This window comes from Enterobacter cloacae complex sp. 2015409 (assembly GCF_041365315.1).
GTDB lineage: Bacteria > Pseudomonadota > Gammaproteobacteria > Enterobacterales > Enterobacteriaceae > Enterobacter > Enterobacter pseudoroggenkampii.
Map to the genome: position 1 here is coordinate 403,701 of NZ_JBFTVM010000001.1, position 922,746 is coordinate 1,326,446.

856 protein-coding genes, 9 tRNA genes, 1 other RNA gene, 13 pseudogenes, 2 riboswitches and 2 other annotated features (2 of these 883 running past the window's edge) are annotated in these 922,746 nt (G+C 55.0%); of the genes and pseudogenes, 519 read left to right on the top strand and 360 right to left on the bottom strand.

Annotated features, from left to right (window positions below; translation table 11 throughout):
* Together ACDO57_RS01835 and cirA are read left to right on the top strand one after the other, a co-directional pair.
* Positions 1–557: the final stretch of an amino acid permease gene (locus ACDO57_RS01835; RefSeq protein WP_024908170.1), read on the top strand. The gene continues 913 nt to the left of window position 1, outside the view; the window shows 557 of its 1,470 coding nt (coding positions 914–1,470); its start codon lies beyond the left edge, outside the window; it ends in the stop codon at positions 555–557.
* A gap of 224 nt (positions 558–781) precedes the next feature.
* Entirely contained in the window at positions 782–2,752 is a 1,971-nt protein-coding gene (gene cirA / locus ACDO57_RS01840) for a catecholate siderophore receptor CirA (RefSeq protein WP_208763090.1), read from the top strand.
* Between the two features lie 99 nt (positions 2,753–2,851).
* Here cirA and fghA read toward each other — a convergent pair whose 3' ends face one another.
* Positions 2,852–3,679, bottom strand: a complete 828-nt coding sequence (gene fghA / locus ACDO57_RS01845) for an S-formylglutathione hydrolase (protein WP_048992535.1) — start codon at positions 3,677–3,679, stop codon at positions 2,852–2,854.
* Positions 3,680–3,817: 138 nt separating this feature from the next.
* Here fghA and ACDO57_RS01850 point away from each other — a divergent pair, with 138 nt between their 5' ends.
* The 7 genes from ACDO57_RS01850 (at position 3,818) to mglC (ending at position 12,011) form a co-directional block, all read left to right on the top strand.
* A complete protein-coding gene (locus ACDO57_RS01850) occupies positions 3,818–4,966 on the top strand; it encodes a YbfB/YjiJ family MFS transporter (RefSeq protein ID WP_370883457.1) in 1,149 nt (382 codons plus the stop codon).
* Positions 4,967–5,068: 102 nt separating this feature from the next.
* Positions 5,069–5,737 carry a GTP cyclohydrolase I FolE gene (gene folE, locus ACDO57_RS01855; RefSeq protein ID WP_008500927.1) on the top strand — a complete coding sequence of 223 codons (669 nt, stop codon included), beginning with the start codon at positions 5,069–5,071 and terminating at the stop codon, positions 5,735–5,737.
* Positions 5,738–5,756: 19 nt separating this feature from the next.
* The gene (gene yeiB, locus ACDO57_RS01860; protein WP_370883458.1) at positions 5,757–6,914 is read left to right on the top strand and encodes a DUF418 domain-containing protein YeiB; all 1,158 of its coding nucleotides are present in this window, start codon (positions 5,757–5,759) and stop codon (positions 6,912–6,914) included.
* A gap of 155 nt (positions 6,915–7,069) precedes the next feature.
* Positions 7,070–8,092 (top strand): HTH-type transcriptional regulator GalS, encoded by a 1,023-nt coding sequence (gene galS / locus ACDO57_RS01865; protein ID WP_024908165.1) that lies wholly within the window; start codon positions 7,070–7,072, stop codon positions 8,090–8,092.
* A gap of 294 nt (positions 8,093–8,386) precedes the next feature.
* Positions 8,387–9,385 carry a galactose/glucose ABC transporter substrate-binding protein MglB gene (gene mglB / locus ACDO57_RS01870; RefSeq protein WP_024908164.1) on the top strand — a complete coding sequence of 333 codons (999 nt, stop codon included), beginning with the start codon at positions 8,387–8,389 and terminating at the stop codon, positions 9,383–9,385.
* 79 nt (positions 9,386–9,464) lie between these two features.
* The gene (gene mglA, locus ACDO57_RS01875; RefSeq protein ID WP_032646557.1) at positions 9,465–10,985 is read left to right on the top strand and encodes a galactose/methyl galactoside ABC transporter ATP-binding protein MglA; all 1,521 of its coding nucleotides are present in this window, start codon (positions 9,465–9,467) and stop codon (positions 10,983–10,985) included.
* Between the two features lie 15 nt (positions 10,986–11,000).
* Positions 11,001–12,011: a galactose/methyl galactoside ABC transporter permease MglC gene (gene mglC, locus ACDO57_RS01880; protein ID WP_008500921.1), complete on the top strand. Its 1,011-nt coding sequence runs from the start codon at positions 11,001–11,003 to the stop codon at positions 12,009–12,011.
* 50 nt (positions 12,012–12,061) lie between these two features.
* Here the strand turns inward: mglC and ACDO57_RS01885 are convergent, their stop codons facing one another.
* From ACDO57_RS01885 to ACDO57_RS01905, 5 genes are all read right to left on the bottom strand, one after another.
* Positions 12,062–13,450, bottom strand: coding sequence for a glutamine synthetase family protein (locus ACDO57_RS01885; protein ID WP_248272694.1), 1,389 nt, complete (start codon positions 13,448–13,450; stop codon positions 12,062–12,064).
* A 124-nt stretch (positions 13,451–13,574) separates the two neighbouring features.
* Entirely contained in the window at positions 13,575–14,291 is a 717-nt protein-coding gene (gene sanA / locus ACDO57_RS01890; RefSeq protein WP_008500918.1) for an outer membrane permeability protein SanA, read from the bottom strand.
* A gap of 126 nt (positions 14,292–14,417) precedes the next feature.
* Complete coding sequence (gene cdd / locus ACDO57_RS01895) at positions 14,418–15,302, bottom strand: cytidine deaminase (protein WP_046091540.1); 885 nt, start codon at positions 15,300–15,302, stop codon at positions 14,418–14,420.
* 129 nt (positions 15,303–15,431) lie between these two features.
* Positions 15,432–16,127, bottom strand: a complete 696-nt coding sequence (locus ACDO57_RS01900) for a CidB/LrgB family autolysis modulator (protein WP_048992525.1) — start codon at positions 16,125–16,127, stop codon at positions 15,432–15,434.
* Entirely contained in the window at positions 16,124–16,519 is a 396-nt protein-coding gene (locus tag ACDO57_RS01905; RefSeq protein ID WP_014884558.1) for a CidA/LrgA family protein, read from the bottom strand. The genes ACDO57_RS01900 and ACDO57_RS01905 overlap by 4 nt, the downstream gene beginning before the upstream one ends.
* A 167-nt stretch (positions 16,520–16,686) precedes the next feature.
* On the opposite strand from ACDO57_RS01905, the gene dusC reads away from it, so the two are divergent.
* From dusC to ACDO57_RS01920, 3 genes are all read left to right on the top strand, one after another.
* Positions 16,687–17,619, top strand: coding sequence for a tRNA dihydrouridine(16) synthase DusC (dusC, locus tag ACDO57_RS01910; RefSeq protein ID WP_267216901.1), 933 nt, complete (start codon positions 16,687–16,689; stop codon positions 17,617–17,619).
* 128 nt (positions 17,620–17,747) lie between these two features.
* Entirely contained in the window at positions 17,748–19,166 is a 1,419-nt protein-coding gene (mdtQ, locus tag ACDO57_RS01915) for a multidrug resistance outer membrane protein MdtQ (RefSeq protein WP_090419536.1), read from the top strand.
* 50 nt (positions 19,167–19,216) lie between these two features.
* Complete coding sequence (locus tag ACDO57_RS01920; RefSeq protein ID WP_024908156.1) at positions 19,217–19,981, top strand: SDR family oxidoreductase; 765 nt, start codon at positions 19,217–19,219, stop codon at positions 19,979–19,981.
* A gap of 82 nt (positions 19,982–20,063) precedes the next feature.
* Here the strand turns inward: ACDO57_RS01920 and ACDO57_RS01925 are convergent, their stop codons facing one another.
* The gene (locus ACDO57_RS01925; RefSeq protein ID WP_024908155.1) at positions 20,064–20,636 is read right to left on the bottom strand and encodes a DedA family protein; all 573 of its coding nucleotides are present in this window, start codon (positions 20,634–20,636) and stop codon (positions 20,064–20,066) included.
* Positions 20,637–20,793: 157 nt separating this feature from the next.
* Between ACDO57_RS01925 and ACDO57_RS01930 the strand changes: the two genes are divergently transcribed.
* Both ACDO57_RS01930 and pbpG read left to right on the top strand, forming a co-directional pair.
* Positions 20,794–21,381, top strand: coding sequence for a Yip1 family protein (locus ACDO57_RS01930; RefSeq protein ID WP_023312454.1), 588 nt, complete (start codon positions 20,794–20,796; stop codon positions 21,379–21,381).
* 167 nt (positions 21,382–21,548) lie between these two features.
* Positions 21,549–22,472: a D-alanyl-D-alanine endopeptidase gene (pbpG, locus tag ACDO57_RS01935; protein WP_024908154.1), complete on the top strand. Its 924-nt coding sequence runs from the start codon at positions 21,549–21,551 to the stop codon at positions 22,470–22,472.
* A gap of 94 nt (positions 22,473–22,566) precedes the next feature.
* Here pbpG and ACDO57_RS01940 read toward each other — a convergent pair whose 3' ends face one another.
* Both ACDO57_RS01940 and dld read right to left on the bottom strand, forming a co-directional pair.
* Positions 22,567–23,121 carry a GNAT family N-acetyltransferase gene (locus ACDO57_RS01940; RefSeq protein WP_024908153.1) on the bottom strand — a complete coding sequence of 185 codons (555 nt, stop codon included), beginning with the start codon at positions 23,119–23,121 and terminating at the stop codon, positions 22,567–22,569.
* A gap of 112 nt (positions 23,122–23,233) precedes the next feature.
* Positions 23,234–24,982 (bottom strand): D-lactate dehydrogenase, encoded by a 1,749-nt coding sequence (dld, locus tag ACDO57_RS01945; protein WP_024908152.1) that lies wholly within the window; start codon positions 24,980–24,982, stop codon positions 23,234–23,236.
* A gap of 189 nt (positions 24,983–25,171) precedes the next feature.
* On the opposite strand from dld, the gene bglX reads away from it, so the two are divergent.
* The 5 genes from bglX to ACDO57_RS01970 all read left to right on the top strand — a co-directional run bounded on the left by bglX (position 25,172) and on the right by ACDO57_RS01970 (position 31,369).
* Positions 25,172–27,469, top strand: coding sequence for a beta-glucosidase BglX (gene bglX / locus ACDO57_RS01950; RefSeq protein WP_370883459.1), 2,298 nt, complete (start codon positions 25,172–25,174; stop codon positions 27,467–27,469).
* Between the two features lie 148 nt (positions 27,470–27,617).
* Complete coding sequence (locus ACDO57_RS01955; protein WP_061714765.1) at positions 27,618–28,535, top strand: ABC transporter substrate-binding protein; 918 nt, start codon at positions 27,618–27,620, stop codon at positions 28,533–28,535.
* A 12-nt stretch (positions 28,536–28,547) separates the two neighbouring features.
* Positions 28,548–29,705: an ABC transporter permease gene (locus ACDO57_RS01960; protein WP_048992506.1), complete on the top strand. Its 1,158-nt coding sequence runs from the start codon at positions 28,548–28,550 to the stop codon at positions 29,703–29,705.
* Positions 29,698–30,648: an ABC transporter ATP-binding protein gene (locus ACDO57_RS01965; protein WP_370883460.1), complete on the top strand. Its 951-nt coding sequence runs from the start codon at positions 29,698–29,700 to the stop codon at positions 30,646–30,648. The genes ACDO57_RS01960 and ACDO57_RS01965 overlap by 8 nt, the downstream gene beginning before the upstream one ends.
* A complete protein-coding gene (locus tag ACDO57_RS01970; RefSeq protein WP_061714768.1) occupies positions 30,632–31,369 on the top strand; it encodes an ABC transporter permease in 738 nt (245 codons plus the stop codon). The genes ACDO57_RS01965 and ACDO57_RS01970 overlap by 17 nt, the downstream gene beginning before the upstream one ends.
* Here the strand turns inward: ACDO57_RS01970 and ACDO57_RS01975 are convergent.
* Both ACDO57_RS01975 and mlrA read right to left on the bottom strand, forming a co-directional pair.
* A complete protein-coding gene (locus ACDO57_RS01975) occupies positions 31,344–31,457 on the bottom strand; it encodes a protein YohO (RefSeq protein WP_008500895.1) in 114 nt (37 codons plus the stop codon). The genes ACDO57_RS01970 and ACDO57_RS01975 overlap by 26 nt on opposite strands.
* A 69-nt stretch (positions 31,458–31,526) precedes the next feature.
* Positions 31,527–32,267: an HTH-type transcriptional regulator MlrA gene (gene mlrA / locus ACDO57_RS01980; RefSeq protein WP_024908146.1), complete on the bottom strand. Its 741-nt coding sequence runs from the start codon at positions 32,265–32,267 to the stop codon at positions 31,527–31,529.
* A 217-nt stretch (positions 32,268–32,484) separates the two neighbouring features.
* Between mlrA and ACDO57_RS01985 the strand changes: the two genes are divergently transcribed.
* From ACDO57_RS01985 to ACDO57_RS01995, 3 genes are read left to right on the top strand one after another with little or no spacing between them, the layout of a single operon-like run.
* The gene (locus tag ACDO57_RS01985; protein ID WP_048992500.1) at positions 32,485–34,170 is read left to right on the top strand and encodes a sensor histidine kinase; all 1,686 of its coding nucleotides are present in this window, start codon (positions 32,485–32,487) and stop codon (positions 34,168–34,170) included.
* Positions 34,164–34,883, top strand: coding sequence for a two-component system response regulator BtsR (gene btsR, locus ACDO57_RS01990; RefSeq protein WP_024908144.1), 720 nt, complete (start codon positions 34,164–34,166; stop codon positions 34,881–34,883). The genes ACDO57_RS01985 and btsR overlap by 7 nt, the downstream gene beginning before the upstream one ends.
* 46 nt (positions 34,884–34,929) lie before the next feature.
* Entirely contained in the window at positions 34,930–35,400 is a 471-nt protein-coding gene (locus ACDO57_RS01995) for a DUF1456 family protein (protein ID WP_063408463.1), read from the top strand.
* A 107-nt stretch (positions 35,401–35,507) separates the two neighbouring features.
* On the opposite strand, the gene metG is transcribed toward ACDO57_RS01995, so the two are convergent.
* On the bottom strand, positions 35,508–37,541 hold the full coding sequence (gene metG / locus ACDO57_RS02000; RefSeq protein ID WP_032663202.1) for a methionine--tRNA ligase: 2,034 nt from the start codon (positions 37,539–37,541) through the stop codon (positions 35,508–35,510).
* A 137-nt stretch (positions 37,542–37,678) separates the two neighbouring features.
* Here metG and apbC point away from each other — a divergent pair, with 137 nt between their 5' ends.
* Complete coding sequence (apbC, locus tag ACDO57_RS02005) at positions 37,679–38,788, top strand: iron-sulfur cluster carrier protein ApbC (protein ID WP_045908656.1); 1,110 nt, start codon at positions 37,679–37,681, stop codon at positions 38,786–38,788.
* A 95-nt stretch (positions 38,789–38,883) separates the two neighbouring features.
* On the opposite strand, the gene ACDO57_RS02010 is transcribed toward apbC, so the two are convergent.
* Together ACDO57_RS02010 and ACDO57_RS02015 are read right to left on the bottom strand one after the other, a co-directional pair.
* Positions 38,884–39,339, bottom strand: coding sequence for a GNAT family N-acetyltransferase (locus tag ACDO57_RS02010; RefSeq protein ID WP_370883461.1), 456 nt, complete (start codon positions 39,337–39,339; stop codon positions 38,884–38,886).
* Complete coding sequence (locus ACDO57_RS02015) at positions 39,314–39,634, bottom strand: RcnB family protein (protein ID WP_024908140.1); 321 nt, start codon at positions 39,632–39,634, stop codon at positions 39,314–39,316. The genes ACDO57_RS02010 and ACDO57_RS02015 overlap by 26 nt, the downstream gene beginning before the upstream one ends.
* A gap of 217 nt (positions 39,635–39,851) precedes the next feature.
* On the opposite strand from ACDO57_RS02015, the gene ACDO57_RS02020 reads away from it, so the two are divergent.
* Complete coding sequence (locus ACDO57_RS02020) at positions 39,852–40,367, top strand: protein disulfide oxidoreductase (protein ID WP_032645288.1); 516 nt, start codon at positions 39,852–39,854, stop codon at positions 40,365–40,367.
* A 36-nt stretch (positions 40,368–40,403) separates the two neighbouring features.
* On the opposite strand, the gene ACDO57_RS02025 is transcribed toward ACDO57_RS02020, so the two are convergent.
* The 3 genes from ACDO57_RS02025 to ACDO57_RS02035 form a co-directional block, all read right to left on the bottom strand.
* Entirely contained in the window at positions 40,404–41,870 is a 1,467-nt protein-coding gene (locus ACDO57_RS02025; RefSeq protein ID WP_024908138.1) for an aspartate aminotransferase family protein, read from the bottom strand.
* An 18-nt stretch (positions 41,871–41,888) separates the two neighbouring features.
* Entirely contained in the window at positions 41,889–43,265 is a 1,377-nt protein-coding gene (locus ACDO57_RS02030) for a diaminobutyrate--2-oxoglutarate transaminase (protein WP_014884533.1), read from the bottom strand.
* A gap of 332 nt (positions 43,266–43,597) precedes the next feature.
* A complete protein-coding gene (locus ACDO57_RS02035) occupies positions 43,598–44,605 on the bottom strand; it encodes a LacI family DNA-binding transcriptional regulator (protein ID WP_370883462.1) in 1,008 nt (335 codons plus the stop codon).
* A gap of 238 nt (positions 44,606–44,843) precedes the next feature.
* On the opposite strand from ACDO57_RS02035, the gene ACDO57_RS02040 reads away from it, so the two are divergent.
* Together ACDO57_RS02040 and ACDO57_RS02045 are read left to right on the top strand one after the other, a co-directional pair.
* Positions 44,844–46,085, top strand: coding sequence for an MFS transporter (locus ACDO57_RS02040; RefSeq protein ID WP_370883463.1), 1,242 nt, complete (start codon positions 44,844–44,846; stop codon positions 46,083–46,085).
* A 15-nt stretch (positions 46,086–46,100) separates the two neighbouring features.
* Positions 46,101–47,534, top strand: a complete 1,434-nt coding sequence (locus ACDO57_RS02045; protein WP_370883464.1) for a glycoside hydrolase family 32 protein — start codon at positions 46,101–46,103, stop codon at positions 47,532–47,534.
* Between the two features lie 249 nt (positions 47,535–47,783).
* Here ACDO57_RS02045 and ACDO57_RS02050 read toward each other — a convergent pair whose 3' ends face one another.
* The 5 genes from ACDO57_RS02050 to ACDO57_RS02070 all read right to left on the bottom strand — a co-directional run bounded on the left by ACDO57_RS02050 (position 47,784) and on the right by ACDO57_RS02070 (position 52,213).
* The gene (locus ACDO57_RS02050; RefSeq protein ID WP_228117538.1) at positions 47,784–48,245 is read right to left on the bottom strand and encodes a hypothetical protein; all 462 of its coding nucleotides are present in this window, start codon (positions 48,243–48,245) and stop codon (positions 47,784–47,786) included.
* A 308-nt stretch (positions 48,246–48,553) separates the two neighbouring features.
* The gene (locus tag ACDO57_RS02055) at positions 48,554–50,347 is read right to left on the bottom strand and encodes a YadA C-terminal domain-containing protein (protein WP_080350515.1); all 1,794 of its coding nucleotides are present in this window, start codon (positions 50,345–50,347) and stop codon (positions 48,554–48,556) included.
* Positions 50,348–50,939: 592 nt separating this feature from the next.
* Positions 50,940–51,425 carry a type VI secretion system tube protein TssD gene (locus ACDO57_RS02060; RefSeq protein WP_148769710.1) on the bottom strand — a complete coding sequence of 162 codons (486 nt, stop codon included), beginning with the start codon at positions 51,423–51,425 and terminating at the stop codon, positions 50,940–50,942.
* 18 nt (positions 51,426–51,443) lie between these two features.
* Positions 51,444–51,770, bottom strand: a complete 327-nt coding sequence (locus ACDO57_RS02065) for a DUF1493 family protein (RefSeq protein ID WP_032646524.1) — start codon at positions 51,768–51,770, stop codon at positions 51,444–51,446.
* Positions 51,764–52,213, bottom strand: coding sequence for an STM2901 family protein (locus ACDO57_RS02070; RefSeq protein WP_075201566.1), 450 nt, complete (start codon positions 52,211–52,213; stop codon positions 51,764–51,766). Before ACDO57_RS02070 ends, ACDO57_RS02065 begins: the two co-directional genes overlap by 7 nt.
* A 418-nt stretch (positions 52,214–52,631) precedes the next feature.
* A riboswitch (TPP riboswitch) is annotated at positions 52,632–52,729 on the top strand.
* Between the two features lie 34 nt (positions 52,730–52,763).
* On the opposite strand from ACDO57_RS02070, the gene thiM reads away from it, so the two are divergent.
* Genes thiM through ACDO57_RS02085 form a run of 3 tightly spaced genes read left to right on the top strand, consistent with a single transcriptional unit; the run spans position 52,764 to position 55,120 of the window.
* Positions 52,764–53,534 carry a hydroxyethylthiazole kinase gene (gene thiM / locus ACDO57_RS02075; protein WP_290093396.1) on the top strand — a complete coding sequence of 257 codons (771 nt, stop codon included), beginning with the start codon at positions 52,764–52,766 and terminating at the stop codon, positions 53,532–53,534.
* Entirely contained in the window at positions 53,531–54,331 is an 801-nt protein-coding gene (gene thiD, locus ACDO57_RS02080) for a bifunctional hydroxymethylpyrimidine kinase/phosphomethylpyrimidine kinase (RefSeq protein ID WP_048992476.1), read from the top strand. The genes thiM and thiD overlap by 4 nt, the downstream gene beginning before the upstream one ends.
* Before the next feature lie 42 nt (positions 54,332–54,373).
* Positions 54,374–55,120 carry a GntR family transcriptional regulator gene (locus ACDO57_RS02085; protein WP_048992474.1) on the top strand — a complete coding sequence of 249 codons (747 nt, stop codon included), beginning with the start codon at positions 54,374–54,376 and terminating at the stop codon, positions 55,118–55,120.
* Here ACDO57_RS02085 and ACDO57_RS02090 read toward each other — a convergent pair.
* From ACDO57_RS02090 to ACDO57_RS02100, 3 genes are read right to left on the bottom strand one after another with little or no spacing between them, the layout of a single operon-like run.
* Complete coding sequence (locus tag ACDO57_RS02090; RefSeq protein WP_048992472.1) at positions 55,094–56,047, bottom strand: PfkB family carbohydrate kinase; 954 nt, start codon at positions 56,045–56,047, stop codon at positions 55,094–55,096. The genes ACDO57_RS02085 and ACDO57_RS02090 overlap by 27 nt on opposite strands.
* Positions 56,044–57,048, bottom strand: coding sequence for an ADP-ribosylglycohydrolase family protein (locus ACDO57_RS02095; RefSeq protein ID WP_048992469.1), 1,005 nt, complete (start codon positions 57,046–57,048; stop codon positions 56,044–56,046). The genes ACDO57_RS02090 and ACDO57_RS02095 overlap by 4 nt, the downstream gene beginning before the upstream one ends.
* Positions 57,045–58,322: a nucleoside permease gene (locus ACDO57_RS02100; RefSeq protein WP_024908126.1), complete on the bottom strand. Its 1,278-nt coding sequence runs from the start codon at positions 58,320–58,322 to the stop codon at positions 57,045–57,047. Before ACDO57_RS02100 ends, ACDO57_RS02095 begins: the two co-directional genes overlap by 4 nt.
* A gap of 250 nt (positions 58,323–58,572) precedes the next feature.
* Here ACDO57_RS02100 and fbaB point away from each other — a divergent pair, with 250 nt between their 5' ends.
* On the top strand, positions 58,573–59,625 hold the full coding sequence (gene fbaB / locus ACDO57_RS02105) for a class I fructose-bisphosphate aldolase (protein WP_023312424.1): 1,053 nt from the start codon (positions 58,573–58,575) through the stop codon (positions 59,623–59,625).
* A 68-nt stretch (positions 59,626–59,693) separates the two neighbouring features.
* Here fbaB and yegS read toward each other — a convergent pair whose 3' ends face one another.
* The 12 genes and pseudogenes from yegS to yegD all read right to left on the bottom strand — a co-directional run bounded on the left by yegS (position 59,694) and on the right by yegD (position 77,233).
* Entirely contained in the window at positions 59,694–60,593 is a 900-nt protein-coding gene (gene yegS / locus ACDO57_RS02110) for a lipid kinase YegS (protein WP_208763072.1), read from the bottom strand.
* 160 nt (positions 60,594–60,753) lie between these two features.
* Positions 60,754–61,305 carry a hypothetical protein gene (locus ACDO57_RS02115; RefSeq protein WP_232473026.1) on the bottom strand — a complete coding sequence of 184 codons (552 nt, stop codon included), beginning with the start codon at positions 61,303–61,305 and terminating at the stop codon, positions 60,754–60,756.
* A gap of 61 nt (positions 61,306–61,366) precedes the next feature.
* Positions 61,367–62,331, bottom strand: a pseudogene (locus tag ACDO57_RS02120) (hypothetical protein).
* A 416-nt stretch (positions 62,332–62,747) separates the two neighbouring features.
* The gene (gene yegQ, locus ACDO57_RS02125; protein ID WP_370883465.1) at positions 62,748–64,109 is read right to left on the bottom strand and encodes a tRNA 5-hydroxyuridine modification protein YegQ; all 1,362 of its coding nucleotides are present in this window, start codon (positions 64,107–64,109) and stop codon (positions 62,748–62,750) included.
* Positions 64,110–64,262: 153 nt separating this feature from the next.
* Positions 64,263–64,595 carry a YegP family protein gene (locus tag ACDO57_RS02130; protein WP_267215062.1) on the bottom strand — a complete coding sequence of 111 codons (333 nt, stop codon included), beginning with the start codon at positions 64,593–64,595 and terminating at the stop codon, positions 64,263–64,265.
* Positions 64,596–64,730: 135 nt separating this feature from the next.
* Positions 64,731–65,453 (bottom strand): two-component system response regulator BaeR, encoded by a 723-nt coding sequence (gene baeR / locus ACDO57_RS02135; RefSeq protein WP_044597928.1) that lies wholly within the window; start codon positions 65,451–65,453, stop codon positions 64,731–64,733.
* Positions 65,450–66,853, bottom strand: a complete 1,404-nt coding sequence (baeS, locus tag ACDO57_RS02140; RefSeq protein WP_048991164.1) for a two-component system sensor histidine kinase BaeS — start codon at positions 66,851–66,853, stop codon at positions 65,450–65,452. The genes baeR and baeS overlap by 4 nt, the downstream gene beginning before the upstream one ends.
* Positions 66,850–68,265, bottom strand: a complete 1,416-nt coding sequence (locus ACDO57_RS02145; protein ID WP_061714786.1) for an MFS transporter — start codon at positions 68,263–68,265, stop codon at positions 66,850–66,852. Before ACDO57_RS02145 ends, baeS begins: the two co-directional genes overlap by 4 nt.
* Positions 68,266–71,343: a multidrug efflux RND transporter permease subunit MdtC gene (mdtC, locus tag ACDO57_RS02150; protein WP_090419599.1), complete on the bottom strand. Its 3,078-nt coding sequence runs from the start codon at positions 71,341–71,343 to the stop codon at positions 68,266–68,268.
* The gene (locus tag ACDO57_RS02155) at positions 71,344–74,466 is read right to left on the bottom strand and encodes an MdtB/MuxB family multidrug efflux RND transporter permease subunit (RefSeq protein WP_370883466.1); all 3,123 of its coding nucleotides are present in this window, start codon (positions 74,464–74,466) and stop codon (positions 71,344–71,346) included.
* Positions 74,466–75,668, bottom strand: coding sequence for an MdtA/MuxA family multidrug efflux RND transporter periplasmic adaptor subunit (locus ACDO57_RS02160; RefSeq protein WP_370883467.1), 1,203 nt, complete (start codon positions 75,666–75,668; stop codon positions 74,466–74,468). The genes ACDO57_RS02155 and ACDO57_RS02160 overlap by 1 nt, the downstream gene beginning before the upstream one ends.
* A gap of 212 nt (positions 75,669–75,880) precedes the next feature.
* Positions 75,881–77,233 carry a molecular chaperone gene (gene yegD / locus ACDO57_RS02165; protein WP_061714789.1) on the bottom strand — a complete coding sequence of 451 codons (1,353 nt, stop codon included), beginning with the start codon at positions 77,231–77,233 and terminating at the stop codon, positions 75,881–75,883.
* 130 nt (positions 77,234–77,363) lie between these two features.
* Here yegD and alkA point away from each other — a divergent pair, with 130 nt between their 5' ends.
* On the top strand, positions 77,364–78,236 hold the full coding sequence (gene alkA / locus ACDO57_RS02170) for a DNA-3-methyladenine glycosylase 2 (RefSeq protein ID WP_248165191.1): 873 nt from the start codon (positions 77,364–77,366) through the stop codon (positions 78,234–78,236).
* Here the strand turns inward: alkA and ACDO57_RS02175 are convergent.
* The gene (locus tag ACDO57_RS02175) at positions 78,201–81,530 is read right to left on the bottom strand and encodes a diguanylate cyclase (protein ID WP_048992960.1); all 3,330 of its coding nucleotides are present in this window, start codon (positions 81,528–81,530) and stop codon (positions 78,201–78,203) included. The two genes, alkA and ACDO57_RS02175, sit on opposite strands and share 36 nt — an antisense overlap.
* A 343-nt stretch (positions 81,531–81,873) precedes the next feature.
* Between ACDO57_RS02175 and udk the strand changes: the two genes are divergently transcribed.
* The 3 genes from udk (at position 81,874) to asmA (ending at position 85,061) form a co-directional block, all read left to right on the top strand.
* Positions 81,874–82,515, top strand: a complete 642-nt coding sequence (gene udk, locus ACDO57_RS02180; RefSeq protein ID WP_008500855.1) for a uridine kinase — start codon at positions 81,874–81,876, stop codon at positions 82,513–82,515.
* Between the two features lie 91 nt (positions 82,516–82,606).
* Entirely contained in the window at positions 82,607–83,188 is a 582-nt protein-coding gene (gene dcd / locus ACDO57_RS02185) for a dCTP deaminase (RefSeq protein WP_032646484.1), read from the top strand.
* Positions 83,189–83,210: 22 nt separating this feature from the next.
* Positions 83,211–85,061: an outer membrane assembly protein AsmA gene (gene asmA, locus ACDO57_RS02190; RefSeq protein ID WP_267216974.1), complete on the top strand. Its 1,851-nt coding sequence runs from the start codon at positions 83,211–83,213 to the stop codon at positions 85,059–85,061.
* A gap of 90 nt (positions 85,062–85,151) precedes the next feature.
* Here the strand turns inward: asmA and ACDO57_RS02195 are convergent, their stop codons facing one another.
* The gene (locus ACDO57_RS02195; RefSeq protein WP_061714793.1) at positions 85,152–86,735 is read right to left on the bottom strand and encodes a TerC family protein; all 1,584 of its coding nucleotides are present in this window, start codon (positions 86,733–86,735) and stop codon (positions 85,152–85,154) included.
* Between the two features lie 692 nt (positions 86,736–87,427).
* On the opposite strand from ACDO57_RS02195, the gene ACDO57_RS02200 reads away from it, so the two are divergent.
* From ACDO57_RS02200 to ugd, 35 genes are all read left to right on the top strand, one after another.
* Complete coding sequence (locus ACDO57_RS02200; protein WP_014170829.1) at positions 87,428–88,567, top strand: polysaccharide export protein; 1,140 nt, start codon at positions 87,428–87,430, stop codon at positions 88,565–88,567.
* A gap of 6 nt (positions 88,568–88,573) precedes the next feature.
* Entirely contained in the window at positions 88,574–89,017 is a 444-nt protein-coding gene (gene wzb / locus ACDO57_RS02205; protein ID WP_023312405.1) for a low molecular weight protein-tyrosine-phosphatase Wzb, read from the top strand.
* 2 nt (positions 89,018–89,019) lie between these two features.
* Complete coding sequence (gene wzc, locus ACDO57_RS02210) at positions 89,020–91,182, top strand: tyrosine-protein kinase Wzc (RefSeq protein ID WP_024908108.1); 2,163 nt, start codon at positions 89,020–89,022, stop codon at positions 91,180–91,182.
* Positions 91,183–91,333: 151 nt separating this feature from the next.
* A complete protein-coding gene (wcaA, locus tag ACDO57_RS02215) occupies positions 91,334–92,176 on the top strand; it encodes a colanic acid biosynthesis glycosyltransferase WcaA (protein WP_023312403.1) in 843 nt (280 codons plus the stop codon).
* A complete protein-coding gene (gene wcaB, locus ACDO57_RS02220) occupies positions 92,176–92,667 on the top strand; it encodes a colanic acid biosynthesis acetyltransferase WcaB (RefSeq protein WP_023312402.1) in 492 nt (163 codons plus the stop codon). The genes wcaA and wcaB overlap by 1 nt, the downstream gene beginning before the upstream one ends.
* Positions 92,664–93,881 (top strand): colanic acid biosynthesis glycosyltransferase WcaC, encoded by a 1,218-nt coding sequence (gene wcaC, locus ACDO57_RS02225; protein ID WP_370883468.1) that lies wholly within the window; start codon positions 92,664–92,666, stop codon positions 93,879–93,881. Before wcaB ends, wcaC begins: the two co-directional genes overlap by 4 nt.
* Positions 93,856–95,076, top strand: a complete 1,221-nt coding sequence (gene wcaD, locus ACDO57_RS02230) for a colanic acid polymerase WcaD (protein WP_370883469.1) — start codon at positions 93,856–93,858, stop codon at positions 95,074–95,076. Before wcaC ends, wcaD begins: the two co-directional genes overlap by 26 nt.
* A 16-nt stretch (positions 95,077–95,092) precedes the next feature.
* Complete coding sequence (gene wcaE / locus ACDO57_RS02235) at positions 95,093–95,839, top strand: colanic acid biosynthesis glycosyltransferase WcaE (protein WP_290093374.1); 747 nt, start codon at positions 95,093–95,095, stop codon at positions 95,837–95,839.
* Positions 95,840–95,854: 15 nt separating this feature from the next.
* Entirely contained in the window at positions 95,855–96,403 is a 549-nt protein-coding gene (wcaF, locus tag ACDO57_RS02240; protein ID WP_048224018.1) for a colanic acid biosynthesis acetyltransferase WcaF, read from the top strand.
* Positions 96,404–96,427: 24 nt separating this feature from the next.
* The gene (gmd, locus tag ACDO57_RS02245) at positions 96,428–97,549 is read left to right on the top strand and encodes a GDP-mannose 4,6-dehydratase (RefSeq protein WP_014884502.1); all 1,122 of its coding nucleotides are present in this window, start codon (positions 96,428–96,430) and stop codon (positions 97,547–97,549) included.
* Between the two features lie 2 nt (positions 97,550–97,551).
* On the top strand, positions 97,552–98,517 hold the full coding sequence (locus ACDO57_RS02250; RefSeq protein WP_024908102.1) for a GDP-L-fucose synthase: 966 nt from the start codon (positions 97,552–97,554) through the stop codon (positions 98,515–98,517).
* A 2-nt stretch (positions 98,518–98,519) separates the two neighbouring features.
* Positions 98,520–98,999: a GDP-mannose mannosyl hydrolase gene (locus ACDO57_RS02255; RefSeq protein ID WP_163330198.1), complete on the top strand. Its 480-nt coding sequence runs from the start codon at positions 98,520–98,522 to the stop codon at positions 98,997–98,999.
* A complete protein-coding gene (wcaI, locus tag ACDO57_RS02260) occupies positions 98,996–100,219 on the top strand; it encodes a colanic acid biosynthesis fucosyltransferase WcaI (protein ID WP_290093373.1) in 1,224 nt (407 codons plus the stop codon). Before ACDO57_RS02255 ends, wcaI begins: the two co-directional genes overlap by 4 nt.
* 3 nt (positions 100,220–100,222) lie before the next feature.
* Complete coding sequence (cpsB, locus tag ACDO57_RS02265; RefSeq protein ID WP_024908099.1) at positions 100,223–101,659, top strand: mannose-1-phosphate guanyltransferase; 1,437 nt, start codon at positions 100,223–100,225, stop codon at positions 101,657–101,659.
* A gap of 111 nt (positions 101,660–101,770) precedes the next feature.
* Complete coding sequence (gene cpsG, locus ACDO57_RS02270; RefSeq protein WP_370883470.1) at positions 101,771–103,141, top strand: colanic acid biosynthesis phosphomannomutase CpsG; 1,371 nt, start codon at positions 101,771–101,773, stop codon at positions 103,139–103,141.
* Positions 103,142–103,187: 46 nt separating this feature from the next.
* Positions 103,188–104,582 carry an undecaprenyl-phosphate glucose phosphotransferase gene (gene wcaJ / locus ACDO57_RS02275; protein WP_032646472.1) on the top strand — a complete coding sequence of 465 codons (1,395 nt, stop codon included), beginning with the start codon at positions 103,188–103,190 and terminating at the stop codon, positions 104,580–104,582.
* A 1-nt stretch (position 104,583) separates the two neighbouring features.
* Positions 104,584–106,062: a colanic acid undecaprenyl disphosphate flippase WzxC gene (gene wzxC, locus ACDO57_RS02280; RefSeq protein WP_370883471.1), complete on the top strand. Its 1,479-nt coding sequence runs from the start codon at positions 104,584–104,586 to the stop codon at positions 106,060–106,062.
* 17 nt (positions 106,063–106,079) lie between these two features.
* Positions 106,080–107,360, top strand: a complete 1,281-nt coding sequence (gene wcaK, locus ACDO57_RS02285) for a colanic acid biosynthesis pyruvyl transferase WcaK (RefSeq protein ID WP_045355499.1) — start codon at positions 106,080–106,082, stop codon at positions 107,358–107,360.
* On the top strand, positions 107,357–108,577 hold the full coding sequence (gene wcaL, locus ACDO57_RS02290) for a colanic acid biosynthesis glycosyltransferase WcaL (RefSeq protein WP_032646470.1): 1,221 nt from the start codon (positions 107,357–107,359) through the stop codon (positions 108,575–108,577). Before wcaK ends, wcaL begins: the two co-directional genes overlap by 4 nt.
* Before the next feature lie 12 nt (positions 108,578–108,589).
* A complete protein-coding gene (wcaM, locus tag ACDO57_RS02295) occupies positions 108,590–109,987 on the top strand; it encodes a colanic acid biosynthesis protein WcaM (RefSeq protein ID WP_061714798.1) in 1,398 nt (465 codons plus the stop codon).
* Positions 109,988–110,166: 179 nt separating this feature from the next.
* A complete protein-coding gene (locus ACDO57_RS02300) occupies positions 110,167–111,162 on the top strand; it encodes an NAD-dependent epimerase/dehydratase family protein (protein ID WP_061714799.1) in 996 nt (331 codons plus the stop codon).
* Positions 111,163–111,377: 215 nt separating this feature from the next.
* Positions 111,378–112,277 (top strand): GalU regulator GalF, encoded by a 900-nt coding sequence (gene galF, locus ACDO57_RS02305; RefSeq protein ID WP_046092891.1) that lies wholly within the window; start codon positions 111,378–111,380, stop codon positions 112,275–112,277.
* A 354-nt stretch (positions 112,278–112,631) separates the two neighbouring features.
* The gene (gene rfbB, locus ACDO57_RS02310; RefSeq protein WP_157189438.1) at positions 112,632–113,720 is read left to right on the top strand and encodes a dTDP-glucose 4,6-dehydratase; all 1,089 of its coding nucleotides are present in this window, start codon (positions 112,632–112,634) and stop codon (positions 113,718–113,720) included.
* Positions 113,717–114,580: a glucose-1-phosphate thymidylyltransferase RfbA gene (rfbA, locus tag ACDO57_RS02315; protein ID WP_248239116.1), complete on the top strand. Its 864-nt coding sequence runs from the start codon at positions 113,717–113,719 to the stop codon at positions 114,578–114,580. Before rfbB ends, rfbA begins: the two co-directional genes overlap by 4 nt.
* Before the next feature lie 32 nt (positions 114,581–114,612).
* Positions 114,613–115,014 carry an FdtA/QdtA family cupin domain-containing protein gene (locus ACDO57_RS02320; RefSeq protein WP_248239118.1) on the top strand — a complete coding sequence of 134 codons (402 nt, stop codon included), beginning with the start codon at positions 114,613–114,615 and terminating at the stop codon, positions 115,012–115,014.
* Entirely contained in the window at positions 114,998–115,444 is a 447-nt protein-coding gene (locus ACDO57_RS02325; protein ID WP_370883472.1) for a GNAT family N-acetyltransferase, read from the top strand. Before ACDO57_RS02320 ends, ACDO57_RS02325 begins: the two co-directional genes overlap by 17 nt.
* Positions 115,444–116,460, top strand: a complete 1,017-nt coding sequence (locus tag ACDO57_RS02330; protein ID WP_370883473.1) for a GNAT family N-acetyltransferase — start codon at positions 115,444–115,446, stop codon at positions 116,458–116,460. The genes ACDO57_RS02325 and ACDO57_RS02330 overlap by 1 nt, the downstream gene beginning before the upstream one ends.
* A complete protein-coding gene (locus ACDO57_RS02335) occupies positions 116,441–117,547 on the top strand; it encodes a DegT/DnrJ/EryC1/StrS family aminotransferase (RefSeq protein ID WP_370883474.1) in 1,107 nt (368 codons plus the stop codon). Before ACDO57_RS02330 ends, ACDO57_RS02335 begins: the two co-directional genes overlap by 20 nt.
* Positions 117,544–118,794, top strand: a complete 1,251-nt coding sequence (locus ACDO57_RS02340) for an O-antigen translocase (protein WP_248260072.1) — start codon at positions 117,544–117,546, stop codon at positions 118,792–118,794. Before ACDO57_RS02335 ends, ACDO57_RS02340 begins: the two co-directional genes overlap by 4 nt.
* Positions 118,791–119,660 (top strand): glycosyltransferase family 2 protein, encoded by an 870-nt coding sequence (locus ACDO57_RS02345; protein WP_370883475.1) that lies wholly within the window; start codon positions 118,791–118,793, stop codon positions 119,658–119,660. Before ACDO57_RS02340 ends, ACDO57_RS02345 begins: the two co-directional genes overlap by 4 nt.
* Positions 119,661–119,846: 186 nt before the next feature.
* A complete protein-coding gene (locus tag ACDO57_RS02350) occupies positions 119,847–120,968 on the top strand; it encodes an O-antigen polymerase (protein ID WP_370883476.1) in 1,122 nt (373 codons plus the stop codon).
* 23 nt (positions 120,969–120,991) lie between these two features.
* Positions 120,992–121,702 carry an HAD family hydrolase gene (locus ACDO57_RS02355; protein ID WP_370883477.1) on the top strand — a complete coding sequence of 237 codons (711 nt, stop codon included), beginning with the start codon at positions 120,992–120,994 and terminating at the stop codon, positions 121,700–121,702.
* A gap of 767 nt (positions 121,703–122,469) precedes the next feature.
* A complete protein-coding gene (locus ACDO57_RS02360) occupies positions 122,470–123,246 on the top strand; it encodes a glycosyltransferase (RefSeq protein WP_370883478.1) in 777 nt (258 codons plus the stop codon).
* A gap of 142 nt (positions 123,247–123,388) precedes the next feature.
* Positions 123,389–124,795, top strand: coding sequence for an NADP-dependent phosphogluconate dehydrogenase (gndA, locus tag ACDO57_RS02365; RefSeq protein WP_024908082.1), 1,407 nt, complete (start codon positions 123,389–123,391; stop codon positions 124,793–124,795).
* 226 nt (positions 124,796–125,021) lie between these two features.
* Entirely contained in the window at positions 125,022–126,188 is a 1,167-nt protein-coding gene (ugd, locus tag ACDO57_RS02370; RefSeq protein WP_104950569.1) for a UDP-glucose 6-dehydrogenase, read from the top strand.
* Between the two features lie 52 nt (positions 126,189–126,240).
* Here ugd and ACDO57_RS02375 read toward each other — a convergent pair whose 3' ends face one another.
* A complete protein-coding gene (locus ACDO57_RS02375; RefSeq protein WP_370883479.1) occupies positions 126,241–127,245 on the bottom strand; it encodes an NAD-dependent epimerase in 1,005 nt (334 codons plus the stop codon).
* A 193-nt stretch (positions 127,246–127,438) separates the two neighbouring features.
* On the opposite strand from ACDO57_RS02375, the gene wzzB reads away from it, so the two are divergent.
* The gene (gene wzzB / locus ACDO57_RS02380; protein WP_370883480.1) at positions 127,439–128,419 is read left to right on the top strand and encodes an LPS O-antigen chain length determinant protein WzzB; all 981 of its coding nucleotides are present in this window, start codon (positions 127,439–127,441) and stop codon (positions 128,417–128,419) included.
* A 40-nt stretch (positions 128,420–128,459) separates the two neighbouring features.
* Here the strand turns inward: wzzB and hisIE are convergent, their stop codons facing one another.
* The 9 genes from hisIE to hisL form a co-directional block, all read right to left on the bottom strand.
* Positions 128,460–129,071: a bifunctional phosphoribosyl-AMP cyclohydrolase/phosphoribosyl-ATP diphosphatase HisIE gene (gene hisIE, locus ACDO57_RS02385; protein WP_208763060.1), complete on the bottom strand. Its 612-nt coding sequence runs from the start codon at positions 129,069–129,071 to the stop codon at positions 128,460–128,462.
* Positions 129,065–129,841 carry an imidazole glycerol phosphate synthase subunit HisF gene (hisF, locus tag ACDO57_RS02390; RefSeq protein WP_370883481.1) on the bottom strand — a complete coding sequence of 259 codons (777 nt, stop codon included), beginning with the start codon at positions 129,839–129,841 and terminating at the stop codon, positions 129,065–129,067. The genes hisIE and hisF overlap by 7 nt, the downstream gene beginning before the upstream one ends.
* Positions 129,823–130,560 (bottom strand): 1-(5-phosphoribosyl)-5-[(5-phosphoribosylamino)methylideneamino]imidazole-4-carboxamide isomerase, encoded by a 738-nt coding sequence (hisA, locus tag ACDO57_RS02395; RefSeq protein WP_148769857.1) that lies wholly within the window; start codon positions 130,558–130,560, stop codon positions 129,823–129,825. Before hisA ends, hisF begins: the two co-directional genes overlap by 19 nt.
* Entirely contained in the window at positions 130,560–131,150 is a 591-nt protein-coding gene (gene hisH, locus ACDO57_RS02400) for an imidazole glycerol phosphate synthase subunit HisH (protein WP_208763058.1), read from the bottom strand. Before hisH ends, hisA begins: the two co-directional genes overlap by 1 nt.
* Positions 131,150–132,217, bottom strand: a complete 1,068-nt coding sequence (hisB, locus tag ACDO57_RS02405) for a bifunctional histidinol-phosphatase/imidazoleglycerol-phosphate dehydratase HisB (protein WP_208763057.1) — start codon at positions 132,215–132,217, stop codon at positions 131,150–131,152. The genes hisH and hisB overlap by 1 nt, the downstream gene beginning before the upstream one ends.
* Positions 132,214–133,275: a histidinol-phosphate transaminase gene (gene hisC / locus ACDO57_RS02410; protein ID WP_370883482.1), complete on the bottom strand. Its 1,062-nt coding sequence runs from the start codon at positions 133,273–133,275 to the stop codon at positions 132,214–132,216. Before hisC ends, hisB begins: the two co-directional genes overlap by 4 nt.
* Positions 133,272–134,576: a histidinol dehydrogenase gene (hisD, locus tag ACDO57_RS02415; RefSeq protein WP_047061175.1), complete on the bottom strand. Its 1,305-nt coding sequence runs from the start codon at positions 134,574–134,576 to the stop codon at positions 133,272–133,274. Before hisD ends, hisC begins: the two co-directional genes overlap by 4 nt.
* Positions 134,577–134,581: 5 nt before the next feature.
* A complete protein-coding gene (gene hisG / locus ACDO57_RS02420) occupies positions 134,582–135,481 on the bottom strand; it encodes an ATP phosphoribosyltransferase (RefSeq protein WP_000886595.1) in 900 nt (299 codons plus the stop codon).
* A 45-nt stretch (positions 135,482–135,526) separates the two neighbouring features.
* Positions 135,527–135,650: a sequence feature (His leader region), on the bottom strand.
* Positions 135,626–135,676, bottom strand: a complete 51-nt coding sequence (hisL, locus tag ACDO57_RS02425; RefSeq protein WP_001364200.1) for a his operon leader peptide — start codon at positions 135,674–135,676, stop codon at positions 135,626–135,628. (Overlaps the previous feature by 25 nt.)
* A gap of 175 nt (positions 135,677–135,851) precedes the next feature.
* On the opposite strand from hisL, the gene ACDO57_RS02430 reads away from it, so the two are divergent.
* The 4 genes from ACDO57_RS02430 (at position 135,852) to plaP (ending at position 139,277) form a co-directional block, all read left to right on the top strand.
* Entirely contained in the window at positions 135,852–136,676 is an 825-nt protein-coding gene (locus tag ACDO57_RS02430; protein WP_024908072.1) for an SDR family oxidoreductase, read from the top strand.
* Between the two features lie 41 nt (positions 136,677–136,717).
* Complete coding sequence (locus ACDO57_RS02435; protein ID WP_370883483.1) at positions 136,718–137,647, top strand: LysR substrate-binding domain-containing protein; 930 nt, start codon at positions 136,718–136,720, stop codon at positions 137,645–137,647.
* 219 nt (positions 137,648–137,866) lie between these two features.
* Positions 137,867–137,929 carry a membrane protein YoeI gene (gene yoeI / locus ACDO57_RS02440; protein WP_100245854.1) on the top strand — a complete coding sequence of 21 codons (63 nt, stop codon included), beginning with the start codon at positions 137,867–137,869 and terminating at the stop codon, positions 137,927–137,929.
* Positions 137,919–139,277, top strand: coding sequence for a putrescine/proton symporter PlaP (plaP, locus tag ACDO57_RS02445; protein WP_008499462.1), 1,359 nt, complete (start codon positions 137,919–137,921; stop codon positions 139,275–139,277). The genes yoeI and plaP overlap by 11 nt, the downstream gene beginning before the upstream one ends.
* 123 nt (positions 139,278–139,400) lie before the next feature.
* Here plaP and sbcB read toward each other — a convergent pair whose 3' ends face one another.
* A complete protein-coding gene (gene sbcB / locus ACDO57_RS02450; protein ID WP_370884105.1) occupies positions 139,401–140,837 on the bottom strand; it encodes an exodeoxyribonuclease I in 1,437 nt (478 codons plus the stop codon).
* A gap of 198 nt (positions 140,838–141,035) precedes the next feature.
* Here sbcB and dacD point away from each other — a divergent pair, with 198 nt between their 5' ends.
* The 4 genes from dacD (at position 141,036) to ACDO57_RS02470 (ending at position 144,440) form a co-directional block, all read left to right on the top strand.
* Positions 141,036–142,202, top strand: coding sequence for a serine-type D-Ala-D-Ala carboxypeptidase DacD (gene dacD, locus ACDO57_RS02455; RefSeq protein WP_370883484.1), 1,167 nt, complete (start codon positions 141,036–141,038; stop codon positions 142,200–142,202).
* A 119-nt stretch (positions 142,203–142,321) separates the two neighbouring features.
* Positions 142,322–142,795: a DNA gyrase inhibitor SbmC gene (sbmC, locus tag ACDO57_RS02460; protein WP_235404692.1), complete on the top strand. Its 474-nt coding sequence runs from the start codon at positions 142,322–142,324 to the stop codon at positions 142,793–142,795.
* A gap of 92 nt (positions 142,796–142,887) precedes the next feature.
* Positions 142,888–143,946, top strand: a complete 1,059-nt coding sequence (locus ACDO57_RS02465; protein WP_024908067.1) for an FUSC family protein — start codon at positions 142,888–142,890, stop codon at positions 143,944–143,946.
* Between the two features lie 158 nt (positions 143,947–144,104).
* Complete coding sequence (locus ACDO57_RS02470; protein ID WP_008499467.1) at positions 144,105–144,440, top strand: DUF496 family protein; 336 nt, start codon at positions 144,105–144,107, stop codon at positions 144,438–144,440.
* Between the two features lie 47 nt (positions 144,441–144,487).
* On the opposite strand, the gene ACDO57_RS02475 is transcribed toward ACDO57_RS02470, so the two are convergent.
* Together ACDO57_RS02475 and ACDO57_RS02480 are read right to left on the bottom strand one after the other, a co-directional pair.
* The gene (locus ACDO57_RS02475; protein ID WP_267215047.1) at positions 144,488–144,823 is read right to left on the bottom strand and encodes a gamma-glutamylcyclotransferase family protein; all 336 of its coding nucleotides are present in this window, start codon (positions 144,821–144,823) and stop codon (positions 144,488–144,490) included.
* 53 nt (positions 144,824–144,876) lie between these two features.
* Positions 144,877–144,952, bottom strand: a tRNA-Asn gene (locus tag ACDO57_RS02480).
* A 161-nt stretch (positions 144,953–145,113) separates the two neighbouring features.
* On the opposite strand from ACDO57_RS02480, the gene emmdR reads away from it, so the two are divergent.
* Complete coding sequence (emmdR, locus tag ACDO57_RS02485) at positions 145,114–146,568, top strand: multidrug efflux MATE transporter EmmdR (protein WP_139210916.1); 1,455 nt, start codon at positions 145,114–145,116, stop codon at positions 146,566–146,568.
* A 103-nt stretch (positions 146,569–146,671) separates the two neighbouring features.
* Positions 146,672–146,747, top strand: a tRNA-Asn gene (locus tag ACDO57_RS02490).
* A 142-nt stretch (positions 146,748–146,889) separates the two neighbouring features.
* Here the strand turns inward: ACDO57_RS02490 and ACDO57_RS02495 are convergent.
* From ACDO57_RS02495 to shiA, 3 genes are all read right to left on the bottom strand, one after another.
* Complete coding sequence (locus tag ACDO57_RS02495) at positions 146,890–148,656, bottom strand: aminopeptidase P family protein (RefSeq protein ID WP_370883485.1); 1,767 nt, start codon at positions 148,654–148,656, stop codon at positions 146,890–146,892.
* A gap of 18 nt (positions 148,657–148,674) precedes the next feature.
* Complete coding sequence (locus ACDO57_RS02500; RefSeq protein ID WP_045908120.1) at positions 148,675–150,129, bottom strand: AMP nucleosidase; 1,455 nt, start codon at positions 150,127–150,129, stop codon at positions 148,675–148,677.
* 73 nt (positions 150,130–150,202) lie between these two features.
* On the bottom strand, positions 150,203–151,516 hold the full coding sequence (gene shiA, locus ACDO57_RS02505; protein WP_048992409.1) for a shikimate transporter: 1,314 nt from the start codon (positions 151,514–151,516) through the stop codon (positions 150,203–150,205).
* Positions 151,517–151,707: 191 nt separating this feature from the next.
* Between shiA and ldtA the strand changes: the two genes are divergently transcribed.
* On the top strand, positions 151,708–152,607 hold the full coding sequence (gene ldtA, locus ACDO57_RS02510) for a L,D-transpeptidase (protein ID WP_370883486.1): 900 nt from the start codon (positions 151,708–151,710) through the stop codon (positions 152,605–152,607).
* A gap of 145 nt (positions 152,608–152,752) precedes the next feature.
* On the opposite strand, the gene ACDO57_RS02515 is transcribed toward ldtA, so the two are convergent.
* Positions 152,753–152,828, bottom strand: a tRNA-Asn gene (locus tag ACDO57_RS02515).
* 320 nt (positions 152,829–153,148) lie between these two features.
* Here ACDO57_RS02515 and nac point away from each other — a divergent pair.
* Both nac and cbl read left to right on the top strand, forming a co-directional pair.
* Positions 153,149–154,066 (top strand): nitrogen assimilation transcriptional regulator NAC, encoded by a 918-nt coding sequence (gene nac, locus ACDO57_RS02520; protein ID WP_024908060.1) that lies wholly within the window; start codon positions 153,149–153,151, stop codon positions 154,064–154,066.
* 96 nt (positions 154,067–154,162) lie between these two features.
* Entirely contained in the window at positions 154,163–155,113 is a 951-nt protein-coding gene (gene cbl, locus ACDO57_RS02525; protein ID WP_023336219.1) for an HTH-type transcriptional regulator Cbl, read from the top strand.
* Between the two features lie 43 nt (positions 155,114–155,156).
* Here the strand turns inward: cbl and ACDO57_RS02530 are convergent, their stop codons facing one another.
* Entirely contained in the window at positions 155,157–155,765 is a 609-nt protein-coding gene (locus ACDO57_RS02530) for a glutathione S-transferase family protein (protein WP_090419664.1), read from the bottom strand.
* Positions 155,766–155,935: 170 nt separating this feature from the next.
* On the opposite strand from ACDO57_RS02530, the gene ACDO57_RS02535 reads away from it, so the two are divergent.
* The 3 genes from ACDO57_RS02535 to ACDO57_RS02545 all read left to right on the top strand — a co-directional run bounded on the left by ACDO57_RS02535 (position 155,936) and on the right by ACDO57_RS02545 (position 157,665).
* Positions 155,936–156,829, top strand: coding sequence for a LysR substrate-binding domain-containing protein (locus ACDO57_RS02535; protein ID WP_370883487.1), 894 nt, complete (start codon positions 155,936–155,938; stop codon positions 156,827–156,829).
* 175 nt (positions 156,830–157,004) lie between these two features.
* Positions 157,005–157,358 carry a type II toxin-antitoxin system RelE/ParE family toxin gene (locus ACDO57_RS02540; protein WP_229226102.1) on the top strand — a complete coding sequence of 118 codons (354 nt, stop codon included), beginning with the start codon at positions 157,005–157,007 and terminating at the stop codon, positions 157,356–157,358.
* 4 nt (positions 157,359–157,362) lie between these two features.
* A complete protein-coding gene (locus ACDO57_RS02545) occupies positions 157,363–157,665 on the top strand; it encodes an XRE family transcriptional regulator (RefSeq protein WP_029741460.1) in 303 nt (100 codons plus the stop codon).
* 75 nt (positions 157,666–157,740) lie between these two features.
* On the opposite strand, the gene ACDO57_RS02550 is transcribed toward ACDO57_RS02545, so the two are convergent.
* On the bottom strand, positions 157,741–158,661 hold the full coding sequence (locus ACDO57_RS02550; protein WP_370884106.1) for a LysR substrate-binding domain-containing protein: 921 nt from the start codon (positions 158,659–158,661) through the stop codon (positions 157,741–157,743).
* A gap of 141 nt (positions 158,662–158,802) precedes the next feature.
* On the opposite strand from ACDO57_RS02550, the gene ACDO57_RS02555 reads away from it, so the two are divergent.
* Complete coding sequence (locus ACDO57_RS02555) at positions 158,803–159,219, top strand: RidA family protein (RefSeq protein WP_267215041.1); 417 nt, start codon at positions 158,803–158,805, stop codon at positions 159,217–159,219.
* Positions 159,219–160,178, top strand: a complete 960-nt coding sequence (locus ACDO57_RS02560) for a zinc-binding alcohol dehydrogenase family protein (protein ID WP_370883488.1) — start codon at positions 159,219–159,221, stop codon at positions 160,176–160,178. Before ACDO57_RS02555 ends, ACDO57_RS02560 begins: the two co-directional genes overlap by 1 nt.
* A 121-nt stretch (positions 160,179–160,299) precedes the next feature.
* Here the strand turns inward: ACDO57_RS02560 and ACDO57_RS02565 are convergent, their stop codons facing one another.
* From ACDO57_RS02565 to ACDO57_RS02595, 7 genes are all read right to left on the bottom strand, one after another.
* Positions 160,300–163,905 (bottom strand): AAA domain-containing protein, encoded by a 3,606-nt coding sequence (locus ACDO57_RS02565; RefSeq protein WP_370883489.1) that lies wholly within the window; start codon positions 163,903–163,905, stop codon positions 160,300–160,302.
* A 288-nt stretch (positions 163,906–164,193) separates the two neighbouring features.
* A tRNA-Asn gene (locus ACDO57_RS02570) sits at positions 164,194–164,269 on the bottom strand.
* 164 nt (positions 164,270–164,433) lie between these two features.
* Complete coding sequence (locus ACDO57_RS02575; RefSeq protein ID WP_370883490.1) at positions 164,434–166,623, bottom strand: TonB-dependent siderophore receptor; 2,190 nt, start codon at positions 166,621–166,623, stop codon at positions 164,434–164,436.
* 26 nt (positions 166,624–166,649) lie between these two features.
* The gene (locus ACDO57_RS02580) at positions 166,650–167,975 is read right to left on the bottom strand and encodes a lysine N(6)-hydroxylase/L-ornithine N(5)-oxygenase family protein (protein WP_370883491.1); all 1,326 of its coding nucleotides are present in this window, start codon (positions 167,973–167,975) and stop codon (positions 166,650–166,652) included.
* Positions 167,972–169,714, bottom strand: a complete 1,743-nt coding sequence (gene iucC, locus ACDO57_RS02585; protein ID WP_370883492.1) for an aerobactin synthase IucC — start codon at positions 169,712–169,714, stop codon at positions 167,972–167,974. Before iucC ends, ACDO57_RS02580 begins: the two co-directional genes overlap by 4 nt.
* Positions 169,711–170,658, bottom strand: coding sequence for a GNAT family N-acetyltransferase (locus ACDO57_RS02590; RefSeq protein ID WP_370883493.1), 948 nt, complete (start codon positions 170,656–170,658; stop codon positions 169,711–169,713). The genes iucC and ACDO57_RS02590 overlap by 4 nt, the downstream gene beginning before the upstream one ends.
* Complete coding sequence (locus ACDO57_RS02595) at positions 170,658–172,400, bottom strand: IucA/IucC family siderophore biosynthesis protein (protein ID WP_370883494.1); 1,743 nt, start codon at positions 172,398–172,400, stop codon at positions 170,658–170,660. Before ACDO57_RS02595 ends, ACDO57_RS02590 begins: the two co-directional genes overlap by 1 nt.
* Positions 172,401–172,538: 138 nt before the next feature.
* On the opposite strand from ACDO57_RS02595, the gene ACDO57_RS02600 reads away from it, so the two are divergent.
* Positions 172,539–173,750: an MFS transporter gene (locus ACDO57_RS02600; protein ID WP_370883495.1), complete on the top strand. Its 1,212-nt coding sequence runs from the start codon at positions 172,539–172,541 to the stop codon at positions 173,748–173,750.
* Here ACDO57_RS02600 and mtfA read toward each other — a convergent pair.
* The gene (gene mtfA / locus ACDO57_RS02605) at positions 173,747–174,544 is read right to left on the bottom strand and encodes a DgsA anti-repressor MtfA (protein ID WP_061714832.1); all 798 of its coding nucleotides are present in this window, start codon (positions 174,542–174,544) and stop codon (positions 173,747–173,749) included. The two genes, ACDO57_RS02600 and mtfA, sit on opposite strands and share 4 nt — an antisense overlap.
* A 216-nt stretch (positions 174,545–174,760) precedes the next feature.
* Here mtfA and ACDO57_RS02610 point away from each other — a divergent pair, with 216 nt between their 5' ends.
* The 3 genes from ACDO57_RS02610 to ACDO57_RS02620 all read left to right on the top strand — a co-directional run bounded on the left by ACDO57_RS02610 (position 174,761) and on the right by ACDO57_RS02620 (position 177,427).
* Positions 174,761–174,907 (top strand): DUF2256 domain-containing protein, encoded by a 147-nt coding sequence (locus tag ACDO57_RS02610; RefSeq protein ID WP_370883496.1) that lies wholly within the window; start codon positions 174,761–174,763, stop codon positions 174,905–174,907.
* Positions 174,904–176,433, top strand: coding sequence for a cryptochrome/photolyase family protein (locus tag ACDO57_RS02615; RefSeq protein WP_370883497.1), 1,530 nt, complete (start codon positions 174,904–174,906; stop codon positions 176,431–176,433). Before ACDO57_RS02610 ends, ACDO57_RS02615 begins: the two co-directional genes overlap by 4 nt.
* Positions 176,434–176,527: 94 nt before the next feature.
* Entirely contained in the window at positions 176,528–177,427 is a 900-nt protein-coding gene (locus ACDO57_RS02620) for a LysR family transcriptional regulator (RefSeq protein WP_061714834.1), read from the top strand.
* Here the strand turns inward: ACDO57_RS02620 and ACDO57_RS02625 are convergent.
* From ACDO57_RS02625 to ACDO57_RS02640, 4 genes are all read right to left on the bottom strand, one after another.
* Positions 177,402–178,190 (bottom strand): substrate-binding domain-containing protein, encoded by a 789-nt coding sequence (locus tag ACDO57_RS02625; protein ID WP_248165102.1) that lies wholly within the window; start codon positions 178,188–178,190, stop codon positions 177,402–177,404. The genes ACDO57_RS02620 and ACDO57_RS02625 overlap by 26 nt on opposite strands.
* The gene (locus tag ACDO57_RS02630; RefSeq protein WP_048990635.1) at positions 178,187–179,500 is read right to left on the bottom strand and encodes an MFS transporter; all 1,314 of its coding nucleotides are present in this window, start codon (positions 179,498–179,500) and stop codon (positions 178,187–178,189) included. Before ACDO57_RS02630 ends, ACDO57_RS02625 begins: the two co-directional genes overlap by 4 nt.
* Before the next feature lie 281 nt (positions 179,501–179,781).
* Positions 179,782–181,431 (bottom strand): class I fumarate hydratase FumA, encoded by a 1,650-nt coding sequence (fumA, locus tag ACDO57_RS02635; RefSeq protein WP_048990634.1) that lies wholly within the window; start codon positions 181,429–181,431, stop codon positions 179,782–179,784.
* Positions 181,432–181,486: 55 nt separating this feature from the next.
* On the bottom strand, positions 181,487–182,995 hold the full coding sequence (locus ACDO57_RS02640) for an anion permease (RefSeq protein ID WP_073961501.1): 1,509 nt from the start codon (positions 182,993–182,995) through the stop codon (positions 181,487–181,489).
* Between the two features lie 608 nt (positions 182,996–183,603).
* Here ACDO57_RS02640 and ACDO57_RS02645 point away from each other — a divergent pair.
* Positions 183,604–186,384, top strand: coding sequence for a flavocytochrome c (locus ACDO57_RS02645; protein WP_370883498.1), 2,781 nt, complete (start codon positions 183,604–183,606; stop codon positions 186,382–186,384).
* A gap of 94 nt (positions 186,385–186,478) precedes the next feature.
* The gene (locus ACDO57_RS02650) at positions 186,479–187,441 is read left to right on the top strand and encodes an FAD:protein FMN transferase (protein WP_048990630.1); all 963 of its coding nucleotides are present in this window, start codon (positions 186,479–186,481) and stop codon (positions 187,439–187,441) included.
* On the opposite strand, the gene dcuR is transcribed toward ACDO57_RS02650, so the two are convergent.
* Both dcuR and ACDO57_RS02660 read right to left on the bottom strand, forming a co-directional pair.
* Positions 187,422–188,141, bottom strand: coding sequence for a two-component system response regulator DcuR (gene dcuR, locus ACDO57_RS02655; protein ID WP_023336197.1), 720 nt, complete (start codon positions 188,139–188,141; stop codon positions 187,422–187,424). The genes ACDO57_RS02650 and dcuR overlap by 20 nt on opposite strands.
* The gene (locus tag ACDO57_RS02660) at positions 188,138–189,754 is read right to left on the bottom strand and encodes a sensor histidine kinase (RefSeq protein ID WP_048990629.1); all 1,617 of its coding nucleotides are present in this window, start codon (positions 189,752–189,754) and stop codon (positions 188,138–188,140) included. Before ACDO57_RS02660 ends, dcuR begins: the two co-directional genes overlap by 4 nt.
* A 164-nt stretch (positions 189,755–189,918) precedes the next feature.
* On the opposite strand from ACDO57_RS02660, the gene ACDO57_RS02665 reads away from it, so the two are divergent.
* Positions 189,919–190,782, top strand: coding sequence for an N-acetylmuramic acid 6-phosphate etherase (locus tag ACDO57_RS02665; RefSeq protein WP_048990628.1), 864 nt, complete (start codon positions 189,919–189,921; stop codon positions 190,780–190,782).
* Between the two features lie 55 nt (positions 190,783–190,837).
* On the opposite strand, the gene ompC (ACDO57_RS02670) is transcribed toward ACDO57_RS02665, so the two are convergent.
* Positions 190,838–191,980: a porin OmpC gene (ompC, locus tag ACDO57_RS02670; RefSeq protein WP_370883499.1), complete on the bottom strand. Its 1,143-nt coding sequence runs from the start codon at positions 191,978–191,980 to the stop codon at positions 190,838–190,840.
* A gap of 284 nt (positions 191,981–192,264) precedes the next feature.
* On the opposite strand from ompC (ACDO57_RS02670), the gene ACDO57_RS02675 reads away from it, so the two are divergent.
* From ACDO57_RS02675 to ACDO57_RS02685, 3 genes are all read left to right on the top strand, one after another.
* Entirely contained in the window at positions 192,265–192,966 is a 702-nt protein-coding gene (locus ACDO57_RS02675) for a phosphohydrolase (protein WP_048990627.1), read from the top strand.
* A gap of 61 nt (positions 192,967–193,027) precedes the next feature.
* Complete coding sequence (locus tag ACDO57_RS02680) at positions 193,028–194,443, top strand: DNA cytosine methyltransferase (RefSeq protein WP_024909740.1); 1,416 nt, start codon at positions 193,028–193,030, stop codon at positions 194,441–194,443.
* Entirely contained in the window at positions 194,424–194,915 is a 492-nt protein-coding gene (locus ACDO57_RS02685) for a very short patch repair endonuclease (protein ID WP_048990623.1), read from the top strand. Before ACDO57_RS02680 ends, ACDO57_RS02685 begins: the two co-directional genes overlap by 20 nt.
* On the opposite strand, the gene yedA is transcribed toward ACDO57_RS02685, so the two are convergent.
* Positions 194,887–195,801, bottom strand: a complete 915-nt coding sequence (yedA, locus tag ACDO57_RS02690; protein ID WP_157189394.1) for a drug/metabolite exporter YedA — start codon at positions 195,799–195,801, stop codon at positions 194,887–194,889. The genes ACDO57_RS02685 and yedA overlap by 29 nt on opposite strands.
* Positions 195,802–195,979: 178 nt before the next feature.
* Here yedA and ACDO57_RS02695 point away from each other — a divergent pair, with 178 nt between their 5' ends.
* The 3 genes from ACDO57_RS02695 (at position 195,980) to dgcQ (ending at position 198,914) form a co-directional block, all read left to right on the top strand.
* The gene (locus tag ACDO57_RS02695) at positions 195,980–196,891 is read left to right on the top strand and encodes a DUF808 domain-containing protein (protein WP_032646386.1); all 912 of its coding nucleotides are present in this window, start codon (positions 195,980–195,982) and stop codon (positions 196,889–196,891) included.
* Between the two features lie 78 nt (positions 196,892–196,969).
* Entirely contained in the window at positions 196,970–197,152 is a 183-nt protein-coding gene (locus tag ACDO57_RS02700) for a YodC family protein (RefSeq protein ID WP_023618677.1), read from the top strand.
* Between the two features lie 73 nt (positions 197,153–197,225).
* Entirely contained in the window at positions 197,226–198,914 is a 1,689-nt protein-coding gene (dgcQ, locus tag ACDO57_RS02705) for a cellulose biosynthesis regulator diguanylate cyclase DgcQ (RefSeq protein WP_048990619.1), read from the top strand.
* Here the strand turns inward: dgcQ and ACDO57_RS02710 are convergent.
* Entirely contained in the window at positions 198,911–199,711 is an 801-nt protein-coding gene (locus ACDO57_RS02710; RefSeq protein WP_061714845.1) for a mannosyl-3-phosphoglycerate phosphatase-related protein, read from the bottom strand. The genes dgcQ and ACDO57_RS02710 overlap by 4 nt on opposite strands.
* A 300-nt stretch (positions 199,712–200,011) precedes the next feature.
* Positions 200,012–200,239, bottom strand: a complete 228-nt coding sequence (yodD, locus tag ACDO57_RS02715) for a YodD family peroxide/acid resistance protein (RefSeq protein WP_013097742.1) — start codon at positions 200,237–200,239, stop codon at positions 200,012–200,014.
* A gap of 129 nt (positions 200,240–200,368) precedes the next feature.
* Here yodD and dsrB point away from each other — a divergent pair, with 129 nt between their 5' ends.
* Positions 200,369–200,557 carry a protein DsrB gene (dsrB, locus tag ACDO57_RS02720; RefSeq protein WP_008500312.1) on the top strand — a complete coding sequence of 63 codons (189 nt, stop codon included), beginning with the start codon at positions 200,369–200,371 and terminating at the stop codon, positions 200,555–200,557.
* A gap of 101 nt (positions 200,558–200,658) precedes the next feature.
* Here the strand turns inward: dsrB and rcsA are convergent, their stop codons facing one another.
* From rcsA to fliF, 14 genes and pseudogenes are all read right to left on the bottom strand, one after another.
* Entirely contained in the window at positions 200,659–201,282 is a 624-nt protein-coding gene (gene rcsA / locus ACDO57_RS02725; RefSeq protein WP_008500313.1) for a transcriptional regulator RcsA, read from the bottom strand.
* 287 nt (positions 201,283–201,569) lie between these two features.
* Positions 201,570–202,362 (bottom strand): annotated as a pseudogene (fliR, locus tag ACDO57_RS02730) (flagellar biosynthetic protein FliR); the annotation flags it as partial.
* Positions 202,363–202,369: 7 nt separating this feature from the next.
* Entirely contained in the window at positions 202,370–202,639 is a 270-nt protein-coding gene (gene fliQ, locus ACDO57_RS02735; protein ID WP_008500315.1) for a flagellar biosynthesis protein FliQ, read from the bottom strand.
* Between the two features lie 9 nt (positions 202,640–202,648).
* Complete coding sequence (gene fliP / locus ACDO57_RS02740; protein WP_024909733.1) at positions 202,649–203,386, bottom strand: flagellar type III secretion system pore protein FliP; 738 nt, start codon at positions 203,384–203,386, stop codon at positions 202,649–202,651.
* Positions 203,386–203,760, bottom strand: coding sequence for a flagellar biosynthetic protein FliO (gene fliO / locus ACDO57_RS02745; protein WP_032641435.1), 375 nt, complete (start codon positions 203,758–203,760; stop codon positions 203,386–203,388). Before fliO ends, fliP begins: the two co-directional genes overlap by 1 nt.
* A gap of 2 nt (positions 203,761–203,762) precedes the next feature.
* Positions 203,763–204,176, bottom strand: coding sequence for a flagellar motor switch protein FliN (gene fliN / locus ACDO57_RS02750; RefSeq protein ID WP_008500318.1), 414 nt, complete (start codon positions 204,174–204,176; stop codon positions 203,763–203,765).
* Entirely contained in the window at positions 204,173–205,177 is a 1,005-nt protein-coding gene (gene fliM / locus ACDO57_RS02755) for a flagellar motor switch protein FliM (protein ID WP_023336184.1), read from the bottom strand. The genes fliN and fliM overlap by 4 nt, the downstream gene beginning before the upstream one ends.
* Positions 205,178–205,181: 4 nt before the next feature.
* Positions 205,182–205,652: a flagellar basal body-associated protein FliL gene (gene fliL / locus ACDO57_RS02760; protein ID WP_024909761.1), complete on the bottom strand. Its 471-nt coding sequence runs from the start codon at positions 205,650–205,652 to the stop codon at positions 205,182–205,184.
* Between the two features lie 106 nt (positions 205,653–205,758).
* Complete coding sequence (gene fliK / locus ACDO57_RS02765) at positions 205,759–206,991, bottom strand: flagellar hook length control protein FliK (RefSeq protein ID WP_370883500.1); 1,233 nt, start codon at positions 206,989–206,991, stop codon at positions 205,759–205,761.
* Entirely contained in the window at positions 206,988–207,431 is a 444-nt protein-coding gene (fliJ, locus tag ACDO57_RS02770; RefSeq protein ID WP_023312304.1) for a flagellar export protein FliJ, read from the bottom strand. The genes fliK and fliJ overlap by 4 nt, the downstream gene beginning before the upstream one ends.
* 21 nt (positions 207,432–207,452) lie before the next feature.
* Positions 207,453–208,823 carry a flagellar protein export ATPase FliI gene (gene fliI, locus ACDO57_RS02775; RefSeq protein ID WP_008500325.1) on the bottom strand — a complete coding sequence of 457 codons (1,371 nt, stop codon included), beginning with the start codon at positions 208,821–208,823 and terminating at the stop codon, positions 207,453–207,455.
* Entirely contained in the window at positions 208,823–209,530 is a 708-nt protein-coding gene (gene fliH / locus ACDO57_RS02780; RefSeq protein WP_024909763.1) for a flagellar assembly protein FliH, read from the bottom strand. The genes fliI and fliH overlap by 1 nt, the downstream gene beginning before the upstream one ends.
* A complete protein-coding gene (fliG, locus tag ACDO57_RS02785; protein WP_023312301.1) occupies positions 209,523–210,521 on the bottom strand; it encodes a flagellar motor switch protein FliG in 999 nt (332 codons plus the stop codon). Before fliG ends, fliH begins: the two co-directional genes overlap by 8 nt.
* On the bottom strand, positions 210,514–212,193 hold the full coding sequence (fliF, locus tag ACDO57_RS02790) for a flagellar basal-body MS-ring/collar protein FliF (protein ID WP_024909764.1): 1,680 nt from the start codon (positions 212,191–212,193) through the stop codon (positions 210,514–210,516). The genes fliG and fliF overlap by 8 nt, the downstream gene beginning before the upstream one ends.
* A gap of 228 nt (positions 212,194–212,421) precedes the next feature.
* Here fliF and fliE point away from each other — a divergent pair, with 228 nt between their 5' ends.
* Together fliE and yedD are read left to right on the top strand one after the other, a co-directional pair.
* Entirely contained in the window at positions 212,422–212,736 is a 315-nt protein-coding gene (fliE, locus tag ACDO57_RS02795; protein ID WP_008500329.1) for a flagellar hook-basal body complex protein FliE, read from the top strand.
* Positions 212,737–212,810: 74 nt separating this feature from the next.
* Positions 212,811–213,224, top strand: a complete 414-nt coding sequence (yedD, locus tag ACDO57_RS02800; protein WP_370883501.1) for a lipoprotein YedD — start codon at positions 212,811–212,813, stop codon at positions 213,222–213,224.
* Positions 213,225–213,326: 102 nt separating this feature from the next.
* Here the strand turns inward: yedD and amyA are convergent, their stop codons facing one another.
* The 4 genes from amyA to fliD are packed head-to-tail and all read right to left on the bottom strand — an operon-like array spanning position 213,327 to position 217,098.
* Positions 213,327–214,814 carry an alpha-amylase gene (gene amyA, locus ACDO57_RS02805; protein ID WP_370884107.1) on the bottom strand — a complete coding sequence of 496 codons (1,488 nt, stop codon included), beginning with the start codon at positions 214,812–214,814 and terminating at the stop codon, positions 213,327–213,329.
* 52 nt (positions 214,815–214,866) lie between these two features.
* Positions 214,867–215,241: a flagella biosynthesis regulatory protein FliT gene (fliT, locus tag ACDO57_RS02810; RefSeq protein WP_024909767.1), complete on the bottom strand. Its 375-nt coding sequence runs from the start codon at positions 215,239–215,241 to the stop codon at positions 214,867–214,869.
* Between the two features lie 6 nt (positions 215,242–215,247).
* On the bottom strand, positions 215,248–215,652 hold the full coding sequence (gene fliS / locus ACDO57_RS02815) for a flagellar export chaperone FliS (RefSeq protein ID WP_023312296.1): 405 nt from the start codon (positions 215,650–215,652) through the stop codon (positions 215,248–215,250).
* Positions 215,653–215,673: 21 nt separating this feature from the next.
* Positions 215,674–217,098 carry a flagellar filament capping protein FliD gene (gene fliD / locus ACDO57_RS02820; RefSeq protein WP_370883502.1) on the bottom strand — a complete coding sequence of 475 codons (1,425 nt, stop codon included), beginning with the start codon at positions 217,096–217,098 and terminating at the stop codon, positions 215,674–215,676.
* A 401-nt stretch (positions 217,099–217,499) separates the two neighbouring features.
* On the opposite strand from fliD, the gene ACDO57_RS02825 reads away from it, so the two are divergent.
* The 9 genes from ACDO57_RS02825 (at position 217,500) to sdiA (ending at position 225,410) form a co-directional block, all read left to right on the top strand.
* Positions 217,500–218,324: a flagellin gene (locus tag ACDO57_RS02825; protein WP_023312294.1), complete on the top strand. Its 825-nt coding sequence runs from the start codon at positions 217,500–217,502 to the stop codon at positions 218,322–218,324.
* Between the two features lie 62 nt (positions 218,325–218,386).
* On the top strand, positions 218,387–219,592 hold the full coding sequence (gene fliB / locus ACDO57_RS02830) for a flagellin lysine-N-methylase (RefSeq protein WP_032646306.1): 1,206 nt from the start codon (positions 218,387–218,389) through the stop codon (positions 219,590–219,592).
* Between the two features lie 129 nt (positions 219,593–219,721).
* Complete coding sequence (locus tag ACDO57_RS02835; RefSeq protein WP_014170714.1) at positions 219,722–220,441, top strand: RNA polymerase sigma factor FliA; 720 nt, start codon at positions 219,722–219,724, stop codon at positions 220,439–220,441.
* Between the two features lie 54 nt (positions 220,442–220,495).
* On the top strand, positions 220,496–221,047 hold the full coding sequence (gene fliZ, locus ACDO57_RS02840) for a flagella biosynthesis regulatory protein FliZ (protein ID WP_008500339.1): 552 nt from the start codon (positions 220,496–220,498) through the stop codon (positions 221,045–221,047).
* An 86-nt stretch (positions 221,048–221,133) separates the two neighbouring features.
* Positions 221,134–221,934 (top strand): cystine ABC transporter substrate-binding protein, encoded by an 801-nt coding sequence (gene tcyJ / locus ACDO57_RS02845; RefSeq protein WP_023336163.1) that lies wholly within the window; start codon positions 221,134–221,136, stop codon positions 221,932–221,934.
* 106 nt (positions 221,935–222,040) lie between these two features.
* A complete protein-coding gene (gene dcyD, locus ACDO57_RS02850; RefSeq protein ID WP_032646305.1) occupies positions 222,041–223,027 on the top strand; it encodes a D-cysteine desulfhydrase in 987 nt (328 codons plus the stop codon).
* 21 nt (positions 223,028–223,048) lie between these two features.
* On the top strand, positions 223,049–223,717 hold the full coding sequence (tcyL, locus tag ACDO57_RS02855; protein ID WP_014884380.1) for a cystine ABC transporter permease: 669 nt from the start codon (positions 223,049–223,051) through the stop codon (positions 223,715–223,717).
* Positions 223,714–224,466: an L-cystine ABC transporter ATP-binding protein TcyN gene (gene tcyN, locus ACDO57_RS02860; protein ID WP_008500343.1), complete on the top strand. Its 753-nt coding sequence runs from the start codon at positions 223,714–223,716 to the stop codon at positions 224,464–224,466. Before tcyL ends, tcyN begins: the two co-directional genes overlap by 4 nt.
* A gap of 221 nt (positions 224,467–224,687) precedes the next feature.
* Positions 224,688–225,410: a transcriptional regulator SdiA gene (gene sdiA / locus ACDO57_RS02865; protein ID WP_157189388.1), complete on the top strand. Its 723-nt coding sequence runs from the start codon at positions 224,688–224,690 to the stop codon at positions 225,408–225,410.
* Between the two features lie 66 nt (positions 225,411–225,476).
* On the opposite strand, the gene ACDO57_RS02870 is transcribed toward sdiA, so the two are convergent.
* Positions 225,477–225,701, bottom strand: coding sequence for a DUF2594 family protein (locus ACDO57_RS02870; protein ID WP_008500345.1), 225 nt, complete (start codon positions 225,699–225,701; stop codon positions 225,477–225,479).
* A 467-nt stretch (positions 225,702–226,168) separates the two neighbouring features.
* Here ACDO57_RS02870 and uvrY point away from each other — a divergent pair, with 467 nt between their 5' ends.
* The 6 genes from uvrY to ACDO57_RS02900 all read left to right on the top strand — a co-directional run bounded on the left by uvrY (position 226,169) and on the right by ACDO57_RS02900 (position 229,705).
* A complete protein-coding gene (uvrY, locus tag ACDO57_RS02875; protein WP_013096026.1) occupies positions 226,169–226,825 on the top strand; it encodes a UvrY/SirA/GacA family response regulator transcription factor in 657 nt (218 codons plus the stop codon).
* A complete protein-coding gene (gene uvrC / locus ACDO57_RS02880) occupies positions 226,822–228,654 on the top strand; it encodes an excinuclease ABC subunit UvrC (protein ID WP_024909772.1) in 1,833 nt (610 codons plus the stop codon). The genes uvrY and uvrC overlap by 4 nt, the downstream gene beginning before the upstream one ends.
* A gap of 56 nt (positions 228,655–228,710) precedes the next feature.
* Positions 228,711–229,259, top strand: coding sequence for a CDP-diacylglycerol--glycerol-3-phosphate 3-phosphatidyltransferase (pgsA, locus tag ACDO57_RS02885; RefSeq protein WP_023336158.1), 549 nt, complete (start codon positions 228,711–228,713; stop codon positions 229,257–229,259).
* A gap of 152 nt (positions 229,260–229,411) precedes the next feature.
* Positions 229,412–229,487 (top strand) — tRNA-Gly (locus ACDO57_RS02890).
* A gap of 46 nt (positions 229,488–229,533) precedes the next feature.
* Positions 229,534–229,607 (top strand) — tRNA-Cys (locus tag ACDO57_RS02895).
* An 11-nt stretch (positions 229,608–229,618) separates the two neighbouring features.
* Positions 229,619–229,705: transfer RNA gene (locus ACDO57_RS02900), tRNA-Leu, on the top strand.
* Between the two features lie 495 nt (positions 229,706–230,200).
* Here the strand turns inward: ACDO57_RS02900 and ACDO57_RS02905 are convergent.
* Positions 230,201–230,656 (bottom strand): hypothetical protein, encoded by a 456-nt coding sequence (locus ACDO57_RS02905; RefSeq protein WP_370883503.1) that lies wholly within the window; start codon positions 230,654–230,656, stop codon positions 230,201–230,203.
* Positions 230,657–231,207: 551 nt separating this feature from the next.
* Here ACDO57_RS02905 and ACDO57_RS02910 point away from each other — a divergent pair.
* Entirely contained in the window at positions 231,208–231,885 is a 678-nt protein-coding gene (locus ACDO57_RS02910; RefSeq protein ID WP_370883504.1) for a DUF2076 domain-containing protein, read from the top strand.
* A 118-nt stretch (positions 231,886–232,003) separates the two neighbouring features.
* Here the strand turns inward: ACDO57_RS02910 and ACDO57_RS02915 are convergent, their stop codons facing one another.
* From ACDO57_RS02915 to ACDO57_RS02940, 6 genes are all read right to left on the bottom strand, one after another.
* Complete coding sequence (locus ACDO57_RS02915; protein WP_153257553.1) at positions 232,004–232,162, bottom strand: hypothetical protein; 159 nt, start codon at positions 232,160–232,162, stop codon at positions 232,004–232,006.
* Position 232,163: 1 nt separating this feature from the next.
* The gene (locus ACDO57_RS02920) at positions 232,164–232,880 is read right to left on the bottom strand and encodes an ABC transporter ATP-binding protein (RefSeq protein ID WP_032646253.1); all 717 of its coding nucleotides are present in this window, start codon (positions 232,878–232,880) and stop codon (positions 232,164–232,166) included.
* On the bottom strand, positions 232,877–233,752 hold the full coding sequence (locus ACDO57_RS02925) for an ABC transporter ATP-binding protein (protein ID WP_267215022.1): 876 nt from the start codon (positions 233,750–233,752) through the stop codon (positions 232,877–232,879). Before ACDO57_RS02925 ends, ACDO57_RS02920 begins: the two co-directional genes overlap by 4 nt.
* Entirely contained in the window at positions 233,749–235,023 is a 1,275-nt protein-coding gene (gene livM / locus ACDO57_RS02930) for a high-affinity branched-chain amino acid ABC transporter permease LivM (RefSeq protein ID WP_024909780.1), read from the bottom strand. Before livM ends, ACDO57_RS02925 begins: the two co-directional genes overlap by 4 nt.
* A gap of 11 nt (positions 235,024–235,034) precedes the next feature.
* Positions 235,035–235,949, bottom strand: a complete 915-nt coding sequence (locus tag ACDO57_RS02935; RefSeq protein WP_032646250.1) for a branched-chain amino acid ABC transporter permease — start codon at positions 235,947–235,949, stop codon at positions 235,035–235,037.
* Positions 235,950–236,048: 99 nt separating this feature from the next.
* On the bottom strand, positions 236,049–237,170 hold the full coding sequence (locus ACDO57_RS02940) for a branched-chain amino acid ABC transporter substrate-binding protein (RefSeq protein WP_023312277.1): 1,122 nt from the start codon (positions 237,168–237,170) through the stop codon (positions 236,049–236,051).
* Between the two features lie 425 nt (positions 237,171–237,595).
* Here ACDO57_RS02940 and ACDO57_RS02945 point away from each other — a divergent pair, with 425 nt between their 5' ends.
* Complete coding sequence (locus ACDO57_RS02945) at positions 237,596–238,264, top strand: YecA family protein (protein WP_032646248.1); 669 nt, start codon at positions 237,596–237,598, stop codon at positions 238,262–238,264.
* 34 nt (positions 238,265–238,298) lie between these two features.
* Here the strand turns inward: ACDO57_RS02945 and tyrP are convergent, their stop codons facing one another.
* A complete protein-coding gene (gene tyrP / locus ACDO57_RS02950) occupies positions 238,299–239,510 on the bottom strand; it encodes a tyrosine transporter TyrP (protein ID WP_024909783.1) in 1,212 nt (403 codons plus the stop codon).
* 216 nt (positions 239,511–239,726) lie between these two features.
* Here tyrP and ACDO57_RS02955 point away from each other — a divergent pair, with 216 nt between their 5' ends.
* Positions 239,727–240,068 (top strand): hypothetical protein, encoded by a 342-nt coding sequence (locus ACDO57_RS02955; RefSeq protein WP_032646247.1) that lies wholly within the window; start codon positions 239,727–239,729, stop codon positions 240,066–240,068.
* 36 nt (positions 240,069–240,104) lie between these two features.
* On the opposite strand, the gene ftnA is transcribed toward ACDO57_RS02955, so the two are convergent.
* Positions 240,105–240,602 carry a non-heme ferritin gene (gene ftnA / locus ACDO57_RS02960; protein WP_014884366.1) on the bottom strand — a complete coding sequence of 166 codons (498 nt, stop codon included), beginning with the start codon at positions 240,600–240,602 and terminating at the stop codon, positions 240,105–240,107.
* 204 nt (positions 240,603–240,806) lie between these two features.
* A complete protein-coding gene (gene yecR / locus ACDO57_RS02965) occupies positions 240,807–241,145 on the bottom strand; it encodes a YecR family lipoprotein (RefSeq protein WP_024909785.1) in 339 nt (112 codons plus the stop codon).
* A 234-nt stretch (positions 241,146–241,379) separates the two neighbouring features.
* Between yecR and azuC the strand changes: the two genes are divergently transcribed.
* Complete coding sequence (gene azuC / locus ACDO57_RS02970; RefSeq protein WP_014884364.1) at positions 241,380–241,463, top strand: stress response protein AzuC; 84 nt, start codon at positions 241,380–241,382, stop codon at positions 241,461–241,463.
* A 107-nt stretch (positions 241,464–241,570) separates the two neighbouring features.
* Positions 241,571–241,822: a DUF2766 family protein gene (locus ACDO57_RS02975; RefSeq protein WP_008500405.1), complete on the top strand. Its 252-nt coding sequence runs from the start codon at positions 241,571–241,573 to the stop codon at positions 241,820–241,822.
* A 42-nt stretch (positions 241,823–241,864) separates the two neighbouring features.
* Here ACDO57_RS02975 and ACDO57_RS02980 read toward each other — a convergent pair whose 3' ends face one another.
* Positions 241,865–243,208, bottom strand: coding sequence for an anaerobic C4-dicarboxylate transporter (locus ACDO57_RS02980; RefSeq protein ID WP_023336144.1), 1,344 nt, complete (start codon positions 243,206–243,208; stop codon positions 241,865–241,867).
* A 157-nt stretch (positions 243,209–243,365) separates the two neighbouring features.
* Positions 243,366–243,869, bottom strand: a complete 504-nt coding sequence (locus ACDO57_RS02985; protein ID WP_024909786.1) for a non-heme ferritin-like protein — start codon at positions 243,867–243,869, stop codon at positions 243,366–243,368.
* Positions 243,870–244,656: 787 nt separating this feature from the next.
* Between ACDO57_RS02985 and araF the strand changes: the two genes are divergently transcribed.
* From araF to otsA, 5 genes are all read left to right on the top strand, one after another.
* Positions 244,657–245,646, top strand: a complete 990-nt coding sequence (araF, locus tag ACDO57_RS02990; protein ID WP_024909787.1) for an arabinose ABC transporter substrate-binding protein AraF — start codon at positions 244,657–244,659, stop codon at positions 245,644–245,646.
* Positions 245,647–245,717: 71 nt separating this feature from the next.
* A complete protein-coding gene (gene araG / locus ACDO57_RS02995; protein WP_048992264.1) occupies positions 245,718–247,232 on the top strand; it encodes an L-arabinose ABC transporter ATP-binding protein AraG in 1,515 nt (504 codons plus the stop codon).
* Positions 247,233–247,243: 11 nt separating this feature from the next.
* On the top strand, positions 247,244–248,233 hold the full coding sequence (araH, locus tag ACDO57_RS03000; RefSeq protein ID WP_193745657.1) for an L-arabinose ABC transporter permease AraH: 990 nt from the start codon (positions 247,244–247,246) through the stop codon (positions 248,231–248,233).
* A gap of 176 nt (positions 248,234–248,409) precedes the next feature.
* Positions 248,410–249,213 (top strand): trehalose-phosphatase, encoded by an 804-nt coding sequence (gene otsB / locus ACDO57_RS03005; RefSeq protein ID WP_048992260.1) that lies wholly within the window; start codon positions 248,410–248,412, stop codon positions 249,211–249,213.
* Positions 249,188–250,612: an alpha,alpha-trehalose-phosphate synthase gene (gene otsA, locus ACDO57_RS03010; protein WP_048992259.1), complete on the top strand. Its 1,425-nt coding sequence runs from the start codon at positions 249,188–249,190 to the stop codon at positions 250,610–250,612. Before otsB ends, otsA begins: the two co-directional genes overlap by 26 nt.
* A 15-nt stretch (positions 250,613–250,627) precedes the next feature.
* On the opposite strand, the gene uspC is transcribed toward otsA, so the two are convergent.
* Positions 250,628–251,056, bottom strand: a complete 429-nt coding sequence (gene uspC / locus ACDO57_RS03015; RefSeq protein ID WP_370883505.1) for a universal stress protein UspC — start codon at positions 251,054–251,056, stop codon at positions 250,628–250,630.
* Between the two features lie 794 nt (positions 251,057–251,850).
* Between uspC and flhD the strand changes: the two genes are divergently transcribed.
* From flhD to cheW, 6 genes are all read left to right on the top strand, one after another.
* Entirely contained in the window at positions 251,851–252,201 is a 351-nt protein-coding gene (gene flhD, locus ACDO57_RS03020; RefSeq protein ID WP_023336137.1) for a flagellar transcriptional regulator FlhD, read from the top strand.
* Between the two features lie 2 nt (positions 252,202–252,203).
* Positions 252,204–252,782: a flagellar transcriptional regulator FlhC gene (flhC, locus tag ACDO57_RS03025; protein ID WP_008500416.1), complete on the top strand. Its 579-nt coding sequence runs from the start codon at positions 252,204–252,206 to the stop codon at positions 252,780–252,782.
* 123 nt (positions 252,783–252,905) lie between these two features.
* Positions 252,906–253,793 carry a flagellar motor stator protein MotA gene (gene motA, locus ACDO57_RS03030; RefSeq protein ID WP_008500417.1) on the top strand — a complete coding sequence of 296 codons (888 nt, stop codon included), beginning with the start codon at positions 252,906–252,908 and terminating at the stop codon, positions 253,791–253,793.
* Positions 253,790–254,719 (top strand): flagellar motor protein MotB, encoded by a 930-nt coding sequence (gene motB, locus ACDO57_RS03035; protein ID WP_024909669.1) that lies wholly within the window; start codon positions 253,790–253,792, stop codon positions 254,717–254,719. The genes motA and motB overlap by 4 nt, the downstream gene beginning before the upstream one ends.
* A gap of 4 nt (positions 254,720–254,723) precedes the next feature.
* On the top strand, positions 254,724–256,760 hold the full coding sequence (gene cheA, locus ACDO57_RS03040; protein ID WP_370883506.1) for a chemotaxis protein CheA: 2,037 nt from the start codon (positions 254,724–254,726) through the stop codon (positions 256,758–256,760).
* Between the two features lie 19 nt (positions 256,761–256,779).
* The gene (cheW, locus tag ACDO57_RS03045) at positions 256,780–257,283 is read left to right on the top strand and encodes a chemotaxis protein CheW (protein WP_023312262.1); all 504 of its coding nucleotides are present in this window, start codon (positions 256,780–256,782) and stop codon (positions 257,281–257,283) included.
* Positions 257,284–257,390: 107 nt separating this feature from the next.
* Here the strand turns inward: cheW and ACDO57_RS03050 are convergent, their stop codons facing one another.
* Positions 257,391–258,656: a dicarboxylate/amino acid:cation symporter gene (locus ACDO57_RS03050; RefSeq protein ID WP_024909671.1), complete on the bottom strand. Its 1,266-nt coding sequence runs from the start codon at positions 258,654–258,656 to the stop codon at positions 257,391–257,393.
* A 429-nt stretch (positions 258,657–259,085) separates the two neighbouring features.
* Between ACDO57_RS03050 and ACDO57_RS03055 the strand changes: the two genes are divergently transcribed.
* The 14 genes from ACDO57_RS03055 to ACDO57_RS03120 all read left to right on the top strand — a co-directional run bounded on the left by ACDO57_RS03055 (position 259,086) and on the right by ACDO57_RS03120 (position 274,459).
* On the top strand, positions 259,086–259,658 hold the full coding sequence (locus tag ACDO57_RS03055; protein ID WP_032647817.1) for a spore coat protein U domain-containing protein: 573 nt from the start codon (positions 259,086–259,088) through the stop codon (positions 259,656–259,658).
* A 12-nt stretch (positions 259,659–259,670) separates the two neighbouring features.
* Positions 259,671–260,219 carry a spore coat U domain-containing protein gene (locus ACDO57_RS03060; protein WP_370883507.1) on the top strand — a complete coding sequence of 183 codons (549 nt, stop codon included), beginning with the start codon at positions 259,671–259,673 and terminating at the stop codon, positions 260,217–260,219.
* Positions 260,220–260,235: 16 nt separating this feature from the next.
* Entirely contained in the window at positions 260,236–260,994 is a 759-nt protein-coding gene (locus tag ACDO57_RS03065; protein WP_370883508.1) for a molecular chaperone, read from the top strand.
* Positions 260,970–263,354: a fimbria/pilus outer membrane usher protein gene (locus ACDO57_RS03070; RefSeq protein ID WP_370883509.1), complete on the top strand. Its 2,385-nt coding sequence runs from the start codon at positions 260,970–260,972 to the stop codon at positions 263,352–263,354. The genes ACDO57_RS03065 and ACDO57_RS03070 overlap by 25 nt, the downstream gene beginning before the upstream one ends.
* Positions 263,351–264,307, top strand: a complete 957-nt coding sequence (locus tag ACDO57_RS03075; protein WP_370883510.1) for a spore coat protein U domain-containing protein — start codon at positions 263,351–263,353, stop codon at positions 264,305–264,307. Before ACDO57_RS03070 ends, ACDO57_RS03075 begins: the two co-directional genes overlap by 4 nt.
* A gap of 84 nt (positions 264,308–264,391) precedes the next feature.
* Positions 264,392–266,059 carry a methyl-accepting chemotaxis protein II gene (gene tar / locus ACDO57_RS03080; protein WP_061714863.1) on the top strand — a complete coding sequence of 556 codons (1,668 nt, stop codon included), beginning with the start codon at positions 264,392–264,394 and terminating at the stop codon, positions 266,057–266,059.
* 44 nt (positions 266,060–266,103) lie between these two features.
* Positions 266,104–267,705 carry a methyl-accepting chemotaxis protein IV gene (gene tap / locus ACDO57_RS03085; RefSeq protein ID WP_024909678.1) on the top strand — a complete coding sequence of 534 codons (1,602 nt, stop codon included), beginning with the start codon at positions 266,104–266,106 and terminating at the stop codon, positions 267,703–267,705.
* Between the two features lie 19 nt (positions 267,706–267,724).
* The gene (cheR, locus tag ACDO57_RS03090; protein ID WP_023312253.1) at positions 267,725–268,591 is read left to right on the top strand and encodes a protein-glutamate O-methyltransferase CheR; all 867 of its coding nucleotides are present in this window, start codon (positions 267,725–267,727) and stop codon (positions 268,589–268,591) included.
* Complete coding sequence (locus ACDO57_RS03095; protein WP_008500430.1) at positions 268,588–269,637, top strand: chemotaxis response regulator protein-glutamate methylesterase; 1,050 nt, start codon at positions 268,588–268,590, stop codon at positions 269,635–269,637. Before cheR ends, ACDO57_RS03095 begins: the two co-directional genes overlap by 4 nt.
* Positions 269,638–269,654: 17 nt before the next feature.
* Entirely contained in the window at positions 269,655–270,044 is a 390-nt protein-coding gene (gene cheY, locus ACDO57_RS03100; protein WP_008500431.1) for a chemotaxis response regulator CheY, read from the top strand.
* A gap of 10 nt (positions 270,045–270,054) precedes the next feature.
* Positions 270,055–270,699: a protein phosphatase CheZ gene (gene cheZ, locus ACDO57_RS03105; protein ID WP_023312251.1), complete on the top strand. Its 645-nt coding sequence runs from the start codon at positions 270,055–270,057 to the stop codon at positions 270,697–270,699.
* 148 nt (positions 270,700–270,847) lie between these two features.
* A complete protein-coding gene (flhB, locus tag ACDO57_RS03110; protein WP_370883511.1) occupies positions 270,848–271,996 on the top strand; it encodes a flagellar biosynthesis protein FlhB in 1,149 nt (382 codons plus the stop codon).
* Complete coding sequence (flhA, locus tag ACDO57_RS03115) at positions 271,989–274,067, top strand: flagellar biosynthesis protein FlhA (RefSeq protein WP_024909680.1); 2,079 nt, start codon at positions 271,989–271,991, stop codon at positions 274,065–274,067. The genes flhB and flhA overlap by 8 nt, the downstream gene beginning before the upstream one ends.
* Positions 274,067–274,459 (top strand): flagellar protein FlhE, encoded by a 393-nt coding sequence (locus tag ACDO57_RS03120; RefSeq protein ID WP_032647804.1) that lies wholly within the window; start codon positions 274,067–274,069, stop codon positions 274,457–274,459. The genes flhA and ACDO57_RS03120 overlap by 1 nt, the downstream gene beginning before the upstream one ends.
* Positions 274,460–274,515: 56 nt before the next feature.
* On the opposite strand, the gene argS is transcribed toward ACDO57_RS03120, so the two are convergent.
* Complete coding sequence (gene argS, locus ACDO57_RS03125) at positions 274,516–276,249, bottom strand: arginine--tRNA ligase (RefSeq protein ID WP_090419738.1); 1,734 nt, start codon at positions 276,247–276,249, stop codon at positions 274,516–274,518.
* Between the two features lie 239 nt (positions 276,250–276,488).
* Here argS and ACDO57_RS03130 point away from each other — a divergent pair, with 239 nt between their 5' ends.
* Both ACDO57_RS03130 and cutC read left to right on the top strand, forming a co-directional pair.
* Positions 276,489–277,049 carry a VOC family protein gene (locus tag ACDO57_RS03130; protein ID WP_032647800.1) on the top strand — a complete coding sequence of 187 codons (561 nt, stop codon included), beginning with the start codon at positions 276,489–276,491 and terminating at the stop codon, positions 277,047–277,049.
* Positions 277,050–277,127: 78 nt separating this feature from the next.
* The gene (cutC, locus tag ACDO57_RS03135) at positions 277,128–277,871 is read left to right on the top strand and encodes a copper homeostasis protein CutC (protein ID WP_370883512.1); all 744 of its coding nucleotides are present in this window, start codon (positions 277,128–277,130) and stop codon (positions 277,869–277,871) included.
* A 175-nt stretch (positions 277,872–278,046) separates the two neighbouring features.
* On the opposite strand, the gene cmoB is transcribed toward cutC, so the two are convergent.
* The 5 genes from cmoB to ACDO57_RS03160 are packed head-to-tail and all read right to left on the bottom strand — an operon-like array spanning position 278,047 to position 281,627.
* Complete coding sequence (gene cmoB, locus ACDO57_RS03140) at positions 278,047–279,018, bottom strand: tRNA 5-methoxyuridine(34)/uridine 5-oxyacetic acid(34) synthase CmoB (protein ID WP_024909685.1); 972 nt, start codon at positions 279,016–279,018, stop codon at positions 278,047–278,049.
* Positions 279,015–279,758, bottom strand: a complete 744-nt coding sequence (gene cmoA, locus ACDO57_RS03145; protein ID WP_048992239.1) for a carboxy-S-adenosyl-L-methionine synthase CmoA — start codon at positions 279,756–279,758, stop codon at positions 279,015–279,017. Before cmoA ends, cmoB begins: the two co-directional genes overlap by 4 nt.
* Before the next feature lie 40 nt (positions 279,759–279,798).
* Positions 279,799–280,194 carry an MAPEG family protein gene (locus ACDO57_RS03150; RefSeq protein ID WP_021240443.1) on the bottom strand — a complete coding sequence of 132 codons (396 nt, stop codon included), beginning with the start codon at positions 280,192–280,194 and terminating at the stop codon, positions 279,799–279,801.
* A gap of 51 nt (positions 280,195–280,245) precedes the next feature.
* Positions 280,246–281,064 carry a DUF72 domain-containing protein gene (locus ACDO57_RS03155; RefSeq protein ID WP_370883513.1) on the bottom strand — a complete coding sequence of 273 codons (819 nt, stop codon included), beginning with the start codon at positions 281,062–281,064 and terminating at the stop codon, positions 280,246–280,248.
* Positions 281,061–281,627, bottom strand: coding sequence for a hydrolase (locus tag ACDO57_RS03160; protein WP_370883514.1), 567 nt, complete (start codon positions 281,625–281,627; stop codon positions 281,061–281,063). The genes ACDO57_RS03155 and ACDO57_RS03160 overlap by 4 nt, the downstream gene beginning before the upstream one ends.
* A gap of 263 nt (positions 281,628–281,890) precedes the next feature.
* Between ACDO57_RS03160 and aspS the strand changes: the two genes are divergently transcribed.
* The 6 genes from aspS (at position 281,891) to ruvB (ending at position 287,146) form a co-directional block, all read left to right on the top strand.
* The gene (aspS, locus tag ACDO57_RS03165) at positions 281,891–283,663 is read left to right on the top strand and encodes an aspartate--tRNA ligase (protein ID WP_048992234.1); all 1,773 of its coding nucleotides are present in this window, start codon (positions 281,891–281,893) and stop codon (positions 283,661–283,663) included.
* Between the two features lies 1 nt (position 283,664).
* Entirely contained in the window at positions 283,665–284,108 is a 444-nt protein-coding gene (gene nudB / locus ACDO57_RS03170; RefSeq protein ID WP_048992232.1) for a dihydroneopterin triphosphate diphosphatase, read from the top strand.
* A gap of 27 nt (positions 284,109–284,135) precedes the next feature.
* Positions 284,136–284,876 carry a YebC/PmpR family DNA-binding transcriptional regulator gene (locus ACDO57_RS03175; RefSeq protein WP_008500447.1) on the top strand — a complete coding sequence of 247 codons (741 nt, stop codon included), beginning with the start codon at positions 284,136–284,138 and terminating at the stop codon, positions 284,874–284,876.
* 34 nt (positions 284,877–284,910) lie between these two features.
* Positions 284,911–285,432 (top strand): crossover junction endodeoxyribonuclease RuvC, encoded by a 522-nt coding sequence (gene ruvC / locus ACDO57_RS03180; RefSeq protein ID WP_003859749.1) that lies wholly within the window; start codon positions 284,911–284,913, stop codon positions 285,430–285,432.
* 80 nt (positions 285,433–285,512) lie between these two features.
* Entirely contained in the window at positions 285,513–286,127 is a 615-nt protein-coding gene (gene ruvA / locus ACDO57_RS03185) for a Holliday junction branch migration protein RuvA (RefSeq protein WP_023312236.1), read from the top strand.
* Positions 286,128–286,135: 8 nt separating this feature from the next.
* Positions 286,136–287,146, top strand: coding sequence for a Holliday junction branch migration DNA helicase RuvB (gene ruvB / locus ACDO57_RS03190; RefSeq protein ID WP_023312235.1), 1,011 nt, complete (start codon positions 286,136–286,138; stop codon positions 287,144–287,146).
* Positions 287,147–287,205: 59 nt separating this feature from the next.
* On the opposite strand, the gene znuB is transcribed toward ruvB, so the two are convergent.
* Positions 287,206–287,991 (bottom strand): zinc ABC transporter permease subunit ZnuB, encoded by a 786-nt coding sequence (gene znuB, locus ACDO57_RS03195; RefSeq protein ID WP_061714870.1) that lies wholly within the window; start codon positions 287,989–287,991, stop codon positions 287,206–287,208.
* Entirely contained in the window at positions 287,988–288,743 is a 756-nt protein-coding gene (gene znuC / locus ACDO57_RS03200) for a zinc ABC transporter ATP-binding protein ZnuC (protein ID WP_061714871.1), read from the bottom strand. Before znuC ends, znuB begins: the two co-directional genes overlap by 4 nt.
* 77 nt (positions 288,744–288,820) lie before the next feature.
* On the opposite strand from znuC, the gene znuA reads away from it, so the two are divergent.
* The 3 genes from znuA to lpxM all read left to right on the top strand — a co-directional run bounded on the left by znuA (position 288,821) and on the right by lpxM (position 292,193).
* Entirely contained in the window at positions 288,821–289,765 is a 945-nt protein-coding gene (gene znuA, locus ACDO57_RS03205; protein ID WP_032642638.1) for a zinc ABC transporter substrate-binding protein ZnuA, read from the top strand.
* Positions 289,766–289,780: 15 nt separating this feature from the next.
* Positions 289,781–291,100 carry a murein DD-endopeptidase MepM gene (gene mepM / locus ACDO57_RS03210; protein WP_024909694.1) on the top strand — a complete coding sequence of 440 codons (1,320 nt, stop codon included), beginning with the start codon at positions 289,781–289,783 and terminating at the stop codon, positions 291,098–291,100.
* 121 nt (positions 291,101–291,221) lie between these two features.
* Entirely contained in the window at positions 291,222–292,193 is a 972-nt protein-coding gene (lpxM, locus tag ACDO57_RS03215) for a lauroyl-Kdo(2)-lipid IV(A) myristoyltransferase (protein ID WP_061714872.1), read from the top strand.
* Positions 292,194–292,238: 45 nt separating this feature from the next.
* On the opposite strand, the gene pyk is transcribed toward lpxM, so the two are convergent.
* Positions 292,239–293,681, bottom strand: coding sequence for a pyruvate kinase (gene pyk, locus ACDO57_RS03220; protein WP_008500455.1), 1,443 nt, complete (start codon positions 293,679–293,681; stop codon positions 292,239–292,241).
* A gap of 140 nt (positions 293,682–293,821) precedes the next feature.
* Entirely contained in the window at positions 293,822–294,691 is an 870-nt protein-coding gene (locus ACDO57_RS03225) for a MurR/RpiR family transcriptional regulator (RefSeq protein WP_023312229.1), read from the bottom strand.
* Between the two features lie 356 nt (positions 294,692–295,047).
* Here ACDO57_RS03225 and zwf point away from each other — a divergent pair, with 356 nt between their 5' ends.
* The 3 genes from zwf to kdgA all read left to right on the top strand — a co-directional run bounded on the left by zwf (position 295,048) and on the right by kdgA (position 299,249).
* On the top strand, positions 295,048–296,523 hold the full coding sequence (gene zwf / locus ACDO57_RS03230; protein ID WP_023312228.1) for a glucose-6-phosphate dehydrogenase: 1,476 nt from the start codon (positions 295,048–295,050) through the stop codon (positions 296,521–296,523).
* Positions 296,524–296,756: 233 nt separating this feature from the next.
* Positions 296,757–298,568, top strand: coding sequence for a phosphogluconate dehydratase (edd, locus tag ACDO57_RS03235; protein ID WP_148770091.1), 1,812 nt, complete (start codon positions 296,757–296,759; stop codon positions 298,566–298,568).
* Between the two features lie 39 nt (positions 298,569–298,607).
* A complete protein-coding gene (gene kdgA / locus ACDO57_RS03240; protein ID WP_024909698.1) occupies positions 298,608–299,249 on the top strand; it encodes a bifunctional 4-hydroxy-2-oxoglutarate aldolase/2-dehydro-3-deoxy-phosphogluconate aldolase in 642 nt (213 codons plus the stop codon).
* A gap of 41 nt (positions 299,250–299,290) precedes the next feature.
* On the opposite strand, the gene purT is transcribed toward kdgA, so the two are convergent.
* Positions 299,291–300,469: a formate-dependent phosphoribosylglycinamide formyltransferase gene (gene purT / locus ACDO57_RS03245; protein WP_370883515.1), complete on the bottom strand. Its 1,179-nt coding sequence runs from the start codon at positions 300,467–300,469 to the stop codon at positions 299,291–299,293.
* Between the two features lie 170 nt (positions 300,470–300,639).
* Here purT and ACDO57_RS03250 point away from each other — a divergent pair, with 170 nt between their 5' ends.
* Both ACDO57_RS03250 and ptrB read left to right on the top strand, forming a co-directional pair.
* Entirely contained in the window at positions 300,640–301,287 is a 648-nt protein-coding gene (locus ACDO57_RS03250; RefSeq protein WP_024909700.1) for a tellurite resistance TerB family protein, read from the top strand.
* A gap of 85 nt (positions 301,288–301,372) precedes the next feature.
* Positions 301,373–303,433: an oligopeptidase B gene (gene ptrB, locus ACDO57_RS03255; RefSeq protein WP_370883516.1), complete on the top strand. Its 2,061-nt coding sequence runs from the start codon at positions 301,373–301,375 to the stop codon at positions 303,431–303,433.
* Here the strand turns inward: ptrB and exoX are convergent.
* The 3 genes from exoX to ACDO57_RS03270 all read right to left on the bottom strand — a co-directional run bounded on the left by exoX (position 303,430) and on the right by ACDO57_RS03270 (position 305,108).
* Positions 303,430–304,092 carry an exodeoxyribonuclease X gene (gene exoX, locus ACDO57_RS03260; RefSeq protein ID WP_010432611.1) on the bottom strand — a complete coding sequence of 221 codons (663 nt, stop codon included), beginning with the start codon at positions 304,090–304,092 and terminating at the stop codon, positions 303,430–303,432. The genes ptrB and exoX overlap by 4 nt on opposite strands.
* Positions 304,093–304,116: 24 nt before the next feature.
* Positions 304,117–304,767, bottom strand: a complete 651-nt coding sequence (locus tag ACDO57_RS03265) for a nitrilase-related carbon-nitrogen hydrolase (protein WP_370883517.1) — start codon at positions 304,765–304,767, stop codon at positions 304,117–304,119.
* A gap of 110 nt (positions 304,768–304,877) precedes the next feature.
* Positions 304,878–305,108 (bottom strand): DNA polymerase III subunit theta, encoded by a 231-nt coding sequence (locus ACDO57_RS03270; protein WP_008500465.1) that lies wholly within the window; start codon positions 305,106–305,108, stop codon positions 304,878–304,880.
* A 137-nt stretch (positions 305,109–305,245) separates the two neighbouring features.
* On the opposite strand from ACDO57_RS03270, the gene yobA reads away from it, so the two are divergent.
* The 5 genes from yobA (at position 305,246) to cui (ending at position 308,680) form a co-directional block, all read left to right on the top strand.
* Entirely contained in the window at positions 305,246–305,617 is a 372-nt protein-coding gene (yobA, locus tag ACDO57_RS03275) for a CopC domain-containing protein YobA (RefSeq protein ID WP_248165038.1), read from the top strand.
* Between the two features lies 1 nt (position 305,618).
* Entirely contained in the window at positions 305,619–306,488 is an 870-nt protein-coding gene (copD, locus tag ACDO57_RS03280) for a copper homeostasis membrane protein CopD (RefSeq protein WP_248165036.1), read from the top strand.
* 16 nt (positions 306,489–306,504) lie between these two features.
* Positions 306,505–306,843, top strand: coding sequence for a YebY family protein (locus ACDO57_RS03285; RefSeq protein WP_024909705.1), 339 nt, complete (start codon positions 306,505–306,507; stop codon positions 306,841–306,843).
* Between the two features lie 812 nt (positions 306,844–307,655).
* Positions 307,656–307,781: a hypothetical protein gene (locus ACDO57_RS03290; protein ID WP_265589657.1), complete on the top strand. Its 126-nt coding sequence runs from the start codon at positions 307,656–307,658 to the stop codon at positions 307,779–307,781.
* 350 nt (positions 307,782–308,131) lie between these two features.
* The gene (gene cui / locus ACDO57_RS03295; protein ID WP_148770103.1) at positions 308,132–308,680 is read left to right on the top strand and encodes a colicin immunity protein Cui; all 549 of its coding nucleotides are present in this window, start codon (positions 308,132–308,134) and stop codon (positions 308,678–308,680) included.
* Between the two features lie 37 nt (positions 308,681–308,717).
* On the opposite strand, the gene ACDO57_RS03300 is transcribed toward cui, so the two are convergent.
* On the bottom strand, positions 308,718–309,830 hold the full coding sequence (locus tag ACDO57_RS03300) for a colicin-like pore-forming protein (RefSeq protein ID WP_280924540.1): 1,113 nt from the start codon (positions 309,828–309,830) through the stop codon (positions 308,718–308,720).
* A gap of 187 nt (positions 309,831–310,017) precedes the next feature.
* On the opposite strand from ACDO57_RS03300, the gene ACDO57_RS03305 reads away from it, so the two are divergent.
* From ACDO57_RS03305 to ACDO57_RS03315, 3 genes are all read left to right on the top strand, one after another.
* Entirely contained in the window at positions 310,018–310,437 is a 420-nt protein-coding gene (locus tag ACDO57_RS03305) for an Exc2 family lipoprotein (RefSeq protein WP_090419781.1), read from the top strand.
* Positions 310,438–310,684: 247 nt separating this feature from the next.
* Positions 310,685–310,942 (top strand): hypothetical protein, encoded by a 258-nt coding sequence (locus ACDO57_RS03310; RefSeq protein ID WP_148770109.1) that lies wholly within the window; start codon positions 310,685–310,687, stop codon positions 310,940–310,942.
* 433 nt (positions 310,943–311,375) lie between these two features.
* On the top strand, positions 311,376–311,687 hold the full coding sequence (locus ACDO57_RS03315; protein WP_024909712.1) for a hypothetical protein: 312 nt from the start codon (positions 311,376–311,378) through the stop codon (positions 311,685–311,687).
* A gap of 540 nt (positions 311,688–312,227) precedes the next feature.
* On the opposite strand, the gene ACDO57_RS03320 is transcribed toward ACDO57_RS03315, so the two are convergent.
* A complete protein-coding gene (locus ACDO57_RS03320) occupies positions 312,228–313,169 on the bottom strand; it encodes a VirK/YbjX family protein (protein ID WP_061714879.1) in 942 nt (313 codons plus the stop codon).
* A 176-nt stretch (positions 313,170–313,345) separates the two neighbouring features.
* Between ACDO57_RS03320 and pphA the strand changes: the two genes are divergently transcribed.
* Positions 313,346–313,990 carry a protein-serine/threonine phosphatase gene (pphA, locus tag ACDO57_RS03325; RefSeq protein ID WP_048992214.1) on the top strand — a complete coding sequence of 215 codons (645 nt, stop codon included), beginning with the start codon at positions 313,346–313,348 and terminating at the stop codon, positions 313,988–313,990.
* A gap of 34 nt (positions 313,991–314,024) precedes the next feature.
* Here pphA and ACDO57_RS03330 read toward each other — a convergent pair whose 3' ends face one another.
* The 4 genes from ACDO57_RS03330 to yebS form a co-directional block, all read right to left on the bottom strand.
* The gene (locus tag ACDO57_RS03330; RefSeq protein ID WP_008500472.1) at positions 314,025–314,264 is read right to left on the bottom strand and encodes a YebV family protein; all 240 of its coding nucleotides are present in this window, start codon (positions 314,262–314,264) and stop codon (positions 314,025–314,027) included.
* A 106-nt stretch (positions 314,265–314,370) separates the two neighbouring features.
* Entirely contained in the window at positions 314,371–315,813 is a 1,443-nt protein-coding gene (rsmF, locus tag ACDO57_RS03335; protein ID WP_370883518.1) for a 16S rRNA (cytosine(1407)-C(5))-methyltransferase RsmF, read from the bottom strand.
* A gap of 77 nt (positions 315,814–315,890) precedes the next feature.
* A complete protein-coding gene (locus ACDO57_RS03340) occupies positions 315,891–318,524 on the bottom strand; it encodes a PqiB family protein (RefSeq protein WP_153257554.1) in 2,634 nt (877 codons plus the stop codon).
* Positions 318,493–319,776 (bottom strand): membrane integrity lipid transport subunit YebS, encoded by a 1,284-nt coding sequence (yebS, locus tag ACDO57_RS03345; protein WP_024909717.1) that lies wholly within the window; start codon positions 319,774–319,776, stop codon positions 318,493–318,495. The genes ACDO57_RS03340 and yebS overlap by 32 nt, the downstream gene beginning before the upstream one ends.
* A 132-nt stretch (positions 319,777–319,908) precedes the next feature.
* On the opposite strand from yebS, the gene ACDO57_RS03350 reads away from it, so the two are divergent.
* The 4 genes from ACDO57_RS03350 to htpX all read left to right on the top strand — a co-directional run bounded on the left by ACDO57_RS03350 (position 319,909) and on the right by htpX (position 324,332).
* Positions 319,909–320,406 (top strand): GAF domain-containing protein, encoded by a 498-nt coding sequence (locus tag ACDO57_RS03350; RefSeq protein WP_032647756.1) that lies wholly within the window; start codon positions 319,909–319,911, stop codon positions 320,404–320,406.
* Between the two features lie 96 nt (positions 320,407–320,502).
* The gene (gene proQ / locus ACDO57_RS03355; RefSeq protein ID WP_267217029.1) at positions 320,503–321,189 is read left to right on the top strand and encodes an RNA chaperone ProQ; all 687 of its coding nucleotides are present in this window, start codon (positions 320,503–320,505) and stop codon (positions 321,187–321,189) included.
* Positions 321,190–321,208: 19 nt separating this feature from the next.
* Positions 321,209–323,257, top strand: a complete 2,049-nt coding sequence (gene prc / locus ACDO57_RS03360) for a carboxy terminal-processing peptidase (protein WP_024909720.1) — start codon at positions 321,209–321,211, stop codon at positions 323,255–323,257.
* Between the two features lie 193 nt (positions 323,258–323,450).
* A complete protein-coding gene (gene htpX, locus ACDO57_RS03365; protein ID WP_014884290.1) occupies positions 323,451–324,332 on the top strand; it encodes a protease HtpX in 882 nt (293 codons plus the stop codon).
* A 50-nt stretch (positions 324,333–324,382) separates the two neighbouring features.
* On the opposite strand, the gene ACDO57_RS03370 is transcribed toward htpX, so the two are convergent.
* Positions 324,383–325,756 (bottom strand): MFS transporter, encoded by a 1,374-nt coding sequence (locus ACDO57_RS03370; protein ID WP_024909721.1) that lies wholly within the window; start codon positions 325,754–325,756, stop codon positions 324,383–324,385.
* Between the two features lie 179 nt (positions 325,757–325,935).
* Here ACDO57_RS03370 and kdgR point away from each other — a divergent pair, with 179 nt between their 5' ends.
* On the top strand, positions 325,936–326,727 hold the full coding sequence (gene kdgR / locus ACDO57_RS03375; RefSeq protein ID WP_023312208.1) for a DNA-binding transcriptional regulator KdgR: 792 nt from the start codon (positions 325,936–325,938) through the stop codon (positions 326,725–326,727).
* A 65-nt stretch (positions 326,728–326,792) separates the two neighbouring features.
* Here kdgR and ACDO57_RS03380 read toward each other — a convergent pair whose 3' ends face one another.
* On the bottom strand, positions 326,793–327,032 hold the full coding sequence (locus ACDO57_RS03380) for a YobH family protein (RefSeq protein WP_090419798.1): 240 nt from the start codon (positions 327,030–327,032) through the stop codon (positions 326,793–326,795).
* 160 nt (positions 327,033–327,192) lie between these two features.
* Here ACDO57_RS03380 and mgrB point away from each other — a divergent pair, with 160 nt between their 5' ends.
* From mgrB to rlmA, 7 genes and pseudogenes are all read left to right on the top strand, one after another.
* Positions 327,193–327,336 (top strand): PhoP/PhoQ regulator MgrB, encoded by a 144-nt coding sequence (gene mgrB, locus ACDO57_RS03385; RefSeq protein WP_006175995.1) that lies wholly within the window; start codon positions 327,193–327,195, stop codon positions 327,334–327,336.
* A gap of 74 nt (positions 327,337–327,410) precedes the next feature.
* Complete coding sequence (locus tag ACDO57_RS03390; RefSeq protein ID WP_024909723.1) at positions 327,411–327,701, top strand: YebO family protein; 291 nt, start codon at positions 327,411–327,413, stop codon at positions 327,699–327,701.
* Positions 327,702–327,724: 23 nt separating this feature from the next.
* On the top strand, positions 327,725–328,714 hold the full coding sequence (locus ACDO57_RS03395; RefSeq protein ID WP_370883519.1) for an MBL fold metallo-hydrolase: 990 nt from the start codon (positions 327,725–327,727) through the stop codon (positions 328,712–328,714).
* 525 nt (positions 328,715–329,239) lie between these two features.
* A pseudogene (locus tag ACDO57_RS03400) lies at positions 329,240–329,384 on the top strand (DUF2627 domain-containing protein).
* A 13-nt stretch (positions 329,385–329,397) separates the two neighbouring features.
* The gene (gene cspE / locus ACDO57_RS03405) at positions 329,398–329,607 is read left to right on the top strand and encodes a transcription antiterminator/RNA stability regulator CspE (RefSeq protein WP_001062678.1); all 210 of its coding nucleotides are present in this window, start codon (positions 329,398–329,400) and stop codon (positions 329,605–329,607) included.
* 237 nt (positions 329,608–329,844) lie between these two features.
* Positions 329,845–331,545, top strand: a complete 1,701-nt coding sequence (gene ftsI, locus ACDO57_RS03410; protein ID WP_090419808.1) for a peptidoglycan glycosyltransferase FtsI — start codon at positions 329,845–329,847, stop codon at positions 331,543–331,545.
* Between the two features lie 65 nt (positions 331,546–331,610).
* Positions 331,611–332,426 (top strand): 23S rRNA (guanine(745)-N(1))-methyltransferase, encoded by an 816-nt coding sequence (gene rlmA, locus ACDO57_RS03415; protein WP_048992199.1) that lies wholly within the window; start codon positions 331,611–331,613, stop codon positions 332,424–332,426.
* On the opposite strand, the gene mntP is transcribed toward rlmA, so the two are convergent.
* From mntP to manX, 5 genes are all read right to left on the bottom strand, one after another.
* Positions 332,423–332,989 carry a manganese efflux pump MntP gene (gene mntP / locus ACDO57_RS03420; protein WP_048992281.1) on the bottom strand — a complete coding sequence of 189 codons (567 nt, stop codon included), beginning with the start codon at positions 332,987–332,989 and terminating at the stop codon, positions 332,423–332,425. The two genes, rlmA and mntP, sit on opposite strands and share 4 nt — an antisense overlap.
* Positions 332,990–332,999: 10 nt before the next feature.
* Positions 333,000–333,189, bottom strand: a riboswitch (yybP-ykoY riboswitch).
* Between the two features lie 198 nt (positions 333,190–333,387).
* Positions 333,388–333,846 (bottom strand): DUF986 family protein, encoded by a 459-nt coding sequence (locus ACDO57_RS03425; protein ID WP_048029444.1) that lies wholly within the window; start codon positions 333,844–333,846, stop codon positions 333,388–333,390.
* Positions 333,847–333,901: 55 nt separating this feature from the next.
* The gene (locus ACDO57_RS03430) at positions 333,902–334,753 is read right to left on the bottom strand and encodes a PTS mannose transporter subunit IID (RefSeq protein WP_006810994.1); all 852 of its coding nucleotides are present in this window, start codon (positions 334,751–334,753) and stop codon (positions 333,902–333,904) included.
* 12 nt (positions 334,754–334,765) lie between these two features.
* Complete coding sequence (gene manY, locus ACDO57_RS03435; RefSeq protein ID WP_024909729.1) at positions 334,766–335,566, bottom strand: PTS mannose transporter subunit IIC; 801 nt, start codon at positions 335,564–335,566, stop codon at positions 334,766–334,768.
* 46 nt (positions 335,567–335,612) lie between these two features.
* Positions 335,613–336,578: a PTS mannose transporter subunit IIAB gene (gene manX / locus ACDO57_RS03440; RefSeq protein ID WP_148770121.1), complete on the bottom strand. Its 966-nt coding sequence runs from the start codon at positions 336,576–336,578 to the stop codon at positions 335,613–335,615.
* A gap of 316 nt (positions 336,579–336,894) precedes the next feature.
* Between manX and ACDO57_RS03445 the strand changes: the two genes are divergently transcribed.
* Both ACDO57_RS03445 and yoaE read left to right on the top strand, forming a co-directional pair.
* Positions 336,895–337,053 carry a hypothetical protein gene (locus ACDO57_RS03445; protein ID WP_370883520.1) on the top strand — a complete coding sequence of 53 codons (159 nt, stop codon included), beginning with the start codon at positions 336,895–336,897 and terminating at the stop codon, positions 337,051–337,053.
* Complete coding sequence (yoaE, locus tag ACDO57_RS03450) at positions 337,041–338,600, top strand: CNNM family cation transport protein YoaE (protein ID WP_032647743.1); 1,560 nt, start codon at positions 337,041–337,043, stop codon at positions 338,598–338,600. The genes ACDO57_RS03445 and yoaE overlap by 13 nt, the downstream gene beginning before the upstream one ends.
* Positions 338,601–338,606: 6 nt before the next feature.
* Here the strand turns inward: yoaE and ACDO57_RS03455 are convergent, their stop codons facing one another.
* From ACDO57_RS03455 to pabB, 4 genes are all read right to left on the bottom strand, one after another.
* Positions 338,607–340,205 carry a cyclic diguanylate phosphodiesterase gene (locus ACDO57_RS03455; RefSeq protein WP_208763014.1) on the bottom strand — a complete coding sequence of 533 codons (1,599 nt, stop codon included), beginning with the start codon at positions 340,203–340,205 and terminating at the stop codon, positions 338,607–338,609.
* A 130-nt stretch (positions 340,206–340,335) separates the two neighbouring features.
* A complete protein-coding gene (gene sdaA / locus ACDO57_RS03460) occupies positions 340,336–341,700 on the bottom strand; it encodes an L-serine ammonia-lyase (RefSeq protein ID WP_024909859.1) in 1,365 nt (454 codons plus the stop codon).
* Between the two features lie 185 nt (positions 341,701–341,885).
* Positions 341,886–342,464 (bottom strand): CoA pyrophosphatase, encoded by a 579-nt coding sequence (locus ACDO57_RS03465; RefSeq protein WP_048029449.1) that lies wholly within the window; start codon positions 342,462–342,464, stop codon positions 341,886–341,888.
* Between the two features lie 6 nt (positions 342,465–342,470).
* Entirely contained in the window at positions 342,471–343,796 is a 1,326-nt protein-coding gene (gene pabB / locus ACDO57_RS03470) for an aminodeoxychorismate synthase component 1 (protein WP_370884108.1), read from the bottom strand.
* A 61-nt stretch (positions 343,797–343,857) separates the two neighbouring features.
* Between pabB and ACDO57_RS03475 the strand changes: the two genes are divergently transcribed.
* Complete coding sequence (locus tag ACDO57_RS03475) at positions 343,858–344,040, top strand: YoaH family protein (RefSeq protein WP_061714889.1); 183 nt, start codon at positions 343,858–343,860, stop codon at positions 344,038–344,040.
* 6 nt (positions 344,041–344,046) lie between these two features.
* Here ACDO57_RS03475 and ACDO57_RS03480 read toward each other — a convergent pair whose 3' ends face one another.
* A complete protein-coding gene (locus ACDO57_RS03480) occupies positions 344,047–344,391 on the bottom strand; it encodes a RidA family protein (protein ID WP_008500498.1) in 345 nt (114 codons plus the stop codon).
* 133 nt (positions 344,392–344,524) lie between these two features.
* Between ACDO57_RS03480 and ACDO57_RS03485 the strand changes: the two genes are divergently transcribed.
* The 5 genes from ACDO57_RS03485 (at position 344,525) to rnd (ending at position 350,905) form a co-directional block, all read left to right on the top strand.
* On the top strand, positions 344,525–346,435 hold the full coding sequence (locus ACDO57_RS03485; protein WP_208763012.1) for an ATP-dependent DNA helicase: 1,911 nt from the start codon (positions 344,525–344,527) through the stop codon (positions 346,433–346,435).
* A 66-nt stretch (positions 346,436–346,501) separates the two neighbouring features.
* Positions 346,502–347,197: a tRNA (adenosine(37)-N6)-threonylcarbamoyltransferase complex dimerization subunit type 1 TsaB gene (gene tsaB, locus ACDO57_RS03490; protein WP_024909864.1), complete on the top strand. Its 696-nt coding sequence runs from the start codon at positions 346,502–346,504 to the stop codon at positions 347,195–347,197.
* A gap of 37 nt (positions 347,198–347,234) precedes the next feature.
* Positions 347,235–347,816 carry a Slp family lipoprotein gene (locus tag ACDO57_RS03495; protein WP_061714891.1) on the top strand — a complete coding sequence of 194 codons (582 nt, stop codon included), beginning with the start codon at positions 347,235–347,237 and terminating at the stop codon, positions 347,814–347,816.
* Positions 347,817–348,020: 204 nt separating this feature from the next.
* Positions 348,021–349,706: a long-chain-fatty-acid--CoA ligase FadD gene (gene fadD, locus ACDO57_RS03500; protein ID WP_073961507.1), complete on the top strand. Its 1,686-nt coding sequence runs from the start codon at positions 348,021–348,023 to the stop codon at positions 349,704–349,706.
* Positions 349,707–349,777: 71 nt separating this feature from the next.
* Positions 349,778–350,905 (top strand): ribonuclease D, encoded by a 1,128-nt coding sequence (gene rnd / locus ACDO57_RS03505; RefSeq protein ID WP_370883521.1) that lies wholly within the window; start codon positions 349,778–349,780, stop codon positions 350,903–350,905.
* Between the two features lie 72 nt (positions 350,906–350,977).
* On the opposite strand, the gene minE is transcribed toward rnd, so the two are convergent.
* The 3 genes from minE to minC are packed head-to-tail and all read right to left on the bottom strand — an operon-like array spanning position 350,978 to position 352,794.
* Complete coding sequence (minE, locus tag ACDO57_RS03510; RefSeq protein WP_008500504.1) at positions 350,978–351,247, bottom strand: cell division topological specificity factor MinE; 270 nt, start codon at positions 351,245–351,247, stop codon at positions 350,978–350,980.
* Between the two features lie 3 nt (positions 351,248–351,250).
* Positions 351,251–352,063: a septum site-determining protein MinD gene (gene minD, locus ACDO57_RS03515; protein ID WP_024909869.1), complete on the bottom strand. Its 813-nt coding sequence runs from the start codon at positions 352,061–352,063 to the stop codon at positions 351,251–351,253.
* A gap of 23 nt (positions 352,064–352,086) precedes the next feature.
* A complete protein-coding gene (gene minC, locus ACDO57_RS03520) occupies positions 352,087–352,794 on the bottom strand; it encodes a septum site-determining protein MinC (protein WP_023312186.1) in 708 nt (235 codons plus the stop codon).
* 123 nt (positions 352,795–352,917) lie between these two features.
* Between minC and ACDO57_RS03525 the strand changes: the two genes are divergently transcribed.
* The 3 genes from ACDO57_RS03525 to ACDO57_RS03535 all read left to right on the top strand — a co-directional run bounded on the left by ACDO57_RS03525 (position 352,918) and on the right by ACDO57_RS03535 (position 354,434).
* On the top strand, positions 352,918–353,193 hold the full coding sequence (locus tag ACDO57_RS03525) for a YcgL domain-containing protein (protein WP_029742143.1): 276 nt from the start codon (positions 352,918–352,920) through the stop codon (positions 353,191–353,193).
* Between the two features lie 47 nt (positions 353,194–353,240).
* Positions 353,241–353,900 (top strand): fumarylacetoacetate hydrolase family protein, encoded by a 660-nt coding sequence (locus ACDO57_RS03530; protein ID WP_032647730.1) that lies wholly within the window; start codon positions 353,241–353,243, stop codon positions 353,898–353,900.
* Positions 353,901–353,993: 93 nt separating this feature from the next.
* Entirely contained in the window at positions 353,994–354,434 is a 441-nt protein-coding gene (locus ACDO57_RS03535) for a YcgN family cysteine cluster protein (protein ID WP_335246107.1), read from the top strand.
* A gap of 125 nt (positions 354,435–354,559) precedes the next feature.
* Here ACDO57_RS03535 and dsbB read toward each other — a convergent pair whose 3' ends face one another.
* Both dsbB and nhaB read right to left on the bottom strand, forming a co-directional pair.
* Positions 354,560–355,090 carry a disulfide bond formation protein DsbB gene (gene dsbB, locus ACDO57_RS03540; RefSeq protein WP_024909807.1) on the bottom strand — a complete coding sequence of 177 codons (531 nt, stop codon included), beginning with the start codon at positions 355,088–355,090 and terminating at the stop codon, positions 354,560–354,562.
* 143 nt (positions 355,091–355,233) lie between these two features.
* Positions 355,234–356,772: a Na(+)/H(+) antiporter NhaB gene (gene nhaB, locus ACDO57_RS03545; protein WP_061714894.1), complete on the bottom strand. Its 1,539-nt coding sequence runs from the start codon at positions 356,770–356,772 to the stop codon at positions 355,234–355,236.
* Between the two features lie 201 nt (positions 356,773–356,973).
* On the opposite strand from nhaB, the gene fadR reads away from it, so the two are divergent.
* Complete coding sequence (gene fadR / locus ACDO57_RS03550; protein ID WP_024909809.1) at positions 356,974–357,693, top strand: fatty acid metabolism transcriptional regulator FadR; 720 nt, start codon at positions 356,974–356,976, stop codon at positions 357,691–357,693.
* A 117-nt stretch (positions 357,694–357,810) separates the two neighbouring features.
* On the opposite strand, the gene ACDO57_RS03555 is transcribed toward fadR, so the two are convergent.
* Positions 357,811–359,343 carry a SpoVR family protein gene (locus ACDO57_RS03555; RefSeq protein ID WP_370883522.1) on the bottom strand — a complete coding sequence of 511 codons (1,533 nt, stop codon included), beginning with the start codon at positions 359,341–359,343 and terminating at the stop codon, positions 357,811–357,813.
* 321 nt (positions 359,344–359,664) lie between these two features.
* Between ACDO57_RS03555 and ACDO57_RS03560 the strand changes: the two genes are divergently transcribed.
* On the top strand, positions 359,665–360,963 hold the full coding sequence (locus ACDO57_RS03560; protein WP_032647721.1) for a D-amino acid dehydrogenase: 1,299 nt from the start codon (positions 359,665–359,667) through the stop codon (positions 360,961–360,963).
* Positions 360,964–360,972: 9 nt separating this feature from the next.
* Positions 360,973–362,043 carry a catabolic alanine racemase DadX gene (gene dadX, locus ACDO57_RS03565; RefSeq protein ID WP_032647719.1) on the top strand — a complete coding sequence of 357 codons (1,071 nt, stop codon included), beginning with the start codon at positions 360,973–360,975 and terminating at the stop codon, positions 362,041–362,043.
* Positions 362,044–362,089: 46 nt separating this feature from the next.
* Here the strand turns inward: dadX and ACDO57_RS03570 are convergent, their stop codons facing one another.
* Both ACDO57_RS03570 and ldcA read right to left on the bottom strand, forming a co-directional pair.
* Positions 362,090–363,823 carry a potassium/proton antiporter gene (locus tag ACDO57_RS03570; protein ID WP_157189357.1) on the bottom strand — a complete coding sequence of 578 codons (1,734 nt, stop codon included), beginning with the start codon at positions 363,821–363,823 and terminating at the stop codon, positions 362,090–362,092.
* 97 nt (positions 363,824–363,920) lie between these two features.
* Entirely contained in the window at positions 363,921–364,835 is a 915-nt protein-coding gene (ldcA, locus tag ACDO57_RS03575; RefSeq protein ID WP_248272659.1) for a muramoyltetrapeptide carboxypeptidase, read from the bottom strand.
* A gap of 107 nt (positions 364,836–364,942) precedes the next feature.
* On the opposite strand from ldcA, the gene emtA reads away from it, so the two are divergent.
* Positions 364,943–365,554 (top strand): membrane-bound lytic murein transglycosylase EmtA, encoded by a 612-nt coding sequence (gene emtA, locus ACDO57_RS03580; RefSeq protein WP_024909815.1) that lies wholly within the window; start codon positions 364,943–364,945, stop codon positions 365,552–365,554.
* 37 nt (positions 365,555–365,591) lie between these two features.
* On the opposite strand, the gene ACDO57_RS03585 is transcribed toward emtA, so the two are convergent.
* Complete coding sequence (locus ACDO57_RS03585; protein ID WP_024909816.1) at positions 365,592–366,323, bottom strand: flagellar brake protein; 732 nt, start codon at positions 366,321–366,323, stop codon at positions 365,592–365,594.
* A 208-nt stretch (positions 366,324–366,531) separates the two neighbouring features.
* On the opposite strand from ACDO57_RS03585, the gene ACDO57_RS03590 reads away from it, so the two are divergent.
* Both ACDO57_RS03590 and ACDO57_RS03595 read left to right on the top strand, forming a co-directional pair.
* Complete coding sequence (locus tag ACDO57_RS03590; protein WP_008502662.1) at positions 366,532–366,786, top strand: GlsB/YeaQ/YmgE family stress response membrane protein; 255 nt, start codon at positions 366,532–366,534, stop codon at positions 366,784–366,786.
* A 112-nt stretch (positions 366,787–366,898) separates the two neighbouring features.
* Positions 366,899–369,001 carry a TonB-dependent siderophore receptor gene (locus ACDO57_RS03595; RefSeq protein ID WP_370883523.1) on the top strand — a complete coding sequence of 701 codons (2,103 nt, stop codon included), beginning with the start codon at positions 366,899–366,901 and terminating at the stop codon, positions 368,999–369,001.
* A 64-nt stretch (positions 369,002–369,065) separates the two neighbouring features.
* Here ACDO57_RS03595 and ACDO57_RS03600 read toward each other — a convergent pair whose 3' ends face one another.
* Both ACDO57_RS03600 and ACDO57_RS03605 read right to left on the bottom strand, forming a co-directional pair.
* On the bottom strand, positions 369,066–370,751 hold the full coding sequence (locus ACDO57_RS03600) for an alpha,alpha-trehalase (protein ID WP_267217039.1): 1,686 nt from the start codon (positions 370,749–370,751) through the stop codon (positions 369,066–369,068).
* Between the two features lie 103 nt (positions 370,752–370,854).
* Positions 370,855–371,811, bottom strand: a complete 957-nt coding sequence (locus tag ACDO57_RS03605; protein WP_024909819.1) for an AraC family transcriptional regulator — start codon at positions 371,809–371,811, stop codon at positions 370,855–370,857.
* A gap of 115 nt (positions 371,812–371,926) precedes the next feature.
* Here ACDO57_RS03605 and ACDO57_RS03610 point away from each other — a divergent pair, with 115 nt between their 5' ends.
* Entirely contained in the window at positions 371,927–373,114 is a 1,188-nt protein-coding gene (locus ACDO57_RS03610; RefSeq protein ID WP_032647709.1) for an MFS transporter, read from the top strand.
* 40 nt (positions 373,115–373,154) lie between these two features.
* Here the strand turns inward: ACDO57_RS03610 and gap (ACDO57_RS03615) are convergent, their stop codons facing one another.
* Positions 373,155–374,165, bottom strand: coding sequence for a type I glyceraldehyde-3-phosphate dehydrogenase (gap, locus tag ACDO57_RS03615; protein WP_061714899.1), 1,011 nt, complete (start codon positions 374,163–374,165; stop codon positions 373,155–373,157).
* A 78-nt stretch (positions 374,166–374,243) separates the two neighbouring features.
* Entirely contained in the window at positions 374,244–375,224 is a 981-nt protein-coding gene (locus tag ACDO57_RS03620) for a GlxA family transcriptional regulator (protein ID WP_370883524.1), read from the bottom strand.
* A 149-nt stretch (positions 375,225–375,373) separates the two neighbouring features.
* Here ACDO57_RS03620 and ACDO57_RS03625 point away from each other — a divergent pair, with 149 nt between their 5' ends.
* Both ACDO57_RS03625 and ACDO57_RS03630 read left to right on the top strand, forming a co-directional pair.
* Positions 375,374–376,345: a fatty acid desaturase gene (locus ACDO57_RS03625; protein ID WP_370883525.1), complete on the top strand. Its 972-nt coding sequence runs from the start codon at positions 375,374–375,376 to the stop codon at positions 376,343–376,345.
* Positions 376,338–377,096, top strand: a complete 759-nt coding sequence (locus ACDO57_RS03630; RefSeq protein ID WP_370883526.1) for a phosphate/phosphite/phosphonate ABC transporter substrate-binding protein — start codon at positions 376,338–376,340, stop codon at positions 377,094–377,096. Before ACDO57_RS03625 ends, ACDO57_RS03630 begins: the two co-directional genes overlap by 8 nt.
* Here ACDO57_RS03630 and ACDO57_RS03635 read toward each other — a convergent pair.
* Both ACDO57_RS03635 and ACDO57_RS03640 read right to left on the bottom strand, forming a co-directional pair.
* The gene (locus tag ACDO57_RS03635) at positions 377,075–377,971 is read right to left on the bottom strand and encodes a LysR family transcriptional regulator (RefSeq protein ID WP_370883527.1); all 897 of its coding nucleotides are present in this window, start codon (positions 377,969–377,971) and stop codon (positions 377,075–377,077) included. The genes ACDO57_RS03630 and ACDO57_RS03635 overlap by 22 nt on opposite strands.
* Positions 377,972–377,993: 22 nt before the next feature.
* The gene (locus ACDO57_RS03640; protein ID WP_370883528.1) at positions 377,994–380,282 is read right to left on the bottom strand and encodes an FdhF/YdeP family oxidoreductase; all 2,289 of its coding nucleotides are present in this window, start codon (positions 380,280–380,282) and stop codon (positions 377,994–377,996) included.
* A gap of 1,003 nt (positions 380,283–381,285) precedes the next feature.
* Here ACDO57_RS03640 and ACDO57_RS03645 point away from each other — a divergent pair.
* From ACDO57_RS03645 to ACDO57_RS04030, 78 genes and pseudogenes are all read left to right on the top strand, one after another.
* Positions 381,286–381,780: a hypothetical protein gene (locus ACDO57_RS03645; RefSeq protein WP_024909827.1), complete on the top strand. Its 495-nt coding sequence runs from the start codon at positions 381,286–381,288 to the stop codon at positions 381,778–381,780.
* Positions 381,781–381,803: 23 nt separating this feature from the next.
* Positions 381,804–382,307, top strand: a complete 504-nt coding sequence (gene tssJ / locus ACDO57_RS03650; RefSeq protein WP_024909828.1) for a type VI secretion system lipoprotein TssJ — start codon at positions 381,804–381,806, stop codon at positions 382,305–382,307.
* 28 nt (positions 382,308–382,335) lie between these two features.
* The gene (tssK, locus tag ACDO57_RS03655) at positions 382,336–383,679 is read left to right on the top strand and encodes a type VI secretion system baseplate subunit TssK (protein ID WP_024909829.1); all 1,344 of its coding nucleotides are present in this window, start codon (positions 382,336–382,338) and stop codon (positions 383,677–383,679) included.
* A gap of 17 nt (positions 383,680–383,696) precedes the next feature.
* Positions 383,697–384,935, top strand: coding sequence for a DotU family type VI secretion system protein (locus ACDO57_RS03660; protein WP_024909830.1), 1,239 nt, complete (start codon positions 383,697–383,699; stop codon positions 384,933–384,935).
* Between the two features lie 3 nt (positions 384,936–384,938).
* Positions 384,939–388,559: a type VI secretion system membrane subunit TssM gene (gene tssM, locus ACDO57_RS03665; protein WP_370883529.1), complete on the top strand. Its 3,621-nt coding sequence runs from the start codon at positions 384,939–384,941 to the stop codon at positions 388,557–388,559.
* Between the two features lie 16 nt (positions 388,560–388,575).
* Positions 388,576–389,292 carry a type VI secretion system-associated protein TagF gene (gene tagF / locus ACDO57_RS03670; RefSeq protein WP_024909832.1) on the top strand — a complete coding sequence of 239 codons (717 nt, stop codon included), beginning with the start codon at positions 388,576–388,578 and terminating at the stop codon, positions 389,290–389,292.
* Between the two features lie 11 nt (positions 389,293–389,303).
* Positions 389,304–390,320 carry a type VI secretion system protein TssA gene (gene tssA, locus ACDO57_RS03675; RefSeq protein WP_024909833.1) on the top strand — a complete coding sequence of 339 codons (1,017 nt, stop codon included), beginning with the start codon at positions 389,304–389,306 and terminating at the stop codon, positions 390,318–390,320.
* Between the two features lie 75 nt (positions 390,321–390,395).
* The gene (gene tssB / locus ACDO57_RS03680; protein ID WP_008502644.1) at positions 390,396–390,920 is read left to right on the top strand and encodes a type VI secretion system contractile sheath small subunit; all 525 of its coding nucleotides are present in this window, start codon (positions 390,396–390,398) and stop codon (positions 390,918–390,920) included.
* Positions 390,921–390,923: 3 nt separating this feature from the next.
* Positions 390,924–392,423 (top strand): type VI secretion system contractile sheath large subunit, encoded by a 1,500-nt coding sequence (gene tssC / locus ACDO57_RS03685; protein WP_014884232.1) that lies wholly within the window; start codon positions 390,924–390,926, stop codon positions 392,421–392,423.
* A gap of 55 nt (positions 392,424–392,478) precedes the next feature.
* Entirely contained in the window at positions 392,479–392,712 is a 234-nt protein-coding gene (locus ACDO57_RS03690; RefSeq protein WP_061714907.1) for a hypothetical protein, read from the top strand.
* A 53-nt stretch (positions 392,713–392,765) separates the two neighbouring features.
* The gene (locus tag ACDO57_RS03695; RefSeq protein WP_061714908.1) at positions 392,766–393,197 is read left to right on the top strand and encodes a Rap1a/Tai family immunity protein; all 432 of its coding nucleotides are present in this window, start codon (positions 392,766–392,768) and stop codon (positions 393,195–393,197) included.
* 71 nt (positions 393,198–393,268) lie between these two features.
* Entirely contained in the window at positions 393,269–393,688 is a 420-nt protein-coding gene (locus ACDO57_RS03700; protein WP_231103383.1) for a T6SS amidase immunity protein Tai4 family protein, read from the top strand.
* A 180-nt stretch (positions 393,689–393,868) separates the two neighbouring features.
* Complete coding sequence (locus ACDO57_RS03705) at positions 393,869–394,351, top strand: type VI secretion system tube protein Hcp (RefSeq protein WP_008502640.1); 483 nt, start codon at positions 393,869–393,871, stop codon at positions 394,349–394,351.
* 58 nt (positions 394,352–394,409) lie between these two features.
* Entirely contained in the window at positions 394,410–394,901 is a 492-nt protein-coding gene (locus tag ACDO57_RS03710; RefSeq protein ID WP_032645536.1) for a type VI secretion system amidase effector protein Tae4, read from the top strand.
* Positions 394,898–395,251, top strand: a complete 354-nt coding sequence (locus ACDO57_RS03715) for a T6SS amidase immunity protein Tai4 family protein (RefSeq protein ID WP_061714910.1) — start codon at positions 394,898–394,900, stop codon at positions 395,249–395,251. Before ACDO57_RS03710 ends, ACDO57_RS03715 begins: the two co-directional genes overlap by 4 nt.
* Before the next feature lie 87 nt (positions 395,252–395,338).
* Positions 395,339–397,120 carry a type VI secretion system-associated FHA domain protein TagH gene (tagH, locus tag ACDO57_RS03720; protein ID WP_370883530.1) on the top strand — a complete coding sequence of 594 codons (1,782 nt, stop codon included), beginning with the start codon at positions 395,339–395,341 and terminating at the stop codon, positions 397,118–397,120.
* Complete coding sequence (locus tag ACDO57_RS03725) at positions 397,117–397,914, top strand: PP2C family serine/threonine-protein phosphatase (protein WP_008502637.1); 798 nt, start codon at positions 397,117–397,119, stop codon at positions 397,912–397,914. Before tagH ends, ACDO57_RS03725 begins: the two co-directional genes overlap by 4 nt.
* A gap of 16 nt (positions 397,915–397,930) precedes the next feature.
* The gene (locus tag ACDO57_RS03730; RefSeq protein WP_370883531.1) at positions 397,931–398,929 is read left to right on the top strand and encodes a hypothetical protein; all 999 of its coding nucleotides are present in this window, start codon (positions 397,931–397,933) and stop codon (positions 398,927–398,929) included.
* Between the two features lie 9 nt (positions 398,930–398,938).
* Entirely contained in the window at positions 398,939–399,751 is an 813-nt protein-coding gene (locus ACDO57_RS03735) for a type VI secretion system accessory protein TagJ (RefSeq protein WP_370883532.1), read from the top strand.
* Complete coding sequence (tssE, locus tag ACDO57_RS03740; RefSeq protein WP_024909842.1) at positions 399,744–400,307, top strand: type VI secretion system baseplate subunit TssE; 564 nt, start codon at positions 399,744–399,746, stop codon at positions 400,305–400,307. Before ACDO57_RS03735 ends, tssE begins: the two co-directional genes overlap by 8 nt.
* A 2-nt stretch (positions 400,308–400,309) precedes the next feature.
* Positions 400,310–402,181, top strand: coding sequence for a type VI secretion system baseplate subunit TssF (gene tssF, locus ACDO57_RS03745; RefSeq protein ID WP_090419874.1), 1,872 nt, complete (start codon positions 400,310–400,312; stop codon positions 402,179–402,181).
* Positions 402,178–403,218 carry a type VI secretion system baseplate subunit TssG gene (tssG, locus tag ACDO57_RS03750; protein ID WP_248272673.1) on the top strand — a complete coding sequence of 347 codons (1,041 nt, stop codon included), beginning with the start codon at positions 402,178–402,180 and terminating at the stop codon, positions 403,216–403,218. The genes tssF and tssG overlap by 4 nt, the downstream gene beginning before the upstream one ends.
* 34 nt (positions 403,219–403,252) lie before the next feature.
* Positions 403,253–405,868, top strand: a complete 2,616-nt coding sequence (gene tssH, locus ACDO57_RS03755; RefSeq protein WP_024909845.1) for a type VI secretion system ATPase TssH — start codon at positions 403,253–403,255, stop codon at positions 405,866–405,868.
* Positions 405,869–405,892: 24 nt separating this feature from the next.
* A complete protein-coding gene (locus tag ACDO57_RS03760) occupies positions 405,893–407,311 on the top strand; it encodes a serine/threonine protein kinase (RefSeq protein WP_370883533.1) in 1,419 nt (472 codons plus the stop codon).
* A gap of 230 nt (positions 407,312–407,541) precedes the next feature.
* Positions 407,542–407,952, top strand: coding sequence for a hypothetical protein (locus ACDO57_RS03765; RefSeq protein ID WP_231103384.1), 411 nt, complete (start codon positions 407,542–407,544; stop codon positions 407,950–407,952).
* Positions 407,953–408,016: 64 nt separating this feature from the next.
* Entirely contained in the window at positions 408,017–409,975 is a 1,959-nt protein-coding gene (locus ACDO57_RS03770) for a type VI secretion system Vgr family protein (protein ID WP_370883534.1), read from the top strand.
* A gap of 22 nt (positions 409,976–409,997) precedes the next feature.
* Positions 409,998–411,053 (top strand): PAAR domain-containing protein, encoded by a 1,056-nt coding sequence (locus ACDO57_RS03775; protein ID WP_024909805.1) that lies wholly within the window; start codon positions 409,998–410,000, stop codon positions 411,051–411,053.
* 24 nt (positions 411,054–411,077) lie between these two features.
* A complete protein-coding gene (locus ACDO57_RS03780) occupies positions 411,078–411,512 on the top strand; it encodes a hypothetical protein (protein ID WP_073961692.1) in 435 nt (144 codons plus the stop codon).
* Between the two features lie 22 nt (positions 411,513–411,534).
* Entirely contained in the window at positions 411,535–412,608 is a 1,074-nt protein-coding gene (locus ACDO57_RS03785) for a hypothetical protein (RefSeq protein WP_061716464.1), read from the top strand.
* A 347-nt stretch (positions 412,609–412,955) separates the two neighbouring features.
* On the top strand, positions 412,956–413,306 hold the full coding sequence (locus ACDO57_RS03790; protein ID WP_048992422.1) for an immunity protein Tsi6 family protein: 351 nt from the start codon (positions 412,956–412,958) through the stop codon (positions 413,304–413,306).
* Between the two features lie 25 nt (positions 413,307–413,331).
* Positions 413,332–414,399 carry an ADP-ribosylarginine hydrolase Tri1 gene (tri1, locus tag ACDO57_RS03795; protein WP_048992425.1) on the top strand — a complete coding sequence of 356 codons (1,068 nt, stop codon included), beginning with the start codon at positions 413,332–413,334 and terminating at the stop codon, positions 414,397–414,399.
* Positions 414,400–414,479: 80 nt separating this feature from the next.
* A complete protein-coding gene (locus tag ACDO57_RS03800) occupies positions 414,480–414,860 on the top strand; it encodes an immunity protein Tsi6 family protein (protein WP_022651396.1) in 381 nt (126 codons plus the stop codon).
* Between the two features lie 38 nt (positions 414,861–414,898).
* Positions 414,899–415,999, top strand: a complete 1,101-nt coding sequence (gene tri1, locus ACDO57_RS03805; RefSeq protein ID WP_024909799.1) for an ADP-ribosylarginine hydrolase Tri1 — start codon at positions 414,899–414,901, stop codon at positions 415,997–415,999.
* Between the two features lie 158 nt (positions 416,000–416,157).
* Positions 416,158–418,080 (top strand): type VI secretion system Vgr family protein, encoded by a 1,923-nt coding sequence (locus tag ACDO57_RS03810; RefSeq protein WP_049123616.1) that lies wholly within the window; start codon positions 416,158–416,160, stop codon positions 418,078–418,080.
* Positions 418,073–418,570, top strand: coding sequence for a hypothetical protein (locus tag ACDO57_RS03815; protein WP_230581877.1), 498 nt, complete (start codon positions 418,073–418,075; stop codon positions 418,568–418,570). The genes ACDO57_RS03810 and ACDO57_RS03815 overlap by 8 nt, the downstream gene beginning before the upstream one ends.
* A 63-nt stretch (positions 418,571–418,633) precedes the next feature.
* The gene (locus ACDO57_RS03820; RefSeq protein ID WP_024909855.1) at positions 418,634–419,200 is read left to right on the top strand and encodes a hypothetical protein; all 567 of its coding nucleotides are present in this window, start codon (positions 418,634–418,636) and stop codon (positions 419,198–419,200) included.
* Positions 419,201–419,203: 3 nt separating this feature from the next.
* Positions 419,204–420,280 (top strand): hypothetical protein, encoded by a 1,077-nt coding sequence (locus tag ACDO57_RS03825; RefSeq protein WP_370883535.1) that lies wholly within the window; start codon positions 419,204–419,206, stop codon positions 420,278–420,280.
* A gap of 73 nt (positions 420,281–420,353) precedes the next feature.
* A complete protein-coding gene (locus ACDO57_RS03830; protein ID WP_370883536.1) occupies positions 420,354–420,794 on the top strand; it encodes a DcrB-related protein in 441 nt (146 codons plus the stop codon).
* A 3-nt stretch (positions 420,795–420,797) separates the two neighbouring features.
* On the top strand, positions 420,798–425,174 hold the full coding sequence (locus ACDO57_RS03835) for an RHS repeat-associated core domain-containing protein (RefSeq protein ID WP_370883537.1): 4,377 nt from the start codon (positions 420,798–420,800) through the stop codon (positions 425,172–425,174).
* On the top strand, positions 425,174–425,434 hold the full coding sequence (locus tag ACDO57_RS03840) for a hypothetical protein (protein ID WP_024907031.1): 261 nt from the start codon (positions 425,174–425,176) through the stop codon (positions 425,432–425,434). Before ACDO57_RS03835 ends, ACDO57_RS03840 begins: the two co-directional genes overlap by 1 nt.
* Before the next feature lie 143 nt (positions 425,435–425,577).
* Positions 425,578–425,986: pseudogene (locus tag ACDO57_RS03845) on the top strand (RHS repeat-associated core domain-containing protein); the annotation flags it as partial.
* A 325-nt stretch (positions 425,987–426,311) separates the two neighbouring features.
* Positions 426,312–426,791, top strand: a complete 480-nt coding sequence (locus tag ACDO57_RS03850; RefSeq protein ID WP_370883538.1) for a hypothetical protein — start codon at positions 426,312–426,314, stop codon at positions 426,789–426,791.
* Positions 426,792–426,816: 25 nt separating this feature from the next.
* A pseudogene (locus tag ACDO57_RS03855) lies at positions 426,817–427,287 on the top strand (type IV secretion protein Rhs); the annotation flags it as partial.
* Positions 427,288–427,313: 26 nt separating this feature from the next.
* A complete protein-coding gene (locus ACDO57_RS03860; RefSeq protein WP_071994455.1) occupies positions 427,314–427,511 on the top strand; it encodes a hypothetical protein in 198 nt (65 codons plus the stop codon).
* A 91-nt stretch (positions 427,512–427,602) separates the two neighbouring features.
* Positions 427,603–428,295: an Imm43 family immunity protein gene (locus ACDO57_RS03865; RefSeq protein ID WP_232473017.1), complete on the top strand. Its 693-nt coding sequence runs from the start codon at positions 427,603–427,605 to the stop codon at positions 428,293–428,295.
* 190 nt (positions 428,296–428,485) lie between these two features.
* A complete protein-coding gene (locus ACDO57_RS03870; RefSeq protein WP_224752844.1) occupies positions 428,486–429,004 on the top strand; it encodes a hypothetical protein in 519 nt (172 codons plus the stop codon).
* Between the two features lie 229 nt (positions 429,005–429,233).
* The gene (locus ACDO57_RS03875) at positions 429,234–429,554 is read left to right on the top strand and encodes a hypothetical protein (protein WP_370883539.1); all 321 of its coding nucleotides are present in this window, start codon (positions 429,234–429,236) and stop codon (positions 429,552–429,554) included.
* Positions 429,555–429,656: 102 nt separating this feature from the next.
* Positions 429,657–429,758: a hypothetical protein gene (locus ACDO57_RS03880; RefSeq protein WP_080690917.1), complete on the top strand. Its 102-nt coding sequence runs from the start codon at positions 429,657–429,659 to the stop codon at positions 429,756–429,758.
* Positions 429,759–429,839: 81 nt separating this feature from the next.
* Positions 429,840–430,157 (top strand): hypothetical protein, encoded by a 318-nt coding sequence (locus tag ACDO57_RS03885; protein WP_228117517.1) that lies wholly within the window; start codon positions 429,840–429,842, stop codon positions 430,155–430,157.
* 2 nt (positions 430,158–430,159) lie between these two features.
* Complete coding sequence (locus tag ACDO57_RS03890) at positions 430,160–430,609, top strand: hypothetical protein (protein ID WP_072050682.1); 450 nt, start codon at positions 430,160–430,162, stop codon at positions 430,607–430,609.
* Positions 430,610–430,811: 202 nt separating this feature from the next.
* Positions 430,812–431,600: an Appr-1-p processing protein gene (locus ACDO57_RS03895; RefSeq protein ID WP_370883540.1), complete on the top strand. Its 789-nt coding sequence runs from the start codon at positions 430,812–430,814 to the stop codon at positions 431,598–431,600.
* Between the two features lie 87 nt (positions 431,601–431,687).
* Positions 431,688–432,089, top strand: a complete 402-nt coding sequence (locus ACDO57_RS03900) for a hypothetical protein (RefSeq protein WP_024907040.1) — start codon at positions 431,688–431,690, stop codon at positions 432,087–432,089.
* 89 nt (positions 432,090–432,178) lie between these two features.
* Positions 432,179–432,754, top strand: a pseudogene (locus tag ACDO57_RS03905) (RHS repeat domain-containing protein); the annotation flags it as partial.
* A 302-nt stretch (positions 432,755–433,056) separates the two neighbouring features.
* A complete protein-coding gene (locus ACDO57_RS03910) occupies positions 433,057–433,527 on the top strand; it encodes an Imm26 family immunity protein (protein ID WP_370883541.1) in 471 nt (156 codons plus the stop codon).
* Between the two features lie 41 nt (positions 433,528–433,568).
* A pseudogene (locus ACDO57_RS03915) lies at positions 433,569–433,760 on the top strand (DUF6386 family protein); the annotation flags it as partial.
* 26 nt (positions 433,761–433,786) lie between these two features.
* Complete coding sequence (locus tag ACDO57_RS03920; protein WP_370883542.1) at positions 433,787–434,455, top strand: hypothetical protein; 669 nt, start codon at positions 433,787–433,789, stop codon at positions 434,453–434,455.
* A gap of 83 nt (positions 434,456–434,538) precedes the next feature.
* Entirely contained in the window at positions 434,539–434,655 is a 117-nt protein-coding gene (locus ACDO57_RS03925; RefSeq protein WP_350310066.1) for a hypothetical protein, read from the top strand.
* Positions 434,656–434,727: 72 nt separating this feature from the next.
* Complete coding sequence (locus tag ACDO57_RS03930; protein ID WP_023292191.1) at positions 434,728–434,925, top strand: hypothetical protein; 198 nt, start codon at positions 434,728–434,730, stop codon at positions 434,923–434,925.
* Between the two features lie 130 nt (positions 434,926–435,055).
* A pseudogene (locus ACDO57_RS03935) lies at positions 435,056–436,254 on the top strand (RHS repeat domain-containing protein); the annotation flags it as partial.
* A complete protein-coding gene (locus ACDO57_RS03940; RefSeq protein WP_370883543.1) occupies positions 436,254–437,255 on the top strand; it encodes a hypothetical protein in 1,002 nt (333 codons plus the stop codon). The pseudogene ACDO57_RS03935 and the gene ACDO57_RS03940, both read left to right, overlap by 1 nt.
* 256 nt (positions 437,256–437,511) lie before the next feature.
* On the top strand, positions 437,512–437,781 hold the full coding sequence (locus ACDO57_RS03945) for a hypothetical protein (RefSeq protein ID WP_155267927.1): 270 nt from the start codon (positions 437,512–437,514) through the stop codon (positions 437,779–437,781).
* Between the two features lie 8 nt (positions 437,782–437,789).
* Positions 437,790–438,308, top strand: a complete 519-nt coding sequence (locus tag ACDO57_RS03950; protein ID WP_024907047.1) for a hypothetical protein — start codon at positions 437,790–437,792, stop codon at positions 438,306–438,308.
* Between the two features lie 137 nt (positions 438,309–438,445).
* Positions 438,446–438,916 carry a hypothetical protein gene (locus ACDO57_RS03955; protein WP_370883544.1) on the top strand — a complete coding sequence of 157 codons (471 nt, stop codon included), beginning with the start codon at positions 438,446–438,448 and terminating at the stop codon, positions 438,914–438,916.
* A gap of 92 nt (positions 438,917–439,008) precedes the next feature.
* Positions 439,009–439,452: a DUF6386 family protein gene (locus tag ACDO57_RS03960; protein WP_061714945.1), complete on the top strand. Its 444-nt coding sequence runs from the start codon at positions 439,009–439,011 to the stop codon at positions 439,450–439,452.
* Between the two features lie 279 nt (positions 439,453–439,731).
* Complete coding sequence (locus tag ACDO57_RS03965) at positions 439,732–439,941, top strand: hypothetical protein (RefSeq protein WP_267214969.1); 210 nt, start codon at positions 439,732–439,734, stop codon at positions 439,939–439,941.
* 240 nt (positions 439,942–440,181) lie between these two features.
* Entirely contained in the window at positions 440,182–440,538 is a 357-nt protein-coding gene (locus ACDO57_RS03970) for a hypothetical protein (protein WP_073961520.1), read from the top strand.
* Between the two features lie 225 nt (positions 440,539–440,763).
* Entirely contained in the window at positions 440,764–441,120 is a 357-nt protein-coding gene (locus ACDO57_RS03975; RefSeq protein WP_370883545.1) for an SMI1/KNR4 family protein, read from the top strand.
* A 552-nt stretch (positions 441,121–441,672) separates the two neighbouring features.
* The gene (locus ACDO57_RS03980) at positions 441,673–442,104 is read left to right on the top strand and encodes an immunity 26/phosphotriesterase HocA family protein (protein WP_024907053.1); all 432 of its coding nucleotides are present in this window, start codon (positions 441,673–441,675) and stop codon (positions 442,102–442,104) included.
* Positions 442,105–442,207: 103 nt separating this feature from the next.
* Positions 442,208–442,690 (top strand): SMI1/KNR4 family protein, encoded by a 483-nt coding sequence (locus tag ACDO57_RS03985; protein WP_370883546.1) that lies wholly within the window; start codon positions 442,208–442,210, stop codon positions 442,688–442,690.
* Between the two features lie 64 nt (positions 442,691–442,754).
* Positions 442,755–443,075: a hypothetical protein gene (locus tag ACDO57_RS03990; protein WP_071994458.1), complete on the top strand. Its 321-nt coding sequence runs from the start codon at positions 442,755–442,757 to the stop codon at positions 443,073–443,075.
* Positions 443,076–443,705: 630 nt separating this feature from the next.
* Complete coding sequence (comJ, locus tag ACDO57_RS03995; protein WP_048990650.1) at positions 443,706–444,188, top strand: competence protein ComJ; 483 nt, start codon at positions 443,706–443,708, stop codon at positions 444,186–444,188.
* A 411-nt stretch (positions 444,189–444,599) separates the two neighbouring features.
* Positions 444,600–445,004 (top strand): hypothetical protein, encoded by a 405-nt coding sequence (locus tag ACDO57_RS04000; protein WP_024907056.1) that lies wholly within the window; start codon positions 444,600–444,602, stop codon positions 445,002–445,004.
* Between the two features lie 173 nt (positions 445,005–445,177).
* Positions 445,178–445,423, top strand: coding sequence for a hypothetical protein (locus tag ACDO57_RS04005; RefSeq protein WP_024907057.1), 246 nt, complete (start codon positions 445,178–445,180; stop codon positions 445,421–445,423).
* Between the two features lie 144 nt (positions 445,424–445,567).
* Positions 445,568–446,050, top strand: coding sequence for a hypothetical protein (locus ACDO57_RS04010; RefSeq protein WP_370883547.1), 483 nt, complete (start codon positions 445,568–445,570; stop codon positions 446,048–446,050).
* A gap of 26 nt (positions 446,051–446,076) precedes the next feature.
* Complete coding sequence (locus tag ACDO57_RS04015) at positions 446,077–446,553, top strand: hypothetical protein (protein ID WP_370883548.1); 477 nt, start codon at positions 446,077–446,079, stop codon at positions 446,551–446,553.
* A gap of 43 nt (positions 446,554–446,596) precedes the next feature.
* Positions 446,597–446,977, top strand: a complete 381-nt coding sequence (locus ACDO57_RS04020; RefSeq protein WP_024907059.1) for a hypothetical protein — start codon at positions 446,597–446,599, stop codon at positions 446,975–446,977.
* A 16-nt stretch (positions 446,978–446,993) separates the two neighbouring features.
* Entirely contained in the window at positions 446,994–447,359 is a 366-nt protein-coding gene (locus tag ACDO57_RS04025) for a hypothetical protein (protein ID WP_024907060.1), read from the top strand.
* 99 nt (positions 447,360–447,458) lie between these two features.
* Complete coding sequence (locus ACDO57_RS04030) at positions 447,459–447,752, top strand: YciI family protein (RefSeq protein WP_024907061.1); 294 nt, start codon at positions 447,459–447,461, stop codon at positions 447,750–447,752.
* A gap of 53 nt (positions 447,753–447,805) precedes the next feature.
* Here the strand turns inward: ACDO57_RS04030 and ychF are convergent, their stop codons facing one another.
* Both ychF and pth read right to left on the bottom strand, forming a co-directional pair.
* Entirely contained in the window at positions 447,806–448,897 is a 1,092-nt protein-coding gene (gene ychF, locus ACDO57_RS04035) for a redox-regulated ATPase YchF (RefSeq protein ID WP_020690896.1), read from the bottom strand.
* Positions 448,898–449,023: 126 nt separating this feature from the next.
* Positions 449,024–449,608 carry an aminoacyl-tRNA hydrolase gene (gene pth / locus ACDO57_RS04040; RefSeq protein ID WP_023336005.1) on the bottom strand — a complete coding sequence of 195 codons (585 nt, stop codon included), beginning with the start codon at positions 449,606–449,608 and terminating at the stop codon, positions 449,024–449,026.
* Positions 449,609–449,882: 274 nt separating this feature from the next.
* Between pth and ychH the strand changes: the two genes are divergently transcribed.
* On the top strand, positions 449,883–450,158 hold the full coding sequence (gene ychH, locus ACDO57_RS04045; RefSeq protein ID WP_024907062.1) for a stress-induced protein YchH: 276 nt from the start codon (positions 449,883–449,885) through the stop codon (positions 450,156–450,158).
* A 120-nt stretch (positions 450,159–450,278) separates the two neighbouring features.
* On the top strand, positions 450,279–451,337 hold the full coding sequence (locus tag ACDO57_RS04050) for a MerR family transcriptional regulator (RefSeq protein WP_370883549.1): 1,059 nt from the start codon (positions 450,279–450,281) through the stop codon (positions 451,335–451,337).
* Here the strand turns inward: ACDO57_RS04050 and dauA are convergent.
* The 4 genes from dauA to lolB all read right to left on the bottom strand — a co-directional run bounded on the left by dauA (position 451,323) and on the right by lolB (position 455,677).
* The gene (dauA, locus tag ACDO57_RS04055; RefSeq protein WP_090421002.1) at positions 451,323–453,002 is read right to left on the bottom strand and encodes a C4-dicarboxylic acid transporter DauA; all 1,680 of its coding nucleotides are present in this window, start codon (positions 453,000–453,002) and stop codon (positions 451,323–451,325) included. The two genes, ACDO57_RS04050 and dauA, sit on opposite strands and share 15 nt — an antisense overlap.
* Positions 453,003–453,126: 124 nt before the next feature.
* Positions 453,127–454,074: a ribose-phosphate diphosphokinase gene (prs, locus tag ACDO57_RS04060; protein WP_003856663.1), complete on the bottom strand. Its 948-nt coding sequence runs from the start codon at positions 454,072–454,074 to the stop codon at positions 453,127–453,129.
* A 125-nt stretch (positions 454,075–454,199) separates the two neighbouring features.
* Positions 454,200–455,069, bottom strand: coding sequence for a 4-(cytidine 5'-diphospho)-2-C-methyl-D-erythritol kinase (gene ispE, locus ACDO57_RS04065; RefSeq protein ID WP_370883550.1), 870 nt, complete (start codon positions 455,067–455,069; stop codon positions 454,200–454,202).
* A complete protein-coding gene (gene lolB / locus ACDO57_RS04070) occupies positions 455,066–455,677 on the bottom strand; it encodes a lipoprotein insertase outer membrane protein LolB (RefSeq protein WP_024907066.1) in 612 nt (203 codons plus the stop codon). The genes ispE and lolB overlap by 4 nt, the downstream gene beginning before the upstream one ends.
* A gap of 326 nt (positions 455,678–456,003) precedes the next feature.
* On the opposite strand from lolB, the gene hemA reads away from it, so the two are divergent.
* From hemA to kdsA, 6 genes and pseudogenes are all read left to right on the top strand, one after another.
* Positions 456,004–457,260: a glutamyl-tRNA reductase gene (gene hemA, locus ACDO57_RS04075; protein WP_024907067.1), complete on the top strand. Its 1,257-nt coding sequence runs from the start codon at positions 456,004–456,006 to the stop codon at positions 457,258–457,260.
* A 41-nt stretch (positions 457,261–457,301) separates the two neighbouring features.
* Positions 457,302–458,384 carry a peptide chain release factor 1 gene (gene prfA, locus ACDO57_RS04080; RefSeq protein WP_021240360.1) on the top strand — a complete coding sequence of 361 codons (1,083 nt, stop codon included), beginning with the start codon at positions 457,302–457,304 and terminating at the stop codon, positions 458,382–458,384.
* Positions 458,384–459,214, top strand: coding sequence for a peptide chain release factor N(5)-glutamine methyltransferase (prmC, locus tag ACDO57_RS04085; RefSeq protein ID WP_370883551.1), 831 nt, complete (start codon positions 458,384–458,386; stop codon positions 459,212–459,214). The genes prfA and prmC overlap by 1 nt, the downstream gene beginning before the upstream one ends.
* 8 nt (positions 459,215–459,222) lie before the next feature.
* Positions 459,223–459,306 (top strand): annotated as a pseudogene (locus ACDO57_RS04090) (siroheme synthase); the annotation flags it as partial.
* A gap of 41 nt (positions 459,307–459,347) precedes the next feature.
* The gene (sirB1, locus tag ACDO57_RS04095) at positions 459,348–460,157 is read left to right on the top strand and encodes an invasion regulator SirB1 (RefSeq protein WP_032647631.1); all 810 of its coding nucleotides are present in this window, start codon (positions 459,348–459,350) and stop codon (positions 460,155–460,157) included.
* Between the two features lie 36 nt (positions 460,158–460,193).
* Positions 460,194–461,048 carry a 3-deoxy-8-phosphooctulonate synthase gene (gene kdsA, locus ACDO57_RS04100; protein ID WP_023335996.1) on the top strand — a complete coding sequence of 285 codons (855 nt, stop codon included), beginning with the start codon at positions 460,194–460,196 and terminating at the stop codon, positions 461,046–461,048.
* Between the two features lie 94 nt (positions 461,049–461,142).
* On the opposite strand, the gene chaA is transcribed toward kdsA, so the two are convergent.
* On the bottom strand, positions 461,143–462,243 hold the full coding sequence (gene chaA, locus ACDO57_RS04105) for a sodium-potassium/proton antiporter ChaA (RefSeq protein ID WP_024907071.1): 1,101 nt from the start codon (positions 462,241–462,243) through the stop codon (positions 461,143–461,145).
* A 270-nt stretch (positions 462,244–462,513) separates the two neighbouring features.
* Between chaA and chaB the strand changes: the two genes are divergently transcribed.
* Both chaB and ACDO57_RS04115 read left to right on the top strand, forming a co-directional pair.
* On the top strand, positions 462,514–462,744 hold the full coding sequence (gene chaB, locus ACDO57_RS04110; protein ID WP_090420993.1) for a putative cation transport regulator ChaB: 231 nt from the start codon (positions 462,514–462,516) through the stop codon (positions 462,742–462,744).
* Positions 462,745–462,921: 177 nt separating this feature from the next.
* A complete protein-coding gene (locus tag ACDO57_RS04115; RefSeq protein WP_032647627.1) occupies positions 462,922–463,617 on the top strand; it encodes a gamma-glutamylcyclotransferase in 696 nt (231 codons plus the stop codon).
* 30 nt (positions 463,618–463,647) lie between these two features.
* Here the strand turns inward: ACDO57_RS04115 and ACDO57_RS04120 are convergent, their stop codons facing one another.
* The 3 genes from ACDO57_RS04120 to ACDO57_RS04130 form a co-directional block, all read right to left on the bottom strand.
* Entirely contained in the window at positions 463,648–463,887 is a 240-nt protein-coding gene (locus ACDO57_RS04120; RefSeq protein WP_024907074.1) for a DUF1883 domain-containing protein, read from the bottom strand.
* 195 nt (positions 463,888–464,082) lie between these two features.
* Entirely contained in the window at positions 464,083–465,867 is a 1,785-nt protein-coding gene (locus ACDO57_RS04125; protein ID WP_370883552.1) for a methyl-accepting chemotaxis protein, read from the bottom strand.
* A 106-nt stretch (positions 465,868–465,973) separates the two neighbouring features.
* Positions 465,974–466,327, bottom strand: coding sequence for a DsrE/DsrF/TusD sulfur relay family protein (locus tag ACDO57_RS04130; protein ID WP_008499522.1), 354 nt, complete (start codon positions 466,325–466,327; stop codon positions 465,974–465,976).
* Between the two features lie 177 nt (positions 466,328–466,504).
* Here ACDO57_RS04130 and ACDO57_RS04135 point away from each other — a divergent pair, with 177 nt between their 5' ends.
* Positions 466,505–467,911: a YchO/YchP family invasin gene (locus tag ACDO57_RS04135; RefSeq protein WP_370883553.1), complete on the top strand. Its 1,407-nt coding sequence runs from the start codon at positions 466,505–466,507 to the stop codon at positions 467,909–467,911.
* Positions 467,912–467,914: 3 nt separating this feature from the next.
* Here the strand turns inward: ACDO57_RS04135 and narL are convergent, their stop codons facing one another.
* Both narL and narX read right to left on the bottom strand, forming a co-directional pair.
* A complete protein-coding gene (gene narL / locus ACDO57_RS04140) occupies positions 467,915–468,565 on the bottom strand; it encodes a two-component system response regulator NarL (protein ID WP_008499531.1) in 651 nt (216 codons plus the stop codon).
* Entirely contained in the window at positions 468,558–470,354 is a 1,797-nt protein-coding gene (narX, locus tag ACDO57_RS04145; protein WP_370883554.1) for a nitrate/nitrite two-component system sensor histidine kinase NarX, read from the bottom strand. The genes narL and narX overlap by 8 nt, the downstream gene beginning before the upstream one ends.
* Before the next feature lie 309 nt (positions 470,355–470,663).
* Here narX and ACDO57_RS04150 point away from each other — a divergent pair, with 309 nt between their 5' ends.
* From ACDO57_RS04150 to narI, 5 genes are all read left to right on the top strand, one after another.
* The gene (locus ACDO57_RS04150; protein ID WP_370883555.1) at positions 470,664–472,061 is read left to right on the top strand and encodes a NarK family nitrate/nitrite MFS transporter; all 1,398 of its coding nucleotides are present in this window, start codon (positions 470,664–470,666) and stop codon (positions 472,059–472,061) included.
* A gap of 380 nt (positions 472,062–472,441) precedes the next feature.
* Positions 472,442–476,185 carry a nitrate reductase subunit alpha gene (locus ACDO57_RS04155; RefSeq protein ID WP_370883556.1) on the top strand — a complete coding sequence of 1,248 codons (3,744 nt, stop codon included), beginning with the start codon at positions 472,442–472,444 and terminating at the stop codon, positions 476,183–476,185.
* On the top strand, positions 476,182–477,717 hold the full coding sequence (gene narH / locus ACDO57_RS04160) for a nitrate reductase subunit beta (RefSeq protein ID WP_048989621.1): 1,536 nt from the start codon (positions 476,182–476,184) through the stop codon (positions 477,715–477,717). The genes ACDO57_RS04155 and narH overlap by 4 nt, the downstream gene beginning before the upstream one ends.
* Positions 477,714–478,424: a nitrate reductase molybdenum cofactor assembly chaperone gene (gene narJ / locus ACDO57_RS04165; RefSeq protein WP_061714964.1), complete on the top strand. Its 711-nt coding sequence runs from the start codon at positions 477,714–477,716 to the stop codon at positions 478,422–478,424. Before narH ends, narJ begins: the two co-directional genes overlap by 4 nt.
* Positions 478,424–479,101: a respiratory nitrate reductase subunit gamma gene (narI, locus tag ACDO57_RS04170; RefSeq protein ID WP_023312107.1), complete on the top strand. Its 678-nt coding sequence runs from the start codon at positions 478,424–478,426 to the stop codon at positions 479,099–479,101. Before narJ ends, narI begins: the two co-directional genes overlap by 1 nt.
* On the opposite strand, the gene ACDO57_RS04175 is transcribed toward narI, so the two are convergent.
* On the bottom strand, positions 479,098–479,994 hold the full coding sequence (locus ACDO57_RS04175; RefSeq protein ID WP_148769223.1) for a DMT family transporter: 897 nt from the start codon (positions 479,992–479,994) through the stop codon (positions 479,098–479,100). The two genes, narI and ACDO57_RS04175, sit on opposite strands and share 4 nt — an antisense overlap.
* A 107-nt stretch (positions 479,995–480,101) precedes the next feature.
* On the opposite strand from ACDO57_RS04175, the gene ACDO57_RS04180 reads away from it, so the two are divergent.
* Positions 480,102–480,545: an Lrp/AsnC family transcriptional regulator gene (locus ACDO57_RS04180; protein ID WP_024907089.1), complete on the top strand. Its 444-nt coding sequence runs from the start codon at positions 480,102–480,104 to the stop codon at positions 480,543–480,545.
* 76 nt (positions 480,546–480,621) lie between these two features.
* On the opposite strand, the gene ACDO57_RS04185 is transcribed toward ACDO57_RS04180, so the two are convergent.
* From ACDO57_RS04185 to ACDO57_RS04205, 5 genes are all read right to left on the bottom strand, one after another.
* Positions 480,622–480,752: non-coding RNA, RtT sRNA (locus ACDO57_RS04185), on the bottom strand.
* A 45-nt stretch (positions 480,753–480,797) separates the two neighbouring features.
* Positions 480,798–480,882, bottom strand: a tRNA-Tyr gene (locus ACDO57_RS04190).
* A gap of 35 nt (positions 480,883–480,917) precedes the next feature.
* Positions 480,918–481,002 (bottom strand) — tRNA-Tyr (locus tag ACDO57_RS04195).
* 158 nt (positions 481,003–481,160) lie between these two features.
* Entirely contained in the window at positions 481,161–482,003 is an 843-nt protein-coding gene (purU, locus tag ACDO57_RS04200) for a formyltetrahydrofolate deformylase (protein WP_023312104.1), read from the bottom strand.
* Between the two features lie 46 nt (positions 482,004–482,049).
* The gene (locus ACDO57_RS04205) at positions 482,050–482,508 is read right to left on the bottom strand and encodes a YchJ family protein (RefSeq protein WP_370883557.1); all 459 of its coding nucleotides are present in this window, start codon (positions 482,506–482,508) and stop codon (positions 482,050–482,052) included.
* A gap of 114 nt (positions 482,509–482,622) precedes the next feature.
* Here ACDO57_RS04205 and rssA point away from each other — a divergent pair, with 114 nt between their 5' ends.
* From rssA to galU, 3 genes are all read left to right on the top strand, one after another.
* On the top strand, positions 482,623–483,525 hold the full coding sequence (gene rssA, locus ACDO57_RS04210) for a patatin-like phospholipase RssA (RefSeq protein WP_032647607.1): 903 nt from the start codon (positions 482,623–482,625) through the stop codon (positions 483,523–483,525).
* Positions 483,526–483,616: 91 nt separating this feature from the next.
* Positions 483,617–484,630, top strand: coding sequence for a two-component system response regulator RssB (gene rssB / locus ACDO57_RS04215; protein WP_032647605.1), 1,014 nt, complete (start codon positions 483,617–483,619; stop codon positions 484,628–484,630).
* Between the two features lie 200 nt (positions 484,631–484,830).
* The gene (gene galU, locus ACDO57_RS04220; RefSeq protein WP_008502780.1) at positions 484,831–485,739 is read left to right on the top strand and encodes a UTP--glucose-1-phosphate uridylyltransferase GalU; all 909 of its coding nucleotides are present in this window, start codon (positions 484,831–484,833) and stop codon (positions 485,737–485,739) included.
* Positions 485,740–485,940: 201 nt separating this feature from the next.
* Here galU and hns read toward each other — a convergent pair whose 3' ends face one another.
* A complete protein-coding gene (gene hns / locus ACDO57_RS04225; RefSeq protein ID WP_008502781.1) occupies positions 485,941–486,354 on the bottom strand; it encodes a histone-like nucleoid-structuring protein H-NS in 414 nt (137 codons plus the stop codon).
* 550 nt (positions 486,355–486,904) lie between these two features.
* Between hns and tdk the strand changes: the two genes are divergently transcribed.
* Complete coding sequence (tdk, locus tag ACDO57_RS04230; RefSeq protein ID WP_024907093.1) at positions 486,905–487,519, top strand: thymidine kinase; 615 nt, start codon at positions 486,905–486,907, stop codon at positions 487,517–487,519.
* Between the two features lie 65 nt (positions 487,520–487,584).
* Here the strand turns inward: tdk and adhE are convergent, their stop codons facing one another.
* On the bottom strand, positions 487,585–490,263 hold the full coding sequence (gene adhE / locus ACDO57_RS04235; RefSeq protein WP_032647603.1) for a bifunctional acetaldehyde-CoA/alcohol dehydrogenase: 2,679 nt from the start codon (positions 490,261–490,263) through the stop codon (positions 487,585–487,587).
* Between the two features lie 477 nt (positions 490,264–490,740).
* Between adhE and ACDO57_RS04240 the strand changes: the two genes are divergently transcribed.
* The 7 genes from ACDO57_RS04240 to ACDO57_RS04270 all read left to right on the top strand — a co-directional run bounded on the left by ACDO57_RS04240 (position 490,741) and on the right by ACDO57_RS04270 (position 498,626).
* Positions 490,741–491,388, top strand: coding sequence for a YchE family NAAT transporter (locus ACDO57_RS04240; protein ID WP_021240330.1), 648 nt, complete (start codon positions 490,741–490,743; stop codon positions 491,386–491,388).
* Between the two features lie 770 nt (positions 491,389–492,158).
* Complete coding sequence (oppA, locus tag ACDO57_RS04245; protein WP_024907095.1) at positions 492,159–493,790, top strand: oligopeptide ABC transporter substrate-binding protein OppA; 1,632 nt, start codon at positions 492,159–492,161, stop codon at positions 493,788–493,790.
* Positions 493,791–493,874: 84 nt separating this feature from the next.
* Positions 493,875–494,795: an oligopeptide ABC transporter permease OppB gene (gene oppB / locus ACDO57_RS04250; protein ID WP_008502786.1), complete on the top strand. Its 921-nt coding sequence runs from the start codon at positions 493,875–493,877 to the stop codon at positions 494,793–494,795.
* A gap of 12 nt (positions 494,796–494,807) precedes the next feature.
* Entirely contained in the window at positions 494,808–495,716 is a 909-nt protein-coding gene (oppC, locus tag ACDO57_RS04255) for an oligopeptide ABC transporter permease OppC (RefSeq protein WP_023312096.1), read from the top strand.
* A gap of 11 nt (positions 495,717–495,727) precedes the next feature.
* Complete coding sequence (locus tag ACDO57_RS04260) at positions 495,728–496,741, top strand: ABC transporter ATP-binding protein (RefSeq protein ID WP_008502788.1); 1,014 nt, start codon at positions 495,728–495,730, stop codon at positions 496,739–496,741.
* Positions 496,738–497,742 carry a murein tripeptide/oligopeptide ABC transporter ATP-binding protein OppF gene (gene oppF / locus ACDO57_RS04265; protein ID WP_024907098.1) on the top strand — a complete coding sequence of 335 codons (1,005 nt, stop codon included), beginning with the start codon at positions 496,738–496,740 and terminating at the stop codon, positions 497,740–497,742. The genes ACDO57_RS04260 and oppF overlap by 4 nt, the downstream gene beginning before the upstream one ends.
* Positions 497,743–497,756: 14 nt before the next feature.
* Positions 497,757–498,626 (top strand): ion transporter, encoded by an 870-nt coding sequence (locus ACDO57_RS04270; RefSeq protein WP_370883558.1) that lies wholly within the window; start codon positions 497,757–497,759, stop codon positions 498,624–498,626.
* Positions 498,627–498,657: 31 nt separating this feature from the next.
* Here ACDO57_RS04270 and ACDO57_RS04275 read toward each other — a convergent pair whose 3' ends face one another.
* Both ACDO57_RS04275 and cls read right to left on the bottom strand, forming a co-directional pair.
* Positions 498,658–498,987 (bottom strand): HI1450 family dsDNA-mimic protein, encoded by a 330-nt coding sequence (locus ACDO57_RS04275; RefSeq protein WP_006810881.1) that lies wholly within the window; start codon positions 498,985–498,987, stop codon positions 498,658–498,660.
* A gap of 33 nt (positions 498,988–499,020) precedes the next feature.
* Positions 499,021–500,481 carry a cardiolipin synthase gene (gene cls, locus ACDO57_RS04280; RefSeq protein WP_008502791.1) on the bottom strand — a complete coding sequence of 487 codons (1,461 nt, stop codon included), beginning with the start codon at positions 500,479–500,481 and terminating at the stop codon, positions 499,021–499,023.
* A gap of 158 nt (positions 500,482–500,639) precedes the next feature.
* On the opposite strand from cls, the gene ACDO57_RS04285 reads away from it, so the two are divergent.
* From ACDO57_RS04285 to ACDO57_RS04295, 3 genes are all read left to right on the top strand, one after another.
* A complete protein-coding gene (locus tag ACDO57_RS04285) occupies positions 500,640–500,813 on the top strand; it encodes a YciY family protein (protein ID WP_021240326.1) in 174 nt (57 codons plus the stop codon).
* 108 nt (positions 500,814–500,921) lie between these two features.
* Positions 500,922–501,557 (top strand): leucine efflux protein LeuE, encoded by a 636-nt coding sequence (leuE, locus tag ACDO57_RS04290; RefSeq protein WP_370883559.1) that lies wholly within the window; start codon positions 500,922–500,924, stop codon positions 501,555–501,557.
* 93 nt (positions 501,558–501,650) lie between these two features.
* Positions 501,651–502,616 carry a GNAT family N-acetyltransferase gene (locus ACDO57_RS04295; protein ID WP_370883560.1) on the top strand — a complete coding sequence of 322 codons (966 nt, stop codon included), beginning with the start codon at positions 501,651–501,653 and terminating at the stop codon, positions 502,614–502,616.
* Between the two features lie 29 nt (positions 502,617–502,645).
* On the opposite strand, the gene ACDO57_RS04300 is transcribed toward ACDO57_RS04295, so the two are convergent.
* A complete protein-coding gene (locus ACDO57_RS04300; protein WP_024907101.1) occupies positions 502,646–502,942 on the bottom strand; it encodes a YciI family protein in 297 nt (98 codons plus the stop codon).
* A 220-nt stretch (positions 502,943–503,162) separates the two neighbouring features.
* Between ACDO57_RS04300 and tonB the strand changes: the two genes are divergently transcribed.
* On the top strand, positions 503,163–503,885 hold the full coding sequence (gene tonB / locus ACDO57_RS04305) for a TonB system transport protein TonB (RefSeq protein ID WP_024907102.1): 723 nt from the start codon (positions 503,163–503,165) through the stop codon (positions 503,883–503,885).
* A 38-nt stretch (positions 503,886–503,923) separates the two neighbouring features.
* Here the strand turns inward: tonB and yciA are convergent, their stop codons facing one another.
* The 4 genes from yciA to ACDO57_RS04325 form a co-directional block, all read right to left on the bottom strand.
* A complete protein-coding gene (yciA, locus tag ACDO57_RS04310; RefSeq protein ID WP_008502796.1) occupies positions 503,924–504,319 on the bottom strand; it encodes an acyl-CoA thioester hydrolase YciA in 396 nt (131 codons plus the stop codon).
* A gap of 104 nt (positions 504,320–504,423) precedes the next feature.
* Positions 504,424–504,963: a septation protein A gene (locus ACDO57_RS04315; protein ID WP_032647595.1), complete on the bottom strand. Its 540-nt coding sequence runs from the start codon at positions 504,961–504,963 to the stop codon at positions 504,424–504,426.
* A gap of 56 nt (positions 504,964–505,019) precedes the next feature.
* Complete coding sequence (locus ACDO57_RS04320; RefSeq protein WP_032647593.1) at positions 505,020–505,763, bottom strand: YciC family protein; 744 nt, start codon at positions 505,761–505,763, stop codon at positions 505,020–505,022.
* Between the two features lie 25 nt (positions 505,764–505,788).
* Positions 505,789–506,193 carry a YkgJ family cysteine cluster protein gene (locus ACDO57_RS04325; RefSeq protein ID WP_048990749.1) on the bottom strand — a complete coding sequence of 135 codons (405 nt, stop codon included), beginning with the start codon at positions 506,191–506,193 and terminating at the stop codon, positions 505,789–505,791.
* 281 nt (positions 506,194–506,474) lie between these two features.
* Here ACDO57_RS04325 and ompW point away from each other — a divergent pair, with 281 nt between their 5' ends.
* Positions 506,475–507,107: an outer membrane protein OmpW gene (gene ompW / locus ACDO57_RS04330; protein WP_024907105.1), complete on the top strand. Its 633-nt coding sequence runs from the start codon at positions 506,475–506,477 to the stop codon at positions 507,105–507,107.
* Positions 507,108–507,153: 46 nt separating this feature from the next.
* Here ompW and ACDO57_RS04335 read toward each other — a convergent pair whose 3' ends face one another.
* The 3 genes from ACDO57_RS04335 to yedE all read right to left on the bottom strand — a co-directional run bounded on the left by ACDO57_RS04335 (position 507,154) and on the right by yedE (position 509,060).
* Positions 507,154–507,492, bottom strand: a complete 339-nt coding sequence (locus ACDO57_RS04335; protein ID WP_063621876.1) for a hypothetical protein — start codon at positions 507,490–507,492, stop codon at positions 507,154–507,156.
* A gap of 126 nt (positions 507,493–507,618) precedes the next feature.
* Positions 507,619–507,852 (bottom strand): sulfurtransferase-like selenium metabolism protein YedF, encoded by a 234-nt coding sequence (yedF, locus tag ACDO57_RS04340; protein ID WP_003856774.1) that lies wholly within the window; start codon positions 507,850–507,852, stop codon positions 507,619–507,621.
* Entirely contained in the window at positions 507,849–509,060 is a 1,212-nt protein-coding gene (gene yedE / locus ACDO57_RS04345; protein WP_370883561.1) for a selenium metabolism membrane protein YedE/FdhT, read from the bottom strand. Before yedE ends, yedF begins: the two co-directional genes overlap by 4 nt.
* A gap of 249 nt (positions 509,061–509,309) precedes the next feature.
* On the opposite strand from yedE, the gene ACDO57_RS04350 reads away from it, so the two are divergent.
* A complete protein-coding gene (locus tag ACDO57_RS04350; RefSeq protein ID WP_370883562.1) occupies positions 509,310–509,726 on the top strand; it encodes a hypothetical protein in 417 nt (138 codons plus the stop codon).
* 76 nt (positions 509,727–509,802) lie between these two features.
* On the opposite strand, the gene ACDO57_RS04355 is transcribed toward ACDO57_RS04350, so the two are convergent.
* The 7 genes from ACDO57_RS04355 to trpL all read right to left on the bottom strand — a co-directional run bounded on the left by ACDO57_RS04355 (position 509,803) and on the right by trpL (position 517,566).
* The gene (locus tag ACDO57_RS04355) at positions 509,803–510,678 is read right to left on the bottom strand and encodes a transcriptional regulator (protein ID WP_370883563.1); all 876 of its coding nucleotides are present in this window, start codon (positions 510,676–510,678) and stop codon (positions 509,803–509,805) included.
* Positions 510,679–510,893: 215 nt separating this feature from the next.
* On the bottom strand, positions 510,894–511,703 hold the full coding sequence (gene trpA, locus ACDO57_RS04360; RefSeq protein WP_090416689.1) for a tryptophan synthase subunit alpha: 810 nt from the start codon (positions 511,701–511,703) through the stop codon (positions 510,894–510,896).
* Positions 511,703–512,896: a tryptophan synthase subunit beta gene (gene trpB, locus ACDO57_RS04365; RefSeq protein WP_370883564.1), complete on the bottom strand. Its 1,194-nt coding sequence runs from the start codon at positions 512,894–512,896 to the stop codon at positions 511,703–511,705. The genes trpA and trpB overlap by 1 nt, the downstream gene beginning before the upstream one ends.
* Before the next feature lie 10 nt (positions 512,897–512,906).
* The gene (gene trpCF, locus ACDO57_RS04370; protein ID WP_370883565.1) at positions 512,907–514,265 is read right to left on the bottom strand and encodes a bifunctional indole-3-glycerol-phosphate synthase TrpC/phosphoribosylanthranilate isomerase TrpF; all 1,359 of its coding nucleotides are present in this window, start codon (positions 514,263–514,265) and stop codon (positions 512,907–512,909) included.
* Positions 514,266–514,268: 3 nt separating this feature from the next.
* Entirely contained in the window at positions 514,269–515,864 is a 1,596-nt protein-coding gene (gene trpD / locus ACDO57_RS04375) for a bifunctional anthranilate synthase glutamate amidotransferase component TrpG/anthranilate phosphoribosyltransferase TrpD (RefSeq protein WP_032647582.1), read from the bottom strand.
* Positions 515,864–517,426, bottom strand: coding sequence for an anthranilate synthase component 1 (locus ACDO57_RS04380; RefSeq protein ID WP_370883566.1), 1,563 nt, complete (start codon positions 517,424–517,426; stop codon positions 515,864–515,866). The genes trpD and ACDO57_RS04380 overlap by 1 nt, the downstream gene beginning before the upstream one ends.
* Positions 517,427–517,451: 25 nt before the next feature.
* Positions 517,452–517,545: a sequence feature (Trp leader region), on the bottom strand.
* Entirely contained in the window at positions 517,522–517,566 is a 45-nt protein-coding gene (trpL, locus tag ACDO57_RS04385; RefSeq protein WP_106993556.1) for a trp operon leader peptide, read from the bottom strand. Its footprint overlaps the feature before it by 24 nt.
* 139 nt (positions 517,567–517,705) lie before the next feature.
* Between trpL and rnm the strand changes: the two genes are divergently transcribed.
* From rnm to rluB, 3 genes are all read left to right on the top strand, one after another.
* Positions 517,706–518,587 carry an RNase AM gene (gene rnm, locus ACDO57_RS04390; RefSeq protein ID WP_370883567.1) on the top strand — a complete coding sequence of 294 codons (882 nt, stop codon included), beginning with the start codon at positions 517,706–517,708 and terminating at the stop codon, positions 518,585–518,587.
* Entirely contained in the window at positions 518,584–519,204 is a 621-nt protein-coding gene (locus ACDO57_RS04395; RefSeq protein ID WP_003856793.1) for an L-threonylcarbamoyladenylate synthase, read from the top strand. The genes rnm and ACDO57_RS04395 overlap by 4 nt, the downstream gene beginning before the upstream one ends.
* Positions 519,205–519,300: 96 nt before the next feature.
* The gene (gene rluB, locus ACDO57_RS04400) at positions 519,301–520,176 is read left to right on the top strand and encodes a 23S rRNA pseudouridine(2605) synthase RluB (protein ID WP_023312076.1); all 876 of its coding nucleotides are present in this window, start codon (positions 519,301–519,303) and stop codon (positions 520,174–520,176) included.
* 35 nt (positions 520,177–520,211) lie between these two features.
* Here the strand turns inward: rluB and cobO are convergent, their stop codons facing one another.
* A complete protein-coding gene (cobO, locus tag ACDO57_RS04405) occupies positions 520,212–520,802 on the bottom strand; it encodes a cob(I)yrinic acid a,c-diamide adenosyltransferase (RefSeq protein WP_024907116.1) in 591 nt (196 codons plus the stop codon).
* Entirely contained in the window at positions 520,799–521,560 is a 762-nt protein-coding gene (locus tag ACDO57_RS04410) for a YciK family oxidoreductase (protein WP_370883568.1), read from the bottom strand. Before ACDO57_RS04410 ends, cobO begins: the two co-directional genes overlap by 4 nt.
* A 251-nt stretch (positions 521,561–521,811) precedes the next feature.
* On the opposite strand from ACDO57_RS04410, the gene sohB reads away from it, so the two are divergent.
* Positions 521,812–522,858: a protease SohB gene (gene sohB / locus ACDO57_RS04415; RefSeq protein WP_032647576.1), complete on the top strand. Its 1,047-nt coding sequence runs from the start codon at positions 521,812–521,814 to the stop codon at positions 522,856–522,858.
* 34 nt (positions 522,859–522,892) lie between these two features.
* On the opposite strand, the gene ACDO57_RS04420 is transcribed toward sohB, so the two are convergent.
* On the bottom strand, positions 522,893–523,144 hold the full coding sequence (locus tag ACDO57_RS04420; RefSeq protein WP_023312072.1) for a YciN family protein: 252 nt from the start codon (positions 523,142–523,144) through the stop codon (positions 522,893–522,895).
* A 399-nt stretch (positions 523,145–523,543) separates the two neighbouring features.
* On the opposite strand from ACDO57_RS04420, the gene topA reads away from it, so the two are divergent.
* The 5 genes from topA (at position 523,544) to acnA (ending at position 531,029) form a co-directional block, all read left to right on the top strand.
* Positions 523,544–526,141, top strand: a complete 2,598-nt coding sequence (gene topA, locus ACDO57_RS04425) for a type I DNA topoisomerase (RefSeq protein WP_024907119.1) — start codon at positions 523,544–523,546, stop codon at positions 526,139–526,141.
* Between the two features lie 187 nt (positions 526,142–526,328).
* Positions 526,329–527,303, top strand: coding sequence for an HTH-type transcriptional regulator CysB (cysB, locus tag ACDO57_RS04430; RefSeq protein WP_024907120.1), 975 nt, complete (start codon positions 526,329–526,331; stop codon positions 527,301–527,303).
* Between the two features lie 338 nt (positions 527,304–527,641).
* A complete protein-coding gene (locus ACDO57_RS04435; RefSeq protein ID WP_213327741.1) occupies positions 527,642–527,782 on the top strand; it encodes a YmiA family putative membrane protein in 141 nt (46 codons plus the stop codon).
* 311 nt (positions 527,783–528,093) lie between these two features.
* On the top strand, positions 528,094–528,192 hold the full coding sequence (gene ymiC / locus ACDO57_RS04440; protein WP_032623144.1) for a small membrane protein YmiC: 99 nt from the start codon (positions 528,094–528,096) through the stop codon (positions 528,190–528,192).
* Positions 528,193–528,353: 161 nt separating this feature from the next.
* Positions 528,354–531,029, top strand: a complete 2,676-nt coding sequence (acnA, locus tag ACDO57_RS04445) for an aconitate hydratase AcnA (protein WP_370883569.1) — start codon at positions 528,354–528,356, stop codon at positions 531,027–531,029.
* A 35-nt stretch (positions 531,030–531,064) separates the two neighbouring features.
* Here acnA and ribA read toward each other — a convergent pair whose 3' ends face one another.
* Complete coding sequence (ribA, locus tag ACDO57_RS04450; protein ID WP_008501210.1) at positions 531,065–531,655, bottom strand: GTP cyclohydrolase II; 591 nt, start codon at positions 531,653–531,655, stop codon at positions 531,065–531,067.
* Between the two features lie 197 nt (positions 531,656–531,852).
* On the opposite strand from ribA, the gene pgpB reads away from it, so the two are divergent.
* From pgpB to yciH, 5 genes are all read left to right on the top strand, one after another.
* Positions 531,853–532,620, top strand: coding sequence for a phosphatidylglycerophosphatase B (gene pgpB / locus ACDO57_RS04455; RefSeq protein WP_024907122.1), 768 nt, complete (start codon positions 531,853–531,855; stop codon positions 532,618–532,620).
* A gap of 148 nt (positions 532,621–532,768) precedes the next feature.
* Positions 532,769–533,077, top strand: a complete 309-nt coding sequence (locus ACDO57_RS04460) for a LapA family protein (protein WP_023312067.1) — start codon at positions 532,769–532,771, stop codon at positions 533,075–533,077.
* A gap of 6 nt (positions 533,078–533,083) precedes the next feature.
* A complete protein-coding gene (lapB, locus tag ACDO57_RS04465; RefSeq protein WP_023335944.1) occupies positions 533,084–534,253 on the top strand; it encodes a lipopolysaccharide assembly protein LapB in 1,170 nt (389 codons plus the stop codon).
* 185 nt (positions 534,254–534,438) lie between these two features.
* Positions 534,439–535,176: an orotidine-5'-phosphate decarboxylase gene (pyrF, locus tag ACDO57_RS04470; RefSeq protein WP_157189307.1), complete on the top strand. Its 738-nt coding sequence runs from the start codon at positions 534,439–534,441 to the stop codon at positions 535,174–535,176.
* The gene (gene yciH / locus ACDO57_RS04475; RefSeq protein ID WP_061714980.1) at positions 535,176–535,502 is read left to right on the top strand and encodes a stress response translation initiation inhibitor YciH; all 327 of its coding nucleotides are present in this window, start codon (positions 535,176–535,178) and stop codon (positions 535,500–535,502) included. The genes pyrF and yciH overlap by 1 nt, the downstream gene beginning before the upstream one ends.
* Positions 535,503–535,607: 105 nt before the next feature.
* Here yciH and osmB read toward each other — a convergent pair whose 3' ends face one another.
* The 3 genes from osmB to ACDO57_RS04490 all read right to left on the bottom strand — a co-directional run bounded on the left by osmB (position 535,608) and on the right by ACDO57_RS04490 (position 537,068).
* On the bottom strand, positions 535,608–535,826 hold the full coding sequence (gene osmB, locus ACDO57_RS04480) for an osmotically-inducible lipoprotein OsmB (protein ID WP_008501216.1): 219 nt from the start codon (positions 535,824–535,826) through the stop codon (positions 535,608–535,610).
* A 263-nt stretch (positions 535,827–536,089) separates the two neighbouring features.
* On the bottom strand, positions 536,090–536,842 hold the full coding sequence (locus ACDO57_RS04485; RefSeq protein WP_048991911.1) for a DNA-binding transcriptional regulator YciT: 753 nt from the start codon (positions 536,840–536,842) through the stop codon (positions 536,090–536,092).
* Positions 536,843–536,885: 43 nt separating this feature from the next.
* Positions 536,886–537,068 carry a hypothetical protein gene (locus ACDO57_RS04490; protein ID WP_024907126.1) on the bottom strand — a complete coding sequence of 61 codons (183 nt, stop codon included), beginning with the start codon at positions 537,066–537,068 and terminating at the stop codon, positions 536,886–536,888.
* A 193-nt stretch (positions 537,069–537,261) separates the two neighbouring features.
* On the opposite strand from ACDO57_RS04490, the gene ACDO57_RS04495 reads away from it, so the two are divergent.
* On the top strand, positions 537,262–538,131 hold the full coding sequence (locus ACDO57_RS04495; RefSeq protein WP_032647560.1) for a crotonase/enoyl-CoA hydratase family protein: 870 nt from the start codon (positions 537,262–537,264) through the stop codon (positions 538,129–538,131).
* Here the strand turns inward: ACDO57_RS04495 and pdeR are convergent.
* From pdeR to ACDO57_RS04525, 6 genes are all read right to left on the bottom strand, one after another.
* Positions 538,128–540,119 (bottom strand): cyclic di-GMP phosphodiesterase, encoded by a 1,992-nt coding sequence (gene pdeR, locus ACDO57_RS04500; protein ID WP_267214947.1) that lies wholly within the window; start codon positions 540,117–540,119, stop codon positions 538,128–538,130. The two genes, ACDO57_RS04495 and pdeR, sit on opposite strands and share 4 nt — an antisense overlap.
* Before the next feature lie 322 nt (positions 540,120–540,441).
* Positions 540,442–542,376 carry an exoribonuclease II gene (locus tag ACDO57_RS04505; protein WP_370883570.1) on the bottom strand — a complete coding sequence of 645 codons (1,935 nt, stop codon included), beginning with the start codon at positions 542,374–542,376 and terminating at the stop codon, positions 540,442–540,444.
* 88 nt (positions 542,377–542,464) lie between these two features.
* Positions 542,465–543,451, bottom strand: a complete 987-nt coding sequence (locus tag ACDO57_RS04510) for a CMD domain-containing protein (protein WP_024907130.1) — start codon at positions 543,449–543,451, stop codon at positions 542,465–542,467.
* 154 nt (positions 543,452–543,605) lie between these two features.
* Positions 543,606–544,394, bottom strand: coding sequence for an enoyl-ACP reductase FabI (fabI, locus tag ACDO57_RS04515; protein WP_003856831.1), 789 nt, complete (start codon positions 544,392–544,394; stop codon positions 543,606–543,608).
* A gap of 270 nt (positions 544,395–544,664) precedes the next feature.
* Positions 544,665–547,760 carry a multidrug efflux RND transporter permease subunit gene (locus ACDO57_RS04520; protein WP_370883571.1) on the bottom strand — a complete coding sequence of 1,032 codons (3,096 nt, stop codon included), beginning with the start codon at positions 547,758–547,760 and terminating at the stop codon, positions 544,665–544,667.
* A gap of 95 nt (positions 547,761–547,855) precedes the next feature.
* A complete protein-coding gene (locus ACDO57_RS04525) occupies positions 547,856–548,242 on the bottom strand; it encodes a hypothetical protein (protein ID WP_024907132.1) in 387 nt (128 codons plus the stop codon).
* A 271-nt stretch (positions 548,243–548,513) separates the two neighbouring features.
* Between ACDO57_RS04525 and ACDO57_RS04530 the strand changes: the two genes are divergently transcribed.
* Both ACDO57_RS04530 and ACDO57_RS04535 read left to right on the top strand, forming a co-directional pair.
* Positions 548,514–549,218: a response regulator gene (locus ACDO57_RS04530; protein WP_024907133.1), complete on the top strand. Its 705-nt coding sequence runs from the start codon at positions 548,514–548,516 to the stop codon at positions 549,216–549,218.
* Complete coding sequence (locus ACDO57_RS04535) at positions 549,215–550,279, top strand: ATP-binding protein (RefSeq protein ID WP_157189302.1); 1,065 nt, start codon at positions 549,215–549,217, stop codon at positions 550,277–550,279. Before ACDO57_RS04530 ends, ACDO57_RS04535 begins: the two co-directional genes overlap by 4 nt.
* Here the strand turns inward: ACDO57_RS04535 and ACDO57_RS04540 are convergent.
* The 9 genes from ACDO57_RS04540 to pspF all read right to left on the bottom strand — a co-directional run bounded on the left by ACDO57_RS04540 (position 550,260) and on the right by pspF (position 559,024).
* A complete protein-coding gene (locus ACDO57_RS04540; protein WP_370883572.1) occupies positions 550,260–551,201 on the bottom strand; it encodes an ATP-grasp fold amidoligase family protein in 942 nt (313 codons plus the stop codon). The genes ACDO57_RS04535 and ACDO57_RS04540 overlap by 20 nt on opposite strands.
* Before the next feature lie 148 nt (positions 551,202–551,349).
* Entirely contained in the window at positions 551,350–552,156 is an 807-nt protein-coding gene (gene sapF / locus ACDO57_RS04545; RefSeq protein ID WP_023312051.1) for a putrescine export ABC transporter ATP-binding protein SapF, read from the bottom strand.
* A 1-nt stretch (position 552,157) separates the two neighbouring features.
* Positions 552,158–553,150: a putrescine export ABC transporter ATP-binding protein SapD gene (sapD, locus tag ACDO57_RS04550; protein WP_008501228.1), complete on the bottom strand. Its 993-nt coding sequence runs from the start codon at positions 553,148–553,150 to the stop codon at positions 552,158–552,160.
* Positions 553,150–554,040: a putrescine export ABC transporter permease SapC gene (gene sapC, locus ACDO57_RS04555; protein WP_024907136.1), complete on the bottom strand. Its 891-nt coding sequence runs from the start codon at positions 554,038–554,040 to the stop codon at positions 553,150–553,152. The genes sapD and sapC overlap by 1 nt, the downstream gene beginning before the upstream one ends.
* Positions 554,027–554,992, bottom strand: a complete 966-nt coding sequence (gene sapB, locus ACDO57_RS04560) for a putrescine export ABC transporter permease SapB (RefSeq protein WP_024907137.1) — start codon at positions 554,990–554,992, stop codon at positions 554,027–554,029. Before sapB ends, sapC begins: the two co-directional genes overlap by 14 nt.
* Positions 554,989–556,629: an ABC transporter substrate-binding protein SapA gene (gene sapA / locus ACDO57_RS04565; protein WP_061714984.1), complete on the bottom strand. Its 1,641-nt coding sequence runs from the start codon at positions 556,627–556,629 to the stop codon at positions 554,989–554,991. Before sapA ends, sapB begins: the two co-directional genes overlap by 4 nt.
* Before the next feature lie 459 nt (positions 556,630–557,088).
* Positions 557,089–557,304, bottom strand: coding sequence for a hypothetical protein (locus ACDO57_RS04570; RefSeq protein ID WP_148769845.1), 216 nt, complete (start codon positions 557,302–557,304; stop codon positions 557,089–557,091).
* On the bottom strand, positions 557,301–557,840 hold the full coding sequence (locus ACDO57_RS04575) for a DUF2778 domain-containing protein (protein ID WP_370883573.1): 540 nt from the start codon (positions 557,838–557,840) through the stop codon (positions 557,301–557,303). Before ACDO57_RS04575 ends, ACDO57_RS04570 begins: the two co-directional genes overlap by 4 nt.
* 206 nt (positions 557,841–558,046) lie before the next feature.
* Positions 558,047–559,024 (bottom strand): phage shock protein operon transcriptional activator, encoded by a 978-nt coding sequence (pspF, locus tag ACDO57_RS04580; RefSeq protein ID WP_024907141.1) that lies wholly within the window; start codon positions 559,022–559,024, stop codon positions 558,047–558,049.
* Positions 559,025–559,190: 166 nt separating this feature from the next.
* On the opposite strand from pspF, the gene pspA reads away from it, so the two are divergent.
* The 15 genes from pspA (at position 559,191) to ACDO57_RS04655 (ending at position 573,626) form a co-directional block, all read left to right on the top strand.
* On the top strand, positions 559,191–559,859 hold the full coding sequence (pspA, locus tag ACDO57_RS04585) for a phage shock protein PspA (protein WP_021240283.1): 669 nt from the start codon (positions 559,191–559,193) through the stop codon (positions 559,857–559,859).
* Positions 559,860–559,908: 49 nt separating this feature from the next.
* Positions 559,909–560,133 carry an envelope stress response membrane protein PspB gene (gene pspB / locus ACDO57_RS04590; RefSeq protein ID WP_023312045.1) on the top strand — a complete coding sequence of 75 codons (225 nt, stop codon included), beginning with the start codon at positions 559,909–559,911 and terminating at the stop codon, positions 560,131–560,133.
* Positions 560,133–560,492: an envelope stress response membrane protein PspC gene (gene pspC, locus ACDO57_RS04595; protein WP_008501237.1), complete on the top strand. Its 360-nt coding sequence runs from the start codon at positions 560,133–560,135 to the stop codon at positions 560,490–560,492. The genes pspB and pspC overlap by 1 nt, the downstream gene beginning before the upstream one ends.
* A gap of 12 nt (positions 560,493–560,504) precedes the next feature.
* On the top strand, positions 560,505–560,729 hold the full coding sequence (gene pspD, locus ACDO57_RS04600; RefSeq protein ID WP_023312043.1) for a phage shock protein PspD: 225 nt from the start codon (positions 560,505–560,507) through the stop codon (positions 560,727–560,729).
* A 197-nt stretch (positions 560,730–560,926) separates the two neighbouring features.
* Entirely contained in the window at positions 560,927–562,624 is a 1,698-nt protein-coding gene (locus ACDO57_RS04605) for a sugar phosphorylase (protein ID WP_280924536.1), read from the top strand.
* 14 nt (positions 562,625–562,638) lie between these two features.
* Entirely contained in the window at positions 562,639–563,931 is a 1,293-nt protein-coding gene (locus ACDO57_RS04610) for an ABC transporter substrate-binding protein (protein WP_061714987.1), read from the top strand.
* 22 nt (positions 563,932–563,953) lie between these two features.
* Positions 563,954–564,835, top strand: coding sequence for a carbohydrate ABC transporter permease (locus tag ACDO57_RS04615; RefSeq protein ID WP_022648300.1), 882 nt, complete (start codon positions 563,954–563,956; stop codon positions 564,833–564,835).
* Positions 564,822–565,664, top strand: coding sequence for a carbohydrate ABC transporter permease (locus ACDO57_RS04620; protein ID WP_023335920.1), 843 nt, complete (start codon positions 564,822–564,824; stop codon positions 565,662–565,664). Before ACDO57_RS04615 ends, ACDO57_RS04620 begins: the two co-directional genes overlap by 14 nt.
* A 28-nt stretch (positions 565,665–565,692) precedes the next feature.
* On the top strand, positions 565,693–566,745 hold the full coding sequence (locus tag ACDO57_RS04625; protein ID WP_208762967.1) for a zinc-binding alcohol dehydrogenase: 1,053 nt from the start codon (positions 565,693–565,695) through the stop codon (positions 566,743–566,745).
* A 17-nt stretch (positions 566,746–566,762) separates the two neighbouring features.
* Positions 566,763–567,551, top strand: coding sequence for a sugar phosphate isomerase/epimerase family protein (locus tag ACDO57_RS04630; RefSeq protein ID WP_370883574.1), 789 nt, complete (start codon positions 566,763–566,765; stop codon positions 567,549–567,551).
* A gap of 11 nt (positions 567,552–567,562) precedes the next feature.
* A complete protein-coding gene (locus tag ACDO57_RS04635) occupies positions 567,563–568,621 on the top strand; it encodes a Gfo/Idh/MocA family protein (protein ID WP_370883575.1) in 1,059 nt (352 codons plus the stop codon).
* A complete protein-coding gene (locus tag ACDO57_RS04640; RefSeq protein ID WP_370883576.1) occupies positions 568,615–570,894 on the top strand; it encodes a glycoside hydrolase family 65 protein in 2,280 nt (759 codons plus the stop codon). Before ACDO57_RS04635 ends, ACDO57_RS04640 begins: the two co-directional genes overlap by 7 nt.
* Entirely contained in the window at positions 570,884–571,549 is a 666-nt protein-coding gene (gene pgmB, locus ACDO57_RS04645) for a beta-phosphoglucomutase (protein ID WP_032647535.1), read from the top strand. Before ACDO57_RS04640 ends, pgmB begins: the two co-directional genes overlap by 11 nt.
* Before the next feature lie 13 nt (positions 571,550–571,562).
* Positions 571,563–572,645 (top strand): ABC transporter ATP-binding protein, encoded by a 1,083-nt coding sequence (locus ACDO57_RS04650; protein WP_061714991.1) that lies wholly within the window; start codon positions 571,563–571,565, stop codon positions 572,643–572,645.
* A 66-nt stretch (positions 572,646–572,711) separates the two neighbouring features.
* On the top strand, positions 572,712–573,626 hold the full coding sequence (locus ACDO57_RS04655; RefSeq protein ID WP_024907150.1) for an OmpG family monomeric porin: 915 nt from the start codon (positions 572,712–572,714) through the stop codon (positions 573,624–573,626).
* A 34-nt stretch (positions 573,627–573,660) separates the two neighbouring features.
* On the opposite strand, the gene ACDO57_RS04660 is transcribed toward ACDO57_RS04655, so the two are convergent.
* Positions 573,661–574,671, bottom strand: a complete 1,011-nt coding sequence (locus ACDO57_RS04660; protein WP_061714992.1) for a LacI family DNA-binding transcriptional regulator — start codon at positions 574,669–574,671, stop codon at positions 573,661–573,663.
* A 155-nt stretch (positions 574,672–574,826) separates the two neighbouring features.
* Here ACDO57_RS04660 and ACDO57_RS04665 point away from each other — a divergent pair, with 155 nt between their 5' ends.
* The 3 genes from ACDO57_RS04665 (at position 574,827) to tyrR (ending at position 578,927) form a co-directional block, all read left to right on the top strand.
* Complete coding sequence (locus ACDO57_RS04665) at positions 574,827–576,224, top strand: YcjX family protein (protein ID WP_061714993.1); 1,398 nt, start codon at positions 574,827–574,829, stop codon at positions 576,222–576,224.
* On the top strand, positions 576,221–577,273 hold the full coding sequence (locus ACDO57_RS04670) for a YcjF family protein (RefSeq protein WP_032647528.1): 1,053 nt from the start codon (positions 576,221–576,223) through the stop codon (positions 577,271–577,273). Before ACDO57_RS04665 ends, ACDO57_RS04670 begins: the two co-directional genes overlap by 4 nt.
* A gap of 112 nt (positions 577,274–577,385) precedes the next feature.
* A complete protein-coding gene (gene tyrR, locus ACDO57_RS04675) occupies positions 577,386–578,927 on the top strand; it encodes a transcriptional regulator TyrR (RefSeq protein WP_023312028.1) in 1,542 nt (513 codons plus the stop codon).
* 37 nt (positions 578,928–578,964) lie between these two features.
* Here tyrR and ACDO57_RS04680 read toward each other — a convergent pair whose 3' ends face one another.
* Positions 578,965–580,173 carry an aldose 1-epimerase family protein gene (locus tag ACDO57_RS04680; RefSeq protein ID WP_024907154.1) on the bottom strand — a complete coding sequence of 403 codons (1,209 nt, stop codon included), beginning with the start codon at positions 580,171–580,173 and terminating at the stop codon, positions 578,965–578,967.
* Positions 580,174–580,448: 275 nt separating this feature from the next.
* Positions 580,449–580,955, bottom strand: a complete 507-nt coding sequence (tpx, locus tag ACDO57_RS04685) for a thiol peroxidase (protein ID WP_023335907.1) — start codon at positions 580,953–580,955, stop codon at positions 580,449–580,451.
* Between the two features lie 107 nt (positions 580,956–581,062).
* Between tpx and ycjG the strand changes: the two genes are divergently transcribed.
* The gene (gene ycjG, locus ACDO57_RS04690; protein WP_032647522.1) at positions 581,063–582,028 is read left to right on the top strand and encodes an L-Ala-D/L-Glu epimerase; all 966 of its coding nucleotides are present in this window, start codon (positions 581,063–581,065) and stop codon (positions 582,026–582,028) included.
* On the opposite strand, the gene mpaA is transcribed toward ycjG, so the two are convergent.
* Positions 582,019–582,732, bottom strand: coding sequence for a murein tripeptide amidase MpaA (mpaA, locus tag ACDO57_RS04695; protein ID WP_024907156.1), 714 nt, complete (start codon positions 582,730–582,732; stop codon positions 582,019–582,021). The genes ycjG and mpaA overlap by 10 nt on opposite strands.
* Before the next feature lie 185 nt (positions 582,733–582,917).
* On the opposite strand from mpaA, the gene ACDO57_RS04700 reads away from it, so the two are divergent.
* The 3 genes from ACDO57_RS04700 (at position 582,918) to ACDO57_RS04710 (ending at position 587,640) form a co-directional block, all read left to right on the top strand.
* Complete coding sequence (locus tag ACDO57_RS04700) at positions 582,918–584,534, top strand: ABC transporter substrate-binding protein (RefSeq protein ID WP_370883577.1); 1,617 nt, start codon at positions 582,918–582,920, stop codon at positions 584,532–584,534.
* A 260-nt stretch (positions 584,535–584,794) separates the two neighbouring features.
* Entirely contained in the window at positions 584,795–587,212 is a 2,418-nt protein-coding gene (locus tag ACDO57_RS04705; RefSeq protein ID WP_370883578.1) for a glycogen/starch/alpha-glucan phosphorylase, read from the top strand.
* An 89-nt stretch (positions 587,213–587,301) separates the two neighbouring features.
* Positions 587,302–587,640: an STAS domain-containing protein gene (locus ACDO57_RS04710; RefSeq protein WP_157189288.1), complete on the top strand. Its 339-nt coding sequence runs from the start codon at positions 587,302–587,304 to the stop codon at positions 587,638–587,640.
* Positions 587,641–587,773: 133 nt separating this feature from the next.
* On the opposite strand, the gene ACDO57_RS04715 is transcribed toward ACDO57_RS04710, so the two are convergent.
* The 4 genes from ACDO57_RS04715 to ACDO57_RS04730 all read right to left on the bottom strand — a co-directional run bounded on the left by ACDO57_RS04715 (position 587,774) and on the right by ACDO57_RS04730 (position 592,227).
* Positions 587,774–588,340, bottom strand: coding sequence for a DJ-1/PfpI family protein (locus ACDO57_RS04715; protein ID WP_032647513.1), 567 nt, complete (start codon positions 588,338–588,340; stop codon positions 587,774–587,776).
* A gap of 217 nt (positions 588,341–588,557) precedes the next feature.
* Positions 588,558–588,776, bottom strand: coding sequence for an Ecr family regulatory small membrane protein (locus ACDO57_RS04720; RefSeq protein ID WP_081758194.1), 219 nt, complete (start codon positions 588,774–588,776; stop codon positions 588,558–588,560).
* Positions 588,773–590,005 carry a diguanylate cyclase gene (locus ACDO57_RS04725; protein WP_370883579.1) on the bottom strand — a complete coding sequence of 411 codons (1,233 nt, stop codon included), beginning with the start codon at positions 590,003–590,005 and terminating at the stop codon, positions 588,773–588,775. Before ACDO57_RS04725 ends, ACDO57_RS04720 begins: the two co-directional genes overlap by 4 nt.
* Positions 590,006–590,097: 92 nt before the next feature.
* A complete protein-coding gene (locus ACDO57_RS04730) occupies positions 590,098–592,227 on the bottom strand; it encodes a putative bifunctional diguanylate cyclase/phosphodiesterase (RefSeq protein ID WP_370883580.1) in 2,130 nt (709 codons plus the stop codon).
* A 456-nt stretch (positions 592,228–592,683) separates the two neighbouring features.
* On the opposite strand from ACDO57_RS04730, the gene ACDO57_RS04735 reads away from it, so the two are divergent.
* The 4 genes from ACDO57_RS04735 (at position 592,684) to dbpA (ending at position 596,823) form a co-directional block, all read left to right on the top strand.
* Entirely contained in the window at positions 592,684–593,826 is a 1,143-nt protein-coding gene (locus ACDO57_RS04735) for a methyl-accepting chemotaxis protein (protein ID WP_370883581.1), read from the top strand.
* A 156-nt stretch (positions 593,827–593,982) separates the two neighbouring features.
* The gene (zntB, locus tag ACDO57_RS04740) at positions 593,983–594,966 is read left to right on the top strand and encodes a zinc transporter ZntB (RefSeq protein WP_024907164.1); all 984 of its coding nucleotides are present in this window, start codon (positions 593,983–593,985) and stop codon (positions 594,964–594,966) included.
* A gap of 282 nt (positions 594,967–595,248) precedes the next feature.
* The gene (locus ACDO57_RS04745) at positions 595,249–595,422 is read left to right on the top strand and encodes a hypothetical protein (RefSeq protein WP_316326207.1); all 174 of its coding nucleotides are present in this window, start codon (positions 595,249–595,251) and stop codon (positions 595,420–595,422) included.
* Between the two features lie 27 nt (positions 595,423–595,449).
* Positions 595,450–596,823, top strand: a complete 1,374-nt coding sequence (gene dbpA / locus ACDO57_RS04750; RefSeq protein ID WP_090416731.1) for an ATP-dependent RNA helicase DbpA — start codon at positions 595,450–595,452, stop codon at positions 596,821–596,823.
* 42 nt (positions 596,824–596,865) lie between these two features.
* On the opposite strand, the gene ttcA is transcribed toward dbpA, so the two are convergent.
* Both ttcA and ACDO57_RS04760 read right to left on the bottom strand, forming a co-directional pair.
* Positions 596,866–597,801, bottom strand: coding sequence for a tRNA 2-thiocytidine(32) synthetase TtcA (ttcA, locus tag ACDO57_RS04755; protein ID WP_061715008.1), 936 nt, complete (start codon positions 597,799–597,801; stop codon positions 596,866–596,868).
* Between the two features lie 35 nt (positions 597,802–597,836).
* Positions 597,837–597,905 (bottom strand): annotated as a pseudogene (locus ACDO57_RS04760) (hypothetical protein); the annotation flags it as partial.
* A gap of 141 nt (positions 597,906–598,046) precedes the next feature.
* On the opposite strand from ACDO57_RS04760, the gene ACDO57_RS04765 reads away from it, so the two are divergent.
* The 9 genes from ACDO57_RS04765 (at position 598,047) to ACDO57_RS04805 (ending at position 603,880) form a co-directional block, all read left to right on the top strand.
* Positions 598,047–598,367, top strand: a complete 321-nt coding sequence (locus tag ACDO57_RS04765) for a cupin domain-containing protein (protein ID WP_090416733.1) — start codon at positions 598,047–598,049, stop codon at positions 598,365–598,367.
* A gap of 283 nt (positions 598,368–598,650) precedes the next feature.
* Positions 598,651–600,174 (top strand): EAL domain-containing protein, encoded by a 1,524-nt coding sequence (locus ACDO57_RS04770; protein WP_370883582.1) that lies wholly within the window; start codon positions 598,651–598,653, stop codon positions 600,172–600,174.
* Between the two features lie 95 nt (positions 600,175–600,269).
* On the top strand, positions 600,270–600,614 hold the full coding sequence (locus ACDO57_RS04775; protein WP_048991959.1) for a DUF1294 domain-containing protein: 345 nt from the start codon (positions 600,270–600,272) through the stop codon (positions 600,612–600,614).
* Positions 600,615–600,686: 72 nt separating this feature from the next.
* Entirely contained in the window at positions 600,687–601,127 is a 441-nt protein-coding gene (locus tag ACDO57_RS04780; protein WP_024907226.1) for a VOC family protein, read from the top strand.
* Between the two features lie 153 nt (positions 601,128–601,280).
* Positions 601,281–601,730, top strand: coding sequence for a hypothetical protein (locus ACDO57_RS04785; RefSeq protein WP_370883583.1), 450 nt, complete (start codon positions 601,281–601,283; stop codon positions 601,728–601,730).
* A 258-nt stretch (positions 601,731–601,988) separates the two neighbouring features.
* Positions 601,989–603,020 carry a methyltransferase gene (locus tag ACDO57_RS04790; protein WP_370883584.1) on the top strand — a complete coding sequence of 344 codons (1,032 nt, stop codon included), beginning with the start codon at positions 601,989–601,991 and terminating at the stop codon, positions 603,018–603,020.
* Between the two features lie 90 nt (positions 603,021–603,110).
* Entirely contained in the window at positions 603,111–603,308 is a 198-nt protein-coding gene (locus ACDO57_RS04795) for a hypothetical protein (protein ID WP_023312007.1), read from the top strand.
* 3 nt (positions 603,309–603,311) lie between these two features.
* On the top strand, positions 603,312–603,734 hold the full coding sequence (locus tag ACDO57_RS04800; protein WP_032647497.1) for a GFA family protein: 423 nt from the start codon (positions 603,312–603,314) through the stop codon (positions 603,732–603,734).
* A gap of 68 nt (positions 603,735–603,802) precedes the next feature.
* Positions 603,803–603,880 (top strand): hypothetical protein, encoded by a 78-nt coding sequence (locus ACDO57_RS04805; protein WP_223239581.1) that lies wholly within the window; start codon positions 603,803–603,805, stop codon positions 603,878–603,880.
* A gap of 64 nt (positions 603,881–603,944) precedes the next feature.
* Here the strand turns inward: ACDO57_RS04805 and ACDO57_RS04810 are convergent, their stop codons facing one another.
* The 3 genes from ACDO57_RS04810 to nifJ all read right to left on the bottom strand — a co-directional run bounded on the left by ACDO57_RS04810 (position 603,945) and on the right by nifJ (position 609,240).
* A complete protein-coding gene (locus ACDO57_RS04810) occupies positions 603,945–604,070 on the bottom strand; it encodes a hypothetical protein (protein WP_265589641.1) in 126 nt (41 codons plus the stop codon).
* A gap of 147 nt (positions 604,071–604,217) precedes the next feature.
* Positions 604,218–605,327, bottom strand: a complete 1,110-nt coding sequence (gene ompC / locus ACDO57_RS04815; protein ID WP_024907230.1) for a porin OmpC — start codon at positions 605,325–605,327, stop codon at positions 604,218–604,220.
* Positions 605,328–605,715: 388 nt separating this feature from the next.
* Positions 605,716–609,240, bottom strand: coding sequence for a pyruvate:ferredoxin (flavodoxin) oxidoreductase (gene nifJ / locus ACDO57_RS04820; RefSeq protein ID WP_370883585.1), 3,525 nt, complete (start codon positions 609,238–609,240; stop codon positions 605,716–605,718).
* 271 nt (positions 609,241–609,511) lie between these two features.
* On the opposite strand from nifJ, the gene ACDO57_RS04825 reads away from it, so the two are divergent.
* Complete coding sequence (locus tag ACDO57_RS04825) at positions 609,512–609,778, top strand: DUF333 domain-containing protein (RefSeq protein ID WP_024907232.1); 267 nt, start codon at positions 609,512–609,514, stop codon at positions 609,776–609,778.
* Here the strand turns inward: ACDO57_RS04825 and hslJ are convergent, their stop codons facing one another.
* The 4 genes from hslJ to ACDO57_RS04845 all read right to left on the bottom strand — a co-directional run bounded on the left by hslJ (position 609,779) and on the right by ACDO57_RS04845 (position 612,883).
* Positions 609,779–610,216, bottom strand: a complete 438-nt coding sequence (gene hslJ / locus ACDO57_RS04830; RefSeq protein WP_208762925.1) for a heat shock protein HslJ — start codon at positions 610,214–610,216, stop codon at positions 609,779–609,781.
* 128 nt (positions 610,217–610,344) lie between these two features.
* The gene (locus tag ACDO57_RS04835) at positions 610,345–610,473 is read right to left on the bottom strand and encodes a DUF2474 domain-containing protein (protein WP_008501283.1); all 129 of its coding nucleotides are present in this window, start codon (positions 610,471–610,473) and stop codon (positions 610,345–610,347) included.
* Positions 610,473–611,483, bottom strand: coding sequence for a cytochrome d ubiquinol oxidase subunit II (gene cydB, locus ACDO57_RS04840; protein ID WP_024907234.1), 1,011 nt, complete (start codon positions 611,481–611,483; stop codon positions 610,473–610,475). Before cydB (ACDO57_RS04840) ends, ACDO57_RS04835 begins: the two co-directional genes overlap by 1 nt.
* Entirely contained in the window at positions 611,483–612,883 is a 1,401-nt protein-coding gene (locus ACDO57_RS04845; RefSeq protein WP_157189265.1) for a cytochrome ubiquinol oxidase subunit I, read from the bottom strand. Before ACDO57_RS04845 ends, cydB (ACDO57_RS04840) begins: the two co-directional genes overlap by 1 nt.
* Positions 612,884–613,274: 391 nt before the next feature.
* On the opposite strand from ACDO57_RS04845, the gene ACDO57_RS04850 reads away from it, so the two are divergent.
* The 9 genes from ACDO57_RS04850 to ACDO57_RS04890 all read left to right on the top strand — a co-directional run bounded on the left by ACDO57_RS04850 (position 613,275) and on the right by ACDO57_RS04890 (position 621,792).
* Positions 613,275–613,463, top strand: coding sequence for a hypothetical protein (locus tag ACDO57_RS04850; protein ID WP_032645155.1), 189 nt, complete (start codon positions 613,275–613,277; stop codon positions 613,461–613,463).
* An 82-nt stretch (positions 613,464–613,545) separates the two neighbouring features.
* Positions 613,546–614,955, top strand: coding sequence for a PLP-dependent aminotransferase family protein (locus ACDO57_RS04855; protein WP_090416750.1), 1,410 nt, complete (start codon positions 613,546–613,548; stop codon positions 614,953–614,955).
* 271 nt (positions 614,956–615,226) lie between these two features.
* The gene (gene ydcS, locus ACDO57_RS04860; protein WP_024907240.1) at positions 615,227–616,372 is read left to right on the top strand and encodes a putative ABC transporter substrate-binding protein YdcS; all 1,146 of its coding nucleotides are present in this window, start codon (positions 615,227–615,229) and stop codon (positions 616,370–616,372) included.
* Positions 616,373–616,389: 17 nt separating this feature from the next.
* Positions 616,390–617,403, top strand: coding sequence for an ABC transporter ATP-binding protein (locus ACDO57_RS04865; protein WP_370883586.1), 1,014 nt, complete (start codon positions 616,390–616,392; stop codon positions 617,401–617,403).
* Between the two features lies 1 nt (position 617,404).
* Positions 617,405–618,349 (top strand): ABC transporter permease, encoded by a 945-nt coding sequence (locus ACDO57_RS04870; protein ID WP_370883587.1) that lies wholly within the window; start codon positions 617,405–617,407, stop codon positions 618,347–618,349.
* Positions 618,339–619,145 (top strand): ABC transporter permease, encoded by an 807-nt coding sequence (locus ACDO57_RS04875; RefSeq protein WP_024907243.1) that lies wholly within the window; start codon positions 618,339–618,341, stop codon positions 619,143–619,145. Before ACDO57_RS04870 ends, ACDO57_RS04875 begins: the two co-directional genes overlap by 11 nt.
* A gap of 24 nt (positions 619,146–619,169) precedes the next feature.
* On the top strand, positions 619,170–620,594 hold the full coding sequence (gene patD / locus ACDO57_RS04880; RefSeq protein WP_370883588.1) for an aminobutyraldehyde dehydrogenase: 1,425 nt from the start codon (positions 619,170–619,172) through the stop codon (positions 620,592–620,594).
* A 182-nt stretch (positions 620,595–620,776) separates the two neighbouring features.
* Positions 620,777–620,950, top strand: a complete 174-nt coding sequence (locus ACDO57_RS04885) for a GhoT/OrtT family toxin (protein ID WP_013096478.1) — start codon at positions 620,777–620,779, stop codon at positions 620,948–620,950.
* Positions 620,951–621,036: 86 nt separating this feature from the next.
* Positions 621,037–621,792 (top strand): alpha/beta fold hydrolase, encoded by a 756-nt coding sequence (locus tag ACDO57_RS04890; protein WP_370883589.1) that lies wholly within the window; start codon positions 621,037–621,039, stop codon positions 621,790–621,792.
* A gap of 71 nt (positions 621,793–621,863) precedes the next feature.
* Here ACDO57_RS04890 and ACDO57_RS04895 read toward each other — a convergent pair whose 3' ends face one another.
* The 3 genes from ACDO57_RS04895 to ACDO57_RS04905 are packed head-to-tail and all read right to left on the bottom strand — an operon-like array spanning position 621,864 to position 628,370.
* Positions 621,864–624,041: a virulence factor SrfC family protein gene (locus ACDO57_RS04895; RefSeq protein ID WP_370883590.1), complete on the bottom strand. Its 2,178-nt coding sequence runs from the start codon at positions 624,039–624,041 to the stop codon at positions 621,864–621,866.
* Positions 624,038–627,019 (bottom strand): virulence factor SrfB, encoded by a 2,982-nt coding sequence (locus tag ACDO57_RS04900; protein WP_370883591.1) that lies wholly within the window; start codon positions 627,017–627,019, stop codon positions 624,038–624,040. The genes ACDO57_RS04895 and ACDO57_RS04900 overlap by 4 nt, the downstream gene beginning before the upstream one ends.
* A 4-nt stretch (positions 627,020–627,023) precedes the next feature.
* Complete coding sequence (locus ACDO57_RS04905) at positions 627,024–628,370, bottom strand: SrfA family protein (protein WP_370883592.1); 1,347 nt, start codon at positions 628,368–628,370, stop codon at positions 627,024–627,026.
* A 283-nt stretch (positions 628,371–628,653) separates the two neighbouring features.
* On the opposite strand from ACDO57_RS04905, the gene ACDO57_RS04910 reads away from it, so the two are divergent.
* Positions 628,654–630,252, top strand: coding sequence for an ABC transporter substrate-binding protein (locus ACDO57_RS04910; protein ID WP_157189256.1), 1,599 nt, complete (start codon positions 628,654–628,656; stop codon positions 630,250–630,252).
* Positions 630,253–630,348: 96 nt separating this feature from the next.
* Entirely contained in the window at positions 630,349–630,582 is a 234-nt protein-coding gene (locus ACDO57_RS04915; protein WP_368741021.1) for a YdcY family protein, read from the top strand.
* A gap of 3 nt (positions 630,583–630,585) precedes the next feature.
* Here ACDO57_RS04915 and ACDO57_RS04920 read toward each other — a convergent pair whose 3' ends face one another.
* Positions 630,586–631,035, bottom strand: coding sequence for a DMT family transporter (locus tag ACDO57_RS04920; RefSeq protein ID WP_008501299.1), 450 nt, complete (start codon positions 631,033–631,035; stop codon positions 630,586–630,588).
* On the bottom strand, positions 631,032–631,550 hold the full coding sequence (locus ACDO57_RS04925) for a GNAT family N-acetyltransferase (RefSeq protein ID WP_024907250.1): 519 nt from the start codon (positions 631,548–631,550) through the stop codon (positions 631,032–631,034). The genes ACDO57_RS04920 and ACDO57_RS04925 overlap by 4 nt, the downstream gene beginning before the upstream one ends.
* A 148-nt stretch (positions 631,551–631,698) precedes the next feature.
* Between ACDO57_RS04925 and ACDO57_RS04930 the strand changes: the two genes are divergently transcribed.
* The 3 genes from ACDO57_RS04930 to ACDO57_RS04940 all read left to right on the top strand — a co-directional run bounded on the left by ACDO57_RS04930 (position 631,699) and on the right by ACDO57_RS04940 (position 634,304).
* Positions 631,699–632,274 (top strand): helix-turn-helix domain-containing protein, encoded by a 576-nt coding sequence (locus ACDO57_RS04930; RefSeq protein WP_008501301.1) that lies wholly within the window; start codon positions 631,699–631,701, stop codon positions 632,272–632,274.
* Between the two features lie 65 nt (positions 632,275–632,339).
* Positions 632,340–633,380: an NADP-dependent oxidoreductase gene (locus ACDO57_RS04935; RefSeq protein ID WP_370883593.1), complete on the top strand. Its 1,041-nt coding sequence runs from the start codon at positions 632,340–632,342 to the stop codon at positions 633,378–633,380.
* A gap of 255 nt (positions 633,381–633,635) precedes the next feature.
* The gene (locus ACDO57_RS04940; RefSeq protein WP_032647467.1) at positions 633,636–634,304 is read left to right on the top strand and encodes a GntR family transcriptional regulator; all 669 of its coding nucleotides are present in this window, start codon (positions 633,636–633,638) and stop codon (positions 634,302–634,304) included.
* A 118-nt stretch (positions 634,305–634,422) separates the two neighbouring features.
* Here the strand turns inward: ACDO57_RS04940 and pqqU are convergent, their stop codons facing one another.
* Entirely contained in the window at positions 634,423–636,537 is a 2,115-nt protein-coding gene (gene pqqU / locus ACDO57_RS04945; protein WP_370883594.1) for a TonB-dependent receptor PqqU, read from the bottom strand.
* Positions 636,538–636,779: 242 nt separating this feature from the next.
* On the opposite strand from pqqU, the gene ACDO57_RS04950 reads away from it, so the two are divergent.
* Positions 636,780–637,841, top strand: coding sequence for a YncE family protein (locus ACDO57_RS04950; protein ID WP_267216389.1), 1,062 nt, complete (start codon positions 636,780–636,782; stop codon positions 637,839–637,841).
* A gap of 51 nt (positions 637,842–637,892) precedes the next feature.
* On the opposite strand, the gene ansP is transcribed toward ACDO57_RS04950, so the two are convergent.
* On the bottom strand, positions 637,893–639,389 hold the full coding sequence (gene ansP, locus ACDO57_RS04955) for an L-asparagine permease (protein WP_024909651.1): 1,497 nt from the start codon (positions 639,387–639,389) through the stop codon (positions 637,893–637,895).
* A gap of 304 nt (positions 639,390–639,693) precedes the next feature.
* Positions 639,694–640,608 (bottom strand): LysR family transcriptional regulator, encoded by a 915-nt coding sequence (locus tag ACDO57_RS04960; RefSeq protein ID WP_157189251.1) that lies wholly within the window; start codon positions 640,606–640,608, stop codon positions 639,694–639,696.
* Positions 640,609–640,716: 108 nt separating this feature from the next.
* On the opposite strand from ACDO57_RS04960, the gene ACDO57_RS04965 reads away from it, so the two are divergent.
* Positions 640,717–641,115: a cupin domain-containing protein gene (locus ACDO57_RS04965; protein ID WP_024909649.1), complete on the top strand. Its 399-nt coding sequence runs from the start codon at positions 640,717–640,719 to the stop codon at positions 641,113–641,115.
* Here ACDO57_RS04965 and ACDO57_RS04970 read toward each other — a convergent pair.
* Positions 641,112–642,647, bottom strand: a complete 1,536-nt coding sequence (locus tag ACDO57_RS04970) for a methyl-accepting chemotaxis protein (protein WP_032647458.1) — start codon at positions 642,645–642,647, stop codon at positions 641,112–641,114. The two genes, ACDO57_RS04965 and ACDO57_RS04970, sit on opposite strands and share 4 nt — an antisense overlap.
* 345 nt (positions 642,648–642,992) lie before the next feature.
* Here ACDO57_RS04970 and ACDO57_RS04975 point away from each other — a divergent pair, with 345 nt between their 5' ends.
* From ACDO57_RS04975 to ACDO57_RS05025, 11 genes and pseudogenes are all read left to right on the top strand, one after another.
* Positions 642,993–643,532 carry an AAA family ATPase gene (locus ACDO57_RS04975; RefSeq protein WP_024909647.1) on the top strand — a complete coding sequence of 180 codons (540 nt, stop codon included), beginning with the start codon at positions 642,993–642,995 and terminating at the stop codon, positions 643,530–643,532.
* Between the two features lie 110 nt (positions 643,533–643,642).
* The gene (locus ACDO57_RS04980) at positions 643,643–644,644 is read left to right on the top strand and encodes an LLM class flavin-dependent oxidoreductase (RefSeq protein ID WP_370883595.1); all 1,002 of its coding nucleotides are present in this window, start codon (positions 643,643–643,645) and stop codon (positions 644,642–644,644) included.
* A complete protein-coding gene (locus ACDO57_RS04985) occupies positions 644,641–645,762 on the top strand; it encodes a M20 peptidase aminoacylase family protein (protein WP_148769482.1) in 1,122 nt (373 codons plus the stop codon). The genes ACDO57_RS04980 and ACDO57_RS04985 overlap by 4 nt, the downstream gene beginning before the upstream one ends.
* Before the next feature lie 16 nt (positions 645,763–645,778).
* Positions 645,779–648,042 (top strand): annotated as a pseudogene (locus ACDO57_RS04990) (NtaA/DmoA family FMN-dependent monooxygenase).
* Between the two features lie 9 nt (positions 648,043–648,051).
* On the top strand, positions 648,052–648,561 hold the full coding sequence (locus tag ACDO57_RS04995; RefSeq protein WP_008501765.1) for a GNAT family N-acetyltransferase: 510 nt from the start codon (positions 648,052–648,054) through the stop codon (positions 648,559–648,561).
* Positions 648,562–648,570: 9 nt separating this feature from the next.
* Positions 648,571–649,497, top strand: a complete 927-nt coding sequence (locus tag ACDO57_RS05000; RefSeq protein ID WP_023327573.1) for an amino acid ABC transporter permease — start codon at positions 648,571–648,573, stop codon at positions 649,495–649,497.
* Positions 649,481–650,254, top strand: coding sequence for an amino acid ABC transporter ATP-binding protein (locus tag ACDO57_RS05005; RefSeq protein ID WP_024909602.1), 774 nt, complete (start codon positions 649,481–649,483; stop codon positions 650,252–650,254). The genes ACDO57_RS05000 and ACDO57_RS05005 overlap by 17 nt, the downstream gene beginning before the upstream one ends.
* 9 nt (positions 650,255–650,263) lie before the next feature.
* On the top strand, positions 650,264–651,151 hold the full coding sequence (locus ACDO57_RS05010; protein ID WP_248271943.1) for an ABC transporter substrate-binding protein: 888 nt from the start codon (positions 650,264–650,266) through the stop codon (positions 651,149–651,151).
* A gap of 41 nt (positions 651,152–651,192) precedes the next feature.
* Complete coding sequence (locus ACDO57_RS05015) at positions 651,193–651,810, top strand: glutathione S-transferase family protein (protein WP_370883596.1); 618 nt, start codon at positions 651,193–651,195, stop codon at positions 651,808–651,810.
* A gap of 37 nt (positions 651,811–651,847) precedes the next feature.
* Positions 651,848–652,078 (top strand): tautomerase PptA, encoded by a 231-nt coding sequence (pptA, locus tag ACDO57_RS05020; RefSeq protein WP_024909599.1) that lies wholly within the window; start codon positions 651,848–651,850, stop codon positions 652,076–652,078.
* 183 nt (positions 652,079–652,261) lie between these two features.
* The gene (locus tag ACDO57_RS05025; protein WP_370883597.1) at positions 652,262–653,263 is read left to right on the top strand and encodes a Kdo(2)-lipid IV(A) acyltransferase; all 1,002 of its coding nucleotides are present in this window, start codon (positions 652,262–652,264) and stop codon (positions 653,261–653,263) included.
* 44 nt (positions 653,264–653,307) lie between these two features.
* Here the strand turns inward: ACDO57_RS05025 and ACDO57_RS05030 are convergent, their stop codons facing one another.
* Positions 653,308–654,993 (bottom strand): NAD-dependent malic enzyme, encoded by a 1,686-nt coding sequence (locus ACDO57_RS05030; RefSeq protein WP_370883598.1) that lies wholly within the window; start codon positions 654,991–654,993, stop codon positions 653,308–653,310.
* Between the two features lie 31 nt (positions 654,994–655,024).
* The gene (locus tag ACDO57_RS05035; protein WP_024909596.1) at positions 655,025–655,972 is read right to left on the bottom strand and encodes an AEC family transporter; all 948 of its coding nucleotides are present in this window, start codon (positions 655,970–655,972) and stop codon (positions 655,025–655,027) included.
* Between the two features lie 405 nt (positions 655,973–656,377).
* Between ACDO57_RS05035 and ACDO57_RS05040 the strand changes: the two genes are divergently transcribed.
* Entirely contained in the window at positions 656,378–657,709 is a 1,332-nt protein-coding gene (locus ACDO57_RS05040; RefSeq protein WP_033145663.1) for a 2-hydroxycarboxylate transporter family protein, read from the top strand.
* A 121-nt stretch (positions 657,710–657,830) separates the two neighbouring features.
* Complete coding sequence (locus ACDO57_RS05045) at positions 657,831–658,466, top strand: helix-turn-helix domain-containing protein (RefSeq protein ID WP_248164773.1); 636 nt, start codon at positions 657,831–657,833, stop codon at positions 658,464–658,466.
* A 27-nt stretch (positions 658,467–658,493) separates the two neighbouring features.
* Here the strand turns inward: ACDO57_RS05045 and ACDO57_RS05050 are convergent, their stop codons facing one another.
* Positions 658,494–659,972: a PLP-dependent aminotransferase family protein gene (locus tag ACDO57_RS05050; protein WP_370883599.1), complete on the bottom strand. Its 1,479-nt coding sequence runs from the start codon at positions 659,970–659,972 to the stop codon at positions 658,494–658,496.
* 164 nt (positions 659,973–660,136) lie between these two features.
* Between ACDO57_RS05050 and ACDO57_RS05055 the strand changes: the two genes are divergently transcribed.
* The gene (locus tag ACDO57_RS05055; RefSeq protein WP_370883600.1) at positions 660,137–660,592 is read left to right on the top strand and encodes an N-acetyltransferase family protein; all 456 of its coding nucleotides are present in this window, start codon (positions 660,137–660,139) and stop codon (positions 660,590–660,592) included.
* 58 nt (positions 660,593–660,650) lie between these two features.
* Here ACDO57_RS05055 and ACDO57_RS05060 read toward each other — a convergent pair whose 3' ends face one another.
* Positions 660,651–660,953 (bottom strand): helix-turn-helix transcriptional regulator, encoded by a 303-nt coding sequence (locus ACDO57_RS05060; protein ID WP_024909591.1) that lies wholly within the window; start codon positions 660,951–660,953, stop codon positions 660,651–660,653.
* Positions 660,954–661,113: 160 nt separating this feature from the next.
* Here ACDO57_RS05060 and fusA point away from each other — a divergent pair, with 160 nt between their 5' ends.
* Entirely contained in the window at positions 661,114–663,213 is a 2,100-nt protein-coding gene (gene fusA / locus ACDO57_RS05065; protein WP_370883601.1) for an elongation factor G, read from the top strand.
* A gap of 77 nt (positions 663,214–663,290) precedes the next feature.
* Here fusA and ACDO57_RS05070 read toward each other — a convergent pair whose 3' ends face one another.
* The 3 genes from ACDO57_RS05070 to ACDO57_RS05080 form a co-directional block, all read right to left on the bottom strand.
* Positions 663,291–663,716, bottom strand: coding sequence for a DUF3828 domain-containing protein (locus ACDO57_RS05070; protein WP_061715058.1), 426 nt, complete (start codon positions 663,714–663,716; stop codon positions 663,291–663,293).
* Positions 663,716–664,078, bottom strand: a complete 363-nt coding sequence (locus ACDO57_RS05075) for a CHAP domain-containing protein (RefSeq protein ID WP_233100900.1) — start codon at positions 664,076–664,078, stop codon at positions 663,716–663,718. Before ACDO57_RS05075 ends, ACDO57_RS05070 begins: the two co-directional genes overlap by 1 nt.
* Positions 664,079–664,204: 126 nt before the next feature.
* Positions 664,205–664,777 (bottom strand): flavin reductase family protein, encoded by a 573-nt coding sequence (locus tag ACDO57_RS05080; RefSeq protein WP_248237736.1) that lies wholly within the window; start codon positions 664,775–664,777, stop codon positions 664,205–664,207.
* A gap of 108 nt (positions 664,778–664,885) precedes the next feature.
* Here ACDO57_RS05080 and nhoA point away from each other — a divergent pair, with 108 nt between their 5' ends.
* The gene (nhoA, locus tag ACDO57_RS05085) at positions 664,886–665,731 is read left to right on the top strand and encodes an N-hydroxyarylamine O-acetyltransferase (protein ID WP_370883602.1); all 846 of its coding nucleotides are present in this window, start codon (positions 664,886–664,888) and stop codon (positions 665,729–665,731) included.
* 38 nt (positions 665,732–665,769) lie between these two features.
* Here the strand turns inward: nhoA and ACDO57_RS05090 are convergent, their stop codons facing one another.
* On the bottom strand, positions 665,770–666,699 hold the full coding sequence (locus ACDO57_RS05090; RefSeq protein ID WP_370883603.1) for a LysR family transcriptional regulator: 930 nt from the start codon (positions 666,697–666,699) through the stop codon (positions 665,770–665,772).
* A gap of 154 nt (positions 666,700–666,853) precedes the next feature.
* Between ACDO57_RS05090 and ACDO57_RS05095 the strand changes: the two genes are divergently transcribed.
* The 12 genes from ACDO57_RS05095 (at position 666,854) to ACDO57_RS05150 (ending at position 680,139) form a co-directional block, all read left to right on the top strand.
* Complete coding sequence (locus ACDO57_RS05095) at positions 666,854–667,942, top strand: 4-oxalomesaconate tautomerase (RefSeq protein ID WP_370883604.1); 1,089 nt, start codon at positions 666,854–666,856, stop codon at positions 667,940–667,942.
* A gap of 73 nt (positions 667,943–668,015) precedes the next feature.
* Positions 668,016–669,260 (top strand): MFS transporter, encoded by a 1,245-nt coding sequence (locus ACDO57_RS05100; protein WP_032647424.1) that lies wholly within the window; start codon positions 668,016–668,018, stop codon positions 669,258–669,260.
* 71 nt (positions 669,261–669,331) lie between these two features.
* On the top strand, positions 669,332–670,195 hold the full coding sequence (locus tag ACDO57_RS05105) for a fumarylacetoacetate hydrolase family protein (RefSeq protein ID WP_370883605.1): 864 nt from the start codon (positions 669,332–669,334) through the stop codon (positions 670,193–670,195).
* 18 nt (positions 670,196–670,213) lie between these two features.
* Positions 670,214–671,281 carry a [citrate (pro-3S)-lyase] ligase gene (citC, locus tag ACDO57_RS05110; RefSeq protein ID WP_370883606.1) on the top strand — a complete coding sequence of 356 codons (1,068 nt, stop codon included), beginning with the start codon at positions 670,214–670,216 and terminating at the stop codon, positions 671,279–671,281.
* 24 nt (positions 671,282–671,305) lie between these two features.
* A complete protein-coding gene (citD, locus tag ACDO57_RS05115; RefSeq protein WP_370883607.1) occupies positions 671,306–671,596 on the top strand; it encodes a citrate lyase acyl carrier protein in 291 nt (96 codons plus the stop codon).
* The gene (gene citE / locus ACDO57_RS05120; protein WP_370883608.1) at positions 671,596–672,471 is read left to right on the top strand and encodes a citrate (pro-3S)-lyase subunit beta; all 876 of its coding nucleotides are present in this window, start codon (positions 671,596–671,598) and stop codon (positions 672,469–672,471) included. Before citD ends, citE begins: the two co-directional genes overlap by 1 nt.
* A gap of 28 nt (positions 672,472–672,499) precedes the next feature.
* Positions 672,500–674,020 carry a citrate lyase subunit alpha gene (gene citF, locus ACDO57_RS05125; protein ID WP_370883609.1) on the top strand — a complete coding sequence of 507 codons (1,521 nt, stop codon included), beginning with the start codon at positions 672,500–672,502 and terminating at the stop codon, positions 674,018–674,020.
* A gap of 5 nt (positions 674,021–674,025) precedes the next feature.
* Positions 674,026–674,565 (top strand): citrate lyase holo-[acyl-carrier protein] synthase, encoded by a 540-nt coding sequence (gene citX / locus ACDO57_RS05130; protein ID WP_370883610.1) that lies wholly within the window; start codon positions 674,026–674,028, stop codon positions 674,563–674,565.
* Positions 674,540–675,415: a triphosphoribosyl-dephospho-CoA synthase CitG gene (citG, locus tag ACDO57_RS05135; RefSeq protein WP_370883611.1), complete on the top strand. Its 876-nt coding sequence runs from the start codon at positions 674,540–674,542 to the stop codon at positions 675,413–675,415. Before citX ends, citG begins: the two co-directional genes overlap by 26 nt.
* 27 nt (positions 675,416–675,442) lie before the next feature.
* The gene (locus ACDO57_RS05140; RefSeq protein WP_370883612.1) at positions 675,443–675,991 is read left to right on the top strand and encodes an RBBP9/YdeN family alpha/beta hydrolase; all 549 of its coding nucleotides are present in this window, start codon (positions 675,443–675,445) and stop codon (positions 675,989–675,991) included.
* A 17-nt stretch (positions 675,992–676,008) separates the two neighbouring features.
* On the top strand, positions 676,009–678,603 hold the full coding sequence (acnB, locus tag ACDO57_RS05145; protein WP_370883613.1) for a bifunctional aconitate hydratase 2/2-methylisocitrate dehydratase: 2,595 nt from the start codon (positions 676,009–676,011) through the stop codon (positions 678,601–678,603).
* Between the two features lie 96 nt (positions 678,604–678,699).
* Positions 678,700–680,139 carry an anion permease gene (locus ACDO57_RS05150; protein ID WP_370883614.1) on the top strand — a complete coding sequence of 480 codons (1,440 nt, stop codon included), beginning with the start codon at positions 678,700–678,702 and terminating at the stop codon, positions 680,137–680,139.
* A 57-nt stretch (positions 680,140–680,196) separates the two neighbouring features.
* On the opposite strand, the gene ACDO57_RS05155 is transcribed toward ACDO57_RS05150, so the two are convergent.
* Positions 680,197–680,790 carry a TetR family transcriptional regulator gene (locus tag ACDO57_RS05155; protein WP_370883615.1) on the bottom strand — a complete coding sequence of 198 codons (594 nt, stop codon included), beginning with the start codon at positions 680,788–680,790 and terminating at the stop codon, positions 680,197–680,199.
* A gap of 116 nt (positions 680,791–680,906) precedes the next feature.
* On the opposite strand from ACDO57_RS05155, the gene ACDO57_RS05160 reads away from it, so the two are divergent.
* Positions 680,907–682,394 (top strand): MFS transporter, encoded by a 1,488-nt coding sequence (locus ACDO57_RS05160; RefSeq protein WP_370883616.1) that lies wholly within the window; start codon positions 680,907–680,909, stop codon positions 682,392–682,394.
* Positions 682,395–682,471: 77 nt separating this feature from the next.
* Positions 682,472–684,355, top strand: coding sequence for a potassium transporter Kup (locus ACDO57_RS05165; protein ID WP_370883617.1), 1,884 nt, complete (start codon positions 682,472–682,474; stop codon positions 684,353–684,355).
* Between the two features lie 36 nt (positions 684,356–684,391).
* Here the strand turns inward: ACDO57_RS05165 and ACDO57_RS05170 are convergent, their stop codons facing one another.
* From ACDO57_RS05170 to ACDO57_RS05200, 7 genes are read right to left on the bottom strand one after another with little or no spacing between them, the layout of a single operon-like run.
* A complete protein-coding gene (locus ACDO57_RS05170; protein ID WP_370883618.1) occupies positions 684,392–685,618 on the bottom strand; it encodes a Zn-dependent hydrolase in 1,227 nt (408 codons plus the stop codon).
* Positions 685,615–686,097, bottom strand: a complete 483-nt coding sequence (locus ACDO57_RS05175) for an L-2-amino-thiazoline-4-carboxylic acid hydrolase (RefSeq protein WP_023619185.1) — start codon at positions 686,095–686,097, stop codon at positions 685,615–685,617. Before ACDO57_RS05175 ends, ACDO57_RS05170 begins: the two co-directional genes overlap by 4 nt.
* A gap of 17 nt (positions 686,098–686,114) precedes the next feature.
* Positions 686,115–687,272, bottom strand: coding sequence for a branched-chain amino acid ABC transporter substrate-binding protein (locus tag ACDO57_RS05180; RefSeq protein ID WP_370883619.1), 1,158 nt, complete (start codon positions 687,270–687,272; stop codon positions 686,115–686,117).
* A 28-nt stretch (positions 687,273–687,300) separates the two neighbouring features.
* Positions 687,301–688,020 carry an ABC transporter ATP-binding protein gene (locus tag ACDO57_RS05185; RefSeq protein ID WP_290093096.1) on the bottom strand — a complete coding sequence of 240 codons (720 nt, stop codon included), beginning with the start codon at positions 688,018–688,020 and terminating at the stop codon, positions 687,301–687,303.
* Positions 688,013–688,780, bottom strand: coding sequence for an ABC transporter ATP-binding protein (locus ACDO57_RS05190; RefSeq protein WP_370883620.1), 768 nt, complete (start codon positions 688,778–688,780; stop codon positions 688,013–688,015). Before ACDO57_RS05190 ends, ACDO57_RS05185 begins: the two co-directional genes overlap by 8 nt.
* Complete coding sequence (locus ACDO57_RS05195) at positions 688,777–689,883, bottom strand: branched-chain amino acid ABC transporter permease (RefSeq protein WP_061715066.1); 1,107 nt, start codon at positions 689,881–689,883, stop codon at positions 688,777–688,779. Before ACDO57_RS05195 ends, ACDO57_RS05190 begins: the two co-directional genes overlap by 4 nt.
* Positions 689,884–689,891: 8 nt before the next feature.
* On the bottom strand, positions 689,892–690,842 hold the full coding sequence (locus tag ACDO57_RS05200) for a branched-chain amino acid ABC transporter permease (protein WP_032647388.1): 951 nt from the start codon (positions 690,840–690,842) through the stop codon (positions 689,892–689,894).
* A 170-nt stretch (positions 690,843–691,012) separates the two neighbouring features.
* Between ACDO57_RS05200 and ACDO57_RS05205 the strand changes: the two genes are divergently transcribed.
* Entirely contained in the window at positions 691,013–691,957 is a 945-nt protein-coding gene (locus ACDO57_RS05205; protein WP_061715067.1) for a LysR substrate-binding domain-containing protein, read from the top strand.
* A gap of 49 nt (positions 691,958–692,006) precedes the next feature.
* On the opposite strand, the gene ACDO57_RS05210 is transcribed toward ACDO57_RS05205, so the two are convergent.
* Together ACDO57_RS05210 and yddG are read right to left on the bottom strand one after the other, a co-directional pair.
* Positions 692,007–693,116 (bottom strand): porin OmpC, encoded by a 1,110-nt coding sequence (locus tag ACDO57_RS05210; RefSeq protein ID WP_024909569.1) that lies wholly within the window; start codon positions 693,114–693,116, stop codon positions 692,007–692,009.
* Positions 693,117–693,747: 631 nt separating this feature from the next.
* A complete protein-coding gene (yddG, locus tag ACDO57_RS05215; RefSeq protein ID WP_248271968.1) occupies positions 693,748–694,626 on the bottom strand; it encodes an aromatic amino acid DMT transporter YddG in 879 nt (292 codons plus the stop codon).
* 221 nt (positions 694,627–694,847) lie between these two features.
* Here yddG and fdnG point away from each other — a divergent pair, with 221 nt between their 5' ends.
* Genes fdnG through fdnI form a run of 3 tightly spaced genes read left to right on the top strand, consistent with a single transcriptional unit; the run spans position 694,848 to position 699,440 of the window.
* Positions 694,848–697,895, top strand: a complete 3,048-nt coding sequence (gene fdnG / locus ACDO57_RS05220) for a formate dehydrogenase-N subunit alpha (protein WP_370883621.1) — start codon at positions 694,848–694,850, stop codon at positions 697,893–697,895.
* 11 nt (positions 697,896–697,906) lie between these two features.
* A complete protein-coding gene (fdxH, locus tag ACDO57_RS05225) occupies positions 697,907–698,791 on the top strand; it encodes a formate dehydrogenase subunit beta (RefSeq protein WP_090416827.1) in 885 nt (294 codons plus the stop codon).
* The gene (gene fdnI, locus ACDO57_RS05230; RefSeq protein WP_032645492.1) at positions 698,784–699,440 is read left to right on the top strand and encodes a formate dehydrogenase-N subunit gamma; all 657 of its coding nucleotides are present in this window, start codon (positions 698,784–698,786) and stop codon (positions 699,438–699,440) included. The genes fdxH and fdnI overlap by 8 nt, the downstream gene beginning before the upstream one ends.
* A gap of 58 nt (positions 699,441–699,498) precedes the next feature.
* Here the strand turns inward: fdnI and ppk2 are convergent, their stop codons facing one another.
* Entirely contained in the window at positions 699,499–700,341 is an 843-nt protein-coding gene (ppk2, locus tag ACDO57_RS05235; RefSeq protein WP_032647376.1) for a polyphosphate kinase 2, read from the bottom strand.
* A gap of 167 nt (positions 700,342–700,508) precedes the next feature.
* Here ppk2 and ACDO57_RS05240 point away from each other — a divergent pair, with 167 nt between their 5' ends.
* Together ACDO57_RS05240 and araJ are read left to right on the top strand one after the other, a co-directional pair.
* Positions 700,509–701,153, top strand: coding sequence for a Qnr family pentapeptide repeat protein (locus ACDO57_RS05240; RefSeq protein WP_208762909.1), 645 nt, complete (start codon positions 700,509–700,511; stop codon positions 701,151–701,153).
* Positions 701,154–701,273: 120 nt separating this feature from the next.
* Positions 701,274–702,450: pseudogene (gene araJ / locus ACDO57_RS05245) on the top strand (MFS transporter AraJ).
* A 6-nt stretch (positions 702,451–702,456) separates the two neighbouring features.
* Here the strand turns inward: araJ and ACDO57_RS05250 are convergent.
* The 12 genes from ACDO57_RS05250 to ACDO57_RS05305 form a co-directional block, all read right to left on the bottom strand.
* A complete protein-coding gene (locus ACDO57_RS05250) occupies positions 702,457–703,548 on the bottom strand; it encodes an alkylhydroperoxidase domain protein (RefSeq protein WP_024909560.1) in 1,092 nt (363 codons plus the stop codon).
* A 10-nt stretch (positions 703,549–703,558) separates the two neighbouring features.
* Complete coding sequence (locus ACDO57_RS05255; protein WP_048992319.1) at positions 703,559–704,548, bottom strand: putative FMN-dependent luciferase-like monooxygenase; 990 nt, start codon at positions 704,546–704,548, stop codon at positions 703,559–703,561.
* Entirely contained in the window at positions 704,545–706,152 is a 1,608-nt protein-coding gene (locus ACDO57_RS05260; protein ID WP_370883622.1) for a dipeptide ABC transporter ATP-binding protein, read from the bottom strand. The genes ACDO57_RS05255 and ACDO57_RS05260 overlap by 4 nt, the downstream gene beginning before the upstream one ends.
* Positions 706,152–707,000 carry an ABC transporter permease gene (locus ACDO57_RS05265; protein ID WP_248271974.1) on the bottom strand — a complete coding sequence of 283 codons (849 nt, stop codon included), beginning with the start codon at positions 706,998–707,000 and terminating at the stop codon, positions 706,152–706,154. The genes ACDO57_RS05260 and ACDO57_RS05265 overlap by 1 nt, the downstream gene beginning before the upstream one ends.
* Positions 706,997–707,941: an ABC transporter permease gene (locus ACDO57_RS05270; RefSeq protein WP_208762903.1), complete on the bottom strand. Its 945-nt coding sequence runs from the start codon at positions 707,939–707,941 to the stop codon at positions 706,997–706,999. Before ACDO57_RS05270 ends, ACDO57_RS05265 begins: the two co-directional genes overlap by 4 nt.
* A 10-nt stretch (positions 707,942–707,951) precedes the next feature.
* A complete protein-coding gene (locus tag ACDO57_RS05275; RefSeq protein WP_248164737.1) occupies positions 707,952–709,571 on the bottom strand; it encodes a TIGR04028 family ABC transporter substrate-binding protein in 1,620 nt (539 codons plus the stop codon).
* A gap of 150 nt (positions 709,572–709,721) precedes the next feature.
* Positions 709,722–710,732, bottom strand: coding sequence for an alcohol dehydrogenase AdhP (gene adhP, locus ACDO57_RS05280; RefSeq protein ID WP_032647362.1), 1,011 nt, complete (start codon positions 710,730–710,732; stop codon positions 709,722–709,724).
* A 196-nt stretch (positions 710,733–710,928) separates the two neighbouring features.
* Entirely contained in the window at positions 710,929–712,638 is a 1,710-nt protein-coding gene (locus tag ACDO57_RS05285; RefSeq protein ID WP_370883623.1) for an ABC-F family ATP-binding cassette domain-containing protein, read from the bottom strand.
* A 382-nt stretch (positions 712,639–713,020) separates the two neighbouring features.
* The gene (locus ACDO57_RS05290; protein WP_024909550.1) at positions 713,021–714,718 is read right to left on the bottom strand and encodes an NAD-dependent malic enzyme; all 1,698 of its coding nucleotides are present in this window, start codon (positions 714,716–714,718) and stop codon (positions 713,021–713,023) included.
* Positions 714,719–714,894: 176 nt separating this feature from the next.
* The gene (gene sra, locus ACDO57_RS05295) at positions 714,895–715,032 is read right to left on the bottom strand and encodes a stationary-phase-induced ribosome-associated protein (RefSeq protein WP_008501714.1); all 138 of its coding nucleotides are present in this window, start codon (positions 715,030–715,032) and stop codon (positions 714,895–714,897) included.
* 95 nt (positions 715,033–715,127) lie between these two features.
* Positions 715,128–715,343 carry a biofilm-dependent modulation protein gene (gene bdm, locus ACDO57_RS05300; protein WP_008501713.1) on the bottom strand — a complete coding sequence of 72 codons (216 nt, stop codon included), beginning with the start codon at positions 715,341–715,343 and terminating at the stop codon, positions 715,128–715,130.
* A gap of 234 nt (positions 715,344–715,577) precedes the next feature.
* The gene (locus ACDO57_RS05305; protein ID WP_370883624.1) at positions 715,578–716,429 is read right to left on the bottom strand and encodes a Vmh family MBL fold metallo-hydrolase; all 852 of its coding nucleotides are present in this window, start codon (positions 716,427–716,429) and stop codon (positions 715,578–715,580) included.
* 110 nt (positions 716,430–716,539) lie between these two features.
* On the opposite strand from ACDO57_RS05305, the gene ACDO57_RS05310 reads away from it, so the two are divergent.
* Both ACDO57_RS05310 and ACDO57_RS05315 read left to right on the top strand, forming a co-directional pair.
* Positions 716,540–717,421, top strand: a complete 882-nt coding sequence (locus ACDO57_RS05310) for a LysR family transcriptional regulator (protein ID WP_262789572.1) — start codon at positions 716,540–716,542, stop codon at positions 717,419–717,421.
* Between the two features lie 75 nt (positions 717,422–717,496).
* Positions 717,497–717,925 (top strand): OsmC family protein, encoded by a 429-nt coding sequence (locus tag ACDO57_RS05315; RefSeq protein ID WP_023311893.1) that lies wholly within the window; start codon positions 717,497–717,499, stop codon positions 717,923–717,925.
* 13 nt (positions 717,926–717,938) lie between these two features.
* On the opposite strand, the gene ACDO57_RS05320 is transcribed toward ACDO57_RS05315, so the two are convergent.
* Positions 717,939–718,853 carry a LysR family transcriptional regulator gene (locus ACDO57_RS05320; protein ID WP_048992330.1) on the bottom strand — a complete coding sequence of 305 codons (915 nt, stop codon included), beginning with the start codon at positions 718,851–718,853 and terminating at the stop codon, positions 717,939–717,941.
* A gap of 115 nt (positions 718,854–718,968) precedes the next feature.
* Here ACDO57_RS05320 and ACDO57_RS05325 point away from each other — a divergent pair, with 115 nt between their 5' ends.
* Positions 718,969–719,718 (top strand): SDR family NAD(P)-dependent oxidoreductase, encoded by a 750-nt coding sequence (locus ACDO57_RS05325; RefSeq protein ID WP_370883625.1) that lies wholly within the window; start codon positions 718,969–718,971, stop codon positions 719,716–719,718.
* Here ACDO57_RS05325 and ACDO57_RS05330 read toward each other — a convergent pair.
* The 7 genes from ACDO57_RS05330 to ACDO57_RS05360 are packed head-to-tail and all read right to left on the bottom strand — an operon-like array spanning position 719,715 to position 726,549.
* Positions 719,715–720,644 carry an ABC transporter ATP-binding protein gene (locus ACDO57_RS05330; protein WP_267216420.1) on the bottom strand — a complete coding sequence of 310 codons (930 nt, stop codon included), beginning with the start codon at positions 720,642–720,644 and terminating at the stop codon, positions 719,715–719,717. The two genes, ACDO57_RS05325 and ACDO57_RS05330, sit on opposite strands and share 4 nt — an antisense overlap.
* Complete coding sequence (locus ACDO57_RS05335) at positions 720,637–721,623, bottom strand: ABC transporter ATP-binding protein (protein ID WP_370883626.1); 987 nt, start codon at positions 721,621–721,623, stop codon at positions 720,637–720,639. The genes ACDO57_RS05330 and ACDO57_RS05335 overlap by 8 nt, the downstream gene beginning before the upstream one ends.
* The gene (ddpC, locus tag ACDO57_RS05340; protein WP_157189223.1) at positions 721,623–722,516 is read right to left on the bottom strand and encodes a D,D-dipeptide ABC transporter permease; all 894 of its coding nucleotides are present in this window, start codon (positions 722,514–722,516) and stop codon (positions 721,623–721,625) included. Before ddpC ends, ACDO57_RS05335 begins: the two co-directional genes overlap by 1 nt.
* Positions 722,513–723,535 (bottom strand): ABC transporter permease, encoded by a 1,023-nt coding sequence (locus tag ACDO57_RS05345; RefSeq protein WP_024909542.1) that lies wholly within the window; start codon positions 723,533–723,535, stop codon positions 722,513–722,515. Before ACDO57_RS05345 ends, ddpC begins: the two co-directional genes overlap by 4 nt.
* Before the next feature lie 23 nt (positions 723,536–723,558).
* Entirely contained in the window at positions 723,559–725,091 is a 1,533-nt protein-coding gene (locus tag ACDO57_RS05350; RefSeq protein WP_024909541.1) for an ABC transporter substrate-binding protein, read from the bottom strand.
* A gap of 15 nt (positions 725,092–725,106) precedes the next feature.
* On the bottom strand, positions 725,107–725,682 hold the full coding sequence (ddpX, locus tag ACDO57_RS05355; protein ID WP_024909540.1) for a D-alanyl-D-alanine dipeptidase: 576 nt from the start codon (positions 725,680–725,682) through the stop codon (positions 725,107–725,109).
* Between the two features lie 12 nt (positions 725,683–725,694).
* Positions 725,695–726,549 carry a MurR/RpiR family transcriptional regulator gene (locus ACDO57_RS05360; RefSeq protein WP_024909539.1) on the bottom strand — a complete coding sequence of 285 codons (855 nt, stop codon included), beginning with the start codon at positions 726,547–726,549 and terminating at the stop codon, positions 725,695–725,697.
* A 265-nt stretch (positions 726,550–726,814) separates the two neighbouring features.
* Here ACDO57_RS05360 and ACDO57_RS05365 point away from each other — a divergent pair, with 265 nt between their 5' ends.
* From ACDO57_RS05365 to dsbG, 15 genes are all read left to right on the top strand, one after another.
* A complete protein-coding gene (locus ACDO57_RS05365; RefSeq protein WP_370883627.1) occupies positions 726,815–728,296 on the top strand; it encodes an alpha/beta hydrolase in 1,482 nt (493 codons plus the stop codon).
* A gap of 93 nt (positions 728,297–728,389) precedes the next feature.
* Positions 728,390–729,601 carry a diguanylate phosphodiesterase gene (locus ACDO57_RS05370; RefSeq protein WP_370883628.1) on the top strand — a complete coding sequence of 404 codons (1,212 nt, stop codon included), beginning with the start codon at positions 728,390–728,392 and terminating at the stop codon, positions 729,599–729,601.
* Between the two features lie 88 nt (positions 729,602–729,689).
* Positions 729,690–730,580, top strand: a complete 891-nt coding sequence (locus tag ACDO57_RS05375) for an aminoimidazole riboside kinase (RefSeq protein ID WP_061715084.1) — start codon at positions 729,690–729,692, stop codon at positions 730,578–730,580.
* A gap of 172 nt (positions 730,581–730,752) precedes the next feature.
* On the top strand, positions 730,753–732,270 hold the full coding sequence (locus ACDO57_RS05380) for a carbohydrate porin (RefSeq protein WP_024909535.1): 1,518 nt from the start codon (positions 730,753–730,755) through the stop codon (positions 732,268–732,270).
* A 66-nt stretch (positions 732,271–732,336) separates the two neighbouring features.
* Positions 732,337–733,707 carry a sucrose-specific PTS transporter subunit IIBC gene (locus ACDO57_RS05385; RefSeq protein ID WP_024909534.1) on the top strand — a complete coding sequence of 457 codons (1,371 nt, stop codon included), beginning with the start codon at positions 732,337–732,339 and terminating at the stop codon, positions 733,705–733,707.
* Positions 733,707–735,113: a sucrose-6-phosphate hydrolase gene (locus ACDO57_RS05390; protein ID WP_370883629.1), complete on the top strand. Its 1,407-nt coding sequence runs from the start codon at positions 733,707–733,709 to the stop codon at positions 735,111–735,113. The genes ACDO57_RS05385 and ACDO57_RS05390 overlap by 1 nt, the downstream gene beginning before the upstream one ends.
* A 28-nt stretch (positions 735,114–735,141) precedes the next feature.
* Positions 735,142–736,158 (top strand): LacI family DNA-binding transcriptional regulator, encoded by a 1,017-nt coding sequence (locus ACDO57_RS05395; protein ID WP_262763662.1) that lies wholly within the window; start codon positions 735,142–735,144, stop codon positions 736,156–736,158.
* An 89-nt stretch (positions 736,159–736,247) separates the two neighbouring features.
* A complete protein-coding gene (locus ACDO57_RS05400; protein WP_090416861.1) occupies positions 736,248–737,798 on the top strand; it encodes a methyl-accepting chemotaxis protein in 1,551 nt (516 codons plus the stop codon).
* Positions 737,799–737,916: 118 nt separating this feature from the next.
* Positions 737,917–738,435 (top strand): AAA family ATPase, encoded by a 519-nt coding sequence (locus ACDO57_RS05405; protein WP_024909530.1) that lies wholly within the window; start codon positions 737,917–737,919, stop codon positions 738,433–738,435.
* 582 nt (positions 738,436–739,017) lie between these two features.
* Positions 739,018–739,437, top strand: a complete 420-nt coding sequence (locus ACDO57_RS05410; RefSeq protein WP_061715087.1) for a hypothetical protein — start codon at positions 739,018–739,020, stop codon at positions 739,435–739,437.
* Between the two features lie 5 nt (positions 739,438–739,442).
* Positions 739,443–740,003, top strand: coding sequence for an RNA polymerase sigma factor (locus ACDO57_RS05415; RefSeq protein WP_023327516.1), 561 nt, complete (start codon positions 739,443–739,445; stop codon positions 740,001–740,003).
* Positions 740,004–740,090: 87 nt separating this feature from the next.
* Entirely contained in the window at positions 740,091–740,462 is a 372-nt protein-coding gene (locus ACDO57_RS05420; protein ID WP_048992352.1) for a hypothetical protein, read from the top strand.
* 48 nt (positions 740,463–740,510) lie between these two features.
* Positions 740,511–742,535 carry a protein-disulfide reductase DsbD gene (locus ACDO57_RS05425; protein WP_090416868.1) on the top strand — a complete coding sequence of 675 codons (2,025 nt, stop codon included), beginning with the start codon at positions 740,511–740,513 and terminating at the stop codon, positions 742,533–742,535.
* 7 nt (positions 742,536–742,542) lie between these two features.
* Entirely contained in the window at positions 742,543–743,154 is a 612-nt protein-coding gene (locus ACDO57_RS05430; protein WP_090418172.1) for a DsbA family protein, read from the top strand.
* A 41-nt stretch (positions 743,155–743,195) separates the two neighbouring features.
* Positions 743,196–743,954 carry a thiol:disulfide interchange protein DsbG gene (gene dsbG, locus ACDO57_RS05435; protein ID WP_090416870.1) on the top strand — a complete coding sequence of 253 codons (759 nt, stop codon included), beginning with the start codon at positions 743,196–743,198 and terminating at the stop codon, positions 743,952–743,954.
* 39 nt (positions 743,955–743,993) lie between these two features.
* Here dsbG and ACDO57_RS05440 read toward each other — a convergent pair whose 3' ends face one another.
* From ACDO57_RS05440 to ACDO57_RS05480, 9 genes are all read right to left on the bottom strand, one after another.
* A complete protein-coding gene (locus ACDO57_RS05440) occupies positions 743,994–745,286 on the bottom strand; it encodes a glycoside hydrolase family 10 protein (RefSeq protein ID WP_090416872.1) in 1,293 nt (430 codons plus the stop codon).
* Between the two features lie 7 nt (positions 745,287–745,293).
* Positions 745,294–745,581: a VF530 family DNA-binding protein gene (locus ACDO57_RS05445; protein ID WP_045399853.1), complete on the bottom strand. Its 288-nt coding sequence runs from the start codon at positions 745,579–745,581 to the stop codon at positions 745,294–745,296.
* 94 nt (positions 745,582–745,675) lie between these two features.
* The gene (locus ACDO57_RS05450; protein WP_370884109.1) at positions 745,676–747,847 is read right to left on the bottom strand and encodes a glycoside hydrolase family 2 TIM barrel-domain containing protein; all 2,172 of its coding nucleotides are present in this window, start codon (positions 747,845–747,847) and stop codon (positions 745,676–745,678) included.
* The gene (locus ACDO57_RS05455) at positions 747,847–750,513 is read right to left on the bottom strand and encodes a response regulator (protein ID WP_370883630.1); all 2,667 of its coding nucleotides are present in this window, start codon (positions 750,511–750,513) and stop codon (positions 747,847–747,849) included. The genes ACDO57_RS05450 and ACDO57_RS05455 overlap by 1 nt, the downstream gene beginning before the upstream one ends.
* Before the next feature lie 11 nt (positions 750,514–750,524).
* On the bottom strand, positions 750,525–750,950 hold the full coding sequence (locus ACDO57_RS05460) for a hypothetical protein (protein WP_028013202.1): 426 nt from the start codon (positions 750,948–750,950) through the stop codon (positions 750,525–750,527).
* Entirely contained in the window at positions 750,947–752,341 is a 1,395-nt protein-coding gene (locus ACDO57_RS05465; protein WP_370883631.1) for a DUF3131 domain-containing protein, read from the bottom strand. Before ACDO57_RS05465 ends, ACDO57_RS05460 begins: the two co-directional genes overlap by 4 nt.
* The gene (locus tag ACDO57_RS05470) at positions 752,326–753,873 is read right to left on the bottom strand and encodes a DUF3131 domain-containing protein (RefSeq protein WP_090416880.1); all 1,548 of its coding nucleotides are present in this window, start codon (positions 753,871–753,873) and stop codon (positions 752,326–752,328) included. Before ACDO57_RS05470 ends, ACDO57_RS05465 begins: the two co-directional genes overlap by 16 nt.
* Positions 753,870–755,189: a DUF3131 domain-containing protein gene (locus ACDO57_RS05475; RefSeq protein WP_370883632.1), complete on the bottom strand. Its 1,320-nt coding sequence runs from the start codon at positions 755,187–755,189 to the stop codon at positions 753,870–753,872. The genes ACDO57_RS05470 and ACDO57_RS05475 overlap by 4 nt, the downstream gene beginning before the upstream one ends.
* Positions 755,186–757,003, bottom strand: coding sequence for a glycosyltransferase (locus ACDO57_RS05480; RefSeq protein ID WP_090416884.1), 1,818 nt, complete (start codon positions 757,001–757,003; stop codon positions 755,186–755,188). The genes ACDO57_RS05475 and ACDO57_RS05480 overlap by 4 nt, the downstream gene beginning before the upstream one ends.
* A 280-nt stretch (positions 757,004–757,283) precedes the next feature.
* On the opposite strand from ACDO57_RS05480, the gene opgC reads away from it, so the two are divergent.
* Genes opgC through ACDO57_RS05505 form a run of 5 tightly spaced genes read left to right on the top strand, consistent with a single transcriptional unit; the run spans position 757,284 to position 761,390 of the window.
* Positions 757,284–758,501 (top strand): OpgC domain-containing protein, encoded by a 1,218-nt coding sequence (gene opgC / locus ACDO57_RS05485; RefSeq protein WP_370883633.1) that lies wholly within the window; start codon positions 757,284–757,286, stop codon positions 758,499–758,501.
* 11 nt (positions 758,502–758,512) lie between these two features.
* Entirely contained in the window at positions 758,513–759,412 is a 900-nt protein-coding gene (locus ACDO57_RS05490) for a hypothetical protein (RefSeq protein ID WP_081112037.1), read from the top strand.
* 9 nt (positions 759,413–759,421) lie between these two features.
* Positions 759,422–760,636: a PP2C family protein-serine/threonine phosphatase gene (locus ACDO57_RS05495; protein WP_024908545.1), complete on the top strand. Its 1,215-nt coding sequence runs from the start codon at positions 759,422–759,424 to the stop codon at positions 760,634–760,636.
* Positions 760,626–760,964 (top strand): STAS domain-containing protein, encoded by a 339-nt coding sequence (locus ACDO57_RS05500; protein ID WP_024908544.1) that lies wholly within the window; start codon positions 760,626–760,628, stop codon positions 760,962–760,964. The genes ACDO57_RS05495 and ACDO57_RS05500 overlap by 11 nt, the downstream gene beginning before the upstream one ends.
* Positions 760,965–761,390, top strand: coding sequence for an ATP-binding protein (locus tag ACDO57_RS05505; protein WP_090416888.1), 426 nt, complete (start codon positions 760,965–760,967; stop codon positions 761,388–761,390).
* A gap of 28 nt (positions 761,391–761,418) precedes the next feature.
* On the opposite strand, the gene ACDO57_RS05510 is transcribed toward ACDO57_RS05505, so the two are convergent.
* Positions 761,419–762,906, bottom strand: a complete 1,488-nt coding sequence (locus tag ACDO57_RS05510; protein ID WP_032647308.1) for a UbiD family decarboxylase — start codon at positions 762,904–762,906, stop codon at positions 761,419–761,421.
* A 113-nt stretch (positions 762,907–763,019) separates the two neighbouring features.
* Here ACDO57_RS05510 and ACDO57_RS05515 point away from each other — a divergent pair, with 113 nt between their 5' ends.
* Positions 763,020–763,904, top strand: a complete 885-nt coding sequence (locus ACDO57_RS05515) for a LysR substrate-binding domain-containing protein (protein WP_090416892.1) — start codon at positions 763,020–763,022, stop codon at positions 763,902–763,904.
* Here the strand turns inward: ACDO57_RS05515 and ACDO57_RS05520 are convergent.
* The 4 genes from ACDO57_RS05520 to ACDO57_RS05535 form a co-directional block, all read right to left on the bottom strand.
* Complete coding sequence (locus ACDO57_RS05520) at positions 763,895–764,806, bottom strand: LysR family transcriptional regulator (RefSeq protein ID WP_370883634.1); 912 nt, start codon at positions 764,804–764,806, stop codon at positions 763,895–763,897. The genes ACDO57_RS05515 and ACDO57_RS05520 overlap by 10 nt on opposite strands.
* Before the next feature lie 4 nt (positions 764,807–764,810).
* Positions 764,811–765,797 carry an MBL fold metallo-hydrolase gene (locus tag ACDO57_RS05525; protein ID WP_370883635.1) on the bottom strand — a complete coding sequence of 329 codons (987 nt, stop codon included), beginning with the start codon at positions 765,795–765,797 and terminating at the stop codon, positions 764,811–764,813.
* A gap of 142 nt (positions 765,798–765,939) precedes the next feature.
* Positions 765,940–766,689, bottom strand: a complete 750-nt coding sequence (locus ACDO57_RS05530; RefSeq protein WP_275985721.1) for a 5'-nucleotidase, lipoprotein e(P4) family — start codon at positions 766,687–766,689, stop codon at positions 765,940–765,942.
* Positions 766,690–766,775: 86 nt separating this feature from the next.
* Positions 766,776–767,303, bottom strand: coding sequence for a GNAT family N-acetyltransferase (locus tag ACDO57_RS05535; RefSeq protein ID WP_024908537.1), 528 nt, complete (start codon positions 767,301–767,303; stop codon positions 766,776–766,778).
* Between the two features lie 132 nt (positions 767,304–767,435).
* On the opposite strand from ACDO57_RS05535, the gene treZ reads away from it, so the two are divergent.
* Genes treZ through glgX form a run of 3 tightly spaced genes read left to right on the top strand, consistent with a single transcriptional unit; the run spans position 767,436 to position 773,779 of the window.
* Entirely contained in the window at positions 767,436–769,223 is a 1,788-nt protein-coding gene (gene treZ, locus ACDO57_RS05540) for a malto-oligosyltrehalose trehalohydrolase (protein WP_370883636.1), read from the top strand.
* A complete protein-coding gene (gene treY, locus ACDO57_RS05545; RefSeq protein WP_370883637.1) occupies positions 769,220–771,688 on the top strand; it encodes a malto-oligosyltrehalose synthase in 2,469 nt (822 codons plus the stop codon). The genes treZ and treY overlap by 4 nt, the downstream gene beginning before the upstream one ends.
* A gap of 15 nt (positions 771,689–771,703) precedes the next feature.
* Positions 771,704–773,779 (top strand): glycogen debranching protein GlgX, encoded by a 2,076-nt coding sequence (gene glgX / locus ACDO57_RS05550; protein WP_370883638.1) that lies wholly within the window; start codon positions 771,704–771,706, stop codon positions 773,777–773,779.
* On the opposite strand, the gene ACDO57_RS05555 is transcribed toward glgX, so the two are convergent.
* Positions 773,780–774,325 carry a winged helix DNA-binding protein gene (locus ACDO57_RS05555; protein ID WP_024908533.1) on the bottom strand — a complete coding sequence of 182 codons (546 nt, stop codon included), beginning with the start codon at positions 774,323–774,325 and terminating at the stop codon, positions 773,780–773,782.
* Between the two features lie 200 nt (positions 774,326–774,525).
* Between ACDO57_RS05555 and ACDO57_RS05560 the strand changes: the two genes are divergently transcribed.
* The 6 genes from ACDO57_RS05560 (at position 774,526) to ACDO57_RS05585 (ending at position 778,782) form a co-directional block, all read left to right on the top strand.
* A complete protein-coding gene (locus ACDO57_RS05560; protein ID WP_008501655.1) occupies positions 774,526–775,248 on the top strand; it encodes a DUF969 domain-containing protein in 723 nt (240 codons plus the stop codon).
* The gene (locus ACDO57_RS05565; RefSeq protein WP_024908532.1) at positions 775,245–776,231 is read left to right on the top strand and encodes a DUF979 domain-containing protein; all 987 of its coding nucleotides are present in this window, start codon (positions 775,245–775,247) and stop codon (positions 776,229–776,231) included. Before ACDO57_RS05560 ends, ACDO57_RS05565 begins: the two co-directional genes overlap by 4 nt.
* Before the next feature lie 9 nt (positions 776,232–776,240).
* A complete protein-coding gene (locus ACDO57_RS05570; RefSeq protein ID WP_370883639.1) occupies positions 776,241–777,236 on the top strand; it encodes a DUF2891 domain-containing protein in 996 nt (331 codons plus the stop codon).
* A 228-nt stretch (positions 777,237–777,464) separates the two neighbouring features.
* Positions 777,465–777,857 carry a polymorphic toxin type 44 domain-containing protein gene (locus tag ACDO57_RS05575; RefSeq protein WP_032647837.1) on the top strand — a complete coding sequence of 131 codons (393 nt, stop codon included), beginning with the start codon at positions 777,465–777,467 and terminating at the stop codon, positions 777,855–777,857.
* Complete coding sequence (locus tag ACDO57_RS05580; protein WP_148768575.1) at positions 777,835–778,269, top strand: hypothetical protein; 435 nt, start codon at positions 777,835–777,837, stop codon at positions 778,267–778,269. Before ACDO57_RS05575 ends, ACDO57_RS05580 begins: the two co-directional genes overlap by 23 nt.
* A 21-nt stretch (positions 778,270–778,290) precedes the next feature.
* Positions 778,291–778,782 (top strand): Hcp family type VI secretion system effector, encoded by a 492-nt coding sequence (locus ACDO57_RS05585; RefSeq protein WP_370883640.1) that lies wholly within the window; start codon positions 778,291–778,293, stop codon positions 778,780–778,782.
* A 32-nt stretch (positions 778,783–778,814) separates the two neighbouring features.
* Here ACDO57_RS05585 and ACDO57_RS05590 read toward each other — a convergent pair whose 3' ends face one another.
* The gene (locus tag ACDO57_RS05590; RefSeq protein ID WP_370883641.1) at positions 778,815–780,230 is read right to left on the bottom strand and encodes an MFS transporter; all 1,416 of its coding nucleotides are present in this window, start codon (positions 780,228–780,230) and stop codon (positions 778,815–778,817) included.
* Between the two features lie 117 nt (positions 780,231–780,347).
* On the opposite strand from ACDO57_RS05590, the gene ACDO57_RS05595 reads away from it, so the two are divergent.
* A complete protein-coding gene (locus ACDO57_RS05595; RefSeq protein ID WP_370883642.1) occupies positions 780,348–781,253 on the top strand; it encodes a LysR family transcriptional regulator in 906 nt (301 codons plus the stop codon).
* A gap of 3 nt (positions 781,254–781,256) precedes the next feature.
* Here ACDO57_RS05595 and ACDO57_RS05600 read toward each other — a convergent pair whose 3' ends face one another.
* Together ACDO57_RS05600 and ACDO57_RS05605 are read right to left on the bottom strand one after the other, a co-directional pair.
* A complete protein-coding gene (locus tag ACDO57_RS05600) occupies positions 781,257–782,711 on the bottom strand; it encodes a Cu(+)/Ag(+) sensor histidine kinase (protein WP_370883643.1) in 1,455 nt (484 codons plus the stop codon).
* Positions 782,701–783,384 carry a copper/silver response regulator transcription factor gene (locus tag ACDO57_RS05605; RefSeq protein WP_023311824.1) on the bottom strand — a complete coding sequence of 228 codons (684 nt, stop codon included), beginning with the start codon at positions 783,382–783,384 and terminating at the stop codon, positions 782,701–782,703. Before ACDO57_RS05605 ends, ACDO57_RS05600 begins: the two co-directional genes overlap by 11 nt.
* A gap of 162 nt (positions 783,385–783,546) precedes the next feature.
* Here ACDO57_RS05605 and ACDO57_RS05610 point away from each other — a divergent pair, with 162 nt between their 5' ends.
* Genes ACDO57_RS05610 through silA form a run of 4 tightly spaced genes read left to right on the top strand, consistent with a single transcriptional unit; the run spans position 783,547 to position 789,715 of the window.
* Complete coding sequence (locus ACDO57_RS05610) at positions 783,547–784,932, top strand: efflux transporter outer membrane subunit (RefSeq protein ID WP_157189194.1); 1,386 nt, start codon at positions 783,547–783,549, stop codon at positions 784,930–784,932.
* A 28-nt stretch (positions 784,933–784,960) separates the two neighbouring features.
* Positions 784,961–785,302, top strand: coding sequence for a cation efflux system protein CusF (cusF, locus tag ACDO57_RS05615; RefSeq protein ID WP_024908525.1), 342 nt, complete (start codon positions 784,961–784,963; stop codon positions 785,300–785,302).
* Between the two features lie 11 nt (positions 785,303–785,313).
* On the top strand, positions 785,314–786,564 hold the full coding sequence (locus ACDO57_RS05620; RefSeq protein ID WP_370883644.1) for an efflux RND transporter periplasmic adaptor subunit: 1,251 nt from the start codon (positions 785,314–785,316) through the stop codon (positions 786,562–786,564).
* Positions 786,565–786,574: 10 nt separating this feature from the next.
* The gene (gene silA, locus ACDO57_RS05625; protein WP_048991622.1) at positions 786,575–789,715 is read left to right on the top strand and encodes a Cu(+)/Ag(+) efflux RND transporter permease subunit SilA; all 3,141 of its coding nucleotides are present in this window, start codon (positions 786,575–786,577) and stop codon (positions 789,713–789,715) included.
* 43 nt (positions 789,716–789,758) lie between these two features.
* On the opposite strand, the gene ACDO57_RS05630 is transcribed toward silA, so the two are convergent.
* Positions 789,759–790,343 carry a hypothetical protein gene (locus tag ACDO57_RS05630; RefSeq protein ID WP_157189928.1) on the bottom strand — a complete coding sequence of 195 codons (585 nt, stop codon included), beginning with the start codon at positions 790,341–790,343 and terminating at the stop codon, positions 789,759–789,761.
* Positions 790,344–790,521: 178 nt separating this feature from the next.
* Here ACDO57_RS05630 and ACDO57_RS05635 point away from each other — a divergent pair, with 178 nt between their 5' ends.
* The 6 genes and pseudogenes from ACDO57_RS05635 (at position 790,522) to ACDO57_RS05660 (ending at position 795,279) form a co-directional block, all read left to right on the top strand.
* Positions 790,522–790,848 carry a Silver-binding protein gene (locus ACDO57_RS05635; protein ID WP_157189193.1) on the top strand — a complete coding sequence of 109 codons (327 nt, stop codon included), beginning with the start codon at positions 790,522–790,524 and terminating at the stop codon, positions 790,846–790,848.
* 17 nt (positions 790,849–790,865) lie between these two features.
* Positions 790,866–790,943: pseudogene (locus tag ACDO57_RS05640) on the top strand (recombinase family protein); the annotation flags it as partial.
* Positions 790,944–791,503: 560 nt separating this feature from the next.
* Positions 791,504–791,773 (top strand): hypothetical protein, encoded by a 270-nt coding sequence (locus ACDO57_RS05645; protein ID WP_024908520.1) that lies wholly within the window; start codon positions 791,504–791,506, stop codon positions 791,771–791,773.
* Between the two features lie 245 nt (positions 791,774–792,018).
* A complete protein-coding gene (locus ACDO57_RS05650; protein ID WP_048991623.1) occupies positions 792,019–793,161 on the top strand; it encodes an HBL/NHE enterotoxin family protein in 1,143 nt (380 codons plus the stop codon).
* A 103-nt stretch (positions 793,162–793,264) separates the two neighbouring features.
* Positions 793,265–794,152 (top strand): HBL/NHE enterotoxin family protein, encoded by an 888-nt coding sequence (locus ACDO57_RS05655; RefSeq protein WP_157189192.1) that lies wholly within the window; start codon positions 793,265–793,267, stop codon positions 794,150–794,152.
* Positions 794,153–794,187: 35 nt separating this feature from the next.
* Entirely contained in the window at positions 794,188–795,279 is a 1,092-nt protein-coding gene (locus ACDO57_RS05660) for an HBL/NHE enterotoxin family protein (protein WP_157189191.1), read from the top strand.
* A 291-nt stretch (positions 795,280–795,570) separates the two neighbouring features.
* Here ACDO57_RS05660 and ACDO57_RS05665 read toward each other — a convergent pair whose 3' ends face one another.
* Positions 795,571–796,479 (bottom strand): LysR family transcriptional regulator, encoded by a 909-nt coding sequence (locus ACDO57_RS05665; protein WP_370883645.1) that lies wholly within the window; start codon positions 796,477–796,479, stop codon positions 795,571–795,573.
* 94 nt (positions 796,480–796,573) lie between these two features.
* Here ACDO57_RS05665 and ACDO57_RS05670 point away from each other — a divergent pair, with 94 nt between their 5' ends.
* The 4 genes from ACDO57_RS05670 (at position 796,574) to ACDO57_RS05685 (ending at position 799,020) form a co-directional block, all read left to right on the top strand.
* The gene (locus ACDO57_RS05670; RefSeq protein ID WP_370884110.1) at positions 796,574–797,536 is read left to right on the top strand and encodes an NAD-dependent epimerase/dehydratase family protein; all 963 of its coding nucleotides are present in this window, start codon (positions 796,574–796,576) and stop codon (positions 797,534–797,536) included.
* Positions 797,537–797,610: 74 nt separating this feature from the next.
* Positions 797,611–798,054 (top strand): PACE efflux transporter, encoded by a 444-nt coding sequence (locus tag ACDO57_RS05675; protein WP_024908486.1) that lies wholly within the window; start codon positions 797,611–797,613, stop codon positions 798,052–798,054.
* A 94-nt stretch (positions 798,055–798,148) separates the two neighbouring features.
* On the top strand, positions 798,149–798,520 hold the full coding sequence (locus ACDO57_RS05680) for a VOC family protein (protein WP_024908485.1): 372 nt from the start codon (positions 798,149–798,151) through the stop codon (positions 798,518–798,520).
* Between the two features lie 137 nt (positions 798,521–798,657).
* Positions 798,658–799,020: a DUF4406 domain-containing protein gene (locus tag ACDO57_RS05685; RefSeq protein ID WP_157189189.1), complete on the top strand. Its 363-nt coding sequence runs from the start codon at positions 798,658–798,660 to the stop codon at positions 799,018–799,020.
* Between the two features lie 38 nt (positions 799,021–799,058).
* Here the strand turns inward: ACDO57_RS05685 and ACDO57_RS05690 are convergent, their stop codons facing one another.
* Complete coding sequence (locus tag ACDO57_RS05690) at positions 799,059–799,832, bottom strand: DeoR/GlpR family DNA-binding transcription regulator (RefSeq protein ID WP_370884111.1); 774 nt, start codon at positions 799,830–799,832, stop codon at positions 799,059–799,061.
* Positions 799,833–799,918: 86 nt separating this feature from the next.
* On the opposite strand from ACDO57_RS05690, the gene ACDO57_RS05695 reads away from it, so the two are divergent.
* Together ACDO57_RS05695 and ACDO57_RS05700 are read left to right on the top strand one after the other, a co-directional pair.
* Positions 799,919–800,503 carry an NUDIX domain-containing protein gene (locus ACDO57_RS05695; RefSeq protein WP_024908482.1) on the top strand — a complete coding sequence of 195 codons (585 nt, stop codon included), beginning with the start codon at positions 799,919–799,921 and terminating at the stop codon, positions 800,501–800,503.
* A 305-nt stretch (positions 800,504–800,808) separates the two neighbouring features.
* A complete protein-coding gene (locus ACDO57_RS05700; protein ID WP_024908481.1) occupies positions 800,809–801,501 on the top strand; it encodes a LuxR family transcriptional regulator in 693 nt (230 codons plus the stop codon).
* Between the two features lie 14 nt (positions 801,502–801,515).
* Here ACDO57_RS05700 and ACDO57_RS05705 read toward each other — a convergent pair whose 3' ends face one another.
* Positions 801,516–802,154, bottom strand: coding sequence for an acyl-homoserine-lactone synthase (locus tag ACDO57_RS05705; RefSeq protein ID WP_157189188.1), 639 nt, complete (start codon positions 802,152–802,154; stop codon positions 801,516–801,518).
* A gap of 440 nt (positions 802,155–802,594) precedes the next feature.
* On the opposite strand from ACDO57_RS05705, the gene tam reads away from it, so the two are divergent.
* Entirely contained in the window at positions 802,595–803,353 is a 759-nt protein-coding gene (tam, locus tag ACDO57_RS05710; RefSeq protein WP_024908479.1) for a trans-aconitate 2-methyltransferase, read from the top strand.
* 5 nt (positions 803,354–803,358) lie between these two features.
* Here the strand turns inward: tam and ACDO57_RS05715 are convergent, their stop codons facing one another.
* From ACDO57_RS05715 to ACDO57_RS05745, 7 genes are all read right to left on the bottom strand, one after another.
* Positions 803,359–804,549 (bottom strand): cytochrome c biogenesis protein/redoxin, encoded by a 1,191-nt coding sequence (locus ACDO57_RS05715; RefSeq protein ID WP_370883646.1) that lies wholly within the window; start codon positions 804,547–804,549, stop codon positions 803,359–803,361.
* A 135-nt stretch (positions 804,550–804,684) separates the two neighbouring features.
* Positions 804,685–805,983 (bottom strand): ATP-binding protein, encoded by a 1,299-nt coding sequence (locus tag ACDO57_RS05720; RefSeq protein WP_370883647.1) that lies wholly within the window; start codon positions 805,981–805,983, stop codon positions 804,685–804,687.
* Entirely contained in the window at positions 805,980–806,720 is a 741-nt protein-coding gene (locus ACDO57_RS05725) for a response regulator (RefSeq protein WP_032647230.1), read from the bottom strand. Before ACDO57_RS05725 ends, ACDO57_RS05720 begins: the two co-directional genes overlap by 4 nt.
* 44 nt (positions 806,721–806,764) lie before the next feature.
* Positions 806,765–807,760 carry an alpha/beta fold hydrolase gene (locus tag ACDO57_RS05730; RefSeq protein WP_370883648.1) on the bottom strand — a complete coding sequence of 332 codons (996 nt, stop codon included), beginning with the start codon at positions 807,758–807,760 and terminating at the stop codon, positions 806,765–806,767.
* A 145-nt stretch (positions 807,761–807,905) separates the two neighbouring features.
* Positions 807,906–808,346 carry a GNAT family N-acetyltransferase gene (locus ACDO57_RS05735; RefSeq protein ID WP_148769177.1) on the bottom strand — a complete coding sequence of 147 codons (441 nt, stop codon included), beginning with the start codon at positions 808,344–808,346 and terminating at the stop codon, positions 807,906–807,908.
* Between the two features lie 63 nt (positions 808,347–808,409).
* Positions 808,410–808,829 carry an N-acetyltransferase family protein gene (locus tag ACDO57_RS05740; RefSeq protein ID WP_370883649.1) on the bottom strand — a complete coding sequence of 140 codons (420 nt, stop codon included), beginning with the start codon at positions 808,827–808,829 and terminating at the stop codon, positions 808,410–808,412.
* Positions 808,830–808,840: 11 nt separating this feature from the next.
* Positions 808,841–809,428: a hypothetical protein gene (locus ACDO57_RS05745; protein ID WP_024908472.1), complete on the bottom strand. Its 588-nt coding sequence runs from the start codon at positions 809,426–809,428 to the stop codon at positions 808,841–808,843.
* 134 nt (positions 809,429–809,562) lie between these two features.
* On the opposite strand from ACDO57_RS05745, the gene ACDO57_RS05750 reads away from it, so the two are divergent.
* The gene (locus tag ACDO57_RS05750; protein WP_048991639.1) at positions 809,563–810,111 is read left to right on the top strand and encodes a GNAT family N-acetyltransferase; all 549 of its coding nucleotides are present in this window, start codon (positions 809,563–809,565) and stop codon (positions 810,109–810,111) included.
* On the opposite strand, the gene ACDO57_RS05755 is transcribed toward ACDO57_RS05750, so the two are convergent.
* The 9 genes from ACDO57_RS05755 to sad form a co-directional block, all read right to left on the bottom strand.
* The gene (locus ACDO57_RS05755) at positions 810,099–811,013 is read right to left on the bottom strand and encodes a bestrophin family protein (protein WP_148769174.1); all 915 of its coding nucleotides are present in this window, start codon (positions 811,011–811,013) and stop codon (positions 810,099–810,101) included. The two genes, ACDO57_RS05750 and ACDO57_RS05755, sit on opposite strands and share 13 nt — an antisense overlap.
* Positions 811,014–811,212: 199 nt before the next feature.
* Entirely contained in the window at positions 811,213–812,664 is a 1,452-nt protein-coding gene (locus tag ACDO57_RS05760) for a tagaturonate reductase (RefSeq protein ID WP_370883650.1), read from the bottom strand.
* Between the two features lie 118 nt (positions 812,665–812,782).
* A complete protein-coding gene (locus ACDO57_RS05765; RefSeq protein WP_024908468.1) occupies positions 812,783–813,310 on the bottom strand; it encodes a GNAT family N-acetyltransferase in 528 nt (175 codons plus the stop codon).
* A gap of 82 nt (positions 813,311–813,392) precedes the next feature.
* The gene (locus ACDO57_RS05770; RefSeq protein ID WP_061715145.1) at positions 813,393–814,358 is read right to left on the bottom strand and encodes a sensor domain-containing diguanylate cyclase; all 966 of its coding nucleotides are present in this window, start codon (positions 814,356–814,358) and stop codon (positions 813,393–813,395) included.
* Between the two features lie 119 nt (positions 814,359–814,477).
* On the bottom strand, positions 814,478–815,917 hold the full coding sequence (locus tag ACDO57_RS05775) for a GGDEF domain-containing protein (protein WP_290092950.1): 1,440 nt from the start codon (positions 815,915–815,917) through the stop codon (positions 814,478–814,480).
* Between the two features lie 113 nt (positions 815,918–816,030).
* Complete coding sequence (locus tag ACDO57_RS05780) at positions 816,031–816,387, bottom strand: DUF4186 domain-containing protein (RefSeq protein WP_024908465.1); 357 nt, start codon at positions 816,385–816,387, stop codon at positions 816,031–816,033.
* Positions 816,387–817,313: a glutaminase B gene (glsB, locus tag ACDO57_RS05785; RefSeq protein WP_024908464.1), complete on the bottom strand. Its 927-nt coding sequence runs from the start codon at positions 817,311–817,313 to the stop codon at positions 816,387–816,389. The genes ACDO57_RS05780 and glsB overlap by 1 nt, the downstream gene beginning before the upstream one ends.
* Positions 817,314–817,375: 62 nt before the next feature.
* Complete coding sequence (locus ACDO57_RS05790; protein ID WP_208762872.1) at positions 817,376–818,965, bottom strand: methyl-accepting chemotaxis protein; 1,590 nt, start codon at positions 818,963–818,965, stop codon at positions 817,376–817,378.
* Positions 818,966–819,076: 111 nt separating this feature from the next.
* On the bottom strand, positions 819,077–820,465 hold the full coding sequence (gene sad / locus ACDO57_RS05795; RefSeq protein ID WP_370883651.1) for a succinate-semialdehyde dehydrogenase: 1,389 nt from the start codon (positions 820,463–820,465) through the stop codon (positions 819,077–819,079).
* A 98-nt stretch (positions 820,466–820,563) separates the two neighbouring features.
* On the opposite strand from sad, the gene ACDO57_RS05800 reads away from it, so the two are divergent.
* A complete protein-coding gene (locus ACDO57_RS05800; protein WP_032647202.1) occupies positions 820,564–821,442 on the top strand; it encodes a LysR family transcriptional regulator in 879 nt (292 codons plus the stop codon).
* On the opposite strand, the gene ACDO57_RS05805 is transcribed toward ACDO57_RS05800, so the two are convergent.
* The 3 genes from ACDO57_RS05805 to ACDO57_RS05815 form a co-directional block, all read right to left on the bottom strand.
* A complete protein-coding gene (locus ACDO57_RS05805) occupies positions 821,396–821,878 on the bottom strand; it encodes a GNAT family N-acetyltransferase (protein WP_370883652.1) in 483 nt (160 codons plus the stop codon). The two genes, ACDO57_RS05800 and ACDO57_RS05805, sit on opposite strands and share 47 nt — an antisense overlap.
* Positions 821,879–821,970: 92 nt before the next feature.
* The gene (locus tag ACDO57_RS05810; protein ID WP_090416956.1) at positions 821,971–822,762 is read right to left on the bottom strand and encodes a PhzF family phenazine biosynthesis protein; all 792 of its coding nucleotides are present in this window, start codon (positions 822,760–822,762) and stop codon (positions 821,971–821,973) included.
* Between the two features lie 27 nt (positions 822,763–822,789).
* A complete protein-coding gene (locus ACDO57_RS05815; RefSeq protein ID WP_370883653.1) occupies positions 822,790–823,578 on the bottom strand; it encodes a PhzF family phenazine biosynthesis protein in 789 nt (262 codons plus the stop codon).
* A 177-nt stretch (positions 823,579–823,755) separates the two neighbouring features.
* On the opposite strand from ACDO57_RS05815, the gene ACDO57_RS05820 reads away from it, so the two are divergent.
* A complete protein-coding gene (locus tag ACDO57_RS05820; protein WP_370883654.1) occupies positions 823,756–824,952 on the top strand; it encodes a sugar transporter in 1,197 nt (398 codons plus the stop codon).
* 56 nt (positions 824,953–825,008) lie between these two features.
* Here the strand turns inward: ACDO57_RS05820 and ACDO57_RS05825 are convergent, their stop codons facing one another.
* On the bottom strand, positions 825,009–825,674 hold the full coding sequence (locus ACDO57_RS05825) for a MarC family NAAT transporter (protein ID WP_024908448.1): 666 nt from the start codon (positions 825,672–825,674) through the stop codon (positions 825,009–825,011).
* Between the two features lie 255 nt (positions 825,675–825,929).
* Here ACDO57_RS05825 and marR point away from each other — a divergent pair, with 255 nt between their 5' ends.
* Genes marR through marB form a run of 3 tightly spaced genes read left to right on the top strand, consistent with a single transcriptional unit; the run spans position 825,930 to position 827,018 of the window.
* Positions 825,930–826,364 (top strand): multiple antibiotic resistance transcriptional regulator MarR, encoded by a 435-nt coding sequence (gene marR / locus ACDO57_RS05830; RefSeq protein ID WP_032647191.1) that lies wholly within the window; start codon positions 825,930–825,932, stop codon positions 826,362–826,364.
* 21 nt (positions 826,365–826,385) lie between these two features.
* Positions 826,386–826,766: an MDR efflux pump AcrAB transcriptional activator MarA gene (gene marA, locus ACDO57_RS05835; RefSeq protein WP_008502237.1), complete on the top strand. Its 381-nt coding sequence runs from the start codon at positions 826,386–826,388 to the stop codon at positions 826,764–826,766.
* Between the two features lie 33 nt (positions 826,767–826,799).
* Positions 826,800–827,018: a multiple antibiotic resistance protein MarB gene (marB, locus tag ACDO57_RS05840; RefSeq protein ID WP_023335698.1), complete on the top strand. Its 219-nt coding sequence runs from the start codon at positions 826,800–826,802 to the stop codon at positions 827,016–827,018.
* A gap of 32 nt (positions 827,019–827,050) precedes the next feature.
* Here marB and eamA read toward each other — a convergent pair whose 3' ends face one another.
* Positions 827,051–827,956 carry an O-acetylserine/cysteine exporter gene (gene eamA / locus ACDO57_RS05845; protein WP_208762868.1) on the bottom strand — a complete coding sequence of 302 codons (906 nt, stop codon included), beginning with the start codon at positions 827,954–827,956 and terminating at the stop codon, positions 827,051–827,053.
* A 194-nt stretch (positions 827,957–828,150) separates the two neighbouring features.
* On the opposite strand from eamA, the gene ydeE reads away from it, so the two are divergent.
* A complete protein-coding gene (ydeE, locus tag ACDO57_RS05850) occupies positions 828,151–829,344 on the top strand; it encodes an efflux MFS transporter YdeE (RefSeq protein WP_370883655.1) in 1,194 nt (397 codons plus the stop codon).
* Positions 829,345–829,390: 46 nt separating this feature from the next.
* On the opposite strand, the gene zinT is transcribed toward ydeE, so the two are convergent.
* The 8 genes from zinT to ACDO57_RS05890 all read right to left on the bottom strand — a co-directional run bounded on the left by zinT (position 829,391) and on the right by ACDO57_RS05890 (position 837,410).
* The gene (zinT, locus tag ACDO57_RS05855) at positions 829,391–830,032 is read right to left on the bottom strand and encodes a metal-binding protein ZinT (RefSeq protein ID WP_370884112.1); all 642 of its coding nucleotides are present in this window, start codon (positions 830,030–830,032) and stop codon (positions 829,391–829,393) included.
* A 52-nt stretch (positions 830,033–830,084) separates the two neighbouring features.
* Positions 830,085–830,783, bottom strand: coding sequence for an urea ABC transporter ATP-binding subunit UrtE (gene urtE / locus ACDO57_RS05860; RefSeq protein WP_370883656.1), 699 nt, complete (start codon positions 830,781–830,783; stop codon positions 830,085–830,087).
* Between the two features lie 9 nt (positions 830,784–830,792).
* Positions 830,793–831,590: an urea ABC transporter ATP-binding protein UrtD gene (urtD, locus tag ACDO57_RS05865; protein ID WP_370883657.1), complete on the bottom strand. Its 798-nt coding sequence runs from the start codon at positions 831,588–831,590 to the stop codon at positions 830,793–830,795.
* Positions 831,590–832,663 (bottom strand): urea ABC transporter permease subunit UrtC, encoded by a 1,074-nt coding sequence (urtC, locus tag ACDO57_RS05870; protein ID WP_370883658.1) that lies wholly within the window; start codon positions 832,661–832,663, stop codon positions 831,590–831,592. Before urtC ends, urtD begins: the two co-directional genes overlap by 1 nt.
* Positions 832,663–834,237: an urea ABC transporter permease subunit UrtB gene (gene urtB, locus ACDO57_RS05875; RefSeq protein ID WP_370883659.1), complete on the bottom strand. Its 1,575-nt coding sequence runs from the start codon at positions 834,235–834,237 to the stop codon at positions 832,663–832,665. The genes urtC and urtB overlap by 1 nt, the downstream gene beginning before the upstream one ends.
* A 24-nt stretch (positions 834,238–834,261) precedes the next feature.
* The gene (gene urtA, locus ACDO57_RS05880) at positions 834,262–835,533 is read right to left on the bottom strand and encodes an urea ABC transporter substrate-binding protein (RefSeq protein WP_370883660.1); all 1,272 of its coding nucleotides are present in this window, start codon (positions 835,531–835,533) and stop codon (positions 834,262–834,264) included.
* Between the two features lie 203 nt (positions 835,534–835,736).
* Positions 835,737–836,840: a cobalamin-independent methionine synthase II family protein gene (locus tag ACDO57_RS05885; RefSeq protein WP_048991140.1), complete on the bottom strand. Its 1,104-nt coding sequence runs from the start codon at positions 836,838–836,840 to the stop codon at positions 835,737–835,739.
* A gap of 156 nt (positions 836,841–836,996) precedes the next feature.
* Positions 836,997–837,410: a rhodanese-like domain-containing protein gene (locus ACDO57_RS05890; protein ID WP_370883661.1), complete on the bottom strand. Its 414-nt coding sequence runs from the start codon at positions 837,408–837,410 to the stop codon at positions 836,997–836,999.
* Between the two features lie 73 nt (positions 837,411–837,483).
* Between ACDO57_RS05890 and ftrA the strand changes: the two genes are divergently transcribed.
* Positions 837,484–838,491 (top strand): transcriptional regulator FtrA, encoded by a 1,008-nt coding sequence (ftrA, locus tag ACDO57_RS05895; RefSeq protein ID WP_048991137.1) that lies wholly within the window; start codon positions 837,484–837,486, stop codon positions 838,489–838,491.
* 33 nt (positions 838,492–838,524) lie between these two features.
* Positions 838,525–839,061: a dihydrofolate reductase family protein gene (locus tag ACDO57_RS05900; RefSeq protein ID WP_139210870.1), complete on the top strand. Its 537-nt coding sequence runs from the start codon at positions 838,525–838,527 to the stop codon at positions 839,059–839,061.
* Between the two features lie 161 nt (positions 839,062–839,222).
* Here the strand turns inward: ACDO57_RS05900 and ACDO57_RS05905 are convergent, their stop codons facing one another.
* Positions 839,223–839,585 (bottom strand): hypothetical protein, encoded by a 363-nt coding sequence (locus ACDO57_RS05905; protein ID WP_024908434.1) that lies wholly within the window; start codon positions 839,583–839,585, stop codon positions 839,223–839,225.
* 244 nt (positions 839,586–839,829) lie between these two features.
* Here ACDO57_RS05905 and ACDO57_RS05910 point away from each other — a divergent pair, with 244 nt between their 5' ends.
* Positions 839,830–840,060: a DUF2554 family protein gene (locus ACDO57_RS05910; protein WP_024908433.1), complete on the top strand. Its 231-nt coding sequence runs from the start codon at positions 839,830–839,832 to the stop codon at positions 840,058–840,060.
* Here ACDO57_RS05910 and ACDO57_RS05915 read toward each other — a convergent pair whose 3' ends face one another.
* Both ACDO57_RS05915 and ACDO57_RS05920 read right to left on the bottom strand, forming a co-directional pair.
* Positions 840,061–842,025 (bottom strand): U32 family peptidase, encoded by a 1,965-nt coding sequence (locus ACDO57_RS05915; RefSeq protein WP_370883662.1) that lies wholly within the window; start codon positions 842,023–842,025, stop codon positions 840,061–840,063.
* A gap of 80 nt (positions 842,026–842,105) precedes the next feature.
* Positions 842,106–842,633 carry a helix-turn-helix domain-containing protein gene (locus ACDO57_RS05920; RefSeq protein WP_370883663.1) on the bottom strand — a complete coding sequence of 176 codons (528 nt, stop codon included), beginning with the start codon at positions 842,631–842,633 and terminating at the stop codon, positions 842,106–842,108.
* A 71-nt stretch (positions 842,634–842,704) separates the two neighbouring features.
* On the opposite strand from ACDO57_RS05920, the gene ACDO57_RS05925 reads away from it, so the two are divergent.
* Positions 842,705–843,892 carry a benzoate/H(+) symporter BenE family transporter gene (locus tag ACDO57_RS05925; RefSeq protein ID WP_370884113.1) on the top strand — a complete coding sequence of 396 codons (1,188 nt, stop codon included), beginning with the start codon at positions 842,705–842,707 and terminating at the stop codon, positions 843,890–843,892.
* Here the strand turns inward: ACDO57_RS05925 and ACDO57_RS05930 are convergent.
* Positions 843,872–844,744, bottom strand: coding sequence for a helix-turn-helix transcriptional regulator (locus tag ACDO57_RS05930; protein WP_157189167.1), 873 nt, complete (start codon positions 844,742–844,744; stop codon positions 843,872–843,874). The genes ACDO57_RS05925 and ACDO57_RS05930 overlap by 21 nt on opposite strands.
* Before the next feature lie 173 nt (positions 844,745–844,917).
* On the opposite strand from ACDO57_RS05930, the gene ACDO57_RS05935 reads away from it, so the two are divergent.
* The gene (locus tag ACDO57_RS05935; protein ID WP_032647160.1) at positions 844,918–845,814 is read left to right on the top strand and encodes a DMT family transporter; all 897 of its coding nucleotides are present in this window, start codon (positions 844,918–844,920) and stop codon (positions 845,812–845,814) included.
* Positions 845,815–845,848: 34 nt separating this feature from the next.
* Here the strand turns inward: ACDO57_RS05935 and ACDO57_RS05940 are convergent, their stop codons facing one another.
* Positions 845,849–846,523 (bottom strand): DUF3313 domain-containing protein, encoded by a 675-nt coding sequence (locus ACDO57_RS05940; protein ID WP_370883664.1) that lies wholly within the window; start codon positions 846,521–846,523, stop codon positions 845,849–845,851.
* A gap of 135 nt (positions 846,524–846,658) precedes the next feature.
* Positions 846,659–848,254, bottom strand: coding sequence for an ABC transporter substrate-binding protein (locus tag ACDO57_RS05945; RefSeq protein ID WP_370884114.1), 1,596 nt, complete (start codon positions 848,252–848,254; stop codon positions 846,659–846,661).
* A 111-nt stretch (positions 848,255–848,365) separates the two neighbouring features.
* On the opposite strand from ACDO57_RS05945, the gene pepT reads away from it, so the two are divergent.
* On the top strand, positions 848,366–849,595 hold the full coding sequence (gene pepT, locus ACDO57_RS05950; protein WP_290094936.1) for a peptidase T: 1,230 nt from the start codon (positions 848,366–848,368) through the stop codon (positions 849,593–849,595).
* Here the strand turns inward: pepT and tehB are convergent.
* Complete coding sequence (gene tehB, locus ACDO57_RS05955) at positions 849,592–850,185, bottom strand: tellurite resistance methyltransferase TehB (RefSeq protein WP_370883665.1); 594 nt, start codon at positions 850,183–850,185, stop codon at positions 849,592–849,594. The genes pepT and tehB overlap by 4 nt on opposite strands.
* A 134-nt stretch (positions 850,186–850,319) precedes the next feature.
* Here tehB and ydcK point away from each other — a divergent pair, with 134 nt between their 5' ends.
* Positions 850,320–851,300, top strand: a complete 981-nt coding sequence (gene ydcK, locus ACDO57_RS05960; protein ID WP_048991125.1) for a YdcK family protein — start codon at positions 850,320–850,322, stop codon at positions 851,298–851,300.
* On the opposite strand, the gene rimL is transcribed toward ydcK, so the two are convergent.
* From rimL to ACDO57_RS05980, 4 genes are all read right to left on the bottom strand, one after another.
* Positions 851,295–851,834, bottom strand: coding sequence for a 50S ribosomal protein L7/L12-serine acetyltransferase (rimL, locus tag ACDO57_RS05965; protein ID WP_370883666.1), 540 nt, complete (start codon positions 851,832–851,834; stop codon positions 851,295–851,297). The two genes, ydcK and rimL, sit on opposite strands and share 6 nt — an antisense overlap.
* A gap of 95 nt (positions 851,835–851,929) precedes the next feature.
* The gene (locus ACDO57_RS05970) at positions 851,930–853,585 is read right to left on the bottom strand and encodes a glucan biosynthesis protein D (RefSeq protein ID WP_024908421.1); all 1,656 of its coding nucleotides are present in this window, start codon (positions 853,583–853,585) and stop codon (positions 851,930–851,932) included.
* A gap of 242 nt (positions 853,586–853,827) precedes the next feature.
* The gene (locus tag ACDO57_RS05975) at positions 853,828–854,601 is read right to left on the bottom strand and encodes a transporter substrate-binding domain-containing protein (protein ID WP_021242531.1); all 774 of its coding nucleotides are present in this window, start codon (positions 854,599–854,601) and stop codon (positions 853,828–853,830) included.
* A 10-nt stretch (positions 854,602–854,611) separates the two neighbouring features.
* Positions 854,612–855,781 carry a pyridoxal phosphate-dependent aminotransferase gene (locus tag ACDO57_RS05980; RefSeq protein WP_370883667.1) on the bottom strand — a complete coding sequence of 390 codons (1,170 nt, stop codon included), beginning with the start codon at positions 855,779–855,781 and terminating at the stop codon, positions 854,612–854,614.
* Between the two features lie 114 nt (positions 855,782–855,895).
* Between ACDO57_RS05980 and ACDO57_RS05985 the strand changes: the two genes are divergently transcribed.
* Positions 855,896–856,738, top strand: coding sequence for a LysR family transcriptional regulator (locus ACDO57_RS05985; protein ID WP_149366879.1), 843 nt, complete (start codon positions 855,896–855,898; stop codon positions 856,736–856,738).
* Here ACDO57_RS05985 and ACDO57_RS05990 read toward each other — a convergent pair.
* Together ACDO57_RS05990 and ACDO57_RS05995 are read right to left on the bottom strand one after the other, a co-directional pair.
* Positions 856,725–858,230 (bottom strand): carboxylesterase/lipase family protein, encoded by a 1,506-nt coding sequence (locus ACDO57_RS05990; protein ID WP_370883668.1) that lies wholly within the window; start codon positions 858,228–858,230, stop codon positions 856,725–856,727. The two genes, ACDO57_RS05985 and ACDO57_RS05990, sit on opposite strands and share 14 nt — an antisense overlap.
* A gap of 43 nt (positions 858,231–858,273) precedes the next feature.
* Positions 858,274–859,617: a VOC family protein gene (locus tag ACDO57_RS05995; RefSeq protein ID WP_032647139.1), complete on the bottom strand. Its 1,344-nt coding sequence runs from the start codon at positions 859,615–859,617 to the stop codon at positions 858,274–858,276.
* A 529-nt stretch (positions 859,618–860,146) separates the two neighbouring features.
* Between ACDO57_RS05995 and ACDO57_RS06000 the strand changes: the two genes are divergently transcribed.
* The 8 genes from ACDO57_RS06000 (at position 860,147) to ACDO57_RS06035 (ending at position 866,684) form a co-directional block, all read left to right on the top strand.
* Entirely contained in the window at positions 860,147–860,332 is a 186-nt protein-coding gene (locus tag ACDO57_RS06000; RefSeq protein WP_004150795.1) for a general stress protein, read from the top strand.
* A gap of 94 nt (positions 860,333–860,426) precedes the next feature.
* A complete protein-coding gene (locus ACDO57_RS06005) occupies positions 860,427–860,921 on the top strand; it encodes a ferritin-like domain-containing protein (protein ID WP_023311678.1) in 495 nt (164 codons plus the stop codon).
* A gap of 23 nt (positions 860,922–860,944) precedes the next feature.
* Entirely contained in the window at positions 860,945–861,148 is a 204-nt protein-coding gene (locus tag ACDO57_RS06010; RefSeq protein WP_013096662.1) for a hypothetical protein, read from the top strand.
* 24 nt (positions 861,149–861,172) lie between these two features.
* Complete coding sequence (locus ACDO57_RS06015; protein WP_370884115.1) at positions 861,173–861,679, top strand: ferritin-like domain-containing protein; 507 nt, start codon at positions 861,173–861,175, stop codon at positions 861,677–861,679.
* Positions 861,680–861,696: 17 nt separating this feature from the next.
* Complete coding sequence (locus ACDO57_RS06020; RefSeq protein WP_008502274.1) at positions 861,697–862,569, top strand: manganese catalase family protein; 873 nt, start codon at positions 861,697–861,699, stop codon at positions 862,567–862,569.
* Between the two features lie 67 nt (positions 862,570–862,636).
* Positions 862,637–864,040 (top strand): cytochrome ubiquinol oxidase subunit I, encoded by a 1,404-nt coding sequence (locus ACDO57_RS06025; RefSeq protein WP_370883669.1) that lies wholly within the window; start codon positions 862,637–862,639, stop codon positions 864,038–864,040.
* Complete coding sequence (gene cydB, locus ACDO57_RS06030; RefSeq protein ID WP_048991113.1) at positions 864,040–865,050, top strand: cytochrome d ubiquinol oxidase subunit II; 1,011 nt, start codon at positions 864,040–864,042, stop codon at positions 865,048–865,050. The genes ACDO57_RS06025 and cydB (ACDO57_RS06030) overlap by 1 nt, the downstream gene beginning before the upstream one ends.
* Positions 865,051–865,058: 8 nt before the next feature.
* Positions 865,059–866,684 (top strand): alpha-amylase family protein, encoded by a 1,626-nt coding sequence (locus ACDO57_RS06035; RefSeq protein ID WP_090417005.1) that lies wholly within the window; start codon positions 865,059–865,061, stop codon positions 866,682–866,684.
* Here the strand turns inward: ACDO57_RS06035 and ACDO57_RS06040 are convergent, their stop codons facing one another.
* From ACDO57_RS06040 to ACDO57_RS06055, 4 genes are read right to left on the bottom strand one after another with little or no spacing between them, the layout of a single operon-like run.
* Positions 866,685–867,671, bottom strand: a complete 987-nt coding sequence (locus ACDO57_RS06040) for an SDR family oxidoreductase (protein WP_370883670.1) — start codon at positions 867,669–867,671, stop codon at positions 866,685–866,687.
* Positions 867,672–867,688: 17 nt separating this feature from the next.
* Positions 867,689–868,207, bottom strand: coding sequence for a 2-oxo-tetronate isomerase (locus tag ACDO57_RS06045; protein WP_032647124.1), 519 nt, complete (start codon positions 868,205–868,207; stop codon positions 867,689–867,691).
* A gap of 11 nt (positions 868,208–868,218) precedes the next feature.
* Positions 868,219–868,665, bottom strand: coding sequence for a DUF421 domain-containing protein (locus ACDO57_RS06050; RefSeq protein ID WP_370883671.1), 447 nt, complete (start codon positions 868,663–868,665; stop codon positions 868,219–868,221).
* Between the two features lie 9 nt (positions 868,666–868,674).
* Entirely contained in the window at positions 868,675–869,178 is a 504-nt protein-coding gene (locus ACDO57_RS06055; RefSeq protein WP_370883672.1) for a hypothetical protein, read from the bottom strand.
* 138 nt (positions 869,179–869,316) lie between these two features.
* Here ACDO57_RS06055 and ACDO57_RS06060 point away from each other — a divergent pair, with 138 nt between their 5' ends.
* The 4 genes from ACDO57_RS06060 to ACDO57_RS06075 all read left to right on the top strand — a co-directional run bounded on the left by ACDO57_RS06060 (position 869,317) and on the right by ACDO57_RS06075 (position 874,399).
* Complete coding sequence (locus tag ACDO57_RS06060; RefSeq protein ID WP_370883673.1) at positions 869,317–869,706, top strand: YdeI family stress tolerance OB fold protein; 390 nt, start codon at positions 869,317–869,319, stop codon at positions 869,704–869,706.
* A 64-nt stretch (positions 869,707–869,770) separates the two neighbouring features.
* Positions 869,771–870,655: an SDR family oxidoreductase gene (locus ACDO57_RS06065; protein WP_032647120.1), complete on the top strand. Its 885-nt coding sequence runs from the start codon at positions 869,771–869,773 to the stop codon at positions 870,653–870,655.
* Positions 870,656–870,836: 181 nt separating this feature from the next.
* Entirely contained in the window at positions 870,837–871,760 is a 924-nt protein-coding gene (locus ACDO57_RS06070; RefSeq protein ID WP_024908406.1) for a LysR substrate-binding domain-containing protein, read from the top strand.
* 257 nt (positions 871,761–872,017) lie between these two features.
* The gene (locus tag ACDO57_RS06075) at positions 872,018–874,399 is read left to right on the top strand and encodes a glucose/quinate/shikimate family membrane-bound PQQ-dependent dehydrogenase (protein ID WP_370883674.1); all 2,382 of its coding nucleotides are present in this window, start codon (positions 872,018–872,020) and stop codon (positions 874,397–874,399) included.
* A gap of 89 nt (positions 874,400–874,488) precedes the next feature.
* Here the strand turns inward: ACDO57_RS06075 and ACDO57_RS06080 are convergent, their stop codons facing one another.
* The 3 genes from ACDO57_RS06080 to ACDO57_RS06090 all read right to left on the bottom strand — a co-directional run bounded on the left by ACDO57_RS06080 (position 874,489) and on the right by ACDO57_RS06090 (position 877,766).
* A complete protein-coding gene (locus ACDO57_RS06080; RefSeq protein ID WP_370883675.1) occupies positions 874,489–876,180 on the bottom strand; it encodes a methyl-accepting chemotaxis protein in 1,692 nt (563 codons plus the stop codon).
* Positions 876,181–876,340: 160 nt separating this feature from the next.
* The gene (locus ACDO57_RS06085) at positions 876,341–877,459 is read right to left on the bottom strand and encodes an S-(hydroxymethyl)glutathione dehydrogenase/class III alcohol dehydrogenase (protein WP_021242543.1); all 1,119 of its coding nucleotides are present in this window, start codon (positions 877,457–877,459) and stop codon (positions 876,341–876,343) included.
* Positions 877,460–877,490: 31 nt separating this feature from the next.
* On the bottom strand, positions 877,491–877,766 hold the full coding sequence (locus ACDO57_RS06090; RefSeq protein ID WP_021242544.1) for a metal/formaldehyde-sensitive transcriptional repressor: 276 nt from the start codon (positions 877,764–877,766) through the stop codon (positions 877,491–877,493).
* Positions 877,767–877,996: 230 nt separating this feature from the next.
* Between ACDO57_RS06090 and ACDO57_RS06095 the strand changes: the two genes are divergently transcribed.
* From ACDO57_RS06095 to ACDO57_RS06110, 4 genes are all read left to right on the top strand, one after another.
* Positions 877,997–878,365, top strand: a complete 369-nt coding sequence (locus tag ACDO57_RS06095) for an NlpC/P60 family protein (protein WP_071994490.1) — start codon at positions 877,997–877,999, stop codon at positions 878,363–878,365.
* The gene (locus ACDO57_RS06100) at positions 878,365–878,868 is read left to right on the top strand and encodes a YbjP/YqhG family protein (RefSeq protein WP_032647112.1); all 504 of its coding nucleotides are present in this window, start codon (positions 878,365–878,367) and stop codon (positions 878,866–878,868) included. The genes ACDO57_RS06095 and ACDO57_RS06100 overlap by 1 nt, the downstream gene beginning before the upstream one ends.
* Positions 878,869–878,931: 63 nt before the next feature.
* Complete coding sequence (locus ACDO57_RS06105) at positions 878,932–879,798, top strand: GyrI-like domain-containing protein (RefSeq protein ID WP_370883676.1); 867 nt, start codon at positions 878,932–878,934, stop codon at positions 879,796–879,798.
* Positions 879,799–880,107: 309 nt separating this feature from the next.
* Positions 880,108–880,698 carry a LysE family translocator gene (locus tag ACDO57_RS06110; protein WP_024908399.1) on the top strand — a complete coding sequence of 197 codons (591 nt, stop codon included), beginning with the start codon at positions 880,108–880,110 and terminating at the stop codon, positions 880,696–880,698.
* A 5-nt stretch (positions 880,699–880,703) separates the two neighbouring features.
* Here ACDO57_RS06110 and ACDO57_RS06115 read toward each other — a convergent pair whose 3' ends face one another.
* Positions 880,704–881,597: a LysR family transcriptional regulator gene (locus tag ACDO57_RS06115; RefSeq protein WP_248272059.1), complete on the bottom strand. Its 894-nt coding sequence runs from the start codon at positions 881,595–881,597 to the stop codon at positions 880,704–880,706.
* 214 nt (positions 881,598–881,811) lie between these two features.
* Between ACDO57_RS06115 and ACDO57_RS06120 the strand changes: the two genes are divergently transcribed.
* The 6 genes from ACDO57_RS06120 (at position 881,812) to ACDO57_RS06145 (ending at position 885,270) form a co-directional block, all read left to right on the top strand.
* Positions 881,812–882,618 carry a MipA/OmpV family protein gene (locus ACDO57_RS06120; protein WP_370883677.1) on the top strand — a complete coding sequence of 269 codons (807 nt, stop codon included), beginning with the start codon at positions 881,812–881,814 and terminating at the stop codon, positions 882,616–882,618.
* Between the two features lie 10 nt (positions 882,619–882,628).
* A complete protein-coding gene (locus ACDO57_RS06125; protein ID WP_090417034.1) occupies positions 882,629–883,744 on the top strand; it encodes a serine hydrolase in 1,116 nt (371 codons plus the stop codon).
* Positions 883,731–884,078, top strand: coding sequence for a hypothetical protein (locus ACDO57_RS06130; RefSeq protein ID WP_090417036.1), 348 nt, complete (start codon positions 883,731–883,733; stop codon positions 884,076–884,078). Before ACDO57_RS06125 ends, ACDO57_RS06130 begins: the two co-directional genes overlap by 14 nt.
* 25 nt (positions 884,079–884,103) lie before the next feature.
* Positions 884,104–884,637: a DUF2975 domain-containing protein gene (locus ACDO57_RS06135; protein WP_370883678.1), complete on the top strand. Its 534-nt coding sequence runs from the start codon at positions 884,104–884,106 to the stop codon at positions 884,635–884,637.
* Positions 884,638–884,639: 2 nt separating this feature from the next.
* Positions 884,640–884,855 (top strand): helix-turn-helix transcriptional regulator, encoded by a 216-nt coding sequence (locus ACDO57_RS06140; protein ID WP_024908393.1) that lies wholly within the window; start codon positions 884,640–884,642, stop codon positions 884,853–884,855.
* 142 nt (positions 884,856–884,997) lie between these two features.
* Entirely contained in the window at positions 884,998–885,270 is a 273-nt protein-coding gene (locus ACDO57_RS06145) for a YqjD family protein (protein ID WP_024908392.1), read from the top strand.
* Between the two features lie 31 nt (positions 885,271–885,301).
* On the opposite strand, the gene ACDO57_RS06150 is transcribed toward ACDO57_RS06145, so the two are convergent.
* Entirely contained in the window at positions 885,302–886,765 is a 1,464-nt protein-coding gene (locus ACDO57_RS06150) for an EAL domain-containing protein (protein WP_370883679.1), read from the bottom strand.
* A gap of 277 nt (positions 886,766–887,042) precedes the next feature.
* On the opposite strand from ACDO57_RS06150, the gene ACDO57_RS06155 reads away from it, so the two are divergent.
* Positions 887,043–887,927 (top strand): MarR family transcriptional regulator, encoded by an 885-nt coding sequence (locus ACDO57_RS06155; RefSeq protein ID WP_370883680.1) that lies wholly within the window; start codon positions 887,043–887,045, stop codon positions 887,925–887,927.
* A gap of 35 nt (positions 887,928–887,962) precedes the next feature.
* On the opposite strand, the gene ACDO57_RS06160 is transcribed toward ACDO57_RS06155, so the two are convergent.
* The 4 genes from ACDO57_RS06160 to ACDO57_RS06175 all read right to left on the bottom strand — a co-directional run bounded on the left by ACDO57_RS06160 (position 887,963) and on the right by ACDO57_RS06175 (position 910,853).
* Positions 887,963–889,138 (bottom strand): HlyD family type I secretion periplasmic adaptor subunit, encoded by a 1,176-nt coding sequence (locus ACDO57_RS06160; protein WP_370883681.1) that lies wholly within the window; start codon positions 889,136–889,138, stop codon positions 887,963–887,965.
* On the bottom strand, positions 889,135–891,315 hold the full coding sequence (locus tag ACDO57_RS06165; RefSeq protein ID WP_370883682.1) for a type I secretion system permease/ATPase: 2,181 nt from the start codon (positions 891,313–891,315) through the stop codon (positions 889,135–889,137). The genes ACDO57_RS06160 and ACDO57_RS06165 overlap by 4 nt, the downstream gene beginning before the upstream one ends.
* A gap of 73 nt (positions 891,316–891,388) precedes the next feature.
* Positions 891,389–909,394: an Ig-like domain-containing protein gene (locus ACDO57_RS06170; RefSeq protein ID WP_370883683.1), complete on the bottom strand. Its 18,006-nt coding sequence runs from the start codon at positions 909,392–909,394 to the stop codon at positions 891,389–891,391.
* A 121-nt stretch (positions 909,395–909,515) separates the two neighbouring features.
* Positions 909,516–910,853, bottom strand: a complete 1,338-nt coding sequence (locus ACDO57_RS06175) for a TolC family outer membrane protein (RefSeq protein ID WP_370883684.1) — start codon at positions 910,851–910,853, stop codon at positions 909,516–909,518.
* 739 nt (positions 910,854–911,592) lie between these two features.
* On the opposite strand from ACDO57_RS06175, the gene ACDO57_RS06180 reads away from it, so the two are divergent.
* Positions 911,593–912,336: a DeoR/GlpR family DNA-binding transcription regulator gene (locus ACDO57_RS06180; protein WP_048990916.1), complete on the top strand. Its 744-nt coding sequence runs from the start codon at positions 911,593–911,595 to the stop codon at positions 912,334–912,336.
* Positions 912,337–912,349: 13 nt separating this feature from the next.
* Entirely contained in the window at positions 912,350–913,417 is a 1,068-nt protein-coding gene (locus ACDO57_RS06185) for an oxidoreductase (protein ID WP_208763873.1), read from the top strand.
* Positions 913,418–913,501: 84 nt separating this feature from the next.
* Here ACDO57_RS06185 and cybB read toward each other — a convergent pair whose 3' ends face one another.
* Entirely contained in the window at positions 913,502–914,032 is a 531-nt protein-coding gene (gene cybB, locus ACDO57_RS06190; protein ID WP_370883685.1) for a cytochrome b561, read from the bottom strand.
* A 189-nt stretch (positions 914,033–914,221) separates the two neighbouring features.
* Here cybB and gap (ACDO57_RS06195) point away from each other — a divergent pair, with 189 nt between their 5' ends.
* A complete protein-coding gene (gene gap / locus ACDO57_RS06195; protein ID WP_048990911.1) occupies positions 914,222–915,223 on the top strand; it encodes a type I glyceraldehyde-3-phosphate dehydrogenase in 1,002 nt (333 codons plus the stop codon).
* 54 nt (positions 915,224–915,277) lie between these two features.
* Here the strand turns inward: gap (ACDO57_RS06195) and ACDO57_RS06200 are convergent, their stop codons facing one another.
* Complete coding sequence (locus ACDO57_RS06200; RefSeq protein WP_048990910.1) at positions 915,278–916,072, bottom strand: YdcF family protein; 795 nt, start codon at positions 916,070–916,072, stop codon at positions 915,278–915,280.
* Positions 916,073–916,275: 203 nt separating this feature from the next.
* Here ACDO57_RS06200 and ACDO57_RS06205 point away from each other — a divergent pair, with 203 nt between their 5' ends.
* The 4 genes from ACDO57_RS06205 to ACDO57_RS06220 all read left to right on the top strand — a co-directional run bounded on the left by ACDO57_RS06205 (position 916,276) and on the right by ACDO57_RS06220 (position 921,145).
* Positions 916,276–917,928: an MFS transporter gene (locus ACDO57_RS06205; RefSeq protein ID WP_370883686.1), complete on the top strand. Its 1,653-nt coding sequence runs from the start codon at positions 916,276–916,278 to the stop codon at positions 917,926–917,928.
* A gap of 22 nt (positions 917,929–917,950) precedes the next feature.
* On the top strand, positions 917,951–919,030 hold the full coding sequence (locus ACDO57_RS06210) for an HlyD family secretion protein (protein WP_290094916.1): 1,080 nt from the start codon (positions 917,951–917,953) through the stop codon (positions 919,028–919,030).
* Positions 919,030–920,409 carry an efflux transporter outer membrane subunit gene (locus ACDO57_RS06215; RefSeq protein ID WP_370883687.1) on the top strand — a complete coding sequence of 460 codons (1,380 nt, stop codon included), beginning with the start codon at positions 919,030–919,032 and terminating at the stop codon, positions 920,407–920,409. The genes ACDO57_RS06210 and ACDO57_RS06215 overlap by 1 nt, the downstream gene beginning before the upstream one ends.
* Positions 920,410–920,485: 76 nt before the next feature.
* Entirely contained in the window at positions 920,486–921,145 is a 660-nt protein-coding gene (locus tag ACDO57_RS06220) for an O-methyltransferase (protein ID WP_370883688.1), read from the top strand.
* 70 nt (positions 921,146–921,215) lie between these two features.
* Here ACDO57_RS06220 and hrpA read toward each other — a convergent pair whose 3' ends face one another.
* On the bottom strand, positions 921,216–922,746 hold the 3' portion of the coding sequence (hrpA, locus tag ACDO57_RS06225; protein WP_370883689.1) for an ATP-dependent RNA helicase HrpA. 2,372 nt of this gene lie beyond the right edge of the window; only the last 1,531 of its 3,903 coding nucleotides appear in the window; its start codon lies off the right edge, out of view; its stop codon occupies positions 921,216–921,218.

The following is a 922,746-nucleotide window of genomic DNA, read 5'->3' on the forward strand; positions in this document are numbered from 1 at the left end:
TGACCGCTGTGCTTTCAGCCGGTAACTCCGGGATGTACGCGTCCACCCGTATGCTCTACACGCTGGCATGCGACGGTAAAGCCCCGCGTATCTTCGCGAAGCTGTCCCGTGGCGGGGTACCGCGTAACGCGCTGTATGCCACCACGGTGATTGCCGGTCTGTGCTTCCTGACCTCTATGTTTGGCAACCAGACGGTGTACCTGTGGCTGCTTAACACGTCCGGAATGACGGGCTTTATTGCCTGGCTGGGGATTGCCATTAGCCACTACCGTTTCCGCCGTGGCTTCGTCAAACAGGGTCACGATATTAACTCGCTGCCGTATCGCTCCGGCTTCTTCCCGCTGGGTCCCATTTTCGCCTTCATTCTGTGCCTGATCATTACGCTTGGACAGAACTATGAAGCGTTCCTGGCGGACACCATTGACTGGGGCGCTGTCACGGCGACCTACATTGGTATTCCGCTGTTCCTCGTCATCTGGTTTGGTTACAAGCTGACGAAAGGAACAAAATTCGTTCGCTACAGTGAAATGGAATTCCCGGAACGATTTAAACAATAACCGCACTTCCTCTCTATTAGCCCGCTCGTTTGAGCGGGCTTTTTTATTGCCGCATCCTGAAACAAAGATATATTTCTTAACAATTCAATTGATAATAATTATCGTTTGCTTTATCGTTATCAAAAATAAGCGTGCTACCGACCCACCGGAGATGTGGGCGGCAGGGAAGACGCTGTGAGCAATGATGATTTGATTGAGTTGTATTTACCTCATGGAGATATGGAATGTTTAGGTTGAATCCCTTCGTCAGGGGAGGACTTTGCGCGTCCGCAATGTCCCTGGCCCTGCCTGTTATCGCAGCGGAATCCGGCGACACAATGGTTGTCACGGCCTCCGCGACCGAGCAAAACCTGAAAGACGCACCGGCAAGCATCAGCGTCATCACCCAGGAAGATTTGCAGCGCAAACCCGTTCAGAATCTGAAAGATGTGTTACGGGAGGTGCCGGGCGTGCAGCTCACGAGCGAAGGGGACAACCGTAAAGGGGTAAGTATTCGTGGACTGGACAGCAGCTATACGCTGATCCTGATCGACGGCAAGCGCGTCAATTCCCGTAACGCAGTGTTCCGCCATAATGATTTCGACCTCAACTGGGTGCCGGTTGACGCCATCGAACGCATCGAAGTGGTGCGCGGACCGATGTCTTCTCTTTACGGCTCCGATGCGCTGGGCGGCGTGGTGAACATTATCACCAAGAAAATCGGTCAGAAATGGACGGGTACACTGAGCGCCGATTCCACGGTTCAGGAACATCGCGACCGTGGAGATACCTATAACGGTCAGTTCTATACCAGCGGGCCGCTGGTGGACGGCCTGCTGGGGCTGAAAGCCTACGGTAGCCTCGCGAAGCGTGAGAAAGACGGTCAGCAGAAGTCCTCTACCACGGCGAGCGGTGAAACGCCGCGCATTGAGGGCTTCACCAGCCGCGATGCGAATGTGGAGTTCGCCTGGACGCCGTCTGAAAATCATGACTTTACGGCGGGCTACGGTTTCGACCGTCAGGACCGTGACTCGGATTCCCTCGACAAAAACCGCCTTGAACGTCAGAACTACTCTCTCAGCCACAACGGCCGCTGGGGCGTCGGCAACAGCGAGCTGAAGGTTTACGGCGAAAAGGTAGATAACAAAAACCCGGGCAACAGCAATCCGATCACCTCCGAGAGCAACGCGGTGGACGGAAAATACGTGCTGCCGCTGGGCGAAATCAACCAGATGATGACCTTCGGCGGCGAATGGCGTCACGATAAGCTGAAGGATCCGGTCAACCTGACGGGCGGTTCCAGCAGCAGTACGTCGACAAGCCAGTATGCCCTGTTCCTTGAAGATGAGTGGCGTCTCTTTGAACCTCTGGCGCTGACCACCGGTATCCGTATGGACGACCATGATACCTACGGCGACCACTGGAGCCCGCGCGCCTATCTGGTCTACAACGCGACCGATACCGTAACGGTGAAAGGGGGCTGGGCGACCGCGTTTAAAGCGCCGTCGCTGCTGCAGCTGAGCCCGGACTGGGTCACCGGCTCGTGTCGCGGTGCCTGTGAGATTGTCGGTAACCCGGATCTGAAACCGGAGACCAGCGAGAGCTTCGAGTTCGGTCTTTACTACAGCGGGGAAGAGGGCTGGTTAGAGGGCGTGCAGGCCAGCGTCACCACCTTCCAGAATAACGTCGATGACCGCATCAGCATTAGCCGTACGGCCAATGCGAAGCAGGCGCAGAGCTACCCTAACTACGTTGGCCTGAATGCGGACGGTGAACCGATTTTCCGCTACTACAACGTTAACAAGGCGCGCATCCGCGGGGTGGAGACCGAGCTGAAATTCCCGCTGGCGGACGACTGGAAAGTGACGCTGAACTACACGTACAACGACGGTCGTGATATCAGCAACGGCGGCAACAAGCCGCTGTCGGATCTGCCGTTCCATACCGCCAACGGTACAGTTGACTGGAAGGCGACGCAGGACTGGTCGTTCTATGTTCAGGGCAACTACACCGGTGAGAAACGCGCGCTGACCAGCAGCGACCCAACGCCGGGTGGCTATGTTATCTGGAATACCGGCGCCGCGTGGCAGGCGACGAAAAGCGTGAAGCTGCGTGCGGGCGTGCAAAACCTGCTGGACAAAGATCTGAGCCGCGACGATTACAGCTACACGGAAGATGGCCGTCGCTACTTTGTCGGTGTGGATTATAAGTTCTGATGTAACCTTTATGCCCGGTGGCGCTTCGCTTACCGGGCCTACAAAACCCGCGAATGTAGGCCGGGTAAGGCAAAGCCGCCACCCGGCAATCGGCCGCACTTACCCGAACAAATGCTCCGCATGGAAGCGGAGATGATCCTCAATAAAGGACGCAATGAAGTAATAGCTGTGATCGTATCCCGGCTGAATGCGCAGCGTCAGCGGCCAGTCCTTCTGGCGCGCGGCTTCAGCAAACACCGCAGGCTGCAGCTGTCCGGCGAGGAACTGGTCCGCATCACCCTGATCGATAAGGGTGGGAATCGCCGCTTCCGCTTTGCTGGCCAGCATTAGCGCACAGCTGTCCCATTCCTGCCAATTCGCTTCATCTTCTCCCAGATAGTTCGCGAAGGCTTTCTGCCCCCACGGCACCTGAGTAGGGTTCACAATTGGCGCAAATGCCGACACGCTGACGTATTTTCCTGGATTTTTCAGCGCCATGATGAGCGCGCCGTGTCCGCCCATGGAGTGGCCGCTGATGGCGCAGCGGTCGCTTACCGCAAACCCGGACTGTATCAGCGCGGGCAGCTCATCGCGAAGGTAATCATACATGCGGTAGTGGCGCGCCCAGGGCTGCTCGGTCGCATTGAGATAAAACCCGGCGCCTTTGCCCAGGTCGTATCCTGCATCGTCGGCCACATCATCGCCACGCGGGCTGGTGTCTGGCATCACCAGCGCAATGCCCAGCTCGGCGGCAATACGCTGCGCGCCCGCTTTGGTGGTGAAGTTTTCGTCATTGCAGGTCAGACCTGACAGCCAGAACAGAACCGGCGGATTTTCCGTCGGGGGCAGGAAAATGCTGAACGTCATCGCACAGTTCAGGACGGTGGAGTCATGCCGCCAGCGCTGCTGTCGACCTTCAAAACAACGGTGCTCTTCGAGCAGTTCCATGCAGGGCTCCTTAATGAGAATGCGTATTCATAAAAACCATAATACAGCCTTTTCATTGGCCTGTGAGTAACTTTCACTTTCGCCAGAGGGCGAGATGCTGCATCATAAATTTACTTTTCTTTAACATTTGGAGCGGTCATGGCGCTGCGTATTGCGCTCAGTGGGTTTGTCGTGCTGGTGGTGGCGATGGGGATAGGGCGCTTTGCCTTTACGCCCCAGGTGCCGCTGATGATTGCTGCCGGACAGCTTACGCTGACCAGCGCGGGTCTGGTGGCGGCGATGAATTACCTGGGCTATCTGGTGGGCGCATGGGATGCCATGCGTGCGCACCGCTTTGTGGAAACGCGCCTCTGGCTTGGCATCACCGGCGCGGTGGCGCTGACGCTGCTCTCCGCGGCGGCGGATAACGCCGTCGTGCACGGCCTGCTGCGTTTTGTCATCGGCTGCATGAGCGGCTGGTCGATGGTACTCATTGCCGCCTGGACCAACGAACGGCTGGGGCAGCTCGGTAAACCGGGCCTGAGCGCTGCGGTGTTTGCCGGACCGGGGGCGGGCATCGCCCTGAGCGGGCTGCTCGCCGTCTATATCCAGGCGAAATCCCTGTCGGCCGGGGCGGCATGGCAAATCTACGGCGTGCTGGCGCTGGTGCTGATTGCCCTGGTGGCGCGCTACCTGCCGCGATCCGGGCAGCTCCATCGACCCGGCATCGCGCCGGAGCCGCTGCTGCTGACGGCGGATTTAAAGCGCCTGGTCTGGAGCTACAGCCTGGCCGGGTTTGGCTATATCCTCCCGGCGACCTTCCTGTCGCAAATGGCGGCGGTGCGTTTTCCCGGCAGCCTGTTTGCCCAGTTTGTCTGGCCGATTTTTGGTCTCGCCGCCGTGGTGGGCATTGCGCTCAGTATTCTTTTACGCCACACCTCAACGGCTAACCGCAGGCTGGCTATCGTGCTGTGGTTACAGGGGGCGGGCGTGCTGGCGGCCTGGCTTCTGCCGGGGATTGGCGGTTTGCTGACGGGCGGGCTGCTGGTGGGAGGCGGCTTTTTGTGTGCCGTGCAGCTCTCTCTTTTATACGGTCGCGAGTTGGCGCCAAACCACACGCGCTATATGGCCGGCCTGCTCACCACCGGGTATGCGATAGGGCAATTGATTGGCCCGATGACCTCGGCGTTATCAACCTGGCTTACCCACCGGCTGGAGCCCGCGCTGGGGCTGGCGGGCGTGGCGCTGTTCGTCGGCGGAGCCCTGGTCTGGAATCGTCACGCTGAAAGGCAACAGCAATTGCAATAATTATCGTCGTGAATACTGGATTATGTGCGCCGCCTCACGCACAATGAACGCATACTTTTGCCACAACGAGGGCAAAAGACGCCACACCTGCAGGAGAACAAAATGTCATCACTCAGTAAAGAAGCTGCCCTGGTCCACGAAGCCCTGGTTGCGCGCGGTCTTGAAACGCCACTGCGTCCGCCCGTACAGGATTTGGACAATGAAACCCGCAAGCGTCTGATTGCCGGTCATATGACCGATATCATGGAGCTGCTGAATCTCGATCTGAGTGACGACAGTCTGATGGAGACGCCGCACCGCATCGCGAAAATGTACGTCGACGAAATTTTCTCGGGTCTGGATTACGCCAACTTCCCGAAAATCACCGTCATTGAAAACAAGATGAAAGTGGATGAGATGGTGACGGTCCGCGATATCACGCTGACCAGCACCTGCGAACACCATTTCGTGACCATCGACGGTAAAGCGACCGTGGCGTATATCCCCAAAGATACGGTGATTGGCCTGTCGAAGATCAACCGCATCGTGCAGTTCTTTGCTCAGCGTCCGCAGGTGCAGGAGCGCCTGACCCAGCAGATCCTGACCGCGCTGCAAACGCTGCTCGGCACCAATAACGTGGCCGTCTCTATCGACGCGGTTCACTACTGCGTGAAGGCGCGCGGCGTGCGCGATGCCACCAGTGCGACCACCACAACCTCGCTGGGCGGTCTGTTTAAATCGAGCCAGAATACCCGCCAGGAGTTCCTGCGCGCCGTACGTCACCACAATTAAGTCTTACAGGGCAGGGACCATGGAGCGAAACGTCACGCTCGATTTTGTTCGCGGCGTAGCCATTCTCGGTATCCTGCTGCTTAATATCACCGCCTTCGGTTTGCCGAAGGCGGCTTATCTGAATCCTGCATGGTATGGCGACATCACCCGCAGTGATGCCTGGACGTGGGCGATCCTCGACCTCTTCGCGCAGGTCAAATTCCTCACGCTCTTTGCCCTGCTGTTTGGCGCGGGTCTGCAACTGCTCCTCAAACGCGGTACGCGCTGGATCCAGTCGCGCCTGACGCTGCTGGTTATCCTCGGCTTTATTCACGGCCTGTTCTTCTGGGACGGCGATATTCTTCTCGCGTATGGGTTAGTCGGGCTCATCTGCTGGCGGCTGATTCGCGATGCGCACAGCGTTAAAAGCCTTTTTAACACCGGCGTGATGCTCTATGTCATGGGGCTTGCCGTATTGCTGCTGCTGGGGATGATCTCCGGCGAGGCGACTAACCGTGCCTGGATCCCGGATGCCGCTAACCTGCAGTACGAGCAGTTCTGGAAGCTGAAAGGCGGTACGGAAGCGATAAGCAACCGCGCGGATATGCTGGGGGACAACCTCCTTGCGCTGGGGGCGCAATACGGCTGGCAGCTGGCGGGCATGATGCTGATGGGCGCGTCACTGATGCGCACCGGCTGGCTGAAAGGCGAATTCAGCCTGCGTCACTATCGGCGAACGGGTGTGGGGCTGGTGCTGCTGGGCGTGCTGATTAACCTCCCGGCGGTCATTACGCAGTGGCACATCCACTGGGATTACCGCTGGTGCGCGTTCCTGCTCCAGGTGCCGCGCGAACTGAGCGCACCGTTCCAGACCATCGGCTACGCGGCGCTGATCTATGGCTTCTGGCCAACGCTTTCCCGCCTGTGGATCGTCAGCGCTATCGCCTGCGTGGGCCGTATGGCGTTGAGCAACTACCTCCTGCAAACGCTTCTCTGCACCACGCTTTTCTATCGCTTTGGCCTGTTTATGAAATTCGACCGCCTCACGCTGCTGGCGTTTGTTATCCCGGTCTGGGTGGTTAACCTGGCGTTTTCTGTTCTCTGGCTACGTTATTTCCACCAGGGACCGCTGGAGTGGGTGTGGCGTCAGTTAACCGCACATGCTTCAGGGGTATCATTGAAAAACACATCCAGATAACGATCTGGATCACAATCATTAACAAAACGGATGTAAGCGTTTTCATGAGTGTGAGCTTCTTCACGTAGTCCCCTTTCTCTCGCTGCCAAAATAGCCACCTTGCTAAACACAGGGGGTGTCTGTGAGTTGCTGCAATCCTTTGAAGGATGGTGAATATGATCACCATTCGTGACGTCGCCCGTCAGGCGGGCGTTTCTGTGGCCACCGTCTCGCGCGTGCTGAACAACAGCGCGCTGGTCAGCCCTGAAACCCGTGAAACCGTAATGAAAGCCGTGACCCAGCTCGGGTACCGGCCAAATGCCAATGCGCAGGCGCTTGCGACGCAGGTCAGCGACACCATCGGCGTGGTGGTGATGGATGTATCAGATGCCTTTTTCGGCGCGCTGGTGAAAGCGGTCGACGTGGTCGCCCAGCAGCATCAGAAATACGTCCTGATCGGCAACAGCTATCATGAGGCGGAAAAAGAGCGCCATGCCATCGAAGTGCTGATCCGCCAGCGCTGTAACGCCTTGATTGTCCACTCAAAAGCCTTGAGCGATGAAGAGCTAACCGGCTTTATGGATCAGATCCCGGGCATGGTGCTGATTAACCGTATCGTCCCCGGCTATGCCCATCGCTGCGTCGGGCTGGATAACGTCAGCGGTGCCATGATGGCCACGAAAATGCTCATTAACAACGGGCATCAGCGGATTGGCTATCTGGCCTCCAGCCATCAGATTGAAGATGACGACCTGCGGCGCGAGGGGTGGCAAAACGCCCTGAAAGAGCACGGCATTATGCCATCCGAAAGCTGGGTGGGAACCGGTACGCCGGACATGCAGGGCGGTGAAGCGGCGATGGTGGAGCTGCTGGGCCGCAACCTGCAGCTGTCTGCGGTGTTTGCCTATAACGACAGCATGGCGGCAGGGGCCCTGACTGCGCTGAAGGATAACGGCATTGCGGTGCCACAGCATTTATCACTCATTGGCTTTGATGATATTCCGATTGCCCGTTACACCGACCCGCAGCTGACAACGGTGCGCTACCCCATTGCCTCTATGGCGAAACTGGCGACTGAGCTGGCGTTACAGGGGGCGGCAGGGCTGCTGGATCCGGGCGCAACGCACTGTTTCATGCCGACTTTAGTGCGTCGCCACTCCGTCGCGGCCAGGCAAACTGTGGTTCCGATCACTAACTGATTACATGAGGTGATGTAACCGTTTTCAATCTGTGAGTAAATTCACAGTATCTTAACAAGGCGCTGACTATGATGTCAGCGTTTTAGGAGCTGAAACGCTATGTAACGGTGATTATTCACTTTCACTATAGCCAACGTGCCGCAAACAACGAATAAAACGCATTTCTGGAGCGTTACCGAACACGGAAGATAGAAATTTTATAAGTGAACTTCGGCTGTCAGTAACGTTTTATTAACACCTGCCCGCCGATCGTTATTCACAAGAACTACCCTGCATAAAAAAACCGGAGATACCATGAATAAGAAGGTGTTGACCCTGTCTGCTGTAATGGCAAGCATGCTTTTTGGTGCAGCAGCGCACGCTGCGGATACCCGTATTGGTGTGACCATCTATAAATACGACGACAACTTCATGTCTGTTGTGCGTAAAGCGATTGAGAAAGATGCGAAAGCAGCGCCAGACGTTCAGCTGCTGATGAACGACTCCCAGAATGACCAGTCCAAACAGAACGACCAGATCGACGTTCTGCTGGCGAAAGGCGTGAAAGCCCTGGCCATCAACCTGGTTGACCCGGCTGCAGCAGGCACGGTTATTGAAAAAGCGCGCGGCCAGAACGTGCCGATCGTCTTCTTCAACAAAGAACCTTCCCGTAAGGCGCTGGATAGCTACGATAAAGCGTATTACGTCGGTACCGACTCCAAAGAGTCCGGTATTATTCAGGGCGATCTGATCGCCAAACACTGGGCGGCGAACCCGAACTGGGACCTGAACAAAGACGGTCAGATTCAGTTCGTGCTGCTGAAAGGCGAACCAGGCCACCCGGATGCTGAAGCGCGTACCACTTACGTTATCAAAGAGCTGAACGACAAGGGCCTGAAAACCCAGCAGCTGGCGTTAGATACCGCGATGTGGGATACCGCTCAGGCGAAAGATAAGATGGACGCGTGGCTGTCCGGCCCTAACGCGAACAAAATCGAAGTGGTTATCGCCAACAACGATGCGATGGCAATGGGTGCGGTAGAAGCGCTGAAAGCGCACAACAAATCGTCCATCCCGGTATTCGGTGTGGATGCGCTGCCAGAAGCGCTGGCGCTGGTTAAATCCGGTGCGATGGCCGGTACCGTTCTGAACGATGCCAACAACCAGGCGAAAGCGACCTTCGATCTGGCGAAAAACCTGGCCGATGGCAAAGGCGCGGCAGATGGCACCAACTGGAAAATTGAAAACAAAATCGTTCGCGTACCTTACGTGGGCGTAGACCAGTCCAACCTGGCTGAGTTTATCGGTAAATAAGTTAGCGGTACTGTCTCCACTGGGCGCAATTCGTTGCGCCCTTTTATAACGCGATATGCGAGGCCAACAAGGTATAATTATGGTCAGCACAACTACTCAGTCATCCGGTGAATACCTGTTGGAAATGAGCGGTATCAACAAGTCATTTCCCGGCGTTAAGGCACTCGATAATGTTAATTTAAAAGTTCGTCCTCACTCTATTCACGCCTTAATGGGTGAGAACGGTGCGGGTAAATCAACATTATTAAAATGTCTTTTTGGGATCTATCAAAAAGATTCTGGCAGCATTCTTTTTCAGGGGAAAGAGATCGATTTCCATTCAGCGAAAGAAGCACTGGAAAACGGTATCTCGATGGTTCACCAGGAATTAAACCTGGTGCTGCAGCGTTCAGTCATGGATAACATGTGGTTGGGGCGTTATCCCACCAAAGGTGTCTTTGTCGATCAGGACAAAATGTATCGCGACACCAAAGCGATTTTCGACGAGCTGGATATTGATATCGATCCGCGCGCCCGCGTGGGAACATTATCCGTCTCCCAGATGCAGATGATCGAAATCGCCAAAGCGTTCTCCTATGATGCGAAAATCGTCATCATGGACGAACCGACATCGTCATTAACGGAAAAAGAGGTTAATCACCTTTTTACCATTATTCGCAAGCTGAAAGAGCGCGGCTGCGGCATTGTGTATATCTCCCACAAAATGGAAGAGATCTTCCAGCTGTGCGATGAGATCACCATCCTGCGCGACGGCCAGTGGATTGCCACGCAGCCGCTGGAAGGGCTGGACATGGACAAGATCATCGCCATGATGGTCGGCCGCTCCCTGAACCAGCGCTTCCCGGACAAAGAAAACAAGCCGGGTGAAGTGATTCTGGAAGTGCGCAATCTGACCTCATTGCGTCAGCCGTCTATCCGCGATGTCTCCTTCGACCTGCACAAGGGTGAAATCCTGGGGATTGCCGGGCTGGTGGGGGCAAAGCGTACCGACATCGTGGAAACCCTGTTTGGCATTCGTGAGAAAGCCGAAGGCACCATTACGCTGCATGGAAAGAAAATCAATAACCACAACGCCAACGAAGCCATTAATAATGGTTTTGCGCTGGTGACGGAAGAGCGTCGTTCGACCGGTATTTATGCCTATCTGGATATTAACTTTAACTCGTTAATTTCTAACATTCGCAATTACAAAAACAAAGTCGGGCTGCTGGATAACTCCCGCATGAAGAGCGATACCCAATGGGTGATTGACTCCATGCGCGTGAAAACGCCAGGCCACCGCACCCAGATTGGTTCGCTGTCAGGCGGTAACCAGCAAAAAGTCATTATCGGCCGCTGGTTATTAACCCAGCCAGAAATTCTGATGCTGGATGAACCGACCCGCGGTATTGACGTCGGCGCGAAGTTTGAAATTTATCAGCTGATTGCCGAGCTGGCGAAAAAGAATAAAGGGATCATTATTATTTCTTCCGAAATGCCGGAATTGTTAGGGATCACAGACCGTATTCTGGTTATGAGCAATGGTCTCGTCGCCGGTATTGTTGACACCAAAACGACAACGCAAAACGAAATTTTGCGTCTTGCGTCTTTGCACCTTTAAGATCAGGGGCTCCTCATGAGTGCGTTAAATAAAAAAAGTTTTCTCACTTACCTGAAAGAAGGCGGTATTTACGTTGTTCTTTTAGTACTGCTGGCTATCATTATTTTCCAGGACCCTACGTTCTTAAGCCTGCTGAACCTGAGTAACATTCTGACCCAGTCCTCTGTGCGTATTATCATTGCGCTGGGCGTGGCGGGCCTGATCGTGACCCAGGGGACGGACCTTTCTGCCGGTCGTCAGGTGGGTCTGGCGGCGGTTATCGCGGCAACCCTGCTGCAGTCGATGGAAAACGCCAACAAGGTCTTCCCGGAAATGGCCACTATGCCGATTTTCGTGGTGATCCTGATTGTCTGCGCCATCGGTGCGGTGATTGGTCTGATCAACGGTATTATCATCGCCTACCTGAACGTGACGCCATTTATCACCACCCTGGGTACGATGATCATCGTTTACGGTATCAACTCCCTGTATTACGACTTTGTCGGTGCTTCACCCATCTCGGGCTTTGACAGCGGCTTCTCGACCTTTACGCAAGGGTTTATTGCGCTGGGCAGCTTCCGCCTGTCGTATATCACCTTCTATGCGCTGATTGCGGTCGCCTTCGTCTGGATCCTGTGGAACAAAACGCGCTTTGGCAAAAACATCTTCGCCATCGGCGGTAACCCGGAAGCGGCGAAAGTGTCCGGCGTAAACGTTGCCCTGAACCTGCTCATCATCTACGCACTGTCAGGCGTGTTCTATGCCTTCGGCGGGATGCTGGAAGCGGGCCGTATCGGCTCTGCAACCAACAACCTTGGCTTCATGTACGAGCTGGATGCGATTGCAGCCTGCGTGGTGGGCGGCGTCTCCTTCAGCGGCGGTGTGGGTACCGTACTGGGCGTGGTGACCGGTGTGATCATCTTCACCGTCATCAACTACGGGTTGACCTATATCGGCGTGAACCCGTACTGGCAGTACATCATCAAAGGCGCCATCATTATCTTCGCGGTTGCGCTGGATTCACTGAAGTACGCGCGTAAGAAATAATCGTCTCTCGCGATACCCGGCCCGCTCACCGAGCGGGCTTTTTTTATGCCTTATGCCAGCTGTGACTCCTCTCGGGTCACAATGCGTTCAAACCAGTCGAGTTCAGAAAGCTTGCAGGCGATCCACTGTTCGGAAAAGGCGTCGCCCAGGCTGTCGGTGAGGTACTGACAGCGGGCAAAGGTCTCAATCGCCTCCTGCTGAAACAGCGGCAGTTCAGGTTGATCGTGCTGCGGTTCGGGCAACTCCTCCTCGTCGATATTTTCCAGCCCGTACAGCATGCCGGTCAGGATAGTAGCAGCCACCAGATACGGATTGGCGTCAGCCCCGGCCAGCCGGTACTCGATACGACGGTTGTGGTCATCCGAGCAGGGAATACGCAAGGCGGCGGAGCGGGTGTTATAGCCCCAGGAGTTAAATACGGGTTCCGTCAGGTTTTTACGCAGGCGACGAAACGCGTTGACGCCCGGCGCAAGAATGGCGATAGAGGCGGGCATCAGCGCCAGCTGGCCCGCGATGCACAAACGCACCATGCTGTTCAGCGCGTTAACCGGGGAAGCAAAGACGTTTTCGCCGCGGCTGTCGTTGAGGCTGAAATGGAAGTGCAAGCCGCTGCCGGAAAGTTCGCTGAAGGGCTTGGCCATAAAGTTGGCCTGCAGGCCGTGCTTTTCGGCAACGTATCGGGTCAGGCGACGCAGCGCCAGCACGTTATCGCAGACTTCAACGACGCGATGGCTGTGCTTCAGGTTTAATTCGTACTGACCGGACTCGGCTTCCGCTACGACCCCTGACAGCGGGATGCGCTGAAGTTGCGCCAGCTGCTCCAGCTCGTCAAACAGCGCGGCATGCGCCGACGAGGTATCCATATGAAAACAGCCCTGATTTTGCGGATCCCGATCGTCATGCCCCGTCAGATAGAACTCGATTTCCGGGGCAATCACCGGGAAAAGGCCGTGCCGGTGGAAGCGGGCCAGCACGTTCTGCAGTATCACGCGCGGCTCAAGCGGGCAGGGGCTATCGTCGCTGTCTTTCATCGTCAGCAGGATCTGCGCGTTGTGCTGCGGATCCTGCGGACAGGGTCGCAGGGAGCCGGCGACCGGAACGCACAGCCGGTCCGGTTCATCATAAAGCGGGGCGGCGATTTTTCCCTTCTGATCCATCGAGTAGACCGAAAGGGGAAAGTAACAGCCTTTTTCCAGACTCAGCATGCTCTCCACCGACAGACGCTTGCCTCGCATCGTGCCGTTGATATCGTTCAGGTAAACGTCTACATGTTTCGTCTGCGGGTAACGTTCCAGGTAATCGGCTACTTCCACTGAAATGTTGTGCTGCAGGGCGTCAATTTTTTCATCAAGCCAGAGACCGGAATTGAGTGCACCAGGGAGTGATAAGCCGGGAAAGTTAAAATACGGACGGAGACTTTTGAGGAAAAACGCATTCATTATCGAGTTCATAGTCATTCTTCAATGAAGCCGTAGCGGCAGTGAACTCAGCTTAAAAGAGCCGACGTAAAGGGGAGATAAAAAGCGTCAGGCCCGGCGTAAAGAAAGTATAAAGGCGGTGCTGTTATTTCTCTTTTTTCTGCATATCGAGCAGCTGCTCGGGCGTGACAGCCGGGTAACCCTGCGCGTCTTCCGGCACTTCATGCATCGCCGGAATCGGCACCAGCGGGCCTAAAAAGCGCGGTTCGCGTTTGAAGATATACAGATCGGCCAGGGCACCAAAGCGGGCACCGAACTCGCGGACGCGCACGCTCAGCATATCTTTTGGCGACGGCACCGCGTAGCACTGTGCCTGAATGCCCATGTGCAGGGCGATAAACAGCGCGCGTTCGCAGTGGAAGCGCTGGGTGATGATGATGAAGTCGTTGGTGTCGAAGACTTTGCGCGTGCGCACGATGGAGTCCAGGGTGCGGAATCCGGCGTAGTCGAGCACGATATCGGCAGGATCCACGCCCGCGGCAATCAGGTCCTTCCGCATCGTCACCGGTTCATTGTAGCTTTGCAGCGCATTATCTCCGCTCAGCAGCAGGTAGTTCACCTTGCCGCTGTTGTAGGCGTTCAGCGCGCCCTGAATGCGGTAACGGTAATACTGGTTAATGACGCCGGTGCGGTAGTACTTGGCGGTGCCGAGCACCACGCCAACCTGACGATAGGGCAGGTCCTGCAGGTCGTCAAAGATGTAGGGGGCGGTTTTCCAGCTCATCCAGCGGTCGAGACCGAGCACGATCAACAGCAGTATGCCGACCAGGACAGACAGGCTGTAAAAAACGCGCTTTAACATGCAGATGGCTCGTGCGTGGATGAAATTTAACTCAGGCTACTTTACCCGCCTGGTTAGCGCAAGAAACAGCGACTCAACTGAGGGGTTTTTCAGCAAACTGGCGGGCATTTCTGCCCGCCGGAAGGATTACGCCAGCAGTACGCGGTCAATTGTCGTACAGCCTAATGCTTTGAGCGTTGCGGCGGTGGCATCCCACTGGATCAGCGGCGCATCGGCAATCTCGGCCAGAATGGCGCGCTGAATGTCAGGATAGTCATAGCCGTTCAGGCTCAGCAGGTTAAGTGCGCCCTGCAGCGGCGGCAGCGTTGGGTTGAACGCGGCGTTTTCCGCATAGCTGCCGGTGAAGATTCGGCCATCGCGGCACTGCAGCGCTACGCCGCTCGGGGACTTGCTGTACGGCGTGTGGCTCTTGTTGGCGGCGGCAATCGCCGCCTGGCTCAGGTCATCGCCGGACAGGGCGAAACCGTGGTTCTGCTCGTCCATCAGCAGGGTTTTGATCTCCAGATCTTTCGGGCCAAACGCGTCAGGCAGGTAATCCGCCAGCGTGTGCGGCGCGCGGCCTGGCAGGTTGATGCGCAGCTGCAGCCCGCTGTTCAGCTCGTTCATAAACTGACGGCAGTGGCCGCAGGGGGTGTAGTTAACGGTAATGGCGCTCAGGGCTTTTTCACCGCGCAGCCAGGCGTGGCTGATGGCGCTCTGCTCGGCGTGAACGGTCTGCTGCATGGTTGCGCCCAGGAACTCCATGTTGCCGCCGAAGTACCAGGTGCCGCTGACGCCGCGCGCAATGGCCCCGACGTTGAAGTGGGAGAGATCGGCCCGCGCGCAGGCAGCAGCCAGAGGAAGCAGTGCGAAAGCCAGCGCGTCTTCATCCAGTCCCGTTGCCTGTTTCAGCATCGTGACCTGCTCCGCGGTCAGCAGGGCGGGGAAGTGCGCATCTGCCAGAACGGGAGCAAGGGCTGACTGCAAATTCTCTGCAAGCTGGGCGAAAGCAGCTTGAAAACGTGGGTGCATGGCGTTTGCCTCATAAAGGTTAATGGATTGGTAGTTTACGGAGCCGCCAGGGCTTTATATGTGATCCACTTCTCATTATGTATGCAACTTATGAAATCAAAATGAAATTTGCGCGACGCATCGCAAATTTTAGCCCATCACCGCCAGAATCAGCGGGAAAATGAACGGGGCCAGCAGGGAGGTGATAATCCCACAGATCACCAGCGCCAGGGAGCTAAACGCCCCTTCCTGATAATCCAGCTCCGCGCAGCGGGCCGTGCCCAGGGCGTGGGAGGCGGTGCCCATCGAGAGCCCCCGTGCCGCTTTAGTATGGATACGCATCGCGTTCAGCAGGGTGTGGCCAAACACCGCGCCGAGAATACCGACGAAAATGACGCACATCGCGCTGATGGCCGGAATGCCGCCGAGGCTGCCCCCAACCGCCATCGCGATAGGCGTGGTCACCGATTTAGGCAGAATAGAGGCGGCAATTTGCGGTGAGGCCCCCATCAACAGCGCCACCGACGTACCGGTGATCATCGCCACCAGGCTGCCGACAAAACAGATGGTAATGATGGATTTCCAGCGGGCGCGGATCTGGTGCAGCTGCTCATATAAAGGAAAGGCGAGCGCCACGACGGCGGGCTGCAGCAGGTCGTTTAAGATTTTGCTGCCGGCAAAGTAGCGTTCGTAAGGAATGCCGGTGAGCAGCAGGAACGGAATAATCACCACCATCGCCACCAGCAGCGGGTTCAGCAACGGCATTTTGAAACGTGCGGCAAGCTTGCGCGCGGCGAAGAACACCACCAGGGTTAACGGCAGCGACCACCAGATATTGGCCATCATTTTTTTGTTTTCTCCCCGATCACGTTACGTTCGCCATGCACCAGATGTGAACTCCAGCTCACCACCAGGAAAACCACCAGCGTACTGACCGCGCAGGAGACCACGATCGGGCCGAACTGGGCCTTGAGCAAATCAAAATACTGCATGACCCCAACGCCGATAGGCACGAAAAGCAGCGCCATATAGCGAATGAGGACGAAGCAGCCGGGGTTGACCCATTTTGCGGGCAGGATTTGCAGCGCCAGCAAAACGAAGAGGATCAGCATGCCGATAATGCTGCCGGGGATGGTGATGGGCAGCAGCGACGCGATGAAAATCCCGGCATACAGACAGGCGTAAATCAGGACGAATGCGCGCAGATATTGCCAGATAATGTTCAATGATTTGCTCATGGTGATAGTCCTTGCTGAAACGCATTCATCATACAATTAAACCTAAAAATGTGCCATGGATCACATCATGAATTTTGAGCATACCAGACATTCCGGAATGGAACGCCGAGCTTTCCACACACATACAGAGCAGATACTATAGCGCGTCTTTTTTCACAGGTACTGCTATGCGTGTTTTACTGGCCCCAATGGAAGGCGTGCTCGACTCCCTCGTGCGCGAGCTTCTGACCGAGGTGAACGATTACGATCTCTGCGTGACGGAATTTCTGCGCGTGGTCGATATGCTGTTGCCGGTAAAATCCTTCTTCCGACTGTGTCCCGAGCTGCACAACCAGAGCCGAACCTCTTCCGGCACGCTGGTGCGTATTCAGCTGCTCGGCCAGTATCCGGAATGGCTGGCGGAAAACGCCGCCCGCGCGGTTGAGTTGGGCTCTTACGGGGTGGATCTCAACTGCGGCTGCCCGTCGAAGCTGGTCAACGGCAGCGGCGGCGGGGCGACCTTGCTGAAAGATCCTGAGCTGATTTACCGCGGCGCGAAAGCCATGCGCGAGGCCGTGCCTTCGCATTTGCCGGTGACGGTTAAGGTGCGCCTTGGGTGGGACAGCGACGCGCGGCAGTTTGAAATCGCCGATGCGGTGCAGCAGGCCGGGGCCACCGAGCTGGTGGTGCATGGCCGTACCAAAGAAGATGGCTACAAAGCCGATCGCATTAACTGGCAGGCGATCGGTGAGATCCGCAAACGCCTCACCATTCCGGTGATCGCCAACGGCGAAATCTGGGACTACGAGAGCGCGCAGGCCTGTCTGCAGGCCACCGGCTGCGATGCGGTCATGATTGGCCGCGGCGCACTGAATGTGCCGAACCTCAGCCGGGTGGTGAAATATAACGAACCGCGTATGCCCTGGGCAGACGTCGTCACGCTGCTGCAAAAATACAGTCGTCTGGAAAAGCAGGGGGACACCGGTTTGTATCACGTCGCGCGAATTAAGCAGTGGCTGAGTTATTTACGTAAAGAGTACGATGAAGCGCTGGGGTTATTTCAGGAGATTCGTACATTACAGACGTCCTCTGATATTGCACGGGTTATTCAGTCAAAGTAATTTATTCATTTGGTGAATAATTTTCTGATTATGTAAATGTATAACAATTTACGGATTGCCACGCATTACTAAAAAAATAAATAGTATCAAGCGTATTTTTCGCCTTTATTTTTTGAGTATATGGCGTAATGAAACGTTCTCTTATTTTATCTCTGAGTGTCCCCTTTGCATTAATTCTGGCAGCCTGCGCACCTGAACATTCCACCGTCTCTCCGCTAAATACACAACCGGCCGCCAAGTCTGTGAATACCTCATTGCATTATACCGACTGGCCGAAAAATGCGTGGTGGAAGGCGTATAACGATCCCCAGCTTAACGGGCTTATTGCAAAAGCATTAAGCGATGCGCCGGATATGCAGATTGCCCGTCAGCGGATTACGCTTGCCGAAGCTCAGGCCAAAGCGGCTATGGCTGCCGACGGTCCGCAAATTGATTTTTCCGCCGAGGCTGAACGTCAGAAAATGTCCGCCGAAGGGCTGATGGGGCCCTTTGCCATTACCGACCCGGCGGCAGGGACCACCGGGCCGTGGTACACCAACGGCACCTTTGGCCTGACCGCAGGCTGGGATCTCGATCTGTGGGGTAAAAATCGCGCGCAGGTCGAAGCCCGGATTGGCAAAGTGAATGCGCAAAAAGCGGAGCTGGAGCAGACCCGACAGCTGCTGGCCGGCAGCGTGGCGCGGCTCTACTGGGAGTGGCAAACTCAGGCCGCCGCGGGGGAGGTTCTCGCGCAGATCAAACATGAGCAGGACAATATTATCGGTGCCGATCGCGAGCTGTACCAGCACGGCATCACCTCCTCGGTGGAGGGTGTCGAAACGGATATCAACGCCAGCAAAACCGAAGAGCAGCTGGCCGAGGTCAACGGGAAGATGAAAGCCATAGAGGCGCGTCTGGTCGCGTTGACGAACTCCTCCTCCGTGAAGCTTACGCGGCACGCCTTGCCGACGGTGGAAGCCTCGTTACCGTCGACGCTCGGATATGAACTGCTGGCACGCCGTCCGGATCTTCAGGAGGCGCACTGGTATATCGAAGCCTCCATGAGCGAGGTAGAGGCCGCCAGAGCGGCGTTCTATCCTGACGTGAACCTGATGGCGTTCTTACAGCAGGATGCCCTCCACCTGAGCGATCTGTTCCGTTCATCCGCGCAGCAGATGGGCGTCACCGCCGGGCTGACGCTGCCAATTTTTGACAGCGGCAGGCTGAACGCCAGCCTGGATATCGCTCAGGCGCAGAACAACCTTTCGGTAGCCAACTACAACAAAGCGGTGGTGGAGGCCGTCAATCAGGTGGCACGCACCGCCAGCGAAGTCGAAACGCTGATGGCGAAGAACGGCCAACAGCAGCAGGTTGAAAAAGATGCGGCACGGGTTGTGGCGCTGGCACAGGCGCGTTTCAGCGCGGGGATTATTGCGGGCTCCCGTGTCAGTGAAGCCAGAATACCGGCCCTCAAAGAGCACCTCGAAGGCGTGCTGCTGAAGGGGCAATATGTCGACGCTACCCTGCAGCTGACCTCGGCGCTGGGCGGTGGCTATCATCATGGCTAAAAAAGGCCATTATCTATACTTACCTCTTTGCAGTTTTTCAGGAGGTGAGTATGACCAGAGTAGCGATTGTTACCGCATCGGATTCCGGGATTGGGAAAACCACGGCCCTGATGCTGGCTGAGCGCGGGTTTGATATTGGCGTCACCTGGCACTCGGATGAGAAAGGGGCGCTGGAAACCTGCCGCGAAGTTGAAGCGCAGGGGCAGCGCGCGGAGGCTATCCATCTTGATTTAAGCACGCTGCCGGAAGGCGCTGAGGCTATTGAAACGCTGATTGCGCGTTTTGGTCGGCTGGACGTGCTGGTCAATAATGCCGGGGCGATGACCAAAGCGCCGTTCCTCGAGATGCCGTTTGACGACTGGCGGAATATTTTCACCGTCGACGTGGACGGCGCGTTTCTCTGTTCACAAATTGCCGCAAGGCAGATGGTGAAGCAGGGGAAAGGGGGGCGGATTGTGAACATCACCTCGGTGCATGAGCACACTCCGCTTCCGGAGGCCAGCGCCTATACGGCGGCGAAACACGCGCTCGGCGGGTTAACCAAATCCATGGCGATGGAGCTGGTTAAGCACAATATTCTGGTGAACGCCGTCGCACCGGGTGCCATTGCCACGCCGATGAATGACATGGACGACAGCGAAGTGAAGGACGGTTCAATGCCGGAAATCCCGCTGGCAAGGCCGGGCCATACCAAAGAGATTGCCAGCCTGGTCGCGTGGCTGTGCGACAGCGACGCCAGCTATACAACGGGGCAATCGTTTATCGTCGACGGGGGCTTTATGCTGGCGAACCCGCAGTTTAAGCCGGAGGGGTAGGTTCCCCTCTCCCTGTGAGAGAGGGTGTTTTTAGTTCCCTCTCCCTGTGGGAGAGGGTTAGGGTGAGGGCATCAGGCCGCACTTACTCCTCATCCCGCCTCTTTTCCCGATGCTTCAGCCACAGTCGAACCCCAATCACCGCCACGACCACCAGAATCAGCCACGCCCAGTGCTTAAGGTGCTGGTCGAGATTATGCAGCCAGGGCGCAATCACTTCGCCCCCCACATAACCGAGCGTCGTAAAGATCAGCGCCCAGGCAATCGCACCCACAATATTGAGCGGCAGGAAAATTTTTGGTGGCAGATGGCTGGCACCAATGAGTATCGGCCCGATAATGCGAAAGCCATACATAAAGCGCGTGCCAATGACGAACAGATAGGGGTGGCGTTGAATGAGCCGCTGAGCGCGGCGAATTTTCTTCTGATGCTTTGTGAAACGCTTAAGCAGCGTTGGCCCGAAGCGCAGCCCGAGAAAGTAGAGCAGCTGATCGCCAATCATCCCCCCCAGCGCAACCGCGGCGACGACCAGCGGGAATTTCAGCAATCCCTGATGCGCGGCGACGCCGCCTAACAGGGTGATGGTTTCGCCTTCTGCCACGCTACCAATGACCAGCGCGGCATAGCCATATTGTTCAATGAGTGCGTTAATATCCATTACGTAACTGTTATCTCCCTCTGCGTACCTCGTTTAATCATATACCCCATGAATCAACAGCGGGGAAATCAACGGAAATTTCCCACTGTACATAAAATAATCTAAAGCCTGCATTATACTTAAGGTATCGCTGACGGGCCGACAACAAGGGGGCGCTATGAACCATGTCTGGGGACTTTTCTCCCATCCCGATCGTGAAATGCATGTCATTAAAAGTGAGAACGAAACGGTCTCGCATCATTACACGCACCACGTGCTGCTGATGGCTGCGGTGCCGGTAATATGCGCTTTTATCGGAACGACACAAATCGGCTGGAACTTCGGTGACGGCACCGTGGTTCAGCTTTCCTGGTTTACCGGACTCTATCTGGCCATCGTCTTTTATGGTCTGATGCTGGCGGGTGTGGCGGTCATGGGGCGAGTCATTCACTGGATGGCGCGTAACTACCCACAACGTCCATCGCTGGCGCACTGTATGGTCTTTGCCGGATATGTCGCGACCCCGCTGTTCTTAAGCGGTATTGTTGCGCTCTATCCACTGGTCTGGCTGTGCGCGCTGATCGGTACCATTGCCCTCTTTTACACCGGGTATCTGCTGTATCTGGGGGTTCCAACCTTCCTGAATATCAATAAAGAAGAAGGCCTGAGTTTTTCCAGTTCAACACTCGCTATCGGGGTGCTGGTGCTGGAGGCGCTACTGGCGCTGACGGTGATCCTTTGGGGTTATGGATACCGTCTCTTCTGAGTTCACTGCATTGCTGGCGTAAATGCCAGCAATGCAGCATCTGTTCACGATTATCCTCTGGCGACAACGCCCGCTGACGGCTATGATGCCGAAGCCAGCCTGTGTTTATCCGTTGATACAGGCGGTGTACGTCATGACGTGCGTGAATAATTATCAGAAGTCTCACCATGCTGAAATTCCGAGTCTCTTTACTTAGCCTGGCGCTGTTGCTGGGTGCGTCCGCTGCCGTGCCGGCCGTCGCCAAAACGCCCGCGGTGACCGCTGCCGCTGCCCAACCGCAAATTGCTTCAGGCAGCGCGATGATTGTCGATCTCAACACCAATAAGGTGATCTACGCCAGCCATCCGGACCTGGTGCGCCCGATCGCCTCGATTACCAAATTAATGACCGCGATGGTGGTGCTTGATGCCCATCTGCCGCTGGACGAAAAGCTGAAAGTGGATATCAGCCACACGCCGGAGATGAAAGGGATCTACTCCCGCGTGCGGCTGAACAGTGAAATCAGCCGTAAAAATATGCTGCTGCTGGCGCTGATGTCGTCTGAAAACCGCGCGGCGGCGAGCCTGGCGCACCATTATCCGGGCGGCTACGACGCGTTTATCCGCGCAATGAACGCCAAAGCCAAATCGCTGGGGATGAACAATACGCATTATGTTGAACCGACGGGTCTGTCGATCAGCAACGTCTCCACGGCCCGCGATCTGACGAAACTGCTGATTGCCAGCAAACAGTACCCGCTGATTGGTCAGCTCAGTACCACCCGTGAAGAGATGGCGACCTTTGCGAACCCGGCCTATACGCTGCCGTTCCGCAATACTAACCATCTGGTTTACCGTGATAACTGGAATATTCAGTTAACAAAAACCGGTTTTACCAATGCGGCAGGGCACTGTCTGGTGATGCGCACGGTGTTTAACGGTAAGCCGGTGGCGCTGGTGGTGATGGATGCCTTCGGCAAATACACGCACTTTGCGGATGCGAGCCGCCTGCGTACCTGGATTGAAACAGGAAAAGTGCAGCCCGTTCCGGCCGCCGCATTGACGTATAAAAAGCAGAAAGCGGAGCAGATGGCGACGGCGCAGAACGACTGATGCGCCTCTGCGCGCTGATGCCCTCGCCCCGACCCTCTCCCACAGGGAGAGGGAGAAAACACTAAAAACGGTAACCCAGGTTACCGTTTTGCTTTTATTCCGGCAGCGTCCAGTCACCATCGTTGAGCGGGCGCTGCATAATCACCGTATCCCGCCAGTCGCCTTTCTTATAGCCTACGCTGCGCAGCTGACCGACAATCACGAAGCCGTGCTTTTTATGCAGGCGTAACGAACCGGCATTATTATTGCCATCTCCCACCACGGCAATCATCTGCCGCCACGGACCTTGTTCGCAGCGTTCAATTAGCGCAGACATTAACGCCGTGCCAAAACCGCGCCCGGTGATGCTGGCATCCACGTAAATCGACTCTTCCAGGGTATAGCGGTAGGCGTGTCGCGGACGGTAAGGCGTGGCGTAGCAGTAGCCCACCACGATGCCGCGATACAGCGCGATAAGCCACGGTAAACCATTCTCAGCCACGCTTTTCATTCGATGACGCATTTCGTCGATAGTGGGGGGGACTTCTTCAAATGACGCGCGCCCGTGAAGCACATGCCAGGCATAGATCGCGGCGATGGCATGCACATCATCGGGAAGGGCATCGCGCACTTCCAGTTCGGTCTCGGATAAAACATCAATAGCCGACATGATGAGCCTGCTCCTCGTTATAGAAAGCCGGAGAAACGTTTCTCCGGCGTCAGACAGTTACTCTATTACGATTAAGGAGCGCTTAACAATCTCTCAAATTTGGCTGTAGGAATTAATCAGACGCTTGCGTTATGCGCTGCTCCGCGTCCGCGCTTTCTTTCCAGTATTTCTTCCGCGTTGTTTTACCGATGCCGGGATTCATGCTGTTTGTAGGGTCATTCTCGCGATAAAACTGCTTAAGTGCGTCGGGGGCTTTATAAAGATGTCCGACGTTATGTTCCGCAGGATATTGTGCGCCACGTTCACGCAGAAGGGCGAGCATCTGCTCCTTCAGTTCGTGTGCATCGACCCCTTTTTTGACGATGTAATCCTGATGGAAGACATAACACATAAAGTGGCCGTAATAGAGCTTATGCACCAGCTTGCTGTCGATTTCCGGCGGCAGGTGTTCAAACCACTCGGTATCATTACGCCGCAGAGCGATATCCAGCGCCAGAATATCTTCCACCTCTTCGGAATGCACCGCCTGGTAACGGATGGCGGCACCCGCAGCAGCGAAGCGGTGCAGGAAGGCTTTGCTGCCTTCTTCAGGCGTACAGGCAAAGAAATCACCCTCAGCGGTTTTGAAAAATTCAGTCAGCCAGGACTGCGCTTCGGCGATCCCGTCTCCGGCCATTTTCAGCAGCAGGTGGTGTTCGTACCTGTCGCGCCAGGTTTTCATTCGCTCCGGTAAATGCGCCGGGAAAACGTTGCCCAGCTTCTGCATAAAGCGGTCGGTGAAGTGGGGTTTGAACAGCGACACTTTCTCCAGCATCGCGTCGGTGCGGCCCTTCATGGTGAAGAAGAACGGCATTTTGTCGGTGCCCAGCTTGTCGATCATCAGGAACGTGTCTTTGCCGTAACGCTCGGCGATGTCGTAAATGTCCCGGTGCATGTACTCGCCCGCCACCGGCAGGTGGGTGAATTCACCCAGAATATGACGGCGGATCTCGGTCAGAACCTCAGGCTGATTGGTACCAATGTAAAATACCTGCTGCTTTTTCTCTGCCGGGAAGGTATCCAGGCGCACGGCAAAAACGGCAAGCTTCCCGGCGCAGCCGGAGGATTCAAACAGGCGGTCCGGGTCGGCGTTGTAGCGCGCTGGTGTATCGGCGTCGATATCCCGCACGCGGGTCACGTAGTCGTGATCGTGCGCGTGGCGGCCGTCGTGCTGCACGTCTTCGTCCTTCACGCGATCGTCGTCGAGCTTGCTGAGGATCTGTTCCGGCGTCACGCCGAGATCGATCCCCAGATGGTTGACCAGCGTCAGCTTGCCGTTTTCGTCAATACGGGCAAACAGCGACATCTCGGTATAGGCCGGGCCGCGCTGCACCAGCGAGCCGCCGGAGTTGTTGCAGATCCCACCGACCACCGAGGCGCCAATACAGGAGGAGCCAATCACCGAGTGCGGCTCACGACCCAGCGGCTTAAGCGCTTTTTCCAGGGAATAGAGCGTGGTGCCGGGGAACGCGAGCACCTGCTCGCCTTTGTCCAGCAGGTGCAGCTTGTCGAGGCGCAGGGTGCTGATAATCACGATGTCGCGATCGTAATCGTTGCCGTTCGGCGTGGAGCCTTCGGTCAGGCCGGTATTGGCGGCCTGCATTAAAATGATCTTGTCGGCGGCGACGCAGGCGCTCAGCACGCGCCACAGCTCCAGCAGCGTGCCGGGGAAGACAACCGCCAGCGCCTCGCCCTGGCCGGAGCGGAAACCCTTACGGTAGCGGGCGGTTTTGGCCGGGTCGGTAAGCAGGTGAGAGGAGCCAACCAGGCGCGACAGTTCGTTAATAAAAGCCGTGTTATCGTTTGTTCGAACAGAAGACATCTTCCACTCCTTGTGGTGGGGCAAATTTCTCGCTGTAAAGCATAGCGCGATTAACTGTTAAGCGGTCGAGTATTCACGAGAAAAATCAGAGAATAACCCTGCAACGTTCTGAGGGTTTGTGGCACACTGCGCTTTTCGCACGGTATGGCCGAGATCGTCCGGCGGTTATTGATGAGAGAGTAAAACGACATGAAATGGCTATGTTCTGTAGGTGTCGCCGTCAGCCTGGCGCTGCAACCTGCGCTGGCAGAGGATTTGTTTGGCAATCACCCGCTCACGCCTGAAGCACGGGACGCGTTTGTCACGGAATTGCTCAAGAAAATGACGGTCGATGAGAAAATCGGCCAGCTGCGCCTTATCAGCGTCGGCCCGGATAACCCGAAAGAGGCCATCCGGGCGATGATCAAAGACGGGCAGGTAGGGGCCATCTTTAATACCGTCACCCGCCAGGATATCCGCAAGATGCAGGACCAGGTGATGGATCTCAGCCGCCTGAAAATTCCTCTGTTCTTTGCCTATGACGTGGTGCACGGCCAGCGTACCGTCTTCCCGATTAGCCTCGGCTTAGCGTCTTCCTTTAACCTCGACGCGGTGAAAACCGTCGGGCGCGTGTCGGCTTATGAAGCGGCGGACGACGGCCTGAACATGACCTGGGCACCTATGGTGGACGTCTCGCGCGATCCGCGCTGGGGCCGCGGCTCGGAAGGCTTTGGTGAAGATACGTATTTAACCTCCACGATGGGTAAAACCATGGTGGAAGCGATGCAGGGCAAAAGCCCGGCGGACCGCTACTCGGTGATGACCAGCGTCAAACACTTCGCAGCCTATGGCGCAGTGGAGGGCGGTAAAGAGTACAACACCGTCGACATGAGCCCGCAGCGCCTGTTTAACGACTATATGCCGCCGTACAAGGCAGGGCTGGATGCGGGCAGCGGCGCGGTGATGGTGGCGCTGAACTCCCTGAACGGCACGCCGGCGACGTCCGATTCCTGGCTGCTGAAAGACGTGCTGCGCGACCAGTGGGGCTTTAAAGGCATCACCGTTTCTGACCACGGCGCGATTAAAGAGCTGATCAAGCACGGTACCGCCTCCGATCCGGAAGACGCGGTGCGCGTGGCGCTCAAGTCCGGCATCAACATGAGCATGAGCGATGAGTATTACAGCAAATACCTGCCGGGGCTGGTGAAGAGCGGCAAGGTAACGATGGCGGAGCTGGACGATGCCACCCGTCACGTGCTGAATGTGAAATACGACATGGGGCTGTTTAACGATCCGTACAGCCACCTGGGTCCGAAAGAGTCTGACCCGGCAGATACCAATGCTGAAAGCCGTCTGCACCGCAAAGAAGCGCGTGACGTGGCGCGTGAAAGCCTGGTGCTGCTGAAAAACCGCCTCGACACGCTGCCGCTGAAAAAATCCGGCACCATTGCCGTGGTGGGCCCGCTGGCCGACAGCAAGCGCGACGTGATGGGCAGCTGGTCTGCCGCAGGCGTGGCTGACCAGTCGGTGACCGTGCTGACCGGTATCAAGAGTGCCGTGTGTGATAACGCCAAGGTGATGTACGCCAAAGGGGCGAACGTCACCAACGATAAAGACATCGTGACCTTCCTCAACCAGTATGAGGAAGCTGTGAAGGTCGATCCGCGCACGCCGAAGGAGATGATTGACGAGGCGGTGAACGCCGCGAAGCAGTCTGACGTCGTTGTCGCGGTCGTGGGGGAAGCGCAGGGTATGGCGCACGAAGCCTCCAGCCGGACCGATATCACCATTCCGCAGAGCCAGCGCGATCTGATCGCCGCCCTGAAAGCCACCGGCAAGCCGCTAGTGCTGGTGCTGATGAACGGTCGTCCGCTGGCACTGGTGAAAGAAGACCAGCAGGCTGACGCCATTCTGGAAACCTGGTTCGCCGGTACCGAAGGCGGTAACGCCATCGCCGACGTGCTGTTTGGCGATTACAACCCGTCGGGCAAGCTGCCGATGTCCTTCCCGCGCTCCGTCGGGCAGATCCCGGTCTACTACAGCCACCTGAACACCGGTCGCCCGTACAACGCCGACAAGCCGAACAAGTACACGTCTCGTTACTTCGACGAAGCTAACGGCCCGCTGTATCCGTTTGGTTACGGCCTGAGCTACACCACCTTCAAGGTCTCTGACGTGAAAATGTCAGCGCCTACGATGAAGCGTGACGGCAAAGTCACCGCCAGCGTTGAGGTAACCAACACCGGCAAGCATGAAGGGGCAACGGTGATTCAGATGTACGTTCAGGATGTCACCGCGTCGATGAGCCGTCCCGTGAAGCAGCTGCGCGGCTTTGAGAAGGTCAACCTGAAGCCTGGCGAAACCCAAACTATCAGCTTCCCGATCGACGTGGATGCGCTGAAGTTCTGGAACCAGCAGATGAAATATGACGCGGAACCGGGCAAGTTTAACGTCTTTATCGGCGTGGACTCCGCCCGCGTGAATAAAGGTGAGTTCGAACTGCTGTAACCTGTCCCTCCTTTGCCTCCCCCCGTCCTGCGGGGGAGGCGTCTTACCTTATGCTAAAAAGGCATTTTGACGGTTAATTCTGCCGTTTTAAGCTACGCTTTTCTCTCAAGCCTCTGAAAAAGGCAGCAAAATAAATGAGGATAGTAGAATGACGATTGCAAAGGGGATGTTGGGATCTGCGGTGCTGCTGGCGGCGCTAAGTCTGCCGCTACAGGCGGCGGAGCCGGTAAAAGTGGGCTCAAAGATCGATACCGAAGGGGCGCTGCTCGGCAATATTATTTTGCAGGTGCTGGACAGCCACGGCGTGAAAACCGTCAATAAAGTTCAGCTCGGCACCACGCCCGTCGTGCGCGGCGCGATCACCTCCGGCGAGCTGGATATCTACCCGGAATACACCGGCAACGGCGCGTTCTTCTTCAAACAAGAAAACGATCCGGCATGGAAAAACGCTAACGCCGGGTATGAGAAAGTCAAAAAACTCGACGCGGAACAGAACAAACTGGTCTGGCTGACCCCGGCTCCCGCCAATAACACCTGGACTATCGCCGTGCGCAAGGACGTGGCGGAGAAAGGCAAGTTAACCTCGCTTGCGGATCTCAGCCGCTACCTGAAAGAGAAGGGCGATTTCAAGCTCGCGGCCTCTGCGGAGTTTATCGAGCGTCCCGACGCGCTGCCCGCGTTTGAAAAAGCCTACGGTTTCAAGCTCGATCAGGCGCAGCTGCTCTCTCTGGCGGGCGGGGATACTGCGGTGACCATCAAAGCGGCGGCGCAGCAAACCTCTGGCGTTAACGCGGCCATGGCCTACGGTACCGACGGTCCGGTGGCGGCGCTCGGCCTGCAAACCCTGACCGATCCTAAAGGCGTACAGCCGATTTACGCCCCGACCCCGGTCGTGCGTGAGGCGGTGCTGAAAGCCTATCCGGAGATTGCCGACTGGCTCAAACCGGTCTTCGAAAAACTGGATGAAAAAACGCTGCAACAGCTGAATGCCAGCATTGCCGTCGAGGGGCTGGATGCCAAAAAAGTGGCCGCCGACTTCCTGAAACAACAAGGGCTTGTGAAGTAACGGGAAAGGGCTGTGCCAATAAAATGTCATAACCGCGTCCTGCTGCTGCTGGCCTGCGTGGCCATCGCGGCGGTCGCGCTGCCGTTTGTCAACGTAGCCCCAAACCGTCTGATGTCGGGGGAGGGCAAAGCGCTCTGGCAGGTCTGGTCTTTCACGCCGGGGTGGCTGGCGGCGGCGCTGGCCGCGTGGGTTGCGCTATCGTTCTGGCAAGGGCGCACGGCGCAGTGGCTGACGCTGCTCCTCGCTGAAGGGCTGTTTATCATTCTGTTCTGGAGTGGCGGGCTGGCGGCGACGCACATGGCGTCGGCAGAAAGTCCGCTGGCGAGAACCACGGTGGGTAGCGGCCTCTGGCTGTGGCTGGCGCTCTGTCTGCTGGTCAGCAGCGATGCCATTCGTCGACTCATCTCCAGCGCCGTCTGGCGCTGGGTGCTCAACGCGCAGATATGGTGCATTCCCTTGTTCCTGCTGTTCAGCGGGGAACTGAACAATCTCTCGCTGTTAAAAGAGTACGCCAACCGCCAGGAGGTGTTTGACGATGCCCTGGCGCAACACCTGACGATCCTCTTCGGCACGCTCTTTCCGGCGCTGCTGCTCGGGATCCCCCTGGGCATGTGGTGTTACCGCCATCCTTCACGTCAGGGCGGTGTCTTTGCCGTGCTCAACGTGATCCAGACCATTCCTTCCGTTGCGCTGTTTGGCCTGCTGATTGCGCCGCTGGCCGGGCTGGTGAAGTCATTTCCGGTGCTGGGAACGCTCGGCATAGCCGGAACGGGGTTAACGCCCGCCCTTATCGCGCTGGTGCTGTATGCGCTGTTGCCGCTGGTGCGCGGCGTGGTCGCGGGCCTGGGTCAGGTCGCACCTGACGTGCTGGAAAGCGCCCATGCGATGGGCATGAGCGCCCGGCAGTGTTTCTGGAAAATTCAGCTCCCGCTGGCGCTGCCCCTGCTGCTGCGCAGCCTGCGGGTGGTGGCGGTACAGACCGTCGGCATGGCGGTGATTGCGGCGCTGATTGGCGCGGGCGGCTTTGGCGCCCTGGTGTTCCAGGGGCTGCTAAGTAGTGCGCTCGATCTGGTGTTATTGGGCGTGGTTCCGACGATTGCGCTGGCGGTTGTTGTCGACGCGCTGTTTGCCTTATGGCTCGCGCTGCTCAGGAGAAGAGCCAATGATTGAATTCCATGATGTCAGTAAAACGTTTGCCGGTCGCCCGGCGGCGAGCCACCTGAACCTGAACTTTGCCGAGGGGGCGTTTTCCGTGCTGATTGGCACCTCAGGCTCGGGAAAATCCACCACCCTGAAGATGATCAACCGTCTGGTGGAGCATGACAGCGGGCTGATCCGCTTTGCCGGAGAAGAGATCCGCAGCCTGCCGGTGCTGGAGCTGCGCCGTCGGATGGGCTATGCCATTCAGTCTATCGGCCTGTTTCCGCACTGGACGGTGGCGCAGAACATCGCCACCGTGCTGCAGCTGGAAAAATGGTCGCGGGGGAAAATCGCCAATCGTGTTGATGAGCTGATGTCTCTGCTGGGGTTAGAGCCCGCGCTGCGCGATCGCTATCCGCACCAGCTTTCCGGCGGGCAGCAGCAGCGCGTGGGCGTGGCGCGCGCGCTGGCGGCCAATCCGCAGGTACTGCTGATGGATGAACCCTTTGGCGCGCTGGATCCGGTCACGCGCGGGGCGCTGCAGGCGGAGATGACTCGTATTCACCGCATTCTCGGACGCACGATCGTTCTCGTGACGCACGATATTGATGAAGCCCTGCGCCTGGCCGACCATCTGGTGCTGATGGATCATGGCGAAGTGGTGCAGCAGGGCTCGCCGCTTGAGCTGTTAACCTGGCCGAAGAACGACTTTGTGCGCGAGTTTTTTGGCCGCAGCGAGCTGGGCGTGAGGCTGCTCTCCCTGCGGACGGTCAGCGACTATATGCGTCGGGAGGAGACATCGCTAAGCGGCGAACCGCTGCAGGCGCAGATGAGCCTGCGGGATGCCCTCTCCGCGTTTGTCGCGCGCCAGTGCGAGGTATTGCCCGTCTCGGACGCTCGCGGGACGCCGTGCGGAACCTTACATTTTCGCGATCTGCTGGCAGGGGAGGTGACGCGTGAAGGCACTGCGTGATCCGCTCCTCTGGCTGGTAGCGCTCTTTGTCGCCTTGCTGTTTCTGATGCCTCACAGCGCGGCGCTGTTTAACGCCCTTTTTCCCGGGCTGCCGCGGCCGGTCTATCAGCAGGAGAGCTTTATTAATCTCGCCCTGGCACATCTCTGGCTGGTGGCGCTCTCAAGCGCCATCGCGGTTGTGCTGGGGGTAGGGGCAGGCATCGCGGTCACGCGTCCTGCGGGCCGGGAGTTTCGTCCGCTGGTAGAGACGATAGCGGCCATTGGACAGACGTTTCCGCCGGTGGCGGTGCTTGCGATAGCGGTTCCGGTGATGGGCTTTGGCCAGCAGCCTGCCATTATTGCGCTGATTTTATACGGCGTACTGCCGGTTCTGCAGGGCACGCTGGCGGGCCTCGCGGCGGTACCGGCGTCGGTGCTGAGCGTGGCTGAAGGGATGGGAATGAGTCGCGGCCAGCGGCTGCGCAAGGTTGAACTGCCGCTTGCGGCACCGGTTATCATTGCCGGGATCCGCACGTCGGTCATCATTAACATTGGGACGGCGACCATTGCGTCTACGGTTGGTGCCAATACGCTGGGAACGCCGATTATTATCGGCCTGAGCGGGTTTAATACGGCTTATATAGTGCAGGGAGCGGTGCTGGTCGCGCTGGCGGCAATCGTCGTCGATCGCCTTTTTGAGCGGCTGGCGCTCTACCTCAGCCGACACCGCCGCGAACAATAAACGAGTATCCTGCCAGCATCACGCCGCCGATACCGCTTACGGCCATCAGGACAAAAAGGGTAATAATGGCCAGTTTGGTTGCCTTCATCATGTGCTCCTGTTGTTAACGGAACAATTATACGGTGAAGCGCAGCTGTTAATGAACCATTAAATGCCGTTATGGCTCATCCGGACCAAGGGAATAAACCGGGTAACCATTCTCTCGCCATTCCGTCAGCAACTGTTGCTGCGTGGCGGACGGTACTTCACCACACCAGACCAGCAGGGTCTGGCCCTCAAAAAACTCAGGCTTAAGCTGCGCCAGCGAATGCGCCAGAACATCCACGCGCCAGCCCTTCTGGGTGGCAATCCACGCTTCCAGCCACAGGCGGGTGGTATCGTGCACGTTCCAGCCGACCACCAGCGCATCTTTTCCGGCTTTGTTCTTCGCCGAGGCAAGGCAGACGGCGATGTAGTTGATCAGCACCCCGTCGAGCATGCTGAGCAGCGCCTGCAGGGTGGACTGCTGGCACTGCAGGCGTCGACGGAGCGGAATGAAAAGATGGTTGATCAGCGTCTGTGCCGGATAATCGCGGCCTTGCTCTTTTATCCATGCGCGCAGGCGCTGCAGGTTGCCCGCCTGCAGGAGTCGCAGCAGGGTTTCCTGTTGTTCGCGCCAGAGGTGCTGCGTGTCCGGGTCGTCGTGGCTCAGCAGGGACTTCACCTTGCCGACCTGCACCCCGTTGTCGATCCAGCTTTTAATTTCGCGAATGCGGTCGATATCGGCTTCATTGAAAAGGCGATGCCCACCGTCGGTCCTCTGCGGTTTGAGTAATCCATACCGTCGCTGCCACGCCCGTAGGGTAACGGGATTGATATCACAAAGGAGTGCCACTTCACCTATTGTGTAAAGCGCCATATTCGCCCCCTGGCTTACGCGTCCCCAGCTTAACTGTAGACTCACTTTGGCGAACCAGGAAAGATTGATTGATTTTTGAACAAACAATGCGAAGCATGCGCGATATTCAGAAAAAGGTGTGATAACGGACACGATTTTGCGCTTTTTTGGAATGCTTCAAAGAAAGTAAACCCGCATCAGTGTATGTTACGCGTTTTTAGCGTGTGCGGTTTTGAGTATGTACGAGTTTAATCTGGTGCTGCTGTTGCTTCAGCAGATGTGCGTGTTTCTTGTCATTGCCTGGCTGATGAGCAAAACGCGCCTGTTTATCCCGCTGATGCAGGTCACCGTACGTCTGCCGCATAAGCTGCTCTGCTACGTCACCTTCTCTATTTTCTGCATCATGGGGACTTATTTTGGTCTCCATATCGAAGACTCTATTGCCAATACGCGCGCTATCGGCGCGGTGATGGGCGGGCTGCTGGGCGGTCCCGTCGTCGGTGGCCTTGTCGGTTTAACCGGGGGTCTGCATCGCTATTCCATGGGCGGGATGACGGCGCTCAGCTGCATGATCTCCACGATCGTGGAAGGTCTGCTAGGCGGGCTGGTGCACAGCTACATGATCAAACGCGGCCGCCCGGATAAAGTCTTTAGCCCGCTCACCGCCGGTGCCATTACCTTTGTAGCCGAAATGGCGCAGATGGCGATCATTCTGCTCATTGCCCGTCCGTTTGAGGATGCGCTGCACCTGGTCGGCAGTATTGCCGCCCCGATGATGGTAACCAACACCGTGGGTGCGGCGCTGTTTATGCGCATTCTGCTCGACAAGCGCGCCATGTTTGAGAAGTACACCTCGGCCTTTTCCGCGACGGCGCTGAAGGTCGCCGCCTCGACCGAAGGGATCCTGCGCCAGGGGTTCAACGAAGAGAACAGCATGAAGGTCGCGCAGGTGCTCTACAAGGAGCTGGATATCGGCGCGGTGGCTATCACCGACCGCGAGCGGCTGCTGGCCTTTACCGGCACCGGGGACGATCACCATCTGCCGGGGAAACCCATCTCCTCAGCCTACACGCTGCGCGCCATTGAAACCGGTGAGGTGGTGTACGCCGACGGTAACGAGGTGCCTTATCGCTGTTCGCTGCATCCGCAGTGCAAGCTGGGCTCCACGCTGGTGATTCCGCTGCGCGGCGAGAATCAGCGGGTGATGGGCACCATCAAGCTGTATGAGGCGAAAAACCGTCTGTTCAGCTCGATCAACCGCACGCTGGGGGAGGGGATCGCCCAGCTGCTGTCCGCGCAAATCCTCGCCGGACAGTATGAGCGGCAGAAAGCGCTGCTGACGCAGTCCGAAATTAAGCTGCTGCATGCCCAGGTCAATCCGCATTTCCTGTTCAACGCCCTCAACACGCTCAAAGCGGTGATCCGCCGCGACAGCGATCAGGCCGCGCAGCTGGTGCAGTTTCTGTCGACCTTCTTTCGCAAAAACCTGAAGCGACCGTCTGAGATCGTCACCCTCGCCGATGAGATTGAGCACGTGAATGCCTATCTTCAGATTGAGCAGGCGCGTTTCCAGTCGCGCCTGCAGGTGTCGCTCTCCGTGCCGGATGAGCTGGCGTATCAGCATCTTCCGGCCTTTACCCTGCAGCCGATTGTGGAAAACGCCATTAAGCACGGCACGTCGCAGCTACTGGGAACGGGGGAGATAACCATTGCCGCCAGCCGTTTTAACCACCATCTGGTGCTGGATATTGAAGACAATGCCGGGCTTTACCAGCCTTCCGCCTCTGGCGGTCTGGGGATGAGCCTGGTGGATAAACGCCTGCGCGCCCATTTTGGCGACGACTGTGGCATTACCGTCGCCTGTGAGCCAGACCGATTTACCCGTATTACCGTACGACTGCCGCTGGAGGAAAACGCATGTTAAGAGTGCTGATTGTGGATGACGAGCCGCTGGCACGGGAAAACCTGCGCGTTCTGCTGCAGGAGCAGCCGGATATTGAGATTGTGGGAGAGTGCGCGAACGCCATTGAGGCCATCGGCGCGGTGCACAAACTGCGCCCGGACGTGCTGTTCCTCGATATTCAGATGCCCCGCATCAGCGGGCTGGAGATGGTCGGCATGCTCGACCCGGAACATCGTCCCTACATCGTGTTTCTGACGGCGTTTGATGAATATGCCGTTAAGGCCTTTGAGGAGCACGCGTTTGACTATCTGCTCAAGCCGATTGAAGAGAAGCGGCTGGAAAAAACGCTCACCCGTTTACGTCAGGAGCGCACCGTACAGGACGTCACGCTGCTGCCGGAAAACCAGCAGCCGCTGAAGTTCATCCCCTGCACCGGGCACAGCCGGATCTATCTTCTTCAGATGGATGATGTGGCCTTTGTCAGCAGCCGCCTGAGCGGGGTGTTTGTCACCAGCGCGGAAGGGAATGAAGGGTTTACCGAGCTGACCCTGCGCACGCTGGAGAGCCGCACGCCGCTGATTCGCTGCCACCGCCAGTATCTGGTGAACATGGCGCACCTGAAGGAGATCCGCCTGGAAGATAACGGCCAGGCCGAGCTGGTGCTGCGTGCCGGGCAAACGGTGCCCGTCAGCCGTCGCTACCTGAAGAGTTTGAAAGAGGCGATTGGGCTGTAAAGCTGGTACACTGCGCGCCATTGCATCATCGACATTCGAAGGCTCTATGCTAAGTAACGATATTCTTCGTAGCCTGCGCTACACCCTGAAAGCGAACAATAACGACATGGTGCGCATTCTTGCGCTGTCCGACATGGAATCCACGTCTGCGAGTTTTGACACGTGGATGACCAAAGAAGACGAAGAGGGATTTGTCCGCTGCCCTGACATCATTCTGTCGGGTTTCCTGAACGGCCTGATTTACGATAAGCGTGGCAAAGATCCGGCCGCGCCAGAGCTGGCGCTGGAGCGTCGGGTGAACAACAACACGGTGCTGAAAAAGCTGCGCATCGCCTTCTCGCTGAAAACGGACGATATCGTGGCGATCATGACGGAGCAAAAATACCGCGTATCCGTGCCGGAAGTGACCGCCATGATGCGCGCGCCGGATCACAAAAACTACCGCGAGTGCGGCGACCAGTTTCTGCGTAATTTCCTGCGTGGGTTAACTCACCGGGTGCATCACCCGAAGGCGTGATTGCAGAATGGGTGCGGCCTGATGCCCTCACCCCAACCCTCTCCCACGGGGAGAGGGAGAAAACAAAATGCCATAAAAAAAGCCGGAGATAATCTCCGGCTTTTTTGTTATTTCACCTGCTGACCCGGCTTCGCGCCTTCGTCTGGGCTTAAAAGGAAGATATCTTTCCCGCCAGGGCCTGCGGCCATCACCATCCCCTCAGAGATGCCGAAGCGCATTTTGCGCGGCGCCAGGTTCGCCACCATCACGGTTTGACGACCGATCAGCACCTGCGGGTCCGGATAGGCAGAACGGATGCCGGAGAAGACGTTGCGCTTCTCGCCGCCGAGATCCAGCGTCAGGCGCAGCAGCTTGTCAGAACCGTCCACGAACTCCGCGTTTTCAATCAGCGCCACGCGCAGGTCGACTTTGGCGAAATCATCGAAGGTAATGGTTTCCTGAATCGGATCGTCCGCCAGCGGGCCGGTGACCGGTGCCGCAGCAGCCTTCACTTCTTCTTTAGACGCTTCCACCAGAGCTTCAACCTGCTTCATCTCGATGCGGTTGTACAGCGCCTTGAAGGTGTTCACCTTGTGGCCGAGCAGCGGCTGCTGGATTGCATCCCAGGTCAGTTCGGTGTTCAGGAACGCTTCAGCACGGGCTGCCAGCTGCGGCAGAACCGGCTTCAGCCAGGTCATCAGCACGCGGAACATGTTCAGACCCATGGTGCAGATCGCCTGCAGGTCAGCGTCGCGGCCTTCCTGTTTCGCGACAACCCACGGGGCCTGCTCGTCCACATAGCGGTTGGCAACATCGGCCAGCGCCATGATTTCACGAATCGCTTTACCGAATTCACGGCTTTCCCAGGCTTCACCAACCGCAGCGGCGGCATCGGTGAAGGTTTTATACAGCTCAGGATCGGCCAGTTCAGCAGAAAGCACGCCGTCAAAACGCTTCGCGATAAAGCCCGCGTTACGGGACGCCAGGTTGACGACCTTGTTGACGATGTCCGCGTTCACGCGCTGCACGAAATCTTCCAGGTTCAGGTCGATATCGTCGATGCGGGAAGAGAGCTTCGCGGTGTAGTAGTAGCGCAGGCTGTCCGCGTCGAAGTGGTTCAGCCAGGTGCTGGCCTTGATGAACGTCCCGCGGGACTTGGACATCTTCGCGCCGTTCACCGTTACGTAGCCGTGTACGAACAGGTTGGTTGGCTTGCGGAAGTTGCTGCCTTCCAGCATCGCCGGCCAGAACAGGCTGTGGAAGTAAACGATGTCTTTACCGATGAAGTGGTACAGCTCGGCAGTGGAATCTTTCTTCCAGTATTCGTCGAAGCTGACGGTATCGCCACGCTTGTCGCACAGGTTCTTGAAGGAGCCCATGTAGCCGATTGGCGCGTCCAGCCAGACGTAGAAGTATTTGCCCGGCGCGTTCGGGATTTCAAAGCCGAAGTACGGCGCATCGCGGGAGATATCCCACTGCTGCAGGCCGGATTCGAACCACTCCTGCATTTTATTCGCCACCTGCTCCTGCAGCGCGCCGCTGCGGGTCCACGCCTGCAGCATTTCGCTGAAGGACGGCAGGTCGAAGAAGAAGTGCTCGGAGTCACGCATCACCGGCGTGGCGCCGGATACCACGGATTTCGGCTCGATAAGCTCGGTCGGGCTGTAGGTCGCGCCGCACACTTCGCAGTTATCGCCGTACTGGTCCGGGGATTTACATTTCGGACAGGTGCCTTTGACGAAACGGTCCGGCAGGAACATGCCTTTTTCCGGATCGTACAGCTGAGAGATGGTGCGGTTTTTAATAAAACCGTTCTCTTTCAGACGGGTGTAGATCAGCTCCGACAGCTCGCGGTTTTCGTCGCTGTGCGTGGAGTGATAGTTGTCATAGCTGATGTCAAAGCCAGCAAAATCAGTCTGATGCTCCTGACTCATTTCGGCAATCATCTGCTCCGGGGAAATCCCCAGCTGCTGCGCTTTCAGCATGATCGGCGTGCCGTGGGCATCGTCCGCACAGATGAAGTTAACCTCGTGGCCGCGCATTCGCTGGTAACGGACCCAGACATCAGCCTGGATATGCTCCAGCATGTGGCCGAGGTGGATTGAGCCGTTGGCGTACGGCAGTGCGCACGTTACCAGAATTTTCTTCGCGACTTGAGTCATAGTAGGCATTACTTCTTTTAACTGTGAAAAGGGTTTTTGATATTACCAAAAGGGGCATTATTAAGTAAGCACAAACCACGGCCTTTCAGGTAAACTTGTTCATCTAAGGTCTTATTCACAAGAACAAAGGAGTCGGGATGAGTTCTCAATCCCAGGCCAAATCACCGGAAGCCTTACGAGCAATGGTCGCCGGGACGCTGGCTAACTTTCAGCATCCAACCCTGAAGCACAATCTCACTACGCTGAAAGCGTTACACCACGTCGCCTGGCTGGACGATACGCTGCACATTGAGCTGCAGATGCCGTTCGTCTGGACCAGCGCCTTTGACGCGCTGAAAGAGCAGACCAGCTCTGAGCTGCTGCGCATGACCGGCGCGAAGGCGATCGACTGGAAGCTGAGCCACAGCATCGCCACGCTGAAGCGCGTGAAAAACCAGCCTGGCGTGAACGGCGTGAAAAACATCATTGCCGTCAGCTCGGGCAAAGGCGGGGTGGGGAAATCCTCTACCGCCGTTAACCTGGCGCTCGCGCTGGCAGCGGAAGGGGCAAAGGTCGGTATTCTGGACGCCGATATCTACGGTCCGTCTATTCCGAACATGCTGGGCGCGGAAAACCAGCGCCCAACCTCGCCGGACGGCACCCACATGGCGCCAATCATGGCGCACGGTCTGGCGACCAACTCCATCGGTTACCTGGTGACTGACGATAACGCCATGGTCTGGCGCGGCCCGATGGCCAGCAAAGCGCTGCTGCAGATGCTGCAGGAGACGATGTGGCCGGATCTGGATTATCTGGTGCTGGACATGCCGCCGGGCACCGGTGACATTCAGCTGACGCTGGCGCAGAACATTCCGGTGACGGGAGCCGTTGTGGTGACCACGCCGCAGGATATCGCGCTGATCGACGCCAAAAAAGGCATCGTGATGTTCGAGAAGGTGGAAGTGCCGGTGCTCGGTATCGTCGAGAACATGAGCATGCACATCTGCAGCAACTGCGGCCACCACGAACCTATCTTCGGCACGGGTGGCGCAGAAAAACTGGCCGCGAAGTATCACACCCAACTGCTGGGACAGATGCCGCTTCACATTACCCTGCGCGAAGATCTGGATAGCGGCAAGCCGACGGTGGTCAGCCGTCCGGACAGCGAATTTGCAGAAATGTATCGCCAGCTGGCGGGACGCGTTGCGGCGCAGCTCTACTGGCAGGGCGAAGTCATCCCAGGGGAAATCGCGTTCCGCGCAGTGTAACGCCTTAGCGTAGAATTGCCGGGTGGCGCTTCGCTTACCCGGCCTACAAGTGGCACCATCACGTAGGTCGGGTAAGGCGAAGCCGCCACCCGACTTTAACCCAAGCGATAGTGCATCAAATAATATTCTCCCTCCGGAGAATCCCCCGTCGCCTCAATGTGCCAGCCGTGCTGCTGGTAAAACGCGACAGCCCGCGCATTCTTCACCAGACACTTAAGCGAACCCGTACTGGTAAACGTCTTCTGAACCTGTTCCAGGAGCATACGCCCGACACCATGGCTTTGATACTGCGGGTCGACAAACAGGTTGTGCAGGAAATTATCGTTCGTCCAGACGGAGGCAAAACCCAGGCGATGACCGTTCTGCGTGGCAACCCAAATCACTTCGTCACGGGTTGCCGCGTCAAAGTCTTCCAGCTGCCAGTCTGCACTCTCCAGCCATGGCCAGGCTTCACGCCGGGCGTGGAGGTAGAGCGTGCGCAGGAAAGGGCGGTCACTTTCCTGCCAGGGGCGAATCAGGATTGCGTTAGCGGTGATAGAAAATATCTCCATTGTAGGCTTTGTATATCTTGCCATCAGCATCGCCAATCAGCACGTAGTTCTCACCCATGTAGGTCCAGTGGGTTCCGGCATCCGGCGCCGGCAGGTTACGCAGCTGGTACTGTTTGATGGTGTACTCCGGCGTTTGATACTGCGCCGGCGCCGTGTCGCCAATCTTGAATTTCGTGAAGTCAGCGATGAACTCTTGTTCTTCGTAAGCGCTGATGCCTGATGCTGCTGGTGCTGCGTTAGCCACGCTTGCCAGGGTCATCACGACACCCAGAAGCAGCCATTTACACTTAGCCATTTTTTCTCCAGTTAACCTGTTTTTACTTTTTGCTTTTGCACGTCAACAATACGGCAACCTGACTATTTTATGTATCAGACTATGGCTTGTTCCAGGAAAAATGTAACAAAACTGAACATAACCCGGGGATCGTTTTCCGCTAGGAGCACGACACTTCTTTACAGCATGACGCAAACTCGCCCGCTATGATGACCTCCGGTTAAATTGAGAGGTCACAATGGATAACCGCAAAATCAGTCGACTGCGCCGCTGGGCGCGGGAAGGGATCATACTCGTTCTGCTGACGCTGGCCGTGGTATGGGGTGTTGATCAGTACCGAAAACCGACGCTCCCCGCCAGTTTTAGTGCAACGCCGATGCAGAGCATCGACGGCAACGTTCACGATATTGCGGCGCTCAGCCAGGATCGTCCGCTGCTGATCTACGTCTGGGCAACCTGGTGCAGCATTTGCCGCTACACGACGCCTGCGGTTAATCAACTGGCAGAAGAGGGCGGGAACGTGGTGAGTATCGCCATGCGTTCTGGTGACAACGCAAAGCTTGAGCGCTGGGTTGATAAGAAACAGCTAAAAATGCCGGTGATTAACGATGCAAACGGTGCTTTGTCGCAGCAGTGGCAGGTGAGCGTCACGCCAACGCTGGTGGTTGTGTCGAAGGGGAACGTGGTCAGTACCACGACGGGCTGGACGAGCTATTGGGGATTAAAATTAAGGATGTGGTGGGCAGGCGTATAAAAATAACCCCTCTCCCGGCGGAAGAGGGGTGTTGTATTACTTAGCCAGAACTTCCTGCGCGGTGCGCTCAACCAGAGACAGCAGGATTTTAATATCTTCCAGCGTCACGGTTGGGTTCAGCAGCGTCAGCTTCAGGCAGGTGACGCCGTTATGCTCGGTCACACCGACGTTCGCACGGCCGGATTCCAGCAGCGCGTCACCAATTTTCTGGTTCAGCAGGGCGATACCCGCTTCATCCGTCTGCACCTGTCCGCGGAAACGGAACAGAACGCTTGCCAGCTGCGGCTGCATAACCAGCTCCAGCGCAGGCTGCGCTTTCACATAGGCCGCAACCTGCTGTGCCAGGGTCACGCCGTGATCGATGATCGCCGCGTATTGCTCCTGACCCAGCGCTTCCAGGCTCATCCACAGCTTCAGCGCGTCAAAACGACGGGTGGTCTGCAGAGATTTGGAAACCAGGTTAGGCACGCCGGCCTCTTCGTCGAACTCAGAGTTCAGGTAAGCCGCCTGATAGCGCATCAGCTCATAGTGGCGCGCTTCTTTCAGCAGGAACGCGCCGCAGCTGATGGTCTGGAAGAACTGCTTGTGGAAGTCCAGGGTGACGGAATCCACCAGCTCGATGCCGTCCAGGTAGTGACGATACTGCTCAGACATCAGCAGCGCGCCGCCCCAGGCCGCATCAACGTGTACCCAGATGTTCTGCTTCGCCGCCAGCTCTGCAATCGCACGCAGCGGGTCGATAGCACCGGCATCGGTGGTACCTGCCGTCGCGACGATGGCCAGAATCTGCTCGCCGTTCGCATTGCACTGTTCGATTTTCGCCGCCAGATCGGTCAGATCCATGCGGGAGAATTCGTCCGTTTTCACCTGCACCACGGACTGGTAGCCCAGGCCCATCAGCGCCATGTTTTTCTGCACGGAGAAGTGCGCGTTTTCGGAGCACAGCACGCGAATTTTGCGCAGATCGCCAACCAGACCGTCCTGCTGAACGGAATGACCCTGACGCGCGAAGAACGCATCGCGCGCCAGCATCAGGCCCATCAGGTTGCTCTGAGTCCCGCCGCTGGTGAAAACACCTGCGTCGCCGGCCTGATAACCCACGCGGGTACGCAGCCACTCGATCAGTTTGATCTCAATGATGGTTGCGGACGGGCTTTGATCCCAGGAGTCCATACTCTGGTTAGTGGCGTTGATCAGCACTTCCGCCGCCTGGCTTACGACCAGGCTTGGGCAGTGCAGGTGCGCCACACACTGCGGGTGATGAACGGACAGGCTGTCTTTCAGGAAGAACTCCACGGCGCGTTCAATCGCCGCTTCGTTGCCCAGCCCTTTCGGGTTGAAATCCAGCTTAATACGGTCGCGCAGTTCCGCGACCGTTTTGCCCTGATACATCTCAGGCTGTTTTAGCCACTGCATCACAGCCTGAGTGCTTTGTTCAATCGCCTGCTGGTAAGCTTCAATGCTCTGCGCAGAGGAGAACAAAATTGGGTTTGAATCAGACATCGTAATCAACAACTCCGGTTACGCCGGGCGAACGCCCGCAGCAAGCAGTGCCTGCTCAAATTTATCCAGGAAGATTTTCAGCTCTTCGTCACTGATCAGCAGAGACGGCAGCAGACGCAGAACGATACCGTTACGGCCACCGCGCTCCAGAATCAGACCGGCTTCGAAGCACTTCTTCTGAATCAGTGCAGACAGCTCGCCGTCGCCAGGGAAGCAGCCCATGTGGTCTGCGGCTTCGTGTGGCTTAACGATCTCAATACCGATCATCATGCCCAGACCGCGCACGTGGCCGATGACCGGATAGCGTTTCGCCATCTCTTTCAGCTGGCCTTTCAGCCATTCGCCCTGTGCAGCCACTTTGCCTGCGATGTTCTGGTCTTTCAGGATTTTCAGCGTCGTCAGACCGGTTGCCATCGCCAGCTGGTTGCCGCGGAAGGTACCGGTGTGGTGACCTGGCGCCCACGCATCGAACTGCTTTTTGATACCGAGTACGGCCAGCGGCAGACCGCCACCGACGGCTTTAGACATCACGATGATGTCTGGCTCAATGCCAGCGTGTTCGAAGGCGAAGAATTTACCGGTACGGGCAAAGCCAGCCTGAACTTCGTCGAGGATCAGCAGAATGCCGTGTTCCTGAGTCACTTTACGGATGCGCTGCAGCCACTCAGCCGGAGCCGGGTTCACGCCGCCTTCGCCCTGAACCGCTTCCAGGATCACCGCAGCAGGCTTACGCACGCCGCTTTCAACGTCGTTGATCAGGTTATCGAAGTAGTACGTCAGCGCTTTCACGCCCGCTTCACCACCGATACCCAGCGGGCAGCGGTATTCGTGTGGGTAAGGCATGAACTGCACTTCTGGCATCATACCGTCAACCGCTTCTTTCGGAGACAGGTTGCCGGTCACGGACAGCGCGCCGTGGGTCATACCGTGGTAACCACCAGAGAAGCTGATGATACCGCTACGACCGGTCACTTTTTTCGCCAGCTTCAGCGCCGCTTCAACGGCGTCAGCACCGGATGGACCGGTGAACTGCAGGCAGTACTCTTTGCCCTGACCAGGCAGCAGAGAGAGCAGGTATTCAGAAAACGCGTCTTTCAGAGGCGTCGTCAGATCCAGAGTATGTAACGGCAAGCCGCTGGTAATGACATTTTGGATGCTTTTCAGCACATCAGGATGGTTATGGCCAAGCGCAAGGGTCCCTGCGCCTGCTAAACAGTCAAGGTATTCTTTATTATCTGCATCGGTGATCCACACGCCTTCTGCTTTAGTGATGGCTAAAGGCAGTTTGCGCGGATAACTCCTGACGTTAGATTCAAACTCGGCCTGACGGGCCAGATAGGTTTCGTTGCTTTTGTGGGCATCTACGGTGTCAATACGGACTTTATCCGTCATCATATCACTCCTACAACCGCCGCTTCGTTATGAGCCACGATTGAATAAAAAGTTAAAAAACAGATGGGGCCTGAAAAAAACGCCGCCAATATAGAGCCTTTTGCCACGGGGCTCAATGGTTAATTTGTTTACTGTTTTGTGACACGGGGCTGTGGGGAGAAAATATCCCCATTTTTAAAATGAAAATTGCATTTTATGCCAAATAAAAACAGCCTGTTACAGGCTGTTTGTCCGGCGTGTACAGTCGCAGAAAAGAGTGTGACAAAACGTGCCATCGAATGGCAAAAAAGGAGGCTGCCTGTCTCTATTCCTGCGTCATGTGCAAAAAGCGGTGCTCATGATGCATGCACAACGGAATCACGCATCAAAAAAGGACTTTCAACGCGCGTGGTGTTCTGATGCTCTTCACCGTTAATAATATGCATGGCGCTCAGGCGACCAATTTCATAGTGTGGCAGTTGAACCGTCGTGAGAGGAGGCAGGAACAGCTCCCCAATACCCACCATATTGTCATAGCCGATTACCGCGACATCTTCCGGTATGCGAAGCCCTTGCGCCAGCAGCGTCTGGTACACCATAAACGCGATACGGTCGTTGCCGCAGATAACGGAGTCGAACCGGGGAATGCCATTCTGCATGTGCGCCAGCAATACTGACGGAATGTCACGATAGTGCTCATCGCCGAGCGCCATATAGCTGTGCGCCAGGCTGTGCGGGTCGAGTCCCGCTTCACGGCATGCACGTTCCAGCCCCTGACGACGTCGGGTTGTGGCCAGATGCCCCTCAGGCAAATGCAGGCAGAGAGGGCGTCGATAACCCTCCGCGAGTAACGCCCGTACGGCGGTATACTGCCCCTGTTCATCATCGGGAATATAGCTGGCGACCTTTTCGCCGTCACTTTCGCAGTTGGCCAGCACGCAGGGAAGGGTGAGGAGTTTGGCCGGGAGAGGAACCTGACGTAACCCCATGGTGGTGTAGATAATTCCGTCAGGCCGATGAGAAAGGAGAAGGTCGACAATGGCGTCCGGGTTGTCATCGGTAAACATATTCATCACGAAGCTGTTCCAGCCGTGCATTCTGGCCGTTTCTTCAATCGACAGCGTGATTTCCACCGAGAAAGGCGTCGTCACCGTATCGAGCGCCAGTACGCCTATGGTTTTCGGCGAGGCATGCGCGCCGCGAATTTTCTTGGCGGACAGGTCTGGCACGTAGCTGGTCTGCTCGATAGCCAGCTGAACGCGCGCCAGCGTTTCCGGCTTAAGGCGTTCCGGGGTGTTCAGCGCACGTGAGACCGTCATCAGCGATACGTTAGCCAGCTTTGCGACGTCCTTCAGGGAAGCCATTTTCTTACTCCGTTAATGCTCTGTGTGAAAGGGTATACAACTAAGTCGCTGATGTAAAAGGAAGGCTGATGCACATGCCAGGTCAGGCTTACCTCCGTGATGAATGTTTGATCGCGATCTCATTCTCTAAATGTTAACGTTAACTTTCGTGATTAACATCTTAAATCTTCACCAAACAGCATGAGAAAGAAATTATGTTAACGTTACCATTGCGTCATTACTCCAACATGAGAATGTCATGATGAAAACGCATCACTCTCACAGCTACCCTTTATTAAGCGCACTACTCTTTTTCTTTTTTGTCACCTGGTCATCTTCCGGCTCGCTACTCTCCATCTGGCTTCATCAGGAAGTGGGCCTAAAAGCGGGGGATACCGGCGTTATCTATGCCGTGCTTTCCGTCTCCGCGCTTTTTGCTCAAATCTGCTATGGATTCATTCAGGACAAGCTCGGTCTGCGCAAAAACCTGCTCTGGTTTCTGACCAGCCTGCTCATTCTTTCCGGTCCGGCCTTCCTGCTGTTTGGTTATCTGCTGCAAATTAACGTATTACTCGGCAGTATTTTCGGCGGGGTTTATATCGGGCTGACGTTTAACGGCGGAATAGGTGTTCTGGAGTCCTACACCGAGCGCGTGGCCCGCCAGAGCCAGTTCGAGTTTGGCAAGGCGAGGATGTGGGGATCGCTGGGCTGGGCGGCGGCAACCTTTTTTGCAGGGCTCCTGTTCAACATTAATCCGAAGCTGAACTTCGCGGTGGCGAGCTGCGCCGGGCTGGCGTTTTTTGTGTTGCTGGCGCGCCTCAGGGTCTCTTCCGCTCCGCACGCCATGCAGGAGGCGGTGTCCGGCGGTAAGGTTACGCTGGAGGATGCCTTGCGCCTGCTGACGCTGCCGCGCTTCTGGGCGCTGGTGTTTTTCGTTATCGGCACCTGTATTTATGGCGTTTATGACCAGCAGTTCCCTGTCTATTTCTCCTCACAGTTTCCGACGTTACAGGAAGGGAACGCCATGTACGGCTATCTCAACTCCTTCCAGGTTTTCCTGGAGGCGGCGGGCATGTTTTGCGCCCCGTGGCTGGTGAATCGCCTCGGTGCGAAAAACGGCCTGATTTTCGCCGGAATGGTGATGGCGATGCGTATGGTGGCATCGGGTCTGGTTGAGGGGCCGGTATTGATCTCCATTACCAAGCTATTGCACGCGGTTGAACTGCCCATTTTGCTGGTCTCCATCTTTAAATACAACAGCCTGCATTTTGATAAGCGGCTCTCTTCCACCCTCTATCTGGTGGGCTTTGCCTGTACAAGCTCGGTGATTGCCTCGGTACTGTCGCCGCTGGCCGGCTACAGCTATGAGAAATACGGCTTTGCCCAGTCCTATCTCATCATGGGGTTGTTAGTTTTCAGCACCACGTTTATCTCCATCTTCCTGTTGCGCTCGGGTAAGTCCTCTTCTGACCCGCTCATGCCGCAACCTTCCACTATCTGATTAAAGAGTAGAGAAATGACGTATTCCATTACAAAAGCAGAACAGGAACTGCAGTCCGGACGCGAAGGGCTCAACCTGCGCTGGTATCCCCGTTACCACCTCGCCGCGCGTGCCGGCTGGATGAACGACCCGAATGGCCTGGTCTGGTTTGACGGCTGGTATCACGCCTTTTATCAACATCATCCGTATTCGACCCAGTGGGGGCCGATGCACTGGGGCCATGCGCGCAGCAAAGATTTAGTTCACTGGGAACACCTCCCGGTTGCGCTGGCACCGGAAGGACCAGACGACAAGGACGGCTGTTTTTCTGGCTCAGCGGTGGTGGATGGTGACACGCTGGCGCTGATCTACACCGGCCACAAATTCCACGGCGATCCCGGCGATGAGGCTAATCTCTACCAGGTTCAGTGCCTGGCAACCAGCCGTGACGGCATCCACTTTGTGCGGCACGGGACCGTCATTGACACACCGCCTGGACTGCATCACTTCCGCGATCCGAAAGTATGGCGTGAAGGGGAGTGGTGGTACATGGTCGTTGGCGCGCGAGAGGGTGATACGGGCCAGGTGCGTGCGTACCGGTCTGCCGATCTGCGAGAGTGGCAGGACAGGGGCGTGCTCGCGGTGGCTGAAAAAGAGATGGGCTACATGTGGGAATGTCCGGACTTTTTCACCCTTAATGGTAAACGCGTGCTGATGTTCTCTCCTCAGGGGCTGGCGGCGGACGGATTCAAAAACCGTAATCTTTTCCAGAGCGGGTATCTGGTAGGTGAATGGCAGCCCGGCCAGCCCTTTGTGCGTGAAGGTGAATTTGTAGAGATGGATTACGGGCATGATTTCTATGCGCCGCAAAGTTTCCTGACGCCCGACGGCCGCCGCATTGTTATCGGCTGGCTGGACATGTGGGAATCACCTCTGCCGGAACAGGAGGATGGCTGGGCAGGCATGCTCTCCTTACCTCGCGAGCTGACGCTGAGTGCGGATAATCATCTGCAAATGCATCCAGCCAGAGAAGTTGAAACCCTGCGCGGGGCGTGGTTCCCCTGGCCGATAAGTACGCTTAATAACCAGCAGATGACGCTGGTGGAACACTGCGATGCGATGGAGGTCACTCTGCAATGGGATTGCGCGAACAGCAGCGCGGAGCAATACGGCATTCGTCTCGGCGACGGGCTACGCATCTATGTTGATGCCCAGATGCAGCGCCTGGTGCTGGAGCGTCACTATCCGCAGTATGGCTTGTGCAGTACCCGAAGCGTCGCGCTTAACCTGAACGACATGCTGAACCTGCGCCTGTTCTTTGATAGCTCGTCTGTGGAGGTGTTTGTCAATGAGGGGGAAGCGTGCCTCAGCAGCCGCATTTATCCTGATGCAGACGGCCGCGAGCTGGCGTTGTTTGCCTGGGCGGGGGGAGCGTCGCTTATTCATGGCGGGGCATGGCAATTAGAATAAAAGGGCTTATGACATTTCTGACCCTTTGCATGGAGTGAGACCGGCAAATAAAAAAGGCGACCGCAGTCGCCTGATTTATTTTAGCGAACCCTTCTTTTACTGCTTCATTTGCATCAATCATCATATAATCCTCAAGAATAATTGAAAAAAACGCCCATCTGTTAAGGGCGGCTTTAGCAATACACTAAAGACTGACAATCACGAATCTAATATACTTTGCTATTTAGTCCCTTTTAAGTCAGGGGGATATTATTTTTTAATCTGCGAATTAACGACTTTTCCATTTTCAACAGTCAGCAAAAGCGTATAGCCTTGTTTCTTCCATACCCCATTATTAGGCTTCCAGCCATTAGCAAGAAGATATTCAGCACTATCAGAGATAGGCTTATTCATTACATGATCAGCTTCCTTAGTGATGTTATTCACTTTAGGTGCTTTTGTATTGCATTGCCCCGCAGCATCCATCACTTGTGTACAGCCTTTAGGTAAACCATGCGCAGATTGTGCTTTCTGTACTGGATAGAGCGCTTGCGCATTTTCCATTGCTTGCTTTTCAGCTGAAGCGTTTATCGTTGCCTGCCTGTTTTGTTCTGCAATGTAACAAGCATCACGGCTAATACCTTGAGCTTCACAATCTGCCATGCGTTGAGCCTGTGAAGTACAACCCGCTAACGCAGAAACAGACAAAGCTACTATCATCAACTTGTTCATATGTCCTACACCGTTATTTAAATAAAGAGAATCTTTAAGCGTGTATCTATAAGAATAACTTCTTTCATAATCTCACCCATTCAACATACATTAGACCCATAAAGAAACCTGTGGCCACTAATGCTAATGCCACTATAGTGGAGAATAAAATATATTTTGTCATGTTCGCTATCATCAGAATAATCAAATTAAGCCAGTTAGCCATAAGTCATAGGGTGAGTTTGTAGTGATATCGTTGGTTAACTGGCTTGTTATTTAAAACTCTTAATAAAAGCCTCTAACGAAGAGGCGTGGGTTAAAAACTTTATTTAGAAACCGAAAGCTACACCAGCCCCGTAAGTAGCGCCGCCGAAGGAACCCGCACCAACAGAAGCTTTAGTTACGATGTGATCGGTAACACGAGCAGAGATTCCTATAGCAACAGCACCTTGAGAGTCATAACCGCCAGCACCAGCACCGATAGCGAAAGTCTGAGAGTCTGTTACCTGCGGGATGTTGCTCATAGCGGCCACAGAAGCAACACCAACAGCAGCACGTTTACGGTTGTTATCTACATCATCCTTAAGGTTCTGGAAGTTGTTATTACTTTCATTTTCTAACGCTGTAATACGTTCTTCATGGTTCTTCAGTTGTGCGCTGTGATTCTGAATAGTGGTTTCTTGTGCTTGTTGACGCGACTGAACGTTAGCGACAGCAGCTTTATTAGCAGCGGCTACTGTTTGTGCATCAACAGCTAAAGATTGCGCATAAGCGCTCGTATTGATTGCCTGAGTCGCTTTGTCAGAAGCATCTTGCAGGGCTTGATCTTGTCTATCCTGATCGTCTTTGAATGTATTTGAATCTACTTTAGTAGTAAGTGCGTTTGTGTTTGCATCAGCTTTAGCGTTTGCATTAATCGCAGAGGTTAAAGATGTGTTAGCCGTATTTGGAGCAGGAATTGTTGTAGCTACCGGAGTTTGGCTATCTACTACAGTGATTGTTAATTTCTGAACCCCGCCCTGAACCCCGATAGGATCATTACGGCTAATTATCTGTTGTACAGGAGCCTGAATAATAGCTTTTGGCGGTATAGTTGGAGTGTACATTAAGTTAGTTTGTACTGTTGGGATTTTGCTCGGAACATTGTAAGGCTGTGCAACTGGTATAGGTTGTTTGTTAGGAATCTGCTGAATAGGGAGACTTATTTTAGGTGGCACATTATAAGGTTGAATTGTTGGTTGTTTAACCGGAACGTTGTAAGCCTGTGGCTGTGGTGGAACAACCGGAGTTTTCTGTACTGGTAAAATAGCTTGAGGGGCTACCAAAGGAGTAGGAGTGTTATTTACCAACATTTTGGGTGGTACGTTATATGGTAATGGCGTAGGCTCTTTAACGGGGATGTTATTAGCTAACGGTACAGGGGCTTTCGTCGGAACGTTGTAAGCCATAGGGACAGGAATTTTATTAGGGGTACTATTGGTCAACAAAGGAGGTACTTTGTTAGGTATGCTATGTGGTAATGGAGAAGGTACACCCTGATTAATAGGTGTAGGAATTTGTTGTTTAACTATAGGAATAGCAACAGGCGTAGCTACAGGAACCTTCTGAACCAAAGGAGGAGTTTTAATTACTGGCTTTGGTGGTTCAACAATCAAAGACTGCTTAGTTGGAGTAGTTATAATACTGTTAGCATTTGTAGTGTTAGCTGGTGCTGCAATCAAACCAGGCTCATTTAAAGTTGTTTTAGTATTAGTTACAGCAGTGTTACCAGAAACTACTACGGGTATATTAGCAGCTAAATTTACTTGTGCAGGTGTAGAAGGGGTTAACGTGCTCATAGATACAGGTGGAGTGATCCCTCCAATCTGTGTTACATAGATTAATTTACCTTGCGCCTGATCATAATAGCTATTGCTTACGAGTGTGTTATTAGCATCATTCAATGTGTTGCTTGCTATTACATTGTCACGAATCCACGGGGCATATTTTACAATGTCTGGATGTGAATTAAAGTAAGAGTTGGCAGCAGCAAGATCAGCACCAGTTAAAGAAGCTTCAGCTACACCAGTAGACACAACACTAAACATAAAAACAGCGATAGCTGATTTATTTAAAGACTTCATTTGAAAGCTCTCATCAATGCAAGAAAAAATTAAAGTAAGGGTGCTATCCGGGCAGGAAGATATAACCTCCTGTTATATCTGGATTAAACCTTGGTGAGTCTCAAAATTTAAGTTTGATAACTTATTTCGCAACGTGCAGTAACTATCTATGAATGTGTAATTTTGATTATTGATCTAGATCATGGATAGCATTTATCGCTAAACAGGTCTGCTGTAATATGAAAGGTATTATCTTAATAAATACAATTAGATAAGATTTATGACGTTCTGGATCTCAGAACATGAGAAAATTTCAATGCATAAGGTATGCTTAAGCATTTAACTATAAAATCATGCTAAATGTGTAAAACAGTTAATTCAAATTTATAGATTTTTCTACATTCTTTGCTTTTGAATCCTTTTTGTGTTTTGAATGAAAGTTGGTATTCAACTAAAGATTTTCTCTGTAGTTACTCACTAAAAATAAATGTGTTGAAAACTTATACGAAGTTGTATCTGGCTTGAATTGCTATATCTAAGTAAGAAGGTTGTTATACGAAATGGAGAGTTTAGAAGAGGGGGCATGATAGCCCCATATTTAGAGTGGGTTATGCTAAGCTTGTCTCTTTTCATTCCAGGCATCGGAATGCAAGATATTGCCATCTTTATAAAGGTGAGTGATCTTTTCATAAGCTAAAGACACATCTTCCATATGGCCTGTACCCGTAGCCGTTCGGGTATCATGCATCACAGGGCTAAAGCTAACTACTTTCACATTTTCTAGTGTAATGGTGTAGTAAATTTCCTCTTGCCCGCTGTAGTTGATACGATAGAAATTAAACTCAGCGCTTTTAAGAGTTTGCCCCGTTGCAACTGCTTTAAACAGATAGGGTGATGAACTATCAATCTCTTTAGTGAAATTGAATGAGCAATGTTGTCGGCTTCCTGTCACTTTACCTGTTAAATTGTCTGTAGGAATGATCACGCTATGCTGTAAGCTACGTAGTTCTATGCTTCCATCACGTCCATAAACGTCACAAGACCCCATGATCTGAGATCCACCATCATCTTTTAAAATCAAATGTACTGGTACAGCCATTTTTAACGCTCCTTGCTGTTAGTCGTATAACCATCTTCCTGCTTTAGCCGATTCTGCAAACATCCTTACAGTAAGAGGTTTTGAGATTTGCTTTACTGGTTTATCAGTAAACCATCTTCTAAAGAACCACGTTCTAAACCACGGATAATATTTCTGATAATTCATTGCTGACATGTCAACATTAAAAAATCTGTCGTATTTATTAATGCAATAAATTAAATCATCATCGTCTGCATAATCTTGAAGAATATCATCAAGCTCTAACGGTATCAGCTTTCCTGTGAATGTACCTGACACAGGTAACTCTTTACGGAATAGCTCTAAAACTTCCTGATCTGTTACCATATGCGATCTTTCTCGTGTGCGATTGTGTTGTAGTCACGAACGGTTTTATAAACGATTTTACTAATATCGCTCGCTACTATAGCCCAACCAACAACAGGTAATCCACGCCCCACAAAAGCGCCCAGGTTAGTAACATATTTAGGCTTAAGTGTTGTTATGCTCGCTTCTGTAAGAGTTGGAAGTCTTACAGGTAATTCAGTGTTAAGAAGTTGGCGAAGGTATTTTGATGCTATTGACGTACCCGCTGTGGTTCCGTAAGGTTTACCTCTTGTTTTTAATAATGGCAGACCCAGAATAATACAGCTCATTGAAATAACATCTTTAATTCCGCCAAATTGATCATTAACTCTATCCAGTAAAATCCAAAAAAATAACTCTCCTGCAGTGATATTGCATACGCCACGATAGAAATATGTTCCATTTAATTCTTCAACTGTATCCATCAGTAACCCTTTAGTTTCAGGTAACATGTTGATTAATCGTACTGCGTGCAAGTACAAAGGGGAAGCTGTTTTTATGAAAAAGCACTTAAAATCAAAGTGCTGTTGGCTAAATGATAAAGGTTATGTGTGCAGGCTATACATTGAGACAGTCGGATACCAGTGAATTATATAAGGGAAAGAGAAGGGAATTCATTAGCTACTGCTCAATACCATCTATTAAAATGTTAATTATTTTCTTTTCTGTGAAGGATCTTTTAGTCGTTTAATTAAAAAGACAGAGAGTAATTGGGTGTCGTTGTTCTTTCTGAGTATTCGAAGTCTTTCGCTCCTGCCTTGCGTGAAGAATCATTATCCGAAAGAGTGTGCTTGCTTGAGCAAGCAACTTCCCCTAATCTGGCAAAAAGTAAGCTAATGCTTACCAAATGACTCGGGGTGCCCTTCTTCGTTGAAGGCTGAGAAATACCCGTATTACCTGATCTGGATAATGCCAGCGTAGGGAAGTCAGATGCCTTCCCGGTATCGCTTCTTCACGCAAGGCAGGAGCGAACCCATGCAGCCTGACCTGCTCGATTTACACGTTTTACACCACTTCCGAACCCGTTCTCCACTGACCCATTGTATGACCAACGATGTCGTACAGACCTTTACGGCCAACGTTTTGCTGGCGCTTGGCGCATCACCGGCGATGGTGATCGAGGCCGAAGAGGCCGAGCAGTTTGCCGCGATAGCCGATGCGCTGCTGGTTAACGTTGGCACGCTGACCGCGCCGCGCGCGCAGTCGATGCGTCGTGCCATTGAAAGTACGGTGGCGGCAGGCAAACCCTGGACGCTGGACCCGGTTGCCGTTGGCGCGCTCGCGTTCCGTACCCGTTTTTGCCATCAAATTCTTGCCCTGAAACCGGCGGCCATTCGCGGCAATGCCTCAGAAATCCTTGCTCTTACCGGAATGAGCGCAGGCGGGCGCGGCGTCGATACGACCGATACCGCCGCCAGCGCGGTGCCCGCTGCTCAGGCGCTGGCCCGCCAGACCAATGCCGTTGTGGTCGTCACCGGTGAGGTGGATTACATCACTGACGGACAACGCACCCGAACGGTAACCGGTGGTGACCCGCTTATGACGCGCGTAGTGGGCACCGGGTGCGCTCTCTCCGCCGTCGTCGCGGCGAGCTGCTCGCTGCCGGGCGACCGGCTGGATAATATCGCTGCCGCCTGCGGATGGATGAAACGAGCCGGAACGGTCGCGGTTGCGCAGTCGCGTGGCCCGGGCAGTTTTGCCAGCGCGTTCCTGGATGCGCTCTACACGCTGGAGGAGCAGGCATGAAGCGGATTAACGCCCTGACCATTGCCGGCACCGATCCCAGCGGCGGCGCGGGCATCCAGGCAGACCTGAAAACCTTCTCCGCCCTTGGCGCGTACGGCTGCTCGGTCATTACCGCGCTGGTGGCGCAAAACACGCGCGGCGTACAGTCGGTCTACCGGATTGAGCCGGATTTTGTTGCCGCGCAGCTGGATTCAGTGTTCAGCGACGTGCGCATCGATACCACCAAAATCGGCATGCTGGCTGAGACGGATATCGTTGAAGCGGTGGCTGAGCGGCTTAAACGCTATCAAGTGCAAAACGTAGTGCTGGATACGGTGATGCTGGCGAAAAGCGGCGATCCGCTGCTCTCTGCCTCTGCCGTGGAAACGCTGCGCAAAAAGCTGCTGCCACAGGTGGCGCTCATCACGCCTAATCTTCCGGAAGCCGCCGCGCTGTTGGGCACATCGCACGCGCAAACGGAACGTGAGATGAAAGCGCAGGGGAACGCGCTGCTGGCGATGGGCTGCGGGGCGGTGCTGATGAAGGGCGGGCATCTGGATGACGCGGAAAGCCCGGACTGGCTCTTCACCCGCGACGGCGAAGTGCGCTTTACCGCGCCGCGCGTGCAGACCAAAAATACCCACGGCACGGGCTGTACGCTTTCGGCCGCGCTGGCGGCGCTGCGTCCACGGCATGACGGCTGGGCCGATACGGTGCGCGAAGCGAAAACCTGGCTCTCGGCGGCGCTGGCGAAAGCCGATACTCTGGAAGTGGGTCACGGTATTGGGCCGGTTCATCATTTTCATGCATGGTGGTAACCCAGTATACTTGCAGGAAACACCACGCCTGAGAAAACAGAGATGGAACAAGCGCATACCCGGTTAATCGCTCAACTGAATGAACGGATCGCCGCGCCCGATAACACGCCGCTGTACCTGAAATTTGCCGAAACGGTAAAAAACGCGGTGCGCAGCGGCATGCTGGAGCACGGGAATATTTTGCCCGGCGAGCGCGATCTGAGCCAGTTAACCGGGGTGTCGCGCATTACCGTGCGAAAAGCGATGCAGGCGCTGGAGGAAGAGGGCGTGGTGACGCGTTCCCGTGGCTATGGCACGCAAATCAACAACATCTTTGAATATTCGCTTAAAGAGGCGCGCGGCTTTTCCCAGCAGGTGGTGCTTCGCGGTCAAAAGCCCAATACGCTATGGGTCAACAAGCGGGTGGTGAAGTGCCCGGAAGAGGTGGCGGACCACCTGTCGATCTCCCCGGACAGCGAGGTCTTTTTGCTCAAGCGCATTCGCTATGTGGATGACGATGCGGTGTCCATTGAAGAGTCCTGGGTCCCGGTCGGGTTAATTCCCGACCCGGATGCGATTGGCATTTCGCTCTACGACTACTTCCGCAGCCAGAATATCTTCCCGCAGCGCACCCGCTCAAGGGTGAGCGCCCGCATGCCGGACAGCGAGTTTCAGGCGCACATTAAGATGGACGAAAAAATACCGGTGCTGGTGATCAAGCAGGTCGCGCTTGACCAGCAGCACCGGCCGATTGAGTACAGCATCAGCTACTGTCGCAGCGATCTATACGTCTTTGTGTGCGAGGAGTAATTCGTCGCGAGTCGGGGCGCAGTCTCCGCCTCGGTGGCTGACTACCCAGGACGCCACGGCATTCCCCAGCAGAACGGCATCTGCCAGTGACCATCCCGCCGCCAGCCCGGCAAGCGTGCCGCCCGCGTGGCTGTCGCCAGCGCCAATGGTGTCCACAACCGTCGCCGGGAACGCCGGAACAACGCCCGAGGTCTTACCGTCATACCACGCGGCGCCGTCTTTATCATGCCGCACAATCAGCGCGGCACCGAAACGCAGCGGCCACTCCGCACCCAGATCTTCAGCCGCGACACCCAGTCGCTCGGCTGCGATCTCCGCTTCCTGACGATTAAGCGACACAATCGGCCTGCAGGCCATAATCCGCGCCATCAGCGCGTCGGGAATATCCGCGATACGGGGACCGAAATCGATAAAGACCGTCACGTCCGGCAACCCCTCCAGCCAGCGTGTCAGCAGCTCGCCGCTGGGCGAGGCCAGCTGATAGCCGGACAAATAGACCAGGCTGTTCGACGGGATATTAAGCACATCAAGCCAGCGCTGCTGCCACTGGTTCTCCACGCCGCTAAAGGACATAAAGGTGCGCTCGCCGTCTGGCTCCACCAGCGCGAGGCACCAGCCGTTATCGCCGGTTTCGGCCTCAATGGCGCTGTGCAGATCCTGCTTCGCCATGGCGTTGCGAATGATGTCCGCCCACACGCCGTGGCCGACGGGCAGGGCGTTTTGCGCCGTAATGCCGAGCCGTTTCAGGGCGATGGCAATGTTCAGCGCGCAGCCGCCGATATTCACCCCCTGCTGTTTGAGCTCGATATCGCACCCGCGCCAGGGCAGGGCGTAGGCGTCGGCGATGACGTCAATCACCGCTGCGCCCAGCACCGTCACCGGGCGCGTGGCGTGCAGATTGTCGAGACGTTGGGCAAATGCATTCATACGCCCTCCCTTTGCTCCCTGAAGTGCAGCAGTTTCTCGCAATAGTGGCCGAAATCGAGCCGGTTGGCGGCGTCGAGTTCGGCTTTGAGCGCCGGGTCAATCGCCTGCACGCCGTGGAGCGCACCGCAGATGGCCGTCGCCATCGCGCCAATGGTGTCGGTATCGCCGCCCAGATTGGCGCATAAAATGGCGCAGCGGTTTGGGTCGGTTCCCGCCAGTTCGACCATCGCAATAGCTGCCGGAACGGACTCAATGGTGCTGGTTCCGGCCCCCACGAGCTGGTACACCTGCTCGCTGGCGGACTCAATACCGTTGGCTTCCCGCACGGTCTTAAGGGCCAGCTCAATACGCGCCGCCAGCGACGCGCTGAAGGTGGTGGTTTTCGCCTCCTGCGCATAGCGGGCAATACCCGGCAGGGCATCGACGATGTTCTGCCAGCTTTCGCCGTCGATGGCACGGGAAACCGCCCAGGCAATCACCACCGCGCCGGCAATGGCGAGATCGGATTTATGGGTCGGGCTGGAGGCCTGCGCCACCTGCTCAACAAAGTGTTCCAGACGCGTGGCCGGGAGCAGGCAGCCCAGCGGGGAGGCGCGCATCGCCGCCCCGTTGGTCACGCCGTTGTTTTCCAGTTCGCTGACCGGCTTCCCGTCGCGAATCGCGTTAAGCGCGATTTTGGAGGTCGGGCCGAGCACGTTCTTATTGAACGCGTCGAAGTCGAGCGCCCAGCGCAGAATATGCTTGCCGATAATGTCCGGGTTAATCTCCCCGTCGCACTCGACGATCGCGTCCGCCAGGCACAGCGCCATTGAGGTATCGTCGGTGAACTCTGCCTGTTTGAAATAGCAGGCCGCATTATTCTCTGCCGGGCCGGGTAAAAAGCGGTCGATCCAGCCGAAGTGCGCTTTGACGCGCTTTCTCGGCCACAGCTCCGACGGCATGCCCATCGCATCCCCTAACGCCTGCCCGTAAAGGGCCCCGAGAACACGTTCTTGTTTCATTTAACTTCCCCTTGTGTCAGCGCGGCATCGCCATCAACCACCTCAATTGCGGTGATCTCTTTATCCGATTCGCGGAAAAACAGCATAAACAGCACGGCAATCACGGCAATCATGATTGCACCAAACGCCCACATTCCGGCCCAGTTGAAGGTCAGCCCATTCACCGGCTCTTTGTATGCGAACATTTTTTCCATCATCACGCCGCCCAGGCGGTAACCCAGCAGGCTACCAAAGCCCTGGCAGCACAGCGTAATCAGACCCTGCGCGGCGGTGCGCATGTGCACCGGCGCTTTTTTATCCACGTAGATATACGCGGTAACGTAGTAGAAGTCGTAGCTCACGCCGTGCAGCAGAATGCCGAGGAACAGCAGGGCGTAGGTAAAGTACTGTTCCGCACCGCCGTAAACGAAGAATCCGTAGCGGATAGCGGCCGTGATCAGACCCAGCAGTAAGACCTTCTTAATACCAAAGCGTTTGGTAAAGAACGGCAGCGCCAGCATAAAGAAGATTTCGGAGAACTGGCCGAGCGTCATCCAGCCGGTGGCGTTTTTCATCCCCACTTCGGTGAGATAGCCGTTAGCGAAGATGTAGTAGAAGGCCAGCGGCATGGCGAACAGGAACGAGCAGAAGAAGAACACCAGGAAGTTTTTGTCGCGCAGCAGGATCAGCGCGTCCAGCCCCAGCATCACCTTGAAGTCCAGCTTGCCGGTGCTCTTCGGCGGGGTGTTCGGCAGGAACAGGGCAAACACGCCGAGCAGGGCTGAGCTGGCTGCGGTCATCAGCAGCGGAATATTGGTATCGGAAATATCGCTGTAGCCCAGCATCTGCGGCAGGAATCCGCACGCCAGCCCGGAGGCGATCCAGCCGATGGTGCCCATCACGCGGATACGCGGGAAATCGGCCTCGACGTCATCCACGTTGGCGAAGGCAATGCTGTTGGTCAGCGCGATGGTCGGCATATAGGTCAGGGAGTAAACCAGCAGCAGCGGGAAGAAGGTGCTGAACTGGGTTTGCTGTGCGGCGAAGTACATCAGAATGGCGCCGGCGAACATCAGTACCGCCAGCACTTTCTGTGCGGCGAAGAAGCGGTCCGTCAGCGAGCCGACCAGAATCGGTGAGAGGATAGCGGCAATGGCGGTACAGGCGTAAGACCAGCCAATTTCCCCGGCGGTAAAACCGCTTTTGCTCAGCCACAGCCACAGCGGCACAAACCACGCGCCCCAGATAAACCATTCAACAAACATCATGAATGACAGTTGGACTTTCGTTTTCATTTTTTAATCCTGCATGTCAGAGAGGGTACACCTTTAACATACCACTTAGTAATACCTTTTAAATACCTTTGAGGCGATTGTTTGATCAATGTAACAGTTTTGTTGTACACGAATCGAGCCAGCAGATTGTGCTGAAAAAAAATGCAAAGGGTGGAAAATCTGTTAAGTCGGTACCAGGCTTAGTCTGCCCATAAAAGATGGGACTGGATAAACACACACCGACACGACGTCGGACTTACGGGAGTATCACATGACTGATATTGCGCAGTTGCTTGGCAAAGACGCCGACAGCCTTTTACAGCATCGTTGTATGACCATTCCAGCCGACCAGCTGTATCTGCCTGGTCATGACTACGTTGATCGCGTGATGATCGATAACAACCGTCCGCCTGCGGTCCTGCGAAATATGCAGACGCTCTACAACACCGGACGGCTCGGCGGCACCGGCTATCTCTCTATTCTGCCGGTAGACCAGGGCGTTGAGCACTCGGCGGGCGCCTCTTTTGCGGCGAATCCGCTCTACTTCGATCCGAAGAACATTGTTGAGCTGGCGATTGAAGCGGGCTGTAACTGCGTGGCGTCCACCTACGGCGTGCTGGCTTCGGTTTCGCGTCGCTATGCCCACCGCATTCCGTTCCTTGTGAAGCTCAACCACAACGAAACTCTGAGCTACCCTACCGAATATGACCAGACCCTCTACGCCAGCGTCGAGCAGGCGTTCAATATGGGGGCGGTGGCGGTAGGGGCGACCATCTATTTCGGTTCTGAGCAGTCTCGTCGTCAGATTGAAGAGATCTCCGCGGCGTTTGAACGCGCACACGAGTTGGGCATGGTCACCGTACTGTGGGCGTATCTGCGCAACAATGCGTTCAAGAAAGACGGCGTGGATTACCACGTGTCGGCCGACCTGACCGGGCAGGCGAACCACCTGGCGGCGACCATCGGCGCAGATATTGTGAAGCAGAAAATGGCCGAGAATAACGGCGGCTATAAAGCGGTGAACTTTGGCTATACCGATGACCGCGTATACAGCAAGCTGACCAGCGATAACCCGATCGATCTGGTGCGCTACCAGCTGGCGAACTGCTACATGGGCCGTGCGGGGCTGATTAACTCCGGCGGCGCGGCGGGCGGTGATACCGACCTGTCAGACGCGGTGCGTACGGCGGTTATCAACAAACGCGCGGGCGGCATGGGGCTGATCCTTGGCCGTAAGGCGTTTAAGAAATCGATGGCCGACGGCGTGAAGCTGATCAATGCGGTGCAGGACGTCTATCTGGACAGTAAAGTCACGATTGCCTGACGCCTCCATCTCCCTCTCCCTGTGGGAGAGGGTTGGGGTGAGGGCATCACCGCGCATCGTGTGAAACATCAGCGCAAAAGCACACAGTCCGGCGGCAGCCGACACTGCAGCGCGCCGGGCAACACCTCAATGCGGAACTGTTTTCCGCTCAGCGGCTCTCCATCGAGGTTAAACGTCATCCCGTGCGGCGCATTCACCTCAAACCATGCGGATTTACCGTCAATGATATTCGGACTCTCTTCCGGCTGCGTCAGCGTGGTAAACAGCGCGGGCAGCAGACCGTCGCCCGTAAAAATACGCAGCTGTAGCTGGCCGTCATTGATCAGCGCCTCCGGGCAGAGCTGCTGCCCGCCGCCTGCCTGGCGACCATTGCCAATGCCAATCACCAGCGCGTCACCCTGCCACTGAAAATCCTCGCCGCGAATTTCGCAGCGGTCAGGCTTGAGGGTGTCCATGCGCATCAGGCCGTGGATGAGATACGACACGCCGCCCAGCGCCGCCTTCAGCTTTTCCGGCGTTTCGCTGGTGATGCGCGTGCCAAACCCGCCGGTCGCCATATTGATAAAGCAGGTTTTATCATTCACCTGCGCAATATCCACAGCGGTGGCCTTGCCGAGGATCGCCAGCTGGAGCGCCTTCTCTAACTCCTCGGGGATCCCTGCGCTGGTGGCAAAATCATTGGCGGTGCCGAGCGGTAAAATGCCCATCACTGGGCGGTTTGCCGGGGGCAGGTCGATCAGCGCTGACGCGATCTCATTGATGGTGCCATCGCCGCCGCCGGAAATGATGGTGTTGACGCCAAGCCCGAGGGCTTCATTGATATAGCGTGCCGCGTCGCCTTTTTCCCAGGTTACCCTTACGTGGATGCGCGCGCCGTCGTCACGCAAACCCTGAATTGCCTGACGCAGCAGATCGTTGCCCGCACTTTTGCCATTGAGAATCAATAAACTGTCTTGATAGGTTGCCATCCGCGCTGCTCCCTTTTTTAGCGTTAGTAAGAGTGTATAGCAGAGGGGAAAAAAGCGGGTAAGAACAGGATGAAAGGAAAAAAAAAGCTGCGGAAAGGGGATTTATCCCCCTTCGTGGCGTTTACCTTTTATATGCTGGTCCCTCAATTGACGCTTGCTGTCAACGTTTGAGCCCTGCCATTTGCCTGTTCTCAATTTTCAACTGTTTACGCCACACCCGATTATGTAGCGTTAGCGCAATTGAACGGTAAAAGACTGACGTATTCATCCACACGATATTCAGGCCGAAAAATCCCAATCCTAATAGTGAGGTTATTTGCGGTGTGTAATTCTCTACAGAGCCGAATAAAAGTGAAATCCATGTCCAGATAAAATACACGATGCTCATCAAGCCGGTCAGTGTAATGACAGAAATATGCAGTTTATATCCCGTTAAGGAACCTCTGGCCGTTAAAAACATCGTGCTCATTACAATCATGCAATACACCACTGCTGCAAGGAATACTCCCATCATTACCTTAAATTCAGGTAAGCCGAGCAGGCGAAATAGCAACATCCAGACAGAAACTTGTAGCATAGCGTAGCAAAAAATAGTGAGTAAGGTACTTATTGCTAAGGGAATACCTGTCATATGTACACCCACAGGAACACCGAACTGACCTTTTAAGCGATTTTTCAATGATTCAAGCCGTTGGCAATCGTCAGTCGCCATTTCACCTGTTATCACAGCACTTAATGAAAGGCTCTTTTTGATGTAATTTATCATGTCCGGGTCAATAACTTCCTGTAAACGAAAAAGACTGAATCAAACCAAAAACGTATTTACCAGATTGTGTAATATTCTGAGGATTACGGATTGTACCCGAGACAGCACTGCCAACAAATGCTGAGGAGTTTGAAATAGCATTCAACAGCTCTCGCTGTAAGAGCAGCTGCAGCGCTTCCGAGGGGTAACGTTTAGGGTAAACGCCAGCTTTCATCGCTGCTTTAACCCCTGAATTAGAGATCCCGGGATTTCGGATACGAATGATTTCCTCAGTTAACCGCGTGCGGTCTGCCCGGCTCATTTTTTGTAATAACGAGAGTAAACTTTCAGACGTTGAGCGATTAAGTAGGCGGTAGGTTAATACAGCGCTTTTTAGACCCGCAGCAGCCCCGGCAAGTGAAATCGCATCAAGAGCAGTATTGGTTGCGGTATACCACTCCTGGGAATCCATCCACACAACATAGTCATTATGATTCATGGCAATAAGTGACAAGCGGCCAAGCCCGTTTGCACACTGAATTCCTGTTGCTACACCACCAGCGACAATCACAGCGGCAACAGCGCCGGAAGAACCTGCGGTGAGAGGAATGGCCATACCTGCACCTGCAGCAAGTACGACAGTGAGAATGGCAGCTCCGCAAGAAATCGCCGTAGAACCTATTTCAGTCGCTAATGAAGGTGACTGAATCGTCGTCGTCGTTGCTGGAGAGGATTACTTGATGAGGCGTTTACTTTAGTGATGACGACATGACTCACCGAGCTTTCGTTTGGCGTCGCAATCCGTCTTGAGGGTCTCACTAACCACTGACGCGCACCGTCTGAGTAGATGATCCCAACCTGGCTAAAGTTACGGCTACAGTCCAGCTGATTGGCAAGGGCGGTGAAATCAATATCGCCCCCGGAGGCTAGACCCAGACTGCGGGCGAGTTCGTAATCCGGAATATCCTTTGAAATCTGACCAGGAAACGTCATGTTGTCTCTCCGTCCATGTGAAATCGTATAACGCTGAGAAATAAAGAGTAAAGGGCATGTAATGGAGGGGAGTTAGGAATGATCCGAATAACACGCCATCCTGCCAGAACCAATGAAAATTGTGATGGATATCTTATACCCGCCCGATTTTCGTAAAAGATATTCCAGCAGACGCTGCTGCGAATCAACACCCTTCATTTGGTGGGGCGGTGCAATTTCATTCTGACTAAGTGGACTGAATTGTACAAAAAATAAGCCCGCGTAAGGGAGATTACGCAGGCTAAGGAGGTGGTTCCTGGTACAGCTAGCATTTATGGGTTATGTTTTTCAGCGGAGGGATAATACCCGTATTGAACGAAGCGGTATGTGATCCGATTCTAAGAATTATCCCAGCGCGAAAAAATTTCCCTGATTGACTATTTGCCGTGTGGGTTTCGGGTGCTTTCACCGTTGAAGTTACGCATCAGCAGGGCGAACTTCAGCTCCACCTCTTCCGGAACCGGCAGCCAGACGGTATGGCCGTCACCCGGTGCCACCTCAATCATTTCACCTTTACCGTTTTCCAGATGTTCCAGCGTGAAGTTCATGTTGCCCTGCGGGGTCATCAGCTCCAGGCTGTCGCCTTTGGTAAACTTGTTTTTTACCGCGACGGCCGCCAGCGCGCCTTTGCGCTCGCCGGTGAAGTCACCGACAAACTGCTGGCGCTCGGAAACGGAGTAGCCGTGCTCGTAGTTCTGGTAGTCGTCGTGGGTATGACGGCGCAGGAAGCCTTCGGTATAGCCGCGATGCGCCAGGCCTTCCAGAGTTTCCAGCAGGCTGGTATCGAACGGTTTACCGGCGGCCGCATCGTCGATGGCTTTGCGGTATACCTGCGCGGTACGCGCGCAGTAGTAATAGGATTTGGTGCGGCCTTCAATCTTCAGGGAGTGCACGCCCATCTGGGTCAGACGCTCGACGTGGGCGATGGCGCGCAGATCTTTCGAGTTCATGATGTAGGTGCCGTGCTCGTCTTCAAAGGCTGTCATGTACTCGCCCGGACGTTTGGCTTCTTCAATCATAAACACGCTGTCGGTTGGCGCGCCGACGCCCAGCGTTGGCTCGACGTTAGTCACCGGGATCGGCTCGTGCTTGTGAACGATGTTGCCGACGTCATCTTCTTTGCCTTCCTGGACGTTGTATTCCCAGCGGCAGGCGTTGGTGCAGGTGCCCTGGTTCGGGTCGCGCTTGTTGATATAGCCGGAGAGCAGGCAGCGGCCAGAGTAGGCCATGCACAGCGCGCCGTGAACGAAGATTTCGATTTCCATATCCGGCACCTGGGTGCGGATCTCTTCGATCTCTTCAAGGGACAATTCGCGAGACAGAATGACGCGGGTCAGCCCCATCTGCTTCCAGAACTTCACCGTCGCCCAGTTGACGGCGTTAGCCTGTACGGAGAGGTGAATATCCATCTCCGGGAAATTCTCCCGAACCAGCATGATTAAGCCCGGGTCCGACATGATCAGCGCGTCCGGCCCCATATCCACCACCGGCTTCAGGTCGCGAATGAACGTTTTCAGCTTGGCGTTGTGCGGCGCGATGTTGACCACCACGTAGAATTTCTTGCCCAGGGCATGCGCTTCGTTGATGCCGAGCTGCAGGTTCTCGTGGTTGAATTCGTTGTTACGTACGCGCAGCGAATAGCGAGGCTGGCCCGCGTAGACAGCATCGGCACCATAGGCGAAAGCGTAACGCATATTTTGCAGCGTTCCCGCCGGGGAAAGGAGTTCCGGTTTAAACATGTTTGTTCTCGTTCTGATGACAGGTCAGATCCGCGGCACCAGGTGCAGCGGTAAGGGGAGATCCCCCACTTTAAGGGCGGGCATTGTAGCGCTGCGGGGCGGGGAGGTAAAGCGCCGGGTCGCGTCACCGCTCTCCCGGCGCGCGTCGTGCTGTCAGGTGTTGTCTTTTACCGTCTGGGTAGACCCGTTAGTTTTGACCGAGGCGATACCCTTATCACACGATTGTTCCGTTGCATAAAGCTGGCTGCTGCCAATCACCTGATGGTTGCCCGCCTTTAGATTGAAATGGAACTTACCGTTAGAGGCCGTTTTCTTCTCATAGCGCTCGTCCAGGGGGCTGTTCGTGCGTACGGAGGCAATACCGTTTTCGGCGGCACTTTTGCTGGTGTAAAGCTCGCTGGTCAGAACGATCTCTCCGTTTCCAGCCTTCAGCACAAACCTGAACTGACCATCACTGCTTTTACTTAATTCGAACCAACCAGACATAGGAACTCCTTGATCGAAAGTAAAATGAGAGGCACCAGTTATCAGTAAGCGAACCGGTAAAAAGAGTATGGTTGATTCCTGAATTGATTCCAGAAAAGAAAAACCCGCCTTAGGGCGGGTTTCTTCGTCGAAAGGTCACGCAATCCTGCACGCATCCGCTTCCCAGCGATACCCCACGCCATACACCGCGCGGATAAAAGACTGCTCGGCGTCCAGCGCCTCCAGCTTGCGGCGCAGGTTTTTGATATGGCTGTCGATGGTGCGGTCGGTCACCACGCGGTAATCGTCATACAGGTGGTTCAGCAGCTGTTCGCGGGAGAAGACTTTGCCCGGCTCGTGGGAGAGGGTTTTCAGCAGGCGGAACTCCGCAGGCGTCAGGTCCAGCAGCTTGCTGCGCCAGCTCGCCTGGAAGCGGCTTTCGTCAACAATCAGCGGGCTTTCGGCGTCCAGCACCTGAAGCTCGCGCTGCGGCCTGCAGCGGCGCAGAATGGTTTTTACGCGGGCGACCACCTCGCGCGGGCTGTAGGGCTTGCAGATGTAGTCGTCCGCGCCGATTTCGAGCCCCAGCAGGCGGTCAATCTCTTCAATTTTGGCGGTGACCATGACGATCGGCACGTCGGAGAAGCGACGAATTTCCCGGCACAGGGTCAGTCCGTCAACGCCCGGCAGCATTAAATCCAGAAGGATCAGATCCGGCGGGGTCTGGCGCACGTACGGCAGCACCTGGTCGCCGTGGCCGATCAGCGACGGGGCGTAGCTGGCCGCGCGTAAATAGTCGATCAGCAGCTGTCCCAGCTTGGGTTCGTCTTCGACGATCAAAATGCGCGGCGTGTTTTCGTCAATCGGTAACTCGGTCATACTTCTCTCGATAAATCCCGTTCCAGAGGTAACTCTACTGTAATGCTAACCCCGCCAAAAGGCGAATGGGCGGCGCGGATCGTGCCATTATGCGCCTCGACGATGTTAACGCAAATCGCCAGCCCCAGACCCGAACCGCCGCTGGCGCGGTTGCGGGAACCTTCGGTACGGTAGAAACGTTCAAACAGTTTTTCCAGCTGCGCGTCCTGCACGCCCGGGGCGGAATCGGCGAAGGTGAGGGCAAAACGCCCGTTTTCCTGCCTGCCGGAGATATGCAGCCCGCCGCCGCTGTCGGTGTAGCGCAGGCTGTTTTCCAGCAGATTGTTGAACAGCTGCATCAGCCGGTCCTTGTCGCCAAACACCACCGCGCTGTCCGGCAGGGAGAGGTCAATCTTCAGGTCGCGGCTGGCAAACCGCTCGCGGAAGGCGCCGCTGATCACTTCCAGAATGTTAATCACATCCACCGGCGCTTTCTGGTAGGCCAGCGCGCCTTCGTCGGACATGGAGAGCTGGTGGAGATCGTCCACCAGCTTGGTGAGCGTGCCCACCTCTGCCTGCAGAGAGGCCACCGATTCGGGCGTAAACTGGCGCACACCGTCCTGAATGGCCTCCAGCTCGCCGCGCAGCACCGCCAGCGGCGTACGCAGCTCGTGTGAAATATCGGCCATAAAGTCGCGGCGCATCTGCTGGTTTTTCTCAAGCGTGCTGGCGAGCTGGTTAAAGTCCTGCGCCAGCTTGCCCAGTTCGTCCTGGCTTCGGGTATCGACTCGGGTGGTGAAATCCCCGGCGGCGAGCTTGTGCGTGCCTTCCACCAGGCGTTTCACCGGGGCGAGCAGGCCGCGCGCCAGCGGGAAGGTGGCGAGCGCGGCGAGCAGGGTGGAGAGGGCGACAATCAGCCAGCTTGTCCGACGCTGCTGGCGGTCAAAGTTGATGTCGGTGTTGCGCGTCAGGCGCTCCACCGGAGAGGCGATAACCCAGCCGACTGTCGCATTGTTGACTTTAATCGCACGACGGGTGCCGTCCGGCGGTATCGGCGCACGCGGCCCAACCAGGGGGCGCATATCCTGGTCGATTACCCAGAACTGGGTGCGCCAGCCGTGCGGCGGCATGCCCGGGCCTGGACGATCGTCACCGGTATCGTGCTCCAGCGAGCGCAGGATCTGGAAAATAAAGCGGTCGTTATTGCGCAGAAAACGCCAGTTGCCGTGCTGGGCGTACTGTTCGCTCAGCGCATCGCTTAAGCCCTGCAAACGCTGCTCATTGCCATGCTTAATGTAATCAATAAAGCCGCGCTCGAAGCTGACCCGCACCGCCCAGTGCATGGTGATCAGCAGGACGATACAGGTGGCAAATATCGCCACAAAGAGCTTGCCGGTAATGCCCGGACGCCAGAATTTCATGAACCACTCCTTTTGCCGCGCCTGATGACGACGTTCTTGCTGGTATCATCCGGCACGCGGGCGAAGATGAAAGCGGGCAGGGCGATGATGACCGCCATGCTGAGGTAGGTATACAAAAAGACCTGATGCGCCACCGGCGTGTCGACGCTGAGATGGTGCTGGCCGTACATGCCGAGCAGTAACCCCGCGATAGTCACGCCCACGCTCATGGAGAGCTGCATGATCATCGACAGCAGGCTGTTGCCGCTGCTCGCCAGATCGTCCGGCAGATCCTTCAGCGTCAGGGTATTCATCGACGAGAAGCGCATGGAGTTGACGATCCCCTGGCAGAACAGCACCAGCGGCAGGACGTAGTACCAGCCCATCAGCGCCACGGACATAAACAGCAGGCTGACCAGCGCCAGCCCCAGCGTGGCGGTTACCAGCACGTGACGGTAGCCAAAGCGGTTCACCACCTGTACCACGATGCGCTTCATTCCCATGCTGCCGAGCACCATCGGGATCATCATCAGGCCCGCGTGGAACGGCGAAAATCCCATCCCGATTTGCAGGAAAACGGGCGTCATAAACGGCAGCATGCCGCTGCCGACGCGCCCGGCGAAGCTGCCGAACAGGCCAAGGCGATAGGTAGGGTTTTTAAACAAGTTCAGGCTGAACAGCGCTTTATCGTTACCTCTGGCATGCCACAGGTACCAGAGTATAGCGGTAACGCCGAGCGCGATCAGGAGCCCGAGCGTCAGGGGCGAAATGCCCAGACCTTTTTGCCCGTCCAGCGCCAGGGTAAGCGTGGCCATGCCCGCCGCCAGCAGGATAAAGCCAAAGAAATCAAAGCGCCGCGTCTGCATTTTGTAGTTCGGCATCAGCGTCAGGGTGGCGATGGCGCCGATGATGCCAACAGGAAGATTGATTAAGAAGATCCAGTGCCAGGAGGCGTACTCCACCAGAATGCCGCCGAGCGCCGGGCCCAGCAGCGGCCCCACCTGACCGGGCAGGGTGACAAAGGTCATCGCGGCCATGTACTGCTCACGCGGCACAATCTTCATCACCGTTAGCCGCCCGACGGGCACCATCATCGCCCCGCCGATGCCCTGCAGCACGCGCGCCATCACCAGCTGGTCTAGGGTATTGGCCTGGGCGCAAAACAGCGAGCCGGTGGTAAACAGCACGATGGCGGTAAAGAAGATATTCCGCACGCCGACCTTATCGGCCAGCCAGCCGCTGGCGGGCAGCATCACGGCAACCGTCAGCACGTAGGAGACAATCACCATGTGCATATGCAGCGGGCTCTCCCCCAGGCTTTTCGCCATGGAGGGGAGGGCGGTGTTGACGATGGTCGTATCCAGCGACTGCATAAAAAAGCCGAAGGCGACTATCCATAACTGCCAGCGAACGTTAGCGGGGAGATCGGTCATTTACTCGGTCACCGTGGTTCTGTTTTTACGCGAAAAGCGTAGCCGCAGGCGGTCGAAGAACAGATAGACCACCGGCGTGGTGTACAGCGTCAGCAGCTGGCTCATGACCAGGCCGCCGACAATGGTGATCCCCAGCGGCTGGCGCAGCTCTGAGCCGTCGCCGCCCGAGATCACCAGCGGCAGCGCGCCAAACAGCGCCGCCAGGGTGGTCATCATAATCGGACGAAAGCGCAGCAGGCAGGCCTGGAAGATCGCCTCTTCCGGCGAGAGGTTGCCGTTGCGCTGGGCATCCAGCGCGAAGTCCACCATCATGATGGCATTTTTCTTCACGATGCCGATTAATAGCATGATCCCGATGAGCGCGATAAGGCTGAACGGCGCGCCGAACAGCTCCAGCGCCAGCAGTGCCCCCACGCCCGCCGACGGCAGCGTCGAGAGGATGGTCAGCGGGTGCACATAGCTCTCATACAGGACGCCAAGCACAATATAGACCGTTGCGATGGCGGCCAGAATCAAAATCACCTGCGAGTTCATCGTCTCCTGGAACACCTGCGCGGTCCCGGCAAAGCTGCCGCGCACGGTGGACGGCACGCCAAGCTGGGTCATCGCGCGGTTGATTGCGTCGCTGGCCTCCGAAAGTGATGAGCCAACTGGCAGGTTAAACGAGATGGTCGACGCCGCCGACAGCCCCTGATGGTTCACCGACAGCGGCGCGTTGGCAGGCTGCCAGCTGGCGAAATAGGAGAGCGGAATCGCCTTGCCGTCGTTGTTAATCACAAACATCTTGTCCAGGGCGCTGATGTCCTGGGTATAGCGAGGGTCAACTTCCATCACAACCTTGTACTGGTTCATCGGCTGGTAGATGGTGGAGATCTCGCGCTGGCCGAAGGCGTTGTTCAGCAGGCTGTTGGCGGCTTCAACGTTGATGCCCAGCCGCGACATGGTTTCACGGTCGTAGGTCAGGGCCATCTCGGCGCCGTTGTCCTGCTGATCGGAGTTGACGTCCGCCAGCTCCGGCAGGGCGGCCAGCGCCTTGCGGATCTTCGGCTCCCACTCGCGCAGGGCGGCTAAATCGTCCGAGAGCAACGTGTACTGATAGCTGGCGTTCGCCTGACGGCCGCCGACGCGGATATCCTGAACGGCCATCAAAAACAGGTTGGCCCCCGGCTCTTTGGCGAGCTTCACCCGCAGGCGGTCAATCACCTGCTGGGCGGTTTCGTTGCGCTCGCCGCGCGGTTTCAGGGTAATAAACATCATCCCGCTGTTAACGCGTGACCCGCCGGTAAAGCCGGTCACGTTATCCACGGCTTTGTCTTCACGAATGATCTTCATAAAGTCCTGCAGCTTGCCGCGCATGGCCTGGAACGAAATGCTCTGGTCCGCCTGAATCCCGCCCATCAGCACGCCGGTGTCCTGCTCCGGGAAGAAGGTTTTCGGGATGGTGATGTACATCCAGACGTTGAGCACGATGGTGCCGATCAGCACCAGGCCAACCAGCCGCGTATGGTTCAGCACCCACTTCAGCGATTTGCCGTAGCCTTCCTGCATCGCCATCAGGAAACGTCCAAAGCCTTTGCGGCGCGGCTGCGAGTGCGGTTTGCTGCGCTTGAGCATCCAGCCGCACATCATTGGCGTCAGCGTTAAGGAGATAACCAGCGAAATGCCGATGGCGACGGAGAGGGTGACGGCAAACTCGCGCAGCAGCCGGCCCGGCAGCCCGCCCATCAGCAGCAGCGGCAGGAATACCGCCACCAGAGACAGGCTCATGGAGAGCACCGTAAAGCCCACCTCGCGCGTGCCCTGCAGGGCAGCCTGCAGCGGCTTCACGCCCGCTTCCAGATGGCGGGAAATGTTCTCCAGCACCACGATGGCGTCATCCACCACGAAGCCCGTCGCAATCGTCAGGGCCATCAGCGACAGGTTGTTAAGGCTAAAGCCGCACAGGTACATGGCGGCAAAGGTACCGATCAGCGATACCGGCACGGCCACCGCCGGGATCAGCGTCGCGCGGCCGGATCGCAGGAACAGGAAGACCACCAGGATCACCAGCGCGACGGAGATCACCAGCGTTTGCTCCACCTCTTCCAGCGAGGCGCGAATGGTCGGGGAGCGATCCTGGGCAATTTGCAGATCGATTGCTGCCGGGATGGTCTGCTGCAGGTCCGGAAGACGGGCGCGAATGCTGTTCACTGTCTCGATAATGTTCGCTTCCGGCAGCTTGCGGATCATCAGCAGAATCGCCGGCTTGGCGTTGGTCATCCCGGCGTTGCGCACGTCCTGCACCGAGTCGGTGACGCTGGCCACGTCGCTTAAGCGCACCGCGGCGCCGTTGTTATAGTGGATGATGAGCGGCTGGTATTCCGCGGCGGTTTTCAGCTCGTCGTTAGTGTGGATCTGCCAGCGGTGGCTGTTGTCCTCAATCGCCCCCTGCGGTTTACGCACGTTGGCGTTGCTGATGGCGGAGCGCACGTCGTCCAGCGACACGCCCTGGTTGAATAGCGCCTGCGGGTTTAACCCCACGCGCACGGCGGGCAGGGAGCTCCCGCCGACGCTCACGTCACCGACGCCGTTAATTTGTGAGATTGTCTGCGCCAGCTGGGTAGACGCAAAGTCGTAAAGCTGCCCCTGCGAGTACGTATCCGAGGTCAGCGTCAGGATCATGATCGGCGCGTCGGACGGGTTGGCCTTGCGGTATGTTGGGCGGCTCGGCATCCCGCTCGGCAGCAGGCTTTGTGCGGCGTTGATGGCCGCCTGCACGTCGCGCGCCGCACCGTTGATATCCCGGTCGAAGCTGAACTCCAGAATAATGCGCGTGCTGCCCAGCGAGCTGCTGGAGGTCATCTCGTTGATCCCCGCAATCCGCCCGAGCGAGCGCTCCAGCGGCGTGGCAACGGACGAGGCCATGGTTTCCGGCGAGGCGCCCGGCAGCGAGGCGCTGACCATGATCACCGGGAAATCCACCTGCGGCAGGGGCGCCACCGGCAGCAGCCGGAAGCCCAGCACGCCGCAGAGGGTAATGGCGAGCGAGATTAAGATCGTCGCCACCGGGCGATAAATGAAGAGGGCGAAAAACTTCACTTATGCCTCCTCTTCACGTTTCGGGAAGCGGCTTTTGGTCCACAGCGCCAGGCGGTCAAACAGCAGGTAGATCACCGGCGTGGTGAACAGCGTCAGCACCTGGCTCACCAGCAGACCGCCGACCATGCCGATACCCAGCGGACGACGCAGCTCCGCGCCGACGCCGGTGCTCAGCATCAGCGGCAGCGCACCCAGCAGGGCGGCCAGCGTGGTCATCAGGATCGGACGAAAACGCAGCAGGCAGGCCTGGAAAATCGCATCGCGCGGCGACATGCCCTGCTCGCGCTCGGCGGCCAGGGCAAAGTCGATCATCATGATGGCGTTTTTCTTCACGATCCCGATAAGCAGGATGATGCCGATTATGGCAATCACGTCCAGCTCGCTGCCCGCCAGCATTAATGCCAGCAGCGCCCCCACGCCCGCCGTCGGCAGGGTAGAGAGGATGGTGATCGGGTGGATAAAGCTTTCGTACAGCACGCCGAGCACGATGTACATCGCCACAACTGCCGCGACGATCAGCCAGATGGTGTTGCCCAGCGCAGCCTGGAACGCCAGGGTGCTGCCCTGGAACTGGGTCTGAATGTCGGACGGGAAGCTGAGCTCTTTTTCAGCCGCCTGAATGGCCTCCACCGCTTCGCCAAGAGAATAATTGTCCGGCACGTTGAAGGAAATGGTGGTGGACGGGAACTGATCCAGATGGTTGATCGACAGCGGGGTATAGCGCTCTTCCACCGTGGCGATAGCGCTCAGCGGCACAATGCCGCCGTCTTTGCTGGTCAGGCGCACCGAGTCCAGCCCCGACAGGCCGGGCGTGTTTTCCGTGTCGTGCTCCAGCACCACGCGATACTGGTTGGCCTGGGTGTAGATGGTTGAAATCAGGCGCTGACCGAAGGCGTTATACAGGGCGTTGTCCACGTCCGCCATGGTAATACCGAGGCGGCTGGCGGTATCGCGGTTGACGTTCACGTACGCCGCCAGCCCTTTGTCCTGCCAGTCGCTGCTGACGTCGGAGAGCTGCGGCAGGGTGTTAAGCTTGTTCACCAGCTGCGGTACCCAGGTGCTGAGGGCATCCAGCGTGGTGGCCTGCAGCGTGAACTGGTACTGCGTGCGGCTGACCTGGGTATCGATGGTCAAATCCTGAATCGGCTGCAGGTACAGCTCAACGCCCGGCACGCGGGCCACGGCGTTTTGTAGCCGCTCAATGACGGCGTTGACGCGATCGTCGCGCTCATCCAGCGGCTTAAGGTTGATCTGCAGACGCGCGCTGTTGAGCGACGGGTTAGTACCGTCGACGCCCACGTAGGAGGTCAGGCTCTCGACCGCCGGATCTTTCATAACAATCTCAGACACCTGCTGCTGGCGCTGCGCCATATTGGCGAAGGAGACCGACTGCGGGGCCTGAAGCGTGCCCTGAATAATGCCGTTGTCCTGGATCGGGAAGAAGCCTTTCGGGATAAAAATCCACAGCATCACGCTGAGCGCCAGCGTGCCGAGCGCCACGCCGAGCGTCGCCCACGGGTGGTTGAGGACTTTCGCCAGCACGCGACCGTAGGCGGCAATAATCCGCTCAAACATGCGTTCGGAGGCGCGCGAGAAGCGGTTTTGCTTGCGCAGCGACTCGTGGCTTAGCATGCGGGCGCACATCATCGGCGTCAGGGTCAGCGACACCACGGCGGAGATCAGAATGGCGAGCGCCAGCGTCACGGCAAATTCGCGGAACAGCCGCCCGACGATATCGCCCATAAATAGCAGTGGGATCAGCACCGCAATCAGCGAGAAGGTCAGCGAGATAATGGTAAAGCCGATTTCGCCCGCGCCTTTCAGCGCGGCGGCCAGCGGTTTTTCGCCTTTCTCGATATAGCGCGAGATGTTCTCGATGACCACGATAGCGTCATCCACGACGAACCCGGTGGCGATGGTGAGCGCCATCAGCGTCAGGTTGTTGATCGAAAAATCGAGGAACACCATCACCGCAAAGGTGCCGACCAGCGAGAGCGGCACGGCGACGGCGGGAATAATGGTTGCCGGAACGTTGCGCAGGAACAGATAGATGATCATCACCACCAGCGCAATCGCCAGCATCAGCTCAAACTGGGTGTCGGTGACCGACGCACGAATGTTGGTGGTGCGGTCGGAAAGCACCTTCACGCTGACCGATTTCGGCAGGCTTTCGATCAGCTGCGGCAGCATGATGCGGATGCTGTTGGCGGTTTCGATAATGTTCGCCCCCGGCTGGCGCTGCACGTTCATCACGATCGCCTGCTGTTTGTTGGCCCAGGCGCCGAGCCAGCTGTTTTCGGCACCTTGTTCTACAGTGGCGATGTCTCCCAGACGAACCGGCGCACCGTTCTGGTAGGCGATAATCAGCTGACGATATTCGTCGGCGGACTGCATCTGGTCGTTCGCCGAAAGCGTCACGGCGCGGGTTGGGCCGTCCAGCGAGCCCTTCGCAGAGTTGACGTTGGCGTTGCTGATGGCGCTGCGGATGGTTTCGCTGGTGAGCCCCAGCGCGGCGATGGCCTGCGCGTTCAGCTTGACGCGCACTGCCGGGCGCTGGCCGCCCGCCAGGGTGACGAGGCCAACGCCGGAGACCTGTGAAATTTTCTGCGCCACGCGCGTTTCGACCATATCCTCGACCTGGGTCATCGGCATGGCGGAGGAGGTGACGGCAAGCGTCATGATCGGCGGATCCGCCGGGTTCACCTTGCTGTAGACCGGCGGGTTAGGCAGGTCCGACGGCAGCAGGTTGGTGGCGGCGTTGATAGCGGCCTGTACCTCCTGCTCGGCGACGTCCAGCGACAGCGTCAGCTGGAACTGCAGCGTCACGACGGACGCCCCGCCTGAACTCTGGGAGGACATCTGTTTTAGCCCCGACATCTGGCCGAACTGGCGCTCCAGCGGGGCGGTAATGGCGGACGTCACCACGTCCGGGCTGGCGCCTGGATACAGCGTCACCACCTGAATGGTGGGGTAATCCACTTCCGGCAGCGCCGATACGGGCAGGAAGCGATAGCCGATAATCCCGGCGAGCAGGATCGCCACCATCAGCAGCGTGGTGGCGACTGGACGGAGGATAAACAGGCGTGATGGCCCGCCTGTAGAGCCTGGGGGCATAACCTGCATCAGGATTTCTCTCCCTGTTTCGCAGGTTCAACCACTTCCACCTTGGCCCCTTCGGTCAGACGGTCAATGCCGTCGGTAACCACGCGGTCGCCTGCGGAAAGGCCTGCGCTGATGACCACCGTCTGGCTGTCCTGAATACCGGTTTTCACCAGGTGCTTGCTGACCTTATTGTCGCTGTTCAGCACCCAGACGAAGTTGCCTTCGTTACCCATCTGCAGCGCAGCCGTTGGGATCACCACCGCGTTCTCTTCGGTGGCGACCAGCATCCGCGCATTGACGAACTGGTTCGGGAAGAGGGCATCGTCCTGGTTATTAAAGCGCGCCTTCAGCTTGATGGTGCCGGTGGTGGTGTCGATCTGGTTATCCAGACTGAGCAGAGACCCTTCACTTAATTTCTGCTTGTTGGTGCGGTCCCAGGCTTCCACCACCAGCCCCTTTCCGGCTTTTTGCGCCTGCACTACCGTCGCAATGTCGCTTTCCGGCAGGGTAAAGACTAAATCAATCGGGTGGGTCTGGGTGATCACCACGATGCCCGTGGTGTCGCCGCTGGAGATTTGGTTGCCGATATCGACCTGTTTCAGGCCCACGCGTCCGTCAATCGGCGCGGTGATGCGGCTCCAGTCCAGCTGCAGCTGGGCGCTGGCCACCGCGGCTTCGTCGGCTTTGATGGTGCCCTGCGTTTCGCTGACCAGCGACTGCTGGGTATCCAGCTCCTGACGAGACACGAGGTTGGTTTTCACCAGTTGCTGGTAGCGGGCCAGATCGCGACGGGCGTTGGCGAGGGTCGCGTTGTCTTTCGCGAGCTGCCCCTGCGCCTGGGCGAGGGCGACCTTAAACTGGCTCGGGTCGATTTCGGCCAGCAGATCGCCCGCTTTAACCTGCTGTCCTTCCTGGAAGTGAATAGCCATCAGCTGGCCGTCGACGCGGCTACGCACCGTGGCGGTGTTGGCGGCGGTAATGGTCCCGAGACCTGTGAGATAGCGAGGAACGGCTTTATTCACCGCCGTCGCCGCCTGGACCGGCGCCAGCGCGCCACCGCGCATGCCGTGGCGCCCTCCGCCTGCCGGGCGCTGTGCCTGGCTGGTGGCACCAGCGGGTGCGGCGGAATTCGCGGATTGACTGTGCCAGTACCAGGCGGCGGCAAGGACCACCACAATGATGCCAGCGGCGATTGCCCAGCGGGATTTGTTACTGCCTTTCATCGTTATACGTTCTCATCCTGAAGACTTCGGGGAATGATACTAGTTTAGTCAGCTAACACAGCGGAAAAATGGAGGAAATATGGAAGACTGTCAGGAATGGTCTGAATGGAGGTAAACGCAAAACGGCAACATCCGTTGCCGTTTTGGGTGTTTTCTCCCTCTCCCTGTGGGAGAGGGCCGGGGTGAGGGCACCAGACCGCACCGCAACAACGCTAGCTAAACATCACCTGCGCCCAGCGCGCCAGCCCTGCGGTAACGGAGCCAAAGTCATCTCCACCCGCAATCGGAATACCCGGCAGCTGTTCCGCCAGCGCTTTTTTAATCAGCGGCGAACGGGCGCTACCTCCGGTCAGGTAGATAACGTCCGGCTTCTCTTTGCCGTTCTCCAGCGCCAGCTGCACCTGTTCCAGAATGCGCTGCAGCGGCTGCGCGAGCGCCGCCTCCAGCCCGTCCTGCGAAATGGCGGTGGCCAGTTCGTCGCTGATAAACGGCAGGGAGACCGCATGCTCAGCGCGGTCGGACAGGGCGATTTTGCTCTCTTCCGCGGTACGCACCACGCGGTAGCTCAGACGCTGGCGCCACACTTTATAGAGCAGGGCGACTTTTTCACCGTCCTGCGCATCACGCACCAGATCGTTCAGGAAGCGGCCGTTGGCGGTGCTGTAAAAATCACTTTGCGCAGGCACATCGTTGATGGCAATCGCGTTCCACCACGGCAGGATCGGCAGAGCAATGCCTTTTTCCGTCTGACCCCCCATGCCGAGCAGCGGCATCAGGCTCTTGAATGCCAGCGCGATATCAAGATCGTTACCGCCTACGCGGCAGCCGCTGTGCCCGAGCAGGCTGTTTTCACGATCGCGACGGTTATGCCACTGCGGGCCCATCAGCAGCAGCGAGCAGTCCGTCGTGCCCCCGCCGATGTCCACGACTAATACGCGCGTCTCTTCCGTCAGCGTGGCTTCAAAGTCCAGCCCCGCGGCAACCGGCTCATACTGGAACACCACGTCGCGGAAGCCCGCGCGGTGCGCCGCACGCTCAAGGATCCCCTGCGCCTGCTGGTTGGCCTCGTCGCCGCCCAGCCCCTGGAAGTTGATCGGACGGCCAATCACCGCCTGGGTAATCGCATCGGAGACCTGCGTCTGCGCCTGATGACGAATATGCAGCATCATCGCGCACACCAGGTCTTCGAACAGCGCGACCTGCTGCGGCTTCAGGCCGCTGGCACCGAGGAAGGATTTTGGTGACTTAACGAAGTAGACCTCTTCCGGGTCTTCAATGTAATGCCCGAGCGAAGAGAGACCGAACTGCACGCTGGACGGCGTAACGTCGATGTCTTCCTCGCGGTTAAAGCTGACCGCCCGGCGCAGCAGCGCCTGGGTCTCCGTCGCCGTGGCCGGAACCTGATGGTGACGAAACAGCCATTCGCTCACCGCTTCACGCGTCGGTGCGCAGAGCATAGACGGCAGCAGCGTGCTCTCTTTTTCCATTTTCAGGAGCCGTGGCTGCCCGTTTTGCATAATCGCAACCGAGCAGTTTGCCGTACCGTAGTCAAATCCAATAAACACGATGAATCCCCATGCCGGTGAGAAGGGGCGAGACTTTAACGAAATGTCTGCATGGCGACAACAGGAATATGAAAGCAAGGCAATACAGGGTCTTTCCGTTTATGCTGATAACATTAAAAAAGGAGTAACGATGTATACCCTCACCTGGCTTCCCCCTTATGACTGGCAGTGGATGTTTGGCTTTCTTGGCGCGCGTGCGGTAACGGGCATTGAAACCGTCACGCACGACTACTACGAGCGCAGTTTTGCCTGCGAAGGACATCAGGGGATCTTCCGCGTGACTCCGGATATCGCCACCCATACGCTGACCGTGATCCTCAGCCCGGGGTTAATTCCGGTTGCGCAGACGTGCCTTGAACGCATCGAACGCCTGTTCGATCTTGCCTGCAATCCGCAGCGCATCGCGGAGACGCTGGGCGATCTCGGTGCTGCCCGGCCAGGCTTACGTTTGCCGGGAGCGATGGATGCGTACGAGCAGGGCGTTCGGGCAATTCTCGGACAGCTGGTGAGCGTGGCGATGGCGGCGAAGCTGGCGTCGCGCGTGGTGGCGTTATGCGGCGAACCCGTGGCGGATTGCCCGGGCTATCTCTGCTTCCCCACGCCGCAGGCGCTGGCGGCAGCGGATCCTCTGGCGCTGAAAGCGTTAGGTATGCCGGTAAAGCGTGCGGAGTCGCTGATTCATCTGGCGCAGTCGGTCATCGACGGGACGTTTCCGCTTTTCCCACCCGCGAACATAGAGGAGGGGATGAAGGCGCTACAGCAGCGGCCGGGTATAGGGCGCTGGACGGCAAATTATCTGGCCCTGCGCGGCTGGCAGGCGAAAGATGTATTTCTTCCGGATGATTACCTGATTAAACAACGGTTTGCCGGGATGACGCCCGCGCAAATTCGTCGTTATGCCGAGCGCTGGCAGCCGTGGCGCTCTTACGCGCTGCTGCACATCTGGTACACCGACGGCTGGTCGCCGTCAGTTGATGGCGAAATAGCTGGTGTTGAGCAGTAGATCCAGCGGCTGCGGCTCGGCGATGGTGTCACCAAAGATAAAATCAATGCCGATGCCGGAGAGCGTATCCATCATGATGGGCTGGTTGCAGGGGCCCGCGATGGTTTTCATTCCCAGACGCTGGGCGTGGCCCTGCACAATGGTCACCATCATCTCATCCATCAGATTGCCATACACGTTGCTTACCACCTCAGCGTCCAGCATCAGATAGTCGGCCATATTCGCTGTCAGGTGGGTAAAGACGTTCATGTCGCGTCCCACCTGGCTGAAGATCACGCGGCAGCCCGCCTGGCGAAGCTTTTGCAGACTCCGCTGCAGGTTCTTATCCGGGCTGCACACCACATCGGCAGAGATAACCAGATGTAGCAGACGACCCGGCATGGGGCTTTTATCCAGCAGGTCTAGAAGCTCATCGACCAGCGTCACGCTGGCTAAACCGGCCTCAGAAAGCGGCAGTGCCACACCCATGCCTTTACTGGCGATCTGGGCGGCATAGGTGCGGAAAAACTCGCTAAAAATACGTCTGTCGAGGGCGTGCAAAAGCTCAGGTTCCGCCAGGCCCGAGCGGAAAGCATGCTCTTCCTGGACTTCGCCCTGACTGGTCCACAGGCGTAACGACAGCAGCCAGAAATTACTGCTTTCCGGGATGCGCGGGGAGGCGACGCTGCGGGCAATTATCATCAGGTGATTGTCTTTAATCATGTGCCACTGTTCATCAAGCGACATCATGCTGCGCGTGTGGTGATCCCGCTCCTGCTGGGGTTCGTAAACCGTCACCATGCCGCGCCCGCTGTTTTTTGAGGCATAACAGGCAATATCCGCCTGCGACATGATCTCCGACGCCTGATGGTTATTTTCATCAATCAGCGTGATGCCGGCGCTGGCGCCGATCCGGTGCAGGCGGCCTTCCCACATAAAGTGATAGTCATTGATCGTGTGGATCAGGCGACCGGCAATATAGCGCGCGCTTTCAATATTGCAGTCCGGTAACAGTAAGCCGAACTCGTCCCCGCCCAGACGCGCCAGCACGTCGCTGGAGCGGAGCATGGTCAACATCAGGGAAGAGAGTTCCCGCAGCAGGGCATCGCCTGCCGCGTGGCCTGCCGTATCGTTGACGGCTTTGAAGCGATCGAGATCGATAAAGACCAGGGCATGACGCTGGCGCGTTTCGCGAACGGTCTGCAGGAGGCGTTTGAGATGATTTTCGAAGCTGACCCGGTTTGCCAGATGGGTCAGGGCATCGTGGGAGGCGCTATAGCTGAGCTGGCGCAGCATTTTGCGCGACTCGGTCACGTCCTGAATCACGATAACCGAGCCAATATTCTGCCCATCCAGCGTGCTGAGCGGCGTAATGCTGTAATGAATATCGAAATTTCCACCGGTACGGCAGTTCAGCACCACGTCCTGATCGATATCGGAACGGGACATATCGCCGCTGTGAATATTCTCCATCAGCGGCCCTTTTTCACCAAAGGTGATGTGCAACACCTTCAGGATCGGCTGGCCGATAGCCTCGGTCTGCAGCCAGCCGCTCATTTTCTCTGCCACCGGGTTCATAAAGGTGACGTTCATGTTGATATCGGTACACAGTACCGCTTCACCGATGGAATCGAGGGTGATGTGCAGACGCTCTTTTTCCTGGAAGAGGGCTTCGTTGAGCTGCTTAACCTCGGTCATGTCCATGTTGATGCCGAGCAGCCGTTCGACCTCACCCTGCTTATTAAGCACCCGGTTCGCCAGGGAGCGAATATGGCGCACGCCTTCCTTCACGCGGATGCGAAATTCCAGCTTAAACGGCAGACGGGAAATCAGAGAGTCCCGCAGCACCTTCTCTGCGTGGGCGCGATCTTCCGGCAGCATCGTGTCATGCCAGAGCTGCCAGGTGGGCTTGATGTGCGGCGGGATTTCATACAGCTCAAACATCCGCTTGTCCCAGCTGATAATGTCTGGCTCCAGATCCCACTCCCAGATGCCGATGCCGCCCGCTTCGTTAGCAAGCGTAATGCGCTCCATCAGGCGCTTATTGACCCATTCGGTCTGCTTCAGGTCGTTAATGTCTTCAATCTGGGCGATAAAATAGAGCGGCGAGCCGTCGGCATGACGCACGACGGAGACGGCCAGCAGTGCCCAGACCACTTCCCCGTCGCGGGTGTAATAGCGCTTCTCGAGGGTATAGGTATTGATATCGCCGTTGACCAGCTGTTCAAGCTGTTCCAGGTCGGTGTGCAGATCTTCCGGCCAGGTGAGCTGCTGGAAGGTCAGCGACTGGAGCTCCGTCTGGCTGTAACCGAGGAAATTGCACAGCGCCTTGTTAGCCTGAAGCCATTTGCCCTCAATGCTGACCAGCGCCATACCGATGGCCGAATACTCCATCGCATTGCGGAAGCGCTCCTCGCTTTCGGTGATGTGTTTGCGCTCGGCGCGGAAGGCGTACATCACCATGGTCATCACGTTAGCGGGCAGGAGCAGCATCAGGAACGGCAGCCAGGGGGCGTTCAGCATCGGCCCGGCGTGCTGCGTGGTCAGCGCCAGAGGGTTACGGGCAATCATCAGCGACACAACCATTACGGTGACCAGAAACACCATGAAGGCTTCCATCCGTGGCAGGCGCACGGCGCTCCACATCAGCAGAACAATTACGCAGGTGAAAGGCCACGGCAGCCAGGTGATGGCTGCCCAACTGAGGGCTAACGTTACGGCCAGCGTGGTCAGCGTTTCCAGCAGCAATCTCGGGTCACGGTGGCGCAGCAGATAATGGGGTTTAAACAGCAGGCCCAGCGGCACCAGCGCCAGCGCGCCAATGGCTTCTGACAACACCCAGACGAAGAAATTACGCAGGGGTTCAGGGCCGGGTGCCAGCAGAGACACCAGAATACCGCCCACCAGCGGCGGTACCAGCGCGCTGCCGATGGCCACGCGGATCCAGTCGTTCAGATTCTGCAGCGGGTTGTACCACGGGAGCCATTTGCGCAGAAACAGCGCGCCGATAGCGGCCTCAATGACGTTGATAGAAGGGTAGATGAAGCTGACCGACCCCCATGAAAACAGCATCCACGAGGCCAGAACATTGCCGAACGAACAGGCCAGGGCGATTCCCGGCCACATTTTTCCCGCATGGCGGTAAAACGCCACCATCATAATGGCGGTGGGGAACCAGAGCGGGGCCAGCAGGGTACCGAAGCGGGTGAGCTCCAGCGAAAATAAGGTAAAGATAAAGGTGACCAGGCCCAGACAGACAAGTCGTATTAGAGGATGTGGGGTGGTAACCAAAACCCGCTGGTATTGTTTATTCATTACCGCTTTATCCAGAGACGCCATGCCGTCAGGGAAGATGTCCGAACGCGTGAATTTGATAATTTGGTTTATGCTAGTACAAACAATTTACAATTCATATGGTGACCGCTCAGAATTTGACACCATAGACTTATTAAATACTTACTCCGTTAAAAAAAACGGTTAAACGCTGAAAAAACGTTCATTTAAATTTCACTCAGGGAATAAAACGTCACTTTTCGGCCAGTCTCGCAGAACCTGTGCATTCGACTGGTATCACGCCCGCGAAATCCCTATAATTGCCGCGTTTGACGCTCCGGCGTCGTCCTTCCTTAACATCCAGGTTAATCAGGTCGCTAAATTTATGACTGATAAGTCTCATCAGTGCGTCATTATAGGCATCGCCGGCGCATCGGCTTCAGGTAAAAGTCTAATTGCCAGTACGCTTTATCGCGAACTGCGTGAACAAGTAGGTGATGAGCATATCGGCGTCATTCCCGAAGACAGCTATTACAAAGATCAATCCCATCTGTCGATGGAAGAACGCGTCAAAACCAACTATGACCACCCCAATGCGATGGATCACAGCCTGCTGTTCCAGCATTTAGAAGCGCTTAAGAGCGGCCAGGCGATTGAGCTGCCCGTTTACAGCTACGTAGAACACACCCGCACCCAGGAAACGATCCGCATCGAGCCGAAAAAGGTCATTATCCTTGAAGGCATCCTGCTGCTGACCGACGCCCGCCTGCGTGAATCCATGAACTTCTCTATTTTCGTTGATACCCCGCTGGATATCTGCCTGATGCGCCGCATCAAGCGCGACGTGAATGAACGTGGCCGTTCGATGGACTCCGTTATGGCGCAATATCAGAAAACGGTCCGCCCGATGTTCCTGCAGTTTATTGAGCCATCCAAACAATACGCCGATATCATCGTGCCGCGCGGGGGTAAAAACCGCATTGCTATTGATATCTTAAAAGCGAAAATCAGCCAGTTTTTTGAATAAGCCGCGTGAATTGTGTACCGTTCAGAGATAACCTGGTTTTACCCTGAGCGCTTACCGCTTCAGGGTACGATGCATGAAAGGAGAAAGTGCCATGCGTCTTTGTGATCGCGATATAGAAGCCTGGCTGGATGAAGGCCGTTTGTCTATTACCCCACGTCCACCTGTTGAGCGTATCAATGGCGTGACCGTTGATGTACGGTTAGGTAATAAATTCCGCACCTTTAGCGGCCATACCGCACCGTTCATTGACCTTAGCGGGCCGAAGGACGAAGTCAGCGCCGCGCTCGATCGCGTGATGAGTGACGAAATCGTTATCGACGAGGGCGAAGCCTTTTATCTGCACCCAGGTGAACTGGCCCTGGCGGTGACGTTTGAATCCGTCACCCTGCCTTCTGACCTGGTCGGCTGGCTTGATGGCCGTTCTTCGCTGGCACGACTGGGACTGATGGTCCACGTGACCGCGCACCGTATCGATCCAGGCTGGTCGGGGCGTATCGTACTGGAGTTCTTCAACGCCGGTAAATTGCCGCTGGCGCTGCGCCCGGGGATGATGATCGGCGCGTTGAGCTTTGAACCGCTGTCAGGCCCGGCAGATCGTCCTTATAACCGTCGGCAGGACGCAAAATATCGCGACCAGCAGGGCGCGGTTGCCAGCCGTATTGATAAAGACTGATCGTTAGCCCATTGAGGATGCCATGAGAAGAGTTCTGACAACGCTGATGATTTTGCTGGTGGTGCTGGTGGCCGGCCTTTCGGCGTTGGTTCTGCTGGTTAACCCCAACGATTTCCGCGCTTACATGGTGCGGCAGGTCGAGGCACGCAGTGGTTATCAACTGAAGCTTGACGGGCCGCTGCGCTGGCACGTCTGGCCGCAGCTCAGCATTCTCTCTGGCCGCATGTCGCTTACGGCTCCGGGGGCGTCCCAGCCGCTGGTGTCCGCAGACAACATGCGCCTTGATGTGGCGCTGTTCCCGCTCATTTCCCATCAGCTGCAGGTTAAACAGGTGATGCTGAAAGGCGCGGTGATTCAGCTCACCCCGCAATCCGAAGCCGTGCGCGATGCAAATGCGCCGGTTGCGCCGCGCGAAAATACCCTGCCTGATGAGCCGTCTGATACAGGCTGGTCCTTTGATATCGGCAAGCTGAAAGTGGCCGATAGCGTGTTGGTTTTCCAGCATGAGCACCAGGAGCAGGTGACCGTTCGCAACATTAACCTGCAGATGGAACAGGATGCGCACCATCTTGCGTCGGTGGCGTTTAGCGGGCGCGTGAATCGCGATCAGCGTGATTTGACCCTGTCTCTGAATGCCAGCGTCAATGCCTCAGACTATCCGCACCAGCTCACCGCCGACATTCAGCAGCTGGACTGGCAGCTGACGGGGGCCGATCTTCCCACCCAGGGGATCACCGGGCAGGGAACGCTGCAGGCCGTCTGGCGCGAAGAACAAAAGCAGCTGGAGCTGGATAATCTCAACCTGCAGGCAAATGACAGTAGCCTGAAGGGGCAGGCGAGCGTTACGCTCGAAGAGAAGCCGAAGTGGGTGCTGAATCTGCAGTTTGACAAGCTCAATCTGGAAAACCTGCTGCCGCCGCTGCCAGCCAGCGCCACCGACAGCGATGCCACGCAGACGGGGCAAAGCCAGGCACCGGTATCGCGTCCGGTTATCTCGTCTAATCTTGATCAACCTGACTATAACGCCCTGCGCGGATTCACGGCGGATATTCTGCTGAAAGCCAATAGCCTGCGCTGGCGCGGTATTGATTTTACCGACGTGAGCAGCCAGATGTTTAACCATAACGGTTTGCTGGTGATCTCCGAACTGAGCGGTAAGATGGGCGCAGGGAACCTCTCGCTGCCCGGCACGCTGGATGTCCGTAAAGACGTTGCCAGCGCCGAATTCCAGCCGCGTCTCGACAACGTTGAGATAGGCACCATCCTGAAAGCGTTTAACTACCCGATATCCCTGACGGGGCAGTTGACGCTAGCGGGTGACTTCTCAGGCACGAAAATTGATGCCGATGCTTTCCGCCGCGAGTGGCAGGGGCAGGCGCATCTTGATCTGAAAAACTCCCGTATGGAAGGGCTTAACTTCCAGCAGCTGGTGCAGCAGGCGGTTGAGCGCAGCAGCGATGTGAAAGCGCAGGATAACTATGACAGCGCCACGCGCCTCGACAGCTTCACCGCGGACCTGACGCTGGACAACGGACAACTTTCTCTCGACGGAATGCAGGGCACCTCTTCACTGTTATCAATGACGGGTGACGGTAAGCTGGATCTGGTGAAAGAGACGGCGGACACGCGCTTTAACGTGCGGGTACTTTCCGGCTGGCAGGGTGAGAGCAAGCTCATCGACTTCCTGAAAGAGACGCCGGTTCCGCTGACCGTATATGGTAAATGGCAGGCCCTGAATTACAGCCTGCAGGTGGATCAGATCCTGCGTAAGCATCTGCAGGATGAAGCGAAACGTCGGCTTAGCGGCTGGGCGGATCGTAATAAAGATTCACAGGACGGCAAGGATGTGAAAAAGCTGCTGGATAAGCTGTGATGCCTGTTGCGCCGGGTGGCGGCTTCGCCTTACCCGGCCTACAAAAACCGAACATCGTAGGCCGGGTAAGCGAAGCGCCACCCGGCTTTTTTATACCTCGAAATCCAGTTCTTCCTCATCCCGCAGCGGAATGAGCTGAACCTTCTGCACGCGATGGTTTTCAATCTGCAGGGTTTTCAGCAGATAGTCGCCCACCTGAACCTCTTCCCCCGGCTGTGGGATACGCTGCAAATACTCCATCAGCAGACCGGCAATGGTGTGATATTCCCGCTTTTCATCCAGCGGCAGCGGGACATATTGCACCAGATCTTCCAGCGGCATATGGCCGTTAGCCGTCCACGAACCGTCTGCGTTTTTCTGAATGTCGTGGCGGGCATCAATCTCATCCACCTCGTTTGGCAGATTACCGGCGATGGTTTCCATTACGTCGCTGAGCGTGACCAGTCCTTCCACCGAACCAAACTCATCCACCACAAAGGCAAAGTGCGTGCGCGCGTTACGGAATTGCTCAAGGGCGGAGAGCAGCGGTAGCCCCTCCGGGAAGACCAGCGGCTGGCGTACCAGGATGCGGAGATTGAGCGGCTCGCCGTGCAGCTGCTGCTGGAGCAGGTCAATAACGTGCACCACGCCCAGCAGCTCCTCTTCCTCTTCACCGCCGGTCACCACCACGCGGGTGTGCTGGTTTTTATCCAGCAGGGCGCGAATGTGCTCTTCCGGTGCCGTCAGGTCGATATGTTCAATGTCATGTCGTGAGGTCATGATGCTGCTGACCGTCCGCTGGTTCAGATTGAGCACCCGCTCGATCATCCGCCGTTCCTGCGGGTCAAAGATCAGCCCGTCGCTGTGGTCGGCCAGCATGGCGGAGGATTCGGCGTCCAGCTCCGCATCCTCTTTCTTACCGCTTAACAGGCGCATAACCGTGTCTGCCGTACGCTGGCGCAGGGTCTGATTCGCGGACAGGAAGCGTCGGCGGTTAAATATCGCCAGCTGGTTAAGCGCTTCAATCATGACGGAGAACCCGATGGCGGCATACAGGTAGCCTTTCGGAATATGGAAGCCAAAACCGTCGGCCACCAGACTAAAGCCAATCATCAGCAGGAAGCTCAGACAGAGGATGACGATTGTCGGGTGACTGTTCACAAACCGTGTGAGCGCCTTGCTGGCCATCACCATCAGGGTGATGGCGATAATCACCGCGGCCATCATCACCGCAAGGTGGTCCACCATCCCGACGGCGGTGATCACCGAGTCCAGGGAGAAGACCGCATCCAGCACCACGATCTGCGCTACCACCGGCCAGAATTTCGCCCCGCGGCGCTGGGTTGGGTTCTCGCTGTCTTTGCCTTCCAGTCGCTCGTTGAGTTCTACCGTGGCTTTGAACAGCAGGAACAACCCGCCGAAGAGCATGATGAGATCGCGGGCGCTAAAACTCAGACCGTGAATGGAGAACAGTGGCTGAGTGAGCGTGACCAGCCAGGAGATAGAGGCCAGCAGCAGTAACCGCATCACCATCGCCAGCAGCAGACCCGTCACGCGCGCGCGGTCGCGCTGGGAAGGGGGCAGTTTTTCAGCGAGGATGGCGATAAAGACCAGATTATCAATCCCGAGCACTAACTCGATGACGACCAGCGTAACCAGCCCGGCCCAGATTGAGGGATCGGCAATCCATTCCATAGTAATAGTAATACCTTCTGTTATATGACGAATGTCACACTTCGATCATGGATAAAGCTGGGGGAAATTGCAATGCCGGGCTGAGATTTCTCTTAATACGAGGGGTAAAAAAGAGAGCATTCTCAACAGGGTGTAAATAAGCGAAATACGTATATTTAATTACAAAGAAAGCATTTTAGGATATATCGCAGATAATGGTTTTTAGTCTCTTGTTGTCAATATAAAGAAATTCCTAAAAGGTCAAAAATTTGCTCTTAATATTAATCTTAAAAACTGATATTAGGACAGTTGTCTCCTTGCCTGCTATTAGGTTAGCTGCAACAATTCTCCCAGCATCAAATGTTAAATCTCGGTGTTGCTATTAATGTTCGGTCTTCAGGGATGGTTATTCATTATCCGTCGGGTTTCTCAAGCGGCTGATATATTTCCAGAAGACCTTGCTCAAGAGGGTGTCTATCCATAACACATTGTTTAGTCAGTGGATTGGTAACTGAAAGCCAAGGGCGGTAGCGTGCCTGAAAGCGTGTGAATCAGCCCCGATTATTCTGTCAATAGCCAATGGATGAATAAGCTTTTTTTAGGACTGATGCCAGTTATATTTCTATTTGATTAACTGCATGCTGAAACCCAATACGACTCGAGCTTATTTAAATTGCACAGGGTAATTACTCTGCCAAAGTGATAAATAATCAATGATGAAATCCAAAATGAAATTGATGCCATTATTGGTGTCTGTGACCTTGATGAGTGGTTGCACGGTCTTTCCCGGCAGCAATATGTCAACAATGGGTAAGGATGTGATCAAGCAACAGGATGCCGATTTTGATCTCGACAAAATGGTGAATGTTTATCCACTTACGCCTCGTCTGGTCGAACAATTACGTCCACGTCCGAATGTTGCCCAGCCGAATATGTCGCTGGACCAGGAAATTGCGTCCTACCAGTACCGCGTGGGGCCGGGTGACGTGATCAACGTGACCGTCTGGGACCACCCGGAACTGACCACGCCAGCGGGCCAGTACCGCAGCTCAAGCGACACCGGTAACTGGGTGCAGTCAGATGGCACCATGTTCTATCCCTACATTGGTAAAGTCCATGTTGCAGGGAAAACGCTTGCCGAGATCCGTAGTGATATTACCGGCCGCTTAGCGCAGTACATCGCCGATCCGCAGGTGGACGTTAATATCGCCGCATTCCGCTCGCAAAAAGCCTATATCTCCGGCCAGGTGAACAAATCCGGCCAGCAGGCCATCACCAACGTTCCCCTGACCGTACTGGATGCCATTAACGCCGCGGGCGGGTTAACCGACGGCGCCGACTGGCGCAACGTGGTACTCACCCACAATGGGAAGGAGCAGCGCATTTCGCTGCAGGCGCTGATGCAAAACGGCGATCTGACCCAGAACCGTCTGCTCTATCCGGGCGACATTCTCTACGTGCCACGCAATGACGATCTGAAAGTCTTCGTGATGGGTGAAGTGAAGAAACAGAGCACCCTCAAAATGGACTTCAGCGGTATGACCCTGACCGAAGCGCTGGGCAATGCTGAAGGTATCGATCTGACGACCTCTAACGCGACCGGTATCTTCGTGATCCGTCCGCTGAAAGGTGAGGGCAGTGCGAAAGGCAAGATTGCCAACATCTACCAGCTGGATATGTCCGATGCGACCTCTCTGGTGATGGCGACGGAGTTCCGTCTCCAGCCATACGATGTGGTGTACGTCACCACCGCGCCGGTTGCCCGCTGGAACCGTCTGATCAACCAGTTGCTGCCAACCATCAGTGGCGTTCGCTACATGACGGATACGGCGCGCGACATTCATACCTGGTAATCCGCGATGTTTAACAAAATTCTGGTGGTATGCGTGGGGAACATTTGCCGTTCCCCCACGGCTGAACGGCTGTTGAAACACTACCAGCCCGAACTGACCGTTGATTCGGCAGGGCTGGGTGCACTGGTCGGTAAAGGTGCCGATGAGCGCGCTACGAGCGTGGCGCGGGATCATCACCTCTCTCTCGACGGCCACGTGGCCCGCCAGGTCACTGGCCGCATGTGCCGGGAGTATGACCTGATCCTGACGATGGAAAAACGTCATATTCATGCGCTGTGCGATATCGCTCCGGAGATGCGCGGCAAGGTGATGCTGTTTGGTCACTGGGACAATGAACGTGAAATCCCCGATCCGTATCGCAAAAGCCATGAGGCCTTTGAGGCGGTTTACACCTTACTTGACCAGTCTGCCCAACAGTGGGCGCAGGCACTGAAAGTTCAGCAGGGATAACAATGACAGAAAAAACAAGACCTTCTGCCGCCCCGATTTCGGGCAGTGATGAAATTGATATTGGGCGCCTGGTCGGCACTGTTGTAGAGGCAAAGTGGTGGGTGCTTGGCATTACCGCCGTATTTGCCGCGGCGGCCGTCGTCTACACGCTGTTCGCCACCCCTATCTACAGCGCCGACGCGCTGGTGCAGATCGAGCAGAATACCGGCAACTCGCTGGTGCAGGACATCGGTTCCGCGCTGGCGAACAAGCCGCCGGCATCCGACGCCGAAATTCAGCTCATCCAGTCACGTCTGGTGCTGGGTAAAACGGTTCACGACCTCGGGCTCGATATCTCCGTCACCAAAAATACCTTCCCGGTCTTTGGTGCCGGCTGGGATCGTCTGATGGGGCGAAGCAACGACACGGTGAAAGTGACTGACTTCGTGCTGCCGAAAGGGGCTGCCGATCAGACGTTTACCCTGACGGTGCTTGGTCCGAAACAGTACCAGCTAACCAGCGACGCGGGCTTTAGCGCACGCGGTGAAGTGGGGCAGATGCTGACCAAAGACGGCGTCAGCATGATGGTCAGCGCGATTAACGCCCAGGAGGGCGGTGAATTTACCGTCACCAAATTCTCCACGCTGGGGATGATCAACAATCTGCAAAACAACCTGACCGTCACCGAAAACGGTAAGGACACCGGCGTGCTGAGCATGACCTTTACCGGTGAAGATAAGGATCAAATCCGCGACATTCTGAACAGCATTACCCGCAACTATCTTGAGCAGAACGTTGAGCGTAAATCGGCGGAAGCGGCGAAAAGCCTGGCCTTCCTCGCGAAACAGCTCCCGGAAGTACGCGGCCGTCTGGATGATGCCGAGAACAAGCTGAACGCCTACCGTCAGGATAAAGACTCCGTTGACCTGCCGCTGGAGGCGAAATCGGTCCTCGATTCGATGGTTAACATTGATGCGCAGCTCAACGAGCTGACCTTCAAAGAGGCGGAGATTTCCAAGCTTTATACCAAACGTCACCCGGCCTACCGCACGCTGCTGGAGAAACGCCGTACGCTGGAAGAAGAGAAGGCGAAGCTCAATGACCGCGTGACCGCGATGCCGAAAACGCAGCAGGAGATCGTGCGTCTGACCCGCGACGTGGAGTCCGGACAGCAGGTTTACATGCAGCTGCTGAACAAGCAGCAGGAGCTGAAAATCACCGAAGCCAGTACCGTGGGTGACGTGCGCATAGTCGACCCGGCTATTACCCAGCCTGGCGTACTGAAGCCGAAGAAAGCGCTGATCATTCTCGGCAGCATTATTCTCGGCCTGATGCTCTCCATCGTGGGCGTGCTGTTGCGTTCCCTGTTCAACCGCGGTATCGAAAGCCCGCAGGTGCTGGAAGAAAGCGGTATCAACGTCTATGCCAGCATTCCGCTGTCTGAGTGGCAAAAATCCCGTGACAGCGTCAAAACCATCAAGGGCGTTAAGCGTTACAAACAGAGCCAGCTGCTGGCGGTGGGTAACCCGACCGACCTCGCTATCGAAGCGATCCGTAGCCTGCGTACCAGTCTGCACTTCGCCATGATGCAGGCCAAAAACAACGTCCTGATGTTAACCGGCGTTAGCCCGTCAATCGGTAAAACCTTCGTCTGCGCCAACCTGGCGGCGGTGGTCAGCCAGACCAACAAGCGCGTGCTGCTGATCGACTGTGATATGCGCAAGGGCTATACCCACGAACTGCTGGGCACCAACAACGTTAACGGTCTGTCGGAAATCCTGCTCGGCAAAGGCGACATTAGCCAGAGCGCGAAACCAACAACGGTGCCGAAATTTGACCTGATCCCACGCGGTCAGGTGCCGCCTAACCCGTCCGAGCTGCTGATGAGCGAACGCTTCACCGAGCTGGTGGAGTGGGCGAGCAAAAACTACGACCTGGTGCTGATCGATACGCCGCCAATTCTGGCCGTGACCGACGCGGCCGTTGTTGGCCGCCATGCGGGCACCACGCTAATGGTAGCGCGTTACGCGGTGAACACCCTGAAAGAGGTGGAAACCAGCCTGAGCCGCTTCGAGCAGAACGGAATTGAGGTGAAAGGGGTGATCCTGAACTCCATCTTCCGCCGCGCGACCGGCTATCAGGATTATGGCTATTACGAGTACGAATATAAGTCTGACAGTAAATAACAAAACACACCCCACACCCCTCACCCTAACCCTCTCCCCAAAGGGGAGAGGGGACTGTTCGGTGCTGGATTTGGGGGACGAACGTAATGATAACCACTGGCTGCCTTTCACCCTCTCCCCTTTGGGGAGAGGGCCGGGGTGAGGGGAAAAAATGACCACACAACGCCCTTTAGTTTCAATCTATATGCCGACATGGAATCGTCAGCAGCTGGCGATCCGCGCAATCAAGTCGGTGTTACGTCAGGATTACGATAACTGGGAGCTGATCATCGTTGATGACTGCTCTTCCTCGTATGAACAGCTGCAAAAGTTTGTGACTGACCTCAACGACCCGCGGGTGGTCTATACGCATAACGCCATCAACTCCGGCGCCTGTGCGGTGCGTAATCAGGCGATTATGCAGGCCAAAGGGCAGTATCTGACCGGTATCGACGACGATGACGAATGGACGCCGAACCGCCTGTCTATCTTCCTGTCGCATAAAGAACAACTGGTTACGCACGCTTTCCTGTATGCCAACGACTATGTCTGCCAGGGCGAAGTTTACTCGCAGCCCGCCAGTCTGCCGCTGTATCCGAAATCACCGTACTCTCGCCGCCTGTTCTACAAGCGCAACATTATTGGTAACCAGGTCTTCACCTGGGCGTGGCGTTTCAAAGAGTGCCTGTTCGATACCGAACTCAAGGCCGCGCAGGATTACGATATCTTCCTGCGCATGGTGGTGGAATACGGTGAACCGTGGAAAGTGGAAGAGGCCACGCAGATCCTGCACATCAACCACGGGGAGATGCAGATCACCTCCTCGCCGAAAAAGTTCTCCGGCTACTTCCATTTTTACCGCAAGCACAAGGACAAGTTTGACCGTGCCAGCCGTAAATATCAGCTCTTTACCCTCTATCAGATCCGCAATAAGCGCATGAACTGGCGCACGCTGCTGACGCTGCTTTCCGTGCGTAACGGCAAGCGCCTGGCTGACGGGCTTCGGGGGAAATAATGTTTCTGGAAGATTGCCGCGCTAACAGCTGGAGCCTGCGTCCGTGCTGCATGGTTCTGGCGTACCGCATCGCGCACTTTTGCTCGGTGTGGCGTAAGAAAAACGTCCTGAACAACATCTGGGCGGCACCCGTGCTGGTGCTGTATCGCATCATCACCGAATGCTTTTTTGGCTATGAAATCCAGGCCGCTGCCACCATTGGCCGCCGCTTTACCATCCACCACGGCTATGCGGTGGTGATCAACAAGTTCGTGGTCGCCGGGGATGATTTCACCATTCGTCATGCGGTCACCATTGGCAACCGTGGGCCTGACAGCCTGGCCTGCCCGGTCATCGGCAATAACGTCGAGCTGGGGGCGAACGTGGTGATCATCGGTGACATCACGATTGGTAATAACGTCACGATTGGGGCTGGCAGCGTGGTGTTGGACAGCATTCCGGATAACGCGCTGGTGGTGGGAGAAAAAGCCCGCGTGAAGGTGATTAAATGAACATTCTGCAATTTAACGTACGCCTCGCAGAAGGCGGAGCGGCAGGCGTGGCCCTGGATCTGCACCAGCGCGCGCTGCAAAAAGGACTTCAGTCGCGTTTTATTTATGGCTACGGCAAAGGCGGCAAGAAAAGCGTCAGCCACGATAATTTCCCGGAGGTGCACAAGCACACGCCGCGTCTGACCTCGATTGCCAACATCGCGCTGTTCCGCCTGTTTAACCGCGATCTGTTTGGCAACCTGAACAATCTTTACCGCACGGTGACCCGCACCACGGGCCCGGTTGTGCTGCATTTTCACGTGCTGCACAGCTACTGGCTGAATCTGGAAGAGGTGGTGGCGTTTTGTCAGAAGGTGCAGGCCCACAAGCCCGACACCCGCTTTGTCTGGACGCTGCACGATCACTGGAGCGTAACCGGGCGCTGCGCGTTTACCGACGGTTGCGAAGGCTGGAAAGATAACTGCCAGAAGTGCCCGACGTTAAGCAACTATCCGCCGGTGAAGGTGGATCGCGCGCATCAGCTGGTGGCCGGAAAGCGTCAGCTGTTCCGCGACATGCTCTCGCTCGGCTGTACGTTTATCTCTCCAAGCCAGCACGTGGCCGATGCCTTCAACAGCCTGTACGGGGCAGGGCGCTGTCAGATTATCAACAACGGCATCGACGTGGCGACGGAAGCCATTCTTGCGGAGCTGACCCCGGTGGCGGAAACCGCAGGCAAACCGAAAATCGCTATCGTAGCGCATGACCTGCGCTACGACGGTAAAACCAACCAGCAGCTGGTGCGCGACATGATGGCGCTGGGGGACAAGATAGAGCTTCATACCTTCGGCAAGTTTTCACCGTTCGAAGGAGCCAACGTGGTGAACCACGGGTTTGAGACCGACAAGCGCAAGCTGATGAGCGCGCTGAATGAAATGGACGCGCTGGTGTTCAGCTCCCGCGTGGATAACTACCCGCTGATCCTCTGCGAAGCGCTCTCAATCGGCGTGCCGGTGATTGCCACCCACAGCGATGCGGCACGTGAAGTGCTGGAAAAATCCGGCGGGAAAACCTTCACGGAGCAGGAGGTCCTGCCCCTGGTACAGCTGCCGAAGGCGCAGATTGCTGAGATCGTTTTTGGCACTGACCTGGAATCGTTCCGCAACCGCAGCCGCAAGGCCTACAGTGGACAACAGATGCTGGAGGAATATGTCTCGTTCTATCAGAGTCTGTAGTTATCTGCTGCTGCCGCTGATCTACCTGCTGGTCAACGTCAAAATTGCCCAGCTCGGCGAAAGCTTCCCGATAACCATCGTCACCTTCTTGCCCGTTCTGCTTCTGCTGTATGTCGATAAAATCAACCTGAAGAAGCTGATGATTGCCTTAGGGCTGGGCACGGGCCTGACGCTGTTTAACTACATCTTTGGCCAGTCGCTGGATGCCAGTAAATACGTCACGTCAACCATGCTGTTTGTTTATATCGTCATTATTATCGGTATGGTCTGGAGTATTCGGTTTAAAACTATTTCTCCGCACAATTATCGGAAAATCCTTAGGTTCTTTTATATTGCCGTTGCGTTAATTGTTATGCTTGCCGCACTGGAGATGGCGCAAATTATTCTGACCGGTGGCAGCAGCCTGATGGAGATAATTTCGAAATATCTCATTTACAGTAACAGCTATGTATTGAACTTCATCAAGTTTGGCGGGAAGCGTACTACAGCCCTCTATTTTGAACCGGCGTTTTTCGCTCTGGCGTTAATCTCAATTTGGCTCAGCATCAAACAGTTTGGTATCAAAACGCCTAAGACCGATGCTATGATTCTTGCAGGAATTGTTCTGTCTGGATCGTTCTCAGGGGTAATGACATTTATCCTGTTTTACCTGCTGGAGTGGGCGTTCCAGTACCTGAACAAAGATGCGATTAAGAAAAAACTGCCGCTGGCGATTATCTCTCTGACGGTATTTATGGTAGGCGTGATATTTGCCTTCCCGTACATCTCAGAACGTTTGGGTGATTTGGGAACGGAAGGGTCTTCGTCCTATTATCGCATCATTGGGCCACTGGTGATGGTGGGTTATTCCTTAACCCATATTGATGGGGTAGTAAGATTCGGCTCACTTTACGAATATGTTGCATCATTCGGAATCTTTAACGGTGCGGATGTCGGTAAAACCATAGACAATGGTCTGTATCTGTTAATTATTTATTTTTCGTGGTTCGCCGTACTGTTGACCCTGTGGTATCTGTTTAAAGTTTTCAAAATGATGATTAACGCGTTTGGTGATAACCAGAACTTTCGCGTTCAGCTTTATCTTTTTACTCCGGTGTCGCTGTTTTTTACCGGGTCAATATTTAGCCCGGAATATGCTTTCTTGATTGTCTGTCCGTTTATTCTGCGCAAGGCGCTTAATATTACGAGCGTATGACGAAATGAGGTGATTTATGTTTCTTAGCGTCATTACTGTCGCTTTTCGTAATTACGAAGGGGTGGTAAAAACCTGGCGCTCGCTGCGCAACCTGGCGCGCGATCCAAGCCTCACCTTTGAGTGGATTGTGGTCGACGGCGGCTCGAACGATGGCACGGCGGAGTTTCTGGAAAAACTCAACGGTGAGTTCAACTTACGCTACATCAGCGAGAAAGATAAAGGCATCTACGATGCGATGAATAAAGGCATCAACATGGCACAAGGCCGTTATGCCATCTTCCTGAATTCGGGCGACATTTTCCATGATGACGTGGCGCTTTTTGCCCGTCAACTGGCGCGCCAGAAAGAGGATGCCATGTATATTGGCGATGCGCTGCTCGATTTTGGCGACGGACATAAAGTGTGCCGCAGCGCGAAGCCAGGCTGGTATATCTATCACAGCTTACCGGCCAGCCATCAGGCCATTTTCTTCCCGGTAAAAGGTCTGAAAAAACAGCCTTACGATTTGCAGTATAAAGTGTCTTCGGATTATGCACTGGCTGCCAGCCTGTATAAATCAGGTTACCCGTTCCGTCGAATTAAAGGGCTGGTATCTGAATTCTCAATGGGCGGCGTGTCAACGTCTAATAATCTGGAATTGTGCCAGGATGCCAAAAAAGTACAGCGTAAAATATTACGCGTGCCGGCATTCTGGGCGGAATTGTCTTATTTATTACGCGTGCGCACCACGGGTAAAACGAAAGCCTTATATAACAAAGCCTGAATATAAGGAAACGTAATGCAGGATCTGAAAGGTTTCTCCGTACCGAAAGGTTTTCGGGGCGCGGGCGGTATTAAAGTGCAGCTGTGGTGGGCCGTTCAGGCCACCTTGTTTGCCTGGTCACCGCAAATACTTTACCGCTGGCGAGCATTTTTATTGCGCCTGTTTGGCGCAAAAATAGGAAAAAACGTAGTCATCCGACCTTCGGTAAAAATTACCTATCCGTGGAAATTAACGCTTGGGGATTACGCCTGGGTAGGGGATGACGCGGTGTTATATACCCTGGGCGAGATTACGATTGGCGCAAATTCGGTGGTTTCACAGAAATGTTATTTGTGCACCGGCAGCCACGATTTTATGAGTCAGCATTTTGATATTACCGCTTCGCCTATTGTGATTGGCGAAAAATGCTGGCTGGCAACGGATGTTTTTGTTGCACCGGGTGTTTCTGTTGGCGATGGCACTGTAGTCGGTGCCCGCAGCAGCGTTTTTAAATCGCTACCGGCAAATAAAGTTTGCCGTGGCAACCCCGCAGTGGTGATACGCGAACGCGTTGAAACTGATTAAATTCATAAGTAGAGGAATATAAACATGTCTAAAGTCGCTCTCATCACCGGCGTTACCGGGCAGGATGGTTCTTACCTGGCAGAGTTCCTGCTGGAAAAAGGTTATGAAGTGCACGGTATTAAACGTCGTGCGTCTTCTTTCAACACCGAACGTGTGGATCATATCTATCAGGATCCTCACGCGGCGAACCCGAAATTCCACCTGCACTACGGCGACCTGACCGATACCTCCAACCTGACCCGTATCCTGCAGGAAGTGCAGCCGGATGAAGTGTACAACCTGGGCGCGATGAGCCACGTAGCGGTCTCCTTCGAGTCCCCGGAATACACCGCTGACGTTGATGCCATGGGTACGCTGCGTCTGCTGGAAGCGATCCGCTTCCTCGGCCTTGAGAAGAAAACTCGCTTCTACCAGGCATCCACCTCTGAGCTGTACGGTCTGGTGCAGGAAATCCCACAGAAAGAGACCACGCCGTTCTACCCGCGCTCTCCGTATGCGGTTGCAAAACTGTACGCCTACTGGATCACCGTGAACTACCGTGAATCCTACGGCATGTACGCCTGTAACGGCATCCTGTTCAACCACGAATCTCCACGTCGTGGCGAAACCTTCGTGACCCGCAAAATCACCCGCGCTATCGCCAACATCGCGCAGGGTCTGGAGTCTTGCCTGCACCTCGGCAACATGGATTCCCTGCGTGACTGGGGCCATGCCAAAGACTACGTGAAAATGCAGTGGATGATGCTGCAGCAGGAACAGCCAGAAGACTTCGTAATTGCGACCGGCGTGCAGTACTCCGTACGTCAGTTCGTTGAAATGGCCGCGGCACAGCTGGGCATCAAACTGCGCTTTGAAGGTACCGGCGTGGAAGAGAAAGGTATCGTTGTGTCCGTGACCGGCCACGACGCACCGGGCGTGAAGCCAGGCGACGTGATTGTGCAGGTTGACCCGCGCTACTTCCGTCCTGCTGAAGTAGAAACCCTGCTGGGCGACCCAACCAAAGCGCACGAGAAGCTGGGCTGGAAACCAGAAATCACTCTGCAGGAGATGGTTTCCGAGATGGTTGCCAAAGATCTTGAAGCAGCGAAAAAACACTCCCTGCTCAAGTCTCATGGCTACGAGGTTGCCATCGCGCTGGAGTCCTGAGAATGACAAAACAACGTATTTTTGTCGCCGGTCATCGCGGAATGGTGGGTTCCGCGATTGTGCGCCAGCTCGAGCAGCGCGGTGACGTAGAAGTGATTGTCCGCACCCGCGACGAGCTGAACCTGCTCGACAGCCGTGCGGTACAGGACTTCTTTGCTAACGAACGCATTGACCAGGTGTATCTGGCGGCGGCGAAAGTGGGCGGCATTGTTGCCAACAACACTTACCCGGCGGATTTCATCTACGAGAACATGATGATCGAGAGCAACATCATTCACGCGGCGCATCTGCACAACGTGAACAAGCTGTTGTTCCTCGGCTCATCCTGTATTTACCCGAAAATGGCGAAACAGCCGATCGCCGAAAGCGAGCTGCTGCAGGGCACGCTTGAAGCAACCAATGAGCCGTATGCGATTGCCAAGATTGCCGGGATCAAGCTGTGCGAGTCCTATAACCGTCAGTACAACCGCGACTATCGTTCGGTGATGCCGACCAACCTGTACGGACCGCACGACAATTTCCACCCGAGCAACTCGCACGTGATCCCGGCGCTGCTGCGCCGCTTCCACGAGGCGACCGCCGAGAACGCACCGGACGTGGTGGTGTGGGGCAGCGGTACGCCGATGCGTGAATTCCTGCACGTGGACGACATGGCTGCCGCCAGCATTCACGTGATGGAGCTGGATCGCGAAGTGTGGCAGGAGAACACCGAGCCGATGCTGTCGCATATCAACGTCGGTACCGGCGTGGACTGCACCATTCGCGAGCTGGCGCAAACCATCGCGCAGGTAGTGGGTTACAAAGGTCGCGTGGTGTTTGACGCCACCAAGCCGGACGGTACGCCGCGCAAGCTGCTGGACGTGACCCGTCTGCATCAGCTGGGCTGGTATCACGAGGTGTCACTGGAGCAGGGACTGGCCAGTACCTACCAGTGGTTCCTGGAAAACCAGCACCGCTTCCGGGGGTAACGATGTTTTTAAGTCAGGAAGATTTTGCCACGGTAGTGCGTTCCACTCCGCTCATCTCAATTGATTTGATCGTGGAGAACGAACGCGGCGAGTTCTTGCTGGGGAAACGAACCAACCGTCCTGCACAGGGCTTCTGGTTCGTGCCCGGCGGGCGCGTGCAGAAGGATGAGACGTTGAGCGATGCGTTTGAGCGTCTCACTCTGGCGGAACTGGGCCTGCAGCTGCCGATGGCGGCGGGCCAGTTTTACGGGGTCTGGCAGCACTTCTATGACGATAACTTTTCGGGCACCGGGTTCTCCACGCACTACATCGTGCTGGGGTTCCGCCTGAAGGTGAGTGAGGCAGACCTGCGTCTGCCTGATTCTCAGCATGACGACTACCGCTGGCAGACGCCAGAGGCGCTGCTGGCCAGCGACAATGTGCACGACAACAGCCGTGCCTATTTCCTGGCCGATCGTCAGTCCGGAGTGCCGGGCTTATGAAAATTTTAGTGTACGGAATCAACTACTCGCCGGAGCTAACCGGCATCGGGAAATACACCGGCGAGATGGTCGAGTGGATGGCGAGCCAGGGACATGACGTGCGGGTCATTACCGCGCCGCCGTACTACCCGGAATGGAAAGTCGGGGAGCGCTACTCAAGCTGGCGCTACCGTCGCGAAGAGGGTGCAGCGACCGTCTGGCGCTGCCCGCTGTATGTGCCTAAGCAGCCCTCGACGCTGAAACGGTTGATTCATCTCGGCAGCTTTGCCCTGAGCAGTTTCTTCCCGCTGATGGCGCAGCGCCGCTGGAAGCCGGATCGCATCATCGGCGTGGTGCCAACGCTGTTTTGCACGCCGGGCATGCGCTTGCTGGGCAAACTCTCCGGCGCGCGCACCCTGCTGCACATTCAGGATTATGAAGTTGACGCCATGCTGGGCCTGGGGATGGCAGGCAAAGGCAAAGGCGGCAAGGTGGCGAAGCTCGCCAGCGCGTTTGAGCGCAGTGGCTTACACAACGTGGATTACGTCTCAACGATCTCGCGCTCGATGATGAACAAGGCGCAGGAGAAGGGCGTCCCGGCGGAAAAGGTGATCTTCTTCCCGAACTGGTCCGAAGTGGCGCGTTTTCGCGACGTGACTGAGCAAGACGCTCAGGCGCTGCGCGCGCAGCTTGGTTTGCCTGAAGATCAAAAAATCATTCTTTACTCAGGCAACATCGGCGAAAAGCAGGGGCTGGAGAGTGTGATTGAAGCGGCCCAACTGCTGAACCAACATCCGTGGACGTTTGTGATTGTCGGGCAGGGGGGGGGAAAAGCGCGGCTGGAAAAAATGGTCGGCGAACGCGGCCTGACCAACGTGAAATTTTTCCCGCTTCAGTCTTACGAGGCACTGCCTGCGCTGCTGAAGATGGGCGACTGCCATCTGGTGGTGCAAAAACGCGGTGCCGCGGATGCGGTGCTGCCGTCCAAGCTGACCAACATTCTGGCAGTGGGCGGCAACGCGGTGATTACGGCAGAAGCCGAAACAGAATTAGGCCAGCTGTGTGACAGCTATCCGGGCATTGCCGTGTGCGTGGAGCCGGAATCGGTCCCGGCGCTGGTCACCGGAATTGAGCAGGCACTTGCCATGCCAAAAGTGAACACGGTGGCACGTGAATATGCCGAACGCACGCTCGAGAAAGAGAACGTGCTGAGCCAATTTATTGCAGATATACGGGGATAAATCATGAGTCAAACCACTTTGTATCCGGTTGTGATGGCTGGTGGCTCTGGTAGCCGGTTGTGGCCGCTGTCCCGCGTGCTCTATCCAAAACAGTTCCTCTGTCTGAAAGGGGATCTCACCATGCTGCAGACGACGGTCAACCGTCTGCACGGCGTGGAGTGTGAAAGCCCGGTGGTAATTTGTAACGAACAGCACCGCTTTATTGTTGCCGAGCAGCTGCGCCAGCTGAACAAACTTACTGAAAACATCATCCTGGAGCCTGCCGGTCGTAACACCGCGCCTGCGATCGCCCTGGCGGCGCTGGCGGCAAAACGCAGCAGCCCGGACTGTGACCCGCTGATGCTGGTTCTGGCGGCAGACCACGTTATCCAACAGGAAGACGCATTCCGCGACGCGGTGCGTGCGGCCATTCCTTACGCCGAAAGCGGCAAACTGGTGACCTTCGGCATCGTGCCGGATCTGCCGGAAACCGGCTACGGCTACATCCGTCGCGGCAGCGTGGCGCCGGGTGAAGGCGACAGCGTGGCGTTTGACGTGGCGCAGTTTGTCGAAAAACCGAATCTGGAAACCGCGCAGGCCTACGTTGCCAGCGGTGAGTATTACTGGAACAGCGGGATGTTCCTGTTCCGCGCCGGACGCTATCTGGAAGAGCTGCGCAAATACCGCCCGGATATTCTGAACGCCTGCGAGAAAGCGATGGCGGTGGTGGACCCGGATCTCGACTTCATCCGCGTGGATGAAGAGGCGTTCCTCGCCTGCCCGGAAGAGTCCATTGACTACGCGGTGATGGAGCGCACGGCAGATGCCGTTGTGGTGCCGATGGATGCGGGCTGGAGCGATGTGGGCTCCTGGTCCTCCCTGTGGGAGATCAGCGCCCATACCCCGGAGGGTAACGTCCATCACGGCGATGTCATTAGCCACAAAACGGAAAATAGCTACGTCTACGCCGAGTCCGGCCTGGTCACCACGGTCGGGGTGAAAGATCTGGTGGTTGTCCAGACCAAAGACGCCGTGCTGATTGCCGACCGTAACGCCGTGCAGGACGTTAAAAAAGTGGTGGAGAAAATTAAGGCGGATGGTCGCCACGAGCACCATATTCACCGCGAAGTGTACCGTCCGTGGGGGAAATATGACTCCATTGATTCCGGTGACCGCTATCAGGTGAAACGCATCACCGTGAAGCCGGGCGAGGGGCTGTCGGTACAGATGCACCATCACCGTGCCGAGCACTGGGTGGTGGTGGCGGGTACCGCCAAAGTCACTATCGACGGTGAAGTCAAACTGCTGGGTGAAAACGAGTCCATTTATATTCCGCTGGGGGCGACGCACTGTCTGGAGAACCCAGGGAAAATTCCTCTCGACTTAATTGAGGTGCGTTCCGGCTCGTATCTGGAAGAGGACGATATCGTGCGCTTCCAGGACCGCTACGGGCGGGTGTAGCACTCTGCATTATGCCCGGTGGCGCTGCGCTTACCGGGCCTACGAATGACAAAAAAATTAATTTGGCCATTTAGTGGTCAGGGCCGACTGTTGCCTGAAAAAGGGGTCATCATGGAAAAATTAACCTGTTTTAAAGCCTACGATATTCGCGGCAAGCTGGGCGAAGAGCTGAATGAAGACATTGCGTGGCGCATTGGCCGCGCGTACGGCGAATATTTAAAACCGCAGACCATCGTGCTGGGCGGCGACGTGCGCCTGACCAGTGAATCCCTGAAGCTGGCCCTGGCGAAAGGGCTGCAGGACGCGGGCGTGGACGTGCTGGACATCGGTCTTTCCGGCACCGAAGAGATTTACTTTGCCACCTTCCACCTGGGCGTGGACGGCGGTATCGAAGTGACGGCCAGCCACAACCCGATGGACTACAACGGCATGAAGCTGGTGCGCAAGGGCGCCCGCCCTATCAGCGGCGACACCGGCCTGCGCGACGTGCAGCGCCTGGCGGAAGCCAACGATTTCCCGCCGGTGAATGAGGCTAAGCGCGGCAGCTACAAAAAAATCAACCTGCAAAAAGAGTACATCGACCACCTGCTGGGCTACATCAACGTGGCGAACCTCAAGCCGCTGAAGCTGGTGATTAACTCCGGTAACGGCGCGGCCGGTCCGGTGGTGGACGCGCTGGAAGCCCACTTTAAGGCGCTGAACGTGCCAGTGACCTTCGTGAAAGTGCACAACACCCCGGACGGCAACTTCCCGAACGGTATTCCTAACCCGCTGCTGCCGGAGTGTCGCGACGACACCCGCAACGCGGTGATTGAGCACGGCGCGGATATGGGTATCGCCTTTGACGGCGACTTCGACCGCTGCTTCCTGTTCGACGAGAAAGGGCAGTTCATCGAGGGCTACTACATTGTCGGCCTGCTGGCGGAAGCGTTCCTGGAGAAAAACCCGGGCGCGAAAATCATTCATGACCCGCGCCTTTCCTGGAACACCGTCGACGTGGTGTCCGCGGCGGGCGGTACGCCGGTGATGTCCAAAACCGGCCACGCCTTCATCAAAGAGCGCATGCGCGAAGAAGACGCCATCTACGGCGGCGAGATGAGCGCCCACCACTACTTCCGTGATTTTGCCTACTGCGACAGCGGGATGATCCCGTGGCTGCTGGTCACCGAGCTGCTGTGCCTGAAGGGGCAGACGCTGGGCGAGCTGGTGCGCGACCGCATGGCGGCGTTCCCGGCGAGCGGGGAGATCAACAGCAAGCTGGCGCAGCCGGCCGAGGCCATTGCCCGCGTGGAGCAGCACTTTGCGATTCACGCGCTGGAAATTGACCGTACGGACGGCATCAGCATGGCGTTCCCGCAGTGGCGCTTTAACCTGCGCTCGTCCAACACCGAGCCGGTGGTGCGCCTGAACGTGGAGTCCCGTGCTGACACCGCGCTGATGGAAGCCCGAACGAAGGACATTCTGGCGCTGTTGAATCAGTAATAATTGCCCCTCCCGGTGGGAGGGGGAACCGAATACAGGAACAACGATGACGAATCTAAAAAAACGCGAACGAGCGAGAACGAATGCATCGTTAATCTCTATGGTGCAGCGTTTTTCTGATATCACCATCATGGTCGGTGGATTGTGGGCGGTGTGTCGGATCAGCGGGCTGCCGTTCTTATATATGCATCTGCTGATGGCCCTGATTGCGCTGGTCGTGTTTCAAATGATCGGCGGAATGACCGATTTCTACCGCTCGTGGCGCGGCGTCAAAATGACTACCGAACTGATGCTGCTGCTGCAGAACTGGACCCTTAGCCTGATCTTCAGCGCAGGCCTGGTGGCGTTCAGCCATGATTTTGACAATCGCCTCGTCACCTATCTCTGCTGGTATCTGTTAACCAGTGTCGGCATGGTGGTGTGCCGTTCCCTGATCCGCTTTGGTGCGGGCTGGCTGCGTAACCGGGGTTATAACCGTCGCTTCGTTGCCGTGGCGGGCGATCTGCCGGTCGGGAAGGTACTGCTCGACAGCTTCCGCAAAGAGCCGTGGTTAGGGTTTGAAGTGGTGGGGATTTATCACGACGCGAAGCCGGGTGGCGTGCCTGCGGACTGGGCGGGTAATTACGACCAGCTTATTGAAGACGCGAAAGCCGGCAAAATTCACAACGTCTACATTGCCATGCAGATGAGAGACGAATCCCGCATTAAGCAACTGATGCGCGAGCTGGCGGACACCACCTGCTCCGTGATCCTGATCCCGGACGTGTTTACCTTCAACATTCTTCACTCCCGTATTGAAGAGGTGAACGGCGTGCCGGTGGTACCGCTATACGACACGCCGCTGTCGGGCATTAACCGCGTGCTGAAGCGCGTGGAAGATATCGTGCTCTCTTCACTGATCCTGCTGCTGATTTCGCCTGTTCTGTGCTGCATTGCCCTGGCGGTGAAGCTGAGCTCTCCCGGCCCGGTTATCTTCCGCCAGACTCGCTACGGTATGGACGGCAAGCCGATTATGGTGTGGAAATTCCGCTCCATGAAGGTGATGGAAAACGACAAGGTGGTGACCCAGGCAACGCAGAACGATCCGCGCGTCACCCGCGTGGGGAACTTCCTGCGCCGCACCTCGCTGGATGAACTGCCGCAGTTTATCAACGTCTTTACCGGCGGCATGTCGATTGTTGGCCCGCGTCCGCACGCGGTGGCGCACAACGAGCAGTATCGCTCGCTGATTGAGGGCTACATGCTGCGCCATAAGGTGAAGCCGGGCATCACCGGTTGGGCGCAGATCAACGGCTGGCGCGGCGAAACCGACACGCTGGAAAAAATGGAAAAGCGTATCGAATTCGATCTGGAGTACATCCGCGAATGGAGTATCTGGTTCGATATCAAGATTGTTTTTCTGACCATCTTCAAAGGTTTCGTGAACAAAGCGGCGTACTAAGATGAGCTTACGTGAAAAAACCATCAGCGGGGCGAAGTGGTCAGCGATGGCGACCATCGTCATCATTGGCCTCGGTCTGGTGCAGATGACCGTGCTGGCGCGCATTATTGATAATCACCAGTTCGGCCTGCTGACCGTCTCGCTGGTGATTATCGCGCTGGCCGATACGCTGTCTGATTTTGGTATCGCCAACTCGATTATCCAGCGCAAAGAGATTAGCCATCTGGAGCTGACCACGCTCTACTGGCTGAACGTGGGGCTGGGGATATTCGTGTTTGTGCTGGTGTTCCTGCTGAGCGATACCATCGCCAGCGTGCTGCACAACCCGGATCTCGCTCCGCTGATGCGCACGCTGTCGTTTGCTTTCGTGGTGATCCCGCACGGACAGCAGTTCCGCGCGCTGATGCAGAAAGAGCTGGAGTTCAACAAGATCGGCATGATTGAGACCAGCGCCGTTCTGGCGGGCTTTACCTTCACCGTGGTGAGCGCCCATTTCTGGCCGCTGGCGATGACCGCTATTCTGGGATACCTGGTTAACTCTGCCGTCCGTACGCTGCTGTTCGGCTACTTTGGCCGCAAGATCTACCGTCCGGGGCTGCATTTCTCCCTGGCGTCCGTCTCGTCCAACCTGCGCTTTGGCGCGTGGCTGACGGCGGACAGCATCATCAACTATGTGAATACCAACCTGTCGACGCTGGTGCTGGCGCGTATTCTTGGCGCGAGCGTGGCGGGGGGCTACAACCTGGCCTACAACGTCGCGGTGGTGCCGCCGATGAAGCTGAACCCGATTATCACCCGCGTCCTGTTCCCGGCGTTTGCCAAGATTCAGGACGACACCGAGAAGCTGCGCGTCAACTTCTACAAGCTGCTTTCCGTGGTGGGGATTATTAACTTCCCGGTGCTGCTGGGGCTGATGGTGGTGTCCAGCAACTTCGTGCCGCTGGTGTTTGGTGAAAAGTGGAACGGCATCATTCCGATCCTGCAGCTGCTGTGCGTGGTAGGGCTGTTGCGCTCCGTGGGGAATCCAATTGGGTCTCTGCTGATGGCAAAAGCGCGCGTGGACATCAGCTTTAAGTTCAACGTGTTCAAAACCTTCCTGTTTATTCCGGCGATTATCGTTGGCGGGCATATGGCGGGCGCCATCGGCGTGACGCTGGGCTTCCTGCTGGTGCAGATCGTCAATACCGTTCTGAGCTACTTCATCATGATCAAGCCGGTGCTGGGTTCCAGCTACCGTCAGTACATCCTGAGCCTGTGGCTGCCGTTCTATCTCTCATTGCCGACCCTGGCGGTGAGCTACGGCCTGGGCATCATCCTCAGCGGCCACTTGCCGCTGGCCGCGCTGCTGGCGGTGCAGGTTGCCACGGGGGCGCTGGCCTTCGTCGTGATGATCGTACTTTCTCGCAATGCGCTGGTGGTAGAGATGAAGCGCCAGTTTTGCCGTAACGAAAAAATGAAAACGCTGCTTCGCGCAGGCTAGTTATTTAAGAGGCCATTATGAAATTATTAATTCTTGGCAACCATACCTGCGGCAACCGTGGCGACAGCGCCATCCTGCGCGGTTTACTGGATGCAATTAACACCCTTAAGCCTGAGACCGAAGTGGACGTGATGAGCCGTTATCCGGTCAGCTCATCCTGGTTACTGAACCGCCCGGTGATGGGCGACCCGCTCTACAGCCAGATGAAACAGCATAACAACGCCGCGGGCGTGATGGGCCGCGTGAAGAAAGTGCTGCGTCGTCGCTATCAGCACCAGGTGCTGCTTTCCCGTGTGACCGATACCGGCAAGCTGCGCAACATCGCTATCGCGCAGGGCTTTACCGACTTTGTTCGCCTGCTGTCCGGCTATGACGCGATTATCCAGGTCGGCGGTTCGTTCTTCGTCGATCTCTACGGCGTGCCGCAGTTTGAGCATGCGCTTTGTACGTTTATGGCGAAAAAACCGCTGTTTATGATTGGCCACAGCGTCGGGCCATTCCAGGATCCGCAGTTTAACCAGCTGGCGAACTATGTGTTTGGCCACTGCGACGCGCTGATCCTGCGCGAGTCGGTCAGCCTCGACATGATGAAGCGCAGCGAAATTGACACGTCGAAAGTTGAGCACGGCGTGGACACCGCCTGGCTGGTGGATCACCAGGACGACAGCTTCCAGCCGAGCTACGCGGTGCAGCACTGGCTCGACGTTACGGCGAAACAGAAAACCGTCGCGATTACCCTGCGCGAGCTGGCGCCTTTTGATAAACGTTTAGGCACAACGCAGGCGGCGTATGAGAAAGCTTTCGCCGACGTGGTGAACCGCGTGCTGGACAGCGGGTACCAGGTGCTGGCGCTCTCAACCTGCACCGGTATCGACAGTTACAACAAAGACGACCGTATGGTGGCGCTGAACCTGCGCAATCTGGTGAACGACCCGTCCCGCTATCACGTGGTGATGGATGAACTGAACGACCTGGAGATGGGCAAGCTGCTCTCCGCCTGCGACCTGACGGTGGGCACCCGTCTGCACTCCGCCATTATCTCCATGAACTTCGGCACGCCGGCCATTGCCATTAACTATGAGCACAAGTCCGCCGGGATTATGCAGCAGCTCGGTATGCCGGAAATGGCGGTGGATATTCGTCATCTGCTGGACGGATCGCTCGGGGCGATGGTGGGGGACACGCTCGGCCAACTGCCAGCTATCAATGAACGTCTGGCGGTGGCGGTGAAAGCCGAGCGCGAGAAGGGCATTGGGATGGTGAAATCGGTACTCGATCGCGTACGGGAGGGGAAATGAAGGTTGGTTTCTTCTTACTGAAATTTCCGCTGTCGTCCGAAACGTTTGTTCTGAACCAAATCACCGCGTTTATCGATATGGGATATGACGTGGAGATTATCGCCCTGCAAAAGGGCGATACCCAAAACACCCATGCGGCGTATACCCAGTATGGGCTGGAGGCGAAAACCCGCTGGCTGCAGGATGAGCCGTCCGGGAAGCTGAGCAAGCTGCGCCACCGGGCCAGCCAGACCTTACGCGGGATCCACCGCGCATCGACGTGGCGGGCGCTGAATGTTTCCCGCTATGGGGCGGAGTCACGCAATCTTATCCTGTCGGCCATCTGCGGGCAAACGGCGCAGCCGTATCGTGCCGACGTGTTTATTGCCCACTTTGGCCCGGCGGGCGTCACCGCCGCGAAGCTGCGTGAACTGGGGGTGATTGACGGTAAAATTGCGACCATCTTCCACGGTATCGACATCTCCAGCCGTGAAGTGCTTAACCATTACACCCCGGAGTATCAGCAGCTTTTCCGACGCGGCGACATGATGCTGCCTATCAGCGACCTGTGGGCCGGACGGCTGAAAAACATGGGCTGTCCGGGAGAGAAAATTGCCGTTTCGCGTATGGGCGTGGATTTAACGCGCTTCACGCGTCGTCCTGTAAAGGTGCCGGGAACACCGCTGCAGATCATCTCCGTCGCGCGTCTGACCGAGAAGAAAGGGCTGCATGTGGCGATTGAAGCCTGCCGCCAGCTGAAAGCGCGCGGGGTGGATTTCCACTACCGCATTCTCGGGATTGGGCCGTGGGAGCGTCGTCTGCGCACGCTTATCGAACAGTATCAGCTGGAAGATGTCGTAGAGATGCCCGGCTTCAAGCCGAGCCACGAGGTCAAGGCCATGCTCGACGAGGCGGATGTGTTTCTGCTGCCCTCGGTGACGGGCGCCGATGGCGATATGGAAGGCATTCCGGTGGCGCTGATGGAGGCGATGGCCGTAGGTATTCCTGTGGTATCGACCCTGCACAGCGGGATCCCGGAGCTGATTAAGTCTGACCATTCCGGCTGGCTGGTGCCGGAGAATAACGCGATAGCCCTTGCGGACCGATTAGCTGCCTTCAGCGACATCGACCAGCAGACGCTGGAGCCCGTGCTTCATAATGCACGGCAAAAAGTTGAAACCGATTTTAACCAGCAGGTGATTAATCGCCAGTTAGCGAGCCTGCTGCAAACGTTGTAACGCCGAGGATGTATGCTGAAAAAGATTACCCGACGCACCTTTGTCTCTTCTCTGTCCGTTCTGGCGGCCACGCCGCTGCTGTCGTCACGCATTGCGCGAGCGGCTGCTGGAAAAACGGTCTCTGTTAATCAGTACAATAACAACGACTGGATCGCCGCCTTTAAGCAGGCATTTACTGATGGCGACACGGTTGTGGTCCCTGCCGGGCTCACCTGCGAAAACATCAATACGGGCATTTTCATTCCTGACGGTAAAACGCTGCTGATCCGCGGGGCGCTAACCGGTAACGGGCGCGGCCGCTTTGTTCTGCAGGAAGGCAGCAAAGTGATAGGTGAAGGAGCGGGCCGCACGGAGAACATTACGCTCGACGTTCGCGGCTCTGACTGCGTTATCAAAGGGCTGGCCATGAGCGGGTTTGGCCCGGTGACGCAGATCTACATCGGCGGCAAGAAACCCAGCGTGATGCGCAATTTGCTGATTGATAACATCAGCGTGAGTCAGGCCAACTACGCCATCCTGCGTCAGGGTTTCCATAACCAGGTGGACGGAGCGCGCATCACCAACAGCAAATTTAGTCACCTGCAGGGCGATGCGATCGAGTGGAACGTCGCCATCAACGATCGCAATATCCTGATCTCCGATCATGTCATCGACAACATCAACTGCACCAACGGCAAGATCAACTGGGGCATCGGCATTGGCCTCGCCGGCAGCACCTACGATAATGACTATCCGGAGAAGCAAACCGTCAAGAACTTCGTGGTGGCCAACATTACCGGCAGCAACTGTCGCCAGCTGGTGCACGTGGAAAACGGGAAACACTTTGTTATCCGCAATATTAAGGCCAAAAATATTACTCCCGACTTCAGTAAAAAGGCGGGAATAGACAACGCCACGGTGGCCATTTATGGCTGTGATAATTTCATTATTGATAATGTCGATATGGTGAACAGTGCCGGAATGTTAATTGGCTATGGGGTGATAAAAGGCGATTATTTGTCCATCCCGCAGAACTTCAAGCTCAATAATATTCACCTCGATAACCGCCAGCTTGCCTATAAATTGCGCGGAATACAGATTTCATCCGGTAACGCGACCTCGTTTGTGGCGATAACCAACGTGGATATGCAGCGTGCTACGCTTGAATTACACAACAAGCCGCAACATCTTTTTTTACGCAACATCAATGTGATGCAGGAAGCTGCTGTGGGGCCCGCCCTGAAGATCAACTTCGACCTGCGCAAGGATGTGCGGGGTAAATTTATGGCGAAAGACGAGACGCTGCTGTCACTGGCGAACATAAAAGCCGTTAATGAGAAGGGGCAAAGCTCGGTGGATATTGACCGGGTCGACCAGCAGGTGGTGAATGTGGAAAGGCTGAACTTTGCGCTTCCTTCCTTCAGGAAGTAAGTCTTGACATCATATCTCATTGAGTGCGCGGTAACCCCTAAAATTTGTTACTGAACTCAGCGATTTTAGGGGTTATAATCCGTGCCACATTTTCGTCAGTTCTGTCTTATCATTAGCGATACCTCAGGGAATGCAGAGATTACCGGAGGTTTGCCAAACACAAATGCACTGAGTGGTTTATGAACGATAAAGTTTTGTTTATTGGCGCGTCCGGCTTCGTTGGGACTCGTTTGATCGAGATTTCAAAGGCTGAGTTTGATGTCACCAACTTCGACAAACAGCAAAGCCATTTCTACCCTGAGATTACTGTTTCCGGAGATGTACGCAATCAGGAGCAACTCGATCAGGCTCTTGCCGGTTTCGACACGGTGGTATTGCTCGCCGCCGAGCATCGTGATGATGTCAGCCCAACGTCGCTCTACTATGATGTAAACGTTCAGGGTACACGTAATGTACTGGCAGCGATGGAAAAAAATAATGTTAAGAACATTATTTTTACCAGCTCAGTTGCTGTTTATGGTCTCAATAAAGTCAATCCTGACGAATCTCACCCGCACGATCCTTTTAACCACTATGGTAAAAGTAAGTGGCAGGCGGAAGAGGTGCTGCGTGAATGGTTCAACAAAGCTCCAGAAGAGCGATCTCTGACAATTGTTCGTCCAACGGTCATTTTTGGTGAACGCAATCGTGGCAATGTCTTCAATCTTCTTAAGCAAATTGCGGGTGGCAAATTCGCAATGGTGGGGGCCGGAACTAACTACAAGTCTATGGCTTATGTCGGCAATATTGTGGAGTTTATCAAATTCCGATTGAGCAACGTCAAACCTGGCTACGACGTATACAACTATGTCGATAAGCCCGATCTGAATATGAATCAGCTGGTTGCTGAGGTGGAAAAGAGCCTTAGCAAAAAAATCCCATCAGTTCATCTCCCTTATCCTTTAGGTATGCTTGGTGGCTTTTGCTTTGATATTCTTAGCAAAGTGACTGGTAAGAAGTATGCGATCAGTTCCGTTCGTGTCAAAAAATTCTGTGCCACCACTCAATTTGATGCCACGAAAGTACACACATCAGGTTTTAAAGCGCCTTATACCTTATCTCAAGGGCTGGACCGTACGTTGAAGTATGAGTTCGTTCATGAGAAGAAAGATGACATCACGTTCGTTTCTGAATAGCGGCTGCTGATCTGGGATTTGTCGGAAACAGACTCTACGGCTTCTTTATTGATAGGGTTTTTGACGATTCTGGGTCACACTTATAGCGTAATGAACTTAAGTAATCAGCGTTCTGAACTAAACGTGATTTGCATTCGACGCAGTAGACTTTCTTTATCAGGCATTTTTCCTGACACGGTTTATACTTCGTCAACCATTTTAAGGTGGAAGAGATAATGATCAATTTGAAAGCAGTCATTCCGGTAGCAGGTCTGGGCATGCATATGCTGCCAGCCACAAAAGCCATTCCAAAAGAGATGCTGCCGATCGTCGATAAGCCAATGATTCAGTACATTGTCGACGAGATTGTTGCTGCAGGGATCAAAGAAATCGTCCTGGTTACCCACTCGTCCAAGAACGCGGTTGAAAACCACTTCGACACCTCTTACGAACTCGAAGCGTTGCTGGAGCAGCGAGTCAAACGCCAGCTGCTGGCGGAAGTTCAGTCTATTTGTCCTCCAGGCGTGACCATTATGAACGTGCGCCAGGCGCAGCCGCTGGGTCTCGGCCACTCGATTTTGTGTGCCCGTCCAGTGGTGGGCGATAACCCGTTCATCGTTGTGCTGCCGGACATCATCATTGATAACGCTTCTGCCGATCCGCTACGTTACAACCTGGCGGCAATGGTGGCACGTTTCAATGAAACGGGTCGTAGCCAGGTGCTGGCTAAACGCATGAAAGGCGATCTCTCTGAGTACTCCGTAATTCAGACGAAAGAAGCGCTTGAGACGGAAGGGCAGGTGAGCCGCATCGTCGAGTTCATTGAAAAACCGGATCAGCCACAGACGCTTGATTCGGACCTGATGGCGGTTGGCCGTTATGTTCTGAACGCAGATATATGGGCGGAACTTGAAAAAACCGAGCCAGGCGCCTGGGACCGCATCCAACTGACCGACGCGATTGCTGAGTTAGCGAAGAAGCAGTCCGTGGACGCCATGCTGATGACCGGCGATAGCTATGACTGCGGTAAGAAAATGGGGTATATGCAGGCGTTTGTAAATTATGGGCTGCGTAACCTGAAAGAAGGGGCGAAGTTCAGAAGCCGTATTGAAAAGTTGCTGGCTAATAACGACTGATATTCCTGCCAAGGCTTGAACCAGCGGCAGTCATCATTAAGGTGTGTTGAAGCATATCCATAATGATGACTGCCGTTTTTCGTTATTAATACTAATGATAACATTGAGTTATCTGATTCAAGCCTGAGCAGGTTTGTAGCGATTTGTGCTTGTTTCTAAGGTCGTTTAGGACGACAATTAACGCCAGTTTTTGTCTGTATCCAGACAAGAAAAATCATTTAATCAAACACCGCTCAGTACACTGGTAGCTGTTAAGCCAGGGGCGGTAGCGTGCTCAATTTCTGAAACCGTTTCTAAATGGTCAGGTTTCAGAGCGTCAGTATCCAGACATTTCCAACAGACGGAACAGATAACGTGAAAATTCTTGTGACGGGCGGTGCCGGCTTTATCGGCTCAGCAGTTGTACGACATATTATTAAAAATACCCAGGACGACGTCGTCAATGTGGATAAGCTGACCTATGCCGGTAATCTTGAGTCGCTTAGTGAAGTCAGCGAAAGCGACCGCTATGCCTTTGAACATGCAGATATTTGCGACAAAGACGCTATGGATCGCATTTTCGCAAAACACAAGCCTGATGCGGTGATGCACCTGGCAGCTGAAAGTCACGTCGATCGTTCAATTACCGGCCCGGCTGCGTTTATCGAAACCAATATCGTCGGCACCTATGTGCTTCTGGAAGCCGCTCGAGCGTACTGGTCTACGTTGGATGAGCAGGCGAAGAAAACGTTTCGTTTCCATCACATCTCTACCGACGAAGTGTATGGTGATTTACCCCATCCTGATGAACATCCGGAATCAACTGAGCTGCCACTCTTCACAGAAACCACCGCGTATGCACCAAGCAGCCCGTATTCAGCGTCGAAAGCCTCCAGTGACCATCTCGTGCGTGCCTGGCTTCGTACCTACGGTTTCCCGACTATCGTCACCAACTGTTCGAATAACTACGGCCCGTACCATTTCCCGGAAAAACTGATCCCGTTGGTTATTCTGAATGCGCTGGAAGGTAAAGCTCTGCCAATTTACGGTAAAGGCGATCAAATCCGTGACTGGCTGTATGTAGAAGATCATGCGCGTGCACTCTACACCGTTGTCACTCAAGGGAAACCGGGTGAAACGTACAACATTGGCGGCCATAACGAGAAGCAGAACCTGGACGTGGTCCATACGATTTGCGATCTGTTGGATGAAATAGTGCCTAAAGAGGGCTCTTATCGTGATCAGATTACTTATGTAACTGATCGCCCAGGACATGACCGTCGCTATGCGATTGATGCAGCGAAAATCGGTAATGATTTAGGCTGGAAGCCAATTGAAACTTTCGAAAGTGGTATTCGTAAAACGGTAATGTGGTATTTATCGAATGAGCGTTGGGTAAAGAATGTAAAAAGCGGAGCATATGCTTCCTGGCTTTCAAAACAATATGGAGATAATAATAAATGAAAGGCATTATTCTTGCTGGTGGCTCTGGAACAAGACTATACCCAATTACAATGGGGGTTTCTAAACAATTGCTCCCAATATATGATAAGCCTATGATTTATTATCCCTTATCGGTATTAATGCTGGCGGGTATACAAGATATACTAATAATCACGACACCAGAGGATCAGGATGGGTTTGTCAGGCTGTTAGGTGATGGAAGACAGTTTGGAATTAACCTGAGTTATGCAATTCAACCAAGCCCAGATGGACTAGCACAAGCATTTATAATTGGTGAAGAATTCATTGGTAATGATTCTGTTTGCCTTGTTTTGGGCGACAATATTTTCTTCGGTCAGGGTTTTACACCAAAACTGCAAATGGCAAGCAATAGAGGTAGTGGTGCAACGGTCTTTGGCTACCAGGTAATGGATCCCGAGCGATTTGGTGTGGTAGAGTTTGATGCCAATTTTAAGGCTTTGAGTATTGAAGAAAAACCAGAGAAACCCAAATCAAACTGGGCAGTGACAGGCCTTTATTTCTATGATAACGATGTTATCAATATTGCAAAAAATATAAAACCGTCATCTAGAGGTGAGTTGGAAATAACAACTGTCAACGAAGTATATCTTAATAATAACAATTTGAACGTGGAGTTATTAGGCCGAGGTTTCGCATGGCTGGACACTGGTACTCATGATAGTTTAATTGAGGCTGGTAGTTTTGTTGAGACTGTGCAAAAACGTCAGGGGATGATGGTTGCATGTCCCGAGGAAATAGCCTGGCGTAACGGATGGCTCTCAAGCGATGAATTATATACACGAAGTTCTAAATTAATTAAAAATCATTACGGACAATATCTCCGCAAGCTTTTATGTTAGTTTTCTAATGAAAAATATCTCGGGATGAATTTATGAAAATTATTGATTTTGATGTTTACGGTGATGACCGTGGATCGTTGATCTCGCTTGAACAGTGTAAAAATATTCCTTTTAATATTAAACGAGTGTATTATATTTTCAACACGTCTTCTGGTGTATCGCGCGGATTCCATGCCCATAAAAATTTAAAACAAATTGTAATAGCAATTAAAGGGAAATGCGATTTCCATATCGACGAAGGGCAAGGAATTGAAGTTTTGACCTTAGACTCGCCATCCAGAGGGCTCTATATTGACAAGTTAAGCTGGAGGGAAATGCATAATTTTTCTAATGATTGTGTTTTAATGGTTTTAGCCAGTGAAATTTATGATCCTTCTGATTATATAACCAGTTACGAAGAATTCAAAGGTATGACAAATGTTAGAGTTCGTTGAATATGACGAGTCATTTCTTGCGTTAAGTTGGCTGTGGTTGAAGGACCCTGAAATATCCATACTGACTATGACTCCTGAATTTACAAAAGAGGAACAGTTAATATTTTTTAAATCTTTAGGAGAAAGGCGTGATTACTTTATTCGCGGCATCACTTATCAGAATAAAAAAATAGGAGCTGTGGGTATAAAAAATATTAATCATGAAAAAGGAGAATATTGGGGATACATAGGCGAGAAAAATTATTGGGGGCAAGGGTTAGGCAGAGAGATTATGCAGAAAATAATTTCAGAAGCACGATTGCTGGGGTTGAAAAAATTGTATTTGCAAGTAAATTCGAATAATCAGCGAGCTATTAATCTATATAAGAGAGAAGGATTTGTACTTTCAACTGTAGATGAGCAGTTAATCAAAATGGAAAGGTGGTTGTAATGAAATGCCTAGAAGGAATAGTGGATAGCCTTAAAGCCCTAAATTGTGTGGTTTCGACAGAAGAAAAAAGTTTATCAACAACAATATTCTCAAAACATGTTTTTTTAGAGCATCAAAAAAAAGTTCAAAACAAACATAGTATTGTCTTTTCGTTGTGCGATGCAAAAGAAAATAAAATATTATCGCAGATAGTTTTCTCAAAGAAAAATTCGGATGAAGATTTTGAATTTTTTGCACCAATTACTGGCGCCTTTTCAGATTTTTATTTGATAAATGAACGAATAGCGTTAAAAAAATTAGATTTATTTTTAGATTATATAGAAAGATATCTTGCCGTCAATTATACCTTAAAGAAATTGACATATAAACTACCTCCTGAATTATATAATTCGGATAATAATAATTATTTGTTAAATACTATGTTTAATAAAGGATGGAAGATCAATAACATAGATCTTAATTACCATCTAAATATAATAAGCGAAGATTACTTTAGGAAAAAATTAAGCAGTAGCAAAAGACGTGAATTGAATAGAATTACAAGGGAAAACACAACGTTTACTCGAGTTACAGAACATGATGAGATTCACAGTGCTTATGAAGTTATAAAAGCTAATAGAGAATCGCAAGGCTATCCAATGACTATGAGTTGGGAGGCGTTATATTCTCTTTACAAGGCTATGCCAAATGACGTATATTTTTTTAATTTAAAAAGTGATAATTTAATATTTGCATCATCTATTTGTTTAAAAATAAATGAAGATCATATGTATGTTTTTTACTGGGGCGAAAACCCTGAGTTTAGGAAACTTTCTCCAATCGTAAAATTGGCTGAGCAGTTATACTTATTCTGTGTTAAAGAGGCTTTCAAAACTTTAGACATCGGAATTTCTACTGAGAATTCTTCGATTAATCAAGGGTTGATCGATTTTAAAATAAATATTGGTTGTGAATTAACTAAAAAAATTAGCATTGAAAAAATATTGGAGAAAAATAATGAAAGTCGATTTTCTTAATTTAAGCCGAATCAATAAGCAATACGCAAAAGATCTAATTCAAGCTTCTGAACGAGTGATTAATTCGGGTTGGTATATTCAAGGAGCAGAAGTAAAAAAATTCGAAAATAATTTCGCTATGTATTGTGGAGTTAAGCATTGCATCGGTGTAGCTAACGGGCTTGATGCGTTAGTCTTGACTCTTAAAGCATGGAAAATTCTGGGAATGTTAAAAGAAGGTGATGAGATTCTAGTTCCAGGGAATACTTTTATTGCGACTATCCTTGCCATTTCTGAAGTTGGTTTAAAGTGTGTATTGATTGAACCAGATGAAGATACATATAATATCTCCATTTCGCAGATTAAAAAAAATATAACTGTTAAAACAAAAGTAATTATACCAGTGCATTTATATGGGTATATATGTGATATGGAAAAAATAAAAGATATCGCCTGTGAACATAATTTGTTAATTCTTGAAGATAGTGCCCAAGCTCATGGTGCAACTAAAAACGGATTAAAATCTGGTTCATGGGGTGATGCTGCCGCGTTTAGCTTTTATCCAGGGAAAAATTTAGGAGCGTTAGGGGATGCTGGAGCTATAACAACTAACCATGACGAGCTTGCTGAAACCATAAGAGCACTAGCAAACTATGGTTCTATCGCTAAGTATGAACATATTTTTAAAGGAGTAAATAGCCGTCTTGATGAAATGCAGGCTGCATTTCTAAACGTGAAATTGGAATTTTTAGAGCACGAGATTAAATTCCGCAGAAATATTGCACATAGATACCGTTCTGAAATTAAGAATGATGAAATATCACTCCCAGTTGTTAAGAATAATGAAGAACATGTTTGGCATCTTTTCGTTATCAAAACGGAACATCGCGACAATTTAAAAACTTACCTTGAGGATAAGGGGATTCAAACGCTTATTCATTACCCAAAACCGCCCCACAAACAGAAAGCGTATACAGAATGGGAACATTTAGCATTGCCTATTACGGAAAAAATTCACAGACAAGTATTATCGTTGCCAATGGATCCTACAATGACTGATGCGGAAATTGGTTATGTAATTCAAGCTATAAATGGTTTTACTGCATGAAGCGATTACTTACAGTTACTTTCTTTACGGGATTGCTAACTCTTATAAAGATGTTTTCTGGATTTGTAGTCGCAAAAATTGTCGCTATCTATACCGGCCCAATGGGTATAGTTATGTTAGGGCAGATTCAAAGCGTAGTCGCAACATTAAATGGCTTAGTTAATTCCCCGGTAGGTCCGGGGATTGTTCGATTTACTTCCGAAAATCACAAAAATGGATATGATGAATGTGCTAAATGGTGGCAGGCAAGTATCCGATGGGTTGCTCTAATTTTAGCCACAATCATTCCTTTAACAATATTAACATCTTCCTACCTTTCTTCATGGATATTAGGTACGCCTAATTATGGATGGGTCCTGGTTATTACTGCTTTTTTGTTGCCTTTTACAGCCGCAGGGACTTTTATTGCCTCGGTTATTAATGGTCAGCAACAATATAAAAAGTATGTACTTTTGGGAATGGTATCCGCAATCTTATCCCTTGCCATCATGCTTCTCTTGATTATTTTAGGGCATATTAATGGTGCTTTGCTGGCGGTTGCAGTTCAAAATGCAGTTGTTGGAATGGTCATGATTTTGTACTCTCTCAGAAAACCATGGTTTAAAATAAACTATCTATGGGGACAATTTGACTCCAGGAGAATGAAAGATATCCGTGGTTACATTCTTATGGCGGTAACGAGTGCAATTGTGGTTCCTTGTTCACTGATTTTGATACGAAATATTATTGTTCAAAATGTCGGATGGACACAGGCTGGGTATTGGCAAGCTGTTTGGAGAATATCAGAAACTTATCTTGCTGTAATAACTATAGCATTAAGTACATATTATTTGCCTCGCCTTTCATCAATTAAAGATAATAAATTAATAGTTACTGAAATAAACTCCACGTTAAAAGTCATTCTTCCGGTTGTAATGTTATGCTCAACTGGTGTTTATATATTGAAGGATTTTATCATTTCAATATTGTTTACTAAGGAGTTTTATGCCGCAAGAGACCTGTTTAAATATCAATTGCTAGGTGATATTCTTAAAATAATCAGCTGGCTATATGCGTATACAATGATTTCTAAAGGGATGACAAAAGTATTTGTTTTATCAGAGATTCTTTTTGCTGCTAGCTTTGTAATTATCTCTTATTTTTTTGTTATTCATTATGGAGTATATGGTGCTCCTGTGGCATATTGTGTTAATTACGGCTTATATTTATTGTTTTCTATATTCGTAGTTTATAGAGTTAAATCATGAAAAAAAAACACGTTTCTATTTTTGTTGTATCTTACAATCACGCTAAATTTGTTGAGTTGTGCCTGAATTCAATTAAATGTCAATTGAATGTTTCTTATGATTTGACTGTTATCGATAATGGCTCAATTGATGGTACATCTGATATAATTCGGCAATTAAATGTTACACAAGACTTCAAATTTATAGAAAATAATACTAATTTAGGCCTGCCAGCAACTTTAAATATGTGCTTGGATATGGCTTTAGGGGAGTACATCTGTTTCATTGCAGCAGATGATTATATGGCTATCAATCGGTTGTTTGTGCAAGTGCAGTTTCTTGAAGAGCACCATGAATTTTATGCATGTTCAGGAACCCAGCTAAAAGTTGATGATAATAATAATTTGTGTGATATAAAAAAGCAAAAAAACATTATAAAAAATTTCATGGTTATCGATAAGAACAATATTTTCGATAGAACAAACATTATTTACTCTCCAACGTCAATATATCGCACTCAAGCTTTAAAGGATATTGGTGGTTACAGAACTGATATTGCCATTGAGGATCTGTATATTTATTACAAAGCGGCTGAAAGAAACTATAAGATTGCTGTGCTTCCTAATTTATTTTCTTTTTATAGAATCCACTCAGGGAATAGTCACAGTAAATTAAAATGGATGCATGAAAATAAACTAAAAATATTAAGAGAGTTTAAAAATGCTCCTTTTTATGAAAAATTAAAAGATTTGATATATTTAGAAGGTTTTTACTCATTATCCAGCAAGCATAAATTAGCGGCCCTAAAAATCATCCCGACGATCATGCATCGAATAGATAGTAAATATTTATATGCTGGGATTTTTAAATTGCTATTTAAATGGTGAGTTATGGATGCAATAATATATCTACTTTTAGCAGTTTTCTTCCTATTATTAACTTACAGATATATAATTAGAATTTCTGGTCCCTTTTCACTGGATTTTATATCTTTCTGGTTTTATATATACATAATATTTGCTTTTTTGGGTGCATGTGTAATTATATCAGGATTAGGTAATGAAAGTTATTTCGTGCGCCCTATTGCAAATAATCGAGACGCTATTATAGTTGGCTCATATTTTGTTTTATATGGTGGTATTGCGGTTTTTCTAACTTTTTTAGCTTGTCTGAAAGTTTTCAACGCTGAAAGAATATATCGTAGTAATTTGACGAAAGCTTGTGAAATTAATAAATCGCAATCCAAAATTGTCTTTGTACTGGCATGCCTATTCCTATTGATTTTTGTATATTATCAGTTCAGCATCTATCCAAGCCCTCTTATTATGGCATTTACTAACAGGACTGCAGAAGAAATTGCTCTCCGAAGAATAATGGTTACTAAAGATTTAGGGTTAGTGGCTAATACTTATATTATTTCTGTCGGGACTTTATTGGCTTATATAGTCCCTTATTCTTATTTGGCTCTTACTAGTATAAGGCGAAAATATTATATACATTCGCTATTAACATTTTTCGCTGCTACTATATATATTTTATCGACAGGTGAAAAAGGCCCATTTCTTTTCTTTATTTTTGGTGCTCTAATCTGTTATGGATATTCGCGAGGGCAGATAAAGAAAATATCAGTAAAATTAGTTTTGTTTTCTGTTTCAATGTTATTTATCATATACTTGCTTTTTGTAAGTACCGACATACAGCAAATACTTTCACTCATCTTTGACAGAATATTCATAGCGCAAGTAATCTCAGTCTATCTATCCTATGATTACTATAGTTATTCAGGCGATATCGGCCTATCATCTCTAGCTAATATTCTGACAAAACTTTTTAATTTAAACGTAGCACCACCAGCATCCGAACAACTGATGGCTCGTTACTTCCCTGAGATGATAGCACTTGGTGGTTGGAATGTTAATGGTCTATACATATCAGAAGCTTGGTCTAATTTTGGTGTGCTGGGTGTTTTGCTGTCACCAATACTTGTTGGACTTGAAAATGCGATTTTAATAAAAGCACTAACAAGTTTTAAAAAATCAGCCATTCAGTGTGCTTTCTATGCATTTTTTACAATCAAGTGTGCATATTTTCTAACTTCTTTTAATGCATATCTTTATCACTCAGACTGGGTTGTAACTATTATTGTTTTGTCGCTAATTATGTTTTTAAATCTCATATTCAATGCTAAAAAGTAATTCATATACATTATAGGTTAGAAATGACTAATTTATCAGTTGCATTAGATTTATGTGATACCTTAGTTAAAGGTAATACTACCTTTATTTTTTTAGATCATCTTTTAAAAGATAACTTGTCATATAGAATATATCGAAGAATGAGTCGGTGGTTGCCTTTTAAATTTTTCTTTAAGGCATCATCGCTTATTAAATTCGATGTGAATAGAAAAATTGCTCTCCTCTTTTTAAGAGGAATAAAAAAAAACATATTGCAGGAAAATGCAAATTTTCTAGTCCAACATAGTTTCGTTTATGATGATCAGATTGTTGAACTTATAGAAAATTGCAAAGCTAGTAAAGTACCGGTTTATATTGTCTCTGCATCCCTTGATGTGATTGTTGAAGCAGTTGCGATTAAATTCGGGGTTCAGTACATTTCCAGTTGTCTTGATTTTAACTCTAATGTTTGCACTGGCACACTGAAACAGGATTTGCTTTATACAAAAGAAACATTCTTTACAAAAGAGAGTGAACAATATTGTGGAATTGATTTCGAACAATTAGTCTTTGTTAGTGATAATATTCAGGATATTTCTCTTTTAAGAAAAGCAAAATTTGGATTTGGGTATTATACGGACAAGAATTTTAATGAATTTATTAGCAACAATATTATTAAGTTTGCGGCGGAGAGTGTTATTAACTCGATAAGTTCTCATCAAGAAAACCTGTTAAATAATGAGAAAATCCAATGATATTTTTTTATGTTCCTTTCTACTACACAATTGTGAGTAGATTGAATAGTTTTTCTAAATTTTTTTCCTGGGTTATAATTTATTTACTACCTCAATTCATGTTTGTATTGTTTTTCAGAGATGTGCCTGACTATTTTTATGCATTACTTAGCATTGTGTTAGGGGTCCTGTTAATATATACATTATATGAGGTAGGGTATATATATAATGATGCTGAAACGATAAAAAAAGAAATCCATCCAACCTTAAGACTAAACCCCAATCAGTTAAGTTATTATCATCTAAAGAGGGGATTGATATATTTAGTTCGCTTTATATTGGCGGTGATTATTTCCTGCTTTTTTATTTACTCGAAGCAATATTATTTTGTTTTTCTTGTATGGTGCATAATTCCATTGTATGCTGTGTATAACTCAATTCGGAATAGATGGAATCTTTCACTTCATTTTCTCCTCGTTGTGATTAGATATTGCAGTATAACTATTTTACTAGGTGGAGGGATGGCTTTCTTTTATTGTGTTTTTTTATTTCCGGTTATTAATTTACTTGAAAGATGCTCAGAAAAACGTTTTCAGTTACACTTCTTTCAAACTTTTATCTTTTCAAATAAAAAAGATGGTCGCTATAAATATTACTTCTTGTTAATGGTTGCTGCAGGTTTGCTATTAATTAATGAAAAGATTTGGGTTAATTTAGTCTTCCTGTTTTTTTCATCCTACTATTTCGCCTATAGATGGCTTATTGTGAAATCAAAATTGGTTTGATGTATGGAAAATATTGAATTTAGCCTTTTGATGTCGTTGTATGATAAAGAACTTCCAGAGAATCTTCATGAGTGTCTTTATAGTATTCATCGACAGACATTAAAGCCGACTGAAATAATTTGTGTCTTTGATGGTCCGATAAAGAAAATTTTATCTGATGTTGTTTATCAATGGCAAAAAGAACTAAATATCGTTATTGTTAGATTGGAAAAAAATGTCGGTCTAGGTTCAGCTTTAAATCTAGGTCTTAAGCAGTGTAGTTATGACGTTGTAGCTAGAATGGACACTGATGATATTTGTGAAGAAAGTCGCTTCGAAATACAAATATCCTATTTCCAAAAAAACAAATCAATCTGTCTATTAGGGTGCCAGATAGCTGAGTTTTCAGATACTTTGTCAAACATTACTGGTCGGAGATTAGTTCCTTTAACATGCGCGGACATTAAAAGTTTAGCGAAAAGGAAAAATCCATTTAATCATATGACAGTAGTGTATCGACGCCATATTATAGAGGCCGTAGGCGGGTATAAAGACCATTATTTTATGGAGGACTATAACTTATGGCTCCGAGTGATCTCTTCTGGCTATTATTTTGAAAATTTGAATGAGACATTAGTGTTTGCACGAGTCGGCAATAATATGCTTGCGCGCAGAAGAGGTAGTAAATATATTAAGAGTGAGTTCCAGTTAGCTCTCTTGAAGTATAAACTCAATATCCAATCATTTCCCATGAGTTTTTTGTGGTTTTTTTTGCGTTCTGTAGCCAGCTTTTACCCGTAAACTTTTTATCCAAAATATACAAGTTGAATCGTGACTAACCATCAAACATTAATAATATTATAAATTTGTTTCATAAAAAACATTGCTTAATATTCCAATAATTTGGAAAATATGTATAAAACACACCTGACAGGAGTATGTAATGTCCAAGCAACAGATCGGCGTTGTCGGTATGGCAGTGATGGGGCGCAACCTGGCGCTCAACATCGAAAGCCGTGGTTATACCGTCTCCGTTTTCAACCGCTCCCGTGATAAGACCGAAGAAGTCATTGCCGAGAATCCAGGCAAGAAACTGGTTCCTTTCTATACGGTGAAAGAGTTCGTTGAGTCTCTGGAAACGCCTCGTCGTATCCTGTTAATGGTGAAAGCGGGCGCAGGTACCGATGCAGCTATCGACTCCCTCAAGCCTTACCTCGAAAAAGGTGACATCATCATTGATGGCGGTAACACCTTCTTCCAGGACACCATTCGTCGTAACCGTGAACTGTCCGCAGAAGGCTTCAACTTCATCGGTACCGGTGTTTCCGGTGGTGAAGAGGGCGCGCTGAAAGGCCCATCCATCATGCCTGGCGGCCAGAAAGATGCATACGAACTAGTTGCGCCTATCCTGACCAAAATCGCAGCCGTGGCTGAAGATGGTGAGCCTTGCGTAACCTATATCGGTGCTGACGGTGCAGGTCACTATGTGAAAATGGTGCACAACGGTATCGAATACGGCGACATGCAGCTGATCGCTGAAGCCTATTCCCTGCTGAAAGGCGGTCTGAACCTCTCTAACGAAGAGCTGGCTGAAACCTTTACCGAGTGGAACAAAGGCGAGCTTAACAGTTACCTGATTGACATCACCAAAGATATCTTCACGAAAAAAGATGAAGAGGGTAAATACCTGGTTGATGTGATTCTGGATGAAGCAGCGAACAAAGGTACCGGTAAATGGACCAGCCAGAGCTCTCTGGATCTGGGCGAACCGCTGTCTCTGATCACCGAATCTGTCTTCGCGCGTTACATTTCTTCCCTGAAAGAGCAGCGCGTCGCGGCGTCTAAAGTGCTGTCTGGCCCACAGGCTAAACCAGCAGGCGATAAAGCAGAATTCGTTGAAAAAGTGCGTCGTGCACTGTACCTGGGTAAAATCGTTTCTTACGCGCAGGGCTTCTCTCAGCTGCGTGCGGCATCAGACGAGAACAACTGGGACCTGAACTACGGTGAGATTGCGAAGATCTTCCGTGCGGGCTGTATCATTCGTGCCCAGTTCCTGCAGAAAATCACCGATGCCTATGCTGAAAATGCCGGTATCGCCAACCTGCTTCTGGCACCGTACTTCAAGAAGATTGCGGACGAATACCAGCAGGCGCTGCGTGATGTAGTTGCCTATGCTGTCCAGAATGGTATTCCGGTTCCAACCTTCTCTGCTGCAGTAGCCTACTACGACAGCTACCGTGCGGCAGTCCTGCCTGCAAACCTGATTCAGGCACAGCGTGACTACTTCGGTGCGCATACTTACAAGCGTACCGATAAAGAAGGTGTGTTCCATACCGAATGGATGGAATGAGTTAACACGCTCGCTGTCATCGCAACCCGGAGCTCGTCTCCGGGTTTTTTTATGCAAAAACTGCCGCCTGTTACTCGAAGTAGTCTGAATCTCATCCCCCTCGCAGTGATTACTCCTGGTTTGCCTTGACAGTCCAGTTTGCCAGGAGGTACAAAGCCCAACAGTTATGTTTATCGCGATGGCCTGGGGGCCATCAGTACAGTTAACTTACAGAAGTCATTAGCGAATGAAAATTACAATCTCCGGAACAGGATACGTCGGTCTCTCTAACGGCATTCTGATTGCTCAGAATCATGAAGTGGTTGCGCTGGATATCGTGCAGGCCAAAGTGGATATGCTCAATCAGAAAAAATCTCCGATTGTCGACAAAGAAATCCAGGACTATCTCAGCAATAAACCGCTGAATTTCCGCGCCACGACTGACAAAGAAGATGCATATCGCGATGCAGATTACGTCATCATTGCGACGCCTACTGACTACGATCCTAAAACCAACTACTTCAACACCTCAACCGTCGAAGCGGTGATCAAAGACGTTATCGCGATCAACCCTCGTGCGGTGATGGTCATTAAGTCAACGATTCCTGTTGGTTTCACTAAATCCATCAAAGAGAAGTTTGGGATTGATAACATCTTCTTCTCGCCGGAGTTCCTGCGCGAGGGGAGAGCACTTTACGATAACCTGCATCCTTCGCGTATTGTTATTGGCGAACGCTCTGAGCGTGCTGAGCGCTTTGCCGCGCTGCTTCAGGAAGGGGCGCTTAAGAAAGATATTCAGGTGTTGTTTACCGACTCCACTGAAGCTGAGGCGATTAAGCTCTTCGCGAATACCTATCTGGCAATGCGAGTGGCTTATTTCAATGAGCTCGACAGTTACGCAGAGAGTCTTGGACTGAACACCCGTCAGATTATTGAAGGGGTGTGTCTCGATCCGCGCATTGGTAATCACTACAACAACCCTTCATTTGGCTACGGTGGCTACTGTCTGCCAAAAGACACCAAGCAACTGCTGGCAAACTACCAGGCTGTGCCAAACAACCTGATATCGGCGATTGTTGATGCTAACCGTACACGTAAAGATTTTATCTCCGATTCCATCCTTGCGCGTCAACCGAAAGTCGTCGGCGTATACCGTCTGATCATGAAGAGTGGCTCCGATAACTTCCGCGCTTCTTCTATTCAGGGGATCATGAAGCGCATTAAGGCGAAAGGGGTTGAGGTTGTCATCTATGAGCCTGCCATGCCGGACGATCAGTTCTTCAATTCACGGGTGATCCGCGATCTGGACGCCTTTAAGAAAGAAGCCGATGTCATCATTTCAAACCGCATGGCGGAAGAGCTGGCTGACGTGGCGGATAAGGTTTATACCCGCGATCTGTTTGGTAGCGACTGATTCTCTGCTTTATCCTATAAAAAACCCGGCTGAGTTGCCGGGTTTTTTATTTTCAGACTTTGTAGAAATCGCGGTACCAGTCAACGAAGTTCTTCACCCCATCTTTAACCGAGGTTTGTGGTTTAAATCCGATCGCGTCATAAAGTGGCTGGGTATCGGCGCTGGTTTCCAGAACATCCCCGGCCTGGAGTGGCATCATATTTTTTTCCGCTTTTTTACCCAGGGCCTCTTCCAGAGCGGTGATGTAGTCCATCAGCTCTACTGGTGAACTGTTGCCGATGTTGTAAACCCGGTAAGGCGCTGAGCTGCTTGCAGGTGACCCGGTCTCAACGGTCCAGTTTGAGTCAGGCTGGGGAATAACATCCTGCAGGCGAATAATCGCTTCAGCAATATCATCAATGTAAGTGAAGTCGCGCTTCATCTTACCGTAGTTATAGACATCGATGCTTTTGCCTTCAATCATCGCCTTCGTAAACTTGAATAACGCCATGTCCGGGCGCCCCCATGGGCCGTACACAGTGAAGAAACGCAGGCCGGTGGTTGGCAGATTGTAAAGATGCGAATACGTATGCGACATCAGCTCATTGGCTTTTTTGGTCGCGGCATAGAGTGATACCGGGTGATCCACGGAATCGTCAGTCGAGAAGGGCATCTTGCGGTTGAGGCCATATACGGAGCTGGATGAGGCATAAAGCAGATGCTGAACGTTGTTATGGCGGCAGCCTTCCAGCACGTTGAGATGGCCGATAAGGTTGGCGTCCGCGTACACGTGAGGGTTTTCAAGGGAGTAGCGCACACCCGCTTGCGCGGCCAGATGAATCACACGATCAAACTTCTCACCGGCGAAAAGCGTGGCCATACCTTCCCGGTCAGCTAATTCCAGCTTGTGGAAGGTGAACCCCTCAGAGTTTAACAGTTCCAGGCGTGCCAGCTTCAGGTTGACATCGTAGTATTCATTAAGGTTATCAATACCGACAACCTGATAACCGGCCTCCAGGAGGCGTTTACTGACATTTGCACCGATAAAACCAGCTGCACCCGTTACCAGAAATTTCATCTCTTCCCTCATAGCCTATATTCTTACAGATGCCATAGCGCATCACATGGCCTCTATGATAGCGCGAAGGGAGGTAAGTTACATAACCGATCTTTCCGATATTACTCATCGGATTCTTATAGAAAAATTGCCAGCAATAGATAAACTATGCAAACAACATTATGTTTGCCCGTTTTCATCTGTTAGGGATTGTATGACACAAAATAACAATAGCCAGGTCAGTCGAAGCAATGATCCTGAGCAAATCGATTTACTTGATTTAGTGCTGCAGCTGTGGCGTGGGAAGTGGATGATAGCAACTTTTGTTGTCGTTTTTATCGTCCTGGCAATTGGATATCTCTCTGTCGCAAAGGAAAAATGGACCTCAAGTGCGATTATTGCACAACCTGATGCAGCTCAGATAGCAACCTATTCCAACGCATTGAACATCCTCTACGGCAGCGCTGCACCGTCGATGCTTGACATTCAAACTCGCGCGATTGGCCGTTTTAACTCTTCATTCTCGGCATTATCTCAGGCGCTTGAGAACCAGCAGGAGCCAGAGAAACTGACTATAGCGCCGACTGTGACCGGACAGCCGCTCCCGCTCAGTGTTTCCTATACCAGTACCTCTGCAGAAACCGCTCAGAGACAGCTGGCACAATACATCCAGCAGGTCGATGAGCAAACGGCGAAAGAACTTGCCGTTGACCTTAAGGACAACATCAAGGAACAGATAAAAACCCTGAATGACTCCCTGCAAAACCAGGAGAAGGTCGCTCAGGAGCAAAAAGATCTGCGTATCAAACAGATTGCTGAGGCACTCAAGAACGCTGAGGCCGCGAAAATTACCTCTCCACAGCTCCAGCAAACCCAGGATGTCACGCAGGAAACGTTGTTCCTGCTGGGAAGTGAGGGGCTGAAATCGATGATTGACAATGAGGCTTCTCGTCCGTTGGTCTTCCCAACAGCCTATTACCAGACCAAGCGAAATCTGCTGGACATCCAGAATCTCAATGTAAACCCGGATACGATCCACGTATATCGTTACGTCATGAAGCCGGATCTGCCTGTCCGCCGCGATAGCCCGAAAAAAGCTATGATTCTGATTCTTGCCGTGCTGCTGGGTGGAATGATTGGTTCAGGTGTGGTACTTGGCCGTAACGCCTTACGCAACTACAAACCAACAGCCTGATTTGCAGATTAAAAAAAACCGGGGATATACCCCGGTTTTTTTATTTGTGACGCTTACGAAGGTTCTCTATCACCGCCGTCAAATCCAGCTCCTGATCCTGCAGCAGCACCAGCAGGTGATACATCAAATCAGACGCTTCATTCGTCAGTTCCTCGCGGTCATGCACGGTCGCGGCCAGTGCTGTCTCAACGCCTTCTTCTCCCACCTTCTGGGCGATACGCTTGGTCCCGCTGGCGTACAGCTTCGCAGTATAAGAACTCTCCGGATCCGCCGTTTTACGCTCTGCCAGCAGCTGTTCCAGTTGATACAGGAACAACCACTGGTGGCTCGTTTCACCGAAGCAGCTGCTGGTGCCCTTATGGCAGGTCGGTCCGATTGGGTTTGCCAGCACCAGCAGGGTATCGTTATCGCAGTCAGGCGTTATGCTGACCACGTTCAGGAAATGACCCGAGGTTTCCCCTTTGGTCCACAAACGTTGTTTCGTGCGCGAGAAAAACGTGACTTTGCCGCTGTCGATCGTTTTTGCCAGCGCGTCCTGGTTCATATACCCCAGCATCAGCACTTCGCCTGAGACGGCATGCTGGACAACTACCGGCAGTAATCCGTCCGTTTTTTTCCAGTCCAGCTGCGCCTGTTGTTGCTCTGTTAACATACCCTGATCTCCACGCCCTGGTCGGCCAGGTACGTTTTTAACTCACCAATATTAATAATCTGTTTGTGGAACACGGACGCGGCCAGCGCACCGTCCACGTTGGCATCGCGGAAGGCTTCGAGGAAGTGTTGCATGGTGCCCGCGCCGCCGGAGGCGATCAGCGGAACGTGGCAGACCGCACGGACTTTTTTCAACTGCCCGAGGTCATACCCGTTACGCACGCCATCCTGGTTCATCATGTTGAGGACAATCTCGCCCGCGCCACGCTTCTGCACTTCCTGCACCCAGTCGAGCGTTTCCCACTGCGTTACGCGCGTGCGGCTTTCGTCACCCGTATATTGATTGACGTGGTACTTGCCCGTTGCGGCGTCATACCAGGTGTCGATCCCAACCACAATACACTGCACGCCAAAACGGTCGGCCAGGCGGGTGATCAGCTCCGGGTCGGCCAGGGCAGGGGAGTTGATGGAAATCTTGTCGGCACCAAACGAGAGAATTTGGGCCGCATCGTCAGCGGATTTAATCCCGCCCGCCACGCAGAACGGAATATCGATCACTTCCGCCACGCGCGCCACCCAGCTTTTGTCGACCACGCGTCCATCGCTGGAGGCGGTGATATCATAAAAGACCAGCTCGTCTGCCCCTTCATCGGCATAGCGTTTTGCCAGCGGGACGATGTCGCCAATGATCTCGTGGTTGCGGAACTGCACGCCTTTCACGACCTGGCCGTCACGTACGTCCAGGCAAGGGATTATCCGTTTTGCCAGCATTGAATCGCCTCCGTCACCGTAAATTTACCTTCCAGCAGGGCTCGGCCCACAATCACGCCCTGTACGCCCGTTCCGCGCAGCGCGGCAATATCGTTTAAATCACCAATTCCGCCCGAAGACTGGAACGCCACCTGCGGATAACGCGCGCAGACCTCTTCATACAGCGAGACGTTGGAGCCCGCCAGCGTACCGTCGCGAGAGATGTCCGTGCATAACACGTGCTTCAGGCCGACGGGGAGATACATCTCGACCAGCGCTTCCAGCGTCACGCCGGAGTTTTCCTGCCAGCCGCTGACCGCCACCTGCTTATTACCCTGTTCATCAATACGAACATCCAGCGCCAGCACCAGCGCGTCGGCGCCAAAGCGGCGGAACCAGCCTTTTACGGTCTCTGGCTCTTTCACGGCGGTTGAACCGACCACCACGCGCGCTACGCCCGCGTCCAGCAGCGCCGCAACGTCATCTTCCGTACGCACGCCGCCGCCAACCTGTACCGGCACATCAACACCGGCGACCAGATTTTTCAGCAGGGGGATCTGGCGCTTCGCCGGATCTTTCGCGCCCGTCAAATCCACCAGATGCAGCACCTGCGCACCCTGGGCGGCATAATCCTGCAGACGCGGCAGCGGGTCGTTTCCGTAGTCTCGCTGCTGGCCGTAATCGCCCTGGTGGAGACGGACAACCGTGCCGTCAATTAAATCTAAAGCGGGAATAATCATCACATCTCCAGGAAGTTTTTCAGCAGCTGCGCGCCTGCGGCGCCAGAGCGCTCCGGGTGAAACTGCACGCCGAAGAAATTGTCTTTCTGTACGGCCGCGGTAAACGCCTCGCCGTAGGTGCACTGGGCGATCGTATTCACGTTCACCGGCATGGCGTAGCTGTGTACGAAGTAAAAATACGCGCCGTCTTCAATGCCGCGAAAAAGCCTGTCGCCCGCTTTGGCGTACACGCGGTTCCAGCCCATATGCGGCAGAGGCAGGCCGTGATCGGTCATTTTCGGCACGTCTTCGTCAATAATGCCCAGCAGGTCAACGCCGTTGCTCTCTTCGCTGCGGCGGCCCAGGATCTGCATGCCCAGGCAAATCCCCAGCACCGGCTGGGTACAGGCTTTGATTAGATCGACCAGCTCGCGTTCGCGAATCTGATCCATCGCGGCCTGTGCGGTTCCCACACCCGGTAAAAAGAGTTTGTCGGCACGCAGCACTACGTCCGGGTCACGGCTCACCACCGGCTCATAGCTGTGGCGAGCAATGGCCGATTTTACGGAGTTCAGGTTGGCGCATCCGGTATCCAGAATCACCACGTTCATTACAGGACTCCTTTTGATGAGGGCAGGGCGTCACCTTCCACGCGGATTGCCTGGCGCAGCGTTCGGCCGAAGGCCTTGAAGAGACTCTCTACGCGGTGGTGGTCGTTCTTGCCTTTGGTCTTCAGGTGTAGCGTCAGGCCCATGGTGTAGGACAATGAACGGAAGAAGTGCTCCACCATTTCGGTGCTCAGATCGCCCACGCGCTGGTAATTGAAGTCTGCTTTATATTCCAGGTGCGGACGACCTGAAATATCCATTGCACAGCGCGCCAGACACTCGTCCATCGGCAGGACAAAGCCAAAACGATTGATGCCGCGTTTATCACCAAGCGCCAGCTTGAGAGCTTCGCCCAGCGCCAGGCCGGTATCTTCCACGGTGTGGTGATCGTCAATATAAAGGTCGCCTTTTACCGTGATCTCCATGCGGAAACCGCCGTGGGTGGCAATCTGGTCCAGCATGTGGTCGAAGAAACCGACGCCGGTGTGGATCTTGCTGCCGCCTTCGCGGTCCAGCCAGACCTTCACATCAATCTGCGTCTCTTTGGTGTTGCGTTCAACGTGCGAGAAGCGGTCACGTTTTGTCAGCTGTTCGCCAATCATCGCCCAGTTAAGGTTGTTGCGGTCGTAGCGAAGCCCCGCGATGCCCATGTTTTCCGCGAGCGTAATATCGGTAATACGATCGCCGATGACATAGCTGTTGGCCTTATCCAGCACATCCGCCGCCAGATAGCGCTCGACCAGCTTCACCTTTGGCTTACGGCAGTCGCACTCGTCGGCCGGCATGTGAGGGCAAATCAGTACCTCATCAAAAACCACACCCTGAGAGGTCAGAACCTGCATCATCAGATTATGCGGGCCGTCAAAGTCTGCCTGCGGGAAGCTGTCGGTACCCAGACCGTCCTGGTTGGTGATCATCACCAGCTTGTATCCGGCTTTTTGCAGCTTGAGCAGCACCGGGATCACGTCAGCTTCAAACGCCAGCTTGTCGAATCGGTCGACCTGAAAATCAGCTGGTGGCTCCGAAATAAGGGTGCCGTCACGATCGATGAAAAGGATCTTCTGGGTCATACTTTCTCCGCTTTCAGGGCGTCAATTACGCGCTGGCTCTCTGCGCGGGTGCCGACGGTAATGCGCAGGCATCCGCTCAGAGAAGGTTGTTTGTTCTGGTCTCGTAAGATAATGCCCTGATCCCACAAAGATTTAAATACGGCGCTGGAGGCGGTAAAGCGCACCAGGATGTAGTTGGTTTCCGAGTCGAATACCTGCTCCACGCACGGGATATCCTTCAGGGCGGTCACCAGGTACTGACGTTCCTCCAGGATTTGCGCCACGCGCTCGCGCATGGCGTTAATCCCCTGAGGCGTCAGCGCCTGTGCCGCAATATCGGCAACCGGCGTCGAGAGGGGGTACGGAGCGATCACCTTCAGCAGCAGGTCGATGACCTCTTTATTGGCCAGCGTAAAGCCGCAGCGCAGGCCCGCGAGGGCGAAAGCCTTCGACAGCGTACGCAGCACCACCAGGTGCGGATACTCTTCAATCCAGCCTGCCAGCGTCGCCTTCGGGCAGAACTCGATGTAGGCTTCGTCGGCCACCACCAGCGCTTTACCGCGCGTCATCTCCAGCAGGGTTCGGATATCCTGCGGGTTGATAATCTGCCCGGTCGGGTTGTTCGGGCTACAGACAAACACGACTTTTACGCCGTCAAGATTGTCGGCAATGCCCTGCAGATCCAGCTGCCAGTTCTCCAGGGAGAGCACGTTGCGGCACGCCACCCCGAAGGTTTCCGCGCTGACGCTGTACATGCCGTAGGTCGGCTGGCAGTACATCACCGCATCTTTGCCCGGCTCGCAGAAGGCGCGGATCAGCAGTTCAATGCCCTCATCCGCGCCGCGGCTGACCAGCACCTGCTCCGGCTTCACGCCCGCGTACTGCGCGTAGTTTTCAATCACCGCTTTTGGCTGACACTCCGGATAGCGGTTCAGCGTTTGCTGCGACAGCTCAAACTGCACCGCCGTTGGATATTCGTTGGCGTTCAGCCAGACATCCCCTTTACCACCCAGACGACGCGCAGACTGATAGGGCGTCAGGCGACGGACATTTTCGCGGGCTAATTCTTCAATGTTCATGCTTGCTCCTTCAGGGCTGCAACGCGCAGCGTAACGGCATTTTTGTGGGCGGTCAGGCGCTCGGCGGCGGCCAGGGTTTCAATAGTAGACGCCAGTGACGCAAACCCTTCGCGGGAGAGCTCCTGCACGGTCATGCGTTTCTGGAAATCCGCCAGGCCCAGGCTGGAACAGGTTGAGGTATAGCCATACGTTGGCAGCACGTGGTTGGTGCCGGAGGCGTAATCGCCCGCAGACTCAGGTGACCAGTCGCCGAGGAACACCGAGCCCGCGCTGGTAATGCTGTCGACCAGATCGCGCGCGTTGCGGGTCTGAATAATCAGGTGCTCCGGGCCGTACTGGTTAGAAATGGCAATGCACTGGTCCAGGTCGCGCGCCACAATCAGGCGGCTGGCCGCTAACGCCTGGCGTGCCGTGTCGGCGCGGGGCAGGTCGGCAAGCTGACGCTCCACGGCTTCGCCTACGCGTTTTGCCATATCGGCATCCGGCGTAAGCAGGATGACCTGCGAGTCCGGGCCGTGTTCCGCCTGTGAAAGCAGGTCGGACGCCACGAAGTCCGGCGTGGCGCCGCTGTCGGCAATCACCAGCACTTCAGACGGACCGGCGGGCATATCGATGGCCGCACCGTCCAGACGCTGGCTGACCTGGCGCTTAGCTTCGGTCACGTACGCATTTCCCGGGCCAAAGATTTTGTCGACCTTGGGAATGGATTCTGTGCCGAACGCCAGGGCTGAAATCGCCTGCGCGCCGCCCACTTTATAGACCGCCTGCACCCCGCACAGCTTCGCCGCGTACAGGATCTCGTCGGCAATCGGTGGCGGTGAGCAAAGCACCACTTTCTGACATCCGGCAATGCGTGCGGGAGTCGCCAGCATCAGTACGGTGGAGAAAAGCGGGGCAGAGCCGCCGGGAATATAGAGGCCGACGGACGCAACCGGGCGCGTGACCTGCTGGCAACGCACGCCGGGCAGGGTTTCCACATCCACGGTCTGCAGCTTTTGCGCGGTGTGGAAGGTATCAATATTTTTCACCGCAACGGCCATCGCCTGCTTGATGTCGTCACCCAGACGATTGCTGGCATCAATGATTTCCTGCTCGGTAACCCGTAATGCGCCGACTTCCGTCTTATCAAACTTTGCGCTGTATTCACGTAGCGCGTCATCGCCGCGGGCTTTGACGTTATCCAGGATCTCCGCCACGGTGCGCGAGATGCTTTCAGAGGCGGAAATTGCCGGGCGCATCAGCAGCTCGCGCTGCTGTGCGTCGCTACAGGTATTCCAGTCGATGATTGTGTTAAAGCTCATGGCCATTACTCCATCATCTTCTCAATCGGCAGCACCAGGATGGAGCTTGCGCCCAGCGCCTTCAGTTTTTCCATGGTTTCCCAGAACAGGGTTTCGCTGCTCACCATGTGCATCGCCACGCGCTGCTGATCGCCCGCCAGCGGCAGGATGGTTGGACGCTCGGCGCCAGGCAGCAGGGCAATCACTTCATCCAGACGCTCGGTCGGGGCGTGCATCATGATGTACTTGGACTCACGCGCCTGAATTACGCCCTGAATACGGGTCAGTAGTTTGTCGATCAGCTGCTGCTTAGCGTCGGCCATCTCGCCGTCACGCTGAATCAGGCACGCTTTGGAGCGGTAGATCACTTCCACTTCGCGCAGACCGTTCGCTTCCAGCGTCGCGCCGGTAGAGACGAGGTCACAGATGGCGTCCGCCAGACCCGCACGCGGGGCCACTTCAACAGAGCCGTTCAGCAGACAGGATTTAAACTGCACGCCTTTCTGATCCAGATAACGCTTTAACAGGTGAGGGTAGGAGGTGGCGATACGTTTGCCGTTCAGCGCGGCCGGACCGTCCCAGGCTTCATCAACCGGCGTCGCCAGCGACAGGCGGCAGCCGCCGAAGTCCAGACGACGCAGGGTGAAGTAACGCGGGTCTTCGCCCTGCGCGCGGCGGGTCAGCAGCTCTTCTTCCAGCACGTTTTCCCCGATGATGCCGAGGTCAACGACGCCATCCATGACCAGGCCGGGAATATCGTCATCACGCACGCGCAGAATGTCGATGGGCATGTTTTCAGCCAGAGCAATCAGGCGCTGGGTGTGCAGGTTAATTTTAATCCCGCAGCGGGCCAGCAGTTCGCGTGAATCGTCACTCAAACGGCCTGATTTTTGAATAGCTATGCGTAAACGTGAGTTATCTAACATTCTTTATTCCTCGTTAACCTGTTTTAACCTGTCTGAATTCGGTCCAAAAAAAAGCCCCCGGAAGAAGATCTTCCGGGGGCTTTTTCATGCGTTCATGCACCACTGGAAGATCCAAACGTCTTCCAGCATACATCGCCTGAAAGACTAGTCAGGATGATGGTGATGATGGTGGTGTTTAAATTGAACGCGTGTCATATAAATTCTCGATGAATGCTTATTCATTTGATGTCTTTTAACGTAAACCAGTTGTACGACATATTGCAAGGGCTTTTTTTGATCATTAATTCATTTCATATTGATGCTATGAATTGTGTGTTCTGCCGGGCTGGCGTAGCCTTATAAAAGACGAGTGAGAGTCAGGAGAATTCGCATGAAAAAGGTCGCGATTGTCGGTTTAGGATGGCTGGGAATGCCGCTGGCGATGTCATTAGCCGCGAAAGGCTGGCAGGTGACCGGGAGCAAAACCACGGCGGATGGGGTAGAGGCAGCGCGCATGTGCGGTATTGATGGCGTTGAACTGCGTCTTGAACCGGAACTGGTGTGTGATGCTGACGACCTGGACACGCTGATGAACGTCGATGCGCTGGTGATCACTCTCCCCGCACGGCGCAGTGGCCCGGGCGAGTCGTTTTATCTGCAGGCGATGCAGGAGATTGTCGACAGCGCGCTGGCGCACCATGTTCCCCGCATCATTTTTACCAGCTCGACCTCGGTCTATGGTGAGGTTGAGGGCGTGGTGAAAGAAAGTTCCGAGCGCCGTCCCGTTACGGCCAGCGGTCAGGTTCTGAAAGAGCTGGAAGACTGGCTGCATAATCTTCCCGGCACGCAGGTTGATATCGTACGTCTGGCGGGGCTGGTGGGCCCTGGCCGTCATCCGGGACGCTTTTTCGCCGGGAAGTCTGCCCCAGATGGCCAGCATGTTGTCAATCTTGTGCATCTTGACGATGTTGTTGCCGCGATTGAGCTACTCTTACAGGCTCCGAAAGGTGGACACATCTATAATATATGTGCACCGTCTCATCCGGCGCGCAGCACGTTTTACCCGCTGATGGCACGTCAGCTGGGCCTGGCGCCGCCGGTCTTTGGTGAGGCAAAGGATGACAGTAAAGGCAAAATTGTTGATGGCAATCGCATTTGTCATGAGCTGGGGTTTGAGTATCAGTATCCCGATCCGCTGGTGATGCCCATGGAATAAGTCCCGCAGCGGAGACGATCGCACACCAGAAGGGGGCGAGCATGAAACCGCTGCTGGATGTTCTTATTATTCTGGATGCACTGGAAAAAGAGGGGAGCTTTGCCGCTGCGTCGGCAAAGCTCTACAAAACCCCATCTGCGTTGAGCTATACCGTTCAAAAACTGGAAAGCGATCTCAATATCCAGATCCTCGATCGCTCCGGGCATCGAGCCCGTTTTACCCGTACCGGGCAAATGCTGCTTGAAAAGGGACGCGAAGTCCTCCACACCGTTCGTGAACTCGAAAAACAGGCCGTAAAACTCCACCAGGGCTGGGAAAACGAGCTGGTGATTGGCGTGGATGATACCTTTCCCTTTTCTCTCCTGACGCCGCTGATTGAAGCCTTTTATCAACACCACAGCGTGACCCGACTCATTTTTATAAACGGCGTGCTGGGAGGCTCCTGGGATGCCTTAACCCAGGGCAGGGCGGATATTTTTGTCGGTGCACTCCACGAGCCTCCCCAGTTGAGCGAGTTTGGTTTTGCGCGTCTGGGCGTGCTGGAGCAGGTGTTCGCCGTGGCGCCCCATCATCCGCTGGCTCAGGAGCCTGAGCCGCTTAACCGCCGCGTGATTAAAGGCTACCGCGCCATCGTGGTCGGGGACAGCTCTCGCCCGGAATGTGCGGTTTCCTCGCAGCTGCTTGACGAGCAGGAGGCCATCACCGTTTTCGACTTTAAAACCAAGCTGGAGCTGCAAATCAGCGGTCTGGGCTGCGGCTATTTACCCCGCTATCTGGCACAGCGGTACATTGACAGCGGTGCGCTTGTTGAAAAACAGGTACTTGCTCAAAACAGCCATGAATCGGTATGGGTGGGCTGGAATGAGCAAACCGCCGGGCTCGCCAGCGCCTGGTGGCGGGACGAAATTTTAGCAAATAGTGCTATCGCTGCTGTATATGCTCAGGGCAGTGCCGAGAAATCAGCCAGTTAGAAAAAAGAAAATTACCCGCTGCGTTGCAAAGTATTGCCTTTTGTATCCGATGTGGGGCAAAATGCGGCCGCTGCAACCAAATGAATAATCGACGATATAAAAGGCGTCGGTTATTTTTTTTTGCATGTACGAAACGAAACTAAAAACCAAGAGGCCGGGCTTCGTACCGGATAGATATTTACTAAAATCCGACAGTTGTTGTCGCTGAGGAAGAAAGAAATGGGGCAATTTTTCGCTTACGTGGCGGTTATCACCGTAAAGGAGATTAACTATGTCGCATAACGCAACTCCAAACACCTCTCGCGTGGAATTACGTAAAACGCTTACGTTGATTCCGGTTGTTATGATGGGCCTGGCCTATATGCAACCGATGACGCTGTTCGATACATTCGGTATCGTATCGGGCCTCACCGACGGTCATGTGCCGACGGCTTACGGCTTCGCGCTGATTGCGATCCTCTTTACCGCGCTGAGCTACGGTAAGCTGGTGCGTCGCTATCCGTCTGCGGGTTCCGCCTACACCTATGCCCAGAAATCCATCAGCCCGACGGTTGGCTTTATGGTGGGCTGGTCTTCGCTGCTCGACTATCTGTTCGCGCCGATGATCAACATTCTGCTGGCAAAAATCTATTTTGAAGCGCTGGTGCCATCGATTCCCTCGTGGATGTTCGTCGTGGCGCTGGTGGCCTTTATGACGGCCTTTAACCTGCGCAGCATCAAGTCCGTTGCCAACTTTAACTCTGTTATCGTTGTGCTTCAGGTTGTGCTGATTGCGGTTATTCTTGGCATGGTTATTTACGGCGTATTCCACGGCGAAGGTGCGGGCACCCTGGCGAGCAGCAAACCGTTCTGGTCTGGTGATGCGCATGTGATCCCGATGATTACCGGGGCAACCATTCTGTGCTTCTCCTTTACCGGTTTTGACGGGATCAGCAACCTGTCTGAAGAAACGAAAGATGCAGAGCGCGTGATTCCTCGTGCCATCTTCCTGACGGCGCTGATTGGCGGTCTGATCTTTATTTTCTCGACCTATTTCCTGCAGCTGTACTTCCCGGATATCTCTCGCTTCAAGGATCCGGATGCGTCTCAGCCGGAAATCATGCTCTATGTGGCGGGTAAAGCGTTCCAGGTCGGCGCGCTGATCTTCTCCACCATCACCGTACTGGCGTCCGGTATGGCCGCGCATGCAGGCGTTGCGCGTCTGATGTACGTAATGGGCCGCGATGGCGTATTCCCGAAAAGCTTCTTCGGCTACGTGCATCCAACATGGCGTACCCCGGCGATGAACATTATCCTGGTCGGTGCGATCGCGCTTCTGGCGATTAACTTTGACCTGGTGATGGCAACGGCGCTGATTAACTTCGGTGCGCTGGTGGCGTTCACCTTTGTTAACCTGTCGGTTATCTCTCAGTTCTGGATCCGTGAAAAGCGTAACAAGACGCTGAAAGATCACTTCCAGTATCTGTTCCTGCCGATGTGTGGTGCCCTGACCGTGGGCGCGCTGTGGGTTAACCTGGAAGAGAGCTCGATGGTGCTTGGCCTGATTTGGGCGGGTATCGGCCTGGTTTACCTGGCCTGCGTCACGAAGAGTTTCCGTAACCCGGTTCCTCAGTACGAAGACGTCGCGTAAGACTGTGTCGGGTGGCGGCTACGCCTTACCCGACCTACATACCCCGTAGGCCCGCGTAAGCGCAGCGCCACCGGGCAAAAAAAAAGCCGGAGACATCGCCTCCGGCTTTTTTATACCCATCGATCAAACTATCTCTTGCGCGTACTGGTACAGGGATTTCAGCAGCGCCTGTTTCTCAGCATTCCCTTCATACTGGCCATAAAGCATTTCCAGCTCCTGGGCGTAGCTGTGCAGATATTCTGGCGTAAACACGTTACGACGGTGCTGCAGCCAGCGTTCCTGCTCTGCTTCATCCAGGGTTCCCGGGTAATTACGCGCGCGGTAATTAAACATCAGCTTTTCGATGCGCTTATCAGCGAAGGTGATATCCAGCGCAGGTAAGTTGCGCGGCTCGGTTTGCAGAACGATATTCATGGCCGCGCGATCGGCATCACTGAAGAAACCGTTATAGAGCTGGGCGTCCACGTTTTCAGACGGCACGAACGGCTCGGCTTCGGCAAAGATGGCGACCACTTTCTCGCGCACCTGCGGATTTTCACGCAGCACTTTGAGATTATCGAGGCAGTGCTGGCGGTTAATGCCGAGTCTGTCCGCATCTTCCGGGCGCAGCGTATTCGCCTGCGCCAGGACCGGACATTTATTGATATGCACCAGTTTGACCGGCACCGCAGGCAGATCGCCGAGTTCATTCTTCGGCGTGTACAGCCGTTCACGCAGGGTATCGCTGTCGAGCTCCAGCAACGGTGAAATATCGCCCGCCAAATCCACCATGATGACCGCATTACGGTTGTCCGGATGCCACGCCAGCGGGGCGACCCAGCTGGTATTGCCGCGCCATGCGCCAAACATGCCGGAAATATGCACCAGCGGCTTCATCTGCGGCACATCAATCAGCGTGGTCAACTTCTGTTTACTGCGGTGGCTCAGCAGATACTCGAACAGCCGGGGCTGTGCGCTTTTCACCAGCTTCGCCATGGCAATGGTGGCATAGACGTCCGCCATCGCGTCGTGGGCATTGCTGTGCTCAATGCCGTTGGCGCGCGTCAGGTGTTCCAGCCGGAAGCTGGTCAGCCCTTCCTCATTTTCCGGCCAGTGAATGCCCTCAGGACGCAGGGCGTAGCAGGCGCGCATGATGTCGAGCAAATCCCAGCGCGAATTGCGGTTCTGCCAGCTCCAGGCATAGGGATCGTAGAAGTTACGATAGAAGATGTTGCGCGTCACTTCGTCATCGAAGCGGATGTTGTTGTAACCGACCACGCAGGTGTTGGGGACGGTAAACAAGTCGTGGATGCGTCGGGCGAATTCTGCCTCGTTAACGCCTTTTTCCCGCGCTTCCTGAGGGGTGATCCCGGTGACCATGACCGCGCCGGGCTGCGGCAGATAGTCATCCGCAGGCTTGCAGTAAAAGACCTCGGGCTCGCCAATGATGTTGAATTCGTCGTCGGTACGGATGGCGGCAAACTGCGCCGGTCGGTCCAGCGCCGGGTGCGTGCCAAAGGTTTCGTAATCGTGGAACAAAAAAGTCGGGCGAGCGGCAGAGTCAGACACCAGTAATACCATCCTGTTAAAAAATGACGTCACTATGGTAAACGATCGTGCGGGTCAGACCGAATAAAAAGCACCGCCGCGTCGCAAATTTGCGCGCCAGCTTCAGAGAAAAATCTGCGTTCTGTCACATTTTTTTGCAATTAAGCCAGGTAACGACATCAGAACTCCCGTAAAAAGGTCATCGATTTTTAATGACCTGAGGATATACCGTTGAAACGCCGTCTGTTTATTGCTGTTTCTTTACTCGCTTCGAGTGTCTCATCTGCTTTTGCGGCCGAACCACTGGATTTTTCGCCGCAGCCTCCGGCCATTCAGGCTGGCTCCTGGGTGCTGATGGATTACACGACTGGTCAGATTTTAACGGCGGGCAACGAACATCAACAACGTAATCCGGCGAGCCTGACCAAGCTGATGACGGGCTATGTGGTGGATCGGGCCATTGATAGCCACCGCATTACCCCGGATGACATCGTCACCGTAGGACGTGATGCCTGGGCAAAAGGGAACCCGGTGTTTGACGGTTCATCGCTGATGTTCCTGAAAGAGGGCGATCGCGTCTCCGTGCGCGATCTGAGCCGCGGCCTGATTGTCGATTCCGGCAACGACGCCTGCGTGGCGCTGGCCGATCACGTGGCGGGTGGGCAGCCGCAGTTTGTGAAGATGATGAACGACTACGTGCGGAAGCTGAACCTTCGCGATACGCATTTTGAAACCGTCCACGGGCTGGACGCGCCCGGCCAGCACAGCTCGGCGTATGACCTGGCCGTTCTCTCCCGGGCCATCATCCACGGCGAGCCTGAGTTTTATCATATGTACAGCGAAAAGAGCCTGACCTGGAACGGAATCACCCAGCAAAACCGTAACGGCCTGCTGTGGGATAAGACCATGAACGTGGACGGGTTGAAAACGGGGCATACCTCAGGGGCCGGTTTTAACCTGATTGCGTCTGCCGTAGACGGCCAGCGCCGGTTAATCGCGGTGGTGATGGGGGCGGACAGTCCGAAAGGGCGCGAAGACCAGGCCCGGAAACTGCTGCACTGGGGGCAGCAGAATTTCGATACGGTGCAGATCCTGCATAGCGGTAAAAAAGTGGGGACAGAGCGGATCTGGTACGGCGATAAGGAGCAGGTGAAGCTGGGTACCGACCAGGACTTCTGGCTGGCCTTGCCGAAAGCAGAGGTTCCCAACATCAAAGCCAAGTACGTGCTGGATAAGAAAGAACTGGAAGCGCCGATCGCCGCGCATCAGCGGGTCGGGGAGATTCAGCTCTATGACCGCGACAAGGTGGTAGCCCACTGGCCGCTGGTCACGCTGGAAGCCGTTGATAAAGGCGGCCTGTTCTCTCGTCTGAGCGATTATCTGCATCACACGCTTTAACTGCTGCTGAGCAGACTGGCAGGGTTGCGAGTCTGCTCACATAATAAACACTCCTCGTTTGCTGATAATGATAATCCCGTTTTATAGTGTATAAATATACAGTGATAAACGGAGGCAGCATGGACTACAGCATTACGCAGCAACAGAAACGTAAGATTGCCGGTTTTCATTTGGTCGGCCCGTGGGAACACACGGTAAAACAGGGCTTTGAACAGCTGGTGATGTGGGTCGACGGGCGTCACATTGAGCCGCTGGAGTGGGTGGCGGTTTACTACGATAACCCGGATGAAGTCCCGCCAGAAAAACTGCGCTGTGATACGGCCGTTACGGTACCGGATGATTTCGTTATCCCGGAAAACAGCGAAGGCGTCATGATGACGGAAATCGCGGCCGGGGATTATGCCGTGGCGACGGCGCGCGTGGAAAACTACGACTTCGCCACGCCGTGGTATCAGTTCTTCAATTCCCTGCTGCAGGACAATAAGTACCAGATGGCGCTCAAACCTTGCTTCGAACGCTATCTCAATGACGGCAATGCGGACGGTTACTGGGATATCGAAATGTATATCGCGGTAGAGCATAAAACGGTTTAAGCCTGCTAAGTGAAGGGTTTTTCAGCCGGGAGCGATCCGCCCGGCCGAAAACACAGTACAATTGTGATTTGCCGTGTAGCTGGAGAGCGGGTGTGCGTCCCGACAAATCATTAACCCCTTTTGAAATTCGGTTGTACAAACACTACCGCGTGGTGCATGGATGCCGCATCGCGCTGGCTTTCGTGCTGACGTTTGTACTGGTGCGTTTATTGGATGTTCCGGAAGGGACGTGGCCGCTGATCACGCTGGTGGTGGTGATGGGGCCCATCTCGTTTTGGGGGAACGTTGTTCCGCGCGCCCTGGAGCGCATTGGCGGGACCGTGTTAGGTTCGGCTCTGGGGCTTATCGCCCTCAAACTGGAGCTTATCTCGTTTCCGGTGATGCTGGCATGGTGCGGTGCCGCCATGTTCCTGTGCGGCTGGCTGGCGTTGGGTAAAAAGCCGTATCAGGCGCTGCTGATCGGTATTACTCTCGCGGTGGTGGTCGGTGCACCCGCCGGGGATATGACCACGGCGCTGTGGCGAAGCGGGGATGTCATCCTGGGTTCACTGCTGGCGATGCTCTTCACCGGTATCTGGCCGCAGCGCGCTTTTCTGCACTGGCGTATTCAGATGGCCAGCTACGTCACCGCGTTTAACCGCGTCTATCAGGCCGGTTTTTCCCCGAATCTGGTTGAGCGCCCGCGCCTGGAAAAGCACCTGCAGACCATCCTTAACGACGTGGTCAAAATGCGCGGCTTGATCACGCCAGCCAGCAAAGAAACCCATATTCAGAAATCAATTTTCGAAGCTATTCAGACGGTGAGCCGCAATCTGGTCTGCATGCTTGAACTGCAAATCAACGCACACTGGGCCACGCGACCCAGCCATCTGTTGATGCTTAACGCGCAGACTCTCAAAGAGACCCAGCAGATGACGCAGCAAACGCTGTTGACCATCGCCCATGCGCTCTACGAAGGTAACCCGCAGCCGATCCTGGCCAACAGCGAGCGTCTGAATGAGATCGTTGCGGAACTGAAGCAGTTAATCAATGAGCGCCAGAGCGATAACGTGGCGGAAACGCCTATTCATGGCTACGTCTGGCTGAGCATGGAACTGGCGCGGCAGCTTGAGCTGTTATCGCACCTGATTTGCCGGGCGCTGCGCAAATAAAAGGCGTATGTGACGCCTGCTGCTTCGATTCAGCAGCAATTGGGGTTATGATAGCTTTAAACGATATACTCATTGTCATTCGCGGCCGCTGTCAGTAAGGTTATTGTTACAACGGTTGCTTTAACGAATCCGAATCTCACATTATCAGGGGTGTAAAAATGGAAACTACCAAGCCTTCGTTCCAGGATGTTCTGGAATTCGTCCGCCTGTTCCGCCGCAAAAACAAACTGCAGCGTGAAATCCAGGACGTTGAGAAGAAGATCCGTGACAACCAGAAACGTGTTCTGCTGCTCGACAACCTGAGCGACTACATCAAGCCAGGCATGAGCGTTGAAGCTATTCAGGGCATCATCGCCAGCATGAAGAGCGACTATGAAGACCGTGTTGATGACTACATCATCAAAAATGCTGAGCTGTCCAAAGAGCGTCGTGACATCTCTAAAAAGCTGAAAGTGATGGGCGAAATCAAAAACGGCGAAGCAAAAAGCGAGTAATCGCAGCGAATAGTGAAAAAGGCTCTCTGGTGACAGAGAGCCTTTTTTTATGGTTCAGAACGCGGCTGTAGCTGGTAAATCCAGGCTTGAACCTGCTCGCCTTCAGAGGTGGTCACCGTGACCTCAACCCGATCGTAGCCGTCTTCAAACTCATCCAGCATTGGCCAGTGTGCGGCAAGGCTATCAGAGATAAACAGATAGCCTTCGACGCGGGGACCATCGGGGTGGAGCACGATCCCCGGGAAGTCCGCCGCAGCGCCCCAGCCGCGTTCGTAAAACGTACCGGATACGGAACCGGCCAGCCATTGGCCGCCAATCTTTTCAAGAATATGCGCATTTGAGTGGCCCGGGCGCAGCGTGCCGTAGACAAACAGAGCGTTCATTTTCCCTCATCCGCAAAGCAAAAAGCCTGCTTTAAAAGCAGGCTTTTTAAATTTGGCTCCTCTGACTGGACTCGAACCAGTGACATACGGATTAACAGTCCGCCGTTCTACCGACTGAACTACAGAGGAATCGTTGTGGAGGTTTATCTTAGCGGCGAAAAAAGTTTTGTCAAACCTGATCTTAGGGAAAATCGACTGATTGCTGATTCTGTCGTCAGTTTGTTGTAAATCCACACATCTTTTTCCGGAAAATACTTTGCAGGATGAGCATTTCTCCCCCATCATTTGAAATGGAGTTTCAACTTTTCTCGCTAAGGTCCATTTTGAACGTTACTGCCTCCTTACGCCAGGCGATCGTGCGCACGCCATGGTATGCAAAACGTAAAAGCTATCGGGTTCTCTTCTGGCGTGAAATCACCCCTCTTGCCGTGCCTATCTTCCTGGAAAATACCTGCGTTTTGCTGATGGGGGTCCTGAGCACCTTCCTGGTGAGCTGGCTGGGGAAAGAGGCGATGGCCGGGGTGGGGCTTGCGGACAGCTTTAACATGGTGGTGATTTCGTTCTTTGCCGCCATAGACCTCGGGACGACGGTGGTGGTGGCCTTTAGCCTCGGCAAGCTTGACCCCAAACGTGCACGCGAGGCGGCCCGCCAGTCGCTGATGATCATGACCATTTTTTCAATTGTTCTGGCGGCGGTGATCCACTATTTCGGCAAAGAGATTATCGACTTTGTCGCCGGGGAGGCCACGAATGAGGTTAAAGACCTGGCGCTGACCTACCTGGAAATGACCGTCATCAGCTATCCGGCGGCGGCCATTGCGCTGATTGGTAGCGGTGCGCTGCGCGGGGCGGGCAACACCAAAATTCCGCTGCTGATCAACGGCGGAATGAATATCCTGAATATCATTATCAGCAGCGTGCTGATTTACGGTGTGTTCTCGTGGGACGGGCTGGGGTTCGTCGGCGCCGGACTGGGGCTGACCATTTCACGCTATATCGGTGCGGCTGCCATCATCGGGGTGCTGATGGCGGGGATCACCCCCTCGCTACGTCTGACGCTGAAAAGTTATTTCCGCCCCTTTAATTTCGCCATTATCTGGGAAGTGATGGGGATCGGCATTCCTGCAAGCATTGAGTCGGTGTTGTTTAACGGCGGGAAATTGCTGACGCAGATGTTTGTCGCCGGCATGGGCACCGACGTGATCGCCGGTAACTTCATCGCCTTCTCCATCGCCTCGCTAATTAACCTGCCGGGTAACGCGCTGGGCTCTGCATCAACCATCATCACCGGGAAACGGCTCGGGAAAGGGCAGATAGGCCAGGCGGAGCGACAGCTGCGGCACGTCTTCTGGCTGTCGACCATTGGACTGACCGTGATTGCCTGGGGAACCGCCCCGTTTGCCGGGTTAATGGCTTCGTTCTATACCCACGAAGACGACGTTAAAGAGGTCGTTAAGATCCTCATCTGGCTCAATGCGGCTTTTATGCCCATCTGGGCGGCCTCATGGGTACTGCCCGCCGGGCTAAAGGGCGCGCGCGATGCCCGCTTTGCGATGTGGGTGTCGATGCTAGGCATGTGGGGATGTCGCGTCGTGGCGGGGTATACGCTCGGGGTGATGCTCGGATGGGGAGTGGTCGGCGTCTGGCTGGGGATGTTCCTCGACTGGGCCGTGCGGGGCGCGCTGTTCTACTGGCGGATGGTCAGCGGGCGCTGGCTGTGGAAATATCCGCGAAAAAATGCCTGACAATTGCGCGAAATGGAGAATAATTCGGCAAACGATCGGAAATATGCATTCTGCCTTTGACATCCCGGGGAGGCATCGATAATATGCGCCCCGTTCACACGATTCCTCTGTAGTTCAGTCGGTAGAACGGCGGACTGTTAATCCGTATGTCACTGGTTCGAGTCCAGTCAGAGGAGCCAAATTTAAAAAGCCTGCTTTTAAAGCAGGCTTTTTGCTTTTCTGCGCAAGGTAAATGCAAAACGGCAACCTTGTTGCCGTTTTTAGTGTGTGCACCCTCTCCCGTGGGAGAGGGTTGGGGTGAGGGCACCAGACCGCACGAAATTACAAACTAATCGGCGCCGTCGCCTCAATCAGCCACGGACGCGCATCGCTGTTCACCAGAGGTGACAGCGCCTCGCGTACCTGCTGGTGATACGCATCCAGCCACTGCTTTTCCTGATCGCTCAACAGATGCAGCTCAACCTGACTTAAGTCGATCGGGATCAGCGTCAGCGAGGCAAACCTGCAGAACCCTGGACGGCTCTCCACAATTTCCACCTGGTTTTCAATACGAATACCGTGGCTGTCGCCCAGATAGTAGCCCGGTTCAATCGTCATGATATTGCCCGCCACCAGCGGCCACGGGTTGACCTTTTTGGCGATGCGATGTGGGTTCTCATGGATCAGCAACTGGTGTCCCACGCCATGTCCCGTGCCGTGATCGTAATCCAGCCCCATCTCCCACAGCGGGCGACGCGCAAACGCATCCAGCTGATGCCCCTGAGTCCCGGAAGGGAACTGCAGGGTAATCAGCGACAGGAAGCCTCTCAGCACGGCGGTGTAGTGCAGTCGCTGCTGCGGATCGACCTTACCCCATGCCAGCGTGCGCGTGGCGTCGGTGGTGCCATTCACATACTGGCCGCCAGAATCGTTCAGGTAAAAATGATCGTGGCCGATATGCTTATTGCTGGCCTCGCTCGAATGATAGTGGCACATCGCCGCATTGCTCGAAGAGGCGGAGATGGTTGCAAAACTCTGCTCGATGAACCCAGGCTGCTGTTGACGGAACGCAAGCTGCTGCGCCTGAACCTCCAGCTCTGTTAGCGGATTCCCTGCCGCCTCGCGCAGCGGCACTTCACGGCTCAGCCAGGCCAGGAAGTTGACCCAGGCGGCACCGTCCTGGTGATGACACTCGCGATAACCTGCGAGCTCAACCGGGTTTTTGGTGGCCTTTATCAGGGTGATGGGGTCAGTCCGCCAGACAATTTCTCCCCGTGGCTCAATGGCGAAGCGCAGAGCCACCGGCGCGGAATCGGCATCAATCATCACCCGTTTGCCCGCAGCAATCTGCTGACAGCGTTCGATAAAAGCGTCCTGCGGCGCAATGGTAAACGCATTGCGCACCTCTTCAGGCAGGGCGCTGAGCTTATTGTCGTTAACAAACCACTCAACGTGACCGTCACGGCCCAGAAGAGCAAAGGAGAGCGGTACCGGGCTGTAAGGGATATCCGCGCCACGCACGTTCAGCAGCCAGGCAATGTTATCCGGCAGCGTAACGGCGAGATAATCAGCATTGTTTGCGGCCAGCACGGCGGCGACGCGCAGACGTTTGTCCGCGCTGCGTTCGCCGCTGTGTTCAACCGGCATTTCCCGGATAAGCCCCGCCGGTGCGGCAGGGCGGTCAACCCATAGGGCGTCAAACGGCGAGGCCTTCAGAGGAACCAGCTCGCACGGCGTGGCAGACAGTTGCTCAAACTCCGAGTTGGTCATCAGCAGCGGATCAAAACCGATGCGCGTCCCGGCCTCCACGTTTTCCGCCAGCCATTCTGCCAGCGGCTCGTTGTGCAGGTGGTGGATCTCAACCTCATCCGTATTGACCTGAACGCGAGCCTGAACCTGATAGCGCCCGTCGACGAACAGCAGCGCTTTGTTTTTCAGCACCAGCGCCATGCCGGCCGAACCGTCAAAGCCCGTCAGCCAGGCCAGCTTTTCGTCACAGGGCGCGCAGTATTCGCTCTGCCAGGCATCCGCACGCGGGACGATCATCCCGTCGAGATGGCTGGCCTCGAGCCAGTGGCGCAGGGCAGAGAGCGGAGATGTGCTGGACATGGTTATTCCTTATCGTTATTAGCGGAACGGCGGCTCGTTGAAGGTGCGCAGCTTGCGGGAATGGAGCCTGTCACCTTCCGCCCGCAGCAGGTCAATGGCGCGAATACCAATCTGCAGATGCTCTGAGATAGCCCCCTCATAGAAGCGGTTGGCCTGCCCCGGCAGCTTAATTTCGCCGTGCAGCGGCTTATCTGAGACGCACAGCAGGGTGCCGTAGGGAACGCGGAAGCGATACCCCTGCGCGGCGATGGTGGCGCTCTCCATATCAATTGCCACCGCGCGGCTCAGGTTGAACCGCAGCGCGGAGGCGGAGTAACGCAGCTCCCAGTTGCGGTCATCCGTCGTGACGACCGTACCGGTGCGCAGGCGCTGCTTAACTTCTTCACCCGGCATGCCGCTGACCTCTTTGGTCGCGTCATACAGCGCACGCTGCACTTCGGCGATGCTCGGGATTGGGATATCCGGCGGCAGCACCGCATCCAGCACGTGGTCATCACGCAGATAGGCGTGGGCCAGCACGTAGTCGCCAATCAGCTGGCTTTCACGCAGGCCGCCGCAGTGGCCGATCATCAGCCACACGTCCGGACGCAGCACCGCCAGATGGTCGCAGATGGTCTTGGCATTTGACGGGCCTACGCCAATGTTAATCAGCGTGATGCCCTGACCGTCGGCGGTGATCAGGTGCCAGGCGGGCATCTGGTGCTTTTTCCATGCCAGGTCGGAGATAGCCTGCTCGGGCGCTTCGGTCTCCGCGGTGATCCAGATCCCGCCCGCGCAGGACAGCGCGATATAGGGGCTTTCCGGGTCGAGGATCTGGCTGCAGCCCCAGCGGACAAACTCGTCAACGTAGCGGGTGTAGTTGGTAAAGAGGACGAACGGCTGGAAATGTTCGACGGGCGTGCCGGTGTAGTGGCGCAGTCGCGCCAGGGAGAAATCGACCCGGCGGGCGTCAAAGTGCGACAGGGGAGAAAATTCTGCCGGGTGATAGATCCCATCGGCCGTCTCATCGCCAATCTGTGAAAGCTCCGTCGTCGGGAAGTGGCGGGTCAGCCCCGCGCTCATTGAGCGATCCAGCGTTAGCGCCGAGCCGTCTATCACGTACGGATAAGGGATTTCATGCTGCGAGGGTTCAACGTGAATGTGCGCGCCGTAATCCTGATACAGCAGCGTCAGCTGTTCTTCGAGGTACGGGCGGAACAGTGCCGGGCGGGTAACGGTGGTACTGTAGCAGCCGGAGTGGGTAAAACGGGCGTAGGCGCGGGTTTTCGGTGTCGTGCTGGCGCTGCCGTCCCAGGTCACAGAGAGCGATGGATAAACAAAAAGGCCCTCGGTTCTGGCCTTTTCGTCGGGAAGTTTCCCTGTTTCAATATATTCGCTGATGGCGCTGCGCAGCGCGTTGACGGACTGTTCGTACAGCGCGTCGAGTTTTTCCAGCGCCTGAGCCGGGGTCAGGCTGGAGCCCTTATTATTCATCTCTGTCTCCTTGTTCCACAGGTGTGCGACTCTACCCGATAGTATGTCACACGCCTGTGAAACAAAAGTGAGATCAGCGGTGGCTCGTCTCTTTCATGAGTAGCGCCGTTGCCGCCGACAGCAGGCAACCGGCCAGCAGATAAATCGCCACGCTGTGCCAGTTTCCGCCGGAGAAGGTCACCAGCGCGGCGGCAATAAACGGCGTAAACCCGCCGCCGACCACGCTTGCGACCTGGTAACCCACGCCCGCGCCGCTGTAGCGGTAGCTGGCGCCGAACAGTTCGGTAAACATCGGCTGCTGTACGCAGACCACCATATCGTGAGCGATGTTCGCGAGCATGATGGCAAAGAAGACAATCCAGAAGATCGACTGCGCCTCCAGCGCCATAAAGAATGGCCAGGCGCTGAGGCTCCCAATCAGCGCGCCGGTGATGTAGACGCGACGGCGGCCAAACCGGTCCGCCAGCCAGGCGAAGCAGGGTATCGTCAGGCAGCTGATCCCGCCGACCAGCAGGCCGATATTCAGGAACAGCTCGCGCGGCAGGCCGAGATTCTGCGTCGAGTAGTTCAGCGCAAAGGCGGTGACGATATACATCGTCAGCAGCTCGCACAGGCGCAGGGCGATAATTTTCAGAAAAGCGCCAGGGTGCCGAATCAGGGCTTCCATCACCGGCAGCCGCTTTTTGACGGCCGGTTTTTCCTGCTGCTTTTCGAACTCAGCCGACTCTTCCATCCCGTTACGGATCCACAGCGCGGCGATGACCAGCACGATGCTGAAGATGAACGGAATGCGCCAGCCCCAGCTCAGGAACTGCTCGTCGGTGGTGAGCTGGCTGATTAACGACACCAGCCCTGTAGAAAGTAACAGCCCTACGCCGTACCCGACCTGCACGCCGCTGCTGTAAAACGCTTTCTTATTTTTTGGCGCGCTCTCAACGGATAACAGCGCCGCACCGCCCCATTCGCCGCCTACCGCGAAGCCCTGAATGGCGCGTAATGTCACCAGCAACACTGGGGCCCACCAGCCAATGGCGGAAAACGACGGGAGAATGCCAATCAATGCGGTGGCGATCCCCATCATCCAGACGGTGAGCATCAGCATGCGCTTGCGGCCAAGACGGTCGCCGAAGTGGCCGAAGATCACCCCGCCCAGCGGGCGAAACAGAAAGCCGACGCCGAAGGTGGCAAACGCGGCGAGCGTGCCCATCGCGGGGCTGACCTGGGGAAAAAACTCGCGGTTGAACACCAGCGCGGCGGTAATGCCGTAAAGCAGAAAATCATACCAGTCGACGACGGCACCCGCGAAGCTGCCGAGTGCGGCGCGGCGGGCACGATTGAGCGAAGGGGTCTCCTCGTTGGGACGATCGGAGATGAGGGTGGAGTCCATAGTTGTCCTGTCTGCACTTATTTTTAATTATTGGTATAAGAAAAGGTCACTCACATTGCGCCCGTCATATAAACGGAACCTATGAGACTACCGCGACAGGGGGCCTGTGCAAACTGATTTTATTTCCTGATGGGTAATGCAAAACGGCTACGCTATGCTTAATAAAGAGCGAAGCGACTGAGGAAGGGAAGATGTGTCGTAAAGAGGCGTTGGTCTGTCTTGCTGCATTACTTATCAGCCAGAGCGTGCAGGCGGTGAGCTATCCTTTACCGCCGGCGGGCAGCCGTCTGGTAGGGAGTTCGCAGGTCATTATCGTGCCGGATCATAATACATTACCGCTTGAGGCCTTTGCCGCGAAGTACGGGCAGGGGCTAAGCAATATGCTGGAAGCGAACCCGGGGGTGGATCCTTTTTTACCCAAATCCGGCACCCGGCTGGTGATCCCTCAGCAGCTGATTTTGCCCGACACCGTTCGCGAGGGGATTGTCGTTAACGTGGCGGAAATGCGCCTCTACTACTACCCGCCTGGTGGCAATACCGTTGAAGTGCTGCCCATCGGCATCGGTCAGGCCGGGCGTGAAACCCCGCGTAACTGGGTGACGGCCGTTGAGCGTAAGCAGGTGGGGCCAACCTGGTCTCCGACGCCGAATACGCGCCGTGCCTATGCGGCAGAAGGGAAAACGCTCCCGGCATTCGTGCCCGCCGGGCCGGATAACCCGATGGGGCTGTATGCCATCTATATCGGCAGGCTCTATGCCATTCACGGCACAAACTCGAATTTTGGCATCGGGCTGCGGGTGAGCCAGGGCTGTATTCGTCTGCGTAATAACGACATCAAATACCTTTTCGATAACGTTCCCGTCGGAACCCGCGTGCAGCTTATCGATCGGCCCGTTAAAGTCACCACGGAGCCGGACGGCAGCCGCTGGGTGGAAGTTCACGAGCCATTATCACGTAACCGTGCGGAGTTTGAATCGACCCAGAAAGTGCCTCTGCCAATGTCAGCCGCGCAGCGGACGCAGTTAATAAACGAGGGGGCGGGAGCCGAACTGGAACGGCGGTCAGGGATGCCGGTTAAGGTAGGCATGTAAGGGGATTGTGCGGGCTGGTGCCCTCACCCCGGCCCTCTCCCACGGGAGAGGGTGCACACACTAAAAACGGCAACCTTGTTGCCGTTTTGCATTTACCTTGTGCAGAAAAGCAAAAAGCCTGCTTTAAAAGCAGGCTTTTTAAATTTGGCTCCTCTGACTGGACTCGAACCAGTGACATACGGATTAACAGTCCGCCGTTCTACCGACTGAACTACAGAGGAATCGTGTGAACGGGGCGCATATTATCGACCTGCGTTCACCTTGTCAAAGGGTGGATCGCCGCCTTTCGATCGTTTGCTGACAAAATCGGCAAAGTGATGTTTTTGGCAGCGGAATGCACCGCTTTGGTGCGGGTATACCTCTAATGGGGCAGATCATAAACTGCTGTTTCGGTAATTAAATCCCCCTCTGTAATTAGGATTCCTTATTTTCAGACGCTTAGCGAACAATTCAGACCGCCTGGTAAAAGTGGCATTCATATTGCAAAACCTGTTCAACAACGACAGCCGGTTCCGGCACAGCATTTCGAACAGGGGGCAAAATGAACTTAAGACGACTGAAATACTTCGTAAAAATCGTCGATATCGGCAGCCTGACTCAAGCGGCAGAAGTGCTGCATATCGCGCAGCCTGCGCTGAGCCAGCAGGTGGCTACTCTGGAAGGCGAGATGGATCAGCAATTGTTGATCCGCACCAAACGCGGCGTCACGCCAACGGAAGCCGGTAAGATCCTGTATACCCATGCGCGCACCATTCTTCGCCAGTGTGAACAGGCGCAGCTGGCGGTGAATAACGTGGGCCAGACCCTGAGCGGGCACGTTTCTATCGGCCTGGCGCCGGGAACGGCCGCGTCCTCAATTACCATGCCGTTGCTGCAGGCCGTTCGCGCTGAGCTGCCTGAAGTGCTGGTATACCTGCATGAAAACAGCGGTTCCGTACTGAATGACAAACTGCTCAGCGGCCAGCTGGATATGGCGGTCCTTTACGATCGCTCCCCGGTCGCCGGCATCACCAGCCAGCCGCTGCTGAAAGAAGATCTCTACCTCGTGGGCACCCGCGACTGCCCGGGCCAGAGCGTCGACCTTGCCGCCGTGGCAGAGATGAACCTCTATCTGCCGCGCGACTACAGCGCCGTGCGCGTACGCGTGGATGAAGCGTTCTCCCTGCGCCGTCTGACGGCCAAAATCATCGGCGAAATCGACTCGATCTCCACGCTGACCGCAGCTATTGCCAGCGGCATGGGGGTGACCGTTCTGCCGGAATCCGCAGCACGCTCGCTGTGCAGTGCGGCAAACGGCTGGATGGCGCGGATCACCACGCCTTCCATGAGCCTGCCGCTGTCGCTGAACATGTCCGCACGCGGTTCGCTGTCGCCACAGGCGCAGGCGGTAAAAGAGATTTTGATGTCGCTGGTCAGCAAGCCATCGCTTGAGAACCGTGAACTCCAGCTCGTGAGCTGATATTCCATAAAAGCATAAGATGCTGGTTTTTATTATTTGTTCTGCAGCTCGGCTGACTCTAACAATAGAGCTATGTCAGATGCGCCGGAGTGAATCGTGAATTTCCAGCAACTTAAAATTATCCGTGAGGCGGCCAGGCGGGACTACAACCTGACCGAGGTCGCCAATATGCTTTATACCTCTCAGTCCGGCGTCAGCCGCCATATCCGCGAGCTGGAAGAGGAACTGGGTATAGAGATCTTTATCCGTCGCGGCAAGCGGCTGCTCGGCATGACGGAGCCGGGTAAGGCTTTGCTAACTATCGCTGAGCGGATCCTCAACGAGGCCAGCAACGTGCGTCGCTTGGCGGATCTCTTCACCAATGACGCCTCGGGCGTGCTCACCATCGCCACCACCCACACCCAGGCGCGCTACAGCCTGCCGCCGGTGATTAAAGCGTTCCGCGAACTTTTCCCTGACGTCCGTCTGGAGCTTATCCAGGGCACGCCGCAGGAAATTGAAGTGCTGCTGCAAAACGGTGGGGCGGATATTGGCATTGCCAGCGAACGCCTGAGCAACGACCCGCTGCTGGTGGCGTTCCCCTGGTTCCGCTGGTACCACAGCTTATTACTTCCGGTCGATCATCCGCTGAATCAGGTCTCTCCCCTGACGCTGGAAGACGTTGCCAAATGGCCGTTGATCACATACCGCCAGGGCATAACCGGACGTTCGCGCATAGACGAGGCCTTCAACCGCAAAGGGCTAACGCCGGACGTGGTGCTGAGCGCGCAGGATTCTGATGTGATTAAAACCTACGTCGAGCTGGGTCTGGGCATTGGCCTAGTGGCGGAACAGTCCAGCGGAGAACGCGAGGACGGGAACCTGGTGCGTCTTGATACGCGTCATTTGTTTGACGCCAATACCGTATGGCTTGGCCTGAAGCGCGGGCAGCTGCAGCGCAACTATGTGTGGCGTTTTATCGAGCTGTGCAATGCCGGGCTGTCGGTGGATGAGATTAAACGTCAGGTGATGGAGCCGGAAGAAGTGGCGATTGATTATCAGATTTAAGTGTTGGCTTGCCCGGTAGCGCTGCACTGACCGGGCTCGTCATTTAGTTGAACGGATATTTTTTAAAAACTACCTGTGATTCGAATGATTCGGTAAACGCCTGAATCTCTCTAAAATCCGCCGCGTTAACAACGTGCGGGATCATCGACTGAATAAATGTCCAGACAACCGTGCTCGTGACGGCAACCTGATCGAGAGTTGCGGTCGCCGGACGTGTCTCCAGTAAGGCATTCCATTCCCTGCAGGCCGCCAGCAGCTGAATTGTAATGCGCTCGACCCATATAGCGTGCTGCTTTTCCACCGGGCGCTGGTTGTGTTCATACACATTTTGCACCGCTTTTTCAGCGGCGGCGAGGATAAAGCCCAGCGCCTGAAGATCCTTTGCCAGCGCATCCGGCGCGACGGGCAGGAGTTTCCGCTCGGGGGCAGCCTGAGCCTCAAAATAGTTCAGTATCAGCGAGGAGTCCATCAGCCGTATTCCGTTATCCAGAACCAGCGTCGGGGCTTTTACCGCGGGGTTGATCCGGGAGAACGCGTCGAAGGTGCTAAAGACTGACAGCGGCTGGCTTTCAAACTCAACGCCATAAAGCTCAAGGGAGATCGCCACGCGCCGTACATAAGGTGAATCCATCATGCCAACAAGCTTAATCATCGTTCCCGTTTTCCTGTCTCTGTGAAATAACGCGTCATTGAAGAGGATGACCAGACATTACAATACAATTTGCATGGCGAATATCTTCAGTATCTTACCGTAAGGGTTAGTATTACTGACATATGGTCAGGTTGCCGCTGTATATTCAGCACAGATAAGGAAGTGCTTTCATGTCGGATTTTCCACCCATTGCCAGTTTGCGAAGCTTTGAAGCCGTCGCCCGTCTTGGCAGCGTGACGCTGGCGGCGAAAGAACTCCACGTTACCCATTCCGCTATCAGTCAGCAGATCAAAGTGCTGGAGGAGATGGTGGGCGTAAAGCTGTTTATCCGTCAGGGGCGAGGAGTGCAGATCAACGAAGAAGGGCGGCTCTATGCCTTACAGGTACGCGAGGCGTTGAACCACATCGCGGATGCTACCCGACTCGTACAGGTGAAGCCGAGAAAGCAGGAGCTGACGCTGGCGATGGTGCCGTCATTTGGATGCCACTGGTTATTACCGCGTCTGGCTCGTTTTCGGGCGAAATATCCGCTTATTACCCTGCGAATCCAGGCCAGCCTGACGGTCACCAGCCTGCAGCAGGAAGGGATAGACATCGCGATACGGATGGGGCAGGGGAACTGGGAAGGGAGTGAAAGCCATTACCTTTTTTCCGACGAACTCATTGTGGTGGCCGCACCGGGCTATAACGACGGTGTGCTGCCCGCTACGCTGGCTGAGATTGCAAAGAGTCATATTATTTTCTCTATGGAGTCGTGGAAAACGTGGTGCATGAATGCGGGTCTTGAGAAAGAGATCGTGCCTGACGGTTTATGCATTAACGACTCCAATATCATTATCGAAGCCGTTCGGCTCGGGAAAGGTATCGCGCTGGAGCGCCGCTCTCTGGTTCAGGATGCCATCACCCGAGGTGAACTGGTCCAGCTAACCTCCATCACCGCACCATATCCCTGGTCTTACTGGTTGGTAACGGCGCAGTCAACGGAGGCGAAGCCGGAGGTGACACTCTTTAAGGCATGGCTGGAGGAGGAAGTGGCGGCCTGGCGGCAGTTGACCGAATCCTGAGTTTTTTTCGATGCTGCTCGTAACAAAATGAATTCAGATAAGAGATACATAGAATTACTCCTATACGCATTCAGTATTCCCGTAACCCACAAGAATCTTCTTTTCCATCTCTGCATAATCATTGCTATAGCTTTGCATGTATATAGTCTTTGATCTATATTTGATGGGAGGCCTTGTGTGGGCAATTAACATGACGGACAGGTTTGATCGCTGGTTCACTTCGCTTGACGATACGGATCGCGCCAGCGTACTTGCAGCACTGCTTGTTTTGCGAGAGAAGGGGCCGGGTTTATCGAGACCCTACGCTGATACGCTTAAAGGCTCTCGTCACAGCAACATGAAAGAACTACGTATTCAAAGTAAGGGTGATCCATTGCGGGCGTTTTTCGCCTTTGACCCAAACCGTACTGGCATCATGCTTTGTGCTGGCAATAAGGTCGGTAATGAAAGGCGATTCTACGATGAGATGCTTCTCGTTGCTGATCGGGAATTCACTCACTGGCTGAATACATTAAAAGAGAGGGAATAGCGCGATGGGAAGAACCCTTGAGCAGCTTATAGCGGATGAAAAGCCTGAAGTTGTCGCCAGCGCTCAGGCGATAGCAACGGATATTTTGCTCAATATTCATCTGGCTGAGTTACGTGAGAAAGTACAAAAAACGCAAGTAGAGATGGCACAGGCTCTGGGTATCAGGCAGCCTACCGTTGCGGTAATGGAAAAGCCCGGGCGCGATTTGAAACTCTCTTCACTCAAGCGTTACGTTGAGGCTGCGGGCGGAAAGCTGCGGCTTGATGTTGAGCTGCCAGATGGCTCGCACTATGAGTTTGTGCTGTAGGGCAGAAAAGCGAAAAGCAGGCTTCAAAACCTCCAGAATAACCGTCAATCGGTAGTGATGAGCGAAGAGATGTTGTTACTTAATGGTGGAAGTGGGGACATGCTGCTGCATCAATTCAACGATCCAATCAATAAAAACGCGCTGTCTGGCGTTGACATGGCGGTTCGGCGGAAACGCCAGGTACAGGGGCATTGGCTTAATACGCCATTGTTCAAATAGCGGAATCAAGGAGCCACAGGCCTGATGTGCTGCCGCCATATAGGCGGGTAGCGCAATCACGCCTAACCCGGCTAATCCAGCTTCGAGGTAAGCATTGCCATCATCCACGGCAAGTACATAGTTGCCCGTGATTTCAATATGTTCATTCTCACCGTGCAGTACCAGAGGATCAATCTTACCGGTGCGTGAGGACAAGAATCCCACTATGCGATGGTCCGTGTTTTCCAGCTCTCGCGGGTGCGCAGGGGCGCCGAGGCGTTCCACATAACTCGGTGCGACGTAAACACCGATTTGCAAATCGCCGACATGGCGTGCGATCAGGGACTGGTCATTGATTTCGCCACCGCGCAGGACGCAATCCACATTGTCGCCGATCAGATCCACCACCCGGTCACTCACGCCCATGTCGAACTGGATATCAGGGTAGTGTGCATGAAAAGCCGGTAGCGCGGGCACCAGCAACAGGCGAGCGAGCGGAGTGGGCACATCTATCCGCAGGCGTCCCCTGGGGGTCATCGTCGCACTGGAGAGGCTGTTTTCAGCATCCTCCATGTCCGCCAGCAGACGGATTACGCGCTCGTAGTAGACCGCGCCATCAGGAGTCACACCGAGCCTGCGGGTGGTGCGATGGAGCAGCCTGACGCGCAGGCGCGCTTCCAGCTGCTGAATAAGCTGCGTCACCGTGGTTTTGCTCATATGAAGCGTTTGGGCAGCCTTTGTGAAACTGCCTGCTTCCACCACGCGAGCAAAGGCGCGCATCGCATCGAAACGATCCATCCCTTGTCCTCTCTTTTCACCGATTGTTTGGATATTACAAACAATGATGGACAAAGTCGCTTGTTTATCCGCCCGATCCAGCACCTGTAAAGTGTCTTTATATTCACCGGGCAGATTTCGCCCCATTGCAAAGGTACAGACATGACAACACGCGAAGCCGTTTTTCCCTTCGGACGCCAGGCGCTTTATGAGCGCAATCGGTATTCACCCGCCATTAAATCTAACGGCTTCCTGTTTGTTTCGGGGCAGGTGGGTAGCCGGGAGGATGGTTCGCCTGAAGAGGATCTCAACGCGCAGGTCCGGCTGGCATTCGATAACCTTAATGCTGTGCTCACGGCTGCGGGCTGCACGTTCAGTGACGTGGTTGACGTGACCCTCTTTGTCGTCGATCCCGAGTCAAACCTCGACGCTATCTGGAGTATCCTGCCAGAATATTGGGGGGAAGCGCCTTACCCTACGTTGACGGGGATCGGCGTGACGTGGCTGTACGGATTCCAGTTTGAGATTAAGGTGATTGCCCGGCTGCCCACGAGTCATGATAAGACAGAGGTAAATTGATGAAAGCAGCGGTTTATGACGTGGAAGGCGCTCCCGGCGTCCTGCGATATATCGATGTCCCGGATCCGGTCGCAGGGCCTGACGATGTCCTGATTTCTGTCGAGGCTATCTCGATTGAAGGGGGAGATTTGATCAACCGCCGCTCAACTCCGCCGCCTGGCCCTTCATGGGTCGTCGGCTACGCGGCCGCGGGCACAGTGGTTGCTGTCGGATCGAAAGTCCGTAGCCGTAAGGTTGGAGACAGAGTGGCTGCTTTTAGCATGCAGGGATCGCATGCGGAACGTTGGGCTGTGCCGGCGGAACGTACCTGGCTTATACCGGATGGGGTGGATGCAGCAGACGCGGCGGTGGTACCGATCTCTTTTGGAACCGCGCATCATTGCCTTTTCACACGAGGGATGCTCCGGCATGGAGAAACCGTCCTGATTCAGGCAGCGGCGGGGGGCGTGGGGCTCGCGGCCGTTCAGCTTGCCTCACAAGCAGGCGCGACGGTCATCGCCGTGGCAAGCGGAACGCAGCGAATAAACCGGCTGCTGGAACTTGGCGCCGATCACGTCGTGGATCGTGCAAAGAATAACGTTGTGGACAGTGTCCGACAGTTCACCCATGGTGTCGGTGTTAACCTCGTCATCGATCCGGTAGGGACGACGTTGCCTGCTTCGCTTTCTGCACTCGCTCCGGAAGGACGTCTCGTCTTCGTCGGTAATGCGGGCGGTGGCAGCCTGACTGTCGACCTGTGGCCGCCAATGCAGTCTAACCAGACCCTCATGGGGGTATTTATGGGGCCACTTTTTGAAAGGCCTGGCGTTCGGACAAGCGTGGACGACATGTTGCAGGCTGTGGCTGCAGGGCACATCAAGGTTGTCATTGACCGTGTCTTCCCCCTGGCTAACGCCGCCGCGGCCCATGAATACGCTGAGACAGCGAAACCGCTTGGTCGTATCGTTATGAAGCCATGAACGGGGGACCTCATCATGACTTCGTAATTCTTTTGATGTGGAGGAGAAAAATAAAAAAGCCTGCTTCAAAAGCAGGCTTTTCAAATTTGTCTCATCAGACTGGGAGCATTCAATGAGTCTGTTATTCCAGCCGCAACCTCTCCCTAAGCTCCCTCACCAGCGATGCATCATCCAGCTCTGCACTGATCTCATGACGAATCGCATTAGTGAACTGTTTACTGCGCTCGCAGCTATGGTGATAACCATGAGATAGCCAGTTCCAACTCCCGAGAACAATGTAGCGGCCATCGATCATCATTACCTTTTCATGTGTCCCTTCCGTCAACCGGATAATATTCTCTTTTCCTAGTTGTTCGCGGTACTCGGCAACCAGAGTCTCATCATTATCTTCCGCACGATCCACGCACTGGTGATAGTAGCCGTAATAAACTTTAACCCTGACACCACGCCGCTGCGTGGCTACCAACTGCGCCAGCTCCGGCCTCTGATAATTCTTACCTCCTCGACGGATCCATGGAGCGATGATAACCAGCTCCTGTTCACACTGGCTGGCCAGAGCGCTAAATGCGGCAATATGTTCGCAGTCGCGATAATAACGCTGTAGACGGGGAGTCTGGCTTAGACTGGCAAAATTCGGATGCTGGCTACCCTGTTCAAGCAGGAAGCTTTCGGCAACGCTATCGGCAAGGACTTTCAGGTATCCACCTGCTTGCCGCAATCGATGATGGTTACCTACGACGATAAATTGCTGCTTTGCGCGTGAAACCACGACATTCAGCATGTTTGGTGCGTCGTTTTGAAAATTCGGATTATCAAGAGGATGAAAAATAACCGGACTATAAATGATGACCTCAAAGCCTACGCCCTGAAACTGATGCACTGTACCAATGCAGTTTTTCTGCCAGTGATTCATTCGTTGCGCAAGACGTTTAATCAACAATGACTTCTGATTGCTATAGGGAGTGACGATACCAACATCGGCAGTCAGATCGTAACCAGCTTCTTCCAGCTTATCCAGCAATAGCTCGATAGCATCAACTTCATCCAGATTAGTGTTAACCATATCGCCTTTCTGGCCTTCTACGCTGTAGAACATCAAATGATGCCCGCCTGATTTCTCAAACGCGCTGGCAATACGGCTGGAAGGGGGGGCAGTTTTCACGCTGACGCCATGGTAGTTCGCCAGTCGGATGAAAAGGTCGGCAATAGGTTGCTGGCACCGGCGATGCTCATCGAGAATGATGCCATTACCCGTATCGTCTACCTTGCCGGAAAGCGTACCAGCAGCACGGTGCCAGCCCGTGACGCTTGCAGGTGAAACACGCTCATACAACGTATTGTTGCTGGCGAAATGACGCTCACGCAACTGTGTTTGCATGTTTTCTGACAGGTTTCTAATGGGTTCAATTTGCAGAGGATCGCCAACAATCATCGCTTTCTCACTGCGACTCAATAGGGGCACGAGGGATTCAAGCGAAATCATGCCCGCTTCGTCGCACAGTGCCAGGTGCCATGGTTTATGCCCCTTGAGTTCATCGAGCTTACGATAACCAGCAACCTTCCACGCGGAAACCAGCGTGGTCGCCATTACTGGATATACAAGAGACAGTGCGCGATAGAAATCATCTAGCTTATCCAGCCAGCGATAGTAGCCCGCACTGCGACGCTTACTCATCAGGGCCCGCCAGTGAGTAAGCACCTCTTCAAGCTCAATTTTCCGTTTCAGTTGTTCCTGCCAGAGATAACCGATAGCGGCTTCGAACATTTCCCGGTGTTGCCTGATAAAGCGTTTACGCAAAATGTCGCACCAGTTACCTTCCGGATAACGCTGTTGATACTGTACCGTTAGCTGTTGCGCCCGGATGACCTGACGCCATTGTGCCTGCAATTCTTCTACTTCAGTATTAAGAGTCAGCAGGTCAACTTCCTGTTGAGCTTCGGGTTCCGCATGCAGGAGCAGCGCCAGTAGCGCCAGGCTATCTACCTGCTGTGAAAGCATTTCCCCAGCATCAGCCAGAGCAGCCAGCTGACGATGGGGAAGGGAAGAAAGACTGAATTTGAGAAAGTCCTCCGGTGCAGCCAGGCTCATCTGTTGCAACCTTGCTGGATATTTCCTCTCGAAAAAACGAGCCAGATAACGCTTTATCCCTTTACGCGGGTAGTCGCGGTAATGCAGCTCCAGGGCTGGGCGTAGCGGTGAATCCATCCAGCTAAGTATCTGCTCCAGACTATGCTGCTGCGGCCATGTCGCCTGCAACGTCTGGTAAATTCTGCTGGCCTGTAGACGCTGCGTTTTTATCTCCCTAATTTCCTGCAGGCGCTGTTCTAACTGACAGGCTAAGGTATCCAGGTCGTCGGGGTGATGAAGCGAAACATCAATTCCGAGTACCTGTGCATGAGCGGCGAGCGAGGGAATTTTTTCCATGAAACGAGCTGGTAGCTCTTTTGCTAGTTGGGTGTCCAGACCACAATCCACAACAGATTGTATCGCTACTGCCTTTTCATTCAGATACGCCCGGTAACAAGCGTTCATCTCGTCACGATGCTTGAGTAAAACCGCTAAAAAATCGTGCTGCTGCTGTTGGTCATAGCTTTCCTGTCGCCAACGACCAATCAGTTTCTCAAGCCGGGTAAGCTCATGCTGAACCTGTTCGTTCGAGCCGCTATGAAACCATAACCAGTCTAGATCCTCAGTTGCAGGGTCACTGCGCAGATCGTCAATGATATTCTCCACCGCTTTTATTGCCGTGGACGTGACCAGCATGCCGAAATTCTGGTCCTTCCCATCAGCAATCGCCAGTGCTCTGGCAACCAGTTGTTGTGCGATGAGTGACTTGAATAGCGTGGTTTTACCCGTACCAGGCGCACCTTGTACAGCAACCAGGCGCTCATCCTGATTAATCGCCTGTATTGCCGCCATCTGCCCATGGCCCAGAGGATATTGTGTTTCAAACAAACCGCCAGTCACCACTTCGTGAATATGTGGGGCCTTCTCGTCACTATGGATATAGCTGAGATACTGCTCCAGTAACGGGAAATCACCAACTGCGTTATTACACAGCCAGGTGAAATCTTCCGCATCACGCTTGAGGTTGTAATCCTCATTATGCAGCGGAGCCACCAGAGCATTAAACGCAGTTTCCAGCCCCTGATATTTACTGTTTGATTGCTGAGTGACCCATTTCTGAAGAGCCTTAAACGCCTCAAGGAACGTGTCATATTTACATCCCGTGAGCGCGCTAACGATACTCATCATATGACGGTTTTCACCGAGCTCATCCAGCTGAATACCAAACATTTCGCTAAAAGCGAAGGGGAATGCGCTAACAAGTTGTCCATCTTTGACGGGAACTAGCAGGGTGTTTTCGTTCTGTTCAAAAAATGATTTGGGGAGGGGGAAAGAGAACAGCGGAAGGTATTTTACATTGGCCTTACCTCGCTCGTTTTCGATACAGCGCAGTACCGGAAAAAGCAGGTTAACAGGCTCAATATGGGTAATTCTACCCTTTTCGTCATATTCGACGAAACGCTGGCACCAGTGGTTGCGCATTTCAGGCGTAACACGGAGTATTACCCCGCTCTGGTTTTCTTCACAGTTATTTATACCGAGCATGAGTTGTTGGTGCTCATGCACCTTGCTGGCCGGTATTTTACTCTTTTCTGCGCCACTGAATTTCACATAATCATGCCACGCTGAAAGGATATCTTTAGACGAGTTTTGCATCATGCTAAAAGAGCCTTAACCTGAGTATCTCCCTGAAAATAATGGTTAGAGAATAACACAGAGGCAGATATTTTAACCCTACCAAAGGGGGCATCTTTGTATGGAAATACAATATGAGTAACAGCGGCTAATATGTTTTCCAGTTTTACTGAGAGGAATTAGCGTTCAAACAACTGGAACGCATTCTTATGGTGCTGCAAATGAAGGGTCTGCCTGACGAGAAGCTATCTTGAGCTAGCGTGGGAATAATGAAAAGCAAAAAGCCTGCTTTAAAAGCAGGCTTTTCAAATTTGGCTCCTCTGACTGGACTCGAACCAGTGACATACGGATTAACAGTCCGCCGTTCTACCGACTGAACTACAGAGGAATCGTGTGAACGAGGCGCATAGTAGCGACCTCGGTACGCCTTGTCAAAGGGTGAAAACGCACTTTCCGTTCGTTTGCCGACAATTTCAGCAAATCGCTGATTTTATGGCAAATTCGCGTTGAAATTACACAACAAAATGCGCCGCCCGCAGGCGGCGCACAGGATCAGAACAGAACGGAGTAGTTCAGACCAAAGGTACGTCCGCGGCCTTTGTAGGTATACAGACCCGGTGCACCGTAGGTTGGGCTATACAGCCCCGGTGCGCGCTGGCCCCAGGCGGTGGTGTAGTCTTTGTCCAGCAGGTTTTCCACGCTGAAGCTGACTTTACCCACCGGCAGGGCGTAGCTGCCCAGGAAGTCGACCGTGTTATAGCCATCGATCTTCTTGCCGTCGGAGTCTGACACGTCAAAGGTCTGCGTGCTCTGCACGCGCAGGGTCCAGTCGCCCGGCGCCCAGTTGACCCACGCGCTGGCTTTCGACGGGCTGGCGCTGTCGACCGTCAGCTTCTCCCATTTCCCGTTTTCGCGGGTTTCAGACTTAATGGCGTTAAAGTTCGCGCCGGTGCTCCAGTCGCTGTCGGTGAAGAAATAGTCCACCTGACCTTCCACCCCGTAGATACGACGCTTGTCGTCTTCCAGGTTGATGGTCATGTCCGTCTTGTTGATGGTGATGGTTTTATCCGAGAGCGAGTAATACGCCGCAACCTGCGTGCGCAGGTTATCCCCGGTGTAGCGCCAGCCCAGCTCATAAGCGTTGACCTTGATACCGTCCAGCTTCGAGTCGTTCACGTTGACGCTGTTCAGCAGGCGATAGTGACCGTTGCTGAGCTGATAGGTCCCGGAGCCGTAGTACTTCGCCAGGTCCGGAATTTCGAAGCCCTGGGAGAAGTTAAACCATACCTGCTGCTGTTCGGTCAGGCGACCGAGGATCCCGGCGTTAAACAGGAAGTTGTTGTAATCGGTTTTCCCGCCCGGCACCGCGTCGGCGGAGGTCGCTTTCCCGGAGGCGATGGCCTGCTGCTGGGTGTAACCGACAAAGTCGTCCACCTTGTTCTCGGTGTACTGGTAGCGCACGCCGCCGCTCAGGGTGATGGCGTCAATATCGTAGCTGGCCTGCAGGAACGGGGCGAGGTTGGTGATGCTGTAGCCCGGGTAGCGGCCCACGTTGTAGGCGTTATCCAGCTCCATGCCGCCGCTCGCTGCAGCTTTGCTCAGGTTAAAGAACTGCTGGTTGGCGTCGAAGGTTTCGTGGTCGGCATCCATACCCCAGGTCAGCGTTAAATCGTCCACCGGCTTGCTGTTTAGCGTCAGCTTGCCGCCGTAGAAATCTGTTTTCTGCTGCGACGCGCCGATGCTGCTCACCACGCCTTTGGTCAGGGTCGGGAACGGATAGTAGGTCAGGCTCTCGTCGCGATAGTAAATCTGCGCGACCAGATCCTGGCCCCAGAAGTCGGTATTGGAGTACTGCAGGTTGATCAGATGGCGCTCGGTACCCGGCACGCGGTCAGAATCGAGGTTACCTTTGTTGTAGGCGGTCGCATCCCCCGTTACCGCCGAGAAGTTCTTCCCGAGATACAGCCCATGCTTGCCGTCGGACTCGCTCTTGTAGTACTGCGTCGTCAGTTGCAGCTGCTGGTGATCGTCAATGTTGATGGTGCCTGTGCCCATCACATCAATACGGTCGGAATACTGGAGGCCGGTCTGGGTGTTATCAATGATTACCTCGTCGCCGTTGCCGTCATACCAGCCGCCGTAGCGCTGATACGACACCGACAGACGACCGGAAGCGTTGTCGTTGCCGCCGCTGACCGCTGCCGACACGTTCTCATCGTGGTCGTTGTGGCTGTTAAATCCGCTCTTTGTCCCGGTCTGGAACTCAACTTCGGTTTCCGGCTGGCCTTTTTTGGTGACGATGTTCACCAGGCCACCGGTGCTGCCGCCGCCGTAGAGTGAGGTGGCACCGGAGATGACTTCGATACGGTCAATGTTGAACGGATCGATAGAGTCGAGCTGGCGGCTGTCGCTGCGGGACGAGTTCAGGCGCACGCCGTCCACCATCACCATCATGGAGCGGCCGCGCAGGTTCATGCCGTAGTTGGTACGTCCCTGGCTGCTGACGTCCATGCCCGGGATCAGCTGCGCCAGCACTTCTTTAATCTCTTTCCCGCCCTGAACCTGCTGCTCAATTTCAGCCCGCTCAATGACCCAGGTGGTCTGCGCCATCTCCGCCACGCTGCGGTGCGCGCGGCTGGCGGAGACAACGATATTTTCTTCCTTTTGTTCTTCCGCCCACGCAGAGGTAGAAAGCATTGCAAGCAAACAAGGATTTAAAACCCAAAGATGAGAACGTTTCATTGTTATATTGACCCTGATTGTGTGTGTCAGTACTCGGTGGTTTTTGCTAATGATTTAAAAACCTGACTGTTCTCCGGGCTGGTGGTGCTTCGCCAGTGGATAACGCCAGGAGTGGTGGCCAGCTCAAACGGCTCGTCGGCGTGCGCGCGATTCAGAATTCGCGCCGCGCGCCAGGCCATCAGGCTGAGCTGGGGTTCGGCAATGCCGAGACGGTGCATCCCGGCATTCACGGCGAACAGGCGGTTGCTCTGCGGACCGTCCCATTCGAGAGTGAAATCGTTGTTGATGCAGAAGGCTTCGTCCGAATCCAGATGCAGACGGTGAGACAGCGGCGCGAGGAATGCAGGCTGCACGGCGCGATAGCCGGTGGCAAAGATCGTCACGTCGCTCTCCAACTGCTCGCGACCGCCGTCGAGGTGATGCTGAATGCTCAGACGATGCCCGTTTTCCTGGCGCGTCAGGGACGTCACCGAGCGGGACGGCAGGAGATGCGCCCAGGGTTTTTCACGCAGCACTTCGAAGCGGTGGTACATGGCGCGGTAAATCGCCAGCAGGGACTCGGTGGTGATGCCGTCGGAGGTCATCTTCTGCTCGTGCAGCATCTGACGACGGGCCTCTTCCCCCAGCGTGGAGAAGCTGTCCACGTACTCCGGCGTGAAATACTCGTTAGCAAAGGCGGCTTCATCCAGCGCGTTGTAGTTGTTGCGGCGCGAGACCCAGTTCAGGCTCAGCGGCTGGCCCCATTCACCGCGGAAAATATTCAGGAACAGGTCGGCGCCGCTCTGGCCACCGCCGACGACGGTGACGCGCTTGCCCGTAAGATCCGGCGTGCGCAGCATCATCTCGCTGGCGTGGAAGCAGGTATCGTCCTGCAGGGTGACGCAGTCCGGCAGGTTGATCTGCTTACCGATCCCCACGCAGACGTGGCGTGCCAGGAAGCGGTCGCGCTGGGTCACCACCTCAAACAGGCCGTTTTTCTCATCAAAGCTCACCTGCTGCACCTGCTGGCTAAAGGACAGGTTAGTGAGGTTTTCCGCCGCCCAGCACAGATAGTCCGCAAACTCCTCGCGGGAAACGGTGCGCTGCTCGGTGGTCAGGAAGCGATAGAACTTTTTGCGCTGCACCAGGTAGTTCAGGAAGCTGTGGCGGTTGGTCGGCTCCACGGCGCTGACCAGATCCTTCAGGAAGCTGGTCTGCATGTGGCAGTCCGGCACCATCATGCCGGGGTGCCAGGAGAAGTGCGGTTTACGCTCAAGAAACAGCGAACTAAAGCCGTCCAGCCCTTCCGCCAGCGCGGCGATGCTGAGGTTAAACGGGCCAATACCAATGCCGATGAAATCATAGGTTTTCATTGCGCTGACTCCCGGGAGGCGAGAAAAAGAGGGTTATCAAGGTCGGTAACGTAGTTCGGCAGCATGCGGCTGCCGCCGTCGTGTTCGGAGAAGGTCAGTTTGACCGGGTTGAGGATCACGCGAATAATCTGCGGCTTAAACAGGTCGAACTTCGCGAAGCGCTCAGCAAGCTCGGGGTGCGCGGCCATATAGCGGTGCAGCACCCCGGCGAGGATCTGATAGAAACGCGTTTCGCTGACGCCGCTTTGCAGCGTGAGTCGCGAGATAAAGCGCAGCACCGTCACAAAGTTGCCGGTTTGCAGGTCGTGAATAATGTAATCCGCGCTCAGGCGCGCCGTGACGGCCTTCACCTGCTCCGGCAGGCTCTGCGCCTGCGGGAAATCCTCATCCACCAGGCGCATATCGCCCTGGAAATCTTTCAGCAGGATGCGCTGCGGGACGTAGTCCTTCATCACCAGCGTCACGTTCTGGCCGTGGGCGATCAGCGCCACGCCGTAGCGGCAGAGCAGGTGATAGAACGGGATGACCGATGCCTCAAACAGCTTTTCCAGCCACGCGTCGGCGCTGAGCCCGGAACGGTTGATCCACGCGTCGATCAGCGCACACCCGTCGTTATCGGTTTCCATCAGCGCCGCCATCAGAACCGCCTGTTCGCCGTCCTGCAGATAGCAGGACGGGTTCTCGCGCCAGATCACTCCCAGCATCTCCTGGTAGCGGTAGGGCGCTTTCGGCAGCGCCGCATAGCCCGGATGCGACAGGTATCCGGCGGCGGGTTCGCCAAGCACCTGCGCGCCAGAGCGGACAAGCGTGGCGTCGCTGGCGAACTGCTGCTGTAGCCAGCGCGAGGCCAGCGGTCCGGCGGCAATGTACTTGCCCGGAATACCGCGATAGCAGGATGTGTTGTAGATGGTCAGCGGGAGCTTGATGTCAAACGGCGCGCGACGGCTGGCGTTGGTGAGCGTGCGCAGAGACTGCTGCGCCAGGTACTCATCGCCAAACTCGCCCAGCTCAACCATCTCACCGCGCGCCAGCTGCGCCAGGAAATGAATGGCGATCTTCTGCTGCCACTGCCACGGGTGCAGCGGCACGGGCAGCCAGCCGTCGTCAAGACCCAGCGCCTGCCAGAGGGCGTCAAAGCGGGCGCACTCGGCCTCATCCATGGCGCTAGCCAGCAGGGTGCTGATATCGCAATCGCCGTCGCTGCTCCAGACCAGATGCTCCCGCTGAACGGCAACCCAGTGCAGACGAAAACGTCCGCGATACTCAGGCGCGTACTGACGCAGCGCGTCCAGACCCCAGCCGCGGCGGCCTTTGTTGAAAATAAACTTCGGGTGACCGCGCATCAGGCACTGTAATTCGTCCGGGTCGAGATGGATCAGCGCGTCCGCGTCCAGCGCGTCACGCGCCTGCAGCAGCTGTATGTCGCCGCGCAGCGTGGCGTAGAGATCTTCCATGTGCTCCGCCGTCTGCGCGTCGCTCATCTCCAGCACCGTTGCCAGCTGCAGCAGCGCGCTTTCCGCTTCGACGGCATCGCCGCTGGCAGTGGTCAGGCTGTCCGGGTCGATATGCAGCCAGCCCCAGATCCCGCGCGCGGCGCGAAACTGCCAGGACTCGTTGCCCATGGTGATGCGCCAGCCGTCCGACGAAACCGGCTCGGCGCGCAGGGTGCGTTCATACTCCAGCTCGGCGAGGATCTTCGCCACCATCTCACGGTTCACTTTTTCCCAGAGCGCGTTCACAGGCCCACCTCGCTGAAGAAGCGGTGACGCTGGCTCATAATGAGGCGCGAGCGCTTGTGCGGGAAGTCGAACTCTTTCACCGTGTCGAAACCGGCAGAGTCCAGATGGCGGAACAGGCGCTGGTTGTCGAAGCGTGGCTCGGCAACAATCCGTGTGGTGCGCGGTTCATCCAGATACAGATAGTGGCTCAGACCGCGCAGCCAGCTGCGGATATACTGCGCACCGCGCCAGTTTTCTTCGCCCACCAGCATGTGCAGCCCGCGGTCAAACGGCTGCCAGCGGTAGTGGCGGCCAATACGGTCTTCCGCCGCCCAGTAGAGTTCAAAATAGCCGAACGGCTGGTCGTCGAAGCAGCCGATAACCGGGTAACAGTAGGTCGAGTCAAGCTGACGACGCAGGTAGCTTTCCTGCTCGGCCTGCGGGCCCGCCATCTCCCAGAAGGCGTTCACGCGCGGGTTGTTCATCCAGCGGGTAAAGCGTTCGCCGTCCAGCGCCACGTCGGCGACGCGGAAGCTGAGGGTGCGCTTAATTTGCGGATCGTAACGGCGGTACACTTCGCCCTGCGGGCGGCGAGGGCGCAGCGGGAAGTACAGCTGACGGCTCTCGTCAAACTGCATTCCGCCGCTCGCCTGAAGTCGTTCGCCTTTCAGCCACAGCGGCAGCTGCCAGAAGGCGTCACGCGCCAGATAATCCCCATGGGACAGGCCAAACAGCGCCTGCGCCTGGGGTTCATCCTGCCAGTCCGCCCAGGGTAACGTAATGCCGGTCAGCGCGGGGGCGGCCACAAACAGCTGATCCAGGGCTTCCACCAGCCAGCCGTCCGGGATCCCCTTCAAACGCTCCAGCACCGCGCTGCCGTCGAGACCCAACGCCAGCGGCAGGGTGCGATCCGTTGCGGTGCAGTGAAAGCCGTAGCCGGAATGGACGATATTCGCGATAGCCATCACGCCTTCTCCTTGTAGAACGGGTTGCTAAAGTCGAAATAGATCACCGCCGGATCGGCGATGGTGTTTTCATTGCGATCGTGCAGGTAGCAGAAGAAGTTGCCTTTGCAGTTCCAGGTCGGGCTGTCTAGCACGTAGTCGAGGCAGCGGGTCTGCTTCGCCGTGCGGCGCAGTTCCGCCAGCGCGTCGCGCACCCGGGACATCAGGCTCTCCTCGCTGTCAAAACCGGCGGCAGCAAGGGCGGCGGTAACGGCAAGGGTAGAGTTCAGCAGCAGGTAGTAAGGGAAGTAGCGCAGCAGCTGGCTCTCGCCAAAGCGGTTTTCCACCTCCGTTTCGCCAGCCTCTTTCAGCCACGCGTCGGCGCTTTCGGTCCACGCGCTGCCCTGGCAGTCGCGATAGATCAGCCCGACCGGGAAATCCTGCTGCATCTCAACGAGGATATTTTGCTGGTGCGCCAGCAGGACCAGACCGTAGTCCGCTTCGGCGCTGAACAGCGGAAGCAATACGCGGTCGCAGTAGGCGTCCAGCCAGCAGCGGGCGGCCTGGGCGAGCGGTAAATCAAGACGCTGACTCAGACGGCGCACCGCCGCGGCGAGCAGGCTGTCACCGCCGTCCGGCGCGGCCTGCGTCAGGCTCACCAGCACGTTGGTCTGGGTGTCTGGCGTATCGAACAGCAGATTAACGCGCAGGGCCATCAGGCTCTCTTCCTGAATGACGCCGCTGTCATCGCGCAGTCCCGCCCAGCCGTCTTCCTGCATCACGCGCATTGTCGGGTAGCGCGCCTGCAAATCTTGCCAGCGTTCCGTTTTCGCCAGGCGCGCCAGGCGCATGCCGCGCTTAACTTCCTTCACCGACAGCGTGCGCACGGAGTTGGTCAGACGCACGCTGAGGGAAAACTTAATCATGTCGCTGTTGGTCTCGCTGTACAGCGAGCGGGAGGAGCTGGTGGGCAGCCACTGTGCGCCCGCCTCACCCAGGTCCTGCAGTGAACCGTCTTCCGCCAGACGCTGGCACCAGTCCTGCTCCAGCAGATAGTCGGCCTGCCACGGGTGCATCGGCAGCAGCCAGCGGGTGTCCGTGAAGTGGCCGAGCAGCTCGGGCGCGCTCTGGGCCGCAAAGCGCAGCAGACGCTCACGCAGGGAGACGTTCAGGCTGTCGCCGGCAACGAGCGTGCTCTCAACGGCAAACCAGCGCAGCGGGAAGCGGGAGGCGAAATCGGGCAGATAGCGACGCGCCTCGGTTTCGTTGAACGGCTCGTGCGACTTCGGTGCCGGATGAAACGCATGGCCGACCAGCAGCGCCTGTTCCGCGTCGGCAAACGTCAGAGGCTTATCGCGCAGGGTTGCCCAGCGGTGGCGTAAATCAATCGCCTGCCAGGTGTGGACATGGCTTTCGAGAACGCGTTGCTTAAAACGCGCCAGCGTATCGGCATCCAGCGAGCCTTTTACGGACGGTTTTTCAAGAATTAAATCAACCAGTTGACCGAATGTGACGGCGTCACCGTTATCACTATTGCTCTGAATAAGCGTTGCCGGGAAGCGGTACTGATGATGCTGGGTAGGAGAGAAATAGCGTACCGGCACCCGAAGCGCCTGGGTTTGGGAAAGCGGGATATGAATCTCAGATAGCGCATCCGCATCGTTAGCGGAGAGATAGCGCCAGTCCTTCGTTTCGCGCAACAGGGCGTTTAAAAAACACTGGGCTGCAACGTCTGTACCGGCGGCGCGGAGCAGAGCACGCATAGATGTACCTCATTCCATGATTGATAATAATTCTCGTTATGATATTCATTCTGTTTACAGTCGCAACCATTTTTGCAATATTTGTTTTCATAAACTTCATAATTTCCACACATTTATTGACACTATGTTCACATTCTCATGCGCACTGACTCTGAAATATTGACCGAAAACGTCACCTCAAAAGCTAACTGGCCCCTGGCGCTATCTGCGGGTTTACTGGGCATCGGGCAAAACGGCCTGCTGGTGATGCTCCCGCAGCTGGTCACCCTGACCGGGCTGTCACTCTCGGTCTGGGCTGGGCTGTTGATGTTTGGGTCCATGCTCTTTTTACCGGCATCACCCTGGTGGGGGCGTCAGAGCGAGCGGAAGGGGTGTAAGTCCGTCATGCTGGCCTCGCTAAGCGGATATCTGGCCAGTTTTGCCGTGATGGCGCTGGTAGTCTGGGCGATGGCAGCCGGGAGGCTGGATACGGTCTGGGGGCTGGCGGGGCTTATTTTCTCGCGCCTGCTCTACGGACTGACGGTCTCGGGGCTGGTGCCTGCGGCCCAGACGTGGGCGATTCAGCGTGCGGGACTGGAGAAAAGAATGGCGGCGCTGGCGACGATAAGCTCCGGCCTCAGCTGTGGGCGTTTGCTCGGCCCACCGCTGGCGGCGCTGATGCTCAGCGTTAATCCGGTGGCGCCGCTCTGGCTGATGGCGGTTGCGCCGCTTATCGCTCTGCTGCTGGTGCTTCGCGAAGTCGCTGACCCGCCGCTGCCGCCGGTAGCCCACCAGGCAACCCGCCTGCAGGCCTCCATGCTGCCGTTCCTGCTGCTGGCGCTGCTGCTGGCGGCGCTGGTGAGCCTGATGCAGATTGGCCTGTCACCGCATCTTAGCCCGTTGCTGGACGGTAACGCCCGGGAGATCAGCCATCATGTCGCGCTCCTGCTGAGCCTGGCCGCGCTGGCCACGCTCGCGGCACAGTTTCTGGTGGTCCGCCCGCAGCATTTCAGCCCGGTGACATTGCTCTGCATCGCGGCGGTGCTGATGGTGGCAGGGCTTGGGCTGATGTCTGTTGCCGGTTTAATGTTGTTCTACGTGGGGATTGTTATCACGTCACTCGGGGCGGCGATGGCCACGCCGGGCTACCAGCTGCTGCTGAACGACAGGCTGACCACTGGGAAAGGGGCGGGCGTCATCGCCACCAGCCACACGTTAGGTTACGGCGTCAGCGCGCTGCTGGTGCCTGTGGTGACGCGTTTTTACGGGGAGCAGTCTTTAACGGTGGCCGCATGGGGAATGGCGGTGTTGTTTTTAGCCCTGAGCATAGGGGTACGGTCAACCGAGCGGACCCCTGTTGAAAAACCTTAATGGATCTGGCGGGAGGTATGGCCGCCAGACTCCTCATGTTGCCGCAGACGCTGCAGGGGATCCTGCTGATAAAACTGGCAGAAACGCTGCCACAGCGCCGGGAAGCGGGGCGCGAAAAGCTCGGGCGCGCTGAAGAAATACTCCGAGAGCACCGCGAAGCATTCGGCCGGGTCGGTTGCCGCATAGGCGTCAATGCTGGCCGCGCTTTCGCCGACCAGGTCTATTTCATCCTGGATGTTATCCATCGCCGCGTGCAGGTCGTGCTCCCAGCCCGCCACCTCGCGAAGCGGGATCAGCGGTACTCCGCTGGCGCGATCGCCGTTGCGGGTGTCCAGCTTGTGCGCCACCTCATGGATAATCAGATTAAAACCGGAGGCGTCGAACGAGTCCTGAATATCGAGCCAGTTGAGGATAATCGGCCCTTGCTGCCAGCTTTGTCCGGACTGCACCACGCGCTGGTTGTGCACCAGCCCGATATCGTCCTGCCATTCGTCATCCACCACGAACGGCGCTGGGTAGATAAGTACTTCGTGGAAACCGTCCAGCCACTCAATGCCGAGCTCAAGCACCGGCAGACAGAAAAGCAGGGCGATGCGGGCGTTTTTCAGGGGATCGAGTTCGAAACCCTGCAGTGGCACCAGGCGTTTTTGCTGTAAAAAACGATCCGCCAGTTGAACCAGTTTCGATTGTTCATCCGGTTTAAGATTAGCCAGAACAGGGATCGTCAGTGCGTCATCCCATGGCAGCGCCATATCCCGGCCAGCCTCATTCGTTTTCCAGGGCCACTTTATCATCGCTTTGCTCGCAAACTCGTCACTTGAACAAAAATGGGAAAGTCAGGTTCGGTTAAGATGCCAGAAAATCGCTCACTGCGACAAACCCAGCCTGAATAAACTATCATTTCGTACGTAGCGGTGGGTAGCGGTTTGCGGGCATCACCTTCATTTTGTGAAGTCTGTCGTGGCCTTTATCCGCAGGTGGGGTGAATTAATCAGTGCGGTATTGAAAAGATGAGCGATTTCAACGGTAACAAGCAGGACCTGCCCAGTCGACTGTGTGTGCACTGCCAGCGGCCCATGACGTGGCGCAAGAAATGGGCGAAATGCTGGAATGAGGTTAAATACTGTTCTGAGCGTTGCCGCAGGAGCCACCGTTGACCGAGCTGCGTCTGATCCTGGGCGATCAGCTTAATCCGCATCACAGCTGGTTTGATACCTCCAGTCCGAACATCATTTACGTGATGCTGGAACTCCGGGCCGAAACCGCCTATGTGCTTCATCACGCCCAGAAAGTTATCGCTATCTTCGCCGCCATGCGTGCGTTTGCCTCTGCATTAAAGGAGAAGGGGCATCGGGTGAGGTATGTCCGACTTTCTGACAGCTCAAACCGCGGCGCGCTGGAAGACAATCTCAACGCGCTTGTCGCGCATTACGGCGCTGGCAGAGTGACATGGCAGGAGCCCGACGAATGGCGTCTTGATACGCAGCTGCAGGCGTGGGCGAAAACGGTCTCCGTTGAAACGGCCTGCGTCAGCAGCGAGCATTTTTTCACCACTCGGGAACAGGTCAGCGCGTTCTTTGCGTCACGCAAAAGCTGGCGAATGGAGTACTTTTACCGGGAAATGCGTCGTCAGCACGGCGTACTGCTGACCTCAGCAGGCGAGCCGGAAGGGGGGAAATGGAATTTCGATGCTGAAAACCGCAAGCGCTGGTCCGGCGAGCCTCCCGCGCCGGTGGACGCGCGTCCCTGCCACGATCGTTCCGCCTTATGGGCTGAGATACAACGCTGCGGCGTAAAGACCTTCGGCGAACCGCAGGCCGACAATTTTCGCTGGCCGCTCAACCGTGCGGAAGCCAAAGCCAGGCTGGATGATTTTATCACGCACGTGCTCCCGCAGTTTGGAAACTGGCAGGATGCGATGCACGCGAAGGAACCTTTTCTTTTCCACTCGTTAATTTCATTTGCGCTGAACGCTAAAATGCTGAATCCGCGGGAAGTGGTCGCGGCCGCCCAGCAGGCGTGGCGTTCGGGCCACGCGCCGCTGCCTGCCGTTGAAGGGTTTATCCGACAAATTCTCGGATGGCGGGAGTATGTGCGCGGGATCTACTGGTCGCAGATGCCGGGCTATCGGGAGCTGAATGCCTTAGATCAGCATGCCCCGCTGCCGGACTGGTTCTGGACGGGCAAGACGCAGATGCGCTGCCTGGCGCATGCCGTTGGGCAGTCGCTCACCGAGGCTTACGCCCACCATATCCAGCGCCTGATGGTCATTGGCAACTTTAGCCTGCTCAGCGGCCTGTCGCCGCAGGCGGTCCATGAATGGTATCTGGGAGTCTATATTGATGCCTTTGAGTGGGTGGAGCTGCCCAACACCCTCGGCATGAGCCAGTTTGGCGATGGCGGGTTACTGGCGAGTAAACCCTACGTGTCGAGCGCGTCATATATTCATAAGATGAGTAATTACTGTCAGGGGTGCCGGTATCAACACAACCAGCGTACCGGAGAGCAGGCCTGCCCCTTCAATGCCCTTTACTGGGACTTCTTTGCGCGCAATAAGGCGCGTCTCGGTAACAATCCCCGCCTGGGCATTGTCTTTAAACAGCTAGCGGACATGACGGAAGAGGATCGGCAGGCCATTGCAGATCGCGCCGGGTACGTCCGCCTGCATCTCAACGACCTCTGAGCGGTATTTCAACGCCTGGGCGGTTGCGGCAGGTCAATAAGACGCTATTATTTTTGACTTTGTTGCGTATTCCCTGACAGGACATCCAGACGCTATGCCCGTGAATTTTGACCTTAACGATCTTTATGCTTTCAGAGCGTTAGTGGAATACGGTAACTTCCGTGTCGCCGCTGAATCTATCTGTTTATCCCAGTCGGCGCTGAGCCGCAGGATTGAAAAGCTGGAAGCCGCGCTGGGAAACAGGCTGTTCGATCGCACCACCCGCCGCGTGGCGCTGACGCTCTACGGACAAAACTTTGCCGAGCGCTCCGCGCAGCTGCTCGACAGCGTTGAGTCAATGCTGGCGGATGTCGATAAGGCCAGCGAAGAGCGGACGGGGCTGATCACGGTTGCCACGGTCCCTTCCGCGGCCTGTTACTTTATGCCTGACGTGATCCGGCGTTTTCAGTCTCGCTATCCGCGCGTTCGCATTAAGCTCATCGACAGCAGCGCGGGCAATGTGATTGACGCCGTGGCCCGCAGCCAGGCGGATTTTGGTATCTGCTTTGCAGGAAACCTGCCGTCTGAAATCGAATTTTTCCCGCTGGTGGAGGATGTCTATGTGGCGGCGTGCAGAAAGGATCATCCGCTGGCGCAGAAGAGTCACCTGAGCTGGAAGGCGTTTTACCAGCAGGATTATATCTCCCTCGATAAAACGTCAGGCAACCGTAACCTGCTCGATCGGATGCTGGGGGATATTGTTCCCGAGCGCCCCAGCGTCTGTGAAACACGCCACGTCACCACGATGCTCGGTATGGTAGAGGCGGGGATCGGCATCGCTGCCGTCCCCGCCATGTCGATGCCGACTTCAGAGCACACGCTGCTGACGCATCTGCCGCTGGTGGCGCCGGAAGTGAAACGCACCGTGGGGCTTATCCGGCGCCGGGGGCGCATCCAGTCTTACATTGCGGCTGAACTGGAAAAGCAGATCACCGAGCAGTATCGCCGGACGTAACGGGGATCATCCCCGTCTCCGTGATGACGGCCCTTGAGGGCGGTGAGGCAAGATAGGTCAACAGTGCTTTCCCCTCCTCGGGATGTTCTGCATGGCGGGTAACCGCGCCCGCGAAGCGCGTGATGTATTGCAGACTATCAGGGATTTTGCCGATAAAGGTGACGCCCTGAACCGGCAGCAGTTCGCTGACCTGCTGGAAGCCCACGGCGTATTTTCCTTTCGCCACTTCTGAGGCGACCGGAATACGCTCGACCTTTGTCGCTTTACCCGCCACCTCTTTTTCTATTCCCAACTTTTTGAATAATGCCTGGCTGACGTACCTGCCGCTGGCGCTGTCAGAGTAGGCGATGGAGCTGGCCTGCAGCAGCGTTTCACGCAGTTTCGCGTCGCTGCTGATATCCGGTACTTTCGCTCCTTTTTTTACCACCATGCCAACGGGAGAATCCGCGAGTTCCGTTCGCGAACCCGGCTGGGTCTGGCCGGCTTTTTCGAGCTTCTCCAGCGCATCGCCCACCATAATCACCACGTCGGCCTTCTCGCCGCGCGCCAGTCGGTTTGGGATCGCCTGCGGCGTATTGCCCATTGAGGGGCCGGGGATGATCACAATTTTATCCCCGGTCCGGTGTTCATATTCCGGGGCCAGCTTTTCAAGGGCGGCTTTAAAACCGCCTGAGATCATCACCTTCACGTCCTGGGCAAAGGCATTGACGCTCAGGAACGTCAGCGCCAGCGCGCTGGCGGTATAGCGATAAGTGCGTTTCATACTGCCCCCTCTGACTTGACGGTGTTTTGCAGCGATACCGCGCGGCGGCGGTAGAGGTAGAGCGTTGCCAGCAGGGCACATACCGCAGCGAAGCTCATCCAGTAGCCCGGCGAGGCTTTGTCACCGGTGTATTCAATCAGCGCGGTGGACATGACCGGGGTAAAGCCGCCAAAGACCGCCGTTGCCAGGCTGTAAGCCAGCGAGAAGCCCGCCACGCGCACTTCAGCCGGCATAATTTCCGTCAGAGCCGGGATCATTGCGCCGTTATAGAGGCCGTAGAGGAAGGAGAGCCACAGCAGCACGCTCAGCATCATCGAGAAGCTGGGCGCGCTCGCCAGCAGCGTCAGGGCCGGGTAGCTGGTCGCCAGCGCCAGCAGGGTCATGGCAATCAGCACCGGCTTGCGCCCGAAACGGTCCGACAGGGCACCGCCCACCGGCAGCCAGATGAAGTTAGAGATCGCCACCAGCAGCGTGACCAGCAGGCTGTCCGAGGCGCTCAGCATCAATACCTTTTTGCCAAAGGTGGGGGCGTAGACGGTGATTAGGTAGAACGCGGTAGTGGTCATCGCTACCATCAGCATGCCCGCGACCACCACTTGCCAGTTGCCAAGCAGCGTTTTAAAGACCTGACGCATCTCCAGATGATGGCGGCGCGCGCTGAACTCTTCCGTTTCCTCCAGCTTGCGGCGCAGGAAAAAGATAAACGGCACGATTAAACAGCCGAACAGGAACGGGATGCGCCAGCCCCATTCGCGAATAGCGCTCTCCTCCATCAGGGCATTCAGGGCAAAGCCCATCGCCGCGGCGACCATAATGGCGACCTGCTGGCTACCGGACTGCCAGCTGGTGTAAAACCCTTTGCGGCCCGGCGTGGCGATTTCGGCCAGATAGACTGAGACGCCTCCAAGCTCGGCACCGGCGGAAAAGCCCTGCAGCAGACGGCCCGTCAGCACCAGCAGCGGCGCCCACAGGCCGATGCTTTGATAAGAGGGGATAAGCACAATCAAGAACGTCCCCGCCGCCATGATGGACAGCGTGACGATCAGCCCCTTTCTGCGCCCCACTTTGTCGATATACGCGCCAAGCACGATCGCGCCGATTGGACGCATAAGAAAGCCCGCGCCGAAGACGGCGAAGGTCATCATCAGCGACGCAAATTCACTGCTCGCCGGGAAGAACGTGTGGGCGATGTAGGTGGCATAGAAGCCGAACAGAAAGAAATCGAATTGCTCAAGAAAGTTGCCGGACGTCACGCGAAGTATCGCGCCCGCCTTCGACCGTACGGTTGCAGGTGAGGTTGAGGAAAACATGGTTATCTCCAGTTTATTGTTGACGTTTTACGCGTCTGTTTCTGAAAACTGGATCAGGATGAGGAAATAGATAAGCGCAAATGTCGCATCGGCTGATGCATTTTTTGCATGAATATTATTCGCCGGACAAATACAATTAATGGCAACAATAACTTAACAACTAATTGATTTTTTATTCACCTAATGTGGCTAAGTGGCTGATATCTCGGTTTTGTGACATAACGCAGACGCAGAGTAACCAGTTACCGCCGGGCAGCGTTGCGCCGCCCGGCATCTCATACTCAGCGCTGTGAACAGCCTTTACACTGCTGGTTCTGGATCTGCTGGAAGAAATCGTTGCCTTTGTCATCCACCAGGATAAACGCCGGGAAGTTCTCGACTTCGATTTTCCAGATGGCTTCCATTCCCAGCTCCGGATAAGCGACGCATTCCAGGCTCTTGATGCTGTTTTGCGCCAGCACCGCCGCAGGACCGCCGATGCTGCCCAGGTAGAAGCCGCCGTGCTTATGGCAGGCGTCGGTTACCTGCTGGCTGCGGTTGCCTTTCGCCAGCATGATCATGCTCGCGCCGTGTGACTGCAGTAAGTCCACATACGAGTCCATACGTCCCGCCGTGGTCGGGCCGAGTGAGCCAGACGCGTAGCCTTCCGGCGTTTTGGCCGGGCCAGCGTAGTAGATCGGATGATCTTTGACGTACTGCGGCAGTTCCTCACCGTTATCCAGCAGCTCTTTCAGCTTCGCGTGGGCGATGTCGCGCGCCACGATGATGGTACCGTTCAGCGACAGGCGGGTAGAGACCGGGTGAGCGGAGAGCTGTGCCAGGATCTCATTCATCGGCTTGTCCAGATTGATGCTCACCACGTCGCCTTCACCCTGCTGGCGTAGTGATTCAGGAATGTACTGGCCCGGGTTGTGCTCCAGTTTTTCAATCCAGATTCCATCGCGGTTGATTTTCGCTTTGATGTTGCGGTCCGCGGAGCAGGAGACGCCCATGCCGATCGGACAGGAGGCACCGTGGCGCGGCAGGCGGATCACGCGGATATCGTGGGCGAAGTATTTACCGCCAAACTGCGCGCCGAGGCCGAGGTTCTGTGCTTCCTGGAGCAGCTCCTGTTCCAGCTGAACATCGCGGAACGCCTGGCCGTGTTCGTTGCCTTCGGTTGGCAGCGCGTCGTAGTAGCGCGTGGAGGCCAGCTTCACGGTTTTCAGCGTGCTTTCCGCTGACGTACCGCCAATCACGAACGCGATATGGTAAGGCGGGCAGGCCGCAGTTCCCAGAGTGCGCATCTTCTCAACCAGATAGTTTTTCAGCTTTGCCGGGGTGATAAGCGCTTTGGTTTCCTGGTAGAGATAGGTTTTGTTGGCAGAACCGCCGCCTTTCGCCATGCACAGGAATTTGTATTCGTCCCCGTCCACGCTGTAGAGATCGATCTGCGCGGGCAGGTTGGTGCCGGTATTGACCTCTTTATACATGTCCAGCGCCGCATTCTGCGAGTAGCGCAGGTTATCTTCAATGTAGGTGTTATACACGCCCTGGCTCAGGGCCGCTTCGTCACCGCCGCCGGTCCAGACGCGCTGCCCTTTTTTACCCATGATGATAGCGGTGCCGGTATCCTGGCAGGTCGGCAGCACGCCCTTGGCCGCGATTTCGGAGTTGCGTAGGAACTGAAGGGCAACGTACTTGTCGTTCTGGCTGGCTTCCGGGTCGTTGAGGATGGCGGCAACCTGCTTCTGGTGGGAAGGACGCAGCATAAATGCGGCATCGTGGAAGGCCTGCTGCGCCAGCAGGGTCAGCGCTTCGGGCTCCACTTTCAGGATCTCCTGGCCTTCGAACTCGGCAACGGAGACGTGCTCTTTGGTCAGCAGGTAGTATTCGGTGTCGTCATGCGAAAGAGGGAAGGGGTTCTGGTAGATAAAGGGTTTGTTTGACATAGCGTATTGCTCCACAAAAATAAAACCGCCGGAGAAGAAGTCCGGCGGTCAGGAATCAGAACATCATGGACATCCACGGATAACCAATCAGCAGCAGGGCCGCCAGGAAGATGGCACCGAAGATGGTGCCGAGGCGCCAGTAGTCTTTGGTTGGCAGGTAGCCGCTACCATAGTAAATCGGGCTTGGGCCAGTACCGTACGGGGTGATGATCCCCATCACGCCCAGCGAGGTCACCATCAGCAGAACAAACACTTCCATATTCATGCCCGGAATGGTGGAGGCGATGGTCAGCATCGCTGGCAGCAGCGCCGTGGTGTGCGCGGTGGTGCTGGCAAACAGGTAGTGCAGCAGGTAGAACGCCAGCAGCAGGACGATGGTCGCCACGCCCGGAGAGATACCGCTCATCAACAGACCGCCTTCTTTGCCTAACCAGCTGATAAAGCCGGTAGAGGAGAGGCCATCCGCCAGCGCAACCAGGGTCGCGAACCAGACGAAGGTGTTCCACGCCGCTTTGTTACCGGTGATATCGTTCCACTCCAGCACGCCGGTCCACAGCATCAGGCCGACGATGAGCAGGGCAGCCATAGCGGGTTCAATCCACGCGGCGGCGAAGATCCACATCAGCAGCGCGCAGCACACGAACACCAGCAGCAGGATTTCATTGCGGGACAGTTTGCCCAGTTTTTCCAGCTCACGGGTCGCCCACAGCGGCACTTCGTTGTTCACCTTCACTTCTGGTGGGTAGAACCAGTAGGCCAGCAGCGGCATGGCCAGAATCAGCAGGATACCCAGCGGCAGGAAGGCGAGGAACCAGGTGCCCCAGGAGATATCAATCCCAACTGTACTTTTCACCAGTGCCAGAGCCAGCAGGTTTGGCGCGAGGGCGGAGAGGAACATTGAACTGGTGATACAGGCCGCGGTGATCGCCACCCACATCAGGTAAGAACCAATCTTACGCGCGCTTGGGTCGTTCGGTTTTGAACCGTACAGCGGCGGCAGGTTAGCGATAATCGGGTAGATGGTCCCGCCGCTGCGCGCGGTGTTGGATGGGGTGAACGGTGCCAGCAGCAGGTCAGCAAACGTAATCGCGTAACCGAGCGTCAGGCTGCGACGGCCAAGGTATTTCACCAGAATCAGCGCCAGACGGCGGCCGAAGCGGGTTTTGTCATAGCCTGCGGCGAACATAAAGGCACCGAAAATCAGCCAGACGGTAGAGTTACCAAACCCGCTCACCGCCCACTTAAAGGAGGCGCCTGCCAGCTTGAATTTCGGGTCAGCCAGCTGCTCAGGGCTGAACAGCACCCACTGGCTGCACAGGGCAATGGCGACCACGCCGGTCAGACCGATCACCGCACCCGGCAGGGGTTCGAAGATCAAACCGACGATCACGCCGACGAAGATGGCGAAGTAGTGCCATGCGTAAGGAGGCAGTCCTTCCGGTACCGGAACAAACAGCAGCAGTACGGCGACGACGATGGGTAACGCCATCATCAGCAATCGTTTTGCGTTTCCATTTGATGCCTGGTTCGCCACAGGGGGCGTTACAGCAGTTTTTGTATTCATAGTTTCACGTCTTAAGTTGTCAAAAATTCGGCTGCACTGAAAAACAAAATCACTTTCTTAAGTTTCTTTGCTTTTTTTAGTTATTAAAGATGCTGTTTTGTATTTTCAGTAATAGCAATTTAACGCTTTTATTGAGGCGCTAAATTAAAAAATGATGATGTTTTTATATTGCGCTTTTGGATGCCATAACTATTGATCGGGATCAAAAAAACAGAATTGCAGCGTTATTTTTATGCTTTTATTAATAACCACTCAGGCGTATGTGGGTATTACGTATTTTATGAGTAAATTTTATCATTCCTGTAACATGTTTACCTTTTGTTATTTTTCATTGCATTGATTTTAAACGGTTTTTATGTGTTATGGTGAAATGGTTTTACCATTAATCATTTAACGAATTTTAAATTATTGTGAATGACTGAATTACATTCGCTAACACCAATGTGTTATTTGTGTTATTGCAGGGATTAAATAGTTTTTTAACTAACGTAATAACTTTAGAAGCTAAAAAAATCATTATATTAATATCATGGCATCGGCAAATAACGACGAACTAAAAAACCAATCCGATAACGAATTCTTAATTTTTAAAGTTTGGAGTTTCTATTATGAGCACTAACGAACGCATTCTTAGCCCCTTCACATTACCGAATGGTACTGAACTGAAAAACCGTTTGTTAATGGCCCCTATGACCACCTGTACCGGCTATTACGACGGCACCGTTACCAGTGAACTGGTGGAGTACTATCGTGCCCGTTCCGGCAGTATCGGCACCATCATTGTGGAGTGCTGCTTCGTCGACGATCTCGGCCTCGCCTTCCCGGGCGCAATCGGTATTGATAATGACGAGAAAATTGTCGGGCTGGCGAAAATCGCAGAGGCCATTAAGTCCAAAGGCTCTAAGGCTCTGCTGCAGATCTACCACGGCGGCCGCATGGTTGACCCAAAACTGATTGGTGGCCGTACCCCGGTTGGCCCGAGCGCCGTAGCTGCGCCGCGTGAAGGCGCCGCAACGCCAGTTGCTCTGACCGCTGAAGAAGTGGAAGGCATGATCGGCAAGTTTGGTGAGGCCGTGCGCCGCGCCATCCAGGCCGGTTTCGACGGTGTGGAAATCCACGGGGCGAATACCTATCTGATTCAGCAGTTCTATTCGCCAAACTCTAACCAGCGTGACGACGAGTGGGGCGGCAGCCGCGATAACCGCGCGAAGTTCCCGCTGGCGGTGCTGGATATCACCCATAAGATGGTGCGCCAGTACGCGGACGACGCGTTTATTATTGGCTACCGCTTCTCCCCTGAAGAGATGGAAATCCCGGGCATCCGCTTTGACGACACCATGTACCTGCTGGAAAAGCTGGCGGCTCGCGGCGTGGACTACCTCCACTTCTCCGTCGGCGCGACCCTGCGTCCTTCCATTGTTGACACCCAGGACCCGACGCCGCTTATCGAAAAATACTGTGCGATGCGTTCTGAAACGCTGGCTCAGGTACCGGTGATGGGCGTGGGCGGCGTGGTGAATGCCGCCGATGCCAATGAAGCGCTGGACCACGGTTACGACCTGATTGCCGTTGGCCGTGCCACCATCGCTTACCCGGACTGGACCGACCGCATCGCGGCCGGGGAAAACCTGGAGCTGTTTATGGACAGCACCCAGCGCGAGGCGCTGAACATTCCTGAGCCGCTGTGGCGCTTCTCGCTGGTGGAAGCGATGATCCGCGACATGAGCATGGGCGAATCGAAATTCAAACCGGGCATGTTTACTGAGAAGGTGCAGGACGACGCGAACGAGCTGGTGATTAACGTCAGTCTGGAAACGGACCGCATTGCAGACATCGAGCTGGCCTCTGGCCCGAGCGAAGACGTTGAGTTTGTCACCAGCTTTGAAGAGATCCGTACCCGCATTCTGGATGCCAACACCCCGCACGTGGATGCCATCACCGGCGCAACCAGCCAGAGCGAGGCGGTGAAGAAAGCGGTCTCTAAAGCGATGCTGAAATCCAGCAAAGCGCTGGCCGCGGAAGAGGGCGTTGACCCGAACGAAACCCGCAGCGTGGACGTGGTGGTTGTCGGCAGCGGCGGCGCCGGTCTGGCGGCGGCGATTCAGGCGCACGACGAAGGCGCGAGCGTGCTGATAGTTGAGAAAATGCCAACCATCGGTGGCAACACCATTAAAGCCTCTGCCGGGATGAACGCCGCAGAAACCCGCTTCCAGCGCGTGAAGGGCATTCAGGACAGCAAAGAGCTGTTCTACCAGGAAAGCCTGAAAGGTGGCGGCAACAAGAACAACCCGGAACTGCTGCGCCGCTTCGTTGAGAACGCGCCACAGGCGATTGAGTGGCTGGCAACCCGCGGCATCATGCTGAACGACATCACCACCACCGGCGGGATGAGCATTGACCGTACCCACCGTCCAAAAGACGGCTCAGCGGTCGGCGGCTACCTGATCAGCGGCCTGGTGCGTAACGTCAACAAACGCAACATTGAGGTGATGCTGGATACCTCCGTCAGCGACATCCTCTTCGAAAACGGCGAAGTGACCGGCGTGCGCCTGACCACCGAAGAGAACGAAACCCTCACCGTGGCAGCGAAAAGCGTGATTGTCGCTACCGGTGGCTTCAGCGCTAACAGCCAGATGGTGGTGAAATACCGCCCTGACCTGGAAGGGTTCGTTACCACCAACCACAAAGGGGCGACCGGCGGCGGCATCGCGCTGCTGGAGCGTATCGGGGCAGGTACGGTTGATATGGGCGAGATCCAGATCCACCCAACCGTTGAGCAGAAAACCTCGTACCTGATTTCCGAATCCATCCGCGGCGGCGGGGCGATTCTGGTCAATCAGAAAGGGGAACGCTTCTACAACGAAATGTCGACCCGCGATAAAGTCTCGGCGTCAATCATCGCCCTGCCGGAGAAATACGCTTACATCGTCTTTGACGAGCATGTACGCGCCAAAAACAAAGCCGCGGATGAGTACATCGCTAAAGGCTTCGTGACCAGCGCCAGCTCGCCAAAAGCGCTGGCGGAAGCGCTCGGCATGGATTACCACGCTTTCCTGGCGACCCTGGAACGTTACAACGGTTTCGTTGAAAAACAGCACGATGACGACTTTGGACGTACCACCGCGCTGCGTGCGCCAATCAATGAAGGACCATTCTACGCCATTCAGATTGCACCGGGCGTGCACCACACCATGGGCGGCGTGACCATCAACACCGAAACCTGCGTGCTGGACAGCAACCACAACGTGCTGCCAGGTGCGTTTGCGGCCGGTGAAGTGGTCGGCGGGATCCACGGCGGTAACCGTATCGGCGGTAACGCGGTGGCAGATATCATTATTTTTGGTACCCTTGCAGGACATCAGGCGGCTCTGCGTTCGAAAAAGAGGTAAGGCACCTGCTATGTAGGCCGGATGCGCGCAGCGCTATCCGGCATTTTCCCCGGCGGCGCGGTGCTTGCCGGGGCTACATCTGAGGACTCATACCATGCCTGATAGCCATCGCGTTTACAGCTACTCCGCCGTCCTGATGGGCTCACCCATCCTCCTGAAGCTCTTCTCCCATGACGAAGCCCTCGCGTCCCGCGTGTTTCGCCTGATCAAACAGTATGAAGACCTGCTCACCGTCAACCGCGCGCACTCGCAGGTGATGGACATCAATCACGCGGCCGGTCAGCATCCGGTTACCGTCAGCCGACCGGTGTTTGAGCTGATCCGCTGTGCAAAAGCGGCAAGCCTGCTCAAGGACAGCGCCTTTAATCTGGCGATCGGTCCGCTGGTGAAGCGCTGGAAGATTGGTTTTCAGGGGGACAGCGTTCCGCCTGCCGATGAAATCGCGTCGCTGCTGGCGATGACCCGCCCAGAGGATGTTCTCCTTGATGAGGCCAGCAGCAGCGTGTTTCTGACCCGGGCGGGGATGGAGATCGATCTGGGGGCCATCGCCAAAGGCTATATCGCCGACAGGGTGCGTGATTACCTTCGTAAAGAGGGGGCTGAGCTGGGGCTGATCAACCTTGGCGGAAACATCCAGACGTTAGGCTCGCCGGAGGGGGGCTGGGGCGTGGGGCTGAAAAAACCGTTCGCCGGTGACGCGCTGATCGGCACGATGACCGTAGAGAACCTGTCCGTCGTGACGTCGGGAACGTACGAGCGCTACTTCGAACAAAACGGCAGGCGCTATCACCACATTCTCGATCCGCGCACCGGGTATCCGCTGGACAACGAACTGGACAGCGTGACGATTATTTCGAAAGACTCCATCGACGGTGATATCTGGACCACGTTGATGTACGGCATGGGCGTGGAGAAGGGCTGTGCCGTCCTGCGCGCGCGCCCCGATATTGAAGCCATCTTTGTGACCAAAACAAAAGAAGTGGTGATCTCCTCGATGCACCACTTCCGCTTTACTCTGCTGGATAACGACTACCGCGTTACTGACAGTATTGCTTGAGCAGGCCGGTTTGCTCCGGCTGGAGACGGTAGCGATACACCGGCCGGCCGGTGGCGCCGTAATGAATGCTGGTGAACAGAATATTGATTTGCGCAAGCCAAATCAGGTACTTACGGCAGGACACGCGGGAAATATTGACGGCGTTTGCCAGGTCATCGGTAGAAAACTCCGTCTCCGGGTGAGCGTCAATCCACTGGCAAATCGTGCGCAGCGTTTGCGGCGTTAACCCCTTCGGCAGCTTTTTACTGTCGGCCAGTTCCGGCGCCCCGCCGTGGATCAGCCGGTCGACGTCGGCCTGCTCATAATACTGGTGCGAACCCATCAGATTGTGCTTTGCCTTCCAGCCGTTCAGCGCCTCTTCAAAGCGGGGGAACTGGAACGGCTTGATCAGATAATCCACCACGCCGTAATGAATGGAGGTCTGGATCGTGGCGGCGTCGGCAGCGGACGAGATCATAATCACATCGATTGGGCGACCGGATGCGCGAATAACGGGCAGCAGATCCAGACCGTTATCCTGCTGCATATAGACATCCAGCAGCACCAGATCGACAGGCTGCCCGGGGTTATTAATGATGGCCTCGGCCTGGTTTAGCGTGGAGGCGACGCCGCAGCAGCTAAAACCTTCAACACGGTTGACATACAGACGGTTGAGGTCGGCTACCATGGCGTCATCATCGACAATTAATACATTTATCACGCGATATTCCTCTCGCTATCCCAGGGGATGTGAACAAAAAATTGGGTAAATACGCCTGGCTCAGACTCGACGGTGATATCGCCGCCGAGGTTCTGGATTTGCTGGCGAGCAAGGAACAGCCCAACGCCGCGGTTTTCACCTTTTGTTGAGAAGCCCTTGGTAAAAATAGACTCCAGCTGAGCGGGATCAATGCCGGGGCCATCGTCGCTGACTTCACAGCTTAGCCAGCCATTCTGATAATGCAGCAGCAGGCCGATCTCACCTTCCTGCTGTCCTTCCATCGCGTCAAGCGCGTTTTCAATGAGGTTACCCAGCGCGGTGATCAGCACCGCGACCTGCTCTTCACTCGCTGTATCCGGTATCTGGCATTCATCTGCCAGCGTCAGGGTGACGCCCGCTTCTTTCGCCCGGTTGATTTTACCCAGCAGGAACCCGGCGATAACCGGGGATTTTACCTTGCTCTGTATCGTACCGATATCCGTCTGGTAATTTTGTGCCGTCTGCAGGATGTACTCTTCCAGCTTGTCGTAGCGCTTCATGTGCAGCAGGCCCAGGATCACATGCAGTTTATTCATAAACTCGTGCGTATGGCTGCGCAGGGCGTCGACGTAGTTGACCATGCCATCAATACGCTGCATCAGCTGGCTGATTTCCGTTTTATCACGGAAGGTGGTGATGGCGCCGATCACCCGATCCTGACTTTTAACGGGCACCATATTGCACAGCAACAGACGCCCGTTACAGCTGATCTCCTGATCCTGGCGCGCGACGCCCGTCTTTGAGACTTCACGCAGGCTGGCCAGCAGGGGCGCGCTGGCGTTTTCGGTCTGCTTGCCGGAGGGGAGAAGCAATATTTCTCTGGCGGTCTGGTTGATCATCGTCACCCGTCCGTGAATATCGACGGCCAGCACCCCCTCCCGAAGCGACTGTAGCATCGCCTGACGTTGTTCGAACAGGGCGGAAATTTCGTAAGGTTCGAGTCCGAACAGGATGCGTTTCAGTACCCGCACCAGGCCCCAAATTGCCATGGAGCTCATAAAAATACTGAATAAAATGGTCCAGACGGCGTTTAGCCGCCCGCGGGCAATCTGCTCTTCAACCTTATTCAGGGAGATACCGACCACCACCACGCCGATCTGCTCGTGCTGGCCGTCGTAGACGGGCGTAAAAACGCGCAGCGCTTCGGCGAGCGCGCCCCGGTTAACCGATACGTTCTCTTTGCCTTCCAGCGCGGGGGTTAAATCATCGCCGATAAAATGCAGCCCCAGCAGCGCCTCGTTCGGGTGTGAATAGCGGATCCCGCGCATATCGGTGACCACGGTGAACAGCAGATCGTTTCGTTTTGTCACCGCCTGGGCGATGGGCTGAATAATATTCTCCTGCGGTGCCTGCATCAGGCCGCGCTGTATCTCGGGGCTGTCGGCGAGGGTGCGGGCAATGCCGAGCGCAGTGTCTTTAACATCATCGCGGGTCGCCCGGGTGATTTGTACGGAGTAAAGCGCAAAGACCACCAGCAGCACAGAGGCAATAATCGCGCACACCATCAACGTGACCAGCGTGTTCAGTTTCATGGGGCGCTTGCGCGTCGAAAGGAAAGGCTGCAAATCGCTCATCAACACTCCGCGATGATTAAGAAAGGGGTAATTATCGCCGATGACGCGCTTTTCTTAAAGCCATGTAAAGGCGTGGATTTGGTCCTCTTTTCGTGACCCTCCTCGCAGGTCATCTATATAAAACACTTTATAGTGTGTGGGTACTCATAATAAGGAGGCTGTTTATGAGCATTATGCTTACCGGTTCGGTCAAGGAAAGACGGCACGCCAGCACGATGAATATTGATAGATTGTCCACGCTGGACATGCTGAAAGTCATTCACCAGGATGATGCACTCATTTCTGCTGCGATTACCCCCTGTTTACCTACTCTCACCCGCGTGGTGGACAACGCCGCTGCGACGCTCAGCCACGGCGGTCGACTGGTCATCGTTGGCGCTGGGCCGTCAGGGCGCATTGCGCAACAGGTTGCCGATGATTATGCGCCGGGCAAAACCCCGGTGGTGGCCGTTACGGCACAAGAGGGGGAAGGGAGCTACGAGAACGGCGTTGCCGATTTGCAGGCCATCAAGTTTGGTGAACACGATATGATGCTGGCCGTGACCGTCAGCGGAAAAACGCCGTGGGTCTGGGGGGCAATGCGCCATGCGTGGTCGCTGGGTTCACCGGTCGCCATTATTACCGGTGATGCGCAAAGTGAAGCTGCACAGCTGGCGAGCATGGTTATCGCTCCGGAGCTGGGGGCCGACGTCGTCGCAGGCTATCTCAACACCAAAGCGGGGATTGCGCAGAAAATGATCCTCTCGATGATCGCCACCGGGCTGGCCGTCCGAACCGGACGGGTTTACAGCAACTTGCGGGTGGATCTTGAGGCAGGCACAACCAAATGGGCTGAACGACAAATCGCGATTGTGATGGAAGCGGGGGGATGCAGCAGGACGGAGGCAAAAGCCGCGCTGGAGAGCTGTAACCATCACTGTAAGACGGCGGTATTAATGGTGCTGACAGGGCTGGATGCGTGGAAAGCCCATGAACTGCTGGCGCAGAATAACGGGTTTATCCGCGTGGCGCTGCAGGAAGCGCCGTAATATAAAGTGAAGATATAAAAAAGGCCGCAATTGCGGCCTTTGATATTTTTGGAGATTAGAACTGGTAGGTCATGCCTACGCCAACGATGTCATCGGTGGAAATACCGTATGCGTCATACAGCGCTTCGTCGTTATCCAGCAGGTTGATTTTGTAATCAACATAGGTGGAGAAGTTTTTGTTGAAGCTGTAGGTCATGCCCAGGTCGATGTAGTTAACCAGATCCTGATTGAATCCTTTACCGTCCAGGTCCTTACCTTTTGAGTAGACCCACGCCAGGGAAGGGCGCAGACCGAAGTCGAACTGGTACTGAGCAACCGCTTCAAAGTTCTGAGTCTGGTTGGCGATACCAAAGTTACCGATTGGCGTCATGTTGCTGGTTTCAGCATACATCATTGCCAGGTAGACGCTGTTAGCATCGTATTTTGCGCCAACGGTCCAGGCTTCAGCTTTTTCGCCACCCGCATAACCGATGCTTTCATAGCTTTTACCGTATCCAACCTGCTTGTTGGTACGATCAGAAGACGAGTACGCCGCACCCAGGCTCAGACCGGTGAGATCGCCAGAGAAGTCATAGGTGGTAGAGATACCGAAGCCGTCGCCATTCTGGAAACGAACATTATCATGATCGTTTTTAGTACCTTCCTGATCTTCTGAAGGATCCTGACCTTCGTTCGCGCCCTGATACTGCAGCGCGAAATTCAGCCCCTCAACCAGACCGAAGAAATCCTGGTTACGGTAGGTTGCCAGACCGTTAGCACGACCGTTCATAAAGTTATCGGTCCAGGTGTAAGAATCACCGCCAAATACCGGCAGCATATCGGTCCAGGCTTCAACGTCGTACACGACGCCGTAATTACGGCCATAATCAAATGAACCGTATTCGCCATATTTCAGGCCAGCGTATGCCAGACGGTTAAAGGATTTGTCACCCGCGCCTTCGGTATCGTTAGCGTAGGTTTTGTATTCCCACTGGCCGTAACCGATCAGGTCGTTAGCGATCTGGGTTTCGCCTTTGAAACCAATCTGCACATAGGTTTCGTCACCGTCGTCGCCAGGGTTGTCAGAGAAGGTGTGACGCGCATCGACTTTGCCGTACAGGTCAACTTTGTTGCCGTTTTTGTTGTACATCTCAGCCGCATTTGCTGCGCCTGCCATTAATAACGCGGGTACCAGAATTGCCAGAACTTTTCTTTTCATTATATATTCCCTTAAAAGATAATTTATATGAATATATGTAATCACTCTCCGTAATTACAGGGTCGATACTATTCCAGAAGATGTTATTTAGTTTCAAAAATAAATGTAATTAAATTCGATGAAATATTGCTAAATATTTCTATTAATCTCTTTATTATTCAAGTGAATTAATTCATTGAATTTATATGGTGTAATTATTGTTAAGTATTTCGGAATTCTATTTTTAAATTGTTTTAATTCAGCTATTTTATATTTCATTCTCATTAAACAAACAGGACATGACGATGGAACTTGCCCGGTGGCAGCACAGATTTGAGCGCTGGCTCGAGGAAAACCACAGCACCGACGATACCGCACATGACATTTCGCATTTTCGACGGGTCTGGATGACGGCGCAAAAAATCATGGTTCACCACACGGTGGAGCCGCTGGTGATCCTGACCGCATGCTATTTTCACGATATTGTCAGCCTGCCGAAGAACCATCCCGAACGCAGCCGGTCATCAGAGCTGGCAGCACGCAAGACGGGTGACATTCTGCGCCGCGACTTCCCGGACTTTCCGCCAGAGCACGCTGCCGCCGTTGCGCACGCGATTGAGGCACACAGCTTCAGCGCCGGCATTGCGCCGCAAAGTATAGAAGCCAAAATTGTGCAGGACGCTGACCGGCTGGAAGCGTTAGGCGCTATTGGCCTGGCGCGCGTCTTTGCCATCTCGGGCGCGCTGGGCGTGCCGCTTTTTGACGCCGACGATCCCTTTGCCGATGCGCGTCCCCTCGACGACCGTGCGTTTGCCCTCGACCATTTTCAGACCAAGCTGTTGAGATTGCCTGATACAATGCAAACGGAAATGGGCCGCGAACTGGCACGTCACAATGCCGATTTCCTGATCCAGTTTATGGCGAAACTCAGCGCCGAATTACACGGCGACTGCATCGGGCTGGATAGCCAGGTGTTGAACCGCTTCCGTCGCAGTTTGCGCAACTGAACTGTGGTAATCTGTTCCCAGTCTTTATTCTCCGGTTAAAAGAATGCAGGAAAATCGATCAGTGACAGAGCCCGCGCCCGCGCAGGCTGAGAAATCAACGGCAACGGTGCAGGCCTTACTGCGCCAGCTGTTGGATATCTATGATGCTAAAACGCTGGCCAGTCTGCTGGTGGCGCACGGCGAGAGCCACTGGAGCCCGGCGATCCTTAAACGTCTGCTGACCAGCGACCGCGCAGGGCGTCGCCTGAGCGAAGGCGAATTTCGTTATCTGCAAAACCTGCTTCCGCGTCCTTCTGCCGCGCACCCGAACTATGCCTTCCGCTTTATCGATCTGTTTGCCGGTATCGGCGGCATTCGGCACGGTTTTGAAGCCATCGGCGGCCAGTGCGTGTTTACCAGCGAGTGGAACAAACACGCCGTGCGTACCTACAAGGCCAACTGGTACTGCGATCCGCACGAGCATCATTTCAACGCGGATATCCGCGATGTCACCCTGAGCCATAAAAGCGGCGTGAGCGATGAACAGGCCGCCGAACACATTCGTCAGACGATCCCGGCGCATGATGTGCTGCTGGCCGGCTTCCCGTGTCAGCCTTTCTCGCTGGCCGGTGTCTCTAAAAAAAATGCTCTTGGACGCGCCCACGGTTTCGCCTGTGATACCCAGGGAACGCTGTTTTTTGACGTGGCGCGCATTATTGACGCCCGTCGTCCGGCCATTTTTGTACTGGAAAACGTCAAAAACTTAAAAAGCCACGACGGCGGGAAAACCTTCCGCATTATCATGCAAACGCTGGATGAGCTGGGTTATGACGTGGCCGATTCACAGGACATGGGCGCGGACGATCCCAAAATCATTGATGGGAAACATTTCCTGCCCCAGCACCGCGAACGTATCGTGCTGGTGGGTTTCCGCCGCGATCTCAATCTCAAGGGGGATTTCACCCTGCGTGATATCCCGTCTTTGTATCCCGAGCGGCGTCCTACGGTGGCCGACCTGCTGGAACCCGTCGTTGACGCGAAATTTATCCTCACCCCGGTGCTGTGGAAATACCTCTACCGCTATGCCAAGAAACATCAGGCAAAGGGTAACGGCTTCGGTTTTGGGATGGTAAACCCGAACGATCCGCACAGCGTGACCCGCACGCTGTCTGCTCGCTACTACAAAGACGGCGCGGAAATCCTGATCGACAGAGGGTGGGACAAGGCGCTGGGTGAAAAAGATTTTGACGATCCGCATAATCAGCGTCACCGTCCGCGACGCTTAACGCCCCGCGAATGCGCCCGGCTGATGGGCTTTGAAACGCCGCAGGGTTATCGCTTCCGCATTCCGGTCTCGGATACCCAGGCGTACCGCCAGTTTGGTAATTCGGTGGTGGTTCCCGCGTTCGCCGCTGTGGCCAAACTGCTGGCCTCGCGCATCAGACAGGCGGTGGCGCTCCGTCAGGGTGAGGCCGTCAATGACGGATGTTCACGATAAGGCGACGCGCAGCAAAAACATGCGTGCCATCGGCACGCGTGACACCGCCATCGAAAAGCGACTGGCCGGGCTGCTGACGCAGGCGGGCTTTGACTTCCGCGTGCAGGATCCCGCGCTTGCGGGCCGGCCGGATTTCGTCATCGACGCCTGGCAGTGCATCATCTTTACCCACGGCTGTTTCTGGCACCATCATGACTGCTATCTGTTTAAAGTCCCGGCGACGCGCACCGATTTCTGGCTGGATAAGATTGGCAAGAACGTCGAGCGCGACAAGCGGGATCTGACCACGCTGCTGGCGCAGGGCTGGCGGGTGCTGATCGTCTGGGAGTGTGCGCTGAGAGGCAGATTAAAGCTGAACGATGCCGATCTGAGCGAACGGCTGGAAGAGTGGATCTGCGGCGGCGGCCAGACCGCGCAGATCGACACGCAGGGCATTCACCTGCTTACGGTTTCTCAACCTCGCAAGGGGTGACCACCGGTTTTGCCGGCAGCAAGTATTTGCCCAGCGTGACCAGCACGACGGCAAATACGATGATCCCAAGAGCAATCCATTCCACAGGTGAGAGCGTTTCTCCCCCCAGTCCCGTCCCGAGCAGCACGGCCACGACCGGGTTGACGTAGGCGTAGCTGGTGGCGACAGCCGGGGAGACGTTGCGGATCAGGAACATATAGGCATTAATGGCGATGATAGAGCCAAACAGCGCCAGATACCCTACCGCGAGAAAGCCCGACAGGTCCGGCAGCGCGGTCAGCGTTTCTCCCGTCAGCGCGGAGGCTAGCAGCAGGACAATCCCCGCGGCGAGCATCTCTATCGCGCCTGCCATCATGCCGGTCGGCAGTTCGATACGCGAACCGTAGACGGAACCAAACGCCCAGCTCATCGAGCCAATCAGGATAATCACCGCGCCCCACGGATTCCCGCTCAGGTTACCGCCACTGTTGAGCAGAACAATGCCGGCCAGGCCAATACCGATCCCCAGCCATTCCAGCTTGCGGGTGCGGATACCGAAAAGGCGGCTAAAGCAGAGGGTAAACAGCGGTACGGTGGCAACGACCACGGCGGCGATCCCGGACGGGACCTTCTGGTGCTCGGCAATCGTCACAAACCCGTTACCCACCGCCAGCAGCAGCAGGCCGATCAGGGCGGCGTTCAGCATCGGGCGCAGTGGGGGGAGCTTATGCCCGCGCAGCAGCAGGAAGGCCAGCAGCAGGATGCCCGCCGAGAGGAAGCGAATGCCCGCCATCATCAGCGGCGGCCAGCTTTCCACGCCGATGCGAATGACAAAGTAGGTTGAACCCCAGATGATGTACAGCGAAAAGAGTGCCCCGATGAGCGGTAGCAGTTGCCGGAAACGCATAATCCCTCACGACGAAATAAAAAGTTCGCTGATAGTAAACGCGAAAACTATCGCGCTGGCGAGCCCTTTAATTGTGTAGCGGATGTGAATTTTTTGTTGACGTCAGGTGCCTGTTTCCGGGTTGGCGCTTTTGCTCCATACTATTCACTTAATTACCAAAAAATGAAGGATTAAGATTTTGGCAGGAAGTAGCTTATTAACATTGCTGGATGATATTGCCACCTTACTGGATGACATTTCAGTGATGGGAAAACTGGCGGCGAAGAAAACCGCAGGCGTGCTGGGAGATGATTTATCGCTTAACGCCCAGCAGGTGAGTGGGGTGAGGGCAAACCGTGAACTGCCGGTGGTGTGGGGCGTAGCAAAAGGTTCCTTCCTGAATAAGGTGATTCTGGTGCCGCTGGCGCTGCTGATCAGCGCATTCATTCCCTGGGCCATCACGCCGTTACTGATGATTGGCGGGGCATTTCTCTGCTTCGAGGGCGTTGAGAAGGTTCTGCACTCCTTTAGCGCGCGCAAGCAGAGCGATACGCCGGAGGTGCGCCAGCAGCGTCTTGAAGCGCTGGCCGCGCAGGATCCGAAAACCTTCGAGCGCGATAAGGTCAAAGGTGCCATTCGGACCGATTTTATCCTGTCCGCGGAGATTGTCGCCATTACGCTGGGCATCGTGTCCGACGCACCGCTCCTGAATCAGGTTCTTATCCTCTCCGGCATCGCCATTCTGGTCACCGTAGGCGTGTACGGCCTGGTGGGACTGATCGTGAAGCTGGATGATATCGGCTACTGGCTGGAAGAAAAGTCGAGCGCGGTAGCAAGAGGCATCGGCAAAAGCCTGCTGGTGCTGGCTCCGTGGCTGATGAAGAGTTTGTCGGTAGTGGGCACGCTGGCGATGTTCCTCGTGGGCGGCGGGATCGTGGTTCACGGCATTGCGCCGCTGCACCATGCTATCGAACATTTTTCCTCGACGCAGGGTGCCGTTGTCGCGGCGATTCTGCCCACGCTGCTGAATCTGGTGCTGGGCTTTATCATTGGCGCTATCGTGGTCGCGGCGGTCAAGCTGGTTGAAAAAATACGCGGCACGTCGCACTAATTGTTACCCGTTGTGGGATGCAAAAAGACCATTCCTCGTCTAAATTGAAACAGTTTCACCCTGATACAGGAGGCAGGTATGGTCTTTTTGGTCAGTGATGAAGTTAAGCCTAAGAAGGGCGGCCCACGTATGATTGTCACCGGGTATTCCAGCGGAATGGTGGAATGTCGGTGGCACGATGGCTATAGCATCAAGCGGGAAGCATTTCGTGAAGATGAGCTTCAGCCGGGGGACGGGCAGCACCAGCGGGACAAGGCTTAATCACATAACGCCCGGCTTTGCCGGGCGTTTTTATCTCACGTACCGGGTGTAAGGCCGTCATCATGGAGTGTGTGTGCAGCGCGATACCTTTGTTGTAAGACAATCATTTTTGCAATGGCTGCATAAGCGTAGCAATCCGGGGTTGATTGTTAATCTCTGTTTTCTGGTCGTTTTGGTGTTTTCCACGCTTCTGACCTGGCGTGAGGTGGTGGTCCTCGAAGAGGCGTATATCTCCAGCCAGCGCAACCATCTGGATACGGTGGCCAGTTCGCTGGACAGGCAGTTACAGAACAGCGTGGACAGGATGCTGTTGTTCCGTCAGGGCATGCGTGATGCAATCCAGACGCCGCTGGCATTTGATGCATTACAGAACGCGGTGTCACGCTTTAACACCGTCCGCACGCTCCCCACCTGGCAGCTTGCCGTTGATAAAAAACGCACCCTTCCCATTAATGGCGTTTCGGACGCGTTCGTCGAAAAAACCACGCTTCTGAATCGTGACGCCGAGCGCATCAGCCACGAAATTTCTGCCGCGCTCGAAGTGGGGTATCTGCTCAGGCTGGCGTCATCGAGAGCGCAAACGGAAGCGCGCGTGATCTACGTGTCCCGCGCCGGATTTTTCGTTTCCACGGATACGCCGGACCAGGCGGGTGATATTACCTCCCGCTATTATCATCTGGTCACGCAGTCCTGGTTTACCCAGCAGTCGGAACGGAACAATCGCGCTCGCGCGGTGCGCTGGTTTATCTCTACCCCTTCATCCTGGACCAATGATGAACGTACGATCACCGCCAGCGTTCCCATCTATTTCGATCATTACTGGTATGGCGTCGTGGCGATGGATTTTACGTTGAGCACGATGCAGCGTCTGCTGGCCGATGCGACGGAAGATCGAACGGAGGGGGAGTATCAGCTGTACGATACCCGGCTCAATATGATTGCCACCTCAGCCCACGCGGAAAACGCGGTTAACCATTTTGACGAACGCGAAACGGCGCAGATTGCTCAGGCTATTGAGCACGCTACCGGCGGCGGGATCCGCCTCGGAAGCCGTTTCGTTAGCTGGGAGCGGCTCGATCACTTCGATGGCGTTGTCCTGCGGATCCACACCCTGCACGAAGGAGTGCAGGACGACTTCGGCAGCATCAGTATTGTTCTGGCGCTGCTGTGGGCGCTCTTTACCGCCATGCTGTTGATCTCGTGGCTGGTGATCCGTCGGATGGTGAGTAACATGTACACGCTTCAGCACTCGCTCCAGTGGCAGGCCTGGCATGATCCGCTTACCCGGCTGAATAACCGCGGCGCGCTGTTCGATCGCGCAAAATTGCTGGCGGAAACCTGTCGCCAGCAGTCGCTGCCGTTCTCGGTGATTCAGATCGATCTCGACCATTTTAAGAACATCAACGACCGTTTCGGCCATCAGGCCGGTGATAAGGTGCTATCGCATACAGCAGGACTGATTGCCAGCGCGCTACGCAAAAATGATGTGGCAGGGCGTGTAGGCGGGGAAGAGTTTTGCGTTGTCCTGCCGGGGATCGGTCTGGAAGAGGCGAGAGGCGTCGCCGAGCGCATTCGCTGCCGGATCGACAGCAAGGAGATCCTGGTGAAGAAGAGCACGACTCTGCGCATCAGCGCATCGCTGGGGGTCAGCAGCGCGGATGAAGCGGGTAACTACGAGTTTGAACAGCTGCAGTCCGTGGCGGATGCCCGGCTGTATCAGGCCAAACAGTGCGGCCGTAATCGGGTCGTCTGGCGGGATTAGGACAGGAAGTGATCCAGTCCCTCCTGCCAGCCCGCGGGGCCGGGCTGCCGGGTGTGATAAACCCGCCCGGGGTTATCGTCCCGTAGCGTGATGCCCTGGCGGTTAATACCCTTGATGACCACCGCGAAGTCAACGCTGTCGAGCAACGGTGCATCATTAGGGCCGTCGCCGAGCCCCAGCGTGGTGGGTTCGATCTCTTCCTGCTCGCGGTACTGCGCAATCAGCCAGTTAACCGCCACGTCCTTACCGCAGCGGCCGTCCAGAATATGCCAGAAGCGCGCTCCCTGCAGGCATTTCAGACCGCTGTGCGCCAGCTGCTCTTCAAACTGAACCAGTTTCTCGTCGGTATCGCGCCAGATGAGCGTGACGGATGCTTCATGCTTGCGGGCAAGCGCCGAACGGTAGCGCGTCAGTCCGGTCCACTCGCTAATAACGCGATCGTCCACGTCGTCAAAGGTGGTGAACTTAAAGCCCGTCTGCAGGCGAATGTGTTCGACCCGCGGGCGAATATCCCGGTGCGTCATCCCCCTGATCTGGCGCTGAACCTTCTCCCAACGCACGTCAGGCTGAATTACCGCGCCGTTCTCGGCAATAAAAGGCAGGCCTTCCAGACCCAGATCCTGCTGGATATCCAGCATCTCTGCCGCGGTCTTGCTGCTGCAGAGAATGACCGGTATCTGATTATCCAGTAGCCTGTCCAGCCAGGGCATTGCGGGCTGCCACTCATAGGTATGAATATCCAGCAACGAGCCATCCAGGTCAGAAAAAATCAGCAAGGTATCCCGCAGTGAAGGCATAGTGACTCCCGTGATAGCTGCGCTTCGCTCTAAGAAAATTCCTAAAAAATAACCGAAGTGTTAACAGGAGAAATGGGAACAGTCCCTGGCAAACCCGCATTCGGCGTATGTTATTGCTCATAACAAAAAGCATTATGTTAAAAATATTATATTCATCCTAAGAATATATGCTTGTCAGACAAATTCGTTGGGGATAGTGTGGCGTGTACATCAGATTTCCTGGTGTAACGAATTTTCAAGTGCTTCTTGCATAAGCAAGTTTTGATCCCGGTCATCCCCATGACCGGGATTTTTTTCGCCCTACCGATTGGCTTCAGACACGCTAAAGTCGTGAATATCAAGCTCGAAGGCCTCGGCCAGCTCACGATAGGTGTGATAATCCCTTCCGTTAACAATGACGCGGTCCGAATTGTCGTCCGTCCTGCGGACTTCTGACTCACTGATCTCATTGATGGCGGCCAGCAGGGCATCGACATCCACCTCGACTTCGCGCTTGATGGTGTCGCTGTACTCTTTATCGGTCTTCATTGCGGGGTTCCTCATTCAGCCGGGTCCATCGCTAAGTATAGACTGTAGATAAAAACGCCATTCACGCCGGGCGGCGATGTGTGTTTTTGCGTTTTGTTCTACACTGGCTCAAAACCAGAGGAGGAATGTATGAAGGTCAACGATCGGGTAACGGTTAAAACGGACGGTGGGCCACGCCGCCCGGGCGTGGTGCTGGCAATTGAAGAGTTTAGCGAAGGTACAATGTATCTGGTATCACTGGAAGACTACCCGCTCGGCATCTGGTTTTTTAACGAACTGGGGCATCCGGACGGTATTTTTGTTGAGAAGGCAGACTAGCACGGCGTCGGGTAGCACAGCGCGTGCCCGACAACCTCATAGAAGCAAAAATCTCTGGCCAGGCCAGAGATCAAAGGTAGGGTGCACAGGGTCTTAAGCGACTAACGCATGTTGACGAAAATCCCGTTCGTCACATTATCGGTCAGGCGTACCACGTGGTAGATCACTTGCTTATTATGCGTTTTAATTTTCCGTTTAATATTTCCTTTGTGTGACGAAACGGTTTTCGCTTTAATATTCATCTGGTCCGAGATCTGAATAGTTCCTTGTCCCGCCATCCACATTCGCAGCATACTTGATTCAGTCCTGCTTAATGATAGGGTGGGTAAGTTAACCGCTCCTACATTCTTAACTTCTTTATTCAAATAATCACCCAGAATGTCATCCAGCGACTCGGGTTTAATCGATTTAGAACTGATCAATAAATTTTTACGGACCAACAAATACTCATCGAAATGGATATTCGCGATCGCCATAAAAACAATAAACAGGGTTTTAGGATGCTGATTAATGATTTGCTTAATGTGCTGACTGTTGGCTGGATCGTGAATGAAACAGTCCTCATTAATAAACACCACGCCTGGTTTTAGTTCGTCACAAGCGGCTGCGAGTTCGTCAACGGTGTGTGCATCGTTGATGTCTCTCTTTCTTACCCCTCTGCTTGCCAGGTACCCGGTTAACCCTAGCCGGGTGTAGCTGCATAAATCCATAATGATCGTTGACATGGCATACCCTCACTCAATGCGTAACGATAATTCACCATCTGCCTGAGAGCTCAAAACAGCCATACGGGATGGAAAAAAATAATAAACCTGTGAGCATGACAAAGACTTTCAGGCGGACTCACTATCCCGTAAAGTTACGTATAATTTGCCAGGAATCTTCTTAAAGTAAAGTAAATATTAAGTATTGTGAGATGGTTAGAAACAATTAAACCGCGTCAGATATATCCTGGAAGATGTTTTTCGTGTTTTATTTTAGGAATATCCTCAGAAAGACAGTAGCAACAGTGCGGGCTATTATTTACGAGGCAGTTCGCTGACAATATCCGCTAACAGGTTGAATATCTCGCCGAATAAATGTTCACAGAAGGGAGCGATAAGTGGCATCAGTAATGACATTAATAAAATTCCAACCGTCAGCGTCAGCGGAAAACCAATGACAAACACCGAAAGCTGCGGCGCCATTCGGTTCAGTAAACCTAATGCCAGGTTGACGGTCAGCAGCAGGGTGATGATCGGCAGCGCCAGCATCAGCCCGTTCAGGAAGATCAGCCCCGCCGCGCGGGTGAGCGCCAGGAAAGCGTTGCTGTTCACCGGATTTTCGCCAATCGGCAGCGTATGGAACGTATCCACCAGCATGGAGATAAGCCACAGATGGCCGTTGAACGACAGGAACAGCAGCATGGCGAGCAGATCGATAATGCGCGCCAGCACGGGCATGTTGAGATGACTACCGGGATCAACAAACGTGGCGAACGATAACCCCATCTGCAGACCGATCAGTTCCCCTGCGGTACGCACCGCGGCGAAGGCGAGCTGCATGGTAAAGCCGACGGCGACGCCAATCATCACCTGTTGCAGGGCGACCCACACCGCGTTCGCCGAGAAGATCGGAATATCCACAGGGGGGAGAGAGGGCGCGACGATAATGGAGATGATAATGCCCAGCCCCACCTTGACGCGCTTGGGTATCGATTTCTCGCTAAGAATGGGGGCGGTAGAGATCAGCGCCATGATGCGCAGCATCGGCCAGAAATAGACGCCGAGCCACTGAACCCACTGGTCGCTGGTGAAGTGCAGCATCGTCAGGTCAGCCGATGATGTACGGCAGATTGGTAAACAGGTTGCGCATATAGTCCAGCAACAGGTTCAGCATCCACGGCCCGGCCACGATAATCGCCACGAAAACGGCGATGATTTTCGGGATGAATGACAGCGTCATTTCGTTAATCTGCGTGGCGGCCTGCAGAATACTGATAATCAGACCGGTAACCAGCGCGACAAGCAGCAGCGGAGCGGCAACGGCAATCGCGATTTTCATCGCCTCCGTGCCCATCATCATGACCGATTCGGGTGTCATTGCCGTTCCTTAACTGTAGAAACTCTGCGCCAGCGAGCTGACCAGCAGCTGCCAGCCGTCGACCAGCACAAAAAGCATGATCTTAAAGGGCAGGGCAATGGTCGCGGGCGGCACCATCATCATCCCGAGCGCCATCAGGACGCTGGCGATCACCAGGTCGATAATCAGGAACGGAATAAAGATGGTAAAGCCAATCTGGAACGCGGTTTTCAGCTCGCTGGTGACATAGGCAGGCAGAAGAATACGCATTGGCACTGATTCCGGTCCCTGCAGCTCGCCGGTGTTGGACAGGCGGGCAAAGAGGGCCAGGTCGGCTTCGCGCGTCTGGCGCAGCATAAATTCTCGCAGCGGCTGCGCGCCTTTATCCAGCGCCTCCTGCATGGAGATTTTATCTTCGCTGAACGGCTGGTAGGCGTCGGTATAAATCTTATCGATCACCGGCGACATTATGAAGAAGGTCAAAAACAGTGCCAGCCCAAGCAGAACCTGGTTTGGCGGTGCGGAAGGAGTGCCCAGCGCGTTTCGCAGCAGACCAAAGACGATGATGATGCGGGTGAAGCTGGTCATCATCAGCAGGATAGCTGGAATAAACGTCAGCGAGGTGATGAACACCAGCGTCTGAACCGGAAGCGACCAGCTTTGGCCGCCGCCCGCGAGAGGGGTGGAGACCAGACCGGGCAGCTGTGCATAAACCGCGGGAGCAAACAGGCCAACGCCCGCAAGCGTCAGGGATAACAAACGGCGCATCAGGATCTCCCGGAACGCTTAAGCAAACTCTTCATGACGGACTGAAAATCCGCAGGGGCGTCTGCACGCTCGTCCACCACAGCAGGGGCGGGCGGCAGTTTATGTAATACGCTGATGTTTGAGGCCGTTACGCCCAGAACCAGACGCGCGTCGTCCACCTCGACGATGACCACGCGTTCGCGTGGCCCCAGCGTGGTGCTGGCGCTGACCTTCAGGCCGCGGGCACCGGCGGTTTTACCCGCCAGGCCAAAGCGCTTCGCCAGCCAGGCGGCGATAAGAATAAAGGCAATAATACCGAACAACGCCCCGCTCACCTGGAGCAGAGGCGAGCCGGGAACGGCAGAAGGTTGCGATAGTGTTGCCTGGGTTTTCATGCTTAACGGCTCAGACGACGCATACGTTCAGACGGGGTAATGATGTCGGTGATACGTACGCCGTATTTATCGGCCACCACCACCACTTCGCCCTGAGCAATCAGATAGCCGTTGATCAGAATATCCAGCGGCTCACCGGCCAGACCGTCAAGGGCCACCACGGAACCCTGCGTCAGGCGCAGTAGCTCTTTAATGGTCATACGGGTGCGTCCCAGTTCAACGGTCAGCTTAACCGGGATATCCATAATCAGGTCGATGTCCTGCAGCGTGCCGCTGACATCACCGCCGCCGAGCTGCTGGAATACGGCATCCGCTGCGCTTTTGGCCGGGGTCGCTTTTTGCTCGTTTAACGCGTCAGCCCACAGATCGTCCAGTGCTCCGCTGTTTTCATCGGACGGATTGTTCATGTCACTCATTTGGGCTGTTCCTCATTCAGCGAATTCAAAATCGGGTTGATCAAGTGCTCAACGCGTAACGCATACTGACCGTTAATCGTGCCGTACTGGCTTGTCAGCACGGGGACACCATCCACATGGGCAATAATGCGGTCGGGTTTTTCTATCGGCAAAACATCACCGGGTTGTAATTTCAGGATCTGAGATAACCGCAGCGGGATATCGGCGAAGCTCGCCACCAGCTCAAGCTGCGAATGCTGGACCTGGCGGACCAGGTTCTCACGCCAGTTCTGGTCCTCGTTGCGGGAGTTTTCCAGCGGCGGGTTAACCAGCAGCTCGCGCAGTGGTTCGATCATGCTGAACGGCAGGCAGATGTTGAACTCGCCGGTCAGGTTACCGATCTCTACGTGGAACGGGGTGTTAACGACGATATCGTTCGGGGAGGTGGTGATATTGGTAAATTTCACCTGCATCTCAGAACGGACGTACTCCACTTCCAGCGGGTTAATCGCTTTCCACGCGTCGCTGTAGGACTCCAGCGCCAGCTTCAGCATGCGGTTAATGACGCGCTGTTCGGTGTGGGTGAATTCACGACCTTCTACTTTGGTCGGGAAACGCCCGTCGCCGCCGAACAGGTTATCCACCGCGATGAACACCAGGCTTGGGGAAAACACCACCAGACCGGTGCCGCGCAGCGGCTTCAGATGAATCAGGTTAAGGTTGGTTGGCACCGGCAGGTTGCGGGCAAACTCATGATACGGCTGAATGCGGATCGCACCGACCGTGATATCCGGGCTACGACGCAGCAGGTTAAACAGCCCCATACGGAACTGGCGTGCAAAACGTTCGTTAATGATCTCCAGCGCCTGCAGACGTTCACGTACCACGCGACGCTGGGTATTCGGGTCATAGGGACGAATATCGCTATCGCCGCCAATACCCGGTTTAGGATCATCATTGTTATCGCTGTCGCCGTTGAGCAGCGCATCGATTTCTGCCTGAGAAAGAATACTGTCGCCCATGTCGTTACCGCAGAATGAATGCTGTATACAGAACGTCGGTGACTTCCTGCTTAGGTTGGCCGTTTACCAGCGGGGTCGCCAGCGTTTGTTTAATGGCGTCGACCAGCTTTTGCTTACCCACATCGGTGGCCAGCGTCGAAGCGTCCTGACGAGAGAACAGCAGCAGAAGGCGGCTGCGCACTTCCGGAAGGTAATCGTTCAGACGTGAACGAGTGGCTTCATCTTTCAGGCGCAGCGTAATGCCAACATAAAGCACACGATCCGCATCACCCAGATTGACGGTGAAGGTATCCAGCGGGAAGAAAACTGGAGCCGGCGGAGGCGGCGCTTCAGCTTTGGCTGCAGCGGTGGTAGGTTTCTGCTGCATACGCCAGTAACTATAGCCCGCAGTGGCGCAGGCGGCGAGCGTGATCAACACCAGCAGCGGGATCCAGATGGAGCGCTTACTTTTTTTGGTGATAGCGGAGTCAGTCATCTGATACGAGCTTCCTGTTTCGGTACAGCTTAATAAGGTGATTATCCCGTGTCCTGCTGTCGTCAAAGCGTGGAAAAGACGGGGATAATCACGCTACCTCTGGCGTTTAGGCGAAGATGTCTACGGCACTGTTACCGCGTGCGGCGGATTGCAGGGCAGCAGGAACAGGCAGTAGCTCATCGCTCTCTTCATTAAAACCGCCGGCGTTGCCGGAACGCGAAGCCTGATGCTGCTGCTGGGATGAGGACTGCTGCTGCCCGGCAAAGCTCTCGCTGCTGACGCTGCTCTGCGAAAGCTGAATACCGTTCTCCGCCAGTGAGGTCCGCAGTACCGGCAGCGCGGCTTCCAGCGCCGCACGGACATGGCTGTGCGCAGAGACCATCTGCAGCTGCGCCTGGTTATCATCCAGCTTAAGCGAAATTTGCACCTGACCCAGATCTTCCGGGTGCAGACGCAGCTCGGCTGTCTGCTGGCCCTGTTTAGTGAACAGGGTGATGTGCTGGCTCAGGGATTGCTGCCATTCGTGGGTGCCCAGAGGCTGGCTTAACACCGGCGCGGTGGCGACGGTGGCGGCCGTCTGACTGGTCGCATGGCTGGACATAATCGGTGCCAGGGTAGCCGTTGGGGAGGCTGAGGAGGAGGAACTGGCGAGCTCCTGCTTCTCTGCCGCCGCGGCCAGGGCCGGGGTTGTCGGCGCGTTGCCCGACAGGGCAGGTTCGTGATTTTTCACCTGGCTCTGATAAGGCGTAGAATTCTGCGCTTTATCATGGCTTCCCGCAGGCGCGTTCAGGGACGGTTGGTCCGCACCATTGTGCGAAAGCGTCGCGGAATTCAGCGTTGCGGTGGCCGAAACGCCGTCACTGCCCGCCACGCGAGAGGCGGTAGTTTGCTGGTGCGGCAGCATCGCCATCAGGGCGCTCAATCCGGCCAGTTCTTCTTCGCTCAGCTCGCTTTTACCGTCATCCTTGCTGTTTGCCGCATTGAGCGTCTTCAGCGCGTCACCTTTGGACAGCGGAACCAGCCCGGAAACCAGCGTATCAAGCGAGGTGATGGGCGACGTTTCATTGCCATTCAGCGCGGTTTGGCGCGAGAGCAGGTCGGCAATTTTGGCCTGCAGGGTGGTATCCCCTTTGGCGTCCTGAGCCACTTTTGACAGCTTACTGCCGGCGGCTTTCAGGTCAGCCAGGGTCAGCGGCGCATCTTTGCCCTTGCCCGTTGCGTCCGACAGGGCGCCCGCCAGCAGAGAGAGAAAGTCCTGTGCACCGTCGGTGCCTTTCCCTGTTTGCATGCCGCCTGACAGGTCGCTGTCGCTCATCAGCAGTTGTTGCAGTGTGATCATTCCGGTTTCCTCATTGATGCGCGCTGGGCAAACTCATCCATTTTCTTCTGATCCAGACGGTTTTCCGCCAGGGTCGTTGCCGCGATCTGTCGGTCCTGTAAAGTCTGCCAGGCCTGCAGTCGCTGCTTCTTCTCACGCCAGAAATTCAGCGCGGTATCGACTTTCTGGGTCCACTGGTTAAGCTGCTGGCGATGCTGATCTATCGCCTTCTCCAGCGTCTGGATAAACTGCTGATAGTTAATCCAGCGCTGGCTTCCAATGCCCTGTGTCATATCGGTATTGAGGTTGGTGCGATATTCATGCTGATAGTCGATCAACATCTTCAACTGTTCTTCAGCCTGCTGGCACCCGCGTCGCATTGCGCCAAGCTGCAATGCGGCATCATCAACTTCTTTTTCAGCCAGATCTTTCAGCGTTGATAACGCGCTGTTTTGCGCCATGACCTTCGCCCTCCACCTGTGTTACACCTGCGGGAAAATCAGCTCCAGTGCCTGAATTGAATCTTCCCAGTCGGCGCGTTCAAAAATGCCTTGTTGCAAAAATGCCTCCAGCTGCGGCCACAGGGTAATCGCTTTGTCGAGCATCGGGTCGCTGCCTTTGGCATACGCCCCCACGCTGACCAGATCGCGGTTGCGCTGGAAGCTGGAGAGCAGTTGTTTAAAGTTACGCACGCGGGCGTAGTGCTTCTCGGTTATCAGCGCCGTCATTGCGCGGCTGATAGAGGCTTCAATATCAATGGCCGGATAGTGTCCGGCTTCGGCCAGACGACGCGACAGCACAATATGACCGTCAAGGATCGCGCGCGCGGAGTCGGCAATCGGGTCCTGCTGGTCATCGCCTTCCGTCAGTACCGTATAGAACGCGGTGATGGAGCCGCCGCCGCTGATGCCGTTCCCCGCGCGCTCAACGAGGGCAGGGAGTTTGGCGAAGACCGAAGGCGGGTAGCCTTTGGTCGCCGGTGGCTCACCGATGGCCAGCGCGATTTCACGCTGCGCCATCGCGTAGCGGGTCAGGGAATCCATGATCAGCAGCACGTGCTTGCCGCGGTCGCGGAAATCTTCGGCAATACGGGTGGCATACGCGGCACCCTGCATACGCAGCAGCGGCGACACGTCCGCCGGCGCGGCGATGACCACCGAGCGGGCGCGGCCTTCCGCTCCCAGAATGTTTTCAATAAAGTCTTTTACTTCACGACCACGTTCGCCAATTAGACCTACAACGATCACATCAGCCTGCGTGTAGCGCGCCATCATGCCGAGCAGGACGGATTTACCCACGCCTGACCCGGCGAACAGGCCCATACGTTGCCCGCGTCCCACGGTCAGCAGGGCGTTAATCGGGCGCACGCCGGTGTCGAGCACATGCTCGATAGGGGTTCGCTGCAGGGGGTTAAACGGTTGGGTGATCAGCGCGCCGGTTTCGGTGGTGTCCGGGGAGGGCAGTCCGTCGAGCGGCTTACCGCTGCCGTCCAGCACGCGGCCCAGCAGGGCAGGGCCAAGCGGCAGCTGCTTCCCGCTTTGCAGCCCGTCGCCAGACGTGTTTTTGGCATACACGCGCGCGCCGGGCAGAATGCCTTCCACCTCTTCAAGCGGCATCAGGAACAGGCGCTGGCCGTTGAACCCGACCACTTCGCTTTCCACTTCACGCGTTTCCAGACCGTCCTGACGCTCGATCACGCAGGTCGCGCCCAGCGGCAGCTGCAGGCCGGTGGCCTCCAGTACCAGACCGGTGGCGCGCGTCAGTCGCCCATAACGACGAACAGATGGCAGTTGCGCCATCTTCGTCTCAAAGTTGTCGAGCGTGGTGAGCCAGCGGGTGAGGCGCGCAGTCATCAGACGACTCCCGGTGCCGCCAGACGGCACAGTTCCTGCCAGCGGGTGGCGACGCTGGCATCCAGGTCACCTTCATCGGCAGAGACTTTGCAGCCGCCGTGATGTAACGACGGGTCACCGCGCAGGCGCCAGCCGTGCAGGTTTAGCGTCGCCCCCAGGCTCTCTTCCACGCGCTGCAGATCGTCCGGATGGACGCGCAGCTGCGGCTTCCCGCTGAACAGCGGCTCCTGCTGAAGCAGACCCTGAATTTGTTTGATAAGCGCCGTGTTATCCACCACGGGCGTCTGGCCGATCACCTGACGCGCGGCTTCCAGCGCCATCTGCATCAGTCGCGAGGCAATCACGCTGTCCAGCGCGTCCAGCGTGTGCTGAAACTCGCTGACCAGCTGCTGCATGCGGGCATGGATCGGCGCCTGCTGCTGGCGCGCCTGATCGATACCGTGCTCTAACCCTTTCGACAGACCTTCCTGGTACCCCAGCTCGTGGCCTTTCTGCCGGCCTTCGTTCAGACCGGCATTGTAGCCCTGCTCGTGCGCCTGCATTTGCAGCTGAGCCAGCATCTGTGCTTGCTGCTCTTCTTCGCTCAGCTCGGGCTGCTCGACGTCCGGGTCAAGCTCCTCGGTCGGGATCGCGGCTGGCGTGAACTCGGAGAGGGGAGGAGCCAGATCGTCCGGCGTCCAGCGCTTCCACGGCAGCTCATTAGACATAGGTGTCGTCTCCGCTGCCAATCACCATCTCGCCGGTTTCCGCCAGACGACGAACAATAAGCAGAATGGCTTTCTGTTCGTTTTCCACCTGAGACAGACGAACCGGGCCGCGGTTGGCAAGATCGTCGCGCAGGATATCGGCCGCACGCTGAGACATGTTGCGCAGGAACTTCTCGCGCAGCGGCTGCTCGGCGCCTTTGAGGGCGATAAGCAGCGACTCGGAATCCACTTCCTGGAGCAGGCGCTGGATGCTGCGGTCGTCCACTTCGACGAGGTTCTCGAACAGGAACATCTCGTCGATGATTTTCTGGGCCAGCTCGCCGTCGAATTCGCGAACCGCCGTAATGACAGCCTCTTCCTGCTGCGTTTTCATCAGGTTGATGATTTCCGCCGCCGTTCTCACGCCGCCCATTTTGCTGCGCTTGAGGTTCTGGCCGTCGAGCAGGTTGTTCAGCACCTCGGTCAGCTCCGCCAGCGCGGCAGGCTGGACGCCACCGAAGGTGGCGATACGCAGCATCACGTCGTGACGCAGGCGCTCTTCGAACAGCGCCAGAATATCGGCCGCCTGACCACGTTTAAGGTGGACAAGGATGGTGGCGATAATCTGCGGGTGCTCGTCGCGAATAAGGTCGGCGGCACTCTGTGGTTCCATAAAGTTGAGCGTTTCGATACCGCTGGCGGTATCGCGGGTTTCCAGAATGTCTTCCAGTAGGCTGGAGGCACGCTCTTCGCCCAGCGCCTTGACCAGCACGGAACGGAGGTAGTCGTTGGCGTTGATGTTCAGCGCGGCAAACTGTTCGGCTTCCTGTTCAAACTCTGCCAGCACTTCAGTCAACTGCTTGTTGGAGATCTGACGCACGTTGGCCATGGCCGCACTGAGAATTTGCACTTCTCGCTGGGAGAGGTGTTTAAACACCTCTGCCGCGCGATCTTCGCCAATGGTCATCAGCAGGATGACGCTTTTATCGGTGCCCGTAAGCGTATTACTCATGTTCGTTACCCATCCACTGGCGGATGACCAGCGCCACGACGCGCGGATCGTTATCTGACATTTCGCGAATGCGCTGGCTCATGACCTCAGCGCCCATGCGCTGGTTAGCACGACGCTGCTGCATCTGTTCATCTTTGCTGAGGCGCACTTCAACCGCTTCTTCGGTTTCCTGACGCGCATTCATCTGCTCGCGAGCCGCTTTTTCGGCTTCAGCGCGGCGCTGGAGCTGCGGCCGAACGCCCTTACGCCACAGCAGCCACGCGACAATCAGCACCAGCAGCCAGCGTCCTGCGGACATCAGCTGGTCGATAAACGCCTGCTGTTGCCAGAACGGCAGTTCACCGCCGGTCTCTTCAACCGAGTTGAACGGTGAGTTCACCACGTTGAGGGTATCGCCGCGCTTCTCGGAGTAACCCATCGCTTCACGGGTCAGGTTTTCAATCTGCTTCATCTGCTCGGCGGTCAGCGGCAACGGTTTGCCATCCGCCAGCGTTTTGTAGTTCACCACTACCGCAACGGAAAGACGCTGAATATCGCCCACGTTCAGTTTAGTGTGGCGAATCGTCCGGTCCACTTCGTAGTTCGTGGTTTCGTTACGACTGCTGGTACGCGGACCGGCGTTACTGGCCGTTGAGGTGGTCTGCTGATTATTTTGCTGACCGTTCTGCTGATTGGCCGGAGGCGTAGAGATCGGCGCCGCGTTAGCCGGGGCCGGCTGGTTAGACAACGCACCCGGCACGCCGCCTGGGTATGCACCGCCGACCTGCTCGTTCGAATTGATCTGGCGTGAACGCATTACCGCCTGAGCCGCATCGCCGTTCGGGCTGTATTGTTCTTCAGTTTGTTCTTTATTCGCGAAGTCGATCTGCGCGGTAACCTGCGCGTGTACGTTGCTGTTACCCACAACCGGGCCGAGGATCGCTTCAATACGACGCTGGAGACGGCTTTCGACATCGGCGGCATATTTCAGCTGCGCGTCATTGAGATCGCGACCGGCGGTATTGGATTGCGTCAGCAGGTGACCGCTCTGGTCAACCAGCGTTACGTTACCCGGTGGCAGACCTGCGACGGCGCTGGAGACGAGATGCGTCACCGCGCTGATTTGCCCTTCGTCCAGCGCGCGGCCAGGTTCGAGGTTCACGGTAACGGAAGCCGAAGGTGATTTCTGTTCACGGACAAATAAAGAAGGTTTAGGCATCGCCAGGTGCACGCGGGCACTCTTCACCGGGCCTAATGTTTCAATGGTGCGGGCCAGTTCACCTTCCAGCGCACGCTGGTAGTTCACCTGCTCGCTGAACTGGCTGATACCGAATTTTTCCTGATCCAGCAGCTCAAAGCCCACCGCGCCGCCCTTCGGCAGCCCCTGCTGAGCCAGACGCAGACGCAGTTCGTGCACCTTATCTGCCGGTACCTCAAGCGCACCGCCATTATCGGCAAAGCGATAAGGGATGTTCATCTGGGTAAGCTGGGTGACGATGGCGCCGCCATCCTGATCGGAAAGGTTACTGTAGAGCGTCCGGTAATCAGGGCTTTTCGCCCACAGGACCATCGCTACAAGGATCGCAATTGCGGCAGCGCCTGCCACGATCAACGGGATTTTAGGATTCGCGCGAAGGCGGTTCATCCACTCGAGTGATTTATTCTGCGGCGCTGTCGATGCTGTTGCACTCATTGCGCACCTCTTAAATCCTGGTGGTTTACGTTATTCGTGTAGAGAAACAAAACTGACTCCCGGGTCGGCAAACACGACAAAAGTTCCATATTGATGGCCCTGCCATTATTTGATGATTCGTGATTTTCTATGGGTCAAATAACCTGGTTTTTTCATGCTATTTACCGCCATTATCTTATTGACAAGCTGTTAGTCTTGACCGCGTAAAAAACCATCCAGGGGAAAGTCATGGCTATACAGGGCATTGAAGGGGTAATCAGTCAGTTGCAGGCAACGGCGATGACGGCCCGTAATCAGAATGTGGCAGATCAGCAGCCGAGCATCAGCTTCGCAGGACAACTGCATGCCGCTCTTGACCGTATCAGTGATACCCAGACCGCAGCGCGCACTCAGGCAGAAAAGTTCACCCTCGGTGAGCCGGGCGTGGCGCTGAATGATGTGATGACCGATTTGCAAAAAGCCTCGGTTTCCCTGCAGATGGGGATCCAGGTGCGTAACAAGCTGGTGTCGGCCTATCAGGAAGTGATGGGGATGCAGGTTTAAGACCTGTCGATCTTCGCTGGCAGCCGCAGCGCTTTAATGCCACAATATTTTTTTCTTCGATTGCAGGAAAGATGATGAAAAAAATAGCAATTGCTGGCGCGCTGCTGGCACTGACCGGGTGCGTTCAGGTCGATAACTATAACGACGTGATTAAGCATCCTGTCCCGACGCATCTGGCGGGGTACTGGCAGTCGAAAGGGCCGCAGAGCAACATGGTCAGCCCGAATGCGATTGCCACGCTGGTGGTGACGGAGGAGGGCGATACGCTGGACTGCCGTCAGTGGCAGCGCGTGATTGCCGTGCCGGGTAAAATCATGCTGCGTTCAGACAGTTATTACAACGTGACGCGTAAGCTCGATATCTATCCGCTGGAGCGCGATGGCTTGACGCTTGAGTACGACGGGCTGGCGCTGCAGAAGGTCGATCGTCCAACGGTTGAGTGTGCCGATTACCTGAGCAAGAATCCGCTGGCGAGTAAACTGCCCTAAAGGTAAACGCAAAACGGCAACCTCGTTGCCGTTTTTGGTGTTTGCGCCCTCTCCCTGTGGGAGAGGGACGGGGTGAGGGCATCAGGCCGCACGTTTCCTGTTCTAAAGCGCATCCTCTATTACCCACACGCTCACGCTTCCGCCTTTGCAGGTAAAAGTGCCTTCGCCATCCGCCGCCGTAGTGATGGTTTCTTCGCGATTGCCGAGAAAATCCCGCCACGTTTTGTTGCCGTAGTTTTCCCCAAGACAAATCACTTTTTCACCATCGTCCCCGTTCGACATCACCACCACGCAGCCGGGATCGTCATCCGTACCGCTGCGGCTGAAGGCAATGCAGTTAGGATGGTCGAAAAATAGCGTTTGCACGCCGTGGGCAAAACGCTGACGCGCGAGGATCAGCTCGTGAAGCTGCTCAATGACCGGCATATCAATATGGTACGTTTCACCGTCTCCTCCCGTGTCGTCATAGCTGGCGCCGAAGAGATCCGGATAAAAGACGCTCGGCACGCCATTTTCCCGCAGCAGGATCAGCGCATAGGCCAGCGGTTTAAACCAGGCTTCGACCGGCGCTTCGAGTGCCTGTAAAGGCTGGGTGTCATGGTTCGCGACGAGGGTCACCGCATGAAACGGATCGGCTTCCACCAGGGTACCGGTGAAGATTTGGCTCATGTCGTAATCCCGACCCTGACGTGACGCCTCGTGGAATTTCATCTGCAGGGGAGCATCAAACAGCATGGTTTTGCCTTCGACCTGGTCAATATAGGCCTGAAGTTTATCCACCTCGTGGGACCAGTATTCCGCCACGATAAACAGCGGCTGGTCGGCGACCTCCTGGACGTGCTCAATCCACTCTTTGTAAAACCAGGCGGGAATATGCTTAACGGCGTCCAGACGAAAACCGTCGCAGCGCGTCTGTTCCATGACCCAGCGGGCCCAGTATTTGATCTCCTCGGTCACGGCATGATTGCGAAAGTCGATATTTTCGCCCATCAGGTAATCGAAGTTACCCATCTCATCATCAACCTGATCGTTCCAGCCTTCGCCGGTGTAGTCGTTGACGATTTTAAAGATGCCGTCTTCATCAGGGTTTTCAATGTGGTCGACGCCGCTGAAGCATTTGTAATCCCAGATGAACTGTGAATACTGCCCGGCCCGAACGGGGAAGGTGTAGCGAGTCCAGGCTTCGCACACGATGACCTCGTCATCGATTTGCGTGCGGTCCTGTTCGTTTACGCGCTGAACGCGCACAGGCTCCTTCTCATCGGCCCCCATTTTGTGGTTGACCACCACGTCCAGCAGCACGGCAATGTCGTTGCTTTTGAGGGCGTTAATGGCCTCCAGCAGCTGCGCTTTGTCGCCATATTTCGTGGCAATACTGCCTTTCTGGTCAAACTCGCCGAGATCGAACAGGTCGTAAGAGTCATAGCCGACAGAATACCCGCCGGACGCACCTTTGTAGGCGGGTGGCAGCCAGATCATGTTGATGCCGATTTCGTTAAGATTGGGAGCTAACGCCGTGACCTCTCGCCACAATTCACCGCCAGCAGGGTAATACCAGTGAAAACATTGTAACAGGGTGGGGTTTTTCATCATCCTTGCTCCAGAAGCCGGTTGGCAGACTTCTGGAGTATGGATGAAGAAATCATAGTTGTGTGTCGCGGGTAAAACTTTCTGGATAAAGAATATTCCCTGACAGCTTTCCATAGGTAGAAGTGATGGATTGCTGTTTACCGGTTTGATCAATCAGACTGCGCAGTTCGTCCATGCGGACTTTCAACAGTGCCTTTAGCGCATTCTCATTTTCAAGGATCATTTCCAGCAGCGCACGCGCTTGCTCAACCTGAGCCGGAGGGCATGACATGATGGGCGTTTGCGAAATCTTTTCCACCAGTTGTACGTAATGCATTTCCTGCTCGATAAGCGCATCCCATTGACCAGAATGTGCGAGATTTAGCATAGCAATGCTCTGAGCATGTAGCGCCTGCCAGTGGCTAAGCGCTGCGCTGGGATTATTCATCAAAAATTATCCTGATATAGAGGACGCATTGGGGCCGATTTGCTTCCACGCATCCGCAATGTTGTTTAATAAACCCTCGACTTCAACAATTGCGTCTACGTCATTACTGACATTCGCCAGCAACAAACGTCGAACCATATATTCGTACAAGGAGGCAAGGTTACCGGACAACTCGCTCTCAACCTCCATGTTCAGTCCTGCTTTTAAACCGTTGTCGATGATGTTGATGGCTTTGGATAAGGCTTCGCCTTTTTCGCGAATTTGTCCGGCTTCCATGAACAAACGCGCGCGAACAAGGGCGCTATGCGCCCCGTCGAACAACATGACAATCAGCTGGTGTGGACTGGCATTCATCACTGCGCTTTCGACTCCTATCTGCTGATAGGATTGAACACCAGAGGTCTTATACATATCCACTCCTGAAGGCTACGACTACTTTTGTGAGAACTGTTGGGTCAGGTAGTTGGCTGTACTGGTCATTTTGGTGACTAATACGTCCAGACTGGTGAACTGGGTTTTGTAACGTGCCATAGTGGCTTCAATTTGAGCATCCATGGCATCGTAACGTTCGCCCAGCGTTTTCAGCGTTTTGTTGATCCCGTCTTTCGCGTTCTGGATCACCCCGGCGCTGCCGGTACTGGTGCTGAGCATGGTGGTCAGCGTGTTGTTCATCTGGGTCGCCATACCGGTTTTCTTTCCGTCACCGACAAAATACTGCTGTACGGCGTTCGGGTTGTCGGTCAGCGCTTTTTTCAGCTTATCGGTGTCGACTTTCAGGTTACCGACGGTACCATCCGCGCCTTTCACCGGATCCTGGGTAATCCCCAACTGGGCCATGATCTGAACCGAGCCGGTCTGCACTTCGGTCAGCAGGCCGCGCAGCTGAGACTGAACCCCACGCACGTTCGCATCACCGACCAGCGCGCCGTTGCTGGTAGATTGGCTGCCGGAGCCTGCATCGACCGGAACATACTTCGTCAGGCTGTTAATGGTAGACTGCAGCGAGTTATACGCTGTGACCCAGTCCGTGATCGCCTTCTGGTTCGCATCCGTTGCGCGTGAAACCTCAAGGGTTTCGTCTGCCGTGCTTTGCGCTTTCACGCTGAAGGTGACCCCAGGCAGCGCATCGGTAATGGTATTTGACTGGCGCTCGATCGAGATGTTGTTCACCACCACAATCGCGTTCTGCGCGGCGGTATTCACCGTCAGCGCGCCCGTTTTGGTGGTTGAATCGTAGCCAATGGCGCTTTGCAGCTTGGCGTCGCCGGTAACGCTTACCGTCATCGCACCATCGGTACCGGTGGTTTTTGATGACAGCATCAGGCGGTAATCACCGTCTTTCGCTTTAATGACGCTGGCGGTGACGTTGCCGTTCGCTTTATTAATGGCGCTCGCGATCCCGGCCAGCGACGTATCGCCATCTGCCAGGGTGACCTCTAAAGGCGTTGTGGTACCCGGCTGGGTGATGGTGATTTTACGCGTTGTACCTGTCGTATCGCCCAGCAGATCCGTGTTGTTAGCATAGGAGCCGGTAGTGAGTGCCTGTGCTTTCGCAACCTGGTTGACGTTGACAACAAAGGAACCCACGGACGCGTCAGCCGTTGTGGTGGCAGTAAAGGCCGTGTTGGTGCTGCTAACGGACGTTGAGTTCCAGGTGGTAGCTTTACCCAGTGCAGCGGTCGCAGTCTGCAGCGATGTCATGGCGCTCTGCAGCTTGCCGTAAGCACTTAGCTGTGCGTTATACGTTGATTGCTGGGAAGTAATCGTCGTCAGCTTGGTTTTCTCTGCCGCTTCCAACTGATTATATAAATCCCCGAGTCCTGCAGAACCTATCCCGAGGTTACTGATAGTAGCCATGCATATTTTCCTTAAAATACGAAAGTAGTTCAGGACTCTTATCGGCCTCTCAAGGTAAAAGTTTACGATGGCGAGAAAAAAATAATCCAAAGAATAGACGCGTCCTGGCGGGGTAAATGAAAGGATTGCACTTTAGGGTCATTATCACAGCATTGAAAACACGAATAAGTGTGTGCCTTTTTTGTCATCTCTTTGTGCATTTAAAAAGCGTAAATAATAAGCCTCTGGCGGACCTTAATTGATTTTTTAAAAATAAAATCATTAATAATCATGCGCTTGTAATTTTTTCAAAATTGATTCTAAAGTCTTTTGGGGACCCGTCGATAACCTTGTTGACGGTGAGAGACGCTGTGAGTGTTAGGCACCGGACCTAAAACCCAATTTTTGAAGGAAACAAAATTATGGCAGTTATCAATACTAACCTGTTGTCCCTGACCACTCAGAACAACCTGAACAAATCTCAGTCTTCTCTGGGCACTGCTATCGAGCGTCTGTCTTCCGGTCTGCGTATTAACAGCGCGAAAGACGATGCTGCTGGCCAGGCGATTGCAAACCGCATGACCGCTCAGATCAAAGGGATGACCCAGGCTGCACGTAACGCCAACGACGGTATCTCCATGGCGCAGACTGCTGAAGGTTCTCTGAACGAAATCAACAACAACTTGCAGCGTGTTCGTGAACTGGCTGTTCAGGCAAGCAACGGCACCAACAGCGCATCTGACCTGGCTTCTCTGCAGGATGAAGTTACCGCTCGTCTGGCTGAAATCGACCGTGTTGCGGGCAAAACTGACTTCAACGGCATCAAACTGCTGGACGGCACTGCAGGTACTGCTGGTGTGGTTAAAATTCAGGTTGGCGTTAACGACGGCGACACCATCAACCTGGATCTGAGCGGCGCTAAAGCTGACTCTACTACTCTGGGCGTGAACGCTATCGACCTGAAAGCAATGACCGCTACTGACCTGAACACCATCGACAAAGCTATCGCTACCGTTGATAAAGCACGTTCTGGTCTGGGTGCTGTGCAGAACCGCTTCACTTCTGCAATCAACAACCTGAACAACACCTCTAACAACCTGTCTGCTGCTCAGTCCCGTATCCAGGACGCTGACTACGCAACTGAAGTTTCCAACATGTCCCGCGCGCAGATCCTGCAGCAGGCTGGTACTTCTGTTCTGTCTCAGGCAAACCAGGTTCCACAGACCGTTCTGTCTCTGCTGCGTTAATATTACGCGTGAAACCCCGCTTCGGCGGGGTTTTTTTATCTCTGCTATTTGAGAATCCGCCTGTGAAACAAATCAGTGTCACTCAACCAAAGCTGGTCGCAGATTTTTCATGTGTCGGTGGGGAATGCCGCGAACATTGTTGTCAGGGCTGGACCATCGCGTTTGATAAATCCTCCGTTAACCGTTACCTGAACAGCAAAAATGCCGCCATTCGTCATACGGCGAAAACGGCGATAAAAGTTACCAAAAAACAGTATGGCAACTGGGGCGAAGTGATTTTCCATACGGAAAGTAAAAACTGCCCGTTTATGGATACGGAAAAACTCTGTTCTATTCATAGCGCCATGGGCGCGCAGGCGTTAAGCCCAACCTGTTCGTCGTTTCCACGAACAAATCGGGTCTATAAAAATGAAATCGAAAAATCGCTGAACCTCTCGTGTCCGGAAGTGACCCGACTTCTGTTGAACGATCGGGAGTCTATGTCGATGATGGAATCTGTCATTGTCCAGCAGGACGTCAATACTGCGCCAATGATTGATTTAAAAGCAAAGGTCATCAATCTCTTCTGCCAGAACCTTTTCAGCGTTGAAGCGGTCTGCGTTGAAGAGCAGGTTTACGCCGTGGTGAAATTCCTCATGGTGGCTGAAAAGCTCGAGAATCTCGAAGAGAATATCGGCACGCTTGAAACGGTTTATTTCTCGCTGGTTAACGAACTGGTGAGCGGTAAAATCAAAACGGAACTGGGCGGGTTTAATCAGAACTACAGCCTGAAATTCGCGTTAATTTCGCTTATCCAGAGCTACTTTACGAAGAAAGCGACCGCTCGCGGCGGCGCGGTATTAAACCGCTATTTTACTCAGCTTTATCAACAGTTCGAATCTGTCGGTGATGCCGTACCGGCAGAGAAGGTCATGGAGAACATCGAGTCCGTCTGGCGCGATGTGGCGGGCAGTTACCTGGCGACCAATGACCATTTATTTAAGAACTTTTTTAAATACAAACTCTGGGAGCAGGGCTTCCCACAGAACAATGGCCGCAGCATGTTGAATAATCTTTATTTAATCGTTGCGGAGTTCTATTTCCTGAAAACGTTACTTGCCGGTCAGGCTCTCGTGGCGGGAAAAATTGAACAAGATAATATTATTGATGTTATTTACAGCTTCCACTCCCTTAGCCAGCATAATCAGGAAGCGGGAAAGCTCTTTCATCAACATATAGATAGCGTCAAACTGGGCGACGATCTTTCATTGTTACAACTGTTAATTTAGGCAGAAAAGTTGCCCCTGTTGTGGGCAACCTCAGAATAACCTCATTTTATCCCCCTTTTTCATCCAATTGAACGCCCTGCAGAATCGGATAATCATGCCGATAACTCAACTAACGCAGGGCTGTTTATCGTGAATTCACTCTATACCGCTGAAGGTGTAATGGATAAACACTCGCTGTGGCAGCGTTATGTCCCGCTGGTGCGTCACGAAGCATTGCGCCTCCAGGTGCGCTTGCCGGCGAGCGTGGAACTCGACGATCTGCTACAGGCGGGCGGTATCGGGTTATTGAATGCAGTTGACCGATACGACGCTCTGCAAGGAACGGCATTTACGACTTACGCAGTTCAGCGTATTCGTGGTGCGATGCTGGACGAGCTGCGCAGCCGCGACTGGGTGCCGCGCAGTGTTCGCCGCAACGCGCGCGAAGTGGCGCATGCGATGGGGCAGCTGGAACAGGAACTGGGACGTAACGCAACGGAAACCGAAGTGGCGGAACGTCTTGGCATTGCTGTTGAAGAGTATCGTCAGATGTTGCTCGATACCAATAACAGCCAACTCTTCTCTTATGACGAGTGGCGCGAAGAGCATGGCGATAGCATCGAGCTGGTGACGGATGAGCACCAGCAAGAAAACCCGTTACACCATTTAATGGAAGGGAATTTACGCCAGCGCGTCATGGAGGCTATTGAAGCTCTTCCTGAACGTGAACAGCTGGTATTGACCCTTTATTACCAGGAAGAGCTTAACCTCAAAGAGATTGGCGCTGTTCTGGAGGTGGGAGAGTCGCGGGTGAGCCAGCTGCACAGCCAGGCCATTAAACGCTTACGAACCAAGCTGGGTAAGTTATAGGTGATTGATTCACCTGAAAAATGCCGCACAACGTATTGACAACCAGGAGTTATCATGACGGTGCAGCAATCTAAAAGACGGCCTTTAAGCCGCTACCTGAAAGACTTTAAACACAGCCAGACGCATTGCGCCCACTGTAACAAGCTACTCGATCGTATCACGCTGGTTCGCCGGGGCGAAATCGTCAATAAGATTGCGATTTCGCGTCTCGACACGTTGATGGACGAAGCAGCTTGGCTCGAAGAGCAAAAAGAGTGGGTGGCGCTTTGCCGTTTCTGTGGGGATCTCCACTGCAAAGAGCAAAGCGACTTCTTCGACATCATCGGCTTCAAGCAATTCCTGTTTGAACAAACGGAGATGAGCCACGGCACCGTTCGCGAATATGTGGTTCGCTTGCGTCGCCTTGGGCAACATCTGACCGTAAACAATATTTCTCGCGATCTGCTGAAAACCGGTTATCTGGATGAAAATCTGGAGCCGTGGCTGCCTGCGACCAGCACCAATAACTACCGAATTGCGCTGCGCAAGTATGCGCAATACAAGGTACAAATGCCGGGTGCCATAAAGCAGAAAGCCCACGCCGGAACAACTTCTGATATATATTAAAAAAGAATAAGATGTAGCGCAGTCGCCTTTGACGTTGCAGGCGATTTCTCTACACTACGTAAAAATTCCACTATATCGGGGTATTTATGAAATTTGCACTTCTGGGTCGTCAGGCGCTGATGGGTGTTATGGCCGTTGCGCTGGTTGCGGGCATGAGCGTGAAAACGTTCGCCGCAGAAAACCTGCTGAATAAAGTAAAAGAGCGCGGTACGCTGCTGGTCGGGCTGGAAGGAACCTATCCTCCGTTCAGCTTCCAGGGCGATGACGGTAAGCTGACCGGTTTCGAAGTGGAGTTTGCTGAAGAGCTGGCGAAGCACCTCGGCGTTAAAGCGTCACTGAAACCGACCAAATGGGACGGTATGCTGGCATCGCTGGATTCCAAACGTATTGATGTGGTGATTAATCAGGTGACCATTTCTGACGAACGTAAGAAGAAGTATGACTTCTCTACGCCGTACACCGTGTCCGGTATTCAGGCGCTGGTGAAGAAAGGCAACGAAGGCGGGATTAAAACTGCCGCAGACCTGAAAGGGAAGAAAGTCGGTGTTGGTCTGGGGACTAACTATGAAGAGTGGCTGCGCCAGAACGTGCAGGGCGTGGATATCCGCACCTATGATGATGACCCGACGAAATACCAGGATCTGCGCGTGGGCCGTATCGACGCCATTCTGGTTGACCGCCTGGCAGCGCTGGATCTGGTGAAGAAAACCAACAACACCCTGGCGGTAGCGGGTGATGCGTTCTCTCGTCAGGAATCAGGCGTAGCCGTGCGTAAAGGTAACGAAGACCTGGTCAAAGCGATTGATTCCGCGATTGCTGACATGCAAAAAGACGGAAGCCTGAAAGCGCTCTCCGAGAAGTGGTTCGGTGCAGACGTCACGAAATAAGTTTCTGACGTAAAAAAAGGCGCTTTTAAAAGCGCCTTTTTTATTTCTTTCGCGTCTGCGTGCATAATGAAAAATATCACATTTTGTCAGAGTTACCGGAGAACCCATGTCACTACAGAATTTAACGCGCTTTCCTCGCCTGGAGTTTATCGGCGCGCCGACGCCGCTGGAGTACCTGCCGCGATTTTCTGATTATTTAGGGCGCGATATTTTTATTAAGCGTGATGACGTGACGCCCATGGCGATGGGGGGCAATAAGCTGCGTAAGCTGGAGTTTCTGGCGGCGGACGCCCTGCGCGAGGGCGCGGATACGCTCATCACTGCCGGGGCTATCCAGTCCAACCACGTTCGTCAGACGGCGGCAGTGGCGGCAAAGCTCGGACTCCATTGCGTGGCATTGCTGGAAAACCCGATTGGCACGCGGGCAGAAAACTATCTCACCAACGGTAACCGTCTGCTGCTGGACCTGTTTAATGTACAGGTCGAAATGGTGGATGCGTTGACCGACCCGACCGCCCAGCTCGATGAGCTGGCGACGCGTCTGGAAGCGCAGGGTTTCCGCCCCTACGTTATCCCTGTTGGCGGTTCGAATGCGCTGGGCGCGCTGGGGTATGTGGAAAGTGCGCTGGAAATTGCCCAACAGTGCGAGGGCGCGGTGGGCCTCTCCTCCGTGGTTGTCGCGTCCGGCAGTGCAGGCACGCATGCCGGGCTGGCGGTAGGGCTGGAGCAACTGCTGCCGGACGTCGAGCTGATTGGCGTGACGGTGTCCCGTAGCGTCGCGGATCAGAAGCCGAAAGTGGTGACTTTACAGCAGGCGGTCGCCGCGCAGCTGGAGCTGAAGGCAAAGGCCGATATTCTGCTCTGGGATGACTATTTTGCGCCGGGTTACGGCACGCCGAACGAAGAGGGCATGGAAGCGGTGAAACTGCTGGCCCGCCTCGAGGGGATACTGCTCGATCCGGTGTATACCGGCAAAGCGATGGCCGGACTGATTGATGGCATTGCGCAGAAACGCTTTAAGGATGAAGGGCCGATTTTATTTGTCCATACAGGCGGGGCGCCTGCGCTGTTTGCCTACCATCCTCATGTCTAAAAGTCAGGTCGAAAAATAATAATGCAAGAAAGTATTCAACTGGTTATTGATTCTCTGCCGTATCTGCTGAAAGGTGCGGTATTTACGTTACAGCTCAGTATCGGCGGGATGTTCTTCGGGCTGGTACTGGGATTTGTGCTGGCCTTAATGCGCATGTCACCCATCCTGCCGGTGCGCTGGCTGGCGCGTTTTTATATCTCTGTCTTTCGCGGTACGCCGCTTATCGCCCAGCTCTTTATGATCTACTACGGCTTACCGCAGTTTGGTATCGAGCTGGATCCGATTCCCGCAGCGATGATTGGTCTGTCGCTCAATACTGCGGCGTATACCTCTGAAACCCTGCGTGCGGCCATCTCCTCCATTGACAAAGGCCAGTGGGAAGCGGCGGCCAGTATCGGGATGACGCCATGGCAGACGCTTCGCCGGGCCATTCTGCCGCAGGCGGCGCGCGTGGCGCTTCCACCGCTGAGCAACAGCTTCATCAGTCTGGTGAAAGATACTTCCCTGGCGGCAACGATTCAGGTACCGGAGCTGTTCCGTCAGGCACAGCTTATCACCTCCCGTACGCTTGAAGTTTTTACTATGTATCTGGCTGCCTCGCTGATTTACTGGGTGATGGCGACGGTGCTGTCTGCCCTGCAAAACTATTTCGAAAACCAGCTTAACCGCCAGGAGCGTGATCCAAAATGAGTGCTATCGACGTCAAAAACCTGGTGAAAAAATTCCACGGTCAAACGGTGCTCCACGGGATCGATCTTGAAGTCGAGCAGGGCGAAGTGGTGGCAATCATTGGGCCGAGCGGCTCAGGGAAAACCACGCTGCTGCGCAGCATTAACCTGCTTGAACAGCCGGAAGGCGGCACCATTCGGGTCGGGGAGATAACGATTGATACCGGGAAATCCATCAGCCAGCAGAAAGGGTTGATTCGCCGTCTGCGCCAGCATGTCGGCTTCGTTTTCCAGAACTTCAACCTCTTCCCGCACCGTACGGTGCTGGAGAACATTATTGAAGGGCCGGTTATCGTTAAAGGTGAGCCTAAAGAGGAAGCGACGGCGCGCGCTCGCGAGCTGCTGGCCAAAGTCGGGCTGGCGGGGAAAGAGACCAGCTATCCGCGGCGTCTGTCGGGAGGGCAACAGCAGCGCGTGGCGATAGCGCGCGCGCTGGCGATGCGCCCGGACGTGATCCTGTTTGATGAACCGACTTCAGCGCTCGATCCGGAACTGGTGGGTGAGGTGCTGAACACCATTCGCCAGCTGGCGCAGGAAAAACGGACGATGGTGATCGTGACGCATGAGATGAGCTTTGCCCGCGATGTTGCTGACAGAGCTATCTTCATGGATCAGGGGCGGATTGTGGAGCAGGGGCCGGCGAAAAGCTTATTCGCCAACCCTCAACAGCCGCGAACCCGTCAGTTCCTTGAAAAATTCCTTATGCAGTAGCATTTTTGCACGCATTTGCTCCAGAAAATTACCCTGGAGCAAATTATTCTCCCTCTTTGTGGAAGCCTCTGTTTTTTTATTCCATCCGGCTCAGGTAAACCTTATCGATAGTAAAGTTAATTGTGCTATTGCCGATATTTTGTGGTTAGAAAAAAGTTTTCTGTGTTAGCTTATATTCACCATAATAATGATTATCTGTTCAGAGGCTTCATTTAGTAAGTATGAAGGATTTAGACTTTTTCACCTGGCGACGGGATTGCTCCCTCCGGTTTCAGGAGTTGACCTGTGCCGCCGAGGTATATCAGGAGCTGGAGCGACAAACTCAGGCGCTGGAATTCGATTATTACGCGCTCTGCGTGCGCCATCCCGTGCCATTTACCCGCCCTAAGATCTCCCTGCAAACCACTTACCCCAAGCTGTGGATGGCGCAATATCAATCCGCGAACTATTTCGCGATCGATCCGGTTTTAAAAGCGGAGAATTTCATTCAGGGGCATCTCCCCTGGACAGACGCATTATTCGCTGAGGCGCAGGAATTATGGCATTGCGCCCAGGACCACGGTTTACGCGCGGGAATAACGCAGTGCCTGATGCTGCCAAATCATGCGCTCGGCTTCCTCTCTGTTTCTCGTACTCGTGTACAGGAAGGACCATTAGCCCATGAGGAAATAGAACTGCGGTTGCAAATGCTGGTGCAAATGGCCTTAACCTCTCTGATGCGTTTTGACCATGAGATGGTCATGCCACCCGAAATGAAATTCAGCAAGCGCGAACGTGAAATTCTGAAATGGACTGCGGAAGGGAAGACGTCAGCGGAAATAGCGATCATTCTCTCGATCTCAGAGAATACCGTTAACTTCCATCAGAAGAATATGCAGAAGAAATTTAACGCGCCCAATAAGACCCAGATCGCATGCTACGCGGCGGCAACGGGACTGATCTGACTCCGTAAAACGTTCTGCGTGACAGACGAGCGAACGGCTGAATGCACTGCATCCAGCCGTTTTTTGTTACTGGCGGTACGCTTGCTTGATTTGCTTAACGGTGTTAGCAAATACCGCTGATTCAGCCTGGTCTTCCATCTCCGCGATTTGTTTTTCCATTTTAATGATCACACGACCGGCATCAGCCTGGCCCATCGCCTGCAGCATCAGCGTCAGCAGTGCTTTCAGGCAGTTTACTTCCTGTGCCAGTTCCTGGTTATTCTCCGCAGTGGCAAATTCAGGTGTGCTCATTTATTTTCCTCATTATTAAACGGCGCTAAAGCGCGACGACGAAAGTCAAGGCGGCGGAGTATACCACAAGCTGAAGCAAAAAATGCAGCGGTTGTTTTTCGTACTTTTACGTGGGTGTTTAATTGCGTAAACAGAACGTACCGGTAAACTGAAGCGCTGTTACAGGCTATTAATTGCTTATGCCCGGCTCGCTTGCCGTTAATTATTGTTACAAAAATTTGAGAACTGTTTTTTTTGCAGGGAAAGCCTGCAAGTTTTTTGTAACTTTTTGAATACAGATGATTAAAAAAAGCCGCAAGAGCCCTAAAAACACGGCCTCTCTTTCCACCGCCTGTACAGGCTAATTTCCAAAAACGAGAGCAAAATCGAATAGCCGGTTTTTTAACGTTTTAATCTTGTCAGGAAAACCGTTAATATAAACCAAATTATCACTCAGTAGCGTTATCCCTATTCTGGAGACATTTCCTTTGATCAACGTCCTTCTTGTTGATGACCACGAACTGGTGCGCGCAGGGATACGACGCATTCTTGAAGATATTAAAGGTATTAAAGTTGCCGGTGAGGCATGCTGTGGTGAAGATGCGGTAAAATGGTGCCGTACTAACTCCGCCGATGTGGTGCTGATGGATATGAACATGCCCGGTATCGGTGGTCTTGAGGCAACACGCAAAATCGCGCGTACCTTTGTAGACACCAAAGTCATCATGCTGACCGTGCATACCGAAAATCCACTGCCCGCGAAAGTGATGCAGGCGGGGGCCGCGGGTTACCTGAGTAAAGGTGCTGCACCGCAGGAAGTCGTCAATGCAATCCGTTCCGTGTTTGCCGGACAGCGTTATATTGCATCCGACATCGCTCAGCAGATGGCGCTGAGTCAGATTGAGCCCGAGAAAACTGAATCACCGTTTGCCAGTTTGTCCGAGCGTGAATTGCAGATTATGCTGATGATCACCAAAGGTCAGAAGGTGAATGAGATCTCGGAACAGCTGAATCTCAGCCCGAAAACGGTGAACAGCTATCGTTATCGGATGTTCAGTAAATTGAACATTCATGGTGACGTCGAACTGACGCATCTGGCCATCCGACATGGTTTGTGTAATGCGGAGACGTTGTTAAGTCAGTGAGTGATGTGTTCGATTCAAAAGCATTTCTGAAAACCGTAACCAGCCAGCCTGGCGTCTATCGCATGTATGACGCTGGCGGTACGGTTATCTATGTGGGGAAGGCTAAAGATCTTAAAAAACGTCTCTCCAGCTATTTTCGCAGCAATCTGGCCTCCCGTAAGACCGAAGCGCTGGTCTCACTCATTCAGAATATTGATGTTACCGTCACGCATACAGAGACAGAAGCGCTGCTGCTTGAGCATAACTATATTAAGCTGTACCAGCCGCGCTATAACGTCCTGTTGCGGGATGATAAATCCTACCCGTTTATCTTTCTGAGCGGCGACACCCATCCTCGCCTCGCCATGCACCGTGGTGCAAAACATGCGAAGGGTGAATATTTCGGGCCGTTCCCCAACGGCTATGCCGTGCGTGAAACGCTGGCGCTGCTGCAAAAAATCTTCCCGATCCGCCAGTGTGAAAACAGCGTTTACCGTAACCGCTCGCGCCCGTGCCTGCAGTACCAGATTGGCCGCTGCCTGGGACCGTGCGTGGCCGGACTGGTGAGTGAAGAAGAGTATGCGCAGCAGGTGGATTATGTGCGCCTGTTCCTGGCCGGTAAAGACGATCAGGTCTTAACGCAGCTGATCGCGCGGATGGAAAAAGCCAGCGCTGCTCTGGAGTTCGAAGAGGCCGCGCGTATCCGCGACCAGATTCAGGCGGTGCGCAGAGTCACGGAGAAACAGTTTGTCTCAAATACCGGTGACGATCTTGATGTCATCGGCGTCGCCTTTGACGCCGGGATGGCCTGCGTGCACGTTCTTTTCATTCGACAGGGCAAAGTGCTCGGCAGCCGCAGCTATTTTCCGAAGGTCCCTGGCGGTACCGAGCTGGGTGAAGTGGTGGAAACCTTTGTCGGCCAGTTCTATCTGCAGGGGAGCCAGATGCGCACGTTGCCTTCTGAGATCCTGCTCGATTTTAATCTTGACGATAAAACCCTGCTGGCCGATTCGCTCTCTGAGCTGGCGGGCCGCCGGGTGAATGTTCAAACTAAACCGCGCGGCGATCGTGCGCGTTATCTCAAGCTGGCGCGAACCAACGCGGCGACGGCACTCACCACTAAGCTGTCGCAGCAGTCGACGGTGCACCAGCGTTTAACGGCCCTGGCGGCGCTGCTGAAGCTTCCGGAAGTGAAACGGATGGAGTGTTTCGACATCAGTCATACGATGGGGGAACAGACGGTAGCGTCCTGCGTGGTGTTTGATGCGAATGGCCCACTGCGAGCCGAGTATCGCCGCTATAACATCACCGGGATCACGCCGGGTGATGACTATGCGGCGATGAATCAGGTGCTGCGCCGTCGCTATGGTAAAGCCATAGAGGAGAGCAAAATCCCGGATGTGATCCTGATTGACGGCGGGAAAGGGCAGCTCGGCCAGGCGAAAGCAGTATTTGAGTCGCTTGATGTCAGCTGGGATAAAAACCATCCGCTGCTGCTGGGTGTCGCAAAAGGGGCCGATCGTAAGGCCGGGCTGGAGACATTGTTCTTCGAGCCGGAAGGTGAGGGCTTCAGTCTGCCACCGGACTCCCCGGCGCTGCACGTCATCCAGCATATTCGCGATGAATCGCACGATCACGCCATCAGCGGTCACCGCAAAAAACGGGCGAAGGTGAAAAACACCAGTTCACTGGAGACGATCGAAGGCGTGGGGCCAAAACGTCGTCAGATGCTGCTCAAGTATATGGGCGGATTGCAAGGATTACTCAACGCCAGCATGGAGGAAATTGCAAAAGTGCCGGGTATTTCGCAAGGGCTGGCAGAAAAGATCTACTACTCGTTGAAACATTGAGGGCTCTGTAGCAACATAGAGCTAAATTTTACTGACAACAAATAGTTACCGTCACTATGCAATATAATATCCCTACGTTGCTCACTCTTTTTCGTGTTGTACTCATCCCGTTCTTTGTGCTGGCGTTTTACCTGCCGGTTGTCTGGGCACCTTTTGCCTGTGCATTGCTCTTCCTGATCGCAGCGGTAACAGACTGGTTTGATGGCTATCTGGCGCGCCGCTGGAATCAAAGCACCCGTTTCGGTGCCTTCCTCGATCCGGTGGCGGACAAAGTGATGGTCGCTATCGCCATGGTGCTGGTGGCCGAGCACTATCATACCTGGTGGGTAACGCTGCCTGCGGCAACCATGATCGGCCGCGAGATCATCATCTCTGCACTGCGCGAGTGGATGGCGGAGCTGGGGAAACGCAGCAGCGTAGCGGTCTCGTGGATAGGTAAAGTCAAAACGACGGCGCAGATGGCCGCGCTGGTCTGGATGCTCTGGCGTCCGAACGCCTGGGTTGAGTGGGCGGGGATTGGCCTCCTGTGGGTGGCGGCAGTGCTGACGCTGTGGTCCATGCTGCAATATTTGAACGCTGCGCGCGGGGATTTGCTTGATCAGTGATCGTTTCGCCGTAAATTTCAGCAAACGATCCGGGGATGTAAAAAATAACGTTGACTCATAACGTCATATCAGTAGAATGCAACGCATCGAACGGCGGCACAGCCAGCCGGACGATAATGAAATCAAGTGGTTAGACAGTTACTTGATGACATGCGGGAATAGCTCAGTTGGTAGAGCACGACCTTGCCAAGGTCGGGGTCGCGAGTTCGAGTCTCGTTTCCCGCTCCAGATTAAAGACATGCGCAGTAGCGGGTGTCAGCTTTAAAGATTTAACGGCGCGTTAGCAAAGCGGTTATGTAGCGGATTGCAAATCCGTCTAGTCCGGTTCGACTCCGGAACGCGCCTCCACTTTCTTCCCTGGCCGGATGGTGGAATCGGTAGACACAAGGGATTTAAAATCCCTCGGCGTTCGCGCTGTGTGGGTTCAAGTCCCACTCCGGCTACCATGGGAATACTAGAATAAAATCAATGATAAGCAGTGTCGTATAAACCACCGAAAGGTGGTTTTTTATTGCCTGTCTTTCGCCATTCAACTTCGCCACAAGAAGAGGGCACTACTGCCCAGCGACCATCACTCAAATGTGGACCACGCGAAAAGTTGCGGTTGATATCATCCTATTTGATGCCTTTCCGTCATTCTTTTATGACAGTAAGACGTTAAGCCTAAGTCTTTAACATCAAGCCCACCAATCGGTGGGCTTTTTGATGGAGTATGAGCAATTGAGGTCTTCAACGTTCGTCAAAAACCTTGAGTATCGCGATTCGGTATATAAAGTAACCAAGGACAATGAGAGCACCAGACGCTGCACCCCAGATAAAACGGGATTCGTCTTTTGAAAATGAAAAGAAATAAATACAGAACAATAGGCCCGCAGAAGCAATTCCCATTCCCAACCCGCGCAAAATTCGGGATGCTATTAACTTGATAATGTCCTGAGTGTTCATAACCCACCAAAAAAGTATTTACATACTTCGTTAAATTCATGCTTGTCTACATCTGCAACGCTGCATGCGTCAAGAAAAGGTTTCAATTTTTCTTCAACAAGAAAATACAGAAGATCTAAATCACCCATACTCTTAAGTCGGTAGTAGAGTACAGGGTTCTGGTTTTCAAGCTTTCTAGCCGTATAGATAGCTCTCGATGTTTCTGCGCCAATCGTGAGAGCGCTTCCGATGACCACGCCAGGGGCGAACGAGGTCATAATGCGTGACGATACGGCAGCATCTAGTTTTACTCCGGTTAGCTCCGCGAATATGAATTTACCAACCATTACGCCGGTAAAATTTTGTGTAATCCCCTGAATATTATCCATGTTAACTTTTGACATGAACTCTCTGATAACAGCGTTAACTATTTTTTGAGTTTCCTGATTAACCGATATTCCTCGTTTGAACATGTTCGCCATCCTCACACGATGATCAAAATTAGCATGGCGATGAGCCGTGTCTATGAAGTCATAACCGAGGTAATACATGCTAACCGGAAAAGAGAGCATTCCCTGCGCTACAGAAACCTGGAAGCCGGAATCGCCAGCATCCAGACTCTTCAGTCAGGATTTCGCGCTGTCCATTTCTAACCTTCCTTATAGTTTTAAAATCCCTCGGCGTTCGCGCTGTGTGGGTTCAAGTCCCACTCCGGCTACCATGGGAAAACAAAGAATAATCAAAGCAATAAGCAGTGTCGTGAAACCACCGAAAGGTGGTTTTTTTGTGCCTCCAGTTTAGCGCGAAGTGAGCGTATCTCATCGTCATCACGATCGTGCTGTGCCCGAGAATTTGCTGCCATACCAGAACGTTAAGCCTAATTCTCTAATATCAAGCCCGGAAAGCAGGGCGATTTTCAGCTAACCTGCAACCAATCTTAAACAAACATTTCACTCCCCAGACACAGATTTCCGCCGCTGATAAACTGGTGGGTATCCACCCTGGAGAGCGGAAGGTTATTGTCATGCAATATGAAGAACAGCAGCTTATCAACGGCCTTTTCGAGCGTCTGAAACAGGCCGGACAACAAAACAGCCAGCGGGACGCAGATGCAGAGCATCAGATCGCTGAATTCGTCAGGCAGCAGCCTGCGGCCCCCTACTATATGGCGCAATCGATTTTGATTCAGGAAGCGGCGCTGAAACGCCTGCAGGCACGGGTTCAGGAGCTTGAAAGCGAATTAGCCGCGCAAAAAAGCAAACCCTCGACGGGCGGCAGTTTCCTCGGCGGCCTGTTTGGTGGTGGGAAAAGTAACCCGCAGCCTGACAACAGCTGGAATGCCCAGCCGCAACAGCCACCGGCGCAGGATTACTCACGGGCGCCAGCGCCGGCTACTCGCGGCGGCGGTTTTATGGCTGGCGCGCTCCAGACAGCCGCTGGCGTGGCCGGTGGCATCGCGCTGGCCGAGATGCTTACCAGCATGTTCCATCAGTCGCGGCCGGAAGAGATCGTGAACATTATCGAAGAACCGACAATGCCCGTCGGTGGTGAACCGTTTGTCGGTAATCAATACGGCGACGTTAATAACGTCTCTGACACCCGTTTCCTCAACCAGAACGATCCGTTCGGCAATAATAACGACACCTGGCAGAACGACGATGTAGATGACGACTACAGCAATGACGACGACAGTTTTATTTAACGACGTTATCGTGAAACCACAGAAATGAAGTGAACCCCGAAAGTTGGACATCCAACTTTCGGGGTTTTGCGTTTCCGAGTCAAAAAAGCCTTCGAGGCTAAGCCTGAAGACTCATAATTCACATTCTTTTTGCTGCTTTTCTTACTAACAAACCTGTCAGAATTGCCGGAAGCAATCCAAACAAAGAGGCGATATCGACTAACGTATCCTCCAGTGCTTCTATCCCGTATGTGCCGAAATGATCCATCACGGCATAAGCCCATTCGGCAGGTGTCAAATCACACCCCGCCCAAATACGCCTTCCTCACCTCCTGATTCCCCAGCAGCTCCTCACCGCTGCCGCTCAGCCGGATCTGCCCGTTCACCATCACATACCCCCGGTCAGACAGCTTCAATGCGTGGTGCGCATTCTGCTCCACCAGAAAAATGGTCATGCCACTGCGGGCCAGCTCGCGCAGCGTCTGGAAGATCTGCTTCACCACAATCGGGGCTAAGCCCAGGCTCGGTTCATCCAGCAGCAGCAGCTTCGGACGGCTCATCAGCGCCCGGGCGATCGCCAGCATCTGCTGTTCCCCGCCGGACATGGTCATCGCGCGCTGTTTACGCCGCTCTTTAAGACGAGGGAAAAGGTCAAACATGGTTTGCATATCTTCAGCGGCAAACTGGCTGCCGATGGGAATGGTCCCCATCAGCAGGTTCTCTTCAACGGTCATATCCGGGAAGATTCGTCTGCCTTCCGGCGCCTGAGCAATGCCGCCGGACGCAACGTAGTGGGTGGATTTATGGCTGATATCTTCACCACCGAAAAGGATCTGTCCGTTGCGGATACGAGGCTGACCAAAGATGGACATCAGCAATGTCGATTTACCCGCGCCGTTTGCGCCAATCAGCGCCACGGTTTCCCCCTTATTCACCTCAAGAGAGACCTGCTTCAGCGCCTGAATGACGCCGTAAAACACATCCACCTCGCGAAAAGCCAGCAGCGGTTCGCTCATAGGGATACCTCGCTTTCGTCCGTGCCCAGATAGGCGGCAATGACCTTTTCGTCATGCTGGATCTGCTCGGGTTTTCCTCTGGCAATCACATCGCCGTGGTCGAGCACGATAATGTCGTCCGAAATCTCCATCACCATCCCCATATCATGCTCAATCAGTAATACCGTGATGTCATGGTGATCCCGCAGAAAGCGAATAATGCTGCTCAGCTTATGCGTTTCAACCGGGTTCAGCCCTGCGGCGGGTTCATCCAGACAGATCATTTCTGGCCCGGTGCACATTGCCCGCGCAATTTCCAGACGCCGCTGCTGGCCGTACGACATCTCTCCCGCCAGGCGATTGGCGCACTCCACCAGATCCACTACTTCCAGCCAGTAGAAGGCTCTGTCCAGGGCGTCGCTTTCCGCCCGCCGGTAGGACGGCGTATTCAGGATCCCGGCGAGCAGATTGCGGTTCACCCGCATATGCTGCGCGACCAGCAGGTTTTCCACGACCGACATCTCGCGAAAAAGACGGATATTTTGAAACGTGCGCGCCAGCCCTGCGCGGTTGACCAGATGCGTTCCGCCAAACATTTTGTAGAACAGACGTTGCCCGAACTGCGCGGGGTTAATCCAGTCACCCGGCTGGAATTTTTGACCAAGGACCTGAATCACGTTGGTCGTTTTATTGCGGGTGTTAAACAAAATGTTGCCGCCGGAGGCTCTGTAGAAGCCCGTCAGGCAGTTAAACACGGTTGTTTTTCCCGCCCCGTTTGGCCCAATCAGGGCGGTAATGGAGCCGCGCTGCACGTCCAGGTTGACGTCGTTTAGCGCCTTAATCCCACCAAAGTGCATCATCAAATGTTCAACGCGTAATATCGTTTCGTTCATGGTGCGACGCCCTTACGCACGGCAAACCCGCTGCGGTTAATGCGGATCAAACCGCGTGGACGCCAGATCATCATCACCACCATCAGCATGCCAAACAGCAGGACGCGGTACTCGGCAAAACTGCGCAGCAGTTCCGGCGTGACCGTGAGCACAAAGGCGGCCAGCACCACGCCCAGCGTCGAGCCCATACCGCCCAGTACGACAATGGCGAGGATCAGTGCCGATTCAAAGAAGGTAAAGGAGGTTGGATTCACGAACCCCTGATAGGTGGCGAAGAACACCCCGGCAATGCCCGCGGTCGACGCGCCCAGCGTAAAGGCGGAAAGCTTCACCAGAACATGGTTCAACCCCATTGAGCGGCAGGCAATTTCGTCTTCACGCAGGGCTTCCCACGCCCGACCAATCGGCATGCGCGTCAGGCGGTGCTTGATGTAGAGCACCAGCATCACCACCAGAAACAGCACCGCGTAGATAAAAATAAACTTCATGTTCGGGTTGTAGGTCAGGTGGAAAAATTCGTGGAAGGGCACGCCGCCTTCTTTCGCGCGTCGTCCAAATTCCAGACCGAAAAAGGTGGGGGGAGGGGCCGACACGCCGTTGGGGCCGCCGGTGAAGGTCAGCCAGTTGTTCAGTATCAGGCGAATAATCTCCCCGAACCCGAGGGTGACGATGGCCAGATAGTCACCGTGCATGCGCAGTACCGGGAAACCGAGCAGGGCGCCTGCAGCGGCGGCCATGATTGCCGCCAGCGGCAGCATACTCCAGAAGCCTAAGCCGAGATACTGGTACCCCAGCGCCAGACCGTACGCCCCAATCGCGTAGAACGCGACATATCCCAGATCCAGCAGACCGGCCAGGCCCACGACGATGTTCAGCCCCAGACCGAGAAGCACGTAGATCAGCCCGAGAATGGCGACGGTCAGCACATATTTAGTGGCGACAAACGGAAAGCAAATCGCAAGGGTAATCACCAGAGGAATAATCCAGCGCATGCGGCTTTTGTATTCCGGTGGCCTGACATATACACCCGCGCTGTCGGCCTCGAAGCGCGCCTGGAAACGGGCCCCCGGGGCGGTACCTAAAAAGGCGCTCAACAGAAAGCGTCCGAACATGACGATGCCAACCATCCAGGCCAGTCGCTGCCCGGCGAAGTTAAAGCTGTACCCGTCCAGCACCACGCCCGCGATGGGGCCGAAGATAATCAGCGCAATCAGCCCGGAAAAAATCGCGTCCAGAATGCAGCGTTTAAGTGAAAAACCGTGTGATGTCATCATTCTCTCCCTCACACTTTGGCCACAATCGGGCGTCCAAGCAGGCCCTGAGGACGGAAAATAAGGATCATGACCAGCAGGCCGAACGAGAAGACATCTTTATAGTCCGAGTTCACCATGCCCGAGAACTGCGCTTCCGCCACGCCCAGGATAAGGCCACCGAGCATCGCGCCGGGAAGGGAGCCGATGCCGCCGAGTACTGCTGCAGTAAAGGCTTTAATGCCGATCACGAACCCGACGTAGAAATCAAAGGTGCCGTAGTTCATGGTGATCAACACCCCCGCCAGACCGGCCATCGCCGCGCCGATGACAAAGACCAGCGAAATAATCCGGTCGGTGTTAATGCCCAGAATGGAGGCCATCTTACGATCCTGCTGCACCGCGCGACACATCCGGCCCAGCCTGGTACGGTTGATTATCCAGGTGAGCACCAGCATGCCGGCAAACGAGGCAACCAGAATAAACACTTTGGTGTAGGTTATCTGCACGAACCCTTCGCCCAGATGCAGGCGAATGACGCCGTCCAGCATAGTTGGCACCCCCTGCTGGCGCGGGCCCTGGCTCAGCTGTGCGTAGTTTTGCAGGATAAGCGACATCCCGATGGCGGAGATCAGCGGCGCCAGGCGCGTGGAGTTGCGCAGCGGCTTGTAGGCGATACGCTCGATAGTCCAGCCGTACACCCCGGTGACCACAATGGTGAACACCAGCGTGCCGAGGATCAGCAGCGGGAAGGACTGCAGGCCAAAGAACGAGAGCAGCGCCAGGCCAATGGCGCAAAGATAGGCGGAAATCATATACACTTCGCCGTGGGCGAAATTGATCATCCCGATAATGCCGTACACCATGGTGTAGCCGATGGCGATCAGGCCGTAGACGGAACCCAGCGTTAAGCCATTGATTAACTGTTGCAGGAAGAATGTACTCATCTTAGCGCGCTCGTTTTATAGGCTGCGCGATCCGCGCAGCCTGATGTTTATTACGCGCCGACGGGCAGGCCCGCCGACGTTGAGCGTGACTCCGTCCCGTTACTGCACTTCCTTATATTTCCCTTTGTCGTCCCACTGGTAAACCACGTAGTCAGACACTTTCAGATCGCCTTTGCTGTCCCAGGCTTTTTTGCCCATCACCGTGTCGACGGAATTGGCCTTTAGCCACTCGCTGGCTTTGGCCGAGTCCTTGCCGCCGGTGGCCTTGAAGGCCGCGGCAATGGCCTGTACGGAGGCATAGGAGTAGAGGGTGTAACCTTCCGGCTCGAATTTACCGGCGCGGAATTTCTCGATAACCGCTTTGCCGTCCGGGATCAGGCGCGGGTCTTTACCAAAGGTCATGTAAATGCCATTGGTATACTGCGGGCCGCCCGCGGCGGTCACCATCTCCTCGTTGACGATGCAGTCCCCGGAGAAGAATTTTGCCTGTACGCCCTGCTCACGCATCTGGCGAACCAGCGGACCGGCTTCCGGGTGACAGCCACCGAAGAACACGACGTCCGGTTTTTGCGCGCCGATCTTGGTGACCAGCGCGTTAAAGTCTTTTTCACCGCGGGATAACCCCTCGTACATCACATCCTGAACCCCGCGTTTCGCCAGTGCCGCTTTGGTGGCGTCAGCCAGACCCTGACCATAGGTGTCTTTGTCGTGAATGATCACCACACGTTTGGCTTTCAGCTTGTCGATGATGAAGTCGCTGGCAACCTGACCCTGCTGGTCGTCGCGGCCGCACATGCGGAACATATCGCTCATGCCGCGTTCGGTGATCAGCGGGTTAGTTGAGCCGGGGGTAATCGCAATAATACCTGCGTCGCTATACACCTCGGAGGCGGGCATGGTGGAAGAGGAGCAGAAATGGCCGACCACGGCGTTGACCTTATCCTGGTCAACTAAACGGTTGGCGACGGCCACGGCCTGCTTGGGCTCGCAGGCATCATCTCCCTGAACCAGTTTGATTTTCTCACCGTTAATGCCGCCTGCGGCATTAATGTCTTCAGCGGCCTGCGTAGCGCCGTGCCAGTACTGATCGCCATAGGTGGCGTTCGGACCCGTGAACGGTCCGGCCACGCCAATCACAATATCTGCCCGGGCGGAAAACGCCGTCACCAGGCAACCGGCCAATACAAGAGAAAGAGGAGTTCTGATAAATTTCAGCGACATTATTATGTTCCTTAGCAAAGAGGTTTTTGCACCACGGCGTAAACCCGAACGCCCGACGGCGCAGCCAATCCGAAACACGAGCAAGAACAAAATGCACTAAACGAACAAGATACAGACGGCATCCTGCATATTACGGCGAGATTTCCCTGCGCAGGGGCGCGCGAAGAACGTTAAGCAAAAACGTTGCCAGAATGGTTAACCCATTGACGAGCATGCGACATGTTTGAGTATAGAGCGCCGCGTTATGCCGCCTTGCGGGAGGAGAAGAAATTACAGCGGAGATCACATATCGTTAACAATAAAGCCCATAAGTTGTGCAAAGCTCACGGTTTGCACGTTTTTGCAGCAATAAAGACCTAAACTTCAGCCCGGAGAGGGGTGAGATATGTGTTAGGATCGTTTCCTTTTTTGCAGGAGTATCAGCGATGACTGAAGGCCCATTGAATGAAAGCGAAATGGCGTGGCTTGAAGAGACGTTAATGTCTTACGGTCATGATGACGCGTCCGTGATTGACGTGTCCGAACTGGACGGCATGCTTACCGCAGTGCTTTCCGGTCCTGTTGTCGTTGAGCCAGATGCCTGGCTGGTGGCGGTTTGGGGTGGCGAGAAGTACATTCCGCGCTGGAAAAACGATCGTGAGATGAACCGTTTTATCGATCTCTGCTTTAAGCACATGAACGATATTGCCGAGCGTCTGAGCGAATACCCGGATCAGTTCGAACCGATGTTTGGCTATAACGACGTTGACGGTGAGAGCTATACCGTGGTGGAAGAGTGGTGCTACGGCTACATGCGCGGCGTGGCGCTGACGGACTGGTCTGCCTTGCCGGAAGCCCTGAAGGCCGATCTTGAAGTGATTGCGCTGCACGGAACGGAAGAGAACAGCGAAAAGCTGGATGAACTGTCCGAAGAGGAGTACATCGCCAGCATCGAGAGCATCCAGCCTGCGGCACTGCGTTTATATCAATACTGGGTAAACAACCCGCAGCAGCCGGAAGCGAAGAAGCCGATTGTGAACGGCACAAAGGTCGGGCGTAACGATCCGTGTCCTTGCGGCAGCGGGAAGAAGTTTAAGAGCTGCTGTTTGCACTGATAAAAAAGGGGCTGATGACAGCCCCTTTTTTTATTTAGCCCACTTCCGGCAGCATCCCGGCTGCAATCAACACCTGCACCAGAATAATCACCACCCCGCAGCCAAACACAACGCACAGCAGCGGTTTTCCGCCCGCCACGCGATACCCTTGCTGAGGATGCTGCTGACGGCTTTTCCATGCCAGCAGGGAAGGGAGGAGGAGGGCAAGGATCGACAGCGCCACTCCCGCGTAGCCCAGCGCCATCACAAATCCGCGCGGATAAAACAGCGCGAACGCCAGCGGCGGCAGGAAGGTAATTGCGCCCGTCTGTAACCGTCCGGCCGCGGTATTGCGGCGCTGGAACAGGTCGGCCAGATAATCAAACAGGCCGAGCGCCACGCCCAGGAACGAGGTTGCCAGCGCCAGGTCGGCAAACAGGTGTACCGCCAGCTCCACGTGTGGGGAGGTGACGACCTCGCGCAGTGCGAGCAGAAAACCGTTCAGGCCAGCGTGTTGCGCCATCAGCCCAATAAAGGTTGAAGAGTCAATGCTGCCCAGCGTCACCAGCTGCCAGAAAATATAGGCAATCAGCGGGATCGCGCTGCCGATAACAAAGACCCGGCGCAGTTTTCGGATATCGCCGTTCATATAGCTGACGATGCTTGGCACGCTGCCGTGGAAGCCAAATGAGGTGAAAATGACCGGGATCGCGGAGAGCGCCAGCCCTTTTTCCAGCGGCAGCGTCAGCAGGTTAACCTTGTGCACGTGCGGCGCCAGCAGCACCAGCATGACAATCAGGAAGAGAATTTTAGCGCTGAACAGAAAACGGTTAAACAGATCGACCAGCGATGTGCCCACGCAGACCACGCCGCCGCCGATGAGCGCAAAGAAGATGGCGCCCGTCGCAGGGGTAATGTCAGAGCCAAACCAGTCGTTGACGCTGGAGGCGATGAGCTCCCCGGCACCGCTGATATAGGCGGCGGTCAGGGCGTACATCAGGAACATCATGCTAAAGCCGGTTATCCACTGGCCGTAGCGTCCGAGATAGCGCGCCGCAAGCGAACCCAGACCGGTGTCGGCGGGTACGTGCTGGTAAACCTCAAGCAGCAACAGGGCGGTGTAACACATCAGCGCCCAGAGCGTTCCCAGCAGCAGCAGGGTCATGCCAAATCCCACGCCCGCGGCTGCCAGAGGCATTGCCAGCATTCCTGCGCCAATTGTCGTTCCAGCGACGATAAAAATACTTCCCAGAGTTCTGTTTTTCACGCTTTCCTCTACAACGCTTCTTAACCGCGACAAAATCTGCGGCGCAGAGTAAGGGAAAAGCCGTTACTCGTCAAATCACCGTTACAAGTGGTGTAAAAAATTATTTACGCATTAATGACCCAGGCCTGTGCCTACCTCATAAGGGCAATACTGCTGCGCGACATTCCGGCGTAACGTAAACAATAAATATAAATTATCAAATTAAGTGAGGGTCTTATGGCAGGGGAGAATCCCTTTACCGCGGCATGGAGCCGGGGAGGTAACCTGTTGTGCCATGGTCACTGGATAATCAGCTGGCAGAACCAACCCCTGAACCTTCCCGAGTCCCGCCGCGAAAAGGATATGGGCACCTGGGCAATCTATTCGGTTATTGATCCTGAAGATGAAACCTTTGCACAAGGATTACAGGAAGATGAGTGGATCATCGAGAATGTCGACTGGTTAACGGATCTGTTTTTCGAGGTGGGTATTCCGCTGGAGACGTCCAGCTACCGCTATTTTTACCAGGCCGTGAATCCCCATGACTGGCGTTGCACCAGCTGTGCGGGGTGTATGTAAATTAACGCGGTGCCGGAAGCCGGCACCGCGCTGAAATTAATTCTGCGTATCAAGAGTGGAGAGTTCTTTATCAATAAAGTAAAGACCTTCGCCGGATTTCCCGACCAGAGATAATTTATCCAGCACGGATTTAAACAGCTTCTCTTCTTCGTGTTGCTCAGCGACGTACCACTGCAGGAAATTAAAGGTTGGATAATCCTGGCTGGTCATCGCGGCATGAACCAGTTCGTTAATTTTCTGCGTGATAAGCTGCTCGTGCTCGTAGGTGGCGCGGAACAGTTCATCGAGAGAATTATACTCAGCGAACGGTGATGCCACGGTTTCAATGCGCGGCAGGCTGCCCGTATCTGTCAGATAATCAAACAGACGCTGCATGTGGGTCATCTCTTCCTGAGCGTGACGACGCAGAAACGCGGCAGCGCCCTCGAAACTGTGGTAGCTGCACCAGGCGCTCATCTGCTGGTAGAGCAGGGATGAAAAAAGCTCAAGGTTCATTTGTGCGTTGAGCTTGTCGATCATTTCAGTTTTCAGCATGGTGACGCTCCGGATTATTATTTCTGGTTCACAATGAGCGACACTATAATTTGTTATTTAATTATTTGCAAAACGTAAAATTTTTATTTTATTTATTTAAAATACGAATGGGAATAAAACGCATTGGCGATTTTTATAACTTATTAATGAGAATTATTTTTGTTCGTAATGAAATAAACTGCCAGCATGCGCTGGCAGCTTCGATTAATACCACGGATTAGTTGACTTAGGATTAACGGCGTAACCCATACATTTATACTGGATAGTCACGCTCTCGTTCAGGCACAAAGAGCCGCTGGTCAGAGTGCAGGTTTTAATGGGCTGACCATAGGCTGAGGCAGTGGCATACCCCATGCTCTGACACGCTTTTGCCGCCGTGCCGTTGTTCACATACTCATCGGAATACGCATTTTGCAGCGCAGCCTGGCCGTAGTCGAGGCGGACGATGCCGTTCGGCGCGTCGAGGCTGCTGACTTCAGCCTGGCGGTTAATAGTACATCCCGCGAGCAGCAGGATTGTGCCGGCTACAATGACTCTTTTCATGATTCGCTCTGAGTGGATGGAAATACGTTATCGTACCCGCAGATGCCCGCTGCAATGGCTGGAATAGCCGGACAATCTGCCCTCACTCTTCGCAACGGGTCCGCGGTGAGCGCTTTCAGGCCATGCTCTGATATAAATGTGATGCGCATCACAAAAGTGCTGATTTTTGTGATGGTGGTCATATTATAGGCGCGTTGATAATAAAGTTGTATAACAAGTTAATGGAGCATCATCGTGAAACTGCGCAAAATCCTGAAAAGTATGTGGGCCAATTACTGCCGCACCTTCAAAGACGTGCCGCCGGGCGCCATGTTCTGATAAAAAAACCTGCTTCGGCGGGTTTTTTTATACCTGCAGGCGATGAAGGGGAGATGCCAGGGGTGTGTTTTGCTACTATGGCGGCCTTTAAATAAGGAGAAAACCCCATGTCACAAAACCTGAGCGCCGATCAGGAACTGGTCTCTGACGTTGTCGCCTGTCAGCTGGTTATCAAACAAATCCTTGATGTTCTGGACGTGATTGCGCCGGTTGAAGTGCGCGAGAAGATGTCTACGCAGCTGAAAAACATCGATTTCGCCAGCCATCCCGCTGCCGCTGACCCGGTTACGCTTCGTGCGATCCAGAAAGCCATCGCGCTGATTGAACTGCGATTCACGCCGCAGGGTGAATCCCACTAAAACCGGGAAATGGGCGACGGCATGTGTCGCCCCTTGATGCTGTCAAAAGAACGTCTGGACCAGCAGATAGCTCGCCGCGCACGCGCAGCTTACCCCAATCAGCCCAGGCAGAATAAAGCTGTGGTTGATGATAAATTTGCCGATGCGGGTGGTGCCTGAACGGTCAAAGCCGATGCAGGCCAAATCACTTGGGTAGGTCGGCAGGACGAAATAGCCGTATGACGCAGGGAAAAAGGCGATCAGCATTTTCGGGTCGATGCCGAGCATGAGGCCCATAGGCGCAACGGCCGTCAGCGCAGCCGCCTGGCTGTTCACCAGTTTTGACACCAGAAACAGCACAATAGCATACGTCCACGGGTGGCTTTTCACGACGCCTTCCAGCGCCAGCTTTAACTCGTCGAGATGCGCCTGGAAAAAGGTATCGCTCATCCACGCCACGCCGAACACCGAGAAGATCGCGACCATACCGGCCTTAAACACCGCGCCGTTGGAAATCGCCGACGCATTGACCTTACAGGCCATTAGCATCACGGCCCCTGCAATTAACATCATCATCTGAATAACAAGGTTCATCGACAGCGCCGTCATTTTGCCTTTCAGCTCAAAGGCGGGGCGCAGCTCAGGGAACGCACCCAGCAAAACAACCACGGCAATACCGGCAAAGAAAATCCACGTGGACCAGTAGGCCTGTTTAGGGAAACGCTGATTCATTAACGTCTCTGTTCCACCGTAGATAAACTCGCGCTGCTTAGGATCTTTCAGCTTTTCCTGAAACTCCACGTCATCCGCCAAATCTTTTCCGCGGCGTAAACTCCACAGGGCAGCAATAGCTACGCCGAAAAGTGAAGCGGGAACCGACACGGCGAGAATTTCCAGGATCCCCCACGCGTGGCCGATGCCATGCTGGGCCGCCAGGATAGACACCAGCGACACCACGGCAACGGACACGGGGGAGGCGGTAATCGCCATCTGCGACGCGACCGATGCCACGGCCATAGGGCGCTCGGGGCGGATCCCTTTTTTCAGGGCGATATCCGCAATGATGGGGAACATGGTATAGACCACATGCCCGGTGCCGCACAGAAAGGTCAGCATCCAGGTGGTGAATGGAGCGAGTAGGGTGATGTGCTGTGGGTGTTTGCGCAGCAGACGTTCAGCAAACTGCATCATGACGTTGAGGCCACCCGCAGTCTGCAGCGTAGCGGCACAACCAATCACCGCGAGGATGGTCAGCATAACGTCTACCGGCGGCTTACCCGGTTGCAGACCAAAGACAAAACATAAAATAAAAAGACCAATACCGCTGATTAACCCGAGCCCCATACCGCCGAAACGCGTACCCGTCAGCAGGCAGAGGAGAATGACAACAAACTCAATGGTGATCATGATGCTCCCTCGTCAATGATTATGTAACTAAATAAATCATCACACGTTGTGTGGTTAATCATTGGGAGCCAGATCTGATTTGTTAAATTTCAGCAAAAGCAGAAGGTTGGAGACGTGAAGGGAGCCTGCTCCTCCGAATGGGAGCAGGCCAAAAAACTCAGTGGTGCTGCACCGCCACGATGTCGAGCAGATGACGGTCGGTTTGCTCAGGACATAAACCTGCCTGCTGCGCATTATGGATCTCATCCGCCAGCGTCTTCAGCAGCAGGCCATCCTGCTGCTGCTCTTTATCCATATCGCGTAAGAATCTGAGCGTCGTAATGTCCTGCTGCGCTTTGGCTTCATCGGCCAGTTTGTTGAGGGTGCTGCAGCGTTGTTCATACTCTTCAAGCGTCTTCTGAAACAGTTCTTCCAGGCAAGAGTAATTTTCATTGATCCCATCAAGGGCTTTAACGACAGGATTTGCCCCTGCGGCTTTCAGGAAGTTAAAGACACGCATCATATGGGTGACGTTACTTTGCGCCTGAGAGCGAAAGAATGTGGCAGATCCCGTGAGGCTATTCTCGGCACACCACGCACTTAAGTGAAGGTGCAGATTCGAGGCGTAGAACTCAAGGTTCATCTGCGCGTTAAGTTTTTGCATCATCGTTTGGGTAGCCATACTCATATCCTTATTGACTGTGGGACGTGATGTCCGTTGCTTAACCTGAGCGTCAGGCAAATATGAAGAAAAGAGCAGAAATACACATTCTGCCGTGACCGAAGTCGACCGAAATTCACTTCCTGTGTTCGATATAAATAAGCATACCCTTGTCTTTGGTCTAAGAAAACTCTTAATTGGGCTGTATTTACCATACATTACAAAGTTTAATATAGTACAGAAATGCAATCAGCTCGCCATGAATTGAATATAGTTTAATGCTCTAATAATTAACAGTTTTTATTGCAGAGATACACTGTTACTCTTTCGAAAATATTAAGTTGGAATAATACTCCGTGAAAAAGAGAAATACGGATTAATCGTTTCGAATATATGATGTGCTAATAAAATTGCGCTAAATCAAATTCTGCGGAATAACCGTGTTCAGGTGCCTGGTGCATTTTTGATGAAAAACATCTTGAACCCCTTTAACGCCAGATGACGTTTAGTCCACTGAGGGGTATCAGGGATTTCTTAGCTAATCTTATGGATAATTCTGCTTAACCCACTTTCATTTGTCTGACAAATCCTGCCTTTTTTATGTCATTTTTCGCTGAATTTATGTACGCAATTACTGTAATTCTGCGGTGTGATGGGGCTCTCTTATGGATGATTAATTTCCCGCTAAAACTATCACCAGCAATAACGCTTATGACGAGGTAAGCGCTAATGCCTTGTTTTAAGTCCGATTAAATAAGAAGCACGCACATATTCCCTACAGAAAAGAATGCTAAAGCTGGAGTTTACCATGCACAAATTTACTAAAGCGCTGGCGGCCATCGGTCTGGCTGCCGTTATGTCACAATCCGCTATCGCTGAGAATTTAAAACTCGGTTTTTTGGTAAAACAGCCCGAAGAGCCCTGGTTCCAGACTGAGTGGAAATTCGCCGATAAAGCCGGGAAAGATTTAGGTTTTGAAGTGATTAAAATCGCCGTGCCTGACGGTGAGAAAACCCTGAACGCCATCGACAGCCTGGCGGCCAGCGGTGCGAAAGGTTTCGTTATCTGTACTCCGGATCCAAAGCTCGGTTCGGCCATCGCGGCGAAAGCGCGCGGTTACGATATGAAGGTCATCGCGGTTGACGATCAGTTCGTTAATGCCAAAGGCAAGCCGATGGACAGCGTCCCGCTGGTGATGATGGCGGCGACCAAAATCGGCGAACGCCAGGGGCAGGAACTCTATAAAGAGATGCAAAAGCGCGGCTGGGATGTCAAAGAGACTGCGGTGATGGCCATTACCGCAGACGAGCTGGACACCGCACGTCGCCGTACTTCCGGTTCAATGGACGCGCTGAAAGCGGCCGGTTTCCCGGAAAAACAGATCTACAAAGTCCCTACCAAATCTAACGATATCCCGGGCGCTTTCGACGCCGCGAACTCTATGCTGGTTCAGCATCCGGAGGTCAAACACTGGCTGGTGGTCGGCATGAACGACAACACCGTGCTGGGTGGGGTACGCGCGACGGAAGGCCAGGGCTTTAAAGCGCCTGACGTGATCGGGATTGGCATCAACGGCGTTGACGCCGTCAGCGAGCTGTCCAAAGCGCAGGCTACCGGCTTCTACGGTTCTCTGCTGCCAAGCCCGGACGTTCACGGCTATAAATCCAGTGAGATGCTCTACAACTGGGTCACCAAAGGGGCTGAGCCGCCGAAATTTACCGAAGTGACCGACGTGGTGCTGATTACCCGCGACAACTTCAAAGAGGAGCTGGCGAAAAAAGGACTGGGCGGGAAGTAATACGCGGTGATTGTGCCCCTCATCCTTCGTGAGGGGCCAGACGTACACACTACAGGAATCACGGAGACGTTATGCGACAGTCTGATCCGTATCTCTCTTTTCGCGGCATCGGGAAAACTTTCCCCGGTGTTAACGCGCTGACCGATATCAGCTTCGACTGCTATGCCGGCCAGGTTCACGCCCTGATGGGGGAAAACGGTGCGGGAAAATCCACGCTGTTGAAGATCCTCAGCGGCAACTACGCGCCCACTACCGGCTCGCTGGCCATACGCGGTGAAGAGGTGGCGTTTGCCGATACCACGGCGGCGCTCAATGCCGGGGTGGCGATCATCTACCAGGAGCTGCACCTCATTCCTGAGATGACTGTGGCGGAAAACATCTATTTGGGACAGCTCCCGCACAAAGGCGGCGTGGTAAATCGTTCGCTACTTAATTATGAAGCGGGGCTGCAGCTTAAGCATCTGGGCCTGGACGTCGATCCCCAGACGCCGCTGAAATACCTCTCCATCGGCCAGTGGCAGATGGTTGAAATTGCCAAGGCGCTGGCGCGTAACGCCAGAATTATTGCCTTCGACGAACCTACCAGTTCGCTCTCTAAGCGTGAAATCGAAAATCTGTTCCGCGTGATCCGCGAATTGCGTCAGGAAGGCCGCACGATTTTGTATGTCTCGCACCGTATGGAAGAGATATTTGCCCTGAGCGACGCCATCACCGTCTTTAAAGATGGACGCTATGTGCGCACCTTTACCGACATGGCGCAGGTGAACCATGACCAGCTGGTTCAGGCGATGGTCGGACGCGATCTGGGCGATATTTATCACTGGCAACCGCGCCCGTACGGCCCGGAACGCCTGCGCCTGGATAACGTCAAAGCGCCGGGCGTCAGAACACCGATTTCGTTATCCGTACGCAGCGGTGAAATCGTCGGCCTGTTTGGTCTGGTGGGGGCGGGGCGCAGCGAATTGATGAAAGGTCTGTTCGGCGGTACCCGTATTACCGATGGTCAGGTCTCTATTGACGGCGAACGGGTAGATATCCAGAAACCGGCCCACGCGATCGGGGCGGGGATGATGCTCTGCCCGGAAGACCGGAAAGCGGAGGGGATTATTCCGGTGCACTCGGTGCGCGACAACATCAATATTTCTGCCCGTCGTAAGTTTATTCGCGCCGGTTGCCTGATAAACGATAGCTGGGAGTCGAGTAACGCCGACCACCATATTCGCTCGCTGAATATCAAAACGCCGGGTCCGGAACAGCTGATCATGAATCTGTCAGGCGGAAACCAGCAGAAGGCAATTTTAGGCCGCTGGCTGTCAGAAGATATGAAGGTCATTTTGCTGGACGAGCCGACGCGCGGTATCGATGTGGGGGCAAAACACGAAATCTATAACGTGATCTATGAGCTGGCAAAACGCGGCGTGGCTGTGCTCTTCGCCTCCAGCGATCTGCCGGAGGTGCTTGGCGTGGCCGACCGCATTGTGGTGATGCGTGAAGGTGAAATTGCCGGCGAATTACTTCATGAACAGGCGAATGAACAACAGGCGTTGAACCTCGCCATGCCTAAAGTTAGCCAGGCTGTCGCCTGAGTAAGGAGTTAATGATGTCCTCTGTTACTACATCCGGAGTGCCGAAGTCGAAGTCGGCGCTGAGTATTGGACGTATCTGGGATCAGTACGGCATGCTGGTGGTTTTTGCCGCACTGTTCCTTGCCTGCGCGATCTTTGTCCCTAATTTTGCCACCTTCATTAATATGAAGGGGCTGGGGCTGGCCATTTCCATGTCCGGGATGGTGGCCTGCGGGATGCTGTTCTGCCTGGCCTCCGGCGATTTTGACCTGTCGGTGGCGTCGGTGATTGCCTGTGCGGGCGTCACGACGGCCGTGGTGATCAACATGACGGAGAGCCTGTGGATTGGCGTCTTAGCCGGTCTGTTACTCGGCGTCATCAGCGGTCTGGTGAACGGTTTTGTTATCGCGCGCCTGAAGATTAACGCCCTGATCACCACGCTTGCGACGATGCAAATTGTCCGCGGGCTGGCCTATATCATCTCCGACGGTAAAGCGGTGGGGATTGAAGACGAGCGCTTCTTCACGCTGGGTTATGCCAACTGGCTGGGTCTGCCTGCGCCTATATGGCTGACGGTGGCCTGCCTGATCCTGTTCGGCTTCCTGCTTAACCGGACCACCTTTGGCCGTAATACGCTGGCGATTGGCGGTAATGAAGAGGCCGCCCGTCTGGCTGGGGTGCCGGTCGTACGCACTAAAATTATTATCTTTGTGCTCTCAGGGCTGGTTTCTGCCGCAGCGGGGATTATTCTGGCGTCGCGTATGACCAGCGGCCAGCCGATGACCTCTATCGGTTACGAGCTGATCGTCATTTCGGCCTGCGTGTTAGGGGGCGTTTCCCTCAAGGGCGGCATCGGAAAAATCTCATATGTGGTGGCCGGTATCCTGATTTTAGGGACGGTGGAGAACGCCATGAACCTGCTGAATATTTCACCGTTCTCGCAGTACGTGGTTCGTGGTCTGATCCTGCTGGCAGCGGTGATTTTCGACCGTTACAAGCAAAAAGCGAAGCGTACCGTGTAACCCTTTTTCCTGTCTTTTATTGCTCAACTTATAACCTTAGTTGACCTCTTAACCGCCCCGCCAGTAATACTGGCGGGGCGGTTGTCAAATGGCGAGCCACGTCACACTGTCTATACTTACATGGCTATGAAAGAGGTAAAGGCGTTTACCTCTCGTAAACCGTAAGGAGGAAAAGGGTGGCTGACACGTTAACCGCACCGCCTGTACTGCCCGGACACTATGCTTTCTTTTTTGATCTCGACGGCACGCTCGCCGGGATAAAACCGCACCCCGATCAGGTGTCTATTCCGGAGGCGGTGTTACAGGATTTGCATCAGCTCTCACTCATGAATGAGGGAGCACTGGCATTGATATCAGGGCGCTCAATGGCCGAGCTGGATCTGCTCGCCAGTCCATACCACTTTCCGCTGGCCGGTGTACACGGAGCGGAGCGCCGCGACATCCATGATCAAACGCATATCGTTTCACTCCCCGACGCACTCACGCAAACGCTACATAAGCAGCTTTCTGACGCGCTGGAAGCGCTGCCTGGCACCGAGCTGGAAGCCAAAGGCATGGCCTTTGCCCTGCATTATCGTCAGGCGCCGCAGCATGAGGAGGCAGTACTTACGCTTGCTCAGAGGGTGGCAGATGCGCATCCACAGCTGGCGTTACAGCCCGGCAAATGCGTGGTTGAGTTAAAACCGAAAGGGATTAATAAAGGCGCGGCCATCGCCGCGTTTATGGCGTCACCGCCTTTCAAAGGGCGAACGCCCGTTTTCATTGGGGATGACCTGACCGACGAGGCCGGGTTTCGCGTGGTGAATCAGGCCGGAGGGATCGCCGTCAAGGTGGGGCCTGGTGACACTGTTGCCGAATGGCGGCTGGCGGATGTCGCCAGCGTCTGGCAGTGGATATCTGACATCGCTAACCAGCAACAACAACAAATAGCGCAAAGCAAAGGGGGAAACCATTATGGGTCGCTTAGTCGTCGTCTCTAACCGAATCGCACCGCCTGACGATAAAAAAGCCAGTGCGGGTGGCCTGGCGGTAGGGGTATTAGGTGCCTTAAAAGCCGCCGGCGGGCTGTGGTTTGGCTGGAGTGGGGAAATCAGTGAAGAAGAGAAACCGCTCAAAAAGGTGACGCGCGGAAACATTACGTGGGCTTCATTTGCATTGAAAGAGAAAGACTACGACGAGTATTACTCGCAGTTCTCGAATGCCGTCCTGTGGCCCGCGTTTCACTATCGTCTTGACTTGGTCAAATTCCAGCGTGAATCCTTCGAAGGCTACTCGCGCGTGAATGCGCTGCTGGCGGATAAACTGCTGCCATTAATCGAAGAAGACGATATTTTATGGATCCACGATTATCACCTGTTGCCCTTCGCCAGAGAGCTGCGAAAAAGAGGGGTAAATAACCGGATTGGCTTCTTCCTGCACATCCCGTTCCCGACGCCGGAAATTTTTACCGCGCTCCCGCCGCATGAAGAGCTGCTGGAGGCGCTGTGTGATTACGATTTGCTGGGCTTCCAGACCGAAAATGACCGCCTCGCATTCCTTGACTCCGTGTCAGGTAAAGCGCGTCTGGTGACCAAAGGCGGGAAAACCCATACGGCGTGGGGGAAAACGTTCCACACCGAAGTGTATCCAATTGGGATTGAACCTGACGAAATCGCGGAGCAGGCTTCCGGCCCGCTGCCGCCGAAGCTGGCGCAGCTTAAGAATGAACTCAAACACGTGAAAAATATCTTCTCGGTTGAGCGTCTTGATTATTCCAAAGGGCTGCCGGAACGCTTCCTGGCGTATGAAACGCTGCTGGATAAATATCCGCAGCATCACGGTAAAATCCGTTATACCCAGATCGCGCCGACGTCGCGCGGTGAGGTTCAGGCCTATCAGGACATTCGCCATCAGCTGGAGACAGAAGCAGGGCGCATTAATGGCCGCTACGGGCAGCTGGGCTGGACGCCGCTGTTTTACCTGAATCAGCACTTTGACCGTAAGATCCTGATGAAGGTCTTCCGCTATGCGGATGTTGGCCTGGTTACGCCGCTGCGCGACGGGATGAACCTCGTCGCGAAAGAGTATGTGGCGGCCCAGGATCCTGACGACCCGGGTGTTCTGGTGCTCTCCCAGTTTGCCGGCGCCGCAAATGAGCTCACGTCGGCGCTTATCGTTAACCCTTATGACAGGGACGACGTGGCAAACGCGCTGAATCGTGCTCTGACTATGCCGCTCACGGAACGTATTTCCCGTCATGCTGATATGATGGAGACGATCCGTAAGAACGACATTAACCACTGGCAGGCACGTTTTATTCAGGATCTCCGGGATATCACCCCGCAAAGTCATGAAGGCGATCTGCAAAAAAAGATCGCGACCTTCCCTAAACTCGCCTGATTTTCCACTTGGGGGTTAACTCCCCCCAAGTGGCACTAACAGCACATCAACCTGGCTCGATGCGACAATGGATTTCGCCGCACAGGCTGCGCGCGATAAAAAGCTGTGGTTATGATTCCCGCAAATCACTAAATCAATATGTTGTTTACGACACATGTCGAGAATATGGGCGTTAAGTTCACCGGTCGCAATAATTGTCTCATAAATCGGATATTGTGCCTTTTCCACCAGTTCGCGCAGAAATTGCTGCGTTTCTTCCTGAAGGACCCCACGAATATCCTCCAGCATGGGGGCGGCCAGCTGATTGTACATCTCTGGCTCTGCGGCGAGCGTGATGAGGCTGATGCGGGCATTGTGGGGTCTGGCAATGGAAACGGCCCGGGCGACGAGTTGATGGCTTTCTGGAGAAACTGCAACGGAAACAAGAAGATGGGAGTAACTCATGGCGCACTCCTTAGGTGTCTGTCAGACAGCGTTTGATCACCTTTACCGCGAATTCCCTGGTTCTGCAAGAGCTGATTACGACATTAGTGTGAAGCTTATCATAATTATTCATTAATTATTCTTATAAGAAGAATAACTGAAAAACGCGCCTAAATGAAAAAAATTAACAACTTAACGTAAATCACACAAATTCACGCTTTAACTGTTAAATCGTTTTGGCGCGTTACAAACTCATTTCGAATGATCACGTCCTGAAACATCTTTTTTGTGCTACCTGCATAACTATATGTTTTTTCACGGTAAGAAAAATGTTTCCCGGAGAGGGGTTTGTTGTAAATGTTTCAGCGTAGCGCTTAGGGCGGTTAAAGCACGTTGCATGCCAGTTCGGATCGCCCGTCTGCATGAGTATTCGTCAATTAAGAATACAAAACAGTACTGATTGGTTAAAAAATAAACAAATTACAAGTCATACTGATGGATTTATGGGTCATATTCACTTAAATTGTGTGACGTGGATCACATTTTTTTTAAATTTGAGGGTGGCTGGATTGTATGTGACAAAACTGACGAGTAGAGTTTGCGTCGAATTAGGAAAAATCTTAGTTATTTGTAAGAAATGATAAAACATGTAAGAGACGCATTCGCGGTTTCTCTCTTACGCGTTTCAGTGAATACAAACCTAAATTCAACTATGCATTTAGCCTTTTCTTTTTATACCGGGTGATTTCCCGGCGACATCACGGGGTGCGGTCTTTCCGCATAAAAATAATAGTTGGTTATTCGGGATGGGAACAATGCATACATCCGAGTTGCTAAAACATATCTATGACATCAATTTGTCGTATTTACTGCTCGCGCAGCGTTTGATTAGTCAGGACAAGGCGTCCGCGATGTTTCGTCTGGGTATTAACGAAGAGATGGCAACCATGCTGGGCGGTTTAACCCTCCCGCAGATGGTTAAACTGGCTGAAACGAATCAACTGGTTTGCCAGTTCCGTTTCGATGATTCGCAGACAATAACGCGTCTGACGCAGGATTCCCGTGTGGACGATCTTCAACAGATCCATACCGGTATCCTTCTCTCCACTCGCTTGCTTAACGAAATCAGCCAGCCTGATGACGCAGCCCGTAAGAAAAGGGCCTAGCAATGAGCGAGAAAAGCATTGTTCAGGAAGCGCGTGACATACAGTTGGCCATGGAGCTGATTACACTGGGTGCTCGTTTACAAATGCTGGAAAGCGAGACGCAGTTGAGCCGTGGCCGTCTCATCAAGCTGTACAAAGAGTTACGTGGTAGTCCCCCGCCGAAAGGCATGCTGCCGTTTTCTACCGACTGGTTTATGACGTGGGAGCAGAATATTCACGCTTCCATGTTCTGTAATGCCTGGCAGTATCTTCTCAAAACCGGTTTGTGTAGCGGCGTTGACGCCGTAATCAAAGCATACAAACTTTACCTTGAACAATGCCCACAGCAGGAAGAAGGCCCTCTGCTGGCGCTGACCCGCGCATGGACGCTGGTGCGTTTTGTTGAGAGCGGAATGCTTGAGCTGTCGCGCTGCAACTGCTGCAACGGCAATTTTATTACCCACGCTCATCAGCCTGCAGGCAGCTTCGCCTGTAGTTTATGTCAGCCTCCATCCCGCGCAGTAAAAAGACGTAAACTTTCCCGGGATGCTGCCGATATTATTCCACAACTGCTGGATGAACAGATCGAACAAGCTGTTTAACCCGAACGTGTGGGAAAGATTCCAGCAGCGGTAAGCGATTACCGCTGCTTTTTTTTACCCCGCAAACGGTAAACGCTGCGAGCTGGACGTCCTTGCCATAGTCACTAGCGGAAGGATGATGTCGTGCTTATCTTATTAGGTTACCTGGTAGTTCTCGGTACAGTTTTCGGCGGTTACATGATGACCGGCGGGCACCTTGGAGCACTCTATCAACCGGCTGAACTTATTATCATCGGCGGTGCAGGGGTAGGGGCTTTTATCGTTGGCAACAACGGTAAATCGATCAAGGGCACGCTGAAAGCGATTCCGTTGCTGTTCCGTCGCTCGAAATACACCAAAAGCATGTATATGGATCTGCTGGCACTGCTCTATCGCCTGATGGCGAAGTCGCGCCAGCAGGGGATGTTCTCGCTTGAACGGGATATTGAAAACCCGAAAGAGAGCGAAATTTTTGCCAGCTATCCGCGCATTCTTGCTGACGCCATGATGCTGGACTTCATCGTCGACTATCTGCGACTCATCATCAGCGGCAACATGAATACCTTCGAAATCGAAGCGCTGATGGACGAAGAGATCGAAACTCACGAAAGCGAATCTGAAGTGCCGGCCAACAGCCTGGCGCTGGTCGGCGACTCGCTTCCGGCATTCGGTATCGTTGCTGCGGTAATGGGGGTGGTTCACGCCCTGGCCTCGGCAGACCGTCCGGCAGCCGAGCTCGGTGCGCTGATTGCCCATGCGATGGTGGGGACTTTCCTCGGTATTTTGCTGGCGTACGGCTTCATCTCTCCGCTGGCAAGCGTTCTGCGCCAGAAGAGCGCGGAAACCACCAAAATGATGCAGTGCGTGAAGATCACGCTGCTCTCTAACCTCAACGGTTACGCGCCACCGATCGCGGTTGAGTTTGGCCGTAAAACGCTTTACTCCAGCGAGCGTCCGTCGTTTATCGAGCTTGAAGAACACGTGCGTGCGGTGAAAAACCCAAACCAACAGACGACAACTGAGGACGCATGAAAAACCAGTCCCATCCGATCGTCATCGTAAAAAAACGCAAGCACAAGGGCGGCGGGCATGGCGCACACGGCTCGTGGAAAATTGCGTACGCCGACTTTATGACAGCAATGATGGCGTTCTTTCTGGTGATGTGGCTGATCTCCATCTCCAGCCCAAAAGAACTGATCCAGATTGCCGAATATTTCCGCACACCGCTGGCAACGGCGGTGGCCGGTGGGCCGCGTATTTCTAACAGCGAAAGCCCAATCCCGGGCGGCGGCGATGATTACACCCAGCAGAAGGGTGAGGTGAAAAAAGAGCCGAACATCGACGAGCTGAAAAGAAAGATGGAGCAGGCGCGTCTGAAGAAACTGCGTGGCGATCTCGATCAGCTGATTGAGGCGGATCCGAAGCTGCGCGCGCTGCGCCCACATCTGAAGATCGACCTGGTGCAGGAAGGGCTGCGTATTCAGATTATCGACAGCCAGAACCGCCCAATGTTTAAAACCGGGAGTGCGGAAGTCGAACCGTACATGCGCGACATTCTGCGCGGTATTGCACCGGTGCTGAACGGCATTCCTAACCGAATCAGCCTGTCAGGACACACGGATGATTTCCCGTACGCCAATGGGGAGAAGGGATACAGCAACTGGGAGCTTTCTGCCGATCGTGCCAACGCCTCGCGTCGCGAGCTGGTGGCAGGTGGGCTTGATGATGGCAAGGTACTGCGCGTAGTCGGCATGGCCGCAACCATGCGCGTTTCCGACCGCGGGCCGGATGATGCCATCAACCGTCGTATCAGTCTTTTAGTGCTGAACCAGCAGGCGGAGCAGGCCATCCTGCATGAAAACGCCGAAAGTCAGAATGAGTCACTGGACGATTTAAAACAGCCTGGGGCCGTTCCTTCGGCTGCCGTTCCAACATCGCCACCAGCCAATCCGAGGTGATAGCGTGAGCATGGATATTAGCGATTTTTACCAGACATTCTTTGATGAAGCCGACGAATTGTTGGCCGATATGGAACAACACTTGCTCGACCTGGTGCCCGAAGCACCGGACTCCGAGCAGCTCAATGCCATCTTCCGTGCGGCGCACTCTATTAAAGGCGGAGCCGGAACGTTTGGATTTACCATCCTGCAGGAAACGACCCATTTAATGGAAAACCTGCTTGATGAAGCACGACGCGGTGAGATGCAGCTCAATACCGACATTATCAACCTGTTTTTGGAAACCAAAGATATTATGCAGGAACAGCTCGACGCCTATAAAAGTTCGGCAGAGCCTGATGCCGCCAGCTTTGAATACATCTGCAATGCGCTGCGCCAGCTCGCGCTGGAAGCAAAAGGTGAGGTTGCCGCAGCGGTTGTTCCGGCCGCGAAACTGAGCGTTGTCGATGCGGTTGCTGCCGACGAGGCCGCGCCAGCCGCTGCGCAGGCGGGCAAACTGCGCGTTGTGCTGTCGCGCCTGAAAGAGAACGAAGTTAACCTGCTGGAAGAAGAGCTGGGTAACCTGGCGAAATTAAGCAACGTGGTAAAAGGCAAAGACAGCCTGGCCGCGACGCTTGATGACGGGATTGGCCAGGACGATATCGTGGCGGTGCTGTGCTTTGTGATTGAAGCTGACCAGATCGCTTTCGAAACCGAAACGGCTGCGGTTGACGCCCCTGCGGCTGCGGAAGAGGTGGCTGTTGTCGCTCAGGCCGCGGCACCGGCTGTGACGCCTGCGCCCCCGGCGCTGAAGGCAGTGCCAAAAGAGGCCGCTGCGCCTGGCCGTGGTGAAAAACCTGCCGCGCGCTCCAGCGAGTCAACCAGTATCCGCGTTGCCGTTGAGAAGGTTGACCAGTTGATTAACCTGGTGGGCGAACTGGTGATCACCCAGTCGATGCTGGCGCAACGTTCAAACGAACTCGACCCGGTCACCCATGGCGATCTGATCACCAGCATGGGCCAGCTGCAGCGTAACGCCCGTGACCTGCAGGAATCGGTCATGTCCATCCGTATGATGCCGATGGAATATGTCTTCAGCCGCTTCCCGCGTCTGGTCCGTGACCTTGCCAGCAAGCTGAATAAACAGATTGAACTGACCCTGATGGGCAGCTCAACCGAACTGGATAAGAGCCTGATCGAGCGCATCATCGATCCGTTAACGCACCTGGTGCGTAACAGTCTCGACCACGGTATCGAACTGCCGGAAAACCGCATTGCCGCCGGAAAATCCCCGGTCGGCAACCTGATCCTCTCTGCGGAACATCAGGGCGGGAACATCTGCATCGAAGTGACCGATGACGGCGCCGGTCTGAATCGCGAGCGCATCTTGGCAAAAGCAATTTCGCAGGGGATGGCGGTCAATGAAAACATGACCGACGAAGAAGTAGGCATGCTGATCTTCGCACCGGGCTTCTCTACCGCAGAGCAGGTGACCGACGTCTCCGGGCGCGGCGTAGGCATGGACGTGGTGAAACGTAACATCCAGGAGATGGGCGGCCACGTTGAGATCCAGTCTAAACAGGGTTCCGGCACTACCATTCGCATTCTTCTGCCGCTGACGCTGGCGATCCTCGACGGCATGTCCGTCAAAGTGGCGGACGAAGTCTTTATCCTGCCGCTGAACGCCGTGATGGAATCCCTGCAGCCGCGTGAAGAAGATCTGCATCCGCTGGCGGGCGGCGAGCGCGTTCTTGAAGTGCGTGGTGAGTACCTGCCGCTGGTGGAACTGTGGAAAGTGTTCGAAGTAGACGGGGCGAAGACAGAGGCCACGCAGGGTATCGTTGTGATCCTGCAGAGCGCGGGCCGCCGCTACGCGCTGCTGGTTGATCAGCTGATTGGCCAGCACCAGGTGGTGGTCAAGAACCTCGAAAGTAACTACCGCAAAGTGCCGGGTATTTCTGCCGCCACCATTCTGGGTGATGGTAGCGTGGCGCTGATCGTCGATGTGTCGGCGCTTCAGGGATTAAATCGTGAACAACGTGTGGCGTACACAGCCGCCTGATTAAGTAGAAGGTAATAACATGACCGGTATGAGTAATGTAACGAAACTGGCGGGCGAGCCATCAGGGCAGGAATTCCTGGTCTTCACTTTAGGCGATGAGGAATACGGCATCGATATCCTGAAAGTGCAGGAAATCCGTGGTTACGACCAGGTTACCCGCATCGCTAACACGCCTGCTTTTATTAAAGGTGTCACCAACCTGCGTGGCGTTATTGTGCCAATCGTGGACCTGCGCGTGAAGTTCAGCCAGGGCGACGTTGACTACGACGACAACACCGTGGTGATCGTTCTGAACCTGGGGCAGCGCGTGGTCGGTATCGTGGTGGACGGCGTATCTGATGTGCTTTCCCTGACCTCAGACCAAATTCGCCCTGCGCCGGAGTTTGCGGTCACGCTGTCGACCGAATACCTGACCGGTCTGGGCGCGCTCGGCGAGCGTATGCTGATTCTGGTGAACATCGAGAAGCTGCTGAACAGCGATGAGATGGCGCTGCTGGATATCGCGGCGAGTCACGTAGCGTAGGTAAATGCAAAACGGCAACCCAGGTTGCCGTTTTTTTGTGTTTGCTCCCTCTCCCTGTGGGAGAGGGTTGGGGTGAGGGCATCAGGCCTCACCCTTTTTTCATGCCCTTACGCTTCCTGCTTTACCAGCTCAGCTTCCGCTTCAGCTTCCCGCGCACCTTCATTCTGCGACAGCATCGCGGTCGCAATACCATTCCCCAGAACGTTAATTGCGGAACGGCCCATATCCAGGAAGTGGTCGATCCCCATCAGCAGCAGAATACCCGCCACCGGAATGTTAAAGCTTGGGATCGTCGCGGCCAGCACCACCAGGGATGAACGCGGTACGCCCGCAATCCCTTTGGAGGCCAGCATCAGCGTCAGCATCAGAACCGTCACTTCCGAGAAGCTCAGGTGAATGTTGTACGCCTGAGCGATAAACATCGAAGCGAAAGAGCAGTACACCATCGAACCCACCAGGTTGAAGGAGTAGCCAATCGGCAGAACGAAAGAGGCGATGTTGCGCGAGCAGCCAAAACGCTCCAGCTGCTCCAGCGTTTTAGGGTAGGCGGCTTCAGAGCTGCTGGTGGTAAACGCCACCAGGACCGGATCTTTCAGCATGCTGACCAGGCGGAACACCTCTTTTTTCAGCACCATGTAACCCACGGCCAGCAGCACCATGCAGGTGAGAAGAATGGCAACATAGTAGCCGCCAATAAAGGAGGCGTAGTTCAGCAGAATGCCCAGACCCTGCGTGGCAATCACGGAGGAGATCGCCGCAAAAATGGCCAGCGGAGCAACGTACATCACGTAACCCGTGACCTTCAGCATGATATGGGAAACCACATCCAGCGCGGCCACCAGCGGCGCGTTGAATTTCTGTCCCAGCGACGCGCCGCCGATGCCGAAGAACATCGAGAACACCACAATCTGCAGGATCTCATTGTTCGACATCGCCCCTGCGATACTGGTTGGAATGGTGTGCGACAGGAACGCTTTCAGCGTCATGCCGCCAACGGCCAGACCGGTATCCACCGCTTCGGTTGGGATCGTCAGGTTCAGACCGCTTCCCGGATGCTCCAGCGTGACGATAAACAGGCCAACCAGAATGGAGAGCACGGATGAGCTGATAAACCACACCATCGCTTTACCGCCAACGCGGCCAATGGTGGAGGTTTCGCCCAGTTTCATAATGCCGACGGTAAGCGTGCTGAAGACCAATGGTGCAATGACCATTTTGATCAGACGGAGGAAAATATCGGTCAGAAGGGTAATGTTATCCGACCAGGCTGTGATCGCATCCGCAGATGCATATTCATGAATTGCTGCCCCTGAAAGAATACCCGCCAGCATGAATATCACGATGAAGAGTGTGAGTTTGTTTGCACTTGCCACGAAAAAAGACCCTCTATGCGCTTCAGATGTAGCCCGCATCGATACATATAAATTTTTTATTACGATGCAGGAAATTATTCGGCACATAAATTGACGCAAAGTGTAGGGGGATACAACACCTTTTTAAGTTTTATTAATTTTGTTGTTATTGCCCTGACGATATATTGTGATCTGCATCACACTTTAATGGATATATTCTCTCCGGAAAAAATAAAATCGCGGATTAAATAAATTTAACTCTCTGTTATTAATAGGGAAATTAAGTCAATAAGACATATGGCTTATGCGTTGAGGGGCGGGTGGTCGAAGCGATATCCGTAAACTAAATTCTCAATAACCCCCTCAAAGGAACCTTAAGCGGGGCTAACATCTTGAACGACAAAAATAAAATGTGGCAAGGGAACGGAGACGTCTTCTGGAGGGTGGTAAATGAAAAGAAAACTCCTTTTGATCTGCGCAGGAACCTTACTGACTGCGACTACGGCCCATCAGGCGCTGGCCGTCACCAGCAGTGGCACCATCGGCGCGACGCTGACGCTGACAAACGGCTGTCTGATAAACGGATCGCCCGCGCAAAGCGGCATTAATTTCGGTACGCTCGATTTCGGTACCCATCCGGCAACCTTTTCCACTCTTACGACGCAGCTGAGCGGCGCCAGCGGCGGAAACACCTTCACCATTCAATGTACGACCGCCAGCTATACGGTGGCGATCACCGGTAATACCCATTCTACGGCACCCGGAACCGTTGTCGGTTCGCCGGGGACGCCTGAACGCTATCTGGTTAATACGGCCAACGCGGCCCAGGGCGTGGCTTACAGCCTGTACAGCGACAGCGGGTTTAACACCGTGATTGCCAACAACGCCGCGTTGCCGATCGCCTCAACGGCCGGAGGGGTAGACAGCTACACCCTCTACGGACGTATTACCGGCGGTGGTAACAGCGTGACGGTTGTCCCGGGAACCTACACCGACACGATTAACGTCAGCGTAACCTATTAGTCCCGAATAGCCATGAAGGCAACTCTCACAGGTCTGCGTACATGCGCAGAGGGACACGTGCAGCCTTTTTTCGCGCTGCTCGTCGGATTGCTCATGATGCCCGCGGCGAATGCGGTGACATCACAGTCGTTTAAGGTCAGCGCGACGATTGTACCGGGATGCGCGGTAGCCACCGGTAGCGGAGGGCTTCTCGGTACGCTGGATTTTGGCACCCATAACGGCGTCGAGAGCGCGCCGGTCAGCACCAGCTTTGTGCCAAACGGGGCGTTGTCTATCGCCTGTACGCCGGGCGTGGCGCTGAGCATGAGCATTAACGGCGGGCAGAATTACGCCTCCGTCCGCCGGATGAAGCGGTCAGGCGGAACAGAACTGGTGCCGTACCGGCTTTACAGCAGCAGCTCGCTGGCCGCGAACAGCGAAATTGGCGTCAACCAGGCGATAGCGGTGACCTATAGCAACAGCAATAACATCGCGCTGCCGCTTTTTGGCGTGGCGCTACTGACCGGATTTAGCCCGGCAGGAACGTATTCCGATCAGCTCACCGTGACCTTGTCATGGTAATAAAGGGAGAGTGTTGATGAAGCCAATTTTCAGACCTGTTTGTCTGGCGGGCGCGTTGGGAATGGCTGTGGCAACCGGTCAGGCGCAGGCGGCAGCCACCATTCTGCTCTGGCCGATCGATCCGTGGCTTGCTGCGGACGCCAATGCCACGGAACTGTGGATCCAGAACCAGGGAAACAGCGCCACGACGATGCAGGTCCGCATCGTGCGCTGGAAGCAGGAGGACGGACACGAGCGTTATACCGCGCAGCAGGACGTGGTCGCCAGCCCGCCGATCGTCACGATTGGCACGGGCAGCAAGCAGCTTATTCGCCTCATCAAACAGACTTCAGTCCCCGCAGGCGTCGAACAGGCCTACCGCATTATTGTCGATGAAATCCCCCAGCCTGATGCCAAAGCCGAACCCTCCATTGGCCTCAAATTGCAGATGCGATACTCCATTCCTCTGTTTGTGTATGGACAGGGGATGCCGACGATAAAAGAGGGCGCGCACCATGCGCTGGTGGAGACCCGAAACCTGAGCTGGCGGGTGACGCAGGCGGGTGGACAGCCTGCGCTGGAGGTTCGAAATCGCGGGGATGTCCATGTCAGGCTAAGCCAGGTGGCGCTGGAGCAGGGAGGGCAGATACGCACGGTTGCGGAGGGATTACTGGGTTACGTCCTTCCGGGCAGCACCCGCAGCTGGCCGGTACCCGCTGGCGTTCGTCAGCCAGAGCGGATGAGCGCGCAGATTAATGCCAGGGACGCACAATGGCAGTCGACGCCCGTCAACTGAAGCCGGCGATGATGATATTGCTCTGCGTCAGTTCCGCAACCTGGGCCGAGCCCGGTGACGACAGTTTACCGCCGCCGCCCCAGGCACAGGCGATACATGATGAAGCGGTTTTCCAGCTTGCTCTCGTGGTCAACCACTACGATACCGGTCTGGTCGTGCCCGTGACGCAGCGTAAAGGCGCTTTCTTTATCTCCAGCGCCGATTTGCTGCGCGCGGGGCTGCCCCCGGCGCATGTTCCCACCGGAGAGGTGAATCTCTCCTCGCTTGCCCTGGTTCGGGTGGAGTACGACAGCGCCGCGCAGCGCCTGCTGCTGACCGTTCCCCGCGACTGGGTGACGGCCCGGGTGACGCCGTTCAGCGCGCAAGCGACGCAGGCCAAACCGCACTACGGGCGCGGGGCGCTGCTCAATTACGATCTCTACACCAACCGCACGGAGCATATCGGCGGTCAGGCGTCGCTCTGGCATGAGTTCCGCTATTTCAACGAGAACGGCTCCTTTTCCTCCACCGGCTACGCGCGCGAAAATTTCAGCGGTAACGACGGCCAGCAGGAAGGGTATGTTCGCTATGACACGACCCTGCTGTTCACTAACGAAGATGACGCGATGAGCTGGAGCGTCGGGGATGTGATTAGCGATGCCCTGAGCTGGAGCTCCAGCGTGCGGATGGGGGGGATAAGCGTCGGGCGGGATTTCTCCCTGCGCCCTGACTTGGTGACGTGGCCGCTGCCCGAGTTCGCGGGGGAAGCCGCGGTACCCACCTCGGTCGATCTCTTTATCAATGGCTATCGTTCCGGCTCAACCCAGCTTCAGCCGGGCCCCTTCACCCTGACTAATCTGCCCTATATCAACGGCGCCGGGGATGCGGTGCTGGTCACGACGGATGCGCTGGGGCGCCAGGTGAGCACCACGCTACCGTTTTACGTCACCAGCGACCTGCTTAAACAAGGGCTCAGCGACGGTGCCGTGACCCTGGGCAGCCTGAGGCGTAACTACGGCATCAAGAATTTTGACTACGGTTCCGCGGCGGGCAGCGGCTCGTATCGCTACGGTCTAACAGACTGGCTAACGCTGGAAGGCCACGCGGAAGGGGCGCAGGAGCTGGCGCTGGGTGGGGCGGGGACCGTGATGAAACTCGGCCAGTTTGGCGTGGTGAATACCTCTTACTCGCAAAGCCGCATGCGCGGTGATGCGGGCGGGCAAATCAACTGGGGTTACCAGTACAGCACCAGCGCGTTTAGCGTCGCCACCCAGCACACGCGTCGCGGTCGCGGTTTTGGCAATCTGGCCCTCTATGACCAGCCGACGGTATATGATGAAAACGATAAACCCATCGCCAGCTTCAGCCGTAATACGGACCAGTATTCTCTGACCTTCAATCTGGGACAGTACGGCAACATCGGTGCGGCCTGGATCGGCGTGGAGAGTTTCGACAGCCAAAAAACCGAACTGCTCAATCTCTCCTGGAGCCGCAATCTGTGGGGGGCGAGCAGTATTTACCTGGCCGGCAGCCGGGATCAGCAGCGGGGAGACTGGACGGTCGCGCTGTCGCTGCAGGTGCCCCTGGGTGCACGCGACAGCGCTGCCGTCACCGTTGAAAATACCCCGGATGCAGGCAGTACCCAGCGCATCAACTATAACCATTCCATGCCTTCTGACGGTGGGTTTAGCTGGAACATGGCCTGGGCCAACCAGTCAAGATCCAGTGATTATCAACAGGGGACGCTGGGCTGGCGCAATAACAATATAGAGCTGCAGGGCGGCGGTTATGGCGAAAGGGATACCATGACCTGGTGGGGCGAGGCGATGGGCGCAATTGTCCTGATGGACGGCGAACTGTTTGCAGCGAATAAAATCAACGATGCGTTTGTGGTCATCAGTACCGACGGTCATCCGGATGTGCCCGTCAGCTACGAGAACCAGCCCGTCGGTAAAACCAATAACAACGGCTACCTGCTGGTGAGCGGGGTGTCGGCGTATTACCCCGCAAGCTACCGGATCGATACCCTGAATCTGCCGGCGGATACCCGTCTGAAAGAGACCGAGCGACGGATCGCGATCCGCCGACACAGCGGCTATCTGGTTGATTTCCCTATGGAGCAGGAGCGGGTGGCAAGCGTTATTCTGCATGATGCGCACGGGCAGGCGCTGCCGGTGGGAAGCCAGGTCCGACGGGTCTCGCGCAGCAATGCGGTGGTGGGGTATGACGGCATCGCCTGGCTGGAAAATCTTAGTGATGTGAACCCGCTGGAGGTGATAGCGCCTGACGGAAAACGCTGCACGGCTACCCTGACCGTGGGGGCCAATCCGGAACACAAGCTGAAAACCTACGGGCCGCTGATTTGTCGGGAGGCGCCATGACGCGCCTGCTGCTGTTGATTCTGCTGCTGTTCTCCGGCGGCGGCTGGGCGGCGTGTACCGTCAGTACGGTCAATGCCTCATTTGGCAGCGTTACCTCCTTCGCGCTCAGCGGAACAGGCGAGGTGGAAACCACCGGCACGCTGGTGGTGTCCTGTGATGCCATACTGAATCTGCTGACCAACGACTCGGTGACGCTGACCTACACCGCGGCATCGGTTTCGGGCAGCAGCCGGGCCACCATGAAACGGACAGATGATGCGACCATCACGGACGTGATCCCCACCCGGCTGTGCGGACTCTCGGGCTGCGCGAGCAGCAGCGAGGTACAGATAAGTAAATCATATACCTGGAGTGGAAATACCTTGCTGGGGCTGCTGGGGTCAAAGCAGTACAACATTCCGCTCTATTTTCGCACCGTCGCCGGACAAAACGTCACTGCCGGGCCATATCAGGTGCAGTTAACCTTCAGCGTTAACTACAGCGTGTGCTCCGTGGGCGCGCTCGGCATTTGCACAATCAATCAGGCGGGCACCGCGACGACCACCATTCTACTGAACATGACTGTTACCAACGATTGCAGCGCCATGACCACGCCGGACGTGAACTTCAACAGCGCACCGCTGGTACAAAGTTTCCCTACCGTTTCGCAGGCGATTGCCGTCACCTGTACCAAAGGAAGTACGTATACCATCGGCATTAACAACGGGGCTAACGCGCTGAACAACGTGCGGCGTATGGTGAGCGGCAGCAACGCCATGAGCTATGACATCTATAAAGAAGCCACCAGTAACCGCTGGGGCGGCAGCGAGCGCTGGTCCAGCGCGGTATCGTCACAGGTCAGCACCGACGGCTTGCTGCGCACCTACAATTACACCGCGAAAGTCCTGACCAATCAGACCACGCCACCCGCCGGAACCTACACCGATACGCTGATTGTTGACGTGGCGTTTTAGCCCCGCGCTTTTCCCTTTCTCAAATGTAAAGTTCCTGTGGGTAGTGCCGATAACACCGTTAATAAATCTATGAGAAGGTGTTGTATGTTGAACCGTATCCGCGTTGTCACAATGCTTATGATGGTGCTGGTCATTTTCGCACTTCTTCAGCTTATCTCCGGCGGGCTTTTTTTCTCGTCATTAAAACAGAACCAGGACAGCTTCGCGGCCTCGAACGATCTCCGTCTGCAGCAAAGTGAACTCACGTCAACGTGGGATCTGATGCTGCAAACGCGTATCAACCTGAGCCGCTCGTCCGCGCGCATGATGATGGATCCCAACAATCAGCAGAGCAGCGCGAAAACCGATCTGTTGAAAAATGCCCGTGCCACCCTTGCTGACGCCGCTAAACACTACGACGCCTTCAAAAAGATCACCCCGCAGCCTGCGATGGAGCAGGTGAGCCAGAATATCGATGAAAAATACAGCGCCTACCATGCCGGTCTGACGGAACTGATTCAGTTCCTGGAGAGCGGCAATATGGACGCCTATTTCGCACAGCCTACGCAGGGGATGCAAAACGCCCTCGGCGCGGCGCTGGGGGAGTACGCGAAGGTCAGTGGCGATCTCTATCACACAGCCTTTACCGCAAGCCAGAATGACTATCGTTTTGCGAAATGGCAGATGGCCGTGATGGCGCTGGCGCTGGTCATTGTGCTGGTCGCAGTATGGTACGGCATTCGCCATATCCTGCTGAACCCTCTTGGCCGCGTCATTGCCCACATTCGTGAAATTGCCGGCGGCGATCTGACCAAAACGCTCACCGTTTCCGGGCGTAATGAGATCACCGAGCTGGCAAACAGCGTTGACCACATGCAGCGTTCGTTAATCGACACCGTCGCCAACGTGCGCAACGGGTCAGAAGCTATTTATACCGGCACCAGCGAAATTGCGATGGGGAACAACGATCTCTCATCTCGTACCGAGCAGCAGGCTTCCGCCCTGGAAGAGACGGCCGCCAGCATGGAGCAGCTTACCGCGACCGTGAAGCAGAACGCCGATAACGCCCGTCAGGCGTCTCAGCTGGCAGAAAGCGCCTCCGAGACGGCGCAGCGAGGCGGTCGCGTGGTGGATGGCGTGGTGAAAACTATGCACGAAATCGCCGACAGCTCGAAGAAAATCGCCGACATCATCAGCGTCATTGACGGTATTGCCTTCCAGACCAACATTCTGGCGCTTAACGCCGCCGTGGAAGCGGCGCGTGCGGGCGAACAGGGACGCGGGTTTGCCGTGGTGGCCGGGGAAGTGCGCAATCTGGCCAGCCGCAGCGCCAATGCGGCAAAAGAGATCAAGTCGCTGATCGAAGATTCCGTCTCCCGCGTGGATACCGGCTCCGTGCTGGTGGAAAGCGCCGGGGAGACCATGAATGACATCGTGAATGCCGTCACCCGCGTGACGGACATCATGGGTGAAATCGCCTCTGCGTCTGATGAGCAGAGTCGTGGTATCGACCAGGTTGCCCTGGCGGTATCGGAAATGGATCGCGTGACACAACAAAACGCCGCGCTGGTGCAGGAGTCCGCTGCGGCGGCCGCTGCGCTGGAAGACCAGGCGAGCCGTCTGAAGATGGCCGTCTCGGCGTTTCGTCTCGCTTCACTCGCTGGAAACACGGTCACCCCGCAGGCGACGTATCGCGCGCCAGTCGCTGAATCGGCTGCAAGCCGTACGCGCACCGCGACGACCGGACAAGATGAAAACTGGGAAACATTTTGACTGACAATTAAACCGCGGCTGCTTGCCGCTTGATGGGAGCGTGGATGTTAAATCGTATTCGTATCTCGACCACACTGTTTTTGATTCTGATCCTTTGCGGTGTGTTGCAGGTTGGCAGTAACGGGTTGTCTTTCTGGGCGTTTCGCGATGGCTATCAGAATTTGCAGGAAGTTGAGACGAGTAATCAGCAGCGCTCCGCACTGGCACAAACGCGTGCCGTGCTGTTGCAGGCAAGCACTGCGCTGAACAAGGCGGGAACCTTAACCGCGCTGAGTTATCCGCCGGATGACATTAAAGCGCTGATGGCGACCGCGCGCGACAGCCTGAAACAGGCTGACGCACAGTTTAAAGCTTTTACGGCGCAGGCCGCCGACAGCGAGAAAGAGAAAGCGCTGAAGGCCGCCATGAAGACGAACTTTGAACAGTGGTACAGCGATCTGGACCACCAGGCGACGTGGCTTGAGAACAACCAGCTGTCGGACTTTATGACCGCGCCGGTTCAGGCCTCGCAGGCGGCGTTTGATGGCAGCTTTAACGCGTGGCAGCAGGATATTAACCAGTCTGTTCAGCGTGCCGGTGAACAGAGCCGTCAAAGCTATCATATGTCGGGCGTCATCTTTGCCGTGGTGGTGATTCTGGCAGGGCTGCTGACCGGCGCCGCACTGCTCTGGTCGCGCAGAATGATTGTCCAGCCGCTGGCGATTATCAGCAGCCACTTCGACAGTATTGCGAAAGGCGATCTGGCGCGTCCGGTAGCGGTGTTCGGCAGGAACGAAATTTCGGCGATCTTTGCCAGCCTGAAGGCGATGCAGGGATCGCTGCGGGAAACGGTGAGCGACGTGCGGCAGGGCAGTTATGCCATGCACACCGGGATCTCAGAGATTGCGGCGGGCAATAACGATCTCTCGTCACGCACCGAGCAGCAGGCGGCTTCGCTGGCGCAGACGGCGGCCAGCATGGAGCAACTGACCGCGACGGTAAGCCAGAACGCCGATAACGCGCGTCAGGCGTCTGACCTGTCAAAACAGGCGGCGATGACGGCGAAGAAAGGCGGAGACCAGGCGTCCCATGTCGCCAGCACCATGCAGGAGATTGCCACCAGTTCGCAGAAAATTGGTGACATCATCAGCGTGATTGACGGTATCGCGTTCCAGACCAACATTCTGGCGCTGAATGCCGCCGTGGAAGCGGCGCGCGCCGGGGAGCAGGGGCGAGGATTTGCGGTGGTGGCAGGGGAAGTGCGTAACCTGGCGAGCCGCAGCGCCAACGCGGCGAAAGAGATTAAGGTGCTGATCGAAGAGTCGGTCTCGCGCGTTCAGCAGGGCTCAACGCTTGTGGATACGGCGGCGAAAACCATGCACGAGATCGTCACCTCCGTGACGCGGGTGAACGACATCATGGGCGAAATTGCCTCGGCGTCGGACGAACAGCGTCGCGGCATTGAGCAGGTTGCACAGGCCGTCAGCCAGATGGATCAGGTGACGCAACAGAACGCCTCGTTAGTTGAGGAAGCGGCAGCGGCAACCGATCAGCTGGCCAGTCAGGCCGATCGTCTGACCGGACTGGTCGCGGTGTTTAATGTGAAAGAGCACGTTGAAGCAGTAACAGAAGTCGGGCGGTCGCAGGCCGTGCCAGTTGTATCCTGAATGTAATTAAGAAGGCGCTATGACATCACCAATGCCCCCTGGGCAAACGTCATTATTGTTGCAGATGACACAGCGCCTCGCGCTGTCCGACGCGCATTTTCGTCGGATATGTCAGTTAATCTACCAGCGTGCGGGGATCGTGCTAGCGGATCATAAGCGCGACATGGTCTACAACCGTCTGGTGCGGCGCTTGCGCACGCTGGGGCTGGATGATTTTGGCCGCTATCTGAGCATGCTCGAGGCGAACCAGAACAGCGCGGAGTGGCAGGCTTTTATTAACTCGTTAACCACCAACCTGACGGCGTTTTTCCGTGAAGCCCACCACTTCCCGGTCCTGGCCGAGCACGCCCGCCGTCGCACCGGGGAGTATCGCGTATGGAGTGCGGCCGCCTCGACGGGCGAAGAACCGTATTCGCTGGCGATCACCCTGGCTGATACCCTGGGCATGACGCCCGGACGCTGGAAAGTCTACGCCAGCGATATCGATACCGAGGTGCTGGAGAAGGCGCGTAACGGTGTTTATCGCCAGGATGAGCTGAAAACGCTGTCACCGCAGCAGCTGCAGCGTTATTTCATGCGCGGTACGGGACCGCATGAAGGTCTGGTACGCGTACGCCAGGAGCTGGCGAACTGCGTTGAATTCGCGCCCGTAAACCTGCTGGATAAGCAGTACAACGTGCCGGGGCCGTTCGACGCTATCTTTTGCCGTAACGTCATGATCTATTTTGATAAAACGACGCAACAGGACATTCTGCGTCGGTTTGTTCCGTTGCTCAAGCCTGACGGTTTACTGTTTGCAGGGCACTCGGAAAACTTCAGCAACCTCGCGCGTGAGTTTAGCCTGCGTGGGCAAACGGTATATGCGCTGAGTAAGGAAAAAGCATGAGTAAAATCAGGGTGTTGTCTGTCGATGATTCAGCGCTGATGCGTCAGATCATGACTGAAATTATCAATAGCCACAGCGACATGGAGATGGTGGCAACCGCGCCCGATCCGCTGGTTGCGCGGGATTTAATTAAAAAATATAACCCCGACGTGCTAACGCTGGATGTCGAGATGCCGCGCATGGATGGCATAGATTTCCTCGAAAAATTAATGCGGCTTCGGCCCATGCCGGTGGTGATGGTCTCTTCCCTGACCGGAAAAGGCTCGGAAATCACCCTGCGTGCCCTAGAACTGGGGGCGGTGGATTTTGTCACCAAACCGCAGCTCGGCATTCGCGAAGGGATGCTGGCCTACAGCGAAATGATCGCCGAGAAGATCCGCACCGCGTCTAGGGCCAAGCTTGCCGCCCACACGCCGATGGCCGCGCCTGCGACCCTGAAGGCCGGTCCCTTACTCAGCTCGGAAAAGCTGCTGGTGATTGGCGCGTCAACCGGAGGAACAGAGGCAATTCGTCATGTACTCCAGCCATTGCCGCTTTCAAGTCCGGGTATTCTGATCACTCAGCATATGCCGCCAGGCTTTACCCGTTCGTTCGCCGAGCGCCTGAACAAGCTGTGTCAGATCAGTGTGAAAGAGGCGGAAGACGGCGAGCGCGTGCTCCCGGGACATGCCTATATCGCCCCGGGCGACAAGCATATGGAGCTGGCGCGCAGCGGCGCTAACTATCAAATCAAAATTCATGACGGACCGCCGGTCAACCGGCACCGTCCGTCGGTGGATGTGCTGTTTCATTCGGTGGCGAAACATGCGGGGCGCAACGCCGTAGGGGTGATCCTGACGGGGATGGGCAACGATGGTGCCGCCGGAATGCTTGCAATGCACCAGGCTGGCGCCTGGACGATTGCGCAGAATGAAGCAAGTTGTGTGGTGTTCGGCATGCCGCGCGAGGCCATCAATATGGGTGGCGTGAGCGAAGTGGTCGATCTTAGCCAGGTAAGCCAGCAGATGCTGGCGAAAATCAGTGCCGGACAGGCAATACGTATTTGACTCAGGAGTATTATTTTATGGCGGATAAAGAGCTTAAGTTTTTGGTTGTGGATGACTTTTCCACCATGCGTCGCATCGTGCGCAACCTGCTGAAAGAGCTGGGCTTCAACAACGTTGAAGAAGCAGAAGACGGCGTTGATGCGCTGAACAAACTGCAGGCTGGCGGGTTTGGTTTTGTTATCTCCGACTGGAACATGCCTAACATGGACGGTCTGGAACTGCTGAAAACCATTCGTGCCGATGCGGGAATGGCGTCTATGCCGGTTCTGATGGTCACTGCAGAAGCGAAAAAAGAGAACATCATTGCCGCTGCACAGGCGGGCGCAAGCGGCTATGTGGTGAAACCATTCACCGCGGCAACCTTGGAAGAGAAGCTCGGTAAGATCTTCGAGAAACTCGGCATGTGAGGTGATGGAAATGTTGCAACCTGCTATGAAACCCGTTGAAGAACACTCGCCGAGCGATATCATCGTCCGCATCGGCAGCCTGACGCGCATGCTGCGTGACAGCCTGCGCGAGCTGGGTCTGGATCAGGCGATTGCCGAAGCCGCGGAAGCCATTCCTGATGCCCGCGATCGTCTGGACTATGTTGTGCAGATGACCGCTCAGGCCGCGGAACGTGCGCTGAACAGCGTTGAAGCGTCACAGCCGCACCAGGATGCGATGGAAAAGGGGGCGAAAGCGCTGAGCAAACGCTGGGACGAGTGGTTTGAGAACCCTATCGAGCTGGCGGATGCCCGTGAGCTAGTGACGGATACCCGTCAGTACCTGGGTGATGTGCCGGGTCACACCAGCTTCACCAACGCCCAGCTGCTGGACATCATGATGGCGCAGGATTTCCAGGACCTGACCGGTCAGGTGATCAAGCGCATGATGGATGTTATCCAGGAGATTGAACGTCAGCTGCTGATGGTTCTGCTGGAGAACATTCCGGAGCCGGCAGCCCGTCCAAAACGCGAGAATGAAAGCCTGCTCAATGGTCCTCAGCTCGACGCCAGCAAAGCGGGCGTTGTGGCAAGCCAGGATCAGGTCGACGACCTGTTGGACAGCCTCGGCTTCTGATGGTCCGTTCCGCCTCAGGAGGTTAACGCCACCTGAGGCGGTTTGCGACAAAATCACCGAAAAGAGCCCGAATAAACGGGCTTTTCCCGCCATTGGATTTCCGCTGCGCTGGCATGATACCCGTGACGTAATGGGCTGAGCATGCACTGTGGCAGAAGAGAACGACGACAAAACGGAAGCCCCCACACCCCACCGACTAGAAAAGGCGCGTGAGGAAGGGCAGATCCCCCGATCCCGAGAATTGACCTCCCTGCTGATCCTTATCTTAGGGGTGTGCATTATCTGGTGGGGTGGGGAGTCGCTCGCCCGCAAACTGGCGGGAATGTTGTCCACCGGCTTACGCTTTGACCACAGCATGGTCAACGATCCGAATCTGATCCTCAGCCAGATAATTCAGCTTATTAAAGGGGCCATGGTTGCGCTGCTGCCCCTGATTACCGGGGTTGTGCTGGTCGCGCTGGTCTCTCCGGTGATGCTCGGCGGTCTGGTTTTTAGTGCCAAATCGCTGCAACCGAAATTTTCCAAACTGAACCCGCTGCCGGGCATTGCGAAAATGTTCTCTGCGCAGACCGGGGCTGAGCTGCTCAAAGCCGTTCTCAAATCGGTGCTGATGGGCAGTTCCGCAGGGTTTTACCTCTGGTACCACTGGCCGGAAATGATGCGTCTTATCAGCGAATCACCGCTCACCGCGATGAGCAACGCGCTGAATCTGGTCGGGCTCTGCGCGCTTCTGGTGGTGCTCAGCATTATCCCGATGGTGGGTTTTGACGTGATCTTCCAGCTTTATACCCACTTCAAAAAACTGCGCATGTCACGGCAGGATATTCGTGACGAATATAAGCAGATGGAAGGTGACCCGCACGTGAAAGGGCGCATCCGCCAGATGCAGCGTGCCGCCGCCCGTCGCCGCATGATGGAAGATGTGCCGAAGGCCGACGTCATTGTTACTAACCCGACGCACTATTCCGTTGCGCTGCGCTATGACGAAAACAAAATGAGCGCGCCGAAAGTGGTGGCGAAAGGGGCGGGGCTGATCGCTCTGCGTATCCGGGAAATTGGCACCGAACACCGCGTGCCGATCCTGGAAGCCCCTCCGCTGGCGCGTGCCCTGTACCGCCATGCGGATATTGGACAACAGATCCCGGGACAGCTCTACGCCGCCGTGGCGGAAGTGCTGGCCTGGGTATGGCAGTTGAAGCGCTGGCGTCTGGCCGGCGGTCAACGGCCTGTGAAACCTGAGAACCTTCCGGTGCCTGCCGCGCTGGATTTTATGAACGAGAAGGACACTGATGGCTAATCTGGTGGCAATGTTGCGCCTGCCCGGCAACCTGAAATCGACCCAATGGCAGATCCTGGCCGGGCCGATTCTGATCCTGCTAATTCTGTCGATGATGGTACTGCCGCTCCCGGCGTTCATCCTCGACCTGCTTTTCACTTTCAATATTGCGCTGTCCATTATGGTGCTGCTGGTGGCGATGTTCACCCAGCGTACCCTGGAATTCGCCGCGTTCCCGACCATTCTGCTGTTTACCACCCTGCTGCGACTGGCGCTGAACGTGGCGTCCACGCGTATCATCCTGATGGAAGGTCACACCGGGGCGGCAGCGGCGGGTAAAGTGGTGGAAGCGTTCGGCCACTTCCTGGTGGGCGGCAATTTCGCTATCGGTATCGTGGTGTTCGTTATCCTCGTTATCATCAACTTTATGGTTATCACCAAAGGTGCAGGGCGTATCGCGGAAGTGGGCGCGCGTTTTGTGCTGGACGGGATGCCGGGCAAGCAGATGGCGATCGACGCCGACCTGAATGCCGGTCTTATCGCCGAAGATGAAGCCAAAAAACGCCGTTCGGAAGTGACGCAGGAAGCGGACTTCTACGGCTCCATGGACGGTGCGAGTAAGTTTGTGCGCGGTGACGCCATCGCAGGCATTCTGATCATGGTGATTAACGTGGTCGGCGGCCTGCTGGTGGGGGTACTGCAGCACGGGATGGACATGGGCCACGCGGCGGAAAGCTATACGCTGCTGACCATTGGTGACGGTCTGGTTGCGCAGATCCCGGCGCTGGTTATCTCCACGGCGGCGGGTGTTATCGTGACCCGCGTGAGCACCGATCAGGACGTTGGCGAGCAGATGGTGGGCCAGCTGTTCAGTAACCCGCGCGTCATGCTGCTTGCCGCGGCGGTTCTCGGGTTGCTCGGTCTGGTGCCGGGGATGCCAAACCTCGTCTTCCTGCTGTTTACGGCAGGTCTGCTGGGGCTAGCCTGGTGGATGCGTGGCCGTGAAACCAAACCGGCTGCGGAACCTGTTCCGGTAAAAATGCCGGAGAATACCCAGGCCGTCGAAGCGACCTGGAACGACGTTCAGCTGGAAGATTCCCTGGGAATGGAAGTGGGCTATCGCCTGATCCCGATGGTCGATTTCCAGCAGGACGGCGAGCTGCTTGGCCGTATCCGCAGCATCCGTAAAAAATTCGCGCAGGATATGGGCTTCCTGCCGCCAGTGGTACACATCCGCGACAATATGGACCTGCCGCCCGCGCGCTATCGCATCCTGATGAAAGGCGTTGAAATTGGCAGCGGTGATGCCTATCCGGGCCGCTGGCTGGCGATTAACCCCGGCACCGCCGCAGGCACGCTGCCGGGCGAGCAAACCATCGACCCGGCCTTTGGCCTGGCCGCTATCTGGATTGAAAGTGCCCTGAAAGAGCAGGCGCAGATCCAGGGGTATACGGTTGTTGAAGCCAGTACCGTGGTGGCGACCCACCTTAATCACCTGATTGGGCAATTCTCGGCGGAGCTGTTTGGCCGTCAGGAAGCGCAGCAGCTGCTGGACCGCGTCACGCAGGAGATGCCGAAGCTGACGGAAGATCTGGTCCCGGGCGTGGTGACGCTGACCACGCTGCACAAGGTGCTGCAAAACCTGCTCGAAGAAAAGGTACCGATCCGCGATATGCGCACCATTCTGGAAACGCTGGCAGAGCATGCGCCAATCCAGAGCGATCCGCACGAGCTGACGGCGGTGGTGCGCGTGGCGCTGGGGCGTGCGATCACCCAGCAGTGGTTCCCGGGAACTGGAGAAGTGCAGGTTATTGGCCTCGATACGCCGCTTGAACGCCTGCTGCTTCAGGCCCTGCAGGGCGGGGGCGGGCTGGAGCCGGGCCTTGCGGACCGTCTGCTGGCGCAAACCCAGGAGGCGCTGGCGCGTCAGGAGATGCTGGGCGCGCCGCCGGTGCTGCTGGTGAACCATGCGCTGCGTCCGCTGCTGTCGCGCTTCCTGCGTCGCAGCCTGAATCAGCTGGTCGTACTCTCGAATCTGGAGCTGTCGGACAACCGTCATATCCGCATGACCGCGACGATTGGAGGAAAATAATGCGTAAATGGCTTTGGATTTTGCTCTTCCCGCTGATGGCACAGGCTGGCGGGGAGGGGACCTGGCAGGCAAGCAGCATGGGGGTGACCCTCAGCAACCGGGGCGTCGCCATGTCCTCTAATCCGCTTTCGCCTTCTGAAGGCGTTTCCGGTCAGATGGGCCTTGTGGTCTGGAACTACCGGCTGATTGGTCCTACGCCAGCCGGACTGCGGGTGCGTCTTTGTTCTCAGACGCGCTGCACGGAAATCGACGGCGAAAATGGTACGACGCAGGCGTTCAACGGCGTACCGGCCATTGAGCCTTTGCGTTTCATCTGGGAAGTGCCGGGCGGGGGACGTTTGATCCCGGCGCTGAAGGTGCAGAGTAATTCTGTCATCGTGAACTACCGTTGACGGTTGCTGAGCAGGACTGCAAAAAATAAAACCCGGCGCTTGCCGGGTTTTTTGTATTACATACGTTCTACGGTTTCGATACCCAGGGTATCCAGACCCAGCTTCAGGGTCTTCGCCGTGAGCTGCGCCAGCTTCAGGCGGCTGTTGCGGACCGATTCGTTTTCCGCAGACAGAATAGGGCAGTGCTCGTAGAAGCCGGAGAACAGACCCGCCAGATCGTACAGGTAAGCACACATCACGTGCGGCGTGCCGTCACGCGCGACCACCGTCAGCGTCTCTTCGAACTGCAGCAGACGTGCCGCCAGCTGCGCTTCACGATCCTCCGTGATGGTCACGGCAGCATTTGCCAGCACGCTTTCGTCGATATTAGCTTTACGGAATACCGACAGCACGCGGGTGTAAGCGTACTGCATGTATGGCGCCGTGTTGCCTTCAAACGCCAGCATGTTATCCCAGTCGAAGATATAGTCGGTGGTACGGTTCTTAGAGAGATCCGCATATTTCACCGCACCGATACCCACGGCGTTGGCCAGTTTTTCCAGTTCGTCAGCAGGCATGTCCGGATTCTTCTCGGCCACCAGACGGCGGGCGCGTTCCAGCGCTTCGTCCAGCAGGTCAGAAAGCTTCACGGTACCGCCCGCACGGGTTTTGAACGGCTTGCCGTCTTTACCCAGCATCATGCCGAACATGTGGTGTTCCAGCGGAACGCAATCCGGCACGTAACCGGCTTTACGCACGATGGTCCACGCCTGCATCAGGTGCTGGTGCTGACGGGAGTCGATGTAGTACAGCACGCGGTCGGCATGCAGCGTTTCGTAACGGTATTTTGCGCAGGCGATGTCGGTAGTGGTGTAGAGATAGCCGCCATCCTTTTTCTGGATGATCACGCCCATCGGTTCACCTTCCTTGTTTTTATACTCATCAAGGAACACAACCGTTGCGCCTTCGCTCTCAACCGCCAGATTTTTCGCTTTCAGGTCCGCCACAATGCCGGGCAGCATTGGGTTATACAGGCTTTCACCCATCACGTCGTCACGGGTCAGGGTGACGTTCAGGCGGTTATAGGTAAGCTGGTTCTGAGACATGGTGATGTCAACCAGCTTGCGCCACATCTCGAGGAAGTATTGATCGCCGCCCTGCAGTTTTACCACGTAGCTGCGCGCGCGCTCGGCAAAGGCTTCGTCTTCGTCGTAGTGTTTTTTGGCTTCGCGATAGAACCCTTCCAGGTCCGCCAGCGCCATTTCACCCGCGTTTTCCTGCTGCTGTTTTTCCAGGTAAGCAATCAGCATGCCGAACTGGGTACCCCAGTCGCCCACATGGTTCGCGCGGATCACCTTGTGACCGAGGAACTCGAGCGTGCGCACTGCGGCATCACCGATGATGGTGGAGCGCAGGTGGCCAACGTGCATCTCTTTCGCCACGTTCGGCGCAGAATAGTCGATCACGACGGTCTGCGCTTCCGGCTGGGACACACCCAGACGATCGGATTTCAGCGCCGCGTCAACGTGGCGGGCCAGGAACGCAGGTTCCAGGAAGATATTGATAAAGCCCGGGCCGGCAATTTCGGTTTTGCTGGCAATGCCGGTGAGATCCAGATGCGTCAGTACCTGCTCAGCGAGCTGTCGCGGCGGCATGCCCAGTTTTTTAGCCACTGCCATCACGCCATTAGCCTGATAGTCGCCAAACTGTACTTTTGCTGACTGACGAACCTGCGGTTCGCAATCCGCAGGTGCACCTGCGGCAATCAGTGCCTGACTGACTTTTTCGGAGAGAAGAGCCTGAATATTCACCTGGATACCTTACGTTTTTGATGCGGGCTTACAACCGCCCGCGCCAGTTAAAGAATTTAGGGCGGGAGTATACTGCAAATGCCTTCTGTCGTCAGCATCGCGGGGCCTGAAGATTGCTCAGAATCCAGGCAGTGAAGGTGTGCATAAACATGCAGTCATAAAAAGCCGGATTCAGCGGTTGGTCAAAACAGGGCAACAGAGTAAATTAGCGGCTTTGCGACACGAAAAGAGAGTGAATTATGGCGAACTGGCAATCCATTGACGAACTGCATGATATTTCCGCAGATTTACCGCGCTTCACCCAGGCGTTCACAGAACTTGCCACCCGTCTGGGTCTGGATATCGCACCGCTTGAGGCTGATCACATCTCTTTGCGCTGTCATCAGAATGCCACCGCAGAGCGCTGGCGTCGCGGTTTCGAACAGTGCGGCGTGTTGCTCTCCGAGAACATCATCAATGGTCGCCCCATTTGCCTGTTTAAACTGCATGAACCGGTGAACGTGGCCCACTGGCACTTCACCGTGGTTGAGCTGCCGTGGCCAGGCGAGAAGCGCTATCCGCACGAAGGCTGGGAGCATATCGAAATTGTCCTGCCGGGTGAACCGGAGACGTTGAACGCGCGCGCGCTGGCCCTGCTTTCTGACGACGGCTTAAGCAAGCCGGGAATTTTTGTGAAGACCAGTTCTCCCAAAGGCGAGCGCGAGCGGTTACCTAACCCGACGCTGGCCGTCACGGACGGACAGGTCACGGTGAAATTTCATCCGTGGACCATTGAGCAGATCGTTGCCAGCGAAGCGTAAGAGATGTGAGTTCACGCCGCGACTGAAAATGGACGGCGTGGCATGATGATTCGTTTAGTGGGATTTCAGGAGGATTAAATGGCGCTGCTGGAGATTTGTTGTTACAGCGTGGAGTGTGCTGTGACCGCACAAAAACACGGGGCTGACCGCATTGAACTGTGCGCGGCACCCAAAGAGGGCGGGCTGACGCCGTCCTTCGGCGTGTTGAAGTCTGCCCGTCAGGCACTCACCATTCCCGTTCACCCGATTATTCGCCCGCGCGGCGGTGATTTTTGTTACACGGCGGGCGAGTTCAGTGCCATGCTTGAAGACATCGCCCTCGTGCGCGACCTGGGGTTCCCCGGGCTGGTCACCGGTCTGCTGGATGAAGACGGCAATATCGATCTCCCGCGCATGCGTCAGGTGATGAGCGCCGCACAGGGGCTGGCCGTCACTTTTCATCGTGCATTTGATATGTGTAAAGATCCGCGTCAGGCCTTTGAAACGCTTGGAGAACTTGGCGTGGCGCGCATTCTGACATCGGGTCAACAGGCGTCAGCTGAAAAAGGACTGCAATTAATTACGGAACTAAAAGCACATTCCGGTGTTCCAATAATAATGGCGGGTGCGGGAGTCCGCGCCAGCAATCTGGAACGGTTTTTAAACGCTGGGGTAGAAGAGCTGCACAGCTCCGCGGGTAAATGGATACCTTCGCCTATGCGTTATCGCAATACAGGGTTGTCAATGTCGACGGATGCTGAAGCAGATGAGTATTCACGCTACGGCGTAGAGGGAGAGTCGGTTGCGGAAATGAAGTCGCTGATTGAGCGCCATCACGTGTAGCAACGTACCGATTTTTACCGCGCATCATGTCGCCCAATATGATGCTTGCTTGTACCAGGCCCCTGCAATTTCAACAGGGGCCTTTTTTTCTCCTGCGCCAGGTGGCGCTTCGCTTACCGGACCTGGAAAATCGGGAGTAGGCCGGGTAAGGCGCAGCCGCCACCCGGCTAACAGGCTACGGCTTGGTCGCAATCAACACCGCACGCATCGGCGCCGGATAGCCTTCAATGGTTTTGCTGTGGTCGGCCGGGTCGAGGAACTGCTCCAGCGATTCGGTAATCATCCAGTCGGTGCGGCGCTGCTCTTCGAGAGAGGTCACGCTGACATCGGCAATCCGCACATCCACAAACCCGCACTTCTCCAGCCAGTTCTTCAGCGCCAGCGCGGAAGGGATGAAGTAAACGTTGCGCATCTGCGCGTAGCGATCGCCCGGCACCAGAACAGCATGTTCATCCCCTTCGATCACCAGCGTTTCCAGCACCAGCTCGCCGCCGCTGACCAACTGATCCTTCAGTTGCCACAGGTGCTCCAGCGGAGAACGACGGTGATACAGCACGCCCATGGAGAACACGGTATCAAACGCTTTCAGGGCAGGGAGCTGTTCAATGCCCAGCGGCAGCAGGTGCGCGCGCTGGTCGTTACCCAGCAGCTTACGTACCGCTTCAAACTGGCACAGGAACAGCTGCATCGGGTCAATACCGACCGCCAGGTGCGCGCCCGCGCCAATCATGCGCCACATGTGGTAACCGCTGCCGCAGCCCACGTCCAGAATGGTACGTCCGGTCAGGTCGGAAAGGTGCGGCAGAACGCGATCCCATTTCCAGTCCGAGCGCCATTCGGTATTGATGTTCACCCCGTACAGCGAGAACGGGCCTTTGCGCCACGGCATCAGATTGCGCATCAGCGTTTCGATGCGGTTGATCTGCCCGGCCGGAAGCGGCTCTTCGCTTTCGGCGGTTACGCTGTGCAGAAGATCCAGACGATGCGGGGTCAGCTCGGGCAGAAACTCCACCGCGTTTGACCACTGCTTTAACAGGCCGTGCTGCTGATCGCGCTGCCAGGCGGCAATCTGCGCGGGCAAGGTTTCCAGCCAGTGGGAGAGCTGGTTTTTGGCAATCAGCTGATAGAAGTTACTGAATTCGATCATGCCGGTTTCCCCGCTTTCAGCGCCACCAGCGAACCAAAGTTAAAGCACTGGAACCACAGTTCGCTGTGCTCAAACCCGGCTTTGCTCAGACGCGCTTTGTGGGTTTCTACGGAATCCGTAAGCATCACGTTTTCGAGCATGCTGCGCTTCTGGCTGATCTCCAGCTCGCTGTAGCCGTTCGCCCGTTTGAAATCGTGGTGCATGTTGAACAGCAGCTCGCCAACCTCGGCATCTTCGAAGCTGAATTTCTCCGAGAGCACCAGCGCGCCGCCGGGATTCAGCCCCTGATAAATTTTGTCCAGCAGCAGCTGGCGGTCTTCCGGCACCAGGAACTGAAGGGTGAAATTCAGCACCACCATCGAGGCGTTATTGATTTCAATCTCGCGGATATCACCTTCCACCACGTCCACCGGAACAGGGGCTTTGTACGCGTCAATATGGCGACGGCAGCGCTCAACCATGGCCGGGGAGTTATCGACGGCAATGATTCGGCAGCCTTCCTGGTGAATATTACGACGAACCGACAGCGTTGCCGCGCCGAGCGAGCAGCCAAGGTCATAGACCTGCGTGCCGGGTTGAACGAAGCGCTCAGCCAGCATGCCGATCATAGAGATAATATTGGAATAACCGGGAACAGAGCGCTGGATCATATCCGGGAAGACTTCAGCTACCCGTTCATCGAAGGTCCAGTCGCCCAGGCTGGCGATAGGCGCGGAAAAAAGCGTGTCGCGATCTGACATAACGTAAAAATCCGGGAAAAATAAAGTGGCGTATTGTGCGCTAATGGAGGGAGAAAACCAACTCCCACGGCATATACCACAGGTTAGCCAGCACCATCAGCAAAAGCGAACACCAGGTCGCACTCATGCCGGAGCGACGCCAGCGGATTAAGCGGTGGTGAAAGCCGTAATAATGCATCAGGCGGCCAGCAATAAGAAGCAGGCCACAGATATGCACCATCCAGGTTTCTGCGCCATTCATCTCCATAAAAAGCAGCAGGATTAAGGCTGCGGGAATGTATTCGACCGCGTTGCCATGAATGCGAATAGCGCTTTGTAGCTCTGAAAATCCGCCGTCACCGTAAGAGACACGGTACAGCGTTCTGAGGCGCACAACATCAAATGAAAACTTAATCAGCAGTAATGCACCTAACACCGCATACAGCGCGCTGACCATACAAACTCCCTGTTTTTGGCAGATGGCACTTCACTATGATAGGGGGTGATATCAGAAAAGAGAAGATTGTTGTGGGATGGAAGGGGCGCTGCCCACGGACGGCACCGCAGTCTGCAAGGCCTGCCACAGAGCATCGACCAGTTCGGGGGCCTGGGCAATATCCGGCGTGTGCAAAAAGAGATACGGCGTGGTGGTGTGTTCCCACGAGGCCAGTTTTTCCAGCCAGACGGCGAACATCGCCTGGTTTTGCTGCATGTTATCGCTGCCGATAAACCTGACCATCGGGTTCTGCGCAGTCACGATGGCGTGGACCGGCACTTTCGGTTTTTTACGCTGCGCCTCAATGATGGCCTCACTGTGCGGTATCGCGCTGTGCACCGGACGGCTGTCGAGGATCACCCGGTTGACGGAACGCTCAAGAAGGCCGCGGTTGAGCGCTTTTTCTGCTTCGCCCTTCGCAAAGAAGTCCTGGTGTCGGACCTCCACCCCATAGGTAAACTCCCGGGGCAGGGCGTCCAGAAACGTCCACAGTGCGGGCAGGTCGCGCGGGCCAAAGACTGCGGGAAGCTGCAGCCAGTACTGGCCGATGCGGTTTGCCAGAGGCGCCATCCGGGCAAAGAATTCGTCGGTCAACTCACCGCAGTTTCGCAGTGCGGCCTGGTGAGAAATGGTCGCCGGAAACTTAAAACAGAAACGGAAATCGTCGGTTGTTTGCTCCCGCCAGCGTGCGACAATCTCAGCTTTGGGGAGCGCATACAGGGTGGTGTTGCCCTCGACACAGTTGAAGTGTCGGGCATACTCTTCAAGGCTGGTGATGCCAAGGCGCACCCATTTCGGGTGCGACCACTGGGGCAGGCCCACATACATCATAGTGCGCGAAGGATCTCATCCGTGCTGCGCACGCGACCGATGCGCGGGAAGATGTGCGTCATGCTGCCATGATGCTGTTCCGCGGAGGCCGCGCTGCAGGCATCTTCGGCGATCACCAGATTAAAGCCCAGTTCCCAGGCGTTGCGGGCGGTTGACTCCACGCCGATATTGGTGGAAATGCCGCACAGGATGAGGGTGTCAATGCCGCGACGGCGGAGCTGCAGCTCGAGATCGGTACCGTAGAAGGCACCCCACTGGCGTTTGGTCACTTCAATATCGCTGTCGCGTTTGCCGAGTGAGACCGGGTACGTCCACCAGTTTTCCGGCAGGGCTCGCGCGGGTGCCTGCGCATCAACGGGCTGTTTTAACGCTTCGGCGTAATCCGCGGACCAGCCGACGCGCACCATGACCACCTGCGCACCGCTGGCACGGCATTTCTCCGCCAGGCGAGCGGCGCGGCTGACCACATCGTCTGCGGTATGCGGGCCACCGGCAAAGGGCAAAATGCCTTCCTGTAAATCAATCACTACAAGCGCGGTTTTTCTGGCATCAAGGGTTAACATCGTTACTCCCGTTAAATTAATCACTTCCAGACACCATACGACGTGATGGCCTGTTATTGGCCGCATAATTTTGTTAATTTTTGTGAGAATGCGCAATAAGAGTGCAGCAAACGACCGCCTGGCCGTGGTTCGCTCTTATCGTCCGGCGGAATTTCCAGTATAATAGCCGCCTTTTTTCATCCAGTTGTGACATACAGAAAGCTGCGACATAGTAGCCTGCATACCAGGCGACATTTAGCCTGCGGCTAATTAAGGGATATCTCATGCGTACAGAATATTGCGGGCAGCTGCGTCAGTCCCACGTCGGACAGCAGGTCACCCTGTGTGGTTGGGTCAATCGTCGTCGTGATCTTGGTAGCCTTATCTTCATCGATATGCGCGACCGCGAAGGTATCGTTCAGGTGTTCTTCGACCCGGACCGCGCAGATGCGTTGAAGCTGGCCTCTGAGCTGCGTAATGAGTTCTGCATTCAGGTTACCGGCACCGTGCGTGCGCGTGACGAGAAAAACGTTAACGCCGACATGGCGACGGGCGCCATCGAAGTGCTGGCGTCCGATCTGACGATCATCAACCGTGCTGAAGCGCTGCCGCTGGACTCCAACCACGTCAACACTGAAGAAGCGCGTCTGAAATACCGCTACCTGGATCTGCGTCGCCCGGAAATGGCTCAGCGCCTGAAAACCCGTGCGAAAATCACCAGCCTGGTGCGTCGCTTTATGGATGATCACGGTTTCCTCGATATCGAAACCCCGATGCTGACCAAAGCCACGCCGGAAGGCGCGCGCGACTACCTGGTCCCATCCCGCGTTCATAAAGGTAAATTCTACGCGCTGCCGCAGTCTCCGCAGCTGTTCAAACAGCTGCTGATGATGTCCGGCTTCGATCGCTACTATCAGATCGTTAAATGCTTCCGCGACGAAGACCTGCGCGCTGACCGCCAGCCAGAATTTACCCAGATCGACGTGGAAACCTCCTTCATGACCGCCGAGCAGGTGCGTGAAGTGATGGAAGCCCTGGTGCGTAGCCTGTGGAACGACGTAAAAGGCGTTGAACTGGGCGATTTCCCAATTATGACCTTCGCTGAAGCCGAGCGTCGCTACGGCTCCGACAAACCTGACCTGCGTAACCCGATGGAGCTGGTGGACGTTGCAGACCTGGTGAAAGGCGTTGAGTTTGCCGTCTTCGCTGGCCCGGCTAACGATCCTAAAGGCCGCGTGGCGGCCCTGCGCGTGCCGGGTGGTGCAGCTCTGAGCCGCAAGCAGATCGACGACTACGGCAACTTCATCAAGATCTACGGCGCGAAAGGTCTGGCCTATATTAAAGTGACCGAGCGTGCGAAAGGTCTGGAAGGTATCACCAGCCCGGTAGCGAAGTTCCTGAACGCGGACATCGTGGAAGCGATCCTTGAGCGCACCGGCGCGCAGGACGGCGACATGATCTTCTTCGGCGCAGACAATAAGAAAGTCGTGGCGGATGCGATGGGCGCGCTGCGTCTGAAGCTCGGCAAAGACCTGAGCCTGACCGACGAAAACAAATGGGCGCCGCTGTGGGTTATCGACTTCCCAATGTTTGAAGACGACGGTGAAGGCGGCCTGACGGCGATGCACCACCCGTTCACCTCGCCAAAAGACATGACGGCAGCAGAGCTGAAAGCGGCGCCGGAAGACGCGGTCGCGAACGCTTATGACATGGTTATCAATGGCTACGAAGTGGGCGGTGGTTCCGTGCGTATTCACAGCGGTGAAATGCAGCAGACCGTGTTCGGCATCCTGGGCATCAACGAGCAGGAGCAGCGCGAGAAGTTTGGCTTCCTGCTGGACGCGCTGAAATACGGTACGCCTCCGCACGCAGGTCTGGCCTTCGGTCTTGACCGACTGACCATGCTGCTGACCGGCACCGATAACATTCGTGATGTTATTGCCTTCCCGAAAACCACTGCCGCAGCGTGTCTGATGACCGAAGCGCCAAGCTTTGCTAACCCAGCCTCTCTGGCTGAGCTGGGCATTGAAGTGGTGAAGAAGGAAGAGAAAAACTGATATGGAATATAAGCTTCCCGTTTCGGTTCTGGTGGTCATTTATGCAGAAGACACGAAGCGGGTGCTGATGTTGCAGCGGCGCGATGACCCTGATTTCTGGCAGTCGGTAACCGGCAGTCTGGAAGAGGGAGAAACCGCGCCGCAGGCCGCCGCGCGTGAAGTAAAGGAAGAGGTCGCCATTGACGTTGCCCGCGAGCAACTGACCCTGAAGGACTGTCAGCGCACGGTGGAGTTTGAAATTTTTAGCCATTTACGTCATCGCTACGCGCCGGGTACCAGGCGCAACACGGAGTCGTGGTTCTGTCTCGCGCTCCCCCATGAACGGGAGATCGTGTTTACCGAACACCTGACCTACCGCTGGGTGAATGCGGCGGAGGCCGCCGCACTGACCAAGTCGTGGAGCAACCGGCAGGCGATTGAAGAATTTGTAATTAACGCTGCCTGAAAAGGCGCGCTCTTTGAGGATATTTTTATGGCAGGTCATAGTAAGTGGGCCAACACCAAACACCGCAAAGCGGCACAGGATGCCAAGCGCGGTAAGATCTTTACCAAAATCATTCGCGAGCTGGTGACGGCAGCGCGTCTGGGCGGCGGTGACCCGGCTTCTAACCCGCGTCTGCGCGCGGCGGTTGATAAAGCGCTGTCCAACAACATGACGCGTGACACCCTGAACCGTGCTATCGCACGTGGTGTGGGCGGCGATGAAGACGCGAACATGGAAACCATCATCTATGAAGGTTACGGCCCTGGCGGTACGGCGGTGATGGTTGAGTGCCTGTCCGACAACCGTAACCGTACCGTTGCGGAAGTGCGCCACGCGTTCACCAAAACCGGTGGCAACCTGGGCACTGACGGTTCCGTTGCTTACCTGTTCAGCAAAAAAGGCGTCATCTCCTTCGAGAAAGGCGATGAAGATGCGATCATGGAAGCGGCGCTCGAAGCCGGTGCAGAAGACGTGGTGACCTTCGATGACGGTGCTATCGACGTTTACACCGCATGGGAAGAGATGGGTGCCGTGCGCGACGCGCTGGAAGCGGCTGGCCTGAAAGCGGACAACGCTGAAGTGTCCATGATCCCGTCCACCAAAGCGGACATGGATGCGGAAACCGCACCAAAACTGCTGCGTCTGATCGACATGCTCGAAGACTGCGACGACGTGCAGGAAGTGTACCACAACGGTGAAATCTCTGATGAGGTTGCAGCGACTCTCTAATGAGAGCGTGTAAATCCGTTACAGGAGACGCGTGATGTCGATTATTCTCGGGATTGACCCAGGCTCACGCGTCACCGGTTATGGCGTTATCCGTCAGGTGGGACGCCAGTTAACCTACCTCGGCAGCGGCTGTATTCGCACCAAAGTGGACGATCTGCCGTCGCGCCTGAAGCTCATTTATGCGGGCGTGTCGGAGATCATCACCCAGTTTCAGCCGGACTATTTCGCTATCGAGCAGGTCTTTATGGCGAAAAACGCCGATTCGGCGCTAAAGCTCGGTCAGGCGCGCGGAGTGGCCATTGTGGCTGCGGTCAACCAGGATTTGCCGGTATTTGAATACGCGGCACGTCAGGTCAAGCAGACGGTGGTGGGCATTGGTAGCGCGGAGAAAAGTCAGGTGCAGCACATGGTGCGTACCCTGCTGAAGCTGCCAGCGAACCCACAGGCCGACGCCGCGGATGCGCTGGCGATTGCGATTACCCACTGTCACGTCAGCCAGAACGCGATGCAGATGAGCGAGTCGCGGCTTAATCTGGCGCGAGGCAGGTTACGATAATGAGAAATCAGGCTGGATAAACATCCAGCCTTTTTTTATTATGTCGGCAGTTAATTTCTCCCAGAACGCAGGAGCGTCACGTGATAGGCAGACTCAGAGGCATCATCATTGAAAAACAACCCCCGTTAGTGCTGCTGGAAGTGGGGGGCGTGGGCTATGAAGTCCATATGCCGATGACCTGCTTCTATGAGCTGCCGGACGCGGGCAAAGAGGCGATTGTCTTTACTCAGTTTGTGGTGCGTGAAGATGCCCAGCTGCTGTACGGCTTCAATAACAAGCAGGAGCGGACCCTGTTCCGCGAGCTGATTAAAACTAACGGCGTTGGCCCGAAGCTGGCGCTGGCGATTTTATCCGGCATGTCAGCGCCACAGTTTGTGAATGCCGTTGAGCGCGAAGATCCTGCTGCGCTGATTAAGCTTCCGGGCATCGGCAAGAAAACGGCAGAGCGCCTGATTGTCGAGATGAAAGACCGCTTTAAAGGTCTGCATGGCGATCTGTTCACGCCGGCTGCCGATTTGGTACTGACCTCGCCAGGCGGCCCTGCCACGGATGATGATGCCGAGCAGGAAGCGGTTGCCGCGCTGGTGGCGCTGGGCTATAAACCTCAGGAGGCCAGCCGTATGGTGAGCAAAATTGCCAAACCGGACGCCAGCAGTGAAACCCTGATTCGCGAAGCGCTGCGCGCTGCATTGTGAGGTAAAGGATGATTGAAGCAGACCGCCTGGTATCGGCAGGCACTATTCAGGCAGATGACGTGGTGGATCGCGCGATCCGCCCAAAACTGCTTGATGAGTATATCGGCCAGCCGCAGGTTCGTTCCCAGATGGAGATTTTCATCCAGGCGGCAAAGCTGCGCGGCGATGCGCTCGATCACCTGCTGATTTTTGGCCCTCCAGGTTTGGGGAAAACCACGCTGGCGAATATCGTCGCCAATGAAATGGGCGTCAACCTGCGCACCACCTCCGGCCCGGTGCTGGAGAAGGCGGGCGATCTCGCTGCGATGCTGACCAACCTCGAACCGCATGACGTGCTGTTTATCGATGAGATCCACCGCCTGTCGCCGGTGGTGGAGGAAGTGCTCTATCCGGCGATGGAAGATTACCAGCTGGATATCATGATTGGCGAAGGCCCGGCCGCGCGCTCCATCAAAATCGATCTGCCGCCGTTTACCCTGATTGGTGCAACGACGCGGGCCGGGTCGTTGACCTCTCCGCTGCGCGACCGTTTCGGTATCGTGCAGCGTCTTGAGTTTTACCAGGTGGCGGACCTCCAGCATATCGTTGGCCGTAGCGCCCGCTATATGGGGCTGGAAATGAGCGAAGAGGGCGCGTTTGAAGTGGCGAAGCGTTCCCGCGGTACGCCGCGTATCGCTAACCGCCTGCTGCGCCGCGTACGTGACTTTGCCGAAGTGAAGCACGATGGCTCGATTTCCGCCGAGATCGCCGCGCAGGCGCTGGATATGCTGAACGTCGATGCCGAAGGCTTTGACTATATGGACCGTAAACTGCTGCTGGCGGTGCTGGATAAGTTCTTTGGCGGCCCGGTTGGGCTGGATAACCTGGCGGCGGCAATCGGGGAAGAGCGCGAAACCATCGAGGACGTGCTTGAACCGTATCTGATCCAGCAGGGCTTCCTGCAGCGCACCCCGCGTGGACGTATGGCGACGGTGCGGGCGTGGAATCATTTTGGCATTACGCCACCGGCAATGCCGTAATGCATTGTTCCCTCTCCCTGTGGGAGAGGGCCAGGGTGAGGGCATCAGCGCCCTCGATGTTAATTTGCGGTCTTCTTCATCATACTGAAGATAAACAGCACCGCTGCACTCAACACCACAGACGGCCCCGCAGGCGTGTCATAGAACGCCGAGAAGGTGAGTCCACCCGTTACCGCAATCATTCCGACAATCACGGCCACACCGGCCATCTGCTCCGGCGTACGGGCAAAACGACGCGCCGTAGCCGCAGGGATGATCAGCAGCGACGTAATAATCAGCGCGCCGACAAACTTCATCGCCACGCCAATGGTTAACGCCGTTACCAGCATCAGCAGCAGCTTAACGCGCTGCAGCTTCACACCGTCGACAAAGGCCAGGTCCGGGCTGACGGTCATGGCCAGCAGGTTACGCCACTGCCAGAGCAGAATAGCGAGCACCACCACCACGCCAATGGCGATAGCGATGAGATCCTCAGGCGTCACGGCCAGCAGGTCACCGAAGAGGTAGGCCATCAGATCCACGCGGATGTTCGACATCAGGCTGACCACCACCAGGCCCAGTGACAGGGCACTGTGCGCCATAATGCCAAGCAGCGTATCAATTGCGAGGTGAGGGCGCTTCTCCAGCCAGACCAGACCGGCGGCCAGCAACAGCGTGACGACGATCACCGCGTAAAACGGGTTCACATTAAGCAACAGACCAAAGGCAACACCCAGCAGGGACGCGTGCGCCAGAGTATCGCCAAAATAGGACATTCTGCGCCAGACGACAAACGAGCCGAGCGGACCCGCGGCGCAGGCAAGCATAATCCCGGCCAGCCAGCCGGGCAGTAACAGTTCAATCATGAGTGTCCATTTCCCCGACGCAGTACGATTCGTCCCTGTAAATCATGGCGATGATTATGATGATGGCGATAGATGCCCAGCTGTTCAGCGCCGCGAGGGCCGAACATGGAGATAAATTCCGGGTGCATGGAGACCACTTCTGGCGTGCCGGAGCAGCAGATATGGTGGTTAAGACACAGCACTTCGTCAGTCTTTGCCATCACCAGATGCAGGTCGTGGGATACCATCAGCACCGCGCAGTCCAGTTCCTGACGCAGTTGGTCAATAAGATCGTATAGCGCGACCTGGCCGTTGACGTCGACCCCCTGTGTTGGCTCATCCAGCACCAGCAGCTGCGGGCTGCTCAGCAGCGCACGGGCAAGTAAGACTCGCTGAGTTTCACCGCCGGACAGTTTTTGCAGCGGCGCATCGACAAGATGGCCCGCCTGCACGCGTTTCAGTGCCGGGAGAATATCGGCTTTACGCGTGCCGGGGCGCAGACGCAGGAAGCGGCTGACCGTCAGCGGCAGCGTGGCGTCGAGATGAAGTTTTTGCGGCACATAACCGATACGCAATTTTTCCTCGCGCTTGATCACGCCTTCATCGGGGGCGACCAGACCCAGCACCACGCGCACCAGGGTGGATTTGCCTGCGCCATTGGGGCCGAGCAGCGTCAGAATTTTGCCGGGCTTCAGATCGAGCGACACGTCAGAGAGGACGCGGCGCTGGCCAAATGAGACCGAAATATTTTCAAGGGAAACCAATGTCGTCATGTCATTTTAAGCTTGAAGAAGTCAACGAATGTTATAATATCACATTCCACGCATTCACTACGATGATTAGTCGCATTATGTTACATAAAAATACGCTTCTTTTCGCAGCATTATCCGCTGCCCTTTGGGGTACAACCGCACAAGATGTTAACGCTGCGGTTGTCGCTTCGCTTAAACCACTCGGATTCATCGCGTCGGCCATTGCAGACGGGGTCACGGAAACCCAGGTTCTGCTCCCTGATGGTGCATCCGAGCATGACTATTCCCTGCGCCCGTCAGATGTAAAACGCTTACAAAACGCGGACTTAGTCGTCTGGATTGGCCCGGAAATGGAAGCGTTCATGCAGAAGTCAGCAAAACAGGTTGCCGGCGAAAAGCAGGTCGCGATTGCAGACCTCCCCGGCGTGAAACCGCTGCTCATGAAAGGGGCGGATGACGACGGTGACGAACATGACCATCACGCTGCAGAGGGTGAAAAAGGTGATGGAGATCACCATCACGGCGAGTACAACATGCATCTTTGGTTATCCCCAGAGATAGCGCGGCTTTCAGCGGTTGCAATCCATGACAAATTAGTGGAACTTATGCCGCAAAGTCGAGCCAAACTAGACGCCAACCTGAAGGATTTTGAGGCACAATTAGCCGCAACCGATAAGCAGGTAGGTAATGAGCTCGCACCGTTGAAAGGTAAAGGGTATTTCGTTTTTCATGACGCCTATGGCTATTACGAAAAACACTACGGTTTGACCCCGCTGGGTCATTTTACCGTCAACCCTGAAATTCAGCCTGGTGCGCAGCGTTTACATGAAATCAGAACACAGCTGGTTGAGCAAAAAGCGACATGCGTTTTTGCTGAGCCACAGTTCAGGCCAGCGGTCGTAGAAGCCGTGGCCAGGGGAACATCCGTGCGCATGGGAACCCTTGACCCGCTAGGTACGAATATCCAGTTGAGCAAAGCGAGCTATTCGCAGTTCCTCAGCCAACTGGCGAACCAGTATGCGAGCTGCCTGAAAGGAGATTAACGAGGAAGTGAATACGTGCAACAGATAGCCCGCTCTGTCGCCCTGGCATTTAACAATCTGCCTCGACCCCACCGCGTTATGCTGGGGTCGCTTACAGTACTCACCTTAGCGGTCGCCGTCTGGCGGCCCTATGTTTACCACCCGAGTTCTGCCCCTATCATCAAAACCATTGAGCTTGAAAAGAGCGAAATCCGTTCTTTGCTGCCTGAAGCCAGTGAGCCTATCGACCAGGCGGCTCAGGAAGATGAAGCCATTCCGCAGGATGAGCTGGACGATAAAACCGAGAACGAAGCCGGTATTCACGAATATGTTGTGTCTACCGGGGACACGCTGAGCAGCGTGCTGAACCAGTACGGCATCGACATGGGCAATATCAGCCAGCTGGCGGCTGCGGATAAAGATCTTCGTAACCTGAAAATCGGACAACAGCTCTCCTGGACACTAACGGCGGATGGCGATCTCCAGCGTCTGACCTGGGAAATGTCCCGCCGCGAAACCCGCACCTACGATCGCACTGCAAACGGTTTCAAGATGACCAGCGAAATGCAGAAGGGCGACTGGGTTAACAGCGTTCTGAAAGGCACCGTGGGCGCGAGCTTTGTCTCCAGCGCGCGAGATGCGGGCTTGACCAGCGCTGAAATCAGTTCGGTGATCAAAGCCATGCAGTGGCAGATGGATTTCCGTAAGCTGAAGAAGGGCGATGAGTTCTCCGTTCTGATGTCCCGCGAAATGCTGGACGGCAAGCGCGAGCAAAGCCAGCTGCTGGGCGTACGTCTGCGCTCTGAGGGCAAAGATTACTACGCGATTCGTGCCGAAGACGGTAAGTTCTATGACCGCAGCGGTACGGGTCTTGCGAAAGGCTTCCTGCGTTTCCCGACGGCAAAACAGTTCCGCGTCTCCTCGAACTTTAACCCTCGTCGTCTGAACCCGGTAACCGGGCGCGTCGCGCCGCACCGTGGCGTTGACTTTGCTATGCCGCAGGGCACACCGGTACTGGCGGTAGGGGATGGCGAAGTGGTGGTGGCCAAGCGTAGCGGTGCCGCCGGATATTACGTCGCGGTACGTCATGGTCGTACTTATACGACCCGCTATATGCACCTGCGTAAGCTGCTGGTCAAACCGGGCCAGAAGGTGAAGCGCGGGGACCGTATCGCGATCTCCGGCAATACCGGACGTTCTACCGGCCCGCACCTGCACTATGAAGTGTGGATCAACCAACAAGCAGTGAACCCGCTGACCGCGAAACTGCCGCGCACTGAAGGCCTGACAGGTAAAGATCGTACTGATTATCTGGCGCAGGTGAAAGAGGTGATGCCGCAGCTGAGCTTAAACTAAGTTCTCTGTTTTTGTTAAAAAAGCCGGCGCACACTGACGCCGGCTTTTTCTTTTGTGCGTGGACGACTGCCTCGCTACACTATCTGAATAAAATTTTGCGTCATCAGACCCTGGATCCAGCATGGAAACCCAAAAAAACAATATTGAATACATTCCTGAGTTTGAAAAATCCTTCCGCCATCCGCGCAACTGGGGCGCCTGGCTTGGTGTTTACGCCTTTGCGGGGATGGCAATGCTGCCTGCCTCTGTTCGCGATCCAGTTCTGGGTAAAATAGGCCGTCTGGCCGGGCGTTTAGGCAAGAGCGCCCGCCGCCGCGCGCAGATCAACCTCTATTACTGTTTTCCTGAGAAAAGCGACGCCGAGCGCGAGGCAATCATTGATGAGATGTATACCACCGCGCCGCAGGCCATGGCGATGATGGCGGAGCTGGCGCTGAAAGGGCCGGATAAAATCGTCGATCGCGTTGACTGGAAAGGGCTGGAGATCATCGAGGAGATGCGCCGCAATGACGAGAAAGTCATTTTCCTCGTCCCCCACGGCTGGGGCGTTGATATTCCGGCGATGCTGATGGCCTCTCAGGGCCAGAAGATGGCGGCAATGTTCCACAATCAGGGCAATAAGATTTTCGATTTTGTCTGGAACACGGTGCGTCGTCGTTTTGGCGGACGCCTGCATGCCCGTAACGATGGCATTAAGCCCTTCATTCAGTCGGTACGTCAGGGGTACTGGGGCTACTATCTACCGGATCAGGATCACGGCCCCGAGCACAGCGAGTTTGTCGATTTCTTTGCGACCTATAAAGCGACGCTCCCTGCGATAGGTCGCCTGATGAAAGTCTGTCGTGCCCGCGTGATCCCGCTATTCCCGGTCTATGACGGCAAAACGCATCGTCTGAGTATTGAGGTCCGTCCTCCGATGGATGATCTGCTGACCGCAGACGACCACACCATCGCGCGTCGAATGAACGAAGAGGTAGAGATACTGGTGGGGCCGCATGCCGAACAGTACACGTGGATTCTGAAGCTGCTTAAAACGCGCAAACCGGGCGAAACAGAGCCGTATAAACGCAAAGAGCTGTATCCAACGAAATAAAAAAAGCCCTTTCCATCTGGAGAGGGCTTTTTAACAGAGACGTTATTACTCGACGGTCATAACGCGGGTGGTGTTGGTTGAGCCGATGGTGCTCATTACATCGCCCTGGGTCACAATGACGATATCACCGGACACCAGATAGCCTTTGTCGCGCAGCAGGTTTACGGCATCGTGCGCGGCGGCCACGCCGTCATTGGTGCTGTCGAAGTGAACCGGCGTCACGCCGCGGTACAGCGCCGTCAGGTTCAGCGTACGTTCGTGACGGGACATGGCGAAGATCGGCAGACCCGAGCTGATACGCGAGGTCATCAACGCGGTGCGGCCAGATTCGGTCATGGTGATGATCGCGGTAACGCCCTTCAGATGGTTTGCCGCATACATTGCCGACATCGCAATCGCTTCTTCCACGTTGTCGAACTGCACGTCCAGACGGTGTTTAGAGACGTTGATGCTTGGGATCTTTTCAGCGCCCAGGCAGACGCGCGCCATGGCGGCCACGGTTTCTGCCGGATACTGGCCCGCTGCGGTTTCTGCGGAGAGCATCACCGCATCGGTTCCGTCCAGCACGGCGTTTGCCACGTCCATGACTTCTGCACGGGTTGGCATTGGGTTGGTGATCATCGATTCCATCATCTGAGTGGCGGTGATCACCGCGCGGTTCAGCTGACGTGCGCGACGAATCAGCGCTTTCTGGATACCGACCAGCTCAGGGTCGCCAATTTCCACGCCCAGGTCGCCGCGCGCAACCATCACCACGTCAGACGCGAGGATCACGTCGTCCATGGCATCCTGATCGCAAACGGCTTCCGCACGCTCAACTTTGGCGACGATTTTGGCATCGCAGCCTGCATCGCGTGCCAGGCGACGCGCATAGTTCAGATCTTCGCCGCAGCGCGGGAAGGAGACAGCCAGGTAGTCCACGCCGATCAGCGCAGCCGTCACGATGTCCGCTTTGTCTTTATCGGTAAGCGCTTCTGCAGAGAGGCCGCCACCCAGTTTGTTGATGCCTTTATTGTTGGAGAGCGGGCCGCCGACGGTGACTTCGGTGAACACTTTCATGCCCTGAACTTCCAGCACTTTCAGCTGTACGCGACCGTCGTCAAGCAGCAGGATATCGCCAGGCACCACGTCAGCCGGCAGGCCTTTATAGTCGATACCGACTTTTTCTTTATCGCCTTCGCCTTTGCCCAGGTTGGCATCCAGCAGGAATTTGTCGCCGATATTGAGGAAAACTTTACCTTCTTTAAAGGTTGAGACACGGATTTTGGGACCCTGCAAATCACCGAGGATAGCCACGTGGCGGCCCAGTTTTGCTGCGATTTCACGCACTTTGTCGGCACGTAATTTATGGTCTTCTGGCGTACCGTGAGAGAAGTTCATACGCACCACGTTGGCACCAGCGGCGATAATTTTCTCAAGATTATTATCGCGATCGGTGGCCGGGCCTAAGGTGGTTACGATCTTGGTTCTGCGAAGCCTTCTGGACATGTAATACTCCGTTGACTGAAACAACTTTGGTGTTGCGTGAACATTGAATCGGTCTTCATCTGCTGCAAGGCAGCGGAGAGTGGACCGAATGCCGTAAATCGTTACATCGTAATTATTGGTTACGTCTTCGTTATCAACTATCAGGGAACATCGCTCTTTATAAGCAATTCTTTATCAAAACGCGATTCCTTCAGCGCTTCCTTGACCCGCTTCAAGTTATCCCGGAATTTTGCGCCCCGACGTAAGGTAAAACCGGTCGCCAGCACGTCAATCACGGTGAGCTGCGCCAGTCTGGAAACCATCGGCATATAAATGTCGGTGTCTTCCGGCACGTCGAGGGTGATTGCCAGCGTTGCTTCACGCGCCAGCGGCGTGCCTGCCGTGGTGAGGGCAATCACCATGGCATCGTTTTCACGGGCCAGCTGCGCCAGCTCTACCTGACTCTTGGTGCGGCCGGTATGTGAAATCAGTACCACGACGTCATCCTCACTGCAATTCATACAGCTCATGCGTTGCAGGACAATGTCATCGGAATAAATAACCGGGACGTTAAAGCGGAAAAATTTGTTCATCGCGTCATGCGCCACGGCCGCCGACGAGCCGAGACCGAAGAACGCAATCCTCTTCGCCTGGGTGAGTAAATCCACCGCGCGATTCACGGAACTCATGTCCAGAGACTGTCGGACGTGGTCAAGCGAAGCCATAGCCGATTCAAAAATTTTCGCGGTATAGGCATCAACGCTGTCGTCTTCATCCACATTACGATTAACATAAGGGGTGCCGTTAGCCAGACTTTGTGCCAGATGCAGTTTAAAATCAGGGAAGCCGCGCGTTTCCAGGCTGCGGCAAAAGCGATTGACCGTGGGTTCGCTAACACCCGCTTCCTGTGCCAGAGCGGCGATGCTTGAATGAATCGCCTGAGCGGGAGAGGCGAGAATGACCTCGGCCACTTTTCGCTCGGATTTGCTAAGGTGTTCCAGTTGAAACTGGATTTTTTCCAGCATGTTCATGTTAACAGGATGCTCATGGGTGTAAACGATTTCATAAATTGATGAAATCGTGATTCGATTTAGCCGATATTACCCTCGTGGCTTCCATAAAGGGTAATAATCGACAAGATAATGTTGTTGTTTTTTTTCATTACTTGATCGGTGTCGGGTTTTGCTGTGACCCTGTTGCGCAAAGAAACGACGGTTGTTGCGTCATTAAGCCGTCTTAATCATCCAAAGGGTGAAAAATCGCGGTATCGCACGCGACGATAAGCGCTAATGGTTTCGGGAATGACGTAAAAGCAGTACAGTGCATTGTAATAAAATTACAACGATACCTGGCAGAAGTACCAGGTGATCCAACTGAGGAGAATGACATGGCGGTAACGCAAACAGCCCAGGCATGTGACCTGGTCATTTTCGGCGCGAAAGGCGACCTTGCACGCCGAAAATTGCTGCCTTCCCTGTATCAACTGGAGAAAGCGGGCCAAATTCATCCGGATACCCGTATCCTGGGTGTAGGGCGCGCCGACTGGGACAAGGACGCTTATACCAAAGTCGTCCGCGAGGCGCTCGAAACTTTCATGAAGGAAAAGATTGATGAAAGTTTGTGGGATACCCTGAGTGGACGTCTCGATTTCTGCAACCTGGACGTTAATGACGTCAGCGCGTTTACCCGCTTAGGCGCGATGCTGGATCAGAAAAACCGTGTCACCATTAACTATTTCGCCATGCCGCCAAGCACCTTCGGCGCCATCTGCAAAGGCCTGGGCGAAGCCAAACTGAACGCCAAACCGGCGCGCGTCGTGATGGAGAAGCCGCTGGGTACCTCGCTGGCAACCTCGCGCGAAATCAACGACCAGGTGGGCGAGTTCTTTGAAGAGTGCCAGGTCTACCGTATCGACCACTATCTCGGTAAAGAGACGGTACTGAACCTGCTGGCGCTGCGTTTTGCTAACTCCCTGTTTGTAAATAACTGGGACAACCGCACTATCGACCACGTGGAAATCACCGTGGCGGAAGAGGTGGGGATTGAAGGTCGCTGGGGTTACTTTGACCAGGCCGGTCAGATGCGCGACATGATCCAGAACCACCTGCTGCAGATCCTGTGCATGATTGCCATGTCTCCACCGTCTGACCTGACGGCGGACAGCATCCGTGACGCGAAAGTGAAAGTGCTGAAGTCACTGCGCCGCATCGACCGCTCCAACGTGCGTGAGAAGACCGTTCGTGGTCAGTACACCGCCGGGTTTGCGCAGGGCAAAAAAGTGCCGGGCTACCTGGAAGAAGAGGGTGCGAACAAGTCCAGCAACACCGAGACGTTTGTGGCGATCCGCGTGGATATCGACGACTGGCGCTGGGCGGGGGTTCCGTTCTACCTGCGCACCGGTAAACGTCTGCCGGCTAAATGTTCCGAAGTGGTTGTTTACTTCAAAAACCCGGAACTGAACCTGTTCAAAGAGTCCTGGCAGGAGCTGCCGCAGAACAAACTGACCATTCGTCTGCAGCCGGACGAGGGCGTGGATATCCAGATCCTGAACAAAGTGCCGGGCCTGGATCATAAACACAACCTGCAGACCACCAAGCTGGATCTGAGCTACTCTGAAACCTTTAACCAGACGCACCTGGCCGATGCTTACGAGCGTCTGCTGCTGGAAACCATGCGCGGTATCCAGGCGCTGTTCGTGCGCCGCGATGAAGTGGAAGAGGCGTGGAAATGGGTCGACTCCATCACCGAAGCCTGGGCTGCCGACCAGGATGCGCCAAAACCGTATCAGGCGGGCACCTGGGGACCGGTCGCGTCGGTGGCGATGATCACCCGCGATGGCCGCTCCTGGAACGAGTTTGAGTAAGATAATCCGCTAGCCCGAAAGTGTTATTTTACCGGTAACATGATCTAACTCAGCTAGTGGCACAATTTTCAACTTTTAAGCTCCGCGTGGATTCACCCGCGGAGCTTTTTTTATTACACTGCCGGAAGTGATTTTGCCCCTGAGCTCCGGACAGCAAGCGTTTCAGCGTTGTTAACAACTGCCAGCGACTTTGTAAACTCCCGAGCCCGGACAGATAAATTAGAGGAGCTTTTATGAATCCGACATTGTTACGCGTAACACAACGCATTATTGAGCGCTCGAAAGAGACCCGCTCGGCCTACCTCGCCCGGATTGAACAGGCAAAGAGCAACACCGTCCACCGATCTCAGCTGGCCTGCGGGAACCTGGCGCACGGCTTCGCCGCCTGCCAGCCTGATGATAAAGCGTCGCTGAAAAGCATGTTGCGTAACAATATCGCCATCATTACCTCCTATAACGATATGCTCTCCGCGCACCAGCCCTATGAGGTTTACCCGGATATCATCCGTAAAGCGCTGCACAGCGTGAATGCGGTCGGCCAGGTGGCGGGTGGGGTACCCGCCATGTGCGACGGCGTGACGCAGGGCCAGGACGGTATGGAGCTCTCCCTGCTGAGCCGCGAAGTGATTGCTATGTCCGCGGCGGTTGGCCTGTCGCACAACATGTTTGATGGCGCGCTGTATCTCGGCGTGTGCGACAAGATTGTTCCGGGCCTGGTGATGGCTGCGCTGTCGTTTGGTCATCTGCCTGCGATCTTCGTGCCGTCGGGCCCAATGGCAAGCGGCCTGCCGAACAAAGAAAAAGTCCGTATCCGCCAGCTGTACGCGGAAGGGAAAGCAGACCGTCAGGCGCTGTTGGAGGCGGAAGCCGCGTCCTATCATGCGCCGGGGACCTGTACGTTCTACGGTACGGCTAACACGAACCAGATGGTGGTGGAATTTATGGGGATGCAGCTTCCGGGCTCATCCTTTATCCAGCCGGACGCGCCGCTGCGCAAGGCGCTGACCGAGGCCGCGGCCCGTCAGGTTACACGTCTGACCGGCAACGGCAACGAATGGATGCCGATGGGCAAAATGGTTGACGAAAAGGTCATCGTCAACGGGATTGTCGCGCTGCTGGCAACCGGGGGGTCAACCAACCACACCATGCACCTGGTGGCCATGGCGCGTGCGGCGGGCATTCTGATTAACTGGGATGACTTCTCCGAGATCTCTTCCGTGGTGCCGCTGATGGCACGCCTGTACCCGAACGGTCCGGCGGATATTAACCACTTCCAGGCCGCGGGCGGCGTACCGCTGCTGATGCGCGAGCTGCTGAAAGGCGGACTGCTGCATGAAGACGTAAATACCGTGGCAGGCTTTGGCCTTCAGCGCTACACCCAGGAGCCGTGGTTGAACAACGGCGAGCTGGACTGGCGCGAAGGGGCGAGAGCGTCTCTTGATGCGCAGGTGATCGCCACCATCGACAAACCGTTCTCTCCACACGGCGGCACCAAAGTGCTGAGCGGCAACCTCGGTCGTGCGGTAATGAAGACCTCTGCCGTACCGGAAGAGAACCAGATTATCGAAGCGCCGGCGGTGGTGTTTGAAAGCCAGCACGACGTATTACCCGCCTTTGACGCCGGTCTGCTCGACAAAGACTGCGTGGTGGTGGTGCGTCATCAGGGGCCTAAAGCTAACGGGATGCCAGAATTACATAAACTTATGCCACCACTTGGTGTATTATTGGACCGCCGTTTCAAAATTGCGTTAGTCACCGATGGACGCCTCTCCGGGGCATCCGGTAAAGTGCCTTCAGCCATCCACGTGACGCCTGAAGCCTACGACGGTGGGTTGCTGGCGAAAGTGCGCGACGGTGACATGATCCGCGTTAACGGTCAGACAGGCGAGTTAACCCTGCTGGTGGATGACGCCGAGCTGGCGGCACGTCAACCCCATATTCCTGACCTGAGCGCATCGCGCGTGGGGACCGGACGCGAAATGTTCAGCGCGCTGCGTGAGAAGCTCTCCGGTGCGGAGCAGGGCGCAACCTGTATTACGTTTTAAGACGACTTGATTTTAACGATCTGGCGAGAGAAAACTCTGATGAAAAACTGGAAAACAAGTGCAGAAGCAATCCTGACCACTGGCCCTGTCGTGCCGGTTATCGTGGTAAACAAGCTGGAGCACGCTGTACCGATGGCGAAAGCGCTGGTTGCGGGTGGCGTTCGCGTTCTGGAAGTGACCCTGCGTACCGCCTGCGCGATGGATGCCATTCGCGCGATTGCTAAAGAAGTGCCGGACGCCATCATCGGTGCGGGTACCGTGACGAACGTAAAACAGCTGGCTGAAGTGACCGAAGCGGGCGCGCAGTTTGCCATCAGCCCGGGCCTGACCGAGTCGCTGCTGAAAGCCGCGACCGAAGGCACCATTCCGCTGATCCCGGGCATCAGCACCGTCTCTGAACTGATGCTGGGCATGGACTACGGTCTGAAAGAGTTCAAATTCTTCCCGGCTGAAGCGAACGGCGGCACTAAAGCGCTGCAGGCGATTGCGGGTCCCTTCTCTCAGGTACGCTTCTGCCCGACGGGGGGTATCTCTCCTGCCAACTACCGTGACTACCTGGCGCTGAAAAGCGTGCTGTGCATCGGTGGCTCATGGCTGGTTCCGGCGGATGCGCTGGAAGCGGGCGACTGGGATCGCATCACAAAACTGGCTCGCGAAGCGGTGGAAGGCGCGAAGCAGTAAGCCATTCGCCGCATGAAAAACGGGCCTTTCGGCCCGTTTTTTTATCCCGTTACCTTAACGCTTGCTGCGGCTGCTTTCGCTCTCGCCACGGCGTCGTCAACGTTATCCCCGGTGGCTAATGCCACGCCAAGACGACGGGTACCGTCGATCTCCGGCTTGCCGAACAAACGTACCTGCAACCCGGCACCCACTGCCGCGTCGACGTTTTCAAACGTAACGTTCTGGCTGGTTAACTGCGGCAGGATGACCGCCGAGGCGGCCGGGCCGTACTGACGGATACCGCCGACGGGCAGGCCGAGGAAGGCGCGCACGTGCAGGGCGAACTCGGAAAGATCCTGCGAAATCAGCGTGACCATGCCGGTGTCATGCGGGCGAGGGGAGACTTCGCTGAAAATCACCTCATCACCGCATACAAACAGCTCTACGCCGAACAGGCCATAGCCGCCCAGCGCGAGGACGGTTTTACTGGCGATCGCCTGTGCACGCTCCAGCGCCAGGGCACTCATCTGCTGCGGCTGCCAGGATTCGCGGTAATCGCCATCTTCCTGACGGTGGCCAATCGGATCGCAGAAATGGACGCCGTCAACGGCGCTGACGGTCAGCAGGGTGATCTCGAAATCAAACTTCACGACGCCTTCAACGATGACGCGACCGGCGCCGGCGCGGCCACCCTGCTGGGCGTAATCCCACGCCTTATCGAGCGTGCTGCTGTCGCGAATGAAGCTCTGCCCTTTACCGGAGGAGCTCATCACCGGCTTAACGATACACGGGTAGCCAATCTCCTCTACGGCCTGCAGGAACGCGGCTTTATCGCCCGCAAAACGGTAGCTCGAGGTGGGCAATCCCAACTCTTCTGCCGCCAGGCGACGAATGCCTTCGCGGTTCATGGTCAGCTTTGCGGCTTTCGCACAGGGCACCACGCGCTGGCCTTCCTGCTCCAGGGCGATCAGCGTATCGGTGGCAATCGCTTCAATTTCCGGTACAACAAAATCGGGCTTCTCGCGCGTAATCAGTTCGCGAAGGGCATCGCCATCCAGCATGTTAATCACATAAGAACGATGGGCGACGTGCATGGCGGGTGCGTCGGCGTAACGGTCTACGGCGATGACTTCCACACCTAAACGTTGGCACTCAATGGCGACCTCTTTTCCCAGCTCGCCCGATCCCAACAGCATCACTCGCGTCGCCGCAGGTCGCAGCGCAGTTCCTAAACGAATCATAACAATCCCCCTAAAAAAGTTGCGCGCAGTATAAACGAAAACGTTTGCGTCTGTCTTGCGCAGGGATAAACGCGAGGGCAGAAATTTGCGCTTCTTTAGCCCGACCAGACATTTCCTGACGCCCGCTCGCTTACGCTGTGGAACATGTTCACCGTTAAGTGAGGGAAACCATGTCTGGCTGGTTAAATCAATTGCAATCCCTGTTAGGGCAGAAAACATCTTCTGGCGAACGGGACCTGAGCAAACTGCTGGTACCCGGGGCGCTCGGCGGGCTGGCAGGCCTACTGGTCGCGAATAAATCCTCACGCAAGCTGCTGGCAAAATATGGCACCGGCGCGCTGCTGGCCGGCGGCGGCGCTATCGCGGGCACCGTGCTGTGGAATAAGTACAAGGACCGGGTACGGACCGCGCACAGCGATGAACCGCATTATGGCGAGCACACCTCGCCGCTGGATCTGCGTACCGAACGGCTCATTCTTGCGCTGGTTTTTGCCGCGAAAAGTGACGGGCATATTGACGATAAAGAACGATCGGCGATCGAGCAGCAGCTGCGCGAAGCCGGCGTTGAAGAGAAGGGAAGAGCGCTGGTGGCGCAGGCCATCGAACAGCCGCTCGAGCCGCAGCGTCTTGCGCAAAGTGTGAAAAATGAGGAAGAGGCGCTGGAGCTCTATTTCCTCAGCTGTGCCGCCATCGATATCGATCACTTTATGGAGCGGAGCTACCTTAACGCCCTGGGCGATGCGTTAAAGATCCCTCAGGACGTGCGCGAGGGCATTGAGCGGGATATCCGCGAACAAAAACAGGCGTTACAGGGATAGCCTCCGCCGTCGCGACGCTGTTTCGCTTGCATCATGCGTGGGTTTTGCCAACCTTATAGGGTGTAAAACTTAAAAGAATGATGACATGCCACCGAAAGCCCGACGTACTCCTTATGCGATCACCACGCATGGCGATACGCGCATAGACAACTATTACTGGCTGCGGGACGATTCGCGCTCCCGGCCAGAGGTACTCGACTACCTGCACGAGGAAAACGACTATGGCCGCAAGGTCATGTCCAGCCAGCAGACGCTTCAGGACCAGCTGCTGAATGAGATGGTGCAGCGTATTCCTCAGCGTGATATCTCCGCGCCCTGGACCAAAAACGGCTATCGCTATCGCCATATTTACGAGCCCGGCAATGAGTATCCCATCTACCAGCGTCAGTCGGTATTAAGCGCCGAATGGGATGAGTGGGATATTTTGCTGGATGCCAACCAGCGCGCCGCCCACAGCGAATTTTATACCCTGGGCGGCATGTCCATTTCGCCGGATAACGCGGTGATGGCGCTGGCGGAGGATTATCTCTCCCGTCGCCAGTACGGCCTGCGTTTTCGCAATCTGGACACCGGCAACTGGTATCCGGAAATGCTGGAAAACGTCTCCCCGGATTTTGTCTGGGCGAATGATTCCGAGACGGTTTACTACGTCAAAAAGCACGCCTCGACGCTGCTGCCTTATCAGGTGTGGCGACACACCGTGGGAACGGACTCCGCTGACGACGAACTGGTCTATGAAGAGAAAGACGAAACGTTCTATGTCAGCCTGCATAAAACCTCCTCGCGCCACTATGTGATTATCTTCCTGGCCAGCGCGACGACCTCGGAAGTTCTGCTGCTGGATGCCGAACTGCCCGACGCCCAGCCGCTCTGTTTCCTGCCGCGCCGCAAGGATCACGAGTACAGCCTGGATCACTTTCAGCACAGCTTTTATTTGCGCTCTAATCGCGAGGGTAAAAACTTTGGTCTCTATAAAACCAAAGTGCGCGATGAGCGCAAATGGGAGGTGCTTATCCCCGCGCGGGATCAGGTAATGCTTGAAGGGTTCACCCTGTTTACCAACTGGCTGGTGGTGGAAGAGCGTCAGCGAGGGCTGACCAGTATCCGGCAAATCAACCGTAAAACGCGGGAAGTGGTGGGGATCGCGTTCGACGACCCGGCCTATGTGACGTGGATTGGTTTCAACCCTGAACCTGAATCCTCGCGGCTGCGCTACGGCTACTCATCGATGACCACGCCGGACACCCTGTTTGAGCTGGATATGGATACCGGGCAGCGTCAGGTGATTAAACAGACCGAGGTCAAAGGGTTTGAGTCTGAAAACTACCGCAGCGAGCACCTGTGGGTCACCGCCCGGGATGGCGTCGAGGTCCCCGTCTCGCTCGTCTATCACAAAGCCCACTTCCAGAAAGGCAAAAACCCGATCCTGGTGTACGGTTACGGCTCGTATGGCTCAAGCATGGACGCCGATTTCAGCAGCAGCCGGTTAAGCCTGCTCGATCGCGGCTTTGTTTTTGCCATCGCCCATATTCGCGGTGGCGGTGAACTGGGGCAGCACTGGTATGAAGACGGGAAATTCCTGAAAAAGAAAAATACCTTCAATGACTACCTCGACGTCTGCGATGCGCTGATTGAGCAGGGCTACGGGGATCCGCAGCTTTGCTTTGGGATGGGCGGCAGCGCGGGCGGCATGCTGATGGGGGCGGCGATCAACCAGCGTCCCGACCGCTTTAAGGGGATTGTCGCACAGGTCCCGTTTGTCGATGTGGTGACGACCATGCTCGATGAATCCATCCCACTTACGACAGGGGAGTTTGAAGAGTGGGGGAATCCGCAGGATGAGATGTACTACCGCTATATGAAAACGTACAGCCCGTACGATAACGTGGAAGCGAAAGCCTATCCCCACATGTTGGTCACCACCGGTCTGCATGATTCTCAGGTGCAATACTGGGAGCCGGCAAAATGGGTGGCAAAACTGCGGGAGCTGAAAACCGATGACAACCTGCTGCTGCTGTGTACCGATATGGACTCCGGTCACGGCGGGAAATCGGGACGATTTAAATCCTACGAAGGAGTTGCCCTGGAATATGCCTTTTTAATAGGCCTGGCGCAGGACACGCTGCCAGGCCGTGCGGAGCGTTAAGCGTCGCCCAGATAATGTTTCAGCGTTAAGCGCAGTTCCGGGCTCATTCTGTCGAGGTTGTTATACAGCCAGCGCAAATAGCCCGGGTCTTTATCCGCCACCTCGGACACCGGCTTCCCGCGATATTTCCCAAAGGTAAATGTGGTCAGAAGTGCAGGACGGCCGGTGATGGTCGCCATATCATCCGGCGTCCAGCCAGAGATATTCATAATATCTATCAGTAACGCGGCGGTTATATAGCAGTCATACAGGGCCCGGTGATGGTGAAGCCCCTCAGGCGTGCGGACGCTGAGCTTGCGGGACTTGTACAGCGCCATGTTGCTGTATTTAATTCCCGGCCAGAGGCGACGCGCCAGCTTCATGGTACAAATCCATTCCCCCGGCATTTCAGGTAACACCCGGCGGTCAAAACTGGCGTTATGCGCGACGTACCACGGGCTACCGTAGTAGTGCGGAATGATCTCTTCGATCCACGGCTTATCCGCCACCATCGATTCGGTAATGCGATGGATAGCCATCGCCTGAGGGCTGATGGGTCGGTCGGGACGCACCAGATGGCTCATTGGATTGACGATTTTACCATCAACCACGTCGACAGAAGCCACTTCCACTATTCCGCCCTGAAGATCGCAAGTTTCGGTATCGATGACGCGCAGCATTGAACACTCCTGAGCTTAAAACGCCTAGCCTAAAGGAATGATATCGCCTTGCCAACCCTCTCCGCCGAGCGTGCCGGTCAACAGCAGCTCGCCTCGATCTGCGCGGACGATCAGCTGGCCTTTTTCATCCCACAGCGCACTGCCGCCGCAGGCGTTCGCCATCAGTACCGCAATGGCATATTTATGCGCGAAGCGCTGCAGGGTACTGATGGACTGCCGCCAGCGGTGATCCTCTACGGACTGACTGCTGGTAAACAGCGACGCTCTGGGATCGAGATTGGGGGAATCGGCATGCGCATCAATAATGCTGAGCTGTTTCTCCCCCGGCACCAGGCTGGCACCGCTACCTTGCGGGTAGCGCAGGATGCGGTGACGGGCGGGCGTGAAGAGCGCGAGGCCGTTCTGGCGCTGACCGTTCCGTTCCAGGGGGAGCCCGGCAATCACGGTAATCCGGTAAAAATGCGCCGCGTCCAGCAGCGGTTCCAGCTGCGCGTCATCGGGTGGGGGAGGTAACGTCGGTGCGCCTGAGCCCGTTAATGAGAGTTCAGGGAAGACCAGCAAATCACATCGCTGCCGTGCTGCTTCGGCGATGAAGCGCAGGTGGTGCGTAACATGGTCATCCACACTCTGGTACTGACCGCCATACTGAGCTGCCGCTATATTCCAATGTGACATCGTGACTTCCTTATACACTGAGTCGCAGAGATTTAAGAATACACCTAAATTTATCAGGGTTTTCTTATCCTGCCAGATTCCGCGTAAGGAAGTGTAACGGCTCGTTAAGCTTATTTAACTTTAGGTTCGTACGGTAAACGGGAGAGGTTAACCGAGGCGAGACGGTGGGCGATGAGTCTTTCGCGAAACCAGTCGCGCAGATGGGCGGGCTGTTCCCGTTCAACGACTTCAGCCACAACAGGCATGTTGTAACGCTCTTTAAACGCGACGCCAGCGGCAGCGAGATCGACATTTACTTTATCCATCTCGTCCTGTGGAAGGGCGGCCAGATTGATCTTCATTACCTTCTCCTTTTTATGCGGCGGCAACGTTACCGCGATTGCACGACGATGACAAGCGGAGGCAGGATGTTCCTCGACTCGTTTATTATACAGCGTTATTCTTTAGCATACAGACATAACAAAAAGGAATGATTGCGATGGGTTTCTCCGCTTCCCGCGCGGTATGCGCACTGGTTTTTCTGACCTCTACAATGATGACCTCCTCCGCGCTGGCGCATGCGCATCTTAAGCAGCCGATCCCGGCAGCGGACAGCGTGGTGAGCGCTCCGCAGGCACTTACGCTGCATTTTTCAGAAGGCATCGAACCGGGATTTAGCGGTGTGGTGGTGACGGACGCGCAAAAGCAGGTCATCAAAACGGGTACCGCTACGCGAGACGAAAAGAACAAGGCGCAACTCACCGTTCCGCTGGAACAACCGCTGACGTCAGGGACGTACCAGGTAGACTGGCATGTCGTCTCTGTAGACGGTCATAAAACCAAAGGCAGCTATCACTTTAGCGTGAAATAGCATGCTGGCGCTGTGTTATATCGGGTTGCGCTTTATCCATTTCGGGGCGCTGATGCTGGTTTTTGGCAACGCGCTTTACAGCGTCTGGTTTGCGCCTTCTTCCCTCCAGCGGCTGATGTCCCGGCGTTTCCAGCTGCAGCAGAAAGTTGCTGCCTTGTTGAGCCTGGCGGCTGCACTCCTGATGTTTATGCTTCAGGGCGGACTGATGGGTAACGGCTGGGGAGATGTATTTGCTCCGCAGGTCTGGTACGGCGTATTTAGGACACAGTTTGGTGGCGTCTGGCTGTGGCAAATAATTCTTGCTGTGATGACGGTCGCTGCAGCATGGCTCGCGCCGCTGAAAGGTTCGCGGCTGCTGCTGCTCGCCATGGGCCAGCTTATCCTGCTGGCTGGGGTAGGTCACGCGGCGATGAACGACGGTCCGATGGGGGCGTTGCAGCGGCTTAACTATGCTTTTCACCTGATCTGCGCTGCAGCCTGGCTTGGCGGATTGCTGCCCCTGTTGTTCTGCATGCGTCTGGCGAAAGGGCGCTGGCAGAATGCCGCCATCTATACCATGATGCGCTTCTCGCGCGTGGGCCATTATGCCGTCGCGGGCGTGCTGCTCAGCGGAGCGATCAATACGCTCATGATACTGGGCGTCCATATACCCTGGCAGGCTGGCTACGTGCAGTTTTTGTTGTTCAAATGTGCGCTGGTGGCGTTGATGGTGGTAATTGCGCTGGCAAATCGGTATTTTCTGGTGCCACGGTTTCGTCCGGAGACCGGGCGAGCACAACAGATTTTTATCAGGATGACACAGGCAGAAGTGGTGCTGGGCGCGCTGGTACTGGCAACGGTCAGTCTGTTCGCTACCTGGGAACCCTTCTGACAAGGTTAAATATCATATGAAAAAGACAGTACTTTCTCTCATATTGCTGGCCTGCACGGGGAGCGCGCTTGCCGCACCGCAGGTTATCACCGTCAGCCGTTTTGAAGTCGGTAAGGACAAATGGGCGTTCAATCGCGAAGAGGTGATGCTGACCTGCCGTCCGGGCCATGCGCTGTATGCCATTAACCCGAGCACGCTGGTGCAATACCCGTTAAATGATACCGCAGAGCAGCAGGTAGCCAGCGGCAAGAGTAGCGGCCAGCCGATCAGCATTATTCAGATCGATGACCCGGCGCATCCGGGACAAAAGATGAGTCTGGCGCCGTTTATCGAGCGTGCCGACAAGCTCTGCTAACGTTCAGGTTTCCAATAAAAAACCGCAGATGCTTGCGAAAGCACTGCGGTTTTTCACATTTTATGATGCTCTGGCGCTTTTTTTCCGACCGCTTTAGCTGTGGACTGGAAAACCTGGCGTCGTCATCTATTCTTAAAAGGCAAGGCGACTTAGCCTGCATTAATGCCAACTTTTAGCGCACGGCTCTCTCCCAAGAGCCATTTCCCTGGACCGAATACAGGAATCGTATTCGGTCTCTTTTTATCTGTCTTATATTTCAGTCACTTACGACGCTCTGTCCGAAAATGTCCCAAAATTGTCCGAACTTCAATATCCGGCAATTCCCGTTATACCACACCGTTTTTTAAATTAACAACCAAACTCATGCAATGCTGGGAATGCTCTGCACAGACGATCTCAGAGTTTTGCAACCATGCGATCTCTCGTTTCAAGGCAAGACTGCTTATAAGGTGCGTTTACCTTAACTCGGCGATTCATGATCCTCACACTTCCAGTTGGGAGAATTGAGAACAGACGTCCTTTCGCAAATGCTACAACCCCCATGGTCTGAAAGTCGTTAATGTTAACTACTCCATCATCAATTGTTTCGAAATCAAAAATTTCAGGGTTTGTGGCAAGTAATTGAAGAACATCATTATCTATAGAGTTAAGTACCGAGGCATACGCAGATGCTGTCCCCATGTATGCGTGAGTCTGTTTTTTGCAATCATATGAACTCGAGGAAGGACCCTGCTTACACTGTTGAGTTTGTTAGCAAATGCATAAGAGGCGTAAATCTCAGGATGGTAATTTAAGACCGTAAATGAGAGAAAATGCATTTCGCCAGCCGCCCAGATGATCTGATTATTCCCTCATCGCGCCATATCTCGACCGAAATCGGCCGCACGAAAGCGAAGCTGGCTAATTTTCAGCGTCTGCAGGGGCTGGGGAATGACTGATCTACCGAAATGCCCCAATTGTGGCATGTCCTCTTCACTGAAGGTCCGAAGTCGTGGGTTGAACTGGGGGGGCGCAGAAATTAGGTGCTCTAACGGTTGTTCAAAATGGCGAGTTGGATTCTCTTTTCCGCCAGGAGGGGAGAGGGGGGCTCGAAGAGAGCTTGCAGATAACTGGCATAAGGTTGTGGAGAAAAGTTAACCCACTAATTGTATTATTTGCTTTTATGTATGAAAAAAATTCAACAACACCGACAAAATGGATCGGCTAGCAGATCTGCAATATAATTATTCTATTATTCAATCCACTGACTAAACTCAGAGGGACAAGTTCCAAACACAGGGTAGGTGATATGTCTATGAAGCAAATTAAATCAAGGGATATGACAAACATTGCGGCAAAAAGGATGTATTATATTTTTCTTGTCGGGGTTATACCTTTGCTTCTGATTTTTTTATTATATGCTAACAACCAAGGGAGCGATTTTCTAAATTATTTGTATACTTTATCTGGTAAAGTTCCTGAGCTGATTTCAGCCAGTAACCCATTATTAAGTGGTGTTATGAGTTTTTATGTTAAAATCGCTCCTTTGTTAGGTGTTTTGTTTTTTTTGATTGCGCGGAGAGAGTTAAATTTAAAAACCACTTTTTCTTTCACGAAAGGTATTTTGGCTTTTATGCTATTCACCGTGTTTTATATTGCAATTGTTTATTATTTGTTGGTGTGTAACGTGGAGTTAACTGAATCAGGACGATTTATGAGGCTTTTATCAGGGAACGATTATCTTCTTACCGTTTTTTTTGTAAGCGTATTTTATGTGTGTTATATACTCACCTGCTATTACATCAGCTATGCTTATGCAGTTTTCTTGATTTTAAAGTTAAAAATAAAGCACCGTTGAAAGCTAAGGGGCAGATAACATCTCTGCCCCTTTTAGATTAATGAGCTGGTCTGATTATTTCATTGTTGATTTTATCAACGATTTTATCGTCAATGAATGAAGCCAGATAACTGATACCGATAATTCCTGCAATTGTTAATGCAGTAATAGGAAGCCCGACGGTTGTCGCAACAAAAGATGCCAGGGCGCCAAAGATTCCCATAGCCACACCGACAGCAATGCCACTAATAACCCAGGACTCTACCTCTAGCATCAATGGACCCCAGTTTCCTGTTTCATACCCTTCAATACTCTTCTCTCGGATTTTTTCGACTTTGATCACCAGATCTGCAGTCTTAAATGCTTTGCTTAGATTGCCGAGTTTGTTTGCCATGTCACTTGCATTCAGACTTTTCCATGCGTTAACGATCGCAGTTTTATCACCTTGATTAATTTTCATCCCCGGATTGGCAATAATCTTATTCAGAGAGGTCATTGCATCATTGTAGTTACGAATTGTTTTACCTTGGAAGTTTTTAACGTTACTTGCGATGTCCCTTGACACATCTTTATATTTTTGACCCAGGTGACTACCAACTTTTTCCCCCATGTCAGCAATAATTTCACTGGCTTTTTGTAATGCTTCAATTTGATTATCTTCATCGAGCATCTTCTGGACATTTTCGCGCAAATTACCCCGGGCTGCTTTTGGTATATTTCCATCCCGCACTGCTTGTTCATATAAGTTCTTAAGCGCTTTTCGGGAAACTTTATCATTGGAGCCATAATACTTTGCCGTCCTATCCCAGGTAGATGGAGCACTCGTTGTGCTATTTCCATTTTGATTCTGGGAGTTATTACTACCAGACTGTGAACCTGAGTTACCACCATTACCACCGGAGCCTTTACCTGAATGACTGTCTACTCCGGAACTGATAGCAATTGCACCACCGGCAGAAAATACTCCAGCCGCATCACCTCTGTTAGCAGCATTCACCTGTGCACTGTTGTTTGGATCCACAGAAAATCCATTAATATTCTGTGTACGGCCACCATTCCCTCCATTTCCTGATGTACCGGAATGGCTGCCAGAACCAGAGTTACCGATGCCAGGATTTTTGCCACCACTGAACGCATTGTTGTGTGCGTTGTCGCCACCATTACCACTCATAGTTAATTCCTCTTTGACGGTTAAAAGTTAGACAATACTGTATATAAATACATTGTTATATATACAGTGGTTCGAATCCTACGCCGCTGTTTCTAACGTGTCAATGACAGATTTTGGGGTATGACTGAGAGCGGAAAATCCTGATAAGCTACTGATGGGAATATTGTTTACTGGAAAGGAGATCTTCATGAATAAATCTAACGGATTATTCGTGTGTGCGTTGTTAACATCATCTTTGATGAGCAGCGCATGCACCCCTCAAACAAGTGCAGAACGCCATGCACGCCAGTATGTATATGCTGCAGATGACGGCTTTGACCCGAATGTACGCGTTATAAAAGCCGACAGTATTAAGATGGCGGTGCCATTCTTTAAAACTTTTCATGATCTGGGAGCAAAAGACCGCTTATCAGGCATGTCTTTAGAGGACGCGAACAAGCGTGCAGATAAGTTTCGTAGCGAGGCATTTCTGAACTCCATCCAGAGTGAAACTATTTTTGCGGGCACTCGTTACGTCGACAATAAATCATGGTCGGCTAAACAGCGTAAAGCCATGAGCGATGCTATCTCTGAAGCTTACATTGATGGCTATGAAGGAAGGATGTGAGTGGTAATAACAGAAAATTTCGGTACCCGTTTCTGCATTACATTCACGAACACACCTGGTTGTGGCTCATTAACATCAACGCTTTAATTAAAGATGATTTTGTATGGTTTCTCTTGAATTAGATAATGTTGTTTAGTGCTTTTTTATTAATCGCTTACCCGCTTGTGCGGTTTTTTTGACCCAAATTCTTGACCTTCAGTTTTTAGTTGAGCTCTATAAACATACAGTTAGGTGTTAGGGGGTTATCATGGGTTTTCAATCACCTGCATTAGACCTCGCTGAGGAGATACTCACTATTACCAACCTTTGCGGTCATGAGGACAACTGCCGAACTATCGAAACATCAGCTGAGTACGTGATAATTAATATTGCCAGAAATCCGGAAATAGGTGACACCATCCTGATTGCGCTCTGCGGTAGGCTGGACTTCGCAAAAGTTCAGGGGAAGGCATTAATAACTCAGGATGGCGAGGCTATAGCGGGTGATTCAGAACATTTAAATTAATGGTGTGAAAGGTAAGTTGATTTTTGCGTATAATAAGCAATCTACTCACATTGGCTGAGGCAGAAGAATGGAAAAGTTGCAATTGAAGATTGGGTTAACTGATTTGGTTTATTCAATTACTGTTCATAGCTTTCATATTTTTTTGGATCGGCATTGGGCTTCTGTTGATAGGTGACATTGGGTTGGTGTTCAGTGGTGCATAGTCCAACATACTGACCGTATTAGGTGGCTATATGATTTTTGTAGCTTTGATAATGGAAGGTGTAAAAGCGCTTTTCAATAAGCTGGTCTGGAAGCAGTTTCTCTAAACCCATAGCCTTTAATCTATAAGACTTCTTCAGGAACAGCATAAAATAGATCTATGAGATTAGCATTCCTACATACACATTTGTTGTAGTTCTTTTAGAGTAAAGTGATGACTGGAGTCTGTGTAATGGAAGCATTTACTGAATCTGTTTATTTGGCTATTTTTAGAGAGCATGCAGCGAAGGCGGTTCAGGGTATGGAGAGACATGGCTGTTACTGGTTTACGGGTATCAGGCCATCATATGGGATTGTTGTTGAGTTGCTGGAAGATGCTGGGTATTCAGTGATAACTTTCAACCCGCCGCCTGTATACGAGTTCGCAATATATCTCTCTGATAGTTATCCATCTCAAGTTGAGCTGGAGAGAATCGCAATGTATCGACAGTCACTACGAGACAAGGGCGTATCAGAGGATAAATTACCCGTTTCATTAGCATAGCCCCCTACGGGCGGTTTTTATTGTAATATCGCTAACAAGAAAATGAAATGACAGTAAACACAGCTACGCTATGAAATATCCAGGTGTTATCTCACTATGCCTTCAGGCACTCAACGAGTTAAATCATAAGGTTGAAAATTTACAATCAGGAAGCCGCAACCCGTAGTATGCAGGAACGGGGGCGGCTGGTAAATTTGATATGAATCGATTCGAAATACGTCCGAATTTGTCCGGAATTTTAAGTAACTATATGATTTTTAGTGCCTGAAAACGCATCACCAGATGTATGCTTTTAAATCTGGTTGATGCGTATGTGTTTGATATACCGCAGAAATATAAATTGCAGGTATAAACAGGAATCGCATTCGGTCTGTTTATCTGTATGAAAGTAAACGAGTAATCCCAATAGTTCTTTCTCATACAGCGCGCTCGTCCTGTTCGACTGCTTAAAACATAACGCAACACAGCATGCGGAAGTCCAGCCCTTTTTGCCTGTTTTGTTAAATTTTCGTGTGCAATCAGTAAAAGCCAGAACCGTGTTTAAAAGCGGGATTTAACGGATGCCTCAATTTCATCAAGCAGTTCAAAGCGACGGCGGTATTCGGCACGCTTTTTACTGGCGATCTCCTCAAGGGATTTGCGCTCCATCTGCAATGGCAACTGCCAACTGAAGGTTGAACGTTTTTGACCGTCGATAGAGGCCCAAAACTCATCGTAGCTGGCGTGGAAATGGCGACCTTTACTCAGACGATAACGCAGTGCACGGAAGATATGACCTTCATCGCTGACCGCATAAATGGCTTTGATGCCGGAAAGTGTGGCCAATTGGAAAAGCACTTCCATCAACACGCGTTTCGGGAAGAGACCATGGCAGGCTCGGGTTGCCTGTTTGATCACATCACGGGATACGCTGCGTCGCGGGCCCTGAAGACCGCCAATCACCAGAACATATTCTCCGTTTTCGCGAGCAACGCAAAATGTCACACTGGCAAGCAGGGTATTTTCGTTATCACGCAGCCACAGCGTACATTCGCCCTCACGCTCTGCTTTACTGGCATTCATGGCGTTGACGTTATAGCTCACGCCATCTTTGGCATGAAACTCAACAATGGATTGCTCTTGTGGTCCGGTTAAGGCCTTGACCAGGCCGACGTCTTTCAGAGAGTCAATCCACTGATAATGGCTGACGATGGCATCGGCACGCGCATTGGCGTTCATGCCACGCATCAGATACTGGCGATGTGTTTTGCTCGGCAGGGTGATCTGCGAAGCCAGTAACTGATCAAAATCGTCGCGGCGAGCCAGCGCATCGAGCATGCGATGCGTAGAAGACCAGAACAGCAATGAACGTAACAGAAATTTAAGACGGTACTCGCGTTTTTGCCAGATAGGGCCTGGAACGAGTTTGCCTTTCACCAGTTCGGAAATGATATGGGTACGATGCGATTGTGGCGCATCGTTTTGCAGGCGCGTATTTGACACGGGAAAACCTCAAAGTTTATGCAATGCATATTTTAGGGGGCATGCAAAAGAGTATTAATACTGGTGAAACATTTATTTATCCTTAGTTTACTGTTTGTTTAGCTTCATGAAAAGCGCTCCTGTGCAGCGTCCCTACACATAAGTCAACTGTAACTATACTTCCTATGGGAGGGCTTATGTATCAGCGAATTGAAGGTGGGATGTGGCGTCACGTCTGGGTTGTCAGCGATATACACGGCTGTTATCAGTGGCTTATGGATGAGCTTAAACGCCGTCATTTTAACCCGTATGAGGATTTGCTTATTTCTGTCGGGGATATCATCGATCGTGGCCCTGATAGCGTGAAATGCCTGCAGTTAATACATGAAAAATGGTTTCGTGCCGTGCGGGGCAACCACGAGCAAATGGCGCTCGACAGTCTGGATAATAACGATTTTTCGCTCTGGACGATAAATGGTGGAATGTGGTTTGCGCAACTTGAACGGGACCAGCAACAGCTTGCGCTGTCGTTGCTCAATGCCTGTCGCGATTTACCGCATATCATCGAGATAACCTGTGCGAACGGTCTGAATGTGATAGCCCATGCGGATTATCCGGCTGCGGAATACCAATGGCAAAAACCGGTCAGCGCCCAGCGCGTCTTATGGAACCGCGACAGGTTGATGGGATTTATGGTGGGCAAAGGGCAGGGCATCAGCGGCGCGGATCATTTCTGGTTTGGACATACGCCCCTCGACAGAAGGTATGATTTTAATAATCTCCACTACATTGATACGGGGGCTGTTTTCGACGGTTACTTTACGCTGGCGCAGCTGCAGTAATAAATAACCCGCCTTCGGGCGGGTTCTCTTTAGGTCAGGCAAGACGCATGACCCAGGCATCGGTTTTACTATCGTAATGCTCGCGGTAAAGGACAGAGTGTTCGCCATCAAGTATTGCCGGGACGCTGGTATCTGCATCCCATGCATCGAGCTGCATGCACAAATCCGGGTCGGATTTGCAGGGAATACTTAACGTTCGATCGCCTTGTGCTTCGCCGCGCAGCTCTGCGTCGTCGATCTCAAAAGCGCCAATACGCACGCTGGTTTTCGTCATAATGCTCTCCGGGTCGGTTGTCAAAATCTGGTATGACCAGTGCAGTCACCCATTTTTGATCGTAGACAAGGAGAGCAAAATCGCCAGTAAAAAAATGCGCTTTTTTTCAGGCAGTGCGATCGTTACCGGTAAACAGCCGACCATCCCGAACCAACTCGCGCGGATAGCTGTTTTTCAGCCTTGAGCCGACTTTTTTTGCCAGCCCCAGCGGGTATCCCTGATACGTCACTATCACTTCATCGCCTGATGGCGCGCTGTCCGGATAGACATCGCGTCCACGGTACCACTCTTCCGCTTCCTGATGCGTCAGGGCAAAGGTATTCTCGCGTCCGGCAAGGGCGATAACGGCCTCATGCTGCCAGCGATACCCTTTGTTATGCACTTCCGCCAGGCGGATCCCGATTCGCGAAAAACGGACCTTTCCGATGAGCGGCTCGATCTGTGCCGGGAACAGCCATATCTCTTTATCACGCATCCAGAGATGCAGGCTCTCATCCCAGACCAGCCCAACCTTTTTGGCGGCGGCTTCAAGCTGTGCTGCATCGCGACCTTTAAGAGGGGCAAACGGGAAGTTGCCGACCTTGAATTTAGGTGCGGGCAGGGGAGCAACCGCCTGCGTTTTACGCAGACGCGCCACAAAGAACCCTTCACAGTCGTAAATCTGCGGGAACACGTGAAGGAAACCCTCGGGGGTGACCGCCTCTTGTGCCGAGGCAAACAGATCGTTAAGCGGCAGAAACTCGACTGCATCCGAATAGTTCGCTTTCAACCACAGACAGACGTCTTCGTTTTCATCGCGGTTAAGGGTGCACGTTGAATAGACCAGCGTGCCGCCAGGGCGCAAAGCGTGAAATGCGCTCTCGATCAGCTCTCGCTGCGTGGCGGCGATCTCCAGGTTGCTTTCCACGGACCAGTTCTTTAACGCATCGGGATCTTTGCGCACCACCCCTTCGCCGGAGCAGGGGGCGTCCAGCAGAATGGCATCGAAGGCTTCCGGTAGGGCGGCGCCAAACACGCGTCCGTCGAAGTGCGTCAGTGCAACATTATGAATACCGCAGCGGCTGATGTTGGCATGCAGCACCTTCACGCGGCTGGCGGAAAACTCGTTAGCAAGGATCGCCCCCTGGTTACCCATCCGGGCGGCAATTTGCGTGGTTTTTGAGCCGGGCGCCGCGGCAACATCCATCACGCGCTCAGGCGAATTGCCATCGGTAAACAGGGCGGCAACAGGCAGCATCGAGCTGGCTTCCTGAATATAGAACAGGCCGCTCAGATGTTCAGCGGTGCTGCCCAGCGGGAGTGAGGCTTCGTCATCGCGCTCGATCCAGAACCCCTCAGCACACCACGGTACCGGCGTAAGCTGCCAGCCGTACGGCGAGACCAGTGCCAGAAAATCATCGACGCTGATTTTCAACGTGTTGACGCGAATACTTCGGCGTAACGGACGCTGGCAGGCGGCGATAAAATCGTCTAACGACAGGTGAGAAGGAAGCGCCTCGCGCATCTGCGCCAGGAATTGTTCAGGAAGAAATACGGAGTTTTGAGCCACGGGCACACCACAGGGAAAAGTTCAGGTGCGCAGTGTAACATAAAGGCTCCGGTGCGTTGACACCGGAGCCTTGCTGTTTAACGTGGCAGGGCGGTTCCCCATTCGCGCCACTCTTTCGGTTCGCTTTCGAGCAGCAGGAAGTGTTTACCTGGCTGCGCTTTCGGCGCCAGCGGCGTTCCCGGCGGCGTGGCAAACGCGATACCGCCGCGAATGAACTGGTTGAAGGTGCCGGTTTTCACCACGCCACCCGTCAGGCCGAAGTCCAGCGAGTAGCCGGATGCCAGCCAGAATACCGAGTTATTTCGAACCAGGTGCTGGTAGCGTTCGCTGATGCGTAACGCCACCATCACGCGATCGGAGAGTGTACCGAGCGTCAGGCCCGTGACCGTACCCACCTCAATGCCGCGGAACAGTACCGGCGTGCCGATGTTCAGCGAGCCTGCTTCCGGCACTTCCACCACGATGCTCAGGCCGCCAAGGTAGCGTGAGTCGGTGATCGTGGCTTCCTGCAGCTCGAAATCGCGACGGGCATTGCCCTGGCCGGGCTCAACGTTGATGTACGGCTGCAAAATGGTGTCGAGATGCTCAACGCCCGCGGCCGAGATCTGCGGCGTGACCACCGAGAAGCGCGAGCCCGTGCGGGCGAAGGTCTGCACATATTCCGGGTAAAGCACGGCGGTGGCCTGCACCTCGTTACGTGAGGTAATCAGCGTCAGCTTCTGGATCTGCCCGATATCAATACCCAGATAGCGAATTGGCATGCCTTCCGCCAGCTTACCGGCATCAAACGCGTGCAGGGTAATCTGCCCGCCTACTGCACGTGCGGCGGTTTCGGACGGGAAGAGAATACGCTTATCACCTTTGCGCAGATTCGCACCCGCGCCGCTGAGATTATCGAAGCTAATCGCCCCGCGCAGCGCGCGTGAGAGCGGGGAGGCCTGCACGGTCAGCCCGTTACCGTTAAGCTGAACTTTCGCGCCGCCTTCGGCCCAGAAGACGCTGTTTGGCGTCAGCAGCTTGCGGTACTCCGGCTTGATGTGCAGTTCGATATCAAAGGCGTCCGCACGCGGGCGAACGGTGATCACTTCCCCGACTTCAAACTTGCGATACAGCACCACGGATCCCGCCTGTACGTCCGGCAGCGTTTCGGCGCTTAGCGTCAGCGTGGTGGTAGGAAGATCGCTCAGACTGTTTTCAATCGCTTTCTCGAGGTTGGCATACAGCGGATAGCTGTCGCGCACGGGGCCTTTATCGCCAGGCAAAATACGGATGCCGCCGTTAACCCATTCGCTGGCGCTGGCGCCGAGGAACTCCACGCCGTCCAGACCCACCTTCACATCGACGCGACTGTTCACCACGAATTTGCTGTCACCGTGCACCAGGTCGCTGTATTGCGGATCGATGGCGACCGAGAACGTCACGCCATCCGCGGAGAGCTTACGCTCCAGCACCTGACCGACCTGCACGCCGTGTAAAATTAGCGGCTGCCCGGCTTCGATACCGTAACTTTCTGGCGCATTCAGCGTGACGGTTACCACACCCGGTTTTTGCAGCAGGGCTTTATCCGCCGGGGCAATCACGAAGCTATTGCTGGGTTCACCTTCACCGGGGATGAGCTCAAACGTATTGCCGGTCAACAGCGTGCTGAGGCTGGCATCGTTCAGAGAGAGCTTTGGACTGCGCATTTCGATGCGCGTTTTCTCGCGCAGGAGATCGACCACGCTCGGGTCGACCGTCATTTCGCCGGTGACTGAGCCGCCCGGGTTGAGCGTCATTTTGGTGAGCTGACCAACCTGCAATCCCTGATACATCAGCGGCGTTGAGCCCGCTTTTAGCCCTTTAGCATCGGGCAGGGCGAGTTTGACGATCACGCCGCGCTGGCTGTGCGCCAGGTCAGCATACAATCCAAATGAGTCATCAGCGGTGGCAGGGCTTGAGTTTTCCGGGGAGTCAAAGGCAATAGCGCCATTCACCAGCGCGGCCAGACTCTCCAGCTTCACTTTCGCACCGCTCAGGCTGAGATCCGCATCCACGCCGGAGACGTTCCAGAAGCGGCTGCCTTTTTTCACCAGATTGGTGAAGCGACGCTCGATCAGCACGTCGATGGTGACGCCCTGTTTATTCGGGTTAATCGCGTAGTCGTACACGCGGCCAACCGGGATTTTGCGGAAATAGACCAGTGAGCCACTGTTCAGAGAACCGAGATCCGGCGCCTGCAGATGGATCATCAAATCGCCGTTATTGAGGCGGTACTTAGGCTGCGTATCCAGAGCAACAAAGTGATCCTGCGGCTCGCCTTTACCCGGCATCATGCCAATATAGTTACCGCCCACGAGCGCATCCAGCCCGGACACGCCGGCCAGAGAGGCTTTAGGCGTCACCAGCCAGAACTGCGTTTCGCTGCGCAGGGCATCCTGCATATCAGATTTAATACTGACCCGCACCTGAATCTTGTTCAGCCCTTTTCCAAGGGAGATGTCCTGAACCGTACCTACTTCAACCCCCTGGAAGCGAACGGGCGTTCGCCCGGCGACGATGCCGTCCGCGGTCTGGAAATCAATGGTGACCGTACTCCCGCGATCTTCATAGCTCGTCCAGATAAGCCAGCCTGCAATCATCAGGGCGATGACGGGCAGCAACCAGAATGGCGAAATGCGGCGTTTTGTTTTAATTCTCGCTTCAGTCGGCGAAGCGGGGGTTTCCTGACTCATGTGCATCCCAAAGTAAGCGGCTATCCAGCCATTCCACAGCAAGAATAGTCAATATCACCGCAGAGCCGAAATAAAAAGCCGCGGGTCCCATTGTAAAAGCAAGTAGCTGGTCGCGATTGATGAGCGACATCATCAGCGAAATCACGAACAGATCTAACATTGACCAGCGGCCAATCCAGGTGACGAACCGCAGAAGCAGAATGCGTGTTCGTAAGCCTTGTTCACATTTAAAGTGAATGCTGATGAGCAGGGTAAACATCACCACCACTTTGGTAAAGGGAACCAGGATACTGGCAATAAAGACGATCGCCGCCACCCCGACGTTACTGTGTGCAAGGGAGATAATCCCGGAGAGGATAGTATCCTCCTGACGCCCGCCATTCACGTAAATGATAGAAATCGGCAGCATATTGGCTGGGATCAGAAACACCAGGGAGGCGATCAGCGCGGCCCAGCATTTTTGCAGGCTATTGTTGCGGCGCAGTCTCAGCGGAATGTGGCACCGCGGGCAGCGTCCACGCGCGTCGGGTAAGCCGGTATAGTGGCATCCCAGACAGACGCGCAGATTTTCATCGGGGCGTGTAGCGGGGCGCTGAGGGTAAAACCGTTCCCAGAGCTGCTCAACGTTCAGGTGAATCAGCGTCATGATGCTTAGCAATACCAGGCAGATGAAAGCAAAGAGCCCGATGCCGGGCTGCAAAAAGGCGTAGTCCTGTACCTTTATTGACGCAACGCCCACGCCCACCAGATAAATATCCAGCATCACCCACTCTTTGAGCTTATCCAGCATCAGCAGCACCGGGCGAAGGTTCATGCCGAGGATATTGCCAAACCAAAGATAGGCAATGGCGGCAACCAGCACCAGCGGCGCGCCAACGGTGCAGAACAGCACCATGGCGGCGGTGATGGGATCGCCCTGACGGGTCATCTGCCAGATACCCTGCAGCACGTTGGCGTCAATGCGCACGCCAAGCAGGTAGAGTTTCAGCAGCGGTTCGCTCCAGGCGAAGGGCATCAGCAGCAGCATGGTGACGGCCATGGCGGCGAGACGGGTTAACGACCAGTCTCGGCCATCGCGAATTTTGGCGTCGCAGCGGGGACAGAAGGCACTTTGGTGCGATTTCATCTTCGGCAACATAAAAAGCGTATCGCACTGGGGGCAACGCTGATAATGTGCACGTGGCAAAGCTTCGCTTACCGTATGGACAGTTATCTTTCTTGTCGGCGTAATTTTGGTTGTTTTTAAGGCCATCAGCTGCGCACAAATAAGTATTGTTGAAAGTTATAATAACTCATGAACGGATTCATCTTGAGCATGAGCGCATTTAATGCTTATTTTAATAGGCTATGCGGTAAATTTGTAAGACAACTAAGTGATTGAATAATGAACAAAACAGAATTCTACGCGGATCTGAACCGCGATTTTAAGGCATTGATGGCGGGTGAGACCAGCTTCTTAGCCACTCTGGCAAATACTAGCGCATTGCTGTTTGAACGTCTCTCTGAGGTGAACTGGGCCGGCTTTTACCTTCTGGAAGGTGAAACTCTGGTGCTCGGTCCGTTCCAGGGCAAACTGGCCTGCGTGCGTATTCCGGTAGGGCGCGGCGTATGCGGCACGGCGGTGGCCGAGAATCAGGTCCAGCGTGTGGAAGATGTTCATGCATTTGACGGGCACATTGCCTGCGATGCCGCCAGTAATTCTGAAATCGTTCTGCCTCTGGTGGTCAAAAATCAGATTATTGGCGTTCTGGATATCGACAGTACGGTCTTCAGTCGCTTTACAACCGAGGACGAACAGGGGCTGCGCGAGCTGGTGGCTAATCTGGAAAACGTACTCGCGGCAACCGATTATCAAAAATTCTTTGCGAGCGTCGCAGGATAATCAACGGATAACGTAGCATTTACTGATAGCGTCATTATAATGACGCCTGTTCATGCCTGCGCTTGTTGGCAACGTCCGTTGTAATCAGGAAATTTCATGGAAAATCAACCTAAGTTGAATAGCAGTAAAGAAGTTATCGCATTTCTGGCCGAGCGTTTTCCGCAGTGCTTCAGCGCGGAAGGTGAAGCGCGTCCCCTGAAAGTCGGTATTTTTCAGGATCTGGTGGCACGTGTTGAAGGGGAAATGAACCTCAGCAAAACTCAGCTGCGTTCCGCCTTACGTCTTTATACTTCGAGCTGGCGTTACCTGTACGGTATCAAAGCTGGCGCGACCCGCGTGGATCTCGACGGCAACCCGTGTGGTGAGCTGGACGAGCAGCACGTCGAGCACGCCCGCAAGCAGCTTGAAGAAGCCAAAGCACGCGTTCAGGCACAACGTGCAGAACAGCAGGCGAAAAAACGCGAAGCCGCCGCGGCAAACGGCCAGGAAGATGCGCCTCGTCGTGAGCGTAAACCACGCCCTGCGCCGCGCCGTCACGATAATAACGATCGCAAACCGCGTGCAGACAAACCAGCAGCAAAAACCCCGCGTGCCCCTCGTGAAGAGCCGCGCCATACGCCGGTTTCTGACATTAACGCCCTGAGCGTAGGTCAGGCGCTGAAGGTAAAAGCGGGTAACAATGCTATGGACGCCACCGTACTGGAAATCACCAAAGATGGCGTTCGTGTACAGCTGACTTCTGGTATGTCAATGATTGTACGCGCAGAACACTTGTTGTTCTGAAACGGAGGCCAAGCCTGGCATGAACACTTTTTTTAAGCTCACCGCGCTGGCGGGCCTGTTTGCCATAACAGGTCACGCTTTTGCAGTGGACGATATCACGCGTGTTGATCAAATTCCGGTTCTCAAGGAAGAGACGCAGCACGCGACGGTGAGCGAGCGCGTGACCTCACGTTTTACCCGCTCGCACTATCGTCAGTTCGATCTCGATCAGGCCTTTTCGGCCAAAATCTTTGACCGCTATCTGAACTTGCTGGATTACAGCCATAACGTTTTGCTCGCCAGCGATGTCGAGCAGTTCGCTAAGCGCAAATCCGAGGTGGGTGATGAGTTGCGCTCAGGCAAGCTGGATCTGTTCTACGATCTCTACAACCTGTCGCAAAAGCGCCGCTTCGAACGCTATCAGTACGCGCTGAAAGTGCTGGAACGTCCGATGGACTTCACCGGCAACGACACCTTTAATCTGGATCGCAGTAAAGCACCCTGGCCGAAAGATGAAGCCGAGTTGAATGCGCTGTGGGACGGTAAAGTTAAATACGATGAACTGAGCCTCAAGCTTACCGGCAAAGACGAAAAAGAGATCCGTGACACGCTGACGCGTCGTTACAAATTCGCCATTCGTCGTCTGGCGCAGACCAACAGTGAGGATGTCTTCTCGCTGGCCATGACGGCCTTTGCTCACGAAATCGATCCGCACACCAACTATCTCTCTCCACGCAACACCGAACAGTTCAATACCGAGATGAGCCTGTCTCTTGAAGGTATCGGCGCGGTGCTGCAGATGGACGATGATTACACGGTGATCAATTCGATGGTTGCGGGTGGCCCGGCATCCAAAAGCAAAGCGATTAGCGTAGGCGATCGTATTGTGGGTGTAGGACAAACCGGACAGAACATGGTCGACGTGATCGGCTGGCGTCTTGATGACGTGGTTGCGCTGATCAAAGGTCCGAAAGGCAGTAAGGTTCGTCTGGAAGTCCTGCCAGCCGGAAAAGGCACCAAAACCCGTATCGTTACCCTGACCCGCGAGCGTATCCGTCTGGAAGACCGAGCGGTGAAAATGTCGGTGAAAACCGTGGGTAAAGAGAAGGTGGGGGTCCTGGATATTCCTGGCTTCTACGTTGGGCTGACTGACGATGTGAAAGTTCAGTTGCAGAAGCTTGAAAAGCAGAACGTCAGCAGCATTATCATCGACCTGCGCAGTAACGGCGGCGGAGCGCTAACGGAAGCGGTTTCACTCTCTGGTCTGTTCATTCCATCGGGTCCCGTGGTGCAGGTGCGCGATAACAACGGTAAAGTGCGTGAAGATGCCGACAACGACGGTGTGGTCTACTACAAAGGCCCGCTGGTGGTCCTGGTTGACCGCTTCAGTGCTTCCGCGTCTGAGATCTTTGCCGCTGCCATGCAGGATTATGGCCGTGCGCTGATCGTCGGTGAGCCAACCTTCGGGAAAGGCACCGTTCAGCAGTATCGTTCTCTTAATCGTATCTACGATCAAATGCTGCGTCCGGAATGGCCTGCACTGGGCTCGGTTCAGTACACCATTCAGAAATTCTACCGCGTGAATGGCGGCAGTACGCAGCGTAAGGGCGTAACGCCGGACATTATGATGCCGACAGGCACGGAAGAGACGGAAACCGGTGAGAAGTTTGAAGATAACGCGTTACCGTGGGACAGCATCAATGCCGCGACCTACGTGAAAGCGGGTGATATGACGCAATTTGGCCCTGAACTGCTGAAAGCGCATAACGACCGCATCGCGAAAGATCCGGAATTCCAGTACATCATGAAGGACATCGCACGCTTCAATGCCCTGAAAGATAAGCGGAATATCGTTTCTCTGAACTACGCACAGCGTGAGAAAGAGAACAACGAAGACGATGCAACCCGCCTGGCGCGTATCAACGATCGCTTCAAGCGTGAAGGCAAGCCACTGCTCAAAAAACTGGACGATCTGCCAAAAGATTACCAGGAGCCGGATCCGTATCTGGATGAGACGGTGCATATCGCTCTCGACCTGGCGAATCAGGAAAAAGAGAAACCTGCCGTACAGCCCGCTCCGGCAAAATAATCTCCCAACAGGCACAAGAAATTGTGCCTGTTTCTTTTTGTTCTTCATCCTTCCGTCAGCCAGATTTCCAATTGTGTAAAGTTGTGTCTTTCTGGTGACTTACGCCCGTTGGATGCTTGAAAATAGCCGCAATACCCATACGATGTGGGTAATCGCATAGTGCGTTTTGTTAAACTGAGGTAAAAAGAAAATTATGATGCGAATCGCGCTCTTCCTGCTCACCAACCTGGCGGTCATGGTGGTTTTCGGGCTCGTGCTAAGCCTGACAGGAATTCAGTCGAGCAGCGTTCAGGGTCTGTTGATTATGGCGCTGCTGTTTGGTTTTGGTGGCTCGTTCATCTCCCTGCTGATGTCGAAGTGGATGGCACTGAAATCGGTGGGTGGTGAGGTTATTGAACAGCCGCGTAACGATATGGAACAGTGGCTGATGAATACGGTGGCTCAGCAATCCCGTCAGGCCGGCATCGCCATGCCGCAGGTGGCGATTTACCATGCCCCGGACATCAATGCGTTTGCCACGGGCGCCCGTCGCGATGCGTCACTGGTTGCCGTCAGCACCGGTCTGCTGCAGAACATGAGCCGTGACGAAGCTGAAGCGGTTATCGCCCACGAAATCAGCCATATCGCCAACGGTGACATGGTGACCATGACCCTGATTCAGGGTGTGGTGAACACCTTCGTGATCTTCATCTCCCGCATCCTGGCGCAGATTGCGGCAGGCTTCATGGGCGGCAACCGCGACGAAGGTGAAGAGAGCAACGGCAACCCGCTGATCTACTTCGCCGTGTCGATGGTTCTGGAACTGGTATTCGGTATTCTGGCCAGCATCATCACCATGTGGTTCTCTCGTCACCGTGAATTCCACGCGGATGCCGGCTCTGCGAAGCTGGTTGGTCGTGAGAAGATGATTGCCGCGCTGCAGCGTCTGAAAACCAGCTACGAGCCGCAGGAAGCGAACAGCATGATGGCCTTCTGCATTAACGGTAAATCCAAATCGCTGAGCGAGCTGTTTATGTCTCACCCGCCACTGGATAAACGTATTGAAGCGCTGCGCAGTGGGGAATACCTGAAGTAACGCCAGGAACCCTAATAAGCCGGGCAGGAGAACACTCTGCCCGGCTTTTTTTATGCCTGAACCCTGGGCTGTGTCACCCGCAGGCCGCTGACGACCGCCGCGAGGGAAGCAAGGGCACCTGCGGTGAGAAGCGCAATGTGGTTACCGTTTTGCCCGGCAAGGTTAAACATCAGGGCGACCAGTGCCGCACCGCTGCTTTGTCCCAGAAGGCGCGCGGTCCCCAGCATACCGCTGGCTCCTCCGCTGCGATGACGCGGCGCGGAGGTGATAATGGTGTGGTTGTTAGGGGACTGGAACAGACCAAACCCCGCGCCGCACAGGATCATGCGCCAGATGATGTCCAGATCGGTTGGCGATGACGGTAGCAATGCCAGCGCGAAAAGGCCTGTCGCCATCACCGCCAGCCCCAAAGCACCCAATAAACCGGCATGGACGCGTTCAATTAAATAACCTGCCAGCGGTGCCATCACCATGGTCGCCAGCGGCCAGGGGGTAAGCAGCAAACCGGTCTCCACCTCTGAACGTCCAACCACGCTTTGCAGAAAGAAGGGTAGGGAGACCAGAGCCAGCATCTGGGCGCAGAACGAGCAGACAGACGTGCAAATGGAGAGGGAAAAGAGGGGAATACGCAGCAGATCAACAGGCAGTAGAGGCACAGGGAGAGTGAGCTGGCGGCGAACAAAGAAGAAGCCGATCGCCAGCAGGGCGATAAGCTCCGCGCCGGTAAGCATCAGAGACTGTCCCTGCGCAAAGCCGCTCAGCGCCGTAATCAACAGGCCAAAGGTCAGGGCATTCATCACCGCACTCGCCACGTCGAAGCGCGGCATGGTGCTTTTGGGACCGTTAGCGGGAAGAAAGCGCAGGGCAAAGAAGATGGCGACAATACCCAGCGGCACGTTGATGGCGAACAGCCACTGCCATGACGCAACGGAAAGGATCGCCGCCGCAATGGTTGGCCCGGCGGCAGAAGAGACGGCGACAATAAACGAGTTTATCCCCATGCCTCGGCCCAGATGACGCTGCGGATAAATTAAGCGGATCAACGCCGTGTTTACGCTCATGAGCGCCGCGCCGCCAAAACCCTGCGCAATGCGGGCAAGCGTCAGGGTATGCAGTGAATCTGAAAGAGCACAGAACAAAGACGTAAAGGTGAAAACCACCAGACCGCACTGATACACCCGACGGTAACCGAACATATCGCCCAGGAAAGAAAACGAGAGCAGGGAAACCACGATCGCAATCTGATAGGCGTTAACAATCCATATCGAACTGGCGGGAGAGGCGTGCAGGTCGCTGGCGATGGTTGGCAGGGCAACGTTTGCGATTGCGCCGTCAAGGACCGCCATTGATATACCGATAATGATGGTCGCTATCGCGCCATACCGCTGGGGTAAAGGCAGGCCATCGGAAAGGGTCTTTTCCATTAGGGTTAAAAAAGCTCAGCGTGAAATTATTCTCAGGGTAACTATTTTAGCATTGTTACAGCCGCGATATGTCGCAGATTTGTAACGAAGTAAACGGGGATTGATTGCAGGTGACATGACGGGAACTTATAATAAAAACCGGTTCTGATTTTTATAAAACACTCGCTATGAGGTGGTAAATGGCTATTGCGGATTTGGATAAACAGCCAGATTCTGTTTCTTCCGTGCTGAAGGTGTTTGGCATCTTACAGGCGCTGGGAGAGGAGCGTGAAATAGGTATTACAGAGTTGTCACAGCGCGTGATGATGTCAAAAAGCACCGTATATCGCTTTTTGCAGACCATGAAATCGCTGGGTTACGTTGCCCAGGAAGGCGAATCTGAAAAATACTCCCTGACGCTGAAGCTGTTTGAGCTGGGTGCCCGCGCGCTACAAAATGTTGACCTGATCCGCAGCGCCGATATTCAGATGCGTGAAATCTCTCGCCTCACTAAAGAGACCATCCATCTCGGCGCGCTGGATGAAGACAGCATTGTTTACATCCATAAAATCGACTCCATGTACAATCTGCGCATGTATTCGCGCATTGGTCGTCGCAACCCGCTCTACAGTACCGCCATTGGTAAAGTTCTGCTGGCGTGGCGCGATCGTGAGGAAGTGAAGCAGATCCTCGAAGGCGTGGAATACAAGCAAAGTACCTCACGAACCATTACCAGCACGGACGCGCTGCTAACGGTGCTCGATCGCGTACGCGAGCAGGGGTATGGCGAAGATAACGAGGAGCAGGAAGAGGGACTGCGCTGCATCGGCGTTCCGGTATTTGACCGTTTTGGCGTGGTGATCGCGGGCTTAAGTATCTCTTTCCCAACCTTACGTTTCTCCGAAGAGCGTCTGCATGAGTATGTGGCTATTCTCCACACTGCCGCACGTAAGATTTCTGAACAGATGGGGTATCACGACTACCCGTTCTAATCTCTGTTCACATAAAAAACGCCGCATCTGTTGCGGCGTTTTTTGTCGGTCATTTACCCGGCTGACTAGCCATTATCAATCACGACGGAAGTCTTACGCAGGACCGGACAGTGGGTTAAGCCAACAATCCCGCTGTCAGTATGCAGATATTGCGCAGTGCTCATTCCTTGTGCTGTTAAGTATTTACACTGAATGCCTAACCCGGCAGCATTTTCGGTGCTTCCCACAAGTACGCCATAACCCGTTAGCAGAAGGCCAATCCAGACAATGGCCAGTGCAATAATTGTTCGAATGATTAAGCGCATCATTACCTCTTTTATCGTTGTTATCATAATGCTAGCGTAAACGGTTTACGAAACGAAACAAGTGCAGGATTCTGAAAAAAGCGCGATGGCGGCATAGTTAGCCCTTGTTTAAGATAAGCGTGATAACCTCGTTACATCAGGTCATTAGACGGAGTGTGGAGTGAAAAAAATACGCTGGGTAATTCTGATTATCGTGCTGATAGCGTGCGTGGTGTTATGGACGCAGACGATCAATGTGATGTGCGATCAGGATGTACAGTTTTTTAGCGGCGTTTGCGCAATCAATAAATTTATTCCGTGGTAACACGCATTTTTTCTCAAGGTGATTTCCTTCCTTCGCGCCAGTGGTAAAATAGACGTTTTTATTGAGGTGGTGAAATGGGTGAGTTACTGAATTCAGGGCTGCTGAATATAGCATCCCTGATGATTTCTTTGGTTGTTCTGCTTGTCGGGCTGGTCATTTGGTTTTTTGTGAATCGCGCCAGTTCCCGTACTAACGAGCAGATTGAACTGCTGGAAGCGCTGCTCGATCAGCAAAAACGTCAGAATGCGCTGCTACGCCGTCTGTGTGAGGCTAACGAACCGGAAGAGAAAGACGCGCCGAAAGACGCAGTCGCTGAAGATAACAAAGACGAAGACGACTTTATCCGCCTGGTGGCTGAGCGTTAATCTTTTTGTCCTGGGAGGTGGCTGTGGTCTGGAAAAACCCCTGGTATGACCCCTCCCTGAAACATCACACCCCGAACGGTTTTCGTAATACCGATCCTGTTGGACATCAACCCGGCGACCTTGACCGCTGGCGTAAAGCGCGTAAAGAGGCCGGTTTACCGAAGCCGCCCGCGCTGGGTTATGAAGACTTTATCCGCCAGTGGTGGCAACCGGTTGAGCTTACGCAAACTCATGAAGATGGGGTGTGGTGGCTCGGACACGCGAGCGTGTTGCTGCAGCTGGACGGCAATATCATCCTTACCGACCCGGTGTTTTCACGGCGCGCTTCTCCGCTCCCTTTCCTGGGACCACAGCGCAAAACGCCTCCCGCGCTGTCAGTCGATCAGCTTCATCAGCTTGATGCGGTCGTCATCTCTCATAATCATTACGATCATCTTGATGACGCGACCATTCGCCGTATCCTCAAACGCTTCCCCGACGTCAGTTTTTTTGTTCCGTTGGGCCTGGCCGACTGGTTTCGGCGTCGGGGAGCAAAACGCGTGGTTGAGCTAGACTGGTGGCAGAGTTTCACCTGGCAAGGGATGACGCTGACCGCCGTACCGGCACAGCACTGGAGTATGCGCACGCCATGGAACCGCAATCGCTCATTATGGTGCGGCTGGGTGATGGAAGGCCGACATCATCGTTTCTGGTTCAGCGGTGATACGGGGTATTCGCCCGAGCTGCTGTTGATACCTGAACGCCTGGGCCATATTGATGCCGCCGCGTTACCGATTGGTGCCTATGCCCCACGATGGTTCATGGCTGTCCATCATATGGATCCGCAATCTGCGGTGGCATTGTGGCAGCAGCTGGGCTCTCCTCTGGCGTTCCCCATTCACTGGGGCGTGTTTGAACTGGCAGATGAATCCTTAGATGAACCTGTGCAGGAGTTAACTCACGCACTCGATAATTTAGCACCAGTTAACCATTCTTTCAGGATACTGAAGATTGGTGAATATTTATCCTTATAAACGAAGCGATAAATTGTTGCATATATTGTTGATGTAAAGGCGCGCAGGAATGTTTTATTTTTATCGAAACGTTTTGCTTGCCTTCTTTTGATGCAGAGTCATAAAAATTTCATTATTTTGGTGCATAACGCTGTTTATTCGCTGGTGCATTTTAATACAGCTGGGCGCGGGTTATTAACACTGTTTTTTCTCTGAAACAATTTGGTCGCGTTACAATGATTTAAGCATAAGTTTTCACAAATTGTTCTAACTCAATCAAGACGTAAGATTTCTTTTCCTGTTTGCTGGACGGTTCGTAATGATTGAGCTATGTTAAAAAAGTCTTAGATTACAGCGGTTGTGAAAGCAACGCTGGGTCTTTGTTACGCAGCAGGGCTGTCTGGACGTGATGCGCATAATTGTGCAAAACCTGACAGGCACTGTTCGAATTTGTGCGGCGGATCGAGACATGTTTAAAAATGGCTTGCCATATTAAACATAGTGTGTGATAACACGTTTTGGGTCAAACGAGGTACAGTTCTGTTTATGTGTGGCATTTTCAGTAAAGAAGTCCTGAGTAAACACGTTGTCGTTGAATACCGCTTCTCTGCCGAACCTTATATTAGTGCCTCATGCAGTAATGTCTCAGTTTTATCTCAGTTAATGCCTGCGGGCTAAGAAAACACTCTAAGGAATTTTGCAAAATGGCAAAGATTAAAGGTCAAGTTAAGTGGTTCAACGAGTCTAAAGGTTTTGGTTTCATTACTCCTGCTGACGGCAGCAAAGACGTGTTCGTACACTTCTCTGCAATCCAGGGTAACGGCTTCAAAACTCTGGCTGAAGGCCAGAACGTTGAGTTCGAAATTCAGGACGGCCAGAAAGGCCCAGCTGCAGTTAACGTAACTGCTATCTGATCGAACCGCTGCTGACTGAAGCGCTTAGCACTTCACTCTCAGACATAAAGCCTCGCATAACGCGGGGCTTTTTTATGTCCTTAATCTTTCAAAATATTACCATTCACGGTCTTGTTAGTAACTTGTTGCAAAGCTGCGAGGTTAGTAGCACTGTTTCGCCTCCCTAAGCGCATCTTTTCCCGTTAAATCAGGGCGTTGTTTAACAGTCCTGGGGTTCAGGTGAAGAAGAAATTGATAATGACCGCTGGCAATTTCACGCCAGCGCGTTTTGCGCTGCTCTGTTTAGCTATTTTCTGTAGTCTGGCCTTTTTACTTGGCCGCGTAGCCTGGCTGCAAATCATCAAGCCTGACAATCTGGTGAAGCAGGAAGATATGCGCTCCCTCCGCCAGCTGGCGATTGATGCGCCGCGCGGCATGATAATGGATCGCGAAGGTCGTCCCCTGGCGGTGAGCGTGCCTGTACGGGCCGTTTGGGCCGATCCTAAAACGGTGCTGGCAAAAGGAGGCGTTGGCGTCGACGAACGCTGGCAGGCGTTGGCAAACGCGCTACATCTCTCCCTGGGCGCACTCTCGGCGCGAATCAACGCCAACCCGCAGGGCCGTTTTATTTATCTTGCCCGTCAGGTCGATCCGGCACAGGCAAAGTGGATAGATAAACTCAATCTGCCCGGCATCAATTTACGCGATGAATCCCGCCGTTTTTATCCTGCCGGCCATGTGGCAGCGAACCTGATTGGCTTCACCAATATTGACGGGCAGGGCATTGAGGGCGTGGAAAAAAGCTTCAACGCGCAGCTGACCGGCAAGGCGGGTGTGCGCCAGGTAAGGGAAGATCGCTATGGACGCGTGGTTGAAAACCTGACGGAAGTTGCGCCCGCGCCGGCGCATAACATCCAGTTAAGTATCGACGAGCGTCTGCAAACCATCACCGAGGATGCGCTCGATAATGCCGTGGCCTGGAACAAGGCCGAGTCTGGGGCCTCGGTGCTCATTAATATCCCCACAGGGGAAATACTCGCCATGGCGAGCTATCCGGATTTCAACCCCAATAACCGGGAAGGCGCAACGATAAACGATTTTCGCAACCGTGCGATCAGCGATACGTTCGAACCGGGTTCCACGGTCAAGCCGCTGGTGCTGATGACGGCCCTGCAGCAGGGGCTGGTGCAGCCGGACAGCGTCATTGACACGCATCCGTATACCCTCGACGGGCATCGTATCCGCGATGTGGGCTATTATCCTGAACTGACAATGACCGGGATCCTGCAAAAATCGAGCGACACCGGCGTGTCCCGACTGTCCCTGGCAATGCCTGTCCAGCATCTTATTGATACCTACCGAAATTTTGGATTCGGCACGAATACGGGGCTTGGCTTAACGGGTGAGAGCGCGGGGCTGTTGCCCCAGCGTAAATACTGGAGCCAGCTCGACCGCGCGACATTTGCCTTCGGCTACGGGCTGATGGTGACGCCGCTCCAGCTGGCGCACGTCTACGCCACGATTGGCGGCTTCGGGCTTGAGCGACCTCTCTCGATTACGCGTATCGATCCCCCTGTTATCGGGCAACGCGTCATGCCAGAAGAGATTGCGCACGAGGTGGAGCATATGATGGAGAGCGTTGCGCTGCCGGGCGGCGGAGGGGTTAAGGCCGCCGTTCGTGATTACCGGGTGGCGGTGAAAACCGGTACGGCGAAGAAAATTGACGATAGCGGGAAGTATGTCGATAAATACGTCGCCTACACCGCAGGGGTTGCACCTGCCAGCAATCCGCGTTTTGCCCTGGTGGTGGTGATTAACGATCCGCAAAATGGTGCCTACTACGGCGGGGCCGTCTCCGCCCCTGTCTTCAGTGAGATTATGGGCAACGTGCTGCGTCTGGAAAATGTGAAACCTGACGGGTTACCGGCAGGGTCCGATCACCTTATCGTTATGCGTTAACCGGGCGTTTATAACCAGGGCGAATAGCGGTACACTTCGCCCTTTGATTATGCTCCGGAGTCACCATGTCCTTCAGCTGTCCCCTTTGCCACGCCCCCCTGACGCACTCAGATAAAAGTTATACTTGTCCGCAGGGGCATCAGTTTGATAGGGCAAAAGAAGGCTACGTGAATCTTCTGCCGGTGCAGCATAAACGCTCCCGCGATCCAGGCGACAGTGCAGAGATGATGCAGGCGCGACGCGCATTTCTTGATGCCGGGCACTATCTGCCGCTGCGGGAGACCGTCGCGCAGATGCTGGATGACATTCTGCCGGATTCAGCCACCGCCATGCTCGATATCGGCTGTGGGGAAGGATACTACACCGCACGGTTTGCGGAGGTTGCTCGTGAGAAGGGCGCACAGACGTTCGGTCTGGACGTGTCGAAAGTGGCGATTCGCGCAGCGGCAAAGCGTTACGCGGACGTGACGTTCTGCGTGGCGTCCAGCCACCGGCTGCCGTTTGACGATGCCAGCATGGACGCGGTTATTCGCATTTACGCGCCCTGCAAGGCGGAAGAGCTGGCTCGCGTGGTAAAACCGGGCGGATGGGTAGTCACCGTGACGCCGGGCCCGCGTCATCTGATGGAGCTGAAAGGGCTGATCTACGACGAAGTGCGTCTGCATGCCCCGCATTCTGAGCAGCTGGCCGGTTTTACCCTGAAGCAAGCGGAATCGGTGGCGTACGAAATGACGCTGAAAGGGGAAGAGGCCGTCGCGTTATTGCAGATGACGCCGTTCGCGTGGCGGGCAAAACCGGAAGTATGGGAAGCGTTAGCGGCACACTCAACATTTGGCTGCCAGACGGACTTCAGTATCCACCTCTGGCAGCGCGAAGATTAACCGGCGAAGTGTGCCCAGAGGATTTGGGCACCAATGCCAATCAACACAATCCCCCCCAGGATCTCAGCGCGTTTACCCAGCAGCGGGCCGATAAACCGTCCGACCATCATGCCCAGCGTGGACATAATCAGGGTTGCGCAGCCGATGGCCAGCGCGGTGGCAATGATATTGACCTGCAGGAATGCCAGACCGACACCGACGGCCATCGCATCAAGGCTGGTGGCAATGGCCGTGGTGACCAGCAGCCAGAACCCGTGGCGGTGCTGAGGCTCCTCGTCTTCTTCATCGCTGCCGCGAAAACCTTCAATCACCATTCGGCCACCGAGAAATACCAGCAGGACGAACGCAATCCAGTGGTTCCACTCCAGCACGAACTGGCTGGCGAGCATGCCAAGACCCCAGCCGATAAGCGGCGTCAGCGTTTCGATAGCGCCAAAAATCAGACCGGTACGCAGGGCTTCTGAGAACTTAGGTTTGTGGAGCGTGGCGCCTTTTCCGATGGAAGCAGCGAATGCGTCCATGGACATGCCAAAAGCGAGAAGGATCGTAGCGGAGATATTCATAACAGCGTCCAGACCGGGGATATCCATATGACACATCACTGCCCCCAGTAAACAGCAGTTGATGTATCTATGGTCTCGCCTGATCGCGCTGCACATAAGATGTGCTGTCAGCGATCCGTACGTGCCACGTTTTTCAACGAGTATGTTGACACGTACATTTCCTGCGAACAGGAAATCGGCTACTCCCCAACGACGGGCGCAACCTTAACATATTTTGAGAATATAAAACAACATTGAAGAGGCATTATTTAAAACACTTGTTGATAACGATTTTCATTTGTCTTTAAGCGTGAAAATATCGTTAACAAATAGAGATAAAATTAACGAAGGAGATATAGCTTTGGCTATATTTCTTGCGCCAGATAAACGCAGTATATAGCCATTGCTATATATCTAACTCATTGAGTTTTAACGAGTAACTTGTATATCTTTTCCAGGTCGTCAATATTCTTCACCCGAATAAGCAGGCGGCGTTGTTCTAATTGCATCACCAGCACGCCGTCTTCGGATAAATTCATCTCTTTAATACGGTTATATTCTATCCACACATTGGCGAAGAAAAATCCGTGGGATTTAAAAATGATTTTCGGCGTGCGGATCCAGAACAGATAAATCGCCATTAATGCCAGCGCACATAATAACCATGTGGTTAATAATGCACCATGGCTGGTAACGTTATTGTAAATAAGAATGGCGATGAGACCCACGAAGATAAAGGCATCCACGCGCCCGCGTCGCAGAAGGGGAAGGGAGAGCAGCGTCTCGCCGTGACGGCGGGGCATGATGAACTCGTCATAGATCGCGTAAGCCAGAAGGGCAACAACAAATAAAACCAGTACGATGTCCGTGACAGTCATTCATCCTCCAGATAAAAAAAACCGGGGGCAAGCCCCCGGCCTATAGCATTGATACTTACAGACCCAGCAGGCCGACGGCGTAGCCCGCGATACCGATGACGAAGAAGCCAACGATAATCCACAGCGGGTTCACTTTCTTACGCAGCAGCCACATGCAGGCGAAGGTCAACAGCAGCGGGACCAGGCCCGGCATCAGCTGATCCAGAATCGTCTGCACGGTGGTGACGCGCGTCTGACCATCCTGCCCGGTGATGGTTGATACCACCAGCGGGATGTTCACGTGCGTCCACTTGTTAACCAGTGCCCCCATGACAAACAGGCCGAGGATTGACGCCCCCTCAGTCAGTTTCTGCAGGAAGCCGCCGCCCATGTCCTTAACGATGTCCACCCCTTTACGGTAGCCATAGGCCACGCCGTAGTAACGGGTCAGCAGACGCACGGCGTTGAACAGGATGAAGAACAGCAGCGGGCCAAGCAGGCTGCCGCTCATCGCGATACCGGCACCCAGTGCCGCGAAGACCGGACGCACGGTACCCCAGAAGATAGGGTCACCGACACCGGCCAGCGGACCCATCAGACCGACTTTGATACCGTTGATAGCACCATCGTCAATCTCTGCGCCGTTTGCACGCTGTTCTTCCATTGCCAGCGTTACGCCCAGTACGGGAGCCGCAACGTAAGGATGGGTGTTAAAGAATTCCAGGTGACGCTTGATGGCCTGACGGCGCGCTTCGTTGTTTTCCGGGTACAGGCGTTTGATCGCCGGTACCATGGAGAAGCAGAAGCCCAGCGCCTGCATACGTTCGAAGTTCCATGAACCCTGAAACAGGTTAGAACGGATGAACACGCCACGAATATCACCCGGAGTGAGTTTTTTCTCGGTGGTAGTTTTTGTCATATCAACCATTTCGCTCACCTGTTAGTCCAGTTCGTTATCGAGATCGTTGTTACCAGCAGCCTGCGCTGGGGCACCCGCGACGCGGTTATATTTCGGGCTGAGCTGGATGTAGAGAATCGCCATCACCGCACCGATCACACCCAGTGCAACCAGGTTGAAGTTGGTGAAGGCCGCGGTCACGAAGCCGAGGTAGAAGAACGGCATCAGGTAGCCTGCGCGCATCATGTTGATGACCATCGCATAACCAACGACCACGATCATACCGCCCGCTATGTTCAGGCCGCCGGTGACCACTTCAGGAATGGCGTTCAGCATGCTCTGGACTTCACTGGTACCCACAGAGATCGCCACGATAACCGCCGGGATCGCGATACGCATCGCCTGCAGGAACAGGGATGAAACGTGGATCCATGACAGGGCCGTGAGGTTGCCGTTGTCGGCCGCCTTATCCGCCGCGTGCTGGAAGGCAACGGTAATAGTACGAACGATGATGGTCAGAACCTGGCCTGCGGCTGCCAGCGGGATTGCCAGGGCGATACCTGCACCAATACTCTGGTGACCGGCAATAACCAGAACGGTCGAAATGATAGAGGCCAGCGCGGCATCGGGCGCAACCGCCGCGCCGATGTTCATCCAGCCCAGGGCGATCATTTCCAGGGTACCACCGATGATGATACCGGTTTTCATGTCACCCAGAACGGCCCCAATCAGGGTACAGGCCACCAGCGGGCGGTGGAACTGAAATTCATCAAGTACGGATTCCATACCCGCAATACATGCGACCACGAACACCAGCACAATCTGAAGAGTGGTAATCTCCATTGCACTTCTCCTATTACGTAAACTTTATATGAGAACCGGCGCGGGCTTATTTCCCAACTTTGCCGATCAAATCCATCATTTTCAGTTTTTGATCCGTGGAAACCTTACGGGCTTCCAGCTCAATACCGCGCGCATTCAGCTTGTTGAATGCCTCGATATCTTTCGCATCGACTGAAATGGCGTTGTTGACCTGCGTTTTGCCCTGACGGAATGCCATACCACCAATGTTCACGGAGGTGATTTTCACGCCGCCTTCAACAATGCGCTCAACGTCTGTCGGGTTAGTGAACAGCAGCATCACGCGTTCACCCGCGTATTTCGGGTTGTTGTAAACGCGGATCATCTTGGCGACATCCACGACGTGCGCGGTAACGCCAGGAGGAGCAACCTGAGTCAGAAGGGTTTTACGAACGGAATCGGCGGCCACTTCGTCGCTGACCACGATAATGCGTCGAACGTTGGTCTCTTTGGTCCAGCGCGTGGCGACCTGGCCGTGGATTAAACGGTCATCAATACGCGCAAGGCCGATAACCATGTAATCGTTCGGGCCCATCGGTTTTGCCGGTGCTACCGCTTTCGGTGCCGCTGCAGGCGCAGGGGCAGGTTTTTCAACCGGCTGCGCTTTCAGGGCCTTAACCCCTTCGCGACCAGTTTCAACGGCCAGTGCCACCAGCTCATCGAACGCCGGATTGTCGTCGCGCGCCATGAAGGTTTCCACCAGCATGGGAATGTTGACCCCGGCGACAACTTCATAGTGCTCTTTATCGACGACAATGCGGCTGGCAGCATTGAACGGGCTGCCGCCCCATGTATCAACGAGAAACAGCACGCCTTTGCTGGTATCCAGCTTCTCGAGTTGAGCGTTGTACTTCTCAATCAGCGTCTCGGCGTTTTCACCGGGAACGAAATCGATCCAGCCGACGTTTTCCTGCTCGCCCAACAGCATCTCTGCCGTTTTGAGTAGCTGCTCAGCAGCCCAACCATGTGTGCCTATGACAATAGCAATGGTCACTTGCTACCTCCTTTTATTATCATTAATACGCCTGCCAGGCAGTCGTACTGAGAATCGTATTGGCGAACCGAATCGATTCAGATAAGGGTTAGAGTTCAAAAAACTAAGACTTCCGCGAATTATTTTAGATAGTGAAAAAATAATTTATGTGATGAAGATCCGTAATTTAGCCACGCGTTACAGATTTATCTGTAGCGTAAAGCGGCTGTGTTACAGAACTTTGCAAAGGAACGTAAATCTTTGCTAAAAACACAGTCTCTCTGATATGTTTAGCCTCCGTTTAATTGTTCAGGAGTATAGGGCTACAGCCCACTATATGGACCGTCACCGACGTCAGTCATCTACCAGGCCATTTCGCGCCTTATTCACCGGCGATCCTCGCCACGTATCGACTCTGTTTACCTCTGTTTTGCCCACATTGAGTGGGGCACCGTTTCGTCATTCCTTTAGCAGGAGCTTGTCATGGAATTCTTAATGGACCCGTCAATCTGGGTGGGATTGCTCACGCTGGTGGTGCTGGAGATTGTTCTCGGCATTGATAACCTGGTGTTTATCGCCATCCTTGCGGACAAACTGCCGCCAAAACAGCGTGATAAAGCGCGTCTGATTGGTCTCTCGCTGGCGCTGGTCATGCGACTGGGGCTGCTCTCCGTCATCTCCTGGATGGTCACGCTGACCAAACCGCTGTTCTCCGTCATGGATTACACCTTCTCCGGGCGTGATTTAATCATGCTGATTGGGGGGATATTCCTGCTCTTCAAAGCGACGACAGAGCTTCACGAGCGGCTGGAAAACCGTCAGCACGATGATGGGCACGGTAAAGGCTATGCCAGCTTCTGGGTGGTGGTACTGCAGATCGTGGTGCTTGATGCGGTCTTCTCGCTGGATGCGGTGATCACGGCGGTCGGCATGGTGAACCATCTACCGGTAATGATGGCGGCTGTCGTTATTGCAATGGCGGTGATGCTGCTGGCCTCGAAGCCGCTGACGCGCTTCGTCAACCAGCATCCAACGGTGGTCGTGCTGTGTCTGAGCTTCCTGCTGATGATTGGTCTGAGCCTGGTGGCGGAAGGCTTTGGCTTCCATATTCCGAAAGGCTACCTGTACGCCGCGATTGGCTTCTCGATCCTGATCGAGCTGTTCAACCAGATTGCGCGTCGTAACTTTATTAAGCAGCAGTCGAATCAGCCGCTGCGTGCCCGTACCGCAGATGCCATTCTGCGCCTGATGGGCGGTCGTCGTCAGGTGAACGTTCAGTCTGATTCCGAAAACCATAATCCGGTTCCGGTCCCGGAAGGGGCGTTTGTGGAACAGGAACGCTACATGATTAACGGCGTGCTCTCCCTGGCCTCCCGTTCGCTGCGCGGCATCATGACGCCGCGCGGGGAAATCAGCTGGGTCGATGCTAACCTGAGCGTGGATGAAATTCGCCAGCAGCTGCTCTCTTCACCGCACAGCCTGTTCCCGGTGTGTCGTGGTGAGCTGGATGAGATCATCGGCGTCGTGCGGGCGAAAGAGATGCTGGTGGCCCTGGAAGAGGGCGTCAACGTGGAAGCCGTTGCTGCGGCGTCGCCTGCGATTGTCGTGCCGGAAACCCTGGATCCGATCAACCTGCTCGGGGTGCTGCGTCGCGCTCGCGGTAGCTTTGTTATCGTCACCAACGAGTTTGGCGTGGTGCAGGGGCTGGTCACGCCGCTGGACGTGCTGGAAGCGATTGCCGGTGAGTTCCCGGATGCAGACGAAACGCCAGAGATTGTTGCCGACGGTGAAGGCTGGCTGGTTAAAGGTACCACCGACCTGCACGCGCTCTCGCACACGCTGGGGCTGGAAAACGTGATTAACGATGAAGAAGACATCGCGACCGTTGCCGGTCTGGTGATCGCCGTTAACGGGCAAATCCCGCGCGTCGGAGATGTGATCGAGCTTTCGCCGCTGCACATTACGATCGTTGAAGCCAACGACTATCGCGTTGATATGGTTCGTATTGTTAAAGAACAATCAGCCCACGACGAAGATGAGTAAGCCGGCTTAGCGCAGCGGCATTAAGGGCACGATGTGCCCGTTATGATGCGCTGGCGGGGGCGCGCTCCCCGCCAGCCACTTCGGAAAATCCCGTAGCGGCATGGGCCGCGCATAGAAAAAGCCCTGCAGGACAGGCACGCCGTGGCGGCGCAAATAGCGCGCCTGCTCCTCTGTCTCGACCCCCTCAGCAACCAGTTCAATATCAAGCCGCTGGCCCAGCGCAATAATCATATCCGTCACCGTCGAGTTCACGGCGTCGGTGCCGATGGCGGTGGTAAAGGACTGGTCGATTTTCAGTACGTCCGGGTGCAGCTTCTCAAGCCAGGAGAGAGAGCTGTTTCCGGTGCCAAAATCGTCGATGGCGAGCTTCACCCCTTTGCGATGCAGTTCGCGCACGATGCGATAATCCGCATCCAGCAGCGCATCCCGTTCCGTGAGTTCTATCACCAGCTGCTGGCGCGGAAAGGCGCTGAACCAGAGACGGTTCAGGTCCTGTATCAACACCGCGTGACGGAAATGGCTGGCGGCAACGTTAATGCCGATGTGAAAACCGGCGCTGGAAGGGAAGTAGCCTATCTGGCGCACCGTTTCGGCGATGACATAGCGGGTCAGGGGGACAATCTGGTTATGTTCTTCTGCCAGAGGAATAAACACCTCCGGGGTGATCCAACCCTGACGGGGGTTGTTCCAGCGCAGCAGGATCTCCACGCCAGTACACGCCTGGGTGCGGGCATTCACCAGCGGCTGGCAGAAAAGCTCAAATTCCCGCCCCGCAATGCCCATATCAATCTCCCACGTAAAGCTCATCCGGTTTGCCGTCGCCAGCCAGGCGAGATAGCCCAGCAACAGGCTCAGCATAAGCCCCAGCGGCAGCTGGGCTGGCAGGCTTTTTAAGGCTAATGCTCCAGGACCTGGCCCGCTGACCGTAATGGTGAAAGGATTTCGGGTTGATGACTGCTGGAAAAGAGAGTCTTCATCATCAAACGTCAGGCTGTCGCTGACGCGTTGACCATAGCGCAGAAAGCGATCGCCCACGGTCAGCGCCACGTCATTGATAAGCGGGCGCTGGGGCTCGAGGATCATTTTGGCGATCAGATCGATATTGATGATCTCGATGACGCCTGCTTCACCGTCCTGAGAAACGGGATACCACTGAATCAATATCGGGCTGTCCTTAAGCAACCACTGGTCGGTGGATAAAATCAGCTTCGTCGTGCTGGCGGGGAGTTCTTTCAGGAAGTCACGAACGGGCACATCGCGGCTTCCGAAAATACTCGAGCAGTACAGGATACCGTCTTTAATCAGGGCGATAGAGCGTACCGTCTGCAAAATGGCGGCCTGCTTTCGCAGCGCCAGGTGCGCCTGGGGACAGGGCTGTCCCACCAGGGGCTGCAGCACGCTGCGGCGGTTCTCCAGAGAAAGCAGTATGTTATCAAGAGCGCGGACGGTGTGGCTGGTAAAATCGAGGATCCGCTGTTGATTAACATTGCGCTGTGAAATAAAGCGAATGCCTAACGTCAGGATGAGTGTGAGGAGCGCAACCGTGACACAGACGATAACGCGTTTTCGGCGATAGTTTTTAATGATCGTTTGTGCAGTTTGCATGAACGGTCGCCTGATAAGCCACCAGCCACAAAAGCCGGACGCAACAGTGAAAGTGTAGTGGGGAAAACAGCGGGAGACGAGGAAGAAGAGGGAAATTCGCCCATCCGTTGCAGATGGGCGAAAGGCAGTATTAGTCGCACTGCACCTTAATGGCCAGGCCACCACGGGACGTCTCGCGGTATTTCGCGTTCATGTCTTTGCCGGTTTCGTACATGGTTTCAATCACCTTATCCAGCGATACGCGAGGTTCGCTGGTACGGCGCATCGCCATACGTGAGGCGTTGATGGCTTTCACCGAGGCAATCGCGTTACGCTCGATGCACGGCACCTGCACCTGGCCCGCGACCGGGTCACAGGTCAGACCGAGGTTATGTTCCATACCGATTTCAGCCGCCACGCAGACCTGCTCAGGGCTTGCGCCCAGCAGCTCTGCCAGACCTGCCGCCGCCATGGAACAGGCCACGCCGACTTCACCCTGACAGCCCACTTCCGCACCGGAGATGGAGGCGTTCATCTTGTACAGCGCGCCGATGGCACCTGCCGCCAGGAAATAGCGAATGTAGATGTCCGGCGTCACGGGCTCAATAAAGTGATCGTAGTAGGCCAGCACTGCCGGGACGATACCGCAGGCGCCGTTGGTTGGCGCCGTCACGACGCGACCACCGGCGGCGTTCTCTTCGTTAACGGCCAGGGCAAACATGTTTACCCAGTCAACCACGTTCATCGGGTCGTTGGAGAACTTGTCCGTGGTCACCAGCATACGGCGCAGGGCGGAGGCACGACGCGGTACGCGCAGTGGACCCGGCAGAACGCCTTCGGTGTTCATCCCGCGATCGATACAGGCGCGCATGGTTTGCCAGACGTTCGCAAAATAGTCTTCAATCTCTTTTTTGCTGTGCAGGGCCAGTTCGTTCTGCATCACCATACCGGACAGTGAAAGACCGGTCTCTTTGCAGTAGCCCAGCATCTCGGTAGCCGATTTGAACGGGTACGGTACGTTGACGTCGCCGACGCTGTCTTTGCCAAAATGCTCTTCATCCACGATGAAGCCACCGCCGATGGAGTAGTACGTCTTGCTGTAGATCTCTTTTTCACCGCTCCAGGCGTGAATGGTCATGCCGTTTTCATGCAGCGGCAGGTTGTCGCTACGGAAACGCATGCCGTCATCCTGCGGAAAATCGACTTCCTGCTGGCCGTTTGCCAGCAGCAGGCGACCGCGTGTTTCCACGTCGCGGATAAATGCCGGGATGGCATCAATATCAACGGTATCCGGCATGTTGCCTGCCAGACCCATAATAATGGCGATATCGGTGTGGTGGCCTTTACCCGTTAATGACAGCGAGCCGTAAACATCCACGGCGACACGGGTAACGCTTTCCAGTAATCCTTTTTCGACCAGATCATCGACGAACTGTTTACCGGCCTTCATCGGGCCAACAGTATGGGAGGACGAAGGGCCAATTCCCACTTTGAACATGTCGAATATACTAATCACTTTCACACTCCTGACAGGGTTACCGGGGTTCCAGTAACGATGTTATAACTGCGCATAGTGTAAGAGGGAACACCGACCTCGGCTTAACTATTCACATGAATTAAACTAATGGTTAACGATGGGTTTTGCTAATAGCGCGACGCAGATCGCAAACCTGGCAGAAGAGGGCGGAATGTAAAGTATAGTCAAGGCTTCAGGCCGATTTGCAACGCCAGCTCACGAATAATGCCCGCCGTCATGCCCCAGACAAAATAATGCTGATACCAGGACAACCAGACCCGATGGTCATGCCCACGACGCTGAATATCCAGCGGGTGGTAACGACTCAGTCGGAGGGCTTCCTCCAGCGGCATTTCAAACACCGCGGAGACTTCATCGACGCTGGCGTGATACTGCAGGCCTGGCGGGATAATGCCGACAACCGGCGTGACCTGAAAACCGGTGACGCTGTCGACGGGCGGCAGCACGCCGATGACCTCAACGGCCTCCGGCGGAATGGCCACCTCTTCCTGCGCTTCGCGCAGCGCGGCGGCAATCAGCGAGGCGTCGGAGCTGTCTACCGCGCCCCCCGGAAAAGCGACCTGACCCGCGTGCTTGCGTAAATGGGCGGAACGCTGGGTGAGCAGCAGGCCCGGCTGCGCGCGACGCACGACCGGGATCAGCACGGCCGCCTGACGTTGATTCAGCGCTTCGCGGTTAACCTGCGGCCGTAATAGCTGAAAACGCGATAAAAAGTCATCCAGCGTCAGGTTCTCTTTTTCCACCCGTGATTACTCCAGTTGTTTCAGGATACGGTTAACTTTATCAAAGGTTTCCTGATATTCCGCATCGACCTCACTGTCGGCAACAATGCCGCCCCCGGCCGAACAGTAAAGGTTTCCGTTGCAGGCGGTCAGCGTACGAATGGTAATGCTGGTATCCAGCGTGCCGCACAGACTGATATAGCCAATGCTGCCGCACCAGGCGTTGCGGCGGTGCGGCTCCAGCTCATCAATGATCTCCATCGCCCGCACCTTTGGCGCGCCGGTGATGGAGCCGCCCGGGAACGCCGCGCGCAGCAGGTCGCAGGCCGTGCGCGAGTCAGGCAGCCGCGCGGTAATGGTGCTGACCAGATGATGCACCGCCGGGAAAGGCTCGACGACAAACAGTTCCGGCACGCGGACGCTGCCCGGAACGGCCACCCGGCCAATGTCGTTACGCATCAGATCGACAATCATCAGGTTTTCGGCGCGGTCTTTCGGCGAGGCGGCGAGTTTTTCCGCCTGCTTGCGGTCGGCGTCGGGATCGGCAAGACGCGGCAAGGTGCCTTTAATCGGACGGGTTTGAATCGTGCCCTCGGCCAGATGAATAAAACGCTCGGGCGACAGGCTGAGGATCGCCCCCTGTTCCAGACGCACAAACGCGCTAAACGGCGCCTTATTGCTGGCATTAAGACGGGTAAACGCCTGCCACTCATCTCCCCGGTATGTCGCCTGGAAGCGCTGGGCAAGGTTAACCTGGTAGCAGTCACCGCTTTGCAGATACGCCTGAACGCGCGCGAATTTTTCGCCATACTCTGCGGCGCTCATGTTCGAGCGCCAGTCGGAGGTCAGCGTGAACATCTCTGCGGGTGCAGCCTGTTGCGCCTCAAGCCAGGCCAGACGCGCCTGCACGTCACGATGGCTCAGCAGGGAAACCGTTTTTTTCTGGTGATCAACAATTAACGCCCAGTCATACAGCCCCACGGCCATGTCGGGCAGGGAAATATCAGCCTGCGCATGCTCCGGCAGCGTTTCGAAACGGCGACCCAGATCGTAGCCAAACAGGCCCAGCGCGCCCCCCTGAAAAGGAAGGTCCGGGTTGGGTGTGGCAGATAAGCCCAGCGCGTTAATGTCGTGCTGAAGCTGCACCAGCGGATCGTCCGTCAGCGAAAGGTCATCGGTTGTCAGCGTCTTCAGCGGATCGGCGACCAGAATATCAAAGCGGCTATAGGGATGATCCGCATGGCCGGAATGCAGCAGCATCGCAAACGGAAGATGGCTCAGGCGGGCAAACCAGTATTCAGCGGCGTCTGTCCGCCAGGGCAGGGTAATAACAGTGGGGAAGCGCATGTTCATGTATGGCATACTACCGGGCAGCGTGAAATAATTAGCGCGAATAATTTAGCAGGAGTTGACGATGTTTGCAGGTTTACCTTCTCTGAGCCATGAACAGCAGCAGAAAGCGGTTGAGCGAATTCAGGAACTGATGTCCCAGGGGATGAGCAGCGGACAGGCGATTTCCCTGGTGGCGGAAGAACTGCGCGCCACGCATACCGGCGAGCGGATCGTGGCGCGTTTCGAGGATGAAGATGAAGAGTAATCGGGCTTAAACGGCCGCGATAATCTTAATCTCGACCTTGTATTCCGGCTTCATCAGCGTGGCCTGTACGGTGCAGCGTACAGGCGCGTGACCCGCCACCACCCACGCATCCCAGGCTTTGTTCATTGCCGCGAAGTCATCTTTGTTTGCCAGGAAAATCGTCGCATCCAGAATGCGGGATTTGTCGCTGCCCTGTTTTTCCAGCACCGCGTCAATCTGCGCCAGGGTATTTGCCGTCTGCTCGAACGCATCCGCGTCCAGGTTAGCCGGGACGCCGGTGTAGTAGAGCGTCTGGTTATGGATCACCACATCAGACCAGCGGGCTTCGGCATCAATGCGCACAATTGTCATAAACGTTTCCTCGTTATTTTTCGTCATCAGGCGGCAAGACTGCCATATTGTTCTCCTGTCGTCACTATTTGGGGTGGCACATGAGAGGATGGGCTGACATAATCCCTGTGCAAAAATACAGTGAGAGAGCACCGTGGCAGACGATTTTTCCCCTGAAGGTCAATTAGCGCTGGCTATCCCCGGCTTCAAACCCCGTGAGCCTCAGCGACAGATGGCGCACGCCGTTGCACGCGCCATCGATAAGGCTCAGCCGCTGGTGGTTGAAGCCGGTACCGGCACGGGTAAAACCTATGCTTACCTTGCGCCGGCGCTGCGGGCGAAAAAAAAGGTGATTATTTCCACCGGTTCAAAAGCGCTGCAGGATCAGCTCTACAGCCGCGATTTGCCCACGGTAGCTAAGGCGCTGAAATACAAGGGACGTCTGGCCCTGCTGAAGGGGCGATCCAACTATCTCTGCCTGGAGCGCCTTGAGCAGCAGGCGCTGGCGGGCGGCGATCTGCCGGTACAGACGCTGAGCGACGTCATTATCCTTCGGTCATGGGCGAACCAGACCGAAGAGGGCGATATCAGCACCTGCGCGAGCGTGCCGGAAGATTCCCCGGCCTGGCCGCTGGTGACCAGCACCAACGACAACTGCCTCGGCAGCGACTGCCCGCTGTATAAAGACTGCTTCGTGGTGAAAGCGCGCAAAGCGGCGATGGACGCCGACGTCGTGGTGGTAAACCATCACCTGTTTCTCGCGGATATGGTGGTCAAGGACAGCGGTTTCGGCGAGCTGATCCCCGAGGCGGACGTGATGATCTTTGATGAAGCGCACCAGCTTCCGGATATCGCCAGCCAGTACTTCGGCCAGTCGCTCTCCAGCCGTCAGCTGCAGGATCTGGCGAAAGATTTCACCATTGCGTACCGGACCGAACTCAAAGATACCCAGCAGCTGCAGAAGTGCGCCGACCGCCTGGCGCAGAGCGCGCAGGATTTCCGCTTACAGCTCGGCGAGCCGGGCTATCGCGGTAACCTGCGCGAGCTGCTGGCGGACAAAAATATCCAGCGCGCGCTGCTGCTGCTCGATGACGCTCTGGAGCTCTGCTACGACGTAGCGAAACTGTCCCTCGGCCGCTCCGCGCTGCTGGATGCAGCCTTCGAGCGCGCTACGCTCTATCGCGGTCGGCTCAAACGGCTGAAAGAGATCAACCAGCCGGGGTACAGCTACTGGTACGAGTGCACCTCGCGGCATTTCACGCTGGCGCTCACGCCGCTGACGGTGGCTGATAAATTTAAAGAGGTGATGGCGCAAAAGCCGGGAAGCTGGATCTTTACCTCGGCAACCCTGTCGGTGAATGACGATCTGCACCACTTCACCGAGCGCCTCGGCATTGAGCAGGCGGAATCGCTGCTCCTGCCCAGCCCGTTCGACTACGAAAAACAGGCGCTGCTCTGCGTTCCCCGTAATCTGCCGCTGCCGAACCAGCCGGGTGCGGCGCGCCATCTGGCTGCAATGCTAAAACCGATGATCGAGGCCAACAACGGCCGCTGCTTTATGCTCTGCACCTCCCACGCCATGATGCGCGATCTCGCCGAGCAGTTCCGCGCCACCATGACGCTACCGGTGCTGCTGCAGGGCGAAACCAGCAAAGGCCAGCTGCTGCAGCAGTTTGTCAGCGCCGGTAATGCTCTGCTGGTGGCAACCAGCAGCTTCTGGGAAGGGGTGGACGTGCGCGGCGACACGCTTTCGCTGGTGATCATTGATAAGCTGCCGTTTACCTCCCCGGACGATCCGCTGCTGAAGGCGCGGATGGAAGACTGCCGTCTGCGCGGCGGCGATCCGTTTGACGAGGTACAGCTGCCGGATGCGGTCATCACGCTTAAGCAAGGGGTAGGGCGCTTAATCCGTGACGTCACCGACCGCGGCGTGCTGGTCATCTGCGATAACCGGCTGGTGATGCGTCCTTACGGGGCGACTTTCCTCGCAAGCCTGCCGCCCGCGCCGCGGACGCGGGACATAAAACGCGCGGTGCGTTTCCTGGCAAACCCAACGGCGGAGTAATTTACCCCGGAGTGTGCTAAGATGCGCGCCATTTTGTGACTGACCCTTGCGAGAGCGCGACGACTGATGCGAATTCTGGCTATTGATACCGCGACAGAGGCTTGCTCTGTTGCTCTGTTGAACGACGGTGCTGTTTCTGCCCATTTCGAAGAGTGCCCCCGGGAACACACCCAACGCATTCTGCCCCTGGTAAAAGCCATTTTAACCCAGGGCAACACCTCCTTAACCGACCTCGACGCGCTGGCCTTTGGCCGCGGCCCCGGCAGCTTTACGGGCGTACGTATCGGGATAGGCATTGCGCAGGGGCTGGCGCTGGGCGCCGAACTGCCGATGATCGGCGTCTCTACCCTTGCCACTATGGCGCAGGGCGCATGGCGCATGACCGGGGCAACGCGCGTCCTGGCAGCGATTGATGCCCGCATGGGCGAAGTCTACTGGGCCGAATACACCCGCGACGAGCAGGGCGTGTGGCACGGCGAAGAGACGGAAGCCGTGCTTAAGCCAGAAGCGGTCACAGAACGACTGAAGCAGCTGTCCGGCGAGTGGGCGACCGTCGGCACGGGCTGGCCAGCGTGGCCTGAGATGGCGAACGACACCGGATTGACGCTGGTGGACGGCAACATGCTGCTCCCGGCTGCTGAAGATATGCTTCCGATTGCCAGCCAGCTGCTCGCAGCAGGAAAAACCGTGGCCGTTGAACAGGCGGAGCCGGTTTATTTGCGAAACACCGTCGCGTGGAAGAAACTTCCGGGCCGCGAGTGAATCTCAGTAACAGGAACTGAGAAAAAGGAGTCGCATCATGGCGGTTCAGACTAAAGTAGTACGCCTTATTATGGCAGGCGCAGTTGCCATAGCACTGAGCGGATGCGTTTCCGTTCCTGATGCGATTAAGGGCAGCAGCCCGACGCCACAGCAGGATCTGGTTCGGGTGATGAATGCCCCTGAGCTGTACGTCGGCCAGGAAGCACGCTTTGGCGGTAAGGTCATAGACGTGCAAAACCAGCAGGGGAAAACCCGTCTGGAGATCGCCACCGTTCCGCTGGACAGCGGCGCGCGGCCTGTACTGGGCGAGGCCTCCCGGGGACGTATCTACGCGGACGTCAGCGGTTTCCTCGATCCGGTCGATTTCCGCGGACAGCTGGTGACCGTCGTCGGGCCGATTACCGGCGCCGTGCAGGGCAAAATCGGCAACACGCCGTACAAATTTATGACCATGCAGGTCAACGGGTATAAACGCTGGCGGCTGGCACAGCAGGTGATCATGCCGCCTCAGCCGATGGATCCGTGGATGTGGGGTCCACATCCTTATCGTTATGGCTACCCGGGCTGGGGTTGGTACAACCCGGGCCCTGCACAGGTTCAGACGATCGTTACTGAGTAACTTACTGTTATTGTTAGAAAAGAGACAGCGGCTCAGCCGCTGTCTCTGTTTTTTTACGGATAATACGAAAAAAAAAGAGTGACGCGCTTCGCAACCTTAAATCTGAACAATTAATAAACTGGTACGCTGAGTTAATATAATGTTAACAAACTGTTTATTATCGGGGTTGTGATGACGACGAACACTCATTTCAGAGGTGATGCATTGAAGAAGGTTTGGCTTAACCGTTATCCCGCAGATGTTCCTGCTGAGATCAATCCTGACCGTTATCAATCCCTGGTGGAATTATTTGAACACTCGGTAAGGCGCTACGCGGACCAGCCCGCATTCGTGAATATGGGCGAGGTGATGACGTTCCGTAAGCTGGAGGAGCGCAGCCGGGCGTTCGCGGCATATCTTCAGGAAGGGCTTGGGCTGCAAAAAGGGGACCGCGTCGCGCTGATGATGCCGAACCTGCTGCAATACCCGGTGGCGTTGTTCGGTATCCTGCGAGCCGGGATGATTGTCGTCAACGTCAACCCATTGTACACCCCGCGCGAGCTGGAGCATCAGCTGAACGACAGCGGCGCGGTTGCGATTGTCATTGTGTCCAACTTTGCCCATACGCTGGAAAAGGTGGTCGACAAAACCCAGGTGAAACACGTCATCCTGACGCGCATGGGGGACCAGCTCTCCACAGCTAAAGGCACGCTGGTTAACTTTGTCGTCAAATACGTCAAACGTCTGGTGCCAAAATACCATCTGCCGGACGCCATCTCCTTCCGCCGCGCGCTGCATGCGGGCTACCGCATGCAGTATGTGAAACCCGAAGTGGTCGCGGAAGATCTTGCGTTTCTGCAATACACAGGCGGGACCACCGGCGTCGCCAAAGGGGCCATGCTTACCCACCGCAATATGCTGGCAAACCTTGAACAGGTAAACGCCACCTACGGGCCGCTGCTGCATCCGGGCAAAGAGGTGGTGATCACCGCGCTTCCGCTGTATCACATCTTTGCGTTGACCATGAACTGCCTGCTGTTTATTGAACTGGGTGGTCAGAACATCCTCATCACCAACCCGCGCGATATCCCGGGCCTGGTGAAAGAGCTGGCGAAATACCCGTTCACCGCCATGACCGGGGTAAATACCCTGTTTAACGCGCTGCTGAATAACAAAGAGTTCCAGCAGCTGGACTTCTCCACGCTGCATCTCTCTGCGGGCGGAGGCATGCCGGTTCAGCAGGCGGTCGCCGAGCGCTGGGTGAAGCTCACCGGTCAGTATTTGCTGGAGGGCTATGGCCTGACGGAGTGCGCGCCGCTGGTCAGCGTTAACCCGCATGATATCGACTATCACAGTGGAAGCATTGGTCTGCCGGTTCCTTCCACAGAGGCCAAACTGGTCGATGATAACGATAACGAAGTCGCGCCGGGCGAGCCGGGGGAGCTGTGCGTCAAAGGTCCGCAGGTGATGCTGGGCTACTGGCAGCGCCCCGATGCGACCGACGAAATCATCAAAGACGGCTGGCTGCACACCGGTGATATTGCGGTGATGGATGACGAGGGCTTCCTGCGCATCGTCGATCGTAAGAAAGACATGATCCTGGTCTCCGGTTTCAACGTCTATCCGAATGAGATCGAAGACGTGGTTATGCAGCACAGCGGCGTGCTCGAAGTGGCGGCAGTCGGCGTGCCTTCCGGCAGCAGCGGTGAAGCGGTGAAGATATTTGTGGTCAAGAAAGATCCTTCTCTCACCGAGGAAGCGCTGGTAACGTTTTGTCGTCGTCAGCTGACGGGCTACAAGGTGCCGAAGCTGGTGGAATTCCGCGACGAGCTGCCGAAATCCAACGTCGGGAAGATATTACGACGAGAATTACGTGACGAAGCCCGTGGCAAAGTAGACAATAAGGCCTGAGCTTCACGCTAATCGCCCAGACGCCGGTTAAGCCGGCGTTTTTTATGGGCGCAAACAAAAGAGAACCCGTTTTGAATTACCAGATGATCACGACCAACGACGAGCTGGCTTCGCTGTGCGAAGTGACGCGCGACTTTCCTGCCATTGCCCTGGATACCGAGTTTGTCCGTACCCGGACCTATTATCCGCAGCTGGGTTTGATTCAGATGTACGACGGTAAACACGTGTCGCTGATCGACCCTCTCGGCATTACCGACTGGACGCCGATGCGTGACCTGCTGCTCGATACCGCCGTGACGAAATACCTGCACGCAGGCAGTGAAGATCTGGAAGTCTTTCTGAACACCTTTGGCATCACGCCCCAGCCGCTGATTGACACGCAGATCCTTGCGGCATTCAGCAATCGTCCGCTCTCATGGGGCTTTGCTGCCATGGTAGAGGAGTATACGGGGCTGACGCTGGATAAAAGTGAATCCCGTACCGACTGGCTGGCGCGTCCGCTAACCGAGCGTCAGCTGGAGTATGCGGCGGCAGACGTGTTTTACCTGCTGCCGATTGCCGGACAGTTAATGAAAGAGGCAGAAGCCTCCGGATGGCTGCCTGCGGCGCTCGACGAGTGTCGTATGACCCAGCAGCGTCGTCAGGAAGTCGTTGACCCGAAAGAGGCCTGGCGCGACATCAGCAACGCCTGGCAGCTGCGTACGCGTCAGCTGGCGTGCCTGCAGCTGCTGGCAGACTGGCGTTTGCGTAAAGCGCGCGAGCGCGATCTGGCCGTTAACTTTGTGGTTCGCGAAGAACATCTCTGGGCGGTGGCGCGCTATATGCCGGGCAGCCTGGGCGAGCTGGACAGCATTGGGCTTTCGGGCAGCGAGATCCGCTTCCACGGCAAAACCCTGCTGGCGTTGGTCGCAAAAGCGCAGGAGCTGCCGGAAGATGCGCTGCCGGAACCGCTGCTGAACCTGATGGATATGCCGGGCTATCGCAAAGCGTTTAAGGAGATCAAAGCGCTGGTGCAGAACGTTGCAACGGAAAGCAAGCTAAGCGCTGAACTGCTCGCCTCACGTCGTCAGATTAACCAGCTGCTGAACTGGCACTGGAAGCTGAAGCCGCAGAATGGCGTACCGGAAATGATGGCGGGATGGCGCGGGGAATTGATGGCCGATCGCCTGAATACCCTGCTGGAAGGTTATCCGCGATAAAAAATATGCCGGGTGATAACCCGGCATATTCCCCCGGTGGCGCTGCGCTTACCGGGGCTACGAAATCCAAAACTACGGACGCGACTCTTCCGCTTCCGGAAGCGTCACGTTCAGCTCCAGAATCGAAATATCCCCGTCTTTTTGTTCCAGCTGCACCGTCACCATCTCCGGGTCAATCTGCACGTACTTACAGATCACTTCCAGGATGTCCTTACGCAGCTGCGGCAGGTAGTGAGGCTCGGCGTCGCTACGACGACGCTCCGCAACGATAATTTGCAGACGTTCTTTTGCGATGTTGGCGGTGTTCTTTTTCCGCGAGAGAAAAAAGTCCAGTAATGCCATAACTTATCCTCCGAACAGGCGTTTGAGGAAACCTTTCTTCTCTTCTTCAATGAAGCGGAAAGGACGTTCTTCTCCCAGCAGACGGTCAACGGTATCGGCGTAAGCTTTACCTGCATCTGCCAATGTATCAAGGATCACTGGCTCGCCCTGGTTAGAAGCGCGTAACACGGACTGATCTTCCGGGATAACGCCCACCAGCTTAATGCGCAGGATCTCCAGCACGTCTTCCATGCTCAGCATGTCACCTTTGTTCACGCGGCCCGGATTGTAGCGGGTGAGCAGCAGGTGTTCTTTAATCGGGTCTTCGCCATTTTCCGCACGACGGGATTTAGAGGCGAGGATCCCCAGAATGCGGTCTGAGTCTCGCACGGATGAAACTTCAGGGTTAGTGGTGATGATCGCTTCATCAGCGAAGTACAGTGCCATCAGGGCACCGGTTTCGATACCGGCAGGGGAGTCACAGACGATGAAGTCGAAATCCATTTTTTTCAGCTCATCGAGCACCTTTTCCACTCCTTCACGGGTCAGGGCGTCTTTGTCACGCGTCTGAGAGGCCGGGAGAATGTAGAGGTTCTCGGTGCGCTTGTCTTTAATCATCGCCTGGTTCAGCGTGGCATCGCCCTGAATGACGTTCACGAAGTCATACACGACGCGACGCTCACATCCCATGATGAGGTCGAGGTTACGCAGACCGATATCGAAGTCGATAACGATGGTTTTCTTTCCCTTCTGGGCCAAACCAGTAGCGATGGCCGCGCTGGAGGTGGTCTTGCCAACGCCTCCTTTACCCGAAGTAACAACAATAATGCGTGCCATAGAAATTCCTTGTTAAAAAGGGATCAATTCAACGGTTGAACGGTCAACGCGTCGTCTGCCAGAAGCAGGCGAGCCGCTTTGCCATAAAATTCGGCTGGGATCTTGTCGCTCAGCCAATATTCACCTGCGATGGACACCAGTTCCGCCGTCAGGTGAGTACAAAATATTTGCGCGTCTCGATCGCCACTTGCACCCGCGAGCGCACGTCCACGCATCATACCGTATACGTGAATGTTGCCATCTGCAATCAGCTCAGCGCCAGCACTGACGTGGCTTGTAACAATCAGATCACAGTTTGGTGCATAAATGCGCTGACCGGAACGAACCGGCACATCAATCATTCGCGTTTTTGTGACGGTAGTAACGTTTTGCACCGCAGGAGGGGGCGTTTGCACGGCAACGGGTGCCGCACGCGAGGCTTTTTCTTTGCCCTCATTCAGAAGAGGCAGCCCCGCACGCTCAATTTCCGCTTTCAGCTCAGTATCTTTGCAGCCGCTGATGCCCACGATACGCAGTCCGGTCGAGGAGACGGCCTGCTGGAGAAGTTTCCAGTTAACCGGAGCCTCAAGACCGCTAACGTTGATCACAACAGGGGCGTGCTTCAGAAAGGCGGGAGCCTGGGCGATTTTGTCCTCTAACGCCTGACGAATAACCTCGGGTTTTGCATCATGCAAATGTACCACTGATAAGGTGAAGCTACTGCCTTTAAGCTCGATGGGCGTGTTTGACATCCTGGCCTTACTCAATTTGCTATTAACCGCAACCACTCGCTGCGATATTCCGAAGAGTATCAGGCATGTTATAGTCAGGAGTATATTGAGGCAAGCAACCACCCATTAATTCAGAGTAAAAACATGTTTTGTGTGATCTACAGAAGTACAAGCCGTGACCAGACCTATCTTTATGTCGAAAAGAAAGACGATTTTTCACGCGTGCCTGAAGAATTAATGAAGAACTTTGGCCGACCACAGCTGGCGATGCTGCTGCCGCTTGATGGTCGTAAGAAACTGATTAATGCCGATCTGGATAAAGTAAAAACGGCCTTAGCCGAGCAAGGCTATTATTTACAGCTTCCACCGCCACCCGAGAATTTATTAAAACAGCATCTTGAGGCGAACGGTAAAAAATAGTCTCAACTGTTTTTGGGCACAACACATCAACCGTTTAGGGGTCGACCATGTATCAACATCACAACTGGCAAGGTGCATTACTGGATTATCCCGTCAGCAAAGTCGTCTGCGTGGGCAGCAACTATGCAAAACATATTCAGGAGATGGGCAGCGCGACGCCAGAAGAGCCGGTTCTGTTCATTAAGCCTGAAACGGCGCTTTGCGATATCCGCCAGCCGCTGGCCCTGCCGCAGGGGCTCGGCTCGGTGCATCACGAAGTTGAACTCGCCGTGCTGATCGGCGCAACGCTGCGTCAGGCCTCCGAAGAGCATGTTCAGAAAGCGATTGCCGGTTACGGCGTGGCGCTGGATCTGACGCTACGTGACGTGCAGGGCAAAATGAAGAAAGCCGGGCAGCCTTGGGAAAAAGCCAAAGGGTTTGATAATTCCTGCCCGATCTCGGCGTTTGTTCCGGTGAGCGAATTTACCGGCGATCCGCAGGACACCCCGCTCAGCCTGAAGGTTAACGGTGAAATCCGCCAGCAGGGCACCACGGCAGACATGATCCATAAGATTGTGCCGCTGATCGCCTACATGAGCCGCTTCTTTACCCTGAAACCGGGCGATGTGATCCTGACCGGCACGCCGGAAGGCGTGGGTCCGCTGCTCAGCGGTGACGAGCTTGAGGTCGGTTTTAACGGCCTGTCGCTGAAAACCCGCGTGCTGTAACCTCCTCTTGCCGCCTGAAAAGGGCGGCAAAACTTGCATCGACGTGCCAGACTCGTTATAAGGTGCGCTTTCTTTTGACGTGTGGACATCCTGATGAACGACATCCCTTTCTGGCAAAGCAAAACTCTCGACAACATGACGGACGCGGAATGGGAATCCTTATGCGACGGCTGCGGTCAGTGCTGCCTGCACAAGCTGATGGATGAAGATACGGACGAGATTTACTTCACCAACGTTGCCTGCAAGCAGTTAAACATTAAAACCTGCCAGTGCCGCAACTATGAGCGCCGCTTCGAGTTTGAGCCGGACTGCATCAAGTTAACCCGGGATAATCTGCCTACCTTTGAATGGCTGCCGCATACCTGCGCGTATCGCCTGCTGGCGGAAGGGAAAGGTCTGCCTGACTGGCATCCGCTGTTAACCGGTTCAAAAGCGGCGATGCACGGCGAGCGCATTTCAGTGCGCCACATCGCGGTGAAAGAGTCCGAGGTGCGTGACTGGGAAGACCACATCATGAACCACCCGACCCGTTGAGATTAAAAAAACCGCCGAGGCGGGTTTTTTATTGTGTTTGTGCGGCCTGATGCCCTCACCCCAACCCTCTCCCACGGGAGAGGGCGCAAACACTAAAAACGGCAACCGAGGTTGCCGTTTTGCTTTTACCTTCCGAACAAATCGCGTTTCTTCGGTTTGAACGGCTGGGCAATCAGCACCAGCAGCGCCACGACGAAGTAGGCGGCAAAAATACCCACCAGCCACTGCGGCATCTCCAGCGTCAGGAATTCCCACTGACGAACGGAGCAGTCACCGGATGCGACAAACACCTGCGGCAGCCATTTGTCCAGCGGCAGCCAGCTCGGGAAGCGGGCGGCAAAATCACAGGTCATAAACGGTGACGGATGCAATTGCATCATGGTGTGCTGCCAGGAGAGTTCAATTCCTTTCCAGGCGCTGTATATCCAGATGGCAATACCGGCATAGCGAAGCGGCGATTTTGGGGCAATCGCGCCCACCAGGCCCGCACCCATAATGCCGAACAGTGCGCAGCGTTCATAAATACAAAGCACGCAAGGTTTGAGTCCCATTACATGCTGGAACCACAGCGCGACCATTTCCAGCGCAAAGGCGGTCAGGGCCATTAACAACCACGCTCCGCGACCGCGGGAGCACTGGTTTAAAAATCTCAACATAATCATTTCCCTGGAACATGCTTAGAAATCGCAGTGTAAACGAATTCGTTTTTCGCGCCACCTGTACCTGGCGAAATAAAACGTAATTGGATGTTTATCGTGCGAAAAGGCAAACGGGCAGCGAACTGCCCGAGATGCAGTGTTTATTGCGCCGCAAGTATACCCGCTTGTATCAACCATTGCGTACAGGGAATGAGGGTAATTTTGACGCAAAGCAATCCCACGATCGTGAGCACCAGCGTATAGGGCAGCGCCATCCACACCATCCTGCCATAAGAAAGTCGTATGAGCGGCGCGAGGGCGGAGGTCAGGAGGAACAGGAAGGCGGCCTGGCCGTTTGGCGTCGCCACCGATGGCAGGTTGGTGCCGGTATTGATCGCCACGGCCAGCAGCTCAAACTGTCCGGCGCTGATAACGCCTTGCTCCATAGCCGCTTTGGCCTCGTTGATATAGACCGTCCCGACGAAGACGTTATCTGAGATCGACGAGAGCAGGCCGTTGAACAGGTAAAACAGCGACAGCTGAGCATCCGGCGATGCCTTTAAGACAAAGGCAATAATCGGCGCGAACAGATGCTGGTCGATTATCACCGCCACGACGGCAAAGAACACCGCCAGCAGGGCGGTAAATGGCAGGGCTTCGGTAAACGCCTTACCGATGGCATGCTCGTCCGTCACGCCGGTAAAGGTGGTGGCGAGAATAATGACCGACAGGCCAATCAGCCCCACTTCGGCAAGATGGAACGCCAGCGCGGCGATCAGCCAGACGCCGATGATCCCCTGGGCAATCAGACGCAGCGTCTCCTGGCGCGTCCGCTGGCGTCGGCTCTGCAGATCGAATTTATGCAGCTCCTGACGTACCGGCTCCGGGAGCTGGGCCCCATAGCCAAAGAGGCGAAACTTCTCCACCAGCAGACAGGTCGCCAGCCCGCAGAAAAGCACCGGTACGCTCACCGGCGCCATTCTCAGGAAGAACTCACCGAAGTGCCAGCCCGCCGCTTTGGCAATGATCAGGTTTTGCGGTTCGCCCACCATGGTCATCACGCCGCCCAGCGCGGTACCGACGCCAGCATGCATCATCAGGCTGCGCAGGAAGGCGCGAAACTGTTCCAGTACCTCACGATTATGCGCATCGACGTGGCTGTCATCCTGCAAATCCTCGCCCGGACGAGAGGAGGCCACGCGGTGATAAATACCGTAAAACCCCACCGCTACGCTTATCACCACCGCGACGACCGTCAGCGCATCCAGGAAGGCCGACAGGAAGGCGGCCGCAAGGCAAAACGCCAGCGAGAGCAACATTTTCGACGGAATGCTGAGCAGCAGGCGCGTGAAGATAAACAGCAGCAGCTGTTTCATAAAGTAGATGCCCGCCACCATAAACATCAGCAGCAGAAGCACTTCGAGATTGGATGCCAGCTCGGCTTTGACGTGCTCGGCGCGGGTCATGCCGATGACGACGGCCTCAAACGCCAGCAGTCCGCCCGGCAAAAGCGGATAACATTTCAGCGCCATGGCCAGGGTGAAGATAAACTCCGCCACCAGCAGCCACCCGGCAATGAACGGGTTTACGCTAAAGAGGAGGGGGTTAACGACCAGGAACACCAGAAGTATAAGTTTGTACCAGTCCGGAGACTGGCCTAAAAAGTTGCGCCACAGTGCGCGCCCAAAAGAAATTTCCACGACAGACGTCCATCCCCGTCAAGTAAGACAAAACATCAGTATACGCAAAAATCGCGGCCTGGAGGCGGATAAGGCTGCATTGTAAATTTCACAAAAATGAAACGGCGATCCCTCTTTTCTCTCTTTGCCGTGCTACCTGCCACTGGCTGCCTCTGGTATGATGAGTCCAATTTGCTAAAGCTGTGTAATGGAAATCTCACTATGGTCATTAAGGCGCAGAGCCCGGCGGGTTTCGCGGAAGAGTACATCATTGAAAGCATCTGGAATAATCGTTTCCCTGCGGGGTCCATTCTTCCGGCTGAACGCGAACTCTCTGAACTGATTGGCGTCACTCGCACCACGCTGCGTGAAGTGCTCCAGCGGCTGGCGCGCGATGGCTGGTTGACTATCCAGCACGGCAAGCCGACGAAAGTAAACAACTTCTGGGAAACGTCCGGGCTGAACATTCTTGAAACGCTGGCGCGTCTCGACCATGAAAGCGTGCCGCAGCTCATTGATAATCTGCTCTCCGTTCGCACCAACATCGCGACGATCTTTATTCGTACCGCTTTCCGTCAGCATCCGGAAGACGCCCTTGCGGTGCTGGCCACAGCGAACGAGGTGGAAGATCACGCCGATGCTTTTGCCACCCTCGATTACAACGTGTTTCGCGGCCTGGCGTTTGCCTCCGGCAACCCGGTGTATGGCCTGATCCTCAACGGTATGAAAGGGCTTTATACCCGCATCGGCCGCCACTACTTTGCCAATCCGGAAGCGCGTAGCCTGGCGCTGGGCTTCTACCATAAGCTGAGCAAGCTCTGTACCGAAGGCCTGCACGATCAGGTTTATGAGACGGTGCGCCGCTACGGTCATGATTCCGGTGAAATCTGGCACCGCATGCAGAAAACGTTGCCGGGCGATTTGGCGATTCAGAGCCGCTGAAATAAAAAACCTCTCGTATGAGAGGTTTTTTTTTCGTCGGGTGGCGGCTACGCCTTACCCGACCTGCGGGTCTTGTAGGCCCGGTAAGCGTAGCGCCACCGGGCAAAAAAGGCTGCACTACAGCGTATTCAACCGCGCCGGGCAGCGTTCCAGCAGCTCGACGCTCCCGTCTTCATTCTGTTGCTCCAGCTGCACGTCAAAGCCCCACAGGCGATGCACATGCTTCAGCACCTCTTTGCGCCCTTTATCCAGCGGCGCGCGATTGTGCGGGATATAGCGCAGCGTCAGGGAGCGGTCACCGCGCAAATCGACGTTCCACACCTGAATATTCGGCTCAAGGTTGCTCAGGTTGTACTGGGAAGAGAGGCGAGAGCGGATCTCACGGTAACCCTCCTCGTTGTGGATTGCGGAGATCTCCAGATAGTTGTTGCGGTCGTCGTCCAGCACGGTGAAGAAGCGGAAGTCACGCATGATCTTCGGCGACATAAACTGGCTGATGAAGCTCTCATCCTTGAAGTCGCGCATCGCAAAGTGCAGCGTTTCCAGCCAGTCAGAGCCGGCGATATCCGGGAACCAGTACTTGTCTTCTTCCGTTGGCGACTGGCAGATACGCTTAATGTCCTGGAACATGGCAAAGCCAAGCGCATACGGGTTAATGCCGCTGTACCACGGGCTGTTGTAGGGCGGCTGGAACACCACGTTGGTATGGCTGTGGAGGAATTCCATCATGAACCGCTCGGTAACTTTACCCTCGTCATACAGGTGGTTGAGGATGGTGTAGTGCCAGAAGGTCGCCCAGCCTTCGTTCATCACCTGCGTCTGCTTTTGCGGATAGAAATATTGGCTCACCTTGCGCACGATGCGCAGGATCTCACGCTGCCACGGCTCCAGCAGCGGGGCGTTCTTCTCCATAAAATAGAGCAGGTTTTCCTGTGGCTCGGACGGATAACGACGCGCTTCGGCGACCGCTTTTTCTTCCTCACGTTTCGGCAGGGTACGCCACAGCATGTTCACCTGGCTCTGCAGATACTCTTCGCGGCTTTTCTGCCGGGCTTTCTCCTCCTGCAGTGAGATTTTCTGCGGGCGTTTGTAGCGGTCCACGCCGTAGTTCATCAGCGCGTGGCAGGAGTCGAGCAGTTTTTCCACTTCGTCCACGCCGTAGCGCTCTTCGCAGTCGGTAATATATTTACGGGCGAAGATCAGGTAATCGACGATGGAGCTGGCATCCGTCCAGCTGCGGAACAGGTAGTTATTCTTGAAAAAGGAGTTGTGCCCGTAGCAGGCGTGCGCCATCACCAGCGCCTGCATGGTAATGGTGTTCTCTTCCATTAAATAGGCGATACACGGATTGGAGTTAATGACAATCTCATACGCCAGCCCCTGCTGGCCGTGCTTATACAGCCGCTCCGTTTCAATAAATTTTTTACCAAACGACCAGTGTGGATAGTTAATCGGCATCCCGACGCTGGAGTAGGCGTCCATCATCTGTTCGGACGTAATGACTTCAATCTGATGGGGATAGGTATCCAGACGATACAGTTTTGCGACCCGGTCGATTTCGGCGAGGTAAAGATCCAGCAGCTCGAAGGTCCAGTCGGGTCCATCGCTCAGACGTGTGTTGTCCTTGTTCAGGGAATCAATAGTAGCCATTAGCGCGCCCTCGTTGTGGGTGCTCTCTCTGTCTGGAGAGCCTCCTTTCAAGCATAGATCAACGTGTTAAAAAGCGTGCTGGGGCAGAAATTTTTTCTTTGCGATTTCGCGTTTTTGATGCGGCAAAAAAACGGTATGTCTCAGCATATTATGCTGGTTGAAAATAACGCGCAGCAGGAGATCCCAAATTAGCGCTATCCCCTGATGCTGGGGGATGTGTGAGGTAAGTCACCATAAAAAAGTCATATGTTGAATAATATTTTCAACTAGGTTATCAATCTGTAATTAGAAGATTGTTCTTTTGCACATAATGGAGTGGCTATGCGTGTTGTCATACTGGGAAGTGGTGTCGTTGGGGTAACCAGCGCCTGGTATTTAAGTCAGGCGGGACATGACGTAACCGTTATCGATCGTGAATCCGGTCCGGCGCTCGAAACCAGCGCGGCGAACGCCGGGCAAATCTCTCCCGGCTATGCCGCTCCGTGGGCTGCGCCGGGCGTTCCGCTGAAAGCGATTAAATGGATGTTCCAGCGCCACGCGCCGCTGGCCATCAGCCTTGACGGCACGCAGTTCCAGCTGAAGTGGATGTGGCAGATGCTGCGCAACTGCGACACCCGCCACTACATGGAGAACAAAGGGCGCATGGTGCGCCTGGCGGAATACAGCCGCGACTGCCTGAAAGCGCTGCGCGCGTCGACGGGGATTGAGTACGAAGGCCGTCAGGGCGGAACGCTGCAGCTGTTCCGCACCGAGCAACAGTACGAAAATGCCACCCGCGATATCGCCGTGCTGGAAGATGCCGGCGTACCGTACCAGCTGCTGGAAGCCAGCCAGCTTGGCCAGGTTGAACCGGCGCTGGCGGAAGTGGCGCATAAGCTGACGGGCGGCCTGCGCCTGCCGAATGACGAAACCGGCGACTGCCAGCTCTTTACGCAACGTCTGGCGCAAATGTGCGAGCAGGCAGGGGTGAAGTTCCGCTTTAACACCTCTGTCGACAAGCTGCTGTCGGAAGGGGAAAAAATTTACGGCGTGAAGTGCGGCGACGAGGTGATCAAAGCCGATGCCTACGTGATGGCGTTTGGTTCGTACTCCACCGCCATGCTGAAAGGTATTCTCGACATTCCGGTCTACCCACTCAAGGGCTACTCGCTGACCATTCCGGTGAAAGAAGAGAGCGGCGCTCCGGTATCGACCATTCTGGATGAAACCTACAAAATAGCCATTACCCGCTTCGATAACCGCATTCGCGTAGGCGGCATGGCGGAGATTGTCGGCTTCAACACCGAACTGCTACAGCCGCGTCGTGAAACGCTGGAGATGGTGGTGGGCGATCTCTTCCCGCGCGGTGGCTTTGTGGAGCAGGCGACGTTCTGGACCGGCCTGCGTCCGATGACCCCGGACGGCACGCCGATCGTGGGCCGCACGCCGTTTAAAAACCTGTGGACCAATACCGGCCACGGCACGCTTGGCTGGACGATGGCCTGCGGATCGGGCCAACTGCTGAGCGACCTGATTTCCGGGCGCACGCCGGCAATTCCGTTTGACGATTTAAGCGCTGCACGCTATCAATCGGGGTTTACGCCTTCGCGTCCACAGCATCTGCACGGCGCGCATAACTAAGGAGTTGTCATGTCCCGTCCTGTTCTGGCCCAGCTGAACCTGCAGGCCCTGAAGGATAATCTGCAAATTGTTCGTCGGGCGGCACCTGGTTCGCGCGTCTGGTCGGTGGTGAAAGCGAATGCCTACGGCCACGGTATCGATCGTATCTGGAGCGCCCTGAGCGCCACCGATGGTTTTGCGTTACTTAATCTGGAAGAGGCCATTCTGCTGCGCGAGCGCGGCTGGAAAGGGCCGATACTGCTGCTGGAGGGCTTCTTCCACGCCGACGATCTGCCGCTGCTGGATAAGTATCGGCTGACCACCAGCGTGCACAGCAACTGGCAGATCAAAGCGATTCAGGATGCGAAGCTCCATGCTCCGCTGGATATCTATCTTAAGGTGAACAGCGGCATGAACCGCCTGGGCTTCCAGCCTGAGCGGGTGCATACGGTCTGGCAGCAGCTGCGCGCGCTGAAGAACGTGGGTGAAATGACGCTGATGGCGCATTTTGCCGACGCGGAAAGACCGGACGGCATTGCCGATGCCATGGTCCGCATTGAGCAGGCGGCAGAAGGGCTGGACTGCCCGCGCTCGCTGTCGAACTCGGCGGCCACGCTGTGGCATCCCGAGGCGCACTATAACTGGGTGCGTCCGGGGATCGTTCTGTACGGTGCGTCTCCCTCAGGCCAGTGGCAGGATATCGCCAACAGCGGCCTGAAGCCGGTCATGACTCTGCGCAGCGAAATCATTGGTGTGCAAACCCTGAAGGCCGGCGACACGGTGGGCTACGGCAGCCGCTACCGGGCAAAGGGCGAGCAGCGGATTGGCATCGTGGCGGGCGGCTATGCCGACGGCTACCCGCGCATCGCGCCGACCGGTACGCCGGTCTGGGTCGATGGGGTTCGCACGGGAACGGTGGGCACCGTCTCAATGGATATGCTGGCCGTTGACCTGACGCCCTGCCCGCAGGCGGGCATCGGTTCACCGGTCGAGCTGTGGGGTAACGAAATTAAGATTGATGACGTTGCTGCCGCGGCGGGCACGGTGGGGTATGAATTGATGTGCGCCCTGGCGCCGAGAGTGCCGGTTGTGACGGTGTAACCTTTGTTCGCCGGGTGGCGCTAACGCTTACCCGGCAAAAAAACCGCTACTCCGCTTCCTCTTCCATCGGCCTCAAACCGACTTTCCGCACCGCGTTATCTTCTTTTTCGGCAACGGTCCAGATCATCCCGGCAAACTCCACCTGGTCTCCCACGACCGGGGCAGCGCCAAGCCGCTGCTGGATGATTTCGCCCAGCGTTTGCTGGTTATCTCCGTCTTCAGCACCTTCATCCAGGCCGTAGATCAGCGCGACATCGGCAAACCTGGCGCTGGCTTCCAGAATAAAATCGCCAAAGAAACGCTGATCCAGCGCCACCGGAGGCGACTGGCTGAACAGTTTGCCCAGCGCGGGCAGGTCGCGCTCGCGGCCAATCACGCACAGAATATCCCCTTCGCGCAGGCGGGTGCTGCCGGTAGGGTGCAGCAGAACGTTGTCGCGGAACAGAGCGGCAATGCGCGTTTCGGCCGGCATGTGCAAATCGCGCAGTGAAGCCCCCACGCACCATTTGTCGGCGCTCAGCTGATAGACGAACTGTTCCCACGGGTTCTCCGGATGAATGTCGAGCCCCACGCGGGAGACCGGCCAGCCCACGGGAGGGACCACCACTTTGGCTTTTTTAGCCGCCCACCCGAGCGAGGTTCCCTGGAACAGCAGCGAAATCAGCACCACGAAGAACGCCACGTTAAAGAACAGCCGCGCGTTATCCAGACCGGCCATCATCGGGAACACCGCAAGGATAATCGGCACCGCGCCGCGCAGGCCCACCCAGCTGATGAAGATCCGCTCGCGCAGGTTGAAGCCACGAAACGGCAGCAGGCCTGCAAATACCGACAGCGGACGGGCAAAGAAGATCATCCATGCAGAGAGCAGCAGCGCCGGAACGGCGATCGGCAGCAGGTCCGATGGCGTAACCAGAAGACCCAGCACCAGAAACATGCCGATCTGCGCCAGCCAGGCCAGACCGTCGAAGTTCTGCAAAATGGCATGCCGGTTACGAATAGGGCGGTTGCCCATCAGGAACCCGCAGAGGTAGACGGCGAGGATGCCGCTGCCGTCCACTGCGGTAGTGACGGCAAAAATGAGAATGCCGCCGCTCAGCGCCAGCAGCGGGTAAAGCCCCAGAGGAAGCGATATACGGTTGATCGTCTGCTGGAGCAGATATCCCCCTGTCAGGCCGATGACAATCCCCAGGCCAAACTGCTGCAGAATATGTAACGCAAACGTCCAGCTCAGCCCGCTTTCGTGCTGCTGGATCATCTCGATAAGCGTGATTGTGAGAAACACCGCCATCGGATCGTTACTGCCGGATTCAATCTCAAGCGTGGAGCCCACGCGTTCGTTAAGCCCTTTTCCGCCAAGCAGGGAAAATACTGCTGCCGCATCGGTTGAGCCAACAATCGCGCCAATCAGCAAACCTTCCATGATATTGAGATGGAAAAGCCACGCGGCCATCATTCCGGTGAGGCCGGAGGTAATCAGCACGCCGACCGTGGCGAGCGACAGCGCGGGCCCCAGGGCCACACGGAAGGAGCTCGCCTGGGTGCGCATCCCGCCGTCCAGTAGGATCACCGCCAGCGCGAGGTTACTCACCATGTAGGCGAAAGGGTAGTTATCGAAAGGGATACCGCCAATGCCATCAATGCCGGCCAGCATGCCGATGGCGAGGAAAATGACAAGAATAGGTATGCCGAGACGCGATGAAAATGAACTTAATAAAATACTGCTGGTTACAAGGACCGAACCCAAAATGAAAAGGCTGATTATCGCTGCGGCATCCAATGTTCTCTTACTCCCACCTCAATGTTAACGCTGTTACTAAAACCCTAACATATTAACGACGGCAACAGCGTTTTATTAAGGGGGTATAACGGCTTTTTTATGCCTTTATGACAGGATGGCCGCTGATGGTCAGCCGACTGCCGGAATCATTGTGGATCAGCGAGGCGTGTGCCCCCAGTGCCAGGGTCACGGTGCGCTGCTCATGGCCGAAATCCAGACCGGTGATGACCGGAATATCCAGCCGCGAGCGAATGAACTCAACCATGCTCTCCAGGGAGTAACCCGCGTCATAGTCATTCGGCGCAGAACCGCTGAAGCTGCCCAGCACAATCGCGGACTGGCGTTCAAGAATACCGGCATGATAGAGCTGCAACAGCATGCGTTCGACGCGGAACGGATGTTCGTTGATATCTTCCAGCACCAGAATGCCGTCCTCGATGTGCGGCATCCACGGCGTGCCGATAAGTGAAACCAGCATCGCCAGGTTGCCGCCCCAGAGCTGACCTTCGCATTCCCAGTGCGGCCCATTGCCTTGCCACTCCACGCTGTAGGTGGAATTGCGCAGCGCGCGCCAGAAGTGTTCCATGGTAAACGCATTCAGCTCCGGGGCGCCGAAGTTACCGGCCAGCATCGGGCCGCTGAAGGTGGTAACGTTATGTAGCGCCAGCAGCCCGAGCTGGATGACGGTGAAATCGCTGTGGCCGCATATAAGTAGCGGATCCTGCTGCTGGCGCTGCGCCAGACCCTGCCAGTCAATGCTCTCCAGCAGCCGGCTCGCGCCATATCCGCCGCGCACCGCCAGCACAATCCGGTTTTCACCCTTCAGGTTCACCAGGCTGTTGATATCATTCAGCCGCTGCGCTTCTGTACCGGCAAAACGCTGCTGGCGGCGGGGGATAATCGTCTGATTTTCTACCTGATGACCCGATTCCAGCAAACGCTGAACGCCCCGCTGCGCCGCGTCCTGGTTAATGCAGTAGCCCGACGGCGCGATGAGATGAAACTGAGACATGGCAATTCCTTGCTGAATGAGAAACTAATTGTCTATATCATGCCGCGTATACGACGCCTGCTTCAAGAGGCGGCGCACCGCGATGACCGGCTATAAGGATAGATGACGTGAAATTGAGATGGTTTGCTTTTTTGATTGTGTTGCTTGCTGGCTGTAGTTCAAAACATGATTATCAAAACCCACCCTGGAACCCGGAAGTGCCGGTGAAACGGGCCATGCAGTGGATGCCGATCAGTGAACAAGCCGGGAAGGCCTGGGGCGTCAGTCCGCGTCTTATCACGGCGATCATTGCGGTGGAGTCCGGCGGTAACCCCACGCTTGTCAGCAAATCCAACGCGGTGGGGCTGATGCAGCTTAAAGCGTCAACGGCGGGTAAAGAAGTTTACCGCTATATGGGCTGGAGCGGTCAGCCGTCAACCAGCGAGCTGAAGAACCCGGAACGTAACATTTCAATGGGCACGGCCTATCTGAGCATCATGGAGCACGGCGTGCTGAAGGGTATTAAGGATCCGGAGGTGATGCAGTACGCGCTGGTGGTCTCTTACGTTAACGGTGCCGGCGCGTTGCTCAGAACCTTCTCCTCTGACCGCAAAGAGGCGATAGAAGAGATTAACGGCATGGACAAAGACGAATTCTTTGAGCATGTGGCGAAAAATCACCCGGCACCACAGGCGCCTCGTTATATCTGGAAAGTACAGAAAGCGATGGATGCCATGTAATGCCGCAGACGGGCGGCGGTCACGCTGCCCGATTTTCTTACAGAACTTTATTTGCGCGTTCCCGCGCCTCCCGCTCCAGCGAATAGATGATGCGCTGAAGCTCACGCTCTGCACCGGGCCCCACGTTCAGGAAGCGGAAGCTCAGACGCGGGGTGGTGATGGTTTCATTTTTGCTGTCCACGACGGTACGGTCGCTGATGGCAATCAGCTGTGCATCGAAATAAAAGCGACCCCAGCCCCCCATATCCAGTTCAATTTGCGTAAACCGCATGCCTTCTACCAGTCCGTCGGGTTTCGGCGTATCCATCAGCGCACCCATGCCGCCCAGTGACAGATCGAAGAGGCGGAAGCGGATCTCTTTTTTATCCGGCATTTTGGCCTTACAAAAATAGGCGGGGTGAAGCGGAGCGCTAATGCGGAAATATTCACGACGCTGAACAAACCAGAGATTGGTGGGAAGTGGGGTAGCAAAAGCAGGGAGTCCCTGGTACTCGCTCAGTTCCAGTCGCGACAGGACAAACTCCACTTTGGCGCCCTGCGTTTCGGCCATCACCGCGATATTCTCCGCCTTCAGCGCCGCGCGGTTTTCATACTCCTGACTGCCTAAATCAATCACCAGCCGCTCCTGTGAGGCGTCAAGGATCTTGCTGATGAACTGATTATTCGACCAGCTGATGCGCAGCGGCACTTCACCTTTTTGCAGGTCGCGTAATACCCCTAATACAGCCAGCGGATTTTGCTTGAGGAACTGCTCACTGTAATGACTCACGCCGGATGGCTCCTTGATTGATGACAGACTGTCTTAGCGTTATCGGCAATCTGCAATGAAACTTAATACAAACCGGTGAGTTTTTTTTGCCTGTTTACGCAAAGATAAGTCGGTGAGATGAAAATGGTTTTCCGGCGATGACCTATACTTAAGTTAGCTGTGCAGAAGGTTTTCTGCGCACGCGTTAAACCTGCAAGAGGGCATCGCTATGGGTATCATCGCCTGGATTATCTTTGGTCTTATTGCTGGCGCTATCGCGAAATTGATCATGCCGGGAAACGATGGCGGCGGCTTTATTTTGACCTGTGTACTCGGGGTCGTTGGTGCGGTTGTGGGCGGCTGGCTGGCGACGATGTTTGGCTTCGGAGGCAACATAAGTGGTTTTGACCTGCACAGTTTTCTGGTCGCTGTCGTGGGCGCCATTGTGGTGCTGGGCATATTCAGGTTACTGCGACGAGCATAACATAACGTAAACGGCTCTCTGCGGAGGGCCGTTTTTTTGCCTGTGTATTGATTTGTTAATCTAAATGATAATAATTGTCGTTCCGTATCGCATCTAACAACAAGACGACATTATGAATACCTCTCATTTTACGCTGTGCGCCCTGGCAGGCGCCGTCACGCTCGCACTGCACGTTCCGGCATTCGCCGAAGAATCCACTATCGTCGTCACCGGCGCAGAGCAGGGCAGCGCGCTGCCGGCCTGGACGAACAGCGCCACGAAGTCGGCCGTTGCTGAAAGTAAAACGCCGCAAGTCATCACGACCGTCTCTGCGCCGGAAATTGACAAGCGCCATGCGAATTCCGTGAATGAAATCCTGCGCTATGCGCCAGGGGTCTCAACCGAGGTGCGGGGAAATACCTCCTACATGAGCGAATATAAAATTCGTGGCTTTACCGTCGACCAGGAGTTCTACAACGGGCTGCAGCTGCCCTATAACGTCACCGGCAATACCAAAGCCCGCATCGATCCACTGTTGATTGACAGCGTTGATATCCTGAAAGGCCCCTCATCGGTTCTCTACGGCGGCGGCTCGCCGGGCGGGCTGGTGAATATCCAGAGTAAAAAGCCGCAGCGAGAAGCGCGAACTGAATTCGGATTTAACACCGGCAACCGCAACCTGAAAGAGGGGTATCTCGACTCAACCGGGCAGATCGCCGATAGCGACTGGAACTACCGTTTGCTGGGGAAAGCGACGGAAAATGACGATCAGCCGCACACCACCCGGTATGAAAATTACCTGGTTGCCCCATCCGTCACCTGGCAACCCGACAGCAAAACCCGCCTGACTCTGGATGCGCTGGCGCAGAACTCCCCGAGCCTGACGCCGTCGAACCCGCTGCCGCTCGCCTACCTGCGCTCGAAATACGCGGGCAAGCGCGACTATGCCGGTGATGAGTGGAACGGATTTAAGCAGCGCCAGTGGATGCTGGGCTACAGCTTTGAACATGCGTTCGACAGCGGCTGGGGCTTTAACCAGAAGGCGCGCTATTTCGACGTCGATACGCATCAGCGCAGCGTCTATGCGACGGGCACGGGAAGCGAGGTCTATCAGCTTAACCGCTTTGCCTACACCACCGATGAAGATCTGCAGAGCTTCAACATCGATAACCAGGTGACTAAAACCGTGGCGCTGGGCGACTGGAAACACCATCTGCTGGCCGGGTTTGACTACCAGAAGCTGAACTCCCATTTCCACTACCGTTACGCGTCGACCACGCCGGGCATGGATATGCGTCATCCTGACTATTCGCAAATCAGTGAAAGCGCATTAGGGCTGTATACCGCCCAGAAAAACCGTCTGAGCTATCAGCAGAACGGCTACTACCTGCAGGATCAGGTGGAGTGGGGGGGCTTAAATCTCCTGGGTAGCCTGCGCTACGACGATTATCGCTCCGTGACCACCAATTATCTGCAAAACGGTGATAAGGACTGGGTCTCTCAGGATCGCGTCACCAAACGCCTGGGCGCGCTTTACGCCTTTGATAATGGTCTGTCACCGTTTATCAGCTATTCCGAAGGCTTTGCACCGGTGTCGCCGAAGGGAACGCTCGCGGCGAAAGACGTCAAGCCGACCACCAGCAAGCAGGTGGAGGGTGGAGTGAAATATCTGCTGGCCGACTACGCCACCACCTTTACCGCTTCGGTGTTCAACATCCGTCAGAAAAATGTCGTCACCTCCGATCCGGGCTTCCTGAACTATCGTCAGACCGGGGAGGTGGAATCCAAAGGGGCAGAGCTGTCTGCCATCAGCCGCCCGGCGGACAACCTGACGCTGATTGCTAACTATGCCTACACCCACGCGATCAATACGGAAGATGATAAATACAAAGGGAAACGTCCAACGCAGGTGCCGGAGAATGCCTTCAACCTCTGGGGGGATTACACCTTTGAAAACACGCCGCTGAAAGGGTTGATGCTGGGGGCGGGCGCGCGCTATACCGGCCCGATGGAAATCTCTCCGGCTAACGATGCGGGTAAACTGGGCGGCACTACCCAGTACGATCTGGCGGCCTCGTACCGGATGGGCGAGATCCTGCCCTCGCTGGCAGGGCTAACGCTTAAGGCCAGCGCGCAGAACATCACCAACAAAGAGACGCTGACCTGCTACGACGCGACCAACTGCTGGATTGGGCGCGACAGAACGTATCAGCTAGGGGCGAGTTACAGCTTCTAAGCAAAGCCCTGTGAGTTTAAAAAGTAGGCCGGGTAAGGCGTAGCCGCCACCCGGCAATACTCACTTACTGCGCCGTCGCTTTTACCGGCGCCACCTCATCATTCGCCGCAGGCCGATTCTCCGGCACGCTGTCGCACGGTTTCTCTTTCGGGCAGACCCGATCCAGCATCTTCAGCGTCACGCCGTTGCTCCAGCCAAAGCCGTCCTGCAGCGGATATTCGCCGCCGCCGCCGCCCGTACCGGTTGTCGACACGTCGTATTTCTCGACCAGTTTCTTTTCCCGGTCATAAGTATGCTGAACGTTTTTCAGGAAGCGCCAGGTCACATCCATTGAGACCTTTTCTTGCCCGTAATTCTGCAACCCTTCCGCCGCCACCCATTGCAGCGGGGCCCAGCCGTTTGGCGCATCCCACTGCTGGCCACTGTTGACGGTGGTGGTCGCAATACCGCCTGGTTTCAACAGGCGCGATGAGGTTGCCGCGGCGACTTTATCGGCCCGATCCTGCGCCGCCGCCTTCACGTAAAGCGGGAACAGGGCCGCAGCCGTGAGCTGATTGCGTACCTTCTTGCTCTTCAGATCGTAATCCGCGTACCAGCCCTCTTTATCATTCCACAGGTGGCTCTCGATGGCTTTCTGACGCGCCGTTGCCAGCGCCTCGTATTTGCTTGCGCTGGCGGCGTCGCCACTCTCCTGGCCTGCCCGCGCCAGCAGTTTTTCCATCTTGAACATCAGGGCATTCAGGTCCACGGGGACAATGCTGGTGGTCCGGATGGTGCCGAGTTTTTGCGGATCGTCCATCCAGCGGGAGCTAAAGTCCCATCCCGAGGCCGCGGCGGAACGCAAATCACGGTAGATTTCGGTTGCCGGTCGGTTAGGGTTACTTTTGGCAGTATTTACATCGTCAAGCCAGGACTCCGGGCGCGGAGTGTCGCGGTCATCCCAGTAGCGGTTGAGGACAGCGCCGTCATCCAGCTTCACCACGCGCTTGTTGGCCTGACCCGGCTGAAGGGCGTCGACGCCGTCCATCCAGTAGGCATACTCTTTCTCCATCTGCGGACGATACTTCTTCAGCGCATCGCTGTCGTGCGTTGCCAGCAGTTCCACCATCAGCGAGAAGAACGGCGGCTGGGATCGGCTCAGGTAATAGCTGCGGTTGCCGTTGGGAATGTGGCCGAAGGTGTCAATTTCATAGGCAAAGTTATCCACCATGTCGCTGATTTTGTCCCAATGATCGCTCTCTGCCAGGCCCAGCATGGTGAAATAGCTGTCCCAGTAGTAGACCTCGCGGAAACGTCCGCCGGGCACAACGTAAGGTTTGGGTAACGGCAGCAGGGAATCCCATTTGTTGCTGGCTTTATCCGTGGTGCGCGTCAGTACGGGCCAGAGATCGTCAATATGCTCACGTAGACTTTGTCCAGCAGGCGGAACATATTTTTCCCCTTCCGCAGGGAGCGTAAAGTTCATCTCGACAAAGTGGCGTAAGTCAAAGCTGGACTGCGTGTGCTGCATCCGATAGTCCGCCAGAATCATCAGCGGGTCGCTTTTGGGGACGGCATCCGCAAAGGTTTTCTGATCGGGAAACAGTTTGGCGCTCTGCACATCATTAAACAGCGGGCCCAGCAAAATATCGGGTGAGGCTGTCTGGGCTGCGGGGCTATCGTCGGCATAACCGAATGTCGTTACGCCGAGCAGCGCGCCGCCTAACGCAAGGGGCAAGAACGCGGGGCGTAGTGTACGAGGTCTTATCATCAGTTCGTCTCCTGTCTTCTACTAAACAGCGTGACCGCTGTTGTCAATCACCTGAAAACCTTAGACGAATATTGCCCGCTTCGCGTTAAATATTGCTGGCCAGTCAGACCTCTTCCGGCGTCTGGCTGGCTTCCCGCAGCGTGCCCGGCGCATGTCCAATAATGCGCTTAAATGCCCGGCTAAATGCCGCCAGAGAGCCGTACCCCAGCCGCAGCGCGACGGTTTCTATCGGCTGATTTTCATGGCGAATGTACTGAATGGCCAGGCGCATCCTCAGCTCGCTGAGATATTTTGCCGGAGTGGTTCCCGTCGCGGCCAGAAACCGTTCGGCGAACACGGAGCGGGACGTGCCCGCTTCTTTTGCCAGATCCGCCACGCTCCAGTTCAGGCCCGGCTGCTGGTGCATGGCGTAAATGGCGCGGCTCAGGCGCGGGTCGCGCAAAACCTGCACCCAGCCGGTGGCTTTACCACAGCCGCCTTCAACCCAGCCGCGCACAATTAACGCCGCGACCACGTCGGCCAGTCGCGCAAGGATCCCGGCAAACCCGGCCTGACGCGCCACGGACTCCCGCTCCATCGCCGCCAGCAGCGGGTGGATCTCCGGCCAGGTGGACATTAACCGGCTGACCATCATCACTTCCGGCATTGCCTTGATCAGCGGCTGCATTCCGCCCAGCTCAAAATCCATGCACCCGCTAAAGATGAGGGTGTTCTCGCTCTCCGGGCAGGGCTCGCAGGTGATGGCGCAGACCGAGCTGCAGATAGGCTCGCTCGGAAAGGCGTTGACAGGGGTAAGAGGGGCCTGCTCGTCAGAGAGCAGGGCATGGGAATTCCCGCCGGGAATAAAGAGGGCGTCGCCACCGCTCAGTTCGAACGTTGCTCCGCTCTCCATGCGCAACAGGGCGCTACCGTGGCTCACAAAATGAAACTGCGCCCGGCCGGGAGCCTGATGAAACGCGACGCCAAATGGCGCACTGGCTTCAATGCGCCGGTATTTCACGCCTGACAGGCGCATGCCGCGTAAAAGTTCGCTGATCAGATCGGGTGACTGTACGGTCATGGCGCAACTCCGGACGAATAATCAATAAGTGGAGATTATATGTCATAGATCGTCCAGGGTGAACCTTCTATTCTTTTGCGACTGTAGTCACATTTTTATAACGGGAGATCAACAGATGAGTTCATGTGTCGCGGCGAGCGAGGCGGTAGCGCCTGCAAAACCCGCCTGGCGGGCCGTTTATTCACTGGGGCTTGGGGTATTTGGTTTGATTACGGCAGAATTTCTGCCGGCCAGTTTGTTAACGCCAATGGCCGCGAGCCTGGGCGTGACCGAGGGGATGGCCGGACAGGCCGTCACCGCCACCGCGCTGGTGGCGCTGGTGACCGGGCTGCTGATCACCCCGGCAACCAAAAGTATCGACCGTCGCTGGGTGCTGATGTTTTTCTCGGTGCTGCAAATTATCTCCAGCCTGCTGGTGGCCTTTGCGCCCAATCTGCACGTCCTGCTGATGGGGCGCCTGCTTCTGGGGATAGCCATCGGGGGATTCTGGGCGATGTCGACGGCCACGACGATGCGTCTGGTTCCGGCGGATAAAGTGCCGAAAGCACTGGCGGTGATCTTCTCCAGCGTATCGATTGCCACGGTAGTCGCGGCGCCGCTCGGCAGCTATCTGGGCAGCCTGATCGGCTGGCGCAACGTCTTTATCCTCTGCATTCTGCCAAGCATGCTGGCGCTGCTGTGGCAGCTCTGGGTCCTGCCGTCCATGAAGCCGGAGAGCAGCGGCAGCCTGAGTACGCTGTTCCGCGTGCTGCGTCGTCCGGGGATGATCGGGGGCATGCTGGCAACTATTCTGATCTTCAGCGGCCATTTCGCCTTCTTTACCTATCTGCGTCCGTTCCTGGAGACGGTGGGCCAGGCGAGCGTGGAGACCATTTCACTGATCCTGCTGGGCTTTGGTATTGCCAACTTTGTGGGCACCTCCGTTGCCGGGCATCTGCTGGCACGCAATCTGCGCCTGACGCTGGCGCTGGTGCCGTTTGCGATGGGCGTACTCGCGCTCATGATGGTCGCCTTTGGTCATCTGGCCATGCTGGACGGGCTGCTGGTCGCGCTGTGGGGCTTTGCATTTGGCCTGGTTCCGGTGGGCTGGTCAACCTGGCTTGCTACCACTGTCCCGGATGAAGCCGAAAGTGCGGGGGGGCTGCTGGTGGCCTCAATCCAGCTGGCGATAAGCGCCGGTGCGGCCGGAGGCGGGGCAGTATTTGACCTCAACGGCGCCAGCGGCGTATTCGCGGGAAGCGGTTTCCTGCTGGTGATGGCGATGGTGATTGTGTTTATGGGTGTGAAAGTGAAAGCGGAATGATTTTTTGCCGGGTGAGCGTTAGCGCCACCCGGCCTCAGGCTTACAGCCCTTTCTTATCCATCAGCACCGCCAGATCCACCAGGCGGTTGGAGAAGCCCCACTCATTGTCATACCACGCCAGGATCTTCACCATGTTCCCGCCGATGACCAGCGTGGAAAGCCCGTCGATAATCGACGATCGCGGGTCGCCCTGGTAATCGCTGGAGACCAGCGGCTCATCGCTATACCCCAGAATGCCTTTCAGGGTCCCGCTGGCGGCCGCGTTGCGGAACGCGTTATTCACCTCTTCGGCGGTCACGTTGCGGCTCAGCGTCACGGTTAAATCCACAATCGACACCACCGGCACCGGCACGCGCAGGGAATACCCGGTCAGCTTGCCGTCCAGGGAGGGGATGACTTTCCCCAGCGCTTTCGCTGCGCCGCTGGAGTAGGGCACAATCGACAGCGCCGCCGCGCGTGCGCCGCGCAGATCTTTCTCCGGCTGATCGTGCAGCGCCTGACTGTTGGTGTAGGCGTGCGTCGTGTTCATCAGGCCATGCTCAATCCCGAACTGCTGGTGCAGCACCTGAGCGGCCGGTGCCAGACCGTTGGTGGTGCAACTCCCGTTGCTTACTACCGCGTGCAGGGCGGGATCGTACTGGTCATGGTTAACGCCCATCACAATCGTCAGGTCGTCGTTCTTCCCGGGGGCGGAAATGATGACGCGCTTAGCGCCACCGTGGGTGATATGTACCGCCGCTTTCTCCCGCTCGGTAAAGAAGCCCGTGGCCTCAATCACCACGTCGGCGCCGACATCACGCCACGGAATATTCGCCGGATCGCGTTCGCTAAACACCGTGATCCGCTGCCCGTCTACCTGCAGCGCGCCGTCAGCCGCTTCAACGGGTGCGGGCAGCTTGCCCAGAAGGGAATCATGTTTCAGCAGGTGGGCGAGGGTTTTACTGTCCGTCAGATCGTTAATGGCCACAATCTGCAGATCCGGGTTACCCAGCGCCGCGCGCAGGAAATTACGTCCGATACGGCCGAAACCGTTAATACCGACCTTAACCATGGTGCACTCCTTATCTCTGTTGTCTGGAGTCACTGTAGGCGTCGGGCCGGTTGGCGTAAACGACAAAAAAGGATCAGATTACGCCATCTTGCGGCAATGGAATCGCTGGCGGTACTCGCCGGGGGTAAGGTGAAGCTGTTTCTCAAAGATGCGGCGCAAATTAATGCTGGTGCCAAACCCGCTTTGCTCAGCAACGCGCTCCAGGGAGTCATGGGTCTGCTCAAGCAGCTGGCGGGCGGCGGCCAGACGCGCTTCGGTCACGTAGCGGGCCGGAGAGACCCCTGCCTCGCGGGTAAACACGCGGGTGAAGTTACGCGGGCTCATCGCCGCTTTCTCGGCCAGATTTTCCACGCACAGATCGGCGGTGAGGTTCTGCAGGATCCAGGCTTGCAGTTCGCTTATCGGGCCCGACGCGCCAGGCGGCTGCAGGCTGTAACGACTGAACTGCAGCTGGCCGCCGGGACGACGCAGATACATCACCATATCCTGCGCCACGTCGCGGGCGAGGGTAAATCCGTAGTCGTCCTCCACCAGCGCCAGGGTCAGATCGAACCCGGAGCTTACGCCGCCGGAGGTCCAGATGGGACCGTCCTGAATATACAGCGGACCGCTTTCGACGTGGATAGCCGGATACTGGGTTTGCATCGTCTCCAGCAGCCGCCAGTGGGTGGTGGCGCGACGACCGTCCAGCAAGCCGGTCTGGGCCAGCAGCATCGCGCCGCCGCAGATAGAGGCTACCCGCCGGGCATGCGGCGCAGCGAGGTGCAGCCAGTCGACTACGGCTATGCTCTCCTGCTCGTTCATACCGCGTCCGGTGATGATAATGGTGTCCAGCGGTTCACGCGGATCCAGCTCAGGCAGACGATAGTCCGCCAGCAGGTTCAGGCCGGACTGGCCGTGGATCACCTGGTGAGGCTGCGTGGTGGCGATGATAATCCGGTAGCGGGGCTGCGCAAGCCCTTCCGGGTGCAGCCGGTTGGCCTGCATCAGAATGTCGGCGATGCCGGCGGCTTCAAACAGCATGCCGCCGTCGGGAACGATAATCAGGATCTTCTTCATGTCCTGAAAAGTACCTTTATCACAGAATAAGTCAAGCAACGCGTGCGCCCCACGTTTCTGGCAAAGCAAATCGATTTAAGTTCTTTGTTATTTCCGGCGTTATCCCCGATCGTCAGGGCACTGTCTCTGGCGAAACGGCGTCCGAAGGAATGAGTCAACGAAGCTCCCTCTATTTACATCCGCAACAACACGAACAAATCCGCCATCTCGCATCGGGTTTTATATGGCGAAGCGAACTGCCCACCTGGCTTTTGATTATCACTGTTTATGCAGGCTGGTTTGGCACGCTGACGTTCTGGCAAACGCTCGGCCTGCTGCCCGCCACGCTGCTGCTCGTCTGGTTTAGCGCCTGGTACATGTCCCTGCAGCATGAGCTGATCCACGGACACCCCACGCGTTTTGCCTGGCTTAACCAGCTGTTTGGCACGCTCCCGCTGGCGGTCTGGTATCCGTACGGCCTGTACCGGGACTCCCATCTTGCCCATCATCGGCACCATAGCCTGACCCATCCGGTGGATGACCCGGAGTCGTACTATTTTACCGACGAGAGTTGGGGGCGCTTTTCTCCCAGGCAGAAGCGCCTGATCCGGGCCCGAAATACCTTTGCCGGTCGGCTTCTGCTGGCGCCGCTGCTGGATATCGTCCAGACGCTGGGCAGTGCCGCGGCGGCGTTTCGTCATCTTCACCTGAGGGCGATGACGATGTGGCTGGTTCACATTACGCTGCTGGCGGTACTCTTCGCGTGGATGACGCATATCGGTTTTTCACCCGTCTGGTTCGTGCTTGCGGTCAGTTATCCCGCGCTCGCGCTGACCAAGGTGCGATCGTTTTTCGAACATCGTGCGGCGGACGATCCGCTGGCGCGCTCCGTCATTAACGAGGCCGGGCTGTTCTGGCGGGTGCTGTTTTTGAATCTCAACTACCATTCAGTACATCACGATCTGCCGGGCGTTCCCTGGTACGGGCTGAAGACGATCTACCAGCAAAATCGGGAGGCGTACCAGCAGCGAAACCGCGGTTTTCTCGTCAGGGGCTACGGTGAATGGCTGCGCCGGTTCTGGTTCAGACCCGTCGACGTCACCGTTCACCCCGGAAAACAACAGGGAGAAGGGTATGAGTAACCTGCTGGCGTTTCCCATGTATGCGGTGGATCGCGCCGACACGCGCGCGCTCTGGCTGGCGGTTAAGGGATTGCTGGCTGCACGCGGTGTGCCCGTCGATGATGTCCCCGACTGTCCGGAGTCCGATCTGCTCACGCACTGGCAACAGCCCGGGCTTATCCTTAGCCAGACCTGCGGTTACCCGCTGGTCACGCAGCTCCCGGACGTGCAGGTGGTCGGCTGTTTTCACTACACGGCACCGGGCTGCGAAGGGATCCAGTACCGCAGCTTTCTGGTGGTGCGCGAGGAGGATCGGCACCTGACGCTGGCGGAGTTTCGCGGACGACGGGCGGTCTGTAACTCTGCGGATTCTCAGTCTGGCTATAATGCGCTGCGAAAAAAAGTGGCTCCCCTGTTGAGTGGCGGTCCATTTTTCGCGCAAACGTCCTTTAGCGGCAGCCATCGCCAGTCGCTGATTGATGTGAAACGCGGGGCAGGGGATATCGCGGCCATCGACTGCGTAACCTGGGCACTGCTGCAGCGCCATGAGCCGGAACGGCTTGCGGGGCTGGCGATCATTGACCATACCCCGCTGACGCCGGGACTGCCGCTGATCGCTTCGCATAACACCTCACCTGAAACGCTTAACGCCATTCGCGATGCGCTCCATGCGCTGGTCAGTTCACCGGAACATCGGGCGATTTGTGACGCAGTGCTGATCGGCGGTTTTAGCGTGGTGACGCGCGAGGCCTACGCCTCATTGTTGGCGTGATAAATCTCCTGCGCGTCGGTAAAACAGCGCAGCGCCAGCGAGGAGATTGGCTTTTGCCTGCGCATAATCAGGCCGACAGGGGCCTGAATGTTCGCGTCAGCGATGGGGACAATCCTGAAATTGCTGTTCAGTGCTTCCAGCCCGTTGTTCAGCGGCATGACGGCGCAGCATACGCCGCTCTGCACCGCCTGAATGATCTGGAACGTGGAGTCGCTCTCGAAAACGGCCGTCGGTTCAATGCCGACAGACTTAAAGCCGGCCTCCATATGCGCCCGGTAGTGCATCCCTTTGGTCAGGAACCCCAGCGGAAAATCCGTCAGATCGCGCCAGGTCAATGTCTCCTGGCCGAGCTGGAAATGACGGACGTCGTGCAGCAGGCCCATCTTCGTTTTGGGAAGCTGGATAATATCGAACTGGCTGGTGTCAATGCTGTTGAGGTAGCAAATTCCCAGCTCAAGCTGATTGCGGCTGACGCCGTCGGCAATCTGCGCGGAGGACATAGAATAGAGGCTGTAGGTCAGCTCCGGGTATTTTTGCGTCAAATGGCGAATAAAAATCATCGGATCCACGCTCGCCAGCGGCACCATCCCCAGACGGAGTTCGCCCACCACCTGGCCTTTGCACAGCGCGGCTTCCGCCTGTAGCCCGTCATGTGCGGCCAGCAGCGAGCGGGCCCACGCGAGGATGCGTTCACCCTCCGGCGTAAACCCTTCAAAGCGCTGCCCGCGCACAATCAATACCAGCCCGAGCTCCTCCTCCAGGCTGCGGATGCGCATGGAGAGGGTCGGCTGGGTAATGTTGCACTGCGAGGCAGCCTTGCCAAAATGGCGGGTCTCGTCGAGCGCGATTAAATATTTTAACTGTTTAATATCCATCTTTTTCTCTGCGCGAACAGCCTTACAGCATGCGGATCTCTTTTGAGCGCAGGGTGATGCGAACTGGAACGGATTTATACGACGGCGTACCGCTGTCCTTATCCAGATAATCAAGCGGTACCAGCACGTTGGCTTCCGGATAATAGGCGCCGACGGTCCCCGGCGCGATGTTGTACGCCACCACGGTAATGTCTTTCAGACGCTGAACGCTGCCGGGCAGGGCGGTTTCGATATCCACGCGGTCGCCGTGTTCCAGCCCTGACTGCGCCATATCGTCTTCGTTCATAAACAGCACGTCGCGACGGCCAAATACGCCACGGTAGCGGTCGTCCAGGGCGTAAATGGTGGTGTTGTACTGGTCGTGGCTGCGCAGCGTGATCAGGCGCAGAACATGCTCACCTTCACCGCTGGCGTTCTCGTGAACCCCGTCGAACACCGAGAACATCGCTTTTCCCGTCACCGTTGGCCAGATACGTTGCGTCGGTGGCAGCGGCATACGGAAACCACCGGGAACGCGGATCCGCGCGTTATAGTTCTCAAACCCCGGAATGGTCTGCTCGATCAGTTCGCGGATGCGGTCGTAATCCTCAACCAGCGTCAGCCAGTCCACGCGGGTATCCGGCAGGGTGGCTTTCGCCATGCCCGCGACGATAGCGGGTTCTGACCGAAGCAACGGCGATGCAGGCTTCAGCTTGCCGGATGAAGCATGCACCATCGACATGGAGTCTTCGACGGTAATGGACTGGCGGCCGGTGGCCTGAACATCCAGCTCGGTACGGCCAAGACACGGGAAAATAAAGGTTTCTTTGCCCACCAGCAGATGGGTACGGTTGAGCTTGGTGCCGACGTGCACGCTCAAATCCAGGTTACCCATCGCCGGAAAACCCCGCTCGTGATCGGGCATCGCGACGGCAAAATTGCCGCCGAGGCAGATGAGCGCTTTCGCGCGGCCGTCGATCATCGCCTGCGTGGCCTGCACCGCGTCGTGTCCGTGGTGCGACGGTGGCTCAAAGCCGAACACGTCCGTCAGGCGATTAAGGAATGCCGGCGTGGGTTTCTCGCTAATCCCGACGGTACGGTTCCCCTGCACGTTTGAGTGGCCGCGCAGCGGGCATATTCCCGCGCCGGGCTTGCCGATATTCCCCCGCAGCAGCAGCACGTCGGCAATCAGGCGGACGTTGGCCGTCCCTTTATTGTGCTGCGTAATCCCCATCCCGTAGGTAATGATGGTGGCCTTCGATTTTGCATAGGCTTCGGCGACCTTTTTGAGCGCCGCCAGGCTCAGACCCGACTCGCGTTCGATGTCGTCCCAGCGGGTTTGCGCGATATCGGCGGTGAACGCCTCAATGCCCTGGGTGTGTTCGGCAATAAATGCGTGGTCCAGCACGTCACCGCGTTCGGCCTCCATTTCCAGCAGGTGTTTGGCAATGCCTTTCAGCGCGGCGGCATCGCCCCCGGCCTTCACCTGGAAATAGGTCGAAGCGATATCCGTGGAGCTGTAGGTTGCCATTTCAATCACGCTTTGCGGGTCGGCGAAACGTTCCAGGGCACGTTCGCGCAGCGGGTTAAAGACGATAATCGGCACGTTCCGGCGGGCCAGCTCGTGGAGGGTCCCCATCATTCGCGGATGGTTGGTGCCGGGGTTGTGACCAATTGAGATCACCAGCTCGGTCTTATCGAAGTCGTCCAGCGAAACGGTGCCTTTTCCGATGCCAATTGAACGCGGTAAACCGACGCTGGTGGCCTCGTGACACATATTCGAGCAGTCGGGGAAGTTGTTGGTGCCGTATTCGCGAGCAAACAGCTGGAAAAGATACGCCGCTTCGTTAGAGGCGCGTCCTGAGGTATAGAACTCGACCTGATCCGGCTCGAGCCCGCGCAATACTTCGCCGATGCGTTGAAACGCCTCGTCCCAGTCGACGGGGCGGAAGGTGTCGCTCGCCCGATCATAGCGCAGTGGGTGCGTGAGTCGACCGTAGCCTTCCAGCTCAAAGTCCGATTTTGCCAGCAGCGAGGAGACGCTGTTTTCAGCCAGAAACGCGGGGGTGACGCGTTTGCTGGTCGCTTCCCAGGTCACCGCTTTGGCGCCGTTCTCGCAGAACTGGAACGTCGATTTGTGTTCTTTATCAGGCCACGCGCAGCCCGGGCAGTCGAAGCCGTCAGGCTGGTTGGTGCGCAGCAGCGTCGCGGGAGCGTCAAGGGTATCCATTTGGGTACGTACCGCGATGGCCGTCGCTTTTAGTGCCCCCCAGCCGCCGGCAGGGCCGTCATAGTGTCTGATGCCTGGCACCGAGCGTCTTTTCTTGTTCATACCCACTCCTGATTTGTTCGGTCAACAACATCTGAACCCATAAAAGCGCTGCACAGGACAATAAGCAAAAGCAATGACGACCGTATGGCTACGCGCATGCGGTGCGGGAAGGTGCTTTATCTTAAATTCTCTTTATTACAGCGACTTATGGGGATTGATGTTTAAATATTTAAAGAAATTATAACGAAATTTTATCATTTTAATAATAAATCTTATCTATCGGTCGGTAGGCGAGATAGATGGCGGTGAGCAAGGAAGGATGTAGTACCAGTAAAACTTCGAATGAAGCTGATGCGCTGGAGATATCGCCACGATTCACGTCTGGCGGGCTGCTGGAGGCATTTTGGGTTTGAGGAAATGACAGGAAGGTTTACTCAGGCTTAATGAATAATAGATATAAGGTATACCTTACTGTGGAATTATCACGACATAAAATATACAGTTTTTTTGCGGCATGAAATTAACGTCGGGCTGCATTAAGTGAAATATTATCACCCAAGCGATGAAGCGTGTTCAATATTAAAGATACTTTGTTAGTGCAACAAATAATTCATCGGAGATATATTCCTTTGACATCAAAAAAACGCGAATTCTACTAATTATGGTAGTGGCGATAATAGCGTTATTGCGTTAATGAAAGTGGTTCTCTTTTGTGTTTTTAATAGATAAAACATCATGTTATGTGGTTTTACAGTGAGGAAATAAGAAAGGGTGGGGCAAATCGTTTTTTTTCATAGGATTAATCCTATAATTTTCCGACTGCTTCATTTACCAACAGTTACGCGGCGGTAAATATTGAATTGATGCGAAGCTCATGTAAACTTGCTTACCGTTTGTCAAAATATGTCAGGAAGATGCTGGGCCTTATTCTGAAGGGCTCGTGCGGTAGCTATGCCCTTAACATAGTAACGCCCCGAAAATATTCTGGCTATTTTAACAATAGCACTTAAGTCAAACTTCATCCCCTTATCTCCATCATCGAAATATCGCTACGGAAAAGCATATGAAAATGCGCGTACTGTTTTCACTTCTGTTTGTAATGGCGGTGGCGGGCTGTAAAGCGCCGCAAAAACCTGTGATCAACGACGATACGATCGAGACCAGCCAGGTCAACGGCGTTACCTTAACCCACCGTCACGCTGTGACGCCGCCGACGGAGTTCACGCCGGTCAACGAGCCGTATCGCGCCATGTATCCGGCTTCCCTGATGAGCCGACCTGACTTCGGCGGCAAAGTTATCCGTAATCTCGAGACCGGAAAAACGTACGTGGTGCTGGGGCAGGTTGAACACTACTGGATGGCGCTTGCCGACGAAGGCAACGATCAGCTGATTGGTTACGTCCCGATGCGCGCCGTGATCAAGGCCGACCAGTACGACGCCGCCGTGCGTAAACAGGCGATTCGTCCAAAGGTGCGTAAAAAAGCGACCTGTGTCGATGTCGATGGCAACAGCAAAGCCTGCAAAGACAGCGCTAACGGTACCTGGATCCTGAACTAAACGGCTTTCATGAGCGCATTTTTATGAATAATAAAAATTTTCATAAGCTGTGGTTATTCTTTTACGCGGCGATTTTCGCCCTGGTCAGTGGTTGTACGTCGTCTTCACACAGCGACCCCTCCCGCTACAATCTGCAGTTTCAGGCTCATCCACAAATCAATGAATCTGCGCCGCTTAAGGTCCGGGTGCTGTTGCTGAAATCCGATGCGGATTTCATGTCCAGCGACTTCTACTCCCTGCAGAACAACGCGTCGGCCACGCTTGGTGCGAATCTGCTGAACAGCGACGTGTTCTTCCTGATGCCGGGACAGCTGTCCAAAACCCTCAGCGGGCAAAGCTCTCCGGAGGCCCGCTACATCGGCGTGATGGCGGAGTATCAGGTGCTGGATGGCAAAAAATGGCGCGTTTCACTCCCTCTGCCTGTGCCTGGCGAAAATCATATCTACCAGTTCTGGAAATGGTCCGCAGATGAACTTCAGGCCAACGTTTTTCTCGACGTGAACGGCATTCGTGTCATCAGCCAGTAACGCGCTTCAAAACAGGAAACACATCATCATGACGAAAGCAGAAAAGGTCGTCTGGACCGAAGGCATGTTCCTGCGTCCACACCATTTTCAGCGGACTGAAAGCTATCTGCTCAACCATGTTCGTGAATGGGGCGCACTACAGCGGTCGTATCTCTGGGGCTTTCTCGACGTTGAACTGGATGAAGCGATGCTTCGTCAGGGATGCATTGCCCTGAGCTACTGCAGCGGTTTGCTGCCGGACGGCACCTTTTTCCAGGTACGTAACGGGCGCAACGGCCCTGCACCGCTGAAAATTCCTGACAATCTCACTAACGAAAAGGTGGTGCTTGCGCTGCCGGTACGTCGTGGCGAGAGAGAAGAGGTGATTTTTAGCGAAGAACCGGCCTCGCTGGCGCGCTTCATCGCTTTCGAGCAAGAGGTGGAAGACGATAACGCCATGTCGGTCGGGGATGCCACCGTCCAGTTTGGTCGCCTGCGTCTGACCCTGATGCTGGAAAAAGACCTCACGGCAGAGTGGACCGCCATCGGCGTGGCGTTTGTGACCGAGAAGCGTAACGACAACCACGTGCGGCTCGACAACAGCTACATCCCGCCGATGCTCAACGCCAACAACAGCCCGCAGATCTACAGCATGATCAACGATCTGCACGGTCTGCTGGTGCAGCGCAGCCAGCAAATTGGCGGTCGTTTGCGCCAGCCCGGTCGCTTTAATACCTCCGAGCTGATTGAGTTCACGCTGCTGTCGCTGGTTAACCGTCATCTGGGCGAGGTTTCTCATTTAAAAACCCTCCCGCTGCTGCATCCGGAAACGCTCTGGCGCAGCTGGCTGCCGTTTGCGACCGAGCTTGCCACCTGGACGTCCCAGCGTACCGCTGAAAGCGTGCTGCCGATTTACGATCATGACGATCTGGCAAACTGCTTCAGCAAGCTGATGCTGATGCTGCGTCAGGGGCTGTCGCTGGTGATGGAGGACCACGCGATTCAGCTGCCGCTTAACGAACGCTCTCACGGCCTGAACATTGCCACGGTGCCTGAAACCAGCATGGTGCGTGAGTTCGGCTTCGTGCTGGCGGTTAAAGCCAACGTGCCAGGCGAACACCTGCAAACCCATTTCCCGGCGCAGATGAAGGTCGCGCCGGTCTCGAAAATCCGCGATCTGGTTCAGCTTCAGCTGCCGGGCATTATGCTGCGCGCCATGCCGGTCGCGCCGCCGCAGATCCCGTGGCATGCCGGCTATAGCTACTTTGAACTGGAGAAGGGCAGCGAGCTGTGGCACGAGATGGATAAGTCCGGTGCATTCGCCCTGCATCTTGCAGGGGAATTCCCGGGGCTGGATATGGAGTTTTGGGCCATCCGTAGCCCGACAGAATAATAAAGCGAGCGCTTAATATGCAGGAACGACAGGACACCGGCAGTGATGCCGCCTTTACCGGAGCCAGTAGCAACAATCAGCTGGTGGCGGCCGCCAATCCGCTGCTCAATGCGATTCCGCAGATCCGTCACTCGATCTCCCATGACGATCAGGTGGCGTTACGCCAGCGCCTGATTGATGAGATTCGCCGTTTCGAAGTCCGCTGCCAGCAGGCGGGGCTGCCCTACGAAGTGATCGTCGGGGCTCGTTACTGCCTGTGTACGGCGCTCGATGAGGCCGCCGCGCTCACCCCCTGGGGCAGCAGCGGCGTCTGGTCAAGCAATGGTCTGCTGGTGACGTTCCATAACGAAACCTGGGGCGGCGAGAAGTTCTTCCAGCTGCTGGCGCGCCTGTCGCAAAACCCGCGCGAGCACATTCTGCTGCTGGAGATGATCAACTACTGCCTGCTGCTGGGCTTCGAAGGACGCTATCGGGTGCTGGATAACGGCCGCACCCAGCTTGAAACCATCAAGCAGCGGCTGTGGCAGATGATCCGCGGCGTGCGCGGCAGCTATCCGCCGCCGCTTTCTCCTCATCCGGAAGATCGTCCCGTGCTGCGCAAGCTCTGGCGGCCGATGGTTCCCCTGTGGGCCTGCGTGGCGCTGGCCGGGTTTATCGCCTGTCTGTTTTATATCGTGCTTAACTGGCGTCTTGGCGATAACACCAACCCGGTACTGGCGAAGATTTATCAGTCCCAGCTGCCGGAAACCACTATTCAGCAACCAGCGCGTCAGCTTCCGGCTGTGCTGAACCTGCGCGGCTTCCTGAAGCCTGAAATCGAGGCTGGCCTGGTCGCGGTGAAAGACGAAGCGGATCGCAGCGTCGTTATCCTGAAGGGCGACGGACTGTTTGCTTCTGCCTCTACCGTCGTGCGTGACCGCTATGAACCGGTCATCCACCGCATTGCGCAGGCGATGAATAACGTCAGCGGCAAAATTCTGGTGGTGGGCTACAGCGACAACGTACCGATCCGCAGCGCGCGCTTTGCCTCTAACTATGAACTCTCTCTGGAACGCGCCCGCTCGGTACAGAAAATGCTGCAGGGAAGCCTCTCTCAGCCTGGCCGCGTGAAAGCGGAAGGGCGGGGCGAGATTAACCCGGTGGCGCCGAACACGACGCCTGAAAATCGCGCCCGTAACCGCCGTGTGGAAATTACTCTGCTGGTGTCGCCTGAAAACACTCAGGCTGAGCTGAACGGATTGCCGCAAGGAAACTAAGGAATGCTGACTACACTTCTTTCCATTTTGACCAACCGCATTCTGTGGAGCTTCCTCGGCGTCACGGCGCTGGCGGCGGTGATCTGGATGATTGGTCCCCTGTTGTCCATCGTGGACACCCGACCGCTTGAGTCTGAGCAAAACCGTATTATCAGCATTGCCGTGGTCTATCTGCTCTGGGCGCAGGGCCACATTCTGCCGCGCCTGTACAACGCCTGGCTGAACCGCAAGCTGATGGACAAGCTCAAGGAGAATACCGCCAGCCCGGAAGCGGCGGATCCGCAGAAGCGGCTGAACAGCGAGGAGCAGATCCTCGCCAGCCGTTTTGATGAAGCCGCGCAGATGCTGAAAAAAGCGCACTTCAGCAAAGCGGGCCAGGGCGCCCAGTGGACGCAGCGCTTCAGCACGCAATATCTCTATCAGCTGCCGTGGTACGTCATTATCGGCGCGCCGGGCTCCGGTAAAACCACGGCGCTGGTCAATTCCGGGCTGCAGTTCCCGCTGGCCGATCGGTTCGGTAAGACCGCGCTGCGGGGCATTGGCGGCACGCGCAACTGCGACTGGTGGTTCACCAATGAGGCGGTGCTGCTGGACACGGCGGGCCGCTATACCACCCAGGAGAGCGAGCAGGTGCAGGACGCCGGCGAATGGCTGGAGTTCATGGGGTTACTGCGTAAGTATCGCCGCCGCCAGCCGATCAACGGCGTCATCATCACCATCAGCATTTCTGACCTGCTCACCCAGTCCGCCGAGGCGTCCCGCCAGCAGGCGGTGAACCTGCGCCAGCGTCTGTCCGAGCTGCATGAACAGCTGGGTATCCGCTTCCCGGTGTACGTGATGGTGACCAAGGCCGACCTGCTTAAAGGCTTCCGCGCGTGGTTTGCCGACTACGATAAAGCCCAGCGTGACCAGATCTGGGGCTTTACGCTGCCGTGGGAGCAAACCAAACACGCTGATTACGACCTGATGGGCAACTTCCAGCAGGAGTTTTCTCTGCTACAGCAGCGCCTTGATGCCGGGCTGCCGGAAACCATGCTCAAAGAGCATGACGCGAAAACCCGCGCAGAAGCGTATCTCTTCCCGCAGGAGTTCGCCGCGCTGCGTCCGCTGCTGGCAGACTACCTGAGCACGGTCTTTGCCCGCTCCAACTTCGAAACCGAGTTCTCTCCGCGCGGGATCTACTTCGCCAGCGGGACGCAGGAAGGCATGCCGTTTGACCGCGTGATGGGCGAACTGAACCGCGCCCTGTCGCTGCCGGAAGGGGGCGAGGCGGATAACTGGGATTCGGTCAGCAAAGAAGCGCCTATCCCGGGTGCTAAAGGCCAGAGTTTCTTCATTAAGAATCTGCTGCAAAATGTCATCTTCCAGGAAGCCGGGATCGCAGGTGAAAACCGCTGGTGGGAGCTGCGCAACCGGGCGGTGATCTGGTCCGGTTACGCGGCGCTGCTGGCTCTGCTGGTTATCCTCGGCGGTCTGTGGCTCACCAGCTATGCCAAGAACAAAACCTATCTGGCAGAGGTGGATGCGAAGGTTCCGCTGCTCGACCAGCAGAGCAAAGCGTTACAGAACCAGCCGCAGCGCGATCTGTTCGATCTGCTGCCGCTGCTGAATGGGCTGGTTGACCTGCCGAAAAGCGACGCGTTTGATGTAAACGATCCGCCCGTATCCCGCCGTATGGGGCTCTATCGCGGGGATGACGTCAGCGATGCCGCGCAGTCTCTGTACCAGAAAGCGCTGGATCAGATGCTGCTGCCTGCCGTCGCCATGCACATCACCACCTGGCTTCGCAACGACAACGGCAGCGATGTGGAATACAGCTATGAAGCGCTGAAAGCCTATCAGATGCTGTATCAGCCGAAACACTATGATGGAAAATTCCTGCATTCATGGGTGATGCTCAACCTGCAGCGTAACCTGCCGCAGAACGTCACGAAGGCGCAGCTGCAGCAGCTTGAATGGCACCTGACGCAGCTGCTGGAGCCGAAAATTCAGGCCTCGCCGTACGCGCAGGACGAATCCCTGGTTGCCCGCGAAAGAGCGATGATCAACCAGCAGCCGCTTTCAACCCGCGTCTACGGTCGCCTCAAGCGCCTGCTGGAACATGATGACAACCTGAAGCCGGTCTCACTTTCCGACCTCGGCGGACCGCAGAGCGAGCTGGTATTTTCCCGCAAAAGCGGCAAGCCGGTGAGCGAAGGCGTACCGGGTCTTTATACGCCGGACGGCTACTGGAAAAGCTTTAACGGCCAGATTGACAGCGTGACCACCGCTCTGCACGAGGATGACGCCTGGGTGCTGGGGGCCGCGACGGCGCAGGAGGATAAACAGCAGATCGATAACGCCGTGCGCCAGCTCTACATGCGCGACTTTATCGCCAACTGGGATCGCTTCCTCGCCGACATCCAGCTCAATAACAGCGCCGACCTTTCCCAGCGCATCAACACCGCGCGCCTGCTCTCCGGCGGCAATTCGCCGCTGCGCCGTCTGGTGCAGAACCTGAGCCAGGTCCTGACGCTGTCACGCAATGCGCCAGCGCCAGAAGATACAGGCAAAGCGCAGGATCAAAGCAACCGCGCCACCCGTACGCTGGAAGCCCTGTTCAGCAACAATGACGCAGCGCCGACCCAGGCCGCCGTGGTCACCCAGGCGCCGGAACAGCTGGTCACCGACCACTATGCGCCGATGATTGAGCTGGCGCAGCCGCTGGAGAAGGGGGGGAAGACCATCGTGTTTGATGATTTTCTCAAGCAGGTGGATGAACTCTATCGCTACCTGACCGCCGTTCAGGACGCGGCCAACAGCGGGATGCCGGCACCGGGCGGCGAGGCGATCAGCCGTCTGCAGGCCAGCGCCGGTCGTCTGCCGGGCGGGCTGCAAACCATGTTTAGCAACATGGCGGTGGGTGCCAGCAGCGATACCCAGCGTCGTGATCTGGAAAACGTACGTAAGCGAATTAACGTTGAAGTGGGCGGTTTCTGCCGTCAGGCGATTGCCGGTCGCTACCCGCTGGTACGCAGCGCCGGCACCGAGGTCACCCCTGACGATCTCGCGCGCATGTTTGCGCCGGGAACCGGGCTGATGGACGCTTTCTTCCGCGACAATCTGACCAATAAGGTGGACACCACGCAGGCCAACTGGCGCTTTATGCCGGGCATCGACGGGAAAACGCTGCCGGGAAGTGAAGGGCTGCTGAGACCGTTCCAGCAGGCCCAGTCGATTCGCGACGCCTTCTTTGCTAATGGCGCAACGACGCCGTCCTTCAAGGTGACGGTTCGCACCGTGCGAATGGATAACACCATTCTGAACCTGACCCTGGACGTTGACGGCCAGCTGCTGCGCTACAGCCACGGTCCGCAGGCCGTGCAGATCATGAACTGGCCGGGGCCGGGCGGCACCAACCAGGTACGCATGCAGCTGGGGCTGGCGAACGGCAGCACGGCGACGCTGGTCACCAACGGCGCCTGGGCGCTCAACCGCTTCTTCGATAAAGCGAGCACCAGCCCGGGCGCGGGTAGCCTGAGCCGTCAGGCTACCTTCAACGTCGACGGACATCAGGTCACGCTGGAGTTTGCGCCAAACAGCATTCGCAACCCGTTCCAGCTTCCCCGTTTCTCATGCCCATAACCGCAAGGACAGCCGTATGACGAATACCCCTGCGATGAACCGCTACAGCTGGTATGGCAAATTACCCAGCGCCGGAGATTTTTTGCAGCGTCGCTTTCCTGACACTTTACAGCGCCAGTGGTCACACTGGTTTCAGGTCGGTCTGCTGGCCTGGCAGCAGGAAGAGCAGCGCAGCGGCGAGCGCCAGTTCCAGAAAGCGCCAGTCTGGAATTATGTGGTACCGCCCATGCTGGGCAGCCAGATGATCCAGATGGGCTGTCTGCTGCCCGGCCGCGACAGCGTTGGCCGACAGTACCCGGTTTGCCTTCAGCTGAGCTTCGCCCCGTCAGAGTGGTCGACCAGCCTGCTCAGCCAGGCCGAAAGCTGGTACCAGCAGATTGGGCGCCTGGGGCTGCACGCGGTGCGCAACAGTTTTTCCGCCTCGCAGCTGGATGAGATGCTGATGACCATTCCGGCGCCGCAGCCCGTCGAGCCGCAAAAGCGCTCCGACATCCTGGATGTGATTGGCTATGACGAGGACGGCCAGAGCACGCTGGGCTGGCCTCAGGCGGCGGAGTGTTTTGATCCGCTGCGTCAGACCAGCTACTGGTGGACCAACCGCTGCGACGGTTACCCGCTATACACCCACGTGCACAGCGGTAACTTTACCGGGCAGCTTTTCACCCTGCTGTTCGACCCGGCAGGGGGCGCCCGTCCGGGGCGTCACGGTCTCTATCCGCCCATGTTTGAATAAGCAGGGATCTTATGAATATCGAAGAATTTCTCGCGCCAATAAGCCCCGACAAGCCCTGCGGCGAAAACCTGGAGTACGACGCCGACTTCCAGATCATGAATCAGGCAAGTCTTGGGAAAGCGGAACAGCAGTTTGGCGACACCATTATCCCGGCAGAGCCCGCAGACTGGAATACGGTAGAAAAATACGCCACTAGCCTGCTGACCCGCACCAAAGATCTTCGCGTCCTGCTGGCGTTAACCCATGCCTGGACGCGCCGCCGCGGGCTGGCGGGCTACGCGGACGGATTATTGCTGGTGCAGGAGGCGATCGCCCGTTACTGGGAACCGCTCTATCCGCTGCTGGAAGAGTATGGCGAAACCGATCCGTTCTATCGCATTAACGCCCTGGCGGGGCTCAGCGATAAATCCGACCTCACCGTCGCCGTGCGAAACGCCTCGCTTCTGCGTTCAAACGGCGATGAAATTTCGCTCCGGGATGCCCAGGCCCTGCTGGACGGCAGTAAGACGGAATGTCCGGACTATCCCGGCGGCCGCCCACGGCTGATTGACGAGCTGGCCCGCGGCGACCAGCCGGGAACCGCAGCGGTTATCGTCATTAACGAACGGCTGCTGGCGATTCGCGAGCTGCTCACCGGGCATCTCGGTGAAAGCGGCGTGCCCGAGATGGAGCAGCTGCTGAAAACCGTCGGACTGGTAGCCAGCGCGTGTCAGGTGACCGACATCAGCAAGCTGCTGCCGAACCGTGAGGCGCAGGCAGAACCACAGGCCGGGCAGCAATCGGCGGCAACGCAGCCCGCTCAGCCGGTCACCGACTGGCGAAGCGTACAGGTCACCAGCCGCGCCGACGCGCAGCTGATGCTGGAAAAAGCGAAGCAGTATTTTGCGCAGTACGAACCGAGCCACCCCGCACCGCTGATGATTGAACGGGTGCAGCGGCTGTCAGAACTTAACTTTATGGACATTATTCGCGACCTGGCGCCAGACGGCGTTAACCAACTGGAAAACATCTTTGGGCGCCGCGAATAGCGCGTCCAGGCATTATGACGACAGGCATGGAGCCTGCCGTTTCACCTTCACCGCGCATCTTTGATGGAGAACATCATGGCAATGAGTAATAGTGGGCAGAAATTCATCGCACGTAACCGTGCTCCCCGCGTGCAGATCGAGTACGACGTAGAGATCTACGGTGCAGAACGTAAAATTCAGCTGCCGTTTGTGATGGGCGTCATGGCCGATCTGGTCGGCAAACCGGTGGAAAACCTGCCGGCCGTAGACGAGCGTAAATTCCTCGAAATCGACATCGACAACTTTGACGAACGCATGAAGGCGCTGAAGCCGCGCGTAGCGTTCCAGGTGGATAACACGCTGACCGGCGAAGGTAAGCTCAACGTGGATCTGACCTTCGACAGCATGGACGACTTCCTGCCGGATGCGGTGGCCCGCAAGGTTGAGCCGCTGAACAAGCTGCTTGAAGCGCGTACCCAGCTCTCTAACCTGCTGACCTACATGGACGGCAAAAACGGTGCGGAAGAGCTGATCGCTAAAATTCTGCAGGATCCGACGCTGCTCAAATCCCTGAGCCAGTTGCCGAAAAATGACGAAAGCGCGAAAGGTAGCGAGGAATAATCGATGAGCAACCAGACTCAACAACACGAGCAGCAGGCGGGTCAGGCGTTCAGCCAGGATGAATTCAGCGCGCTGCTGAACAAAGAATTCCGCCCGAAAACCGATCAGGCCCGCTCCGCCGTCGAAAGCGCGGTCAAAACCCTGGCGCAGCAGGCGCTGGAAAATACCGTCACCTTCTCGAACGATACCTACCGTACCATTCAGAACCTGATTGCCGGTATCGACGAGCAGCTGTCGCAGCAGGTGAACCAGATCATTCACCACGAAGAGTTTCAGAAGCTGGAGAGCGCCTGGCGCGGTCTGAGCTACCTGGTGAACAACACTGAAACGGACGAGATGCTGAAGATCCGCTTTATGAGCATCTCCAAGCAGGAACTGGGCCGTACCCTGAAGCGCTTCAAGGGCGTGGGCTGGGACCAGAGCCCGATCTTCAAGAAAATCTACGAGCAGGAGTACGGTCAGTTCGGCGGCGAGCCGTTTGGCTGCATCGTGGGCGACTACTACTTCGACCACAGCCCGCAGGACGTTGAGCTGCTGGGTGAAATGGCGCGCATCGGCTCTGCGGCGCACTGTCCGTTCATTACCGGTACCGCGCCGGGCGTGATGCAGATGGAGTCCTGGCAGGAGCTGGCCAACCCGCGCGACCTGACCAAGATCTTCCAGAACACCGAATACGCCGCCTGGCGTTCGCTGCGTGAATCGGAAGATGCCCGCTATCTGGGCCTGGTGATGCCGCGCTTCCTGTCGCGCCTGCCGTACGGTATTCGCACCAACCCGGTCGACAGCTTTGACTTTGAGGAGCAGACCGACGGCGCGAACCACAACAGCTACTCGTGGGCGAACGCCGCGTACGCGATGGCCGCCAACATCAACCGCTCCTTTAAAGAGTACGGCTGGTGCACCTCGATTCGCGGCGTGGAGTCCGGCGGGGCGGTGGAAAACCTGCCGTGCCACACCTTCCCGAGCGATGACGGCGGTGTGGACATGAAGTGCCCGACCGAGATCGCCATCAGCGATCGTCGTGAAGCCGAGCTGGCGAAAAACGGCTTTATGCCGCTGGTTCACCGCAAAAACTCCGACTTTGCCGCCTTCATCGGCGCGCAGTCCCTGCAGAAACCGGCGGAGTACCACGATCCGGATGCGACCGCTAACGCGCGCCTGGCATCACGCCTGCCGTACCTGTTCGCCTGCTGCCGCTTTGCCCACTACCTGAAGTGCATCGTGCGCGACAAAATCGGCTCCTTCCGCGAGCGCGAAGAGATGGAACGCTGGCTGAACGACTGGGTCATGAACTACGTCGACGGTGACCCGGCTAACTCCTCTCAGGAGACCAAGTCCCGTAAACCGCTGGCAGCTGCGGAAGTGCAGGTGCAGGAGATTGAGGACAACCCGGGCTACTACGCCGCGAAGTTCTTCCTGCGTCCACACTACCAGCTGGAAGGTCTGACCGTTTCTCTGCGTCTGGTATCTAAACTGCCGTCGCTGAAGACGAAAGACGCGTGATGCAGATAGCCGGCCTCCTGGGGCCGGCAGCCTTATTGTGAGTACGAGATAGCTAATGAATTTACCTGTGAAAGCGATAACAAGAAAATTCATCATCTATTTAATGGTTTATGCGTTGTTAATTATTTCATTCATGCTGTTTGTGACGGTATCCGGCTACTATCTGTTTATCTTTGACTGGCCAGAAGATGTCCCGCAAATCGCAATGCATGGATTCTTATGTGCTGGACTTAATGCATTAGCGATAGGTATCTACGTTGTTGCAGAGAAATGGAAAGAGAAACGTTAATACCTCGTGCTGGCTTATATTTAATTAAGGTATTCCACTAACGCGATATTACAATGAATAAAATAAACCTGTTTGCAATCGCTTTGTTGTTTATCGCGTCTCTGGCAGAAGCACAAACGGGAAATTATTCTTATCCTGACGCAACAGCATTACCGCAGGATGATACGTCAAATTTGCTTCGCGACCCGGGCTTATTAACGGGGTACGATTTCAATCTCAGCGCAGCGCGCTTCGCCAGTGCCTGGCTTTCAAAAACGAATGAACGCGAGCGCATTAAGGCGGATATGTATCTATTAGGCGTGGTTGATGCATCAGAGGGGAAGGCCTGGTGTAAAGGTCATCCGGTTTTGCCCAATACGGTTCATGAATTTCTTTACTCTCGCTTTGCCCATTTATCTGAGCAGGAGAGCAAACGGCGGGCTTCTGAAATCATTTCCGATGCAATGGGAGAATTAAGCCCCTGTCAACATCGGACTGGCTTATAGAACGCTCCACTGCTGAACCGGTTGGAATTGGATAGCTGATGCGCTGTGGGGCCGATGGCAAAGGATATAAGGTGAAACATTTCTGTTTTTTCCTCGTATTTATGACCTTTTATGTGTGTGCCGGAAATAACTATCCTGATTTTTATCATCAGCAAACATACCGGCAGGTTTTAAAAGATTTAGTTCTGGCGCGCTGTCTTGCTCAGGTGGCAGATAAAGGCAGTCAGTTTTCTGCTGATGCGGCCAGAAGTGCGAGCGCATTTATTGAGTGGATACCTTTTGATGCTGAAAATGGCACGGATAAAGTGAATGCCCTCATCCAAAAATATAAAAATCAAATTAATGGTTTTCATTCAGAGCGAAAACCCGATGTCAAAGGCGTAACCTTAAACTGTATACGTCTTTATCATAGCGACGAACTGAACAAACTGGTTCCGCAAGTCATCATTGGCGATCCTGACCGTAGCTGGATCCAGGATAACCCAGAGTAGTAAAAGACTTCACATTCCTTCCATTTATTCCGGGAGAATGTAAGACTGTCAAATGACACGGGTCATTTGATATGAGGCAGAGGTAAAATATGGACGGTTTTATTCAGCCCCATGCTTTCCTGTTTGCCATATAAGTGCTTTTTCGAAAGCAATATTGTTCATCCACGAAGAGTAGATATTATGGCTATTGATATGTTTCTGAAGGTCGAGGGTGTTACGGGCGAATCGAAAGATTCTAACCACACCGGCTGGACTGATATTACCTCCTTCTCCTGGGGCGCTTCCCAGCCAGGTAATATGAGCGTTGGCGGTGGCGGCGGTGCCGGTAAAGTTAACTTTAACGACCTGCACGTTAACGCGCTGATCGACAAATCCACCACCGCTATCCTGAAACACTGCGCCAGCGGTAAACACCTGACTAAAGTTGAACTGTCCGTTTGTAAAGCGGGCGGCCAGCAGGTGGAATACTCCCGCATCACGCTGGAAGATGTGCTGGTGACCTCTGTTCAGTACACCGGTGCTGACAACGGCGACACCGTTGGTGTGACCTATGCATTCCAGGCTGCGAAAGTGAAACAGCAGTACTGGGAGCAGACCACGTCGGGTGGTAAAGGTGCTGAAAGCAGCGCTGGCTGGAACATCAAAGAGAACAAAGAAGCGTAATAATAGTGGGCCCGAAAGGGCTCACTTTATCCGGAGCTTCTTATCAAGGAGAAACAAGATGTCTCAAATGCGTCCTGCTTTTGGTGCCGCCTGGAACAGATTCAGAGAAGTGAACGTAAGCGTAGAACAGGTTGGCAAATTGTTGGGTGGAAAAGTTCAGCATAATATCGACGCCGGTATTTTTAAAAATGCCTGCCCAATTCGTATGAGCTACGTTTTAAATTACTGTGGCATTCCTATTCCTTCTAACAGTAAATATGCGACAGTGACCGGAAACGACAAAAAGCGCTATATGTTCCGCGTTAAAGATATGATTGCATTTCTACCCACGGTACTGGGCAATGCCGATATGTCTGTCTCTTCTCCCACTCCTGCGCAATTTGCAGGCAAACAAGGCATTATCATCTTTACCGGGCACGGCTGGAGCGACGCAACCGGGCATGTCACACTCTGGAATGGTAATATTTGCTCTGATGATTGCCATTTTCTGGGCTCACCGGGTAATGGTTCGTTTATTCCGACCAACGCAACATTCTGGAGCCTGAAATGAAACGTTTATTACTGCTGGTATTGGCTATAAATGCCTCTGCTGTTTATGCCCAAACCCTGCCTGATGTCAGCGCTTTTTCTCAGCAACAAATCTTTGAAAACTGGGTGCAAAATCGATGCATCAGTAAGATTGCGGACAGTAAAAGTCTGAAAGACGATGCAGAGGCCAGCGCGGCCGCATGGCTGGAAGCAAGCAATCTCCCTGCAGAGAATTTTGAAAAAGCTGACAAGGTGATTGTTTCTTTACTGAAAGAGAAAGTAGGCGGTACCGAACCGGGTCAATATCAGGTTTTAAAGTGCAGCTTAATCGCCAACAGCGACGCGATTCGTCCGCTCAAAACCGCAAAATAGAATCAATGGAATCCGGCCCCAAACGCCGCCGTTCTCGCCCCGAGAGCGGCAGCGTTTGAGCGCTAATCATACCAGCAGGAATACGCCATGCGATTCACGATTATTTCTACGAAACCCGGTCATCAGCCGCCGCAAAGCAGCTGTGATTTTTACGCCCCGGGCGGCACCATTGGGCGCGGTACGGATAACAATCTGGTATTGCCGGATAATGACCGCACCATCTCTCGTCTGCAGGCCATTGTTCACGTGGACGCCCAGGGCGAATGCCGCGTGACCAACCGCGGCAGCGTCACCCGCGTGGTATTAAATGACATTCCGCTGGAGCGAGGGCGTCAGGTTGAACTGCAGGATGGCGACATTCTCGGTATTGATGACTACCGTATCGAAGTGACCGAATTGATCCACGATACCCAGCCCGTGAGCCGTATGGCGGCCAGCCTGCACCAGCAGGCGCGTCCGACAGCCGCACCCGCGACCGCGCCAGCGCCTCAACCGAAACCGGCAAGTGCCGCACCGCGCGGGAAAGCCGAGCCGACCGCCGTGCCAACGGAGATCTGGGATAGCCTGATGCAGGAGTTCTCCATCTCCGACAGCATCTCCAGCAACCGTACAAAACCGCAGCCTGCTGCATCGCACGATCCGTTCTCCCAGCCTGCGGCCCCGGAGCGTAACGCCGAAGATCCGCTGGCGATGTTCAACGACAGCGATCCAAAACTCGAGCGTAAGCATGTCGATCCGGACACGCTGTTCAGCGACGAAGCGTTGTTCAAAAAAGAGAGTATTTTTGACGACGTCACCCCGTCAACGCTGGTGCCGCCGGGCGAGAGGAGCCCCGTGAAGCCAGAAGAAGAGGCGACGGATGAGCTCGATCCGCTGGCCCTGTTTGGCGGTAAGGCCAGCGCACCAGCCGCGCGTAATGACGACCCGCTCGGGCTGATGGGCGGCGCGCCACTAACCCATCCGGATGACATTATTGCCGAGAAGCCTGCGCCAGTGCCGGAACCTGAACCTGAACCTGAACAGGAAGAGGACGTGCTGGCCGATTCTCCGCTGTTCGCCCCAGAGCCGCAGGAAGAACCGCGTGCTGAAGAAGAGCCCGCGCGACCGGATTACGCAGGCTTCACCATGCCTACGCCACAGGCCGTTGCGCGCAGCAGCGCTCAGGCCCCGAAGGGCCGCCTGCGCATCGACCCGGTCAATAACGCCGCCTCACCAACCACCACGGCAAACAGCGGTGAGAAGGGCGAAGTGCTGCAGGGCGAACTGCTGGAAGCGCTGCTGGAGGGGATGGGGCTGAGCGAAATGCAGCCCGTCCCGCAGTTTGACCGTGAAAATATGCGTCAGCTGGGGCAGATCCTCGGCATGTTCTCTCAGGGGACCGTGGCGCTGCTTTCCTCGCGCTCAATCCTCAAGCGCGGCGTGAAAGCCGATATGACCATGGTGCTGGACGATGCCAACAACCCGTTCAAGCTGTTGCCGACCGGCAAAACCGTGCTGATCCAGATGTTCGGCACCCCAATGCCGGGCTTTATGCCGCCGACCAAATCGGTGCGCGACGCGCTGATCGATCTGCAGGCGCACCAGCTGGGCATGATCTCCGGCATCCGCGCCATTATCGCCGCGATGCTGCAGTCCTTTAACCCGGAGCAGCTGGAAGAGCAGGCGAAGCAGAACGGGATGACCTCTCGTCTGGCGCTGCCGGGCAGCCGCAAAGCCGCCCTGTGGGACTACTTTGTTCGCAGCTATGGCGAGACGGCGGGCGAGATTGAGGATGACTTCCACACCCTGTTCGGCGAGGCCTTCCTTCATGCGTATGACATGGAGGTCAATCAGTACAAAGACTCACAGAGCGGATCGGAAGACAAATGAATATCGCAACGGCTTCTCTCTCCCGCCAGGGGACGCGCGCCAGCAACCAGGATCAGACGGGAGAAACCATAGGGGAACGTTCAGCCTGCTTTGTCGTCTGCGACGGCATCGCGGGGCTGCCGGGCGGCGAGGTGGCCGCAGCGCTGGCCCGCAACAGCATTATCTCCCGCTTCGATGGCGACAAACATCTTAATGCGCAGCACATCCGCGACTACGTGCAGACGGCGAACCGCACCATTCTCAGCGAACAGCAGGCCGTACAGGACTATCGCCGGATGGGCACGACGCTGGTCAGCCTGTTCATTGACCGTGATTACGGGCTGGCCTACTGGGCGCACGCCGGAGATAGCCGCCTGTACCTGTTTCGCCGGGGATGGCTGTGGCATGTGACTACCGACCACAGCCTGGTGCAGCAGATGAAAGATGCCGGGCACCAGACCGACAACCTGAACAGCAACCTGCTCTATCTGGCGCTGGGGATTGAAAACGGCGGGCCGGAAGCGAGCTACAGCGACGTGGTGCAGGTTGAGGACGGCGATGCCTTTTTACTGTGCACCGACGGGTTCTGGCACGGCGTCAGCGAAGAGCAAATGAAGCAGTCGCTGCATATGGTCAATACGCCGCAGGAGTGGCTGACCTTAATGAACCAAATCATTCAAAAGAATGGCGAACAGGAGGGGAATGCTCAGGATAACTATACTGCCCTGGCGGTATGGATGGGCAACCCTCAGGACACCACTTTGCTGCATACCCTCTCTGACGCAGCACAATTTCTTCCCTGCGGAACTGATTAGACACACAAGGAACGATATGAAACTTTGGCTATCGGGTTTGGCACTTCTGGCGGCGACCTCCACCGCTCAGGCTGAAAATTTCCGCATCGTGCAGTCTCCTGCGCAGAAGCTGGATATCTGGATCGACAACATCAAAGACAACACGCCGCAGAGCTGGTGTAAGCCTGAGGTGGCGCTGCGCATTGTGGCAAACGGCAAGAAAGACGTCTCCGTGCTGGAGAACTTTGTGCCGCGTCTTGGCTCACTGCTGGAACACCAGTGCAGCAAAGTGAATAGACTTAGCTGGACGCTCAACGATCCGGCGGGTACCACGCTGGCGCAGGGCACGGCTGGCAAAGCGCAGGACTGGGCGCTGGTGGTGAAACAGGAGCAGGCCGCGCCTGCTGCGACCGTCACCGCAACCCCAGCCAGCGGCGCGTTACTGCCGCCAGACCAGAACGCTGCATCCCGCACCGTCGCGGCCGACCGCACGCCGTGGCAGGAATTCACCCTGCAGGACGGCTGCCACCTGCGCACCTTCTGGGAAGGTGGCGCTTCCGCTCCGGCGCTCTTTATTCCGGATTCTGACACCACCCGCTGCGGGAACGGCAGCTGGCTGAGCGGACACACCGTTGTGTCGCAGTCCCGCAACGGCGGGCAGAAAGAGATGGCGGTGACCTACATTCATGGCTTCCCGGTGACCGGACTGAATCAAAGCGCCGATCCGGAAAACGCGCTGATCACTTCCGTCAACAAAGAGCGCATGGTATTCAGCACCCCAAACAGCGACCAGAGCTGGATGATCCTGCCTTACGACAACGCCCTGAACAGCTGGAAGAGCAACGGCACGGTCGCGGTGGAGATCTCCCGTGAAACCGCCAGCGATGATGCAAAGCTGCAGGCGCGTATCGCGGCGGTGAAAAAAACCTGGAGCGCCTGGGTCGCACCCGGCACGCCGCTGAATATCGTTCTGATTGACACCCTGCGTCCTCAGCTGCGCGATCCGGCCGTCGGCGCATGGCGCGCGGCGAATTAAGGAATGGCTATGAATACGCTCTATCAACACCTGGCGGGCGAGTCGCTCAACGATGCGCTCGCGCGCCTTGAAGCTGAAATCAAAGCCCGTCCGGCGGATGCCGATCTCCGCGCCGCGTTCGTACAGTTTTTAACCCTCAGCGGCAACTGGACGCGCGCCCTGACCCAGCTGAAAAGCTGGCTGGCGCTGAAGCCGCAGGCGAAGCCCACCGTCACGCTGCTGGAGCAGTCCATCCAGGGCGAGCTGCAGCGCGCGCAGGTGATGGCGGGACAGGCGCGTCCGGCCATGCCTGAAACCCAGTGGCCGTGGCTGACCACCCTTGCCGCGGCGCTGAGCGAGGAGGGCGAGCGCGCCCGGGCGCTGCGTCTTGAAGCGCTTGAACAGGCTCAGGCAAACCCTGGTCACATCGCCCTCGAAAATGAGGAGACGCAGGCTTTTGACTGGCTGATGGACGGCGACGCCCGTCTCGGCCCGGTCTGCGAAACCATCGTGAACGGCCGCTATTTCTGGCTGCCCTTTAGCGCTATCGCGGAGATCCGTTTCCAGGCGCCCGCCAGCGTGACCGATCTAGTCTGGCGTCACGCCCTGGTGCGCCTGACCGACGGTACGGAGCAGGTGTGTCAGATCCCGGCGCGTTATCCGTTTGCAGCCGATGCCTCTGATGCGGTCAAACTGGGGCGCACCACCGACTGGCACCCGCTCGATACTGACGGCACGCTGTATGAAGGCCAGGGCCAGAAGGCCTGGCTGAGCGAGCTAAGCGAAAGTCCGCTGCTGTCGCTCAGCCTCGTGACGTTTGCAACGGATGGAGCCGATGAGTAATCCCGCTGGCGAAGGCGATCTGCTGCGCAGCGGCTGGCAAGCCCGCAGCAAGCAGGAGAAGGTGGGGGCGCGCGACAAAATGCAGCCCTCGCTGCTGGATCGCCTCACCGATAACGACCCGGAAAAAAAGCGCGAGTCGGCCAACAGCAATCTGATCACCCACGCCGCCCTGCGCCGCAATGTCCTGCGCGATCTGCAGTGGCTGTTTAATACCATCAACCACGATGCCTCCGGTGATTTGAGCGCGTTACCGCACGTGAGCCGCTCGGTGGTTAACTTCGGCGTCGCGCCGCTGGCCGGGAAAAGAATGTCGGACATCGAATGGCACGACATTCAGCGCAAGCTCACCGAGGCCATCATCAATTTTGAGCCGCGCATTTTGCCGCAGGGCCTGCAGGTCCGCTGCGTGTCGGATACCTCCTCGCTGGATCTGCACAACGTGCTCTCCATCGAGATCAAAGGGCGTTTATGGTGTGTGCCTTACCCGCTGGAGTTTCTGTTTCGTACCGATGTCGATCTGGAAAACGGCCATTTTGAACTGAAAGATGCGGGGTAATCATGGAAAGTAAACTGCTCGAATACTACAACCGTGAGCTGGCCTACCTGCGCGAAATGGGGGCCGAGTTTGCCGAACGCTATCCTAAAGTCGCCGGGCGGCTGGGCATGCGCGGCATCGAGGTGGCGGACCCGTATACCGAACGTCTGATGGAGGGCTTCGCCTTCCTGACCTCCCGCGTGCAGATGAAAATGGACGCGGAGTTTCCGCGCTTCTCTCAGCGTCTGCTGGAGATGATTGCGCCGAACTATCTTGCGCCCACGCCGTCGATGGCGATCGCGGAGATTGAGCCCGACAGCAGCAGGGGTGACCTGAGCAAGGGCTTCATTGTGCCGCGCGGTACCATGATGGACAGCCTGGCGCTGAAAAAAACCGGCGTGACCTGCAGCTATACCACGGCGCACGAGGTCAACCTGCTGCCGCTGAAAATCGACAAGGTCGAGCTGGGCGGCGTGCCCGCCGATCTGCCGCTCGCGCAGCTGGGGCTGAGCCAGCGGGGGATCGGCAGCGCTCTGCGGATCCGCATCGCCTGCGACGGCCCGCAAAACCTCGGGCACCTGGATTTCGACCGTCTGGAATTTTTCCTCGGCGGTCCGGACATTGAAGCGCTGAAGCTGCTGGAGCTGGTGATGGAGCACCACGTTGGGATCGTCTGTCAGACGGTCGGCCCGCAGCCGCAGCGACAGCTGCTGGCGTCGGATGCGCTGCGCCAGGAGGGTTTTGAGCCTGACCAGGCGCTGCTTCCGGACGATCTGCGCAACTTTGACGGCTATCGCCTGCTGCAGGAGTATTTCGCCTTTCCGGCCCGTTTCCGCTTCATTAGCCTCAGCGGCCTGAGCAAGCTCATCCAGCGCTGTGAAGACGAAAAAGCCTTCGATATCTTTATTCTGTTGGATAAGTCGGATGAACAGCTGGAGCGCGTGGTCGATGCCAGCCACCTGGCGCTGCACTGCACGCCGGTCATCAACCTGTTCCCAAAGGTCGCGGCGCGTCAGAAGCTGAATGAAGGCCAGCATGAATACCATCTGGTGGTCGATAACATTCGTCCGCTGGATTATGAAATTTACGCGGTCAAAAAAATCTATGGCAGCGCGGACGGCCAGCGTGATGACCAGACGTTTCGTCCGTTCTGGAGCACCTGGAGCGGCGATGCGGGCAACTACGGGGCCTATTTTTCCCTGCGCCGCGAACAGCGCGTGCTGTCCGAACACGCCCTGCGCTACGGCACCCGTACCGGCTATATCGGCTCGGAGGTCTTTGTCTCGCTGGTGGATGAACAGCACGCCCCCTGGCAGGAAAACCTGCGCTATATCTCTGCCGAGGTGCTCTGCACCAGCCGCGATCTGCCGCTGATGCTGCAGCAGGAGCTCGGGCAGTTCATTATGGCCGATTCCATGCCGGTGAAATCCCTCACGCTGCGTAAAGGCCCGACGCCGCCGCGTCCGGCGCTGGCCGAAGGGTTCAGCACCTGGCGGCTCATCAGCCAGCTGCAGATGAACTACCTCAGCCTGATGGACAGCGAAAACGAAGAGGGCGCAGCCGCGCTGCGACAGCTGCTAGGGCTGTACGCCAACCTGGCAGAAACGCCCGTGGCGCGTCAGGTGGAAGGCGTTCGTCACTGCGTGCTGGAGCCGGTTCACCGCCGCGTGCCTGAACCCGGCCCGGTCGTTTTCGCCCGCGGGATCGGCATTACCCTGACGGTGGATGAGCGAGCCTTTTCCGGCGCCAGTCCGTGGCTCTTCGGCAGCGTGATGGAGCGTCTCTTTGCCCGTCTGGTGTCGATCAACAGCTTTACGGAGTTCACCCTGAAAAGTCAGCAGCGCGGCGAGATTGGTTACTGGGCGCCGCGCATGGGTAAAAGGGCGCTGATATGAGTGACACCGCTGCACCGCTGCGCGTGCATCGCCTGACGAAGCTGCCGGATGCGTTCTGGCACGGGGTCCGCGAGACGCCCTGGCGCTACGATCTGTTTCAGCTGTTAAGGCGCATTGATGCCCAGGGCGGCGAGCGCTACCCGCTGGGCCGCGCGCCGCTGCCAAAATTTGAACCGCTGCGCATCGGCCAGCAGCCGTCGATGAGTTTTGCCCCGTCGACGCTGGCCCAGGTACGTCAGCGGGAGGAAAGCGGGCTGCATGAGGTGTCTATCCTCAGCTTCGGCCTGTTTGGCCCGAACGGCCCGCTGCCGGTCCACATGACCGAATACGCCCGCGAGCGTATTTATCATCATCAGGACACCAGCCTCAGCGCGTTTGCCGATCTGTTCCATCACCGCCTTGCGCTGCTGTTTTACCGCGCCTGGGCGGATGCGCAGCCCACCGTCTCGCTGGATCGCGCGGATAACAGGCGCTTTGAAGGCTACCTGGCGTCGCTGATTGGCATGGGGCAGCCGGGTCAGATGAACAAAGGCAGCCTGAGCTCGCATGCCCGCTTTACCCACGCCGGACACCTGACCCGTCACGGGCGGGATCCGGAGGGGCTGGAGAAGATCCTGCGCAGCTATTTTAAGGCGCCGGTTAAGCTGGTGAGCAACGTGCCGCAGTGGATGCCGCTTTCCACGCGCGAGCAGGCGCAGCTGGGAGCAGGACGCCGCATGCCGCGCATGGGTGAGTCCGCTTTTCTCGGCGTCGCCGTCCGCGACGTGCAGCATAAGTTTCGCATCGACATTGGCCCGCTGAGCGCGGAGGAGTACAACCGTTTTCTGCCGGGGGAAGCGTGGGTCACCGAGCTGCGTGACTGGGTGCGTCAGTACGTCGGGGTGGAGTTTGAATGGGAAACACGGGTGATCCTGCGTGAAGACGCGGTGCAGGGCACCACGCTCGGCGGTGCCGGGCGATTAGGCTACAACACCTGGCTGGGCCTTCAGCCGCGGCCTGTCCCGCGTGGCGATCTGGTGTATTGCGCAGAGCGATAATTTTTCTAACGCATTGTTATCAATGGAACCGAACATGTCAGAAATAAGCCGTGCCGTGCTTTTCGGCAAACTGGATACGCTGTTATTTACCTCTCTGGAAAGCGCCACTGCGTTCTGCAAGCTGCGCGGCAACCCCTATGTTGAGCTGGTGCACTGGCTGCATCAGCTGATGCAGCAGCAGGATGGCGATCTGCAGCAGGTCATCCGCCACTTTGCCCTTGATGAACAGCAGCTGACGCGCGATATCGTTGCCGCGCTGGATGTCCTTCCGCGCGGGGCGAGTTCCGTTTCCGATCTCTCCGAACACATCGACAGCGCCGTGGAGCGCGCCTGGGTCTTCGGCTCGCTGAAGTTTGGCGTCAGCCGCATTCGCGGCGGCCATTTGCTGATCGGCATGCTGAAAACCTGGAATCTGGCCAACGTGCTGAAAAGCATCTCGTCGCAGTTCACCCGCCTTAACGTCGAGGTGTTGATTGAGCAGTTCGACGCTATTTGCGCCAACAGCAAAGAGACGCAGCAGGCCGCTGCTGCCGTCGATGCGCCGGCGGGTGCGGTACCGGCTGCGCAGGGGACGCTGGCCCAGTATGGCCAGGATCTGACCGCCCGCGCCCGCGACGGGAAGATTGACCCGGTTGTCGGGCGCGACGAGGAGATCCGCCAGATGGTGGATATCCTGATGCGTCGTCGCCAGAACAACCCGCTGCTGACCGGGGAAGCCGGGGTCGGGAAAACGGCGGTGGTGGAAGGTCTGGCGCTGCGTATCGCCGACGGCGACGTGCCGGAGCCGCTGCAGAACATTCAGCTGTGGCTGCTGGATATCGGCATGCTGCAGGCTGGCGCAGGCATGAAAGGCGAGTTCGAGGCCCGGCTGCAGGCACTCATTAATGAAGTCCAGTCCAGCGCCACGCCGATTATTCTGTTTATCGATGAGATCCACACCCTGATTGGCGCAGGCGGCCAGCAGGGGACCGGCGATGCGGCAAACCTGCTGAAGCCCGCGCTGGCGCGCGGTCAGCTGCGCACCATTGGCGCCACCACCTGGGCGGAATACAAAAAGTACATCGAGAAAGACCCGGCGCTGACCCGTCGTTTCCAGACGGTGCAGGTTCACGAGCCGGACGAAGCGAAAGCCATTCTGATGCTGCGCAGCACCGTGTCGCCGCTGGAGACGCACCACCAGGTTCTGCTGCTTGACGAAGCGGTCAGCGCGGCGGTGAAGCTGTCGCATCGCTACATTCCGGCGCGTCAGCTGCCGGACAAAGCCGTTGCCCTGCTCGACACCGCCTGCGCCCGCGTCGCGGTCAGCCAGAGCGCGCCGCCTGCGCAGCTGGAAGACTGCCTGCGCCATCTTGCCGCGCTGGACGTGGAAATTGAGATCGCAGAACGCGAGGCGCGCGTCGGTGCCGGAGACGCTGAGCGCGTAGCAACGTTACGCGCCGAACGTGACGCGTATGAGACAAAACGCGAAGCCCTGTCCCGGCGCTGGGAAGAAGAGCGCAGTCTGGTGCAGGAGATTATCCGTCTGCGCGCCGCGCTGTTCGCGGCGGGCGAGGAAGATACCGCTGAGCTGCGCGGCAAGCTGACGGAACAGCAGCAGGCGCTGAACGCCTTACAGGGTGATGAACCGCTGCTGTTTGCGGCGGTGGATGAAAACGTGGTTGCCGCGGTGGTCTCTGACTGGACCGGGATCCCGCTGGGCCGGATGGTGAAAAACGAGATCGACGCGGTGCTAAACCTTGCCGACACGCTGAACCAGCGCGTTATCGGCCAGCGTCACGGTCTGGATCTGATTGCCCGCCGCGTGAAAACCTCGCGGGCGAAGCTCGACGATCCCAACAAACCGGTGGGCGTCTTTATGCTGTGCGGCCCGTCCGGCGTCGGTAAAACCGAAACCGCGCTGGCGCTCGCGGAGTCGCTGTACGGCGGCGAGCAGAACGTTATCACCATCAACATGAGTGAGTTCCAGGAAGCGCACACCGTGTCCACCTTAAAAGGTGCGCCTCCGGGATACGTAGGGTATGGTGAAGGCGGCGTGTTGACCGAGGCCGTGCGCCGCCGCCCGTACAGCGTGGTGCTGCTGGACGAAATTGAAAAAGCGCACCCGGACGTCCACGAAATCTTCTTCCAGGTCTTTGATAAAGGCTGGATGGAAGACGGAGAGGGGCGCCACATTGATTTCCGTAACACCATCATTATTCTGACGTCTAACGTCGGCACCGACCTGATTAGCGCCATGTGCGCCGATCCGGAGCTGGTGCCGGAGCCGGACGCCTTGAGCGGCGCGCTGCGCCAGCCGCTGCTGGAGGTCTTCCCGCCCGCGCTGCTGGGCCGTCTGCTGGTGGTGCCGTATTACCCGCTCAGCGACGAGATGCTGGGGCAGATTGTTCGCCTGCAGCTCAAGCGCATTCAGCGTCGTCTGGAAGAGAATCACAGCATTATTTCTGAGTTTGACGACAGCGTGGTGGAACAAATTGTTCAGCGCTGTACCGAGGTGGAGTCCGGCGGCCGCATGGTGGACGCTATTCTGACCAACACTCTGCTGCCTCAGATGAGCCAGATCTTACTTACCGCCAGCCGCAGCGACGAGCAGTACCGACGTCTGCACGTCACCTGCGAGCAGGGCGAGTTTCACTGTCAGTTTGCCGCGTAATAATCATCAAGAGAACTGTAAAAGATGACGGATAATGATAACAATCGGACTGTCCCAAACGCGCTCCCGGTCGGGTACCGCTTCAACGAGTTTGAAATCAAAGAGGTGATCGGCGGCGGCGGTTTTGGCATTGTCTATCGCGCGTGGGATCACCAGCTCGAACGCACTATCGCTATCAAAGAATTTATGCCTTCCTCGCTCGCCGTGCGCGGCGACGACATGACCCTGGTGCTGCGCAGCGAGCGCTTTGGCAAAGCGTTCTCCGCGGGCCTGAACAGCTTTATTCAGGAAGCGCGTCTGCTGGCGCGCTTTAACCACCCGAACCTGCTGCACGTCCTGCGTTTCTGGGTGCAAAACGACACGGCCTATATGGGGACGCTGTTTTACAGCGGCACCACGCTGTCGCGCCTGCGGGAAGAAAAGCCGGAGCTGATCAACGAAGCCTGGATCCGCCGCACGCTGCCGATGCTGTTCGGTGCGATCAAGACCATCCACGACGAAGGCTACCTGCACCGCGACATCTCTCTGGATAACATTCAGATCCAGGATAACGGCCTGCCGGTGCTGCTCGATTTCGGCTCCGCGCGACGCACCATCGGTAATCTCTCCGACGAAACGGAAACCATGCTGCGTCCGGGATTTGCGCCGATTGAGCAGTACACCGACGACAACGAAAGCGAGCAGGGCCCGTGGACGGATATTTACGCCCTCGGCGCGGTGCTGCGTACCCTGATTGTGGGTTCTCCGCCGCCGGTCAGCGTGGTGCGCTCTATTCAGGATACCTGCAAACCGCTGGTGGAAATCATGCCGCAGGGCTATTCCATTCCGCTGCTGCAGGCCATTGACCGCGCGCTGGCGCTGCACATGGAGGACCGTCCGCAGTCCATCGACGAGTTCGCCGCGCTGATAGAGATGCCGGTCGCCGGTATCAACGATGTGCTGACGGCGAAAAAGCCCGGCACGATGCTGGTACCGGTGGAGGAGGAACAACCTGCTTCGCTGCTCGACTGGCGCCGCTACAAGATCCCGGGCATGGTTGCCGCAGGGGTGCTGGTGGGTATTGTCGCCGGGGCGATGCTGTTTAGCGGCGGCACAGATGCGCCTGAGCAGGCTGCGCAGGCACCGGCAGAGGCGCGTTCGACCGAAACCGCCGCGAACGCCCCAGACGTGAAGCCAGAAACGGCGAAGGTGAGCGAGCAGGCGACGGCGCAACAGACGCCACCGCCTGTCGCGAGCCCTGTTGCGTTGGTCTATATCCGCATCCTCGACGGCGAAACGCTGAAAGTGAACGGCGAGCCAAAAGCGCTGCGCCCGGGAACCAACGGCTATGCATCGCTCAAGCTGCCGGCCGGAGAGGCGAAGATTGAACTGCAGGGCAACGGAAGAACGCGTGGCCAGACGCTGGATATTGCCAAGCCGGGCACCTGGCTGGTGAATCCGTAGGAATTTAAACAGGAGAGACTATGGAAGTGTACGATCTTCGAAGCCAGAGGCTTCATCCAGGGAATTCGAGAAGATTGTCTCTCCTGTTTATGCGTTTTGAATTTAATCCTAACCCGGAGAGTTGAGTTGAAGCCAATATGTGCCTCCCCATTTTTGTAAATAACAATATCGGGCGTACGCAAAATAACCTCGCTCATTTAAATAGCAAATTATGGTATTTCTGGGGAAGCATGGATCTTCTCGCAATATTGCTTTATTGCGTGAATTCAGTTCGCCACGACAGAATTCCATTCATTTCTGACGCAAAAGCAGTTAGTGATTCGTTGCATTATTATGCAGGTGATGGTTTCAGCATTTTGGTCATGCTTTTTTTTGTGCTTGACTTACTTTTATTACTCTCTTTGTTTACTTCGGCCTGGTTATTCTTCAAGCGAAAGATCGGAGCGATTAAATTTGCCCTTGCTCAGGAATTATTTCGCTTGATTTCATTCAGATGTTCGGTCTCATTTTTCCCTCTTTTGGTAAGTATGTTTGATATTTCAAACATCTGGTTGAATGTAGGCTTATTTGTCACTTCAGAGTTACTGAAAATCTACTCTCTTGTTTTTTGGATGATCAAGAGGGAAAAGCCCCTTTCTTGAATGACGCTTTATCACAGATGCGAACCCCTTTTCTGCATCGCATAAGCTAGATGGAATAAAGATTATGCTCAACCGAATTACCGTTCAGCTCCCGGTGGAGGGGCTTCTGTTCTGGAAACTGACGGGCCGCGAGGCGATGTCCGAGTCGTTCGCGCTGACGCTGACCGTGCTCGGCACGGACGCGCGCATCGACCGCAGTAAGCTGCTGGGCCAGCCGGTCACGGTGACCATCCCGACGCAGAGCCTGCTGACGTCCCGCTATGTTAACGGCAAGATTACCCGCGTGGCGGTCAGCGCCGTTGAGCTGACGGGCACCCGCTATGCGGTGTACCAGCTGACGGTGGAGCCGGACCTGTGGCCGATGAAGCGCGACCGTAACCTGCGTATTTTCCAGGGGCAGACGGTGCCGCAGATTGTGAAAACCCTTCTCGGCGAGCATCAGGTTAACGTTGAGGACAAACTCACCGGCAGCTACCGGGTGTGGGACTACTGCGTGCAGTATCAGGAGTCGAGCCTGGACTTCATCAGCCGCCTGATGGAGCTGGAGGGGATTGCGTATCACTTCCGCCATGAGGCGGACAAGCACACCCTGGTGCTCACCGACGCCGCCACGCAGTACCAGCCATTCAGCGGCTATGAGGTCATTCCTTACCACCAGACGCCGTCAGGCGGCAGTACGGATGAAGAGGGCATCAGCCAGTGGGCGCTGGAGGACAGCGTGACGCCGGGGATTTACAGCCTCGACGACTATGACTTCCGCAAGCCGAACGCGTGGCTGTTCCAGGCCCAGCAGAACCCGGCGTCGCCGAAGCCGGGCAGCATCGACGTGTACGACTGGCCGGGTCGCTTTGTGGACAAGGGGCACGGGGAGTTCTATGCCCGCATCCGTCAGGAGCGCTGGCAGGTGGAGCACCAGCAGATTCAGGCCACCGCGACGGCGGCGGGGATTGCGCCGGGGCACACCTTCACCTTAACCAACGCGCCGTTCTTCAGCGACAACGGTGAGTATCTGGTGACGGCGGCGGGTTACCACCTCGAAGAGAACCGCTATGCCAGCGGCGAGGGGGAGACCATTCACCGGACCGATTTCACGGTCATCCCGTCGGCGGTGGTGTACCGTCCGGCGCAGAGCACGGCGTGGCCGCGCACCTACGGCCCGCAGACGGCGAAAGTGGTGGGGCCGAACGGGGAGAGTATCTGGACGGACAAATACGGTCGGGTGAAGGTGAAGTTCCACTGGGACCGTCTGGCGAAGGGCGATGACACCAGCTCCTGCTGGGTGCGCGTGTCGAGTGCGTGGGCGGGCCAGGGCTATGGCGGGGTGCAGATCCCGCGCGTCGGCGATGAGGTGGTGGTGGACTTTATCAACGGCGACCCGGACCGTCCGATCATTACCGGGCGCGTGTACAACGACGCGAGCATGCCGCCGTGGGCGCTGCCGGCTGCGGCGACGCAGATGGGCTTTTATAGCCGCAGCAAAGATGGCCATAAAGACAATGCCAATATTCTCCGTTTTGAAGATAAAGCCGGGCACGAGCAGATCTGGATCCATGCAGAAAAAAATATGGATACGGATATTGAAAATTCTGAAACTCATGATGTCGGTGTCAATCGTAGAAAAACCATCGGACAGGATGAGAATATTACGATTAAGCGGAACCTGAAATCAGATGTAGGTAATAATGAAACGCATAATATTGGTAACAAGCACGTTATAAACGTTGGGAAAGATCAAACCGTCTTGACCATGGATAAAGAAGGTAACGCGCTGCTGGAATCTGTGACCACGATTAAACTCAAAGTTAAAGACAACTATATTCTGATCGCCCCGGATACCATTGAGATTCACGTAGGCCAGGGCAACCTCAAAGCAGAGGCTGTGGAACAAGCCATCTTCAAAGGTGATGAGCTTACAAAACTAGGTGATGGGATCAATACCGAGCTCAAGGCAAATGATACGGTGAGTATAACGGGAACTAACCTTACCGATATTAAGGGCGCGATTGTAAAAGTTAACAGTTAATCTGCGTACAGAGAACGCTATTATGGGAAAACCAGCCGCCAGAGCGCGCATTGATTCCAGCGCACATACTGGCCCAATTCAAAGCGGAAGTCCCAACGTAATTATTGGCGGATTTCCGGCAGCACGAAAAGGCGACCCGCTTTCATGCTCCCAACATGGTCAGGGAAGTATTCTCAGTGGTTCAACAACGGTATTTGTGAACGGTTTGCCTCTCGCCAGGGAAGGTGACAAGACGGGTTGCAATACCTCAGCGACCCCTGCGGTCGCATCCACTCAACCCGCACCTCCGCAATACTGGGGCGGTACGGCGGCGAAGGATGCGGGTAAAGATGGTGCTATACATGGTGATGTTTACGACGCCCGTGTGCTTGGCGCCTATGCAAGCCTTGAAGATAAATCCGGCTTTGGAAAACCTGATACGGCTTCAGCCGGATTCGCACTTGCCGATATCACGGTCGGGAATACAAAAAGCCAGGATAAATATAAAGGCGAGGTACGTACTAAAGTAGGGGTGGCGACTGCCAGTGGCACGTTAGTGACCGATCGAGCTGATTACGGGGCGATTAATCTCAATGCAAACGCCACCGCGATACAATATGGCGCCTCGGGAAGCATTGGAAAAGAAGGGCAACAATACGGCGGCGTCGGTGGGGATGTATACCTGGCAACCGCTGAAGCGAAGGCCGTCAGTGAACTATATGACGGAAATAAAGGGCGTTATGGTTTTAATGTTGAACTTGGCGCAGAAGCCGCGGCGGTCAAAGGAGAGGCGACGGCTAAAGCCGATTTTTATGGCGTAGTCGTTGCCGATGGCAAACTTTCAGGGAGTGCAGGGAGCGCTGGCGCTTCTGCAGGCGTGGGAACCTGGATTGATAGCACTGATTATTCATTTAACCTTAAGGTGTCCGGTGAGCTTGCAGCGGCGCTCGGTCTGGGAGGAGATGCCAGTATCAAATTTGCTCTCAAACCGATCCTTGACTGGATTTATGACGATGATGAAAGTAAGCCGTCCCCAGCGGCGGGCAGTGGCGATGGTGTGATTAAGACTGGCTGTGTTACAGTCCTGATAGGAGATTAAAATGTGTAAATGGGGAACGTTGTGATGCATTGGTTTTTCTTTATTCTCTTTATGATTTGGACGCTAGCGCTTATCTGGAATGGAAAAGATTTATTTAACAAAAAGCAGTGGCTCCTTGCGGGGTTAATGTTCGTTCTGGTGTTAGTGGCTACGGTCGTCATTGGCTTTACGTTGAAATGGCTTGCTCAGTCAATGTCATTATTTTCCGTCGCAACGGCCAAGCATTATTCGATCATCTTATCCATGTCTTTCCTGTGTGTTTGGGGATTAAAGATCACAGTAGTGCTGCTCTGCACGTTATTTTCCGGCATTATGGGGGGGCACAAAAGATACAACGCGGAAAATTATGAAAAATTATCGTCTATGACACGTGCCGTGGCGCCTGGCTTACTTATCTTTGCTAAAAGCTTAATTACCCTCGGAAGCTTCCTTATGTTTTCGGGTTTATGGCTTAAGTAAGCGCGACGAGTGAGGTTGCATTATGGTTACTGAAAAACAATATTTTTTTCCTCTTGAGATAAAGGATCAGGAAAAAGAGATTCGGGAAAATTTCTGGAAATGTCTCTATACCTCTGCAGAAAAAGAGATGCTTCATTACTGGCTATTGTTACCCCAGAATGTTAAGCCAGCAGAGTTAAAGCCGATCACGTTTCAGGAGGTTGGGCTGACGAATATCGGACGATACATCGCCGATGACACCGGCCCCTATATTGAAGTCTGGGCTGCATATGAACACTGTCAGTGGGAGATGAATGCGTCAGACTGGCTTATCAATAAGCTCGATTTAATGGGTGAGAAAGTACTGAGCCAAAGGATAATTACTCATCCTTCAGGAAGCGGGAAGTTTGCGGATATCCTGTCCATTAAAATGATGCCATCGGGTGATGAGGTCGTTTCACGATATACGGTGCAGAAGGATTATAATCCTGTAAATGGTGGAGGAAATTACTTCCTTTTGAAAACGGCTTGTGCGTCGAAGGATTACAACACGATTGCCGATACTATTTTCCTGATTGCTATCAACTGGGATTTACTGCATCGCAGCAATTTGATGCTTTCAGAACTGTTGAAAACAGTCAGCCTTAGCAACAAAAATGACAGTGGATTTAAAATTCCGGATTCATGGCTGGTGAATACGCTGGATGATAATCGTCTGGTAATTGAACACACAATAGGTAACGTCAACCATGGAGTGATTAATTTCTGTCTTTTCCGTCAGGCTGATTATCCCGCTGCGCAGGCTATTTTCGATGAAGCAACTGCGCGCTTTAACCGCCACGATAGTGCGGTCTCTCTTACGACATCGGACATTGCCAGCATCCCAAATGATATCAATCCCACGTTTACAGGCGATCTTTATAGCTGTACGGGAGAGGTAGTCAGTGCTGCTGAGAATATCAGGGCTTATTACGATATGCGTATCTTTAAAATTAATGATTTGTGGTGTTACGTTGAGGTGGTTGGGCCTCATCGTAATCATCAGGATTATTATTACGAAGCCAATAAACGATGCATGGAAATCATTCTTTCTACGTTTCGCATAGAAAAACGATGAGCTGACAAAGTTAATTCATGACCATCTAAATAAAACCACAGAAATGTGGTTTTATTTTTGTTTCACAGAAACAATATCATAACCGCCTTCGTTCTGAGAATTAGTTAACTTCAGGCACTGAGAACAGATCATCGTGGAATAAAAAATCATGCTCAGCTGAACTATCGTTCAGCTCGCGGGAGTGGATATTCTGTTCTGAAAACTGACATCCCGCTATGTTAACGGCAAGATTATCCACGTGGCGAACGGTGCCGTTGAGAGAACGGGCACGCACTATGCTGTGTAACAGGTAGAAGTGGAGTATCCGCAGGTTCAGGCCGCCGCCAGGGCAGTATTTGAGGTGACTCATGAGTAAAGAAAATTACACCGCGCTGGATTATATCAATGATGCTATTGATGCAATTAATCATCGATTAGAAGAAAATCCTACATTTTCTTTATATGTTATGGCAAAGAATCAGTTGGACTATATTAAGTCTATTCTAACGGGGTCTGAGAAAGATAAAAGTAAATTGCACAAATTAAATCTTGGAGTGCTTGCGTCAAAAGAGTTTGATACAACCGATGCAGAACTTGCTCAGCATTTGTCCAATGTTAATTATATAGCTTCGCAAATGGGAAAAGGATTGAAGTTTATTCTCCCTCATGAGCAAGACGTTGAGTATTTGAAAAGGCAAAGACGGTATCGCAAGTGGTAAACAACGTTTGATTAAAGGGTGCGGGATGATAGATCTTTACAGTGAAGACTCAGTAATTAATCATTATGCCGATCGTTATAATAACTACATGCCTGTTAATGTTCGTAAGGTAATAAGAAGCAGCATTGATGATTCAAATTCCTCTCATGTATGGGATGAAACATTACCTTTAATCACAAATGAAGATGTTTCACGCGATAAAGCACTTGGGGCGTTAGTGGGTTTGGCTGTTGGCGATGCAGTTGGCACTACTCTTGAATTTAAACGCAGAGATAGTGAACATGTAGTGGATATGATTGGTGGCGGGCCCTTTGAATTAAAACCCGGTGAATGGACAGATGATACGTCTATGGCATTATGTCTGGCAGAAACTTATCTTTCAGAAAACAGAATGCATACCGATGTACTTAGAAAATATCTCCTGAAATGGTATCTCAATGGGGAGAACAGCAGTAATGGTCGTTGTTTTGATATCGGTAAAACGACGCGATTCGCGCTTGAACAGTATATGCTTGTCGGACCTTCCTGGTATGGTAATACAGAAAAGCACACGGCTGGTAATGCTGGGGTTATTCGTCAAGCTCCGGTGTCTATCTTCCGTCGAAAATCGCTGCGTGCGATTTACTTCGAATCCCAGGCTCAGAGTCGAGCAACTCATGGTGCAGTAGAGTCAATTAATGCATGCCAATTCCTCGGATTAGTATTGCACTATTTAATTAACGGTTATCAAAAAGACGAAGCTTTTTCGCCTCATGTTTTCCCATTATGCGCGCGTGTAATGATCATAAACGCGGGTGAGTATAAGCAGAAAACTCGCGATCAGATTCGTTCAAGTGGTTATGTTATCGATACGCTTGAGGCCGCGATGTGGTCCGTATGGAATACTGACAATTTCCGTGATGCGATTCTGCTGGCTGCCAATCTTGCCGATGATGCTGACAGCGTCGCGGCGACGGCGGGACAAATAGCGGGGGCGTTGTATGGTTATTCCGCTATCCCGCAGGACTGGAAAGATAAACTCGTACAACACGAACGTATTGCCACAATGGCGGGTAAACTATTCGATAGAGCGCCTGAGGATAATTTTTTATAGTTAGAATTACCAAGGGTAAGCGAGGGCATATGATGACTTGCGATCAGGTATGGAATTTTTAGTTAACTGAATCTACTGCAATGAATGAAATGACAATGTTTGGTTACGTTGATAGAGCATTAACTTTAGCACAGAAAAGATATGCAGACGTCAAGAATCGTGATCCCCAATCCCCGCTTTTGCAAATGTACGACTCTATTGTACAACAATTATTATTTCTACGGGATTTAATCGAAGGCAAGGAAAAGGATAGAGCGAAATTATGGGATATGACGTTCGGTATGTATGCAGGGAAGGAGTTTGATCATTCTGATGAGTTGTTTTTTGAAAGGTTGTCAGATGCCTGGTTTATTGTGGATCAAATCCGCCGAGGGTTAAAGGTTAGGCTGCCGCATGAGGTCGATACCAACTATAATAAAAAGAAACAAAACCTCATGAAGAAATTCCCTGATGAATTTTAGTATTTCATATGAATAATATTTTTTATTATGGGTGAAAGGTGATTGACTTACATGCTGATTTAAATGCCTTGTTAAAATATGTTGATAGATATCGTAAATACTTACCCATTAGCAGACCTTCAGTCCAGCGAAGGATGCAGTATACGTATGATAATAAGCCATTAGAATCATCCTCAAATAGTGATGTACAAAAACAATGGGATTTAACACCACCATGTAATATCTCACTAGCGCAATCACGGGATCGTGCGGTAGGTACGCTTATTGGTCTTGCTGTTGGAGATGCTGTAGGTACGACGCTCGAATTTTTACCTCGTGACAAAGCACACGTCAAAGATATGACAGGTGGTGGGCCATTTCGACTTCGTGCCGGCGAATGGACGGATGATACATCCATGGCGTTATGTCTTGCGGAAACGCTCCTTGAGAAGGGTGATGCTGATACTATATGCTTCAGGAATAAGCTTCTGGAATGGTATCAGCATGGTTATAACAGTTCAAATGGCGTCTGTTTTGATATAGGCAATACAACTCGGTTTGCTTTAGAACAATATTTAATAGTTGGTCCTGGGTGGAACGGTAATACTTCGCCAGAAACTGCCGGTAATGCTTCCATGATCAGACAAGCACCTGTCTCTATTTTTTTTAGAAAATCATTAAGCAAAGCGTTTTATGAAGCTAAAAAACAATGTATCGCAACACACGGTGCCGCGGAAGCAATAAATAGCACGCAGTATTTAAGTTTTTTGCTTGTGCATATGATTAACGGTAGCAATAAAGATTTTGTTTTTACACCACACGTTATGCCGCTTCAGCCACGTGTAATGATCATTAACGCGGGTGAGTATAAGCAAAAAACTCGCGATCAGATTCGTTCAAGCGGTTACGTTATCGATACGCTTGAGGCCGCGATGTGGTCCGTATGGAAAACGGATAATTTCCGTGATGCCATTCTGCTGGCAGCCAACCTTGCCGATGATGCTGACAGCGTTGCGGCGACGGCGGGACAAATAGCGGGAGCATTATATGGTTATTCCGCTATTCCGCAGGAGTGGAAAAATAAACTCGTACAACATGAACGTATCGCCAAAATGGCTGGTGAATTGTTCGATAGAGCCCCTGAAGACACTTTCTTGTAACTGTTTATCTCGATGAAAATTCAGGAAAAGTTGTTTTTTTTGTGGCATGAGAAGTCAATCTTACAGCTACTCATTATCAAACCAGCAGCGTTTACGCTTTGCGTATTGAAATGAGTTAACTTCTGGCACTGAGATTAGTCCATAGTGGAATAAAGATTATGCTCAACCGAATTACCGTTCAGCTCCCGGTGGAGGGGCTTCTGTTCTGGAAACTGACGGGCCGCGAGGCGATGTCCGAGTCGTTCGCGCTGACGCTGACCGTGCTCGGCACGGACGCGCGCATCGACCGCAGTAAGCTGCTGGGCCAGCCGGTCACGGTGACCATCCCGACGCAGAGCCTGCTGACGTCCCGCTATATTAACGGCAAGATTACCCGCGTGGCGGTCAGCGCCGTTGAGCTGACGGGCACCCGCTATGCGGTGTACCAGCTGACGGTGGAGCCGGACCTGTGGCCGATGAAGCGCGACCGTAACCTGCGTATTTTCCAGGGGCAGACGGTGCCGCAGATTGTGAAAACCCTGCTCGGCGAGCATCAGGTTAACGTTGAGGACAAACTCACCGGCAGCTACCGGGTGTGGGACTACTGCGTGCAGTATCAGGAGTCGAGCCTGGACTTCATCAGCCGCCTGATGGAGCTGGAGGGGATTGCGTATCACTTCCGCCATGAGGCGGACAAGCACACCCTGGTGCTCACCGACGCCGCCACGCAGTACCAGCCATTCAGCGGCTATGAGGTCATTCCTTACCACCAGACGCCGTCAGGCGGCAGTACGGATGAAGAGGGCATCAGCCAGTGGGCGCTGGAGGACAGCGTGACGCCGGGGATTTACAGCCTCGACGACTATGACTTCCGCAAGCCGAACGCGTGGCTGTTCCAGGCCCAGCAGAACCCGGCGTCGCCGAAGCCGGGCAGCATCGACGTGTACGACTGGCCGGGTCGCTTTGTGGACAAGGGGCACGGGGAGTTCTATGCCCGCATCCGTCAGGAGCGCTGGCAGGTGGAGCACCAGCAGATTCAGGCCACCGCGACGGCGGCGGGGATTGCGCCGGGGCACACCTTCACCTTAACCAACGCGCCGTTCTTCAGCGACAACGGTGAGTATCTGGTGACGGCGGCGGGTTACCACCTCGAAGAGAACCGCTATGCCAGCGGCGAGGGGGAGACCATTCACCGGACCGATTTCACGGTCATCCCGTCGGCGGTGGTGTACCGTCCGGCGCAGAGCACGGCGTGGCCGCGCACCTACGGCCCGCAGACGGCGAAAGTGGTGGGGCCGAACGGGGAGAGTATCTGGACGGACAAATACGGTCGGGTGAAGGTGAAGTTCCACTGGGACCGTCTGGCGAAGGGCGATGACACCAGCTCCTGCTGGGTGCGCGTGTCGAGCGCGTGGGCGGGCCAGGGCTACGGCGGGGTGCAAATCCCGCGCGTCGGCGATGAGGTGGTGGTGGACTTTATCAACGGCGACCCGGACCGTCCGATCATTACCGGGCGCGTGTACAACGACGCGAGCATGCCGCCGTGGGCGCTGCCGGCTGCGGCGACGCAGATGGGTTTTATGAGCCGCACGAAAGACGGTTCCGTGGACAACGCCAACGCCCTGCGGTTTGAGGATAAAGCGGGTGCAGAGCAGGTGTGGATCCAGGCCGAGCGTAACATGGACACCAGCGTTAAAAATGATGAAACGCACAGCGTCGGCGGCGAGCGCAGCCATTACGTGAAGAAAAATGAACTGCATCGCGTGGAAGCGAATCAGACTCAGGCCGTGAAAGGTGGCACCGAGATCCTGACGGGGAAAGGCAAGCTGGATGCGGCGGTGGAGCAGTACGTCATTGCTTCCGGGACGAAGCTGCGGCTGGTCTCCGGTGAGAGTGCCATTGAGCTGAATGCTAACGGCAAGATTAACCTCATCGGCAAAGAGTTTAACTTCTTCGTGGAAGGGGATGGGTATATCACCACGGGCGGTAAGCTGCATCTGAATACCTCTGGTACAAAACCGGGCACCACGGCGCCGGGATCGGGGCATAAAGGGGATATTGATGCGGCGGTGCAGGCGAAATTTACGGCCAAAGATGAGTAAAGCAGGTGCGGTGCTTATCGCGTTACTAACGACGGGAATGGCTGGAGGAGATGCGCAGAAAAAGGATCTTTGGATGTTTATTTCCGGGATGAGTGCATCGCTTAAGACGTTATCCGTTACAACCCTTAGTAACGCGCCGTTATCGTTTAAGATGACCAGGCAAAATGAATATATCAATTTCTACAATGCCGACGATATCAAACTCGCTGATGGAACGAACATAACCGCAATTGGGTTACGTTTAAGCAAACAAAACGACGGCATGGCGCCTTTACTGAATTTTTCACCTTCCTCAGGTCAATGCATAACGCTTGATACCGTTAAAAAGCGCTATCCGCAGCTGAGGTTAACTGATTATCCGCGCGGCCGTTCGGAGAACGAAGTGACCAGCTATACAGCCCGAAAAGATATGAATGGACAAAAAGTGAGCTTCAGTTTCAGCGTGAAAAATCCTCACTGTCTGGGTTCAGTCGTCATTAGCGCCGACTAAGAAATACTGCACTCATGTCCTGACGGTTTCTTCAGGGTGATAATGGCCATACACATTCAATAAATGACGATTAACGTGAAAAAACACACGCCGATATTTCTTTGTTCCGTCCTGATGTTTACCTGTCTCGGCAGCAATGTGGTTTTGGCTCAGGTGATGCCTCCCGTTCTGACAAAACGGGATTTTTCTGTGCAGATCAAAGACCAGCCTGTCGCCCTGGGCGACAGATGGACGCCTGATATTGCCCGTAAAATTGGCGTGCCGGTGGAAGGCAGTTTTACCGGTGAAGTTCCTTTTGATGGAGTCCACTATAAATTCTTTCAGCATCAAAACGCTGGAGTAGAAATATTCACTTCCAACCTCTGGTGGGATAAAGCGGAAAGAAGCGTTGATGATTATATCGTGTCTCAAATTACGCTGACTGCCGAAGACTTCGCAACGCCGCGCGGTGTCCATGTGGGTTCAACGAGAAAGGAACTGAACAGCGCATACGGTACCGGTCAGGTCGAAAATGATGCCGGGGAGCAGTGGATTACCTACGAATTGGATAAAAAACTGCTCTCTTTTGAGATAAAAGGCGACAACGTTATAAAAATAACGATGAATTACAACAATGATTCTCAAGAATAATTTATGACCAAAAAATATGTTGCAACCGTATTGTTCACGGCTTTATTGACAGGCGCAGTTGAAACGTCATCTGCGTTAGAGTTATCGCAATACAATAACCTCAATACGGTCAGACGCATCGTTAACGACAGCGAAGTGACAGACAATCTCAGGAAGACGTTGGGAGATCATTACCAGACCTTTATTGATAACTTTGATGTCTTCGGCGAACCGCATACCACCCCAGGTGGCGGATTGTTTGTTGAGGGCTGGCTAAAAGATCTTTATCTGGAGAACGCATCCGCGCTGGTCATCAATCCTGACGGCAAAATCTTTGCGGCCTGGGTGGTTCCAGAATCAAACGTTATCCATTACCAGTCATCTGATAATAGTCAGGCCATTAATGCCGATATTCAGCAATGGGCCGCCAGATTCAATACGATGCAGTTTGCAAAAAGCAGCCAATCAGGACTCGCGTTTGACGGGGAGTGGGCTGGTGAATTCGAGAACGACTCGACGTTAACCCTGCGGCTAGCTGAATCTGGCAACCGTATCACCGGGTCTTATTGCTATGTCTCCCGGAGAGGAAATCGCATCGATTGCCCGGAAGATGATGAGCATAATCTTAGCGGTACGATCGCGGGAAACCGTGCGAACGTTGAGTTCAACTCATCGTTTGGCGGCGCAGGCGGACGGGCTGTTCTGGAACTAAAGGGGAGTGAAATGGAATGGCGTTTAGTTACTCCTCCTCAAAAAGGAAATGATTTTGCTCCGCTGCGTTATACGTTACGTAAAGCCGCTTCGGTTCAAAACGCGGAAACCAGAAAACTGGACACCGAAAAGTTCACTATCTCTCTGATAAACAAGTGCGGGCGTTTCGAGGGTGAATGTGACCAGATGGTTTATCTCGGTGTGCGCAAAAGCGATAACAGTACGATCTCCTTAAAGGGAAAAACGTTACACGACCCTGCAGGTAAAATAATCGGCTCAACGTACAAGAACGGCGAGATCGCTTATACCGTCACGTATGTACCCGTGAAATTGGTTGTCAGCAAAGGCAGCCATGTTTTAGTCGAACAGTCAGGCCAGTGGCTTAAATAACTATAGCCAGCCAAAAGGCCAGCATCGATTGGCCTTCTTGTTTCTCTCAATATTAAGCATCCCGAGTTCACTTATGAAATACACCCTCCAGGAAGGCTCGTTTTCCCTTTTTCCTGCTGCCTGGCAGGATAACAGTATGAACATTATTCGCGATGACGAAAGCGGGCTGTCCGTAGTGGTCACCCGCGGTGTGATTCCCGATGGCAGCGACTACAAACAAGAGTTTCACCGCCAGTGGGATGTGTTGCGTCCTCAGATGGGTGAGATCGCCCAGAGCGAATTCCGGGACGTAAAAGCCGGGCCTGACGGAAACATTAACGGGCTGGAAGTTGAAACCACGTTTGACCGTAACGGGCAACGCCTGTGGCAAAAACAGCTGGCCGTGCAGACGCCGGGCAAACCGGTATTGATGATTTTTACCCTCTCGGCACTCAGAGCCTTTACCGAAGAGGACGAGGTGCGCTGGAGCGCGCTTAAGCAGAGCCTGACGCTAAACGACAACCGGAATGTGTAAGGCATGAGCGATAACAACGCGGCCCGTAAGGGCGACGAGATTATTCACTCTAGCATTTTTGCTGACATCACCAGCATTGTGGCGGAAGGTGCCGCCTATGCGGTGATTGGCGCGGCGGTGGGGCTGGCGGCTACGGCCGCCGCGCCACTCCTCGGTGCTGGAGCCGCCGCAGCAGGCGTGGCGGCAGTCGGATCCAGCTGTCTGTTAAGCGGGATTATTGGCGGCGTGCTGGCGAACGTGGCGGGGATCACCGACGATATCAGCAACGCCGCGGAAGGGTTAGGCAATGCGCTCTTCCCGCCGTCGCCTGCGGGTAAAATTACCACCGGCTCGAACAACGTTCTGACCAACGCAATCCCCGCCGCCCGCGCGGCAGGCACGCTGACGCCCGCCGATACACCGTCCCCTGAGCCGCAGTCGCCGGGCAGCTTTGCCGATTACGCGGGCATGCTGCTTTCCGCTGCCGGACAGTTTGGCAGCGAAATGTGGCAGCCGAGCGTGGCCTCTGCCGCGGCGGGGACCTCGCCGCTGGAAGAAGACAAGGTGGCGTGTGAAAAGCACTCCGGGCCGCAGTATCTGGCGGAAGGTTCTAAAAGCGTCTTCATCAACGGACAGCCCGCGGTGCGCGCGAAAGATCGCACCACCTGCGAAGGCACCGTGTCCGACGACGTCTCCCCGAACGTGATCATCGGCGGGGACACGCTCACGGTTCGCGATATCAAAAGCGGTAAAACGCCGGGTCTGGCGCTGGGGATGATTGCGCTCTCCCTGCTGCGCGGGCGTCCGGGCAAGCTCCTGAAAAACATGCCCTGCGCGCTGGCGGCGGCCGGCGGCGGGATGCTGGCGGATATGGCCGTCAACGCCGTATTTGGCTCCTCGCACCCGGTCCACGCCGCCACCGGCGTGAAGGTGCTGAACGACGACGATGAGCTCGACTTCTCGCTGCCGGGGCGCTTCCCGCTTCGCTGGCAGCGCAGCTACAACAGCCTGACGACCCGCGAAGGGCTGTTTGGTCTGGGCTGGGCAACGACTTTTGACAGCTATCTGACGCTGGAAGATAACAATGCGACCTGGTTCGATGAAACCGGGCGCGAGCTGAGCTTTGAACTGCCGCCTGTCGACCGTGCGTTTTACAGCATCAGCGAAGGCATCATTATCCGCCGCAATGAGAACGGCGACGTGGCGATTGCCGACGATGACGGTGCAGTGTGGCGTCTGTACAAACCGACCCGCATCAATCCTTCTATCCTGCGTCTGGCCTCCCTTAGCGATGAATACGGCAACGCGCTGCTGACGGCGTGGGACGAGCACGGCAGGCTGGTTGGTATCCATGATGAGCCGCGGGCGATAGACGTCACCCTGCGCTATGAAGATGAGCGCTTCCCGCTGCGCGTGACCTCGGCCAGCCATTTCGACGGTAACCAAACCTGGCCGCTGATGCAGTGGGGCTACGACGCGCGCGGCCAGCTGGCGAGCGCGACGGATGCCTCCGGCGTGGTGACGCGTGAATACCGTTATAACGAGCACGGGCTGATGGTCTGGCACTGCCTGCCGGGCGGTCTGGAGAGCGAATACCGCTGGCAAAAATTCGACCACTGGCGCGTGGTGGAAAACCGCACCAGCACCGGCGACGGCTGCCGCTTTAGCTATGATTTAGCCGCCGGGCTGACGACCGTCGAGCACTACGATGGTCAGACGCGCCGCCACTACTGGAACGCGCAGAATCTGATTGTCCGCTACGTTGACGAGCGCGGTGAAAACTGGCGCTACGAGTGGGATGATAACGAGCTTCTCACGCGTCGCATCGATCCGCTCGGCAACGCCGTCACCTTCGTCTACGACGAGATGGGCAACCGGGTGCAGGAGACCGATGCCGACGGCAATACCCGCATCACCACCTGGCTGGAGCACCGCGCGCTTCCCGCGGCTATTATCGAAGCCGACGGCAGCGCCACCCGGTTCTGGTACGACGAACACCACGGGCTGAAGCGCGTGGTGGATCCGATGGGGCAGACTACGCAGCTGCGCCGGGACGCGTTCGGCCTGGTCGTGGAAGAGGTCGATGCCGCAGGCAACAGCCGCTACCAGGAGTACAACGAGGCCGGGCAGATCGTTCGTGCGACGGACTGTTCCGGGCGAATTACCCGCTATCGCTATCATCCGCTGGGCTGGCTGGTGGCCGAGACTGGCGCCGACGGTGAAGAGACGCGCTACCGCTACGACGCCGCAGGGCGTCCGGTGCAGCTCGATCGCCCGGAAGGCTGGACGGAATCGCTCACATGGAACGAACGTGGCCTGCCGGTGAAGCATGCGGGCGCCGACGGGAAAGAGAGCGAGTTCAGATATGACGAGGCGGGGCGCTTAACCGCCACCCGTAATACGCAGGGTGAAGAGGTGCGCCGCCGCTGGGACAGCCGCGGGCGTCTGATTGCCCTGGAAAACGAGAACGGCGAAGCGTATCAGTTCCGCTGGGGGCCAGACTCGCTGCTGCTGGAAGAGGTGGGGCTCGATGGCGTAGCCTCGCAGTATCGCTATGATGCCTGCGGGCGCACGATTGCGCGCACCTTTGCCGCCGGTCATCCGGAGGCTATCACCCACGCCTTCGCCTGGAGCGCGAGCGGTCAGCTGGTCGCCCGCACCACGCCGGAAGGGCAGACACGCTACCACTACACGCCGTCCGGGCTGTTAAGCCGGATTGGGCTGCATCCTGCGCTTTCAGCCGACGCGTGGAGCACCGAGGCAGAGCAGGAGCTCGTCTTTGAGTATGATGCGCTCGGTCGCGTGACGCGCGAGGCGGGCGAGCACGGCGAGCTGGCGTGGGAGTATGACGCACTGGGCAACCGCACCTCCGTCACGCTGCCCGATGGCCGCGAGCTGAAGCAGTTCTACTACGGCAGCGGACATCTGCTCAGCATTGCTCTCGACAAGCTGTCGGTCTCCGATTTTACCCGTGACGAACTCCACCGCGAGACCAGCCGAACGCAGGGGCTGTTGACCACCCGCAGCGAATACGACCGCCTCGGCCGACTGCACCGCCGGGACGTTTTTACCGGCAATGCGCAGCGCCCGTCGCCGCGCCGCTGGTCCCGCCGCTGGGATTACGACTACCGTAATAATCTGGTGCGGGAAGAGCGGGACGATAATCCGTTCAGCTGGTACCGCTGGCAGTACGACAGCGCCGGGCGCCTGCTGGTTCAGGACGGCACGCTGCCCGGCCAGGAGCAGTGGCGCTGGGATGCTGCCGGTAACCCGCTCGAAGGATCTGCTGAGAAGGTCACGCACAACCGCCTGACGCAGCTGAACGGCATTCGCTGGCGTTATGACATCCACGGCCGCACCGTGGAGAAGGATAACGGCCAGACCCGCTGGCACTACCGCTACGATGGCGAACATCGCCTGACGGAAGTCATCAGCCAGCCGCGGGACCGCAATAAACCTCAGACGCAGGTCAGCTTCCGCTACGATCCGCTCGGTCGCCGCATCAGCAAAACGCGACGCCAGATGCTGGGCGGACAGCCAACCGGCAAGCCGGTCACCACCCGGTTTGTCTGGGAAGGATTTCGGCTGCTGCAGGAGGTGCACGGGGATGTGCCGCTGACCTACATTTACAGCGATCAGGACAGTTACGACCCGCTGGCGCGCATTGACGGCGTTGATGCCCCTGAGATCTTCTGGTTCCACTGCCAGCCCAACGGCACGCCGGAGCGGATGACGGATATCGAAGGGCAGGTGCGCTGGGAAGGGGTGAACAGCGCCTGGGGCAAGCTGCTGCGGGAAAGCGAGACGCAGATATCAGGATATTCTCAGAACCTGCGCATGCAGGGGCAATACCTGGACCGTGAGACAGGGCTACACTACAATCTGTTCCGTTATTATGACCCGGACTGCGGACGGTTTACGCAGCAGGACCCGATAGGGCTGGCGGGGGGGATAAACCTTTACCAGTATGCGCCGAATGCGCTGGGGTGGGTGGATCCGTGGGGGTTAAGCCGATGCAATACAGGGAAAAAACCAGGGCCGCAACTTCCTGGAGGAATTGCAGAAACATTTGATAAAAGCGTTTATAAAAACAGGCAGCTGAAAAGAGACGAGACTTTTTATAAATATCATGGTGTAAATAATAGAACAGGAAGAAAAATTTCTTGGCTGACAAATGAAAAATACAATTCCGAGGAGGTTTTGCGAGAAAAGCTAGCTATTCGCCATGATTGGGGTGTTAATATTACTAATGTATCAGAGTTTAGAGTTCCTAAAGGAACGTGGGTGAGTGAAGGTCCTGCTGCAGCTCAAGGGGCAGGATATCCTGGGATGGGATACCAGGCTGTGGTATCAAATCTTCCAAGAGCATGGGTGGTTAAAACTTTAAGGGTTCCCTGGTAATGAAATTGAATAACTTAAAAAATGCACTTGAAAAAATAATTTTTGAACTTAATGCCAATGGTAAACATGAATCGGTAAATTTTTTTCAAACTCGTTATGAACAGATAATAATTTTTGGAGACAAAATTCCATTTGAAATAATTGAAAGTCTGTCAACATGCAGAGCTATGGCTCAATACGCAAACTTTTCCCTCAGGGAAGAAAAACTTTTAGATGATGTTGTTAATTACGCACTTGATATTAAAAAAATGATGCCCTGATATTAAGCAAAGAGAAGGATTGATTTTTGCGAGGTTATAATTAAGCAGCGTCTGTTTTTGAAGTGCTCACTCAAACAACAAAAAACAGATAATTTTTAATAAAAGAACACTATTGGCTGGCTTAATATATTAAAATCAAAGCCCGGGTCACGCAACTGAACGGTATTCGCTGGCGCTATGACATCCACGGCCGTACCGTAGAGAAGGATAACGGCCAGATCCGGCACTACCGGTACGATGGCGAACACCGCCTGGGGCAAGCTGTTGCGGGAGAGCGAGACGCAGGGATCAGGATATTCTCAGAACCTGCGGATGCAGGGGCAATACCTGGACCGTGAGACAGGACTGCACGACAATCTGTTCCGGTATTACGACCCGGACTGCGGACGGTTTACGCAGCAGGACCCGATAGGGCTGGCGGGGGGGATAAACCTTTACCAGTATGCGCCGAATGCGCTGGGGTGGGTGGATCCGTGGGGGTTGAGCCGTAAATGTAAGGATCCATCTAAAGAAGCTACGAGATGGCAAGGTCAAGGTAATTACAAAGTATAGATGTCTACAAAAACAGGAAACTGAAAAAAGGCACGATTCTGTATGCATTATATCCAAACGGTGATACTCCTCCATCATATGCAGTGACTTATCCAACCGTTAGGCAAAATAAAGGAAATGCTATAGGCTACCATGAAGCACTTCAGGTTAAAATAGATCCTCATCGTACATTAAGAACGCAAGTTAGAGCTTATTATGTAAGTGAGGATATTGATGTAGCATATGGAAGAGCATTGGCTAATGAGATATATGGTCGAGGGGGGGGGCAATTCTTTATCCCTGAGGAATTTAGAAATCTTTTGATACCAGGGAAGGTCATTAGCATATGATTAATTTTAAAATTAACGTGGTAAATGGTAAGGTTGAGTTAGACAATAAATGTCTTTTAATACAAAGGGAGGAGGAATTTATAACTTCTGATCTTTACAAATATCTTGAATCAGAAAATAAAATGCAGAAATTAATTCCCCATCATTATACAGTTAATACCGTTCTTTGGTCGGGAAAGGAATTCGAGATTATAATACAACCATTATGCTTCAGTAATTTGCCATTTACGGTGCAATTAATTTATAAAGAGGGAGGGTATTATAAGGCAATAAATGATTGGAATAAGGTTTCTAACATTGATATGCTAAATAAAGAAGTCGAATTTTTATATCAATGGGTGTCGGGTGAATATGATCTTGGCAAACCAGATGAAAAAGAAAAACATAGTATAATGTGGCGCTTGGAATGGGGTGATATAACTATTTGCTATGATATTAAATCATTTAATTGCGGTATTTATTTAACGTGGAATTAACTATTAAATAAGGTTGTCATATTGTGCTGATAACCCGCTTGAAGGTTCCGCTGATAAGGTCACGCACAACCGCCTGACGCAGCTGAACGGCATTCGCTGGCGTTATGACATCCACGGCCGCACCGTGGAGAAGGATAACGGCCAGACCCGCTGGCACTACCGCTACGACGGCGAACACCGCCTGACGGAAGTCATCAGCCAGCCGCGGGATCGCAACAAACCGCAGACGCAGGTCAGCTTCCGCTACGATCCGCTCGGTCGCCGCATCAGCAAAACGCGCCGCCAGATGCTGGGCGGACAGCCAACCGGTAAGCCGGTTACCAACCGGTTTGTCTGGGAAGGGTTCCGGCTGCTGCAGGAAGTGCACGGGGATGTGCCGCTGACCTACGTTTACAGCGATCATGACAGCTACGACCCGCTGGCGCGTATTGACGGCGTTGATGCCCCGGAGATTTTCTGGTTCCACTTCCAGCCGAACGGCACGCCGGAGCGAATTCTGCTCACCATGTTATACCCGTTGAGGTGTGGAAAGAGGAGCAATCATTCTTCAATAATATTGGCATCGGAAAAGACATGAACTCTGCGTTTAATGGTATTAATTTTCCAGGTAGCGCATCAGCGATGAAACAAGATGCAGGGAAAGGTATGGATATCTTCCATAGCAGTAATTATCATAACTATAGTGACATTCTCCGTCGGCGCATTGCTCGTGTTGAGTAACGATATATTTCTGGAAGATTAGATGCTAAAGGGGCGAGGATAGCTATAAGGCGGATCCAGATTGATATGAAGAATAAAATTTGGATGGGTCATGTTCCCACAAAAAAATCAGGGGAATGAATTAATGTCCTATTATGTGATCATGAATGACTTTGAATCATCACGCATGCCAAGAAATTTACAGGGCATGGTTGATGAAAGATTACAGGTTAATGAAAACTGGGAAATAGAAGGCTCTGCCTTTCCCTTCCCTTATCGAATAACAGACGATGCATGCCCAGACCATATTTATTTGTTGTGCAATAAAAATGTTGGGGCTTTGAAATTTGACTATTATAAAAAAGACTTTGGACACTTGATGGATAAGTCTTTATTTTCGATTTTTGAAAATTATAAGCACAATGTTTTTTTTGGCCGAGATATTACACCAGTTTCGATTGGGAATGGTCAAGTTCTTCGGGATGATTTTAAATATGCATATTTTCCAGGCGGCGATGTTATAGATAAGGATAAATCTATTCTCGAAGAGGATAAGTTCGGAGATACCATACCTTTTAAAATTGAATTCAAGGATGATGCGCTAGAAAATGATATACTTTCGTTGAACGACACATTGTTAGGTGGTTTTATCATTGTTAAACAAGAGGTCAAGGAAGTTATAGACAGTAAAGGATTCCGGGGGTTGAAACTTGTTCCACTGGAAAATGCTTTAGACGTTTTTTGTGAAGATTATTTCTACGAAATACACTCAAATCGTAAAAGAAAGGGCAATAAACTACCTTAATATTGAAGGGTGTCGTGCCATTATTGATTCTTTGTTTTTCTTTTTTAATGGCGCGAAGAAGTTCTTTGGATTATGAGTACATTTTTCAACTATGGATATGGTAATTTTAAGCGTAGCCAATAATGATAACTCTTAAAGAGGAATAATGCATATAAAAAATACTATCCAAGACTTTGTCAAGAAATTCAAAATGAATGATTTAAATATGGGAGAGATAGACTATGCAGACGATGAAAATGAAACTTCTTTTCCTGTAAATTTAAATGGTGAAATTCGATTTTTTTATAGCCATTTGATTTTAAATGACCACCCAACATTTGATGGTGCATTCATTATACAGATTGTTGAGCCCCAAGAGCTTAATAAAATGTTATCAGGCTGGCGAGTTCAAAATGACACGACCTGGCGCGATGAATATATAATCTTTGCTGAACGAAATGGAGATGTTCTTTTTTGTGATACCCAAAATATCACATCTCCTGTTTATGGTAGTATTCAAAAAAGAAATTTCATTATTTCCAATTCGTTAGCCGACTTTTTGGATGCTTTTTGTTCTGCCATTGAGATCGAACAAAGTAAATATGATGGTGATGCTACAGATGATGATTTTAATTTCAGAGAGGACTTTCTGGAAGATATCGATTTAATGCTAAAAAGCAAGCTTAAGGATGTTGAGGCGGAAGGTTTTAAGCAATTCTTTTTTGGCTAGGTTAATAATAAAAACTAACACTTTTAGAACCCTCCTTACTTCTGACAACATTTTTCGCTTAAAACCACTTTTATATAGGCAAGGAGGTCTCTTTTCGATTGATAATGAATAAGCATATGAAAAACGGTTTCGATAAATTTGATGAAAAAGTTACATCTCTTGTAGAAAAAGGAAACGAGTTCCATTTAAATGGGCCTCACCTAGTGAAGTTGCTGATCAGATGTGGAAAATGACAACAAAAACAGATGGTAAGTCGATTATTTTCAAATTGGGTGATGGAATAAAAAAGTACTGGAGTAATATTGTTATGAATACTAAAGGGAAAAATACTAGAGACGATTTTATTAAATTTCTTGAGAATTTATCTTCAAATGCCAGAAATAATCTAAGTGAGTGGGAGAGCAAAGACTTACCCTCATATTTTGAATCGATGGCATCTTGGGTTGAAGATATGGATGGATATTATTTAAATCAAAAATTACCTGTTCCAGAAAATGTTAACTGGACATTTATTGCAGATATTTTAATGGCTGCAAGAGTTTATGAATAATATTCAATAATAATTGGCCGGGAAGAGCATCAAATCTTCCCGGCGTTTTATTATTTAACGTGTTAAAAAGTATGATGGCGTCCGAATCGTTCCGATGACCCGATAGGTTTTAATGGCGGTATAAATACTTACGTTTACGCCACTAATCCGTTGAATTGGGTTGATCCATTAGGATTGAAAGCGAAGTGTGCACCGACTCGATAAAATGACCATAACCAGGCGGCATTTGGTAGGCAGTGGCAAGGAAGAGGGATTTATCAAGGCCGTTATTCTTGGTCAAACACAATGCTTAAAGAAGGCGATATTGTTTATGGTGGAGCACCTGGGCAGTCAGGATTTTATTTCGACAAAGCCACTTTAGAAGCTGCTAGTGGTAGTCGACAAAAATTATGGGAAAGTTTACAAGTTCTACCTCATGAAAAATATGGGTTTAGAAGTAAGATTCAGATGTATAGAGTCAAACGAGATGCTATTGCTGGTACGGGACAAGCTTTGTCACCAGATACTGAAATGTTAGGAAGCGGTGGCGGTACCCAATTCTTCCTTTCGAATTATAAAAAAGTTCTGGAACCTATTGGTCTTCCATTTGATATTGGGATGTGAAAATGAATTTTGACGCAGAAACTGGTGTTCTTAAATTTAATAAAAGGGTTCTATTAGGACCAAGAGTTACTAAGACAGAGTTGTTTAATAATACAAATGTAAGGTGGGAGGGGTGGCCTGAAAAAAAAGACAATAAAACAGTCTCATACAGAACTATCCTTAAAGGTGACCATGAGTTCGGAGATATATATCTAATAATTGACTTCTTGGTTCCCAATGATCCTAACTCAATAATTCGTAGTTGGCGCTTCGCCCCAGAAAAATTATTGATGGGAAAACAGAATAGACCCGAAGGGAAAGTCACCCGATGTTTAAGGGAATGGTTCAAAACTAAATCTACTATTGTTCTTCCTGTATCAAGGGAGTGGGGACATGTTGATGCTGCTTATGACCCTCATAACCTAACAGGAACAATTCTCTGCCACTATTGCTTAGACCCTCATGAATTGTAAGTGGAGAACTGGTAAAATATATGATTCAATTGAAGTTACTTATATGACTATATCATAGTGTTTCCAATATAAATTGGACAGTTGCCATCCTAAACGAGAAAATAAAAAGGTATAAGCCATTTTTTTGACATAGATGTTACTGGCCTGGATGTAATTGAACCCCGGAAAAATACATTCTTTATCTTAAACACAAAAGATCTTGATGTCTCCGGAAGAATTGTTAAAAGTGCGAGGAGTTGTGGTTGATGTGAAAAAATACTATAAAGGTAACGTTGATTTTATTGCAGGTGAAGGAATTATTCTCAATGAATTCATAGGGGAGGTGGCCACACGACAAATAAATATTATAGATGGCGATTGTTATGCATCTTCCTCTTTGCTAGATAAAAACGAGAAAGTTGGTTTTCTGCTGTATGATGGTAAAAAAAGCGATCTGGACTTAAGTGATACTGAAGAAATTTCGAATGAGGAATTTGAAACTTTCTGGAAAACATCAACGAGTTCATTGCAAGAAAAAAAACAAATAAAGCTCTTGTCTGGAAATGCTGTGGAACCTTTGAAAAAATCCATAGTTATTGCTCACATTGTGAATAATAAAGGGAAATGGGGTAAAGGCTTTGTTCTGTCTCTTTCAAATAAATATCCTTCTGCAAAGGAATACTATCTCAATAGCTTCAATGGAAATAACACCCCAGAATTAGGTACGGTTGATTTTGTCTTGGTTGATGCTAAAGAACAGATATTTATTGCTAATATGTATGCACAAGATGGTATTAAGAAAAATGTCAATGACAAAAATCAATACGTATGTTATGCATCCCTGGAAGTTTGTCTTGAAAAGTTATCTGACTTTGCTTTAGTAAATCGCCTTTCAGTACAAATGCCAAGAATAGGCGCTGGCCTCGGTGGAGGTGATTGGGATGTTATAGAGTCATTGATACTTAAAAAGATTTGCTATAAGATGATCGATTGCAATGTAATAATTTTATAATATAAAATGATAATTTAATAATGCATTTTATTGAATTCGATTGTTGCTTAGAAAAGGATTTTTAATTAAAAGGACAGGCGCTTGAGTATGAAAATATCTATAACAAATACTATTGAAAAAGGAAACGAGTTACACGACAGCCAAAAATACGCCGAGGCTTTAGAACAATACCAAAAGGCCTGGCAAGCTCTTCCTGAACCAAAGTCCGAATCAGAATTTGCCAACTGGATCTCTGCATGCATGTACAGCGCATATTTTGATCTTGCGGATTACGTTGAGGCAAAGAAATGGGGAGAGACGGCTTTACGGACACGTGGATCGGATATAGACACTGCACCGTTAATCGACTTGGGTATGGTCTGTTACGAGTTGAATCAATTCAATGAAGCGTATAAATATTTTAACGATGCTTATAACTACGGCAAAGAGCGTGCTTTTCAGGATAGACCTAAAAAATATCTTGAGTTCTATCTGCGTAAGAAGGCGTAAGAAGGCGTAAGAACAGTAATTTATACCATTCAAAACAAATCAAACGTTAAACAAGAAGTTCATTACGTCGCCATCTTTAACGATGTAATCTTTATCGATGGGACAACTTTACCGGCAATGCCCAGCGCCCGTCGCCGCGCCGCTGGTCCCGCCGCCTGGAGTACGATTATCGCAATAACCTGGTGCGGGAAGAACGGGACGATAACCCGTTTAACTGGAACCGCTGGCAGTACGACAGCGCCGGGGCCTGCTCGCTCAGGACGGCTCGCTGCCCGGTCAGGAGCAGTGGCGCTGGGATGCGACTGGTAATCCGTTAGAGGGCGCTGGAAAGAAGATTGCCCATAACCGGGTCACGCAACTGAACGGTATTCAGTGGCGTTATGACATCCACGGCCGTACCGTAGAGAAGGATAACGGCCAGATCCGCTGGCACTACCGGTACGACGGCGAACACCGCCTGGGGCAAGCTGCTGCGGGAGAGCGAGACGCAGGGATCAGGATATTCCCAGAACGAGCGGATGCAGGGGCAACACCTGCATTGTGAGAGAGTTGCACGACAATCTGTTCAGGTATTACGACCCGGACTGCGGACGGTTTACGCATCAGGACCCGATAGGGCTGGCGGAGGGATAAATCTTTACCAGTATGCGCCGAATGCGCTGGGGGGATCCTATAGGTTTAACCGCTTGCAAAAATGGAAGCCCTAAACGGTCAGTGAGAAACATGTCATTTGCTGACTGGATTAAAAGAAAGGCAAAAGGTGGGAATAATACCCATGTGTATTTAGGATTTAGAATCACTGAAGAAGGCTAAATCGCGGTCATGCACGGAGCATAGAATAAGCAGTTATTCACAATAATTCCCATTTTGAAAATTCTATCAATAGCATAAGTCCTACAAGAAAGTTATACTCGGATGCTGTTTTGTGGGGTGGAAACTGGCTTAAAAACAATGGGGTTAATGTAAAATGGCCGACAGACTTACAGTAGTGTCAGGAAATGAAAAGCAAAAAAAGTGGCCAAAAGAAGGCGATGTTTTTTACTTCCAGTTAAATGATGATCGATTAGGCTATGGTATGGTCGCCCTGGGTAAAATAGATGTCGGCCCATTCAAAAATACTATAGTTATATATATATATGACTATTTTACATCTTCGCTTCAAGAAGATGCTGTATTGGCAAAAGATAATTTGCTATTGCCACCAATTATTACTGATAATTCATGTTGGAAAAACGGTTCTTTCGTAACGTTTAAAACTATCGAAACGAGCGAAGTGGATATTTTACCACAGCATTATTTTAAAAATCCTGTCAGAAATAAAATATATGATCAGCATGGAGTGTCAATTGAATCGCCGACTGAGAATATACCAGTCGGTGAAGAGTCGATTCAATTCTATAAAAGCATTATAAAATCTATAGAAAGCTTTGTTAACTAATAGGCTAGACCGGGAAGGTATTTCCGGCCTTTGCTTACGCAATGAGAAAAATCATAAGCATACAAACAGATACTACCACTTTAGTTATTTATGATTTGATATCATTAAAGCATAGAATAAATGGAGGCGTAGATTGGTGGAGTCTTCCAGAAGATGAAGTAGAAGAGGTAAATAAAGGGAATGTATTATTTCTCAATCTTGGGGATGATGGCGCCTATAAAGTCAATATTAAAAAAACTTACCTAAAAACATGTTTAGAATGAGTGACGGAAAACACTTCCAGAAAGCGAACAGACAATTATATTATAAAATGAATAATGACCCATCATATAGAGCTTCCCTTGAGGAAAAATTCCCGGGCATATTTGAAAAGGTTTCACCAGGTAAGCGTGGCGCGCTCCTAAGAACAGCTCCAACAGGTTCTGGTTGGGAAACAACTTGGCATCATCATGAGCGAGTTGGTGGGTTGTTACAATTGGTTGATTGGCCAGATCATAACTCAAGGCATCTGGATTATGACCCGAAAGGATATGGTGGAAGAAAAACTTGGGGGGGGCTCGATGCAGATAATTGTGAGGGTATAATGAATACATATACATCTATAGATGAATTAATAGCAAGACTTTCTCAGTTAGAGCCTGGTGAATGGATTTATACTAATATAAACACATGGGAAGCACGGCCTGAAGATACTCACTTCTTTTATATTTCTTGGGGTTATATCCAAAGTTTGGAGGATGACGAAATATACCTTGATGAAGAGGGTCTGGAAATGCCCTTAGCAGTAGAAACTTTTTCTTTGAAAGGATGGATGTTAGTCAGTTCTTTGAACTATATGGTGAAGAATAAAAAGAGTGGAGGTCATGGGAATAAATGGTTTATCGATGAGGTGAATTATTATAGGGAAAATGACACATATAGAACATGATTTTAATAATGATGAGCAGTTCGCTTAATTAAGCAACCAATTCGAAATGCCTTGACAAAAGCCCACGCTCTGTCGTTTCTGGAATGCGGGGCGGAAAAGCTCCAATAGTGCATGATACACAGTGGAGCGGGAAAAATAGATCTTATGTCCTACACCAGAGAACCCCTATCCAACATGGAGGCGGTATTTATGATGATTGATAATCAAGTAATCGTTACAACAAAATATCACCTTGACATTCTAGATCGTGCTTATCATTTTTGAGGTATAATATGCAAAGACAAGTGCTTATCGAACTAATAAGGAAAATCCAACACAGCGAAGGGACAGAAGAAGAAGCTGATAATGACATCGACCTCCTTTGTAGAAGTGTCGCAGATCCTCAGGCAGCTAATTATATTTATTATGAAGAACTTAGCGCAGAAGAAATTGCGGATAAAATTATAAGTTATAAACCACTTCAATTATAAGTAGTATTCGGGGGGCGCAATGAGTCCCCCATATTGAAAAAAACCATCCCAAAGCTTGGTTTTTTTTCATTCAAAACAAATCAAACGTTAAACAAGAAGTTCATTACGTCGCCATCTTTAACGATGTAATCTTTATCGATGGGACAACTTTACCGGCAATGCCCAGCGCCCGTCGCCGCGCCGCTGGTCCCGCCGCCTGGAGTACGATTATCGCAATAACCTGGTGCGGGAAGAACGGGACGATAACCCGTTTAACTGGAACCGCTGGCAGTACGACAGCGCCGGGGCCTGCTCGCTCAGGACGGCTCGCTGCCCGGTCAGGAGCAGTGGCGCTGGGATGCGGCTGGTAATCCGTTAGAGGGCGCTGGAAAGAAGATTGCCCATAACCGGGTCACGCAACTGAACGGTATTCAGTGGCGTTATGACATCCACGGCCGTACCGTAGAGAAGGATAACGGCCAGATCCGCTGGCACTACCGGTACGACGGCGAACACCGCCTGACGGAGGTTATCAGCCAGCCGCGGGATCGCAACAGGCCGCAGATGCAGGTCAGCTTCCGCTACGACCCGCTCGGACCACGCATCAGCAAAATGCGACGCCAAATGCAAGGCGGACAGCTAACCGGCAAGCCGGTTTGTCTGGGAAGGGTTCCGTCTGCTGCAGGAGCTGCACGGAGACGTGCCTCTGACCTATGTCTACAGCGACCAGGACAGCAACGACCCGCTGGCGCGAATTGACGGCGTGGAAGCGCCGGGGATCTTCTGGTTCCACTGCCAGTCCAACGGCACGCCAGAGCGGATGACGGATAGCGAAGGGCAGGTGCGCTGGGAAGGGGTGAACAGCGCCTGGGGCAAGCTGTTGCGGGAAAGCGAGACGCAGGGATCAGGATATTCCCAGAACCTGCGGATGCAGGGTCAACACCTGCATTGTGAGATGGTTGCACGACAATCTGTTCCGGTATTACGACCCGGACTGCGGACGGTTTACGCAGAAGGACCCGATAGGGCTGGCGGGGGAGATAAATCTTTACCTGTATGGTGCAAATAGTCTTACGCGAATAGACCTTCTGGGATTAAAACAAGAGGAAGTTATACGCTATACGAGTAAAGATGAAGCGATTGCATCAGCTTCTGAGCGTGGTGGTAAAGGTGGATTGGTCCCAAATAATCGAGGTGATAAAGCCATATGGGTTAATCATGATAGCCGACCAGGATTTAACCCTGGATAAAAATATCCTTCCTCGTTTTAATGATAAAATCACTTCATTCCAGATTGAAAAGAAAGATGCTAAAGGTAATTGGAAGAAATGTGGTAAGAGGATTACGTAATGATTTTTGAAATGTTTATACATAAAATTGAACACTTCACTAATGCGAGAGCAGAGATTGAAAGTTTTGGAAAATATATCTATGTTCAGGATGAACCGGACCTATTCCCCGTTTGTTTTAAAAAAGAAAATGGGAAGCATGTAGAGTTGAGTCGTTGGCAAACTTGCTTTCCTAAAGTTATGTTTCAGCGTGCGTTAAACAAGTTAGGCCTAAGTGAAGATGGTAAGTATGCATTTGAAGTTTTCCTTTCTCGATTAGGTTATCTTTTTCAAATAGATAACCGACAGCGTATAGATAAAGATATCTTTATCTTGTTTTATATCTATCAACTGTTTTCTTTAAAAGATAACGAAGAAGATTACGCTATAAAAGCAAAAAGCTTTTTTTTAAGATTTTTGTGTTTTGAAATGGGCATGGATGATGACTCTTATAATTTGCTATGCATTACTAAAGATGGGATTTGTATAAATACTTCTCAGCATGGTAATGTCTCAATATTGTCTTTGCTTGAGCAATTTTATGTACAATTTGAAAAAAAGAAAAACTTTGAAGATATTAAGTCTATAAAACATTATCAATTATCAGTGCTGAATTTTTTGTTTGTTGCGAACAACGATAGAAGTTCCCTGTCTTTTAATGATAAAAACTGCTACCTTTGCGATCCTGATAGTTTTATTAATACTTATGAGAAATCTAAAAAAACAATTTATAGAGCCTTGGAACATTGTTTTGACAAGTATCAATCCACGAAGAATTTACTAATATCAAATTTCATTATAATGAATTATTCGTATTATATTGTTAGAAATAATTTGGCTGATCTCAAAACTTTAAGAAGACATGTTTCTTCAGATATGTTTAGACAAATAATTTCCTCAATAATGTACAGAGTTTTTTTTGTGAATGAAGACGAGATATTTAAGGTGGTTGGCAATGAATATGACATCAGCCTTGAAAAAAATGAAGGTCGAATGCTTTTTAATTTAATATATTCGATTTAAGGCATTAATGTTAGATCACTGTCGGGGGGCATTAGGTTTTGAATGTTCAAACCGCTGTAGAGCCCTCGATTCTTGAAGGCCAAACCATGGCAGGACAATAGATTTACGGTTTGCTCGTTGTAAGTTGAAAACTTGGTATCTCTCATACCGTGCCTTGGCGGATGCCTCTATTAATTGTGCGGATTATTTTCTTAACCAGAGGATTCTTTATTGGAAAAAATAATTTGTTATTTCCGCCAAGTATTACGGATAATTCATGTGGGAAAAGGGTCATTTTGTAACTTTTAAAAATATCTACATGAGCGAGGCAAATGTATTCTCCTTTAAAGTCCCTAAGCGGATGGCGGATTTAAAAGAAGAAAGTGCAATACCTCAGGTTGGTTATCGTACTAATCCGTTACATCAAGAGGGATTAATTCCTAAGCGTGTGGATCCGACAACGCCAGTTAGATCGTATGAATTACCATCAATATGGGCAGAATGGCTTGACGAAGTAGCGATTCCAGTCTCGGGGAGTGTAAAATAGGTTATTATATGAATATTAATAAAGATGAAGAACTCCTTGTGATAATAAAGAACGAAGGAAGATTTTATTGGTTCGTGGCCTTTAAAGAAATGTGGGTTTTAGACAGAGCAAAATGGGTAGAAGATTTTGTGAGAAGTGGGATGGAAATAAACCTACAGGATATTCATAAGGAAAGATATAACATACCAGTTGTAAATGAAGAAAACGCAAAGATATTCATTGATGGTTTAATTAAAGATGCTTATTTATATAATAAGGATGATATAGCTGAGGAGTTTTATAATAGGCTTTCGCAAAAAACCACCTGGTGGGATATATATGATCTAATGCCAGATTTGTTTATAGACTTTGATAATAAAAGACTATATTCCCAATATGTCGAAAGTATGCATTATCACAAATATGTTCCTGATGATTGGCAAGGTGAACTTGTAGATTTCTGCAGTGATGGATCGTTACCTCAAGATGAAATGTTATGGATAAAAAATGAGACAGATCATAGGAGCATTGTAATCACTAAAGGGTAAAAATATATTTCCAACATACCATTTTTTTTGAGTGTGCAATGGTAGATGCATCATGTTAATCTTTAACCATTGCGCTGAATTGTGAAGGAAATGGAATTTACTATAATTTAATTCTTTTTCCGAATGGATGGGTATAAATGATTGATTTTAATGCTGATATTTTATCAGGGAGAGCGCTAGGTAACGTGTTTTTGGGTGAAAATATAAGTAAATATATGAATGAGTTATATACCGGGTTTAAGGTAAATTACTTTGATTATTTTTTGCCTGATGATGAGAAAAGGCTTGCATATATTGTAGATGACACTATCACAATCGCTACCTTTGAAGATGGAACGATCATTTCGATTGGTTGTAATGTAAGCTATAAGGGGAGGTATAATAACATATTACAACCAGGTCAAACGATGAGGCAAATAATCGACTTGACTAATAAACAACGCATTTTTAATGGTTTCATTATTATAAATGACGACTTTGGTTTTTCATTTGAGTTGCCAGCGCCTTATGATGAAATCGCAGATAGCATTGCACATGTTCCACTGGATCTCGTTCTTAATGAAATCCGTGTAGCTGATTACTCTGACTGGAATCCTCAAAAAATATAACGCTGAAATGTGAGTTGGGATTGATACTACAGATTATAACTTGACATAATAGTGTTTTTAATTATTTCATAAAAGATTAAGTATTGAAAATTATGCATGCAATAATACATTTCCAAACAAATACAGCAACAATTGTGATTTATGATTTAATGTCACTAAAACATAGACTTAACGATGATGTAGATTGGTGGAGCCTTCCAGAAGATGAAGTTGAAGAAATAAATAAAGGTAATGTGTTATTTCTCAATCTTGGAGATGATGGAACCTATAAAGTCCATATTAAAAGAGATGTTGATGAATGTACCGGGTCGCTATTTTTAAACGTACCTTCTGGAAAGGTTTTCATTGGGGCGGGAGAAGATGTCACTGGCGGAGATCTTGAGCCTGACGACTCAGATGCCATTTCAGGTGAGTTTATTACTTTAGAACCTGGTAGTTACGAAGTTAAATATAAAAAGCAAGATTCAAATATTCTAATTTCCTTTGCAAAAGCAACGATTACTGAAAACTCATTAGAAGAGGGAGTTTATCTTTGAATGAAAAAATAGAATAATACAAGTAGTTCATCACATAGTCATTTTTAACAATTTTCTTTTTCCTTCTGCACGCACCTTGCTTGCTTTTTTGCACTTTGCTTACTCTTAACCTCCATAATCGGTCATTATACTCGTGACGAATAACCCCAACCTCAGGATAGCCCCCGTAGTTGCTGACCACCCGCAGCGAGTACGACCTCCTCGGGCTTCTGCATCGCCGGGATGTTTTACCCGCCAACGAGCCGCCAGGTGCTGGGCGGACAGCCCGCCGGTAAGCTGGTGACCACCTGGTTTGTCCGGGAAGGGTTCAGCCTGCTGAAGGAACTGCATGGAGACGTGACGCTGACCTACGTATACACTGATTTGAGAGATATAGTTTTGCGAGGTAACACAGGACTTGATGCTCATCAAGCGGGGCAAAAAGCTACTATGAAAGATCTTGTAGAAGGTTATGACCCTAAAACTGGCCCGTCAATTTTAGTACCTTAAGAAAGCCATACTATATCAAAAGAAGGTGTCGGTATTGTTTCACGAAGAAAATTAATCCTTCAACTGGCTAACCATTTGCTAATGCGAGGGAACTGCTTGCTAGAGACATCTTAGAATTAAGGCGAGTTTATCAAGACATTGCAAACAGCGTTCTTCAGGAATTAATCGCAAAAAATAAAGCAATGTATCCTGAAATGAGAAAATCAAAACCTAAAGGTAAAAGTAATTCTAGGAGATAATGTGAATAAAGATGAGTTAGTTGTGAGATCATTACTTGCCGAGCTTTTAGGCGATACGCTAAATTATTATATTGATAATCTATCTGATTTATCCAAGTCAAATGGTGATGAAGATCCTTATTCGCGGGCAAGAAGTGTAATTCATAAACTATCCCCAGAAGAACAGGAGAAAATTTTCAATTTCCTTAGGTTGGTCATTGTAGATACAACTTCTACTGTTCTCGGAACAATCGATGGTTCACGTTTCCCTCCAAATATTGATGGGGATTTTAAACTTGAATATGACGGCGATGAAATACAAGGCTCCTTACAAGATGAATTAATTTCAAGATCTGAAGAGCTTGGTGTTTATAAATAAAGATTCTATCAATCTTTAACCATTGCGCTGAATATATAGAACATTGATAAGAAAAATTGGTTTTTTTATTCCATTTTTTATTATGCAATTAATGGCTGGTTAGTTTCAGGAAAGAAACAACAATTGCCCTTATTAATAATTACAACTAATTCCTCAATAAATGCGAACCTAATGGAGATAATATTTATCTTAATATAGGATTTATGCATTTATAGGTAAGCCGATATGGAAAAGCAAGATTTAATTGATCAGTTAAATGAAGTTGAAAAGATTATACACACGTTTTTACCTTCTGAATATAAGCGCTTTATGATTGAGAACGTCAAAGATAGCTACTCTTATGAAATTCAACGAGCAAATGGTGGCCAGCTTTATGTTTTCAATTGTTTTGACTTGCTTGAAAGAAATAATACATACACAATTCAATCGGTGGAACCTGACGTTTTATTGATTGGTCAAGATGGTGATTTGGGATACTTTTTGAATTTGCGTAAAGGTACTGATGAGATTTATTCTTTAGATCTTGGAGCGTTAGGAAGTCTGGACATGGATAAAGAAAGTAATAGCATATTTAGGCTATAATGTTTGATTTATTAATCATCTAGTTCAGAACATTGAAAAATCCTCGTCAAATCGTGAATTTTTTTTCAAAACAAATCAAATAGTAAAAAGTAGTTTATCAAATCGCAATTTTTAATGATATAATCTTCCCCTTCCACACCCGCGATCCACCGCTGGTCTCTCTGCCTGGATTACGATTGCCGCAATAACCTGGTGTGGGAAGAGCGGGACGATAACCCTTCACGATGAAAAGAATATTATCTATGGAGGACGTGGGGAAGCTCCAGCTCGTTTGAATAGCCATGCGAATACACCGGGTAAATCACATTTGCAACAGTTGATTATATTTGATAATAATTTGACCAAAGCGGAAATTAAATTCCTGGTACAAAGGATTATGGTTCTTAATGGTGGAGCTAAGTCAGTGATCTCCTTAAAAAATCTCATAAATAAAATCAGATCATTTAGTCCTTATAACCTAAATGCTAGCACATAGGATATTGCGGGTCATAACAGTGATTGGGGTGGAAAAGTATTGAAAGATGCGTTATCAATTCTGAAAGGTAATAGCTTATGAAAGTAAAATACAAAGAGGGTGACATCTTTGTCATTCCGATGAGTAATGGGAAATTTGCGATTTGCCAGATTGTATTTGCTCCAAAAGAAAAGTTTAAGCAAGCAATAGGTTTCTGCATTTTATCAATACAGAATACGGAGGAGCTTGAAGATAACAGTTCACTGAGACCTTTATCTTTTGAAAAGTTTGGCAAAGAGATGAAGGTTGTTTTCACTGGCAATCAGAATATTAGCAAAGGCATTTGGAAAATTATTGGCCACGCTAATCTTACTGAAGAAAAAAAAGAATTAAAAATATTTAATTATGCTGGCGGCTTATATGATGGGGAGGACGAAATCAGGCGTTTATCTGTTGCTGAATATCCAAATTACACAACAATGGGGGTTTCAGGCTTTGAGCTTGTCGACAATGTTCTGATAAATATTTGATCATCAGGGGAGGCGGGCTTCCTAAGCTAATTTTCATACAGCAACAGCTCATAAACACCTTAAATAAATTCGCGATTTTTTTGATCATCTGGCCAAATAATATATGAATCATTTCAGTAACTGTGAAAAAAAGATTGGACGTGCAGATATTGCTAAAAATGAAGAAGAATTATCTATTATTCTTCCTGATGATTTCATTTCACATTATCTGCAATTTAATGGTGGCACTCCTGAGAAAAGTTGGTGGGACGATGATGAAGATTTTGAACCAGTAGAGGTGGCTGGGTTTAAACCGTTTATTTATAATAGTCAGACAAATGATGACCCTAGATCTTTAATTGATGGTTGCTATGTCAGCATGTTGGATAGGCAAGTGATCCCAAAAAACCTTTTTCCCTTCGCAAATGATTGGGGAGGGAATTTCTTCTGTCTGGATTTAGATAATTACTCAATTGTATACTTTGCTACAGATTCTTTTGATGAGTATTTGACTATGCAAGAGAATCATATAAAACTTCAAAGATATCTGACAAATTCATTTTCCATCTTTGTTAATGGATTGGTAACAGAAGAAGATCTTCCATAAGAAGCCATTGAATGTTAGCAATATATTCACTACAATTAATAAGGGTAAATGTAAATTGAATAAGATGCCAGATAATTCAATTGTTGTTATTGATGTGGCTGGGACTAGTATAAAAATACGTGTTTTGGGAAGTGGTTTAATTAAAAAAATGCAGGCGATAGGTTTTTCATTAAAAGATGAGTTTATGGTTATACCTGTAATTGACGAACAGAATAAACAAAGAATAATAAGACTGTTAGTTGACGAAGGTGCTCTTTTTTTATTTGGACATGGTTGGTATCCATCTGAAGTAATAGAGTATTATAAAGAACAAAACATCAAATTTGGTAAATATAAAATTATTTACTGGAGTAATAGAAATACATACCATATAGAGGAGAGATAATCCCTCATAAAATAAATTCTGAAGAGCACTAATCAACCATTCAGATAATCTTCAAAGTACAGGAAGAAAAAATACTTTTGTTTTACCGGCTGAAGGCGTTTTTTTACTTAAAATTGAAAAAGTCAAAGGAAGTAAATGTTGTCTGTAGCTTCACAGTTCATACCCTGAATACGACCAGGGTCGTGTTCAACAGCTGCATGCTGAAAATAGAGTTATTAATTACGACAAGATTGATATTTTCTCAGAGGAACTATGATAAATTTGCAATCTTATAATGAAGCATTGGATTTTCTGGAATTATTTTTTCAAAAATATATTCTTGATTATAATTGCCTCCAGGATATGCAATCTATTTTAGAGGGTTGTCGAAAAGAAAAAACGGTTTCTATTCGATCTATAGACTCATGCTTTATGGTATATAGACGAAAGACTCAAGATTATAGAGTCATTGCTCATGAGGAACAGGAGATATGGAGGCAGTTGTTCAATATATGGCAATAAATTTTTATAATCAAAACTGGCAAGAGATGACGGATATCAAAGAGCAGTAATTGTGGTGCATGTTGTAATATTGGTAACATTTTTATCAGAGCAGTCAGGTGTAACGAGAATAAAAATCGAGGTAAGGTAATGAACAATAAAAACATACAAATAGTTAATCTACTGATTTCGCATAGTCAAATATTGTTACGATCCCGAGACTATGATGAGAAACTGAGTCAGTGGGGGAAAGGAAATATTTCACAAGGTGCTGTACTTCATAAGGATTATGTCATATTTGATCCATTGCCAGATGATGCATTTGGCGCAAACGTGAATATTAAAGTAGAACAATCTTTCAATTTAGATGATAATTCTCAGCGCTGCATCGTTGTGCCATTTTTTGTTACGGAACAACATAAATTACAAGTCGCTTCAGCAACTGAAAAATTTGATTTAAGCTTAGGATTAAATGATAAAACTTATTCACTGTTTTATGAAGTTTGTGAAGGAGATGAAATTTATTATAATTTCACGCTCGTACCGACAAAAGAAACTGTTGCAGCTAAGTTTTTGCTAGACGATCCCTGGGGTGGAATAAAAAATCATCCTCTTAAAGAAGGTGTTTTTTAAATTTAAAGCTAACCAAAGAAGAGTAATTTATAAAGAATCAGACGTAAAGAAGGCGATCATTATGTCGCCATCTTTAACGATGCAATTTTTCCCTTCCGCACGCAGGGCTGTTGAGCGCATGCGATGAATTCTACCGTCTCGATCGCTCATTGCCGCGTATTGACGGCGATGATGCACCGGCAGGGTTGCACGACAATCAGTTTCGGTATTTTTTGAACTGGCCGATTACTCTGAGGTACAGAAATGAAGAGAGATGACAGCGCGGTCGCGTGGATCAGATATAGACACTGCACTTTCAATAGACTCCTTTACAAGGTGACTCGTGGTCGTGGGAGTCTTCTTTTGACGCATGAAGGAACATGAAATCATTCTGAAAGGACTTCTAAGAGGCTACGTTGAGGCGAATTTACCATGATAAATGATGATGACCTTATTGAGTATGCGCGAGAAAAAATTCCGGATGAATATAGTTCTTCTCTAAATAAAAAGAATAATCTTCAATGTGCATCATTTATAAACAATACTCAAGATGAGTTGCGAATAATGAAAGCGCATAAAAATAATACAAAACTTACAGGGTTGAAGGTAGAAGGTCTTGATGAATTAATTATTGCTCTTGAAAACTATGATGAAGAAACTGTCTTAGTAATTAATATCCTAACTAAGTCATTTTCCTTTAAAATTTATTCAGATAAAAACAATGCTCTACTGGGTGTTATAATCCTAAAATTAAAAAAGAAAACCAACGAAGAAATTCGATTTGGGCGAGATGTTCTTGGCATTACGACTCCTCCTCCTGACATAGAAAATGATTAGTTTTTATTGCTTAAACTGGTGTACAAACCAACCAGAATCTCCATGCGTAGCGTTCCAGTATCAATTAACGCTTGCATACATGACTCCTTTGTTAAATGGAAACACTGTTTTAGGCGCAACCAAAAGTTGGATGTACTAAAATAAATCGAAATAAGAGTTCAGAGAAGCCTGTCATGAATTACGATTCATATAACGAAGTACTCGATTACCTCATTGTTTTTTTCAACGAAAGAGTGAATTCATCAATTTATTTAGAAAAAATAATGACTTTGATTGAAGGATCTCGCTCTGAAAAAACGGTGATGATAAGAGCTATTTATGAAACATACATGCAGTATGTAAAACAAAATAAAGATGGCATAAAAGTTATCGCTGGGGAAAAAGAAATGTGGATTGACTTATTGCACCATTGGCAATAAGACTTTATTGCTATGTGGATATTATTGTAAATGTTATAACAAATGTGATTTTACACGGAAAGTTATCGTCATATAGTTGTTATCATGTTAAGTCGACTATATCATTAAGATCTTGTTAGACAGTCAAAAGTAAAGCAGGGGAACATGATTGAATTCAATTTAAATCCGATTACCGGTGATCTGACATTTGATGATCTTCCTTTGGGAATTGATACTGAAGAAGGATTTTGTAAGAGTGGATTATACCACGAATTAAACAGGCGAAAAGCTGTAAATAAAACCATGCCGAATCACTACCTTGTTGACTCAGTAGCGTTTTTCGACAAAGAATTTCAAGTTACTATACGCCCGTTGTGCTATGGTTTTCCTTTTATGCTTCATCTTGTTGATAAAAACAGTCAGTATTATAACGCATTAAATGACTGGAATGCGCGAGCTAATATTCACATGCTAAATGAATCAGTGAAAAGCTTATCTGATTGGCTAAAAGAATCACTCAATCTGGACACGCCTGATACCACGGAAACAGACATGATTAGGTGGCGCTTTGAATGGGGGCGGGTTTCTGTCTCATATGAGATAAAATCATTTAATCACGGGATATATTTAACCTGGAATATAATGTAGTCACTTCCAGACAAGGTGGTTTAGATATGTTAGAAATGAATTTTGATGTTAATAGTGGCTTTGTGGCTATTAACAATTACCCCCTCGAGTTAATGGATGTTGAGACTTTTAAAAACTCCGAATTTTACATATTATTCTCTCCGTTGAATACAATAGGCTCTTATTATTTCTCTATTGATAATATCGATTGGAAAGATCAAACTTTCATATTAGAACTGAGGCCTTCTGTGTTTTCTTTTTCTCCTTGCATATTCCTTACCAGTAAGAATGGGAATTTTTATAAAACTTTATGGGATTGGGATAAAAGAGCCAATTTGCGTAATTTATCTGAAGAAGAACAGCGCTTGACAGCATGGGTTGATAGTGAAATAACCTCACGCCCTAAACTTAAAATTAGTACGCCTCCATACGGAACTCAGTGGCATCATGAGTGGGGAAGCATTATTGTACAGTCTAATGAGAAAAGCTTCGACTGTGGAATTTATATCGAATGGAATGTTTGACTGAATGACATTATTGATTAATAAAATTAAAAGGTTATAGAAAATGAGAATAACTAATCGACTGAAAAAGAAGGTACTAGTCCTGGATGGCATAGATAATGACTTTTTAGATTCTGGCGCAGAAATAGCATGCCCTGAATGCGAGGGAGTAATAATCTATTCTATCGTAAACTCATATGAATTTGACTCGCTCTCTGAAGATGTGAAAGACTTTTTTGTTAAGAAAATGAGAGGTGTGAAGTTTGTTAGTGAACATAAGAAGTATATCTACGATGAAAGCCAATTATATGTTTCGAAAAACACTTGTTCAAAGTGTGTAAAGGAATTTTCTACTGTATTAACGTATAAAGAAGTGCAGCCAGCACGATACCGGGTATATCTTGTGGGGCTTTTTGAAGGTGATTTGAAACAGATCAAACTTTAAAAGTTGAGGTTTACCGATGATTGAAAATCTCATTTGTATTAAAGAAAATGACCTGCTTCAGTGGGCGTGTGCTGAACGTAACATACGGGTTAGGATGCCATTTTTAGACTCTGCAATGGTCGACTCAACACGCCAGTTAGTCTTTGCGTTAAGCGAACCAAAGCCATTACCAACTATTTTGACCATCTTCAGTGCTCAGGGCGAAAAACTATTTTGGTCTGCACCTCCTGAAGGCGCTATTTTCTATTACTTAACTTTCAACCAGTCAAAGGAAGTAATTGTGGCCTGTAGCTATGTGGTAAAGCAAAACGGCTGGCATGACTGGTTCTATTCGTGGAATAGGAAGAATAACGCGTTGTCTCGATCGGGCCCTGCATATTAAGATCAAATGTGCCCCAAATGATAACGATACCCGATGGCAACAGAGGAACTGCATAAGCAATTCCAACAAACGGCTAAAAACACAGCTGAGAGGCAAAGGATGAGCACGGTTTATATTGTCATTTTAACCTATATCAAACCACTCGAAGAGATTGACGCAGCAATACCTGCGCATGTCGAGTGGCTAAAAAAAGGGTATGCAGAGGGAATTTTCCTCGCATCCGGAAAACGGGTGCCGAGAATCGGTGGGGTCATTCTCGCGAAATGTGAGAGTCTTGCCTCTCTTGAAGAGCGATTACGCGAGGATCCTTTTCAGAGGTTAAAGCTCGCGACGGCTGAAATCATTCCTTTTGAACCCAGCATGAAAACAGAACTCTTAGACAATGTCTTTTGACCCCGCAATAAAAAAACCACGCCAGGGCGTGGTTTTTTTTCATTCAAGACGACTCAGACGTTGAACAGGAAGTTCATCACATCGCCATCTTTAACGATGTATTCTTTCCCTTCCGCACGCATCTTGCCGGCTTCCTTCGCGCCTTGCTCACCCTTGTAGGTGATGAAATCTTCAAACGCGATGGTCTGCGCACGAATAAAGCCTTTCTCGAAGTCGGTGTGGATTTTACCCGCAGCCTGAGGCGCAGTTGCACCCACTGGAATGGTCCAGGCACGCACTTCTTTCACGCCAGCGGTGAAGTAGGTCTGCAGGTTGAGCAGGGCATAACCAGCACGGATAACGCGATTCAGCCCGGGCTCTTCCAGGCCCAGTTCTGCCATAAACTCATCACGCTCTTCGTCATCCAGTTCGGCGATATCGGCTTCTACTGCGGCACAAACCGGAACCACGACAGAACCTTCTTTCTCGGCGATAGCACGCACCTGATCGAGGTACGGGTTATTTTCAAAACCGTCTTCGTTCACGTTGGCAATGTACATGGTTGGCTTCAGCGTCAGGAAGCTCAGGTAGCGGATGAGCTCTTTCTCGTCTTTGCTCAGATCCAGAGAACGCAGCATGCCCGCGTTTTCCAGCTGTGGCAGACATTTTTCCAGCACCGCCAACTCGGCTTTGGCATCTTTATCGCCACCTTTGGCTTTCTTGGAGATACGGTGGATCGCACGCTCGCAGGTATCAAGATCCGACAGCGCCAGCTCGGTGTTGATGACATCAATATCTTCAGCCGGGTTTACTTTACCCGCTACGTGAATGATGTTGTCGTTCTCGAAGCAGCGTACAACGTGTCCGATCGCTTCGGTTTCACGAATGTTGGTCAGGAACTGGTTACCCAGACCTTCGCCTTTGGATGCCCCTTTTACCAGGCCCGCGATGTCCACGAACTCCATGGTGGTCGGCAGAATACGCTGCGGCTTCACGATTTCCGCGAGCTGATCCAGTCGCGGGTCAGGCATTGGCACCACGCCAGTGTTAGGTTCGATGGTACAGAACGGGAAGTTCGCCGCTTCGATACCCGCTTTGGTAAGCGCGTTAAACAGGGTGGATTTGCCCACGTTTGGCAGACCGACGATACCGCATTTGAATCCCATTTCTAAATCACCTTAATATCTTGATAATCAATCCGTTAACGATAACCGATTGATGAAAAGTAAATAACTACGCCTATTATACACGTAACCCGCATGACGCGCGGTAAAAAAGCCGGATCGGGCAGATTATTGCGCTTTGAAAGCGTGTAAGCGGTTTGTCGCTTTGGTTAACCCGTCTTTTAGCCAGATTTCGGTGCAGCGCGCCGCTTCGTCTACCGCTTCGTCAATCAGTTTCTGCTCAGAAACCGGGGGCTTACCAAGTACGAAACCGACAACTTTGTTTTTATCGCCCGGATGGCCGATTCCGACGCGCAAACGGTGGAAATTCGGGTTATTGCCCAGCTTGCTGATGATGTCTTTAAGACCGTTGTGGCCGCCGTGCCCGCCGCCCAGTTTGAATTTTGCTACGCCAGGCGGGAGATCCAGCTCATCGTGAGCCACCAGAATTTCATCCGGGTTGATGCGATAAAACGTTGCCATTGCCGCCACGGCTTTACCGCTCAGGTTCATAAAGGTGGTAGGCACCAGTAAACGAACATCCGCGCCAGCAAGGTTGATACGTGAGGTATATCCGAAGAATTTAGGTTCTTCACGCAGGGGAGCACGTAACCGCTCGGCCAGCAGATCGACATACCATGCCCCGGCATTGTGGCGGGTAGCCGCATATTCTGCGCCCGGGTTGGCGAGGCCGACAATCAGTTTAATCGTCACGATTCAATTCCTAATAGGTTCCAGATCTGGCGCGTAGTTTACTGTCTGGCGCGCCGCTTGACAAAATTCTGCGATCGTCGAAGCGAAATACGAATAATTTCTGATTTGAACAATTAGAATTTCAAGCTGTTCAAAGTGTTATTTGTAAACTTTTGTTTGGGAGTTATCTGTAATTGTGATCATTCACGCAACTCATAAAAGGGGCGTTGTCTATACTTTACACACAAGGATTAGGGGCTTTTCCCCTGACAACCCAAAGTTCCGGAGGTGACACATGAAACGCAAAAACGCTTCGTTACTCGGTAACGTGCTGATGGGGTTGGGGCTGTTCGTGATGGTAGCCGGCGTGGGTTATTCAATTTTAAACCAGCTGCCGCAGCTTGATCTTCCGCAATACTTTGCGCATGGCGCGATATTGAGCATCTTCATTGGTGCAGTGTTGTGGCTGGCGGGAGCACGCGTGAGTGGCCATGAGGAAGTGTGTGACAAATACTGGTGGGTGCGCCACTACGATAAACGCTGTCGTCGCGACCAGCATAAGCACAGCTAGTGCTATGATAAAGAACACCGAAACGGCTCCTGAGGGAGTCGTTTTTTTTTGCATCAAAGGTTGACCCTCACGTAACGTAAGGCTCCAGAGTGATGCCACTGGCAAAGAAAAGGAGCAGTTATGTTGATTCAGGTGGGTGAGCTGGCGAAACGTGCCGGGATCACCGTGCGGACATTGCACCACTATGAGCAAACAGGGTTGTTGCTGCCTTCTGCCAGAAGCGCGGCAGGTTATCGGCTTTACAACCTGGCTGATGTCCAGCGTCTGCACATGATTCAGGCGCTGGCAAAAGCGGGGCTGGAACTTGCTGAAATCAGGGATTTCCTGGAACAGGAGTCGCTGTCGTTGACCGAGTTACTCGATGCGCAAATCACGCTGCTGGATAAACAGCTGCGCAGCATACATACGCTGCGCGACCGGCTGGTGGAGCTGCGGACCGGGCTTCTCGACGATGCGACGCCGGATCTGGAATCCTGGCTACAGACTCTGGAGTTAATGAATATGTACGATCGCTGGTTTAGCAAAGAAGAGTTACAGCAGCTCCCGTTTGCGGTGCAGAAGGATGCGCTGGCGGCTATCTGGTCAGGGCTGGTTGCAGAGGCAAACACGCTGTTGAAACAGCACATACCCGTTACGGACCCGCGGGCCATGGACCTGGCGACGCGCTGGATGGAACGCCTGGAGCAGGATACGGCGGGCAAGCCGGAATTTCTCACCCGGCTGAATGAAATGCATAGCGTTGAACCGCAGATGCAGGTGCAGACCGGTATCACGCCGGAGATGACGGATTACATCACGCGCGCGTTTGCGGAATCAAAGCTCAACATATGGGAGAAGTATCTCACTGCCGAAGAGATGGCCTTTACCCGGGCACACTACTTTGACCGCATGATGGAGTGGCCGCCGCTGGTGGCAAAACTGCATCAGGCGCAGCGGGAAAATATCGACCCCGCCTCTGACGATGCGCAAAAGATGGCTGAAAACTGGCTGACATTGTTCCAGTCTTACGCGGGCACCAGCCCGGAGACTCAGCATAAGTTTCGCACGGCCATGCAGCAGGAGCCGCATCTGATGAAGGGAACCTGGATGACGCCTGCCGTGCTTGCTTGGCTCCAGCAGGCGATCGGGGTGATGATGCAAAGACGTTTCTCTGCACCAGGTGGCTCACAGATCCGCTAATGCGGCTTCACGGTTAGGATAAAAGGCAAGGCGGCCAGGGATCGGCTGCACGCCCGCCCGCGCCATGGTGCGCAGTGGCTGAAACTCCAGGTTACTCACCCGCAGTTCACAGCCTTCCGGCAGACGTGCAACAAAGCGCTGGAAGGCATCCAGGCCGCCTGCATCCAGCACCGGTACGGCATCCCATTTCAGCACCACAACCCGTTTGCCCGCGATGCGGGACTCCAGATCGCTGAACAGACCTTCCGCCGCGGCGAAGAACAGCGGGCCAATCACGCGCAGCACCAGCACATCATCAGGCACCTCTACGTTGACCGGGGAGAGGCGCGTCATTTGCGCAATGCGGCGCATAAACAGCAAAGAAGCCAGCACGATCCCGACGCTGATGGCGATAACCATATCGAACAGCACGGTCAGCGACATGCAGATCAGCATCACGATGATGTCGTCTTTCGGCGCGCGACGCAGCAGGTTCACCACCTTATGCGCCTCACTCATGTTCCAGGCCACCATCAGCAGCAAGGCGGCCATTGCGGAAAGCGGTAGCCAGGAGAGCAGCGGGGCGAGGATCAGCAGGGCGAGGATCACCAGCACGGAGTGGATAACCGCCGAAACGGGTGAGGTTGCCCCCGCGCGCACGTTTGCAGCTGAACGGGCGATGGCTGCCGTTGCGGTAATTCCGCCGAAGAACGGCGCGACAAGGTTGCCTAATCCCTGGCCGACCAGCTCGCTGTTGGCTTTGTGCTTGGTGCCGGTCATGCCGTCCAGAACGACGGCGCAGAGCAGGGATTCAATCGCCCCCAGCATCGCCATAGAGAACGCGGCGGGAAGCAGGGCGCGCAGGGAATCCCAGCTTAGGGTAAAGCTGGAGCCGGGCATGTCCCACGGCAGCACCAGCTGCGGCAACAGCTGCGGAATGCCGCTACCCTGTGAACCGTCCGCCAGAACATAGTGGAACTGCGAGCCGATAGTCGCGACGTGACCACCGAACATATTGACGATGGCCATCACCGCGCAGCCCAGCAGCAGCGCGGGCAGGTGGCCCGGCAGACGGATCCCCAGACGGGGCCAGACGATCAGCGTGCCCAGCGTCACAATCCCAATGGCGGCATCGCCCAGGTTGGCCGTCGGCAGCGCCATAAACAGGGCCCCCACTTTTTGCAGGTAGTGTTCCGGTACGTGGGGCATCTGCAGGCCGAGGAAATCCTTAATCTGCATGGTTCCGATGGTGATCCCAATCCCCGAAGTGAACCCCAGCGTCACGGAAAGGGGGATGTACTCGATCAGCCGCCCAAAGCGGGCCAGGCCAAACAGAATTAAAAAGACCCCGGACATCAGGGTGGCGACCAGCAGGCCTGCCAGACCAAACTGTTGCGAAACGGGGTAGAGGATCACCACAAAGGCGGCGGTCGGGCCGGAGACGCTAAAGCGAGAGCCGCCCGTCAGGGCAATGACTATCCCGGCAACGGCCGAGGTGTACAGACCGTACTGCGGCGCAACGCCGCTGCCAATCGCCAGCGCCATCGCCAGCGGGATGGCAATAATGCCTACGGTGATCCCGGCAATCAAGTCACGCACAAAGCGTGAGGAGGTGTACTTCTCTTTCCAGCAGGCGTCGATGAGGGCGCGAAAGGGCAGAACATGTGAGGAGGTTACGTTTTTCACAATTATCTATCATCCGTATGCGCATCATCTGTCATGTGAATGGCAGGTGAAGGAGGCATTAATCATACAAATAAAACCCAGAGACAAAAAAACCCGCCGCAGCGGGTTTTTCGGCCGTGTTCGATTAGTGTTCGAACATTGCTGAGATAGATTCTTCGTTGCTGATACGACGAATCGCTTCGGCCAGCATCCCGGACAGGGTCAGGGTACGCACGTTTGGCAATGCCTTGATCTCGTCGCTCAGTGGGATGGTATCGCATACCACAACTTCGTCAATAACGGAGTTGCGCAGGTTGTTTACGGCATTGCCGGAGAAGATCGGGTGGGTCGCGTAAGCGAATACGCGCTTAGCACCACGCTCTTTCAGCGCTTCAGCCGCTTTACACAGCGTACCGCCGGTATCGATCATGTCGTCGACCAGCACGCAGTCGCGGCCAGCCACGTCACCGATGATGTGCATCACCTGAGAAACGTTAGCGCGCGGACGACGTTTGTCGATGATCGCCATGTCGGTATCGTTCAGCAACTTAGCGATAGCACGGGCACGTACCACGCCGCCGATGTCCGGAGAAACCACGATTGGGTTATCCAGGTTCAGCTGCAGCATGTCTTCCAGCAGAATTGGGCTGCCGAATACGTTATCAACCGGGACGTCGAAGAAGCCCTGGATCTGCTCTGCGTGCAGGTCAACGGTCAGTACGCGGTCAACGCCGACGCTGGACAGGAAGTCAGCGACAACTTTAGCGGTAATTGGCACACGCGCGGAACGGACGCGACGGTCCTGGCGGGCATAACCGAAGTAAGGGATTACAGCAGTGATACGGCCTGCGGAAGCGCGACGCAGGGCGTCGACCATAACAACCAGTTCCATCAGGTTGTCGTTCGTTGGAGCACAGGTGGACTGGATGATGAAAATATCACCACCGCGTACATTTTCGTTAATTTGTACGCTGACTTCGCCGTCGCTAAAGCGACCTACGGCGGCGTCGCCGAGGGAAGTGTACAGGCGGTTGGCAATACGTTGTGCTAGTTCCGGGGTGGCGTTACCAGCAAAAAGCTTCATATCAGGCACGAGAAGAACCTCAGGCATGCGTCCAGTGGTGGATAGCGTTCGCCGCAAACTGTGCGGGCCAGGCGAAGGCTATCCAGGCGGTGTATTAAAGAGCGCGATGCAACGTCTGGAACAGGGTGACGTTGTCACCGAAACTCAGTCTGCGCCAGAATGGCCTGCTGTAGGGGGGAAATGTTCATCCCACGCGCTACAAAACCATGCAGCCAAACCGGCGCTTGCTCAAGCACCTGACGAGCGGCGGATTCGGTGTCAAATTCAGCAAAGACACAGGCCCCTGTACCAGTCAGGCGCGACGGCGCGTATTCTAACAGCCAGGAAAGCACCGCATCAACCTCGCGAAAACGTTTTCTTGCGATATCCTCGCAATCGTTGCTGAATTCACAATTTAATAACGTTTCTATTGACCGAACCGGGGTATTCCTTTTCAGGTCAGGATCTTTAAAGATGACCGGGGTCGGAATGCTCACGCCAGGGTGAGCAACCAGATACCACTTCTCAGGCGGTTCAGCCGGGGAGAGGATTTCACCCACGCCCTCAGCAAAGGCCGCATGACCGCGCACAAACACCGGGACATCCGCCCCCAGCGTCAAGCCCAGGGCTGCCAGTTCGTCCGTCGACAGCCCGCAGCCCCAGAGGTGGTTCAGCGCAACCAGCACGGTCGCGGCGTTAGATGAGCCGCCGCCCAGACCGCCGCCCATCGGCAGGCGCTTCTCGATACGGATATCCGCACCGCTTCCCGCAGGCAGGCGGCCCGATTCCGCTGCGGCTTTCATCAGCAGACGCGCGGCGCGCACGATCAGGTTGTCCTCATGTGCCACGCCCTCGACCGGCGTTAGCAGGCAAATCTGCCCGTCCTGGCGCAGTTCAATGGAGATCGTGTCGCCATAGTCAATAAACTGAAACAGCGTCTGCAGGGTGTGATAACCGTCAGCGCGCTGGCCGGTGATATATAAGAACAGGTTCAGCTTTGCCGGAGAGGGCCATTGGGTCATCATTTAACGATCCAGTTGTCCATTTTCAGCTTGATACGCTGGCTGCCCTGGGTCAGCTCCATATTCGATGGCAGCGACGGTTTACTCTTACTGTCATAGGCGCTGTACACCACTTTCCAGGTTTTGCCATTTTGGGTGTAGTTCACCTGGCTCAGACGATACTGATCGTCCAGGGTGTAGTCGGTGGCGTCACCCGGCAGGCCGAGGATCCACTGGCGCAGGCTGTTGAGCGGGATAGGCATCCCGGTCAGCTTGCCAATCATCTCTTCGGCATCGGTCGCGGTGTAGTGCTGGCCTTTGTTATCGGTGATCTGCGCTTCGCCCGGTTTAGCGATAAGCTCCAGCTCGGTGCTGCCCAGCGGGTTCAGCAGCAGCAGGCGATAGTGGTCCTGACCCGTCTGCTGCCAGAAGAAGCGGGCATAAACTTTTTGTTCGTCAGAGAGATAAGCGAACGCGCCGCGGGTCTGATACTGGTTCAAATTACGGACGTCCTGCTGGTGCTGACGCCACTGCGGTGAATCAGGGCTTTTGCCCGGGCCTTTTGGCTGGGTGACGGTACACGCGGTCAGAACCAGTGCTGCCAGCGGCAGCAGGCGAATCAGTCGGGTCATAATAAGGACAAATCCTTGAGATACGTTGCAGTTATAACTGTTAATGCTAGCGTCGAAGGGGGCTACCGTCTACGTTCAAATTATCTCAAAGCGTTGTATCTACCCTAAATAATTCAAGCTGCATGAAGGCGGCAAGAGAGTGAATCCCCATGAGCATAGATAACTATGTGATTGGGGTGAAAGAGCGCAGCCAACGCGCATGCAGCTTGAAGTATGACGGGTATAAGCTATTACTCCGAAAGGGGGCTGTCTCTTTTATTGATCTCGCGCATCCTGTATGATGCGTTCTGCTAACCTTATTAACGCTGGTACTACTCCCGCTCAACATGACCCTATTAGCACTCGGAATCAACCACAAAACAGCCCCGGTTTCGCTGCGAGAACGCGTAACGTTTTCGCCAGATACGCTCGACCTGGCGCTGGACAGCCTGCTTGCACAGCCGATGGTGCAGGGTGGCGTGGTGCTCTCGACGTGCAACCGTACCGAGCTCTATTTAAGCGTGGAAGAGCAGGACAACCTGCATGAAGCGCTTATCCGCTGGCTATGCGATTACCACAATCTCAACGAAGACGAACTGCGCAATAGTCTGTACTGGCATCAGGACAACGATGCCGTCAGCCATCTGATGCGCGTCGCCAGCGGGCTGGATTCGCTGGTGCTCGGCGAACCGCAGATCCTGGGGCAGGTGAAAAAAGCGTTTGCGGATTCGCAAAAAGGGCATCTGAAGGCCAGCGAGCTGGAGCGCATGTTCCAGAAGTCGTTCTCCGTGGCGAAGCGTGTGCGAACCGAAACCGACATTGGTGCCAGTGCGGTTTCCGTTGCTTTCGCGGCCTGCACCCTTGCACGCCAAATCTTTGAATCCCTCTCCACCGTCACCGTGATGCTGGTGGGCGCGGGCGAAACCATCGAACTTGTGGCGCGCCATCTGCGCGAGCATAAAGTGAAAAAGATGATTATCGCTAACCGCACCCGCGAACGCGCGCAGGTGCTGGCGGATGAAGTGGGCGCAGAGGTGGTTGCCCTGAGCGACATCGATGAACGTCTGAAAGAGGCGGACATTATTATCAGCTCGACCGCCAGCCCGCTGCCGATTATCGGAAAAGGGATGGTGGAGCGTGCGCTGAAGTCCCGTCGTAATCAGCCGATGCTGCTGGTGGATATTGCCGTCCCGCGCGATGTTGAGCCGGAAGTGGGCAAGCTGCCTAACGCCTACCTCTACAGCGTGGATGACCTGCAAAGCATCATTTCGCACAACCTCGCCCAGCGTAAAGCGGCGGCGGTGCAGGCGGAAACCATCGTTGAGCAGGAAACCAGTGAGTTTATGGCCTGGCTGCGCGCGCAAAGCGTCAGCGAGACCATCCGCGAGTACCGCGGACAGGCGGAGCAGGTGCGTGATGACCTGACTGCCAAAGCGTTAGCGGCCCTTGAACAGGGCGGCGACGCACATGCAATTATGCAGGATCTGGCATGGAAACTGACCAACCGCCTGATCCATGCACCAACCAAATCTCTTCAGCAGGCCGCCCGTGACGGGGATGATGAACGCCTGACTATTCTGCGCAACAGCCTCGGGCTGGAATAGCGCCCTATACCCATTTTCTAAGACAAGGTGCACTTACGCCTATGAAGCCTTCTATCGTCGCTAAACTGGAAGCTCTGCACGAGCGCCATGAAGAAGTCCAGGCGCTGCTCGGCGATGCCGGGACCATTGCGGACCAGGAGCGTTTTCGCGCGCTCTCACGTGAATACGCGCAGTTAAGTGATGTTTCTAAATGCTTTACCGACTGGCGACAGGTTCAGGAAGATATCGAAACCGCGCAGATGATGCTCGACGATCCTGAAATGCGCGAGATGGCGCAGGAAGAGTTGCAGGATGCGAAAGCGCGTTCTGAAGAGATGGAGCAGCAGCTTCAGGTGCTTCTGCTGCCAAAAGATCCGGACGACGAGCGTAACGCGTTCGTGGAAGTCCGCGCCGGGACCGGCGGTGACGAAGCGGCACTGTTTGCCGGGGATCTGTTCCGCATGTACAGCCGCTACGCCGAGTCGCGTCGCTGGCGCGTGGAGATCATGAGCGCCAACGAAGGCGAACACGGTGGCTACAAAGAGGTTATCGCCAAGATTAGCGGCGACGGCGTGTACGGTCGTCTCAAGTTTGAATCCGGCGGTCACCGCGTGCAGCGCGTACCGGCCACCGAATCCCAGGGCCGTATCCACACTTCCGCCTGTACGGTGGCGGTGATGCCGGAGCTGCCGGAAGCGGAACTGCCGGACATCAATCCGGCGGACCTGCGTATTGATACTTTCCGCTCCTCTGGCGCGGGTGGTCAGCACGTTAACACCACCGACTCCGCCATCCGTATTACCCACCTGCCAACCGGCATTGTCGTCGAATGTCAGGACGAGCGTTCACAGCACAAAAACAAAGCCAAAGCGCTGTCCGTGCTGGGCGCGCGTATCCACGCGGCCGAAATGGCGAAACGCCAGCAGGCGGAAGCGTCTACGCGTCGTAACCTGCTGGGGAGCGGCGATCGCAGCGACCGTAACCGCACCTACAACTTCCCGCAGGGCCGTGTAACCGACCACCGCATCAACCTGACGCTGTACCGTCTGGACGAGGTGATGGAAGGGAAGCTGGACATGCTGATTGAGCCTATCGTGCAGGAATACCAGGCCGACCAGCTGGCGGCGCTGTCCGAGCAGGAATAATGGATTTTCAGCGCTGGTTACGTGAGGCGGCAGGTGAGCTTTCCGAAAGCGAAAGCCCGAAACGCGATGCCGAAATTTTGCTTGAGCATGTGACGGGTAAAGCCCGGACGTATCTGCTGGCTTTTGGCGAAACCGAACTGACCGCGGAGCAGGAAGCGCAGCTCGCCGCGCTGCTTGCCCGTCGTAAAACCGGCGAGCCGGTGGCGCATCTGGTCGGTGAACGTGAGTTCTGGTCGTTACCCCTGTTCGTCTCGGCGGCGACGCTGATCCCGCGTCCGGACACCGAATGTCTGGTGGAGCAGGCGCTGGCGCGTTTACCGGCGGCGGCCTGCAGTATTCTCGATCTCGGGACGGGAACAGGTGCTATCGCGCTGGCGCTCGCCACCGAGCGGCCCGACTGTACGGTGACGGCGGTGGATGTCATGCCCGACGCGGTGGCGCTGGCGCAGCGTAACGTGGAACGTCTCGGGGTCCGCAACGTGACGGTGCTGCAAAGCAGCTGGTTTTCCGCGCTGGAGAATCGCACATTTGCGATGATTGTCAGCAATCCTCCTTACATCGACGAACACGACCCGCACCTTGCGCAGGGAGATGTTCGCTTCGAACCGCTGACGGCGCTCGTGGCCGCCAACGCGGGATTAGCCGATCTTGATCACATTGTGACAACGTCACGGGAACATTTACTTCCCGGCGGCTGGCTGCTCGTGGAGCATGGCTGGACGCAGGGAGAAGCCGTGCGGGCACTGTTTACGCAAGCAGGTTATGACGCTGTCGAAACCTGCCGCGACTACGGCGGCAACGAACGCCTGACGCTGGGGCGGTGGTCTTGAGTTCCGGGTATCTGCCATTTACTGATAAAGGCGTAAGGCTGACTGAAAGGCAGTTTGGCGTTATCATCTACATCGTTTTGAGTTTTATCGCGCCTGAGCGTCATTGTTCGCTCAGGCGTTACTGGGGTAAGTCATGAGGTCCTTAGCCGATTTCGAATTTAATAAAGTGCCGCTTTGCGATGGCATGATCCTGATTTCAGAGATGATTCGCGACGATTTTACGTCGCAGTTTGTCTATGATGAGTTGGAGAATCTGGTCAGCCTGGCGCGTGAAGAGATTAATCAGGCTCGCCCGCAAGACTGGCAACTAGAGAAGCTGCTGGAGCTTTTCTACGGCGAATGGGGTTTCTGCGACACGCGGGGCGTATATCGCCTGTCTGACGCATTATGGCTGGACCAGGTCTTAAAAAATCGTCAGGGCAGCGCCGTGGCACTGGGGTCTATTTTACTATGGGTCGCACAGCGTCTGGATATTCCGCTGGTGCCGGTCATTTTCCCGACGCAGATGATCCTGCGTGCAGAGTGGCTGGACGGCGAAATGTGGCTCATTAATCCCTTCAACGGCGACACGCTGGATGAACATACGCTGGACGTGTGGCTGAAAGGCAATATCAGCCCGGTGGCCGAACTCTTCAACGAAGATCTCGACGAGGCGGACAACGCAGAGGTCATTCGCAAGCTGCTGGATACGCTGAAGTCTGCATTAATGGAAGAGCGTCAGATGGAGCTGGCCCTGCGCGCCAGCGAAGTGCTGCTGCAGTTCAACCCGGAAGATCCGTACGAAATTCGCGATCGCGGGCTGATCTATGCCCAGCTCGACTGTGAGCACGTGGCGCTGAATGATTTGAATTATTTCGTCGAGCAGTGTCCGGAAGATCCTATTAGCGAAATGATTCGTGCGCAGATCAACGCGATCTCGCACAAGCAAATTACACTGCATTAATCTTAATTCCGATTCACACCTGAATAAGGCGATCCTATGAAACAAAAAGTGGTTAGCATTGGTGATATCAAGGTAGCAAACGACCTGCCGTTCGTCCTGTTTGGCGGCATGAACGTGCTGGAATCCCGCGATCTCGCCATGCGTATCTGCGAACACTACGTGACCGTGACCCAGAAGCTGGGCATCCCGTACGTGTTTAAAGCCTCTTTTGACAAAGCCAACCGCTCCTCCATCAACTCTTACCGTGGCCCGGGCCTGGAAGAAGGGATGAAGATTTTCCAGGAGCTGAAGCAGACCTTTGGCGTGAAAGTGATCACCGACGTGCATGAAGCCTCTCAGGCGCAGCCGGTGGCAGACGTGGTGGATGTGATCCAGCTCCCGGCGTTCCTGGCTCGCCAGACTGACCTGGTGGCGGCGATGGCGAAAACCGGTGCCGTGATTAACGTGAAAAAACCGCAGTTCGTCAGCCCGGGTCAGATGGGTAACATCGTTGATAAGTTTATCGAAGGCGGTAACGATCAGGTGATCCTGTGTGACCGTGGCGCTAACTTCGGTTACGACAACCTGGTTGTCGACATGCTGGGCTTCAGCGTGATGAAAAATGTCTCCGGCCAGTCTCCAGTGATTTTCGACGTGACGCACGCCCTGCAGTGCCGCGACCCGTTCGGTGCCGCATCCGGTGGCCGTCGTGCCCAGGTGACCGAGCTGGCGCGTGCCGGTATGGCGACCGGTCTGGCAGGTCTGTTTATTGAAGCGCACCCTGATCCGGCTAATGCGAAATGCGACGGCCCATCTGCGCTGCCGCTGGATAAGCTGGAGCCGTTCCTGAAACAGATCAAAGCGATTGACGATCTGGTGAAGAGCTTCGACGAGCTGGATACCAGCAACTAATAAAAAAACCCGCTTCGGCGGGTTTTTTTATGTTTTCTCCCTCTCCCTGTGGGAGAGGGTTGGGGTGAGGGCATCAGGCCGCACCGGATCAATCTTACGCAAAAATCGTCATTAAGTACGCAATAAACAACGCCATATGCGCCGCGCCGTTCAGCACGTTGGTACGCCCGGTGGAGAACGAAATCTGGCACAGCAGCAACGAGGCCACCATCACAATCATTTCCGGCGCACCCAGCGCAAACTGCAGCTCGTTGCCCGTCATAAAGGCAATCAGCGTCACCACCGGCACGGTGAGTGAAATGGTCGCCAGCACGGAGCCGAAGAAGAGGTTCATTGCGCGCTGTACCTGATTGTTTAAGACAGCTTTCAGCGCACCCAGCCCTTCAGGAGACAGGATCAGCAGCGCCACCAGGAAGCCGGTAAACGCTACCGGCGCGTTCAGCTCGGTTAACAGCGTTTCCAGCGGGTTGGCGTTCATCTTGGTGACGGCAATTACCGCAATCAGATGTACGATCAGCCAAACCGTATGCCACGCGCTGCTGTGGGCCGACGGCTTACCGTGGTGCGGGTCATCGTCGTCGCTGTCGTCTTCATGCTCATACACAAACAGGCTCTGGTGCGTTTTGGTCTGAATCAGCAGGAACACGCCGTACATGGCGGCGGAAATCAGTGCGACCAGCAGTGCCTGACCGGTAGAGAAATTCGCGCCCGGCAGCGCCATCGGGAAGACCAGCACGATAATGGCCAGCGGGAAGAGGGCAATCAGATACTGTTTAATGCCGAACAGGTTCATATACTGGGTCGCGAACTTGCGCCCGCCCAGCAGCAGAGAGAAGCCCACCAGGCCGCCCGTCACAATCATAATGATAGAGTAGAGCGTGTCGCGCATCAGCGTCGGCGCGGCATCGCCGGTCGCCATGAGCGCGGAAATCAGGCTGACTTCGAGAATAACGACGGAAAGGCTGAGAATTAACGATCCGTACGGCTCGCCCAGACGGTGGGCCAGGACGTCCGCATGGCGAACGACGCTAAATGCGCTGGTTAAGATGCCGACCAGGGCAAGAATATTGATACCAACCACCACTGGCAGTGACTGACTGCTTCCCCAGAAGAGCAGCACAGCCAGTGCCAGAACCGGGAAAATGAGTGACGTCTCCTTGTGGCGGGTCTTTACCGCCTCGTGTGTTGCTGTCATGTGCTTCTCCATCAATGCAGGTGCTTGTAATTATAGATAGATTTTTGAGGTCATTAAACTAACAGATCTCTGTTAAATACCCTTTATTTTTTACTTAATTTTACCATTTTTCATAAATTTAATGCCTGACTCCTGTAATTGACTGTTTTCATATAATACTTATTAAATAACAATAAATTACATTTGGTTTGAAACCATAAATTAAGGCCGGGTGGCACGCTGCCATATCGTCGTCCACACTTATCTCTTTAAGCAAAAGAGAGGTGAGTGATGCCATATAAAACGAAACGCGAATTACCAGACAACGTGCAAAACGTGCTGCCCGCTCACGCGCAGGATATCTACAAAGAGGCGTTTAACAGCGCCTGGGATCAATACAAAGATAAGGACGATCGCCGGGATGATGCCAGCCGTGAAGAGACGGCACACAAAGTCGCCTGGTCCGCCGTAAAACATGAATATGAAAAAGGAGGCGACGATAAATGGCATAAAAAGAAATAGCCGTGAAATAATTCGCTGCCTTCATTTTGACTTTTCAGGCGGTTGAACTGCCGTTGTATTGCAACTGGTCCGCTAATTGCTTATCGTTATTTAACTGCTGGCAAAATGACCAGCACATAATGCCGGGAAGGCGAATTACAGATGTCGCAAGGAAGCATGCAGTGGCGGAGGTGTAAAATGTTAACGCGTGATTTCTTAATGAAGGCAGATTGTAAGACGGCATTTGGTGCTATTGAGGAATCGCTTCTCTGGTCAGCTGAACAACGTGCGGCGTCACTTGCTGCCACGCTTGCCTGCCGCCCGGATGATGGCCCGGTATGGATTTTTGGCTACGGTTCCCTGATGTGGAACCCGGCTCTGGAATTTGTCGAATCGGCAACGGGAACGCTGCCTGGCTGGCATCGCGCATTTTGCCTGCGTCTGACGGCCGGACGCGGCAGCGCGTGCCAGCCGGGACGTATGCTTGCACTGAAAGAGGGCGGGCGCACCACGGGCGTGGCGTATCGCCTTCCTGATGCCTCGCTGGAAGAGGAGCTTACGCTGCTCTGGAAGCGTGAGATGATCACCGGCTGCTATATGCCGAGCTGGTGCAAGCTGGAGCTGGACGACGGACGCACCGTCAATGCGCTGGTGTTTATTATGGACCCGCGTCATCCGCTGTATGAAGCGGACACCCGCACGCAGGTCATAGCCCCGTTGATTGCTGCCGCCAGCGGACCGCTGGGGACCAATGCACAATATCTCTTCTCCCTGGATCAGGAGCTGACCCGCCTCGGCATGAAAGACGATTGTCTGAATGAGCTGGTGGTAAAGGTGAAGGCTCTGCTGGAAGGGAACCCGCTCAACGGCACGCTGCGACCGGGCTTTGCCTGATGATACGCCCGGCTCGCCGGGCGTTTATTATTATGCAGCCACGTAGCTGACGGAATGCTCCAGCGACTGACTGTGGCTGTCGATCAGCACATCCCACGTGCCGGTATACGGTACGGTAAGCCACGCTTTATCATCCTGCACGGTGAGAATATCCGCCTGGGATTGTTTATGTGCTTTCGCACTCATCAGGTGAATACGACAGCGCTCTGAGCAACGCACCACTACCGTATCCCCGCCAAACAGTTTCAAACTTGTTTTTACCAGTGCCATTTTTTTACCCCGTCGATTTTGCCCATCCCGAGCGTGATATTGTTCACAAATTACTCATTGCATAACACCAAAGCGGGGGGCGAGGGATGATGATTTTGATCAAAAAATGGCATAACGTTTAAACAAAAATGACAAAATTCCTGAAAGCATTCAGCTGGCGCGGGTTTTACCCGGTAAACCCGCGCCGGAATAAAATTAAATGCGGAAATGGCCGGCGGTTTCAGCAAGGTCCCCAGCCTGGCTCTGCAGGGCACCCGCGGCGGCGGCGGATTCCACCACCAGCTCGGCGTTCTGCTGGACCATCCTGTCGAGATGGGTCACCGCATGATTGATCTCATGAATGCCTTTCATCTGCTCGCTGGTGGCGATGGAGATTTCGCGCATGATGCCGGAGACGCTGCCGATGCTGGAGCGGATCTCGTCCATGCTTTCCCCGGCCAGATGCACGTAGCGGGAGCCGGTGGCCACGCTGTCGGTGGTAGAATCGATCAGCGATTTGATCTCTTTCGCCGCCTGGGCGCTGCGGCTTGCCAGGTTACGCACTTCGCCTGCCACCACGGCAAACCCGCGACCCTGCTCCCCGGCACGGGCCGCCTCGACGGAGGCGTTCAGCGCCAGAATGTTGGTCTGGAAAGCAATGCCGTCAATCACGCTGGTGATGTCGCCAATTTTAGCCGACGCGACTTCGATGGACTGCATGGTGCTGATCGCCTGGGATACCACCTCGCCGCCGCGCGCCGCGGCCGCTGAGGCCTTGCTCGCCTGATCGTTCGCTTCTGCCGCCGACTCGTTCGACTGCGTCACGGAGGCGGTGATCTGCTCCACGGCGCTGGCCGTCTCGCGCAGGCTGGACGCCGCCTGCTCGGTACGTCCGGAGAGATCCTGGTTACCTGCAGCAATCTCCTGGGCGGCGTTTTTCACCGATTCACTGGCATCCCGGAGCTGCACCATCACCACCGACAGCTTATCGCTGAAGGCGTTAAAGGCCTGCGCAATCTGCGCGACTTCGTCCTCGCCGCTGTCCGGCAGACGCTGGGACAGATCGTTAGTCCCGTTGGCAATGTTGTGCATCGCGTCGCGAATGTCGGACAGACGCTTCAGCAGGCGGGCAATCAGGAGGTGAACAATGGCCGCGCTCAGCAGCGCCAGGATCACCAGCGAAATCGCCGATGCTTTAAGCAGGGAACGCATGCCGGAGGTGGCGTCACCGTTGTCGAGGGCGACGACTAGCAGCCAGTTTGTGCCCGGCACGGCTGTCGCCACGAAGGTTTTTTCAGCATCGTTCAGCGTTCCGTCGACCGGATTACCGCTTTTCAGCGCAGCAAAATCGATGCCTTTGATGGTCTCAGCAAACGGTTTAAGCGTCAGAGCCGGATCGTTAGCGGCAATCACGCTGCCGTCACTGTTCAGAAGCAACCCGCTGCTGGCCGGGGTTGGATGGATCCCGCGTACGTTCGCCACCACGCTGTCCATGGCCACATCGCCCGCCACTACCGCTTTCAGTGCGCCATTCTCTTTCACCGGCACGGCGAAGGTCACCACCAGTTTACCGGTCCCCGCGTCAACGTAGGGCGCGGTGACAACCGGACCGTCCGTACTGACCACCTGCTGATACCACGGGCGAATGGTCGGGTCATAATCCGCCGGAACGCCCGCCGGTTCAGAGAATTTCGCCGTTTTGCTGGCGTAGCCGACATAAACGTTGGTGAATCCACCCGCCTGTGCAAGCTGTTTAAACACCGGAACCGGATCGTCATTCAGTGCGACGGTCTGCGCGGAGGCGATCACCGTCATCTTGCTTTTGACCCAGTCGGCAATCGCCATGTTATGGCTGGCGCTGGTGCTGGTCAGGATATCGCGCTGTGACTGCTGGTTATCCTGGCGTGTGACCTGGAAGTTAATAACGGTGTTGAGGAGAAGGGCGACGACCAGACAGCCTGCCGTCGCCGCGATGATGCGTGCACGAATCGATCTGAACATAAGTGAAATACCTGCTGTGTTGTTTCCATGCCTATCGGCAACCCAGCAGGTAAACTTGATGCTGAAACCGCGTCCATAAGAAAATAATATTTTTACGGGTTTATTATTAAAAAGTTAATACTTTATCTGCGGACAGCGTCCACTCGGCCAGCTCAACCAGCGTACCAATTTCTACGCCATCAATCAGCGGCAGTCCGGTAATGCCGCGCCCGTCGGTGCAGGTCTTGCACAATTTCACCGGCACGTTTTGCGCGGTCAGGATCTCCAGCATCTGCTGAATGTTATAACCCTCGGCCGGTTTTTGTCCCTTCAGCCCGGCGGTGACCGCGTCGGACATTAAAAAGAGGCGTAACGCCAGGTCGCTCTCTTTTTCACGCAGCGCAATGGCCAGGCGCAGGCTGTTAAAAAGGGATTCACTCCCGTAGGCCGCACCGTTGGCGACGATAACAATCTTTTGCATGTTGACTCCTGTTCTTATAAAGGCACGAATAATATAGGGTTTACCGAGTTTACGCTGCCTGCAGCCGTCAATAAACTTCAGGATATTCCTGAAATTTCCCGTAAGGCTGCAATTCTTTCTTAATAGCGTTAAGGTAAGACGTCTTTTACAAAAATCCAGGCGCTAAACCCGACGTTGATGGCTGTATCGTCTCGCATTCGTTCTCTGCTATTACTCTCCCTTTTGTCGGTCGGAGCCGTTCACGGTGCGCCGAATTCCTTTATGCATCAGGCACAGCACCCCTTTGATAATAACGGGGACAGTCTGCCCGACCTCGGCCTGGCGGCGCCTACGGGCGAAGGGGAGAAGCATCTGGCCGAAATGGCGAAAGCCTTTGGTGAAGCCAGCATGACCGACAATGGCCTGACGACCGGCGAGCAGGCGCGTCAGTTTGCCTTTGGTCAGGTGCGCGACGCGGTAAGCGGGGAAGTGAACCAGCAGATTGAGTCCTGGCTGTCGCCCTGGGGAAACGCCAGCGTGAACCTGCTGGTGGATAACGATGGCAAATTTAACGGCAGCAGCGGGAGCTGGTTTATCCCGTGGAACGATACTAACCGCTACCTGAGCTGGAGCCAGCTTGGCCTGACCCAGCAGACGGATGGCCTGGTCAGTAACGCTGGAATCGGTCAGCGCTGGGTCGCCGGGAAATGGCTGCTGGGTTACAACACTTTTTACGATAATCTTCTGGATGAAAATCTGCAGCGTGCCGGGTTGGGGGCGGAAGCGTGGGGGGAAAATCTGCGCCTGTCAGCGAACTATTATCAGCCCTTTGCCGGATGGCGCGAGCGCTCCGACGTCCAGGAGCAGCGCATGGCGCGCGGATATGACGTCACCGCTAAAGCCTGGCTGCCCTGGTTCCATCATCTGAACACCAGCGTTAGCTTCGAGCAATATTTTGGCGATAACGTTGACCTCTTCAACAGCGGAACCGGCTATCACAATCCTGTGGCGGTGAATCTGGGGCTTAACTATACCCCCGTTCCGTTGGTGACGCTGACCGCCGGGCACAAGCAGGGCGAAAGCGGCGAGAGCCAGAATAACCTCGGGCTGAAGCTCAACTATCGCTTTGGCGTGCCGCTGGCTAAGCAGCTTTCCGCCGATGAGGTCGCCGCCACGCGTTCCCTGCGCGGAAGCCGCTATGACTCGCCGGAGCGCACCAGCCTGCCGGTTATGGAGTTCCGCCAGCGGAAAACGCTGTCCGTGTGGCTGGCCACGCCGCCGTGGGATCTGAAAGGAGGCGAGACCGTGATGCTGAAGCTACAGGTTCGCAGCACGAACGGTATTCGTCAGATCCACTGGCAGGGGGACACGCAGGCACTGAGCCTGACGTCACCGGCGAAAAGCAACAGCATCGACGGCTGGAGCGTGATTATCCCTGCCTGGGATGACCGGGAAGGGGCGACAAACCGCTGGCACCTGTCGGCGGTGGTGGAAGATGAGAAAGGCCAGCGCGTCTCGTCCAATGAGATCACGCTTGCCGTGGTGCAGCCGCTGGTCGCACTGCCTGACGACGATCCGCGCTGGAAGCTGCTGCCGGATGAGTAGTCCTTAAAAAATGCGTTCCTGATGCACCCACACGGCGGCTTCAACGCGGGATTTTAGCTTCATTTTCTTCAGCATATGCTTCACGTGTACTTTGACCGTGCTTTCGGTGATATCCAGACGGCGGGCGATCATCTTGTTCGGCAGCCCCTGGGCAATGAGTTTGAGAATATCGCGCTCGCGCGGGGTTAACTGGCTGACGTCACGGTCAGAGGTGGCGCGGTTGGCGCGCAGGCTGGCGGCCAGAACCGGCGTTAAGGCTTCGCTGAGCACCATTTCGCCCGCCGCCGCCTGCTGTAGCGCCTTAAGCAAGTCTTCCGGCTCCATATCCTTCAGCAGATAGCCATCTGCCCCTCGCTTCAGCGCCGTGACTACGTCCTCCTCATGGTTCGACACGCTAAAGACGACGATGCGCCCGGAAAGCGATTTTTCCCGCAGCTTGTCGAGGGTCTCCAGACCGTTCATGCCGGGCATATTCAGATCGAGCAGGATCAGATCGGGATCGAGAGATTCGGCAAGCTCAATGCCCTGTTCACCGTTGCTGGCTTCGCCCACCACGGTGATATCGGGTGCCATGCTGACCAGCTGTTTCACGCCAGTACGCAGCATCGGATGGTCGTCGATCAACAGGATGGATGCCGGTTCCTGATTAGTCATGGGTTTCTCCTTGAACAGTTGTGAGCGGTTTCTCGGGAATAAAGGTGACGACAACTTCCGTGCCGCCCGTCTCTCTCCGGCGAACCTGGCAATCACCGCGCAGGCTTTGGGCGCGGTCTCGCATAATGATTAAACCATAATGGTTAGTGCGTTCGGCATTTTCCGGCACGCCGCGGCCGTTATCGTGAACCGTCAGTTTGACCTGATTATCGTGCTGGCTGACGGTGACCGTGACCGCCGTCGCGTCAGCGTGTTTAAGCACGTTGCTCAGCGCTTCGCGGGCGATCTGCAGTAAATGTATGGCCTGATGGGAGGGGACAAACCGCGGCGGCAGCTGGTAATCCAGCTTCACCGGGAACCCCAGCCGGGCGCTAAATTCGTGACAGCTGGATTCCAGCGCCGGGCGCAGGCCCGGCTCGGTCAGCTGCAGGCGGAAGGTGGTCAGCAGCTCGCGCAGCTGCACCCAGGAGGTGTTCAGCTCGTTGCGGATCTGGCTGAGCAGCTGCTTGTTGCTTTCGGGCATCTCCGCATCCTGCATCTGCAGGCAGCTCACCTGCATTTTCATACAGGAGAGCGACTGAGCGATAGAGTCGTGAAGCTCGCGGGCGATGGTCGCGCGCTCTTCCATGACGATCAGCTGCTGCTGCTTTTCCTGATGCCTGTCGAGCGCCAGCGTGGCCGTCAGCTGTTCAACCAGCGTATCCACCAGCTGCTGCTGGTCGTGGCTCAGGTGACGCCCGGCTGGCAGCGTTGCCAGCAGAATACCGTACTGAGTGTGGCTGTCGGTCAGGCGCCACTTCAGGGTGGTGCCGCCGGTCGTCAGCGGCGGCAGGCCGCGAGGGCAAAGATGGCAGCCTTTGTCATCGCAGGACATATCGGACTGGCAGGTGAATTCCTGGTGGTTATCTTCGTCTTCCACATCGTAGACCCGCAGCTCAAGGTCGTGAAGCAGAGTCAGATTTTGCAGGCCGTTCAGTACCGGCGAGAGACGTTCACATAGCGGTACCTGCATGTGCAGCCGACGGTTGGCCTGCCACAGGAAGGAGAGTATCTCGTTTTTCTGCTCCAGCCCGGCCGTTTTTTCCTGAACGCGCTGTTCAAGCACCGCGTAGCTCTCTGAGAGCTCTGCCGACATGGTATTAAGCGCCTGGCCGAGCATGGCCATCTCGTTGCGCCCGCTGATGTGCGTGCGCTGGGTAAAGTCGCGTGCGGTGACCGCGCGGGCCATGGCCAGCAGCTGTTTCCACGGGTTCAGCAGCCGCGCGCGGAGCCAGACGATGGTGAAGATCAGCAGCAGCCCCATAAACAGCGCCATGGCCCGGTGTACCATCACCACCCGGTCGATGCGTAATTCGGTGGTCTGGTCGAAAGCGGAGACCAGCGCATCAATGCGGGAGACAAACCCCGCCACGTCCTTTGCGACGGTTTCTGTGCTGCGCGCCTGTTTCAGCCCGGGCTGCAGCTGGGTGTGCCAGTAGCCCTGAAGAGCGTTAAGCTGGGACTGCTGACCGGCGCGGATAGCGGCGTTTTCCAGCTCGGGGCTGAAGACCGTGCGCTCCATTTCATCAATCAGGGGACGATCGTCCTGCGTCAGGGGAACCGATGCCAGCAGGCGATAGCTCTGCATGCGTAGCGAGCCTGCCTCGTTGATGGCATGCGCATTACCCTGTACTCCCTGTACCAGCCAGCCGGAGATCGCCATGCCGGTCACACCGATGGCGGTGGACAGCAAAACGATCAGGGCGAGCTGATTCACGAGCGTCAGCGGAGATAAACATCTTTTTAACATAGAGGTGGCGTGCTCCTGACGTGGCCTGCTTGCAGGAATGGCGCTATTCTGGTGCATACCCTGGAGTATACCCATACCAATAAAGGATTACCCCTAAATTGCCAACGGAGTAGGGGGAAGGAGGTGGGGGTAGCCAGGAACCGTCAGCACCGTGAAAAACCACGTCTTTTTTACCGAATTAGCCTACTCACTTAGGGTGAGGCCTTATTTTTCGCCGCAAATCCTCCCACTTTTCCTTTGATTTATATCAACTTACCGCCGCCCTAAAACCCTAATGTTTGCAGCATCATTCGAGAATCAGAGGTGTCTATGAGTCACTCATCCGCTCCCGAAAGGGAAAATGGTGCCGTTATTACAGACTGGCGTCCAGAGGATCCGGCGTTCTGGCAACAGCGCGGCCATCGTGTAGCAAGCCGGAATCTGTGGATTTCCGTGCCGTGTCTGTTATTAGCGTTTTGCGTATGGATGTTGTTTAGCGCGGTGGCGGTCAACCTGCCGAAAGTGGGTTTTACGTTTACCACCGATCAGCTATTCATGCTGACCGCGCTGCCGTCGCTGTCAGGCGCGCTGCTGCGTGTGCCTTACGCGTTTATGGTGCCGGTGTTTGGCGGTCGTCGCTGGACGGCGTTCAGTACAGGCATCATGATCGTCCCTTGCGTCTGGCTCGGCTTCGCGGTGCAGGATACCTCTACGCCATTTAGCGTATTCGTGATTATCTCCCTGCTGTGCGGTTTTGCGGGTGCAAACTTCGCCTCCAGCATGGCGAACATCAGCTTCTTCTTCCCGAAAGCGAAGCAGGGCGGCGCGCTGGGGATTAACGGCGGTCTGGGGAATATGGGCGTGAGCGTGATGCAGCTCATTGCCCCGCTGGCGATCTCGGTCTCCATTTTTGCAGCCTTTGGCGGCGGTGGCGTTGAGCAGGCGGATGGTTCTTCCCTCTATCTGCAAAATGCAGCCTGGATCTGGGTACCGTTCCTCGTGGTCTTCACCCTCGCAGCCTGGTTCTTTATGAATGACCTGTCCGCGTCGAAGGCGTCGCTGAGCGAACAGCTGCCGGTGCTGAAGCGTGGACACCTCTGGGTGATGGCGCTGCTGTATCTGGCCACCTTCGGTTCGTTTATCGGCTTCTCAGCGGGCTTCGCGATGCTGTCGAAAACGCAGTTCCCGGAGATTCAGATCCTGCACTTTGCCTTCTTCGGGCCGTTTATTGGTGCCCTGGCACGTTCGCTGGGCGGCATGGTGTCTGACCGCCTGGGCGGTACCCGCGTGACGCTGGTTAACTTTGTCGTGATGGCTGTCTTCTGTGCGCTGCTGTTCCTCACGCTGCCAGCCGACGGACAGAGCGGTAACTTCATCGCCTTCTTCGGCGTGTTTATGGTGCTGTTCCTGACGGCCGGGCTGGGGAGCGCGTCAACCTTCCAGATGATCTCCGTGATCTTCCGTAAGCTGACCATGGACCGCGTAAAAGCACAGGGCGGGAGCGAAGAGCAGGCCATGCGCGAAGCGGCGACGGATACGGCTGCGGCGCTGGGCTTTATCTCTGCCATCGGCGCGATTGGCGGCTTCTTTATCCCGAAAGCGTTCGGTATCTCTCTGGACCTGACCGGCTCTCCGGCCGGTGCCATGAAAGTCTTCCTCGTCTTCTATATCGCCTGCGTCGTGATTACGTGGCTGGTATATGGCCGTAATACCAAGAAAAATAAGTAAGTATGATTATCCGTTTACGCGGCCTTCGGGCCGCGTTTTTTTTGGCGTCAAAATAGTTACAACATACTGGTTGCCATGCAGAGGAAATCCGCAGGCAGCATTGTGATCGCCATCGCTTTACAGGGCGCTCTACCCCTTAATACCTGCGAGGTTAAATTTTGCCTGGTGGTTTGTACGATAAATTAAAAATAACGATATATTTCATATGGATATGAAATTTTAAATGATACCGCTTTGGTGGTATTCGGTGTAACCCCTCGCCTGAAAGTCCCTCGTCGTCTTGATCGTTATCAATTCTCCCCCTCTTTCAGGGCGTTACCTTCGCTGCAAATCAGCAATGTCGATTTAGAGAGCCACAGGCTCCATACAGGAGATACCCGATGAGCAAATTTTTGGACCGGTTTCGCTACTTCAAGCAGAAGGGCGAAACGTTTGCCGATGGGCACGGCCAGGTTCTGGATACCAACCGGGACTGGGAAGACGGTTACCGCCAGCGCTGGCAACATGACAAAGTCGTCCGTTCGACCCACGGCGTGAACTGCACCGGCTCATGTAGCTGGAAGATTTTCGTTAAGAACGGTCTGGTGACCTGGGAAATGCAGCAGACCGACTACCCGCGCACCCGCCCGGATATGCCGAACCACGAACCGCGCGGCTGCCCGCGTGGCGCCAGCTACTCCTGGTATCTCTACAGCGCGAACCGTCTGAAATACCCCCTGATGCGCAAGCGCCTGATGAAAATGTGGCGTGAAGCGAAAGTGCAACACAGCGATCCGGTGGATGCCTGGGCCTCTATCATTGAAGACGCGGATAAAGCGAAAAGCTTCAAGCAGGCTCGCGGCCGCGGCGGCTTTGTACGTTCCTCCTGGAAAGAGGTGAACGAGCTGATTGCCGCCTCCAACGTCTACACCGTGAAAACCTACGGTCCTGACCGCGTGGCGGGCTTCTCGCCGATCCCGGCGATGTCGATGGTCTCTTATGCCTCCGGCGCGCGCTATCTCTCCTTAATCGGCGGTACCTGCCTGAGCTTCTACGACTGGTACTGCGACCTGCCGCCGGCGTCTCCGCAGACCTGGGGCGAGCAGACCGACGTGCCGGAATCCGCGGACTGGTACAACTCCAGCTACATCATTGCCTGGGGCTCTAACGTGCCGCAGACCCGTACGCCGGACGCGCACTTCTTTACCGAAGTCCGTTATAAAGGCACCAAAACCGTGGCGGTGACCCCGGACTACGCCGAAATCGCCAAGTTGTGCGATCTGTGGCTGGCACCGAAGCAGGGTACCGATGCGGCGATGGCGATGGCGATGGGCCACGTCATGCTGCGCGAGTTCCACCTGGATAAACCAAGCCAGTACTTCACCGACTACGTCCGTCGCTACACCGACATGCCGATGCTGGTGATGCTGGAAGAGCGTGACGGCTACTACGCAGCAGGCCGTACGCTGCGCGCCGCCGATCTGGTGGACGCGCTGGGCCAGGAAAATAACCCAGAGTGGAAAACCGTTGCCTATAACAGCAACGGCGAGCTGGTGGCGCCAAACGGCTCTATCGGCTTCCGCTGGGGCGAGAAGGGCAAGTGGAACCTTGAGCAGCGTAACGGCACGACCGGCGAAGAGACGGAGCTGCGCCTGAGCATGCTGGGTAGCCAGGACGAGATCGCCGAGGTGGGCTTCCCGTACTTCGGCGGTGAAGGTTCCGAGCACTTCAACAAGGTTGAACTGAAAAACGTACTGATGCACAAGCTGCCGGTGAAACGCCTGCAGCTGGCGGACGGGTCTACCGCGCTGGTCACCACCGTCTATGACCTGACCATGGCGAACTACGGCCTGGAACGCGGCCTGGGCGATGAAAACTGCGCCACCGGCTATGACGATGTGAAAGCCTACACCCCGGCATGGGCAGAGCAAATCACCGGCGTTCCACGCGCGCAGATCGTGCGTATCGCCCGCGAGTTTGCGGATAACGCCGACAAGACCCACGGTCGCTCCATGATCATCGTCGGTGCGGGTCTGAACCACTGGTATCACCTCGATATGAACTACCGTGGCCTGATCAACATGCTGATCTTCTGCGGCTGCGTAGGTCAGAGCGGCGGCGGCTGGGCGCACTACGTGGGCCAGGAAAAACTGCGTCCGCAGACCGGCTGGCAGCCGCTGGCGTTTGCCCTCGACTGGCAGCGCCCGGCACGCCACATGAACAGCACTTCCTACTTCTATAACCACTCCAGCCAGTGGCGCTACGAGACGGTCACCGCGCAGGAGCTGCTGTCGCCGATGGCGGATAAATCCCGCTACAGCGGCCATCTGATTGACTTCAACGTGCGCGCCGAGCGCATGGGCTGGCTGCCGTCTGCGCCGCAGCTGGGTACTAACCCGCTGCGCATTGCGGAAGCGGCAAAGCAGGCAGGCATGTCACCGGTGGATTACACCGTGAAATCCCTGAAGGATGGCTCAATTCGCTTCGCGGCGGAACAGCCGGAGAACGGTAAAAACCATCCGCGTAACCTGTTTATCTGGCGCTCCAACCTGCTGGGCTCGTCCGGTAAAGGCCACGAGTACATGCTGAAATACCTGCTCGGTACCGAAAACGGTATCCAGGGGAAAGATCTCGGCAAGCAGGGCGGCGTGAAGCCGGAAGAGGTGGAGTGGAAAGACAACGGTCTCGACGGCAAGCTGGATCTGGTGGTCACCCTCGACTTCCGCCTGTCCAGCACCTGCCTGTACTCCGACATCGTGCTGCCTACCGCCACCTGGTACGAAAAAGACGACATGAATACCTCGGATATGCATCCGTTTATTCATCCGCTGTCTGCGGCCGTTGACCCGGCGTGGGAATCGAAAAGCGACTGGGAAATCTACAAAGACATCGCGAAGACATTCTCAGAAGTCTGCGTGGGGCACCTGGGCAAAGAGACCGACGTGGTGACGCTGCCCATCCAGCACGACTCCGCCGCCGAACTGGCGCAGCCGCTGGACGTGAAGGACTGGAAAAAAGGCGAGTGCGACCTGATCCCGGGCGTGACCGCGCCGCACATTATTCCGGTTGAACGTGATTATCCGGCAACCTACGAACGCTTTACCTCTATCGGCCCGCTGATGGAGAAAATCGGTAACGGCGGGAAAGGGATCGCCTGGAACACCCAGAGCGAAATGGATCTGCTGCGCAAGCTTAACTACACCAAAGCGGACGGTCCGGCCAAAGGCCAGCCAATGCTCAACACGGCGATTGATGCCGCAGAGATGATCCTGACCCTGGCCCCGGAAACCAACGGCCACGTCGCGGTGAAGGCCTGGGCGGCCCTGAGCGAGTTCACCGGTCGCGACCATACCCACCTGGCGACAAATAAAGAGGAAGAGAAAATCCGCTTCCGCGATATTCAGGCCCAGCCGCGCAAAATTATCTCCAGCCCGACCTGGTCAGGCCTGGAAGATGAGCATGTGTCCTATAACGCGGGCTACACCAACGTTCACGAGCTGATCCCATGGCGCACCCTGTCAGGCCGCCAGTCGCTGTATCAGGATCACCAGTGGATGCGCGACTTCGGTGAAAGCCTGCTGGTTTACCGTCCGCCAATCGACACCCGCTCCGTGAAAGCCGTGATGGGGGTGAAATCGAACGGTAACCCTGAGAAGGCGCTGAACTTCCTGACGCCGCACCAGAAGTGGGGTATTCACTCCACCTACAGCGACAACCTGCTGATGCTGACCCTGTCGCGCGGCGGTCCGATTGTCTGGATGAGCGAAACGGATGCCAAAGATCTGGGTATTGAAGATAACGACTGGATCGAAGTGTTCAACAGCAACGGTGCCCTGACGGCGCGTGCGGTGGTGAGCCAGCGCGTACCGGCCGGGATGACCATGATGTACCACGCGCAGGAACGTATCGTTAACCTGCCGGGGTCAGAAATTACCGAGCAGCGCGGCGGGATCCACAACTCCGTGACCCGCATTACGCCGAAGCCGACCCATATGATCGGTGGCTATGCGCAGCTGGCCTACGGATTTAACTACTACGGCACCGTAGGATCGAACCGCGATGAGTTCGTGGTGGTACGTAAGATGAAGAATATTAACTGGTTAGACGGCGAAGGTAATGACCAGGTACAGGAGAGCGTAAAATGAAAATTCGTTCACAAGTCGGCATGGTGCTGAATCTGGATAAATGCATCGGCTGCCATACCTGCTCGGTCACCTGTAAAAACGTCTGGACCAGCCGTGAAGGTATGGAATACGCCTGGTTCAACAACGTGGAAAGCAAGCCGGGCACAGGCTTCCCGACTGACTGGGAAAACCAGGAGAAGTGGAAGGGCGGCTGGATCCGCAAAATCAACGGCAAGCTGCAGCCGCGCATGGGTAACCGCGCTTGGCTTCTGGGAAAAATCTTCGCTAACCCGCATCTGCCGGGCATCGATGATTACTACGAGCCGTTTGATTACGACTACCAGAACCTGCACAACGCGCCGGAAGGTAAACACCAGCCGATCGCCCGTCCTCGCTCGCTGATCACCGGCCAGCGCATGGACAAAATTACCAGCGGTCCAAACTGGGAAGAGATTCTGGGCGGCGAGTTCGAGAAACGCGCCAAAGACCAGAACTTCGAGAACATGCAGAAGGCGATGTACGGCCAATTCGAAAACACCTTCATGATGTATCTGCCGCGCCTGTGCGAGCACTGCCTCAACCCGGCGTGCGTGGCGACCTGCCCGAGCGGCGCCATCTACAAGCGTGAAGAAGACGGCATCGTGCTGATCGACCAGGACAAGTGCCGCGGCTGGCGTATGTGCATCACCGGCTGCCCGTACAAAAAGATCTACTTCAACTGGAAGAGCGGCAAATCCGAGAAGTGCATCTTCTGCTATCCGCGTATTGAAGCCGGGATGCCAACCGTCTGCTCCGAAAGCTGCGTAGGCCGTATTCGCTACCTCGGCGTGCTGCTGTACGACGCGGACGCGATTGAAAACGCAGCGAGCACCGAGAACGAGAAAGATCTCTATCAGCGTCAGCTGGACGTGTTCCTCGATCCGAACGATCCGAAGGTGATTGAGCAGGCGCTGAAGGACGGCATTCCGCAGAGCGTGATTGACGCCGCGCAGCAGTCGCCGGTGTACAAAATGGCGATGGACTGGAAGCTGGCGCTGCCGCTGCACCCGGAATACCGCACTCTGCCGATGGTCTGGTACGTGCCGCCGCTGTCGCCGATTCAGTCTGCGGCTGACGCGGGTGAGCTGGGCAGCAACGGCATTCTGCCGGACGTGGAGAGCCTGCGTATCCCGGTGCAGTACCTGGCAAACCTGCTGACCGCAGGTGATACCCAGCCGGTACTGCTGGCGCTGAAGCGTATGCTGGCGATGCGCCACTTCAAGCGTGCCGAAACTGTGGATGGCGTAACCGATACCCGCGCGCTGGAAGAGGTCGGTCTGACCGAAGCGCAGGCGCAGGAGATGTACCGCTATCTGGCGATCGCTAACTACGAAGACCGTTTCGTGGTGCCGAGCAGCCACCGTGAGCTGGCCCGCGAAGCCTTCCCGGAAAAAAATGGCTGCGGCTTTACCTTTGGCGACGGTTGCCACGGGTCAGACAGCAAATTCAATCTGTTCAACAGCCGCCGCATTGATGCCATGGATGTGACCAGCAAAACGGAGCCGCACCAATGATTGAACTCGTCATTGTTTCGCGTCTGCTCGAGTATCCGGATGCTGCGCTTGCGCAGCATCAGCAGGAACTCTTTGATGCACTCGCGTCATCTGAAAACCTGGATAAGGACGATGCCCAGAAGCTGGGTGTTTTCCTCCGCGACCTGCTGGCGCGCGACCTTCTGGATGCCCAGTCGGACTACAGCCAGCTGTTTGACCGTGGTCGTGCAACGTCCCTGCTGCTGTTTGAACACGTGCATGGTGAGTCCCGCGACCGCGGTCAGGCGATGGTGGATCTGATGGCACAGTATGAACAGCACGGCCTGCAGCTCGACAGCCGCGAGCTGCCGGATCATCTGCCGCTGTATCTGGAGTATCTGGCGCAGCTGCCGAAAGAAGAGGCGCTGGGCGGTCTGCAGGACATCGCGCCGATCCTGGCGCTGCTCGGCGCGCGTCTTCAGCAGCGCGAGAGCCGCTATGCGGTTCTGTTCGATCTGCTGGTGAAGCTGGCCAACGCCGCGGTCGACCGTGAAAAAGTGGCGGAGAAAATTGCGGATGAAGCCCGCGATGATACGCCACAGGCGCTGGATGCGGTCTGGGAAGAAGAGCAGGTGAAATTCTTTGCTGACCAGAACTGCGGCGAGTCTGAAATCTCCGCTCACCAGCGTCGTTTTGCCGGCGCGGTTGCCCCGCAATATTTGAATATCTCTAACGGAGGACGGCACTAATGCACTTCCTGAATATGTTCTTCTTTGACATTTACCCGTATATCGCGGGCACCGTGTTCCTGGTGGGAAGCTGGCTGCGTTATGACTACGGTCAGTACACCTGGCGTGCTGCCTCCAGCCAGATGCTGGATCGTAAGGGAATGCATGTGGGCTCTAACCTGTTCCACATCGGTATTCTGGGGATTTTTGCCGGTCACTTCCTGGGAATGCTGACGCCGCACTGGATGTATGAAGCGTGGCTACCGATTGAGGTGAAGCAGAAGATGGCGATGATCGCGGGCGGTGCCTGCGGGGTGATGACTCTGGTCGGTGGCCTGCTGCTGCTGAAACGTCGTCTGTTCAGCCCGCGCGTGCGTGCGACCACGACTGCAGCGGACATCCTGATCCTCTCCCTGCTGATGGTGCAGTGTGCGCTGGGTCTGTTGACCATTCCATTCTCGGCGCAGCATATGGACGGGAGCGAAATGATGAAGCTGGTGGGCTGGGCGCAGTCCGTGGTGACCTTCCACGGCGGAGCCTCCGCGCACCTGGACGGCGTGGCGTTTATCTTCCGCGTTCACCTGGTGCTGGGGATGACGCTGTTTGTGCTGTTCCCGTTCTCCCGCCTGGTGCATATCTGGAGCGCGCCGGTGGAGTACCTGACGCGCAAATACCAGATAGTACGCGCCCGTCGCTAATTTGCCGTTTTGATACCAACCCCGCACTCGCGGGGTTTTTTTTCGCCCCAGCCCAGGTTGTTCCCCGCGGCAGCAAACAGGATCAGCGCGCCGCCCGCCAGCTGCGTCAGGTTCAGCGCGTGTCCGAACACCAGATTATCAACAACAATAGCCACCACCGGATAGATAAATGACAGGGAGCCGGTTATAGGCGTAGGCAGCTTCTGAATCGCGCTGTAGAGCAGCTGGTACATAATGCCGGTATGGACAATGCCCAGCGTGAGCAGGATCGGCCAGGGGAAATCACCGGAAAATGACGGCAGGCTGGCAAACGGCAAAAGCATCACGACGCCCGTCAGTACCTGGATAAAGGCAATATGCTGCGGCGCAACGGATCTGAGTTTGCGGGCAATCATGGCCGTGACTGCATAGAAGAAGGCCGCGGCCATCGCCAGACCGATTCCGGCGAGCCATTCACCGCCATGCGCGCCGGTCAGCTCGCTGGAGAGCAGTATCACCACGCCGCCAAAGGCGAGGAACAGCCAGCCCCATTTCACCAGGCTGACGCGTTCACCTAAAAACATCCCCATCAGTACCAGCATAAACGGCTGGGTGTTATACACCACGGTAGAAAGACCAATAGAGATCCGCTCATAGGCGGCGAAGAGCAGCAGCCAGTTCACCACTAATGCCACGCCGCCGAGAATAGCCAGCAGCAGCGTGGTGCGGGTGAGGGGACTGAAGGGCTTTTGACTTACCCGGATAAAAATAAAAAGCGCCATAGCCCCGATAAGACAGCGCCAGAACACCACTTCCGTCACCGGCAGACCGGAGAGCAAAACAAACGCGCCGATAGAGCCGGAAATTAACATTGCCAGACTCATTTGCCAGACGCCTTTATGTAAATCACGCATCATCCACCTCCTGATTAATGACGCTATTGTCGAAAATCGCTATCGGGTTTTACAGGGGTGATATAAGGTTGAATAGGTAAATCACTTTTTAAAATTAGGTGAAAAGAATGGAATGCCTTATCGATGATATCGATCGACAAATTTTAGCCTGTCTGGTTGAGGATGCGCGCATGTCGTTGAAGGTGCTCAGCGGCCGCATCGGTCTGACGTCCCCCAGCACGGCAGAACGCCTGAAGAGGCTGGAAGAACGGGGTGTGATTCAGGGTTATGGTGCGCGGGTGAATCTGGCGGCGCTGGGGTATACGCTGCAGGCGCTGGTGCGCGTGCGGCCTTTGCCGGGGCTGTTGCATAAGGTGGATAAGTACATTCAGGCGATGCCGGAGTGTATTGAGAGCGACAAAGTCACCGGGGAAGATTGCTTTGTGATTAGGCTGGTGGTGCGGTCAATCGAACAGCTTGATGCGCTGCTGGACGGCCTGGCAGAACATGCCCAGTGTAATACGTCGATTGTGAAGAGCTCGCCGGTGAAGCGTCGTTTGCCGCCGATGTAGGTTTCTGTCGCCGGGTGGCGGCTGCGCCTTACCCGGTCTACAAAGGCGGACTCGGTTTTTTATGTCGGGAAAGTGATGGTGGTGGGGGAAGGATGACTCGGCGCGATGCGCCTCGCCCTTCGGGTCGTTGCCTGCGGCAACGCTTTCTCGCTACGCTCGAATCGAACCTTAGTCGAAGCTTCTCATCCTTCCCCGTTACGGAAATACATGATGCCTGGTGCGAACAGAAGGTTTAGCGTCGTTTGGAAGTGATGGTGGTGGGGGAAGGATTCGAACCTTCGAAGTCGATGACGGCAGATTTACAGTCTGCTCCCTTTGGCCGCTCGGGAACCCCACCAGGGGTAATTCAAATTTTGAGGTCGTGCTGAGAGATGGTGGTGGGGGAAGGATTCGAACCTTCGAAGTCGATGACGGCAGATTTACAGTCTGCTCCCTTTGGCCGCTCGGGAACCCCACCACGGGGTAATGCTTTTTTACTGGCCTGCTTCCTGCTGGAAGCGGGGCGCATCATATCAAATGAGACGCCCCTGTAAAGCATTCCTTTAGGGAAATGAAGTCGTTTGCCTGCTTTTTATCCGTAAAGACGCAAAGCTAATCAATTCATTTTCCGAAAGATTAAAGAATGATGGTCCTGTTGCCGTACACGAAGACCCGCTGCGCCAGCACCTGATACAGCGCACGACTCAACACATTCTTCTCAACGTCACGACCCGCACGCATCATGTCCTCAGCAGTGTAAGTGTGATCCACATGAATGACGTCCTGCATGATGATTGGACCTTCATCCAGGTTGTCATTCACGTAGTGCGCGGTCGCACCGATGATCTTCACGCCGCGCTCGTACGCCTGGTGGTAAGGACGCGCACCAATAAAGGCTGGCAGGAACGAGTGGTGAATGTTGATGATCTTGTTCGGGAAACGCGCTACGAAGGATGGCGTTAACACGCGCATGTATTTTGCCAGCACCACGTAGTCCGGGTTATGCGCTTCAATGGCCTGTGCCATCAGATCGTCGTGTTCTTCACGGGTATGGCCTTCGTGGCTCACCAGCTCGAACGGAATATCAAAACGCTCGACCAGCGTGCGCAGCGTCTCATGGTTACCAATAACGGCAGCAATTTCAACGTCCAGACCGCCGTAGTTGGCTTTCATCAGCAGGTCGCCCAGACAATGTGCTTCTTTGGTCACCAGGATCACGATGCGGCGTCGACCCGCTGGGGTCAGTTCGCGCACGGAACCTTCCGGAAGCGCGCTGTCCAGATCGGCAAGCAGGGTGGTGTCGTTGAAAATACCTTCCAGCTCGGTACGCATAAAGAAGCGACCGGTACGGTGGTCAACGAACTCGTTGTTCTGCACGATATTCAGTTCATGCTTGTAGCAAATGTTGGTAATTCGTGCGATCAGTCCTTTTTGATCGGGACAGATGGTGCGCAGAACTTTACGTTGTAATGATTGCATCGCCGGGAAATCCTGTTTGTATTTGCGAAGTCTGGGTTGTCAGGCATTACTGCCCGCAACACTTTTTAAATTTTTTACCTGAACCACACGGGCAGGGATCGTTACGACCAAACTGTGGGCGCGTTCCGTCAATATAATACCATTGCCCGCTTTCCTTTAAGAACCGGGAACGCTCGATAATGGCACCCGGTTTATTATTCTCGCTAAAACGGGCAACAAAGCTGACGTAACCTTCGTCAACATGACTGCCTGTTGCGGATTCATAGACGGTAAGGCCGAGCCACTGCGTGTTCGCGAACCCGGCTTCGATGTCCTGTTTGAAATCGGCTGCGCGGCAGGATGGATGCCAGGTTTTAATCAGGTAGTCTGCGTCCTTGATCACAAAAGCAGTGTACCGTGAACGCATGAGGTGTGACGGGTCTGGTGCAACCTGATCGTCAGACAGATATCGCTGGCAACATAGGCTATACTCCAGAGCGCTACCACAGGGGCAGAGTTGAGACACGATTCTCTTCCTGGAACAAAAAATAAAGGCGTTAAACGCTTCGGGTAGCACTATGTTAACTGAGCTGTTGCGTTGACGCTATGTCAGGAATCCAGGGGAAGTAAAACAGGGCTAATGAGAAAGGTTAAAATTGGACTGGCGCTGGGCTCAGGTGCAGCCCGGGGGTGGTCACACATCGGCGTAATTAATGCCTTAAACAAGATGGGCATTGACATTGATATTGTCGCAGGGTGTTCAATAGGATCGCTTGTCGGCTCCGCTTACGCGTGCGGGAAGCTTCCTGAACTCGAGACGTGGGTGCGCTCCTTCAGCTACTGGGACGTGCTGCGTCTGATGGACCTCTCCTGGCAGCGTGGTGGGCTGCTGCGCGGCGAGCGCGTGTTTAACCAGTTCCGCCAGGTTATGCCTCTCGAAGACTTCACCGATTGTCAGATGCCTTTCGGCGCCGTCGCGACGAACCTCAGTACAGGACGCGAGCTCTGGCTCACCGAAGGGGATATCCATCTTGCCGTGCGTGCCTCCTGCAGTATGCCGGGGCTCATGGCGCCTGTCCCACACAACGGTTACTGGCTTGTCGACGGTGGCGTCGTTAACCCGGTTCCCATCTCTCTGACGCGCGCAATGGGGGCGGATATCGTGATTGCCGTCGACCTGCAGCACGACGCCCACCTGATGCAGCAGGATCTCATGCCGGTCAATCTCCAGAGCGAAGATGTTGAGGGCGAGAAACTGGCCTGGCATGAACGCCTGCGCGGAAGAATCGGGCGTATGGCCGCACGTCGCTCGGTTACCGCACCGACGGCGATAGAAATCATGACCACGTCAATTCAGGTACTTGAGAACCGCCTTAAACGTAACCGTATGGCAGGCGATCCTCCGGATATTCTTATTCAGCCGTACTGTCCGCAAATCTCTACCCTTGATTTCCATCGGGCTGAGGCCGCCATCGCAGCGGGCTCGTTAGCCGTCGAAAAGAAAATGGACGAATTGTTGCCTTTTGTGCAGACCGCACGTTAAGCACCTTTTTTTGACTACTTCAGCAAAATCTGACAGGCGATAGTGCCGATCGCATGCCACTATTTAGTTACTGTCAGCCAGGGGAGGAACCATGACGCAGCCATTGGCCGGAAAACACATTTTGATTGTTGAAGACGAGCCCGTTTTCCGATCGCTACTGGATTCGTGGTTATCCTCGCTGGGCGCAATGACGTCACTGGCTGAAGATGGCATCGACGCCCTGGAAAAAATGATTAGCATTACGCCCGATTTGATGATTTGCGACATTGCGATGCCGCGCATGAATGGACTGAAGCTGGTTGAACATCTGCGTAACGAAGGTAATCAGACGCCGATTCTGGTGATCTCTGCCACCGAGAACATGGCGGATATCGCCAAAGCATTACGTCTTGGGGTACAGGATATTCTGCTCAAACCAGTCAAGGATTTGCATAGATTGCGGGAAACGGTCTTAGCGTGCCTTTATCCGAATATGTTTAATTCCCGGGTAGAGGAAGAGGAGCGTCTTTTCCAGGACTGGGACGCTCTGGTGAGTAATCCGCCTGCTGCGGCGAAGCTGTTGCAAGAACTCCAGCCGCCCGTCCAGCAAACTATTTCACACTGCCGTGTAAATTATCGCCAGCTGGTGGCCGCTGATCAGCCTGGACTGGTGCTGGATATTGCACCACTGTCAGATTCCGACCTTGCGTTTTATTCTCTGGATGTCACCCGGGCGGGGGATAACGGTGTATTAGCCGCGTTACTTCTTCGTGCGCTATTTAATGGCTTGTTGCAGGAACAGTTATCCCATCAGGGACAACGGTTGCCGGAGTTAGGCAGTTTACTCAAACAGGTAAACCAGCTTTTTCGTCAGGCCAATTTGCCAGGACAGTTCCCGCTGCTGGTCGGCTATTACCACAGCGGTTTAAAGAATCTGATCCTCGTTTCAGCCGGTCTCAATGCATCACTGAATACCGGTGAACACCATATTCAGGTGAGTAACGGTGTGCCGCTTGGGACATTGGGAACGGCGTATCTTAATCAAATTAGCCACCGCTGTTCCTCCTGGCAGTGCCAAATTTGGGGCGCCGGGGGACGGCTACGCTTAATGTTGTCCACGGAATAAGCAATTGGATCGTAATTTTAAGATTGCTTTACCTGTGTTTTGCGGGGAGTGCTACTATCGCTGCCCGGTTTCATGCGTATTTATCCTAATTGATCGGCAACGCGTTCTTTTCAGACCCGGACTGCGGGGCGAGGCTGATATACTCAACGCGTTATTTATTGCATAAAAGTTCAAAACTTGAACAGCTCAGGAGAATTTGAATGGCTGCCCTAAATTCGAAAGTCAGAAAGGCCGTTATCCCGGTAGCGGGATTGGGGACCAGGATGTTACCAGCAACTAAGGCGATTCCTAAAGAGATGTTGCCTCTGGTTGATAAGCCATTAATCCAGTATGTCGTTAATGAATGCATTGCAGCCGGCATCACTGAAATTGTGCTGGTTACGCATTCATCTAAAAACTCTATCGAAAACCATTTCGATACAAGCTTTGAACTTGAAGCCATGCTGGAAAAGCGTGTTAAGCGTCAGCTGTTAGAAGAGGTTCAGTCTATTTGCCCTCCACACGTCACCATTATGCAGGTTCGTCAGGGGCTGGCTAAAGGTCTGGGTCACGCTGTTATGTGCGCGCATCCTGTTGTCGGTGATGAGCCTGTAGCGGTAATTCTGCCTGACGTTATTCTGGACGAATACGAATCCGATCTTTCTCAGGATAACCTGGCTGAAATGATCAAACGTTTCGACGAAACCGGCAGCAGCCAGATTATGGTTGAGCCTGTTGAAGACGTAACGGCATACGGTGTGGTTGACTGCAAAGGCGTTAACCTTGAGCCGGGTGAAAGTGTGCCAATGGTTGGCGTCGTAGAGAAGCCTAAAGCCGATGTAGCCCCTTCAAACCTTGCTGTTGTAGGTCGCTATGTCCTGAGTGCTGAAATCTGGCCTCTGCTGGCTAAAACGCCTCCAGGAGCGGGTGATGAGATCCAACTGACGGATGCCATCGATATGCTGATCGAGAAAGAGACCGTTGAGGCCTACCATATGAAAGGTAAGAGCCATGACTGCGGTAATAAGCTCGGTTATATGCAGGCGTTTGTTGAATATGGTATCCGCCACAATACCCTTGGCGAAGAATTTAAAACCTGGCTCAAAGAGAGCGTAGGTATTAAGAAATAAGCCACGGTTGTAAATGTTCGAAACCGGTGAGGCGCTGCCCACCGGTTTTTTTATGCCTATACACTCCCGAAAACCTGTCTGAAAGTACAGTCGATAAAGTTGTTAAATAATGCTTTATGACAGAGTGTAAGAGGATGTTTGGGACAAATTTAGGTTAAAAAAAATCCCGCAATATGCGGGATTTCTCTGAATGTGCCGTGATTAATCCTTGATCAGGAAGTCATCCAGCTGTTTACCTTGCTCATCCATGGCTTTCTTGATAACAGCAGGAGTACGACCCTGGCCAGTCCAGGTTTTAGTTTCGCCGTTCTCGTCAACGTAGCTATATTTAGCAGGACGAGCAGCACGCTTGGCTTTGGTACCGGTTTTAGCCGCAGCCATGCTGTTCAGCAATTCATTTGGATCGATACCATCAGCAATCAGCATTTCACGATATTGCTGCAGTTTACGAGTACGCTCTTCGATTTCAGCAGCAGCAGCGCTTTCTTCTTCGCGACGTTCATTAACTACAACTTCTAATTTTTCCAGCATTTCTTCAAGCGTTTCGAGGGTGCATTCTCTTGCCTGCGCACGAAGAGTACGGATGTTGTTCAGAATTTTAAGTGCTTCGCTCATTGTAGTAATCTCAAACTTATAATGGGGGGGTGGTTTGTTGACCTAATAATAGAGCCATAAATTCATATGTGCAATAGCCAGGAATGTAAGGAATTCAAAAAATACTAAATCGTCTCACTATTATTAATTACGCTAACTTAAATTTCATCACCCGACAGTCTCGCTTGTTATCACATCAACCTGCTTTGTCCGGTTGATTGCCTCTTTTTTTTGTGACATTTACCGCAGGAATTATAGTTGCGGCGGATAAATATCAGCCTTTTGTATTAGTTCCCTCCCGTGATGTTAAGGCTGAAATAGTTAATAAATGGTGAATTTTAATGAACGGTGATTCCACTATAAAAACAAGTGTTATGTTGGGCTTAACATATAACATATTGGCCTGGCTGCATGCGTTTACTTCATGTTTTAACGGATTATTTTCGAAAACAGAAGGTTCTGAACGCCGCGCTGAACTACATCCTCTGTGCGCTGTATCGCTGATGACCTGACAAAATATGGTACAATGACTCATCGGGAATATTACACATTGATTAGGGTTTTACGGCCAATGGCACAACTGTATTTCTACTATTCGGCGATGAATGCCGGTAAATCCACCGCGCTGCTGCAATCCTCGTACAATTACCAGGAGCGCGGGATGCGTACCGTTGTTTATACGGCTGAGATTGACGATCGCTTTGGCGCAGGGAAGGTGAGCTCCAGAATAGGACTCTCGTCACCTGCCAGGCTGTTTAACCCGAAAACCGATCTGTTTGAGGACATTCGCACGGAACATGCTGAGCGGCCTATTCACTGTGTCCTGGTCGATGAGAGCCAGTTTCTGACGCGTGAACAGGTTCACGCACTTTCCGAGGTGGTTGATGAGCTTGATATCCCCGTGCTGTGCTATGGGCTGCGTACGGATTTCCGCGGCGAGCTCTTTGCCGGGAGTCAGTATTTGCTCGCCTGGTCGGATAAACTCGTCGAATTAAAAACGATCTGCTTCTGCGGTCGCAAAGCCAGTATGGTGCTTCGTCTCGACCAGGCAGGAAAACCTTATGCAGATGGTGAGCAGGTGGTTATAGGCGGTAATGAACGCTATGTATCGGTCTGTCGTAAGCATTATAAAGAAGCGCTGTCTGTAGGCTCGCTGACGGCGATTCAGCACGACAACAGAAAATAACGTCAGCTTTGTTATTCAGACATAAAAAAACCCGCCATAAAGGCGGGTTTTTCATTTGCTGTCAATTAAGCGCTTTTCTTCGCTTTCTTGTCAGCTTTGATGACCGGAACTTCTGTTTTCACAGCGGCAACGTCACCTTCTTTGAACTCACGACCGTAGAAGGTATCCAGCAGAATCTGTTTCAGCTCGGAGATCAGTGGGTAGCGCGGGTTAGCACCTGTACACTGGTCATCGAATGCATCTTCAGACAGCTTATCTACATGAGCGAGGAAGTCAGCTTCCTGTACGCCCGCTTCACGGATAGATTTAGGAATACCCAGCTCAGCTTTCAGACTTTCCAGCCATGCCAGCAGTTTTTCAATCTTCGCAGCAGTACGGTCGCCCGGTGCGCTCAGACCAAGGTGGTCTGCGATTTCAGCATAACGACGACGTGCTTGCGGACGGTCGTACTGGCTGAAAGCAGTCTGCTTGGTTGGGTTGTCGTTAGCGTTATAACGAATAACGTTGCTGATCAACAGGGCGTTCGCCAGACCGTGAGGAATGTGGAACTGTGAACCCAGTTTGTGCGCCATAGAGTGGCAAACACCCAGGAAGGCGTTCGCAAACGCGATACCGGCGATGGTTGCTGCACTGTGAACGCGTTCACGTGCTACCGGGTTTTTAGACCCTTCGTTATAGGACGCTGGCAGGTTTTCCTTCAGCAGTTTCAGAGCCTGCAGAGCCTGACCGTCAGAGAACTCAGACGCCAGTACAGAAACGTAAGCTTCCAGGGCGTGAGTTACCGCATCCAGACCACCGAACGCACACAGTGACTTCGGCATATCCATGACCAGGTTCGCATCGACGATAGCCATGTCTGGGGTCAGGGCATAGTCTGCCAGCGGGTATTTCTGACCTGTCGCATCGTCCGTTACTACCGCGAATGGCGTGACTTCTGAACCGGTACCGGAAGTGGTGGTGACCGCGATCATCTTCGCTTTTACGCCCATTTTCGGGAACTTGTAGATACGTTTACGGATGTCCATAAAGCGCAGCGCCAGTTCTTCGAAGTGGGTTTCAGGATGTTCGTACATGACCCACATGATCTTCGCGGCGTCCATTGGGGAACCACCACCCAGTGCGATAATCACATCTGGTTTGAAGGAGTTAGCCAGCTCAGCACCTTTACGCACAACGCTCAGGGTAGGGTCAGCTTCAACTTCAAAGAACACTTCAGTTTCAACGCCAGCCGCTTTCAGCACAGAGGTGATCTGGTCAGCGTAGCCGTTGTTAAACAGGAAACGGTCAGTCACGATGAGCGCACGTTTGTGGCCATCAGTAATCACTTCATCCAGCGCGATTGGCAGTGAGCCACGGCGGAAGTAGATAGATTTCGGAAGTTTGTGCCACAACATGTTTTCAGCTCGCTTAGCAACGGTTTTCTTGTTGATCAGGTGTTTTGGACCAACGTTTTCAGAGATGGAGTTACCACCCCAGGAACCACAACCCAGAGTCAGGGAAGGTGCGAGTTTGAAGTTGTACAGATCACCGATACCACCCTGAGAAGCAGGGGTGTTAATCAGAATACGGGCAGTTTTCATCATCTGACCGAAGTGAGCAACACGCTCTGGCTGGTTATCCTGGTCAGTGTACAGACAAGAGGTGTGACCGATACCACCCATGGCAACCAGCTTCTCGGCTTTTTCTACCGCGTCTTCGAAATCTTTCGCACGGTACATTGCAAGCGTTGGAGACAGTTTTTCATGTGCAAACGGCTCGCTTTCGTCGACAACTTTCACTTCACCGATCAGGATTTTAGTTGTTGCCGGAACGGTAAAGCCTGCGAGTTCAGCAATCTTGTATGCTGGCTGACCTACGATAGCGGCGTTCAGCGCGCCATTTTTCAGGATGATGTCCTGAACTGCTTTCAACTCTTTCCCCTGCAGCAGGTAGCCGCCGTGGCTGGCGAAACGTTCGCGAACGGCGTCGTACACGGAGTCAACAACAACAACAGACTGTTCAGATGCACAGATCACGCCGTTATCGAAGGTTTTAGACATCAGTACAGACGCAACGGCACGTTTGATGTCAGCGGTTTCGTCGATAACAACAGGGGTGTTACCGGCGCCCACACCGATGGCTGGTTTACCGGAGCTGTATGCCGCTTTAACCATGCCAGGACCACCGGTCGCCAGGATCAGGTTAATGTCCGGGTGATGCATCAGGGCGTTGGAGAGCTCAACGGAAGGTTGGTCGATCCAGCCGATCAGATCTTTTGGTGCGCCAGCAGCGATTGCCGCCTGCAGGACAATATCCGCAGCTTTGTTGGTCGCGTCTTTCGCACGTGGGTGTGGAGAGAAAATGATTGCGTTACGGGTCTTCAGGCTAATCAGCGATTTGAAGATAGCGGTAGACGTTGGGTTAGTGGTCGGAACAATACCGCAGATGATGCCGATAGGTTCAGCGATGGTGATAGTACCGAAGGTGTCGTCTTCGGACAGCACGCCACAGGTTTTCTCATCTTTATAGGCGTTATAGATATACTCGGAAGCGAAGTGGTTTTTAATCACTTTATCTTCCACGATACCCATGCCGGATTCGGCAACGGCCATTTTAGCGAGAGGGATTCGAGCATCTGCAGCAGCCAGTGCGGCCGCGCGGAAGATTTTATCAACCTGTTCTTGGGTGAAATTGGCATATTCACGCTGGGCTTTTTTAACGCGCTCGACGAGGGCGTTCAGTTCAGCGATATTAGTAACAGCCATAATGCTCTCCTGATAATGTTTAAACTCTTTTAGTAAACCAGCGCTCGATACGTCACACAGTATAGACAGAGCCGATACGACTTGCGTAACACAAAGTAAAACAAAGAGTTACTTTCTGCGTCAGCACACTAATTTACTAAAAGAGCCTTACCTTGGCATCATCCCTTTTGTCAGGTGACCTCCCTGGGGGTGTAACCAAGATTACTCACTTCTGAGTACGGAAATCATGATCTGTGTCAATTTTCCCCCAAGCTGATACCTTTCAGCAGGGTTATTTCGTGCTGATTTTTCCAGTGTTAAATAATTACGTAAGTATTGGAAGTGGCGCTATCATTGATTATACATATGTTTAACATCCTGAAATGATAACGTTTTGGCACAGATTTCGAGTGAAGTATGCTAATAAAAAGGGTATCTTCAGCGCGATTTCTCATGACGAATTGTCAGTCCAGGGCATGTGTATAAGCGGAGCAAAACGTGATCCAAACGCTCTTTGATTTTCCAACGTACTTTAAATTTTTTATTGGTTTGTTTGCCCTGGTCAACCCGGTGGGGATCATTCCTGTCTTCATTAGTATGACGAGTTACCAGACGGCGGCGGCCAGGAACAAGACCAACCTGACCGCTAACCTGTCAGTGGCGATCATATTGCTCACCTCTCTTTTTCTGGGTGACGCCATTCTCCAGCTCTTCGGGATTTCGATCGACTCTTTCCGCATTGCGGGTGGGATCCTGGTGGTGACCATCGCCATGTCCATGATCAGCGGTAAGCTGGGCGAGGATAAGCAGAATAAACAAGAGAAGTCAGAAACCGCTATCCGCGAAAGCATTGGCGTAGTGCCGTTGGCCTTACCGCTGATGGCCGGTCCTGGTGCCATCAGTTCAACCATTGTCTGGGGGACGCGCTATCATAGCCTGATGCACCTGATTGGTTTTTCAGTGGCGATTGCCATTTTCGCGCTCTGCTGTTGGGGCGTGTTCCGCATGGCACCCTGGCTGGTGCGCTTACTGGGTCAGACGGGCATTAACGTCATAACGCGTATCATGGGCCTGCTGTTGATGGCGTTAGGGATTGAATTTATCGTTACGGGTATTAAAAGCATTTTCCCCGGTTTGCTGCACTGATATTGCATATGAAAGAACGGAGCCACGGCTCCGTTTTTTTACATCATTATCAGTAAATCCTATAACTAAAGTTGAAATGCTCACATATCATAATAAATTCTACTAATAATGTTCATTGCTTGTATTTCAACAAGTTATTAATTCCCCTCAAACCCGCCTGCGCAGAAAATCTTCGATCGCTCTGTTATTTTACTCACATGATACTCTGGGGCTTGCTGAGAGATAACCGAAATGATATTAGTAATTTCAACATTCCCCTAGATGAATGTGCTAAATAATAACCAGTTGTTAAATTTTTGTACAAAGTCACTCGATGATAGCGCAGCGACGCGCTTGTAGAGAAAAATTTCTCTATCTTGTTGAATATCATGTTTTTTAATTGATGTTCGATGTCCGGCAGGGCTGCCCTCAACGATGCGGTACTCACCGTAAAAGAGAATTGCTTAACAAATTTGCAAAATGTATTGGCGCACGTTTACGCCATTTGATACTTTCCGGCCTAATATTTTGCAGCATAAAACAAGCAGATGAGAATTATTTTCATATGGTTCTCTTCTCAGATATCCAACGCAGGTCTCAAACAGGGTGGCCTGTAAAGAATCGACGCAAGACGGCCATACGAGCGGTCAGTAATAAAAAAGTCGGTGATAGCAAGCAGTAAAAGAAGAACCTGACAGCAGCAAAAAAAAACTCCTGCGCTGTACAGGCCCCAACAGGGGATTACACAGCTGGCGAAGGCCAGTCATTATAATGAGTGGAGTACCAACACAATGTCCATCATCACAAAAAAAAATCTGGTAGCGGCGGGGATTTTAACTGCGCTAATCGCGGGCAACGCTGCAATGGCTGCGGACGTTCCTGCAGGTGTTCAACTGGCTGAGAAGCAAACGCTGGTGCGTAACAACGGTGCGGAAGTTCAGTCTCTTGACCCGCACAAAATTGAAGGTGTTCCTGAGTCTAACGTTAACCGCGACCTGTTCGAAGGCCTGCTGGTGACAGACGTAGACGGCCACCCGGCGCCGGGTGTAGCCGAAAAATGGGAAAACAAAGATTTCAAAGTCTGGACCTTCCATCTGCGTAAAGATGCGAAATGGTCCGACGGTACACCGGTCACGGCCGAAGATTTCGTTTATAGCTGGCAGCGTCTGGCGAACCCAACAACCGCTTCTCCGTATGCGAGCTACCTGCAATATGGCCACATCGCCAATATTGATGACATCATCGCGGGTAAAAAACCTGTTACCGACCTGGGCGTAAAAGCGATTGATGCGAATACCTTTGAAGTGACGTTGAGCGAACCTGTTCCGTACTTCTATAAGCTGCTGGTTCACCCGTCCGTCTCCCCGGTACCAAAATCCGCCGTGGAAAAATTTGGTGAAAAATGGACGCAGCCTGCCAATATCGTGACCAACGGTGCCTATAAGCTGAAAGACTGGGTGGTCAACGAGCGTATGGTGCTTGAGCGTAATCCGCAATACTGGGACAACGCGAAAACCGTCATTAATCAGGTGACCTACCTGCCAATTTCGTCCGAAGTGACTGACGTTAACCGCTACCGCAGCGGTGAAATCGACATGACCTATAACAACATGCCGATTGAATTGTTCCAGAAACTGAAGAAAGAGATCCCTAAAGAAGTTCACGTCGATCCGTACCTGTGCACCTACTACTATGAAATCAACAACCAGAAAGCACCGTTCACCGACGTACGTGTACGTACCGCGCTGAAGCTGGCTCTGGATCGCGATATCATCGTAAACAAAGTGAAAAACCAGGGCGATCTGCCGGCATACAGCTATACCCCTCCATACACCGATGGTGCAAAACTGACCGAGCCAGACTGGTTCAAACAGACGCAGGAACAGCGTAACGCAGAAGCGAAGAAACTGCTGGCCGAAGCGGGCTATACCGCAGATAAGCCGCTGACCTTCAGCCTGTTGTACAACACCTCCGATCTGCACAAAAAACTGGCTATCGCCGTCGCTTCGATCTGGAAGAAAAACCTGGGCGCGAACGTGAAGCTGGAGAACCAGGAGTGGAAAACCTTCCTCGACAGCCGTCATCAGGGCACCTTTGATGTGGCACGTGCTGGCTGGTGTGCGGACTATAACGAACCGACCTCCTTCCTGAATACCATGCTGAGCGACAGCTCGAACAACACCGCGCACTATAAGAGCCCGGCGTTCGACAAGCTGATTGGCGACACGCTGAAAACCACTGACGAAGCACAGCGTACAGAACTGTACTCTAAGGCCGAGCAGCAGCTGGATAAAGATTCCGCGATCGTTCCGGTTTACTACTACGTTAACGCCCGTCTGGTGAAACCATGGGTAGGTGGGTATACCGGTAAAGACCCGATGGATAATATCTACGTTAAAAACTTGTATATTATCAAGCATTAATGGCAATGAGTGGGGCGGGCGTGCTCGCCCCACGGTGTCTAACCAACGTCACATAATATAGGCACACGCCAGAAGGTACGGGCAATGTTGAAATTTATCCTACGTCGCTGTCTTGAAGCGATTCCAACGCTATTTATTCTCATCACGATTTCCTTCTTCATGATGCGCCTTGCGCCGGGAAGTCCATTTACCGGTGAACGTACGCTGCCGCCAGAAGTCATGGCGAATATCGAAGCGAAATACCACTTAAACGATCCCATCTCCACCCAGTACTTCAATTATCTGAAGCAGCTGGCTCACGGTGATTTTGGACCGTCATTTAAATATAAAGACTATTCCGTTAACGACCTTGTGGCGTCCAGCTTCCCGGTTTCGGCTAAGTTGGGTGCTGCGGCATTTATTCTGGCCATCGTTTTCGGGGTCACCGCAGGCGTTATCGCCGCGCTCAGACAAAATACCAAATGGGATTATGCCGTAATGGGGGTGGCAATGACCGGGGTAGTGATACCCAGCTTCGTTGTCGCGCCATTACTGGTGATGATATTCGCCATCACGTTGAAGTGGCTGCCGGGCGGCGGCTGGAACGGCGGGGCATTGAAGTTCATGATTTTGCCAATGGTGGCATTATCTCTGGCGTACATCGCCAGTATCGCGCGTATCACCCGTGGTTCAATGATCGAAGTGCTGCACTCGAACTTCATTCGTACCGCGCGCGCTAAAGGGCTGCCGATGCGTCGCATTATCTTCCGCCACGCGCTTAAACCGGCGCTGTTGCCCGTGCTCTCCTACATGGGACCGGCATTTGTCGGGATCATTACCGGCTCTATGGTTATCGAAACAATCTATGGTCTGCCGGGCATTGGTCAGCTGTTCGTAAACGGTGCGCTCAACCGCGATTATTCGCTGGTACTGAGCCTGACCATTCTCGTCGGTGCGCTGACCATTCTCTTTAACGCTATCGTCGATGTGCTGTACGCCGTCATCGACCCGAAAATCCGTTACTAACTGGAGCACGCCATGATGTTGAGTAAGAAAAACAGCGAGGCGCTGGAAAACTTCAGTGAAAAACTGGAAGTAGAAGGTCGTAGCCTCTGGCAGGACGCGCGCCGTCGCTTTATGCACAACCGAGCGGCGGTTGCCAGTCTGGTTGTTCTGGTAATCATCGCGCTGTTTGTGACCCTGGCGCCGATGCTGTCGCAATTTACCTATTTCGACACCGACTGGGGCATGATGTCCAGCGCGCCGGATATGGAATCAGGCCACTATTTTGGCACGGACTCCTCAGGACGCGATCTGCTGGTGCGTGTCGCTATCGGTGGCCGTATCTCACTGATGGTCGGTATTGCTGCCGCGCTGGTGGCGGTGATCGTGGGTACGCTCTACGGCTCACTGTCCGGCTACCTTGGCGGCAAAATAGACTCGGTAATGATGCGTCTGCTGGAAATCCTGAACTCCTTCCCGTTTATGTTCTTCGTCATCCTGCTGGTGACCTTCTTCGGTCAGAATATTTTGCTGATCTTCGTGGCCATCGGGATGGTTTCCTGGCTGGATATGGCGCGTATTGTCCGCGGCCAGACCCTGAGCCTCAAACGCAAAGAGTTTATCGAAGCCGCGCAGGTCGGCGGTGTCTCTACCGGGAATATCGTGGTTCGCCATATCGTTCCTAACGTGCTGGGCGTGGTGGTGGTCTATGCCTCACTGCTGGTGCCAAGCATGATCCTGTTTGAATCTTTCCTGAGCTTCCTCGGTCTGGGTACGCAAGAGCCGCTCAGCAGCTGGGGCGCGCTGCTGAGTGACGGTGCAAACTCAATGGAAGTGTCTCCGTGGCTGCTGTTATACCCGGCGGGTTTCCTGGTCGTTACCCTGTTTTGTTTTAACTTTATCGGCGATGGCCTGCGTGATGCCCTCGACCCGAAAGACCGTTAAGGAGCGCCGTCATGACAATTATTGAAACGGCAACCGCGCCACAGGCGCAGCAGCGGAGCGACCTTCTGCTGGACGTAAAAGATCTTCGCGTCACCTTTAAGACCCCGGACGGGGATGTGACCGCCGTGAACGATCTCAACTTCAACCTGCGCGCGGGCGAAACGCTCGGCATCGTGGGTGAATCCGGATCCGGGAAATCCCAGACTGCCTTTGCGCTAATGGGCCTGCTGGCCGCTAACGGTGTGATTGGCGGTTCCGCGAAATTCAACGGTCGCGAAATCCTCAACCTGCCGGAGCAAGAGCTGAACAAGCTGCGCGCCGAGCAGATCTCGATGATTTTCCAGGATCCGATGACCTCGCTGAACCCGTACATGCGCGTCGGCGAGCAGCTGATGGAAGTCCTGATGCTGCACAAAGGCCTGGGTAAAGCGGAAGCCTTCGAAGAGTCGGTCAAAATGCTCGATGCGGTGAAAATGCCGGAGGCGCGCAAGCGCATGCGCATGTTCCCGCACGAGTTTTCTGGCGGTATGCGTCAGCGCGTGATGATTGCGATGGCGCTGCTGTGCCGGCCAAAACTGCTGATTGCCGACGAACCGACCACCGCGCTGGACGTTACCGTTCAGGCACAAATCATGACCCTGCTGAACGAGCTGAAGCGTGAGTTTAACACGGCGATTATTATGATCACCCACGACCTGGGCGTGGTGGCGGGCATCTGTGACAAAGTGCTGGTGATGTATGCCGGTCGTACCATGGAATACGGAAAAGCGCGTGACGTGTTCTATCAGCCTGCTCATCCTTACTCCATTGGGCTGCTGAATGCGGTGCCACGTCTTGATGCGGAAGGGGAATCCCTGCTCACCATTCCGGGCAACCCGCCAAACCTGCTGCGCCTGCCGAAAGGCTGTCCGTTCCAGCCGCGCTGTCCGCACGCGATGGAAATCTGCAACAGCGCTCCGCCGCTGGAAGAGTTTGCACCAGGCCGTCTGCGCGCCTGCTTTAAGCCGCAGGAGGAGCTGGTATGAACGCATTAGATGAAAAACGCAATGTGCTGCTCGAGATTGCTGACCTTAAGGTGCATTTCGACATCAAAGACGGCAAACAGTGGTTCTGGCAGCCGTCGAAGACCCTGAAAGCGGTGGACGGCGTCACGCTGCGCCTGTATGAAGGGGAAACCCTGGGCGTGGTGGGCGAGTCCGGCTGCGGTAAATCGACCTTTGCGCGCGCCATTATCGGTCTGGTGAAAGCCACCGACGGTAAAGTGGCCTGGCTGGGTAAAGATCTGCTGGGCATGAAACCCGACGAGTGGCGCGAGGTGCGCAGCGATATCCAGATGATTTTCCAGGATCCGCTGGCGTCACTTAACCCGCGTATGACCATCGGTGAGATTATTGCCGAGCCGCTGCGGACCTATCATCCGAAGATGTCCCGTCAGGAAGTGCGCGATCGCGTTAAGGCGATGATGCTGAAAGTCGGGCTGTTGCCTAACCTCATCAACCGCTATCCGCACGAGTTCTCAGGCGGTCAGTGTCAGCGTATTGGTATTGCGCGCGCCCTGATCCTCGAACCGAAGCTGATTATCTGTGATGAGCCGGTTTCCGCACTGGACGTGTCCATTCAGGCGCAGGTGGTTAACCTGCTGCAGAAGCTGCAGCGCGAAATGGGGCTGTCGCTGATCTTCATCGCGCATGACCTGGCCGTGGTGAAACACATTTCCGACCGCGTGCTGGTGATGTACCTGGGTCACGCCGTGGAGCTGGGCACCTATGACGAGGTGTACCACAATCCATTGCACCCATACACCAGAGCGCTGATGTCCGCGGTACCGATCCCCGATCCCGATCTGGAAAAGAATAAGACTATCCAGCTTCTGGAAGGGGAATTACCCTCACCAATTAACCCGCCGTCGGGCTGCGTCTTCCGCACGCGCTGCCCAATGGCCGGGCCGGAATGTGCGAAAACGCGACCGGTTCTCGAAGGCAGTTTCCGACATGCGGTTTCCTGCCTGAAAGTAGACCCGTTATAATCGCAAGGGCTGACATGATGTCAGCCCTTATTTTTTGCGAGGTTACTGTGTCGCGTTTATTCACGTCAGCCCGTCGGCGGCTTTATCATGTTTTATTCGATCCTGAAACGGTATCCGGACGGCGATTCGAAGGTCTTTGTGGGTTATTTGCGCTCCTCAGCGTGGTGGTCATTTTTATTGAATCGGGTGCCGGGACGCAATACCACCTGACGTTTGACGAATGGCATGTCTTTGTCTGGCTTGAGCTGGCGATTACCCTGGTTTTTACCGCTGAATATCTGCTCAGAGTAATTGCGTGGCCCAACCCGGCCCGATATGTTTTCAGCTTCTGGGGATATATTGATTTAGCCACTATTCTGCCGCTCTACGTCATGTGGCTGTGGCCGGAAATCAGCCTGAGCTATGTTTTTGCCTGGCGGGCGATGCGCGTGATTCGGGTATTACGTATTCTGAAATTACTGCGTTTTATGCCGTCATTACGCGTGTTCTGGAGTGCGATCGTCAGCGCACGGCATCAGCTTATTTTGTTCTACTCGTTTATTGCCATCGTCATGATTGTTTTTGGCGCGCTGATGTATTTAATAGAAGGGCCCAAATATGGCTTTACGACGCTCAATGCGTCCGTTTATTGGGCGATAGTAACCGTGACGACCGTGGGGTACGGTGATATCACGCCCCATACGCCGCTGGGCCGCATTGTGGCCTCAGTGCTGATTTTGATTGGCTATTCGGTCATTGCCATTCCAACCGGGCTTATTACCACGCACATGAGCAGCGCATTTCAGAGCCGCAAGCAGCAGCGCAAATGTCCGGCATGTCACCAGGGTGACCATGACCTTAACGCGCGGTTTTGTCACCGCTGCGGAAGTGCGTTGCCGGAGTAAATAAAAAAGGCTGCAATCGCAGCCTTTTTTATTATTCGCGCCAGAGGATATGGCACAGCTTGTGGTCTTTCTCTCGACAGAGCAGGACGCGGGCGAAGATATCGTTAATTTCGCCACCGTCTTCATCGGCCAGCCCAATCACCACTTCGGCAAAAAAGTCAGGATTCAGGTCGAAATCCACATGCTCAGCCCAGTCTTCTGAAGGGTCGAACAGTTCGGCACCGCCGCGCTCTTCGAACTGCAGATTAAAGAGGATCACGTCTGCGGGATCGAGGTTATCAACCGCCAGTTCGAGAAAAATGTCATAGGCCTGCTCGAGCGTTTCGTCTTCGGTCAGGCGATTGTTCAGATCCATTTCCATGATGACTACCTGTTAAACATCGTTGGGCACGTTTTACAGCAACGGACTAAAGAAGTAAAACAGTCGTTCGGCAATTCTCTGCCACAGCGGACGTTTTACCCACAGTCTGGCATCCAGCAGCCGCGAGCGGGAGATATAATCATCCTGCACCGCGGCGAGATCGCCACCAAAGCCAGCATCATCAATAACCAGCGTGATTTCAAAGTTGAGCCACAGGCTGCGCATATCCAGATTGACCGTTCCCACCAGGCTTAACTCGCCGTCGACAAGCACGCTTTTGGTGTGGAGCAATCCACCTTCAAACTGGTAGATCTTCACCCCTGCGGCCAGCAGTTCGCTAAAGAAGGCCCGGCTGGCCCAGCCCACCAGAAGGGAGTCATTTTTGCGCGGCAATATAATGCTCACATCGACGCCGCGCTGCGCCGCGGTACAGATCGCGTGAAGGAGGTCATCGCTGGGAACAAAGTAGGGCGTCGTCATGATCAGGTATTCACGCGCCGAGTACGTTGCCGTCAGCAGCGCCTGATGAATCAAATCCTCCGGGAAGCCCGGCCCGGAAGCAATGGTATGAATGGTGTGACCGCTGGCCTCTTCAAACGGCATAATATTGCCGTCCGGCGGTGGCGGCAGAATGCGTTTGCCGGTTTCTATCTCCCAGTCGCAGGAGTAAACGATGCCCATCGAGGTGGCAATCGGCCCCTCCATTCGCGCCATCAAATCCACCCACTGGCCCACGCCCGAGTCCTGCTTGAAGAAGCGCGGATCAACCATGTTCATGCTGCCGGTGTAGGCAATATAGTTATCGATCATGATCATTTTGCGATGCTGACGGAGATCCATCCGGCGCAGAAACACGCGCAGGAGATTGACCTTCAGCGCCTCGACCACCTCGATCCCAGCATTACGCATCATGCCCGCCCAGGGGCTACGGAAAAATGCCACGCTGCCTGCGGAGTCAAGCATCAGACGGCAGTGAATGCCGCGTCGCGCCGCGGCCATCAGCGATTCAGCGACCTGGTCAGCCATCCCGCCGGGCTGCCAGATATAAAAAACCATCTCGATATTATGACGCGCCAGCTGGATATCGCGAATTAATGCCTGCATGACGTCGTCGGACGAGGTCAGCAGCTGGAGCTGATTGCCCTTAACGCCACCAATCCCCTGACGGCGCTCGCACAGCTTAAACAGTGACGATGCGACGCTACTGTTCTCCTCGGCAAAGATATGTTTGCAGGCTTTAAGATCGTTCAGCCACTTTGCGGTGGAGGGCCACATGGCACGGGCCCGCTCTGCGCGGCGTTTACCCAAGTGAAGCTCACCGAAAGAGAGATAGGCTATAATTCCCACCAGCGGGAGGATGTAGATTATCAGAAGCCAGGCCATGGCAGAGGGAACGGCTCTGCGCTTCATCAGGATGCGTAATGTCACACCTGCGATTAACAGCCAGTATCCCAAAATGACCAGCCAACTCACCACGGTGTAGAAGGTTGTCATAGGTAAAAAAATCCTTTTGAAAGCGTATTGTTATGAGTGTACGCATCAGGATTCATCTGGCAAATAAAAACGCCAGGTAAAAGCGCTGGTTTGCCGCAGGGTTGGGTTTATAATGGCCTTTCTTTTAGAGAAAAAGTGTTAGAGAAAGAGTTGTAGACATGAAGCGCAGTAGAACAGAAGTAGGGCGCTGGCGCATGTTGCGACAGGTGAGTCGTCGCAAGGCTCGTTGGCTGGAAGCACAATCCCGCCGCAATATGCGTATTCACGCCATCAGAAAATGTGGAATGACCCGGCATCGCAACGCGTTGCTGTTCGCAGTCCAGGATATCTGAGTACCATGAGGGCACCGTAATGGTGCCCGCTGATTTTGTAGCGTCTGATTTTTAGGAGTAGCGTATTTGCAGCGCTATTCCTGCTGTATTGAGCAAAAGGAGGGAGAAGTGTTTGCGGAGTTTGGCGTACTGAATTTCTGGACGTATGTTGTTGGCGCATTTTTTATCGTGCTGGTACCGGGGCCGAATACCCTGTTTGTGCTGAAAACCGGGATTGGTCACGGGGTTAAAAAAGGGTATCTTGCCGCCACAGGCGTGTTTATCGGTGATGCGGTACTGATGTTTCTGGCCTGGGCGGGCGTCGCGGCATTAATCCAGACCACACCGGTACTGTTTAATATCGTGCGCTACCTGGGCGCCTTCTATCTGCTGTGGCTGGGGGGCAAAATGCTCTGGTCGGTGGTGAACCGTCAGAAAAACGCGCATGAGAGCGGCCCCGAACCTGCCAGTATGATCATGAAACGTTCGCTGGTATTGAGCATGACGAATCCCAAAGCGATTCTGTTCTACGTATCGTTCTTCGTTCAGTTTATTGACGTGAACGCACAGAGCACCGGCACCTCTTTCCTTATCCTCGCGACGACGCTTGAGTTGATAAGCTTCATGTACATGAGCTTCCTGATCTTCTCCGGTGCGTTTGTCACGCGTTATCTCAAAACGAAAAAGAAACTGGCAAAGCTGGGGAACGGGCTGATAGGGCTGCTGTTTGTTGGGTTTGCGGCGAGGTTAGCGTCGCTGCATTGATTGATGAAAGGCTCCTGCGGGAGCCTTTTTTATTCTGTTTGACAATCCCTCACCATTTAGTTGTATAGTACAACTAAATGGTGAGGACAGAACATGCACAGCGAAACCCCGGTAGTCAGCGTTATTCGACGTTCCTCGCGCCTCATGGTGCGAGAGTTAGGTTTTATGGGTTCTACCCTGGCTTCAACGAGCTACTCACCTTCGGCCGTCCATACCCTGGTCGAAATCGCCTTACGCAAACAGATGACGGCGAGTCAGCTGGTGCAACTGCTGGGCCTGGAAAAGTCCAGCGTCAGCCGGATGCTTGCTCGCCTGATTGCCGCGGGCGAACTCGAGGAAGTTATTTCTACTGAGGACGCGAGAGCAAAGAGCCTCAGGCTGACCGCGAAAGGTCACGAGACGGTCAGCAAAATTAATGCCTTCAGCAATGAGCGCGTGGTCTCAGCAATAAAATGTCTTGCTCCTGCCCAGCAGCAGACCATTTCGGAGGGGCTCACCCTTTATGCCAATGCGCTGCAGGCATGCCGTGAGTCGGGCAACGAGACGCACCCTGACGAGCTTACGATAGTGCAGGGGTATATCCCCGGCATGATTGGCCGTATAGCGGAAATGCACGGGAGTTATTACGCTCGTGAACATCATTTTGGCCGCTTTTTTGAGGCCAAAGTGGCGACAGGACTCGCAGAATTTAGTGAACGGTTGGATAAGCCGTGCAACCAGATCTGGCTGGCGATGATGAACGGCAGGATAGTGGGGTCAGTGGCGATCGATGGCGAGGATCTGGCACCGGGTGAAGCCCATCTTCGCTGGTTTATTCTTGATGATGGCTGCCGGGGACACGGCGTGGGGAAAAAACTGCTGAATGAAGCGATGCGTTTTTGCGATAGCGCCGGTTTTTCAGCCGTGCACCTCTGGACATTCAATAAGCTTACCGCCGCCCGGCGTCTGTACGAGTCGTTTGGGTTTACGCTGGTAAAAGAGTGGGAAGGCGACCAGTGGGGAAGCCTGATTACAGAGCAGCAGTTTACCCGGTATAAAGACGCACAACCGGCGCTATAAAAAAGGCTCCTTGCGGAGCCGCTTTGGTATCAGAACACTTTCTTATACGGTCGAACCGTCACCTTCGCATATACACCTGCCGCAACATACGGATCTGCGTCAGCCCAGGCCTGAGCGGCTTCCTGGGATTCAAACTCAGCAATAACCGTGGAGCCGGCAAAACCGGCGGCACCCGGATCGTTGCTGTCTACTGCAGGCATAGGGCCGGCGGTCAGTAATCGACCTTCATCCTGAAGCAACTGCAAACGTGCCAGATGCGCAGGGCGCACAGCCTGGCGTTTTTCGAGCGAATCAGCAACATCTTCAGAGTAAATCACGTAAAACACGGCGAAGCTCCTTAACCGGTAAAAGTGTCAGTTACGTTATGTGAAAGGGCAAACGACTGCAATGTAAAATAAAAACAATGTTAATACCCTGATCTGAATGCGCCTTTTTTGGCCTCTCATGCGCTAAAGTTGCGTCAGAACAAAGTGTCTTATTGAATATGATTGCTATTTGCATTTAAAATCAGTGCTCGGTTTTTTAACGTTGATGACTATGACTTCGATGACCCTTGATTTACCTCGCCGCTTTCCCTGGCCGACGCTGCTTTCTGTCGTGATTCACGGTGCCGTTGTGGCGGGTCTGCTGTATACCTCGGTTCATCAGGTTATTGAAATGCCCGCGCCCGCGCAGCCGATTTCGGTGACGATGGTCTCGCCAGCGGATCTTGAACCGCCGCAGGTTGCCCCTCCGCCGCCACAGCCGGTGGCTGAACCGGAGCCAGAACCCGAGCCTGTTCCGGCGCCACCGAAGGAAGCCCCGGTGGTGATCCACAAGCCTGAACCGAAGCCAAAACCTAAGCCGAAGCCAAAGCCGGTGAAGAAGGTCGAGGAGCGTCCAAAACGCGAGGAACGTCCGGTTGAACCGCGCGCAACCCAGCCGGTAGAAAATGCAGCGCCTTCACGTCCGGTGATGAACAATACGGCAACGACTTCAAAGCCAACGGTTACCGCACCGGCGGGCCCGCGTGCCGTAAGCCGCAACCAGCCCCAATATCCGGCGCGAGCTCAGGCCTTACGTATTGAAGGCCGCGTACGGGTGAAATTTGACGTGACCGCGGATGGACGCGTGGATAACGTGGAAATTTTATCTGCTCAGCCTTCTAATATGTTTGAGCGCGAAGTGAAATCGGCGATGCGCAGATGGCGCTATGAGCCAGGCAAGCCGGGCAGCGGATTGATTGTTAATATCGTTTTCCGCCTGAACGGCGGGGCGCAGATGGAATAAAAAAAGCCTCCGAAAGGAGGCTTTTTTTTGCCTGTCGATCAGGCTTGTGGAAGTTGACGAGGTTTACCCTCGCTGTCCACTGCGACATAAATAAACAGCGCTTCAGTGGCCTTATAACGCTGCCCAATCGGCTCAGAAGAGACTTTCTTCACCCAGACTTCGATGTTGATGGAAATGGAGGTATTGCCGCGTTTCACGCAGCGCGCGTAGCAGCAAACCACATCCCCTACCGCAACCGGGCGCAGGAAGGTCATGCCGTCCACCCGCACCGTCACCACGCGCCCGTGGGCGATCTCTTTTGCCAGAATTGCGCCGCCCATATCCATCTGCGACATCAGCCAGCCGCCAAAAATATCGCCATTGGCATTGGTGTCAGCGGGCATTGCCAGTGTGCGTAAAACCAGTTCGCCCTGAGGGGCGTTAGTTGTTGTCATTGTTTTAACTCGTAACGGAAGACTTCAGGCGGGATGCTACTATGATTTCACAGCGGAGAGAATAGACCAGAACACCTGTCGTTGACGTTCTGGTCAGTCATTAATCAGTGCTTGTCGTCCTGCGGCATGTGGCGATAGATATATACGCCGCTTAACAGCGTGAAGATAAGCGTCAGCGCGGTCAGGCCAAAGACCTTAAAATTGACCCAGATATTCTGCGGCAGCCAGAAAGCAATATAGATGTTAGCGAGACCGCAGAGAATAAAGAAGACCGCCCAGGCGATATTCAGACGGGACCAGACGTGTTGAGGCAGCGTCAGCTCTTTGCCCAGCATGCGCTGGATCAGCGGCTTTTTCATCACCCACTGGCTGATTAACAATGCGCCCGCAAACAGCGCGTAAATGACGGTCACTTTCCACTTAATAAATTCATCATTGTGGAAGAACAGGGTAAGCCCGCCGAAAACGGCGACCAGGACGAAGGTAACCAGCGCCATTTTTTCGACTTTACGATAGCGAACCCAGCTGTAAATCAGTACGACGGCGGTCGCAACGATCAGCGCAGTGGTGGCGGCATAAATATCGTACAGCTTATAAAAAGCAAAAAAGACCACGAGCGGTAAAAAATCAAGAAACTGCTTCATTCTGTGATTCCATCTTCTGAGCGGGGCGGGAGACAGCGATGCCCCCCGCCTCGGGATTACTGACGAATTAACATATACAGGCGGAACAGATAGACCAGCAGTACCGCTGAAATCAGATTGCTCAGCGTATTCGCCACTACCGCGCCAACATTGGGCGTTAATACCGCAAAATTCGGCGCAAACAGTAACAGCAGCGTTTTGGCGAGCAGCCAGCCGATCACGGCGGGCGCCACCAGACGCATATTAGCCCATGCCAGTCGGATGCTGCTGCGCATCGCGGTAAAAATCCCCATTTTATCCTGCACGACCATCACCGGCGCAAATGAGAGCACGATAGCCAGTAACACACCCGGCACCACGACCAGCATAATCCCCATCTGCACCAGCAGGGTGGTTAAAAAGATCAGGATAAACAGCTTGGGTAAAACTGGCGCACTGGCACCAATCGCCCGCAAGGCGCTGACCCGATGACCCGCCGATACCAGCTGAATCATCAGCAAAACGCCGCCCGCCAGAATTGCATTACCAATCAGGCCTGAGAACGTGGACGCGGCAGAAGCGCGCAGCAGAATTTGCTGCTGCTCCGGCGTCATGTTTTGCACCAGTTCAAACAACCCCACGCTACCCGCAAGGTGGTCGCCCTGGCTCAGGCTGGCAATCTGTTCTTCACTCGGTGAGAAGGCATGGCCCAGCACCACCGTGATAAAGGCACATAGCAACGCGATCAGTAAAAAGGTTATGAACTGATTGCGGAAAAAGTTTCCCGTGTCACGGTAGACAGACTTCGCCGTGATAGACATGCACTCTCCTTGAGTATTGCAGGTGTTAATTAGCCGGCAATTGTACACCGGATGCACCTGCTGTGGCAGCATCAAGGCTTGTATGGAAAAGCATATCTTTGTAAAGCGGCGGTAATCCAACGCGCGCGCGGGCGCGGTTACAGGCTTCGTTGACCTGCCCATCTTCCCCCGACATGGCAAATTCCCGGCACGGGCTGGGGCGATCCTCATAGATAGAACACCGGGTAGAGACCCCAGGCTCGCCCTGTAGCGCAACACAGCGAGCCTGCTTTTGGTTTGTGCCGCTCATGCAGCGCAGAAAGGGGGTTAACGGCTCAGTAAGATGAACCGGAACGGCACCGCCGCCATCGCTGGCTTCGGCCCAGTAGAAAGAGACTCGAAAATACGCACAACAGGCTCCGCACGTCATGCACGGGTTAATATCACTCATGGCACACCTGCAAAAGAAGAACGCATCAAATCAACTTGTGAAGCGATAAATTATCCAGCCGCCAGAGGAAGAGCAAGAGGGGGAAAAGGGAAAATTTTGTAACCGTGAAATGCCAAAAATTGACATGGAAACAACTTATTGGTTTTGGATGCGTAACAAAAAATTAATCCAGATCAATGAATGTTAAGTTACTGGTTTTAATGTGATCTGTGGCAGATCACTTATTACCCTTTTGTGAGTATATTCTCACCCGCGATTAAAACCACAACGATGGAGCGGATATGAAAAAATTAGCGGTGGCAGCCCTTGTATTAAGCAGTCTCTCTGGCGGCGCGTATGCGCATGAAGCAGGCGAATTCTTTATTCGTGCCGGTTCGGCTACGGTTCGCCCAACTGAAGGATCGGATAACGTGCTGGGTATGGGCGGTTTTAGCGTCAGTAATAACACCCAGTTAGGTTTAACGTTCACCTATATGGCGACGGATAATGTTGGTGTTGAGCTTCTGGCAGCAACGCCGTTCCGTCATCGCGTGGGTCTCGGGCCGACCGGTGATATCGCCACGGTTCACCATTTACCGCCAACGCTGATGGCGCAATGGTACTTTGGTGACTCAAGCAGCAAGGTGCGCCCTTATATTGGCGCCGGTGTGAACTACACCACCTTCTTTGATGAGAAATTCAACGATACCGGTAAAGAGGCGGGTCTGACGGATCTCAGCCTGAAAGATTCGTGGGGCATGGCGGGACAGGTCGGTCTGGATTACCTGATTAACCGCGACTGGCTGATCAACGCCTCGGTCTGGTACATGGATATTGATACGGACGTACGCTTCAAGGCGGGCGGTCAGCAGCAAAGTATCAATACTCGGCTGGATCCGTGGGTGTTCATGTTCTCTGCGGGTTATCGTTTCTGATCCGCCGTCAAACTGGCCACAGGGTGGCCAGTTTGATTTGCTCACTTCAAAACGACGGATAAACCGGCCGCTCATCAAGCTTTACGCAATGCCTCAGGATCGTTTCCCCATCATATAAATAGCTGAAAGCGTCGCTCGACAGGGAATGGAAGAGAATATCGCCGTTGGCAAACGGGATAATTTCGGTATCACCCGCACGTTTGTGCCCCGCGCCGGTTTCAAAATGACCGTGCCATCGTTCCTGGGTGTGGTCATAAACGTGAAGAATAACTTCGACAAGTCCTCTTTGCGGACAATTAAGGCGCAGGAAGGTAGAAGAGAAATTCAGGGACAGTGCATGGAAGGGAATCAATAAGGCGAAAACCAGTAAAGCTCGTAAATACATCAAACCGCGAAAACCTCCTTCAAAAGGGAAATGAGATTTTACTTAAGTCGAAAACTGCGTTTTTGCCGTGGATCAAGATGTCTTATAATTCAATACGATAAAGGCCCCTTACGAGGCCCTTAGCGATCATTTTTGAATCAGATAGCGAATGGTGGGGCCATCCTGCTGGATATCCAGCACCGTATAACCGTGGTTTTTCGCATCCAGCGGTATGTTGTTGATGGACTGCGGGCAGTCGCTGACCACCTCCAGAATTTCACCTTTCTTAAGCTGCGGTAGTGCTTCAAGCGTAGCAACCGCCGGATAAGGACAGGGCTCACCGACCATATCCAGACGGTAATCAGGCACGATCTCTTTCATGCGGCGTTCTCCTGCGTTTCAGGTTTGACAGTGGCACGGCGGAAGAAGCGTTTCTCCTGTGCGACGACCAGTAAAAAAGCGACCAGCAGCAGGGCGTAGGTGACCAACAGGCCGCCGAGAGGCCCGAAGGTATTCAGCAGGTTGACCTTGTCCCAGCTGGTGGCCAGGACGGGAGACAAGTTATCCCAGTAATACGCCAGGATCGTAGAACCAATCACATTTCCCAGACCCACCCACCAGTAATGCACCTGGCCTTCGACGGCGCGATACATCCAGCCGGTTTCACACCCGCCAGCCAGCACGATCCCGAAGCCGAACAGCAGGCCGCCAATGACCGCGTTAGGACCGGCCCACATGATTTTTGGTTCGACGCCCAGTTGAACATAGCTGAAGATGCCGATGGCGCTGACCGCCATCCCGGCGATAATCGCCTTCGCCATCATCGTGCGCCCGGTGATCCACATATCGCGAAACGCGGAGGTGAAGCAGATCTGCGCGCGTTCAATGAGCAGACCAAACCCCACACCGAACAGCATCGCCAGACCGAGCTTAGGCTGGTTCAGGGCGGTGCAGAGCGCCCATGCCACCATGGCGAAAAAGACCAGCATTCCGAGGCGGAAACGGTGGCGTGCCTGCGAGGGCTTCTGGGTTAACGGAGACGCTGCGCTGACTTTTACCATTTTCACTGGAATGCGAAACAGCGGCAGTAGAGTGAATTTTGCGCCAAAGTAAGAGCCAATAGCCGTGGCGACAGCAAAGAACCAGGCGTGAAGAGAAAACTGAGGGATCCCGGTAAAGAAGGCGGCAAGGTTGCACCCCATCGCCAGGCGCGCGCCGAATCCGGCAATTATGCCGCCGATAATCGCCTGCAGAATGCGGATCCGGCTTTTGGGCATACGCAACTTAACGTTGTTTGCCCACAGCGCCGCCGCGAAACAGCCGCCGAACATGCCGATGATCATCATCCCGTCGATGCGGGTGAGCGGGGTGCCGTCCAGATGAATGAGCTTAAAGTATCCCCACTCTTCGGTATGCACGCCTGCGAGTTGCAACAATTGACCACCCCAGCGGGTGAACTCGCCGGTCACGGCCCAGAAGGTGCCGGTAATGCCGAAATAATAAGTAGAGAGAATGCCTGCCGCGATAACGGCCGGAACAGGTGACCAGAACTTAACCAGGTAAGCCAGTTTGAAGGATTGCCATGACATGAATAAGCCTCTGAACTCAGAAGGAATATGTGAAATTAACGGACTGGAATATATAACTTTTTTCCTTACTCTAAAACCTCGCTGATGCCTTTCTCTAAAATACATCCCTTTTTCATGACTTTTATCACTAAACCGAGCGGCTTATTCAGCCTCGCCTGGCTTCAGGAGGCGACAGCACAGGCGTTGAATAAATATTTAAATAGTTAATGTTATGTTAAGGCATGCTAAAGCTCGATGCAGGCGTTTTCAATGGCGAAAACTGATTCTATAACCACTGGTGAATTCATGGTCATTCATCAGAAGTTGTACCGAATTTCAAAGACGTGGGGTGATTTATGGTTGACGTTATTTTTTTTACGTACTGAAAGCTGCCGGGTTGTAAACATAAAATACAGTGATATTAACGATGATCTGTTGTATCTCGCGGCAACACCAAAATTTGAGTCGCGGACAGTGAGACTGTGCAAGATACTGCGGCAATTATTTAATAAAAGAAAGCTAGCTAACCCCCTGGATATCTATGTTTTTCAGAGTAAATCAAATCGCGTAAAAGGCGTTGCAAAGCCAGTAACAACGGTGGCGATGAATATAGCCCTTAAAGAGGCCGCAAGAGAAATTGCAAACAAAAATGTCACCATGAAAAGTGCTCAGCAGATAATGGATTAAGAAGTTTGCAAAGATCCGAGTGGCCGTAGTCTTATTTTTTATAAGACGTACAGCTAAGGTACGTCATAAAATTGCATCAAAATACACGTCTCAGAGGAATGATATTACACCACTGTTTTTTATACTCCATTCCGGAGAAGTTTTTTCCCAATGAGAATATGATTTGTTTCTCATCCCGCTCACACAGCTCTCGGGCGCGATTATAATTTTCCCAGAGCAAGACGCTCCCCGCACCAATGTCATTATATTGGGGATCATATCCACCATTGATGTCATCGAAATAGATCCATTCGGGGCATTCAGTTTTGAATATTAAATCAATTGCTATGATTTTTTTATTGAATGCGAGCGCGGAGCCAAAAACCATATGCCTCAGATTTTCAATAGCATCCAGCAGGTTATCTCTTGGATAGGGTGATATCTTACCGCGCCAGCGAGCATTAAATAAGTTTATGTAACTGTCGCAAATTTCCTCAGCAGAAAGAGTATTCACATCCAGTATTTCCCCTCCAAGCTTGAGGAAACGATTCCTTTCGCCATTTCTTTTCTTAATCGTTTTTGGAGAAAATACAGATTTCATATGACATATCTCATCATTCAGCATTTTACTGCTGAATGAATTGATGAACGCATTTTTCTGTAATGGCGAAAGTTTTTTTGTCCTGACGGGAAGGAAAAATTTTGAATGAGGGGCGCTGGGTAATATTATATCCTCAAAAACAAACGGGTGCGATTTTGAATAGAGATTCAGGGATCCACTGATGGAGTAAGTTGATGAAACAATAATACCATCTTTTTTTCTACAGAAAAAACGAATGTCTTTTTTTCGTTTGTTTGCCAGGTAAGTTAGCACATCCGGGTGTGTGCATACACTTCCGCCATAAACAGAATAAGCCTGACGGTAAATACTCAGGTCACACTCTTCCCATCCACAAATTAAACTTCTTAACATTTTGACCAAATATTTTTCGCAATAACAGATATACGCATACTTTATACATTCTTTGCAGTATGTAAATCGACAAAGAGATATTGTTGACTACTTGTTTAGTGAAGGGATGAATTAAGTATTAGCGTGCTATTTATTGCAACTGATATGAGCGCTGGAAATGAAGAGAGTGTGTAAAAAAAAGGACCGTCTGGCTGGGATGCCAGACGGTCGAAGGGTTAGGCTTTACGCGTCGCCGCTTTCATTGCAGTCACAAACGCTTTCAGCTCGACCAGCATCTGCTCTGGCTTGTCCACGTTCTTTTCGATGATCTTCACAATCGCAGAGCCGGAGATGGCACCTGCTGCTTTCGCCTCAATCGCTGCGGTGACCTGATCCGGGGATGAAATCCCGAAACCCTGCAGCGGAGGTGCGGCATGGTACTCGGCCAGCTTCTCCACCAGGTGATGCAGCGGCAATGCGGCTTTATTCTCGGCACCGGTCACACCTGCGCGGGAGAGCAGGTAGGTGTAACCGCGCCCGTAAGAGGCTATCTGGCGCAGCAGTTCGTCATCAGCGTTCGGTGGACAGATGAAAATCGGGGCAACGTTATGGCGCATTGCCGCCTGGCGGAATGGCGCAGACTCCTCAACCGGCACGTCGGCGACCAGAACGGAGTCGACGCCCACGCGCGCGCACTCGGCGTAAAACTCATCGATACCGCGGTTGAATACCAGGTTGGCGTACATCAGCAGGCCAATCGGGATAGTGGGGTGCTTCTGACGGATCGCCGCCAGCATCTCGAAGCACTGGGTCGGCGTGACGCCCGAGGCAAACGCGCGCAGCGTCGCATTCTGAATGGTCGGGCCATCCGCCAACGGGTCAGAGAACGGGATCCCCAGCTCCAGCGCATCGGCACCGGCTTCAATCAGGGTGTCGATGATCTTCAGCGACTGTTCAGGGCCAGGGTCGCCCAGGGTGACGAAGGGAACGAACGCGCCTTCCTGGCGGGATTTCAGTTCTGCAAATACGTTATCGTAGCGTTCCATCAGATTTCCCCTCGTGCTTTCAGAATATCGTGAACGGTGAAGATATCTTTGTCACCGCGACCGGAAAGGTTCACCACCAGCAGCTGTTCTTTTTCCGGATTGTCTTTCATCATTTTCAGCGCATGGGCCAGAGCGTGTGAAGACTCCAGCGCCGGGATGATCCCTTCGCTGCGGCACAGCGTTTTAAACGCCTCCAGCGCTTCGTCATCGGTAATGGAGACATAGTCCGCACGACCGGTGCTGTTCAGATAGGCGTGCTGCGGTCCTACGGACGGGAAATCGAGGCCGGCAGAAATAGAGTAAGACTCTTCAATCTGGCCTTCATCGGTCTGCATCATCGGGGATTTCATGCCGAAGTAGATCCCCACGCGGCCATGCTTCAGCGGCGCGCCGTGTTCACCCGATTCAATGCCGTGACCCGCAGGCTCGACGCCAATCAGACCCACGCTGGTGTCGTCGATAAAGTCTGCGAACATACCGATGGCGTTAGATCCGCCGCCGACGCAGGCGATGACCGCATCCGGCAGACGACCTTCTTTTTCGAGGATCTGTGCTTTGGTCTCTTCCCCGATCATACGCTGGAATTCACGCACGATGGTCGGGAACGGGTGCGGGCCCGCCGCGGTACCGAGCATATAGTGCGCGGTTTCGTAGCTGCCAGACCAGTCGCGCAGCGCTTCGTTACAGGCATCCTTCAGCGTCGCGGAGCCGCTGTGCACCGGGATCACTTCCGCACCCATCAGACGCATACGGAAAACGTTCGGAGACTGACGCTCAACGTCTTTCGCCCCCATATAGATGCGGCATTTCAGGCCGAGCAGGGCGCTGGCGAGCGCCGAGGCCACGCCGTGCTGGCCTGCACCTGTTTCGGCGATGATTTCGGTTTTACCCATACGCTTCGCGAGCAGCGCCTGGCCCAGCACCTGGTTAGTCTTATGTGCGCCGCCGTGCAGCAGGTCTTCACGCTTCAGATACAGCGTGGTTTTGGTGCCTTCTGTCAGGTTGCGGCATTTGGTCAGGGCCGTTGGGCGGCCTGCATAGTTTTTCAGCAGGTCGGTAAATTCCGCCTGAAACGCCGGATCCTTCTGCGCACTCACAAACGCGTCTTCCAGCTGGCGCAGCGCGGGCATCAGGATTTGCGGGACGTACATCCCACCGAACTCACCAAAATACGGGTTAAGTAATGTCGTCATCTTTTCTTCCTTAATATGCACGCAGAGTTTTAAAAACCGAGGCCAGTTTGCTGGCATCTTTAATACCCGGCTGGGACTCTACGCCTGAATTGAAATCGAGGCCTGCGCAGCCGGTTTTCGCGGCTTCTACACAGTTGTCCGGGCTTAATCCGCCCGCCAGCAGAACGTTGTCCAGCTTTTCGCCGTTCAGCAGAGACCAGTCAAAACGCTGGCCGGTTCCGCCCTGGCCGTTATCGAGGACGTATTTATCCACGTGGTTCAGGTTACGCGGGGGCAACGTATCGTCAACGCGTTGCGCTTTCCAGATCTGTACCTGCGGTGCCAGCGTGGCGCGCAGGGCATCGATATAGGCCTGATCTTCTTCGCCGTGGAGCTGCACCGCGCTCAGGGATAACGCGTCGGCTTTTTCAACCACCTCTGCGATGTCTGCGTTGCGGAACACGCCAACATAGCTGAGCGGAGCCGCGGCGATGATCTTACGCGCTTGCTCTTCGCTGACCGCGCGAGGAGAGGAATCCACAAAAATCAGCCCGCCATAAATCGCCCCGGCTTCATACGCGGCCTGGGCGTCCTGTTCGCGGGTTAAGCCGCAGACTTTGTTTTCACCCAGCAGCACGCGACGTACTGCCGCATTGAGATCGTCATGTTCCATCATGGCGGAGCCAATCAGGAAACCGTTGGCGAAGTGGCTCAGCTCGCGCACCTGGGCGTAGCTGTTAATGCCGGATTCGCTGATCACCGTGACGCCAGCGCCCAGACGCGGTGCCAGCTGGCGCGTGCGGTTCAGGTCAATGGACAGGTCACGCAGATCGCGGTTGTTAATGCCAACCACTTTGGCTTCCAGCGCAATCGCGCGTTCCAGCTCTTCTTCATTACTCACTTCGGTCAGCACGCCCATGTTCAGGCTGTGCGCCACGGCGGAAAGCTGGCGATACTGCTCGTCGTCAAGTACCGAGAGCATTAGCAGGCAGGCGTCGGCCTGGTAAAAGCGTGCCAGCCAGATCTGATACGGATCGATAATAAAGTCTTTGCACAGGATCGGCTGCGGCGCGATGCCGCTGACGATCGGCAGAAAATCGAAGCTGCCCTGGAAATATTTCTCATCCGTCAGCACGGAGATGGCTGACGCATGATGCTTATAAATGCCGGCAATACGTGCCGGGTCAAAATCGTCACGAATAACGCCTTTTGACGGGGAGGCTTTTTTGCACTCAAGAATAAACGCGGTGCGCGCACCCTGCAGGGCATCATAGAAACGACGTTGGCTTGGTACGACGTCGTTCTGGAAACTGGCAAGCGGCTGCTGTTGCTTGCGGGCTTCCACCCAGATGGCCTTATCGGCAACGATTTTCGCTAAAACGGTCTGCATTCTTTACCCTCTTGCCGCAAGTGCGGTAACGCGATCGTAAGCTGCACCGGAGCGCAGTACATCCAGAACTTTTTGAACGTTGGCCTTCAGGTCTTCCTCACCGTGCAAACGCATCAGCATGGCGACGTTGGCAGCAACGGCGGCCTCATGAGCGACCTCTCCCTTACCTTGTAATAAGCGCGTCAGAATGTCACGGTTTTCTTCCGGCGTACCGCCGGCCAGCGCTTCCTGGTGATACGGGGTTAAACCAAAGTCAGCGGCTTCCAGCTGGTAGCTCAGGATTTCACCGTCGCGCAGTTCGGCTACCAGCGTTGGCGCATGCAGTGACACTTCGTCCATACCACCGCTGTGCACCACGGCGGCACGCTGGTAACCCAGCACGCGCAGCGTCTCGGCAATCGGCAGTACCAGTTCCGGACTGTAGACGCCAATCAGCGCCAGCGGCGGGTGCGCCGGGTTGATCAGCGGGCCGAGCACGTTAAACAGCGTGCGGGTTTTAAGCTGCTGACGAACCGGCATCGCGTGGCGGAAACCGGTGTGATACTTCGGCGCAAACAGGAAGCAGACGCCCAGGTCATCCAGCGCTTCACGGGAACGCTCGGCGTTCATATCGAGATTAATACCGAATGCGGCGAGCAAATCGGAAGAACCAGACCGGCTGGAAACGCTGCGGTTACCGTGTTTTGCGACCTTTAAACCACACGCCGCCGCCACGAAGGCGCTGGCGGTGGAGATATTGATGCTGTTACTGCCGTCTCCCCCGGTGCCAACAATATCGGCAAACTGATAGTCCGGGCGCGGGAACGGGGCGGCATTTTCCAGCAGGGCCGTAGCGGCACCGGCGATCTCCTGCGGGCTTTCGCCGCGCACTTTCATGCTCACCAGCGCGGCCGCCAGCTGCTCAGGCTTCAGCTCGCCGCGAACCACGGCGGAGAAGAGCTGGTGGCTCTCCTGTTGGCTCAGGGTCTGCGCCTGGTACAGTTTTTCCAGAATCGGCTGCAGGGTATTGGTCTGCTCCAGCTTCTGTAACGCCCAGTCGAGCGTCTGCTCCAGCAGGCGGGCGCCGTGGGAGGTCAGGATCGATTCCGGGTGGAACTGCAGGCCGCAGACGCGATCCGCATCGTGACGTACCGCCATCACCATCCCTTCAAACGAGGCGTTAATGGTCAGCCCGGCGGGAATATTGCTGCCAACCAGCGAGTGATAGCGCGCGACCGGAAGCGGGTTCGGCAGCCCGGCAAACATTGCCTGGCCGTCATGTTCAATGCTGGACGCTTTACCGTGCAGGATCTCACCCGCCTGGCCGACGTAGCCGCCGTAGGCTTCAACAATTGCCTGATGGCCGAGGCAGATGCCGATAATCGGCAGCTTGCCGCGCATGCGGGTCAGCAGCTCCGGCATACAGCCTGCTTCGCTCGGTGCGCCTGGCCCCGGGGAGAGCATCAGCACCGGGTTTTGCATAGTTGCCAGACGGTCAATCAGGGTCTGCGCCGGGACGTGGTTGCGGTAGATAACAACGTTGTGGCCATTCGCACGCAGCTGATCTGCCAGGTTATAGGTAAAGGAGTCGATATTATCGAGCAGCAGAATGTCAGCCATCAGAAAATCTCCTGTGCATGGTGTGCGGTAGCAATGGCGCGAAGGACCGCACGGGCTTTGCTGCGCGTTTCGTCAGCTTCAGACTGCGGAACAGAATCAAGAACAATTCCGGCACCCGCCTGGACGGTAGCAATGCCGTCTTCGACATAGGCGGAGCGGATCACGATGCAGGTATCGAGGTCACCGTGGGCCGTGAAGTAGCCTACCGCGCCGCCGTAGCTGCCGCGACGGCGTCCTTCGGCCGCGGCAATCAGCTGCATGGCGCGCACTTTCGGCGCACCGCTCAGGGTGCCCATGTTCATGCAGGCGCGATAGGCGTGCAGCACGTCGAGGTCGTGGCGCAGCTCGCCCACTACGCGAGAGACCAGGTGCATCACGAACGAATAGCGGTCGACTTTAGTCAGGTCCGCCACGTAGCGGCTGCCCGGGGTACAAATACGGGCCAGATCGTTACGCGCCAGATCGACCAGCATAAGGTGCTCGGAGAGCTCTTTATGATCGGTACGCATTTCCAGTTCGATACGGCTGTCCAAATCGCGATCCAGAGAGCCATCGGCGCGACGTCCGCGCGGACGGGTCCCGGCAATCGGGTAGATCTCAATCTGACGGCTGGTGGCGTCGTACTTCAGCGAGCTTTCCGGCGAGGCGCCGAACAGCGTGAAGTCGTTGTCCTGCATAAAGAACATGTACGGGCTCGGGTTGCTTTTTTTCAGCACGTCGTAGGCGGCGAGCGGCGACGGGCAGGGCAGTGAGAAGCGACGGGACGGTACCACCTGGAAAATTTCCCCGGCGCGAATCGCCTTTTGCATCTGGCGAACCACGGCACCGTACTGATCGTCAGTCTGGTTCACATCGCAGGTCATTTTTTCCACCCGCTGCACCGGAAGTGCAGGAGGCGCTTCCGTCATCTGCTGCTGGAGCTGCGCGATGCGGTGCTCAAGACGGTTTTTCTCAGCTGCCGAAGGCGTGAACAGGCTGGCCTGGATACGGGTGTATTGTTTCTGATGGTCGATCACCAGCAGGGTTTCAGCCAGATAGAAACAATAGTCCGGGCAGCGATTACCCTGTTCGGTTTCTGGCAAATCTTCAAATCCGGCGACCAGGTCATAAGCAAACAGCCCACCAAAGAACATCGCCTCACGCTCGTCTTCCGGCACGGTAACCAGGTTCTGCAGCAGGCGGAAGGCATCGAAAACGGACAGGGAGCAGAGGCGCGCGTCTTCGTCCAGCAGCTGGCTCACCGGCGGGAAATGCAGAATGCGCATTTCTGGATGACGTTCGTTTTCAATGCCTGAAGGCAGGGCGGCATCCAGCAGCGGCAGCAGCGATGCGCCGTTGTCTGACAGCGCCTTAATTGTGACAGTGTCACCTAAAGCGGTAATGCGCAGCGCGCTGTCGACCAGCAGCAGGCTCTTGAGATCGTCTTTGCTGTCGATGTCTGCAGATTCCAGTAGCAGCGTTGCCGGACGTGCCCCGCACACCTGATGAAACAGCGCGGTGGGGTTGTGGCGATAGGCCGCCTCGCAGGTCAGCAATTCGAGATGAGGTTTGGCTGTTTGCATGTTGGTGTTCTCATTTATTCTGTTCAAAAAAAAGCCCGCTGAGTAGCGGGCGGGTATCTGTTTGCATTTCGCAGACGCGTGACACTGCCCGATGATCAGGAAGTACGCCACCAACCGTGCAGAGTGAAATGTGCTGTCATTTTCAGATACCTTTCTCGTGTGAACTTGCGTACTAGTTAACTAGTTCGATGGCGTGTTGTCAACCCTTGATTTCAGAATTTCGCGTGAAGTCGGTATCATGGGGTTTTCGGATGTCTCCAACCTGTTATGGGAAGTGCTTTGAGCGATACCACCTACGCCATTATTTATGATTTACACAGCCATACTCAGGCCTCTGATGGCCTGCTGACACCCGAAGCCCTGGTTCATCGTGCCGTTGAAATGCGCGTCGGTACGCTGGCGATAACCGATCACGATACGACAGATGCCATTCCGGCGGCGCGCGCTGAGATCGCCCGCAGCGGGCTGGCGCTGAATCTGGTGTCCGGCGTTGAGATTTCGACCGTCTGGGAAAACCATGAGATTCATATCGTTGGCCTGAACATCGATATAGACCATCCGGCACTTATTGCCTTTTTGCAAGAACAAAAAACGCGCCGCAACCAGCGCGCAGAGATGATCGGCGAGCGTCTGGAAAAGGCGCATATTCCGGGCGCGCTGGAAGGTGCGCAAAAGCTGGCGAACGGCGGGGCAGTCACCCGCGGTCATTTCGCCCGTTTTCTGGTTGAAGCAGGCAAAGCGACGACCATGGCGGATGTTTTTAAAAAGTATCTGGCGCGCGGGAAAACCGGATACGTTCCGCCACAGTGGTGTACAATAAAACAAGCTATTGATGTGATTCATCATTCTGGCGGTAAGGCCATACTGGCCCATCCGGGGCGGTATAATCTTTCTGCTAAATGGCTGAAAAGACTGCTGGCACACTTTGCCGAATGCGGTGGCGAGGCGATGGAAGTCGCCCAGTGTCAGCAGGCGCCCAACGAGCGCGCGCAGCTCGCGACCTATGCCCGCCAGTTCGGCCTGCTTGGGTCACAGGGGTCTGATTTCCATCAGCCCTGCGCCTGGATTGAACTGGGGCGCAAGCTCTGGCTGCCCGCTGGCGTTGAGCCGGTCTGGCAGCTCTGGGAACAGCCGCAGCAAATTGAAGAGAGGGAAGTATGAGTCAGTTTTTCTATATCCATCCGGATAACCCGCAGCCACGTCTGATCAACCAGGCCGTGGAGATCGTCCGCAAAGGCGGCGTGATTGTCTACCCGACCGATTCAGGCTACGCGCTGGGCTGCAAAATTGAAGACAAAGGGGCAATGGAACGCATTTGCCGTATTCGCCAGCTGCCGGACGGCCATAACTTTACCCTGATGTGCCGCGATCTCTCTGAGCTGTCGACCTACGCGTATGTCGATAACGTGGCGTTTCGCCTGATTAAGAACAACACGCCGGGCAACTACACCTTCATCCTGAAAGGGACGAAAGAGGTGCCGCGCCGCCTGCTGCAGGAAAAGCGTAAGACTATCGGCATGCGCGTGCCGTCGAACCCGATTGCGCAGGCTCTGCTGGAAACCCTCGGCGAACCGATGCTGTCTACCTCGCTGATGCTGCCGGGAAGTGAATTTACCGAGTCCGATCCGGAAGAGATCAAAGATCGTCTGGAGAAGGTGGTCGAGCTGATTATTCACGGCGGCTATCTCGGCCAGCAGCCGACCACCGTGGTCGACTTAACCGAAGATGCACCGGAAGTGATTCGTGAAGGCGTGGGTGATGTAAAGCCTTTCTTGTAAAGGTATAAGCAGATATACTACGCGGCCATCAAAGCAGGGCTCAGCCCTCTTTTGACCTGATTCGACGCCTGTGAAGGCGACACCTGAGGAAGCTCAATGAGCGAGAAGTTACAGAAAGTGCTGGCGCGTGCCGGCCACGGCTCACGCCGTGAAATCGAAGCCATTATTGAAGCGGGTCGCGTGAGTGTGGACGGTAAAATCGCCACGCTGGGTGACCGCGTTGAAATCGTACCGGGGCTGAAGATCCGCATCGACGGTCATCTTATCTCCGTGAAAGAGTCCGCTGAACAAATCTGTCGCGTGCTGGCTTACTACAAGCCGGAAGGCGAGCTGTGCACCCGCAACGACCCGGAAGGTCGTCCGACGGTGTTTGACCGTCTGCCTAAACTGCGCGGCGCTCGCTGGATTGCCGTTGGTCGTCTGGACGTGAACACCTGCGGCCTGCTGCTGTTTACCACCGATGGTGAACTGGCAAACCGTCTGATGCACCCAAGCCGTGAAGTAGAACGTGAATACGCGGTGCGCGTATTTGGCCAGGTTGATGAGAATAAACTGCGCGATCTGTCGCGTGGCGTTCAGCTGGAAGACGGTCCTGCGGCGTTCAAAACCATCAAATTTACCGGTGGGGAAGGCATCAACCAGTGGTACAACGTGACCCTGACCGAAGGCCGCAACCGCGAGGTGCGTCGTCTCTGGGAAGCGGTAGGCGTACAGGTTAGCCGTCTTATCCGTGTCCGTTACGGCGATATACTACTGCCGAAAGGTCTGCCACGCGGTGGTTATACCGAACTGGATCTGACCCAAACCAACTACCTGCGCGAGCTGGTCGGCCTGACGCCGGAAACCACCTCAAAAGTGGCGGTGGAAAAAGATCGTCGTCGCATGAAGGCGAATCAGATCCGTCGCGCGGTGAAGCGCCACAGCCAGGTGAGCAGCAGTCGCCGCTCCGGCAGCCGTAATAACAACGGTTAATGTAAAAGCCCGGTGAACTCACCGGGCTTTTTTCTTTAGTAATCAACGCCAATTTGCGCTTTGATACCCGCATCAAACGCATGTTTGACCGGACGCAGCTCGCTGACGGTATCGGCCATCTCCAGAATATCCCGATGACATCCGCGCCCCGTGACGATAACCGTCTGGTGTACAGGACGGTTCTTCAGAGCATCCAGCACGGCTTCCAGCGGCAGGTAGTCGTAGGCGACCATATAGGTTATCTCATCCAGCAGAACCATATTCAGCGAAGGATCGGCCAGCATTCTCTTTGCATGCTCCCAGACGGCGAGACAGGCGGCGGTATCCGTTTCCCGGTTCTGGGTATTCCACGTAAACCCGGTTGCCATTACCTGAAACTCGACGCCGTGAGGCTCCAGCAAATTGCGCTCGCCGTTGGGCCATGTGCCTTTAATAAACTGGATCACGCCCACTTTTTGCCCGTGTCCGACGGCGCGTGTCGCCGTACCGAATGCGGCGGTGGTTTTCCCCTTGCCGTTGCCGGTAAAGACAATGACGATCCCACGCTCGTCCTGTGCCGCCGCGACGCGCGCATCGACCTGTTCTTTCAGACGCTGCTGGCGCTGCTGATGACGTTCTTCACTCATTGCGAAATTCCTGGTTTACGGCCCGGCTGGGCGTCAAAGGTCATCCCGGTTTTGCGGCGGCTGTCGTCGCCCATCAGCCAGAGATAGAGCGGCATAATGTCTGCCGGGGTTTTCAGCTTCTGCGGATCTTCGCTCGGGAACGCACTGGCGCGCATTTTGGTGCGCGTACCGCCCGGGTTGATGCAGTTTACGCGCAGATGGCGGCTCTGGTACTCCTCTGCCAGCACCTGCATCATGCCTTCGGTCGCGAATTTTGATACGGCATAGGCTCCCCAGTTTGCGCGTCCCTCACGGCCAACGCTGGAAGAGGTAAAGACCAGTGACCCTGACTCGGATTTGAGTAATAAAGGAAGCAATGCCTGCGTAAGGAAAAACGTGCCGTTGACGTTGACCTGCATCACCTGCAGCCAGATATCAGGATCCTGTTCATCCATCGGACGCACTTCGCCTAACAAACCGGCGTTATGCAGTACGCCGTCGAGTCTCGGATAGTGGGCGCTGATGCGCTGGGCTAATTCCTGGCATACTTCGGGCGTGCAGGTCAGTAAATCGAGTGTATACCACGGGGCCGGTGTGCCGCATACAGCCTCAATCTCCTGCGCGACGTTTTTCAGTTTTTCTTCGTTGCGCCCGATCAGAATGACGTTCGCGCCGTAATCGGCGTAGGTCAGGGCCGCCTCGCGGCCAATCCCGTCGCTGGCACCGGTGACAAGAATAATCCGGTTTTGCAGCAGATTTTTTTGCGGTTGATAATGCACGGTGACTCCTCAGGCGACCGGTGATGCAATGGCGCCTTTATGATGACTTTTCGGCTTTATGCCCGAATTAGCCTAATAATTCAATCAGTCTACAGGACGCATTACTGTAAAATTAACAATTTGCAAATATTTAAACGTCAGTGCGGGGATTCCTGAAGGCGGCTCGCAGAGGTAATGTCACGAGCGAGACGCATGGGCAGGGCTGATGTACACTGCCGTGAAAGATTCGTGGTTAAATCAAGGTGGAACGTGTGGAATTACTTTCTCAATATGGGTTGTTTTTGGCCAAAATCGCGACGGTGGTGATTGCCATTGCGGTGGTTGCCGTTCTGATTGTCAACCTGACGCAGCGCAAGCGTCAGCGAGGGGAGTTACGCATCACCCGCCTGAGTGAGCAGTATAAAGAGATGCAGGAAGAGATGTCTCTGGCGCTGCTTGATAGTCATCAACAGAAACTCTGGCTGAAAGCGCAGAAGAAAAAGCATAAACAGGAAGCCAAAGCGGCAAAGGCAAAAGCGAAGCTCAATGCGCCGCAGGATAAGGCCACGCCACGTGTCTATGTGCTCGATTTTAAAGGCAGTATGGATGCGCATGAGGTTTCTTCTCTGCGGGAGGAAGTGACTGCCGTTCTGGCCGTGGCGACACCGCAGGATCAGGTTGTCGTGCGTCTTGAAAGCCCGGGCGGGGTGGTTCACGGTTACGGACTGGCCGCCTCACAGCTGCAGCGTCTGCGTGAAAAACAGATCCCGCTGACCGTGGCCGTGGATAAAGTGGCGGCCAGCGGAGGCTACATGATGGCCTGCGTGGCGGACAAAATTGTGGCCGCACCGTTCTCTATCATTGGCTCGATCGGCGTGGTCGCGCAAATTCCGAACTTTAACCGCTTCCTGAAAAATAAAGAGATTGATATCGAACTTCACACGGCGGGTCAGTATAAACGTACCCTGACGCTGCTGGGAGAAAACACGGAAGAAGGGCGTCAAAAGTTCCGTGAAGATCTCAACGAAACGCATCACCTCTTTAAAGACTTTGTGCATCGTATGCGCCCGACGCTCGATATTGAACAAGTTGCGACAGGCGAGCACTGGTACGGCGTCCAGGCGCAGGAGAAAGGGCTGGTGGATGAAGTCGGAACCAGCGACGATCTGCTGCTCAACCTGATGGAAGGCCGGGAACTGGTGGGCGTGCGCTTTACCCAGCGTAAGCGGCTTCTTGACCGCTTTACCAACAGTGCGGCAGAAAGCGCGGACCGCCTGCTGCTGCGCTGGCTACAGCGCGGACAAAAACCGCTGCTGTAAACAAAAACGCGAGGCACATGCCTCGCGTTTTGCGTTAATCGACCAGGTGATATTTCTCGGAAAGCGTATGCGCCAGGTATTTAAACATGTTAAACACGGCGGTGCTTTTCGGGGTCGGCAAGCCCTGTTCATCAAGGAAGTATTCGCCGCTGAAAATCAGCACGCCATTACGCTGCTCTACGCCGGTGGCTTCAATGCCCGCCAGCGTATCTTCGTGGTCACGGATAAGCTTGTTTGCTTCGATAAGCAGAGAGGCTCGGTCAATAGGTTGGGTCGTATTCTGCATAATCCACTCCTTAAACAGTGACAATAGTCTACGCCGAGGGCGCTTTGGGGGCAAATTTTCCCTGTAATGTGAGGGGATAAGGTACAGGGACCTGGCTGGCGGGATTTGCTTTTGCATGCTAATAAAGTTGCGTAACGAATTTTATCAGGTAGAGTGTGCGCTTTCGTCATTCTGGCAACAGAATTGCTTGACATTCAACCGGGAATTCGTCACGAATTACACGAGATGTGAGAAAAATACCCGAGAACTCAATCACCTGGGCGTCTTTTCTTCAACGCCCGGTAAGACAAAGGGGTTGATATCTCCTGACGCAGTCGCAATATCATTGGCTCGTCGTCAGCGGAAGGGAAATCAACGTGCGGCGTATTCCTGGAAGAATTAAATTAGGTAAAGGTGAATATGGGTAAAGCTCTCGTCATCGTTGAGTCCCCGGCAAAAGCCAAAACGATCAATAAGTATCTGGGTAATGACTACGTGGTTAAGTCCAGCGTGGGTCATATCCGCGATTTGCCGACCAGTGGCTCAGCCAGCAAAAAGAGCGCAGACTCTACCTCCACCAAAGGGGCTAAAAAGCCTAAAAAGGATGAACGTAGCGCGCTTGTCAACCGCATGGGTGTTAACCCATGGCATAACTGGGACGCACAATATGAAGTGCTGCCCGGGAAAGAAAAAGTCGTTAACGAGCTGAAGCAGCTGGCTGAAAAAGCAGACCACATCTATCTCGCAACCGACCTTGACCGCGAAGGGGAAGCCATTGCATGGCACCTGCGGGAAGTGATTGGTGGTGATGACAAACGCTACAGTCGTGTAGTGTTTAACGAAATTACGAAGAATGCGATTCGTCAGGCGTTTGAGAAGCCGGGCGAACTGAATATTGACCGTGTAAACGCGCAGCAGGCACGTCGCTTTATGGACCGCGTTGTGGGCTACATGGTTTCTCCACTGCTGTGGAAGAAGATTGCCCGTGGCCTGTCAGCAGGGCGTGTGCAATCCGTCGCCGTGCGTCTGGTCGTTGAGCGTGAGCGCGAGATTAAAGCCTTCGTGCCGGAAGAGTTCTGGGAAGTTGACGCCAATGTGACCACGCCGGGCGGTGACGCTCTGCCGCTGCAGGTCAGCCATCAGAACGATAAGCCTTTCCGTCCAGAAAACCGCGACCAGACCATGGCCGCCGTAGCGCTGCTGGAAAAAGCACGCTACCAGGTGCTGGAACGTGAAGACAAACCGACCAGCAGCAAGCCGGGTGCGCCGTTTATTACCTCAACGCTGCAACAGGCTGCAAGCACGCGTCTGGGTTACGGCGTGAAGAAGACCATGATGATGGCTCAGCGCCTGTATGAAGCGGGCTACATCACCTACATGCGTACCGACTCAACCAACCTGAGCCAGGACGCGGTCAACATGGTGCGCGGTTACATCAGCGACAATTTCGGTAAGAAATACCTGCCGGAAAGCGCTAACCAGTTCGCCAGCAAAGAGAACTCTCAGGAAGCACACGAAGCGATTCGTCCTTCTGATGTCTCTGTGCTCGCTGAATCGCTGAAAGATATGGAAGCCGACGCGCAGAAGCTGTATCAGCTGATCTGGCGCCAGTTCGTGGCGTGCCAGATGACCCCGGCACAGTATGACTCCACCACGCTGACCGTTGGTGCGGGTGATTTCCGTCTCAAAGCGCGTGGACGTATCCTGCGTTTCGACGGCTGGACGAAAGTGATGCCTGCGCTGCGTAAAGGTGATGAAGACCGAACGCTGCCGGCAGTGAACAAAGGGGATGAGCTCTCGCTGGTTGATCTCGTGCCAGCCCAGCACTTCACCAAGCCGCCTGCACGCTTCAGTGAAGCATCTCTGGTAAAAGAGCTGGAAAAACGCGGTATTGGCCGTCCGTCGACCTACGCGTCGATCATCTCTACGATTCAGGACCGTGGTTACGTACGCGCTGAAAACCGTCGTTTCTATGCTGAAAAAATGGGTGAGATCGTCACCGACCGTCTGGAAGCTAACTTCCGCGAGTTGATGAACTACGATTTCACCGCGCAAATGGAAGACAGCCTCGACCAGGTTGCCAGCCATCAGGCGGAATGGAAAAAGGTCCTCGACAGCTTCTTCAGCGACTTTACCGACCAGCTTGAGAAAGCGGAGAAGGATCCTGAAGAGGGTGGCATGCTGCCTAACCAGATGGTTCTGACCAGCATCGACTGCCCAACCTGTGGTCGCAAGATGGGGATCCGTACTGCCACGACGGGCGTGTTCCTTGGCTGCTCCGGCTACGCGCTGTCGCCAAAAGAGCGCTGTAAAACCACCATCAACCTGGTGCCTGAGAACGAAGTTCTCAACGTGCTGGAAGGTGACGATGCGGAAACTAACGCTCTGCGTGCCAAACGCCGCTGCAAAAAATGCGGCACGGCAATGGACAGCTACCTGATCGATCCAAAACGTAAGCTGCACGTCTGCGGTAACAACCCAACGTGTGACGGATATGAGATCGAAGAGGGCGAGTTCCGCATTAAAGGCTATGACGGCCCGATTGTAGAGTGCGAGAAGTGTGGCTCTGAAATGCACCTGAAAATGGGGCGTTTCGGTAAGTACATGGCCTGTACCAACGACGAGTGTAAAAACACGCGCAAAATTCTGCGTAATGGTGAAGTGGCTCCGCCGAAGGAAGATCCGGTTCCGCTGCCAGAACTGCCGTGCGAGAAATCCGACGCGTACTTTGTGCTGCGTGACGGCGCTGCGGGTGTCTTCCTGGCCGCCAACACCTTCCCGAAATCGCGTGAAACGCGCGCGCCGCTGGTGGAAGAGCTGCATCGCTTCCGCGATCGTCTGCCTGAGAAACTGCGTTATCTGGCCGATGCGCCACAGCAGGATCCGGAAGGCAACAAAACCGTGGTACGGTTTAGCCGTAAAACCAAGCAGCAGTATGTTGCGGCCGAGAAAGAGGGTAAAGCGACCGGATGGTCAGCTTTCTTTGTCGATGGCAAATGGGTTGAAGGCAAGAAATAATCTTCCCTTACCGTAACTTACCTGTAAAAGGGCCGGATTTCCGGCCCTTTTTTATTGCCTTGTTATTATTTTTTGTTCCGTACTATACAGTCAGGCTATAAATGATATAGTGGTTATAGTTAACCTGTTTCTTATTATTAAATCGTCTTAAGCGATTGACCGCATGCGCTAAATCGGATGGTCTGGCATGAAATTACAGCAGCTTCGTTATATCGTTGAGGTGGTGAATCATAACCTTAACGTCTCTTCTACCGCCGAGGGGTTGTATACCTCGCAACCGGGCATCAGCAAACAAGTTCGTATGCTGGAGGATGAGTTAGGTATCCAGATATTTGCCCGCAGCGGTAAGCATCTCACTCAGGTGACGCCCGCGGGTCAGGAAATCATCCGCATTGCGCGGGAAGTCCTCTCTAAAGTCGATGCGATTAAGTCAGTGGCAGGGGAACACACCTGGCCGGATAAAGGTTCGCTGTATATTGCCACGACGCATACCCAGGCGCGCTATGCGCTTCCCGGTGTCATCAAAGGCTTTATCGAGCGTTATCCCCGCGTCTCTTTGCATATGCACCAGGGCTCGCCAACGCAAATTGCTGAAGCCGTTTCCAAGGGTAATGCAGACTTTGCCATCGCCACCGAAGCGCTTCACCTCTACGACGATCTGGTCATGCTTCCATGCTATCACTGGAACCGTTCCATCGTGGTGACCCCGGATCACCCCCTGGCGGGTAAAGGGTCGGTCTCTATTGAAGAACTGGCGCAGTATCCATTGGTGACGTATACGTTTGGCTTTACCGGCCGCTCCGAGCTTGATACGGCCTTTAACCGGGCAGGGCTAACGCCGCGCATTGTCTTTACCGCGACGGATGCAGACGTGATTAAGACCTATGTGCGGCTTGGTCTGGGGGTGGGCGTCATTGCCAGCATGGCGGTGGATCCGGTGTCAGACCCTGACCTGGTGCGTCTTGATGCGCACGATGTTTTCAGTCATAGCACCACAAAGATTGGATTCCGTCGCAGCACCTTCCTGCGCAGCTATATGTATGATTTTATTCAGCGCTTTGCCCCTCATTTAACGCGTGATGTGGTTGATACCGCCGTTGCATTACGCTCAAATGAAGATATTGAAGAGATGTTTAAAGACATCAAACTCCCCGAAAAATAATCACACCCGGTATCTTTCCCTTAGGGAAAGATACCGAAATAACGCCTCAAAGCTAAATTAGAATTATCATCATCTACGTATCCCCTGTCATATAATGTCATTATCCATTTAGTCCGTAAGGTTATAATGTCGTGAATTGGCGACAAAAGTAGAAACTAATTTACGCCTTCGCAAATTTTTCTTTTCAATTATTTATTTCTGGTCAAAAGATTGAATATTTCATACCTCCCGGTGCGTAAATTCACTGGCTTTTCGGCTAAAGTTTCTTTAGGATTTATCTCAACAGATGATTAATTGTACCAATTGTTTGGTCCTAAATGATAAGCGATGTCGATTGTATGAGGTTAGCAATGCCTTCAGGAAGTGAAGAACCGCAAAGGGATCCTGCGCTCAAGCGTAAAGCCTGGCTGGCGGTCTTTCTCGTCTCTACCCTGTTTTGGGTGGTGGTTGCTCTCCTGGCCTGGAAATATTGGGGTTAAATATGGCAGTGACGGTACGTACAGCTTCGGTAAAACAGATGTGTCAGCATCGTGACAATGGCCACAGAGGGCGTAAAGCACCTGCGACTGTTGTACCCGCGTCCTGGAAACTGACGCCGCAGCAGCAAGCGTTTATTGATGTGTTCGCAGAAGACGAACCCAAAAAACAATAATTTAGTTAATTGCGTAATGATGCAAATAGTCTGAATATCGACTCTGCACTTTTGTACTCTTTAATAAATACACATCAGCAATATAGCACTGAGGTCAAACCTCGGAACGTTTTATAAATAATGCCTGGTGTCCCTATGATGAATAACATGACGTCTCACAAATACTGGTCATGGATCGGCGTTTTTACCGTGTCGATTCTGTTCTGGAGTCAGCTCATCTGGTTGGCCCTCCACTAAATTGTAAAACCTCGCTACGGCGGGGTTTTTTGTTTTCCTGTTCTGGACCAATCCTAAATTTATCAATTTGGGTTGTTATCAAAACGTTACGACATCTTTGTGTTATCTTTAATTACGGCCCTGATGATTGTCAGGGCATCTCTGTGATTAAGGAGGAGCTTATGTCGTTAACCCTACGCGAAGCCAGTAAGGACACATTACAGGCAGAAAACAAAACCTGGCATTACTACAGCCTGCCGCTGGCTGCCAGAACGCTTGGGGACATTTCGCGTTTACCCAAGTCATTGAAAGTTTTACTGGAAAATCTATTGCGCTGGCAGGACGGTGACTCTGTCACCCTCGATGATATCCAGGCGCTGGCAGGGTGGCTTGAAAAAGCCCATGCCGACAGAGAAATCGCCTACCGCCCGGCAAGGGTGCTGATGCAGGACTTTACCGGCGTCCCTGCCGTCGTTGATTTGGCCGCGATGCGCGAGGCTGTTAAGCGTCTGGGCGGAGATACGGCAAAAGTTAATCCGCTTTCCCCCGTTGACCTCGTTATTGACCACTCCGTAACCGTCGATCGCTTTGGTGATGACGACGCCTTTGGCGAGAACGTGCGTCTGGAGATGGAGCGTAACCACGAGCGCTACGTGTTCCTGAAGTGGGGGCAGCAGGCGTTCAGCCGGTTTAGCGTGGTCCCGCCAGGTACCGGTATTTGTCACCAGGTTAACCTTGAATATCTGGGTAAAGCCGTCTGGAGCGAATTGCAGGATAAAGAGTGGGTCGCCTATCCGGACACGCTGGTGGGCACGGACTCCCATACCACCATGATCAACGGTCTGGGCGTGCTGGGCTGGGGCGTCGGGGGTATCGAAGCGGAAGCGGCCATGCTCGGCCAGCCGGTGTCCATGCTTATCCCGGATGTGGTGGGCTTCAAGCTTACTGGCAGGCTGTCTGAAGGCATTACCGCCACCGATCTGGTGCTTACCGTCACCCAGATGCTGCGTAAGCATGGTGTGGTAGGCAAGTTTGTCGAATTCTACGGGGACGGACTGGATTCACTGCCGCTGGCCGACCGCGCCACCATTGCCAATATGGCGCCGGAATACGGTGCAACCTGCGGCTTTTTCCCTATTGATGATGTGACGCTGGAATACATGCGTCTTAGCGGACGTAGCGAAGAGCAGGTCGCGCTGGTGGAAGCGTACACCAAAGCGCAGGGCATGTGGCGCAATCCGGGCGATGAGCCTGTTTTCACCAGCACGCTTGCACTCGATATGGGAAGCGTCGAAGCGAGCCTCGCAGGGCCGAAACGCCCGCAGGACAGGGTTGCGCTGAGTGACGTGCCAAAAGCCTTTGCCGCCAGCAATGCGCTGGAAGTAAACGTGGCGCAGAAGGACCATCGTCCCGTCGACTATGTTCTGAACGGACATCAGTATCAGCTTCCGGATGGTGCGGTGGTGATTGCCGCCATTACCTCCTGCACCAACACGTCCAACCCCAGCGTATTGATGGCAGCCGGTCTGCTGGCTAAAAAGGCGGTAGAGCTTGGGCTAAAACCTCAGCCATGGGTCAAGGCCTCGCTGGCACCGGGATCCAAAGTGGTGTCGGATTACCTGGCGCAGGCCAAACTGACGCCGTACCTTGACGAGCTGGGCTTTAACCTCGTGGGCTACGGCTGTACGACCTGTATTGGTAACTCTGGTCCACTGCCTGAACCCATTGAAACGGCGATTAAGCAGGGTGACCTGACGGTAGGTGCGGTCCTGTCCGGCAACCGAAACTTTGAAGGGCGTATTCACCCGCTGGTAAAAACCAACTGGCTGGCCTCACCGCCGCTGGTGGTTGCTTATGCCCTGGCAGGGAACATGAATATCAACCTGGTGACCGATCCGATTGGCCACGATCGCAAGAACGACCCTGTCTACCTGAAAGATATCTGGCCATCCTCGCGGGAAATCGCGCTGGCCGTTGAAAAAGTCTCAACCGAGATGTTCCGCAAAGAGTATGCGGAGGTCTTTGAAGGCACGCCGGAATGGAAAGCCATCAACGTCATTGGCTCTGATACCTATGACTGGCAGGATGACTCGACCTATATTCGTCTGTCGCCGTTCTTTGATGAGATGCTGGCCGAGCCGGCGCCGCTTAAGGATATCCACGGCGCGCGTATCCTGGCGATGCTGGGGGATTCTGTCACAACTGACCACATCTCTCCGGCGGGGAGTATCAAAGCCGATAGCCCGGCGGGTCGTTATCTGCAAAGCCGGGGCGTCGAACGCCGTGATTTTAACTCCTACGGATCGCGCCGCGGGAATCATGAAGTCATGATGCGCGGAACGTTTGCCAACATCCGCATTCGTAACGAAATGGTACCGGGCGTGGAAGGGGGCATGACGCGCTATCTGCCGGGGACGGAAGTGGTGTCGATTTATGATGCGGCGGTCAAATATCAACAGGCAGGTACGCCGCTGGCGGTGATTGCCGGGAAAGAGTACGGTTCCGGCTCCAGCCGTGACTGGGCGGCGAAAGGTCCGCGTCTGCTTGGCGTTCGCGTGGTCATCGCCGAATCGTTCGAACGTATTCACCGCTCGAATCTGATTGGTATGGGGATCCTGCCGCTTGAGTTCCCGCAGGGTGTGACGCGTAAAACGCTGGGCCTGACCGGGGAAGAGCAGATTGACATTAGCGGCCTGCAAAACCTGCAGCCGGGTAAAACGGTGCCGGTAACGTTAACGCGGGCAGACGGCAAAACCGAGGTGCTGGATTGCCGATGCCGTATTGATACGGCAACCGAGCTGACCTACTACCAGAACGACGGCATTTTACATTACGTGATTCGTAAGATGCTGGATTGATGAACGAGCCCGGCACGCGTGCCGGGCTTTTTATATCACTCTTTCAGCAAATGGCCCATTTTGGCAGCTTTAGTATCCAGGTAGTGGGCGTTTTTCGGGTTACGGCCGACAATCAGCGGTACACGCTCGACGATGTTGATCCCCGCTTCGGTCAGGATCTCCACTTTTTTCGGGTTATTGGTCAGCAGACGAACTTCGTCCACGCCCAGCAGCTTGAACATATCGGCGCACAAGGTGAAGTCGCGTTCGTCAGCGGCGAAGCCGAGCTGATGGTTTGCTTCCACCGTATCGTAGCCCTGGTCCTGAAGCGCGTAAGCGCGGATTTTATTCAGCAGACCAATATTACGACCTTCCTGACGGTGATAAAGCAGCACACCGCGGCCTTCTTCTGCAATATGAGACAGGGCGGCTTCCAGCTGGAAACCACAATCACAGCGCAGGCTGAACAGCGCGTCGCCGGTAAGACACTCTGAATGGACGCGGGACAGCACCGGCGTCTGCCCTGAAATATCGCCATACACCAGCGCGACATGATCCTGTCCGGTTGCCAGTTCTTCAAAACCCACCATCAGGAAATCGCCCCATGGGGTTGGCAGTTTGGCTTCTGCCACACGTTTAAGCTGCATGTGATTCTCCAGAGTAGGCTGACACGTTTCGTGCCTTTGCCCTGTTTTGCTTTCTGTATCAGTTCATTTTGCCACAAGCTCAGCAGGTTCGCCTAATAGGCACCATGCTATATGAACGTTAAACGCACGATCCGACATATCCACCCATCGAATGAATTTCAGTTATGATTGTGAGGCTTAGCGAAAAAGGAGAAGACATGCTTTCAATCGCCAGACGTACGGCAGCAGGCGCGGCCATTTTACTGATTATGCCCCTGGCCGTATGGCTTTCAGGCTGGATGTGGCAGCCGGGGCAGAATGCCATGTGGCTGAAAACGTTATACTGGATAACGGAAACGGTCACCCAGCCGTGGGGAATTATTACCCATGTCCTCCTCTGCGCCTGGTTTCTGTGGTGCCTGCGCTTTCGTTTGCGTGCGGCGCTGATGCTTTTTGCGATCCTCGGAGGCGCTATCCTTGTTGGTCAGGGCGTGAAGTCCTGGGTAAAAGATCGCGTTCAGGAACCGCGTCCTTTTGTCGTCTGGCTGGAAAAAACGCATCATGTTCCGGTGGATGAGTTCTACAATTTAAAGCGTAAAGATCGCGGAACCCTGGTGAAAGAACAGCTTGCGGAACAGCAGGATATCCCGAAATTCTTGCGTAAACACTGGCAGAAAGAGACGGGATTCGCGTTTCCTTCCGGTCACACCATGTTTGCGGCCAGCTGGGCGTTACTGGGGGTGGGGCTGCTGTGGCCAAGGCGTCGAACGGTCACGCTGGTGATTTTACTGGTCTGGGCGACAGGGGTTATGGGCAGCCGCTTACTGCTGGGGATGCACTGGCCGCGGGACCTGGTCGTTGCCACGCTGATCTCATGGCTGCTGGTGACGCTGGCGACCTGGCTCGCTGAACGATTCTGCGGCCCGCTTACGCCACCGCCAGAAGAGAAAGAAGAAATAGCCGAAAGGGACCAAACGGACGCCTGACGGTTGATAAACCGTATTATGCCCATAGATACATGACTGGCGCGTCACTTTTTCCGTTTCGCGCCCGTCGCTAAAATGGTAGTTTATAAGGCTGATTGCGGTGAGTTGAACACACTTTATTCGCTTGAACCACATAACGGGAAGTAATGTGAAATATTTACTCATTTTCTTACTGGTATTGGCGATTTTTGTCATTTCAGTCACGTTGGGTGCACAAAACGATCAGCAGGTGACGTTTAACTATCTGCTGGCTCAGGGTGAGTATCGCGTCTCGAGCCTGCTGGCGGTCTTATTTGCTGCTGGCTTTGCCATTGGCTGGCTGGTTTGCGGTCTGTTCTGGTTGAAAGTCCGTGTTTCTCTTGCGCGCGCTGAACGTAAAATTAAGCGACTCGAAAATAACATTGCCCCTGCGTCTGACATCCCGGAAAGCTCTGGTGTGCCGGTCGTGAAGGAATAATCGACTATGCTGGAGTTGTTGTTTCTGCTTTTGCCTGTAGCCGCAGCCTATGGCTGGTATATGGGCCGCAGAAGTGCGCAACAAACAAAACAGGATGAGGCCAACCGGCTCTCCCGCGACTACGTTGCGGGGGTGAACTTCCTCCTGAGCAATCAGCAAGACAAAGCGGTAGATCTGTTCCTCGATATGCTGAAAGAGGATACGGGGACGGTTGAAGCGCATCTTACCCTGGGTAACCTGTTCCGCTCGCGCGGTGAGGTCGATCGCGCCATTCGTATTCACCAGACCCTGATGGAAAGCGCCTCGCTGACCTACGATCAACGTCTCCTTGCGGTGCAACAGCTGGGGCGTGATTACATGGCCGCGGGATTGTACGATCGCGCAGAAGATATGTTCGCGCAGCTGGTGGATGAAACAGATTTCCGCATCGGCGCGCTGCAGCAGCTCCTGCAGATTTATCAGGCCACCAGCGACTGGCAAAAAGCCATTGATACGGCTGAACGTCTGGTGAAGCTGGGTAAAGATAAGCAGCGCGTTGAGATAGCCCATTTCTACTGTGAGCTTGCGCTTCAGCAGATGGGTAACGACGACATGGATAAAGCCATGGCGCTGCTGAAGAAAGGCGCCGCCGCGGACCGCAACAGCGCGCGAATCTCCATCATGATGGGGCGCGTCTTTATGGCGAATGGCGACTATGCCAAAGCCGTTGAAAGCCTGCTGCGGGTTATCGACCAGGATAAAGAGCTGGTCAGTGAAACGCTGGAAATGCTGCAAACCTGCTATCAACAGCTGGACAAGCAGGAGGAGTGGGTAGCATTCCTGCGTCGCTGCGTGGAAGAAAATACCGGCGCCACCGCTGAACTGATGCTCTCAGACGTTGTTGAGCAGTATGAGGGAAGCGACACCGCGCAGGTGTATATTACGCGCCAGCTGCAGCGTCATCCGACCATGCGGGTGTTCCATAAGCTGATGGATTACCACCTGAACGATGCTGAAGAAGGGCGCGCCAAAGAGAGCCTGATGGTCCTGCGCGACATGGTTGGCGAGCAGGTGCGCAGCAAGCCGCGCTATCGTTGCCAAAAGTGTGGTTTTACCGCGTATACGCTCTACTGGCACTGTCCTTCCTGCCGCGCCTGGTCCACCATCAAGCCCATTCGTGGTCTGGACGGGCAGTGATTTTTTAAAACGCTCCATTTTAGTTACAACATACTAATGGTTTTTACCGTATCCTTTACTCCGTGCGGTTTGCCGGCCTGGCAGGCGCGTAAATGGATCCTGTCAATTTGCGGCGTCGGCAGGTAGAATGCTGGCCGTTTATCTGTTCCGCGCCGCTGCGCGCCCATAGACGAAAAGGGCTGGTCATGACGTCTGTTACATCCTCCACTTCCCGCGTAATTACGGATTCTCCTGTTGTTGTTGCGCTTGATTACAATAAGCGTGACGCTGCACTGGCGTTTGTCGACGGTATCGACCCTCGCGACTGCCGTTTGAAAGTTGGCAAAGAGATGTTCACGCTGTTTGGACCGCAAATCGTTCGCGATCTGCAACAGCGCGGCTTTGACGTTTTCCTCGACCTCAAATTCCATGATATTCCGAATACTACGGCCCACGCCGTTGCCGCAGCCGCAGAGCTGGGCGTATGGATGGTCAACGTCCATGCGTCGGGTGGGGCAAGAATGATGACCGCCGCCCGTGAGGCGCTCCTGCCGTTCGGTAAAGATGCGCCGCTGTTGATCGCAGTCACCGTGCTGACCAGTATGGACGAAAGTGATTTACGCGACCTTGGCGTGACGTTGTCACCTGCGGAACATGCCGAACGTCTCGCGCGTCTGACGCAGCAGTGTGGCCTGGATGGCGTCGTCTGCTCCGCGCAGGAAGCGGTTCGTTTCAAATCAGCGCTGGGCCGGGATTTTAAACTGGTCACGCCGGGGATCCGCCCTGCAGGCAGCGACGTGGGCGATCAGCGCCGCATTATGACGCCTGAGCAGGCGCTGGCTGCAGGCGTTGACTACATGGTCATCGGTCGTCCGGTGACGCAGTCTGCAAACCCTGCTGAGACGCTTAAGGCTATCAACGCATCGCTGAAAAAGGGGGCGTAATGACCGATTCCAACAGTCGTCTGGTCTATTCAACCGAGAGTGGGCGTATAGACGAACCGAAAGCGAAAGTGGAACGTCCTAAGGGGGACGGCATCGTTCGGATCCAGCGCCAGACCAGCGGACGAAAAGGGAAAGGCGTTTGCCTGATCTCCGGCATTGACCTGGATGATGCTGAACTGACAACGCTGGCGGCCGAGTTGAAAAAGAAATGTGGCTGCGGCGGTGCCGTGAAAGATGGCATTATTGAAATCCAGGGTGATAAACGCGATTTAATAAAATCGCTGCTGGAAGCCAAAGGCATGAAAGTCAAACTGGCAGGCGGCTAAAATAAATGAGCCACGGCAGATGCTGTGGCTCGTGTTATATACGTGCGTATGTCAGACCTGAAATGCGTTTAAATACCGCAATATCGAGGAAGGCTTAGATAATAATTATTTGCCAACCTGGTGACCGATAATACCACCGACAGCAGCGCCACCTAATGTACCCAGCGTACTACCATCCGTTAATACTGCACCACCGAGAGCACCGGCACCGGCACCAATAGCGGTGTTGCGGTCACGTTTAGACCAGTTAGAGCATGCGCTCAGGGACATTGCTACAGTGATTGCCAGAACAGCGGCGGCTAATTTTTTGCTGGTTAAGGTCATAATACTTTCTCCTGAATTATCGATTCACGGAAAGATGTACACGTTAAGTATAGACGAATCGAATACTTAATTCTGTTCTCCGTGAAAGCTGGTCGCGCAGGCGTTACGTAATCACGCAGGTGATAGTCACTTCCTGTTATATCGCTAACATTAATTTTACGACTTTAAGGCGGGTTAAACAGGTAAAAACTCTTAAAGCAGGGTTAAGAATCATCTCAGAGAAAGAAGGGCGTATGCGCCCGAAATTCGGGCGCGGAGGGAACTCAGGCGGTCGTTTTAATAATATTGACGATCAGTCCGTCATCTTCCAGTTTATTTCGGTGCGCGTCGCTCAATCTTTCGTCGGTAATCACGCGGCTAAAGCGTGAAGCGGGGCCCATCGTATACGGGTGAACGGCGCCAAATTTAGAGCTGTCGGTGAGCACAATGGCTTCACACTCTTTTTCCAGCACAGCATTCACAACGTCAGAGCGCATCATATCCCGACCGGTGAAACCTGTCTCCGGTTGCCAGCCGTCAATCCCGATAAAGGCCTTGCTGAAATGAACCTGCTGGACATACTGACGGGTCAGCGGGCCTACCATACTTTCGCTTTTTTTCTGGTAAATACCCCCGAGCAGAATCACCTCGCAGCGCGTCTCTTTGAGCAAATGCGCGATATAGCTGCTGACGGTGATGATAGTAACGTCCTTTTGATCGGCAAGCGTGCGTGCCAGAAGGGCATTACTGCTGCCGTTTTCAATAAAAACGGTCTCGCCGTTGTTCACCAGGGACGCGGCAAATTCCGCCAGTTCACGTTTGAGTGCGTAGTTATTCATCATGCGCGTCTCAACGTCATCACTGTCCAGCGGGACAGCATATCCGTGCGCGCGACGCAGGTAGCTCTGTTTTTCCAGCAGATTAAGATCCTGACGGATTGTGACTTCAGACACGCCGGTGGTTTTAGCGAGATCGACTACGCTTACGCGTCCCTGATCGATGACCATCTGCAAAATGAGTTGTTGTCGGGAATTCATAGCATCCATTTAATAAAGCGAAACGAGGTCGGAGACGGTGGGGTTAAACTTCCCACGGCGCTTTTGGCTGTCTGTTTTCAGGCGCGTTGTCAGCACCATTCTGAGCAAGAAGTTCAGACTTCAGGATCTCGAGATTACGGATAGCAGAGTGATAATCGCCCGCCACCAGGATATCCAGCACGGTATCAATTCGTTGTGCTACAGCTTGTGCGTCAATAGTAGACATAATCTCACCCCAGGCGCGAAAAGTTAATATTTTCAATGATGCAGAAATTAGGATCAAAAGAGAAGGGAAAAAATGCAATAACTAAATTACATAAACGTAAGTGATAAATTTATTCCCCCTCATGCAGTGGGCTTATTGAGTGGATTAGTCTAAAACGGCGCGCAAGGCGCTTTTTTATAAGAGGAATTAGACTATGACAGTTATCAATCAGCCTACCTGCACACTGTTTACCGATACTGAACGGTTCACGCAGCTGTCAGGGTATTATGAAGCGGAGCGTCACACCGTCTGGATGATGTTGCGGGCCCAGCCACGGCCTTGTTTTAACCATGCGTTAATTGAGGAGATCATGAACTTCTCATGGCTGGTTCGCCAGTCTGGCTTTGCGGTTGATTTTTGGGTAACCGGTTCGCTGGTTCCCGATATGTACAATGTGGGCGGTGATTTACAGTTCTTCGTCGAGTGCATTCAGAACGGACGTCGGGAGGCGTTACGGGCGTACGCTCGCGCCTGCGTTGATTGCGTCCATGCGGCCTCACGGGGGTTTGATACAGGGGCCATCTCTCTGGCGATGGTCGAAGGCAGTGCTTTAGGGGGCGGGTTTGAGGCCGCTCTGGCGCACCATTTTGTCCTGGCTCAGCGCGATGCCCGTCTGGGTTTTCCGGAGATTGCCTTCAACCTGTTTCCGGGTATGGGGGGATATTCCCTGGTTGCACGCCGTTCTGGCATGAAGCTGGCGGAGGAACTCATCTATAAGGGGGAATCCCATACGGCTGAATGGTATGAACAGCACGGGCTGGTGGATGTCCTGTTTGAACCCGGACAAAGCTATGTCTCCACCCGAACCTTCATCGATACGCTGCGGCCAAAACTGAATGGCGTAAGGGCGATGCTGCGCGCGCGTACGCGCGTTCTGCAATTGCCCCGCAGTGAACTGATGGATATCACGGAAGACTGGGTTGATGCCGCTTTCTGCCTTGAGCCGAAAGATATCGCCTACATGGAGCGTCTGGTCACGCTGCAAAACCGCCATCACGCGGCGGGGTTGCGTAAAGCCAGTTAACGTTGATTTCGCGCTTGATATCGTTTTAGCCATCGCTCGAATGCGGCAGCGGGCATCGGCTTAGCAAACAGAAAACCCTGCCGTTCGTTGACGCCGTTCTTGGTCAGAAAGGCGTCTTCTTTTGCGCTTTCCACACCTTCGGCAATCACCTGCAGATTTAATGCCTGCGCCACCGCGACGATAGCGCGCACCAGAGACTGGGAGATGGACTGCTTATGAATATCCCTGACAAACGATTGATCGAGTTTAATGGCATCGATAGGGAAGCGGGCCAGTTGAGAAAGGGAAGAGTAGCCGGTGCCAAAATCATCCAGATGAATTTGCGCCCCGAGTCGGCTGAACTGCTGGATCACGGACAGCGCCAGCTCTTCGTTCTCGATAAGACAGCTTTCGGTTAATTCGACATCGACAGGGCAGTATTCAAAATTCAGATCCTTCAGCGCCTGCTTTAAGTCACTGAAAATAGTCTGGTCGGCCAGCTGGCGTGCAGAGACGTTCACCGCCACGCGCAGGTTTATTCCCTTATCACGCCATTTCGCCACCTGGCGAACCACATCGAGCATCACCCAGCGGCCCAGCGGCACAATCAACCCCGACTCCTCGGCATAAGAGATAAACTCCAGCGGCGGGATCAAACCCCGTTCTGGTGATTGCCAGCGGACCAGCGCTTCAAGGCTTCTGACTTCCCCGCGCCAGGTGATTTTCGGCTGATAGTGAATCAGGAGCTGATCGTTATCCAGCGCCTTACGCAGGTTGGTATCCAGCCAGAGATACTCAAACACGCGCTGGTTCATCTCGGGCGAGAAGACGCAGAACTTGCCCCGGCCGTTCTCTTTGGCGGTGTACATGGCGGTATCGGCGTTACGAATGACGCTTTCCCGGTCGTTGCCATGCTGAGGGGCGAGGGCGATGCCCAGGGAGCAGCCGGTATAAATCTCAATCAAACCGATGCGGAACGGCTGGCGCAGACGGGTTAAAATGCGCGATGCCATCGCCTCCAGAGAGCCCTGAGAGGTATTGGTGGCCATGACGATAAACTCATCACCGCCAAGTCGCGCCAGCACCTGTTCCTCATCCAGGCAGCTCAAAATGGCGAGGGCAACGGCCTGTAACAGCTGATCGCCAAACATATGCCCGTAAGCGTCGTTGACCTTTTTAAAATTATCCAGATCGAGATACACCACGCCCACCTGCGTGTCCCCGCGGTTGGCGATGGCGTCAGAAATCAGGTCGTGGATCGCATTACGGTTTGGCAAGCCGGTGATGGTATCGGTATTGGCCAGCACGCGCAGCCGCTCCTGAGCGCGGCGCTCCTCGGTAATATCGGTACCGGAACAGATAAGGAAAATTTCATTTTTACCGCTGCCGCTGTGTACGAATTTGTTTCTGAACAGAAACAGCCGTTGCCCTTTACGCGTTTTGATCCAGCGTTCGACTTCGTAGGAGCTGCCGTTGCGAAAAAAACCGGTAATATTGCGCTTTGAAGCTGCCGCTTCGCTGCGGCTCATAAACAGCTTAAAGACGTTCTGGCCAATGACTTCATGTTCTTTCAGGCCGGTGTACTCTTCGCTAAGCCGATTAAAACGCTGGATATTGCCGTGCCGATCGAGAATAACAATGACGGAGTTAGCCTCTGAGACAACCTGTTCCGCGAAAGAGAGCCCCTGAGCCAGATCGCGTGCCACGGAGGGGGTATCGTTCCAGGCAGAAGCGGTTCCGGCCCACTCGTTACGGGTAATTTTACGGCCCACAAGATGAACCGGAACATCTTCACCGTAGAGGGAGAGCGACATTGAAATACTGGAGGTAATAACGGTTAAATGACGGATGAGATCGGCCTGTTCATCGTCCAGCGCCACGACCTGCGTGACATCGGCATTTTCGCTGGTGGAAAGGTGCAGAGCGTTGCTGTCAGCTGACAAGCGCCACCACGGGCTGTAAGTCCCCATGTAGCGAAACAGCAAATTCGGCTCCAGATCGTCCATCATGTTTTCTCCCGCAGCTTTCATTAGCGCACAAATTATTCATTTGCAGTCGACTTTTCCGTTGAGAAACAGCGGCAAAACCGAAGTGAACTTATTGTTTTTCCCTAATTTCTTATAATAAAACGAGTCAGGCAAAAAAGGATACGGAGCGTATAAAAATTCACGTAACCGAATATAACAACACTCTTTTACTGTAGATAATTATGGCGAATTTGGGCGAAGGGAGACTGAAAATAGTAAGGAAAAATAATGATTTTGTGGCGGGGATAAAAAGAAAAATTGTCGGCCTTTCCGCGAAGGAAAGGACCGACAATTGAACCGGTTATCAGGCGACAGGGCGCGCGATAATACTGCGGGTTTCCATGCGAACTTCGGCGATAGTGACGTCAATCACGTCGGTGACCTTGTAAACTGTTTCACCCTTAATTTGCACGGTACCGTTTTCCTGACTACAGACCATTTCGTCACGAACCGCATGCAGGAACGGCGCAGGAATAAACGCGACAGCACCGTTATCGACCAGGCGGACGCGCATTCCCCCGCGGCTGATATCGATGATCTCCGCGGCGAAACGGGTATCCGTCCCGGCTTTATCCTGCAGGAAGCGAGCGTACAGCCAGTCTCCAACGTCACGTTCCGCCATGCGATTCAGACGGCGGCGATCGGCCATCTGCAGCGTGGTGTCCTCCTGAGGACGAGCAACGGTTTCGCCTTTGATAATCGCTTTCAGCAGACGGTGGTTAACCATATCGCCATACTTACGGATTGGCGATGTCCAGGTGGCGTATGCTTCGAGGCCAAGACCAAAGTGCGGGCCCGGCTCGGTACTGATTTCCGCGAATGACTGGAAGCGACGAATGCGGCTGTCCAGGAAGCCCGACGGCTGCGCGTCCAGTTCGCGGCGAAGCTTGCAGAAGCCTGGCAGGGTCAGCACTTCTTCCGGATCAACATGCACATCGTGATTCTTCAGCAGGGCCGCCAGCGCTTCGGTGTTCGCCGGATCAAACCCGGTGTGGACGTTGTAAATGCCAAAGCCCAGCTTGTCGCGCAACACGCGTGCGGCGCAGATGTTGGCGGAAATCATCGCTTCTTCAACAATGCGGTTCGCAATGCGTCGCGGTTCGGCCACGATATCCAGCACTTCGCCTTTCTCACCCAGAACAAAGCGATAATCCGGACGATCTTTGAACACCAGCGCATGGGTTTGACGCCACTCGCTGCGGTTGAGACAGATGCGATGCAGCAGACGGATCTGCGCGGCAATGGCGTCTGATTCAGGTTTCCAGCTACCGGTATTTTCAAGCCAGTCGGACACGTTATCGTAGGCCAGCTTGGCTTTCGATTCGATAGTGGCAGCAAAGAACTCGATATCGTCTTCAATCGCGCCATCCGCAGCAATGGTCATGCGGCAGGCAAGGACCGGGCGCACTTCATTTGGACGCAGCGAGCAAAGATCGTCTGACAATTCGCGCGGCAGCATCGGAATGTTGAAGCCCGGCAGGTAGTTTGTGAAGGCGCGGATTTTCGCCGCGTCATCCAGCTTGCTACCTTCGGCAATCCAGGCGGTGGGATCGGCAATGGCAACGGTCAGGTGCAGTTTGCCATCGTCGCTCTCTTCAGCGTAGAGCGCATCGTCCATATCTTCGGTGCTGGCGCTGTCGATGGTGACAAACTCCAGCGCGGTGAGATCGCGACGCGTCAGACCTTCGTCCTGCATCTCGGTCGCTACGCCGTTCGGCGCTTCTTTTTCAAGATTGTGGCGTGCCAGCGTGACCCACCATGGCACGAAATGGTCGGCGCCAAAGGTGATGAATTGAGTCAACTCAGCATAAAAACCGCGATCGCCTTTCAGAGGATGACGGCGCATTTCTGCTACGGCCCAGTCACCTTCTTTAAAATCATGCTCAACGCCACGGGCGGCGCGGCAGGGAATGGCATCTTTCAGCAGGGGATGATCCGGCACGATAGAAAGCCGATCGTCTTTTCTCTGCACCTTACCCACAAAACGGGTCAGGAACGGTTCGATCAGTTCTTCTGGTTCAGCGGACTCGCGATCCTTCTCGGTATGAATGACGGCCATGACGCGATCGCCATGCATCACTTTCTTCATCTGCGGTGGCGGAATGAAGTAGCTTTTCTGCGCGTCAACTTCAAGGAAGCCAAAGCCCTTTTCCGTGGCTTTTACGACCCCTTCTGCACGCGGCGTCTGGGAATGCAGTTGCTGTTTAAGCTGCGCTAGCAGCGGGTTGTCCTGAAACATAATGTTCTATTTTCGTAGCCATTGAGCGGCTGACAGTTTTACGCGATTCTCACTGTCTCAGCAAGCGGTCTTTGGGTAATGAGTGTGGTTATTCCTCTTTACCAAACGCTACTTTCAGACGATTGAGCCAGCCATCAAACGCACTTTGGGTAAGCAGCGTGATGGCATATTCGCCCTGGAGTCCTTGATCCGTGAGCGGGGTAAACTGCGCGGCGCTGAAGCGGTCCGGAGAGCGGGTCAGCAGTTCGACCGCCGCCGAAAGTGCGGGTGACGTCTGCGGGATCTCTGCGCGGCTGTTTAACAGGATCTCTCCGGTCAGGTCGAGCAGCGACGGCTCATGGCAAAGCACCGGCGTCAGCGCCTCCAGCGCGGGTTCGGCCTGCCAGCGAGACAGCGACTCAAGCTGATGCGCACTCGCATAGCGCAGCTCCACGACGGGCAAAAGCGGCACCCATGCATCGTGGCTCGCGGGAAGCGTGTGCGGCTGAATATGATGGCCCGGCAACCAGCGAACAGGATGTCCCAACAGCGCCTGAAAAATCGCGACCACGCGCGCCTGAAAACCGATAAACCCGATAATCTGGTTAATCACCACGATGTCGTACGTGGACAGACCCACCTCATCAAGCTGGTTCTGCGCTTTATCATCAATGACATCAGGAGAGCTGGCGAGCTGGCGGGCATACTGGGTGATCTGTGCCAGGCGGCGGTTGCTTTCGCGCGAGGAGTCCGGGCCGGGAAGCGGGGCGAGGAGGGCGGCGTAATGGTTACAGAGCCGCTGAACGCCACAGGCCTGTGCGACCGTTAGCGCGGTACTGAGCCGATCGTAAGCGCTGAGCGTATGCAGGCGGTTCACGGGGATCGAGAGCGGAAACAGCTGGTGGCATAAGGCTCTGGCAGGGGTAAGCCAGCCAGAACAGGCGGCGACAATCTCATCAGGCAAGGCTAAATCGAGCAAAAAACGATCGTCGACGTTAGCGGCTTCGGGCACCAAGGGCAGAACATCCGTCTGCGCGTGGTTTGACTGGGTTTCGTGATACCAGTGGCCTTTGCCGGAAAAACGGCGTTGTTCCATGTGCGTTCCTTGATCTCAAAATGGCGATCAATATCCTGGCGTAAGGCAGATAAAGGGAAAAATATTGTTAGGTGATAACAAATAGCAGAACGGAATAACGAAGGGGTGACGCGGGGGGAAATACTCTCTTCCCGGGCGGGAAGAGAGTCACAGCTTATTTAATTTCCAGCTCGTTCATTGCAGCGATGTTGAAGCCGCCGTCAACGTGAACCACTTCGCCGGAGATACCCGCGGAAAGGTCAGAGCACAGGAATGCTGCAGAGTTACCCACATCTTCAATGGTAACGGTACGACGAATCGGGGTAACCGCTTCGCAGTGTGCCAGCATTTTACGGAAATCTTTAATACCGGAAGCGGCCAGGGTGCGGATAGGACCTGCAGAGATGGCGTTAACGCGCACGCCTTCAGGACCCATTGCGTTCGCCATGTAGCGTACGTTCGCTTCCAGAGACGCTTTAGCCAGACCCATAACGTTGTAGTTAGGGATAGCACGTTCAGCGCCAAGGTAGGACAGGGTCAGCAGGGCTGCGCCCGGGTTCAGCATCGCGCGGCAGGATTTCGCCATCGCAACGAAGCTGTAGGAGCTGATGTCGTGCGCGATTTTGAAGCCATCACGGGTAACCGCGTTCACGTAGTCGCCGTCCAGCTGGTCGCCAGGAGCGAAGCCGATGGAGTGAACGAAACCGTCGAATTTAGGCCATGCTTTTGCCAGTTCAGCAAACATGCCGTCGATGCTTTCGTCTTGTGCAACGTCACATTCCAGAACAATGCTGGAACCCAGCTGCGCGGCAAACTCTTCAACACGGCCTTTCAGCTTGTCGTTCTGGTAGGTGAACGCCAGCTCAGCGCCTTCGCGATGCATTGCCTGTGCGATGCCGTATGCGATGGACAGTTTGCTGGCAACGCCAGTCACCAGAATGCGCTTACCGGAAAGAAAACCCATAGCTTTAATCCTTATATTCATTGCTAATTTTGCCTTGTAATTCATAGCGTTACAGGCAGTATTTCAAAATCATTCGAAATTAGCTCGAAATTATAGCCCACTCACAGCCCCTTGTGTCACGATATTTCTCGCACTTCTCCGAAGACGCCTGCCCCGAAGAATGCACCGCGGACTCGCGGGGGCTCAAAATTTCAGCATTCGTCCAGTATATCACCCGGCAACAGCTTCGCCTCATCCAACCAGAGAGGCAGCGTGATTCCACCAGGGTATTCACGCTTTCCTGATGTTGTCGACGAAACGCGCAATGACGATAAAGAAAACCGGTACGAAGAAGATCGCGAGAAGCGTACCGCTAATCATGCCGCCAAATACGCCGGTACCGATGGCATGCTGCGTACTGTCGCTCGCCCCCCTGGCCAGCATCAACGGAACAACCCCTAAGCTGAAGGCTAACGATGTCATCAGAATCGGACGCAGGCGCTGGCTGGCGGCATGAATGGTTGCCGCCAGCAGGGGCTGCCCCTGGCGATGGAGCTGCCTGGCAAATTCAACAATCAGAATGGCGTTCTTGGCCGACAGGCCGATAAGCGTAATCAGGCCGACCTTAAAGAAAACATCATTCGTCATGCCGGCAACAAACACCGCTATCACCGCGCCGATAAGACCCAACGGAACGACCAGCATGACCGCAAAAGGAACAGACCAGCTCTCATACAGGGCGGCGAGCACCATAAACACGACCAGTATCGACAGGACAATAAGGCCCGGAAGCTGAGATTCCGATTTTCTCTCCTGCAATGCACTCCCGGCCCACTCGCCCGCCATGCCCTGAGGTAACTCTCTGGACAAACTCTCCATAACCTTCATTGCGGTGCCGCTGGATACTCCTGACGCCGTATTTCCGGTAATGCGAAGAGCAGAATAACCCTGATAGCGCGTCAACTGCTGCGGCGCAACGTTCCAGGAGATCGTCACGAACGTTGATAACGGCACCATCTCACCCATCCGGTTTTTCACTGATAGTTTCAGTATCTGCTCAGGCTGCATTCGGTAGGGCGCATCGGCCTGAATAATCACCTGTTGAACGCGGCCGTTGTTCGTATAGTCATTGACGTAATTTGAGCCCAGGGTGACGGAGAGCGTCTGGTTGATTTCATCAAATGAGACGGCCATCGCTTCCGCTTTTTCCCGGTCAACCTGGAGCGCAAGGCTGGTTCCTTCCGGCAGACCGTCTATATAGACGTCACTCAGTTCAGGACGCTGATTGGCTTGCAGGACCAGCGCGTCGGCAGCGCGCTTTAACGCCTCGTAGCCCAGTCCTGCTCTGTCCTGCACGTACCAGGTGAAGCCCGAGGAGGTGCCCATATCTGAAATGGCCGGCGGGAGCAGGCTCATCGTGACGGCATCAGAGACGTTCGCCATGCTGTCCTGTATATGTTCGGCTTCATCCTGGGCCGTCGAGCCCTGCCGGTTTTTCCAGTCCTTCAGCGTGGTGAAGGCCATAGCCGAATTCGGTCCTGAACCTGAAAATCCAAAACCCAGGATCATAATGTTGCTTTCAATATCCGGTCGGGCCGTAATTTCCTCTTCAAACTTTTTAACCACGTTAAGGGTGCGCTGCATCGTGGCATCAGAAGGCAGCTGGATTGAGGACATAAAGTAGCCCTGATCTTCGTCCGGCAGAAAGGACGACGGTAACGAAGACAATCCCAAAAACAGCGCAGCACAAAGCGCAACGTACAGGAGCAGCATACGCCCGGTTCGCTTCAGAACGGCACCCAGCCCGGCTTCGTAACAGACGGTGAGCGAACGGAAGCGCGCATTAAACCCTGCCGCGAACCGTCCACTTCCGCTCTTTCCTGCCTTGTGCGGCTTGAGTAACGTTGCGCACAGGGCAGGGGTCAGCGTCAGGGCAAGAAACGCGGACAGCAGTATGGAGACTGCCATAGAAATACAAAATTGCCGGTAGATAATCCCGACGGACCCTTCAGCAAACCCCATGGGGATAAAGACGGCGGTGAGCACCAGCGTGATCCCGATAATCGCCGGGGTGATCTCCTGCATGGCTTGCCGGGTAGCGTCCCGTGGGGACAGACTTTTTTCCTCCATCAGTCGTTCAACGTTCTCCACAACCACAATGGCATCATCAACGATAATCCCTATCGCCAGCACCATGCCGAACATCGTCAGAATATTGATGGAGTATCCGCTCAATAACATCACCGTGAAGGTGCCAAGAAGTGCGACGGGAGCAACAATCGCCGGGATAAGCGTACAGCGTATCTTGTGCAGAAACAGCAGCATAACCAGAAAGACGAGGACCATCGCTTCCACAAATGTCTGAACAACCTTCACGATAGAAAGTTTCACAAACGGCGCGGTATCGAAAGGAACCGTAAACACCATTCCGTCGGGTAACACCCGGGAAAGCTCGTCGATGCGCGCACGCACGCCTGAAGCCGTACTCATTGCATTGGCGCCTGGCGACAGCTGGATTGCCGCCGCCGTCGAGGGCACGCCATTTTCACGGATACCAAAAGCGTAGCTTTGCAGGCCGGATTCAATCCGCGCAATGTCGGATAATTTCAGGCGGGCGCCGGATGCGTCAGATTTCAGGGTGATATTCCTGAACGCCTCGACCGAGGAGAGCTGTCCCTTTACGGTGATGGGATACGTTACCCCTTGTCCTTCAGATGCGGGCTCATCTCCCGTTTTGCCGGGCGAAACCAGGGCATTTTGCTGGCCAACAGCAGTAAGCACATCGCTCACCGAAAGGCCGTAGCTGTGGAGCTTCATTGGATCCAGCCAGATACGCAGCGCTTTTTCGCCGCCAAACAGCTGAACTTTCCCTACGCCGGGCACGCGACGAAGCTCGTCACTAACGCTTCGGGCAAAATAGTCGCTTAAGTCGGCTTCCTCTAATTGACCGTTGGTGGACTTCAGCCCCACCATCATTAAAAATCCAGAATTAGCGGCCTCGACGTTAATGCCATTTTGTCTTACCGCCTGAGGAAGACGAGGCTCGACGATCTTAATCTGATTCTGTAGATCCATCTGTGCCAGCTTGATGTCCGTGCCGGGTTTAAACGTGACGGTAATCGATGCCGAGCCGGTTGTGTCACTGGATGATTCGAAATAGAGCAAGTTATCGACTCCAGAGATTTCTCGCTCGATTAACGACACCACCGACGTATTCATGATATCGGGGCTGGCCCCCGGGTAACTGACGGAAATGATGATGCCTGGCGGCGCCACCGCCGGATACTGCGCAACCGGCAAACGAGGAATAGACAGGAGACCCGTCAGGACGATAAACAGCGCCACTACCCAGGCGAAAATGGGACGTTCGATAAAAAAATGAGGCATTGAGTTATTTTTGTGCAAAAGAGTGAGGTAGAGACTCTACCGCGCACCTGTTTAGCGGAAGTGGGCGGTTTATGGAGGCCGTGTGGATCAAGGGCTCAAATCATTCTCATAATGAGGTACAGCGGTGATCCACCAAAAAAAATGATCAAATAACACTCGTAATAAAAGACCAGATCCTCGATATCGGGCATCGCGTTTAACAGCACGGTGAACGTAATAATGAGATAAACAAAAATCACCATCAGCCAGAAGGCGACGACAAATAGCTCAGTTAGCGCACCAGCTTTATTTTGGATGATCAGTGAGACCACCGACAATGCGATACAGCCATAGATGATGGGTGATGAGAGCAGCGTCGAGGCGACTTTTTCATCCACTCTGTGTACCAGCACCAGCCAGGTATAAAGTAATCCCCACGATAGCAGCAGAAACAGGGAATATATGCCCAGTTTTTTAGGAGAGAAATATTTTGAAAGTTCCATGTTCATTATTTCAGCCAACTTCATAAAATCTTTAAGAAACAGTGGTAATTTGCAGCGCGCAATGCACAACGCGTTATGCCTCAATAGCGATTTTGAACGGACATTGTCGAGTCTTTATTGACTGAATGTGTAGGCTGTGTGGAGAAATAACCGGGCATTTAAATCAACCGGGAAATTTTCGTAACTACGGCACTTTTTCCCGGAGGCTGTGTCTTATTGTGCTAAAGATATCTGATAGCGTGCTTAAAGGGATTTCACCCGCGGAGATAATATGAACAAAAATACGCTGATCCTTGTTGTTGAAGATGAAGACGAAATCGCCGATATACTGATGAGCTACTTAGAGCGTTCGGGAATGAAAACGCTGAGGGCCAGGCAGGGCGAGCAGGCGATAACGCTCAATCGCCTCCATAAACCGGATCTCATCTTGCTGGACATTCACCTGCCCGTGTGTGACGGCTGGAGCGTGCTTACTACGCTTCGCCACGAAAGTGCTGTCCCCGTCATTATGGTTTCCGCTCTCGATCAGGACGTCGATAAGCTTATGGGTCTGAGGCTCGGGGCGGATGATTACGTAATCAAACCCTTTAACCCCTCTGAGGTTGTCGCACGGGTTGAGGCGGTGCTGCGCAGGACAAAACCTGCGCTTCAGCAGGCGGGTTCCCTGCCGCTCAGAACGCCCTTTATTACGGTCTATCCGGATGATTTCTACGTGGAAGTCACCGTGGGCGAAGAGGTTATCTCCCCGGTATTAACGACGACCGAATTTAAATTACTTACCTGGCTGGTGCGTTATCCGCGAAAGGTCTGTTCCCGTGAAGAGTTACTCAACGCGTGTCTGCCGGAAGGCGATACGCTCGACAGAACGGTCGATAGCCATATGAGCAAGTTGCGTAAAAAACTGGAGCTTGCAGGCCTTTACGGTGTTCCCGAGAGCATCAGAGGCATGGGATACCGGCTTGGGGAAAAGAAATGAACAAAGAGTCTGTCCTGAGTCGTCAGATCTTAACGTATATGCTGTTGCTGACGTTTACGATAATTGCCATCGCCATTCTGGGCTCCTGGTTTTTTTACTCCTTTATTCTGGATCACCTCCCGGGCGGCCCTGCTGCGGGCGATGATGAGCAGATGACGATGTGGGACTGGGCATGGATTGGGACCGCGACTACGATCAGTATGATTATTGCCCTCTTTTTCACGGTCAAACTGTCATCGCGAATACTCACCCCGCTAAACGCAGTCGCGTCCAGCCTGAAAAAGATTTCTCAGGGCGATCTGGATGCCCGGGCATTCTGTGCCAGTTCCCGGCTGGGTGAGATCAATCACCTTGTGACGGATTTCAATGAAATGGCGGAAAAATTACAGACGCTGGATATTCAGAGGAAATCCTGGAATGCGGCTATTGCGCATGAGCTGAGAACCCCGGTCACGATCTTGCGCGGACGGCTTCAGGGGTTGGTTGACGGTGTTTTTACCCCGGACCCGGTGCTGTTTAATAATCTTCTCAAACAGACGGAAGGGTTAACCCGCCTGATTGAAGATCTCCGGGTTGTCAGTTCGGATGGCGGGGCGGGATATACGCTATACCAGTCCAGAACGGATTTAAAAGGGACAATACAGGACGCGCTCGATACCTTCATGCCCGAGTTCAGCCGTAAGGCATTTACCGTCAATACAGAACTGAGGGATCAGCAATGCGTATTCGATCCGTTACGCATCAATCAGTGTCTGACCGTTTTATTTGACAATGCCTTACACTATTCAACCTCGCGCAAACTCATCGTGAAAAATGGCGTTTCTGATAAAGGCAATTATATCCTTATTCAGGACGGGGGGCCGGGCATCCCCAGGGAGTTTCATGATTTCTTATTTCAGCCGTTTCAGCGCGATAATGGCGCCAGGCAGTTGAACCCGGAAGGCTGTGGTTTGGGCTTGTCGGTAGTAAAAGCCATCATGCTGGCGCATGGTGGCGATGTTACCTATACCTTATCGACGCAAAGCCACTCGATATTTAAACTTACCTGGCCCGACTCGTGAGTTTCAGCGGCAGGTCAAATGCACCTGCCGGCGATAAATGCCATATTTTCCCTAACTTAGCATCCCATTCCTGCGGGGTAATCGTCAGTTTACCGCGTCTCGGGCTTAAGGTTATTTCACTGAAATAGATGTCATCTTTTTTTAGCATGAGGTCAACGCGGCAGTAGTCAATGCCATCCGCCAGCTCCTGGGATGCCAGCAACGCTTGTCGAAACAAGACCGGTTCGTCTGGATTTACTGAAGTATTCGGATACTCCATCTGGAAGGGTTGTAAGTTCCAGTGCCTGTCGTAAACGTTGATAAAACCGTTGCCGTTATCATCCGTAAAATCCGCTTCAACATAGTGGGCGACGCCATGAAAACAATGGATCCTCAGCATTTCGGGCGTCGTATTCCTGTCAGCATCATCGAAGAGATCGACGAATGGCTCGCAAAGTATACTCGGCGTAATGTTTTTGTACTGCCACTCACGCGTGGTGTAGTACAAATTTTTCTTTAACGCGAGGCTCAGTTTTTTACGCGCTTTCTTGTCGTTAAATTGCGCTTTGTTTGTACATATTATAGTGCTGCCACTGTCATGGTTGCACTTAAGGACGAATTTGTCAGGGAGCACGGAAAAATCAATCTGCGACGCCCTGGTATAAACGCCAATTAATGGCACCGTTTTCACGCGCGTTGTTCTGGAGGAAACGTATGCCCGAACGGCGAGTTTATCGGCAAGCATCGTGTAGAGGTTATTATGGTCATAGACCAGACGATGACATATTTTTTCACTCAACGTCGTGGGTGATTGAATGTCAGGTTTTGTCCCGGATGTTTTCTCGAGCCTCACAGTATGAAAGTACAGGTCCGTCATTAAGAATGAACGGCATTTTCTGATGAGATACTCGGTATATTTGAGAACGTAAGTGGCGTTGTTCATTTCTTCTCCTCCGTAATGTCCGGATATTCTGGAGAAGAACTGTTGATTGATATTGCTTAAAATATGGAGCAGGGATGGAGACGAAAATTTAAAGGATTAAATAGCGTGTAAAGGCTATTTAATCCTTATTGAGCGGTGCTACGTTTGTTTACCGGTCTTTGCGCCATGCATCGGCGGTTAATGCTTCACCGAAATGACCGGCTATCAGTCGTTTTGTCAGCTCATGAAGCGGGGAGGCCATCACATCCGCCGTGCTGCCGCGCTCGACAACCTCTCCCTGGTGCATGACCATCACCTGATCGCTGATATGCTTCATCATTCCCAGATGTTGGGTGACATAGATATACGAGATCCCCTGTTTTTCCTGCAATTCCAGCATCAGGTTAATCAGCTGAGAGCGCATCGACATATCCAGCGAGGCAAGCGCTTCATCAGCAATGATCACTTTTGGCCGCAATATCAACGCACGCGCCAGACCCAGACGCTGTTTCTGGCCGGGGGCCAGCATATGCGGGTAGTAGCTTTCGTGATCCGGTAACAGCCCAACCATGCGCAGAGTTTCAAATACGCGCTTACGGCGCGCCTCTGGCTCCAGGTCGGTGTTCAGACGCAGCGGAAAATCGAGGATCTGCGAAATGCGCTGGCGTGGATTAAGCGAGGTAGACGGATCCTGGAAGATCATGCGGATGCGCTGGCTGCGGAAAGAGTAATCCCCGAACGTCAGAGGATGATCGTCAATCAACACTTCGCCTGCCGTCGGTTCAACCATGCCGGCGAGCATTTTTGCCAGGGTGGATTTCCCGGAACCGTTTTCGCCAATGATCGCCAGCGTCTGTTTTTCACGCAGCGTAAAGCTCAGCGGCTTCACCGCGTCGACAGTTTGGCGATGAAACAGCCCCGTGCGGTAGCGAAAGGTCTTACTCAGGTTGCGGACTTCCAGTAAGGTTTCGACCATTTCACTCTCTCTCCATGTTCAGCGGGAAATGACAGGCGTAAAGATGATTTTTCGCCCCGGTCAGGCGTGGCGTCTCGATACATTTACGCTGAGCATAGGGACACCGCGGCCCCAGACGACAGCCTATCGGGAGGGATTCCAGCAGCGGAATCGCCCCCGGCAGGGTATTCAGGCGGCTTTTATGCGGCATTGCGCTGCCAAAATCCGGAATCGCACGGATAAGCGCCTGCGTATACGGATGATGCGGCGCGGTGATCAGGTCTTCACTCGGCGCGGTTTCGACCGTTTGCCCGCAGTACATCACGTCAATTTTATCCGCCCATTTGCTGAGCATTTGCAGGTCATGGCTGATCAGCAAAATGGTGGTGTTGTTATTCTGGTTGAGACGCGACAGCAGGCGGAAGATTTGCGCCTGCGTGGTGGGTTCCATCGCGTTGGTGGGCTCATCCGCAATCAGCAAACGCGGCTGATTAGCCAGCGCGATGGCAATCATCACTTTCTGACATTCGCCGTCGGTCAGCTCATAAGGGAAGCTGCGCATCGCATCTTTGTGATCTTTTATCCCAACGCGGTGTAAAAGCTCGATGGCGCGACGCTTGCGCCAGCCAACGCGCTGCCACCAGCGGCCTTTATAGGTCCAGCCGGGGATGTTCTGCATCAGCTGTTTGCCCACGCGTTCGGACGGGTCGAGACAGGACTGCGGCTCCTGGAAAATCATCGAGACGTTATGCCCGACCAGCTTACGCCGCTCGCGGGGGGAGAGGCGCAGCAGATCGATATCATCAAAACGCATACGGTCTGCGGTGACGCGCCAGTTGTCTTTCGCTACGCCGCAGATGGCTTTGGCGATCAGGCTTTTGCCTGAGCCGGATTCACCCACCAGCCCACGAATTTCACCCTCGGCGAGGGTAATGCTGATGCGATCGACGGCTTTAACCCAGCCTTCACCGGTTTTGAATTCGATGGTGAGGTTGCGAATATCAAGAAGCGGCATTATTGCACCCCCGCATTAATTGCACGGCGAATACCGTCGCCCAGCAGGTTGATGAGCAGCACGCTCACCATAATGGCCGCACCCGGCAGCATAACCGTCCACGGTGCCACGTAAATTAATTCCAGCGCGTCACCGAGCATCGCACCCCATTCGGGCGACGGCAGCTGCGCGCCGAGGTCGAGGAAGCCGAGCGCCGCAATGTCCAGGATCGCCATCGACAGGGCGCGGGTGATCTCAGTGACCAGCCCGGCGGCGATGTTAGGCAGCACGGCAAACCACAGAATGTTGAAGGTCGTCGCGCCGTCCAGACGGGCTGCGACGACATACTCTTTTTCCAGTTCATCATGCACCATGCTGTAAACCGAGCGCACGATGCGGGGCAGGATAGCCAGCCAGACGGCGAACATGGCATGCGACAGATGGGGACCGGCAAAGGCAACCACAATGATCGCCAGCAGCAGGGACGGAATCGACAGCAGCGTATCCAGAATGTGGTTAAGCACCGCCGAGCGCAGGCCATGTGTGGATCCTGCAAAAATACCGAGCGCCAGCCCGCAGATCGTTGCCGCGAGCGTCACCACAAATGCGCCGCCAACCGTCGGGGCTGCACCGCTCAGCAGGCGGCTCAACACGTCACGTCCGAGGTCGTCCGTTCCTAGGAAGAAAGAGACTTCACCGTAGCGCGACCAGGACGGTGGCAGCAGCTGATAGCCAAGGAACTGCTGGTCAATGCCGTACGGTGCAAACCACGCGCCAAAGACGCACAGCAACACCAGACCGGCACAGCCATAAAGGCCGATCATTGCCGTGGTGTCACCATAGAATTTACGCCACACGGTGCGCAGCACACCGGGCGTGCGCTTTTCACTGTATACGCTATCGTAAGGCATACCATTCCTTATGCTTCAATGGGTTAGCCATAGCACCCAGAATATCGGACAACACGTTGACAATAATTACCAGCGAACCAATCACCATCACACCCGCAGAAATAGCGGCGTAGTCCTGCTGGCGGATGGCGTTAATCAGCCATCGCCCAAGTCCTGGCCAGCTAAAGACCATCTCGGTGATCATGGCCAGCGTCAGCATGGTGGAAAACTGTAATCCCAGACGCGGAATAACCGGCGGTAGCGCGTTGTGCAGGACGTTGCGACGCAGTATGGTCAGGCGTGACAACCCGCGCGTGGCGGCGGCTTTGACGTAGTTCTGGTCAAATACCTCGATGGTGCTCAGGCGCATCAGGCGGATCACTTCGGTTGTCGGCGCAACCGCCAGGGTCAGCACCGGCAGTACCATATGGCGCAGGGCGCTGACGATCATCTCGTGGCGCCACACCGAATCGGACAGCCACGCGTCAATAATGGCAAAACCCGTCACCGTTTTAACCGTATAGAGCAGGTCAAAACGCCCCGAAACCGGCAGCCAGCCCATCGTCAGCGAGAAGAACAGCGTCAGCAGCAGCGCCAGCCAGAATACCGGGATAGAGAAGCCGAACAGGGCGAGGGCGCTGATAAACTTATCCTGCCATTTGTTGCGATAGATCCCGGCCAGCATGCCCACGGGAATGCCAACCATCAGGGCAAAGCCGAAGGCCAGAATGCACAGCTCCATCGTGGCCGGGAACACCTCTTTCAGCTGCTGGGAAATCAGCTGCCCGTTAATGCTGGACACGCCGAAATCCCAGTGCAGGAGCCCGTTAAACCAGAAGAGCCAGGCATCCCACAGCGACGACCCCTGAAGCGGGGCATGGGGCGTGAAATAGCTCAGACTGAAGCCGACAAAGTTCAGGAAAAAGAGCGTCACCAGCAGCAAAAGGAGCCGACGTAAGGTAAAAATAATCATGGTTTTTTCACCTCTTGTTCTTTTTCACGCGACACGCCAGCGAACGAGGCGTTTCCGAACGGGCTCAGTACCAGGCCTTTAATATCATAACGATAGGCCTGAAGACGCAGGGAAGAGGCCAGCGGCAGCACCGGCAGTTCCTGGGCGAGGATCTTCTGCGCTTCATCATAGGCGTCAATACGTGAGGCCAACTGCTGGGAAGCCAGCGCTTTTTGCAGCACGGCGTCAAACTCCCGGTTACACCAGTGGGCGTAGTTGGTCTGCGAGTTTATCGCCGCACAGCTCAGTAGCGGCCGGAAGAAGCTGTCCGGATCGTTACTGTCGGTCGCCCAGCCGGTCAGGGTTAAATCATGATTCATGTCCATCAGGCGCGCCTCCTGGAAACGGCCCTCAACCGGTACGATGATCACTTTGACACCCACCTGCGCCATATCTGCCTGCAGCAGTTCGGCGGTCTTGAGCGGGCTGGGGTTCCACGCCTGGGAACTGGTGGGCACCCAAAGCTGCAGCGTCAGATTTTCCGCCCCCAGCGCTTTCAGCTGCTCACGCGCTTTTGCCGGATTGTATTCCGTAATTTTAGCTTCACCGTCATAGGCCCACGAGGCGCGCGGTAAAATTGAGGCGGCGGTTTCCGCCGTGCCGTAGTAGATCGACTGCATCAAACGCTGGTTGTTAATCGCCAGCGCCAGAGCGTGCCGAACGGCAGGGTTATTCAACGGCGGTTTATCTGTGTTAAAGGCCAGATACGCGATATTCATCCCGGGGCGTAACGTCAGACGCAGGCGCGGATCGTCGCGCAGAATGGTGAGCTGGCTGGCCGCGGGCCAGGCAAGGACGTCACATTCCCCGGTGAGCAATTTCGACAGACGTCCCGTTCCGCCAGAGCCGAGATCCACCACCACCTGCGGCATCAGCGGCGTACCGCGCCAGAAGTGTTCATGGCGCTGCAGACGAATATATTGACCGGCGCGATATTCGGCCAGCTGGAACGGACCGGTGCCAACCGGCTGGCGATCGAGCAGTTCCTGACGATCCTTTTTCGTCAACTGAGCCGCGTATTCGGCCGACATGACGGACGCATAGTGGGTTGCCAGGTGCCAGAGGAAGGAGGCATCCGGGCGCGTCAGCGTGAATTCAACCGTGCGGTTGTCCAGTTTGCGCACGCTTTTCACGGTGTCGGCAAACTGCAGGCTGTCGAAATAGGGGAAGTTGCTGCCGTTAACGTTATGCCACGGATGGCTGCGGTTAAAGATACGCTGGAAGGTGAAGACCACGTCATCTGCGTTCAGCTTGCGCGTGGGGGTAAACCACGGTGTGCGTTGAAACGCGACGTCATCGCGCAGGTGAAAACGGTAGGTAGCGCCGTTATCCAGCACTTCCCAGCTTTCCGCAAGCTCAGGCACCAGACGGTAGGTGTACGGGTCAACATCAAGCAGACGATCGTAAAGCTGCGCGGCAAGGGTATCCACAATCAGGCCGCTGCCCGCTTTTTGCGGGTTGAAGGTATCCACCTGGCCGCTTACGCAATAGACGAAGCCGCTGTCACGAATGTCAGGCTGCGGCGTTAGCCCGGGCGCGGCAAAGGCCAGGCTGCTAAACAGACCAAGTGCAAAAAAGGACGATAAAACCAGACGCATAATTTTTAAGGTATTATATATGAAGTGGCTATCCTACTAATTTTAAACGACATTATCCAGTGTCGTTTAAGCCTGAGGGCATAATGGGGGCAGTAACGTTTGCAGTCGGTCACTCAGCGTCACAACCAGATGCACGTTCATACCTGCAATCCACTTTGAATATACCTCATGGACTATCTTAGCATTTTCGTGGCGCATCTGACTCGCTATAAACGAAGGATTCGCTCCGGCGAATAGCATCAAGCTTGTGAATGTATGCCGCGAATGACAGGAAGACATGTTGTCGCTATCAGATCTGGGATCATACTTTCTGAAGAAAAATAGCTGGTAAAATGCGGCCGTTTATCACCAGATCTGAGAGCAGATCAAGTACGGGTAAGGCAATGGCATACGCACAGTCTAAATAGCATAGAGTAAAAATACTCACTTTGTTGTTACGTGCGTACCTGCCACCCTGGTTCATTTTTTTAGCACTTTCATAAGCATCATCAGTACAAACGCTATCATTGCAGACAGGCCAAACTTGATCAGAATTGCTGTGAAATCATAGTTATTCATGGCTTCTTCACCATCGCCTGAAATCTGGATATGTTGCATGAAAACATCATTAATCCAGCTGTCCGGTAAGAGGATAAAACAGGCAATAAGTAAAACAACGAATATTATGATTTTCATCTCACACCACATTTACTGAAGTCAGGTACACCACGAACATCAATACGTCCGTAAGCCATCAATCCTTTACCGCCGGGTACAATCACTTTTTTCCGGTTGAGTAACGCATTCCGTAAAATCTGGAAGTCGGCCGCTCTGTAAAGGGTGATACAGCCCCACGACACACCAGAACCATCGGTGTTGAGAGGATGAAGTCTGAAACTCCCGCGTCTCGCCCCATTAACATAGACGTAATCGCTCATGGTTTGTGCGCTATACAAACCGAACCATTCAGAGTGATGGTTTTTGTACAGGTGTACCATATCGATAAATTCTGCTCTGACCTGGTTAACAAAACTGCCAGCGGGGCGGTCAACAATCCAGTAAGTACCCGGCGGTATAGCGGCTTTTTCGATATCTGAACAGTTTGGATTGTTTATATACCGTTCAATTCCTGACAGTACGTCAAACGATCCAATACCGTAACAATCCAGCTTGAGCGTTTTCCCATCTGGCGACAGCCGACCATAATCCATCATGCAAATCTGCAAGCTCATACTCCCGTTGCGATTGTCATTTTGCAGAAATGATAATCGATAATAAATGGCTGGTTAACCTACTAAATTTTCATTACAGGCAGGTTAGTGATTAAGCATGTTTGGTAGTAACGGGGTGAGGATGCCAGCAGAGTGCTGTAAACCTTATGAAGAATATCAATCAGACCATGCTCCGTAAAAATCTCTGCGGTTAAGTGCTGATATTGTCAGCGCATTTGATGCTTTTTAAGCAATGCCCTTAACTGATGGTAGGTCAGACCCAGCAGTTCAGCCGCCCGTTTCTGGTTGTATTTCGCCATCTTCAGGCTTTGCTCCAGCAGCTGTTTCTCCTGGTCGTGCTGGAACTGGCGTAAATCAAGGGGGAGAGTAGGGTGATCGCCTGAAGACGTTGGCACGGTCAGAGACGGTACGCTGCGCTGAAAAGGATCGATAATGATGTTGTCCAGCTCCGTCTCGCTGCTGCCGTGGCGATAGACGGAACGCTCCACGACGTTTTTCAGTTCGCGGATATTTCCCGGCCAGTGGTAAGCAAGCAGCGTCTCCTGTGCATAATCGCTGAAGCCGGGGAACAGCGGCAGTCCGAGCTCGCGGCACATCTGAATCGCAAACTGGTCTGCCAGCAGCATGATGTCGCTTTTGCGCTCGCGCAGCGGAGGAAGCTGAACGACGTCAAAGGCCAGGCGGTCAAGCAGGTCGGCACGGAATTTCTCCTCCGCCACCATCTCCGGCAGGTTGGCGTTCGTGGCGCACACCAGGCGCACGTTGACCTGCAGCGGCTGGCTACCGCCGACGCGCTCCAGCTCGCCGTATTCAATCACGCGCAGCAGTTTCTCCTGTACCAGCATGGGCGCGGTGGCCAGTTCATCAAGAAACAGCGTACCGCCGTCGGCGCGCTCAAAGCGTCCGGGATGACGCTTCTGGGCACCGGTAAACGCGCCCGCTTCATGCCCGAAAAGCTCGGTATCGAGCAGGTTTTCATTCAGCGCCGCGCAGTTAAGGGAAATGAAGGGGCCGTCCCAGCGCCCGGATAAATAGTGCAGACGGTTAGCTATCAATTCCTTTCCCGTTCCACGTTCACCGATGATCAGTACCGGTTTGTTGAGCGGCGCCAGGCGAGAAACCTGTTCCAGCACTTCCAGAAAACTATTTGCTTCGCCGAGTAAATTGTCTTTGTATCCAGGCATGATGAAATTAACCACTCCTTAGCGATATTCACCAGGCAAGAATAGTTCTTTACTGCATGAAAATCAATCAGTCTCAGTGAAATCAATAAGATAAAAAGTTGGCATGATGTTTGTATTATCTGTACAGCAGGGCATAGCCCGATAACAGAACTATGAGGATTTAATTATGGGTATTTTTTCTCGTTTTGCCGACATCGTGAACGCCAACATCAACTCACTGCTTGAGAAGGCGGAAGATCCGCAGAAGCTGGTTCGCCTGATGATTCAGGAGATGGAAGACACGCTGGTTGAAGTGCGTTCTACCTCCGCCCGTGCGCTGGCGGAGAAAAAACAGCTTACGCGTCGTATTGAACAAGCTACCGCTCAGCTGAACGAATGGCAGGAAAAAGCGGAACTCGCGCTGCGTAAAGATAAAGAGGATCTGGCTCGTGCGGCGCTGATCGAAAAACAGAAGCTGGCAGAGCTGGTCGCGACGCTCGAGCATGAAGTGACGCTGGTGGATGACACGCTCACCCGTATGAAGAAAGAGATTGGTGAGCTTGAAAACAAACTGAGTGAGACCCGCGCGCGTCAGCAGGCGCTGACCCTGCGTCACCAGGCGGCAAGCTCTTCCCGCGACGTGCGTCGCCAGCTGGACAGCGGTAAGCTTGATGAAGCGATGGCGCGTTTTGAATCGTTTGAACGTCGTATCGACCAGATGGAAGCGGAAGCCGAAAGCCACGGCATCGGTAAGCAGAAGTCGCTGGATCAACAGTTCGCCGACCTGAAGGCCGATGATGAAATCAGCGAGCAGCTGGCGGCACTGAAAGCCAAAATGAAGCAAGACAACCAATAATAATTCCTGCGGCACCTGAGCGTGCCGCATCGTAAGACAAGGAGTACACATGAGCGCGCTTTTTCTGGCCATTCCCCTGACAATTTTCGTGCTGTTCGTTTTGCCGATTTGGCTATGGCTGCACTACAGCAACCGTTCTTCACGGGGCGAACTTTCCCAGAGTGAACAACAGCGTCTGGTTCAGCTCTCCGATGAGGCGAACAAAATGCGCGAACGCATTCAGGCGCTGGAAGCCATCCTGGATGCTGAACATCCAAACTGGAGGGACCGTTAATGTCTGGACTGAATCTGAACAAAAAGTTGTGGCGTATTCCGCAGCAGGGCATGGTGCGCGGCGTTTGTGCCGGGCTGGCTCATTATCTTGATGTCCCGGTAAAACTGGTGCGCGTGGTCACGGTGCTATCGATCTTCTTCGGACTGGCGTTTATTACCCTGGTGGCATATATCGTCCTGTCGTTTGTCCTTGACCCGATGCCGGAAGGAGAACTGGCTGCGGAAGGTGCCCCCACCAGCAGCGATCTTCTCAATGCGGTTGATGCGCAACTCGCCGCCGGTGAGAAGCGGCTACGGGAAATGGAACGCTATGTCACGTCGGATACCTTTACGCTGAGAAGTCGTTTTCGTCAGCTTTAAGAGAGAGATGAGATGAAACAACACTGGCAACAGGCCGGTCAGAAGGTAAAACCCGGCCTGAAAATCGCAGGTAAACTGGTCCTGCTGACCGCGTTACGGTTCGGACCGGCAGGTGTGGCGGGGTGGGCAATAAAATCCGTTGCCCGCAAGCCGGTCAGAATGGTGCTGGCCGTGGCGCTCGAACCGCTGTTGCAAAAGGTGGCAAAACGGCTTTCTCGCCGCTACTTATCCCAATAACCCCCGCTGGCGTTAGCCCTTTCCCTTCCGGGAGAGGGACTGACGACGGTTAACCGCATTTTCTCTTTTTCCCGTGCTTTCTTTGCGGCAGCTCACAATATTACGCTGAGCTGCTTTGCAATCACCTTTTTCCTCTTCCCGGTCCGTTGACAGATATTTTTCATGGGAGTAGATTGCCACTTCGTGGGACCGCTACCATGGAAAATGAAATGAAGGCAAAAATTAAAGAACTCATTAATCTTGTTTATGGGGTAACGTTTTCTGAAGCCCAGTTTAAGGTGCTGATGGAAAATATTGGAAAGGCCGCTTCTGTTATTACAGAGAAGCGTAAAACGGGATGGGATGAAAAAGATGTTGTTCTGATTACCTATGCCGATCAGTTTTCAGCGAAAGGGGAGAAGGCGCTGCCGGTTTTTACACGTTTTTATAACAAATGGCTTTCCCAATCTTTTTCTCATGTCCATCTTTTGCCTTTTTATCCATGGTCTTCGGACGACGGATTTTCTGTTATTGATTATCATGAGGTTGCGCCTGAAACGGGTACGTGGCGAGATGTAGCTGAATTAAAACAGTCCACCAGCTTAATGTTCGATTTCGTCTGCAACCACATGTCATCCAAAAGTAAATGGTTCTCTAATTATCTGAAGCAAACGCCTGGCTATGATGATTTCTTTATTTCTGTCGATCCTGAAACAGATTTATCCGCGGTGACGCGTCCGCGTGCCTTACCGCTTCTTACACCTTTCACGCTGCATGATGGCAGCGTGCGACACCTGTGGACCACCTTCAGCGAGGACCAGGTTGATCTTAACTTTGCCTCTCCGCAGGTGCTGATCGCGATGGTGGACGTGTTGCTGCATTACCTGATTGAAGGGGCGCGATACATTCGTCTGGATGCTGTGGGCTTCATGTGGAAAATACCCGGAACAAACTGCATCCACCTTGAGCAAACCCACCAGCTTATCCAGCTTTTCCGCGCTATCACTGAAGCTGTCGCCCCGGGGACGGTGATTATCACCGAGACGAACGTTCCGCATAAAGATAACGTCGCTTACTTCGGTGACGGTGAAAATGAAGCGCAGATGGTTTATCAGTTCTCTTTGCCGCCGCTGGTATTGCATGCGGTGCATTGTCAGGACGTCCGGACGCTGAGCCAGTGGGCAGCGTCGCTGAGGCTGCCTTCGACGAAAACCACCTGGTTTAACTTCCTGGCCTCGCATGATGGGATTGGTCTGAATCCGTTGCGCGGAATTTTACCTGAGTCGGAAATCCTCTCTCTTGTGGAGAAACTTCAGGCTGAAGGGGCGTTGGTTAACTGGAAAAATAACCCGGACGGTACACGCAGTCCTTATGAAATTAATGTGACCTATCTGGATGCATTAAGTACACGTGACAGTCTTGATAGCCATCGGATTGCCCGGTTTATTCTGGCGCATGCCGTCCTCTTAAGTTTCCCCGGCGTGCCCGCGGTTTATATCCAGAGTATTCTCGGCTCGCGTAATGATTATGCAGGTGTTGAACGTCTGGGATACAACCGCGCGATAAATCGTGAAAAATACATTGCAGGACAAATTGATAGCGTGCTTGAAGATAAAAATAGCCTGCGCTCTCAGGTCTATTGCGCATTAAGCCAGTTAATCGCGCTGCGTCGGGCGGAAAAAGCATTCCATCCTGACAGTGAAGCTTATTTTAGTGCGTCAGGTGAGCATGTATTAAAAATCGTTCGCGTGGCGGATTGTGGCGAAAAAATAACGGCGCTGTTTAATTTCAGCGATGGCATTCAAACGGTGGAGTCCGATATTCAATCCGGAACGGAGTTGATTGCCGGAAAAGATATTACAGATAAAACGCTGACCCTATATCCATGGCAGGTGTTGTGGATTAAAGAAAACTAAAAAGGACCTTAAAAATGAAAATGCCCAGAATTGTGCTGATATCAGCACTGGTTTCGTGCGCCCTGTTATCAGGCTGCAAGGATGACAAAAAGTCTGCTGTCACCATTGAGTTTATGCACTCATCTGTCGAGCAGGAGCGTCAGGCGGTTATCACGAAGCTGATCGAAAAATTTGAGAAAGAGAACCCCGGCATCACGGTGAAACAGGTGCCGGTAGAAGAGGATGCCTACAACACCAAGGTTATTACGCTCGCCAGAACGGGCGCACTGCCTGAGGTAATTGAAGTCAGTCATGACTACGCGAAAGTCATGGACAAGGAACAGCTGCTGGATCGCAAAGCTATTGGTGAAGCCATTAAAGCGGTAGGCGAGAACACCTTCTATGACGGCATCTTGCGTGTTGTGCGTACGGAAGATGGTTCTGCCTGGACGGGGGTGCCAGTCAGTGCCTGGCTATCCGGCGTCTGGTATCACAAAGATGTGCTTGCTGCAGCGGGTATCCAGGAGCCGCATAACTGGGAACAGCTGCTGAAAGCCAGCCAGAGCCTTAACGACCCGGCCAAAAAACATTACGGCATTGCGCTGCCCACCGCGGAAAGCGTGATGACAGAGCAGGCATTCTCCCAGTTTGCGCTTTCCGGCGGCGCGAACGTTTTTGATGCCAAAGGGAACGTCGACATCGATACCCCTGAAATGGCAAAGGCCCTGGCGTTTTATAAAGCCCTGGCCGCGACCACCATGCCGGGTTCAAACGACGTCATGGAGATCAAAGATGCCTTCATGAACGGTTCTGCGCCGATGGCGGTTTACTCCACCTACATCCTGCCGGCGGTATTCCAGGATGGAAACCCTGCCAACCTGGGCTTCGTCGTCCCAACAGAAACATCTTCTGCAGTTTACGGCATGGTCACGTCGCTGACGATTACCACCGGTCAAACCGAAGATGAAACTCAGGCGGCTGAAAAGTTTGTGACCTGGATGGAGCAGGCTCAAAACGCAACCGACTGGGTCATGATGTCGCCTGGCGCGGCACTGCCGGTGAACAAGCTGGTGGTGGGCACTGATACCTGGAAAAACAACGATGTGATTAAAGCGTTTGGGCAACTGCCTTACGAACTAATTGCGCAGTTCCCAAATGTGCAGGTGTTTGGTGCCGTGGGCGACAAAAACTTCACCCGCATGGGCGATGTAACCGGGTCCGGCATCATCAGTTCCATGGTGCATAACGTCACGGTAGGTAAACAAGATCTCAGCAACACGCTTAGTGACAGCCAGAAGCGACTGACTGATCTGATTTCACAACGATAGGAGCGCTCTGCGGAAGGAAATTATGAAGACGTTGTTTTCTGGTCGTTCAGATATGCCTTTCGCCATGCTGCTGTTGGCCCCCAGCCTGATTTTGCTGGGGGGCCTGGTGGCCTGGCCAATGATTTCCAATATTGAAATCAGTTTCTTACGTCTGCCACTGAACCCGCGTATAGATGCGGTGTTCGTCGGGCTCGATAACTACATCCGCATTCTCGGGGATGCTGCTTTCTGGCACTCGCTGTGGATGACCTTCTGGTACACCGCGCTGGTGGTGATTGGCAGCACGGGGCTAGGGCTGGCTGTTGCGATCTTCTTTAACCGTGAATTCCGTATGCGGAAAACGGCGCGTTCACTGGTAATTCTGTCCTACGTTACGCCGTCCATTTCGCTGGTGTTTGCATGGAAATACATGTTCAACAACGGCTACGGCATTGTGAACTATCTGGGCGTTGACCTGCTGCATCTGTATGACCAGGCGCCGCTGTGGTTCGACAATCCTGGCAGCAGTTTTGTACTGGTGGTGCTGTTCGCCATCTGGCGTTACTTCCCGTACGCGTTCATTTCGTTCCTGGCGATTTTGCAGACCATTGATAAGTCGCTGTATGAAGCGGCGGAAATGGACGGCGCGAATGCCTGGCAGCGTTTTCGAATCGTTACGCTACCCGCGATTATGCCGGTGCTGGCAACGGTGGTGACGCTGCGCACTATCTGGATGTTCTACATGTTTGCGGATGTGTACCTGTTGACGACCAAGGTCGATATTTTGGGCGTCTACCTCTACAAAACGGCATTCGCTTTCAATGATTTGGGGAAAGCAGCGGCGATCTCCGTCGTGCTGTTCGTGATCATCTTCGCGGTGATTCTGCTGACCAGAAAAAGGGTAAACCTCAATGGCAACAAATAAACGCGTACTGAGCCGCATTGGTTTTTATCTGGGGCTGGCGGTGTTTCTGGTCATCACGCTGTTCCCGTTCTTCGTGATGCTAATGACGTCATTTAAGAGTGCGAAAGAGGCAATATCGCTTAACCCGACCATATTGCCGCAGGCGTGGACGCTGCAGCATTACGTCGACATCTTTAACCCGCTGATTTTCCCGTTTGTGGACTACTTCAAAAACAGCATGGTGGTGTCGCTGACCTCATCGGTGATTGCCGTATTTCTCGGCACGCTGGGGGCCTACGCCCTGTCCAAACTGCGTTTTAAGGGCCGCACGACGATCAATGCGAGTTTTTACACCGTCTATATGTTCTCCGGAATATTGCTGGTGGTGCCGCTGTTCAAAATCATCACTGCCCTTGGGATCTACGACACCGAGCTGGCGCTGATTATCACCATGGTGACCCAAACGTTACCGACCGCGGTGTTCATGCTCCGCAGCTATTTCGACACCATCCCGGACGAGATCGAAGAAGCCGCGATGATGGACGGCCTGAACCGCCTGCAAATCATCTTCCGCATCACCGTGCCGCTGGCGATTTCCGGGCTCGTGTCGGTGTTTGTCTACTGCTTCATGGTGGCGTGGAACGACTACCTGTTTGCGTCCATTTTCCTGTCCAGCGCCAGCAATTTCACCTTGCCGGTCGGGCTGAACACGCTCTTTAGCACGCCAGATTATATCTGGGGTCGCATGATGGCGGCATCGCTGGTGACGGCGCTTCCGGTGGTCATCATGTACGCCCTGTCTGAACGTTTTATTAAAAGTGGTTTGACCGCCGGTGGCGTGAAGGGCTGAGGCGGCCAATTTTAACAAGGAGTCAGTCATGAAAAAATTAGTTGCGACAGCGCCTCGTGTGGCGGCGCTGGTGGAATATGAAGATCGTCCGGTTGCGGTTCATGAAGTGAAAATTCGCGCCCGCTTTGGCGCGCCGAAACACGGTACCGAAGTGGTGGATTTCCGCGCCGCCAGTCCGTTTATCGATGAAGAGTTCAACGCGGAGTGGCAGATGTTCACGCCGCGTGAAGAGGGTACGGCCCGCGGGATCGAATTCGGTAAGTTCCAGTTGGGCAACATGATTGTTGGCGACATTATCGAATGCGGTGATGACGTCACTGAATATCAAATCGGCGACAGCGTCTGCTGCTATGCACCGCTGCAGGAAACGGTGATCGTTAACGCGGTAAATAACTACAAGCTGCGCAAAATGCCGCAGGGTGCCTCCTGGAAAAACGCCGTTTGCTACGATCCGGCGCAGTTCGCCATGAGCGGCGTGCGTGATGCCAACGTGCGGGTCGGCGATTTTGTAGTCGTGGTGGGGCTGGGAGCGATTGGGCAGATTGCTGTCCAGCTGGCCAAAAAAGCCGGGGCGTCCGTCGTGATCGGTGTCGACCCAATCGAACACCGCTGCGAGATCGCCCGTCGTCATGGGGCAGACCACTGTCTGAACCCAATCGGCACTGATGTCGGTCTGGAAATTAAAAAGCTGACCGGGAAGCAGGGCGCGGACGTGATCATCGAAACCAGCGGCTATGCAGATGCACTGCAGTCCGCGCTGCGCGGACTTGCCTATGGCGGCACCATCTCCTACGTAGCCTTCGCAAAACCGTTCGCGGAAGGCTTTAACCTCGGCCGCGAAGCGCATTTCAATAACGCGAAGATTGTCTTCTCCCGCGCCTGCAGCGAACCCAACCCGGACTACCCGCGCTGGAGCCGTAAACGTATTGAAGAGACATGCTGGGAACTGCTGATGAACGGCTATCTGAATTGTGAGGATCTGATTGACCCGGTCGTGACCTTCACCACCAGCCCGGAAAGCTACATGACGTATGTCGATCAGCACCCGGAACTCAGTATCAAAATGGGCGTCACTTTTTAAGCTAAGGAGAGCACATCATGAAAATCGCAACGCAAAACCAGGCCTTTTTCCCGACCAATATCATGGAAAAATTCGAGTACATCAAAGCGATGGGTTTTGATGGCTATGAAATTGATGGCCGACTGCTGGTAGAAAACCTCGCCGAGGTAAAAGCGGCCATCAAAGCCACCGGTCTGCCGGTGACGACGGCCTGCGGTGGATACGATGGCTGGATTGGCGACTTCATCGAAGAACGTCGTCTGAACGGGTTAAAGCAGATTGAACGCATTCTGGAAGCGCTGGCTGAGGTGGGCGGCAAGGGCATTATCGTGCCTGCTGCCTGGGGAATGTTTACCTTCCGCCTCCCGCCAATGACCTCCCCACGCAGCCTGGAAGGAGACCGCAACACGGTAAGCGCCTCCCTGCGCTGGCTGGATGAGGTCGCGGCGCGTACCGGGACGACCATCTACCTGGAGCCGCTGAACCGCTATCAGGATCATATGATCAACACCCTTGCTGACGCGCGTCGCTATATCGAAGAGAACGGCCTGAAGCACGTGCAGATCATCGGCGATTTCTATCATATGAACATCGAAGAAGACTCGCTGACGGATGCGCTGCATCAGCACCGCAATCTGCTGGGCCATGTGCACATCGCAGATAACCACCGCTATCAGCCGGGCAGCGGCAGCCTCGATTTTGCCAGCCTGTTCGATCAGCTGCGTGCGGATGATTACCAGGGTTACGTGGTGTATGAGTGCCGTGTCCGCGCCGAGGATCCGGCGCAGGCTTATCAGGACTCCCTCACTTATTTGCGTGAATGCTAAGGATGACGAGCGTGATGAGTGCTTCTACACCTTCGCCTCTGCGCGTCGCCATCATTGGCGCCGGGCAGGTCGCGGACAAAGTGCATGCCTCGTATTACGCCACGCGCAGTGATGTTCAGATGGTGGCTGTCATGGACAGCCACCCTGAACAGGCTCGGGCGTTTGCGGAACGTCATGGTATTCCCTCGGTGTGGCAGGATACGCGAGAGATGCTCGAGGCGGTTAAGCCGGATGCGGTGAGCGTCTGTTCGCCTAACCGGTTCCATTTCGAGCACGTCATGGCCGCGCTGGAAGCGGGCTGCCACGTAATGTGTGAAAAACCGCCGGCTATGACGCCGCAGGAGGCCGATAGGATGCGCATGGCCGCGCGCAAGGCGGGGAAAGTGCTGGCGTATGATTTTCACCATCGTTTTGCTCTCGATACGCAGCTGCTGCGTGAGGCTGTGATGAAGGGGGCGCTGGGAGAAGTTTATTACACCACGGCCCAGGCGCTACGCCGCTGCGGGGTTCCAGGCTGGGGCGTCTTTACCAACAAAGCGCTACAGGGCGGTGGGCCTCTGATTGATATCGGTATCCATATGCTCGATGCCGCAATGTACGTGTTGGGGTTCCCGGCGGTAAAAAAGGTGACGGCACACGGCTTCCAGAAGCTGGGAAACCGTAAAAGCAGCGGCCAGTTTGGCGAGTGGGATCCCACGCAGTTTACCGTTGAGGATGCCCTGTTTGGCACGATTGAGTTCTGCAATGGTGGCATTCTGCGCCTCGACACGTCGTTTGCGCTCAATATCCGTGAGCAATCGATCATGAACGTCGCATTCTGCGGTGAAAAGGCGGGCGCTACGCTGTTCCCGGCGCACATCTACAACGATGAAGGCGGTGTTTTAGTCACCCTCACGCAGCGTGAAGAAGCTGACGACCAGCGTCATAAGCGCAGTATGGATGCCTTCGTACGGCATGTGCTGGGAGAGCCCGTCACGATAGCTGATGCGGAGCAGGGGCTGGTTATCCAGCAGCTTGTCGCCGCGCTGTATGAATCAGCAGAAACAGGGGAAAGCGTGACCTTATGCTAAACGTGTCTGTATTAACCGACCCGGGCTTTTGTCCACACAGCCTGAATAAATACGCCTCTATCATGGCCTGCGGTAATGGCTACATGGGGATCCGCGCTGCGCATGAAGAAGATTACACCCAGCAAACCCGAGGCATGTATCTTGCGGGTCTCTATCATCAGGCGGGTCGTAACGAGACCACTGAGCTGATCAATCTGCCGGATATCACCGGTATTGACGTTGAGCTGGATGGCGTCAATTTCACGCTCCTGTCAGGCGAAATTCTCGAGTGGCAGCGCGAGCTGGCGTTTGCCAACGGCGAACTTCATCGCCGCGTCGTCTGGCGCTCCCCCAACGGAAAGCGCTATCGCCTGGAGAGTCGTCGTTTTGTCTCTCTGGATCAGCTGCCGCTTGTGGCCATGCAGCTTTCGATCACACCGCTTGATGATGTCACGCAGGCCGTGCTGAAAACCGGCATTGATGCAACGCAAACGAACAGCGGCAGACAGCATCTGGATGAAATGTCGGTCAGAGTGTTTGACCAGCAATACATGCAGGGCGTGTATGAAACGCAGGACCGTGCGTCAGAAGTTGTTGTTTCGGCATATTGTCAGCTCTCAGCGAAGAGCGACAGCTGTTTCACCGCCAAAAATCGTCGTCTCAGCGTTCATCATTCGCTGACGATCGCGAAGGGTGACACTGTCACGTTAGAGAAGATCGTCTGGGTGACGCATCGCAGTGATAAAGCACTGTCGCAGGCCTCTTTCGCTCGCAACGCGCTGGCCGATCTTAAGGTCTGTGCGGCAAGAGGTTACGACGCATTGCTTGAGAGTTCGTCGTATGCCTGGGAAGAGGTCTGGCGTGACGCTCGGGTGGAAGTGGACTCTGCGGAGTATCAGGATCAGATGGCGCTGGATTACGCCGTCTGGCATTTGACCACCATGACACCTGCTCATGATGAGCGGAGCAGTATCGCCGCCAAGGGGCTGACGGGCGAGGGGTATAAAGGCCACGTCTTCTGGGATACCGAAATTTTCCTGCTGCCTTTCCATCTCTTCACGCGGCCCCGAGCCGCCCGCAGCCTGTTGCGCTATCGTTGGCTGAACCTGGCCGGGGCGCGGGAAAAAGCCCGTCGCAACGGCTGGCCAGGCGCGCTGTTCCCATGGGAGAGCGCCGCGAGCGGCAAAGAGGAGACGCCGGAGTTCGCGGCTATCAACATCCGAACCGGCACGCGCCAGAAGGTGGCCTCTGCGCTGGCGGAACACCACATCGTGGCGGACATTGCCTGGGCCGTCGTCGCTTACTGGCAGGCGACACACGATGATGCCTTTATGCGGAATGAAGGTCTGACGCTGCTGATGGAAACCGCTGCGTTCTGGATGGGCCGCGCAACGGAAATTAATGGCCGTCTCGAAATCCACGACGTCATCGGACCGGACGAATACACCGAGCATGTGAACAACAACGCTTATACCAACTATCTGGCCTGGCATAACGTTGCCTGCGCACGCCATTTTATGGCGATGTTTGGGCGCGAGGATGAAGGTTTTACGCAGAATGCTTCACGGTTCCTGGCGCGCTTATGGCTACCAGAGGCTGACGCGGACGGTGTGATCCCCCAGGATGATACCTTCATGGCAAAACCTGCCATCGATCTGAGCCGCTACAAAGCCAAAGCGGGTAAGCAGACCATTCTGCTCGATTATTCCCGCGCGGAAGTGAACGAGATGCAGATTCTTAAGCAGGCCGATGTGGTGATGCTTAATTATCTACTACCGGAGCGGTTTACCCCGCAGCAGTGTGCCGCCAATCTGGCGTTCTACGAACCCCGCACAATCCATGACTCTTCGCTGAGCAAGGCCATCCACGGCATTGTGACCGCCCGCTGTGGCGATACGGAAGGGGCCTACGCCTTCTGGCGCGCCGGCGTGGCTATCGATCTGGGCGACGATCCGCACAGCAGCGACGACGGCATTCATGCCGCGGCCACGGGGGCTATCTGGTCCGGCGTCATTCAGGGCTTTGCCGGCATGCAGATAGTGGAAGGGGAGCTGCACCTTGCGCCCAGGGTGCCAGCCCACTGGCGAAGACTTGCTTTCCCCCTGCGCTGGCGGAACACCACGCTGCGCTTTACGTACGAAAACGAGGTTTTAACCATTGAAGCTTCGGCACCTGTCACGCTGACGCTGTGGGGCAAAACGCTACACGTATCGGGGCATAAAGTTTGTGCCTGTAAGGACTTTCTTGCATCTGTGAATGGGACCGCTACCACGGAGGTGCACCATGACGCTTAAGGCTGTTGTATTCGATCTGGACGGTGTGATCACCGATACCGCACACCTCCATTTTTTGGCCTGGCGTGCAGTGGCGGAGGAAATCGGCATCACCATCGATGAAGTGTTTAACGAACAGCTGAAGGGTATTAGCCGCATGGATTCCCTTCAGCGCATCCTGAAGCATGGCGGGAAAGAGGGAACGTTTAGCGATGAGCAGTGCCTGGCGCTGGCGACGAAGAAAAACGCGTTCTATGTCCAGTCTCTGGCGTCACTGACGGAAGATTCACTGCTTCCCGGTATTCGCGACGTGCTGGCGGATATCCGTGCGGCGAACGTCAAAATTGGGCTCGCCTCCGTTTCCCTGAATGCCCCTGGCATCTTGCGCGCCCTGGGCATTCAGCACGCTTTTGATTTTTGCGCTGATGCTTCCCTCATTATCTGTTCGAAGCCTGACCCGGAGATCTTCCTCGCCGCCTGTGCTGGCCTGAATGTGCGTCCTGAAGAGGCCATGGGTATCGAAGATGCACCTGCAGGCGTTGAGGCGATCAACGCGGCGGGAATGCTATCGGTTGGGATTGGATCTGGCCTGGACCATGCGGGATTACAACTTCATTCAACGCGGGAACTGACCTGGAAATGTCTGACCGAGTTTTGGGCATCCCGGACGTATTGATAAGGAATTAACAATGGCTCAACTGTCTCTGAAACACATTCAGAAAATCTACGATAACCAGGTCCACGTGGTTAAGGATTTCAATCTCGAAATCGAAGATAAGGAGTTCATCGTCTTCGTCGGGCCTTCGGGCTGCGGTAAATCCACGACGCTGCGTATGATTGCCGGTCTGGAGGAGATCAGCGCGGGTGAACTGGTCATTGACGGCGTTTGCATGAACGACGTGCCCGCCAAGTCTCGCGATATCGCGATGGTGTTCCAGAACTATGCGCTTTACCCGCATATGACGGTCTACGACAACATGGCGTTTGGCCTGAAGATGCAGAAAATCGCCCCGGCGGTTATCGAAGAGCGCGTTCACTGGGCGGCACAGATCCTCGGCTTGCGCGAGTACCTCAAGCGTAAACCCGGCGCGCTGTCCGGCGGACAGCGTCAGCGCGTGGCGTTGGGCAGGGCGATCGTGCGCGAAGCGGGCGTGTTCCTGATGGATGAACCGCTCTCCAACCTCGATGCCAAGCTTCGCGTGCAGATGCGGGCTGAAATCAGCAAGCTGCACCAGAAGCTTAATACCACCATGATTTATGTAACCCACGATCAGACGGAAGCCATGACGATGGCAACCCGCATCGTGATCTTAAAAGACGGCATTATTCAGCAGGTCGGTGCCCCGAAGCAGGTGTACAACGAACCGGAGAACATGTTTGTCGCAGGGTTTATTGGCTCCCCAGCCATGAACTTCATTCGCGGCGCTATCGATGACCGCTATTTCGTCACGGAAACGCTGCGTCTGGCGATCCCGGAAGACACGCTCGCTTCACTGAATGCCGCAGGGTATCAGCGCAAAGCCGTAGTCTTTGGCATCCGCCCGGAAGATATTCTCACTCTGCAGAGCAGCGGTGAAAACATCGCGGCGAAAGTCAGCGTCGCCGAACTGACCGGCGCGGAGTTCATGCTCTACGCCACCGTTGGCGGCCATGAACTGGTGGTTCGCGCAGGCGCCGCGAATGATTATGCTGCAGGGGATAATATCGACATCCAGTTCGATATGAATAAGTGCCATTTCTTCGACGCTGAAACCGAAGCGGCTATTAGATAAGAAAGGTGTTCGCCGGAAATGCAAATTTCCGGTTTTTTTGTTTGTAAATTATAAAGGGAATATTTAATGGGTACTCTACTAAGAAGTGCTGCGCTCGTTCTGTGCGCAGGGGTTAGCTGCGCACAAGCATCAGAAACAGCTAAACAGTGGGAATTTAATATTGGCGCGATGTATGAAATAGAAAACGTTGAAGGTCAGGCCGACGATAAAGATGGATTATATGAACCCTCCGTGTGGTTTAATGCAACCTGGGATGCGTGGACTATTTCTCTGGCGATGTATCAGGAGGGGCCGGTTGATTACAGCAGTATGACCCGTGGAACCTATTTTGACCGTCCTGAATTTGAATTACGCTATCGCTTTATCGGAACCGATGATTTTACTTTCGGTCTGACCGGTGGTTTCCGAAATTATAGTTATCATTTTAAAGATGAACACGGTGCCAAAGACGGTAGCGCGAATATGCAGCGCTACAAAATTCAGCCTGACTGGGACATTAAATTAACCGATGACTGGCGGTTTAGCGGCTGGTTTGCCATGTATCAGTTTGCCAACGATCTGGAAAAAACCGGCTATGCTGACAGCCGCGTCGAAACCGAAACGGGCTTTACATGGACCATTAACGAAACCTTTGCGGCTAAAGTGAATTACTATTTAGAGCGCGGCTTCAATATGGACAGTACCCGTAATAACGGTGAATTCTCCACCCAGGAAATTCGCGCCTATCTGCCTATTTCATTGGGCCAGACGACCCTAACGCCTTACACTCGACTGGGACTTGATCGCTGGACGAACTGGGACTGGCAGGACGATCCTGAGCGTGAAGGGCATAATTTCAACCGACTGGGTATGCAGTACGCCTATGACTTCAACAACGGTTTATCCATGACGCTGGAATACGCCTATGAGTGGGAAAATCATGACGAGGGTGAAAACGACCGCTTCCACTATGCGGGGGTTGGCGTAAACTACGCGTTCTGACCGACGACACGCCAGGGGCAGTATGCCCCTGGTTCTAGCGAAGGGAAGCAGCCAACAAAAAGTGGGTATCAACCAGCACTTTTTGCGGGGCGGGCTGACCCGCAATACACCTGAAAAGAAGATTGCAGCTCTCTTCCCCCAATTTTCGGGTTGGGATATCAAAGCCGCCAGGTGCGGGTGTTAAAATGAGAGACAGCATCGGGTCACTGTATCCGGCTATCACCACCTGCTCCGGGATCATCAGATTTAACTCATCCGCCGCACGATAAAGGCTGAGCAACTTCATGCTGTCGGTCGCAAATACCGCATCAGGCGGCGTGGGTGACGACAACAGTTCCAGAGCCGCTGTGAGCGCGCTCTCATGGGTATAACCGCCATCCCTGATCCAGTCCGGGTTAATGGCAATATGGTGCTTTTCCAGACTGGCTTTATAACCCGCCAGACGATCGATCGAAACATGATAATCAAGCGGCGCATGCAGACAGGCAATTTTTTGCCGACCGTTTTTTATAAAAGTTTCGGTCAGCGTGGCGCTGTCATGAAAATTATCCGTGTCGACGGAATAAATATTCTGATACTCACCTTCCACTTTGCCGATAACCACTACCGGTACGCCATATGCATCCAGCGTGGTGAAAAAGGATTCATTTGCGGGTGAACTCAGCATAATGATCCCTTTGATCATTTTCTGTTTTATTTTACTTACACATTTCAGCAGATCGTCTTCGCTGCTTTTTGAGGTTTGCAAAATAACATCAAACCCTTCTTCTTCCGCTTTAGCCGTAATGGCATGAAGGACATCGGAGAAAAAGGGATTACCGGCAGTGGTTTTGGTTGAACGGGTCGAAATAACCATTATGGCATCGAAGCCTGAAGAGGTCAGGGCGCGAGCCAGTTTGTTGGGTTGATAATTTAATTCGTCAATCGCCTTCAGCACTTTGTCACGTGCTTCGGGAGAAATATTCGTTTGTTTATTCAGAACGCGGGAAACGGTTGATTTCGATACGCCCGCAACCCGTGCGATATCATAGATGGTGGGTGACATACACCTTACTCACTCCGGACTGACAGCAATGCCGTTCATCTTACTGGAGAGAAAACGGCAATAGCAATAAATAAGAATTGATAATCAACGATCTGCCCCCATTTATTGTATTCTGAAGCCATGCATTCAAGGCTTCCAGGCAACGAAGGACGGCGATGAAGCGACTTAAGAACGAAATCAATTCACTGGTGAACCGTGGCGTTGACCGTCATCTGCGTCTGGCCGTGACGGGGCTGAGCCGCAGCGGTAAGACGGCGTTTATCACCGCGATGGTAAACCAGCTCCTGAACCTGCACGCCGGGGCGCGTCTGCCGTTGCTTAGCGCGGTGCGGGAAGAACGCCTGCTGGGCGTGAAGCGCGTCCCACAGCGGGATTTTGGTATTCCACGTTTTACCTATGACGAAGGGCTGGCGCAGCTCTATGGCGATCCGCCCACCTGGCCGACGCCGACGCGAGGGGTCAGTGAAATTCGCCTCGCGCTGCGTTTTCGCTCGAATGAATCCCTGATGCGCCACTTCAAGGATACCTCCACGCTGTACCTGGAAATCGTCGATTACCCCGGCGAATGGCTGCTCGACCTGCCGATGCTGGCGCAGGATTACCTTAGCTGGTCCCGCCAGATGACGGGCCTGTTGCAGGGGCAGCGCGCCGGGTGGTCGGCCAAATGGCGACAGCTGTGCGAAGGTCTGGACCCGCTTGCGACGGCAGATGAGAACCGTCTGGCGGCCATTGCCGACGCCTGGACGGCGTATTTGCACCAGTGCAAGCAGGAAGGGTTACACTTCATTCAGCCGGGGCGATTTGTTCTGCCGGGTGATTTAGCGGGCGCGCCTGCGCTTCAGTTCTTCCCCTGGCCGGATGTGGACGGGGTGGGCGAGTCGACGCTGGCGCAGGCGGATAAGCACACTAACGCAGGGATGCTGCGTGAGCGTTACCATTACTACTGTGAAAAAGTGGTCAAGGGATTCTATAAAAACCACTTTTTGCGATTTGACCGCCAGATTGTGCTGGTGGATTGTCTGCAGCCGCTTAACAGCGGGCCACAGGCCTTCAACGATATGCGCCTTGCGCTGACGCAGCTGATGCAAAGTTTTCACTACGGGCAGCGGACGCTGTTTCGCCGTCTGTTCTCACCGGTAATCGATAAACTGCTCTTTGCGGCCACGAAGGCCGATCACGTCACGGTCGACCAGCATGCCAATATGGTGTCGCTGCTGCAGCAGCTGGTGCAGGACGCCTGGCAAAACGCCGCCTTCGAAGGGATCGGCATGGATTGCCTTGGGCTCGCGTCCGTGCAGGCGACGCAAAGCGGGCTGATTGACCTTAACGGTGAGAAAATACCGGCATTACGCGGGAACCGGCTCAGCGACGGTGAACCGCTTACCGTGTATCCGGGCGAAGTGCCTGCGCGGCTGCCGGGTCAGGCCTTCTGGCAGAACCAGGGCTTCCAGTTTGAAGCCTTCCGCCCGCAGGCAATGAGCGTCGACAGGCCATTACCACATATCCGTCTGGATGCGGCGCTTGAGTTTTTGATTGGAGATAAATTGCGATGACGGAACCGTTAAAACCGCGCATAGACTTTACCGGAACGCTTGAGCAGGATCCTCAGGAGGCGTTCAAAACCGCGCAGACGTTCAGCGGCACGCAGGCGGATAACTTTGCCCCGGCCCTGACTGAGGAGCCTGGCGTCGAAGAAGGGCCGGCGGAGGCGGTTGTGGAAGCCGCTCTGCGTCCAAAACGCAGTCTGTGGCGTAAGATGGTCACCGCCGGTCTGGCGCTGTTTGGCGTAAGCGTGGTTGGGCAGGGCGTGCAGTGGACGATGAATGCCTGGCATACTCAGGACTGGGTCGCGCTGGGCGGATGTGCCGCGGGCGCGCTGATTGTGGGGGCGGGCATCGGGTCGGTTGCCACCGAGTGGCGTCGGCTCTGGCGTTTGCGCCAGCGCGCGCACGAGCGTGATGAAGCGCGGGATCTGCTCCACAGCCACGGCACCGGGAAAGGTCGTGCATTCTGTGAAAAGCTGGCCAGCCAGGCCGGCATCGATCAGTCGCATCCGGCGCTTCAGCGCTGGTATGCCGCCATCCATGAAACCCAGAATGACCGGGAAGTGGTGACGCTCTACTCCCATATGGTTCAGCCGGTGCTGGATGCCCAGGCGCGACGCGAGATCAGTCGTTCTGCGGCGGAATCCACCCTGATGATTGCCGTGAGCCCGCTGGCGCTGGTCGATATGGCCTTTATCGCCTGGCGTAACCTGCGCCTGATCAACCGTATCGCGAACCTTTACGGCATAGAGCTGGGTTACTACAGTCGGCTCAGACTGTTCAAACTGGTCCTGCTCAATATCGCGTTTGCCGGGGCGAGTGAGCTGGTGCGCGAAGTGGGCATGGACTGGATGTCACAGGATCTGGCGGCGCGTCTTTCTGCCCGTGCCGCTCAGGGTATCGGCGCGGGATTATTAACGGCGCGTTTGGGGATTAAAGCGATGGAGGTCTGCCGTCCGCTGCCGTGGATTGATGGCGATAAGCCCCGGCTGGGGGATTTCAGGCGTGAGCTGATCGGCCAGCTCAAAGAGACGCTCAATAAAAAACCGACTCCGTGAGGTTTTGTTCACTAATCGTGCTGGCTGTCAATATTTGTTGACAGCCATCTTCCGGATCACCGTGTTCTGACATATCATTTTACTGTTATTGGCTTAAAACGGTGAATTTCCCATGCGTCTTGAAGTCTTCTGTGAAGACCGTCTCGGTCTGACCCGCGAATTACTCGATCTTCTTGTTTTACGTAGCATTGATTTACGTGGCATTGAGATCGATCCTGTCGGGCGAATTTACCTCAATTTTGCCGAAATTGAATTTAATACCTTCAGCAGCCTGATGGCGGAAATCCGCCGTATCGCTGGCGTTACGGATGTACGCACCATTCCCTGGATGCCCTCTGAGCGTGAGCATCTGGCCCTGAGCGCGCTGCTGGAAGCCATGCCAGAGCCGTTCCTCTCCCTGGATTTGAAAAGCAAAGTTGAGCGCGTTAACCACGCGAGCTGCCAGCTTTTCGCGCAGAGTCAGGAGAAGCTCAGCAATCATAACGCCGCGCAGCTGATCCCCGGCTTTAACTTCCAGCGCTGGCTGGACAGCAATCCGCAGAACACGCTTAGCGAGCATGTGGTGATTAACGGACAGAATTTCCTGATGGAGATCACGCCGGTCTATCTGAAAGGGGAAGGGAATACTCGCGTGTTGACCGGGGCAGTGATCATGCTGCGCTCGACGTTACGCATGGGTCGCCAGCTGCAAAACCTCTCCAGTCAGGACGTTGGCGCATTCAGCCAGATTATCGCCGTCAGCCCGAAAATGCGCCATGTGGTTGATCAGGCGCGCAAGCTCGCAAGCCTGACCGCGCCGCTGCTGATTACCGGGGATACCGGCACCGGGAAAGACCTGCTGGCTCATGCTGTGCATCTGGCGAGTCCGCGTGCGGCTAAGCCCTATCTGGCACTCAACTGCGCCTCTATTCCGGAAGATGCCGTTGAAAGCGAGCTGTTTGGTCACGCGCCGGAAGGCAAGAAAGGGTTCTTCGAGCAGGCTAACGGCGGCTCGGTGCTGCTGGACGAAATCGGCGAAATGTCGCCGCGTATGCAGGCTAAGCTGCTGCGTTTCCTGAACGACGGAACGTTCCGCCGCGTCGGTGAGGATCACGAAGTGCATGTGGACGTGCGCGTCATTTGCGCCACCCAGAAAAACCTGGTTGAACTGGTGCAAAAGGGGATCTTCCGCGAAGATCTCTATTACCGCCTCAACGTCCTGACGCTGAATATTCCGCCGCTGCGCGATTGCCCCCAGGACATCATGCCGCTTACGGAGCTGTTCGTCGCCCGCTTTGCCGACGAGCAGGGGGTGCCGCGTCCGAAGCTGTCTGCCGATCTTGGCACGGTGCTAATGCGCTACGGCTGGCCGGGCAACATTCGTCAGCTCAAAAACGCCGTATATCGCGCGCTGACCCAGCTTGAAGGGTATGAGCTGCGTCCGCAGGATATCCTGCTGCCGGATTACGACGCCGGAACGGTATCGGTAGGCGAAGAGGCGATGGAAGGGTCGCTGGACGACATCACCAGCCGTTTCGAGCGTTCTGTGCTGACGCAGCTGTACCGCAGCTATCCCAGCACCCGCAAGCTGGCAAAACGTCTTGGCGTCTCGCACACCGCAATCGCGAATAAGCTGCGTGAGTACGGTTTGAATCATAAGAAAGGTGACGAATAACAAAAAAGCCTCTGCAAAGAGGCTTTTTACTTTACGTTTATTCCTTCGCCATCGGCGTGTTAACGATTTCTGTTTTTGTCTCTCCCTGTATCGACGCAATCCTGCTTTCGACGTCTTTCACCTGCTGCGGGCTGTGCAGCAGGGTATAGGTCAGATCGAACTGCGCGCTGGCGCCTGGCTCCAGCTGCTTAACCCGCTTCTGCTCGCGTTCAATCGTCACGGGGTAGGCGTAGCTGGTACCCGGTTCGATGCCCGTGACATAACCCTGCTTCAGCGTGTCGGTATTTTTCCATAAGGTCAGCACGGGCAGCTGGCGCGTATCAAACTGAATTGATGCGCCTTTATCTCCGGCTTTATTGACCACTGCCGCGAGCGTTTCGTGGTTATTGTCTGCGAGCGGTTTAATGTTAAAGACCATCTCATCAAAGCCTTTTGTCGGCCCGGCATAGGTTTGCCAGTCGTTAACGCCCGCTTTGGCGTAGTCATTGAATGGGCTCACGCTCACCGCAGGCGCAAGGAATCGGGCGCCTTCTTCGAGGATTGGCGTGCCGAAGTTGCTGTGATAGATGATTTGGTAATCATGAGGGTAATCTGCATGGTTGGTCAGAACATCATGCAGGCTGAACTGGTTGGTTCCGGGGACGTAGCGCAGTTCTGTCATGGTTTGCAGATCCGCTTTTTTAAAGGTGCTCTCTTTGATTAAACCCCGAACGCGGATCTCATGCGGAGCGGCATCCGCAACCTCGACCTCTACCTGCGATACCGGTGTATTACCGGCTCTGCCATGCAGGGTATAAATTTGCCCGTCCGCGGTGACCGGGTGCCCTGTCCACTCATAGCCACAGCGCACCATCATCTCGTTGAAACCATCCAGCCAGCCGAGACCGTTGCGGCTTTCAAGATTGATATAAGCCGGATTAACGACCTCTTTGACGGGGGAATTCCAACCCAGTCTGGTGCCAAAGCCTTCTACGTGCAGAAGGTTCATCCCGCGGGTCGGGCTCAGGGTGATGGTGAGGCCATCTTTGCTGCTAATAATGATGACTTTGCTGCCTTCCTGCTTACCGCCATGTAAGACTTTTTGCTCAATGCTGAACGTTTGATCCTTAACTTTCAGCTCGTCACTGGAAATCTTCCAGTTTCCTTTCTCTACGCTGCTTTCAGCGCTTGTCAGCACCCAGGTTTTAGCCGCAGCATGACCAGAAATCAGGACCGCAAGGAGCGTAAAAGCGAATTTAATCTTCATATATTATCCTTTTTGCTGAAACGATTATTTTCTTTCGTAAGCAAATCTAATGTTTAGACAAAAAGGGAAATGTGATGTGCTTCACTGGGGATGAAAATAGGGAATTTTAACGATTATTATGCGTTATTGATCACGCTCATGTTACATATTGCCTAAGTTATTGCATGATTAATGTGACTTACGAGCATTTAAGCTTTAACGATTCAGCTTTGAAGTAATAAAAAACCCCGCCGCAGCGAGGTTGAGAATAAGTTGTATAGAATGCTAAGGACTTATTATGCTTTCAGCACGTCCAGCGCGGCAGTGTAGTCCGGCTCGGTGGTGATTTCGTTAACCAGTTCGCTGAAGACGACGGTGTCGTTTTCATCCAGAACCAGTACAGCACGTGCTGCCAGACCCTTCAGTGGGCCTTCAGCAATGCTGACGCCATATTTCTCGAGGAAATCTGCGCTGCGCAGGGTGGAGAGGGTAATAACGTTGCTCAGGCCTTCGGCACCGCAGAAACGGGACTGGGCAAACGGCAGGTCAGCGGAAATACACAGCACAACGGTGTTGTCCATTTCAGTCGCCAGCTGGTTGAATTTACGCACGGATGCGGCACAAACGCCGGTATCAATGCTTGGGAAAATGTTCAGTACTTTGCGTTTGCCCGCAAACTGAGCCAGTGTGACGTCAGACAGATCTTTAGCCACCAGAGTAAAAGCCTGCGCTTTGCTGCCAGCCTGCGGAATGGAACCTGCTACAGCAACCGGGTTGCCCTGGAAATGAACGAGTTGTGACATAGATATCTTCCTGTTTACATATAGTTAACGTCGGGGCTAGTGTATGCCATCAGCGGATAACACGGCAAACCAAATTTTTCGCCTTACCGGGCCGCAAGGAGTCAGTGATGAGAAGCGTTAAGGTCTATGAAGAAGCCTGGCCATTGCATACCCCGTTTGTGATCTCCCGCGGCAGCCGAAGTGAAGCCAGCGTGGTCGTAGTTGAAATCGAAGAAGAGGGTATGAAAGGCGTCGGGGAATGTACGCCTTACCCGCGCTACGGAGAAAGTCCTGCGTCGGTGATGGCGCAGATCATGACCCTGGTGCCTGACCTGCAAAAAGGGCTCACGCGCGAGGCGTTACAGCAGCGTTTACCCGCCGGGGCGGCGCGCAACGCCATCGACTGTGCGCTCTGGAGCCTTGAAGCCGCTAAGCAGCAAAAATCGCTGACGTCCTTGCTGGGTGTGGTGCTGCCGGAGACCGTCGTGACGGCGCAGACGGTCGTGATTGGTGAGCCGGAGCAAATGGCCGCCAGCGCAAAAGCGCTCTATGACGCCGGGGCCACGCTGTTAAAAGTGAAGCTCGACGATCGTCTGATCAGCGAGCGGATGGTCGCTATTCGCTCGGCGGTGCCCTCAGCCACGCTGATTGTGGATGCCAACGAGTCGTGGCATCCCGAGGGGCTGGCCGCGCGATGCCAGCTGCTGGCCGATCTGGGCGTAGCGATGCTGGAGCAGCCTCTGCCGGTAAAAGAGGATGCAGCGCTGAAGAATTTTATCCATCCGTTGCCCGTGTGCGCGGATGAAAGCTGCCACACCCGCGAAAATTTGAGCGAGCTTAAGGGCTGCTATGAGATGGTCAATATCAAGCTCGACAAGGCAGGCGGACTGACAGAAGCCCTGGCCCTTGCAGCGGAAGCCCGGGCGCAGGGGTTCGCCCTGATGCTGGGATGCATGCTCTGCACCTCCCGGGCGATCGGCGCGGCGCTGCCGCTGGTCAACCAGGTTCGTTTCGCCGATCTGGATGGCCCGACGTGGCTGGCGGTTGACGTTTCACCGGCCCTTAAATTTACCAGCGGCGTGCTTCATCTCTGAGGCTGCCAGCGCAGAAGCTCCATCATCGCTTTTAGGTAAATTTCGCTGGCTTCGTCGGAGGATATCGGCGGGAATTCAGCGGTGATGCAGGGCAGGCTCAAATCGGCACACCAGCTTCCGAATGATCCGGGTGTTTCATACCCCACGCTGGTGACGAGCGGCAGGGCGAAAGCCTGTGCCAGCCACGCGCCCAGGTCGGAGTGACGCGGATCTTCAATGCAGGCCAGCGGATCGTGGAAGGAGACCACCCACGCGGGGTGGATCTTATGGATAAGCTGGCACAGCGCCTGCGTTTCCGGCTCGGAACCGGGCTTGTCTCCCGTCAGCAGCACCACGTCCCGCTCCTCGGCTGAGCTGTTCCAGCGATACACCGTTTCTCCGGCGCGCCAGTTTGCCGCCGGGAAATTACGGTTCAGGTCGACCCCCCTCGCATTTGCCCGTAATCCAAGCTGGCAGCCATCCGGATTCACGGCAAGAATCACGTGATGGCGTCGTAATGACGGCGTCAGCGTCCGCAGCGCGCACGAGAGCGTGACGACAGACGAGTTCTCATCACCGTGCGTGCCGGCAATGATCAAACCGCTGTCGCGATCGGCATCGGGTGCCGGGAACCAGATCAGCGATGCGCCTAAAAATGAGCGGCCATATTGTTCCGCTCCCGGAGGAAAGGCGCCGCGTTCCGCGCGTGGTCGGGTGGTTGCCATACGAAATCCTGATAAAAAAGTCTCTACTGGCAGTGTTGTGCAAAAGCCGCTGTTAATCAAATAGTTTCCGTAACGGCTGAGAATTGCCTTAAATCACTATTCAGGCGTAAGTTATTTGCATTTCTTATTGTCGAAACAAATAATTACGCATCTGCTTGTTACCTGAATTTATTAAAGGGGATCTTATGAAGCATCCTGTTTCGCGTCTTTTTACCGCACTGTGTCTGTGCGGGCTCTCTACACTCTCATACGCTGCTGATGTGCCGCAGGGCACGGTACTGGCGCAAAAACAGGAGCTGGTCAGGCATATTAAAGACGAACCTGCCTCGCTCGACCCGGCAAAAGCGGTGGGGTTGCCCGAGATTCAGGTGATTCGCGATCTTTTCGAAGGGCTGGTGAATCAGAACGAGAAGGGGGAACTCACTCCGGGCGTGGCGACGCGCTGGCAGAGCAACGATAACCGTATCTGGACGTTCACCCTGCGTGACAACGCGAAATGGTCTGACGGTACGCCCGTCACCGCGCAGGATTTTGTCTACAGCTGGCAGCGTCTGGTTGACCCGAAAACCACGTCTCCGTTTGCCTGGTTTGCGGCGCTGGCGGGTATCAACAACGCGCAGGCCATTATCGATGGTAAAGCGGCGCCTGACACCCTGGGCGTGACGGCGGTGGATGCCAGAACCTTACGCGTCCAGCTGGACAAACCGCTACCGTGGTTCAGCAACCTGACGGCAAACTTTGCCTTCTATCCGGTACAAAAAGCGAACGTTGAAAGCGGTAAAGAGTGGACGCGTCCGGGTGCCCTGGTGGGCAATGGCGCATACGTCCTGAACGACCGCGTGGTGAATGAAAAACTGGTTGTCGTTCCGAATACTCACTACTGGGACAATGCGAAAACAGTCCTGCAAAAAGTGACCTTCATTCCGATCAATCAGGAATCATCCGCCACCAAACGCTATCTGGCGGGGGATATTGATATCACCGAATCGTTCCCGAAAAACATGTATCAGAAGCTCCTGAAGGACATTCCGGGACAGGTGTATACGCCGCCTCAGCTCGGAACCTATTACTACGCGTTTAACACGCAAAAGGGCCCGACGGCCGATGCCCGGGTTCGTCTTGCCCTGAGCATGACCATCGATCGCCGCATTATGGCGGAGAAGGTATTAGGAACCGGTGAGAAGCCGGCCTGGCATTTCACTCCTGACGTGACGGCGGGCTTCACGCCTGAACCTTCACCGTTCGAGCAGATGTCGCAGCAGGAGCTGAATGCGCAGGCGAAAACCTTGCTTCAGGCCGCAGGCTACGGTCCTCAGCGTCCGCTGAAGTTGACCCTGCTGTACAACACCTCGGAAAACCACCAGAAAATCGCCATTGCGGTGGCGTCAATGTGGAAGAAAAATCTCGGTGTGGACGTCAAGCTGCAAAACCAGGAGTGGAAAACCTATATCGACAGCCGTAATACCGGCAATTTTGATGTGATCCGCGCGTCATGGGTAGGCGATTACAACGAGCCATCGACCTTCCTGTCCCTGCTGACCTCAACCCACAGCGGCAATATCTCGCGTTTCAATGACCCGGCTTACGATAAAATTATCCATCAGGCAACGCTGGAAACCACAGCGAAAGCGCGTAATACGGATTACAACATGGCGGAGAAAATCCTCATGGAGAAAGCACCCATCGCGCCAATTTATCAGTACACCAATGGTCGTTTGATTAAGCCCTGGGTGAAAGGTTACCCCATCAATAACCCGGAAGACGTGGCGTATAGCCGGACAATGTATATTGAGAAACACTGACGCCCAGGGGGTAACTACTACAAAATCCAGAACTGGCGCGGAGTACAGCGCCAGTTGCTCCTTCTGATCCTCTCCCGCCACAGCAGAAAATAACGCTTTCCTGACGATACTCGCGCTGATATTTATCAGGCGATTCAAAAAACACAATACGTAATTGTGGGTAAAAATTGCATGTGTTGAAAATCGCCATCTACACTTGAACAAAATAATATCTTGTGTTCTGCATATTAAAAACATGCAGTAACTCCAGTGAGGTCAATATGTCTTTCACTAACAGAGAGTTGCGTGAACTTGTCGAAACACAATTAAAATATACGTTATGCGTTAGCCTGGACAAGGCTACCAACGGCGATATATTCAATGCTGTGGCGCTGGCAGTGCGGTATTTTCAGCAAGATCGCTTTCTCGATAGTCAGGCCCGGCAGCGCGCTGAAAAGAAAAAACGCGTTTATTATCTCTCAATGGAATTTTTACTCGGGCAGTCATTGCGTAACAACCTGATGAATATGAATTTGCTAGATGATATGCGTCAGGTTGTCAATGAGCTCGGATTTGATTTTGATAATATTTTTGATGAAGAACCCGATGCGGCACTTGGGAATGGGGGGTTAGGGCGCCTGGCCGCCTGCTTCATCGATTCTATGGCTACGTTAGATATTGCTGCTTCAGGGCATGGTATCAAATACGAGTATGGTTTATTCAGGCAGACGTTTGAGAATGGTCAGCAAGTCGAACATCCAGATGACTGGCATTCCATGCACTCCCCCTGGCTAGTTGAACACCATAGCCAGGCTATGCTGATCCCCATTGGTGGTTTCATTGAACATTCAGATGATGTTAATGGTAATTACAATCCAATGTGGATGGGATGGAATACCATCGTAGGCATTCCTAATGATTATTTCGTTTCTGGTTACAGAGGTAACACCACTAATAAACTTCGTTTATACAGTGCCGTAGCTTCTAACTCTTTCAATATTCATATTTTCAATCATGGTGATTATATAAAAGCAGTTAGTGAAAAAATAGCTTCTGAAAATATCTCAAAAATACTCTATCCTTCTGATGAAATTCTCTCAGGTAAGGAGCTCAGACTTACTCAGGAGTATTTTCTTGTGGCATGTACTTTGCGTGATATTTTTCGTGAATATACTGAAATTGAAACGGACATTTCTTTATTGCCGAAGCATGTTGCTATCCAGCTTAATGATACGCATCCCGCGCTGGCTGTTGTCGAGTTGATGCGAATACTAGTAGATGAACATAACCTTCCCTGGCACCAGGCCTGGGATATCACCCAAAGAACCTGTGCATACACGAACCACACGCTGATGCCTGAGGCCCTGGAAACCTGGCCAGTGGCGTTGTTTGAAAAACTGTTGCCGCGGCACTTGCAGATTATTTTTGAGATTAACCACCGTTTTCTTGCGGATGTCGCCTCCCGTTGGCCCGACAAACCGCATTTGTTGACCTCCTTGTCTCTGTTTTCGGGGGACAACGAGAAAAGTATCAGGATGGCAAATTTGGCCATCGTCGGGAGTCATTGTGTAAATGGGGTGGCGATGCTCCATTCCGAGCTTATCAAAACGCACCTGGTTCCCGATTTTTATTTTATTACGCCAGATAAATTCATTAATCAGACCAACGGCATTACGCCGCGCAGATGGTTGCAGCAGGCTAACCCAAATCTTGCCGCGTTTCTGAATCAGCAATTGGGTACCCGATGGCCGACGGATTTACATATGCTTCGACAGCTGGAGAAGCATGCGGATGATACGGGGGTGATCGATCATATCCGCGGCATTAAATTCAAAAATAAATCCGCGCTGAGCCAGATTGTTTCTCAACGTTATGGGATTATGTTGGACCCTATGGCAATGTTTGATTGTCAGGTAAAACGCATTCACGAATACAAGCGCCAGCTTCTGAATATTCTTCACGTCATTTCTCTCTATATTGATATTAAAGAGAATGGGAGAACCATAGCGCCTAAGGTGCATCTTTTTGCAGGTAAAGCGGCACCCGGTTATCGAATGGCAAAGCTTATTATTCAGTTAATTAATGCTGTTGCGAATAAAATCAACAGCGATGCGCGTATTGCCGGACAGCTGAAAGTCATTTTTCTTGAGGATTACAAAGTCTCCTTAGCCGAAAGCATAATACCGGCAACAGACCTGTCTGAACAAATATCCACAGCAGGTACGGAGGCATCTGGAACCAGTAATATGAAGTTCGCGCTGAATGGTGCGTTAACAATGGGTACGTATGATGGTGCCAACATTGAAATTCTTAATGCTGTTGGGGTAGAAAACTTCTATCTTTTCGGCGCGACGGCTGAAGAAATCAATGAAATGCGTTCAAATGGCGATAATAATCGTTTCTATCGTCAGAGCGATCCTCGAATGATGCGTATAGTGGATACGCTTATTTCTGGCGAATTTACCGCGGATCGTGAAATTTTTGCACAGCTACACCATATGTTGACAACAGCCGATCATTATTGTCATCTGCTGGATTTTGACAGCTACAGTCAAACCCAACGTCAGGCAATGGCGGATTTTGAACATCCCCGCCAGTGGCATCGAAAAGCGTTGCTAAATATTAGCCGAATGGGGGAGTTTTCGAGTGACAGAACCATTCAGGGATATGCAAGGGATATTTGGGGAATAAATTGCTGAGGGTCATGCTTCCGGTTGCCTTCCGGGAGCGATGCCGGTGCACTAAGATCTGCATTCGGGAACACGTTACGCCTGATGTGAGGGTGATTATGAACTTTGAAATACAGAGTGAAAATGACGTACAGATTGTTGTTCCGCTGGTTCGCAGGCTGGATGCTTCTGTCGAGCAGACCTTTAAGCAGCAGGTGCTGGAGGTGATTGAAAAAAGTAATAAAAAGATATTGCTGGATTTCAGCCACGTAGATTTTATTGACAGCAGCTGTCTCGGCGCGCTGGTATCCATACTCAAGAGTTTAAACGGCAAGGGTGAGCTGGTGCTGTGTTCGCTTAACAGCAATACACACGATCTCTTTAAGCTGACCAGGATGGATCGTATTTTTTCTATTAAGGCCAATCGGCAGGATGCCCTGCAGGTGCTGATGGGCTAATATCACATTGCTTTTAGGGGAGAAAGCGGGATGTGCCAACGGTTAAAACGAGAACTGACGCATCCTCGCGCCAGTCCTGAAAACATGGCTCCGCTCCACCCGCACGGTATTCGCCCGGGCTGATACCGGCGCGCTATTGTGCTAATAACGCACTAAACTTCGCCAGCCACTGCGGATGCGCGGGCCAGGCGGGAGCCGTCACCAGGTTGCCGTCTACGTGGGCCTGATCGATGCCGATAGTGGCGTAGTGTCCTCCGGCGAGGCGCACCTCAGGCGCGCAGGCCGGGTAGGCGCTACAGGTTCGTCCTTTCAGGATGCCCGCGGCAGCGAGCAGCTGCGGGCCATGGCACACTGCCGCAATCGGCTTACGCGCGGCGTCAAATGCCTGCACCAGCTTTAACACGTCCTCATTTAGCCGCAGATACTCGGGCGCTCTCCCGCCGGGGATGAGCAGCGCGTCGTAATCCTGTTCCTTGACAGTGGAAAAGTCGGCGTTGAGGGTAAAGCGGTGACCGGGTTTTTCGCTATAGGTCTGGGCGCCGTCGAAATCATGGATTGCCGTCATGATGTAGTCGCCCTTTGGTTTATCGGGACAGACCGCATCCACCTGATGGCCAATCATCTGCAAAGCCTGAAAAGGCACCATGGTCTCGTAATCTTCGGCGTAGTCGCCAACCAGCATCAGGATCTTCTTGCTCATCATTCCTCACCTTTTTCAATAAAGATGATTAAGATATAGCCTGGCGTGGCTGAATTGCTGGAAATAAAAAAGCCCGTCAGAGCACGGGCAACATAAGCAAATGAATAAGTGATTCGTTATCAACGTTGTTGGAGGATAACGCCGCGTATTTTACGCGGCTGTAAGGGAAGCAGATACCTGACATATTCGGTAGGTGAAACAAGCGATTAAACGTGCGTTACGGTGCGTCGAAGGTCGGGTAAAGAATATTTTCAAGAAATTCGACGAGATACCAGATCTCGCCGCTAAAAATAAACCAGAAACCAAATATAATAAGGAGTAAAATAATTAAGGTGAGTATTATTTCTGTTTTTTCCATTGCAGCTTTAACCCACCTGAAGCTAATTGATTCGAGGTGGGCATTGTAGCGGGGCTTTACTGGATACTCCAGTTTCATGCAGCAAGGACTTTATTGCGTCCGTCATTTTTAGCGCGATACAGGGCATCGTCCACACGCTTAAACAGCTCATCAATACTCTCCCCCTGATCGTGCCGCGCCACGCCGATGCTGACGGTAAACCGCGGTAAGCGCGGAATCGTAATGCGGGCTACGGCTGCACGGATCGACTCGGCAATCTGCAACGCGGTGTCGAGAGAAGTGCGCGGCAGCAGAATTACGAACTCTTCGCCACCCCAGCGGAACACCATGTCGCCCTCCCGACTACAGGCTTCGAGCGTTCGTGAGAGGGCGATAAGCACCTCATCACCTTTCAGATGACCGAACAGATCGTTAATATTTTTGAAATGGTCGGTATCCACCAGCAGCAGGCTAAATTGCTGTTGCGCAGGAAGATAATTGAGGCTGTTTTGGTCGGTAATGGCATAGAACTGGCGCCGGTTGAGTAGCCCGGTCATGGAGTCACGTAACGCCGCATGCTCCAGTTCCTGCTCCAGCCTTTTCTGCTCGGTGATATCGTGAATGATGCACAGCATCAGCTTGTCGCCGTAGATCTCAATGGGCCCGGCATACGTCTGAACGTGGCGGGTGGATCCATCGGCCAGGCGGTGAACAAAATTGAGCGGCTTATGACCACCGGGCAGCGCGGCAATCGCCGTCATAATGGGCATCACATCCCGCCCCAGGGTATTAATTTCCCAGGTATGCTTACTGCACATGTCGTCGTGTGAATAGCCATAAAAATTGAGTGCGGCCAGATTCGCATCGACGATTTGACCATCGCGGGCAGGATCGATCAGCAGCATCGGGGCGCTGTTGGTCAGAAAAAAGCGCGCGTAAAATCCCTGTTTTTTCCGCCGGTAGGTGGCGGAACGGCTGGCCTTCAATCCTGAGAGTAATTGTGGTGAGGTCCCCTCGAAAACAATCACGTCACCCCAGGGGTCGTAGTGGGCAAGCGAGAGACGACAGCTTAACGGCGTATCCTGGCCATCCCAGCTGATTGTCCAGATTTCGACGATCTCCTGCTCTGTTTTCAGTTCAGGTACATACATCGACAGGAGGAGTTGCGCATTCGCAGAATAGGTACCTTTGCGAAGGTCATCGAGCGTTTTATCCCCCATGACCTGCGTTGCGGCCACATTCGCAAAAATGATCTGTTCCGACACGGGTGAAATGAGCCACACGGGTGTTTTAATTACATTCAACGCATCAAAACAAGGTTGCGACATAGGCATTTCCTGTTCATTGGCACACTGTGGCTGACATGTATGACAGAATTGACTCGCGTGTACTGCTTTGAAACATACTCCACTTCATCCCGTCAGGCATGATTTTTTTGTGAAGCAAATGCGTTTTCCGAATGAATTTTACCAATTGGTATAATTTGTTTGTCGGAGTTTATTTGCAGCAGCAGCCACGGTACCTGTTCGGCAGGTAAGGGGCGGGAGAAAAGGTACCCCTGCAGATAATCGCAGCCGAGACGGGTGAGGACCGCCTCCTGTTCTTCCGTTTCGATCCCTTCTGCCACCACATTCATTTCCATGGTCCGGGCGATACTGATGATGGTTTCAACCAGCTTGTAGCTTTTTTCATTTTCCAGCATCGAGGTTACGAAGCTTCTGTCGATCTTAAGTTCTTTAGCCGGAAGCACGCTCAGCATCAGCAGGTTGGAATAGCCCGTACCGAAATCATCAATCGAGACGGTGATCCCTGCGTGATTAAACGTATTGAGCAACTCAATACTGCGGTCGAGATTTTTAAGTGCGGTGCTTTCCGTTACCTCAAGGATCAGCCGGGACGGAGACAGGTTATATTTTTCCAGCATCGACGAGATGATAGGGAAAATGTCCGGCTGTTCGAACTGTACGGGGGATAGGTTGAGCGACAACGTCCACTGGCTGAACCCTTGTTCAGTCCAGAAATGCAGCTGCCGGCATGCCGCTTCAATGGCCCAGTTGCCCACCGGGATAATTAAGCCTGTTTGCTCGAGCGAGGGGATAAACAGACCAGGCAGTACAACGCCTTGCTCAGGATGCCGCCAGCGCAGAAGGGCTTCAAAACCATGAATGGTTTTCTCTCCCGCATGCCAGGTGGGCTGGTACCACAGTTCAAACTGATCGCGTTCAAGCGCCTGAGAAAGTTCCTGCAGGAATCCGGGTTTCGCCGGGATCGCTGTTGACATCTCGGACTGATAAATCGCCCAGCCGTTGCGCCCATCGTCTTTGACATGATGTAAGGCTGCATCCGCCTTAAGTTTGAGCTCGTGCAGCGTTTCGCCATCCTGAGGATAGAGGCTGACGCCCGCGCTGATCGTCGTGCTCAACGTATGTCCGCAAACAGACAGAGGGCGTCGTACATCCCCGAGCAGTGAAGTGAGCAGGGCGTTGAGCTTTTCATCATCACATTCCGGCACCAGCAGGATAAAGGCGTCTCCTCCCAGTCTTGCCAGGGTCATCTCACGCGTGAGTCGGGCCGTGATGCGCTGTGCGACGGTGATCAATAACTCATCGCCGACGCTGTGACCCCAGGTATCGTTGACGCGTTTGAAATGATCGACGTTCAGGAATATGACGGCAAATTGCCTGTTACTCAGCAACGCGCTGCGCAGGCAGTCCTGCATACGGAGATCCATCTGGTGGCGGTTCGCGAGTCCGGTGAGCGCATCAAAGCGCGCCTGCAGCTCAAGCTGCCGATTGAGCTGCCGCAGATTGTCCGTCAGCCGGCCGGTGCGTCGGTGAGAATCGACAAGGGAAATAATTAACATCACGCCAAGCAGGCAGAGCGTGGTGACCGAAACCCAGATGGATAACCCCAGTTCGCCGATCCCGCCGGGGAGGGTATGCGACATTTCCGGGTAATGCGCGGCACTCATGCCGGTATAGTGCATCGCAAAAATGGCTGCGGCCATGACCAGGGCCGCGAGAAGACGATCGATAAAGACGCCTTTGTGTTTATCTCGCAGACGGAAAGCCAGCCACAGCGCCGTGCCGGAAGCCACCACGGCAATGACCACGGACAACCCCACAATGCGGCGATCCCAGATGATACGGCCATCCAGCATCAGGGCCGCCATACCGATGTAGTGCATAGACACCACGCCAGCGCTCAGGATTGCGGTGGCGAGGATCAGTCGAAAGGAAGAACGTTTTTTGCCCACGACGGCAATGTTCAGAGACGTGGTCGATGCAACCACCGCGGCGCCCAGTGAAGCAAGGGTTAACCAGAGGTCGTAGCTCATCATCATGGGCATTTGCATCGACAGCATGCCGATAAAGTGCATCGACCAAATGCCAATGCCCAGCGTAACCCCACCGGCAATACGCCAGAACAGGGCAGCCTTTCGGCTGGAAAGGGGGATCTTTCCGGCGCTGTCCAGCGCCACAAAGGAGGCGATAAACGCCACCAGATAAGAGATAGCGATTAACACAGGGTCCCACGATATATTGAGCATTATGCAATCCCACGCCTGAGAGGGTTACCGATTTCGCCTGCCGGGTACATCTTTATCGGGCAACGAACATGCGCATTCAAACCATATTAGTTATTTATCGTGAAAAATGACCAGTCATATTAATACTCTAAAACTTATTAAGAATATAAAATATATTCCATTGTTAATGTATTAAGCATTGCTAAACAAAAACGAATAAAAGTAGCAAAGCTCCTTAAATATGAGGGCGATCGTATCGTCTCACCGCGGGCGATACTATCGCTTAAGATGGCGAGAGACCAGTATCACAGCATCCTGCGCAGAACATTTTCACTAATACACTCTTTTTGTCTGACTTAAGACAAATCTCAGGATGCTAACGGCGAAAAAACAAACCCGTGAAGTTTGCGAGGAAAAACGTCTGAGCCAATGCTATAAGTCTTAATGCCGACCAAAATATAAAACGTGGGTATTATCATGCTAAAAAATATTAGTGTCAGGACCTCTATTATTGGGTTCCTTTTATCTCTTTTTTTGGTGAATGCAGGTGTCGTTGTTCTATTTTCCAGCAATCCTTCTCTCTTTATTTCGCTTAATGTCATCAACTTCATTGCGCTATTTTTGCTCTGGGTCTATATGACGAAGTATCTTGTGACGCCGATCAATACGGTGAAGAAGAGTATTGAAGAGGTGACAGCAGGTAATCTTGGTGTCTCTATCCCTGAATTTGGCAATAACTGTGCCGGCCGACTCATCCCGGGGATAAACAGCCTCTCCGGCAACATTGCGACGCTGGTGCGCGAGATCAGGGCGTCGTCGCAGACCGCGATGACCTTATCGGATCAACTCTCGGCACGTAGCGCTCAGCTTTCGGTGAAAACCGAGCAGCAGTCTGCGTCTTTAGTGCAAACCGCAGCCAGCATGGAGCAAATGGCGGCGAGTACTAAAAACAATGCCGATAACACCCGCCTGGCGAGCGAACAGGCTAATGTGGCGACGCTGCAGGCGCGCAAGGGCGGGGAGCTGATGGGGCAGGTCGCCAACAATATGCAGTCCATTACCGAATGCGCCCAGCAGATGACGGAGATTATTTCGTTGATTGACGGCATTGCGTTCCAGACCAATATTCTGGCGCTCAACGCGGCCGTTGAGGCGGCAAGGGCAGGCGATCATGGAAAAGGTTTTTCTGTCGTTGCGGAAGAGGTAAGAAATCTGGCACACCGCAGCGCAGAGGCCGCGAAGAATATCAAAGCGCTGATTGAAGTCACCAGCAGTAACGTCACGCAGGGCGCTACCGTTGTGTCGCAGGCAGAGAAGAATATGCATGAAATCGTGACGGGCTCTGGGAATGTCAGTCGCTTGATGGACGACATTTCCGCGTCGACGTCAGAGCAGGAAAAAGGCATTTCTCAGATCACGCTGGCGCTTTCGGAGCTGGAGCGGGTCACGCAAAGCAACGTGGCGATGGCTGAGGAACTCAACGGATCCTCTGATGTCCTGCGCAATCAGGTCATTGAGCTGCAGGCCCGCACGCGTAATTTCAGACTTGACCAGGGCTCTTCTTCCTCATTACCAGGCGGCTCGGCATCCTTCTTCCAGCGGCCAGAGCACTCACTCTGACTGAATCTCAAAGCCTGGCATGCCAGGCTTTTTTTTACGCCTCTGGCCAGCATGTACATTTCCTGAACGATATCAGCGCGATGGGAGACATAGTTGTTGCTTAACCCCCGATGGACGCTAGACTGACACCAAAAGAGCTTAAAAGGTGGAGGCGCTGTGGAAAGCATTAAAGGATCTGAACTTAACGTTCCTGACGCAGTTTTTGCGTGGGTGCTGGACGGCCGCGGCGGTGCGCGACCGCTGGAAGATAATGATGTGATCGACAGTGCGCATCCCTGCTGGCTACATCTGAACTATACCCACCCGGACAGCGCTGACTGGCTCGCTTCGACCCCGCTCTTGCCAAATAACGTGCGCGATGCGCTGGCGGGTGAAAGCCTGCGGCCGCGCGTGAGCCGAATGGGGGACGGTACGCTGATCACCCTGCGCTGCATTAACGGCAGCACGGATGAACGTCCGGACCAGCTGGTTGCGATGCGGGTATATATGGACGATGGACTGATTGTCTCCACCCGACAGCGTAAAGTCCTGGCGCTGGATGACATCGTAAACGATCTGAAAGAGGGCACCGGGCCGATCGACTGCGGCAGTTGGCTGGTGGACGTCTGTGACGCGCTTACCGATCACGCGAGCGAATTTATCGAAGAACTGCACGACAAAATCATCGACCTGGAAGATAACCTGCTCGATCAGCAGATCCCGCCGCGCGGTTTTCTGGCCCTGTTGCGTAAGCAGCTAATTGTGATGCGCCGCTATATGACGCCGCAGCGCGACGTGTACGCGCGTCTGGCCAGCGAAAGACTTGCCTGGATGAATGACGATCAGCGACGCAGAATGCAGGATATTGCCGACAGGCTGGGGCGCGGGCTGGACGAGATTGATTCCTGTATTGCCAGAACGGCGGTGATGGCGGACGAGATCGCGCAGGTGATGCAGGAGTCGCTGGCGAGAAGAACCTACACGATGTCCCTGATGGCGATGGTCTTTTTGCCCAGCACGTTTCTTACCGGGCTGTTTGGCGTAAACCTGGGCGGTATCCCGGGCAATGCCTATCGCTATGGTTTTACCGCGTTTTGCGTCATGTTAGTTGTTTTGATAGGCGGTGTTGCATGGTGGTTGCATCGTAGTAAATGGCTGTAAATTTACGTTTTTTCCAGCTTTTCCCGGGATCAAAACGCTCTTTTAATTGAGCGAAGTCAATAAACATCTACCCCGTAAGGTGCAATATTACTCCCGCAGGTGAATGCAACGTCAAGCGATGGGCGTTGCGCTCCATATTGTCTTACTTCCTTTTTTGAATTACTGCATAGCACAATTGATTCGTACGACGCCGACTTCATAGTCGGCTTTTTTTTGCCTCCTGATTCTCAACGTCTACCCTAAAAGGGACGACAGTAAATTCTGGAGGGAATGATGAGCATCCTGAACGCTCTGCTACTGCAACAATCGCGTCAATCCGATCCTATCCCCAGCGATCCGGTGCCCATGCCCGATCCCATCCCGCGCCCGCAGCCGATGCCCGACCCGCCGCCCGATGAAGAACCGATTAAATTGTCGCATCGAACCGCGAGATCTGCGAGGATACGCGCCATCTGACTGCAAAGATGACCACGAGAGACTATTGTGACCGCTTTTTCTACCCTGAATGTTCTGCCCGCTGCCCAGCTCGATAACCTCAACGAGCTGGGATACCTCACGATGACGCCTGTTCAGGCGGCCGCGTTGCCTGCCATCCTCGAGGGCCGTGACGTGCGCGTACAGGCGAAAACGGGCAGCGGGAAAACGGCGGCATTCGGCCTCGGCCTGTTGCAGCATATCGATGCGGCGCTTTTTCAGACCCAGTCTCTGGTGCTGTGCCCGACCCGCGAACTGGCAGACCAGGTTGCGGGTGAACTGCGTCGCCTGGCGCGTTTCCTGCCCAATACCAAGATTTTAACCCTCTGCGGCGGACAGCCGTTCGGCGCGCAGCGTGATTCACTCCAGCATGCGCCGCACATTATTGTCGCCACGCCTGGCCGCCTGCTCGATCATCTGCAAAAAGGCACCGTCTCGCTGGATGCGTTACAAACGCTGGTGATGGATGAGGCAGACAGGATGCTGGATATGGGCTTCAGCGATGCGATTGACGAGGTGATCCGTTTCGCACCTGCCGATCGCCAGACGCTGCTGTTCTCCGCAACCTGGCCGGACGCTATCGCCGCCATCAGTGGCCGCGTGCAGAAAAATCCACTCACCATTGAAATCGACAGCGTAGATGCGCTGCCCGCTATCGAGCAGCAGTTCTTTGAAACCTCGCAGCAGGGGAAAATTCCGCTCCTGCAGAAGTTGCTAAGCCAGCATCAGCCGGCCTCCTGCGTGGTGTTCTGTAATACCAAAAAAGACTGTCAGTCGGTCTGTGATACCCTCAATGCCGCCGGGCAGAGCGCACTGTCGCTGCATGGCGATCTGGAACAGCGCGATCGCGATCAGACGCTGGTTCGATTCGCTAACGGCAGCGCCCGTGTTCTTGTCGCAACCGACGTCGCTGCGCGCGGTCTGGATATTAAATCCCTTGAGCTGGTGGTGAACTTTGAGCTGGCGTGGGATCCCGAAGTGCACGTGCACCGTATTGGCCGTACCGCACGTGCAGGAAACAGCGGTCTGGCGATCAGCCTCTGCGCACCGGAAGAGGCGCAGCGCGCCAATATTCTCTCTGAGATGCTGCAGATGAAGCTGAACTGGATGAATGCCCCTGCTGGCGTCAGCCTGGTGCCGCTGGAAGCCGAAATGGCGACGCTTTGCATTGATGGCGGTAAAAAAGCCAAGATGCGTCCAGGTGACGTATTAGGCGCGCTGACCGGAGATGTGGGACTGGACGGAGCGGATATCGGTAAGATTGCGGTTCATCCGGCGCATGTTTACGTAGCGGTTCGCCAGGCGGTGGCCCATAAGGCATGGAAGCAGCTGCAGAACGGGAAAATTAAGGGTAAAACCTGTCGCGTACGTCTGCTGAAATAAAGCATCAAGCGTCTCAGAAGATGTTTCTGAGACGCTAATCGCTTACTTCACTTCAAGCACGTTCAGACGCAACTCTTCAAACTGATTGTCATCTTCTTCCGGCTGCCAGCCGGCTGGCTGCATGGGAATATCTTCCCGGTCAAACGCCAGATCGCCGCCATTCACCACGTCTGAGTCATGGTTAATACCTTTGAAGTCGAACAGTTCTACATCCGCGAGATGGGAAGGGACAACGTTCTGCATCGCGCTAAACATGGTTTCGATACGACCCGGATAACGCTTATCCCAGTCGCGCAGCATGTCGCCAATCACCTGACGCTGCAGGTTCGGCTGAGAGCCGCAAAGGTTACATGGAATGATCGGGAACCCTTTAGCCTGAGAAAAACGCTCAATGTCTTTTTCACGACAGTAGGCAAGCGGGCGGATCACAATGTGTTTACCGTCATCGCTCATCAGTTTAGGCGGCATGCCTTTCATTTTGCCGCCGTAGAACATATTGAGGAACAGCGTTTGCAGGATATCGTCGCGGTGATGGCCCAGCGCAATTTTGGTCGCGCCCAGCTCCGTCGCGGTACGATACAGAATGCCGCGGCGCAGGCGAGAGCACAGAGAGCAGGTGGTTTTCCCTTCCGGGATTTTCTCTTTCACAATACCGTAGGTATTTTCTTCGACGATTTTGTACTCAACGCCCAGCTTCTCGAGGTATTCCGGCAGAATGTGTTCCGGGAAACCCGGCTGCTTCTGATCAAGGTTGACCGCCACCAGGGAAAATTTCACCGGCGCACTTTGCTGAAGATTACGCAGGATCTCCAGCATGGTGTAGCTGTCTTTACCCCCTGACAGGCAAACCATGATGCGGTCGCCTTCTTCAATCATGTTGAAGTCTGCAATGGCTTCGCCCACGTTACGGCGCAGTCGCTTTTGCAGTTTGTTCAGGTTGTATTGCTCTTTTTTGTTAATCTCTTGATTCTCTTGCATTGAGTACTACCTTCGGAGCCAGCAGGGGCAAAAATTGTATGCCGCGTATGGTACGGATTCCGGCGGCGAATGCCAGCACGTTTTGCAGCGAGGTTATATCTGGCGTTGCAACACTGTCAGCGTGCGCTGTGGTTTCAAGGCCTCCTATAGCACATTACTCGTCCTGGTTTTCCATATTTGTTCTATGACGGGAGGAAACTTGTATGGCATAAGAGCGTTAAACGAACATCAAAAGGAATGACGTTATGTCGCTTTATGACCTCAAAACCGAAGCACTTGCATTACCGGAGGCCTGGCACTCTCATGTATTAGGCCGCATTGGAACTGCGAATCTCAAAGTTTTACGAATGGATGAACGCTCAGTGATTGAAGAGGTTCATGAGTATGACGAGGGGTTACTGGTCATTGATGGGCGTCTGGAGCTGAGCGTGAAGGGTAAAAAAATCTCTGTGACGTCTGGACAACTTTATGTAGCCAAAGCTGGCACTCCCCATACTGTCGAAACAGGCAGTTTTGGCACACTGGTTATCATTGATTTACCAGAAACGGAAGTGGCCTCGCTTTAAGCGGCTTGCGATGAAGTGTCAGGGTGTCGTTTTGATCTGGCTCTCAGTCTACCTGAAATTAATGAAAACGTATCAGCAGGGCTGCCATTCGGTGGCCTTATATCTTTCCCCTCGATGATGTTGTTTATTGCGCCATGGGAGCAGACCAAATATTCGGGTCTGAATGAAAATTTTCGACGCCTGACATGGTAATTATTATGTTATCTACCATGATTAAGACGATGACAATTCAATCACTTCAGCATCGCTGAAGCGGTTACCTCACTCTAATCGAGAACCCTAAATGCGCCATGCATCTATCCCAGTAGCTGCAGCCACGGCAATATTTTTGCTGGGCGTTTTTATCATCAATTTACAGGTTTGGTATTCTGCACGGGCTGACAGCCTTGCAGGGGCGTACTATGTTGTGCGGAACATGAACGTCATTCTTAAAGAAGCCCGTCATGCGACCCAGATAGCAATGCAGCTTGCTGAGAATGAGTGTGATGCTGAAGGGCAGTATCGGCTCGGTACTGAGGCGGCATTACAACCACATCTGAGAACGATCGTTATTCTGAAACAAGATGCGGTATGGTGCTCCTCTTTACCGGGAAATCGCGTGTTGTTGGTTAACGGCTCAGCGCTGCCTCAGGCATCATTGCTACTCGTTCCAGCGAAAAGTACGGTCAACGGCCTGCCGGTTCTCTTATACCAGACAAATCATGCCGGAAGCCGAATCATGGTGAGCATCAGTGACAGCCATATCCGCGATGCATTGAATATGCCATTACGCGGCGTGGGATATTCACTGAACGTCGGCGATCGTATCTTAGGCCAATCAGGCGATGTGTTGACGGCAGCCCATTCGAACAAAGATGTACTAACTGTAAAAGATGCTGATTTTCCTTTCGCGATTCAATTTAACGCTCCGCCTCTGTTTAGCCTGACGAGATTATTCGACCAGGCCGGTGGGGTGTTGTTATTTCTGTTGCTCATTTCCTCTCTTCCTGCTTATCTTTTGCAGCGTTATCTCTCTAAGGATATTTCGCCTGAGGAATCTCTGCGTACTGCCATCTACAGAAATGAAATTATTCCCTATTACCAACCCGTCGTGAGCGGAAAAGAGGGCACCTTGCGTGGCGTAGAAGTGCTGGCCAGATGGAAGCATCCGCAATCGGGGTTTATTTCTCCCGCGTCCTTTATTCCTCTCGCTGAAAAATCAGGGTTAATTATTCCGTTAACTCAAAGTTTAATGAGACAGGTTGCAAAGCAGATGAATTCTATTTCAACGTTGCTGCCAGAAGGGTTTCACGTAGGAATGAACTTCAGCGCTTCTCATATCGTTGCGTCCACCTTTGTTGAAGAGTGCCTCCACTACAAACACAGTTTTATTCAACAGGATCTTAATCTTGTCGTTGAGGTGACCGAGCGCGAACCGCTCCACATCGATGAACATCTCGTTAAGACGCTGAATGAGCTGCATAACAACGGATTTGCTATTGCCCTGGATGACTTTGGTACGGGATACTCAGGTCTATCCTATCTGCAAGCGCTGCATATTGATTACATTAAAATCGACCAAAGCTTTGTTGCCAGGGTTAACGCGAATGAGGATTCAACGTTGATCCTGGATTCGGTGCTGGAGTTGGCAAAAAAACTTTCAATTAGTATCGTGGCGGAAGGTGTTGAAACAGAAGAGCAGCTTGATTACCTCACGCGCAATCATATCCGTTTTTTACAGGGTTTTTTCTTCTATAAACCTCTTCCTTTCAAGGAGCTGCTCAAAATTCTCTTGTCGAAGCCAAAAGTTAAAGTGAGGGTGGAATGAGGTTTAACCCGCAATCAGCGTTTCAGCCTGAAACATTTCTAAGATAGCGTATACTCCCTCTTCCAAAACCGCTCAACAACCCGGTGGCTTGTGCTATGACCCTCAATCGCTTTTGTTACTTACTCCTGATCTTTGCTGCAATCGGTAGCTTTCTGGCCTCGAATCCTGTGGTGATGTGGTTTCTGCTGATCAATGTGCTGACGTTGGCTCTGTATGGCGCTGATAAAATGGCGGCGCGTAAAGGGATGCGCAGGGTACCAGAAGCTACATTGCTGGTATTTGGCGTGACAGGAGGTTGGCCTGGCGCCATTGTGGGCCAGCAGCTTTTTCGCCATAAAACCCAAAAGCAGCCCTTCAAAACCTACTTTTTCTTAAGCGTCGTGGTCAGCATCGGCATGATGGCGGTGCTTTACCATTTCTCTCCTGTTTCTTCTTTATGAACGTATTGACATCAAGTTAACTTGAGCTTTTAAGATGCCAGCACCACATTGATAAGGGAGTAACATCTTAAAATGAAAGAGATTGATGTAGGTTTCACTCATGTCGCGTTTATGGTCAGAGACCTGGAAAAGAGTATTGCCTTCTATCGTCGCTATGCAGGTATGGAGGTCATTCATTTGCGTGAACCCGATATGCCTGATGCAAGAAAAGTGGCATGGCTTAGCGACCATACTCGTCCTTTTGCACTGGTTCTTGTACAGGCCGATACCGTGACCGATACGCCGCTGGGTAGCTTCGGGCATCTGGGTATTGCCTGCGCGACCCGCGAAGAAATTGACAGAAAAACCGCGATGGCCACCGCTGAAGGCGTGCTAAGGAAAGCGCCTGAGAACGTAGGCGATCCCGTTGGCTACTATGTCTTTTTTGCCGATCCCGATGGAAATACGTTAGAGCTGTCATTTGGACAGCGCGTCGGTCTGGAAGCGATTCGAACGATGAATCGGGATAAATAACGCGGGTAAACGTCCGGAACGAAGAAATGGGGCGCATCGCACGTCGTTAATGAATCCTCCATCACTGCCAATAGTAGTAGGACTATTCTTAAGTGGTTGCTGTTTTTTGCACAATCTGAATAATACGTGCAACAACAAGGAAGACAACATCCCATGAAAATAAATTCTATTATACTGGCAGTGCTGTCTGTCTTTTCTGCGCCTTCCTGGTCTGCTTTTCAGGAACGGGAATATAATACCTGGTATATCAAAAATGCGGTCCTTTATGATATCACACAAACCTCGGAAGGCTTTCCCGTCATGGTGAGTGTTTCTCAGCCAGGGCGAAAATCCGCTAACTTGCTGGTGTCATATATTACTGAAGGCCGTTGTGGTGATAATAACCTTCCGCTAAATGTGAATGGTAAAGTCCTGCCCGCCAAATATGATTGTGTTCAGATAGGGCAGAACAGAATTGAACATTTTTCAGTGGTGGATGCGGACAGCGTCAATGGCATGGTGACGCATTTGAAATCTGATTTCACTATCCTCCTGCAAAACGATATCAAAATTTGGGCGGCAAATATCAAAACGCCAAAATACGGGCTGACGCCGAGATTCTAACGATGAAATGTCTGTCTCGCGACAGGTATTATTTCTATCATGGTAATCATTTATGAAATAATAGTGTCGTGGTGTTATTAATCAAAATAAGGAGTAAGTGGCCCTGTTTTTTTACGTATTGAAATGGACTGTATGCTAAACGGTACGAAACCGCACAAATAATCCTTTCTGACATTATGGATAAAGCTCACTACCAGACTTACGCTTGCTAGCGGCGTTTTAGTTGTTCAGCACATCTTTACTGGTAAGGAGCAGAAAATGTCGCAACGTAATAGTCTGGATTTACTAAGCCGTAAAGAGGGAATGTGTCTGTTAGAGCAAAGCATGGGTTTTGTCTGGCAGGCAGCACTTCGGGCGGTCGCGGTATTAGGGGTCGCAGATCGTCTGGTTGAAGGAAAAAAATCCGTTACGCAACTGGCGGAGGAGCTGAATGTCGATGGCGACTATCTTCATCGGATCATGCGCTTATTGTCCTCTCGCGGGGTGTTCAACGAATTATCTGAAGCTGAATACAGTCTTAGCCATTCAGCACAATTCCTCTGTTCTGAGCATGAATTTTCCTTGCGTGCGGCGGTGCTCATGCTGACAGACCCAACATTCTGGCAGCCAGCGGCTAAAATGGATGAAATATTGCAAGGCAAACCTGTTTTTAATGATTTGTTTGGCAAGCCTTTTTACGACTACTGGCAGCATGATGACACGATGACTGACAGCAACATTTTTCATGCGGGTATGGCCTCTATGTCATCCGTAGAGAATGAAGTCATCGCAGATAGCTATTCGTTCCCTCAAAACGCAGTCGTTGCCGATATCGCCGGTGGGCTGGGTAACTTATTGTTGGCCGTTTTACGTCGAAATCCGACCTTAACGGGGATCCTCTTCGATCAAAAAGACGTGCTTGAGCGGAATCGACTGCACCTGTTAAAGGATAATCGTCGATGGAAGACCGTTGAGGGCAGCTTTTTTGAATCCTGTCCTGTAGCGGACATTTACCTGCTTAAATATATTTTGATGGACTGGCCTGATGAGAAGGCCATTCAGATCCTTCAATGCTGCAGAAAGGCTATGAAAGAAAACTCCCGGCTATTAATTTTTGAGCCGCTTATTAAAAAAGAAAATAATGAACAGGGACGATTTGAAATTGACCTTCTTCTGTTAACAAGTTTTGATGGAGGGCGGGCACGAACAGAGTCTGAGTATCAGGCCTTGTTTGAACAGACCAATCTGAAGTTGAACAAAATAATAGACACCCGTTCGTATCTGTCGATTTTAGAAGTCGTACCTGCCTGAACTGTTTAAATAATATTCACAGAGCATGTGCCCGGCATTCCGTTTTACCGTATTCCTGCTACGCTTGTCTCTTGTACCAGGAGCATGAATATGAAAAACAAAGATGAACAAACCGGATTAGTGGGGCTGGCGATTGGGGCCGCCGTCATTGGGCTGGTTTCAGCGCAGAAACCGATCCATCGCAACAGTATTGTCGATGAGCTGGTCAGGCTGGGCAGGCAAAAAGGCGATGGTGTAGAAGACGAGGTTTTCGTGAAAGCCGCCGAGCTGGTGAGAAAAGGGGTATAGCCTATGGCTGAATGTCGTAATGCGCAGTGCCATTGCGGTGCGGTGGCCTTTACCGTTGCGCTCACGGATGGCCTGAATACCGCGCGGCGCTGCAGCTGTTCTTTTTGTCGCATGCGGGGTGCGGTCGTCGTCTCTGCGCCGCTGTCAGGGATTACCGTGACAAAAGGTGAGGATAAGCTCACGGAGTACCGTTTTAACACGGGAACGGCACGGCACTTCTTCTGCTCGGTGTGCGGGATCTACACGTTCCATCAGCGGCGTTCCAATCCAAACGAATACGGCGTGAATGTTGCCTGCTTTGAAAACGTCTCACCGTTCGATTTCTCTGAGGTGAAGGTAATGGACGGGGTAAACCATCCCTCGGATGGAGACAGCGGGGTGTTTGGCTATCTCTCTTTTCGCAAGAAAGGGACAGTTGAGGCGTAATTGCCGCCTGGCCATTCTTTAATCAGCCTGGCTATAGTGGAGGGTGGTTATCTGAAACAGGAGAGACTATGCTTTGTGTTGAAAAAGACGATCCGCGAGAGGCACCTGAATCAGGGGATAAAAAGCCTCAACCGGTGAAAAAATAACGCGACCTGTGCGTTTATCCGCCACCGGCACTGCTGGTGGCTTTTTATTTTCCAGGAAAACCTGTTAACCGCCATCCAGGTGGGTTAACACAGCGCCGAGATGCCCGACAATATCAGCAAAATCAAAAATTAACGCCATCCACAGCAAGGCTAAAAGGGCAAGTACGGCAAGGGATACACGACCAAACAACGCTGTTATCCTTAGTGACGAAAGGGCTATCACCTGAGTTTAACCCGTTTTCTTTCAACTTACCTTCAACCAACCCTTTTCTGAAACTGTCTTTTGTGACGTACTTCAAAAAAAATTGAGCCCGCATCATAATGCGGGCTCTGGCAATCAGAACTGGTAAACCAGACCTAACGCGACGACATCATCCGTGCCGATGCCGTTGTTTTTGTAGAAGCTGTCATCTTCATCCAGCAGGTTAATTTTGTAATCAACGTAGGTGGACATGTTTTTATTGAAGTAGTAGGTCGCGCCTACGTCAGCGTATTTAACCAGATCCTGATCGCCCTGACCGTTGCCCAGATCCTTACCTTTAGACTGGAGGTATGAAAGGGTCGGACGCAGGCCGAAGTCGAACTGGTACTGCGCGGTCACTTCGAAGTTCTGGGTTTTGTTCGCCACGGCGTCGGTGTTATCACCGTACGGCGTCATATTGCGGGTTTCAGAATACATTGCCGCCAGGTAGATGTTATTGGCGTCATATTTCAGGCCCGCAGTCCATGCATCCGCTTTGTCGCCGCCCGCTGTGGTATGCATCACCTGCTCGTTGGTACGGTCAGAAGAGGTGTAGGCTGCACCTGCGGTAATGCCCATGCCGAAGTCATAGGTAGTAGAGATACCGAAGCCGTCGCCGTTCTCGTGACGCGTGTCGCGACCGTTGTTGGTACCTTCCTGATTGTTGCTGGCGTCTTCATTTTTGCCCTGATACTGCAGCGCAAAATTCAGACCCTGCACCAGACCATAGAAGTCGGTGTTACGGTAGGTGGCCACACCGTTGGCACGGCCGGTCATGAAGTTGTCGGCTTTGGTGTAGGAGTCACCGCCGAACTCAGGCAGCATATCGGTCCAGCCTTCCACGTCGTACAGCACGCCATAGTTACGTCCGTAATCGAAGGAACCGTAGTCGCCCACCTTCACACCAGCGAAGGCCAGACGCGTCCAGGACTGGTTATCAGACCCTTCGGTGTTATTGGCCTGAATGTTGTATTCCCACTGTGCGTAGCCGGTCATCATGTCGTTGATCTGGGTTTCGCCTTTGAAGCCCAGACGCATATAGGTTTGATCCCCGTCAGCGCCTTTATCATCGGAGAAATAGTGCAGACCATCTACTTTTCCGTACAGATCTAATTTGTTGCCGTCTTTATTATAAATCTCTGCTGCATGAGTTGCGCCAGCCATTAACAGAGCCGGAATCATCAGGGCCAGTACTTTTCTTTGCATTGTGATATTCCTTTGCAGTTGTTTTTATTTAATTACCTGTTGAACTTCCCAAGTGAGAAAGTTGTCTCATGCTAAATCACTCCTGTGTAAGAGTAATAAATTATAATTGTTACGAACTAAGTAAAATCTAAACCGAATAAATCAATGGTAATGGTCATCTGTTTGATGAATGTATTAATGCAAAACATAATAAATTAAAATTATTAATCAGGCATTAGTTAAGCTATTCTTGGCGGCGTTATATGCCTTTAAGATTATTTATCCATAATTCGCGTGAATAATATTTAGGAAACTAAATAGATATTTATTGATTATCTGGATCCGCCCGGTGTGAATACACCGGGTTTTTTTATGGCAAAAAAAAGCCCGGACACGCCGGGCTGAGAAACTAGTCGCTGGTCGATTTTTCGGCTTTACCCGCCAGCTGCGCCAGGAAATCATAACGTTTTTGCAGATCGGCCGCGGCGTCTTTCCAGAGCTGTTCGGCCACTTCCGGCTGCTGCGCGTTAAGGCGACGGAAGCGTTGTTCCTGCATCAACGTCTCGGCCAGGGCATCTGAAGGCGGACGTGAATCCAGCGCCAGCGGTAACTTACCCTCGTCCGCACGGCGCGGGTCGAACCGGTACAGCGGCCAGAAGCCGGTCGCGGTCAGCTGTCGCATTTGATCGTGGCTGAGTGCCAGATCGTAGCCGTGCTCTTCGCACGGGCTGTAGGCAATGATCAGCGACGGGCCAGGATACGCTTCCGCTTCCTGGATGGCTTTTACCGTCTGGTTAAGCTGGGCACCCAGCGAGATTTGCGCGACGTAAACGTGACCGTACATCATCATGCTCACACCGAGATCTTTGCGCGCCTTGCGTTTACCGTGTTCACCGAATTTCGTCACAGCGCCTAACGGTGTGGCTTTTGACGCCTGGCCACCGGTATTGGAATAACACTGTGTATCCAGAACCAGGATATTGACGTTTTCGGTCAGGCTCAACACGTGATCCAGCCCGCCAAAGCCGATATCGTAAGCCCAGCCGTCACCACCAATCAGCCAGATCGATTTTTCGACCAGGGCGTCAGCGTCGGTCAGCAGCTGTTCAGCGCCCGCCACGCCCTGAAGCGCGCGACGCAGCTCAGCAACCTGCTCACGCCGTTCTTCAGGCGATGCGTCCGCGTGAAGCGCGTCATTAAGCTCAGCAGGGAGCTGCCCGGCAAACTGCTCCAGCAGGCGCATCACGCGTGCGCGGTGCTGGTCAACGGTCAGGCGGAAGCCCAGACCGAATTCGGCGTTATCCTCGAACAGCGAGTTTGCCCACGCCGGACCGCGACCGTTGGCGTCAGTAGTGTACGGTGTGGAGGGCAGGTTACCGCCATAGATAGACGAACAGCCGGTAGCGTTGGCAATCAGCATCCTGTCGCCGTACAGCTGGGTAAGCAGCTTGATATACGGCGTCTCACCACAGCCGGAACAGGCTCCGGAATACTCAAACAGCGGCGTGATCAGCTGTGAAGTGCGAATATCAATGCGTTCCAGTTTGCTACGATCGATTTCCGGCAGATTCAGGAAGAAGTCATAATTGACCTTCTCCTCTTCAACATGCTCCAGACGCGACATCATATTGATGGCTTTGATCTCCGGGTTCTGCCTGTCTTTCGCCGGACAGACCTCGACGCAGAGGTTACAGCCGGTGCAATCTTCCGGCGCGACCTGCAGAACGTATTTCTGTCCGCGCATATCGCGGGATTTCACATCCAGCGAATGCAGGCTGGCTGGTGCAGTTTCCATCTCTTCCGGTGCAACCACCTTGGCACGTATGGCAGAGTGCGGGCAGGCTGCCACGCAGTGGTTGCACTGGGTACACAGCTCTTCCTTCCAGATGGGGATCGCTTCGGCGATGTTTCGTTTTTCCCAGCGGGTGGTGCCCATCGGCCAGGTGCCATCTGGCGGCAGCGCAGAGACGGGCAGGGCATCACCCAGCCCGGCCAGCATCGCCGCCGTCACGGTCTTCACGAAATCAGGCGCCGCATCGGACACGACCGGAGGGCGGTTCGGACTTGCGGCATTGACCGGCTGCAGCGGGACTTCGAACAGCGACTCGCGCGCCAGCGCCAGCGCCTGCCAGTTACGTTCGACCAGCTCCTGGCCCTTGCTACTATAGCTTTTAGCAATCGCACCCTGCAGTTCTACCAGCGCGCTGTCGCCCGGGAGGATATTGGTCAGATGGAAGAAGGCCATCTGCATTACGGTATTAATACGTGCAGCAAGGCCACATTCGCGGGCAATTTTTGCGGCGTTAACCACATAGAAACGGGCTTTTTTCTGGTTTAGCACCGCCTGCACTTCCTGCGGCAGGCGCGCCCAGACTTCGTCCGCGCTGTATGGCGTATTCAGGAGGAAAATACCGCCGGGCTTCAGGCGCTCGGCCATCTGGTATTTATCGATAAACTGCAGCTGGTGACAGCCAACAAAATCAGCCTGAGAAATAAGATACGCAGAGCGGATGGGCTGTTCGCTCACCCGCAGATGGGAAACAGTCAGACCGCCGGCTTTCTTGGAGTCATAGACAAAATACCCCTGGGCGTACCACGGCGTGGAGTTACCGATGATTTTAATGTTGTTTTTGGTCGCAGAGACGCTGCCGTCACTGCCCAGACCATAGAACAGCGCCTCAAGTTTGGCGGTTGAGGGCAGGGTGTTTTCCGGCAGCGACAGGGACAGATTCGTCACATCATCATAAATGCCGACGGTAAAGCGCGGCTTGGGCTTCGCTTCGCTGAGCTCGTTGAATACCGCCAGCACGCAGTCCGGACCAAACTCCTTGGACGATAACCCATAGCGACCCCCGATCACGCGCGGCAGTGTTTCACGTTCGCCGTGATTAAAGGCCTCGGCCAGAGCAGTCATCACATCCAGATACAGCGGTTCCGCCTGGGCGCCCGGCTCCTTGGTGCGATCGAGCACCGCAACGGTACGCGCGGTCTCCGGCAGCGCAGAGAGCAGATGTTTCGCCGAGAACGGACGATAGAGACGTACTTTAAGCACGCCAACTTTTTCGCCGCGCGTCAGCAGCTCATCAACAACTTCCTCGCAGGTGCCGATGGCCGAGCCCATCAACACAATGACCCGTTCCGCCTGTGGATGGCCGTAGTACTCAAAGGGTTTGTATTCCCGGCCGGTCGCGGCGGCAAAGTCATTCATCGCCTGTTCAACATGGTCGTAAACCGCGTTGTACCACGGGTTCGTGGCCTCGCGGGACTGGAAATAGGTATCGGGGTTCGCCGATGTGCCGCGAATAACCGGGTGTTCAGGGTTAAGGGCCCGGGCGCGATGCGCGTCGATGTCCGTCTGCGGAAGCAGATTCAGGATAGTATCGTCGGCCAGCGGGACGATTTTGTTGATTTCGTGAGAGGTGCGGAAACCATCAAAGAAGTGAATAAACGGCACGCGGCTTTTGAGCGTGGCAATATGCGAAATTAAGGCAAAGTCCTGAGCTTCCTGAACGCTGCTGGCGCACAGCATCGCGCAGCCGGTCTGGCGTACGGCCATCACGTCAGAGTGATCGCCAAAGATAGAGAGCGCGTGGGTGGCAACGGTACGCGCCGCGACGTGCAGAACGAAGGGGGTCAGTTGCCCGGCGAGTTTGTACAGCGTCGGGATCATTAACAACAATCCCTGAGAAGAGGTAAACGACGTGGAAAGCGCGCCGGTCTGAAGCGCGCCGTGCACCGTGGCAATCGCACCGGCTTCCGACTGCATTTCAACCACTCGCGGGACATCGCCCCAGACGTTTTTTAACCCGTTACCCGCCCAGGCATCCGCCTGCTCAGCCATGGTAGAACTTGGCGTAATTGGGTAGATGGCGATAACTTCACTGGTGCGAAACGCGACTGAGGCAACTGCACCATTACCGTCAATAGTTTGCATAGGACAACACCCTTACATTGCGCAAAAAATAGGGGTCTGTATTACGGCAACAAACCCTGAATATTATCTGTGTATTCTAGCAAATGGGTGATTTTACGATTTTCGCTTTTGTGTCCTCGGTATTCTCGCCATCAATGAGTAGATCAAACTTTTGGCGAAAAAATTGCGAGAAATTGTTTCTGAAGCGCATAAATACGCACTTTCGCTCTCGACGACACGGGATGTGATGCCTATTATGCATAGGTTTCGCTTTATTCATGGGGGAGAGAGCATGCGCTCAGCATTTTGGTTAGGGTGTGCCGCATTATTGTTGTCGGCATGTAGCAGTGAACCCGTTCAGCAGGCAACGGCAGCCCACGTGGCGCCGGGAATGAAGGCGGCGATGTCCAGCTCGGGTCAGGCTAACTGCGCAATGATTGGCGGTTCGCTGTCCGTCGCCCGTCAGCTGGATGGTTCTGCTATTGGGATGTGCGCCTTACCAAATGGCAAACGCTGTAGCGAACAGTCGCTTGCCGTTGGAAGCTGCGGTAACTACTGATTATTCTGCACGCTTAAACATCAGCGTTTTATCGGCCGTGGCCAGCGTTAACTGGTCTTCAGTCAGGTCGACCTGCGCCCCTTTGCGCAGCATGTCGCCGATGGCCTGATCCAGCTCATTCAGCTGCGGTTCAGTACATAGCTTGCGCGTCATGGCCAGCGTTTTAACCTTAAGCTCGCCTTCGGACAATTTCCCCTGTCCGTTGAAGCGGTTACACATCTGGCCAGAAACGCTGATGTTATTAACCAGGCTGATATCTGGCAGCGCGCTAAAACCGATCTCAGGTTGCGTTGTCGCACTCTTCACTGCCTTACCGTTTACATTTTCCAGCACAAAGCGGTGGTTCTGAAGTTGCTCCGGCTGAACGGAGGCTTTACCCGGATTAACGCACCCGGTAAGGACAAGACTAATAACGCTTAACGCAATGAGCTTTTTCATTTTTCTTCTCAAACTATAAATACTGTGAATCTTTTTCCAGTGTAACGATACTCTGCCGTGCGTTAATGGGGTTTATCTGAAAGTGCGGGGGGAGGTACCGGGCAACGCAGCGGTTGCCCGGAATGACGTTAATGCGATTTAAACCCTGCCGCCGTCATCAGCATACGGAAGAGCATACTGACAGCAGCCAGCGCCAGTACGCTGCCGCCCCAGATAATGGCCAGCCACAGCAATCTTTTCCAGACCGGTTGTTGCATCAGTGATAACCCTCCCCATGCTGAACTTTGCCGCGAAATACGTAGTAGCTCCAGAAGGTGTAGACCAGAATAACGGGAATGATCAACAGCGCGCCGACCAGCATAAAGCCCTGGCTTTGCGTCGGTGCGGCCGCCTGCCACAGGGTGATCGACGGTGGAATAATATGCGGCCAGATGCTGATCCCAAGCCCGCTAAAGCCGAGGAAGATCAGCCCCAGCGTCAGAATAAACGGACGGCTATGGCTGTCGGGATTATTCAGGCAGCGCCACTGGTACAGGCTAAACATCACGACCAGCGCCGGGACGGGCAGCAGATAAAACAGATTCGGCAGCGTAAACCAGCGCGCAGCGATGGCCGGTTGCGCCAGCGGCGTCCAGAGGCTGATCGCCGCAATAAACGCCAGCAGCACGATTAACAGCGTTTTCGACACCTCACGCATCCGCTGCTGCAATGCGTTTTCGCTTTTCATCACCAGCCAGGTAGAGCCTAACAGTGCATAGGCTACCACCAGCCCCGCGCCGCAAAACAGGTTAAACGCGGTAAACCAGTCAAAGGGACCGCCGGTATAGGCCCGACTGGTGACGGTAAAGCCGTTAATGACGGCTCCTACCGTCACGCCCTGGGTAAACGTCGCCAGAATGGAACCGCCTATAAACGCCTTATCCCAGAAGGGACGGTGAGCCGGGGTGGCTTTAAAGCGAAACTCAAATGCCACCCCGCGGAAAATAAGTCCGATCAGCATTAACGTCAGCGGAATGGTCAGGGCATCAACGATGACCGCATAGGCCAGCGGAAACGCGCCGAACAGGGCGGCGCCGCCGAGCACCAGCCAGGTCTCATTTCCGTCCCAGACCGGCGCGACGCTGTTGACCATCACGTCGCGATCGTCGGCGTTTCGCGTTGCCGGGAACAGAATGCCGATCCCCAGATCAAAACCGTCCATGACGATATACATCAGCGTGGCAAAGACGATGATGACAAACCAGATAATGGAAAGATCGATACCCATTATGGCTGCTCCTTGTGTTCAGTTGTGACGGCAGAAAGCGGGCGCGCCGGACGTCCGTCGGACTCGGTGGCGAAAGATTCATGCGGCTGCGGGCCTTTTCGGATGAGGCGCACCATATAGCTGTAACCCACGCCGAATACCGAGGTATAGACGATGAAGAAGGCCAGCAGGCTCACGCTCATGTGCAGATCGCCATGGGCAGACACCGCATCCTTCGTTCGCTGGAGTCCGTAGACCACCCACGGCTGGCGGCCCACTTCGGTGGTGATCCACCCGGCCAGAATAGCAATCAGCCCGGATGGTCCCATCAACAGCGCAAACCACAGGAAAGGTCGGGAAGAATAAACGCGCTTTTTATAGCGCAGCCAGAGAGCCGTCACCCCAAGCAGCAGCATCAGCATGCCCAGACCCGCCATAATGCGGAACGACCAGAAGACGATGGTGGAGTTCGGGCGGTCTTCCTTTGGAAACTCTTTCAGCGCCGGTACCTGTTTATCCAGGCTGTGCGTCAGAATAAGGCTGCCGAGCGCGGGGATCTCCAGCCCAAAGCGGGTGCGCTCCTGCTCCATATCCGGCCAGCCAAGCAGCAGCAGCGGGGTCGGCTCACCCGGCGGGTTTTCCCAGTGGCCTTCAATGGCGGCAATCTTGGCGGGCTGGTGCTTTAAGGTGTTCAACCCGTGCATATCGCCAACCATGGCCTGGATGGGGGCGACAATCAGCGTCATCCACAGCGCCATCGAAAACATCGCGCGGATGGCAGGGGTATTATTGCCGCGCAGCAGATGCCATGCCGCCGATGCGCCCACAAACAGGGCGCTGCTCAGGAACGCGGCTATCGACATGTGCAGCAGGCGGTAAGGGAAGGAGGGGTTAAACACCACCGCGAACCAGTCTACCGGTACCACCTGACCGTTGACGATCTCATAGCCCTGCGGGGTCTGCATCCAGCTGTTCGAGGAGAGGATCCAGAAGGTGGAGATGATGGTCCCCAGCGCTACCATGCAGGTAGCGAAGAAGTGCAGTCCCGGCCCGACTTTGTTCCAGCCGAACAGCATTACGCCGAGGAATCCGGCTTCGAGGAAGAAGGCGGTAAGCACTTCATAAGTCAGCAGCGGGCCGGTAATACTCCCCGCAAACTGCGAAAAGCCGCTCCAGTTGGTGCCAAACTGGTAGGCCATCACCAGCCCGGAGACCACGCCCATGCCAAAGTTGACGGCAAAAATCTTCGACCAGAAATGGTACAGGGAGCGCCAGACCGGATTTTTTGTTTTCAGCCACAGCCCTTCGAGTACGGCAAGGTAGCTTGCGAGACCAATGGTGATGGCCGGGAAAATAATGTGAAAGGATACGGTAAAGGCAAACTGTATCCGTGCAAGGTGAAAAGCATCTAAACCAAACATGCACAGCCTCAATGTCAAACGGTGTGCTGTTATGGTATAGGGGCGGAGATCGGACGAGCAGACGCAGAAAAGCGAATTTTAACCATAACAGTTGGCGTAAATTTCACGCTTTGGCCATCTGATATACCTTGAGGCTGTGGAATAAAAACATTCTTTTTATGAATTTTCCGCATTAAACCGCTTGCTTTGTCGTCAGCGCCGTGCGTTAATGGTCTTCTGGTTTTGAGTCCAAATAAATATCTGACGTAGTTTTATAAAGCAGTTCTCATCACGTTGTGCCTCTCCGCAGCCTCTCTTGGGTCTTTATCTACATTCCGATTCGTTTTGTTTAAAACCATTATGCCCAATCGGCCCATTAGTAATTTACGTTTTAACGTTTCAGGAGAATCCTATGACTTCTTATATCCATTTTCGCTGCCCATGCTGCCATGGTTCGCAGTACCGTACCTCAGCCTTTGATGTGTCTGAGAAAAACCCGTTTGGCGCGAAATGCATTTTTTGCAAATCGCCGATGATCACGCTCGACCACCTGGCCGCCGCGCATTCCGCTCAGAGCCACGTGACCGAATACCGTAAGTAATTCATCTTCCAGACTATAACAGTTAGCTAAATCTTCTCTTTTTCTCCTGCTGATATACACTGTCGGTCATAAGGAGAATCTGATGAAAAAATACCAGCGTCTGGCGCAACAAATTATCTCGCAGATTGAGCTTGGCGTATGGCTGCCGGGTGATAAGCTGCCTTCCCTGCGAGAGCAGGTGGCAAGCAGCGGCATGAGTTTTATGACCGTTGGCCACGCGTATCAGATGCTGGAAAGTCAGGGGCGCATTGTCGCCAGACCGCAGTCGGGCTATTACGTTGCCTCGCGCCCGACCGCACACCAGCCTGCGCCACCCGCTCAGGTGATGCGTGACGAAGCGGTGGATATCAATACCTACATCTTCGACGTCTTACAGGCCAGCCGCGACCCGTCCGTTGTTCCTTTTGCCTCCGCGTTTCCCGATCCCCGTCTTTTCCCGCTTCAGCAGCTCAACCGCTCGCTGGCGAACGTCAGTAAAACCGCGACGGCGATGAGCGTGATTGAGAACCTGCCGCCGGGTAACGTCGATCTTCGCCACGCCATTGCCCGTCGCTACGCGCAGCAGGGGATGAACATCTCCCCGGAAGAGATCGTGATCACCGCAGGCGCCCTTGAGGCGCTGAATCTTAGCCTGCAGGCGGTGACCGAGCCGGGTGACTGGGTGATTGTCGAAAACCCCTGTTTCTACGGCGCGCTGCAGGCGCTGGAACGCCTGAAGCTTAAAGCGTTGTCGATTGCGACAGACGTCCGCGAGGGGATCGATCTCAACGCCCTTGAACAGGCGCTGAATGAGTACCCGGTTAAAGCCTGCTGGATCATGACCAACAGCCAAAACCCGCTCGGTTTCACGCTGAGCGCGGAGAAAAAAGCGCAGCTTGTCGCGCTGTTAACGCAGCACAACGTCCCGCTGATTGAAGATGACGTCTACAGCGAACTCTATTTTGGCCGCGACAAGCCGCTCCCGGCGAAAGCGTGGGATCGTCAGGACATGACGCTTCACTGCTCGTCCTTTTCAAAATGTCTGGTGGCCGGTTTTCGCATCGGCTGGGTGGCAGCAGGAAAACACGCGCGGCGCATTCAGCAGCTACAGCTGATGAGCACGCTCTCAACCAGTTCTCCCATGCAGCTGGCGCTGGTGGATTACCTGGCGACCAAACGCTACGACGCTCACCTGCGCCGCCTGCGGCGTACGCTGGCCGAGCGAAAGCAGCAGGCCTGGCAGTCACTTCTGCGCCATATGCCTGCCGGCGTCAAAATTCACCATAACGACAGCGGCTATTTTTTGTGGCTGGAGCTTCCGGCACAGCTAGATGCGGGGCTGCTGAGCGAAAAGGCCTTAACGCACCACATCAGCATTGCTCCCGGAAAGATGTTTTCCACCTCTGACGCGTGGACGCCGTTCTTTCGTTTTAATACCTCCTGGGCCTGGGGAGAGCGGGAAGAGCAGGCGGTCATTCAGTTAGGGAAATTAATTAGCACGATGCTGGAATAATCCTTTCTCCGTTATTTAAATAATCAATTCTTATCCTGATGACGGCACTGCGAATATTTCGCGGTGACCTGTCATAGGAAATCTGCATACCGTCTCTCGCGCCTAACTCCTTGTCTATAATCCAGTTAACGGGGAATGCGCCCTCGGTCACACCTTGATGAAATTTCCTGAAGCCGTACGGTGCGGCGCATTTACGCGGTCTACGTTTAATAAGGGAGATATTTTTACGGCACGGCTGCCGCTAAATTTCATTGCGACAGGAGTAACTCTTATGAGCAAAAATTTTGCCCGCAGCAGCCTGTGTGCGCTCGGCATGACTATCATGACAGCGCAAGCCGCAGAACCCCCCAAGGCCATTGGAGACGGGGAAGGTCGACTGGATATTATCGCCTGGCCGGGATACATCGAGCGGGGACAGACGGATAAAAACTACGACTGGGTCACCCAGTTTGAAAAAGAGACCGGGTGTGCGGTCAACGTCAAAACGGCGGCCACGTCGGATGAAATGGTCAGCCTGATGGCGAAGGGGGGATACGATCTGGTCACCGCCTCGGGTGACGCCTCCCTGCGGCTGATCATGGGCAAACGCGTCCAGCCGATTAACCCCGACCTCATCCCCAACTGGAAAACCCTCGACGAACGGATTGTTAAAGGGGAATGGTTTAACGTCGGAGGCAAGGTCTACGGTACGCCGTACCAGTGGGGGCCAAACCTGCTGATGTACAACACCAAAACCTTCCCGACGCCGCCGGACAGCTGGAGCGTGGTCTTTACTAAACAGGATCTGCCGGACGGTAAAACCAATCAGGGACGCGTACAGGCGTATGACGGCCCGATTTATATCGCCGATGCGGCGCTGTTCGTCAAAGCCACGCAGCCGCAGCTGGGTATCAAAGACCCGTACCAGCTCACCGAAGCACAGTATGCCGCCGTGCTTAAGGTGCTTCGCGACCAGCATGCCCTGATCCACCGCTACTGGCACGACACCACCGTCCAGATGAGCGACTTCAAAAACGAAGGCGTCGTGGCCTCCAGCGCCTGGCCGTATCAGGCGAATGCTCTGAAGGCCGAGAACCAGCCCATTGCCACCGTCTTCCCGAAAGAGGGGGTGACAGGCTGGGCGGACACCACCATGCTCCACGCGCAGGCTAAACACCCGATGTGCGCCTACAAATGGATGAACTGGTCGCTGACGCCGAAAGTGCAGGGCGATCTGGCAGCATGGTTTGGTTCCCTGCCCGTGGTTCCTGAAGGGTGTAAAGCCAGCACGCTGCTGGGCGATAAAGGCTGTGAAACAAATGGTTATAACGAGTTCGACAAAATCATGTTCTGGAAAACCCCCATCGCAGAAGGCGGCAAATTTGTCCCTTACAGCCGCTGGACGCAGGATTACATCGCCATCATGGGCGGTCGTTAATTGCCCGGGAGCAGAACATGACGTACGCGGTAGAGTTTAACAATGTTTCCCGCCTGTACGGCGACGTCCGGGCGGTGGATGGGGTCACCATTGCGATTCGTGACGGAGAGTTTTTCTCCATGCTGGGGCCTTCGGGCTCCGGCAAAACCACCTGCCTGCGTCTGATCGCCGGTTTTGAACAGCTGTCAGGCGGCACGATCTCTATCTTCGGCAAAGAGGCGAGCGAGCTGCCCCCCTGGGAGCGGGATGTGAACACCGTGTTTCAGGACTACGCGCTGTTCCCGCATATGTCGATCCTCGACAATGTCGCCTACGGGCTAATGGTCAAAGGCGTCGACAAGAAAAAACGCCATGCCCAGGCCCGTGATGCCCTGGAAAAAGTGGGCCTGAGCTTTGCCGTTGCCCGCAAACCTTCGCAACTTTCCGGCGGCCAGCGTCAGCGTGTCGCCATTGCCCGCGCGCTGGTGAATGAACCGCGCGTCCTGCTGCTGGACGAGCCTTTAGGAGCGCTCGATCTCAAGCTGCGGGAACAGATGCAGTTCGAGCTGAAGAAGCTTCAGCAGGAACTCGGTATCACCTTTATTTTTGTCACCCACGATCAGGGCGAAGCCCTTTCCATGTCAGATCGGGTAGCGGTGTTCAATAACGGGCGCATCGAGCAGGTGGATACCCCGCGCGATCTCTACATGCGTCCGCGCACGCCGTTTGTTGCCGGTTTTGTCGGCACCTCTAACGTCTTCGATGCGGGCTTTGCGCAGAAAATATGCGGCATGGAAGGCAGCTATTCCCTGCGCCCGGAACATATTCGCCTTAATGAGGGCGGAGACGTTCAGGTTCAGGGCGTCGTGCAGGCCGTTCAGTATCAGGGGGCGGCCACGCGTCTGGAGCTGAAGCTCGCCAATGGTGCCAAACTGCTGGTGAGCCAGGCTAATCTCAGTGAAACCTCGCCGCTGAGCGGCATTGCGCCGGGGCAGTCTGTCATGGCGTCATGGTCACGCGAGGCGATGATTCGCCTGCACGAGGAGAGGTGAAATGGATATGAGTGTCGCGCATCCTCCCGCCCCGCGCGGCCGCTTAAGCCGCATGACCGCACTGTTCTGGCGTAAACCGTCGCTCGGCCTGTTCCTGCTTCTGCTTGCGCCGCTGATGTGGTTTGGCATCGTCTATTTAGGATCGCTGCTGACGCTGCTGTGGCAGGGGTTTTACACCTTCGACGATTTCACCATGGCCGTCACGCCGGACCTGACCCTGGCGAACATTCTGGCGCTCTTCAACCCGGCAAACTACGACATCATCCTGCGCACGTTAACGATGGCGATTGCGGTGACCATTGCCAGCGCCATCCTGGCATTCCCGATGGCCTGGTACATGGCGCGTTATACTCACGGCAAGTGGAAGGCCTTCTTCTATATCGCCGTGATGCTGCCAATGTGGGCGAGCTACATCGTCAAAGCCTACGCCTGGACGCTGCTGCTGGCGAAGGACGGGGTGGCGCAGTGGTTTCTTAGTCATATGGGGCTGGAGCCGATCCTGACCTCACTCCTTACGCTCCCGTCAATTGGCGGCAACACCTTGTCCACCTCCGGGCTGGGACGGTTTCTGGTCTTCGTCTATATCTGGCTGCCGTTTATGATCCTGCCGATCCAGGCGGCGCTGGAACGCCTGCCGGCCTCGCTGCTGCAGGCCTCAGCCGACCTCGGCGCGCGTCCTCGCCAGACTTTTCGCTATGTCGTTCTGCCGCTGGCCATTCCGGGCATAGCGGCGGGCTCAATTTTCACCTTTTCTCTGACGCTGGGGGATTTCATCGTTCCGCAGCTGGTCGGCCCGCCGGGCTACTTCATCGGTAATATGGTCTACTCGCAGCAGGGTGCCATTGGCAATATGCCCATGGCCGCCGCGTTCACGCTGGTTCCCATCGTGCTGATTTCTCTTTATCTGGCGTTCGTGAAACGTCTGGGAGCATTCGATGCACTCTGAACGCGCACCGCTGTTCCTGAAAGTGGCAGCGTGGGGAGGCGTGATCTTCCTGCACTTCCCGCTGCTGATTATCGCGACCTACGCCTTCAACACCGAAGACGCCGCCTTCAGCTTTCCGCCGCAGGGGCTGACGCTGAAGTGGTTTAGCGTGGCGGCGGGGCGCGGCGATATTATTGAATCCGTGACGTTGTCACTTCAAATTGCGGCGCTATCTACCGCCATTGCCCTTGTGCTTGGCACGCTTGCTGCAGCGGCGCTGTGGCGAAGCGAGTTTTTTGGCAAGAATGCGATTTCGCTGCTGCTGCTGCTGCCGATTGCATTACCGGGGATCATCACCGGTCTGGCGCTGCTGACGGCCTTCAAAACCATCAACCTTGAGCCGGGGTTTTTCACCATCGTGGTCGGACACGCCACCTTTTGCGTGGTAGTGGTGTTTAACAACGTGATTGCCCGATTCAGACGCACCTCCTGGAGCCTGGTGGAAGCGTCGATGGATCTCGGGGCCGACGGATGGCAAACCTTCCGCTATGTGGTGCTGCCCAATCTGGGTTCCGCGCTGCTGGCCGGGGGAATGTTGGCGTTTGCCCTGTCGTTTGACGAGATCATCGTCACGACATTTACCGCGGGACACGAGCGCACGTTACCGCTGTGGTTGCTCAATCAGCTCGGGCGTCCACGCGACGTGCCGGTCACCAACGTCGTTGCTCTGCTGGTGATGCTGGTGACAACTCTCCCCATTCTGGGAGCCTGGTGGCTCACCCGCGACGGCGAGAACATCGCTGGTGGCGGGAAATAACTTCGATTTAAACAGGACAACGCTATGCAAAACCAACTGCTGATTAATGGTGAACTGATTACTGGCGAAGGGGAAAAGCAGCCGGTTTACAATCCCGCCACCGGAGAAGTGCTGCTGGACATCGCTGAAGCCTCTGCCGCGCAGGTCGATGCTGCCGTTCGGGCTGCCGATCGTGCCTTTATCGAGTGGGGGCAAACCACCCCGAAAGCCCGTGCAGAGTGCTTACTGAAACTGGCCGACGCCATCGAAGAACATGCCGACACTTTCGCGAAGCTGGAATCCCTCAACTGCGGCAAGCCGCTGCATTGCGCTCTGGGTGATGAAATTCCGGCGGTGGTGGACGTTTTCCGCTTCTTTGCCGGGGCGGCCCGCTGCCTGAACGGCCTGGCTGCGGGGGAATACCTTGAAGGACACACCTCGATGATTCGCCGTGACCCGGTGGGCGTGGTTGCCTCTATTGCACCATGGAACTATCCGCTGATGATGGCGGCGTGGAAGCTCGCGCCCGCGCTGGCGGCAGGAAACTGCGTGGTGATTAAGCCCTCAGAGATCACCCCGCTGACCGCGCTGAAGCTGGGAGAACTGGCAAAAGATATCTTCCCCGCAGGCGTTCTGAACGTGCTGTTTGGGCGGGGGAAAACGGTCGGCGATCCGCTGACCGGGCATGAAAAAGTCCGCATGGTTTCGCTGACCGGTTCGATTGCGACCGGGGAACATATCATCGGCCATACGGCGTCCTCCATTAAACGCACCCACATGGAGCTGGGCGGTAAAGCGCCGGTTATTGTCTTTGATGATGCCGACCTGGATGCGGTTGTCGAAGGGGTGCGGACGTTTGGTTTCTACAATGCCGGACAGGACTGTACGGCGGCCTGTCGTATTTATGCCCAGAAAGGCATTTATGCCGCGCTGGTGGAAAAGCTGGGCGCAGCGGTCGCCAGCCTTAAAATGGGTGCACCGGAGGATGCCTCTACCGAACTAGGACCGCTCAGCTCGGCCGCCCATCTTTCTCGCGTCTGTCAGGCCGTCGATGACGCGAAAGCGCTCGGCCATATCCGCGTTGTCACCGGCGGCAGCAAAAAAGAGGGGGCAGGCTACTACTTCCTGCCAACCCTGCTGGCGGGGGCAAAACAGGACGATGCCATCGTTCAGCGCGAGGTGTTTGGCCCGGTGGTGAGCGTCACCGAGTTTGACGATGAGGCGCAGGTGCTGGCCTGGGCGAACGATTCGCAATACGGCCTGGCGTCATCGGTCTGGACCAAAGACGTGGGGCGCGCCCATCGCCTGAGCGCGCGCCTGCAGTACGGCTGCACCTGGGTGAATACCCATTTTATGCTGGTGAGCGAAATGCCGCACGGCGGCATGAAATTATCCGGCTACGGCAAAGATATGTCGGTCTACGGGCTTGAGGATTATACGGTCGTGCGGCATGTGATGATCAAACACTAATCCGCTCAGCCTGGTCGCATTTGCGGCCAGGCGCTCTCCTTGCCCGCCACTTGTGTTACGTAAGATGCTCAATTGTTATTAGCCATAATTTTTAAGTGGTTATTCTGTAACGAAAAAACTTGATCTGTGTCAACATATGACGCATATTGCGTGCGGTTATTTTTTCGGCTCTGGTATACAGAATGACGTTGTATCAAAAGATGTTGGTTTTTTACGCAATCATGGCTTCCATCTGCGCATTAATCACCTGGTTCCTCTCCAAAGACCGCAAACGTATCCGCTTGCTCAGCGCTTTCCTGGTGGGGTCAACCTGGCCAATGAGCTTTCCCGTTGCGCTGCTGGTCTCGCTTTTCTGAAGCACGCTTCCAGTTTTAAAAGATGAGCATAGCATTCCTGATGTGATGACTGTATAAATACACAGTGCATCATAAAAGGAGTGCTTATGAACAGTTTTTACTCGCAGCAGGCCGGTTGCACCGTGCGCTGGCACGACTTGCCTGGTACCGGCGATCCCGTGGTGTTCATTCACGGGCTGGGCTGCGCCTCTTCCTATGAATATCCCCGCGTCGTTTGTGACCCGCTGTTTGGCGGGCGCAGAGCGATTCTCATCGACTTGCCCGGCAGCGGCTACAGCGATAAGCCTGAGCACTACAGCTATAAAACCACTGACCAGGCGCACGTTGTCGCGGAACTGATTGACCATCTTGAGCTGGATTCTTTCTGGTTATATGGCCACAGCATGGGCGGCAGTATTGCTATCGAAACGTCGGGGCTGCTGGCAACGCGCGTGAAGGGACTGATGGTGTCAGAGCCCAATTTTCATGCGGGTGGGGGCATGTTCAGCCGGTCTATAGCGGCGCAAACCGAGCAACAGTTTCTGGAGCACGGATATGACGCCATGCTCAGCGCAGAAAAAACAGCGTGGGCGGGATGCCTGCAGAGCAATGCCGCTTATGCCGTCTGGCGCGGTGCATCTGGCTTGGTGGCGGGCGTTGAACCGGAATGGGAAGCGCAGTTCCTGTCTCTCCCTTGCCCGGTGACGCTGATTTTCGGCGAGCTCTCTCTGCCGGATGACGATGTAGATAATCTGCAGCAAAAGGGTGTTGAGGTAAAAATCATCCCTGCGGCGGGGCATTCAATGTCGTGGGAAAACCCGTCTGCGCTGGCACAGACGTTAGCTGAGTGTATGACGGTGTGATCGTTGTGCAATTTATTATCGTTGCAAAATGTAGGCCGGGTAAGCGCAGCGCCACCCGGCAAGAAGGGCGGCTACTTTATTAAAGCCCGCAGTGCCTGACGTGCGTCAGGCTGAACATCATGCGGATGCTGGTAATCAATGTTCTCTATCGCGCGGCTATAGAGGGCGACCAGCCAGTCGTAAACGTACGTGGTGGCCGCATGCACAGGCTGTTCTCCCAGGCGCGTCAGGCGAGGTTCGGCGCTGCTGACCACCGGCGTGACGAAGATGGCCTGGCCCTTACGGATGCGGCTTGCCGGACGCGTCGCCACGGGCGTCTGGTCATAACCCAGCCAGCCAACGAAATTGCCCATCACAGCATGCAGTTGCGCAGCGCTACTTTTATCTGCTTCGACAATTCGCTGCAGCTGTTGAGGCAGATTCAGCCGGTAGCTGGTGACGACCAGCACATCCGCGATTTGCTGTAACACCTCAGAATCCAGCCCAAGACGGGCGGCGGTCGCCTCGTTGCGGCTCCACTGGCGCAGATGATTTATCCATACTCTGTGCGCCAGACGCGCTTTGTCTTTGGTCTGGAACAGGCCTGCGCTTTCCTGGGCATTATCGGCAAACAGGTCAATGGTATCCGTAAACAGCCCGTTAACCTGCTCCTCGCGCGGCTGCTGAACGGCCAGCAGCGTTTCAAAGGCCTTCAGCGGCGGCAGCAGGCCTTCAAGCAGCTCGCCGTGGCGGGCGGCACTGCTTTGCAGCATGCGCACCATGTTTTCTGCCTGAGCTCGTCGGGTACCTGGTTCCTCAACCAGCGGTGCCAGGTAGCTTTGCATCAGCGCCGAGAGCTCCTGATGCAGCGCATTTTTCAGCGTGCCGAGACGTTTCTGTCGCTGCGCGGGCAACGTGGCCTGAGACAGCCACTCAATGACGCGCTGCATGCTGTGGCTGTCCAGGGCCTGCAGCGTGCCCCAGCGTAAGCCCGGCTTACCGAGCAGATGCTGTACGGCTTCGTCGAGGTTCTGCCGGGTGGTAAAGCGGGCGTCATGCGGGGTGATCGCCCACACCAGACCTGGAAGGGCAGACTCTTCAGCAGGCTGCGTCTCCTTCACCCAGTTCATCAACACTTTTGCTTTTTTGGCCGTCTGTTCGTGCTGCGCCGTCGCGTTACAAATCACCAGCACATCAGGTTGAAGCTGTTGACGGTAATGCTCGAGCAGCCACTGGGATTTCGCCTGGCGTAGCGGGTCGGCACGGTTATCTTCAAAAACCGGAATATCAATAATATCGACGTTGTCCAGCGCGCCGTTCTCAACCGGCAACACCAGCTCGCGGGTCAGGAAGGCCAGCACATCGACGGGGATACTGATGGCGTTAAGCATTTCACCGCCATTCAGCGGATGAAGCAGCGTCTCCTGCGCGTCCTGAAGGTCTAACGTGCCGTCGTGCGTCAGGAATCCTTCACCCGGCAGCCCAAAGCTGTCCACCAGCAGGCTAAGCGGGGCAGCAAGATCGCTGACATGGCTGGTCTGGTGCAGCACGTGGGCCAGTTTTAACCACTGCTGGGTCAACTCCTGCTGCTCGCCCCACAGCAGGGACCAGACGCTGGCCCGCGTGCTGAGATCGAGCGATGGCACCAGCTGGGCAAACTCATACCAGAGGGCATCATCAATTTGCTGTTTCGCTGCGGGTACGGTGCTTTGCCAGAAGCGGGCAATCGCTCCCACCTCCTGAGCAGTGATACCGGGCACGCCCTGCGGCTGGCGCAGCCCGCGCCATTTCTCCAGACGTGTCTCAATGACCGCCTTATCCACCGCGCGCATCTGCGGGTGCAGGGTCGTGCGGGCAATAAACAGCTGTACCAGCTCGGCCTCGGTGACCAGACGCAGACGCAGCGGGAACGCCTCATCAGCCACCTCCGGGGTTTCCCGGGTGAAGCGGACGGCCATGTTGGTCAGGGCATGTCCCGGATTGATATGCGAAAAATAGTCAAAGGTGCGCTGGCCTGGCGTTACGTTAAGGCGTCCATTGCCGCTGCCGCACAGAGACAGCAGCAGGTGCGCTTTCGCGCTCTGCGAATGACCGTAAAGCCCAATGCTGCTCTGGCGAGTCATGGCGCGTTCAATGGCCTGCTCCCGCGCCTGCACCGCGTTGATGCGAGCAAGCAGGGCGTCAGCATCGTTATCCAGCACTGGGGCGTTCAGGCGCGTCTCATTAATCCACCCGATTAAGGCCTGAGTGGTGGTCGTGGTCGCTGTCATTTCAGGTATACGCTCCCGCTGTCGATCCAGTAGTGGCTGCCGCTGTGTCGGCGGTCGGCCAAAGTATTCAGTTTGAAGGTTAGTGCGTCAGGCGCAACCGGCGTGCCGTCCTGCAGCCAGGCATCGCTCAGCTCGAAGGCCTCCGGGCCTTCCTGCTTGCTGCCGCCGCAGAGTTTCAGCCGCACGTTCAGCACGCCGTCACCGGCAATGGCTTTGGCCAGTTCAGCCGAGTTAATGCTGAGCGTGTAGAGCGGCGTGGCAGGCCAGCGCGCGTTCGCCAGTTGGCGGAAGCCGAGGGTGACGTTACCGCGCAGCGGGAAGTGCAGACGCGCGTCAAGCTTAGCGCCGGGCTTATCGAGATCGATATCCTGATACCAGACGTTTTCCTCGCGCAGGGTATTGACGGTGTTATCCAGCACGCCGAGATAGCGCACGGTGGAATACGCGCCAATGTCCGCGGCTTTAAAGTTGAAGCGCGGCAGACGCAGATCGAGCGCCAGGCTGCAGAGCATGGCGCCCACCGCGGCTGTCGATTTAGGGTTGCCAATGCGCCCCTGCTGGCTGAACGGATACCACTCGTGCACCTGGTATTTATCCAGCCAGACGATGCGATTGACCGGCACCGGCTGCAGGTGGCGAATGAGCGCCTGAACCCCAGGCAGGCAGCCGGGGCGTCCGGTGATCAGCAGAATATCGCAGCTGTAATGGGAAATCGCCTCACACACCGCGTGGAGCGGGGAGGCCAGCGTAAACTGCCCAGCCAGCATCGCATCCTGCATTTCGCGGAAGTTCACATGCAGCGGCACCGCGAACAGATCGAAAGCGTCTGAACCCGCAGGCAGGGCATGATCGATCGCCTGCTGCAGGTAATTCATCACGTTGCGGGTCGGCTTCTGAGGCAGCAGATCGCCAAAGGTGGCATGCAGACCGGCCAGCGGATCGTCAACGTCGCTGGATTCCCATCCGGCAAGAATGGCATGGCCAATTGGCATAAAGAGCTGCAGCGCCGTTTGCTGACGCAGCACGGCCTGGGTATCAATGCGCCCGGAGTCACCGAACAGCGAGGCCATCAGCAGCGAGGCATCCGCGATACCGGATTTCTGCAGCTGCGTTTGCAGAGCGGGCAACACGTAGCGCTGAATCACGTCCAGAAGCGTATCGTCACCCGCGACCTTAAAGCCTTCACGGAACAGCAGCTGCGGGGTGATTTTGACGTTATTGCCGGAACCGTCGTCCAGCTGGTAATGGGTGATCGCCATATCCGTTGTCCCGCCGCCAATGTCGATGGACGCGACGCGCAGCGCGCGTCCCGGCTGGCTACCCGGCTCAGGCTCACGGTCCGGGCGGGCCAGGGAGGCGAAGAAGGCTTCGGTCTGACCGCCAAAGCGGGAGATGGCTTCGTTATACAGCCAGACCAGCTGACCGCAGCTGGCTTCATCCCACTCCATCTGGATTTCAGGTACCGGCACCACGCTTTTTTCCTGCTGTTTGCGGGTGACAAAATCCTCATCCTGCGGGTGCCAGCCCATCGCTTTCCAGACGATGGCGATGGCTTCAAACATGCGGCGACGGAAAATCTCGCGCTCCTGCTTTGGCATGGCCGAGGGCAGAGTCAGGATCAGGGTGCGCAGCTGGCGCGGCGACGCCGGGAAGCCCAGACGCAAGCGTGTGGCGACGCTATTGATCTGTCCCAGCGCCTGCGCCAGCAGCTCGCACAGCATGTGCGTCATCAGGGTGCTGCGGCTGTACTGCGGCGAGAAGACCGGCAGGCGCTCGTCCTGCGGCAGCGTGAAGAGCGGCTCGCCGTCATCGTTCATCAGGTTCATCAGCGGGAATGCGGTGGCAAGCGGTTCACGCTGGGTTTTGCTGTTCATCTGGCTAAAGCGCCAGTCCTGCACGACCGGGGTTTCATCCCACAGGTAGCGACGCGGGCTGGAGATACCGCTGTTGCCTTCGGTTCCCAGACGCTGCATCGCCAGTTTGCGGGCTTCATCACCGACGCGCACAATCGACGGCCAGACAAAGGCATCTTCGCGACCGCTTTCAACCGAGAAGTGCTGCTTGCCAAAACGCGCTTCCGAAAACTCGAGACGGCTGGTGAACAGCGGCTCGTTCAGGAATTGCGGCTCGCTGAGCGAGCGAACCTGCAGCTCGGCGGTCTGGCGCAGCCCATCGTTCGCATCGCCGTGGTCTTCAATAATGACGCCGCAGGTGTGGGTATTACCCACGTCGAGGATCAGGTCAACCGGAATGGCTGGCGTGCTGAGCGTATGGGTAACAAATTTCACTTCCGGCACGGTGAGCTGTTCACCGAGCATGGTCAGCAGGTTAAGCCAGTGGGCCTGATATTCAAAACTGCGCATCGCCTGCTGCAGGTCGCGTTCAGAGCGGTTCTCAACGCCGTCGGCATACTGGGTAAACGCCTCGCGCAGCCAGCCGTCAATCCAGGTCTGATCGAGGAAACTGTCTACCTCGTTATCGCGCCACGCCAGCGCGAAGCGGGTCCCGTTCAGAATATCGTTTTCCACCGGAGAGAGCGCGGACGTGGCATGATCGGCAATCTGGCTGTCAAGGGCGAGAGTGACGCGGTGCGTATTGCCTGCCGTATCGGGCGTATCAAGCCTGCGCACCTGAACGCGGGCCCAGTTATCCGGCCCTTCAACAAAGGTCCGCGGCGGGTTGAAGCGCAGGAACGGAACCGGAAGCCAGACGCCATCCAGCACCGTCAGAGACTGATGCAGCGGGATGGTGGTTTCCGGTTTGACCACTTCAGGCTGCCCGCCGTTCATTCCCGGCAGGGTATAGCGACCGTTGACCAGGTCGAAATCGAGGCGCAACAGCGGGCCGTTCGCGGTTTTACGTACGAAGCGCCCGTTGCTGGCGGTGTCCTGCGGCGTCAGACCGAAATCAAGGAACTGCACGCCGCTGTTGGCAATAAGCGTGACGCTTTGTTTATAGTCGCAAAGATTAACCAGCATAGGATCAGGCACCTGCTTTCTTGAACGTCAGTGGGACGACGGTATTGGCATCATAACGGGCACGACATTCCGCAATATCGCTGGTGCCGGCTTTACAGGCAACCTCCGGCATCGGGTAGCGGGAACCGTCGGTGCAGCGGGCGGTACCGCGACTTTTAATCATCAGCTCGCCATTGCTGTGCAGCCCGGAGAAGACCTCCGCACGGCAGACCACGTTATCGCCATGAACAACCCGGGCGAAGCCTTTATTGTTCTGGATTTGATAGCGCATTGATGGCGGCTTGCCGGTGACCGGATCTTTCACGTCGAGAACCGCACGCCAGGTGCCGTTCAGGAAACGTGTCGATCCCGCTTTTACCTGATTCGCTTCCATCACCATGGCGTCTTTCGGGATGGCGACAATCACCACCGGAGCGGCTGTTTGTGCAGGCGCCGGAACTACTTCTTTTTCTTTGCTGGCCACGACCTCCGCCTGATGCAGCGGTAATTTCATCGCCAGTGGTTCAACCGCTTTGATCGGTTTTGGCGCAATCTCGACGGGCTCTGGTGCAGGCGCCGGAGCGGGCTCAGCGGAAGGCGACTGTTTTGGCCACAGCAGTGGAGCGGCAATGGCGGCGACGATCACGGCGGCAACCGGCAGCGTCCACAGGGGGACGCGGCGCTTTTTCGCGACAATCGCCGGGGGCGTTTCCTTAACGGCTTGCGCCACGACCGGGGCCGGTTCTGGCTCATACAGATCTTCCGGCGTAATGCGCACCACCGTGGAAGGGGCGATCAGCGGCTCGTCAGCCTGTTCAAAGGTCACCAGCGGTTCTGGCTCAGGTTCCGGTTCAGGATCTTCAATGACAACGGGAGCAGGCTCAGGGACCAGCGATTCACGCAGGCAGTCGAGGACATCGTCGCGCGCACTCTCGTTCAGGTTTACAAACCCCCAGAAGCTGATGACCGGCTTTCCGTCTACCAGGAAGAGGAAGTTTTCACCCGGGAACTGAAACGCCTTCGACAGCAGAGAACCAAAAAGCTGCTGCGCGGTTTTGGGCGACTGCAGGCATTTCTTGCTTAACGACTCGACGCTGGCGAGCGTGTTTTCCAGATAGCGCAGGGCGCGATAACGGTCATCTTCATCGGCCGCTTTCCAGCTGGTTACGCTCCCTTCAACCGGGGAATACCAGTCCACGCGGTCACCGCTGTCGTTGACCTGAGGAATCGCCAGACAGTCGACGATGGCCTGTTGTTTGCGCAACCGGAGCGCTTCCCGGATTTGTAACGCTGATTCGAAAACGGCTTGTCCGCCGCCGCCAACGGCCTGAAAGTCATCCAGATTACCGCTGCGTAAAAGAGTTTTTGCCACGATTTGATCCCATATACTTCTTCACACCATTACTTTAACGAAACGAGGAAGCAACCAAACGGGGGAAGAGACGCTAAAAGGGCCGATTTCTTGCGGCATAGAAAGTGACGGTTGTGCTTGACGAATAATGGCCCTTAAGGCAAATCACCTTTTTGGACGCTGGCGGTTAAAACAGCGAAAAAGGCGGCTTTAGAATAACCTGATAGTGTTTCGTTATTTGCCAGGTCATACCGCCTGTGCTGTTATTACTGTCTTATATAATAAAACTGTCAGGGTTATAACCATGTCTACAGGGAAAACACTGCTCGCCCTTGCGCTGAGCGCGCTGTTACCAGCCGGTGCCGCATGGGCGGCAAACAACGACACGCTTATTTACTGTTCAGAAGCGTCCCCCGAGTCCTTCAACCCACAAATTGCCAGCTCAGGCCCGTCTTTTGTGGCCAGCTCCCAGGTGCTGTATAACCGTCTGATCAATTTCGACCCGGTGAAAAACACCCCGGTGCCGTCGCTGGCGGAATCCTGGACGATTTCACCGGACGGCAAGACCTATACCTTTACCCTGCGTAAAGGAGTGAAGTTCAACAGCAACAAGTTCTTCAAACCGACGCGCGACTTTAATGCCGATGACGTTATTTTCTCGGTCATGCGTCAGAAAGACCCTAAACACCCGTACCACAACGTGTCGCAGGGCAACTACGAATACTTTAACGATGTGGGTCTCGATAAGCTGATCCAGGACGTTAAAAAGGTCGATGATTACCACGTTCAGTTCACCCTGAGCGAGCCCAACGCCGCTTTCCTGGCCGACTGGGGGATGGATTTCGCCTCGATTCTCTCCGCTGAATACGCCGACGCAATGCTGAAAAAAGGCACGCCTGAGAACGTGGACACCTGGCCGATTGGTACCGGGCCTTACGTGCTGCAGCAGTACAAAGTGGATTCGCTGATCCGCTACGTCGCGAACCCGAACTACTGGGAAGGTGAAGTGCCGACGAAGCATCTCATCTTCTCCATTACGCCAAACGTGGAAACCCGCCTGGCGAAGCTGCAGACCAACGAGTGCCAGATTATTCCTGCGCCGTCCCCGGTTCAGTTTGACGCCATCAAGAACAACAAAGACCTGACGCTGCACTCGGTCGATGCGCTGAACGTCGGTTATCTGGCGTTTAACACCGAGAAAAAGCCGTTTGATAACGTGCTGGTGCGTCAGGCGCTTAACTATGCGACCGACAAGAAGGCCATCGTTAATGCGGTCTTTATGGGATCGGGCACGGTGGCAAAATCGCCGATCCCGCCAAATATGCTGGGCTTCAATAAAGACCTGAAGGACTACAGCTACGATCCTGAAAAAGCGAAAGCCCTGCTGAAGCAGGCGGGTCTGGAGAAGGGAGCGGAAGTCACGCTGTGGTCAATGCCGGTTCAGCGTCCGTATAACCCGAACTCGCGTCGTATTGCGGAGATGATCCAGAGCGACTGGGCCAAAGTTGGCGTGAAGGCCAAAATTGTCTCCTACGAGTGGGGCGAATATCTCTCTGGAATGCGTAAAGGCGAACATGACTCCGCGCTGTTTGGCTGGATGTCCGACAACGGCGACCCGGACAACTTTGCCGACGTGCTGCTCGGCTGCAACAGCATTAAAACCGGCTCAAACGCCGCGCGCTGGTGCGATAAGGGGTATGATGCCCTGGTACAAAAAGCGAAGCTGACCAGCAGCCCGGCCGAGCGCGCGAAGCTCTATAGCCAGGCGCAGGAGATTTTCTATCAGCAGGCGCCGTGGATCGCGCTGGCCAACGGGAAAACGTTCTACGCGACCCGCAGCAACGTGACCGGGTACAGCGTAAGCCTGATGGGCAGCGATTTCTCGAAAGCGAAGCTGAACTGATCGTGTGCCCGGTGGCGCTGCGCTTACCGGGCCTACGGTTCCCCCTGTAGGCCGGGTAAGGCGTAGCCGCCACCCGGCACATAACAAGGAGTGACAATGTCACATTTAAACGAAGTTACTGCCCGCGTCGATGCCGCCATCGAAGAGAGCGTGATTACCCACATGAACGAGCTGCTGATTGAATTAAGCGATGATGCAGAGCTGAGCCGTGAAGATCGCTACACTCAGCAGCAGCGTCTGCGCACCGCGATTTCGCATCACGTTAAGCAGCATAAAGAAGAGATGGACGCGCGTGAGGAACAGCTGACGAAAGGCGGCACCATACTGTAACGATCAAAACTGGCGTCGCGCCACCAGCCAGGCCCCCACGACCAGCATCACCGCGCCGCACACTGGGCCAATCAGGGCGCGAAGCGGAATACCATGGCTCCTCAGCACGTCCAGCACCAGCCCGCCAATCAGCTGGCTTGCGACCAGCACGGCGATGGTCGTCGCCGCGCCAACGTTCTGATAACCGCTGATGCTGGCAAACACGAAAAACGACCCCAGCAGCCCCGGGATGAGCGTCCACCAGCGCACCGTTGCGGCCAGCTCGCTGAATCCGGCCACGCCCTGTTTCAGCAGCAGAATACTGACAAACAGCACAATGCCGACCAGCGAATTCAGCAGCATCGCGATGAGAATGGTGGAGGAGGACTGGGTGATACGCACCATCAGGGTGTTTTGCACCACCAGACCGATGCCCGCCGCCACCAGAAACGCCAGCGTCAGTGACTGATTCATGGGATAGCGTCCGGATCGCTGCGCTCGTCCAGCTGCAGCTGCATAAAGGTTAAGTCCAGCCAGCGGCCAAACTTGGTTCCCACCTGCGGCATTTGTCCGGTCGTCACAAAGCCGAGCGTCTCATGGAGATGAATCGAGGCAAGGTTTTGCGCTTCAATGCCGGCCACCATCACGTGTTTACCGATGGCGCGGGCCTCGTTAATCAGCGCCTTCATCAGCGTGCGGCCAATCCCTTTGCCCTGATGGGCCGGGTGGACGTAGACCGAATGCTCAACCGTATGACGAAAACCGTCGAAGGCGCGCCAGTCGCCGAAAGAGGCGTAACCGGTGATGACACCGTCTTCTTCGCTCACCAGAACCGGATAACCCGCCAGCGTGCGCGCCTCAAACCACGCGATTCGGTTATCGGTATCGACGGTTTTATCGTTCCAGATCGCGGCAGTATGCAGCACCGCGTGGTTGTAAATCTCGCCTATCGCAGCGCAGTCTTCTTTGCAGGCATGACGAACGATCATGATGAAGCCTCTGTGTGTTGTTCACTATAGTATTACGTTATCGCTACGATATTACACAACTGTATCCCCCGATCGCTACGGCATAAGCCATATTTTTTTGTTATCAAAAGCCCATTGAAATGCCGTTCATACACTATAGTATGACGTCATGAACACCATAACAGACACGATGAATCAACGGATTAGCGCAAGAATTCGCCTTGAACGCGAGTCTCGCGGGTGGTCCCTCAGCGAGCTGGCGGACCGGGCAGGGGTCTCACGCGCGATGATCCACAAGATAGAGCGCGGAGACAGTAGCCCGACGGCCACCTTGCTTGCCCGCCTGTCTGGCGCGTTTGGCATCAGCATGTCAACGCTGATTGCCCGGGCCGAAATGCAGGAGGGCAAGCTGCTGCGCCTGGCAAACCAGCCCGTCTGGCGCGATCCGCAGACGCACTACCTCCGCCGCCATGTTTCTCCCCGTACCGATCTGCCCATCGACCTGGTTCAGGTTGAACTGCCTGCGGGCAGCGATGTTCCTATGCCTGCCTCTTCTTACGCGCTGGCACGTCAGCTTATCTGGCTCCAGTCCGGTGAGCTGGTGTTTCAGGAGGGCGATACGCGCCACGAGATGCACGCCGGAGACTGTCTAGAGCTGGGGCCGCCGAATGACTGCCGGTTCATCAACGAGACGAATGAAACCTGCATCTATCTGGTTGTACGACTCAACCAGTCTGGCTCGTAATGCTAATGCGATAACGCCGATCGTGAGCCAGGCTGTAATGACATTTGTACCAGAAGGAGATCCTGATGAACCAACCTGTTTCGCAAAATCGCCGCTGGGTACTGGCCTCTCGTCCACAGGGTGCGCCGGTCGCGGACAATTTTCGTCTGGAAACGCAGCCTGTTCCGGAACCGGGTGCGGGGCAGCTTTTGCTGCGTACCGTCTGGCTGTCGCTGGACCCTTATATGCGGGGTCGCATGAGCGACGCGCCATCCTATTCACCCCCGGTTGAGATCGGTGCGGTGATGGTGGGGGGAACGGTCAGCCGCGTTGAGCAGTCAAACCATCCCGACTTCAAAGCCGGTGAATGGGTACTGGGCTACAGCGGCTGGCAGGAGTATGAACTCTCGGACGGCAGCGGCCTGGTGAAGCTGGGTGAAAATCCGTCTCATCCTTCCTGGGCGCTGGGCGTACTGGGTATGCCGGGCTTTACCGCCTATATGGGGCTGCTGGATATCGGGCAACCGAAAGCGGGTGAAACGCTGGTGGTGGCTGCGGCGACCGGCCCGGTTGGCGCGACAGTCGGGCAGATCGGCAAAATCAAAGGTTGCCGGGTGGTCGGCGTGGCCGGTGGCGCAGAGAAATGCCGCCATGCCGTTGAGGTTCTCGGCTTTGACCTGTGTCTGGATCACCATGCGGCGGATTTTGCCGACCAGCTGAAACACGCCTGTCCGAACGGTATTGATGTCTATTATGAAAACGTCGGCGGGAAAGTGTTTGATGCCGTGCTGCCCCTGCTGAACACCTCCGCGCGCGTGCCGGTGTGTGGCCTGGTGAGCGGCTATAACGCGACGGGCCTGCCTGACGGGCCGGACCGCCTGCCGCTCCTGATGGCGACCCTTCTCAAGAAACGCATTCGTATGCAGGGCTTTATTATCGGCCAGGACTACGGGCATCGCATTCATGAGTTCCAGGAGGCGATGGGGCGCTGGGTGCAGGAGGGGAAAATCCACTATTGCGAACAGGTGACGGACGGGCTGGAAAACGCCCCCGAGGCGCTGATTGGCCTGCTGGAAGGACGAAACTTCGGCAAAGTCGTGATTCGCGTCGCGAGTGACAATAAATAAAGAGCACAATGGCGGGGTTTCCCGCCATATTTATTTGTGAAGATACGATATATTGTCTTTAATTACTGGACAGGGTTTTTCGCGCCATCATCCCGGATGAGCCCGAAAACGATAAAAAAATGATGTTTGCTTTTTTTGGCTGTTTTACGTACTTCCCACCACCAGGCATGACGATACAGGATATATCGTACCGGCGCCGTTTTATTAAAACTGGCGTTTAAAAATAGCATTAAGTTTTAGCTACAGGAATTCCACATGCTTGATTTGGATCACTTAGAAAAAGCCCAAAGGGTTAGCCTTACCATGCAGGTTGAACACAGTTTGAAAGGGGCGTTAATTACAGGCTCCCTCAAACCAGGAGCACGACTGATTACGAAAGAGATTGCTGATAAATTAGGCACCAGTATTACGCCGGTCCGCGAAGCGCTGCTGCGCCTGGTCTCCTCGGGCGCGCTTCACGCCACGCCAGCGCAGGCATTTCTGGTCCCTGAGGTGACGCTGGAGCGTTATAACGAGATTAACGCCATCAGAAAACAGCTTGAGCCGATGGCGGTTGCCGCTGCATGCCAGAATATGTCAGACGGCAAGCTGGAGGCGTTGCGCAAAATGTCAGAGGCCTTCCATGAGGCTATGCGCAATGGAAACGTTCAGCAGGCATTGCATGCAAATCGCATCTTCCGGTTTACGCTTTATCAATATGCGGAAATGCCTACGCTTAATGCCTTAATTGAACAGTTATGGGTGCGCATCGGACCCTGCATGAACTACCTGCATCAGGAACTTAACGACATCAAAACGTCAACGTATCACTATGATGAGCTTCTTTCAGCCCTTGAGCGGAGAGATGTGGAGGCCAGCCAGAAGGCAATTGATAAGTTGATTGATGAAGCGGATTTTCTTTTACAGCGACAATATTTTAACTGAGAGATTATTTAACAGAGCGACTATATACTGCGCCTAATTATTTATTTGGTGAATAACTCCTGATGGCTTATTGCCATCAGGAGGGTTATTTCATATATAAAATAAACTTTTCTTTTTCTTACTCGAAGCGATAAGAGACCGACAGCCCGACGCCATAGTTACGGCCTGGCGCAGGTTCGTAATAACGGCCGTTGGACTCGTTGACAATAACCGAGCCCGCGTACTCTTTATCGAACAGGTTATCGACGCGGCCAAAGACGTCCATTCCCCAGTTGCCGTAGTTAAACTTATACCCGGTATTCAACCCGACTACCGTGTACGACGGCGCTTTCGCGGTGTTTTCGTCGTCGGCCATGATGTCGCTCATGTAACGCACGTCCGTGCCCGCGTACCAGCCTTCCTCCGGCTGCCAGCCAAACGAGGCGAAGCCCATGTTGCGCGCAATCCCCGGCATACGGTTACCGTTACAGTCTGCGTCGCTGCAGACGTTAGTCCGGTAGGTGGCATCCAGGTACGTCCACGCCATCTTCAGCTTCCAGTTCTCAGCGAACTGCTGATCCAGGGAAACTTCCACACCCTGACGACGGGTTTTCCCGGCATTTTTATAGGTTGTGCGGCCGCCGGAACTGGAGTCCACCACGATCTCATCATCCGTATCGGTGCGGAACAACGCCGCCGTCAGCAGGCCGTTGCCGATGCGGGTTTTGCTGCCCACTTCATAGGTGTTGTTCGTGGATGGCTTCAGGCCAATATTCAGACCGCCCTGATTATCCGCACGATAGGAGAGTTCGTTGATGGTTGGCGTTTCAAATCCACGCCCTGCGGCAGCGTAGAGGTTCCACCCGTCAGTCACCGCATACTTCACGGCACCCGCCGGGAGCCACTTGTGATAGCTCGCGTCACCGCTGTCGTCGCCGTTGCCCGGCGTAACGTAATGGTCGTTGGAATCAAACCAGACCGAACTGTAGCGGACACCCGCATCGACAGAGAGTTTCTGCGTCAGCTGCCAGCTGCTTTGCAGATAAGGATCGACGTTCCACATCAGGTTACGTTCGTCACGACGTTTATCGCCTTTGACGCCGTAGTCCGGCACGCCGTTGCTCATCACAAAGTTCTCGTAGCCGCGACGATTTTCACTCAGGTTTTCGTAGTTCAGGCCGGTGGTAAACGTCACCGGCACCAGCAGCTCGCCACGATGCGTCCAGCGGGTATCCACGCCCTGATAGTGGCGCTGCATGTCAATCACCCCACCGGAGTGGGAAGGTTTCAGCTGCGGCTGATACGGAATCGACTGGTACTGCGTCATTTCACGCTCACCGGCGTACATCATCACGCTGAGGTCGTCCTGAGCGCTGAGCTGGCGATCATAGCGCAGGCCGGCCTGGGTCTGTTTGATGGTCTTACGGGTATTGTACTGATCGCCACGCGGAGACTGACGCGGATTATTCTGCCACTCCTGATAGCTCAGACCGCCCGGATCGTTGGCCTTCATGTCTACGCTGTTGAAGATTAGCGTCAGCTTGCTGACGTCATCAATACGCACGCCCAGCCTGGCGTTGGCCAGATTCTTCCGCGCGCCGCTGTGATCGCGATAGCCCTGGGTGGTGAAACGGGTGGTGGAAACGGTGTAATCCACATCGCCTGCGTGGGTGCCGTCGCCCATCGCACCGGTGGCCTTCATGCCGTAGCGCCAGGTACCGTAACTGCCGTAATAGCTGCTGGCTTCAATGGTTGGCGGCTGCTGCCCGGTCTGGGTGTTGATGTTAATCACGCCGCCAGAGGCGTTGCCATACAGGGCAGAGAAGGGGCCGCGCAGCACTTCAACGCTCTCCACGCTGGAGAGATCGATGTTGGAGGTCTGGCCCTGTCCGTCCGGCATGGTGGCAGGGATACCGTCGACGTACATACGGATACCGCGCACGCCAAACGTTGAGCGGGCGCCAAACCCACGCATCGAAAGCTGGAGATCCTGAGCATAGTTCTGGCGGTTCTGAATTTGCAGTCCCGGAACGCTGCCGAGGGATTCAGACAGGTTGATGCGAGGCGAGGCGTGGCGCATGTCATCGCCATTGACGACGCTGACCGCGGCCGGGGTATCCAGCTCCGATACGGTTTGCGGCGTGGCGCTGACGATCATGGTCTGTTCTTCTGCGCTCATAGCGGTAAGCGGCGCGAAAGTAACGGGAACCAGCAGCAGCGGGAGAGAGGCCTTACGGGCAGAAATGATTTTCATGAATAAAACCGGTTGTGGTGTATAAACGAACCAAATGGAACATGTCCATACATGTTAAAGGTTTTGTAAATGTTTTGAAAACTATAACCGCACATTGCGTTAATGAAAGGTGGTGTGGGAAAGAAAAACTCCACATTCAGTTGATTAATGATTACTATTCTCATTATCAAAAGGCGATGCCATGACGTTGCCTGCAGGAAGTGATGTCAGCCCAAACCCCTCTTTTCAGAAAAGGAATTGTTATGTCTTTACGTCATCTGTGCTCGCCGCGTCTGAGCCTGTCACTGCTGTCTGCCACTTTACTGCTCGCCGGGACGTTCCAGGCGCATGCCGCCGAAGAGATGCTGCGTAAAGCGGTGGGCAAAGGGGCGTATGAAATGGCCGTGAGCCAGCAGGAGAATGCGCTGTGGGTGGCGACCTCGCAAAGCCGCAAAACCGATAAGGGCGGGGTTGTTTACCGTCTTGATCCGGTCACGCTGGACGTGACGCAGGCGATTCACAGCGATCTGAAACCCTTTGGTGCCACTCTCGACAGCGCGACGCAAACCCTGTGGTTTGGCAACACCATCAACGGCGCGGTAACCGCGATTGATGCAAAAACGGGCGACGTAAAAGGACGTCTGGTGCTGGACGGGCGTCAACGCAGCGAAACCGTCAAACCGCTGCAGCCGCGCCAGCTGGTGGCGGATGACGCGAGCAACACGATTTACATCACTGGTGTCGGCAAAGAGAGCGTGATTTGGGTCGTGGATGGCGCAACGCTGAAGCTGAAAGAGACCATTGCAAATACTGGCACCTACAGCACCGGTCTGGCGCTGGATGCGCAGGCGAAACGTCTCTATACCACGAATGCGGACGGTGAACTGGTGACGATTGATACGGCCAGCAACAAGATTATCAGCCGTAAAAAAGTGCAGGACGACGGGAAAGAGCACTTCTATCTGAACCTGAGCCTCGACGCTGCCGGTCAGCGTGCGTTCCTGACTGATTCAAAACAGCCGGAAGTGCTGGTAGTGAGCCTGAAAGACGGCAGCGTGATCGAGAAAATCGCCGCGCCGGAATCCCTGGCGGTCCTGTTTAACCCGGCCCGCAACGAAGCCTACGTGACCCACCGTGAAGCCGGCAAGGTGAGCGTGATTGATGCGAAAACGTATAAGGTGACTAAAACGTTCGACACGCCGGTCTACCCGAACAGCCTGGCGCTTTCTGCCGATGGTAAAACGCTGTATGTGACGGTGAAACAAAAATCCACCCGCCAGCAGGAAGCCACCCAGCCTGACGATGTCATTCGTATCGCGCTGTAAGATAAAAAAAGGGAAGGCATTTGCCTTCCCTTTTTAATGCTTTCTGGATGCTTAACGCGAGGTTTCTTCCACCAGCGGTGCGTCGTGTTTTTCATCGTCGTGATGAACCGGCGCGGTGCTGTGGATCTCGTGAACGCGCTTACGCACGCCGAACCAGCCGGCAATCAGCAGTACCGCCAGCAGCGGAATCGTCGCGATGGTGTAGGTACCGTTCGGATAGTCGAACGCCATCAGCACCAGCACGCTGAACAGGAAGAGCAGGGTGAGCCAGGAGGTCACCGGTGCGCCCGGCATCTTGAAGCTCACATCAGCCGCTTTGCCTTCTTTAATCGCCTTGCGCAGACGCATCTGGCAGACCACGATAAAGCCCCAGGAAGCGATAATCCCCAGTGCAGCCACGTTCAGAACGATCTCAAATACGCGGGACGGCACCAGATAGTTCAGGAACACGCCAAAGACGTAAACCACCAGCGTGGCCAGAATCCCTGCATAGGGAACCTGCTGCTTGCTCATCTTCGACATGAACTTCGGCGCGGAACCGCCCATCGACATGGAGCGCAGGATACGACCGGTAGAGTAAAGGCCGGAGTTCAGGCTGGAGAGCGCCGCCGTCAGGACCACGATGTTCATGATGCTGCCCACGTAAGGCACGCCCAGCTTAGAGAAGAAGGTCACGAACGGACTCTGGCCCGCCTGATAGGCAGTCCATGGCAGCAGCAGAACCAGCAGCACCACGGAACCGACGTAGAACAGACCGATACGCCAGATCACGCTGTTGATGGCTTTTGGCACCATCGTCTGCGGATCTTTACATTCACCTGCCGCGGTGCCCACCAGTTCGATAGAGGCGAAGGCGAACACGACGCCCTGAACCAGTACCAGCGCAGGCAGCAGACCGTGCGGGAAGAATCCGCCGTTATCGGTTATCAGGTGGAAGCCGGTGGCATTGCCATCCAGCGGCTTACCGCTGCCGAGGAAGACGGTACCCACGACCAGGAACACCACGATGGCCAGCACTTTTACCAGCGCAAACCAGAACTCCATCTCCGCGAACCACTTCACGCCGATCATGTTCATGGTGCCGACAATCGCCAGCGCGCCAAGCGCAAAGACCCACTGCGGCACATCACCAAACGCGCCCCAGTAGTGCATATACAGCGCAACGGCGGTGATATCGACAATACCCGTCATCGCCCAGTTGACGAAGTACATCCAGCCCGCAACGTAGGCCGCTTTTTCACCGAGGAATTCACGGGCGTAAGAGACGAAGCTTCCGCTGGAAGGGCGATGCAGTACCAGTTCGCCCAGTGCACGAAGAATGAAGAAAGAGAAGATCCCGCACACCAGATAGACCAGGGCGAGAGCCGGGCCAGCCATCTGCAGGCGTGCACCAGCACCTAAAAACAGACCCGTTCCGATAGCGCCGCCGATGGCGATCATTTGAACCTGACGGTTGCCCATCGCTTTGTGGTAGCCCTCTTCGTGAGAGTTCAACCAGCGACGTTTAGCAGCATGATGATCGGCTGCGCTTTTATTGCTTGTTTTCATTGAGTTACCTGTTTGCCTGTCTGAACCATTATCGTGATAGTCCTGCCTGGCAGAAAGCAATACAAACGATTGCTTCTGCGCAAACACATGTCGCCTTCCCAGTCATTCTGCGTATGGATAAGGCGAAACATGGCGAGGCATCCTACCTGCAATTCATAAGCGACGCAAAATATAACCGTGCCGAAAGTGATGCACGTCGAAGGAAATCGTGTGGTCAGAGCCGACGGGGATCACAACACGCTGAATCGTGATGAGTTTTTAGTCAAAACAATGGCGAGGTTGATTATTTAATCATCAGATTCTCTTAATTATTACCAGATGGTATAAATTTTTGCTGCTGCAGGGCATCGAGAAGTAACCTGAACGCGGTTGTGTGCTGCCGGCGGCTCGGATAATAGAGGTGGTATCCTTCAAACGTGGGGCACCACGATTCAAGGACCCTGACCAGCCGTCCCTGATTCAGAGCGTCCAGAACCGAGGACTCGGGCACGTAGGCTAATCCGAGACCATTCTCCGCGGCGTCGATGCGCTGCGACAGGTTATTCAGCGTAAGCTGTCCGTCAACCCGCACGCGAAGCTCGCGCCCGTCGCGCTCAAATTCCCAGTTATACAATCCCCCTCGGGTGGGCAGGCGGAGATTGATACAGCGGTGTTCACCCAGCTGCTCCGGCACGAGCGGCACGCCAAAACGAGCCAGGTAATCCGGGGAGCCGACGACCGCCATGCGCATGTCCGGCGCAATCCGCACCGCAATCATGTCTTTTGCCACCTGTTCACCCAGGCGAACCCCTGCGTCGAAGCGGCCATCTACGATATCTGTCAGGCCATTGTCGACCATCACTTCGACGTTAATGTCAGGATATTGCAGCATAAAAGCCTTCAGGACCGGCCAGAGCACGGCATCCATCGCGTGCTCGCCGGCGACGATGCGGATAGCGCCTGCGGGTTTGTCGCGGGTGCTGCGAAGCGCCGTGAGTTCCTGTTCGATCTCCAGCAGATGCGGGCTGAGGCGCGAAAAAAGCTGCTCACCCGCGGGTGTCGGAACCACGCTGCGGGTTGTGCGGGTTAACAGGCGAACGTCTAATCGCGCCTCAAGCTTGCGCATCGCATGGCTCAGTGCCGATTGCGAGACGCCCAGCTGCGCCGCTGCGCGCGTAAAGCTGCGCTCGCGGGCCACCACCATAAAGGAGAGCAGATCGTTGAAATTATCTTTTAGCATCGCGGTTCTATTTATGAGTTTCAGTCATGTGTCCTATCTGATTATGCACCCTAATGCTGCCGAGTGCTTTGCGCTACTGTTAACGCAACAGTCAACGAGGAGCAAAAGATGAAAATTATCCGCAGCGGTTCAATACCTTCAGTACGAGGACCGGAAGCCTGGTTTACCGGGACTGTTCGGATTGACGCACCCTTTCAGGCGACCGAACCTGCCAGCGTCGGCGGGGCAACCGTAACCTTTGAGCCGGGCGCGCGCACGGCCTGGCATACGCATCCCCTGGGACAAACGCTGATTGTGACGCAGGGGCGCGGCTGGTTACAGGAGTGGGGCAAAGAGGCGGAAATCCTGAATCAGGGCGATATCGCCTGGATCCCACCCGGCGTGAAGCACTGGCACGGCGCAAATGCGCAAACGGCGATGACGCATCTTGCCATCGCCGAAGCGGTAAACGGCAGCCCGGTAACATGGCTGGAAAAAGTGACTGACGAGCAGTACCCGAACGGCTAACCGCCAAAAACGGAAATTGCCTGCTGCAGGCGCGTCGTCCGCTGCGTCAGGTGATTCGCAGCGTGAGTGACGTTATCCACCATCCCCGTATTGCTCTGGGTCATTGCGCCGATACGGGAGAGGGAGGCGTTGATCAGCGTCAGCGCCTGGGTTTGTTCCTGGGTGGCGTGGCCGATCTCCTTAATCAAGGTGGAAACCTGCAGAACATGGTCGATCATGACCGTCAGCTGTGATTCGGTTTGTACCACCTTCTCCACGCCAGCGTTGACGCTGGCAACGTTTTTCTCGATCAGCGCTTTGATCTCTTTCGCCGCCGTCGCGGAGTGCTGCGCAAGATTGCGCACCTCAGCCGCCACCACGGCAAAGCCGCGCCCGGCTTCACCCGCGCGCGCCGCTTCCACGGCGGCATTCAGCGCAAGAATATTGGTCTGGAAGGCAATGCGATCGATAACGCTGATAATATCGACGATCTGGCCGTTATCCTGCGACACGGACTGCATCATACCGATGGTCTCTTTCATCATCGCTTCACCGCAGTGGGCGCTGTCGCTGGTGCGATCCGCCATCTGGATCGCTTCATTCGCGGTTTCTGCCGTCTGCTTCACCGCGCTGGCGATCTCTTCCACCGCAGATGCGGTTTGCTGCAGAAAGTCTGCGGTTTCTTCAGAGCGCGTTTGCAGCGCCGCACCTTCTTTCGCGACCTGCTGGCTGATGGTGCCAATCCCGCTGATTTGCGCCCCGACATCGTCAACCAGCGAATTCAGGTTCAAACCTGATTGATTCACCAGGCGCATCATCAGCCCGATGTCATCGATCCTGTCAAAATGGTAATAGTCCGTTTTACGTCCTGAAACCACGCGCTGCATCTGTTGAACAATAGATTTTACCGGCCGTGCGATCTGCGCGTGAAGATAACAGGCAAGGGCAGAAAAGAGCAGCGCCAGACTCCCCGACTGCACAAGTTTATCAGGGAAGAAATACACCGCCAGGCAGGAGAGTAACGCTGTCGTCGCAATACCAAGATGGATTCGTTTACAGGTGCTGAGACATTTAAAAAGCGACATAAAGGAAAATAAACCGCGTCGAACTAACAGTCCTTTATAAAAACGGTAATGTTTTAATTCGTTATTACGCACTTTTGCATACAGTTTTTCACTGGCTGCGATCTCTTCCCGTGCGGGGATATTTCGCACCGAAATATAGCCCGTCAGGGATCCACCCTGCCAGACCGGCGTCACGTTGGCCCGCACCCAGTAGTGATCGCCATTATGACGACGGTTCTTCACCAGCCCTGTCCAGGTCTCGCCCTGCTGCAGGGTAAACCACATGTCGCCAAACGCTTCGGCAGGCATGTCGGGATGGCGGATGAGGTTATGCGGCTCACCAAGAAGATGTTCTTCTTTATATCCGCTGGCTTCAATAAAAGCGGAATTAGCATAGGTAATATGACTTTTTGTATCGGTGGTGGACATTAACGTCGAACCAGCGTTAAGTAAATACTCGTTTTGTGTAACGGGTGTGTTACGCCTCATGAGTAACTCCATGATGTTGTGCAAGAATAAAAAAACGTCCGGAAAGCACTCCGGCAAGATTAATGAGATTATTTTTATAACTGTCTGCTGCTTATTCTCTCTGAATTTTTGGCTGTCTGAAATACTCGCTACATATTATTTTTAAACGGTTAATGCTATCGAATGTAATAAAAATGAAAATATTTTCAGAGGCGTTTTTGGGAGGCGCTTTAAATAAATGACATAAGCCAAACTGTAAGAGGGAGATCGCTTCCCGGGAAAAATTGTCATGCTGAAATAGCGTTTCGTTAACAGGATGAAAACGCTATAATTTGGTCTCATTTTCATAAAAACAGGGAGGCTGAGGTGAAAATTAACGTCATAGGAACCAGCGGAAGTGGAAAAAGCACGCTGGCGAAGCGGATTGCGACCGAACTGGCTATTCCCTGTATCGAGATGGACAGACTCTACTGGCAGGCTGACTGGCAGGGCACGCCGGACGACGAGTTTCAGGCAAAGCTGGAGCAGGCGCTACAGGCGTCGCCAGACTGGGTGCTGGACGGTAACTACAACCGCACGCGGCCTGTGAAATGGCGCGATGTAGATGTGGTGGTGTGGGTGGATTATGGGTTTATCCGCACCCTCTGGCAGGCCGTCACGCGAGCAATAAAGCGGGCCTGGCATAAGCACGAGCTCTGGCCGGGAACGGGGAATAAAGAGAGTTTCCGGCGCGCGTTCTTCAGCAGAGAATCGATTATCATCTGGACGATGAAAACCTGGCGTAACAACCGCAAGCGCTATGAAGCCGATCTGCAAAACCCGCAATATAGCCATATTCGCTTCGTCCGCATTACCCGTCGGGAGCAGGTGGAAACGCTGATTGCCTCCTTAAAGTCTTATTCTTAGCATGGTTTTATATATCTGTTTTCCGGCAAACTAAATGTAAATTAATTGTTTCTCAGTGGTGAAATGCGCCTTTAATAATGACGACATGTTAAGTCAAACGAGAACGCAACATGTCATGGCGAATCAGCATTCTGGATAAAAGCCCCATCGCTGAAAACGAAACGGCTGCCGATGCACTGGCACGTACCCTGGCGCTGGCGCAGCAGGCAGAAAATCTGGGCTATCACCGTTTCTGGATTGCCGAACACCACAACACCCCACAGCTTGCCAGCCCTTCCCCGGAGCTGCTGATTGCCTGGATCCTCGGGCAAACCACGCGCATTCGCGTCGGGTCTGGCGGCGTAATGCTTCAGCACTACAGCCCCTATAAAGTCGCCGAGAACTTCAACGTGCTGGCCGCGCTGGCGCCTGGCCGCGTGGATCTCGGCGTGGGGAAAGCCCCCGGCGGATTACCGCTCTCAACCCGCGCGCTGCAGCAGGGCCTGAATCAACAGGAAAAGGGCAGCTTTGCCGAACAGCTGGCCCAGCTCGACCGCTGGATCCGTCCTGAGCATCACGCTACTGAAGAAGCCGTCCGCGCCACGCCGCTGCCGCCGCTGCCTGCTGAAGGTTTCCTGCTGGGCGCGAGTACCGAAAGCGCGCTGCTGGCCGCCAGGCTCGACTGGCACTTTGTGTTTGCCGCACACCTGAACGGTGACCCGGATCTGCTGCGCGAGGTGGTATCGACCTGGCGTGAGAACAGCGCGCGGGACGTGATAGTGGCAGTACAGGCGATTGTCGCGCCGACGCAGGCCGAGGCAGACGCGCTGGCGCAGAAGGTCGAAGTGTGGGGCGTTGAGCTGGCAAACGGGCAGCGCGTCACCGTGGCCAGCGAAGAGCAGGCCTACGCTTTTGCGCGTCAGGCGGGCAGTGAGCCGGTGCGCATTGCACGCCGGGCGCAGTCGCTGCTGGCGGGCACCGCGGAGTCGGTAGTGGAACAGCTCAACGCGCTGCATCAGCAGTGGGGCATTGACGAATTTATCATCGACACGCCGGTAGCGGAGGGAGCAACGCGCGTCGCGTCGCTGCGTCTGCTTGCCGAGGCGCGTCTTAACAAGGAGGTCACCGTATGAGCTTTGGCGAACAGCTGATTGCCTGGCGTCGCGAACTGCACCAGAACCCGGAGCTCTCCGGCCAGGAAGTGGAGACCACGACGCGCCTGCGCCAGTGGCTGACGAATGCCGGGATTACCCCGCAGCCTTACGACCTGTCTACCGGGCTGGTGGCGGAAATCGGCTCGGGCAGCAAGCTGATTGCGCTGCGGGCGGATATTGATGCCCTGCCGATTGAAGAGCGCAGCGGCGTGCCGTTTAGCTCGCAGCGTGCAGGCGTAATGCATGCCTGCGGACACGATATCCACACCAGCGTCATCCTCGGCGCCGCGTTAAAGCTGAAAGAGCGAGAGGCCTCGCTTAACGGCCGGGTGCGGATCCTGTTTCAGCCTGCCGAAGAGAACTTTGGCGGTGCGAAGAGCATGGTGCGCGCCGGTGCCTTACGCGATGTCAGTGCCATTTTCGGCATGCACAACGAGCCCGGCCTGCCGGTCGGTGAGTTCGCTACCCGCGGCGGTCCGTTCTATGCCAACGTCGACCGCTTTGTGATCCGCATTACCGGCAAGGGCGCGCACGCCGCGCGTCCGCACGAAGGCAACGACGCCATTGTACTGGCGAGCCAGCTGGTGACGGCGTTGCAAAGCGTCGCCAGCCGCAACGTCAATACGCTGGATTCGGTGGTGCTGAGCGTGACGCGCATTGCGGGCGGTAACACCTGGAACGTGCTGCCGGAAAGCGTCGAGCTGGAAGGCACGCTGCGTACCCATCGCACGGAAGTGCAGCAGAATGTGAAATCCCGCGTGGGCGAAATCGCTGCCGGTTTTGCCAGCGCCTTCAGCGCGCAGATTGATATCACCTGGTATGCCGGGCCCACCGCGCTGGTGAATGACGAACGCTGGGCCGATTTCGCCACCTCGGTCGCCCGGGACGCCGGATACGAAACCCGGCACGCCGAGCTGCATATGGGCGGGGAAGATTTTGCGGTCTATCTGCAGCAGATCCCGGGGGCGTTTGTCAGCATCGGCAGCAACAGCCCGTACGGTTTACATCATCCGGCATTTAATCCGGATGAAGCCTTAATTGAGCCCGCTGCCCGCTATTTTGCACAGCTTGCGGAAAAAGCCCTGCAACACGTTTAATTCTTAAGAGGTGAATATGTCTGCACATCGTCAACTGCGGCTGGGGACCATTTTGCATGGTGCATCCGGAAATATGTCCGCCTGGCGTCACCCTGAGGCCGTCGCCGATGCCAGTATCAATTTTGATTTCGTCAAATCGACGGCGTTAAAGGCGGAGGAGGGCAAACTCGATTTTTTATTCGTTGCCGACGGTCTCTACATAAACGAGAAATCCATCCCGCATTTTTTAAATCGCTTTGAACCGCTGACGGTGTTATCTGCTCTCGCCAGCATCACCTCGCGCCTGGGGCTGGTGGGAACCTTATCCACCTCCTACAGCGAACCCTTCACCACGGCGCGCCAGTTCGCCAGCCTCGACCATCTGAGCAACGGACGCGCGGGCTGGAACGTGGTGACCTCGCCGCTGGAAGGGTCGGCGAAGAACTTTTCCCGAGAAAAACACCCCGAGCATGCGCTGCGCTACCGGATCGCCGATGAGTATCTCGACGTGGTGAAAGGGCTGTGGGATTCCTGGGAAGGCGATGCGTTCGTACGTAATAAAGAGAGCGGGCAATTCTTTGACGCGTCAAAGCTTCACACCCTGGATCATCACGGTGATTTCTTCCAGGTCGCCGGGCCGCTGAATATTGGCCGCACCCCGCAGGGGCGTCCGATTGTCTTTCAGGCCGGGGCGTCGGACGACGGGAAAAAGCTGGCGGCGAAACATGCCGACGCCATTTTTACCCATCACGAAACCCTCGACGAGGCAAAAGCCTTTTACCGCGACGTAAAACAGCAGCTGGAAACAAACGGCCGCCGCGCGTCGGATCTCCATATTTTCCAGGGCGTCAGCGTGATTGTGGGAAAAGACGCCGAGGACGTGGAAAACCAGTACCAGACCACGGCGGCGCTGGTGTCGATTAACGATGCCCTCAATTACCTCGGGCGCTATTTCGAACATCATGATTTCAGCCAGTATCCGCTCGACGAGCCGTTCCCGGATATCGGCGATTTAGGCAAAAACAGCTTCCGCAGTACCACCGATGAAATTAAGCGTAACGCCCGCGAGCGCAGCTTAACCCTGCGTCAGGTAGCCCTTGAAGCTGCATCACCGCGCCCGCGCTTTTCCGGTACGCCGGAAGAGGTGGCTGACGGTCTGCAGGCCTGGTTTGAAGGCTATGCCGCTGACGGCTTCATCATTCAGGGCGGTACGCCGAATACCTTCCCGCGCTTTGTTGACCAGGTGGTGCCCATTCTTCAGGCCCGCGGCCTGTTCCGCACCGACTATCCGGGCACTACGCTGCGCGAAAGCCTGGGTTTAGACCAACCGAAAAACCAGTACACACAACAATAAAAGAGAACCCCGCTATGCAGAAAACATCGCTTATTCTGGCGCTCGCGCTGGCCTTTACCCCTGCCGTCTGGGCAGAGAATGTGAATATTAACGGCACCGGCGTGAGCATCGAGGCCAATAAAACGCCGGTTAACACTGCCAAAAACAATGATGCGGTGGCACAGCTGCCGAAAGACTATCGCTTTGCCGTGCCGGGGAAATTTACCGTGGCGGTTGCGGGGCTCAATCAACCGCCGCTGACGGTCTTCTCCGACGACAACAAAACGCTGCTGGGAAGCGAGGTTGACGTCGCCCGTCTGGTCGCCGACAGCCTCGGGCTGGAGCTGAACGTGGTGCCCACCTCCTGGGAAGACTGGCCGCTGGGCGTGGCCTCCGGGAAATACGATGCCGCCATCAGCAACATCACCGTCACCAAAGAGCGTAAAGAGAAGTTTGACTTTGCCACCTACCGAAAAGATTCCCTCGGGTTCTACGTGAAATCAACCAGCCCGATCAAGTCGCTTGAGAAGGCTGAGGACATCGCCGGGCTGCGGATTATCGTCGGCTCCGGCACCAACCAGGAGGCCATTCTGCTCGCATGGAATGCCGAAAACCTGAAGAAGGGGCTGAAGCCCTTTACCCCGATCTACACCAAAGACGATGCGGCACAAACGCTGGCGCTGCAGTCAGGACGCGCGGATGCCTACTTTGGTCCGAACGTGATTGGCGCCTGGAAAGCGGCGCTGAACGGGAAAACCAAACTGGTGGGCAGCGTCGACGGCGGCTGGCCGAAGGCGGCGCACATCGCGGTGACGCTGAAAAAAGGCAGCGGACTGGTTGAGCCGGTGCAAACCGCGCTGAACGGCGTCATCAAAAACGGCGATTACGACAAAGTGCTGAACCGCTGGGGAGAAGGGGTCGAGCGCATTCCTCAGTCCGAAGTGAACCCGGCTGGCCTGGGTGATTAAGGAGGCGTGATGAGCGAACGATTTCGTGATGTATCACCGGAAGATGCTGAACTTCAGCCCATTATCGAGGGGTTGTTTGGTGAATATGCCGCCCGCTACGGGGACTACTTCTCTAAAGACGCGGAAGTGGAGCTCACCGAGTGGTATTTAGCGCCGCAGGGGTTGTTTATCGTCCTGGAGCGCGACGGGAAGATTATCGCCACCGGCGCGTACAAACCGTTCGACGAACGCACCGCGGAAATCAAACGCATCTGGACGGACAAAACCCTGCGTCAGCAGGGGCTTGCCGGGCGCGTGGTGCAGGAGCTGGAGCGCAGGGCGGTGCTGGCAGGGTACAGTCAGATCTACCTGACAACCGGCTTTCGTCAGCCGGAGGCGGTCAGGCTCTATCTTAGCCAGGGCTATCAGCCGCAGTTCGATCTGAACCGCGATCCGGAAGAGTACAGCCAGCCGCCGTTTGACGGTCGGCTGCGTTTCACCAAAACGCTGGTACGTGAAGCGTTCAGTAAAACCGCATGAGGAACGACGATGAGCAACGTTGAAACCATTAAGGTGGTCCCGGCGCGTTATCCGCTGCGGGCCGTCGGCGCCGCGGTGGCGCTGTTTGTCCTGGCGGTCGTGATTCAGTCCGTGGCCTTTAACCCGCGCTGGGAGTGGGCGGTGTTCGCCCGCTGGTTCTTCGACCCGGTGATCCTCGAAGGTGTCGGACAGACCCTGCTGCTGACGCTGATCGGCACCGCGCTGAGCGTGGTGTTTGGCGGCATGCTGGCCCTGGCGAGACTCTCTTCATCCTGGCTGCTGAGCAGCCTGGCGTGGGCGTACATCTGGCTGTTTCGGTCGCTGCCGCTGATTGTGGTGCTGATCATTCTGTACAACTTTTCCTATCTCTACGACACGCTCTCGCTCGGCGTGCCGTTCACCGGCATTACCTGGGGCAGCTTTGAAACCATCAACGTGCTGGGACAATTTTCTACCGCCGTGGTGGGGCTAACCCTGGTGCAGAGCGCCTATACCGCTGAGATCATTCGCGGGGGCTTCCTCGGGGTCGATCACGGGCAGTATGAGGCCGCCGCCGCGCTCGGCCTGCCGGCCTGGCGTCGCACGGTGCGCATCATTTTGCCTCAGGCGCTGCGCACCATTCTGCCGTCGGGGTTCAATGAAATCATCAGCCTCGCGAAGGGCACGGCGATGGTGTACGTCCTGGCGATGCCGGAACTGTTCTATACCATCCAGATGATCTACAACCGCACGCAGGAGGTGATCCCGCTGCTGATGGTCGGTGCCGCCTGGTACCTGGCGATCACCACCGTCCTGTCCGCTATCCAGTACGGTGTTGAACGCGCACTTGCCCGCAGCGAACGCCGCTCTGCCGTTAATCAGAACCGTGCCGCCCGTCGTACCCGTTCTGTCACCACCACGCCAGCACAGGAGCCTATCCATGCAAGCCTCTCCTGAAGGACATATTTCGATTACCGGCGTCAGCAAATTTTTTGGCCGCCATAAGGCGCTCGACAACGTTTCGCTTGAGATCCCGCCCGGGTCCGTGACGGTCATTCTCGGGCCGTCCGGGTCAGGCAAATCAACCTTGCTGCGCACCATTAATCACCTGGAGCGCGTCGATGAAGGCTTTATTCAGATCGACGGGGATTACATTGGCTACCGTCGTCAGGGAGACAGGCTCTACGAGCTGAAGGAGAAGGAGATCCTCAAACAGCGCGTCAACGTGGGCTATGTGTTCCAGAACTTCAATCTCTTTCCGCATCTCACGGTGCTGGAAAACCTGATTGAGGCGCCCATTGCGCATAAAAAGCTCAGCAAAAAAGAGGCGGTAGAAAGGGCGTACAGCCTGCTGGACGTGGTCGGGCTGCGGGATAAAGCCGATGCCTGGTCGCGGCATCTCTCCGGCGGGCAACAGCAGCGTATTGCCATTGCCCGTGCGCTGGCGTTACGTCCTCGCGTGATGCTGTTTGATGAACCCACCTCGGCGCTGGATCCGGAGCTGGTAGGGGAAGTGCTGGACGTAATCAAAAAACTGGCCCGGTCCGGGACTACGCTGGTGGTGGTCACTCACGAGATCGGCTTTGCCCGGGAAGTGGCGGATCAGGTGGTGTTTATGGTAGACGGAAAAATTGTCGAGCAGGGAAGCAGTGACGAGGTATTAAACCGTCCGTCACATGCGCGAACGCGCCAGTTCCTGTCAAAAGTGCTGTAAGGAGCGCAGATGAAATATGGACTTCTGGCGGGGCTGGTCTTCACGACGGTGAGCCACGCCAGCATTGATTTGAAAGCTAACGAACAGCCGCTGCCGGTGACGGTGGATCGGCAGGCCGTGGCGAAGATCCCCGCCGGTTACAAATTCGTGGAGCCGGGTACGCTGACGGTCGCCGTCTCAATGCTGAACTCCCCGCCGCTGGCGCTGCTGGCCAGCGATAACCGTACGCGCATTGGCAGCGACCCGGATATCGCCCGCCTGCTGGCGGGCAGCCTGGGGCTGAAGCTGAAGCTGGTGCCGACGGCGTGGGAAGACTGGCCGCTGGGGATCGCCTCCGGGCGCTACGACGTGGCGCTGGTGAACATTGCGGTGACCGAACAGCGTAAAGAGAAGTTTGATTTTGCGACCTACCGCGTCGACTCGCTGGCGTTTTCGGTGAAATCCACCAGTGAGATCCAGTCAATCAAAAGCGCGGAAGATCTGGCCGGGAAAAGGGTGATTGTCGGCTCCGGTACGAATCAGGAACGCATTCTGCTGGGCTGGAACGAAGAGAATAAAAAGGCGGGGCGCGAGCCTGCGCTGCCGGTTTATCTCCACGATGATGCTTCGGGCAATCTCTATATCCAGTCCGGCAGGGCGGATGTGTTCTTTGGCCCTCAGTCGGTTTCAGCCTATAAAGCGGCACTCACAGGTAAAACCCGCGTGGTCGGTTTAGGGCCGAAAAAAGCCTATGTCGCGACCACGACCAAAAAAGGCAATGAGCTGGTGTACGCGTTACAGGCGGCGCTGGACGGCGCGATCAAGCGGGGAGATTACCAGAAGGTGCTGGCGCGCTGGGGCGAGCAGGGGGAAGCGGTGGCACAGTCGGAGGTCAACCCGCCTGGGATAACCTACTAATGGTGCTCTACACTTAGGATTTTCACTCCTGAGGGGGCAACATGATTAAACTCTATGGCGTACCCGGCTGGGGCTCGGCGATCGGTGAAGTGATGCTTACCCTGGCTGATATCCCTTATCAATTTATCAACGTGGACGGGTTTGACCAGCCCGGCCCGCAGCGTGAGCTCCTGCAAAAGCTCAACCCGCTGTGTCAGGTGCCGACGCTGGCGCTGGAAAATGGCTCCATCATGACCGAAACGGCGGCGATTGCCCTGATGGTGCTCGACAGATGTCCCGACCTTGCTCCGCCCGTGGGGCAGGCCGAACGCCAGCAGTTTCAGCGTCTGCTGATCTGGTTTGTGGCCAACGTCTATCCAACATTTACGTATGCAGACTATCCGGAACGCTGGGTGCCGGATGCGCCGGAACAGCTGCAGAAAAACTGCATCGCATACCGGAAATCCCTCTATTTGTGGTTCGAAAGTCAGCTTAAGGCCGCCCCGTTTGCGCTGGGGGAAAGGCTGACGCTGCTGGATGTGTATATTGCGGTGGCGCGCACCTGGGGGCCTCGTCACGCCTGGTTTGCCGAAAACACCCCTAAATTCACGGCAATTGCGGACACCGTATGTCAGCTACCGGAACTGCACAAGGTGTTAAAGGCAAACAATATTATCTGATAACGTGTAACCCACATTCACAACCGGAAGCCTGCACATGCCACACGTAGATATCAAATGTTTTCCCCGTGATTTGAACGACGAACAAAAAACGGCCCTGGCGGCGGATATTGCCGACGTGATTATTCGCCATTTCAACAGCAAAGACAGTTCCGTGTCGGTGGCGTTGAACCAGATCGCGCCTGAAGACTGGAAGGCGCAGGTCTGGGATACCGAAATTGGACCGAAGCTGGAGGAGCTTATTAAGAAGCCCGGGTATTCGATGTAAGATCTTTGCCGGGGAGCGAATAAGTCCTCCCCGGCTTGTTTTCCCGTTTTTCGCAAAAATCGATAAAAATGCGTTTTGTCTTATCCGCTACACTTAACGTTTCTGGCTGACATATTATTAATCCTTAGGAAAGATCTTCAACAGAATCAATTAAGGACAGACACGTTAAAGGATAATTTTCTGATGACAAAATTACCCCGTTTTTCATTCGCCTTTCTTCATCCCCGTTACTGGCTAAGCTGGGCCGGCATTGCCGCGCTGTGGCTCATCATGCTGCTCCCTTATCCGCTTCTGTTCAGAATCGGTCATTGCCTTGGTCGACTGGCGATGCGCCTGCTTCCCCGCCGCGTCGAAATTGCCCGCCGCAACCTGGAGCTTTGTTTCCCGGAGATGAAAAAGGCGGAGCGAGAGTCATTGCTGCAGCTTAATTTTGAATCGGTAGGAATGGGGGTGATCGAGACCGGGATGGCATGGTTCTGGCCCGAGTGGCGGGTGAAGAAATACTTTACCGTGCGGGGTTATGAGCACATGGAAAAGGCCAGGGCGCAGGGAAAGGGCGTGGTGCTGGTGGGGATGCATTTTCTGACGCTTGAGCTGGGCGCGCGGATATTTGGCATGCTTAACCCGGGTATCGGGGTGTATCGTCCTAATAATAATGCCCTGCTGGACTGGCTTCAGACGCGCGGGCGCCTGCGTTCCAATAAAACCATGCTCGATCGTCATGATTTAAAGGGCATGATCCGCTCGCTGAAGCAAAATGAAATTTTGTGGTACGCCCCGGACCATGACTATGGCAAAACCAATAGCGTATTTGTGCCGTTCTTTGCGGTGCCGGATGCTGCGACGACCGCTGGAAGCTATATGCTGGTCAAAAGCGCTAAGCCTGCCGTCATTCCCTTTGTGCCGCGCCGTAAGGCGGATGGCACCGGTTACGAGCTGATCATTCTGGACGATATCAGCGAGGCGTTGCAGGGCGGCGATAAAGAAGCCGTGGCGACGCAGATGAACAGGGCGATTGAACACGCTGTACGGATGGCGCCAGAACAGTATATGTGGCTGCACCGGCGCTTCAAAACGCGTCCTGAAGGTGTACCTGACCGGTATGGCCGCCGCAAGAGCGTGGCACCACGGGGTGATATTATCTCCGCCAGCGATTTTTCTGACCGATCAGGCATACAGCACTAAAGCCTCAGCGATGCCCTCACCCTGCGGTGAGGGCATGACCGTCGCTACAGCGCGGATCGGCGGTACGGCGCATAGTCCGCCTGCCACCAGGTCTTCTCGATACGCGCCATCAACGTCTCATCATCTATCGCCGGTGCCACGCCCTGTTCAATCGCAGCCCGGGCGACGGCGACGGCAATCTGGCGTGAGACCGTTTCAATCTGATCTACCGGCGGCAGCAATCCACCTTTTTCCGTGGTGACCAGAGGAGACTGCGCGGCCAGGCTGCGGCTAGCTGCCATCAGCATCTCTTCCGTGACCCGGCGCGCGTTACAGGCCAGAACGCCCAGCCCCAGACCAGGGAAGATATAGGCGTTGTTACACTGGGCAATCTCGTAGTGTGCATTCTCCCAGAATACCGGCGCGAACGGACTGCCGGTGGCCACCAGCGCGGCTCCCTGGGTCCAGGCGATAAGATCCTGAGGCTGGGCCTCCGCCCGCGACGTCGGGTTTGAGAGCGGCATGATAATCGGACGCGGGCAGTGGCGATGCATCTCTTTGACAATCTCTTCGCTGAACAGCCCCGGCTGGCCTGAAACGCCGATCATCACCGTAGGATGCGCGTTCTTAACCACGTCCAGCAGGGAAATATTCTTCGCCTCTACCTGCCAGCGGCTAACGGCGTCGCGCGCGGTAAGCAGGTTTTTCTGGAAATCGAGCAGGTTGGTCATGTCGTCGGTCAGCAGACCGAAGCGATCGACCATGAAGATCCGGCTGCGCGCTTCGGACTCGCTCAGGCCGTCATCCACCATCAGCGCCACAATTTTTTCAGCGATCCCGCACCCGGCAGAACCACTGCCCAGGAAGACAACGCGCTGATCGCGAATGCGGGTGCCTGCCGCATGGGCCGCCGCCATCAGCGTACCTGAGGTGACCGCTGCCGTGCCCTGGATATCATCATTGAAGCAGCACAGCTGGTCGCGGTAGCGCTGGAGCAGGCGGGTGGCGTTTTTCTGCGCAAAGTCTTCAAACTGCAGGAGAACGTTGGGCCAGCGTGCTTTCACGGTGCTGACAAACATATCCATAAACTCAGCGTATTGGTCGTCGCTGATGCGCGGATGACGCCAGCCCATGTACATCGGGTCGTCGAGGTGTTGCTGATTATTGGTGCCGACATCCAGCATAATCGGGAGGGTGGAGGCCGGATGGATCCCTCCGCAGGCGGTATAGAGCGACAGCTTGCCAATCGGAATGCCCATACCGCCGATACCCTGGTCGCCAAGCCCTAAAATACGTTCCCCGTCCGTCACCACAATCACGCGAACGTCGTTGCGTGAAAAGCTTTGCAGCATCTCATCAATACGATGACGGTTAGGCCATGAAATAAACAAGCCGCGCGCGCGGCGATAAATCGTAGAGAAATGCTCGCAGGCTTCACCGACCGTCGGGGTATAGATAATCGGTAACGTCTCTTTCAGATGCGAACGCAAGAGATTGTAAAAGAGAGTTTCATTGGTGTCCTGAATATTTCGCAGGTAAACATGACGCGAGATATCGCTTTTAAAATGACAGAACTGTACCCAGGCGCGCTCGGTTTGTTCTTCAATAGTTTCAACGTTGTGCGGCAATAACCCATGCAGATTAAAATTATCACGCTCTTCTTTAATAAAAGCGAGTCCTTTATTTAATAGCGGATTCTCCAGCAATACGGCCCCATTGTAAGGGGTGTACAGAACTTCTTTCCGGGACATGGTTAACTCCTGAATTTTTATATAAAACAGATTAAGAGATGAAATAGATCATAATGCCTTCGGTCACGACCCCGACGGCAGTACCAATTAATATGGAAGAGGATGCGGTATCAATATAGGTGTCGCTGCGTAAAGCAAACATCCCCGCGGCAATAGCGGAAGGCGTTGCGCCAATAATTACGACCTGCTGCAGTAAGGTATGACTCAGGCCAAAGGCGATCCCTGCGGCGGCCATCATTGCCGGCTGAATCAGGTTTTTAATACTGATATTGGTAAATGTCTGCACGTTCAGTTTTGGACGTTCACCGTAAAACAGCAGGCCGAGGGCAAACAGGGACAGTCCGCCGGAAACCTTGCCAACCATCTCAATAGGCATGCTGAGAATGGAAGGGATTTGCACACCGGCGAGACTGAGCAAGACGCCGGAGACCGGGATCCAGACGATAGGGTTGCGAGCCGCTTTGATGAGGTTTTGTACGATCATCGCCCCCGGGTGCAGCGCCTCCAGGCCATCATGACCGTTTTTATCACCCATACGAATCAGGACGATAGTCAGAGGGATCATGATAACGCTGGTGATAATGTTACCTATCAGCACACCGATAAATCCTTCCGGCCCAATCAATACCGCCAGGACCGGCGCGCCAAAGTAGGCCATATCAGGAAAGGCGCAAACCAGAGACTGAATGGCGCTGGTTTTGATATCGTGGCGAAAAACATAGCGTGAAATAAACAGCGTCAGTAAATACGACCCCATTAAACCGACAACCAGGACGGCCATAAAGGTCAGGTTTTTAATTTTATTGGGATCGGTATGCAATGCACCAATGAAAAGATGAAAAGGAAGGGCGAAACGAATCACCACGGTTGCCATGACGTTTGCATCTTCACGCCGGGAATATCCCAGCTTTCCACTTAGCCATCCAAGTAACATAATAAAGACGAGCGGAAACAGTGACTGTAATAGTAATGAAGGCATAGTATTTCCTGTAGGGTATTTTATGTGTTTTATTGCAGCGCTAATCTAGCGCTTAGATAGCAGGGCAGGAGTGACAAGTGTCACACTCTCTCTGGTTTTATTAATTTCAAAAAGATTGCATTAGTTGGATAAGTAATGCTTGCGTTAAAAATTGATAAGACGCAAGAATGCGATATGAGTTGCGATAAATAACTTTAGTTACTAAACGCTGAATTAAGTTATTTAAAGGCAAAGAGCCGAATTGTTCACATTTCTCCCTGCAGGCCCGTGATAATTTCACCCTGAGCCTGTTTTTAGAAAAGGCCATCTAAATCATTATTTATATTTAAGAACATTTTTTCGTATCAGGAATAGTTTCAGTTATTCCTTTCTCTGTATATCCGAACACAATTTTCAGGTGATTATATGAAAGATAATCCTGTACCGACTTCTGAGCTGTCTACCTCGCGTTTTGCCTTTGGGCTCAACAATACCGAGGTGGGCACGGTCCCGCTGATGCTGTTCGTCGGGATTGCCGCGATTGTGGCGACATCCGCCTGGGCAGGGCTGCTGCCAAAAAATATGATAGGTGGCCTCGCGGTGATCATGACCCTCGGTTTCGCGTTTGCGAAAGTAGGGCGTCAAATCCCGGTGCTGAAAGATATCGGCGGCCCGGCTATCCTGTGCCTGATGGTGCCCTCCGTGCTGGTCTATTTTGGCGTATTCGGGAAACATACCCTTGATACCGTGCATCTGCTGATGAAAGAGGCGAACCTGCTCTATTTCGTGATTGCCTGCCTGGTGGTCGGCAGCATTCTGGGGATGAACCGGGTGCTGCTGATCCAGGGGATGATGCGCATGTTTGTTCCGCTGGTGGCGGGAACATGCATGGCCGTGCTGAGCGGCCTCATTGTGGGCTCACTGTTTGGTTATACGCCTTACCACACCTTCTTCTTCATCATTGTGCCCATCATTGGCGGCGGAATTGGCGAGGGCATTTTGCCGCTGTCCCTGGCCTATTCGGCAATACTGGGGCAGACGCCGGACGTCTACGTTGCACAGCTGGCACCCGCTGCGGTCGTCGGGAATATCTTCGCCATTATTTGTGCGGGCTCGCTGGCGCGTCTTGGCGCGAAACGTCCTGCGCTTTCGGGAAATGGCATGCTCACGCGGAGTAAAGACGACGCCAGCCTGTTTGCCGGGGCGCAAAGCACACAGCAGACGGATTTTCATCTGATGGGCGGCGGGTTACTGATGGTGTGCGCGTTTTTCATCGTCGGCGGATTGTTTGAAAAACTGGTCCACATTCCCGGACCGGTGCTGATGATCCTGATTGCTGTTCTGTGTAAATACTTCAGGGTGATCCCGGCCTCAATGGAGCAGGGCGCGCACAGTTGCTATAAATTCGTCTCGGCTGCGCTGGTCTGGCCGCTGATGATCGGCCTCGGGATGTTATACGTACCGCTTGAGAGCGTGGTGTCGGTCTTCTCGGTGGGATACGTGGTGGTATGCGGTTCGGTTGTGATTGCGATGGCGCTGAGCGGCTACTTTATCGCGTCGCGTCTGAATATGTATCCTGTGGAAGCGGCCATTGTGACCTGCTGCCACAGCGGGCTGGGCGGAACGGGGGACGTGGCCATTTTGTCCGCGTCTAATCGGATGTCGCTCATGCCGTTCGCGCAGATCGCCACCCGCATCGGCGGTGCTTCGACGGTGATTTTCGCCACGCTGCTGATGGGCTGGATTATGGCGCACTGATTCGAAACGTCAGGATACTGAATCGCAACGACATTTTCAGGATGTCGCTGCGGTTCAGTCCTTTATAAATATCACCGTACTGTATAGAATTACCGCATCCACAGCGACGGGATACCACATGATGACCGGAAGAGTTGATTATCAGATTGAAAAATATCTCCTTACCGAAGCCGCCGAGCCGGAGCGCCTGACGCGCCAGTGGGCGGAGGTGATGGAAGAGTGTCGTGAGCAAAAGTCCGGGGCAGAGGAGCGGTTGCGTCTCGCGTTGCTTAATGTGGATTACGTCACCAGCTTCGAGCTGCCCTTCAGGCTACTTCTCACCCGTGCGCCCCAGTTAATAGATGTTGCCAGAAAAGAGCTTCAGCTCAGTCAGAAAAATGTTCTGTTTAACGGCAAGCGCTTTGGCTGCGTCTATAGCCTGAAAAGGGATCTCGATGGAATACCTGACGAGTTTACCTATCAGCTGAAAACGCGGATCCAGCGCAGTGACGCGACAGGATGTAATGAAGTGCCTTACAGGCAAATTGCCCAGCAGGTCAAAGCCCCAAAGGAACGTCTCAAGCTGGCGCTGGAAAACGGCCTGTCTGTGACTGCACTTGACGGGCTTTTCTGGTTTGGCATTCAGCGCATTGCGGCGGATGTACAGAGGTTAAGGAAAATGGGCGTGAGAATTGTGACGTCGGAGACCGAAGTCTTTGATACGCTGACAAAGACCAGCCGACGGATCCCCGTATATAGCCTTGCTCGCCCGGAATGAGTATTCGCCGCTGAGCGGTCGACTGCATCAAACATGACGGAAAATGGCGGCCAGTTTTTTTACAGCGTCTTCTATTTCCCTTTCCGTGTAAGCAGCAAATCCCATCAAAAAACCGGTGGACGCGGGGGGACCTGCATATAAATCGGTAAGCCCAAGTATATCAACACCCGCACGGCGGGCGGCGGTGGCTATCTCTTTCTCGGATATTCCGTGCTTGAGGTGACAAGGCATTTGCATTCCCCCCGCAGGCGTTTCAGAGGCAACATACTCAGAAAGATACGCATCCATCAGGCTTGCCAGCGTGTCGCGACGAGCAACATAAATTCCCCGCATCTTACGAACATAGGCACCAAAATGGCCTCCCTCCAGAAATTTAGCCAGCGTCAGCTGGGTTATTGAGGCGGTGTGACCATCCATCAATGTCCTCGCCATGGTAAAGGGCTCTGTCAATTCTGAGGGAACGATCATGTAGGCAATACGCAGCCCAGGGAACAGAGACTTGGTGAACGTGCCGATATAAATTGTCCGGTTGTACGTATCAAGCCCCTGAAGACTGGCCATAGGCTTACCTTCGTAGTGAAACTCACTGTCATAGTCATCCTCAATGATCCAGGCCCCGTAACGGTTTGCCCATTTGACAACTGACAGTCGTCGGTCAAGAGAGAGCGTCACCCCGGTAGGGTACTGATGAGAAGGCGTAAGGTATATCGCCCTGGCTGGCTCGGTCAGAGAATTAAGACCGTCAACCGAGATGCCTTTTTCATCAAGAGGAACCGGAATGCAGCGAAGTCCTGCGGCGTTGAACGCTTTGTGTGCCCCTTGATAGGAGGGATCTTCAATGACAATGCCGTCTCCGGCATCCATCAGCACGTGGGAACAGAGCGCAAGCGCCTGTTGAGAACTTGTCAGAACGATGATCTGTTCTGCCCTCGCACGCGTCCCGCGCTCAAGGTTGACATATTCCGCAATGGCCCGTCGCAGGTGCTCTATACCCTGTGGTGGACTTTGCTCTAATGCCTGATGCTGAAACTCCTTCAGGACCTGTCGCTGAAGACGCTCCCAGGTTGAAATGGGAAACATGCGGGTTTCTGGAATGCCGGGCGCAAGGGGACGAGGGGAGGAAAATTCGCGGATCCCGCCGCTTTCATAAACGATCTTACCTCGGACGCTGAGTTTTGCTTTTCGTATCTCAGCGGTTGGCTGATGCTGTCGAGGACGGGATTTTAAAAAGCGCGCGCTGGAAGAGACGAAGCTCCCTCTGCCTGTTTGTCTCTCAATAAACCCTTCGGCATGCAGGCTGGAGTAGGCCACTTCTATGGTATCCCGGGAAACGCTGAGAGAAGCCGCCAGAGCGCGTGAAGCAGGAAGGGCCTTACCGTGAGATAATACCCCTTCCAGTATCAGCGTCCGTATTGCTCTCTGGATCCTTTCATGAAGCGGTAGCGATCCGTTAGCGGGGTCGATAATCCATGCCTTAACCGTTTCAAGCTGCGCGTACTTAAACATTACGTTGTCCACTTTTCCTCTGTGTCTCTTGATTCTAAAGCAATACTGCATGCAGCAGGATGAAAAATTGGTCTGCTTTGATGTCGAGAATTGGCGGGGCAAAACGTGCCATTCAGCGAATACACTCTTCCTGAAACGAATAAACGGGTGAGAGAAGAGGCAATATGAACAATACGATCGTGACAATTGAGGCAGTTAAAGAACGTGATTTTGAAAGCTGGATGCCACTATGGGGAAAATATCAGGCGTTTTACCACGTCGATCTGTCCGGGGCGATTACAGAACGAACCTGGCAACGATTTTTCAGCCCCGTTGAGCCGCTATTCTGCGTGGTGGCACGATGTAATCGAGAAATAGTGGGTTTTGCGCATTATCTCTTTCACCGTTCGACCTGGGCTGAGAGCGATTACTGCTACCTCGAAGATTTATATGTCTGCGAAGCTGTCAGGGGCAAACATATTGGCAAACAGTTAATAGAATATGTTCAGAGAGAAGCCAGAAAACATCATGCCAGTCATCTTTACTGGCATACGCATGAAGCCAACTATCGCGGGCAACGATTGTATGACTGGATTGCGAAAAAAAGTGGAATGATTGAATATCGTATGCAGGTAAGGTAAATCCCTTTGCTGACGATATGCCCCTTACATCATTAAGGGGCTTTAACCCGATATGCTCTTATGATTTAGCCTGTAAAAGTATCGCCATCAGCCCCGGAAAGCGGGCATCCAGATCCTCTCTGCGCAATGAAATCATGTTTTCTCGTCCCTGCGGACGCTGCCAGATCACGCCGCTGTCGCGCAATACGCGCCAGTGATGGGTCATCGTAGACTTCACCACATCTTCCGGGCGCAGCGCGTTACAGCTGAGTTCGCTGCCATCGGCCAGCCGGCGAATTATCGACAGCCGGAGCGGGTTGCCGAGGGCAAACAGCACATTTTCCAGCAGTATTTGTTCAGTTTCAGGGTGGTTTGGGATCATCGTTTTCCTGCGTATGGCGTCAGATTGAGCTATATCAACAATAGGTCAACCGTTAAAAAATAGTTCGATAATACTCGTACAATAGGACTATTATAGCAAACGAACGAATGCACGACCATCCTGGTCGTCACAGACAAGTCATAAGACTTAAGGAAATATCATGCCCCGACCCATCCCTCTCGAACGTTATCGCAACATCGGTATCTCCGCGCATATCGATGCCGGTAAAACCACCACCACTGAGCGCATCCTGTTTTATACCGGGATGAGCCACAAGCTGGGTGAAGTACACGATGGCGCGGCAACCACTGACTGGATGGCGCAGGAGCAAGAGCGCGGGATTACGATTACCTCCGCGGCGGTCAGCTGCTTCTGGCCGGGTATGGACAGAGGATATGAGCCGCACCGGATCAACATCATCGACACCCCGGGGCACGTGGATTTCACCATTGAAGTAGAACGTTCCATGCGCGTACTCGACGGTGCCGTGATGGTGTATGACTCCGTGGGCGGCGTGCAGCCGCAGTCAGAAACCGTCTGGCGTCAGGCCAATAAATATCACGTTCCGCGACTGGCCTTCGTCAACAAAATGGACCGTCCGGGTGCCGATTTCTTCCGCGTCGTGCGGATGATGCAGGAACGCCTGAAGGCCAATCCGGTGCCGATTGTCATCCCGGTGGGTGCTGAAGATCACTTCACCGGCGTGGTGGATCTCATCAAGATGCGCACCATTCTGTGGGACGATGCGACGCAGGGCATGGTGTTTACCTATGCGCCCGTGCCGGATGATTTAGTCAGCACCGCCCAGGAATGGCGGGAAAAAATGGTCTCTGCGGCGGCGGAAGCCAGCGATGAACTGATGGATAAGTACCTGGAGACGGGCGACCTGACGGAAGCGGAAATCATCAAAGGGTTGCGTATTCGCACCATCTCGGGCGAAATCCAGCCGATGCTGTGCGGCAGCGCGTTCAAGAATAAAGGCGTACAGCGCATGCTCGATGCGGTTATTGAGCTCATGCCGTCGCCGCTGGACGTGCCGGCCATTGATGGCGTGGATGAAAAAGGGCAGCATGCGGAGCGTCATCCGAGCGATGATGAGCCGTTCTCGGCCCTGGCCTTCAAGCTGATGAGCGACCCGTATGTCGGGCAGCTGACCTTTATCCGCGTGTACTCTGGCGTGCTGCGCAAAGGCGACGCGGTGTACAACCCGGTGAAAGGGAAGAAAGAGCGTATCGGACGTATTGTGCTGATGCATGCCAACGATCGCCACGAGGTGGACGAACTGCGCGCCGGGGATATCGCGGCCTGTGTCGGGCTGAAAGACGTGACCACCGGCGACACGCTTACCGATCCGAACGCCGTCATTACGCTTGAGCGCATGGAGTTCCCGGATCCGGTGATCTCGCTGGCGATTGAGCCGAAAACCAAAGGCGATCAGGAGAAAATGGGGATCGCGCTGCAGCGTCTGGCAGCGGAAGACCCGTCTTTCCGCCTGCATACTGACGAAGAGTCCGGCCAGACCATTATCTCCGGGATGGGTGAGCTACACCTCGAGATTATCGTCGACCGCATGAAACGTGAGTTTGGCGTCGAGGCAAATATCGGTCGTCCGCAGGTGACCTACCGTGAAACCCTGCGTAAAACGGTGAAGGATATCGAAGGCAAATTTGTCCGTCAGTCCGGCGGTAAAGGCCAGTACGGTCATGTGGTGCTGAGCCTGGAGCCGCTGGAGCCCGGAAGTGGTTTTAAATTTGAAGATGCCACTAAGGGCGGCGTGGTGCCGCGCGAGTATATCCCGTCCGTTGAGAAAGGACTGCGGGAAGCAATGAACAGCGGGGTACTGGCGGGCTATCCGGTCGTCGATGTCAAAGCGACGCTGACGTTTGGCTCGTATCACGATGTCGACTCCTCGGAGATGGCCTTCCGCATGGCGGCGATCCTCGCTTTCAAAGAGGGCGCCCGCAGGGCGGATCCGGTGATCCTTGAGCCGATCATGCATGTGGAGGTGGAAACGCCGGAAGAGTACGCCGGTAACATTATGGGCGATCTCTCTTCACGACGCGGCATGGTGCAGGGGATGGCGGAGCAGTACGGCAGCCAGATTATTCGTGCTGACGTGCCGCTGGCAGAGATGTTTGGCTATGCCACGACATTGCGCTCGATGTCCCAGGGACGCGCGACGTATACGATGGAGTTCCATCATTTTGCGGAAGCCCCGCGGAATGTTGCGGATGAGATTATTTCACGACGTGCGAAGTAGTTAATGAATTGCACACGGTAGCCGCTGGGTTACCGTGTGCTTTTGCCGCTGTAGCAGAGGGCTTTCATATCCGATTATTACTTGATCAGCGTGGCCGATCGAACTTTCCATTTCCCTTCTTCCTGAACGAGACAATCTGCTACAACGTGATCTTGTTTCTTACCAAATGCGAGATAGACGTTTGTGCAAACGGCATCAAAATCAGAGTGTAAGACGGTTATCTGATTCCAGTCTTCATCCCAGTCCTGCGATTTGATGAACATATCAGCATCGGGCATGTCTTTTTCGTTACTGTCGCCAGAGTACATTTCTTTAATCGCTGCAATGGTCCCTGAGGCAACATATTCATTCATGATGTCTGGTTTCAGCACCGGCGGTTTGTCCTGATTCAGCTGAGCGATATACCATTGATTGAATTTAAGTGCTGCCTGGTCTGGTGAAGAGATGCTATCTGCGACCGCGAAGGGAGACAGGGCTAAAAGAAAAAAGCAGAGTGTTTTCATTAGTCATGCCTGAACAGTTCGTAATGGGGCTGTATGTTTCGGTAAGCCTGTCCTGGATACAGAGTGCGTTGTACAAAATCACTTATCCATTGCTGACCATCGTATATGCAAACGTGCCCGCTATCGTGACCCACAATATTTTGGATAACGGCTACGTCACCGGCATGAGGTTGATCGTATACCAGGCGGAATCCAGCGTTGACCAATGTACGCCCCATGTCTTTTGCCAGACGCGTATTGGGGATTTTTAATCTTCCCCCCGTTCTGATCGCTTCGGTGACGTAGTGAGCACAATACCCCGTGCTCTTAGGTTGGGCGTGTGATTTGGCATATGAGATTGCGCCATCTTTATTCCATGTCATTGATATTTCCTTAATGCGAGAATGCTAATGCAGCAACTCCGGAAATATCCTCCGTTTTACCACGCAATAGTAAACATAAAATGCCATAGAAATTTAATATAATTCAGTAAGATATCATTTAGAAAATCAATCCAGCGCCTTCACCATCTTCCCACTCGCCACAAATGTCCCGGCTCCAAGATGATGCAGGGTATTCAGCTTATCCTCGTCAAACTGCCAGCGTCCGGCGACAAACGCGCGTTCATCGGCTGCCGCTGAAACCACTTCTCCAAACAGCGTATCGTATTTTTCTGCCGCAGAAGTTACAGGTAATAACCGACACTCCATCCACGCCAGACATTTTTCTTCAATCACCGGCAGGCCAAGTTCAGGACCGTTCACGACCGGGATCCCGTAGCAGTTGAATTTGTCTTCATCGCGCCCGCTGACGCTGCCGACCGCGTAAGTCCAGTTGGCCGCCGCCACGCCGGGGATGACGATGCCAAATTTCCCACTGCGTTCAATCAGCTCGCGCGACCAGGTACTTTTGTCCACCACGATTGCGATGCGCGGCGGCTCAAACTCAACGGGCATTGACCATGCGGCGGCCATCACGTTGCGTCTGTCGAGGCTTTCATCCCGACTGGTGATAAGCACAGTAGGGCCGTGGTTCAGCAGACGGCTGGCATGACGTAATTCAACAGGTCGAAAGTGGCTCATAGGATCTCCTCATCTACATCGATGAGTATGACGAAAAAGCACGTAAATCAAAGTGAGTGCGTAAAATTAGTTTATAAACAGAACATCACAATCAAAGGAAACTGATTAATGTCCCCATTCCTGACCGCCTATTTCGCCCGCATCGGCTGGACGCAACCGACCGCTGTTGATATTGATACCCTGCGCGCGCTGCATTTACATCACAACTGTGCGATCCCTTTTGAGAATATGGATGTCGTTCTGCCACGCGAAATCCAGCTTGACGATCGGTGCCTGGTCGACAAGCTGGTCACCGCCCGTCGCGGAGGATATTGCTTTGAGCAAAACGGCCTGTTTGAGCGGGTATTGCGTGAGGTCGGGTTCACGGTGCGCAGCCTGCTGGGACGGGTGGTATTAGCGAACCCGCCGCAAATGCCGCCGCGCACTCACCGCCTGCTGCTGGTTGAGCTTAACGGCGAGCGCTGGATTGCGGACGTGGGGTTTGGCGGCCAGACGCTGACGGCGCCAATTCGTCTGCTCGCCAGTGAGGAACAGGAAACGCCGCACGGCCTGTATCGTCTGCTGAGCGAGGGTAACGACTGGGTGCTGCAGTTCCGTCACCACGAGCACTGGCAGTCGATGTACCATTTTGACCTGACGACACAGTATTTCAGTGATTACGTGATGGGGAATTTCTGGTCAGCGCACTGGCCGCAGTCGCACTTCCGCCATCATCTGCTGATGTGCCGCCATCTGCCGGACGGCGGCAAGCTGACGCTGACCAACTTTAACTTTACCCACTGGCAGAACGGTCATGTGGAGGAGCAGATCCATTTGTCGGATGCGGAGGCGCTGTATAAGCTGATGCAGGAGCGGTTTGGCCTGGGCGTTGACGATCCTAAGCACGGTTTTTCACTTGCAGAGTTGACGGCGGTGATGGCCGGTTTCGATACACATCCTCAGGCGGGAAAATAATGCGGAAAGGGGCCTCAGCCCCTTTGTCGTATCATGGCTTACAGTTGAGTAAACTTGCCGATCCACGGGCTGTTGTTTTCCGCTGACCACAGCTGAACAAGCAGCTCTCTGAATTTTTCCGCCGCCGGGCTGAGAGGGGTTTCCCGGCGCTGTACCAGCCCCAGCGTTCGTCGGATAACCGGTTCTATCAGCGGGCGGCTGACAAGGACATGATGTTCATCGGTTGGCATCGCCAGACTCGGCACAACAGACACCCCGAGACCCGCCTCTACCATCCCCAGCGACGTTGACAGATGACGCACCTCGTAAAACCAGTTCGGTTTCCAGTCCATCTTTTCGAAAGCCTGATCGATAAGCGAACGGTTTCCGCTGGAGCGCCTGACGCCAATCAGCTTCATGCCAGCCAGATCGTCCCAGGTAACCAACGGTTTTTTTGCCAGCGGATTATCCCGTCGGCATGCCAGGACAAAGGGTTCATTCACCAGCGGCGCAAAATCGATATTGGGATGTGTGATGTTTATCATATTTATGCCGAAATCTGCGTCGCCATTTAATACCGCTTCGAGACAATCGCTGGCGCTGTGCTCAAGTATGCGGATACGAATGTTAGGGTAGTCATTGTTATAATCTCGTATCACGGAAGGCAGAAAATAGAACGCAGCAGTCGGGATACAGGAAACGGTAATAACCCCTGCCTGATGCGTCGCCATCTCTTTGATACTCAGGATCGCGCTTTCATAAAAGTCGATTAAATTCTTTGCCTTAGGTAAAAATTCCCGTCCCACAGTTGTGAGCTTAACGCTGCGCGTGGAACGTTCAAACAGCGTGGTCCCCAGGCTCTCTTCCAGCTTCTGAATTCTGCGTGTTAAAGCTGGTTGTGAAATGTGAAGAAATTGAGACGCTTTTGTAAAGCATCCGATTTCTGCAATTTTTACAAACGCTTGTATTCCCTGTAATTCATGCTGCATATCCGCACCTGATTATTGCTTTCCTAAATCCACGATAACGTAAGGGCTATTAATACGCAAAGCGTATTAATCCTGCTTTTTTCGACATTAGAGTTATCAACAGGAGTGTGAAAACCTAATTGCGTTCCTGATAAACGCGAAATGAGAAAAAGACATGTTAAAGATCCCTTGCGTATTAATGCGTGGCGGTACCTCAAAAGGCCCGCTCATTCTGGCCAGCGACCTGCCAGCGGAAACCGAAGCGCGTGATGCAGTTTTACTCAGCCTGATGGGCGCTGGGCATGAACTCGAAATTGACGGTATTGGCGGGGGAAGTCCGCAAACCAGTAAGGTGGCGATCGTCAGTCCGTCCGACAGTCCGGACGCGGATGTGGATTATCTGTTCGCACAAGTGATGGTGAACGAACGTCGCGTTGATACCACGCCGAACTGCGGCAATATGCTCTGTGCCGTGGGCCCCTTTGCCATTGAAAAGGGACTGGTAAAGGCGCAAAGCCCGGTGACGACGGTGCGTATCCGCAATCTGAACACCGGAACGCTGGTCGATGCCGAAGTACAAACGCCTGAGTATCGCGTCGTTTATGAAGGCGAAACTCAAATCGACGGTGTCCCGGGTACTGCGGCACCGATAGGCTTAACCTTCCTGAATTCTGCGGGTTCCAAAACGGGAAAACTGCTGCCGACCGGTAGCGTGACAAACGTGTTCGACGGTATTGAAGCCACCTGCATTGATATGGCGATGCCGATGGTTTTGATTGACGCGTCGGCGCTGGGCAAAACAGGTGGGGAGTCACCTGCAGAATTAGATGGCGATAGGGGGTTTAAGGAAAGGCTGGAGAACCTGCGCCGTCAGGCTGGCGAGGCGATGGGCTTAGGGGATGTATCCAACAAAGTGATCCCTAAACCGGTTCTTCTTAGCCGGGCGCGTAACGGCGGAACGCTTCAGGTGCGTTATTTCATGCCGCATACCTGCCATAAATCACTGGCGATTACCGGCTCGATTGGTATTTCGACCGCGACGCTTATTGAAGGCTCCGTCGCCGCGAAAATTGTTGCCGATCGTCCAAAGGAACGTTTTACCAACATTATCGATATTGAACACCCAAGTGGAAAAATATCGGTGTCATTGCTAAGAGAGGATGACAATATCGAAAATACCCGTGCAGCGGTTATTCGAACTTCACGAAAGTTATTTGAAGGTGTTGTTTGTGTACCTGAAAAAATGCTCTCTGAAGTTGATTGAATAAAGTCTCAAATAAAAAATTAACCATCTTAAATAATACATTCTGTACCTTAACTATAATACTGAGGTTATTATGGCGTTAACGCATGCTAACAATACCCTGAAAGCACCCGATCCGGCAAAAGCAAGCGCAAATATTCGCGTGATTCTGGCCCTGGCTTTATCCGGGCTTGCGGAACTGGCTTCGTTGTTTTTTATCCAACCACTGCTCCCGATGCTTGCTGTGGAATATAATGTCCCGGTCAGCCAGGTGAGTATTATCTTATCCGCAGAAACGGCATTGCTGGCAATTGGACTGCTGTTTACCGGAACATTATCCGATCACTATGGCAGGAAGCGGTTAATTATTGTCTCTCTCCTGTTGGGCGGCATTCTGACGCTGCTCTGCCCGCTGGTTCAATCCTGGGCAATGCTGGTGGCGCTGCGTGCGGTGATTGGTCTGGCACTGAGCGGCATCGCTGCGGCAGCAACGGCCTATATCAGCGAAGAGGTCGCACCGGTGGCGGCAGGCATCGTGACGGGATACTTTGTTTTCGGTAACTCAATGGGCGGCATGTCCGGGCGTATTGTGGCTAGCCAGCTGATCGACCACGTTTCAATCAATGTGATCTTCTACGGGTTTGCGGTCAGTCTGATTGCAGTTGCCATTCTGGTGAAGTTCCTGCTGCCGGAATCGAAAAACTTTACGCCTACGCAGAACCTTAACGTTATGCGTATGGTGAAAGGGGCGGCATCGCATTTCAAAAACAAAAATCTGGCCCTGGCGTTTGTCATCAGCTTCATTATTTTCGGCGCATTTACATCACTGTATAACTATCTGGCCTTCTTCCTGAAAGGCGAGCCGTTCCATATTTCACCGGCAAACGCGGGTCTGCTTTCCTTTAGCTTCGCCCTGAGTTTCTTTACGGCGCCACAGGCTGGTCGCTTATCGGCGAAATATGGCGCAATGAAAGTCTTGCGTGTGCTGTTCCTGGTGATGGCCTTAGGGATGCTGCTGACGCTGACGTCGAATGTCGTCACCTTTATTGTTGGTGCTGTGATTTTTACCGGCTGTTTCTTCGGCTGCCATTCTATCGGTTTAAGCTGGGTCAGTAAAAATGCCACGCACGCAAGAGGCCAGGCCGTCGCGCTCTATTTATTCTTCTACTACATGGGCGGTTCGGTGATTGGTTTTATCAACGGTTTTGTCTTCCATTCAATGGGCTGGCAAGGAATGACTGGATTTATTCTGGCATTACTTGGCGTTGGCGTAGTCGTGGCTACGTATCTGGCATCCGGTAATAAGCAGGTACTGGTTCCAGCGCAGTCAGCAGAGTAAATAGCATGACAATGTGTTCACGCCCTGGGGTGTGAACACAGAACGAGTACGAATATCAATCAGGTATCATTATGAAATTAGCAAGTTATATTCATCAGGGCCGCAAAAGCTACGGGATTTATACGCAACACGGCATTATCGATTTGGGTAATAAAATCGGCCATCAATATGCGACATTGAAAGATCTCCTTCAATGGGATGCGGTCGAGGTTGCCAGACAATATCACGATTACCCTGTGGATATTATGCCTGAAGACATTACCTTCCTGCCCGTTATAGAAGAGCCTGGAAAAATTTTCTGCGTGGGAATGAATTACGCTGAAAAAAGAAAAGAGTTTGCTGAGACGAATAATGCGCCGACGCTCTTTATTCGTTTTCCAGACTCGCAAACGGGCCACGCGCGCCCAGTCATGAAACCGGTTCTCTCAAGTGAATTCGATTACGAAGGTGAGCTGGCTGTCATTATCGGCAAGTCTGGCAGCGGCATTGACGCTAAAGAAGCGCTCGGCCATGTCGCGGGCTACAGCTGCTATATGGACGGCTCCGTCCGCGACTGGCAGCACGCCTGGTTCACCGCCGGTAAAAACTGGAAGCAGACCGGCGCCTTCGGCCCCTATATGACCACGGCGGATGAGATCCCCGATCCTCACGCGTTGACCATCCACACCTGGCTGAACGGCATGCTGGTTCAGAATGATTCCACCGGCAGCATGATCCACAAAGTCGCGGATCTCATCGCCTATATCAGTACGTTCACCTCCCTCAGCGCCGGGGACGTCATTATCACCGGCTCGCCTGGTGGCGTCGGGAAAAAACGTAATCCGCCTCTGTTTATGCGCGATGGCGATTGCGTCGAAGTCGAAATCGAAAACATTGGCCGACTGATGAACACCATCGTGGAAGCGCAACCCCAGCAGCAAGAATTGACCGTTTAAACGCTCAGGAGAGAGACGATGTACACCGCCACAGCGCCAGAATTTGAGGTGATTAACGCCGGTAACGCGAAGGCCAGAGAGGAGGTTGCCTGTTTTCTGGCCCGCAACGGTTTAGGCATTGATAACGATATCGAGCAATTTATCGTTGCGCGCGATCGGCGTCAGCTTGTCGCCTGTACCGGCATTGCGGGTAACACGCTAAAGTGCATTGCCGTGGATGCCGTGTGGCGGGGCACGTCGTTAAGCCTGACGTTAATTCATGAGGCCGAGCTTCTGGCGGCACAAAACGGCGAACATCAGCTCTTTCTTTTTACCTGCCCGGATAACGTAAAATCGTTTCGCGGATGCGGGTTTTACCCGCTGGTGACAGTCGAGAATTGTGCGGCATTAATGGAGAATACGCCGGTCGGTATTCATCGTTACTGCAGCCAGCTGCGTCGCCATCATTTCGTGCCGGGGCAAAACATTGGCGCGATCGTGATGAACGCCAATCCTTTCACCCTGGGCCATCAATATCTGATCGAGCATGCGGCACGCCAGTGCGACTGGCTGCATGTTTTCGTTGTTCAGGAAGATGTCTCCGCTTTTTCGTTTAAAGAACGGTTTGCGATGGTCAGGAACGGATCGCAGCATCTCCCTAATGTCACGGTTCATCCGGGGTCTGCGTATATTATTTCCCGCGGCACATTCCCGGGCTATTTCCTGAAGGATAAGCAGGTTATTGATAAAGCCTACGCTGCCATTGATCTCATGCTTTTCAGAAATTACATCGCCCCCGCGCTGAATATTAACCATCGTTTTGTCGGTACCGAACCGTTTTGCCTGTTAACCGCGGAGTATAACCGGGCGATGCATCGCTGGCTGGAAGATGAAACGAGTACGGTGGCCCGTATTAGTGTGCACGAAATAGAAAGAAAAACGGATGGCAATAATGTTCCGGTGTCGGCTTCAGCCGTTCGTCGTTTATTGAATGAAAACAAAATCTCTGCCGCCAGCCGTATGGTGCCGGCCACCACGCACGCGTTTCTGAATAAAGAGGTACAGCATCAGCCTTGTTTATCCGAACCGATGTCGGCAGCGGTTTAACCGCATGATCACAGGAAAATTGATATGAAAATTGTGCAAGCCGCAATGGCGGGGACGCTGGAGTCCAGCGACCTGATGGTGAAGGTGAGTCCCGTCGAGAGCGGGCTGGATGTGGTCATCCAGAGCGAAGTGTATAAGCAATTTGGCGAACGTATTGCAGAGGTTGTCAATGACACCCTGGCTTCGTTCAACATCGAGCAGGGGCTGATCGTCGTTGATGATAAAGGCGCGCTGGATTGCGTGATCCGCGCCCGCGTGCAGGCTGCTCTGCTCAGAGGAATGGCCCGGGAAGACATTACATGGGAAACGTTATAATGAAAAAGTTACGCCGCAGTATGTTATTTATTCCCGGTTCAAGTGCCGCCATGCTTTCGACGGCATTTATCTATAAACCCGACTCCATTATGTTTGATCTGGAAGATGCCGTCGCGTTAAAAGAAAAAGACAGCGCCCGCCTTCTGGTATTTCATGCCCTGCAACATCCTATGTACAACGATATTGAAACCGTTGTCAGAATTAATCCTTTGAATACGCCTTTTGGATTAAAAGATCTCGAAGCCGCCGTCAGGGCGGGTGTCGATGTCATTCGTTTACCCAAAACCGACTCCCCGGAAGATATTCATCAGCTCGAACGTGAAATCGTCCGCATCGAAGAAACCTGTGGACGTCCCGTTGGCTCAACCAAATTAATGGCGGCGATAGAATCTGCCGTGGGCGTGATTAACGCTGTCGCCATTGCGAAATCCTCCGGCCGCTTAATGGGTATTGCGCTGGCCGCCTTTGACTACGTGATGGATATGCAAACCGAGCGGGGCGATGGGACAGAGCTCTTCTATGCCCGGTGCGCCGTATTACATGCCGCGCGCGGGGCCGGTATTGACGCCTTCGATGTGGTATACGCCGATGTGAATGATGAGGCCGGTTTCCTGAAAGAAGTGGATCTCATCCGCCGGATGGGCTTCAACGGAAAATCACTGATTAATCCGCGCCAAATTGAAATTCTTCATAACGCCTACGCGCCAACGCAGGAAGAGGTGGACTACGCCGAGCGCGTGATTGCCGCCGCAGAGGAGGGGGAACGCAACGGACTGGGGGTGATTTCGCTGAACGGCAAAATGATCGATGCGCCAATCATCAACCATGCCCGCGTGGTGATCGAACGCAAAAATGCCTCCGGCATTCGTCAGTAATCCCCTATTGCAAGCGACAGGATGAACAATGAAAAACCTAACTGAAACCCTGCATCACATTCCTGGCTCTCGCCGTGAATACGTCGCCTTCAGCGGCGCTAACGCGACGACGCCTTATCTTGCTGACAGCCAGCAAAAGTCACAGCGCAAACTGTTTGCCAGCGTGGACGAGGTGCTGGCCCGCTGCGATCTGCATGACGGCATGACCGTGTCTTTCCATCACGCCTTCCGCGAAGGGGATAAGGTTATCAATTACGTGATGGACAAACTGGCTCAGCGCGGCCTGAAAGGTATCACGCTCGCGTCCAGCTCATTAATGTCCTGCAATACGCCGCTTATAGATCACATACGCAATGGCGTGATCGGCAAAATCTACACCTCCGGGATGCGCGGCGAACTGGCAGATGCGATTTCACACGGGCTGATGGACGAGCCGGTACAAATCCACTCCCACGGCGGGCGGGTAAATTTGATTCAGAAGGGCGAAATCGCCATTGATGTCGCGTTTCTGGCTGTCTCGTGCAGCGACGAATATGGCAATGCCAGCGGCAACGGCGGCACATCGCAGTGCGGCTCTCTCGGCTATGCGATGGTCGACGCAAAATATGCCAGAAAGGTGGTTTTGCTTACCGAAACCCTGAAGCCGTTCCCCAACCTGCCAGCCAGTATTATTCAGGATCAGGTTGACTATGTGGTGCAGATTGAGAGCGTCGGTGACCCGGCAAAAATCAGCGTAGGTGCCGCCAGGGTCACCAGTAATCCGCGCGAGCTGATGATTGCCCGCTCTGCTGCCGACGTTATCGAACACTCCGGCTATTTCCGCAACGGCTTTTCGATTCAGACCGGTTCAGGGGCGGCGTCAACCGCCTGTACACGGTTTATGGAAACCCGGATGCGCAAATACAATATCGTTGCCCGCTTCGCGCTCGGCGGAATCACCGGCAGCATTGTCGATCTGCATCAGAAAGGATTAATTGAGAAGATCCTCGATACGCAAAGCTTTGACGGCGCGGCGGCAGCCTCTATGGCGGTCAATCCCGAACACGTGGAAATCTCCACCAACGTCTATGCGAACCCGGCTGCAAAAGCTGCCTGCTGCGACAGGGTGGACGTGGTCATCCTCAGCGCGCTGGAGGTGGACACCCAGTTCAACGTCAATGTCCTGACCGGCTCCGACGGCGTGATGCGCGGTGCGTCGGGCGGACACTGCGACGTCGCCGCGGCGGCCAATCTCACCATCGTGGTTGCCCCGCTGATCCGCAGCCGCATTCCTACCGTTGTCAGACAGGTCACGACTCTGGTGACGCCGGGTGAAAGTATTGACGTTTTGGTTACCGATCACGGTATTGCCGTGAACCCGGCGCGCCCGGAAATTCGCGAACGCCTGATTAACGCCGGGCTGGCCGTCGTAGACATCGACGCTCTGTATCAAAAGGCGCTGCTCATCTCGGGTGAACCCAAGCCTGTCGAGTTCACTGACCGGATCGTCGGCGTGGTGCGTTACCGCGACGGGAGCGTGATAGACGTGGTTCGCCAGGTGAAGGAGTAATCCTCATGACGGATAAAGCCTCGAACGTGAAAGTCACTGTGGAACAGGTGTTGAGCGCGAGAGAACAGCGAGCCCGTCGCCAGCAGGCGTGGCTGTTTCAGTCCGAACATACGGTTGTATCCGTCACGCTGGTCTGGCCGGGGGAGGTGAAGGATACCGACCTGACCAGACGGGTGATGGCCGTCGCGAATCAGGCCCTCGGCGAGGTATTCCGCACGCATCAGTGGACGGTCTGTCGGCATCAGATCCTGCAGCCGGTCACGGGGCCAGAAGCGCTCTGGTCGGTGTCGGCACCCGCGTGGATGATAAAACACGTCACGGCGCATCTGGAAGATAACCATCCTCTGGGACGCCTGTGGGACATCGACGTGTTTTGTCCGAAGACGGGACTGTTAAAAAGAAACGCCATCCAGCAGCCGATGCGCCGATGCTTTATCTGTCATGAACCGGCCCATGTTTGCTCGCGTGCGCGGCGTCATTTGCAGGCCGAACTCACGCGCGTAATCGAGGCGTTAACCGATGACTACTTCGCTTGCCAGATGTAATGCGCCAGGGGTTCAGCGCACTTTCGCTGAGCTGGCTACCGAGGCCATGTATCGGGAAATTCGCTTAACCCCGAAGCCGGGTCTGGTGGATCGCGTAAACAGCGGGGCGCATTGCGACATGGATTTTGCGCTTTTCATAACGAGTATCGCGGCGATTGCGCCCTGGTTCTCGACGTTCTTTAACGTTGGCAGAGAGACGGCTCATCTTACTGGCCCGCAAACGCTGCGGGCCATAAGACCGACCGGTCTGGCCTGCGAGCAGGCGATGTTTGACGCCACCGGCGGGGTGAATACCCATAAAGGCGGGATCTTCTCTCTGGGGCTGCTGTGTGCCGCGGCGGGACGTCTGACGCAAAGGGATGAAACGCTTACGCAGCGCAGCTTATGCCGTGAGACCCGCATTATCTGTACCGGCATCCTTGAACAGGAACTGAAAACGACCGGCATCGCCAGAACGAAGGGCGAGCAGCAGTTCCAGACATACGGGTTTACCGGGGCGAGAGGGGAAGCGGCCAGCGGTTTTATCACCGTTCGCCAGGCGGGTCTCCCGCACCTGCGCACCGCGTCAGGTCAGGGCGAATCCGAAGACGTGGCACTCTTAAGGATGCTGCTGGGTTTGATGGCGGCGAATCCGGATACCAATCTGGTTTCCCGTGGGGGAATAGAAGGGCTGAACTACGCCAGACGCTATGCGAGGCGGTTATTAAAAATAAGACGTCTCCCGGCGGATAAGTTGGTTAACGCGCTGCTCAAAATGGATGCGGAATTTATCAAACGCAATTTAAGCCCCGGCGGTAGCGCCGATCTTATTTCCGTTGGCTGGCTATTGTCGCAATTTCCACCCGAGTAATCGCGAATAGCGTAACAGGAAAACGTCATGATTGAACAACGCCTGCAGCAGCTCAGTAAGGGCTATACCCTTGTTCTGGTCCCGGGTCTCAGAGACAGCGATGAACATCACTGGCAAAGCTGCTGGGGGCGGCGTTTTCCCTTCTGGAAACGGATCCAGCAGAAAAACTGGTTTGAGCCCGATATCGAAAACTGGGTCTCCGCCATTACCCGCGAGCTGGCAATATGCCCGCTGCCCGCCATCCTCGTCGGCCACAGCTTTGGCGCGCTGGCGTCATGTCGGCTGCTGCAAACGCGGCGGGTAAACGTCGCCGGGGTAGTGATGGTCGCACCGGCTGAACCCGCTTTTTTCGGCCTCGAAGAGGCCATTCAACCAACGCCATTACCCGTCCCCTGCATGATATTTGCCAGCCGAAACGATCCTCTGATGCCTTTTGCTCGCGCTCACTACTGGGCAACGTGCTGGCGCGGCCATCTCATCGATATCGGTGAGGCCGGACATATTAATTCTGAGTCCGGTTTTGGCGAATGGCCTTACGGACTCGAACGATTAACCGAATTTTGTGAACAACTTTAGCTTTAACAGGAGAACCTATGTTAGATGATTATCATCAGCACCAGAAAGCGCGCGCTGAATCGGGTATTCCGGCGAAACCGTTAACAGCGGAACAAACCGATGCACTTATTTATCGTTTAATAAATGATGCACCCGCGCATCATTCGCTATTAATCGATTTATTAACCCACAGCGTCCCGCCGGGCGTCGATCCTGCGGCAAAGCTCAAAGCCGATTTTTTATTCAAGGTGGCATTGCAGGAATACCGTGTTAACGGGCTTTCTCCTGAAGCGGCTACGACGCTGCTGGGGTCCATGCAGGGGGGCTATAACGTCCAGCCGCTGATTGAGCTCCTTGACCATCCGAACCTGGCATCGCTGGCCGCTGAGCAGCTCTCTTCTACCATCCTGATCTTTGAAAAATTCAGCCAGGTGGAAGCCAAAGCGAAGAGCGGCAACGTCCGGGCAAAAGAAGTGCTTCATTCCTGGGCAAATGCCGAGTGGTTCATGCACCGCCCGGCCATGCCTGAAAAAATTACCCTGAAGGTGTTTAAGGTTCCCGGTGAGACCAATACCGACGATTTGTCTCCGGCACCGGAGGCGTGGTCACGTCCTGATATTCCGCTGCACGCACTCTCCATGCTCAGTAACGTCAGGGAAGGGGTAGCACCTGATGAACCCGGCGTACGTGGCCCTTTGCACCAGCTGGCAGAACTCAAAGCGTCGGGCTGGCCGCTGGTGTACGTCGGTGACGTCGTGGGGACAGGATCCTCACGTAAATCCGCCACCAACTCCATCCTTTGGCACATCGGGAACAATATTCCGTACGTGCCGAATAAACGTAACGGCGGGTTTGTGTTTGGCGGCAAAATCGCGCCCATTTTCTTCAACACGCTGGAAGATTCCGGTGCGCTGCCAATAGAGATGGATGTCTCCGCGCTGACGACCGGGATGCTGATCGATCTTTACCCGTACAAGGGCGAAATTCGTGAGACAGAAAGCCAGCGGCTGGTGACGACCTTTACCCTTAAAACCGAAGTGCTGCTGGACGAAGTACGCGCCGGCGGGCGGATCCCGTTGATTATCGGACGCAGCCTGACCGCGAAAGCGCGGGAATCGCTGAAGCTTGGGCCTTCCGCGGTATTCCGCACGCCCGCTTTGCCTGCGCCATCCGAAACCGGCTTTACGCTGGCGCAGAAAATGGTGGGTAAAGCCTGCGGCGTAGCGGGGATCCGTCCAGGGCAATACTGCGAGCCGAAAATCACTACCGTCGGTTCTCAGGACACCACCGGCGGAATGACGCGCGACGAGCTGACCGACCTGGCCTGCCTCACGTTTTCAGCTGACCTGGTGATGCAGTCTTTCTGCCACACCTCTGCGTACCCTAAGCCGGTAGATGTCCAGCTCCATGAAACCCTGCCGCAGTTTATCACCCGCCGGAATGGGGTGGCGCTTAAGCCGGGCGACGGCATTATCCACTCATGGCTTAACCGCATGCTGCTGCCGGATACGGTAGGCACGGGTGCCGACTCCCATACCCGCTTCCCGCTGGGGATCTCCTTCCCGGGCGGCTCCGGGCTGGTGGCGTTCGCCGCCGCAACCGGCATTATGCCGCTGGATATGCCTGAATCGGTGCTTGTGCGCTTTAAGGGCGAGATGCAGAAAGGGATCACCCTGCGCGACCTGGTGCATGCCATTCCGCTCTACGCCAGAAAGCAGGGGCTGCTGACGGTCGAGAAAAAGAATAAGCGCAACGTTTTCTCGGGCCGGATCCTCGAAATTGAAGGCCTGGAAACATTAAGCGCAGAGCAGGCGTTTGAACTGGCTGACGCCTCCGCCGAACGCTCCGCTGCCGCGTGCGTTATGCGCCTGGCGGAAGAGAATGTCGCGCAATATCTGCGCTCCAATGCGGCTCTTCTGCGCTGGATGGTTAAGCAGGGGTATCAGAACGCCGCCACGCTTGAACGACGCATTGCTGAAATCGAGGCGTGGCTGGCTAACCCGTCGCTGCTCCGCGCCGATCCTGACGCGGAATATGCGGCAGTCATTGAGATCGATCTCAATGACATCACCGAGCCGGTGGTCTGCGCCCCGAACGATCCGGACGATGCCCGGCTACTTTCGGAGGTTGCCAGCACTCCTGTTGAAGAGGTCTTCATAGGCTCCTGCATGACAAATATCGGTCACTTCCGCGCTGCGGGTGAAATCATGGCTGGTGGCAGCGAAAGCCAGGCGCGTTTGTGGCTCGCACCGCCGACAAAAATGGATGCACAACAGCTCTCCCGCGAGGGCTATTTTAATCAGTTTATTAAAGCGGGGGCGAGAATCGAGCCTGCGGGCTGTTCCCTGTGCATGGGGAACCAGGCGAGGGTGCGTGAAGGGAGCAACGTAGTATCGACGTCCACCCGAAATTTCCCGCATCGTTTGGGAACGAATGCGAAAGTGTTCCTTGCCTCAGCTGAATTAAGCACCGTCGCGGCCATGCTCGGGAAAATGCCAACCGTGGAAGAATATTTTATCTATACGGATAAACTTCACGATGCGCATGAAAATATCTATCGCCATCTCAGTTTTGATGCTTTGACCGAATATCAGTCCAGGGAAGGTGATAATATCAATATTGTTAGTGTGTAATTCTAAGTTATTTATTTGATAAATGTATTTAATCGGTGGAGGCTTCTCTCAGGAGCGGCCTCCGCTATTCAGGGACCCTTTTCTCATGGGTGAGATATGCTTAACTCCAATGTTTTAAAAACAATCTTACTTGCCGCAATAATATTATTATCAATATTTATTCCTCCGCCTGATGGATTAACCAAAGAGGCGTGGATACTGGCAGGCATATATCTGTCCGCTATCGTTGGGCTGGTCATTAAACCGTATCCCGAACCCGTCATTATGCTGGTCGCGGTGGCATTAACCTGTTTTACCGTAACAAAATTCCCGGATTCTCCTGTCAAATCAATGGATGTCCTGAGCGGATACGCCTCAGGTACAACCTGGCTGGTGTTTAGCGCCTTTACGCTTAGCGCGGCGTTTGTTACTACCGGTCTGGGGAAACGCCTTGCCTACTGGTTTATCCTCAAGTTTGGAAGCACGACGCTGAGGCTGGGGTATGTGACCGCCTTGCTGGATTTGGTGCTGGCGCCGGCGACCCCCTCAAATACCGCACGGGCAGGTGGCGTGGTTTTCCCTATTATTAACAGTATCGCGACGGTATTAGGCTCAACGCCAAAAGAGACGCCGTGCAAGGCTGGCCGTTATTTAATGGTCAATGTCTATATGGTGACTAAAACGACCAGCTATATGTTTTTAACGGGCTTTGCCGGAAACGCGTTAGCGCTACAGCTAATTTCCGATATCTTCCATGTTCATATTAGCTGGATAGGCTGGATGCTGGCGGGAGCACCGTTGGGGTTATTGATGCTGTGTATCATTCCCTATATTTGCTATCGCGTTGCCTCCCCGGAAATTAAAAAAATTGATAATGTCGCTATTGCTACCAGCGGCTTGCAAAGTCTCGGGGCAATGAGCCTCAAAGAGAAGGGCCTGGTCGTTATTTTTATCGCTGCCTTATTGGGCTGGATCTTTTCTCGTCAGCTTGGGCTCAATGAATCCGCCGTCGCCATTATCGCAATGGGCGCGGCGCTGCTGTTTAATATTATCGGCTGGAGCGACGTACAGAAAAACAAAGGCGGCTGGAATACCCTGATGTGGTACGGGGGCATCATCGGTCTGAGCGCCACCCTGAGCAAGGAGGGATTTTTCCGCTGGCTGGCGGATTTCCTGTCAGCGCATCTCGATTTTCTCAGCGCGGGGAATATGACCATCGTTATTATCGTGTTTCTCAGCGTGCTGGTTCGCTATTTCTTTGCCTCAGGTGGGGCGTACGTTGCGGCGATGGTGCCTGTCTTTGCCACCGTGGGGCTGGTTACCGGAACGGCACCCGTTCTGCTTGCTCTCGCCATTCTGTTTTCCAACTCCTATGGAGGTTGTATCACGCATTATGGCGGCGCAGCGGGGCCGATTATCTTCGCCGCCGGGTACAACGACATCAGGTCATGGTGGACTATCGGCACGCTCGTGGCGTTGTGCACGTTTTTAATCCACATGTTCCTCGGCATTCCCTGGTGGGGCTTTCTGATGCAGCACGGCATGCTGCAGTCTTAACGGATGAGGAGATGGTGAAACGCAGGCCGGGTAAGGCGTCGCCGCCACCCGGCAGCATCACTGCTCAGCCTGGGTAGTAAACAACTCGAGCGTAATTAATGTATCGAGATGCCTGTTAAACGCGGCCTCGTCCATTTCGGGCATGTTTAAGATATACATCCCGTCAAGACCACACACCAGACCAATCAAGCGCCAGGCAATATTTTCTGCCCGATCGCCCGGACGCAATGCCCCGGCCTTCGTTCCTGCTTTGATTAGCGCCACCGTTTCCTGATGCCACATCTCCATGGTCATCACATAGGCACCCTTGATGTCAGCATCACGACTGGCAAGGATCTGGGCTTCACGCCACAGGCGAATATAGGGCTCAAACCTCCCGTCATCGCTGCCGAGCATGGCATGAAGCTGCTCCCGCCATCCGGCCTGTTTACCCGCGACATCTGCATCCAGCAGCTCGCGAATCAACCGTACGAAGGCCAGCGATTTTAACTCCCCGCCGGACGTAAAGTGATGATGCACCTGTCCGGTGGCGACTCCGGCTTCAGCCGCAACGCGGCGCACCGTCATTGCCGCCAGTCCTTCAGCCAGCGCCACGCGCATGGCGGCCTGTAAGATGGCTTCCCGCCGTTCATCCTTGCTCAGATATCGCATGTTTACTCACTCTCAATGGGAACGAAACGAGTGTAACAAAAAGCTGGACATGCGTTCAACTTTACGTAGGATCGCATCCTGGACATGTGTCCATGTTTTAAAAGAAAAGGAAATTTATGTTTCGTCAGTGGTTAGCGTTAGTGATTATCGTGCTGGTGTATATCCCGGTGGCGATCGACGCGACGGTGCTGCACGTGGCGGCGCCGACATTGAGCATGACGCTGGGTGCCAGCGGCAATGAATTGCTGTGGATCATCGATATTTACTCGCTGGTTATGGCGGGTATGGTGCTGCCGATGGGCGCCCTGGGTGACCGTATCGGTTTTAAACGATTGCTCATGATTGGCAGCACGCTGTTTGGCCTGTCGTCGCTGGCGGCAGCGTTTGCCCCGTCAGCAGGGTGGCTGATTGCGGCGCGCGCCTCGCTGGCAATTGGTGCGGCGATGATTATTCCGGCTACGCTGGCTGGGATCCGTACGCTGTTTATCGACGCACGAGATCGTAATATTGCGCTCGGCGTCTGGGCGGCGGTCGGTTCCGGTGGAGCGGCGTTTGGCCCGTTGATTGGCGGTATGCTGCTTGAGCATTTTTACTGGGGATCGGTGTTTTTAATTAACGTGCCGATTGTGCTGGTGGTGGTTTCGCTGGCCGCGCGTTTTGTGCCTCCTCAGCACGGCCGCCCGGAGCAGCCGCTGAATATTAGCCATGCCATTATGCTGATTGTGGCGATTTTACTGCTGGTCTACAGTGCGAAAACAGCCCTGAAAGGCGCGCTGTCACCGTGGATAGTCGCGTCCGCGCTGATTATCGGCTCGGTACTGCTGTTTATCTTCGTGCGTATTCAGCTCCACGCTCGCGTACCGATGATCGACATGCGTCTGTTCTGCCATCGCATCATTTTGAGCGGCGTGGTGATGGCGATGACCGCCATGATTGCCCTGGTCGGGTTTGAGCTGCTGATGGCCCAGGAGCTGCAGTTTGTTCACGGCTTTACGCCGTTTGAAGCGGGCATGTTCATGCTGCCGGTGATGGTCGCCAGCGGGTTCAGCGGGCCGATCGCAGGCGTGCTGGTTGGGCGATTAGGGCTACGTATCGTCGCGGCCGGCGGCATGGGGCTCAGCGCCGTCAGCTTTATCGGGCTGTCGATGCTCGACTTCAGCACACAGCAGTGGCAGGCGTGGGGGCTGATGGTGCTGCTCGGCTTCAGTGCCGCCAGCGCGCTGCTGGCCTCGACCTCGGCAATTATGGCGGCCGCGCCGAAGGAGAAAGCCGCCGCCGCGGGAGCAATTGAAACCATGTCCTATGAACTGGGCGCCGGGCTGGGGATCGCCATTTTTGGTCTGCTGTTGACCCGCAGCTTCTCGGCGTCGATTGACCTGCCGCAAGGGCTGAATGCCTCGCTCGTCGATAAAGCCTCGTCATCCATTGGTGAGGCGATGAAGGTGGCGCAGGATCTGACCCCGACGCTGGCGGAATCGGTGATTGAGGCGGCGAAAAGCGCGTTTATCACCTCGCACAGCGTGGCGCTGGGCAGCGCGGGCGGAATGCTGCTGCTGTTGGCAGTGGGGATCTGGTTCAGCCTGGCGAAGGTCAAGCCGCAGTAATACAGGGCGCGCGGTTGGCGCGGGCGGGGCAGATGGGCTATGTTTTTTACAGGATTATCTGACTCTTGCTGGAAAATATGAGCCTTCGCCACAGCAGTGAACCGTCCCAACCGCTCTCCCGGTTAACCCTGCTTGCAGGGGGGGCGCTGGGCGTCGTTTTTGGTGATATCGGCACCAGCCCACTTTATACCTTCCGCACGGTGCTTTCGCTCTCTGAGCATGACCCTACGCCCGGCGTCATACTGGGCCTGCTCTCCCTGATCACCTGGACACTTATCCTGGTGACATCCATAAAATATGCCGCCTTCGCCATGCGAATTGATAATCATGGCGAGGGGGGCATCATGGCCTTAATGTCGCTTCTGGTGGAGAAAGGCAAAGGCGGGCGCTGGGTCATTTTTGCCGCCCTGATTGGCGCCGCGTTGATATACGGCGACGGCGCGATCACCCCGGCCATCTCCGTGCTTTCTGCCCTTGAAGGGCTGGAGCTGGTGATCCCTGAGTCCCAGCCGTACATATTACCCCTGACGGTGGCAGTGTTGCTGGCGCTGTTTCTTATCCAGCCTTTTGGTACCGCCCGCATAGGAAAAATATTTGGCCCGGTGATGGCGCTGTGGTTCCTGGCGATTGCTGCGCTGGGCGTGCGGGGGATCGTTCAGCACCCCTCGGTACTGTTGGCCCTTAATCCTGCTTACGGCATCGCATTTTTGTTTTCGAACGGGTACACCAGTTTCCTGGTCCTGGGCGGCGTTTTTCTCTGCGTGACGGGGGCCGAGGCCCTGTACGCCGACATGGGGCATTTCGGTAAAAAGCCCATCTGGTTTGCCTGGTACGGCGTCGTCTTTCCTTCGCTGCTGCTCAACTATGCTGGCCAGTCAGCGCTGATTCTGGCCGGTGCCGACAGCAAGCAAAACCTTTTCTACACGCTCTGTCCGCCTGTTCTCCAGGTTCCGCTCATCATACTTGCCGCGCTGGCGACGATCATCGCCAGTCAGGCGATTATTACCGGCGCGTTCTCCATGACGCGCCAGGCCATTCAGCTTGGCTGGTTACCCCGGTTACGCATCAAACAGACGGCGGCAGAAAGCTACGGTCAGATTTATATCGGGATAATAAACTGGCTGCTGATGGTGGTGACCATCGGGCTGGTGGTGTTCTTCAAATCCTCCGATAAGCTTGCCGCCGCGTATGGCATCGCCGTGTCGTTAACCATGCTGATGACCACGGGGCTGTTGTTTGTGGCGATGCGGGAAGTGTGGCGCTGGAGCCGGGTCAGCAGCGCGCTTATTGCCCTCTGTTTCCTGGTGATTGATGCCACCTTCTTGTTTGCCAATCTGATTAAAGTCCTGGAGGGTGGCTATATCCCGCTGCTGATGGCCGCAGCCATTTGTACGGTGATGCTAATCTGGCACCGCGGCGTTAAGGCGGTCTCCGCATCGGTGGGCGAGAAGGGCGTCAGCGTGGATGCGTTCTTTGCCCAGCTTCAGCAAAAGACGGTGCCCAGAGTGGTAGGCTCGGCCGTGTTTTTGACCCGTACACAGAACAATATCCCACCGGTCATGCGCTGGCATGTCGCGCGAAACCGGGCTCTACAGCAGGATGTGTTGTCGCTGACCATTGATATACTCAATGTGCCCTACGTCGGGGAAGAGCAGCGTATCAGGGTGGAGCAGCGCGCGCCGGGCTACTGGCACGGCGTGGCGCAATATGGCTTTATGGAACACCCGGACATTCCGCGGTTGTTACAGGGGGTCAGCGAGATTAACGCGCTTTTTGCCACGGATGATGCCACCTGGTATGTCGGGCATGAAACCATTGTGGCAGGCGAAGGCGGGGCCGGTATGGCGGCCTGGCAACGGCACATTTTTGCCTTCATGAAGCGCAACTGCACGCACGTCATCAACCACTACCACCTTCCCAGCGATCGGGTGGTTGAAATCAGCCGGCGCGTTGCCGTCTAGCGTCGCGCGAAAGCAGGGGGCTGCTTTCGCGCCGTTCTAGCTCTCCTGGGCCGCGGACAGGACGCTGTGCAACAGCACGTTCGCCCCTTTCTCGGACCACTCCGGCAGGATCCTTTCCGCTTCGTTATGGCTGACGCCCTTCACGCAGGGGATAAAGATCATGCTGGCGGGCGCAATTTTGCTCACATAGCAGGCGTCGTGTCCCGCACCGGAGACCATCTGTTTCGACGAATAGCCCAGCTCCGTCACGGCCTTCTCCGTACGAGCGAGGCATTCGGCATCAAACGCGATGGGCGCGTAGTCAAAAATGCGCTCAACGAGAGCCGACACGCCGCGCAGGCTCAGGCTTTCAGCCACCTTATGCAGCGCCGCTTCCATGGCTTCCAGAGCCGCCTGCGCCGGATGGCGAAACTCCACGCTGCATTCAACACGAGACGGCACGACGTTGCGCGAGTTTGGCGTAACCTTCGCCATACCGATCGTCGCGCGTCCGTCCGGCGCATGCCGATAGCCAATCTCTTCCACTTTCAATGCCAGCTCGGCGAAGGCGGTCAGCGCGTCACGGCGGCTGTGCATCGGCGTCGTGCCCGCGTGAGCGGCGAATCCGTCCAGCGTCAGGGTAAACCAGCGCTGGCCCATTGCCGCGCGGACTAAGCCGATATCGATGGCTTCATCTTCCAGGATCGGGCCCTGCTCGATGTGCAGTTCGTAGCAGGCGTGAACCGGAAACGCGCGGGCAGGGGTTTCACCCCGGTAGCCAATCTTATCCAGCGCTTCGCCCACGGTGATGCCATCGTTATCCGCGCGGGCATGGGCGTACGCTTCGCTAAACTGCCCCGTCCAGACCCCTGAAGCGAGCATGGCTGGCGCGAAGCGCGCGCCTTCTTCGTTGGTCCAGTTAACCAGCACGATGTCACGCTCCGTCTCAACGTGATGGTCATTGAGGGTACGCAGCAGCTCAAGCCCGGCCAGCACGCCGTAAACCCCGTCGTAGTTCCCCCCCAGCGGCTGGGTATCCACGTGTGAACCGGTCATGACCGGGGCAAGCTGCGGGTTTTTCCCCGCGCGGCGGATAAACATGTTGCCCATGCTGTCGACATCGCAGGTAAAACCGGCGTCCAGTGCCCAGTCGCGCAGCAGATTACGCGCAACACGATCTTCCTCGCTCAATGCCAGACGGGTCACGCCACCGGCGGGCGTGCCGCCGATCTGCGCCATCATCTCAAGCGTTGACCACAGCCGTTCGGCGTTGACGCGGATCATGGCTTGTCCTTGCTGCTGCGGTAGCGGAAATCACAGCACGCACCGCCCTGCATGATGGTGGTGGTGCGGGTTAGCTCAACGTCCGGCGCATAGCCAACGATGAATTTTTCATCCCGCGCGCAGGAGAGCAGATGACCAATCTCGCCCAGCCCCATTTCGTGGTACATCTCCGCGTAGCGACAGCGGGTCACGTTGTAGTTGTACTGCTGGTCGTCGGCGTCGATCACCTTCACCTCCAGCGCGTTATCTTTCTCCCACAGATACTGCAGGGCGATAAAGCTCTTGATGTTCGCGCCGTTGGGTTCTTTGCTGGCAAACGCTTTACCAGCGTCAATCGCGGCCTGCTCAATGGCCTCGCCAATCACCGCCTGGGCGCGGGCTTTCCCTATCTCGCGCACCAGGATTTCATAAATTGGCTTAATAATTTCGGCTTCAATTTTGCGGCGGGCGAGAATGCCCAGCTCGTTATTATCACTCATCACATTGCCTCGCTGCGTTACTTCGCTTTTGCGCCGCCCAGCACGGTCTGCGGCTGCCATTTGCCGTCGACCACCTTGTAGACCGTGAACGACGGCGATTTCAGGTTGCCCTCTTTATCAAACGCGATCTGCCCGGTGACGCCGGAATAGCTGATGGCGCGCAGGGCAGGCAGATACGTGGAAGGCTCAACGGAGTCTGCTTTTTCCATCGCCGCAACCAACACGCGGGTGGCGTCATAGGCGAACGGGGCGTGCAGTTCGATATGGGTGTGGTAGCGGGACTGGTACGCCTGCTCGAACGCTTTGCCGCCCGGCATCTGGTCAACGGGCAGACCCGGCTCCAGCGCCACAACACCTTCGCCTTCTTTCTGCGCCAGCTTGAGGAACGTCTGGCTGACGAATCCGCCTGCGCCCATCAGCGTGGCATTCATGCCCAGCTGTTTGATGCGACGCGCCAGCGGTGCGGCCTGGCTGTCGACGCCGCCGAAGAAGATCAGATCGGCGTTTTTACTGCGGATGGCGGTCAGTACGGCGCTAAAATCGACCGTTTTGTCATCCACGTACTGACGATCGACAATTTTCACGCCCTGGGCTTCCAGCGATTTAATAAACTGGTCTGCAAGCCCCTGACCAAATGCGGTACGGTCGTCGATCACCGCAATGCGTTTGGCTTTCAGCGTATTCACCGCGTACTGACCGGCAAACTGACCGCCGTCATCGTCGTGTCCCATCACGCGGAAGCTGGTATCAAAACCTTGTTGCGTATAGGCGTGACCGGTCGCGACCGGTGCGACCTGGGCGATGCCCGCATCGTGATAGACACGTGCGGCAGGAATGCTGGTACCGGTGTTCCAGTGACCGACGACGCCCGCCACGCCGCTATCCACCAGACGCTGCGCGACGGCCACGGCGGTGCGCGGATCGGACTGATCGTCTTCGGACTGCAGTTTGAAGGTCACCGCTTTGCCGCCGATGGTCGGGTGCTGCTTGTTAATGTCGTCAATGGCCAGCTGCGCGCCGTTCTCCAGATCTTTACCGATACGGGCAGATGGGCCGGTCAGCGGCCCCGCCAGACCGATGACCACGGTTTCGCTGTCAGCGGCCCACGTGGCCGTCGAGGCAAAGCTGCCGAGGAGGATAGCGGCGCTGAGCGCACTGATTTTTACTGTTTTCATTGTATTTCCCTGATGTTGGCTGGTGTGGTTAAACGGGCATTTCGCCCAAATAAATCTGTGCAATCTGGTCGTCATTGAGCAGCGCTTTCGATTCGCCATGATGAACAATGCTGCCGCTGTCCATCACCCACGCGCTGTCGGTGACTTCCAGCGCGAGACGGGCGTTTTGTTCGATGAGCAGCAGGGCAACGCCGCGCTCGCGCAGGCCGGCAATGACGGCAAAAATGTTTTCAACCATCTTCGGCGCGAGGCCCATCGACGGCTCGTCGAGGATCAGCAGACGCGGGCGGCTGAGCAGGGCGCGGTTTAGGGCCAGCAGCTGTTGCTCACCGCCGGACAGCAGGCCGGCAAGCTGGTGCTGGCGTTCGCCCAGGCGCGGGAAGCGCTCGAAAATCTCGTTCATTTCGCGATTAACGGTGACGGTGTCACGTCTGAGCCAGGCGCCCATCTGCAGGTTTTCCAGGACCGTCATGCGGGAGAAGATCCCGCGGCCCTCCGGGACCATCACCAGTCCGTCGCGCAGTAGCGCCTCGGGCCTGTGTCTGCGGACGTCTTTACCGCGGAATTCAATACTGCCGCTAAAGCTTTCCAGCCCGGTAATGGCGCGCACGGTGGAGCTTTTCCCCGCGCCGTTAGCGCCGATCAGCGTCGCCTGTTCACCCTCGTGCAGGGTAAAAGAGACATCCCGGACGGCCTGAATACCGCCGTAATGCACATCCACACGTTCCACCTTCAGTAATTCAGACATGGGCGTTGCCTCCAAGCCAGGCGGCGATCACTGCCGGGTCTCGACGTACGTTCTCCGGCGTGCCGCTGGCAAGCGTTTTGCCGTAATCCAGCACCGTCAGGCGATCGCAGATGCCCATCACCAGCTTGACGTCATGCTCAATCATCAGCAGGGTTTTGCCGTCATCGCGCAGGCGGATTAGCAGCTCGCCGAGCGCCACTTTTTCCGCTGCGTTCATCCCGGCGGCGGGTTCGTCCAGCGCCAGCAGCAGCGGATCCGTTGCCAGCGCGCGGGCAATCTCCAGACGGCGTTGATGACCATAGGCCAGATCGCAGGCGCGGTAGTGGGCGAACCTGGCAATGCCGGTGTACTCCAGCCAGTGCCAGGCCAGTTCCCGGGTCTGCCTCTCTTCCTCGCGAGCGCGTTTGTGACGGCTCAGCGCGGCCCACAGGCCGTTACGGGTGCGCACGTGGCGACCCACCATCACGTTTTCCAGCACCGACATGTCGTTAAAGAGGCGCACGTTCTGAAACGTGCGGGCAATCCCGGCGGCGGTGACTTTCTCAATGTGCTTTGGGAAATAGGGCTTGTCGGCAATCGAAAATTCACCGCTGTCCGCCGGATAAAGCCCGGTGATCAGGTTAAAACAGGTGGTTTTTCCCGCCCCGTTAGGACCAATCAGGCCATAGATCTCACCCTTGTTCACGGTAATCGAAACGTCATCTACGGCAGTCAGCCCGCCGAAGCGTTTTGACATGTTGCGTACGGTTAACAGGCTCATGCTTTCACCTCCTTGTGGCGTACCGGCCAGATGCCTGAAGGACGCACCAGCATCACCAGCACCAGCGCCAGGCCGTAGAACAGCTGACGCAGCACTTCCGGGTCAATCATTACCGTACCGAACAGCGCCTGCTGAACCGGCGCTGCCTGACTGCGCAGCAGTTCCGGCAGGGCGGTGAGCAGTATCGCGCCCAGGATCACGCCAGGAATGTGTCCCATACCGCCCAGCACCACCATCGCCAGCACGGCAATGGACTCCTGTAACGTGAAGGATTCCGGGGAGACAAAGCCCTGAAACGCGCCGAACAGGGCACCCGCCACGCCGCCAAACGAGGCACCCATCGCAAAGGCCAGCAGCTTATAGTTACGCACGTTGATGCCCATCGCGCGGGCCACATCCTCATCTTCACGGATGGCGTGCCAGGCGCGACCAATACGGGAATGCTGCAGGCGCAGGCAGACAAAAATAATCGCCACAATCACCAGCATCAGCAGGTAGTACCACAGCCACAGCGCGGGCACTTTGAAACCAAACCAGTGGTATACGCCGCTGAACTTCAGGCCGAACAGGTTGAGCGTATCCACCCCGGTAATACCCTTCGCACCGTTGGTGATGTTCACCGGTCGGTCGAGGTTGCGCATCAGAATGCGGATAATTTCGCCAAAGCCGAGGGTTACTATCGCCAGGTAGTCCCCGCGCAGCTTCAGCGTAGGAGCACCGAGTAAAATGCCGCAGACCGCCGCGACGAGCGCTGCCAGCGGAATAATCAGCAGATATGAGGTGTGCAGCCCGTCCGGGAACCAGACGCTGAGGACAGGAAATACCGCCAGCAGGTGTGGGGAGGCCATCAGTGCCGCAAGGTAGGCGCCGACCGCGTAAAAGGCGATAAAGCCCATGTCCAGCAGGCCGGTATAGCCCACCACAATATTGAGCCCGAGTGCCAGCATGATGTAGAGCAGGGCGAAGTCGATCACACGTACCCAGTAGTTGCCGCCAAGCTGCGTGGCCACCACGGGAGCAACCAGCAGCGCGAGGCAGAACAGGACCATGCCTGACCAGAATTTGCGCGTCGTCGTCGGGGCCTGAAGTTGAAGTGTTGTCATGGTATTCCTTACGCCCTGTGCGCCACGCGCTCGCCCAGCAGGCCTGCCGGACGGAAGACCAGCACCAGAATCAGGACCATAAAGGCAAAGACATCCTGATAGTTGCTGCCAAAGACGCCGTGGGTGAGTTCCCCCAGATAACCTGCGCCCAGCGCTTCGATAATGCCGAGCAGGATCCCGCCAATCATTGCGCCACGAATGTTACCAATGCCTCCCAGCACGGCGGCGGTAAAGGCTTTGATCCCCGGCAAAAAGCCCATTGAGAAGCTGGCGTTGCCGTAGTTGCTGGCCATCATGACGCCTGCCAGCGCGGCAAACACGCCGCCAATGGCGAACGTCAGGGTAATAATGGCATTGGGGTTAACCCCCATCAGCGTGGCCACGCGCGGGTTTTCCGCCACGGCGCGCATGCCGCGGCCCAGGCGGGTGTATTCCACCAGCAGCCACAGGCCGGTCATCACCGTAAGCGCCAGCGCCACGGTAACAATGCCGGTGACGGTCACAATCGCAGGGGGATGCAGTTCACTTCCTGCCGTCACGGCGATCGGATCCATGGGCAGGATCTGCGGGAACATCAGCGGGTTACGCGTCCAGATAATCATCGCCACGGTTTGCAGCAGGACCGAGACGCCGATACCCGAGATCAGCGGTGCCAGGCGCGGGGCGTTGCGCAGTCGACGGTAGGCAAACCGCTCCACGGCCATTGCCAGCAGGGCGCAAACGGCCATGGCAATCACCAGGGCAACACCAAGCTGCAACAGCAGCGGCATGTGTGGAAAGGTGGTATTCAGGGCGTTAATGGCGGAAAGCGTGGTGAGCGCACCGACCATCAGAATATCGCCGTGAGCAAAATTAATAATGCGCAAGATGCCATACACCATGGTATAGCCCAGCGCGATCAGCGCGTAGATGCTTCCCAGCATCACACCGTTGATCAGTTGTTGTATGAGTGTATCCAACGTCTGTACCCGCAAAGTGCTGTTTCTGCGGCTACCATCCAATAAATGAATTAAATTGTAAAATACACATATATTATTTCTTATGATAAACCGGCATTGCTTTATCTTAATGATTTGTATAAAGATAATGTAATAGCGTTCCCGGCTAAAAAGCCTAAAGAAATCAATATATGAATAAAACAGAACAATCGGCAGATTTGTCCGCGTATGCAGACAGTCGCATGGCAAACGATCCTCCGCTTCGGGCTGTCCGTGCCTTTGAGGCCATCGCCCGGCTGGGCAGCGTCACGCTGGCCGCGCAGGAGCTGGATATCTCTCCGTCGGCGGTAAGCCATCAGCTCAAGGTGCTCGAAGGATACCTGCAAATGCCGCTGACGGAACGTCAGGGGCGCAGGCTGGTGCTGAGCCAGCACGGACGTGAATATTACCGCTCGATCCGCGCGGCGTTTAACGTGCTGCGCCAGGCAACGGAGCACCTGGCGGAGCAGGCGCAAACGCGTCAGGTCACCATCAGCCTGATCCCGCTTTTTGGCATGGGGTGGTTCATCCCACGTTTACCTGCGTTCATGCGCGCCAATCCCCAAACCGAGATCAACGTGGTGTATGCCAACCACCGTAACTATCTGAGCGACGCGTCGGATATGTCGATTCGTTTTGGCAACGGGCAGTGGGCGGGCTATCAGAGTGAAAAGCTGATTTCCGGTCAGATGGTGCCGGTGTGCAGCCGTGCGTTTTTGCGTGTTCATGGCCACATCGACACGCCTGAGCAACTGCTGCAAATGCCGCTGTTGCACGATGAAGAGCGTACGAGCTGGACGCAGTGGTTTTTGTTGCAGGGGGTAAAACGTCCACTCCGGCGCAGCGGCCCGCTGTTTGAAGACGGACTGTTGACGCTGGCGGGCGTACAGGCTGGTCTGGGCTGTGCGCTAATGCGTGAGCCGCTGATTGCGCCGTATCTTGAGAGCGGCGAGCTGGTGAAGATATTTGACTTACCCATTGATGACGGGCGCGACTATCACCTCTGCGTGCGTTCAGATTCAGAGATGACCGAGGACGGCAAGCTGCTGCAAACCTGGCTTCGTTGGGCGGCGAACGGAGAGTCGTCAGCCGGATAGGAAGATAAAAAAAGCCAGCTTGTTCAGCTGGCTTTTGTAGTGACAATATTTAGAACTGGTAGGTCAGACCCAGCGCCACGATGTTGTCTGTACCGATGCCTGCCTGGCGAGTGAACTTGTTGTCGTCGAGCAGGTTGATTTTGTAATCCACGTAGGTGGACATGTTTTTGTTAAAATAATAGGTCGTGCCAACATCGATGTATTTAACCAGATCCTGGTCGCCGAAGTTTTCGATGTCTTTGCCTTTAGACTGCAGGTAAGCGATGGATGGACGCAGGCCAAAGTCGAACTGATACTGAGCCACAACTTCGAAGTTTTGCGCCTTGTTTGCAAAGCCGTAGATGTCGGTACGCTTGTTGTTAGAGGTACCGAAGCGGGTTGCGTTATAGGTCTGAGAGTACTGCGCCGCGAGGTAAACGTTGTTCGCGTCGTATTTCACACCACCGCTGTATACTTCAGCGCGGTCGCCTTCACCGTATACGCCAGCCGCATTCTGGTCAGCGGTACGACGGGAAGAGGACATTGCACCACCTACGCTGAAGCCTTCGCCCAGATCGTAAGTCAGGGATGCGCCATAGCCGTCACCGTTCTGGTTCAGCAGGCTGCGACCGCTGGTGTTTTCACCCTCTACGCTGCCGTTTTTGCCCTGATACTGCAGAGCAAAGTTCAGGCCGTCCACCAGACCAAAGAAGTCCTGGTTACGGTAGGTCGCGACGCCGTTAGCACGTTGCTGCAGGAAGTTGTCAGCGCCGTAGGTATCGCCGCCAAATTCTGGCAGAACGTCTGTCCAGGAAGTTACGTCGTAGATTACGCCGTAGTTACGACCGTAATCAAAGGAGCCTGCTTCAGCAAACTTCAGACCTGCAAACGCAACACGGGTCCAGGACTTGTTGTCGCCTTCTTCCTGGTTGCCCTGAATCTGGTATTCCCACTGGCCGTAGCCGGACAGCTGATCGTTAACCTGGGTTTCACCCTTGAAGCCGATACGCATGTAGGTTTTATCGCCATCTGCGCCTGCGTCATCAGAGAAATAGTGCAGACCTGTTACTTTACCGTACAGATCCAGCTTGTTACCGTCTTTGTTGTAAATTTCGGCAGCGTTAACAACGCCTGCTGCCAGCATGGAAGTGACTGCCACTGCAACTAATTTAAGTTTCATCTTAAATGTTCCTTATAATTTTTTTTCAGTATTTCCTGAACCACTGTGAACGATTTCTAAACGAGGCTGCTCGTCAATGGCATGCTATTTTTAAAAATCTCGTAGTCTTATTTCAATAATAAGTTTCAAATTATTAAAGGTAATTTCAATTAGTGTGATCTCGATCGTGTGAAAAGGCGCTTATTCAAACAAAGCGCCCGAATTTTATACGATTATTAATTATGTTATCTGCGGGACTATTGCCATCGCTATAATTTCTGTGAGTTTTAGTATATTAAGTTAGATTTCGGTATTCCCGATGCGTAGAGGGGGGTGTCATTAGTTTTTGGGCTTAATAACAGTGAGTTAGGTAAGGGTTTAAACGTATATTGCGAATATTTGCATGGATGTGTCAGAATTGAATTATTACATTCAATGCTATCCATAGTGTTAATATTCATGGTTGACTAGTTTCATGTCGTTGTCAGTTTGTGTCAATTATCTTGTTGAACGTTTACAGAAGGTGCCAAATATAAACCGAAATTAAACAGACATCCTATTATTAGGATAAATATTCTGAGCTGCGATCACACTTTAAATTTATGTTAATTATGTTGCCGGGTTGAAATTTACCCGGCCGTGCGAGAAAGCATTATTTTCTTGTTGCGTACCAGCAGAGTAACGACCCGGCGCAGACCATCAGGGCGCCTTGCCAGAACGAGAATGAGAGGGGGGAACTCAGCACTGCGGCGGCAAGCGCGGCTGAAAGGACTGGGGTAAAATAGGATACGGCAGCCAGAACCGTGACGTTACCGTGCAGGATGCCAATATTCCATGCGGCGTACCCAAACCCAAGGGCAATGCCGCACATGACGAGTTTCACCACTACCGGAAGCGTGAACACCATTTCTGGCTGATCGCTCAGGGCATATTTCACCCACAGACTCAGCGCGGTCAGTAAAACAAACAGGGTGATGCCGTTTTGTCCTTTCGCAAATTTGCTGGTGACCGTGCAGTAGGCGGCCCAGATAAAGGCCCCGGCAAACGCCAGCGCGTAGCTCAGCGGGCTGGAAACGATATTGCGGGTTATTTCATCAAGATATAAACCCTGTTCACCGCCCAATACCCAGCAGACGCCCAGCAGCGATATGACCAGGCCGGGGATCACCCACAGGGTGGATTTCTGTCCGTTGAACAAAATGGCAAACACAATGGTCAGGCTTGGCCAAAGGTAATTCACCATACCGACTTCAATCGCCTGCGATCGCGTTGCGGCATAGCCCAGCGACAGCGCCAGGCATATTTCGTAGCTGACAAATAAAACGCTGCCCGCAATAAGATACCGCGGCGAGAACCGTCTGATATCAGGAAATCCTACCGTCACCAGACACAGTAATCCGCTGAGGGTGTAGATCATCGCCGCACCGCCTACCGGCCCCAGTCCCTCACTCACGCTGCGAATAAGGCCGACCATGGTGCTCCATAACAGTATTGCCGCCAGCCCAATAAGCGTTGCCTTTTTTCTGTCCATTACTTCGCCATTGCAATAAAAATCAAAGGAAAAATGTATCGCATTACGCCTGTCGCTGTCGTGAATTATTCTCTTAAGCCGTTAATCAAAAAGGGGTAATGAAATGTACCGGGGGTGACTATTAAGGGGGGGAAGACAGATGACCTTGATTTGACGCAAAAAAATCAGGGGCTTTGCTGTTAGTTTGCGGCGCGAAATGTTTTCAGATAACGAGGACAACGATGGACGTCAGCCGCAGACAATTTTTTAAAATCTGCGCGGGCGGTATGGCCGGAACAACGGCAGCCATGCTGGGATTTGCTCCCAAAATGGCGCTGGCTCAGGCACGCAACTATAAGCTGCTGCGCGCGAAAGAGATCCGTAACACCTGCACATACTGCTCCGTAGGTTGTGGGCTTTTGATGTATAGCCTGGGCGATGGCGCAAAGAACGCCAGAGAAGCGATTTACCACATTGAAGGGGACCCGGATCATCCGGTTAGCCGCGGGGCGCTTTGCCCGAAAGGGGCGGGGCTGCTGGACTATGTTCACAGTGAAAATCGCCTGCGCTACCCGGAATACCGCGCGCCGGGTTCTGATAAATGGCAGCGAATCTCCTGGGATGAGGCCTTCTCCCGTATTGCCAAATTAATGAAAGCCGACCGCGACGCCAACTTTATTGAAAAGAACGCGCAGGGCGTAACGGTTAACCGCTGGCTCTCCACCGGGATGCTGTGCGCGTCTGCGGCGAGTAATGAAACCGGCATGCTGACGCAAAAATTTGTGCGCTCTCTCGGCATGCTGGCGGTAGACAACCAGGCGCGCGTCTGACACGGACCAACGGTAGCAAGTCTTGCTCCAACATTTGGTCGCGGTGCGATGACCAACCACTGGGTTGATATCAAAAACGCGAACGTCGTGGTGGTGATGGGCGGTAACGCCGCTGAAGCCCATCCGGTGGGGTTCCGCTGGGCGATGGAGGCGAAAAACAACAACGATGCGACGCTTATCGTCGTCGATCCGCGCTTTACGCGTACGGCATCGGTGGCCGATATCTATGCGCCAATCCGCTCCGGTACGGACATTACGTTCCTGTCCGGCGTGCTGCTGTACCTGATCGAAAACAACAAAATTAACGCGGAATACGTTAAGCACTATACCAACGCGAACCTGCTGGTGCGGGATGACTTTGCCTTCGATGACGGACTGTTTAGCGGTTATGACGCCGAAAAACGGCAGTACGATAAGTCCTCCTGGAACTATCAGTTCGATGAAAATGGCTATGCGATGCGTGATGAAACCCTGACGCACCCGCGCTGCGTATGGAACCTGCTGAAGCAGCACGTTTCCCGCTATACGCCGGACGTGGTGGAAAACATCTGCGGCACGCCGAAAGCGGACTTCCTGAAGGTATGTGAAGTGCTGGCCTCCACCAGCGCCGCCGACAGAACCACCACGTTCCTGTACGCGCTGGGCTGGACGCAGCATACCGTTGGCGCGCAGAACATCCGCACCATGGCGATGATCCAGCTGCTGCTCGGCAACATGGGCATGGCGGGTGGCGGCGTGAACGCGCTGCGCGGTCACTCCAACATCCAGGGGCTGACCGACCTCGGTCTGCTCTCGACCAGCCTGCCGGGCTACCTGACGCTGCCGTCTGAAAAGCAGACGGATCTGCAAAGTTATCTGGCGGCGAATACGCCAAAAGCGACGCTGCCGGACCAGGTGAACTACTGGAGCAACTATCCGAAGTTCTACGTCAGCCTGATGAAATCCTTCTACGGCGACGCGGCGCAGAAAGAGAACGACTGGGGCTTTGAGTGGCTGCCGAAGTGGGACCAGGCTTACGACGTCATCAAGTATTTCAACATGATGGATAAGGGCAACGTCACGGGCTACATCTGCCAGGGCTTTAACCCGGTGGCCTCCTTCCCGGACAAAAACAAGGTTGTGCGTAGCCTCAGCAAGTTGAAGTACATGGTGGTGATCGATCCGCTGGTGACCGAGACCTCCACCTTCTGGCAGAACCACGGGGAATCGAACGATGTCGACCCGGCATCGATTCAGACCGAAGTGTTCCGCCTGCCGTCCACCTGTTTTGCCGAAGAGGACGGCTCGATAGCCAACTCCGGCCGCTGGCTGCAGTGGCACTGGAAAGGCCAGGACGCGCCGGGCGAAGCGCGCAACGACGGCGAAATCCTTGCCGGGATTTACCATCGCCTGCGCGAGATGTACCGAACCGAAGGAGGCAAAGGCGCTGAGCCGCTGCTGAAGATGAACTGGAGCTACAAGCAGCCGGATCGTCCCGAGTCTGAAGAAGTCGCGAAAGAGAACAACGGCATGGCGCTGGCGGATCTCTATGATGCTAACGGCAATCTGGTGGCGAAGAAAGGCCAGCTGCTGAACAGCTTCGCGCTGCTGCGCGACGACGGCACGACGGCGTCGTCCTGCTGGATCTACACCGGCAGCTGGACGGAGCAGGGTAACCAGATGGCCAACCGTGACAACGCTGACCCTTCCGGGTTGGGCAATACGCTGTGCTGGGCATGGGCGTGGCCGCTGAACCGTCGCGTGCTGTACAACCGCGCGTCTGCAGACGTAAACGGCAAGCCGTGGGATCCGAAGCGCATGCTGATCCAGTGGAACGGGGAGAAATGGACGGGGAACGATATCCCGGACTACAACACCGCCGCGCCGGGCAGCAACACCGGGCCGTTTATCATGCAGCCGGAAGGGCTGGGACGCCTGTTTGCGCTCAACAAGCTGGCGGAAGGGCCGTTCCCGGAGCACTACGAGCCGATGGAGACACCGCTGGGCACCAACCCGCTGCACCCGAACGTGGTCTCCAGCCCGGTGGTGCGTATCTACGAAGACGACGCGCTGCGTCTGGGCAAAAAGGACAAATTCCCGTACGTGGGGACGACCTATCGCCTGACCGAGCATTTCCACACCTGGACCAAGCACGCGCGGCTGAACGCCATCGCGCAGCCGGAGCAGTTTGTGGAGATCAGCGAGACGCTGGCGAAGGCGAAAGGTATTGCCAACGGCGACCGCGTGAAGGTCAGCAGCAAGCGCGGCTTTATTCGCGCGGTGGCGGTGGTGACCCGTCGTTTGCAAAGTCTGAACGTGCATGGTCAGCAGGTGGAAACCGTCGGTATCCCGCTGCACTGGGGCTTTGAAGGCGTGGCGCAGAAAGGCTACATCGCCAATACCCTGACGCCAAACGTCGGCGATTCCAATTCGCAAACGCCGGAATACAAAGCGTTTCTGGTCAACATCGAGAAAGCGTAAGGAGCGATTCAATGGCGATGGAAACACAAGACATTATCAAACGCTCCGCGACTAACCCGATAACGCCCGCGCCTCGCGCGCGGGACTACAAGGCAGAAGTCGCCAAGCTTATCGACGTCTCCTCCTGCGTGGGCTGCAAGGCCTGCCAGGTGGCCTGCTCGGAGTGGAACGATATCCGCGATGAGGTGGGGCACTGCGTGGGTGTCTACGACAATCCGGCGGATCTGAGCGCCAAATCCTGGACGGTGATGCGTTTTAGCGAAACCGACCAGAACGGCAGGCTGGAGTGGCTGATCCGCAAAGACGGCTGCATGCACTGTGAAGATCCGGGCTGTCTGAAGGCGTGCCCTTCAGCGGGTGCGATTATTCAGTACGCCAACGGAATCGTCGACTTCCAGCAGGACAACTGCATCGGCTGTGGGTACTGCATCGCGGGCTGTCCGTTCAATATCCCGCGCCTCAATAAAGAGGATAACCGGGTATACAAATGCACCCTGTGCGTGGACCGCGTCAGCGTCGGGCAGGAGCCTGCGTGCGTGAAGACATGTCCCACCGGGGCGATCCACTTCGGCACCAAAAAAGAGATGCTGGACGTGGCGCAGCAGCGCGTCGATAAGCTCAAAGCGCGGGGCTACGACAAAGCGGGCATTTACAACCCGCAGGGCGTGGGCGGTACCCACGTGATGTACGTGCTGCACCATAGCGACCAGCCGGAGCTGTACCACAATCTGCCGAAGGATCCGGCGATCGACACCTCCATTAACCTGTGGAAAGGGGCGCTTAAACCGCTCTCAGCGGCGGGCTTTATCGCGACCTTTGCGGGGCTGATTTATCACTACATCGGTATTGGGCCAAACAAAGAGGTGGATGACGACGAGGAGGAGCATCATGAGTAAGTCGAAAATGATAGTGCGCACGAAGTTTGTCGATCGCGCCTGTCACTGGACGGTGGTGATCTGCTTCTTCCTGGTGGCGGTGTCGGGGATTTCGTTCTTCTTTCCGACGCTGCAGTGGCTGACCGAAACCTTCGGTACGCCGCAAATGGGGCGCATTCTGCACCCATTCTTCGGCGTGCTGATCTTTGTGGTGCTGATGTTTATGTTCGTGCGTTTTGTTCATCACAACATCCCGGACAAGCAGGATATCCCGTGGGTTAAAGGGATTGTTGAAGTCCTGAAAGGTCACGAGCATAAAGTGGCGAAGGTGGGGAAATACAACGCCGGCCAGAAGATGATGTTCTGGACCATCATGAGCATGATTTTTGTGCTGCTGGTGACCGGAGTCATTATCTGGCGTCCGTACTTTGCCCACTACTTCCCGATTCAGGTGGTGCGTTACGCGCTGCTTATCCACGCCACGTCGGCCATCATCCTGATCCACGCCATCCTGATCCATATGTATATGGCCTTCTGGGTGAAAGGCTCGATTAAAGGGATGATTGAAGGGAAGGTGAGCCGCCGCTGGGCGCAGAAGCATCATCCGCGCTGGTATCGTGATGTGGAGCGTCTGGAAGCGAAACAGGAAAGTACGGAAGGATTGAAGTAAACCCTGCGCCGTCGGCTCTGCCCGGCGGCGCTGCGCTTGCGCGGGCCTACTCTTCAAATCAAAACCGCTCTTCCACATAGCGGAACGGATATTTTGTGGGTTTGACTTTGCCGATTTTGCGTTTCGGTAAATCCACCTTGTCTACGTGTATTTCTTTATACGGGATCTGCGAAAGCAGGTGCGAAATAATATTCAGTCGCACGCGTTTTTTATCTTCTGAACGTGCCACAAACCACGGCGCCCAGGCGGTATCGGTGGCTTCAAACATAGCGTCGCGCGCGAGGGTATACTCGTCCCACAGGTTAAAGGATTTAATATCCATCGGCGATAGCTTCCAGATCTTACGACCATCGTTAATACGGTCGCGCAGGCGACGCTCTTGCTCTTTAGGCGTCACCTCCAGCCAGTACTTCAGCAGGATAATCCCGGCATCGACCATCGCTTTTTCCATCACCGGTGCGCCATCCAAAAATTTCTCCACCTGTTCCTCCGTGCAGAACCCCATAACCCGCTCAACGCCCGCGCGGTTATACCAGCTGCGATCGAATATCACGATCTCGCCTGCCGAAGGCAGGTGCGGCACATAGCGCTGGAAGTAGAGCTGGCTTTTTTCTTTTTCAGTTGGGGCAGGGAGCGCAACAACGCGAAACACGCGAGGGCTGACGCGCTCGGTGATCGCTTTGATGGTGCCGCCTTTACCGGCACCGTCGCGTCCTTCAAAAACAATACACACTTTGAGTCCTTTGGCGACGACCCACTGCTGGAGCTTAACCAGTTCAACGTGCAGGCGACGAAGTTCTTTTTCGTACTCTTTGGTCTTCAGCACGGGTTTAACCACGCTATCTACACTCGCTTTGGTCACGGTCACTGCTTTGGTTTTATTCTGTTTTGCGTTTCCCATGATAATCCTCATCTCCGGAACGTGTGATGTGCTTAGAAGGAACTAACACTTTGAAGTGTAATGCTGAGTGGAAATCTCAGCGGACTTTTTTCGCAGTCAAGACTTTCTCTTTCGCGAATCGCTGGTTAAAATGATTAAAAATAACTGTATAAATATACAGGATTGTTATGACATTGATTGTTGAAGGCGAAAAAATTGGACGTAACCGTTTTACCGGTGAAAAGATTGAAAATGCTGTTTTTCGTCATTGCGATTTCTCTGGCACAGATTTGACCGGCACAGCATTTATCGGTTGTCAGTTTTACGATCGTGAACGCCAGATCGGCGGAAATTTTAGCCGGGCGCAACTTAAGGACGCGATCTTCAAAAGTTGCGATTTATCCATGGCTGATTTCAGAAATGCGAATGCCTTAGGCATCGAAATCCGTGAATGCAGGGCGCAAGGGGCTGATTTTCGCGGTGCCAGTTTTATGAACATGATCACCACGCGTACCTGGTTTTGCAGTGCTTATATAACAAAAAGCAACCTGAGCTATGCCAATTTTTCGAAGGTGGTTCTGGAAAAATGCGAGTTGTGGGAAAACCGCTGGAACGGCGCGCAGATCCTGGGGGCAACTTTCAGTGGTTCGGATATGTCAGGCGGCGAGTTTTCTTCATTTGACTGGCGTGCAGCAAATTTCACACACTGCGATTTAACCAATTCGGAACTGGGTGAACTGGACGTGCGTGGCACTGATCTACAGGGCGTTAAGCTGGACAGCTATCAGGTGTCGCAAATTATGGAACGCCTTGGCATCGCGATTATCGGCTGACAATATTCACAGCCTGCGCTGTATAAATGGATTAACGTGTCAGTCTGCCAGTTTGAACTGGCTCACCATACAAGATTATTCAATAATGCCCGCTGCGAGTGATTAACCCGTGGTTGAGATATGAAAAAGACAATATTATCGTTGGCGCTTGGCACATTTGGCCTGGGCATGGCTGAATTTGGCATCATGGGGGTATTAACTGAACTGGCACATGACACCGGTATTTCGATTCCCTCCGCCGGGAATATGATCTCGTTTTATGCCTTCGGCGTGGTGATTGGCGCCCCGATTATGGCGATGTTCTCAGGCAAGTTCTCGTTAAAAACGACGCTGCTGTTTCTGGTTGCCCTGTGCGCGGTTGGGAACGCCCTGTTTACCATTTCAACATCATATTTCTGGCTGGCGACGGGACGCTTAATTTCCGGTTTTCCGCACGGCGCGATTTTCGGCGTCGGGGCGATTATCCTCTCTAAAATTGCGCCGCCGGGGAAGGTGACGGTCGCAGTGGCGGGAATGATCGCCGGGATGACCGTGGCCAACCTGGTAGGCGTCCCGCTCGGCACCTGGCTGGGGCACCAGTTCAGCTGGCGTTATACCTTTTTCCTGATTGCGGTGTTCGACGCGCTGGTGATCCTCTCGGTTCTGCTCTGGGTGCCGGACATCCACGACACATCAGAAATCAAATTGACCGAGCAGTTCCACTTTCTGAAAAAACCAGAACCCTGGCTGATTTTTGCCGCCACCATGTTTGGCAACGCCGGGGTGTTCGCGTGGTTCAGCTTCGTTAAACCGTTTATGGTCAACGTTTCAGGCTTCACCGAAGGCGTGATGACGATCATCATGATGCTGATGGGGCTTGGCATGGTGCTGGGCAACCTGTTGAGCGGCAAACTCTCGGGGCGTTTTAGCCCGCTGCGCATTGCGGCGACCACCGACATGGTGATTGTCGCCTCGCTGCTGCTGCTTTTCGCCTGTGGTGAACTCAAAACGGCCTCGCTGATCATGGGCTTTATCTGCTGTGCCGGGCTGTTCGCGCTCTCTGCGCCGCTGCAGATCCTGCTTCTGCAAAATGCGAAGGGCGGCGAGATGCTGGGGGCGGCCGGGGGGGCAGATGGCGTTTAATCTCGGCAGCGCGATCGGGGCGTACTTTGGCGGGATGATGATTACCCTCGGCTTTAGCTGGCGCTACGTCACGCTGCCTGCGGCGATACTCTCGTTCTCGGCCATGAGTGCACTGTTGATCTACGGTTACCTGCGGGCCAGACGGGCTCAGGCTAACGCTCGCGCGCTAGCCTGATTGAAGTCAGGCAAGCCAGGGCTCGCCCAGGGTCAGCATCAGGCGGTTGGCCCAGGCGAAGAACGCGGCGGACTGCACCAGATCAAGCTGGGCTAAGGTGTCCAGCCCCTCTTTTTCCAGCGCGGCAAGGTGTAGCGGCGTGGCCGCAGGCGGGGTAACCGACAGCGCTGCCGCAAAATTAATCTCCGCCTGCCAGCGCGCAGATTGTCCCTCGCTCAGGGATTGTCCTGGACGCACGGCCAGCAGGGCCTCTACCGCCGCGTCATCCTTTGACAGCTGGCTGGCTTTCCGCGCATGGACAGATGCGCAGTAGATGCAGCCGTTAATTTTACTGGCGACCGTTGCGGCCAGCTCGCGCTCGGCGCGCGGCAATCCCCCCGGCGTATAAAAAATCCCTTTATCCGTTAGCGTGCGCTGTTCAAGCACCGGCAGGTTGCGCCCCAGCAGGCGGAAATAGTCGGAATCGGTGTGGCCAAACTTCGCCAGTATAGCAACCTCGTCATCACGAAAATCCGCCAGCGGTTTGGCGGCGATCCACGGCTCCCAGCCCAGTTCCTGCTGGGTAAACGCGACGGGAGCCGCCTTCCCGGTGGCCGTGGTTGCGGTCGTGTGCCAGACGCCTGCCGCCACCGGCGCTTCGCTTTTGGCGACGGGTTTGTCGTTCAGCAGCCGCAGCCCGGCAATCAGTCGGCTCTGGAAGCTGACAAACGCGATAAGCTGCGCCAGGGTCACGATACCTTCCTTGCTCCATCCCGCCTGGGTCAGCGCCCTTAACGATGTCGGCGTGGCTTCGACGGGGGAGAAGGTCAGCAGGCGCGCGAAATTGAGCGCCGGGGTCAGGCGTTCAGAGGTCGGGTCGGCCAGACCAAACCCCGCATAGTGCGCGGCCAGCGCCTCCGCGTTGTGCCACCTGGCGACTTTTGCCGCGACGGCGAAGCGCTCGTCCAGCGCAAAATCGCTATCCTGCTGGGTAAATAAGATTTCGTAGCTGCCCTGTGCGTGGCGCGTGGCGGCGTCCCGCGTGGCGCGCGCCTCTGCCAGAGGGGAACCGGGTTTAATTTCCGCCAGCTCGGCGAGAATGTCGTGACTTAATGACATAGGTATCTCCTCAACGTATATGGGGGGCAATATGTTCAGCGATCAGTTCGATGGAGCGCAGGGTGTCTCGATGGGTGGGCTCGACCGAATGGACCTGGAATGAGATGTCCGTGGCGCGCCGGAGAACGGAATCGGCCTGCAGCGAGCGCAGCACCGTCTCGGGCGAACCGATATGGGCGTCGAACTGGTGACGAAAATCGGTGACGGTGTCACCTTTAACCGCGTGCCCGGCGGCGCGATGCTGCTGGGCTTGTTTCGTCAGACCCGGTGTGGCGACCTTGAGCGCATAGTCGTCGCTGTCGGCGACGAATGCCGTACGGGAAGCCAGAATGCGCGGTGCGATGCCCGCGGGCAGCGCCTCAAGGTAGGCATCCACAATAGGGTTCTGGATCGCGTCGAGCGTTAAATCCAACTGGTCTGCCGGGCGCGGCTGCGTGCGGGAGAGCATTAAACCGTGTCCGGCCCGCGCGGCGCGAACGGCACCGTCGACCGAAAAGGTGGCAATCCAGATACGGTCGGCAAGCTGTGGCGCAGGCGGGTAAAGGTGGTTATCCGGATGGGTGAGCGAATCCCCGCGCCAGGCGCTCTGGATCACATGCAGATGGTCGGCAAAGGCCGCGCCGCGCTGTTCAAACGTCAGTCCGAACGGCAGGAAAGAGGTCGGCGTGCCGCCCGAACCAAAACCGACTTCGAGACGTCCATCGGCGAGTAAATCCAGAACCGCGGCGTCTTCCGCCACGCGCAGCGGGTTTTCCATCGGCAGGGTAATGATGGCCGTCCCCAGCCGAATGGTTTCGGTATGTGCCGCTACGTGCGCCAGAAACAGCAGCGGCGAAGGCAGTCCGCCTTCAGTTTCGTGAAAGTGGTGCTGCGCAATCCAGGCGCTGTCAAAACCGTGGCGTTCGGCGTGGCGGATCTGTTCAGTTGCCAGACGATAGCGCTCCTTCGGCGTGGCGTCGTCAAGCAGGCGGGTGAAAAATCCCAGGCGTTTTCGCGTCATGCGAACTCCTCCGTAGCGGGTGAAAAATGGGGAATGGCGTCAATCAGCTCGCGGGTATAATCGTTCTGCGGAGATGCGAATAAGGTTCCGACGTCGCCCTGTTCGACCACCTGACCGCTGCGCAGCACCGTGACGCTGTGGGCGATCCGGCGGACGGTAGACAGATCGTGCGTGATGAACAGGTAGGTTAATCCCAGCTGCTGCTGCAACTGCTGAAGCAGAGCCAGAATCTGCGCCTGCACGGTGACGTCCAGCGCCGAGGTGGCTTCGTCCAGCACCAGAATGGTCGGCTCGAGGATCAGCGCCCGGGCGATGGCCACGCGCTGACGCTGTCCGCCTGAAAGTTCCCTGGCGGTGCGGCCCAGGAGTTCGACGGGCAGGGCAACCCGCTGGGCCACGGTCTCCACCCGAACCTTTCGCTCCGCCTTACCGAGGCGAGAAAAGTTCTTCAGGGGCTCTTCGATGATGTCAAACAGCGTCTGACGCGGGTCGAGAGAGGCAAACGGGTTCTGGTAGACAAACTGGATCTTCTGGCGCAGCTGACGACGGGCCTCGCGGCTGAGCGTGGTGGCATCAATATCATCAATAATGACCTGTCCGCTGTCGGCCTGTTCAAAACCCAGCAAAATACGGGCGAGGGTGGTCTTCCCGGAGCCGGATTCACCGACCAGCGCATGCGTACTGCCGCGCCTGACGTCAAACGTCACCCGATCCAGCGCCTGAAGCTGATGACCTTTGCCCAGCGAGAATCGTTTGCTGATGGCGCGGGCGCGAATGGCCGGTGACGCGAGCGGAAGACCTGATACCGGGGCAATGGTCAGGCGCTGGCCCTGGAGATCGCTCAGCAGCTGACGGGTGTAGGCGTGCTGCGGCGTACGGACAATATCGACGGTGCTGCCTTGCTCCTGAATTTCGCCATCGCGAAAAACCAGCAGCCTGTCCGCGCGCTGGGCGGCCAGGGCCAGATCGTGGGTGACAAACAGAACGGCAGTGCCCGATTCCCGCCGCAGGATATCCAGCAGATCGAGAATGCGTTTTTGCACCGTCACGTCCAGCGCGCTGGTGGGCTCATCGGCAACGATTACGTCCGGGCGCAGGGCAATGGCGATGGCAATCAACACGCGCTGTTTCATCCCGCCGGAGAGCTGATGGGGATACTGCGTCATGCGCTGTTCGGGGTGGCTCAGGCCGACCTTTGTCAGCAGGGTGAGCACCTGCTCGTCGCGCTCGGCGCGGGTCACTTTCTGGTGTAGCTGAATAATCTCTCCGACCTGCGCGCCGATGGTCTTCACCGGGTTGAGCGAATTACCCGGATCCTGCGGAACCAGGCTAATTCGCGCCCCGCGAAGGGTATCGAGACGCTTAGCGGACCACCGGCTAATCTCCTCGCCGTTGAGCACGATTTTTCCCGCATCGCGCCGGGCGTTATCCGCCAGCAGGCCAATGATTGCCTGTGCCGTGGTCGTTTTGCCGGATCCGGATTCACCGACAAACGCCAGCATTTCCCCTCGCCCGAGCGTGAAGCTGACGTTATGCACCACCTCTCTCCACTGGCGTGCGGTGCGGTAGCTGATCGTCAAATTTTCCACTGAGAGAACGGTCATTAGCGACCTCCGCTGAACTGTTGGCTGATACGATTGGTGGCCAGCACCACGGCGATGACGACGACGCCGGGGAAGGTGGTTAACCACCAGGCGGTAGAGAGATAGTTACGGCCTTCGGCAATCAATAAGCCCCATTCCGGCACGGGCGGCGGGGTGCCGTAACCGAGAAAACTCAGCGTGGAGAGCGCCAGGATGGCCTGACCAAACTGCAGCGTGGCAAAGGCGAGGACGGCGGTTAACGCGTTGGGCAGGATGTGTCGCCACAGCACGGCGAAAAACGTCCCGCCGCTGCCAAACGCCGCCTCGACATAATCCGTGTGCCGGATGCGCACCACTTCACCGCGCGCGAGGCGGGCGAAGCTGGCAATGGAGGCAACGCCCACGGCAATCGCGGCGTTAACGGTGCCAAACCCGAGCAGAATAATGACCGTCAGCGAGAGCAGCAGAGACGGGATGGACAACAGCACGTCGACAAAACGCATCAGCAGAGACTCGACGCGTCCGGCGAACGCCCCGGCGATGACCCCCAGACCGGTGCCCACCACCAGCCCCATCGTGACGGCAGCGAGCGCCGCGCTCAGGGAGTGGGACGCACCGTAGACAATACGGGTGTAAACATCGCGGCCAAGCTGATCGGTGCCGAGCCAGTGGCCCGCCTGAGGCGCCAGGCGCTGTGCGCCGGCGATGCCCTCAATCGGGCTGTAGTGGGTTAACAGGCCGGGCGCCACGGCGGCAAAAACGGCGAGAATAATCACCGCCCATGCCAGCCACAGTCCGGGCTGCCATTCCACTCCCTGCCACGCTGGAACGCGTTTTCGCGCGGCGGCAGCGTAATCGACCAGACTCATGATGCACCTCCGGTAACGGTTTGCAGGCGGGGATCCAGCAGAGGCATCAGCAGATCCACCAGCAGATTGATCAGGACAAAACCGAGGGCGGAAATCATCACGACCGCCTGAAGCACGGCGATGTCCTGGTTATTCACCGCCTGCTGGGTCAGCTGCCCGAGCCCGCTGCGGCCAAAAACGGTTTCCGTGATCAGCGCCCCGGCAATCAGCTCGCCCAGCAGCAATCCGGCAATATTCAGGACCGGCAGCAGGGCGTTGCCGGTAACGTGACGCCACAGGACGGCGGTTTCACTCAGCCCTTTGGCCCGGGCGACGGCGACAAACGGCTGCGTCGCCACCTGGTCCAGGCTGCGCATCAGAATTTGCGCCAGCGGGGCGGAAATCGGGATCGCGACGGTCACAATCGGCAGGATCAGCCCCTGCAGCGGCGTCGGGTTAATCACCGGAATCAGCCGCAGCTGGAAAGAAAAGAGCTGGATGAGGGCAATCCCCAGCCAGAACGTCGGTAAAGAGATAAACAGGACCGGCAGCGACTGCAGGGTATTACTCAGCCAGCGCAAACCCGGCAGGCGCGATGCAAAGGCCAGCGCAAACGCCAGCAGGACTGCGAGTACAAACGCGGGCAGGGCGAGGCTCAGGGTTTCCGGCAGATTGCTGGCAATCAGCTCGCTGACCGGCACCCCTGCCTGTAACGAATAGCCGAAATCCCCGCGCAGCATCGCCAGCAGCGTATGGCCGTATTGCTGCCACAGCGGGCTGTCCGCGCCATAGGCCACGCGCATCTCCTCGATTTGCGCCGGGCTCAAGCCCAGGTCCGGGTTCTGAAATTTAATCAGCACCGCGTCGCCCGGCAGCACCTGGAGCAACACGAACGAGAGGGTAAAGGCGGCCCACAGTACCAGCAGCCCGTGCCCAAAGCGTTGAAGAAGTGCGTGGCGCATCGTCAGCTCCTCAGTGTTTCTCAATCCACGCGCCGTAGAACGACGGGCGGCCGACCGCTTCAAAATTGACGCCTTTCAGCCACGGCGCACCGGCAAAGACCTGCGGCTCTTCGAAAATTGGAATGACGTAGGCGTTATCCAGCAGGTAGCGCTGGGCATCGCCGGTCAGCTGCAGGCGTTTTTTCGGATCGACTTCAGCAGAAATGTTCACCAGCAGTTCATTCAGCTTGTCGTCACGGAAGCTTTTGACCTTGTCGCTGGAGCCGCCTTTTTGCAGCAGCGCGTCGCGGTTAGCGGGGTAGAACATGCTTTTCACCACGTCCGGATCGGCGCGGCCAACTTCGGAGACGGTTAACGGGGTTTTCAGCGGATCAAGGTTATCCAGCGTGCGGCTGCCTGCGTCACCGGCTTTAACGCTCAGCGCCACGCCCACCTGTCGCCACTGCTGGGCAACCAGCTGCAGCACCTCTTTATTTTGTGGCTGCGGCAGGGATTCATACACCGTCAGTGCCAGCCGCTGGCCGTCTTTAGCGCGGATCCCGTCGCCACCCGCTTTCCAGCCCGCCTCGTCCAGCAGCTGGTTGGCTTTAGCCGGGTCAAAGGTCAATTTATCGCTGAGATCGACAAAGCCAGCGGCGGAATCGGCAATCACCGACTTCGCCTGCGGATAGTTGGCCGAGAAGAGGGTCTCGACCACCTGCTTTGCATTGGTGGCATGCAGCAGCGCCTGGCGTACGCGAATATCAGAGACCAGCGGGTTATCCGGGCGGAAGCTGATGCTGTCATTCACCCCGCGCGTCGGGGCGGCGTAGATTTTATAGCCCTGGTCTGTCGCCTGCTTTTCGTCATACGCCTGCACCTGGCGAATAAAGTCGGCCTGACCGGCCAGCAGGGCGCCGACGCGCACGCTGTCTTCCTGAGTCACGATAAACTTGATGCCGTCAAGATTGGCTGGCCCCTGCTGCGCCAGATTTTTGGGCCCCCACTGGTAGTCCTTACGCGCTTCCAGCGTCACTTCGCGACCCAGCTTCTCGTCCTTCACCACAAACGGGCCAGAGCCAATGATATGCCGGGCGTCACCCAGCTCTTCAAAGTTGCGCTTCAGCGTGCTGAGCGAGACCAGGCCCGACCCGATTGTGGCGGTGCCCTGCAGGAACCCAGGCGACGGTTTTTTGAAGTAGAACTTCACGGTCAGCGGATCGACCACTTCGCTGCGATCGTAGTTATTGATCACTTCTGACACCGGCAGTCGCTGCGCCTTGTTACCTAAGCCGTAGGTATCAAAGTTTTTTGCTACGGCGTTGGCGTCCAGCGGCGTGCCGTCGGAGAAGGTGATGCCGGGGCGAATTTTAAAGGTGTATTCGGTTTTATCGGCGTTGGTGGTCCAGCTTTCGGCTACCCACGGTTCCACCTGCAGCGTCTTTGGGTTCTGCCACGTCAGTTTGTCGGTGATCTGGTTCAGAATGCCGCCGTTCGGGTAAAAGCCACCGGCAGGCGGATAGAGGTTGGTGTGCGCCTGTTGCTCCAGATAAATCAGCGTGCCGCCTTTGACGGGCGCATCCGCGGACCAGGCTGCGGTTGTCGTCAGAATCAGCGCCGTCAGCAGCGGCAGACGAAATGGGGTTTGCATGGTGAATTCCTTTGTTATCTTCTTGTTAGCGTCGGATTCATCATCGGGCGCGGGGGAAAACAAGGGAACAAAGGAATTAAGATAAGGATTGCCGGAAAATGGCTATAAAAAAACCGCCCCTGTCAGGAGCGGTAATTGAACGGTGGGTGATTATGAACGCAGGTCAATCACCATACGGCCGCGGATCTGGCCCTGTTCCATCTCTTTAAAGATGGCGTTGATGTCCTCGATCGGGCGCATCGTGACTTTCGGCACGACCTTGCCTTCAGCGGCGAACTGGAAGGCTTCCTGCAGATCCTGACGGGTACCGACGAGCGAACCCACCACCTGAATGCCGTCCAGCACCAGGCGCGGAATGTCGAGGCTCATCGCTTCCGGCGGCAGGCCAACGGCCACCACGCGGCCACCGGCACGCACGGCATCAACGGCTGAGTTGAAGGCGGCTTTTGCGACGGCAGTGACGACTGCGGCATGCGCGCCTCCGGTTTTCTCCTGCACAATTTTAGCGGCATCTTCGCTGCGGGAGTTGATGGTGAGATCCGCACCCATGCTGGCCGCCAGCTTCAGCTGTTCGTCGTTAACGTCAAGGGCGATGACTTTGGCGTTAAAGACGTTTTTGGCGTACTGCAGCGCGAGGTTGCCCAGCCCGCCCAGACCGTAAATCGCAATCCACTGGCCCGGTTTAATACCCGACACCTTCACTGCTTTATAGGTGGTGACGCCAGCGCAGGTGATGCTGCTGGCCGCCGCCGAATCCAGACCGTCCGGTACTTTTACCGCGTAATCTGCGGTGACGATGCACTCTTCCGCCATCCCGCCGTCAACGGAGTAACCGGCGTTTTTCACGTCACGGCACAGGGTTTCGTTGCCGGTATTACAGTATTCGCAGTGGCCACAGCCTTCAAAGAACCAGGCCACGCTTGCGCGGTCGCCGACTTTCAGCGACTTCACGCCAGGGCCGACTTCTTTTACGATACCAATCCCTTCATGGCCCAGGATAACCCCGGTTTTATCGCCGAAATCACCGTTCTTCACGTGGAGGTCGGTATGGCATACGCCACAGCACTCCATCTTCAGCAGGGCTTCCCCGTGCTTTAGCGGGCGTAAGGTTTTTTCGGTAACGTTGACCTGGTGATCCTGAGTGACAACAGCAGCCTTCATGTGTATCTCCTTGTTCATGATAAGAATCTGCATAGCAGGTGTAGTACCTCTTAAGGATTAATACATTAGCCTGGTAATGCAAGGCTGCGGCAACATAATGTCATCATTTGATTCGATTTCAGATTAAGAATACGGCGTTCCTCTAATAATTAAGGGGGAAAATTCTGGCCCGGCGAGATGCTCGCCGGGCGCAGACTTACAGCTGTGCTTCTATCTCCTCTATCTCTTTACGCCATTGCGCCTGTAGCTGCGGCTTTTGATGCTTCGGCTTACGCGCCAGATCGTCTTCCAGCAGCGTTTCCAGCGCGACCAGCCGCTCCAGCAGATCGTCATACGGCGAGGATTGAATCGTCGCGGCGACAGCGGGCGCAGCGGATGTCATAAGCCCCGCGCTTTCACGCAGACGCTCAAACACCGCTTCTGCATCGTGCCACTCGCTCAGCTTTCCCTCTTCAATCAGCCAGAAACGGTTGCAGCTTTGGCTAATTAGCTGACGATCGTGGCTGACCAGCAGCACGCCGCCTTCAAACTGCTGAAGGGTTTGCGCCAGCGCCTCTTTGCCTTCCATGTCGAGGTGGTTGGTCGGCTCATCCAGCATCAGCAGGCTATAGCGGGCAAGCGTCAGGCCTACGAACAGCAGGCGCGAGCGTTCGCCGCCGCTGAGCGTGCTGACCGTTTGCCCGTGACGCGCCCACGGGAAACCGGCGCTTATCAGGGCCATTTTGCGGTTCTGCGGATCCGGCGCGAAAGGCTCCAGCGCGTCGAGCAGCGTGGCGTCATCCGGCAGCTGATGAAGCGTCTGGTCGTAATAACCTGGCGACACGCGCGGATGGATTTTCAACCCGCTGTCTGCGGACTCATCAGCAAATTGTTGCCAGATAAGCCTCATCAGCGACGATTTGCCGCAGCCGTTACGCCCGACAATCGCTACGCGATCGCCGCTTTTCAGCCGCGCCATGTCGATGTTAAACAGCGGCGGTAGCCCGGGCGCAGGCGGGACGCTGAGGTTTTCCATCTCCAGCAGACGGTCAGCCCGCAGCGCGTCGCCGCGCAGGGTTAACGTCCACTGGCTGCCTGCCGTGAGCGCCGTCTGGCTCTCCTTCAGCCGTTCGACCTGTTTTTCCATCTGTTTGGCTTTGCGGGCCAGGTCTTCGTTGTCGTAAACCTTGCCCCAGGTCGCCAGCCGCTTCGCGCTGGCGGTCACGCGGTCAATCTCCTTTTGCTCCGCCTTGTGGCGCTGGGCATCGCTTTCATCCTTTGCTTCAAGCGCCTTGCGGGCGGCCGTGCAGGGAAGGGCGAAGTAGTGCAGCGTTTTATCGCGCAGGATCCAGCTGCCGTTGGTGACGGCATCCAGCAGCTGTCTGTCATGTGAGACCAGCACAAAGCTGCCCGACCAGTTCTGTAGGAAGTGTTCCAGCCAGAGCATGGTCGGCAGGTCCAGGTGGTTGCTGGGTTCATCCAGCAGGAGCAGATCCGGCTCGTGAATCAGCGCCCGCGCCAGCAGCAGGCGGGTGTGCTGTCCACCGCTCAGCGTGGCGGATTGCAGCATCATATCCTGCGGCGTGAAGCCCATGCTTGCCAGCAGCGTTTCGGCTTTCCAGCGCAGACTGTCCCGTTCAGTTGAGGGCAACTGGGCCAGGACGGCATCCAGCATGGTCAGCGGAAAAATAGCGTCCGGGAGATGTTGCTCCACGCGCGCCATCAGGCAGTGCCCGGCCAGTGCCACCGTTCCGGCGGCAGGGGAGTCCGTGCCGTCCAGCACCTTCAGCAGCGTACTTTTGCCGCAGCCGTTGTCGCCCAGCAGGCCAATGCGGTCGCCTTTTTTCAGCGTAAAGGAGAGTGAGTCGAAGAGCGTGCCAAACGCCGTATCAACGCGTAAAGATTGTGCAGTGAGTAAAGTGCTCATTGTTGCTTACCCAAGAGTTACAGGCATGTTCATGCCTCGTCAAACATCGCTGACGATAACTCAGTAAGCCCGAGAGAAGGGATTTCAGGGGTTGGTGTCTTCGCTCAAGCAGAAGTTATCGCAGCACGATACCGATAACGCTTGAGCTGGTGCGATCACCAAATGTATGTGAAACATTGAAAATTTCACAGTACAGCATAATTGGCCTCCTTATATATTCAGTGGGTTAATGGATGAAGGGAGTGTAGCGGGGGAAAAGGGGTTTGGCTAGTGGGTATTCGATGGTGCGGTCTGGTGCCCTCACCCTGACCCTCTCCCACAGGGAGAGGGAAAACAGCCAGCCCGTAGGCCCGGTAAGCGAAGCGCCACCGGGCGGAGCGAATTAAATCGACGTACGGCGATAGCTACGGTATTCAGGCTTCCAGAAGTTGTCGTCGATGGCCTGCTGCAGCGCGTCGGCAGAGGTTTTCACCGCCACGCCCTGCTGCTGCGCCATTTTACCTACCGCAAACGCGATGGCGCGCGACACCTTGTGAATGTCCTTCAGCTCCGGCAGCACCAGCCCTTCTCCGTCATTGACCAGCGGAGAGTAACCCGCAAGGGTTTCGCTCGCCGACATCAGCATTTCGTCGGTAATGCGGGACGCGCCGGAGGCGATCACCCCCAGACCAATACCCGGGAAGATGTACGAGTTGTTGCACTGGGCAATCGGATAGGTTTTATCCTTCCACACCACCGGATCGAACGGGCTGCCGGTCGCGACCAGCGCGTTACCTTCGGTCCACGCGATGATGTCCTGCGGCGTCGCTTCCACGCGGGAAGTCGGGTTAGACAGCGGCATCACGATAGGGCGCTCACAGTGCTTGTGCATCTCGCGAATGATCTCTTCGGTAAAGAGACCGGTTTGCCCGGAAACGCCGATCAGAATATCCGGCTTCACGTTGCGCACCACGTCCAGCAGGGAAAGGACTTCGTTGTCGGTATCCCAGTTTTTCAGGTTTTCGCGTTTCTGCACCAGCTTGGTCTGGAACGGCAGCAGGTTTGGCATACCGTCGGTCAGCAGGCCGAAACGGTCAACCATAAAGACGCGGGAGCGGGCCAGCTCTTCGCTTAACCCTTCGCGCTGCGTCTGGGCGATAATCTGCTCGGCAATACCGCAGCCCGCAGAGCCTGCGCCCAGGAAGACGATTTTCTGGTAGCTCAGCTGGCTGCCGGCTGCACGACTGGCGGCGATAAGCGTACCCACGGTCACCGATGCGGTGCCCTGGATGTCATCGTTAAAAGAGCAGATCTCATCGCGATAGCGGTTCAGCAGCGGCATCGCGTTTTTCTGCGCGAAGTCTTCAAACTGCAGCAGAACGTCCGGCCAGCGGTGCTTCACGGCCTGAATGAAATCGTCGACAAACTGATAGTACTCATCGTCGGTAATGCGCGGGTGGCGCCAGCCCATATAGAGCGGATCGTTGAGCAACTGCTGGTTGTTGGTGCCAACGTCCAGCACCACCGGCAGGGTATACGCCGGGCTGATGCCGCCGCAGGCGGTGTAGAGAGAGAGCTTACCGATTGGGATCCCCATCCCGCCAATGCCCTGGTCGCCGAGGCCGAGAATACGTTCGCCGTCGGTCACCACAATCACTTTGATATTGTGGTTCGGCACGTTCTGCAGAATATCGTCCATGTTGTGACGGTTCTGATAAGAGATGAATACCCCGCGGGAGCGTCGGTAGATCTCTGAGAAACGCTCGCACGCCGCACCCACCGTCGGGGTGTAGATCACCGGCATCATCTCTTCGAGATGGTTCTGCACCAGGCGATAGAAGAGGGTTTCATTGGTGTCCTGAATGTTACGCAGGTAGATGTGTTTGTCGATTTCAGTTTTGAAACCCTGATACTGGATCCACGCGCGCTCCGCCTGTTCTTCAATGGTCTCAACCACTTCCGGCAGCAGGCCAAGCAGGTTAAAGCTGCTGCGCTCTTCCATGCTGAAGGCGCTGCCTTTGTTGAGCAGGGGGAATTCGAGTAAAACCGGTCCGGCGTATGGGATGTATAAGGAACGATGTTTTTTCAGTTTGTTGTCCATGTCACTCACTCTTTTTATGAAGATCCGTCCCTGACACTGCTGTTTGTCATCTTTCTGGCCTGTGCGCTGGGAGGCGGTCAGGCGGTATTATAAAGGAGCTAAATATTAATTACCGCAACACATAAACAAAAACACCACCGGGATTACCGATGGTGTTCTGGATCTCAGTCTGGAACTTACTTGCCCGCGTGGCGTTTTCTGCCGGTGGCGTGAGTGACCTGCGTTTCATGGTCGCCTTCAATCACCACTTTACGCTGATTAGAAAGCTTGTAGTTCAGTCCCAGAATATGGCGTGCCTGACGGTTCGATTTCATGTTAACTCCTCAATCCTGTTGATAGTTTTAAGGACCAGTTTGCTTACGCAAACGAAATGTAACCCCTTAGGTTGCTGATCCAGCTTAGCAGGTTTTTACAAAGGTGCGTTTTGCCCGCTGACAACGTAGTTAATAGTTTGCTGGTAGATGTCACTGAGGATGTCATTATCTGTGGATTCCACCCACCTGGTCAGTTCCATCAAAATGTCATCTTCAGTCACAGCACCGTGCTCGGCGTGAAGACCCTGCGCAATCGCGTTAACGAGTTCAGGTTGTGCTGCTGCGGTATTAGCCGGGTAATAAGTAAACATGCTGCCTCCGTGTCGTTGTCTGTTTAATGGTACGGCTCGCAAAAAATTTAATTCATAAACAGAATGGCAAATATTTTCCCGGTTGTGGCTCAGATTCATCTTAGAAATAAAAATGACATAAGTGTATGCTTTTGTGTGCTTTTGAAATGTGGGGGGGTAAATTGAAGTGGCGTTGAGAGGATATTATAACGGTGCTCCTGCTATCACGAAAATATAGCAGGAGCAGAGTTTACATTACCACTTCATTTCGCCGGTATTCACCTTGGCGCTTAATTCCAGCGAGCTCTCTTCAGCCAGGTTCGGATACTGTTTTTTCAGGGTGCTGATGACGACTGCAGAATCTTTATGAACGGATAAGGCCTTTTCAAAGCGCTGCAGATAGTCACGGGTAAAATCAATCGCACCCGCGCCGGCTGGCGGGGTACCCAGATAGTGACCCGGGATCACGCGCTCGGGTTTGTGCGCCGCCATATTTACCAGCGTTTCCTGCCACTGCTTACGGCTTGCCGCCGTCTGGGTGTCAGCCGTCCAGACGTGGATCCCCCAGGCTACCCCGGTGCCGCCGAGGATGGTTTTCGCTGACGGGATCCACACATAGGCCGCGTAGCTGTCAGGCTCTTCGATATCGATCTTTTCCCCGTCCACCATAAACGTGGTGGAGGCGAGCACCTGCGGGACGACCAGCTCCGTTGGCGCGCCGTCTTTCATCTGCGGACCCCAGAAGGCGAGCTTGGCGTCTTTGGTGGCCTTGATGTGGTCAACCACGTGCTGCGTGGCCACCACTTTGGCGTTCGGGAAGGCTTTGACCAGCGGCTGCAGGCCAAAATAGAAATCCGGATCGCCGGAGGTGATCACAATCTTGTTCAGGGTCTTACCGCTTTGACGAATTTTCTCTACCAGCGCTTCGCCATCCTTCACGCTGAACTGCGCGTCAAACAGCACAGCCTCTTTCGGGCCGGAAACCAGCGTGGAGGAGACCGCGAAAATGCCTTTCTCCTGCGGGTTATAGGTATCAATGCTCAACGGCGCGGCAAAAACAGCCGGAGTGAAAAGCGTGGAAAGCAGGGCTATGTGGGTGAATTTCATGCTGTTGTCTCTGTTGTTCAGGAATGTCTCTATTGTACGGATATTCGCATTTGCCAGAATTCCTGAAACAGGACATGCTTAGTTTCATAAATCGAGCAGATGGAGTTGATATGGATCGCGTTATTGCCGCTCAGGTTTACAACCGGATATGCGAGCTGGGAAGTTTGAGCGCGGCGGCCCGCGCGCTGGGTATTTCCCGACCGATGGTGAGCCGCTACCTTGAACAGATGGAAAAGTGGGCGGGGACGCGTCTGGTAAACCGCTCCACGCGCAAGCTGACGCTGACCGCAGCAGGGGAAAAGGTGCTGCAAAAAACGCGGACGCTTTCGCAGATCTCGCAGGAAATTGAAGGCCAGTCAGAGAAAGATCTCCCGTCAGGTACCCTGCGGGTGGCCTGCGCGCACTTTACCGCGATGCACCTGATTGCGCCGGTGCTGCCCGGTCTGCTCTCGCGCTACCCGCAGCTGCGCATCGAACTGGATGTGAACAACCATCCGGTGAGCCTGGTGGGAGAGCGCATTGATGTCGCCGTGCGCATTACCGACAACCCCGAACCCGGCATGATTGCCCGCAGGCTGGGGGAGTGTCGCTCGGTGCTCTGCGCTTCGCCGGAGTATCTGGCACAACACGGTATTCCCGTCAGTCCCGAAGAGTTAGCCCAGCATAACTGCCTGCACTACAGCTTTTTTGCCGGGCAGTCCTGGCACTTCCTGACGCCGGAAGGCGAAAGCCTGAGCGTGGCCGTCAGCGGCAACCTGAGCGCCAGCATCTCTTCGCTGCTGATGGACGCGGCGGTTAAGCACTGCGGTATCGCCATGCTGCCGGAGCGTGAGGCGCGAACCGCGCTGGCGCAGGGAATACTGGTGCCGGTACTGGAGACGCTGGAGCCGAAACCGCTGGCCATCCATGGCATTTATCAGTCCCGGGAATACCAGCCTGCCGCGCTGCGGGTGTTCCTCGACGCACTGGCGCACCATTTACTCAGTGACTAAGACTCGTCTGTCTTGCCCGCAGAATCCGGACAGCCTTCTATACTTAACCCTTTGTAAGCCAAAAGGAGAGCAAGAATGACTATTCATAAGCACGGTTCGGCACACTGGTCTGGCGACATTAAGCGCGGAAAAGGAACGGTTTCCACCGAGAGCGGCGTTCTCAATCAGCAGCCTTATGGCTTTAACACCCGCTTTGAGGGTGAAAAGGGGACCAACCCGGAAGAGCTGATCGGCGCGGCACATGCGGCCTGTTTTTCGATGGCGCTGTCGCTGATGCTCGGCGAAGCGGGTTATACCGCTGACTCTATTGATACCACTGCGGACGTCTCTCTGGATAAGACCGACGGCGGCTTTGCTATTACGAAGGTTGCCCTGAAAAGCAAGGTGACCGTTCCCGGCATCGCCCCGCAGCAGTTCGACGGTATTATTCAGAAAGCCAAAGCGGGCTGTCCGGTATCGCAGCTCCTGAAGGCTGAGATTACGCTGGACTATAAACTTAACTAAGCCACAGCCGGGTTTACGCCCGGCTACCCTTCAGCGCGGCGGGAAACACCTCCGCCAGCCACGCAATAAACACCTTAAGACGGTGCGTCAGATGCCGGTTCTGAGGGTAAACCACATGAAACGGATAGGCGGCAGGGCGCCAGTCGCTCAGGATCGCCGTCAGCGTACCCGCCTGTAAATACGCGTTTGCCGAATACTCAAATGTCTGCACAATGCCCAGCCCCGCCGCAGCCGCCGCCAGGTGAGCATTACTTTCGTTTACGCCGAGATAATGCGGAATATTGATTTCCAGCGCCTCGCCGTTTTTTCTGAAGCGAAACGGAAATGCCCGCCCGGTGACGGGCGAAAGGTAGCTGATAAGCTTGTGGCCGTTGCACAGCTCCTGCGGATAGGCCGGAACGCCATGGTTTTTCAGGTAACCCGGCGTCGCGCAGGTGACCATTTCGGCGTTGCCAATATGGCGGGCGATGAGGGTCGAGTCGTTCAGCGGGCCGCCGCGGATGACGCAGTCTACGTTACCGCTGATAAGATCCACCGGACGATCGGCTACCCCAAGATCGATGCGGATTTCCGGATAACGCTGCATAAAATCCGGAAGCCGAGGGATAAGAACGTCCCGGGCGGTGGAGCCGCCCACGTCAACCCGCAAATGCCCTTTGGGCGTCGCGCGGGAAACGCGAAACGCGGTGTCGATATCTTCGATATCAATCAGCACCCTGAGCGCTTTTTCATAGTATTCCATCCCTTCCGGCGTCGCGACCACCCGACGAGTCGTCCGGTGCAGGAGTCGTATCTCCAGATGCGCCTCAAGCGATTTCACCAGCTTGCTCAGGGTGGCGATGGGCATGTTCAGCGAGTCCGCCGCGCGGGTAAAGCTGCCGGTTTCCACCACCCGGGTAAAAGCGCGCATCGCCATGAGCTGGTCCATTAGGCTCCCCTGATTATTTCTGTGTGTGAATAGTCATTTTCATTTTTGCCGGTTTTTCACTAATCCCGCAAGGGCTAAAGTTTGTCCAACGCAAACCCAATAAAAGGTAAATGACATGAACACGACTCTCTCAGGAAAAATCGCACTGGTCACCGGCGGCAGCACCGGCATCGGTCTTGCCACGGCGCAGGAGCTGGCGGCCCAGGGCGCGAAGGTGTACATCACCGGACGACGTCAGGCCGAGCTGGACGCGGCGGTGGCTGAAATCGCTTCAACAGCAGTGGGCATTCGCGCTGACGTGTCAAAACTGGCGGACCTGGACGAGGTCTATGCCCGGATAGCCAAAGAAGAAGGCCGCCTCGATATTCTTTTCGCCAATGCGGGTGGCGGCGATATGCTGCCGCTGGGCGCGATAACCGAAGAGCAGTTTGACCGGATTTTCGGCACCAACGTCCGCGGGGTGCTGTTTACGGTACAGAAGGCGCTGCCGCTGCTGTCCGCCGGATCCTCGATTATTCTGACCGGCTCGACGGTGTCCATTAAGGGGACGGCCAACTTCAGCGTCTACAGTGCCAGCAAAGCCGCCGTGCGCAACTTTGCCCGCTCCTGGGCGCTGGATTTGCAGGGCCGTGGGATCCGCGTCAACGTGGTAAGCCCGGGCCCGATCAAAACCCCTGGTCTCGGCGATCTGGTGCCGGAAGAACATCGTCAGGGGCTGTACGACGCGCTGGCCGCTCAGATGCCGCTCGGCCGTTTAGGCGCGCCGGGTGAGGTGGGTAAAGCGGTGGCGTTTCTGGCCTCCGACGCGGCCAGCTTTATTAACGCCACCGAGCTGTTCGTGGACGGCGGGATGGCCCAAATCTAATCCAGACTGCGCCAGCAGCGGACGTTACGACCCTCGCGTGAGGGCTGTAACGGCTGGGGGCGCTCACACCCCTGCGTTGCCATCGGACAACGGTCGCGGAAAAAACAGCCTTCGGGCAGATGACGGTTGCCGGGAAGCTCCGTTTTGCGTAACGCCAGATTTTCATCCAGCGGTTCACCGGTGCGGGGAACAGAGTCGAGCAGCAGACGGGTGTAAGGATGGCGCGGCTCGCCAAGCACCTGCGCGGCGCTACCCAGCTCCACAATCTGCCCAAGGTACATCACCGCCACGCGGTCGCTCATGTGCCTGACCACCGAGACGTTATGTGAGATCAACACGTAGGTCAGATTACGCTGCTGTTGCAGGGTCACCAGCAGGTTGAGGATTTGCGCCTGCACGGAGATATCCAGCGCGCTGGTGGGTTCATCGAGCACGATAATATCCGGATCGGACGAGAGCGCCCGGGCGATGGCAATGCGCTGGCGCTGCCCGCCGGAGAAGGCGTGCGGAAGCCGGTCGAGATATTCCGGGCGAATGCCCACCTGCAGCGCCAGGTTTTCAGCCAGCTGACGGCGCTCGCGCTCGCTGCTGCGCTTTTGCACCCATACCGGCTCGGTGATGATGCGCCAGACCGGCAGGCGCGGGTCGAGCGAGGAGAGCGGATCCTGAAACACCATCTGCATGCCGCCCGCGTGGTGCGCCCGCTGGCAGGCGCCGGTGCTGGGCTTAAGCATGCCCATCAGCAGCTGGGCCAGGGTGCTTTTCCCGCAGCCGGATTCTCCGACAATGCCAAGCGTTTCTCCCCGACGGATCTCAAGGTCGAGCCCGTTGAGCGCATGGACCTGTTCCGTCACGCGGCCCAGCCAGTTTTTACGTGCCGCAAAATTCACGTGCACGCTATCCAGTTCCAGCAGTACATCAGACATGGTGTTTCTCCCGTTGTGGATACCAGCAGGCAGCCTGTTGGCCTTCTGCGCCATGGGGCTGCAGGCGCGGCGTTTCGCTGCATTTCGCCCCGGCGGCAAAGCAACGTTCGCGGAACGCGCATCCCTGCGGAAGCTGGCTGAGGTTGGGGACCGTGCCGGGGATGGCGGGAAGCGGGGCGCGCGGCTGGCCGTTTTCCGGCGCGCACTGCAGCAGGCCGATGGAATAGGGATGAACAGGCTGATGGATCAGCGTTTGCGTGGCACCGCTCTCGATCACGCTGCCCGCATACATCACGTACATTCTGTCGCAGAGCTGGGACACCACGGCCATATCGTGGCTGATAAACAGCACCGAGGTGCCGCTGGCCCGCGCCTTGTGCTTCAGCAGGCGCAACACCTGCAGCTGGACGGTGACGTCCAGTGCGGTGGTCGGTTCGTCGGCGATAATCAGCTCCGGCTCGCAGGAGAAGGCAAGGGCGATCATCACCCGCTGGCGCATCCCGCCGGACAGCTCAAATGGATAGCGCGCCATGACCTGTTTCGCGTCCGGGATTTGCATCTCTTCCAGCAGGGTAATCGCCTTCTGCTGTGCCTCATGCCGGGAAAGCGGCTGATGCTGGCGGATCACCTCCACCATCTGTTTGCCAATTCGCCGCGTCGGGTTGAGGGCAGTCATCGGCTCCTGAAAAATCATCGCGACCTTTGCGCCGCGCCACTGGCGAAGCTGCTTCTCGGACGCCGTCAGGACGTTTTCGCCGAGTAACTTCACCTGACCATGATGAATGCGGTAGCTGCCCTCCGGCAGCAGGCGCATGGCGAGCATGGCGGTCACCGACTTACCCGAACCGGATTCGCCCACCACGCCGACAATTTCACCCCTGCCGATCTCCAGCGAGACGTGGTTCAGCGCGTGGACCTCGCCGCGAAAAATCGGGAAGCTCAGGTGCAGGTCTTCAATCTTGAGTACCGGGTCGGTCATCACTGTTTCCCTCCCGATTTCGGATCCAGCAGATCGCGGATACCGTCGCCAAACAGGTTAAAGCCCACGGCGGTTATCAAAATCGCCGCACCGGGAAACGCGCAGTACCACCACTGGTCCAGAACGTAGTTACGGCCAACGGCCACCATCGCCCCCCATTCGGCGGTCGGCTGCTGCGCCCCCAGGCCAATAAACCCCAGCGTGGCGGCCATCAGGATGGCGCTGCCGATGTCCAGCGACGCCTGCACGATAAGCGGCGGCAGGGCGTTGCGCAGGATATGCCAGCGGATCAAATGCCAGCGGGACGCGCCAAACGTGCGGGCGGCCTGAACGTAGGTAAACTGGCGCACCACCAGGGTTTGCCCGCGCGCCAGGCGAACGTAAAACGGGATGCGGACAATCGCAATCGCCAGCATGGCGTTAAACAGGCTCGGACCGAGCGCTGCGGCCAGCGCCATGGTCAGCACCAGGGAGGGAATGGAGAGCATAATGTCCATCACCCGCATGATGATGGCGTCGCCGCGCCCGCCCAGTACGCCGGACAAACAGCCCAGCAGCGAGCCAATGCCGCCCGCAATCACCACGACCGCCAGCCCGGCGGTAATCGACTGCTGGCTGCCCGTCAGCACGCGGCTGAACAGATCGCGGCCCACCTCGTCGGTACCAAACCAGTGCTGCGCAGAAGGCGCCTGCAGGCGGGCGGTCAGATCCAGCGCGTTCGGGTCATGCGGGACTATCCAGGGTGAGGTCACCATCAGGAAGAGCATCGCCATCATAATGACGCCGCCAACGATCGTGAGCGGGCTTTGACGCAGCATCCAGAACAGCTTTGCCCAGTTGATGCGTTGTCTGGCGGTTTTAACCGGGACGGGCGTTTCCTGCGTTAACATCATTCGGCACCTCCGCGCCCGATTCGCGGGTCAATCCACAGGTAAAGCAGATCGACCACCAGATTAACCAGCACGTAGGCTAGCGAAACCACGACGGCAAAGCCCATCACGGCAGGGAAATCGAGCGCCTGAATGGAGGTCACCACCCAGGCGCCCATGCCCGGCCAGGCAAAGACGGTTTCGGTCAGCACGGCGCCGTACAGCAGATCGCCCAGCGCCAGCCCGAGCACGGTAATGGACGGGATCATCGCATTTGGCAGGGCGTAGCGCAGGACGATATACCAGCCGGGCAGGCCGCTGGCGCGCGCGGTGCGGATATAGTCCTCGCTAAGCTGCTCCAGCATCGCGGAACGGACCTGACGCGCCACGATGCCCAGGTGAACAAACGCCAGCGTCAGCGAGGGCAAAATCAGGTGCTGCAGCGCATTGAAAAAGACCTCTCCGTTACCTTCCAGCAGCGCGTCCAGCAGATAAAAGCCGGTGACGTGGGCAGGCGGGTCGAGCCAGTCGTCCAGCCTGCCGCCGCCCGGCAGGATCTGCAGGTGCCCGTAGAACAGCACAATGACGCCCAGACCGAGCCAGAAGGCCGGGGTGGAGATCCCGGTCATCGCCATTAAACGCACCAGGTGATCCAGCCAGCGGTTGCGGTAAACCGCCGACAAAATCCCCAGCGGCACGCCGATGACCAGCGCCAGTACCAGAGAACAAAAGGCCAGCTCCAGCGTGGCGGGGAAAAAGGCCTTCAGGTCTTCAGCGACCGGACGCCCGGTACGGATGGAGGTGCCTAAATCACCGTGGGCCAGGGCGTCCACGTAGCGGCCAAACTGTATATACAGCGGCTGATCCAGCCCTAACTGCTGGCGGATGTTCTGCACGATTTCGTCGCTGGCGCGATCGCCGGCCAGCAGACGGGCCGGATCGCCGGGGATCAGGTGTGAAATAATAAAAGTGATAATACAGACACCGGCCACCACCAGGAGTAACCCCCAGCAGCGCTGGCGCACGATGCTCCAGAACGTCATACACTTTCCCCCGGCGAGAACCGTTATTTACTCATGGTGGCGATGTTGAACACCTGCTCGAGCATTGGATTAAAGGTGAAGCCTTTGACCTCTTTGTTCATCGCCAGCTGGTAGTTCTTCTGGAACAGATAAACGTAGGCCGCCTCGTCGATGACCACCTTTTGCGCCTGCTGATAATCTTTGGTGCGTTCCGCCTGGTCGGTGGTTTTCAGCGCCGCCTGCAGCAGGGAATCGACCTCTTTGTTCTCATAGAACGACCGGTTGCCCGGCAGCCCTTTTTTGTCCGATTCGAACCAGTAGTTCATGAACATGTACGGGTCGGCAAAGTCCGGGCTCCAGTTGCCGATGGCAATGTCGTAATCGCCTTTTCCGACGCGGTCGCGCATGGTGGCGTTGGCCAGTTTTTCCAGCTTGACGTTAATGCCGATCTTGCCAAGGCTGGCCTGCGTCGAGAGGGCGATAGGCTCCCAGTTCGGATCGTTGTCAGAGTAGAGGAAGGTCAGGCTGGCGGGCTTGTCTTTAACCTTCTCCAGCGCCGCTTTGGCTTTGGCCTCGTCAAAGCTGTACTGCATGGCCGTGGCGTCAAAGCCCCACATGCCTTCCGGGATCGGGCCGCGCATCTGCTTGCCGTTGCCGCTCAGAATGCCTTTCACCATCCCCTGATAGTCCGTCGCCCAGGAGACCGCGCGGCGTAAATCGACCTGATTGAGCGGCGCTTTGCTGTTGTTGAGATAGAGGTAAGTCACGCGCAGGGACGGGTATTCGGCGACGGCCACTTTCCCTTCCTGCTTCAGGGCCGCAAGCTGATCGACTGGAAGTGAGTCGGCAATGTCCAGGTCACCGCGGGAAAGCTGCAGACGACGCGATGCGCTCTCACCGATAATTTTTACCGAGACGCGCTTGAAGTGTGGCTTCTCACCCTGCCAGTGGGGGTTTGGCACCAGCACCAGTTGCTGGCCTTTCTGCCAGCTCTTCAGCATAAACGGTCCGGAGCCGGCGGTGTTTTGCGCCAGATAGCCGCGCGCATCGTCCGCGGCATTGGCCTTCAGCACCGTCGGGTTAATGATGGAGGCGCCGTCGTTCGCCAGGGTGTAGAGGAAAGGCGCGAACGGCTGGCTGAGGGTGAACTTCACCGTATGCTCATCAACGGCATCAATTTTCAGATCTTTCGGGAAGGCTTCGGACGGCCCCTGGCTGAGCTTCAGCAGGCGCTCAAAGGAGAGTTTGACCGCCTCGGCGGTGACCGGTGTGCCGTCGGAGAATTTGGCGTTATCCGCCAGGGTAAAGGTCCACTCTTTCTGGTCGTCGGAGGCTTTCCAGCCCGTCGACAGATCGCCTTCCACTTCGGTAGAGCCTGGCTTGTACTTGACCAGACGCTGGTAGGACGGATAGGTGACGGTCCAGTCGTTGTTATCAATGGTGATGGCCGGATCGAGCGTTTGTGGGTCAGCGGCTTTGCCGATCGCCAGCATGTCTTTCGGGACGGCAGCCAGCGCCAGCGGGGCACTCAGGGCCAGCGTGGCGGCGATCAGCGTCGAGATAAGCGATGTTTTCATGGCAGTGCTCCAGGTTTAAAGAGGGGTGTGCGTCAGTGGAAAACAGGCAAAACGGTCGTCAAGCAGCGGGTAGCTGGCGGCATTCGGCAGTTCAAAGTGCCACCATTCGCTGCTGATACCCACAAAACCGCCGCCAAACATGATGGCGTTCAACAGCAGACGGTTGCGCTGGGCGTGCGGCGGCACGGAGGGGTGATACGGATGCGATCGGTCATGCATTTCATCAAAACCGGCCCCCATATCCAGCACGGCGTTATGTTCATCCATCAGGGTCACGTCGATGGCCGTGCCGCGGCTGTGATTGGAGCCAATCGCCACGTCGACCACGTATTCCGGGTTCGGACAGGCATCCCACAGCTGAGCCTGCGCCTGCTGCGGCCGATAGGCGTCGTAGACCACCAGCTTCAGACCGGCCAGAGAGGCAATGCTGATGGCTTTTGCCAGGGCGGTGGCCGCGTCGGTATGCAGCAGGCACAGCGCCTCCTGATAGATCGGGCGGCCGGTGATGTTGTCGGCGGTGGCGTACTTCAGATCGATATGCAGCGTGGGAAACGTCTTCGCCACATCAATCAGTTCACTCTCTTCGGGCATAGCTCCGCTCCTTTAGCGTTCGAATTGACCAAACTCTTGTTGTAATTGTCGGTTTACCGCCAGACGCGCCGGGAGCGCCTCACCCAGCGCTTCCACCACGCCCGACAGCAGCAGGTTGAACAGACAGCTCACGGGGGCAAGTGAATCCCAGAAATGACCGGTATCGGTTTTCACCTGCAGTAAATCAATCGGGTAATCCCGCGCCCACGGGCACCAGATGTCGGTGATTAAGGCCAGCGGAATGCCTTTCTCGCTCGCGACGCGGCAGTACTGTCGGGCCATCGTGGAGTAGGTGCGCGTGTCGGTCAGCACGACATAAGGGTGTGAAAACCCCGAGTTCAGCGATTCAACCCAGCTGCCGGAAGCGCCCTCCGAATAGCTCACGCGCGGGCGGAGGTATTCAAGGTGGCTGAAGAAGGCATTGGCGATCCCGCGCGTGGACTGGATCCCCAGCACAAAAACCGCGTCCGCGTGGGCGAGGTTGTGCACCACCTGACGAAAGGCATCCGTTTGTGCCAGCTGGTACACCTGCGTGATGGCATCCACCTCCAGCGACAGAGCATGCTGAAGGCGGTTGGGCAGGGGGCGCTGCTGCTGCCAGGAGTCGAGGCGCTCGTTCATGCCCCAGGGCTGGTACGGATCGCGCAGGCTCTTTTTGGCATCCTCCAGGTTGCGATACCCCAGCTTGCGCAGGAAGCGTCCGACGGTAATTCCGCTGGTCCCGCTTGCCAGCCCGACGCTCTCCGCCGTTTCAAACGGGATTTGCGCGGCGTGCGCCAGCAGCCAGCTCCCGACCCGCTTTTCGCTGGGGGTCAGCTGGCTGAACGTCGCTTCGATACGGCTCAACATCTCAGGTTTCGTCGTCATACCGCCTCGCTGATAACAGGCTGTCAATGGCCGAAAATGTGTTACCTGGTTAACAATGCATGACGCGTGCCATGTTCACAGGCGGGTGAAAACCCGCTGCGCAGTAAACTTCATGCAATATTTGGTTAACCAATGATCAACATTTGTGCAGCGTAGTTCACTTTTGGTGCACTGGCTGACCGGACAGGTATGAATTTGGTGAATACGTCAGCCTGTTCACATTTTTGATAAGATAGAAGCACTGAGAACATAAAAGGGATCCCTCATGGCGAATTTGCCCTGGCGAGTCAGCGTGCGCCTGATCGCGCTTGCAAAGAAAACAGGAATGGTCGTGGGGATCGTCCTGGTCGTCCTGCTGGCGGTGCGGGTGTATCTTTCGCAGCAGGGGCCGGAACTGCACCTGTGGCACACCTGGCGGGCAGATGAGATGTCCGTTCGCGAGCTGGATAACGCCGATTTCGCCGGGTACCTCGCCCGGGAAAGGGCGATTTTCACCGATCTGGATAACGCGGTGACGGCGAAAACAGCGGGCGAGGAACAAACCCCGTTAAACCGCTATTACCGCCAGAGCCTGGTGTGGCCCGGTCAGTTTGCCCCCGATGCCAACCGCTCCTTTGTGCTGATGCCAGCCGGAAAGCCCCGCGGCGCGGTGGTGCTGCTGCACGGGCTGACGGATTCGCCCTACAGCGTCAGGCGCCTTGCCGTGAACTATCAGCAGCACGGCTTTGTGGCCGTGGTCCCGCGTCTTCCCGGACACGGCACCGCGCCCGGTGCGCTGACGGACGTGGACTGGGAAATGTGGCTGGCGGCCACGCGCCTTGCCGTACGGGAAGCCACGCGCCTGGCGGGTGAGGCTGTGCCTCTGCATCTGGTGGGCTACTCCAACGGCGGGGCGCTGGCGATGAAATATGCCCTCGATGCGCTGGACGCGCCTGCGCTGCGTAAACCGCAGCAGGTGATCCTGCTCTCACCGATGATTGGCGTGACGTCCTTTGCGCGGTTCGCCGGTTTCGCCGGGCTACCGGCGCTGCTGCCGCCGTTTGCCAAAGCGGCCTGGCTGAATATCTCCCCGGAATATAATCCGTATAAATACAATTCGTTCCCGGTAAACGCCGCCCGCCAGTCGTGGCTGCTGACGAAGGCCCTGCAGGAGCAGATTGGCCGCGCGGCGCGGGAAAACAGGCTGGCAAATTTGCCGCCGGTGCTGGCGTTCCAGTCGGTGATGGACTCCACGGTCAGTACCCGCGCGGTGGTCAGTGGCCTGTTTGACCAGCTTCCGGCAAACGGCAGCGAGCTGGTGATGTTCGATATCAACCAGGCGGCGAGCTTCCGTCCGCTCTTTAAACCGTCATCATGGACGGCCACCACGGCGCTGCTGCCGGTTGCGCAGAGACGTTACGGTGTCACGGTTATCACCAATGCGGACGAGCACAGTTTCTCGGCGGTAGCGAAAACAACTCCGGCAGGCAGCACCCGCGAGACGGTCGTGCCGCTTACGCAGGCCTGGCCGCAGGATGTCTATTCCCTGTCGCACGTTGCCGTGCCGTTCCCGCCGGATGACGATCTCTATGGTCGCGAGCCTGGGGTGAAAAACCGCTATGGCATCAGCCTGGGGACGATTGCGCTCTGGGGCGAAACGTCTGTATTGAGCGTTGGAAAAGAGGCGCTGATGCGGGTCACCTCGAACCCGTTTTACGACTACATGCAGGAGAGGATTAACAGCCGGATCGGGGACGCGAAAAAGTAACGTTCTCTTGTGGCGTGAATATGTTAGGTCGCACTGATTAAGTATGTTAAATAATAGCTTCAAGGCACCTCTCTCTCATCGGAACCCACTTTTGTGCTGACGACTCTGATTTACCGAAGCCAGTTGAATTTATCCCGCCCGTCCACCGAACTGCGGGAGCTGGTGGATCGCGCCAGGGGCCGCAACACAAAACTGGATATCACAGGTGTCCTCCTGGCAAAAGGGAATGACGTTCTGCAAATCCTCGAAGGGTCGGAAGAGAGTGTGGTCAAACTGTTCCACACCATCCGTGAGGACAAGCGGCACAGCGGGGTGGTTGAACTGATGCGGGATTATGGCCCGCGCAGACGATTCGAAAACGTCGGGATGCTGCTGTTCGATCTGCAGACGCAGTCGCCGAAAGAGGTGCTGCAGTCGGTCCTGCATTACAGCAAGCTGGACAGCTATCTCACCTCTGACGATCGGGTGTTCAAATTTATTCAGACGTTTATCATGGGCAAACGTCCGGCCCCGTCGGGCGCGCGCTACACCCCTGAAAAATGGACGCTTTCACCTGAGGCGTTACCCTTTGGCGAACATCTGGGCCTGTTTACCGGACAAACCTGCCAGTTTGCGCTGCAGCCTATTGTCGAGCCCTCGGAAGGGAAGATCAGCTCCCTTGAGGCCCTTATCCGCGGCAACGACGGCGGCAGCCCGGAGCATTTCTTCAGCACTGTCGACCCGGACAACGTCTACGAAGTTGATCTCCAGACGAAAGCGTATGCCTTTGCGCTGGCGGAAAAGCTGGGCATTGGCAGCCATAAAATCGCGGTAAACCTGCTGCCCATGTCGCTGGTGAATGTCCCCGGCGCAGTGGAATTTCTGGTCGATCAGATTAAACAACATGGGCTTCAGCCGGAGCAGGTGGTCATTGAAGTCACGGAAAACGAGATGATCTCCGGGTTCAACCAGTTTAATAGCGCCATTAAGCAGCTTCGCGGTGAGGGGATTGGCCTGGCGATCGATGATTTTGGCTCGGGCTATGCCGGACTTTCGCTGCTGACCCGGTTCCAGCCGGATAAAATTAAAATCGACCGGGAAATTGTCAGCAACATTCACCTCAGCGGTCCGAAGCAGGCGATTGTGCGCTCCATCGTCAGCTGTTGCTCCGATCTTGAAATTACCCTGGTAGCCGAAGGCATCGAGAAAATAGAAGAGTGGTGCTGGCTTGAATCTGCCGGGATCCGCCGCTTCCAGGGCTTTCTGTTTGCCCGTCCGCAGATTAATGGCGTCGGTGATATCCACTGGCCGCACATGGTGCGTTAAGTCAATTTTCCCTCCCGTTATTTCCCCTTTGCCCAGCCTGTGCTTAAATAGCTAAAACGGTTTAACATAGTTTAGCTGAGAGGGTTACATGAAAAAAATCTGGGTACTTGGCGATGCGGTAGTGGATTTGCTGCCCGATGGAGAAGGCAGATTACTGCAGTGTCCCGGCGGCGCACCGGCAAACGTCGCGGTCGGCATTGCCCGGCTGGGCGGCCAGAGCGCCTTTATCGGCAGGGTTGGCGACGATCCTTTTGGGCGTTTTATGTCTAAGACATTAGCCGACGAGCGGGTCGACGTGAAGTATATGCGCCTTGACCCGGCGCACCGCACCTCAACGGTGGTGGTCGATCTGGATGACCACGGCGAACGCTCGTTTACCTTTATGGTGCGCCCGAGCGCCGATCTGTTTCTGGAATCTGCCGATCTGCCGACGTTCAGCGCCGGAGAGTGGCTGCACGTCTGCTCCATCGCCTTAAGCGCCGAGCCGAGCCGTTCTGCGACCTTTCAGGCGATGGCCGCCATCCGGGAGGCGGGCGGTTACGTCAGTTTCGACCCCAATATTCGCCCGGACCTCTGGCAGGATGAGAACGAACTGCGTCGCTGCCTGGAGCAGGCCCTGCAGAGTGCAGACGTGGTGAAACTCTCTGTCGAAGAGCTGGCGTTTTTAACCGGAGATGTGCAGGTAAACGTCGGTCTGGACACGCTGATGGCGCGCTGCCCGGCGCGTCTGGTGCTGGTCACCCAGGGTAAAGAGGGGGTGATCGCCTGGCATGAGGGCACTGTGAAACATTATCCGGCCACCCCCGTTCAGTGTGTCGATACAACCGGCGCGGGCGACGCCTTCGTCGCGGGGCTACTCTACGGCCTGGCCGACGGTCAGGCGCTGCCACCGGTTATCGCGCTCGCCCAGCGCTGCGGCGCGCTGGCCACCACGGCCAAAGGGGCGATGACCGCGTTGCCCTGGCAGCACGACCTGTAATTTCTCCTCTCCTGGCCGCCATCCGGCGGCCTGAATTGTCGCCTCGATCACACTTACTAAATCGGTTTAGCAAAAAAGATTGCCGATCCAAAATCCAGAGGTTTAGTATCAGCAACCTAAACCGGTTTAGCAATTTAGCACGTTTAATGACTTCTTTTAGGGATGCGACAAAATGTATAAAAAACGCAGACTTGCCGTGATGATAGGCATGCTGGCCGGAAGTACCTCTGTTTTTGCCCAAACGGATATGACAAGTATCGAAGCGCGTCTTGCCGCAATGGAGCAGCGCCTCCAGGCGGCGGAAACGCGTGCGCAGGTGGCTGAGAAGCGCGCCACCGATGCAGAACAAAAAACGCAGCAGCTGGTTGCCGCCCAGCAGCAGGCGCAAACGACAACCCAGGAGGTGGCGCAGCGCACCACCGCGCTGGAGAAGAAGGCGGATCAGACCGGCGGGTTTGAGTTCCACGGCTATGCCCGTTCTGGCCTGCTGATGAACGATGCGGCCTCCAGCAGCAAAAGCGGTCCTTATCTGACCCCGGCCGGTGAAACCGGCGGTGCGGTAGGGCGTCTGGGTAACGAAGCCGATACCTACGTGGAGCTGAATCTGGAGCACAAGCAAACCCTGGACAACGGGGCAACCACACGCTTTAAAGCGATGCTGGCCGACGGTCAGAGAACCTATAACGACTGGTCAGCCGATACCAGCGATCTCAATATTCGCCAGGCTTTCGCGGAGCTGGGCAACCTGCCTGATTTTACCGGCGCGCTGAAGGGCAGCACCTTCTGGGCGGGTAAACGCTTTGACCGCGACAACTTTGACATTCACTGGCTGGATTCCGACGTGGTGTTCCTCGCCGGTACCGGCGGCGGCGTCTATGACGTGAAATGGAACGATTCGCTGCGCAGCAACTTCTCGATTTATGGCCGCAACTTCGGCAGCGTGGAGCAGACCGACAACAACGTTCAGAACTATATCCTCAGCATGAACCACTTCGCCGGCCCGTTCCAGCTGATGGTGAGCGGCCTGCGGGCGAAAGATAACGACGACCGTAAAGATACCAATGGCGATCTCATCAAAACGGATGCCGCCAATACCGGCGTTCATGCCCTGGTGGGCTTGCATAATGACAGCTTCTACGGCCTGCGCGAAGGGACCGCCAAAACGGCGCTGCTTTATGGTCACGGGCTGGGTGCGGAGGTGAAAAGCATCGGCTCCGACGGCGCACTGCTGTCTGAGGCGGATACCTGGCGCTTCGCAAGTTACGGCGTCACGCCGATCGGCGGTGGCTGGAGCGTTGCGCCAGCCGTACTGGCACAGAGCAGTAAAGATCGCTACGTCAAGGGCGATAGCTATGAGTGGGTAACGCTCAACACTCGCCTGATTAAAGAGGTGACGCAGAACTTCGCGCTGGCGTTTGAGGGAAGCTATCAGTACATGGATTTAAATCCGGAAGGTTATAAGGACCGCAACGCCGTGAACGGCAGTTTCTACAAGCTGACCTTTGCGCCAACGTTAAAAGCGAGCAAAATCGGCGATTTCTTCAGCCGTCCGGAGCTGCGCCTGTTTGCCACCTGGATGGACTGGAGCAGCAAACTGGATCATTACGCCAGCGATGATGCCTTTGGCAGCAGCGGCTTCAACGCCGGCGGGGAATGGAACTTTGGGGTCCAGATGGAAACCTGGTTTTAACCCATCACGCTCCCGCCTGGCGGGAGCGTTTCGCACATCATAAAAAGAAGTCAGGCAGAGGTATCTATGGATTTTAATCAAATCGCCCGCGAGCTTATTCCACTGCTCGGTGGCAAGGAAAATATCGCCAGCGCGGCGCACTGCGCAACGCGTCTTCGTCTGGTGCTGGTCGATGACGCGCTGGCGGATCAGCAGGCTATCGGCAAGGTCGACGGCGTGAAAGGCTGCTTCCGTAACGCCGGGCAGATGCAGGTGATTTTTGGCACGGGCGTGGTTAACAAGGTGTACGCCGCGTTTATTCAGGCGGCGGGGATCAGCGAATCCAGTAAATCGGAAGCCGCGGACCTGGCGGCGCGCAAGCTCAACCCGTTCCAGCGCATTGCCCGTCTGCTCTCCAACATCTTTGTGCCGATCATTCCCGCGATTGTGGCATCCGGTCTGCTGATGGGTCTGCTCGGCATGGTGAAAACCTACGGCTGGGTCAATGCGGATAACGCCATCTACATCATGCTGGACATGTGCAGCTCGGCGGCGTTTATCATTCTGCCTATTCTGATTGGCTTTACCGCCGCGCGCGAATTTGGCGGTAACCCGTACCTCGGCGCGACGCTGGGCGGGATTCTGACCCACCCGGCGCTGACCAACGCCTGGGGCGTGGCCTCTGGCTTCCACACCATGAACTTCTTCGGCCTTGAGATCGCGATGATTGGCTATCAGGGTACGGTATTCCCGGTGCTGCTGGCCGTCTGGTTTATGAGCATCGTGGAGAAAAACCTGCGCCGCGCGATCCCGGATGCGTTAGACCTGATCCTGACGCCGTTCCTCACCGTCGTTATCTCCGGATTTATCGCCTTGCTGATTATCGGTCCGGCGGGGCGCGCCTTAGGGGATGGCATCTCCTTCGTTCTGAGCACGCTGATCGCCCACGCGGGCTGGCTGGCCGGGCTGCTGTTCGGCGGGCTTTACTCGGTGATTGTGATCACCGGTATTCACCACAGTTTCCACGCGATTGAAGCCGGGCTGCTGGGTAACCCGTCGATTGGCGTTAACTTCCTGCTGCCTATCTGGGCCATGGCGAACGTGGCGCAGGGCGGCGCCTGTCTGGCAGTGTGGTTCAAAACCAAAGATGCCAAAATCAAAGCCATTACCTTACCGTCGGCGTTTTCTGCGATGCTGGGCATCACCGAAGCGGCCATTTTTGGTATCAACCTGCGCTTCGTTAAGCCGTTTATCGCCGCGTTGATTGGCGGCGCGGTGGGCGGGGCCTGGGTGGTCTCGGTTCATGTCTACATGACCGCCGTTGGGTTGACCGCCATTCCGGGCATGGCCATCGTGCAGGCCAGCTCGCTGCTCAACTATATTATCGGCATGGTGATTGCCTTCGGCGTGGCGTTTACCGTCTCACTGCTGCTGAAATATAAAACGGACTCTGAATAATGACGTTGCCTTCCCGCTGGCCTGCGATCCTGCAGGCCGTTATGAAAGGTCAGCCACGGGCGCTGGCGGATAGCCACTATCCGCAGTGGCACCCCGCGCCGGTGACGGGGCTGATGAACGACCCGAACGGGTTTATCTGGTTTGCCGGCCGCTACCATCTGTTCTATCAGTGGAACCCGCTGGACTGCGAGCATCGCTTTAAATGCTGGGGGCACTGGAGCTCTGCGGACCTGGTGCACTGGCGGCATGAGCCGCTGGCGCTGATGCCTGACGAAGCGTATGACCGCAACGGCTGCTACTCCGGTAGCGCCGTGGATAACCAGGGTGTTCTGACCCTGTGCTACACCGGAAACGTTAAGTTCGATGACGGCAGCCGCACGGCCTGGCAGTGCCTGGCCGTGGAACAGCCGGACGGAACTTTTACGAAGCTGGGGCCGGTGTTGGCGCTGCCGGAAGGCTACACCGGCCACGTGCGCGACCCGAAGGTGTGGCAACACGACGGGGAGTGGTACATGGTGCTCGGCGCGCAGGATGTGCAAAAGCGCGGCAAGGTGCTGCTGTTTAAATCAGCCGATTTGCACGGCTGGACATCCTGCGGGGAGATCGCCGGTCACGGGGTTAACGGCCTGACGGACGCGGGGTATATGTGGGAGTGTCCGGACCTGTTTGCTCTCGACGGGACGCACGTCCTGATCTGCTGCCCGCAAGGGCTGGCGCGCGAGCCGCATCGCTACCTCAATACCTATCCGGCCACCTGGATGAGCGGGGCGTTTGATTACGCCAGCGCCGCATTCGATCACGGCGAGCTGCACGAGCTGGACGCGGGGTTTGAGTTTTACGCGCCGCAAACTGCGCTGGCGGAAGATGGACGCCGCATTCTGATCGGCTGGATGGGCGTACCGGACGGGGAAGAGATGCTTCAGCCAACCCGGGCGCACGGCTGGATGCACCAGATGACCTGCCCGCGCGAATTACGCTATCGCGACGGCAGGCTCTGGCAGACCCCGGCGCGCGAGCTGACGGCGCTGCGTGAAGATGAGCAGCGCTGGCAGGGGCACGTCAGCGACGCGCCAGACCTGGACGCGACGCGCCTGGAGTTTGAGCTGGGCGCATCGCATGTGAATGTCGATTTTGGCGGTGCGCTGCGTCTCACGCTCGATGAGCAGGGTATACGCCTGGAACGCGCGAGCCTGAAAACCGGTGAAACGCTGACCCGCTACTGGCAGGGCGACGTCCGTCATTTGCGCGTCCTGTGCGACCGTTCCAGCGTTGAAATTTTCATCAATCACGGTGAAGGGGTGATGAGCAGCCGCTATTTTCCTGACCATCCGACCCGGGTGCGATTCGAAGGTGCGTCCGATATCACATTACGCTACTGGTCGCTGCGCGCCTGCATGATAGAATGAGGGTTTTGGCAGCCGGATCTAAGTCGTTGTGAGAAAAACAAAACGCGTCACCATTAAAGACATCGCGGAGCTGGCGGGTGTGTCAAAAGCCACCGCCAGCCTGGTCCTGAACGGTCGCAGCAAAGAGCTTCGCGTGGCGGAAGAGACGCGCGAGCGCGTGCTGGCAATTGCAAAAGAGCACCACTATCAGCCCAGCATTCACGCCCGCTCGCTGCGCGATAACCGCAGCCACACCATTGGTCTGGTGGTCCCGGAGATCACCAACTACGGTTTTGCCGTCTTTTCTCACGAGCTGGAAACGCTGTGCCGCGAGGCGGGCGTTCAGCTGCTGATCTCCTGCAGCGATGAAAACCCGGGGCAGGAGACGGTGGTGGTGAACAACATGGTGGCGCGCCAGGTGGACGGGCTGATTGTGGCCTCCAGCATGCTCAACGACGCGGACTACCATAAGCTGAGCGAGCAGCTGCCGGTGGTTCTGTTTGACCGCCACATCAACGACAGCGCGCTGCCGCTGGTGATCACCGATTCCATTACCCCGACGACCGAACTGGTGGCCGACATTGCGCGCCAGCATCCTGATGAGTTCTACTTTCTCGGCGGCCAGCCCCGCCTGTCGCCCACGCGCGACCGCCTGGAAGGCTTTAAGCAAGGGCTGTGTGAGGCCGGTGTGGCGCTGCGGCCCGAGTGGATCATTCACGGCAACTATCACCCGAGCTCCGGATACGAGATGTTTGCTGAACTCTGCGCCCGCCTGGGGCGTCCGCCGAAAGCGCTCTTCGCTGCCGCCTGCGGGCTGCTGGAAGGGGTGCTGCGCTATATGGGCCAGCATAACCTGCTGCAAAGCGATATCAGGTTAGCCAGTTTTGACGATCACTATCTCTACGATTCGCTGACGATCCCGGTGGATACCATTCGTCAGGATAACCGCCAGCTGGCGTGGCACTGCTTTGATTTGATTAGCAAATTAATCGAGGGGGAGACGCCGCAGCCGTTGCAGCGCAAGCTCAATGCCACCCTGCAGCGACGCTATAAGTCAGCGAAATAGCCCGGTTCGATACTTCAATAACTTTAATTAATTTAAGTTTTGGAATGGCCGATAACCATAAGGAATAATTCTCCTTGAGGTATTGGTTTATGTCGTTGAAAAAGTCGTCCCTGATTGTCCTGTTCTCGCTGCTTTTCTTCTTTGTTGTCAGCACCGTCACCAGCGTTGGCCTCATCATTAAAAGTAATAATTCGCTGGATAACGTCAACAAAGAGATCCAGGTTGTGCTGTCCATTATTGACCCCATCAACCACAGCCGTACGCTGCGCGTGCGGGTGATGGAGTATGTGAAGATGGTGGAAGCGGGCAACGCGGCGGACGGCGCTGCAAAGCTTACCGCCGTGAAAGAGGCGCTGACCAAAGCGGACCACGCCTTTGCGGCCTTTATGGCGTCGCCGCGCCTGAGTGATGAAGCGCCTCTGGTGACTGCCTATCAGGATGCCTGGCAAAACTACCGCAACCAGGGGCTGTCGCCGCTGATCGACGCCGCCGAGGCGCACGATGTTGCCAAATTCAACGCGCTGATCCCGGAAGTCTCCCGCCTCGACCGCCAGTACGAGATCGTTCTCGACCAGGTGCTTTCCGTCCACCAGAAATACGCCAAAAGCCTGAACGAGGATGCGAGCAGTAACTTCGTCTCTGGCCTGGCGATCATTGCCGCTATCGCCAGCCTGTTTGTGGTGGTGATTGTCGCCGTCAGCCTGCTGATGAAGCGCTTTGTCTTTGCGCCGGTCAACCTGGCGCGCGAGCACTGCAGCCAGATTGCGGCAGGCAAGCTGGACATTCCAGTGCCGGTGAAGGGGAGTACAGGCAACGAAATCGACCATCTGATGGGCTCGATGGAGCAGATGCGTCAGGCGCTGCTGGCGACCATCGCCCAGGTGCGCGATGCGAGCCATACCGTAACGCACGCAGCCCAGGAGATTGCCTCCGGGAATATCGACCTGGCGTCACGCACCGAGCAGCAGGCTTCGGCGTTAACCCAGACGGCGGCCAGCATGGAAGAGCTGAGCGCGACGGTGGCGAACAATACCGATAATGTGTATCAGGCCGGGAAACTGGTTCAGGACGCGGTGAAAAATGCCCATACCGGTGAAGCGGTAACCCGTGAAGTGATCGACACGATGAATACCATCGCGGCGAACTCTAAGCGCATTGAAGACATCACCAGCGTGATTAACAGCATCGCCTTCCAGACCAACATCCTGGCGCTGAACGCGGCGGTTGAAGCGGCGCGCGCCGGCACGCAGGGCCGCGGCTTTGCGGTCGTGGCCAGTGAAGTGCGCACCCTGGCGCAGAAAAGCGCGGTGGCGGCCAAGGACATCGAAAGCCTGATTGCCCAGTCGGTATCCAGCGTGAAAAATGGTGCGGAGCTGGTGAGCCGCTCCGGCGAGGTGATTGACTCGATTATTTCATCGGTGAATAAAGTAAATACGCTGATGGAGCAGATCTCCGTCGCCTCCGAAGAGCAGAGCCGCGGGATCAGCCAGGTCGGGCAGGCGGTGACCGAGATGGACGGCGTGACGCAGCAGAATGCCGCGCTGGTGCAGCAGTCCGCCGCGGCAGCGGCCTCGCTGGAAGAGCAGGCGCAGCAGCTATCGCGGAGTATTTCGAGTTTTAGTTTGCCGGTGCAGGCTTGATGGTATGAAGGAGGCTCCTGGGGGAGCCTTTTTTGTATCTGGTGTAACCCTTTCTGTATAATTCAGGACGTCTCTACAGGCAGCACGAATCTACTAGTAATTATCGCCAGGGAAAATTATGTTAATTATTTTTAGTGGGCTACCCGGCAGTGGTAAAAGCACTGTTGCAAAAATCGTTACTCAAAGGCTGGGGGCTGTTTATCTGCGGGTTGATACCGTTGAGCAGGCCATTCGGTCGGTCTCGGAACCTGGTCAAAAAATTGGACCGGAGGGATATTTTGCCCTCTATGGTTTAGCGAGTGAGAACCTTAAGCTGGGCTCCACCGTTGTGACCGATTCCGTTAATGATATTAACCTTGTGCGAGATGCTTTCCGCAATATTGCTCTGTCGTTGAATGTCCCTTTCCTGGAAGTTGAAATTGTCTGCTCAGACGAAAAAGAACATCGTTATCGCGTAGAGAACAGAGTCTCTGATATCCCAGGGCTCACGCCTCCTGACTGGGGACAGGTAAAAAACCGTGAGTACGAACCCTGGGAGAGAGAACATCTCATATTGGACACCGCTGTGTTATCAGCGGCAGAGTGTGCAGATAAAATCCTGGAAATAAGGCATAAGATTGCGCTTAACTGGTCTTAAACGATGGACAAGCGCCTGCAATGGCTTAACTGCTTTGAGGATTCGCCTGAATTCAGCATAATTGGCTTCAGGAAATAAAAAGCTTCGTTTTTTACCGGCAACGTAAACCGCAGCGCAATCAGAAATCGGAACCGCGCATTGGAAGAATTAATTCTCAACATGAATTGAGGGGCAACATCGAAAATGGGAAAGCGCAAGAGTGCTCTGATTTATGTCCTGACCGTAATTATATTTTTGCTTATTATCCCTGAGATCATTCTGCGTGTATGCACGTCCGAGCAACTCGGCCGTATCAGCGACTTCACTAGTTTAGGTGGCTTGTTAAATCCACTATTATCCTTGCTCATCTTCCTGGCATTGTTTTCAATCATACTGGCCGTCATTGCTATCGCATTGGTTAAGCGAATTCTTCATACGCGGTGATTTGCCTGCAAGCGACTCATAGCATCCGCCAGCCGTTACCGCTATGAGTCCAAATTCGGCATCACAAAAAAATTTATATTCATCCCAGCAATATTTCCCTTCCTCATCCGTCTACCTCATCACAAGCCATAATCAGTTACTGTAAACGAGGTAAACACCATGAGAGATTTTGAACTGCACGGCAGAGGTCACGGACGCGGATTTGGTCGCCACCGTATGGGCAAGGGGTTAGTCATCGGCGCGGTGATTTTCATCGTGCTCGGCCTGCTGGTGATGACCCTGTGGAACGCCTTGCTCCCGGCCATCCTCGGCGTTAAGGCCATCGGATTCTGGCAGGCGCTGGGCATTCTGGTGCTGAGCCGCATTCTGTTCGGTGGGCTGGGGTTCCGCCCGGGGATGTTTGGCGCGCACCGCCGGATGCACGAACGCTGGATGAACATGACGCCCGAGCAGCGCGAGGCGTTTATTCAGCAGCGCCGCGAAGGGTTCGGTCGCCACGGCCGCGGCCACTGCGGCTGGCATGGTCATCGTGACGAAAAACGCGATGACGCCACGCCAAAAGCGCCGGACGCAGAGTGAGCGAGATGAAAGCCGGGGAGGCGGGCGGATCCATGCTGATGTCGGCGCTCAACGCCTGTCGCGCCCGGCTGAAAGCCTTCATTCGCGGGCGGACGTCCGTCCGCGATGATGCCGACGACATTTTGCAGGAAGTGACGTATCAGCTGATGAAAGTGGAGCAGCCGGTCGAAAACGTCGCCGCCTGGCTGTTCCGCGCGGCGCGTAACGAGATGACCGACCGGGCGCGTAAAAAGCGCGAGGTGTCGCTCTCCGGCTATTTTACGGGCGAAGATGACGACGGTTTTCCGGAAGACGAGCTGGCCGAAACCCTGTTCGGCGTACCGCACACGCCGGAGGAGGAGTACCTCAAGACGCTGCTATGGGAAGAGCTGGGGCAGGCGCTGTCTGAACTTCCTCCGCCGCAGCGGGAGGCGTTTGAAAAGACCGAGCTCCACGGCTACAGCATTAAAATGCTGGCAGAGGAGACCGGCGCCAGCGAACAGGCGCTGTTATCCCGCAAGCACAAGGCGGTGCTGTTTCTGCGCACGCGGCTGCGGGACGTCTATGACGCGCTGACGGGCGAATAGCGGCGACAGACAAAACCTTACACTTCCGGCACTTGTAGATTCATCACTATCGTTTATGATCGGGGCGTCTTGTCACTCTGGAATGTTATGCGCAACCGTCAGCTCCTCGGAAAATGGCTTTTGATTATCACCTGTCTCGCGATGGCGCTTTGCCTCGTGCAGCGTGCGGTGATGCTCAACCATTTTTTACAGGGACTGGATCCGCAGATTTCACTGAGTGCAGATGCCCCGGCTCAAACCAGCAGCACTGAACAACCCGGCCCGTCGCCGTGTCAGCTCGGCGCGCACTCGCTGCTTTGCGCCCAGCCGCTGTTCTTCGACGGTGCATTACCGGCCATTATTATCTTCTTCGCGCTGCTGCAGCTGTTGACGCAAGGGCGGGCATTGGCTCCCGTGGAACAGCCCGTTCAGGCGCCGCCTCCCCGAATACACCTTAAAAACTGCGTTTTCCGTGAATGAAAAACATCGTCATCACACGATAATTTTTCACTGTTCACGGAGTACAACATGGTTAACCTCTTCAGGGGATTCGTCTTCCTGTGGCTGTCCTGCATCGGCATTGTCCATGCGGCGGACACCGGCTGGCTGGTTTCCCCCCAAAACGATCACGCCCGCATCCGCTTTCAGGCGGAGAGGGAACAAACGCATGTTAAAGGCCTGCTCACCGTTGAGCTAAAGCCCGGCTGGAAAACCTACTGGAGATCGCCGGGCGAGGGCGGCGTCGCGCCGAAAATCAGCTGGCCGGAAGGCGTAACGGACAGCTGGTCCTGGCCGGTGCCGTCGCGCTTCGATATCTCCGGCATGACCACGCAGGGCTATCACGATAAGGTGACGATCCCGATTACGCTCGACGGAGCGAAGGGCGACACGCTCGACGGGACGCTGACGCTCTCTACCTGCAGCAACGTCTGTCTGCTGACGGACTACCCGCTGCATCTCAATTTTACCCAGCCGGTGGATGAGGGCTTCCACAGCGCCTTCGAGCAAGCGATGCGCGCCGTGCCGGACTCATCAGGCGTGTCGTCGGATCTTTCCGCCTGGCTCTCCGGCGACAAGCTGGTGATTACCGGCACCACGGAAGGGAAATGGGACAATCCAGGGATCTATTTTGACCCGCTGGAGGGCGATATTCTGCCCGGCGAGCCTGTCATTAAACACGACGGCAATACCCTTCGGGTGACGGTACCCGTGACCGACGAGTGGGGCGATAAACCTGCCTCGCTGGCAGGCAAAAGGCTGTCGTTTGTGCTGACCAACGGCGAACGGGCGCAGCAAACCACCATGACCGTTGGGACAACGCCCGAAGAGACCTCCGTGCCGGACGGGACGGGAAAAATGGTGCTCTTTGCGCTGCTGGGCGGGCTGATCCTGAACCTGATGCCCTGCGTGCTGCCGGTGATGGGCATGAAGCTTAACAGCATCCTGCTGGCGGGATCGGACAGCCGCGCCATCCGGCTGCGCTTTCTGGCCACCAGCGCCGGGATCCTCACCTCCTTTATGCTGCTGGCTGGGATGGTCACCGCGCTGAAGCTGGCCGGGGCGTCGCTGGGGTGGGGCATCCAGTTCCAGAACCCGTGGTTTATCGGCCTGATGGTCGCCGTGACCTTCCTGTTTGCGCTGAACCTGTTTGGGACGTTTGAAATGCTTCTCCCTTCTTCTGCCGCAGGACGGCTGGCGACGGCAGGGGGATCGGGGATCGGTGGCAGCTTCTGCGAAGGAATGTTCGCCACGCTGCTGGCGACGCCGTGCTCCGCGCCGTTCCTCGGTACGGCGGTTGCCTTTGCCCTTGGCGCGCCGCTGCACACCCTGTGGCTGATCTTCCTGATGCTCGGCGTGGGCATGAGTCTGCCGTGGCTGTTCGTTGCCCTGGTACCGAAAACGGCCATGCTGCTGCCGAAACCCGGCCGCTGGATGAACACGCTCAAGGTCATCCTCGGCATGATGATGCTGGCCTCCAGCCTCTGGCTGGCGACGCTGTTGAGCGTGCATCTGGGCGAGGCGGTCAGCCAGATCGTGATGCTGGCGCTGACTGCCGCTGCGCTGTTGCTGTTCGCGCTGAAGGGGCAAAAATCCTCACCCTTGTTCTGGCTGGTGGTCATCGCGCTGTCGGCGTTCGGCGGGTATCAGCTGCGCGGTCTGCTTAACGCGCCGCCTGACGCACCGGCACAAAACGTTGCGCAAACCATCTCGTGGCAGCCGCTCAGTGAAGAGGCCATTGAGCAGGGGCTGGCGCAGGGGAAACGGGTGTTTGTAGATATCTCGGCGGACTGGTGCGTGACGTGTAAGGTGAACGAGCACCGCGTACTCAGTCAGCCGGACGTTATTGCCGCGCTGCGCCAGCCGGACGTGGTGGCCCTGCGCGGAGACTGGAGCCAGCCGTCCGCGTTTATCGCGGATTTTCTGGCGAAGCGAAACCGTTACGCCATTCCGTTTAACGCGGTGTATGGTCCCGGCCTGCCTGAAGGGGAAGTCCTCTCGCCGCTGCTGGACAAGCGCACCCTGGTCACCACCCTGAACAATGCAAAAGGCTAACGGTATGATGAAAAAACTCTTTATTACGCTTCTGCTTCTGCTGACCCCGCTTCAGGTGTTTGCTGCCCAGCCGCTGACGGCGGACCAGGAGCAGCGTGCGCAGAAGATGATCGCTGACTTCCTGTTTAACGATCCGAACTCCCCGCGCATCGGCGCGAAAAACCCAAAGCTCACCCTGGTGGTGTTTACCGACTACAACTGCCCGTACTGTAAAAAATTCGATCCGTATCTGGAGAAGATTGTTGAAAAATACCCGGACGTGGCGGTGATCTTTAAGTTTTTACCTTTCCGCTCGGAAAGTTCGCTGACCGCCGCGCGAGACGCCTTAACGCTCTGGCGAAAAGATCCCGGGCAGTTTATGAAGCTGAACCATGCCCTGATGGCGAAAAAGGGGTACCACGATGACGCCAGCATTCAGGAGGCGCAGAGGCGGGCGGGCGTGAGCGTGACGACGCCGGACGAGGAGAGTTTTCTGACGATCAGGCGCAGCCTCATTGTGGCGGAAAAAATGGGGATCCAGGGCACGCCCGCCACGCTAATCGGCGAGGGGCTGCTGCCCGGCTGGGTGCCGTTCGAACAGTTCGACGAAATGGTCAGTGAAGCACTGAAAAACCGCTAACCTGAAGGGGGCGAAATGCCCCCGACAAACCGGAGAGGGAAATGAAAAAATTACTGTTACTTTCGGCGCTGGCGACGTCAGGGCTGGTACAGGCGGCTGAAGCCATACCGGATGTGGTGAAGCACTTCAGCGAGCAGCAGAATATCAAAATCATCAAGAAGCTGGATGCGCCTGGCGGGGCGCCAGCCTGGCTTGGGCAGTATCAGGATATGGGCGTGACGCTCTTTCTCACGCCGGACGGCAAGCACGTGATCTCGGGATATCTTTATGATGACAAAGGGAAGAACCTCAGCGAAGGCTATTTCCAGAAAGAGATCTACGCCCCAATGGGACGCGAAATGTGGAAGAACCTCAACGCGGCGCATCCCCTGAAAGAAGGGGCGGATAACGCCCCGCGTAAGGTCTTTGTCTTTGCCGATCCGTTCTGTCCGTACTGCAAGCAGTTCTGGTCCGAGGCGCAGCCGTGGGTGAAGGCCGGTAAGGTGCAGCTCAATACGCTGCTGGTGGCGTTCCTCAACCCCAACAGCGGACGCAACGCCGCCGCCATTCTGAATGCGAAAGATCCGGTTGCGGCCTGGCGCGAATACGAGCTCTCCGGCGGCAAAAAACTGCCCAAGCCTGAAGGCGAGGCTTCCCGCGAAACGGTTGAGATCCTACAGAAACATCAGGCGCTGATGGACAGCCTGGGCGCTAACGCCACACCGGCTATTTATTATCTGAATGCGGAAAACGAGCTGCAGCAGGTGGTGGGGATGCCGGATGCGCAGCAGCTCGAGGCGATGTTCGGGCCGAAGCCGTAAAAAAACAGGCAGAAACGGGCGTTTCTGCCTGATCGTTACTTAGCTACCCCAGCGTCCACGGAGGTAGTTTACCGCCTGCTGGGTCTGCGGCTGGTTCAGGTAATCTTCCCGGAACAGGATGGTGCCGTTGACGTTGGGCAGCGAATCGTTGAGATCGAGCTGCTTTTTCAGCTCCGGCACGCCGCCCTGAACCGTCCAGTCCGGCTCGTTTCTCGACGGCTCGCCTACCTTGTAGAACGCAATGCCGATATACAGGCGCGTGTGGGTCGGCTTCACGACGTCGGCCCACCATTTGGTCAGCACGTCGTAGCGCGCGGCATCACGCGCGAAGGGCCAGTAAATCTGCGGCGCGATGTAGTCCAGCAGGCCCTGCTGCACCCACTGACGCGTATCGGCGAAGGATTCATCGTAGGCCGCGGCGCCGCGTGTGTCGGAGCCTGCCGGGTCAAAGGAGCGGTTACGCCACACGCCCGCCGGGCTGACGCCAAACTCAACGTCGGGCTTTGTCTGCTTGATCGCGCGGGAGACCTGGACGATCAGCTGCTGCGTGTTGTGCCTTCGCCAGTCGGCTTTTGAGGCAAATCCCTGGCCGTACTGCCGCCAGGTCTGCGAATCATTCAGCGCGGAGCCCGGCGATTCGGCATAGAAGTAATCATCAAACTGCACGCCGTCTACCGGGTAGTTCGCCACCACTTCGGTCACCACTTTGGTTATCCAGTCCCGCACCTCGGGAATGCCCGGGTCGAGCACAAAGCGGTCGCCTGAGATGCGCACCCACTCCGGATGCTGAACATAGACGCTGGACGGGGTCTGATAGGCGGTCCGGTTTAGCGCGGCGATGGTGGACGGCTTCGTGTTGGTCGACACGCGATAGGGGTTGAACCAGGCATGGACCTTCATGCCGCGCTTGTGCGCTTCATCGAGCATAAACTGCAGCGGGTCGTATCCCGGATATTCGCCGACGTTGCCCGTCAGCATATCCGACCACGGTAGAATCTTTGATGACCAGAGCGCCGTGCTGTCCGGCTTCACCTGGAAAAACACCGTGTTGATGCCGAGGTGCTTAAGGTTGTCGAGCTTTGCGATCAGCGCCTGCTTTTGCATCGCGATGCGCTGGTCCGCGCTGCGGCCATTCACCGACGCGACCGGCGGCCAGTCGAGACGCGAGACGGTCGCCAGCCAGATGCCGCGCATCGGCTCGTTTGCCTGCGGCGTCGGTTTGCTCGCGGTGGGGAGCGGGGTAACCAGCGATTTCGGTGGTTTTGAGGAGCAGCTCACAAGTAAAAGCGCGCAGGCAGCCAGCGCACCAATCCGTTTTACGTGTCGCGTCATTTGCGTATTAGCTCTTGATAATCCGACTGTTGGCCCAGGGATTAAAGGCGGGCTCTGCCTGTTCTGTGCTTACCTCATCGTTGAGGGAGTCCAGATACAGGGCTTCCACTTCCGCGCGCGCCCACGGGGTGCGGCGCAGAAATTTCAGGCTCGATTTAACGCTGGGGTCTTTTCTGAAACAGTTAATTTTGATGCGGTCGCCCAACTCGCTCCAGCCATATTTCGCCACCAGGGCGTTGACCATCATCTCCAGCGTTACGCCATGCAAAGGATCTTTGGAAATATGTGCAGTCATAGGCGTCCGGATGTCTCGATTTTTAGGGGATTGGGGTAAACGCTGAAAGGGTACAAGAAAGCAGGGGAAGCGGCAATTTTCCTTTTCCCCTCGCTCACTTTATGACGGACTCCGTGCGCTGATTTTCGCCGACAATTTTTCCCGCACTGTTTTTAATCGTAAACCCAATCGACACGTCATCCTGGCCTGCGGGCGTGGCCGTCAGCGTTTTAACCATCGTTCCCGAGTCTGCTGCGATCGTCATCGTCATCTTGCCCTTTGCCAGCACCTTATCGCGCTGGGTGATGCGCCAGGTCAGACGACACTCGCTGCACGGTTTCCAGGTGTCGTTGATGGCCCACAGACGCACGGTCGCCGCCGTGCCGGATTTCCACTGCGCAGTGACCGGTTCAATGGACGGCAGAACAGGCTGGTACGCACGTTGTAGCGCGTAAAACCCGGCCTTAGGTTTACGCAGGTAGTCCACCACGCCCCAGTTGATGGAGGGCCAGGTTTCCACAAACATGAAGTGGAACAGGGCCGTCACCGGCTGGTAGCGTTGTCGGCGATAACTCTCGGCCGCAGTGGCCACCAGCCGCGCCTGATACGCCTGAGTATTGCGGATCATTTCCTGAATGTTGTTTCCACGCGGGATACCGGCAAACTTAAAGGTCTGGAAAGGCTGAAAATTATGGTATTTCCAGACGGTCCAGCCGGGATCGTCAGCGGCGGTCGTTTTTGGCCAGAGCGACGCCGCCGGGATGATGGTTTTTAGCGTCGATAAGCGGGGAAGCGCCTGCGCGCCAAACTCGGTGATGATCCCCGTTTTGGCCGGCGTCAGCAGGTCGCTCACGGTGCCGAAGTACCAGCCCGCCCAGTAATGCTCCTCAACGGCGGAAAAGCGATGCACGATGCGGGAGGTATCTTCGGCAAGCGTATCCGCTACCTGCTGCGTGAGCTCGCGATTCAAATCTTTATTCCAGTCCGGGAAGCGTTTTTCCATCCACGGCGAATTCCACGGCGGTTCGTTATGCCCGCCCCAGACGATGATGGCGGGCGAATTGCCAAACTGTTCGATCATCTCCCGCGTCTGGCGAACCGCATTTTCCGTGAAAGCCGCACTGTTGTTGTAGCCCCACTGCAGCGGAACATCCTGCCAGATCATCATGCCCATCTCATCGGCAACGTCATACAGCGCACGTCCGGCAACGTGTCCGTGCACGCGTATGGCGTTGGCGTTCATGGTTTCCACCAGACGAAGATCGCGACGGTATTTTTCTCGCGTCATGGTGCTGAGCCAGGGGGAACCGATGTAATTACTTCCCTTAATGAAAAGGCGTTTGTCGTTAATGAGCCAGCCCTTATTGTCGGGCTGCTCGACGATCTTACGCAGCCCGGTGCGGGTGACCGCCGTATCCATCAGGCCGTTTTCATCGCGTAATGCCACGCGAATGGTATACAGGTGCGGTTTCCCCGTGCCGACGGGCCACCACAGTTTTGCCTTCGGCATGGGCAGCGTCACCTGCACGAAATGGGCGCCGCTTTCGAGGGTAACCGGAAAATCAGCCTGATAGCGCTTGCCGCTGAAATTGGCGGGCGTGGCGGTGAGCCGTACGGTCGCCGGGCCCTGACCGAGCGCGCGATAGCGAATCTCCGCCTTTAACGCCGGGCGAGTCAGCCCCTGCGTCCAGTCGGGCCGCAGGATGGTCTCATCAAGGGTAGCGCCCCGGCTAAGATGCAGCCTCACCGGCGCCCAGATGCCGCCTGAGTTAGCGTCCTGTCCTTGCGGCGACCAGGCCCCACCGGGACGCGTGTCATGCTGGTTAAGGATCCCCTTCATGAGCGTTTTATGCAGCGGCCAGACCTTAGTGGGATCTTCGTAAGGGCTGTCGACCCTGACCACGAGCTGGTTGTGACGTTGTAACGCTGAACGGGCATCCAGCGAAAAGCGCTGAAAATAGCCCTCATGCTTGCCCAGCGGCTGGTCGTTTAGCGTCACCTCTGCTAGATAATCGACGCCGTCAAACACCAGGGTACTCATTACGTCGGGGGGCTGCACGGGCAGGGAAAACGCGTGCTTATACCACAGCGCGCCCTGGTGATCGTGCCCGGCGCTGTACCAGTTGGCAGGAACCTGAAGCGGGAGCCAGCCTGATGCAGCAGGATGCGCACTGTCATTTGCGTCCTGAACCTGCCATTCTCCAGCCAGAGACCAGCTGACCGGCGCAGAGTTCGCCACCGTGTGGGTGGCCAACAGGGCAAAAAGCAGCGCGCAGTTGCGAGTCATCATGCGTTTACCCCGCGCGCGGTGAGCCATGCCGTCAGGCGCCGTGATTCCTGGCGAAGGTTTTCATTCAGGGCCGCAAGCTGTTGCCCATCCAGCGCATGCGCGTCGCTTTCCAGCACCTGTAGCTGCTGTGCGAGCGTGCTGAAGTCCAGGGTGACGGCTTCTCCCCGTAGCTTGTGGGCCGCGCGGCGCAGCGCGTCGCGGTCGTCGCTGTCGATAGCCCGGGTGATGGCCTTCATGGCCTCCTCCAGCCCTTCGCCAAACAGGGCCAGCAGCTCCTGCACCAGGGCGGGATCGTCAGCGCACTGCTTCAGCAGGCGAGCTTCATCCGGAAGACCGGAGGAATCTTCGTGGCGCTGAAGCACGCGAGCAATCTCTTCAGCGAGACGCTCCTGGCTGATGGGTTTGGCAATGTAGCCGTCGAAACCCATGTTAAGACAGCGCTCTTTGTCCCCCTGCATGGCGTGTGCGGTCATGGCGACGGTGGGCTGAGCCGGGCCAGGCCGGGACCGTTCTTCTTCACGCAGCAGGCGAATGGCGGTCTCACCGTCCATCTCTGGCATCTGAAGGTCGATCAGCAGAACGTCCCACGCGCCCGCGCGCCAGCGTTCCAGCAGCGAGACGCCATTATCGACGATCTGACAGGTGTGCCCGAGCCGCTCAAGCAGGCGCGCGGCGACCTTCTGGTTAACCAGATTATCTTCTGCCAGCAGGATCCGCAGTCCCGTAGCCCCTGGCGAGGCGACAGGCGCGGGCGTGCTTTCACCCACGGGCGCCGGCGAACGTTCAAACGCGGCGGCAATCGCCTGATGTAATTCATCCTGGGCGATAGGCTTATGCAGATAGTTCTTGATCCCGATCCGCTTCAGCATATTGATATCAAAATGTCGGCTCATGGAGCTCAGCATGATGATATGGCTCTCAGCAACCTGCGGCAGAACTGAAAGCTCAAGGGCCAGAGACACGCCGTCCATATCCGGCATCTGTGCGTCCAGCAGGATCAGCGGCCATACTGTTCCAGCTTTAACCCGGGTGATGGCCTCGCTGGCGTTGTTGACGCAGGTGGGTTTCAGCCCCATCTGGCTGAGCATTGCTGCCAGCAGCCGCAGATTGGTCTCGTTATCATCAACTACCAGCACGGAGTCACCGTTAAAGCGATGGCTATGTGGGCGCTCGCCAGGCGCCAGGGTCTGTGCCACCAGCGGCAGCGAGAACGAAAATTCGCTGCCTTTTCCCGGCTCGCTGGAGACCGTTAATTCGCCCCCCATCGCCGCAACCAGTCGCGCAGAGATGGTTAGACCGAGCCCCGTACCGCCATAACGGCGTGTGGTTGAGTTATCCGCCTGGCTAAAGGCTTCAAAAATGGCCTTCTGCTTATCTGTCGGTATGCCAATGCCGCTGTCGCGCACGCGAAAACGCCATCGATCCGCGCTATCGTCGGGCTCAACAACCAGGATCACTTCTCCCTGATGCGTAAATTTCAGCGCGTTGCCCAGCAGATTGGTCAGGATTTGGCGCAGTCGCGCGCCGTCGACCAGCAGCACGTCGGGAACGTCGGGCGCAATATCAACCAGCAGCTCGATGCCTTTTTCGCTCGCCCCCGGCATGTGCGGACGAATAAGCGACTGAATAAAGGGGCGGACAGGCACAGGGTCCGTCTCCAGCTCTACTTTGCCGGCTTCGATACGGGAAAAGTCGAGAATATCGTTGATGATATGCAGCAGAGACTGGGCAGAACTCATCACCAGCGTCAGGTAATCGCGCTGATCGGCACTGAGAGACGTATCCAGGCACAGCTGGGTCATGCCAATAATGCCGTTCATCGGGGTACGAATTTCATGGCTCATATTCGCCAGGAACGCGCTTTTTGCCTCATTGGCTTTTTGTGCCTCAAGGGCCGAGGCGAACGCCTGAATTTCAGCCTCTTTGCGCCGCGTAATATCCTGCAGCGTGCCAATAACGCGCTCGGCGTTTCCCTCAATGGAGAGCGTGACCACCTGGCCTGACAGCAGCATCCAGCGCAGTCCTTCGGTAGGATGATGTACGCGAATTTCACATTCAAAGACCGGACGGTGATCCTGCTTCGAAGCGTGCAGCGCCTTGCGCAGCGCTGCGCGATCGTTCTCGTGGACCTGATTCAGCAAAAACCGCACCGGATATCGCCACTGTGTGCGCGACTGGCCCAGCATAGCAAGCAGAGTGTCGTTCACCTGGAGCGTGTCGCCGGAAACCTGCCAGTCCCAGATCCCGATATGAATGGATTCCGCCGTCAGCAGAAAGTCGTCATGCAGCTGGTGGCGCGCGCGCTGCGCTTCATCCAGCTCCGTAATATCGCTGTGCAGGCTGACAATACCGCCGTCCGAAAGCCGCTGATGCTGAACGAAGATCCGCCGCTGGCCTGCCTGCCGCACTTCGCAGTGTTTATCCTGTCGACAGTTGCGTACCACTGACTCCCTCAGCGTCTGACGCAGGCCGGGGTCGACGTTGTAAACGGCATCGATAAAGCGTTCCGCCAGCGCCTCAAGGGTCGTCCCCACCTTCAGCCACGGGGTTATGACCGGATAAAACAGGGCCACGTTGTGATTCCAGGCCTGCAGGCGTTCCCCGCGGTCATAAATCATGACGGCGGCCGGCAGCGCGTTAAGATCGTACGTGAATGTGCTCATCGTGATCCTCCCTACGCGCGGTAGTGCAGTTCTGCCTGTCGGCGAAGGTATTCCAGCCCGGGCGCGATCGCCATGGCCCAGGCCGTCAGGATCTCATCGTCGCACTGCGGATCGCGCAGGCTCACCGCGTTCAACATCGCTTCGCGCCACAGGGCAAAAAATCGCGGGGGGAGGTGGAGACCGTCGTCGCTTTGCTCCCGCGCCAGGCGTTCGAGAAAATCAGGCACGATTAATGCGCCGTCTACCGCAAGCATGGCGAAGAAGCTTTTAAACAGGGTCTGCTGACCTTCCCGATCCGGCAGACGAGAAAAATGCGCTTCAGTTTCGGGTGACATGTGGACGAAGGCGTCATAGAACGTCTGAAAAAACGCGGTTTTTTCATTATTCGGAAAGACGCGGTTCAGGCTGGATTCAAACAGATCGCGATAAAACTTCACGGCGTCCTCCTTAGGGTGCTTTCGCCCGGTAGACAGTGCCCGATGGGCGTGTATTCCTCTGCCAGACGGCGTGAAAAATAGCTCTCTTTCTTCGATCGACGCACGTCAAACAGCGGCCCGGCGTTGTGTTTAAAGAAAAGGGCTTCCAGAACCGTGGCATTGGTTGAGAGGGTTAAGGCAGCGTTGGTATCACCCGTGGCTTCCTGACGGCCCTCGTACCAGCCTTTCTGCGGATCGTTAAGGTGTTTTGTAACCGTCATCAGCACGTCGGTGTACGGGGTGTCCCACAGGGCCCACAGGGCAAAGACTGCCTTGGTCGATACCTGCGCGAAACGGGTGTAGTCCCGGCCATCGTCGCCGACAGAGTTCCAGGCATAGCCATTTCCCCAGACGGTATCCTGAATATGCCAGGGCGCCTGAGAGAGCGAGAAATCCGCCCTGGCCGTCAGGATCTTATCGGTCTCCCAGCGGGTCTTCTGGCTTAGCCAGACGTTTTCTGCCTGCTTGCGCAGACGTTTTTGCAGATCGGCCGCAACGCCTTCGGGCTCCCAGCCAAACTCCAGGCCCGGCAGCATATAGGGAAGGGTGGTAATCAGGGAGGGCTGCCACGTGGTGCGCGGATCCCGGGCATCCACGGCCTGCCGCCGTTGAGAGATGATGACGTGGTTCATCGGCGGCGTAAACGCTTTATCCGGGGAAAAACCCCATAGATGAAACGCCGTCGCGGCGTATTCGCTCTCGCCCAGACGTAGCTCTTCCCGGACCACCGGCTGGCCATTTTGCAGCGAAGATGACCACAGTTCGCCTTCACCGTCGATGACCGGGCAGAAATTCCAGCGCAGGATAATTTTATCGAGGTATTCACTGTACTGTGGCTCCCGCTCAGCGGTGAGGCGCAGGGCGAGCATCAGACGCGCCATGTCGCGCGCGGACCAGCCATTTTTGACGGGGTTGCCGCTAAAATCGATCGGCGCCGCCGTCTGGCTGGAATAGAGCCGGCCCGGCGTCCGGACCTCGGTCAGCGTCAGGCGGTTAAGGGTGCCCATTAGACGGGTTAAACGAGCGTCATACTGGGCGTCATCAATTAGCCCCAGCTCTTTTGCCGCCAGCAGGGCGATAAGCGTATCGCCCATTTGCCAGAGCGTGACGCGGGGCTGTTTGTCGCTCCCGTTGACCAGCCCCGTTTGCGGCTGGGTATTATTGACGAAATAGCGCCAGGCGGTTGCCGCCCATTTCTGTTCTTCCGGCGTCAGGGCAGAGATACGCGCGCTGGAGTGCCAGCCGCCGTTGATGAGCCAGCGCCAGCCTGCTCCCTGATGGCCAAACAGAGCAAAGATGATCGCGCCTGCGAGGAGTAATCCCGCGAGCCCTCTGGCTATGGTTTTAAGCATTGCGCAGTCACCGGTGGCAGTTTAACGGGCTCGTCCACGTTGCATGACGCGCACTGACAGGCCAGACAGGCGGGTTTGGTACGCTGCGTGACGCCGGTCCGGTCGCACCAGCTTTTTACGGCCGGCGTGCTGCTCAGGAACGGGCGACTGCGCAGCGCGTTGTTCTCTTCAAACTGATCGAGCAGCTTTTGATCCCACAGCGATGGGGCAAAATCCTTGCTCTTCGGGTTGTCGGTGTTGAAGGCCAGCAGTTTTCCCTCTTTTTTGAACAGCAGTGCCTCCAGCATGATGCCGTTATTGTTCGCGGTGAACTCCTTGATCGGCCCGTCACCGTTTTCATACAGCCCTTCGTAGTAGCCTTTTCCCTCTTCGTTGGCATTCTCAATGGTGTTCAGCAGGCGGTCGGTATAGGGGGAGTTCCACAGCACCCACATGCCCAGCGCCGCCTTAAGCGATATCGCGGCAGCGTTAGGGACGAACTGGCCCTTATCGGTAATGGTGTTCCAGTTGTACCCGTCGCTGAAGACGGTGTCATAGACGAAGTAAGGGGCTTTATCGAGCTGGTGCTCAGATCGCGCGGTGAGGACGCCGGTAATGGTATAGCGGTTCTCCTGAGCCTGATAAACGCGGTCAGCAAAGTTTTTCATCCACGTCAGGGAGTAGTCGCGCGGGGCGTTATCCCGGTCGGTCGGTTTATCAAAGCCGAACTCCAGCCCGTAGAGCAGGTAGGATTCCGTCACCACGTAGTTATGCTGCGACGTGTTGCGCGGGTCGCGTGTATCGTACGGGACCAGCACGCAGTAGATTTCGGCAAGCTCGTAAGGCTGCGGACGGCTGGCTTTACAGGTATTAAACCCCCACAGCTGGAAACCGGCCGCGCCGTACTCTTCATAGCCCAGCCGACCTTCCTGAACATATTTCGGCTGGCCGTTCTCCAGATAGGCGCCGTACAGCGTGCCGCAGGGGTCGATCGCGTGGCTGAAATCCCAGCCGAGCACCACGTTATCAATGCTGTTGCCGTACTCCGGATAACGCTCTTTGATGATTTTCAGCCAGACCAGCATTCGCCCGATATCCAGCGCCGAGAAGCCAATTTCACCGGGCTTGTTGGTGTAGTCCACTTTCTGGCCGCTGATGGTGTTATATGCCTTGTTGGGCAGCTCGTTGCGGAACAGTACCAGGGTGTTTAACGTGGCGAGGAATTTTAGCATCCGGCGGTCAAATTCCGCTTTATCAATGATCCCCAGCTCGCGCGCCGCCGTCAGGGCGGCCAGATAGGAGGCGCTGTCCCACATGGTGGTGGAGGGGTATTTGTTGACCGCATTCACCAGGCCCGTCGTGGGCTGATAGTTGGAGACGAAATACTGCCAGGCGTTTTTCGCGATGGTCATCTCTCGGGCGGTCAGCTCGCCGCTACGCGGGGAGTAACCTGATGCAGGAAGCTCGGTGTCCGCACGCACGGTCGATAAGGCCAGCCAGCAGATCGTTATTCCCGTGAGCAGGTGGAAAAGGATCGGGGATCGTGGCTTCATGGCGTTGCTCCTGCTGAGGGGGAAGTGGAGAGGCAGGCCAGACAGAGCATCTGGCCATGCGCGATGTAAGACAGACTTTCCAGCACAATGGCATTGGTATCGGCGTCTACGACGGCATTGACGCTGTTGTTGAGATTTAACCCGCGCTGCCAGCCTTTACCCGGCACCTGAAGCGGCAGAACCTGCTGGCGCAGCGCTTCGCTCCAGCTGTTGCGGAACAGGGCGTACCAGGCAAACGCGGTGCGTGTGGAGGTAATCGCCACCTTCTCCGGCACTTCGTCGCGCAGGTTGCGCGCCTGAACCGGCTGCCTGTCAGGCAGATCGTTAACATAATCCGGCGCCGGTTCGGCATAATCCGTGCTGACCGGCGGTTTTGGGGTACGCAGGCTATGACGCCGCTGTTGGATCTGCATAATCCGCCACGCGATTTCAGCGCTCTGCGCGTCAAAGCCCAGCTCAAGGCCGGTTAACAGATAGGGGAGACTGATCAGGGAGGTTTGCTTGCCCCAGGGCGTGCGTAGCCCTTCATCCGGCACCATCACGCCGTCCAGATCGATCATCTTTTGCCCTTCAGGCGGATTGGTCACCGCGAGGCCTGCCGCGCTGTCAATTAAGCGCAGCGTATGGCTGGCATAGAGCCTATAGCCAAAGCTGTCCCGCTGTTCGTCATCGGTCAGCGTCCAGTGATGGAGCGGCACCGCAGCTTGGCTTTGGGTGTTATTTTCAATCAGCGCCGCGGTGCGCCACACGCTCAACAAATCGCGGATGGCCGCCGCGTGCTGCGGATAGCGCCACAGCAGGGTCTGTAATGCCGTCAGCAGCCGGCTCAGACCGATTGCGGAGGCGTCAGGTTTGCCCAGAATCTTGAGTGTGTCAGCATGGTAATACGCGGCAGGGAGGCCTCGCTCGTTGAGCGGCAGCTGCCCCAGCGTAAACAGGGCCGTGCTGACCCTTTCGTCAAACTCATCGGTGGAAATGATGTTGAGCTGCTGTGCGGCGGCAGTCGCAAACAGATAGCTCCCCACGCTCCATAGACTCAGCCACGGTTCACCGTCGCTGGCGTTCGCCAGGCCGTTTGGCTGGGTATTATTCACGTAGTATTGCCAGGCGACCCGCGCCCAGATGGCTTCGTCATAGGTCAGCGCCCGTTTCGCAGGCAGCGGTGGGAAGTCTTTACTGAGCGCGATGCCGCCGCTGCTTTCCACACGCGTGGGCATCTGTTTCTCCACCCAGACCACAATGGCAAAGCCGAGCAGGAACCCGAGCAAAATGGTGAGGTAGCTGCGAGCGGGCAGCAGGGCATCACGTATCCTCATTGGGTGACCTCGTCCTCTTCAGCGGGCGTCCACATGGCCGCGAAAATTAGCGGCAGCATGGCGGCGATGTTCACCCCTCCCCAGAAAATATTGATGACGTAGCCGGAGGGGTCGTCCACCTGTCCACGCGCCACCTGGATACCGCCCCAGACGAGTCCTGTCAGGGTCAGCACCACGATGGCTATCTGCGGCTTCACCAGGTAGAGAAAGCGGCCCGTCTGCCGCTCTTTTGGCGTAACGTGAAATTTGATCTGCTCGCCCCGCAGCACCGTATTGAGCGCGCGCAGGTTCATGGAAAAGAAGGAGAGGTAGGAGGCCCTGCCGTCCCAGGCCGAAATCCCCCATGTCCCGAACATAAAGGCCAGTTCAGAGAAAATAAAAAACGGGAGAAAGTGGAGATAAAACGGCGTCGACCAGGCGGATACCGGCGGAATGCCTGTGAACAGATAAATTATGGGTGAAATCAAAAACACCGTGTTCCACACGCAGGCCATGTACGACCAGAAGGTGGTGGCATACATCAGCGTCTGGGGTAGGGAAAGCCTGAAGCGGCGACGGCTGAAGATGTTGTCATGGAACAAAATATCCAGCGAGCCGGCGGCGTACTTAAAGCGCTGGATCATCCAGGTCAGCATATCCTGCGGAGAGAGCATCTTCGACTCCACCCGCGGGTGCATGACCGAGCGCCAGCGTCGTGCGGCGTCACCGTGCAGCAGCACCGAGGTGTAAATATCTTCCGAGACGTGGAATTTGTAGGGCGTTAGCTCAGTGTCAAACGCTACGTGCGGGCGCATTGCCTCCTGCAGCGCTTCCCGCGTTTCGTCATCGCGAATATCGCGCGTATGGCGATGGATCTCCTCTTCGACGGACCAGACATAGCTGCGCAGCGCGGCCTGCATGACCGCTTCGCGACGGTGGATGGAGGCCGCGCCGCAGCAGAAAGCCGCGTTCGCCCAGTTTCGCCGCCGCAGGATCACGTCATAGAACATGCGTGGATCGTTAAAAAACGGGTCGCGGCCTATCGTGACCGGGCCAACACACTTTTGAATCAGCCAGCCCAGACCGTAGCCCACTTTTCCCGCTTTCCGCTGGCCCCAGCGTGACAAATTTTCACCTTCCGGAAGATCGAAGAACCACTGCGGTGTCTGCACCCAGGCTACGTCCGGATCGCGGAAATAGCCCAGCGTATGGCTGAGTAGGGTGGGAAATACCCGGGTGTCGGCGTCGCAGATGACAATAAAATCGCCGTCAGTTTGCTCAAGGCCATTACGCAGATTACCGGCCTTAAAGCCGATGTTGGTCTGTCGACTGATGTAATTGACGCCTTCCTCATCGCAAACGGCTTTCATCTCCGGGCGACGGCCGTCATCAAGCACGTGGATCCGGTAGTCAATCGGGAACGGGTACGCCATCTTCAGGGCGTCGCGAATGGATAGCCTGACCAGTTCGGTATCTTCCGAGTAGGTGGCAATGAACAGATCCACTTTTACAGGACGAGGTTCTACGGTCTCTTCTGGCGACAGGCATTCGTTAATTTCGCCAGGCGGCGGGCACTGGGGAGGATCCTGTTCTTTCCATAAATTGATGGTAAACAGCACTGTGCCGATCCACGCCAGCGTTTCGGCGAGAACCAGCGGTATGGCGTACCATAACGCGTCCGTATTCAGGGAGGAGGTCCAGCGCCAGTAAATATAATTGGCGCCCAGAATAAGCGCCGCGACCGCTAACACCTGCCAGGTCATCATTACCCAACGCGGTGTTGTTAACGGCTCCGGAGGACGACGATGTTCAAAACGGGAAAAATAAAAATCCATAGTTCCGGCGTTCCTGATTCCGTGAAAATGCAGACCCATTCTGCTGCGCAGACAGTTGCCCAAAAGAGAAAGAAAATAGCGATTAAACAAGATTTAAGATAAGTGTAGAACGCCGAATAAAAGTGTCCAGCCGCGTTTTTATTAATATGTAGCAGGGGTTAATTCAGCTTTAATTCTGCTTAATATGTTTCATCTGTCGCCGATAAATTGCAGTTACTATTCCTTTAGGCTATCTACTTTATTTAGACCTTAATGTTCGTTTTCAGGCAAAGGACACCCTATGAGCCATGTTGCGCCGTCCATCGCGCAAGAAGATGCCGATAAATCAATAGCATGGCGTTATGCTGTTGCAGGTGCCCGGGATCTGAGAATTGACTTTATGCGCGGCATTGCCCTCGTCATGATGGTCGTGGCGCATACGGAGGTAATGTCGGTATTTAATATATTCTCCTGGGAGCGCTTCGGGTTGACCACAGGTGCTGAAGGGTTTGTTATTCTCTCGGGGTTTATGCTGGGAATGCTGAATCGCGCGCGTCTGCAAAAAGTGGTTTTACTCACGGTTTCCTGGGGGCTTTATCTCAGGGCGTGGAAAATATATCGCGTAAATATCATTGTCATAGTGTCATTTATTCTTCTGGCCTATATCCCACATATTAATATTTTCGAGGTTACCCATTTTACCGACCGTTTTTCGGGGCAAAGCTGGTCGCTTTATCCTGTTACGCCGCAGATTAAAGAGACCTGGTTCAACATTATTCTCTATTTGCAGATCGGCCCCCATCAGACGCAAATTCTGGGACTGTATATCTTTTTGCTGCTCTTTAGCCCCCTTTTTTTAGGGATGTTGCAGAAAGGGAAAGTCTGGTGGCTGTTAGGGCTGTCGCTGCTGGTGTACGGCCTGTGGCAGAGGTGGCCGCTTCGGCTGACCCCGTCGGAGTTCGAATTTGCCTTTCCGCTGCTGGCCTGGCAGTTCATCTTTGTGCTGGGCATGGTCAGCGGCTGGTATAAAGCCGAACTGATCTCTTTCGCACGCACGTCAGCAGGTAAAGTGGTGGTGGTTGCGCTGGTGATGGTGGCGCTCATTCTGGGGTTCGTTGCACAGAACCATACCAACCCGTTTATGCCCCCCGCGCTGCTGATGCATGTGATTCCGCCTGATAGCTTCAATACCTTTTATCACACCTGGGCGGCGAAGAATGGGCTGGGCCCGGTGCGGGTGCTAAACGATATCGCCCTGATGGTTACCGTCTACCTGGTGCTGACATATTGCTGGACGCCGCTCAACCGCCTGCTGGGATGGTTCCTGATCCCGCTAGGCCAGCACTCGCTTTATACCTTTATTTTGCATGTGTACGTAGTGCTGCTGGTGAGCCAGTTCATCACCTTCGACTTATGGCGTCACGCCTGGATAGAGAACACGTTAGTGCATGCGGCGGCACTGGGTATTTTGTGGCTGATGGCAAAATACGACGTCGGCGCACGCTGGATACCTAACTAAGGATGGCGGTTATGCGCGAAAAATGGCTTCTGGCGGGCGTGCTGCTCGCCGCGATCCCCGCCGCAGAGGCGGCACAAAGCAGTGATAAAGAAACCCTGCGCGATAAGAACGGTGAACCCGTTCAGGCAGGCGTGTTTACCAGCCGGTGGGGGCGTTTGTTCTCGGGAAATGACAAGAAATTTTCAGGGGCTCTGAGCTTCAGTTCAGGGCTGAAAGAGCAGATGGTGAGCGTGCCCAATAGCTCGGACAGCGCCGCGCAGGAGAAAAAAATTAACCAGACGCTGAATCTGAGTCTTCAGTATTCCCCGTACAGCTTCTGGTTTGCCAACATTACCTCCCGGTTGCCCGTCAGGGATACCAACCGCTACACCGCGGACTTTCGCTATAGTTTCGGCTATGACGACTGGCATGCAAATACGTTTAGCCTGGTTTACGGAAACTACGGCGATAACCACTTCTGGACGTCGGGTAGCAGGAGACATACCTATTTCGAACAGGGTGCATTTACGCTGGCCTATAAGTTTTCCTTGCCCAAACCGATAGAAAATTCGCTGCTGATAAACAAAGGGGATTCCATTATTTGCCAGGTCGGGTACAGCTGGGTCCCGCGCTACTACGATCTCAGCAGCGATGACATCCGCAAAAATAAAAACGTCATGCTGGGCGGCTGCGGCTACACCTTCAAACAACATTTCTTCGTTCGTGCGACGGCATTCTGGTTTCCGGACAGCAGCCAGCAGCAGCCCTGGAACGGCGATTACAGCTACAGCTTTGGCTACGCGGGCTATACGCCGGGATCGTTCTCTGTTCAGTACGCTAACTATGCGGGGACGCGCTATCCGGGGCACGGCAACGGTAACGCAAAATTCAGGGAAGGGACCGTGAGCCTCATCTGGTTCTTACCGCTATAGGAGGGATACATGTCGGCTCTGCACGTGTTAATTGTTGAGGATTCGCTGATTTATCGTCGTCTACTCTCCCGGATGCTCACCCAGTGGGGGTATCTCGTGAGCGAGGCGGAAAATGGCGTCGCCGCGCTGGAAATCTTGTCCAGTCAGCCGGTTAGCATGGTGATAAGCGACTGGGAAATGCCGGAAATGGACGGACTTACGCTCTGTCAGACGATCCGTAACCGTCAGTTTGGCCACTATGTGTATATCATCCTGTTGACGGCCCGCGAGAATGCCGGGGACTTGACGCAGGGGTTTGATGCCGGGGCGGATGATTTTTTAAGCAAGCCCGTTGAACAGGCTGAACTTCGGGCGCGGCTCCACGCCGGGGTACGTATTTTGACGCTGGAGGCGACTCTCGCGGCGCATAACAAGCGCCTGAGTGAAGCGTTACATCAGATTGAAAAAGATCTTGAACTGGCGGCGCGCGTTCAGCACTCGGTGCTGCCTTCACACCGCTTACGCTATGGTGACTACTTCTCCGACTGGCTTTTCCTACCGTCAGCCTGGGTCTCGGGCGATGTGTTCAATATCTTTCCGCTGGATTCCCATCTGGGATTCTATTGCGTTGATGTCTCGGGTCACGGCGTGGGGGCCGCGATGATGTCCCTCGCGGTGGCTCGCCAGTTTTTACATGGCCGTGTGGTGGATCGCTTTCTGTTTACCGATGAGGGCGGTATTCAGTCACCTGCGGAGGTCGTCAGGATGTTGAACAGCCGCTTTTGCAGTGAAGAGAGCGACATCACCAGTTATTTCACGCTCATTTACGGCGTGATCGATCCAGAGAGTGGTGAGGGGTTGCTGTGTCAGGCCGGGCATCCCACTCCCGTCATTGTGAACGCAGACAGCGAAGTCACGTCCGTGGGCGATGGCGGCCCGCCGGTCGGGCTGATCCCAGACCTGAGCTGGGAGGACGTCGCGTTTACCCTCAATCCGGGGGATCGCTTATGCTTATTCAGTGACGGTATTACGGAGTGTGAGAACGTCAGCGGCGAGCAGTTTGGCCCGCAGCGTCTCGAACGCTGGCTTCATGAGCATGCCCGGCTCCCGGTTGACCAGCTCCTGCCGCGGTTTGGTGACCACCTGACCGACTGGCGCAATGCAAATCGTGATGAACCCATCGCCTTAACCGATGACGTGTCACTGCTCGTGATTGAGCGTCAGGGAGAACAGAATGATTATTAACACCGAACGACTACCGCATGCCAACATTCTCACGCCCGCAGTCCGGCGGCTGGATGCCTCCGTTGCCGCGACGTTTAAAGCGTCCGTGACGGAGGAAATTGGCAGCGATCGTAAAGCCTTAATCGTCGACTTTAGCAAAGTGGATTTTATCGACAGCAGCGGGCTGGGGATGCTGGTGTCGTTGTTCAAGCTGATGAATGGAAAAGGCGAAATGGCGCTGTGCTCCCTGAACCCCGGGATCATGAACATGTTCACCCTGACCCGAATGGATCGCATCTTCCGCATCTATCCGGATAAACATAGCGCGCTTGCGCAACTGGGGCAGTAGATGCAGAGGCCGGATCAGGCTGAATTTCCGGCGGCGATCGCGTCCCTGACGCCGCTGTCCGGCTGGCTTGGCGACAGGTTGAGCGCGCTTCCCGTCGATGATGAGTGGCGTTTCGCCTTCGATCTCGCCGCCTGTGAAGTGGCGACGAACATCATCCGCTACGCGCTTCACGAGGATAACTCGCGCGTCTTTCGCGTCCAGTTCGACGTCCGCGGCAATGACGTCTGCGTTGTTTTCAGCGACGCGGGTGACGCGTTCCCGCAGGAGCGGCTTGAGGCCGCCAGGCGAGACCGTTTCTGCGAAATGTCGCCGCTGCTGGAGAGCGGCAGGGGGCTGATGCTCATTTTGCTGAGCGTCGATCGTTTCACTGTGAAACGCGTGGCGGGTGAAAATATCGCCACGCTTGAAAAGAAAATAAGCGTATGACCTGTGGGCCATACGCGCGTGATTTTCTCTATTTTTTAGCGGCAAACAGCTCCGGCGCCCACGGACGCGGATCCACCTCCATAAACGGCGCGCGCTCGAAGCGGTCCTTCAGCGCCCACGGCACCGTGCAGTCGAAGATCGTCTTGCAGGAAATGCCGTTGCCGCGAATCGAGGTGCTGTAATCCGGCGACTGGGACGGATCCAGCTGGTGGCCGCGGATCCCCGGAATATTGGTGATGCTCACATCACCCTGCATGCGCGTCGTCATTGCCCACAGGATGTCGTCGCTGTCGAAAATATCCACGTCTTCGTCGACAAGAATAATGTTTTTCAGCTCCGAATAGGTGGCCAGGGCGATAAGCGCCGCCTGGCCCTGGCGTCCTTCGTCTGACGGCTGGCGTTTTTTCACCTGCAATATTCCGAGGAACTTGCCGCCGCCCGCGGTATGGGCATAGACGTTTTGCAGGAAGCCCGGAATCGCCTCTTCAACGGCATTACGGATGCTGGCCTCGGTCGGCAATCCGGCCAGCGTGGTATGTTCTTCCCCCGGCCCCACCAGCGTTTGCAGGATTGCGTGGTTTCGCATAGTCACGGCTTTCACTTTGATCACCGGCAGGGAGGGATTCGCCTCGCCGCAGTAGCCCGGGAACTCCGGCATCGCGTGGCCGGTGTTGGTGTGCTGATCCTCTCTCACGCGCACGCCCGGAAGCAGTTCGCCCTCGATGATGATCTCCGCCCGCGCGATGGCTTTCTCTTTGACCGCCACGCCCTGCACCAGCTCGACCGGCTGCTGACGCAGCGCCCCGGCGACGCCCAGCTCGTTATAACCAAACGGCGTGGTGGGGGCCTCAAAGCACGCGCCGATATAGATGGCGGGATCGAGTCCCATGTTGATCGTCACCGGCAGCGGTTTTCCGGCATCCTCCGCTTTTTTGCGGAACACTTCGATGTGGCGCCCGGCGGCAAGGAACATGGAAAGCTCGTCGCGCTCCTGCACGCAGAGGCGGTGAATGGTGACATCCGTCAGCGAGCTGTCTTCCGGATCGCTTGCCAGCACCAGCCCCAGACAGAAGAACGGGCCAGCATCAATCGGCGTGTTGGTCGGGGCCGGAAGCAGCTTGCGCAGATCGAAGTCAGGATCGTCAGCGTAGAAGACCTGCTCCTGACAGGGGGCCTGTGTGGCCGGAACGACAACCGGCGCAACCGGCTTTTTCACCGCCTGGCCGACGTGCTTTGCCAGTTCCGAAGGCTCACAGCCCAACAGCAGCGCCGCGCGCTCGCGGCTGGCGTGCATGCCCACCAGGATGCGGGAGTGCGGATAGCCCTTAATGCTGTTGAACATCATGGCCGGGCCAGTGCGGGTTGGGCGTTTAACCGTGCCGCCTGCGCCGATATGGCGATAGACACCCGCCAGCTCCGCGTTGGGATCGACCGGACGATCGGTTTCATGATACTGCCCTTCGTGGCGCTGCAGTAAGGCGATGGCGCTGCGGAGATCGTTAATCTTGTTTTCCATATTTTCCTCCCTTGGTTGAATACCTCCATTTTTATGGCAATGACCAATAGCATCAATTGCATCATTAATGTTAAATTGATAAGTAAATTAATATCAATATAAGGAGGCGTCTCGTGCAGTTTCGTCAGATGCGCCACTTCATCGTCGTTGCCGAAGAGCTCCACATGCACCGGGCCGCCGAGCGTCTGAACATGGCGCAACCGGCGCTGAGCCAGCAGATAAAGGCCCTGGAAGAACGTTTAGGCGTCACGCTTTTCAGCCGTGCGAATCGCCGCTTAACCCTGACGCCCGCGGGCGAAGCATTCCTGGTAAAAGCCAGGCTCGCCATCTCGCTGACCGAACAGGCGGTGCTGGACGCCAGACAAACGGCACGGGGCGAGCAGGGGGTGTTAAACCTCGGGTGCGTGTCGAGCGCGATGTTCGACGGCAGGCTGCCCGCCGCGCTTCGCCAGATGCACAGCCGCTGGCCGGCCATTACCATGTCGCTGATGACGGGAAACGTGCAGACGCTCTATGCTGCCGTGCAGAGCAATCAGCTCGATGTGGCCATCATCCGCGCGCCGCTGCCGTCGCTGCCGGACGATCTGCAAAGTCGTCCGTTCACCTCGGAGAAAACGGTGCTGGCGCTATATCGTCAGCATCCCCTGGCCGGGTCCGCCGCGCTGACGCTTTCGTCGGTGAAAGACGAAAAATGGATCTCCCTGCGCGACCCGGAGGGAATGGGGCTGGAACAGTATTTCTATGACGCCTGCAGCGGGGCGGGCTTTCAGCCGGACGTGGTGCAAAACGCAACCGATGTGCCCACAGTGATAAGCCTGGTTTCGGCAGGGTTTGGGCTGGCGCTGTTGCCCGCGTCGGCAAAGGCGGTGAGCGTCGAGAATGTGGTTTACGTGGACATTCTCGACCGGCTGCGGGAGAGCGAACTCACCCTGGTTTGCCACCGGATTATTCGCTCAGAAGTGCTTAAAAAGTTTCTGGTTACCCTCGATCACACCTGACGTCCGGCGGCCCGCAGCAGCTGCTCGCGCAGCCAGGCATTCGCCGGATCCTGGCTGTTTTTCGGGTGCCAGTACATGTTGATGGTAATCGGCTGGAGCGGCAGCGGCGGTGGAAAAATATCCAGCGTGCTGGCGAACCGTCGCAGCATCCGTTCCGGCAGGGTACAGACCAGGTCGGTACCGGCAACCAGCGGTGGCGCCATGGCGTAGCTCTGGGTGGACATGGCGACGTGTCGCTGATAGCCCAGCCCGGCAAGGGTTTGGTCGATAAAGCCGGTAAACGGATCTCCCGCCGACGACACCACCAGATGGGAAAGCGCGCAGTAGCTTTCCAGATCTAACGGACCTGTTCCGCGCGGATGGCCTTTACGCTGGGCGGTGGCAAACGCGTCGTCGAGGAGTTTGCGCCTCACCCAGCCGTCATGAGCGCCCGCGCTCACGCCGATGTAGATGTCCACATCCCCGTTTTCCAGCTGCTGCGGCAGGTCAGCCATCTCCGGCAGGGCGAAGCGCAGGCGGATGCCGGGGGCGTCGGTTCCCACCTGGTTAAGCAGTCCGGTGCCGAGCATCAGCGCCGGGTTCTCATGCAGCGCGATAACAAAGGTCCGGCTGCTGGTTTGCGCATCAAATGCCGTGGGGGCAAACATCGCGCTGATGCCGCGCAGTACGTTCGCCACCTGCGGCTTGAGCGCTTCCGCTCGCGGCGTGGGTAATACCCCGCGTCCATGCGGGGAGGGAATGAACAGTGGTTCGCCAAACAGCGAGCGCAGACGCGCGAGACGGGCAGACAGCGCGGGCTGGCTGATGCCCAGCCGCGCGGCAGCATGGGTGATGTTCCTGTCCTGAAGCAGGGCGTCCAGCGTCAGGAGCAGGTCTATGTCCATGTCAGATATCCGCGTCATCGCTCTATTTCGCGCCGCTGGCGTCCCGGTTGGTATAGGTGACAGGGACCCAGGCATAGCCGCCGTTCTCGCCTTTCGTTACATAGCCGATGCCCGGGAAAGGCAGGTGCGGGGCGGCAATGAGATCTTTATTTTTCACAAAGTCAGCGAACGCATGCTCGCGAACGCTTGCCGCTTTGTTCTGATCTTCATCGTAGGTGATGGTCACCGCAGGCTGCGGGAACTGGACCGCCGCGGCGTGAATGATGTCGCCGACAAAGGTGATCTTCTCGCCTTTGCTTGTCAGCGTGTAGAAGGCTGAGCCCGGCGTGTGTCCGGGATGAACCGTGCCGGTCAGCCCCGGGATAATCTCCGATGTGCCGCTAAACGGCACCACTTTCCCCGCGTCAAGATAGGGCTTTAAGGTCTTCTGCGCGACGTCAAAGTAGTTCTTGCCGTAGCCGGTTTTCTTCTGATTGTCGTCGTTAAAGAAAAAGTCGATATCCGGTTTACCAACAAAAACGCGCGCGTTGCTGAACACCACCTTGCCATCTTTCACCAGGCCACCGGCATGATCGGAGTGGGCGTGGGTTAGCAGGACTTCAGTAATGTCCTCGGGTTTAATCCCCTGCGTGGCGAGGCTCTCAATCAGACGGCCGCCGTTACCGGGGCCAAAGAGCTGGCCCGAGCCGGTATCCACCAGAATTTTATGTCCGGGCATCGCAATCAGGAACGCGTTGATGGAGACCTCAGGCGGGTTGGTCTGGAAATTTTTCGCGAGCAGCGCATCAATGTTTTGCGGCGTAGTCCGGCGCAGCAGCTTGTGCAGATCCTGCGCGACGGTCCCGTCGGTAAACGAGGTGACCAGAACGTCCCCAACCTGAACGCTGTATCCGCCCGCCGGTTGTTTAACGACGTGCTGGGGCGTCTCTGCCGAAGCCTGGAGCGCAGGGTAGAAAAGCAGTGAACTGCAAATCAGCGTGGAAAGAGCAAGTTTTTTCACGGTCAGCATACGAGTCTCCTTTGAAAGTGCTCATCTTACTGCTCCGTAAAATTATAAGAACCTGCCCAGAAATGATAGGACCTATAAACGGGATGGATAGCCAACCGAAGGGCCGGGAAGGCGGGCAATGCCTTTTCCAGCCCGTAAGACCTTATTTTTTCAGCGGTGCGTTCCAGCTATCGAGCGTGGCTTTGGACCAGGCGCCATAAGCGGCATTAGGGAGCACAATCCAGTCGTTGCCGAAGTGTTCGGCGCTGGCCTCAACCAGCTCACGCTGCTGCTCGCTCGGCTTTTTGTTTTTAAACTGCACGGCGAAATCCGGCAGGCTGTCGCCGAACAGCATCACGATCTGCTGTTTTTTGAGGATGCTCTGGCGACGCTCTTCCTTGCTGACCGTATCCAGCAGCACGCTTTCGTCAGACACCTGCGGCAGGCCGAGAGCGTTTAACGTCTTCAGCGTGTCGGCTTTATTTTCCTGCATACGATCCGAAACGTAGTAGATCCGGACCTTGCTCTGATTCACGTGGTCAAGAAACGCTTTCGCCCCTGGGATTAAGCCGGGTTTTCCCTGCTTCTCCCAGTCGCTCCAGGTGTCCCATTGTGTATAGTCGTGACACTGCTCCGCATCGCGCACCAGCAGAGGGGTGTTATCCAGCACCGTTTCGTCGAGGTCCATCACCACGGCGTAATTTTCGGGCGTTTTCAGATCCTTTAACTTCTCGTTGAAACGCTCGGTGGCAAACCGATAGGTTTGCAGCTGAAGGGCCATAATCTCTGCCGATTTCTGCTGATAGCGCAGCGCCATTTCGTACGCTTTCGGTTCACACAGGTCGCGCCCGGCAGCCGTCGCGGTTGCCGCTGCACTCATAACAGGTAATGCCAGCAGTAATGCCTTAGCCATTGAATTCACGCTTTTTTCCTCAACACCCTGGTTAAAATCCCGAAAGCGTAATGAAATTCAATGACAGAAATATGAAGGCTGCGTTGCTAGACCAGCATGTAATACCAGAATAGGGCGACCTCGTCTTTTTCCGGCAAGGCGTTATACAGATAACGATCGTATCCGCCCAGGGTGAACCCGTAGTTACGGTAAAACAGACAGGCAGAGACGTTCACGTTTTGTGTTTCAAGCCGTAATCCCGGCGCGTTTACGCTGCGGGCCCAGACGTGGGCGGCGGCCATCAATTTTTGTGCGGCGCCGGTTCTGCGTTTTGTACGCTCAACGGCGATATAATCCACTGAGATAAATTTATTCCAGCCAATTGAAGCGGTAATAAATCCGGCTATTTCACCGTCATCCGTTTCGGCGATAAGAAATATGGCGTCCGGATTAACGCAGTGATTTTCAAGGGTTTGGATGTCGAGCTCGTAGGTTTTAATCCAGGGCTCGGCAACGGCTTCGATATGCAAATCACAATGGATAAAGGGCTCTCGCGCAATGTGGCTAATGGTGAAAGAAAAGTCACAACATTCAAGACGGACGAGGTCCGTATTTAATCCTTTTCGAATCTGCATAATTTTCCCGGTAGTGAGTTATTTCATAAAGAATAGACGAAGCGGTTAAATCCGCTGGGCTAACACACTTTTAATCCTGAACTAAGCTTGTACTTCGTTCCGCGTAAAATGTGGGTCATTCGAGGACAATGAATGGAATTCAGGACATTTCAAAAGCGGTGGGGTGCTGAGTTTATTTCCGATGACGTTGTACGTTTTCGCGTCTGGGCAGAAGGACAGAAAGAACTTACGCTACGTCTGGCCGCCGCCGACGTGCCGATGACGGCAACGGGCGACGGCTGGTTCCAGGCAGACGTCCCCGGCGTCACGCACGGTGCAGAATATCAGTTTGTTCTTCAGGACGGCATGGCGGTGCCCGATCCCGCCTCGCGGGCGCAAAAGGGCGACGTTAACGGCCCCTCGGTGGTGATCGATCCCCGACGCTACCAGCCGGTCAACCGCGACTGGGCGGGGCGTCCGTGGGAAGAGACGGTCATTTACGAACTGCACATGGGCACCTTTACCCCGGAGGGCACCTTCCGGGCGGCCATCGACAAGCTGCCGTATCTGGCAGAACTCGGGATTACCCAGCTTGAAGTGATGCCCGTCTCTCAGTTTGGCGGTTCCCGCGGCTGGGGGTACGACGGTGTGCTGCTATATGCCCCACACTCAGCCTACGGTACGCCGGAGGATTTCCACGCGTTTATCGACGCCGCGCACGGGCTGGGGCTTTCGGTGGTGCTGGATATCGTGCTTAACCACTTCGGGCCGGAGGGGAACTATCTGCCTTTGCTGTCGCCCGCGTTTTTCGATGCACAGCGGATGACGCCGTGGGGCAACGGCATCGCCTACGAGCGCGAGCCGGTGAGGCAGTACATGACCGACGCGCCGCTCTACTGGCTGACGGAATACCGCCTTGACGGCCTGCGGTTTGATGCCATCGACCAGATAAAAGACGGCTCCGACACGCATATTCTCGAGGAGATTGCCACCAGGATCCGCGAGGTCATTCCGCACCGTCACGTTCACCTGACCACGGAAGACAGCCGCAATGTGATTTTCCTGCATCCGCGCGATGAACAAGGCAACGCGCCGCTGTTTACCGGCGAGTGGAACGATGACTTCCACAACGCCGCCCACGTGTTTGCCACCGGCGAGACGCATGCCTACTACCAGGACTTTGCCTTTGAGCCGGAGAAAAAGTTCGCCCGGGCGCTGGCGGAAGGCTTTGTCTACCAGGGCGAGGTATCTCTGCAAACCGGCGAGTCTCGCGGGGTTGAATGCCGCACGCAGCCACCGCAGTTCTTCGTCGATTTTATCCAAAACCACGATCAGACCGGCAATCGCGCCCAGGGCGAGCGGCTTATCTCCCTCGCGGGTGCCGACAAGACGCGGGTGCTGCTTGCCGCGCTGCTGCTCTCCCCGCATATCCCGCTGCTGTTTATGGGCGAGGAGTTTGGGGAAACGCATCCGTTCCTGTTCTTCACCGACTTTCACGGCGGACTGGCAAAGGCGGTGCGGGAAGGGCGCGCGAAAGAGTTTACCGGTCATGCCGGACACGATGAAACCGTCCCGGACCCGAACGACGTGAACACGTTTATCCGCTCAAAGCTCGACTGGCATAAAGTCGCCACCGACGAGGGCAAGACGTGGCTGCGCTATACGTGCCATCTGCTGACGCTGCGCCATCGCTATATCGTTCCGCTTCTGCATTCGGGCGGCGCCGTTGAGGGCCATGTGCTCAAGACCGCGCCCGGCATGGTGGCGGTGAGCTGGCGCTTCCCGTCGGGGACGCTCTCTCTGGCGCTGAATATCGGCATTAAGCCCGCCGCGCTGCCCGCTCTGGCGGGGGAGACGCGTTTTGCCTCGTCGGAAGTCACCGACGTTTTACCCCCGAACGGTATTGTCGTTCGCTTTGCTGATGGAGAAGCATCGTTATGATCCCTTCCGCCACGTACCGAATTCAGTTCCGTAACGGCATGACGTTTGACCGCGTTGTGGCGCTGGTGCCGTATCTGAAGGACCTCGGCATCAGCCACCTTTACGCGTCGCCCGTGTTCACTGCCACGACGGGGTCCACCCACGGCTATGACGTAACCAACCCGAATGAAATCGACCCCGCCATCGGCGGGCGGGAAGGATTTGACCGCATGGCCGCCGCGCTTAAGCAGGCCGGCATGGGGTTGATTCTGGACATTGTCCCGAACCATATGTCCACCTCGCTGGAAAACCTCTGGTGGCGCGACGTAATTGAATATGGCCAGCAGAGCCGCTATTTCCGCTATTTCGATATCAACGGCTCGCGCCCGCTTACGCTGCCGTTCCTCGGCGACACCTTTGAGGCGGAGCTGGAGAAGGGAGCTATCACGCTAAAACGTGACCCTGTCACGAAAAGGGCCGCACTGGTCTACTACGACGCCGAGTATCCGCTCAACCCCGGCACGTACAGCGAGGAGAAAAGCATTGCCGAGCTGCACGACGCGCAAAGCTGGCGGCTGATGTCCTGGCGGGAAGCGCCGAAGCAGCTCTCGTGGCGGCGCTTCTTTGAGATCACCGGGCTGGTCGGCGTTCGGGTTGAAGATGATGCGGTCTTCGACGACACGCACCGGCTGATCCTTGAGCTGGTCCACGCGGGCGTGGTGGACGGCCTGCGCATTGACCATGTCGACGGCCTGGCGGATCCGCTGGGCTATCTGCAGAACCTGCGGCAGGCCACCGGGCCCGACTGCTACATTACGGTCGAAAAGATTCTCGCCAAAGGGGAACAGCTCCCCTCTGACTGGCCGGTATCCGGTACCACCGGCTACGAGTTTATCGCCTCGCTGGCGGAAGTGCTGGTCGACGACGATAGCCTGGGGCGTCTGGAGACCATCCACGACGAGACGCTGGGCATCACGGTCGATCGCCACGCGGAACTGCGCGATGCCAAAGGTCTGATGGCCGATCGTAATTTTGAGGGTGAATTCACCGCGCTGCTAAACCTTGCTGACGATCTGGCCCGCCGCAATGAGGTTGCGCTGCCGCGCGAGGAAATCCGCCACGCGCTGCGTGAGCTGCTTATTGCCTTTCCGGTCTACCGCACCTACGGCACCCGGGAAGGATTAACCCCTCCGGACGTGGCGCTGCTCAACCGCGTGGTTGCCAGCGTGGAGACGTCGGAAGCGGCGCTCAGCCTGATCGTGCGCATTCTTACCGGCGACCTGCCGGAAGCGTGCTGCGACACCGCCGCGCTGTTCAGGACCCGCTTCCAGCAGCTCACCGGGCCGCTGATGGCGAAATCCGTTGAAGACACGCTGTTCTTCCGCCACAACCTGGAGCTGGCGCTCAATGAAGTGGGGGCCGACCCGACGCCGCGCGCGTTTTCATTATCCCGCTTCCACCAGGAGATGCGTATTCGCCAGGCCCGTCAGCCCGACGCGCTGCTGGGCACCTCCACGCACGATACCAAGCGCGGGGAAGATGCCCGGGCGCGTCTCTACACCCTGACGGAAGCCCCGGAACGGTGGGGTGAAAACCTGGCCCGCTGGCGGCAGATGAACCAGACCCAGGTGCGTTTTCTCAATGACGGTACCGCGCCGAACGCCGCCGATACCTGGATGATCTACCAGGCGCTGGCGGGCGTCTGGCCCGCCACGCTGTCACCGGACGACGCCGACGGGCTGAAATCACTGGAAGAACGTTTCCTTGGCTTCCTTGAGAAAGCGCTGCGCGAGGCAAAGCAGCGCACCGACTGGATCGACAGCAACGAGAGCTATGAGAGCGTGGTGCTGAGCTATGCACGGCACCTGCTTTCACCGGACAACACCCTGTTCCTGCACGATTTCAGCGAGGCGATGCAGCCCTTTATCCGCGCCGGGCTGATGAACAGCCTCAGCCAGACGGTGATCAAGCTGACGGCGCCCGGCGTCCCGGATATCTATCAGGGCAGCGAGGCGCTTAATTTTAGCCTTGTCGACCCGGATAACCGACGGGAGCCGGACTTTCCGGCCCTGGTGCAGCACCTCAGCGCGGCGGATGCCGGGGTGTTTGACAACCCGATATGCTGGCGTGACGGCAGGGTCAAACAGTTCGTTACCGCCACGCTGCTGCGGCTTAGACCGCACTACGACGCGCTTTTCCGCTACGGCGACTGGCTGCCGCTTAAGGTCACCGGCGATCGTGAGGATAACCTGATTGTCTATGCGCGCGTTAAGGACGGCGAGGCGCTGATTGTTGCCGTGCCGCGTCTGGTTTTTGACGTCACCGATGATCATCAGCTGTGGGTCAATACCACGGTCGCGTTACCCGACGAACTGGCCGGGAAGCGCTATCGGGATCTGTTCAGCGGCGAAAGCCGCATGCTGCAAGAAACGCTGGATTTAACGTCAGAAAAGGGATGTGTACTGGTTCTGCTTACCTGCGAATAATCGTGGAGAACGAAAATGGCAAAGGATACAACGTTTGAAATTCGGGCCGGTAATGGCCAGCAGTTGGGTGCGAATTATGATGGGAAGGGGGTCAACTTCGCGCTGTTCTCCGCTCACGCTGAGCGGGTGGAACTCTGTCTGTTTGACCCGTCCGGGAAAACCGAAATCGCCCGGCTGGAACTGCCGGAATATACCCATGAGGTCTGGCACGGCTATGTGCCAGACCTGAAGCCTGGGGCGCTGTATGGCTATCGCGTCTACGGCCCCTACGACCCGGAAAACGGTCATCGCTTCAACCCGCATAAGCTGCTTATCGACCCCTACGCCCGCGAACTGGTGGGTGACATCGACTGGAACGACGCCCATTTCGGCTATGAGCTGGGGCATGACGAGCTGGATTTGAGCTTTGACACGCGGGACAGCGCGCCGTTCACGCCGAAATGCAGGGTCATTGACCCGGATGCCTTTGACTGGCATGACAGCAACCGGCCCAACGTGCCCTGGCCGCATACCGTTGTCTATGAGAGCCACGTGAAGGGCTTTACCCAGATGAACCCGGCCATTCCGCCCGAGCTGCGCGGCACGTTTGAAGGGATGGGGCATAAAGCCTCGGTCGATTATATCAAAAGCCTGGGCATCACCTCGGTGGAGCTGCTGCCGGTTCACTGGTTCCCGGACGATCAGCATCTGCTCGATCGTGGCCTGAAGAACTTCTGGGGCTATAACACGCTGGGCTTTTTTGCTCCGGCGTCGCGCTACTACGGCCCGGCGGGGATTCAGGGCTTTCGCGATATGGTGCGCGCCTATCATGACGCAGGCATCGAGGTGATTCTGGACGTGGTGTACAACCACACGGCGGAAGGGAACGAGCTTGGCCCGACGCTCTCGTTTAAGGGGATTGATAACTACAGCTATTACCGCACGCTCCCGGACCAGCACCGGTATTACATCAACGACACCGGGACGGGAAATACGGTCAACACCTCGCATCCGCGCGTGCTGCAGATGGTGATGGACTCCCTGCGCTACTGGGCGGAGTCGATGCACATTGACGGTTTTCGTTTCGATCTGGGGACGATTCTGGGCCGCGAGCCTGAAGGGTTTGACCCGCGCGGCGGTTTCTTCGATGCCATGACTCAGGATCCGGTCTTATCCCGACTCAAGCTGATTGGTGAACCCTGGGATATCGGTCCCGGCGGCTATCAGGTGGGCGGATTCCCGCCGGGCTGGGGGGAGTGGAACGACAAATACCGCGACACCGTTCGCGAGTACTGGAAGGGGGATAACGTCTCCACGGACTTTGCAGCGCGGCTGCTCGGCTCCGGCGATCTGTACGATCTGCGCGGCCGTCGTCCGTGGGCCAGCGTCAACTTCATCACCGCCCATGACGGCTTTACGCTGAATGACCTGGTGTCGTACAACGAAAAGCATAACGCCGACAACGGCGAGGACAATAACGACGGGCATAACGATAATCGCTCGTACAACTATGGCGAAGAAGGGCCGACGGAGAACCCGGATATTATTGCTACCCGGGAGCGGCAGAAGCGTAATTTCCTGACCACGCTGCTGTTCTCCCACGGCACGCCGATGCTGCTGGCGGGGGACGAGTTTGGCCGTACGCAGAAGGGGAACAACAACGGGTACTGCCAGGACAGTGAGATCTCATGGATCGACTGGAAGGGGCTGTCAGAAAATGACGCCGCGCTGCGCGAGTTCACCCGGCGGTTGATTGCCCTGCGCGCGCAGCAGCCGCTGCTGCGTCGTGAGAGCTGGCGCGACGGGCTGGAGATCCGCTGGTTCAATGCCGGAGGCGGTCCACAGCAGGCCGAGCAGTGGGATGAAGGCTCGACGCTTGGGGTCTCCATCAGCAGGCCGGATCTGCGGCAGGAGGACGGTATCTGGCACGACGTGCTGATGCTGTTCAACCCGTTTGAAGGCACCGTGCCGTTCCAGATCCCGCAGTTTGGCGAAGGGGGATGGGTGCTGGAGCTGTCTACGGCGGATGATGCTGCCACCGGGACAGCGATCACCGAAACCGTAGAATATGAACTGGCCGGTCGCAGCATTACACTGTTCCGACGACCTTAGTTACAGTGACGCCGCCGCCCGGGCGGCGGTGTCATACAGGGAGGAGATCGTGCGTAACAGCTGCGCGGTCTCGCCAATCGACTTCCCGGCAATGCCGCTCTCCGCGTGGATCGCAATCAGACACGCTTCCCGCACGTCCCGATACTTCATGCACAGCGCTTTCCCTTCCTCCGTGGTAGAGAAAAAGAGCTCTTTACCCGCTTTCTCGCTCGTCACGTAGCCCGCTTTGACCAGCTTTTTCAGGGCATAGGTCACCACGTGGGTATCTTCCACGTTAAGCACGAAGCAGATATCGGCCAGCTTTTTCTTGCGGTCGCGGTGGTTCACGTGATGCAGCAGCGAAACGTCAAAGGCGCCCATATCGGGCTCGCCGGCAGCCGTCATGCAGCGCACCATCCATTTGTTAAACGCGTTGCTGGTCATGATCAGCGCATATTCCAGCTCTGATAACTCCGCGCAGCGCTCGGATACCAGGTGGCGGGAAGAGACGATCCGGCCATCGTTGATATCGTCGCGATCGGGTGAAGCACTCTTTTCTGAGGTCATAACGTTCCTTAGCCAGAAATGTAAACTCATCGATAAAATAAGAACATTTTATTGATAATTTGTTTACATGTTTTTGAGGTTCAGATATAGCTTTTTAGCGCAGGTTTTGCGAAGCCTGCCAACAAAACACAACATCGCTCGCCGCAAATTAAAAAAATAGCCGTCGGCGCGCAACGCTCACTTTCGATAGGGTAAACGTTATGGACGGTACTACGCTGCTGCCGCTGATCGGGATACCGATCGTGGTTATTGGTTTTGCACTGCGCTTCAACCCGCTGCTGGTGGTCGTGGTGGCGGGGCTGGCGACGGGTCTGCTGGTCGGTATGGATTTCGGCATGCTGCTGGAGACCTTCGGCGAGAAGTTCGTCAATAGCCGATCGCTGGCCACCTTCATTCTGATCCTGCCGGTGATTGGTCTGCTGGAATATTACGGGCTTAAAGAGCGCGCCCAGGCCTGGGTGGCGAAGATCGCCAGTGCCACCTCGGCGCGTATTCTGATGCTCTATTTTGTCGCCCGTGAAGGTACAGCCGCGCTGGGTCTGATGTCGCTGGGCGGTCACGCCCAGACGGTGCGCCCGCTGCTGGCGCCGATGGCTGAAGGAGCGGCGCTGAACGAATATGGCGAGCTGCCGCAGCACATTCGCGACAAAATCAAAGCCCATGCAGCCGCGTGCGACAACATCGCGGTTTTCTTTGGGGAAGATATCTTTATTGCCTTTGGGGCGGTGCTGCTGATCGACGCGTTTCTGAAAGAGAATGGCATTCAGGGCATTGAACCGCTGCATATCGGCCTGTGGGCTATCCCAACCGCCATTGCGGCATTGATTATTCATATGACGCGCCTGCTGCGCCTCGATGCAAGTATCCGTCGCGACGTGATGGCCTGGCGTGCAGAGCAGGGTACGCAGGAGGCCGCGCAATGATGACGCTTATCACCATTAACCGCGTGTACTACCTGATTGGCTTTGTCGTGATGCTGCTGGTTGTGATGACCCTGCGCGATCGCGCCAATCCGAAGCGTTTTACCACCGCGCTGTTCTGGTTCTTGTTTGGCGGGATATTCCTGTTTGGCGATCTGATGGTGCAGGAGCTGGGGAAATCGCTGGCGTACCGGATTATCGGCGGTGGCGTTATCGCCATCGCGCTGCTGGCGGGTTTTGGTCTGGTCGGGAAAGGGCACTATAAAATGTCGACCGAGGAGGAGCGCGTTGCCTCATCGAACCGGCTCAAAAACTGGCTGTTCCTGCCCGCGCTGATGATCCCGGTGGTGACGGTGCTGGGCACGTTATTCCTGAAGGGCGTTTCGGTCGGCGGCGTGTTTCTGCTCGATCAGAAGCAGCTCACCCTGGCGGCGCTTTGCGTGGCCTGCGTCGCGGCGATCCTCACCGGCTGGTGGCTGACCAAAGGCACGCCGCTGCATGCCGTACGTCAGTCTCGTCGTCTTGTCGATACTATCGGCTGGGCGGTGATCCTGCCGCAGATGCTGGCCATGCTCGGCGGCGTGTTCGTGGTGGCCAACACGGGCGACTCGGTACAGAAGGTGGTGAGCCTGTTTGTGAACCCGGATAGCCGCTTCATGCTGGTGGTGATTTACTGCGTGGGTATGGCGCTGTTTACCATGATTATGGGTAATGCCTTTGCGGCCTTCCCGGTATTAAGTGCCGGTATCGCCTTGCCGTTTCTGATCAACGTGCATCACGGCAACCCTGCGCCGCTGCTGGCGATTGGCATGTACGCAGGCTACTGCGGCACGCTGATGACGCCGATGGCCGCGAACTTCAATATCGTTCCCGCCGCGCTGCTGGAGCTGAAAGACAAATATCAGGTGATCAAGATCCAGATCCCGACCGCGTTAACCCTGCTGGTGGTGAACGTGTTCCTCATGTATTTCCTCGTGTTTCGCTAAGGAGCTGTTATGGAATTAACGCAACATCAGGCTGACGCGTTTGCCCGCATGCCTTTGACCTATTTGCGCCAGGAATACCCGAACCACATCATGCACCTGCTGAATGATGATGGTGACGTTCTGCCGCCCCGCGAACTGCACCCGATTTTCTACGGCTGTTTCGACTGGCATTCGGCGGTGCACGGCTACTGGCTGCTGCTGCGCTGCGTGCGCCTCTATCCGGAACTACCGTGCCGGGACGCGATCGTCGCGCTTTTTGACGAGCACATGACCGAAGAGAACGTGGCGAAGGAGCTGGCCTATTTCACCGCGCCGTTCCGCGCCTCGTTTGAGCGCCCGTATGGTTACGGCTGGCTGCTGGCGCTGGCTCAGGAGCTGAAACAGTCGTCGCTGCCCCAGGCCGCGGGCTGGTACCGGACGCTGGAGCCGCTCACCCAGGATATTCGCAACCGGCTGATGGATTATCTTGCTAAGCTGACCTATCCGATCCGCGTCGGGACGCACTACAACACCGCGTTTGCCCTTGCGCTGGCGCTCGATTACGGTCGCGCAGTGGGAGACAAGGCGCTTGAGCAGGCGATTCTGGCGGCAGCGGAGCGGTTTTATCTCGCCGACACGCGCTATCCGGCACACTATGAACCCGGCGGAGACGAGTATATTTCCGGCGCGCTGACGGAGGCGCTGCTGATGAGCAAGGCGGCTGAAGACTTCCCGGCCTGGTTTGACGCGTTTCTGCCGGAGGTGGGCGCCGTTACGGCACTGATGAACCCGGCGGAGGTGAGCGACCGTACCGATCCGAAAATTGCCCATCTGGACGGGTTAAACCTCAGCCGCGCGTGGTGTATGAAGCACATTGCGAAAGCGCTTCCTGCCAGCCACCCGGCGCAACCGGCGTTGCGCGAGGCGGTGACGAAACACCTGGCCGCCAGCGTCGGGCATGTCGTCGGCAGCCACTATAGCGGCGGACACTGGCTGGCGAGCTTTGCGCTGCTGGCGCTGGAGTAAACAAACGAGTCGTCTTTCTTGCCGGGTGGCGCTGCGCTTACCCGGCCTACATTGTGCAACGCTTGCCTGTAGACCGCGCAGGGCGCAGCCTAAATTTCTTTGATTTTTAATGCGATTAATACCTTAGTCGGATATTTTTCCGTCATTTCTCTGGAAACAGATATCTTTTTTACCATCGCAAAAGTGTACGATACTCGGCCACATACCCACAGTGGATGGATGGTTAATATGGCTGTTATACCTTTGTTGCCTAAAGAAGGAATCGCACTTGTGTTGGCAAACATGAGGATTGCAAGAGCGCATGGTATGAGTAGAAACATGGCTATCCCGACAACCTATCTTTGGTTTTATCAAAAAGTAAGAAATAAGGGGCCGTGGGATTACAAGCAGGGACACCCTGAGTTAGCAAATTTTGGGAACTTCAATTATGGTTCGGCTGGTTATGCCGCCGGGATACCATCAAAAACGCTATTGATGGGGGCTGGATGGGCGCAGGAAAGAGCTAAAACCTCCAAAAAGAAATGGGGGCACTGGTATCAAAAACCGCCTTATGGGGATGATCCTCACGATCAGTTTTGGATAAGGCAAGGTATAGAATATGCAAAGAAATACGGTTATTAAACGGCTTCATTTCTTACTCACAACGATTCTATTGCTCGTTGTTTGTGGGTTTCTGACATATCAATACTATTTTAATGCACCTCCTCACGATAGTTTTGTCAGCAAACAGAAACTCTCTGATACCGTCACACTGTACATAACAAAGTATGATGATGGGGGCGCTACGGTGTCGGGTGTTTACCGCTTCTACTTAGATAAAGACAACAGCGGGAACATTATGAAAGCCCTTGAAGATCGATCACCATTCCTTGAAGCCAACACAAGCAATGTTACTGCTTCAGCTTATGGGAGCACGGTAAATGTAAAAATCACTGGCAAGGTTTATTCATTCACTAATTCTGATCTGTTCTATGCAGATGGTGTAGCGATCATGCCTGTAATTAACCTCATAGCCAATGGAATAAGAGATTAATCAAAATAAGGAGTTATAGAAATGGCTGTACCAGTACACCTCTTTTTGAAAGACGATGGCGGAGCAATGATCCGTGGCGGTTCTGATGTTGCAGAGCGTGAAGGAAGTATAGAGCTCAGGGATCTGATTCATAACCTGAGCATTCCAACAGATGATGCAACGGGTAAACTTACAGGTACAAGGCAACACTCAGCTTTCAGTTTAACAAAAGCAATTGATTCATCTTCACCCTATCTATATAAAGCAGTCGCTACAGGTCAGACGCTTCATAGTGCTGAATTAAAGTTCTACCACATCAATGATGCTGGTCAGGAAGTGGAATACTTCAACATCCTTATGGAAGGTGTGAAAGTCATTTCAATAACTCCAATAATGCATGATACAAGAGATTGTCCCGGTACAGGTCACATGGAAAATGTATCTTTGCGATATGCAAAAATCACCTGGAAAATTCTGGACGGAAATATTCAGTACACTGATGCCTGGAACGAACGCCCTACAGCCTATGCGTAAAAACGAGCAGCGCCTCTCGGCGCTGCAATAGTTTACGCTGATGCCCAAACAGCAGGGCGCAGCCTGCTCAGGCTAAATAAGACCGATCCCGTTGAGGCAATCACCGCAATCCACAGCGCCAGATGCACGGCCCGGTCATCAAGCGTTTGATGATCTGACCCTGTAGTCACAGCCAGCAGCACCCCCACCACGGCGGCGCCGAGACACTGGCCGAATGTCCTCACAATCGACAACACGCCGGAGGCATAGCTGGCATATTCCCGCGCGACGTTAGCGAGCATTTCCCGGTTATTGGGGCTCTGGAAGCAGCCAAATCCAATACCGCATACCAGACTGCGCAGACAGATATTCCACACGGAAGGATTCTCCGGCAACGTGGCCAGCAGGACCAACCCACCGACAAAGACGATCAGCCCGAGGGTCGAGATCAGCGGCGCGGAGATCGTATCCGCCCAGCGACCCGCGTGCGGCGCGATCAGCACGATGCCAATCGGCCACGGGGTGAACAGCAGCGCCGACACCACCGGGCTGTAGCCATACACGCTCTGAAACAGGAACGGCAGCGCGACGAACGTGATCCCCTGGCTCACAAACGAGGCCAGCGAGGTCAGCGCGGCAAGGGTGAAGCGCCCGTTTCTGAACATCACCGGCGGCAGTAACGGATGTTGTGCGCGCCGAATCCGCCAGGTAAAGGCGAAGGCGCCGACCAGCGCGAGAACGCCCCAGCAGACGGCCTCCTGAATAATGTGCTCCGTCACGTGCTGAAGGCTGTCGGCCAGCATGATCGCTGAACCTAACAGGACGGCGGAGAGCACGGCGCCCGGCGCGTCAAAGGGAGTGCGGTCAGCGGCCGATTCCCGCGGCAAGGCCCGCCATGCCAGCAGCAGGGCGATACTGCCTGGAATAAGGTTAATGGCGAACAGCCATTGCCAGCTCAGGGCGTCCAGTATTGTTCCGCCGAGCACCGGGGCGATCGCCGTGCTGGAGGCGATAAGCAGGGCGTGCAGCCCCAGAATGCGGCCCAGCAGTCGGCCCGGAAAAACGGAGCGCAGGATAGCCGGAGCAATACTCAGGGTCGCCGCGCCGCCGATGCCCTGCAGAATTCGCATCCCGGTTAACATTTCCGGCGTTGTTGCCATCGCGCAGCCGAGCGAGGTGAGCGTAAAGGTGGCAAGCCCGGCCAGAAAGATTGGGCGATAGCCCACGCGGGCTGCCAGCGCCGCGAAGATGGCCAACGTCATCGCCGCTGACAGCAGATAACCGTTGGCGAACCAGACCGCAACGTTCGCAGGGACCTGCATCGCTCTTGCCATGGAGGGGAGCGCGATGTTGATCATGGTACCGTCAAAAACGCCCATCAGCGTGGTGGTCATAACGGCGGCCAGGACCCTGGCGCGTTCATGCCCGGGTAAACCTTCATCGCCGGGCAGGTTGGTAAATAGCGTCATCGTCGTTACTCCGGATAAGAATCGTGATGACGAAACTATAATCATGCGGTATACAGGGCGGAAGACGCAGCATTTGCACTTAATCATTGCACGTAACGCCACATCTGAGGAGGCATCGTGTCCGATCCTGACTTTAACCTTCTGGTTGCGCTCGACGTTCTGCTGGCAGAAGCCAGCGTGGCGGGCGCGGCGCGACGTTTGAGCCTGAGCACCTCCGCCATGAGCCGCACCCTGAGCCGGCTGCGGGAGGTGACCGGCGATCCTATTCTGGTACGGGCCGGTCGTCATATGGTGTTGACGCCCTGGGCCGAAGCCACCCGGGACCGCGCCAGAAGCGCCGTGCACGAGGCGAGGGCGGTGCTGCAGCCCTCCACCGACACGCTGAAGGTGGAAAGCCTTGAACGACTGTTCACCATCCGGGCCAACGACGGTTTTGTGGTGGCGTTTGGGCCTCTGCTCATTGCCGCAGTGGCGAGCGTCGCGCCCGGGGTGTGCATCCGCTTCTCACCGAAACCGGAAAAAACGTCGCGCTACTTGCGTGAGGGGCTGGTCGACCTGGAGATCGGCGTGCAGGGTAACATGGGGCCTGAAATACGGCTGCAAAGGCTCTTTCAGGATCGGTTTGTTGGCGCGGTGCGTAAGGGGCATCCGCTGTCAGAGCAGCCGGAGGTCAGCCTGAGTGACTATGTTTCCTGGGGCCATGTGGTGGCCTCGCCGGACGGATCGCTGCACGGGTTTGCCGATGAGGCGCTGGCGGAGCGCGGGATGAAGCGCAAGGTCGCCAGCGTGGTGCCCGGCTTTCCGACGGCGTTATCCGTGGCGCTGGCCTCCGATCTAATTGCCATGGTGCCGGCGTTATATCTGCTCAATCAGGCGATGACCGAGCGCGTGCACGTCTTTGAACTGCCCTTTAAGACCCGGACCATAACGGTTTCACAGATGTGGCATCCGCGCATGGAGAGGGATCCGGCGCACCGGTGGCTCAGGGAAAAGGTCCTTGAGGTGTGCCGTGCTGTTTGCTGACGCTCAGAGCACTTTCCCCGGCACGGTGAGGATGAAGCGCGTCGACACCGCATCCGATTCCACGCGGACTTTTCCCTGATGTGCGGTGACGATGGACTTCACGATGGCAAGCCCAATGCCGCTGCCTTCGCCTTTACGCTGCCTGGACGGATCGACGCGATAAAAACGGTCAAACAGCTTCGGCAGATGCGCCGGCGGGATCGGCGTGCCGGGGTTTTCTGTCACCAGCTCAACGTCGTTATCCTGTTTTCGCAGTGAGACCGTCACCGTTTTGCCCGCTGGCGTATAGCGCAGGGCGTTAGATAACAGATTATTGATGGCCCTTCTGAACATCTGCGGATCGCCTTCTATCAGGCAGGGCATCCCGTTAAACTTCAGCGCGATGTGGCGTTCTTCCGCCCAGGCTTCGAAGAAATCGAAGACTTTCATGACCTCGGCGCTTAAATCAAACATCACCCGGTCAGGGATGAGCTGATTGTTATCCGCCTGCGCCAGGAAAAGCATGTCGCTGACCATGCGGGTCATCCGGTTGTACTCTTCCAGGCTGGAGTACAACACATCCTCCAGCTCCTTCGGAGTGCGGTTCTGACTCAGCGCGATTTCCGTTTGCGTCACCAGGTTGGTGATGGGGGTTCTGATTTCGTGCGCGATGTCGGCGGAAAAGTTAGCCTGACGGGTAAAGACATCTTCAATCTTTTCGATCATCTGGTTGAAGGAGATGACCAGCTGCTCCAGCTCAACGGGTACGCGGGACGGCTCCAGTCGTGCATCCAGATTTTCAGAGGTGATGTTTTTTATGGCGTTGCTGACGTTACGCAGAGGCAAATGTCCCTGGCGCACCGCGATGCGAATGACAAGGATAATCAGCAGGCTGATAACCGCCGCAATCGCCAGGAGATTCTTTTTCAGCGCCTCAAGATAGTGGAGATGAAAATTAATGGAGAGCCCGATCAGCATGACGTAGTCCTGGGTTTTTCCCTGCAGCGTCGCCGTGCCTGAAGAGGCGATAATCCGGTAGGTTTCCATTTTCATGTCGGACCCGGCGTGCATGGGGTTGGCCGGGTCTTCTACCGTCCAGAGAAACACATCCTGTACGCGACGGTGTTCGCTAAAGTTCGCCGTGTTCATTGCCGGGCGCAAAGCCGCCCCTTGCGCCGAGGTGAACAGGGTATTGCCCTGCGGATCCAGAAGCAGGACGGCCACGTTGCGGTAGCTGGCGATCGACTCTTTAATCTTGCTGATTTTCTTTTGATCGGGATCGGCCGGTGATTGCAGTATGCGGTGCATCGCAGTACTGATTTGCTGCAGATCGCTGATATCCTGCTCGGCGAAATGCTTTTCAACGGAATGGAGCATAAACCAGGTAAAGGCGAAAAAGGCCAGTATAGTGGAGAGACTGATAAGAAAGGTCAGCCGCAGTGCAAGAGAAAAGGGGCGCCGGGGAAGCTTAACGTGCATCCGGCACCTCCAGCATATAGCCCACGCCGCGCACCGTCTGGATCAGCTTCGGTTCAAAATCGTTATCGATTTTCGCGCGCAGCCGCTTTACCGCCACGTCAATCGCGTTTGTGTCGCTGTCAAAATTCATGTCCCACACCTGGGAGGCAATCAGGGAGCGGGGAAGCACTTCCCCCTGATGGCGCATGAAAAACTCCAGCAGGCTGAACTCTTTGCTGGTTAACAGGATGCGACTTCCGGCCCGGCTGACCTTTCTCGACACGAGGTCAACCGTCAGGTCAGCCACCTGAAGCTGGCTTTCCGCGATCACCGTATTTCCGCGTCTTAACAGCGTCCTTACCCGGGCGAGCAGCTCGGCAAAGGCGAAAGGCTTAATCAGATAATCATCCGCGCCCAGCTCCAGCCCCTTAACCCGATGTTCAATCGTACCGAGAGCCGTAAGTAACAGAATGGGCATCCCTTTGCCGGCAGAGCGGAGCATACGGACAATGTCCCAGCCGTTCACATCGGGCAGCATGATATCCAGAATCAGCAGATCATATTCAGCGGTCATGGCGAGATGGTAGCCGTTCAGGCCATTATCCGCGTGGTCTACGACAAACCCCGCTTCAGTCAGCCCCTTACTCAGGTACTCACCGGTTTTCATTTCGTCTTCGACGATCAGTATTTTCATCGTGCTCCCCAGAATGGCTGCTGATGACATTCTATGGCGCCCGCGACCGTTCACAATGACTTACGTTAAAAATGACAACATTGTCATTATCCTGTCACCCGTCAAACAGGATGTGTTCCGTAGAGTAGCCCTAAAAATACTCTGGACTTCATCTGGACCGTTATGTTCCTGTTAAAACGACTAAGCATCAGTACGGTATTTATCCTGGCAGGCTGCGTCTCGCTGGCCCCTGAGTACCAGCGCCCGGCGTCACCGGTACCCCAGCAATTTTCACTCTCGCGCAACGGCCTGACGCCCGCGGTGGCGGGTTATCAGGACACCGGCTGGCGCACCTTTTTTGTCGACCCGCAGGTAGCGGGGCTGATTACGGAAGCCCTGAATAACAATCGCGATGTAAAAATGGCCGCCCTGAAGGTTGAAGAGGCGCGGGCGCAGTTCAACGTGACGGATGCAGACCGTTATCCTCAGCTGAATGCGTCTTCGGGTATCACGTACAGCGGCGGGCTTAAAAGTGACAAACCCACCACGCAGCAGTACGACGCGGGCCTTGCGCTTAGCTATGAACTCGACTTCTTCGGCAAGCTGAGGAACATGAGCGAGGCTGACCGACAAAACTATTTCGCCAGCGAAGAGGCCCGGCGCGCGGTGCATATCCTGCTCGTCTCTAACGTTTCTCAAAGCTATTTCAACCAGCAGCTGGCGTATAAACAGCTGCGTATTGCGCGGGAAACGCTGACAAATTACCAGCAGTCCTATGCGTTCGTTGAGCAGCAGTTGGTGACGGGCAGTACGAACGTCCTGGCGCTGGAACAGGCCCGGGGACAGATCGAAAGCACGCAGGCAGATATTGCCAAACGAGAGGGAGAGCTGGCGCAGGCCAATAATGCCCTGCAGCTGGTCCTCGGCACGTATCGCGCGCTCCCGGGCGACAGCGGAATGAATGCCGGCGACGTTGCGCCGGTAAAACTGCCTCCCCATCTTTCCTCAGCGATACTGTTACAGCGCCCGGATATTATGGAGGCGGAGTACCAGCTTAAAGCGGCCGATGCGAATATCGGCGCCGCGCGTGCAGCCTTTTTCCCGTCCATATCACTAACCAGCGGGCTTTCAACTGGCAGCACGGAATTATCCAGCCTGTTCACGTCAGGGAGCGGGATGTGGAATTTTATTCCTAAAATCGAAATTCCCATTTTCAATGCGGGCAGGAATAAGGCCAACCTGAAGCTGGCTGAAATTCGCCAGCAGCAGTCGGTTGTTAATTACGAACAAAAAATTCAGTCCGCCTTCAAACAGGTTGCCGACGCGCTCGCGCTGCGGGACAGCATTAACCAGCAGCTTGCTGCGCAACAGCGGTATCTTGATTCGCTACGCATAACCCTGCAGCGGGCCAGAGGGTTATATTCCAGCGGGGCGGTCAGCTATATCGAAGTGCTTGATGCGGAACGTTCTCTTTTCTCCACGCAGCAAAATATTCTCGACCTTATTTATGCCCGGCAGGTTAATGAAATTAATCTTTTCACCGCGCTCGGCGGCGGTTGGGTCGAATAACGTTATTTAATTAAACAGGAAAATAAACATGCGCAATTCACTTAAGGCTGTTGTATTCGGTGCGATCTCTATTGTGTTTTCTGCTGGCCTCCAGGCTGAAGTTCATCAGCACGAGGGGATGAGTGCTGCCAGCGAAGGGAGCTCAGAGCAGCTCATCACCGGGACCGGTATCGTGAAGGACATTGATCTCACGAATAAAAAAGTCACGATTTCTCATGAGGCCATCCCGGCGATTGGCTGGCCCGCGATGACCATGCGCTTCACCTTTATTCAGGCCGATGAGAGCATCAACGCCTTAAAAGTCGGCAGTCACGTTGATTTTTCATTTGTTCAGCAGGGCAATATTTCTTTACTGAAGAGCATTAAATAGCGAGATACGGCATGGCCTCATTAAAAATAAAATATGCTGCCATGATAGTCAGCAGCCTGATTGCGGGAGGGCTGATATCGGTAACGGCATGGCAGGCTTTTCATTCGTATGAAAAAACAGAAAACAGCGTCTCTGAAAGAAAGGTGCTTTTCTGGTATGACCCGATGAAGCCCGACGTTAAATTCGATAAGCCCGGTAAATCGCCGTTTATGGATATGGATCTGGTGCCTAAATATGCGGACGAAAATGACGATAAAAGCAGCACCGGAATACGTATCGACCCGACACAGGTTCAGAACCTGGGATTAAAAACGCAAAAGGTGACGCGCGGAACGCTGAATTATGCCCAGACGATCCCGGCCAACGTCAGCTATAACGACTATCAGTTTGTCATTGTGCAGGCGCGCGCGGAAGGGTTCGTGGAGAAAGTGTATCCGCTGACGACGGGCGATAAGGTGAAGAAAGGCACGCCGCTGATTGATATTACCATTCCGGACTGGGTCGAAGCGCAGAGCGAGTTTCTGCTGCTATCCGGCACCGGTGGAACGCCAACGCAAATAAAAGGTGTGCTGGAGCGTCTTCGCCTGGCCGGAATGCCGGATGACGATATTCAGAGGCTGCGTGCGACCCGAACGATCCAGACCCGGTTTACCATCAAGGCGCCTATCGACGGGGTGATAACGGCCTTTGACCTGCGTACCGGGATGAATATTTCCAAAGATAAGGTGGTGGCGCAAATTCAGGGAATGGATCCGGTCTGGATCAGCGCGGCAGTACCTGAATCCATCGCTTATCTGCTGAAAGATACCTCGCAGTTTGCTGTTTCCATACCGGCTTATCCGGATAAATCCTTCCCGGTTGAAAAGTGGAGTCTTCTGCCGAGCGTGGATCAAACCACCCGTACGCTGCAGGTGCGCCTGCAGGTCTCCAATAAGGATGAACTGCTGAAACCGGGCATGAATGCGTACCTGAAGCTAAATACCCAAAGCCAGGAAATGCTGCTAATCCCCTCCCAGGCCGTAATCGATACCGGCAAAGAACAGCGCGTTATTACGGTTGATGCGGACGGGAATTTTGTGCCGAAAAGGATCCACGTTCTGCATGAAGCTCAGCAGCAGTCCGGCATTGGTAGCGGACTGGAAGAGGGAGAGTCGGTAGTGGTCAGCGGTCTGTTCCTGATTGACTCGGAGGCCAATATTACCGGCGCGCTGGAGCGCATGCGTCACGCTGAAACGGCTGACGGCGCGCATTCTGGCCATTAAGGAGACGATGATGATTGAATGGATTATCCGGCGGTCAGTCGCCAACCGTTTCCTGGTCATGATGGGGGCGCTCTTCCTCAGCGTCTGGGGGACATGGACCATCATCAACACCCCGGTCGATGCCTTGCCCGATCTGTCTGACGTTCAGGTGATTATCAAAACCAGCTATCCCGGCCAGGCTCCGCAGATTGTTGAAAACCAGGTCACCTATCCACTCACCACCACCATGCTGTCGGTTCCCGGCGCAAAGACCGTGCGCGGTTTTTCGCAGTTTGGTGATTCGTATGTCTATGTCATTTTTGAAGACGGTACCGATTTGTACTGGGCCCGTTCGCGCGTGCTGGAGTATCTGAACCAGGTTCAGGGCAAACTGCCTGCCGGTGTGAGCTCAGAAATAGGCCCTGATGCCACGGGCGTGGGCTGGATATTTGAGTATGCGCTGGTGGATCGCAGCGGAAAACACGATCTCGCCGAGTTACGCTCGTTGCAGGACTGGTTCCTGAAATTTGAACTGAAAACGATCCCGAACGTGGCTGAAGTGGCCTCCGTCGGCGGCGTGGTGAAGCAGTATCAGATCCAGGTCAATCCGTTAAAACTGGCTCAGTACGGCATTAGTCTGCCGGAGGTTAAGCAGGCCCTTGAGTCGTCTAACCAGGAGGCAGGGGGATCGTCAGTTGAAATGGCGGAAGCGGAGTATATGGTCCGGGCCAGCGGCTATCTGCAGACGATGGACGATTTCAATAACATCGTCCTGAAAACCGGCGAGAACGGGGTACCGATTTACCTTCGTGATGTTGCCCGCGTACAAACGGGGCCGGAAATGCGGCGCGGTATTGCCGAGCTGAACGGGCAGGGTGAAGTGGCGGGCGGCGTGGTGATCCTGCGTTCGGGCAAAAATGCGCGCGAGGTCATCACGGCGGTAAAAGATAAACTGGAGACGCTGAAGGCCAGCCTGCCGGAAGGGGTTGAGATTGTGACTACCTACGATCGCAGCCAGCTCATCGATCGGGCAATCGACAACCTGAGTTCCAAGCTGCTCGAAGAGTTTATCGTGGTGGCCATCGTCTGCGCCCTGTTCCTGTGGCACGTTCGCTCTGCGCTGGTGGCGATTATCTCTCTGCCGCTTGGCCTGTGTATTGCCTTTATCGTCATGCATTTCCAGGGACTGAACGCCAATATCATGTCGCTGGGAGGCATTGCCATTGCCGTCGGCGCGATGGTGGATGCCGCTATCGTCATGATTGAAAACGCGCACAAACGGCTGGAAGAGTGGGATCACCTGCATCCGGGAGAGCAGATTGATAACGCCACGCGCTGGAAGGTGATCACCAATGCCTCTGTCGAGGTTGGCCCCGCGCTGTTTATCAGCCTGCTGATTATCACCTTATCCTTCATTCCTATCTTTACCCTTGAGGGGCAGGAAGGGCGGCTGTTTGGTCCGCTGGCCTTCACAAAAACGTACTCCATGGCGGGCGCGGCCGCGCTGGCCATCATTGTTATCCCCATCCTGATGGGATTCTGGATCCGGGGTAAAATCCCTGCAGAGACCAGTAACCCGTTGAACAGGCTACTGATTAAAGCCTATCATCCGCTACTGATTCGTGTGCTCCACTGGCCTAAAACAACCCTGCTGGCTGCGGCCTTATCCATCTTCACGGTGATCTGGCCCCTGAGCCAGGTGGGCGGCGAGTTCCTGCCAAAGATAAATGAAGGTGACCTGCTGTATATGCCGTCAACATTGCCGGGCGTCTCTCCGGCTGAAGCTGCCGCGCTGTTACAGACAACGGACAAGCTCATCAAAACCGTGCCTGAAGTGGCCTCGGTGTTTGGCAAAACCGGCAAGGCCGAAACGGCAACGGATTCCGCGCCGCTCGAAATGGTGGAGACCACCATTCAGCTCAAGCCTGAGGATCAGTGGCGGCCCGGCATGACGATTGACAAGATCGTTGACGAGCTAGACAAGACCGTTCGTTTGCCTGGCCTGGCGAACCTCTGGGTTCCGCCCATTCGTAACCGGATAGACATGCTTTCGACCGGGATCAAAAGCCCCATCGGTATCAAAGTGTCAGGTACCGTTCTGTCGGATATTGACGCCACGGCGCAGAGCATCGAGGCGGTAGCCAAAACGGTGCCGGGCGTGGTGTCTGCCCTGGCTGAACGTCTGGAGGGCGGGCGCTACATTGATGTCGATATCAACCGGGAAAAAGCCTCCCGCTACGGGATGACGGTGGGTGATGTGCAGCTCTTTGTCTCCTCGGCCATCGGCGGGGCGACGGTGGGTGAAACGGTGGAAGGCGTCGCCCGATACCCGATTAATATTCGCTATCCTCAGGATTACCGGAACAGCCCGAGCGCGTTGAAGCAGATGCCTGTCCTCACGCCGATGAAACAGCAGATCACGCTGGGCGATGTGGCGGATATCAACGTGGTTTCCGGCCCCACGATGCTAAAAACGGAGAATGCCCGACCTGCGAGCTGGATTTATATCGATGCCCGCGGCAGGGATATGGTGTCGGTGGTGAACGACATTAAAATGGCTATCAGTCAGAACGTAAAGCTGAGACCGGGTACCAGCGTCTCATTCTCCGGACAGTTTGAACTGCTCGAACACGCCAACAAGAAACTGAAGCTGATGGTGCCGATGACGGTGATGATCATCTTCATTCTGCTGTATCTGGCGTTCCGTCGCGTGGATGAAGCGTTGCTGATCCTGATGAGCTTGCCGTTCGCCCTGGTCGGAGGAATATGGTTCCTCTACTGGCAGGGCTTCCATATGTCTGTGGCAACCGGCACCGGTTTTATCGCTCTGGCCGGGGTAGCGGCAGAATTTGGGGTGGTCATGCTGATGTATTTGCGTCATGCCATTGAAGCACACCCGGCGTTATCCCATCGGGAAACGTTCACCGAACAGGGGCTAGATGACGCTCTTTATCATGGCGCGGTGCTGCGCGTGCGGCCAAAGGCGATGACCGTCGCGGTGATTATTGCCGGTCTGCTGCCCATTCTGTGGGGTACCGGTGCCGGGTCAGAAGTCATGAGCCGGATAGCGGCGCCCATGATTGGCGGCATGATCACGGCTCCGCTACTATCGCTGTTTATTATTCCTGCGGCGTATAAGTTAATTTGGTTGCGCAGGCATAAAAAGCCATAAAAAAAACCGCCAGTGATGGCGGTTTTTTTTATGGGATGAACGCTTAGCGCGCTGTTTTAGCACGCGTCTGGCTGAGAAGCTTGCGCCAGGCACGATTATGCAGAGTAAACAGCAGCATCTTATAGAAGGCGGTGGAAAGGATACAGCTGCCGCTAAGCAGTAGCATGACGGTACTCACTAGCGCCGCGGTCAGACTGACGCCCGGAGCAGCGCTACCGCTCAGCGCGACCAGCAGATAGGCTGCCGTTAATACCAGGCTTATCACCGCCAGCGTAAAGTGTAACCTCACGGCGCGCATGCTGCCTTTGCCAATCATAAACATCGTCACGCCGTTAAGGCCGGCGAACAGAAGGGCGATCAGGACAACCCAGACGAATACGTGTCCCGCTGGCTGGTCGAGTTCGGCGAGTACGCCATACCCCAGCCACAGCTGAGGAATAGCGAAACTGACAATCACCCCGAGAGTACTGATTGCCGCCGGAATACCCATGGTGTGTAAACCCACAGGTTTGCCCATTTCTTCAGCCAACTGAGTCTTTAGCTGTTGCAGCTGTGTCGGGGAGGCATTGCTTATGCTGGTAGCCACCTCGTTACAGTGTTGCAGGCGACGGGATAAATTTCTAATTATTTGAATAATCAACGTTTTGTATCTCTCGTTCCTTGAGTGCCGGAATAGGATAGGGAATAAGCTCATAGAGTGACAGAAATGTCACTCGCCAGTCATGCGATAAACAGTAGCCGGTTTTTATAATTCATTATAAAGAAGGCCTCCAACTGTTGGGCGCTTTAACTTCGGAGATACCGTTATGAAAAAGACCCTTTTATCTGTTATTGCCCTCCTGGCGGTTTCTGCATCCAGCTGGGCGGCAGAGACAAACAGCAACAAACAGGCAGCACTGCCCCATGACATGATGCAAAGCAACACATCGGATTCGAGCCAGAGCATGGCGGAAATGCATAAGGAGATGATCAAAACCCGTCCATGCGGTACTAACGAAACAGCGACGTCGTTTTCCGGGATGAATGAACACGAGAAAGCGGCGATTGCACACGAGACGGCGAATAACGGCCAGTCTTCGGTCAGCCATCAGCAGCAGGCGCAACAACATCGTCGCCAGATGACAGAGAATTAATCCGCTGCGAAGCCTCTCGAGGCCGTAAACCCTCCATCGATCCTGCTGAAGTGTACCGTCTGCATGTGGTCGCGAAAATGGGCGGCACGGCAATTTGAAAACCCGCAGGTGACTTTGCGGGTTTTTTATTTCAGCCGAAAAAAAAGGCCTACAAATCAAAAGTTAAAATATTTATATAATTAAGCTTTGATTAATAAATAAACTAACCATTAACAATTGCTTAATTGTTAATTTAAAACAAAAGCGATTTTTCTTTGCCTTTTTCTGGGGGAGGGGTGTTTATTCTGATAATAATTAATCACTTGAGGCATTACTCTGGATTAAGATAAAAAAGCCATCATTGATACTTTACTTATGTTATAAAGTGGCACGTTACACCATGTAACCCATGGTGCAGCAAAATGAAATTTCGTATTATTAAAGTCAGTTGCGGGAAATGATTGCACCACTCATATTTAAGAACGTTCTGATTGCCAGTTATTGCACTGGATAAAATATAAAATATATCACAAGCAGCTTCTGCCAGATTGAAGTTGGTGGTTTTTTTCTTTACAAATATGTATGGAAATAAATGGATTCCAGAAACCATTTCAAAATAGATGGGGCGAACTCCGAAAAGCCAAATGAGTAGGATGACTAATATCGAGGCAATATCATGTCGAATCAAGAGACTATTGTTGGTGGCTGGACGGCTTATCATACGTTGACCGAAAAAGATTGGCAGGTATTTAAAGAAGCCATGGCGGGATTTGTTGGTGTAACGTATGAGCCGCAGGCCGTCTCAACGCAGTTAGTGGCCGGGACAAATTATCGCTTCAAGTGCCTTGCTTCAATTCCGCCTGCTTTAGTGGTGTGGGAGTCTATTGTTGAAATCTTCCAGCCTTTGCAGGGGGCTCCGCATATTGTCGGGATCACCCGAATCTGAACTTTCAATCAATACTGTTTCAATGCGTGATTTAGGAAAACATTCCAGGCTTTGACGGTCTTTTCGTAAATAAGTGATTTTTATTAAGTTGATTTTGCTTTAATCCACTTATTGAAAGAAGTCGTGAGCTTAAAACACGATTTCCTTGGTATGAAATGACCTGATTAGCCACGGTCAATATGTTTTATATTTAACTGAGTTCTAAGAGTTCACTCCGATCTTAGTAACAGAAAGGGTATTTAATAATGCTAAATCATATTCTACAGGCCGGCACTAATCCGTCGATTAACAGTAATAACATGAAAGCGAGTGCTGATGCCTCAACCACGGCAGCTGTGATTATTCAAAACTATGTCGGCACCATTTTAACACAGGCCGATCTCTCTCTGCCTGATATATTACCCGATCTACCGGAACATCAGGCAAAGGCCAGAGACCATGCCACATCCTGGCGTGATGTCATACAGCCGCAAATGATCTCAACCAATACGGATATTGTGAGCTTCTCTAACAATTTTGATTCCTATTATGATCCTTTGGTTAAGCTGGCGGTAAAAATACAGCAAAACCCTTCGGACACAGCATCAATTAATACTTTTAAACTGGGTGTTCAGCAACTTCAGGCGTTGGTCGCTCAAAAACAAACCGCTACGCATACCGTGGTTAATTCAGTGGGGGGGTTCCAGACCACGCTTGCCGAAGATGCCCGCAATTTCGCCAGTGATTTTTCGACGGCAGAGGCTGCATTAGCCGGTAAAGACGGGCAAATTGCCGCACTGGGGAAACAAATCGACGCTATTAATTCCGCCATGAGTAAAGACTTGACTATGATTGCAGCGGGTTCAACCGCCGCAGTGGTAGGGGGATTAATGATTGCCGTGGGGGCACTGGCGGAAATTGCGACCGCAGGCGTCAGTACCGCACTGATTGTCGGTGGATTGGTGGTCGTTGGAGCCGGTGCTGGTGTTGCCATTGCCGGGGGAGTTGACTATGCCAAGCAAACCAGTGCGCTCAGCACGGCCATTACGACCAGAACAAAACTACAACAACAGTATTCTGCCACCAAAAACGTGAATACGATTGTTCAGAATCTTTCAGGCCAGGCATCCGCTGCGGTTCAGGCCGCGGGTTCTTTACTGGCAGGTTGGCAGACGCTAGAACAGGACTTTATTGTCTTCCAGTCGGCGCTGACCAGCGCGACCCCCGATTTAGGTTATTTCCTGATCGCGCAACTCAATGCGGCGAAAGCGGACTGGGATGACGTTGGCAATCATGCCCGTAAACTCCTGGATTATGGTTCTTTACCGGTCAGCAACGCTTCGGTTACCAGCGGTGGGATCCTGTTACCTAATCCAACGGCGACGTTTGCACGGCTGGCTGCTGCATAGCGTTCATCAATCAGGCCCGTGAGGGTCTGATTGTTTTAACAGAAAACCGGACGCATCGTTTCACGATGATGCCAATAAAAGACCCATGTCTAAGGTTCAGAGTATGCCAGCATTAAAAGTCAGCTTTACTCAGGCATTAGCGGCTCAACAAAATGTGCGTCAACAGATGAAGCAGGTCGCACAACAATTAGAACAGCTTCCGCCCATTAACGATCCGCAGATCTCCGACCTGAATGAAAATATTGTCTCCGTCCACAATCATGCGAATTATTATCTGTCTGACATTGTGGTGAAAATGGATTCGTTGTATTCCGAGGTTATCAGGTTTGGAGACGAGCTGGATTCTACGGTTTCTAACATCCGTTCTGAATTAAATGGTCCTGACGGACAGGGATATCTCATAAAAGCTCAGGGGCAGATTAAGCAATTACTCTCCGACAGCGCGCCGCTATCCGCCTCTCTGAATAATTTCAATGAAGTTGTTATTTCCTTTAATAATGACATTACGTCGGACTCAAGGAACTTGCTAGCCGATCAGCAAAAGGCGCAACAGTTATTAGCTGCCGATCGGGCAAGATTAGAGGCTCTTAACGCTCAGCTGAATGCGCTGAATGCTGAGCTTGAAAGTAAAAAGAGGATGGAAATTATCATCGGCATTTTTACTCTTGGGATTGGCGCCGCCATTATGGAATTAACAGGCTATGTGCAAAGCACAGAGCGGGCGATTGGACAGGCGCAACAGGAAACGGAGAGGCTTTATCAGGAAATAGGACAGCTCGGCGCCACCAGTGATGCACTGAACGCATTGACCAAAGGAACCGCTATTTTGTGTGGCCTGACACAATCTCTTCAATATGGTTGGCAAACCGTGACGGCCGAGCTGTCGGAGGTCACCCAACAACAGGTGACTGCGGATTTTCTTATCGTCTCGGTTAATACCGTGCAGGCGAACTGGCAGGAAGTGATGCGCACCGTTGAGCAATTGCAGTAAGGCAAAAACCAATTAACGACTTTGAGGTTTTCATTATGATCATGCAAGCCATTGCAGCTGTGAAAAATGATACTGAATCATCATCAACCAATACCTTAATGACAGGTATTCAGGGCATTGGTGCTTCATCGATTGCTCAACAGACTTATGCGAGCACTGTATTATGTCAACCCAACATTCATTTAGATATTTTACCTGATCTTCCTGCACAGCAGGCTATTGCGCGCGAACAGGCGCAGGAATGGTTGTCCTCGATTAATCCGGCGGCCATCTCTTCTCTGGTGAATGTGCGTAATTTTTCGAATCAGGTGGGGGCTTATGTCGATGCACTTCTTCCGGCGGCACAAAAATATGACATGGGGGATAAAAGCCAGCTTCCTTATATCCAGCAGGGCATCCAGCAGTTGCTTTTTCTTGCTCAGAAAAACGTCACTTCCACGGGGGTGTTTGTCGATAACGTCCAGGTTTATGTGAATGGGATCAACAGCAGTCAGAGCACATTTAAAGCTGCTAAAGAAACCGTGCAGACGCAAATTACCGGTGATAAAGGGGAAATATCGGCACTTCGGCAGAAGCTAAACGATCTGAATAAACAGATGGATGCAGATATTGTGCAGATTTCGGCGGGAGCGGTGAGCGACATTATAGGGATCGGCATGATTGTCATTGCGGCCACAACAATTATCGAAACCGGTGGGGCAACGCAAACGCTTCTGGCTGCAGGTATTACCCTGGTCGCGGGCGGAACGCTGGCGATGACCATAAGCTCTGCCGATATCGTCAAAGCGCAAAAAGAGTACAGCACAACGTTGACCAATCTCGTCGGGCTTGAATTGGAAGTGGCTGTTTTTGACACGGTTTATAACCAGTTGACGGCCAGTGAAAGACTTTCTCAGTCTGCCATTGATGCCGCTAAGCTGCTGGTCAACGGATGGCAGACCGTTGCTGATAGCTACCAGCAAACGCTGGCCGACCTGCAGCAGAGTTCAAAAGGGTATCTGGCACTGAGGCTGAGCGCGATGAAACGCCAGTGGCAACAGCTAGGCGAGCAGGCGGGAAGCGTGATGCAGTTAGGACCGCTGCCTTTTAATACTGTTCCCGCAAATGAACTGAAGTCTAGTGCATGAAAGGCGAAGATTAATATTTGGCTGCTGCTGCCCGGCAACCGCCGGGCAGAGAGGCTTTTTAGAACAGGTATAGCGTCAGCGCTGTTGGCTGAAGGTGAGTGGTACAAAACAGCGTAAGTTAATAATCAACATGATTTAACATAATATACATTATGCGCACCGATATGGAATCAGGGAAAATCTGGCGTTTTGCGGACATCGTTGGCCTGGCTTCTGAAAGCGTCTTCGCCGGCTATCTCACAGCGCGTCCAGCGCATGCCAGCTTAACGGTGTTATTCTTCCCAGGTTTACTTACCGTTTTTCCCTGTTGATATAAGCCTGTAAACCCTCTGCAAGAAAATCAAACAGCGTTTTACAGGCCTGGCTGTGGCGTAAATCTTCATGCATCACCAGCCAGGTGTCGAGATGAAATGCAAAGAAATCAGGCATTATCCTCTGTAACGGCGGAGAAAAATCGGCCAGATGCACCTGGCACATACCGATACCTGCTCCGGCACGTATGAGGTTTAATTGTGCAATATCGCTGTCGGTTCGCACGGTAAACAGCTCGCGGTTTAGCTGTGGGTACTGTTTAAGTGCTTGTAAAATAAAGGGCGTCATATTATCGAAACCCACAAGCGTATGGGTGAATAACGCATCAATACTTTCCGGTGCTCCATGTCGTGACACATAGGCTGGCGCGGCATGCAGACCTATTTCAATCCTGCCCATCCGACGAGCAATCAGTTGCTCCTGCACCGGTGTGGTCATGCGTACAGCAATATCCGCTTCCCGGTTCAGTAAATCCTGAACGCGGTTAGACAGAACCAGTTCAACGGTTATTTGCGGGTATGCCTCCTTTATTTGTGCGATCACTGGAGGCAGAACCTCAGTGCCGATGATTTCACTTGCGGCAACGCGCACCACGCCTCGTAATCCGGCTGCGCCGGAGCTGAAGCTGGCAGCCGACCGCTCAATCATCATGGCCGTATTTTCCATCGCTTGTGCATGGCCCTTCAGCTCGACGGCTGCGTCCGTAGCCTGCAATCCTGTTTGTGAACGTGTAAATAAAACAAGGCCGAGGGCTGATTCCAGTGCTGCAATATGACGTCCGGCGGTTGGCTGGGTAATGGCAAGCCTGCGTGCGGCCCCTGACAGAGACCCTTCCCTCATCACGGCCAAAAATGTGCGATACCATTCCCACGGGATATTTAGCTTCATACAAAAATGCATACCTGCTGGCTTATATTATGCAATTACATTTAGCCCGTGCGGTCATTAAGATGTCAAGCAGATATCCAATAAGGGTCAGATGATGAAAAGCACAAATAAGGTACTAATACTGGGCGCAACGGGTGGGATCGGTGGCGAAATAGCCCGTAAATTGATCCGGGACGAATGGGATGTGCGTGCATTGCGCCGCTGCACTCCGCAAAATGCCGATCGCAACAATAGCATTTCGTGGATAAGCGGAGATGCGCTGAATGCTGAACAGGTTGAGGCGGCGGCGTCAGAATGCAGCGTGATTGTCCATGCCGTTAACCCGCCGGGTTATCGAAACTGGGAACAGCTCGTTTTGCCCATGCTGCATAACACCATCAGCGCAGCGGAGAAAAACGGTGCATTAATCGTTCTGCCGGGCACGATTTATAACTACGGTCCGGATGCTTTTCCCCTCTTACGCGAGGATTCCCCTCAGAATCCGGTTACCCGAAAAGGCGCCATACGCGTGCAAATGGAGCAGGAACTCGCAGCCTATGCACAGCGTGGCGGAAAGGTGCTGATTTTGCGGGCTGGAGACTTTTTTGGTCCCCATGCTGGCAACAACTGGTTTTCACAGGGACTGGTCAAACCGGGGCATCCACCGCGGGTCATTAAAAACCCCGGCAAAACCGGCGCAGGCCACCAGTGGGCTTATCTGCCGGATGTCGCCGAAACGCTCGCAGCACTGTTGGCGCGTCGGGATGAGCTCGAACCGTTTGCCAGTTTCCATATGCGCGGGCATTGGGATCCTGATGGGACAGCGATGACCGCCGCCATAAAGCTCGTCGTGGAGCGTGCCGGTATAAAGGCGAAAGTGAAATCTTTTCCCTGGTGGCTTATCTCTGCGATGAGTCCCTTTAACGCTACGCTGCATGAAATGCGGGAGATGCGCTATCTTTGGAAGCAGACAATAGAGATGGATAATTCAAAACTGATTGCCTTTTTAGGTCACGAACCGCAGACCCCTCTTAATGAGGCCGTACATTCCACATTAGTTGGTTTGGGCTGTATTTAACATAACCTGCTGTTTAGAAAGAGTTGAAAGATGTCTGATATACTTAAGCTTTTGAAAAACGCAGCCCTAATCAAATGGAAATTGAATTAAATAAAAGTGTTAAAGAGAGAATCTTCCATGCTGTCATTTTTGAGGTGACGGCCAACGTTATTATCGCCCTGTCACTTGCCTGGCTGATGAATGTGTCTGTACTTCAGTCAGGCACGTTGTCCGTCATATCCGCACTTACCGCAACGGTCTGGAATTTTATTTTTAATAAGCTCTTTGATTCCCTGCAGAAAAAATACCAGTTTGAAAGAACATTTCTCATTCGTGCGATCCATGCGGTAGGTTTTGAAGCGGGACTCATCATAACCTTAATGCCTGTCGCGATGATTATGCTGAATCTTACAATGACTGAGGCATTTTTTGTTGAGATTGGTCTTGTACTGTTTTTCCTGCCATACACGATGCTGTTTAACTGGCTTTACGACTATCTGCGCTGGACGTTTGTTGGACGTAAACGGTCTGTTATGTAGCGAGATATCAGTCACATTGACACGCCTTTGATCATCTTCGACTCCACTCACCTCCTATACTCTTCATTTCTCTATCTCTTTTCAGGAGTCGATAATGTTTGATCATGTGAAATTCGGCGTCAGCGATTATGAAAAAAGTAAAACCTTCTTCCTCGAGGCGCTTCGCCCGCTTGGTGTAGAACTCATCGATGAAGGCACGCCGGAGTATGGTGTAGAAATGAGTTCCGGCGATGTTTCACTTTGCCTTTTCCATACAAATGACAAACCCGCGCCTCTGCATCTGGCGTTTGTGGCCAATACGCGCCAGCAGGTTGATGATTTTTACCATGCTGCACTGCGCGCCGGCGGACGTGATAACGGCGGGCCGGGGTTGAGGTCATACGGTGAAAATTACTATGCCGCGTTTGTCATCTCGCCTGATGGTCATAATATCGAGGCGGTGTGCCATGCGCCGCAGAGTCTGTAGCGTCAGATGTCATTAAATATCTGTCATGCGTCTATTTGCACGATTATGCACGAAAGTGCTTCATTAAGCCACGTTAATCCCGTAAGGTATGGCCTGTTAACGTGCAACTTCATGCAATAACACTGACAGAGGTATTTATGACACAACAGTTGATTCTAATTGCCGGCCCCTACCGCAGCGGAACCGGCGACGTTCAGGCGCGCATTGATGAGAATCTGGCGCGTCTCGAAAGCGCAGCATTAGCCGTTTACCAGCGTGGTCACATTCCGATCATAGGTGAATGGCTTGCTTTGCCGTTGGCAAAGGCCGCGGGCTCGAAAACCGTTGGTGATGAAATCAGCGAAGCGATGCTCTACCCCGTTGCTCACCGGCTCATAGCTAAATGCGATGCAATTTATCGTATCGCCGGTGTATCTAAAGGTGCCGATATGGACATTGAGGTCGCCAGAAAATACGGCCTCAGGGTTTATACCGCGCTTGAGGACATTCCTGAGGCTTAAGGAAAACCGACAGCCAGGCTGTGCTCTCAGGCTGGCTGTCAGACAGTATCACGATCTGAGGTTAACACGACGGATACCCCCTTTTCTGATACTGCGCGGACCCAGTCCTTATCGGTATTGTCTTCCACGACGATGGTATTCACCGATGACACATTACCAATCACAAACGAAGACGCTGTGTTGATCTTTTCCGGAGAAGCCAGAACAACAGTCTCCGCGGCTCTGCCGGAAAATGCACGTTTGATGCACGCCTCTTCGAAATCACCGGTCGTTAATCCAGCTTCAGGATGGATCCCGGTCACGCCCATAAAGAACAGGTCTGCATGAATATTTTCGATGCCTTCGATGGCCGCAGCGCCGACCGCAACGATAGAGTGTTTATACAAGCGACCGCCGATCAGAATCACCTCAATGTACGGATGATCGACAAGCCCCAGGGCAATGCTCGGGCTGTGCGTCACCACAGTGATACGAAGCTCGGGAGGGAGAAACGTAATCAGCTCCGACGTTGTCGTGCCACCATCGACGATCACCACCTGGCCTGATGAAATAAGCTTCGCGCCTTTGCGGGCCACCCTTTTTTTCGCATCCATTTTCACGGATTGCCGTTCAGCAAACGGAGCAATCGCGGAAGATGCTGGAAGCGCGCCACCGTGAACCCGCTGCAAGCGCCCTTCTGCCGCCAGCTCGCGCAGATCGCGCCGGATGGTGTCTTCAGAGACGTCAAAGAGAATGCTGAGCGCTTTTGACTGGACCTGACCTTCGGCGCCGAGCTTTTCGAGGATCAATTGTTTTCGTTGACTGGTGAGCATCATGAATTCCTGATGTTGCATGTTTTATCTTGTAAATGCACGATAATGCTGTTTATGATAATTACTCTACGTAAGGAGGAACAAACGTGCAATCAAAACGTGCAGATGTGCGCATCATTAACAGTGAAACACTGTCAGATAACTGGTACGTCCTTAAAAAATACACCTTCGACCTGCAGCGACGTGATGGCGAATGGCAGCGGCAGCAGCGGGAAGTCTATGACCGTGGCAACGGTGCGACGATTTTGCTCTACAACCGTGATAAAAAGACGGTGATCCTGACTCGCCAGTTCCGCTTCCCCGTCTTTATCAACGGCCATGAGGACAATCTAATTGAAGCCGCTGCAGGGTTGCTGGACAACATGGATCCCGAGAGCCGCATCAAAGCAGAAGCGGAAGAAGAGACCGGATTTCACGTTTCACGCGTGCAGAAAATTTTCGAAGCCTATATGAGCCCGGGCTCCGTTACGGAAAAGCTCTATTTTTACCTTGCCGAGTACCAGCCGAGAGACAGAACCGGCGCTGGCGGTGGGATCAAGGCGGAAGGAGAAGATATCGACGTGCTGGAAATGACGCTTGAAGAGGCATTACGCGGCATTGAGACGGGTAAAATCGTCGACGGGAAAACCATCATGCTGCTTTATCATGTGGCCCTTAAAGGTATTCTGTAACCTACTGGTTTAAATCCTGATTTGAAGGTGCATGAGTTGGTACGCTTGTCCGTTACGCGGATGGAATGCGGGAAACCTCCTAAATTTTGCAGCCTACTATATTTAGTGAACGATTTCGAAATTCGATAAAATCATAAACATTTCCCTGAGTCATCTGCATTTACCATTCAAAAATGCCAAACGTTCACAAGGCTGCCTGCAGAGGTAGCCTGTCTTATCTGTTGACTGGATTAAAATGCGACTCGCTACAGATAACGAAGCATATTATACTTGCTCCTCCACTCGAACAGGAGGCAGCAACTCACGTGAAGGATACATATTACAACGACATAACGATCAATACGCTAATTCAGAGTGAGCTGGACGCGTTTTTTGAGGACTTCAAAGGGATCGTCTTTGCCTACGCTATTATGAACAAGAAAGATCCTTCACAGATGAGGATACTCAATAACAGTCCTGAGTGGTTTAATATCTACCTTGAAAGAAAATATCAGTTCATTGACCCTGTCATTATTCGGGCTTTGCGCTGTGTTGAAGACTTTTTCTGGGAAAGCGATGTCGTCCTGTCGGATGGTTATAACCTGACACGCATTTTCGACGAAAGCGTTCAGTATGATATATACCAGGGGCAGACTTTTCCTCTGCATGACTATCTGAATAATCTTGTTGTCTTATCGGTCATCAGTCCTAAGCATTCTGGTATTGACATAGAGAAATATCGGCCGCAATTTCTACGCTTCCTTGTTCAGTTACATCAGAAGACACTCAATCTGTATAGTCAGCATCAGCAGAAAAAGAATGTGTTCTTGTCGCCACGTGAGCGACAAATCCTCAAATGGGTCAGCGCCGGAAAAACCTATGCAGAAATTTCTGTTATTTTATCTATTGCTGAACGCACCGTTAAATTCCATATGGGCAATATAATGAAAAAACTCGGTGTGAATAATGCCAGACATGCAATAAAGCTTGGAACAGAACTCCGGTTACTGGACGACTGACCCTCAGACACTGGTTATAGATAGCGTAAATGCCCGAGCATTTCGCGAAGCCAGTGGCTGGATTTGTCTTTACTAATAATATCTTCAATAATGCGGGTGCTGGCAGGCATATAAATATAGTAAATAACCTCCCCTTTTTCAGAAACACCGCGCTGAATAACTTCAACTTTCCAGTTCGCATGCCGAAATATGGCATACATACCGCGACTGGCTACTGCGTACATTCCGTGATATTTATTCTTAATGCAATAAATATTCATTGCAAGAAACAATGCTTTACTGGCGGGCACGCCCTGCAAACTTGCAGAGTCTCGTGTTTCTTTATCTAAAAATAAACGACTCACTTCACAGCAGGGAACATCGGCTGGAAAAACAATGGGATTATCGAAATAATTATGAAAGATTTCGCTTATCATTGTCGGCTGCGTTGAGTTAATAAATCGCGCGCCGCATAACAGCTGTCCATCATACATACCCAGTAAGTATGTCGTGTTATGGGAATCAAATTGATCCTTTTCCATCCCTTCGATGCATTCCACTTTCCAGTCGAGTCGGTCCCGAAAGGTTTTTCTTCTGAGTCGGTAGAGTTCGTGCGCTAGTGCTGGGGGTAAATCATCGTAGTCGTGTAAAAAAAATTCAATGACAGAAATCATGCTCTTGTTCCTGATAATAACACCTGAAACTATCATCACCTGTCTTTTAGGACAGCTTTCATTGTGCCGCATATTCCCTATACTTAAAAAGTACCTGACCACGAAGTTCTCGCACAACTAAGCGGTCAGGAGGTCAAAGACCTACGAAACACCAGGGATATACCCATCGATGATTATCTAATATTTAAAGTTTCGGGTACAGAGCATAAGAAGCACTTTGCCGATAAAATAATAAAAAACAATACTCATAAAGTAATTACAATAAAAACATTGCCCCTTAATCTTTTAAGGGGTAATATTTCCGATTGCTTATTTTTCCCACCCTCCCCTTCATTTTACAGAATCTACTGACTTCATCTGCCCAAAACCCTGGCCGGTACCGCTTTGCAGGTATCTGCCTGTGCTATTCTTGCTGAATCATGTAAGACGGAGAATTGATGATGGCCGACTGGAACCCTTCTCTTTACCTGCAATTTGGCGCAGAAAGAACGCGTCCAGCCGCCGAGTTGCTCGCCAGAATTCCTCTTGATGAAGCCGCTACTATCGCCGATCTGGGCTGTGGGCCAGGTAACAGCACGGCGCTGTTGAAGCATCGCTGGCCTTCTGCGCACATCACCGGGGTCGATAACTCCCCTGCTATGCTCGAGGAAGCACGCGCCGCCTTACCTGACTGCCACTTTGTTGAGGCCGATATCCGTCAGTACAAGCCTGGCCAGCCGCTGAGCCTGATTTATGCTAACGCGTCGCTGCAATGGGTTCCGGACCATTACGATCTCCTGCCTCATCTTGTCTCCCTGCTTAAGTTAAATGGCGTGCTGGCGATCCAGATGCCTGATAACTGGCTGGAACCCACCCATGTGGCGATGCGTGAAGTGGCGCTGGAGCAAGACTACCCGGACCGTGGCCGCGAACCTCTGCCGGGTATACATGCTTATTACGATATTCTGTCGGAGGCTGGCTGTGACGTGGATATCTGGCGGACAACCTATTATCACAAAATGAGCTCTCATCAGGCCATTATTGACTGGGTAAGCGCCACCGGCCTGCGCCCCTGGCTCCAGGAACTGAACGAGAGCGAGCAGAAACGTTTCCTGAAACGCTACCATGAACTGCTGGAAGAGCAGTATCCGCTTCAGGAAAACGGGCAGATACTGCTGGCTTTTCCTCGGTTGTTTATCGTGGCTCAACGCCAGCCCTGATCCGATTATAAGCGGGCTTCTTTGAGCAACTGCTGGATAACCTTTTCCTGCTGCGCATAATCACCCTCGCCAAAGGCGGTATAGCGCAGCTGCCCTTTGGCATCAAAGTAGTAATGCGCTGGCCAGTACTGGTTGCCGAACGCATTCCAGATTTGATAGTTGTTATCCGTCACAACCCGATACGGCAACTGCCATTTCGTTACTGCCTTTTGTACCGACGAAAGCGGTTTTTCCCAGGGGTATTCTGGGGTGTGAACCCCAATCACCACCAGGCCCTGCGACTGATACTTCGTGGCCCAGTCTCGCACATGCGGGAGCGTGTGCTGGCAGTTAATGCAATCCCACGTCCAGAAATCAATCAACACCACCTTCCCTCGCAAGGATTCAGACGTGACAGGGTCACCGTTAATCCATCCTGTTCCACCGCTTAACGAAGGCAGCTGGCTGCTGGGCTCAGCGATCGCCACCGGCTGGAGCTTCACCGGCGCGGTTGTGGGTTTTGCCAGATTTAAGAGCGCGGTCTCAAGACGGTCTGCGACGCCGTTAGCCCCTTTCAGCAGCGAGGTCATCCCCGTCGCGTTCAGGACAACTGCCGCTAACATTGCAACTCCTGCCCCCTGCCGGAGCTTCGCCATCAGCGCAGACTTTGCCCTTAACGGTGTCATCAGCGTGCGGCTGCCGATAACGAGCAGGCCCAGCATTAGCGCGCATCCGCTGCCATAGGCAGCGAGCAGTGCGCCCGTGGCGATGGCCGAGTGGCCCGCGATATTAATGCTGAAAATAGCGCCCAGGATGGGGCCCGCGCAGGGAGACCAGAGTAGCCCGACCGCAAGCCCGGCCAGAAAAGCCGATGCCATTCCGCGCGTTTGCCCGCTTCGGGTGTTGAGAACATTTCCTGCGCTGACGGCCGGTCCCGCGATACGCTGGGCGAAAGACGGAAAAATTAAGGCCAGCGCGGCTATGGCCAGAATGACGAGCGCGATCCAGCGCCCAACAATGGTTGCCGCTGTTATCCACTCGCTGGCGACGGTGATGACCATCGCCACCAGGGTGAACATCACGACCATCCCGGCGAGCAGGGCCAGAATATGTCGTCGTTGCCCCTGGAAACCGGCGAACAGGAGTGGAATAACCGGGAGCGTACATGGGCTTAGCAGGCTTATCATCCCGCCCAGAAAAGCGATTACCAGAAACATAATGACCTCACATTACATGTCCTGCGACACTGCAGTGAGGCTATTTCATCGTCCTGATGTGTTCAGGATATGTGTAAACGCGCGGTTTTTGTCTGGCTCTGTATCATCCGGGCCAGGAGATACAAAGCCGTACAATTAACGACGCGGTAGCGTAATGGAGACGTCCAGTCCGCCACCGGCTCGGTTCGCCAGTTTGAGCTTTCCTTCCAGCTGTGCGGTCAGCTGCGCGGCAATCGCCAGGCCGAGTCCTGTCCCGCCGGTATCGCGGTTACGCGAGGTTTCAACACGATAAAACGGCTGCAGAACCGCCTCCAGCTCGGCTTCGGGTATTCCCGGTCCGTCGTCCACAATGTGAATCACCACCTCTTCGGCAGACGAATCATCAATGGCAATGACGGCACAGTCGCCGAACTTCAGGGCATTATCCAGCAGATTAGTCATTACTCTACGAAGCGCCTGCGGACGCGTGACGATCGGCAAACGGACTTCGTTTGCCTGAAACTGCACGTTTTTACCAATGTCCTGATAATCGCTGGCGATGCTGTTGACCCAGGCGTTCAATTCCAGCTTCAGCGACGTCTCTTCCAGTGATTCTGATGACCGGGCATACGCAATACCCTCCCGCACCAGACGCGACATGTTATCAAGGTCGTTTAAGAGCTTGTCCCGCAGTTCAGGCTGCTCCGTCATTTCTACACGAAGCTTCATGCGGGTAATGGGCGTCTGGAGATCGTGAGAAATAGAGGCCAGGATCTGTGCGCGCTCCCTGAGATAAGACTGAATGCGCGCCTGCATGGCGTTGAAGGCATGGGCTGCGTGCTGCAGCTCCAGCGGCCCTTTCTCCGTCATTGGCGTGCTGGCCGCCGGATCAAGTGAATCCACCGCGCGGGTAAATTGTGAAAAAGGCCGAACCACCTGCCGCACGGCGATCCAGGAGCAGGCCGCCAGGAGCAGCAGCTGAAGGATGAGCACAACGGGTAACCAGCTGGCGACGGGTGGCATGCGCGGGATGAGGTCAATGGTCAGCGGCGAGCCATCGCGTAACGTGAGATGCGCCTGGATATGTGAAATGGCGCCGGGAACGGCGGTGAAGCTGACAGGATATTGTGCCGCGAGCGTCGCTTTTAAGGTTCGGATAGCATCCTGCGAACGCTTATCCGTCGGCGCTGCGCCGGGTTCCCCTGTGCCCAGAATATAGCGATAGTTACCCCGTTCAAGCCGCGGCAGCCAGGCGGCGCGTTCGCTGGCCGGTAAGCGGTCTAAAATGGCGACGCTGGTTGCGACGTCGTTTTCCAGATTACCGAGCATCACCGTGCGGGCGCTGTGCATGCGTTCAATCATGACCAGCGTAAGGCTCAGGGCGTTAGCCAGCAGCAAACCGGGCAGCACGACGATCAGCAAACGGGCCAGCAGCGAGCGTGGCCAGAGCGTCATTCGTTAACCTCTTTGATGGTCACCGGCATCGTAAAGACATAGCCTTCGCTGCGCACGGTTTTGATATAGGCGGGCGTGCGGGCATCTTCATTCAGGCGCTGACGGACCCGGCTAACCAGCAGGTCGACAGAACGTTCAAACAGCTCGGCGTCACGCCCCTGCGTCAGATTGAGCAATTGGTCACGGGTCAGCACGCGCTGCGGATGGTCCAGGAAAACGCGCAGCAGACGATACTCCGCCCCGCTGAGCGCCACAATCACCCCTTCCGGGTCGATTAAGTGGCGGGCGACGGTATCGAGCTGCCATTCACCGAACATCACCAGCCGCCCTGCTTCTGTCACCTGTAGATTGGGCGGCATCGTGCGAAAACGCCGTAAAATCGCTTTAATGCGTGCCAGAAGCTCACGCGCGACAAACGGCTTCACCACGTAGTCATCCGCACCCATCTCCAGACCCAGGATCCTGTCCGTCTCCTCATTGCGGGCCGTCAGCATCAGGATGGGCAGATCTTTATGTTTGCCGCTGCGTAGCTGCCGGCATAACGTGAGACCGTCATCGCCGGGCATCATAACGTCCAGCACCACCAGGTCGATATGCTGTTTGTCCAGTACGCTACGCATCTCTTTGCCGTTGGCCGCGCCCGTCGCGCGATAGCCAGATTTACCGAGATAATCGACAATCAGTTCACGAATATCCCTGTCGTCATCGACGACAAGGATGTGGTCAATATGTTCCACCGAACTCTCCAGACCGAAGGGTAACGTACTGAAAATAGCACATTTCACAGCTTATCCGCGTCGATAACTGCCTTGACGAAATCCTGCGGATCTTCCTGAGGCGGATTGTGCCCCACGGTTGCGCCGAAGGTGCGGTGCTCATATTTGCCGGTAAATTTAGCCGCATAGGCCTGCGGTGCCGGATGCGGCGCGCCGTTGTTGCCGCCTTCGATGGTGATCGTTGGTACGGTGATATTCGGCAGCGTGGCCAGTTTTTGCTCGTAGCGGTCGTATCTGCGCTCGCCTTTTTCCAGCCCTAAACGCCAGCGATAATTACTGAGCGTCACCGCGACGTGGTCCGGGTTATCGAGGGATTTGGCGCTGGCGTTAAAGACCGCATCGCTAAATTTCCAGTCAGGCGAGGCCTGCGACCAGATTAGACGGGCGAAGTCATGCGTGTTTTTGGCATAGCCTTCAGCACCGCGCGCGGTAGAGAAATAGAACTGATACCACCACTGTTGCTCCGCTTTTGGCGGCAGCGGCTGTTTGCCAATCTGCTGGCTGCTGATGAGATACCCGCTCACTGAAACGAGTGACTTCACGCGCTCGGGCCACAGCGCCGCAACGATATCCGCCGTCCGGGCGCCCCAGTCATATCCTGCAAACACCGCCTGCCGGATATTCAGGGCATCCATCAGGTTGACGATGTCTTTCGCCATCGCCGAAGGCTGGCCGTTGCGCGGCGTTTTTGCTGAAAGGAAGCGCGTGGTGCCGTAACCGCGCAGAGACGGCACAATGACCCGGTACCCTTTTGCCGCCAGTGCGGGTGCAACCTCGGCATAGCTGTGAATATCGTACGGCCAGCCGTGCAGTAAAATAACCGGCTGACCGTCTTTCGGGCCAATGTCGACATAGCCGACATTCAGATCGCCGGCATTGATTTGCTGGGGATGGTCAAAGGCTGCGGCGACGGTTGTGCCGGTGACTTCGGCCTGACAGGACATCACGGTGCCAAGTGAAACGGTCAGTGCGAGGGTTGAGTAAGCAAGTTTGCTGAACATGTTGGTATCTCCGGTTGAGTACAATTCACGGGGATATAACAACACTGCAATGTATAGCGGATATGTGCGAAAGCGGGTTTATTGCAAGCCTGTGTATGTATCCGGGACGCTGATACAGTGTGATACAAACACAGGCGTTGTCGCCTTAAAGGGAGAGTCGGTAGCGGACGTAATCGTCAGCTTCGCCATATTTGTCATAGAGTTTACGCGCCGGGTTGTTCTCCCGGGTGACCCAGTACAGTTTCGACCACCCTTCGCGCTTGCCTTCCTCAATCAGAGCATCAATAAGCGCCTTACCTGCACCCGCTCCGCGTTCGTCGGCATCAACAAACAGATCTTCCAGGTAGCAGATGGGAGCCGTTGACCAGGTTCCTTCATGCAGAATGCACATCGCGAAACCGATGACCTTTTGGTCCTTCTCTACCACCCGGCAGAACATCTGGGAATGCGCTGATAGCGCCCTTTCCCACGTCGCTGCGGTGACGGATTCCTCGAGGTAGCAATCATAAAAATGGGTGTAACCATCCCACAGCGGTCGCCATTGGGAATAATCGTCTGCGCGTAGAGGTCTTACCGTGACAGCCATGTGTTCCTCACATTACAAATTGATCGCCATTTCGAAACAGCGTAAATCGACACCTGCCATACGCTAGTGATGATAGCTTTCGCTCAGCGTAACAAACCCCAGCTTCTGATAAAACGACTGGGCGTTAGGCGTCGCATCGAGCGTCAGGCGGGTTATCCCCCGGCTACGGGCTTCCTGTTTTAGCGCCTCAATAATCCGGGTCGCCATGCCTTTACCGAAGGCTGCAGGCAAGGTGAAAATCGCCTCCAGGCAATGTGTGTCAAGATCCAGATAGCCGGTTGCCGCAACATCGCCCTTTTCATCTTCCACCACATAAAAAGGGTATTCAATGATCATCTTCCGAAAGCGTTCGGGCATGAGATCTGGCGTCCAGCGCGCAATGACCTCTGCGTCGTAACTGGTTTTACAGCCGTGACGAATCGCCTGATTGCGAATATTCCAGAGCGTTTCGGCTTCCTGTGGCCTGGCTTTTCGTAATGTCATAACCTCCTCCTTTAACGGCTTTTTAGCCACATTTCCCGTGCCGACCTGGCAAGACGCTGAGTACGACAATAGAGCGTAAACAGCACAAAGCCGCTGCTGTTCATCACCACCCGACAAAGTAATAGCGCGAATGATGCGATGACCAGCGGCCAAAGACCTCCGTCATGCGAAAGCAGGAAATGTAAAACCTGAATGAGGGTTGTTATCAGCAGGATGATGAACAACGCCATAAAGCCCGACAATCCCGACGTCTTACCACGTGCCAGGAGTACGCTTGTCACAATGAGCGCGCCTGTCATCGTCAATGATGGTAAGAAAAAGCTCAATGCATGATGCAAAGGTGACAAACCCTGCAACGTGCTGAGAAAAGGCAGAAGGTTTAACGCAAACGCCACTAAAAACAGAGGTAACAGCATAGCTACCGGATAAGGATTTTGACGCGGAAGCTCGCTGAGTGGACGCGAAAAATACCGTTCTAGCTCGGGCGTGGAATGATTCAAGAGACGGATATCACGATGAGCAATAGCCTCCTCTATCTCTTTGCCATGCTGCAGGAGATCCTGGAAAACCCGTCCGGTTAAAAGAGACAAAAAGCTCATCAAAATTTCGCCATTAAAGAAATGATGCCCATTTCTGGTAGGGAATGAACCCAGCACGCCTCAACTAAATGTGATAGAGATGAAAATACCAGAACGCAAACAAAAGCATAACGCCTAAAAAGGGAGATCCGCGGATGACCATACCGACGCTCATGACAGAACGCTTACTGCTAAAACCGCTGGTTGCCGAAGATGCGGCCCAGATACAAAAGCTTTATCCGCGCTGGGAGATTGTCCGCTATATGGTCTCTTCCGTGCCATGGCCCTACCCGGATAACGGCGCGGAAAACTATGTCAATAACGTGGCGCTGCCGGATGTGGCGAAAGGGATTGCCTGGTTCTGGAGCATCCGGCGACGTGAGGTGCCGGATGAATTGATGGGCATTATTTGCCTGTACGACGTCGAGGATAACAACCGCGGGTTCTGGCTCGCGCCGGAGTTTCAGGGCCAGGGATACATGCGCGAGGCCAGCATTGCCGCGACGGATTACTGGTTCAATACGCTAAACAAACCTGTATTACGCGCCCCGAAAGCCGCTGCCAACAGCCGCTCCCGGCGTATTTCGGACAGTAGCGGCATGCGGCTTATCAGGACGGAGAAGAAAGCCTACGTTAGCGGGATGCTGGACTCCGAGCTGTGGGAGATCACCCGCGACGAGTGGAACGCCCGTCAGGTGAGCTGATAGTGCTTATCCGGCATCAGCCTTTCCGGAATCTTCTCTTCATCGTTCATCTGCAGCAGATCGCGTTCCATCATGTTGCAGATGGCGTCCAGCGGCAGATCGTTATTCTCAGTGCCGAACGGGTCTTCCAGCTCTTCCGCCAGGGTGTCCAGCGAGATAAAGGTGTATGAGATCAGCGCTGAGACAAAGGGCGTCATGTAGTGCAGGTCCACGACCAGTGCGAACGGCAGCATGATGCAGAACAGATACACCGTGCGGTGCAAAATCAGCGTATAGGCAAACGGTACCGGCGTGGTCGCAATGCGTTCACATCCGGAAAGAACGATGGACATATCGTTCAGACGGTTGTTCAGGCTGTGGAACAGAATGTCTGAGAGTTGCCCGTTACGCCGCCGCACGGCCAGCCACTCCCCCATGATCAGTAAAATACGGTTCGCCGGTGAGTTGGCTTTCATCACCTGACGTAAATCATCCGGAGCAAGATAGCGAGAGAGTTGCTCAGCGTTCAGCTCCCGGCGCAGGGTCATGCGCAGGCAGTTAGCAAAAGCAATCTGCAGACGGACAAATTCGCCCAGATGCTTATCGTCAGGCAAGGTGTTTTTTACCTCGCGAAACAGCGAGCGCGCCGCTATCATCAACTGCCCCCAGAGCAGGCGAGCCTCAACGTAGCGTGAATAACAGGCGTTGTTTCTGAAACCGAGAAAGATTGCGATCGCCACGCCGAGAATGCTGAATGGCGCCACGGTAAATTTGATGCCCAGTGAGGTATACCACGGCAGCATCAGGATAACGGCAATAGAAAGCAGGAAGTTGAGCAGCAGTCGGGTATAGATCTTAGGCAGTACCGAACCGTGCCAGACAAAAATCAGTTGTAGCCAGTGCTGTTTAGGACGAACGATCATAGTGAGTTTCAGGAAAGAAAAGAGCGAGGCTATTAAACGTGATCCCCGTCACCGTTGCAAGTTTGTTAACTGGACATTGCATTTTCTCCCCTGATTAGCGAAATCGGCACAGTGCTGCATGTGTTTTTTAAAAACAAAGCACATAGTATGTTGTAACTAAAATGAAGTATGTTTAAACCCGGCCGCAGCCGGGTGAACGTTAGCAAAGCGGTTTAACCGCAGCGCGCATTCCCTTCAGCAGAATGGCATCAAGGTCCAGCGTGACCTGGTCGACAAGACCGCTTACCTGCGTCAAGTCCTGTTCCCAGTGTTCGCGTGCGCTGAGCACCGACTGCACCAGCTCACGGGTGCTCAACTGCCGATCGCGGTGCTGCGCCCAGAGCTGCTGATAACGTTGCAGCCAGCATGCATCATCCTGCACCGGATAGCTCTCCCCGTTACGCTCTGCGCGGTAGAACGCGATTAACGCGGCTAAGGCAAACGTCAGACGTGCCGGTAATTGCCCTGTTGCCTTCTGCCCTGCCAGCAGCTGTGGCAGGATGCGGGTGCGGTATTTGGTCATGCCGTTGAGCGCAATGGAAAGCAACTGGTGTCGGATATAGGGATTGCGAAAACGCCCTGTTACCGCACTGGCGAAAGATTCCAGCTCGTTACGCGGCAAATCGAGGACCGGAACGATCTCCTGATAAATTGCTTTTTCGACGAACGCGCAGATCTCCGCATCATTCATCGCCTCGCCCACCGTATCCAGCCCGGCCTGGAAGGCGACCGGCACCAGCGCCGTATGCGCCCCGTTCAGAATGGCAACCTTGCGTTCTTTGTAGGGCCTGATGTCGTCGACAATCAGTACATTTAACGGGTACTTATCCAGACGGAGTTCCTGAGCAAGGGATGCCGGCCCCTGGATAACGAACAGATAGAAATGTTCAGCCGTGTCAAGAAACCCATCGTGATAACCCAGCTCAGCTTCAAGTACAGCCGCTTCGTCGCGCGGGTAACCGGTCACGATACGGTCAACCAGCGTCGAGCAGAAGCTGTTTGCGTCGTTTAGCCACCGGATAAAGGCCGCAGGCAGCGACCACTCCTGGGCATAGCGCAGGACGAGTTCACGCATTGCATCACCGTTGTAGTCAATCAGTTCGCACGGAATGATGATCCAGCCTTTATCCGGTGCACCGTTGAAATGGTTAAAGCGCTCAAACAGCAGTCGCGTCAGCTTCGCCGGGTAGCTCACCGCAGGGGCATCGTCGAATCTGTCACCCGCGTGGTAGCTAATACCCGCTTCGGTGGTGTTCGAGAAAACAAAGCGCATATCCGGGTTGTGTGCCAGTTTCAGAAAGGCGTCATAGTCGTCGTAGACGCTGATTTCACGGTTAACCGAGCGGATAAGACGGCTCTCACTCACCGCTTCACCCTGCTCGTTCAGGCCGCGAATGATAGTGGTATACAAACCATCCTGAGTGCTCAGCGACGGAGGGAAGTCACTCTGAATAGGACGGACGATAACCACTCCGGCATTAAGATCGGTATGTTCATTTAACAGGTCAATTTGCCAGTCGACGAACGCACGCAGGAAATTGCCTTCACCAAACTGAATGATGCGTTCTGGGTATTGAGCACCGGGAAAATCACGACGGTTGAGCGTGTTCACAAGGGGGTTCCTTTTATGATTAGTCATACAGCCTGATAAGATTGGTACGATAACTTATCAAAACTTAACGACCGGGAACCCTGTTTTGATCAATACGTCGCGTAGTTGTACAAAATAATCATAAGAACTTATAGAACACGGACGTGGCCGTCATGGCGCCGTCCGGCATAAGGGCATAGCGCGGGATCTCCCCCACCTTTTGCCATCCGGCGCGCTGGTAGAACGTCTCGGCGCCGCTGCCGGTGGAGGTATCAAGTACCAGAACCGAAATGTTCCTGGCCCGAGCCTCAGCTTCAAGCGCTTCCATCAATGCCATCGCGGCACCTTTCCGGCGCGCTTTCTCGTGAACCAGCAGCTTCGCCACATCGGCGCGATGCGGCTGGTTTTCCGGCTGGTCTGTGATTAACTGCACCGTTCCGATGACGCCGTCCTGCGGGTCGACACAGGCCAGCACGAGGCGCTCATTGCGCCCTACGCTTTCAGCAATTCCGCGCCAGAAAGAGCGGGCCTTCTCCAGGCTAAAGGGAAGCATAAAGCTGACGGATGCCCCGCCGTTCACACAGTTTTCGAGGATCCCGGCCAGCGCATCAAGGTGGGTGAGAATTTCGTCTCGGGTGAGGTTTTTGATTTGCAGTGAGGTATTCATTGTTTTTCCTTACGTTGAATACCATCACTGTGCATTTAACATCTTCTTAACGCAAACGGATCGGACATAGGCTTTTGTTATGTCACCGGGCGCGCTGGCGCTGCTGCTTCATGGCATACATCTTTTCATCGGCATCTTTTAACCACTGCTGCAGGTCGTTGCCGTTATGATCGAATTCACTTAGCCCCCATGAGAAGTGAAGCGACCAGGGGTGTAACCTGCGGGCGTTATAGTTTTCTACCTGCTCGACGAGATACTGCATGGCAATCCAGGCGCCCTGCTCATCCGTATCCGCGAACAACACGGCGAACTCGTCCCCGCCAAAACGAACCAACAGATCCGCTTCGCGGAAAGAGGCACGCATCAGTTGCGCCATGGCATTCAGCGCCTTATCCCCCTCTTCATGCCCGAAGCGATCGTTAATTTCCTTAAAGCGATCCAAATCCAGCCAGCCGAGCGTCAGCGGCTCTGCCCGGCGCCGGGCAACGGAAAGCGTGAAGCGCACGAGTTGATTAAAACCCCGACGGTTGAATAGCCCGGTTAATTCATCCGTGGTCGCCGCGCTGATGGCAGCAAATTCATCTTCCGCCAGCGCGCCAAGATCTCCCAGGACGGCGAGGTCGGCGGCAGAAAACTCCCGGGGAGCGTAATCAATCAGGCACAGCGAGCCAACGCTTGCGCCGTCACGCAGGCGCAGCGGGAAGCCCGCGTAAAACCGCACGCGAGGTTCACCGGCCACCAGCGGGTTATCCGCAAAACGATCGTCCTGAAGCATATCCCCTACCACCAGCGGCGCTTCGGTGAGGATCGTATGCCCACAAAATGAGATGTTACGCGGAACGGAGCCAGGTGCCTGACCATCAGCGGACTTAACGATTAGCGAATGCTCATCAATGAGATTGACCATCGCCAGCGGCACCTGGAAGAAGCGTTTTGCCAGACGCGTTAACCGGTCAAACGCCGGGGAACTGTCGATCTCAAGCAGACCGGATTCTCGTAGCGAGTTGAGTCTGTCTGTTTCATTTTCAGGGGTTGCAGGTGCTTTCATAATGTCTCCTGACGTAAAGCGTTACTAAAAGCGTAGCTTAAACAGAGGCATTGTCAGCGTTCTGACAGCCTGTTAAGTCGCTTACTATTCACGTCAATGCCTTATGACGATTAACGCAGCTATGTTTCACTCCCGGTGGGCGCGGCAATTTGCTCGTCCGCCACCCGGGCGCTGGTACGGTTTCGACCCGCTTTTTTTGAACGATAGAGATGATCGTCCGCTTCGGCCATGAGCTTGTTGAAGACCTCGGTCAACTGCCATGACTCAGCCTTTCCACTGCCGAGGCCAATACTGACCGTCAGAAAGAGCGTCTGGTGACGCCATGTAAAAGGATGGCTGGCAACGGTGGAACGGATACGCTCAGCCAGTTCAAAACCGTGCTGCGCATCGCCTGAATGAACCACCACAGCGAACTCTTCCCCGCCCATGCGCGCCACCATGCCGTCTTCGCCAACGACCTGCTGAACCTGTCGGGCAAACGACGCCAGCACGCGATCTCCGCACTCGTGGCCGTAGTTATCATTAATGCTTTTGAAATAATCAATATCCAGCAGCATGACGGTCAAAAAACGGGTATGCCGGTACGTCTCTTCATGCTTTAACGCCTCATAAAGCCCGGAACGCGAGTAGACGTGTGTTAAAAAGTCATAATCCGCCCTCAGTGAAACCTGGCGGATCAGGGAATTAATCGCCGCCATACTGACGGAGACCATCACCGGGCAGATCGCCATCGTGGCGATACCCAGCCGGGCTGAAAACATCATTGGCGTCGTAAACGGCGTCGCCACGGCAATGTTAATAATCGAGTTGGCGACCAAAATGATTTCAGTGGCACCCGTGATAAACGTCAGCAGACAGGTCGCAGGCAATGAGTAACGAACCGCACACCAGATAAGCGCTGGCAGAGGAAACGAGAGGCTCCCTGCTCCGCCAATCACCACCGACGCGACCACCGAGACGATCAGCGCCATCACCGGCAGCAGCTGCTCCAGACGTAACCTGAGATCACGCCCGGGCATACGTATCGTGAGCATACAGGGCACAACAAGCACGCCGGTTGAGAACTGCTCGCTAAACCAGTCGGCAAACAGCGGCCAGAAGGTGTGACTGTCAATCCCGACCGACCCCGCCGCGCCGAGCAAGGCACAAAGCAGCGCGGCAATCAGACAGTAGTTAAACAGGCGTAGCGCGTTAAGCGGATCGGGGGTTTTCTTCATCAGCCGCTTGTCGCGCTGAACCAGTACGGCGACGACAACAATAAAGATCATGTTAGACAGGTTGATTACCGCTGAGGCTATACCCCAGTTGGTCGTCACCGCGTCGTACAACAGCATCGCGACATAGCATACCGCATAGTAATGCAGGCGATTCAGGTAGACATAGCGGGCGAAGATCCCTGCCATGACGCCATTCAGCGGCCAGAACAGCGACAGGGCCTCAACGAGCCGTAATTCCGCGCCCACAAAGTAGAACAAGGTGGTGAGGATGAAGATCGTCGATGCATTTCGCAGCGGCGTGTCAGGCTGGAACGGCCTGAAAGCGGTAAGAGCAGAACGCATTAAATATCATTCCATATGAAAGCTTATGGCAATTATTGCGGTCGTCAGCATGATCGGGACTAACTTAGGATGCATCTATAACACAAATACCACTGGAGCATAACTCGTCAAATTTAGGCGTTCATCTGCAGCACCAGCCAGTGATGGATAACGCTGACGATATAATTTTTTTGCGGCGCGGTGAGCGTTACACCCTGTGGAATGTTATGCCATTTTGCCAGGCAGCCCCGACAACAGGTGGCGGTGGCATGCTGGGCGATAAACACCGGGTGACCGCGCATAGGCGTCTGTTTACCGTCATTTGCGGGTTGTGCAGGCGCAAGGCGCTTTTCGACAAAATCCGCGGCATGCTGGTCAATGGTTTCGGGGCCTTTGTCCCAGCAGTACTGTCGTTCTTTATCGCCTAAACGAAAGCGCGAGCGAAATGTCGATCGCGCCAGACGGGAAAAGAGAGGATCCAGATCGGGCATCAGTATACTGAACGTCCCAGACGCTGGGTCAGTTTCTCCAGAACCGCCACGCCGGCAAGCGAATTTCCCGTTTCATCCAGCTCCGGGCTCCAGACGGCTATCGCCATTTCATGCGGCACAATCGCCACGACCCCGCCGCCAACGCCCGATTTAGCCGGAAGCCCAACGCGCCAGGCAAACTCGCCGGCGTTTTGATACATCCCGCTGGTGGCCATTAGCGCGTTAACCTGACGAGCCTGAAGCGGCGAAACGACTTCCTGATCGAGATGCGGTGCGTGCCCCTGGTGCGCAAGGAACAGGAACGTCTGAGCCAGCTCAACGCAGCTCATTTTCAGGGCGCAGTAATGGAAGTAGTTTTGCAGGACGGTCGCCACGTCGTTGTGGAAATTACCGAAGGATTTCATCAGCCAGGCGATAGCCGCGTTACGGGCAGAGTGTTCAAACTCCGAGCGTGCCACAACCGTATCATAGGTAATGTCGTCAACGCCCGAGAGCTGACGCACAATCTCAAGCATTCGCTGACGTGGTGCGCTCAGGCGGCTTTGCAGCATATCGCAGACCACCAGCGCCCCGGCGTTGATAAAGGGATTTCGCGGTTTACCCTGTTCTATCTCAAGCTGAAGCAGCGAGTTAAAAGGCTGGCCGGACGGATCTTTGCCCACCCGCTGCCAGATCTCGTCTTCTTCATACTGGCGCATCGCCGCAACCAGACTGAGCACTTTCGAAATGGACTGAATGGAAAAACGTTCTGTTGCATCCCCTGCCTGGTATCGCTGTCCGTCGATAGTACAGATAGCAATGCCCAGCTTATTCCCGCTGACCGAGGCAAGGGCCGGAATATAGTCGGCAACCTTCCCCTTTCCAATTAACGGACGAACCTGCGCCAGAATCTCGTCCAACATCTCATTATGGATGACCGCAGCCACACTTTGCTCCTTGCCCTCAGGCTAAAACGGGCTGCGAGTATAACAGAGGCTTATGTATTGCGTCAGGCGCTTAGACGAAAACGCGAAACGGCCTGCAATAAAAGATCGGATTGCTTTTGCAGACGTTCAGAAGCATCTGAGGCGTCAGAGACCAGCAGGTCCGTCTGACGGGAGACCTGGTTCAGCGCCTGAAGCTGGCGGGTCATCTGGTGAATACTCTCTCCCTGGCTGAGGGTGGCGGTGGAGATCTCATTCAGCAAACTGCTTAAATTGCCCACCAGACCGGTGACCTGCTGCAGATTCTCTTCCATCAGGGTGACGGCACGGGAACCGTCTTCAATGCCCTGAACCGAGCGGTTGATCAGCTCCTGAATGGTCTGCGTCGAGTGGCTGCTCTTTCTGGCCAGCAATCCAACCTCCCGGGCGACGACGGCAAAGCCGCGCCCCTGGTTTCCGGCATGGGCCGCCTCGATGGCCGCATTCAGCGCCAGGATATTGGTCTGAAACGCCACGCTGTCGATCATCGCCACGATCCCGCGCATCTCGGACGATCGGTCGACGATCGCCTGCATGGACGCGTTTACGGTCGACATCATCTGGTCTCCCCCCGCGGCGGCCTGACGCGCTTCATCCGCCCGCGAGCTGGCGAGTCTGGCATAGCCGGTATTCCCTTCCACATGGTTTTCCAGCGCCGCGATATGCGCCGTCACATCCTCAAGCTCTTTCGCCTGACGCGCCGACTGCTGATACAGCTTCTGGTTACCCTGCGCCAGTGAGCCAATGTTCTCCACCATGGTCACCGTGGCATGGCTGACCTGCGTGACCAGCTGCTGCAGACCGTGCTGCATCGTAGCAATACTGTCGCTAAGCTGCCCTATCTCCCGGTTGAAGCGCATGACGTCCGGCGGCGTGCCGGAGAGATCCCCTGCCGCCAGCCGGTTGATATGCGCAATCAACCGACGCAGCGGCGTGATCACCCATCTGGACATGCCGAACCAGACGACAGCGGCGATGGCGAGCAACAGCACCGGCGCAAACAGGAATAACGTTTGCAGACCGGAGAGCTGTGCCATTAAGCTCTGACGCCCCTGCATGGCCTGCTTCTCGCTTGCCTGCTGATAGCGCGCATAGTTGTCGTTAAAATCCGTCTGAAACGCCTGCGCCGGGACGGCAAAAAAAGCGTCGATGGTGTTGTCTTTTACCAGACCTTCAGCCTGCTCGTTGATCGCGCCGTAGAAAAGCTGATAGCTGTTCACCAGCGCGTCATCTTTCGGCGGATTCAGCGCCAGCCAGGCCTTCCACGCCTGCTGAGAAACCGTCAGCGCCTTTTGCGCATCGTCCATCAGGCTATGCCAGCTTCCGTCGGAGCCGGTCTCTTTATCCTGCATAAACCAGACGCCGGACCGGTTAAGCAGATCGCTTGCCGCCAGCAGGGAAACACGGGCCAGATCCAGCTTGCTCTGCTGCTGCCAGGCCAGCAGGTTTTGCTGCTCGTTACGCTGGGCGTTGTTCAGGGAGGCGTTAAGCAGGAGTGACGAGGAGAGCTGCAGCGCGGAGAAAAGGCCAATAATGCAAAAGATACCCGTCAGCAGGCCAAAGTGACGAGGTGTGAGACGCTGCGCAATACGGCGGAAAATTTGCGTTAGGTTCATAATTAGCTTCATTTACAAGGCGTTAGACGCGTGCGAGTCTACGAAATGAAAATGACAGAACCATGGCAGAATAATGACAACGGCCCTCACGACGAGGGCCGAAATTAAGGATTACACGCGATCCTTCCACACCGTCTGCACGTTACAGAACTCGTGCAAGCCAAAGTGGGAAAGCTCGCGGCCGAAACCGCTTTTCTTCACGCCGCCAAAAGCCACGCGCGCATCGCTGGCGCTAAAGCCGTTGATAAACACGCCGCCGCACTCCAGCTCGCGGGAGAATTTATCCGCAAGCGCTGCGTCAGCGGTAAAGACGGTGGCGGACAGGCCAAAGTCGCTGTCGTTGGCAAGCATCAGGGCATGCTCCGCGTCTTTCGCGACGGTAATGGCCGCGACCGGACCAAACAGCTCCTGGCGGAACGCCGTCATCGACGGGGTGACATTCGCCAGCACGGTTGGCGCATAGTAATTCCCCTCGCCGCTGATTTTCTCACCGCCCAGCAGCAGCGTTGCACCTTCTGCCAGCGTCGCCTGCACCTGCTGATGCAGTTCATCGCGCAGATCGAAACGCGCCATCGGGCCCAGGTAGTTTTCTTCCTGGTCCGGAGCGCCCAGCTTCAGGGCAGCAACCGCATCAACAAAGCGTTGGGTAAAGGTATCCGCAATACCCTCTTCCACAATGAAGCGTTTTGCCGCCGCGCACACCTGCCCGGTATTCTGGTAGCGCCCCGCTACCGCCGCCTTCACGGCAAGATCCAGGTCGGCATCGTTGAGAACGATGAACGGGTCTGAGCCGCCCAGTTCAAGAACGCATTTTTTCAGCGCGGCTCCTGCCTGAGCACCAATGGCGGCCCCGGCACGCACGCTGCCGGTGACGGTCACCGCAGCAACACGACGATCGTTAATCGCCTGGCTGACGCCGTCATTGGTGGCGTTCACCCAGCCGAACACGCCTTCAGGGAAACCCGCATCCGCAAAGATCTGCCCTATAAGATCCGCAGAGCCGAGCACGTTGGGCGCATGTTTGAGCAGATAGCTGTTACCGGCCAGCAGAATCGGCACCGCGCCGCGCAGCACCTGCCAGAGCGGGAAGTTCCATGGCATCACCGCGAGAATCGGCCCCAGCGGACGGTATTCAATGACCGCGTTGTGGTTTTCCACCAGCGTCGGCTCCGCACGCAGCATTGCCGGGCCGTGCTCGGCATACCAGTCGCACAGACCGGCGGACTTTGCCACTTCCGCTCGCGCCTGCAGGATGGGCTTGCCCATTTCACGGGAGATAATCTGCGCCATCTCTTCCGCGCGGTTTCGCAGCGCGGCGCCGAGATCCCGCAGCTTCTGCGCCCGGTGGGACACGCTTTCGCGTCGCCACTGGCGATAGCCCGCGTCGGACTGAGAAATCGCGCGTTCAACCTCTTCCGGCGTCGCCCAGGGATACGCAGCGAGGGTTTCACCCGTTGCCGGGTTAACAGAGAGGGCATGTGTAGCAGATGAATATTTCATGATGTTCTCCACGCATTTCGGTTGATTGATTGTGGCTCACTCTGCTATTTCTTAAAAATGAATAATACTAACCACCTTATTCACGAAACGAGAATGCCATGGACTTAACCCAGCTTGAAATGTTTAACGCCGTCGCGCTGACGGGCAGCATCACCCAGGCGGCGCAGAAGGTGCATCGCGTGCCGTCTAACCTGACGACCCGCATCCGCCAGCTGGAAGCCGATCTGGGCGTTGAGCTGTTTATTCGTGAGAATCAGCGTTTGCGCTTATCCCCAGCTGGCCATAACTTCCTGCGCTACAGCAGGCAGATCCTCGCCCTGGTGGATGAAGCGCGCATGGTTGTCGCGGGGGATGAGCCGCAGGGGTTATTTGCCCTCGGCGCGCTGGAAAGCACCGCCGCCGTGCGCATTCCTGAAACGCTGGCGCAGTTTAACCAGCGCTATCCGCGTATTCAGTTTGCCCTTTCTACCGGGCCTTCCGGGACGATGATTGATGGCGTACTGGAGGGAACCCTAAGCGCCGCCTTCGTCGACGGTCCGCTTTCGCACCCGGAGCTGGAAGGCATGCCGGTCTACCGGGAAGAGATGATGCTGGTCACGCCTGCCGGGCATGTGGAGGTGACGCGCGCCTCGCAGGTCAGCGGCAGCGACGTCTATGCCTTTCGCGCCAACTGCTCGTATCGCCGACACCTGGAGAGCTGGTTTCACGCTGACCGCGCCACGCCCGGCCGCATTCATGAGATGGAGTCCTATCACGGCATGCTCGCCTGCGTCATTGCGGGCGCGGGCATCGCACTGATGCCGCGCTCGATGCTGGAGAGTATGCCTGGGCATCAACAGGTGGAAGCCTGGCCGCTGGCGGAAAACTGGCGCTGGCTCACCACCTGGCTGGTGTGGCGACGCGGGGCGATGACCCGCCAGCTGGAAGCTTTTATAGCGCTGCTAAACGAACGTCTTCAACCAGCGCCTTCTCCATAAACAGGCTGAGCGGGTCGCCAACGTACGGGGCAAACGCCGGGCGCAAATCGTATCCGCACTGTTCATAAAGACGCACCGCGGCATGCTGCTTGATACCCGTTTCCAGCCTTACGGTATGACAATGACGGCTCAGGGCCTCATCTTCCAGGGCGGCCAGCAGCGTTTCACCGAGATGCTGCCCGCGATGGGCCGGATCGATATAGACCCGCTTCATCTCCCCCGTTCCGTCACCGTTGAGCACGATAGCGCCACAGCCCACGGCGTGCAGCTGCTGGTCGCGAATGATCATCAGGATCAGCGAGGCTTCCGGCAGCGCAGCCAGATCGAGCAGATGATTGCTTTCTGCGGGATAGAGTTCGCTCTGATAGCGGTCAAGCGCCGCGATCAGAGCGAGAATGTCCGGATGACGTGCAGATTCAGAGGTAATGGAATACATGGCAGGCTCCTTGCTTTTTTTATGAGGCTAAATTTCAACATAGCGCAGGCCTGCCAGGGTGCTACATAGTATTAACTTATCGCTCCGCCCTGTTAGCGCAAAAAGACACGCCCTTTCAGATACAGGGTGGCCTGACCGCCGATCAGCACGCGGTCGCCCTTAAGCTCACAGCGCAGATCCCCGCCACGGTGCGACACCTGGCGGGCATTGAGCGACGTTTTGCCCAGCTTTTCACTCCAGTACGGGATCAGCATGCTGTGGGCAGATCCGGTAACCGGATCTTCCGGCACCCCTTCGCCCGGGCAGAAGAAGCGGCTGACGAAGTCATATTCTTCGCCCGGCGCCGTCACGCAGACCATCTTATCCAGCGGAAGCATGGCACCGATATCCGGCGTTAACGCCTCCACCTGCTGCTGGCTCTCCAGCACCACCATGTAATCCCGACCCTCGCGCACCTCTTTTGCCGCCGTGATGCCCAGGGCGCTAAACAGCACCTCGGGAGGATTATCCACAACCTCCGTCGACCACGCGGGGAAGTTCAGCGTCAGCCAGTCGCCGCTGCGTTTTACCGTCAGCTCGCCCACGAAGCGGGTGGTGAAGGTGATTTCGGTATGCGGGTAATCAAGGTATTCGAAAATGACGTGCGATGCGGCAAGCGTAGCGTGTCCGCAGAGGTTAATTTCATCCAGCGTGGTAAACCAGCGCAGCTCAAACCCACCGTCGGTGCGCACGAAAAAGGCGGTCTCAGACTGGTTATGCTGCTGCGCCATTTTGAGCAGCGTCTCGTCCGGCAGCCACTCTTCCAGAGGACATACCGCTGCGGCGTTGCCACCAAAGGTTTTGTCGCTGAAGGCATCCACCAGATAAAAATCAATTTCCTGCATTGTCTCTTCCTCTCTTGTTATGGCTATTTAGCGCAGAAAAACTGTGCCTTTCAGATAAAGTGTGGCCTGTCCGCTCATCAGCACCCGCGAGCCTTTCAGCTCACAGCGCACATCGCCACCGCGCGCTGAAACCTGACGGGCAAACATCGTCGTTTTGCCCAGCTTTTCGCTCCAGTACGGGATCAGCATCGTGTGCGCGGAGCCGGTGACCGGGTCCTCCGGGACGGAAACGCCGGGGGAGAAAAAGCGGCTGACAAAATCGTATTCCCCCTCACCCCGCGCCGTCACGCTCACCTTATGCTCGCCCGGCGTCATCGCCGAGAAGCGTGGCGCAAGCGCTTCAACCTGCTGGCGATTATCCAGAACGATCAGCCAGGCGCGTCCTTTACGGGCTTCAACGTAGCGGCTGATACCCAGCGCCGAAAGCATCTCAGGCGGGGGCGTCTCTTCATGGGTTGGACATGCCGGGAAGTCCAGCGTCATCCACTCCCCCTCCCGGCTGACCGTCAGGCGGCCAGAGGCGGTTTCAAAGTGGATCCGCGAATCCGGGTAATCCAGCTCGGTAAACAGCACGTGCGCGGCCGCCAGCGTAGCGTGGCCGCAGAGATTGACTTCGGTGAGCGTGGTAAACCAGCGGAGCTCAATGCCCCCTTTACTGCAGACGAAAAACGCCGTTTCCGACTGATTATGCTGCTGCGCCATTTTCAGTAAGTTCTCATCGGGCAACCACGCTTTCAGCGGGCAAACGGCTGCCGGGTTGCCGCCGAACGAGGTATCGCTGAACGCATCGACCAGATAAAAATCAATCTCCTGCATTGTCTTACCGCCTGTTTTTATTATGTTGTTCTTTTATATTCAATGAAAACAGCGTTCCCGGCTACCGCTTTTATAAGGTAAATATTGAGATCTGCATCACATAATGGTTGAGTTTTCGCCGTTTGACGTTTTAAGATCGTCTCCTCTTCTTTTCAGCAACGAATCTCCGACATCCCTATGACAACGAACACAGTTTCCCGCAGGGTTGCGTGGCTACGCGTGGTCACGCTGGCCATTGCCGCGTTTATTTTTAATACCACAGAATTTGTTCCGGTTGGGCTGTTGTCTGACATCGCTGAAAGTTTCCAGATGGAAACGGCTCAGGTGGGCATTATGTTGACCATCTACGCCTGGGTAGTGGCGCTGATGTCCCTGCCGTTTATGCTGCTGACCAGCCAGATGGAGCGGCGCAGGCTGCTGATCGGTCTGTTTGTCTTGTTCATTGCGAGCCACGTGCTGTCATTTATGGCGTGGAATTTTACGGTGCTGGTCATGAGCCGCATCGGCATCGCCTTTGCCCATGCGGTGTTCTGGTCTATCACCGCGTCGCTGGCGATTCGCCTGGCGCCGGCAGGGAAACGCGCGCAGGCGCTGAGCCTGATTGCTACCGGTACCGCACTGGCGATGGTGCTGGGTCTGCCAATTGGCCGCATCGTGGGGCAATACTTCGGCTGGCGTACGACCTTCTTCGCCATCGGTATGGGTGCGCTGGTTACGCTGGTATGTCTGATTAAACTGCTGCCCGCGCTGCCGAGCGAACATTCCGGCTCGCTGAAAAGCCTGCCGCTGCTGATGCGTCGCCCGGCGCTGCTGAGTATCTACCTGCTGACCGTCATTGTGGTGACGGCCCATTACACGGCGTATAGCTACATTGAACCGTTTGTGCAGATGGTAGCGGGCTTTAGCGCCAATTTTGCCACCGTCTTACTGTTGATCCTCGGCGGCGCGGGCATTATTGGCAGCGTGCTGTTTGGCAAGCTGGGTAACCGGCACGCCTCCTTGCTGGTGAGCAGCGCCATCGGCCTGCTGCTGGCCTGCCTGCTGCTGATGATGCCCGCCGCGGGCAGTGAGAGCCATCTGGCGATCCTCAGCCTGTTCTGGGGCGTGGCGATCATGATTATTGGTCTGGGCATGCAGGTGAAAGTTCTGGCCCTGGCGCCGGATGCAACGGACGTTGCCATGTCGCTATTCTCCGGGATTTTCAATCTGGGGATTGGCGCGGGCGCGCTGGTGGGAAATCAGGTCATACTGCACGTGTCGATGTCGGCGATTGGCTATCTGGGGGCTATTCCGGCCCTGGTGGCGCTTGTCTGGTCGGTGCTCATCTTCCGTAAATGGCCGGTGGCGCTGGAGGAACAGGGGCAGCACGGGTGAGCCTTCTTGCCGGGTGGCGGCTACGCCTTACCCGGCAATCACATCAATGATAGACATCAATGATAGGTCTTAATAATTTCCAGCACGCCGTTAATAATAAACTGCACGCCCATACAGACCAGTAAGAAGCCCATCAGACGGGAAATTGCCTCGATACCGCCCTTACCTACCCAGCGCATAATGGCGCCAGAACTGCGCAGCGACACCCATACGATAAGACCGATAATCGCAAAAATCAGCGGTGGCGCTACCGTCAGCACCCAGTCCGGGAAGGTTGCGCTGTCACGCACCGTCGACGCGGAGCTGATGATCATCGCGATGGTCCCCGGCCCCGCCGTGCTCGGCATGGCAATCGGCACAAAGGCGATATTGGCACTCGGTTCGGTTTCCAGCTCTTCCGATTTGCTGGCCGCTTCCGGCGACTCATGCGCTTTTTGCGCCGGGAACAGCATGCGGAAACCAATAAAGGCCACAATCAGCCCCCCGGCGATACGCAGGCCCGGGATGGAAATCCCGAAGGTATTCATCACCACCTGTCCGGCGTAATAAGCCACCATCATGATGGCAAACACATACACCGAGGCCATCATCGACTGATGGTTGCGCTCGGCGCTGTTCATATTCCCTGCCAGCCCGAGGAACAGCGCCACCGTCGTTAACGGGTTAGCCAACGGCAGCAAGACCACCAGCCCAAGGCTGATTGCTTTAATTAAATCCAACATAGTGCGTTGTTGTCCTTATCCATATTTAACACAGCAATTATAGGGTGAAAGTGTGACATTCAGCCATGGGTGTAACGTAACGATTATTTCCCTTCTGAAAAGATAACTGTCAGTTATCTATCTGATTTGAAAGACCTCAAAAAAAGTTCATGAAACGTTTTAGCAATTCGTGGCATCGGCTGACTCATTCAGTTGACTTATACTTGCCTGAGCAATAATATCTGCCGTGACTAATTACTTGCCAGGGCAACCATTGTGAAAAGCACCAGTGATATCTTTAACGACGTTGTTCCGCTGGGTCGTCTTATTCATATGGTCAATCAGAAAAAAGATCGCCTGCTCAATGACTACCTGTCACCGCTGGATATCACCGCAACACAGTTCAAAGTGCTGTGTTCTATTCGCTGCGAAGTGTGTATCACGCCGGTTGAGCTGAAAAAGGTGCTCTCTGTCGATCTGGGCGCGTTAACCCGCATGCTCGATCGTCTCGTCTGCAAAGGATGGATAGAACGAAGCCCTAACCCGAATGACAAACGCGGCGTACTGGTGAAGCTAACCAGCGATGGCGCGGACATGTGCGAGCAATGTCATCAATTAGTAGGACAAACACTGCATCAGGAACTAACAAAAAACTTAACGGCAGATGAAGTGGCAACCCTTGAGCTTTTGCTGAAGAAAATCCTGCCGTAAACAGAAAAAAGAGGTATGACGATGTCCAGACGCAATACTGACGCTATTACCATTCATAGCATTTTGGACTGGATCGAAGATAACCTGGAATCGCCGCTCTCCCTTGAAAAAGTGTCAGAGCGTTCGGGTTACTCCAAATGGCACCTGCAACGGATGTTCAAAAAAGAGACCGGTCATTCATTAGGTCAATATATTCGCAGCCGCAAGCTGACGGAAATTGCCCAGAAACTGAAAGAAAGCAATGAGCCGATCCTTTATCTGGCGGAGCGTTACGGATTTGAATCGCAGCAAACCCTGACGCGTACGTTCAAGAACTATTTTGACGTGCCGCCTCATAAGTACCGAATCACCAGCGTGCCGGGCGAATCCCGATACCTGTATCCGTTAAAACACTGTAGTTAATCATCGCCTGTAACAGACGTAACCGAGGAAATCATGAAAGTTATCGCCTCCGCCGCCCTCGCCTTGCTGGTGCTGTTCTCCAGCCAGACCTTCGCGGAGCAAACCCCTCGTGCAACGCAGCAAAATAATCCTGATACGATGATTTTGCCGTCAGCACATGACCAGTCGCCTTATGATTTCAACCATATGGGTGCTGGTAGCGACAAATCCGACGAATTAGGCGTGCCTTATTATAATCAGCACGGCCTCTGATTCGTTTTTGCCCCGCAGACGCGGGGCTTTTTTTATGCCTTTTCGCTTACCCGCGTCGTCCGACGAACCCGCAGACCAAACACGTTAATGTACAGCCCGGCCATGATCAGCACGGCGCCAAACAGCTGCAGCGCGCTTAGCGTTTCATCCAGTAAGAGTGCCGCACTGGCAAGCCCTACCACCGGTACCAGAAGGGATAACGGCGCGACGCGCCAGGTTTCATACCGTCCCAGCAGCGATCCCCAGATCCCGTAGCCCACAATGGTGGCGACAAAGGCCAGATAGACGAGAGACAGGATCGTGGTCATATCGATGTCGACCAGACTGTTCAGCATCACCGCCGGACCGTCCAGAATACTCGACGCCAGCAGAAACGGGATCACCGGGATCAGTGCGCTCCACACCACCAGCGACATCACCGCCGGGCGCGCCTCGTGCTGCATAATCAGCTTGTTGAAGATATTCCCGCAGGCCCAGCTCAGCCCTGCCGCCAGCGTCAACACAAACCCGAGCAGCGCCACATGCTGACCATTCAGGCTGGCCTCGATCAGCACCAGCACGCCGAACACCGCCAGGGTGATCCCCGCCAGCTGTTTGCCCTGCAGACGCTCGCCAAACACGAACGCCCCGAGAATAATGGTAAAGAACGCCTGCGCCTGTAACACCAGCGAGGCAAGACCCGCCGGCATACCGAACTTGATGGCGCAGAAGAGAAACGCGAACTGGCCAAAGCTAATGGTCAGACCGTAGCCCAGCAGCAGTTTCAATGGGATCTTCGGGCGGGCGACAAAGAAGATGGCCGGAAAAGCGACCAACATAAAGCGTAAACCGGCCAGCATCAGCGGCGGCATGTTGTGCAGCCCCAGCTTAATGACCACAAAGTTGAGCCCCCATACTACGACCACCAGCAACGCCAGCAGCCCGTCTTTCCGCGTCATACCCAGCCCCTGAATTATTAATAATTTGTTAACACTTCAAGGTAACAGAAAAAAGTGCGCCGAGAGAAGATCATTATTTCTGGCAGGCAGCTGAAGCACTTAGGGATAAATCAGGTGCTATACAAGCCCCTTATGTCATGGTAATCCTGTTAACACACATCTAATAAAAGCATAAGCAACTGTCGGGCAGGAATATGAAACCATCTCTCAGGCGCTCAACCGCAGCGCTGCTGGCATCGTCATTGTTGTTAACCATTGGTCGAGGGGCAACGCTGCCGTTTATGACCATCTATCTCACGCGCGTCTACAGCATGAGCGTCGAGAATATTGGTTATGCCCTGACGATTGCGCTGACTATCGGCGTGGTGTTCAGCCTGGGATTTGGCATTCTTGCCGATAAGTTTGATAAAAAACGCTACATGCTGATCGCCATCGTGGCCTTTATCGCCGGCTTTGTCGCGATCCCGCTGGTCGATAACGTCACGCTGGTGGTGCTGTTCTTTGCGCTGATCAACTGCGCCTATTCCGTCTTTTCGACGGTGCTGAAGGCCTGGTTCTCCGACGTGCTCACCGCGAGCCAGAAAGCGCGCGTCTTCTCGCTGAACTACAGCTTCCTGAACATTGGCTGGACGATCGGACCACCAATTGGCACCCTGCTGGTGATGTACAGCCTGCAGCTGCCGTTCTGGCTGGCGGCCTTCTGCGCCGTGCTGCCGCTGGGCTTTATCCATTTCTTTGTGCAAAAAAGCGTGGCGCTCGATACTACCGAGGAGAAGACGCCCTGGCAGCCGTCGGTATTACTGAAAGACCGCGCGCTGTTCTGGTACACGCTCTCTGGCCTGCTGGCGTCCTACGTGGGCGGGTCGTTCGCGAGCTGTATTTCGCAATACGTTCTGGCCGCGCATGCGGACAGTGATTTCGCCGAAAAGGTGGTGGCCGTGGTGCTCCCGGTCAACGCCGCCGTGGTGGTGACGCTGCAATATGCGCTGGGCCGCAAGATCTCAGCCAGCAATATACGCCCGCTGATGACCCTCGCTACCCTGTTTTTTATCGTGGGGCTGGGCGGCTTTATGCTCTCCGGAGAGAACCTGGTTTACTGGGGCATTGCTGCCGCCATCTTCACCCTGGGTGAGATTATCTATGCCCCTGGCGAATACATGCTGATCGACAACATTGCGCCACCGGGAATGAAGGCGAGCTATTTCTCCGCGCAGGCGCTGGGCTGGCTCGGCGCGGCGGCAAACCCGATGATCACCGGTATCATACTGACCAACCTGCCGCACTGGTCGTTGTTTGTCATCATGATGGTCGCCATTGTTGTCGCATGGCTGATGATTTTGCGCGGGATGAGCGTGAAGGCGTGGTGCGAGTCGCCCAAAGCGGCGTAGCAAATGCAGGCCGGGTAAGGCGCAGCCGCCACCCGGCAATAAAGCATCAGTGGTGCAACATCTCCTCCACCACCTGCTCTTTATACATCTCGTTCGGGTAATAGGTCGGCCAGTTATCCATCTCTTTCAGCAGCGCCTCGTGGGAGATATTGCCCATGAAAATATGGAAGTGAGACGAGGCCTTCGGTCCGATGGTATGGTCGCTGAACTGCACGAACTTCGGCGCCTTGCTAGCGGCATCCTTACACTCAAACAGATAGCGAACGCCTTTCTTACCTGACGCGTAGGTCAGAATTTTGTAGCCGCTGTAATCATACTGACAACGGCTGACCGCTTTACCCTGATGGAACTCCATCACGTTATTTTCGATGCCGATAGCATCCACGTCCGTCGCATAACCCGTTCGGTAGTAGGCTTTCACCTCGTCAAAGGTTTTACTTTTGTCTTTCTGCGCTTTCTGTTTAAAGACCGGATCGAGCGAACCATCAAGCAGGAACGGATAGACCGACTGCCAGGTGCCGTCCCAGTCAGACAGCGTTCTGTCCTTCACGTCTTTATCCTCAAACACACCGTTCGCCGCTTTCTGTTCCGCTTCAGTCATCTGATGGCCGTGCGAGTGAGCAAACAGCTGGCCGCTGACCAGCAGCGCCCCCAGAGTCATAGCAAATTTTCCAATATGTGCAGTCAACATAACACCCTCATTCCGTTTGATAAGAACGAGGATGTTATATTATAACATTTCAGATCGCAACCAGGCCGCGCACGCCCTCCTGCTCCATGTTCTCACCCCGTCCGCGCTGAATAATGGTGCCGCGCGACATTAGCAGATAGCTGTCTGCCAGCTCGGCGGCAAAGTCGTAAAATTGCTCAACCAGCAGGATCGCCATATCCCCCCGGTCCGCCAGAGTGCGGATCACCTGGCCAATCTCTTTAATCACCGACGGCTGTATGCCTTCGGTCGGCTCATCCAGAATCAGCAGCTGCGGACGACTCGCCAGCGCGCGCCCAATCGCCAGCTGCTGCTGTTGTCCCCCGGAGAGATCGCCCCCGCGACGATGCTTCATCTCTTTGAGCACCGGGAACAGCTGCCAGATCTCCTCCGGCACCTGCTTCGCCTCGCGGGCGGAAAATCGCGACAGCCCCAGCTGGAGGTTTTCCTCCACGGTCAGGCGCGGGAAAATCTCGCGACCCTGCGGAACGTACGCCACGCCAGTCTGCACCCGCTGATGCGGCTTGCTGTGGGTGATCTTTTTACCCTGCCAGATGACCTCCCCGGTTTTCGCCGGGATCAGCCCCATCAGACACTTCAGCAGCGTGGTTTTCCCGACGCCGTTGCGCCCCAGCAGGCAGGTGACTTCGCCAGTGTTAGCCTCAAAGCTCACGCCGCGCAGGATATGGCTGCCGCCGTAATACTGATTCAGTTCGTTGACCTGTAACATTCCCTCTCCTTAACGTCCCAGATAGACCTCAATCACCTGCTCGTTAGCCTGCACCTCGCGAAGCGACCCTTCCGCCAGCACCCGCCCCTGATGCAGCACCGTCACATGGTCGGCGATGGTTTCAACAAAGCCCATATCGTGCTCCACCACCATCAGGGAGTGCTTGCCCGCCAGCGTTTTGAACAGCTCGGCGGTATATTCCGTTTCTGCGTCGGTCATCCCGGCGGCGGGTTCATCCAACAGCAGCAGATGCGGGTCCTGCACCAGCAGCATGCCGATCTCCAGAAACTGCTTTTGCCCGTGGGAAAGCAGCCCGGCGCGGCGGTCGCGCTCGCTGCTAAGGCGCAGCAAAACCAGCATCTCATCGATTCGGTCGCGCTGTTCACCGTTGAGCGTTGCCCGCAGGCTCGCCCAGACGGACTTATCGGTTTTCATGGCGATCTCCAGGTTTTCCCACACCGTCAGCGCTTCAAAAACGGTGGGTTTCTGGAATTTACGCCCGATCCCCTGGCGGGCAATGGCCGCAGGCTCCAGCGCGGTCAGATCGATGGACTGATCGTAAATCGCCCTGCCGCTCTTTGGACGCGTTTTGCCGGTGATGACGTCCATCAGCGTGGTTTTACCGGCTCCGTTGGGGCCAATCACGCAGCGCAGTTCACCCACGCCGATATTCAGCGAGAGATCGGTCAGGGCCTGAAAGCCATCAAAATTGACGTTAATGGCCTCAAGCTGAAGCACCGGGTCGGTCTGCTGGCGGTAACGATCGCCGGGCAACTGGCGGGTAAATAACCCTTCGGCTGGCTGCATTATTTATCTCCCTTTCGAAACAGACCATAGACGCCGCGCGGTAAAAACAGCGTGACGGCGATAAAAATCAACCCCAGAAACAGCTGCCAGTATTCCGGCATCGCGACGGTGAAGAAACTTTTCGCCCCATTCACCAGCGCCGCGCCAATCACCGGCCCCACCAGCGTGCCGCGCCCGCCCAGCGCCACCCAGATGGCGGCCTCTATCGAGTTTGTCGGCGACATTTCGCCCGGGTTGATAATGCCCACCTGCGGCACATAGAGCGCCCCCGCCAGACCGCACAGTACGGCAGAGAGCGTCCACACCAGCAGCTTGAACCCGCGCGGATCGTAGCCGCAAAACGTCAGCCGGTTTTCGGCGTCGCGAACGGCGGTCAGAATGCGGCCAAACTTGCTCTTCGCCAGCGCAAACCCTATGCTCAGGGCCAGGAGCAGCAACAGCACGGTGGCAAGAAACAGCGCGATACGGGTCGTCGTTTCCGTTACTGAAAACCCGAGCAGCGTGGTGAAGCCGGTAAAGCCGTTATTGCCGCCAAAGCCGGTTTCGTTGCGAAAGAACAGCAGCATCCCGGCATAGGTCAGCGCCTGGGTCATAATCGAGAAGTAGACCCCTTTGATCTTTGAGCGGAAGGCAAACCAGCCAAACACCAGCGCCAGCAGTCCCGGCACCATCACAATCAGCACCAGCGCCCAGGCAAAATGCTGGGTTCCCCACCAGAACCACGGCAGCTCGCTCCAGGAGAGAAACGACATAAAGGCGGGCAGACCTTCGCCCGCGGCCTGGCGCATCAGGTACATGCCCATCGCGTAGCCGCCCAGCGCGAAGAAGATCCCGTGCCCAAGCGACAGCATCCCGGCATATCCCCACACCAGATCCAGCGCCACCGCAACGATGGCGTAGCAGAGGATCTTGCCAATCAGGGTCAGCATCCAGGTCGACAGCGCCAGCGGATGCGTCGCAGGCAGTAAGGCGAAAAACGGTAATATCAGCAGACACACCACCAGCAGGCTGCCTGCAAGTTGCGTTGTGCGTGGCGCTTTGCGCGCCAGCGTTAAGGTCAGCGGCTGGCTCATCAGTCAATCATCCTCCCTTTCAGCGCAAACAGCCCCTGGGGGCGTTTCTGAATGAACAGCACGATCGCAACCAGAATCACGATCTTGCCCAGCACCGCACCCATCTGTGGTTCAAGGATTTTATTGAAGATCCCCAGACCAAACGCCGCGGCCACGCTGCCTGCCAGCTGGCCTACGCCACCAAGAACGACCACGAGGAAAGAGTCAATAATATAGCCCTGGCCCAGCTCCGGCCCGACGTTACCGAGCTGCGATAACGCCACGCCGCCTAACCCCGCAATCCCGGAGCCAAGCCCAAACGCCAGCATATCGACGCGCCCTGTCGGTACCCCACAGCAGGCGGCCATGCTGCGGTTTTGCGTCACCGCCCGCACGTTGAGCCCCAGACGGGTTTTGTTCAGAATGAGCCAGGTGAAGAACAGCACCAGCAGCACGAAGCCCAGCACCACAATGCGGTTCCATGGCAGCGTCAGGTTGGCAAAAACCTGCACCCCACCGGAGAGCCATGCCGGGTTTGCCACCTCGAGGTTCTGGGCGCCAAAGGTCATGCGCACCAACTGGATAAGCATCAGGCTGATGCCCCACGTCGCCAGCAGCGTTTCCAGCGGACGACCGTACAAATGGCGAATCACGGTGCGCTCCAGCACCATCCCGATGCCAGCCGTCAGGCAGAACGCGACCGGCAGCGCGATAACGGGATAGAGCGCCAGCCACTGGGGCGCAAGCCCGGCCATCGCCTGCTGCACCATCCACGTGGCATACGCGCCCAGCATCAGCATTTCGCCGTGCGCCATATTGATGACCCCCAGCAGGCCGTAGGTGATGGCAAGCCCCAGCGCCGCCAGCAGCAGCACCGACCCCAGAGAAAGCCCCATAAACGCCTGGCCCAGCAGATCGCCCCACATCAGCCGATGCTGGATCTGGCTAAGACTCTCCTGCGCGGCGGCGCGAACCCCGGCATCCGGCTCTGTCTGTGCCTGGGTAAACGGGGTAAGTCTGGACTCCACGTCCGGATCGTCAGACTGCCCTAATAATTCAACAGCCTTGCGGCGCACCTCGGCCAGCGGGCTGGCTAGCTGGAGATTTGCCACCGCCAGCAGCAGCGCCTGACGCGCCACCGCGTCCGTTTCATCGTTTACCCGCTTTTCCAGAAAAGCGAGCATCCCGGGCTGGGCATCCCGCTGAAGCTGACGTGCCGCCGATCGCCTTTCGGTGACGCTGTCACTCACCAGCTGATGCGTCGCGATGGCCGTGGCGGCCAGTACGCGCAGCCGGTTGGTCAGACGAACGGCTTTGGTTGGCCCTTCGGCCGCCTTTGCGTCACCGAGCGAGATCATTTGACCATTGCGCTGCGCAAAGGCGTGCTTTTGGCGGTCGGTATACAAGTTTTCCTTTTGCAGCGCCTGCAGCAGCGGCAGCCTAACCACGTCCGGCGCGGCGGCCCACTGCGTCAACAAATCCGCCTGCTGGCTGCGGCTGGCGGCAACAAAACGATCGGCATCCGATGCCTGCGCCATCCCTGGCAGCAGTCCGGAAAGCCATACAAGAGCGATGAACAGGCGCATGGCGTTCATGACGTTTCTCCCTGCGGTGATGGCTTAGTTGCTGGCGGTTTTCATCGGCTGGTCGGGCTTTTTGTCATTCCCGGCGATGAACGGGCTCCACGGCTGGGCGCGTACCGGCTGTTCCGTCTGCCACACCACGTTGAACTGACCGTTGCCTTCGATTTCACCGATCATGACCGGCTTATGCAGATGGTGGTTGGTGGCATCCATGGTGAGCGTAAAGCCTGACGGCGCCTTAAAGGACTGACCAGCCATCGCCGCACGCACTTTATCCACGTCGGTAGTGCCCGCTTTTTCCACCGCCTGCGCCCACATATGAATCCCTACGTAAGTCGCTTCCATCGGATCGTTGGTCACCACGGTATCGGCGTTCGGCAGCTTATGCGCTTTGGCATAGGCTTTGTAATCCGCCACAAAGGTCTGGTTTGTCGGATTATCCACGGATTCAAAGTAGTTCCATGCCGCCAGGTTGCCCACCAGCGGTTTGGTGTCGATCCCGCGCAGCTCTTCTTCACCCACGGAGAACGCCACCACCGGCACGTCCGTCGCCTTCAGTCCCTGGTTAGCCAGCTCTTTGTAGAATGGCACGTTGGAATCGCCGTTGATGGTCGACACCACGGCGGTTTTGCCGCCCGCTGAGAATTTTTTGATATTGGCGACGATGGTCTGGTAGTCGCTATGGCCAAACGGGGTGTAAACCTCTTCGATGTCCTTATCCTCCACCCCTTTCGAATGCAGGAACGCGCGCAGGATCTTGTTGGTGGTGCGCGGATAGACGTAATCGGTTCCCAGCAGGAAGAAGCGTTTCGCCGCGCCGCCGTCTTCGCTCATCAGGTATTCCACCGCCGGGATCGCCTGCTGGTTCGGCGCCGCGCCGGTATAGAAGACGTTTGGCGACATCTCTTCGCCTTCATACTGCACCGGATAGAACAGCAGGCCGTTCAGCTCCTCAAAGACCGGCAGTACGGATTTGCGCGAAACAGACGTCCAGCAGCCGAATACCACCGCCACTTTATCCTGGCTCAGCAGCTGACGGGCCTTCTCGGCAAACAGCGGCCAGTTTGAGGCCGGGTCCACCACCACCGGCTCCAGTTTCTTACCCAGCACGCCGCCTTTGGCGTTGATTTCATCAATCGTCATCAGGGCGACATCCTTCAGCGGGGTCTCGGAGATGGCCATCGTGCCGGAAAGAGAATGCATGATCCCCACTTTGATGGTATCGGCCGCCTGCACGCCAAAACTCATGCCCATCGCCACGACGGACGCGGATAACGCAAAGGCTTTTAATAAGGTACGACGCTGCATATTTTCACTCCTGAAAAAGAACGCTGTGCGGAAACGTCCGTTACGGCGTGGACGCGGAAATAAAAGTGTCAGCGAAGCAGGAGCAAAAAGGATGCCAGAGTGGAGATAGCGCTATTTCTGGGAGGGGAACACCGGATGTAAAGAGAACGTCTCAGAATGGCACAGCGCTGCACTTTTATAATGCAGCGCTGAGGAGGACGATTTTACCAGACTTCGCTGGCGATCTGCGTGACCAGACGGACTTTGTCCCACTGCTGGGTTTCGCTCAGGCTGTTGCCCTCTTCGGTTGAGGCAAAGCCGCACTGCGGGCTGAGGCAGATCTGCTCTTTTGCCACGTATCTCGCCGCCTCTTCCAGACGGGCTTTAATCCCCTCCGGGTTTTCCAGCTCGCCGTTTTTCGTGGTAATCAGACCCAGCACCACCTGCTGCTTGCCCGGTCGAACAAAGCGCAATGGCGCGAAATCCCCGCTGCGGTCGTTATCATATTCAAGGAAGAACGCGTCAACGTTGACCGTCCCGAACAGCACTTCCGCTACCGGCTCGTAGCCGCCCTCGGAAATCCAGGTGGAGCGGAAATTGCCGCGACAAACGTGCAGCCCGATGGTCAGATCGTCCGGCTTGCCTTCCAGCGCCTTGTTCAGAACGCGGGCATAGATGCGCGCCAGCTCATCGGCATCATCGCCTCGCTCGCGGATCTGACGGCGCTGATCGTCCGAACAGAGATAGGCCCAGACGGTGTCATCCAGCTGCAGATAACGGCAGCCCGCGTCATAGAAAGCGCGGATGGCATCACGCCAGGTGGTGGCCAAATCGTCGAAATAGACGTTCAGGTCCGGATACACTGTCGCATCAATGTCTTTGCGACCGCCGCGGAAATGGAGCACGCTCGGGCTGGGAATGGTCATTTTCGGCTGGGCGTTCCCGCTGATGCTTTTCAGATAGCGAAAATCTTCGAGCATTGGATGGTCACCGAAGCCCAGCTTGCCGGTGACGCGCACGCCGTGGGCTTTGGTTTGCACCCCGTTAAACTGGATGCCCTGCTGCGAATCGTAACGTTCAACGCCCTGCAGTCCGTCGAAGAAGTCGAAGTGCCACCAGGCACGACGAAACTCGCCGTCGGTGACCACGTGCAGGCCGCACGCACACTGCTGCTCAACGACGTGGCGAATGGCCTCATCCTCTACCGCGCGAAGCTGTCCGGCATCGATTTCGCCGCTGGCGAACTTCAGGCGCGCCTGTTTGATGGCATCCGGGCGTAAAAAACTGCCGACTACATCGGCGCGGTACGGGGCGTGGTGTCGTTGCATGGAAATCTCCTCAGTCTGCCGACGGTAATTGCCAGCAGTGATAATTCATTATTTGAAGCTTCAGACTTCTGGATGTCTAAATGTCCAAAAACAATGTCATACCTCACCGGCGTCGGCAAACGAGAAAATTTCACGGGCATTGAAAAAAATTCATCTTCACAGCGCGGCGGAGGTTTCGCTGCTGGCAAAGGCGAACTTTTCATCTTCCCAGCCGGCGATCCCCCCGAGCATGATTTTGACCGGCAGCCCGAGGCGCGCCAGCTTGAGCGCGGCTCTGTCCGCGCCGTTACAGTGCGGCCCTGCGCAGTAGACAACGAACAGCGTGCCTTCAGGCCATTGAGCCATGCGCTCAGCGGTAATCTGGCTCCGCGGCAGATGCAATGCGCCAGGTACGTGACGACGGGCAAACTGCTCCGGGCTCCCCACCACATGCAGCAAAACAAAGTCCTGCTCATTATTGGCGATGGCATGATGCACATCGGCACAGTCGGTTTCGACGCTCAGGCGACGCAGAAAATGGGTAACAGCTTCCTGCGGCTCGGCAGCCGGAAATTCAGTAACATAGCTCATGATCCTTCCTCATCTTTGGCGTTTGTGTTAACACTACTCTATCCACAAATTCAGCCCGTGAATGCGCTCGCTTATGCCAGAAAACAGCAAAAAGATGACAAACTTAAGACAACTTGCCCGCCCGAAGGTGGTCGTGCTGGCGTATGACGGTCTGTGTACCTTTGAGTTTGGGGTGGCGGTGGAAATATTCGGCCTGCCTCGCCCCGAGCTGGGCGACGAATGGTATCGTTTTGCCGTGGCGGGCGTGGACAGCGGTGAACTTCGGGCGACGGGCGGGATCCGCATCATTACCGATGGCGATATCTCTCTGCTTGAGTCCGCCGATCTGATTGTGGTTCCGGGCTGGCGGGGGCTGGACTCACCGGTTCCGGATGCGCTCTGCGGCGCATTGCGTCAGGCCAGTGCGCGCGGGTGTCAGCTACTCTCCATCTGCTCGGGTGTGTTTGTCCTGGCCGCTACGGGGCTGTTGAATGGACGTAAAGCCACGACGCACTGGCGCTACATTGATACGCTAAAAGCCCGTTACCCTGACATCGACGTGGTTGAGGATGTGCTCTACCAGGATGAGGGCGATATACTGACCTCCGCGGGCAGCGCGGCGGGGATCGATCTCTGCCTGCACGTTGTGCGTCGGGATTATGGCATGGAAACCGCCAACAGCGTGGCGCGTCGGCTGGTCATTCCCCCTCACAGGGATGGATCTCAGCCGCAGCAGCTGAGCCGCCCGGTGGCGCAGCTGCGGGAGAGTCAACGTCTCGGCCAGCTGTTTGATTTTCTGCACACGCATCTTATCGAAGCGCATAGCGTCGACTCGCTGGCGCGTCGGGTCGGAATGAGCCAGCGCACCTTTCTTCGCCGCTTCGAGGCGGCAACGGGAATGACGCCCGCACGCTGGTTGATCAATGAGCGCCTGCTGCGAGCGAAAGATTATCTGGAAAGCAGCCGGTTAAGCATCGACAGCATCGCGGAACAGACCGGATTTGGTCAGGCGTCGACATTACGTCATCATTTTCGCCAGCAGTTCGCGCTCTCCCCGGCTCAGTATCGCAAACAATTTTCACGTACTGGTACCGCCCGCTGAGGCGTTAGTTTTATGGTTAATACGGAGCACCTGATGGTCACCACACACGTTTTTATCGCAACCAGTCTTGATGGCTACATCGCCCGACACAATGACGATATCGAGTGGCTGCTGCAGCGCGATGACCCGACTGAGGATCATGGCTATGCGGCGTTCATCGCGGATAAAGAGTGGATCGTGATGGGCCGGGGGAGCTATGAGAAGGTGCTGACTTTTGACACATGGCCGTATGATCGGCCCGTGCTGGTGCTTTCCCGACAGCTGGCCGACACGCCCGTACCCGACGCGCTGAGGGGCAAAGTACAGTTTTCCAGCCGCACGCCAAAGGAGGTGCTTGACGATCTGGCGATGCAGAACGTCCATCGCGTCTATCTCGATGGTGGACAGGTGATCCAGTCGTTCCTGCGCGAAGGACTGGTAGCGGATATGGTGATCACGACCGTTCCTGTTCTGCTCGGATCGGGAAAATCGCTGTTCGGCGCCCTGCCCGGAGATATCGATTTGACGCTGGTATCAAGCCGCAGCTTCCCTTCTGGCCTGGTGCAGTCACATTATCGACTGAAGCCATAAAACCAGGGTAAACACTGAGCAAAAAAAACCGCCAAAAATGGCGGTAAATGCTTGCATGGATAGATTTGTATTTTGGTCTCTACGTCCCGACACTCCATGGCCGGGCTGCGGATCCCATACAACCTAACACCCGTTGTCTTAACGAAGGTTAAACAGTCTTATTAACCTGCATGGGTATTGATCTGCAAATAACGCATAAGCCCCTGTTCAGCGCTCTGTTTTGCGTCATCGTTAATGGCTTCAAGATAAAAGGAGCGTGCGACACCATAAGGTGCTTTTTCAGAGGGATACACCGCGAACTGGAATGTTTTTCCTCTTGCCTGATGAGTGCAATCTAATTCCCAACGCTGATCGTTCACTTTTTTGCTGGTGCAGGCAACGCCACCATAGTCGCTGGTTAAATAGGAACCCACGCGAATTTCTGCAGATTGAATATATTCTGGTTCGTCATTACCTGCATAACGAACCCCTGCAACGGCTACAACAGCCGCCGCCAGAAGCGCAAGCGCTACTATTTTTTTCATTTATAAATGACCTGTTCCTTAGCCCAAGATAACTATTATATAAGATTAATCCTTAATGCAAACATCCAATTGTGGTCCAGAAATGGAGCTTTACAAAGATTAGGATGACTTTTAGGAAATATCCTAACCACTATTCCGAACCCACATTATTTGACATTTTCTTTTCGCTAATTTTAATTTTTAAATAATAACACCAGGAAATAATCGACATGATTATCCGGCATTGTTTTTCAGCGGGGAATCCATGATTAAAAAAGGGTTATCTTTCATAATGCTTATTTGTGCGCTGTTTTCAGGCCAGCTTATGGCCGGGCACAAAGGACATGAATATTTATGGGTAAAGAACGTGGCGCATCAGCTTCGTCATGAAGCCGACAGCGATGAGTTGCGAAGCGCTGCGGAAGAGTCGGCGGAGGGTTTGCGCGAACACCACCTGTGGCAGAAGTCGCGCAAACCGGACACGCACGTCAGGTAATTAACTGCCCTTGCGTTTTGGCAGGGTTTTCATCAGGTCGTCCGGACTGACGGATGCCACAATACTGCCGGGCTGCGGCATTTTGAAGATGTGGTTTTTCATCTTGCCAATCACATGCATTTCGCAAGGACGGCAGTCGAACTTAAGGGTCAGAACTTCGTCACCGTTTACCAGCTGCATTGGGGTGGCCTTCCAGCTCTTAATGTTACCTTTAGCCTGCTTAGGACACAGGTTAAACGCAAAGCGGAGGCAGTGCTTGGTGATCATCACCGGCACATCGCCCTTCTCTTCATGCGCTTCATAGGCCGCGTCGATCAGCTGCACGCCGTGGCGATGATAGAATTCACGTGCTTTATGGTTGTAAACGTTGGCGAGGAAGGACAAATGGGTGTCCGGGTATACTGGCGCAGGGACGGCTTCGGCTTTACGGCTACCGCGCGGATACTGAGCCAGGCGCGCGGCATCCAGCATCTCTGCCGTTTCGCGGCGGAACTGGTTCAGCAGGCTGTTCGGCACGAACAGCGCGTCCGGCAGATTCACGTCGATAGCGCGCGCGTAGTAAATCGTCTGGCCCAGCTTCGCCACGCCATCCTTCAGGCTGCTAAGCGCTTTTTCCGCGTTGTTTGCCACCTCGAAAAGACCATCGAGCGTGTGCGTCACGCTGATACCGTCTTCACAGGTCATGGTCAGGATCAGCTGCTCTTCCCAGCCGCCCAGCTCAATATCCACGGCGATACGGCGTTCGCTGGAGGTTTTCAGCAGCGCCTGCTGCCAGTTATGATCGAGGTTACGGTTAAGCGCCGCGTTCGGTCGCGCCTTGTAGAGATCGGCCGGCATTTCATTCGGCCATACGCGGTAGCGGTTCTCGCCGGTTTTCTCGACCGTATTCGCACGGAAGCCCACGACTTCGCGCTTAATCATCACGTTAAGGCCATCGCCGTTCGCCAGCGGCTCCGTCACTGCAACATCAAGGTGATCTTTCGCCACTTTCAGCACTTCGCCGACCGGTAAACCGATAAACTTCGGTGAGTCAAACGCGCCGATATCCCCTTTACGGGCATTCACGAAATAGTCCGTGCTGCCGCGGTGGAACGTTTTGTCCGTCGACGGAATAAAGAAATGCTCGGTGCGGCCGGCCGACGCGCGCGCCAGGTCGCCGCGATCCTCAATAATGGCGTCCAGCATCTGGCGATAGTGCGCGGTGATGTTCTTCACGTAGCTCATATCTTTATAGCGCCCTTCAATCTTGAAGGAACGCACGCCCGCGTCGATCAGCGCGCCCAGGTTGGCAGTCTGATCGTTATCCTTCATGGAGAGCAGGTGTTTTTCGAACGCCACTACGCGGCCCTGATCGTCTTTCAGGGTATACGGCAGACGGCAGGCCTGAGAGCAGTCGCCGCGGTTGGCGCTGCGGCCCGTCTGGGCGTGGGAAATATTGCACTGACCGGAATAGGCCACGCACAGCGCGCCGTGGATAAAGAACTCGATCGTCGCGTCTGTCGCCTGATGAATATCGCGGATCTGATTCAGGTTCAGCTCGCGCGCGAGGACGATCTGCGAAAAGCCGACGTCGGAGAGAAATTTCGCCTTCTCGACCGTACGGATATCACACTGGGTACTGGCATGCAGTTCAATGGGCGGAATATCCAGCTCAAGCACGCCCATATCCTGAACAATCAGGGCATCCACGCCGGTCTGGTAGAGATCGGTAATCAGACGTTGCGCAGGCTCCAGCTCATCATCATGAAGAATGGTGTTCAGGGTCACGAACACTTTCGCCCCGAAACGGTGGGCGAACGGCACCAGTTCAGCAATATCGCTCAGGCTGTTGCTGGCGTTATGTCGGGCACCGAAGCCAGGGCCGCCAATGTAGACGGCGTCAGCGCCATGAAGGATCGCTTCACGGGCTATGGCGGCGTCGCGGGCCGGGCTTAAAAGTTCAAGATGATGGGATTGCAGGCGCATACTTCGTCGTTATCCGTTATGGTCAAAATGGCGGCTATTGTAGTCAGAAGTATGCGTCAGCGAAACAGTTTTGCGTAGCCTCAGCGGGGATAATGAACCAGGGAGTGAAAATGCACCGTCCGGTCGCTGCTGTTGCGGTAGGCGTGCGGTTTATCGCCGGCAAAACGGACGCCCGAATCGGCAGAAATCGTCTGCCACTTGCCGTCAAGCTTCATCTCCAGCTCGCCGCTGACCACCACCACATGTTCAATCACTCCGGCCTCATGCGGCGTGGATTCACTCAGCGCGCCGGGTGCCAGGGTAATGGAGAAATAATCAAACCTGAGCGTCTCGTCCCACGGAAAGAGCGGCTTGACGACCATCGCCTGCTGCTGGGGGTCAAATACCGCCTGCTGGTCCGCCTCCGGCGTGATGAAGGCGGAAAACGGCACGTTCAGTCCCGTGGCAATTTTCCACAGCGTCGACACCGTCGGGCTGGATTCATTGCGCTCGATTTGCCCAAGCATGGCCTTTGACACGCCGGTCTCGTCTGCGAGCTTCGACAAACTCCAGCCGCGCGCCTGGCGCAGCGTTTTCAATGTGGTTGCAAGATGTCGTGTGATGTCCATGTTCCCTCCTGGTGACGACCAGCATACCACTTGTACGCTATAGCGCACAGTGCTACCTTATCCCGGACGCTATAACGCACAACGGAGTTTTCATGCGCCCTTCCTCTCACCTTGTTCCAGTCGCACTGGCTGGATTTGTCGCCGTGCTGGTCGGTTACGCCAGCTCGGCCGCCATCATCTGGCAGGCTGCCGCAGCGGCAGGCGCAAGCGCACAGCAGATTGCGGGCTGGATGACCGCGCTGGGAATTGGGATGGGCGTCAGCACGCTGGCGCTTTCCTGGTGGTACAAGGCGCCGGTCCTGACCGCCTGGTCGACGCCCGGCGCGGCGCTGCTCGCCACCAGCCTGCACGGCGTCACGCTGGCGGAAACCATCGGCGTGTTCATCTTTGCGAACGCGCTTATTTTGCTCTGCGGCATTACCGGGCTCTTCGCCCGTCTGATGAAGCTGATCCCCCATTCGCTTGCTGCCGCCATGCTGGCGGGGGTATTGCTGCAGTTTGGCCTGCACGCGTTTGCGCATCTCGAAGGGCACTTTCTGCTGTGCGGCAGCATGATTGCGGCGTGGCTGGTCGCAAAAGCGCTGGCGCCGCGCTATGCCATCGTCGTTACGCTGCTGGTCGGCGGTATTGTGGCCTGGGCGGGAGGTGACGTTGTCACCGATAGGCTCACGCTTTCTCTGGTGATGCCTGAGTTTATTGCGCCCGCCTTCACCTTCACAAGCCTGGTGAGTATTGGCGTGCCCTTCTTCCTGGTGACCATGGCCTCGCAAAATGCGCCGGGTTTCGCCACGATGAAGGCCTCCGGTTATCCGCTGGCGGTCTCACCGCTCATCATCGTCACGGGTGGACTGGCGCTGCTGTTTTCTCCGTTTGGCGTCTTTTCTATCTGCATTGCGGCCATTACTGCCGCTATTTGTCAAAGCCCGGATGCGCACCCGGATGCCGATAAACGCTGGCTGGCGGCCATCGCTGCCGGAGGGTTTTATCTGCTGGCGGGGATTTTCGGCGGCTCCATTACCGGGCTGATGGCCGCGCTGCCGCTTAGCTGGATCCAGACGCTCGCCGGTCTGGCGCTGCTGGGCACCATCAGCGGGAGTTTATATCAGGCATTAAGCCACGAAGCGGAGCGCGATGCGGCCATCGTTACATTCCTGATGACCGCGAGCGGCGTCACGATCCTGGGCATCGGTTCGGCATTCTGGGGGCTGGTCTTGGGCGGGGTGTGCTACGCCCTGTTTTCACGCGCTCGCCGCGCGTAGCTGCGAAGGCGTCATGCCCGTTGCGCTGCGAAAGCGGTTGCTGAAGTGGCTGGCGGAGTTAAACCCGCAGGCAAGTGCGATCTCCGTCAGCGGCGTCGCCGTGTGCTGGACGAGGGATTTCGCTTTGTCCATTCGCCTCTGCATCACGTACTGATGCGGCGCCAACCCCGTCGACTGGCGGAACATGCGTGCAAAATGGTATTCGCTGAGGGCAGCCTGCGCCGCCAGTTCGGCCAGCGTCAGGGGCTGCCCGAGATTCTCTTCGATAAAGGCGAGGACGTTGCGCAGCACAAACGGCGACAACCCTCCCGTGACAACCGGCAGCTTCCACTGCACGTTAGCGTAGTTTTGCAGCAGATGGGTCAGGAGCAGCGTAGAGGCCGTGCTCAGAGTGAGCTGGTTGGCGTGCTGCTGCCAGTCGCAGCCCAGTAAAAACTGGCGATACAGCGTGGTAATCTTCGGATCGCTACCAAAAATGCGCTCGTCCAGGGTCAGCGATAGCGGGCGCTTGTCCCAGATTTTTTCCCCAACGTCGCGCAGGTGTTCATCGGTGCAGTAGAGATGCACAAACGACAGGTCATCACGGATATCCCACGTCGATTCGCTCTCTTTGGGCATCAAACAGAAACGGTCCGGACCCCCGCCGTTCTTCCAGCCGCCCGGCGTTTTTTGATAGCTTTCGTAGCCGTCAGCTACGTACAGGCTGAGGGTATGATGGTTGCTTTTTACCGTTATCGTATCGTGCTTGTTGTACCACGCTGCCAGCTGAATACCCGAATTCAGCGAGACGGTTTCCCGCAGGACCGCATTCTGTTGGCAAAGCGTTTCAAAGGTATCGTAAGCGTGAGACATAACCGTTAGCGCGTGATTGACCGGAATCTCAGTCTAAGAAGAGTTGTCTCTCGTTGCCAGTCCCCTCGGAAGAAAAAAGCGCAAGATTTTGCAAGTCACCCGCAAGCCGGTGAAAGCCCGTTACGCATCTCAGCGCCATACTGCGTGCTTTCGGGGTTTGAGAAGAGAAAAATATGAACGCATTACTCTATGGACTGGTGGTGGTCATCTGGGGAACCACCTGGATTGCCATTTTCCTGCAGCAGGGTCCCGTGGCGGCACCCGTCTCTATTTTCTGGCGTTTCGCCGTCGCCAGCCTCACGATGATGATGGTGTTAATCGCCCTGCGCCGCCTGCGCACGCTGGCGCTGCGGGATCACCTATATTGCATACTCCAGGGATGCTGCGTTTTCTGCTTTAACTTCTGGTGTTTTTACACCGCAGCCTCGCATATCAACACCGGGCTGGAATCGGTGATCTTCTCTATGGCCGTGCTCTATAACGCCATTAACAGTTTTATTTTCTTCGGGCAGCGCCCGCCCGCGCGTTTCTGGACGGCGGCGGCACTGGGGCTGGTTGGGATCATCACCCTCTTCTGGGACGATCTGCTGGCCAGCGGCTGGAGCGCGTCACTCCTGACCGGGATTGGGCTTTCCGCACTCGGTACCTACGGCTTCTCGCTGGGCAATATGATCAGCATGCGCCATCAGCGCAGAGGACTGGAAACCATGACCACCAACGCCTGGGCGATGCTCTATGGCACGCTGGTGATGGGCTGCATTGCCCTGTTCAGAGGCGATAGCTTTGTGCCGGAATGGACGGTGAGCTATCTCGGTGCGCTGGTGTATCTGGCTCTGTTTGGCTCGGTGATTGCTTTTGGTGCCTACTTCACGCTGGTGGGACGCATTGGTCCAGGCAAAGCGGCCTATAGCACGCTGCTCTTCCCGCTGGTGGCGCTCTCCATCTCCACGGTGTATGAAGGGTACGTCTGGCATATCAACGGTATCGTGGGGTTAGTGCTGATTCTGGGAGGAAATATGGTGATGTTTACCAAACCGGAAACCTGGTTCAGGCGCTTACGGATGGCATAAATAAAAAGGCCTGCGTTACGCAGGCCGTTTTATTTTATTTTGCGGTCTTTTTCACATCAAACATGGTGGCGTCCGTCGCCATGTCATCAACAACCTGCTTCAACGTCGCAAAGGTCATTGGTGTGTTTTCGTTATTCAGCTCTTTACCTTCGCCTTTACGAACCACTTTAATGACCGGCTTGCCGGTTTTCGCATCAATTAACTCACCTTCAAAGTACAGGTGGGTATCCATTGTACGGTGACCCGTCGCCATTTGCGTACCCGCTACAACCAGCGCAACAGGCACCACTTCATAGAATTGCAGACCTTCTTTCTTCGAGCTTACCCCGGTAATCGCACCGCGGAAGATCAGGCTGCGCGGCCCTGGCGTAGTGACGATAGGTTTACGCTGGCCAACCGCGGTTTTCATTTTGTTATTGGTATAACTCAGCAACTCATCCAGCGTTTTTTGACCAATCTGCGTAGTTGGTTTTGGAACGGGATAATACGTAATCGGATTCCAGACGATACTGTCATAATTGGCTTCGTTATATGACGGGTCAACCCAACGCAATGTTGGTTTGCCCGTTGCTGACGTGGTTTCCTTCAAGCCAGAATAGTTTTTTAAATAGCCTGAGTATTGTTCCGGGGCGGCGACTTTTGAAGAACAGCCCGCTAACGCCAACAGACCAGTAAGCACTGCAACTTTAAAAAAAGTTTGAGTACGCATGATAGTTTTCCATGTTATCTGCAAGTATGCATTTGAAGTTATAGCAAAAGACTGGCGGGTTTGTTGTGACAAAAAATGATGCGGTGAGCACAAATTGCAAAAAGACTGCCCGAAGGCGCACCGGGCAGTGAAAAATTACTGATTTATATCCAGTTGCCAGAACAGATGTTTGCCAAACGGGTCGATTTCATAGCCCGTCACCTCCTTGCGCACCGGTTCGAAAATGGTTGAATGCGCAATCATCACCGCGGGCATCTGGTCATGCATAATCTGCTGAGCCTCTTTATACAGCGCCACGCGTTTATCGCGATCGGTCGTTGATTTTGCTTCCGCAATAATTTTATCAAAGGGCTTATAGCACCATTTCGCCGAATTTGAGCCGCCGTTTGCCGAGGTACAGGTAAACAGCGGACCAAAGAAGTTATCGGGATCGCCCGTTGCGGTCGTCCAGCCCATCAGCGCGGCCTGATGTTCTCCGCCCTTCACGCGCTTAAGGTATTCACCCCATTCGTAGGTGACGATTTTGGTCTGTACGCCAATTTTCGCCCAGTCCGCCTGAATCATCTCCGCCATGCGTTTCGCATTCGGATTGTACGGACGCTGCACCGGCATCGCCCACAGGTCGACGCTCACGCCACTGGCAAAACCGGCCTCTTTCAGCAGCGCTTTCGCCTTTTCAGGATCGTAGTCGTAATCCTTAAGCTCGCTGTCGGCGCTCCAGACGCCCGGCGGCAGCAGATTCTTCGCCACGGTTCCGGTACCGTGGAATACCGCATCAATAATCGCCGGTTTGTTGATGGCCATCGCCAGCGCCTGACGGACCTTCACGTTATCCAGCGGCGGCTTCTGCGTGTTGAACGCCAGGAAGCCGGTATTCAGCCCCGCCTTACTCATCAGATTAATGTCTTTGTTGGCCTTCATGCGCGGCAGATCGGCCGGATTCGGGAACGGCATCACCTGACATTCGTTCTTCTCAATTTTGGCAAAACGCACGGAGGCATCCGGGGTGATGCTGAACACCAGCCTGTCCAGCTTCGATTTCCCCTGCCAGTAGTCGGCAAACGCCGTGTACAGGATCCGGGAATCCTTCTGATACTGCGCCAGCTTAAACGGCCCGGTGCCGATGGGCTCCATATCCACCTTCTCCGGCGTGCCCGCTTTCAGCATCGCGTCGGCATACTCCGCTGAAAGGATTGAGGCAAAATACCAGGCCAGATCGGCGACAAACGGCGCTTCCGGGTGCGCCAGGGTAAAACGCACGGTATGGTCATCGACTTTATCAATGCTGGTTATCAGGCTGCCAAACTCCAGGCTTTCGAAGTTGGAGTAGCTGCCGTTAGAGACGTTGTGGTAGGGATGGTTCACGTCTTTCTGCCGCATAAACGAGAAAATCACGTCGTCGGCGTTAAAGTCGCGGGTCGGCGTAAAGGATTTATTGCTCTGGAACTTAACGCCTTTACGCAGATGGAAGGTATAAACCTTGCCGTCGTCGCTCACCTCCCAGCGCTCTGCCAGGCTCGGCACCAGCTCCGTGGTACCGGGTTTGAAATCGACCAGCCGGTTATAGACCGGCACGGCGCTGGCGTCCACGCTGGTTCCCGAGGTGTATAATTGAGGATTAAAGTTTTCCGGCGATCCTTCGGAGCAATACACCAGCGTTTTCGCGGCGACGGCGGAACTGACCGTGAGTGCAGCGAGTGCCAGCGCTATAGTTGTGAGTTTGCTTTTCATCATTTATTCCTGTCTTTTTAATTCGACGGCTAATTAATTCTTTTGCCATTTCATAAATAACATTAAAGTGATGTGGCAAACACCTGAAAAATAAATAAGGAATAAATCACTATGGGCTCGCCGCTTTCCAGACAATTAACGCACCGTTTTTTCCGCTATCTCGCTATCACCAGCCAGAGCGACCCTAAAGTCAAAACCCTGCCCTCAACGCCGGGCCAGCACGACATGGCGCGGGAGCTGGCGCAGGAGCTGGCACAGCTGGGGTTAGACGATATTGTGATTGATGAATTCGCCACGGTAACGGCGGTAAAAAAAGGCAACGTGCCCGGTGCGCCGCGCATCGGCTTTATTACCCATATTGATACCGTCGACGTGGGACTGTCACCGGATATTCATCCACAAATATTAACCTTTACCGGTGAAGATCTCTGTCTGAATAAAGAGAAAGACATCTGGCTGCGGGTTAAAGAGCATCCGGAAATTCTGGCTTATCCAAATGAGGAGATTATTTTCAGCGACGGTACCAGCGTATTGGGCGCGGACAATAAATCGGCGGTCACGGTGGTCATGACGGTGCTGGAAAACCTGTCGGCAGAACATCGGCATGGGGATATCGTCGTGGCGTTTGTGCCTGACGAAGAGATCGGCCTGAACGGTGCCAAGGCGCTGGATCTTACGCGCTTTGACGTCGACTTTGCCTGGACCATCGACTGCTGCGAGCTGGGGGAAATTGTCTACGAGAATTTTAACGCGGCGGCCGCGGAGATCCGTTTTACCGGCGTGACGGCGCACCCGATGTCCGCCAAAGGCGTGCTGGTGAATCCCCTGCTGATGGCGACTGACTACATCAACCATTTTGACCGCCAGCAAACGCCGGAGTGCACCGAGGGGCGTGAAGGCTATATCTGGTTTAACGGCATTCAGGCCGGACAGAACGAGGCCGTGCTTAAGGCCAATATCCGCGACTTTGACAAGGACAGCTTTGCCGCCCGCAAGCAGCAGATTGCCGACGTTGCCGCGCTGATTGCCGCCCAACATCCAACGGCCAGAGTGGACTATCGCATTGAAGATACCTACAGCAATATCAGCAATGCGATTGGCGAAGACCGGCGCGCCATCGATCTGATGTTCCAGGCGATGGAATCGCTCGGCATCACGCCGAAACCGACGCCGATGCGCGGCGGCACCGACGGCGCGGCGCTCTCGGCTAAAGGGCTACTCACCCCGAACTTCTTCACCGGGGCGCATAACTTCCACTCGAAGTTTGAATTCCTGCCGCTGTCGTCGTTCGAGGCGTCTTACAAGACTGCTCTCCAGCTCTGCCTGCTGGCCGCCCGTTAAGCGGGCTTGCGCGCCAGCATTGTGGCAAAGCGCAGCTTGATGCGGTTGCCGTTTTCATCGGTACGGTGCAGTTCGCCAACGTCTTCGTTGTATTTGAGCAACTTCCAGCCTTCGTAGTAGTTGCTCAGCTCACCGCTTTTAAACGCAAACGGGAAGCCGACGGTGCACGGGTAATCCGCCGTATCCATGGCGGCAACGATCAGGTTGTAACCGCCCGGCGTCGTGCAGCGCTGCATGTTGGCAATAAGGCCCGGGATGGTTTTTGACTCAAGGAACATCAGCACCACGGTGGAGAGAATAAAATCGTACTGGCCGTCAAAGCTCAGGTTGTTCAGATCCTTAATCGCGGTATGCAGATTAGCGATCCCTTCTTCCGCCTTGATGCGCTCGATAGTATCGATGCTCATCGGGTTTTTGTCCCATGCGGTCACGTCGTACCCGTTGGCCGCAAGGTACAGGCTGTTACGGCCGTTGCCGCAGCCCAGATCGAGCGTTTTACCGGGCTTCACAATCTCCGCGCTGTACAGCACCTCTGAATGGGTACGGGTTAAGCCATATTTCTCTGTGAAGTAATTCTCATCGACGGTCATTGTTTTTCCTGCGTTCGCATAAAGTTAAAGTGCATTTTACATGCCATTTTAAGGCGTTTACCGTCTGGTTGCCAGCCGTTCTAAAACCGAAAAATTTGCTACGTTTAGTGAAGACGCATACCAGAGATCAAACGATGAAAAAATACCGGCTCAGCGATGAAACCCGCCTCTGGCAATGGAAAAACGGCGAAACCACCCACTCTGCGACGTTGCGGCAGATCGTCGCGACGGCGGACTTTAACGACGTGACGGCCGGCACGAAAGGCGGCTGGATTGACGATGAGCACGCCCTCGCGCAGGACGGCGACTGCTGGATCTACGACGAAAACAGCGTGGTGTTCGCGGGTGCAACCGTGTCCGGCAACGCGCGCCTTACCCTTCCATGCATCATCAGCCATGACGCGCATATCGGCGACAGCTGCTGGCTGGACGGCGCGGAGGTCAGCCACGGGGCGCGTATAAGTGACAACGTCACCATTCAGCAGTCCTGCGTACGGGGAGAGTGTCATATCTACGGCGAAGCGCGCGTGCTGCATCACAGCGTGGTGATTGCTGCCAAAGGGTTAACGCCGGACCATGAACAGATCCTACAAATCTACGATAAGGCGACGGTCAGCCAGTCGCGGATTGTGCACCAGGCGCAAATCTACGGTGAGGCAATGGTTAATTTTGCCTTTGTTGAGCACCGGGCCGAAGTCTTCGACAACGCGATCCTGGAGGGTAACGATCTGAACAACGTCTGGGTGTGCGACTGCGCAAAGGTCTATGGTAACGCCCGCGTGATTGCCGGTTTTGACGACGATGCCATTCCGACGGTGCGCTACAGCTCGCAGATTGCGGAGAATGCCGTGGTGGAAGGAAACTGCATCATCAAGCACCACGTCCTGATTGGCGGTCAGGCCTGGCTGCGCGGCGGGCCGATCATGCTGGATGACAAAGTGGTGATCCAGGGACGCGCGCGCATCAGCGGCGATGTGCTCATCGAGCACCGGGTTGAAATCACCGATAACGCGGTCATTGAAGCGTTTGCCGGCGAGAGCATTCACCTGCGCGGCGAAAAAGTGATTAACGGCGACCAGCGCATCACCCGCACGCCGCTGCTGGGTGCGTTATAGGGTATAGATCCTGCCGTAGATATTCACATCGTCAAAGCGACCGTTCAGGTATTCCGCTTCCCGCAGGCACCCTTCCAGCGTAAAACCGTTGCGCACGGCAACGCTGTTACTGTGCTGATTCGCCACCCGACACTTGATCACAAAACGGCGGATCTCACCGCGTTCGACGTAGTAGCGCATAAAAGCCTGCAGAGACCGGGAGAGAATGCCCTGCCCCTGGTGGTCTTCATCCAGCCAGTAGCCGATGTAGCCGGCTTTGTTGGTCGGTTCAATCGTGTTGAACGACAGCACGCCAACCAGCGCGCCATCCTTGAAGATCATAAACATTTTGGCGTAGCCGCGCTGGTGCAGCATCTGATTACTCTGCACGTTACGGCGGGTATCCTCTTCGCTGCCCACGTGCTGCGCCCAGTCAAAGGCGGTTTGCAGAAAGGTTTTGTTTTTGACGACGAGATTGTGCAGGTCGGTGGCGTAATGTTCTTCGACGGAACGCAGTTCGATGTGTTGTGAAACGGGAATGATTTCTGAAGACATGGTGCCTCTCAATTGCCGGGTGGCGCTAGCGCTTACCCGGCCTACAGTATCGAAACACAGGCCGGGTAAGGCGAAGCCGCCACCCGGCACAAGGGTTAACGCATCACCCTATCATCAACATACTGACGTTTATCCGGCGCCGGTGGGAAATACTGGTACAGCCAGGTTTCGCTGATGGCGTCGCCCTGGCAGCGCAGGAACAGGCGCATATCCACCGGCTCCGTCGAATCCGACGTTGGGTACCAGTCAAACAGAATGCGGTAGCCGTCAAACGGCTCAACGTAGAGGATCTCCACCTGCTTCGCTTCACCGCTGGAGAGCGTGATCACCGGCTCGATGCCTTTTGGCGCAGCGGCCTTCAGGTCGCCGCCGACGAAGTCGATGGCAAAGCGACGGGCCCACACTTTCGGGTAGTTTTCGCCCGGTGCCCAGCCTTCCGGGAAGCCGCCCATGCCGGTACGGGTGGCATAGACGTTGGCCAGCGGGGAGCGCACCGGCGGCATCGCGCTCCAGTAAAGGCGATATTTGAAGTCCAGCTCATCGCCCGCTTTGACAGCTTTTTCCGGCTGCCAGAAGCAGACCACGTTATCCAGCGTTTCGCCGGTGGTCGGGATCTCCATCAGGCCAACCGCGCCTTTACCCCAGTCGTTACGCGGTTCAACCCACAGGCTCGGGCGTTTGTTATACCAGCCCATCACGTCCTGATAGTGCGAGAAATCGCGATCGAGCTGCAGCAGGCCGAACCCTTTCGGGTTTTTGTCCATATAGGCATTGAACTGCAGCTTCTGCGGGTTGTTCAGCGGACGACAGATCCACTCCCCGTTGCCGCGCCACATTGCCAGGCGGTCGGAGTCATGAATTTGCGGGTGAATGGTATCACACATGCGGCGTTCGTTATTGCCGCAGCTGAACATGCTGGTCATCGGTGCGATGCCGAGCTGCTTGATGTCCTTACGCGCATAGAGATGGTTTTCCACCTCCATGATCACCTGGCTCTTCTCGCAGTGGATCACGAATTTATAGGCACCCGTGACGCTCGGGCTGTCCAGCAGCGTATAGACGGTGAAGGTCGTGTCGCCGGGTTTGACGGTTTCAAACCAGAAGGAGGTAAAGTCCGGGAACTCTTCCGGCGTGTCGGTAAAGGTATCTACCGCCAGACCGCGGGCGGAAAGGCCGTACTGGTAGGTGTCATCCACTGCGCGGAAATAGCTCGCGCCCAGGAAAGAGACGATATCGCGACGCGCCAGCTCCGGCGCCTTAAACGCGCGGAAGCCCGCAAAGCCGAGATCGCTTTGCCCTTCCAGCTGTTTGGTATCCACACCCGTTTCGCCGTAGCTGAACAGCTCCGGACGGAAGTGGATCTCGCGCGCCATAGAGGTGGACTGGTCCAGCGAGAACATCCGCACGCGACGGCGGAACCCCATTCCCATATGGAAGAACTGCACGTCCAGCTGACGCCCTTCAATGTTGTTCCACAGTGACTGTTTTTCATCGTAGCGGATGGCGTTGTACGCCTGCGGCGTCATCGTCGCCAGCGTCTCCGGCAGCGGACGCGGTGCGCCACCCCACGGGGTTTTCGCCAGGTCATGCGCCATGGATTGCAGTACGGAGAAGTCAAAACGACGGCTCTGGCCGTCAGCAATGTCAGAGTCGGCAGCGTATGCCGCTTTGGAAAACAGGGAAGCAAGGCCGGATGTGCCGCTCAGGGCTGCCACTGCCAGCGAGCCTTTTAGAAAACGTCTGCGATTCATGCCTGGAAAAACGTCCTTATGGTCGTGTGAATGTATTCCGCGCTCGGCGAAATGACGGCAAGAAAGAACGCACAGCCTAAACAAAAATGGTTAAGAATCCAATTGTTGGCCGGTGATTATCTGAACAAAGTGAGAAATATTTTCTGTCGACCAGAACGGCCCGAAAGTGGTGTAAAGAAAGCCTGGAAAATGTGTATAAAAATGCCCCGGCGCGACATCGTTCGCCGGGGCCAATGAGGCGGTTATTTTACGCTGACATCGATACCCGGGAAGTACTTATCAGCGAGTTTAGCGATCGTGCCGTCGGCACGTACTTTATCAATTGCGGCATCAAGCTGCTTTTTGGTGGCCTCGTCACCCTTACGCAACCCAAAACCGATCCCACTGCCGAGGATAGTGTCGTCAGACACCGGCTTGCCGATGAAGCCAAACCCTTTCCCCTGCGGCTTGCTGAGGAAACCTGCCTGCCCGGCCGCGGACATGACCAGCGAGGCGTCGATACGGCCATTCAGCAGATCGCCCCAGGCCATATTCTGATCTTTATAAGACACCACGGTGACACCCTGCTTTTCCCAGTGCTCTTTGGCATAGGTTTCCTGAATGGAGCCCTGCAGCACGCCGATGGTTTTGCCCTTCAGCCCTTCAGGCGTCGCCTCAACTGCCGTACCGGCCTTGCCGACCAGCTGTGACGGAATACGGTAAATTGGCTGGGTAAAATCAATGCTCTTGCGGCGCTGCTCGGTAATGTTCATCGCCGAGTTGATGGCGTCGAATTTCTTCGCCACCAGCCCCGGGATCAGCGCATCAAACGAGGTTTCCACCCAGCTGCACTTCAGCGCTGCCGCTTTGCAGATGGCATTCCCCAGCTCAACGTCAAACCCTTCCAGCTCGCCTGCCGCATTGCGGCTTTCAAACGGCGGATACTCTGCTTCCAGACCGTAACGCAACTCGGACGCCGCGAAGGAGGAAAAGGTACACAGCAATCCCATGCCGACAACTAGCGCGCGTAATTTCATCTCAAACTCCTTAGCGTGGTTTAACCCGACACAGGGCCTGGGCACCTGCCCGTAACGTCGCCTCATCTTTCGCAAAAGAGAGACGAATCAATTTATTATCCGTACCGTCCGCATAAAACGCCGACAGCGGAATGGTAGCAACACCGTACTCGACGATCAGCCGTTTCACCAGCTCGCTGTCGCGCTCGTCGCTGAACTGGCTGTAGTCCGCCAGCATGAAGAACGATCCGGCGCTCGGCAGCAGCGTAAACGGCGAATCGGCCAGCAGGCTGTGCAGCAGATCGCGCTTGCGCTGGTAAAACGCCGACAGCGCAAGCCAGGTTTGCGGATCGACCATATGCTCAGCAAACGCGTGCTGCATTGGCGTATCGGCAGAAAACATTAAAAATTGATGGACTTTACAAATCTCGTCCATCAGTACCGCCGGGGCAACACAGTAACCCACGCGCCACCCGGTGACGTGATAGGTTTTTCCGAAAGAGGAAATAATCACGCTACGCTCCGCCAGCTGCGGGTGCGTGGCCATCCCGTGGTGCGGTTCACCATCAAAAACGACGTGTTCGTACACTTCGTCAGACAAAATAATGATGTCGGTATTGCGCGTCAGGGCCGCCAGCTGCTGCAGGTCACTGGCGGAGAAGACCTGACCGCTCGGGTTGTGCGGCGTATTGATGATAATCATGCGCGTGCGCGGGGTGATCGCGGCGCGAACCTCATCCCAGTTGACGGCAAAATCCGGCACGGTGAGCTTGATGGCAATCGGCGTTGCCCCCTGCAGACGGACAATCGGCGCGTAGCTGTCAAATGACGGTTCAAAGTAGATCACCTCATCACCCGGGTGCACCAGCCCGCTGATTGCCGAATAGAGCCCTTCGCTGGCGCTGGCGGTCACCAGCACCTCGCTGGCCGGGTCATATCGCGTGCCGTATAGGGTGGCAATTTTATCGGCAATACGCTCTTTGAGCGGCTGCAGACCGGTCATCGACGCATACTGGTTATGCCCCGCCTCCATTGCGCGGGTAACGCCCGCAACAAGCTTCGGGTCGCAGGAAAAATTCGGTGCGCCCTGAGAAAGGTTAATCGCGTTATGCTGCGCCGAGAGCTGGCCGATAACGGTAAAAATGGTGGTGCCCACATCGGGCAGTTTAGAGCGCGTTTGCACTGGCGTTCGTAAAGTCATCCTCTTTCCCTTCTCATGGACATTGCATAACTATTCAAACAACATCTCTGTTGTCGGGACAATCGAATTGTTGTCATAATAGCCATGAGAAAAATGCATAGCTGAGGTGTTTCCATGTCGCGCCGTTCGCTCCCGCTTAATGCCATCGACGCATTTTTAGTCACCGCGCGTCACCTGAATCTGACCCATGCTGCCGCAGAACTTTGCCTGACGCAGGGGGCCGTGAGCCGCAAGATAGCCTCCCTCGAAGCGTGGTTTGGCTTTCCGCTTTTTGAACGCCACGCACGCGGCCTGCGCCTCTCTTCGCAAGGCAGCGCCCTGCTCCCGGAACTGCAGTCTGCTTTCGAACAATTGCTGACCGTGGCCGACCAGGCCCGCAGCCAGCAGACCGTAATCCGGCTCAAGGCGCCCACCTGTGCCATGCGCTGGCTGGTGCCGCGCCTGCTGGAGGTGGAGCGTGAGCAGCCGGATCTGCAGATCGCCCTGACCACCACCACCGATCACAACGTCAATTTCAAAACCGAATCTTACGACGCGGCCATCGTGTTCGGCACGCACATGAGCGCAGGCGATCTGCTGTTCGAAGAGGCGCTCACCCCGGTGATAAGCCCGGTGCGGGCGGGTGCAACGCTGGGATCGCTGACGTTCCTGCACCCCACAAGGGATAAGACAGACTGGTCGCTGTGGCTGACGAAACAGGAAGGTCCGGGCTTTGCCATGCACAAAAATCAACACTTCGACACGATGGATCTCGCCATCACGGCCGCCATTCAGGGGCTGGGCGTGGCCATTGCCGACGAAACGCTGGTGGCCGAAGATGTCCGCGCGGGAAGACTGATGCGGCCTTATGAAACCAGCATAAAAACCGGCGCGAGCTACCGGCTGGTGCTGCGCGAAACGCCAGGGGAGGAAAATGGACTGGCGGCGTTTCGCGCCTGTTTGCTTAATCGAGGCTGACGTGGTGCTTCATCACCCGTTTGAAGAGGCTCATGCGGGCGCGCATAAAGCGGTTTTCAAGCCGGAAACCTGCATGTTTATTCACGCCAATGCGTAACAAAACATCCCGCCCTTTACGGCATGCGGGCCAGTGCGTCGGCCCTGGCAGGATCTCACGAGGCCCTGCGTCTCGCGCAAAGCTCACCCAGTAATCGGCCACGTGGGCAGCAAACTGTAAATCCCGTTCGTTGACATACTGGCGTGAAGGCTCCACCTGGCCGAGGGTATCGAAGACATAGGGCACTTCATTGCCGTGCCAGGCGCCGTTGATATAGGTGGCATGTTCCGCTTCCGCGACATAGTCAAACCAGTATCGCCAGCACAGTCCGCCGACGCGCTGCTGCGCCTGCATCACGACGTAGCCCATCGTGGTGAACGCCATGTCGCGGCACACCTGCCTGCCCAACTCCTCATCGCCTTTGACGCCCGGATAGAGCAGCTTAATCAGCCCCAGCCCGAAGCGTCGCTCCCGGCGGAGCTTCTGGATTTGCCCGGCGAGATCGATGCCAAACACCGCCATCACGCTGGCTTCATCGCTGTTGGAGCCAATCATCACCGGCACGGGATGCTGACGGGCGGCAAAAAAGACGTCCAGCATCGCTTCGGGCAGAACGCAGTCCCCGACGATGGGCGCCGGGGCGACGTTCAGCGGTGCGGTGAGCGGCCAGAACGCCTCCGGCGGAATGGCGCGCAGTTGATCGGCGGTCGCCTTTTCCAGCCCAAAATGGTTGGCCAGCGCCTCCCCTTTTTGCAGCGCCTGCTCGCGCGGCGTGTCCGGCAAGGTGTACCCGCTTTGCACAATCGCCTTGTGGAATAATCCTGCTGCCAGCGGCGATGCCAGCAGAGAGAGCACGCTGCGCGCGCCGGCGGATTCGCCAAACAGGGTCACATTGTCTGGGTCGCCTCCAAACCCGGCGATGCTCTCCCGCACCCATTCGAGGGCGGCGATTTGATCCAGCAGGGCAAAATTATGCACCACGCGCCCTTCCTCGCCTTCCAGCGCGGGATGGGCGAAAAAGCCGAGATGACCGAGACGGTAGTTGATCGTCACGACAACCACGCCGCGCGTGGCCAGCGCTTTGCCGTTATACGGCGGCAGGCCTCCGGCACCAATCGTAAACCCGCCCCCGTGCAGCCAGACCATAACCGGAAGCGCCCCGGTGCGTTCTTTGGGGGACCAGACGTTAAGGTAGAGACAATCTTCGGAAAACTGGCCCGGATCGCCGCCGCCTAACTCCTGACAATACTCGCTGCTTTGCCAGCTTGAGGGCGAGAAAGCCGTAGCCTCGCGCAGGCCATCCCAGCGTTCAGGGGGCCGAGGTGAGCGCCAGCGCCACTCCCCCACGGGCGGTGCGGCGTAAGGAATACCGCACCAGACGTGGACATTTTCATCGGTTAAACCAGAGAGTGCGCCCTGGCGCGTTTCAACCACAGGGGCGGAAGGATTTTGCATAACGACCTTATTTTTTCCATCACACCCCAGCAGAGTAACGATTTCAGAGCAAACCGCAACGCTGTTTGCTGCGGGTTTCAGCCTCCTGATAGAGCGCAAACTCGTCATACACCGGACAGCCCAGCGCGTCTTCAAACGCATCGCGGCTGGCGTTACCGTGGCTGCGGGCCTGGGTTTCATTCCCGAGATTGGACTGGAAAATCCCCGCAGCGCTGACCGGGAGGAAATCTTCGTAGGTGATCGGCTGGGCAACCACCCATCCGCGCTCAATCAGCGGCTGCGGATCGTCTCCCGGCCGGAACGCGTGGCGATGCGCTTCACCCGCAGGCGTCAGACGGTAGCGGAAATACGCCAGCTCCTGACGGCGCATTAACAGCTCGCTGTCCGGGAAAGCGCCAAAGATCTCCCGCAAATGCAGCTGGTGCGTGAGGTTATCTTTGCCGGTACCGGCCTGGGCGAGAAGGCTATCGTACAGTTCCCGGCCTTTCGGCGTCAGCGCCACGCCGCGCTGCTCAATCTCACCGAAGCGCGCGGTGTGGGTGCCCTTATGTTCCCCGGCAAACAGCACCGGCTCTTCCAGTGCCTTAAAGCTGGTTTGACGCAGTAAGACGGGCACCTCGCGACGCGGCGGGCCTTCAATCAGAATTTTTGGCTCGATACCGTACTTCGGCATCAGCTCCTGCACCCGGTCAATATCCAGCGTGCGCGGCGTGAGGTGGTTAATATGGCAGCCCGGGAAGCAGACCACGTCGGCAATCAGGCGATGCTCGTTGCTCAGGGCCAGATAGGTCTCCTGATCGACCGTCGCATGGCGGTGCCAGCGGAAGGTTTCCAACGCTTCCTGTACAAACTCGTGGGCCTGTGCGTCAGTAAAGTGCCCTTCCGACTCGTGGAGGTCGATCAGTTCCAGACAGCGGGGGGTAAAGATGTTCCGGTGAGAGAGGATCTCTGCGGCACGTTCGCGCAGCGCGACGTTTTCAATCAGCTCAAGGCGCAGCAGCGAGGTAAAGATACGAAACGGATTTCGACACAGCGCCGCATCATCGATCGGGCGAAACGCCGTTGAGTGGACCGGTACCCCCGCCTGAGAGAGATCGTAATAGCTGACCGGGTACATCCCCATAATGGCAAACATACGACGCAGGGTTGAAAGTTCCTGTGCCGTGCCGACGCGAATCGCCCCGTGACGCTCAACGTTCAGGCGCGCAAGCTCATCGGCGTTAGCGAGTTGTTCATGTAATAGTGGATTATTTTCCAGAACCGCCAGGTTTACGTCTGCAACCAGTTCGAGCAAAGTGCCGTACTGCGGAACTTCCTGCTGGTACATCGCCGACATAGCCTGCGAAAAGTGTTCCCGAATGTCATCAGCCGTGATGGTGTTCGCCATGATGTCATGCCTCCAGTGAATATTACCTGGAGTGTAGAGAAACCCGTTCCTTCCGGGGGGAAGAATTTCTGATTTGTGATCTTAAGACGACAGTGGTCAAACCGTGTGCTACTGGCCCCCGAACGGATCCGAACGGAACCGCCCTTTCGACCTGAACGCTTTTATCCAGGATTTTCCTTATAATTATTTAGGGTTCCGCTTTCTAGCTATAAAGGAGTATTTTTTCTTTTTCTCCTGACTGCAAATTAATCAATTTGAGTACGCCATTATTTTTATCCTCACCTTTCAAATTTTTAGCTCGAAGTTAGGATTAATCCGAATGGTTGTTTACAAGTCCTTCCTGCCTATCCATATTTCCATTTTAAGCGAAGCGCAAATTTACAAATACTTAAAAATAACGCAACCGCAAATAGCAAAACGCATTTGACGGATGACGCACAGCGACTAGAGTTATTACTCGAACGACGAGTGATACGGAAATATTTTCGTATCGTACTGACATAACCAATATATGACTATGAGGTTTAATATGGCAGAGCATCGTGGTGGTTCCGGTAATTTCGCTGAAGACCGTGAAAAAGCATCAGAAGCTGGACGTAAAGGTGGCCAGCACAGCGGTGGTAATTTTAAAAACGATCCGCAACGCGCATCTGAAGCGGGTAAGAAAGGGGGACAGAACAGTCACGGCGGAGGCCGTAAATCTGATAACTCCTGATCTTATTTAAAACTCTTTTAATAAAACCAGAGAGCATGCTGCGGGCTGAAAAGCTCGCAGTACCCTTTCATTATTTTACCGGAGCGTAATTATTATGAATATGAAAAGTGTTGAGGATGTATTTATTCATCTTCTGTCGGATACCTACAGCGCAGAAAAGCAGCTTACCCGCGCGCTGAGCAAGCTCGCCCGCGCCGCGTCCAGCGAGAAGCTGAGCGCCGCTTTTACCGCACACCTTGAGGAAACGCAGGGTCAGATTGAACGTATTGACCAGATCGTCGAGCAGGAAGACGGTATTAAGATCAAACGCATGAAGTGCGTGGCGATGGAAGGCTTAATTGAAGAAGCCAACGAAGTCATCGAAAGCACGGAAAAAAATGAGGTGCGTGATGCCGCGTTAATTGCTGCTGCACAAAAAGTTGAGCATTACGAAATAGCCAGCTACGGTACCCTTGCCACATTAGCAGAACAACTGGGCTATAAAAAAGCCGTTAAACTTCTTGCCGAAACCCTGGAAGAAGAAAAAGAGACCGACCTTAAACTCACCGACCTGGCCGTTGGAAATATTAACCAAAAAGCGCAGAAATGACGCAATAATACAGGTTAAATAAAATGAGCATCAGTCCCAGGACAATTAAACGGTGCCATTTAACGGCAGCCATAATATGGTTCATTCTCGCCATCCCTTCTGTAATATGGTGGAAGAACAGCGTGCTGTGGGTCATTATCATCAGTATTTACGCCAATATTGTCGGCCATTTATCTGGCTACAGTGCCGCGCGTGCCGATCAGGCTGCTGAAAGTGAGACCAAATAAGCGAACCCTAATGAGGATACAATGATGAATCACGTAGAACACTACCATGACTGGCTACGCGATGCCCATGCGATGGAAAAGCAAGCCGAATCTATGCTGGAATCCATGGCCAGCCGTATCGATAATTATCCTGATGTTCGCGCCAGAATTGAACAGCATATTAATGAGACAAAACGGCAAATCACATTGCTGGAGGAAATCCTCGACCGTAATGATATTTCTCGTTCGGTCTTAAAAGACTCGATGAGCAAAATGGCGGCTCTGGGGCAATCTATCGGCGGGATGTTCCCTTCAGACGAAATCGTGAAGGGCTCGATCAGCGGCTATGTTTTCGAACAGTTTGAAATCGCCTGCTATACCTCCCTGCTGGCAGCGGCCAAAAAAGCCGGGGACACTGCTTCGATACCCGCTATTGAGACGATCCTCGCAGAAGAACGTGCAATGGCCGACTGGCTGATTCGCCATATCCCGCAAACGACGGAACAGTTCCTGCTGCGTTCAGACGCATCGGGTGTCGAAGCGAAAAAATAATCCACAGGAGAGTGCCTATGTTTCGACACGTCAAACAGCTGCAATATACGGTTCGCGTCGCCGAACCTAACCCCGGCCTTGCCAACCTTTTACTGGAACAGTTTGGCGGGCCGCAGGGCGAACTGGCCGCCGCCTGCCGCTACTTTACACAAGGGTTGAGCGATGACGATCCGGGCCGCAAGGACATGCTGATGGATATCGCTACCGAGGAGTTAAGCCACCTCGAAATCATCGGTACCCTGGTCGGCATGCTGAATAAAGGTGCCAAAGGCGCGCTGGCGGAAGGGGTCGAAAATGAGGCTGAACTGTATCGCTCCATGACCGAAAACGGGAATGACAGCCACATCACCTCCCTGCTCTATGGCGGCGGTACCCCGCTCACTAACTCTGCGGGCGTACCCTGGACCGCGGCCTACGTCGATACCATCGGGGAGCCGACGGCGGACCTGCGCTCAAACGTGGCAGCGGAAGCCAGAGCGAAAATCATCTATGAACGGCTGATCAACGTGACCGACGATCCCGGCGTAAAGGACGCGCTGGCGTTTCTAATGACGCGTGAGGCGGCGCATCAGCTCTCCTTTGAGAAGGCGCTGCAGTCCATCCGTAATAACTTCCCGCCGGGGAAACTGCCGCCAATCGAGGAATTCACCAACAAGTACTACAATATGTCAGAAGGTGGAGAGGTTCGCGGAAGCTGGAACAGCGATAAACACTTCGATTACGTTGAGTCCCCCCAGCCTGCGGTGGATGGCGGCGATGGCAGTGCCAGCGTCACGCTCACAACCGAGCAGGCAACCCTGGTCAAGGCGATGTCTGCCCGCACGAAATCCGATCCACATTCCGACCCGCTGACCGGTGCCGAGCTGGGTGCCGGTAAGACTAAACCGTAATCGGTTTGCCGGGCAGCCCTGAACTGCCCGGCAATTCGCGTGCCCCATCGTCTCAGAGGTACGGACCATGTTCGAACTCGATGCGTTTCATCTGGCCAGAATTCAGTTCGCTTTTACCGTCTCGTTCCACATCCTGTTTCCCGCGATCACCATCGGTCTCGCCAGCTATCTGGTGGTGCTGGAGGGCATGTGGCTGCGCACCAAAAACGACGTCTGGCGTTCGCTATACCATTTCTGGCTTAAGATATTTGCCGTTAACTTCGGCATGGGCGTCGTTTCCGGGCTGGTGATGGCGTACCAGTTTGGCACCAACTGGAGCGGGTTCTCGCAGTTCGCGGGCAGTATTACCGGCCCACTCCTGACCTATGAGGTCTTAACCGCCTTCTTCCTGGAGGCCGGATTCCTTGGCGTCATGATGTTCGGCTGGAACAAAGTCGGCCCGGGGCTGCACTTCTTTTCGACCTGCATGGTGGCGCTCGGCACGCTGATGTCGACCTTCTGGATACTCGCCTCTAACAGCTGGATGCACACGCCGCAGGGTTTTACTATCGAGAACGGCCAGGTGATCCCGCAGGACTGGCTGGCCATCGTCTTTAACCCCTCCTTCCCTTACCGTCTTATCCATATGGCTATCGCCGCGTTTCTGAGCAGCGCGCTGTTTGTCGGGGCATCGGGGGCATGGCATCTGCTGCGCGGTAACGATACGCCCGCCGTTCGCACCATGTTTTCGATGGCGATGTGGATGGCGCTGCTGGTCGCGCCCATTCAGGCGGTAGTGGGCGATATGCACGGCCTTAACACGCTTGAACATCAGCCGGCAAAAATTGCCGCGATTGAGGGTCACTGGGAAAATCCCCCCGGTGAAGCCACCCCGCTGCTGCTGTTTGGTCTGCCGGATATGGAGGAAGAGCGCACCAAATACGGCCTGGAAATCCCCGCGCTCGGCAGCCTGATCCTGACGCACAGTCTGGACAAGCAGGTCCCGGCGCTGAAAGACTTTCCGAAAGAGGATCGGCCAAATTCAACCATCGTTTTCTGGTCATTCCGCGTGATGGTCGGAATGGGGCTGCTGATGATAACTCTCGGCCTGTTTAGCGTCTGGCTACGCTATCGTCATCGGCTATACCATTCGCGCCCGTTCCACTGGTTTGCCCTCTGCATGGGGCCTGCCGGGCTGCTGGCGCTGCTCGCCGGCTGGGTGACCACCGAAGTGGGCCGACAGCCGTGGGTGGTCTATGGTTATCTGCGCACCATCGACGCGGTATCGCTGCACAGCACCCTACAGATGAGCATCAGCCTGCTGGCGTTCTTTGTTGTCTATTCTTCCGTGTTTGGCGTGGGCTATGTTTACCTCATCAGGCTGATTAAGAAAGGTCCACAGCCTGTCGATACGCTGACGTCAAACACCTCGGGCACGCCTGCCCGTCCGCTGTCTGCCGCTGAGTCTGTTCCGGAAGAGGAGAGAATCTGATGGGCGTCGATATCTCTGTTATCTGGTTTGCCATCATCGTCTTTGCCACGCTGATGTACATCATCATGGATGGCTTTGATTTGGGCATCGGTCTGCTGTTTAACTTCGTGGGCGATGCGAAAGAGCGCGATGTGATGGTCAACAGCGTCGCGCCCGTCTGGGACGGCAACGAGACCTGGCTGGTACTCGGCGGCGCGGGGCTGTTCGGCGCGTTTCCGCTGGCCTATGCGGTCATTATTGATGCGCTGACGATCCCCCTCACCGCGATGCTGATCGGTCTCATCTTTCGCGGCGTCGCCTTCGAGTTCCGCTTCAAAGCCACGCCGTCGCACCGCAAATTCTGGGACTACTCCTTTGCCGGCGGCTCCCTGCTTGCCACCTTCAGCCAGGGCGTGGTGGTGGGGGCCGTGATCAACGGCTTTGACGTGGAGGGCCGACGTTTTGTCGGCTCTGCGCTGGACTGGCTCACCCCCTTCAACCTCTTCTGCGGCATCGGACTGGTCGTCGCCTACACGCTGCTGGGCACCACCTGGCTCATTATGAAAAGCGAAGGCGCGCTGCAGGTCCGCATGCGCGAGCTGACCCGCCACGTGCTGCTGGCCCTGATGGTGGTTATCGCGGTAGTCAGCATCTGGACGCCGCTCGGCTGGCAGTACGTGGCCGACCGCTGGTTTACCTTGCCTAACTTCTTCTGGTTCCTGCCGGTTCCTCTGCTGGTCGGGCTTTTCAGCGTGCTGATCTGGCGCCTGACCCGCAATCCGGACAGCCACTCTCGCCCTTTCCTGCTGACGCTGGGGCTTATTTTCCTCGGGTTTAGCGGGCTGGGCATCAGCCTCTGGCCGAACATTATTCCGCCGCGCATCACCCTGTGGGAAGCCGCGGCCCCGCCTGCCAGCCAGCTGTTTATGCTGGTAGGAACATTACTGATTATTCCGGTGATCCTGGTGTACACCGCCTGGAGCTACTACGTCTTTCGGGGAAAAGTTTCGGATACTGAAGGCTATCACTGAGGAACGCTATGACGGACTGGCATACACGAGCCATTATTTATCAGATTGATACCGCGCTATTTTATGATTTGAACGGCGATGGCTGCGGGGACATCGCCGGGATCGCGGCCAAGCTGCGCTACATTCGCCGGATGGGGGCGACGGTCATCTGGATCACCCCGTTTTACCTGACCCCTTTTCTCGATGAAGGCTATGACGTCAGCGACCATCTTCAGGTGGACCCCCGCTTCGGAAAGCTGGCCGATATCATCGCCTTTATCGAACAGGCCCGCGAGCTGGGCATGCAGGTCATTATCGAGCTGCTGATCCAGCACACGTCGGACGCACATCCCTGGTTCCAGCAGGCGCGCCGCAACCCGGCGTCACCCTATCGTGATTATTACCTCTGGTCGGATAACGACGAGGACGATACGCCCCCCATGTTCCCCGGCGTGGAGAAGAGCATCTGGAGCTGGGACGACGAGGCGGGGCAGTATTACCGGCACATGTTTTATCACCACGAGCCGGATCTGAACCTCACCTCGCCCGCGGTGCTGAAAGAGATTGAGAATATCATCCTCTTCTGGCTCAAGCTGGGCGTGTCGGGATTTCGTCTCGATGCCGCCTCCCACCTGACCACGCAGGCGGGAAACGGTGATGAAAAAAAGGGCCTGTGGATCCTCGAGCATATGCGCCGTCTTATCGAACAGCGGAATCCGGACGCGATCCTGCTGGGTGAGGTGGACGTCGAGGTAGAGGCCTATCAGGACTACTTTGGCAATAATGACCGCCTGAATCTGGTGCTGAATTTCTGGCTCAACAAGTATTTCTACGTCAGCCTGGCCCGCAAAAGCGCCCGCCCGCTGCGCAACGCGGTGAAGAAGATGATCGTCCCGCCTGACGCCTGCTGTTTTGCCAACTGGCTGCGCAACCACGACGAGCTGGATCTGGAAGGCATCAGCCAGAAAGACAAACAGTTTGTACTCGATACCTTCGCCCCTGATGAGGAGATGAACGTCTATCAGCGCGGGATCCGCCGCCGCCTGGCGCCGATGCTTAATGGCGATCGGAAGCGGCTGGCGTTCTGTCACGCGGTGCTGTTTTCCCTGCCGGGTGTCCCGGTGATGCGCTACGGCGACGAGATAGGTATGGGTGACGACCTGGAGCTGGAGGAGCGCTACGCCGTTCGCACCCCGATGCAGTGGGCGGGGTCACAAGGGGGCGGTTTCTCCGCGGCCGACCCTGAAAAATTTATCGCCCCGATTATCGACCATGGCCCTTACCGCTATCAGAAAGTCAACGTCGCCGATTCGCTGCTTCACCACAACTCGCTCCTGCACCGGATAATCGATATTGCCAATACCCGCTCGGAGTTCCCCGAAATTGCCGTTGCGCCTTTTCGACTTATCACAATCGATGATGACGCAGTGCTGGGGATCTATTACGAGACCGACGAGCGCAGCATCCTGACCTTCGTCAACTTTAGCGACCAGCCGGTGCAGTTCACCGCAAAAGGGATCCGCAACGCCACCTGGACCGCCTGTCTCGAGGACAAGCGCTACGATGACGCGCTGATTTGCGGCAAAACCGTTGAGCTCAGCCTTGGCGGCTACGGCTATCGCTGGTTCTGGACGCACCGTAGCGCGCTGCGCTGATTACGGTTTCCGGCGGGTTATCAGACGCGTCAGCACTATCCCTGCCACCGCGAGGGCGCCCAGCGCCACTTTACCCGGCATGCCGGAGGTGACGGACGGCGCGCGGGTTTTCGCCTCGTCAGTAAAGCGGCCATGGATTTTATGCAGATCGTTAACCGGCTGGTCGAGGTAGTCCCGGCGCTCCGGCGCGTTCAGATCGTCGGTCATCTGGCCTTCCCAGGCTTTCCTGACCATCAGCCGGTCCAGAAAACCCGGGAAGAGAAACTGCCCGACAATCGACTGGATGGTGCTGCTGCCTACCCACAGCTCGCGAACCGGTTTTTGCGCCACCCTGAAGATAGCGCTCGCGGCCACCTCAGGCTCAAAGACCGGCGGCACTGGCCGCATCGCCCAGGCGAACTTATTCCTCGCCCATTCGAACTGCGGGGTATTGAGCCCCGGCATCTGCACCATCGAAAGCTGAACCCGGCTGTTCTCATGCATCAGTTCCGTACGCACCGCATCGGTAAACCCGCGGATCGCCGCTTTGGCACCACAATAGGCTGACTGCAATGGAATGGAACGGTAGGCCAGCGCGGACCCCACCTGGATAATCACGCCCCTGTCGCGCGGAACCATCAGTTCGAGAGCGGCGCGGGTGCCGTTCACGTAGCCGAGGTACGTCACCTCAGTCACGCGACGAAACTCGTCCGGCGTAAGGGTGCGAAACGGTGCCAGCACGGCCCCCATGGCGTTGTTGACCCAGACATCAATCGCGCCGAGGCGATACTCAATTTCGTTAGCCGCATCCACCACCGCCTGATTGTCGGCGACGTCAGCCTGCACGGCGTGCGCATTCACGCCGAAGCGGCGCAACTCTTCCTGGGTGGAGTGCAGGCTTGCCTCATCGCGGGCGATGAGGCCAACATCGTAACCTGCCTTTGCAAAGTGCAGCGCCGTGGCTTTTCCCACGCCCGCCGTCCCACCGGTAATCACTACGACCGCCATAGAACCTCCTCGTGAAATCAACCGTTATGCCCGTCCGACAATGCTGCCAGCAGCTCGGCCAGCGAGAAATGCACCGCTTTTTCCACCACGTCCTGACAGTCACCGGAGAAAAGCACGGTGCGAGTCTTTGTCTCGCCGCGGATGTTCCACGCAAAACAGACCGTCCCCGCCGCCGTGCCGTCGTCGCCCCCTTCCGGGCCTGCGTAGCCGCTGATGGCGATGCTGATATCCGCCTGGGCGATGTCGCGAATACTGGCAGCCATCTCGGTCACCGTCTGTTCACTGACGGCGGTATACCGCGCAAGCGTTTCAGGGCGCACGCCGAGGATCCGCGTTTTGGCTTCATCGCTGAACACGACCAGGCCGACGTCATAAAATTCGGCGGTGTTTTCCTCTGCGCAAAGCGCCACCGAGAGCTTGCCGCCCGTGCAGGATTCCGCAGTGGTTAAGCGAAGTCCGAGATCGGTTAATTTGCTTGCCAGCTTTTTTGTTAGTTCACCCACGGTATAATTGTTGTCGTGAAAAAGATTGCTCATCTTTCCGCCTCTTATTTCTCGAAAGGAATGACCGAAATATGTCCATTGCGTTCAAGTATGGCATATTTAATATCGCTTATTTCCGTGATGCCATTATTTTGCCGGGCTGACACCAGAATATCATCGCAGGAGACATCCACTTTTTTCAGTTTGTCGGCTAACGGCACGCCGTTCTCAACCAGAATCACGGGAGTGCCATCCAGAATATTCTCAACCGGGGAAAAATATTTCTTCATCAGTCCGAATATAATATCTACCACCACCAGCGTGGTAATGGTAATCATCGCGCCGGTGACGGAGAAATCTTGTCCGAGAAGCGCCTGCTGAGTCGCTTCACTAATTATCAGGAGCAGAATGAGATCAAAGCTGGTCATCTGCAACAGCGCGCGACGCCCGGCCACTTTAAATACCACCATGAGGAACAGATAAATCGCCAGCGCGCGAAAGACCATATCCATATCAGCCTCCTACGGGTAAATGAATTGCCAGATGTTAATCTCCGGCTCGCTGTTGACGCGGATGACTGTGTTCCATTTACCGGCTCTGGAAGGCGTGGTGAAGAGTAACACAGAAAAGCTGTCTGACTTTTTCAGATTGTTATAGACAAAATAGAGGGTCTTCCCTCGGCTGAACATGCTGTCAGGCTGCGGCCAGACGCTGCCAGGCTCGTAAACCTCGCTGCTCTCGCTGGTCATACTGAGGACATACTTTCCCTCTGTCTGCACCGGGAACGCCAGCTCCATTCGCGTTTCTGTCTCCCGCCGTCCAAAGCGTTCATAGTTTATGGTCAGTGATTTAGCGGAATTCATTTTGACTGTGTCGCTGACCATTCCACTGGAAAACAGACCGGCAATCGCCGCGACGATAATAGCCAACAGAACAATAAAACCGATCTGACGAAACGCATATTCAAACGTCAGCAAACGATAACGCTCATCTATCCCGGGTAACTTTTCATTTTCACGCTTCATGGTCATCGTCACCGTTTCGCTTATTATCCGATAAGTTTGATTTTTCACGCGAATGTTTTTAGGACTTATCACATTTGCCACATAAAGGAATAGCAACAATACTTAATAAGTCAAGACACCCAAAATGAAGGATATCGGATGAAATTATCACTTATTTCCGCTTTATTGATATTTCTGGTTCCAACCGCATGGGCTGATAATAACGGCGGGTTACAAAAAGGTGAAGCCCCGCCGCCACCGCACGCGCTTGATAGCGGATATCGCGGAACCGACGATGCGCGTATTATGACCATCGTTCAGGCAAAACAAATGCACGACGGTGCGACAATTTCATTACGCGGTAATCTTATTGATAGTAGCGGCGATAAGTTTGTATTTCAGGATAAAACCGGAAAAATCGACGTTATTATTCCCCAGGCAGTTTTCGACGGCAGAACGGTAAAACCCGACCAGATGATCAGTATCAACGGTTCGCTTGATAAAAAATCATCTCCTGCCGTCGTCCGTGTTGATCGTTTGCAGAAATAATTCAGCGAAGCGTTAACGCTGCAGTTATCCATCAAATCTCACCCCTTGGCTTAAGGAGTCAGCTATGAGTGATACAAAACAACGTACGAACGCTTACCCGCAGCCCCCGTTCCCGGAACAGCCGCAAACGCCGCCGGGACTGGCATCCGAAATGCAGCCTGTACCCGACCACGGGGAAACCAGCTATAAAGGACATGGCCGCCTTGCCGGCAAAAAAGCGCTGATTACCGGCGGAGACTCCGGTATTGGTCGCGCGGTGGCTATCGCCTATGCCCGTGAAGGTGCTGACGTTGCCATCAACTATCTGCCTGAAGAAGAAAAAGATGCCTCTGAGGTCATCGACCTGATCGAAGCGGAAGGTCGAAAGGCCGTCGCGCTGCCGGGGGATGTCCGGGACGAAACCTTCTGTCAGAATCTGGTCGAAGAAGCCGTGTCGAAACTGGGCGGGCTGGACATTCTGGTCAATAACGCGGGGCGTCAGCAGTTCCGTGAGTCGCTTGAAGACCTGACCACCGAGGATTTTGACGCGACGTTTAAAACCAACGTCTATGCCCCTTTCTGGATCACCAAAGCGGCCCTGCGTCACCTGAAAGCCTCCTCCGTTATCATTAATACCTCCTCCGTTCAGGCGGTGAAGCCCAGCCCCGTTTTGCTGGACTACGCCCAGACGAAAGCCTGTCTGGCGGTATTTACCAAATCCTTAGCCAAACAGCTGGGTCCAAAAGGCATTCGCGTCAACGCGGTTGCCCCTGGGCCTTACTGGACGGTACTGCAGTCCAGCGGCGGGCAGCCGATGGAAAAAGTGAAGGAGTTTGGCGGAGATACACCGCTGGGGCGTCCGGGTCAGCCCGTCGAGATTGCCCCGCTGTACGTCACGCTGGCCTCGGATGAATGTTCATTTACGTCCGGCCAGGTGTGGTGTTCTGACGGCGGTGACGGCGTGATCTAACCGCTTAACCCTTTCCCCTCAGTAATGAGCAATAAATGAACAAGGACGTTCGCTCTTATTCCCCTGCCGAAAAACATGTTGTAACTCAAACAGATCAAATGTTAAAAATATTTTGCTATCAGGTTATCAAAATTAAACAACTTAACTTGTCACCCGCATCGCTCTGTTTTTAACATCGCCTATGGAAAAAAATGGTCTGTTCAGTCAGCGCATACGCTTGCGCCATTTGCATACATTTGTGGCCGTCGCTCAACAGGGAACGCTGGGGCGTGCGGCTGAAACTCTTAACCTGAGCCAGCCTGCGCTCTCGAAAACCCTCAACGAGCTGGAACAGCTGACCGGTGCCCGTCTTTTTGACCGCGGGCGGCTGGGCGCACAGCTTACCATCGTTGGCGAACAGTTCCTTACGCACGCCGTTAAGGTGCTGGATGCGCTCAATACCGCGGGCCAGTCCCTGCATCGAAAAGAAGCGCAATCCAGTGAGGTGGTGCGCGTGGGCGCCTTGCCTACCGCAGCGCTGGGTATTCTTCCGCCGGTTATCGGCCAGTTCCACAAGCAGCAGCGGCATACCACAATTCAGGTAGCCACAATGAATAACACCATGCTGCTCGCGGGGCTGAAATCGGGCGAGCTGGATATCGGTATCGGTCGCATGTCCGACCCTGAACTGATGGGCGGTCTCAATTACGAGCTGCTGTTCCTGGAGTCCCTGAAGCTGGTGGTTCGTCCCAATCATCCCCTGCTGCAGGACACGGTGACGCTAAGCCGCGTTATGGAGTGGCCGGTAGTGGTGTGCCCGAAAGGGACCGTCCCCCGCCAGACCGCCGAATCCTTGCTGCAGATGCAGGGATGTACGCTCCCTTCAGGGTGTATCGAAACGCTGTCGGCCTCGCTTTCACGCCAGCTCACCCTGGATTATGACTACGTCTGGTTCGTCCCCTCCGGCGCGGTAAAAGATGATCTACGCCAGGGGACGTTGATCGCCCTGCCGATTACCTCCCCAGGAGCCGGCGAACCCATCGGCATTTTAACCCGGGTGGATACCCCCCTTTCCACGGGCGCACAGACGCTGCTGAGCGCTATCCGTAAATCAATGCCGGTATAACACCTTTTTCACCCCTCACCCTAACCCTCTCCCCTTAGGGGAGAGGGGACTAGCCCGTGCGTTAATCAATTAATGCGGAATAATTCATTAACAATTGCGTAAAACAATTTAACAGTTTTATCATAACGGTGAATTCACCAAATGGTTCGCAAATCATTTTATAAAACCGAATTCACTCGTATTAATCATTATTCCTCCCGCAATTATTACCCAACTGGTACATACCCGACGCTGCGGGGGATCGAAAGGAGAAAGACATGGCATTTGGCAGCGCGCCGCGCGGGATACCTCGTATTCTGCAGTGGCTTCTTGCCGGACTGATGATGCTCATCGGTCTGGCGGTCGGCGGGTTGGGCTTTAAGCTCGCCACCGTAGGCGGAAGTGGATACTTCCTGATCATGGGCGTGGTGATGGTGATTGCCGCGATCCTGATTTTCCTCAACCGCACCAGCGGGATCGTGCTTTACAGCATCGCATTTATTGCCTCGCTGTTCTGGGCGGTAAGCGATGCGGGCTGGGATTTCTGGCCGCTGTTCACTCGCCTGTTTACCTTTGCCGTTCTGGCCTTCCTCTGCGCCATCGTCTGGCCTTTCCTGCGTGCTGCGAACCGCAGCGCCGCGAACAAGGCGCCCGCTTTTGGCGTCGCGGCCGTGCTCGCGGTGGCCATGCTGATCAGCCTGGGCTGGATGTTTAAGCCGCAAACCCTCGTGGCAGCGAACGAACCCGTGCCGGTGAAACCCGTCGCACCCGGCGAGCAGCAAAAGAACTGGGAGCACTGGGGCAACACAACCCACGGCGACCGTTTCGCCGCGCTGGACCAGATTAACAAGCAAAACGTCAGCTCGCTGAAGGTCGCGTGGGTTGCGCACACCGGCGATATTCCGCAGAGCAACGGCTCGGGCGCGGAAGATCAGAACACGCCTCTGCAGATTGGCGACACGCTGTATGTCTGTACCCCATACAGCAAAGTGCTGGCGCTGGACGTGGATTCCGGTAAAGAAAAATGGCGTTATGATTCCAAAGCCACCGCACCGAACTGGCAGCGCTGCCGCGGTCTGGGCTACTTTGAAGATCATGCAAACGTGACGGTGTCACAAACAGGGACATCACCAGCGGCATGCCCTCGCCGTCTGTTCCTGCCCACCACCGATGCCCGTCTGATTGCCATCAACGCGGATAACGGCAAGGTCTGCGAAGACTTTGGCGAGCATGGCACCGTGGATCTGAGCGTCGGCATGGGCGAGATCAAGCCCGGATATTATCAGCAAACCTCCACGCCGCTGGTTGCCGGGAACGTTGTCGTCGTCGGCGGTCGCGTCGCGGATAACTACTCTACCGGCGAACCGCCGGGCGTGGTGCGCGCCTACGACGTTCACACCGGTAAACTGGCCTGGGCGTGGGATCCGGGTAATCCGAACCTGACCGGCCTGCCGCCGGAAGGCCAGACCTACACCCGCGGCACGCCGAACGTCTGGTCAGCGATGTCTTACGACGCCAAACTGAACCTGATCTACCTGCCAACCGGCAACGCCACGCCAGACTTCTGGGCAGGCGAGCGTACCGCGCTGGACGATAAGTACAGTTCCTCCATCGTCGCCGTCGACGCGGCCACCGGTCAGGTGCGCTGGCATTTCCAGACCACCCACCACGATCTGTGGGATTTCGACCTGCCTTCCCAGCCGCTGCTGTACGATCTGCCAGACGGTAAAGGCGGCACCACGCCGGTGCTGGTGCAGACCAGCAAGCAGGGCATGATCTTCATGCTTAACCGCGAAACCGGTAAGCCGGTGGCGAAGGTAGAGGAACGCCCCGTTCCGGCGGGTAACGTTGAGGGTGAACGCTACTCCCCAACCCAGCCGTACTCCGTTGGCATGCCGATGATTGGCAACCAGACGCTGACCGAGTCCGACATGTGGGGCGCGACGCCAGTCGACCTGCTGCTGTGCCGCATTCAGTTTAAAGAGATGCGTCATCAGGGCGTCTTTACCCCGCCTGGTCTCGATCGTTCCCTGCAGTTCCCTGGCTCACTCGGTGGGATGAACTGGGGCAGCGTCTCCGTTGACCCGAACAACAGCCTGATGTTCGTCAACGATATGCGCCTGGGTCTGGCGAACTATATGGTGCCGCGCGCGAACGTGGCGAAAAATGCTAGCGGCATCGAGATGGGGATTGTTCCAATGGACGGCACGCCGTTCGGCGCGATGCGTGAACGCTTCCTGTCACCGCTGGGCATTCCATGCCAGAAGCCGCCGTTTGGCACCATGTCAGCCGTTGACCTGAAAACCGGCAAGCTGGTGTGGCAGGTACCTGTCGGCACGGTGGAAGATACCGGCCCGCTGGGCATTCGCATGCACATGCCAATCCCAATCGGTATGCCGACGCTGGGCGCATCGCTCTCTACCCAGTCCGGCCTGCTGTTCTTCGCCGGTACCCAGGATTTCTACCTGCGCGCGTTTGATACCGCCACCGGGAAAGAGATCTGGAAAGACCGTCTGCCTGTCGGCAGCCAGTCTGGCCCGATGACCTACGTGTCGCCGAAAACCGGTAAGCAGTACATCATCATTAACGCCGGTGGCGCCCGCCAGTCGCCGGATCGCGGTGATTACGTTATCGCGTACGCGTTACCCGATAAGAAATAAGATGTGAAAAAGGGACCGAAAGGTCCCTTTTTTGTAGGTCAGATTTTGTAGGTCGGGTAAGCGAAGCGCCACCCGACACGGCTGGCAACTCAGAACGTCTCCCAGTTATCCCCGGAAACTACCGCCGCCGGGCGCAACGGTGCATTCTTCGCCACTGGCGCAGAGATCACCGCGCGGCCCGACTTTGCACCGTTCAACCGAAACGCGCCAACCGCCTCGGTCAGACGCGCGCCCTGTTCTTCCAGAGACGCCGCCGCCGCGGAGGCTTCTTCCACCAGCGAGGCGTTCTGCTGGGTCACTTTATCCATCTCAGAAATCGCCTGGCTCACCTGCACAATACCGCGACTCTGCTCATCGGACGCCGCGGCGATCTCCAGCATGATGTCGGTGACGCGTTTCACCGCGTCGACGATTTCATTCATGGTGTTACCGGCGGCGACAACCTCGCCGGAGCCCTGGTCAATCAGCGAAACCGATTCGTTAATCAGGCTTTCAATCTCTTTTGCGGCATTCGCACTGCGGCTTGCCAGAGTGCGCACTTCACTTGCCACCACGGCAAATCCGCGCCCCTGTTCACCCGCACGTGCCGCTTCTACCGCCGCGTTAAGCGCCAGGATATTGGTCTGGAACGCAATGCTGTTAATCACGGCGGTAATCTCAGAGATCTTCTTCGAGCTGCTGGAGATATTGCCCATGGTTTTCACCACGCCGGAGACCATCTGGCCGCCGCGGCTGGCTTTACCGGAGGCATCTTCCGCCAGCTTGCTGGCATGATGGGCGTTATCGGCGTTCTGTTTCACCGTCGCGGTCAGCTGTTCCATGCTCGCGGCGGTCTGCTCAATGGCCGCAGCCTGCTGCTCAGTGCGCGAAGAGAGATCGGTGTTACCGGCTGAAATCTCGCTGGTGCCGCGGTAGATCTCCTCCGCCCCCTGACGTACGGTGCCCACGGTGTTTTCAAGCGAGTGCTGCATGGTTTGCAGATCGCGCGTCAGGCGTCCAATTTCGCTGCGCCCCGCCACGTCGTCCGGCATCGTCAGGTCGCCCTTAGCGATATTCTCGATACGTTTCGCTGCACGCTGCAGCGGATTGATTACCGTGCGGCGCAGCACGACAAAGGTCATCGCCGTCAGCACCAGCGCCAGCGCAAACGCGCCTACCATAAACATCAGGCCCAGCTGCGTGCGGCTGTGCGCCTGCGCCGTCAGCGCATTGGCACGGTCGGTACGGATCTTAATCGCCTTCAGCAGAACGGCGTTGTAAGCGTCATCCAGCGGGCGCGCCGTTTCGTTTTCGTGGTTGATGATCGCTTCGAACATGCCGTTTTTGGCGAATTTCACCATCGGCTGCATGCCAGCGATATAGGCGTCGTACCGCGCCTTGAGATCCGCTTCCAGCGCTTCACCCTCAGCGGTGCGCACGGCACGATTCATATAGGCGGTAAAGCTCTCCTGGGACTGCTTAATGCGCGTTTCCGCCTCGCTGATGTTCTGCTTCATGGCATCCATCTCCGCGATACGGCTTGCCGCACCGGCGTGGATCAGGTTGATACGCGCGGTTCGCAGATGGTTTGAGCTGTTCGACAGCCCCATACGCACCTGAATTTCGGATGTGACATCCTGCTGATCGCGATCGGCCTGCAGCAGGAAATAACCCGCCAGACCCGAGCTCAAGGCAAACAGAAGAATAATGCCACCGAGAATGGAGGAAAACAGCGGAACCAGCCTGATGTGATGCAAGAAGCTCAGCTTACGCTGCGCCAGCATCGAAGTAGTGTTGTCCATGACCGTCGACTCTCTTGTAGGTAAGATGCGTAAAAACACGCCTGTCAGATAGTCATCGGCACGGTTGGGATTTAGATTACGGCTAAAAACGCCGCACTGGTCACACTTTAGAGAAGATTATCAAAGAAACGCCAGCGGCTAAAAACCGCTGGCAGAAGAGTTACTTGTCGCCGAAATGGATAACGGTACGGATGGATTTTCCTTCGTGCATCAGATCGAACGCCTCGTTGATCTGCTCCAGCGGTAAGCGATGGGTAATGAACGGATCGAGCTGAATCTTGCCGACCATGGCATCTTCAACCATACCCGGAAGCTGGGTACGCCCCTTCACGCCGCCAAACGCGGAACCGCGCCATACGCGCCCGGTGACCAGCTGGAATGGACGGGTTTTAATCTCCTGACCCGCTCCGGCCACGCCAATGATGATGCTCTCGCCCCAGCCTTTGTGGCAGCACTCCAGCGCGGAACGCATCACGTTGACGTTGCCGATACACTCGAAGCTGAAGTCCACGCCGCCGTCGGTCATCTCGACGATGACGTCCTGAATCGGTTTTTCGTGATCTTTCGGGTTCACGAAATCGGTCGCGCCCATTTCACCCGCCAGCCTGAATTTCTCCGGGTTGGTGTCGACCGCGATGATACGACCGGCCTTCGCCTGCACCGCGCCCTGAATCACCGCCAGACCAATGCCGCCGAGACCGAACACCGCCACGGTATCGCCCTCTTTGACTTTTGCCGTGTTATGCACCGCGCCAATACCGGTGGTCACGCCGCAGCCCAGCAGGCAGACTTTATCCAGCGGCGCCTGCGGGTTTACCTTCGCCAGCGAGATCTCCGCGCAAACGGTGTATTCGCTGAAGGTGCTGGTGCCCATGTAGTGATAAACAGGCTCGCCGTTATAAGAGAAACGGGTAGTGCCGTCCGGCATCAGCCCTTTCCCCTGGGTGGCGCGCACCGCCTGGCAGAGGTTGGTCTTGCCGGATTTACAGAACTTACACTCGCCGCATTCCGCCGTGTACAGCGGGATCACGTGATCCCCCGGCTTCAGGCTGGTCACGCCCTCACCCACTTCCACCACAATCCCGCCGCCTTCATGGCCGAGTACCGCCGGGAAGACGCCTTCAGGATCGTCCCCCGACAGCGTAAACGCATCGGTATGGCACACGCCGGTATGGGTGATTTTGATCAGCACTTCGCCTTTCTTCGGCGGTGCCACGTCGATTTCAACGATTTTCAGCGGCTGGCCGGGACCAAATGCAACTGCAGCGCGAGATTTCATCATGTCTTCCCTTTTTGTCAGGTGTGTGGGTTTATTTTAGATAAGAGCGCAGCAAATGGCCGACTTCCGCCATGCGTACGGCTCGCTGATCCGGCGTAGTTTCCCCCGCTACCAGCTCGTCTTTGAGGTGAATTTCAACCATTTCGCCCATCAGGCCATTGGCAGCCCCGCGCACGGCAGCGATTTGCTGCAGGATGGCCAGGCAGGGGTCGCCCGACTCCAGCGCGCGTTCAAGGGCATCAACCTGGCCCCGAATGCGACGGACGCGGGTAAGAATACGTTTTTTATCTTCGGGTGAATGCGGCATACGCCCTCCTGATACTATAGGGGGGTATGGTATTTAACTTTCCTGTCGATGTAAACCTTCTGTTTTCGTTGCAACAGCAGCGTATCTACTGCATATCATCAACCAGGCAAATGAAACATCAAAAAGACACAAGTCACTGAAATATATAATTTTTTAATGACATTATTTGCCTAACCGGATTGTAGCTTCCGTTGTTTAGTGACGATTTCATATACAACAGGAGTTAACACATGGCATGGAACAAACACGCAGCAGCCCTGCACGCACGCCAGAATGCGGGAACTTCATCGCAAAGACGCTGTGGAGAATTTACGCGTAAGGCAATACGTGCAGGTGGCGTGGATATTGGCAATGCACCTAACGCAAAGGACTATGGCAGTAACCTTGAACGAGCAGGTTTTCGAGTTTTAGGGCAAGGTGAAACATTACAGGAAGGCGATGTGGTTGTTATTCAGCCCTATGATGGCGGTAATCCTGCGGGTCACATGGCAATTTATGACGGCACTACCTGGTACTCTGACTTCAGACAAAGAGATATGTGGGGTGGCCCCGGATATCGCTCCGCACGCCCCGCTTACAAAATTTACAGGAAAAGCTGATGCGTTACGTTCTCTTGATGTGCCTGTTTCTTACGGGATGTTCAACACAAATGGATGCGCCGGAAAAACGCACTCATGACTTTTACAAGTTTTACCTCACTGCTTTCGTTACAGACAGCAAAGAAGATAATCTCGATTCACCAAAAATGCGTGACTATATTGCGCAAGACACACTCTCCCGACTGCAGAAAATTTCCTCTCTCTATGAACAAGAAATTATCGGTTCCGACTATTTTACCTATACGCAGGACTATGCGGCTGAGTGGATCCCTGACCTAAGCGTAAGCAATGCGATTAACTCTGCGTCCGGGAAAGTTGTTAACGTTCAGTTGGGTGTGGGTAATGAGCGGAAACTGCAGCTAAAAGTGTATCTGCGCATAGAAGACGGTAAATGGAAAATTTATCGCGTCACCGATGCAAGCCATCATTTCGAACAGTATATTTTTGACGACAGGGCGATTGCTGCCGCACAACGGTATGCGGCCAGTATAACTTCTCCATAATTAGCAAGATCGGTCAGGATTCTGGCCGTTCGCTGAGGCAAAGTGGGTCATCAGGAGGATGCAATGAACGATGCAATCAAAACGGCTTACCGCGAGCGCTTCACGATGGTGTGCGACTATATCGCCCGCCATCTCGATGAACCGCTCACGCTGGAGAAGCTCAGCGCGTTAGCCTGCTGTTCGCCTTATCATTTTCACCGGCAGTTTCTGGCATTTAGCGGTCAGCCTCTGTATCGCTATATCCAGTGGCTACGCCTGCGTCATGCTTCCTGGCGGCTGGCGTTTAACCCTCAGGATAAGGTGATTGATATTGCGCTCGATGCCGGCTTCCAGAGCCCTGAATCGTTCAGTCGCGCCTTCAGAAATGCGTTTGGAAAAAGCCCGCGTCAGTTTCGGCAACAGCCGGACTGGCTGAACTGGCACCAGCGCGTACCGAAAATGACCTTTCAGGAGCAAAAAACGATGGAAGTTAAGATTGTCGATTTCCCACAGACCCGAGTGGCAATGCTGCAGCACCGTGGCAGCCCGGATCGGGTTAATGACAGCGCGGCGAAATTTATTGCCTGGCGTAAAACCACGGGCTTATCGCCAGTACACGAAAGCAGCACGTTTGGCATTGCCTGGGATGACCCGGCAACTACGCCAGCAGACGCCTTTCGCTTCGATATCTGCGGCAGTATCGCTGAAGCGATACCAGAAAATGAATTTGGGGTTTCCAATGGTGAAATCGACGGCGGACGTTACGCCGTCGGGCGTCACACAGGTTCTCTGGATACCATTTCCGCCACGGTGTGGGCGATGTTTCGTGACTGGCTGCCGGCCAGCGGCGAAACGCTGCGCGATGCCCCGGTATTTTTCCACTACCTCAACTTTATTCACGAGATGCCTGAACATGCGCTGCAAACGGATATCTACCTGCCGTTAAATTGACTATCCCTTGTTTACCACCTTATTTCCGTTTTCTCACAAGCGCTGTTATATGCCTGACACAGGAACCGCACGCATTATATAAATTATATTAGGATCTGTTACTTATGGGCCACCCGCGCCTGCCGATTGCTTGCGGCAGGCGCTACCCCGCCGCTGCGCGATCTGTGCAAAAAATCAAACACACCTTTAGATAAATGCCACTTACTCTGACGTATGTTCCCAGCTAGTATTCAGAAACATGACGAATTAAAGTCGCGACTTAATCGTCGCAGCACCTCTAATGCAGATAAGCCAACACGCGGAGATAAAATGCTGTTCATTTTCACAATGTTTATATTTTCACTGACGCTTTCATTTTCTCCTGGCCCCGTTAATATGGTAATTATATCGTCTGGGGCCGCTCACGGTTTTAGAAAGACCTTCTCATTTGTCTCCGGTGCAACAATAGGGTTTACGTTATTACTTATCTTTATTTGTTTCGGTTTTTACGCTGCAATCGAAAAACACCCTTTGTTTTTCCGGTACCTTAATATTGTCGGTTCTTTATTTATAATGTATCTGGGCTATAAGATAGCGTCATCCCGTCCCGATATATCATTAACAAAAACAGATTCTCCTGGTTTTGCTCAGGGTTTTGTCATGCAATGGATCAACCCTAAGGCATGGACCGCGTGCGCCTCAGGGGCAGCGATGTTTTCCGAACCCTCAAACCCTGCGACAGCATTCGTCTTTGTAACGGTCTATTTTTTAGTCTGTTACCTGTCGCTATCCGCATGGGCATTAATGGGAGCAAAGGTGTCGGTGCTGCTCAGGAGCACACAGCAGATCCGTACGTTTAACGTGTTGATGGGCGGACTGTTGCTTATTACGGCGTGTTACATGCTCTCTTTAGCATTTTAAACTCGTTATAACGTATGGGACTCAATCGCGTTATAAATATCATTAATCAATTTGTAGGCAATACTGCTGGTCGACATATTAGAAGGCCATACGGCATAGACTTTCAGCGGTTCTAATGACCAGTCAGGGAGTATTTCCTGCATGTCTCCACGCTTAACGTCCTCTTCGCTTAAATAACGGGGAGGTGCTGCGAGACCAATTTGTTGCCTGGCAAGCGCATAAGCGGCTTCGACATTATCTACATACACGGCAGGAGTATACGTTACGACCGCCACTTCCCCATTTTTATAGCGAAATTCCCGGCTATTCTGCCGCATATTGAGTCCAATCCATGGCAGTTGCGCCAGGTCATCAGGATGCGTAATCGTCGGGTAATGGCTGAGCAAATCACGGGAAGCAACGACCTGGCGCGGCAGCACAAAAAGATGGCGTGCTTTCAGTGAACTGTCCGGAAGTTCGCCGATTCGAAATGCAACATCAATACCGTCAGCAATAATATCTCTGCGCGTATCACTGTAAGAGATATTCAGTAAAATGCCCGGATGTCGCTTTATAAAATCGGCCAGATGCCGGGTAAACGCACTCTTTAAAAAAACGGCAGGAAGTGAAACAGTAAGCTTATTCGCCGTTGATATCGAACGCTGCTTGAATTCAATGACCCCCTGCTCATACAGCGCCAGCATCGATTTAGCCGTTTCCAGCAAATTTGCGCCATCGTGAGTCAGAGAAAGTTTGCGGGTGTTTCTGTAGAGCAGCGCGCAGCCAAGATTTTTTTCCAGCTTTGATAAATGCGTGCTTGCCGTTGCGGTTGTAAGCCCTAACGCTTCTGCCCCACCTGAAATGGATCCAGCTTCAGCAATCTTTGCAAACACTATCAGATAACGGATGTCATCAATCATTTATCGTCCTGTTGCGACGGCGTTCCTGCGAACTCCTCATTCAATCATAGAGTTACGATATCGTACTTTCCTCCCCGGCCGTATCTCTTTTTATAGGGAGGGCTATAGCGCCCTACCAATTTTAGTGTAAAACAATAAATGTTTATTGTTAAACGATAAACTCCAGGCTAGCCTGCACGCACTTCAACTTACTTTTTGCCTGGAGAAGCATCGAATGAAAAGAAGTCTGCTGTATGGCGTTTTGCTCGCGGGGATCGTGCTTTGCGCCCCCTTACACGGTGCGGAGCTGTCCGGTTATGCGGGTCTGGGCGTCGCGGTCAGTCCCGTTTATTCGGGATCGCGGCATTACGCCCCCGGACCGCTACTGAAGGGCGGCCTGAGTCTGAAGAGTAAAGACTGGGGGCAATGGGATCTCTCCACGGAGGGGCTGGCATGGACATTTCACCCCGACGCCCCGTTTGCCGTGAGCCTGCTGCTGGCCTCTGATGAGGGGCGAAAAGAGACGGTTAACTATCCCTTTTCCGCTCGAAAAAACCGTGATCTCCAGGGAATGGGTGATATGGCCGACATGCTGATGGCGGGCGCGGAAATGCGTTATCAACGCGAGGACTGGACGATATGGCTGCGCGCGTTAAGTGCAACGCAAAAACACCGGTACGGTGGCGAGACGCAGCAGCTGGCGAGGACCGTGAACAGCGGCGTAAAGTCCACCCTCTGGCGCGGGCAGGACGTCGAATTTTCGGTCGCAGGTGACATCACCTGGGCCAACAGCGGCTATCAGCAGCGCCATTATGGCGTCACCGCGAACCAGTCTCAGCGCACCGGGTTTGAGGCGTATTCCCCATCTTCGGGTTTACAGGAAGCTGGAGTCGATAGCGAACTGGTCTGGCACATCAGTGAAAATCTGGCGGCTGGGGTGACCGGTCGCGCAGCCTGCCTGCTTGATGAAGCGGGTAAAAGCCCGCTGGTTAACAGCCGCATGCAGTACACCCTGTCATCAATGATCCAGTACGAGTTCTGAGGCGCAGACCATGAATAAACAGTATGTATACAGCCGCAGGCGAGTGTTAGCCGCAGGGGTGGTTTTTGTGTCGCTGATTGCCGCAGGCATCTACCTGCAGCCGGGCGTCAGCACGCCGTCCCCGCGCCAGACGGGTGATGCAACCATCGTCTCGTTCCTGACGCCACTCCTCAGCGGGGCGCGTGGCAGCGTTGCCGTCGCACTTATCACGCCAAAAGGCGTGCAGTACGCCCTGTGGGACAGCGATTTTACAAAACAGTATGAAATCGCCAGCCTGACCAAAACCATGACCAGCAGCCTGTTGATTGAGGCGCAGCGACGCGGCGAGGCGACTCCGCAAACCCGCGTCGGTGAACTTATTCCGGAGATCGCAGGCCCGGCGAGCGATATTACCCTGGCGCAGCTGGCTTCGCATCGCTCCGGCCTGCCGCCGCTGGCGACGTCGTTACCCGAGAAAGTTCAGGTTATTAAGTCCATCATCCTGCGAGACAATTTCTGGGACTTCGATGAGGAGACATTAATAGACATGGTGAATAAAGCCAGCGTCGAACGCCCGACCGGATTTGACTATTCCAACACCGGCTATGCGCTGCTGGGACTGGCGCTGGCGCGTGCATCGCATCAATCTTTTGCTGACCTCCTGCAAACGCGCGTATTCGCTCAGGCGCACATGACAGGTTCTGTCGTCGCCAGTGATACAACGCCCGCCTCTTCCACGTTCAGCCGGGGTCGATCCGCTTCCGGCCTGAGCGAAGCGCCGTGGAAAATGCACGCATTTACCCCCGCCGGAGGCGTGCGTTCAACCATTGTCGACATGGCCCATTACGCTCAGTCGCTGCTGGCAGGACCGCTCGCATGGCGCGACGCAATGACGCCGCAGTTTGCAACTGACGATCCCGATTCACGCGTGGGCTATGGCTGGTTCACCACACGCATTCAGGGGCGCGATATCACCTGGCATGATGGTGAATCGTCGGGGTTCGCTTCCGCTATCGCCTTCGACCGACAGCGTAAAAGCGCCGTGGTGATCCTCTCCGACACCGCGTGGCCGGTGGTTGTCCCGGCCATGCGGCTGCTATTAACCCCGCCATCTCATACAGCAGAGGCGCATCATGAACTGGATTGATATTCTCTGGGCGATACTGACCTTCGTCTCGGCCCTGCTGTTTGGGTGCGGAACGTGGGCCGCGCAGTATAAACTTCGGCTGATGAACACAATGCTGACCGTTGGGCTCATTCTTTATTGCATGGAAATGATGCAGACCATCACCCATCTGAGCAGTTCAGGCTACCTGTTCAGAATGCTCACCTGGGTGATTCAGGCGTCTTATCTCGCCTTTTGCGTCTATCATGTGTGGCCAAAACCCTGGATGAAACGCGCCGCTAACTGGCTGAACGGCGGTAAGATTGCCATCGCGCTAATGCTTATGTCATGCTTGTGCGTGCTGGTCTTAAAATAATATGAAACACTCAGGAAGGTTCGATGTGAATGGTGCGAGGGGTAAACTCAGTCTGGTGTTCATCGCAGGGGTGCTGCCGCTATTTCTCATCCTGGCATTAATCACCCCTTTGTGGATTTATTTCACCGGCGAGTCGTTTTTTATTTCCACTCTGCTAAAGCTCGCCGAGGTTCAGAAAGACGATCTGGCTGTTGCAACGGTTTCGTCGCTGCACCAGATACTCCTGCTGGCGATCCTTTATCTTCCGGCGGGGCTGTTTGCCTTTGCCGTCTGGCAGGGAATGAGCGTCACGCGTCAGGTTCGTCAAAAACAGATCCTCTCCCGGGCTCTGGCAAACAGCGTTCGCAAGATTGCCATCGCGATGTTAAGCCTTGGGATCGCACTGCCGGTCTGTCGCTTTTTGATCCCGCTGACGATCGCGTGGCCGGGACATTACTACCAGGTCACCCTTTTGCTTGGGGATTTTGTTCTGCTATTAACAGGCGGTTTGCTGCTGGTAACCTTTCACTCCCTGGTCGAAGGGATCAAAGCGGAAGAAGAAAATAAGGAGTTCATCTAATTATGGCTGTCGTGGTTCATCTGGACAAAATGCTGGTAGAGAAGAAAATGACGTCCAGAGCACTGGCAGCCTTTGTGGGGATCACTGAGCAAAACCTGTCGCTGCTCAAGTCCGGCAAGGTGAAAGGGATACGTTTTGATACGCTGGCGAAAATATGCGAGGCACTGCAGTGTCAACCGGGCGATATCCTCTCCTGGGAGCCGGACAGCCCGGAATGACGCGCCAACCCCCACTCTCTGTGGGAGTCCCCCGCACAGAGATATATCCGAAAACCACCCTGTTGGGTGCTGAAATTAACCTTTCGTCTCTCACATCCGCAAAGAACGGCTATCCTTTAATTATCAACAAAAGGAGGCAAAAATGTCTGATATCGGTACTGATAAAAACACCCAGTTTGCTGAAGACAAAGCAAAAAATAAACTTGATGAACTTGCAGGTTCGGCGCAGCAGCAGTTTGGTGAGTTCGTTGATTCACCAAAGCATCAGGTAAAAGGTGCGGCAAAAAAATATGCCGCGCAGGCCAGCGATGCTGTTTCCGATGTTACTGAAGCGGTCAGAAATAATCCCCTCACCGGCCTCGTCGCAGCGGGTGCGGTCGGTATTGTTCTCGGCCTGTTGCTGGGTCGAAAATAATAAAAGGCCCTTCGGGGCTTTATTTTTTTTGTTAACTGAACAACCTGACCATGCGGTCTAACTCTTCCTCTTTCACAGCACGCGATAAATAATAACCCTGAAAGTTTTTGACGCCCAGCGCGACTAATTTTTCGAATTTCTCTTCACTATCAACCCCCTCTGCAATGCAGTCTGCCCCAGTCATGTCGCTATAAATCTGTATCGCTTTAATCAAGTTATAGTCATTGTCGTTTGCCACAAAATGCTCGACGATGTCCCGATCCAGTTTGAGTCCGTCAAAATGCACCTGGCGCACCGGGAACATGGTTTGGTGGTTAGAGAAACAGTCATCCAGAAACAATCGACACCCCGTATTGCGTAAATGCCGCATGGTTTCAGGGATCCTTTTGTCCTTCGTCACGTCAATATCTTCTGCAAATTCAAAGACCAGCTTTTCGGCCCACTGCGGTTTGAGCAGCATGCCAATGGCTTTTCTCGCCATATCTGGCAAGGCATTGCCGGAAGCCAGACGAGGCGGGATATTCACTGAAAAATAGTATTTCCCGTTATACTTATTAATTCCTGATACGGCGGCATGAATGACTAGCGCCGTTATTTTTAGCCATATCTCATAACTGGAAATATCCGTAAGAAAACCGGTTGGTTTGACAATCTTACCATTCTTATTCCAGCGAATGAGTATCTCAAACCCTACACCTTTTTTATCACGATCGGTAATGATCTGATAGGCAGGAAATATCTCTTTGTTATGCAACGCATTGAAGATTTCTGCTTCCTTATCCGTAAATTCCGTTTTTTGACTTCGCCGATTAATGCTTCCCTCCGCTTTTAAATTGTGCGGATCGTGTAGCCATCGCTTAATTAATCTTAATTTAAGCACACCTTCCTTGCGGTGGGTGTAAACCGTTTTATTAGAGAGCCCCATTCTGTCGCACATTTCTTTTACGGACATGCCGCGGTAGAAATTTAACAATACATCAATCTCTCTTTTAGTAAGCCATTTAATATTTTCATGCGGAGAAATATCCGCACTGCGTTCGCGTAATAAACGTGAGCGGTCCTTAAACCCGTTATGGTGGGTGTGAAAACAGGTTATTACATCTGAAACATGGGCTATACGAATTAATGACAATTGATAGCGGTTATTTAAAAGACTGCTAAGGGTGCGATACAACCAGCCATCCGGTATGTCACCATACAGGGTGACGCGTCGAATAACGGGGAGTGCATTGAGCACGGATGCCAGTCGCTTCAGGCTCTCCAGAAGATCGACAATACCTTTTCCGAGAAAAGCCACAATATGAGCATTCTGATTTATAAGGATATTTTGCAGTTCCTGTTGAGAGACCTCATCCCCCTCAAAGTGAATATGCGTGGCCTGTACTCCGTACCTGCTAAGGATCTCACGATATCCCTGGAATGTGAACGCGCAGGCTGAAACGACAAATTTTTGTTCATCGCACGCCCCATTTCTGAGAGAAACTTTGTGGATCATAACCAGCTCCTGGGCACCAAAAGCGCCGTTTCCATTTGTGAATAAATTAAATTTATTGCACACGTTGAGAACAGTAATTTTATCCTGGAGCCTCAGGGTAAGATACAGTTATCAGCCTGATTCACTGGAACATCTTTGCGTTAATCACCAGTTCGCAAATATACTTTTCTTTGCAAATAACAACGGCAAATATCTCATTCTCAGGGTATAATGAGAATTCCGAAAAAGAAGACTGAACACTTCATCTATCGGCTCATTAAAATACGAGAAAAATGCTATGGATAATCACATCTCATCCAGGGCCTTGCTACATCGAAGGGATGTTATAAAGAACAATCCGCGATTCGGTGAGGCAATATTAGAGCACTACACAATTAATGACACCATCTATAAAAAACAACCTCTTTTCTACAAGACAATGCTGCAGGAATCACGATTTAACATTATCCTCTCTATGTGTTGTTTTATTTTTGGAAATCAGGCGGAGTCAGTTTCAGAGATTAAAGATTTATGTTCTCGCTATAAGATAGCCAGCCCCAACAGCGTTATTGCAATCATTACGATACTGAGAACCACCGGGCGTATCAAGACCTGGCGCTGCACGGAAGACCGACGCAAAACGAGAATCGCGCCAACTGAAAAAGGCCTGAATGAACTTAAGCGTTATATGTCCGGCGCATTTTTGCCCGTCAGTATTCTTTACCCGACATTCAATATTAACGTGAACCTGCTGGACAATGATATTTTGAGAAATAACTTCTTCCGCCGCGCGGCAGAATATCTTTTTCGGGGATTAACGTTCAGGAAGGTGTTGCCTGAAGTGGGATTATTTATCGATAAAGATGGCGGACGTATGATTATGCTTTATCTTTACCTGCAGGCTATGAAAAATAAATCTGCCCATGGTGCCATCATCGACTATTCAGCCAGCACGCTCGCAAAAGAATTTTTCGTTTCGCGTATCCACGTCAACCGGATTATCAAATCGGCTCAGGAGGCAGGCTACCTGAAAGATCGGGGTGATGGTCGGCTATCGATATACCCGGCGTTTATCGAACTCGTCGAAAATTATGCCGGGTTATATTTTGCCTATGTTACGCATTACATCAACGTAGTACCCAAAGAGCGACGCCACGCTAACAACGCGACGTCAACCGTATAATCCTCCAGGCGTTCGGTCTCCCGAACGCCCTTCACCTATCGTTCCCGCAGCGCCTCTTTTGCCTTATTCAGCGGTTTCAACAGATAATCCAGAATGGTTTTGCTGCCGGTTTTAATATCAACGGTAGCAATCATGCCCGGAAAGACCGGAAATTCCTGCCCTTGCTTATTGGTCAGATGATTACTGTCGGTACGAATATAGACGCGATAGTAGTAGACATCTCTTTTCACCTCATCCTGCAGGGTGTCCGGGGAAATCATGGTCACTTCCCCTTCCAGCCCGCCGTAAATGGAGTAGTCATAGGCCGTCACTTTCACCAGCGCCTTCTGACCGGGATGGATAAACGCCACATCGCGCGGCGATATTTTCGCTTCGACCACCATCTGATCGTCAAGCGGGACCAGGCTCATCAGCTTGCCGTTCGGCGGGATAACGCCTCCCACGGTCGTGACGTCAATGTCCTTCACGATCCCACGAACCGGCGCATTGAAGGTCAGCCGGGTCAGGGAGTCCTCACGCCCTTTCATCACCGAACGCTGGGCTTCAATCTCCGCGTTGGCTTTCGCCAGCTCTTCACGGGCGCGAACGTAATACTGGTTTTTCATCTCGGTAATTTTGTTCTCAAGCTCATTTTTTTGACGCTCAAGACGCAACACCTCAACCTTGCTGGCCGCCCCCTGGGTCACCAGCGGCCGGGTTAACGACAGCTCGCGCTGCACCAGCTCGGCCCCCTCACGCAACCCGGCCAGCCCTTTTTCGAGGCTTTCACGACGGGACTGGTAGAGTGCCGTTTCCTGTTTGACCAGCTCAACGTCGTCATCCAGCTCACCCGGAAACGCCAGTTCCGTGTCGTTGACTTCGGCCTTCAGGCGCGCCGCCGTGGCCATCGCCGCATTCAGACGAGACTCACTCTCCAGCACGCTCGACTCGGTTTTTGTCCGATCAAGCTGCGCAAGCTGCTGGCCGCGTTCCACAATGTCGCCTTCGCGCACCATCAGGCTGTGGATAATGCCGCCTTCCAGGGACTGGATGACCTGCTCATGCGAAGACGGTATCACCTTGCCGCTGCCGGTCGTCACCTCATCAAGATGGAACAGGCTCGCCCAGGCGATAAACGCCGCCAGCAGGGCGAACAGCGACCATGCCACCAGGGTTGAGCGCGGCAGGCGTGGCTCCTTCAGTCGGCTATTGAAACGGGAGAAATCATTCATGCCGCGCCCTCCTCGGCAACCGCCGCCGGCTTCATGGTCACGGTGCGCTGCGCTGTCTTTTGCGGCGCCATTCCGTGCTGGTGCAGGATGGCGTCGCGCGGGCCGTCCATCACCACCTTGCCGTTTTCCAGCACGATGATGCGGTCGACCAGGTCCAGGATCGGCAGGCGATGCGTCGCCACCACCAGCGTCCGGCGTTTACCCAGCCATGTGTGAAGATGCTGAATAAACTGCTTCTCGCTCATTTCGTCCAGCCAGGCCGTTGGCTCGTCCAGCAACAGGATATTCGGCGAGGTGATCAGGGCACGCGCCAGCAGCAGCGCCTGACGCTGTCCGCCCGAGAGTCCCGTTCCGCCCTCGTTGATGATAGTGTTCAGCCCCATTTTCTGTTTGCGCACAAACTCCAGCGCGCCGCTGTTAACCAGCGCCTGATGAATTTCGTCATCGGTCGCCAGCGGGTTCCCCATCAGGATGTTGTCCCGCACGGAGCCAAAGAACAGACGGGCCTGCTGGCTCAGCAGCTGCATGTCGCGACGCACGTCGGCCGGGTCGAGGTGATTGAGGGCAATATCGTCCAGCAGAATGCTGCCCTGCTGCGGCTCCTGCATGCCCGCCAGAAGCTGTAACAGCGTGCTTTTACCGGAGCCATTACGTCCGAGCACCGCCACGCGCTCTCCGGCGCGGATCTGCAGCTTGCTGATGTTAAGTACGGTGAGTTTCTCTTCCTCGTCGTAATAAAACCCAACGTCCTCAAGCGCGTAGTCGCCGCGCAGGTGGGCCTTGTGCACCTTCTTGCCGTGCTGCGGATCGTCAATCGGCCGCTGCATCAGATCGTCCAGCCCCTTGCGGGCCACTTTTGCCGACTGCCAGCGCGAGAGCACGCCTGAGATCTGCGACAGCGGCGCAATGGTCCGTGACGCCAGAATCGAGGTACCCACCAGCGCACCGGTGGTCATGTCACCGCTGATGACCAGGTAACAGCCCACCAGCAGTACCACCGCATAGACGATAGACTGCACCTCCTGCGTCCAGGTGAGCAGCAGGCCCGTCAGCCAGCGCTGCTTCATGCCGACGCTGGCGGCGACGTCGTTGGTGTTATTCCACTGGTTCTGGAAACGCTGCTCGGCGCGCATCAGCTTGATGTCTTCAATGCCCTGCACCGCTTCCACCAGCGTGGCGTTACGGATGGCGGATTCACGCATCCCTTCGCTGGAGAGTTTCCCCAGCGGGCGCTGCACCAGCAGGCCGGGGATGAGCAGCAGCGGCACCGCGAGCAGCACCACCAGCACCAGCGGGCCGCCAATCATCCACAGAATAAAGACGAACAGCAGGAAGAACGGCAGATCGGAGATAGCCGCAATGGTGGTGGAGGTGATGAGCTCCCGCACCGACTCCAGCTCTCGGATCTGCGCGATAAACGATCCGGTTGATTTGGATCGCGCGCCGTTTTTAATCCGCAGCGCGTGGGCAAACACGCGTTCAGAGATACGCAGGTCGGCGCGTTTGCCCGCCACGTCAGAAATATGCACGCGCAGCATGCGCATGATGAATTCGAACACGATGGCAATCATCACGCCGCCAAACAGCACCCACAGCGTGGCTTCCGACTGCGACGGCACCACTCTGTCGTAGACCTGCATGGAGAAGACCATGCCGGAAAGCGCCAGCACGTTGGCCACCAGCGCCACCAGCATAATGTCGCTGTAGCGTCGCCAGTCCTTCAGCGCCAGCTGCCAGAACCAGTTTTTCTCATACGGTTTAATGTAGTCATCCACGCGGGCATCCGGCGTGGACTCAAGCGGGCGCAACACCATCAGCCCCTTTAGCCGTGCCCCGAGCTCGTCACGCGTCAGCGTCGTCTCCAGCCCCGCGTCGCCGCTGAACTGCAGGCTGACGTTGCCTTCGTTGTCCATGCGGTTGATCACCGCAATCTGCCCGCCGGTGAATTCCGCCAGCAGCGGCAGGCGCCACGGATCGAGGGATACCGCTTCAGCCGCCACCATACGCATCCCCAGCCCAAGCTGGCGCGCCATCTCCTCCAGCACCAGCTGGCGCGGAGACTGGCTTTCATGGTTAATCGTGACCCGAACATGCTCCGCTGAGAAATCCAGCCGATAATGTTTCGCGATGATAAGCATGCCCTGCAGCCAGGGTTCGTACTGTGGATGTGTCTTCATAATCTCCGGGTTAACGCAATTCGTGTAAAAGAAACGCCAAAAGGCCGCGAGGAGCGCTCCCCGCGGCGTTGGTTTACGCAATTAACAGCTGATGATTCGCCAGCAGCGTCGCCAGATCCGTCTGCACGCCGTTCAGGGTCACCAGAGTGGTTGGCGAGAACTGGCCGCCTGTACCGTCCAGGTCAACCTGGATCTCGGTATTGCTGCCGTTCTGCACCACGCGGATGTAATCGCTGATATTGCCCGCGCTGCTGTCCAGCGTGGCCACGCCGTTCACGTAGCTCGCCGAACCCGTGCCGGTATAGCCGCTGCCGGAGAGCAGATCGCGCAGGTCAATACGATCCGTGTCCGCGGTCCCTTCCCAGGTGCCGACCGTAAAGCCGTTCACCACGTCGTGACCGTTACCGCCCGTGGCATCCGAGGCGTTGATCAGCTTGTAGAGCAACGTATCGTGACCGCCGCTGCCGATGTTGAAGGTGTCGTTCCCGCCGCGGCCTTCGAACCGGTTATCACCGCTGTTGCCGGTAATGACGTCGTCGAAGTCCGAGCCGTTAATTCCCTCAATGTTGAGCAGTCGTGACGTACCGAATCCGGTGTTCTGCGCGGTTGAGAGGCGCAAATCCACGGTTACGCCGGAGGTCGCATTGCGGTAATCCACCACGTCCATCCCACCGGTGTTGCTCCAGGTGTCATGGTCGGAATGGGTAGTCCAGCCGCCGGAACCGTTGTAGGTATAGGTGCCATCCTCTGCGATAAAGGTGTCGTTATACCCGGTTCCGGTAATGGTTCCGCTGTGGCCGCCGGTGGCCGCTTCGGCCGTCAGGACGTAGCCCTCTTTGCCGTTGCCCGCCTCCAGGCCGCTCCAGGTGACGTTATCCGACACGCCGTTGGTGATCTTCAGGATCTCGGCCGAGTAGGTTTCATTCGGATCCAGCCCGTAGAAGCTCACCAGCGCAGAGGTATCGTTCGAACCGATACCGGACTGGGCGTTGATGATCTGCGAGGCCACCAGTACGCCCGCGGCGTTGTACAGATTGACCGTATTGCCGTAGTAGGCGTTGATGCCCTCGCTGTCGACAATGTGCAGGTGCATCGCGGTGCCGTCAGCAATGGTTTTGCTGTTTTGTACCAGCACCACCTTGCCGTTCTGCTGAGAGACCAGCAGATCCTGCGCACCGTCCCAGTTGTAGTCCACTGCCGCCACGCCGGTGACGTTCGCCAGTCCGGAAGCCAGCTGGCTTGCAGTCCAGGTCGAGCCGTAACCGTTGTTGGTGAACAGCGTTGCCGTCTGCGAGCCGCCATAGGTGCTGAGCTTGACGATGTCCATCTGCCCGTCACCGTTCCAGTCCACCGCCACCGACAGATACCCCGCCGTGGCGTTAGAGGCCTCGACCGCGCTCTTGGTGGTTGAGAGCTTCCCGGTACCGTCGTTGTAGTAGATCACCCCGCCGTTGTTGTTGTAGCTGCTGCCCAGGTACAGATCCATGTAGCCATCGCCGTTGAAGTCCGCCCACGTCATGGACGCCGCCGTGGTGGTATTCGAGGCGTTGGCCACAAACACATTCGTCAGGTTCTGACCGATAGAGAGCGTGCCGTTACCGTTGTTGTTGATCACGGTTAACGAGTACGCGCCGCTGCGGTTGGTGTGCTGAACCACATCCACGGTGCCGTCATTGTTAATATCGACGCCGGAGATTTCACGCATGGTGGTGAACTGTCCCCAGAACCCCGCACCGCCGTACGTGCCGTCAGGCGAGAGTACCCCGTTGTTGTTGATCAGATAGGTAATGGAGTCCGCGCCGGAGTCACCGTACGCCAGATCCAGATAGCCATCCCCGGTTTTGTCGTACGCAATCACGCCGCCGTACCAGATGGTGGTCCCCATCGCCAGCTGGCTGGCGTTATAGGTGCTGCCATCGTAGGTCCACATCACCTGCGTGGATCCTGAGTAGGTGGTCTCCGTGGCGAAAATGTCCTGCGTGCCGTTTCGGTCAAAGTCGGCGGCGGTCTGGCTCACCACGTAATAGCCGCGGGTGTTGGTCAGGGTATTCCCGGCATAGGTCGAGCTATCGCTGCTGGAATAAGACTGGCCGTTAGCAATGATGTTCCACAGACCGCTGCTGTTCATGCCGAGGGTCATGGTGGAGTTGTTGCTGTTCCCCGCCGTGGTCGCCCAGTCGGTATTCACCGAAGTGGTGTCAATCACCAGGCTGCCGGTTGCCGTACCGGTGGTATTGCCGTTACCCGCGCTGCTCTTCACCTGCGCCGTCACGCTGTAGCTCGCCACGCTCAGCGCATCGCCGTCCGGGATCTGCAGATACCAGGTGTTGTGATCCGGATCGACCACCACCGCGCCGCCGGTCTGGGAGGTGTAGATTTTGCCGTTCACCGTCACCACCAGGTATTCACCGTTCACCAGGTCAGCGGAGACGGTGCCGGCGACAATCGGCGTGGTGTCCGACGTGGTCTGCGCGGTAATCGCCGCCGTGGTGGTCGGGATGCTGGTATCAACGTTCAGCACAAAGCCGTCAGACTCCGTGTAGTTACCGGCCCTGTCGGTGACGCGCACAATGTAGGTGTGATTTCCGTCGCTCAGGCCGTTGTCCTGGAAGGACCAGCTTGCGCTGCCGTTCATGGTCACCTGACCGAGCAGGACCCCGTCACGATAGAGCTGCACAATTTCACCGTCGTCCGGAGCGCGGTTAAGCGTCCCGTTGATCAGCGGCGAGTTATCGTCCGTTGCCACCGCGCTGCCAAAGGTGCCCTGACGCTCGCCTTCACCGTCGGTATAGCTCACGACCGTACCCACCGTGGTTGGCGGCGTGGTGTCCACCGTCACCTCCTGAGAGGCGGTGGAGCCGACGTTGCCCGCCTGGTCGATAATCCGCACCTGGTAGGTGTAGTCTCCGTCAGGCAGATCGCGGGTATCGGTGTAGCTCCAGCGCTGGTTGGTGACCGTGGTATCGAGCCAGGTGTTCCCGCCGTCCAGGCTTATCTGTACGCGCTCGTCGCTTGCCAGCGCGCTGCCCAGCGAACCGTTGATGGTCAGCGTGGTGTCCATGGTGATGAAATCACTCCCGGACTGGCCGGTATCTTCGCTGATGCTGTCGATGGTGACGCCGTACTGCGGCGCCTGCGTATCCACCGTCACCGCCTGCGAGGTGGTTGCCCCGACGTTCCCCGCCTGGTCGACGACCCGCACCTGGTAGCTATGGCTGCCGTCGGTCAGGGTACGGGTGTCGCTATAGCTCCACTGCGTCCCGCTGACGGTGGCGTATACCCAGGTCGTGCCGCCGTCCATGCTCACCTGCACGTACTCTCCCGCCCCTAACGCTGCGCCAAGCGTTCCGTGCAGCGTGTACGAGGTCGAACTGGTCAGGAAGTCGTTATTGTCGAATCCGGTATCCACGGTGATGTTATCCACAGTCACCGTAATCGCCGCATCCGGGGCGACCGTATCGACGGTCACCTGCTGATGGGCGCTGGCACCCACGTTGCCCGCCGCATCCACCACGCGAACGTAGTAGTCATAGGTCTGGTTACCCAGCGTGCGGCCATCGACGTAGTACCAGCTGTTGCCGGTGACGATGACGTTCTGCCAGGTCACGCCGCCGTCGATGCTGATTTGGGCATACTCGCCGTCGGCCAGCGTCGCGCCGAGCGAGCCGTGCAGCGTCAGGGACGTATCGTTGGTGATAAAGTCGCTGCTGCTCAGACCGGTATCGTCACTGATGCTGTCGATGGCGATGGTTTTGCTCGCGTCCGGCGCAACCGTATCAATGGTCACCACCTGGCTGGCGGTGGCGCTGATATTGCCCGCGTCGTCAATCACGCGCAGCTGGTAGTTGTAATCCCCGTCGGCCAGCGTGCGGCCATCAACATACGTCCAGCTCAGGCCGCTGACGCTGACGTCGGTCCAGGTGACGCCCCCGTCAAGGCTGATCTGCGCGTGGTCGCCGCTGCCCAGCGCCGCGCCGAGCGTCCCTTTCAGGCTGATCTGGTTGTCGCTGGTGATAAAGTCGCTGCCGGACAGGCCGGTATCCTGCGTAATGGAATCCACGGTAATGGTGGTTGCCGCAGGCTTCGTCAGGTCAATCACCACGTCCTGGCTGTCCGTGGCCCCCACGTTGCCCGCGTTATCAATCACGCGGACCTGGTACTGATACGTACCGTCCGTCAGGGTGCGGCCATCGGCGTAGCGCCAGGTGGTGCCGGTCACGGTCAGGTCGATCCAGGTGACGCCGCCGTCGAGGCTGATCTGCGCCTTCTCGTTATTGCCGAGCTGCGCGGTCAGCGAGCCGTTGACGACGACCTGGCTGTCGTTGGTGATGAAATCCGTTGCGCTCAGGCCGGTGTCGTTTTGCAGCGAATCAATAGCGATCCCCATCGACGGCGCGGTGAGATCGACCGTGACGGTATGGTTATCGCTGGCGCTGTTGCCGATGGTATTGCTGACCTGCGCGTTAATCACGTACGAGCCGCCGTCTGCCAGCGCGGTCACGTCAGCGCTTCCTACCGTGTAGCTCCAGGTACCGTCATTCTGTACGGTCGCCGTATAGGTTTTACCGTTCAGCGTGATGGTCACCGTCTGGCCTACAGGCGCGTCGGTGGTGCCGCTGATGACCAGCGGCGTGCCGTGCTCGGCGGCGTTGACGATATCGTCCTGCGCAAAGATATTAATGGTGATGGTTGGGACATCGCCGTTCAGCGTCACGTCGTGCGTTGCGCTGCCCGGGTTGCCCGCCCTGTCGCTTACCGTAGCCGTAATGGTGTAATCCCCGTCGCTCAGGCCGAGGAAATCACGGCCCGGCACGAAGACCGACCACGATCCGTCCGCCCCGACGGTCGCCTGATAGCTGTGCCCGCTGAAGGAGACGGTCACCGTCTGGCCCTGTTCCGCCGTGGTCGTGCCACGGATGGTCTGGCCCGCCAGCTGCTCGGCGTTGTTGACGATATCGTCATCGGCCACGGTGCTGATGGTTACGGCTGGCGCGACGGTGTCTACCGTTAAGGTGTGCGTGGTCTGGCCGTTATTACCCGCTTTATCGTTGACCGAGGCGGTGACCGTCAGCGCGCCCTGGCTCAGCGCAGCCAGATCGGCTGCCGGAACGTCGAGCGTCCAGGTGCCGTCGCTGCCGACAAGCGCAGTGTAGGTTTTGCCGCCCAGCGTCACGGTAACGGTCTGACCCGCCTCCGCGCTGGAAGATCCGTGCACGGTCAGCGGCTGCTGCGCTTCCGCCGCGTTCAGCATATCGTCAACCGACAGCGCCGCAATGCTCACCACTGGCGCAGTGGTATCCACGCTGATGCCGTGGGTCGCCGACGCGCTGTTGCCCGCGCTGTCCTGCGCCGACACGGACACCTGATAGCGCGCGCCATCGGCCAGGGCACCTACGTCTGCGGCCGGAACGGTGGTCGTCCAGCTGCCGTCGCTCTGGATGGTGGCCGTATAGCTCTTGCCGTTCAGCGTCACGGTAACCTGCGTCCCGCTGGCAAGCTGGGCGCTGGAGCCGTTAATCACCAGGGACGAACCGGCTTCAGCCGCGTTGATGACGTCGTCACCGCTAACGGTGTTCACCGTCAGCGCCACGGATGCGGTGTTGACCACCACGTCATGGGTCTGGGTGCTGCTGTTGCCCGCGCTGTCGGTAATGGTCGCGCTGAGGGTCACGGTGCCGTCGTTCAGCGCGGAAATCACGCTGGCCGGGACGCCCACGCTCCAGTTGCCGCTGGCGTCAACGGTAGTGGTGTACTGGTTCGAACCGATGGTGATAACCACTTTATCGCCGACGCTCGCGCCGGTTGCCGTGCCGCTGACAATCTGCGCCTGCCCGTGCTCCACGCTGTTAATGACGTTATCGCCCGCGACAGCGTTAAAGCTGACGGTCGGCGGCGTGGTATCAAGCGTAATCGCTTTGCCCGCGCTGCCCGGGTTACCCGCGGCGTCGCTCACGCTGACCTGCACGGTGTAGCCGTTATCCGCCAGTGCGGACAGGTCGGTGCCCGGCACGTTCACGCTCCAGACGCCGCCCTGCTGCACCTGGGCGGTATAGCTCTTACCGCCCAGCGTCACGGTGACCGTCTGCCCGACTTCCGCCGTGGTGGTGCCGGAAATGGCCACGCCCGCAGACGCTTCGCTGGCGTTAATCACGTTATCGCCAGCGACCGTATCAATGCTCACGGTTGGCGCAGTCGCGTCCACGCTGTACTCGCGGCCCGCCGAGGCGCTGTTGCCGTGCGCGTTGGTGACGCTCACTTGCACGCTGGCGTCACCGTCCTTCAGGCCCGCGAGATCCGCAGACGGCACGGTGGCCGTCCAGCGGCCGTCAGCATCCACCTTCGCGGTATACGTCTTGCCGCCGAAGGTAATGGTAACGGTCTGGTTTTCCTCCACGTTCGAGGTGCTGCCGGAGAGCACCAGATCCGCGCCTTTCTCCGCCGCGTTAATCACGTCGTCGGTGGCAATCGCATCGATGCTGACGGCAACGACAGACAGATCGACCGTTACGTCATGGCTGATGGTCACCGGGTTGCCCGCCGCGCTCTGGCCCGCAACGGTGACGGTGACCGTACCTGCTGCGAAGGCCCCGACGTCTGCCGCCGGGATCGCCGCGCTCCAGGAACCGTCTGCCAGCACGGAGGCCGCATAGGTTTTGCCATTGACGGTCACGGTGAGCGTTGTACCTGCCGCCAGCCCGTCGCTGGAGCCGGAGACGATCAGGTTTTGAGTATGTTCGATGCTGTTGATCACATCGTCGCCCGCCACGGTATCGACGCGCAGGCCCGGCAGGCTGGCGTCTATAACGATTTCGCGCTCGCCCGCTCCCGTGTTGCCGTGGCCGTTGGTGACGGTTGCCGATACGGTCAAATCGCCATTGCCCAGCGCCGTCAGGACGGACTCCGGCACGTTAACGGACCAGGTCAGATCGCTCTGCACCGTTGCGGTGTACGTGTTACCGCCAATGGTCACGGTGACGGTATTGCCCGCTTCGGCATTCGCCACGGTGCCGCTGATGGTCTGGCCTGCCGCCACTTCCGCCGCGTTGATGACGTTGTCGCCCGCCACGGTATTGATGGTGACGGTCGGCAGCGCGGTATCGACCAGCAGATTCGCGGTGTTGCTGACGCTGTTGCCCACGCCGTTAGTGGCGGTCGCGTTCAGGGTGTAGTTGGCCTGGCCGAGACTCGCCAGATCCGCTGCCGGAACCGTCAGGCTCCAGGTGCCGTCTGCGGCGGTCGTCGCCGTGTAGCTTTTACCGTTGAGGGTCACGATCACCACGGTGCCTTCCGCCAGGTTGGTGCTGGTGCCGCTCACGCTCAGATCCTGACCTTTCTCCACCGCATTCAGCACGTTGTCGCCGCTGATGGCGTTGAAGGCCACGGACGGCAGGCCGGTATCGACGGTCACGTTATGCGTGCCGGTGCCGGTGTTGCCCGCCGCGTCGGTGACGGACGCAGTCACGATCACGGTGCCGTCGCTGAGGCCGGAAATCACGCTGGCCGGGACGCCCACGCTCCAGTTACCCGCCGCGTCCAGAACGGTGGTGTAAGTCTGGCCGCCGATGGTCACGGTCACCTTATCGCCCGCCGCCGCGCCGGTGGCGGTGCCGCTGACGATGTGCGCCTGGCTGTGTTCTGCGAGGTTAATGACATCATCGCCCGCCACGGTATTGATGGTCACCGCAGGCACGGTCACGTCCACCGTCAGAGTGTGATCGACCGACGCCGGGTTGCCCGCTTTGTCGCTGACGCTCGCCTTCACGATGACGCTGCCGTCGCCTAGCGCCGCCAGATCCGCCGCCGGAACGCTCAGCGTCCAGCTGCCGTCCGCGCCTGCCGTCGTGGTGTAGTCTTTGCCGTTCAGCGTCACGGTCACCGTCTGGCCCGCTTCGGCGGTGGTGGTGCCGGACACGGTCAGATCGGACTGCGCTTCTGCGGCATTCAGAATATCGTCAGCCGCCAGGGTATGAATGGTCACGGACGGCGCGGTCGCATCCACGCTGTACTCACGCCCCGCTGAGGCGCTGTTGCCGTTCACGTTGGTGACGCTCACCTGCACGCTGGCGTCGCCGTCCTTGAGGTGTGCCAGATCTGCAGACGGTACGGTCCAGGTCCAGTTGCCGCTGTCGTCCACCGTGGTGGTGTAGATTTTGCCGTTCAGGCTGATGGTCACGGTTTGCCCGGCCTCAACGTGGGTGGTCGCACCGGACAGCACCAGATCCGCGCCCTTCTCCGCCGCGTTAATCACGTCGTCGATGGCGATGGAATTGATGCTGATGGCAACGGTCGCCAGATCCACCGTCACATCGTGGCTGATGGTAATCGGGTTACCCGCTGAACTGTCGCCGGTAACGCTGATTTTGACGGTGCCTTCCGGCCACGCGCTCACGTCCGCTGACGGAACAGCCGCGCTCCAGGTGCCGTCCGCCAGCACCGTGGCCGCATAGTCTTTACCGTTGACGGTGACGGTCAGCGCCGTGCCCGGTGCCAGCCCGTCGCTGGATCCGCTGACGATCAGGTTCTGCGCGTGCTCGATGGTGTTGATCACGTCATCACCCGCGACGGTATCGACGCGCAGCCCCGGCAGGTTAGCGTCGATCGCGATCTCGCGCTCGACGGTGCCGGTGTTGCCGTGGCCGTTGGTAACGGTCGCCGTCACGCTCAGGCTGCCGTTGCCCAGCGCGGTCAGCACGTCAGACGGCACGTTGACGGACCAGGTCAGGTCGTTCTGCACCGTTGCGGTGTAGCTGTTGCCACCAATGGTCACGGTCACGGTATTGCCCGCTTCGGCATTCGCCACGGTGCCGCTCAGGGTCTGGCCTGCGGCCACTTCCGCCGCATTAATGACGTTATCGCCCGCCACGGTGTTGATGTTGACCGTTGGCAGCGCGGTGTCCACCAGCAGGTTCGCGGTGTTGCTCACGCTGTTGCCCACGTCGTTGGTGGCGGTTGCGTTCAGGGTGTAGTTGGCCTGACCGAGACCGGCCAGATCTGCTGCCAGAACCGTCAGGCTCCAGGTGCCGTCTGCGGCGGTCGTCGCCGTGTAGTTTTTGCCGTTCAGGGTCACGGTCACCGCGGTGCCTTCCGCCAGGTTGGCGCTGGTGCCGCTGACGCTCAGATCCTGACCTTTCTCCACCGCGTTCAGCACGTTGTCGCCGCTGATGGCGTTGAAGGCCACGGACGGCAGACCGGTATCGACGGTCACGTTATGCGTGCCGGTGCCAGTATTGCCCGCCGCGTCGGTGACCGACGCCGTGACGGTCACGGTGCCGTCGCTGAGGCCGGAAATCACGCTGGCCGGGACGCCGACGCTCCAGTTGCCCGCCGCGTCCAGCACGGTGGTGTAGGTCTGGCCGCCGATGGTGACGGTGACCTTATCGCCCGCTGCCGCGCCGGTGGCGGTGCCGCTGATGATGTGCGCCTGGCCGTGCTCAGCGATGTTAATCACGTCGTCGCCCGCCACGGTATTGATGGTCACCGCAGGCACGGTGATATCTACCGCCAGGTTGTGATCCACCGATGCCGGGTTGCCCGCCTTGTCGCTGACCGATGCGGTGACGGTCACGCTGCCGTCCGTCAGGGCCGCAACATCGGCCGCCGGAACGTTCAGCGTCCAGTTGCCGTCTGCGCCGACGGTTGTGGTGTAGTCTTTGCCGTTCAGCGATACGGTGACCGTCTGGCCCGCTTCGGCGGTGGTGGTACCGGACACGGTCAGATCGCTCTTCGCTTCGGCGGCATTAAGGATGTCGTCCGTCGCCAGGGTGTTAATGGTCACGCTCGGCGCGGTCGCATCCACGCTGTACTCGCGGCCCGCCGAGGCGCTGTTGCCGTTCACGTTGGTGACGCTCACCTGCACGCTGGCGTCGCCGTCTTTCAGACCCGCCAGGTCGGCGGCTGGCACCGTGGTCGTCCATTTGCCGTCGGCACCTACGGTCGCGGTGTAGCTCTTGCCGCCGAAGATGATGGTAACGGTCTGGTTTTCCTCAACGTTTGAGGTCGCCCCGGAGAGCACCAGATCCGCGCCCTTCTCGGCGGCATTAATCACGTCGTCGGCGGCAATCGCATCGATGCTGATGGCAACGGTCGCCAGGTCCACCGTCACATCATGGCTGATGGAGACCGGATTACCGGCGCTGCTCTGGCCTGCCACGGTCACGGTGACCGTGCCTGCCGCCAGGGCACCCACGTCCGCAGCCGGGATCGCCGCGCGCCAGGTGCCGTCCGCCAGCACGGTGGCCGGGTAGGTTTTGCCGTTGACGGTGACGGTCAGCGCCGCGCCCGCCGCCAGCCCGTCGCTGGTGCCGGTAATAATCAGGTTCTGCCCGTGTTCGATACTGTTGATCACGTCGTCGCCCGCCACGGTATCCACACGCAGGCCCGGCAGGTTAGCGTCTATCACGATTTCGCGCTCAGCGGATCCGCTGTTGCCGACGCCGTTGGTCACGCTGGCTGACACGGTCAAATCGCCGTTGCCCAGCGCGGTCAGCACGTCGGACGGCACGTTAACGGACCAGGTGAGATCGCTCTGCACCGTTGCGGTGTAGCTGTTGCCGCCAATCGTCACGGTCACGGTGTTGCCCGCTTCGGCATTCACCACCTTACCGCTGATGGTCTGGCCGGCTGCCAGCTCCGCCGCGTTAATAATGTCGTCGCCCGCAATGGTGTTGACGATCACGCCCGGCAGAACGGATTCCACGCTCACGGTATGCGACGCGCTGGTGCTGTTACCGACGCTGTCCGTTGCCGAGGCGGTGACGGTATAAAGCGCCTCGCCCAACTGACCGACTTCGTTCGCCGGAACGGTGGTGGTCCATTTTCCGTTATCGTCCACCTGCGCGCTGTACGCTTTGCCGTTCAGCATCACGGTTACCACCGCGCCTGCCGCCAGGCCGGAAGCCGTACCGGAGAGGGTCAGATCCTGAGTTTTCTCGGTATGGTTGATCACATCGTCACCGGAAACGGTGTCAATGGTCAGCCCCGGCGCGGTCAGGTTCACCTCCACGCCGTGCGTGGCGCTGTTGCTGTTGCCTGCTTTATCGGTCAGCGCCGCGGTAATAGTGTAATCCCCGGCGGCCAGCGCGGTGACGTCCGCCGCAGGCACGCCCACGCTCCAGTTGCCGGAGGCGTCCAGGGTGGCGGTGTACGATTTGCCGTTGAGGGTGACCGTGACCACGTCGCCCGCCGCCGCGCCGGTCACGGAACCGGTGACAATCAGGGCCTGCGCATGCTCGGCGCTGTTGATCACGTCGTCGTCGGATACGGTGTGAATGGTCAACTGTGGAACGGTGGTATCCACCAGCACGTCGCGATCCGCGGAGGCCGGGTTGCCCGCTTTGTCCGATACGGCGGCGCTGACGGTGTAGTTCCCGTCGGTAATACCGCTCACATCCGCGGATGGCACGGTCACGCTCCAGCTGCCGTTGGCCTGCACGGTGGTGGTATAGTCCACACCGTTCAGGGTCACGGTGACGGTCTGGCCCGCTTCGGCGTTGGTGACGCCGTTAATCACCAGATCCTGCTGCGCTTCAGCCGCATTGATGATGTTGTTGTCGCTGATGATTTCAATAGACACCGTCGGCGCGGTCGCGTCCACGCTGTACTCGCGGCCCGCCGACGCGCTGTTGCCGTTCACGTTGGTCACGTTCACCTGCACGCTGGCGTCACCGTCCTTCAGGCTGCCCACGTCGGCAGACGGTACGGTAGCTGTCCAGTTGCCGTCGGCATCGACCTTCGCGGTGTACGACTTGCCGCCGAAGGTGATGGTAACGGTCTGGTTTTCTTCCACGTTGGTGGTGGAGCCAGACAGCACCAGGTCCGCGCCTTTCTCTGCCGCGTTAATCACGTCGTCAGAGGCAATCGGGTTAATGCTGATGGCGACTGCCGCCAGATCCACCTTCACGTCATGGCTGATGGAAACCGGGTTGCCCGCCGCGCTCTGGCCTTCCACGGTCACGGTAACCGTGCCCGCATTCAGCGCGCTGACGTCTGCCGCCGGAATGGCCGCCGTCCAGGTGCCGTCCGCTAGCACGGTTGCCGCGTAGGTTTTGCCGTTGACGGTCACCGTCAGCGCCGCGCCCGCTGCCAGGCCTTCGCTTGAGCCGGTGATAATCAGGTTCTGAGCGTGTTCGATGCTATTGATCACATCGTCGCCCGCCACGGTATCGACGCGCAGGCCCGGCAGGTTGGCATCTATAACGATTTCGCGCTCGCCCGTTCCGGTGTTGCCGTGGCCGTTGGTGACGCTGGCTGACACCGTCAGATCGCCGTTACCGATAGCGGTTAAGGCCGTGGACGGCACGTTGACCGACCAGCTCAGGTCGTCCTGAACCGTCGCGGTCCAGGTATTGCCACCGACTGAAACAGTGACAGTGTCACCGCTCGCCGCGCCGCTCACTTTCCCGCTCAGGGTCTGCCCGCTAGCCACTTCCGCCGCGTTAATGACATCGTCAGTGGCGACAGGGTTGATGGTGACCTGCGGCAGCGCGCTGTCGACCAGCACGCTGTGCCCGGTGCTCGCGTTGTTCCCCGCGCTGTCGGTCACGCTCGCCGTCACGGCGTAGCTCGCTTCGCCCAGCGCAGAGACGTTTGCCGCCGGAACGGTCACGCTCCAGTTCCCGCTCGCGTCGGCGGTGGCCGTATAGCTGATGCCGTTCAGGGTCACCGTAATGGTCGTGCCGTCCGGCTGGTTACTGGTGCCGGACACCTGCAGATCCTGGCCTTTCTCAGTCGCGTTGATCACGTCGTCAACCGCCAGGGTATTAATGGCAATTACCGGCGCGGTCAGGGAGACGTCAAACTCGTGCGTCGCGGTGGTGCTGTTACCGGCTTTGTCGGTGAGGGTCGCAGAGATCGTCTGCTCGCCGTTTGCCAGCGCGCCCACGTCCGCCGCAGGAACGCCCACGCTCCAGCTGCCGGACACGTCCAGCATGGCGGTGTAGTCTTTGCCGTTCAGGGTCACGGTGATCACGTCGCCCGCCTGCGCGCCCGTGACCTTACCGGAGACGATCAGCGCCTGGCCGTGCTCGGCAATATTCACGATGTCGTCGCCCGCAACGATGTTGAACGAAATCTGCGGCACGGTGGTGTCGACCAGCACCGAGGAACCTGCGCTGGCCGGGTTACCTGCTTTGTCGGACACGGTCGCCGTGACCGCCGCGCTGCCGTCGGTGATGCCCGCCAGATCCGCCGCCGGAACGTCGAGCGTCCAGCTGCCGTCCGCCTGCACCTGCGCGGTGTACTGATTGCCGTTGAAGGTCACGGTGACCGTCTGGCCCGCTTCGGCAGTAGACGTCCCGCTCAGGGTCAGATCCTGCGCCGCCTCTGCCGCGTTCAGCATATTGTCATTGCTGATGGTGTTGATGGTCACCGTCGGCGCGGTGGTATCGACGCTGAATTCCTGCGCCGAAGACGCCGCGTTGCCGTTCACGTTGGTGACGCTGACCTGCACGCTGGCGTCACCGTCCTTCAGGGCTCTCAGATCGGCAGCCGGAACGGTCCAGGTCCAGTCGCCGTTGCCATCCACCGTCGTGGTATAGGTTATACCCGCAAAGGTGATGGTGACGGTCTGACCCGCTTCCACGTTGGACGTGGTGCCGGACAGCACGAGGTCCTGGCCTTTTTCCGCCGCGTTGAGCACGTTGTCGTCGGTCACGCTGCTGATGGTGATGGCGACAGGCGCGAGATCGACGTCCACGACGGTGCCGATGGTCACCGGGTTGCCGGAGGCATCCTGCGCGCTTGCCTTGATATCCAGCGAGCCATCCGCCCACTGGGACACGTCCGCCGCCGGTACCGCTGTCTGCCAGGTGCCGTCGGCCAGCACCGTTGCGGAATACGCTTTGCCGTTAATGGTCACGGTCACGGTGCTGCCCGCCGCCAGATCGGTGCTGGTGCCGGAGACAATCAGATTCTGGGCGTGTTCGATGACGTTAATCACATCGTCACCTGCGACCGTATCAATACGCAGTCCCGGAAGCTGGGCGTCGATGGTGAAGTCGAGAGAAGAAGAGCCGGTATTACCGTGGCCGTTGGTCACGCTGGCGGATACGGTGAGGTCGCCGTTGCCGAGCGCGGTGAACTGGCTTTCGCTTAACGGCAGGCTCCAGGTGAGATCGTCCTGCACGGTAGCCGTGTAAGTCTGACCGCCGAGGATAATCGTGACAGTGTCACCTGCCGCCGCGTTCGTCACCTTACCGGACAGGGTTTGCCCTGCCGCCACTTCCGCCGCGTTAACGATATTGTCGCCCGCCAGCGTGCCGATCGTCACCACCGGCAGCGAGCTGTCCACCAGCACATCGTGTGAGGTTGAGGCGCTGTTGCCTACGCTATCCGTGACGCTCGCCGTCACGGTGTAATGAGCTTCTCCCAGGACGCTTACGGCCGAGGCCGGTACGGTCACGCTCCAGTTGCCGCTGGCGTCAGTGGTGGCGGTGTAGTTGATGCCGTTCAGGTTAACGGTGACGCGCGTGCCTTCCGGCTGGTTGCTGGTGCCGGAGAGCAGCAGATCTTCGCCCTTCTCGGTCGCATTGATTACGTCGTCCGCCGCCAGGGTGTTGATACCGATAACAGGCGTCACGGTATTCACCACCACATCCAGCGAACTGCTTCCGGTGTTGCCGGATCGGTCGGTCACGGAGACGTCAATGGTCCATGTGCCGTCCGTCAGCCCCTGAACGACAGACGCCGGCAGGCCGAGGCTCCAGTTGCCCGCCGCATCCACCACGGTGGTGTAATCCACGCTGTTAATGGTAATGGTCACAAGGTCGCCCGCTGCCGCACCGGTGACGGAGCCGCTCAGGATCTGCGCCTGTGAATGGGCGAGCTGGTTAACGGTGTTAGTGTCGGTGACAAAGTCATTAATGGTCACCTGCGGTACGGTCGCATCCACCAGACCCACGCGATCGGCGCTGCTGCTGTTGCCCGCCACGTCGCTCACGGTTGCCGTCACGGTAACGATGCCGTCCGTCAGGGCGCCGACGTCAGCCGCCGGGACGCTCAGCTGCCAGCTACCGTCCGTCTGGACCGTGGTCTGATACGTTTTGCCGTTCAGCGTCACGGTGACAGTCTGGCCGGGTTCCGCACTGCTGCTGCCGCTTAACAGTAAATCCTGCTGCGCTTCTGCCGCATTAATGATGTTGTCGGCGGTCAGGTTATCGAGCGTAATCGCCGGTGGCTGCGTATCCACCGTGACAACGCGCGAGGCGTCCGCGCTGTTGCCGCTGACGTTAGTGACGTTGACGCTCACCTGCGCGCGCCCGTCGGTCAGGGTTTCCATGGCGCTGGCGGGTACGGTCAGGCTCCAGGAGCCATCCTGCTGCACCTGCGCGGTAAAGGTCTGGTCAGCGAATTTCACCACCACGGTCTGCCCCGCTTCCACGCCCTGCGTCTGGCCGGAAAGGGTTAAATCACCGCCTTTTTCTGCCGCATTCAGCAGGTCGTCGCCGGAGACGGTATCAATGGTGACCGCCACGGCGTTCAGATCGAGTTCAATCGGGTGTTCAGCCGCAACGGGATTGCCCCAGTCATCTACCGCGCTGACGCTCACCGTCATGCCGCCCGCCGTCCAGGCCTGCAGGTCCGCCGCCGGAACGCCGATCTGCCAGTTGCCGCTGGCGTTAACCGCGGTAACGTACTCAACGTTGTTGATGGTGACGATAATCTGCGTGCCCGCGGCCAGATGGCTACTGGAGCCGGTGACGCTCAGATCCTGCTGCTGCTCAATGGCGTTGATCACGTCATCGCCGGAAATGGTGTTCACGCGCAGACCCGGCAGCTCCGCGTTGATATTGATATCACGCTCGCCGGTGCCGGTATTGCCGTGCCCGTTGGTCACCGACGCGGTGAAGGTTAAATCGCCGTCGCCGAACGCCTGAAGATCCGCTGATGGGATCTTCACGCTCCAGGTCAGATCGCTGCCAACCGTTGCGGTGTAGCTCTTGCCGCCTGCGGTGATGGAGACGGTATCGCCCGCCGCCGCGCCGGTAACGCGACCGCTGAGGGTTTGATCGACGCCCGCTTCGGCGTTATTGACCAGGTTGTCGCCCGCAAACGTATTGATGATGACCTGCGGAAGGACGGTATCCACCAGCAGATTCGCTTCGGCAGAACCGCTGTTACCCACGCTGTCGGTACCGCTGACGCTGACGGTGTAAAGGGTGTTTGCCAGATTCAGGACGTCGGACACCGGCACCTGGATCGCCCAGATACCGTTTTCGACGGTGGCCTGATAGTTGACGTTGTTCAGCGTCACGGTGACGGTGGTGCCGTCCGGCAGGTTGCTGGTGCCGGTCAGGCTCAGCGGCTGCATCGCCTCCTGGGCATTCAGGACGTTATCCTGGCTGATGGCGTCAATCGTAAATTCTGGCGGATGTCCACTCAGCGTAATGTCGTGCGTGGCGCTGCCGGTGTTGCCTGCCGCATCAGTGACGGAAACCGAAAGCGTATGGTTGCCTTCGCCCAGCGCGCCCAGCACGGACGCCGGCACGCCCACGCTCCAGCTGCCGTCCGCCAGCACCACGCCGGTGAAGGTCTGACCGCCAAGGGTTACGGTGACCACATCGCCCGCGGCGGCACCGCTCGCCTGGCCGGAAATAATGTGCGCCTGGCCCTGCTCGCTGATATTAAGGATATCGTCGCCCGCCACGGTATGGATGGTGATGACCGGCGCGACGGTATCCACCGTGAAATCTGCCGTCACGGACGAGCCGTTGCCCGCTTTGTCGCTCACGTTAACCGTCAGGGTGTGATTGCCCTCGCTGAGCGCCTGCACGTCGCCCGCCTCCAGCGTGACGGACCAGGTGCCGTCGCTGCCCACCGTGGCGTTATAATTTTTACCGTTCAGGGTGACCGTGACGATCTGACCGGCTTCCGCATTCGTTTTACCGGTTAGCGTCAGCGGCTGATTATGCTCAGCCGCATTAATGATGTTGTCCTGTGCGAGGGTATCGACAGAGAGGGTTGGCGCGGTGGTATCCACGCCAATCGTCTGGCTTCCGCTGACGGTATTACCCGCCGCGTCTTTACCGCTGACGTTGACGGTCCAGGTGCCATCGCCCAGCGCCTGCGCGTCTGCCGCAGGTACGTTAACACTCCACGCGCCGTCTGCCCCGACTTCAGCCGCGTAGGTTTTGCCGTTCAGCGTCACGGTGAGTTCGGTACCCTGCGCCAGATTTTTGCTGGCGCCGGAGAGCGTAAAGCCCGCAGATTGCTCGCTGGCGTTCAGCACGTTATCGCCCGCCGTGGTGGCCAGCGTAATGGCGGCCTCGGCGGTCGAGACCGTTACGGTGATGTTGCCCGCATCGGTGGTTTTACTGCCGTCGATCTGCACGACCGACCAGGTGTGCTCCCCGTCCGTCTGGGTCGGTAATATTACCGTCCACGTGCCGTCTTTACCGACCATGGTGCTGGCAATGGTGCTGCCGCTGCTGTCTTTGATCTGAATGGTCGCGCCCGGCTGACCGGTACCGCTAAAGGTTGGGTTGCTGTCGTCCGTGATCTCATTTGCACTCAGCACGCCCTGCTTGTCACCCGCTTTATCCGACAGCAGGAAGGTCGGCGTGGCGCTTTCAACTTCTTTGGTATTATCAATGACTTTTGTTTTAGTCTCGCCGTCACCGCCGTTTGCCAGCAGCGCCCCGATGGCACCGCCGCCTAACGCAGCTCCCGCAATCCAGCCCCACGGCGCGTCGCTTAAAACACTTTCCTGCTCGAGGAAAGGTTGAATGCTGCTAATCGGTGTGGCCTGCGCGGTTAACTCGGTCACCGCAACGCCTGACGCTTCCCCGGCATCGGCAAAAGAAATATGTGTCAGTTCCTGACGGTCGTTGAATACCAGTTCTGACTGGTTATGCGTCTCTGGATCTTCGACAAAATAGTTATTGCAGCGAATAACGCTGCCATCTTTCATATAAATGAGGAGGTCTTTCCCCTGGCGGACATAACGCGCCACATCCTGAGCAGAACCTTGGATTTCAATCACGCTCGGCGATGAAATAGAGACCGACAGATTTCCTTCGCCGGTTAATTTCGTTTTCTCCGCCGTTTTGCGAATGATGACATCAACAACCTTTACGTTACTCATTTCTTCTCCTTGCAGGTGTGCGGATTCCTGTGGATATGTCCACCAGACGGATGTAGCTATCCCTGGGAAAAAACACCCATTATTTTCAGACTTATTTTTGCGCAACACTGTGCGTCTTTTTTTAACTCAAGTCAGGTAATTTTGCGGTAGCGTTTTTCTCTATTCCAATAAGCGGCATTAAATTATCAACCGCGGAAGCATAATTAATTGCCGAACTCCAGCCATCATACTCAGCGATTATTTTCGCTGATGTGGCCTGCCAGACATCCTGCTCAACGCTGAGCAGATCGTTAATGCTCCGCTTGCTCAGGGTGTATTCATTTTTATAAACATCGCGGGCGCGCAGCGCATTTTCCAGCTGTTGCTTCCCGGCCTCCATTCTTCCCCGTGCGCCGGTCCAGTCCGCCTGCGCGACAGAGGCTTTTTGCAGAACATCGAAACGCGCCTGATCGACCTGAGAGGAGGCCATGGCCCGTGCGCCTTCCGCCTGCCGAACGCGAGCGGAAACCGCGCCCCCCTGATACAGCGGAGCATCGATATTGAGCTGTATCTGGTCGTCCCAGTATGAACGGTTGTCCGATTCATAACGGGTACGTCCGCCCTTCAGGCTTAGGGTCGGCCAGTGCTGGGACTTCGCCGTTTCCACGCCATACTGGGCAGAGCGCTCCATGTTTTGCGCGGCCATAACCGCCGGTATCAGCGAATAATCAATGCGGTTGAGCGAATCAGGCTCAACCGCGAGATTTGCGGGTACAGGCGAAAAGTTATCGGCCTGCATTCCGGTTAATACCGCGAGCCTTGCGCGGGCGCTGTTTAAGGCGGCGTGATACTGCGCGACCGTCGCCTGCATGCCGGCAATACGCGTGCGGGTCTGGAGCTCATCGGAGGTCGAACTCACGCCCGCGTCAGCGCGCAGCTTCGCCAGTTGCTCAACGTTTTTAAGCGCCAGAACGTTCTCCTTTGCCGCCTGCAGCAGATCGGAATAGCGTTTGACCTCGACATAGCTCAGCGCCGTTTTTTCCGCCACGTCCGAAAGCGTTCCCATCAGCTGATAGCGGTAGCTATCGCGCTGGGCGGAAGACTGGCTAATGCTGTTGTTGGTCTTGCCAAAATCGTACAGTAACTGCGTCAGGCTCAGCCCCCAGGCGGCTGAATTCTTCAGTGACCCGCTGGAATCGGTGGTCTGGCTATGCCCTGTACTCCCGTTCAGCGATATTTGTGGCATCCAGCCGCTGCGCGCTTCATCTATTTGTGCCTGGCCAATACCTAATTGCGCGGCCTGCTGACTAATTGATGGATCGCGATCGATAGCAAAAAGAATACTTTCTTTTAAGGTTGTGGTTGCCACCGGGGCAATTCCCACCTGACTACTATTGGCGTACGCCGTATTTATGGCTAATGAAATGAATGCCAGTGCTGCTGTAAATCGGCGTAACATAGGCTTTCGTAATATCGTCATGTTATCTCCCTGACTCTGAGTGATACTCAAGCAAATACCCAAAAAGAGGTACAGATAATTAGACAAATATCTTATTAAGCTACCATGCTGAATTTTAGGTAATAATCCCCATACCCATTTCCATTGGAGATGAGATCTGCCTGCGTCTTATTTCAATTAAGAATTTACTTATTTCTTAAACTGGTTAGCAGCATAACAAAATGTGGTATAGCCCACTACACCCACAATGTTAATGTGGTGTTACAAGTAAGAAAAAACATGGGGTTTCTGGACAAAACTCTAAAAGTCTCCTTTCAGATGAAACATATAAACCTCCTGTTATCTAAGGAAAATTCTTAATTCTTTCTGTGCACATTTTTGCGTTAATTTCATAGCGGGTCAGACACAAAGATTTTCAAAGAAATGTCAATTTAAGTAACCAAAGGGGTATATTTAAAATTAAAAGCTTTTAAAAAACTAATTAAAGCAATTAAAAACTGCATTATTTTAATTTAACAGCATTTAAAACCACACAATGACAATACGTTGGTTACATAGCCCAAATCGTTAAATAAAACATAACAATAACATTGTGATTAACATTCAAAACGGCTTCCTTATACCTGCTTAATAAAATTTTAATAATCACCTATCTGAATCATCACACCGCTGTACATCGTCATGACCACAATCCTCTTCTCTCTGCGTCAAAATGCTGTATTATGCAAACTATTGCGACATTTTGCAGGAATGTACTCACATGCACAAAACCGCTCGTCAACGCTACGTCCTGGATATCCTCAGCGAGCATGGCCAGGCCAGCATCACCGACCTGGCCGAAAAGCTGCAGGTTTCAGCCGATACTATCCGTCGGGATCTGACCGACCTGGAAAACCAGGGCCTTGCGCAGAAAAACCACGGCGGAGCCATCGCGCTCAACCTCTCCGCCATGAACCGTCAGGGCCGCAATACGCTGCTGCCAGAGACCAAACAGCGCCTGGGTAAACAGGTCGCACAGCGGGTTCCACCGGGTTCCACCCTGTTTCTGGATGCCGGAAGCACGGTGATGGCCGTCGCCACCTTTCTTCAGGGGCCGCTCACCGTCATTACCACATCGCTGGATATCGCCCAGCACTTTAGCGACCGGGAAGACGTTGAGCTGATCCTGCTCGGTGGAAAATGGGACCACAAGCAGCGCCTGTTTGCCGGCAGCGCCACGCTGTCTTTACTGTCCCGCTATCGGGCAGATATCGCCATCCTCGGGGCATGCGCCATTCATGCCGAACTGGGGTTGAGCGCCGGTAAAGAAGCGGATGCCGAGGTGAAACGCGCGATGCTCGACGCCAGCCATGCGCACTGGATTGTCGCGGATCACCTGAAAATTAACCGCTGCGAGCCGTATCTGGTATCCGGGTTATCCAGCATTCAACAACTCTTTTTAGATCGTCCCTGGCCTGAGCTTGGGGACCATAGCGCACTGCAGGTCACGGTGTGCGCGAATTAACGTGGAGAAGGTCATGAGTAACGTTCAAACAATCAACATTGCGCTGATCGGGTATGGATTTGTCGGTAAAACCTTCCATGCCCCGCTGATCCAGTCTGTGGACGGGATTAAGCTGGCAGTGGTCTCTTCTCGTGATGAAGAGAAGGTTAAACGCGATCTGCCGGACGTACAGGTGGTGGCGACACCGGAAGAGGCCATTCAGCATCCTGATATCGATCTGGTGGTGATTGCCTCCCCCAATGCCACGCACGCCCCGCTGGCGACGCTGGCCCTGAACTCGGGTAAACACGTGGTCGTGGATAAGCCTTTCACCCTCGACATGCAGGAAGCCCGCGACCTGATTGCGCTGGCGGACGAAAAGCAGCTGCTGCTCTCCGTCTTCCATAACCGCCGCTGGGACAGCGATTTCCTCGGCATTAAGCAGATTATTGAGCAAGGCACGCTCGGCAAGGTTAAACACCTGGAGTCGCATATTGACCGCTTCCGCCCGGAAGTGCGCGTGCGCTGGCGCGAGCAGAACGTCCCCGGGAGCGGCTTGTGGTTTGACCTGGGCCCACATCTTATCGACCAGACGCTACAGCTCTTTGGCCTGCCGCAGTCGGTTCAGGGGAATATCGCGACGCTGCGCGACGGCGCAGAAATTAACGACTGGGCGCACGTGGTCTTAAACTACCCGGAGCATAAGGTGATTCTGCACGCCAGCATGCTGGTGGCTGGCGGTACGGCGCGCTTTACCGCCCACGGGGACAAAGGCAGCGTGGTGAAGGCCAGAATCGATCAGCAGGAAGCGCAGCTGCTCTCAGGGGTGATCCCAGGCAGTGAAACCTGGGGCGAAGACAGCGACAGTATGGTGTTCTTTGGGGCTGACGGTGCACCACAGACGATCCCTACCCCGAAAGGCGATCAGCGCCAGTATTACATCAACGTACGTGATGCGTTACGCGGGAAAATCACCAACCCTGTCCACCCTGTTGAGGCACTGGCGGTCATGGCCGTGCTGGAAGCGGCGGTGAAGTCGTCGGAGACGGGGTCAACGCAGGCGCTGGCGTTAACGGCTGAAGAGCGTGCTCTGCTGGGTTAAAAACAAGCCGGGTGGCGCTGCGCTTATCCGGCCTACGATTCAGAGCGTAGGGCCGCGTAAGCGAAGCGCCGCCGGGCAAGAGGGCTACTGACGCTTTTTCGGCATCATGCGCAGAAGAGTATTATCTTTCCAGAAATAGTGATGCATCAGCGCCGCAGCCGCGTGCAGGCCAATCACAAAATAGCCCAGGTTTGCCAGCGTCTCGTGCCACGCCTTCAGCGTATCCACCAGATCAAAATTGGACTCCGCCGCATGCGGCATCGCCAGGCCAAAGGCAAACCAGTCGCTGCCCCGGTTGTACATCATCACAATCCCAATCAGCGGCAGCGCAATAAACAGCAGATACACCACCAGATGCCCCAGATGAGACATCCCCGTCACCATCGCTTTTGGCTTCGGCTGAATCGGGGGCGCGCGGAACTTCAGGCGAACCATCAGACGCGTCACCATCAGCACCAGAATACCGATCCCGCATGAGACGTGGATCATGTTGATCGCGGGACGCGCGGTGCGCGGGAAGAAACCTTTGAACTCCATGGCGCAGTAGGCGACGATGATTAACAGAAACACCAGCCAGTGGATGCCGATTTGCAGGCTTGTATATTTAGTGCGCATGTGATTTCTCGATTAAAAACAGTTACCGCTCCAACATAATCCCCTTTCCTTAAAAATTCATTAACTTTTCTGTATGGATTTTCAAATACTTCCCCCCGCATGAAGCATCTTCAATTGCCGCCCTGCCCGTGATGGTCTAAGCCTGGATGAGTTCAAACTGTCGCATCGACACGTTTACAGGAGAACACCATGAGTAAAATTGGCATTAACGGCTTTGGACGCATTGGGCGCCTTGTCCTGCGTCGCCTTCTTGAAACCCAGGACAGTAATACCGTCGTCGCCATCAACGACCTCACCTCCCCGAAAGTGCTGGCCTACCTGCTCAGGCATGATTCCAACTACGGTGGCTTCCCGTGGAGCGTGGATTTCACCGAGGATGCGCTGATTGTTGACGGTAAAACCATTGCGGTGTACGCCGAAAAAGAGGCGAAGCACATTCCGTGGAAATCCGCCGGTGTGGATATCGTCGTGGAGTGCACCGGCTTTTATACCTCTGAAGAGAAATCACGGGCGCACCTGGACGCCGGCGCGAAGAAAGTGCTGATCTCCGCGCCTGCGGGTGACATGAAAACCATCGTCTACAGCGTGAATGACGACACCATTGACGCCAGTGATACCATCATCTCCGTCGCCTCCTGCACCACCAACTGCCTCGCCCCGCTGGCCAAAGCCCTGAACGATGCGTTTGAAATAAAAGTGGGCACCATGACCACCATTCACGCCTATACCGGTACGCAGGCGCTGGTGGATGGCCCGCGCGGGAAAGATCTTCGCGCCTCGCGGGCGGCGGCAGAGAATATCATTCCCCACACCACCGGTGCCGCCAAAGCCATTGGTCTGGTTATCCCTGCTCTCAGCGGCAAACTGAAAGGCCACGCGCAGCGCGTGCCGGTTAAAACGGGTTCGGTAACCGAGCTGGTGGCCATTCTGGGCAAGAGAGTGACCGTTGAGGAGATCAACGCCGCGCTGAAAAAGGCGACGCAGGGCAATAAATCGTTCGGGTATACCGATGAAGAGATTGTCTCATCAGATGTGATTGGCTCACATTATGGTTCGGTGTTTGACGCCACGCAGACGGAGGTGTCAGAAGCGGGAGAACTGCAGCTGGTGAAAGCCGTCGCGTGGTATGACAACGAATATGGTTTTGTGACGCAGCTGGTGCGGACGCTGGATAAGTTTGCGGCGCTGTGATTTTTCCCCTCACCCTAACCCTCTCCCCAATGGGGCGAGGGAATTGTTCCGTGCTCAGCTGATTTTTCGCGCCACCTTCAGGACTGGATCCTGCTGCAGCTGTCTCCATGCGGCGGTGACGGCCTCGGGGAATTCAACGTGGGCGATAAAATCCCGCCCGGCCGGGCCATAGCCGTTGGCGTCATCATACAGGCGCGGCAGTTCCCCCATAACCAGTGAAAGATAGCGGTCAACGGGCCACAGTCCGGTGTTGCTCTCACTGAACTCCACGCCCTCTTTACCGTTTTGCAGCGTCGGCGTAAACCCGGGATGGCTGACCCACTGCGGCGAAACGGGCTCATCCCGACAAACGCGGGCAAACGTCGCCATCGTGCGGCGCTGCATCGTGGGATCCTGCACCACCAGCACCCGCCCGGTCGTTCGATGGTGCTGCTTCAGCATGTTCCAGCTAAAGCGCGCGTTTTCACCGCAGTTGGTGGATTGATCCTCAACCCACAGATTTGCCTCGGGGATCTGCCAGAACGCCCGCGCAATGTCGGCGAGAATGCTGGCTTCCGCCCGCCCTTCGACTTGTAAGGTGTGATAACGCGGATGACTGCCGATAGCTGAATATAAAAACGCGGTTGAATGACCAATACCGCCGCTAATCAGAAGCGGGATGTTTCTCTGCGCGGCAATTCGACAGGCCGCCTCAATGGTCGGGATCACCGCGTTCCCTGCCAGGATCACCACATCGACGTCCAGGTGCTGGCGGCTGCCGCTCAGGTCGTCCTGCGCCAGCCATTCACCGACAGTATTAAAGGCCGCCAGCGTGGCATCCGGCAGGATGGGAAAATGGGTCTGTTCCATGATGAACTCCTTCTCTGTATCCCTTCAGGGTAGCGACTTCAGGTTCTCAACACAACGGCGACATCGGGCCGCTCTTTTTCCTTAAAATCCCCTTCACCATTTGATTAACATGCGTAAATCATATTCACTTGAATTATCATTTGCGGCAGACGTAGAATCGCTAGCCCGCTAATTATTCAATCATTTCTAAGGTAAACGACGTTATGCGCCTGCCCGAACGCGACCCTTATGCTCCTCGCGAGTGGCAGCCACATGAGAAACCCGCCCTGTTGGGTTCGCCCTCCACGCCCGAACACAGTACGCCAAAACGCATTGCCTACGGCGTCGTGGGCCTGCTGGTCTGCCTGACGGGGGCGCTGGGGAATGCGGTGGTGACCGCCAACCTGCAAAATCTGCAGGGGACCTTCGGGGCCTGGTCGACCGAAATCGCCTGGCTGCCCGCGGTCTACGTCATGACCAACATCTCTATCAACCTGCTGCTGGTCAAATTCCGCCAGCAGTACGGTCTGCGCGCCTTTACGGAAGGTTTTCTGGTGCTGTACGTGCTGGTCACCTTTTTCCACCTGTTCGTGAACGACCTCAGCTCGGCGCTGATGGTTCGCGCCGCGCACGGGATGGTGGCCGCCGCGCTCAGCTCGCTGGGGATTTACTATCAGATCCAGGCCTGGCCGGCGAAGCACCGCCTCAAGGCGCTGACCATCGGCATCACCGGATCGTCACTCGCCATCCCGCTGGCCCGCCTGTTTTCGACCGAACTGCTGCAGCTGGACGAGTGGCGCGGGCTCTATTTCTTCGAGCTGGGGCTGGCGCTGATCTCCCTGGCCTGCGTCATCGCCTTAAAACTACCGCCGGGCGACCGGCGCAAGGTCTTTGAGAAAAAAGACTTCATCACCTTCTTTTTAATGGCCCCCGGTATGGCCCTGCTCTGCGCCGTGCTCTCCTTAGGCCGTCTTGACTGGTGGTTCGAGGCGCCGTGGATCGGCTGGTCGTTGGCGCTGTCGCTGGTGCTGATTGTGGCTGCCATCGTCTTTGAACATAACCGTGCCAACCCGCTGCTGAACACCCGCTGGCTGTCGAGCGGCAGCATCGTCCGTCTGGGGCTGATCATGCTGCTGATCCGTATCGTGCTGGCAGAGCAAAACACCGGCGTCATCGGCTGGCTGCAGTACGTGGGATTACAGAATGAGCAGATGACCCACCTGGCGTGGTCCATTTTCGCCGGGATCGTCTGCGGGATCGTCACCAGCTGTCTCACCATCAAGCCGACGAAACTGGCGTGGCCAATCATCACCTCTCTGGCCCTGATGATTGTTGCCTCGCTGCTGGACAGCCAGTCCAACAACCTGACCCGGCCGGATCAGCTGATGTTGAGCCAGTTCCTGCTGGGCTTCGGCAGCGCCTTCTTCCTGGCGCCCGCCATGCTGGCCGCCATTGGCGGGGTGATCGCCGACCCGCGTAACCTGGTCAGCTTCTCGGTGATGTTTGGCATGAGCCAGAACCTCGGCGGCCTGCTGGGTTCCGCGATCCTCGGCACCTTCCAGACCTGGCGCGAGAAGTACCACTCCAGCCTGCTGGCGGACCAGCTCACCACGCTCAACCCGCTGGTCAACGAGCGAATCCAGCTTTATACCCAGATGTACAAAAGCCTGATTGGCGACAGCGCGCTGCTGGGAACCCAGGCGATAACGCAGCTGCAAACGGTCACCGCGCTGGAGGCGAATATTCTGGCTTATAACGATACTTATCTGCTGACGGCGAGCATCGCTGCCGCCACGCTGGTCTGGATTTTATGGCGCTTGCTGCGCCTGCGCATCACTGCCCGTCTGGCGCTGAAGAACGCCACCGGCAACAAATAATTAAAATATTTCTGGAGAGTTTATGAGTCAGCAGGATGCCGCCAAAGAGCAGGCCAACACCCGCAAAAATGTGCGCATTGTTTCCGTTTTCACCGCCGCTGCCATCGGTATTGTCGGCGTACTGGTAATCCTTTATGCGTGGCAGCTGCCGCCGTTCACCCGCCACGCGCAGTTTACCGATAACGCCTACGTGCGTGGCCAGACGACGTTTATCAGCCCCCAGGTGAATGGCTATATCACCGAGGTGAAGGTTCAGGACTTTGTGCAGGTCAAAAAAGGCGACCTGCTGCTGCAGATTGATGACCGCATTTATCGTCAGCGCGTGCATCAGGCCGAGGCACAGCTGGCGATGAAAATTGCCGCCCTCAATAACAACCTGCAGCAGCGTAAAAGCGCCGAAGCCGTCATCGCAAAAAATGACGCCGCGCTGAAAAACGCCCGCGCCCAGAGCCTGAAAACGCAGGCGGATTTAAAGCGGGTGAAAGAGCTGACGTCAGACGGCTCGCTCTCGATTCGCGAGCGCGACGCGGCGCTGGCCAGTGCCGCTCAGGGTAGCGCCGACATCGACCAGGCTAAAGCGGCGCTTGAGATGTCGCGTCAGGATCTGCAGACGGTGATTGTCAATCGCGGTGCGCTGGAGGCGGATGTCGAAAACGCAAAAGCGGCGCTGGAGCTGGCGCAGATTGACCTGCAAAACACCCGCATTATCGCTCCGCGCGACGGTCAGCTCGGCCAGATCGCCGTGCGTCTCGGGGCGTATGTGACCGCCGGGACCCATCTCACCACCCTTGTGCCCCCTCAGCACTGGGTCATTGCCAATATTAAAGAGACCCAGCTCGCGGAGCTACGCGTCGGTCAGCCTGTCAAATTCACCGTCGATGCCCTGAACGACAAAGCGTATCAGGGCCGCGTGGAGAGCATTTCACCTGCAACCGGGGTTGAATTCAGCGCCATCACGCCGGACAACGCCACCGGCAACTTTGTCAAAATAGCCCAGCGTATCCCGGTGCGCATCGAGGTGCTCGGCAAGCCAGAAGATTCCGCGCTGCTGCGTCCGGGTATGTCGGTACAGGTGACCATTGATACGCGGGAGGCGAAGTAATGATCCTTCGCCCGATAGCCGCGCTGGTGGCAGCGGTGATGCTGGCTGGATGCCAGTCCGTCGACGTCAAACCGGCGCAGCCGACGCTGCACATCCCCACCCAGTGGCGTGCTGACGCCGGCCCTGCCAGCCCGGCGGAGCAGCTCTGGTGGCGCAATTTCCATGATAACAACCTCAACCGCTATGTGGATCGGGCGCTTAAGAATAACAGCGACGTGCTGATCGCCCGCGAACGAATTAACGAGTATCAGGCGCGGGTCTTCGCGGCCGACGGCAGCCTGTTTCCTTCCCTTGACGCGGGCGTAGCGGGGACGCGCGCCCGTTCGCAATCCGCCGCGACCGGGCTGCCGGTCTACGGCACGCTGTACAGAGGGAGCCTGACGGCGAGCTATGACGTTGATATCTGGGGCGTCAACCGCAGCACGGCCAATGCCGCCGAAGCCTCGCTGGAGGCGCAAAAAGCCGCCGCCGCTGCCGCGGATTTGACCGTCGCGTCTTCCGTTGCATCCGGCTATGTCACCCTGCTCTCGCTTGACGAACAGCTGCGCGTGACGGAGTCCACGCTGAAATCGCGCGAAGAGGCATTTAACCTTGCGAAACGTCAGTTTGAGACGGGCTACAGTTCGCGCCTGGAGCTGATGCAGTCGGATTCCGAACTTCGCTCAACGCGGGCGCAGGTGCCCGTGCTGCAGCACCAGATTGCACAGCAGGAGAATGCCCTGAGCCTGCTGCTGGGAAGCAATCCCGGCGCGGTGGCACGCAGCGAAAGCTTTGCGGCGCTGACGCCGCTGAAGCTGCCGTCGCAGCTGCCTTCTACGCTCCTGAATCGTCGACCGGATATCGTTCAGGCCGAACGCCAGCTGGTGGCGGCAGACGCCTCGCTTGCCGCCTCACGCGCCAGCCTGCTGCCGTCGATCAACCTGACCGCGACCGGATCGGTTCAGGATCGCACCCTTTCAGGCCTGCTGGACAACCCGCTTCAGCTCTGGAGCGTCGGGGGCAGTATTCTCGCCCCGCTGCTGAACCGCCAGGCGCTGAATGCGCAGGTGGATATTTCTCAGTCCCAGCGGAACCAGGCGCTGTACGCCTATGAAAAAACCGTGCGTAACGCGTTTGCCGAAGTGAACAACAGCCTTGATGCGATAAGTCGCTATCAGGAACAGCTGACGGAACTGCTTGCCCAGCAGGATGTGGCCCAGGATACGCTGCGCATTGCGCAGAATCGCTATCGCAACGGTTATTCATCCTATCTGGACGTGCTGGACGCGCAGCGCACGCTGTTCTCGGTTCAGACCAGCGTGGTGCAGGCGAAAAATAACCTGCTGCTGGCGCAGATTGATTTGTATAAAGCGCTGGGCGGCGGCTGGAAGAGTGCATGAACCCGGCTTGCGCGCTGATGCCCTCACCCCGACCCTCTCCCACAGGGAGAGGGAGAAAAATCCAAGGAGTCAATCTATGCAACAACAATGGTCTGCAGTAGATAATTACATGATTTCTTCGCTTATTCCTGACGATGACGTACTTCATCAAGTACTGGAAAACAACAAACGCGCCGGGTTACCTGAACACGATGTCGCGGCCAATCAGGGGCAGCTGCTGGCGCTGTTCGTGCGCATGACGCAGGCAAGGCGCATTCTTGAGATTGGGACGCTGGGTGCCTACAGCTCAATCTGGATGGCGCGCGCCCTGCCGCCGGACGGAAAGCTGATTACGCTTGAGGCCGATCCCGCGCATGCCGGGGTTGCCCGCCAGAATATTCATCTCGCGGGGCTAAACGAACGTATTGAATTAATTGAAGGCCCGGCCCTTAGCTCGCTGGAAAATTTCGGTGATGTTCCACCGTTCGACCTGATCTTTATCGATGCCGATAAGCCAAACAATCCCGGCTATCTGGAGTGGGCGCTGCACTATTCCCGTCCCGGCACGGTAATCATTGGCGATAACGTGGTGCGCGACGGCGAGGTCATTAACGGGCAAAGCGACGACGCGCGCGTGCTGGGCGTGCGGCGGTTTATCGAGATGATTGGGGATAACCCGCGCTTAACCGCCACCGCGCTGCAAACGGTGGGGGTTAAGGGATGGGATGGGTTTACGCTGGCAATGGTGAACGGGTGATAATTGTGCGGGCTGATGCCCTCATCCCGGCCCTCTCCCACAGGGAGAGGGAGAAAACCGGGCAAGGGTTTTAAACGGAAATCTGCTCCATCGCCTGCAGAATACGTTTATCCGAAATCGGATACGGCGTACCGAGCTGCTGGGCAAAGAAGCTGACGCGCAGCTCTTCGATCATCCAGCGGATCGCCTGCACGTCTTCATCGTCGCGGCGCGCTGGCGGCAGCTTGTTGAGCCACTGCTGCCACGCCTGCTGCACGCTCTCCACTTTCAACATCTGCGCGCGATCGCGGTGCGGATCGACCGCCATTTTCTCCAGACGTTTTTCAATCGCCTGCAGATAGCGCAGCGTATCACCCAGACGGTTGAAGCCGTTGCCGGTGACAAAGCCGCGATAGACAAGTCCCGCCATCTGCGCCTTCACGTCAGACAGCCCCAGCGCCATGGTCATATCCACGCGCCCCTTCAGGCGCTTGTTGATGTTGAACACGGCGGTGAGGATCTGCTCGACCTGTTTGGCAATCTCCACCACGGTGTCGTTCAGCTCCGCGCGCACCTTTTCATGAAGCTGAGCAAAGCCCTCTTCCGTCCAGACCGGACCGCCCGCCTCGTGGATGAGTTTGTCCACGCCGCAGGAGATGCAGTCGTCAATCAGATCCAGCACCTTGCCGTACGGGTTAAAGTAGAGCCCCAGCTTGGCCTTGTTCGGCAGCTTCTCGTGCAGATACTTGATCGGCGACGGGATGTTGAGCAGCAGCAGGCGACGCAGCCCGCGCCACATCATCTGCTGCTGCTCCTGCGGGTTATCAAACAGCCTGATCGCCACGCTGTCGCGCTCGTCCACCAGCGCAGGCCAGGCTTTAACCTTATAGTTGCCGCGCTTCTGCTCGTAGCTTTCCGGAAGCTGACCAAAGCTCCAGATGTGCAGCCCGCTCTGCTCGATGCCGTCGTCCGCCACCGCAGAGAGCGTCTCCTGGACTTTGCCTTTCAGCGCCTCTTTCAGCTCGCTCAGGGAACGCCCTTCCAGCAGCTTTTTGTTTTTATCGTCCACCACGCGGAAGCTGATTTTCAGGTGATCGGGCACCTGATCCCAGTTCCAGTCGTCGCGGTCGATGGTCGTCCCGGTCATGCGGCGGAATTCACGTTCCAGCGCGTCCAGCAGCGGCAGCTCCAGCGGCGTGACGCGGCCTAAAAACGCTTCCGCGTAGTTTGGCGCAGGCACAAAGTTGCGGCGCACCGGTTTCGGCAGGGATTTGATCAGCGCAATCACCAGCTCGCGGCGCAGGCCGGGGATTTGCCACTCGAACCCGCTCTCGTCCACCTGGTTTAACAGCGGCAACGGAATGTGGACGGTCACGCCGTCCGCGTCTGCCCCCGGCTCAAACTGATAGGTCAGACGCAGCTTGAGGTTGCCCTGATGCCAGAAGTTCGGGTAGTCGAGTTTGCTGACCGACTCCGCCCCCTCTTTAATCAGCATGCTCTTTTCGAAGTTGAGCAGGTCCGGCGTCTCTTTGCTGGCCTTCTTCCACCAGCTGTCGAAGTGGCGGGCGGAAATCACATCGTGACTGATGCGCTGGTCGTAAAACTCAAACAGCGCCTCATCA

What these genes read in the sequence shown, in the direction of transcription:
- ACDO57_RS04130 (WP_008499522.1), bottom strand. Translation starts at nt 466,327, where the DNA reads ATGCAAAAGATTGTTATCGTCGCCAACGGTGCGGCCTACGGGAGTGAA.
- ACDO57_RS02145 (WP_061714786.1), bottom strand. Translation starts at nt 68,265, where the DNA reads ATGACCGATCTCCCCGCTAACGTTCGCTGGCAGTTATGGATAGTCGCC.
- hisA (WP_148769857.1), bottom strand. Translation starts at nt 130,560, where the DNA reads ATGATTATTCCCGCTTTAGATTTAATTGACGGCACGGTTGTCCGTCTC.
- ACDO57_RS04615 (WP_022648300.1), top strand. Translation starts at nt 563,954, where the DNA reads ATGAAGACGTTGTTTTCTGGTCGTTCAGATATGCCTTTCGCCATGCTG.
- ACDO57_RS05915 (WP_370883662.1), bottom strand. Translation starts at nt 842,025, where the DNA reads ATGCGCCTGCAATCCCATCATCTTGAACTTTTAAGCCCGGCCCGCGAC.
- gap (WP_048990911.1), top strand. Translation starts at nt 914,222, where the DNA reads ATGAGTAAAATTGGCATTAACGGCTTTGGACGCATTGGGCGCCTTGTC.
- ACDO57_RS02325 (WP_370883472.1), top strand. Translation starts at nt 114,998, where the DNA reads ATGTTAGAGTTCGTTGAATATGACGAGTCATTTCTTGCGTTAAGTTGG.
- fliO (WP_032641435.1), bottom strand. Translation starts at nt 203,760, where the DNA reads ATGAAAACCCAGGCAACACTATCGCAACCTTCTGCCGTTCCCGGCTCG.
- pyk (WP_008500455.1), bottom strand. Translation starts at nt 293,681, where the DNA reads ATGTCCAGAAGGCTTCGCAGAACCAAGATCGTAACCACCTTAGGCCCG.
- cirA (WP_208763090.1), top strand. Translation starts at nt 782, where the DNA reads ATGTTTAGGTTGAATCCCTTCGTCAGGGGAGGACTTTGCGCGTCCGCA.
- ACDO57_RS06185 (WP_208763873.1), top strand. Translation starts at nt 912,350, where the DNA reads ATGAGTAACGTTCAAACAATCAACATTGCGCTGATCGGGTATGGATTT.
- ACDO57_RS04790 (WP_370883584.1), top strand. Translation starts at nt 601,989, where the DNA reads ATGTCGCAACGTAATAGTCTGGATTTACTAAGCCGTAAAGAGGGAATG.
- ACDO57_RS02155 (WP_370883466.1), bottom strand. Translation starts at nt 74,466, where the DNA reads ATGCAGGTTATGCCCCCAGGCTCTACAGGCGGGCCATCACGCCTGTTT.
- ACDO57_RS02630 (WP_048990635.1), bottom strand. Translation starts at nt 179,500, where the DNA reads ATGTTTTCCTCAACCTCACCTGCAACCGTACGGTCGAAGGCGGGCGCG.
- ACDO57_RS02870 (WP_008500345.1), bottom strand. Translation starts at nt 225,701, where the DNA reads ATGAGCACACCTGAATTTGCCACTGCGGAGAATAACCAGGAACTGGCA.
- nac (WP_024908060.1), top strand. Translation starts at nt 153,149, where the DNA reads ATGAACTTAAGACGACTGAAATACTTCGTAAAAATCGTCGATATCGGC.
- ACDO57_RS03985 (WP_370883546.1), top strand. Translation starts at nt 442,208, where the DNA reads ATGAATCATTTCAGTAACTGTGAAAAAAAGATTGGACGTGCAGATATT.
- bdm (WP_008501713.1), bottom strand. Translation starts at nt 715,343, where the DNA reads ATGTTTACTTATTACCCGGCTAATACCGCAGCAGCACAACCTGAACTC.
- ACDO57_RS06205 (WP_370883686.1), top strand. Translation starts at nt 916,276, where the DNA reads ATGCGCCTGCCCGAACGCGACCCTTATGCTCCTCGCGAGTGGCAGCCA.
- ACDO57_RS05375 (WP_061715084.1), top strand. Translation starts at nt 729,690, where the DNA reads ATGAAAAAAATCTGGGTACTTGGCGATGCGGTAGTGGATTTGCTGCCC.
- ACDO57_RS05660 (WP_157189191.1), top strand. Translation starts at nt 794,188, where the DNA reads ATGATCATGCAAGCCATTGCAGCTGTGAAAAATGATACTGAATCATCA.
- ACDO57_RS04770 (WP_370883582.1), top strand. Translation starts at nt 598,651, where the DNA reads ATGCGCCATGCATCTATCCCAGTAGCTGCAGCCACGGCAATATTTTTG.
- ACDO57_RS02625 (WP_248165102.1), bottom strand. Translation starts at nt 178,190, where the DNA reads ATGAAACGCACTTATCGCTATACCGCCAGCGCGCTGGCGCTGACGTTC.
- ACDO57_RS05015 (WP_370883596.1), top strand. Translation starts at nt 651,193, where the DNA reads ATGATTAAACTCTATGGCGTACCCGGCTGGGGCTCGGCGATCGGTGAA.
- ACDO57_RS05570 (WP_370883639.1), top strand. Translation starts at nt 776,241, where the DNA reads ATGGAATTAACGCAACATCAGGCTGACGCGTTTGCCCGCATGCCTTTG.
- ACDO57_RS06155 (WP_370883680.1), top strand. Translation starts at nt 887,043, where the DNA reads ATGGATAATCACATCTCATCCAGGGCCTTGCTACATCGAAGGGATGTT.
- oppA (WP_024907095.1), top strand. Translation starts at nt 492,159, where the DNA reads ATGTCCATCATCACAAAAAAAAATCTGGTAGCGGCGGGGATTTTAACT.
- ACDO57_RS05790 (WP_208762872.1), bottom strand. Translation starts at nt 818,965, where the DNA reads ATGAACCTAACGCAAATTTTCCGCCGTATTGCGCAGCGTCTCACACCT.
- ACDO57_RS05510 (WP_032647308.1), bottom strand. Translation starts at nt 762,906, where the DNA reads ATGGAAAACAAGATTAACGATCTCCGCAGCGCCATCGCCTTACTGCAG.
- cdd (WP_046091540.1), bottom strand. Translation starts at nt 15,302, where the DNA reads ATGCACCCACGTTTTCAAGCTGCTTTCGCCCAGCTTGCAGAGAATTTG.
- ACDO57_RS06105 (WP_370883676.1), top strand. Translation starts at nt 878,932, where the DNA reads ATGAACGATGCAATCAAAACGGCTTACCGCGAGCGCTTCACGATGGTG.
- ACDO57_RS03625 (WP_370883525.1), top strand. Translation starts at nt 375,374, where the DNA reads ATGAGTCAACGAAGCTCCCTCTATTTACATCCGCAACAACACGAACAA.
- cmoA (WP_048992239.1), bottom strand. Translation starts at nt 279,758, where the DNA reads ATGTCAGATCGCGACACGCTTTTTTCCGCGCCTATCGCCAGCCTGGGC.
- znuB (WP_061714870.1), bottom strand. Translation starts at nt 287,991, where the DNA reads ATGATTGAACTGTTACTGCCCGGCTGGCTGGCCGGGATTATGCTTGCC.
- mglC (WP_008500921.1), top strand. Translation starts at nt 11,001, where the DNA reads ATGAGTGCGTTAAATAAAAAAAGTTTTCTCACTTACCTGAAAGAAGGC.
- ACDO57_RS04680 (WP_024907154.1), bottom strand. Translation starts at nt 580,173, where the DNA reads ATGAAGATTAAATTCGCTTTTACGCTCCTTGCGGTCCTGATTTCTGGT.
- ACDO57_RS03120 (WP_032647804.1), top strand. Translation starts at nt 274,067, where the DNA reads ATGCGTAAATGGCTTTGGATTTTGCTCTTCCCGCTGATGGCACAGGCT.
- ACDO57_RS03555 (WP_370883522.1), bottom strand. Translation starts at nt 359,343, where the DNA reads ATGGCTACTATTGATTCCCTGAACAAGGACAACACACGTCTGAGCGAT.
- pspD (WP_023312043.1), top strand. Translation starts at nt 560,505, where the DNA reads ATGAAACAACACTGGCAACAGGCCGGTCAGAAGGTAAAACCCGGCCTG.
- cls (WP_008502791.1), bottom strand. Translation starts at nt 500,481, where the DNA reads ATGACAACCTTCTACACCGTGGTGAGTTGGCTGGTCATTTTGGGATAC.
- ACDO57_RS05780 (WP_024908465.1), bottom strand. Translation starts at nt 816,387, where the DNA reads ATGCCCGATCTGGATCCTCTCTTTTCCCGTCTGGCGCGATCGACATTT.
- ACDO57_RS05430 (WP_090418172.1), top strand. Translation starts at nt 742,543, where the DNA reads ATGAAAAAACTCTTTATTACGCTTCTGCTTCTGCTGACCCCGCTTCAG.
- ACDO57_RS05385 (WP_024909534.1), top strand. Translation starts at nt 732,337, where the DNA reads ATGGATTTTAATCAAATCGCCCGCGAGCTTATTCCACTGCTCGGTGGC.
- pyrF (WP_157189307.1), top strand. Translation starts at nt 534,439, where the DNA reads ATGACGTCTGTTACATCCTCCACTTCCCGCGTAATTACGGATTCTCCT.
- ACDO57_RS06160 (WP_370883681.1), bottom strand. Translation starts at nt 889,138, where the DNA reads ATGAATGATTTCTCCCGTTTCAATAGCCGACTGAAGGAGCCACGCCTG.
- ACDO57_RS05415 (WP_023327516.1), top strand. Translation starts at nt 739,443, where the DNA reads ATGAAAGCCGGGGAGGCGGGCGGATCCATGCTGATGTCGGCGCTCAAC.
- ftrA (WP_048991137.1), top strand. Translation starts at nt 837,484, where the DNA reads ATGCCAGAAAACAGCAAAAAGATGACAAACTTAAGACAACTTGCCCGC.
- lpxM (WP_061714872.1), top strand. Translation starts at nt 291,222, where the DNA reads ATGGAAACCCAAAAAAACAATATTGAATACATTCCTGAGTTTGAAAAA.
- ACDO57_RS05770 (WP_061715145.1), bottom strand. Translation starts at nt 814,358, where the DNA reads ATGAAAGCACCTGCAACCCCTGAAAATGAAACAGACAGACTCAACTCG.
- ACDO57_RS04490 (WP_024907126.1), bottom strand. Translation starts at nt 537,068, where the DNA reads ATGTCTACTATTGACGCACAAGCTGTAGCACAACGAATTGATACCGTG.
- ACDO57_RS06020 (WP_008502274.1), top strand. Translation starts at nt 861,697, where the DNA reads ATGTTTCGACACGTCAAACAGCTGCAATATACGGTTCGCGTCGCCGAA.
- ACDO57_RS06140 (WP_024908393.1), top strand. Translation starts at nt 884,640, where the DNA reads ATGGCTGTCGTGGTTCATCTGGACAAAATGCTGGTAGAGAAGAAAATG.
- ispE (WP_370883550.1), bottom strand. Translation starts at nt 455,069, where the DNA reads ATGATGACCCAATGGCCCTCTCCGGCAAAGCTGAACCTGTTCTTATAT.
- cheW (WP_023312262.1), top strand. Translation starts at nt 256,780, where the DNA reads ATGACCGGTATGAGTAATGTAACGAAACTGGCGGGCGAGCCATCAGGG.
- ACDO57_RS05255 (WP_048992319.1), bottom strand. Translation starts at nt 704,548, where the DNA reads ATGACGCGAAAACGCCTGGGATTTTTCACCCGCCTGCTTGACGACGCC.
- marA (WP_008502237.1), top strand. Translation starts at nt 826,386, where the DNA reads ATGTCCAGACGCAATACTGACGCTATTACCATTCATAGCATTTTGGAC.
- ompC (WP_370883499.1), bottom strand. Translation starts at nt 191,980, where the DNA reads ATGAAAAGAAAAGTTCTGGCAATTCTGGTACCCGCGTTATTAATGGCA.
- tssM (WP_370883529.1), top strand. Translation starts at nt 384,939, where the DNA reads ATGCTGACTACACTTCTTTCCATTTTGACCAACCGCATTCTGTGGAGC.
- ACDO57_RS03475 (WP_061714889.1), top strand. Translation starts at nt 343,858, where the DNA reads ATGTTTGCAGGTTTACCTTCTCTGAGCCATGAACAGCAGCAGAAAGCG.
- ACDO57_RS06120 (WP_370883677.1), top strand. Translation starts at nt 881,812, where the DNA reads ATGAAAAGAAGTCTGCTGTATGGCGTTTTGCTCGCGGGGATCGTGCTT.
- tcyL (WP_014884380.1), top strand. Translation starts at nt 223,049, where the DNA reads ATGCAAGAAAGTATTCAACTGGTTATTGATTCTCTGCCGTATCTGCTG.
- ACDO57_RS04865 (WP_370883586.1), top strand. Translation starts at nt 616,390, where the DNA reads ATGACGTACGCGGTAGAGTTTAACAATGTTTCCCGCCTGTACGGCGAC.
- alkA (WP_248165191.1), top strand. Translation starts at nt 77,364, where the DNA reads ATGTATACCCTCACCTGGCTTCCCCCTTATGACTGGCAGTGGATGTTT.
- ACDO57_RS05475 (WP_370883632.1), bottom strand. Translation starts at nt 755,189, where the DNA reads ATGAGGATACGTGATGCCCTGCTGCCCGCTCGCAGCTACCTCACCATT.
- tagH (WP_370883530.1), top strand. Translation starts at nt 395,339, where the DNA reads ATGCGATTCACGATTATTTCTACGAAACCCGGTCATCAGCCGCCGCAA.
- yddG (WP_248271968.1), bottom strand. Translation starts at nt 694,626, where the DNA reads ATGGACAGAAAAAAGGCAACGCTTATTGGGCTGGCGGCAATACTGTTA.
- ACDO57_RS05330 (WP_267216420.1), bottom strand. Translation starts at nt 720,644, where the DNA reads ATGTCTGATGTACTGCTGGAACTGGATAGCGTGCACGTGAATTTTGCG.
- ACDO57_RS03850 (WP_370883538.1), top strand. Translation starts at nt 426,312, where the DNA reads ATGATTAATTTTAAAATTAACGTGGTAAATGGTAAGGTTGAGTTAGAC.
- ACDO57_RS05420 (WP_048992352.1), top strand. Translation starts at nt 740,091, where the DNA reads ATGCGCAACCGTCAGCTCCTCGGAAAATGGCTTTTGATTATCACCTGT.
- flhC (WP_008500416.1), top strand. Translation starts at nt 252,204, where the DNA reads ATGAGCGAGAAAAGCATTGTTCAGGAAGCGCGTGACATACAGTTGGCC.
- ACDO57_RS02340 (WP_248260072.1), top strand. Translation starts at nt 117,544, where the DNA reads ATGAAGCGATTACTTACAGTTACTTTCTTTACGGGATTGCTAACTCTT.
- ydcS (WP_024907240.1), top strand. Translation starts at nt 615,227, where the DNA reads ATGAGCAAAAATTTTGCCCGCAGCAGCCTGTGTGCGCTCGGCATGACT.
- ACDO57_RS05980 (WP_370883667.1), bottom strand. Translation starts at nt 855,781, where the DNA reads ATGACTTTACGAACGCCAGTGCAAACGCGCTCTAAACTGCCCGATGTG.
- ACDO57_RS03865 (WP_232473017.1), top strand. Translation starts at nt 427,603, where the DNA reads ATGTTCCCACAAAAAAATCAGGGGAATGAATTAATGTCCTATTATGTG.
- ACDO57_RS06180 (WP_048990916.1), top strand. Translation starts at nt 911,593, where the DNA reads ATGCACAAAACCGCTCGTCAACGCTACGTCCTGGATATCCTCAGCGAG.
- fliS (WP_023312296.1), bottom strand. Translation starts at nt 215,652, where the DNA reads ATGTATAAGACCTCTGGTGTTCAATCCTATCAGCAGATAGGAGTCGAA.
- ACDO57_RS05335 (WP_370883626.1), bottom strand. Translation starts at nt 721,623, where the DNA reads ATGACCGACCCGGTACTCAAGATTGAAGACCTGCACCTGAGCTTCCCG.
- ugd (WP_104950569.1), top strand. Translation starts at nt 125,022, where the DNA reads ATGAAAATTACAATCTCCGGAACAGGATACGTCGGTCTCTCTAACGGC.
- fliD (WP_370883502.1), bottom strand. Translation starts at nt 217,098, where the DNA reads ATGGCTACTATCAGTAACCTCGGGATAGGTTCTGCAGGACTCGGGGAT.
- urtA (WP_370883660.1), bottom strand. Translation starts at nt 835,533, where the DNA reads ATGCAGCGTCGTACCTTATTAAAAGCCTTTGCGTTATCCGCGTCCGTC.
- apbC (WP_045908656.1), top strand. Translation starts at nt 37,679, where the DNA reads ATGAGTTCTCAATCCCAGGCCAAATCACCGGAAGCCTTACGAGCAATG.
- ACDO57_RS02920 (WP_032646253.1), bottom strand. Translation starts at nt 232,880, where the DNA reads ATGAGCGAACCGCTGCTGGCTTTTCGCGAGGTGGATGTGTTTTACGGC.
- ACDO57_RS05010 (WP_248271943.1), top strand. Translation starts at nt 650,264, where the DNA reads ATGAAATATGGACTTCTGGCGGGGCTGGTCTTCACGACGGTGAGCCAC.
- ACDO57_RS05455 (WP_370883630.1), bottom strand. Translation starts at nt 750,513, where the DNA reads ATGAGCACATTCACGTACGATCTTAACGCGCTGCCGGCCGCCGTCATG.
- tssA (WP_024909833.1), top strand. Translation starts at nt 389,304, where the DNA reads ATGAATATCGAAGAATTTCTCGCGCCAATAAGCCCCGACAAGCCCTGC.
- ACDO57_RS02565 (WP_370883489.1), bottom strand. Translation starts at nt 163,905, where the DNA reads ATGATGCAAAACTCGTCTAAAGATATCCTTTCAGCGTGGCATGATTAT.
- acnA (WP_370883569.1), top strand. Translation starts at nt 528,354, where the DNA reads ATGTCGTTAACCCTACGCGAAGCCAGTAAGGACACATTACAGGCAGAA.
- ACDO57_RS05525 (WP_370883635.1), bottom strand. Translation starts at nt 765,797, where the DNA reads ATGCTGACCGTGAAAAAACTTGCTCTTTCCACGCTGATTTGCAGTTCA.
- ACDO57_RS04050 (WP_370883549.1), top strand. Translation starts at nt 450,279, where the DNA reads ATGTTGATTCAGGTGGGTGAGCTGGCGAAACGTGCCGGGATCACCGTG.
- ACDO57_RS02025 (WP_024908138.1), bottom strand. Translation starts at nt 41,870, where the DNA reads ATGTCTGATTCAAACCCAATTTTGTTCTCCTCTGCGCAGAGCATTGAA.
- ACDO57_RS02685 (WP_048990623.1), top strand. Translation starts at nt 194,424, where the DNA reads ATGACGGATGTTCACGATAAGGCGACGCGCAGCAAAAACATGCGTGCC.
- ACDO57_RS05825 (WP_024908448.1), bottom strand. Translation starts at nt 825,674, where the DNA reads ATGTTGGATTTAATTAAAGCAATCAGCCTTGGGCTGGTGGTCTTGCTG.
- ACDO57_RS01985 (WP_048992500.1), top strand. Translation starts at nt 32,485, where the DNA reads ATGTACGAGTTTAATCTGGTGCTGCTGTTGCTTCAGCAGATGTGCGTG.
- ACDO57_RS05275 (WP_248164737.1), bottom strand. Translation starts at nt 709,571, where the DNA reads ATGCAAACCCCATTTCGTCTGCCGCTGCTGACGGCGCTGATTCTGACG.
- fadR (WP_024909809.1), top strand. Translation starts at nt 356,974, where the DNA reads ATGGTCATTAAGGCGCAGAGCCCGGCGGGTTTCGCGGAAGAGTACATC.
- ACDO57_RS01920 (WP_024908156.1), top strand. Translation starts at nt 19,217, where the DNA reads ATGACCAGAGTAGCGATTGTTACCGCATCGGATTCCGGGATTGGGAAA.
- treY (WP_370883637.1), top strand. Translation starts at nt 769,220, where the DNA reads ATGATCCCTTCCGCCACGTACCGAATTCAGTTCCGTAACGGCATGACG.
- ACDO57_RS02975 (WP_008500405.1), top strand. Translation starts at nt 241,571, where the DNA reads ATGTCACAAAACCTGAGCGCCGATCAGGAACTGGTCTCTGACGTTGTC.
- ACDO57_RS04015 (WP_370883548.1), top strand. Translation starts at nt 446,077, where the DNA reads ATGTTAGAAATGAATTTTGATGTTAATAGTGGCTTTGTGGCTATTAAC.
- mglB (WP_024908164.1), top strand. Translation starts at nt 8,387, where the DNA reads ATGAATAAGAAGGTGTTGACCCTGTCTGCTGTAATGGCAAGCATGCTT.
- ACDO57_RS04965 (WP_024909649.1), top strand. Translation starts at nt 640,717, where the DNA reads ATGAAAATTATCCGCAGCGGTTCAATACCTTCAGTACGAGGACCGGAA.
- ACDO57_RS03760 (WP_370883533.1), top strand. Translation starts at nt 405,893, where the DNA reads ATGACGGATAATGATAACAATCGGACTGTCCCAAACGCGCTCCCGGTC.
- ACDO57_RS04295 (WP_370883560.1), top strand. Translation starts at nt 501,651, where the DNA reads ATGCACAGCGAAACCCCGGTAGTCAGCGTTATTCGACGTTCCTCGCGC.
- ACDO57_RS03630 (WP_370883526.1), top strand. Translation starts at nt 376,338, where the DNA reads ATGAGTAACCTGCTGGCGTTTCCCATGTATGCGGTGGATCGCGCCGAC.
- ACDO57_RS03060 (WP_370883507.1), top strand. Translation starts at nt 259,671, where the DNA reads ATGAAGGCAACTCTCACAGGTCTGCGTACATGCGCAGAGGGACACGTG.
- ruvC (WP_003859749.1), top strand. Translation starts at nt 284,911, where the DNA reads ATGTCGATTATTCTCGGGATTGACCCAGGCTCACGCGTCACCGGTTAT.
- kdgR (WP_023312208.1), top strand. Translation starts at nt 325,936, where the DNA reads ATGGCTATTGCGGATTTGGATAAACAGCCAGATTCTGTTTCTTCCGTG.
- ACDO57_RS04980 (WP_370883595.1), top strand. Translation starts at nt 643,643, where the DNA reads ATGTCATGGCGAATCAGCATTCTGGATAAAAGCCCCATCGCTGAAAAC.
- trpA (WP_090416689.1), bottom strand. Translation starts at nt 511,703, where the DNA reads ATGGAACGCTACGATAACGTATTTGCAGAACTGAAATCCCGCCAGGAA.
- wcaD (WP_370883469.1), top strand. Translation starts at nt 93,856, where the DNA reads ATGTCTCGTTCTATCAGAGTCTGTAGTTATCTGCTGCTGCCGCTGATC.
- ACDO57_RS05195 (WP_061715066.1), bottom strand. Translation starts at nt 689,883, where the DNA reads ATGACAACACTTCAACTTCAGGCCCCGACGACGACGCGCAAATTCTGG.
- ansP (WP_024909651.1), bottom strand. Translation starts at nt 639,389, where the DNA reads ATGAAAACAAGCAATAAAAGCGCAGCCGATCATCATGCTGCTAAACGT.
- silA (WP_048991622.1), top strand. Translation starts at nt 786,575, where the DNA reads ATGATTGAATGGATTATCCGGCGGTCAGTCGCCAACCGTTTCCTGGTC.
- fabI (WP_003856831.1), bottom strand. Translation starts at nt 544,394, where the DNA reads ATGGGTTTTCTTTCCGGTAAGCGCATTCTGGTGACTGGCGTTGCCAGC.
- fliP (WP_024909733.1), bottom strand. Translation starts at nt 203,386, where the DNA reads ATGCGCCGTTTGTTATCCCTGACGCTTGCGGGCGTTGGCCTGTTTGCT.
- ACDO57_RS04495 (WP_032647560.1), top strand. Translation starts at nt 537,262, where the DNA reads ATGACAGTTATCAATCAGCCTACCTGCACACTGTTTACCGATACTGAA.
- fbaB (WP_023312424.1), top strand. Translation starts at nt 58,573, where the DNA reads ATGACTGATATTGCGCAGTTGCTTGGCAAAGACGCCGACAGCCTTTTA.
- ACDO57_RS03285 (WP_024909705.1), top strand. Translation starts at nt 306,505, where the DNA reads ATGAAAAAGACAGTACTTTCTCTCATATTGCTGGCCTGCACGGGGAGC.
- cydB (WP_048991113.1), top strand. Translation starts at nt 864,040, where the DNA reads ATGGGCGTCGATATCTCTGTTATCTGGTTTGCCATCATCGTCTTTGCC.
- ACDO57_RS02535 (WP_370883487.1), top strand. Translation starts at nt 155,936, where the DNA reads ATGTCGGATTTTCCACCCATTGCCAGTTTGCGAAGCTTTGAAGCCGTC.
- hisIE (WP_208763060.1), bottom strand. Translation starts at nt 129,071, where the DNA reads ATGTTAACAGAGCAACAACAGGCGCAGCTGGACTGGAAAAAAACGGAC.
- trpD (WP_032647582.1), bottom strand. Translation starts at nt 515,864, where the DNA reads ATGGCTGACATTCTGCTGCTCGATAATATCGACTCCTTTACCTATAAC.
- ACDO57_RS05885 (WP_048991140.1), bottom strand. Translation starts at nt 836,840, where the DNA reads ATGCAACGACACCACGCCCCGTACCGCGCCGATGTAGTCGGCAGTTTT.
- ACDO57_RS04895 (WP_370883590.1), bottom strand. Translation starts at nt 624,041, where the DNA reads ATGACAGCGACCACGACCACCACTCAGGCCTTAATCGGGTGGATTAAT.
- folE (WP_008500927.1), top strand. Translation starts at nt 5,069, where the DNA reads ATGTCATCACTCAGTAAAGAAGCTGCCCTGGTCCACGAAGCCCTGGTT.
- tonB (WP_024907102.1), top strand. Translation starts at nt 503,163, where the DNA reads ATGACCCTTGATTTACCTCGCCGCTTTCCCTGGCCGACGCTGCTTTCT.
- tsaB (WP_024909864.1), top strand. Translation starts at nt 346,502, where the DNA reads ATGCGAATTCTGGCTATTGATACCGCGACAGAGGCTTGCTCTGTTGCT.
- tssK (WP_024909829.1), top strand. Translation starts at nt 382,336, where the DNA reads ATGACGAAAGCAGAAAAGGTCGTCTGGACCGAAGGCATGTTCCTGCGT.
- wcaM (WP_061714798.1), top strand. Translation starts at nt 108,590, where the DNA reads ATGCTGAAAAAGATTACCCGACGCACCTTTGTCTCTTCTCTGTCCGTT.
- ACDO57_RS04350 (WP_370883562.1), top strand. Translation starts at nt 509,310, where the DNA reads ATGGCGAAAACTGATTCTATAACCACTGGTGAATTCATGGTCATTCAT.
- galF (WP_046092891.1), top strand. Translation starts at nt 111,378, where the DNA reads ATGATCAATTTGAAAGCAGTCATTCCGGTAGCAGGTCTGGGCATGCAT.
- pqqU (WP_370883594.1), bottom strand. Translation starts at nt 636,537, where the DNA reads ATGAAAATCATTTCTGCCCGTAAGGCCTCTCTCCCGCTGCTGCTGGTT.
- ACDO57_RS04900 (WP_370883591.1), bottom strand. Translation starts at nt 627,019, where the DNA reads ATGCTGGTTAATCTTTGCGACTATAAACAAAGCGTCACGCTTATTGCC.
- tdk (WP_024907093.1), top strand. Translation starts at nt 486,905, where the DNA reads ATGGCACAACTGTATTTCTACTATTCGGCGATGAATGCCGGTAAATCC.
- ACDO57_RS05690 (WP_370884111.1), bottom strand. Translation starts at nt 799,832, where the DNA reads ATGCTCACCAGTCAACGAAAACAATTGATCCTCGAAAAGCTCGGCGCC.
- ACDO57_RS05205 (WP_061715067.1), top strand. Translation starts at nt 691,013, where the DNA reads ATGAATAAAACAGAACAATCGGCAGATTTGTCCGCGTATGCAGACAGT.
- ddpX (WP_024909540.1), bottom strand. Translation starts at nt 725,682, where the DNA reads ATGCCCGAAGAGAGTGAACTGATTGATGTGGCGAAGACGTTTCCCACG.
- ACDO57_RS02590 (WP_370883493.1), bottom strand. Translation starts at nt 170,658, where the DNA reads ATGGCTATCGCGAATATCGTCCATTCCGGCTACGGCTTTCACTGCACC.
- sad (WP_370883651.1), bottom strand. Translation starts at nt 820,465, where the DNA reads ATGAAATATTCATCTGCTACACATGCCCTCTCTGTTAACCCGGCAACG.
- ACDO57_RS05160 (WP_370883616.1), top strand. Translation starts at nt 680,907, where the DNA reads ATGTTTCGTCAGTGGTTAGCGTTAGTGATTATCGTGCTGGTGTATATC.
- ACDO57_RS05060 (WP_024909591.1), bottom strand. Translation starts at nt 660,953, where the DNA reads ATGATCCCAAACCACCCTGAAACTGAACAAATACTGCTGGAAAATGTG.
- ACDO57_RS06125 (WP_090417034.1), top strand. Translation starts at nt 882,629, where the DNA reads ATGAATAAACAGTATGTATACAGCCGCAGGCGAGTGTTAGCCGCAGGG.
- ACDO57_RS02330 (WP_370883473.1), top strand. Translation starts at nt 115,444, where the DNA reads ATGAAATGCCTAGAAGGAATAGTGGATAGCCTTAAAGCCCTAAATTGT.
- ACDO57_RS06110 (WP_024908399.1), top strand. Translation starts at nt 880,108, where the DNA reads ATGCTGTTCATTTTCACAATGTTTATATTTTCACTGACGCTTTCATTT.
- thiM (WP_290093396.1), top strand. Translation starts at nt 52,764, where the DNA reads ATGCAGCCTGACCTGCTCGATTTACACGTTTTACACCACTTCCGAACC.
- ACDO57_RS06080 (WP_370883675.1), bottom strand. Translation starts at nt 876,180, where the DNA reads ATGGACAACACTACTTCGATGCTGGCGCAGCGTAAGCTGAGCTTCTTG.
- ACDO57_RS05190 (WP_370883620.1), bottom strand. Translation starts at nt 688,780, where the DNA reads ATGAGCCTGTTAACCGTACGCAACATGTCAAAACGCTTCGGCGGGCTG.
- ACDO57_RS05090 (WP_370883603.1), bottom strand. Translation starts at nt 666,699, where the DNA reads ATGCAGCATGAATTACAGGGAATACAAGCGTTTGTAAAAATTGCAGAA.
- ACDO57_RS03525 (WP_029742143.1), top strand. Translation starts at nt 352,918, where the DNA reads ATGTTTTGTGTGATCTACAGAAGTACAAGCCGTGACCAGACCTATCTT.
- ACDO57_RS05050 (WP_370883599.1), bottom strand. Translation starts at nt 659,972, where the DNA reads ATGTTTAAGTACGCGCAGCTTGAAACGGTTAAGGCATGGATTATCGAC.
- ACDO57_RS06175 (WP_370883684.1), bottom strand. Translation starts at nt 910,853, where the DNA reads ATGACGATATTACGAAAGCCTATGTTACGCCGATTTACAGCAGCACTG.
- ldcA (WP_248272659.1), bottom strand. Translation starts at nt 364,835, where the DNA reads ATGTCTCAGTTTCATCTCATCGCGCCGTCGGGCTACTGCATTAACCAG.
- exoX (WP_010432611.1), bottom strand. Translation starts at nt 304,092, where the DNA reads ATGCTGCGCGTCATCGATACCGAAACTTGCGATCTTCAGGGCGGAATA.
- ACDO57_RS02040 (WP_370883463.1), top strand. Translation starts at nt 44,844, where the DNA reads ATGATGAAAACGCATCACTCTCACAGCTACCCTTTATTAAGCGCACTA.
- ACDO57_RS03270 (WP_008500465.1), bottom strand. Translation starts at nt 305,108, where the DNA reads ATGAAGATCAATCTGGCCGCCCTTCCACAGGACGAGATGGATAAAGTA.
- ACDO57_RS02355 (WP_370883477.1), top strand. Translation starts at nt 120,992, where the DNA reads ATGACTAATTTATCAGTTGCATTAGATTTATGTGATACCTTAGTTAAA.
- tssB (WP_008502644.1), top strand. Translation starts at nt 390,396, where the DNA reads ATGGCAATGAGTAATAGTGGGCAGAAATTCATCGCACGTAACCGTGCT.
- ACDO57_RS03820 (WP_024909855.1), top strand. Translation starts at nt 418,634, where the DNA reads ATGACGATTAACGTGAAAAAACACACGCCGATATTTCTTTGTTCCGTC.
- ppk2 (WP_032647376.1), bottom strand. Translation starts at nt 700,341, where the DNA reads ATGGGAAACGCAAAACAGAATAAAACCAAAGCAGTGACCGTGACCAAA.
- ACDO57_RS02650 (WP_048990630.1), top strand. Translation starts at nt 186,479, where the DNA reads ATGCCTGATAGCCATCGCGTTTACAGCTACTCCGCCGTCCTGATGGGC.
- ACDO57_RS05035 (WP_024909596.1), bottom strand. Translation starts at nt 655,972, where the DNA reads ATGCCTTCATTACTATTACAGTCACTGTTTCCGCTCGTCTTTATTATG.
- znuA (WP_032642638.1), top strand. Translation starts at nt 288,821, where the DNA reads ATGTTACATAAAAATACGCTTCTTTTCGCAGCATTATCCGCTGCCCTT.
- ACDO57_RS03495 (WP_061714891.1), top strand. Translation starts at nt 347,235, where the DNA reads ATGGCGGTTCAGACTAAAGTAGTACGCCTTATTATGGCAGGCGCAGTT.
- ACDO57_RS04605 (WP_280924536.1), top strand. Translation starts at nt 560,927, where the DNA reads ATGGAAAATGAAATGAAGGCAAAAATTAAAGAACTCATTAATCTTGTT.
- ACDO57_RS02360 (WP_370883478.1), top strand. Translation starts at nt 122,470, where the DNA reads ATGGAAAATATTGAATTTAGCCTTTTGATGTCGTTGTATGATAAAGAA.
- dadX (WP_032647719.1), top strand. Translation starts at nt 360,973, where the DNA reads ATGTCCCGTCCTGTTCTGGCCCAGCTGAACCTGCAGGCCCTGAAGGAT.
- aspS (WP_048992234.1), top strand. Translation starts at nt 281,891, where the DNA reads ATGCGTACAGAATATTGCGGGCAGCTGCGTCAGTCCCACGTCGGACAG.
- ACDO57_RS05590 (WP_370883641.1), bottom strand. Translation starts at nt 780,230, where the DNA reads ATGACGCTATTTACCAACCTGCCCGGCGATGAAGGTTTACCCGGGCAT.
- ACDO57_RS03770 (WP_370883534.1), top strand. Translation starts at nt 408,017, where the DNA reads ATGCTCAACCGAATTACCGTTCAGCTCCCGGTGGAGGGGCTTCTGTTC.
- ACDO57_RS04780 (WP_024907226.1), top strand. Translation starts at nt 600,687, where the DNA reads ATGAAAGAGATTGATGTAGGTTTCACTCATGTCGCGTTTATGGTCAGA.
- ACDO57_RS06040 (WP_370883670.1), bottom strand. Translation starts at nt 867,671, where the DNA reads ATGGCGGTCGTAGTGATTACCGGTGGGACGGCGGGCGTGGGAAAAGCC.
- wcaC (WP_370883468.1), top strand. Translation starts at nt 92,664, where the DNA reads ATGAACATTCTGCAATTTAACGTACGCCTCGCAGAAGGCGGAGCGGCA.
- ACDO57_RS02175 (WP_048992960.1), bottom strand. Translation starts at nt 81,530, where the DNA reads ATGAATAAACAATACCAGCGGGTTTTGGTTACCACCCCACATCCTCTA.
- ACDO57_RS05565 (WP_024908532.1), top strand. Translation starts at nt 775,245, where the DNA reads ATGATGACGCTTATCACCATTAACCGCGTGTACTACCTGATTGGCTTT.
- ACDO57_RS04030 (WP_024907061.1), top strand. Translation starts at nt 447,459, where the DNA reads ATGAGCACGGTTTATATTGTCATTTTAACCTATATCAAACCACTCGAA.
- ACDO57_RS02645 (WP_370883498.1), top strand. Translation starts at nt 183,604, where the DNA reads ATGAGCACTAACGAACGCATTCTTAGCCCCTTCACATTACCGAATGGT.
- tap (WP_024909678.1), top strand. Translation starts at nt 266,104, where the DNA reads ATGTTAAATCGTATTCGTATCTCGACCACACTGTTTTTGATTCTGATC.
- ACDO57_RS05900 (WP_139210870.1), top strand. Translation starts at nt 838,525, where the DNA reads ATGGTCACCACACACGTTTTTATCGCAACCAGTCTTGATGGCTACATC.
- lolB (WP_024907066.1), bottom strand. Translation starts at nt 455,677, where the DNA reads ATGACCCGACTGATTCGCCTGCTGCCGCTGGCAGCACTGGTTCTGACC.
- comJ (WP_048990650.1), top strand. Translation starts at nt 443,706, where the DNA reads ATGAACAATAAAAACATACAAATAGTTAATCTACTGATTTCGCATAGT.
- ACDO57_RS05045 (WP_248164773.1), top strand. Translation starts at nt 657,831, where the DNA reads ATGACCGGAAGAGTTGATTATCAGATTGAAAAATATCTCCTTACCGAA.
- ACDO57_RS02065 (WP_032646524.1), bottom strand. Translation starts at nt 51,770, where the DNA reads ATGGTAACAGATCAGGAAGTTTTAGAGCTATTCCGTAAAGAGTTACCT.
- ACDO57_RS02095 (WP_048992469.1), bottom strand. Translation starts at nt 57,048, where the DNA reads ATGAAACAAGAACGTGTTCTCGGGGCCCTTTACGGGCAGGCGTTAGGG.
- ACDO57_RS05210 (WP_024909569.1), bottom strand. Translation starts at nt 693,116, where the DNA reads ATGAAACTTAAATTAGTTGCAGTGGCAGTCACTTCCATGCTGGCAGCA.
- trpB (WP_370883564.1), bottom strand. Translation starts at nt 512,896, where the DNA reads ATGACGACATTACTTAACCCGTATTTTGGTGAGTTCGGTGGGATGTAC.
- fliF (WP_024909764.1), bottom strand. Translation starts at nt 212,193, where the DNA reads ATGAGTGCAACAGCATCGACAGCGCCGCAGAATAAATCACTCGAGTGG.
- ACDO57_RS03265 (WP_370883517.1), bottom strand. Translation starts at nt 304,767, where the DNA reads ATGTCACATTGGAATATAGCGGCAGCTCAGTATGGCGGTCAGTACCAG.
- narI (WP_023312107.1), top strand. Translation starts at nt 478,424, where the DNA reads ATGCACTTCCTGAATATGTTCTTCTTTGACATTTACCCGTATATCGCG.
- prc (WP_024909720.1), top strand. Translation starts at nt 321,209, where the DNA reads ATGAACACTTTTTTTAAGCTCACCGCGCTGGCGGGCCTGTTTGCCATA.
- ACDO57_RS03445 (WP_370883520.1), top strand. Translation starts at nt 336,895, where the DNA reads ATGGACCGTCACCGACGTCAGTCATCTACCAGGCCATTTCGCGCCTTA.
- ACDO57_RS05325 (WP_370883625.1), top strand. Translation starts at nt 718,969, where the DNA reads ATGAACACGACTCTCTCAGGAAAAATCGCACTGGTCACCGGCGGCAGC.
- adhP (WP_032647362.1), bottom strand. Translation starts at nt 710,732, where the DNA reads ATGAAGGCTGCTGTTGTCACTCAGGATCACCAGGTCAACGTTACCGAA.
- ACDO57_RS06165 (WP_370883682.1), bottom strand. Translation starts at nt 891,315, where the DNA reads ATGAAGACACATCCACAGTACGAACCCTGGCTGCAGGGCATGCTTATC.
- ACDO57_RS01965 (WP_370883460.1), top strand. Translation starts at nt 29,698, where the DNA reads ATGATTGAATTCCATGATGTCAGTAAAACGTTTGCCGGTCGCCCGGCG.
- ACDO57_RS04835 (WP_008501283.1), bottom strand. Translation starts at nt 610,473, where the DNA reads ATGCAACAACCGGTCTGGAAAAGATTGCTGTGGCTGGCCATTATCTGG.
- ACDO57_RS06060 (WP_370883673.1), top strand. Translation starts at nt 869,317, where the DNA reads ATGAAATTATCACTTATTTCCGCTTTATTGATATTTCTGGTTCCAACC.
- ACDO57_RS04575 (WP_370883573.1), bottom strand. Translation starts at nt 557,840, where the DNA reads ATGAGCTTGCAGATTTGCATGATGGATTATGGTCGGCTGTCGCCAGAT.
- oppB (WP_008502786.1), top strand. Translation starts at nt 493,875, where the DNA reads ATGTTGAAATTTATCCTACGTCGCTGTCTTGAAGCGATTCCAACGCTA.
- urtC (WP_370883658.1), bottom strand. Translation starts at nt 832,663, where the DNA reads ATGAGCCAGCCGCTGACCTTAACGCTGGCGCGCAAAGCGCCACGCACA.
- ACDO57_RS04505 (WP_370883570.1), bottom strand. Translation starts at nt 542,376, where the DNA reads ATGTTTCAGGACAACCCGCTGCTAGCGCAGCTTAAACAGCAACTGCAT.
- ACDO57_RS02435 (WP_370883483.1), top strand. Translation starts at nt 136,718, where the DNA reads ATGAAACCGCTGCTGGATGTTCTTATTATTCTGGATGCACTGGAAAAA.
- ACDO57_RS06025 (WP_370883669.1), top strand. Translation starts at nt 862,637, where the DNA reads ATGTTCGAACTCGATGCGTTTCATCTGGCCAGAATTCAGTTCGCTTTT.
- ACDO57_RS03065 (WP_370883508.1), top strand. Translation starts at nt 260,236, where the DNA reads ATGAAGCCAATTTTCAGACCTGTTTGTCTGGCGGGCGCGTTGGGAATG.
- ACDO57_RS03635 (WP_370883527.1), bottom strand. Translation starts at nt 377,971, where the DNA reads ATGGATATTAAACAGTTAAAATATTTAATCGCGCTCGACGAGACCCGC.
- ACDO57_RS04730 (WP_370883580.1), bottom strand. Translation starts at nt 592,227, where the DNA reads ATGCTCAATATATCGTGGGACCCTGTGTTAATCGCTATCTCTTATCTG.
- ACDO57_RS02665 (WP_048990628.1), top strand. Translation starts at nt 189,919, where the DNA reads ATGAGCATTATGCTTACCGGTTCGGTCAAGGAAAGACGGCACGCCAGC.
- ACDO57_RS04325 (WP_048990749.1), bottom strand. Translation starts at nt 506,193, where the DNA reads ATGAGTGATATTAACCCGTGCATGACGTGCGGAGCCTGTTGTGCGTAT.
- ACDO57_RS05730 (WP_370883648.1), bottom strand. Translation starts at nt 807,760, where the DNA reads ATGTTCAGCAAACTTGCTTACTCAACCCTCGCACTGACCGTTTCACTT.
- emmdR (WP_139210916.1), top strand. Translation starts at nt 145,114, where the DNA reads ATGGAGTTTCAACTTTTCTCGCTAAGGTCCATTTTGAACGTTACTGCC.
- ACDO57_RS06170 (WP_370883683.1), bottom strand. Translation starts at nt 909,394, where the DNA reads ATGAGTAACGTAAAGGTTGTTGATGTCATCATTCGCAAAACGGCGGAG.
- tssJ (WP_024909828.1), top strand. Translation starts at nt 381,804, where the DNA reads ATGAATAATAAAAATTTTCATAAGCTGTGGTTATTCTTTTACGCGGCG.
- ACDO57_RS03160 (WP_370883514.1), bottom strand. Translation starts at nt 281,627, where the DNA reads ATGTTAACCCTTGATGCCAGAAAAACCGCGCTTGTAGTGATTGATTTA.
- ACDO57_RS05600 (WP_370883643.1), bottom strand. Translation starts at nt 782,711, where the DNA reads ATGCACGTTAAGCTTCCCCGGCGCCCCTTTTCTCTTGCACTGCGGCTG.
- ACDO57_RS04985 (WP_148769482.1), top strand. Translation starts at nt 644,641, where the DNA reads ATGAGCTTTGGCGAACAGCTGATTGCCTGGCGTCGCGAACTGCACCAG.
- ACDO57_RS05390 (WP_370883629.1), top strand. Translation starts at nt 733,707, where the DNA reads ATGACGTTGCCTTCCCGCTGGCCTGCGATCCTGCAGGCCGTTATGAAA.
- hisC (WP_370883482.1), bottom strand. Translation starts at nt 133,275, where the DNA reads ATGAACATTGAAGAATTAGCCCGCGAAAATGTCCGTCGCCTGACGCCC.
- ACDO57_RS05070 (WP_061715058.1), bottom strand. Translation starts at nt 663,716, where the DNA reads ATGAAAACACTCTGCTTTTTTCTTTTAGCCCTGTCTCCCTTCGCGGTC.
- baeS (WP_048991164.1), bottom strand. Translation starts at nt 66,853, where the DNA reads ATGAAATTCTGGCGTCCGGGCATTACCGGCAAGCTCTTTGTGGCGATA.
- dcyD (WP_032646305.1), top strand. Translation starts at nt 222,041, where the DNA reads ATGTCACTACAGAATTTAACGCGCTTTCCTCGCCTGGAGTTTATCGGC.
- fliH (WP_024909763.1), bottom strand. Translation starts at nt 209,530, where the DNA reads ATGTCTAATGAGCTGCCGTGGAAGCGCTGGACGCCGGACGATCTGGCT.
- wzxC (WP_370883471.1), top strand. Translation starts at nt 104,584, where the DNA reads ATGAGCTTACGTGAAAAAACCATCAGCGGGGCGAAGTGGTCAGCGATG.
- ACDO57_RS02640 (WP_073961501.1), bottom strand. Translation starts at nt 182,995, where the DNA reads ATGAATACAAAAACTGCTGTAACGCCCCCTGTGGCGAACCAGGCATCA.
- ACDO57_RS03975 (WP_370883545.1), top strand. Translation starts at nt 440,764, where the DNA reads ATGGAAAAGCAAGATTTAATTGATCAGTTAAATGAAGTTGAAAAGATT.
- ACDO57_RS02035 (WP_370883462.1), bottom strand. Translation starts at nt 44,605, where the DNA reads ATGGCTTCCCTGAAGGACGTCGCAAAGCTGGCTAACGTATCGCTGATG.
- ydeE (WP_370883655.1), top strand. Translation starts at nt 828,151, where the DNA reads ATGAAACCATCTCTCAGGCGCTCAACCGCAGCGCTGCTGGCATCGTCA.
- ymiC (WP_032623144.1), top strand. Translation starts at nt 528,094, where the DNA reads ATGAATAACATGACGTCTCACAAATACTGGTCATGGATCGGCGTTTTT.
- ACDO57_RS03075 (WP_370883510.1), top strand. Translation starts at nt 263,351, where the DNA reads ATGACGCGCCTGCTGCTGTTGATTCTGCTGCTGTTCTCCGGCGGCGGC.
- citE (WP_370883608.1), top strand. Translation starts at nt 671,596, where the DNA reads ATGAAAAAGTTACGCCGCAGTATGTTATTTATTCCCGGTTCAAGTGCC.
- ACDO57_RS02015 (WP_024908140.1), bottom strand. Translation starts at nt 39,634, where the DNA reads ATGGCTAAGTGTAAATGGCTGCTTCTGGGTGTCGTGATGACCCTGGCA.
- ACDO57_RS04950 (WP_267216389.1), top strand. Translation starts at nt 636,780, where the DNA reads ATGTCTTTACGTCATCTGTGCTCGCCGCGTCTGAGCCTGTCACTGCTG.
- ACDO57_RS02560 (WP_370883488.1), top strand. Translation starts at nt 159,219, where the DNA reads ATGAAAGCAGCGGTTTATGACGTGGAAGGCGCTCCCGGCGTCCTGCGA.
- ACDO57_RS04180 (WP_024907089.1), top strand. Translation starts at nt 480,102, where the DNA reads ATGGAATGCCTTATCGATGATATCGATCGACAAATTTTAGCCTGTCTG.
- yodD (WP_013097742.1), bottom strand. Translation starts at nt 200,239, where the DNA reads ATGAAGACCGATAAAGAGTACAGCGACACCATCAAGCGCGAAGTCGAG.
- ACDO57_RS03425 (WP_048029444.1), bottom strand. Translation starts at nt 333,846, where the DNA reads ATGACTGTCACGGACATCGTACTGGTTTTATTTGTTGTTGCCCTTCTG.
- ACDO57_RS05440 (WP_090416872.1), bottom strand. Translation starts at nt 745,286, where the DNA reads ATGACGCGACACGTAAAACGGATTGGTGCGCTGGCTGCCTGCGCGCTT.
- sapB (WP_024907137.1), bottom strand. Translation starts at nt 554,992, where the DNA reads ATGATTATTTTTACCTTACGTCGGCTCCTTTTGCTGCTGGTGACGCTC.
- minE (WP_008500504.1), bottom strand. Translation starts at nt 351,247, where the DNA reads ATGGCATTACTGGACTTTTTTCTCTCGCGGAAAAAGAACACCGCCAAC.
- ACDO57_RS05345 (WP_024909542.1), bottom strand. Translation starts at nt 723,535, where the DNA reads ATGACGTTCTGGAGCATCGTGCGCCAGCGCTGCTGGGGGTTACTCCTG.
- ACDO57_RS05000 (WP_023327573.1), top strand. Translation starts at nt 648,571, where the DNA reads ATGAGCAACGTTGAAACCATTAAGGTGGTCCCGGCGCGTTATCCGCTG.
- ACDO57_RS01955 (WP_061714765.1), top strand. Translation starts at nt 27,618, where the DNA reads ATGACGATTGCAAAGGGGATGTTGGGATCTGCGGTGCTGCTGGCGGCG.
- ACDO57_RS06115 (WP_248272059.1), bottom strand. Translation starts at nt 881,597, where the DNA reads ATGATTGATGACATCCGTTATCTGATAGTGTTTGCAAAGATTGCTGAA.
- ACDO57_RS03940 (WP_370883543.1), top strand. Translation starts at nt 436,254, where the DNA reads ATGATTTTTGAAATGTTTATACATAAAATTGAACACTTCACTAATGCG.
- ACDO57_RS05310 (WP_262789572.1), top strand. Translation starts at nt 716,540, where the DNA reads ATGGATCGCGTTATTGCCGCTCAGGTTTACAACCGGATATGCGAGCTG.
- ACDO57_RS04910 (WP_157189256.1), top strand. Translation starts at nt 628,654, where the DNA reads ATGTCTACAGGGAAAACACTGCTCGCCCTTGCGCTGAGCGCGCTGTTA.
- ACDO57_RS05175 (WP_023619185.1), bottom strand. Translation starts at nt 686,097, where the DNA reads ATGAGTGATAATAACGAGCTGGGCATTCTCGCCCGCCGCAAAATTGAA.
- ACDO57_RS04940 (WP_032647467.1), top strand. Translation starts at nt 633,636, where the DNA reads ATGCTTGATTTGGATCACTTAGAAAAAGCCCAAAGGGTTAGCCTTACC.
- ACDO57_RS04870 (WP_370883587.1), top strand. Translation starts at nt 617,405, where the DNA reads ATGGATATGAGTGTCGCGCATCCTCCCGCCCCGCGCGGCCGCTTAAGC.
- ychF (WP_020690896.1), bottom strand. Translation starts at nt 448,897, where the DNA reads ATGGGATTCAAATGCGGTATCGTCGGTCTGCCAAACGTGGGCAAATCC.
- ACDO57_RS03315 (WP_024909712.1), top strand. Translation starts at nt 311,376, where the DNA reads ATGGAAGCATTTACTGAATCTGTTTATTTGGCTATTTTTAGAGAGCAT.
- ACDO57_RS05670 (WP_370884110.1), top strand. Translation starts at nt 796,574, where the DNA reads ATGAAAAGCACAAATAAGGTACTAATACTGGGCGCAACGGGTGGGATC.
- ACDO57_RS05380 (WP_024909535.1), top strand. Translation starts at nt 730,753, where the DNA reads ATGTATAAAAAACGCAGACTTGCCGTGATGATAGGCATGCTGGCCGGA.
- ACDO57_RS04155 (WP_370883556.1), top strand. Translation starts at nt 472,442, where the DNA reads ATGAGCAAATTTTTGGACCGGTTTCGCTACTTCAAGCAGAAGGGCGAA.
- ACDO57_RS03690 (WP_061714907.1), top strand. Translation starts at nt 392,479, where the DNA reads ATGAATTTACCTGTGAAAGCGATAACAAGAAAATTCATCATCTATTTA.
- tehB (WP_370883665.1), bottom strand. Translation starts at nt 850,185, where the DNA reads ATGACCGTCGATGAGAATTACTTCACAGAGAAATATGGCTTAACCCGT.
- ACDO57_RS05750 (WP_048991639.1), top strand. Translation starts at nt 809,563, where the DNA reads ATGACCATACCGACGCTCATGACAGAACGCTTACTGCTAAAACCGCTG.
- chaA (WP_024907071.1), bottom strand. Translation starts at nt 462,243, where the DNA reads ATGACAGCAACACACGAGGCGGTAAAGACCCGCCACAAGGAGACGTCA.
- tcyJ (WP_023336163.1), top strand. Translation starts at nt 221,134, where the DNA reads ATGAAATTTGCACTTCTGGGTCGTCAGGCGCTGATGGGTGTTATGGCC.
- ACDO57_RS04655 (WP_024907150.1), top strand. Translation starts at nt 572,712, where the DNA reads ATGGGTACTCTACTAAGAAGTGCTGCGCTCGTTCTGTGCGCAGGGGTT.
- ACDO57_RS03340 (WP_153257554.1), bottom strand. Translation starts at nt 318,524, where the DNA reads ATGAGTCAGGAAACCCCCGCTTCGCCGACTGAAGCGAGAATTAAAACA.
- ACDO57_RS05180 (WP_370883619.1), bottom strand. Translation starts at nt 687,272, where the DNA reads ATGAAAACAGTAAAAATCAGTGCGCTCAGCGCCGCTATCCTCCTCGGC.
- ACDO57_RS03945 (WP_155267927.1), top strand. Translation starts at nt 437,512, where the DNA reads ATGTGGGAAAAGGGTCATTTTGTAACTTTTAAAAATATCTACATGAGC.
- uspC (WP_370883505.1), bottom strand. Translation starts at nt 251,056, where the DNA reads ATGAGTTACTCCCATCTTCTTGTTTCCGTTGCAGTTTCTCCAGAAAGC.
- ACDO57_RS05585 (WP_370883640.1), top strand. Translation starts at nt 778,291, where the DNA reads ATGGCTGTACCAGTACACCTCTTTTTGAAAGACGATGGCGGAGCAATG.
- pbpG (WP_024908154.1), top strand. Translation starts at nt 21,549, where the DNA reads ATGCTGAAATTCCGAGTCTCTTTACTTAGCCTGGCGCTGTTGCTGGGT.
- ACDO57_RS03695 (WP_061714908.1), top strand. Translation starts at nt 392,766, where the DNA reads ATGAATAAAATAAACCTGTTTGCAATCGCTTTGTTGTTTATCGCGTCT.
- narL (WP_008499531.1), bottom strand. Translation starts at nt 468,565, where the DNA reads ATGACTAATCAGGAACCGGCATCCATCCTGTTGATCGACGACCATCCG.
- ACDO57_RS05040 (WP_033145663.1), top strand. Translation starts at nt 656,378, where the DNA reads ATGAAAGATAATCCTGTACCGACTTCTGAGCTGTCTACCTCGCGTTTT.
- ACDO57_RS04960 (WP_157189251.1), bottom strand. Translation starts at nt 640,608, where the DNA reads ATGCTAAAAGATAATTTCAACGATCTGCTCTCCTTTATGGTGGTGGCC.
- ACDO57_RS04005 (WP_024907057.1), top strand. Translation starts at nt 445,178, where the DNA reads ATGAATTACGATTCATATAACGAAGTACTCGATTACCTCATTGTTTTT.
- pabB (WP_370884108.1), bottom strand. Translation starts at nt 343,796, where the DNA reads ATGAACATGCGCTTCCCCACTGTTATTACCCTGCCCTGGCGGACAGAC.
- ACDO57_RS03910 (WP_370883541.1), top strand. Translation starts at nt 433,057, where the DNA reads ATGGCCGACAGACTTACAGTAGTGTCAGGAAATGAAAAGCAAAAAAAG.
- ACDO57_RS05580 (WP_148768575.1), top strand. Translation starts at nt 777,835, where the DNA reads ATGCAAAGAAATACGGTTATTAAACGGCTTCATTTCTTACTCACAACG.
- amyA (WP_370884107.1), bottom strand. Translation starts at nt 214,814, where the DNA reads ATGAAAAACCCCACCCTGTTACAATGTTTTCACTGGTATTACCCTGCT.
- ACDO57_RS04850 (WP_032645155.1), top strand. Translation starts at nt 613,275, where the DNA reads ATGACTTCTTATATCCATTTTCGCTGCCCATGCTGCCATGGTTCGCAG.
- ACDO57_RS05560 (WP_008501655.1), top strand. Translation starts at nt 774,526, where the DNA reads ATGGACGGTACTACGCTGCTGCCGCTGATCGGGATACCGATCGTGGTT.
- osmB (WP_008501216.1), bottom strand. Translation starts at nt 535,826, where the DNA reads ATGACCTTAACCAGCAAAAAATTAGCCGCCGCTGTTCTGGCAATCACT.
- ACDO57_RS04845 (WP_157189265.1), bottom strand. Translation starts at nt 612,883, where the DNA reads ATGTTTGGTTTAGATGCTTTTCACCTTGCACGGATACAGTTTGCCTTT.
- ACDO57_RS02200 (WP_014170829.1), top strand. Translation starts at nt 87,428, where the DNA reads ATGATGAAATCCAAAATGAAATTGATGCCATTATTGGTGTCTGTGACC.
- ACDO57_RS05105 (WP_370883605.1), top strand. Translation starts at nt 669,332, where the DNA reads ATGAAATTAGCAAGTTATATTCATCAGGGCCGCAAAAGCTACGGGATT.
- otsA (WP_048992259.1), top strand. Translation starts at nt 249,188, where the DNA reads ATGGGTCGCTTAGTCGTCGTCTCTAACCGAATCGCACCGCCTGACGAT.
- ACDO57_RS03390 (WP_024909723.1), top strand. Translation starts at nt 327,411, where the DNA reads ATGGGTGAGTTACTGAATTCAGGGCTGCTGAATATAGCATCCCTGATG.
- ACDO57_RS04135 (WP_370883553.1), top strand. Translation starts at nt 466,505, where the DNA reads ATGGCTGTATCGTCTCGCATTCGTTCTCTGCTATTACTCTCCCTTTTG.
- ACDO57_RS06200 (WP_048990910.1), bottom strand. Translation starts at nt 916,072, where the DNA reads ATGGAACAGACCCATTTTCCCATCCTGCCGGATGCCACGCTGGCGGCC.
- ACDO57_RS04930 (WP_008501301.1), top strand. Translation starts at nt 631,699, where the DNA reads ATGAACACCATAACAGACACGATGAATCAACGGATTAGCGCAAGAATT.
- ACDO57_RS05405 (WP_024909530.1), top strand. Translation starts at nt 737,917, where the DNA reads ATGTTAATTATTTTTAGTGGGCTACCCGGCAGTGGTAAAAGCACTGTT.
- ACDO57_RS05735 (WP_148769177.1), bottom strand. Translation starts at nt 808,346, where the DNA reads ATGGCTGTCACGGTAAGACCTCTACGCGCAGACGATTATTCCCAATGG.
- ACDO57_RS06010 (WP_013096662.1), top strand. Translation starts at nt 860,945, where the DNA reads ATGAGCATCAGTCCCAGGACAATTAAACGGTGCCATTTAACGGCAGCC.
- ACDO57_RS05075 (WP_233100900.1), bottom strand. Translation starts at nt 664,078, where the DNA reads ATGACATGGAATAAAGATGGCGCAATCTCATATGCCAAATCACACGCC.
- ACDO57_RS04175 (WP_148769223.1), bottom strand. Translation starts at nt 479,994, where the DNA reads ATGCGTGATTTACATAAAGGCGTCTGGCAAATGAGTCTGGCAATGTTA.
- dusC (WP_267216901.1), top strand. Translation starts at nt 16,687, where the DNA reads ATGCGTGTTTTACTGGCCCCAATGGAAGGCGTGCTCGACTCCCTCGTG.
- bglX (WP_370883459.1), top strand. Translation starts at nt 25,172, where the DNA reads ATGAAATGGCTATGTTCTGTAGGTGTCGCCGTCAGCCTGGCGCTGCAA.
- cpsB (WP_024908099.1), top strand. Translation starts at nt 100,223, where the DNA reads ATGAGTCAAACCACTTTGTATCCGGTTGTGATGGCTGGTGGCTCTGGT.
- ACDO57_RS05030 (WP_370883598.1), bottom strand. Translation starts at nt 654,993, where the DNA reads ATGTCCCGGAAAGAAGTTCTGTACACCCCTTACAATGGGGCCGTATTG.
- ACDO57_RS02700 (WP_023618677.1), top strand. Translation starts at nt 196,970, where the DNA reads ATGGTCTTTTTGGTCAGTGATGAAGTTAAGCCTAAGAAGGGCGGCCCA.
- ACDO57_RS03310 (WP_148770109.1), top strand. Translation starts at nt 310,685, where the DNA reads ATGGGTTTTCAATCACCTGCATTAGACCTCGCTGAGGAGATACTCACT.
- copD (WP_248165036.1), top strand. Translation starts at nt 305,619, where the DNA reads ATGCTGGCGCTGTGTTATATCGGGTTGCGCTTTATCCATTTCGGGGCG.
- ACDO57_RS05930 (WP_157189167.1), bottom strand. Translation starts at nt 844,744, where the DNA reads ATGTCTCACGCTTACGATACCTTTGAAACGCTTTGCCAACAGAATGCG.
- ACDO57_RS05410 (WP_061715087.1), top strand. Translation starts at nt 739,018, where the DNA reads ATGAGAGATTTTGAACTGCACGGCAGAGGTCACGGACGCGGATTTGGT.
- cusF (WP_024908525.1), top strand. Translation starts at nt 784,961, where the DNA reads ATGCGCAATTCACTTAAGGCTGTTGTATTCGGTGCGATCTCTATTGTG.
- yciH (WP_061714980.1), top strand. Translation starts at nt 535,176, where the DNA reads ATGACCGATTCCAACAGTCGTCTGGTCTATTCAACCGAGAGTGGGCGT.
- ACDO57_RS05995 (WP_032647139.1), bottom strand. Translation starts at nt 859,617, where the DNA reads ATGGCGAACACCATCACGGCTGATGACATTCGGGAACACTTTTCGCAG.
- ACDO57_RS05465 (WP_370883631.1), bottom strand. Translation starts at nt 752,341, where the DNA reads ATGCTTAAAACCATAGCCAGAGGGCTCGCGGGATTACTCCTCGCAGGC.
- araF (WP_024909787.1), top strand. Translation starts at nt 244,657, where the DNA reads ATGCACAAATTTACTAAAGCGCTGGCGGCCATCGGTCTGGCTGCCGTT.
- yedE (WP_370883561.1), bottom strand. Translation starts at nt 509,060, where the DNA reads ATGTCATGGCAATCCTTCAAACTGGCTTACCTGGTTAAGTTCTGGTCA.
- ACDO57_RS04540 (WP_370883572.1), bottom strand. Translation starts at nt 551,201, where the DNA reads ATGAACAACGCCACTTACGTTCTCAAATATACCGAGTATCTCATCAGA.
- ACDO57_RS04520 (WP_370883571.1), bottom strand. Translation starts at nt 547,760, where the DNA reads ATGCCTCATTTTTTTATCGAACGTCCCATTTTCGCCTGGGTAGTGGCG.
- fghA (WP_048992535.1), bottom strand. Translation starts at nt 3,679, where the DNA reads ATGGAACTGCTCGAAGAGCACCGTTGTTTTGAAGGTCGACAGCAGCGC.
- ACDO57_RS05680 (WP_024908485.1), top strand. Translation starts at nt 798,149, where the DNA reads ATGTTTGATCATGTGAAATTCGGCGTCAGCGATTATGAAAAAAGTAAA.
- flhA (WP_024909680.1), top strand. Translation starts at nt 271,989, where the DNA reads ATGGCTAATCTGGTGGCAATGTTGCGCCTGCCCGGCAACCTGAAATCG.
- wcaA (WP_023312403.1), top strand. Translation starts at nt 91,334, where the DNA reads ATGACCACACAACGCCCTTTAGTTTCAATCTATATGCCGACATGGAAT.
- ACDO57_RS04610 (WP_061714987.1), top strand. Translation starts at nt 562,639, where the DNA reads ATGAAAATGCCCAGAATTGTGCTGATATCAGCACTGGTTTCGTGCGCC.
- ACDO57_RS05775 (WP_290092950.1), bottom strand. Translation starts at nt 815,917, where the DNA reads ATGCGTTCTGCTCTTACCGCTTTCAGGCCGTTCCAGCCTGACACGCCG.
- ACDO57_RS03900 (WP_024907040.1), top strand. Translation starts at nt 431,688, where the DNA reads ATGAAAATATCTATAACAAATACTATTGAAAAAGGAAACGAGTTACAC.
- ACDO57_RS05445 (WP_045399853.1), bottom strand. Translation starts at nt 745,581, where the DNA reads ATGACTGCACATATTTCCAAAGATCCTTTGCATGGCGTAACGCTGGAG.
- ACDO57_RS04125 (WP_370883552.1), bottom strand. Translation starts at nt 465,867, where the DNA reads ATGTTCAGATCGATTCGTGCACGCATCATCGCGGCGACGGCAGGCTGT.
- ACDO57_RS02910 (WP_370883504.1), top strand. Translation starts at nt 231,208, where the DNA reads ATGCAATATGAAGAACAGCAGCTTATCAACGGCCTTTTCGAGCGTCTG.
- ACDO57_RS02085 (WP_048992474.1), top strand. Translation starts at nt 54,374, where the DNA reads ATGGAACAAGCGCATACCCGGTTAATCGCTCAACTGAATGAACGGATC.
- ACDO57_RS02130 (WP_267215062.1), bottom strand. Translation starts at nt 64,595, where the DNA reads ATGTCTGGTTGGTTCGAATTAAGTAAAAGCAGTGATGGTCAGTTCAGG.
- ACDO57_RS06100 (WP_032647112.1), top strand. Translation starts at nt 878,365, where the DNA reads ATGCGTTACGTTCTCTTGATGTGCCTGTTTCTTACGGGATGTTCAACA.
- ACDO57_RS01975 (WP_008500895.1), bottom strand. Translation starts at nt 31,457, where the DNA reads ATGAAGGCAACCAAACTGGCCATTATTACCCTTTTTGTCCTGATGGCC.
- ACDO57_RS03620 (WP_370883524.1), bottom strand. Translation starts at nt 375,224, where the DNA reads ATGAAGAAGATCCTGATTATCGTTCCCGACGGCGGCATGCTGTTTGAA.
- ACDO57_RS03765 (WP_231103384.1), top strand. Translation starts at nt 407,542, where the DNA reads ATGGATCTTCTCGCAATATTGCTTTATTGCGTGAATTCAGTTCGCCAC.
- dld (WP_024908152.1), bottom strand. Translation starts at nt 24,982, where the DNA reads ATGTCTTCTGTTCGAACAAACGATAACACGGCTTTTATTAACGAACTG.
- galU (WP_008502780.1), top strand. Translation starts at nt 484,831, where the DNA reads ATGGCTGCCCTAAATTCGAAAGTCAGAAAGGCCGTTATCCCGGTAGCG.
- galS (WP_024908165.1), top strand. Translation starts at nt 7,070, where the DNA reads ATGATCACCATTCGTGACGTCGCCCGTCAGGCGGGCGTTTCTGTGGCC.
- ACDO57_RS05620 (WP_370883644.1), top strand. Translation starts at nt 785,314, where the DNA reads ATGGCCTCATTAAAAATAAAATATGCTGCCATGATAGTCAGCAGCCTG.
- fdnI (WP_032645492.1), top strand. Translation starts at nt 698,784, where the DNA reads ATGAGTAAGTCGAAAATGATAGTGCGCACGAAGTTTGTCGATCGCGCC.
- rlmA (WP_048992199.1), top strand. Translation starts at nt 331,611, where the DNA reads ATGTCCTTCAGCTGTCCCCTTTGCCACGCCCCCCTGACGCACTCAGAT.
- fumA (WP_048990634.1), bottom strand. Translation starts at nt 181,431, where the DNA reads ATGTCAAACAAACCCTTTATCTACCAGAACCCCTTCCCTCTTTCGCAT.
- topA (WP_024907119.1), top strand. Translation starts at nt 523,544, where the DNA reads ATGGGTAAAGCTCTCGTCATCGTTGAGTCCCCGGCAAAAGCCAAAACG.
- ACDO57_RS03290 (WP_265589657.1), top strand. Translation starts at nt 307,656, where the DNA reads ATGCATTTCGCCAGCCGCCCAGATGATCTGATTATTCCCTCATCGCGC.
- cmoB (WP_024909685.1), bottom strand. Translation starts at nt 279,018, where the DNA reads ATGATCGAATTCAGTAACTTCTATCAGCTGATTGCCAAAAACCAGCTC.
- nhoA (WP_370883602.1), top strand. Translation starts at nt 664,886, where the DNA reads ATGTCCCCATTCCTGACCGCCTATTTCGCCCGCATCGGCTGGACGCAA.
- rimL (WP_370883666.1), bottom strand. Translation starts at nt 851,834, where the DNA reads ATGTCTTCAGAAATCATTCCCGTTTCACAACACATCGAACTGCGTTCC.
- yegQ (WP_370883465.1), bottom strand. Translation starts at nt 64,109, where the DNA reads ATGTTTAAACCGGAACTCCTTTCCCCGGCGGGAACGCTGCAAAATATG.
- ACDO57_RS04420 (WP_023312072.1), bottom strand. Translation starts at nt 523,144, where the DNA reads ATGCAGAATACGACCCAACCTATTGACCGAGCCTCTCTGCTTATCGAA.
- ACDO57_RS06005 (WP_023311678.1), top strand. Translation starts at nt 860,427, where the DNA reads ATGAATATGAAAAGTGTTGAGGATGTATTTATTCATCTTCTGTCGGAT.
- ruvB (WP_023312235.1), top strand. Translation starts at nt 286,136, where the DNA reads ATGATTGAAGCAGACCGCCTGGTATCGGCAGGCACTATTCAGGCAGAT.
- ACDO57_RS04260 (WP_008502788.1), top strand. Translation starts at nt 495,728, where the DNA reads ATGACAATTATTGAAACGGCAACCGCGCCACAGGCGCAGCAGCGGAGC.
- hslJ (WP_208762925.1), bottom strand. Translation starts at nt 610,216, where the DNA reads ATGAAAAAGCTCATTGCGTTAAGCGTTATTAGTCTTGTCCTTACCGGG.
- ACDO57_RS05920 (WP_370883663.1), bottom strand. Translation starts at nt 842,633, where the DNA reads ATGGACATCACACGACATCTTGCAACCACATTGAAAACGCTGCGCCAG.
- yoaE (WP_032647743.1), top strand. Translation starts at nt 337,041, where the DNA reads ATGGAATTCTTAATGGACCCGTCAATCTGGGTGGGATTGCTCACGCTG.
- manY (WP_024909729.1), bottom strand. Translation starts at nt 335,566, where the DNA reads ATGGAGATTACCACTCTTCAGATTGTGCTGGTGTTCGTGGTCGCATGT.
- ACDO57_RS05055 (WP_370883600.1), top strand. Translation starts at nt 660,137, where the DNA reads ATGAACAATACGATCGTGACAATTGAGGCAGTTAAAGAACGTGATTTT.
- ACDO57_RS04710 (WP_157189288.1), top strand. Translation starts at nt 587,302, where the DNA reads ATGAACTTTGAAATACAGAGTGAAAATGACGTACAGATTGTTGTTCCG.
- sapD (WP_008501228.1), bottom strand. Translation starts at nt 553,150, where the DNA reads ATGCCGCTTCTTGATATTCGCAACCTCACCATCGAATTCAAAACCGGT.
- ACDO57_RS03800 (WP_022651396.1), top strand. Translation starts at nt 414,480, where the DNA reads ATGAATGAAATGACAATGTTTGGTTACGTTGATAGAGCATTAACTTTA.
- ACDO57_RS02055 (WP_080350515.1), bottom strand. Translation starts at nt 50,347, where the DNA reads ATGAAGTCTTTAAATAAATCAGCTATCGCTGTTTTTATGTTTAGTGTT.
- ACDO57_RS05675 (WP_024908486.1), top strand. Translation starts at nt 797,611, where the DNA reads ATGGAAATTGAATTAAATAAAAGTGTTAAAGAGAGAATCTTCCATGCT.
- ACDO57_RS05940 (WP_370883664.1), bottom strand. Translation starts at nt 846,523, where the DNA reads ATGCGTACTCAAACTTTTTTTAAAGTTGCAGTGCTTACTGGTCTGTTG.
- fliI (WP_008500325.1), bottom strand. Translation starts at nt 208,823, where the DNA reads ATGACTGCGCGCCTCACCCGCTGGCTCACCACGCTCGACAACTTTGAG.
- ACDO57_RS03730 (WP_370883531.1), top strand. Translation starts at nt 397,931, where the DNA reads ATGAAACTTTGGCTATCGGGTTTGGCACTTCTGGCGGCGACCTCCACC.
- ACDO57_RS03810 (WP_049123616.1), top strand. Translation starts at nt 416,158, where the DNA reads ATGCTCAACCGAATTACCGTTCAGCTCCCGGTGGAGGGGCTTCTGTTC.
- ACDO57_RS04995 (WP_008501765.1), top strand. Translation starts at nt 648,052, where the DNA reads ATGAGCGAACGATTTCGTGATGTATCACCGGAAGATGCTGAACTTCAG.
- baeR (WP_044597928.1), bottom strand. Translation starts at nt 65,453, where the DNA reads ATGACCGAGTTACCGATTGACGAAAACACGCCGCGCATTTTGATCGTC.
- plaP (WP_008499462.1), top strand. Translation starts at nt 137,919, where the DNA reads ATGTCGCATAACGCAACTCCAAACACCTCTCGCGTGGAATTACGTAAA.
- tri1 (WP_048992425.1), top strand. Translation starts at nt 413,332, where the DNA reads ATGATAGATCTTTACAGTGAAGACTCAGTAATTAATCATTATGCCGAT.
- asmA (WP_267216974.1), top strand. Translation starts at nt 83,211, where the DNA reads ATGAGAAGAGTTCTGACAACGCTGATGATTTTGCTGGTGGTGCTGGTG.
- fliZ (WP_008500339.1), top strand. Translation starts at nt 220,496, where the DNA reads ATGACGGTGCAGCAATCTAAAAGACGGCCTTTAAGCCGCTACCTGAAA.
- pspA (WP_021240283.1), top strand. Translation starts at nt 559,191, where the DNA reads ATGGGTATTTTTTCTCGTTTTGCCGACATCGTGAACGCCAACATCAAC.
- ACDO57_RS05265 (WP_248271974.1), bottom strand. Translation starts at nt 707,000, where the DNA reads ATGAGTCTGGTCGATTACGCTGCCGCCGCGCGAAAACGCGTTCCAGCG.
- ACDO57_RS03780 (WP_073961692.1), top strand. Translation starts at nt 411,078, where the DNA reads ATGCATTGGTTTTTCTTTATTCTCTTTATGATTTGGACGCTAGCGCTT.
- ACDO57_RS03155 (WP_370883513.1), bottom strand. Translation starts at nt 281,064, where the DNA reads ATGATGTATGTGGGCCTGCCCCAGTGGTCGCACCCGAAATGGGTGCGC.
- ACDO57_RS02935 (WP_032646250.1), bottom strand. Translation starts at nt 235,949, where the DNA reads ATGAGTACATTCTTCCTGCAACAGTTAATCAATGGCTTAACGCTGGGT.
- ACDO57_RS05490 (WP_081112037.1), top strand. Translation starts at nt 758,513, where the DNA reads ATGCGCGAAAAATGGCTTCTGGCGGGCGTGCTGCTCGCCGCGATCCCC.
- sbcB (WP_370884105.1), bottom strand. Translation starts at nt 140,837, where the DNA reads ATGGTATTACTGGTGTCTGACTCTGCCGCTCGCCCGACTTTTTTGTTC.
- thiD (WP_048992476.1), top strand. Translation starts at nt 53,531, where the DNA reads ATGAAGCGGATTAACGCCCTGACCATTGCCGGCACCGATCCCAGCGGC.
- ACDO57_RS04150 (WP_370883555.1), top strand. Translation starts at nt 470,664, where the DNA reads ATGAGTCACTCATCCGCTCCCGAAAGGGAAAATGGTGCCGTTATTACA.
- ACDO57_RS03735 (WP_370883532.1), top strand. Translation starts at nt 398,939, where the DNA reads ATGAATACGCTCTATCAACACCTGGCGGGCGAGTCGCTCAACGATGCG.
- ACDO57_RS03480 (WP_008500498.1), bottom strand. Translation starts at nt 344,391, where the DNA reads ATGACAATTGTGCGCATTGATGCCGAAGCCCGCTGGTCTGATGTGGTG.
- ACDO57_RS06095 (WP_071994490.1), top strand. Translation starts at nt 877,997, where the DNA reads ATGGCATGGAACAAACACGCAGCAGCCCTGCACGCACGCCAGAATGCG.
- ACDO57_RS05945 (WP_370884114.1), bottom strand. Translation starts at nt 848,254, where the DNA reads ATGAAAAGCAAACTCACAACTATAGCGCTGGCACTCGCTGCACTCACG.
- ACDO57_RS04320 (WP_032647593.1), bottom strand. Translation starts at nt 505,763, where the DNA reads ATGTCTATCACGGCGAAGTCTGTCTACCGTGACACGGGAAACTTTTTC.
- narJ (WP_061714964.1), top strand. Translation starts at nt 477,714, where the DNA reads ATGATTGAACTCGTCATTGTTTCGCGTCTGCTCGAGTATCCGGATGCT.
- yciA (WP_008502796.1), bottom strand. Translation starts at nt 504,319, where the DNA reads ATGACAACAACTAACGCCCCTCAGGGCGAACTGGTTTTACGCACACTG.
- ACDO57_RS03955 (WP_370883544.1), top strand. Translation starts at nt 438,446, where the DNA reads ATGATTGATTTTAATGCTGATATTTTATCAGGGAGAGCGCTAGGTAAC.
- ACDO57_RS06145 (WP_024908392.1), top strand. Translation starts at nt 884,998, where the DNA reads ATGTCTGATATCGGTACTGATAAAAACACCCAGTTTGCTGAAGACAAA.
- ACDO57_RS06050 (WP_370883671.1), bottom strand. Translation starts at nt 868,665, where the DNA reads ATGGATATGGTCTTTCGCGCGCTGGCGATTTATCTGTTCCTCATGGTG.
- ACDO57_RS02070 (WP_075201566.1), bottom strand. Translation starts at nt 52,213, where the DNA reads ATGGATACAGTTGAAGAATTAAATGGAACATATTTCTATCGTGGCGTA.
- ACDO57_RS03590 (WP_008502662.1), top strand. Translation starts at nt 366,532, where the DNA reads ATGGGTATCATCGCCTGGATTATCTTTGGTCTTATTGCTGGCGCTATC.
- sapA (WP_061714984.1), bottom strand. Translation starts at nt 556,629, where the DNA reads ATGCGTCTGGTTTTATCGTCCTTTTTTGCACTTGGTCTGTTTAGCAGC.
- oppF (WP_024907098.1), top strand. Translation starts at nt 496,738, where the DNA reads ATGAACGCATTAGATGAAAAACGCAATGTGCTGCTCGAGATTGCTGAC.
- tagF (WP_024909832.1), top strand. Translation starts at nt 388,576, where the DNA reads ATGACGAATACCCCTGCGATGAACCGCTACAGCTGGTATGGCAAATTA.
- ACDO57_RS03870 (WP_224752844.1), top strand. Translation starts at nt 428,486, where the DNA reads ATGAATGATTTAAATATGGGAGAGATAGACTATGCAGACGATGAAAAT.
- ACDO57_RS04855 (WP_090416750.1), top strand. Translation starts at nt 613,546, where the DNA reads ATGAAAAAATACCAGCGTCTGGCGCAACAAATTATCTCGCAGATTGAG.
- cspE (WP_001062678.1), top strand. Translation starts at nt 329,398, where the DNA reads ATGGCAAAGATTAAAGGTCAAGTTAAGTGGTTCAACGAGTCTAAAGGT.
- ACDO57_RS03600 (WP_267217039.1), bottom strand. Translation starts at nt 370,751, where the DNA reads ATGATAAGACCTCGTACACTACGCCCCGCGTTCTTGCCCCTTGCGTTA.
- flhD (WP_023336137.1), top strand. Translation starts at nt 251,851, where the DNA reads ATGCATACATCCGAGTTGCTAAAACATATCTATGACATCAATTTGTCG.
- treZ (WP_370883636.1), top strand. Translation starts at nt 767,436, where the DNA reads ATGGAATTCAGGACATTTCAAAAGCGGTGGGGTGCTGAGTTTATTTCC.
- ACDO57_RS03530 (WP_032647730.1), top strand. Translation starts at nt 353,241, where the DNA reads ATGTATCAACATCACAACTGGCAAGGTGCATTACTGGATTATCCCGTC.
- ACDO57_RS05365 (WP_370883627.1), top strand. Translation starts at nt 726,815, where the DNA reads ATGGCGAATTTGCCCTGGCGAGTCAGCGTGCGCCTGATCGCGCTTGCA.
- ACDO57_RS03150 (WP_021240443.1), bottom strand. Translation starts at nt 280,194, where the DNA reads ATGGTCAGCGCGCTGTATGCGGTGTTAGGTGCATTACTGCTGATTAAG.
- nudB (WP_048992232.1), top strand. Translation starts at nt 283,665, where the DNA reads ATGGAATATAAGCTTCCCGTTTCGGTTCTGGTGGTCATTTATGCAGAA.
- ACDO57_RS05815 (WP_370883653.1), bottom strand. Translation starts at nt 823,578, where the DNA reads ATGCAGGAGATTGATTTTTATCTGGTCGATGCGTTCAGCGATACCTCG.
- ACDO57_RS04510 (WP_024907130.1), bottom strand. Translation starts at nt 543,451, where the DNA reads ATGGAACAACGCCGTTTTTCCGGCAAAGGCCACTGGTATCACGAAACC.
- gndA (WP_024908082.1), top strand. Translation starts at nt 123,389, where the DNA reads ATGTCCAAGCAACAGATCGGCGTTGTCGGTATGGCAGTGATGGGGCGC.
- ACDO57_RS03430 (WP_006810994.1), bottom strand. Translation starts at nt 334,753, where the DNA reads ATGGTTGATATGACAAAAACTACCACCGAGAAAAAACTCACTCCGGGT.
- ACDO57_RS04640 (WP_370883576.1), top strand. Translation starts at nt 568,615, where the DNA reads ATGCTAAACGTGTCTGTATTAACCGACCCGGGCTTTTGTCCACACAGC.
- hemA (WP_024907067.1), top strand. Translation starts at nt 456,004, where the DNA reads ATGACCCTATTAGCACTCGGAATCAACCACAAAACAGCCCCGGTTTCG.
- sirB1 (WP_032647631.1), top strand. Translation starts at nt 459,348, where the DNA reads ATGAGGTCCTTAGCCGATTTCGAATTTAATAAAGTGCCGCTTTGCGAT.
- purU (WP_023312104.1), bottom strand. Translation starts at nt 482,003, where the DNA reads ATGCAATCATTACAACGTAAAGTTCTGCGCACCATCTGTCCCGATCAA.
- ACDO57_RS01925 (WP_024908155.1), bottom strand. Translation starts at nt 20,636, where the DNA reads ATGGATATTAACGCACTCATTGAACAATATGGCTATGCCGCGCTGGTC.
- ACDO57_RS02660 (WP_048990629.1), bottom strand. Translation starts at nt 189,754, where the DNA reads ATGAGCGATTTGCAGCCTTTCCTTTCGACGCGCAAGCGCCCCATGAAA.
- ACDO57_RS04795 (WP_023312007.1), top strand. Translation starts at nt 603,111, where the DNA reads ATGAAAAACAAAGATGAACAAACCGGATTAGTGGGGCTGGCGATTGGG.
- ACDO57_RS06090 (WP_021242544.1), bottom strand. Translation starts at nt 877,766, where the DNA reads ATGCCGCATTCACCCGAAGATAAAAAACGTATTCTTACCCGCGTCCGT.
- ACDO57_RS05720 (WP_370883647.1), bottom strand. Translation starts at nt 805,983, where the DNA reads ATGACGCTCTGGCCACGCTCGCTGCTGGCCCGTTTGCTGATCGTCGTG.
- ACDO57_RS04380 (WP_370883566.1), bottom strand. Translation starts at nt 517,426, where the DNA reads ATGCAAACAGCCAAACCTCATCTCGAATTGCTGACCTGCGAGGCGGCC.
- ACDO57_RS05250 (WP_024909560.1), bottom strand. Translation starts at nt 703,548, where the DNA reads ATGTCATTAAGTCACGACATTCTCGCCGAGCTGGCGGAAATTAAACCC.
- ACDO57_RS03640 (WP_370883528.1), bottom strand. Translation starts at nt 380,282, where the DNA reads ATGAACAAGAAAAGACGCTCGGTGCCAGGCATCAGACACTATGACGGC.
- ACDO57_RS05645 (WP_024908520.1), top strand. Translation starts at nt 791,504, where the DNA reads ATGTCGAATCAAGAGACTATTGTTGGTGGCTGGACGGCTTATCATACG.
- ACDO57_RS03305 (WP_090419781.1), top strand. Translation starts at nt 310,018, where the DNA reads ATGAATAAATCTAACGGATTATTCGTGTGTGCGTTGTTAACATCATCT.
- ACDO57_RS03825 (WP_370883535.1), top strand. Translation starts at nt 419,204, where the DNA reads ATGACCAAAAAATATGTTGCAACCGTATTGTTCACGGCTTTATTGACA.
- ACDO57_RS02250 (WP_024908102.1), top strand. Translation starts at nt 97,552, where the DNA reads ATGACAAAACAACGTATTTTTGTCGCCGGTCATCGCGGAATGGTGGGT.
- ACDO57_RS04875 (WP_024907243.1), top strand. Translation starts at nt 618,339, where the DNA reads ATGCACTCTGAACGCGCACCGCTGTTCCTGAAAGTGGCAGCGTGGGGA.
- minD (WP_024909869.1), bottom strand. Translation starts at nt 352,063, where the DNA reads ATGGCACGCATTATTGTTGTTACTTCGGGTAAAGGAGGCGTTGGCAAG.
- ACDO57_RS05140 (WP_370883612.1), top strand. Translation starts at nt 675,443, where the DNA reads ATGATTGAACAACGCCTGCAGCAGCTCAGTAAGGGCTATACCCTTGTT.
- ACDO57_RS03885 (WP_228117517.1), top strand. Translation starts at nt 429,840, where the DNA reads ATGCTTAAAGAAGGCGATATTGTTTATGGTGGAGCACCTGGGCAGTCA.
- ACDO57_RS04725 (WP_370883579.1), bottom strand. Translation starts at nt 590,005, where the DNA reads ATGTCGCAACCTTGTTTTGATGCGTTGAATGTAATTAAAACACCCGTG.
- ACDO57_RS05575 (WP_032647837.1), top strand. Translation starts at nt 777,465, where the DNA reads ATGGCTGTTATACCTTTGTTGCCTAAAGAAGGAATCGCACTTGTGTTG.
- cheZ (WP_023312251.1), top strand. Translation starts at nt 270,055, where the DNA reads ATGTTGCAACCTGCTATGAAACCCGTTGAAGAACACTCGCCGAGCGAT.
- ACDO57_RS03930 (WP_023292191.1), top strand. Translation starts at nt 434,728, where the DNA reads ATGCAAAGACAAGTGCTTATCGAACTAATAAGGAAAATCCAACACAGC.
- mtfA (WP_061714832.1), bottom strand. Translation starts at nt 174,544, where the DNA reads ATGATAAAGTGGCCCTGGAAAACGAATGAGGCTGGCCGGGATATGGCG.
- ACDO57_RS04625 (WP_208762967.1), top strand. Translation starts at nt 565,693, where the DNA reads ATGAAAAAATTAGTTGCGACAGCGCCTCGTGTGGCGGCGCTGGTGGAA.
- tssH (WP_024909845.1), top strand. Translation starts at nt 403,253, where the DNA reads ATGTCAGAAATAAGCCGTGCCGTGCTTTTCGGCAAACTGGATACGCTG.
- ACDO57_RS02060 (WP_148769710.1), bottom strand. Translation starts at nt 51,425, where the DNA reads ATGGCTGTACCAGTACATTTGATTTTAAAAGATGATGGTGGATCTCAG.
- pphA (WP_048992214.1), top strand. Translation starts at nt 313,346, where the DNA reads ATGTATCAGCGAATTGAAGGTGGGATGTGGCGTCACGTCTGGGTTGTC.
- pdeR (WP_267214947.1), bottom strand. Translation starts at nt 540,119, where the DNA reads ATGATGGACGATCTGGAGCCGAATTTGCTGTTTCGCTACATGGGGACT.
- ACDO57_RS05970 (WP_024908421.1), bottom strand. Translation starts at nt 853,585, where the DNA reads ATGAATCGCAGACGTTTTCTAAAAGGCTCGCTGGCAGTGGCAGCCCTG.
- ACDO57_RS01900 (WP_048992525.1), bottom strand. Translation starts at nt 16,127, where the DNA reads ATGATGGCCAATATCTGGTGGTCGCTGCCGTTAACCCTGGTGGTGTTC.
- wcaE (WP_290093374.1), top strand. Translation starts at nt 95,093, where the DNA reads ATGTTTCTTAGCGTCATTACTGTCGCTTTTCGTAATTACGAAGGGGTG.
- ACDO57_RS05480 (WP_090416884.1), bottom strand. Translation starts at nt 757,003, where the DNA reads ATGGATTTTTATTTTTCCCGTTTTGAACATCGTCGTCCTCCGGAGCCG.
- ACDO57_RS05170 (WP_370883618.1), bottom strand. Translation starts at nt 685,618, where the DNA reads ATGATCCGCGTCAACGCCGAACGGCTGTGGTCAACGCTTGAGATGATG.
- pptA (WP_024909599.1), top strand. Translation starts at nt 651,848, where the DNA reads ATGCCACACGTAGATATCAAATGTTTTCCCCGTGATTTGAACGACGAA.
- ACDO57_RS03605 (WP_024909819.1), bottom strand. Translation starts at nt 371,811, where the DNA reads ATGACCGTACAGTCACCCGATCTGATCAGCGAACTTTTACGCGGCATG.
- ACDO57_RS06210 (WP_290094916.1), top strand. Translation starts at nt 917,951, where the DNA reads ATGAGTCAGCAGGATGCCGCCAAAGAGCAGGCCAACACCCGCAAAAAT.
- ACDO57_RS03645 (WP_024909827.1), top strand. Translation starts at nt 381,286, where the DNA reads ATGAAAATGCGCGTACTGTTTTCACTTCTGTTTGTAATGGCGGTGGCG.
- ACDO57_RS02255 (WP_163330198.1), top strand. Translation starts at nt 98,520, where the DNA reads ATGTTTTTAAGTCAGGAAGATTTTGCCACGGTAGTGCGTTCCACTCCG.
- ACDO57_RS04720 (WP_081758194.1), bottom strand. Translation starts at nt 588,776, where the DNA reads ATGAAACTGGAGTATCCAGTAAAGCCCCGCTACAATGCCCACCTCGAA.
- ACDO57_RS05605 (WP_023311824.1), bottom strand. Translation starts at nt 783,384, where the DNA reads ATGAAAATACTGATCGTCGAAGACGAAATGAAAACCGGTGAGTACCTG.
- ACDO57_RS04115 (WP_032647627.1), top strand. Translation starts at nt 462,922, where the DNA reads ATGTTAACGCGTGATTTCTTAATGAAGGCAGATTGTAAGACGGCATTT.
- ACDO57_RS03790 (WP_048992422.1), top strand. Translation starts at nt 412,956, where the DNA reads ATGAGTAAAGAAAATTACACCGCGCTGGATTATATCAATGATGCTATT.
- urtE (WP_370883656.1), bottom strand. Translation starts at nt 830,783, where the DNA reads ATGTTACAGGTCAACGAACTGAATCAGTATTACGGCGGCAGCCATATC.
- ACDO57_RS03875 (WP_370883539.1), top strand. Translation starts at nt 429,234, where the DNA reads ATGACAACAAAAACAGATGGTAAGTCGATTATTTTCAAATTGGGTGAT.
- ACDO57_RS05765 (WP_024908468.1), bottom strand. Translation starts at nt 813,310, where the DNA reads ATGAATACCTCACTGCAAATCAAAAACCTCACCCGAGACGAAATTCTC.
- pgsA (WP_023336158.1), top strand. Translation starts at nt 228,711, where the DNA reads ATGCAATATAATATCCCTACGTTGCTCACTCTTTTTCGTGTTGTACTC.
- ACDO57_RS03560 (WP_032647721.1), top strand. Translation starts at nt 359,665, where the DNA reads ATGCGTGTTGTCATACTGGGAAGTGGTGTCGTTGGGGTAACCAGCGCC.
- ACDO57_RS06035 (WP_090417005.1), top strand. Translation starts at nt 865,059, where the DNA reads ATGACGGACTGGCATACACGAGCCATTATTTATCAGATTGATACCGCG.
- ACDO57_RS02580 (WP_370883491.1), bottom strand. Translation starts at nt 167,975, where the DNA reads ATGAAAACCTATGATTTCATCGGCATTGGTATTGGCCCGTTTAACCTC.
- ACDO57_RS04525 (WP_024907132.1), bottom strand. Translation starts at nt 548,242, where the DNA reads ATGGAACTTTCAAAATATTTCTCTCCTAAAAAACTGGGCATATATTCC.
- cobO (WP_024907116.1), bottom strand. Translation starts at nt 520,802, where the DNA reads ATGAGTGAAGAACGTCATCAGCAGCGCCAGCAGCGTCTGAAAGAACAG.
- ACDO57_RS02045 (WP_370883464.1), top strand. Translation starts at nt 46,101, where the DNA reads ATGACGTATTCCATTACAAAAGCAGAACAGGAACTGCAGTCCGGACGC.
- gap (WP_061714899.1), bottom strand. Translation starts at nt 374,165, where the DNA reads ATGGTTAAGGTCGGTATTAACGGTTTCGGCCGTATCGGACGTAATTTC.
- citC (WP_370883606.1), top strand. Translation starts at nt 670,214, where the DNA reads ATGTACACCGCCACAGCGCCAGAATTTGAGGTGATTAACGCCGGTAAC.
- ACDO57_RS04660 (WP_061714992.1), bottom strand. Translation starts at nt 574,671, where the DNA reads ATGTCACCCACCATCTATGATATCGCACGGGTTGCGGGCGTATCGAAA.
- ACDO57_RS03815 (WP_230581877.1), top strand. Translation starts at nt 418,073, where the DNA reads ATGAGTAAAGCAGGTGCGGTGCTTATCGCGTTACTAACGACGGGAATG.
- ACDO57_RS02575 (WP_370883490.1), bottom strand. Translation starts at nt 166,623, where the DNA reads ATGAAACGTTCTCATCTTTGGGTTTTAAATCCTTGTTTGCTTGCAATG.
- araH (WP_193745657.1), top strand. Translation starts at nt 247,244, where the DNA reads ATGATGTCCTCTGTTACTACATCCGGAGTGCCGAAGTCGAAGTCGGCG.
- ACDO57_RS05655 (WP_157189192.1), top strand. Translation starts at nt 793,265, where the DNA reads ATGCCAGCATTAAAAGTCAGCTTTACTCAGGCATTAGCGGCTCAACAA.
- ACDO57_RS02710 (WP_061714845.1), bottom strand. Translation starts at nt 199,711, where the DNA reads ATGCCTTCACTGCGGGATACCTTGCTGATTTTTTCTGACCTGGATGGC.
- ACDO57_RS04025 (WP_024907060.1), top strand. Translation starts at nt 446,994, where the DNA reads ATGATTGAAAATCTCATTTGTATTAAAGAAAATGACCTGCTTCAGTGG.
- mglA (WP_032646557.1), top strand. Translation starts at nt 9,465, where the DNA reads ATGGTCAGCACAACTACTCAGTCATCCGGTGAATACCTGTTGGAAATG.
- ACDO57_RS04270 (WP_370883558.1), top strand. Translation starts at nt 497,757, where the DNA reads ATGATGTCAGCCCTTATTTTTTGCGAGGTTACTGTGTCGCGTTTATTC.
- ACDO57_RS02555 (WP_267215041.1), top strand. Translation starts at nt 158,803, where the DNA reads ATGACAACACGCGAAGCCGTTTTTCCCTTCGGACGCCAGGCGCTTTAT.
- ACDO57_RS01930 (WP_023312454.1), top strand. Translation starts at nt 20,794, where the DNA reads ATGAACCATGTCTGGGGACTTTTCTCCCATCCCGATCGTGAAATGCAT.
- ACDO57_RS05260 (WP_370883622.1), bottom strand. Translation starts at nt 706,152, where the DNA reads ATGACCGTTCTCTCAGTGGAAAATTTGACGATCAGCTACCGCACCGCA.
- pspB (WP_023312045.1), top strand. Translation starts at nt 559,909, where the DNA reads ATGAGCGCGCTTTTTCTGGCCATTCCCCTGACAATTTTCGTGCTGTTC.
- ACDO57_RS03830 (WP_370883536.1), top strand. Translation starts at nt 420,354, where the DNA reads ATGAAATACACCCTCCAGGAAGGCTCGTTTTCCCTTTTTCCTGCTGCC.
- mntP (WP_048992281.1), bottom strand. Translation starts at nt 332,989, where the DNA reads ATGAATATCTCCGCTACGATCCTTCTCGCTTTTGGCATGTCCATGGAC.
- ACDO57_RS01850 (WP_370883457.1), top strand. Translation starts at nt 3,818, where the DNA reads ATGGCGCTGCGTATTGCGCTCAGTGGGTTTGTCGTGCTGGTGGTGGCG.
- ACDO57_RS05935 (WP_032647160.1), top strand. Translation starts at nt 844,918, where the DNA reads ATGAACGCATTACTCTATGGACTGGTGGTGGTCATCTGGGGAACCACC.
- adhE (WP_032647603.1), bottom strand. Translation starts at nt 490,263, where the DNA reads ATGGCTGTTACTAATATCGCTGAACTGAACGCCCTCGTCGAGCGCGTT.
- ACDO57_RS05610 (WP_157189194.1), top strand. Translation starts at nt 783,547, where the DNA reads ATGTTCCTGTTAAAACGACTAAGCATCAGTACGGTATTTATCCTGGCA.
- ACDO57_RS02345 (WP_370883475.1), top strand. Translation starts at nt 118,791, where the DNA reads ATGAAAAAAAAACACGTTTCTATTTTTGTTGTATCTTACAATCACGCT.
- ACDO57_RS01905 (WP_014884558.1), bottom strand. Translation starts at nt 16,519, where the DNA reads ATGAGCAAATCATTGAACATTATCTGGCAATATCTGCGCGCATTCGTC.
- nifJ (WP_370883585.1), bottom strand. Translation starts at nt 609,240, where the DNA reads ATGCAAACTATTGACGGTAATGGTGCAGTTGCCTCAGTCGCGTTTCGC.
- ACDO57_RS03455 (WP_208763014.1), bottom strand. Translation starts at nt 340,205, where the DNA reads ATGCAAACTGCACAAACGATCATTAAAAACTATCGCCGAAAACGCGTT.
- pgmB (WP_032647535.1), top strand. Translation starts at nt 570,884, where the DNA reads ATGACGCTTAAGGCTGTTGTATTCGATCTGGACGGTGTGATCACCGAT.
- ACDO57_RS06215 (WP_370883687.1), top strand. Translation starts at nt 919,030, where the DNA reads ATGATCCTTCGCCCGATAGCCGCGCTGGTGGCAGCGGTGATGCTGGCT.
- ACDO57_RS03370 (WP_024909721.1), bottom strand. Translation starts at nt 325,756, where the DNA reads ATGGAAAAGACCCTTTCCGATGGCCTGCCTTTACCCCAGCGGTATGGC.
- cui (WP_148770103.1), top strand. Translation starts at nt 308,132, where the DNA reads ATGTCTATGAAGCAAATTAAATCAAGGGATATGACAAACATTGCGGCA.
- wcaB (WP_023312402.1), top strand. Translation starts at nt 92,176, where the DNA reads ATGTTTCTGGAAGATTGCCGCGCTAACAGCTGGAGCCTGCGTCCGTGC.
- ACDO57_RS02320 (WP_248239118.1), top strand. Translation starts at nt 114,613, where the DNA reads ATGAAAATTATTGATTTTGATGTTTACGGTGATGACCGTGGATCGTTG.
- wcaL (WP_032646470.1), top strand. Translation starts at nt 107,357, where the DNA reads ATGAAGGTTGGTTTCTTCTTACTGAAATTTCCGCTGTCGTCCGAAACG.
- ACDO57_RS04885 (WP_013096478.1), top strand. Translation starts at nt 620,777, where the DNA reads ATGACGTTGTATCAAAAGATGTTGGTTTTTTACGCAATCATGGCTTCC.
- dcd (WP_032646484.1), top strand. Translation starts at nt 82,607, where the DNA reads ATGCGTCTTTGTGATCGCGATATAGAAGCCTGGCTGGATGAAGGCCGT.
- prfA (WP_021240360.1), top strand. Translation starts at nt 457,302, where the DNA reads ATGAAGCCTTCTATCGTCGCTAAACTGGAAGCTCTGCACGAGCGCCAT.
- shiA (WP_048992409.1), bottom strand. Translation starts at nt 151,516, where the DNA reads ATGGACTCCACCCTCATCTCCGATCGTCCCAACGAGGAGACCCCTTCG.
- ACDO57_RS06130 (WP_090417036.1), top strand. Translation starts at nt 883,731, where the DNA reads ATGAACTGGATTGATATTCTCTGGGCGATACTGACCTTCGTCTCGGCC.
- ACDO57_RS05155 (WP_370883615.1), bottom strand. Translation starts at nt 680,790, where the DNA reads ATGCGATATCTGAGCAAGGATGAACGGCGGGAAGCCATCTTACAGGCC.
- ACDO57_RS02475 (WP_267215047.1), bottom strand. Translation starts at nt 144,823, where the DNA reads ATGAACGCTCTGTTTGTCTACGGCACGCTGCGCCCGGGCCACTCAAAT.
- ACDO57_RS02550 (WP_370884106.1), bottom strand. Translation starts at nt 158,661, where the DNA reads ATGGATCGTTTCGATGCGATGCGCGCCTTTGCTCGCGTGGTGGAAGCA.
- hisH (WP_208763058.1), bottom strand. Translation starts at nt 131,150, where the DNA reads ATGAACGTGGTGATTCTGGATACCGGATGCGCCAACCTGAACTCCGTA.
- htpX (WP_014884290.1), top strand. Translation starts at nt 323,451, where the DNA reads ATGATGCGAATCGCGCTCTTCCTGCTCACCAACCTGGCGGTCATGGTG.
- ACDO57_RS05635 (WP_157189193.1), top strand. Translation starts at nt 790,522, where the DNA reads ATGAAAAAGACCCTTTTATCTGTTATTGCCCTCCTGGCGGTTTCTGCA.
- ACDO57_RS03920 (WP_370883542.1), top strand. Translation starts at nt 433,787, where the DNA reads ATGAGTGACGGAAAACACTTCCAGAAAGCGAACAGACAATTATATTAT.
- rcsA (WP_008500313.1), bottom strand. Translation starts at nt 201,282, where the DNA reads ATGTCAACGATCATTATGGATTTATGCAGCTACACCCGGCTAGGGTTA.
- tar (WP_061714863.1), top strand. Translation starts at nt 264,392, where the DNA reads ATGTTGAACCGTATCCGCGTTGTCACAATGCTTATGATGGTGCTGGTC.
- trpCF (WP_370883565.1), bottom strand. Translation starts at nt 514,265, where the DNA reads ATGCAGACCGTTTTAGCGAAAATCGTTGCCGATAAGGCCATCTGGGTG.
- ACDO57_RS04020 (WP_024907059.1), top strand. Translation starts at nt 446,597, where the DNA reads ATGAGAATAACTAATCGACTGAAAAAGAAGGTACTAGTCCTGGATGGC.
- zwf (WP_023312228.1), top strand. Translation starts at nt 295,048, where the DNA reads ATGGCGGTAACGCAAACAGCCCAGGCATGTGACCTGGTCATTTTCGGC.
- ACDO57_RS05450 (WP_370884109.1), bottom strand. Translation starts at nt 747,847, where the DNA reads ATGACTCGCAACTGCGCGCTGCTTTTTGCCCTGTTGGCCACCCACACG.
- mpaA (WP_024907156.1), bottom strand. Translation starts at nt 582,732, where the DNA reads ATGGCAACCACCCGACCACGCGCGGAACGCGGCGCCTTTCCTCCGGGA.
- hisF (WP_370883481.1), bottom strand. Translation starts at nt 129,841, where the DNA reads ATGCTGGCAAAACGGATAATCCCTTGCCTGGACGTACGTGACGGCCAG.
- ldtA (WP_370883486.1), top strand. Translation starts at nt 151,708, where the DNA reads ATGTGTCGTAAAGAGGCGTTGGTCTGTCTTGCTGCATTACTTATCAGC.
- ACDO57_RS04650 (WP_061714991.1), top strand. Translation starts at nt 571,563, where the DNA reads ATGGCTCAACTGTCTCTGAAACACATTCAGAAAATCTACGATAACCAG.
- fliN (WP_008500318.1), bottom strand. Translation starts at nt 204,176, where the DNA reads ATGAGTGACATGAACAATCCGTCCGATGAAAACAGCGGAGCACTGGAC.
- acnB (WP_370883613.1), top strand. Translation starts at nt 676,009, where the DNA reads ATGTTAGATGATTATCATCAGCACCAGAAAGCGCGCGCTGAATCGGGT.
- cydB (WP_024907234.1), bottom strand. Translation starts at nt 611,483, where the DNA reads ATGGGTATCGATCTTTCCATTATCTGGTTTGTCATCATCGTCTTTGCC.
- ACDO57_RS05305 (WP_370883624.1), bottom strand. Translation starts at nt 716,429, where the DNA reads ATGAAATTCACCCACATAGCCCTGCTTTCCACGCTTTTCACTCCGGCT.
- ACDO57_RS03535 (WP_335246107.1), top strand. Translation starts at nt 353,994, where the DNA reads ATGAACGACATCCCTTTCTGGCAAAGCAAAACTCTCGACAACATGACG.
- wcaF (WP_048224018.1), top strand. Translation starts at nt 95,855, where the DNA reads ATGCAGGATCTGAAAGGTTTCTCCGTACCGAAAGGTTTTCGGGGCGCG.
- ACDO57_RS02090 (WP_048992472.1), bottom strand. Translation starts at nt 56,047, where the DNA reads ATGAATGCATTTGCCCAACGTCTCGACAATCTGCACGCCACGCGCCCG.
- dsrB (WP_008500312.1), top strand. Translation starts at nt 200,369, where the DNA reads ATGAAGGTCAACGATCGGGTAACGGTTAAAACGGACGGTGGGCCACGC.
- ACDO57_RS03785 (WP_061716464.1), top strand. Translation starts at nt 411,535, where the DNA reads ATGGTTACTGAAAAACAATATTTTTTTCCTCTTGAGATAAAGGATCAG.
- ACDO57_RS04530 (WP_024907133.1), top strand. Translation starts at nt 548,514, where the DNA reads ATGAACAAAAATACGCTGATCCTTGTTGTTGAAGATGAAGACGAAATC.
- mlrA (WP_024908146.1), bottom strand. Translation starts at nt 32,267, where the DNA reads ATGGCGCTTTACACAATAGGTGAAGTGGCACTCCTTTGTGATATCAAT.
- ACDO57_RS03250 (WP_024909700.1), top strand. Translation starts at nt 300,640, where the DNA reads ATGTCTGGCTGGTTAAATCAATTGCAATCCCTGTTAGGGCAGAAAACA.
- ACDO57_RS05240 (WP_208762909.1), top strand. Translation starts at nt 700,509, where the DNA reads ATGACATTGATTGTTGAAGGCGAAAAAATTGGACGTAACCGTTTTACC.
- ACDO57_RS06045 (WP_032647124.1), bottom strand. Translation starts at nt 868,207, where the DNA reads ATGAGCAATCTTTTTCACGACAACAATTATACCGTGGGTGAACTAACA.
- ACDO57_RS04920 (WP_008501299.1), bottom strand. Translation starts at nt 631,035, where the DNA reads ATGAATCAGTCACTGACGCTGGCGTTTCTGGTGGCGGCGGGCATCGGT.
- urtD (WP_370883657.1), bottom strand. Translation starts at nt 831,590, where the DNA reads ATGCAGCCAGCCGAAGGGTTATTTACCCGCCAGTTGCCCGGCGATCGT.
- ACDO57_RS02030 (WP_014884533.1), bottom strand. Translation starts at nt 43,265, where the DNA reads ATGATGACGGATAAAGTCCGTATTGACACCGTAGATGCCCACAAAAGC.
- ACDO57_RS04395 (WP_003856793.1), top strand. Translation starts at nt 518,584, where the DNA reads ATGAGTCAGTTTTTCTATATCCATCCGGATAACCCGCAGCCACGTCTG.
- ACDO57_RS04315 (WP_032647595.1), bottom strand. Translation starts at nt 504,963, where the DNA reads ATGAAGCAGTTTCTTGATTTTTTACCGCTCGTGGTCTTTTTTGCTTTT.
- narH (WP_048989621.1), top strand. Translation starts at nt 476,182, where the DNA reads ATGAAAATTCGTTCACAAGTCGGCATGGTGCTGAATCTGGATAAATGC.
- cybB (WP_370883685.1), bottom strand. Translation starts at nt 914,032, where the DNA reads ATGCGCACTAAATATACAAGCCTGCAAATCGGCATCCACTGGCTGGTG.
- dsbB (WP_024909807.1), bottom strand. Translation starts at nt 355,090, where the DNA reads ATGTTGAGATTTTTAAACCAGTGCTCCCGCGGTCGCGGAGCGTGGTTG.
- ACDO57_RS05905 (WP_024908434.1), bottom strand. Translation starts at nt 839,585, where the DNA reads ATGAAAAAAATAGTAGCGCTTGCGCTTCTGGCGGCGGCTGTTGTAGCC.
- cheR (WP_023312253.1), top strand. Translation starts at nt 267,725, where the DNA reads ATGACATCACCAATGCCCCCTGGGCAAACGTCATTATTGTTGCAGATG.
- ACDO57_RS03775 (WP_024909805.1), top strand. Translation starts at nt 409,998, where the DNA reads ATGGGAAAACCAGCCGCCAGAGCGCGCATTGATTCCAGCGCACATACT.
- ACDO57_RS01940 (WP_024908153.1), bottom strand. Translation starts at nt 23,121, where the DNA reads ATGTCGGCTATTGATGTTTTATCCGAGACCGAACTGGAAGTGCGCGAT.
- ddpC (WP_157189223.1), bottom strand. Translation starts at nt 722,516, where the DNA reads ATGATGTTAACGCAGGAAACGCCCGTCCCGGTTAAAACCGCCAGACAA.
- pspF (WP_024907141.1), bottom strand. Translation starts at nt 559,024, where the DNA reads ATGCCTGGATACAAAGACAATTTACTCGGCGAAGCAAATAGTTTTCTG.
- ptrB (WP_370883516.1), top strand. Translation starts at nt 301,373, where the DNA reads ATGCCACCGAAAGCCCGACGTACTCCTTATGCGATCACCACGCATGGC.
- cysB (WP_024907120.1), top strand. Translation starts at nt 526,329, where the DNA reads ATGAAATTACAGCAGCTTCGTTATATCGTTGAGGTGGTGAATCATAAC.
- ACDO57_RS02335 (WP_370883474.1), top strand. Translation starts at nt 116,441, where the DNA reads ATGAAAGTCGATTTTCTTAATTTAAGCCGAATCAATAAGCAATACGCA.
- ACDO57_RS06075 (WP_370883674.1), top strand. Translation starts at nt 872,018, where the DNA reads ATGGCATTTGGCAGCGCGCCGCGCGGGATACCTCGTATTCTGCAGTGG.
- ACDO57_RS05810 (WP_090416956.1), bottom strand. Translation starts at nt 822,762, where the DNA reads ATGCAGGAAATTGATTTTTATCTGGTGGATGCCTTCAGCGACAAAACC.
- ACDO57_RS05800 (WP_032647202.1), top strand. Translation starts at nt 820,564, where the DNA reads ATGGACTTAACCCAGCTTGAAATGTTTAACGCCGTCGCGCTGACGGGC.
- ACDO57_RS03350 (WP_032647756.1), top strand. Translation starts at nt 319,909, where the DNA reads ATGAACAAAACAGAATTCTACGCGGATCTGAACCGCGATTTTAAGGCA.
- eamA (WP_208762868.1), bottom strand. Translation starts at nt 827,956, where the DNA reads ATGACGCGGAAAGACGGGCTGCTGGCGTTGCTGGTGGTCGTAGTATGG.
- ACDO57_RS01995 (WP_063408463.1), top strand. Translation starts at nt 34,930, where the DNA reads ATGCTAAGTAACGATATTCTTCGTAGCCTGCGCTACACCCTGAAAGCG.
- yegS (WP_208763072.1), bottom strand. Translation starts at nt 60,593, where the DNA reads ATGGCAACCTATCAAGACAGTTTATTGATTCTCAATGGCAAAAGTGCG.
- ACDO57_RS04925 (WP_024907250.1), bottom strand. Translation starts at nt 631,550, where the DNA reads ATGATCGTTCGTCATGCCTGCAAAGAAGACTGCGCTGCGATAGGCGAG.
- ACDO57_RS03300 (WP_280924540.1), bottom strand. Translation starts at nt 309,830, where the DNA reads ATGAGTGGTAATGGTGGCGACAACGCACACAACAATGCGTTCAGTGGT.
- pspC (WP_008501237.1), top strand. Translation starts at nt 560,133, where the DNA reads ATGTCTGGACTGAATCTGAACAAAAAGTTGTGGCGTATTCCGCAGCAG.
- ACDO57_RS04800 (WP_032647497.1), top strand. Translation starts at nt 603,312, where the DNA reads ATGGCTGAATGTCGTAATGCGCAGTGCCATTGCGGTGCGGTGGCCTTT.
- ACDO57_RS05890 (WP_370883661.1), bottom strand. Translation starts at nt 837,410, where the DNA reads ATGAGCTATGTTACTGAATTTCCGGCTGCCGAGCCGCAGGAAGCTGTT.
- marB (WP_023335698.1), top strand. Translation starts at nt 826,800, where the DNA reads ATGAAAGTTATCGCCTCCGCCGCCCTCGCCTTGCTGGTGCTGTTCTCC.
- ACDO57_RS05150 (WP_370883614.1), top strand. Translation starts at nt 678,700, where the DNA reads ATGCTTAACTCCAATGTTTTAAAAACAATCTTACTTGCCGCAATAATA.
- ACDO57_RS06150 (WP_370883679.1), bottom strand. Translation starts at nt 886,765, where the DNA reads ATGATCCACAAAGTTTCTCTCAGAAATGGGGCGTGCGATGAACAAAAA.
- ACDO57_RS05470 (WP_090416880.1), bottom strand. Translation starts at nt 753,873, where the DNA reads ATGAAGCCACGATCCCCGATCCTTTTCCACCTGCTCACGGGAATAACG.
- hisD (WP_047061175.1), bottom strand. Translation starts at nt 134,576, where the DNA reads ATGAGCTTTAACACAATCATCGACTGGAATACCTGTAGCGACGCACAG.
- ACDO57_RS03705 (WP_008502640.1), top strand. Translation starts at nt 393,869, where the DNA reads ATGGCTATTGATATGTTTCTGAAGGTCGAGGGTGTTACGGGCGAATCG.
- ttcA (WP_061715008.1), bottom strand. Translation starts at nt 597,801, where the DNA reads ATGCAAGAGAATCAAGAGATTAACAAAAAAGAGCAATACAACCTGAAC.
- ACDO57_RS03610 (WP_032647709.1), top strand. Translation starts at nt 371,927, where the DNA reads ATGAGTTCATGTGTCGCGGCGAGCGAGGCGGTAGCGCCTGCAAAACCC.
- ACDO57_RS06055 (WP_370883672.1), bottom strand. Translation starts at nt 869,178, where the DNA reads ATGAAGCGTGAAAATGAAAAGTTACCCGGGATAGATGAGCGTTATCGT.
- ACDO57_RS03840 (WP_024907031.1), top strand. Translation starts at nt 425,174, where the DNA reads ATGAAATTGAATAACTTAAAAAATGCACTTGAAAAAATAATTTTTGAA.
- ACDO57_RS03925 (WP_350310066.1), top strand. Translation starts at nt 434,539, where the DNA reads ATGCGGGGCGGAAAAGCTCCAATAGTGCATGATACACAGTGGAGCGGG.
- ACDO57_RS03725 (WP_008502637.1), top strand. Translation starts at nt 397,117, where the DNA reads ATGAATATCGCAACGGCTTCTCTCTCCCGCCAGGGGACGCGCGCCAGC.
- ftsI (WP_090419808.1), top strand. Translation starts at nt 329,845, where the DNA reads ATGACCGCTGGCAATTTCACGCCAGCGCGTTTTGCGCTGCTCTGTTTA.
- ACDO57_RS05910 (WP_024908433.1), top strand. Translation starts at nt 839,830, where the DNA reads ATGATTAAAAAAGGGTTATCTTTCATAATGCTTATTTGTGCGCTGTTT.
- ACDO57_RS04010 (WP_370883547.1), top strand. Translation starts at nt 445,568, where the DNA reads ATGATTGAATTCAATTTAAATCCGATTACCGGTGATCTGACATTTGAT.
- tssC (WP_014884232.1), top strand. Translation starts at nt 390,924, where the DNA reads ATGAGCAACCAGACTCAACAACACGAGCAGCAGGCGGGTCAGGCGTTC.
- ACDO57_RS04700 (WP_370883577.1), top strand. Translation starts at nt 582,918, where the DNA reads ATGAAGCATCCTGTTTCGCGTCTTTTTACCGCACTGTGTCTGTGCGGG.
- fliQ (WP_008500315.1), bottom strand. Translation starts at nt 202,639, where the DNA reads ATGACACCCGAATCGGTCATGATGATGGGCACGGAGGCGATGAAAATC.
- purT (WP_370883515.1), bottom strand. Translation starts at nt 300,469, where the DNA reads ATGATTCGTTTAGGAACTGCGCTGCGACCTGCGGCGACGCGAGTGATG.
- ACDO57_RS05805 (WP_370883652.1), bottom strand. Translation starts at nt 821,878, where the DNA reads ATGTATTCCATTACCTCTGAATCTGCACGTCATCCGGACATTCTCGCT.
- ACDO57_RS05650 (WP_048991623.1), top strand. Translation starts at nt 792,019, where the DNA reads ATGCTAAATCATATTCTACAGGCCGGCACTAATCCGTCGATTAACAGT.
- ACDO57_RS03710 (WP_032645536.1), top strand. Translation starts at nt 394,410, where the DNA reads ATGTCTCAAATGCGTCCTGCTTTTGGTGCCGCCTGGAACAGATTCAGA.
- kdsA (WP_023335996.1), top strand. Translation starts at nt 460,194, where the DNA reads ATGAAACAAAAAGTGGTTAGCATTGGTGATATCAAGGTAGCAAACGAC.
- yebS (WP_024909717.1), bottom strand. Translation starts at nt 319,776, where the DNA reads ATGGCCTTAAAAACAACCAAAATTACGCCGACAAGAAAGATAACTGTC.
- ACDO57_RS05535 (WP_024908537.1), bottom strand. Translation starts at nt 767,303, where the DNA reads ATGCAGATTCGAAAAGGATTAAATACGGACCTCGTCCGTCTTGAATGT.
- gmd (WP_014884502.1), top strand. Translation starts at nt 96,428, where the DNA reads ATGTCTAAAGTCGCTCTCATCACCGGCGTTACCGGGCAGGATGGTTCT.
- fliJ (WP_023312304.1), bottom strand. Translation starts at nt 207,431, where the DNA reads ATGGCGCAAAACAGCGCGTTATCAACGCTGAAAGATCTGGCTGAAAAA.
- ACDO57_RS05820 (WP_370883654.1), top strand. Translation starts at nt 823,756, where the DNA reads ATGACAACGAACACAGTTTCCCGCAGGGTTGCGTGGCTACGCGTGGTC.
- ACDO57_RS05555 (WP_024908533.1), bottom strand. Translation starts at nt 774,325, where the DNA reads ATGACCTCAGAAAAGAGTGCTTCACCCGATCGCGACGATATCAACGAT.
- ACDO57_RS03980 (WP_024907053.1), top strand. Translation starts at nt 441,673, where the DNA reads ATGAAAGTAAAATACAAAGAGGGTGACATCTTTGTCATTCCGATGAGT.
- ACDO57_RS05400 (WP_090416861.1), top strand. Translation starts at nt 736,248, where the DNA reads ATGTCGTTGAAAAAGTCGTCCCTGATTGTCCTGTTCTCGCTGCTTTTC.
- ACDO57_RS03095 (WP_008500430.1), top strand. Translation starts at nt 268,588, where the DNA reads ATGAGTAAAATCAGGGTGTTGTCTGTCGATGATTCAGCGCTGATGCGT.
- ACDO57_RS02375 (WP_370883479.1), bottom strand. Translation starts at nt 127,245, where the DNA reads ATGAAATTTCTGGTAACGGGTGCAGCTGGTTTTATCGGTGCAAATGTC.
- ACDO57_RS04570 (WP_148769845.1), bottom strand. Translation starts at nt 557,304, where the DNA reads ATGAAAATCATAATATTCGTTGTTTTACTTATTGCCTGTTTTATCCTC.
- rluB (WP_023312076.1), top strand. Translation starts at nt 519,301, where the DNA reads ATGAGCGAGAAGTTACAGAAAGTGCTGGCGCGTGCCGGCCACGGCTCA.
- ACDO57_RS02050 (WP_228117538.1), bottom strand. Translation starts at nt 48,245, where the DNA reads ATGAACAAGTTGATGATAGTAGCTTTGTCTGTTTCTGCGTTAGCGGGT.
- sdiA (WP_157189388.1), top strand. Translation starts at nt 224,688, where the DNA reads ATGAAGGATTTAGACTTTTTCACCTGGCGACGGGATTGCTCCCTCCGG.
- tssE (WP_024909842.1), top strand. Translation starts at nt 399,744, where the DNA reads ATGAGTAATCCCGCTGGCGAAGGCGATCTGCTGCGCAGCGGCTGGCAA.
- ACDO57_RS04775 (WP_048991959.1), top strand. Translation starts at nt 600,270, where the DNA reads ATGACCCTCAATCGCTTTTGTTACTTACTCCTGATCTTTGCTGCAATC.
- znuC (WP_061714871.1), bottom strand. Translation starts at nt 288,743, where the DNA reads ATGACGACATTGGTTTCCCTTGAAAATATTTCGGTCTCATTTGGCCAG.
- ACDO57_RS02925 (WP_267215022.1), bottom strand. Translation starts at nt 233,752, where the DNA reads ATGAACGAAACGATATTACGCGTTGAACATTTGATGATGCACTTTGGT.
- ACDO57_RS06070 (WP_024908406.1), top strand. Translation starts at nt 870,837, where the DNA reads ATGGAAAAAAATGGTCTGTTCAGTCAGCGCATACGCTTGCGCCATTTG.
- ACDO57_RS03225 (WP_023312229.1), bottom strand. Translation starts at nt 294,691, where the DNA reads ATGAACATGCTGGAAAAAATCCAGTTTCAACTGGAACACCTTAGCAAA.
- pepT (WP_290094936.1), top strand. Translation starts at nt 848,366, where the DNA reads ATGGGCTCGCCGCTTTCCAGACAATTAACGCACCGTTTTTTCCGCTAT.
- ACDO57_RS02955 (WP_032646247.1), top strand. Translation starts at nt 239,727, where the DNA reads ATGGCAGGGGAGAATCCCTTTACCGCGGCATGGAGCCGGGGAGGTAAC.
- tpx (WP_023335907.1), bottom strand. Translation starts at nt 580,955, where the DNA reads ATGTCACAACTCGTTCATTTCCAGGGCAACCCGGTTGCTGTAGCAGGT.
- tyrR (WP_023312028.1), top strand. Translation starts at nt 577,386, where the DNA reads ATGCGTCTTGAAGTCTTCTGTGAAGACCGTCTCGGTCTGACCCGCGAA.
- ACDO57_RS03380 (WP_090419798.1), bottom strand. Translation starts at nt 327,032, where the DNA reads ATGCGCTTAATCATTCGAACAATTATTGCACTGGCCATTGTCTGGATT.
- ACDO57_RS02115 (WP_232473026.1), bottom strand. Translation starts at nt 61,305, where the DNA reads ATGGCGACTGACGATTGCCAACGGCTTGAATCATTGAAAAATCGCTTA.
- ACDO57_RS02595 (WP_370883494.1), bottom strand. Translation starts at nt 172,400, where the DNA reads ATGCGTGCTCTGCTCCGCGCCGCCGGTACAGACGTTGCAGCCCAGTGT.
- ACDO57_RS05360 (WP_024909539.1), bottom strand. Translation starts at nt 726,549, where the DNA reads ATGACGACGAAACCTGAGATGTTGAGCCGTATCGAAGCGACGTTCAGC.
- kdgA (WP_024909698.1), top strand. Translation starts at nt 298,608, where the DNA reads ATGAAAAACTGGAAAACAAGTGCAGAAGCAATCCTGACCACTGGCCCT.
- ACDO57_RS04805 (WP_223239581.1), top strand. Translation starts at nt 603,803, where the DNA reads ATGCTTTGTGTTGAAAAAGACGATCCGCGAGAGGCACCTGAATCAGGG.
- ychH (WP_024907062.1), top strand. Translation starts at nt 449,883, where the DNA reads ATGAAACGCAAAAACGCTTCGTTACTCGGTAACGTGCTGATGGGGTTG.
- ACDO57_RS02985 (WP_024909786.1), bottom strand. Translation starts at nt 243,869, where the DNA reads ATGGCTACCCAAACGATGATGCAAAAACTTAACGCGCAGATGAACCTT.
- ACDO57_RS04970 (WP_032647458.1), bottom strand. Translation starts at nt 642,647, where the DNA reads ATGAGGCGTAACACACCCGTTACACAAAACGAGTATTTACTTAACGCT.
- motB (WP_024909669.1), top strand. Translation starts at nt 253,790, where the DNA reads ATGAAAAACCAGTCCCATCCGATCGTCATCGTAAAAAAACGCAAGCAC.
- rssB (WP_032647605.1), top strand. Translation starts at nt 483,617, where the DNA reads ATGACGCAGCCATTGGCCGGAAAACACATTTTGATTGTTGAAGACGAG.
- sbmC (WP_235404692.1), top strand. Translation starts at nt 142,322, where the DNA reads ATGGACTACAGCATTACGCAGCAACAGAAACGTAAGATTGCCGGTTTT.
- ACDO57_RS02980 (WP_023336144.1), bottom strand. Translation starts at nt 243,208, where the DNA reads ATGATCACCATTGAGTTTGTTGTCATTCTCCTCTGCCTGCTGACGGGT.
- hisB (WP_208763057.1), bottom strand. Translation starts at nt 132,217, where the DNA reads ATGACCCAGAAGATCCTTTTCATCGATCGTGACGGCACCCTTATTTCG.
- fliK (WP_370883500.1), bottom strand. Translation starts at nt 206,991, where the DNA reads ATGATCACACTGCAACAACTGCTGATGAGCGACAGCGACCTGTCAGGC.
- ACDO57_RS06000 (WP_004150795.1), top strand. Translation starts at nt 860,147, where the DNA reads ATGGCAGAGCATCGTGGTGGTTCCGGTAATTTCGCTGAAGACCGTGAA.
- citX (WP_370883610.1), top strand. Translation starts at nt 674,026, where the DNA reads ATGACGGATAAAGCCTCGAACGTGAAAGTCACTGTGGAACAGGTGTTG.
- ACDO57_RS03950 (WP_024907047.1), top strand. Translation starts at nt 437,790, where the DNA reads ATGAATATTAATAAAGATGAAGAACTCCTTGTGATAATAAAGAACGAA.
- ACDO57_RS02300 (WP_061714799.1), top strand. Translation starts at nt 110,167, where the DNA reads ATGAACGATAAAGTTTTGTTTATTGGCGCGTCCGGCTTCGTTGGGACT.
- ACDO57_RS05165 (WP_370883617.1), top strand. Translation starts at nt 682,472, where the DNA reads ATGAGCCTTCGCCACAGCAGTGAACCGTCCCAACCGCTCTCCCGGTTA.
- ACDO57_RS04890 (WP_370883589.1), top strand. Translation starts at nt 621,037, where the DNA reads ATGAACAGTTTTTACTCGCAGCAGGCCGGTTGCACCGTGCGCTGGCAC.
- btsR (WP_024908144.1), top strand. Translation starts at nt 34,164, where the DNA reads ATGTTAAGAGTGCTGATTGTGGATGACGAGCCGCTGGCACGGGAAAAC.
- ACDO57_RS05005 (WP_024909602.1), top strand. Translation starts at nt 649,481, where the DNA reads ATGCAAGCCTCTCCTGAAGGACATATTTCGATTACCGGCGTCAGCAAA.
- ACDO57_RS02940 (WP_023312277.1), bottom strand. Translation starts at nt 237,170, where the DNA reads ATGTCGCTGAAATTTATCAGAACTCCTCTTTCTCTTGTATTGGCCGGT.
- ACDO57_RS04435 (WP_213327741.1), top strand. Translation starts at nt 527,642, where the DNA reads ATGAGGTTAGCAATGCCTTCAGGAAGTGAAGAACCGCAAAGGGATCCT.
- lapB (WP_023335944.1), top strand. Translation starts at nt 533,084, where the DNA reads ATGCTGGAGTTGTTGTTTCTGCTTTTGCCTGTAGCCGCAGCCTATGGC.
- narX (WP_370883554.1), bottom strand. Translation starts at nt 470,354, where the DNA reads ATGTTAAAAAGATGTTTATCTCCGCTGACGCTCGTGAATCAGCTCGCC.
- fliE (WP_008500329.1), top strand. Translation starts at nt 212,422, where the DNA reads ATGGCTATACAGGGCATTGAAGGGGTAATCAGTCAGTTGCAGGCAACG.
- ACDO57_RS05745 (WP_024908472.1), bottom strand. Translation starts at nt 809,428, where the DNA reads ATGAGCTTTTTGTCTCTTTTAACCGGACGGGTTTTCCAGGATCTCCTG.
- ACDO57_RS05495 (WP_024908545.1), top strand. Translation starts at nt 759,422, where the DNA reads ATGTCGGCTCTGCACGTGTTAATTGTTGAGGATTCGCTGATTTATCGT.
- yeiB (WP_370883458.1), top strand. Translation starts at nt 5,757, where the DNA reads ATGGAGCGAAACGTCACGCTCGATTTTGTTCGCGGCGTAGCCATTCTC.
- ACDO57_RS03130 (WP_032647800.1), top strand. Translation starts at nt 276,489, where the DNA reads ATGGCGAACTGGCAATCCATTGACGAACTGCATGATATTTCCGCAGAT.
- ACDO57_RS05100 (WP_032647424.1), top strand. Translation starts at nt 668,016, where the DNA reads ATGGCGTTAACGCATGCTAACAATACCCTGAAAGCACCCGATCCGGCA.
- ACDO57_RS02195 (WP_061714793.1), bottom strand. Translation starts at nt 86,735, where the DNA reads ATGGAATGGATTGCCGATCCCTCAATCTGGGCCGGGCTGGTTACGCTG.
- ACDO57_RS02430 (WP_024908072.1), top strand. Translation starts at nt 135,852, where the DNA reads ATGAAAAAGGTCGCGATTGTCGGTTTAGGATGGCTGGGAATGCCGCTG.
- ACDO57_RS04935 (WP_370883593.1), top strand. Translation starts at nt 632,340, where the DNA reads ATGAACCAACCTGTTTCGCAAAATCGCCGCTGGGTACTGGCCTCTCGT.
- ACDO57_RS05095 (WP_370883604.1), top strand. Translation starts at nt 666,854, where the DNA reads ATGTTAAAGATCCCTTGCGTATTAATGCGTGGCGGTACCTCAAAAGGC.
- ACDO57_RS02945 (WP_032646248.1), top strand. Translation starts at nt 237,596, where the DNA reads ATGACTGAAGGCCCATTGAATGAAAGCGAAATGGCGTGGCTTGAAGAG.
- ACDO57_RS03835 (WP_370883537.1), top strand. Translation starts at nt 420,798, where the DNA reads ATGAGCGATAACAACGCGGCCCGTAAGGGCGACGAGATTATTCACTCT.
- ACDO57_RS02160 (WP_370883467.1), bottom strand. Translation starts at nt 75,668, where the DNA reads ATGAAAGGCAGTAACAAATCCCGCTGGGCAATCGCCGCTGGCATCATT.
- chaB (WP_090420993.1), top strand. Translation starts at nt 462,514, where the DNA reads ATGCCATATAAAACGAAACGCGAATTACCAGACAACGTGCAAAACGTG.
- ACDO57_RS05715 (WP_370883646.1), bottom strand. Translation starts at nt 804,549, where the DNA reads ATGTTTCTGGTAATCGCTTTTCTGGGCGGGATGATAAGCCTGCTAAGC.
- glgX (WP_370883638.1), top strand. Translation starts at nt 771,704, where the DNA reads ATGGCAAAGGATACAACGTTTGAAATTCGGGCCGGTAATGGCCAGCAG.
- yobA (WP_248165038.1), top strand. Translation starts at nt 305,246, where the DNA reads ATGGGTTTCTCCGCTTCCCGCGCGGTATGCGCACTGGTTTTTCTGACC.
- ACDO57_RS05520 (WP_370883634.1), bottom strand. Translation starts at nt 764,806, where the DNA reads ATGACGCGGATATCTGACATGGACATAGACCTGCTCCTGACGCTGGAC.
- ACDO57_RS05080 (WP_248237736.1), bottom strand. Translation starts at nt 664,777, where the DNA reads ATGAGCCACTTTCGACCTGTTGAATTACGTCATGCCAGCCGTCTGCTG.
- ACDO57_RS03890 (WP_072050682.1), top strand. Translation starts at nt 430,160, where the DNA reads ATGAATTTTGACGCAGAAACTGGTGTTCTTAAATTTAATAAAAGGGTT.
- ACDO57_RS04000 (WP_024907056.1), top strand. Translation starts at nt 444,600, where the DNA reads ATGATAAATGATGATGACCTTATTGAGTATGCGCGAGAAAAAATTCCG.
- minC (WP_023312186.1), bottom strand. Translation starts at nt 352,794, where the DNA reads ATGTCAAACACGCCCATCGAGCTTAAAGGCAGTAGCTTCACCTTATCA.
- ribA (WP_008501210.1), bottom strand. Translation starts at nt 531,655, where the DNA reads ATGCAGCTTAAACGTGTGGCAGAAGCCAAACTGCCAACCCCATGGGGC.
- ACDO57_RS05500 (WP_024908544.1), top strand. Translation starts at nt 760,626, where the DNA reads ATGATTATTAACACCGAACGACTACCGCATGCCAACATTCTCACGCCC.
- ACDO57_RS02545 (WP_029741460.1), top strand. Translation starts at nt 157,363, where the DNA reads ATGGGAAGAACCCTTGAGCAGCTTATAGCGGATGAAAAGCCTGAAGTT.
- sanA (WP_008500918.1), bottom strand. Translation starts at nt 14,291, where the DNA reads ATGTTAAAGCGCGTTTTTTACAGCCTGTCTGTCCTGGTCGGCATACTG.
- fliM (WP_023336184.1), bottom strand. Translation starts at nt 205,177, where the DNA reads ATGGGCGACAGTATTCTTTCTCAGGCAGAAATCGATGCGCTGCTCAAC.
- opgC (WP_370883633.1), top strand. Translation starts at nt 757,284, where the DNA reads ATGAGCCATGTTGCGCCGTCCATCGCGCAAGAAGATGCCGATAAATCA.
- fusA (WP_370883601.1), top strand. Translation starts at nt 661,114, where the DNA reads ATGCCCCGACCCATCCCTCTCGAACGTTATCGCAACATCGGTATCTCC.
- ACDO57_RS04120 (WP_024907074.1), bottom strand. Translation starts at nt 463,887, where the DNA reads ATGGCACTGGTAAAAACAAGTTTGAAACTGTTTGGCGGGGATACGGTA.
- citD (WP_370883607.1), top strand. Translation starts at nt 671,306, where the DNA reads ATGAAAATTGTGCAAGCCGCAATGGCGGGGACGCTGGAGTCCAGCGAC.
- ACDO57_RS03895 (WP_370883540.1), top strand. Translation starts at nt 430,812, where the DNA reads ATGTCTCCGGAAGAATTGTTAAAAGTGCGAGGAGTTGTGGTTGATGTG.
- tcyN (WP_008500343.1), top strand. Translation starts at nt 223,714, where the DNA reads ATGAGTGCTATCGACGTCAAAAACCTGGTGAAAAAATTCCACGGTCAA.
- ACDO57_RS02100 (WP_024908126.1), bottom strand. Translation starts at nt 58,322, where the DNA reads ATGAAAACGAAAGTCCAACTGTCATTCATGATGTTTGTTGAATGGTTT.
- ACDO57_RS04630 (WP_370883574.1), top strand. Translation starts at nt 566,763, where the DNA reads ATGAAAATCGCAACGCAAAACCAGGCCTTTTTCCCGACCAATATCATG.
- fliT (WP_024909767.1), bottom strand. Translation starts at nt 215,241, where the DNA reads ATGAATAATCCCAGCGCAGCGCTTAGCCACTGGCAGGCGCTACATGCT.
- ACDO57_RS04665 (WP_061714993.1), top strand. Translation starts at nt 574,827, where the DNA reads ATGAAGCGACTTAAGAACGAAATCAATTCACTGGTGAACCGTGGCGTT.
- tssG (WP_248272673.1), top strand. Translation starts at nt 402,178, where the DNA reads ATGAGTGACACCGCTGCACCGCTGCGCGTGCATCGCCTGACGAAGCTG.
- ACDO57_RS05425 (WP_090416868.1), top strand. Translation starts at nt 740,511, where the DNA reads ATGGTTAACCTCTTCAGGGGATTCGTCTTCCTGTGGCTGTCCTGCATC.
- ACDO57_RS03595 (WP_370883523.1), top strand. Translation starts at nt 366,899, where the DNA reads ATGAATACCTCTCATTTTACGCTGTGCGCCCTGGCAGGCGCCGTCACG.
- yedF (WP_003856774.1), bottom strand. Translation starts at nt 507,852, where the DNA reads ATGAAAGAGATCGTGCCTGATTACCGTCTGGATATGGTCGGTGAGCCC.
- ACDO57_RS04825 (WP_024907232.1), top strand. Translation starts at nt 609,512, where the DNA reads ATGCGCTCAGCATTTTGGTTAGGGTGTGCCGCATTATTGTTGTCGGCA.
- ACDO57_RS04335 (WP_063621876.1), bottom strand. Translation starts at nt 507,492, where the DNA reads ATGTATTTACGAGCTTTACTGGTTTTCGCCTTATTGATTCCCTTCCAT.
- livM (WP_024909780.1), bottom strand. Translation starts at nt 235,023, where the DNA reads ATGACATCACACGGTTTTTCACTTAAACGCTGCATTCTGGACGCGATT.
- fliL (WP_024909761.1), bottom strand. Translation starts at nt 205,652, where the DNA reads ATGACTGACTCCGCTATCACCAAAAAAAGTAAGCGCTCCATCTGGATC.
- yecR (WP_024909785.1), bottom strand. Translation starts at nt 241,145, where the DNA reads ATGAAAAGAGTCATTGTAGCCGGCACAATCCTGCTGCTCGCGGGATGT.
- ACDO57_RS04765 (WP_090416733.1), top strand. Translation starts at nt 598,047, where the DNA reads ATGTCGCTTTATGACCTCAAAACCGAAGCACTTGCATTACCGGAGGCC.
- urtB (WP_370883659.1), bottom strand. Translation starts at nt 834,237, where the DNA reads ATGAACGCCATGCGCCTGTTCATCGCTCTTGTATGGCTTTCCGGACTG.
- hisG (WP_000886595.1), bottom strand. Translation starts at nt 135,481, where the DNA reads ATGTTAGATAACTCACGTTTACGCATAGCTATTCAAAAATCAGGCCGT.
- ACDO57_RS03175 (WP_008500447.1), top strand. Translation starts at nt 284,136, where the DNA reads ATGGCAGGTCATAGTAAGTGGGCCAACACCAAACACCGCAAAGCGGCA.
- ACDO57_RS03660 (WP_024909830.1), top strand. Translation starts at nt 383,697, where the DNA reads ATGCAGGAACGACAGGACACCGGCAGTGATGCCGCCTTTACCGGAGCC.
- ACDO57_RS06065 (WP_032647120.1), top strand. Translation starts at nt 869,771, where the DNA reads ATGAGTGATACAAAACAACGTACGAACGCTTACCCGCAGCCCCCGTTC.
- ACDO57_RS02500 (WP_045908120.1), bottom strand. Translation starts at nt 150,129, where the DNA reads ATGAATAATAAGGGCTCCAGCCTGACCCCGGCTCAGGCGCTGGAAAAA.
- ACDO57_RS05270 (WP_208762903.1), bottom strand. Translation starts at nt 707,941, where the DNA reads ATGCGCCACGCACTTCTTCAACGCTTTGGGCACGGGCTGCTGGTACTG.
- wzb (WP_023312405.1), top strand. Translation starts at nt 88,574, where the DNA reads ATGTTTAACAAAATTCTGGTGGTATGCGTGGGGAACATTTGCCGTTCC.
- ACDO57_RS02600 (WP_370883495.1), top strand. Translation starts at nt 172,539, where the DNA reads ATGCGCACTGACTCTGAAATATTGACCGAAAACGTCACCTCAAAAGCT.
- ACDO57_RS04275 (WP_006810881.1), bottom strand. Translation starts at nt 498,987, where the DNA reads ATGGAAATGGATCTGAACAATCGCCTGACCGAAGACGAAACGCTCGAG.
- ycjG (WP_032647522.1), top strand. Translation starts at nt 581,063, where the DNA reads ATGAGAAGCGTTAAGGTCTATGAAGAAGCCTGGCCATTGCATACCCCG.
- cpsG (WP_370883470.1), top strand. Translation starts at nt 101,771, where the DNA reads ATGGAAAAATTAACCTGTTTTAAAGCCTACGATATTCGCGGCAAGCTG.
- mdtQ (WP_090419536.1), top strand. Translation starts at nt 17,748, where the DNA reads ATGAAACGTTCTCTTATTTTATCTCTGAGTGTCCCCTTTGCATTAATT.
- oppC (WP_023312096.1), top strand. Translation starts at nt 494,808, where the DNA reads ATGATGTTGAGTAAGAAAAACAGCGAGGCGCTGGAAAACTTCAGTGAA.
- ACDO57_RS02010 (WP_370883461.1), bottom strand. Translation starts at nt 39,339, where the DNA reads ATGGAGATATTTTCTATCACCGCTAACGCAATCCTGATTCGCCCCTGG.
- ACDO57_RS06085 (WP_021242543.1), bottom strand. Translation starts at nt 877,459, where the DNA reads ATGAAATCTCGCGCTGCAGTTGCATTTGGTCCCGGCCAGCCGCTGAAA.
- ftnA (WP_014884366.1), bottom strand. Translation starts at nt 240,602, where the DNA reads ATGCTGAAAACTGAAATGATCGACAAGCTCAACGCACAAATGAACCTT.
- fliG (WP_023312301.1), bottom strand. Translation starts at nt 210,521, where the DNA reads ATGAGTAATACGCTTACGGGCACCGATAAAAGCGTCATCCTGCTGATG.
- ACDO57_RS05975 (WP_021242531.1), bottom strand. Translation starts at nt 854,601, where the DNA reads ATGAAATTACGCGCGCTAGTTGTCGGCATGGGATTGCTGTGTACCTTT.
- rfbA (WP_248239116.1), top strand. Translation starts at nt 113,717, where the DNA reads ATGAAAGGCATTATTCTTGCTGGTGGCTCTGGAACAAGACTATACCCA.
- ACDO57_RS03055 (WP_032647817.1), top strand. Translation starts at nt 259,086, where the DNA reads ATGAAAAGAAAACTCCTTTTGATCTGCGCAGGAACCTTACTGACTGCG.
- ACDO57_RS02495 (WP_370883485.1), bottom strand. Translation starts at nt 148,656, where the DNA reads ATGTCCAGCACATCTCCGCTCTCTGCCCTGCGCCACTGGCTCGAGGCC.
- ACDO57_RS04670 (WP_032647528.1), top strand. Translation starts at nt 576,221, where the DNA reads ATGACGGAACCGTTAAAACCGCGCATAGACTTTACCGGAACGCTTGAG.
- fdxH (WP_090416827.1), top strand. Translation starts at nt 697,907, where the DNA reads ATGGCGATGGAAACACAAGACATTATCAAACGCTCCGCGACTAACCCG.
- ACDO57_RS03070 (WP_370883509.1), top strand. Translation starts at nt 260,970, where the DNA reads ATGGCAGTCGACGCCCGTCAACTGAAGCCGGCGATGATGATATTGCTC.
- ACDO57_RS05705 (WP_157189188.1), bottom strand. Translation starts at nt 802,154, where the DNA reads ATGATTTCTGTCATTGAATTTTTTTTACACGACTACGATGATTTACCC.
- ACDO57_RS05505 (WP_090416888.1), top strand. Translation starts at nt 760,965, where the DNA reads ATGCAGAGGCCGGATCAGGCTGAATTTCCGGCGGCGATCGCGTCCCTG.
- araG (WP_048992264.1), top strand. Translation starts at nt 245,718, where the DNA reads ATGCGACAGTCTGATCCGTATCTCTCTTTTCGCGGCATCGGGAAAACT.
- ACDO57_RS06015 (WP_370884115.1), top strand. Translation starts at nt 861,173, where the DNA reads ATGAATCACGTAGAACACTACCATGACTGGCTACGCGATGCCCATGCG.
- ACDO57_RS02905 (WP_370883503.1), bottom strand. Translation starts at nt 230,656, where the DNA reads ATGTTCAAACGAGGAATATCGGTTAATCAGGAAACTCAAAAAATAGTT.
- patD (WP_370883588.1), top strand. Translation starts at nt 619,170, where the DNA reads ATGCAAAACCAACTGCTGATTAATGGTGAACTGATTACTGGCGAAGGG.
- prmC (WP_370883551.1), top strand. Translation starts at nt 458,384, where the DNA reads ATGGATTTTCAGCGCTGGTTACGTGAGGCGGCAGGTGAGCTTTCCGAA.
- wzc (WP_024908108.1), top strand. Translation starts at nt 89,020, where the DNA reads ATGACAGAAAAAACAAGACCTTCTGCCGCCCCGATTTCGGGCAGTGAT.
- ACDO57_RS05985 (WP_149366879.1), top strand. Translation starts at nt 855,896, where the DNA reads ATGTCGCGCCGTTCGCTCCCGCTTAATGCCATCGACGCATTTTTAGTC.
- pgpB (WP_024907122.1), top strand. Translation starts at nt 531,853, where the DNA reads ATGCTTTCAATCGCCAGACGTACGGCAGCAGGCGCGGCCATTTTACTG.
- ACDO57_RS05990 (WP_370883668.1), bottom strand. Translation starts at nt 858,230, where the DNA reads ATGCAAAATCCTTCCGCCCCTGTGGTTGAAACGCGCCAGGGCGCACTC.
- wcaK (WP_045355499.1), top strand. Translation starts at nt 106,080, where the DNA reads ATGAAATTATTAATTCTTGGCAACCATACCTGCGGCAACCGTGGCGAC.
- wzzB (WP_370883480.1), top strand. Translation starts at nt 127,439, where the DNA reads ATGACACAAAATAACAATAGCCAGGTCAGTCGAAGCAATGATCCTGAG.
- rssA (WP_032647607.1), top strand. Translation starts at nt 482,623, where the DNA reads ATGAGAAAGGTTAAAATTGGACTGGCGCTGGGCTCAGGTGCAGCCCGG.
- metG (WP_032663202.1), bottom strand. Translation starts at nt 37,541, where the DNA reads ATGACTCAAGTCGCGAAGAAAATTCTGGTAACGTGCGCACTGCCGTAC.
- udk (WP_008500855.1), top strand. Translation starts at nt 81,874, where the DNA reads ATGACTGATAAGTCTCATCAGTGCGTCATTATAGGCATCGCCGGCGCA.
- sra (WP_008501714.1), bottom strand. Translation starts at nt 715,032, where the DNA reads ATGAAATCGAACCGTCAGGCACGCCATATTCTGGGACTGAACTACAAG.
- ACDO57_RS04620 (WP_023335920.1), top strand. Translation starts at nt 564,822, where the DNA reads ATGGCAACAAATAAACGCGTACTGAGCCGCATTGGTTTTTATCTGGGG.
- ACDO57_RS04705 (WP_370883578.1), top strand. Translation starts at nt 584,795, where the DNA reads ATGTCTTTCACTAACAGAGAGTTGCGTGAACTTGTCGAAACACAATTA.
- tssF (WP_090419874.1), top strand. Translation starts at nt 400,310, where the DNA reads ATGGAAAGTAAACTGCTCGAATACTACAACCGTGAGCTGGCCTACCTG.
- ACDO57_RS05315 (WP_023311893.1), top strand. Translation starts at nt 717,497, where the DNA reads ATGACTATTCATAAGCACGGTTCGGCACACTGGTCTGGCGACATTAAG.
- ACDO57_RS02470 (WP_008499467.1), top strand. Translation starts at nt 144,105, where the DNA reads ATGGAAACTACCAAGCCTTCGTTCCAGGATGTTCTGGAATTCGTCCGC.
- yedD (WP_370883501.1), top strand. Translation starts at nt 212,811, where the DNA reads ATGAAAAAAATAGCAATTGCTGGCGCGCTGCTGGCACTGACCGGGTGC.
- ACDO57_RS04535 (WP_157189302.1), top strand. Translation starts at nt 549,215, where the DNA reads ATGAACAAAGAGTCTGTCCTGAGTCGTCAGATCTTAACGTATATGCTG.
- ACDO57_RS05025 (WP_370883597.1), top strand. Translation starts at nt 652,262, where the DNA reads ATGACAAAATTACCCCGTTTTTCATTCGCCTTTCTTCATCCCCGTTAC.
- ACDO57_RS04735 (WP_370883581.1), top strand. Translation starts at nt 592,684, where the DNA reads ATGCTAAAAAATATTAGTGTCAGGACCTCTATTATTGGGTTCCTTTTA.
- ompC (WP_024907230.1), bottom strand. Translation starts at nt 605,327, where the DNA reads ATGCAAAGAAAAGTACTGGCCCTGATGATTCCGGCTCTGTTAATGGCT.
- ompW (WP_024907105.1), top strand. Translation starts at nt 506,475, where the DNA reads ATGAAAAAATTAGCGGTGGCAGCCCTTGTATTAAGCAGTCTCTCTGGC.
- ACDO57_RS05290 (WP_024909550.1), bottom strand. Translation starts at nt 714,718, where the DNA reads ATGGACAACAAACTGAAAAAACATCGTTCCTTATACATCCCATACGCC.
- ACDO57_RS02530 (WP_090419664.1), bottom strand. Translation starts at nt 155,765, where the DNA reads ATGATTAAGCTTGTTGGCATGATGGATTCACCTTATGTACGGCGCGTG.
- ACDO57_RS05685 (WP_157189189.1), top strand. Translation starts at nt 798,658, where the DNA reads ATGACACAACAGTTGATTCTAATTGCCGGCCCCTACCGCAGCGGAACC.
- cheY (WP_008500431.1), top strand. Translation starts at nt 269,655, where the DNA reads ATGGCGGATAAAGAGCTTAAGTTTTTGGTTGTGGATGACTTTTCCACC.
- ACDO57_RS05185 (WP_290093096.1), bottom strand. Translation starts at nt 688,020, where the DNA reads ATGTCTGAATTACTGAAGGTGGAACGTGTGGATGTGCATTACGGCGGT.
- sapF (WP_023312051.1), bottom strand. Translation starts at nt 552,156, where the DNA reads ATGGTCGAAACCTTACTGGAAGTCCGCAACCTGAGTAAGACCTTTCGC.
- hns (WP_008502781.1), bottom strand. Translation starts at nt 486,354, where the DNA reads ATGAGCGAAGCACTTAAAATTCTGAACAACATCCGTACTCTTCGTGCG.
- ACDO57_RS03990 (WP_071994458.1), top strand. Translation starts at nt 442,755, where the DNA reads ATGCCAGATAATTCAATTGTTGTTATTGATGTGGCTGGGACTAGTATA.
- ACDO57_RS05530 (WP_275985721.1), bottom strand. Translation starts at nt 766,689, where the DNA reads ATGGCTAAGGCATTACTGCTGGCATTACCTGTTATGAGTGCAGCGGCA.
- dsbG (WP_090416870.1), top strand. Translation starts at nt 743,196, where the DNA reads ATGAAAAAATTACTGTTACTTTCGGCGCTGGCGACGTCAGGGCTGGTA.
- ACDO57_RS05755 (WP_148769174.1), bottom strand. Translation starts at nt 811,013, where the DNA reads ATGATCGTTCGTCCTAAACAGCACTGGCTACAACTGATTTTTGTCTGG.
- proQ (WP_267217029.1), top strand. Translation starts at nt 320,503, where the DNA reads ATGGAAAATCAACCTAAGTTGAATAGCAGTAAAGAAGTTATCGCATTT.
- sapC (WP_024907136.1), bottom strand. Translation starts at nt 554,040, where the DNA reads ATGCCTTACGATAGCGTATACAGTGAAAAGCGCACGCCCGGTGTGCTG.
- citG (WP_370883611.1), top strand. Translation starts at nt 674,540, where the DNA reads ATGACTACTTCGCTTGCCAGATGTAATGCGCCAGGGGTTCAGCGCACT.
- ACDO57_RS02825 (WP_023312294.1), top strand. Translation starts at nt 217,500, where the DNA reads ATGGCAGTTATCAATACTAACCTGTTGTCCCTGACCACTCAGAACAAC.
- ACDO57_RS06220 (WP_370883688.1), top strand. Translation starts at nt 920,486, where the DNA reads ATGCAACAACAATGGTCTGCAGTAGATAATTACATGATTTCTTCGCTT.
- ACDO57_RS05320 (WP_048992330.1), bottom strand. Translation starts at nt 718,853, where the DNA reads ATGGACCAGCTCATGGCGATGCGCGCTTTTACCCGGGTGGTGGAAACC.
- ACDO57_RS05350 (WP_024909541.1), bottom strand. Translation starts at nt 725,091, where the DNA reads ATGAAAACATCGCTTATCTCGACGCTGATCGCCGCCACGCTGGCCCTG.
- ACDO57_RS01885 (WP_248272694.1), bottom strand. Translation starts at nt 13,450, where the DNA reads ATGAATGCGTTTTTCCTCAAAAGTCTCCGTCCGTATTTTAACTTTCCC.
- ACDO57_RS03960 (WP_061714945.1), top strand. Translation starts at nt 439,009, where the DNA reads ATGCATGCAATAATACATTTCCAAACAAATACAGCAACAATTGTGATT.
- ACDO57_RS04485 (WP_048991911.1), bottom strand. Translation starts at nt 536,842, where the DNA reads ATGAATTCCCGACAACAACTCATTTTGCAGATGGTCATCGATCAGGGA.
- edd (WP_148770091.1), top strand. Translation starts at nt 296,757, where the DNA reads ATGAATCCGACATTGTTACGCGTAACACAACGCATTATTGAGCGCTCG.
- tam (WP_024908479.1), top strand. Translation starts at nt 802,595, where the DNA reads ATGGCCGACTGGAACCCTTCTCTTTACCTGCAATTTGGCGCAGAAAGA.
- ACDO57_RS03330 (WP_008500472.1), bottom strand. Translation starts at nt 314,264, where the DNA reads ATGACGAAAACCAGCGTGCGTATTGGCGCTTTTGAGATCGACGACGCA.
- ydcK (WP_048991125.1), top strand. Translation starts at nt 850,320, where the DNA reads ATGAAAAAATACCGGCTCAGCGATGAAACCCGCCTCTGGCAATGGAAA.
- ACDO57_RS04715 (WP_032647513.1), bottom strand. Translation starts at nt 588,340, where the DNA reads ATGAGCAAGAAGATCCTGATGCTGGTTGGCGACTACGCCGAAGATTAC.
- ACDO57_RS02675 (WP_048990627.1), top strand. Translation starts at nt 192,265, where the DNA reads ATGGAACTTGCCCGGTGGCAGCACAGATTTGAGCGCTGGCTCGAGGAA.
- ACDO57_RS05665 (WP_370883645.1), bottom strand. Translation starts at nt 796,479, where the DNA reads ATGAAGCTAAATATCCCGTGGGAATGGTATCGCACATTTTTGGCCGTG.
- citF (WP_370883609.1), top strand. Translation starts at nt 672,500, where the DNA reads ATGAAAAACCTAACTGAAACCCTGCATCACATTCCTGGCTCTCGCCGT.
- ACDO57_RS04785 (WP_370883583.1), top strand. Translation starts at nt 601,281, where the DNA reads ATGAAAATAAATTCTATTATACTGGCAGTGCTGTCTGTCTTTTCTGCG.
- ACDO57_RS05740 (WP_370883649.1), bottom strand. Translation starts at nt 808,829, where the DNA reads ATGACATTACGAAAAGCCAGGCCACAGGAAGCCGAAACGCTCTGGAAT.
- cutC (WP_370883512.1), top strand. Translation starts at nt 277,128, where the DNA reads ATGGCGCTGCTGGAGATTTGTTGTTACAGCGTGGAGTGTGCTGTGACC.
- ACDO57_RS04915 (WP_368741021.1), top strand. Translation starts at nt 630,349, where the DNA reads ATGTCACATTTAAACGAAGTTACTGCCCGCGTCGATGCCGCCATCGAA.
- ACDO57_RS02620 (WP_061714834.1), top strand. Translation starts at nt 176,528, where the DNA reads ATGCCCGTGAATTTTGACCTTAACGATCTTTATGCTTTCAGAGCGTTA.
- yedA (WP_157189394.1), bottom strand. Translation starts at nt 195,801, where the DNA reads ATGCGTTTCCGGCAACTGCTACCGCTCATCGGGGCACTCTTTTCGCTG.
- ACDO57_RS05285 (WP_370883623.1), bottom strand. Translation starts at nt 712,638, where the DNA reads ATGAGCACTTTACTCACTGCACAATCTTTACGCGTTGATACGGCGTTT.
- ACDO57_RS02610 (WP_370883496.1), top strand. Translation starts at nt 174,761, where the DNA reads ATGAGCGATTTCAACGGTAACAAGCAGGACCTGCCCAGTCGACTGTGT.
- ACDO57_RS04355 (WP_370883563.1), bottom strand. Translation starts at nt 510,678, where the DNA reads ATGTTAAGAAGTTTAATTTGTGGATGGGAAGAGTGTGACCTGAGTATT.
- ACDO57_RS02020 (WP_032645288.1), top strand. Translation starts at nt 39,852, where the DNA reads ATGGATAACCGCAAAATCAGTCGACTGCGCCGCTGGGCGCGGGAAGGG.
- wcaJ (WP_032646472.1), top strand. Translation starts at nt 103,188, where the DNA reads ATGACGAATCTAAAAAAACGCGAACGAGCGAGAACGAATGCATCGTTA.
- ACDO57_RS03715 (WP_061714910.1), top strand. Translation starts at nt 394,898, where the DNA reads ATGAAACGTTTATTACTGCTGGTATTGGCTATAAATGCCTCTGCTGTT.
- ACDO57_RS04285 (WP_021240326.1), top strand. Translation starts at nt 500,640, where the DNA reads ATGAAGCGCAGTAGAACAGAAGTAGGGCGCTGGCGCATGTTGCGACAG.
- wcaI (WP_290093373.1), top strand. Translation starts at nt 98,996, where the DNA reads ATGAAAATTTTAGTGTACGGAATCAACTACTCGCCGGAGCTAACCGGC.